Genomic DNA, 910592 nt, shown 5'->3' with positions numbered 1-910592 from the left:
TCGACGGCGTGAAGATGTCCGACCATCACGAGCCGATTCCCTTCATCGAGGGCGAGCGCGTGCGCGTGAACCTGATCAACGATTCGATGATGAGCCACCCCATTCACCTGCACGGCCATTTTTTCGAGCTGGTGACGGGGAAGGGCGACCATGCGCCGCGCAAGCATACGGTGATTGTGCAGCCCGGCGGCATCGCAACCTTCGACTTCACTGCCGACGCGCTCGGCGACTGGGCGTTTCACTGCCACCTTCTCTATCATATGCACGCCGGAATGATGCGCGTCGTGAGCGTTCGCCCGCGGGAGGATGCAGCATGAGGCGCGCTTCCCTGTTGTTCGCGAGCTTCTCTGCTTTCGCGCTTGCAATGCCCGCCGCGGCGCAGGCGGACCCGCATGCCCGGCACGGCGCTTCGGCGCCAATGGCCCCCGCGCGCGAAGGCGGGGCGTCTGGTTGCACGCCCGAGCATGCAGCGATGGGTCATTGCACCATGGACAACGATGTCGAACACCATGGGGCGCATGGCGATACCGAAATGCAAGCCGATCCCGGCGAACATATGGACGATGGCGCGCACGCCGCCATGCCGGCCAACGGCGCTTGCACCCCCGAACATGCCGCGATGGGGCATTGCACGCCCCGCGAAGCCATCACCGAAGGACATGGGGAAGCCGCGGTCGGCACCGATCTTCCCCCTGGCGATGCGCCGGCCCCGCCGCCGCCGTCCGACTGGTATGCCGATCGTATCTATCCAGCGTCCGAAATGGAGCATTCGCGCCACCAGATGATGAAAGAAAATGGCGCCCAGACTTTTGGCTTCATCAATCTCGATTTCGAGTATCAGGCGCGCAAGGGCCACGACGGGCTCAGTTGGGAAGGCGAAGCCTGGTACGGCAACGACATCGACCGGCTGACGATCAAGAGCGAGGGCGAAAGCGAAATCGGTGAAGGGCTCGAAGAGGGCGAGGTGCAACTGCTCTATAGCCGTGCAATCGGCCCCTATTTCAATGCGCAGGCTGGCGTGCGGCAGGATTTCGGGGGCGGCCCCGACCGTAGCTATGCGACGCTCGCGATCGAAGGGCTCGCGCCCTATTGGTTCGAAGTCGAAGGCGCGCTCTTCCTGTCCGACAAGGGTGACGTGCTCGCGCGGGTCGAAGGCGAATATGACCAGCGCATCACGCAGCGGCTGGTGCTGCAGCCCGCGATCGAGGCCAATTTTTCGCTTCAGGACATGCCTGCGAACGGCATCGGATCGGGTCTCTCCGACGTCGAGCTCGGACTTCGCCTGCGCTATGCGATCGTGCCCGAATTTGCGCCTTATATCGGCGTCGAATGGAGCCGGAAGTTCGGCGACACGGCCCGCTTCGCGCGCCTTGCCGGCGAAAGCGTGGAAAGCACGAGTTTCGTTGTCGGGGTGCGTGCCTGGTTCTGACACATCATGTCGATTCGGCTGGCAGGGAGTTAGGCTTTGACCTTGGTCTATGACAGGCGGAAGCTTGTCCTTTTCGGCACCCTAATTGCCGGCGCGACGCTCGCCGGATGCAACCGCGGCATGGCGGCGGATGCCGGCGCGCGCGATGGCGGTGCATCCGACGATGGCGCCGGCAAGGCGATGCTCGTCTACCGCGACCCCGGTTGCAGCTGCTGCGAAGACTGGGCCGAAATCGCGCGCGTCGCAGGCTACCGCGTCGAAGTCGTCAACCGGGCGGATATGACGGCGGTCAAAACGCGCTATGGAGTTCCGGCCGATCTCGCGTCGTGCCACACCGCGATTATCGGTGACTATGCCATCGAAGGGCATGTCCCGATGCCGCATGTAGCAAAATTGATCGATGATAGGCCGCGCGGCATTGTCGGGCTCGCAGTTCCGGGGATGCCGCGCGGTTCGCCGGGTATGGAAATGGCGGACGGAACCATCGATCCCTTTGAGGTCATGGCATTCGATCGAGCGGGCAACAGCCGGACCTATCGCGCCTGATCGCAACTGCGCCGGACAGTAACATCAGTGACCGGGCAACCCCGCCCGCCCATGACCGTTGATACTCCAGACAGCAGGAGAACCAACGATGACGGATCGCCGGAATGTCGAAGATCGGTCACACGGCGGAAATTATACCCGCTTCATGGCGATGATCGGCACATCGACTTCCGTGATGTTTGGCTTGATGTATCTCAATACCTATAGCGCGGCTCATATTTTCTGGAGCGAAACGCGTTTCTGGATGGCGTTCATCATGGGCGCCGCGATGATGGTCGTGATGCTGCTCTTCGTGCGGTCGATGTATCGTAACCCAAGCAAAAATTACCTCGTCCTCGGAACGGCCGTGGTCGTGTTTGCGACGGCGCTCTGGCTCGTCCGCAGCCAGGAGACGATCGATGACGTCGATTATATGCGTGCGATGATCCCGCATCATTCGATCGCGATCATGACGAGCGAGCGCGCCCACATCCGTGATCCGCGCACGCGTGCGCTCGCGAACGAAATCATCGCGGCTCAGCGGCGCGAAATTGCCGAGATGAAATATCTGATCGCCGATATCGAGTCGAACGGCGTTCGCGCCCCGCACGCAGAGACAAATGTCGGGGACGCGAAGGCGCCCGTCGCTACCCTGATTTTGCCGGTCGAACGAAGCGCGCCCTGATGAGGGAAGAGGAATGCGCTTCGCAGCCACACGGGCGACGATCGCGTCGGCAGTGGCAAGGCCGCGCAATTTCGGACCTGTCCGGTCAGAGAAGGCAAGTGTGCGTGACGATCAGACCCAATTGAAGATGGCCGACTCTCCGCGATCTATGGTTTTGGCATACCGATGGCGCGACTCGGCATTTCCGGCTCCCGTCGCTTGGCACCCTGCTACATCGCCCTGGAATTTTCCGGAGTGTAGGGGCCGACGGTGACGCCTTGTCGCACACATTTTCGCGCGAACAAAAAAATGAACAGAATTTTGAGGGATGATCCGCGCGCCTGCGTAATGGAACTGTCATCTCTATTGAGCGCAAATAGATTTAACACGTTGATAAAAAACGAATTTTTGTGTTGACCTGTATATACATTTGATGCTCTCTCGGCCCCGTCCGGTAACCGAAGGGGGGTCTCTCCATGTCATCCAGGAAATTTCTGCTCGCGAGCGCGGCTGTTGCCGCAATCATTACGCTGCCCGCCCACGCCCAGAGCGGCGAAGCGCCCATGGCCGCGAACGACGATGCCGCTGCCTCGCAAGCGGCATCCGACATTATCGTAACAGGGTCGCGCATCCGCCGTCAGGATCTTGCCGGCGTCGGTCCTGCCACCGTAGTGTCGGCCGAGCAGATCGAGAATACCGGCCTCGTCAATATCGAAACCGTCCTCCAGCGCCTGCCGGCGAACGCCGGCTTTGCCGGCAACCAGACCTCGGCTTACTGGACCGGCAACGGCTATGGCACCGCGCAGGTCAATCTGCGCGGCCTCGGTATCAAGCGCACGCTCGTGCTGCTCAACGATCGCCGGATCGTCGCTGGCGGAACGGGCGCCAACTCGTCGCCCGATCTCAATATGATCCCTGTGGTCGCGCTTGCGCGCACCGACGTGCTCAAGGACGGTGCGTCGGCGATCTATGGCGCCGACGCGATGGCGGGCGTCGTCAACCTCGTGACGCGCACCGACTATGAAGGTCTGGGCGTCAGCCTGCGTCAGGGCATCACGGAAAAGGGCGACGGGGCCGATTTCACCGCCGACCTCATCTGGGGGATACGCAACGACCGCGGCGGTTTCATGGCTGCCGTCACCTACCAAAAGACCAAGGCGGTCAACATGGCGACGCGCGCGCCCTGTTCGCTCGCCGAAACCACGCCGGGCGCGCTGAGCTGCGTCAACAGCGCCTCGACGATCGGCGGGCGCGCTGTGCTGCCCAACGGTCAGCAGATCAACTTCAATCAGGTGCTCGGCGGCGACGGCGATTTCTTTGAGCCCTACAGCGCCGCCAAGCATAATTTCAATTCGGCGCCCTTTCTGAACGCGGTCAGCCCGATCGAGCGCGTCAGCACCGCTTTTTTCGTCGATTACGACCTGTCGGACGGCGTCGAAGCATTTGGTGAATTTCTTTATACCTTCCGCAAGTCGAACCAGATCGCGACGCCCGGCACGTTGCGCAATCTGGCGATTTCAGCGACCAACCCGACCAACCCCACGGGCGAGAATATCGTCCTCATCCAGCGCCGCCTCGCCGAGCCGGGGCCGCGCCAGTTCTTCCAGGAAACCGATACCTGGCAGGGCACTTTCGGCCTGCGCGGCGCACTGTCGAATGACTGGCACTGGAATGTCGCGGGCAGCTTTGGCCGCAACACCGCGGTCGACGGGTCGACGAACATCGCCAACCTCGAGCGCGTGCGCAACACGATCGACACGTCGAAGTGCAGCACCGCGCCGGGCGCGGCGATCCCGTGCGGCGACTATCTGGGCGCGGGCGACCTGACGCCGGAAGTGCTCGACTATATCCTCTTCACCTCGCGCGACCGCGGCGGCAACGAACTGGCGACCGTCACGGCCGACCTGACCGGCAGCTTGTTCGAACTGCCCGCCGGACCGCTCTCCTTTGCGACGGGCGTCGTCTATCGCAAGGAAAAGGGCTGGCGCGATCCCGATCCGCTGACCGTCCTCGGCGTCGCCAACACCAACCAGCAGGACCCGATTTCGGGATCGAGCACGGCGAAGGAAGCCTATCTCGAACTGTCGGTACCGGTCCTCGCCGACAAGCCTTTCTTTGAGGCGCTGACGCTCGACGGCGCGGTCCGCTATTCGGACTACGACCTGTTCGGCAGCGACTGGAATTACAAGCTGGGCGCCGACTGGATGATCAGCAACAGCTTCCGCCTGCGCGGAACCTATGGCACGGGTTTCCGCATTCCCAACGTCCCCGAATTGTTCGGCGGCGTATCCGAAGGCAATCTGACCACTACCGATCCCTGCTCGCGCTATTCGACGAGCGGCAACGCGACGCTGATTGCCAATTGCCAGGCATCGGGCGTACCCGCCAACTATGTCCAGCTCGGCACGACGATCCTGACGACCGTCGGCGGCAATGAGGATCTTCGGCCCGAAAGCTCGACGACCTGGACGGTCGGCACGGTGATCTCGCCCAAGGCGATGATCCCCGGCCTGTCGCTCACCGCCGACTGGTTCGACATCAAGATCAAGGACGCGATCCGGGCGATCCCGGGATCGACCAAGCTCGCCGTATGCTATGCGAGCCAGAATCTGTCGCATCCTTTCTGCGACGATTTCACGCGCAGTCCGCTGACCGGCGAGGTGACGTTCCTCTCGGCGCAGCCGATCAACACCGGGCGCGAGGAAATGAACGGGCTCGACCTCGGTCTCGTCTACAACAAGATGGTCGGCGGCGTGTCGGTCTCGTTCGACATGAACGTCACCTACCTCAACAAATATGTCGTCCATCCCTTCCCGGGCGGTGCGCCGATCGAATTCGACGGCTTCATCGGCGGCGGCAACGGCGGTTATCCGAAATGGCGCGGCTATGGCGTGCTGACGCTCGCCAAGGATGAGGTCAGTGCGACCTGGTCGACCCAGTGGATCGGCAAGGCCACCGACTTCAACGCCGACCCGGGCGACATCGGCTATCGCACCCCGAACGTCTTTTACCACAACCTCCAGCTTGCCTATGAGGTCAATGACAAGACGCGCTTCCAGGTCGGTGTCGACAATCTGTTCGATCGCAAGGCGCCCTATATCCAGAGCTTTACCGATGCGAACACCGACACGATGACCTATGATCTGCTCGGCCGGCGTTTCTATGTCGGTTTCCGCACGGCGTTCTGAGGAAGGGCGACATGGCAATCCGATGGCCGCTTCTCGTCCGGCGGACGCACAAATGGCTCGCCCTCGCGGTCGGCGTCCAGGCGCTGCTCTGGACGTTGACCGGGATGTACATGGTGGCGGTGCATATCGACATCATTCACGGTGACCATCTGGTCAGGGCTCCCGCAGCCACACCGGTGGACGTGGCAAGTCTTGTGGCGCCGTCGCGGATCGTCGCGGCGGCACCCGGAACGTCCGAGGTCCGTTTTCAGCGACTTTTGGACCGCCCCGTCTGGCGCGCCGAAACTCCCGACGGCGCCCGCCTGTACGATGCGGTCACGGGTGCGCCGCTGCCTGCCCTTTCCAATTTCCAGATCGAGGAACAGGCGCGGCGCATCTATGCCGGTGAAGGAAAGATTGTCGCCACTCGTTTGCTCGACACAGCGCCGGTCGAAATGCAGGCGCGCAAGCCGCCCTATTGGCAGGTCGAGTTCGAAGGGTGGAATCGCCCGACGCTCTATCTGTCGCCGACGACCGGCGAACTCATTTCGCGGCGCCACGCGCTCTGGCGGGTCTTCGATTTCGCGTGGATGCTGCACATCATGGACTATGACGAGCGCAGCGACGTCAACAATCCGCTGCTGCGCGTCGTAACCTGGAGCACCTTTGCCATGGCGCTGACCGGCGCGTGGTTGCTCATCTGGTCTTTCCCCCGCCGCAAGAGGAAAAAGGCATGAAACCTATCCGCCTGACGCCGCTTTTCTTCCGGCGCATTCACAAATGGGTCGGCCTGATCCTCGGCATTCAATTCCTGCTCTGGGCGCTCAGCGGCTCGGTGATGGCGCTTCTCGACAAGGATGCCGTCGGCGGCCACGGCGGGCAAATGGCGCACACACATCCTCTGCCGGAGGGCGCCTATTTCAATCTCGCCAATTTGCCGGATGACAAAGCCATAGTCGGTATCGTGCTTCGCGATCTCGGCGCCCGGCCTGTCTATGAAATCCGGACGCGCACGGGGGTTCAACTGTTCGATGCGACCAGCGGCGACGAAATCCATGTCGATGGCGACTTGGCACGCCACGTCGCGTCGATGATGAACGACGCGCCTATCCGGAGCGCGAGCGTGCTTCCCAAGCCCAATCTCGAAGCGCGCGATCACGAAGGCGCCATGTGGCGCATCGACTTTGACGACGAAGAGAACAGCAGCGCCTATGTCTCGCTCGACACCGCACGCTTCCTTGTCATGCGCGGCGACACATGGCGCACCTGGGACTTCTTCTGGATGCTCCACAATATGGACTACATTGATCGGAAGAGCTTCAACCACCCATTGATCATCTTTATGGCCTTTGGCGTATTGTGGCTTTCGGGAACGGGCTTCTACCTGCTCTTCAAAAGCTTCAGCCGAGCCGATTTCCGCTGGCTGCGTCGCCGCCGCAAGCCCCCGGTCGTGGCGGACGCCAGCTAAAGGGCGTCAGTCGTCGACCGAAAAGGCTGCGGTCAACTCGAAGCGCTTGCCGGGGTGCGTCAACCAGGCATGCGAGACAAGACGCCCCGCGCTCCAGGTGCGGCGCGTCATACGCAAAACCGGCTCACTGTAGGCCAGACCCAACATGGTCCGTGTCCGCTCGTCGGGCATCATCGCATTGACCCGATGCTCGACCCGTTCGAGCGGAGCGATGCGCGACAGATATTCGTTCGGCGTCAGTTGTGTGAAGTCGAGCTTGTCATAATCGGGAGCAATCGAGCCCAGAACAAAGCGTTCCTCGATCTGGATCGGGAACTCATCTTCATGGTGGACGATGATCGAATGAAACAGCTTGGTACCGAGCCGGGCCTCGATAAGAGGCGCGGTGTCGGAATTGGCGCGTTCGGCACGATTCTGGATCACGCGCGCGCGATACACATGGCCGCGTGCCCGCACCTCGTCAGCAATGTTGCGGATTTCGATCAGCTGGCCGATCGGCTTGGGCTCGGCGACAAAGGTGCCGCTGCCGGCGCGCCGGACCAGAACGCCTGCGGTCTGGAGCTCGCGAAGCGCACGGTTGGCCGTCATTCGCGACACGTCGAATTGCTGCACCAACTCTGATTCCGATGGCACCCGGTCGCCGGGTTTGAGCGATCCGTCCTTGATGGCATCGGCGATGCGCTGTTTGATTACGGCATAGCGTGGAGCAATCGCTTCGTCGTCGTTGCCTTCGGCAGTCGATGCAGGATGGTCCGAATCCGAGACCGCCAGTGGCGAACGTGATGTCATCACCCGTCTATACAGGTTGCAGACGTGATTTTCCAACCGGCCAAGTGAAAAAAATCGAGCAATCGAAACCGCCTGGGCTTCGTGAAGCGCGATTGTTCGTTCGGCGGAGGCCGGGAAAGCCCCGCCGAACCGGCCCCTCTGCTGAGGCAGTTAATCGTTGGCGGTGCTGCCCGTCGTCGGCGGGAAGCCGGCCGCGATCAGTGCGCGCTTGATTTCGGTGGCGGAGAGGCGGGTTGCGACACTGATCGTCCGTTCGGCGGGCCGCGCATCGACCTTCGCGCCGGGGTCGACTGTTTCGATGGCCTTGGTCACGCCACGCGCGCATCCGCCGCAGGTCATATTCTCGATGTGAAATTCCACGCTTTTTCTCCTGTAGATTACGGTGTGGAGCGGGGGATGCAGTGTGCCAGCGTTGGAAGGTCAAGCCATTTCAGGATAATTTTCGGACTTGACCTTACCATACTTGGAAGGTGCATTTTTCGGGCCAGCTTCGAAATCTATGAGGAATTTCAAGATGGCTACCGCCGCGACTCAGATACCGGGCCAAGCGCTCCACGATATCAGCCTGCCAATCGAAGGCATGACCTGCGCGTCATGCGTCGGCCGCGTGGAAAAAGCGCTTCGGGGCGTCCGCGGCGTCCAGCGCGCCGAGGTCAACCTTGCCACCGAACGTGCGTCGGTGAGCGTCGCGGACGATGTCGATGTCGCTGATCTGGTGAGTGCGATCGGTGCCGCAGGCTATATTGTCCCCGTACCTGCGCCAATCGAGCTCAGCATAGAGGGCATGACCTGCGCCTCGTGCGTGGGACGGGTCGAGCGCAGCCTCGCCGATGTCCCGGGGGTCCAGTCGGCGACGGTCAATTTGGCGACCGAACGCGCCTTCGTCACCGCCGGTGCGGGCGTGAGCGCCGAAACGCTCATCGATGCTGTCGAGAAGGCCGGTTATGGAGCGGCGCGTGTCTCGGCAGCGGTCGACAGCGGCAATGCGGCGAAACGCGACGCCGAGGCCGCGGTGCTGCAACGGAACCTCGTGATCGCGGCCGCACTGACGCTGCCCGTATTCGTGATCGAAATGGGCTCACATCTTTTCCCGCCGCTCCATCATCTGGTCATGCGCACGATCGGCATGCAGGCGAGCTGGACGCTGCAATTCGTCCTTGCCAGCCTCGTCCTCCTGTTCCCCGGCCGCGCCTTCCTCGCCAAGGGCGTGCCGGCCTTGCTCCGGCGTGCGCCCGACATGAATTCGCTCGTCGCGCTGGGCACCATGGCCGCCTGGGGATATTCGACCGTCGCAACCTTTGCACCGCACTGGCTGCCGCCCGGAACAGTGAATGTCTTTTTCGAGGCAGCGGCGGTGATCGTGACGCTGATCCTGCTGGGGCGCTGGCTCGAGGCGAAAGCGAAGGGGCGGACGTCGCGCGTAATCGAGCAGCTCGTTGCCCTTGCGCCGCAGACCGCGCGTGTTCGCCGGGGAACCGCGATCGTCGAACTGCCCGTTGCAGAGATTCAAAGCGGTGATGTGGTCGAACTGCGACCGGGTGAGCGCGTAGCGGTCGATGGCGTCGTCGTCGAAGGCGAAAGTTTCGTCGACGAATCGATGATCAGCGGCGAACCCGTTCCAGTCGCGAAATCCGAAGGCGCCGAGGTCGTCGGCGGCACGATCAACGGGCAAGGCAATCTTGCCGTTCGCGCCACGACCGTGGGCGAGGCGAGCGTCCTTGCGCGCATTATCCGGATGGTCGAACAGGCGCAGGGCGCCAAACTGCCGATCCAGGCGCTCGTCGACCGGGTAACCATGTGGTTCGTGCCTGCGGTAATCGCGTTGGCGTCGCTCACGTTCATCATTTGGCTGCTGTTCGGGCCTGACCCCGCGCTTGGTTTTGCGTTGGTGAATGCGGTCGCTGTGCTCATCATCGCATGCCCGTGCGCGATGGGGCTCGCCACCCCAACGTCGATCATGGTCGGCACCGGCCGGGCGGCCGAAATGGGCGTGTTGTTCCGCAAGGGCGAGGCGCTTCAAGCGTTGCGCGAAGCAAAGATCGTCGCGCTCGACAAGACGGGCACCTTGACCGAAGGGCGCCCGACGCTCACCGACTTCATCGTGCTTGACGCGTCACCGCGCGACGAACTTCTTGCGATGGTCGCGGCGATCGAGGCGAAATCGGAGCATCCGATCGCGCGCGCGATCGTGGAGGCTGCCGAGGCCGAAGGGTTGACGCTTCCTGCCGTCAGCCGATTCGAGGCGCGCCCCGGATTTGGGGTGGAAGCGGAAGTCGCGGGGCGGCGGGTTGCCATCGGCGCCGATCGCTATCTGAACCAGTTGGGTGTCGACGTCGCATCGTTCGAGGACTTGTCGGCAGACCTCGGTCACGATGGCAAGTCTCCGCTCTATGTGGCAGTTGACGGCCGCCTCGCCGCCATGGTTGCGGTAGCCGATCCCTTGAAACCGGAGGCTGTCAGGGCCGTTGCCGCCTTGCGCAAGCTGGGGCTGAAGGTCGCGATGATCACTGGCGACAATGTGCGCACCGCCCGCACGATTGCGCGTCAGGCCGGCATCGACCATGTCGTGGCCGAGGTGATGCCGGACGGCAAGGTCAGCGCGCTTGAAGCCCTCCGCAACGATTTCGGCAAGGCCGTCTTTGTGGGTGACGGGATCAACGACGCGCCGGCGCTCGCCGCAGCCGATGTCGGTATTGCGATTGGTAGCGGAACGGACATTGCGATCGAGGCGGCCGACGTCGTGCTGATGGCGGGCGACCTCGGGAATGTTCCCAAGGCGATCGCACTTTCCTCTGCAGTGATGGCCAATATCCGGCAAAATTTGTTCTGGGCGTTTGGCTACAACACCGCGTTGATTCCCGTTGCGGCAGGTTTGCTTTACCCTGCCAGTGGCACCTTGCTGTCGCCCATGCTTGCGGCCGGAGCGATGGGATTGTCATCGGTGTTCGTGCTAACCAATGCGCTGCGCCTCAAGCGTTTCGTCCCGTCGGCAATTTGATAGGGGAGACAATCCGATGAACATTGGCGAAGCTGCAAGCGCTTCGGGCGTGTCGGCCAAGATGATCCGCTATTATGAGAAGGTAGGCCTGGTAGAGGCGCCGGCCCGCACCGATGCCGGTTATCGATCCTATGGATCCCGCGACGTCCACAACCTGCGATTTGTCCGACGCGCGCGTGATTTGGGCTTTACGGTCGATGAGATCAGGGATTTGCTTGGTCTTTGGCGCGACCAGGGCCGTCGCAGCGCCGATGTAAAGCGGATGGCGCTCGATCAAATCAGGCTACTCGAGCAAAAGGCGCGACATCTCCAGGAAATGGCCGATACACTTAAATCCTTGGCAGATTGTTGCACGGGTGATGCGAGGCCCGACTGTCCCATAATTGCGGGGCTGGAGGCGGGGCAGCCGCTTACTTCTCGGCGTCCAAACCGGCGCTTCGGAGTAACAAATGAGCGTGCCGTACCCCCGCGACGCTGAATTCAGGCGCCATCTTGCCAGAGTCTATGTCTGATTCTCCGCTTTAATCGAGGCTGCACGGAAACTGCCTGCTTGTTATCCGGGTAACGGGACAAACGGGATTCGACGCTCTGGATTATAGTCGGTCGTACCCTCAAACGAATCACCGCATCTGTTGCACAAACTGTCGAAATTCGGCATCGAACCCCCGAAAATCGCACAGAATGGCGGTAACAAAAAAATTGCAAGTAAAAAGAATATCGGTTTTTCAGAACGTTACTTCTCAATTGGATCGCGTCCCCGGCACCACAATCACTTCCTTCATTGTGACGCGCCCGTGACGGAATGGCGACGGCTTCCGTAGCGTAAACTGTTGCTTTTTAGCCACAAATTTTTGCAAAATCCAAATCTCGACTGCGCTGTTGTTGACCTCGGCGGCCGCCGGATTAGGTCGGAAGGTTCCTGCCGGAGCATCCCCTCCAGAGGCCCGATGGGTCAGGTTTCGGCGGGTTGGAGAGAGAGACCATCATGACTTTGCGCAACATCTTGTTGGGCGCCACCATGCTGTGCGCCGCAAATCTTCCTGTCCTTGCCCACGCGCAGGACGCCGCGGCGTCCACCGACAGCAGCGGCGGTGTCGATGCATTCGATTACGGCAACGAAATCATCGTGACGGCCTCGAAGCGTTCGCAGACCCTGCAGGATACGCCGATCGCGGTTTCGGTTGCTTCGGCGGCCGAAATCGAAAATGCCCAGATCCGCGACCTGATCGACCTCCAGTCGGCGGTCCCCAGCCTGCGCGTGTCGCAGCTCCAGTCGAGCGCGAACACCAATTTCATCATCCGCGGTTTCGGTAATGGCGCAAACAACGCGGGTATCGAACCCTCGGTCGGCGTGTTCATCGACGGCGTCTATCGCTCGCGCTCGGCGGCGCAGATCGGCGATCTTCCGAACCTCGAGCGCGTCGAAGTGCTGCGCGGCCCCCAGTCGACCCTGTTCGGCAAGAATGCGTCGGCGGGCGTCATCAGCATCGTCACGCAAAAGCCGCAATATGACTTCGGCGGTTCGGTCGAAGCGACCTATGGCAATTTTGATGCGATCACGGTGAAGGGCAATGTTACCGGGCCGATCAGCGACACCGCCGCTTTCTCGATCGGCGGCAATTACAACCGTCGCGACGGCTATGCCTATGATGTCAACCTCGGCACCGACGTCAACGACCGCAACCGCTGGGGTCTTCGCGGCCAGCTGTTGTTCGAGCCGACCGACGCGCTGTCGATCCGCCTGATCGCCGATTACGACAAGATCGACGAAAATTGCTGTATCGCGGGCAATGTCATCGCGGGACCGACGGTTGCGATCACCAACGCGCTTGCGGGCGGCCCCAGCGTCGACGCGAACAACCCCTTTTCGTACCGTGTCTATAATAATTTCCTGTCGACCAACGAGATCGAGAATTACGGCGGTTCGGCGCAGATCGACTATGACCTCGGCAACCTCGCGCTGACGTCGATCACGGCCTATCGCGAAGTGCGCGCCGACACGAACCAGGATTCGGACTTCACGAGCGCCGACCTGATCGGCCAGAACAGCCAGCAGCTTGGCATCGACACCTGGACGCAGGAAGTGCGGCTGACCTCGGACTTCGATGGTCCGGTCAACTTCCTGGTCGGCGGATATTATTTCAACGAAAAGATCGACCAGAAGAACGACATTCGCTTCGGGACGCACTTCCGCCCCTATGGCGACCAGCTGATCCGCGCGGCGTCGGACAATGCGCTCAACGTCGCCATGCTCGAAGGCACGCTGGGCGCGCTCGAAGGCGCTCCGACGAAATATGTCGGCAGCTTTTTCCGCGCAGGCGACGGGCTCGACGAGGCGTATCGCATGTCGAACACCGCCTGGTCGATTTTCGGCACGCTCGATTTCGAGTTTACCGACCGTCTGATGCTTACCGTCGGCGCCAACTATACGAAGGACCGCAAGCGCTTTGCGACCGACGTCATCAGCAACGACGTCTTTTCGGGCGTGAACCTCGACGCGGCTGCCTATACGCCCTTCCGTCAGGCACTGTTGATCGGCGCCGGCGTCGATCCCGCGACTGCGGCCTTCCTTGCCGCCAACCCGACGATGACCTTGCCCGACGGCAGCAGCGCGAACCCGCTTGCAGGACTGAAAGCCTTTCAGTTCCTGCCACCGTTCCTGAACCTGCCGAACGCGGTGGAGGATGGGCGGACGAACGACAGCGACCTCGCCTATAGCGCGCGCCTGTCGTACGAGCTGACCGACACGGTCAACGTCTATGCGACCTATGCGACGGGCTTCAAGGCGAGCTCGGTCAATTTGTCGCGCGACAGCCGTCCGCTCGCCGCCGACCTGCCCGCAATCACCTCGGGCGGGCTTCGCACACCGAATCTGGTTGCGGGTTCGCGCTTTGCCGATCCCGAGGAATCGGAAGTCTATGAGGCGGGGCTGAAGGCACAATGGTCGGTCGCCGCACTGAACCTTGCGGTGTTCAAACAGTCGATCAAGGGGTTCCAGTCGAACATCTTCACCGGCACCGGCTTCGCACTCGCCAATGCGGGCAAGCAGTCGACCTTCGGCATCGAGTTCGACGGATCGGTGCGCCCGGTCCGCGGGCTCAACCTGACGCTGGCGATGACCTATCTCGACCCCAAATATGACAGCTTCGTCAATTCGGCGTTCGGGGACATTTCGGGCACCAAGCCCGCCGGCATTGCGGACCTGTCGATGTCGCTCGGCGGCACCTATACGCACGAGTTCGCGGGCGGCACGCGCGCGATCTTCCACGCCGATTATCTGTACGAAAGCCCGGTGCGGATCGTCGAGGGGTTGCAGGGGATTCCGCAGGCTGTCGCCGACTCGCTGAAGCGCGAGGTGAACCAGTTGAACGCTTCGTTCACGATCGCGCTGACCAACGGCCTCGAAGTCGGTGTGTGGGGCCGCAACCTCACCAATGCGCAATATCTGACGACGGTCTTCCCGGCTGTTGCGCAGTCGGGCAGCGTGTCGGGTTATCCCAGCCAGCCGCGCACCTATGGCGGCACGGTGCGTTTCAAATTCTGACGCGTGCCGCGTGCGGGGGCGTTGCCTCGCCCCCGCCTGCACATCGCGCCCAAACAAAAACCCCGCCCTCTCGCGTGAGAGGGCGGGGCTTTTCTTGGGTGCCGGGTGGCGTCAGAATCTGAAGCCGGCCGCGATGCCGTAGCGCCGCGGATCGAGCGTGAACACGTTGGTGAACAGGCCCGACGACTGGTCGGTGACATAAAGGCCGGTGACCGGCTGGCTGTCGAAGATGTTCGAAACGAACGCCTTCACATACCATTTCTTGTCGACACCATTGAGCTGGATCTGGGCGTTCGCCTGGGCATAGCCGTTGATCTTGTTGATCCGCCCGTTGAAGATATTGCCATAGCTGTCGCCGGTGTAGGTGATGTCGAGACGCGGGGTCAGCGACATGTCGTTGGCGAAATGATGCGTATATTGCACGCCGGCGTTGAACTTGACGTTCGGCGCCTGCGGCAGCTTGTTGCCCCGGATGTTGACCGGCACACCTGCGTTTTCGACAATGAAGGGCAGCGGCCCCGTCGGCACCCCGAACAGCGCGCGGAGCGGCGCCGGCGGGTTGGCGGCCGTCGCTGCGAGCACCGAGCAGATGCCGAAGGCGCCCGGCGAGTTGATGCCGCTGTTCGGACCGAAGCTCGTCGGCGGCTGTAGTTGTAACGCGGGGTCAGAATTGACAGCGGCGACATAGGTTTGGACGCCCACGGCATTGCCTGCGGTCGTCGGGACCACGGCGCAGTTCGAACCGTTGGTGATGTCTTTGATGATCACCGTGTCCGAACGCCCGCCCGACGGATCGCGCGGATTACCGAGGAACTTGTCGCTCGATACCTTGGTATTGAGATAGCTCGCGCCGAGGTTGACGACGAAATCGGGCGTCGGCGTGATCACCGCTTCGGCTTCGAGGCCCCAGATGTCGGCGTCGACATTGTCGTTCACCGAGGTACGCGCGACGATGCGGCTGAGCTGGAGATCCTTATATTTGTAATAGAAGCCCGTGACGTTGATTTGCAGGGCTCCGAAACGGTTCTTCGACCCGATTTCGAACGCGTTGACGATTTCGGGCACGAAGGATTCGTCGACCTCAAATACCGGTTGCAGCGGCGGGTTGATGCCGCCCGATTTATACCCGCGCGAATAGCTCGCATAGAGCAGATTGTCGGGAGTAATTTTCCAGTCAAGGACCGCGCGGCCGGTCACCTCGTCGAAGCCGACGCGGCGTTCCTGGAACAACTGGTTGCCCGCAGTTCCAGGGTCGGCGTCGAAAGTGCCGACGAACGGCGAATCGAATGCGCTGCCTGTCTGGCCGAACGGCGTGAGGAAATTCGCAAGCGTCGAACGTGCCCGAACCGCCTTGCGATCGTTGGTGTAGCGAAGGCCGGCGGTCAGCTTGAGCGTATCGTTGAACTCGAAATAGCCTTCGCCGAACAGCCCGTATGAACGGACGCGCAGATCGTCGGTGTTGTTGCGGAAAAAGGGTGTGGCGAGGAAGGACGGCGCCAGCGGGCCACCCGCGGCCGGCGGGTTGCCGAGCGCCGTAAATGTGCCGAGGATGCCGGTCAGATAGTCGATGCCGAACGAGTTCACATAATAGCTGTTCTCGGTCAGGTGCGACTTGCCATAGATGCCGCCGACGAGGAAGTTGAACGGGCCGTCGAGGTCGGAGCTGATAATGAGCTCGCCCGACCAGCTGCTGCTGTCCTGGTTCGACCGGTCGAAATCCTGCGGCGTCGCGGTACAGGTCGAAAAGCCGCCATAGGAACCGAGCCCCGTTTCCTCGGCGAGCGAGGTGCAGAGCGGGCCGTTGGGACCGCCGGGGATCAGCGCCGCCGCGATCGGAGCGAAATAAGCGGCCGGGAGCCCCGGGATGCCGCCTGCTGCCGCTGCGGCAAGGGTATTGAGCGCCGGCGCGAAGAAGCTGCGGTCCTGGATCGACAGGTTATAGTCCTGGCTGCTGTCGACGCTGGCTTCCTGATAGACGCCCGCGAGCGAGACGTTGATCGCGCCGAAGCTGTGTTCGAGCCGCCCCTGGATCTGGAGCTCGTCCGAGAAATAGTTCGGCGTATAGTCGGTGTTGACGATGCGGGGATCGGGGTTCGACTGAAAGGTCGACAGCGCGTCGGGGCCATAGAGGCTGCCAAGGCCGAAGGCGGTCGGGATGCTGCGGATCGCCAGGAACTCGCGGCTCGTCAGCACGCCGACGAAGGTCGAGTTCGCATTGGTGACGCCGGGATCGCGGCGGTTGTTCAGACAGCCGAGCACGCCGGTGGGATCGCGCTGGCAATATTGTTTCTGGATACGAAGCCGGTTGTCCTCTTCGCGGAAATAATAACCGAGGAGGTCGAGCGTCGTGTCGGGCGTGGGCTGCCAGCGGATCGACCCGCGCACCGCGTACATGTCGCGGTCGTCGATGCGGCTGTTGTCGAACAGATTCTTCGTATAGCCGTCGCGGTTGAGATAGAAGCCCGCCACGCGCACGCCCAGCGTGTCGCCGATCGGCAGGTTGACCATCCCCTTGACCTTGATGCTGTTGTAATTGCCATATTCGAAATCACCCGCGGCCCCAAAGGCGCTGAGGTCGGGCTTGGCGGTCACGACGTTGACGACGCCCGAGGTCGCATTGCGGCCGAACAGCGTTCCCTGTGGCCCGCGCAGCACCTCGATGCGTTCGAGGTCGAAAAATTCGGTTTCGAACAGACGGGTGCCGATCAGCGGCGATTCATTCTGGTGGATCGCGGTCGCGCTGTCGCAACTGACGCCGACGCAAAGGTCGCCGATGCCGCGGATCGTGAAACTCGACGAGGTGAAATTGGTCTTGGTGAAGGTAACATTGGGCAGGGTGAGTTGCAGGTCGGACGGGTTCTCGATCTGCTGCGCCTCCAGCGATTCCGCGGAAAAGGCGCTGACGGCGATCGGCACGTCCTGAAGCCGTTCGGACTGGCGCTGTGCCGTCACGACGATTTCGCCGCCGAAGGCGTCGGTATCTCCACTCTGCGCCATTGCCGGTGTCGCCACCGCCATCGCCAGGATCGAGCTTCCGATCAATGCGTTGAACTTCATCAATGTCCTCCCTTTTCCGATCCCGCGGGTGCGGGTCGCCCAAATCAGATTTGTGACTAAGGGAAGGAGTGTGACCTGCATGGCAGGGAGCACCGGGCCAGGTCGGCCAGATGTATGTCGTTTTCCCACCTGCCAGCTGCGCTGGTCATCGTCCTCTCCCACCGGTGTCGGGGAAAACACCGGCCTCTCCGGATTACGGTCCGCTTGGGCGGACTCTGTAATGGGTTAAAACTGCGCCCAGTTGACGCGAGCGTCAAGCCACTTGTTCGGCGGCATCGGCGCCAGATTTTCTTGTGAGTCCAACCGCGTGAAAAGCGCGGTTTCCGCAACGTCAACCCGATGGCGGAGGATAAAAACTTGGTGTCGCGGGCTTGCTTCTTCGCGCATTCGTCCCGAAATGTGCGGCATCAAAGCAACAGTGAAAGCGGGGCAATGACGGGATCGAGTGGAACTCCAGGCGACGGCGATTTGGTCGACGACCGCTATGATCGCGACGGCAAGCTGGTGGTGCCCGACCATGTCGCGGACGCCGTTCGCACGCTGATCGAGTGGGCCGGCGACGATCCTGCGCGCGAAGGGTTGCGCGACACGCCAAAGCGCGTCGCGCGCGCGTGGAAGGAATATTGTTCGGGCTATGCCGACGATCCGTCGGTTCATCTGTCGCGGACGTTCGAGGAGGTCGGCGGCTATGACGAGATCGTGCTGCTACGCGATATTCCGTTCCAGTCGCATTGCGAACATCATATGGCGCCGATCACCGGCAAGGCGTCGATCGCCTATTTGCCGCGCGACCGCGTTGTCGGAATTTCCAAACTCGCGCGCGTCCTCAACGGCTATGCGCGGCGGCTGCAGGTGCAGGAGAGGCTGACCGCCGAGGTCGCGCGCTGCATCTGGGACAATCTGCATCCGCACGGCGTCGCGGTGGTGATCGACGCGCAGCATGGCTGCATGACCGGCCGCGGTGTGCGGACGCCGGGTGTCGGCATGGTCACGAGCCGCCTGCTCGGCTGCTTCCTCGACGACGAGCGCAGCCGCAAGGAAGTGCTGAGCCTGATGGGATATTAGGCGACCGGTCTTCGACTTGAAATCGCAATCGCGGTTCGTCGTCACCCGGGGCTTGATCCGAGGCCAATGCCTTCAGCGCGGTCGTGGATCCCGGATCAAGTCCGGGATGACGAAGGTCTGAAATCGACCGGTTGAGGGCGTTCGATCCTCCGTGTGCCGCTGGCATGGGGAGGTGGCAGCCCGAAGGGCTGACGGAGGGGCTGATGGCGCTGGCGGCGCGGCCCCTCCACCCCTCGCTTCGCGAGCGGTCCCGCTGGCGCTGCGCGCCGTCTTCGACTCCCCCATGGCTTCGCCACAGGGAGGAACTAGCGGCAAATCCCCCCGAACCGGACTCCAAGGAAAAAGGCCCCGGAACCAGCGTTCCGAGGCCTTTTCTGTCTCGCGAGAGGAGAGAAGCTCAGGCTTCCTTGTCTTCCTCGGCGTCCGTATCGGCAGCCGTTGCTTCTTCGGCGGCGGCTTCCGACGGGGGCGTGCCCTCTTCGAACTCGTCTTCGCTGTCGGGTTCGAGTGCCGAAGCGACGGCTTCGGCCTGTTCTTCCTCGAACATCGCGGCGATGACGTCGATGCCTTCCTTCTGCATCTCGGCTTCGTCCGGCGAGCGGGCGACGTTGACGCCGACGGTCACGCTGACTTCGGGGTGCAGCTTGACCTTGACGTCGAACAGGCCGAGCGACTTGATCGGGCGTTCGAGCTCGACCATCGCCTTGGTGACGCCTTCGACGCCGTCCTCGGCCAGCGCTTCGACGATGTCACGCACCGCGACCGAGCCGTAAAGCTGGCCGGTGTTCGACGCCTGACGGATCAGGACAACCTGCTTGCCGTCGATGTCCTTGGCGCGGCCTTCGGCGTCGGTGCGACGTTCGGCGTTGTCGGATTCGATCTTGGCGCGGTTCGCCTCGAACAGCTTCTTGTTGGCTTCGTTCGCGCGCAGCGCCTTGTTGTTGGGCAGCAGATAGTTGCGGGCAAAGCCGTTCTTGACGGTGACGACGTCGCCGATACCGCCGAGTTTCTCGATACGTTCGAGCAGGATGATTTCCATGACGCTGCCCTCCTTACTTCACAATGTAGGGGAGCAGGCCGATGTGGCGCGCGCGCTTGATCGCACGGGCCAGCTCGCGCTGCTTCTTGGTGGACACCGCGGTGATCCGCGACGGGACGATCTTGCCGCGCTCCGACAGGTAACCCTGGAGCAGGCGGACGTCCTTGTAATCGATGACCGGTGCGTCCTTCGCGCTGAAGGGGCAGGTCTTGCGGCGGCGGAAAAAGGGTCGTGCCATGATGCTGTTCCTTATTCTTCGCCGGCGCGGTCACGGCCGCGGCCACCGCGGCGTTCCTGCTTGCGCATCATCGCCGACGGACCCTTTTCGAGTTCGTCAACGCGGATGGTGAGCCAGCGGATGATATCTTCGTTGATCGCGGCCTGGCGCTCGACCTCGGCGATCGCATCGCCTTCGACTTCGGCCGACAGCATCACATAATGACCCTTGCGGTTCTTTGCGATCTTGTAGGCGAGCTGCTTGAGGCCCCAGGTTTCGGTCTTGTGAACCTGGCCCTTGTGCTCGGTAATGATGTTGGTGACGGTTTCCGCCAGCGCATCGACCTGAGCCTGGCTCAAGTCCTGACGCGCGATAAAGACATGCTCGTAAAACGGCATGGTTTGCGTCCTTCGATTTGGCCGATCGCTGATTCCGCGCCAATCGCGAAACCCCTCCGGCTGTCGTCCGGCTTTGCGTATTGGTGCAAAGCAAACGGGGCGACAGGCGCAAGGCCTCGCCCCGAATGGGGGCGCCTATACAGGTTTCGGCGACGGAATCAAGCGCGCGCGAGCTTTTCGAGCAGCTCGCGTCCGAACTCGGTGAGGGTGTCGTCGCGTGCGCCGAGGATCAGGATGCGGTCGCCAGCGTGTGCCTCGGCGAGCATGGCCGCGCCGCAATCGTCGCGGCTCGCGATGTGCGCTGCATCGCCGCCGTGCGCGACTATGTCGGCGACCAGCGCTTCGCTCCCGGTACTGCGGTCGACCGTGCCGCCGAAATAGACGGGGTCGCTGACATAGAGCCTGTCGCCCGCGCGCATTCCCGCGGCAAAGCTCGACGCCAGTTCCCTGCCCATTTGGCGCAGGGGGCCATAGCCGTGTGGCTGGAAGAAGATCAGCGCGCGGCCCGGCAATTCGGCAACGGCGGCGAGGGTTGCGGCGACCTTGTCGGGGTTGTGCGCGAAGTCGTCGATGACGGTCACGCCGCCTGCCTGTCCGATGACTTCGTAGCGGCGCGCGAGCCCGGAAAAGTCGGCGAGCGCCGCGACCGATTGCGCGAGGGGGATGTTGAGCGCGCGCGCCGCGGCGATAGCGGCGAGCGCGTTCGCGGCATTGTGTCGCCCGGGCATCCGCAGGCGCACCGCGTGGCTGTCGGCGGCGAAATGGACGGTGAAGCGGCAGCCGTCGGGCAGCGCCTCGAAATCGCTGCCGCGTACCGCTGCGGCATCCGAAAAGCCGAAGCGCATGACGTTGTCGCCACGGAGCAGGGGTGCCGATTCGGGATCGTCGGCATTGACCACCGCAACGCGCGCCTTGGCAGCGAAGTCGCCGAACAATTGGTGCAGTTCATCAAGGCTCTTGTGATCGAGGCTGATGTTGGTGACCACCGCGACGTCGGGCCGATAGAACGCGATCGACCCGTCGCTTTCGTCGACCTCGCTGACATAGGTCGCCATGTCGCCGACAAGGGCACTTGCGAAGGGCGTCTCGCCGCTTGCGAAATTGCGCATATAGGCGCCGTTCATCACCGTGGGATTGCGCCCTGCCTGCGCGAGAATCCAGCCGAGCATTCCGGTGACGGTCGACTTGCCGCTCGTCCCGCCAATGCCGACGCCATGGTCCGCCGCGTTGAACAGCGCGGCGTTGAGGTCGGCGCGCGTGAGGCGCGGCAGGCCGAGGTCGCGTGCGGCGGCGATGTCGGGGACATGATCCTCGACCGCTGCCGATGCGACGAGGGTCTGTCCCGGGGCGACGCCGCTGCCGTCCTGCGCAAAGAGTTCGATGCCTCGGCTCTCGATCCAGTCGAACTTGGCTGCGCTGCGCCCCTGATCGCGGCTGCGGTCGGACCCGGCGACCGATGCACCGCGCGCCGCGACGATCAGCGCCAGGGGCAGCATTCCAGATCCGCCGACGCCGCAAAAGAAATAGGATTTGTTTTCGGACATGCCCGCGCGATATGGGCTTGGCGAAGGGTTTGCAACAAGGGCGACACTCCCTTTCCCGTTCGCATCGAGCGAAGTCGAGATGCCCATCGACTTGGCTCCGGCCTTCGGGGTGTCTCGATCCTTCGACAGGCTCAGGACAGGCTTCGCTCGGCACGAACGGAAATCGAAAGTCGATCTATGCGCATCGGAATCGTCGCCCCGTCGACACCCATATATCCCGACGATGCCGAAGCCGTGCGCGCGGTTGCCGCACTCGGCTACCCCGATGTCGAGCTCGTGTTCGACGAGCAATGTTTTACGGTCCACGGCCATTTCGCGGGCGAGGATGGACATCGCTTTGCTGCGCTGGTCGAAATGGCGAACCGGCCCGACATCGACGCGATCTGGTTCGCGCGCGGCGGATATGGCGCGGCGCGGATTGCCGAGGACGCGGTCGCGGCGATGACCGGTGCCGCGCGCGGCAAGGCTTTCCTCGGCTATTCGGACCAAGGGAATCTGCTCGCCTGCCTCTATCGCGACGGGTTCGACCATGTCGCGCACGGGCCGATGGTCGCCGACATCCGCCGCGAGGGCGGCGATGCGGCGGTGGCGCGCGCGCTCGACTGGCTGGTCGCGCGCGACCCTGCTGCATGCGAGGCGGGGCTGGAGCATGGCGCCCGCCACGCGGCGTTCAACCTGATGACGCTGTCGATGCTGCTCGGCACCCCGCTCGAGCCCGACCTTGCCGGTCATGTGCTGATCGTCGAGGAGGTCAGCGAATATCTCTACGCCTTCGACCGCGCCTTTTTCCACATGGCGACAAGCCTTGGCCCGCGCGGGCTGGCCGGGCTGCGGCTGGGGCGTGTCAGCGACATACCCGACAATGATCGCCCGTTCGGCAGCGATGCCGAGGAAATTGCGCGCTATTGGTGCGACCGCTGCAACATCCCCTGGCTGGGCCGTGCCGACATCGGCCATGACGCAGACAACAAGGTCGTGCCCTTCGGCTTGCATCGCGCGGGGTGAGCGAATAGGCGGCAGGACTCGTCGCCTCCGTGCATACGGGGGCCGCCATCGGGATATCCCGGCGGCGAAAACAAGGAACTCCAACGGTCCCCGCCTTCGCGGGGACGACGATTATGAAGGCAGGGGCATGCGCGCATTCATCTTTCCGGGACAGGGCAGTCAATCGGTCGGCATGGGCAAGGCGCTTGCCGAAGCATCGAGCGTCGCGCGCGAGGTGTTTCAGGAGGTCGACGACGCGCTCGGCCAGCATCTGTTCAAGCTGATGAGCGAGGGGCCCGAGGATCAGCTGACGCTGACCGAGAATGCCCAGCCCGCGATCATGGCGAATGCGATTGCGACCTTGCGCGTTCTCGAAAAGGAGGGCGGCGTGACGCTCGCCGCGAAGGCCGATTATGTCGCGGGGCACAGCCTTGGCGAATATAGTGCGTTGTGCGCCGCGGGCGCGTTCGATCTTGCGACGACAGCACGGCTTTTGAAGACGCGCGGGCAGGCGATGCAGGCCGCGGTGCCCGTCGGCGTCGGCGCGATGGCGGCGCTGCTCGGCGCCGACATCGACACCGCGCAAAAGCTCGCCGATACGGCGGCCGACGGCGAGGTCTGCACCGTCGCGAACGACAACGACCCGTCGCAGGTCGTGATCTCGGGCCACAAGGGCGCGGTCGAGCGCGCCGTCGCGCTGGTCAAGGATTACGGGATCAAGCGCGGCGTGTTGCTCCCCGTGTCGGCGCCCTTCCACTGCCCGCTGATGCAGCCCGCCGCCGATGCAATGGCCGAAGCGCTCGGTACGAACCCGCCCGCCGCGCCGCTCGTCCCCGTTGTCGCGAATGTGACGGCGGCCCCGGTGAGCGACGCCGCTGAAATCCGCGATCTGCTTGTTCAACAGGTCACCGGCCGCGTCCGCTGGCGCGAAAGCGTGCGCGCGATGGAGGATATCGGGGTCGGCCAGTTCGTCGAATTCGGCGGCAAGGTGCTCGGGCCGATGGTCAAACGCAGCGCGTCGGGCGAGGTCGAGGTGACGAGCCTGATCTCGATGGACGATATCGAGGCGCTCATCAAAGCGCTCTGAATTTCGCATATCAGGAGAATTTTCATGTTCGATCTTACCGGCATGACTGCCCTTGTTACCGGCGCTTCGGGCGGCATTGGCTCGGCCATCGCGCAGGCGCTGGCGGCGCAGGGGGCGCGGCTGGCGGTTTCGGGGTCCAATGCCGACAAGCTGAACGCGTTTCGCGATACGCTGGGCGGCGATCATGTCGCCCTGCCGTGTAACCTTGGCGACGCCGATGCCGTCGATGCGCTGGTCCCTTCGGCGGTCGAGGCGCTGGGCGGAAAGCTCGACATCCTCGTCAACAACGCCGGCGTCACGCGCGACAATCTGATCCTGCGGATGAAGGATGACGAATGGTCCGATGTCATCCGGATCAACCTCGAGGCCAATTTTCGCCTCGCGCGCGCCGCGGCGAAGCCGATGATGAAGGCGCGCTTCGGGCGCATCATCTCGATCACCAGCGTCGTCGGCGCGACGGGCAATCCGGGGCAGGCCAATTATGCGGCGTCGAAGGCAGGCGTCACCGGCATGGCCAAGGCGCTCGCGCAGGAGCTCGCAAGCCGCGGCGTCACCGTGAACTGCGTCGCGCCCGGCTTTATCGCGACGGCAATGACCGCCGACCTGCCCGACGCGCAGAAAGAAGCGCTCAACACGCGAATCCCCGCAGGCCGGATGGGCGAGGGGAACGACATTGCCGCGGCGGTCGTCTATCTCGCGTCGAAGGAAGCGGGCTATGTTACCGGCCAGACACTTCATGTTAATGGCGGGATGGCGATGCTGTCGTAATGCGGCTTTGGCGCCGGCCACGAAAGGAACAGCAATGATGAAGGCATTTCCGGCTGGCCTGGTGCTGATGCTGGCCGCCCTGCCGGCGGCGACCGCGGCGCAGGAGGGCGCCAAGCTCGACTGCGGCGTGGCCGGCATGGACGTCGGACAAAGGTCGCTGCTCGGGTCGGCGATGGTTGGCGAAGGCGCCGCCGACGCGCAAGAGGCGCTGATCAAGGAACTCGCCGCTATCGTCGACGGCTGCGCCGAATCGCAGGGAATAGCGGCGGATCTCAAGACCGCCTATTTCGACTACAGCATCGCGCGCGTCGCGCGCGAATGGCTGAGCAGCCGTATGGCCGAATCGAATATGTCGACGGTCGTGATCGACCGCGCGCTCGATTTCGGCCCCACGGGCGCCAATCCCGACCTGTCGCAGGAAATGAGCGAGGAGCAGATCATGAAGATCGTCCAGGCCTATATCGACAGCGGCGTCGACATCGAAAAGGTCGATCCCAAGATCTGGGAACTGGTGGGCGCCTATGCGGCGTCGACGTCCATCTATTGGAACCGGCGCAAGAATTTCCTCGATTGATCGAACGCCGGGGCGGTATCGCTCCGCCCCGGCGCGACAATCAGAAGCTGGCGCGCGCCGTCAGGCGGAAATCGCGGCCGGCGAGCGGGACATAATCCTTCGTAAAGCTCGCGTGGCGGCGCGCCTCGACGTCGAAGATATTGTTTGCGGCCAGCGTCAGCGTCAGATTCTTTGCCGCGGGCAGGGGGCGCCAGCTGATCGACGCATTCACCAGCGTGAAGCCCTTGGTCGGCGTTTCGAATTCGGCGATGCGCGTCTGGTCGTCGGTCCATTCGACCTCGACGCGTGCGTCGAGCCGTTCGCCCTGCGCCTCGATCCCGCCGAGCACGCGCAGCGGCGGAATACGCGGGACATGCTGGTTGACGCCGCCGCGGATCTTGGCGCGCGTCATGTCGGCGGTGACGTCGCCGACGATGTTGAAGCCGCCGAACTGTGCGAGCCGCGCGCTCGCTTCGGCCTCGAAACCCCACACGCGCGCATCGTTCTGGAAATATTGGAAGACAGGAAGCTCGTCCTCTTCGTCTCCGGTCGCCGCCGAATAGATGAAATCGTCGAACCAGTTGGCATAGCCGGTGAGCGCGACGTTGAACGCGTCGCTGCGATATTTGACCGAGGCTTCGACGCCCCAGCTGGCTTCGCGCCTGAGGTCGGGGTCGCCGACCTCGAACGCCTGCGTCGCGATGTGCGGGCCGTTCGAGAATAGCTCCTCGGCCGACGGCGCACGCACCGCGCGCGCGACCGATGCGCCGATCTTGGCGCCTTCGGCAATGTCATAGGTCGCGCCGAGCGCGCCCGAGAAGGCGTTGAAGCGGCGCTCGACGCCCAGGCTCGGCGCGCGGACGCTGGTGGTTTCGAAGCGCGCGGCGCCTTCAATGCCAAGCGGGCCTGCCGTCAATTCCTGCAGGGTGAAGACAGCGAACTGGTCGGTCAGGTTGCGCGGGACGAATGCCTCGGCGCCCACGGCGTCGAAATCGCGGTGCGAATATTGGACGCCGCTTGCGCCGCGCCAGCCGCCGCGATCGTTCTGGGCGAGCTCCAGGCGGCCCTCGACGCCCTGGTTGGTAAAGACGGTCCCGACCTCGTCGCCCTCGAACTCGGTGTGTTCATAGTCGGCGAAGCCGGCGCGGATGCGGAGCTTGTCGAAAAGGCCGTCGCCGAGCTCGACTTCGCCGCGCAGGTCGGCGCGCCATTGCTTGAGGCCGATCGTGACGGCCTCTTCGCCATGACCTTCCCCTTCCTCTCCTTCTTCCTCGCCCTCTTCGTGATGATGTTCGGTTCCGGGTCGGCTCGGCACGCCATATTTGCTGTCGTAATAGGAAACCGACACGCCCAACTGGCCGCCTTCGTTGATGAGCGAAAGGCCGCCCGCCGCGGTCCAGGTTTCGCTTGCCGTGTTGGCGATCTTGCCGCGAGCATTCGCCTGTTCGGTCAGTTCGGCCGCCTCTTCGGCATGGCCCTCTTCGGCTTCTTCTTCGGCAAGGTCGAGCAGTTCGCTGCGCAGCCCGGGGGCAAGAACGAAACCGCCCGAACGCAGGTTGCCGGTCTTGCGCCAGCTGCCGTCGAGATGCGCGACAATCTGCGGCGTCAGCGCGACGTCGACCGAGGCGCCGACATTGCCGTCATCGGCCGCCGTCGCAAAGCCGCCGATGGCGTCGAAGTGGACATGGTCGGCGGGAACCTTGCGCGGGATGCGGCGGTCGAACAGATTGACCGCGCCGCCGATCGCCTGGCTACCGAACAGAAGCACCGCGGGGCCGCGCAGGATTTCGACGCGTTCGACGGTCAGCGGGTCGATCGTCACCGCATGGTCGGCCGAGGTGTTCGACACGTCGATCGATCCGATACCGTCGGTGAGCACGCGCACGCGCTCGCCCGAAAAACCGCGCAGGACGGGGCGCGAGGCGCCGGGGGCGAAGCTGGTCGCCGACACGCCCGGCTGGCGCGTCAGGCTGTCGCCGATCTGTCCGCGCAGGTCGCGCGCCAGCTCGTCGCCCTCCAGCACCGACACATTGCCGAGGATGTCGAGACTGCGGACATAGGGCGCGGTCACGATAATCGGCTCGCCCGTGTGCACATCGTCGTTGCCCGTCGGCGCCCGGTCTTGTGCATAGGCGGGGGCGGCAAGGAGCAGCGCGAGCGTGACCGTTGCGGAGGGGAGCATGTGCATGGAATATTCCTGTTTCAGTTCGATTTCGCGCGTCGCAGTAATGTTATATAGTTACTATTGCAAGGCCCCGCGCGGGGATTTGCGACCGCTGGCCGAAGGAAACAGGCCGCTCGTCGATGAAGATCGGCAATCGCCCCGCGAAGCGAAGCTGTCTTGCGGGGGCGGAACGGCGAGCCTAGATCATGGGGCATGATCATAGCTGAAAACAGCCTCGACCTGATCGGCAATACACCGCTCGTATTGCTGAAGGGGCCGAGCGAAGACACGGGCTGCGAAATCTGGGGCAAATGCGAATATGCCAACCCCGGCGGCTCGGTAAAGGACCGCGCGGCGCTCTATATCGTCCGCGACGCAGAGGCGAACGGACTGCTGCGTCCGGGCGGCACCATCGTCGAGGGCACGGCCGGCAACACCGGAATCGGGCTCGCGCTCGTCGGCAATGCGCTGGGGTACAAGACGATTATCGTCATGCCCGACAATCAGAGCGCCGAAAAAATGGCGACGATCCGCGCGCTCGGCGCCGAACTCGTGCTCGTCCCACCCGCACCTTTTGCCAATCCCGGGCATTTCGTCCACACCTCGCGCCGCATCGCCGAGGAAACCGAAAATGCCGTCTGGGCGAACCAGTTCGACAATATCGCCAACCGCAAGGCGCATGTCTGCGGCACTGCCGAGGAAATCTGGGAACAGATGGATGGCCGCGTCGACGGTTTCACCTGCGCGGCAGGGACCGGCGGCACCATCGCGGGCACCGGCTTGGGTTTGAAGGCGAAAGATGCCGACGTCGTCGTCGCGCTCACCGATCCGCACGGCGCCGGGCTCTATAATTATTACCAGTGCGGCGAGTTGAAGCCCGAAGGGTCGAGCGTTGCCGAAGGCATCGGCCAGAACCGCATCACCGCCAACCTCGACGGTGCGCCGATCGATACGCAGTTCCGCATTTCGGATGCCGAAGGGCTGGCGATCGTTCGCCGCCTGCTCGACGAAGAGGGGCTGTGCCTCGGCCTGTCGTCGGGAATCAATGTTGCGGGCGCAATGGCGCTTGCGCGCAAGCTCGGTCCCGGAAAACGCATCGCAACCATCCTGTGCGACAGCGGGTTCCGCTATCTGTCGACGCTCTACAACCCCGAGTGGCTGGCGAGCAAAGGATTGGCGGAGGCCGCGGCATGAACGGCAATCAATATGAAGCCCCGATTCCGGCGGTCGCGCCGCCGCAGCCCGAGCCGACGAACGATTCGATGCGGCGGCTTCAGATCGGCGTCGCCGGGGTGCTGACCGTGCTGCTGCTCGTCGGTATGGCGGGATTGATCGGCGACCGCGCCCGCGAGAAAGTTGCAGAAGACGCCGCCGCAACCGAAACAGTCAAGATGCCGGGCGACGAGAAGGCGGGCGCTGCGCCGCTCGAAGAGTTGGGCGTCCAGCCGGTGTCCAAGGAGTCGAAGGACGTGAACGCCCAACCGGGGGCCAAGGTGCCGCAGGCGGCGTCTTCGGCAACGGTTCCCGACCTCGAACCCGACCCCGCCCTCGAACGCGCGCGCCAGTCGGCCAAGTGAGCGCCGCGCGCGTGGCCGGGGCGCGCATTTTATCGGCTGGCGTGGCCTATGCCGCTCCCGCGTTGCTGCTCGGCTGGTATCTTGGCGGCCAGGCGCTGACCGGCCGGGTCGATGCATGGCTGGCCGTTCCCCTGTTGATGCCGGGTGCGCTCCTCCATGCGCGGCTGATGCGTGACACCGATCGGGCAGGCCGCGCGTGGGCAGCCGTTGCCGCGCTGGCATTGCTGATTGCGTTGCAGGGCGCGCTGCACCTCATTTTGGCAGCGCGGCCAGGTGTTCCGGCCTTGCTGGTCACGGCCCTTGCCGGCGCAGTTTGCCTGACGGCGGCGCAGGCACTCGATAAGGTCGCCGTGCGCTGGCCGCGGGCGGTACGCTGGCCGGCTTCGCTGCTCGCCGTGCTCTTGTGGTTCGCCGGGTCGCACGGCACGATCGCGTTGCTGCACCGCGGCGGCGGCGAGCCGGCCGTGCGGCCGGTCGCGGTCATGCTTTCCGGATTGCCGCTGCGCTGGGGCGGCGCTGCGGATCTCGCGTCGATGCTCGACCGCGGGCCTGCCGATCATCCCGTTCTCGTCCAACTCGACCGCGCGGTCGACCTGCGCCTCGTCGATAGCCTTGAGGCGCTGCCGCCCGACGCGCGATTGCTTCTGGCGCATCCACGCGCGCTGGCGCCTGCCGATCTGGTTCGCATCGATGACCATGTCCGCAAGGGCGGGGAAGCGATCCTCTTTGCCGACGCATTGTCGAGCTGGCCGCCGCCGTATCCGCTGGGCGATCCGCGCAACCCGCCGATTACCAGCCTGCTGACCCCGCTGCTCGACCATTGGGGTGTCGAGCTTGCCGCGCCCGCGCCGGCCGATCAGGTCGATGTGCCGATCCAGCTTTCCCGCGAGGGGCCATTGCTGCGCCTCCATTCTGCGGGCCGCTTTGTTCGCCTCCCGTCGACCTGCCGCGCCCTCGGCGGCGGTGCAGTGGCGGAATGCCGCATCGGCGCGGGGCGCGCCCTGATCGTCGGCGATGCCGACCTGCTGCACGAAAGTCAGTGGCGGTCGCCGCTGGCGTGGGCGCCCTGGTTGCGGCGCGCCGACACGATGGCGTGGCTTCCGGCCCGGTTGCGCGGTGATGCCTGGGATAGCCGGATCGCGCCGCTGTGGATTCGTCCGCGCGGCGACTGACGCCATCCCCCTCTAATTTCTGACATTTTGGCGTTTGGGAGCGGGCCTTCGTTCGTCTGCGTCCCCGACCTGTCGACCATTCGCCCCGATTTTACCGCCAAATGGGCATGATTTCCCTATTCCACCCTAAATTTCCCCTTTTCACCCCAATCGATAGTTGATACTCAGGTGGCGGAGAGGGGCAATCTCCACCTGAGTCTTTCGGCGCGAAATCGGTGATTCCGCGATCAGGAAAATATTGCCCGGAGGCGCGAGACGGGGGGCTAAAGCGATGGCGATTGTGACGCCCGGCCGTTATTCGGGCACCAACTTCGCCGCAATCGATGGCAAGGGGCGCATCGCCGTTCCTTCGCAGTTCCGCAACAATGTGCCCCTCAATGCGGACGGCCAGCGCGTGCTCTGGGTTGGTTTCCACGAAAAGCTGCCGTGCCTCGTTGCCTATGGCCAGGACCAGTATGACCGGCTGATCGACGAAATCGAACGCGACCGCGAAACGGCGCTCGCGCGCAATCTCGACTTTGACGAGGATGAGGCGTCGAAAAAGCGGTTCAGCTATACCGAGCCCTATGCGCTCGACGACAGCGGGCGCTTCCTTCCCAATTTCACCGCGCGGGACCGCGTCGGCGACGGCGGCGCGACCGCCTTTGTCGGGTCGGGTCGCCGCTTCGAAATCTGGTGGCTGCCGACGCTCGCCGAATGCGTGGAGGCCGACCCGGTGCTCCAGCGGCTCGCCAAGGCGTGGGAAGAAACGAAGGGGAAGGGGCGCAAGTGACCGACCTCGCTCGAGATCCCCGTCACGATCCGGTCCTTCGCGAAGAAGTCATCGCTGCTCTCGCCATCGCCCCCGGCGAGCGTCACGTCGATGCGACCTTCGGCGCGGGCGGCTATACGCGCGCGATGCTCGCCGCGGGCGCCGAGGTGGTTGCGTGCGACCGCGACCCCGATGCGATTGCCGAAGGGCAGGCGCTCGTCGAAGAGGCGGAAGGTCGGCTGACGCTGATCCACGGTCGTTTCGGCGAAATCGACCGGCTGCTCGCCGAGCGCGGCATCGACGCGGTCGACGGCATCACCTTCGATATCGGCGTGTCGTCGATGCAGCTCGATCAGGGCGAGCGCGGGTTTTCGTTCCAGAAGGACGGGCCGCTCGACATGCGTATGGCGCAGGAGGGCGAAAGTGCTGCCGACTGGCTGAACCGCGCCGACGAAGCGGAAATCGCGGATGTGCTCTATCATTATGGCGACGAACGCCAGTCGCGCCGCGTTGCGCGTGCCATCGTTGCGGCGCGCCCGCTGTCGCGCACCGGCGAACTCGCCGCGGTAATCCGCAAGGCGCTCCGCCACCCGCCGGGCGCGCCCAAGGATCCCGCAACCAAAAGCTTTCAGGCGATCCGTATCCACATCAATGCCGAACTCGACGAGCTGGTCGCGGGGCTGAGTGCCGCCGAGCGCCTGTTGCGCCCCGGCGGCCGCCTCGCGGTGGTCAGCTTTCACAGCACCGAGGATCGCATCGTGAAGAACTTCCTGCGCGAACGCAGCGGCGGCGACGCCGCCGGTTCGCGCCACCGGCCCGCGCCGCTCCCTCTGGCGCGGGCCGCCACTTTCGAACCCCCGGCGCGCAAGGTGCGGCCGGGCAAGGCCGAAGAGGCACGCAACCCGCGTGCCCGCTCGGCAACATTGCGTAGCGCAGTCCGGACCGCGGCTCCCGCCTGGCCCGGCAATTCGACCCAAGGAAAGACAGGCAAGGAGGCGATGTCATGTTGATGGCTGCTCGCAAGCTCCAGGGAATCGGCCTGGTGCTTCTCGTGCTCATATTCGCGATGATGCTCTATCCCGTGTCGCTCAAGGTTGCGGCGACGCGCAGCGAGCTGTCGCAGATCGAAAAGGATATCGAACGGACGCGCGGCAATATCCGCTACCTCGAATCCGAGCTCGCGGTGCGCGCCTCGATGCGCCAGCTCGAACAGTGGAACGCCGAATCCTTCGGCTATTCAGCCCCGTCGGCATCGCAATATCTGGAAAACGAGCGCCAGCTCGCGTCGCTCGACGGGCTGCCGCGCGCCCGCGGCGCCAACGAGGTCGCGCCGGTGCTGATGGCGATGGTGTCGCCTGTTGCGGTGGCCGAGGCGCCGAAGACGAGTCCCGTCGCCAAGCCCGCCGACAAACCCATCGTGCTCGCGCAGGCCGCCCCGGTTGCCAGCGACGTGCGCAGCGACGTCACGCCGAGGATGACGCCGACGCGGCGACGCGAGCAGCTCAAGATGATCGAGGATCAGCTGCTTGCCGACTCGACGCTCGCCGAACTCAAGCGCGCCGCCGCGCGCGAAGCTGCGGAGGGCAAGACCGCGCAATGAACACGCTGGTCGTCCGTCCGGCCCGAGTTCGTACCGCAGGAGTGCGGCAGCAGATATTGCTGACCGCGCAGCAGCGGCTGATGATCCTGATGCTGCTGTTCATGGCGGCCTTTTTCCTCGTGTCGGTGCGCCTTGTCTATTTCGCGCTGTTCGATACCGGGTCGGGGCGCGGGCAGGGGGCGTCGACCTTCGTGCCGGCGCGCGCCGACATCGTCGATCGCAACGGTGTCCCGCTCGCGCGCACGATCGACGGCTATTCGATCCGCGTCGTGCCCGAAAAGCTGCTCAACGACCGCAATTATCTGGCGGACGAGCTGGTCAAGATTTTCCCTGACACCTCGCGTACCGAGTTTCTCGCCAAACTCAATGGGCCGCGCCCGACCTATATCCGCCGCCGCGCGCTCCCCGACCAGGTTGCGGCGGTGAATGCGATCGGCGATGTCGGCTTCGATTTCCCGCGCGAAAAGGAACGCCTCTATCCGCAGCTGAGCCTCGCGGCGCATGTGCTTGGCTTTACCAATGCCGAAGGGCATGGCATCACCGGCGTCGAGGGCGCTTTCGACAAGCGCCTGATCGACGATGCGACGCGCGCCGATCCGCTCGCGCTGTCGATCGACGCGCGTGTGCAGGGCGTGCTCGAAAGCGAGCTCGGCAACGCTGTGACCAACCTGGAAGCCTTGGGCGGCGCGGGAATCATCCTCGACGTCCATACCGGCGAAGTCCTCGCGATGACGTCGCTCCCGACCTATAATCCGAACAAGCTGCTGGGCAGCGACCCCGCGACCCGCCGCAACGCGGTGACGTACAATCTTTACGAACTCGGTTCGACCTTCAAACCGCTGACGGTTGCAGCGGCGATCGACGCGGGCACGGTGACGAGCATGGCGCGCCGCTACGACGCGACCGAGCCGCTGGCGATTGCCGGCTTCCGCATCCGCGACAGCCACCCGTCGCGTCGCTGGCTCAACGTTCCCGAAACGCTGATCCACAGCTCGAACATCACCACCGCGCGCATCGCCGACGAGCTTGGGCGCGAAAATATGGAAAAGCTGTTCCGCGACCTCGCGTTCGATGGTCGGCCCGAAATCAACATCAGCGAACGCGCCTTCCCGCTCTGGCCCAAGGATTGGGGCCGGCTGACGACGATGACGACCAGCTATGGCCACGGCATTGCGGTGACGCCGCTGCACCTCGCCAACGCCTATGCGACGCTCGTTAACGGCGGCATCTATCGTCCCGCGACGCTGACCAAGCTAGGCGACAAGGCGCCGCCCAAAGGACGCCGCGTGTTCAAGGCGGCGACGAGCGCGCGGATGCGCCAACTTCTCCGCCTCATCGTCTCCGACGGCACCGGAAAGCAGGCCGAGGCGCCCGGCTTCCGCGTCGGCGGCAAGACGGGCAGCGCCGAAAAGCCGGGCGTTGGCGGTTATCGCCGCAGCTCGGTCGTCGCGACCTTTGCTGCCGCCTTTCCGATGGACAATCCGCGCTATGTCGTCGTCGCGATGATCGACGAGCCAAAGGGGAACGCCTATAGTTCGGGGCAGCGCACCGCCGGGTGGACCGCGGCGCCGGTCGTGCGCAAGGTCGTCACACGCGCGGGACCGATGCTCGGCGTATATCCCGACGAAAGCCGCGACGTCGACGTGTCCGAGCTGACACCCCTGCTGTGGAGAAACGGGGAAGATCAATAATGCGTCTGGCGACGCTATTTCCTGAAGTCGATTTGGAGGGTGCAAACCCGGTGGTGACGGGGCTGGCCATCGATCACCGCAAGGTTGCGCCGGGCACGCTGTTCGGCGCTTTCGTCGGCGAGAAATTCAACGGCGAGGACTTTATTCCGGCGGCCGTTGCTGCGGGCGCCGTCGGGGTGGTCGCGCGGCCCGAAGCGCGCGTCGAGGGCGCCGCGCATATCGCCGACGCCAATCCGCGCCGCGCCTTCGCGATTGCCTCCGCGCGCTTCTTTCACCGTTTTCCGGCGACCAGCGTCGCAGTGACGGGCACGAACGGCAAAACGTCGACCGTCGAAATGACGCGCCAGCTGTGGCGAATGGCGGGATTTCATGCGGCGTCGATTGGCACGCTCGGCATAACCACATCGACCGATCGCGCGACGACCGGGCTGACGACGCCCGACATCGTGACCTTCCTCAGCAATATGTCGGGCCTCGCCGCCGAGGGCGTGACGCACGCGGCGTTCGAGGCGTCGAGCCACGGTCTCGACCAGCATCGCACCGAAGGGCTGCCGGTAAAGGCCGCCGCCTTCACCAATCTCAGCCACGATCATCTCGATTATCATGGGACGATGGAGGCCTATCTCGCCGCCAAGCTGCGCCTGTTCTCGGAGGTCGTCGCCGACAACGGCACGGCGGTCGTGTGGAGCGACGACGGTGCGTCGCGCGCGGTGATCGAGGCGGCGGAGGCGCGCGGCCTGCGCCTGTTGACGGTCGGAGCGGCGGGCGAGACGCTGCGCCTCGTCGCGCGGGCGCCCACCCAACTCGGCCAGTCGCTTGTGATCGCCGCCGAGGGGCAGGAACATCGCATCGACCTGCCGCTGATCGGCGCATACCAGGCCGCCAATGCTCTGGTCGCGGCGGGCCTCGTCATCGCGACAGGCGGACGGACCGGACAGACGCTTGCCGACCTCGCACGGCTCCAGCCGGTTCGCGGTCGGCTCGAGCGTGCCGCGATCACGCGCTCGGGCGCTCCGGTCTATGTCGACTATGCCCATACGCCCGATGCCATCGCCGCGGCGCTCGACGCGCTGCGTCCGCATGCGTCGGGCCGACTGATCCTCGTGTTCGGGGCGGGCGGCGACCGCGACCAGGCAAAGCGCCCCGAAATGGGCAAGGTCGCAGCGGCGAAGGCCGACCTCCTCTTCATCACCGACGACAATCCGCGCGGCGAGGACCCGGCGCTGATCCGCGCCGCCATCGCCGAGGGGGCGCCCGGCGCCGAAGTGATCGGCGACCGGCGTACCGCGATTGCCGCTGCCATCGCGGCCGCAGGGACCGACGACATTGTGTGCGTCGCCGGCAAGGGCCACGAACAGGGCCAGATCGTCGGGCGCGGCGACGAAATGCGCGTCATTCCCTTTGACGATGTCAGCGTGGCGCGCGAGGAGGCGGCATGACGTCGCTCTGGACTTCGCGCGCGATTGCCGATGCGACTGGCGGAACCGCCAGCGCCGACTTCACCGTGGGCGGCGTCGCCTTCGACTCGCGCGAGGTGACCAAAGGCGATCTTTTCATCGCGATGAAGGGCGAGGAAACCGACGGGCATAAATTCATCGGCAAGGCGATCGAGGCGGGCGCGGCGGGCGTGATCTGCGAAACCGCGATCGACCACCCGCACGTCCGCGTAGCGGACAGTGCTGCTGCGCTGGATGCGCTCGGTGCCGCGTCGCGGTCGCGCAGTCGTGCGCGGATTATCGGCGTGACGGGATCGGCGGGCAAGACGGGGACGAAGGAGGCATTGTTCGCTGCGCTCGACCGCTTCCGTCCCGGCAAGGCGCATCGTTCGGTCAAAAGCTATAACAACCATGTCGGCGTTCCGCTCAGCCTCGCGCGCATGCCTGCGTCTTCCGATTATGGCGTGTTCGAAATGGGGATGAATCACGCGGGCGAGCTTGCCGCGCTGACGCGGCTCGTCCGTCCGCACGTCGCCATCGTCACGACGATTGCCCCCGCGCACATGGAGTTTTTCGGCAGCGAAGAAGCCATCGCCGACGCGAAGAGCGAGATTTTCGAGGGGCTCGAACCCGGCGGCACCGCCATCATCCCCTTTGACAGCCCGCATTACGCGCGGCTGCGTGCGAAGGCCGAGCGTCACGCCGCGCATGTCGTGAGCTTTGGCCTTGGCAAGGAGGCCGATGTGCGCGCGGTCGACTGGCTGCCCGACGGTAACGGCGGGTCGCTCGTCACGGCACAGGTGCAGGACGCGCTACTCTGCTTCACCATCGCGCAGGCGGGCGAGCATTGGGTATCGAACGCGCTGGCGGTGCTCGCCGCGGTCAAGGCCGTGGGCGGCGACCTGCCCGCCGCGGGGCTGGCTTTCGCCGAAATGGCCGGACTCGCCGGACGCGGCGCGCGCCATCGGGTCGCGGTGCCGGGCGGGCATATCCTCGTCATCGACGAAAGCTATAACGCCAACCCCGCGTCGATGGCTGCGACCATCGGCGGGCTTGCAAACGAATCTGCCGAGCGCCGCGTCGCGATTCTCGGCGCGATGCGCGAGCTGGGTGAGGGGAGCGACGCCTATCATGCGGCGCTCGCCGCTCCGCTCGTCGCTGCGGGAGTGCAGTTCGCCCTGCTTGTCGGGCCGGAAATGGCGCCGCTCGCCAAAGCGCTTGAGGGGCAGATGGATTTCGCGCATGTGGCCGCGCACCAGGACGCGGTCGCGCGGCTTGGCGACCTGATCAGGCCCGGCGACGCCGTGCTGGTCAAGGGATCGAACAGCGTCGGACTGTCGCATGTCGTGGCAGCGCTGACGGACGGGGATATTTGATGCTTTATTGGCTGGCGGAATGGCTTGGCTTTCCGGGGGCGCTCAATCTCATCCGCTATCTGAGTTTTCGCTCGGGCGCCGCCGTGGCGACCGCGCTGATCCTCGGGCTGTGGATCGGTCCGCGCTTCATCCTGATGCTGCGCGCGCGGCAGGGCAAGGGACAGCCGATCCGCGACGACGGGCCGCAGAGCCATTTGTCGAAAAAAGGTACGCCCACGATGGGCGGGCTGATGATCCTGGTGTCGCTGATCGTGTCGGCACTGCTGTGGATGGACCTGTCCAACCGCTTCGTCTGGGCGTGTCTGTTCGTGACCGCGGGGTTCGCGGTCGTCGGCTTCCTCGACGATCTCGACAAGGTCACCAAGGCGAGCCATCGCGGGATTCCGGGGCGGGTGCGCTTGCTGGTCGAATTTGTTATCGCCGGAATCGCTGTGCTGCTGATCGTATCGCGCACAGGGACCGATCTTTATCTGCCGTTTTTCAACGATGTCGTGATCCCGCTGGGGCCGCTCTATTATGTCTTTGCGATGGTGCTCATTGTCGGTTTCGGCAATGCGGTGAACCTGACCGACGGGCTCGACGGACTCGCGACCTTCCCCGTCATGATCGCGGCGCTGACCTTCCTCGTCATCGTCTATCTGTCGGGCAATGTGAAATTCGCGGGCTACCTTGGCATCCCGCATGTCCCGGGCGCGGGCGAGCTTGCCATATTCGCGGCGGCGATCATCGGGGCATGTCTGGCCTTTCTATGGTTCAACGCGCCGCCCGCGGCGGTGTTCATGGGCGACACCGGCAGCCTCGCGCTCGGCGGCGCGCTGGCGACAATGGCGGTAACCGCGCAACACGAACTGGTGCTGGTTCTCGTTGGCGGATTGTTCGTCGTCGAGGCGCTGTCGGTCATCATCCAGGTCTTCTGGTACAAAAGGACGGGCAAGCGGGTGTTCCGCATGGCCCCCATCCACCATCATTTCGAGCAGCTCGGCTGGCCCGAGTCGACGGTCGTCATCCGTTTCTGGATCGTCTCGATCGTCCTCGCGCTGGCAGGGCTTGCGACCTTGAAACTGCGGTGATCACCTCGCGGGCCTTTGCCGGTCACCGCTTTGCGGTGTTGGGACTGGCGCGCTCGGGTCTCGCGACCGTCGAAGCGCTGATCGCGAGCGGCGCGGGCGTCACCGCGTGGGACGAGCGCGAAGAAGCGCGCGACGAGGCGATGGCGCTCGGCGCCGATATCGGCGATCCATTGACCATCGACCTGATCGGCTTTTCGGGCGTCGTCGTCTCGCCCGGCGTCCCGCTCAATCGCCACCCGATCGCCGCGCACGCACGCGAGGCGCATGTTCCGGTCATCGGCGACGTCGAGCTGTTTGCCGAAGCGCGGCCCGACCTGCCGCCACACAAGGTCGTCGGCATCACCGGCACCAACGGCAAGTCGACGGTGACCGCGCTTGTCACGCATATGCTCGAAAGCGCGGGGCGCTCCGTGCTGATGGGCGGGAACATCGGCCTGCCCATCCTCGCGCGCGATCCGCTTCCCGACGGGGGCGTCTATGTGCTCGAACTGTCGAGTTACCAGATCGATCTGACGCACAAACTTTCCTGCGACGTCGCGGTGCTCACCAATATCTCGCCCGATCACCTCGACCGCTACGACGGCTTCGAAGGCTATGTCGCGTCCAAGGCGCGGCTCTTCGGCCTCCAGCATCGCGACCAGGTGGCGATCGTGGCGACCGACGACGGCCCGTCGAAAGCGGTCGCGAGCCATATCAACCACCGCCTCCACCGCGTTTCGGCAAAGGACATCGACCCTGCCGACCAGGCGCGCTGGCCGGCGCTCCAGGGGCCGCACAATGCGCAGAACGCCGTCTGCGCGATCGCCGTGTGCCGCGTCCTTGGCCTGAACGACGAGCAGATCGAGCGCGGGCTCGCGACCTACAAGTCGCTCCCGCACCGGATGGAATTGGTCGGCGAAGCCCGTGGTGCCCGCTGGTATAATGACAGCAAGGCGACCAATGCGGCTTCCGCTGCACCGGCGCTGGCGGCATTCCCGCCGGCGCCGGACCAGCGTTTGCACTGGATCGCGGGAGGGCAGGCAAAGGGCGACGGACTGGAAGCGTGCCGCCCCTGGTTCGGTCACGTCAAGCGCGCCTATCTGATCGGCGAGGCGATGGAGAGTTTCGCGGCGGAGATCGGCGACGCCATCCCGGTCGAGTGCGCGGGCGATCTGGCGACCGCAGTCGCGCGTGCGGCCGAGGCCGTCGGCGAGGGCGATGTCGTGCTGTTGTCGCCCGCCTGCGCCTCGTTCGACCAGTTCAAGGACTATGAGGCGCGCGGCGACAGCTTCCGCGCTGCGGTGCAGGCGCTGGGGGGGGGATGAGCCGATGGCCGGGGGAAGCGACAATCTTGACGCGACCGAACGCCCGCTGATAGCCGCGGCGCGCAATGCGAAACGGCGCGGCCCGCGCCTCAGCCGCGCCGACCGCACGCCGCTCGGCCTGTGGTTCTGGGAAATCGACCGCGTGCTGCTGATGCTCGTGATGATGCTGGTTGCCGTTGGGCTGGTCGCGGTCGCGGCAGCCTCGCCCGTCGCCGCGCAGAAATTGTCGACGACGACCGCCAGCCTCGATCCGCTTTATTTTTTCTATCGCCAGATCATGTGGGTCATCGTCGGCGTGCCTGCGATGCTTGCCGTTTCGATGCTGCCTAAGCCGCAGGCAAGGCGCTTCGCCATTTATGGGACGCTCTTTTTCCTGTTTCTGCTGTTCCTCGTCCCGCTCATCGGAACGGCGGTCAACGGCGCGCAGCGCTGGATCGGGAGCGGTGTGTTCCGGCTTCAGCCGTCCGAATTTCTGAAGCCGCTGTTCGCAGTCTCGCTCGCCTGGATATTGTCGCTGCGCCTGCAGGATCAGAGCCTGCCGGTCGTTCCCCTGTCCTTCGTGCTGACCGGGGTTATCGCCGCGCTGCTGATGGCGCAGCCCGACCTCGGCCAGACGATCATTTTTGCGGCGACCTGGTTCGTGCTCGTGCTCGTCGCCGGACTGTCGATGCGCATCCTGTGGGGGCTCGTCGGTGCGGGTTTTGCAGGACTTGTCGCTGCCTATTTCTTCTATCCGGTGGCGCAGCAGCGCATCAACATCTGGCTCTTTGCCGAGGGCGACAGTTTTCAGGTCGACAAGGCGCATGCGACGCTCACCGCCGGGGGACTGATCGGAACGGGGCCGGGGGCGGGTCTTGCCAAGTTCCAGCTTCCCGAAGCACATACCGACTATATTTTTTCGGTGATCGGCGAGGAGTTCGGTATGATCGCGTGCATCGCGATCGCGCTGCTCTATCTGGCGATTATCGTGCGCGTGCTCATACGCCTGCTTGACGAGGAAGACAGTTTCCTGATCCTTGCCGTTGCGGGGCTGATCGCGCAGTTCGGCGGGCAGGCGACGATCAACATGGCGGTGAACACCCAGCTCTTCCCGTCGAAGGGGATGACCCTGCCGTTCATCAGCTATGGCGGATCGTCGTTCATCGCTTTGTCGATCGGCATGGGTTTGCTCTTGTCGCTGACCCGGCGAAACCCCTATGCGGCGCGGGTGTCGATGACCCGCAACTGGAACAAGAAATGACCGCCCGAAAATGACAGCGACGCGCCACTTCCTCCTCGCTGCCGGCGGGACCGGCGGCCATATGCTGCCCGCTTATGCGCTGGCGGGCGAGCTGATCGCGCGCGGGCATCGCGTTGCGCTGGTCAGCGACGACCGCGGCCTGAAGATTCCCGGCGCGCCGCACGAACTCGAAACGCATGTCCTGCCCGCAGGGCGCGTGCACGGCGGCCCGGTCGGCTGGGTGAAGGCGGCGCTTGCGATCCGCAAGGGGCGGCGCATGGCGATCGACCTGATCCGCGACTTCGACCCGGGCGCTGTGGTGGGCTTTGGCGGATACCCTTCGCTGCCCAGCCTGCTCGCGGCGCGCGCGACGAAGACTCCAAGCATGATCCACGAACAAAATGCCGTGCTTGGCCGTACGAACCGACTTATGGCGCGGCGCGTCGACGCCATTGCGGTCGCCTATCGCAATATCCAGCGTCTTCCCAAGGGTCTCGACCTCAAGACGCATATGACCGGCAATCCGGTACGCGAAGAAATCATCGCGATCCGCGACGAAGGGTTTCCGCCGCTTCCCGAGGATGGCATCCTCCGCCTACTCGTCGTCGGCGGCAGCCTGGGGGCGACGGTGCTCAGCGACGTTGTCCCGGCGGCGGTTGCAATGCTGCCGAAGGCGCTGCTCGAACGCCTGCAGGTCGTCCAGCAATGCCGCGAGGCCGATATCGAGGCGGTGCGCGGCAAATATGCCGAGCTTGGCGTTGCGGCCGATTGCATGCCCTATATCGGCGATTTTCCGGAGCGGCTGCGCTGGGCGCATCTGGTCATCGCGCGCGCAGGGGCTTCGACCGTCGCCGAACTTGCCTGCGCGGGCCGCCCGGCAATCTTCGTTCCCTATCCGCACGCGATGGACAATCACCAGACCTTTAACGTCGTCGATCTGGTCGAAGCGGGCGGCGCGCTGTCGTTCGCCCAGTCCGACTTCACCCCCGGTGCGCTCGCCAAGCAGATCCAGCGCATGGCGCTCGAGCAAGGCGCGCTCGAAGCGGCGGCCGATCATGCCGCGAGCTGCGGGCTTCCCGACGCGACGCGCGATCTCGCCGACCTTGTCGAATCGCTTGTGCCGCCGCCGCTGATGGACGTGATCCGCGTCGGTGCGAGCGGGCAGCGCAAGTCTGCCGGCATCGCCGCCGCGCGGCGGGAGGCGCAGTGATGCGCGGCGTCGCGACCGACATCGGCACCATCCACTTCATCGGGATCGGCGGCATCGGCATGTCGGGCATCGCCGAGGTGATGCACAACCTCGGCTATCAGGTGCAGGGCAGCGACATCGCCGATTCCTACGTCGTCGAAGGACTACGCAAACGCGGGATCAAGGTCGCGATCGGCCATGCCCCCGAAAATGTCGACGGCGCGGCGGTCGTCGTGACCTCGACCGCGGTCAAGCGCGGCAATCCGGAGGTGGAGGCGGCGCTTGCGAACCGCATCCCGCTCGTCCGCCGGGCCGAGATGCTCGCCGAGCTGATGCGCCTCAAATCGACCGTGGCGATTGCGGGGACGCACGGCAAGACGACGACGACCAGCCTTGTCGCCGCGCTGCTCGACGCGGGCGGGATCGACCCGACCGTGATCAATGGCGGTATCATCAACAATTATGGATCGAACGCGCGGCTCGGCGCGTCGGACTGGATGGTGGTGGAGGCCGACGAAAGCGACGGCAGTTTCCTGCGGCTCGACGGGACGATTGCGGTCGTGACCAACATCGATCCCGAACACCTCGACCATTATGGCAGTTTCGACGCGATCAAGGCCGCCTTTGTCGAGTTCATCGAAAACGTGCCTTTTTACGGCGCGGCGATGCTGTGCCTCGACCATCCCGAAGTGCAGGCGATCATCCCGCGCATCCGCGACCGGCGCATCGTCACCTATGGCTTTTCGGCGCAGGCCGACGTGCGCGGCACCAATGTCGAACCCGGTCCCGAAGGCAACCGCTTCGACGTCGTGGTGCGCTTGCCCGACGGAAGCAGCCGGACGATCGCGGGCATCCACCTGCCGATGTCGGGCCGCCACAATGTCCAGAACGCCCTCGCAGCCGTCGCCGTGGCGCTCCACATGGGGGTCAGCGACGACAAGATCGTCTCGGGCTTCCAGGGCTTTGCCGGGGTCAAGCGGCGCTTCACCAAGGTCGGCGAGATCGCCGTCGATGGCGGCGGCGTTACGGTGATCGACGACTATGCCCACCACCCTGTCGAGATCCGCGCCGTGTTGTCGGCCGCACGCGAGGGCGTAGGGACGGGGCGCGTCGTGGCCGTGGTCCAGCCGCACCGCTTCACACGCTTGCGCGACCACATGGACGACTTTCAACAGGCGTTCAACGACGCCGACATGGTGCTCGCGCTCCCCGTCTATGCGGCGGGAGAGGCGCCGATCGAAGGCGTGTCGTCGGATGCACTGGCGCAGGGACTGCGCGACCGCGGGCATAGGTTCGCGGCGACCGTCGCCGACGCGGACGCACTCGCTGCAACGCTTGCCGAGGCGATCCGCGCCGGCCAGCTCGGCGCGGGCGACAAGATCATCTGCCTTGGTGCGGGGGACATCACCAAGATGGCGGCAGCGTTGGCAGCGGCTGTGGAGGGGGCGGCGTGAACGCAACCCAAACGCTTCCCGACGTCCGCGGCAAATTGACCCCTGATGCCCCGCTCGCACCGCTCGTCTGGTTCAAATCGGGCGGCGCGGCCGATTGGTTGTTCGAGCCCAAGGACGCCGAAGATCTCGCCGATTTCCTGCGCGACCTCGACCCGTCGGTGCCGGTGATGGCACTCGGCCTCGGGTCGAACCTGATCGTGCGCGACGGTGGATTTCCGGGCGTCGTCGTCCGGCTCGGCAAGGCCTTTGCCAAGGTCGAAGCACTCGACGCGACGACGCTGCGCTGCGGCGGCGGCGCGTCGGGCATTCTGGTGTCGTCGACCGCGCGCGATGCGGGGATTGCGGGAGTCGAATTCCTGCGCTCGATTCCCGGCACCGTCGGCGGTTTTGTCCGCATGAACGGCGGTGCTTATGGAGGCGAGGTCAAGGACATATTGGGCGAGGCCGACGTCATCCTGCGTTCGGGTGAGCGGCGGACGCTTACGCTCGCCGACCTCGGCTATACCTATCGTCACAGCGAATTGCCCGACGGCGCGGTCGTCGTCGCCGCGACCTTTCGCGGCCGTCGCGGCGAGCCTGCCGCCATCCAGGCGGAAATGGATCGCATCTCGGCGAGCCGCGAGGCATCGCAGCCGCTGCGTTCGAAAACCGGCGGATCGACCTTCAAGAACCCCGATGGGCACAAGGCATGGCAGCTCGTCGATGAAGCCGGTTGCCGCGGATTCACCGTGGGCGGCGCGCAGGTCAGCGAGAAGCACACCAATTTCCTGATCAACACCGGCACGGCGACGAGCGCGGACATCGAAGCACTGGGCGAAGAAGTCCGCCGCCGGGTGAAGGCCAAGAGCGGCATCGAACTGCAGTGGGAGATACAGCGCGTGGGGGTGGCGAAGTGAGCGGCCTGAAACTCCTGAAGGGGAAGGGCTTGTGAGCGCACGCGGCCCTTGGCATGTCGCCGTCCTGATGGGCGGCTGGTCCGCCGAGCGCGAGGTGTCGCTGATGAGCGGGAACGGCGTCGCCGACGCGCTCGAATCGCGCGGCCACCGGGTCACGCGCATCGACATGGATCGCAACGTCGCGCTGCGGCTCGCCGAGGCCAAGCCCGATGTTGTGTTCAACGCGCTCCACGGCGTCCCGGGCGAGGACGGGACGGTGCAGGGCATGCTCGACCTGATGGGCCTCAAATATACGCACAGCGGGCTCGTCACATCGGTCATCGCGATCGACAAGGAATTGACGAAGCAGGCGCTGGTGCCGCATGGAATCCCCATGCCGACGGGGACCATGGTCGACAGCGAAAGCCTGTTTACAGCCGACCCCCTGCCGCGTCCCTATGTCCTCAAACCGGTCAACGAAGGCTCGTCGGTCGGCGTTGCGATCGTCAAGGAGGACAGCAATTACGGCAATCCGATTTCGCGCGAAGCAGTCGGGCCGTGGAAGGAATTCGACCGCTTGCTCGCCGAACCCTTCATCAAGGGGCGGGAACTGACCGTCGCGGTGCTGGGCGACACGGCGCTTGCCGTCACCGAACTGCGGGTCAAATCGGGCTTCTATGATTATGATGCCAAATATACCGATGGGCTGACCGAGCATGTCTGCCCCGCCGACATTCCAGCCGACATTGCCGGGCGGATGAAGGAACTGGCATTGAAGTCGCACCGGCTGCTCGATTGCAAGGGCGCATCGCGCTCCGACTTCCGCTGGGACGACGAATTGGGGCTGGACGGTATTTTCCTGCTGGAGGTCAACACCCAGCCGGGGATGACGCCGCTCAGCCTCGTTCCCGAACAGGCGCGCGCGCTCGGCATCGATTATGCCGAGCTTGTCGAGCGCATTGTCGAGGAGGCGCTATGAGCAGCACCCGGATCAAACGCGCCAAGGCGCCGCCGCGCCGCCCGGTCCGGACGCCCAAGAAGCGCCGCAAGGTCAAGACGTCGCGCGTCGACGCGATAATCAACGCGCTGCCCGTCAGCCCCGCGACATTGCAGCGCGTGGCGAACTGGACGATCGGGCTCGGCCTGTTCGCCTTTGCGGGCATTGCCGCGCATGCGACGGGCGTAACTGCCAAGGTCCACGAGGAATGGGCGCAGGCGGTTGGCCGCGCGGGTTTTCAGGTCAAGAAGGTCGAGGTCGTCGGCGCCGACCGAATCGACCGGCTGAAAGTCTATGACATCGCGCTCGCTCAGAAGGACCGCTCGATGGCGGCGGTCGACCTAGCCGATGTGCGCGGCGATTTGATGAAATATGGCTGGATCAAGGATGCGCGCGTGTCGCGTCGCCTGCCCGACACGCTCGTCGTCGATATTGTCGAACGCAAGCCGGCGGCGATCTGGCAGCATAGGAATCGCCTGTCGCTGATCGACGAAAAGGGCGTGGTGCTCGAACCCGTCACCGTCGCGACGATGCCCGACCTACCGCTTGTCATTGGACCGAAGGCGAACCAGCGCTCGCAAGACCTCGACCGCCTGCTCGCCGAAGCGAGCAGCCTCAGGGAATTGCTGGCGGGCGCGACCTGGGTCGGCAACCGTCGCTGGGATCTGCGCTTCCGCAGCGGCGAGACGCTTTCGCTGCCCGAAGGCGAGGAAGCCGCCAAGGCGGCGCTCGCCAAATTCGCGCACCTCGACGGCGCCAACCGCCTGCTCGGGCGCGGCATATTGCGTTTCGACATGCGCGACCCCGCGCGTTTCGTCCTGCGCTTGCCGCACGAGGGGCAGGTCGCACCCGCCAAGCTCGACGAAGCGCGTGCCGCTGTCGACGCGGTGGCGGACGCGAGCGCTGCAGAGAAGGGCTGAGCAATGGCGCAGCCGCGCATAGAACGGATCATCACCGCGCTCGATGTCGGGTCGTGGAAGGTTTGCGCGCTGATCGCGGGGCAGTCGGCCGACGGTCAGCTCCACGTACTCGGCACCGGGCAGCGCGAAAGCCGCGGAGTCCAGCGCGGCTATGTCGCCGACATGGAACAGACCGAGCATGTCGTGCGCGAGGCGATCGAGCAGGCCGAACGTATCGCGGGCCTCAACATCGACGATGTGTGGGTCAGCTTTTCGGCGGGCAGCCTGCTCAGCGACGTTGCGCCGATCGAGAGCGAGCTCGGCGGGCACCGGATCGAGCAGGAGGATGTCGATGACCTCCTCGCCGCGGGCCGCGCAGGGATCGATCCCGAAGGCCGGATGATCCTCCACGCACAGCCCGCGCTCTACACGCTCGACGGGCTGACGGGGGTGAAGAATCCTATCGGTCTCCACGCCGACCGGCTGGGCGTCGATATCCATATCATCATGGCCGAAGGCGCGCCGGTGCGGAATCTGGAGTCCGCGGTGCGGCAGGCGCATCTCGACGTCAACGCGGTAGTCGCCTCGCCGATTGCCGCCGGGCTTGCGTGTTTGTCGGACGAAGAGCGCGACCTTGGCGTCGCGCTCGTCGAAATCGGCGCGGCGGTGACGACGGTGTCGCTTTATGCCGGCGGCATGCTCGTCGAGCTGGCGTCGCTTCCGTTCGGCGCGAGCGACATCACCGACGACATCGCTTCGGCCTTTGGTATCCGCCGCAGCCAGGCGCAGCGCCTGCAAAGCTTTTATGGTTCGGCGTCGGCCAGCCCGCGCGACAATGTCGAGGTGATCGAGCTCGATCCCGGCGCGCCTGCGGGCAGCGAATCGCCGCGCATCACCCGCGCGCAGCTTGTCGCGGTAATCCGCCAGCGGCTCGACGCGATGATGGGAGAGATTGGCAGGACACTGAAAGACCTGCATTTCGTCGGCCCGGTCGGGCGGCAAGTTGTGCTGGTGGGCGGCGGCGCCGACCTCAAGGGCCTCGCCGATTATACCCAAAGCGCGCTCGGTCGCGCCGCGCGTGTCGGACGACCGCGCGGCTTGCACGGGCTACCCGATGCACACGGCGGACCGGCTTTCGCCACGCTCGCGGGTCTGGTTCTTTACGCCGCATCGGACCCTGTTGACCTGCGCGACTTGCCGATGATGTCACAGGATGTCTATCGACCGAAAGGAAGCTCGATTCTCCATCGCCTTATGGCGGCACTCAAAAGCAGTTTTTAGGGCGCGGCTTGCCCGAAAGGTTAATTTTTTGGATGATTCCGGCGTCACAATAGTGCAATGCGGTAACGGAAAGCCGGACGACGGGACTGACGTCCGGACGGGTCGCAAAGTTGGGGAAGCGGCGCTGGTCCGCCGCTGCAGGGAGATTATTTGATGAGCATCAACATTGGCCCGCCGCAGGTCGACGAGCTGAAGCCGCGCATCGCGGTCATCGGCGTCGGCGGCGCGGGGGGCAATGCCATTGCGAACATGATCGCCGCCCGCGTCGAGGGCGTCGATTTCGTCGTGGCGAACACCGACGCGCAGGCGCTCAACGCCTCGGCCGCAGAGCGCCGCATCCAGCTCGGCACGCAGATCACCCAGGGTCTGGGCGCGGGTTCGCGCCCCGAAGTCGGGCGCGCGGCCGCCGAAGAAAGCATCACCCACGTCGAAGAGGCGCTGAACGGCGCGCATATGTGCTTTGTCGCGGCCGGCATGGGCGGCGGCACGGGCACCGGCGCGGCGCCGGTGATCGCGAAGGCAGCCCGCGACCGCGGTATCCTGACCGTCGGCGTCGTGACCAAGCCCTTCACCTTTGAAGGCCAGCGCCGGATGCGTTCGGCCGAAGCCGGCATCGCCGAGCTTCAGGAGCATGTCGACACGCTGATCGTCATTCCGAACCAGAATCTGTTCCTTGTCGCCAACCCGAACACCACCTTCAAAGAGGCCTTTTCGATGGCCGACGAGGTGCTGCAACAGGGCGTGCGCGGGATCACCGACCTGATGGTCATGCCCGGCCTCATCAACCTCGACTTTGCCGACGTGCGCAGCGTGATGCGCGAAATGGGCAAGGCGATGATGGGCACCGGCGAGGCCGAGGGCGATGGGCGCGCACTCGAAGCGGCGCAAAAGGCAATCGCCAACCCGCTACTCGACGGCGTGTCGATGGCAGGCGCGAAGGGCGTCATCATCTCGATCACCGGCGGCGAGGACATGCGCCTGATGGAAGTCGACGAAGCGGCGAACCATATTCGCGAACTCGTCGATCCCGATGCGAACATCATCTGGGGCAGCGCGTTCAACGACAATCTCGACGGCAAGATCCGCGTGTCGGTCGTCGCGACCGGCATCGACGGCAGTGGTGACGCCGCGACGCAGCCCGCTCCGGCTGCGCGTAGCTTCTCCTTTGCGCCGCGTCCGTCGCCCGCTTCGACGCCGGTGGCCGAGGAAGTCCTTGCCACCGAGGTCGAGGAAAGCCCGGTGGAAGAGCCGGTCGCCGAAAGCGATCCGACCCCCGGATTCTCGCTCGGCGGCGTCGCCGAACCGACCTCCGAGCCCGAGACGGCTCCCGAGGTTGCAGAGGAAGAGCCGATGGAATTGTCGCAGGTCGCCGCGACCTATGACGATACGGCCGACGAGCTGATACTTGGCGAATCCGAGGCGGCAGCGGTCGAAGCGCAGCCTGCTCCCGAAGCCGAACCGGCACCCGCGAGCGACGCTCCGGCGCGTTCGATCGGCGGCGGAACCTTGTTCGAACGCATGTCGCGGCTTTCGCGCGGCGGCGCTCCGGCCGATGCCGACGAAAACAAGGAGGACGGGGTCGATATTCCGCGCTTCCTGGGGCGGCAGAACAACCAGTAACAGGGCAATCGAACGGCCGCCCGCCGGGCACGGCAGGCCGGAAACGGGATGATTTGACGTGCCCTTGCGGCGACCGAACATGATGTCAGTTCCCCGGTACGCGCGGCGATGGGCCGTCGCGTCCGGGTTGCTGCTCGCTGCAACCAGCCATGCCGCGCCCGCGCTCGCGTGGCAGGTGACGCCGCCCGACGCCGCGACCAAGGCAGCGATGGACAAGCGGACGTCCGCGCGCACCACGCTGGCTTCGGCTCTCGGCCGGATTGCCGCCAACGCCAATGACAGTACGGCGCTGCTCGACGCGGGCCGCGCGTCGATTGCGCTCGAGGATTATCGCGCGGCGCTCGGCTTTCTGCTGCGCGCTGAACGGGCGGCGCCGCGCGATGGGGCGGTCAAGGCGGCGCTCGGTTCGGCGATGGTCCATCTGGAAAATCCGACGCGTGCGCTCGATTATTTCGGCGAGGCGCAACTGCTGGGCGCACCCGAACGCACATTGCTCGCCGACCGCGGCCTGGCGCGCGATCTGCTGGGGCAACAGGATGCGGCGCAGCGCGACTATCAGCTCGCCTTGTCGATCGGCTCGGATGACGAGCTGGTGCGGCGCTATGCTCTGTCGCTCGGCATCAGCGGGGATATCGAGCGCGCCGTTCAGCTCCTCACGCCGCAGCTTCGCGCGCAAAATCGCGCGGCGTGGCGCTCGCGCGCGATGATCCTTGCGATGAACGGGCGCGACAAGGAGGCGACCGACATCGTCAATGCGACGATGCCCCCCGCGCTGGCGCAGGGGATTCTTCCCTACCTTGTCCAGATGGACCGGCTGAACCCCGCGCAACAGGCCGCGGCCGCGCATTTCGGACGCTTTCCGTCGGGCGAACTCGGCCCGCGCCGCGCCGCGGTGCAGGCTGCGGCGGCGACGCCCGCGCCGACTGCGGCGCCCGCAGCACGGCAACCCGCGCAATCGCGCCGCGACCGCACGAATCCGCCACCCGCGCGCACAGCAACCACAACAGCTCCGCCGACACGCGCCGCAACGAACAGCGCTCCCCCCGCACGGCCGACGCCAGCGCCGACTCCGGCGCCGACACCGACTCCCGTGCAAGTTGCGGCCGCCGTTCCCGTGCCGCCCTCGCCCGCACCGGCGCCCACTCCGACGCCTGTGTCTTCGCCGATACCGGCTGCGGCGCCGGTCGGCGTTGCGGTCAATCGCGACATGGGGCCCGTCGGTCCCGGCTTCTCGATTGCTGATGTCGGGCCGCAGCCCGCTCCCGCCGCTGCTTCGCCTGCGCCGCTCGCTTCGCTTGCCGAAATTGCGGGGTCGATCGAGATTCCGGCCGAGGAACTCGCGCGTCCGGACAATGCGCTCGGAGCCGATGTGCTCGCACGGCTTCAGGCCGACAAGCGCAAGGCCGAGGCTGCCGAGGCGGCGCGCCGCGAAAAGGAGGAAGCCGCAGCAAAAGCCAAGGCCGAAGCCGAGGCGAAGGCGAAGGAAGAAGCCGACCGCAAGAAGGCCAATCCCGCGCGCATGTGGGTCCAGATTGCCACTGGCGCCAATCTGAAGGCGCTCGCCTTCGACTATAACCGCTTCGCCAAGCGCAATGCAGAGCTGTTCAAGGGCAAGTCGGGATCGACCGCCGAATGGGGACAGACGCGCCGGCTGCTCGTCGGGCCGTTCAAGGACCGCAAGACTGCGCAGGACTGGCTTGCCGACTATAAAAAGGCCGAGGGCGACGGCTTCCTCTTCAACAGCGAAGCGGGCGAGACCGTCGAGCCGATCCGATGACGACCGCCCGCTGCGCGAGCGACCCGGCCGCGACGCGGGGCCGCCGCCACGAAGAGGTCGGACGCGTCGTTCGCGGTCCGCGCGATGCCTTTCAGCGCGACCGCGACCGCATCATCCATTCGATCGCCTTTCGCCGCTTGCGCCACAAAACGCAGGTGTTTGTCTGCCCCGACGGCGACCATTACCGTGTCCGCCTGACCCACAGCATAGAGGTGGCGCAGATCGGCCGCGGTATCGCCCGCGCGCTGGGGCTCAATGAGGATTTGACCGAGGCGCTGTGCCTCGCGCACGACATCGGCCACCCGCCTTTCGGCCATGCGGGCGAGGCCGCGCTGAAGGCCGCGATGCAGGCGCATGGCGGTTTCGACCACAATGGCCATACGCTCCGCACGCTTGCGCGGCTCGAATGTCCCTATCCGCGTTTCGACGGGCTCAATCTGACGTGGGAGACGCTGGAGGGGCTGGCGAAGCACAATGGCCCCGCGCGGCATCCCGGCTGGGCGCTCGCCGATATCGATGCCGACTTTCCGCTCGACCTTGCGAGCCACGCGAGCCTCGAGGCGCAGATTGCGGCAGTCGCCGACGACATCGCCTATGATAACCACGACATCGACGACGGGCTGCGCGCCGGATTGCTGGGCCTCGACCAGCTGATGGAACAGCCCTTTGTCGCTGCCAATTTCCGGGCGGTCGAAGCGCGGTTTCCGGGCGCGCCGCGCGACCGGTTGCTGCGCGAACTGGTGCGCGACCAGATTGGCGTGATGGTCAACGATGTGATCGCCGCCACCACCGCCAACGTCGCCGACGCGGGCGCTGCGTCGGTGGACGAGGTGCGCGCGGCGGGCCGCACGCTCGGTGGCTTTTCGCGCGATCTTGCGGCGAAGGAGCGCGATCTCAAGCGCTTCATGTACGCCAACCTCTACCACCATCCGTCGCAGCTCGCCGCTGCGGAGGGCGCGCGCTGCGTCATCGCGCGGCTTTTCGATGCCTATCTGGCCGACCCGTCCTTGATGGGTGAGGATTGGTCGTCGCGCGTCCCCGGCGATGAGGGTGCGACAATCCGGCACATTGGTGACTATATTGCGGGAATGACCGACCGTTTCGCCATTGACCGCTATGCGGAGATTTTCGGGCGCGCCGACGTGCCGGAGGCGCTCGCGCATGTCTGAGGCGCTGCTCGTCGGGGCCACCGGGCTTGTCGGCGGGCGCGTGATCGACAGCGCGGGCGACCTTGGGCTGACGATCCTTTCACGCCGCGCGATTGCCGATGTGCCGCCGCAGCATCGTGCGATCGTCGCGCCGACTGCCGATTGGCCCGGCATCATCGCGGCAGAGCGCCCGCGCGCGCTGATCTCCTGTCTCGGCACCACGATCCGGCAGGCGGGATCGCAGGCGGCCTTTCGTGCGGTCGATGTCGACCTGATCCTCGCCGCCGCGCATGCCGCCAAAGAGGCGGGGGCGCGGCAGATGATCGCCGTGAGTTCGGTCGGCGCGTCGCCGCGCGGCGGCAATTTCTACCTCCGCACCAAGGGAGAGACCGAGGAGGGCCTGCACGCTCTCGGGTTCGACCGGCTCGATATTGTCCGCCCAGGGCTGCTTCGCGGCGACCGCGGCGGGATCAAGCGGTTCGGCGAGACGATTGCGCTGATGGTCGCGCCGGTCACCGACGCAATGCTCCACGGCGGCCTCCGCCGCTACCGTTCGATTGCCGCCGCGACCGTCGCGCGCGCCATCGTCGCACTCGCGCGGGAAGGCGGCACCGGGGTCCATATTCACGAAAACGACGCGATCCGCGCGCTCGCCGATTGACTCCGCTTCAGGGCAGCGCCAAGGCTCGACCGTCCGCTGCGTCCTTTATCGAGGATTCGGCCGGCCGCGCGGGAGAGCGCGGGGGCGGTACGCCGCGCCTCGCCACCGAAGGAGCAACCGCCCCGGAAACTCTCAGGTCAACGGACCGCGCGGACGATTGGACACTCTGGAAAGCGCCCCGGCATGATGTCGAGGCCACCGAAGGGGTAACCCCATGATAGCATGGGGGAAAACTCTCAGGTTCCCGTGACAGAGGGGGCATGGCGAAGGAACGGCACCGGGCCGCGCCGCGTCATGTCAACGACGGGAGGCCGATATGAGCGAAACCGAAGACTTGATCGAAGAGGTGGCGACCGAGACGTTGCCGCTCGACGCATGGCACCGCGCAAAGGGCGGACGCATGGTCGAATTCGCCGGATACTGGATGCCGATCCAATATGAAGGCATCATGGCCGAACATCTGTGGGTCCGCGAAAATGCGGGCCTGTTCGATGTCAGCCACATGGGGCAGCTGCTGATTTCGGGCGACGGCGCCGCCGCGGCGCTCGAAACGCTCGTCCCCGGTGACATTTCGGCGCTGAAGCCCGGACGGATGCGTTATTCGCTACTGCTCGCCGAAGATGGCGGCATCCTCGACGACTTGATGATCACCAACGAAGGGGACCAATTCGGCATCGTCGTCAACGGTGCGGTGAAGTGGGAAGACATCGGGCACCTGCGCGAAAATCTGCCCGACCATATCACCCTTAATCATAATGAGGATTACGGCCTGTTGGCGCTGCAAGGACCGAAAGCGGTCGATGCGCTGTCGCGGCTCGTCCCCGAAGCCGCTGGTCTCGTCTTCATGCAGGCTACGCGCGCGACATGGCAGGGCCATGCGATCGGTCTCAGCCGCTCGGGCTATACGGGCGAGGACGGGTTCGAGATTTCGCTGCCCAACGCCGCGCTTGAAGCCTTTGCCGACGCGCTGTGCGCGATGGACGAGGTGAAGCCCATCGGGCTTGGTGCGCGCGACAGCCTGCGGCTCGAAGCTGGCTTGCCGCTTTACGGACATGATCTCGACGAGACAATCGATCCGGTCGAGGGCGACCTCGGCTTTGCGATCAGCAAGCGCCGCCGCGAGGAAGGCGGATTTCCGGGCGCCGCGCGCATCCTCGGCCATCTGGGGCAGGGGAGCGCGCGCAAGCGCGTAGGGCTGCTGATCGACGGGAAAATGCCGGTCCGCGAAGGCGCCAAGCTTTTCGACGGCAACACCGAAATCGGCGTCGTGACATCGGGTGGCTTCGCCCCCAGCGTCGGCGCGCCGATCGCGATGGGCTATGTCCCGACCGGCCTGTCCGAGCCGGGGACGCCGGTCGCGGCCGAAGTTCGTGGCAAGCGTGTGGCGTGCACCGTTACCGCCATGCCGTTCGTTCCACATCGTTACGTGCGCAAACAGGGAGGCTGATCGATGCCGCGCTATTTTACCGAAGAGCATGAATGGATCGACGTCGATGGCGAGGTCGCGACGGTCGGCATCACCGACTTCGCGCAGGGCCAGCTCGGCGACATCGTTTTCGTCGAGGTGCCCGACACCGGCGCCGAACTCAGCCAGGGCGGCGACGCTGCGGTCGTCGAGTCGGTGAAGGCGGCAAGCGACGTCTATGCACCCGTCGATGGCGTGGTGACCGAGGGCAATGCCGCGCTCGAGGAAGATCCGGCACTAGTCAACTCGGACCCCGAAGGCGAAGGCTGGTTCTTCCGCATGACATTGAGCGACAAGAGCCAACTCGACGGACTGATGAACGCGCAGGCGTACAAGGACTTCTGCGACGATCTGTGATTCAGCGGGCCCCTCCCGCCAGCGGGAGGGGGGAGATGACGTGACCAGCACCGACGCCGCCCTTGCCAACTGCCGCCTGATGGTGGCGACGCCCATTTATGAAGGGGCGCAGGGCAGCTATGTCCGCGCCGCTCTCGCGCTTGCACTGCAGGCGCAGGCGATGGGCGTTTCGGTGCGGTTCGAGTTCATCCTGTACCAGCCCGACGTCACGCGAGCGCGCAACGTGCTGAGCGCGATGTTCCTCGCCAGCGATTGTACGCATTTGCTGTTCGTGGACGCCGATATTGATTTCGTGGCCGACGATATATTCTCGATGCTGCACGCGATGTCGGCGCGACCCAAATGCGCCGTACTGGGAGCTGCCTGCCCGCGCCGGATGATAAATTGGGATGCCGTCGCGCGGGCCGCCGCATCGGGTATGCCGACGAGTGACCTCGCGCGCTATGCGGGGGAGTTTGCACTCCAGTTCGTCGACCCGACCCAGCGTTTTGCGGTCGGCGAGCCCGTCGAGCTTGTGCGGGTCGGAACCGGATTGATGCTGATCCGCCGCGACGTGCTCGAAACACTGCGGACCAACGGCGCCGATCTGGCGTTCCGTCCCGACCCGGCGGAACGGCAGGCGCACGCGATCGGGGAGGAGGCGCACGCCTTCTTTGCCCCCGTCATTGATCCCGAAAGCAAGGCGCTGCTGTCCGAAGACTATGGGTTTTGCCGCCGGGTGCGCGATGCTGGCTTTCGGATCTGGCTCGCGCCCTGGGTGCGCACCACCCACAGCGGGCCGATGATTTTCCAGGGGTCGATCCCCGACCTCGCGCAGCTTGCGGCTGTAAATTCAATTCCTTCTGCGGAGTAGTTCATGCGTTACCTCCCTTTGACCGCTGACGACCGGGCCGCGATGCTTGCCGCCGTCGGCGCTTCGTCGATCGACGATCTGTTCGCCGACGTCCCGCCTGAAGCGCGGCTCGACGGGCCGATTGCGGGCCTGCCGCTCCACGCCAGCGAGATCGCGGTCGAACGCCATATGCGCCGTCTTTCGAAGCAGAATCTGGCCGCCGCCGATGCGCCCTTTTTCCTTGGAGCGGGCGCCTATCGCCACCATATCCCCGCGAGCGTCGACCATCTGATCCAGCGCGGCGAGTTCCTGACCGCCTATACGCCGTACCAGCCCGAAATCGCGCAGGGCACGCTCCAGATGCTCTTCGAATTCCAGAGCCAGGTCGCGCGGCTGTTCGGCACCGACGTCGCCAATGCGTCGATGTACGACGGCTCGACCGCCTGCTGGGAAGCGATCGTGATGGCGCGGCGCATCACCAAGCGGAGCAAGGCACTGCTCTCGACGGGCCTCCACCCGCATTATCGCAGCGTCGCGCGCACGATGGCGAAATATACGCGCGACATGCTCGTCGATGGCGACCCGACCCTCGAAGCCGGAACCGACTGGGCCGCGCTCGCGGCGGCGGTCGACAAGGAGACGAGCTGCGTCGTCGTCCAATATCCCGACATTCTGGGCCGCATCGATGACATGTCGTCGCTGGCCGGGGCTTGTCAGGCGAATGGCGCGCTGCTGATCGCGGTCGTGACCGAGCCCGTCGCGCTCGGCCTTATCAAATCGCCCGGCGAAATGGGCGCCGACATTGTAGTGGGCGAGGGGCAGGCGATCGGCGTCGGGCTCCAGTTCGGCGGACCCTATGTCGGCCTGTTCGCCTGCAAGTCGAAATATGTCCGCCAGATGCCGGGGCGCCTTTGCGGCGAGACGGTCGACGCCAACGGCAAGCGCGGCTTCGTTCTCACCCTCTCGACGCGCGAACAGCATATCCGCCGCGAGAAGGCGACGAGCAACATCTGCACCAATTCAGGGCTTTGTGCGCTGGCATTCAGCATTCACATGACCTTGCTCGGCGAGGCAGGGCTGCGCCACCTCGCCGCGATCAATCATGGTCGGGCGAAGGCGGCGGCGGCAGAGCTTGCCAATATCCCCGGCGTGTCGGTGATGAACGACAGCTATTTCAACGAGTTCACGCTGCGACTCCCCACCGACGCGCGCGCGACGGTGCACAAGCTCGCTGAAAAGGGCGTCCTCGGCGGCGTTTCGCTCGGACGCCTCTATCCCGACAACGACGCGCTCGCGAACGGGCTGATCGTTGCGGTGACCGAAACCGTGACCGAGGACGATATCGCCGCCTTTGCCGCGGCACTGAAGGAGGTGCTGGCATGACCGCGCTCAACCCCGCCGGCTGGCGTCCCGAAATGTCTGTGTCAGGCGGCGCCGACGATAGCGCCACCTTCACCGGCAACCGCGCGCTGATGCTTGAAGAACCGCTGATCTTCGAAATCGGGTCGACCGAAACCACCGGCGTCGATTTCGACGACGATGCACCGGCCGCCGATCCGGGGTCGCTGATGCGCAGCGCGCCCATCGGCCTGCCGGGGCTCAGCGAGTCCGAAACGGTACGCCACTACACGCGCCTGTCGCGGCAGAATTATGCCATCGACCTCGGCCTCTTCCCGCTCGGAAGCTGCACGATGAAGCATAACCCGCGTCTCAACGAAAAGGTCGCGCGGATGCCGGGCTTTGCGGACGTCCACCCGCTCCAGCCGCAGGAAACGGTGCAGGGCGCACTCGCGGTCATCAACGAGCTCGCTTTCTGGTTGATCGAGCTCACCGGCATGTATGGCGTCGCCATGTCGCCCAAGGCGGGCGCGCATGGCGAGCTGTGCGGCATCCTGTGCATCAAGGCGGCGCTCGAAGCACGCGGCGAAGACCGGCGCGTGCTGCTCGTCCCCGAAAGCGCGCACGGCACCAACCCCGCCACGGCGGCCTTCGCGGGCTTCACGGTCGAGGATATTCCGGCGACCAAGGAAGGCCGCGTCGACCTGGAGGCGCTGAAAGCGCGGCTTGGCCCTGATGTGGCGGGGGTGATGATCACCAATCCCAACACCTGCGGCCTGTTCGAGCGCGACATGAAGGCGATTTCGGACGCGGTCCATGCGGTCGGCGGCTATGTCTATTGCGACGGCGCCAACTTCAACGCGATCGTCGGCAAGGTGCGCCCCGGCGACCTTGGCATCGATGCGATGCACATCAACCTGCACAAGACCTTTTCAACCCCGCACGGCGGGGGCGGGCCGGGTTCGGGTCCGGTCGTGCTGTCGGAAGCGCTCGCTCCCTATGGCCCGATCCCCTATGCGGCGCGCTACGCCGACGGCTCGCTCAAGCTGGTCGAGGAGGAAAGCGCGGGCGCCGAGCATCCCGAGACCTTCGGGCGGATGACCGCTTTCCACGGCCAGATGGGCATGTTCACCCGCGCGCTCGCCTATATCCTCAGTCACGGTGCGGACGGGTTGAAGCAGGTCGCCGAAGATGCGGTACTCAACGCCAATTATGTGCTGCGTAGCCTCGAGGATGTGCTCGACGCGCCCTTCGGACCGTCGGGGCCGTGCATGCACGAGGCGCTGTTTACCGACGAGGGGCTCGCCGAGGGCTTTACGACGCTCGACATCGCCAAGGCGCTGATCGACGAAGGCTATCACCCGATGACCGTCTATTTCCCGCTCGTCGTCCATGGCGCGATGCTGATCGAACCGACCGAGACCGAGTCGAAGGCGGTACTCGACCAGTTCATCGGCGCGCTGCGTAGCGTCGCGCTGCGCGCCAAGAACGGCGACCCCGCGCTCAAGGCAGCACCGCATTACGCGCCGCGCGCGCGGCTCGACGAAACGCTTGCGGCGCGCAAGCCCGTGCTGGCGTGGGAAGGTAACCTATAATCCATCGTCATCCCGGCGAAGGCCCGGATCTCGCCGGTGCGTCACGATTATAGGATGAGATCCCGGCCTTCGCCGGGATGACGGATAAAGGGGAGGGTGCGATGAGCTGGGACAGCCTGTTTCTATTGGCGAATTATTGGGCCATCGCGGCGTGGGTCGCACTTGCCCTTCTGCCGCGCGGGCCGAAGACGCTGGCGCTCATCCTCTATCTCGGCGTCGCGCTGCTCTGCCTCGCCTACACCATATTGATCGCGGGCTTCCTCACAGGCGCGATTAATCCCGGCAGCGAAACCGGTGGCAGCTTCACCTCGCTTGCAGGCGTGATGAAGCTGTTCGACACCCCCGGCGGGACGACCCTCGGCTGGGTCCATTATCTTGCGTTCGACCTGTTTGTCGGCATGTGGATCGCGCGCGACGCCGACCAGAAGGGCTTCAGCCGCATTGCGCAATTCCCCTTCCTGTTCCTGACGTTGATGGTCGGCCCGGTCGGGCTACTCGCCTGGCTGGTCGTGCGCGAGCGCCGCGCGCGCAAGCTTGCGAAAGCCAAGTGACCGATCCCTGGACTGCGGCCGACGGCGGCGGGGAAGCCAAGCGTCACGCGCCCGCGACGCTGCGCAACCGTGAGGCGATTGCGACGGTCCTCGCCGACTGGCTCCCCCCTGCGGGGCGCGTGCTCGAGGTCGCGAGCGGGTCGGGCGAGCATGTCGTCCATTTCGCCGCCGCCTTCCCGCATCTCGACTGGCAACCGAGCGACCCCGATCCCGACGCGCTGACCTCGATAGCCGCGTGGAGCGGCGAGGCGGCACACGCCAACATTGCGCCGCCGCTCTGTCTCGACGCCGCTGCGGGCGGCTGGCCGATCGGCTATGCCGACGCGCTGCTGTGCATCAACATGGTGCATATCAGCCCGTGGGAGGCAACGCTGGGGCTGTTCGCTGGCGGCGCGCGCCTGCTGAGGTCAGGCGCGCCGTTGATCCTCTATGGCGCCTATGTCGAGCCTGACGTACCGACGGCACCGAGTAACCTGACCTTCGACGCCAATTTGCGCGCGCGCAATCCCGCCTGGGGGCTGCGCAATCTGGATGACGTCAAGGCGGCGGCAGCCGATGCGGGCTTCCTATTCGCCGAACGCCGCGCGATGCCCGCGAACAATCTGATGCTGCTTTTCCGCCGGTCGTGACCGGCCGCCGCGGCTGGCACTCGTAACAGGTCAATCGCGGCTTTACCGAACGCGCGCTTCGGCTAGCCTCTCCGCAAATCGTGCATGAATGACGCGATTCGGGGAGAGTGAGATGGCGAGCGACGTGGCCGATATTCTGACGTTCGACGGGTTTCTGTCGCATTGGGCACAGGAGCGCGGTGACTGGACCGCAATGCGCGAGGAGGATCGCAGCTACAGCCATGCCGAACTCGACGCGCTGACGCGTAAGGTCGCCTCGGCTTTGATTGCGGCGGGCGTGCAGAAGGGCGAACGGATCGCGTGGATCGGCAAGAACAGCGATCTTTACTTCATCCTGTTCTATGGCGCCGCACGCGCGGGGATCGTGATGGCGCCGATCGGCTGGCGGCTGTCGCCCGCCGAATGGGCGTTCATCGTCAACGATACGCGCGCCAGGCTGGTGTTCGCTGGCCCCGGCTTTGAGGATCTCGCCGAAAAGCTCGCCGGACGGCTCGACCATGACCCGCAGATCGTCACCGCCGGCGCGGCGCGTGCGATGATCGGCGTCGCAACACCGCGCGATTTCGATGCCTCGGGACCCGACGACGCGGTGCTCCAGCTCTATACGTCGGGAACCACCGGCAATCCCAAGGGCGCAGTGCTGTCGAACCGCAACCTCTTCGCGCTCCGCCGCCATTCGGACGACCTCGACCTTCCCTATACCAAATGGGACGATGACGAGGCGGTGCTCGTCGCAATGCCCTGCGCGCATATCGGGGGGACGGGGCTGGGCATCATGGCGCTTGCCGCGGGGATTCCGGGCATCATCCTCGCCGAATTCAACCCCGACGGCGTGTTCGATGCGGTCGAAAAACATGGCGTGACGCGCTTTTTCATGGTGCCCGCGGCGCTCCACATGCTGCTGATGCACCCGCGCTGCGCGAGCGTCGATTACAGCCGACTCAAATATATCCTCTATGGCGCCGCACCAATCCCGCTCGAACTGCTGCGCCAGTGCATCAAGATGTTCGGGGCGCAGTTCATCCAGGCCTATGGGATGACCGAGACGACGGGAACGATCTGCATGCTCCCGCCCGAGGACCACGACCCCGAAGGCAATGCGCGGATGCGTTCGGCGGGAAAGCCGCTCCCCGGCGTCGAAATCCGCATCCTCGGCCCGGATGGACGGCATTGTGCGGTGGGCGAGGTCGGCGAAGTCGTCACCCGCTCGTCGAACAATATGCTGGGCTATTGGAACCTGCCCGACGCCACCGCAAATACGATGACCGACGACGGGTGGATACGCACCGGCGACGCGGGCTATCTCGACGCCGACGGCTATCTCTTCATCCACGACCGGATGAAGGACATGATCATCACCGGCGGCGAAAATGTCTATCCGGCCGAGGTCGAGAGCGCCATCTTCGGCCATCCCGCGGTGCAGGAGGTCGCAGTGTTCGGCGTCCCCGACGAAAAATGGGGCGAGGCCGTCAAGGCCGCGGTCGTGGCCAAGCCGGGCGAGACGGTCGACGAGGCCGCAATCATCGCCTGGGCACGCGAACGCATCGCCCCCTTCAAATGCCCGCGCAGCGTCGATGTGATTGCGGCGTTGCCGCGGAATGCGAGCGGCAAGATCCTGCGCAAGGACCTGCGCGCGCCCTATTGGGAAGGGCACGAACGGATGGTGAATTGATCGGGGGCGAACCACTGGTTGCAGCAGGAAAGCGCTTTTGACAGGGAGTTGGGGCGGGTTTCGACCGAAAAGTGACATTGACAGTATCGTCACCCCGGACTTGATCCGGGGTCCCGCTCAGCAGCGCCATAGAACCGGGACCCCGGGTCAAACCCGGGGTGACGAGGGTGTTATTGAATGTCCGCTCCCCACCCCCAAGCCGCCATTCGTCATTTGAAGCCGCCTTGGCACATTGACGCCCTCATCGCCATCACCAGCCCCCGCATTGCCCATCTTGCGCTGGCGCCACACCCCCTTACAAGCGGCGCAAAGCGATAAGGGGAGCCCCAGATGACCGATAGCCTGCTGCGCCGCAAATCCGTGCTTCCGGAAACGCAGGAGGGGAGCGGACTCGCGCGCACGCTTGGCTGGCCGCATCTGATCGCGCTCGGCGTGGGGGCGATCGTCGGCACCGGGATCTTGACGCTGATCGGCGTCGGCGCCGACAAGGCGGGGCCGGCGGTGATCCTGTCCTTTGCCGTCGCAGGGTTGATCTGCGCCTGCGCCGCGCTCGCCTATGCCGAAATGGCGACGATGATTCCCGCGTCGGGCAGCGCCTATACCTATAGCTATGTCGTGATCGGGGAGATTGTCGCCTGGGTCGTCGGGTGGAGCCTGATCCTCGAATATTCGCTGGTGGTGAGCGCGGTCGCGGTCGGATGGTCGGGCTATGCCGCGCCGCTGCTGCAAAGCTGGGCGGGGGTGCCCATGGCGTTGATGCAGGGGCCGGAACTGGGCGGTATCGTCAACCTGCCGGCGATCGGGATTATCGCGGTCGTTGCGGCCATGCTGCTGTACGGCACGCGCGAAAGCGCGACCGTCAACGCGATCCTCGTCGTCGTGAAAGTCGTCGCGCTCGCCGTGTTCGTAGCGGTGGCGCTGCCCGCGTTCGATGCGGCGAACCTCGAACCGTTCAGCCCCTATGGCTTTGCCAAACATATGGGCCCTGACGGGGTCGAGCGCGGGGTGATGGCGGCAGCGGCGATCATCTTTTTCGCCTTTTACGGCTTCGACGCCATCGCGACGGCGGCCGAAGAGACGAAGAACCCCGACCGCGACCTCAAGATCGGGATTGTCGGATCGATGCTCGCCTGTGTCGTCATCTATATACTCGTCGCGGTCGCGGCGGTGGGTGCGGTCGTCTATAGCCGGTTCGCGAACAGCCCCGAACCGCTCGCGCTGATCCTCCGCCAGCTCGGCCAGCCGCTCGCGGCGCAATATCTGGCGGTGTCGGCGGTCATTGCGCTGCCGACCGTGATTTTGGCCTTTTTCTATGGCCAGAGCCGCATCTTCTTCACCATGGCGCGCGACGGGCTGCTCCCGCAGAGCCTTGCGCGCGTGTCGGCGCGCGGGACGCCGGTGCGGATCACCATCTTTACCGCGATTGTCGTTGCGATCCTCGCCGGTTTTATTCCGCTCGGCGAACTTGCCGCGCTCGCCAATGCAGGCACGCTCGCGGCCTTTACTGCAGTGTCAATCTGCATGCTCATCCTGCGCCGCCGCGCGCCCGATGCGCCGCGCACCTTCCGCACGCCGCTGCCGTGGGTCGTCGGCGGCATCGCGGTGCTCGGCTGTATCTATCTGTTCGTCAGCCTGCCAGTGAAGACGCAGATATGGTTCGCCGTCTGGAACGTCGCGGGGATCGGTGTCTATTTCCTCTATGCCCGCCGGAACGCCGTCGCCCTATGAGGGGTGCAAGGCCACGAATCGTCCGAGTTTAGGGTTAATTTCATCGTAAGGATATTCGGCTAGCTGTCGGTGTCGCAGCGAAACGCCCGATGTGCGTGCTGCACATGGGACCGAAATTATGGGGACTGGCCGCGCCAGAGACACGGTTCGTCATGACCCGGGGTCTCTTAATCAGCTTCGTAAACCGTTTTCGCGGACGGGCGAGGGCAATCTCGCCGCGAGGCAGCGCGCTCGTCAGCGGCCGCCGGTTGTGAAGCGAGAGTCCGTGAGCCATTCTGCGCAAAAGAAGGACGACGCCCGGCGCATCTATCTGTCGGTACGTGCCAAATTCATGCTTGCGCTGGGCATTGCGATCGCGTGGACAAGTTTCAGCGTCGTGCTCTCGCAGCGCTGGATGGCCGAACTCGCCGCGGTGACGAGCTGGACTTTCGCGCTGATTGCCATCGGCTTCATCGCCTATGTGCCGGGTTTCATGAATGCCTTTCTGATCGCGACCCTTGCGCTCGACCGGCGTCCGCCGGTGGAAAAACTGCCGCGAAAACTGCCGGGCGTGACCATTCTTGTCGCCGCTTATAACGAAGCGGCGGCGATCCGCGATACGCTGACCAGCCTGTCGCGGCAGGATTATCGTGGTCCGCTCGAGGTGCTGGTGCTCAACGACGGATCGACCGACGATACGGCTGCCATCGTGCGCGAGCTGCTCAAAACGCTCGCCATCCCCAAAAAGGCGAAGTTCGAGCTGCTCGACTTCCCGGTCAACCGCGGAAAATCGGCGGCGCTAAACGACGGGCTACGCGCCTCGTCGCACGGCCTTGTCGTCACGATCGACGGCGACTGCTGGGTCAAGCGAAACGGTGTGACCCGGATCGTCGGGCGCTATCTTTCGGACCCCGATGATACTGCGGCAATCGCCGGTGCCGTGATGGTCCGCAATTCGCGGGCGAACCTGCTCACCCGCGCGCAGGAATGGGACTATTTCCACGGCATTGCCGCGGTGAAGCGCATGCAGGGCATGTATCATGGCACGCTCGTCGCGCAGGGGGCCTTTTCGCTCTATCGCCGCGACGCGCTCGATGAAGTCGGGGGCTGGCCCGAGTGCGTCGGCGAGGACATCGTCGTATCGTGGGCATTGCTCGCTCGCGGCTATCGCATCGGCTATGCCGACAGCGCGCTGGCCTTTACCAACGTCCCCGAAGGGTTCCGGCAGTTTGCGTTGCAACGCAAGCGCTGGTCGCGCGGATTGATGGAAGCGTTCAAGGCGCATTGGGAATTGCTGTTCAAACGCCGGATGACGACGCTGTTCATCTGGTGGAACGTGACCTTCCTGCCGCTCGACCTTGTTTACAGCTTTGTCTTTATTCCGGGTCTGGTGCTCGCGGTTTTTGGCCATTTCTATATCGCCGGACCATTGACGCTGGCAGTGTTGCCGCTCGCGGCGCTGTGGAACGTCGTCATCTTTCGCATCCAGCGCAACGTGTACGAGAATGAGGATCTGAAAGTGCGGCACAACCCCGCCGGCTTCCTCTTTTACGCGCTCGTCTACAGCCTGATCATGCAGCCGGTTTGCGTGTGGGGCTATCTCGCCGAAATCATCGGGATGAAGAAAAAATGGGATACCAAGTGAAACCGCTGTTCGTCGTAGCGCTGTGGTTGGCGGCGTCCCCTGTCGCGGCGCAGGAAACCGACGCAAATGACGCAGGGTCCGGCAAGCATGCGGCGGGGATCGACTTCTTTGCTTCGACCGATGCCGATCAAACCGACGTCTTTCGCGCCGGGGTCAATTTCGACGTCGAGCACCAGGACCAGCGGAATTATCTGGGCCTGCGCTACGAAAAGGCATGGTATCGCCCGTTGGGACAGGCGACGGTCGACAAGGATCGGCTTTTCGTGCGCGCGGCGGATTCCAGCGGTCCTTGGAACTGGAGCGCGCAGGTCGGCACCGACGGTGACACCGTCATCGGCGCCGCAACGATTCACGACGATGCGCGCTTTCGAAAAGAGTTTTTCATCGAACGCGACATTGTCGAAACGCCGCGAGGGGTGAGCGACGGCATTTATTACACCTTCGTCGGCGGCGCGATCGACCTTCCTGCCGACGATCGGAACAATTTCACCCTGGTGGCCGGGGCGCAGGAGTTCACGGGCAAGAATGTCCGGCTGCATGCGCGCGCCAATTATGTGCATGTCGTAAAGCCCGAACTGGGCCTGAGTGCACAGCTGCGCGCCCGCTATTTTCACAGCACGCGCCCTCGCGAGTTCGATTATTATTCGCCGCGCTGGTATGTGCAGATATTGCCGGTCGCGCAGATGCGCCGATACAGCGGCGGCTGGCGCTATATGATTGCGGGCGGTGTCGGGGCGCAGCGCGATGCGGTGTCCGACTGGCGCGCATCCTATTACGCGGGGGCCGAGGTGACGAGCCCCGAGGTCGGACGCGACTGGTATCTGAAGGCCAGTGCGCTTTACAACAATATCCCGCAGAACAGCGGCGCTTATGACTATGGGCAGTTCTCGATAGCGCTCACCCGCGCATTTTAGGCGGTTCGCGCGGCCTCAGCTGCGGTCATCGCTTGACTCTGCGGGCATTGCCGCTATGAGCGCCCGCGTGTTGTCGCGGGTTCGCCCACGACAATTCCGTCCGAGACAGTTGGTGAGGGGGATTTGCCCTTCTTAATTTCCAGCCGAGACGGGGAACAGTCTTTTATCGGTCGCCCGCCTGGAACGTCCAGGTGACGCGGCTTGACCGACCCCTTCGGACATCGTTGCGCGAATGACAGACGGGATTCGTCCCTTGTCGGTTGTTCGCGTGTGTTAGTCGCCCGGCGGCGCGTGCCCTTGCGGCGCGGGCGTCCGGGCAGATGAGTGGAGTATAGGCATGGATCGTACGGAAAAGGCCGAAGCCGTATCCTCGCTGAACGCTACGCTGGCAAATGCCGCCTCGGTTGTGGTCGTCCGCAACCTTGGCATGACCGTCGCCCAGTCGACGGTGCTGCGCCAGCAAATGCGCGATGCAGGGGCCGACTTTCGCGTCACGAAGAACCGTCTTGCCAAAATCGCGCTCGACGGCACGACCTACACCGGCATCGGCGATCTGCTGACCGGTCCCACGGCCCTCGCCACCTCGACCGATCCGGTCGCGGCGGCAAAGATCGCCGTGGATTTTGCCAAGACCAACGACAAGCTTGAGATCGTTGGTGGCGGCATGGGCGACGTGGTGCTCGACGTGGATGGCGTGAAGGCGCTCGCTTCGCTTCCCTCGCTCGACGAGCTGCGTGCCAAGATCATTGGTCTGGTACAGGCTCCGGCTACCAAGGTTGCTCAGATTGCAGCAGCCCCGGCTGGGCAGTTGGCGCGGGTTTTTGGCGCATATGCCGCCAAAGAAGCAGCATAATTTCGATTTGAACTGAAACCTGTTGCCGGGTGCATCCCGGCTTTGATGGAGAATTAAAATGGCTGATCTTGCAAAGATCGTTGACGACCTGTCGGCGCTGACCGTTCTGGAAGCTGCCGAGCTTTCGAAGCTGCTCGAAGAAAAGTGGGGCGTTTCGGCTGCCGCTGCTGTTGCGGCTGCTCCGGCTGCTGGCGGCCCCGCCGCTCCGGCTGCTGAAGAAAAGGACGAGTTCGACGTCATCCTGACGGGCGACGGTGGTCAGAAGATCAACGTCATCAAGGAAGTCCGCGCGATCACCGGCCTGGGTCTTGGCGAAGCCAAGGCGCTCGTCGAAGGCGCGCCGAAGCCGATCAAGGAAGGCGTGAACAAGGCCGAAGCCGAAGAGCTGAAGAAGAAGCTCGAAGCTGCCGGCGCGACCGTCGAACTGAAGTAATTCGGTTCGCGGTCGGCGGGTAACCGTCGGTACGCGTTTGCCAAAAGAAAAGGGCGGTGCCGCGAGGCGCCGCCCTTTTCTATGGGCTTCGGGGAAGGTCAGTTTCGATACCAGCCAGGGCGCAGGCTGCCCGGATGACCCTTGGCCGGGGCAGGGCGATGGACTTCCTGTTCGGCGGCGGCCGGGACAGGGCGCTGCGAGATTTCCCAGGCACTGGCGGGAGTTCGGCGAACCTCCTTCTGCGCGGCGAGCGTCTGTTCATATTGCAGGCGCTCGCGGCGATCGAGGAAGCGCGCGCGCTTGAGCCGCATCTTCAGTGTCGCGAACGGATTGTCGGGCGTCGGCCCGGCGAGCGCCATCGCTTCGTGGCGCCCCATGCTTCCGTGCGGAGCCGCGGCGAAGGCAGGCGCTGTCGCGAACGCGGGCGCCTTTGCCAATTGCGGGGCGCGATCCATTGCGGGCGTTGGCGCTTGCTCAGGCGGTGTCTCGATGGGGGCATCGTTCTCGACGGTCCTCTCGACCGATGCCGTTTTTCGGCGTCGCGCGAGGGCAAGACCCGCACCGCCGACCAGCAGCAATGCTGCGGCGCCAGCGGCGATCTCCCACGGAAAATCATTGGCAGGCGCCGCCGCCGGGGTTGCGTCCGCCGCGGGCGCTGCGGCGGCCGGAAGGGGTGCCACCATCGCCGGATCGGCCGCGGCCGCCTCGCTTGCAGTCGCACTTGTCATCGCGGCTTCGGCGCGCTCCGGCGCGGGAGCGGCTGCGGGCGTGGGTTCGCTCGGCTGCGCGGGTCGTGCGGTTCGCGTCCGCGTGGCCGGAGCAGAGGTCGCGGCGCTTTCGCGCGCTGCGGGGGCCGGCTCGGCCGCCGGCTCGGGTTCGATGTCGAGCGGCACGCGGATCACCGGGGCAGGAGCGACGGGGGCGGTCGTCTGCGGCGTGACCGTCGGTGCCGTCGGCACCGGGTCGGCAACCGGCGGGGGCGAGGTTGCGGGCGGGACGGTTACAGGCGACGTCATCGGCATTGTGGGCACAGTCGTCGGCGCTTCCTGCGCCAGCGCGGCGGGGGTGGACAGGGCCAGGAACGCGGCAATCGCGCTCGAGGCGGGGCGGGAGAGGGCGATTTTCTTCAACATAGTGAAGGACAAACGTGCGTCCGGGCGAAAGTGCTGCCCGTTTTGGGCGATTCCGCGACGAACCGTTGCCGACGAACGGCTGGCCGACCCGCCGCCGATCCGCCGCATTACGGTTGGAACGCGGGTTTTCAGCCGATTTTCAGCCGAGCGGTTCGGGCTGCCTGCTGCAAAGCGCGGTTGACGCCGCCGCCGAGATTGCCGCGCCGACCAGCGCCATGTCGTTGTCGAGCCGCGTATCGAGCGCCGGCCCTTTCAAGGCCGAAAGCTCGGCGATCAGCGGCATCGAAAGCGACAGGCGCAGCGTCCCCGCCATCGCGCCGCCGGGGAGTCGGTGCGTCTTGACCGGTTGGCCGATCCTGATCTCGCGCCCCAGCCACTGGCGCGCATTGCGGGCGATGAGGGCGTGCATTGCCTTGGCGGTGTCGAAATCGCACCGGGGCCAACGCGAGGCGAGGTCGATCGTGACGAGCGTGTCGGTCGCAAGGCATCCGGCCTTGCCCGCGCACGGCACGCACGCGAGTTCGAGCCGCGTCATCATCTTGCCGACATGCGTGCCGAAGGCGGTAATGACATCTGTTAGACGTTCGGCAGGAAGCGCCGCAAAGCGTTCGATCTCGATCTGTGCCGCCTGGAGACGCAGCAGAAGGCCGAAATTGCCGAGCGCCGGGAGGCAATCGGCGCCCGGCCAGTCGGCGGGCCATTCGGCGCGCGTCGCAAGGCGGCGGAAGCCTGCGGGGAGCGGCAGCGCCCGGTCGCGCACCGCCGCGGGCACGAGCGCAAAGCCGCTGAACGGCGGGCCGCCCGCAAATTTCGAGCCGGTCATCAGCACGACGCATCCCGCTTCGAGATAGCGGCGGACGACGGCGGGCGAGACGCGCAGCTGGCAGGCGTCGACGACGACGGTCATCGCTTCGCCATGCGCCGCAACCAGCCGTTCGACGTCGTCGATTGCCGGCAAAGTCAGCCCCGACTTCGATCCGTGGACGACATGGACGACCGCGCGCCGGCCATCGGCAGCGGCCTTTTCGACCTGTTGCGACAGGTCGGCCGCAATGTCGGGCGAACTGCGCGGTTGCCCGCTCGCGTCGCGGACCGCGACGTCGACCAAAACCGTCGCGGCGAAAGCCGGATCTATCGCCGATTGCGCGACGACGCGCGCACCCGTGGCGGTTTCGTCGGCGAAAAAACGGCCCGCCGCGCTGTGAATGCACCCGCTTCCGACCTCGTCGCGACCGAGGAGGATGGCGGTCAGCGGGCGCCCGTCATGCGCGGCTGCCAGCCCAACATATTCCAGATCGGTGCCGGAGGCGGCGAATATGACTGCGGTATCGGCCAAGGGGCCGGCGAGGCCGAAATATTCGCGGAACTGGACGCGCAGAAGGGCAAGGCCTTCGGCATAGTCGGCGGCGCCCACCGGCCGACCGAAGCGACCGCTCCAGCGGCGGTCGAGCGTGTCGAAGGCGTGCTGCGAAATGCTGCTGATCGTCGACGAGCCATAGGCCAGCGCGTCCGTCGGCAAAATGCTCGCAAAATATTGATTACGCCCGTCGGTATCAGGCCGGATGCGCGCGTCACCGCCGCTGGCGAGCGCGGCCGCCAGCCGCGCCGTGCTGCGCCCACGACCATCACTGCCAAGGTCGAACGCACCGGAATTGAGCAGCATCGGGGAGGCATCCTGTCGGCAAGTGGGGCGTTGCAGGATTAGGATGCCAAGATGACAATGTTTTGGCGTTTTGGTTTCAATGCCGTCATCGAACGGTCATCGCTCTGCAACCCAATTGTGGTGAAGGCGTCGCATGAAAATGAGCAACCTGACCCCGACCCGCCTCCCGGCCTCGCTGCGCGACACGCGGCGCCTGCTATTCGTTGCTAAACATGCGCGATGGGAAGGTGGCCTGCATCCCGAGGATGGCAATCACGCCGTCTATCACCGCGAGACGCGGCAGATCCTAGAGGGTCTGGGGATGCCGCTGAGCGTCGCCGACAGCTATGCCGCGCTCTTCGACCAGCCCGACGCCGATTTCGTCTTCCCGCTGCTCAACCGCGGCGGGTTCTTCAACTCCGAAATGTTGCTGCCGCTGCTCTGCAACCGGCTCGGCCTTCCCTATGTGGGGGCATCGCCGATCGTGCGCGGGCTGTCGGACGACAAGCATCTCACCAAGCTGGAAGCGGCGGCGCGCGGCATTCCCACCGCGCCCTGGGCGCTGTTCCGCCGCGGCGCGCCGGTCGATGTGTCGCGATGCCCGCCCGCGAAGCGCTGGGTAATCAAGCCGAACAACAGCTCGGCATCCTGGGGTATTCGCGACGCCCATGACCGCGCGGAGCTCGCGCAGGCGATTGCCGAGGTGCAGGCGCTCGACCATGACGCGATCGTCGAGCCTTTCATCGAAGGTAGCGATGTCGAAGTACCCGTCATCACGATTGGCGGCGGGCCCGCGATGCTCCCGATGATGATATTCGAACAGGCCGACCCCAGCCATTTGCGCACCTATCAGGAGAAGCGCGACCTCGTCGACCGCAGCGCCAAATACAGCCTGAAGCTGTTCGACGACGACGGGCTGCGCGACCGGATCGTCGCCTATACGCAGCAAATGGCCGCGGTTTTCCAGCCGTTCGACTATGGCCGCTTTGAGTTTCGGGTCGATTTCGCACGCGGCGAAGTTCGCCTGCTCGAAGTCAATTTGAACTGCAACCTCTGGTCCGAAAAGGTCTTTGGCCGCGCCGCCGTCGCCGCCGGATTCAGCCAGGCCGACCTGATCGAAACGATCGTCGCCGAAAGCATGATCCGGCAATTTGGTGCCGCTGGCGTGCGGAAGGTCGCGGCATGACGGGATCGATCCTCATCCTCGCCGGCCGCCGCCCCGGCGCGACCGATCCGCTGGCCGAGGCTGCCGGCGTCGGCGACAAATGCCTCGTACCCGTTGCCGGTCGCGCGATGATTGCGCATGTGCTCGAAAGCGCGGCCGCGAGCCGCGCCGAGCGGGTTTTCATATCAACGCACCATGACCGCTTGCTCGACGACATTGCCGATCCGGTCATCGACCGGCTCGGCGAGCGGCTGACGCTGGTCGCGGCGGCCGACAATTTGGCCGACTCGGTCCTCGCCATCGCCGAACGGGCGCGCTTTCCATTGCTCGTCACCACCGCCGACAATTGCCTGCTCACGCCCGAGACGATTGAGGAAATCGCCGCCGAGGCCGCAAGGCTGGGCGCCGAGGCCGGCGTCGCGTTGGCGCGGCGCGAAGATGTGCTTGCGGTCCACCCTGAAGGACAGCGGCGCTTCTATGAGTTTTCGGACGTGGCAGTTTCGAACTGCAACGCCTATTGGATCGGCAGTCGCAGCGCGCTCAAGGCCGCCGAAGCATTTCGCGGCGGCGGGCAATTCGTCAAGAAGCCGATCCGCGTGCTGCAGGCATTCGGCCTCATCAACCTCCTCCGCTTCCGCTTCGGGCTCGGCCCGATCCATCACATATTTCAGCGTATCTCGCGCCGTTTGAAAGTCGAAATCGCCCCGCTGCTCGTAAGCAACGGGGCGACGGCGATCGATGTCGATAACGAACGGTCGCTGCGCGTGACCGAAGCGCTGATGACGAGGGGCGTCGGCGTCAGTCGGCGACCCAGTTGCCGTGAAATCCCGGCGGAACCCGGTGCGGCAGATGAACGACCGCTTGCGGTGACCCGGTAAAATCGTCGGCATTGAGGATGACGAGGTCGGTCGTTTCGTCATTCATGTTGACGACGAGCCCGATCAGCCAGCCATCATCCTCCGCACCGCTTTCGCTGCGCGGAACGAAAACAAACTCGCCGGGGTGGCGGCCGGGACCGAAATCAAGCACCGCGGTTTCGCCGCGTTCGAGGTCGTGGCGGAACAGCCGCGTATCGGCGAGCGCCCATTCGAGGCTTTCGCCGTCGGGGATCGCCACCGAATAGATATAACGATAGGGTCTTGTCGTCAGCCGCTCGTCGTAGCGCGGGAATTCCTGCGCATGATCGTGGATGACGGTGCGCGTCGTCGTGCCCGCGGCGGCATCGATCGTCCAGCGTTCCATCCGCGATTTGTGGCTGTCGGGGCCGCGCTTTGATTCGGCGAACATGGTTTCGTGCGCGACGACGTCGACGATCACCTTGCCGTCTGCGGCTTCATGGGCGTTGGCGGGGTGAAAGACATAGCAGGGATCGACTGGCACCCAGGCGATGCTGTCGCCGCTTCCGCCGCGCGGCAACAGGCCGACGCGCGCCGGATGCGCCTTGTTCCACGCATAGGGGAAGGGATAGCCCGCGAGCAGCATCTTCATCGAGAATGTCACCGGGAGGTCGAACACGAGCACATGATTTTCGGTGATTGCACAGTCGTGGATCGACGGCCCGTCGCTCACCGCGATTGCCTCTTCGCGAACGACATGGGCCTGGCTGTCGAGCACGACATGCCAGACACGGGTGGGTTCGTCGCCACGATAAGTGATCGCGTGCGTTTCGTCGGTGAAAGGGTCGTGGTGCGGGTGTGCGGTATAGGCGCCGACAAGCGTCCCGTCGAACGGGTTGTGCGCAATCGTGTCGAGTTCATAGCCAAGCTCGACGGGCTTCCCGCCCGCCTCGACGATGGCGAAGGTCCGACCGTCGAGGCCGACGACGTTAGTGTTGGGCGCGTCATTTCGTTCGATGCGCGGGCCGGGCGGCACCTCTTCGCCCAACGCGGCGCACGCTTCGCTGCCGCGAACCCAGCGGTTGCGGTACCAATCGGCCTTTCCGTCGGCGATCCGCACGCCGTGGACCATGCCGACCCCGGTGAACCAGTGATAGCTCGCCGGATCGGGTGCGATCGCGGGATTGGGGCCGTTGCGCAAATAGCGACCGGTCAGGCTGGCGGGGATTTCGCCGTCAACGCGAAGCGCTTCCAGCGTCACCTCTTCCTCCATCGGCTTGTGGATACCGGTCAGGAAGGGATGGGCGTCGGTCGGGCGAGGGAGACGCTTGCGATTGAAATCGGCGATTTTGCCAATTCCTTTGACGACCGCGCCGCGGATCAGGGTTTCGACATCGCTCGCCATTCTTAAGCTCCTTATGCGGAAAGATATTGCAGGGGGATTGCAGGGGCGACTCGACATGTTTACAGTGGCAACATGAACGACGAAGGTAACAGTGTCAACATAAAAGGCGCGCGGCCCAAGGGTGCGGGCACCTATCACCATGGCGACCTGCGCGCGGCGGTGATCGCCGCGGGGATGAAGCGGCTCGCCGAAGGCGACGCGAGCGAACTGGGATTGCGCGCGCTCGCGCGCGACGTGGGGGTCAGCGCGACCGCACTTTACCGCCATTTTCCGGACAAGGAGGCGGTGCTCGACGCGCTCGCCGACGAGGGGCTGCGGCGATTGGGGGCATTGCAGGCGCAGGCCTGGCTCAAAGCGGGCGGCGGAAGCGCCGGGTTCAAGGCGACCGGCGTTGCCTATGTCCGCTTTGCGCACGACGAACCTGCGCTGTTCAGGCTGAGCTTCACGCGTCAAATGCCGACGCGTTACGAAGGGGCCGACAAGGATGGCGGCGAGGTCGCCTATAACCTGCTGCGCGCCGGTGTCGGGGAGGCGCTGCCCGGCGTTGACGATCCCGACAATGCCGCGCTCCACGCCTGGGCACTCGTCCACGGGCTCGCGATGCTGGTCCTCGACGGACGCGTCGACTGGGACGAGGCAAAGATCGAGCAGGTCGTCGGCCTGACCTTCGGCGGCATCGCCTGACGCGCGCGTCGCGTTCGGCCCGTCCTGTCCATTCCGGACGCAGTTACCGGCCGTCCGCCGCAAATTATCGGTTTGTTTGCCATTTTTTGGCTATGGAGCTGACATGACAAGGTCGCTCCCTCCGCATATCGAGGCAGCCTTCTGGCTGCTGCTGACGGCAGTAGGGTATTTCCTGCTCGCGAGCCTCTCGCTTTATGCGACCAAGGGCGCCGACAATATTGCGGCGATCTGGCCGCCGAGCGGCTATTTTCTGGCGCTGCTGCTGTTGATGCCGGCGCGCGCGCAGATCACGGCCTTTATCGGAATGGCCATGGCGAGCATTGCGGCGAACATGCTCGTCGGCGGGTCGTCGCTGCTGCTGTCAGCCGGCTTTACCGTCGCCAATGCGTGCGAGGCGGTGATCGCGCTGGGGGTGCTGCGGATTGGTGGTCCGGGCGACCTGTCGTTCATGGTGCCTCGTGCGGTCGCGAAATTCTGTGCGGCGGCGATCATCGGAAGTCTGACGGGTGGTGTCTTTGCGGCGCTGCTCACCGGTTCGGGTCTGAATTTCTTTCTGTCGTGGACGACGACGGTTGCATTGGGAATGTTGATCGTTGCCCCGATGATCGTCATCTTTGCGCGCATGATCGCGTCGGGCGCGCTCCAGAATGTCCCGATGCGCATGAAGCTGGAATCGGCCGCCATCATGCTCGGTGTCGCGCTCATGACCGGCGCGACCTTTTCGCAGTCCCTGTTTCCGGGAACTTTCGTGCCGTGTCTTGCCGTTATCCTTGCGGCCTTTCGCCTCGGCCCCTTCGGCGCGGCAGCGAGCGTCCTGGTGGTCACGATCGTGGCCTCGCTGATGACGGTGCACGGCTATGGCCCCATCGCGGCCATCGACGCGCAGCCGAAGGTTCATGTGTATTTCCTGCAATTCTATCTGCTCGCCCTCTTGTTCACGGCGTTGACGCTGGCGGCGCTGACGGTGATGCATCGCCGGCTCGCCAAGCGGCTCGAACAAAGCAACCGCTTGTTGCTCCAGGCCGAGGCAGCGGCGCTCGTCGGTCATTGGCGCGTCGATTTGCAGAACTGGACGATCCAGTGGTCCGACCAGGCCTATCGTGTCCACGGGCTCGAACCCGGCACGCCGGTCGACGTCGAATATAGCGTCGACCGCTATGTCGACGAAGACGGGCAGGAGGTTCGCCGCATCATCGAGGACGCGGTCCGGACCGGTGAGCCGTTCCAATATCAGGGACGCATTCGCCGGCCCGATGGCGTCATCCGGCATGTGAAATCGCACGGATCGGTCGAGTTCAGCCGTCGCGGCCGGGCCATCGCCATATTCGGCACCGTCCAGGACGTGACCGAGGTGGTCGAAAATGCCCGCGTTCTGGAAGCCGCGCGCAGTGCGGCCGAGCGCATCGCCAATACTGACATGCTCACCGGCCTTCCCAACCGCCGCCACACGCTCGCCGAACTTGAAGCGGCGCTCATCGAGGCGCGCGATGGCGAAGGCGCGCTCGCGGTCGCGATTTTCGACATCGACCATTTCAAGCGGGTCAATGACAATTATGGCCACGCGGCGGGCGATGCGGTGATCCGCCGTGTTGCCCATCGTGCGCGCGGGGTGCTGCGAGACGTCGATCTCATCGGCCGCGTCGGGGGCGAGGAATTTGTCGGCATCTTGCGCGGATCGAGCGCACAGGCGGCAGAGATCGTCGCCGATCGCGTTCGCAAGGCGGTCGAGAGCGAGGCGGGTCTGGCCAATGATGCGCCGCGCGTGACGATCAGCGTCGGGCTTGCGCGGTTCGACGGCGATTCCGATATCGAGGAACTGATGCACCGCGCTGACCAGGCGCTCTATCGCGCCAAGCGTGAGGGCCGGAACCGCGTTGGCATGGCGGCCTGATCCGGGCCAAGCGCCCGGCGGTCGATTGACAGTCAGCCCCGCCAATTCTATATAGCCCCCATACCCCGGCGTCCGGGAAGCGGCCTGACTTTGCGCAGCGGGCCTCAGGAATAGGGCGATCGGGACTTCGATATGCGTTGGAAAGCTGCGGTAAACCGGCAACGGTTGCCTGCGGCTTTTTTGCGTGTCGGTGCGCTCGCGACCATGATTCTTACAGGCGAGACAATCACTTATGGCGACCAAGGCGAAGTCGGTGGGCAAGGCCCTCGAAGCAACCGCGACCAAGCGAATCCGCAAGCTGTTCGGCAACATCCACGAAGCGGTGGAAATGCCCAACCTCATCGAGGTGCAGCGCGAATCCTATGAACAGTTCCTGCGGTCCGACCCTTCGGTCGGCTATGTTTCGGGCCTCGAAAAGACGCTGCGCAGCGTTTTCCCGATCCGCGATTTCGCCGGCACCGCCGAACTCGACTTCGTCCACTACGAACTCGAAGACCCGAAATATGACGTCGATGAATGCCGTCAGCGCGGCATCACCTATGCGGCGCCGATGAAGGTCACGCTGCGTCTGATCGTCTTTGAAGTCGACAGCGAAACCGACACCCGCTCGGTCCTCGATATCAAGGAGCAGGACGTTTACATGGGCGACATGCCGCTCATGACCGAGAACGGCACCTTCTTCGTCAACGGCACCGAGCGTGTCATCGTGTCGCAGATGCACCGTTCGCCGGGTGTGCTCTTCGACCATGATCGCGGCAAGACCCACTCGTCGGGCAAGTTCCTCTTTGCAGCGCGCGTGATTCCGTATCGCGGTTCGTGGCTCGATTTCGAGTTCGACGCGAAGGACATCGTCAACGTCCGCATCGACCGCAAGCGCAAGCTTCCGGTGACGTCGCTTCTCTATGCGCTTGGCATGTCGGGCGAGGAAATCCTCAACCATTTCTATGACCGCCTCGTCTTCGAGCGCGCCGAAAACGGCTGGAAGGTTCCCTTCGTCGTGGAAAACTGGCGCGGTTCGAAGCCCGCCTTCGACGTCGTCGATGCCAAGACCGGCGAAGTCGTTTTCGCCGCGGGCCACAAGATCAGTCCGCGCCTCGCCAACAAGGCGGCGAAGGACGGTCTCGACACGCTGCTGATCCCGACCGAGGAAATCTTCGGTCGCTACAGCGCCTATGACCTCATCAACGAGTCGACCGGCGAAATCTATATCGAGGCCGGCGACGAAGTGACTGCCGAGAACCTCGAAAAGATGGACGCGGCGGGCATCGACAAGCTCGTGCTGCTCGATATCGACCACAACAACACGGGCCCGTGGATCCGCAACACGCTGAAGGCCGACAAGGCCGAGGATCGCGACCAGGCGCTGTCGGACATCTACCGCGTGATGCGCCCCGGCGAACCGCCGACGCGCGAAACCGCCGAAGCGCTGTTCGGCGGCCTGTTCTTCGACGCCGAGCGTTACGACCTGTCGGCCGTTGGCCGCGTCAAGCTCAACATGCGCCTCGGCCTCGATGCCGAGGATACGGTCACGACGCTCCGCAGCGAGGACATCCTCGCCGTGGTCAAGGAGCTGGTGAACCTGAAGGACGGCAAGGGCGAAATCGACGACATCGACAACCTCGGCAACCGCCGCGTGCGTTCGGTCGGCGAGCTGCTCGAAAACCAGTATCGCGTCGGCCTGCTCCGCATGGAGCGCGCGGTGAAGGAGCGCATGAGCTCGGTCGACGTGTCGACCGTCATGCCGAACGACCTCATCAACGCGAAGCCGGCGGTTGCGGCGGTGCGCGAATTCTTCGGGTCGTCGCAGCTCTCGCAGTTCATGGACCAGACCAATCCGCTGTCCGAAGTCACCCACAAGCGCCGCGTTTCGGCGCTTGGCCCGGGCGGTCTGACCCGCGAACGCGCGGGCTTCGAAGTCCGCGACGTTCACCCGACGCACTATGGTCGTATCTGTCCCATTGAAACGCCCGAAGGGCCGAACATCGGTCTGATCAACAGCCTCGCGACCTTTGCGCGCGTCAACAAATATGGCTTCATCGAAACACCGTACCGCCGCGTCGTCGACGGCAAGGTGACGAACGAGGTCGTCTATCTGTCGGCGATGGAGGAATCGAAGCACACCGTCGCGCAGGCGAACGCCGACCTCAACCCCGACGGCAGCTTTGCCGAGGAACTGATCTCGGCACGCGAAGCCGGCGAATTCCTGATGGCGCCGCGCGAACAGATCACGCTGATGGACGTGTCGCCGAAGCAGCTCGTTTCGGTCGCAGCATCGCTGATCCCCTTCCTTGAGAACGACGACGCCAACCGCGCGCTCATGGGTTCGAACATGCAGCGTCAGGCCGTGCCGCTGCTCCGCGCCGAGGCGCCCGTTGTCGGCACCGGCATGGAGGGCACCGTTGCGCGTGACTCGGGCGCGGCCATCGCGGCGCGCCGCGGCGGCATCATCGACCAGGTCGATGCGACGCGTATCGTCATCCGCGCGACCGACATGATCGAACCCGGTAAGTCGGGCGTCGACATCTATCGCCTGCAGAAGTTCCAGCGTTCGAACCAGTCGACCTGCATCAACCAGCGTCCGCTGGTGAAGGTCGGCGACGTCGTCCGCGCGGGCGACATCATTGCCGACGGTCCGTCGACCGAACTCGGCGAGCTGGCGCTCGGCAAGAATGTGCTCGTCGCCTTCATGCCGTGGAACGGCTACAATTATGAGGACTCGATCCTCATTTCCGAACGCATCGTGAAGGACGACGTCTTCACCTCGGTCCATATCGAGGAATTTGAAGTCACTGCGCGCGATACGCGCCTTGGCCCCGAAGACATCACCCGCGACATCCCGAACGTCGGCGAGGAAGCGCTGCGCAACCTCGACGAAGCGGGCATCGTCTATATCGGCGCCGAGGTCGGCCCCGGCGACATCCTCGCCGGCAAGATCACGCCGAAGGGCGAAAGCCCGATGACGCCGGAAGAAAAGCTTCTGCGCGCCATCTTCGGCGAAAAGGCCAGCGACGTGCGCGACACCTCGCTCCGCCTGCCGCCGGGCGTGTCGGGCACGGTCGTCGAAGTCCGCGTCTTCAACCGTCACGGTATCGACAAGGACGAGCGCGCGATCGCGATCGAACGCGAGGAAATCGAGCGGCTGAAGCAGGACGCCGACGACGAGCGCGCGATCCTCAACCGTGCGACCTTCTCCAGCCTCAAGGAATTGCTGGTCGGCCAGACCACCAGCGCGGTTCCGAAGGGCATGAAGAAGGGCGAAGAGCTGACCGAAGCGGCGCTCGTCGAACTCGACCGCGCCGACTGGTGGAAGCTCGCGGTCGTCGACGACAAGGCGCAGACGGCGCTCGAAGCGATCAAGGCGCAGTATGACGAGGCGATCAAGCGCATCAACGCGAAATATGAGGATCGCGTCGAAAAGCTGCAGCGCGGCGACGAACTCGCACCGGGCGTGCTCAAGATGGTCAAGGTTTTCGTCGCGGTGAAGCGCAAGCTGCAGCCGGGCGACAAGATGGCCGGCCGCCACGGGAACAAGGGTGTCATCAGCCGCATCCTGCCGGTCGAGGACATGCCGTTCCTCGAAGACGGTACGCATGTCGACATCGTGCTCAACCCGCTGGGCGTGCCGTCGCGCATGAACGTCGGCCAGATCCTCGAAACGCACCTTGGCTGGGCGTCGCGCGGGCTGGGCCGGCAGGTGACGCACGCGCTCGAGGAATGGCGCGACGCCAATCCCGAAATGACCGGCGGGCAAATGCCCGAAGCGGTGCGCGAGGCGCTGATCGAGGTCTATGGCGAGGAATATGTCGAGGACATCAAGTCGCGCGACGCCGATAACATCGTCGAAATGGCCGAGAATCTGAAGGTCGGCGTGCCGTTCGCGACGCCGGTGTTCGACGGCGCGAAGGAAGCCGATGTCACCAACATGCTCACCCTCGCGGGTCTGCATGAATCGGGGCAGTCGGACCTTTACGACGGACGCACCGGCGATCGTTTCGACCGCAAGGTGACCGTGGGCTACATCTATATGCTGAAGCTCCACCACCTCGTCGACGACAAGATCCACGCGCGTTCGATCGGCCCCTACAGCCTCGTCACCCAGCAGCCGCTGGGCGGTAAGGCGCAGTTCGGTGGCCAGCGCTTCGGTGAAATGGAGGTCTGGGCGCTCCAGGCCTATGGCGCGGCGTACACGCTGCAGGAAATGCTGACGGTGAAGTCCGACGACGTGATCGGCCGCACCAAGGTCTATGAAGCGATCGTCAAGGGCGACGACACCTTCGAGGCCGGCATTCCCGAAAGCTTCAACGTGCTCGTCAAGGAAATGCGCTCGCTGGGCCTCAACGTCGAACTTTCGTCCTATGCGGACGAGGACGACGACGAGGGTCCGGAAGCCCTTCCCGAAGCCGCCGAATAAGATTTTTCCTCACCCCTCTCGCCGCGCGCGAGAGGGGAAGATGGAGCGAGAATATGAACCAGCTTACCAACTTCATGAACCCGGTCGCGAAGCCCGAAACCTTCGACATGATCAAGATCGGCATCGCGAGCCCGGAACGCATCCGTTCGTGGTCGTTCGGCGAGATCAAGAAGCCCGAAACCATCAACTACCGCACGTTCAAGCCCGAACGTGACGGCCTGTTCTGCGCGCGCATCTTTGGTCCGATCAAGGATTATGAATGCCTGTGCGGCAAGTACAAGCGCATGAAATACAAGGGCATCGTCTGCGAGAAGTGCGGTGTCGAAGTCACGGTGACCAAGGTCCGCCGCGAGCGCATGGGCCATATCGAGCTCGCCGCGCCCGTCGCGCACATCTGGTTCCTGAAGTCGCTGCCGTCGCGCATCGGCCTGCTGCTCGACATGCAGCTCAAGCAGCTCGAACGCGTCCTCTATTTTGAAGCCTATATCGTTCTCGAGCCGGGCCTGACGCCGCTCGAAAAGTTCCAGCTTCTGACCGAGGACGAACTGCTCGACGCGCAGGACGAATATGGCGAAGACGCGTTTAGCGCCGGCATCGGCGCCGAGGCGATCCGCGTGCTGCTCGAGAATCTCGATCTCGAACAGGAACGCGTCGACCTGATGGAAGAGCTCGCGACGACCAAGTCGGAGCTCAAACCCAAGAAGATCATCAAGCGCCTGAAGGTCGTCGAAAGCTTCATCGAATCGGGCAATCGCCCCGAGTGGATGATCCTGGAGGTCGTGCCGGTCATCCCGCCCGAACTGCGCCCGCTGGTGCCGCTCGACGGCGGCCGCTTCGCCACGTCGGATCTCAACGACCTCTATCGCCGCGTGATCAACCGTAACAATCGTTTGAAGCGCCTGATGGAACTGCGCGCGCCGGACATCATCGTCCGCAACGAAAAGCGCATGTTGCAGGAAGCCGTCGACGCGCTGTTCGATAACGGCCGCCGCGGCCGCACGATCACCGGCGCCAACAAGCGTCCGCTCAAGTCGCTCAGCGACATGCTCAAGGGCAAGCAGGGCCGCTTCCGTCAGAACCTGCTCGGCAAGCGCGTCGACTATTCGGGCCGTTCGGTCATCGTGACCGGTCCCGAACTCAAGCTGCACCAGTGCGGCCTGCCCAAGAAGATGGCGCTCGAGCTGTTCAAGCCGTTCATCTATGCGCGCCTCGACGCCAAGGGTCTGTCGATGACCCTGAAGCAGGCGAAGAAATGGGTCGAAAAGGAACGCAAGGAAGTATGGGACATCCTCGACGAAGTCATTCGCGAGCACCCGGTCCTGCTGAACCGCGCGCCGACGCTTCACCGTCTCGGCATTCAGGCGTTCGAGCCCGTGCTGATCGAAGGCAAGGCGATCCAGCTTCACCCGCTGGTTTGCGCGGCCTTCAACGCCGACTTCGACGGCGACCAGATGGCCGTTCACGTGCCGCTGAGCCTTGAGGCGCAGCTCGAAGCGCGCGTGCTGATGATGTCGACGAACAACATCCTCAGCCCCGCGAACGGCAAGCCGATCATCGTTCCGTCGCAGGACATGGTCCTCGGCCTTTATTATCTGTCGCTGGAGCGCGAAGGCGAGCCGGGCGAGGGCATGATGCTGGCCGACATGGCCGAGGTGCATCAGGCGCTCTACACCGGCGCCGTGACGCTGCACTCGAAGATCATCAGCCGCGTCCCGCAGACCGACGAGCAGGGCAACGAATATCAGAAGCGGTTCGAAACCACGCCGGGCCGCATGCTGATCGGCGAATGCCTGCCGAAGTCGCACACCGTGCCCTTCGACGTCGTCAACCGCCTTCTGACCAAGAAGGAAATCGGCGACGTGATCGATCAGGTCTATCGCCACACCGGCCAGAAAGAGACCGTGCTGTTCGCCGACGCGATCATGGCGCTGGGCTTCCGCCACGCGTTCAAGGCAGGCATTTCCTTCGGCAAGGATGACATGATCATCCCCGCATCGAAGGAGAAGATGGTCGACGATACCCGCGCGCTCGTGAAGGATTTCGAGCAGCAGTATCAGGACGGCCTGATCACGCAGCAGGAAAAGTACAATAAGGCGATCGACGCCTGGTCGCAGTGCGGCGACAAGGTCGCGAACGCGATGATGGACGAAATCCGCGCAACGCCGAAGCTCGACGACGGCCGTCTCGCCCCGATCAACTCCATCTATATGATGGCGCATTCGGGTGCGCGTGGTTCGCAGGCGCAGATGAAGCAGCTCGCGGGCATGCGCGGCCTGATGGCCAAGCCGTCGGGCGAGATCATCGAAACGCCGATCATCTCGAACTTCAAGGAAGGCTTGACCGTCCTTGAATATTTCAACTCGACCCACGGTGCGCGTAAGGGTCTGGCCGATACGGCGCTCAAGACGGCGAACTCGGGTTATCTGACCCGCCGCCTTGTCGACGTGTCGCAGGACTGCGTCGTGATCGAGGAAGATTGCGGCACGACCCGCGGCATGGAAATGCGCGCGATCATCCAGGGCGGTTCGACGATCGCCTCGCTCGGCGAGCGCATCCTCGGCCGCACGACGCTCGAGGATGTCGCCGACAAGGACGGCAACGTCATCGCGCCCGTCGGCACGTTGCTCGACGAAGCGATGGTCGCACGGATCGAAGAGGCCGAGGTCCAGTCGGTCAAGATCCGTTCGCCGCTGGTCTGCGAAGCGACGCTGGGCGTTTGCGGCAAATGCTATGGCCGTGACCTTGCGCGCGGCACGCCCGTGAACATCGGCGAAGCGGTCGGCGTCATTGCCGCCCAGTCGATCGGTGAACCGGGCACGCAGCTGACGATGCGGACCTTCCACATCGGCGGCGCGGCGCAGGTCAACGAACAGTCGAACCTTGAAGCCATCTCCGACGGCACGATCGAATATCGCGAAATGGCGACGATCGTCGACCAGCGTGGCCGCCGTCTGGCGCTGTCGCGTTCGGGCGAGATCGCGATCATCGACAGCGAAGGCCGCGAGCGCGCGACCCACAAGCTGCCCTATGGTGCGCAGATCATGCACAAGGACGGCGAAAAGGTGAAGAAGGGCGACCGGATTGCCGAATGGGATCCGTTCACCATGCCGCTGATCACCGAAAAGCAGGGCGTCGTGAAGTATCAGGACCTGATCGACGGCAAGACGCTGATCGAGCAGGTCGACGAAGCGACGGGCATCGCCCAGCGCGTCGTGATCGAATATCGCGCCGCCGGTCGTGGCAAGAAGGAAGACCTTCAGCCGCGCCTCACGCTGCTCGACGATGCGTCGGGCGAAGCCGCGCGCTACCTGCTCGCGGTCGGCACGATGATCTCGGTCGAAGACGGCCAGGAAGTGCAGGCGGGCGACGTGCTTGCCCGCGTCAGCCGCGAAGCGTCGAAGACGCGCGACATCACCGGCGGTCTGCCGCGCGTCGCTGAACTGTTCGAAGCCCGCATCCCGAAGGACAATTCGGTGATCGCCAAGGTTTCGGGCCGCATCGAGTTCGTCAAGGATTACAAGGCGAAGCGCAAGATCGCGATCGTTCCGGAAGAGGGCGATCCGGTCGAATATCTGATCCCCAAGTCGAAGGTGCTCGAGGTTCAGGAAGGCGACTATGTGAAGCGCGGCGACGCGCTGATCAGCGGCTCGCCGAACCCGCACGACATCCTCGACGTCATGGGGGTCGAGGCGCTGGCCGAGTTCCTCGTTGCGGAAATCCAGGAAGTCTATCGACTGCAGGGCGTGAAGATCAACGACAAGCACATCGAGGTGATCGTTCGCCAGATGCTGCAAAAGGTCGAGATCACCGATGGCGGCGACACCACGCTGCTGCCGGGCGAGCAGCTCGATTACCTGGAGATGATGGAATATAACGCCAAGCTGCCGAAGAATGGCAAGCCGGCAGAGGGCCGTCCGGTCCTCCTCGGCATCACCAAGGCGTCGCTGCAAACGCGCAGCTTCGTTTCGGCGGCATCGTTCCAGGAGACGACCCGCGTCCTCACCGAAGCCTCGGTGCAGGGCAAGGTCGACTCGCTGCAGGGTCTCAAGGAAAATGTCATCGTCGGCCGCCTCATCCCGGCGGGTACCGGCGCTGCCATGAACCGCGTTCGCGTCACCGCCTCGTCGAAGGATGCTGCACTCCGCGCCGCAATGCGCGCCGCGAACCAGGAGCATCTGATCGCGCCGCAGACCGCAGCCGAGGAACATGAAGCCGAACTGGCGCAGGGCCCCGAAGCCGCGATGGGCGACGATCCGCTCGGCGCCGTCCAGGGCAGCGCATCGGGCGAAGACGATGTGATGGTCGAAGAACGCACCGAAGGCGCGGGCGAGGAATAAGCCCCTCGGCCCCAATGGCCTCGACGAAACAAGCCCCGCCGGAGCGATCCGGCGGGGCTCTTTCGCGGGCGGCTTTGGGGTGGGAAGCGGACGTTCGACGCGATTAAAGCCCCTCCCCTTCAGGGGAGGGGTTTGGGGTAGGGGTCCGACGCCTTGCGCAAGGCCGCTGGTCCCCACCCCACTCCGACTAGGCAGCAAGCTGCCACGTCTTCGTTGCCCCTCCCCTGAAGGGGAGGGGCTGTCTTTTCCTTACGGCAACTATCGGTCGTACTCGGACATCAAAGAAAAAGGCCCACCGGTCGGACCGGCGGGCCTTCGTTTATGTGGATTTGTGCGGGCCGGTGCGACTGCGCCTGAAAGGCGGCCGGCCCGATGCTGCGTCAGTTCGCGAGGATCGCGACCGTGATATAGAGCAGCAGCGGCAGGCCGAAGCCCAGCAATGTCAGCGCCACAAAGGCGATGCGCGTCCACAAGACGTCAAAGCCGAAGCTGTCCGCCATGCCGGCGCACACGCCGAAGATCATGGCATTCTGACGATTCTTGCGAAAACCCTGTTTCATGTCTTTCCTTTCCGTCCCGGTCCGCGACAATCTCTGGACCGGCGTTGTTGCGTGCGGCGTGGGGAGGTCCGCCGGTCAGATGACCAGCGAACCGACCTGCGCACCATTCTGTCCGGCAATCGCCAGGAACATCACCGAGCTGTAGAGCGCGGCGAAGGCGCCGAGGGCGTAGCTCTTGACGACGTCGACATTGAAATGTGCCATGATAAACTTCCTTTCTGACCTCCCGCCCGGACTATCCGGTGGATGCCCAATACAATGCAGGAGGCGTGCCAATTCCGTTCATCCGCAGTTAACCGCCGTTTTCGGGTTACAGAAATAATATTTCAACGGAAAAATAGCTCTCAAATGGTGAAAAATCCCAACGATATGAAATTTGTCCGGTCGCATTTTCGGTGCCCCGGCTTGGACGCCTTCCGCCGGTGCGTTGTGGGCTGGCATCGGGCAACCTGCTAAGCTACGCGCAAGGCGAATGACGCTCACCCGCCTCTCGCTCACCGATTTTCGCAACCATGCGGGCGCCGACTTCGCGGCGGGATCGGGGTTGGTTGCCATCCACGGCGACAATGGCGTTGGCAAGACCAACATCCTCGAAGCAATTTCCTTGCTCGCGCCGGGGCGCGGTTTGCGGCGCGCGCCGCTTGCCGAAATGGTACGCGACGGCGCGGGCGGGGGTTTTGCGGTTTTTGCGGAAGTGCAGGCGGGGGCGGACCTGCCCCATGTCGCGCTCGGCACGGGGATAGAGCCCGCGCAGCCGGGACGGCGCATCGTGCGGATCAATGGCGCGCCTGCCGCGGCGACCGCGCTCGGCGACTGGCTGGCGGTGTTGTGGCTGACGCCGGCGATGGACCGGCTGTTCGTCGAGACGGCGGGCAACCGCCGCCGCTTCCTCGACCGGCTCGTGCTCGCGCTCGAACCGCGCCATGCGCAGCATGGCAACCGGTACGAGGCGGCGCTGCGCGCGCGGGGGAAGCTGCTCGCCGACGCGGCGCAGGCCGACCCACGATGGCTCGCGAGCCTCGAGGCGCAACTCGCCGAGCACGGTGCGGCGATCGATGCGGCGCGGCAGCGGACACTGGCGGCGCTGTCGGTGGAACTTGCCGAGCAACCCGACGCGCCTTTCGCGCGCCCGCTGCTCACGCTCGTCGACGCCGAAGGGGGGGCGCGAGCGGCGCCATGGGCGATGGAGGAACTGCGCAGGCTGTTCGCCGAAAGACGGCGCATTGACGCCGCCGCAGGCCGCGCGACCGCCGGGCCGCATCGCGACGATCTGGCGGCGGTCCACGCGGTCAGCGGTCGCGCGGCGGCGCGCTGCTCGACCGGCGAGCAAAAGGCGATGCTGCTCTCGCTCGTCCTCGCGCATAGCGACCTCGTCGCGCGGCTGCGCGGGCAGCGGCCGGTGCTGCTGCTCGACGAGGTTGCCGCGCACCTCGACCCGTCGCGCCGCGCCGCGCTCTATGCGCGGCTGGCGGGGCAGGGCGGACAGGCGTGGCTCACCGGGACCGAGGCGGCGCTTTTCGACGATATGCCGGGGCCGGTGACGCGCTTTCGCATCGCCGACGGGCGGGTATTGACGGGGTAGCGGGGCGAAGAGGTTGCAAACCGATGGATGACGAGCAAGGGCCGGAGCCGAGGCTTCAGAGAATTTCCTGCACCACCTCCTGCGGACGGCAGAAACGCACGCCCTTGTCGGTCTCCACAAACGGGCGGTTCACATAGGCAGGGTTGTCGACCATCGCGGCGATGATCGCATCTTCGCTCGCGTCCGTCAGTCCGCGTTCCTCGGCATCGGTGCCGCGCAGCCGCAGCGCCTCGCGTGCGGTGAGGCCGGCGTCCTTGAAAAGCTGGCGCAGCTTTGCCTCGCTATAGGGTGTTTTCAGATATTGGATAACCTCGACCTCGACGCCGGGCGTCTCTTCGAGGATCGCGAGCGTCTTGCGCGACGTGCCGCAGGCGGGGTTGTGCCAGATCGTTGCTTTCATGGGGCGGGTAACTAACGCGGCCTTACCGCAGCGTAAACCGGCTATTCATGGCAATTATGGCACAATTGCCCGCATGAAGAGGCACGACAAGCTTGCCTTTGTCGCGCAAGGCGCGATGGATGGGCCGACGAGGGACCGCTGCAGGCGGCCAGAGCGGGGTTGGGTTGCACGTGACTGATATGTTCGATCGCAGGGCGATGCTCGCCGGGATCGCAGGCGCAGGGGCGCTGGCGGCGCTGCCCGCGCGTGCGCAGCTGCCCGATTGGGTTCAGCAGCCTGTGCCGCCAAAACCCGTCGATTATCTCGCAGTCGCGCGCCAGCAGCTCGCGTTACAGTCGCGCCATATCCCGCAGACCGACCGTGTCGGGATCGTCGACTTCGGCCTGCCATCGTCGCGTCCGCGCTTTGCGCTCGTCGACATGGTGGCGGGCACGATCGACCTGTTTCCGGTGACGCACGGGCGCGGGTCGGACCCGCAGCACGATGGCTGGCTCAAGAATTTTTCGAACCGCGTCGGCAGCCTCGCGACCTCGCGCGGCGCCTATCGCACCAGCGACTATTATTGGGGCGCCAACGGGTCGTCGATGCGGCTCGCTGGGCTGGAACCCGACAATAACAATGCCGACATTCGTGCGATCGTCGTTCACGGCGCCTGGTATGCCGAGCCGTCGCTGATCGCGACGCAGGGCAAGCTCGGTCGCAGCGAAGGCTGTTTCGTCTTTGGCGAAGAACTGTTGCCGATGATCCTCTACAAGCTCGGGCCGGGGCGGCTGCTGTTCGCCGACAAGTTGAGCGTCCAACCGCCGCTGCCGAAACCGTTCGACCTTCCGACCGATCCCTTGCCCGGCAGCGAGCATATCGTCCGCACGGGCGCGGCGAACGGCGTGATACCGCCGACAGCGGATTGATGGAGCCTCAGTAAATCCCGCTTGTCGCCTCCGTTGTCACGCGCGTGGCGGTTTCAACGGTGGGGACAACAGGCGGAGCAACCGGCGCGATGATCGTTGCCGTCGGGCGGCCGGGCTTGGCGAAGCTTGCCACCACCGGGGCGTCGCGGCCGTACAGGTCGGCGAACTTCTTGACGCCGCCCTTGCCGTCGGGGACCGCGGTCCAATAAGCGACATAGACGGGGAAGGGTTCGTCGAAGCCGAAGCGCGTCGTCTTGCCACTGGCGATCGCTTCGCCGAATTCCTCGGGGCTACGGCCTGCGAACATCACCGCCATCAGCCCCGAAAAATGCAGCGCCTTTTCGGTGCGGATACAGCCGTGGCTGAAGGCGCGCGCCGCGGCGTTGAACGCGCCCTTCGACGGCGTGTCGTGCAGATAGATCGCATGCTCGTTGAGCATTTCCATCTTCATCACGCCAAGCGCGTTGTTCGCCCCGGGCTGCTGGACGACCGACAAATTCTTGCCGCTGCCCGTCCAGGTATAGCCCTGCGCGCGCGCCGAGGCCGGGTTGCGCGCGATTGTCGCGCCAATGCCTTCGTTGATGATGCTGCGCGGCAAGGTCCATGTCGGGTTGACGATCACGCCGGTCGCCATGGGGTTGAGCTGCGGCGTCGGGGTCGATGCTTTCCCGACCACGGCCTTGTGCGTCGCGATGACGGTGCCGCCGTGGACGACGCGCGTCATATATTCGGGGACGTTGCTGACGACGTAGCGCTGGCCAAGATCGCGCGGCATCCAGCGCCAGCGTTCCATGTTCACGCGGATCGCATTGGCTTCGGCCGGCGATTTTGCGGTCGCGAGCGCGGTTTTGAGCCCCGCAAAATCGGGATGCACGGGATTGAGCCGCGCCAGCGATTCCGCGATGCTGTCGGATGAGAGCGCGGAGGTCAGCAGCGGCAGCAGCGGTTCGACTTCGGCGTCGTTGTCGGTCATGAACCATTGCTTGCGAGCCGCATTGGGCGTGCGGCCGTCGCGCAGGTGCGTCGCGAGCAGCAGGAAGCTGTCGGTCGCCACCTTGTCGAGCTGTAGCTGGTCCTTCGACAGGATGGCGGCGGCAAGCCCATCGGGATTATAGTCGCGCGCGAACAGCCCTTCGGCGTTGATACCTTCGATGACGCTGAGCAGCGTCGTCGCCTGCTCTTCGGTCCAGCTCGGCATATCGAAATCGGCCGCAACTACCGGCGCGTCGTCGGTGACCTTGTCGGGCTGGATGACAACCGAATCTTCCTTGACGTTCGTCTGCGCGAACGCCGGGGCTGCAAGCAGGGACAGTGGCGCCAGAAGCGCCAAAGCGGTGCGGTGGGGGAGTTTATGGACCATGCCAAAAGGCATAGCCAATTTCCCAGGGCTTTGGAAGCCGCCCACCCCGCCGTCGGACGGTGGTCAGGCCGCCGATTCGCCGTCGTCCTTCGCCAGCCATTCCTCCAGCCACTTGATCGTATAATCGCCGTGGATCACTGCGGGATCGGCGAGCAGCGCCTGATGGAGCGGGATGTTGGTCTTGATCCCGCCGATCACCATTTCGTCGAGCGCACGGCGCATCCGCATCATGCAGCTTTCGCGCGTGCGGCCATAGACGATCAGCTTGCCGATCATGCTGTCGTAATAAGGCGGAATCGAATAGCCGGCATAAAGCCCGCTATCGACGCGGACGTGCATGCCGCCGGCTGCGTGATAGTTGGTCACCTTGCCCGGCGAGGGGAGGAAGGTGCGCGGGTCCTCGGCATTGATGCGGCATTCGATCGAATGGCCGCGGAACTCCAGATCCTCCTGCTTGACCGACAGGTCGCGTCCGTCGGCGATGCGGATCTGTTCGCGGACAAGGTCGAAACCGGTGATCATCTCGGTCACCGGATGTTCGACCTGGATGCGCGTGTTCATCTCGATGAAGAAGAACTCGCCATTTTCCCACAGGAACTCGATCGTCCCCGCGCCGCGATAGCCCATCTTGGCCATCGCGTCGGCGCAGACGCCGCCCATGCGCGCGCGTTCTTCTGCCGAAATCACCGGCGAGGGCGCTTCCTCGAGCACCTTCTGGTGGCGACGCTGGAGCGAGCAGTCGCGTTCGCCGAGGTGAATGGCGTTGCCCTTGCCGTCGCCGAACACCTGAAACTCGATGTGGCGCGGATTGCCGAGATATTTTTCCATATAGACGGTCGGGTCGCCGAACGCCGCCGCCGCTTCGCTCGATGCCTGGCCCATCAGGCTTTCGAGGCTGTCCTCGTCGGGCACGACCTTCATGCCCCTGCCGCCGCCGCCCGAGGCCGCCTTGACGAGCACCGGATAGCCGATCTCGCGCGCAAGCTTCTTCGTTGCTTCGCTGAATGTCACCGCACCCGGCGACCCCGGCACGACGGGCAGGCCGAGCGCGACCGCGGTGCGCTTCGCCTCGACCTTGTCGCCCATCGTGCGGATATGCTCGGGCTTCGGTCCGACAAAGACCATGTCGTGCGCTTCGATAATCTCGGCAAAGCGCGCATTTTCCGAAAGAAAGCCGTATCCGGGATGGATGGCGTCGGCGCCGGTCACTTCGGCGGCCGAAATGATCGCCGGAATGTTGAGATAGCTGTCCTTCGCGGCCGGCGGACCGATGCACACGGCTTCGTCGGCAAGGCGGACGTGCATCGCGTCGGCGTCGGCGGTCGAATGGACCGCGACCGTCTTGATCCCCATTTCGTGCGCCGCGCGGTGGATGCGCAGCGCGATCTCGCCACGATTGGCAATCAGCAGTTTTTCAATGGCCATGACGGGCGCTGCCTCAGCCGATGGTGAACAGCGGCTGGTCATATTCGACCGGCTGGCTGTTTTCGACATGGATGGCTTTCAGCGTGCCGCCGGCGGGCGCGGTGACGGGGTTCATCACCTTCATCGCCTCGATGATCAGGATCGTGTCGCCGGCTTTGACCTGCGAGCCGACCGCCGCGAAATCGGGCGCGCCGGGTTCGGGCGCCAGATAGACGGTGCCGACCATCGGCGATTTCACCGCATCGGCAAAGCCGTCGACTGCTGGAGCGGTGGCAGCGGGCGCAGCGGCCTGCGCGGCGGCAGGGGTAGCCACCGGCGCGGGGGCATGGACGACCGGCGCTGCCGCGGCGGTCAGCGTGCGCGCGACGCGCACCTTGCGCTCGCCGTCCTCGACCTCGATTTCGGAGAGCTGCGTATCGTCGAGCAGTTCGGCGAGCGCGCGCACGAATGCCGGATCGATGTTGATGCCATTGTCCTTATGGTCACCCATGATGATATTTTCCCGTTTGCTTGAGGACACCCGCGGCGGGGCGTCCCGACCCCTGTTCAATGATGGCGCCTCTTGTCAGAGTCGCGCGGCGGCGTCCAGCGCAAGCGTATAGCTGTCTGCGCCGTGTCCTGCAAAATGTGCGGCGGCGGCCAGGCCGATGTAGCTCGTATGTCGAAAGGGCTCGCGCGTCATCGGGTCCGACAGATGGACCTCGATCACCGGCACCTTGATCGACTTGATCGCGTCGTGAAGCGCAATCGACGTGTGCGTGTACCCTCCCGCGTTGAGCAGCACGGCCTTCGCGCCCGCATGGTGCGCCTCATGCAGCCAGTCGATCAGCACGCCTTCGTGGTTCGATTGGCGGCAGTCGACGACCAGCCCCAGTTTCGCCGCCTGTTCCGCCAGCCGCGCATGGATATCGTCGAGCGTGTCATGGCCGTAGATCTCCGGCTCGCGCGTGCCGAGCAGGTTGAGATTGGGGCCGGATAGGACAAAGACGGTCGGAAGGTCGGTCAAGTCGCGGGCTTTCGGTTGCGGCGTGGCACGCTCCCCCTATATGGGCTGCTCGACAAAAGGCAAAGCGAGGCGAAAGCGTGATCTCGGTCATCCTCAACGGCGAGCCGCGGCAGGTGCGGCAGGGCAGCATCGCGGACCTCGTCGCGTCGCTCGGCCTCGACGTGAAAAAGGTCGCGGTCGAACGCAATCGCGAGATCGTGCCGCGCTCCACGCTGGCCGATGTCGCGCTGGCCGAGGGTGACGCGCTTGAAATCGTTCATTTCGTAGGAGGCGGTTGTTGACCGATCAGTGGAGTGTAGCCGGGCGGACGTTCACGTCGCGGCTGATTGTCGGCACCGGCAAATACAAGGATTTCGCACAGAATGCCGCCGCGCTCGAAGCGTCAGGCGCTGAAATCGTTACGGTCGCGGTGCGCCGCGTCAATGTTTCGGACCCGTCGGCACCGATGCTCACCGACTATATCGATCCCAAGAAGGTCACTTATCTTCCCAACACCGCGGGCTGCTTCAACGCCGACGATGCGATCCGCACGCTGCGCCTCGCGCGCGAGGCGGGAGGCTGGGATCTCGTGAAACTCGAGGTGCTGGGCGAGGCGAAGACGCTTTACCCCAATATGCGCGAAACGCTGGAGGCGACCGAAGTGCTCGCGAAAGAGGGCTTCCTTCCGATGGTCTATTGCGTCGACGATCCGATTGCGGCGAAGCAGCTCGAGGATGCGGGCGCGGTCGCGATCATGCCACTTGGCGCACCGATCGGATCGGGCCTCGGTATCCAGAACCGCGTAACGATCCGCCTGATCGTCGAGGGCGCGTCGGTCCCCGTGCTCGTCGATGCCGGCGTCGGCACGGCGAGCGATGCCGCAGTTGCTATGGAACTCGGCTGCGACGGCGTGCTGATGAACACCGCGATTGCCGAGGCGAAGGACCCCATTCGCATGGCGCGCGCGATGAAGCTCGCCGTCGAGGCCGGACGCGACGCCTATCTCGCCGGGCGGATGGGGCAGCGGCGTTACGCTGACCCGTCGAGCCCGCTTGCGGGATTGATCTGACCAGCCGAATTCCGATGCCGCCGTAACATTGGCCGGACCTGCCGCGAACAAGGTCTCATGTGGTCGCGCGTGCTGTTCTTCTTTGGGCTGTTTGCTGCGCTGTGCGTGACGGCCGTCCAGCAGGGCACGGCGCAAGCCTGCTGCCCCGATCTGCATGACAACTGTTTATCGTACGCTTTGAACGGTGACCGCGACGGCGACCAAGCGCCTCCGACACCGTCCTGCGACAAGGCCGCGATGCAGGGCTGTTGCCGCGCCGCCGCCGACGTCCATCGGCCAGATTTTGCCGCGCCGGACATCGTCCTTCCGTCATCGGGCGGTTATGGTTTGATGGATCGTCCCCTTGCCGGCGGTGAAATCGAACCGGCCACTCCACCTCCGCGAAAAGTCCGGATCGACTTAAACTGAATTGGATCGATTTTACCGGAGTGAAGATAATGAAGACTATGCTGAAAATTGCTGCCACCCTCGCTGCCATCGGGCCGACTGCGGTCTTTGCCGCCGAACCGGCCGTTGTCCAGGCGAGCTTCCACGCGGCTTGCTGCGCGATTGCCGCCTGCTGCGGGCTTCCTTGCTGCCCGTAACAATATCGAAGACCAGGGGCGCTGCGCTGTTTTGCAGCGCCCTTTTTATCTTGTCGAGATAAACGGCTGGTCGCAAATTGCGGAACATGCGCCAGTGGGACCGGTTGATCGGATGTGAGGCGCTACCGCCTCCGACAACCGAAGGAGACTCCCCATGGGTGAACTGACCGACAAGACCAAAGGCGTCGCCAACGAGGCGGCCGGCAACACCAAACAGGCGATCGGCAAGGCGACCGAAAACGAACGCTTGCGCGCCGAAGGCGAAGCGCAGGAGCGCAAGGGTGAGGCCCAGAACCTCAAGGGCGAAGTCAAAGGTGCGCTTGGCGACAAGGTCTGACCTTTCCGCCGCGCAATAAAAAGGCCCCGGCGCTTGTGCGCCGGGGCCTTTTTCGTACCGTCAGGAAAAAGGATCAGCGGCCGCCCGAGGCGACGAGGTCGACGTCGGTCATCCCGCCGTCGCGCCGCGCAAAGACGACAAAGGCCAGATCGCCCTTGGTGCCGCCAAGCACATGTTCGTTGCCGCGCACGCGGTGGTCGCTTGTATAGCCGTTGCGGATCGCGAGCGTGTGATAATAGTTGAGCACGCCCTGGACCGACGCGGCGGTCTGGAAATTGACGACGCGCAAATTGCATTTGCCGCCTGCGACCCCCGCAGCCTCGCGGAGCGTTGCGCGCGGATAGACCCTGAACGCGGCGGGCAGGCGCTCGGCCCACTGGTTGCCATAGGTCAGCTTGGCGTCGCAGCCTCCATTCTGCTGGTCGCGCGCGAGCGCGCCGATGGTGACGGGGCGTTTGGCGGCGTCGCAATCCTCGCAGCCTTCTTCGAACGCCAGCGCCTTGGGTGCTTGCAGCAGCTTGCCCGCTTTCAGGGCCGCCGCGGCCTCGGCGACGGTTGCGGTCTTGCCCGACCGGACGCCCGGAACGCCGCCATCGACGGGGCGGTTGCCGGGGCCGACGGCGTTGCGGTTGGCCTGACCCGCGAGCTCGGGGTCGACCATGATCTTGTCTTCGAGCGCGCCCTTGATGGCGGGATCGGCTTCGGTCAGCCCGTCGTCGAGCGGCCTGAGGTCAGATTTGGCTTCGGGATTGTCCCGGCACCCGGCGAGCGGTGCGGCGAGCACCAGCAATCCGGTGACGAGCCATTTTCCGCGCAAGATCATCGCTAACACTCCCTTAATCTATCCTTCGGAAGTGCCGAAGAACGGTTAAGAAGATGTGAGCAAATTGCGTTAACTTGTAAGGATTTGTTATCCGAAAACTGTGCCGGACCGAGACGCATCGGGCGCGCAGCGGATGAGGCGCGAGGTTTCGACCGCGGCCTGCCGGTGGACGACGGCCAGGCGATAGGCGGGGTCGGTGACCATTTCCATAAAGGCGCCGCTGTTCGGATATTGGGCGATGAACACCGCGTCCCATCGCTCGTCCTCGGGGCCGATCAGCAGCGCTTCCATCGTGCCGCGCCAGACGATGCTGCCGCCGACACGCTGGAAAATCGGTCCGCTCTCGCGCCCGTAATTGGCATAGGCATCGGCACCCGTCAGCGTCTCGCCGGCGAGCGGATGGTTGTCGGGATAGCTGGCCTCTGCCTTGAACCGGACAAGGTTGAGCATATGGATCGGCGTGTCGCGCGGCAGCGTCTTGAAGGCGTCGAACTGTGCGCGCTCGGGATCGATATGGCGATCGGTCATGGCCGGAATTCCTTTCGCTTGACGCGCCAGGCATCGGCGCTTTGGGTCCAGGCATCGACCGGCGCATTCTGAAAAGGCGCCGGAAGACGCGTCGGACCGCTGTTGGTGGCGCCGAGGCGGCGGGCGAGCGCCTGCGAGCGGTGGTTGGCAGGGTCGATGCTGTGCATCAACTCGGGCCACTTCAGGAATTCCACGGCAAAATCGCACGCCGCGACGCTGCCCTCGAAGGCATAGCCCTTTCCGGCAAATTTGGCGCGAACGCCATAGCCGACCTCGGGCGCCGGCCAGCCGTCGGGTTCCCACGGTCCCAGCCGTCCGACCCATTCGCCGGTCGCGCGCTCGATGACCGAGAACATCGAAAAACCGCGGATGTGCCATGCGCCCGCGAGTGTGCACCACTGGCGCCAAGCCTGCGACCGCTCGCAAACGCCGCCGATATATTCCATCGTTTCGGTTTCGGTGCACATTTCGGCAAAGGCGTCGAAATCCTCGGCCGCCGGGGGACGCAGGATCAGCCTTTCGGTGACGAGCAAGGGCCCGTTGAGCATGACGCTATCTCTCCCGCAGCAACTCGCCCGTGCCTTAGCGGCAAGAGCGGTGGCGGGGCAAGCGTGCACGCCTTGAGGGCGCCGACAACATGGTCGACGCCCTCTCCATCGCGTGTGCGGGCGGAGGGGTCTCGGACCCACACCCGGGACGGGTTCCGTGGTTTAGCGGCAGCGATATTTGTCGCGGTCGATCTCGCGGCCGATCAGTGCGCCAGCGCCTGCGCCGATGATCGTGCCGAGCAGCTTGTCGCCGTCGCCGGCGATTTCATGACCGGCAAGCCCGCCGACTGCACCGCCGATGAGCAGGCCGGTCGTGCCGTCGTCGCGGCGGCAGCGATAGCGGCCGTCATTGCCGCGCCAGATGCGCGTATCGCGGTTGATGCGCTGGTCGCGGGCATAATGGCTATGCCGCTTCTTGCGCTTGTGAAAGCCGGCCGACTGGTCGAGTTCGTAATAGCCGCCTGTCTTCGCAGGGGCTGCGGTCCCGGCATAAGCGGGCGCGGTCAGCGCGATCCCGGCGGCGGCAATCCCGCCCAACAGCCCCTTCGTCATGATACGCATTTCAAATCCTTTCCTGGTTCAACGTCTCGTAAAGCCATTCGCTCCCCGGACGCCTGGGGAGAAAACGAGCCGAATCTGCCTCGCGTTGCATGAACCCAAGGCAACAAGACGAAGCGAGGCCCCGTGTCGACGAACTGCGCGACCGGCGAAACGGCTTGCGGCGCACACAGGCGCGTGCAAAAAGTCGGCCCATGCTCAATATCGCGTCGCTTCTTATCGGTTTGATCGCGCTCGTGCTTGCGGTCGTGGCTTTCATCCCGCTTCTCGGCTGGGCGAATTGGGTAATCGTTCCGGTCGCCGTCGTCGGCCTCGCGCTTGGCGCGATGTCAGAGCGCAACGCCGGCCGGAATCTCTGTATCGTCGTGATTGTCATCGGCGTGATCCGCCTGATGCTCGGCGGCGGCATCATCTGATCCAGCGAAAGCAGCTGTAATGGCACAGGATTCGGCGTCGGCCGCGAGCGATCGGGGCGGTCTTCCCTACGCGCTCGCCGCCTATTGCATCTGGGGTTTCGTCCCCATTTTCTTCAAGCTGCTCGACACGGTGCCCCCGGTCGAAGTGCTGACGCAGCGGATCATCTGGTCGCTGCCCTTCTGCTTCCTGATCATGGCGTTCCGCCGCCAGATCGGCGAATATCTGGGCGCATTTCGCGACTGGCGGGCGCTGCGGCTGTTGCTTGCGAGCGCGCTGCTGATCGGGATCAACTGGCTCGTCTATATCTATGCGATCTTCACCGACCATGTGCTCGCGGCGAGCCTCGGCTATTATCTGAATCCGCTCGTCAACGTGTTGCTCGGCACGCTCGTACTGGGCGAGCGATTGTCGCGGCTTCAGGCCGTTGCGGTCGCGATGGCGGCGGTCGGCGTCGCGATCCTGCTCGCTGGCGCGCTCGACACGCTTTGGATCAGCGTCACGCTCGCGCTCTCTTTCGGCACCTATGGCCTGCTGCGAAAGGTCGTGGCGGTCGGGTCGCTCCCCGGCCTTGCCGTCGAAACGACCTTGCTGCTGCCGCTCTCGCTCGCCGCTGCCGCTTATTATTTCTTCGCGGGCAGTCCGACAGGATTCGGGTCGAGCATGGAAATCAGCCTGCTGCTCGCGGCGGGTGGGGTGGTGACGGCGGTGCCGCTGCTGCTCTTTGCGACCGCGGCGCGGCGGATGAGCTATGCCGCGCTCGGCTTCATCCAGTATCTCGCGCCGACGATCCAGTTCCTGCTCGGCATCTTCCTGTTCCGCGAACCATTGAAGCCCGCGCAGCTCGTCTGTTTCCTGCTCATCTGGGCGAGCATTGCAGTGTTCAGCTATGACCTGTGGCGCAAGATGCGCGCGAGCCGGATGATCGAAGTCGCCTGACGGGGGTCAGGCCAGCCGCCAGCGCAGCGTCTCGCCTGCGTGGAATGGCACGACATCGCCGATATGTGACGGCACCGTCACCTCGGCGCGCTCGAGCGTCACCGTGCCTTCGTTGAGCGGCAGGCCATAGAAGCGCGGGCCATGCTCGCTTGCGAAGCCTTCGAACTTGTCGAGCGCATCGTCTTCCTCAAAGGCGGCCAGGTAGGATTCGAGCGCGAAGGGCGCGTTGAAAATCCCCGCGCAGCCGCACGACGATTCTTTCGTATGAACGGCATGCGGCGCGCTATCGGTGCCGAGGAAGAATTTGGGCGAGCCTGACGTCGCCGCTTTCCGCACCGCCAGCCGGTGATGTTCGCGCTTTGCAACGGGCAGGCAATAGGCGTGCGGGCGGATGCCGCCGACGAGCATCGCGTTGCGATTGATGTGCAGATGCTGCGGCGTGATCGTCGCGGCGACATTCGCGGGCGCCTCGGCGACGAACGCGGCCGCCTCGGCGGTCGTGATATGCTCGAAGACGATCTTCAGGCCGGGCAATGCCTTGACCAGCGGCGCCAGCGTGCGCTCGATGAACACCGCCTCGCGGTCGAAGATGTCCACATCATGATCGGTGACCTCGCCGTGGATCAACAGCGGCATGCCGATGTCCTGCATCCGCTCGAGCACGCCCATGATGTTCGCGACGTCAGTGACGCCGTGCGCGCTGCCGGTCGTCGCATGCGCGGGATAAAGCTTGGCTGCGGTGAACACCCCCTCGGCATGGCCGCGCGCCATTTCGTGCGCGTCGCTCGCGTCGGTCAGATAGGCGACGATCAGCGGTGTGAAATCCATCTCGGCCGGGACGGCGGCAACGATCCGCTCGCGATAGGCGACGCCCTGTTCGACCGTCGTCACCGGCGGCGACAGGTTGGGCATCACGATCGCCCGCGCGAACTGGCGCGCGGTATAGGGCGCGACATGCGCGAGCATCGCGCCGTCGCGCAAATGGACGTGCCAATCGTCGGGGCGGCGGATGGTCAGGCGGTCGGTCATGTCATTCTCTCCCCCCTCCAGCAAACGGGAGGGGACGGGGGTGGGCGAGTCCGGTGCGGCGCTTAGCCCAAGTTTGCGGTCAGGCCCACCCCAAACCCCTCGCGCGTGCGGGAGGGGCTTTAAGTCGTCGTCCCGGCAGCCTATTTCTCTGCCATGACCAGTACCACCCTCCACGACCGCGCCCTCATCCGTCTGTCGGGGGAGGATGTTCGCGGCTTCCTGCAAGGCCTTGTCACAAACGACGTCTCGGGCGGGCTGCCCGTCTGGGCGGCGCTGCTGACGCCGCAGGGCAAGGCGCTGTTCGACTTTCTGATCTGGGCGGATGGCGACGACATTCTCATCGACTGCGAGGCTGAAGCCGCCGACGCGCTCGCCAAGCGACTGACGCTCTATCGCCTGCGCCGCGCGATCACGATTGCGCGTGACGAGCAGCTTGCGGTGCATTGGGCGCCCGAGGGCGAGCAAGGCGTTCCCGACCCCCGGCTTGCCGACCTCGGCCGCCGCTGGCTCGCTCCGGCGGGGAAGGGCGAGGGCGCCGACGCCGCGTGGCGCGCACATCGGCTCTCGTTCGGCGTCGCCGAAGGACGCGCCGAACTGGGCGATGGCGAGACGCTGTGGCTTGAATGCAATGCCGCCGAACTGAACGGCGTCAGCTTTGCGAAGGGCTGCTATGTCGGGCAGGAAAATACCGCGCGGATGAACTGGCGGCAAAAGGTCAACCGGCGGATCGTCGTCGTGCCGATCGCCGACGCAGACGAAAAGCGCCAAAGGATTGCCTATCCCGACCTCGACTGGTCGGTCGAGCATCGGCGGGTCGAGTCGATCGACGCGGACGCAGCGCCGATGTGGATGCGCGAAGGGCTTGTCGCGACCGGTTCATGACGCATGCAGCCAGCGCTGCTATATTGGGCGCATGCGTGCGCTCGTCCTTTTGCTGCTGTTCGCAGGCATGGCTGCTGCCACGTCCGCCGCTGCGATGCCGGCGTGCGAACCCGCGCCACCGCCGCAGGCCGCCCAAGATGACGCATCCCCTATCGTCCCTGGCTCCGTTGATGGCGCCGTCGATGTGGCGCCCGTGCCCCTGGCAGAGCTTGCGTCCGACTCGCCCTGGCTCCCGCGAATCGAGGCGGCAGCCGACGAACTGCTTGCGGCACTCAAGTCGCGCGACGTGCGTCGCTGGAAACCGTTGCTCGGCGGCCGCTGGCTCGGCGCCGGTGATCAGCGCGCGATCGAGCGGTTGCTCGACGATCGATGCAGCGCGTTCGCCGCCGTGCTTGCGGCAGATACGCCGCCGGCGCGCAAGATTTTGGGCTGGACCGTTCCGCCCGGCTATTCGGCCGACGAGCGGACCGAAATAGCCGCTCGCCCCGGGGCCGAGGCGCTCGTTTGCTGGTCGGCAAAGGAGGGCGGGGATCGCAGATGGCCGCGTTCGGCCGCCGAAGCCGACAATGCACGCGGCCGTGGTTTCGCCTGCGCGCGCATCGTTCATTCCTCGCTTGCCGAGGCGCCCGGATGGCGGGCGTTCATCGAGCTACCCGCAGGGGCAGGCGGCGTTTAACCAAACTCCAATTCTTCGCTGCCAATATCGCGCCATGTTGGGGCGCTATCTTGGCTTGGCCGGAGTGATCGCGGTCGTATCGGTGGGCATGGCGGGCTTCGCCAGCCGGATGAGCGCACCCGAATCGGTCGAAACCGCAGCGACGGTCAGCGGCGACCATGACAATTGGACGACGGGGGAGCGGAACCGCGGCGGCTGGTCAACGGGCGCCAACTCGCCAGGCGAGGTTCGCCTTGGTCGCGCGGGCGATTCGCATTTCTATGCCGACGCCAACATCGACGGCACCAATATCCGCATGATGGTCGACAGCGGCGCTTCGGTCATCGCGCTGACGCGCCGCGATGCCGAGGCCATCGGCATCGACGTCGACCGGCTGCCGATCGCGGGCAGGGCGAACACGGCGGGCGGCGTCGTACCGCTGCGCCCCGTCATGCTCGACAGCGTCGATGTCGACGGGGTCGAGGTGAAGCGCGTGCAGGCAGCGGTGATCGACGCGGATATGGGCGTTTCGCTGCTTGGCCAGAGCTATTTGTCGAAGCTCGAGTCGGTGAAGGTCGAAGGCGATACGATGACCTTGCGCTGAAGCGCCGCGCTCCCTATTTTGCCTTCTTGTCGATCAGCACCGCCTGCTGCCACTTGCTCGGCGCCTTGTCGGTGCGATGGATGCACCCCGCCCAGCAGCAGGGGCGGCGCTTGCCCTCGATCAGTTCCTCGACCGTCCGCTCGATCCGCCGCGCGCGCGTTTTCGCCTGTTTCGCATCCTCGACCCAGCAGATGAACTCGTTGCGGCCGAGCGGCGTCAGCCCCTGCCACAGCGCAAGAATCGCGGGATCGGCCTGAATGGCCGACCGCATATCGTCGCCTGCCGTGTGGACGGTGCCTTGAGCAAATGCCTCTGTCATGAGCGCCTGTATAACCCGCTCATTTCTCTATCTCAAAGCCCTGCGGCAATGCGCCTCCCTTGCCAAAGCGGCCGCTTTTGCCCACATCATGCGCCATGAATGCTCCCAACCCGCCGCTCAAGGCCGCCATCGTACCCGTCACCGCTTTCCAGCAGAATTGCACCTTGCTCTGGTGCACCGAAACGAACAAGGCGGCGTTCGTCGATCCCGGCGGTGACCTCGACAAGCTGAAGGAAGCGGTGCGTCAGACCGGGGTCGAGGTCGAAAAGATCCTCGTCACCCACGGCCATATGGATCATTGCGGGCAGGCGGGGATGCTGGCGAAGGAGCTGGGCGTTCCGATCGAGGGGCCGCACGAGGACGACCGTTTCTGGATCGAGCGTTTTGCCGAGGATGGCGCGCGCTTCGGCATGGTCGGCGAAAGCTTCGAGCCCGACCGCTGGCTCGTCGACGGCGACACGGTGCGGGTCGGCAATCTCGAACTCGACGTGATCCATTGTCCGGGCCACACGCCCGGTCATGTCGTGTTTCATCACCCCGAATCAAAGCTGGCGATCGTCGGCGACGTGATTTTCCAGGGCTCGATTGGGCGCACCGATTTCCCGCGCGGCAATCATCAGCAATTGCTCGATTCGATCACGGGCAAGCTGTGGCCGCTCGGGGGTGACACAATCTTTCTGCCCGGCCACGGCCCGCACAGCAGCTTCGCACAGGAACGGCGCACCAATCCCTATGTCGGTGATGCCGCGATAGCGGGCTAGGGTCAGGACCCTAAGGGGGGGGGCTCAGTTCGAGGGCTGGACGATGGTTTCCGAGACCTCGGTAACCGTGATCTGCCCCGGCGTCAGATAGACGATGGCGAGCGCGGTGACCGCAAGGCCCAGTTGGACGAGCATCGTCACGGTCGTGCCGGCCATCCGGCCCCACATCATGCCATCCATCCCCAGTGCGTGCAGGATGCGCGCGACCAGGTAAAGCGCGCCGACGCCCCACAGCCAGATCGACGAACCGAGTCCCAACTCGACAAGCGCCAACAGGATGACGACGAACGCGGTATTCTCAACGAAATTGCTGTGCGCGCGCATGCGGCGGATGACGCGCTCGTTCCCGCCGTCGCCGATCGATACTTTCTCTTGCCCGCGCACGCGCCCGACACGCATCGTCAGCCACAGGTTCAGCAACACGGCGCCCGCCGCGATTGTCAGGCTGATCGGCAATATCATCATTATCGGCTCCCCCATCGATTGGCCGGCGCGTCGTCGCGATCCGGCGGGAGCGAGATGTGGCACCAAGCAGGGCGATCGGCAAGGCTGGCTGTGTCGACGCTCGGGGCTTGCCTTTGCGGGCAAAAACGCTATAGCCGCGCCCGATCCGGCACCCGACACCAACAGGCGTTGAGGCACCCTCCGGCGGAAGATTTCCTGTCCATTTCGTGGTGGGAACGGGCTTCGGCGCGGCGGGCGGGCCAGTCATTTCCGGCGACGGAAAGGACAAATCCGGGTTCGCCGATTCGTATAAACATTTAAGAATGCAGGAAATATCATGGCCGTCCCCAAGCGAAAAACCTCGCCCTCGAAGCGCGGCATGCGTCGCAGCCACGACAGCCTGAAGGTCGAAGCCTTTCAGGAATGCCCGAACTGCGGCGAGTTGAAGCGTCCGCACAATCTTTGCAACGCCTGCGGCCATTACAATGGCCGCGAAGTGGTTTCGGCCGGCGCCTGATCATTAGCCGGAGGGCGCGCAGATGAGCCTGACACCGCGAATCGCAATCGATGCGATGGGCGGTGACGTCGGCGTTCGCGTAATGTGCGCGGGCGCCGCGATGGCGCGTCACAAGCACGACCGCCTCCGTTTTCTGCTCGTCGGCGACGAGACGCGGATCAAGGCCGCGCTCGACAATCACCCGAACCTGCGCGCGGCGTCGGACATCATCCACACCGACGGCGTGGTGTCAGGCGAGGACAAGCCGAGCCAGGCGTTGCGCAAGGCGAAAAGCACCTCGATGGGGCTCGCGATCGACGCGGTGAAGCGCGGCGATGCCGGCGGCGCCGTGTCGGCGGGCAACACCGGTGCGCTGATGGCGATGGCGAAGCTTGCGCTGCGCACGATGCCGGGGATCGACCGGCCGGCGCTGGCGGCGCTGCTGCCGTCGCTCGGCGACAATGACGTCGTGATGCTCGACCTTGGTGCCAATACCGATTGCGACGCGAACAACCTTGTCCAGTTCGCCGTCATGGGCGCGGCCTATGCGCGTACGGCGATGGGCCTCGACAAGCCACGCGTCGCGCTGCTCAATATCGGGACGGAGGAACTGAAGGGCACCGGCGAGATTCGCGAGGCGGCGGCGCTGCTGCGCAGCGCGACCGGATTGCCGATGCAGTTCACCGGCTTCATCGAAGGCGACAAGCTGTCGCGCGGCGAGGTCGACGTTGTCGTCCATGACGGTTTTTCTGGCAATATCGCGCTCAAGACGATCGAGGGGACCGCGCGTTTCGTCACCGACCTTTTGCGCCGTGCCTTCACCAGCTCGACACGTTCGAAGATCGGTTTCCTGATCTCGCGGCCTGCGACCGAGCTGCTTCGCCACCATCTCGACCCCAACAACCACAATGGCGCCGTGTTCCTCGGGCTCAACGGCGTCGTGCTCAAAAGTCACGGCAGCGCCGATGCGAAAGGGGTCGCCAATGCGGTTCACCTTTGCGCCGAGCTGGTCGAAAAGGATATAACGCGTCAGGTGACCGAAGATCTTGCCAATTTCCGCGGCCAGGCCGCATGACTTTACGCTCTGTTCTGGCCGGTACCGGCGCTGCGCTGCCGCGTACGCGCGTTTCGAACGAAGAACTCGCGCAGCGCGTCGATACGAGCGATGAGTGGATCGTCGAGCGCACGGGCATCCGTTTTCGCCACATTGCCGAACCCGACGAGACGACCGGTACGCTCGGCGCCGCTGCAGCGCGGCAGGCACTTGAGGCGGCGGGCCTCGAAGCTGCCGACATTGGCCTGATCATTGTCGCGACCGCGACACCCGACAACACCTTCCCTGCAACCGCGACCAAGGTGCAGGCGATGCTTGGCGCGCCCGACTGTATCGCGTTCGACGTTGCCGCGGTCTGTTCGGGCTTTCTCTACGCCGTTTCGGTCGCCGACTCGATGCTCCGAACGGGCGCTGCGAAACATGCGCTCGTCATCGGTTCGGAAACCTTCAGCCGGATTCTCGACTGGGAAGACCGCGCGACCTGCGTGCTCTTTGGCGACGGAGCCGGTGCGGTCGTGCTGTCCGCCGAGGATGTCGACGATGATCGCGGAATCCTTGCGACCCGCCTCCACGCCGAGGGGCAATATTGCGACATGCTCTATGTCGATGGCGGGCCGTCGACGACGGGGACTGTCGGCCATGTCCGCATGCAGGGGCGCGAAGTTTTCCGCCACGCTGTGACCAATCTCGCCTCGGTCTTGGGCGAGGTGCTCGCCGACACGGGGCTTTCGGCAGCCGATGTCGACTGGGTGGTTCCGCATCAGGCGAACCGCCGCATCATCGACGCAACCGCGAAAAAGCTGGGGCTTCCGGCCGAGCGCGTCGTCCTGACGGTCGATCAGCATGCCAACACGTCCGCCGCGTCGGTTCCGCTGGCGCTCGACCTCGCCGTGCGCGACGGGCGGATCAAGCGCGGCGATCTGGTCGTGCTCGAAGCGATGGGCGGCGGCTTCACCTGGGGCGCAGCGGTCCTGCGCGTCTGACGCGCCTTCGTCGCGTCAACTTCTCGCCCCATCCTTTTCAGTTTGGCGGATTAATTCTCTTTTGTTACAAGAATGGCAGGACTCGTGATGGTGGGGGCCGTCCGAGACCTGTGAAATTCGCTTCATGAGGGGGAAGGGAACACCATGACCGCAGGAACGCTTACGCGCGCCGACATCGCCGCGCGGATCAACCAGCAAATCGGATTGTCGCGCAATGAATCGGCTCAGATTGTCGAGTCGATTCTTGCCCATATGTCGGATGCGCTTGCCGAGGGTCAGAATGTGAAGATATCGGGCTTCGGCACCTTTGTGCTGCGCGACAAGGCGCAGCGTATCGGCCGCAACCCCAAGACGGGGGTCGAGGTTCCGATCCTCCCGCGCCGCGTCATGACGTTTCGCGCCAGCCAGACGATGCGCGCGCGCGTGGCCGGTAAATAATCGACCGTTTCGCAATGGCCGGATCTGACGAGGGCGCAAAGGCGGACGGTGCGATGCTCGCGATCGGCGAGCTTGCCGATCGCATCGGTGTCCCGACGCATGTCCTGCGCTATTGGGAAACGCGCTTTCCGCAGCTCCGGCCGCTCCAACGCTCGGGCCGCCGCCGCTATTACCGCGCCGAGGATGTCGCGCTCGCCGAGCATATCCATCATCTGCTGTATGTGCAGGGCTTCACCGTCGAAGGCGCGCGCAAGGTTCTTGCGGGCGGGAAGACGACGCGTCCGCAGGCTGATGCGCCCAAGGTATCGGCAGAGCGCGCGCCCGATATGACGGCCGCGGGCGGCATTCCGGTCGAAGCGCTGATTTCGCTGCGCAGACGGCTCGCCGCCGCGCTCGGTTGAAGCTCAGTCCATCGACGGCGCGAGCGCGGGGTCGAGGTCGCGCGGGCGGACGAAAGCCACGATCCGCGCCATTCCGATGTCGAGCCGGTGCCAGTCGTCGATGTCGATTTCCATCCGCACGAGCGCGGAGGTCGGCAACTTCGCCTCGATTTCCGCGCGCAACGGATCGTTTGCCGATTCGGGAACGAGCATCAACGCCAGATCCTCCAGCCCCGGATTATGTCCCGCGATCAGCAGATGCTCGGCATCGCGCCCCGTGTCGCGCAGCACCTCGATCAATGTTGCGGCCGAAGCGAGATAGATGCGCCGGTCCCAATGCGGCTCCAGCGCGTCGAGGTCGGCGGCTGGCTGGAAAATGTCGAGCGTTTCGGTCACGCGCACGGCAGGCGAGGCGACGATGCGGTCGACGGACAGCGCCTGCTTCTTCAGATATTGGCCGATCAGTTCCGCGCCGCGGCGGCCTCTTGGGTTGATGGGGCGGTCGAAATCGCGCTCGACCGGGGCGTCCCAACCCGATTTCGCGTGGCGCAGGATCGTCAAGCTCTTCAAAATCTCTCCCCGCGCATCCCGCGCTCTTCCCCCGATTGCGCCGCCTTGTGCCGCAAAGTCATGACGGTGAAAAGGCAGGATATGCGCTTTTTCGGCGCTCGACATTGGCGGCGGCAACATGGTTCACCGCTTCGTCGAGCGGCAGACGCCGGATCGGTGTGCCGGGGGGGAAGGCCGACAGCAGCCGCGACGGCACGCTGGCCGACAACATCACGAACTGCCCGAAATCGTCGGCGCGGCGGATCAGCCGCCCGAACGCCTGGCCCAGCCGTGCGCGTATGACGCTGTCGTCATAGGCGCTTCCTCCCTGCGCAGCGCGGCGTGCCGCGTGGAGGATCGTCGGGCGCGGCCATGGCACGCCCTCCATCACCACGAGCCGCAGCGAATCGCCCGGCACGTCGACTCCGTCGCGCAGCGCATCGGTGCCGAGCAGCGACGCATGCGGGTCGGCGCGGAAAATATCGACGAGCGTGCCGGTGTCGAGTGGATCGACATGCTGGGCAAAGAGCGGCAGTCCCGCGCGCGCAAGCCGGTCGGCGATCCGCGCATGGACGAAACGCAGCCGCCTTATCGCGCTGAACAGACCGAGCGCGCCGCCCCCCGACGCCTCGATCAGCCGGCTATATGCGCCCGCGAGCGTGGGCAGGTCGCCGCGCGCGATATCGGTGACGATCAGCACCTCGGCCTGCCGCGCATAGTCAAAGGGGCTCGCCACAGCGAAATGGCGCGCCGCGCCGTCGAGGTGGCGCGCGCCGGTGCGAATATCGGCTTCGGTCCAGCCGTCATCGTCGCGCGCGCCGCTCCGCAGTGTCGCTGACGTCACGAGCACGCCGTGCGCGGGGCGATAGACGGCCTCGGCAACCGGGTAGGCGGGGTCGAGCCAGTGACGGTGCAGCCCCGCGTCATATTCGCGCCCGTCAAAGCGGTCGACCGCAAGCCAGTCGACGAAGGCGGGATCGGCGGGCCCGCCGACGCGGCCGAGCAGCGACAGCCAGCCGCCGAGCGTATCGATCCGCGTGCCGAGGCTCGCGCGTGCGCCATCGACGCGCGCGCGTGTCTGGCCGTCGAGCCAGTCGGGCGGGTCTTCGACGAGCGCGTCGAGCCGCTTGCCGAGCGCCATTAACGGGCGCAGCAGCGCCTCGATAGAGTCGCTTGCGCCGCCGGCGGCCTCGACCAGCGCCGGCTCGGGATCGGCGAGCTCGGTTTCGAGGCCATAGCCGCTGTCGGCGCCGCGCGGATCGACCGCGCGCGCATAGACCATGGCGCGTGCCGCCGCGAGCAGCCGCTCGATTGCCCCCCACGGCGCATTTTCGTTGAGCCGCGCGAGCCAGCCTTCGCCCGGAAACTCGCCCGCCGCCGCAATCGCCGCGTCGATCGCCTTGTTCCCCGCCTCGTCATAGCTCGCCACGTCGGCGAGCCGCGCCGCGAGCCCGCGCCGCCGCCCGCGCGATTTGCCCTCTGGCCCCAGCACCCACCGCCGGATCTCGACCGCCTCCTGTCCCGTCAGCGCTGCGGCGAACATGCTGTCGGCGGCGTCCCACAGATGATGCCCTTCGTCGAAGATCAGCCGCGTCGCGGGCGCGCCGCCATCGCGCGGGCGCGCCGCCTGCACCATCGTCAGCGCATGATTGGCGATCACGAAATCCGCCTGCTGCGCCGCGCGCGCCGAGCGCTCGATGAAGCATTTGCGGAAGTGCGGGCATCCCGCATAGATGCACTCGCCGCGCCGGTCGGTGAGCGCGGTCGTGCCGTTGCGCCGGAACAGCGCAGGAAGCCAGCCCGGCAGGTCGCCGCCAACCATGTCGCCGTCGCGCGTGTAGGAGGCCCAGCGCGCCACAAGCTGCGCAAGAATCGCGGCACGCCCCGAAAAACCGCCCTGCAACGCGTCCTCGAGGTTCAGGAGGCAAAGGTAATTTTCCCGCCCCTTGCGCACCACGACCTTTTCGCGGTGGGTTGCGGCGTCGGGGTAGAGCCGCTCGGTCTCGCGCGCGAGCTGCCGCTGCAACGCCTTGGTGAAGGTCGAGATGCAGACGCTGCCCCCCGACTGGTCGATCCATTGCTTCGCGGGCGCGAGATAGCCGAGCGTCTTGCCGATCCCCGTACCCGCCTCGGCAACGAGCATTTGCGGTGCATCCTTGCGCGCGCGCGGCTCGAACATCGCGGCGGCGGCGCGCGCATAATCCTGCTGGCCCGGCCGCCGCTCGGCGCCGTCGCCGGTCAGCCGGTCGAGCCGCTCGGCAATCGCGTCGGGCGCCAGCGCGACCTGTCGCGGCTGCGGGCGCGGCGATGCTTCCTCCCATTCGGGAAGGCGCGCGAACAGCCAGCGGTCGGATTGCTCGGCGCGCGGGAGATGCTGCTGGAGCAAGGGCGCCCACGCCCATCGCTGGCGTGCAAGCGCCTGCAGGCTGTGCCACGCGCCTTCGCGCTCGGGCCAAGCCGGATCATTTGCCGCATCAACCATCGCAGCGGTCGCGACGCGTAGAAAGGGCGCGATTGCGGCCTCGTCCGTCGGTGCTTCGAGCCCGAGCGCACGCGCGATGCCCGCCGGGGTCGGCACAGCGAAGCGCGCGGGAAACAGGAAAGCGAAGAGTTCGAGCAGGTCGAGTCCCGACAATTCGGGATAGCCGAGCCGGTCGCCCGTCAGCGTCGCGCCGAGCAGCAAATGCGGGGTTCCCGCCACCGCCGCCATCGCCTCGCCGCGCCCGACGCGCTGCGCGCGCCCGTCGCCATCGGCGAGCCAGATACCGACATGGCTGGCATGAATCGCGGGTAGGGGGAGAGGATCGAGCGCCACCGCGTCACGCTAGGCACAAAAGGCGAACGCGGCAAGGGCGTCCACCTTGTCGTCATTCCCGCGAAAGCGGGAACCCTGCGAACCAGCGTTACAACTGGGTTCCCGCTTTCGCGGGTATGACGATTGGATATGCGTAAATCAGCGCAGCCCGCGCCGTCCGAAACCCGATGGGCGGCTGGTGCGGAAGACCTGGACGGGCGCTGCTGCCGGGCCGCGCGCGCGTTCGAGCGCATTGTAAAGCGGCCCGCTCGTGAGCTCATAGGGAAAGCGAACGCCCATCCGGTCGAATTCGGCCCACATGACGACGGCGTACACCACCTGCCCACCATAATGGATTTCGCAGCGCGAGCGGACCGGCATGCTGGCGCCGTCGATGCGCGCGCCGCCTTCGGAGAGGTCGGAAATCGTGCCATCGAGCATGTTGAGGACACCATTGACGGTGACGTCGATCTCGACGGGCGTGCGCCGGTACTGGCGCGGACGGGGGAGGGGAAGGCTTGTCATGGCCGTCATGCTAGGCCGCTTATGGTAAATTTCCGGTAACCATGATTTCTTCGCGGTCATTCTATTCGCCACGCAAGCGAACCCCGGCTTTTCGCCGGGGTTCACCAGCCTCTGTCCTCAGGTCCGCCGATTTTCCGGCTGGTTCGCTCGCCGTCGAAGAAGGCTTTCCTACTTTTCCTTGGCATGGTGAAGATGGCGACATGCGCGCCGCGACTCGCTCCTGCCAAAGGCGACAATGGAGACAAAATGCGCCCGCGCGTCGGTCGCTTTTGTCTCTTCAGGCGTCCGCTGTCCCCACCAGAAACTTGCATTCAGTGTGAAGTTGCGCAGTTTTCCGCGCTTCTTCCCATCGGCCTCGCTTGCGGCTATGGGCGCGCCATGACCGATATGCACCTCGACCCATCACTGCGCGAAGCCGCACAATCGTCCAAGGCCTGGCCGTTCGAAGAGGCGCGCAAGCTGGTCAAACGCTATCCCGACGGAAAGCCGGGGGGCGAGGCGATGCTGTTCGAGACCGGCTATGGCCCCTCGGGCCTGCCGCATATCGGCACCTTCAACGAAGTGCTCCGCACGACGATGGTCCGCCGCGCCTATGAAACGCTGACCAGCGGCGCGCCGACGCGCCTCGTCGCGTTCAGCGACGATATGGACGGGCTGCGCAAGGTTCCCGACAATGTGCCGCAGCAGGAGATGCTGCGCGAATATCTGGGCAAGCCGCTCACCGCGATCCCCGATCCCTTCGGCAAATATGAAAGCTTCGCGCACCACAATAATGCGATGCTGCGCGAATTCCTCGACCGCTTCGGCTTTGAGTATGAATTTGTAAGTTCGACCGAGCGTTATGCGTCGGGCGCGTTCGACGCCGCGCTCGCCAATGTGCTGCGTCACAACCAGGACATTCTCGACATCATGCTGCCGACGCTGCGTGCCGAGCGCGCGGCGACCTATTCGCCGATCCTGCCGGTCAGCCCCAAGTCGGGCGTGGTCCTGCAGGTGCCCGCTACCGTCGTCGACGCCGATGCGGGGCTCGTGTCGTTCGAGGACGAGGGCGAGACGATCACCCACTGCATCTTCGGCGGCGGTGCCAAGCTGCAGTGGAAGGTCGACTGGGCGATGCGCTGGGTCGCGCTCGGCGTCGATTACGAAATGTACGGCAAGGATCTGACCGACAGCGGCGTCCAGTCCGGCAAGATCGCCAAGGCGCTTGGCGGGCGCAAGCCTGAGGGGCTGATTTACGAGATGTTCCTCGACGAAAAGGGCGAGAAGATCTCGAAGTCGAAGGGCAATGGCCTCTCGATCGAGCAGTGGTTGAGCTATGGCAGCGAGGAAAGCCTTGCCTTTTACGCCTATCGCGAGCCCAAGGCCGCGAAGCAGCTTCACATCGGCGTGATCCCGAAGGCCGTCGACGAGTATTTTCAGATGCGCGGGCAATATCCGGCGCAGGCGCCCGACAAGAAGCTCGGCAATCCGGTGCATCATGTCCATGTCGCGCGCGGCGAGGGGGTGCCCGAAACGGTGCTTCCGGTGACCTTCGGCTTGCTCCTCAACCTTGTCGGGGTGATGGGGGCCGACGCGACCAAGGAGCAGATCTGGCGCTACCTCGGCCAATATGTCGACGGCGCTGATGCCGCGACCTATCCCGAGCTCGACGCGCTGATCGACAATGCGATGGCGTATAACCGCGACTTCGTCGCGCCGACGCTCGCGCGCCGCAAGCCCGCGGGCGGCGAGGCGGCGGCGCTGCGCGAACTCGACGACAAACTCGCCGCGCTGGGCAGCGACGCATCGGCCGACGACATCCAGAACATCGTGTACGAGATCGGCAAGAACGAAGCCTATGGCTTTGAAAATCTTCGTGACTGGTTCAAGGCGCTTTACGAGACTTTGCTCGGGTCGAGCGCTGGTCCGCGCATGGGCAGCTTCATCGCACTGTTCGGGATCGACAACACGCGGCGCCTGATCGCCGAGGCGTTGGCATGACATGGAACGTCATTGCGAGCGAAGCGAAGCAATCTCCCGCCATCGGCCGTGCGCTAGGCCGAGGTCTGGAGATTGCTTCGTCGCTGCGCTCCTCGCAATGACCTGAGGGCACTTATGATCGAAATCTTCACCACCGGCGGCACGATCGACAAGGTCTATTTCGACGCGCTTTCCGAATATCAGGTCGGTCCGACGACGCTGCCCGACCTGTTGCGCGAGAATAATGTCCATGTCCCGCACCGCGTCACTCAGCTGATGCGCAAGGACAGCCTCGAACTCGACGACGCCGACCGCGAGGCGATCCGTGCGGCGGTGGCGGCGAGCGATGCCACGCAAGTCCTTGTCACCCACGGCACCGACACGATGGCGGTGACGGGGCGGGTGCTTCAGTCGGTCGCGGGCAAAACCATCGTGATGACGGGAGCGATGCAGCCCGCGTCGGTGCGCGCGAGCGACGCCGAATTCAACGTCGGCTTCGCGCTCGCGGCGGTGCAGACCTTGCCGCCCGGCGTCTATATCGCGATGAACGGGATGATCTTCGATCCCGCCAGGACGGTAAAGGACCGCGCTGGCGCGCGTTTCGTTGCCGAGAGCTGAGCCGTCAGCCGGCGGCGGTGACCTGCCGCAGCACGGCGGCATAGTTCGGCGCGATCGTCATTGCCCGATGCTTGTCGGCGCGCCCGAGCGCCTCGTGAACTTGCGGCAGGCGATAGCATGGAACGCCCATGAACAGGTGATGCTCGGCGTGATAATTCACCCAATATGGAGCAACCGTCGCCCGCGCCAGCCAACCGGCATGCGTTGTACGGGCATGGGTGAAGGGATCGTCGCTCCCGGTCGTCGTGCAGGCATGTTCGGCGATATTGCGAATACGCAGGTATAGCTGGAACGTCGTCGCAAGCGCGGCGAGCCACAGAAGGAAGGGCGTCCATCCCCAGAGCAGCAACGACAGCGCGAGCAACACCGTCTGGACGAGGAGGAAGCGCCCGACCGCGCGCGTCACCGCCATCGCGCCGGCGACGTCGGCAGTCGGCGATGTGACGCCGTCGTCGGACTGTTTGTTGAACGGCGTTCCTGCCTTGGTGCTCGCGCGTCCCTTTTCTGCCGCCTCGCCGCGCAGCATCGGCTTCAGCCCGACGGCCGCAAAGGCGAATTGCGCCTTGCGCTGCTTGAAAAATGTCTGCCCGCTGAGGTCTCGGAAAACCTTGCGCCACAGGCTGGCGCGCGTCGTCGGGAAGGGGGCCGATAGCGAGAGATCGGGGTCTTCGGGCTGCTGCGTGAACTTGTGATGCTGCAGGTGATAGGTGCGATAGGCGATCAGGTCCGATCCCACCGCCGCGCCCGTCAGCCACTGGCCGAGAAAATTGTTGAGCTTGCGGTCGGGGTGCAGCGCCCCGTGCGCCGCATCGTGCATCAAGATCGCGAGACCGAGCTGGCGCCCGCCGACAAATATGATCGCCGCAAGCCATGCAATCGGATGGCGCAGCCAGGTTGCCACACCGATCAACGCCACCGTCACGATCCACGCGTGCGCCACGAGCCACACGCCGCGCCACGGCGAAGCGCGCGTCAGCGCTGCCCATTGCTGGCGGTCAAAGAAGCGGTCGGGCGGCAAAAGGCGAACGGCGGGCATGGCAGCAGCATATCAAGTTGCGAAGCGAAACCAAATCCTTTCGTTTTGGCACAGCATCGGACAAATCAGCGCCGCGCAGGTAAGGAATTGGCAACCCCTTTTTCGCCACTGCAGTCTTGGGGCACCGGAACGGCAGGGAAGCGAATTTTGGGGAGCAGAGGAGCGAATTTTCGGTCGGTCGTGACCGAGGCGCCTGACGGTGCGTCGTTGTTGCGCTCGCGTGAATTCATGGAACAGCTTCGGCGCGTCGCGCAGCTCTGGCACTATGTGCTCGTGGCGCGCGCGCTCGTCTTCCTAACGCTGGTCTTGGTCCCCGAAGGCGCCGATTTCCTTGCCCGGCCGTCGCTTTGGCTCATCATGGTTATCGGGCTGTGCTGCGACATCGTTTTGGCGATGACCGGCCAGTTGATGTGCGCGTCGCGACTGGCCAGCATGCGGCGGCGGCGAATCTTCGCAATATCTTGCCTCGCGCTTATCGCCTTCGGCACCTTTTGCAGTGCAGCGGCAATGCTTCCCGCCTTCGCGCTCGGCGCCGATCGTAACTTTTTCGACGCCTATTCGGCGGTGCGACTGGGGGCTATTCTCGTCGCCGCATCGGCGGCGGCCATTGTCCGACCGGTCTTCTTCGTTTTCGCAGGGGCGATGGCGTTCGGCGGCGCGGTCGGAATCGCGTCTTTGCCATTTGCGCTTGCCGGGCTGGTCTTTCTGGGGCTGTTGATCGCGATGATGCGCGAGGACGTCCGGCATCAGCGCGAAGCGACGCGGGCGCGGCGCTTTGCCGTGAGCCAGCAGGAAAGGGCGCTCGGCCTTGTTCGCGATTTCGAACGGGCTGGCCGCGGCTGGTTCTGGGAAACCGACCGCAACGGACATCTCGTCTATATATCGCCGACGGTGGCCGCGAAGCTGGGCGTGCCGTTGGCCGAGCTGATCGGAAAGCCGTTCACTGCGATTATCCGCAGGCGTATCGGCAACGACGAAAGCGAGGAAAGGACGTTGGGCTTCAGCCTGTCGTCGCGAACGCCGTTTCATGAGTTGACAGTGCGCGCTGCGGTGCCTGGCGAGGAGCGCTGGTGGTCGATCTCGGGCAATCCCATTGCCAACGAACTCGGTAATTTTCAGGGGTTTCGCGGAAGCGGCACCGATCTGACCGAAAAGAAGCGCTCGGAGCGCGAGATCAACCAACTCGCGCGCTACGACACGCTGACCGGCCTCGCCAACCGCCTTCACATTTCCGATCTGCTCGATCGCGCGCTCGGGGGGCAGGGCGGCCGTCCGCAGCCGTGCGCGCTGCTGATGATGGACCTCGACCGCTTCAAGGCGGTGAACGATACGATGGGGCATCCGGTCGGCGACCAATTGCTTCAGCAGGTCGCGGCGCGGCTGACGCAGATTATCGGCGACAAGGGACAGGTGGGCCGGCTGGGCGGTGACGAATTCCAGATCGTGCTGCCGCAGATAACGCAAACCGCAAAATTGTCGGGCATCGCGAATGCGATCATCCTGAGCCTCGCCAAGCCGTTTGCAATCGAGGGGCAGCAGATTCGCATCGGCTCGTCGATCGGGATCGCCGTGGCCGACGGCGAAGCCATCACGGCATCGGCCCTCGTCCGCAACGCCGATCTTGCGCTTTATGCCGCCAAGGACGCAGGGCGCGGTGTGCATCGCTTCTACGCCGACGCGATGCATGACCAGGCGAGCGAGCGCAAGGCGATCGAGGATGCGCTTCGTGACGCGCTGGCGAATGACGAACTCCAGCTTCATTACCAGCCCATCGTCGACGTAGGCAGCGAACATATTTCGGGGTTCGAGGCGTTGATCCGCTGGCACCGCAAAAGCGGCGAGGTGGTCGATCCGGTCAAGTTCATTCCTATAGCGGAGGAATCGAACTTGATCGTCCCCATCGGAGATTGGATCATTCGCACCGCTTGCGCTTCGATCGCAAGGCTCGGTCCCGGTTATCGAATCGCCGTCAACGTGTCGCCGCGGCAGTTTGCGAACGAAAAGCTGCCGTCGGCTATTGTAAGCGCCGTGTCGGCCGCCGGCATTTCCCCCGACCAGTTGGAACTGGAAATTACCGAGGGCATATTTCTCGACGAAAGCCCGGAAAATCTGGCGATGTTCCAGAAGCTGAAACGCACGGGTGTCCGGTTGGCGCTCGACGATTTCGGGACCGGATATTCGGCGCTCGGCTATCTGAAAAAGGCGCCTTTCGACAAGATCAAGATTGATCAGAGTTTCGTCCTTGGCGCCGCCGATCCCAGCAGCATGAACGCCGCGATCATCTCGTCAATCGTCGGTCTTGCGCGAGCATTGGGGATGGAAACGACAGCCGAAGGGGTCGAGACCCACGACGACCTCGCGCTGATCCGTGGACTCGGTTGCAGTCATGTCCAAGGCTATATCTATGGTAAGCCTGTCAGTATCGAAGCTGCGCTCGATATGCTTCGCGATAATTGCGGACAGATCGAGGCGCGCGGATTCAAAAGCGTTCGCGCACCGCGCGTCCGTACTTTCCGGACGATCAACGTCGAGAGCGGCGGCCATGATTATGAAGCGATCGTGCGTAACGTTTCGTCACGCGGCGCACTTGTCGAGGGACTCTGGAACGTGCCCGAAGGAACGTCGCTTCGCCTGCGGTTCGGCGAAGGGGCCACGATCGATGCGCAGGCGCGTTGGTCACAGGACAATCGTGTCGGTGTGCAATTTGCCGAAAGCGTCGATGTCGAGACGCTGATCGGCCAGTCGGGCCGCGAACGCCGTCTCCGCCCGCGCGTCCCACGCGCCGCCTGACATATAAGTGACCGGCTCTTGCAACGCGGTCAAAAAAAATGGGCCGACTTTCGCCGGCCCTTCAGGAAGCCTCTGGTAACCGAAAGGACTATTACCAGAAGAAGTCATAGAGGACGTCGACGACCTCGCCCGAGTAGATGTCGACGAGCAGCGCATCGTCATAATAGCGGATCCAGCGGTAATTGCCGTAGGCGGGCGGAAGGCGATAATACCAGGGATCGTTGATCCAATAGCGCTGGCCGTAAAAGAGCGACCCCAAGGTGAAGCCGATGTGGAACCGCGTATATCGATGGTTCCGATAGGGCGAATAATAGCGCGGGAGCCGGTAATAATGCCGGTGCGTCTGGCGGTGGTGGCGCCAGTTATAGCGCCGGTCGCTGCGCCAATCGCGGCTCCAGTGGTTGCCGCGTCGGCTGTCGCGATAACGACGGTCGATGCGGTTGTCGTTGTTGCGATCCCAGCGGCGGTCGAGGTTGCCGTCGCGATCGCGGTCGTAACGACGATCGACGCGGTTGTTGTTGTTGCGGTCATAGCGGCGGTCGACCTGACCGTCGCGATTTCGATCCCAGCGGCGATCGGTCCGGCCGTCGCGGTCGCGATCGTAAGCGCCGCCACGCTGGCGCTGCACTTCGACCTGGCGCACCTGGCGCTGCTCGGTGCCGCGCTGCGACTGGCGCGCCGCGCGGTCGCTCCGTTCGCTGCGGTCGCGGCGCGTCTCGCTGCGTTCGACGCGCTGCTGGCGAACTTGTTGCTGCGGGCGCTGGCGTTGTTCGCGGGCACGGCTTTCGCCGCCGCGGTTGCCGCGGCGAACTTCGGGGCCGCGCGGACCGCGATCTCCGCGGTCGCCGCGCTGGGCGATCTCGATCGTGTTGGCCTGCGGGCGGGCGGCCGCGGGGGCTATGGGCGTCAGGATCGTCGCGGCGATCAACAGCCCTCCGAAACTCTTCTTCATCTGGCGTGTCTCCAATTCGTGTCCCGCATGCCGGACAGGCCAGCCGGGAAGATGAATCGAAATTTACCCGGGGCAAGATGAGTTGCCGCTGAACCGCAATGTTGCCTGAGGTTCAGCTAGATGAACAGTCAGCGCCTGGCCGGCGGTTTCAACGAAGGCACGGCGCGCGCCGCATCTTCGGGCCGGATGCCCGGCGGCGGGGCGGCGGCGAGCTTTTCCTCGCCGCGCAGCACGCGGCTCGCCAGCCGGATCGCGCCACGGATGCGCGGATAGGTACCGCAGCGGCAAATATTGGTCATCGCCGCGTCGATCTCCGCATCGCTCGGATTACTGCTCTTTCGCAGCAGGGCGGCGGCGGCCATGATCATCCCCGACTGGCAAAAGCCGCACTGCGGAACCTGCTCGGCGACCCACGCTTGCTGAACCGGGTGGCTGCGGTCGCGCGACAGCCCTTCGATCGTCGTGACGAAGCGCCCCTCGCACTCGGCGATGGTGACGATGCAGCTCCGGATCGCCTCGCCATCGATGTCTACCGTGCAGGCACCACATTCTCCCGTGCCGCAGCCATATTTTGTGCCCGTCAGGTTCGACGCATCGCGCAACGCCCAAAGCAGCGGCGTTTCGGGGTCCATGCGATATTCGACCGGGCGGTCGTTGACCGAGAATTTCGTCATGGCGCCCTGTGTAGCGCGCCTTCCGGATTAGTCACGCCAGCTCGTGTCGATCTTGTCGACCTTGCGCACCATTGCGTCGAATTCGGCCTTGCCCGACTGGCCGGGGATCGCCGCCATGTAGAGGTCACGCTGGTGAACCTTGATGACATCTTCGTCGACCAGGATCGGGTTCCCCATGCTCATCGTCGCAAGCTGGATCTCGCACGCGCGTTGGAGCGCCCAATATTTGATGAAGGCGTCGGTCAGCGACTTGCCCATCACCACGGGGCCGTGGTTGCGCAGCATCAATATGCGCTTGTCGCCAAGGTTCTTGACGAGCCGTTCGCCCTCTTCCTCGCGCACAGTCACGCCCTCGAAATCATGATAAGCGAGCTGGCCGATGAAATTGCAGGCATAAAAGTTCGTCGGCCGGAGTCCGCCTTCGAGCCCGCACACCGCCATCGTCGCGGTCGTGTGCGTGTGGATGATCGCATGCGCATCGGGAAGCACGCGGTGGAACAGGCTGTGCTGGACGAACCCCGCCTTGTTGACGTGCCAGGGGTTGTCCTCGTCGAGCTTGTTGCCGTCGATATCGATCTTGATCAGGCTCGACGCCGTTACCTCGCTGAAATGCATGCCATAGGGGTTGATCAGAAAGGCGCCGTCCTGATCGGGCACCTTGACCGTGATGTGGTTGAAGATCAGCTCGTCCCAGCCCATCATCGCGAAAATACGATAGCAGGCCGCGAGGTCCTGGCGCGCCGTCCATTCGGCCTCGCTATATTTGCTGTTGCGCTTGAGCTGGGTTGCCATGGCCTGATCCTCTGTCCTTATCGGTTTCGTCCTGCTACCTATGCCACAGTGGCAGGGGCGGGCACAATCCCGCCGGGGGGCGCAAATTGCGCCATATGGCGCTGGGGGCTTGCAATTCGGCGCGAATCCCTTTAGTGCGGCGTCATCGGAACGTCGCGCTTTCGCGGCGCTCTTTTTATTGCCCGAATATCGGCGATCTATGGCGAACCGGAACGAAGCCGGGGACATGGCTCGTTTGACGAACAGGAGACGACACGGCGTATGCAGATCATCGTTCGCGACAATAATGTCGACCAGGCCCTTCGCGCGCTCAAGAAGAAGCTGCAGCGTGAGGGTGTGTATCGCGAAATGAAGCTGCGTCGCCACTACGAAAAGCCCAGCGAAAAGCGTGCGCGCGAGCGCGCCGCCGCCGTCCGCCGCGCCCGCAAGATGGAGCGCAAGCGGATGGAACGCGACGGTATCAAGTAAGACCGTCCTTTCGGACTATCCTGTTTCGTGAAAGGGGCGCTGCGGCAACGCGGCGCCCTTTTTCATTTCGCGCTGGACCGCCGCGCGCCGCCCCGCCTATAGCGCTGCCCGACGAAGGCGCCCCAGGGGCAGGAAAGGACAAGATGATGAGCGTGACGACGGTTCCATTGCGCCCGGTAAGCAAGGGCGGGCTGTGGCTGCTGTGGATCGGACTGATCGCGCTGCTCGGCGTAGGCGCGGGGCTTGCCTGGTACCAGACGCGCGAACGCGGAACGGTGGTTGAGGTTATTTCGGCGGGCGAGGGCGAAAGCCCCTCCGACGGCGACGTGGTGCTCATCAAATATACCGGCCGACTTGCGAACGGGACGGTTTTTGACCAGCAGGAGCAGGCACCGATGCCGGTCGCGGGCGTCGTTCCCGGCTTTTCGAAGGCGCTGAAACAGATGCAGCGCGGCGGCAAGTACAAGATCGTGATCCCGCCCGAGGAAGGCTATGGCGCCGAGGCAGCGGGTCCGATTCCTCCGAACAGCACGCTCCATTTCGACGTCGAACTGCTCGACTTCCGCAGCGAAGCCGAAATTCGCGCGATGCAGCAGATGATGCAGCAGCAGATGCAGGGTGGCGATGGCGCCCCGCCGCAGGGTGCGCCCCAGCCCTGATTCGGAATAAATGCGGATAAGGCAGCGGCAGGCTAAGGAGAGCCGGCCGCCGCTTTACTTTTGCCCGGGCGCGCATTGCGTTCGGCCTCGCGCTCGAGAGCGACCTTGATCATGGCGACGATCGGATCGGCGAGCGCGAGGCCCAATATGCCGAGCAACGCGCCGAGCAATATCTGCGCGCCGAGCACGAGTGCTGGGGCGAGGTCGACCGTCTGCTTCGCGACCATGGGCACGATCAGATAGCCGTCGACCGTCTGGACGATGAAATAGATGGCGATCGCCCAAAGGCCCGTATCGGTCCCGGCGGAAAAACCGACGAGAACGAGGATGACGCCCGAAACAATCGCGCCGATATTGGGGATGAAGGCAAGGAGACCGGTGAGCAGGCCCATGAGCGCCGCCATCGGAATACCCACCGCCAGACAGGCGAGCCAGGTCCCGATACCTTCGACGACCATGCCAAGCAGCCTTCCTGCCATCAAGCGGCGGAGCGTGAAGCCCATATGGTCGATTGTGACATAGAAATTCTCGCGCGTTTTCATTGGCAGCATCCACGCGACGCCGCGCTCATAGAGCCGCGGATCGATCGCAATGAAGACGCCAAGCACCACGATCATCACCAGGCTTGTGATGCCGCCAATCACCGTTCCGACTGCGGCGGTAACGCGCCCCACCGTCCCGGCGAGATTCTCGGTAATCGTCTGCGTGTCGATCTGAAAGCTGCCGATGCCGTGATCGCTTGCCCACGCAGCCCCCCGTTCCACTTGCGTCATCAGGACAGTCTGCAACGTTGCGGCCTGGCTCGCGATCTGCGATCCCGCGAACATCATCGTCCAGACGAGGAAGGCGGCGAGCGAAAGGCACATGATCAGCAATCGCCAAGCGCGACCGATCGGCAATATGCGTCCGAGCAACCGGGTGCCGCCGTCGAGCATCGAGGCCACGACGATCGCCCCGAAGATGAGCAGGATCGGCTGGATCAGCACGATACACAGCCCGATCAGCAGGGCGACGCCGAGCCAGACGCTCGCCTTCAGCAATTCAGTGCGGACGAGGTGACTGCGAATCTCGGTCGGGCCGGGGGCTTCGACCTTGGTTGCGGAGCTTGCATCCGACCCTTTTACCGATCCGTCCATAGCGTCACTCCCTATTGCGCCTCGACATCATGCTCGGGCCGCAAATTCGTTCCGGCGCGCCCCGATCGCAAGGCGGCGAACCAGCTTAGCGGATTGTACCAGACGGCATCGCCATTCGTCGAAAAGCTGATGATTTCGGCGCGACCAGCGATTGCATCGAACGGCACCGCGCCGCCGAGCCCTTTCTGCGCCACCGAGACGCGGCTGTCGGCGCTTCCGTCGCGATTGTCGCCCATCAGGAAGAGATGATCGTCGGGAACGACATAGGGTCCGAAGTCATCGGTCTGCCGCGGCCCCATCTCGATGGTGTCGATGGTCGCTCCGCCCGGAAGCGTTTCGCGGACGATCGGAAGTTCGAGGATCGGGTTGCCCGCACCATCGCGCGTCACAATAGCATGAAGGCTGCTGTCAGGGCCGGGCGTGTTGCGGTCGACGGGGATCGACAGCATCGGCTGCACCTCGCGCTTCACAGGGCGCCCGTCAATGAACAGCACGCCCGCACGCATTTCGATAGTCTCGCCGGGAAGACCGATGACGCGCTTGATATAGTCGACCCGCGTTTCGGGATGCTCGAGCACGACGATGTCGCCGCGCGCGGGCAGATGGCCGAAAAGCCGCCCCTCCATCTTGGGGGCGAGATGGAAACTCACCGAAGCATAGGACCAGCCATAGGGATATTTGCTGACGATCAGCCGGTCGCCGTTGCGCAAAATCGGCATCATCGAATCCGACGGGATATAGAAGGGCTTGGCTACGCAGCTATGAATGCCGAGGACGAGCAGCAGGATGACGATAATATCGCGGACTAGCTTGCCCCAGCTCTCGTCCGCCTTCTTTGCTTTCTTGGCCACCGTCAGTCCCTGATCGCTTCGATGATGACAAAAGCCTGCGCCCAGGGATGGTCGTCGGTCAGCGTCAAGTGGATATGCGCGCTATGGCCAGCGGGGATCATCGCCGCGAGCCGTTCGGCGGCGCCGCCGGTCAGCGCCAGTGTCGGCGCGCCCGATGGGGCGTTGACGACGCCGATGTCCTTCATGAACACGCCGCGCTTGAAGCCGGTGCCGACAGCCTTGGAAAAAGCCTCCTTCGCGGCGAAGCGCTTGGCATAGGTGCCTGCGCGCGTGAACGGGCGGCGCGCGGCCTTCGCCCGTTCGACCTCCGTAAAGACGCGCTTCTCGAACCGCTCGCCGAAGCGGTCGAGCGAGTTCTGGATACGCTCGATATTGCAGAGGTCGGAGCCGAGGCCGATGATCACCGAGAATCCTCCCTGTCGCGCAGCGATGGGAAGGATTGGATTGCGACGATCGCCCTAATCATCCCCGTGCCTCGTCCATCAGATCGCGCATCCGGCGCACCGCATCCTCAAGACCCGTGAAGATCGCCTCGCCGATCAGATAATGGCCGATGTTGAGCTCGGCGAGCTGCGGTATCGCTGCTACGGGGACGACATTCTCATAGGTCAGGCCATGCCCCGCATGCGGCTCGATCCCGTTCTTCCATGCCAGCGCGGCGGCGTCGGCGATGCGGCGAAGTTCGGCGGCGCGCTCGTCGCCGTCGGCATGGGCATAGCGGCCCGTGTGAAATTCGACGACGGGCGCCTTCAGGCGCATCGCCGCCTCGATCTGGCGCGCATCGGGTTCGATGAACAGGCTGACGCGGATACCGACGTCGGACAGCCGGGCGACAATAGGCGCGAGGTGATTATGCTGTCCCGCCGCGTCGAGCCCGCCTTCGGTAGTACGCTCCTCGCGTTTTTCGGGAACGATGCACGCCGCGTGCGGGCCGTGGCGCAGCGCGATGTCGACCATCTCGTCGGTCGCCGCCATTTCGAGGTTGAGCGGCAGGTCAGTCGCCGCCTGGATGCGCGCAAGGTCGTCGTCGCGGATATGCCGCCGGTCCTCGCGCAGATGCGCGGTGATGCCGTCGCCGCCGACCGCCGCGACGATCTCCGCCGCGCGGACCGGATCGGGATGGTCGCCGCCACGCGCGTTACGGATCGTCGCGACATGATCGATGTTGACGCCAAGGCGCAGGCGCGACCGGGAAGGGGTGGCGCTCAAGCCGCGACGCTCCGGCTGCCGGGCTTGATCGCGGTCGTTCCGGCAAGCTCGGGCGGCAATTCGTCGTCGGCGTAGGTCGGAAAGTTGATCGCGACGAGCGGATAGAAGGGGACGCCGAGTTCGGCGGTCCCGCCCGAGCGATCGACCAGCGCCGCTTCGGCCAGAACTTCGCCACCTGCAGCGCGCACTGCCTCCATCGCCTCGCGCGACGACAGGCCGGTGGTCACGACATCCTCGACCATCAGCACCTTGGTGCCCGGTGCAATGGCGAAGCCGCGGCGCAGCTCGAACGTGCCTGTGGGGCGTTCGACGAACATTGCAGCTTTGCCGAGTGCGCGGCCCATTTCATGGCCGATGATGACGCCGCCCATTGCCGGCGAGATGACGACGTCGATCGCCTGCCGCAGATCGCGGGGCAGCTTCGCCGCGAGCGCCGAGGCAAGGCGGCCGGCGCGTTCGGTGTCCATCAACACGCGTGCGCATTGCAGATAATATTCGCTGTGGCGGCCCGAGGAGAGCAGGAAATGTCCCTGGAGCAGCGCTTCGGCGGCGCGGAATTCGGCCAGGATTTCGTCGTCGGTCATGGAAGAATAGGTCTTTTTGTTCGTGCGGCCCGTCCGTGACGAGCCCGCATTGGATGGAGCGGATTTGCGTGCCGTAAAATAGTGTTAGAGATGCTTGAGGCAAGCGGCAAGCGGGTCTATAGCGCCCGCGAGATTCAGCCCGTCTGCTGGCTGTCCGGACGTATGTCCGGGCGCGACGACGGCGGGTTCGATCGTCAGAATAACAACAGGCAACGGGCGGCACTATCCTTATGAAGAGCTTGAAAACCCTTGTAATTGCGGCGGCGCTGTCGCTTGGCGCCGTGGGCGCGGCACAGGCGCAGGCTCCTGTCGCGGCACCGGTTGAAGCACCGGTGGCGAATCCAGCTCCGGTCGCGGCGCCGACGGTCGTAACGGAGACTCCCGAAGCCGCTGCGCCGGCCGGCGATGCGACCTATGTTCCGCTCAAGCCCGAAGCGGGCGTCGGCCAGCCGGTCGATGCAGGGATTGATTTCCAGCCGCAGGTCAGCCCGATCGGCGAACAGGCGATCTGGTTTAACAACGTGATGCTGCTGCCGATCATCACTTTCATTTCGCTGCTCGTTCTCGGTTTGCTGCTGTGGGTAATCGTGCGCTACCGCGCCAAGGCCAACCCGGTGCCGTCGAAAACGACGCACAATACGCTGATCGAGATCATCTGGACAGGCGTCCCCGTTCTGATCCTCGCGGCGATCGCCGTGCCGTCGATCAAGCTGCTCGCCGCGCAATATGAGCCACCGTCGAAGGAGGCGCTGACGATCAAGGTCACCGGATACCAGTGGTATTGGGGCTATGCCTATCCCGACCAGGGTATCGGCGAATATGTGTCGAAGATGCTACCCGAAGATCAGGCCAAGGCCAATGGCGAGCCTTATCAGCTTGCCGTCGACAACCGTATGGTCGTTCCCGTCGGCCGTCAGGTGAAGCTGATCGTTACTGGCGCCGACGTGATCCACAGCTTTGCCGTCCCGGCCTTCTGGACCAAGATGGACGCCGTGCCGGGCCGCGCCAACGAGACGACGTTCACCGCGAACAAGGTCGGCGTTTATTACGGCCAGTGCTCGGAACTTTGCGGCGTCGATCATGGCTATATGCCGATCGCCGTCGAAGTCCTTCCGGTCGACAAGTGGGAAGCCTGGGTCCGCTCGAAGGGTGGCAACCCGTCGGGCGAAGTCGCGGCGACTGCCGCCACGCCCGCGGCCGCACCGGCGACCGAAGCAGCCCCGGAAGCCGCGCCCGCCGCCGCTCCGGCCGCAACGATTTAATCAAGGGGTCCGATAGATGACCGATATTGCAGCGACTGCACCTGCGCACGGCCACGATCATGCGCATGACGACCATGACACGCCGGGCTTTTTCGTCCGCTGGTTCATGTCGACGAACCACAAGGACATCGGCACGCTCTACCTGATTTTCGCGATCATCGCGGGGATCGTGGGCGGCGTCCTGTCGGGCATGATGCGCCTCGAGCTTGCCGAGCCCGGCATTCAGTATCTGACCGGATGGGCACAGATGTTCGACCCCGCTGCGGGCGATGTGCAGGGCAAGCATTTCTGGAACGTCATGATCACCGCGCACGGCCTGATCATGGTCTTCTTCATGGTCATGCCCGCAATGATCGGCGGCTTCGGCAACTGGTTCGTGCCGCTGATGATCGGCGCGCCCGACATGGCCTTTCCGCGCATGAACAACATCAGCTTCTGGCTGACTGCGGTCGCATTCATCATGCTCGTCGGTTCGATGTTCGTTCCCGGCGGCAGCGGCCTTGGCGCCGGCACCGGCTGGACCGTCTATGCGCCGCTGTCGACCAGCGGGTCGGCGGGCCCGGCGGTCGACATGGCGATCTTCTCGCTTCACCTTGCGGGTGCGGCGTCGATCCTTGGTGCGATCAACTTCATTACCACCATTTTCAACATGCGCGCGCCGGGCATGACGCTGCACAAGATGCCGCTGTTCGTGTGGTCGGTGCTCGTCACCGCCTTCCTGCTGCTGCTCGCGCTTCCGGTGCTCGCCGCGGCGATCACCATGCTGCTCACCGACCGCAACTTCGGCACGACCTTCTATGATGCGACGGGCGGCGGCGATCCGGTGCTTTACCAGCATCTCTTCTGGTTCTTCGGCCACCCCGAAGTCTATATCATGATCCTGCCGGGCTTCGGCATCGTCAGCCAGGTCATTTCGACCTTCAGCCGCAAGCCGGTGTTCGGCTATCTCGGTATGGCCTATGCCATGGTCGCGATCGGCGTTGTCGGTTTCATCGTGTGGGCGCACCACATGTTCACGGTCGGCATGAGCGTGAACCTGAAGATGTATTTCACCGCCGCGACGATGGTCATCGCGGTCCCGACGGGCATCAAGATCTTCAGCTGGATTGCGACGATGTGGGGCGGCTCGCTGACATTCAAGACTCCGATGGTCTGGTCGCTGGGCTTTATTTTCATGTTCACCGTCGGCGGCGTGACCGGCGTCGTGCTCGCCAATGGTGGCGTCGATACCAACCTGCACGACACCTATTATGTCGTCGCCCACTTCCACTATGTGCTGTCGCTGGGCGCGGTCTTCTCGCTCTTCGCGGGCTTCTATTACTGGTTCCCGAAGATGTCGGGCCGGATGTACAACGAATTCCTGGGGCAGCTCCATTTCTGGATCTTCTTCATCGGCGTGAACATCCTGTTCTTCCCGCAGCATTTCCTTGGCCAGCAGGGGATGCCGCGTCGTTACCCCGACTATCCCGATGCCTATGCCTTCTGGCACCTCATTTCCTCCTATGGCTATGTCATCATGGGCGTGGGCGTGCTGATCTTTTTCGCGAACATCCTTTGGTCGCTGGTCGCGGGGAAGAAAGCGGCAGACAATCCGTGGGGCGAAGGCGCGACGACGCTCGAATGGACTCTGTCGAGCCCGCCGCCGTTCCACCAGTTCAACGAACTGCCGCGTATCGCCTGATCCGGTTTGCTCCCTGCCGATATTCGGCAGGGAGCCTTTCCGGATTCCGGCCTGGAGTTAGCATGGCGCAGAGCCTGACCCACGGCGAGATGACGCTTCCGGCGGACTGGCGCGACCTGTTCGCGCTGACCAAGCCACGCGTCATGTCGCTCGTCGTGTTCACGGCGCTGTGCGGCCTGCTCGCCGCGCCGGTCAGCGTATCACCGGTTCTCGGTTTTGCTTCGATCCTCGCGATTGCGCTGGGGGCAGGGGCGTCGGGTGCGCTCAACCAATGGTATGAGGCCGGACTCGACGCGAAGATGAAGCGCACGGCGAACCGTCCGCTGCCCGCCGGCCGCCTTGACCCGCAGACCGCGTTGCAGTTCGGCGTCGGGCTTGCCGCCTTTTCGCTGTTCCTGATGCTTTTCGCGTCGAACTGGCAGGCAACGCTGCTGCTCGCGGCATCGATCCTCTTTTATGTTTTCGTTTATACGATGTGGCTCAAGCCGCGGACGCCGCAGAATATCGTCATCGGCGGGGCGGCGGGCGCCTTTCCGCCGCTGATCGGCTGGGTCGCCGCGACGGGAAGCGTGGCGCCGCTCCCGGTGCTGCTCTTCCTGCTCATCTTTCTCTGGACGCCGCCCCATTTCTGGGCGCTCGCGCTCTTCGTCCGCTCCGACTATGCGGCCGCGGGCATCCCGATGATGCCCGTAGTCGCGGGCGAGCGCGCGACGCGGCGGCAGGTTCTGCTCTATGCAATCATCATGGCGGGGGCGGCAATCGCGCCTTGGCCGCTCGGTTATACGGGCGCACTCTATGGCTGGACCTCGGCCATCCTGTCGGCGCTGTTCGTCTTGCTGTCCCTGCGTGTCGGTACGCGCCAAAGTGCAGAGGGCGATTTGATGCTCCCCGAAAAGCGCCTTTTCGCTTTCTCGATCGCCTATCTCTTTATCCTGTTCGGTGCGGTCGTCGCCGACCGTTGGGTGCTTGCATGACCGAAGAACCGACCAAGCCGCCGTTCGACGAGGCCGAATATCGCCGCCGCCAGCGCAGCCGCGCCAATCTGATGGCTTGGCTGCTCGGTGCGCTCGCGATACTCTTTTTCCTCATCACCATTGCCAAGATGCAGATTTTCCAATGATCAACCGCCTGTCCCCCAATACGAAAACGGCAAGCCTCGCGGCGTTGCTCGCTGCGTCGATGGTGGGTCTCGGCTTTGCGGCGGTCCCGCTTTACGATCTGTTCTGCCGCGTGACGGGGTTCGGGGGAACGACGCAGCGATACGATCCGGTCGCCGCCGCCGCCGAACCGCAGGTGCTTTCGACGACGATATCGGTGCGTTTCGATTCCAACGTGTCGCCGGGGTTGCCGTGGAAATTCTATCCCGAACATCCGCGCGACACGGTCGCGATTGGCGCGCGCGACATGGCGATCTTTATCGCCGAAAATCAGTCGGCCCGCCCGGTGGTCGGGACGGCGAGCTTCAACGTCACGCCGACGCAGGCGGGCAAATATTTCACCAAGATCCAATGCTTCTGTTTCACCGAACAACGGCTGGAGCCGGGGCAGCAGATGCGCATGCCGGTGCTCTTTTTCGTCGATCCCAAGATATTGGACGACCCCGATGCGCGCGACGTGCAGGAAATCACCCTCAGCTACACCTTCCACCCTGTAGACGAGGGCAAAAAGGCCAGCTAAGGCCGCGATCAACGAGTCAAACCGGGCTGGCGGATGATGGGCAATCATCGGGCCGGGGCAATAAACGGGAACTGTGACATGGCCGGTGCCAAACATCATGACTATCACCTCGTAAACCCGAGCGTCTGGCCGCTGATCGGCTCGTTCGCCGCGCTTATCCTGTTCTTTGGGCTCGTGATGACGATGCACGCCGACTATTTCGGCAGCGCGGGCAAATGGGTGCTTGGCCTTGGCTTCATGGGCGTCATCGCCACCTTTTTCAGCTGGTGGGGCGACGTCATCAACGAAGCGCACGCGGGCGACCACACGCCGGTGGTGCAGCTCCACCTGCGCTACGGCATGATCCTGTTCATCGCGTCGGAAGTCATGTTCTTCGTCGGCTGGTTCTGGGCGTGGTTCGATTTCTCGCTCTTCCCCGTGCCGATCGAATATGCCGACGGCGCAGTCACCTCGCTCTTCGGGCAGGAAGGCGCGGACGCAATTGCGCAATGGCCGCCCAAGGGGATTGAGGTCATCGACGCGTTCTCGCTGCCGCTGCTCAACACGCTGATCCTGCTTTGCTCGGGCACGACGATCACCTGGGCACACCATGCGCTGATCCACGGCGATCGCGAGGGGCTGAAGAAGGGTTTGTGGGCGACGATCATTCTCGGCGTGCTCTTTTCGTCGATCCAGGCCTATGAATATGCAGAGGCGCCGTGGGCGTTCGGCCAGAGCAACTATAGCTCGGCTTTCTTCATGGCGACCGGCTTCCACGGTTTCCACGTCCTGGTCGGGACGATCTTCCTGATCGTCTGCCTCGTGCGCGCCTATAAGGGTCATTTCACGCCCAAGCAGCATTTCGGTTTCGAAGCCGCTGCCTGGTACTGGCACTTCGTCGATGTCGTGTGGCTGTTCCTCTTCATCATCGTCTATGTGTGGGGCGGTTGGGGCGCTCCGGTCGCCGCGCACTAAATTGGGCGGCGACATGCCAAACACGAAAGGGCAGCCGCCGATCGGGCGCGCTGCCCTTTTCGGTCTCTGTCCCGAATGCGGGGCGCAGACTTTGTTCGACGGACCCGTCAAATTCGCGGCCCGCTGCCGGGTCTGCACCCTCGATTTCGAAAGCTATAACGTCGGCGACGGTCCGGCAGCCTTTCTGACGATGATCATCGGCGCCTTGCTGATCGTCCTCGCGCTCGCTCTCGATTTCGCCGTCGCACCGCCGCTCTGGGTTCATATCCTGCTCTGGGTGCCGCTCACCGCAGCCGCGGTCGTATATGGGCTGCGCGTTGCCAAGGCGGCGCTGCTGGCGTCCGAACATCAACGGAACGCAGCCGAAGGGCGGCTTGCAGAGGATGGCGATGACTGAACCTGCAATCCCGATGCGCCGCTGGCCGCTTATTCCGACGCTGCTCGTCCTTGCTGCGGTGGCGGTAATGATCGCCCTCGGCGTGTGGCAGCTCCAGCGCAAAGGCGAAAAAGAAGCGCTGCTGGCGCTTTATGAGCGCAACCGCGCAATCTCGTCGCTCGCCACCTATCCTGAGCTGCCACCGGTCCCCGATGAACTGCTGTTCCGCAAGAGCAGCGTCGTCTGCCTCGATCCCGTGCGCTGGGATCCACGGAGCGGCACCGATGTAAAAGGGCGGAGCGGTTTCAGGATGATCGCCGATTGCCGCACTGGCGCCGAAGGACCTGGGGTTCTTGTCGATGTGGGAATTTCCGATGATTTCACACCGCCCGCGTGGACCGGCGGGATCGTGCAGGGGACCGTCGTTCCCGGCCCCGAGCAGCCGACGCTGGTCGAACGGCTGACGGGGAGGGCGGTTGCCGCACGGCCGATGCTGGTCGCCGATCAGCCCGTCGCGGGATTGCGGCAGAGCGCGATACCGTCGGGCGCCGATGTGCCGAACAATCATCTCGCCTATGCGGTGCAATGGTTCCTGTTCGCGCTCGCGGCGCTGACAATCTATATTTTCGCGGTGCGCCGCCGCTTGCGGCAATGAGCATGCGCCGCTAGGCGCTTTGGCGCCATGGATTATATCAGCACACGCGGCGCCGCGCCGACTCTCGACTTTCGTTCCGCCACGCTCGCAGGCCTCGCCAACGACGGTGGGCTATATGTCCCGGCGCGTTGGCCGCATATGTCGCTCGACGAAATTCGTGCGCTCGCGGGTCTCGATTATGTCGAGACGGCGGTGCGCGTGATGACACCTTTCGTCGCCGGTGCGCTGTGCGAAGATGAACTGCGCGAGCTTTGCCGCGCCGCTTATGGCCGCTTCAGCCACGACGCCGTGACGCCGCTCGTCCAGCTCGATCATCGCCACTGGCTGCTCGAGCTTTTTCACGGTCCGACGCTCGCGTTCAAGGACGTCGCGCTCCAACTGCTCGGCCAATTGTTCGAAAAATTCCTGAGCGGCGGCGGCACCGACCTGACGATCGTCGGCGCGACCTCGGGCGACACCGGCTCGGCGGCGATCGAGGCGGTTGCGGGACGCGAGCATATCCGCATCTTCATGCTTCATCCCGAAGGCCGCGTCAGCGATGTACAGCGCCGCCAGATGACGACGGTGCTCGCGCCGAACGTGCATAATATCGCGATCGACGGCAGCTTCGATGACGCGCAAGCGATGGTGAAGCGGCTGTTCGGCGATGCCGAGGCGCGCAACGCGCTGACGCTGTCGGCGGTGAACAGCATCAACTGGGCGCGGCTGATGGCGCAGGTCGTCTATTATTTCTACGCTGCGGTCCGCCTCGGTGGCCCCGACCGTCCGGTGGCGTTCAGCGTGCCGACGGGCAATTTCGGCGATGTCTTTGCGGGCTATGTCGCGGCGCAGATGGGGCTTCCGGTCGCGCGGCTCGTCGTCGCGACCAACGTCAACGACATCCTCCACCGCGCACTGGCGAGCGGCGATTATAGCGCGGGCAGCGTCACGGCGACGGCGACGCCGAGCATGGATATTCAGGTCAGCAGCAATTTCGAACGGCTGCTTTTCGACCTCGCGGGCCGCGACGGCGGCGCGATCACGGCGATGATGCGAGAGTTCGATACGAACCGCGCGATGACCATTCCCGCCGACATGCGCGCCGGCGCCGCCGGCCTGTTTACAAGCGCGCGCATCGACGGCGACATGATGGCGATGACGCTGCGCTGGGCGAAGGAAAATGGCGGGCAGGTGATCGATCCGCACAGCGCGGTGGGTCTCGCCGCTGCGCGCTCGCTCGAAATCGAGGACGATGTGCCCATCGTTACGCTCGCGACCGCGCATCCGGCGAAATTTCCCGACGCGGTGGAGCGGGCAACCGGCGTGCGTCCCCCGCTGCCCGCGCGGCTCGGCAATCTGTTCGACCGCGAGGAGCGGTACGAGCGGCTCCCGGGCGATTACGACGCCGTCAAGGCGCATATCCTCGCGGAAGTCGCGCGTGGCTGACGGCCTGACCCTCACGACCCTGGTCGGCGAGGGCTGGGACGACTATGGACTCGTCGACAGCGGCGGCGGGCGCAAGCTCGAACGCTATGGTCCCTATCGCTTCATCCGACCCGAGCCGCAGGCGATGTGGGAAGCGGCGTTGCCTGCCGCCGAATGGGAAGAGGCCGACGGCGAGTTCATCCCGGCCTCGGACGAGGATGGCGGCGGGCGCTGGTATTTCAATAAGCCGGTGCCCACCGAAGGCTGGCCGCTCGGCTGGCGCGAGGCGCGTTTCGCGGCAAGCTGCACGCCCTTTCGCCATCTTGGCTTCTTTCCCGACATGGCGCCGGTGTGGGACTGGCTCCGCGCGCAAATTGCGGACAAGCCCGATCCCGCCTTCCTCAACCTCTTCGGCTACACCGGCGTCGGCAGCCAGGCGCTCGCCGCGACGGGCGCGTCGGTGACGCATGTCGATGCCTCCAAGAAATCGGTCGCGCAGGCGCGCGACAATGCCGCCCTGGCGGGCATGGCCGAGCGGCCGATCCGCTGGATCGTCGACGATGCGGGCAAGTTCACCGCGCGCGAGGTGCGGCGCGGGCGACGCTATGATGCGATCCTGCTCGACCCGCCCAAATTCGGCCGCGGTCCCAATGGCGAACGCTGGCAGCTCGAGGAGGGGCTTGCGCCGCTCCTTGCCGACTGTCGCCGCCTGCTCGACGCCGACAGCCACGCGCTGTTCCTCACTGTCTATGCGGTGCGCATGTCGGCGCTGGCGATCGGCGAACTGCTGTCGCAACTCTTCGTCGACCTTCCGGGAAAGGTTGAATGCGGCGAGCTGGCGGTGCGCGAAGAGGCGCGCGGCCTCCTTCTTCCGACTGCGATCTTCGCGCGCTGGAGCCGCTGACACGTCCTATGGCCACCGGCGGCCCTGCCGCTGCGACGAACCGAAGCAACTTCGTGACCGCCGCTTGGTTGGTTGGGTAAGGGGGCGGCGCGGGCAGCCCTTCTGGCTGAATCGTATGACCGCCTCCGTTGCGAAAGGAGACTCTCATGGCCGATACACTCGACCGCGAAACCCATCGCCTCATATCTTCGGACAAGGTCGAAGGCACCACCGTCTATAACCCCGAAGGCGAAAAGCTTGGCTCGATCGCCAATGTCATGATCGACAAGCGCTCGGGCAAAAGCGAATATGCCGTCATGGAATTCGGCGGGCTGTTCGGGCTCGGCAGCGATCAATATCCGCTCCCGTGGGACATGCTGACCTATGACACCGACGTGGGCGGCTATGTCGTCAACCTCTCCAAGGAACAGCTCGACGGTGCGCCGCGCTACCCGCGCGAACAGATGCCGGCCTATGACGATGCCTATGGACGCAGCGTCTACAGTCATTACGGGCTGACCTATCCGGTCTATTGACGATTGCAGCAGCCCGGCTTCATTAATGAACGCTGGGCTATCTGAAATGGAACGGGCGACCGTCTGGTTCCGGTCGCCCGTTCGGCTGCCCCCCAGCAGATAAGCGTTCAGTGGGCGAGTTCGATGCGATTGCGCCCCAATTCTTTTGCACGATATAATGCTTCGTCGGCAGCTTTCAGCGCGCCGCGCGCTTCGTCATAGCCGAACACATTGGCGACCCCGCCCGAGAAGGTGATCTGGCCGAACGGCTGATCGGTTTTCCGGTTGATGAGGCGGCGATTGGCAAGGCCCTCGCGCGCTTCGTCGAGGCGCTTTGCGGCGTCGCTTGGTGTCAGCCCACGGAACAGCATCACGAATTCCTCGCCGCCGTGGCGTGCGACATGGCAGTGATCGTCGGAAATATGCGCGAGCGTGTCGGCGATCAGCTTGATAACGCGGTCGCCCGCCGCGTGCCCGTGCGTGTCGTTGACGCGTTTGAATTCATCGATGTCGCAAAAGGCGACGCTCAAAGGCTCGCAGGCGGCGCGCGCCTCCGTATAGTGGCGTTCGAGCAGGATTTCGAAGGCGCGGCGGTTCGGCAGCCCCGTCAGATGGTCGATTTCGGCATCGCGCTTGGCGCGGGCAAGACTGCGCCGCAGCGCCTTCGCCTCGTCCTCGCTGCGGCGCATGTCCTTCTCTGCCTGCCGCGTGCGTTCGAGCATGGCTCTGGCAAGGCTGGCAAGGTGGGTGACGAGTTCGCCGGTCTTTTGCACCTGTTCGAGGTCGTCGACATGCTGTTCCAGCTCAGTTCCATAGTCGCGCGTAACGTTGCGCGCCGCCTTGGTGCTCGACTGGAACGTGTCGAGATTGCTTTCGAGCCGCGCGACAACTCGCTCGAGTTCGGCCTGATCCGGGCGTTCGGGATCCTGCTCGGCGATCGTGTCGAGCCACGCCTGCGTAATCCCCTCCGCCGATTGCGCCTGCATGGCGATTTTCCGCGCAAGCGCTGGGTTCAGACCCGAGAAGGCGCCGTGCGCGAGCGCCAGATTGGCACGCGAAACTTCCAGATCATGGTCGATCAGAAACGACATGATGGCGCCCGCAAGCTGGCGGCGTGCGTTGCGCGTCATCTCGCGGCTATCGGGCGGCGCTTCGCCTGCTGCGGAGCCGCCGTTCTGCGATCGGCTTAGCCCCAGCCAGCCCAGGAGCCGCCCTACCGGCTCATGCGACGAAGTTGCTTTGGTGGTCATGCGGCAATTAACGGGCGCGCCGCGCGCCGATTAAGGCCACTTAACCACAATTTTTCTGCCGGACGCGTCGCGCGCCGGAATGACGCTTACACCATCGCCATCAAACTGGCGTTGCCCCCCGCCGCGGTTGTGTTGATCGACACCGTGACCTCTTCAAGCAGCAGGTCGAGCCGGTAGGCCGGATCGCCGCCCCTCATCGCCGCGGTCGACGCAGCGTGCAGCGTAATGATGGCGCCGTCGCGCTCGGCAAGGATTTCGGTGGCGCGTGCAACCTCGGCGGCGTCGCCTTCGATTAGTGCGGCACTCACACCCTCGACGCTGCGTAAGTCACGGCGCGGACGCTCTACATGGGCTGCGATTGCCGTGGGCAGGGCGGACGATTCGATGGTTACGCTGCCGGAGAGGATCACCGCCTTGTTGCCGGTAGCGAGGATTGCGGCGATCTGATTCCAGAACCCCGCCTCGCTCTTTGCGAGCATCGCGATCCTGCCGCGGGGGTGCAGGCTGTACAGGTTGCGCTCTCCGACAGGGCCGGGAAGTTCGATATCGAGTCCGAGGCGCGAGTGTCCCCGATATTGATTCACCGCCCGTTGGGCCTCTGCATTTCCGTTCGCCGCCGCCCAATCGGCGAATGCGGCATAGCCTGATCCCGGCTCCGACGCCGCGGGAAGCGCACTATCGGCGCGGGCGGCAAAGCGCGTCACATAGATGGGACCGCCCGCCTTTGGCCCGGTTCCCGACAACCCGCGCCCGCCAAAGGGCTGCACGCCGACGACCGCGCCGATGATGTTGCGGTTCACATAATGATTGCCGACTGCGATCTGCCGCGTCACCCGGTTGACGACCTCGTCGAGCCGCGTGTGGAGGCCGAAGGTAAGGCCATATCCGGTGGCATTGATGTCGGCGATCAGCGCATCGAGGCGGTCGCCCTTGAAGCGGATGACGTGGAGCACGGGACCGAATACCTCCTGCTCCAGCTCCGAAATCGCTTGAAGTTCGATGATCGTCGGCGCGACGAAGGTGCCGAGCGCGTCCCATTCGCCGATATCGACCTGTTCGACGCGGCGCCCCTTGGCGCGCATCGCGTCGATATGCGCATTGATGCCGTCGCGCGCTCGGGCCGAGATGACCGGACCGATATCGACCGCCAGCCGGTCGGTGCTTCCGACGCGCAGCTCGGCGAGCGCGCCGCGCAGCATGTCGAGGGTGCGGTCGGCAATATCCTCTTGCAGGCAAAGCAGTCGCAGCGCCGAGCAGCGCTGCCCCGCGCTGTCGAAGGCCGAGGCGATGACGTCGGCGACGACCTGTTCGGCAAGTGCCGAGGAATCGACGATCATTGCGTTCTGGCCGCCCGTCTCCGCGACGAAGGGGATAGGCGACCCGTCCGGCAGCGTTCGCCCGGCAAGCGTCTTCTGAATCGAACGCGCGACGCCGGTCGAGCCGGTGAAGACGACACCCGCCGCCTCGGGCGCCGCGACGAGCGCTGCGCCAATCGATCCGTCGCCGGGGACCAGCTGCAGCACATCGACCGGGATTCCGGCCTCGTGGAGGATGGCAACTGCCTGCGCAGCGATCAGCGGCGTTTCGCTCGACGGCTTGGCGACGACGGGATTGCCGGCGACGAGCGCCGCGACGACCTGCCCCGTGAAAATCGCCATCGGGAAATTCCACGGACTGATGCACACGACGGGGCCGAGCGGCGCCGCACCCGCGAGCGCGGCGCGCGCTTGCACGGGGTAGTAGCGGAGGAAATCAATCGCTTCGCGGATTTCGGCGATTGCGTTGGGCGCCGACTTCCCGGCCTCGCGCACCACGAGACCCATCAGCAGCGGCATCCGCTCCTGCAGCAGATCGGCGGCGCGTTCGACGGCGGCGGCGCGCGTTTCCAGCGGAGTAGCCGCCCATGTAGCCGCGGTTTGGGCTGCTATCGCGACCGCATTCCGGGCGTCGTCCGCGGTCGATTGATGGACAAGGCCGACGAGGTCGCGGTGGTCGGCGGGATTGCGGACCTCGGCGGTTGTGCGCGTCGGCGAAGCTTCTCCCGCCACCCACTCTCGCCGCGTGCTTTCGACGAGCGCGTCGGCAAGCGCCGCAAGCGCCGCTTCGTCGCTGAGGTCAATGCCTGCCGAGTTGCGCCGGTCGGCAAACATTTCGGGCGAACGCGCAATGCGCTCGTGCGCTGCGCCGGGTTCCGGCATTGCGCGCACTTCGGCGGCAGGGTCAGCAATCAGCTCGTCGATCGGCACCGCTTCGTCGTTGATGCGGTTGACAAAGGAGGAGTTGGCACCGTTTTCGAGCAGGCGGCGGACGAGATAGGCGAGCAGCGTCTCGTGCGTGCCCACGGGCGCATAGATGCGGCACGGCCGGTCGAGCTTGTCCTTGCCGACGACCTCGCCGTACAGGCCTTCGCCCATCCCGTGGAGGCACTGGAATTCATAATCACCGATGCTGAAGTCGGGACCGGCGAGGTGATAGACGGTCGCAAGCGTCTGAGCATTGTGCGTCGCGAATTGCGGGAACACAGCATCGCGCGCGGCGAGCAGCTTCTTGGCGCAGGCGATATAGACGACGTCGGTATAGATTTTGCGCGTGTAAACCGGAAAGTCGGCGAGGCCGTCGACCTGCGCGCGCTTGATCTCGGCATCCCAATAGGCGCCCTTGACGAGTCGGACCATGATGCGCTTGCCGGTGCGGCGCGCCAGCGCAACGATCCAGTCGACGAGCGCGGGACAGCGTTTCTGATAAGCCTGGATCACGAAGCCAAGGCCGTTCCAGCCGTCGAGTTCGGCGTCTTCCGCGAGCGCCTGCAATATGTCGAGCGACAGTTCGAGCCGGTCGGCCTCTTCGGCATCGATGTTGAAGCCGATGTCATAGCTGCGAGCGATCAGGGCAAGGGTGCGCACCTTGGGCAGCAACTCGTCCAACACCCGGTCGGCCTGGCTGCGCACATAGCGCGGGTGGAGCGCCGACAATTTGATCGAGATGCCGGGCCCCCGATAAACGCCGCGCCTTTCGGATGCCTTGCCGATCGCGTGAATCGCCTGTTCGTAATCGCGATAATAGCGCGCGGCGTCGGCGGCGGTCGTCGCGGCTTCACCGAGCATGTCGTAGCTGTAGGAAAAACCGCGCTTCTCGGTCTTGCGTGAGCGTTGCAGCGCCTCTGCAATCGTCTGGCCGGTCACGAACTGCTCGCCCATCAGCCGCATCGCCGCATCGACGCCGCGCCGGATCACCGGTTCGCCCGCGCGTGCGATCAGGCGGGTGAGGACGCTGCCGAGGTCTTTGCCGTCGTCGGCTGCGGTCAGCTTGCCGGTGACGACGAGGCCCCACGTCGCCGCATTGACGAACAGTGACCTGCCGCCGCCGAGATGCGATTTCCAGTCGCCGCCCGCAATCTTGTCGCGGATCAACGCGTCGCGTGTCGCTTCGTCGGGAATGCGGAGCAAGGCTTCGGCGAGGCACATCAGCGCGACGCCCTCGCGGCTGCTCAGTGCGAATTCCTGCACCAGCGACTGGACGCCGCCCGTCTCGCGATTGGCGCGCAACCGTTCGATCAGCTTCCGCGCCGTGGTGGCGACAGCGGCCGCCGTTTTGGTGTCGAGCGTCGCGGCTTCGGCAAGCGCGGGGACGATGGCCGGCTCGGGCGGGCGATAGGAAGCGTTGATCGCCGCGCGGAGCGGATCGTCGCGGCGCAGCGGCGGAGCGAAATCGGAAAAGGCGCGGTATCCGGTTGCGGCAGTCATTCAGGATTCCTCTCGGGCGATGAGCCGCAATAGCATGTCTGCTTCAGTGAATTCGTCCAATGAGCGAACAAGACGTATGTGATTTTTCCGAAGTTTGGCATATGGTCAGGTCACATGAACCAGAATATCCGCAATGATGGTCGATTGGACCGCTATGACCGTGCTATCCTCGATGCGCTTGCGGTCGACGGACGCATGAGCGTAACCGAACTCGCGGAGCGCGTCGGGCTGTCCAAAACGCCGACGCAGGTGCGTTTCCGTCGCCTTGTCGACGAAGGCTATATCCGCGGCTTCCGCGCGATCCTCGACACCAAGAAACTCGGCATGGACCATGTCGCCTTCACCGAGGTGAAATTGTCCGATACGCGCGAAAAGGCTCTGAACGAATTTAATGCTGCGGTGATGCGGATCCCAGAGATCGAGGAGTGCCATATGATTGCGAGCAGCTTCGACTATCTGCTCAAGGTGCGCACTGCGGATATTCGCCGCTATCGCATCGTGCTGGGGGAGAAGATTTCGACGCTGCCGCATGTCGCGAACACGTCGACCTTCGTTGCAATGGAAACGGTGCGCGAAGCGACCGACTGATGCTCGCTATTTCGCGAACAACTGGTCGGGGTCGGCGAATGCCTTGAACTCGAGCGCATTGCCCGCCGGATCGTAGAAGAACATCGTCGACTGTTCGCCGGGCTGGCCGGGGAAGCGCGTGTGCGGCTCGATCACGAACGTAACGCCATGCGCCTGCAGCCGGTCGGCGAGCGCCTGCCATTCGGCGGGGGGCAGGACGACGCCGAAATGCGGGACGGGGACCGAATGGCCGTCAACCGGATTATGCCCGGCGACGGCTTCGCGCCGTGCGCCGACGCAGTGCGCAACGATCTGGTGTCCATAGAGGTCGAAGTCGATCCAGTCGCTATCGCTGCGCCCCTCGGGACAGCCGAGGATTGTGCCATAGAAATGGCGCGCGGCGTCGAGGTCGTCGACCGGAAAGGCAACATGAAAGGGTGAAAGGCCGGACATATCGCCTGCTTAATCCGAACGCGGCGCAGCGTCCACCCGGTCGATCGCGCCGGTGTCGAGCAGCGGCGCCGCATCGATGGCCTCGGCGCCGAGCACCTGCGCAAGCCGCTCGGCCCCGGCGAGGATCATCGCCTGTTCCCAGGAGGGGAGCAGGGCGAAGCGTTCGGCGAATTTTTCCTGCAGCAGATCGGGCGCCTCGACGACGCGCCGATGGCCTTCGGGCGTGGCGGCAAGGTGAATCTGGCGCTTGTCGCGTTCGCTCCGCTCGCGTCGTACCAAGCCAAGCGCGACAAGACGGTCGACGATCGCGGTGATTGTCGCGTGGCTGAACTGCAGGCTGCTTGCCACGCTTCCCGGCGTTGCGCCCGCCCTCGCGTCAATCTCCCGCAGCACGAGGAGCTGCGACGGGGTGAGCCCAGTGGCTGCCGCAAGTTTGCGGCTGCCCGTATCGGTCGCGCGCAGGATGCGCCGCACGGCGCGCAGGGTGGCGTTCGCAATCTCGCTGTCCATCGCAATCTGTTAGCGCGGACGGTCGCGATGCGCCAATTTGAATTGCGATCCTGCTCCATCCTGAAACTATTTTATAAAATGAAACAATATCGCCTCCGCGGGGTTGATGTTTGACAGCATATGCTTATGTTTTTGCGTGATGCTGCTTCATGGTCACCGTGAGGCGGCTTTCATTTATTTCAGGAGATGAAAAATCCTTGATCGGCAAAATGACGCAGAGTCCTTGACCGACGCCCAGAATGCACCCTCCGAGACGGCGCCTGCGGGCGCTATCCGCTTTCGCAAGCCGGCCTCCACCGACGGGCCGGCCATCACCGCGCTGATCGCGGCTTGCCCGCCGCTCGATCGCAACTCGCGCTACTGCAACCTCATCCAGTGCGCACATTTCGCCGACCATTGTATCGTCGTCGAAAAGAACGGGCGCATTATCGGCTGGGTGTCGGGTTATCGCCCGCCGTCGGACCCGGCCGCCTTCTTCGTCTGGCAGGTCGCGGTATCGACCGAAGGCCGTGGCCAGCGGCTCGCGAGCCGGATGATCAAGGAGCTGCTGGCGCGTCCAGCTCAAAAGGGCGTCAAGCGGCTGATCACGACGATAACGGCTGACAACGACGCGTCATGGGCCTTGTTTCGCGGGCTTGCCCGTGACTGGGATGCCGAACTGGAACGCCAGCCGCTGTTTGAGCGCGAGGCGCATTTCGCCGGCGTCCACGCCACCGAATTCGAGGCCCGCATAGGCCCCCTCAACGACAAGAAACTGCAGGAAGAACAAGCAAAATGACCGACATCATCGGCCCCAAACCGTCCGGCGTGATTCCGGACCGAAGCCTTTACGAGCGCCGCGAATCCGGCGTCCGCAGCTATGCCCGTGCGATGCCGCGCCAGTTCGGTAAGGCCGAGGGCGTGTGGATGCACGACACGCAGGGCGGGCGTTATCTCGACTTTCTGTCGGGCTGTTCGACGCTCAACTATGGCCACAACCACCCGATCCTGAAGCAGGCGCTGCTCGATTACATCGCTGCCGACGGTATCGCGCACGGCCTCGACCTCCATACCGACGCGAAGGAGGATTTCCTCGCGACGTTCGAGGATGTGATCCTGCGCCCGCGCGGGCTCGACTATCGTGCGATGTTTACCGGCCCGACCGGCACCAATGCGGTCGAGGCGGCGATCAAGTTGGCGCGCAAGGTTACCGGCCGCGAAATGGTGATTGCCTTCACCAACGGCTTTCACGGCATGACGCTGGGAGCGCTCGCGTGCACCGGCAACGCCGCCAAGCGCGGCGGTGCGGGGGTTCCCCTCAGCCATGTCAGCCATGAACCCTATGACGGCTATTACGGCCCCGATGTCGACACCGCCGATCTGCTCGCGCAGCGGCTCTCCGATCCGTCGAGCGGCCTCGACGCTCCCGCTGCGATCCTCGTTGAAACGGTGCAGGGCGAAGGCGGCCTCAACGCCGCGTCGCCCGAATGGCTGCGCGCGATCGCCCGTATCGCCCGCGCGCACGGCGCGCTGCTGATCGTCGATGACATCCAGGCGGGGTGCGGCCGGACGGGCGGCTTCTTCAGCTTCGAGGGCATGGGCTTCACCCCCGATATCGTCACGATGGCGAAATCGCTGTCGGGCATGGGGCTGCCCTTTGCGCTGACTCTGTTCCGTCCCGAACTCGACCAATGGTCGCCGGGCGAGCACAACGGCACCTTCCGCGGCAATAACCATGCGTTCGTCACTTCCGCTGCGGCGCTCCGCCATTTCTGGAGCGGCGGTGCCTTCCAGGCCGACGTCGCGCGGCGTGCGGCGCTGCTCGAGGATCGCCTGCAGGCGATTGCCGCCGAATATGGGTTCGAGGTGCGCGGGCGCGGGATGATGCGCGGAGTCAACGTCGGATCGGGCGAGCTTGCTGCCAGCGTGACCGCCGCCTGCTTCGCCGAGGGACTGATCATCGAGACGAGCGGCGCGCATGACGAGGTCATCAAGGTGCTCGCGCCGCTGGTGATCGACGACGCCGTGCTCGCGACCGGCCTAGACATACTCGAAACCAAAATCCGCGAGGCGATGACGACGGATTATGCCGTCGCCGCCGAGTAAATCAGGAGAACCGACACATGATCCTTCGCAATCTCAATGACATTCGCAAGTCCGACCAGAATGTGCGCTCGGACGGCTGGGCGAGCGCGCGCATGCTGCTCGAGCAGGACGGATTGGGCTTTTCGTTCCACGTCACGACGCTGTTCGCGGGCGCCGAACTCAAGATGCATTATCAGAACCATCTGGAATCGGTGTTCGTGCTCAAGGGCAAGGGGACGATCGAGGACCTCGGCACCGGCAAGACGCACAAGCTCAAGGCCGGCGACCTCTATGCGCTGAACGACCATGACCGCCACATCCTGCGGCCCGAGACCGACATGCTGACCGCCTGCGTCTTCAACCCGCCCGTTACCGGCAAGGAAGTGCATGACGAAAGCGGCGCCTATCCCGCCGCCGAACGCGAGCCCGTTCCCGCCGACTGAAACCGATTTCCAATATCAGGGGGAAGTCCCATGCAAGACATCTACCCATCGCGTCACGCGGCCCGACCCGAAATGCGGCCGCGTCAGGACCCGGTCGTTCATAGCGAATGGACCGACGCCGCACCGATCAGCCGAGCGCAGGCCGAGCAATTCGACCGCGACGGCTATCTGGTGCTCGAAGACCTGTTTTCCGAGGCCGAGGTCGAGTATCTCCAGCGCGCTGCCGGCGGGCTCCTTGCCGATCCGTCGGCGCTCGACGCCGAAACGATCGTGTCGGAGCCGCAGAGCAAGGAAATCCGCTCGATCTTTGAAATCCACCGCCAGAGCGACGTGATCGGCCGCCTTGCCGCCGACGCGCGGCTCGCCGAGGTTGCGCGCTTCCTGCTCGGCGACGAGGTGTATATCCACCAGTCTCGCCTCAATTATAAGCCCGGGTTCAAGGGCAAGGAATTTTACTGGCACAGCGATTTTGAAACCTGGCACGTCGAGGACGGCATGCCGCGGATGCGCGCGCTGTCGATGTCGGTGCTGCTGGCGGAAAATACGCCGCACAACGGACCGCTGATGGTCATTCCGGGGTCGCACCGCACCTATCTGACCTGCGTCGGAGAAACGCCCGACAATCATTATCTTAGCTCGCTCAAGAGGCAGGAATATGGCGTTCCCGACGAGGACAGCCTCGCTGAACTCGCGCACAAACATGGCATCGTCGCGCCGACGGGGAAGCCCGGGACAGTGATCCTGTTCGATTGCAACCTGATGCACGGATCGAACGGCAACATCACGCCCTTCCCCCGCGCTAACGCCTTCCTTGTCTATAATGCGGTGAGCAACCGCCTCGAAAAGCCATTTGGCGTCGATAAGGCGCGCCCCTGGTTCCTCGCGCATCGCGGCGATCCCGAACCGCTCCGGGTCGAACATGGCGCGCTCAACGAAAGGGTTGCGGCATGACGGGCCGGCATAGTGTCGAGAAGATCGGCGGAACCTCGATGGCCGCGACGGCGACCTTGTTCGACAATGTCCTGATCGCCGGGCGGTCGGGCTCCGAACTCTACAACCGGATTTTCGTGGTGTCGGCGTATGCCGGCATGACCAATTTGTTGCTCGAGGACAAAAAGACAGGCGAGCCGGGCGTTTATCAGCGCTTCGTCGCCGATGATGAAGGGGCCGATGGCTGGCGGCGCGCGATGGATGACGTCCGCCGCGCGATGCACGAGCGCAACGCCACCATGTTCGTGCGCCCGGCGAGCCGCGCCGAAGCCGACGCTTTTGTCGATGCGCGCCTCGATGCCGTTGCCGATTGCCTCGACGACCTCGCGCGCCTGCGCAGTCACGGGCGCTTCTGCGTCAAGGAACAGCTTGTCACGGCGCGCGAATTGCTCGCGGGGCTCGGCGAGGCGCATAGCGCGCACAGCACCAGCCTGATGCTGCGCGACCGCGACGTAAACGCGCTGTTCGTCGACCTGACCGGCTGGGATCAGGAAGATCTTCGTACGCTCGACGAACGGATCGAAGAGGCGCTGGGCGACGTCGACCTGGCAACGACAATGCCGATCGTCACTGGCTATGCCGGGTGCCGCGGCGGGATGGTTCGCCGCTTTTCGCGTGGCTACACCGAAATGACCTTCTCGCGCATTGCGGTTCTGACCGGTGCGCGCGAGGCGATCATCCACAAGGAATTCCACCTGTCCAGCGCCGACCCCAAGCTTGTCGGCGAGGACAAGGCGCGCAAGATCGGTCGCACCAATTACGACGTCGCCGACCAGCTCGCCAATGTTGGCATGGAGGCGATCCATCCGGGGGCGGGCCGCGGGCTTCGACAGACCGACATTCCGCTGCGCGTCCGCAACACCTTTGATCGCGAAGATCCGGGCACGCTTGTGTCGGGGACCTACGTTTCCGACGTTCCGCGGGTCGAGATCGTGACCGGTATTCGCCACATGCAGGCGCTGCAATTCTTCGAACAGGATATGGTCGGGGTGAAGGGTTACGACTCTGCGATCCTCGACGCGCTGGCGCGGCACGGCCTGTGGATCGTCAGCAAATCGTCGAACGCGAATACGATCACCCATTATCTTTCGGCGAGCGCCGATGCAGTCAAAAAGGTCATTGCGGACCTCGAAAATGCCTATCCCGACGCGGCCATTTCGGCGCATCCGGTGGCGATGGTCTCCGTTATCGGCAGCGACATTTCGCGGCCCGGCCTTGTCCCCGACGCGCTTCGCGCACTTGAGGATGCGGGGATTTCCATGATCGCGATGCAACATCAGATCCGCAACGTCGACGTGCAGTTCATCGTCCAAGGCCGCAATTTCGAACGTGCCATTCGCGTGTTGCACAAGGCGCTGGTCGAAAGCGACGAACTGGCCGGGGAGGGGCGGCGCGCCGCCTGACGCGCCGCGGTAGCGGCCGATGCTCGCCATGATCCAATCCGTCCGCAGCCTGCTTGTCGCGATTTTCGTGTTGATGGCAGGCAGCGGTTTCCTGTCCACGCTCGTCGGGCTGCGGCTCGAACGCGCGGGCAGCGGGACGATGGTGATCGGGCTCGTTGCGACCGCCTATTTTGGCGGGCTTGTGCTCGGGGCGTTGCGGGCAGGGGGTGTGGTCCGCCGGGTCGGACATATCCGCGCCTTTGCGGCATTCGTCGCGCTCTTGTCGGCGAGCACGCTGATCTATGCGCTCGTACAGCAACCGCTGCTGTGGGGCGCACTTCGCTTCATCGATGGCGTGTGCGTCGCGGGCGTGTTCATCTGTGTCGAAAGTTGGCTCGGGGACCGCTCCGAACCCGAGACGCGCGGGACGATCCTCGCGCTCTATATGGTTGCGCTTTATGCGGGGCAGGCGCTTGGCCAATTGCTGCTCAATGTCGGCCGCGGCGATCCGGCGGTTCCGTTCGTCGTCGGCTCGATCCTCATTTCGCTGGCGATAATCCCCGTCTGTCTGACACGCAGCACCGCGCCGGTGCTGGGTGAAGCGGCGACGTTGCCGCTACGGCGGTTGTTCGACGCTTCGCCATTGGGCGTAGCAGGTGCGGGGATCACGGGGCTCGTGCTCGGCGCCTTCTATGGACTTGCCGCAATCTATGCACGCCGTCTGGGGCTCGACCTCGGCGCCACGGCGACCTTCATGATGACCGTCATCCTTGGCGGGGTGGCGCTCCAGTGGCCGCTCGGGTGGTTGTCGGACCGCTATGACCGCCGGCACGTCATCATCGGCTGTTTCGCCGCGACGCTGGCGGTCAGCGCAGCGCTCGCGATGCTTCCCGGTGGCGTTCTGCTTCTCGGGCTCGGCGCGGCGTTCGGGGGGTTAAGCTTTGCGCTCTATCCACTGTGCGTTGCGCACGTCAACGACCGTCTCCTTCCGTCGGAGCGCGTGACGGCGAGCAGCCAACTCGTCTTGCTCTATTCGGTCGGCGCGGCGCTCGGCCCGCTCGGTGCGGCGACGGCAATGACGCTGGCGGGGACCGCCGGATTGTTCCTGTTCATCGCGCTGTGCACAGCGCTGATGCTCGGCTTCGGCCTATTGAGGCTCGCGGCAAGCGCGCCCGTCCCCGCACTCGATCAGCAAGATTTCCAGATCCTGCCACGCACGACGCCCACCGCAGCGCTCCTCGATCCCGCTGGTGCTGACGAACCCGGCCCCGCGGCACAGACTGAAAGCAGTTAGACATGGATGCTCAGACCAACGCCGCCGATATGCCGACGACCGGTCAATCGACCGACCCCGATACGCTCCGCCGCGCGATTACCGCGTCGGCGCTGGGCAATGCGACCGAATGGTTCGATTACGGCATTTATGCCTATGGTGTGACCTATATTTCGGCGGCGCTGTTTCCGGGAGACGTCGAGGAGGCGACGTTGTTCGCGCTCGCGACCTTTGCCATCTCCTTCCTCATCCGTCCGCTCGGCGGGCTGTTCTGGGGGCCGCTCGGTGACCGGATCGGGCGCAAGTCGGTTCTGGCAATCACCATCTTGCTGATGGCGGCGGCGACCCTCGGTGTCGGACTGGTTCCGTCCTATGACAGCATCGGCCTCTGGGCGCCTGCAATCCTGATTGTGTTACGCATAATTCAGGGCTTTTCGACCGGCGGCGAATATGGCGGCGCGGCGACCTTCATGGCTGAATATGCGCCTGATGACCGGCGCGGCTTTTTCGGCAGCTTCCTCGAATTCGGGACGCTCGCCGGATTTTCGCTCGGCGCGGCGTTGATGCTGGGCTTTTCGCTCATGCTCGGGGATGCGGCGATGCACGATTGGGGGTGGCGCATCCCGTTCCTCGTCGCCGCACCGCTCGGCCTCATCGGCATGTATCTGCGCGCGAAGATGGACGACACGCCAATTTTCGTCGAGGAAAGCGTCGTGGCGGAGGGCCGCGCGGCGCCGGGACTGGGCACGATCATACGCGACCATTGGCGCGCTCTGCTCGTGGTCGCGGGGCTCGTCGTTGCGCTCAACGTCGTCAACTACACGCTGCTCAGCTATATGCCGACCTATTTGCAGCGGCGCATCGGACTGACGCCTGATGAGGCGCTTGTCGTGCCGATCATCGGAATGCTCTTCATGATGGTCTTTCTGCCGATCGCCGGGGCGCTGTCCGACCGGGTGGGGCGCCGTCCGATGTGGCGCTGGTCGCTGATCGGCCTCTTCCTCTTCGCCGTGCCGCTGTACATGCTGATCGGTACCGGGTTGGCGGGTGCGGTTGCAGGCTTTATCCTTCTCGGCCTGCTCTATGTCCCGCAGCTTGCGACGATATCGGCAACCTTCCCGGCGATGTTCCCCACCGCGGTGCGCTTCGCCGGTTTTGCGATCGCCTACAACGTCTCGACGTCGCTCTTCGGCGGTACCGCGCCGGCGATCGGCAGCGCGCTGATCAGCGCGACGGGCGACCAACTGATGCCGGCCTATTATTTGATGCTTGCATGCCTCGTCGGGCTGGCCGCCTTGCGTTTCATGCCCGAAACTGCCGGCCGGTCGCTGCGCGAAGATCCCTTCGCGCGCGGAACCTGAACCAAACGCGCGTCAGAAGGCCTTGGACGCCGATACAAAGGCGCGGAAGGCATTCTCGCCATGCGTCGTCTCGACCGGAACGCCCGCCTCGGCTTTGACATAGATGCCGCCGAGCATGAAGCGCGCTCCTCCGCCCACCGACGCCAGCGCCTGGTTGCGCGCAATCCCCGCGGGATGTCCGTGCTGAAATGCCGCACCGCCGTCGATAAAGGTGAAAAATTCTACGTGCTGGAACGGACCGAAATGTTCGCCTGGACGGAAACCGATTTCGAGCGAGCCACCGAAGCCATGATCGCCCGTCAGCTCGTTGAAGTCGAAAGCCCGGCCGACCTGGCTGCCGCCGAGTGCAAATTCCTCGATGGAGAGCAACGGCGCCGACGATAATTGACCGGCTGCGAATGCGCGCAGGGTGAAGCGCGGGTCGAGCTGTTGCGATGCCTGCACGGTAAAGCTCACCTTGGTGAATTTTCCGCCTGCATCGGGGCGAGAGGCAAGCGGATCGCCGGGTTGGGTTGCCGCATCGAAATCGAGCCCCTGCGCCACCCAGAGTTCGCCGCTGAACGATCGCGCCGACGCGCCTGCAATGGCCATTCCAAAGCGCGCGACGCGAATGCGGTCACGCTGCAGGCGTGTGACGTCATGACGGCTGATACTGCGCCAGTCGCTTACGCCAAGCCTTGCGATGGCCGAAAATGCGCGGCTGCGAACGAGGGGGTAGCGTAGCTGGGCAGAGAGATGGGTCGAGCTTCCGTCGACGGGGATATTGTTGGCGCGCTGATATTGGTCGCCCTGCGATGCCGCCAGCTCCAGTGCCAGCCCGTCGGCACCGATCGGTAAGGCATAGGCGGCTTGCCCATAGAGGTAGCGAAAGCCGTCGCCAGGAATAGCGAACGCATTGAGGCGAAGCTCGTCGCCCGTGGTCGCAAGCGAGGCTATGCCCAGCGAGGTATAAAGGCGCACGCGGGCGTCGGGGATCGTTCCGTGATTGTCGAAATAGGCCAGCCCGCGGACTGCATTGCGGACGATGCGTATCGTCATCACATGGTCGGCGGGGCTGCCTTCGACGCGCGCGACACTGACATCGGCGACCTGAAATCCCGGCTGATCGCGCAGAAGTCCCAGCACGCGCTCGAGCGTTGCGGTGCGCAACGGACGATCGGCGGAGAGCGGGGCGGCGATTGCGTCGAGGCCGGACTGATGCCGGCCGGCGCCCTCGATTACGACCGCGCCGACCTGTCCCTCCACGACATCGATGCGCACGACGCCGCCGCGCACATTCTGTCGCGGCAACATGGCATAGGACAGCGGGTAGCCCGCCGCCTGGTATCGCGCCGTAATTCTGGCGGCTATTTCCTTCAGCCGCGCGTCGTCGACGACGGTGGCTAGATAAGGTTCATATTCAGCCGCGAGTTCGGCCGGAGTAAAAGCAGTGGCCCCACTGACGTGAACAGCGCCGAGGATAAAGCTTTCGCCGGTAGTCGCGCTTTCGGCGGCGACGTTCAGGCTGGGCAAGGTCGCGGGATCGGCCGGCTTTTCGATCGGGGCGCGGGGAATCGTTCGTTCGATAGCCGAAGGTTCGACCGTCGATTGCGCATGGGCTGCTTCCGACACTATCAGGAACAGGCCCGACGCAGCCAGAAAACTTTGTCTCAAAACGGGACGGGACTTCATTCCGGACGCTCGCTTCGTGTCTGAAATCGGAAACAACGCCGTGCAGCTTGCCACACGATAGTTAACAAGCGGAAAAGCCTGAGGTTTGCGGCAAGGTTTGATTAACCAGTGCTGGCGATTTTTCGTTATCCCTGACGCGATATCCCTGAAGCGGTGGAGGCAGCCGTTACGTGCTGCGAAATCTGGCATCGATCAATTGGGCGCGTCGGGCGCTGGTGCCAAAGCCAAACCGGGACCAAGTCATGCAACGCATCATCTTGTTCGTTATGTCAGCCTTTCTGATTTTCGCGGTTCCCGCGACTGCGAAAGAGGTGTCGAGTGCCTGGACGGTCAGCGAAAAGACCGGCGATGTGCAGGTGCTGCGCGGCGGGTTGCAGCCGGTGTCGCTTCGAAGCGAAGGGACGCTGAAACCCGGCGATATTATCGCAACCGGCGCGACTGGCCGCGCCGTGCTGACGCGGCAGGCCGATTATGTGATCGTAGCGCCGAACAGCCGGGTGAGCCTGCCTGCGGCGGATACGCCCGACGGCATGACGCGCTTTTTCCAACAGGTCGGAACGATGCTTTACAAGGTACGCCGGATGGGCGTGCCACATTTCGAGGTTGAAACGCCGATGCTTGCGGCGGTCGTGAAGGGCACGACCTTTACCGTGATCGTCGATCGGGACCGCAGTGCGGTGCAAGTGACCGAAGGTAAGGTCGAGGTGACCGCCGTCACGGGAGGGATGAAACGCTTGGTGATGCCGGGCGAGACCGTATTCATTAATCGGGAAGATCCTTCGGACCTGGTGTTGGCGTCGACCGCGTCGGTGGGCATTGTCGGTGACGGTGACGGAGGTGTGCAGATCGACGGTTCGGCGCCGGAGCCGCTCACGAACGTCGTCACGCTGACCGGCGGCCTGGTCCAGGCGGCCGCGCCTGTGCAGGTCGCGGCGCTCGTTCCGCCCAGCACGACGGTTGACGTGCCTGCGGTCGCTGCGCCTGCCGGCCTGACGCCGACGACGCCGTCTGTGGCAACGCCAGCAGCGACCGTACCAGCAGTGACGACGCCGGCGGTCACGACGCCGACCGTCACCGTGCCCTCGACAACCACACCGACGGTCACAGTCCCGGCGATCACGACGCCGGTTGTGACGACGCCCGCGATCACCGTGCCTTCGGTTACGACACCGGCGGTGACGGTCCCGGCGATCACGACGCCGGTTGTGACGACGCCCGCGATCACCGTGCCTTCGGTTACGACGCCGACGGTTACGGTACCGGCGATCACGCCGCCGCCTGTCACCATACCCGCAGTGCCGGTACCGGTTGTGCCCGTGACCACGCCGCCGGTGACAATTCCCGGTATAACCTTGCCGCCTATCCCGGGTCTTTGACCTGATGCGCTCCGTGCGTCAGCGAGCCGGCGAGCGACGAAGCGTTCCGGCGCCTGGCATCAGGATGCTCTTTGACCGGCCGGTCGAAAGGATCGCGCTTGCCGTCGCGGTTGCGTTGCTAGCGGGGCTGCTGTTCCTCGCGGGGCTGTTTGACCCCGTTGAAGACAGGCTTGGAAGCGCACGCGCCAGCCTGCTGCAACGTGCGCCGACGGGCGATGTAGTCATCGTCGAGATCGACGCCCAAAGCCTCGCGAAACTGCAGACCTGGCCCTGGTCGCGCAGCCACCATGCCGCGCTCGTCCGTAAGCTGGAAAAGGCTGGTGCCCAGAGCATCGCCTTCGATGTCGATTTCAGTGCCTCTTCCGACCCGGCCGCCGATCGCGATTTCGCCGCCGCGTTGACCGAAGCCGAACCGGTCATCCTGCCGATATTCCAGCAACGCGCGTCGGATGGAGCCAGAAGCGACACGTTGATCGTCAGTCGCCCTGCCGCGCCATTTTCCGCTGCGTGGGCGGGCGGCGTGAACATTTTTCCCGACAACGACGGTACGGTACGACAATATGCTGCCGCCACGTTCATCGATGGACGAATCCAGCCGTCGATCGCGACCCTGCTGGCGCAGACCAGCGCGCTCGGCGATCGCAGCTTTCAGCCCGATTGGGGTATCGACGCCCGCAGCATCCCGCGCCTGTCGTTCATCGACGTCGTCGAAGGGCGCGTGCCCGATGGTGCGATTGCCGGAAAGCGAATCATCGTCGGCGCAACCGCCATCGAACTCGGCGACCGCTATCCGGTTCCGCGTTATGGCATCGTGCCCGGCGTGGTCATCCAGGCACTTGCGGCGGAATCGCTGCTTCAAAAGCGGGCTATCCTTCATAGTGGGACCCTGCCGTCGCTTGCCGGTATCCTGTTGATTGCATTGCTTCTGGGCGCGCTTCCTTATAGCCGCTTCGCCCGGAATTATGCGATTGCCGCAGTTGTTTGCGCGGCATTTCTGATTGCAGTGCCAATATATGTTCAGGCGCGGTGGCCGGTGTCCATCGACTCCGCGGCGATGCTCTTCACATTGCTTGCGTGCGTCGCTGTTCGTGGAGGTGCCGAAGTCCGCAAACGGATTGCTCTGCGGGGATTGCACGATGTCGAAACGGGTCTGCCCAACCGTCAGATGCTCGAAGAGCACTTGAAGGGCGTGAGCATCCGCGTCGTCGTCGCGGTCGCGTCAATTGACCGGTTCGAGGCCATTCGCGACGCCATCGGCATCAAGGGGTTTGCTGAGGTTGTGAACAAGGCGGCGGCGCGCCTGGCGCGCGATACCGACACGTCGGTCTTTCGCATCGCTCCGGACATGCTTGCCTTCCTGTTGCCGATGGACAACGCCACAGCCATCGGCTCCCATATCATGGAGGCCAGCCGAAGCTTCCGCGACCCGATAGAAACCTCGGCGGGGCAGGTCGACATCGCCCTCTCCTTTGGTCTCGACCGCAGTCCCGAAAATGCCGCCGTGCTGCGGATCGAGCGCGCCATTGCGGCGGTTGGCGCGGCGCGGTCGGCGGGTGACATTTGCCACTGGTTCGAAGGCATCAACCCCAGCGCGCGTCGCGAACTCTCGCTGATGGGCGAATTGCGTCGCGGAATGGCGCGCGGCGAGGTGACGATGGTTTACCAGCCCAAGCTCGACCTGCGAACCGGGCGCGTCGCCAGCGCAGAGGCGCTGATGCGCTGGCAGCATCCGACCGATGGTTTCATCCCGCCCGATCGCTTCATTCCGCTGGCAGAAGCAACCGGTGTTGTCCGCGAACTAACCGAATATGCCCTCCGCGCGGTCATGGCCGACAGCGCGCGCTGGAAGGCGATGGGGGTCGACATGCGCGTCGCGGTCAACCTGTCGGCGGGCGACATTTCCTGCACGGATTTTTCGGGGATGATCCGCCGCATGTTGAGTGAGCATGGGCTTGAGCCGCACCATATCGCGCTCGAAATCACCGAAAGCGCGATTATCCGATCACCCGAAACGGCGATCGCGGTGCTCAACCGGTTGCGGACGTCCGGTTTGCGCCTGTCGATCGACGACTATGGGACCGGACAATCGACGTTGTCGTATCTCAAGCAACTGCCGGTGCACGAGATCAAGATCGACAAAAGCTTCGTGACCGCGCTGTGCCATGACCGGAGCGACGCGATCATGGTGCGCTCGACGATCGAGATGGCGCATCATTTGGGGCTGGAAGTCGTTGCTGAAGGCATCGAGGACGCGGAGACCACAAAGCTCCTTGCCGACATGGGATGCGACTATATCCAAGGCTATTTTATCGGCAAGCCGTTGCCGTTCGACCTTTTGACGGAAAATTTGCTGTCGGCACCGCCTTCAATTAGCGAGATGGCCTAACCCCGCCGTCAGCCTTCAGAGCTGCAGCTCCCCTGGCGCCCATTTGACGCCTCGCCAAAGCTAATCGCATGCCCATCGGCAATCACGACCCCCCGCGTCGGGCCGAGGGGAAAGATGTTGCGTCATAGAAACGTGCGCTGCGTTCGAGATCGCGCGCGCCGACGGTCATATGGCCGAACAAGGTCATCGGGGGCGTCCTAGATGGCGCCGATCTCGGCAGCGAGCGTGGCAAGCCGCGCTTCGTTGCGGCGATAGAATGTCCATTGCTTGATGCGTTTGGCGATCACCAGTTCGCTCGCCTGCAACACGCGCATATGTTCGCTGAGCGTCGAGGCGTTGATCTCCAGCTTTTCTGCGATCGATTGGCCGCATACGCCATCCTCGATCAGGTCGCCGTCGCGCTGCGGGGGGAAGTGCGCGGTCGGGTCGCGCAGCCAGCTCAGGATCTGAAGGCGCCGTTCGTTGGCGAGCGCCCGAAAAATTTCTGCATTCGACATATTGCCAATTTGCCAATAAACGAAATAAGTGTCAATCGAAGCTTGCACGATTGAGGAATTGCACGATGCCTGTTTTACCCTTTTCGACGGTCGACGTGTTCACGCAGGAACGCTTCGGCGGCAATCCGCTAGCGGTTGTGCTGGGCGGCGCAGATGTTCCGGACGCGGTAATGCAAAAGGTCGCGGCCGAGTTCAATTTGAGCGAGACCGTCTTCGTCCTTCCGCCTGCCGACCCGGCGCACACCGCGCGCGTTCGCATTTTCAACCGTACCGAGGAAATGGCATTTGCCGGCCATCCGATGGTGGGCACCGCGTTCGTGCTCGCATCCGCCGATCCACAACTCGACGTCGCGACGTTCGAGGTTCTGGCCGGCACGGTGGCGGTAGAGATCGAGCGGGATGCGGACCGCGTCGTCCGGGGCGCTACCGTCGAAGCGCCGCAGCCGCTCAGCATAGGGGAAGCGTTACCGCCGGAAACGGTGGCGCAAATGCTACGGCTCCGGCCCGACGATGTTCGGACCGACGCGCACTTACCGATCCTCGCATCGGTGGGTAATCCCTATATCATCGCCGAACTGCGCGACGGGGCGCTTGCGCGTTGCGACCCCGATCTCGCGGTGTTTCGCGAAACATTGGCGCGCTATCCGCAGTTCGGGACGCGGCTGTCGGCGCATGTCTATTGCCGCGACGGCCAGACGCTGCGCGCGCGGATGTTTGCGCCGCTGGCGGGAACCTGGGAGGACCCCGCCACGGGCAGCGCCAATGCACCGCTCGCCTGCCTCCTCCTGTCGCTCGAACCGGACGCCGACGAACGCCGTTTCGAAATCCATCAAGGCGTCGAAATGGGGCGGCCGAGCCTTCTCCACGTCACAGCACGGCGCGCGAACGACGGCATCAGGGCGACGTTGCGCGGCGATTGCGTCGCGGTCTCCACAGGACATATCGACTGTGGCTGAAGAAACGTGGGCGCCCAGCGGGCCGCGCACATGATACGCATCTCAGGCGAAAGTCCAACATCGCGGCCCTGGAGGCAGGCCATATCATCGGCGGGTTGGTGGTCCTGATCCTGCCTCCTCACTGGGTCACACACCCCGACGGCGTCCGCCGAACTGTATAAGCAATCGCCTGCCTCGACCGCGCACATGCGCAACAAGACTGTTGGGCTCTAATCCCGACCGGTGGAAACCAAGGAGCGCGTCACGACAAATTGCGCAGGTCACGGCATCCTGATGCACCTCGGGCGTGTCGAACGGTCTGCATCGAGACGCAGGCACCGTCTTGCGCCTGTGGTCGGACTTGCCGAGAGGATATGTCCTCTCCCTGGGAAGAACGTCTCTCCCTGCCGGGGAGCAGTCAGTCCACTACCGGGCAGCCCGTCGCGGGGACGGGACGCAGCAGCGCCCGGCCGGCAGTGGCACCCGTGGCGCGGCTGTCATCGACTGCAAGAGTGCCGTTGACGTACAATTTGCGCACCCCGACGCTGAGTTCGCGCGGGTTCATATAGTCGGCGCGCGGCGCGAATCCGTCGGGGTCGATCACCGCGACATCGGCGAAAAAGCCGGGCCGCAGATAACCCCGCCGGTCGAGGCGATAGATGTCGGCCGTGCGGCCCGTCGACTGGCGGATGAAGGCGGCGAGACTCACCACCTTGCGGTCCCGCACATAGCGCAGATACTTTTCCGGAAAGCTTGCGTACATGCGCGGGTGGCCGTCAGAGCCGTCAGACGAGGTGACCATCCACGGCTGCTGCATCAACAGGTCGACGTCGGCCTGCGCCATGTTGAACGAGGCGACCGCTGTGCCGCGCCCCCTTTGCTTTTCGTCGGCAGCCTCAAGGCTGTGGCGGATGATGCGCAGCGCGGCGTCGCGGGGGTCGAGCCCCCAGCCTTCGGCGACCGCGGCGAGCGTCTGTCCCGTCCAGGGAAAGCCCTGCGCGATCAGCAGCAGCGACGCCGCGCCACCCCGCCGCCGCAGATTATCCGCCATTTCGTCGCGGATTCGCGCGTGCGTTGCGGTGTCGTCGAGGCGGGCGAGGAGCGCGGGCGCGCCGCCGTCGACCGCCCAGCGCGGCAGCAGCGACGCGTCGAGGCTCGACCCCGAAGCGAGCCACGGATACTGATCGGCGGTCACCTGCATCCCGGCACGGCGCGCCGCGTCGATTTCGGCGATCACGGCGCCTGCCTGTCCGTGGACGTCGACCCCCAGCGCCTTCAGATGCGCAAAATGGACGGGCATGCCGGCGGCACGGCCGATGGCGATCGCTTCGCGCACCGATCCGAGAAGGCCGATGGTATAGCTCGATTCGTCGCGCTGGTGCGTATCGTAAAGCCCGCCGCGCACGGCCGCTTCGCGCGCAACTGCGACGACCTCGTCGGTCGTTGCAAAGCTTTGGGGCGCATAGAAAAGGCCGGCCGAAAAGCCCGCTGCGCCTTCGCACATGCCGCGCGCGACAAGCTTTTGCATCGCGGCGAGTTCGGCGGGTTCGGGCGCGCGCGCCGCCTGGCCGAGGACACGCTGGCGCACCGCGCCAAAGCCGATCAGCGAGACGAAATTGGTGCCCACGCCCGAGGCTTCGATCCGGCGCGCGTCGCTCGCGACATCGGGGGTGCCCGACCCGTCGACGCCGATGACGACCGTCGTCACTGCCTGGTTGAGCCATGCCGGGTTGACGCGCTGCGCCGGGTCGGACGAGCGCAGGAAGCCGTCGGCGTGCGTGTGCGGGTCGATAAACCCCGGCGCGACGATCATGTCCTGGGCATCGACGACGCGCGCTGCGGACAGGCGGCGCAAGTCGCCGACCTCGACGATGGTGTCGCCGCGAATGGCGACGTCGCCAATGAAAGGGGCGCGGTCGCTGCCGTCATAGATCGTCCCGCCGCGGATCAGCAGGTCGACTTCGGCGGAGGTCGGGGCGCTGGTGGCGCAGGCGGACAGCATGATCGCCATCGCGCCGAGCGCGGCGGTGCGACGAAACGATGACAAGGCGGAAGGCAGGGGCATCGGCGACATCCTAGGCTGCAGGCTCCGCACCGGGAGGCGCGCGGCGGCCCGTCATTCGGGACGAACTTGTCGGCAAAGCGCCGCTCTGCGTCCAGAGAGGGTTGTTGCGCCACCTATAACCCGCTGGCATAGAGAGCCCAAGTCGCCACAAAGTCCCCGCATCAGCGGGCGGACATCCCGTGCTGGCCGTCGGGAGACAAAACTCATGAATCTGCGCCAGATCGAGGTTTTTCATGCCGTGTTCCTGCACGGAACGGTCAGCGCCGCGGCGCGGGCGCTCAACGTATCGCAGCCCTCTGTCACCAAGGTACTCCGCCACGCCGAACGTTCGATCGGCCTTCCGCTGTTCGAACGCTCGAAGGGGCGGCTCATCCCCACGCAGGACGCGCGCATCCTGTTCGCCGAGGTTTCCGATATTCAGGATCGCGTCCGCTCGCTGCGGCAGGCATGCCAGAATTTGCGCCACGGCCGCGGTGGCCTGTTGCGCATCTCGGCGCTGCCGTCGCTGGGGCTCGGCGCGATCCCGGAGGCTGTGGCGCGCTTCATGACCGGCCATGCCGATGTGATGTTCGACCTGCAGACCGTCCATCACGACGAAATGGTGCGCAAACTCTATGAGCGCGAAACCGACATAGCGATCAGCTATGAAGTGCCGCTCGCGGCGCCCGTCGCGCACCAGGTGATCGGCGAAGGCGAGCTGGTCGTGATCTTTCGCGAACAGGATCTGCCCGCTGCGCCCCCGCGCATCCGGCTCGATGAACTGCGCGGGCACAAGTTCATCAGCCCGGTGCAGAGCGGGCCGATCGGCCGGATGCTGTCGGGCGAGCTCGACCGGCTCGAGGTGACGCTCAACGAAGTGGTGTCGGCGCGGACCTATTATGTCGCGGCGGCGCTCGTCCATGCCGGGGTCGGCATGGCGATCGTCGACAATTTCACCGCGCACGCGGCGCTGCCACCGGGGCTCGCGAGCCGCCCGCTCCAGCCCGCCATCGCGTTCGACATCAACGCCGTCTATCTGCAGGACTGGCCGCCGTCGAAGACCGCCGCCGAATTTCTCCAGATGCTCTCGCAGGTGATCGAGGAACTATAGCGCAAGGCTATAGGAAGCGCGGCGCAAGATATTGGGGGCCGGCGTGCGGCGGCGATAGACGTTCGCATTCCAAGCCACGCAGGTATCGAACAGCATGATCGCCACCCCCTATCTTCTCTATCTCGGCCATTCGAACGACAATGTCGGGATCAAGACCGCCCGCGGACTGGCGGTATTCCGCCCCGACATTTGCGTCGGCGAGTTTCGCCACGATGACTGCGGACTGACGCTCGACCTTCCGCGCATGGATTTCGCGATGGCGCGTGCGGCGGGCGCCAGAACGCTCGTGCTCGGGATTGCGAATGCCGGGGGCAAGCTGGGCGCGGACCTGATCGAGGACGCCCTTGCCGCGCTTGAATCAGGCCTCGATATCGCCTCGGGGCTTCACCATCGGCTCAACGACGAGCCACGGCTGGTCGAAGCGGCGGCGCGCCTGGGCCGTCAGCTTCACGACGTGCGCAAGCCGCGCCCCGACATTCCGATCGGCAACGGCCTTCCGCGCGAAGGCAAGCGGTTGCTCACCGTCGGAACCGACTGCTCGGTGGGCAAGATGTACACAACGCTGTGCCTCGCACGCGCGCTCGAAAAGCGCGGTATCGCCGCCGATTTTCGCGCGACCGGCCAGACGGGCATTCTCATCGCGGGCTCGGGCGTACCGCTCGATGCGGTTGTCGCCGATTTCATCTCGGGCGCGATCGAACAGCTTTCGCCGCCGCGCACCGACGGTGGCTGGGACCTGATCGAAGGACAAGGCTCGCTGTTCCACCCGTCGTTCGCCGGGGTGTCGACGGGGCTGCTGCACGGCGCGCAGCCCGACGCGCTTGTGCTCTGCCACGATCCCACGCGCCCGCACATGCGCGGCCTCCCGCACTATCAGCTACCCGCACTCGACGAATGTCTCGAAGCCAATCTGCAAGTGGCGCGGCTTACCAACGCCGCCGTTCAGGCGGTCGGGATCGCGCTCAACACGTCGGCGCTCCCCGAAGCGGAGGCGTATGAGCTTTGCGCCCGCACCGAAGAGAAATTCGGCCTTCCCTGTACCGATCCCTATCGCATGGGAGTGGAACCGATCCTCGATCGCTTGCTTGCCGCGACCGGGATCCCCTCGACGATTGCGCAACCCGCCTGATGGCCACCATATCTGCCGCGTTGGCCGTACGGACCGACTGTTTCCCGCTCAACGCCCCGTTTCGCATTTCGCGCGGGGTGAAGACGATCGCGGAGGTGCTGAGCGTCGTCATCCTTCGCAATGGCGTCGTCGGTCGCGGCGAATGCGTGCCATACGCCCGCTATGGCGAGAGCCTTTCGAGCACCACCGCTACCATCGAATCGATACGCGAGGAAATCGAGCGCGGGGTAACGCGGCGCGAGCTGCTGTCCTTGCTGCCGGCCGGAGCGGCACGCAATGCCGTCGATTGCGCCCTGTGGGACCTCGAACTTCGGCAGGGCCGTGCGGCTGCGCGGGCCCGCCCGGTGGCAACCGCGATGACCGTCAGCCTCGACACGCCCGAACGCATGGCGGAGGCCGCGACCCTGTTGGCTGATGCGCCGCTGGTCAAGGTCAAGGTCGACCGCGAAAATCCGGCGGAGGCGCTGCGTGCCGTGCGCAAGGCCGCCCCTGGTCCGCGTCTGATCGTCGATCCCAACGAAAGCTGGACCATCGCCGACGTCGATGCGCTACAGGGGCTGATGACCGATCTGCGCGTCGACCTGCTCGAACAGCCTCTGCCTGCCGATGCCGATGGCGATCTGGCGGGCTATCGCTCGGCGATCCCCATCGCCGCCGATGAATCGATCCACGTCGCCGAGGATCTCGAGACGCTTCCCGACGGCTATTCGGTAGTCAATATCAAGCTCGACAAGACCGGCGGCCGCACCGCGGCGCTGGCGCTCGCCGAAGCAGCGCGGGCGCGCGGGCTCGGCGTGATGACGGGCTGCATGATCAGCTCGTCGCTGTCGATCGCCCCGGCGTGGACGATTGCCGAACGGGCCGACTTCGTCGATCTTGACGGACCCTTGTGGCTCGCCAAGGATCGCGAGGGAGGCGTCAGGGGCACAAAGGGGCTTCTCGCGCCTCCCCAAGCCGGATTCTGGGGCGATTTTTGATATGAGCGGAGCCTGACTGCCGATGACCGCATTCCTTCGCCGCTGGTTCGCGGTTCCATTATGGCAAAGGGTGGTCGGTGGCATGCTTCTCGGCCTGCTGGTCGGGCTCGCCTCACCGGAAGCGAGCGCCGCGATCGCAGTGATCGGCGAATTGTTCGTGCGCCTGATCCGGATGCTTGTCGTCCCGATCGTTTTCATCAGCATCGCATCGGGGGTGACCGCACTCGCCGATCCGCACAAGCTGGGGGCGGTCGGCGCCCGCACGATCGGCCTGTTCGCGGCGACGACCGCCTGCGCAGTGTCGATCGGCATGGCGGTCGGGCTGCTCATCGAACCCGGCGCGGGGGCGGCGCTTGGCAGCGCAACGCCGCACGCGCTGGGCGAGGCGAAGTCGCTCCACGATCAGCTTGTCGGCATCGTTCCGGTCAACATCGTCCAGGCGCTCGTCGACGGGGACATGCTCGCGATCATCTTTTTCTCGATGCTGTTCGGTTTCGGGGTGATTCTGGCGGGCGAAGCGGGGAAACCGACCGCGGCGCTGCTTCAGTCGGTGGGGCAGGTGCTTTTCCACCTGGTGCGCATCGTGATGGAGTTCACCCCCTTCGGGGTGCTCGCGCTGATCGCAAAGGCGGTGGCCGACAATGGCGTCGCAGTCTTCACCAATGTCGGCTGGCTCGCGGTTGCGGTAGCGACGGGCGTCGTGCTGCAGATCCTGCTCGTCCATGTGCCGCTGATCGCGCTCGTCGCACGGCGCTCGGTCGCGCGCTTTTACCGCACCATCCTCGACGCGCTCGTCGTCGCCTTTTCGACCGCCTCGTCGGCGGCGACGCTTCCCGTCGCATTGCGCATCGCGCATGAAGAGCTGCGGATCGCGCCGGGTGTTGCATCGACGGTGCTGCCGATCGGCGCGAGCATCGGCAAGGACGGGACGGCGATGTATGTCGGCCTTCTCAGCATCTTCGCGCTCCAGGCGCTCGGCATTACGCCCGACGCGCCGATGCTCGCGATCCTGCTGCTCACCGGCGCGCTCGCGGCTTTCGGGACCGCGCCCATCCCCTCGGCCTCGCTCTTCATGCTTGCCGCTGCGCTCGGCGCGGTCGGCGTGTCGCCCGAACAGACCGCGCTCGTCGTCGGCTTCATCCTGCCCTTCGACCGACTGCTCGACATGACGCGCACGGTGGCAAGCGCGAGCGCCAATCTGACCGTGACGAGCGTGGTCGGGCGCAAGGAAGGCAATGTCACGCAGGAGGCTCTGGCATGAGCGTGGCGACAGCCGACGGGAGCGCGGCATTGGCCGACGCGCCGCTGCCCGGCGACGACCAGGGCGCGCCGCAGGTCAAGCGGTGGCGGCTGCTCGGCCTCTACTTGCTGCTCGGCTTTTCGGCGGGCCTGCCCTTTTACATGTTCAATGCGGTGCTGACGCTGCGGCTGTCGCGGCACGGCGTCGACATCGTCATCATCGGTTTTTTCGCATGGATTGCGCTGCTTCCAACCTTTAAATTCGCCTGGGCGCCGCTCGTCGAACGCTTCAGCATCCCTGGGTTCGGGCGGTTCTGGGGACGGCGGCGGAGCTGGATCATGCTGTCGCAGCTCGGCATTTTCCTGTCGATGGTCGCGATGGCGGCGACGTCGAACGACGAAAGCCTGCCGCTCACCGCTCTTTTTGCGATCCTGCTCGCCTTCTGGACCACGACGCTCGAAGTAGCTGCCGACGGCTGGCGTATCGAGCTCGCTCCGACGCAGGCCGAGCAGGGCCCGCTCGTCGCAGCGAACCTCTGGGGCTATCGCAGCGCGATGGTCGCGGCGGGCAGCGGCGCGGTGCTCGTCGCGGCGTGGGCCGACTGGACCTGGGCCTATCTGGTAATTGCGGTCGCGGCGTTCGCGCCTTTCCCCGTGCTGGCGGCGATGCGCCCCGAAGCCGAGGGGGCGAAAGGGCGCTGGAGCGCGCTGTTGCTGGGGGTCATGGTCAGCCTCGCCATCCTGTTCGTGACTGCGATTGCGACGACGGCGGTGGGATGGGTGCTGCTGTCTGCGGTGCAGGGGGCGGGCGTTTCGGCGAAGACCAACGTCACGCCTTTTGTGCTGGCGGTCGCGCTGTTGCCCTTCATCCTCCTCGCCGCCGCGCTGCCGCGTATCCGGCGGTTGCCTCCCGACGCGCCGCAGAGGATGCACGCCTTCGTCGCCCCCTATGTCGAGATTTTCTGGCGCTATGGTTATGCCGTGCTTGCAGTGCTGGCTTTCGTCTCGCTCTATCGCATGGGTGACGTGCTCGCGCTGACGCTGTCGCATCCGCTGTGGAACGACATGGGCTACAGCCTCGAACAGATCGGCGTCGCCGACGGCGTCGTCGCGCTGTCGTCGAGCATGTTCGGCGTGGCGCTCGGGGGATGGCTGACGATGCGGCTGCCGCTGCCTTGGACGCTCATGCTCGGCGCAGTCGCTGCGGCGCTCGGCAACTGGATCTATGTCTGGCTCGCGCACACCGAACCCTCGTCTTTCGTGCTCTACACCTCGGTCGCGGTCGACCAGTTCGGCAACGGCTTCGCCGGGGCGGTCTTCGTCGTCTATCTCTCGATGCTGGTGAGCCCGCGCTTTGCCGGAGCGCAATATGCCTTTCTGTCGGGCTTCGCCTTCCTCTTGCCGCGACTGCTCGCGGGCGCGTCGGGGTCGATGCAGACGCAGATCGGCTATGACGGATTTTTCCTGCTTTCCGGCGCGCTGAGCTTTGCCGCGATCTTCCTGTTGCCGCTCGTCGCGCGCGCCAAGGGGCGCGTCGCGGAATGAGTATCGAGTCTGCCTGCCGCGAGGCGTTCGCACCCGCACGCGCTGCGGTTGAAAGCGGGCGTATTCCCGGCGCGGCGCTGGGGCTCGTGGCGCGCGACGGGGCAAGCGCGATCGAGCTTGCCGGTATGGCGTCGCTCGTCCCCGAGCCCGAGGTGCTGACGCGCGCGCACTGGTTCGACCTCGCGTCGGTCAGCAAGGTCGTTGCGACCACGACGATGATCCTCAAACTCGCCGAAGCGGGGCGCATCGACCTCGACCGCCCGCTCACCGACGCAATACCTGACCTGCGCCAATATGACGTCGCGGGCGCTGCCGAACGGCGGCTGACTTTCCGCGACTGTCTGGTCCATCGCACCTTTTTCCCTGCGGTCGAGCCGATCTATACCTATGGCGACGACCCCGCGCGGCTCCGCGCCTTCGTCCTTCAGCGCGAGTGGCGTCACGGACCACCCGTCTATTCGGACATCAATTTCATCCTGCTCGGCATTGCGATCGAGCGGCTGACGGGCGCCTCGCTCGCCGACTGGCCGCTCGGTGAGGGCCTCAGTTTCGGCCCGCCCCCTGGCCCCGCCGTCGCGACCGAGATGTGCAGCTGGCGCGGGCGCGTGCTCAAGGGCGAGGTGCATGACGAAAATGCCTTCGCGCTCGGCGGCGCCCCCGGTCATGCCGGACTGTTCGGAACGGTCGACGGCGTGCTCGGCTTTGCGCGCGCGATGCTCGACGGGTCGATCCTGTCGGCGGCGATGCTGGACGAGGTGCGAAGCGCGCAGGAAGGCCATCGCACCTGTGGATGGGAACGCGCCTTTCCGGGCTGGTCGGGCGGCACCGCCTGCTCGGCCGCAACGATCGGCCACACCGGCTTCACCGGAACGGGGCTGTGGATCGATTTCGACCGCGGCATCGCCTGGACCCTGCTGACCAACCGCGTCCATCCGACACGCCACGCCGACAGCGGCATTTTCGAGCTGCGCCCGGCAACTGGCGATGCGGTGATCGCCGCGTGGGACGCACGAGAGGAGTAATAATGACACAAGCTCGGCACATGTTCGCGGCGCTGCTCCTCTTCGCCGCAGTCCCGGCGCAGGCGCTCGCCGAACAGCCGTGCGCGACGGCCGAGCGGTCGCCTGTCCAGGCGGCCGTCGAAAGCGCGCTCGCCGACGCGCCGCAGGGCGCGCGCTTTGGCTTTCTTGTCACGACGATGGAGGGCGAGACGCTCGTGGCGGTCGCTCCCGACCAGCGATTCATCCCGGCGTCGAACACCAAAATCTATACCTCGGCGGCGGCCTATGCGGTGCTTCCCGAACTCGAAAGCAGCGCGAAAGGCACGGGGGTCCGGCTCGAGCCCGCGGCCGACGGTGCAGTCGACGTGGTGCTTTATGGCCGCGGCGACGCGCGCATGTCGAGCGCGGCGGACTGCACCGTCGACTGCCTTCGCACGCTTGCCGACGCGGTCGCGGCAAAGACGCGCCGCGTGCGCCATGTCGTCGGCGACGACAGCTGGCTTCCCGACGAGCGGTGGGGACCGGGGATGAGCTGGAACAATATCCAGTCGCGCTATGGCACCGGCATTTCCGCGCTCACGGTCGATGACAATGAATGGTCGCTGATGCTGACCCCCGGCAAGGTCGGCGCATCGCCCGCGATCGCCGCTTCGCCCTATTTCACCGTCGACAATCGCGTCACCACGGTCGAGGGCAAGGAGGAGGCGATCGTCGCCGAGCGCGCGCCGGGCAGCCGCACCATCCTGCTCACCGGTTCCGTCGGTGCATTGGCAGCCCCCGTCCGGCTCCGTTTCGGCATCGACGATCCCGCGCATTATGCCGCGTGGCGGATGCGCGACCTGCTCGTCGAACGCGGGGTGCAGGTTGAAGGCGACGCGACCGCGCGGCATCGACCGCTGTTGCCGACTGACGATCCCAAGTTGCGCGGCGATGCACCGCCCATGCGCGCGCCCGACCTGCCGATGCTCGCAGAGCTACAGCCGCCGCCGCTCGCCGATGATGTGCGGCTGATCAACAAGGACAGCCAGAATCTTTATGCCGACCTGATGCTCCGCCGGCTGGGGCGGCTTGGCGGGAGCGGTTCGATTGCCGACGGCCAGGCGGCGCTGCGTGCGACGATGACTGCCGCTGGCGTGGCGCCCCAGGGCTATGGACTCGCCGACGGGTCCGGGATGTCGAGCTATAATCGCATCACACCCCGAGCGACCGTGGCCTTGCTGTCGTGGGTCGCGCGCCAGCCGTGGGGCGACGCGTGGCGCGCGACCCTGCCCATCGCCGGGGTCGACGGCACGCTGCGCAACCGTTTCAAGGGGACGAGCCTCGAAAGTCGGCTGTTCGCCAAGACCGGAACACTCAACGCGTCGCGCGCGCTCTCAGGCTATCTGCTCACCAAGAGCGGGCGGACGCTGATCTTCTCGACCCTCGCCAACGACATGCCCGAGGGCACCGACGCGGCGGCGAGCGCCGCGGTCGACCGCGCCCTCGTCGCAGTCGCCGAGGCGCTGTAACCGGACCCGTCAGCCTTTCCCGTCAGCCTTTCGCCGGCGTCAGCGTCAGCCGCGCGGCGGCATGGCGGTCGACCGCGGCGCGGCTGAACCACAAGGGCTGCATCGCGCCGGCGAGCCAATAGGGATAGAAATCGCGATAGCGCGCCGACCGCGGATCGGCCGACTGGCCGGGAAGCAGCAGGAAGCGGCTGTTGTCCCACGCCCCGACGTCGGCGACGAAAAGATAGCTCGCGCCGTGCGAGACATTGAAACCGCGCCGCGAATTGTAACCGCGCGCCATCGGAGTCGTCCCGTCGCCACCCGACCGCCCGCCCTCGATCCGCGGGAAGGCCGCGGCGATCGCGGGGATCGAGGATGCGAGCGGGTGCGCGATGGTGACGCGGTGGAGGTCGCCCCATTTCCACACGCTAGGATCGGGCCCGGCGAGTTCGACTGCCTTGTTCCATCCGGACTCGAGCGCGCGTGCGATCATCGCGTCGCGCGCCGCGCGCGGGTCGGGGCCGAGCTGCGCGTCGAGGTCGCTCAGGATACGCAGCATCTCCGACAGGTTCACCGTCGGGATGAGTTCGCGTGCCCCTGCGGGTACGACGCGCTCGCGGAAATCGTTCGACAGCGCCTGCATCACCATTTCGAACAGCAGCGCGGCACCGCTGTCCGCGTCCACTTCGCGGTCCCACGACCGCAGCATTGCGGCGGCGTCGGCCACCGTCCCGGGCGGCGGCGCGGCGGGCAGCATCGCCTGGAGTGCGCGCGCGGGCAGTGACTGGACGTCGTGGAGCAGCGCGACGCTATCCTCGATCCGGTGCTTTGGCTGCGCGCCCAGCACCTCGGCGATGCGGTTGTAGCGATAGGGGTCGCTCCACGTGAAGCTGATGATCCTCTCGCGATAGGGATAGTCTTTGGGGAGGTTGAGTTGGTTCGCCGAGGCAAACCAGCCTTCGTGCGGGTTGAAGACGTGCGGCATCTGCGACACCGGCAATATCCCGGTCCAGTCATGGTCGCCATCGCCCGGCGCAGGAAAGAGCCCGTCATGCTTCGGGCGGCGCGGGGTGAATCCGATCGTCTGCCAGCCGATATTGCCGTCGATGTCTGCATAATGGAGATTGGTTGGCGAGACGTGCAGCTTGAACGCGCGCTGGAGCGACTCCCAATCCTTCGACAGGTTGATTGCGATAATCGCGAACCGCATGTTCGCGCCCGGCAGCATCGTCACGGTCGCAAAGGCAACCGCGCGGTTGCGCGCCGGGTCTTCCGAAATGATCGGGCGCCCTTCGGCATAGCGCAGCATGACGCGCTCGGCGGGCGCATCCTTCACCTGTATCACTTCCTCGTGGCGCTCCAACGCCTTCCACTCGCCGCGATGCCAATAGCGGTCGGGGTCGCTCTCGTGCGTCTTGAGGACGAACAGGTCGGTCTGGTCGATGTGGAAATTGGTGCGGCCAAAGGCGAAGCGGTCGGTGTGCCCCTGCATGATGCCCGGAAGGCCCGGAGCGCCCGCGCCGATCACGTCGAGGCCGGGCGCAGTCATATGGACCATGTGGCGCGGGCTTGCGCCCCCGATGCCGAGGTGCGGGTCGTTCGAGAGGATCGGGCGGCCGGTTGCGCTGCGCGTCGGCGCGATCGTCCAGGCGTTGCTGCCTTGCGAGAAGCGGTCGGCGTTGCGCTGCGCAGGGTCCGCCTGCGCTTCCTGCAGCGTGTCGAAGGGCAGGGGCCGCGCCGATGGCAGGAGTACGCCAAGATCGGCCTCCGAAACCGCGGCGACGTCGAGCCCTTTGGGCACGGTAAACTCCCAATCGAGGCGCAGCGGCGCCATCAGCCGCTCGGCCTCGATCAGCCCGCGCGCCTGAAGCTGGGCGCGGCGCACCTCGTCGTCGGCGTCGCCCATGCCGATGCCGCGATGGCGCACGAGGTTGCGCACGTCCCAGCGCAGCGGCGCGATGCCGAGGATGCCATATTCGAGTGGCAGCTGGTCGGGGTCCGCCTCAAGCTCGGCGATGCGGGCGTTGACACCCGCGACATAGCCGCGCGCGCATTCGAGCACCTCGGGCGGCAGCGTTGCCAGTTCGGCGTCGATGTCGCCGCGATAATGGAACAGCCGCGCCGCGCGGTCGGCGGCGACGAAGCGCGCGCCGAATACCTCCGCCATCCGGCCGGCCTCGCGTCGATAATCCATGTCGATCTGGAACAGCCGGTCGCGCGCGACGAGATATCCCTGCCCGAAATAGGCGTCGTGGAGCGACGCCGCGCGGACATGGGGGATGCCGAGTTCGTCCTCGATGATTTCGACCGGCGCGCACGCACCCTCGACCACCCGCCGCGTGCGCGGCTGAGCGCCCGGCGTGCGACTCCAGGATTGTACGGGGAAGGCAAGCGTGGCAACGGAGGCGAGCAGGAAGGTGCGGCGTTGGATCACGAGGGTCCCCTTGTGGTGCTAACGAAGGCCGAAAGCCTATCGGCGGGGAATTGGCACCCCCAATATCAAAGCGCCCCCCTCCTATAGCCCCAAGTTATCGAACGTGCAGACTCCTGCGACAAAGGGCAGCATCCCATGCCGGTTGGCTATACCTCCATATAACCAAGTTAATACCATATCGGTTGACCCGCATTCGTCGCCCTGTAACCTCCCTGTCACGAAATGCGACGTCGCCGCGCCTTGAGAGGCCCGGCAAGCCAGTCGCAATATTGGGATGGACATAAATGGCGGGGCCATGTCGCAGCGAACGCAGCGTTATGACCGTGCTGGAGCCAGCAGGGGCCGGATCGTCCAGGATGGGCGGCGGTCTCGATAATGAGGGGGCATGAATATGCGTGACATTCGAAACCATCATCGCACGGCCGGTCGTCGGGTCGCCTTCACCGCGGCGGCGAGTGCTATCGCGCTCACACAGGCACTTCCCGCGATGGCGCAGTCGGCCCCGGCCGACGACGAGGTTCGCGCCGACCAGATCGTCGTCACCGGCACGCGCGTCGTTCGCGACGGCTTCCAGTCGCCGACGCCGCTCACCGTCCTTACCCAGGAAGACATCCAGAACCAGTCGCCGACGAACAACATCGCCGACTTCGTCAACCAGGTTCCCGCGCTTGCAGGCAGCACCCGCCCCTCGAACTCGCGCCTCGCCATCAGCTCGGGCCTCGCGGGCATCAACACGATGAACCTGCGCAACCTCGGTGAAGTGCGCACGCTGGTCCTGCTCGACGGTCGCCGCTCGGTCGGCTCGACGATTACCGGCCTCGTCGACATCAACACTTTCCCGCAATCGCTGGTGAAGAGCGTCGAAATCGTGACTGGCGGCGCCTCGGCGGCCTATGGCTCGGACGCGGTCGCGGGTGTCATCAACTATGTCCTCGACAAGGAATATGAAGGGCTCAAGCTCGAAGCCGACAGCGGCATCACCGACGAAGGCGACGGCTTTAACTACAGCTTCTCGGGCGCCGCAGGTCTCGCATTTGCCGACGGCCGTGCGCGCGTGCTGCTCGCTGCCGAATATTCGCACCGCGACGGCATTTTCCAGGTCGATCGCGAATGGAACCAGCTTGGTTTTCGTACGATCGCCAATCCCAATTACACGCCGACGAACGGCGAGCCTGCCAGCCTCGTCGTTCACGGCGCGGGCACCTGGAACACCCTCCCGGGCGGCGTGATTCGCTCGCAGGTCGGCGGCGGCAGCTCGCTGCGCGGCGTCTATTTCGATCAGGGCGGCGTCGCCAAGCAATATCAGTTCGGCAGCCTGACCGACGGATCGCAGACGGTGGGCGGCGACTGGGAACTCAACGATCAGTCGCGGCGCATCGGTCTCGACGCCACGGATGACCGCCGCGGCGTATTCGGCCGCGTCAGCTATGAATTCGCTGATTGGCTCACGCTGTTCGCGCAGGCGTCGTACAACTGGAACCGCACGCTGTTCAACTCGGGGCCGCAGGCAGCGACCTTCACGCTCACCGCCGATAACGCCTATCTGCAGCAGGCGCTTACCCCGGCGCAACTGGCCGGCGTCACTTCGGTCACGCTCGGCACGTCGGCGGCCGACCTTCCCTATCGCAAGAACAACAGCACGCGCGAGGTCCAGCGCTATACCATCGGCGCGGGCGGCGAGTTTGAGATGTTCGGCAATCGCGCGATCTGGGACGGCTATTTCCAATATGGCCAGACCGACGCGCACGAACAGATCCGCGACATCATGAACAATACGCGGATGGCGCAGGCGACCGACGCAGTGTTCGCGCCCGCCGGCAATGCGCTCGGCGTCCCCGCGGGGACGATCGTTTGCCGCTCGTCGCTGACCAACCCGACCAACGGCTGTATCCCGCTCAACCGGCTCGGCATCGGCGTCGGCAACCCGGCGGCAATCGACTGGGTGCTCGGCGATCCCTATCGCGACCAGAAGTTCAAACAGACGGTCGCGGGGCTCAACCTGTCGATGACACCCTTTGCCACCTGGGCGGGCGACGTCAGCGTCGCGATCGGCGCCGAGTATCGCAAGGAAGAGGTTTCGGGCTTCGTTCCGACCGAATTCCAGTCGGGCTGGTCGGTCGGCAACTATCGTCCGACCTTCGGCAGCTACAACGTCAAGGAAGCCTATCTCGAAACGGTTGTCCCGCTGGGCCTCGGTGCCGAATTCAACGGTGCGGTGCGTGCCACCGACTATTCGACCTCGGGCTATGTCACGACCTGGAAAACGGGTCTCACCTGGCAGCCGATCGACGATATCCGTCTGCGCGGCACGCTGTCGCGCGACATCCGCGCGCCCAACCTCAACGAACTCTATCAGTCGGGAACGTCGCGGACCAATACCTTCACGACCAATGCGGCGCTCGTCGGCCCGACCTATGCGGGGAGGAATTATCAGGAGATCACGACGGGCAACCTGAACCTCGACCCGGAAAAGGCTGACACGCTCAGCGTTGGCGCGATCCTGCGTCCGCGCTTCGTGCCCGGCCTCTCCTTCTCGGTCGACTATTTCCGGATCAACGTGAAGGATGCGATCGCGCAATTCTTTGCGGACAGCATCGCGCAACGCTGCTTCGAAGGACGGCAGGACTTCTGCGCCGCCATCGTTCCCGATCCGAGCGGCGTGCGCGACTTCCTTGTCTCGGCAAGTCCCTTCAACTTCGCCAAGGTCAAGGTCCGCGGCATCGACTATGAAGCGAGCTATCGCCTGCCTATCGGGGAATCGGGCAACCTGTTCCTGCGCGGGACCGCGACCAACTATCTGGAAAATCTGGTCGACAACGGCGTCTCGACGCCCGTCGACACGGTCGGCCAGAACAGCGGTCAGACGAGCGGTACGCCGAACTGGATCTTCCGCACCTCGGCCACGTTCGACACGCCCGATTATTCGGTGTCGGTTGTCGGCCGCGGCGTCAGCTCGGGCAAATATAACAACACCTTCATCGTCTGCACCTCGGGCTGCCCGACCAGCACCGCCGCGGCGCCGACGATCAACCGCAACCATATCAACGGGACCTTCTACACCGACCTGAACTTCACCGCGAAGCTCGGCATCGGCAAAGCGGACGGCCAGTTCTTCGTGAACATCACCAATCTGTTCGACAAGGACCCGATCCTGCTTCCCGAAACCGGTCTGTCGGCCAACTCGACCTTCAGCGATCTTCTCGGCCGCAGCTTCCGCGTCGGCGTCCGGTTCAAGACGCGGTAAGGACTTTCGTTTGCTGGAATGACTCGGGCGGGGCGCTTTCATGCGCTCCGCCCTTTCTTTTGGCGCAATGGTATTAGGGTGGTATTGTAATTGGCGGCGGGGCGGTGTAGCCCATGATAGGGTCGGCACCGTTGCTGCGCCGTGCGAGAGCGGCGCGGCGGCGCCCGCCGGCCACCCGCAACGGCGGCGCGTCATGCGCCGCCGGTCGAGGCAGGGGCTCGAATGACCGACACCGAAACACGCAATCCCGATTTTATCGATATCGACCGCTGGCCGACCGAGCGTGCGGTCGAGGCGATGCTCGACGGACAGGTCGCTGCGGTCGAGGCAATCCGCGGACAGGCGGCGGCAATTGCCGCGGCGGCCGACGCCGCGGCGGCGCGGCTCGGGCGCTCGGGGCGCCTCGTCTATGCAGGCGCGGGCACCTCGGGGCGGATCGCGGTACAGGACGGCGTCGAATTGGGCCCGACGTTCAACTGGCCCGCCGACCGGCTCGTCTATCTGATGGCAGGCGGGATGACCGCGCTCGCGGACAGCGCCGAGGGCGCCGAGGACGATGCGGACGATGCGCGACGCCGCGTGCACGATGCCGCAATCGGACCCGGGGATGTGGTAATCGCAATTGCGGCGAGCGGGCGTACGCCCTTCACGGTCGCGGTCGTCGAAGCCGCGCGCGCTGCGGGCGCGCTGACCATCGGCGTCGCCAACAATCCGGACACCCCCTTGCTCGAAGCGGCAGAATTTCCCGTCCTCGCCGCAACCGGTGCCGAGCTCGTCGCCGGGTCGACACGCATGAAGGCGGGGACGGCGCAGAAAACCATTGCCAACCTTTTGTCGACCGCGATCATGCTCCGCCTCGGGCGCGTTTATCGCGGGTTGATGGTCGACATGGTCATTTCGAACGACAAGTTGCTCCAGCGCGCGCGCGGGATCGTTGCGACGCTCGCGGGCTGCGGTGCCGATGCGGCGGCCGATGCGCTCGAGCGCGCGGGGCGCGACATCAAGCGCGCGGTACTGGTGGCCCGCGGCCTGCCGCCGCGCGACGCCGAGGCGTTGCTCGCCGCGCATGACGGCATTCTCGCACGCGCTATCGCGGCTTCGGGAGGCGAGGCCGAATGAGCGAAGCGGCCGAACCCGAAGCCTCCTTCGCGAGCACGCCGCTCTACCTCCAGCTCGCCGCGACGCTGCGCCGCAAAATTTTCGAGCATGAGATCGGACCGGGAGAGGCGCTGCCCTCGGAACGCGACCTGTGCGATATTCTTGGCGCGTCGCGCGTCACGGTGCGCAAGGCGATCGAGCAGCTCACCGACGAAGGTCTGCTCACGCGCCGCCAGGGATCGGGCACCTTCGTCACCGAGCGCATCGAAGCGCCGGGGTCGCAGCTCAGCAGCTTTAGCGAGGACGCCGAAGCGCGCGGAGCCGAAAGCGACACGATCTGGATCATGAAATCGCGCGGCCAGGCGTCGGAGGATGAGGCGCAACTGCTCGAAATCGCCGCCGGCGCGCCCGTCATTCGCCTGAGCCGCGTTCGCCTTGCGGGCGGCGAACCGCTCGCGGTTGAGAATGCGACCGTTCCGGCCGACATGCTGCCTGCGCTCGATGCGGTGGACAGTTCGCTTTACCGTGCGCTCGAAAGCAGTGGAAACCGACCCGTCAACGGGCGTCAGCGTATCCGCGCGGCACTCGCTGGCCCGACCGAAGCGGGTCTTTTGACGATTGCCGAGCATAGCGAAATTCTGCGCATCGAACGGATCACGCGCCGTGCCGACGGGCGCCCGGTCGAGTTGACCCGTTCAGCCTATCGCGGCGACCGCTTCGACTTTGTCAGCGAGTTGCGGCTACCCTAGGTCAGGCGCGCTGCCGGTCGTCGATCGCCGCGTCGTCGAGGAAGATTTTCCCCGGATTGAACAGGCCGTGCGGGTCGAGCGCCTGCTTGATCCGTCGCATCGCCGCGATCGCTGGCGCGCCATGTTCGCGCAGCAGCGCCTCGCGCTTGCCGAGCCCGATGCCATGCTCGCCGGTGCAGGTGCCGCCGACCGACAGCGCGTGGTCGACCATCGCCGCATTGACCTGCCGCGCCTTGTCCCAGCTTTCGGTATCGTCGGGATGGAGGGCAAAGATGACGTGGAAATTGCCGTCGCCGACGTGGCCGAGGACGGGCGCGAATAATCCTGCGTCCTCGATGGCGGCTTTTGCGCGCCCGATTGCGTCGGCGAGGTGCGAGATCGGGATGCACACGTCGGTCGTCCAGGTCACGCCGCCTGCGACCATCGCGCGCGTCGCCCACAGCATCTGGTGCCGCGCGCGCCACAGCCGGTTGCGGCTGTCAGTGTCCGATGCAAAATCGAGGGTGCCGCCGCCGCCGCCCGCCCCGATGGCGCGGACGAGTTCAAGCTGGTCGCGCACGGCGGCTTCGGACCCGTGAAATTCGAGGAACAGGGTCGGCCGTTCGACAAGACCCAGTGCGCTTTGCGCATTGCATGCACGGATCGCGACCTCGTCGAGCAATTCCATCCGCGCAATCGGCACGCCCGACTGGATCGTCGCGATTACCGTGTCGACCGCGCCGCCGACGCTCCCGAAATCCCAGGTGGCGGCAAGGATATGCTCGGGCTGACCGTGGAGCCGAAGGCTCGCTTCGACGACGAGGCCAAGCGTGCCCTCGGCCCCGGTGAACAGGTGCGTGAGGTCATAGCCTGCGGCCGATTTGCGTGCATGACCCCCCGTGGTGATCAGTTCGCCGTCAGCGCCGACGACCTTCAGCGCGAGGACATTGTCGCGCACGCTGCCATAGCGGACGGTCGTCGTTCCCGAGGCGCGGGTCGAGATCATCCCTCCGATCGACGCATTCGCGCCGGGATCGACCGGAAAGAACAGCCCCGTCGCCCGAAGGTCGGTGTTGAGCTGCTCGCGCGTCACACCGGGCTCGACGACGCAGAGAAGATCTTCGGGATGCACCGCGACGATCCGGTTCATGCGGGCAAAATCGACGATCAGGCAATTCGCCCCCACCGGCGCGGCATTGCCTTCGAGCGAGGTTCCGGCGCCATAGCCGATGACCGAAAGGCCTTGGGCTGCGGCAAAGCGGACGAGTGCCTGAACCTCCTCGATGCTCTCGGGCTGTACGGCGAGCGCCGGCGGAGGATAGCAATGATGCCCCTCGCTCTGCGCATAGGCGGCGAGCGCCGCCGGGCGGGTCAGGAGGCGCGGTCCGAAACGCTCGGCAATAGGGCTGGCGTCGATCATGGCCCTGTATAGCAGCCTTGCAGGACGCGGTAAATTGGTATTATAAAGGTATTATGGAATCGAGCAAAGCCGACATGACCGGCGTGCAGGATACGCTGATGTTCCGCGAAGCCGCCGAAGCGGGGGCGGCGGTGCGTCGCCAGCGCGCCGAAAACCGCGCGGCGGTGGCGGACCTTGCGCGCGCGCTTGCGGCGCGGAAGCCGTCGCTGCTGCTCACCTGCGCGCGCGGAAGTTCGGACCATGCGGCGACCTTCGCCAAATATCTGATCGAAACGCGGCTGGGCATTCCGGTCGCCTCCTATGCGCCGTCGCTTGCCTCGCTCTACCAGTCCCTGATGCCGGGGCTGGCGGGACAAGTGCTGTTGCTCATCTCGCAGTCGGGCCGCAGCCCCGACCTGCTTCTCTCAGCCGAGGCGGCGCGGCGCGCGGGCGCCCTTACCGTCGCGCTCGTCAACGATGCCGCCTCGCCGCTGGCGGCCGCGGTCGATGCGGTCGTCCCGCTCCACGCTGGACCCGAAACCAGCGTGGCCGCGACCAAAAGCTATATCGCGACGCTCGCCGCGCTCGTTGATCTTGTCGCCGCCTGGGCGGATCAGCGCGACCTGCTCGATGCGCTCGAACGGCTTCCCGACGATCTCGAAGCGGCCTGGCGCGCCGAGTGGGAGATACCGCAGGCCTTTGCGTCGGCGCGAAACCTGTTTGTGCTCGGGCGCGGCCTCACGCTCGGCGTAGCGGCCGAGGCGGCGCTCAAGTTCAAGGAATGCTGCGCGATCCATGGCGAAGCCTTCAGCCTCGCCGAAGTCGCGCACGGGCCGATGGCGCTCGTCGGGCCGGGCTTTCCGCTGCTTGTCTTTCCGCCGCTCGACGAAGCGCGCGCGGGCGCCGATGCGTTGCTTGCCGACTTTGCCGCGCGCGGGGCCGACATTGCGGTCGCTGGCGAGGGCTTTGCCTCGACCCATCCATTGCCCGTCGCTGCCGGGCTGCATCCTGCCACCGCACCGATTGCAATGATCCAATCCTTCTATCGCTTCGCCAACCGCCTTTCGCTCATGCGCGGGCTCGACCCCGACCGCCCGCCAAGTCTTGCGAAGGTGACGAAAACGCGATGAGCGCGCGCTTCGCCATCGCCGCGCCGCTGATCCTTGCCGCCGACGGTTGGCGGCGCGAGCACGCCGTTATCGTGCGCGACGCGGCAATCGAGGCGGTGCTGCCGGTCGGGGCGCTCCCCGGCGACCTGGAGGTCGAGCGCTTTTCCAAGGGTTTGCTGCTCCCCGGCTTTGTCGACACGCAGGTCAATGGCGGCGGCGGGGTGCTGTTCAACGATGCGCCGACGGTTGAGACGATAGCGACGATCGCGGCCGCGCACCGCCGGTTCGGGACGACCACGCTGCTCCCCACGCTGATCAGCGACGATGTGGCGACCATCGAGCGCGCGATCGCGGCGGTCGAGGCGGCGATCGCCGCGGGGGTTCCGGGCGTTGCGGGAATCCATATCGAGGGCCCGTTCCTCAACGAGGGCAAGCGCGGCATCCATGATGCGACCAAGTTTCGCCGGCTCGACGAAGAAGCGGTAACTTTGCTGTCGTCGCTCCGCGGCGGGCGCACGCTCGTCACGCTGGCGCCAGAGCTTGCCCCCGCGGGACTGATCCGCCGCCTCGTCGATGCGGGCGTTATCGTCGCCGCGGGGCATACGCTCGCGAGCTATGACGACATGATGCGCGCGCGCGACGAGGGGATGCGCGGCGTGACCCATTTGTTCAACGCGATGACGGGACTCGACAGCCGCGCCCCCGGCGTCGTCGGGGCGGCGCTCGACAGCGATCTTGTCTGCGGGCTGATCGTCGACGGGCACCATGTCCATCCGGCATCGCTGCGCGCCGCCTTTCGCGCGAAGGGCGCGGGCGAGTTGATGCTCGTCACCGACGCGATGGCGACGGTCGGCACCCGCCGCGACCATTTCATGCTCGGATCGACGCTGATCCGCGAACAGGACGGCGCGCTACGTGCAGCCGACGGCACGCTGGCAGGGTCGGCGCTCGACATGGCGGCGGCGGTGCGCGGCGCGGTCACGCTGATGCAGCTCGACCTTGCCGACGCGTCGCGAATGGCGAGCGCGACCCCAGCCGAATTTCTGGGTTTGGGGGCACAGCGCGGGCGCATTGCTCAGGGGCTGCGCGCCGATCTGGTGCTGCTCGACCGCGATCTTGCACCGCTGCGCTGCTGGATCGGCGGCGCGACCGACTAGGGTCCTGACCCTAGGCGTCTTTTGTTTTCGGGTATCAGCCGCGCGCGGCGGTCGCGATCGGCAAGCCTGCAAAGAGAAGCGCCCCGTCGAGCGCGTCGCCGAGCGGCTCGTCGAGCTTTTCGACGATGCGCGCGCGCAGCCACGGCTTGATGCGTTCGGCAAGCCCCCCCATCAGCACGCAGCGCGTCGCCCCCTTGGCAAGGATCGTCTCGATGAAGCGTTCGACATGCTGGGCCGCGTCGCGCACGATCGACAGCGCAATTTCGTCGCCGGTTTCGGCATAGTCCATCACGAGCGGCGCAAAGCTTGCGTAGTCGCCGGGGGCGGCGTCGTCCATCCACGCGATGACCTTGGGGATCGCATGGTCGAATTGCTGGGTCACCGCCTGGCTGAGCGGCGTCGGGCGCGTCCTTCCGTCGAGCGCACGAAGCGCGTGACGGATCGCGCTAAGCCCCAGCGCGGCACCGCTCCCTTCGTCCGAAATGGGAAAGCCATAGCCGCCGATGCTGAAACTGTCCTCGCCGCGCTTGACGAGCCCGACGCTGCCGGTGCCGATGATCAGGATGGCGCCGTCGGCACCGCGGTGCGCCCCCAGATTGGCGATCATCGAATCGCTCGTGAGCTGGACATGCGCGAAGGGGAATTCGAGCAGCTGAAGCTGCTGCTTCATCCCCATGCGGTTGATGCCCGCAATGCCCATGCCGACGCGCACGGTGCCATAAAGGCTTTCATCGACCCCGCCTTCGCGCAGGGCCTGGAAACAGACGTCGAGCAGCGTGCCATGCAGCTTGTCGAGCCCGATGCGCGCATTCGCCGGACCCGCCTTGCCAGACCCCAGGACGCGCCCGTCCTGGTCGACCAGCCGCGACTTGCTCGCCGTTCCGCCCGCGTCCACGCCGAGGTAGAATGTCATACGGCCGTCCTTTGCTGGGGCAGTCGGCGACGGGCAATTCCTTCAAGGGAGTCGCCGTCGTGCTCCTGCAACAATTGGTATCTTATTGGTATTTCCTGTGCAACCGAATGTCCAGCACCAAATGGCGCGCCTTGCGGCTCCCCGCGACTGTCAAAGGATGGATGGTCAAAACTCGCGAACGCCAAGCGGAAGCCAAGCAACTACTTCCTGACCAAACTCCATTGCTCTGATTGCGTCCCTACGATCCCCAAGCACCATTGCGGATATGGAACAGAAGGGCAACAAGATCTCGCACGGGTCCGGCGACGAAGCTTATGATCGGCTTATGAGCCCGAATACTGACCACAAAGGCTCTACGCGCTCTGCACACAAGCGGCCAGTTTCATGGGGAAAAATGGTGGACGCACTAGGGCTCGAACCTAGGACCCGCTGATTAAGAGTCAGCTGCTCTACCAACTGAGCTATGCGTCCACATGCCGGATTTCGGCGCGCTTTGCGGGAGGAAATTCCTCCTGCGCTGCGAAGAGAGCGGGCCGCTATCATGGCGTCGCGGGCTTGGCAATCCCCGGTGCACAATTTTTTCTCAATGAAGGCGGCGCGTTCCCGTTTTGCTGTCGGTTTCGATCGCGAGAATGATGCCGATGCACGTCATGATCGTCAGCATCGACGATCCGCCATAGGAAAAGAGCGGGAGCGGGATGCCGACCACCGGCGCGAGTCCCATCACCATCATCAGGTTGATCGCGATATAGAAAAATATCGTCATCGTGAGGCCGGCGGCGACGAGTTGGCCGTAGCGCGCGCGCGCGCGGAGCGCGACGCGGGTCGACCAGCGCAGCAACAGGAAAAAGGCGAACAGCAGCGCAAGGCCGCCGATCAATCCCCACTCTTCCACCATCGTCGAGAAGATGAAGTCGGTATGCCCCTCGGGCAGATAGTCGAGGTGGCTTTGCGAGCCATTGAGGAAGCCCTTGCCGCCGACGCCGCCCGAACCGATCGCGATCTTCGACTGGGTGATGTGATATCCCGCGCCGAGCGGATCGCTTTCGGGGTCCAGGAAGATCAGGATGCGCTTTTGCTGATAGTCGTGGAGGAAGGAGAAGAGCACCGGCACCGCAGCGGCGCCCGCGGCGACCGCGCTGGCGAACCACCAGAAGGGAAGCCCCGATACGAACATCACGATCACCCCGCTCGCGCTGATCGCGAGCGCGGTGCCGAGGTCGGGCTGGAGCATCACGAGTCCCGCGGGGATGCCGATGAGCAGCAGCGCGGGCCATAAGGCCGTCCAGCTGCGCGTCTCGCCCGGCGGCAATTGCGCGTAGAAGCGCGCGAGCGCGAGGACGATCGCTACCTTCATCAGCTCCGACGGTTGAAGGTTCATGAAGCCCAGATTGAGCCATCGCTGGCTGCCGCCGCCCGCAAACCCCAATGCTTCGACGGCGACGAGGAGGATGACGACGCCGATATAGGCGAGGTAGGAGAAATTCTCGAACAATCGCAGCGGCAGGCGACCGAGAACCAGCGCGCCGCCCAGGAACACCAGAAAACGCACACCCTGTTGCCACGCCCACGGCGACCAATTGCCGCCCGCGGCCGAATAGAGGACGAGCAGGCCAAACCCGGCGATCGCGCACAGCAGCGCGATGAGTTTCCACGGGAAGCGTTGGACTGCGGGCGGGACGGGGATCATTGCGCCGCCTCCGGATCGGGTCCGGTACTCGCACCCGCCTTCCACGCGGCATAGTCGCGGTCCATCCGGTCCTTGATCGTGCCGCCCCAACCCGCCTCGAACGTGTCGAGCGCCTCCATCGCCTTTTCGCGGTCATAGAGGAAGGTGAAGATGTCCTTTGCGACCGGCGCGGCGGCGCGCGAGCCACCCATGCCATGCTCGATGACCACCGAGGCGGCGTAGCGCGGGTTCTCGACCGGCGCGAAACAGACGAACAGGCCGTGGTCGCGATATTTCCACGCGCCGCTCTGGCCGCGCGAACCCGACGCGAGGCCGCGCACCTGCGCCGTCCCCGTCTTGCCGCCCATCGTGATGCCGTCGAGCGGCAGGCGGCTGCGCACCGCGGTTCCGGCGCCGTTCACGACAAGGTCCATGCCGAGCCGCGCGATGGCAAGCGCCTCGGGCGAAAAGGGCAGGGGTTCATTCTTGAACTGGCGGTTGATCAGCCGCGGATAAAGCCGCCGACCCGACGCGATGCGCGCCGACATCACCGCAAGTTGCAGCGGATTCACGCTGACATAGCCCTGGCCGATGATTGCGTTCAGCGAGTCCGACGCGGTCCACGCCTGATCATATTTGCGCAGCTTCCACGCGCTGTCGGGGATCGTCCCGTACCGCTGGTTGCTTCCGGCAAGCTGAAATTCTTCGCCGAGGCCCAGCAACTTCGCCGTCGGCGCGAACGCGTCGTAGCCAAGCCGGTGTGCGAGCCAATAGAAATAGCTGTTGCAGCTTTTCATGATTGCGGTCGGCATGTCGATGCTGCCGTGCGTGCCCAGGCATCGGAAAAAGCGCCGACCAAGCCGGTACCCGCCGACGCAGGTGTGGCGTTCGCTCGGGTCGACGCCATGCTCGACCGCCGCGATGGCCGCCATCGGCTTGAGCGTCGATCCGGGCGGGTACAGCCCGCGCGTCGCCTTGTTGATCAGCGGCTGGTGATCGTCGGCGCGCAGCCACGCATATTCGTTGGTGCTGATGCCGTCCGAAAAGCTGTTCGGATCGAAACTCGGCATCGACACAAAGGCCAATATGTCGCCGTTCAGGCAATCGATGACGACAGCCGCCCCCGATTCGCGCCCCATACGCCGCGCAGCAAATTCCTGCAGGTCGGCGTCGATGGTCAGATGGACGGTCTTTCCCTGCACGTCGGGCTGCGTGCTCAGTTCGCGGATGACCTTGCCGCGAGCGGTGACCTCGACGCGTTTGGCGCCTGGTTTGCCCTTCAGCATCTCCTGGAAATATTTCTCGAGCCCGTCCTTGCCGATCTTGTAGCCCGGCGTGATGTAGAGCGGGTCCTTGGCTTTTTCATATTCCTCGGCATTGGGGGTGCCGACATAGCCGATCAGGTGACCCACCGCCGCGCCGGTCGGATAGTTGCGCGCAAAGCCGCGCTGCGGCGCGATTCCGGGCAGGTCGGGCAGGCGGACGAGCACCGACGAATATTCGGCCTCGGTCATGTCCTCGGCGACTGCGACAGGCTGATACCCCGACGCTGCCTTGAGGTCGCGGTTGATGCGTTCCATCGTATCGCCGTCGAGGCGCAACAGCGTCTGCAACCGGCCGAGAACCAGTTCCTTGTCGTGCAGGCGGTCGGGAATGATGTCGATGCGCAGCGACACGCGGTTGTTCGCGAGCGCCTTGCCGTTGCGGTCGACGATCCAGCCGCGCCGCGGCGGAATGAGCGTCAGGTTGACGCGATTGCTTTCCGATTCAAGGACATAACGGTCTTTGTCGATGATCGAAATATAGCCGAGCCGCGCGGCAAGCGCCGCGCCCACGACCATTTGTCCGCCGCCGACCAGCAGGGTGCGGCGCGTGAAGGTGAACCCCCTCCAGGCTTCGGTGATGGGCGGGCGCTTGCCGAGCATAGGGAACTATCGACGTTTCAGGCGGAAATTGTCAAACATGCCCGTCAGGCGGAGGAAGAGCGGAACGAGAAGCGCCGAGAGCACGATCTGCGGCACCACGAGACTGAGCACGCGCACTGCATCGGCCTGCGGGTGGGTGATCAGCGCGGCGAGCGCCTGGATTGCCGCCACAAGCCCCGCTCCGATGGCCCAGTCGTGATAAAAGCCGCGCCAATAGATGCGCTGTTCGACATAATGGATGGCAAGGCTGGCAAATGTCCACAAGGCGACAGCGGTGCCGATCGGCGCGCCGCTGAACAAATCGTCCCACAGGCCGAGCGGCAGGCCGATCCACACCGGCCACATTTCGGTGCGCAGCAATTGCCAGCAGAGGAAAAGCAACAGCCCCAGCGGCGGCAGCACCGGCGAATTGGCGATCAGCGGCAACATCAGCGGCAGCGCCGATGCGACCATGACGCTGGCGATGGGGACAAGCCGCATCCGCCATAGCGACGCCGGCTCGCCAAGGCGCGGGCCCTTCCGGTTCATTGCGGGGCGGGACGCGCAGGCACGGGCGCGGCGGGCGCGGTCGATATCGCCGGGCGTGCCTCGATATTGTCGGGCGTATAGGGACGCAGCACTGAAACCGCGTCGACCTTTCCGGGGTCGGCGAGCGGACGGGCGAGCGCGCCATCGTCCTGACGCCGCACGATGATCGCGACCGGGATATTGGGCGGATAGAGGCCGCCCGTTCCCGATGTGACGAGAATGTCGCCCGGCTTGAACGGGTTGTTGGCAATGTTGAGCGTGCGGATGTCGAGGTCGCCGTTGCCGCGTCCCGACGACAGCGCGGGCAGGCCGTCGCGTGCGCGGCGGACGGGGACGATATTGTCAACGTCGGTGAGCAGCAGCACCTGCGAAACCGAGGGGCCGCTGCTGAGCACGCGTCCGATCAGCCCGTCGGCGCCGCGCACCGGCTGCCCGGCCTGCACGCCCAGGTTGCGCCCGATGCTGAGCAGCGCGATGCGCTTGCTGCTCGTCGAGGTCGAGGTGAGCAGATAGCCGTTGGCGAGTGCGGCGCGGTCGGTCTGCTGGAGCTTGAGCAGCGCCTTCAGTTGCCGGTTTTCTTCCTGCAGCGCGCTAGTGGCGACAAGCTGGCGGCGCGTGTCGTTGAGCTGCTTGCGCAGGCGGCGGTTTTGCGACCCGGCTTTGACATAGGCCGAAACGGCGTCATCGACGCCCGAGATCGATCCGATCACCGACCGCGACACGCGCGCGACGGGCGCCGTCACCTCGTGGCTCGCAACGCGAAGCTGGGCGAAGCCCACGGGATCGAGGACCGACAAAATGGCAAGCAGCAGCCCGGCCACCGCGCCGGTGACCGCGATGACATAAGCGATAAACAGGCTCGTTTGCGCCTTGCGGGATTGCCCCGGACGCCGATGTGCCGGGCGGGTCATGGATCAAATACGCCGAATCAAGCTTGCTGCAGCACGCCGCGGAATGCGGGGTCCTCCATCGCGCGGCCGGTGCCGATGGCGACGCAGGTCAGCGGGTCGTCGGCGACCGTGACCGGAAGCCCCGTCGCGTCGCGGAGCAGCTCGTCGAGCTCGCGGATCAGCGCGCCACCGCCCGTCAGCACGATGCCCTGGTCGACGATGTCGGCCGCGAGTTCGGGGGCGGTGTTTTCGAGCGCGATGCGGACGCCTTCGACGATCGTTCCGATCGGCTCCGACAGCGCTTCGGCGATCTGCGCCTGGTTGATCGAGATTTCCTTGGGTACGCCGTTGACGAGGTCGCGCCCCTTGATGTGGATCGTCATGCCCGTGCCGTCGGCGGGGATGCGCGCGATGCCGAAATCCTTCTTGATGCGCTCGGCGGTGGTTTCGCCGATCAGCAGATTATGGTGCCGGCGGACATAGGAGACGATCGCTTCGTCCATCTTGTCGCCGCCCGCGCGGACCGAAGTAGTGTAGGCGAGACCGCGCAAGCTGAGCACCGCAACCTCGGTCGTGCCGCCGCCGATGTCGACGACCATCGACCCGATCGGTTCGGTAACGGGCATGTCGGCGCCGATGGCGGCGGCCATCGGCTCCTCGATCAGCCACACCTCGCTCGCGCCCGCGTTCGACGCGGCATCGCGGATCGCACGGCGTTCGACGCTGGTCGATCCCGACGGCACGCAGATCACGATTTCGGGGCTGCGGAACGCATTGGGCTTGCCGCCGTGGACCTTGGTGATGAAGTGCTTGATCATCTGCTCGGCGACGTCGATGTCGGCGATCACACCGTCACGCAGCGGGCGGATCGCCTCGATGCTATCGGGGGTCTTGCCCATCATCAGCTTGGCATCGTCGCCGACCGCCTTGACCCGCTTGACCCCGTTCAGCGTCTCGACCGCCACGACCGACGGTTCGTTGAGAACAATGCCCTTACCCCTGACATACACCACCGTATTCGCGGTGCCGAGGTCGATGGCCATGTCCTGGGAATTGAATTTGAACCAACGCGAAAAGAAGGACATCGATACTGCTTCCTGTCATCGGTGCCGGCGGCCCGAAGCGGACCGTGCCCCTGTCTTGGTGCCCGCGCGTCCCGTTCGGCGACAGGTCCAATCAGGGGAGATTCCGGCTCTTCCGTGTGGGGCGGCTGGATAAAATGATCAGGCTGTGCGGGTGGGTCGCGATTTGCGTCCGACTGCGCTAGGAGAGCCATTATGTCAATACGCCGCCTGCCGGAAACGCTCGTAAATCGGATCGCAGCCGGTGAAGTGGTCGAAAGACCCGCCGCAGCGCTGAAAGAACTGGTTGAAAATGCCATCGACGCGAGTGCGACTCGCATATCGGTGCGAATCGCCGAGGGCGGGATCGCGCGGCTTGAAGTCGAGGACGACGGTTGCGGAATGACGCCCGACGACATGGCGCTCGCGCTCGAACGCCATGCGACCTCGAAACTGCCCGACGATGCGATCGAGGATGTGACGACGCTCGGTTTTCGGGGAGAAGCGCTGCCGTCGATTGCCAGCGTCGCGCGGCTGACGCTCGAAAGCCGCACTGCGGGTGGCGACGGGTGGAGGCGCGTCGTCGACAATGGCGCGGTGATCGCCGAAGGGCCGGCGGCGCTTGCCAAGGGGACGCGCGTCCTTGTCGAGGATCTGTTCGCGCGCGTGCCTGCACGGCGCAAGTTCCTGCGCAGCGCGCGCAGCGAATACGCCGCGTGCCTCGATATCGTGCGGCGGCTCGCGATGGCGCGGCCCGAGATTGGCTTTTCCGTCGAGCATGACGGCCGCCGCGTCCTCGACGTGCAGGGCGGTCAGGATCGCCTAGCGCGCGTCGCCGCACTCACCCAGCGCGAACTTGCGCAGAACAGCATCGGCGTCGATGTCGATCGCGGCGAAGTGCATCTGGGCGGCGTCATCAGCCTGCCGACCTACAATCGCGGCATCGCCGACCACCAATATCTGTTCGTCAACGGGCGTCCCGTGAAAGACCGACTGCTCGTTGGCGCGCTGCGCGGCGCCTATGCCGATCTCCTCGCGCGCGACCGCCACCCGGTCGTCGCGCTGTTCCTCGACATGCCGACGAGCGAGGTCGATGTGAACGTCCATCCGGCAAAGACCGAGGTGCGTTTTCGCGATCCGCAACTGGTACGCGGAATGATCGTCGGCGGGCTGCGCCGCGCGCTCGACGAGCAGGGTTTTCGCAGCGTCCAGCGTCCAGCGGAGACGGCGCTTGCCGCATGGCAGCAGGAACCGGTCGCGCCGCCGCCGTCCGCGACCGGCTTTCTCTTCGGACGTCCCGGCGAGCCTGCGGTTCACCTGTTCGGTGCAGAGGTTCCCCCTGTCGGTGACGACATCGCGCGCGTCTATGACCGGCAAATGCCTTTTTCGAGCGCGGCGCCGGTCGCAGGCCGCGCCGAAGTCGCGGTCGCGCCGCCACCGGACGCCGTAGCCCACCCGCTCGGCATCGCGCGCGGCCAGATCGCCAAAACCTATATCGTCGCAGAGGCCGAGGACGGGCTGGTGATTGTCGACCAGCATGCGGCGCACGAGCGGCTCGTGCTCGAAATCTTGAAGCGCGGCATGGCGGGACAGTCGGTCGCTTCGCAGGGACTACTGATGCCCGAGGTCGTTGAACTCGACGAACCCGCCTGCGACCGGCTGGAAGCCGCGGCTTATCAACTCGCGGCGCTTGGGGTCGAACTCGAACGCTTCGGTCCTGCCGCCGTCATGGTGCGCGCGACCCCGGCGATGCTTGGCGCGATCGACTGTCGCAAGCTCGTGACCGACATCGCCGACGATCTTGCGGGCTACGACGCCGCGCTCGGCCTCAACGAAAAGCTCGAACTGGTCGCGGCGACGATGGCATGCCACGGCTCGGTCCGCGCCGGCCGCACGCTGAACGTGACCGAGATGAACGCGCTCCTCCGCCAGATGGAAGTCACGCCGCACTCGGGCCAGTGCAACCACGGCCGCCCCACCTGGGTGAAGCTCGCAATGGACGATGTCGAGAAACTATTCGGAAGGAAATAGGCGCGAACGGTTGGAGGAGGGAATTATGTATTTTACTGATTTTCGTGACGGCGAAGGGTGCAAATCCTATATCGTCGGCTGTCTCGACACCTGCGCCGCGGCAATCATCGATCCCGCGCTCGACCTCACCGATCGCTATGTCGGAGAGGTTGCCAGACAAGGCTTGCGGGTCCGCTACATCATCGACACCCACACCCATGCCGATCATTTCTCGGGGGCACAGGTCCTCAAACGCGCGTTCGGCGCTCCGATCGTCATGCATCGCCTGTCGCCGTCGCCCTATGTCGACCTTCATGTCGACGACGGTCATATGCTTCCGCTTGGCGCAATGCGCGTCCGGATCCTTCATACGCCCGGTCATACGCGCGACTCGATGTCGCTTCATATCGAGGACCGTGTTTTCACCGGCGACACATTGCTCATCGGCGGGACCGGGCGTACCGACCTTCCGAGTGGCGATCCCGAACAATTGTTCGACAGCCTGTTCGGCAAGCTGCTCGCCCTGCCCGACGACACGCTGGTGTTCCCTGCGCACGACTATAAGGGGCGCGAGCACAGCACGATCGGCGACGAGCGGCGCGCCAATCCGCGCCTCGCCAAAACCGACCGCGCCGAATTCGTCGCGATGATGAACAGTCTAAACCTTTCGGCGCCAACCCATTTGACCGAGGCGCTGCGCACGAACATGTCGGGAGGCAAGACGGTCCGCCAACTTCTCGTCGAGGCGAGCGCGCGCGTGCCCTTCATGGCACTCGAAGAACTCGACCGCCGCATTGCCGCGCGGCCCAATGACTTCGTCGTCCTCGACGTGCGCGAAAAGGATGCCTTTGCGGCGGGCCATGTTCCGGGCGCTATGCACCTTCCGCGCGGACAACTCGAACTGCGCGTCAACGAGCTGCTGCCCGACCCCAGCGTCGAGATCCTGACGATTTGCGAATTTGGCAAGATATCGACCCTTGCGGCAGCGACGCTGCGCGAACTGGGTTTCGAACGCGCCACCGCGCTCGACGGTGGAATGAAGGCGTGGCGCGACGCGGCCTATCCCGTCGAGGCATCGCCGCCCGCAAACTGACTGCATCAACGCGGTTTCAACGGAGCTCGCCCGATAATCCGTCCGCGGCGTCGGCGGAACCTGCGCGCGCGCAACACGTTCGAGAAAGGAACGTAACGACAGGGGAACATCGTTGAACATGGACCGCCTCCGGAGGCTCGAGACCTTTGCACGCGCGGGATGGTTTGCGCGAGGGGTCGTCTACTTGCTGCTGGCCTATCTCGCCTTTGCGACCGGGACGCGCGACGAAGGCACCGTCGGCGTGCTTCGCTATGTCCAAACGATGCCTGCGGGTGGAATCCTGCTTACGCTGCTCGCAATCGGACTATGTTTTTATGGCATTTATCGCCTGCATTGCGCACTATTCGATGGCGAAGGCAAGGGCGACGATGCGAAAGCGCTCGCGATCCGTACGGGCTATGCCGGCAGCGCGCTCGCGCATCTGGCCTTGGCATGGCTGGCGCTCAAGCTGCTGAATGGGCGTTCGCAGGAAGGTGGCGAGACCGAAAAAGGCGTCGCGCGCTTCATTCTGGAGCTTCCGTTCGGCGGAACCTTGCTGGGAATCCTTGGCGCAGCCTTTCTGCTCGCGGCCCTTCATCAGGGGCGCAAGGCCTGGACCGCGAGCTTCATGGCCGACATAGACCCCCGCGCGCCCTCGTGGGTGTGCCCGGTCGGGCAGGCGGGCACCGCGGCCCGTGCGGTTGTGTTCGCCATCGTCGGTTATTCGCTGCTCAGCGCCGGATGGTTCGCACAGGCGCACCACGTCAAAGGTCTTGACGATGCGCTCAGCGCGCTGCGCGGCCAGCCGCTGATCTATGCCTTCGTCATCCTCGGCCTTGCGATGTTCGGCCTATTGAGTCTCGTCGAAACACGCTGGCGCCGGATACGGAATGAGGATGTCGTCGCGCGGTTCAAGGCCGCTGTTCGCTAATCCTTGTCGCCGCGCACGCGGATCAGGCCGTTCGAGCGCATCGTCATGACGGGCTCGTCATTCTGGTTGAACACCGTGAGCTTTGACTTGAAAATCCCCATGTCGGGACGACTTTCCGAGCGGCGCTTTTCGAGCACTTCGGTTTCGCAGCGCAGCGTATCGCCCGGATAGACGGGTTTCAGCCAGCGTAGCTCGTCGATGCCTGGTGAGCCGAGGCCAGCCTGTTTGCGCTCGGTCATATGATCGACCATCATCCGCATCGCCATCGACGCGGTGTGCCAACCACTTGCCGACAATCTGCCGAAATAGGTCTTCGCCGCCGCATCGTCGTCGAGGTGAAAGGGTTGCGGATCGAACTTGCTCGCGAAATCGATCACGTCCTCGCGGTCGACGAGCTTGTTTCCGAACCGCTCGATGCGACCGACTTCGATATCTTCATAGTGCAGCATGGATGCGCCTATGCCGTGTCTCACGTCGCTTTGGCAAGGCGTCGATTGGCATCACGCCATTCTTACGCCCGCCACCCCGCGTTCGACTACGCCCGTCGCGCGTTTCGACAGGCTGTTTTCGGGCACCGTCACCCGGTCGACGACCATATAATGGGTCTGCCACGCCTCGCGATTTACCTCGCAAACGAGATAGCCGCGTTGATCGTTGGCAAATTTGAGTTCGGGATTGAGTTTCAGAAACTCGTCGGTGCCGCGGCGCTGGTCGCTGCCGTCGCCGCCGCTCGAGATCGACGTCGCGACGAATTCGGCGCCGACCACCTTGTCGCGTTGGACAAGGTCGCCGCAGAAGTTCTGATGTTCGTCGCCGGTCAGCACGATACAATTGTCTAGGCCCGCAAGGCGCGACAGGATACGCTGACGCGGCGCCTCATAGCCTGCCCAGCTGTCGAGGTTGACGATCTTCTCGGGTTCGTCGGCGCGCCGCCGTCGGTCGAGCGACATCATCGTCACCTGCTGCGCGATCGCGTTCCATGTCGCGCCGCCTTGCGACAGGTTGCGCGCGAGCCATTGCTCCTGCGCCTTGCCGAGCACCTCGGCATCCTTGGCGAACACTTCGGGGCAGGCAGGCTTGAAGCCGTCGCCGCACGGCTGGTCGTCGCGATACTGGCGCGTGTCGAGCAACTGCATCGCCATCAGGTCGCCATAGCGAAATTCGCGGTGCATCGCGACCATGCCGCCGCGCGGCAACAGCGCGCGGCGCACCGGCATATGCTCGTACCATGCCTGCATCGCCGCCGCCTTCTTGAGCATGAAGACATCGCCAGGCGCGGCGTCGGGGTTGTTTCCGGGCAGGTCGAGCCGCCAATTGTCGACGTCGGACACCCAGTCGTTGATCACCTCATGATCGTCGAAGCTCGCCAGATGGGCATGCTGCGCGCGCACCGCCTGCTGGTCGATGTCGAGCAGCGTCTGTGAATAGGCGAGGCGGAAATCGGTCAGGTCGAACAGCGCGCGCTGGGCATAGCGGCGCACCGGCCGCACCGGCAGCCCGTCGGGGAAGAGGTAATCCTGCTGATACTCATAGATGAAGTCGCCATAATGATAGACGAAGGCCAGATCCTCGCGCGCCATGTGGCGATAGGTGCCGTAATAGCCCGATTCGAGGTGCTGGCATCCTGCGACGCCAAATTTCAGCGCATCGACGCGCGCGCCGGGGCCGGGCAGGGTGCGCGCGCGCCCGCGCAGGCTGCGCTCGCCGCCCGCGGTGAAACGGTAATAATAGGGGCGGTCGGGCTTGAGCCCAGCCACCTCGACATGCACCGCATGCGCGAGTTCGGGCCGTGCAAGCACCGTCCCCTTCGCCGCGATCTCGCGAAAACCGCTGTCGGGCGACACTTCCCACTCGACCGGAACATTCGACAGCGGCATTCCGCCGTGGCGCTCCATCGGGTCGGGCGCGAGCCGCGTCCAGATAACGAAACCGTCGCTCGCCGGGTCGCCCGCTGCGACGCCGAGGCTGAAAGGAAAGTCGCGAAACAGCTTTTGCGCGCGGACGATGGCGGGAGCCGACAAGCCGGCAAGCGTTGCCCCGGCGATAAAATGGCGACGGCTGAACATGGTGCGGCTCCGTGTGGGCGAATCGACCAACCGTCGATAGCCGAGCGGCGCGCCACCGCAACTGTCCTAGGGCCAAGACCCATTAATTACGTGTTCGAGGCGTCGAAATGGCGAAGATTTCGGGTCCGGGCGGGTGCAGCGGGTAGCATCGCTACCCGCAAGGCCGCACGGGCGCGAGATCGAGGCCATTTCGGCGTCCCTCCGGGATTTGACCGATTTTGTCCAATGCTTCGTCGGCAAGCCTTGAAATATCGACATATTCCGTCGTCTTGCTTCCTCGCACTGAACAAAATCGCTTCAAACCTCGAACGCGTAATTAATGGGTCTTGACGCTAGAACCAGAAACGTACCCCGGCGACAAACGACGGGCGCGACGCATCCTCGCCTGCGCTGCGCGCCAGCCGCGCGGTGCGGCCGATCTTGCGTTCCCAAACGACGCCGACATAGGGTGCAAACTCGCGCACAAATTCGTAGCGCAGGCGTAGCCCCAGTTCGATGCTCGACAGCCCCGCGCCGACACCGGTCTCGGTGACGTTCTGCATCGCGAAATCGGCCTCGGCCATAGGTTGCGCGATCAGCCGCTGCGTGATGCGCTGGTCATAGCTGGCCTCGAACCGCGCGGTCACATCGCCCTTGTGCGACACGAACAGCGCGCCCTCGACCTCGAACCAATAGGGGGCCAGTCCCTCGATGCCCAATACGGCATGGGTTGGCGAAGCGCCGGGACCGAAATCCTGGCGAACGCCTGCTTGCACGTCGAAATAGGGTCCGATGGCGTGGCTCCACAATGCCTGCGCCTCGCCGCCCTCGAAATCTCCACCGAAAGCGCCTTCTCCCTCGCTTTTCAGCACCAGCCGATCGATGTCGCCCCCAATCCAAGCTTCGGCGTCCCAAGCATAACCGTCGGAGCCTTGCCCGGCGCGCCATTCGGCTTCGTCGATCATCAGCTTGGAAAATTTGCCGCCGCCATGCTCGGCATAGAGGCGCTCGCGCGGTCCTCGCATCGCGTCGGCGCCGAATATGGTGTCGGCGGCGTCGACGCGCGGTGGAGCGGGCGCAGCCTCGTTTCCGGGGGGATTGTCATGGCTGCCATGCGGGTCCGCCACTTCGGCAGAAGGGGTGTCGGACTTGCAATGGCCCATCGCAGCGTGTTCTGCAGTGCAGCCGCTGCTCGGCGGCGGCGAAGCGGCGGGAGGTTCGGGCATTGTGCAATGCCCCATCGCTGCATGGTCCGGCGTACAGGCAAGGGCAGGCGGGGGTACATGGCCGGCATGCGGCGGCTGTGCCGCGGCGAACAGGAGGGCGATCATGCTCATGCAGCATCCTCCGGCGCGCGGACGGTAACGACCTGCATCATTCCGGCGTGCATGTGATAGAGGAGGTGGCAGTGAAAGGCCCAGTCGCCCGGCGCGTCGGCGGTCAGATCGAACGTCACCTTGCCGCCGGGCTGGACATTGACCGTATGTTTGCGCGGCGCATGGTCGCCCTTTCCGGTCACCAGTTCGAAAAAATGGCCGTGCAGGTGGATGGGGTGGGTCATCATCGTGTCGTTGACCAGTGTCACGCGCACGCGCTCGCCCAGCCGGAAGGGGATCGGGTCTTTGACCGCGTTCATCTTCACCCCGTCGAACGCCCACATATAGCGTTCCATATTGCCGGTCAGATGGATCTCCATCGATCGTGAAGGCGTCCGCGTATCGGGGTTGCGGTCGAGCGCGACGAGATCGCGATAGGTCAGCGCGTCCTCCACATCCTCGAGGCCTTGTCCGGCCTCGCCGGTGCGGTCGACCGCCATCGGCGAAATGCTCTGGACCGCGGGGGTGTCCTTGACGGTCGGGGCGAGGTCCATGTCGCGCATACTGTGTTTCATCGCGCCATGATCGCCACCATGGTCCATCGCGCCATGGTCCATTGTTGCATGATCCATGCCGCCCATCGCACCCATTCCCATGTCCTTCATCGTGGCGAGCGGGCGTTTGCGAAGCGGGGGTACCGGCGCGGTCATGCCGGCGCGCGGCGCCAGCGTCGCGCGCGCCATTCCCGATCGATCGCTGGTCTCGCCAACCAGCGTATAGGCGCGATCCTCGGGCACGACGATGACGTCATAGGTCTCGGCGACGCCGATCTGGAACTCGCCGACCGTTACGGGGCGGACGTTCAGTCCGTCGGCCTGTACGACGATCATCTTGAGGCCGGGGATCCGGACATTGAAGATCGACATGGCGGAGGCGTTGATGATGCGCAGCCGCACGCGCTCGCCCGGCCGGAACAGCCCGGTCCAATTGTCCTGCGGGCCGTGTCCGTTGACCAGATAGGTGTAGGCGGCGGCGGTGACGTCGCTGATGTCGGTCGGGTCCATCCGCATCGCGCCCCACCGCAGCCGCTCCCCGAGCGTCTGGTCCTCGCCCGCGATCAATCCGCCGAGCGTCTGTTTCTGACGGTTGAAATATCCGCCCATCTGCTTGAGCTTCTTGAAGATGACATGCGGGTGCATCGGGCTGTGGTCGGACAGGACGATGACATGCTCGCGGTCATGTTCGACCGGGTCGGGGCCGGCGGGGTCGATCACGATTGGCCCATAGTGGCCGAGTTGCTCCTGCAGCCCCGAATGGCTGTGATACCAATAGGTGCCTGACTGCTGGACCGGAAATTCATAGGTGAAGGTCGTGCCCGGTGCGATGCCGGGAAAGCTGATCCCCGGCACGCCGTCCATATGAAAGGGCAGGATCAGCCCGTGCCAGTGGATCGAACTGTCTTCGTCCAGTGCATTTTCGACGTGCAGCCGCGCGGTCGTGCCTTCCCGCAACCGCACGAGCGGGCCGGGGATCGTTCCGTTGATCCCGATTGCATGGCTCGTCCGCCCGTCGATGGTCAGCATGCGGTGCGCAATCTTCAGCCGGATGTCGGTTCCGCTCACCGTCGGCAAACCCAACGAGACCGGCCGGGCCCACAGCGGAAGCCATGGTGCCAGCGCGGCCGCGCCTCCAACCGCAAGCAAGGCGCGGCGGTCGATCATCCGTGTCATACCACCATCCTCAGCATCCAGAGCGCCATGCCGATCATCATCAGATTTTCGGTCAGCGATACAAAGCCGAGCGGAACCTTGCTGCTGCCGCCGACGCATGCGCATTTGATGTCGCGCTTGTCGATATAGACCGCCTTGAATACCGAGACCGCACCGATGCTCGCTATGAACAGCGCGACCGGGATCGACAGCCACGGTAGCGCGTGCGCGGTCATCAGCACGCCCGCCAGCCCTTCGGCAAAGGGATAGATGCGGCCATAAGGCACCCAGCGGCGCGCGAGCAGGTCGTAATTCAGGAACATCGTCGCAAACTTTTCGACGTCCTGCAGCTTGAGCAGCGCAAGCACGATCATGCTGAACGAAATGAACCATTCAGCGGCGCGGACCGTGAAGGCGTCGCCATAGGCCGCAAAACTGGTCGCAAGCGCCATCAACGCGGTCATCGCGAACAGCGCCATCACGGGCGTATAGGTAGTGGCGTCGGGGTCGGCGACTTTCAGGCCAAAGTGTCGGCGGAGGTCGTCGTGGCCGCCGATCCGTTGCCCGTCGATAAAGATTTGCGGCGTGGTCTTCACATCATGCTTTGCCTTGAAGGCGTCGGTCTCGGCCCGTGTCGTCAGCCAACGGTCGTCGACCGCATAGCCTTTGCGTTTGAGCAGGTGGAGTGCCTTGAGACCGTAGGGACAGATATGGTCGGACATGACCATGCGATAGAGGGTTGCTTGCTGTGTCATGCCGCCCATATAGCGTCCGTACTATAGTACGGAGTCAAGCAGTGCAATTGACGATCGGCAAATTTGCGAAAGCGGGCGGGGTCGGGGTAGAAACTATCCGCTATTATCAACGTCGTGGGTTGCTCGGCACACCCGCGCGCAGCGGTGGCGACGGGTGGAGCGGGGGTATCCGCCGCTATGACGAAAATGACGTCCGCCGCCTGAAATTCATTCGCTCGGCGCAGGCATCGGGTTTTACGCTCGACGAAATCGGCGAGCTACTCGCGCTCGAACAGAGCGACGACCGACCGCGCGTGCGTGCGTTGGCGCGGCAGCGCATTGATGTGCTCGACGAAAAGATCGCCCAAATGACCGAGACCCGCGCTGCCCTGGCGCGTCTTGCCGATCAATGCGCCGCGAGCGACAAGGGGCCATGCCCGATATTGGCGGCGTTCGAGGGGTAAGACTCAGGCTAATCTTTGACAAAGGCGGATTTCGGGCGATCGATGTCATCGTCTCCCACCACATATCGTCATACCGGCGAAGGCGCGAACCCAGGGCGAGCGTAGGCTGCCCCCACTCTGGGTTCCCGCTTTCGCGGGAACGACGAAAGTTGGTGATGCCCGCTTCTCGCCCATGCGGACGTGGTAGTAGCGACGTCTAGCTATGCAGGAAGTGCATCACGTCGCCGTCCTGCACGACATAGGCCTTGCCCTCGGCGCGCAGCTTTCCGGCCTCGCGCGCCTTGGCTTCGCCGCCGAGCGCGACATAGTCGGCATAGGCGATGGTCTCGGCGCGGATGAAGCCCTTCTGGAAGTCGCTATGGATCTCACCCGCTGCTTCTGGAGCGGTCGCGCCCTTGTGGACGGTCCACGCGCGCGCTTCCTTCGGCCCGACGGTGAAGAAGGTCAAAAGGTGGAGCAGCTCATAGCCTGCGCGGATCACGCGCGCGAGGCCGGTTTCATGGAGGCCCATTTCTTCGAGGAACAGCATGCGCTCGTCGGCGTCCATGCCGACCAACTCGGCCTCGATCGCCGCCGACACGATGACCGCCTGCGCGCCCTCCGCCTCGGCGCGTGCGAAGACCGCAGCGCTGTGGGCGTTGCCATCGGCTGCCTTCGCCTCGTCGACGTTGCAGACATACAGCACGGGCTTGGTGGTCAGCAGCTGCGCTTGCTTGAGGATGCGTTCCTCCTCGACATCCTTGGGTTCGGTCAGCCGCGCAGGTTTGCCGGCGCGCAGCAGATCGAGCGCCTGGCCGAGCACCGACGCGGCCGCCTTGGCTTCCTTGTCGCCGCCGGTCGCCTTTTTCTGGAAGGCGGGAACGCGCTTTTCCAGACTTTCGAGGTCGGCGAGCAGCAGCTCGGTCTCGACCGTCTCGGCATCGGCGACGGGATCGACCTTGTTCTCGACATGCTGGATGTCGTCATCCTCGAAACAGCGCAGCACATGAACGATCGCGTCGACCTCGCGGATGTTGCCGAGGAACTGGTTGCCCAGTCCTTCGCCCTTCGACGCCCCGCGCACGAGGCCGGCGATGTCGACGAAGGCAAGTTGCGTCGGGATGATCTTCTGGCTCGACGCAATGGCTGCGAGCTTGTCGAGCCGCTCGTCGGGGACGGCGACATTGCCGATGTTCGGCTCGATCGTGCAAAAGGGATAATTCGCCGCCTGCGCTGCCTGCGTCTCGGTCAGCGCATTGAACAGCGTGGACTTGCCGACATTGGGCAGCCCGACGATCCCGCATTTGAAACCCATAAACACTCCATGAGGTCCGGCGTCGCGCCGGTCGTTGCCCGCGCCCCTAGCGCCTCAAGGTCGCGCGCGCCAGCCTTTGTGGGCGAATGCGGCAGTTGCCAAATGTTCAGCCTTGGGCTTCTATTGCGCAGCCATGCGTTCCTATCTCTTCCCGACCGTCGCAATCGCGGCGCTCGCACTGGCAACGACCGTCGCCGCGGCGCCAAACAGGTTCGAGGCAGTCGTGCTCGGCGAACTCAATCGCTTTCGCGGCGATCCGGCGGGCTACGCTGACGTATTGCGCGGCTATCGCCCGCGTTTCGAGGGGCGGTTGCTGCGCGGCAACGGCAATGGCGAAATCGACATTTTGACCAATGAGGGCGTATCCGCCGTCGACGAAGCGATCCGCGACCTTCGCGGCGAGCGACCGCTGCCGCGCCTCGATCCGAGCGATATGCTGGCGCGTGCGGCTGCCGACCATGTCGCCGACCAGTCGCGCTCGGGCGCGGTCGGCCATTACTCGCGCGGCCGCGGTCCCGGCGAGCGGATGAAGGCGCGCGGCGGCGGCCCCTATGTCAACGAAGTGATCACTTATGGCCATCACGAACCCGCCGGTGTCGTCCATCAGTTGCTGATCGACGATGGCGTTCCGGGGCGCGGTCATCGGCACAGCCTGCTCCGCGCGACGCACCGCTATGCCGGCGTCGCGTGCGGCCGCCACCCGGTCCATCGCACGATGTGCGTGATCATGATGTCGCAAACGCCCGACGGATCGCCGCCCCCACCGCCCAAGCGGTGACGCGCGCGGGCGATCAGTCGTGGACCGCCTTGACGAGTGGACCGAGGGCGCTGCCGCCGAGCCAGGCAAGCTGCGTTTCTGCCGACACGCGATTGATTGCTTCCTGCGGCTTGTTGCCCGGGTGCACCGCGCGGCGTAGCGGGCGCTTGCCCACCGGCATCGCCATGATCTCGGCAATTGCGCGCGGGACGTCCATCGGGTCGGCGCTGCGTCCGCTGCCGTCTTCCGTTCCCATGCCGCGCGTAAAGGGTTCGTAGGCCGCGAGCAGCGCAGGCTCGCTCCGTTCTTTGAGCGCGCCGGTATAGGCGTTGCGATTGACCCAGACCTTGGTCGGATAGCCGCCGGGCTGGATGATCGTCACGTCGATGCCGTGCGGCACCAACTCGTATGCAAGCTGCTCGGACAGCGCCTCGACCGCAAATTTGGTGGCCGAATAATGGCCGCCGCCGGGGATGATGACGCGCCCGAGTTGCGACGAGATATTGAAAATCTGGCCGACCTTTGCCGCGCGCATCTGCGGTAGCAGCGCGCGCAGCATCCGCTGGATACCGAAAACATTGGTGTCGAAGATCAGCTTGGTCGCTTCCATATCCTGCACCTCGACCGGCCCGGTGATGCCGATGCCTGCATTGTTGACCAGCGTGTCGATGCGCCCGTCCGCAATCTCGAGCGCCTTTGCGGCGCCGCCCGCGACCGAGGCGTCGCTGGTCACGTCGATTTCGACGATATGAAGGTCGAGTCGGTCCTTCGCCGCTTCGCCGGCAAGGCTTTCCGCCTCGGGCCGCGGCACCCCCCGCATCGTCGCGATCACCTTCGCGCCTAGCCGTGCATAATGCAGCGCGCCGAGCCGCCCGAAGCCGCTCGAACAGCCGGTGATAAGGACAGTTCGGCCTTTGAGCGAAGGCGCCTCCTGGGCGCGGAGTATGGCGGGTGCCGCGGCCGTCAGCGCAGCCGCTCCGATCATCAACTCGCGGCGGGAAGGGGAAGGGCGGTCGGTCATGAGCGATTCCTTTCGCCCGCGACCATGCCTCAATTTTGCAGCGCATCCAAATGGGAGGGGGAGTCGCAATCAGGGCTTCGGTTCGCCATCATATCATTCAAGGTTTGATCCGAAATCTAGCTTCCCGGCGCAGCGCAACGGACGCCGAGAAGATCCAATCCAAGCCACGACTTGCCGCGCCAGAAAATTCAGGCACAATGAGTAATGCCTTGGCGTCTGTCCTGCATTCTGTTTAGTTTGCTTGTGACCCTGTTCGCAGCGCATGTTGGCGCGCCCCGTTTCGACCTTATCGTCCTTGCAGTTACACTTTCAGGGTTGGTCGCCCTGCTTCACGGCGCGAGATTCCTCGCCGCATTTGTGTTCCGTCGAGCAGAAGCAAACAGCTGGCCAGTAGTAATGGCGCTATGGGACGGTGCGCTCGTATCAGCGGCCCTCGCATTCTCAGCGAGCTTCGGCGTGCTGAAATCACAGATACCGACCGTTAATCCGTTCTGGGCCGATGACTTGTTTACCCAAATGGACACAGTGCTGTTCTTCGGCAAACCTTGGGAACTGTCACACAAAATCATTCCGTCGTTCGTCACACCGGCCATAGACTTCGTTTATTTCCTATGGTTGCCGATGCTGCTAGCGACGATTCTCATTGTCGGAATGTTCGCCCCCGAAGAAACGAAGCGGCGATTTTTCGTCAGCTACCTTGCGGCATGGTCATTGCTTGGTCTTGTCATCGCAACCGCATTTTCGTCTGTTGGCCCGATATTCGGCGATCTGGTCGGCGGGCAATCGTTCCTCCCTGCGAACGCCCCTTTTGCACACGCTGCGTCGGCCTATCTCCGCGAGGGCTATGTCAACAGGGCCGCCAATGTTGGACAGGGCATTTCAGCCATGCCGTCGATGCACGTCGCAATGGCGTGGCTTTATGTCCTCTGCTTTCCGAAATTGCGGATTCTAACCGTTCCCTTTTTCGCGTTTATCGCGGTCGGGTCGGTCCATCTTGGCTGGCACTATGCGATCGATGGCATCGTCGCCGTTATCGGGGTAGCGGCGATTTGGTCTTCATCTCGCCGTCGGTCTAGCGAGGCTGAGCGTGACAATCACCGCGTTGCGATGGATGGTCATGGAGTGCGTGCCGTTCATGCTTTTCGAATTACGCTGAACCGCCTGCGTTCGCGATGACGTCGCATAAGTCGCGATAAGCGCGCTCGCGAACGGCATTTCGCGCGTCTCGATCGTCGTTGTAGTTGGCTCTCTAAATTGTTCGGTCCGTCGTCATACTGGACGTAGGGATTGCTGGCAGCGGGATTTCCGCCTCAACGTGTCGCTGCGATTGTTAAGGTGATCGGAAGCAGTCGGCGCGACGGTCTGCGACAGCGCAGTTGTGCAACTGATATTTGCTCCAATCAAATCCGGCGTGACGAAATAAAAATGCTCAACCGTTGAGCCGCAGCGCCAGGTCGTTCTGGAAGCGCACCTCGTCGCCATCCGCCAGCCACGGCGCTTCAGCCGCGATGGCGCCGAGCAGGTCGGTCAGCGGTTCGATCTCGCTCTTGTGATAATTGCCGAGGACATGGCCGGTCACGCGGTCCTTGTGCCCCGGATGTCCGATGCCGATGCGCACGCGGCGGAAATCGTCGCCGATATGCGCGATCATGCTGCGGATGCCGTTATGGCCCGCCGCACCGCCGCCCTGCTTGACCTTCACCTTCATCGGCGCAAGGTCGAGTTCGTCGTAAAATGCGGTGACGCCCTGCGGCGTCAGTTTGAAGAAATCCATCGCGGCGCGCACGCTGCGCCCGCTTTCGTTCATGAAGGTACCGGGCTTGAGCAGCAAGATACGCTGCGAACCGATGCGCCCATCCTGAAGCCAGCCCTGGAATTTCTTCGCGGGCGCGGGATATCCGTGCATGTCGGCGATGACGTCGAGCGCCATGAAGCCGACATTGTGGCGGTGCATGGAATATTGCGGCCCGGGATTGCCGAGGCCGACCCAGAGCTGCATGGCGGCGTCCCTCCCGGCTCTGTCGGGGATCGCCCCTTCCCACGCAGGGGAAGGGGCGAGTCCGGTGGATCAGGCTTCTTCGCCGCCCTCGGCTGCGTCTTCGCCGCCTTCGGCTTCGGCCTCGCCTTCGTCCTTCGACGTATCGCCATCGCTCGATTTGAGCGCCGACGGGGCAACGATGGTGGCGATGGTGAAGTCGCGGTCGGTGATCGCGCTTTCGACGCCCTTCGGCAGCGTCACGTTGCTGATGTGGATCGAATCGCCCACGTCAAAACCGGTGACGTCGATCGCGATTTCGTCGGGCATCTTGTCCGCATCGCAAACGAGCTCGAGCTCGTGGCGAACGATGTTGAGCACGCCGCCGCGCTTCAGGCCGGGCGACTTTTCTTCGTTCTGGAACACGACCGGAATCGCGACCTGCACCTTGGCATCCTTGGCGATGCGCAGGAAGTCGGCGTGGACCGGGCGATCCTTGACCGGGTGGAAAGCGACGTCCTTGGGCAGCGTGCGGATCTGCTTGCCGCCAACATCGATCATCACGACCGAGTTCATGAAGTGACCCGTCATCAGCTGCTTCATCAGCAGCTTTTCTTCGACATGGATCATCAAGGGTTCTTCTTTGCCGCCATAGACGACGGCGGGGACGCGGCCATTGCGACGCAGGTCACGCGAGGCTCCCTTGCCTCCGCGTTCGCGCGTCTCGGCCGTCAGCGTCAGCTGATCGCTCATATCATTTCTCCGAGAAACAGTTACACAGTTCCGCCACGCCTCCAGGGATGACCATGACGGAAGCGCGGGCGCATAGCGGGGAACGGACCCAAAAGCAAGCGCGTCTCTGGTGCCAGGCTTTCGTCGGCGGAAGGGATTCGGAACCTTCGCTTCGCATCCCGTTCCCGCCGTTTCGGTACAATATGCCTTGCCTCGCCCCATGATAAGGCGCCATCGTGGATGCAGGGTGAGCAGGGGACGGGGCGATGGCGGCACCATTCGGGCATGGGCAGCTCAAATTCCTGAAGGCATTGACCGAAGCGCTGTTTCACGGCGCCGAAATGGCGATCAGCGCCGATCAGGTCGTGGCAAATGTCGCCGAACTGTTCGGTAAGGTCGGCGGGACCAAGCTCGAGGAGATGCGCGTCTCGCTTGCCGCGACCGAATTCGTCCTCGGGCCGATGTTCAGCGAGGTCGGCGTCGCAACGCGCGTCGCGCGGATCGAGGACCGGCTGCGCGACAGCCAGATCGACCTGTTCCAGGACATGGGGCGGCTGCGCGGCATCATCTATGCCTGTTACTACGGCCATTGGCTGCCGGGCGGCGAGGATCAGAATGTCGGCAACCCGGTGCATCGCCAGATCGGCTTTGCGCTCCCGAAATTTCGTGCGCGCGGTCCCGGCGAGATGCCGATCACCCGCGTCGAGGGGCGCGAGATCGATCCCGCGCATATATTGGATGCCGACAGCCTCGACGACCGCTATGACGTGATTGTTGTCGGGTCGGGTGCGGGGGGCGCGGTCGCGGCCTGTAATATTGCGGCGCAGGGTTATAAGGTGCTGATCGTCGAGGCGGGGCCCTTTTACCCGTCGCCCGCGATCACGCATCACGAGCTCGACATGATCGCGCGGCTTTACAAGCATGGCGCGGTGCAGACGACGACGAACCGCGATTTCGTGGTGTTCCAGGGGCGCTGCGTCGGCGGATCGTCGACGATCAACAACGGCATCTGCCTGCGCGTCAACGAGGAGGGGCGCACGCATCCCGACGCGCTCGACGTGCTGGCAGAATGGGCGAGCATCGGCGCGCCGGTCGACCGCGCGGCGTTCGACGCGAGTTATGACGCGGTGCAGGCGAAGCTCGGCATCGCGCGGATCGAGCCGCGGAGCGGGCGGCACAACGGCCCGCACCTGATGAACGGGTGGCATGCCTATGCCGCGACCTCGGCCGACCCCAAGGATGCGCGCGCGGTCGCCGACTGGTTCGACAAGAATTTCGGGCCGCCGGGGACGCCGAACGCCTGCGCCTATTGCGGCTATTGCAATTCGGGCTGCGCCTATGGGCGCCGCATGGGCGTCGCGCAGACCTATTTGCCCGAGGCGTGCCGCGACCATGGCGCGCGCATCCTGCCCGGCACCAAGGCCGACCGCATCCTGTGGCAGACCGCCTATGACGGCCGGCGCGAGGCCGAGGCGGTCCGGCTGGTGCTGCCCGACGGGTCGCGGCGGATCGTCGGCGCGCGCGTCGGCGTAGTTGTCGCGGCGGGCGCCATCGCCTCGTCGAAGCTGCTCGACCGCAGCGACATCGACGGCACGGGCTATCAGGTGTCGCTCAACGTCGCCTCGCCCGTCGTCGCGCTGATGCCCGAGGGCGTCGGCGGCAGTGCGTGGGACGAGGACCAGATGTCGAGCTATGTCGACTGCGGCGACTTCCTTCTCGAAAGCCATTTTCAGCCGCCGATGTCGATGGCGTCGCTGATGCCCGGCTGGTTCGCCGATCATGCCGCGCGGATGAAAAATTACGGACGCGTCCATTCGGCGGGCGTGCTTGTCCCCGCCGACCGGCGCGGGCAGATCGACGACGGCAAGCTGAAGTTCCGGCTCGACACGCAGGACGACCTGCCGCTGCTCCGCCGCGCGATGGCGACGCTGACCAAGGTGCATTTCGCCGCGGGAGCGATCGAATGTTATCCTGCGCTGGCGAAGGGGCAAAAGGTGACGCCCGACATGGACATCGACGGCTTTTTCGCCGCTGCGATCCGCGAGCAGGACGATGTGACGCTGTCGAGCAGCCACCCGCACGGCGGCAATGCGATGCACGAAAACCCGCAGCACGGCGTCGTCGACCCCGCCTGTCGCGTCCATGGCACGACCAATGTGCTCGTCACCGACGCGAGCGTTTTCCCCAGCTGCATCCGCGTCAACGCGCAATGGACGACGATGGCGATGGCGCATTATGCAACCGGGCGGGGTGATCCCTTCCGTTAGGGGGCCGACACGCCTACATGGCGCGCACCATGAGCTTCACCGTTGCCGCCCTTTATCGCTTTGCGCCGTTCGACGACCCTGCCGCGCTGCGCGCGCCGCTACTCGCGCTTTGCGAGGAGCGGGGGATCAAAGGCACGCTGCTCCTCGCGCGCGAAGGGGTGAACGGGACGATCGCGGGGACGGCTGACGGGGTCGCGGCGGTGGTCGACCATATCCGCGCGCTCCCCGGATGCGCCGACCTCGACGTCAAATATTCGGCCGCGGCCGCGATGCCCTTTGGCCGGATGAAGGTGCGGCTGAAGAAGGAAATCGTGACGATGAAGGTGCCGGGCGTCGACCCCGCGCGCGAGGCCGGCGCCTATGTCGCGCCCGCCGAGTGGAACGCGGTGGTCGACGACCCCGACACCGTCGTCATCGACACGCGCAACGATTTCGAGGTCGGATATGGCAGCTTCGACGGCGCGGTGAACCCGCACACGAAAAGCTTTGGCGACTTCCCCGGCTGGTGGCGCGCCAATGCCGACCAATTTGCGGGCAAGCGTATCGCGATGTTCTGCACCGGCGGCATCCGCTGCGAAAAGTCGACCGCCTTCCTGAAAAGCGAAGGCGTCGACGATGTCGTCCACCTGAAGGGCGGTATCCTCGCCTATCTCGAACAGGTGCCGGAGACCGAGAGCCGCTGGCACGGCAGCTGCTTCGTCTTCGACGAGCGCGTCAGCGTCGGCCATGGGCTGGTCGAGGTCGGGGAGAAGGAATAGCCGCCAAGGCTGGCGGGCGCGCGGGGCTGCCCTGTGGCTGTCGTTAGCGGACGATGCTTTGGTTCGCGTCCTTCGCGATCCGTTCGGCAACGACCGCCAGCACATTGTCCTGGATATCGCCCAAGATCCGCTCTCCCCACCAGCCTGCGTAGGCGTTGAACGGGGTCGAGAGGTGGTAGCGTGTCCAGAGCCGGATTTTCGTTCGTCCGCCGGTCAATGGAATCAAGTCATAGCCGCCCGCGTCGATCCACAGGTGGCGACCGTGAGGCTGTATATGGCGGTCGGTGCGTTCGTGGATCGACGGGTCTGGGAAGGCGAACTGCCATTGCAGACGTTCCTGTGACCGCCATTCGGTGACAATCTCCTGGAAGCGAATATCGTCCTGCCACCGTGCATCGCGCACCGCACCCGGCCCGCGCCCCGACAGGTGCGCCGCGACCGGACGTGGCAGGCGCAGCAGGTCCTGGCTGATGTTCCAGCGCCCCTCATCCGGCGAGATCGCGGGAATAACAAGCAGGCGCGGCCAGGCGACAGCGGCGGGCGCATCGACGACAATCTCGCGCACGACCGTTCGCGTTTCGCGCGGCGGTACGAATTGTTGATCGACCAGCAGCGCGAGGAAAGGCAGAAGGAGCATCGCATGGGCGCGGAAGATGGCGGGGTCCACATGACGCTGCTGACGGCGATACAGATAGACCGGCCAAAGCCCCACATAGCCGAACCCGATCCAGAAGGGCAGCGCCATGACAAGGCAGACAACGCCTTCGCGAAGGAAAACCGCGCCGATCGCCGTTGCAACGAACGCAAGCCATAGCGGCACCGAAAGATAGGTGCCGCGCGACCAGTTTCGTCCCATACTGCCTATCCACCCGATGAAAGCCGACGTTGTTGCGGGCAATACGACCAAGAGAGAATAGCCTATCGCTCCGCTTTTTCCTGCCTCCGCGAGTATATAGACCGCCAAGGCCGCCGCGAGGGCGACCATGGTTGCAGAGACGAATTTCCAATTGTCGCGCCGACGGATTCCCGGCCGATCAGTCATTGTCACGCGGGCTCCCCCCTTGGCGCGCAGCCTGTCCCTTGCTAGCGCGCTTGGCAACACCCATTTAGGCGCACCCACGCTTGCGAAGGACGATCATGCCCACGACCCACCACACCAAGATGCTGATCCTCGGTTCCGGCCCCGCGGGGCTTTCGGCCGCCATTTACGGCGCGCGCGCGGGGATGCAGCCGATCGTCGTGCAGGGGCTTCAGCCCGGCGGGCAGCTGACGATCACGACCGACGTCGAAAACTATCCGGGCTTTGCCGACGTGATCCAGGGGCCGTGGCTGATGGAACAGATGACCGCGCAGGCGGTGCATGTCGGGACGAGCATGATCTGGGACACGATCGTCGACGTCGACCTGACGCAGCGGCCGTTCAAACTGACCGGCGACGGCGGAGATGTCTATATGGCGGAAACGCTGGTGATCGCGACGGGCGCGCAGGCGAAGTGGCTGGGCGTGGAAGGCGAGCAGGAACTGGGCGGCAAGGGCGTGTCGGCGTGCGCGACGTGCGACGGATTCTTTTATCGCGGCAAGAAGGTCGTGGTGATCGGCGGCGGCAACACCGCGGTGGAAGAGGCGCTGTACCTCACGAACCACAGCGACGACGTGACGCTGATCCATCGTCGCGATTCGCTGCGCGCCGAAAAGATCCTCCAGGACCGGCTGTTTGCCAACCCCAAGATCAAGATGTTGTGGAACAAGCGCGTCGAACGCTTCGTCGCGGGCGAGGGCGTTTCGGGACTCGTCGGCGTCGACCTGGTCGACACGGTGACGGGCGAGGCGAGCCACGAGCCGACCGACGGCGGTTTTGTCGCTATTGGCCACAGCCCGGCGACCGAATTGTTCAAGGGCAAGCTGCCGCTCGATGACGACGGCTATCTGCAGGTGACGCCGGGCACGTCGCTGACGGCAGTCCCCGGCGTGTTCGCGGCTGGTGACGTGTCGGACAAGGTCTACCGCCAGGCCGTGACCGCCGCCGGCATGGGCTGCATGGCCGCGCTCGACGCCGAACGCTTCCTCGCCGAAGCGGAGTTCCACGCGCTGGTGGACGCATAGGGCGCGGTCTAACGCCCTATTGCACCCGGCACACGTCGAACCCGGCGGCTTCCATCAATGCTGGCAGGCCGTCGGTGCCGACCATATGTCCGGCGCCTACCGCGACCAACACGGTGCCCGGCCGGTCGAGACGCCGTTTGATCCAAGCGCTCCACGCTTGATTCCGGTCGGTGATGATCGCTTTGCGCGCGTCCGGCACCGCGTCGATGTCGTCGTTGACGATCGCCTCCAGCGCGGCAACGTCGGCGCGCGACCAGGCGGCGGTCAGCTTGCGAACGTCGTTCACGGCATCCTTTGCGTCCGATGCCGCGTTGACCAGCAGTGTCCGCTGCGTCGCCGGGTCGAGCGTTTCGAAAAGATAAAGTTGTGCGCGCGCCGTTTCGAAACCGGAAATCGGTTTGCCCGCAGCCTCGAACATCGCGGTGAGTCCGGTTTCGACTCCGTCTGACGACGACAACGCCGCATTGCGCGCGGCGCGCTGGCCCATCAACACCAGTACCGCCCAATCGTCGAGCGCATCGCCGCCGAAAGGATCGCCGCTCGCTTCGAGTGCGCGATAGCCGGCGAGCGCGGCCGGAGGAAGGCGCTCGTGCATCGCGAGGGGGGCGGTGCGCGGGGCGAGGGCGCGAAAGGCCGATCCGGCCTGCGCGGCCTCTCCCGGTGACAGTTCGAGGACCAGCTCGTCGGCGTTGGCGATTGCCGTGTCGACCTTTCCTCCCCTCCAATCGGTCCCCCGCGGAAGGGCGTGCATCGTGCCAAGCAAATAGATTTGCGTGTCTTCGTCGGCGACGAGCCACAATGCCGGTGTCGCGGTCGGCCCCGGCTCTCGTGTTCCGCACGCGGCCAGCAGCAAGGGCAGCAGGATCGCTGCAACGCGGCGGCGGCCGTGCAGTGTCCGGGGGCGACCGCTACAGATCAATAGTCGACCCGTTCGGCGACCAGCCCGCGGTCGGCGAGTTCCTTCTGGACGCTGCGGTCTCCGGCGAGATGTCCGGCGCCGACCGCGACGAAAACCGTGCCGGGTTCGTCCATGCGGGCCTTGATCCGATCGGCCCAGCGCGCATTGCGGGCATAAAGCAGCGCATCGGCGACTTCCGGCGTTTCCGCCAGGCTTTCGTTCATCAGTTCGGCAAGCACTTCGGGTTTGCCCGCCGCCCATTCCACGACCAACGCGTCGAGCATCGAACCCATTTTGTCGATATCACGCACAACCGAGTTGAGATAGGAAAGCTGGGCATCGGCCGGCAGCGCATCGAGAAAACCGAGTTGTTCCTTCAGATCCTCGAACCCCGCAATCGGCTTGCCCGCGCTTTTGGCGAAGCGTGTAAGCTGTTTTTCGGCTCCCTGTTCGGGATCGTATCCCAGCTTGGCGAGCGGGGCGACCGACAGGGTGACCGCGGCGAACCAGGGTTCAAAGATATCGAACTGCGCGACCGGCAGCCCGACTTTGTCCATTGCCGCATGATAGGCCGCGCGCTGTTCGTTATCGAGCCGCGACGACAGCGCGGTGCCGCTCTGGTCGACGGCGAGCGGAATCATCGTTTGCTGGATGGCGGTCTGGTCCTCGGGCAGCACCATTTCGAGCATCAACGTGTCGGATTTGTCGAACGCCTCCTTCACCGCCTCGTCGAACCAGCTGAGCCCCGGTTTCAGCACATGGACGGTCCCGAACAGGTAAATGGTCGTGTCCTCGTCCCTGACAACCCACAGGGCGGGGTCAGCGTCGACCGTCGCGGCCGCTTCGGCGGCATGCGCAATCTGCGAGCCAAAGGGGAGCAGGGTGCATTGCCCGAGCGGGATCAGCGCGCAGGTGAGGACGAGTTTCTTGAACCGTTTGGACATTGCAAAGCCTTTCGTCGATTTGCCCAAGGCTTAGGGCGGGCGGCGCGAAAAGGGGAGGGCAAATGTTGACGATTTGCAGGCATTGTCCTCGCCGTCCCGCCGCGGCGCCTTGCCCCCGCCCTTGACCGGCGCGCGCCGCTGCGCCAAGGGCTGCGGCACTTGTTGCACCTGCGAAAGAAGGCATGAGCGTGGCCGGCGCGGCGGAAAAGACACCCTTGAGCTTCCAGGACATGATCCTGACGCTGCACGCCTATTGGGGCGCGCGCGGTTGTGCCATCCTGCAGCCCTATGACATGCGCGTCGGTGCAGGGACATTTCACCCCGCGACGACCCTGCGCAGCCTGGGTCCCGAGCCGTGGAACGTCGCCTATGTCCAGCCGAGCCGCCGGCCGACCGATGGCCGCTATGGCGAGAATCCGAACCGGCTGCAGCATTATTACCAGTATCAGGTGATCCTGAAACCGTCGCCCGCAGACCTGCAGGAGCAATATCTGGGGTCGCTGGCGGCGATCGGCATCGACCCGCTGCTCCACGACATCCGCTTTGTCGAGGATGATTGGGAATCGCCGACGCTCGGCGCGTGGGGGCTGGGCTGGGAAGTCTGGTGCGACGGGATGGAAGTCACCCAGTTCACTTATTTCCAGCAGATGGGCGGCTTCGACTGCAAGCCCGTCGCGGGCGAGCTGACCTATGGGCTCGAACGGCTCGCCATGTATATCCAGGGCGTCGACAATGTGTACGACCTGCGTTTCTCCGACCCCGTCGGGGACGTGCCGGGTGTCAGCTATGGCGACGTCTTCCTTGAAAACGAACGGCAATTCTCGAAATGGAATTTCGAGGTCGCCGACACCGACAGCCTGTTTGCGGGCTTCAAGGCGGCCGAAGCCGAATGCCAGCGCGCGATCGACGCGGGCGTGCCGCTCGCGGCCTATGACCAGGCGATCGAGGCGAGCCACCTCTTCAACCTGCTCCAGGCGCGCGGCGTGATCAGCGTGCAGGAACGCGCCAACTATATGGCGCGCGTCCGCGACCTCGCGAAAGGGAGCTGCAAGGCGTGGATCGACAGCCAGTCGGAGAGCTGGACCGCGAAATATCCGGGGTGGACGCTATGATGGCGGCCTACCAAAATCCTCCCCGAAACGGGGAGGGGGACCGCGCGAAGCGTGGTGGAGGGGGCTCGCGAGGCTTGCAACGCCCGCAGGTGTACGCCGCCCGCCGGCTCCGTCGTGAAATGACGCTGCCCGAGGTGTTGTTGTGGGAACAATTGCGCGGGCAGAAGCTCGGCGTGAAATTCCGCCGCCAGCATCCGGTCGGCCCCTATGTTGCGGACTTTTGCTCGATGGCGACGAAGCTCGTGATCGAAATCGACGGTGAGGCGCATGATCGCGGAGCCGCGCCCGCGCGTGACGCTGCGCGAGATGCATATTTTGCCGCGCAAGGATTTGAGGTCGTCCGGGTGGCGGCAAAGGATGTGCTCGAAAATATGGATGGCGTCGTGGCGCTGCTTCGGCTCAAGACCGACAGCCCCCTCCACCACGCCTTCGGCGCGGTCCCCCTCCCCGCAAGCGGGGAGGATTTTTGATGACCGACTTCCTTCTCGAACTGCGCTCCGAGGAAATCCCCGCGCGGATGCAGGCGGGCGCGCGCGCCGAGCTCGACAAATTGTTCCGCGCCCAGATGGCCGCTGCGGGCATCGACTTCGGCGATCTCACCATCTGGTCGACCCCGCGCCGCCTCGCGCTCATCGCACGCGACTTGCCGGAGGCGACTGCGGCGGTCAGCGAAGAACTCAAGGGTCCGCGCACCAGCGCGCCGCCGCAGGCGCTCGAAGGCTTCCTCCGCAAGACCGGCCTGACGCAGGAGCAGCTTGAGGACCGCGACGGCATATGGTTCGCGGTGATCGACAAGCCCGGCCGTGCGACCGCCGACGTTCTGGCCGAGGCGATCCCTGCGATCATCCGCGCCTTTGCCTGGCCCAAGTCGATGCGCTGGGGCAAGGAAAGCAGCAGCAGTGAAAGCTTGCGCTGGGTGCGCCCGCTGTCGGGTATCGTCGCGATCTTTGGCGAAGACTTGATTCCGTGTGAAGTTAGCGGGATTTCCGCGGGTTTCGCAACGCGCGGCCACCGCTTTCATTGCCCCGGCGAAATCACCATCGGCTCGGCGTCGGACTATGCCGAAAAGCTGCGCGCGTGCCACGTCATTGTCGACCATGAAGAGCGCGCGGCGATCATCCGGACGGGTGCCGCCAAAGCCGCGGTCGACGCTGGGTTGGCCTTGATTGAGGACGAGGGGCTGGTGGTCGAGAATGCCGGCCTCACCGAATGGCCGGTGCCCTTGCTCGGCCGCTTCGACGAAGCGTTCCTCGACGTGCCGCCCGAGGTCATCCAGCTGACCGCGCGCGTGAACCAGAAATATTTCGTCGTGCAGGACGGCGCGGGCAAGCTCGCCAACGCTTTCGTTTGCACCGCGAACATCGACGCGACTGACGGCGGCACGGCGATCGTCGCGGGCAATGAAAAGGTGCTCGCGGCGCGGCTTTCGGACGCGCGCTTCTTCTGGGAGCAGGACCGCAAGACCAAGCTAGAAGACCATGCGAAGAAGCTGGACCGGATCACGTTCCACGAGAAGCTGGGGACGGTTGCGGACAAGGTCGAGCGGGTTGCGAAGCTGGCGCGGTGGTTGGCCGAGGAGGGCATAGTCACCGACCGCACCCCGGCGAAAGCCGGGGTCCAGAGCGGCACAGAGCAAGCGTTAGCTTCAGGAAGCCCTGGACCCCGGCCTTCGCCGGGGAACAGGGAAGAATTAGCCAATCAAGTCGAACTCGCGGCGCGGCTGTGCAAGGCGGACCTCGTCACCGAAATGGTCGGCGAGTTCCCCGAACTGCAAGGCCTGATGGGCGGCTATTACGCCCGCGCCGAAGGCCTTCCCGATGCGGTCGCCGACGCAATCCGCGACCATTACAAGCCGGTCGGGCAGGGCGACGATGTGCCGACCGCGCCGGTGACGGTGGCTGTGGCGTTGGCGGATAAGTTGGATACGCTGGTTGGCTTTTTTGCAATTAATCAAACACCGACCGGTTCGAAGGATCCGTTCGCTCTTAGGCGCGCCGCAATTGGCGCCACCGGTTTGATTGTTGATAATCTGCCGGCTTTTACGGTTCGCAAGCTGGTTCGCAAAGTTTTGGAAGTTTGGCTTGAGAAAATTCTTTATGAGCCGCACCCCATCACCCTGACTCTTTCTGGATGGGATCTACGGAAAGGCAATCACGACCCAGAGGGTGTACTTGCGGGAGATTATGAAAGTGATCTCCACGAAGGCATTGAGGATTGTTCTGACGTTGTTCTCGACTTCTTCGCCGAACGCCTCAAAGTTCAGCAACGCGAAGCCGGCGTCCGCCACGACCTGATCGACGCGGTGTTCGCGCTCGGCGGCGAGGATGATCTTGTTCGCTTGCTCGCCCGCGTGAAGGCGTTGCAGGCGTTCATGGCAACCGATGACGGCGCCAATCTGCTCGCGGGTTACAAGCGTGCGGCGAATATATTGAAGCAAGCCAGTGTTCCGGCGGAAGCCGGAACCCAGGGCGGGGCAGCGCAGGCGTTGGAGCAAGACACTCCTGGGCTCCGGCTTTCGCCGGAGCGCATGACGGATGTGGATCGGGCCCTCCTTACTGCCCTCGGCACCGCCGAACCGGCTGCGCGCAAAGCTGTCGAAGAAGAACGCTTCACCGACGCCATGGCCGCGCTCGCGTCGCTCCGCGCGCCGATCGATGCCTTTTTCGAGGGCGTGATGGTCAACGACCCCGACGCGGCGGTGCGCGCCTATCGCCTCGGCCTGCTCGCGCGATTCACCGCTGCGGTGCATGGCGTCGCCGATTTCTCGAAGATCGAGGGATAGAGCCGGGTTCCAATTCCCGTTCGTGTCGAGCCTAGTCGAGACAGCGGGAAGGCGAGGATGAACGATGGGCATCCCGACTTCGCTCGATTCGAACGGGTTTGGGATGCCGGGTAGCTTATAACGAAAGAAGCAAAACTGAATCGACCGACGCGCATTGCATAGCTACCCAGCCGCAACCTCCTCCCCGGGGCAGCAGGAGCAAGACATGACGAATATGGTGCATTTATTCGGCGGAACGGCCACGACGGCCGAGCGATCGAAGGAATTGCTTGGTGGCAAGGGCGCGAACCTTGCCGAAATGGCTTCCATCGGCCTGCCGGTGCCCCCCGGATTTACGATCACCACCGAAGTCTGCACCGCCTATTACGACAATGACGAGCAATATCCCGCGGGGCTTGCCGACGAAGTCGCCGCAGGAATCGCGCATATCGAGGCACTCACCGGCAAGGCGTTCGGCGATGCCGCGAACCCGCTCCTCGTCTCGGTCCGTTCGGGCGCCCGCGTGTCGATGCCGGGGATGATGGACACGGTGCTCAACCTCGGCCTCAACGACACGACCGTCGCGGGGCTGGCCGAAGCATCGGGGGACCCGCGCTTTGCGTGGGACAGCTATCGCCGCTTCATCCAGATGTACGCCGACGTCGTCATGGGGCTCGACCATGCCGAGTTCGAAGAGGCACTGGAAATCGCAAAGGAAGACAAGGGCTTCTTTCTCGATACCGAGATGGCGGCCGAGGATTGGCAGGCGCTCGTCAAACAATATCAGGCCATCGTCGAGCGCGAGACCGGCGCAGCTTTCCCGCAGCAGCCGAAGGACCAGCTGTGGGGCGCGATCGGCGCCGTCTTTGCGAGCTGGGAAAGCGAGCGCGCCAAAGTCTATCGCCGCCTCAACGGCATCCCCGGCGAATGGGGCACCGCGGTCAATGTGCAGGCGATGGTGTTCGGCAATATGGGCGACACGTCGGCGACGGGTGTGGCCTTCACGCGCGACCCCGCGACGGGCGAGCGCGCCTGGTATGGCGAATGGCTGATCAACGCGCAGGGCGAAGACGTCGTCGCAGGCATCCGTACACCGCAATATCTGACGAAGGTCGCACGCGAAAAGGCCGGCGCCAAGCCGCTGAGCATGGAAGAGGCAATGCCCGAAACCTTTGCCGAGCTGGGCCGCGTCTTCGATACGCTCGAGACGCATTATCGGGACATGCAGGACATCGAGTTTACCGTCGAGCGCGGCAAGCTGTGGATGCTCCAGACGCGTAGCGGCAAGCGCACGGCCAAGGCGGCGCTCAAGATCGCGGTCGACATGGCGGCGGAAGGGCTGATTTCCGAAGAGGAAGCGGTGAGCCGCGTCGATCCCGGCGCGCTCGACCAACTGCTCCACCCGACGCTCGACCCCGATGCGCCGCGCGACGTTCTCACAAAGGGGCTGCCCGCGAGCCCCGGTGCCGCGTCGGGCAAGATCATGTTCGACGCCGACAGCGCCGAGAAATGTGCAGGAATGGGCGAGGCGGTGATCCTCGTCCGCGTCGAGACGAGCCCCGAGGATATTCACGGCATGCACGCGGCGAAGGGGATTTTGACCGCGCGCGGCGGAATGACGAGCCACGCGGCGGTCGTGGCACGCGGCATGGGGCGTCCGTGCGTCTCGGGCGCGGGCGGGCTCAGCATCGACGGCGCGGCGCGCGTGCTGCGCGTTGCGGGACGCGAACTCAAGGAAGGCGATGTCATCACGCTCGACGGATCGACCGGCGAAGTGATGGCGGGCGAGGTGCCGACGCTGCAACCCGAGCTTGTCGGCGACTTTGGCACGTTGATGGTCTGGGCCGACAAGGTGCGCCGGATGAAAGTGCGCACCAATGCCGAAACGCCGCAGGATGCGCAGGTCGCGCGCGATTTCGGTGCCGAGGGCATCGGTCTCTGCCGTACCGAGCATATGTTTTTCGACGCCGCGCGCATCACCGCGGTGCGCGAAATGATTCTCGCCGAAAATGAGGCGGGACGCCGCGCCGCGCTCGCCAAACTGCTCCCCGAGCAGCGCGGCGACTTTGCCGCTATCTTCCGCGTGATGGCGGGGCTGCCGGTGACGATCCGCCTGCTCGACCCGCCGCTTCACGAATTCCTGCCCACCCGCGAGGAAGATTTTGCCGACGTCGCCAACGCTGCCGGCGTCGGGATTGAGGCGCTCAAGGCGCGTGCGAACGAGCTTCACGAATTCAACCCGATGCTCGGCCATCGCGGGTGCCGCCTCGGCGTCACCTATCCCGAAATCTATGAGATGCAGGCACGCGCAATCTTCGAGGCGGCGTGCGACGTCGCCGCGGAATCCGGCGCGGCGCCGATCCCCGAGGTGATGATCCCGCTCGTTGCGACGCGCCGCGAATTCGACCTGATGAAGGCGGTCGTCGACAAGGCAGCGAAGGCGGTGTTCGCCGAAAAGGGGCGCGAGATCGACTATCTCGTCGGTACGATGATCGAACTGCCGCGCGCCGCGCTGATGGCTGGCGAGATTGCAAAGTCGGCCGAATTCTTCAGCTTTGGGACCAACGACCTCACCCAGACGACGATCGGCATCAGCCGCGACGATGCCGGGCGCTTCCTGACGCAATATGTCGACAAGGGGATTTTCGTCACCGATCCTTTCGTCAGCCTTGATGTCGAGGGCGTCGGCCAGCTGATCGAGATCGCTGCCGAGCGGGGACGCGGCACGCGCGACGGCATCAAGCTCGGCATCTGTGGCGAACATGGCGGCGATGCGCCGAGTATCCGCTTCTGCGAGCAGACGGGTCTCGACTATGTCAGCGCCTCGCCGTACCGTGTGCCCATCGCGCGGCTCGCGGCGGCGCAGGCGGCGCTGAAGGCGTAGCCGCCCGCGCGCCGCAGGGGCGAAGAGAGGGGAGGCCGCATGCAGCGTTGGCACCGCTTTGCAATCGCGATTTCGGGTGGACTTCTGCTTGGTCTCGGCGCGGCATGGGCTGTCACCGGCGGAGGGCTTCGCGGTGGCTCGATCACAAACGGGGTGTGGTCGACCTCACTTGGCTATGGGACGAAGGCGACCGATCCGCTGACCCGCGCCGCGGTCGCGCGCGCAGGCTTGCTCGCGCTCCCGGCGAAAGAGACCGTCTATTGGATGGCGCGCACCGACAGCACGGGCGCCCCGCTCGACGGCAATTGCCGCTACCGCCTTTCGGGTCCCCAACTCGATGCGCGCTGGTGGAGCGTCACCCTCTATGACACCGACGGCTATCTCGTCGACAATGACGCGCGGATATGGTCGGTCAACGGTGCAAACGTGGCAAGCGACGACGACGGCCGGTGGCGCGTGACAATATCGCCGGACAAACCGTCCGAGGGCGCGTGGCTGCCGGGCGCGGCCGGGCAACCCTTTCACCTGACGCTGCGCATGTACAATCCGGGTTCGGCTTTCCGGGCCGATCCGCGCGCGGCGGAGCTTCCAACCATCGTCAGGGAGGAGTGTTGAGATGCGTGCGTGGCTGCACCCGCTCGCGCTCGGCCTTCTGGTCGCCGTCATCGCTGCCTGGGCCGGCGTTGCGGCAATCCCCTATGCAATGATGGGCGCGGCGATCGACCGGGTCGGCGAAGGCGGCATGAACCGCATGACGCACGGCAATCTCGCGACACCCGCGCGCCAGCCGGTCGTGCGGCCCAGCCCCGACCTGGCTTATTCGATCTGCCCCTTCGATCTTGGCGAAGGCCCGGTCGCGATTGACGTCGTTCCGGTGCCGGACCGTTACAGCTCGCTCAGCATCTTCGACGCCGCCACCGATGTCGTTTTCGTTCGGAACGACGTCGAGGCGGATGGAAAGCCTTATCGAATCGTCGTGGCGCGCGAGGGGCAGGAGGTCCCTGCAGACGCCGAAGTCGTGCGCGTCGGGCACGATAGCGGCATCGCGTTGATTCGCCTGCTGCTTCGTGAACCCGGCGAAATCGGCGCGCTCGATGCGGCGCGCCGCCGCTCGTCCTGCGCACCCGTCACAAATCCGAAATAGGGGGTTGCGCGCCTGCGCCTCGCGCCTTAAAGGCGCCTCTCCACGCACCCGTAGCTCAGCTGGATAGAGCACCAGACTACGAATCTGGGGGTCGGACGTTCGAATCGTTCCGGGTGCGCCATTTCCTTTTTCTGGCAATTTGACGACGGTTCGTTCCCGCCATAGGCTGCGCGCCACGCCCTGTGCGGGCGGGCGCGTAGCGGTCGTTCAGGCTGCCTCGTGCAGCGACCTTTCGAAATAATCGGCGAGGCGTGCGAGCGCGTCGGCGCCGTCGCCGTGAAAGGTCGGTCCGTGCATCAATGCGAGCGTGCGCGGTGCAAGCCCGGCAAGGCGGCGGATCGTCGGCGCGGTGGCCGGGCCGACACTCGTCGAATGGAACGCGTCTTCGGCGGCGATGGCGGCGGGGACGATGTCATCGCGCGTTTCGGCCTGTTGCCCGAACTGGGTGAACAGGTCGCCGCAAAGCAGCGTCGCAGTCGTTTCCTCGAACATCACCCCCGATTCCCACGAATGGGGAACATGCGGCGTGTCGATATAGCGAAGGCGGTGGCGACCGGTCGTCACGACCTCGCCGTCCGCGAGCGCGCGCGGGGGCCGGTCGGCCAGATCGTTGAGCGAAATCGAGCAAGCCGTTTCGCCATGTACCACCTGGGCTTGCGGAGCGGCGGCGAGCCAGAGGTTCATCGCGCCGCATTCGTCGGCCTCGATATGGCCGAAGCCGATCCAGCGCAGCCGCTCGACAGGCATCAGGCGCGCCACCGCGTCGGAATAAAGCGGAAACATCCCCCGCTGGCCGGCATGGAAGAGCAGAGGTTCATCATCGAGGACAAGGAAGCTGTTGAAGGTGAAACCCTCGGGCGCGCCGATTTCGGGGACGGAAACCGACAAGCGAAAGATGCCGTCGGCAATTTCGGTGGTCTGGGCAGTCATGGACTCGGATCCTTACAATATTGACTACACATATGTGTGCATTTAAAATGACGACATGTCAAATGAGCTGCCGAAATGCCAGGAATCGCGTCGTCCATATCGACTGGGGAAGCGCGCCAAATCGCGCGAAGAGACGCGAAAGCGAATCGTCGAGGCGGCCATCGACCTCCACGGAAGCATTGGCCCCGCGCGAACGACTGTGGCGCAGATCGCGGAGCGGGCGGGTGTGCAGCGGCACACCTATTATGCGCATTTTCCGACCGAGTGGGATTTGTTCCTTGCCTGCTCGGGCACTTCGCTCGCACGCGACCCGCTGCCCGACCCGGAGGCGTTGCGCGGTGTGCCCGCAGGCGGCGAGCGCGTGCTGGCGGGACTGACGCGCTTATACGAATGGTTCGCGCGCAACGAGCAGCTTGCCGGCTGCGTCCTGCGCGATGCCGAACATCACGAACTGACCCAGCAGATTACGGCGCTGCGCATGACGCCATCGTTCGAAGCTGCCGCGGCCATCATGAGCGAGACTCTCGGTCCGCGCGCCGGTTCCCTGCTGGCGGTTGCGCTCGCCTTTCCGACATGGCGAACGCTTGGGCAAATGCTTGGGTGCGCGGAAGCGGCGGAGTTGATGCGCGATGCCATTTTGGGGGTCGACGGCGACGAAGCGGAACCAGCGGCGCGCTCGCGCATCACATAGCTATGCGCCTTGCCATCGGGGGGCTATTCGGACACGCGACTATATATGGCCCGCCGCCTGGCGAGGCGAGGAAAGGGAAGAGGGATGAGCGAACCGATCGTCACGGTCGATATCGGCGGCACCCATGCGCGCTTCGCCATTGCCGAAATTGCAGGCGGTCGGTGCGTCTCGCTCGGCGAAGCGACGACGCTGCACACCGACGACCATGCGAGTTTCCAGACCGCCTGGCAGGATTTCGAGCAGCGGCAGGGCGGTAGTTTGCCGAAAAGCGTCGCCATCGCCATCGCGGGGCCGACGCGCGGCGAAATTATCCGCTTTACCAACAACCCCTGGATCATTCGCCCCGCGCTGATCGGCGAGAAGCTCGGCGTCGACCACTATACACTTGTCAATGATTTCGAGGCGGTGGGCCATGCCGCGGCGCAGGCGGGAAGCGAATATTTCGAACATCTTGCGGGTCCCGACCAGCCGTTTCCAGAGCGCGGGACGATCAGCGTCATAGGCCCCGGCACCGGGCTTGGCGTCGCGCATGTCTGGCGCGACGGCAACGATTATCGGGTGCAGGCGACCGAGGGCGGGCATATCGATTTCGCGCCGCTCGACATCATCGAAGACGCGATCCTCGCCCGGCTGCGCAAACGCCATCGCCGCGTGTCTGTCGAGCGCGTCGTGTCGGGGCCCGCAATTGTCGATATTTACGAGACGCTTGCGAGCATGGAAGGCCGCGCGGTCGAACAGCTCGATGACCGCGAAATCTGGACGCGCGGGATGGAAGGGAGCGACAGTCTCGCCGCGGCGGCGATCGACCGTTTCTGCCTGTCGCTGGGCAGCGTCGCGGGCGACCTCGCCCTCGCGCAGGGGGCGAGCGGCGTGGTGATTGCCGGCGGTCTCGGCCTGCGGATTCGCGATCAGCTTGTCCGGTCCGGCTTTCCCGAACGCTTTGTCGCAAAGGGGCGGTTCGAAAATTTCATGGCTGCAATCCCGGTCAAGCTGATCACCCACCCGCAGCCCGGCCTGTTCGGCGCGGCAGCGGCATTTGCGCGGCAGTACGGCTGAAAAATTCCGCTGGCGAAAGGCCGCGAAAATCGGCAGCTAGGGCGCATGAGTACACGCCCCGTCCTCGGCATCATCGCCTGCAACCGCATGGTCGGGACCGAGGTCGCGCAGACGGTTATCAACCGCTATGCGACAGCGGCGATGCGCTATGCCGATTGCGCGGCGCTGATCGTCCCGTCGCTCCCGGAGTTGATGCATGCTGACGAGATCGTGGGTCGGCTCGACGGCGTTCTGCTCACCGGGACGCCGTCGAACATCGAACCTGCGCGCTATGGCGAGGCGGATGCGGGCGAGGGGCCGTTCGATCCCGACCGCGACCGCATGATGCAGCAGCTGGTCGATGCGGTGATTTCGGCGCAGCGGCCGCTGTTCGGCATCTGCCGCGGCTTTCAGGAGATCAACGTCGCGCTCGGCGGGACCTTGCGCCGCGATACGTCGGCAAGCGGCGACCTTTTGCCACATCATGCGCCCGATGGCGTCGATTTCGACGCGATGTTCGATCATCGGCACCGCGTCGAATTGGTCGAGGGGGGGCTGCTTGCAACCGCCTATGGCGACACGGCGCTCGACGTGAACTCGGTTCATTTCCAGGGAGTCGGCCGGCTTGCCGACGGATTGACAGTCGAGGCGCACGCAGCCGACGGGCTGGTCGAAGCCTATAGTGCTCGCCCCAACGGCGCGCCGCTGCTCGCTGTGCAGTGGCATCCCGAATGGCAGACTGATGACAACTCACAAAACCAGACCTATTTTCGTCTGCTGGGTCGCGCGCTAAGAGGCGAATTATGAACCGCCGCATCACCCGCTATAATCGCTATCTCGCGCGGCTTGGCTTTTCGCCCTGATCGTTCGGAGTCCGGCTCTACCCGTTCCCGAAATTTCAGGAGTTCAGACATGCCCCGCAATCACGACATCGCCGAACTGCGCCGTCTCGACGTCGCACACCATCTTCCCGCGCAGGCCGACTGGGCCGAGATTGAGGCTTTGGGCGGCAGCCGTATCATCACCCATGCCGAGGGCGCCTATATCACTGATGGTGACGGCCACCGCATCCTCGACGGTATGGCGGGCCTCTGGTGCGTCAACGTCGGCTATGGCCGCGAGGAGCTGGTCGAGGCGGCGGCGGCGCAGATGCGCGAACTGCCCTTCTACAACACCTTCTTCAAGACCGCGACGCCGCCGACGGTGACGCTCGCGGCCAAGATCGCCAGCCTCACCCAGAACCGCCTGCCGCATGTCTTTTTCAACGCCTCGGGCAGCGAGGCGAACGACACGGTGTTCCGCATGGTGCGCCATTATTGGAAGCTGAAAGGCGAGCCGAAGCGCACCGTCTTTATCAGCCGCTGGAACGCCTATCATGGCTCAACCGTCGCGGGGGTCTCGCTCGGCGGGATGAAGGCGATGCACGCGCAGGGCGATCTGCCGATCCCCGGCGTCGAACATGTTCGCCAGCCTTATTTCTTCGGCGAAGGCCAAGGGATGAGCGAGGAGGAGTTCTGCGACGCCTGTGTGCAGGCGATCGAGGACAAGATCCTGGAGGTCGGCCCCGAAAATTGCGCGGCCTTCATCGGCGAGCCGGTGCAGGGCGCGGGCGGCGTCATCATCCCGCCCAAAGGCTATTGGCCGAAGGTAGAGGCCGTGGTGCGCAAATATGGCCTGCTGCTCGTCGCCGACGAAGTCATCTGCGGCTTCGGTCGCACCGGCAAGATGTGGGGGCATGAGGTGATGGGGTTCACCCCCGACCTGATGCCGATGGCGAAGGGATTGTCGTCGGGCTATCTCCCAATCTCGGCGACGGCGGTCGCGAGCCACGTCGTCGACATGCTCAAGACCGGCGGCGACTTCGTCCACGGCTTCACCTACTCGGGGCATCCGGTCGCGGCGGCGGTCGCGCTCAAGAATATCGAGATTATCGAGCGCGAGGGGCTGGTCGAGCGGACAGGGAACGTGACCGGTCCGCATCTGGCGAAGGCGCTCGCGACGCTGAACGATCACCCGCTGGTCGGCGAAACGCGCTCGATCGGGCTGCTCGGTGCGGTCGAGATCGTCGCGGACAAGGACAGTCGCGCGCGGTTCGGTGGCGCCGAAGGGACTGCCGGACCGATGGCGCGGGACGCTTGCATTGCGAACGGGCTGATGGTGCGCGGCATCCGCGATAGCCTGGTCATGTGCCCACCACTCATCATCACGACCCAACAGATCGACGAGATGGTTGCCATCATCCGCAAATCGCTCGATGAAGTGATGCCCAAGCTCCGTGCGCTCTGAACCCGAAGGACCAACTCCCTATGCCCTCTGGCCTTTTTGCCCTGCTCGACGATGTCGCGACGATCGCCAAGGTGGCGGCGGCGAGCGTCGACGACATCGGTGCCGCGGCATCGCGCGCGGGGGTGAAGGCTGCCGGGGTGGTGGTCGACGATGCCGCGGTGACGCCTCGCTACGTCACCGGCTTTACGCCCGACCGCGAGCTGCCGATCATCTGGCGGATCACCAAAGGATCGCTGTTCAACAAGCTGGTGCTGATACTGCCGGCGTTGCTGCTGCTGTCCGAGGTCGCGAAATGGGCGATCACACCGCTGTTGATGCTCGGCGGCATCTATTTGTGCTTCGAGGGTGCAGAAAAGGTTTGGCATAGCTTTCACAAGCCAAAGCATACGCTGGCCGAAAAGGCCGCCATCGTCGCCGACAAGGACCATGAAGAGTCGATGGCCAAAGGGGCGATCCGCACCGATTTCATCCTGTCGGCCGAAATCATGGTCATCGCGCTCAACGAAGTGCTTGCCGAGCCGCTTGGTATGCGCGCCGCGACGCTGGCGCTCGTCGCGGTGGTGATCACCGTCGCGGTCTATGGTGTCGTCGGATTAATCGTGAAGATGGACGACATCGGCCTGCATATGGCGGGGGCGGGATCTTCGCTTCGCCGCTCGGTGGGGCGGGGGCTGGTCAATGTGATGCCAAAGCTGCTTGCCGCGCTTGCGACGATCGGTACCGCCGCGATGTTGTGGGTCGGCGGACAGATATTCCTCCACGGGCTCGACGAATATCATATCGGCAATATCGGGCACGGCTTACAAGATTTCGCCCATGGCGTGGCTGGCGGGCTGCCCGGCGCGGGCGTGTGGGAATGGATCATCAACGCTGCGGGCGCGGGGCTGTTCGGGCTGGCGCTCGGCGGAGTGATCGTCGGGATGCTGCACCTGGTGCCGGGAAAGGCCAAAGCGGCCGCTGCACACTGAACGCGTTGTTTCGGCCTTATTGGGGATATGCGATCGGCGCCGGATGATGTCCGGCGCCACCAAGGGTCAAAGATATTTCTTCGTCACCAGCTTCGCGCCCTCGTCTTCGCGCAGCCCGACGCCGATTGACGCGCGCACGGCGTCGCTTTCGGAACTGGCGACCGGATAGGCGCAATAGTCGGCGGCATAAAAGGCGCTCGGTCGATGGTTGCCCGACAGGCCGATGCCGCCGAAAGGCGCCGCCGAAGACGCGCCATTGGTAGGCCTGTTCCAGTTGATCACCCCGGCACGCGCATTGGCCCAGAATTGGTCGTACAGCTGCGGCGTCCCGCCGATCAGCGATGCCGAAAGGCCGAAGCTCGTATTGTTCGCCTCGGCAATCGCGGCCTCAAAGCTGTCGACGCGAACGACCTGAAGCAACGGCCCGAACAGTTCGACATCGGGGCGCTCGGCCATGCCGGTAACGTCGATGATTCCAGGAGTCAGGAAAGGGCGATCGGCGATGGGCCGCGACATATGGCGGACGACGCGGCCGCCGTTCGACATCAGGATCAGGAAATTCTCGGTCAGATGATCCGCCGCCTCATTGTCGATCACCGGCCCCATATAGGGGGCGGGATCGGCATGCGGGTGGTCGACGATCAGCCGTCCGGCGAGTGTCTTGACCTCATCGAGCAAAGGTTCGGCCAGTCCCTGCTTGACGATCAGGCGGCGCGCGTTGCTGCACCGCTGACCCGCGCTGAGAAAGGCCGACTGGACGACAAGAATTGCCGCGGTGTGCAGGTCGGCGGTGTCCCACACGATAATCGGGTTATTGCCGCCCATTTCGAGCGCGAGCATCTTGCCCGGCTGCCCTGCAAACTGACGGCTGAGGGCAACGCCGGTCGTCGCCGATCCGGTGAACAGCAGACCGTCGATCGCCGGATGCGCCGCGAGCGCCTTACCTTGTTCGGGGCCACCGACGACGAGGCGGAACACCTCTTCGGGCACGCCCGCGCTGTGGAACAGCTCGACGAGCTTGGCGCCGACCGCGGGCGTCTTTTCGGACGGCTTGAACACGACCGAATTGCCTGCGAGCAATGCGGGAACGATATGTCCGTTGGGCAGGTGCGCCGGGAAATTATAGGGACCCAGTACCGCGAGCGTCCCGTGCGGCTTGTGGCGAACCGCATTGCGCAGGCCCATCGCGCCTTCGATGCGGCGGTTCGGCGTGCGTTCGGCATAGGCCTTGATCGAAATATCGACCTTGTTCGCAACGCTTTCGACCTCGGTCCGCGCTTCCCACAAGGGCTTTCCCGTTTCGCGCGCGATCAGGTCGGCGAGCGTCTCGCTTTCGGCCTTCACCCGGTCGACGAAGCGGCGCAGCGTCTCACTGCGATAGGTGACGGCCTTCGACGCCCATTCGGGCCACGCCCGTCGCGCGGCTTCGACTTCGCGGTCAACATCGCTCACCGCGCTGCGCCACAGTTCTTCGCCGGTTGCGGGTTCGAAAGAAATGAGCGCGTCGGTCATGGTTGACCGCCTCTTATCCGCGAAATCGGGGTCGGGCAACCGCGGCCGCCACGGACCGCTTGCACCCCGGCGCGTCGTTCGCGATAGACAGGGCCGAATCCGCTACACCGGCGGGCGCGCAAAGGGGAAGCAATATTTCGGCGATGCAGGACGGAGAGCGCGACTGGACCGACCGTTACTGGTGGTCCGCCGACGGAGTGCGGCTGCACGCGCGTGTCTATGACGGACCGCCGGAAGCAGCCCCTGCGCCGCCCATCCTCTGCATGCCCGGCCTGGCCCGCAATGCCCGCGATTTCGAAACACTTGCACCGCATCTCGCGCGGCGGCGGCAGGTGGTCGTCGTCGAGTTTCGCGGACGCGGCGAAAGCGCTTATGCAAAGGATCCGATGACTTATGTGCCGCTGACCTATGTTCAGGATGTGGCGGCCATGCTCGACGAATTCGGCCTGTCTCGGTTCGCCGCAATCGGCACGTCGCTCGGAGGGCTGGTCGCGATGCTCATCGCGGCGACCATGCCGGGCCGTCTTGTCGGCGCGGTGCTCAACGACGTCGGGCCCGAGCTCGAGACTGCGGGGCTCGAGCGTATTCGCGACTATATCGGCAGCAGCGGCAGCCAGCCGACCTGGATGCACGCGGCGCGGGCTTTCTCCGAACTCAACGGCGCGATTTATCCCGATTATCGCATCCACGACTGGTTGCGCGTCACCAAGCGGACGCACCGGCTGACGCCGGAGGGGCGAATAGTCACCGATTATGACAAGCAGATCGCGGCGCCGCTGCGCGCGCCGGGCGGCGCCGAGGCGGGGGTCGATCTGTGGCCCGCCTATCACGCGCTGGGCAACGCGCCGGTACTGATCCTGCGCGGCGCGCTGTCGGACATATTATCGCAGCGTGCCGCGCAGAAAATGGCTGGCGAGCTGCCGAACGCCCGGCTCGTCGAAGTTCAGCGCGTCGGCCACGCGCCGACGATGGACGAACCCGAAGCGCGCGCGGCGATCGATACATGGGTCGCGGGGCTTCCGGGCGAATGATGTGGACCGGCGAATATGCCGAACGCGAGGGGCCATTTCGCATCATTCACCTCCATTCGAGCTTTTCGCTGGGCGGGAAGGAGGCGCGTGCCGTCCGTTTGATGAACCTGATGGGCGAGCGGGCCGAACATACGATCCTGTCGGCGGTTCCCGGCGCGCTGGATGCGCGCGACGCGATCGCCCCGGGTATTGTTGCGCATTTCCCGACCGATGCTCCACCGCTCGCGGGGCGGCCTTCGCTTGCGCGTTTCCGAAAGTTGGCGGCCTATATCTATGATTTCGACCTCGTGCTCAGCTATAATTGGGGCGCAATGGACGGGGCGATGGCGCACCGTCTCTATTGGGACCGCTGGTGGAACATGATGCCTCCGTTTCTCATCCACCATGAGGACGGGTTCAACGAAGACGAGAGCGTCAAGCGCAACTGGAAGCGTAACCTGTACCGCCGCCATGCGCTGCGCACCGCGTCAAGGCTGGTCGTCCCCTCGGAACTGCTGGGCGGGATCGCGAGGCGGGAATGGAAGGTTCCAGCCGATCGTGTCGAGTTGATCCGCAACGGGATCGATGTCGGCTCCTATGCCCGTGGGCCATCGCTATCGATTCCAGGATTCGAGCGGACAGACGGCGAGGTCGTGATCGGCACCGTGGCGGGGCTGCGCAAGGTGAAGGACCTTCCGCGCCTCGTACGCGCAGTGGCTACGTTGCCCGATCATGTGCGGCTGGTCATCGTCGGCGAGGGGCCGGAGCGGGCGGCGATCGCGGCCGAGGCCGAGCGTTGCGGAATAGCGGATCGTGTGGTGCTCGCAGGCTTCATGCCCGAACCTGCACGATGGATCGGGCATTTCGACATGCTCGCCCTGTCGTCGCTGAGCGAACAGGCGCCGATAGCGGTCATCGAGGCGATGGCGGCCGGTTTGCCTGTCGTCAGCCCGGATGTCGGCGACGTCGCCTCGATGGTGGCGCCGATCAACCGGTCGTTTGTGGTGGCTGGCGAGGCGGAGTATCGTGCAGCCCTTGCGCAGATGGCGGCGGACGCCGGACAACGCAGGCGCATTGGTGAAGCCAATCGGGCCGCCGCCGCCGAGCGCTTTGACGAAACAAGGATGGTCGCGAGCTACCAAAAGCTCTATGCTCGCGCGCTTGATGGATATGATGTTTTCACTGGGCGTTTCCTAGGCATTGATTGACATAGCGAGCCGCGTGCCGCTTACGGAAACGGCAAATGGGGGCTGGCACCGCCAGGGCGCCGGCGGAGAGAAAGAGGTTTAGAGTGTTCAAAGGTTTGAAGCCCATTCTTTACGGCGGGCGTGAAGTGTGGCCGCTTGTCGAAGGCGGAAAAGGCGTTTCGGCAACCAATCATATGTCGAGCGGCGCATGGGCTGCGGCCGGAGGCATCGGGACCGTTTCGGCGGTCAATGCCGACAGCTATGACGCCGAGGGCAAGATCATTCCGCAAGTCTATCGCGCGCTGACGCGAAAGGAACGGCATGAGGAACTGATCCAATATGCGATCGACGGTGCCGTCGAACAGGTCAAGCGCGCCTATGACGTCGCGAGCGGCAAGGGCGCGATCAACATCAACGTGCTGTGGGAAATGGGCGGCGCGCAGCGCGTGCTCGAAGGCGTGCTCGAACGCACCAAGGGCCTTGTCACCGGCGTCACCTGCGGCGCGGGCATGCCCTACAAACTCAGCGAAATCGCCGCGCGGCACAATGTCCATTATCTGCCGATCATCAGTTCCGCACGCGCCTTCCGTGCGCTGTGGAAGCGCGCCTATCACAAGGTTGCGCATCTGATGGCGGCGGTGGTGTATGAGGACCCCTGGCTTGCAGGCGGTCACAACGGCCTGTCGAACGCAGAAGATCCACGCAAACCCGAAGATCCTTATCCACGCGTCAAGGCGCTGCGCGACACGATGCGCGCCGAAGGCATCGCCGACGATGTGCCGATCGTCATGGCCGGCGGCGTCTGGTATCTGCGCGATTGGGAGGACTGGATCGACAATCCCGACCTTGGCCAGATCGTCTTCCAATATGGCACGCGGCCGCTGCTTACCGAAGAAAGCCCGATTCCACAGGAATGGAAAGACCGGCTGCGCACGCTCGATGAAGGCGATGTGCTTCTTCACCGTTTCTCGCCGACGGGCTTTTATTCGAGCGCGGTGCGCAATCCGTTTTTGCGCGATCTCGAAGCGCGGTCGGAACGTCAGATTCCCTATTCCAAGCAGGAAGCGGGCGACCATGTCGTTCAGCTCGACGTCGGCGTGAAGGGCAAGAATTTCTGGGTAACGCCGCACGACCGCGACCGCGCGCGCGATTGGGTGGCCGAGGGCTATACCGAAGCGCTGAAAACACCGGACAATACGGTCGTTTTCGTCACCGACACCGACAAGGCGGTGATCCGCAAGGACCAGGCCGACTGCATGGGCTGCCTGTCGCATTGCGGTTTTTCGGCGTGGAAGGACCATGACGATTATTCGACCGGCTATCTCGCCGATCCCCGCAGCTTCTGCATCCAGAAAACGCTGCAGGACATCGCGCACGGCGGCGACGTCGAACAGAATCTGATGTTCGCGGGCCACGCCGCGTTCAACTTCAAGACCGACCCATTCTACTCGAACAATTTCACCCCGACGGTGAAGCAGCTGGTCGATCGGATTCTGACGGGGGATTGATCTTCTTTCGTCGCCTCCGCGAAGGCGGTGCCGCAGGGCGCCTTGCCGAGCCGTGCTGCGTAAACCGATAGCGGCCCGCCTTCGCCGAGACGTGGCGCCTTAAACCCATCCCTCCAGCACCTGGTCGGGCGGCCGGTGCCCGTCGCACCAGGCGCGGATATTGGCGATCACCTTTTCGCCCGACGCCTCGCGCCCTTCGATCGTGGCGGAGCCGAGGTGGGGGAGGAGTACGACATTGTCGAGGGCGAGGAGGTCGGGGTCGACCGCGGGTTCGTGCGTATAAACGTCGAGTCCTGCGCCCGCGATGCGGCCGGTCTTCAATGCCGCGATCATCGCCTTTTCGTCGACGATCTCGCCGCGTGCGGTGTTGATCAGATAGGCCGTGCGCTTCATCGCGGCGATGCGCGCGGCATTGACCATTTCGTGCGTTTCGCTGGTGTGCGGGCAGTGAATCGTCACCACGTCGCTGATCCTGAGCAGCGTGTCGATGCTCGCATGATAGCTCGCACCGAGTTCTTCCTCGACAGCGGCGGGCAGGCGCTTTCGGTTGTGATAGTGGATCGACAGGCCAAAGGCACGCGCGCGCCGCGCGACGGCGAGGCCGATGCGTCCCATGCCGATGATACCGAGCAGCTTGCCGCCGACGCGGTGGCCGAGCATCGCGCTCGGCGCCCAGCCTTGCCATTTGCCGGAGCGCATCAGTTTCTCGCCCTCGGCGAGCCGGCGCGGGACCGACAGAATCAGCGCCATCGTCATGTCGGCGGTGTCTTCGGTAAACACTCCCGGCGTGTTCGACACCATGATGCCTTTGGCGCGCGCCGCCGCGAGGTCGATATGGTCGACCCCCGCGCCGAAATTGGCGATCAGCTTGAGCCGTTCGCTTGCGGCGTCGATGATCTCGGCATCGATGCGGTCGGTGACCGTCGGGACGAGAACGTCGCAATCGCTCACCGCGGCCTTCAATTCATCGACCGTGAAGGCGTGGTCGTTTGCCGACAGCGCGACGTCGAACAATTCGGCCATGCGGCCCTCGACATGTGGCATCAACTGGCGGGTCACGACGACGCGCGGGCGCTTGGGTCGAGGGGAGTCGGTCATGCGCGTCGATAGAGCGCGCCGACGCGCGGGGGTCAAGAGGGCGAGGCGCATCGCGGCTGTGGATGAATGCCTTCGAACGCGCGGCGAACGGTTGAAAAGCCGGGCCGATTTTGACAAGGCTGGGGGATGACCCGCCGTCTTATCGTTTCAGCGCTTGCGATGATCGTCGCCGCAGGACCGGCCGTGGCACAATCCGATCCCGAACTGCCCTATTGGGCATCGATCAATGTGGACGAGGCGCGGATGCGCAAGGGACCGTCGCCCGACGTGCCGGTGATATGGGAATATCGCCGCAAATATCTGCCGGTGAAGGTCGTCGCGCGTCACGAAAACTGGCGCAAGATTGAGGATCCCGACGGTACGCAGGGGTGGATGGCGGCGCGGCTGCTCAGCCGCGCGCGCACGGCGATCGTCACCGGCGAGGTGCGACCGATGCGCGAATCCGCCGATCCGGCCGCACCAATTGCCTACCGCGCCGAACCCGGCGTCGTCGGGCGTATCAGCGATTGCAAGGACGGCTGGTGTCTGTTCGACGTCAAAGGGCGCAAGGGCTGGATTCAGACCAGCCATATTTGGGGCGACTGAGCGCGCGGGCGGTTTTGGCGGTTTTCAAGGCAAGAGCGGTCCCGATATTTCCCGCGTTACGCCATTGCGAGATCACATCCTCCGCGTCGATCGATCTTCCGCATCAGCCCTGGAGTAACGCGCTGGTCGCCGCCACGACGTCAACCTGACGCATCAGGCTTTCGCCGACAAGAAAGGTCCTGACGCCGCTTTGGGCGAGGCGCTGGCAGTCGGCGTGCGTTGCGATTCCGCTTTCGCCGACGAGCAGGGTCTCGGGCGGAACGAGCCTTGCCAGCCGTTCGGTGACGCCCAGGTCGGTTTCGAAGGTGCGGAGGTCGCGGTTGTTGACGCCGATCAGGCGCGACCGGAGTGTTCCCAGCGCGCGGTCGAGTTCGGCCTCATCGTGAACCTCGACGAGCACGTCCATTTGGCGTTCGATCGCCGCGGCCTCGATCTCGCGCATCGCGCCGTCGTCGAGCGCGGCGACGATGATCAGGATCGCGTCGGCGCCGATTGCGCGCGCTTCGGCGACCTGCCACGGGTCGATCATGAAATCCTTGCGGAGGACGGGGAGGGCGCAGGCGGCGCGCGCGGCTACCAGATAATCCTCATGCCCCTGAAAATAAGGCGCGTCGGTAAGCACCGACAGGCACGCCGCGCCGCCGGCGGCATAGGCGCGAGCGTGGTCGACTGGATTGAAATCGGCTCGTATCAAACCTTTGGAAGGCGAAGCTTTTTTGATTTCGGCGATGAGGGCGAAGCCGCCCGCGTCGATTTTGGCCTGAAGCGCCGCGTGGAAGCCGCGCACCGGCGACGCCGCCACCGCGTCGAGATCGGCGACGCTGCGCATCTTGCGGCGTTCGGCGACCTCGCCCGCCTTGGTTTCAAGAATCTGCGTGAGCTTGTTCATTTATAGGCGATCCAGCAGTTGAGCAGCGCGTTGGCGAGCCCCTTGTCGATGGCTTCGGCGGCTTCCTCGACCCCGTCGACCAGCGTGTCGACCGCGCCCGCGACCACCAGCGCCTCGGCGGCGTTATAGAGCACTGCGTTGCGATAGGCGCCGGTTTCGCCCTGGAACAGCGCGCGGAGCGCATTGGCATTATGCGTAGCATCGCCGCCGCGGAGCGCTTCGACGGGGTGCGACGGGAGGCCCGCGTCAGCGGCATGGCTGCGCTGCATTCGCACGCCGTCGGGGGTGACGACCGCCACCTCGTTGCCGCCCGCGAGCGAGAGTTCGTCGAGCCCCTCGTCGCCCGAAACGACGCGCGAATGTTCGGTGCCGAGCCGGTATAGCGCCTCGGCATAGACGGGGACATAGGCGGGCCGCGCGATGCCGACGAGCTGGCGGGTGACGCGCGCGGGGTTGGCGAGCGGGCCCATGAGGTTGAAGATGGTGCGGCGGCCGAGCGCCTTGCGGATCGGCATGATGCGCTTCATCGCCGGATGATGATGCGCGGCGAAAAGGAAGCAGATGCCAAGGTCGGCGAGCTGCGCCTCCGCATTGGCGGCGGCGCGGTCCATGTCGAGGCCCAGCGCCTCAAGCGTGTCGGCGGCGCCTGCTTTCGACGATGCCGCGCGATTTCCGTGCTTTGCAACCGGAACTTCGCACGCGGCCACAACGATCGCGACGGCGGTCGAGACGTTGAGCGTGTGGTGGCCATCGCCGCCGGTGCCGCACACGTCGATTGCGCCCGCGGGCGCCGCAATCGGGATCAGCCGGTCGCGCATCGCCTGCGCCGCGGCGGCGATTTCGGTCGCCGTCTCGCCGCGATCCGACAGTGCCGCGAGGAAGGCCGCAACCTCGTCGTCGCTGCCGCCGCCGTCGAGCATCGTCGCAAAGGCGAACGCCGCCTCGTCCGCGCCCAGAAAGGCGGCGGGGTCGGGAAAGGGACCGAAGCGGCTCATGCGCGCTGCAGGTCGGCGACGGGCAGCCCCGCGATCCGCAGATAATTGGCGAGCATCGCATGGCCATGCTCGGTCGCGATGCTTTCGGGGTGGAATTGCACGCCGTGGAGCGGCAGCTCCGCGTGGCGAAAGCCCATCACGGCGCCATCGTCGCTGGTCGCGTTGATGACGAGGTCGTCCGGAATATCGACGACCTCGAGGCTGTGGTAGCGCGTCGCGGTGAGCGGCGAGGGCAGTCCCTCGAACAGGCCGCTGGCGTCATGGCAGACGGGCGAGGTCTTGCCGTGCATCAGATGCCCGCGCTGCACCGTGCCGCCGAAATGCTGGCCGATCGCCTGATGCCCGAGACACACGCCGAGCAGCGGCCGCCGCGCCTCGGCACAGGCGGCGACAAGATCAAGGCTGATACCCGCCTCGTTCGGCGTGCAGGGGCCGGGCGAGATGAGGAAACCCGCGGCGTTGCTCGCCATCGCATCGGCGGCGGTGAGCGCGTCGTTGCGCACGACGCTGACCTCTGCGCCCAGCTCGATCAGATAATGGACGAGGTTGAAGGTGAAGCTGTCGTAGTTATCGATGACGAGGATCATGGGGTGGGCCTGTCGAAGGCAATGAATCGGGAACGGGCGAAGGGCGGTTGGCTTACCCTCTCATACCAATTCGCCGCGAAATTGGGGAGGGACCCGAGCAGGGCGAGCAGCGGGTGCCATTTGTCCATTTCTTCGTGGAAAATCCAATAGCGCTCTTCGCAAGATATCTCACAGCAGATCAGGTCGGACGTCAGCTCGTCGCGCTTGAAAAAGGTGACGCGGCGGATGTCGTCGGACGTGAAAGCGGCGAGCTGACTCATTGCCCATATCCCGGCGTACCCGCAAGTCGCACCGCTTCGCGCGCTGCGGCGAAAAGTGCGCCGGCCTTGGCCTCGCATTCGCGCTGTTCATAGGCGGGGTCGCTGTCGGCGACGATGCCTGCGCCCGCCTGGACATGCATGACACCATCCTGGACGATCGCGGTGCGCAGGACGATGCAGCTGTCCATATTGCCGTCGGGGGCGAAATAGCCGACTCCGCCCGCGTAAGGCCCGCGCGCGTCGGCTTCGAGTTCGGCGATGATCTGGCACGCGCGCACCTTTGGCGCGCCGCTGACGGTGCCGGCGGGAAAGCCCGCGAACAGTGCGTCGATCGCGTCCTTGTCGGGCGCGAGGCGGCCGATGACGTTCGACACGATGTGCATGACATGGCTGTAAAATTCGACCGTATAGCTGTCGGTGACGGTCACGCTGCCGCCGACCGACGCGCGGCCGACGTCGTTTCGACCGAGGTCGAGCAGCATCAAATGCTCGGCGCGCTCCTTTGGATCCGCGAGCAGGCTTTCGCGATTCTCGACATCTTCCGCGCTCGTGCGGCCGCGCGGGCGCGTGCCGGCGATCGGGCGGATCGTCACCTCGCCATCCCTCACCCGAACGAGGATTTCGGGCGACGAACCGATGAGCGCGAAGCCGGGGAGGTCGAGGAAGTAGAGGAAGGGCGAGGGATTCACGCGGCGCAGCGCGCGGTAGAGATCGAAGGGCGGCAGGTCGAACGGGGTCGAAAAGCGCTGCGAGAGCACGACCTGAAAAATGTCGCCCGCGGCGATATAGTCCTTCGCCGTCGCGACCATTTCTGCAAAGCGGTCGCGCGGCGTCGCTGGCGCGGCGTCGATGGCGTCAGGGACAAGTGCGGTTTGGGCACGCTCGCCATGCGCGCTCGCGCTCGCCAGGCGTGCGGCGATGCTGTCGAGCCGGTCGGCGGTGTCGTCGATCATCCGGTCGATCGCGGCATCGGCATCGGGCCAGATCGGCGCAATCAGGAACAGCTCGTCGGCAAGCCGGTCGAAGACAAGGATCGTCGTCGGGCGCACGAACACCATGTCGGGCAGACCGAGCCCGTCGCCGTCCGCGCGCGGAATGCGTTCGACAAGGCCGATGGTTTCATAGGCGAAAAAGCCGACGAGCGTCGCGAGCGCCTTGGGTAATCCTTCGGGCACGTCGAAGCGGCATTCGGCGACGAGCGCGCGCAGCGCGTCGAGCGCCGGTCCATGAACGGGCATGAAGGCGTCGCGGTCGCTAGGCCAATTGCGGTTGATGCGCGCGGTATCGCCGCGCACCTCGAACAAAAGGTCGGGGTCGAGTCCGATCAGGCTATAGCGCCCGCGCGTCTCGCCGCTTTCGACCGATTCGAGCACCCAGTCGCCGCGACCCGCCTCGATCAGCTTGAGTGCCGCCGAGACAGGCGTTTCGACGTCGGCGATCAGGCGCTGCCAAACGACCGCGCCCTTGCCCTGCGCCAGCGCTTCGAGCGCGGCGGCGCGTCCTTCGAGGCTCATCGAACGCGCTATTCGGTCACCGGCGCGGTGCCGGTGAGTTCCTGGCGCAGCTGTTCGAGCAGCTCCTTGTTGATTTCGACCCCAGCGCGGCGCTTTGCCTCGGCGGCGAGCTGTTGGACGAACTCATTGCCGATGGCGGGGGCGAGCGGCTGGGCGATCGCGGCAACGCGCTGCGGCTCGATGCCCTTTGGATCGGGGCGCTCGACCTCGCCGAGCGAGAGCACCATCCAGCCCCGATTGCCGGGCACTTCAAGCGTTTTGACGCTGTTCTTTGCCATCGAGAAGAGGAGGGCGAGTTCGGGCGGGACCGGCTGACCGTTCTGGCCGAGTTCGCCGCGGCGGCCGCCGATGGTCTGGACGCTGCCGATGTTGGGACCGGCGGCAGCGACGGCGGCGGCGAACGCCTGCCCGCCCTCGACCGCCTTGACGATCGCGCGCGCCTTGTCGCGAGCGATCTTCTGCCCTTCGGAAAGGCGCCAGTCGGCGAGGAGTTCGCCGCGAATACGCGCGAGCGGCGGCGGCGCGGCCTGGACGATCGACTTCACGGCATAGACCGCAAATTTTTCATTCTCGACAAGCGTTGCGATCGAACCCTCGCCTTCGACCGCCGTCTGGAACGCCTGCTGGAGCATCGGTGCGAGTTCGGCGGGCAGGGTATAGCTGCCGTCGCCGACGACGCGGCCACTGGGCAGCAGGGCAGGGGTTTCGGTGACTTTCAGCCCGCGGTCGGCGGCGACTTCCTCGATCGACGCGCCGCCATTCACAGCGTCCTGGATGCCGTTATAGAAATCGACGATCGCCTCGTTCGCCTTGTTCTTTGCGAGTTCGGCGCGGATTTCGGGGGTGGCGTCGGCGAGTGAGCGAGCGGGGAGCGCGGTAACATCCTCGACGCGCGCCACCGCCCAGCCAAGACTCGTCTGCAGCGGACCGACAAGGTCGCCGCGACTTGCCGCATATGCGGCCTTTGCGGCGGCTTCGCCATTGGTTGCGGCATAGGCCGAACGGGTGAGGTCGCCCGTCGTCGTCGCGGTCAGACCCGATGTCTGGGCGGCGGGAAGTAACGCGGTGCCGCCGCGGACGCGTGCGGCGATGGCATCGGCGGTCGCCTTGTCGGGCGCGATCACCTGCGAAAAGCGGCGCGTTTCGCGCGCGGCATATTGGGCGGCGTTGGCCTTATAGACCTCGGCGACTTCGGCGTCGGTGACGGCGGCGGCGGGGGCCGCGCTCTTGTCGAACACCGCATATTGCAGCACGCGCCGCTCGGGAATTGTGTAGCGCGCGCGATTCTGAGTCAGATAGGTCTGGAGCGCCGCGTCGCCGGGGTCGGTCGAGGGGGCGAAGGGGCTCGCGGGGATGAAGGTCGCCTGGCCCCGGCGCTCTTCGAGGAGCAGCGCTGCATAGGGCTGAGCGAGCGATGTCGCGATGCGCGGAAGCGTGCCAACCGGCGAGGCAAGCTGTTCGGCCAGAAGTTGCTGGCGAATGTCGCGGCGCAGCTGCGCTTCGCTGATTCCGTTCTGTTGAAGGAATGTTTCGAAACGCGTCTGGTCGAAACTTCCAGAGACCCCCGCAAACGCCGGCAGGTCGGCGATGCGGCCGTCGACGAGCCGCTTGCTGACGCCGAAGCCGAGTTCTTTGGCGAATTGTTCGAAGGCCGCACCCTCGATCAGCTGATTCAGCGTCTGGTCAAGCCCGCCCGATTCGATGAAGGCTGTCATCGTCAGTCCGGGTTGCTGCTGGCGCGCATCGTTATAGGCAAGGCGGACGCGATCGCGCAGTTCGCCGACGCCGATATCGGTATCGCCGACGCGCGCCACGTTGGCGCCGCCGACTCCCCCGAAGCTTGAACTGCCCGTGACATCGCTGAGCGCGAAGGCAACACCGACGAGCACGACAAAGGCCAGCGCGATAAATTTGCCGATCGCGGAGGAGAAGAGATTGCGGATGGCGGTGATCATGAAGCGTCAGGTCTTTCGGCGAAGCGCGTGAAGCGCACGGATGCGGGCTGCTTTAGGCGCGCGGCGGTGCTGCATCAAGGCGGGAAAGCGCGATTTGCGCCATCGGCGTGCAGGCGGGTTCAGAGGCGCTTGCCTTTACGGCGCGCGGGCCGCTAGGGGCGGGCGACATCGGACAAGGCGGGAGGATCAGGATATGGCGCGGCGCAAATATATCGTCGGCAACTGGAAAATGAACGGCACAAAGGACGCCCTTGGCGAAGCGCGCGCGATTTTCGAAGCCGCGTCAAACAGGCAGGGTGTCGACGTGGCGCTTTGCCCGCCATTCACGCTGATCGGGCCGATGGTCGCGGAAATCTCCGACGCGGTCGTTGGCGCTCAGGACTGCCACGCTGCCGCATCCGGCGCATTCACCGGGTCCGTTTCTGCCGCCATGCTTTCCGATGCCGGCGCGGCGGTTACCATCGTCGGACATAGCGAACGGCGCGAGGCCTTTGGCGAGGCCGATAGTGACGTCAAGGCGAAGGCCGGGGCGGCGCTGGGCGCAGGGCTTGGCGTCATCCTTTGTGTGGGCGAGCCGCGCGACGTGCGCGAATCGGGCGGCGCGGTGGCGCATGTGCTGGCGCAGGTTGCAGGGTCGCTGCCGGACGATTTCGATCCCGCGCGCCTCGCAATCGCTTATGAGCCGATCTGGGCGATCGGCACGGGTTTGGTGCCGACGGTGGCCGACGTCGCCGAAATGCACGGCGCGATCCGAGGCGCCCTGGCCGAACGGATCGGCGCGGGCGCCGGGCAGCTGCGCATCCTTTATGGCGGTTCGGTGACGGGCGAGAATGCGGCGGAGCTGTTGTCGGCGGGTGATGTCGACGGGGCGCTTGTCGGCGGAGCGAGCCTGACTGCGGCGAAATTCGTGCCGATCATCGAGGCAGCCGCGGCGCTTTGAAAATCGTCGCCCCGCGAATGCGGGGTGGCGCCATCGATGTAGCGCCGACAATTCAGCGGCTCCCGGCTTCGCGGGGGCGACGTATGGGTTGAAGCTGCGGCGCTTCCTCTCTATGTGCGCCGCAGATGCGGTCCGCGTGGGGCCGCGCGCGTTTTCGGGAAAATTCGATGTCGAACCTGTTCACCTTTCTGCTCGTCGTCCAGGCGCTGATTGCCGCCGCGATGATTGCGGTCATCCTGATGCAAAAGTCGGAAGGTGGCGGTCTGGGCGTCGGCGGTAGCCCGGCGGGCCTGCTTTCGGCACGCGGCGCGGCCGATTTCATGACGCGCGCGACGACGGTTCTCGCGTGCATGTTCGTAGGTCTGTCGATCCTGCTCGCCGCAATGGCGTCGGTGGGCCGCGGCGGTTCGACAATCGATACCTCGCTGTCGAAGAGCGCTCAGACGCAGTCGAGCGGCGCAACGCCTTCGTCCCTGACCGGACCTGCGCAGCCGGCCCCCGATGCCACATCGACGGCAGCGCCCGCTCCGGCGACCGACGATCCACTTGCGGCAGCGGCGGCAGCGGCCACCGCGCAGGACGCCCCTGCAGAGGCGCCAGCAAAGAAATAAGCGGCGGCTTCGGCCTCGCACCATAGTCCGCGGGCGGCGGAATTTTTTTCCGCCGCAAGCGATTCGACGGCTTGCGCCGTCACCCTCCTGTTGAGTAAGTCTTTCCTCCCATGGCGCGGTTCATTTTTATCACCGGCGGCGTGGTCTCCTCCCTTGGCAAAGGTTTGATGGCGGCTAGCCTTGCGGCATTGTTGCAGGCGCGCGGATACCGCGTGCGCATCCGGAAGTTCGACCCCTATCTGAACGTCGATCCGGGCACGATGTCGCCCTATCAGCATGGCGAGGTCTATGTGACCGACGACGGGGCCGAAACCGACCTCGACCTCGGCCATTACGAGCGGTTTACCGGTGTTGCGGCGCGGCAGAGCGACAATGTCACCTCGGGCCGAATTTATCAGCAGATCATCACCAAGGAGCGCCGCGGCGACTATCTGGGCGCGACGGTGCAGGTGATCCCGCACGTCACCGACGCCATCAAGGAATTTGCCCGCGCCGACATCGACGACCTCGATTTCGTGCTGTGCGAGATCGGCGGCACGGTCGGTGACATCGAATCGTTGCCCTTTATCGAGGCGATCCGCCAGCTTCGCAACGAAGAGGGGCGCGACCGGACGCTGTCGGTCCATGTCACGCTGGTGCCCTATATCGCCGCTGCGGGCGAGCTGAAGACGAAGCCGACGCAACACAGCGTGCGTGAACTCGCGTCGCTCGGCGTCCAGCCCGACATATTGCTGTGCCGTTGCGAAAAGCCGTTGCCCGAGGGCGAGCGCGCGAAAATCGCGCAATTCTGCAACGTCCGCAAGGAAGCGGTGATTCCCGCGCTCGACGCCGACAGCATCTATTCGGTGCCGGTCCAATATCATGGCGAAGGACTCGACAGCGAAGTGCTGCGCGCCTTCGGCATTTCCGACGCACCCGAACCCGATCTGACGCGCTGGTACGACATCATGGACCGCAAGCGGCACCCCGAGGGCGAGGTGACGATCGGCGTGGTCGGCAAATATGTCTCGCTGCCCGACGCCTATAAATCGCTCAACGAGGCGTTGGTTCACGGCGGACTCGCGAATCGGGTGAAGGTCAATATCCGTTGGCTCGATGCCGAAATGTTCGAGCACGACGAGGAGCTTGCTGCGAACCTCGAACCGATGCACGGCATTCTCGTCCCCGGCGGCTTCGGCGAGCGCGGGTCGGAGGGCAAGATTGCGAGCGTGCGGTTCGCGCGCGAGCGCGGCGTGCCCTTTTTCGGCATCTGCCTCGGCATGCAGATGGCGTGTATCGAGGCGGCGCGGAATACGAGCGGGATCGCGGGCGCGTCGAGCAGCGAATTCGGCCCGACCGACGAGCCCGTTGTCGGCCTGATCACCGAATGGATGAGCGCCGAAGGCCTGCAAAAGCGCGGGGCCGACACCGACCTGGGTGGTACGATGCGGCTCGGTGCCTATGATGCCAAGCTGTCGCCGAACAGCCATGTCGCCGCCGTTTACGGCGCGCACGCCATCAGCGAGCGCCACCGTCACCGTTACGAGGTCAACGGCGCTTATCGCGACGCCCTGGAAAAGGGCGGGCTGGTCTTTTCAGGACTGTCGCCCGATGGCATGTTGCCCGAAATCGTCGAGCGGCCGGACCATCCGTGGTTCATCGGGGTGCAGTTCCATCCCGAACTCAAGTCGAAACCCTTTGATCCGCATCCGCTGTTCAAGGGCTTTATCGAGGCGGCGGTGCGGCAAAGTCGGCTGGTCTGACGCAGGCAACGGGGAAAAGGGCCATGGATCACGCGAAACTCGCAGAGCTACAAGGCCCCGACAGTATTTTTTCCGGCCTGTCGCCGCAGGATTGGGCCGACATCGCCAAGCGCGCGGTGCCGGTCAATTTCACCAAGGGCAAGGAGTTGCTCTCGCAGGGCGACGCGGGTGACAGCCTGCTCATCCTGACCGAGGGCAGCGCGCGCGTATCGTTGCTCACGGCAGGGGGGCGGGAAATCGTGCTCGCCTATGCCGAACCGGGCGCGGTGCTGGGCGAGATCGCGCTGCTCGACGGTGGCGAGCGCACGGCGTCGGTGATCGCCACGAGTGCGGGTAGCGCGCTTCAGCTCGGGCGCAATGCGATGCGCGATTTCGTGACCACCCACCCCGAGTTTTCCTGGTCGCTGATGCAGCAGCTCGCGCGGCGGCTACGGTTGGCCGACCAGACGATCGAAAGCGACCGCGCTTATGCGTCGGGACCGCGGCTCGCGCGCTATCTGAAACGGCTGATCCGCCGCGATGTCGAATCGTCGCACCGCGTCGAGCTGAGCCAGACCGAACTCGGCAATTTTGCCGGTATGAGCCGCGAACATATCAACCGCCAGCTTCGCAGTTGGGAAGAATCGGGAATCATCGCGCTGGAGCAGGGGCGCGTACGGGTGCTCGACCCCGATGTGCTCGACGATATCAGCGAGAGCGAAGGCTAGGCGCCGACCACTGCGCCTATTGCGTTTCTTATCTTTCGGTGCCTTGCGCGTGAGCGCGACCCATCAATCGTAAACGCATCCGTCCAGGCCGTCGCGGCGGACCTGGCCGATACGGGCGCGGATGGTGTTGCCGTACCGGCGCGTGAAGCCCGATGGACTGATGGCGGCGCGCTTTTTGGGAAGCGGTAGGATGGCGGCGATGCGCGCCGCTTCGTCGGGGTTGAGCGTCGCTGCGCCATGTTTGAAATAGCGCTGCGCCCCCGCCTCGACACCATAGGTGCCGATGCCGGTTTCGGCGACGTTCAGATAGACCTCCATGATCCGGCGCTTGCCCCACAAATGCTCGATCAGGAAGGTGAAATAGACCTCCGGCACCTTGCGGAGGTAGCGCGTCCAGCCGCTGCCCTGCCACAGAAAGACATTTTTTGCAGTCTGTTGGCTGATCGTCGAACCGCCGCGCATTCGCTTGCCTTTTGCATTGCGCTCAATCGCCTGCTCGATCGCGTCGGCGTCGAAGCCGTTATGGCTGCAGAACTTCCCGTCCTCGGCAGCGATGGCGGCGCGCACCATATTGCGGTCGATGTTCGACAGGCTCGTCCAGTCCTTGGTGATACCATTGCTGTCGGCCAGCATGGTGAAGGTCACCGGCGGCGGAACAATGCGATAGATCAGCACCCACAGAACCGTGACGACCACGAACCAAAGCAGCCATTTCAGCGGCCTTAGATACCAGGGGAGTTTGCGGCGTTTGGATGATCGAGCGGTGCGGGCCATATCATCCATTTAGCCGCTTGCCGGTCGGCGGCAAGCGGCGCGTTGGGTGTGGTGACACTCAAGCCTTGGGCGGCTCGTCGTCCTTTTTCTGCGTGGCGCCGTCGATCGCATCGCCCGCCTTGGCGGCGGCCTGTTTCGCCTTTTCGGTCGCATCGGCGGCGAGGGCGCGGACCTTGGCTTCGGCCTCCTCTTCCTTGCCGCTCATCACCAGCCACGCCATCACGGCGGCGGCAACCAATGACAAGAGCGCGATCCAATATCCGATTTCCCAGTTGATCTGGATCATCGCGAGTGCGGCGCGGTCCATGTCGCCATTGCCGCCGCTTTTACCGGCTTCTGCAAGGATCGCCTCCTTGCTGTAACGCCAGGTGCCGACGAAAATCAGCACCAGCGCGGCAACCGATGTGCCGAGAACCAGCTTCGCCGACTCGCGGCCGCGCTTGAAGAGCAGGAACAAGCCGCCGGCGATCGCCAGAATTGCGAGGATCAGCCAAAGGTTGACCGCCGCGCCGTCAGCCGCCGACGAGGCCTGTCCCATCGCGGTGATGCGGCCAAAGGCGAGGCCGAAGCCGCTCGCTTCGGCAATTTTCTGGTTGGAACAGCTGACGGTCATCCACGGCAGCAGAAATGCCACCAACGCCAGTCCCTTGGGAATCCGTATCCATTTCCACATAATGTGCCCCCTCCGGTCGAACCGAAGGGGGGAGGCTAGCCTAACCGTACGGGGTGTCAATTCACGCGTTGCCGCGCGCGCGGATCAGGTTGCGATCAGGCGACGGTCGCCGGCGAGCTTGAGCATCGCCTTTTGCAGCTTTTCAAAGGCTCGCACCTCGATCTGGCGCACGCGTTCGCGGCTGACTTCATAGACCTGGCTCAAATCCTCGAGCGTCTTGGGGTCGTCGGTCAGGCGGCGCTCGGTCAGGATGTGGCGCTCGCGCTCATTGAGCGTTTCGAGCGCTTCGGTGAGCAGTTCGTGGCGCACATCGCGTTCCTGCGCTTCGGCCACGCGCTCGTCCTGCAGCGGACCTTCGTCGCCGAGCAGATCCTGCCACTGGCTGTCGCCATCCTCGCCCATCGGGACGTTGAGCGACGTGTCGCCGCCCATCGCCATGCGGCGGTTCATGCTGACGACCTCGTCTTCTGTGACACCAAGGTCCTTGGCGATTTTGGCTACGTTCTCGGGGCTTAGGTCGCCATCCTCGAACGCTTCGAGGTTGTTCTTCATGCGGCGGAGGTTGAAGAAGAGCTTCTTCTGCGCGGCGGTGGTGCCCATCTTTACGAGGCTCCACGAGCGCAGGATGAACTCCTGGATCGACGCGCGGATCCACCACATCGCATAGGTGGCGAGGCGGAAGCCGCGTTCGGGGTCGAATTTCTTCACGCCCTGCATCAGGCCGATATTGCCTTCGGAAATCAGCTCGCTGACCGGCAGGCCATAGCCGCGATAGCCCATTGCGATCTTTGCGACGAGACGGAGGTGCGACGTCACGAGCTGCGCCGCCGCCTCGTTATCGCCATGTTCCTGAAAACGCTTGGCGAGCATATATTCCTGCTCGGGCGTGAGCAGGGGAAATTTGCGGATCTCGGCCAGATAGCGATTCAGGCTGGCTTCGCCGCCCAGCGCTGGCACCACGGCCGGAACATTGCTTTTGTTAGCCATAGGAGAGTGTCTTCCCTAAATCCTGTGCTCAAAATGCCGCGGTTGAACCCGCGCGTCAAAATAGATTTTCAATCGAAACTTAAACGCGCAGTTCATCGATCAGTTCCCGCATATCCGCAGGGATTTCGCTGTCGAGCGCGATCCTGTTACCGTTCACCGGATGAATAAAGCCCAAATGGGCCGCGTGCAATGCCTGCCGCGCAAATCCCCGCGCTTTCAGCACGTCCGAAAGCGGCTTGCGCGCGCGGCCATAGACGGGGTCGCCGACGAGGGGGTGCCCGATATGCGCCATGTGGACGCGCACCTGATGCGTCCGCCCGGTTTCGAGGCGGCATTCGACAAGGGTGGCGCCCGCCAGTGGTTCGAGCGTGCGATAATGCGTCACCGCGCGCTTGCCGCGTCCTGCTGCGACCACCGCCATTTTCTTGCGATTGGTTGCCGAGCGGCCGAGCGCGGCGTCGACCGTACCGTTCGCGGGTATCGGGCGTCCGGTCGCGATCGCGATATAGCGGCGGTCGATGCTGTGCGCGGCGAATTGCTTGGCGAGGCCTTCGTGCGCCTTGTCATGCTTGGCGGCAACGATCAGCCCGCTGGTATCCTTGTCGATGCGGTGGACGATGCCGGGACGCGCGACGCCACCGACGCCCGACAATTGCCCCGCGCAATGGTGGAGAAGGGCGTTGACCATTGTGCCGTCGAGATTGCCCGCGGCTGGATGGACGACCATCCCCGCGGGCTTGTCGACGACGATCAGATGCTCGTCCTCATAGGCGATGACGAGATTGAGGTCCTGCGCGGCATTGTGTGCCGGCGCCGGCACCGGAAGCCGCAATGCGAGCGTTGCGGGCGCGGCGGCCTTGGCCGACGGGTCCCACAGGATTGCGCCGCTTGCGTCGGCGACGCGCCCGCCCTTTATGAGCGTCTTGACGCGTTCGCGCGACAGGTCGGGGAGCGCCTCGGCGAGCGCCCGGTCGAGCCGCAGCCCGGCCGCACCTTCGCCCAGCGTCACGGTCAGAATGTCGTCGTCCCCCTGCATTGAGAGCGATGTGGGCGGGTGGCACGGAAATTCAAGGGGTTCGCCCTTGCCCAAGAGGGGGGCGCTGCCCTAGGAGCGAAAAGAGCCGAAAATATTTGGTTACTGCGCTGGGGAGCCCATTCATCCATGACCGACGACCGTGTCGATTTCGCCTCGATGCTGGCATCGCGCCTGTGTCACGATTTGCTCAGCCCGGTGGGGGCCTTTGCCAACGGCCTCGAACTGCTCGCCGATGAAAAAGACCCCGAAATGCGCGCGCGCTGTTTCGAACTGCTCGAACAGAGCGCGCGGACCTCGGCCGCGAAACTGAAATTCTTTCGTCTTGCCTTCGGTTCGGCGGGCGGGTTCGGCGAGGCGGTTCCGCCGGACGAGGCCAAAGCGGCGATCGAGGGGATCATGGCCGAACGCCCGATCACGCTCAACTGGATGCTAACCGACGAGGCGTTGCCGAAACCGGCGGTCAAGATCATCCTCAATCTTGCGCTGATTCTCGTCGATGCGCTGGTACGCGGCGGCCGACTGGATGTCGGGTGCGAAAGGCGCGCCGACGGATCGATCGAAATTGCGCTGCACGCCGAGGCCGAGCGCATCCTGGTCGATGCCGACGTCGAGCGCATCCTGGCCGAAGGCGAAGCGGTCGCGGCGATGACCTCGCGTACCGCGCCCGCCGTGCTGGTGCAGGCGGTTGCACGCCAGAATGACGGCACGGTGATGCTCGCGCGCGAAACGCCGACATCGTTGCTGGTCGGAGCGGTATTCAAAGGGCGCGACTAAAGCCTCCGTTAACCATTGTCGGGCATGGAAGCGCTTGAAGTTTTTGGGTGCACCGGGACCGCAATGGACGACCTGCTGAACGATTTTCTTGCCGAAACGGCGGAATTGCTGGCCGAGGCCGGAGCAACCATCGTGGCGTGGGAGGCCGACCCGACCGATCGCGAGCGGCTCGACGCAATTTTCCGGCTCGTTCATACGATCAAGGGCAGTTCGGGGTTTCTGGCGCTGCCGCGCGTTACCGCGCTGTCGCACGCCGCCGAGGAAGCGCTCGACGACGTGCGGCGCGGCAAGCGGACTGCCGATAGCGCGCTCGTCACCGCGGTGCTTTCCATCCTCGACCGCTTGTCGTTCGTCTGCGACGCGCTGGGCAAGGATGCGAACGAACCTGCCGGAGACGACGGCGACGTGATCGATGCGCTGGCGCAGGTCGAAACGGAAGCCGACGCCGTGGCCGAACCCGAACCCGAACCTGAGCCCGAAGCCGAAAACCGCGAAATCCGGACACGGCGCGACGATGATCTGCAGACCGACATGCAGGGTTGGCGTTCGATCCGCGTGCCGCTGCCGCTGCTCGACAGCGTGATGACCGGCGTCACCGACATCGTGCTCGCGCGCAACGAATTTGCCCGGATGCTGCGCGAATCCGGCGCGGACCCGGCGGTTATCGGATCGTTCGACCGACTGTCCGATTCGATTGCGACGATGCGCCAGTCGGTCAGCCAGATGCGTATGCAGCGCATCGACAAGCTTTTCGCGCCGTTGCCGCGCATCGTTCGCGATCTTGCACAAGACCTCGGCAAGAAGGTCAAATTCGTCACCAGCGGGGGCGAAGTCGAACTCGACCGCGAAATGATGGAGAATATCCGCGATCCGTTGATCCACATGGTGCGCAACGCGATCGACCACGGCATCGAAACGCTCGACGACCGGGTCGCCGCAGGCAAGGATGTAACCGCGACGATTTCGGTGACGGCACGCCAGTCGGGCAATCAGATCGAGATCATGATCGCCGACGACGGCCGCGGCCTGTCGCCCGACGCTCTCGTCGCCAAGGCCATTGGAGCGCGCGTCCTGAGTGCGGCAGAGGCGCGAGCGCTGTCGCCGAAGGAAAAGCTTGAGCTGATCTTTCGTCCGGGCTTTTCGACAGCATCGCAGGTCACCTCTATCTCTGGGCGCGGCGTCGGCATGGATATCGTTCGCGCGAACCTGGAAAAAATCGGCGGTGTGGTCGAACTTCGCAACGAAGAAGGTCGCGGTTTGACCGTCGTGCTGCGCGTTCCGATGACGCTGACGATCATTTCCGGCCTGATGGTGCGCGCCGCGGGGCAATATTTCGCGATCCCGCGCGGCGCCGTCCGCGAAATCCTGCTCGAAACGAGCGACAGCGTGAGGATCGAGAAACTGGGCGGCGGCGAAATCGTTTCGGTGCGCGGCGAGCAATTCCCGCTGCTCCGGCTCGAGGACGTGCTCGGCCGCCATCGCGACGACGGTGACGATGCCGATGATCGCGCGCTCGTGCTGATCCGGCCGGGGCAGGACCAGAGCTATGCGTTGAGCGTTGCGGCGATCCATGATCATGAAGAACTGGTCATCAAACCTGCGGCGCCGATGATCATGGCGACCGGCCTCTATGCGGGGACGACCTTGCCCGACAATGGGCGTCCGGTCCTGTTGCTCGATGTGCAGGGTATTTTGGCGGTTTCCGCCATCGACGCCTCGGAAGCGGGTCGCGCCCACCAGCAGGCGGAGGAAGCCGACGCCGCGCTCGCGGCGACGCGCGACGCAACGCAGCTTCTGCTTTTCCGCGACATCGGCGGGCGGACGCGTGGGGTGCGTCTTTCGGTCATCGAGCGCGTCGAAGAGGTGCCCGCACTGGCGCTGTTCGAAAGTGCGGGCGCGATCCGGGCGCAGATCGGCGACGATATGTTCGCGGTCCACGCGGCGCGCCTTCCCGAAGGGCATGGGACCGTCAAATTGCTCCGCCTTCACGACGGTCAGTCGGTGCTTTGCTATCCGATCGAAGCGGTCATCGACATCGTTCGATTGCCCGATGTGGTCGAACCGTCGGCGACCGAAGGCCTGATAGCGGGTGTCGTGCTTATCGGCGGAGACCCGGTCGAAATCATCGATCCCTATTGGCTGATGGAGCAGCATGCGCGCGGACCCATCCACGCCGCGCCGCGCGCGCCGCTGTGTCGGCTCACCGACGACCATGACGGATGGGGCGCGAATTTCCTCGCGCCGATCCTGCGCAGCGCGGGCTATCGCATCGCTGCGGGAGCGGACGACGACGAAGCGCCCGATGTGCTGCTCTGCCTGTCGGGCGACGAATCGGCGTGCGACCATGGCACCGACGCGGTCCCGGTCATCCGGCTGCGCGCAACCGCCGCCTCCGCCGGCCCCGACGACGAAACCGTCTATCGCTATGACCGTCATGCGCTGCTCGAAGCGCTGAGTCGGCGTGTCGGGGGAGGCCGCGCGTGATGGACAATCTCTATCTAGTCGCGCGGATCGCCGACACGCGCGTCGCGTTGCGGTCGCGTGCAATCAATTCGGTCGTCACGGTGGCGACGCCGGTCGAGGTTCCGGGCGCTCCGCCGCACGTCGTCGGGCTGTTTGCCTTGCGCAGCCGCGTGTTCACGCTGATCGACCCGCACGTCGTGGTCGGGCTGCCGCCGGTTCCCGTCGCCGCGGGGCAGCGCGTGATCGTCGTCGATGTGGCGGAACATGGCTATGCGCTGCTTGCCGACGAGATCGAGGATGTCTGCTTCATCGAAGCGGCCGAGACGCGGATCGCGGGAAAACTGATGCCCGGTTGGGCGCGCGTTGCCGATGCGATGATCGAGCATCAGGGGGCGTCGCTGCTCGTCGTCGACCCCGCGCATTTTGTCACAATTCCGGTTGTAAATGCAGCGTGACTTTTGTCGTTCGTTAACGGGCTGAATACCCCTTCGCCGTAACATGGCCCAGTTCCCCGGGGGGTCGGAGTAAGAATATGTCGAAATCCTGTCTGGTCGTCGATGACAGCAAAGTCATTCGCAAGGTCGCGCGCCATATCCTTGAAAGCATGTCGTTTGACGTCGAAGAGGCGGCGGATGGCCAAGAGGCACTGACCTATTGCCGGGCCAATCGCCCCGACGTGATCCTGCTCGACTGGAACATGCCGGTGATGAGCGGGATGGAATTTCTAGGCGCTTTCAATGATTTGGATTATGGTCTGGACGAGCGGCCGCGCGTCGTTTTCTGCACGACCGAGAACAGTATCGACCATATTCGCGCCGCCATCGAGGCGGGCGCCGACGAATATGTGATGAAGCCTTTTGACCGCGAAACTCTCGAAGGGAAATTGCAACTCGTCGGCGTCGCCTGAAGCCTGAACGATGACGCAACCGCTCTCTCTCGACACTAGATCCGAGCAAAACGAGATTCCGGCCGGGCGCACCGTCCGCGTGATGCTGGTCGACGACAGCCTGGTCGTGCGCAGTATTCTCGAACGCATTGTCGACCAGCGCGCCGGATTGATGGTCTGCGCGTCGGTCGCATCGGCGCCGGATGCTCTGGATTATCTGGCGCGCGAGCCCGTCGATGTCGTCGTGCTCGATATCGAAATGCCCGGAATGAGCGGATTCGACGCGCTCCCCCTCATTCTCGAACGCGCAGCCAATGCGCGCGTGCTGATCCTGTCGTCGAACTGCGTCGAGGGTGGTCCGGCCGCGATCGAGGCGCTTTCGCTCGGTGCGAGCGACACGTTGGCGAAGCCGGGTCGCGGCAGCTTTTCCGGACATTTTGCCGAGATCCTGACCGATCGCATCCTGTCGCTGGGGCAGCGCCAAGCAGCCCCGGTTCTCGCACCGGTAGCAAAGCGTGTCCCGCCCGCGCCCACCGTGATCGCCATCGACGCGCGGCACCCGCTGGAATGTATCGCGGTCGCGGCATCGACTGGCGGAATTCCTGCTTTCACGAACTTTCTCGCCCACCTCGATCCGCGTGTGCGCGCTCCGATCCTGCTAACCCAGCATCTGCCCGACGCCTTCATGGAATTTTACGCCAAGCAGATTGCAACGATGACGCACCGCCGTGTCCGCGTCGCGGCGGCCGGAATGCGTGTCGAGCCGGACAATATCTATCTCGCGCCTGGCGACGCGCATCTGATGGTCGTCGCAAATGGCACACGGCGCGAGATCGTGCTCGACCGCCATCCTGCGGCCAATGGATGCTGCCCGTCGGCCGACCCGATGCTGGCGTCGGTCGCCGATGCCTATGGTGCCGGTGGTGTCGCCGTGATCCTGAGCGGAATGGGGCGCGACGGCGCGACCGGTGCCGCGCGGCTCAAGTCGGCAGGCGGCACGATTTTTGCGCAAGCGCCCGAAAGTTGCGTGATCTGGGGGATGCCGGGCGCGGTCGCCAAGGCGGGGATCGCTGCTGCGTTGCTCAACCCCGATGCCATCGCGCTCTTGCTCGGCAGCTTTCTGTCGGGGCGGTCGGCAACATGATTGGCGGCACCGCGAGCGAGTCTGCCTATCGCGTGCTGATGGGTGTGCTTGAATCGCGGACGGGGCAGACGCTGTCGCCCAACCGTATCTGGCGCATCGAGATGTCATTGAAGCCCGTGATGCAGCGCCACGGCCTCGCCGATCTCGATGCGCTGGTCGCGGCGCTGGTGACGTCGAACAGCCGCCAGTTGCTCGACGATACGGTCGACGCGATGCTCAACAACGAAACCTATTTCTATCGCGAACACAGCGTGTTCGACGACATCGCAGCCAACGCGCTCGAAAATCTGCGCGAGGTCAATGCGCGCACGCGAAGGCTGACGATATGGCACTGCGGGGTTTCGACCGGGCAGGAAGCCTATTCGATGGCGATGCTGTTCGCCGAGCAGGACATGAAATGGGCAGGGTGGAAGGTCGATATCGTCGGCACCGACGTCAGCTATCACGCGATTGGTCGCGCGCGCGTCGGCCTCTATAGCCAGTTCGAGATTCAGCGCGGCCTGCCGGTGCAGCGCATGGTGCGCTGGTTCGACCAGACCGAGGCGGGGTGGCTCGCCAAGGCCGATCTGCGCCGCCGCGTCGATTTCACCGTCCAGAACATGCTGACCGACAAGCCGCCGTTCGCGGCGCCGGCCGACCTGATTTTTTGCCGCAACCTCTTGCTCTATTTCTCGGCTCCGATGCGCGAGAAGGCATTTGCGCGACTCCGCGCAGTGGCGGCGCCGCAGAGTTTTCTCGTGCTCGGCGCAGGCGAGACTGTTTTGGGGCAGACCGACCAGTTTGTCGCCAGTCGACGCCTGCGCGGCCTTTACGAGCCAGCTGACCGGCCAACACCGCGCATCGCCGCGATTGCCGCCGCCTGACCTTGCAATTTGCGGGGCGGTGGCGCAGGTGAGTCGGACCCCGCGCCGGGGCGGATTTTATGGGCGCCGAACCGCATGAGCGATTTTATCGAACGCTGGTCCCCCAATTTCGACGAACGCGCGCTACCCATTTCGATGATCGTGCTGCATTATACGGGCATGAAGACCGGAGCCGAGGCGCTCGACCGGCTGGCCGACCCCGAGGCGAAAGTTTCCGCGCATTATGTCGTCGGCGAAGACGGCCAGATCACCGTCATGGTTCCCGAAGAAAAGCGCGCCTGGCACGCCGGCAAGGCGCATTGGCGTGGCATCAGCGACGTCAATTCGGCGAGCGTCGGGATCGAGATCGTCAATCCGGGGCACGAGTTCGGCTATGTTCCCTTTCCCGACCCGCAGGTGGCGTCGGTCGTCCGGCTGGTGCATGGCATCAAGGATCGGCACGCGATCACGCGCGGCAATGTCGTCGGCCACTCGGACGTGGCGCCGACGCGCAAGCAGGATCCCGGCGAGCTTTTCCCGTGGGACGAGCTGGCGCGCCGCCGCCTCGCGCTGCCGCGCCCTACCAAGAAGCTGACCGACCCGCTCTGGACCGACGCAGGCTTCCTGCTCGCGCTCGAGCGTTTCGGCTATGATGTGACCGACGGTTTTGCGGCGACGGTCGCGTTTCAGCGGCGCTTTCGTCCCGAGCTGATCGACGGGACGATCTGCGGCGAGTGCCGCGCGATCCTGCTCGCGCTGCTCCTTCCGCAGCCCGAGGGGGATTGATTCGCCTTATCTTTCCGTTCGCATCGAGCGAAGTCGCGATGCGGATCGGGCGTGAGTGCTTTCCCGTGTCTCGACTTTGCTCGACACGAACGGATCGCTGGCGTTAAGCCGCGTTCGGGCTTATACTCCATTTGCCAGAGGGCCGGGCGATCGCCGCCGCGCGCAAGCGTGGGGGAGGAAAGTCCGGGCTCCACGGAAACCACGGTGCCGGATAACGTCCGGCGGCCCTCGCAAGGGGGTCAGGGAAAGTGCCACAGAGAGCAGACCGCCCAAGGCCTCGGCCCGGCGAAAGGTGAAAGGGTGCGGTAAGAGCGCACCGCGCGGACGGTAACGGACGCGGCATGGCAAACCCCACCGGGAGCAAGGTTGAATAGGGACGGCAGGGGAGCAATCCCAGGACTGGTTCCGGTCCCGCCGTCCGGGTTGACTGCTTGAGCGTTCGGGCAACCGCACGCCTAGAGGAATGATCGCCCATCCTCCGCAAGGAGGTGGACAGAACCCGGCTTACAGGCCCTCTGGCATTCTCTCCCGACTGCCCGCGCGGGAACCGCGCGGCCGAAGCTTGCGTTGATGGGGAACCAGATGAAGGGAGGCGCAGCATGAAAATCGTCGACGAACATGTCGAGGTCACCGATGAGGAAGCCAGCAGCGGCGTGAAAGGGCATGGTGTACGCTATGTGCTCGCGATCTCGCTTTTGCTGGCGGTTGTCGTCCTGTCGGCGGTGTGGATACTTCCGGCGCTTCTCAATCAATAGCGGCGTGAGGCAGGATTTGCCTTTTCGCGCATAGTTACGCAGACTTGCCCCGGGCCGCGGCGCGAAATCGGCGTGCGCCGGAACGGGGGTGACATGACACGATGGTGGAAAGCCGGCGCTGTCGGAGCAGCCTTTTGGGCTGCTTCGTGCATCGCGACGGGCGCATCTGCGCAAGAGTGCGGCACGGCGGCGCTCGACAGCGACCGCGTCGCGCTATTGATCGGCAACAGTGCCTATAATGATTGGGAATGGCCGTCGCTCAAGAATGCGGTCAACGATATCGATCATGTCTGTACGGCATTCGCGCGTGCGGGCTTTGCCCCGCGGATCGTGCGCAATGCCGACAAGACCGAACTCGACGCCGCGCTTGATAGTTTCGCGGTCGAGGCGCGCGGCGCGCGGTCGGTGCTGATCTATTTCGCCGGGCATGGTTTCGAATATGGCGGCCGTAACTGGCTGGTGCCGATGGACGCGCCGCCACAAACACGGCGCTCCGACGTCGAGAAACGCTATTTGTCGCTGGAGGCGCTGGTGCGGCGCGTGGTCCCGGCGGATGCCTTCACCCTGCTGTTCGTCGATGCCTGTCGGACCACCGAACCCGTCGTGCGCATCGCTGACGTCGATGTGGCGGGTGGCGAGGCGGGGTCGGCGCCGCTCGGGCTGCTCGATATCGGGCAGGGGGCGGTCTTTTACTCGACCGCAAAGGGGCGGCCCGCGCTCGACCATGCGCCGGTGGGATCGCCGGTGAGCCCGTTCGCGGCGGCGGTCGTCAAGGAAATGGCGATACCCGGCCTCGAAATTTCGGATTATTTCAAGGTGGTCGCGCGCGATGTTTACAAGCGCACCTTCGGGATGGAGAGCGGGCCGCAGCAGCCGTTTCATTACGGCAGCTGGTTCGACGATTTCTATCTGGTTGCACCGGTCGAGGTCGCTTCGATGACGCAACCCGCATCGGCCGCCGCGCAAGACAGTCTTGACAGCGCGGCGCGCGGCGCGCGGTCGGCGGTGGCGCCGCTCGCGGGAATTTCGCTCGATCGGCTGGCAATCGAGGATGAGCCGGTGCTCGTTGCCGATGTCCTGTCGCGGCGCTCCGCCGCCGACGTGATCGCGCTTGCCGACGGCGGCGATGCGCTCGCGCAGCATCTGGCGGGCTATATGTTCTCGCTTGGCGTCGGGGTGCGGAAAGACGCCGCGCGCGCGCGGTCCTACCTCGAACAATCGGCGGGGCAGGGATTTGCCGGGGGGCAGACCGAGCTTGCCTATCTGTTGCTGGCCTCGCCGGAGGCAAGCAGCCACGACAAGGCGCGCGCTCTGTTCCTCTACCGCGCCGCGTCGCAGGCGGGTTATTCGAAGGCGAAGACCCACCTAGCCTATCATCTGGCGGCGGGCACATTCGGAGCGGCCGATTTCGCCGCGTCGCAGGCGCTCTATTCCGAGGCAGCGGCGGCGGGCCATCCCGCCGCCATGTTCGCGCTGACCGTCTTTCCCGACAGCCGTGCGGCGAATATGGCGCGGCTTCGCGCGCTTGCCGAAACGGGCAACGCCGAAGGCAATCATTGGCTTTGTGAGGCGAGTTTCGCGGCAGAAACGCTGGGCGCCGCAATCGAGGATTGCGCGGTTGCCGCGCGGGCCGGCTTTGCGGGGTCGCGGGCGATTCTGGCCCATGCTTTAGCAGAGGGGAAGGGGGTCGCAGCCGATCCCGGCGAAGCGACGCACTGGGCCAAGCTGGCGCGTACCTTGCCCGAATTGCGTCAGGACCAGCGCGACCTGATCGCCGGGATCGGCATCGAATAGTCAGGGATAGGCGATCGCGATGATTTCCCATTCCTTTGGGCCGGCGGGCAATTGCACGGTCCTGAGGTCGCCGACCGCCGCGCCGCGCAGGGCGCGGGCGAGCGGACTGTTCCATCCGATGCGTCCGGCGCCTGCGTCGGCTTCGTCGTCGCCGACGAGCGTGACGGTACGCCGCGCGTCCTCGTCGTCGGCAAGCTCGACCGTCGCGCCGAACCAGATCCGGCTGCGGTCGGGCTGGACGGCGGGATCGACGACCCGCGCAGCCTTCATCCGCCGCGCAAGAAAGGCAAGACGCCGGTCGATCTCGCGCAGTCGTTTGCGACCATAGATATAGTCGCCATTTTCGCTGCGATCGCCATTGCCCGCGGCCCAGCTGATGACTTCGACCAGTTTCGGACGCTCGTCGCCGAGCAGCGCGTCATATTCGGCGCGCAGCGTGGCGAAGCCCGCCGGGCTGATGATGTTCGATTTGTCCGACGCCACCGGCCTTATCCCGGCGTGCGCTTACCGAGATAGAAGCTGAGCGGAGCGTTCGGGAGCGGGCGGTTTTCGGTCGGATGGAGGGTGTCGTACACCACCGCATTTTCGAGCACGCGCTGCACATAATTCTTCGTCTCGAAAATCGGGATCGCCTCTATCCATTCCAGGATGTCGATGCTGCCCGTGCGCGGGTCGCCATTGGCGCGGAGCCACTTGTTCACATTGCCCGGACCGGCGTTATAGGCCGCGACCGCGAGCGGATAGCTGCCGCCGTAATAGCGCAGCATCTGCTGGAAATAGGTCGAGCCGAGCGTCATGTTGTAATTGGTATCGCTGGTCAGCGACCCGGCGTCATAGCCGAGCCCCAGCTTGCCCGCGACCTCGCGCGCGGTGCCGGGCATCAACTGCATCATCCCACGCGCCCCCGCATGGCTGATCGCGGCGCGGTCGAACTGGCTTTCCTGCCGCGTGATGGCATGGATGAAGGTCCAGTTATTCTCATGCCCCGCGGGCACCCGAACCGTGGGGAAGCCCGAAACCTCGACCGCGTCGAGGCTGTTGGCTTGCGCGCTGCGCCCGATCATCACGCCAAGATCGGGGCGGCCGATCGCCTGCGCCAGTTGACCGGCAAGAACATGGTCGGCCGGACTAGACGCCTTTTGCGCGAGCGCGCGAAGGAAGAGCGATTGCTCGCGCCATGCGCCCACTTCGCCCAGCACGCGCGCCGCGCGGACCAGACGGTCGTCATCGAAGGCGCGCTTTTCGTCGGGGCTGACCGCAATCGTCGGAACCGGCGCAGGTTTCGGCTGCGGACGGTTCAGTCGTTCGAGCGAGAGCTGGCCATAGAATTGATCGTAATGCTGCGCGGCATCCTCGAAGTGCGATTGCGCGGTCGCGCGGTCGCCGGCAGCGAGTGCGGCGCGTCCCGCCCAATAATAGCCCTTGGTGCGCGTCTGCGCCGAGCGGGCGGCGTCGCCATAGGCGCGGTAGAGCTTCACCGCCTCTGCCGGTCGGCGCAGATCATGGAGAGCAAGCTGTCCGGCGAGCCAGGCGAGCGAGGTATAATCGTCGCGTACACCAAGCGGCGTTTCGCGCACGACGGTCCCGGCGGGCAACGCGTCGTCGATCTGGCGGGCGATGTTGAACGCCGTCAGCTTGTCGCCGGCCGAATCGGCGAGGCGCGCATTGGTGAGCAGGGTTTCGAGCCACTCCTCGGCATCGAGCGGCGCGCTGGCAAGCGAGCGCGGCCCCGCAAGCAGTGCGCGCGCTTCGCCCTCGCGACCCGAGCGGCGCAGCCAGGTAGCCTTGGCGGTGATATAGCCGGGGTCGGTGCGGACGAGCGAAGGATTGGCGGCTTCGACCGCCGCCGCCTGCATTGCGGCATCGACGGCGCCGCTCCGCATCGCGAGGCGCGCGGCAAAGATCGCGCGTTTTGCGGGCGAGGTAAGCGCTAGCTGGCGGCTCGCGGCGGCGGTGGCGTTGGACCAGAGCAGCCGATCCATGCGCGCGTCATGGTCGGCGAGGCTGAACGCGCCGGGGAAGAGCGTGAGCACGCGGCTCGTCTCGGCCTCGTCGAGCGAACCGCTCGTCCAGGCGCGGCGGACGGCGGCGTTGGCTTCGTCGCGGCGACCGGTGGCGTTGAGCGCGAGCGCATAGCGGAGCTGCCCGCTCGCGGTCTGGGGCGGATATTTGGTGAAATAGGCAAGCGTGCGCGCGGGATCATAGCTGTCGATCGCGATCGCCTTTTCGGCGCGCACACGCATCTTGTCGGCGTCGGGCCAGCCGGGGTTCGCGATCAGAAAGCGCGAAAGCTGGTCGAACGACGCATTGCTGTTCTGCGTCAGGCGGCGCCATTCGAGTACCGCATCGCCCACCGAATTGGTCGACGAGGGCTGGACCGACACCGAGGCAAGCCCGAGCTGGGCGCGATACCAGGCCATCTGGTCGGGGGTAAGCTCGCTCGACCAGGCGGCGGAAGGGATCAGCAAGGCGACAGCCATCGCCATGCGCGATATTTTGGACAGCGAGTTCATAGCGGCCATGTTAGTGCCAAACTCCTTGCGGGGCGCTGAATAGACGTCCATGAGGCGGCGCGTCCGCCCATTTTATCGGTCGCGGCGCGATTTTTGTAAAGGAGCGCGAGCATGTTTTCGGGATCGATTCCCGCCTTGGTGACGCCGTTTCGTGACGGGGCGTTCGACGCGTCCGCCTACGCACGGCTGGTCAATTGGCAAATCGACGAAGGAACAAGCGCGCTCGTTCCGTGCGGAACGACGGGCGAAAGCGCAACCCTCGGGTTCGACGAACATTATCGCGTGATGGATTGCTGCATCGAGGCGGCTGCCGGGCGCGTTCCAGTGATCGCGGGGTGCGGATCGAACGATACTGCGACCGCGATCCGCCACATGCGCCACGCGCAAGCGGCCGGCGCTGCCGCCGCGCTGATCGTTGCACCCTATTATAACCGGCCGAGCCAGGACGGGATCGTCGCACATTTCGAGGCGCTCGCTGCGGCGAGCGACCTGCCGATCGTCGTCTATAATGTGCCCGCCCGCACCGTGACCGACATCAGCGCCGAGACGATGTGCCGACTTGCCGAGATTCCCTCCGTCGTCGCGATCAAGGACGCGAGCGGCGACCTGTGCCGCGTGACGATGCATCGGGCCGGGGCGAGCAAGGATTTCTGCCAGCTGAGCGGTAACGACGACCTGTGGCTCGCGCACGCCGCGATGGGCGGGGTGGGGTGCATTTCGGTCACCGCCAATGTCGCGCCGCGACTGTGCGCCGATTTTGCCGCCGCCTGCGCGGCGAGCGACTGGAGCTGCGCGCTTGTCCTGCACGATCGGCTGTTCGGCTTGCACAAGGCGATGTTCACCGACGCGTCGCCGGCGCCGGTTAAATATGCGCTGTCGCGCGTCCATGACTGGTTTTCTGCCGAAGCGCGCCTACCTATTATCCCGGCGAGCGATGCGTCGCGCGCCGCCGTCGATGCCGCTTTGTCCGCGGCCGGAGTGATTTAGGTTTTTCATGGCCCGCCCCCAATCTGCAGCCGAATTCGACAAGAAGAAGGTCGTCGCCGAGAACCGGCGCGCGCGCTTCGACTATAGCATCGAACAGGTGTTCGAGGCGGGGATTGCGCTGCAAGGGACCGAGGTGAAGTCGCTGCGTTTCGGCGAAGGGACGATCGCCGAAAGCTATGCCGAGGTTAATGGCGGCGAAGTGTGGCTGATCAATGCCAATATCCCCGAGTTCAGCCATGGCAACCGCTTCAATCACGAGCCGCGGCGGCCGCGTAAACTGCTGCTCAACGGGCGCGAGATCAACAAGCTGCACGCGGGCGTGATGCGGCAGGGGATGACGCTCGTCCCGCTGAGCGTTTATTTCAACAGCCGCGGCCGCGCGAAGGTCGAGCTCGCGCTCGCCAAGGGCAAGAAGGCGCACGACAAGCGCGAGTCGATCAAGGAACGCGACTGGAAGCGCGACAAGCAGCGACTGATGAAGGAACGCGGATGAGTGGCGGGAAACCGCGCGACAAGGCGGCGCTGATGAACTGGATCCGCCGCAACTCGCCGACGCGCGAGGAATTGCTGGCGAGCCGCTTCATCCGGCCGTTCGCGCACCGCGTCGCGCACAGCCATTTGTGGCGTTTCACGCGCACCTCGGTGCCGCGCGGCACCGCCCTCGGCCTGTTCATCGGCATCTTTTTCCTGATTCCGGGGGTGCAGATCATCGGCGTCGCGCTGCTCGCGCTGCCGTTCCGGGCGAACATCCCGATCGGCGCGGCGATGACCTTTTTGTCGAACCCGGCGACGACGCCCTTCATCATCGCGGCGTCGGTATGGCTTGGCGACAAGGTGTTCGGGTTTCACGCCAATGTCGCGACCTTTTCGATCATGGTCGAAAAGGGAGCGTCGGCGGGCGAATGGGTGCGCTGGTTCCTGTCCGACGCCGCGCCTGCGATGGTCGCGGGGCTTTTCATCATTTCGGTCGTATCAGCGATCGTCGGTTATGTGCTCGCGGCGCTGTTCTGGGATAATTGGATCCGGCTGCGCTGGCGGCGCAAATTGCGGCGCGCGCGCGACCAACGACTTGACGCTTCGACGAGCGACACGCCCGTCGGTTGAACCCGACGTTCCGCCCTTTATAGATTTCCCATCGCATGATCGCGCCGCGACAGGGTGGCCGCGATCTTCGTCCGATCACTGGGGAAGACTGGGGATAAACATGAACCTTAAAACGACATATAATCGCCTGCTCGCGTCGGCGGCGCTGGGGGCATTGCTGCTGACCACGGGCGCGACCGCCAAGGATGGCCATGCGAGCGGCAAAGAGGCCGGGGCGACGGCGGCAAAGCCCGAACTCGGCACCTTCGGTTTCGACACCAAGGGCATGGACACGAGCGTCGCACCGGGCGACGATTTTTACGCTTATGCCAATGGCGTCTGGGCGAAGAACACGCAGATTCCGGCCGACAAGTCGAACTATGGCATGTTCACCGCGCTCGCCGATCTGTCGCAGGAGCGGACGCGCGCGATTCTTGACGTCGCAAAGGGCGACCCGGACAGCATGATCGGCCGCGCCTATTCTTCCTATCTCGACGGCGCGACGGTCGAAGCGAAGGGGCTCGCGCCGATTACGCCTTGGCTCAACAAGATTCGCAGCGTCGAAAAGTCCGGCCTTGCCGCACTGCTTGCCGAAGCGGACCGCAGCGGCGTCCAGCATTTCTTTGGCGGCTATGTTGGTCAGGACGACAAGAACCCCGACGTCTATATCTACACGATGTTCCAGGGCGGCATCGGCATGCCCGACCGTGATTTCTATTTGAAGGACAGCGAGCGCAATACCAAGCTGCAGGCGGCCTATCTGCAGCATCTGGAAAATGTGCTGACGCTGGCGGGCGAGGCCAATGCCGCCGCGCGCGCCAAGGCGATCTATGACTTCGAAAAGCAGATCGCGACCGTTCATTGGGACAAGAACGACAGCAGCGACGCGACCAAAGTCTATAACAAGATGACGATCGCCGAGCTGGCCGCCGCGGCGCCGGGGTTCGACTGGGCGACCTTCATCCGCGGGATCGGGGTCAGCGAGGATTCGCTGCTCGTCTCGCAGCCAAGCGCTTTCACCGGCGAAGCCAAGCTGATCGCCGACGCGCCGATTTCGGTGGTCCGCGACATGCTGATCGTGCGCAGCCTAGACGGCTTTTCGGGCGTGCTGCCCGATGCGGTCGCGCAGGAAGCCTTCTCCTTCTATGGCACCGCGCTGTCGGGCACGCCGCAGATGCAGGAGCGCTGGAAGCGCGCGGTCGATTTCACCACGGGCAATCTCGGCGAAGCGGTCGGCCAGGATTATGTTGCGAAATATTTCCCGCCCGAAACGAAGGCGGAGATGGACAAGCTCGTCAAAAATATCCTCGCCGCGATGGGGCGCCGCATCGAGGGGCTTTCGTGGATGCAGCCGCAGACAAAGATGAAGGCAAAGCAAAAGCTCGCCAATTTCACCACCAAGATCGGCTACCCCGACCGCTGGAAAGATTATGGCAAGCTCGAGATCAAGGCCGACGATCTGTTCGGCAATGCGGTTCGCGCCAACCAGTTCGCCCACGACGACAATATCAGTCGGCTTGGTGGGCCGATCCGTCGGTGGGAGTGGATCATGACCCCGATGACGGTCAACGCCTATGCCAATTTCGGCATGAACGAGATCGTTTTTCCTGCCGCCATCCTGCAACCGCCCTTCTTTGATCCGCATGCCGACCCGGCGATCAACTATGGGGGCATCGGCGCGGTCATTGGGCACGAAATCAGCCACCATTTCGATGACCAAGGCGCGAAGTATGACGAGACGGGCAAGCTCGCCGACTGGTGGACACCCGAAGATGTCGCGGCGTTTGAGGCGGCGGGAAAGGCGCTGATCGCACAATATGATGCCTATGAGATTTTGCCGGGCGAAAAGCTCGACGGCAAATTTACCCTGGGTGAAAATATCGGCGACCTTGCCGGCCTGACCGTCGCCTATGACGCATACAAGGCGTCACTCGGCGGCAAGGAGGCTCCGGTTATCGACGGTCTCACCGGCGATCAGCGCTTCTTCCTTGGCTGGGCGCAGGTCTGGCGGCGCAACTACCGCGAGCAGAATCTGGCGCAGCGGATTACGACCGACCCCCATGCTCCGTCGATCCAGCGGACTTGGGTCTCGCGCAACCTTGACCCCTGGTATAAGGCGTTCCAGATCAAGGAAGGCCAGAATCTCTATCTGGCGCCCGAGGATCGCGTTCGCATCTGGTGATGCGCCCATAGGAAAGTTCGCTCTTGACCGCGCAAAGCTTGCCTGCCGCTGACGATGATTTCGGTCGGGAGGCAGGTTTTGTCGGCCCGCTTTCGGTGCCCGCAGGACCATCGCGCCTCGATATGGCGCTGGTCGCGGGCCTCGCGCTCGTGTCGGTAGCGCTGCTTTACTGGACGACACGCGACACGGTGCTCGCGGCGGGCTTTGTCGCCGGACTGGCGTTGGCGGTCGGCGCGCTGATTCTGGTCCGACGCCTATTTCCGGCGGGCGATGCCGAAGTCGCGGCATCGATGGACTGGACGATGCTGCGTCAGGCGGTGCATCACGACGACGTCGCGATTGCCGTCACCGATCGCGCTGGCCGTATGGTGTGTGCCAACGATCTGTTCGCAACGTGGATGGGCGGCTTTGTGACGCCGCCCGGTCTGCCGCTCGAAGGACGCGGGGCCGAGTTGCTCAAGGATGCGGGGCGTGCTGCCTGGCGCGATGGCGAAGGCGTGGCCGAGGATATCGCTATCGGGCCACTGCAATTGCGCGCGCAGGTCAGCCGGACGGGGCAGGGCGAGGATTATCTCGTCTGGCGCTTTTCCTCGGTCGAACGGCTTGATCTCGTGTCCGAAATCGTCCGCCACCTCGACGGACCCGCGGGGCGCGCGCTGGCGAATGCGGGCATCATGACCGCGCTGGTCAGCGCCGAGGGACGGCTTCGGGTCGCCAACCAGGCGTTTTTGATGCGCGCGCTCGGTCCCGACGATATGGTCCATTATATCGGACGCGACGCGGGAACGATGCTGCGCATCGATGATCAGGGACGCCTCTATTTTTCGCGCGAAGGCGACCGAGCGACTCCGGTCCGCCTGCTCCAGGTGCCGCTGGCGGCGGCCGATGTTCACGGTCCGATGCTGCTCGCGCTGATCGACGAGGATATCGGTCCGGCCGATCGCGGCACCGCCCAAACCTATGTCGAGACCTTGTTGTCGCTGTTGCCTTTTGGCCTCGCGATGGTCGATCGCGACGGGCGCTTTCTTTACATGAACAAGGCCTTCGGACGCGCCGCGGGGGTCGCCGACGGGCGGATGCCGCGCTATCCGGGCGATCTGGTCGTCGTCGAGGACAAGGGGCCACTCGCCGACATGATCCGCCGCCACTCGAGCGGGCAGCAGGTGGGCGGCGACCTGTCGATCCGCCTCGCCGGGCAGGGCGACGAGCCGGTTTCGATGCGCGTCGTCGGGGTGCGCGGGCTTGGCGAAGCGGCGGTGCTGCTGAGCCTTAAGGACTCGAGCGAGGAATCGCGCCTCAAGTCGCAGGTTGCGCAGGCGTCGAAGATGCAGGCGGTCGGTCAGTTGGCGGGCGGCGTTGCGCACGATTTCAACAACATCCTGACCGCCGTGCTCGGGAGCTGCGACCTGATGCTGATGCGCCATACGCCGGGCGACAGCGATTATGACGATATCCAGCACATTCGCAGCAATGCGAATCGTGCCGCGAGCCTGACGCGGCAATTGCTCGCCTTTTCGCGCCAGCAGACGTTGCGGCCGCAGATATTGCAGCTTCCCGACGTGATTTCCGAAGTGTCGCACCTGCTCAAGCGGCTGATGGGCGACACGGTGCAATTGGTCGTCCATCACGGACGCGGCCTCGGCGCGGTGCGTGCCGACCCGGTGCAGCTCGAACAGGTCATCATCAATTTGGGCGTCAACGCGCGCGACGCGATGGCCGGCGGCGGCACGCTGACGATCGAGACCTATCCGGTATCGGCCGCCGAAGTGCGCCAGTTGGGGAGCGATTTCATGCCGCCTGCCGACTATAGCGCGCTGAAGGTCAGCGACACGGGGACCGGCATTCCGCCCGAAGTCCTGCCCAAGATTTTCGAACCCTTTTTCACGACGAAAGACGTAGGCAAGGGGACGGGGCTGGGGCTTTCGACGGTTTATGGCATCGTCAAACAATCGGCGGGGTTCATCTTTGCCGACAGCAAGCCGGGCGAAGGGACGAGCTTTACCATCTATCTGCCCGTCCACCGCGCGACCGGCGATACGCCGGCGATCGCGGCGCCGCCGGCGAAGCCCAAGAAGAGCCAATGGGGAACGGGGTCGATCCTGATCGTCGAGGATGAGGATATGGTGCGCGCGGTCGCCGAGCGCGCGCTGGTGCGTGCGGGCTATACGGTTGCGACCGCCGCGCAGGGCGAAGAGGGACTGGAACGCTTTGCCGAAATGGGTAAAATCGACCTTGTGATTAGTGACGTCATGATGCCGAACATGGACGGACCGACGATGGTTCGCGCGATGCGCGCGAAGATGCCCGCGCTGCCGGTGCTGTTCATGTCGGGCTATGCCGAGGAACAGCTGCGCCAATCGATCAACATCGACGACGTCGCTTTCCTTCCAAAGCCCTTTTCGATCGCACAGCTTGCCGAGGCGGTATCGGCGACGCTCGACGATGCCGCGCACCGGGCCGGCGATGCCTGACCAGGGTCGCATCCTGCTCGTCGAGGACGATGTGCTGATCGGCATGATGCTGGTCGACATGTTCGAGGCGCTCGGCCTGTCCGAGCCTGCGCAGGCGACGACGAACGAAGAGGCGCTGGCACTGATCGCGTCCGAGCCGCTCGCAGGCGCGCTCGTCGATATCAATCTTGGCGACGAAAAGGGGTGGCCTATCGCCGACGCGCTTGCGGCACACAATATCCCCTTCGCCTTTACCACCGGCGGGGGCGATGTGATTCCCCCGGCGCATGCCGACCGTCTGCTGGTCACCAAGCCCTTCCGCATCGCCGACATCGAAGCTGCGCTGGAGACGTTCTCGGGCAACTGATCCGCTGAATCCTCACCCGAAAAATATTTTGTTCCACCCTTGTTCCATGAGAACATATATGGCACAAAGCTCGGGCGTTGCGATGGCTCTGCCGTCGCCTTAGAGGAGGAAGGGGACGGTCATGGCCGGACAATTGTCACTCGTCGAATCGGGGAAATCAGTGAACGGAACAGACAGGCAGAAGGCGCTCGACGCCGCACTCGCGCAGATCGATCGCGCGTTCGGCAAGGGCTCGGTGATGAAATTGGGCTCGAAGGAAGCGATGCAGGTCGAGGCGATCTCGACCGGTTCGCTCGGGCTCGACATCGCGCTCGGCGTCGGCGGCCTGCCGCGCGGGCGCGTAATCGAAATCTATGGCCCCGAAAGCTCGGGCAAGACGACGCTCGCGCTGCACTGCATCGCCGAAGCGCAGAAGGCGGGCGGCACAGCGGCCTTCGTCGACGCCGAGCATGCGCTCGACCCGGTATATGCCAAGAAGCTCGGCGTCGACATCGACGAGTTGATCGTGTCGCAGCCCGATACCGGCGAACAGGCGCTCGAAATCGTCGATACGCTCGTACGCTCGAACGCGATCGACGTGCTCGTCGTCGACTCGGTCGCCGCGCTCGTCCCGCGTGCGGAAATCGAGGGCGAGATGGGCGACAGCCATGTCGGCTTGCAGGCGCGCCTCATGTCGCAGTCGCTGCGCAAGCTGACCGGCTCGATCAGCCGCTCGCGCTGCATGGTAATCTTCATCAACCAGCTGCGCATGAAGATCGGCGTGATGTACGGCAATCCCGAGACGACGACGGGCGGCAACGCGCTCAAATTCTATGCTTCGGTCCGTCTCGACATCCGCCGCACCGGCCAGATCAAGGATCGCGACGAGATTGTCGGCAACACGACGCGCGTCAAGGTCGTCAAGAACAAGGTCGCGCCGCCGTTCAAGCAGGTCGAGTTCGACATCATGTACGGACAGGGCATTTCGAAGATTGGCGAGATACTCGACCTTGGCGTCAAGGCGGGGCTGGTCGAGAAATCGGGCGCCTGGTTCAGCTATGATTCGATCCGAATCGGCCAAGGGCGCGAAAATGCGAAGAATTTCCTGACCGAGAACCCCGAACTGATGCAGCGTCTCGAAAGCGCGATCCGTACGCGTACCGATGCGGTGGCCGAAGAGATGATGGTCGGCCCCGACGACGACGGCGACGCCGAATAGCAAGCCTTCGCTCGGCCCGTTCCTTGCGCGGGCCGGGTGTCAGGCGGCAGCGGATTTCAGCCCCTTGGACCTGCTTTCCCCCTCTCCCGCAGGTCGGTCCGCCCGCCGCTGAGCCGGCTGGTCCGGTTGCCGCGCGTCCGCGCTCGGCGGCCGGGCAGCCGGTATTTTCGTGCGTCGAACGCTCGCCAGGCCGGTTTGGGCGCGCTGGCCTTCGCCCGACCCTTGCTGTAGCGCATGGGCGTCAAAACCGGCTGGCGTTTCAGCATCGTGCCGCAACGCTGCCCGAGGGAGGATGCCGTGAGCCTGATCGTCCATCATTTGAACAACAGCCGGTCGCAGCGGATTTTGTGGCTGATCGAGGAAATCGGCGCCGATTTTTCGATTGTGCATTATAGCCGAGACCCGGCCACCAATCTCGCACCTCCCGAACTGCTCGCAGTGCATCCACTCGGTAAATCGCCGATTCTCGACGATGGCGGAAGGCTGATCGCCGAGTCGGGTGCGATCGTCGAGCATCTGTGCGAACGCCACGGCGGCGCGCATCTGGTCCCCGCGCGTGGAAGCGACGCCTATATCTCGCATCTTGAATGGATGCATTTTGCCGAAGGGTCGGTGATGACACCGATCCTGTTGCGCATTTATACCGCACGGCTCGGCGAGGCTGCGGCACCGCTCGAACCCCGGATCAACCAGCAGCTCGATTCGCATTTTTCCTTCATGGAAGAGCATGTGAGCGACGACGGGCATTTCGTTGGTGACGCCTTGTCGGCGGCGGACATCATGCTGAGCTTTCCGGCCGAAATTGCCGTGATGCAAGGGATGGGTGCGCGCTATCCAAAACTCGCCGCCTTTGTTGAAAAATGCCATGCACGACCCGCGTGGAGGCGAGCGCGCGAAAAGGGCGGCGCCTATTATGGGTTCTGATTGGCGTTTCGTTTTCTGCGTCGCGGCGATGCTGGTCGGCGGCGATGCGCAGGCGCAAACGCCGGTACTTGGCCCTGCGACCGAGCGCGAGGTCAGTGTCGCCGCTGGCGTCACGTTCGAGCCGACCGCGCCCGACGAAGCCGCCGCCGCCGAACGTTTCGCCGCCTATACGATGGCGCTCGCGCGGCGCGACTATGCAGCGGCCTATGCCATGTTCCGCCTGTCGCTGCAGGCATCGACTCCGCGGCTCGAATGGGAAATGAACCTGCGCAAGCGCCCCGCGCTGTGGGCCGACGGAAGTCTGCGCGTGCTGAGGCTGAGCTGGTATGCGAACCCGCCCGGCCAGCCAGAAGGCGTCTACGCTGCTTTCGATTTTCGGGGCGACCGCGCGGACGGCACGATGGATTGCGGCTATGTCGTCGTTCACCGGGCGTCGCCCGGCGCGGCCTTTACCGTAGTGCGCACCGACACGTCGGAGGTGCCACCCGAACTGATCGAGGAGGGGGTGCCGAAGGCCGACGTGCTGCGCCAGCTTCCCTGCTATCTCGGCAAGGGAATCGCGACCGCGCTCTGAGCGGCGCCGACGATCAGCGTCATCGACATGAAGCGGCTTGTCGCAGCGCGGCAAAGCCCCTAATTCGCGCGCATGACATCGACCAACGACATTCGCCGCTCGTTCCTCGACCATTTCGCGGGGGCGGGGCACCATATCGAACCGTCGGCGCCGCTCGTGCCGCACAACGACCCGACGTTGATGTTCGTCAACGCGGGGATGGTGCCGTTCAAGAATGTCTTCACGGGCCTCGAAAAGCGTCCTTACACGACCGCGGCCTCGTCGCAGAAATGCGTGCGGGCGGGTGGCAAGCACAATGACCTCGACAATGTCGGCTTCACCGCGCGGCATCATACATTCTTTGAAATGCTGGGAAATTTCTCCTTCGGTGACTATTTCAAGGAACAGGCGATCGATCACGCCTGGACGCTGATTACCAAGACCTGGGGCCTGCCACCCGAAAAGCTGACCGCCACCGTCTATCACACCGACGACGAGGCGTTTGACCTGTGGCGCAAGATTTCGGGCCTGCCCGAAGAGCGCATCATCCGTATCCCGACGAGCGACAATTTCTGGTCGATGGGCGACACGGGGCCGTGCGGGCCTTGCAGCGAGATATTCTACGACCATGGCGAGCATATCTGGGGCGGTCCGCCGGGATCGCCGGAGGAGGATGGCGACCGCTTCGTCGAGATCTGGAACCTTGTGTTCATGCAATATGAGCAACTGGCGGACGGCGAACGGGTCGATCTGCCGCGGCCGAGCATCGACACCGGCATGGGACTCGAACGCATCGCGGCGGTGATGCAGGGCGTCCACGACAATTATGACACCGACACCTTCAAGGCGCTGATCGCCGCGTCGGTCGAACTGACCGGGGTCGCCGCCGAAGGTTCGACGCAAGCCAGCCACCGGGTCGTCGCCGACCATCTGCGCGCCGCAAGCTTCCTTGTCGCGGACGGCGTGCTGCCGTCGAACGAGGGGCGCGGCTATGTGCTGCGCCGGATCATGCGCCGCGCGATGCGTCACGCGCATCTGCTCGGCGCGAAAGACCCGCTGATGCACCGGCTGTTGCCGTCGCTTACCGCCGAGATGGGCGCCGCCTATCCCGAGCTGGTTCGCGCGCAGCCGCTGATTGCCGAAACGCTCGAGCGCGAGGAGGTCAAATTCCGCCAGACGCTCGACAAGGGGCTGCGGCTGCTCGACGAGGCGACGGCGGGGTTGGGCAAGGGCGATACATTGCCCGGCGAGGTCGCGTTCAAACTCTACGACACCTATGGCTTCCCATATGACCTGACCGAAGACGCGCTGCGTACACAGGGGATTGCGGTCGACCGCGCAGGTTTCGACGCGGCGATGGCCGAGCAGAAGGCGGCGGCGCGCGCGGCGTGGAAGGGCAGCGGCGAAAAGGCGTCGGACGATATCTGGTTCGACATCGCAGAAACGCACGGCAGCACCGAATTCACCGGCTACAGCTCGACGTCGGGCGAGGGCGAAGTGCTTGCGCTCGTCAAGGACGGCGCGCCGGTTGAGGCGGTCGAGGCCGGCGACGAGGTCGTCGTGCTCACCAACCAGACGCCCTTTTATGGCGAAAGCGGCGGGCAGATGGGCGACAGCGGCACGATCACGACGCTCGGCGGGCTGCGTGCCACGGTACGCGACACGGGCAAGCCGCTTGGGCGTCTGCACACGCACCAAACGGTGATCGAAGCCGGGACGCTGAAGGTCGGCGACACGGTTCACCTGACCGTCGATGCCGAGCGGCGCGACCGCATTCGCGCGAACCACAGCGCGACGCACCTGGTTCATGCCGCGCTTCGCAACCGGCTCGGCGGGCATGTGACGCAGAAGGGCAGCCTTGTCGCCGCCGATCGCTTCCGTTTCGACTTTTCGCACCCCAAGGCGCTGACCGCCGAAGAGATTGGAGACATAGAGGCCGAGGTGAACGCGCAGATCCGCGCAAACGAGACGGTGACGACGCGGTTGATGACTCCCGACGACGCGGTTGCGGCGGGCGCGCTGGCGCTGTTCGGCGAGAAATATGGCGACGAGGTTCGCGTGCTCAGCATGGGCAAGGCCGACGCGAATTCCTATTCGGTCGAGCTGTGCGGCGGGACGCACGTTCGCGCATTGGGCGACATCGCGTTGTTCAAGATCGTCGGCGAAAGTGCCGTTTCGTCGGGGGTGCGTCGTATCGAGGCGCTGACGGGCGAAGCCGCGCGCCAGTGGCTGGGCGCCCGCGACGAGGCGCTGAAGGCTGCGGCGGCGACGCTCAAGACCTCGCCCGACGAGGTGCCGGCGCGCGTCGCGCAGCTTGCCGAAGCGCTCAAGAAGGCCGAGCGCGAGCTCGCCGACGCGAAGAAGGCGCTCGCGATGGGCGGCGGCGCGGCGAGCGGCGGTCCGGCAGTCGAAGAGGTCGGCGGGACGAAGTTCCTCGCGCAGGTCGTCGACGGGCTCGACCCCAAGGGGCTGCGCGGAGCGGTCGATGACCTAAAGAAGGCGGTTGGTAGCGGCGTCGCGATGCTCGTCGCGGTCAATGACGGACGCGCGTCGGTCGCGGTCGGCGTCACCGACGACCAGACCGCGAGCCGCAACGCCGTCGATCTCGTCAAGGCCGCCGTCGCCGCGCTCGGCGGGCAGGGCGGTGGCGGGCGTCCGGACATGGCGCAAGGCGGCGGCCCCGACGGCAGCGCCGCCGACGCCGCCGTCGCGGCGGTGAAGGCGGCGTTGGCGGCCTGACCGCCGCTCAGCCTGCGGCCCACTCCGCCGCGATCCGCCCGACCTCGGCGAGGACGGCCTGATCCTCGTCGCGCATCTTTTGCGAACTGATGACGGGGCTTTCATAATAGGCGGCGATGAGGATCGGCGGCCCTTTCGGGGGGTAAGTGATGGCGATGTCGTTGTATTTGCTGATCCTGTCTGCCGATACGCCCGTTCCGGTCTTGTCGCCGGAGCGCCAGTCGGACGGGAGTCCCGCGCGCAGCCTCTTGTAGCCCGTTTCGGTGGCGACGCCCCAATCGATCAGCAAGGCGCGCGAAGTCGGGGAGAGGGCGTCGCCGACCAGTATCGCTCGCAGCAGTCCTGCCATCGCCGTCGGTGACGTCGTATCGCGCTCGTCGCCTGCGACAACGTCGTTCATTTCCGGTTCGAGACGATCAAGCCGGGTCACCGCGTCGCCCCACGCCCGGAATTGCCGCGTTGCCCCCGCCGGGCCGCCGATGAGGCCGAGCAAGAGGTTTGCCGCAGTATTGTCGCTGGTGGTGATCGTCGCCTCCATCAGCTCGGCGACCGTCATCGACCCTGTCGCGACGTTGGCGCGCGTGACAGGGGCGAATTCGAGCAGGTCCGACACCCCATAAGGCACTGGCTGGTCGAGCATGAGCTTTCCGCCTTCGACGGCCTTCAAAATGACCGCCGAGAGCGGCCATTTGAAGGTCGAACACATGGCGAAGCGTTCACCGCCGCGGTGGCTTGCCGTTCGTCCCGTCACGCTGTCGAGGAAGGCGACACCGAGGCGGCCGCCGGCGCGCTTTTCGAGCGCGGCGAGGCGGTCGGCGGTCGCATCGGCGGACTTCGGGGCGGAGCCGGCGTCCGCCTTGCACCCGGCGAGCAGCGCCCAGGCGCCGACGCCGGCCACGGGCATCATCGAAAGCAGGCGGCGCCGCGAATATGCGCTCGTCATATCAGTTATCCTTATGCCGAATTGTCCTGCGCGTATGATTTAACAGATTTTACTCGTAGCCAAGCGATGATAGATCAATAGAGGCATTAGAAAATCTAAAGGTGCGTCATGGCGGTCACCGAAATCTCGCTCAACCTGCTGCGCGCCTTTGATGCGGCGGCGCGCCAGGGGAGTTTCACCGAGGCGGCAAAGGAATTGTTCGTCACGCAGGCGGCGGTGAGCCACCAGATCAAGGCGCTCGAGGCGTGGCTCGGCAAACCGCTGTTCCACCGCACTTCGCGCGGGCTTGCGCTCACTGACGAGGGGCTGATGCTCGCCCCGACGGTGGCGGAGGCGCTCGCGGCGATCGAGCAGGGGGTCGATCGCGTGCGCGACGGCGTGGCGCGCGAGCTGCTGACCGTGGGCGTCGTCGGCACCTTCGCGGTCGGTTTCCTGATGCGACACCTTCCCGATTTCCGTCGCCGCTTTCCGCATATCGAGTTGCGACTGCTCACAAACAACAACAAGCCCGAACCTGCGACCGACAGTCTGGACCTGTCGATCCGCTTTGGCGACGGGGCGTGGCGCAGCGTCGAGGCTGTGCGCGTGATGGACGCCCCGATGACGCCGCTTTGCACCCCGTCCATAGCCGAGACGCTGCGCCACCCTGCCGACCTCGCACGCTGGCCGCTGCTGCGATCGTATCGCGCGCAGGACTGGCCGGCGTGGTTCAGGGCGGCGGGCGCCGAACCCGTGGCCGCGCGCGGCGCGCAGTTCGATACGTCGATCATCATGGTGCAGGCGGCGCTGCTCGGCGAAGGGGTCGCGCTCGCCCCACCCGCGATGTTCACCACCGAACTGGACGACGGACGGCTGGCCCAGCCGTTCGACGCCAAGGTCGATGTCGGCGCCTATTGGCTCACCCGCCCGCTCGCGCGCGCCGAGCGGGCGGCGGAGCGGGAGTTTTCCGATTGGCTGGTAGAGCGGGCCGGGGAATGACCGGCCGCTTTGCCCACCGTCATTGCGAGCGCAGCGAAGCAATCTCCTGCTGAGAGGAGGTGCCGATAGCTGGAGATTGCTTCGCCCGGCTCCGCCGGCCTCGCAATGACGATGGAACTCAGCTTTCGACGCCCTTTGCCTTGCCCCACGCGCGTGCGGCGGTGTAGCCGAGGTAGCCGGTGCCGAAGAGCGCGTAGAGCGGCTCGGGAATCCCGGCGAGATAGGCGTTCATCCCTTCGGCAATACCCTTGGCCATCTCCGGCCGCGCTGCGGCGATGAGGCCCATGGGGATCGCCCAGAGCAGCAGCGCATACATGACATAGAGGAAGCTGGGGCGTGCGCGGCTCGTCCAGGGGTCGCTGCTGTTCGCTTCGGCGACGATCGCGGTCATGCGCGTGCGGATCGCTTCCATTTCCTGGCTGCCCTCGAGTTTGATCAGCTCGAGCTTGGCGCGGTCGCGAGCGTCGGGGTCGGGAATAATCTTGTCGATCAACTTGGCGATGGGGCCGATCAGTCCCTCGATGATGCTCATGGCAGTTTTCCTTTTTTGCTACAGAATCCTTGCAACTTCACACTGGATTCGATGTCGGGGAGCGCTGGCAGCACTAGCCGATGCGGTTGGCGAGCCAGCCGTAGAGAAAGGCCTCCTGGCTCGGGCGGCGTTCGGCGAGCGCGATGTAGCGTTCGCCCTGCAGCGCCTCCATCGCGCGCAGCAGCACCGTCTCGCCGCCCTTGCCGCGCACGCGGAGGAAGGCGTCGAGCGCCGAAAGCGTGCGTGGACCGATGTCGCGGTCGACGGCGATGTCGGGATAGTCGCGTGCCGAGCGGTTGAGCGCATTGAGCGCGCGCTGGAGAAAGCCGGTCGCGGTCGCGGTGCCCATATTGACGCCGGTATCGAAGAGTTCGGCGGCGATTTTCGGCGCGCGCAGCCCGACCCGATCATAGCCGGGACGCAGCCAGTAGATGCGGCGATAGATGGCCGCCGCCTCGGCGCGAGGCAGCGTGCGCATCTCGCCCGCATAGCCCTGCGCGCGCGCCACCGCCTCGGTGATACCCCAGCAGGTCGGACCGCCGCGGTCGGCGGGGTGGTTTACATAACGGCCTTCGCGGTCGATGACGGCGTCGATCAAGGCGTCGATGTCGTAGATGAGGGTGTCGGTTTTCGGCATGATTCGCTCCTTTCGGTTCTCTGATGAGACGAAACGAACCATATAGGAATAATGTAGGAAAGGATTTTTACCGATGCGGGCATTGCAGGTGCGCGAGCTACTTCCCGATCACGAGGGGGCAGCGATCGCCGACGTGCCTGTTCCCGCGCCGGGCACGGGCGAGGTGCGGGTGCGCGTGCGCGCGGCGGCGGTCAATTTTCCCGACCTGTTGATGACGCGCGGCGCCTATCAGTTGAAACTCGACCTGCCCTTTATCGCGGGGCTCGAATTTTCGGGCGAGGCCGATGCGGTCGGGGAGGAGGTTACAGCTTGGGTGCCGGGCGATGCGGTGGTCGGCGGCAACCGCTTCGGCGCGATGGCGGAATATTGCGTCGTCCCGGCTAGCGCGCTGCGGCCGAAACCCGCGCGGCTCGGGTGGGACGAGGCGGCGGCCTATCCGGTCGCCTATCTGACCGCCTATGTCGCGCTGGTGCGCGGCGCACGGATCGCGCCGGACGAATGGCTGCTCGTCCACGGTGCGGCGGGCGGGGTCGGGCTGGCGACGGTTGACCTGGGCAAGGCGCTCGGCGCGCGCGTGATCGCGGCGGCAAGCAGCCCGGAAAAGCGCGACGCCATCCAGCGTCTCCTTGCGCCCGAAGCGGTCATCGCCGCCGATCCCGGATTCCGCGATGCGGTAAAGACGATGACTGGCGGAATGGGCGCCGATGTCATCTTCGATCCGGTCGGCGGCGATGTGTTCGACGAATCGACACGCTGCATCGCCTTTGGCGGTCGGTTGCTCGTCGTCGGTTTTGCGTCGGGACGTATCCCCGAAGTTTCGGTGAATATGCCGCTGATCAAAGGCTTCTCGGTCGTCGGGGTGCGCGCGGGCGAATATGGGCGCCGCTTTCCGGAGCGCGGGGCCGAAAATCTGGCGATGATCGACGCGCTGGCCGCCGAGGGGCGGATTCGGCCGCATGTCCATGCCTCGCTCGACCTTGCTGACTGGCGCGAGGCTTTTGCAATGCTGGAGCGGCGCGAGGTGGTGGGGAAGGTCGTCTTGCGACCGTAACCGGCCGACGCTGATATAGTTTTGCGACATAGCAGCGCCAATCGGACGGCGGGGCTTCCTGGCGGCGATGCCGCATTCTTCGAGAGGAAAAAACGTGAAGACTTTGATCTGGATGACCGCCACGGTCGGATTTGCCATGACCGCGCCGGTACAGGCTCAGGCGCCGCGCGACGGCGAACGGCTGTTCGCGATGATCGACGTCAATGGCGACGGCAAGCTCGACAAGACCGAGATTGCGAAGATGATGGCGATGCGCGCCGAACGACGCGGCGATCCGTCGCTGAACTCGCCCGAAAAGATCGACGCCTTTCTGAAGCGCGCGGACACCAACGGTGACGGCGCGGTCGACAAGGCCGAACTGGGCGCGATGCGGGGTGCGATGCGCGAAGGCAGGCCCGACGCCAAGAATTGATCCCTGGCGACGGCTCGCCGCCGCCCTCCGATATTTCCGGACCCGGCAGTCGAATCCTGCCCTAGTCGGCGGCGGTGTGCAGCCCGAGCGCGGGGATGCCGACCGAGCGCTGGCCGCCGAAGTTCGAGCGCACGACGATTGCGCCCTGCCGCTCCATGAAGTCGAGCAGGCGGCGGAGTCGGCCCGGTGAATGGGTGCCATAGGCGCGCCCGAGCGCTTCGTCGTCGGGGCAGGGCTGGCCGTCCATCGCCGCGCGCGCGATGAGAAGGAAGGGCGCGAGCATGTCGTCGGGAAGCTGCGCCGCGGCGGCGAGAAGCTCGCTCCATTGGGGGTCGGCAGGATCGAAGATGTGGACGCGCGCGAGCGCGAAGCGGCGGCGGAAGGCAGTCACGTCGATCGGCGGCGCGGGCAGCCGCGCCATGCGGCAACGCACCGAGAAATCCTGATAGAGCATCGCGTCGGGTTGAAAGGCGCTGTCGGGATCGGCGAGCATCGCTTCGAGCGCGGCCCGCACGATGGCTTCGCTGTCGGGCGCCGGTGCGGGCTGGGGTGATCCTTCGTCGCCGGACGCGGGGTCGGCTCTCTCCTGCGCGTCGCTGCGCGCGATGCGTTCGATCAACTCGCCCGCGGCGACGGGAGACGGCGCAGGCGGCGGAGGCGGCGGTGGGCTTTCCATCGCGGCGAAAAGCATTTCGCGCATGTCGCCCGCCTCGGCGTCGGGAAGCGGGAGCAGGCTATGCGTCCCCGAGCGCGTGCTCGTCTGCGTCGCGCCGATGCGGATCGACACGGGGCGACGCGAAATCGCGGGGCCGAGGCCGAGAAAACAGCCGCGTTCGAGGTCGCGGATCATCTCGGCCTGTCGCCGTTCCATCCCGAGCAGGTCGGCGGCGCGCGCCATGTCGATGTCGAGGAAGGTACGCCCCATCAGGAAATTGCTCGCCTCTGCCGCGACATTCTTGGCAAGCTTGGCGAGCCGCTGCGTCGCGATGGCCCCCGCGAGCCCGCGCTTGCGCCCACGACACATCAGGTTGGTCATCGCGCCGAGGCTCGCACGGCGCACCGTGTCCGAGACTTCGCCCGACGCGCTCGGCGCGAACATCTGCGCCTCGTCGACGACGACGAGCGCGGGGAACCAATGCTCGCGCGGCGCATCGAACAGCGCGTTGAGAAAAGCGGCGGCGCAGCCCATCTGCGCCTCGATATCGAGCGATTCGAGGTTGAGCACGACCGACGCGCGATGCTCGCGGATGCGCGCGCCCATCGTCGCGATTTCGCGCTCGTCATAATCGCCCGCGTTGATCGCGACATGGCTGTACGCGTCGGCGAGGGTGACGAAATCGCCCTCGGGGTCGATCACGACCTGCTGGACGAGCCCCGCGCTCTGTTCGAGCATCCGGCGCAAAAGATGCGATTTTCCCGACCCCGAATTGCCCTGGACGAGCAGCCGGGTCGCGAGCAGTTCCTGCACGTCGATCGCAATGGGGCGTCCGGCGGTGTCGAGTCCGATTTCGATGCTGCTTGTCACCGCGCCGCCCCTAACGGGCCGCCCGCCGGTTGACAACCGAGGCTGGCGGGTGCTTGCACTCGCGGCCATGGACCTCGACGACCAGCTCTTTCGCTATTTCGGCACGCGCGACATGGACGCGATCACGCCCGTCGCGCTGGAGACGGGTGCCGAGCGGATGCGCGTCGATTTCGGGCTGGAGAGCAACAGCGGGCGGCGCTTTGCGCTGTGGGCGCTGATGTACATGCTCGGCGTCGCGCCCGATCTCGACGCAGCGTTCAAGGATCCCGCCGAGCGCGACACGGCGCGCGATTTCATGGACATGATCGACCGCGCGCAGGAGGAATGAGTTTCCGCCTCGCGCGACCTGCATTTCAAATGTCGAAGAATGAATTGGTCGGGACGAGAGGATTCGAACCTCCGACCCCCACACCCCCAGTGTGATGCGCTACCAGGCTGCGCTACGTCCCGACCGGCCCGATTGGGCAGGCGAGGCCCCTAGCGCGGCTTGGCAGGGGATGCAAGGCTATCGTGCGTCGTCGGTCGCGGAGCGCGATACGGATGCCGCTGCCCTTGATTGCCCATTGGCGCACACTATCTCCGCGCCGCCTCTCCCGCGGGCGAGGGCGCAGCCATCGGTTGCGCCCCCCGCGCCCGCGTGATAGGCGCCGCGCCATATTTTTTGCGCGAACCGCCCCGTCCGGGGACCGGCCGCGCCACCTGAATGGAAAGTTCTCTTCGATGACGACGACCTTGCTTCTGACCCAGGCGGCCGGATCGGGCGGCGGGGCAGCCGGTTTCCTGATGCTGGTGCCCTATCTGCTGATCTTCGTCGTCTTCTGGTTTTTCCTGATCCGCCCGCAGCAAGTGCGCGCGAAGGAGCATCGCGCGAAGATCGCGGCGGTGAAGCCGCGCGACCAGGTCGTGACCGGCGGCGGCATCGTCGGCAAGGTGACGCGCGTCGACGATGATTTCGCCGACGTCGAAATCGCGCAGGGCGTGAAGATCAAGGTCGTCAAATCGACCCTCGCCGACGTGCTGCAGCCCGGCGGCAAGCCCGCAAACGACTGACGCAGCGCCGGTCCGCGCGCGTGCGCGGACCCGCCCTCTGACCGGAACCCCCATATGCTCGACTTTCCGCGCTGGAAGACCATCGGTATCGGCATCATCCTGCTGCTCGGTGTCCTTTTTTCGATCCCGAGTTTCCTGACCGAAAAGCAGTTCGAGGCGCTGCCCGGATTCGCGCAGGCAAAGGTGAACCTGGGGCTCGACCTTGCGGGCGGCAGCCATTTGCTGCTCGAAGCCGATCTCGACGACCTTGCCAAGACGCAGCTGTCGAATATGGAAAAGACCGTGCGCACCGCGATGCGCGGCGAGCGCGGACCCGACGACGACATCGCGATCGGCGAGCTGTCGACCGACGGCGGGCGGATCAGCTTCCTCGTTCGCGATCAGACGCAGCTCGACGAGGCGCGCGAACGGCTGTTCCGCGAGACGCAGGGCGCGGCGATGACCGGCCAGCGCGACTGGAACATCGACATCGTCGATTCGACGCGCATCGTCCTGAACCCGACCGGCGCAGGCCGCACGCAGGCCATCAGCCAGGCGATGGATACAGCGCGCGACATCATCGATCGCCGCGTCAACTCGCTCGGCACGCGCGAGCCGACGATCATCCGTCAGGGCGACGACCGTATCGTCGTGCAGGTGCCGGGGCTTCAGGACCCGCAGGCGCTGAAGGATCTGATCGGCAAGACCGCGCGGCTGGAGTTCCGGATGGTCGACGCGAATGCCGACCCCAATGAGGCCGCGGCGGGCCGCGTGCCGGTGGGCAGCGAGATCGTTCCCTATGCGCCCGGCGAAGGCAATGGCGCAGCGTTCGAGGTGCTGCGCCGACAGGTCATGATCAGCGGCGAACAGCTGATCGACGCGCAGCAGAGCTTTGATCCCCAGAACAACCAGCCGGTCGTCAAGATCCGTTTCGATTCGGGCGGATCTAGCACCTTTGCGCGCGTCACCGCGCAGAACGTCGGCCGCCGCTTTGCGATGGTCCTCGACGGACAAGTGCTGTCGGCGCCGTCGATCAACGAGCCGATCCTGGGCGGCAGCGCCCAGATTTCGGGCAGCTTCACCGTCGCGACCGCGAACAACCTCGCGATCTCGCTGCGCTCGGGGGCGCTGCCGGTGAAGATGGAGGTCGTTGAAGAACGCACCGTCACCCCCGAACTCGGCGCCGATTCGATCCGCAAGGGCGCGATCGCCGGCATTATCGCGACGGTCGCGGTGCTCGTCTTCATGATCCTCGTCTATGGCCGCTTCGGCGTTTATGCGAACATCGCGCTGCTGTTCAACATCGGGCTGATCGTCGCGATCATGGCGGCGTTCAACGCGACACTGACCTTGCCGGGTATCGCGGGATTCGTGCTCACGATCGGCGCCGCGGTCGACGCGAACGTGCTGATCAACGAGCGTATCCGCGAGGAACTCAAGCGCGGACGACGCATTTTCCAGGCGGTCGATGTCGGATATTCGGAAGCGAGCCGCGCGATTTTCGACGCCAATATCACCAACGTCATCGCGGCGGGGTTGATGTTCTGGTTCGGCTCCGGCCCCATCAAGGGTTTTGCGGTGGTGCTGACCATCGGCATCATCACCAGCGTCTTTACCGCCGTTACCGTCACGCGCCTGTTCGCCGCCCGCTGGCTGCACAAGACGCGCCCGACGGCGCTGAACATTTAAGAGGGATCGACCCATGCGCTTGCTGAAACTCGTCCCCGAAAACACGAACATCCAGTTCCTGAAATATCGCAAGGTCGCGATGGCGATCAGCATATTGATGATCGTCGCGTCGATTGCGCTTGTTGCGGTGCGCGGGCTGAACCTTGGCGTCGATTTCGTCGGCGGCCAGTCGGTGCGCGTCGAATTTACGCAGGAGATGCCGCCGATCGACGAGATTCGCGAAAAGGTGGGCGACATCGGCCTCGGCGAAGCAACGATCCAGCAATTCGGCACGGACACGGCGGTATCGATCCGCACCGCGCTGCCCGACGGCGACAAGGCCGCGGCCGACCGCGCCGGGCGTCAGCTTGTCGACGGGATCAAAAAGGCCTTTCCGACTGCGACGACGGGCTCGGTCGAAACCGTGTCGGGCAAGGTATCGAACGAGCTGCTGCGGACCGGTGCGCTCAGCCTGCTGCTCGCGATGATCGCGATATCGATCTACATCTGGATCCGTTTCGAATGGCAGTTCGGCGTCGGCGCACTGTTCGCGCTGTTTCACGACGTCGCTCTGACCTTCGGCTTTTTCGCGCTGACGCAGATGCAGTTCGACCTCAACATCGTCGCCGCGCTGCTGACGATCATCGGCTATTCGCTCAACGATACCATCGTCGTGTTCGACCGCATCCGCGAAAATCTGAAAAAATATCGCAAGATGGAAATCATCCCGCTGCTCGACCTCAGCATCAACGAGACGCTGGCGCGCACGGTAATGACGAGCTTTACGATGCTCATCGCGCTCGCGGTGCTGCTGTGGGTCGGGCCGGATGTGATCTTCGGTTTCACCGCGGCGATGCTGCTCGGCATTTTTGTCGGCACCTATTCGTCGGTCTATATGTCGGCGCCGATCCTCGTGTGGCTGAAGGTCGGGCCCGACAGCTTCATCCCGCGCACGAGCGCCGCGACGGCAGGCGCTGAACGCATCGACCGCAACGACGACGGCGCGGTGGTCTGAGGCCGCGGCCTGTCGCCAAGAAGCGACACGGCGACAATTCTGAACTCGTCATTCCCGCGAAAGCGGGAACCCAGTTGCGAAGTTGGTTCGTTGGATTCCCGCTTTCGCGGGAATGACGAACTCGGGGTGAGCGCGCTGACGATATCTGCCGGAAGCTAGGAAACGGTTACGGCTGAAATCGCTAGCGGCCCGCGCATCGCCGCAGATGCGCGGCGAGGTCGCGGCCGTTGCGGTCCCAGTCGAAACGTTCGTCCAGCGTTGCGGCGACATTGGCGGGTGCGGGCGGAACGGCGAGGATTTCGTGCACAGCCGAAGCGATCGCCTCGGGCGTTCGTTCAACGATGCGGCCCGCAGCGGGCGCAGTGACCAGTTCGGCGGCGCCGCCCGCGTCGCTGATGACGAGCGGGGTGCCGCAGGCGAGCGCCTCGACCCACGCATTGGCAAGCCCCTCGCTTGCCGACGGCATGACGATCGCGTCGGCGGCGCGGTAAAGCCGGGGCAGTTCGGCGTTGGCGACGGGGCCGAGGAAATGGACGCGGTCGGCGACGCCGAGACGCGCCGCGAGTGCGCGGTATCGCGCTTCCTCTTCACCCGCGCCTGCGAGGCGATAATGGACGCCGGGAAGCGCCGGTAGCGCTTCGATTGCCAGCGCCTGCCCCTTGCGCGGGATGAGCGCGCCGACCGAAAGGATTGTCGCGGCGTCGCCCCATCCGAGCTGCGCGCGTGCGGCCGCGCGGTCACCGGGATGAAAGCGGGCGCGGTCGATGCCGGTGTAGTGGACCGTCACTTTTCCGGAGTCGATGCCGATGGCGGCCATGTCGCGGCGCATCGATTCGGATACGGCGAGCAGCCCGGCGGCGCGCTCCGCTGCTTTCAGCACTTGTCCGCGCGAGGCCGGTGAATGACCGAAATGGCTGATGTCGGCGCCGCGTGCTTTCACCGAAAAGGGAAGGCCGAGCGCCTGTGCGACCCGCATTGCGGCGGGGCCGTCGGGATAGAAGAATTGCGCATCGACGACGTCGAACGCCCGCTGGCGTGCAACCGGTGCAACGGCGCGGGCGATGGCAGCGGGGTTTAGGCGCGTGCCGACCCGGGGAAGGAGCGTGAAGCGCGGACGATGGACCGTGAGGCCGTTCCACGTCTCGCGTTCGGGCAGGTCGCGGAGCGCGCGATAGCGCGGGTGAAGCGACAGCGGAAAAGGCGGGAGGCCAAGCGGGGCGACGACGGTGAGGTCAATGCGGGGTTGTGCTGCGAGCGCGCGCAGGCTGCGTTCGACGAACAGGCCGAAGTTGGGGCGTGCGGCGTCGGGAAAGAGCGTGGCGATCGACAGGATGCGGAGGGGAGCGGTCATTCGCTGCCTCTCATCCGTTTGTGCCGAGTTTGTCGAAGCACCATTCTTCCCCGGTTGATGCAGAATAAGGACGGCCCTTCGACACGCTCGGGGCGAACGGCGATCAGAGGCTCCTTATCAGGCGCACGGCTACCGCGGCCCAGGGCGGATTGTTCACGACCTGCTGGCGCTGGCCGGTGCCGAGCGGGAGGAGGTGGAGCTTTTCGCCGTCGACATTGAGCAGTCGCGCGAAAATGAAGCGACCAGCGGGGCGGGGGACGAGCAGGTCGCGGTTGAGCGCGTTCGTCCAGTCACCTTCGATACGGCGGCACCAAATTTCGTCGCCCGCGCGATAATCGCCGATCGACGAGGTGACGCGCACCGCGACCATATCCTCGCCCGGTCGCGCGGTGAGCGCCTGTTCGACGCGCGTCGGCGCCTGCGCCCCGTCGGCGCCGAGCAGCGCGGTGATCGTAAGCTGCGTGTCCTGCGGAAGCTGCACCAGTTCGGCAGCGTCGACGCCGAGCGCGGCGGCGATGCGGTTCATCCAGCCGAGCGACAACGTGCGCGTGCCGGTTTCGAGCCGCCCGATCGTCTGCGCGGTCGTCGGCGGATCGCAGCGATGCGCGACCTCTTCGAGTGTGAGGCCCTTGGCGCGGCGCACGGCGCGGATGCTGTTGATCATCGAGAGACCCTTAATAACCGATTTGGTTTCTTCTTTCCTACAAAATATCCCGCTGTCAAGCTTTGCGCGAATCCTCGCAGATCAAGGAGAAAAATATGAGCACCCGGCGCCTCGAAAGCCGTATCCACCCCGACGACCTGATCGATCCCGGGAAACGGGGGCCGCAGGTGATGCGCCATGTGACGGTCAATGTCGCGGAAAGCCCGCTCGCGTGGCTCGCGGCGCGCGGGCATCTAAACGATGCGCAATTACGCGCGGGCGAGCGGCTGCGCGCTGATTATGAGCGCGCGGGGCTGGCGGCGCGGGTGACAATGCGCTGGGACGCTGCGCCGCCGGGGAAAAGCCGCGACGGCGCGCGGGCGTCGGACGCCTCGCTCGCGCGGATCGACGCGCACCGGCGCTTTCACGCGGCGCTCGAAGCGGCGGGGCCGGGGCTCGCCGACATCTGCTGGCGCGTGATCTGTGCGGGCGAGGGGGTGAGCGGGGCGGAGAAGGCGCTCGGCTGGCCGGCGCGGTCGGGGAAGCTGGTGTTGACGCTGGCGCTTGATCGGCTGGCGCGGTTCTACGGGACGGGGTGAGGGGAAGTTGGTGTCCGCTCAACACCCCAAAAAGTGGAGGCTATCCCAGCCCCTCGACCTCTTCGGCGAGTTCCAGCCAGCGGTCTTCGGCCGTCGCCTTTTCGGTACGCAGCATTTCGAGCTTTTCGGTCAGCGCCATGAATTTTGCATTGTCGCGGGTGAACAGGTGGCCGTCGGACAGTTCGGCCTCGATCCCCGCCATTTCGGCGTCGATTTCCTCGATCCGGCCCGGCAGAAGGTCATAGTCGCGCTGATCCTTGTAGGAGAGCTTTTTGCGCTGCTGCGGCGGGGGTGGCGGCGCGGGTGAGGCGCTTGCCGCCTTGCTCTTTGCGGCCACGGGCTTGCTGCGCTTGGCTTCCCAGTCGGCATAGCCGCCCGCGACGATGTCGACCTTGCCCGACCCGTCGAGGCCGAGCGTCACGGTGACGGTGCGGTCGAGGAAGTCGCGGTCGTGGCTGACGAGCAGCACGGTGCCCTGATAATCGGCGATGACCTCTTGCAAGAGGTCGAGCGTTTCGAGGTCGAGGTCATTGGTCGGCTCGTCGAGAACGAGCAGATTCGATTCGCGGGCAAATTCGCGCGCGAGCAGGAGCCGCGAGCGTTCGCCCCCCGACAAGGCGCCGACGCTGGTTTCGGCGACGCCGGGATCGAAGAGAAAGTCCTTCAAATAGCCCTGAACATGCTTTTTGACCCCGCGCACCTCGACCCAGTCGCCGCCGTCGGCGAGGATGTCGCGGACGCGCTTGTCGGGCGAGAGCAGGCTGCGCTGCTGATCGATGACGATGCCGTCGAGCGTCGGGGCGAGCGTGACGCTGCCGCTGTCGGGTTCGATCTCGCCGGTCAGCAGCTTGAGCAAGGTCGACTTGCCCGCGCCGTTCGCGCCGACGATGCCGATGCGGTCGCCGCGCTGGACGCGGAAGGTGAAGTCCTTGATAATCGTGCGCTGAGCATTCCCTTTCCCGTTCGCATCGAGTGGGGTAGCGGAAAATGCTTTGGATATATTTTCAGCGACGATCACCGATTTCGAGCGAACGTCGTCGTTGGCGAGGCCGAGCTTGGCGACGCCGGGACCGCCGATCATCGCCGCACGGGTAGCGCGCATTTCCTTCAGCTTTTCAAGGCGGCCCTGGTTGCGCTTGCGCCGCGCGGTGACGCCGCGTTCGAGCCAATGCGCCTCCAGCCGCAGCTTGGAATCGAGCTTTTGCGCGGCGCGTGCCTCCTCGGCAAAGACTGCCTCGGTCCATTCGTCGAAGCCGCCGAAGCCGATCTCTTTCCGTCGGATGCTGCCGCGGTCGAGCCAGAGTGTCTGGCGCGTCAGGCGGGTGAGAAAGGTGCGGTCGTGGCTGATCGCGACGAAGGCGCCGGCGAAGCGCGACAGCCAGCTTTCGAGCCAGTCGATCGCGGCGAGGTCGAGGTGGTTCGTCGGCTCGTCGAGGAGCAGCACGTCCGGGTTTTGCGCGAGTGCGCGGGCGATGGCGGCGCGGCGGCGCTCACCGCCCGACGCGCTCGCCGCCTCGCGCGCCATGTCGATGCCGAGCTGGTCGGCGATCGCGGCGACTTCATGCTCGCTCGGCCCGTCGGTGCCTGCGACGGCAAAGTCCATCAAGGTGGCAAAGCCGGAAAAATCGGGTTCCTGTTCGAGCATCACGACATGCGTGCCTGGAACGATCGTGCGTTTTCCTTCGTCGGGATCGATGCGGCCGGCGAGCAGTTTGAGCAGGGTCGTCTTGCCCGCGCCGTTGCGACCGATGAGGGCGAGCCGATCGCGCGCGCCAACATAGATGTCGAGTTCGCGAAACAGCCAGCCGCTGCCCTGGACGAGGCCGAGGCCTTCGTATGAAAGAATAGGTGCCGCCATGATGAACGGCTCGCTACTGGCGTGTTCAGCATGTTGCAAGCGCTGGAGCGGCAAAGGCCGGAACGGGCCTGCTCCGTCTTGCGTTAGGGGTGGGTAAAGCAATGGGCCGCCCCACCGGCCCCGCAGGAGATTGAAATGAAGAAGCAAATGCTCATCGCACTGGCCGCCGGGCTCATGACCGCCGCAGCCACCCCCGCCATCGCCCAGCAAGGAGGATCGAGCGTGACGACTGCAACGGCGCAAGGCCCGATTCTGTCGTTCGGCGTCACCAAGGAAGTGCGCTCGCGCCCCGACGAGGCGACGATCGGTGCAGGCGTCACCACGACGGCGCCGACCGCGGTCGAGGCGATGCGCCTCAACGCCGCGGCGATGGACAAGCTGATCGCGGCCGCCAAGGCGCGCGGGATCAAGACCGAGGATATTCAGACGAGCGGGATCAACCTGTCGCCGCAATATGATTATAGCGAACGCGCGCCCGGCCAGCAGCCGCGATTCATCGGCTATCAGGTGAGCAACACGGTGCGCGCGACCACCGGCAAGATCGCGGACGTCGGCCCGCTGCTCGACGCACTCGTCGCCGCGGGCGGGACCAATGTCGAAGGTCCGTGGTTCGGAATGAAGGACAGCGACGCGGTTCTCGCAGGCGCGCGCGGCGAAGCGATCAAGGCGGCCGAAGCCAAGGCCGCGGACTATGCACGGCTCGCGGGCTTTCGCGGCGCCGAACTGGTTTCGATCAGCGAAGGCGGTTTCAGCGGCCCGCAGCCGCCGATGCCGATGGTGCGGATGGAAATGGCCGCCGACGCCAAATCGACCCCGGTCGAGCCGGGGCGGGTGTCGAACAGCCTGGCCCTGAATTTCCAGTATCGGCTGGTGCGGTAATTTTGAGGGGGCGGTCCGAACTGCCCCCCAAAATTTCCGTTCGCATCGAGCGAAGTCGGGATGCTCATCGGCTTGGCGCTCGCCTTCGGGGTGTCTCGACTTCGCTCGACACGAACGGGTTTTGAGACAGGCTAACCCAACTCCCCCTCGGCCCAGGGCCAAGGGCGTTCGCGAAACCATTTCGTGACGATATATTTGCGTCCCTTGCGGACTTTCATGCCGTGGTGGAGCGTATCGGGATTGATCGTGCCGTCGCGCCCGACATTGTTCCATGCGAGCAGCTTGCCGGTTTCGGGCTGGTGGATCTTCCCCGTCGCAAGGAAGCGCGTCGCGCCGCCCGCAGGTGGCTCGTTGAGATAGATCATCAGCGTCCAGCTTCGTTGGCCGGGGATCGTGCAATAGGTTTCCCAGTCGGCGCCGTGCGGGTCGAAATAGTCGGTATGCGCCTTGAACTCCTCGCCGACTTCATAGCGCTGGCCCTGCAGCGGCTCGCCATAGGGCAGCGGGATGCCCGTGAGGTCGTGCAGCCGCGCGTTGATTTCGGCCACCAGCGCGTCGCGATGGTCGAGATCGCAGGTCGAGCTGGTGCGAAAATATTCGTCGCCGTTGGGGTCGGCGATCGTCGATGGGCGCGCCGCGGCATTGATCCGGTCGATGAGCGCGTCGCAAGTCGCGTGGTCCAGAAAGCGCGGCAGCACGAACTGTTCGAGCTTGGGTGAGGGCGTGCGGCGGATGCCCGGCAACGCCGCTAGCCGCGTGGCGGTACGATCGGCGCCCGAGGTCGCCATGTCGACATGTTCGTTGCCAGCCATGGCGCGCTTTTATGCGTTCATGTCCATGCGAACAATGCTTGACGAAGCGGGGGTGCGCGCCTATCGCCGCGCGCTGTCGTAGGCGGTTTCGCCCGGCGTGTGGCGATCATAGCTCAGTTGGTTAGAGCGCCGGTTTGTGGTACCGGAGGTCGCGGGTTCGAGCCCCGTTGATCGCCCCATTTACAGCAGCATCCGAGCATCCCCTGCTTTTGGCGTGACTCGTTGCCGCTATTTCATTATTACGCCTTCATGTAATTTTTATTCGTGAGGGTTTGTCATGTCCGCAGTCTGGGATTTCGCCGATTTCGACGATCACGAGCATGTCCACATGTTCCGCGATCGCGCGAGCGGGCTGACGGCGGTCATTGCAGTCCATTCGACCCACCTCGGCCCCGGCGCGGGCGGCGTTCGCTATTGGCATTACCCCCAGCGTGCCGCGGCGATCACCGACGCGCTGCGCCTGTCGCGCGGCATGAGCTACAAGAACGCAATGGCGGGGCTGCCCATGGGCGGCGGCAAGGGCGTGATCCTGGCCGACGAAGGCGCGGCAAAGACCCCCGAACAACTCGCGGCATTCGGGCGCGCGGTCGAATCGCTCGGCGGCGCCTATGTGACGGCCGAGGACGTCGGCATGTCCGACGCCGACATGGTCGCGATCTCGCAGCACACCAGGCATGTCAGCGGGCTGCCCGTGGCGAGCGGTGAAGCGGGCGGGGACCCCGGTCCGCTGACCGCGCTCGGCGTCTATCTGGGTATCAAGGCAGCGATCAAGGAAGGGCTCGGCACCGAAAGCGCGAAGGGCGTGCGCATCGCGATCCAGGGCGTAGGAAGCGTTGGCGGCGGCGTTGCACGGCGGCTCGCGGCCGACGGCGCCAAGTTGACCCTCGCCGACGTCAATCTCGCGCGCGCGAAGGCGCTCGCCGAGGAACTGGGCGCCGAGCTTGCCGATTCGGCGGCGATCATGGAGATCGAGGCCGACGTGCTGAGCCCCAATGCACTCGGCGCCATCCTGTCCGAACGGAGCATCGAAAAGCTGCGCGTGCCGATCGTCGCAGGCGGCGCGAACAATCAGCTCGCAACGGCCGGCGACGGTCAGCGCATCCATGATCGCGGCATCGTTTACGCCCCCGACTATGTCATTAACGCGGGCGGCATCATCAACGTCGCGCTCGAGTATCTGGGGCAGGGAAGTCGCGAAGAGGTGGAAAGCAGGATCGCGAAAATCCCTGGACGCCTCGCCGAAATCTGGGCCGAAAGCCGCGCGAGCAGCACCCCGGCGTCGGTCGTCGCCGACCGCATGGCGCAAAAACTGATCGGGCGCGGGTAAAATACGGGCCCCGTTCCCACCAAAGGGGAGGGGTTTTGTTGTCGGCGATTTCCGCTAAGCCTCGGTGCCGATGAAACGGCATTTCTATCTCGTCGCAGGTTGGGCCTCGCTGGGGCTGGGCGCAATCGGCGCCGTGTTGCCGCTGCTGCCAACCGTGCCGTTCGTGATTCTTGCGGCTTTCTGCTTTGCGCGCTCGTCGCCGCGGCTCGAGGCCTGGCTCCTCGCGCATCCGGTGTTCGGCCCCCATATCGTCGCATGGCGCGACCATGGCGCGGTCAGCCGCAAGGGGAAGGTCGCGGCGACGGTCGCTTTCGCGGCGAGCATCCTGCTCGCGCTCGTTCTGGCGCCGTGGCCGTGGATGATGGCGCCAATCATCGCGGCGGCGGTGGGCGGAAGCTGGATTTGGACGCGCCCCGAAGGTGCGACGTAAGGCTGGACCGTCGCCTCCCCCTCGCCTAAGGCTGCGCGCGCGATGCACGCCTATGCGAATCCTACCCGTTTCCTTGCGATTGCGCGCCCGCTGACGCCCTGGCTGCTCGGCGGGGGACTGTTGCTGTTGATGGTCGGCGCATGGGCCGGACTTGCGCTTGTTCCGGGCGACTACAAGCAGGGTGAAACCGCGCGCATCCTGTATGTTCACGTTCCCTCGGCATGGTTGGGCATGGGCGGCTGGACGAGCCTCGCGGTTGCGGGTCTGGTGCAACTGGTGTGGCGCCATCCGCTTGCAGGGATTGCGGCGCGCGCGATTGCGGTGCCGGGGATGCTGTTCACCGCGCTCTGCCTCGCCACCGGGTCGATCTGGGGCAAACCCACTTGGGGCACCTGGTGGGAATGGGACGGGCGCATGACCTCGATGCTCGTGCTGTTCTTTCTTTATGCCGGCTTTATCGCGCTGACGCGCGGCGACGAGGGCGCGCGCGCCGGTGGAGCGCTGTCGCGCGGTGCGGCGGTTTATGCGCTCGTCGGCGCGATCAACATTCCTATCATCAACCGCAGCGTCGTGTGGTGGAACAGTCTGCATCAGGGGCCCAGCATCACCCTGCGCGGGTCGAGCATCGACGGCGCGTTACTGTGGCCGCTTGGGCTGACGCTCACCGGATTTTCGTTGCTTTTCGGCGCCATCGTGCTGATGCGGATGCGGCGTATCATCGCCGAAAACCGCGTAACGGCGCGGCTGCGGCGACTGGCGGACGACGAGGAGGGCTGAGGTGACGGGCGTGATCGATGGAAGCGCGCAATGGGCCTATGTCGCCGCGGCCTATGGCCTGACCGCGCTGCTCACCGCCGCGGTGCTCTGGGCGAGCTGGCGCGCGATGGTCAAGGCCGAACGGCGCAGCGATGCGCTGCGAAAGGACCGGCGGTGAAGGCAAAGCATCAGCGGCTGATCCTCGCGCTGCTCGCGGTGGCGGGCATTGCCGGCGCGGGCGTGCTCGGCGCGAGTGCGCTTCGCGACGAGGCCGCCTATTTCCGCACCCCCGCCGAAATCGCCGCGGGCAAGGCAGCGACGGGCGAGGCGATGCGGCTCGGCGGGATGGTGGCGCAGGGCAGCATCGAGCGGCTGGGCGACGGCGTGACGATCCGCTTCGTCGCGACCGACGGCAAGGCATCGGTGCCGGTCGAGTTCACCGGCATCGTCCCCGACCTGTTCGCCGAGGAATCGGGCATGGTCGCCGACGGCCGGATGCGCGCCGACGGGACTTTTGTCGCCGACCGGATCCTGGCGAAGCATGACGAGCGTTATATGCCGCCGCAGATGGGCGACATGCCGAAGGGTGTAGCGAAAATGGCGCCGAAAACATGACGCCGCGTATATTTCCGTCATTGCGAGCGGAGCGAAGCAATCTCCCGCATGCGGTTTTGACTAGCGTTGGCAGGAGATTGCTTCGTCGCTTCGCTCCTCGCAATGACGCGACCGGTTTGAGGACGTAGCGGAATGATTGCCGAACTCGGCCTCGCCCTCTTGTGGATCGCTGCGGCGCTTGCCTGCCTGTCGCTGATCGCGGGCGCGCTGTTCCTGCGCGCGGGGCCGAAAGACCTTGCGTCGCTGGTGCGCCCGGCGAGCGTGGCGCAGGGCGTGCTCACCGCGGTTGCATTTGCGTTGTTGATAGCATTGTTCGTGCGCTCCGACATGTCGGTCGAGCTTGTCGCGCGCAACAGCAACAGCCTGAAGCCGATGATCTTCAAGGTCGCCGGCGCATGGGGCAATCACGAAGGGTCGATGCTGTTGTGGCTGACGATCCTCGGCCTGTCGGGCGCGCTCGTCGCGTTGTTCGAGAAGCGGCTGCGCGAGGATACGCTGATCGCCACGCTCACCGCGCAGGCGGCGCTCAGCCTGGGGTTTTTCGCCTTCCTGCTCTTCTCGTCGAACCCGTTCAACCGGTTGCCGGTCGCGCCGCCCGACGGGCAAGGGCTCAACCCGCTGCTCCAGGACATCGGGCTCGCCTTCCACCCGCCGACGCTCTACGTCGGCTATGTCGGCCTGTCGGTTGCGTTCAGCTTTGCGGTCGGCGCGCTGGTGACGCGCGAGATCGGCCCCGCCTTTGCGCGCGCGATGCGGCCGTGGGTGCTGGGGAGCTGGATATTCCTGACGCTCGGTATCACCGCGGGCAGCTATTGGGCCTATTATGAGCTCGGCTGGGGCGGCTGGTGGTTCTGGGACCCGGTCGAGAATGTCTCGCTGATCCCGTGGCTCGCGGGCGCCGCCTTGCTCCATTCGGTCGCGGTGACGGCGACGCGCAACGCGCTGCGCGCCTGGACGGTGATGCTCGCGGTGATCGGCTTTTCGATGTCGATGGTCGGGACCTTCATCGTGCGGTCGGGCCTGTTGACCAGCGTCCACAGCTTTGCGGTCGATCCCGAGCGCGGGACTTTCCTGCTCGTGCTGATGGCGCTTTACATCGGCGGCGCGCTGACCCTGTTTGCGATCCGCGCGGGAACGGTGGCCGAGGGGAAGAAGTTCGCGCTGGTCAGCCGCGAAGGCTCGCTTGTCATCAACAACCTGCTGCTGACGACGATCCTCGCGCTTGTGCTGCTCGGCACGCTCTATCCGATCGTTGCCGAGGCGATGGGGGAGAAGATTTCGGTCGGGCCGCCTTATTACAACCGCGTCGCGGGGCCGCTTGCGCTGATCCTTTGCCTTGTCATGGTCGCCGGGCCGTTGCTCGCGTGGCGCAAGGATGACGGCCGGAAGCTCTGGTCGCGCCTGCCGCCCGCGATCTTCGCGGGTGCGGCGGTGCTGTTCGCACTCGTTCTGTTTGGCGGCAAGATCGGCATCCTGCCGCTGCTGGGGATGTCCGTTGCGGGCGTCGTGGCGGTCGCGAGCTTGGCGCCGCTGTGGAACCGCAATCTGCGCCGTACCCCGCTGCCGACGTGGGGGATGGTCCTTGCCCACTTTGGCGTGGCGGTGGCGCTTGCCGGGATGGCGGCCGAGAGCGCGTTCATCAAGGAACGACTGGTCGCCGCGGCGCCGGGCGAAACGGTGCGCGTCGCCGATTTTGCCGTGCGCTTCGACGGGGTGAGGCCGGTCGCGGGGCCCAATTACACAGCGCTCGAAGGGTCGCTGACCGCGACGACGCCGGGCGGCGCGTCGTTCGTGCTCAAGCCCGAATCGCGGATGTTCCCGGGGCTGATGGGCACTGCGCCGACCGAAACCAATGAAGCCGCGCTGCTGACGCGGCCGGGCGGTCAGCTTTATGCGGTTCTCGGCCAGCCGGTTCCGGGGACGAACGGTACGCCCGACCGCTATCAGCTGCGGCTGTGGTGGAAGCCGCTCGTATGGTGGATATGGCTCGGCGGCGGGCTGATCGCGCTCGGTGCCGCGCTCGCGCTGATCGGGCGCGCACAATTGCTGGCGATCTGGCGCGTCCGGCGCGCGCGCAAGGCAGAGGAGCGTTTCGCGCCATGAAGAACCGCTGGGTCCTTTTCGTGCCGCTGGCGATCATGGGGCTGCTGTTCGGCGCCTTCATATATCGGCTGACGGTTCCTGCCGAAACGCTGATCCAGTCGCAATGGATCGACAAGCCGATGCCGCTGTTCGACCTGCCGCCCGCGACCGAAGGCGTCGAGGGGCTGAAAAGCAGCGACCTCGCCGACGGGCGGCCGCGCCTCGTCAATGTCTTTGCAAGCTGGTGCATCCCGTGCCGCGCCGAGGCGCCGCAGCTCGAAGCGCTGAAACAGGCGGGCGTCCCGATTGACGGCATCGCGATCCGCGACCGGCCCGAGGATGTCGCTCAATTCCTGCGCGAATATGGCAACCCCTTCGACCGTATCGGCTCGGATATGCAAAGCAGCGTCCAGATCGCGCTCGGATCGTCGGGCGTTCCCGAAACCTTTCTCGTCGATGGCAAGGGTATCATTCGCGAGCAGATCCAGGGCGTGATCCTCGCCGATCAGGTGCCGGAGATTGTCGCCAAGCTGGAGGCGATGGAATGAGGTTGCGGCTAGCCCTTGCGCTGCTCCTCTGCGCGGCGGCGGCACCCGCGGCAGCGCAAGACCGGCTGCCGTCGGCGCCCTATGCCTATCAGCAGCTTCAGGACCCTGCGAAGGAAGCGCAGGCGAAGGCGCTGATGGAAACGCTGCGCTGCCTGGTCTGTCAGGGTCAGTCGATCGCCGACAGCGACGCGCCGCTCGCGGGTGACATGCGGCACGAGGTGCGGAGCAAGCTTGCCGCTGGCGAAAGCCCCGACGCAATCCGCGAATGGCTCGTCGCGCGCTATGGCAATTGGGTGAGTTATGACCCGCCGTTCGATGGCGCGACCGCGTTGTTGTGGCTCGGACCACTTGCCTTCCTTGCAATCGGAGGCTGGCTTGCTTTTGGGCGGCTGCGCGGCGCCAAGGACGAGGAAGAGGGCGGGGCGACATGACCTGGCTCTGGGTCCTTCTCGCCGCGGCGCTGACCATCGGCGCTTTCGTCTGGCCCGGCCGGTTGCCCGCAACGACGCGTCCACTCGCCGCAGCGGCGGTGATGCTGGGCCTTGCCGGCTATGCCTTGCAGGGGAATCCCTCGTTACCCGGAAAGCCGGTGGCGGGATTCGACGAGCCCGAGGGCTTTGGCGAGGCGATCAAGGACCAGCGGCAGGGGATGGCCGACCGCTTCGGTCCGGCGGCGCAATGGCTCGGCATGTCCGATGGCTTCGCGCGCACGGGCAAGACTGCGCTCGCGGCGCAGACGCTGCAAAAGGGGCTGGAGCAGCACCCCGACAATGTCGACCTTTGGGTCGGGCTCGGCAATGCGCTCGTCGCGCATGGCGGCGGGGTGATGTCGCCCGCGTCGGCGCTGGCGTTCGACGAGGCAGCAAAGCGCGATCCGAACCATCCGGCGCCACCCTTTTTCGCGGGGCTGGCGCTGGCGCAGAGCGGCGACCTCAAAGGCGCCGAGGCGGTGTGGAGCGAATTGCTGGCGCGCAGCCCCGATGGCGCGCCGTGGCGTCCCGACCTCGAAGCGCGGCTTGCCCAGCTGCGGCAGGCGCTCGGACCCGCACTGCCGCCCGAAAGCGCGACGCAGCGCTGATATGCGTCCCAATTTGGAACCTGTTTTCTCGCCGCGCACTCGTCTAAGGGGCGCGGCATGACTTCTGAGTCGCAATTGGCGGCCGAGGGCGCAGACGCGCCCGCGTCTCCCGCCGCCGCTTCCGGCCATCACGGCCACGGACATCATGGCGATGGCAGGCTGAAGCTGGCCGTCGGCGCTGTCGGCGTCGTGTTCGGCGACATCGGCACCAGCCCGCTTTACGCGTTTCGCGAAACTTTTGCGGGGCATCACTCGATCGATCCCGACCGGCTGCACATCTATGGCGTGCTCAGCCTTGTCTTCTGGTCGATGATGCTCGTCGTCACCTTCAAATATGTGATGACGATCATGCGCGCCGACAACAAGGGTGAAGGGGGCAGTCTTGCCCTGCTCGCGCTGATCAGTCGCTCGTCGGAAGGCAAGCGCTGGACATGGCCGATCATCCTGCTCGGCGTGTTCGCGACCGCGCTCTTTTACGGCGACAGCATGATCACCCCGGCGATGTCGGTGCTGTCGGCAACCGAGGGGCTGAGCTACATCAATCAGGGGTTCGAGCCCTATATCGTGCCGATTGCGCTCGCGATCCTGATCGGGCTGTTCGCGATCCAGTCGCGCGGGACGGCGAAGGTCGGCGGATTGTTCGGGCCGATCATGCTCTGTTACTTCCTGATGCTCGCGACGCTTGGGATCATGCATATTTTCGAGCATCCGCAGATCATCCTCCACACGCTGAATCCGGTCAATGCGCTGCGCTTTTTCTATGTTGACGGCTTCACCGCATTCATTGCGCTCGGCGCGGTGGTGCTTGCGGTGACGGGTGCCGAGGCGCTTTATGCCGACATGGGCCATTTCGGACGCGGGCCGATAGGGATCAGCTGGCTGTTCTTCGTGCTCCCCGCGCTGATGCTCAACTATATGGGACAGGGCGCGATGGTGTTGAGCGCCGAGGCGGGGGCACGGCTTGGATTGATCCAGGACCCCTTTTTCCTGATGATGCCCGACGCGTGGCGCATACCCGTCGTCATCCTTGCGCTGCTCGCGACGATCATCGCGAGCCAAGCGGTGATTTCGGGCGCCTTCTCGCTCACCCAGCAGGCGATCCAACTCGGCTTCATGCCGCGCCTGCGCGTCGAGCATACGAGCGCCGCGACGGCCGGGCAGATATATATTCCAGTCGTCAACTGGGGGCTGATGGTGATGGTCATCATCCTCGTCCTCTTCTTCGGATCGTCGAGCAACCTCGCGGCCGCCTATGGCATCGCGGTGACGGGGGCGATGTTCATCGACACCTGCCTGATGAGCGTTGTGCTGTTCGCGCTGTGGAAATGGCCGGCGTGGAAGGCGCTGCCGGTGCTAGCCGTCTTCTTCATCGTCGACATCGCCTATTTCGGTGCGAATCTGATCAAGGTTCCGGACGGCGGCTGGGTGCCGCTCGCCATTGGCCTGACGATCTTTACCTTGCTGACCACCTGGTCGCGCGGGCGCAAGCTGATGCAGCAGGAAATGGCCGAAGGCGCAATGCCGATCCCGATCTTCGTGAAATCGGCGGCGAACAGCGCGACGCGCGTTCCGGGTACCGCGGTGTTCATGACATCGAGTTCGGACGGGGTGCCGCACGCGCTGCTCCACAATCTGAAGCACAACAAGGTGCTGCACCAGCGCGTCATCCTGCTGACCATCAAGATCGCCGACGTGCCGTTTGTCAGCGCAGAGAAACTCTGTTCTCTCGACGATCTGGGGCAGGGTTTCCACCGCCTGATCCTGAATTATGGTTTCATGCAGCCTGTCGATGTCCCGGCAGCACTGGACCGCGTCACAAGCTGTGGCGGCGAGTTCAAGATGATCGAGACCAGCTTTTTCCTGTCGCGTCAGACGCTGATCGCCGCGAAAACGCCGGGAATGCCGATCTGGCGCGAAAAATTGTTCGCGTGGATGCTTCGGAACTCGGAAAGCGCGATGGAATATTTCCGTTTGCCGACCAACCGCGTGGTCGAACTGGGAAGCCAGGTCGCAATCTGACGAACCGGCGCTGTCATGGCCGGGATGCAATAAGCATTTGAACATCGGCGCAAGTCTTGCGATGCAGGGGTCGTCAAGCAAAGGTCGGCAAGCAGATGAACGTCGGCGACAGCGATAAGAATATTTTGCCGGTTGTCCCGGAACCCTTCGCCCTGATTATCGGTCCGAGGCTGCACGGCGCCGACGCCGGCCACATCGAAACGGCGATGCGCCACATGGGGCTGCAGCCCGAAACGCTTCAATCGGTCCCAGCGAATTTGACCGATGAAATCCGACTACCCTGTTACCGGATTCGCTTTGGATCGGTGACGGTCCTCGCCGGACCTGCGGCGGACGGCGCAGTGACAGAGGCGGACCCTGCCGACCCGGCGACCAGCCTGCTGGCAGCGAGCCTGCCTGCCAATTGGAACAAAACAGACAAATGCTGGCGCTTCGTTCCCGAGATGACTGGCGCGGCGTCGTTGCCGCAACGCGACTATCTCAAGCTGGTCGTGCTGGCGGTTGACCTGTTCGACGCGAGCCATTTCTTTTGGCCCCCCGCACGTCTTTGGTCCGACGCATCGCAGTTGCGCAGTGCCGTTGCCGAGATGATGGCGAGCAGCATGCCGCCGGTACTTCATCTCGTCGCTTTTCGCCGCAGTGAGATTGACGGTGCCGACGTCGTTTCGACGCGCGGTCTGGCTCTGTTTTCGGATCAGGAATTACGGGCACATCTGCCTTCCGGCTGGACAATCGCCGACGGCGTAAAGCGATTGGCCCGCATCGCCATCGATGTCATTCTTCATGGGGCGATCGACGGTCCGCAGCGGATTCGGGGTATGACGGCGGGGGAGTCGATCAGGCTTGTTCTGCATCCTGCCCGCGCCGCCAATTCCCCGACGATCGTTGCAGTCGAATTTATCGATCACCGCTGATGGCGGCGCGCTGGCACTGCGCACCGCCAGCTCGAGCGGGGTTTCAGCGCCACCATCTGATTCCGGTTGCAATCCTGCGGCGAAGCCAAATGGCGACGATGTTCGACCATTTGCGACGTGAGGGCTTTGCATTGCAGCAATTTGATCGCAACGGCGTCATGCTCCCCGCCCGGGAAGAAATGGCGCTGCGCTCAGGGCACGCGCTGCACCGCGGACCGCATCGGGGATATACCGACGTGATCGCGGCGCGCGTTGAACAGGTCCGCGCTACGTTCGAGCGGCAGGCACACAGCGATTATTGCACTGCGCGCCGTACGGCAGTGATGCGCCTGTGCCTGATTCAGAAGACGATGCGGCGAGCGTTGACCGACGGGCATCGCGGCGGATTCTGGCTCAACCGACGCGATCCCATGCGACTCTTTGTCGATCGTCCCTATCTCGATGCCGCGATCGATCGGATGTACGCGCTCGTCAGCGGATGAATTTGCCTTCGAGCGCGTGATAGGCGTCGCGATACTCCTCGGTCAGCCGCGCGACGAAATCGGCGACCGGGCCGACCGAGCGCACCGCGCCGATACCCTGGCCCGATCCCCAAATGTCCTTCCAGGCCTTTACCTTGGTATTGCCGCCAGAACCGAAATTCATCGTCTTGAGGTCGCCTTCGGGCAGCGCGTCGGGATCGAGTCCGGCCGCCGAAATCGAACCGCGCAGATAATTGCCGTGAACGCCGGTGAAAAGATTCGAATAGACGATATCGGCGGCGCGGCCCTCGACAATGCCTTGCTTGTAATCGTCGCTGGCGTTTGCTTCCTCGCACGCGATGAAGGCACTGCCGATATAGGCAAGATCGGCCCCGCACGCCTGCGCTGCCAGCACCGAACGACCGTGGCCGATGGCGCCCGACAATGCAATCGGGCCGTCGAACCATTCGCGGATTTCCTGCACGAGCGCAAAGGGCGACTGGACGCCGGCATGACCGCCCGCGCCAGCCGCGACCGGGATCAGGCCATCGGCACCCTTTTCGACTGCCTTGCGCGCAAAGCGGTCGTTGATGATGTCGTGCATCGTGATGCCGCCCCAACTATGGACTGCCTGATTGAGTTCCTCGCGCGCGCCAAGCGAGGTGATGGTGATCGGCACCTTCCATTTGGCGCAGGTCGCAATGTCGGCCTCGAGCCGGTCGTTCGAGCGATGGACAATCTGGTTGACGGCATAGGGTGCGGCGGGGCGGTCGGGATTGTCGCGGTCCCACGCCGCCAGCTCCTCGGTGATCCGGTGGAGCCATTCGTCGAGCATCGACTGCGGGCGCGCGTTGAGCGCGGGGAAGCTCCCGACGATCCCGGCCTTGCATTGTGCGATGACGAGTTCGGGGCCGGAGACGATGAACAGGGGCGACCCGATGACGGGCAGGCGAAGGCGGTCGAAAATCGGGGGAAGGGCCATGAATCACTCTCTCCGGTTGCGCTTTGAAACTTACCTTAACGTCAACGGAAGGCAGCGCAAGTGGGTGAGAGTGACAGGGCGCGGAATGGAAGCGGGACAGGGACGGCTGGCCACCGTCTCTGCCTTTGTAACCGTCAGGGTCGGACATCCGCGCGGGGGCGCACCGATCGGACCGCAGCGTAACCGAGTGCAATCATAGCGAGAAGCAGAAGGGCCTGTGCGGCAGCGAAGGGCGGCTCGCTTCCTGTCGGGGCGAGCGCGTTGAGCGCCGGGACCTTCAGGAAGGATTGCACGACGAGCACGAACAGGTTGAGCCACAGCGCGACCGTTGCCGTCACAGCAAAGACGCTCCCGGCGGCCCCCGTAAGTCTGCGACCGTACCAGGCCCAGAAAGCTGCGACGAGGATCAGCGTCGACACGATCCCGACCCCGAGGGCCGGCGTGAAGGCGACGATCGGAAAGAGGAAGCCGGTGAGCGTGGTGAGCAAAGTCGTCCAGAGGAAGATGCCCATCGTGCGCGGCATGAGGCGTCCGCGGGCGAAGGCGAGCAGGGCGATCAGGCCGCTGCCGATGCCGACGAAGCTGATCGCGACGTGGAGCGCGGTGAACTGCGGAATGGTGAGTCCGAGGATCATGGCAGATCTCCTTTCGTTCGCTCAGCGATAGCGTGCCGCGGGCTGGGACCGCGACAGGTTGGGACGGAGCGCGGCGCGCGCGGCGATATAGGCGTCATAGTCGGCTTGATCCGGAAGCGCCGGGATCGTCACGGTTTCGCCGATGTCAAACCCCTTGAGCGCGGCATCGACCATGTCGTCGACGTCCATCACCATCTCTGCCGGGATGTTTGCGAGTTGTGCCTCGTCCCAGATCGGTGTGCGTGTGATGCCGGGGAGCACCGCCTGCACGCGGACGCCCTTTGCGCCCAGTTCGACGTTCAGCGCTTCGGAAAAGGCGAGCACGAATGCCTTGCTGGCGGGATAGGCCGCAGTGAAGCCATCGGGCAGCAGCGCGGTGACCGAGGTGATGTTGATGATTGCCCCCGATCCTGCGGTGGCAAGGCGCGGCGCGATCGCGGCGGAAAGCCGGGTGACGGCAAGAATGTTGAGGTTGACCAGCGCGGTCAGATGCGCGGGGTCGGCCTCGACAAATGCTGTTTCGCCCGCAATCCCCGCATTGTTGACAAGGCCCGTGATCGCGGTGTCGCTGCGCAGGCGGTTTTCTATGCGGGCGAGATCGGCGGCGTCGGCGAGGTCGGCGGCAATGATGTCCACCGCAACGCCGGTTTCGGCGCGCAGCCGGGCGGCGAGGGTTTCGAGCTTGTCGGCGCGGCGCGCGACGAGGATCAGATTGACGCCGCGCTTGGCCAGCCGGTCGGCATAGACCGCGCCGATGCCGTCCGATGCGCCGGTGATGAGATAGGTGTCCTGAGTCATGTCTTCACTCCCTTGTCCGGGGCGAAGGGCGCGGTGCCGGCCGGCACCGCGCCCTGCCTTGTATCATCCGTTGATGAAATCGAGAAGATCGGCGTTGAACCGGTCCTGATGGGTCACCGTCAGGCCGTGGTCGGCGCCTTCATAGACCTTCAGCACCGCATGCTTGACGATCTTGACCGTCGAATGGGCCGAGGCGTCGATCGGAACGATCTGGTCGTCGTCGCCGTGGAGGACGAGAGTCGGCTTGTCGAACTTCTTGAGGTCGTCGTTGAAGTCGCTTTCCGAAAAGGCGCGGATGCTGTCGAGTTCGCCCTTCAGGCCGCCCATCAGTCCCTGGCGCACGAAATCGTCGCGCACCGCTTCGGAAACGACCGCGCCGTCGCGGTTATAGCCGTAGAAGGGAATGGTCAGATCCTTGAAGAATTGCGCCCGATTGTCGAACGTGCCCTTGCGGATGCCGTCGAACACGTCGATCGGCAGCCCGCCCGGATTGGCTTCGGTCTTGAGCATCAGGGGCGGAACTGCGCCGATCAGCGCAACCTTGGCGACGCGGGCAGTACCGTGGCGACCGATATAGCGGGTGACTTCGCCGCCGCCGGTCGAGTGGCCGACGAGGATGACGTCGTTGAGGTTGAGCTGTTCGATCAGTTCGGCGAGATCGTCGGCATATTGGTCCATGGTGTTATTGTCCCAGACCTGGTCCGAACGGCCGTGGCTGCGGCGGTCGTGGGCAATCGTGCGGAAGCCTTTGCCAGCAAAGAACACCATCTGCGCATCCCATGCGTCGGCGGTCAACGGCCAGCCGTGTGAGAAGACGATGGGCTGGCCGTCCTTCGGACCCCAGTCCTTGAAGAAGATGTTCGTGCCGTCCTTGGTTTTGATCGTGGTCATGATGCTTTCCTTTCGGGTGTCGGGCGGTCCTGTCCGCCGGTGTTTTCGGATTTAAGTGCTTGCCCCCTTGAAAGGGATTGGCGGAAACGACATTATGCGGGCTGATTACGACAAGGAGTCGACTCATGCCGAAACAGCCGGGCGAAACCAGTGTGCCGCTGATCGAGGTCGGGGTGATGACCTATCCCGATTGTCAGATGGGGATGGTTCACGGGATCACCGACTTGTTCGACATTGCGGGACGCTTTGCAGTCAAGCACGACCGCCCGCCGATCCGCGTCACCCATTGGCGGGTCGAGGAAGGCGGCGGGATGGCGCCGTCATATGACAGCCACCCGGACGAGCCCGAATGCCATCGGCCTGCGGTGCTGATCGTGCCCGGGAGCCTGCACCGCCTGCTCGATCCCGAAGAGGCGGAGCCCTATGCCCGCTGGCTGCTCGACCGGCATGCGCAGGGCGCGGTGCTCGCGTCGAATTGCGCGGGGTCGTTTGCTCTCGCGGCGACGGGATTGCTGGGCGGGCGGCCGGCGACGACGCACTGGTTTTTTGCCGACGCATTTCGCGAGCGTTTCCCCGATGTACGGTTGGAGATCGACCGGATGGTGATCGACGATGGCGACATCATCACCGCGGGCGGGTTGATGGCGTGGACCGACCTGGGGCTGCGGATCGTCGAGCGGCTGCTGGGTCCGACGGTGATGATGGAGACGGCGCGCTTCCTGCTGATCGACCCCGCGGGGCGCGAGCAGAAAAATTATGCGAGCTTTGCGCCCAAACTGAGCCATGGCGACGAAGCGGTGCTGAAGGTACAGCACTGGCTACAGGCCAAGGGGCCGGGACCGGTTGCAGTTCCCGCGATGGCCGCCGAGGCGGGGCTGGAAGAACGGACGTTCCAGCGGCGGTTCAAGGCGGCAACGAGGATGACCCCGGTCGAATATGTCCAGCACCTGCGCGTCGGCAAGGCGCGCGAGTTGCTGGAATTCACGCGCCGCACCGTCGACCAGATCGCGTGGACCGTCGGTTACGAGGATGCCGCGGCGTTCCGCAAGCTGTTCCACCGCATTACCGGGCTGACGCCCCACGAATATCGCCAACGCTTCGCGGTACCCGCGGCCGCCTAGGCCGGCTGCGTTGTGGCTTCAATTCCCGTCCAGACGGCCGCGATGTCGATGTTCGACAGACCGAAGCGCTCGCGCAGCACCGTATCGAGTTCAGCGGCGGTGGCGATTTCGCGCTGCGTCTCGCCGCTCGCGTCGCGGCACGTCAGGCTGCGTCCGACCAGCGAGTCGAGGCCGTGCGGCGTGTAGCGCTGGACGACGAGATTCTGGCGGAAGGGCGAGGCGGGGTCGGTCTGGAGCCAGCGGCAGCTGCCGTCGAGCAAAGACTCGTCGTGGATGTCGGGCGAAAAGTCGAAATAGGGCGGCAGCACGCCCGGCCGGTTGTGAAAACGCCACCAGCCGCCCGCAATGGGTTCGAGCGCATAGTCGGAGCCGCGCTGCGTGGTGCGGCCCGCGGCGAAGGGGATCGGCTCGACAAGGCCCGAGCCGAGGCCGACGTCAGCGATATAATCGCGGTCGAGATGGACGATCATCATCAGATGATTGCCGAGCGACACCTCACCCAGTTCGTCGCGCATCACCGCGGCGGCAAGGCGCGTCAGCCGAAAGCCGATCGCCTCGAGCATCGCGGCGAGCAGCCCGTTCATTTCGTAGCACCAGCCGCCGCGCCCCTGTTCGACAATCTTGACAAAGGCCGCCGCGGGGTCGCGCCCCGTTGCGCGCCCGACAAAGGCGTCGATGCAGTTCCACGCAAAGCTTTCGACATGCGCGCGGTGGATCGCGGTGAGCGTGTCGAGGTCGGCGCGCGGAATCCCCGCAAAGCCGATGCGCGCCAGATAGGCGGCAAGCTGCGCGGGGGTCGCGGCAGTGGCGGCGGTCATGCCGCGACGGCCGCCGCAGCAGCGCCGACGCCGAGCTGCGCCTGGATCGCGGCGAGGTCGCACCAGACCTGCTCGCTCTTTACGAGTTCGCCGTCGAATTCGAAGACGTGGAGCATGCGGAAGGTGACGCGGCCACTCTTGCCGTCGCACAGGAAGATGCTGCCGTCGTGGACCTGGCCCTCCCACAGCACCTCGTCGACGACGAAGTCGGGGCCGTAGAGGCGGCGGACCGGCGTGACCTTTTCGCCGGCGATCGCGGCAAAGAGGCGCGTGTAAAAGGCGCGCACCGCGGCGTGCCCCGAAATCGGACCGGCGGGCGAGGGGATGACGTGATGTGCGGCGTCGGGGGTCATTCCGGCGACGACGGCGTCGATGTTGTCCGTGGCCTCATATTCGAAATGTTCGTTGATCAGCTTGTCGATCTGTTCGGGGGTCATGATGCGAATCTCCTTTGGGGTGGCGCGCCCATTAATGAGACTCGAGTCTCACCACAAGAGAAAAGTCTAATCATCATTTCGCGTCGCGCTTTGCTCTGTCAGCGCGGCCTCGAGCAGCGTCTTGGCCATCCATTGCAGCGTATCGCGCGCGGCGGCGTCATCCAAGCGGCAGATGTCCTTCATCACCAACAGCGGCTCGATGCCGAGGGTGAGCGCGAGCGCCGCCGACAGGCGCTGCGCGGTGTCGGGGGCGAGCGTGCCGCGCGCCGGGGCGAGCGTCGCGGCGATCCAGCGCATGCGGCGCCCCTGCCGCACGTCGGGGGCGAGCGTGCCGCGCTCGCGCGCCGCGAACCAGGCGTCGAGATAGGAGCGGAGCGCCATGCGCATTGCCGCCTCTTCCTCCCCCACCAGCGCGTTGAATGCCGCCTGCAGCTCGGCGAAGCGGGCGCGGGCGTTGTCGCCGGTCTGCGCGGCGACGAGCGTCTCGATCGGTTCGACCGGGCCGTGCGCCGCCGCCTCGACGAGGAGCGAGTCCTGCGTCGGGAAATAGCGATAGGCGGTCGCGCGCGACACTTTGGCGGCGGTCGCGGCCTCGCTGACCGTCGGGCGGCAGCCGGTGGCGAGCAGCGCGATCGCGGCGTCGACGATGGCGGTGCGGGTGCGCTGTTTCTGGTTCGCGCGCGGATCGGAGTCGGGGGAGACAGTCATCGCGCCATGATACAAGGGTCTCGCCAAAGCGACAGGCGCGATTTGTCCCGCGGCTGTCCCGAATCGGCGGAGCCCGCGCGGCGGCGCGTCAGGCGGTGGCGGCGGCCTTGTCGCGCAGTTCGGCCTCGCGCGCGGCGTCCGCAACGCGCTTCTCGCGCGTCTGTTCGGTGAGGATCAGCTTGTCGGCCATCGTGCGCCACGCGGCGGCGGCGCGCAGATTGCGCTCACGCACATTGCCGAGCGCGGTTTCCACTGCGTCGCTTTCGCATTTTTCAGCCTGTTTCAGATAGAAATCGCTGGTGGCGGACACGGGGCTTCTCCTTTGGGCGGCCGCGCGGCGAGGCGCGGCCGGGGTGGTGCGATCAGTCGATCATGTCGGCGATCAGGCGGCGCAGTTCGCGACGCGAGAGCGTCGGCGAGCGCCGGTCGCGCGGCGCAGGGCGCGCCGGGACGGCGCGGTGCAGCGCGCTGGCCAATTGGGGGAATGCGTTACTGTAGTTGAACATAAATCCTCTGATATTCATTCTTTTATTGCTATTGGCGCCGTCATCGGCGCTTTGGCTGGCGGCCGCGCGGGCCGCCCCCCCCGGCTCCCGGACCGCGATCGCGATAGACGATGCGTCCCTTGGAGAGGTCATAGGGGGTCATTTCGACCTTCACCGAATCGCCGACGACCGACCGGATGCGGAAACGCCGCATCCGGCCAGCCGTATAGGCAATCAGGCGATGGCCATTTTCCAGCACGACGCCAAAGCGGCCGTCGGGCAGGATCTCGTCGATGACGCCGTCGAAGCTGAGCGCTTCTTCTTTCGCCAAAGATCAGGCCTGGGTCAGATTGACAGCCGAGGTCTTGCCATTGCGGCCGGTTTCCAGCTCGTACGAAATGCGCTGGTCCTTTTCGAGACCAGACATGCCGGCGTTCTGGACGGCGGTGATGTGGACGAACGCGTCGCCCGAGCCATCTTCGTCCGAAATGAAGCCATAGCCCTTGTCGGCGTTGAAGAATTTTACGGTGCCTATCGGCATGGGATGTTCCTTTCACGAAACGATATCCGGCGACAACAGCGTCGACGGAGCTGGTAGCGAGTGAAGGGAAGTATCCGCCGCGAAGGCTTCTAATTTCCGTCGCAGGCAACGGTAGCGCGGCATAAATGGAGGCCTCCTTTCAAAATGTCAAGTTTTTCCGCAAATTCCAGCAAAATGAACGCGATATATCGCCATGTTTGCAGTCAAATATCCGCGCAGCTTGATCTTCGCTTTTTCTGGCCTGGGCCATGAAAATACTGACCGCGGCCACGGCGACTCTTTGCCGGTGCGGCGCAGGTAATTGGCCGCTGGTTTGGGGTACGGCCGTCCGGCGATCAGCCGCCCGCCGCGGCGCGCGGGGCGGCTGCGGCGGCGTCGGCGTCGGCGTCGTGATCGTCGGGGTCGTTCGCGGGGGCGGGGAGGCCGAAGCAGGCGCGGCGTGCCGCCTCTGCCGCATGGCGCAGCGGCGCGGCGTCGGCGGCGCGCGCGGCCTCCCACGCCATTTCCTCGTCGGGGTCGAGCGTGCGTTCGTAACGCGCCTCGCCGAACTCGCCGTCTTCGATCCCGGTGAAGTCGGCGGGGGGCGGGAAATCGGTGCGCCATTCGCCGGTCTCTCCGTCGCGCCACACGCCCATTGCGCCGACCGCCTCTGCGACCGTTGGCTGGGCATTGCAGCGGGAGTCGAGATCGGCGGGGAGGCCGGCGTCGAAATTGGCGGAAATCCGCGCAACTTCACTCGCGATTGCACTTCCCGCCCACAGGGTGGCGAGCGGGTTGGCGCGGTTGTCGCGCCCGGCGAGCCAGACCGCCAGCGCGGCGCCCTGGCCGGGGACGGCGGCGGAAGGGGCGGCGCCGGTGGGGGTTTCGGACGGGGCGTCGGCGCTCTCGCCGGTGGGGGAGGTGTCGGGGGAGGCCGCGGCGGCGCGCGCGGCGTCGAATTGCGCCTGCGCGGCATCGAACAGCGCGAGGAAGCCCGGCCAGTCGCCCGCGATCACCTGCGCCGCCATCGCTTCGCCCGCCCGCGCGCGCACCTCGACCATCTGGTCGAGCCGCGCGAGCATCGCGAGGCCAAGGCGGCTGTCGCGGCGCTGCCGCCGCGCAAAGCTGCGCCCGTCCTCGCGGCTGATCGTCGCGGTCTCCTCATAGCCCCAGATCGCGCGGTCGAGCAGCTCGTCGGCGAGCCGCTCGCGCGCGATCAGCACCGCCGCCGCCCAGCCGAGCCTGAACGCCGCGCCATCCGGCCGGTGGCGAAGCTGGTACGCCGCCGAAGGCGACATCGACACATGCATCGCCGCAGTCCGCACCGAGCCGGTGGCGGCCAGATGCTCCAGAAATTCGCGCTGCAGCGCGGGCGTCCAATGATAGCTGGGGCGGCGGGGGAGGGTGTCTTCGGTGTCGGTCGCGTCCATCGATTCGTCCTTTCGGTGAGTTAAAACCGACAGAATGAACCATATGGGTGAATTGTAGGAAAGGGGGATTTTTGAGATCTTATCTCTTAGATTATCGTACAGGATGGAAGGATGTTCTTTTCGACATAAGCAGTCCCCAAAGGGGATATTGATACAGATTCGTTCTTCCTGTCGTATTCGATGAGTTTAGATTTGTGCATTGGTTTCAGAACTTTAATTTTGAACTGTGTTATATTAGAATATTCTATGGAATCTACGATAAATCTAACATTTTGAGGTCCAATTGATCCATAAATCAGAGCTAGACACTTGTCTTTTGCGCTCATATTTGGGTCCAGAATTCTTACTTTGTCACCAACCTTCCATAGCAGCGGAAAGGTCCGATCTACCAAGCTATTTACGATTTCTGTCGCTTCTTCCGTGCTGACGGTGTGAAAAAGGCGAACGAGCTCCGCCATGATCCACTGCGTGATACTCAGAACTACCGTTGCATCCATGTGGTTCGGATCGACGTCGGCACCCACATGACCGACATTCCGATTGTTTCTCACTTCATACAGCGAGATTAGCATCTTAGGGATTTGGAAGCGCACAGAACGAGGGAACGCGGTTTCGTTTTCGAATGCACGGCATGCATCCACCATATTCCTAGGTTTGGAGGGACGGGAAGGGAACCTATTGTCAACATGCCCTCGCAAAATTGAATACACAATTTCGCAAAGTTTCCCGCCATTCAGTTCGGCGGGCTCCCATCGTCCTTCGCGGTAGTGCCGCACGAGCTTGTTGAATTCATCAACAAGTGGAGTTCTGAGCGCAGCGGGGATTCCGGTTAGCGCTTTGCTAGAATCTAATCCGCTCATTTATTCTTCGTGGGTTTTGAGGGCAGATCATGTTCGACGAAATTTCGTCCATGCGGGGTCGTGCGCAGGTTGCTCATGTCCGACGTGTCGATTGTGTTCTTTCGAAATCCCGTCATCTGGACGCCGACCTTCAGATTTCCGGGCTCTCTCCATCCGGAAGTTTGCTTAAATATCGCTGCTAGGTGCGCGAGCGTGACCGGGCTAACCTTTGCAATTTCTTCAAGCCAATAGACAGCAATAGTAAATTTCTCTTGATTGTTTCTTGGAAGTTTTTTCGCAATGAAGTCATCGAACGATTCTAACCCTTTCGGACGTAAGTTTAAATCTTTCACCGGTGTTATCGTTGCTCCGGCGTTACCGCCGGTCGCCCGCGACTTTCGCTTCTGACGCCCCGAGTTCTCGGATTTAGCGGCTTGGCGCGTCGTTTGAGTCTGCTTAGGCGTCTTAGCTTGCCGAATAGGTGACTCTTCGGCATTTTTCAGATTATCGTCAGTTACGCCAAATGCCAAAACGAGTGCGTCAAACGCGGCCTGTTGAACGCTTTCGGATTTGAAAGCATTAACAGCCGTCGCAATTTCAGGCATGCGCGCCAGAAGAGCGTCGATATCTTGCTCAGCCATATTTCCCCCTCAGCAACGTCGATCGTTAAGTACGGACATGCTGTCTTGTTTTATTGCGTTAGACAAGATCATGCAAAGTATGACCGCAAGCGGGATGATTTGGCTTGGGCCCCCCTCCACCACTCGCTTTGCGAGCGGTCCCCCTCCCCATGCCCTGCGGGCACAGGGAGGATTCTGCGCTGCCATCTCCCCATTGCTGCGCAACAGGGAGGATATTTATGCCCCGTTGGCGGCTGAAAGGATCGCCCGCACGCTTGCCGTCGCGACGTCGGTGTCGAGGCCGCAGCCGAACAGGCTGCGCCCGTCCGCCGTGCGGCATTCGACATAGGCGGCGGCTTGCGCGTCGCTGCCGTGGCCAATCGCGTGTTCGCTGTAATCGACGATGTCCATCAGCGGGCCGCCGCTTTCGCCGAGCGCGGCGATGACGCTGCTCATCAGGCCGTTGCCGCGGCCGCTGACGCTGCGCGTTTGGCCGTCGATGGTGAGCTTGCCGGCGAAGATGCGGTCGGGGCCGCTGTGCGATTCGGACCAGTCGACGAGCTGGAAGCGCTTGGCTTCGCTCGCCAGATAATGCGCCTCGAACGCGTGCCAGATGTCGTCGGCGGCGAGCTCGCGGCTTGTCTGGTCGGCCAGCGCCTGCACCACATGGCTGAAGCTCGCCTGCATCTTCTTCGGTAGTTTCAGCCCCTTGTCCTGTTCGAGCACCCAGGCGACGCCGCCCTTGCCCGACTGGCTGTTGACGCGGATCACCGCTTCGTAATCGCGGCCGAGGTCGGCGGGGTCGATGGGGAGGTAGGGCACCTCCCACTTTTCGTCATTCTGGCGTTCGCGCGCGGCGAAGCCTTTCTTGATCGCGTCCTGGTGGCTGCCCGAAAAGGCGGTGTACACCAGCTCGCCGCCATAGGGGTGGCGCGGGTGGACGGGGATGTTGTTGCAATATTCGACCGTCGCGATGACTTCGTCGATGTCCGAAAAGTCGAGGCCGGGGTCGACGCCCTGCGTGTACATGTTGAGCGCGATGGTGACGAGGCAGGTGTTGCCCGTGCGCTCGCCATTGCCGAACAGGCAGCCCTCGACGCGGTCGGCGCCCGCGAGCAGGCCGAGCTCGGCCGCCGCGACGCCGGTGCCGCGGTCGTTGTGGGTGTGCAAGGATATCAGCGCCGCTTCGCGGTTGGGCAAATGCCTGGCAAAATATTCGATCTGGTCGGCATAGATGTTCGGTGTCGCCGCCTCGACCGTCGCGGGGAGGTTGAGGATGATCGGCTTGTCGGCGGTGGGTTGCAGCACGTCCATCACCGCGGCGCACACCTCGATGCTGAAATCGAGCTCGGCGGTCGAAAAGGTTTCGGGGCTGTATTCGAAACGCCAGTCGGTACCGGGGAGGCGCGCGGCATTGTCGCGCAGCTGCTTCGCGCCGTCGATCGCGATCTGCTTGATCTGCGGCATCTCCATATTGAAGACGACGCGGCGCCACGCGGGGCTGACCGCGTTATAGAGGTGGACGATCGCGGTGCGTGCGCCCTGAAGGCTGTCGAAGCTGGTGCGGATCAGGTCGGCGCGCGCCTGCGTCAGCACCTGCGGCGTCACATCGTCGGGGATGCGGCCCGATCGGACGAGGTTCTGGATATAGTCGAAATCGGTCGCGCCGCTCGCCGGAAAGCCGACCTCTATCTCCTTGAGCCCGCAGCGGACGAGGAGGTCGAAGAAGCGCGTCTTTTTCTCCGCATCCATCGGGTCGATCAGCGCCTGGTTGCCGTCGCGAAGGTCGGTCGAGAGCCAGATCGGCGGCTGGGTGATCGTGCGCGACGGCCACTGGCGGTCGGCCAACGGAACCTGCGGGAAGGGCGAATATTTGACCGAGGGGTCGCGGAGCATCGTCATGGTTCTGGTCGTCTTCTGCTTGGTAAATTGCGGGGGTGTGTGCCGATGACCCTTGGGCGCCGTGGCCCGCCGCTAGTCGCGCAGGCCGAACGTCACGCCCAAGGGCGTGTAAGTCGCAGAAGAAGAAGCTTGGCGCTACGCATGCGCGTCCTAGTGATGCAAAATGTCGCGCTTGGCAAGGGGGGAGTGCGATAATTGCGCGCGTGGCGCGCTCAGCCTGTCACCCACTCGACCCTCGGATCGGTGAAATCGACGACATCGGCAAGCTCGCGGACATTGGGATAGCCATAGCCGACGAGGTTGATGAAGGTCTGGATATTGAGGGCGAGCGCGGCCGCCTTGACGGGGACGGGGCTCTGGTCGTTCGAGAAATTATTGTTGCAATAGATGAGGATCGGCCGGTTCGCGTCGGGGCCGATGACCGCGGCAAGGCTGGCCGCGGTGAAATCGGTGAGCGGCAGGTTGACTGCGCCCTTGATATGGCCGCGCGCAAAGGCGTCCTTCGACCGCGCGTCGAGCAGCAGCGCGCCGGGCCTCGCGGCCTCGGCCTTGAAGGCGTCGAAGGCGAGCAGGCGCTCGGCGCGCTGCGGCGCGACGCTTGCGGTGAGCGCGGCGAAGGCGGGATAGTCGATCTGGGGATTTGCCTGCGCCAGCGCCGAAGGGGCGGCAGCGAGCGCAAGGGCGAGGCAGAATGTGCGGCGCATGAGGGTCCTCCCAGGGATATGGGGAGACGCTAAACCCGCACCGATGGACGGACGATGAACCGAAAATGTCGCCGGACCGCGCCGCGACGCGGCCCGGCGCAGTGCGGGGGAGTCAGGCAGCCTCGCTGTCGGCGTCGTCGGCGTCGTCGGCTTCGTCCCAGGGTTCGAAAATCTCGTCCTCGATCATATTGTCGATGGCGTGGACGCGCACGCCGATGACCCAGTCGTCGAGCGGGCCTTCCCATCCGGCCTCGACCGCGGTCATGACCTCTGCCGCCGGATCGGCGGGACGGTCGCCGACAAGGTCGAAATCCTGGAAGCCGTCGTCGGGCGGGGTGATATAGACATGCGGTTCGAGCCGCACCTGCGTCCAGCCGGCGGTGGGGGCGAGCCCCTCGACCTCGACGACGAGCAGCGGGCTGTCCTCGTCGCCGTCGATCCCGGCGTTCAGTTCGACAATTTCGCGTACCAGTTCGCTCATCGCACTGCGCTCCTGCGAAGGGGCGGAAAAGCGGCCCCGATGCGGGCTGTAGCGCCGCGATGTGACAATATGGGTGCGCCGTATCGCCGGACCCGATCAGGGCGCGCGCTTCGCCTCGAACCACTCGCGCAATGCGAGCGCCGCGCAGCCGGTGAAGCCATAGCTGCCGACCGCCGAGCAGCTGTCGGGGCGCGTCTGCCGCGCGATGCCGTCATAGCCCTCGACGCGCGAGGCCCAGCTGCCGCCGCCCGCGGGGGCGTCGTCCTTCAGCTCCTCGCGCAATTCCTTGGGCACGCGATAGCGTTCGGATTCGGGCTGCTGCGCGCAGACGACGATTTCGTTCGCGGCGCCTTCGGGGCAGGGTTCGTCGCCATAGGTATAGAGGATCGAGGTTTTCTGGGGCGGCGTGCTCGACTGGGCGAGGCTTTCCTCTTCCTGTGCGAGCGCCGGGGTCGCGAGGAGCAGCAAGGGCAGGATGAGGGAGGACAAGTTTTTCATGCGCGCATTCCCGATAACCCATCCCGCACCCGATGCTAGGCCCTGAAGATGAACCTCAGCCGAACCGGATGGGCAAGGGGATTGGTGTAACCGAAATGCCGGACCGCGCGAAGCCTTGCGGGTGCCCGGCATCGGGCCGGCGCCGTCCGGAGAGAAAATGTCATGAAAAAAAGGTCGCTGTTCGCACTATTCGCGGCGCTGCTCGCGCCGCTCGCGCTGTCGCTGTCGCCCGCTCACGCCAAGCCCGTCTATGTCGGGGTCGAGGGCGGCAATGTCGCCGTGAGCGGCTATGACACGGTGAGCTATTTCGAAACCGGCGGCGACCCGGTGATGGGCAAGGCCGAACATGCGGTCGAGCATGACGGCGCGGTCTATCATTTCGCCAATGCCGCCAATGCCGCACGCTTTGCCGCCAACCCCGAAGCCTTTGCGCCGCAGTTCGGCGGACATTGCGCATGGGCGATGTCGCGCGGCTATCTCGCGCCCGGCGACCCGCTCGCCTATACGCTGGTCGACGGCAAGCTCTACCTCAACTTCAACCGCGACGTGCGCGCAATGTGGTTGAAGGAACGCGACTCGAATATCGCGAACGGGCACAAGAATTGGGAGGTGATCCCGGCGGACGCGAAGTTCGGGGGGTAAGCCCACCCCGTCCCTTCGCATCCGTGGATCAAAATTGGGCGGTCAGGCGAAAATTTCGCTATGACCGCCTTTGGGATCCGGCCCAAATCGGTTCGATCCGTGGGTGCCGTCGATGCACATGAATACAAACATGATGATTCCTCCGACGTATGGGACAAAGCTGATCAAATAGAACCAGCCAGATTTGTCCTGATCGTGTAGTCGCCGAACGGTGACCGCAATCGAAGGAATGGCGGTGACGAGCACGAAACCGATAAGGAGCAACAGAAAAATTGCGCCGCCGATACTTGTGTCGTCGGTGTCGTCAAAGCCGCCCAATAGTGCCGCACCGAACATCAGGGCCGCGATTACAAGCACCATGAAGAGCGTGAACATCCAATATTCTTTCCGCTGCGAACGCCCCGAAAATTCGGCGTAGCGTTTTAGCGGCATCAGCATCCATTCCATATTTGTCCCCCGTTTTCCTTGTTGCACGAGCTGCAGTGTTCGGCCTTGATGACTGAACAGATAGAGGGACTAACAAATAAATCGACGAGAACAAGTAGCTAACAAGCTTTAAGCCGTTCCGAATTGCTACCGAGTGATTTCATCGAGCGACACGGCAATGCTTTGCCACACCTCCGCCAATTCGTCCGCCGTCGTGCAATAGGGCGGCATGACATAGATGCTGTTGCCGAGCGGGCGGAGGAGGACGCCGCGGTCGCGGTAGAAGGCGGTGAGGCGCGGGGCGAGGTTCGAGAGATAGCCGGTGTCGGTCGCGACGACGTCGAGCGCGGCGATGGTGCCGAGGCGGCGCGCGTTGGCGACGCGCGGGTGCGCGGCGAGCATTGCAAGGTGCGCGGCCTGCGCGTCGGCGAGCGCGTCGATGCGTGCCTGCACCGGCTCGTCGCGCCAGATGGCGAGATTGGCGTTGGCGGCGGCGCAGGCGATCGGGTTCGCGGTATAACTGCTCGAATGATAAAAGAGCCGCGCGCGGTCTTCGGAAAGATGCGCGGCGAAAATCGGTTCGATGCACAGCGTCACCGCGAGCGGGACCGCGCCGCCGGTGAGCCCCTTGGACAGGCACAGGATGTCGGGGATGACGCCCGCCTGGTCGCAGGCGAAGCGCGTGCCGGTGCGGCCCCATCCGGTCATCACCTCGTCCGCGATGAACAGCACATCGTGGCGCGCGCAGATGGCGCGCATTTCGGCGAGCACCCATGCGGGATAGACGAGCATGCCGCCCGCGCCGAGGATCAGCGGCTCGACGATGAAGGCGGCGGGCTTTTCGCGACAGGCGGCTTCGAGCGCGTCGAGCGCCTCTTGCTCGCGCCCTTCGTGCGGGAAGGGGATGGTGCCGACGTCGAAGAGCAAAGGTTGATAGGGGCGGTTGAACACGCCGCGCTCGCCGACCGACATCGCGCCGATCGTGTCGCCATGATAGCTGTGTTCGAGGACGAGGATGCGGCTGCGGTCCGCGCCGACGTTCGCCCAATAGCCGAGCGCCATCTTGAGCGCGACCTCAACACTGGTCGATCCCGAATCCGAAAAGAAGACGCGGGTGAGCGGGTCGGGGGTGATGCGGACGAGTTCGGCGGCGAGGGTCTCGGCGGGTTCGTGCGTCCAGCCCGCGAAGATGAGCTGGTCGAGCTTTTCCGACTGCTCGCGGATCGCCGCCATGATGCGCGGGTGCGCGTGGCCGTGCGTCGTGACCCACCAGCTCGAGATGGCGTCGATCCAGCTATTGCCGAGGGCGTCGTAGATGCGCGCGCCCTCCGCGCGGTCGATGAGCGGGATCGGTTCGCCGAGGCCGTGCTGGGTGAAGGGGTGCCAGACGGGGGAAGGGGTGGTGGTCATATCGGGCGCCCTACCTCATTTCGTCATCCCGGCGAAGGCCGGGATCTCGCCGGTGCGTTGGGTCGAGTGGGCGAGATCCCGGCCTTCGCCGGGATGACGTATGATTATTGGTAATCAGTGAGGTCGAAGTTCGTGGCGAAGGCGTCCGCGAGCGTTTCCGGCGTCAGCGGATCGACGATCGGCAGGCGGCCGAGGCGGCGGACTTTGCCGAGGTCGCAGATGATCGCCTCGCTGTCCTCGACCGCGTCGCCGATGAAGGCGATGCCGTGGATCGGGACTTCGCGTGCGCGCAGCGCCTCGATCGTCAGCAGGCTGTGGTTGATCGTGCCGAGCGCGGTGCGGGCGCAGATAATCACGGGGATCTGCCAGCGCGCGAACAGGTCGGCGTAGAGCAGCGAGCGCGTGACGGGGACGAGCGCGCCGCCCGCGCCCTCGACGAGCAGGTCGCCGGGGGGCGGGGTGAGGGCGGCGGCGTCGATGGTCACGCCGTCGATTTCGGCCGCAATATGCGGGGAGGCGGGGGTGACGAGGCGATAGGCTTCGGGGAGGATCGTTCCTCCCTGTTGCGAAGCGATGGGGAGGTGGCAGTCCGCAGGACTGACGGAGGGGCTTTGTCCTTCTTGCCCCTCCACCACGCCCGTCGGGCGCGGTCCCCCTCCCCACGGCTTCGCCGCAGGGAGGAGTTTGGCGACGGTTTCGCTGTCGGTTTCGTCTTCGAGGCCCGACTGGATCGGCTTCCAGTAGGGAATGCCGAGCGCGCCCGCGAGCGCGGCGGAGAAGATGGTCTTGCCGATGCCGGTGTCGGTGCCGGTGACGATGAAGCGCCTGGTCATGCCGCGGCCATAGCGGCCGACAGCGCCTCCGTCATCGCGTCGATGTCGCTTTCGCCGACGTTGAGCGTCAGCGCGATGCGCAGCCGCGCGGTGCCGTGCGGTACGGTCGGCGGGCGGATGCCGCGAATGTCGAAGCCGGCAGCCTGGAGCGCGGCGGCGATCCGCATTGTGCGGGCGTTGTCGCCGATGACGACGGGCAGGATCTGGCTGCCGCTCGACGGCAGGCCGAGCGCGGCGAGGCGATGTTCGGCGTGGCGGACAAGCGCGTCGAGGCGCGCCGCGCGCTCGGGCTGGGTCGCGACGATTTCGAGCGCCTGTCGCACGAGCCACGCGATCAGCGGCGAGGGCGCAGTCGAAAAGATGAAGGGGCGGCCGCGGTTGACGAGGAAATCGCGGACGATCGCGGGGCAGCAGAGCAGCGCGCCCTCGGTCCCCAGCGCCTTGCCGCAGGTGTGGAGGGTGATGACGTTCGGGCGGCCGGCATATTGGTGCGCGAGCCCCTGTCCCGCGGGGCCGTAAACCCCCGTCGCATGCGCCTCGTCGATGACGAGGACCGCATCGTGGCGGTCGGCGACGGCGGCGAGATCGGCGAGCGGGGCGCGGTCGCCGTCCATCGAATAGAGGCTTTCGACGGCGATCCACGGCGTGCCGACGCCGCCGCCGCGCCGCCAGCGCGCAATGGCGTCGTCGAACGCCTGCGCGTCATTGTGGCGCGCGTCGATGCGCCCGGCGCGGCCGAGCTTCATCCCGTCGTGCGCGCTCGCGTGGATGAGTTCGTCGTGGACGACGAGGTCGCCGCGCTGCGGCAGCGTCGCGAACAGCGCGGCGTTGGCGGCAAAGCCGGTCGCGAAGAAGAGCGCGGCCTCGGTCCCGTAATGGCGCGCGGCGTCGGCTTCGAGCGCCTCATGCTCCTCATGGTTGCCGCGCAGCAGGCGCGAGCCGCCCGAACCCGCGGGGATACCGCGCGCCGCGCCCTCGGCAAGCGCCTCGGCGAGCGCATAGGAACCCGCGAGCGCGAGATAGTCGTTCGAGGCAAAGTCGATCCCCGTGCGCGGCGCGAGCGCGCGGCGCCGGTCGTCGGCGGCGAGCGCGGCGAGATCGGCGCGGTGGGGGGCAAAGGGGGGCGTCATGCGCGGCCTCTATCAATAAGCCCCTCCCCTTCAGGGGAGGGGTTGGGGTGGGGGTCGCCGCCTTCAGCCAGCTCAACGCCCACCCCGCTGCGACTAGCGGGCATGACCCGCGAGTCTCGCTGCCCCTCCCCTGAAGGGGAGGGGAGACAGAAGGTTCAGTTCTTCGCCTTGTCGACGAGCTTGTTCTTGGCGATCCACGGCATCATCGCGCGCAGCTTTTCGCCCGTCTGTTCGATCGGGTGCGCGGCGGCGGCCTTGCGGCTGGCCTTCAGCTCGGGCTGGCCGGCCTGGTTGTCGAGGACGAAATCCTTGACGAAGCGGCCCGACTGGATGTCGGCGAGGACGCGCTTCATTTCGGCCTTGGTCTCGTCGGTGATGATGCGCGGGCCGGTCTTGATGTCGCCATATTCGGCGGTGTTCGAGATCGAATAGCGCATGTTCGCGATGCCGCCTTCATAGAGGAGGTCGACGATCAGCTTGGTTTCGTGGAGGCATTCGAAATAGGCCATTTCGGGGGCATAGCCTGCCTCGACCAGCGTTTCGAACCCGGCCTGGATCAGGTGGGTGATGCCGCCGCAGAGCACGGCCTGTTCGCCGAAGAGGTCGGTTTCGCACTCTTCCTTGAAGGTGGTTTCGATGATGCCGCTGCGCCCGCCGCCGACGGCCGAGGCATAGGAGAGGGCGAGCGCCTTGGCGTAACCGTTGCCGCTGTTGCCTTCGGCCTCCTGCGCCACCGCGATCAGGCAGGGGACGCCGCCGCCCTTTTGATATTCGCTGCGCACCGTGTGGCCCGGCCCCTTGGGCGCGACCATGAAGACGTCGATGTCTGCGCGCGCCTCGATCAGGCCGAAGTGGATGTTGAGGCCGTGCGCGAAGGCGAGCGCGGCGCCGGGCTTCATGTTCGGGCCGATGTCGTCGGCGTAGATTTTCGCCTGATGCTCGTCGGGCGCGGCGATCATGATGACGTCGGCCCAGGCAGCCGCCTCGGCATTGGTCATCACCTTGAAGCCCGCAGCCTCGGCCTTCTTTGCGGTTGCCGAACCCGGGCGGAGCGCAATCGCAACCTCCTTGACGCCGCTGTCGCGCATATTCTGCGCGTGCGCGTGGCCCTGGCTGCCATAGCCGACGACGGCGACCTTCTTGCCCTTGATCAGATCCTGGTCGGCGTCGCGATCGTAATAAACCTGCATGTCTTCTTCCCTGTAGTTTTTCGTCATGCCGGACTTGATCCGGCATCCATGGACCCCGGATCAAGTCCGGGGTGACGACAAGTTGAAACCCAAGACGTAAACCCTAAACCGCCTCCGCCCCGCGAGCGATGGCGACGACGCCGGTGCGGCCGACCTCGACCAGCCCGCATTCGCGCATCAAGGCGACGAAGCGGTCGACCTTGTCGCTCGACCCGGTGATTTCGAAAATGAAGCTCGTCAGCGTGGTGTCGACGACCTTGGCGCGGAAGACGTCGGCCATGCGCAGCGCCTCGATCCGCTTGTCGCCCGTGCCCGCGACCTTGACGAGCGCAATTTCGCGCTCGACATGCGCGCCCTGGTCGGTGAGGTCGGTGACGCTGTGGACGGGCACCAGCCGGTCGAGCTGCGCGATGATCTGGTCGATCACCGCGGGCGGACCGCTGGTGACGATGGTGATCCGCGACACCGCATGATCGGCGCTGATGTCGGCGACGGTCAGGCTCTCGATATTATAGCCGCGCGCCGAGAACATGCCGGTGATCTTGGCGAGGATGCCCGATTCATTGTCGACGGTGACCGCGAGCACATGGCGCTCGCCCGCTTCGGTTTGGATTTTCATGGGGCTAGACCAATGCTTTCGCTTCGTCGTCCATCGTGCCGATGACGTCGCTCGGCTGGAGGATCATGTCGGTGTGTGCCGCGCCCGACGGAATCATCGGGAAGCAGTTGGCGAGCTTGGCGACGCGGCAGTCGACGATCACCGGACCCGGCGTGTCGATCATCGTCCGAATGCCGTCCTCGAGTTCGCCGAGCGTGTCGATGCGCAGCCCGGTCCAGCCATAGGCGTCGGCGAGCTTCACGAAATCGGGCAGGCTGTCCGAATAGCTGTTCGAATAGCGGCTTTCATAGGTGAGTTCCTGCCACTGGCGGACCATCCCCATATATTCGTTGTTGAGGATGAAGATCTTCACCGGCAGGCGGTACTGGCTGACCGTGCCCATTTCCTGGATGTTCATCTGGAGCGACGCTTCGCCCGCAACGCAGACGACGAGGCGGTCGGGCTTGGCGATCTGCGCGCCCACGGCGGCGGGGAAGCCATAGCCCATCGTGCCGAGCCCGCCCGAGGTGAGCCAGCGGTTGGGGGCCGAGAAGCCGAAATGCTGCGCCGCCCACATCTGGTGTTGGCCGACCTCGGTCGTGATGATCGGGTCGCGGCCGCGCGTTGCGTCGAACAAAGCCTTGATCGCGCGCTGCGGCATGATCTCGGCCGACGCCTCGGTCTTTTCGGGAAAATCGAGGCAGCGCGTCGCGCGCCAGCCGTCGATGCGGCGCCACCATTCGCCAAGGTCGCGCGCCTGATGCCCCCGGTCCTGCCACGCGGCGATGAGCGCGTCGAGCGCGCGGCCGGCGTCGCCGACGATCGCGATATCGACGGGGACAATCTTGTTGATCGAGCTTCGGTCGATGTCGATGTGGATTTTCTTCGCCTCGGGCGCGAAGGCGTCGAGACGGCCGGTGACGCGGTCGTCGAAGCGCGCGCCGACCGCGATGATCAGGTCGGCGCGGTTCATCGCCATATTGGCTTCGTACGTGCCGTGCATCCCGAGCATGCCGAGCCATTTGGGGTCGTCCGACGGGAAGGCGCCGAGCCCCATCAGCGTCGAGGTGATCGGCGCGCCGGTGAGCGCCACGAGCTGGCGCAGCGCCGCGCTCGCGTCGGGGCCGGCGTTGATGACGCCGCCGCCCGAATAGAAAACGGGGCGCTCGGCCGCGGCGATGAGCGCGATCGCCTTGGCTATCGGGTCGGCGTCGGGCTCGATCTGCGGGCGATAGCTTTTATGCTCGATCCGCTCGGGCACGGTGTAGCTGCCGGTCGCGACCTGCACATTCTTGGGGATGTCGACGACGACCGGGCCGGGGCGGCCGTGCGTCGCGATGAAGAAGGCCTCGTGGATCACCGGGCCGAGCCGGTCGGGGTCCATCACCAGATAATTATGCTTGGTGCAGTGGCGGGTGATGCCGACCGTGTCGCATTCCTGAAAGGCGTCGGTGCCGATCAGGTTCGTCGGAACCTGTCCTGTGAGCACGACCATCGGGATCGAATCGAGCAGCGCATCGGTGATGCCGGTGACGGCATTGGTCGCACCGGGACCCGAGGTGACGAGCACGACGCCGGGCTTGCCCGTCGCGCGCGCATAGCCCTCGGCCGCGTGCGTCGCCGCCTGTTCGTGGCGGACGAGAATATGCTTGATCTGCGGATGGTTGAAGAGCGCGTCGTAAATCGGAAGCACGGCGCCGCCCGGATAGCCGAACACCGTATCGACCCCGAGGTCGACCAGCGCCTGAACCACCATGTCGGCACCACTCATTTCCGTCACGACGAAACTCCTTCTTCAATCTGGCAGCCGCAAGGGCACGCGCCTTGTGCGCTGCAACAGGGTTGCGGGCAATAAGTGCATGATTCTATCCTGTCAATAATCTATCGTGTAATTTTGTTGCAATTTTATTGATAGAATCGTTGTTTAATGACTCTGCGTGCCGTGGCCATTCGGGCGGAGGCTGGTGGCGGAACCAGGTGAACTGACGTTTCGCATATTGGCGCGTCGCCGCCTGTGCCCGCGCCAGCGCCTCGTCACGCGACAGCTCGCCCGTCAGAAAGGCCGCGATTTGCGGAACGCCGATGGCGCGCATCACGGGCAGATCGGGGTCGAGTCCGCGCGCGACGAGCGCCTCAACCTCTTCGATCGCGCCGCCGTCGAACATCTGCGCGAGCCTATGGTCGCAGCGTTCGCGCAGCCAGCCGCGCGGCGGGAGAAGGATGAGGGGAACGAGCGTCACAGTGTCGGCAATGCCGCCGACGAGCGAACGCTGCCATGCCGCGATCGGCTGGCCGGTCGAACGGATAACCTCGAGCGCGCGGGCGATGCGCAGCCCGTCGGTCGGGTCGAGCTTTTCGGCCGCGACGGGATCTTCGCGCCCAAGCGCGGCATAGGCGTCGTCGAGGCGCAGCGCGCGCACCTTGGCGCGGACGTCGGGATCGATGTCGGGAACCGGTGCGATGCCGAACAAGAGCGTGCGCAGATACATGCCGGTGCCGCCGACGAGGATGGGGACGTCGCCATCCTCCCACGCATGGGCGAGCGCGCGGCGCGCCTCCTGCGCCCAGCGTGCGGCATTATAGGCTTCGGCGCCATCGACATGGCCGAAGAGGCAATGGCGCACCCCCGCCATCTCTTCGTCCGTCGGGCGCGCCGAAAGGACCGCGAGGTCGCGGTAAACCTGACTCGCGTCGGCATTGACGACCTGCGCCCGGCCGAGGGCCTGCGCCAGCGCGACTGCAAGAGCGCTCTTGCCGCTCGCGGTCGGACCGACGATGAGCGCCAGGGGAGGGCGGTTGGAAGAGGAAGGAAGGGACTGGTTCATATTCCGATGGTGATAACAGCCCGCACGCCAACGTGCGAGGCCGTGTCGTCAACTGTTCCCCCTGCGCCGCCGGGCGGTCCGGGTAGCGTTCAACGACGTGCTTCGGTCGCCATCCGCACCGCGAGCCCCGCCAGCACCGTACCCATCACCCAGCGCTGGATGCTCGCAAAGCTGGGCCGCCGGACAAGGAAGCGCGCGATCGATGCGGCCGACACGATGATCGCAAGATTCACGATTATGCTGATCATGATCTGTGTCGTGCCAAGCACGAGCGCCTGACCGAGTATCCCGCCGGCATCGGGCGAGATGAATTGCGGCAGAAGCGACAGGTACATGACGGCAATCTTGGGGTTGAGCAGGTTGGTCAGGAACCCCATCGCAAAAAGCTTTGCCGGCGGGTCGACGGCGAGATCCTTGACCTCGAACGGCGAACGCCCGCCCGGTCGCACCGCCTGCCAAGCGAGCCACAGCAGATAGATCGCGCCTGCAAAGCGGATTGCGTCATAGGCAAAGGGCACCGCCATCACGAGCGCTGTGATCCCGAACGCGGCGCAGAGCATGTAAAAGACGAAGCCGAGCGCGACCCCGCCAAGCGAAATCACGCCCGCCGAACGGCCCTGGCAGATGGCGCGCGAGATCAGATAGACCATGTTCGGACCGGGCGTCAGCACCATGCCGAGCGCGATGATGGCGAAGGCGAGCAGATTTTCGGATTGGGGCATCGGTTCCTCCTTGCGAGATGGATGCCCAGACGCGCGGCCGATCATGCTCGCGCTTCCCGATGGTGCCCCATCTCAAGCGTCAGTCACGCGAGACGGGCGATGCTATTGCCGCCGGCTGTCAGGCGCGCAATAGGGAGAGTTCTTCGCGCGATGAAACCCGGGCTTTAGCGGACACCGGATCGTCGTCGGCCGCCATCGCGCCGCGGCATCGGCCGCCCGACTGCCAAAGCACTCTTGCCGCAGACCGCGGCGCCCGCGATAAGGGAAGGGCGGCGCGCGCCGCGAGCCAAGGGAGAAGGAGCCGCCATGTTCGTTGCCACGCTGATCGCCGACGGAAAGCTGACGGGTGAGGTGGTCCGCGAAGCGATCGACCGGCTCGACATGACGGGGCATGACGTCGGCGCGCCGCACTGGCTCGACGTCGGTGACGCTGTGGACATCGCGTTCGAGGGGAGCCTGGTGAGCGCGCGCAAAGAACTGGCGAAAATGGATCATGGGGCGCTCGACGTGGTCGTCCAGCCGCTCGGCGACCGCACCAAGAAGCTGATCATAGCCGACATGGATTCGACGATGATCCGCTGTGAATGCATCGACGAACTGGCCGACTACGCCGGACTGAAACCGCAGATTTCGGCGATTACAGAGCGCGCGATGAAGGGCGAGCTCGATTTTCGCGCCGCGCTGGCCGAGCGCGTCGCGCTGCTCGGCGGGATGGACGAAAGCGTGCTGGCCGAATGCCGGATCGAGCGGGTGCGCCTGACGCGCGGCGCGCGCACGCTGATCCAGACGATGAAGGCGCATGGCGCGCGGTCGGTGCTCGTCACCGGAGGATTCACCGCTTTTGCCGATCCGGTGGGCGAGGCGATCGGTTTCGACCGCGTCGTTGCCAATGTGCTGGAGGTTGTCGACGGCAAGCTGACGGGCCGGGTGACCGAACCGGTGGTCGATGCGAGCACCAAGCATGCAACGTTGACCGCCGAGGCGGCGAAACACGGGCTGCCGCTGGCCGACACTCTCGCGGTCGGCGACGGGGCGAACGATATTCCGATGATCACCGCGGCGGGGCTCGGCATCGCTTACCACCCGCACGCCGCCGCCGCCCAGGCCGCCGACGCAGCGATCCGCCACCACGACCTGACCGCGCTCTTGTGGGCGCAGGGCTATCCGCGGCGCGATTGGGTTCTGGGCTGAACGACGCCGGACGCCGGGCGAGAACAAGGACGATGGACCGCGCGCCCTGTACAATGCGCGCCTCTGTGCCCGGCGACGGCGCCGCGGTGCTGCAGATCTGGCGCGACGCGGTCGATGCAACGCACGACTTCCTGTCCGCAGCCGACCGGAAGGAAATCGACGCCGAAGTCGCCGATTTCCTGCCCTCGGCACCGCTCTGGCTCGCCGTCGATGGAGCGGATCGGCCGGTGGGTTTCATGCTGCTGAACGGCGCCCATATGGATGCGCTTTTCATCGCCCCCGCGCATCGCGGCAAGGGCGTCGGGCGCATGCTCGTCCTTCATGCGCTGGCGCGGGCGCCGGGGCTTTCAACCGACGTCAACGAGCAGAATGACCAGGCGGTGGGCTTTTACCGGCGGCTTGGTTTCGTGCCCGTCGGCCGGTCTGCGCTCGACGGGCAGGGGCGACCCTATCCGATCATTCACCTGCGCCACATGCCATAGCGCCGCATGTGCGCGCGGCGTCGTCAGGATCGAAAGCGCGCGACGCTTTCCAGCTCGGTCCTGTCGAGCGGCCGCCTGAACCACAGGCCGCCGCGATTCCCCTTTGACCAGCGCACGAGCGCCGGGCGTTTCTGATCATCGCCGGGAAGCAGCAGGTCGATCTCGGTCCCGGTGTCGAGCTTGCTGTCGTAAACGAAGCCCGCGCCGCTTTGCGAAATGTCGACAAGGTCGATCGGGCGCGCGTCGTTGCGGAAAAGGACGAGCGCTTCGATTTCGATTGGAAGCCGCAAGGCACGATAACCTTCGGCCTGTTGTTCCTGCGCCAGCGCCGCGAGCACCGCGGCTGCGTCGATAGGCTGGTCGAAAGCAATGCCGCAGCGCCCCTTGTCCGCCCAGACTATCCGGCCGCTGATGACGGTGCTTTCTGACAGCGCGATCTCCACCGCTTCGCCCCCGGCCAATTCGACGTCGGCCGCGAGCATCATCCCCTTGTCGGAGATATTGCGCACACGCCACAGGCCCATGTCGTCAGAGCGGCTCACGCGCGCGATACGGCAAACCGAGCGATAGCGATCGCCCTCGCGCCGGTCCGGTTGTTCCGGCGATTCCCGAATATTGGTCGCGCCTCCGCTTTCGGAACGCGAATCGATGCCCCTGTCCATCAAGCCCTCCCTTCCGCGGGTCGGTCCATGCGATGGATGGACCGCCCGAGTTTGGCAGGAGCCGGGGGAACTTCCCGGCCCCCCGTTCAATGCCGTGCGGCAATGAACGTGCGGTCCGGGGCCAAGTATTGCATTTAAATGACGCTACGGCAAGCTGTTAGGGCAGGTACATTGCGCGCGGAGGCGCGGCGCTATTTTGCGATAACGAGGCAGGGCTGGCCGCTGGCTGTCATTTCCGTACAGAAGCGGTCGGCCGCAGCCTTGTCGGCAAATCCGCCCGCGTGGAGGCGGGTGAGCGCGCCGGTCTTGACGAAATAGGGTTTGCGCGCCGCGACGGCCGGGTGCTTGCCGGAGAGCGCCGCCCAGAGGTTGCGGGCGTTGGCCTCGACACCGAAGGCGCCGAGCTGCGCGCGCCACGGGCTTTCGGCTTGCTTTGCCGGGGCGTGCCCGGGCGTGGCGGTTTTGACGGGGGCGGGCCGTTCGGGCGCCGGAGCGACCGCCGTTTTGACAGGCTTTACGGGTGCAGATGCCGCCGGCGCCGTTTCGGGCGGCGCGTCGAAACTCGTTCCGGCCGCTGCCGCTGCGGCGGCCGTTGCCTCGCTTGCGGCATCGGCTGCCGCCTGTGCGACGGGCGAGAGCAGCGGAGCCGGCGCGGGTGTGACGATTGCGGTAGGCGCGTCGGGGACCGCAGCAGCGGCGGGCGGCTTCGCAGCCGCAATCACCGGCGGGGGCGTGTAGCTGGTGGCAGGGAGCGAAGCGGGTAGGCGGGCGGTCTTCACCGGCGAGGCCACCGCCTTGGGCGGCGGCGGTGCGGCGGCATTGACCGCGGCAAGGCGTGCGCGCGCTTCGGACTTTTCCATGTCGGGGAGCATCGCAAGTCCGCGCTGGCGCTGTTCGAGCGGGATCAACCGGTCGAGCTGCGCGAGCCGTGCGGCGGCGATGTCGAGCCCGGCGTCGGTCGCGCGCTTCGTCAGTGCATAAGAAAGCGGCCAATCGCGCGTGGCGAGGTCGCCGTTGAAATGCGCGGTGCCGAGGACATATTGCGCGCGCGGTTCCCCCCGCGCGGCGGATCGGGCGATATAGTCCATCGCCTCGTCGCGGCGGTTGGCGGTGAAAAGCACGAGGCCAAGATTGTCCTCGGCCTGCAAATGGCCCTGTTTCGCGGCGCGGCGATACCAGGCCTCGGCCTGCGCCAGATCGGCGGGAACGCCGCGGCCGAGCTTGTAGGCCTGGCCCAGATTGAATTGCGCATCGGGGTCGCCGGCAAGCGCGAGCGGGCGCCACTCGGCGACGGCGGCCTGATAATCGCCCGCCTGCCAGGCATCGACGCCATCCTTCACATCGGCATTGGCGGGCACGGCAAGCGCGGCGAGCGCGAGCGGCAGGCTGAAAAGGGCGGCGGTGCGAATGGAACGCATCGAGTATCTCCACTGGCTTGCGGCGCATGTGATCGGCCGTCGGTCCCGGCAAAGCGGATAGGGGCAATTGGCTAACACCCCGTTAGCGACGCGTGCGGGATGCCCGTAGTTGCTCCATGCCGGGACAGTTTCGCATTAAGCGGATCTTTACCACAGAATCCAACGGCTCGTTCACCGACAATTTATCATCGTTAACTCAATTTTAGCGTCCTCCATGCCATTCCTCCGGCCGATTATTGGATATCCGAGGGGGATAGCAGTGCGCGTATTGGCATTGGCTTCACAGAAAGGCGGGTCGGGCAAAACGACGCTGTCGGGGCACCTCGCGGTGCAGGCGCAGCTTGCCGGCGCCGGCCCCGTCGTGTTGATCGACATCGACCCGCAGGGCTCGCTCGCCGACTGGTGGAACGAGCGCGAAACCGACCTTCCGGCCTTTGCGCAGACCACGGTCGCGCGGCTTGCATCGGACCTTGAAGTGCTGCGCCAGCAGGGCTTCAAACTCGCCGTTATCGACACGCCGCCGGCGATCACGATGGCGATCCAGAGCGTTATCGGCGTCGCCGAACTCATCGTCGTCCCGACGCGCCCGAGCCCGCACGACCTGCGCGCCGTCGGCGCCACGGTCGACCTGTGCGAACGCGCGGGCAAACCGCTCGTGTTCGTCGTCAACGCCGCGACCCCCAAGGCAAAGATCACCAGCGAGGCCGCCGTCGCGCTGTCGCAGCACGGCACCGTCGCACCGGTGACGCTGCACCATCGCACCGACTATGCGGCGTCGATGATCGACGGGCGCACGGTGATGGAGGTCGACCCCAACGGGCGTTCGGCCGAAGAGATTCGCCAATTGTGGACCTATATAAACGACCGGCTGGAAAAGAATTTCCGCCGCACCGTCTTTTCGGCACCCGCGGTGCCGCAGCCGGGCAGTTATGGCGCGGTCCGTCCGATGGGTGGTGGCTTCGGCCGCCGCGTCGCCGGTCAGTGACGGGAGAGTTTGGAACCATGGGCGAACCCAAACCCCTCGCATCGCTGAGCGCCGGACTCCTTGCCCGCAAGGGTGGGGCACGACCCGCCATGCGCCGTCAGCCGCTCGGCAGCGGCCCCGCACCGCTGACCGGGACGGGCTATGACGACCTTGGCTGGAACGACATGGGCTATGATGTCGACCCCGACCAGTCGAACGACGGCGGCCGGATGGTCGACCTGAAGCCGCTCCTCGCCGGATCGGTGCTGGCGCACAACAGCGAAGCCGAACATGCGGTCGAAGAAAGCGCGACGCGCGACGAGGCGATCAACGCCGAACGCGGCGGCGACCTGACCGAAGCATTGGCCGGGGAAGGCTTCGACGCTGATCCGGTCGACGTGCCCGAAGTCGTCCGTCAGCAGGAATCGCTAAAGGATCGCGTCGCCGCGGTTGCGGCGAAGGTCGAACAGCGTCCCGCACCGAAAGCCAAGGCGCCGCGCGCGCTGCGCGCCCGCGACAAGGCGGCGTTCACGTTGCGCCTCGACGCCGAACGCCATCTGCGGTTGCGGCTGGCGAGCGCCGTGACGAACAAGTCGGCGCAGGCAATCCTGACCGACCTGCTCGACGAATATCTGTCGTCGCTACCCGAAATCGACGCAATGGCGAGCCGCCTGCCGGCAGCGCGTCCGGTACGCAAGACGAACTAGACAGCGAGAAAAAGGGGGACCTGTCATGAATCGCAAGATGCTGATGAAGCTGGCCGTTTCGGGGTTCGTCCTCGGCACGGCCACTGGATGCAGCGGGCTGGGCACGATGGCGAAAGCGCCGTCGAGCGCCGCCGGGGCGCCCGCGACCGCCGAAAAGTCGGCCGAGCGCGCGCGCGATGCGATGGAGCATGGCAAGGTCAGTAAGGCGGTCGCCTTTGCCGAAGCCGCCGTCGAGGCGAGCCCGCGCGATGCACGCTATCGCGCTTTGCTGGGGCAGGCCTATCTCAACGACGGGCGTTTCGCGTCGGCGACGCATGCGCTCAGCGAATCGATGGAACTCGGCGCGCCCGACGCCAATAGCGTCATCGCGCTGAGCCTCGCGCAGATTGCGCAGGGCAAGCGCCGCGAGGCCGTCGATCTGTTGTCGCAGCATCGCGACACCGTTCCGGCGACCGACCTCGGGCTCGCGCTGGCGCTTGCGGGCGATAGCGAGGCATCGATCTTTGTGCTGACCGAAGCGGCGCGGGCCAAGGACGCGACCGCGCGCACGCGGCAGAATCTGGCGCTGGCGCTCGCACTGTCGGGGCGCTGGGCGCAGGCGCGCATCATCGCCTCGCAGGACCTGCCGCTCGACAAGATCGAAGGCCGGATGGCCGAATGGTCGCAGCTTGCAGGCCAGCCGGACGCGCAGGTGCGCGTTGCGAACCTGATCGGCACCAAGGCGCAGGCCGACGCCGGTATGCCGGTGCGCCTTGCACTCGCCAATTTCCCGGCGGTTCGGATGGCCGCCGCGGACGCCGAACCCGTCATGCTGGCAAGCGCGGACCCGGCGCCGCTCGAAAGCTTTGCGCCGCCGCCGCCGCCCGAAGCCGCACCGGTCGCGATGGCCGATGCATCGAGCGCGATCCGCAGCATCGAACTGCCGATGCCCGAACGCAACGCCGACGGCGTCGTCCCGGTCACCGAATTGCCGCAGCCGGCCGCAGCGGGCGAAATCATCCTCGCCGATGCCGCGCCCTATCGCCATGCGCCGCGCGTGGCGGGAGCAGCGGGCGCCAAGGCCGAAACACTGCGCCCCGCGCAGCGGCAGGCACTTGAGATCGCAACCCGCCTGATCCCCGCCGCAATGGGCTTTGATACGAAAAATCCGAACGGTTGGGCGGTTCAGCTCGGCGCCTATGACAGCCTGGCGGTCGCCAAGGAAAAATGGGGCGTGCTGAAACAGCGCAACGCCATGCTCGCAAGCTTTCCGGCGTCGAGCCACGCCGCGGTCGTCAACGGGCGCACCTTTCACCGCCTGACGGTCAACGGCCTCAAGAGCAGCAGCGATGCCAAGGCATTGTGCCAACAGCTCAAAGCCGAGGGCGAGCGCTGCTTCGTCCGCCAGATGGGCGGCAGCGAGGCGATCCAATGGGCCGCCAAGGCGCGCCCGGTGCAGCTCGCTTCGCGATAAGGAATTTCCCCTCTCGCACGCGAGGGGGTTATGGGGGGAAGCGCGGTCCTGTGAAGGACCGCGCTTCATTTTTGCGGTCAGCGTATTCGCACGCCGCCTTTCCACATCGCGGTCGCGCGGCCCTGGACGGGCATGCCGTCGAACGGAGTATTGCCCGCCCAGGCGGCCATTTTCTTGGCATCGACCTGCCACGGCGTGCCTTCGTCGACCAGGATTAGGTCGGCGTCGAGCCCCGTCTCGATGCGCCCCGCGTCGATGCCGAGCAGGCGCGCGGGATTGGCGGCGAGGAGGTCGAAGAGGCGCGCGGGCGTGACATGGCCATCGCGAACGAGCTGGAGCCCCATCGCGAGCAAGGTTTCGGCGCCCGCCATGCCGGGCAGCGCCTCGGCAAAGGGAAGGCGCTTGTCCTCGGGCCCGCGCGGGTCATGGCCCGACGCGAGGATGTCGATCGTGCCGTCGGCGACCCCGGCGAGGCAGGCGAGGCGGTCGTCCTCGCTGCGAAGCGGCGGCGACAGGCGCGCGAAGGTGCGAAAATCGCCGACCGCGGTATCCGAGAGGAAGAGATGAGCCGGGGTGATGCCGCAGGTCACGGGCAGCCCCCTGGCCTTGGCCTCGCGGACGAGATCGAGCGCGCGCGCGGTCGAGAGCTGGCGGAAATGGAGCGGCGCGCCGGTTTCCTCCACCAGCATCAGGTCGCGCGCGACCGCCATCGCTTCGGCAATCGCGGGGGCCGAGGCGAGACCGAGCCGCGTCGCCATTTCGCCATCGGTCGCCACCGCGCCGTGGGTCAGCCCCTCGTCCTCGGCATGCGCGATCACGGTGAGGCCGAGCGCGGCGGCGTAGGACAGCACGCGGCGCATTACGCCCGCATCGGCAATGCGGCGGCGGCCGGTCGCGACCGCGCGCGCGCCCGCGCTCTTCATCAGCGCGATTTCGGCGAGTTCCTTGCCTTCGAGCCCTTTGGTGGCGGCGGCGAGCGGGTGGACCCAAAGGTCGGGCTTGCCGCCCTTTGCCGCACGCTCGACCATGCCCGGATGGTCGAGCGGGTGCGCGCCGTCGGGCATCAGCGCGGCGCGCGTGATGCCGCCGAAGTGAAAGGCGGGCTTGTCGGTCGCAAACACGCCAAGGTCGACGATGCCGGGTGCGATCCACTGGCCCTTGGCATCGACCGTCTCGGCGCCGTCGGGCAGATCGGACGGGTTGATCGCCGAAATGCTCCCGGCGACGGCGAGCACGGTGACGCTGTCGCCGCCGAGCAGGCGCGCGTTGGTGATGACGAGCGGGTTCAGTTCCATCCGGGCACTCCCCGCTTGCGGCGCGTCAGGATGTCGAGGCACGCCATGCGCACCGCGACGCCCATTTCGACCTGTTCGGTGATCGTCGAGCGTTCGGGATCGTCGGCGATGCTGCTGTCGATTTCGACCCCCCGGTTCATCGGGCCGGGGTGCATGACGATCGCGTCGGGTTTCGCCTTGTCGAGCCGCGCCGGGGTGAGACCATAGAGCGCGTGATATTCGCGCGCCGAGGGGAGGTAGGCGCCGTCCATCCGCTCGTTCTGGAGCCGCAGCATCATCACGACGTCGGCGTCTTTCAGCCCTTCGTCCATGTCGGTGAAGGTCGCAACATGCATCCGTTCCATCGCGGGCGGGGTGAGCGTCGGCGGCGCAACGACGCGCACCTCGTTGCCGAGCAGGGTGAGCGCGAGGATGTTCGAGCGCGCGACGCGGCTGTGGAGCACGTCGCCGCAGATTGCGATCGTCAGCCCCTCGACCCGTCCCTTGCGGCGGCGGATCGTCAGCGCGTCGAGCAGCGCCTGCGTCGGGTGCTCGTGGCGCCCGTCGCCTGCGTTGAGGACGGGGCAGTCGACCTTGTCGGCGATAAGCTGCACCGCGCCCGATGACGCATGACGGATGACGATCGCGTCGGCGCGCATCGCGTTCAATGTCATCGCGGTGTCGATCAGCGTCTCGCCCTTTTTCACGCTCGATTGCGCGGCGTGCATGTTGACGACGTCGGCGCCGAGGCGCTTTCCGGCGATTTCGAACGACAGCAGGGTGCGCGTCGAATTTTCGAAAAAGGCGTTGATGATCGTGAGCCCCGCGAGCCGGTCGTCATGTTTTGCGGCGCCACTGCGGTTCATTTCGACCCACTCTTCGGCGGCGTCGAGAATGTAGGAGATTTCCCACGGGGTGAGCGGGGCGATACCGAGCAGATGGCGATGGCGAAACGCATCGCCACCGGGCGGATAGTCGCTGGCGGGCCGGATGGATGAGCTTGTCATTAAAGCCGAGCGTTTAGGGGGCGGGAGGCGATTGCGCAAGCGCGATCCTCCCCATCGCTACGCGGCAGGGAGGATCAGCGCACCATCGCGTCGATTGCACCCTGCAGGATGAACGCCGCCGCGGCGCTGTCGATGCGTTCGGCGCGTTTGGCGCGGCTGACGTCGGCGGCGACCATCGCGCGTTCGACCGCGGCGGTTGACCAGCGCTCGTCCCACAGCAGCAGGGGAAGAGCGAGCGGGGCGAGATTGCGGGCGAAGGCGCGCACCGACTGGGTGCGCGGGCTGTCGCTGCCATCCATGTTGAGCGGCAGCCCGACTACGAGACCGACGACGCCTTGCGCGGCGACGAGCGCGCGCAGCGCTTCAAGGTCGGCGGCGAATTTCTTGCGGACGATCGTCTTGTCGGGGGTCGCGAAGCTCCACCCCGCGTCGCAGAGCGCGACGCCGATGGTCTTGGTGCCGACATCGAGCCCCGCGAGGCGTCCGCCATCGGGGAGCGCGGCGGCGAGATCGGGGGCGGCGGTGGTAATCATTTTCGCTCCTTAGCCGTCATTGCTTCGCTTCGCTCGCAATGACGATCTCAGGAAGTCGGCGTTTCTGCAGGCGCCGCGGCGGGCGGGACCGGCGACGGTTTGCCCTCGAAGCTCGCCAAACGCCGCAAAACGTCGGCGCGGACGTTCGCCCAGAAGAGGGTGATGTCGAAAACATGATAATTGTTTCCGGGCAGCACATAATTGGGCGCATAATCCTTGGCGACATTGGCATCGCCGATGAGCAGCAGGCCGCGCTCCTCGTCGCAGCGCGCACCGATCACGCCGGGGACGAGGCTGCCCGCCTTGAAGCCGTCGACGGGCTTGAGCGTGCCGATATTGGCGTCGGCCGTGGCCACTGTATCGGGGGTGCCGGTGAGCGGATTGGTGCAGAGCATCCGGGTGTCGGCGCGCGGGCGGCCATCGAAGCCGATTGTGCCGTCATAGGCGCCGAGCACCATTTCGGGATCGGCGGGTTCGGCGAAGGTTGCCCAGCTCAGGATGCAGCCCTTTTGGTCGGGGTTCTGGCAGGCGGGGAGGCCCATGGCCTCGATATCGGTGTCGACGCTGACCGGCCAGCCGACGATATAGGCGGCGACGATGCGCTTCGCGAGCGGAGTGCCCGCGACGCGGTTCTTGAGCAACATGGTGAGGTGCAGCGCGCCCTGGCTGTGCCCCGCGAGGATGACCGGCTTGTTCGCCGGGATCGCGGCGACGAAGGCGTCAAACGCCTGCTCGACGTCGCGATAGGCGGCGTCGATTGCCTTGCCCGCCGTCACCCGGTCGCTCGCAAGGAAGGCGCCGAGCGTCGCCTGGCGATAGCGCGGCGCCCACATCTCGCCCGCATCGGCAAAGGCGCTCGCCATGCCGCGCATGAACAGGCCGGCGCGGTGGTTGGCATCGGCATCGTCGAGCGGGGCGTTCCAGCTCGACTTGCTGTAATAGCTCGTCGGGTGGACGAAAAAGACCGCGGCGTTGCCTTTGGGGAAGGCGGGGACCGGGGCGTCGGCGGCTCCTGCCGGCGGGAGTAGCTGGTCGCCGCTTTGCGCCTCGGCGCTGTCGGGGCCGGGGGTTACCGCGCCGTCGGGGTCGGGTCGCCATGCGGTCGGATCGTCGGCGAGGCCGGGGCGCGCGAACCACATGGCGGGGTCGTCATAGGCGTTGGGCGCGGCGGCGGCCTGTTGCTCGAACTCGGCGCTCGGCACGAAGGCGACGCGCGCGATCCAGCCCGGAAAGAGCTGGTAGACGACGCCAGCGCCGAGGATGAGCAGGATGATCGCGGCGATGAGGTAAAGGAATTTGCGGGCCAAACAAGAGCTCCATCAGGGGGCCGGCAGTGATTTGCGGCGTCTTTTATCCATTCGCATCGAGCGCAGTCGAGACGCCCAACGGCCGCGCGCGGCGACGAGGGGTGTCTCGACTGCGCCCGACACGAACGGCAACGGGCGTTGGTTCCCGCAGGCAATGTGCATTTGGCTTGCCGCGCGCGGCGAAACAAGCCCAGATATCGCGCATGACCGACGCCGCCACACCCCCCGCCGCCGATTCGCCCCGCGCTGCCTCGGCACGCCTCGACGACAGCGACGCGCCGTGGCCGCTGCGGCCTTGGATCATGGCGGCGCTTTGTGCCGTCGCCGGGCTGCTGTTCCACCTGCTGATCGATCATCAATATCCCGAGCGGCTCGCCGCGTGGCGGAGCGCCCTGGCGGCGGCGGTGGCCGTCGCGACGATCGTGTTCGTCCTCGGCGTCGAGCAGCGGCGCTGGCACTGGGCATTGGGCTTTGCGGCGCTGTGGGGCGTCATCATGGGGCTGATCGCGTGGCAGACCGCGGGCTATAATCTGCAGGGTACGCCCGTCGAATGGCCGTTCTGGTCGGGGATGCTCGCGGTGCTTGTCGCGACGCCGCTGTTCCAGACGCGGCGCGACGTCGCGCCCGACTGGCGGTTCTGGAAACTGTGGCAGATGCCCTACGCGCGGCTGCACAGCCATGCGTGGGCCGACGCGGTGCTCGGCGCGGCGAGCCTTGCCTTTGTCGGGGTGACCTTCCTGCTCACCGTGCTGATCGGGCAGATGTTCAAGCTGATCGGGATCAACCTGATCTTTGACCTGCTCAACGACGAATGGTTCGGCTGGATGCTCGCGGGCGCAGCGTTCGGCGGCGCGGTGGGCGTGCTGCGCGAGCGCGACAGGCTTGTCGCGACCCTGCAGCGGCTCGTGATGATCGTGCTCGCGGTGCTGGCGCCGGTGCTCGCGGCGGCGCTGCTGTTGTTCCTGCTGTCGCTGGCCGGCACCGGGCTTGGCGGACTGTGGAGTTCGGGCTTTTCGACCGCCGCGCTGATGCTCGCGGCGGCCGCCTTTGCGGTGCTGCTCGCCAATGCGGTGATCGGCAACGGCGGCGACGAAGGGTCGGCGAACCGGATGATGCGCGGCGCGGCGGCGCTGCTCGCGCTGGCGGTGCTGCCGCTTGCGGCGATTGCGGCGGCGTCGATGCAGGTGCGAATCGGCCAATATGGCTGGACGCCCGAGCGCATCTGGGGCGCGATCGCGGTCGGCATCGCGCTCGCCTATGGGATTGCCGGGCTGTGGGCGGTGGCGATGGGGCGCTGGCGCTTCGAAGAGCTGCTGCGCCCGCTGCAGCAGCGGCTGGCGATCGCGCTGATGCTGCTCGCGCTGTTTCTTGCGCTGCCGCTCGTCGATTTCGGCGCGATTTCGACGCGCGACCAACTCGCGCGGCTCGAATCGGGCGCGGTGAAGGCCGAAGAGTTCGACTGGGCGGCGATGGCGTTCGATTTCGGCCCCGAAGGACGCGCAGCGTTGGCTGCCCTCGCCAAGTCACCCGACAAGGCGCGCGCCGATGCGGCGAAAGCGGCGCTCGGCGCGACGAACAGATACGACCTTGACGGGCCGCGCGGGCTGGTGCCGGTCGCGCCGATCGAGGAGCGGCTGCGCATCCTTCCCGAAGGCCGCGCGCTGCCCGACGGCGCGCGCGAGCGGATTGCCGATAGCTATATGTGCAGCCGCTCGGCGCAGTGCGTCGCGGTGGTGATCGACGAGGGCCGCATCGCGGTGCTCGGCCAAGGCGAGGCAGGCGGGGCGATCGAGTCCGACTTCGTGACGCGCAACGACAGCGGGCGGTGGGTCGTCGGGCAGGCCGACCGCCAACCGGAGGCGGCGCGCAAGGATGTCGATCTCTCGACCGCGACGATCTCTGTCGAAACGGTCGCGCAGCGGCGCGTGATGGTCGACGGGGTGGCGGAGACCGAAGGGTTCTGAATTTTCCTCCCCTACGGCTTTGCCGCAGGGAGGATCAGCATGGTTGAAGCAATCAAATGACGGTGCTAGCGGCGCGTCTTCTTCCGCAAAGGCAGGACTCAATGGCAATCGATCAGGCAACGGTGAAGAAAATCGCGTCGCTGGCGCGCATCGCGATCAGCGATGCGGAGGCTGCGGCGATGGAAGGCGAACTCAACAATATCCTGGGTTGGGTCGAGCAACTCGGCGAGGTCGATGTGGCCGGGGTCGAACCGATGACCGCGGTGATTCCGAACACGCTGCGCCTGCGCGACGATGTCGTCGACGCCGATCCGCTGACCGGCGGAGGGCGCCGCGACGATGTGCTGGCGAATGCGCCGGAGCCGCAGCATGGCTTCTTTGGCGTGCCGAAGGTGATCGAATGATGGCACATCATTCGATCATCCCGGACAGCGGCGCAGCCGCGAGCGATCCGGGGTTCAGAAACGAAAAACTGCGGTTTATGCCGCCCTGGGCTCCCGCCTTCGCGGGAGCGCACAAGAGTGCGAAACATGACTGATCTTACGAACCTTACCGTAGCGCAGATCCGCGACGGCCACCGCGCGGGCGATTTCAGCGCCGTCGAGGTCGCCGAGGCGTTCAGCGCCAATGTCGCGGCCGCCAAGGCGCTCAACGCGTTCATCGTCGAGACCCCCGAGCATGCGCTCGCCGCCGCGAAGACGGCCGACGCCGACCGTGCGGCGGGGACGCTGAAGCCCTTGTCGGGCGTGCCGATCGGGATGAAGGACCTGTTTTGCACGAACGGCGTCCAGACGACCGCGGCGAGCCATATGCTCGAAGGCTTTGTGCCGCGCTATGAATCGACCGTCAGCCAGAAATTGTGGGATGCGGGCGCGGGGATGCTGGGCAAGCTGAACCTCGACCAGTTCGCGATGGGGTCGTCGAACGAGACGAGCTATTTCGGCAATGTCATCAGCCCGTGGAAGCGCAAGGACGGCGGAAACGCCGCGCTCGCGCCGGGCGGCTCGTCGGGCGGATCGTCGACCGCGGTCGCGGCGCGGCTGTGCCCCGCGGCGACGGGGACCGACACCGGCGGCTCGATCCGCCAGCCCGCGGCCTTCACCGGCATTTCGGGGATCAAGCCGACCTATGGCCGCTGCTCGCGTTGGGGCATCGTCGCCTTTGCAAGCTCGCTCGACCAGGCGGGGCCGATGGCGCGCGACGTGCGCGACTGCGCGATCATGCTCGAGAATATGGCGGGCTTCGATCCGAAGGACGCGACGAGCCTCGACATGCCGGTGCCCAATTGGGAAGCCGCTTTGTCGAGTGATCTCAAGGGCAAGACAGTCGGCATTCCCAAAGAATATCGACTGGATGGCATCGACCCCGACATCGACGCGATGTGGGATACGGGGATCGCGATGCTGAAGGATGCGGGGGCCGATGTCGTCGAGATCAGCCTGCCGCACACCAAATATGCGCTGCCCGCTTATTATATCATCGCGCCCGCCGAAGCCTCGTCGAACCTCGCGCGCTATGATGGCGTGCGCTATGGCCTCCGCGACCTGCCGCAGGGTGCGGGGTTGCAGGACATGTACGCCGCGACGCGCGCCGACGGCTTCGGGCCCGAGGTCAAGCGCCGCATCATGATCGGCACCTATGTGCTGTCGGCGGGCTTCTACGATGCCTATTATACGCAGGCGCAAAAGGTGCGGACGCTGATTTCGCGCGATTTCGAGGCGGCCTTTGCATCATGCGACGTCATCCTCGCGCCGACCGCGCCGTCGGCGGCGTTCGGGCTGGGCGAGAAAATGGCCGATCCGCTGGCGATGTATCTGAACGACGTGTTCGCGGTGCCCGCGAGCCTCGCGGGGCTGCCCGCGATGTCGGTCCCCGCGGCGCTGAACCGCGAAGGGCTGCCACTGGGCCTGCAGATCATCGGCAAGGCGTTCGACGAGCAGGGCGTGCTCAACGCCGGGCTGGCGATCGAGGAACGCGCGGGCTTCACGGCGCGGGCGGAGAAGTGGTGGTAAAAAATGGCTGAAACTGCAAATTCAGACGAGCTTTCCGCCTTCGTCACTAGCACGTTGGTGGCCATTGCGAAGGGCATCACTGATGCCCAAGGAACGCAGATAAAATCGGCACACGGCACCGGCATATCCGGGTTTTCGGCTCCCAAGGAAGTCGAGTTCGATATCGCGGTTTCGGCAAAGAAGGTTGGAACGGCAGAAGGGGGATTTAAGGTTCAAGTTTTCTCTGTCGGAGCAAACCTAGGTGCATCTGATAGCTCTGAGAGCTCATCTGTAAGCCGCATCAAGTTCGTGGTCCCGAGCCACTTTAAGAGTACGCAAAGCGAAGCTGCCGATGATGGCGGTAGCTGGAGAACAGTATGAGTGACTATCGTATCAAGGGCGAAACCGGCGAATGGGAGGTCGTGATCGGCCTCGAGGTCCACGCCCAGATCACGACCAACGCCAAGCTGTTTTCGGGCGCGGCGACCGCGTTCGGCGCCGAGCCGAATACGCAGGTGTCGCTGGTCGATGCCGCGATGCCGGGGATGCTGCCGGTGCCGAACCGCGAGTGCATCCGCCAGGCGGTGCGCACCGGCATGGCGATCGAGGCGCAGATCAACAAATGGTCGCGGTTCGACCGCAAGAATTATTTCTATGCCGACCTGCCGCAGGGCTATCAGATTTCGCAGCTTTATCACCCGCTTGTCGGCGAAGGTTCGCTGCATGTCGAGGCTGACGAAAAGGCCGGCATCGCGCACGGCAAGATGATCGGGATCGAACGCATCCACGTCGAACAGGATGCGGGCAAGCTGATGCACGACCAGCATCCGACGATGAGCTTCGTCGATTTGAACCGTTCGGGCGTCGCGCTGATGGAAATCGTGTCGAAACCCGACATGCGCTCGCCCGCCGAGGCGGGGGCGTATCTTCGCAAATTGCGCGCGATCCTGCGCTATGTCGGCTCGTGCGACGGCAATATGGAAGAAGGCTCGATGCGCGCCGACGTCAACGTCAGCGTGCGCAAGGTCGGCGACCCGTTCGGCACGCGGACCGAAACGAAGAATGTCAATTCGGTGCGCTTCGTGATGCAGACGATCGAATATGAGGCAAAGCGCCAGGTCGAGCTGATCGAAAGCGGCGGAACTGTCGTGCAGGAAACGCGGCTGTTCAACCCCGACAGCGGCACGACACGGACGATGCGGTCAAAGGAAGACGCGCACGATTACCGCTATTTCCCGGACCCCGACCTGCTGCCGCTCGAACTCGACGACGCCTTTCTCGACGAATGCCGCGCCAGCCTTCCCGAACTGCCCGACGCCAAGCGTGCGCGCTACGAAGCGGCGGGGATTTCGGCCTATAACGCCGATGTCTTGACCGCCGAGGTCGAGAATGCGCGCTGGTTCGACGCGCTGCTGGAAACGGGCGCCGAGCCCAAGGCAGCGGCGAACTGGGTGACGAGCGAGCTGTTCGGTGCGCTCAACCGCCTTGGCAAGAGCATCGAGGAATCGCCGGTCAGTCCCGCCGAGGCCGCCGAACTTCTCGGCCTTGTCGCCGACGGGACGATTTCGGGCAGCATCGCGAAACAGGTGTTCGAGATCATGCTCGAAACCGGCGATGCGCCTGCGAAAATCGTCGAGGAAAAGGGCCTCAAGCAGACGAGCGATACCGGCGCGATCGAAAAGGTCATCGGCGAGGTGCTCGCCGCCAATGCCGACAAGGTCGAGCAGTATAAGGGCGGCAAGGAAGCGCTGTTCGGATTCTTCGTCGGGCAGACGATGAAGGCGATGCAGGGCAAGGCCAACCCGCAGGTCGTGAACGAACTGCTGAAAAAGGCGCTGGGTTAGGGACTGGCTTCTTACAACCAATCGTCATTCCCGCGAAAGCGGGAACCCAGAGAGGGGTTAGCTTGGCTGCGCCCTGGGTTCCCGCTTTCGCGGGAATGACGAGGAGCGCGCTAGATCTGCCCCGGCGGCAGTTCGTCCGGGCCGCGGCCCGGTTCGTCGATCCCGTCGCCGCCCGGACTTCCGGGGATTTCGAGCGGCTGGCCCGCCGGGTCTTCCTGCGGCGTCGGGCGCGCGGGGGTTTCGGGGGGCGATTGGGGCTCGATCGTGTCGGGCTTGGGCTTGGGCAGCGGATCGGTACCGTTCGTCATCTCTGGTCTCCTTGAGCTGATAAACGTCCGATGACCGCCCATGTTCCGCCGCGGCGACGCGCGGCTTTCCGCCCTTGCCCTTGGCGGCGCGTCTGCTATAGCCCCGCGCGGCCCGCACGGGCGTGCGCGGCACAGCGCATGGCATCCGTGCACCCGGCCGAAAGCTCCTGCGGGCGTGGCGGAATTGGTAGACGCGCTGGTTTTAGGTACCAGTATCGCAAGATGTGGGGGTTCGAGTCCCTTCGCCCGCACCAATTCGCTCCGCAGGCCGGGAATGGGGAATTCAGCCGCCAGGGCTGGGTTCGAACGAGAGATTTTGAGCAAGGATAAGATTGAGCCAATGAAGACCGTCGAAACGCTGAACGAAGGGCTGAAGCGCGAATATCGCCTGACCATCACCGCGAAGGACATCGACGCACGGGTCGATGAAGAGGTCAAGACGATCGCCCCGACCGTGCGCATGCCCGGTTTCCGTCCCGGCAAGGTTCCGCCGAACCTGATCCGCAAGATGCACGGCGAAGCGCTGTCGGCCGACGCGCTCAACAAGGCGATCGACGCGGGCGTCAAGGATCTGATGGGCAAGGAAAAGCTGCGCCCCGCGCTGCAGCCCGCAGTGACGCTCGCCGACGGTTATGAGCGCGGCAAGGATGCCGAGCTGACCGTCGCGCTCGAAGTGCTGCCCGACATCGAGGCGCCGTCGATCGACGGGCTGAAGCTCGAACGGCTGACCGTTCCCGCCGACGACAAGGCGGTGATGGCGAAGATCGAGGAATTCGCCGCGCAGATGAAGCGCTTCGAGGAAGCGCCGAAGACCAGGAAGGCCGCGACCGGCGACCAGGTCATCATCGACTTCGCTGGCAGCGTCGATGGCACCCCCTTCGACGGCGGCACGGGTGAGGACATGGCGGTCGAGATCGGATCGGGCCAGCTGATCCCCGGTTTCGAGGACCAGCTTGTCGGCGTGAAGACGGGCGACGAAAAGACGCTGAAGGTCACCTTCCCCGACGATTATCCGGTCGACACGCTGAAGGGCAAGGACGCCGAATTTGCCGTGACGGTGAAGGAAGTGAAGGTTCCCGCCGACACGAAGATCGACGACGAGTTCGCCAAGTCGCTTGGCCTTGAAAGCCTCGACAAGCTCAAGGAGCTGATGAAGGACCAGGTCGAACAGGAACTCAACGGGCTGACGCGCACCTATATGAAGCGCAAGCTGCTCGACCAGCTCGCCGCGAGCCACGACTTCGACGTGCCGCCGACGATGGTCGAGGCCGAGTTCAACCAGATCTGGCAGCAGCTCGAGCATGAGGCGAGCCACGAGGAAGATCCCGAGGCGGCGAAGGCCGAACTCGAAAAGGATCGCGACGAATATCGCAGCATCGCGGTGCGCCGCGTCCGCCTGGGCCTGCTTCTCTCCGAAATCGGGCAGGCGCACGGCGTGCAGGTCAGCAGCCAGGAAATGCAGCGCCTCATCATGCAGGCGGCGCAGCAGTATCGCCCCGAAGACCGTCAGCGCTTCGTCGAATATGTCCAGCAGGACGCACTCGCCGCCGCGCAGCTCCGCGCGCCGCTTTATGAGGACAAGGTCGTCGACTTCCTGTTCGACAAGGCCGAAATCAGCGATCGCGAAGTGACGCGCGAGGAACTGGAAGCGGCAATCGAGGCCGATGAGGACCATGTCCACGGTCCGGGCTGTGGCCACGACCATGACGAAAAGCCCGCCAAGAAGGCGGCGGCGAAAAAGCCCGCGGCCAAGAAGGCCGAGCCGAAGGAAGACAAGGCCGCTGCTGCGCCGGCAAAGAAGGCGCCCGCCAAGAAGGCGGCAACCGCCAAGGCAGAAGCCGAGGACAAGCCTGCTACGAAGAAGGCTCCCGCCAAAAAGGCTCCGGCCAAGAAGGCCGCCGCCAAGGATTGATCCTGCGGCGACACGACAATGAAAAGGCCGGGTGGAGGATGCTCCACCCGGCCTTTTTTTCGTCGACCGTCGCTATCGGGTTCCCGCTTTCGCGGGAATGACGAAGGTGGGGGGAATGACGAAGCGGGGGATGTCTATCCACTGTAAACTAGATCACCGCCATATTATAACAGTGCCAGCTGAAGATCGCCGCGGCGCCGCGGTGGGGGCGCCACGGTTCGGCGAGTTCGCGCGCCTGTTTTTCGCTCGGGCGCGCGTCGAGTTTCAGGATCCGGCCGACCGCCTCCTGCACCGCAAGGTCGCCCGCGGGCCAGATGTCGGGGCGCCCTTCGGCAAAGAGCAGGTAGATTTCGGCCGACCAGCGCCCGATCCCTTTGACCTTGGTGAGCAGCGAAATCGCCTCCTCATCGTCGGCGGGGAGGGCGTCGAAGGAGAGTTCGCCGTCGAGCACGAGCTGCGCGAGGCTTTTCGCATAGCCCTGTTTCTGTCCTGACAAGCCGCAGGCGCGCAGCGCGTCGAAATCGGCGGCGGCGATCGTTTCGGCGGGGCATCCTGCGCCGAATCCCGCCTCCAGCTTGTTCCAGATCGACGTCGCGGCAGCGACGCTGACCTGCTGGCCGACGATCGTGCGCAGCAGGGTCGTATAGCCGCGCTCGCGGATGCGCGGCTCGGGATAGCCGGCGTTGCCGAGTGCCCGCGCAAAATTGGGGTCGCGCGCGGCGAGGGCGTCGATTCCGGCGTTGAGCTGCTGCTGGCTGAGCCCCATCGCGATATTCTCCTTTTGTTCCAAGCCTTGCCTTTAGCAACGCTTGATTTGCCGCGCAACGCGCGACATAGCCCCCGCAACACGAACCGATGAGGACGAGCATGGCCAAGCTGATTGTCGTGACGCGCGACGGAACCGAGCATGAGATCGAGGGCGACACCAGCCTGACCGTGATGGAGAATATCCGCGATGCAGGCTTCGACGAACTGCTCGCGCTGTGCGGCGGCTGCTGTTCGTGCGCGACCTGCCACGTCCATGTCGAGGCGGGCGCCAAGGATGCGCTCCCCGCGATGAGCGAGGACGAAAACGACCTGCTCGATTCGACGAGCGACCGCGACGAAAATTCGCGCCTGTCGTGCCAGATTCCGTTCAGCGATGCGCTCGACGGGCTGAAGGTGCGCATCGCGGCGGAGGATTGATCAATATCGTCATTGCGAGGAGCGTAGCGACGAAGCAATCTCCAGCTGTCGGCATGGTGCTTTGCCGATAGCTGGAGATTGCTTCGCTTCGCTCGCAATGACGATTATTACTGGCCTGCCGTCGCCACCGCGTAGAGCGCGATCGCCGCGGCGTTGGAAATATTGAGGCTCTCCATTCGCGGCGAGATCGGCAGCCTTGCCAGCACGTCGCAATGTTCCATCACATTGTGGCGCATTCCGTCGCCTTCGGAGCCGAGGACGAGCGCGACCTTGCTGCCGTCGAGCGTTTGCCCAAGCGTCGTTTCGGTGTCGCCCATCAGCCCGATGCGCCAATATTGCGCCTCGGCGATTTCCTCGAGCGCGCGCGACAGGTTGACGACGCGCACCCACGGCACGCTTTCGAGCGCGCCCGAGGCCGAGCGCGCGATGACGCCGCTTTCGGGCGGACTGTGCCGGTCCTGCGTGATGATCGCCGCCGCATCGAAGGCGGCGGCCGAACGCAGCACCGCGCCGATATTGTGGGGGTCGGTGACCTGGTCGAGGATGATAAGCGGGCGCTTGCTGCCGGCGTCGACCTCTTCCTGCAACAGATCGCCGAGATGGATGCCTTCGAGCGGGTCGACCTCGATCACCAGCCCCTGGTGCGGCGCGTCGCGCGCGACGAGGCGCGCGAGGTCGGCGACATCGGCGTAGCTGATCGGAATCACCGGCGGCAGGTCGAGCTGGCCCAGGGCTTCGCGGGTGCCCCAGATGCGCTTGACGGTGCGTTCGGGGTTGGCGAGCGCGGCGAGGACGGCGTGGCGGCCCCAGAAACGAATGGCCTGGCCGCGCTGGTTTCCGCCCGACGGGCGGCGGTGACGAGAAAATTGACGCATGATGGCGCGCCTTTCCCATGACTGGCATTGACAGGCAAGCCTCGTTTCGCCATTGGGCCACTTCCCAAAGCGGGCCCCAATGGACAGGTGGCCGAGTGGTTAAAGGCAGCAGACTGTAAATCTGCCCGGGTTTCCGTACGCTGGTTCGAATCCAGCCCTGTCCACCACCCTCTGGTCCGAGGGCATCTCCTCCCACCGCCAATCCCACCTCACCGCCGCTACAATCGGTTCAGCCTGCGAACGCGGTCGATGCTTCGGTCTCGACGCCGGTTCGGCGGGCGGCTACGCCAATGCGGTTCGTGACTGCGGGGCAGGGAAGGAAGATTGATGGCCGTCGTCGCATATCGCGGCTTTGCGGGTGTCCGGCTGGAGGCCGATGTCGTCGGCGCCGAGGATGATCCGGCGGTCCTGCTGCTTCACGGGGCAGGGCAGACGCGTGCGGTCTGGTCGAGCGTGGCAGACGCGCTCGAAAAGGCGGGGCGCCGCGTCATCGCGCTCGACCTGCGCGGGCATGGCGGCAGCGAGTGGCCCGACGATGGCCGCTATGATTTCGAAACGATGGTCGAAGATTTGCGCGCGGTGCTCGCGCAGCTCGGCTCGCGGCCGATGGTCGTTGCGTCGACATTGGGCGGATGGATCGCGGTCGCCGCACTCGACCGCGATGCGGCGCTGCTTGCCTCGGGTCTTGTGCTGATCGACACGCCGGTCAATTTCGATGCGCAGGTCATGCGCCGCGTCGGCGAGCGGATGCGCGAACCGGCCAGCCCGGCGCCGGGGCAGGCGCAGTGGGATGCCCGCCTGTTCGATGCTTTCGACGCCGATTCGATCGCCGCCCGGTTGCAGGGCGCGGCGCCGCGGATCGCGCTTCCGGCGCTCTATGCGCGCGGGGCGATGAGCGAACTAGTTTCGACCGCCGACGCGGCGGCCTTTGTCGGCCAGCTTCCCGACGGCGAACTCGTCGAGGTTGCCGACGCGTCGCTCGTCGTCACCGAAGACCGTATCGATGCGCTCAACGGACATCTGATCGACTTCCTCGAGCGCCGTGCGCCACGCGGATCGCCGGAATATCGGGCGGGAAGCGATGCGCGCACGTTCCGCGACGCACTCGGCTGTTTTGCGACCGGCGTGACCGTCGTGACGGCGATGTGCCCCGACGGCACGCCGATCGGCCTGACCGCGAACAGCTTTACCTCGGTATCGCTCGACCCGCCGCTTTTGCTCGTCTGTATCGCCAAGGGCGCGGGCAGCGCCCCCTATTTGCGCGGCGCCGACCGCTTTGCCGTCAATGTCCTCCAGATCGGGCAGCAACCGACGTCGAACCGCTTTGCCGGGAAGGACGAGGATCGCTTTGCCGCGACACCGTGGGAGGTCGGCGAGTTTGGGACGCCGGTGCTCAGCGGATCGCTGAGCAGCTTTGAATGCGCGCGCGAGGCTGTGCACGACGGGGGCGATCATTTCATCCTTGTCGGGCGGGTGCTGAAGGCGATTTTCGAGCCGCGCCGCGACCCCTTGCTCTATTTCCGCGGCAAGTACCGAAAGCTGCACTTCGCCTGACCGGACCGGGCGGGCCTTCGCCAGGCCTAGGCTTTGTGATAGGATAGCGCCACATTCTTCGTCCTGTGCGCGTCCGCACAGCGCGACGCGAACGACCATTCTAAATCCTGTCCATCGGCCGGCGAATCGGCCCGTACGAGGGAGAATGACGATGACCAAGAAGACGAAAAAGCCCGAAGCGCTGAACGATGCCGCGCTCGACAATGTGACGGGCGGTATCGGGCTGCTGCTTCCTGCGGTGCAAAAAGTGCGCGAGGCAGCCGCCAGCGAAGAAGACGACAAGGTGATTATCGCTGCGGGTCCCGGTGGCGGGCCGCACGTCAAGGTGTTCGACGGCTCGACCGGCGGCTGACGCCTGACGGGTGCGCGGGCGGTTACCGCTCGCGCGCGCGTCCTTCGACGACCATCGTCCCGGGGTGATGCTTGTCGAGGTGACGCTTGATGATGCGCAGGTTGCGCGTGTTCGACCGGAAGATGAAGTCGAACGCGTCGCCTGCGAGTGGGATGGCACCCAGCGCCGTGTCGATGCCCAGATTGCCGATCATCCGCCAGATCTTCCATTGCGGCATGCCGAGATTGCGCGCTTCCCAGATCAGATAGGCGCCCATCGCGGCGGTAACGATGTCGCCGAGCACGGGGACCAGCCCGACGATCGCGTCGAGCCCGACGGGGCGGTTGATCCCCGGAATGGTAAAGCTGCGTTCGAGGACGAACTCGAGCGATTCGACGCGTTTGCGCAGCGCCGCAGGATCGGTGCGATCGGCAATCAGATTATCGAATATCGCATCGAAATCTTGGGGCGAAGGGGCCATCGGGTTCCTTTCGGCAGGCGGTCGAAACGCCAACCATGGTCTTTCGGGTCAGGACCCTAGTTGGTGGCGGCGAGCATCAGGTTCAATGGGTGGTGTCCGCGCCCGTTGGCGCGCAGCCCCGCCAGCCGCTGCGACGCGACCGACCAGCGCAGCGGGGTCGCGAGCGGGATGAAGGGCGAATAGCGGGCCAGAACGATCTCGGCCTCGACCAGCTGACTCATGCGCTGGCCGGCGTCGACATTGGCATTGGCAAGGTCGATCAGCGCCTGCGCGTCGCGGTTGCACAGCGTGTCGCGGCGGCACGACAGGCGGCGTAGCGCCCAAAGCGGATCGTCGTTGGGCGCAACCTCGTCGAGCAGCTTCAAATCGGCGGTTTCGTTCATCTTGACACGGCGGCTGGGGACGCCGACCGCAGCGAAATCGGCGGAAATATAAGCGAACAATATGCGGCCCCCGGGTGAATCGGGAACCGCGATCCGCAACGGGGCAATCTCGCGCCCGCCGCTGCGCCATGCCTCGACCGCGCGGCGCGCCTGCGCCTGGCGCGAGGCATCGTCATAATCATACCATGTGGGAATATAGGGAGGCGGACCGCCGTCGCGACGGTGGTGATCTGGGCGCAGCGACACCTGTGGCTGCCACTCGGCGAGGCCGAAGGCGCGAACGAGCCGGTCACGCCGGATCGCGCGCGACAGCGCCGCCCGGTTCGAATCGATCGCCAGAAAACCGTCGGTGCGCAGCACCGTCAGGCCGAAAATACCGGGGACGGGATCGACGACGAGACGCGACCGTCCGATGTTCGATGCGACGAAATAGGGGAGCGTCGAAAAGCGCCCGCCGATCACGCCGTCGGCGTAGCCGTTCTGGAAGCGCGCGAGCGCGCGCGGCGCGGTCGCGCCGACCAGTTCGATCGACGCGGCCGGATCGTTGGCGGCGGCTTCGGCGGCCTCGCTATCCTCGGCGAGCGGGTCGGGTACGGGGCTGAGCAGCAGCGCGCGGCCGATCCGCTTTGCACGCATCGGTCCTGCACCGCCGCGCCGTCCGACGATGGCCATCGACGGCTGGGCGAGCAGGTCGAGGATGGCAGGCTGCGGCGTTGCGAGGCGAATCTCGATGACCATGTCGGTCATCGCCTTGATCGTCTCGACCTCCGGAAAGTCGTCGCGCATCAGGTGGCGGCTGCGCTCGGCGAGATAGGAGCGCAGGATCGCGGCAACGTCTTCGGCGTTGACCTTGCGGCCGTCGGTCCATTTCGCCTCGCGAATACGGAAGATATAGCTGCGCCCGTCGGTCGTGACGGTCCAGCGTTCGGCGAGTCCGGGTTCGATCTGCCCTTGATTGTCGAAGCTGACCAGTCCTTGCGAGGTCGCGTCAAGCAGGGCCGCATTGCCCGCCGACAGTTCGCCATTGACCGGGTTGGCGGCGGGGTTGACGGGGCCGATCGCCGCGATGCGGACGGGGCCGCGCTCGCCGAACAGGGAGCAGGAGCCGAGGGTAATGAGCAGCGCGCCCAAGGCGAAGCGCGCGGCACGAAACTCCGCGCGGCGTTTGTGGATCGAGTTTGCCTGTCTTTCGTTTCGGGGCGCCATCATCTTCTTCATAGGAGCGCCGCCCCAAGGCGAAAAGGGGGGTCATCGGGATCGGTCGATATTGGTGCGGACGCCGGGACTTGAACCCGGACTTCCAGAAGGAAAGCAGATTTTAAGTCTGCTGCGTCTACCGATTTCGCCACGTCCGCACGCGCATCCGGCAAGAGACGATGGGCCGGTTGAGGTCAAGTACGTTTGCGCCTTCACCATGGCGCGCCAGTCGGTTAGACGGTGCGCCATGCAACCGGTTCTCTCCATCGCTGGGCTCGGCAAGACATATAAAAGCGGGCACACAGCGCTCTCCGACGTCGATCTTTCGATCAACAAGGGCGAAATTTTCGCGCTGCTCGGGCCGAACGGCGCGGGCAAGACGACGCTGATCAGCATCGTCTGCGGCATCGTGACGCCAAGCCGCGGCACGGTGAGCGTCGCGGGGCACGACCATGCGCGCGACTATCGCGCCGCACGTTCGATGATCGGGCTGGTGCCGCAGGAACTCCACACCGACGCCTTCGAGACGGTTCTGACCACGGTCAACTTTTCGCGCGGTCTGTTCGGCAAGCCGCGCGATCCCGCCTATATCGAACAGCTGCTCAAGGACCTGACCCTCTGGGACAAGCGCGACAGCAAGATCATGGAGCTGTCGGGCGGGATGAAGCGCCGCGTGATGATCGCCAAGGCGTTGAGTCACGAGCCCGAAATCCTCTTCCTCGACGAGCCGACCGCCGGCGTCGATGTCGAACTGCGCCGCGACATGTGGAACATGGTGCGCGGTCTTCGCGAGCGCGGCGTAACGATCATCCTGACCACCCATTATATCGAGGAGGCCGAGGAAATGGCCGACCGCGTCGGGGTGATCAGCAAGGGACGGCTGATCCTGGTCGAAGAGAAGAATGCGCTGATCAAGAAGCTCGGCCGCAAGACGCTGACGCTCAACCTCGCCGAGCCGCTGGAGAGCGTTCCGGAGGATCTGTCGCAATGGAAGCTCGAACTGGCGGGCGAGGGACACGAGCTGGTCTATGAATTCGACAGCCACGCCGAGGCAACGGGCGTCCCGTCATTGCTGCGACGGCTGAGCGATCTCGGTATTGCGTTCAAGGACCTGCACACGCGGCAAAGCTCGCTTGAGGATATTTTCGTGGGGCTCGTCCACAGCTCTGCAGATGAGGCGGAGAAGGCGGCATGATCGCGAACCTGCGGGGCATCCGCTCCATCTATATGTTCGAAATGGCGCGCTTTGGCCGGACCTTCTGGACCAGCCTGATGCTGCCCGTCATCACGACGACGCTCTATTTCATCGTCTTTGGCTCGGCGATCGGCAGCCGGATGAGCGAAGTGAGCGCCGTCCCCTATGGCCTGTTCATCGTGCCCGGCCTCATGATGCTGACGATGTTCACCGAAAGCATCAGCAACGCGAGCTTCGGCATCTATATGCCCAAATGGACGGGCACGATTTACGAGATGCTGTCGGCGCCAATGTCGCCGATCGAGCTTCTTATCGCCTATGTCGGCGCGGCGGCGACCAAATCGGTCATCATCGGATCGATCATCTTCGCAACCGCGCATCTCTTCGTCGATGTCCAGGTGGCACACCCGCTGTTCATGGTCGCCTTCATGGTGCTGATGGCGGTGACCTTTTGCCTGTTCGGCTTCATCATCGGTATCTGGGCGCAGAGTTTCGAGCAGTTGCAGGTGATTCCGATGCTGGTTGTCTATCCGCTCACCTTCCTTGGCGGCGCCTTCTACTCGCTCGATATGCTGCCGAAGGCGTGGCAGACGGTGACGCTGTTCAACCCCGTCGTCTATCTGATCAGCGGCTTCCGCTGGACATTCTTCGGCGCGGGCGATGTCGGCATCGGCGTCAGCATGGGCGCGGTCACGCTGTTCCTGGCGATATGCCTGGCAATCGTGTTCTGGATGTTCCGGACAGGCTACCGGCTCAAGAATTGAGCCGGGCTGCGCGGCACTCAACCAAGGCTATGCTCAGTCGTTGAGCCGCTCGCGCATTTCCTTGCCGGGTTTGAAATAGGGCACATTTTTCGCCTTTACCGCGACGGGAGCGCCGGTGCGCGGATTGCGCCCGGTGCGCGAGTCGCGGCTGCGCGTCGAAAAGGCGCCGAAGCCGCGGAGTTCGACGCGGCCGCCCTCGGCAAGCTGATCGACGATGGAATCGAAGAAGGCGTCGACAATGCGCTCGACCTCATCATGTCGCAAATCACTGTTTTCACTAGCGATCTTTTGGACCAATTCCGACCGGATCATTGGCTTCCCCTATTGTATCACGCGCATCCCGCAGGACGCAGATCACCCGGTCGTTGCCGGTGCGAATTGCGTGAGGCCCCCTCCTGACGCGGCACGGAGCCTATCATGAATCACTGTTTGGTCAAAATATATCACTGAAAGAAAAAGGCCCGCAGAGGGACACTCTGCGGGCCTTTTCTTTCGCGCAAGCGCGGAAAGAGGAATTAATCCTTCTTGCCGGCCTTCAAGGCTTCGCCGAGGATGTCGCCGAGCGAGGCGCCCGAATCCGACGAACCATATTGGGCGACAGCCTGCTTCTCTTCGGCGATCTGCATCGCCTTGACCGAGAAGTTCGGCTTTTTCGAACGGTCGAAACCGACGACCATTGCGTCGAACTTCTGGCCGACCTGATAACGGTCGGGGCGCTGTTCGTCGCGGTCGCGGCCGAGGTCGGCGCGCTTGATGAAGCCGGTCGCGCCATCGTCGCCAGCCTGGACTTCGAGGCCGTTGTCGCGGACTTCGAGAACCGAGACCGTAACGACGTCGTTCTTCTTCAACGAACCCGCGGCAGCGGTACCGCCGCCAACGGCGGGAGCACCCTTTTCAAGCTGCTTGATGCCGAGGCTGATGCGTTCCTTTTCGACATCGACGTCGAGAACGACGACCTGCACGGCCTCGCCCTTGCGGTGGAGGTGCAGCGCTTCTTCGCCCGAAATGCCCCACGCGATGTCCGACATGTGAACCATGCCGTCGACGTCGCCCGGAAGGCCGACGAACAGACCGAATTCGGTCGCATTCTTGACTTCGCCATCGACGACCGAGCCGACCGGATGCGCTTCGGCAAAAGCGCCCCACGGGTTCGACTGAGCCTGCTTGAGGCCAAGCGAGATACGACGCTTGTCGCTGTCGACTTCGAGAACGATGACGTCGACTTCCTGGCTCGTCGAGACGATCTTGCCGGGGTGGACGTTCTTCTTGACCCACGACATTTCGCTGACGTGGACCAGGCCTTCGATGCCGGGCTCGAGTTCGACGAACGCACCGTAATCGGTGATGTTCGTGACCGTACCCGACAGCTTCGCGCCGATCGGATATTTGGCGGCGACGCCTTCCCACGGATCGCTTTCGAGCTGCTTCATGCCGAGGCTGATGCGCTGCGTGTCGCGGTTGATGCGGATGATCTGCACCTTGACCGTGTCACCGATGTTGATGACTTCGCTCGGGTGGTTGACGCGCTTGTAGCTCATGTCGGTGACATGGAGCAGGCCGTCGATGCCGCCGAGGTCGACGAACGCACCATAATCGGTGATGTTCTTGACCGCACCTTCGATGATCTGGCCCTCTTCGAGGTTCTGGATCAGGCCCGAACGCTGCTCGGCGCGCGTTTCCTCGAGGATCGCGCGGCGCGATACGACGATGTTGCCGCGGCGACGGTCCATCTTCAGGATCTGGAAGGGCTGCGGCAGGTCCATCAGCGGGCCGACGTCGCGCACGGGGCGGATATCGACTTGGCTGCCCGGAAGGAAGGCCACGGCGCCGCCGAGGTCGACGGTGAAGCCGCCCTTGACGCGGCCGAAGATGACACCTTCGACGCGGGCTTCCTTGTTGAATTCTTCTTCGAGGCGGTCCCACGCGGCTTCGCGGCGGGCGCGGTCGCGCGAGAGCATCGTTTCGCCATTGGCGTTTTCGACGCGGTCGACATAGACCTCGACTTCATCGCCGACCTTCAGGTCGGCCTTCTGGCCCGGCATGGCGAATTCGCGAAGCGGCACGCGGCCTTCGCTCTTCAGGCCGATGTCGATAACTGCCAGGTCATTTTCGATGCCGGTCACGGTGCCCTTGACGACACGGCCTTCAAAGCCGCCGTCGGCGCCGCCCAGCGATTCATCGAGCATCGCGGCGAAATCGTCGCGCGTCGGAAAAGCCGTAGAGGCCATAAATAGTATTCCTTACTTCATTTGTTCCGGCCAAGCGGTTGGTTCCGCTGGTCTTGTGGCCGATCCGTCCCGGCCGCCGGATGCGGGTCGGGACATCCTTCGAACCTGTGGGCCGAGATACGGGCAAAGCAAAATGGGCGCGATGGGTGAGCCCCATCACGCCCGACGCTCGTGTCGGAGCGGCGGTTTGACCGTGCCTCGACCGGCGTTCAGGCCCGTCGGACGGGCGGCCTATAGTGGATCGTCCCCCTTTCGGCAAGGCGAATTGCCGATAAACGCGGCGGTAAGGCTTATCGGCTATCAGTTCTGAATTGATCGAGAGGGGCGGATGCAGGCGACGATAAGCGGCCGTTTCATGGACCGGAGTGTCGAGGAGCGCTATCAGGCGGCGTCGCGGACGCTGCGCCTGCCGTTCGTGCGTATCTATGGCGTGCTCTTCATGCTCGTCGCGCTCGCCTATTCGATTGCCAATCCGCTGTTCCTGCACGCCCATGACGCTGCCTTTCTGGCAATTCTGCTCGGGTCGGTGCTGCTTCTCGCGGGCGCCTATGTCGCAGTGACCTTCTGGAGCGGCTATATCAAACAACCGGCGCTCGATTTTGCGGCCCTGCTCGGCATTTCGCTGCTTGTCGGGCTCGTCAACATCGTCCTGCTCGCCGAACTGATCGAACTTGACGACGACCTCCACGCGGTGGGCGCGATCAACCGGCTGGCGATAACGGCGTTTGCGGCGGTCGCGCTGGCAGGCCGACCGCGCCTGTTCCTCTTGTGGCTCGCGCTCGAATGCGTCGTGTTCCTCGCGACGGTCATGGCGATCCAGGATCACGGCGCCGGCCTTTGGTACGCAATCCTCAGCTATGTCAGCGGCGCGCTGGTCATGATCGCGATCAATTTCGCCATCGACCGGTCGAGCCGCGCCGCCTTCGCCCTATCGGAAGAACTCGAGGTCGAGCGCGCGAAGAGCGAGGAACTCGTGTTCAACATGCTCCCGCCTGCCGCAGTCGAACGGATTCGCGACGGGCGGATGGTCGCCGACAGCTATGCCGACGCCAGCGTGATCTTCATCGACATGGTCGGCTTCACCAAGCTCGCGCAGCGTGTGTCGCCCGGCCATCTCGTCGAGTTGCTCAACGCCTTTTTCAACCATGCCGACCGCTGTGCGGCAAAGCATGGCGTCGAAAAGGTAAAGACCATCGGCGATGCCTATCTCGCCATCGCGGGCGGCAACCAGAGCGTCGGCAACAGCGCCGACGTTGCCATCGCCTTTGCGCAGGATGTGCTTGCCGGGGTTGCGGCGCTGCAGCCGGTTGCGGGCACCGAAGTCGGCTTGCGCGTCGGCATCCACAGCGGGCCCGTCGTCGGCGGCGTTATCGGTGCCACGCGCATGGCCTATGATTATTGGGGCGAGACGGTCAACATGGCGGCACGCCTTGAAGGCTGCGCGCCGGTCAACGGTATCGCGATTTCCGAAAGCACATGGCTGCGCGCGAAAGGCCGCGCCGCCTTCGGTCCGCCGCATAGTGAATTGCTCAAGGGCGTCGGCGAAACCTGCGTCTATCACTCGGTGCCGCGTGCACCGGCGCTGCCCGACATCAACTGGGTCGCCTGACCCGTTCCTCGATAAATGCGATCGCCGCCGCGACCGCAGCCGTAATGTCCATCGCGCTCGTATCGAGCAGCATCGCATCGTTCGCCCGCAGCAGCGGGGCGTCGGCGCGGCCGGTGTCACGCGCGTCGCGGGCGTGAATGTCGGCCAGCACGACCTCGTACCCGACATCGAGGCCGCGATTGAGCATCTCGGCCTGGCGCCGGCGGGCGCGCTCCTCGGCGCTCGCGGTCACGAACAGCTTGGCATCGGCGTGCGGCGCGATGACGGTCCCTATGTCGCGCCCGTCGAGTATGGCACCGCCTGGCTGGTTGGCGAAATCGACCTGGCGCTGAAACAGTGCTGCGCGCACTGCGGGGTGGATCGACACGCGGCTCGCAAGACTTCCGGTGCTTTCGAAGCGCAGCGCCGGATCGTCGAGCAGGTCGTCGGGGAAATCGCAGGCAGCAAGCGCGTCGGAGGCGTTGTCGGCGTCACCATGGTTGAGCTGCGTCTGGTAACCGACCGCCCGATAGAGAAGGCCCGTATCGAGCACGGGCAGGCCGAAATATTCACCCAGCCGCCGGGCGATAGATCCTTTTCCCGACGCGGTCGGGCCATCGACCGCGACAATCATGCCGCATCCTCGCGCCCGCGGCGGAGCGCCTTTGCCAATCCCCAGATGGCGATGCTCGCCCAGGCAATTTCGAGCAGGAAAGAGGCGAGATTGAAATGGACGAGCAGCGATATCATCAGCAACAGCGCGCCAATCAGGTTGACCGCGTTGAACAGCACGCCGTTCGGCACTTTTGCGCTGTTGATATAGGCGAATGCGGCGAGGACGCATGCGGTGCCGATCAAGCCGATGACATCCGCGGCGCGTCCGGGGATCCAGTCGATCATGCCTGCAACCCTGCAAGCAGCGCCTCGAAATTGGGGAAGCTCGTCGCCACGGGCGCGATGTCGTCGACCGTTACGGGCGCCTTGCTCGCCAGCCCCGCGACGGCAAAGCTCATGCAGATGCGATGATCGAGATGGCCCGCAATGGTCGCGTCGCCGGGGAGCGGATCGCCGCCGCTGCCCTCGATGACCAGCCCGTCCTCGTTTTCGGTCACGCGCACGCCGATCGCCTCAAGGCCGGCCGCCATCACCGCCAGCCGGTCGCTTTCCTTGACGCGCAGCTCGTCGAGCCCGGTCGTCGTCGTGCGGCCTTCCGCGAGCGCGGCGGCGACGAACAGGACCGGAAACTCGTCGATCATGCTCGGCGCGACAGCCGGATCGACCTCTATGCCCTTCAAGGCGCTGTGACGGACACGAAGGTCGGCGACGGGCTCGCCGCCGACTTCGCGGCGGTCCAGTTCCTCAATGTCGCCGCCCATTGCGCGAAGGACATCGACAAGGCCCGCGCGCGTAGGGTTGAGCCCGACATTGGCGATGGTGACGTCGGAACCGGGTACGATCAGCGCCGCGACGATGAAGAAGGCTGCCGACGAGGGGTCGCCCGGCACGGCGATCGTCTGGGGCTTCAGCTCGGCTTCGCCAGTGATGCGGATATGGCGCGTGCCGTCAGCGTCGGTATCGACGCTGAGTTCGGCACCGAATCCCCTGAGCATCCGTTCGCTATGGTCGCGCGTCGGCACCGGTTCGATCACCTCGGTGATCCCTGGGGTGTTGAGCCCCGCGAGCAGCACTGCGCTCTTCACCTGCGCCGAAGCCATCGGCAGACGGTAGGAGAGGGGGACGGCCGGGGCGAGGCCGCGCACCATCAGCGGCAGGCGGCCTCCCGGCGAAGCGCTGATATCGGCGCCCATTTGCGAGAGCGGGTCGATGACGCGTCCCATCGGGCGGCCCGAAAGGCTCGCGTCGCCGACAAAGGTCGCGGTGATCGGATGGCTCGCGACGACACCCATCAGCAGCCGCGTCGACGTGCCGCTGTTGCCCATGTCGAGCGCTTCGCGCGGCTGGAGCAGTCCGCCGACGCCGACGCCGTCGATCACCCATTCGCCGCTGTCGCGCCGCTCGATCGTCGCGCCCATCGCCCGCATCGCGGCCGCGGTGGCGAGTACATCATGGCCTTCGAGCAATCCCGTGACGCGGCTCGTCCCCACCGCAAGCGCCGACAGCATCAGCGCGCGATGCGAGATGCTTTTGTCCCCCGGAATGGCGATCTTGCCTTTCAAGGCAACGGAAGCGGAAAAGCTGCGGGGCGTGGCGGTTTGATCGGTCATGGCGTGCGGCTTTTGACAGCGGCCCGACAATCTGGCAAGGCGCACGCCGATTTGGCGGATAGCTATTCAGGCGTCGCCTACTTCCCGAGATTCCTATCCGGTTTCCAAAAGGTTATGAGGCTTATATGATAAAGGCTGAATGGGGCACCAAGCGTAGCTGCCCGAAATGCGCCACCCGATTCTATGATCTGACCAAGGATGACCCGGTCAGCTGCATCAATTGCGGCTATAGCTGGATCCCGGAATCGGTACTGAAATCGAAGCAGCCGATGCCGTTCGAGGAAGCCGAGAAGCCCGGCAAGGTCGTCAAGGAAGAGTCGGCCGACGACGATCTGGATCTGGACGTCGATGTTGACGAGGACAGCGATTCGCCCGACAATGACGTCGACCTTGGCGGGGACGACGATCTGGGCGTCACCAAGGCTGACGATGACGACGACGAAAGCTGACGAAATCGGGTTTTTGAATATCGGGGGCCAAAAAAGCATCGCAGCGATGCATTTGGCCCCTTGCATCGGACGCCGGCGCTGGTAAAGGCGGCGTCCCGGTCGCACCACCCAGGGCGACCCGCAGAAATGGCACGGGGCCTTAGCTCAGCTGGGAGAGCGCTACAATGGCATTGTAGAGGTCAGCGGTTCGATCCCGCTAGGCTCCACCATTTCTCCTCGGCGCGAACGGGCGCCCCTCATGGCATATTAGAGGTCAGCGGTTCGATCCCGCCAGGCTCCACCATTTTCAAGAAGGCCCAGCCATGCCGGGCCTTTTCTTTTCAGCCAATCCTGCCGCGATCAATCGCCATAGCGGGCTTGATACGGCGCCCGTTTAAAGCACCGCCTCTTCCTTTTCATCGAACAGCGGCTCCATGCGGATCGGGTCGGCGAGGGTGATGCGGTCAAGGACGGCCGCCGTGTCGTCGCGCACCTTCAGCATCAGGCTTCGCATCCGGCATTCGGCCTCGGGCAGGCAATTCTTGCAATGTTCATGTGCATTGCGACTCGCGCAGGGAACGAGCGCGAGCGACCCGCGCGTCAGCCGGACGAGGTCGCCATAGCTGATGTCGACGGGAGGCAGCGCGAGCTGATAGCCGCCGTCGCGGCCGCGCTGCGAAATAAGCAGGCCTTCGCGTGCCATTTCGGACAGGATGACGGTCAGAAATTTCGGCGGTATATTCTGCGCGTCGGCAATGTCCGCCAACTGCACCTGTCCCTTGCCCCAATGATCGGCAAGATGCTGGAAGGCGCGGATCGTATAGCGGGTCTTCTGCGAGAGCATGGGCGGCGTAGTGAGCCAAATTTTCGTTTAATTCAACCTGTCAGGATGAGATTATATCTGCGATGTTGATGTAGGTCACAGCGAATGGCATGGAGCGCGGCCATGGGGGGCGGGAAAGCCCATTTCGGGCGCGACGAAGGTGGATAATTCATGCGTAAATTTCTGGCTGGTCCCGCAGTTCTGGCAAGCTGCATGCTGGTGGCAGTTCCGGCGCAGGCCCAGTTTGGCGGATTGCTGCGGAAAATAACAACCCCGACTCCGGCGCCGACGCCCACCGAAAAGGACAATGGCGGATGTCCCGCCGGCAAAAAGGGCGATGGAACGGGCCGCATGATCATCGGCGGCGTGATGGATCATGCCGTCGGCAAGGCGGCGCAAAAGGTCGGTGTGTACGGCTTTGTCCCGATCGCGGAGGTCAGCGGCACGCTGACGAACGCGATTGCTTGCCGTCTGGATCCGGGCGAGCAGGTCCAGGCAGCGGCAGCGACCGAAGAGGTCACGCGCGGCGAAGAGGTCGGCGCGACGGCAAACTGGACGAGCGAAACGCGCGAAAATGTCAGCGGGTCTTCGACGATCGCCGCAATCAATGACGAGCGCGGTGGTCGCAAATGCATGACCGTCAACGACTTCATCATCGTCGAGGGCGAGGAAACGCGCGTCACCAAACGTATGTGCAAGGGACGGGGCGAGTCGCGCTATGTCCTTGCCGCATAAATTGCCGCATAAAATCGCGCGGCTGACGATCGCCGCCGCCGCGCTCCTTGCGCTTGGGGCGACCGAGCGCATGGACCCCGACAATCCGACCTGTCCGCTCAATCCCAATTGGTCGGCGAACAGCGTGATGCAGTTGTCGGTCGTCGAGCGCGGCGGGGCCAAGGTCATGCTGGCGGAAGGTCGCGTCGATCCGGGGTTGCCCGACCGGCTGGCGGCAGCGCTCAAGGCTAATCCCGATGTCAGCGAAATCTGGCTGCGCTCGCCGGGTGGCGATGCGCGCGCCGGTAATGCGGCGGGACGGGTCATCCGCTCGAATTTCGGTCTCGCGACGCGCATCCCGAGCGGCTGGGCCTGTTTCAGCGCGTGCAATTTCGTCTTCATGGGCGGTCAGCCGCGCATGATCGACCCCGGCGGCCATTTCATGGTGCATATGTTCACCCGCACCGGCGACCGCTCGACGATCGACATGAGCGTCGCGATGGGCACCGACGCGACGCGCGAACTGATCGGCGACATCGAACAGGATTCGGCATTGCTCGCGAGCGAGGACAATGATTTCCTGATCCGCATGGGCATATCGCGCAAACTGCTGACCGAGGTGATGTACCGCCAACAGGCGGTCGCCAATGCCGAGGACAAATCGACGCGGCGGTGCCTGACGCTCGACGAGGCGCTGAAATATGGCGTGACCTACGCGGTCGAATAGGCGTCGGGGCAGGTTGCAAAAGGCAACCAAAGGCATAGACTGGCGCCATATAGGGAGAGCCGGCCATGACCGATATGACGCACGAGCACGCCACGTTCCGATCGATGATCGACGGCACGCAGGAAGACTGGAACATCATCGCGCGCGAGCAAAAGGCGTTTGCGCCGAATAATGGCGCGCGGATCATCGAACATTTGAAGCTGCTCGGCGGCGATTATGGCGGATTCCCGGTCGACCGGCTCGAACATTGCCTGCAGACCGCGACGCGCGCGCACCGCGATGGGCGTGACGAGGAATATGTCGTGATGGCGCTTCTCCACGACATCGGCGATACGCTGGGGGCGTTCAATCACCCCGACGTCGCGGCTGCGATCCTCAAGCCCTTTCTGTCAGAGGAAAATCTGTGGATCGTCCAGCATCACGGCATCTTCCAGGGCCATTATTTCTTCCACTATCTGGGCCTCGACCGCGACATGCGCGACCAGTTCAAGGACCATCCCTATTATGACGCCTGCGCCGAATTCTGCGAAAAATATGACGCGCCGGCGTTCGACCCCGATTATGACTCGCTGCCCCTCGAATTCTTCGAGCCGATGGTGAAGCGCCTCTGCTCGGCGCCCAAGACGAGCATTTACAAGAAGGTGATGGCCGAGGCGGCGGAGTAGGCCCTCGCCATCTGTTCGTCACCCTGGCGAAGGCCGGGGTCTCACCGGCGAGATCCCGGCCTTCGCCGGGATGACGGAAGACGGGGGCGTCAGGCCCCTTTGAACGCGGCCTCGCGCTTCTCGACGAACGCCATCACGCCTTCGACCGCGTCGGCGCTGTTGCCCGCGACGAACTGCCCCATTGCCTCGGCGTCGAGCGTTTCCGCAAAGCCTTGCGAGAGGCCCGCGCGCAAAATCTTGCGCATCGTGCCGAGCGCGACCGTTGGTCCCGCGGCGAGGCGCTGCGCGAGCGCGGTCGCTTCGTCCATCAGCGCATTATCTTCGACCACCTTGTAAACAAGGCCCCAGTCGGCCGCCTGCTCGGCGCCGATTTTTTCGCCGAGCATCATCATCTGCAGCGCGCGCGGTACGCCGATCAGGCGCGGTAAGAGCCACGACGAACCCCCGTCGGGCACCAGCCCGATGTTGACGAATGCCTGAAGGAAATAGGCCGATTTGCCCGCGAGGGTGAAATCGCCCGACAGCGCAAAGCTGCACCCCACGCCTGCCGCCGGGCCGTTCACTGCGGTGACGACCGGAATGTCGAGATTGGCGAGCGCGAGCAGCATCGGATTGTAATGGTTGCGCAATGCCTTGCGGCTGTTCGCGCCGCCGCCGACCGCCGACGCGCTGCGGTCGCCGCCGAGGTCTGCGCCCGAACAGAATCCGCGTCCTTCGCCGGTAATCAGCAACGCGCGCGCGCCGAGCCCCGGTAGATGGTCGAGCGCCGCGCGGATGTCGTCGGCCATCGCGGGCGGCATCGAATTGAGCCGGTCGGGCCGGTTGAGCGTGATCGTCGCGACATTGTCGGCGATGCTGAGCTTGATCGTATCGAAGCTGGGGACGTCAGTCATGGGGAAGAATCCTCTCGCAGGCGCTTTACCTTTACGTTCACGTAAACTTTTGCCGCATTTGGGACCGATGCGCAAGGGGGAAGGGGGTATAAAGCGACTTCGAAACGAACATCTACGGCGGGGCCAAGCATTGCCGTCCACACTCGGTGGTTGTTCGTTGCCGACCCTGATCGGATGGTGGGAAACGACCGGTTGCGGCCATCAGATCCTCCCTGTGCCGCAGGCATGGGGAGGTGGCAGCCCGAAGGGCTGACGGAGGGGCTAATGGCGCAACGTCGCGGCCGCTCCACCCCTCGCTTCGCGAGCGGTCCCCCTCCCCATGGCTTCGCCACAGGGAGGAATTTGCGGCAAATTCCACCCCGAAGCGGACATCCTCAGCGCAAAAAGTCCGCTGTCCTACATTGAGTGGCTATGCCCGTCTTCGTCCCGGCTCTTTCAATGTGCGGATAAAGGATCGCCGCCCCGCGTTGCCGGGACGGGCAGCAACCGGACGCGGCATGTCCGCCGGGCACGAAAAAACGGCGCGCATTGGGCCGAACATTCCTGAACTTTGGAAGGATGCCGACGACAGCACAGGCCGGTCTCTACCCTAATCCTCGCGCCGCCGGACGAACCGCATCGTGCCTTCTGCGCGATGAAGCGTCACGCCGCGCTCCGTCGCTTCGAGGCACGCATCGCTGAAACCGACGACGCGGATATCGTTCGGCACGATTATGACGCGCAGCTTTCCGTCATCGCCTTCGGACAGGTCAAAGCGCGGCGCGGTAATGTTGTAGATGGGTTCGGTAAGCCCAACCCATCGCGGAACGCGCGGATCGTCTTCGGGCATCGTCCAGCCGTCATATTGCGTATAGCCCTCGATCGGATCGCCGTTGTCGAAGCCGATCACGAAATCGACCCCGGGGATGCCATTGCCGTTCGGCCAGGTGACGAGCAGCGTCGGAACCACGCCGTCGACTGCAAGTGGCGGCCCCTTGGTCATCGCGGGCGGCACCGGCTTGGGTTCGGTGGTCAGGCAGATCCGGTCGCCGTGCAGCTCCCAGCGTCCTTCGGCGCGTTCGTCGAGCGCGCCCGCTGCAAGGAAATATTGAAAGCGTCCGTCGGCACGGATGAGCAGTCCGCCCGCGACATCGGGCCCTTCGGCAAGATAATATTCACCGACGAAGGGCGGTTGCTGCGCAGCGGCCGGAGCAGCGATCAGGGCGACGACGAGGGGCAGCATTCGCATCGGCTGACCATGCGCGCCCCGCACGCCGGACGCCAGCCTCTTTCCACATCCGTCGCCGCCTGCTAACCGCCCGCGCCATGTCCCAGACGCATCCCGAACGCCGCACCTTCGCCATCATCTCGCACCCCGACGCGGGCAAGACGACCCTGACCGAGAAATTGCTCGTCGCGGGCGGGGCGATCCATATGGCGGGCGAGGTGAAGGCGCGCGGTCAGGCGCGGCGCGCGCGCTCCGACTGGATGAAGATCGAACAGCAGCGCGGCATTTCCGTCACCTCGTCGGTGATGACCTTCGAACATGCGGGGCTCGTCTTCAACCTGCTCGACACGCCGGGGCACGAGGATTTCAGCGAGGATACCTATCGCACGCTGACCGCGGTCGACAGCGCGGTGATGGTGATCGACGCCGCCAAGGGCATCGAGCCGCAGACATTGAAGCTGTTCGAGGTCTGCCGCCTGCGTTCGGTGCCGATCATCACCTTCGTCAACAAGGTCGACCGCGAAGGCCTGCCGCCGTTCGAACTGCTCGACGAGGTTGCCGACCGGCTCGCGCTCGACGTCTGCCCGATGAACTGGCCCGCGGGCATGGGCGGGCAATTCGAGGGGATTTACGATCTCGTCGATCCCGCAATCATGCAGCCCGGCGGCGATGCGTCGCGCATGTATGAGGGCGACAGGACTGGCGTGGCGGGGCTCGACGATCCGGCGCTCGCCGCAAGGCTCAGCGCCGACGCGCTCGCGCACCTTCGCGAAGAGACCGAGCTTGCCTCCGCCTGCTATGCGCCGTTCGACGCCGCGGCGTATCGCAATGGCGACCTGACGCCGGTCTATTTCGGATCGGCGCTCAAGGAGTTCGGCGTCATCGACCTGCTCGCCGCGCTCGCGCGCCATGCGCCGGGACCGCAGCCGCAGCCCGCCGAGCCCGCGCCGGTCGAGCCCAGCGATGAAGCCGTCACCGGCTTTGTGTTCAAGGTGCAGGCGAACATGAACCCCGCGCACCGCGACCGCATCGCCTTCATGCGGCTCTGCTCGGGGAAGTTCGAGCGCGGAATGCGTCTCACCCAAGGGGGGACCGGCAAGGCGATCGCGATAAGCCGCCCGATGCTCTTCCTCGCGCAAGACCGCGAAATGGCCGAGGAGGCTTTCCCCGGCGACATCATCGGCATTCCGAACCACGGCACCTTGCGCGTCGGCGACACCTTGTCCGAACGCACCGACATCACCATCACCGGCCTGCCGAACTTCGCGCCCGAAATCCTGCGCCGCGTCGCGCTGGTCGACCCCACCAAGACCAAGCAGCTTCGCAAGGCACTCGACGACATGGCAGAGGAGGGGATCATCCAGGTCTTCTATCCCGAAATCGGCGCGAACATGATCGTTGGCGTCGTTGGTCAGCTCCAGCTCGAAGTGCTGATCAGCCGGCTCGAGGCCGAATATAAGGTCGAGGCGAAGCTGGAAGCGAGTCCGTGGGACACGGCGCGCTGGATCGCGAGCGACGATGCCGCCGCATTGAAGGCGTTCCAGGCCGATCATCGCGGCGCGTCGGCAACCGACCGAGACGGCGCGCCGGTGTTCATGGCGAAGGATGCGTGGGAAGTCGGCTATGTGACGCAGCGCCACCCGCAGATCCGCTTCACCGCGACCAAGGAACGCGTTTTCGCTCCGGCGGCGTGAACGAAACGCTTGCGCTGTATTGGCCGCAAGCTAATCATTTCCTCGGGTCGGACGTGCGGGGAGAAGCGCGATGGACGGACGGCGTGGGATTTGGGCGGCAATGCTGCTGGGCGCGGTGGCGGCGCCCGTGATGGCACAATCGGCGATCAGCCTGCCGATTGCCAAGGGTTTCTGGACCAACGACAATCAGAAATGCGCGACGGTGCGCCATGGCTATGTCTTCGACGGAAAGCGCTGGGGCTCGCTCTATTATTACGGTCCCAACGGCAACATGGGGCCGGCGGCAGAATTGCAGCCGATCACACAGACGCGCGCGGTCGAGGGCGGCTTTACGCAGATGCAGTTCGGCGGGTTCGACGGCGCGGGCTATTTCCGGGTCAAGTCGACGGGACCCGACCGCGCGCTCTACCGCGTCGGCGCGCCGTTTCGCGAGGAAATGCAAGTGATGGACGAAATGCTCATCCGCTGCAGCTATGCGTCGCTATCGCCGAAAATGAAGGCGGCGCTCAAGCGTTTCGCGCCCGCGCTCGCGACGGTCAAATAAGGCTCAATAGGTCGGCGGGCGCTGCCTCGTCAGCGGCCGTATCGCTCTCGCCGTCGAACTTGCTCAGCGTCAAGCCGAGCAGGCGGATACCCTGTTCGGTCGGCAGCAACGGTGCGAGGATTGCCTCGCCCGCGGCGAGCAGCGCGGCACCGTCGGCCACCGGCGCCGCCAGCGACTTCGCCCGCGTGATCGTGCGGAAATCGGCGTAGCGCAGCTTGAGCGTCACCGTGCGCCCGCGTGCGCCCTTCTTCGCCGCGCGGTCCCACACGACCGTGCAAACATGCGCGAGCGCCTCGCGGATCTCGGCGTCGGTGACGAGGTCGTTGAAAAAGGTGCGCTCGCCGCCGAGCGATTTGAGCGGGCGGTTCGATTTGACGCGGCGATGGTCGATTCCGCGCGCCAGATTATGGAGCCATTCGGCGCTGTTGCCGAAATGCGCGGCGAGCCACGCCATGTCCTTCGCGGCGAGGTCGGCGCCAGAATAGATGCCCAGCCCCTCCATCTTCGCCGCGGTCACCGGGCCGATACCGTGGAAGCGGCGGATCGACAGCGTCTGGACGAAGGTCGCGCCCTTGCCGGGCGGGATGACCGTCAGCCCGTCGGGCTTGTTCTGATCCGACGCGAGCTTCGCAATGAACTTGTTGTACGAAACGCCGGCGGAGGCGGTGAGGCCGGTTTCGTCGCGGATGCGCCGTCGGATCAGCTTCGCTGTTGCGGTCGCGCTACCGAGCCCGGCCTTGTCGCGGCTGACATCGAGATAGGCCTCGTCGAGCGACAGCGGCTCGACCTCGTCGGCATAGTCGCGGAAAATCGCGCGGATCTGGTGCGAAATCTCGCGATACACCTCGAAGCGCGGGGGGACGAACACCAGCTCGGGGCATTGGCGCTTGGCCGTTACGCTCGGCATCGCCGACCGCACGCCGAACTTGCGCGCTTCATAGGAGGCGGCAGCCACCACCCCGCGCCGCGACGAGCCGCCAACCGCGACGGGGCGCCCGCGCAACGCCGGATTGTCGCGCTGTTCGACCGACGCGTAAAAGGCGTCCATGTCGACATGGATGATCTTGCGCACCGCGTCGGTAGCAATATCGCTCTCATCGATGTCGTCGGGTTCGTCCACGCGCCGCGATCTAGCATGTTGCCAAAATGTTCTCAACATCCGGGCGCGCAGGTGCTTGACGGCGGCCGGTCAAACTGGCAATCGCCGCCAGCCTTGGATACGCGGGTATAGCATAGTGGTAATGCTCTAGCCTTCCAAGCTAGCTAGGCGGGTTCGATTCCCGCTACCCGCTCCACTTTCTCATACATCGTTGTTCGTTTGCGTCTGGAAATGGCGCGTGTTTTAGCGTATTTCTGCGCCTAGGCGGTCGGTGGCGTTCACCTGCGACCGGACATAGCCGCCCCCTGTTGGGGGCCACTTTGGGGGCCGGGGGCCACGAGGTGTATGGGGATGGCCCCACTTTGGGGGCCACGATAGGGAAAGGCGCTGATTATGGCCCTGACTGACGCGGCAATCCGCAATGCGAAGCCAAAAGCCAAGCCGTTCAAGCTGGGTGATTCGCTTGGTCTGTTCCTTTTGGTTCAGCCGAGCGGTGGTAAGCTGTGGCGATTGAAATACCGGATAGACGGGCGAGAAAAGAAGCTGGGGCTTGGGACATATCCCGAAATTAGCTTGGGGGAGGCGCGGCGACGCAGGGACGATGCCCGCGAACTGATCGCGGCGGGCAAAGACCCTTCGCGCGAAAAGCAGCGCGGCATTCGACAGGCGCGGGCGATGGCGGGAAATAGCTTTGCGAGCATTGCCAAGGAGTATTGCGACAAGCGGAAGCGGGATGGCGAAGGCGGGTGGGCACCAGCCACGGCAACCCGCAGCGAATATCTCCTGAGCCAGCTACGCGGGTCTATCGGTCGGATGCCGATAAATGAGATTGAGCCTGCGGACGTGCTGGAGGCCGTCCGCAAGATCGAACGGCGAGGCAATCTCGAAAGCGCGCGGCGGACTTTGCAACTTGCCAGCATGGTATTCCGATATGCCATCGCGACGGCGCGGCTTCGGTCAGACCCGACGCGCGACCTTCGCGGCGCGCTGACAGCGCCGCGTGTTGTCCACTATGGCGCAATTACCGAGGCCAAGCGTGTTGGCGAGTTGCTACGCGCGATAGACGGCTATGAGGGCCATGGCCTGACCAAGTTGGCGATGCAATTGGCCCCTCACGTTTTCGTCCGGCCGGGGGAATTGCGACACGCCCAATGGGAAGAAATCGACCTTGAAGGCGCGCTGTGGACCATTCCGGCCGCAAAAACGAAAATGCGAAAAGATCATCGCGTGCCGCTTTCGCGCCAAGCGGTTGCGCTGTTCCGTGAAATCCATTCGATCACGGGGCCGGTCGGCTATGTGTTCCCGTCAATCCGAACGCGCCAGCGCCCCATGAGCGAAAACACCATCAATGCCGGATTGCGGCGGCTGGGATATTCCAGCGACGAGATGACCGCGCACGGCTTCCGAGCGATGGCTTCAACATTGCTCAACGAGTCCGGTAAATGGCACCCGGACGCCATCGAGCGAGCGTTGGCGCACGGCGATAGCGACAAGGTGCGAGCTGCCTATCATCGCGGCGCGCATTGGCAGGAGCGCACCGAAATGGCGCAGTGGTGGAGCGACCATTTGGACCAACTACGAAAAGGTGCCGATATTGTTTTGCTTGCGGAGCGGGCTGGCACCTAGCTCCACGTTCGCGCTGTCTTTGGGGGGGGGAGGTATATTCTCTGGACCGCTCGATGCGGACACCGGCCGTAGTCGCGATTGATATCGCAAATACAGTTTCTCGCCCGCGCGCGCGAAGACCGTAATTGGCAGTTGCTGTTGGCAAATCTGAAACTCGCAAGAATATCTTGGCGCTTCCGTGCTTCGCCGTTAGGCATCCGCTGTCTTCGGGAGGCAAATTCAAATGACTACACCGCTTCGCCAGCTTCTCGCCCAATATCGCGCGGCGTCAAAGACCGAACGCGAGAAGGGCACTTATTTCGAGCGGCTCGCGCTGGCGTTTATCAAGCATGATCCGGGCATGGCCCAGGAATATGAGGACGTGTGGACCTTCACCGATTGGGCAAAGGCCCAGCGGCTCGACGGCAAGGATATCGGCATCGATCTGGTCGCCAAGATTCGGGGTGAGGACAGCGTTTGCGCCATCCAGTGCAAATTTTATGCGGAAGGCTATCGCATCCAGAAAGGCGATATCGACAGCTTCCTTGCCAGCAGCGCGACACGCCATTTTTCGCGCGGGCTGGTGTTCGACACGACGGGCGCACCGTGGAGCAGCAATGCGGAGGCATTGCTGGATGACCTGAACGTCACCCGCATCGGGCTGGACCGGCTGGAGGAAAGCCCGATTGATTGGGCGGCATGGTTCCAGCGCGAAGAAATCAAGGTTGCCGCGCCCAAGGCGCTCCGGCCGCACCAACAGGATGCGCTGGTGGCGGTGCAGGCCGGGCTGGCCGAGGCCGACCGGGGCAAGCTGATTATGGCGTGCGGCACGGGCAAGACCTTTACCGGGCTGAAGATCGCCGAGACGATGGCGGGGCCGGGCAAGACCGTGCTGGTGCTGGTCCCGTCGCTCGCTTTGATGAGCCAGACTATCCGCGAATGGACAATCGACAGCGCGACCCCGTTGCGATCTTATGCCGTCTGTTCGGACGTGCAGGTGGGAAAGCGCCGCCGCGATGCCGACGACGTTGCAGAGGTTGAACTGCACGATCTGGATTATCCCGCGACGACCAACGCCGCAAAACTGGCCAGCCGCGCGCGCACACCTGCCCCGGACCGGATGACGGTGGTGTTTTCCACCTATCAGTCGATTCAGGTTATCAGCGACGCGCAAAAGCGGCACGGCTTCCCCGAATTTGAGCTGATTATCTGCGACGAGGCACACCGCACGACCGGCGCGACATTGGCGGGCGAGGACGAAAGCAATTTCGTCAAAGTCCATAATCAGGATTTCATCGGCGGCCGGAAACGCCTCTACATGACCGCCACCCCGCGCGTCTTTGGCGAGGGCGCGAAGGCCAAGGCCAGCGAGGCATCGGCCGAACTGGCGTCGATGGACGACCCGGCGCTCTATGGTGAAACGCTGTTCACACGCGGCTTTGGCTGGGCGGTCGAGAATGGCCTGCTGACCGATTACAAGGTGCTGGTGCTGGCCGTGGACGAAGCCATGGTATCGGGCGGCGTGCAGCACCGGCTGGCCGATGGCGGCACCGAATTGAAGCTGGATGACGCGACCAAGATCATCGGCTGTTACAAGGCGCTGACCAAGAATGGCCTGAAAGACGAGCTGCTGACCGACGCCCAGCCGATGCGCCGCGCGCTCGCCTTCTGCAAAGACATTGCCGCATCCAAACTGGTCCGCACCGAATTTGCCAATGTCGTGAGCGAATATCTGGCGTCCGACGAGGGGCAGGACGCGATGGGCGATGCCGCCGTGCTGGAATGCCAGTTGCACCATGTGGACGGCACCATGGGTGCGAAAGAGCGCAACGTGCATCTGGACTGGCTTAAAGAGGATGCAGGCGAAGGCGTCGCGCGCATCCTGTCCAATGCCCGTTGCCTGTCCGAAGGCGTGGACGTGCCCGCGCTCGACGCCATCCTGTTCATGCACCCGCGCAAGAGCCAGATTGACGTTGTGCAGTCGGTCGGGCGCGTGATGCGCCGCGCGCCGGGCAAACAGCTGGGCTATGTCATCCTGCCGATCGGTGTTCCGGCCGGTGTGACGCCCGAACAGGCGCTCGACGACAACGAGCGCTATCGTGTGGTGTGGCAAATCCTGAACGCGCTTCGCAGCCACGACGAGCGTTTCGACGCGCGGCTCAATCAGGCGGACCTTGGCGTCGATATCAGCGACCATATCGAGGTCGTCGCGGTGAGCAACAAGCTGCCCGCCGCGAAGAAGCAAGGCGGCGGCGATCATATCGGCAGCGGCGGCGCGGGCGGCGACGATGGCGAACGCGGCGACGGCGACAGCACCCCGCGCAGAGGTGGCGAAAGCCAGACCGCATTTGTGTTCGACGAATTTTCGCGCGCCATCATGGCCAAGATCGTCAAGAAATGCGGTCGCCGCGATTATTGGGAGGATTGGGCGGGCGATATCGCCAAGATTGCCCAGACGCATATCACCCGCATCACCGCGCTGGTCGAAAAGCCCGATACGCCCGAGCGCGCGGCGTTCGAGGGTTTCCTTGCCGAAATCCGCGACGATTTGAATGACAGTATCACGCCCGGCGAGGCTATCGAAATGCTGGCCCAACATCTCATCACCCGGCCGGTGTTCGACGCGCTGTTCGAGGGCTACAGCTTTGCCCGCAACAATCCCGTTTCCAAGGCGATGGAAGCGGTGCTGGAGGCGCTCGACGAGCATCGGCTAGACAAGGAGGCCGACAGTCTCCAGCGCTTCTATGACAGCGTGAAACGGCGCGCAGCGGGCATTGACGACGCCGGGGCCAAGCAAAAGATCGTCGTCGAGCTATACGATAAATTCTTCCGCAACGCCTTCCCCCGGATGACCGAGCGGCTGGGCATTGTTTACACCCCGGTCGAGGTAGTGGATTTCATCATCCATTCGGTCAACGAGGTGCTGCAATCCGAATTTGGCCAGACCCTTGGCAGCAAGGGGGTGCATATCATGGACCCCTTCACCGGGACCGGCACCTTCATCACCCGTCTGCTGCAATCGGGGCTGATCCGGCCGGACGAGCTGGCGCACAAATATGCCCATGAAATCCACGCCAACGAGATCGTGCTGCTGGCCTACTACATCGCGGCGATCAATATCGAGGCGGTCTATCACAGCCTGTCCGGCGGCGACTATCAGCCGTTCGGCGGCATCTGCCTGACCGACACGTTCCAACTTTACGAGCAGAAAAAGGACATGCTCGCAGCACTGATGCCCGACAACAGTCACCGCCGGGCGCGGCAGAAGGCGCTGGATATCCGCGTCATTATCGGCAATCCACCCTATTCGGTAGGGCAGGGCAGCGCGAACGATAATGCCGCCAATGTCGCCTATTCTCGCTTGGACGAACGCATCCGTGAGACGTATGCCGCGCGTTCTACGGCAACGCTAAAAAATGCCCTATACGACAGCTATATCCGTGCGATCCGTTGGGCCAGCGACCGGATTGGCGATGCGGGGGTGGTTGCCTACGTTTCTAATGCGGGATGGCTGGACGCCAACACCGCCGATGGCCTGCGCCAATGCCTGACTGCCGAGTTTTCCAGTCTCCATGTGTTCCATTTGCGTGGGAATGCACGCACGTCTGGCGAACAGCGTCGTAAGGAAAAAGACAATGTGTTCGGGCAAGGCACGCGCACGCCGGTCGCCATTGCCCTACTGGTCAAAAACCCCGACGCCGCCGATCATGGGCAAATCCGGTTCCACGATATCGGCGATTATTTGACCCGCGAGGACAAGCTAGCGACCATCGCCCGATTTGGCAGCATTGGCGGCATAACCGCCGCAAAGGGCTGGCAGGCGATCACCCCCGACGAGCATGGCGACTGGCTGGGCCAACGCGACAAGGCATTTGATGCGTTCATAGCTGTCACGACAGATAGTCAGGAGTATGCTATTTTTTCGGCACGCTCGCGCGGATTGATGACCTGCCGGGATTATTGGAACTACAATTCTTCACGCAATGAATTGGCCTCAAACGTGCGCCGCTCGATAGACTTTTTTAACCAAGAAGTTGATCGTATCAAAGGCCTGAATATCAAGATTAATGAACCTGATGCGCGAAACTACGTCACGATGGACTCGACTAAGATAAGCTGGGATCGCCCAGAACTACAAAAAGCAAAGCGTGGAACCAACACACGATTCGTCGAGCAATCTATTCAGCTGTCTGATTATCGTCCTTTCTCAAGAACTTGGTCTTACTCCGATCGAAGCTTTAATAACTGTGTGTATCAGATGCCGAGAATGTTTCCGGCGGATGGTAAAGAGAACAGAGGGATTTGCATCTCAGGCATCGGCGCGGGCGGTGATTTTTCTGTGCTGATGGTAGCCCATCTTCCAAATGTGCACACGATTTCAACAGGCCAGTGCCTGCCTCGCTACATTTACGATTATGAAGCCGAAGCGGCCGACGGCGCCCCACAAGGCGGCTTGTTCTCCGCCGCACCAGCCGCACCGGGCGGGCGTGGTGACGCCATCACCGATGAAGGGTTAGCGCATTTTCAGGCCGCCTATTTCGGCGAACCGATCACCAAGGATGACCTGTTCCACTACGTCTATGGCCTGTTGCACAGCGAGGAATATCGCGCCCGCTTCGCCGATAATCTATCCAAGCAATTGCCGCGCATCCCGGCTGTCAAGCAAGCTGAGGACTTCTGGGCCTTCGTCGAGGCCGGACGGCAGTTGGGCGATCTGCATTGCGACTTTGACAGCGCCGAACCGTTCCCCGTTACCATTGCCGAGGGCGATCTGCGGCTGGCCAATATCCCGGACCCGGTGCAATTCTTTCGCGTCGAGAAAATGAAATTCGGCGGCAAGCGTCCCAATCTCGACAAGACGGTGGTGCATTACAATCCGCGCATCACCATCACCGGCATTCCGCTGGAAGCCTATGACTATGTGGTCAATGGCAAGCCCGCGCTCGAATGGGTGATGGAGCGCCAGTGCGTCAAGACAGACAAAGCCAGCGGCATCGTCAACGACGCCAACCGCTACGCCATCGAAACGGTCGGAGACCCGGCCTATCCGCTGCTGCTGTTCCAGCGGGTCATCACGGTCAGTCTGGAGACGATGAAAATCGTGCGCGGCTTGCCGAAGCTGGAGATCGATTGATGAGCGAGACGCGCTTCTTTGAGGCCGTGGACCGGATGCCGCATCTGTTCGACCAACTTGTGCGCTGCGAGCCTTTGGAAATGAAGGCGAGAGCCGATTGGAAAGGGCTTCACGCGATCTACGTCTTTTACGACGCGGACGGGAACCCATGCCATACCGGCCGGACGCGCAATCTACAGGGGCGCGTGAGGGCGCATACCGCCGACAGCCACCATTCCGCGTCTTTTGCCTTCAAGCGCGCTCGCCAGTCGCTAGAATTGAAAGCGACCTATCGCCCGGACGGCTCCCGCGCCAGCCTGATGCAAGATGCCGCGTTCAAAGCCGAGTTTGACCGCCAGCGGCAGCAAATCGGCGAAATGCGCCTTCGCTATGTCGAAATCGAATGCCCCATAGAGCAGCACCTTTTCGAGCTTTACGCTGCGCTTCGATTGGGCACTTCATTATCTGAATTTACGACAAGCTGACGTGAAATCAATTGTGGCGCGGCATCACGGGCGAACATAAGTGAACGGGCTTGACTGTTCCCGAATTGTTCCTAAAGTGGATGGATGCAAACACTCCCTTGCGTGCGGCCGGTTGGAGTCGAGCCGCATATCGAACCGGGGCGATGGATATCATCGCGAGATGCGCTGCAATTGGTCGGGCAGGCCTATATGCACCATGACCCGATTGAATATGCCACCGATGAAATCCAGCGGTGCGCGGCGAGGGATAACGCTACCGAAGCGATATTGCGAAGATTGACACAAGGTTCGCTTTTGGCGCGGGCGGTTGATTTCGCATTCACATCCGATCTGGAGGATTGGCACCCGACCAAGTGGAGCTTGGACGAGCCAGCTGGGACCATCCCAAAAACCTTTTGGTCTGAACTCAAGTCGCGCGGGCGGTTTGCGACCCAAGATTGGATCGCGGGCGATTTCACCTTTGGAGATAGTGGCGCTCCATTCGAAAACAGCACGGGTTATGCTTTAGGCGTCCAATTCGATCCGAGCGCGCTTCCCGCAACGTCCAGTGCGTCCGCTCCCAACGAACAAAAGGTTCATGCGATCACGACGCGGGGCGCCCGGCGGAAGTGGGATTGGGATGGGGCTTTTCTGCACCTTGCGGCGGTCGCACATCATTCCCCCGACGGGCTTTTGCGCGAAGATGGGGGCGAACCGAACCAGTCGGATATTGGACGCCATTTGGCCGATTGGTTTATTGGCACTGCGGGCGATACGCCGGAGGATAGCCAGTTGCGTAGCTATGGAAGGCGCTTCGTCGAAGAGCTTAACGCTCTGAAATTGTTGGATGCCAATAAATCGCGAGTTGCGGGTTGATTGGCATTTATTGGCTATTGGTGGCGGTCCCACAGTAAAGGCCAATGTAGGATGATCCCGTTCAAAGCCGAACGGAGACATTCTATGACTGCTACAACTGTTGCTATTGAGCCGCTCGCCTATTCCATTAACGAAGCTTGCCGTGTGTCGTCGCTTGGCCGCACGCGCCTATACCAGTTGATAGGCGAGGGGCGGTTGGAATCCCGAAAGGTTGGAAAACGCACACTGATCCCGGCGGCATCGCTTCGCGCTCTGGTTATCGGCGAAGGCTGATCGTTGTGGGCAGCCGCAATCGGCGCAACCGGATTGATGCAACCGGCCGCAGCCCGACCAGCCGCTTCGCCCGGCTGGACCATGCCATGCTTAACACGAATGCTTATCGGGCCTTGTCGCCCAACGCACGCTCACTGTTAGTCGAACTCGCAATGCTCGAAAATGGATCGAACAATGGGAGCCTTTATTTGAGCGTCCGCGATGCCGCCTACCGGCTGGGCGTCGCCGACTTAGCAGCTGCCAGCCGTGCGTTCGACGATCTGACTGCACTAGGCTTTATCGAGATGACCAAGGATGCTCATTTTAAGGTAAAGGCCGCCGACAAATCGCGCGCGCGGTGCTGGCGCCTGACTTGGGTGGCCGGTCCCGGACGCAAGGCCCCGACATCTGATTTCATAACCCGCGAACCGGAACCCAAGACGCAAGCCCGAAGGCGGATGGATCGCGGTCTGCGCGCACTGAAGGCCTATCGGAAGGCTCGCGACAGCAATCAGTTGCCGGTGTTGGAATCCGAAACGATGCCCTTGATCCGATCAACAAAGGGGCAGCCAGCGGTATCGTATTCCGATACGCTCAAGTATGAGAATGGCGGATTTGCGCCAAAGTCGGTCATTCCGGATTCCAGCACACATACAGCTGCACCATGGGGTCAGGGGGCACCTCAAACGTCATGGGGATGGTGGCAACCTGATTGGTCCGCGCCAGTGGCCGTGCTGGCCTATGCGGCGGCGTTTCAAGACGCGCGATGGAGAGAGGCGGCATGACCGTTAAAGGGAAGAAGGTGGAGCCTGATCGGGCGGTGACGATAGAGGCCCAAAAAGGCGAAAGCGAAGCCGAGACGATGGCACGCGCGATGATCGGCCCATATTTGCGGCACGGCATAGTTTCCAGCGCGCTGACCGAAAAAATGGTCGGTAAGCTGCCCGGTCAGCCGCAACTCGATGATTTTGGACGGGCGCTCAAAGCCAAGGCTGAGATTGCCTGCAAAGGTGACATGGCAGCGGCAACCGAAATGCTGACCGCCCAAGCGCATTCGCTCGATGCGTTGTTTACGGAATTGAGTCGGCGGGCGATCATAAACTTTGGCGACTATCCACTTGCGGCCGAACGCTATGCCCGTCTGGCTTTCAAAGCGCAGGCGAATAGTAGGGCGACCTTAGAGGCGGTAGCCAAGCTTCACCGGCCACGCGAACAAACGGTGCGCCACGTCCACGTCAACGAAGGCGGGCAGGCCATTGTTGCTGATCAATTCCATCATCACGCGGGGGGCGAGAAAAATGCAAAAGCCGACGAACAACCCCATGCAACCGGAGCAACTGGCACGAGCAAAGCGCTGCCAAGCGCGGACTCGTTTGGGAACGGGGTGCCAATCACCAGCGATCAAAGGCAAGTTGCGGTGCCGGATGCACGGGGGGAAGGGTAGCGGAGCGCCTCGCGCGAATCGCAATGCGTGGAAGCATGGCGGGCGCTCTGCCGACGCCGAGACGGCCGCTCGATATTTGCGCGAGCTGGCACGGCTGATCCGCGAAACCGATTAGCCGGATTTCGCACAAGATCGGCGCGGACGACCGAGCGCCTTTTCGGGGGGGCAGCAAAGGCAATTGGGGGCCATTTTGGGGGCCAGATTCTAGGTCGCATCATGAGATACGCGCAAAACCAATAAAAACTGGAGCTTTGCGGTTCCCGCTACCCGCTCCAGCCTCCCGAACATTCGTTGAAAAAATTTTCTTCGTCATGGAACCCGGCCCGCGCCGATGCGTTTCTCGGGCCTATGTGATCGAAAGATTGGATAGGATTGGTCCCGTCTTCGGACGGAACCGAGGGAGCCCCGCCACAGAAATGTGGCGGGGCTTACTCATTTCGGTACCTTGTCAGAGACCCTGCGCAAAGGGGCTGACGATCATCGATATGATCAGGCTGATCGCAAAGACGAGCACGATCATTGTTACGACGGCCGCAACGACATAGCCAACGGCTTTGCCTTCCGGTGCGCGCATGAGCTTGGGGAGGCCGAGATACACGAGGTAAAGGCTGTAGAGGCCGAGCAGCATTCCGATCACGCTCAAGGCTGGGATCAGGTTGAATATCCCCGCTGCCCAGCTTGCCGTCGCGGAATATGCCGCCACCTTGAACGCCTGAGTACGGTTGGCCGTCGCTTCGAACGTCGGGGCGAGAGCATCGATAACGAGCGCGAGTACATAGACGCCGATCAGCGCCCCGGCATATTGCAGGATAGCCGTTGTTGCCGCCGAACCGATGGAGGGGCGATAGGTGAATCCGAGGGCGGAAATGCCGAACATCGTCGATCCGATGAAACCCGCGACTGCGGGAATTGCGGCGAGAGGAAAGACATAGCGCGAATAGATATTGCCGATAGTATCGGGTTCGGCGTCGATCTTGTCCCACTCGGCAGCGGGTGACATCAGGATGCCTTTGATGCGCTCGATCAGGCCGGTGGTATTATTGCTGTTTCCTTCCATCGTCATTGCCCCTTTCCATGGAACCCTGCCTTAGTGGGTATTCGAGTTTAGCATGAATTCGGATTGCGATGTGAAATGATGTAGAAGCTTGCGCTGTGTTTCCTGTCACAGGACCAAGCCAAGCCGCTTGCCGCGACATGAACGGGCACGTCCAATTGCGACATTTTGCGACAATTTTGCGCCATTGCGGCAATTGCGTGCGATAAATGGCCCCTAAAAGCGCTTCATCGGGACCGAAAACCGGATCCCCCATGAAGGAGTACTTCCGTGAAAAAGATCACCCTCTTCACTCTGGGCGCCGCCCTGATCGCCGTTCCCGCGCTTGCCGCGCCGGGTGGCAAGATGGGCGATGCCGATGGCAATGGCGTGCTGACCCGCGCCGAAGCGCAAGCCGCCGCAACGCAGATGTTCGCGAAGATGGACGCGAATGGCGACGGCAAGCTCGACGCTACTGACCGCGCGGCGAAGCGCGCCGAAATGCAGGCCAAGATGTTCGAGCGCCTCGACGCGAACAAGGACGGCAACATCAGCCGCGCAGAGTGGGATCAACACGCCGCCGAGCGCGCCGCGAAGCGCACCGAGCGTGGCGAGAAGCGTGCCGAAGCAGGCGAAAGCCACCGCGGCAAGCGCGACGGCATGCGCGGGCATCGCGGCAAGCGCGGCGGTCATGGCATGATGATGCTGGGCCGCGCCGACACCAACGGCGACAAGGTGATCAGCCAGGCCGAGTTCCAGACCGCAGCGCTCGCGCGCTTCGACAGCGTCGATGCGAACAAGGACGGGCAGGTCACGGCCGAAGAGCGCAAGGCTCATCGTGAGGCGATGCGCGCCAAGCGCGGCCAGCGCCCCGCCAGCCAGTAAAGCTTTGGCAGGGGCCAGCGGCGACGGGCAGGGCACTCCTCCCCCCTCCCATGCATTGCCTTTGCCGCTGGTCCCTGCCAGCAAGGTTCGCCCATCGGCTCCGTGCCGGTGGGCGAACGCCTGTTTCAGACGGATAACCGATGACCGATAGCGACACGCCGCGCATCCTGCTGGTCGACGACGAGCCGTCGATCCGCGAGCCGCTGGGCGAGTATCTGGAAACGCAAGGATTTGCCGTTACGGCGGCGGCCAGCGCGGCTGAGGCGCGGTCGGTGCTGCGCGCGCAGGGGGTCGATCTGGTGGTCAGCGACATCATGATGCCTGGCGAGGACGGATTGTCGCTCACACGGCACCTGCGCGAGGCGGGCGACGTGCCCGTGATTCTGCTGACCGCACGCGCAGAGGACACCGAACGAATTATCGGGCTTGAAATGGGCGCCGACGATTATGTCGTCAAACCTTTCAACCCGCGCGAACTGGTTGCTCGGATTCGCACCGTGCTGCGCCGGACGCAGGCAAACGGACGTGCGCTCGACTCGGGCGGGACGAGCTACGCCTTCGGGCCTTGGGTGCTGCGCGAGGTTGAGCGCGTCCTTGTCGACGAAGCAGGCGAGGAGGTCGCGCTGTCGTCGGGCGAATATCATCTGCTCCACGCCCTGCTGCGCCATCCGCGGCAGGTGATGAGCCGCGACCGGCTGCTCGACCTCGTCCGTGGGCGCGAGGCCGATATTTTCGACCGCGCGATTGACAATCTGGTCAGCCGCCTGCGCAAGAAGATCGAGACCGACCCCGCGCATCCGCAGCTCGTCAAGACGGTGTGGGGCGGCGGCTATACGCTCGCGTGCGAGGTCAAACGAATCGGACCCGCGGCATGAGATTCCGTCTGTGGCCCAAAAGCCTGATCGGCCAGCTCGTCTTTGCCGTCGCGGTGATGCTGTTTGTCGCTCAGGCGGTGAACTTCGCCCTGCTCGCGCGCGGCATGAAGCAACAGATGCTCGCACATGGTGGCGGGATGACCGTGGCGCGGATCATCGACGCGGTCGACCGTTACGAGCGCGGTCTGATCGAACCTCAGCGCCAGCGGGGCGACCCTCGCGAGCGCCGCCGCCAGCGTCGCGAGCCGCGGGTCTGGACGGGCGACGCAGCTCCGCCGGTTCCTCCGGGCGCGAGCGCCATGCCGGAGCTCTCCGATTATGTGGCGACGCTGCTCGGCGACGCCAATGTCGACGCACGCGACGTCAAGGCTTGGGTGTTGCCGCAGCGTCCCCGGTTCGGGCGCACCGAGCTGCCCGGGCGGACGGCAATTGTGGTCGCGGAGGTAGGCGGACGCTATTATGCCGTGCGCGGCCGCCTGCCTGCGAGCGGAAACCGGCTGCAGGGTTTCCTGGTCTGGCAAACGCTGGTTCTCTATCTCCTCCTCCTCATCCCGATCATGATCATCGCGTGGCGCGCCGCGGCGCCACTGCGCGACCTGACGCGCGCCGCCCGCTCCAACCCCGCAGTGCGCGACGCAATCCCGATCGACGAGGAGGGGCCGTCGGACGTGCGCGACCTGATCCGCGCCTTCAACGCGTATCGCGCGCGCATCGCGACGATGCTTGCCGACAAGGACCGGATGCTCGGCGCGGTAGGGCACGACCTGCGCACGCCGCTCGCCAGTCTCCGCGTCCGCGTCGAGGGGGTCGAGGACGATCGGCTGCGCGACAAGATGATCGCCTCGATCGACGAGATGACTGCGATGCTCACCGACATTTTGGCGCTCGCGCGGACGGGGGCGGGGAATGAGGTGCAGGAGCGGATCGAGCTGTCGGCGCTCGTCTGCGAACTCGCCGAGGATTATGTCGAGCAGGGCAAGAATGTCGCGGTTGATAATGTCGTGCAGGCCGCGGTCGTCGCGCGACCGATGTTGCTGCGCCGGGCGCTGCGCAACCTTATCGACAATGGCGTCACATATGGCAGCCGCGCGCGGCTCTCGGTGCGTCTCGTGGCAGATCAAGCTCAGGTCGTTGTCGCCGACGACGGCCCCGGCCTCACCGACGAACAGATCCGTGCGCTGGTGGAGCCCTTCGCGCGCGGCGAACAGTCGCGAAACCGCGCGACGGGCGGCGCTGGGCTGGGGCTGTCGATCGCGCGCGAGATTGCGGCCGGCGAGGGCGGGGCGCTGTCGCTCGCCAATGGGGCACAAGGCGGGCTCGAGGCGGTGATCGCGCTGCCGATTGCCTAATCGTCGCCCCTGCGAAGGCAGGGACGACGGCTTTTAGGCGTAGATAGCGATTCCCTGGCTGCCGCTCATCACAGGTTCGCCCGCGCGGTTCCAGATCATCATGTCCTGCACCGAAAAGCCGCCGCGCGCATAGCCCGTCTTGGCCGACAACAGCCACCAACCGTCGTCGGTGGCGGGGGTGCCGGTCAGCATGTTGACCGTCCAGTTCATCGAACTGATCGGCCCGAACTCGCTGAACAGCGCCATTGCGGCGGGGGGTAGCGCATCGCCCATCGCAAGCAGCGTGACCATCGGATGACAGGAGGGCTCCTCGACGAAACGGACCCAGGTCAGATATTCGCCGACATCGCTTTTCCAGTCGAAGCGCGGCCCGCTGACCGGGCGCATGTCGAAATGGCGCGTGAAGGGCGGGCGAACCTTGTGGTCGGGGACGGGTTCGAGTGTGTCGGGGTCGGGGCCGTCGGGCATGGTCAGGCGATTGTGGTCGAGGTGGCTCGCGCGATCGCCCGAGAAGGCAAAGATCGCCGCGGTCCCGAACCCCTGATCGCTCGACACGCCGGCGTCGACGAACAGCGAGGACTTCGACCGGCGCAACTCGCGCGTCGCCACCGTGCAATCGCCCCCGACGGGGCCGACAAAGCTGATCTGGGCATAACGTAAAGGTGCATCCGTCGGATGGCGCTCCATGACTGCAGCGAGCGCGACCGCCGAACTGATGCCGCCATAGGCTGTGCGGCCCTGCATCCAGCCGGTGTCGATATGCGCGGTTGCGCTGTCGCCATCGACGCGCAGCGTGGAGAGCAGCGCGTCGAGGGCGCTGGGGGAGGTGCTCATCCTGTGCTTATTCCTCGATCTGGAAGGTCAGTCCCGCATTGGTGGTCAGCCGGTCGATCAGCGCCCGACCGAGCAGCGCACCCGGCGTCCAGATGCCGCCTTTGCTGTCATTTTCCAGCAGCGCCATCCCTGTTTCCGCAAGCATTTTCGACGTCGAGCCATAGCCGGGATCGCGGTCGCCCTGGACGCTGGCGCGGATCGTCGTTCCGTCGGGATACTCGCCGATGAACAGGATGTCGTAAAAGCCCGCCTCGCGCTCTTCCTTGCTCGGCCCTTCGCCAGGCTTCAGCTTGGCGTCGCCAAAGGGGTTCGCCTTCGCCATCGCCTCGGCCATCGCTTTGCCAGCGTCGCCGATCGTCGTCATCACCATCTCGTCATAGACAAGGTCCGCACCCCATTCGTGCCCCAACAGGAAATTGGTGCGGTGGACATTCTTGGTGTTGATCGGCGCCATGATGAAGGGTGCGGTCCAGGTGCCCGTCGCGCTGTCATGTTCGGGGACGAGCCCGGTCGGCTGCGATGGCCCCTCGAACCCCGGGGTCAGCGCGAAGGAGGATTTGAGCAGCAGCGCGAGCGACGGCTTTTTGGCGACGGCCTTCAGCGTTTCGGTCAGGCTCGCGATGGTGCCGCCCGACGCGCCGCCCTGCATCTTGCGCACGCGGCCCTTGACGCGCGGCGCGGGCTTGCCGTGCCGCTTCACCGCCTCGGCCTGCAGGAAGAGCACGCCGAGGTCGAAAGGGATCGAATCGAACCCGCAGCTGAAGGTGATGCGCGCGCCCGAAGCCTTGGCCGCATCCTGATGTGCGTCGATCATCTCGCGCATCCAGCCGGGCTCGCCGCACAGATCGGCATAGGCCGTGCCCGCGCGGACGCAGGCGGCGACAAGATCGCCGCCGTAAAGCTGGTACGGGCCGACGGTCGTGAGCACGACCTTCGAGCGGTGCGCCATCGCGTCGAGGCTGGCGGGATCGTTCGCGTCGGCGATCACGAGCGGCACGTCCTTCGGCGCGCCGATCAGGTCGCGCACCTCGGCGAGCTTATCCTTGCTGCGTCCCGCCATCGCCCATTTGGGGGCGTCCTTGCGCCCAGCATAATGGTGCGCGAGATATTCGGCCACAAGCCGGCCCGTGAACCCTGTCGCGCCATAGACGATGATGTCGAATTCGCGTGCTTCGGTCATCGGCTCTCTCTCTTTACGTAAACGTTAAGTGGAAGCTAGCGCAGATGGTGCCGGGTGCCAAGGGGCGATGGCGGGGGATGAGGGCGGCGAGTTCGACGTTTGGGCGGAGGGAAAGGCGGGCGCCGAAGGGTGTCTCGCCTTCGTTCGACACGAACGGACATAGGAATGCAGGAAAGCGGCCAATTGCGGGCGTTCGATCCTCCCTGTGGCGAAGGCATGGGGAGGTGGCAGCCCGAAGGGCTGACGGAGGGGCTAATGGCGCAACGTCGCGGCCCCCCTCCAACCCTCGCTTCGCGAGCGGTCCCCCTCCCCATCGCTGCGCGACAGGGAGGATTTAGCGGCAGCTCTCCACCCCAAACCGGACGTCCCGCGCGCGAAAAAACTGCTGTCCTACATTATTCCGCTGTGCCAGCCTTCGTCCCGGCTCTTTCGATATGTGGACAAAAGGATCGCTTCCCGGCCTTGCCGGTGCGGGTAGAAGCCGGGGCGGCATGTCCGCCGGGCGTTGCAAACCGCGGCGTGCACAAGGCTGAACTTTCCTGAACTTTGAGATCAACGCCGAAGCGCGCGGCTCAATCCTTCCTACAGCTTCGGCAGCGTGACGCCCTTCTGCCCCATATATTTGCCCGAGCGGTCGGCATAGCTCGTCTCGCACGGCTCATTGCCTTGCAGGAACAGGAATTGGCACGCCCCCTCATTGGCATAGATTTTGGCGGGCAGGGGAGTCGTGTTGGAAAATTCCAGCGTTACATGCCCTTCCCAGCCGGGCTCGAGCGGGGTGACGTTCACGATGATGCCGCAGCGCGCATAGGTCGATTTGCCGAGGCAGATGACGAGCACATCGCGCGGAATACGGAAATACTCGACCGTGCGAGCGAGCGCGAAGCTGTTCGGCGGGATGATGCACACGTCGGTTTCGCGATCGACGAAATTCTTGGGATCGAACGCCTTTGGGTCGACGGTGGTGCTGTCGATATTGGTGAAAATCTTGAACTCGGGCGCGACGCGCGCGTCATAGCCGTAAGAGGAGAGGCCGTAGCTGATGCAGCCGTCGCGCCGCTGCGCCTCCACGAAAGGCTCGATCATGCCCTGCGTCCGGGCGGCTTCGCGAATCCATTTGTCGGAAAGAATGGCCATGCGTTTCTCTTGTCGGCGCGCGCGGACGAGTGCAAGCGGTCAGTCGGTTATGAGGCCCAGATCCTTGGGTCCGAATGCGGCGGGCAGCAGTTCGCTCAGCCGATAGGTCGCGATCGACGTGCCGTCGCCCGAGGCGCAATGAACCAATATATCGGCGCGCGACCGTTCGGCGGCCTCGTTCAGTATCTGACGGCAGCGTCCGCACGGATGCACCGGCTCGCTGCCGATCAGCGCGTCGCCGTCGGGACGGCCGCCGACGATCGCGACCTCGGCAAGCCGGTCGATCCAGCCCTCGTTCGCGATCTTCGCAATCGCCGCGGTTTCGGCACAGAGCGTCAGGCCATAGCTCGCATTCTCGACATTGGCGCCGGTGACGACATCGCCGTTATCAAGGAGCAGCGCAGCGCCGACATGATAGCCCGAATAGGGGGCGTAAGCGCGGCTCGCGGCATCGCGCGCCGCCGCAATGAGCGCATCGCGCGCGTCCGTCATAGGGTTTCTCCTTCGGGGCGTACGACGTTCCAGCCGACGGTGCCATCGGCGCCCGCAATGCGAAGATGGCCCGTTGCCTGCCACATCGTCCAGGGGTGGGCGCCATAATCGGGTTCGAAAAAGTCGCGGCGCAGCCACGCGGTGCGCGCAATGCTTTCGGTCACGCGATACTCGGCCTCGAACGCGGGGCCGGGGGCGATCAGGCTGCGCTTGCCCATATGTGCCTCGATCTGCGCGAGGAAGGTCGCGAGTTCGGACAGCAGCAGCGCGCGCGTCGGCCGGTCGGGACAGCTATCGTCGAAGTCGAGCCAGACGACCGGCGGCAGCGCGTCAGGGCGCCGCGCTACGTGGCGGATGAAATTCGCCGCCTGGTCGGTCGCGAGCGTGCAAAGGCTGTAGCGGTGGATCGATCCGGTACTGATTCCCGCATCGCGCGCGGCGCGCATATTCTCGGCGTAGTGCGTGTCGGTTCCGTCGCGCCCCGTGGTGGCAGAAATATAGGCAAAGTCGGCGCCAGCGGCCTTGATCGAGCCCCAGTGGACTTCGCCGTTGCTCGCGTCGATCGTCACGCCTTGGACCGGATAGATGTCGCGCGGGGGAGCCCAGCGCGACGCCCACCAAAGCGCGATTGCAGCCGCCAGAATCAGCAACAGCAACAGACCGCCGATACGACGCAGCAGGTGCGCGCTGCGGCTGCGCCAGTCGCGAAGTTTTACGCCGATACTCCCCAATGGTGCCGCCCCCGTCGCCATTGCTAACCCTTGATATGCAGCACGCAGATCAGCGTGAACAGCCGCCGCGCGGTATCGAAATCGACCGCGATCTTGCCGTCGAGCCGGTCCATCAGCATTTCCGCTGCTTCGTTGTGGAGGGCGCGGCGGGCCATGTCGACAGTTTCGATCTGCTGGGCGGTCGAGGTCTTGATCGCCTGATAATAGCTGTCGCAAATGGCGAAATAATCGCGGATCGGCCGGCGAAAGCGCCCAAGGCCGAGAATGATCGCCTCGAGCGGCGAGCCATCTTCGCGCGCAATCTCGAAAATCAGCCGTCCATCCTCGACGCGCAGCGTCAGGCGGTAGGGGCCGGCATAGCCATCCTCGTGCCCGCGCTGCGGCACGAATTTATTTTCCTCGATAAGGTCGAAAATCGCGACGCGCCGTTCCTGCTCGACATCGGGGTTGCGCCAGACGATCGAGCTTTCGTCGAGGTCGACCGAGATGATGCGCTGTTTGGAAGGATCGGCGTCGGTCATGCTGTCCCCGCTTCTACCGGTGCGGTGGCGAAGGGCAAGGGCGACTTATTCACAGCATTCCACAGATATGATAATCTTCGCGTCATCGCCGGTTGCGCCCGCCCGCCGCCCGTCGCATGAAGGTCTCTATGCCCGAGCTAGCCCTGTTTCCTGCCCCGGCCTCCGCCGGGGACGAGCGCCAATTACCCCGCAATATCGAGGCCGAAGCCGCGTTCCTCGGCGCGATCCTGATCGACAATCGAGTCGTCGAGGATCTGCCTGTTCAGCTCCAGCCCGCGCATTTCTTTGAAGCGCTCCACGGGCGCATATTTGCACAGGCAATGACGCTGATCGAGCGCAACAGCATAGCCACGCCGGTGACGCTCAAGCCCTTTTTCGAGGGCGACGAGGCGATGAAGGCCGTCGGCGGCGTCGGCTATCTTGCGCAGCTGACCGGAAGCGGCGCCGGCCTGATCGGCGCGCGGGACTTTGCGCGGCAGATATACGACCTCGCGCTGCTGCGCGAACTGGTCGATGTCGGCCGCACGCTTGTCGACAATGCGCTCGACACGAGCGAGAGTGTCGACCCGCAAGCGCAGATCGAGGAAGCCGAAACCGCGCTCTACAAGGTCGCGGGCGGCGAGGCCGAAATGGGGTCGGTCAAAAGCTTCAGCACCGCGAGCCTCACCGCACTGCAGGCGGCCGAGCGCGCGCTCAATTCGGGCGGGCATCTGTCGGGGATCACCACCGGCATCGCGAGCGTCAACGCCAAGATCGGCGGCATGCACAACAGCGACCTGATGATCCTTGCGGGACGCCCGGGCATGGGCAAGACCTCGCTCGCGACCAACATTGCCTATAACGCCGCCGAACGCTGGCGCCGCGATTCCGACGACGGCATTCCGCCCGAAAAGAATATGGGCGCAAAGGTCGCCTTCTTCAGTCTCGAAATGTCCGCCGACCAGCTCGCGACCCGCGTGCTTGCCGAACAGTCGGGCGTGTCGGGGGAGGCGTTGCGCATGGGCAAGATCAGCAAGGAGCAGTTCCAGCAATTGAGCCGCGCCGCGCAGGAGCTGCAGACGCTGCCGCTCTATATTGACGACACGCCGGGTCTGACGATCGCCAGCCTGCGCACGCGCGCGCGGCGGTTGCAGCGGCGGCACGACATCGGATTCATCATCGTCGACTATCTGCAGCTGTTGCAGGGTACGTCGAAAGGCGGCGACAATCGCGTGCAGGAGATTTCGGAAATCTCCCGCGGTCTGAAGACCTTGGCGAAGGAATTGAATGTTCCGGTGATGGCATTGTCACAGCTCAGCCGCCAAGTCGAAAGCCGCGAGGACAAACGGCCGCAGCTCTCCGACCTTCGTGAGTCGGGGTCGATTGAGCAGGACGCCGACATGGTGCTGTTCGTGTTCCGCGAGGATTATTACGTCGCTGCGCGCGAGCCCAAGCGTCCGGTCGAGGGCGACGATGTGAAGATCCACGCGCAGCACGAGGAATGGGCGGCGGAGATGGAACGCGTCTTCGGCCTCGCCGAGCTGATCGTCGCCAAGTCGCGCCACGGTTCGACCGGCAAGATCCGCCTGCACTTCGAGGCGAAGACGACCAAGTTCAGCGACCTCGCCGACGAGAGCTTGGCTTATGCGGATTATGAGTGATGTCGCGAAACGTGCAGTTTGCGTCGCAATTTGCTACGGTGCTATATTTGTATCAATTTTTTCAGCTAGTTACCGTCAGCATGTGCTTGGCGTGATCATTTTGGCGGTCTTAGCACTCGGCTTTCAGCGATGCAGCACCTGCCGCCAAATCGGGTTTCTCGGCCAAATTGGAAGCAATGGCGATGGCAGTTTGATATGCAGGGGATGCCGAGGCAATCAGGATCGTCATTTCTGATCAGAATGCCAGTGTCGACGATCTACAGCATCGAGGGCGACGTGCTCAATCTTGTACAAGCTGTGCTAACGGCTGGCGCGCGGGTCTTCGCCGGGTTTAGCCTCGAAAGCGTGCGGCAAGCTGTCGATGAAGGGATAGCCTTTGGCTTCGAACGGGTGGCCCATGCGGATTATGAGTGAGGGTGTAGGACGTCGGGCCGATGGGAACGATTGATATATTGTTCACAGCGGTCGCACTCGTCGTTGCTGTTCTCTGGTTCTGGCTTGTCGCCTATATCAAGCGCATTGAGCGGCGGCTCGATCAAGCGCATGATTATTTTCGCTACATCGACCGAGGCAATACTTGGGTCGGGCCGAACATCCTGACCTGGTTGCTGGATTTTCTGCACAAGTATCCGACGTTGGATTACGCGGATCCTGTTCTCGATAAACTCGTGGCCCAATGTAGAATCGCGTGGACGATATTTGCGTGCGCTAGCGCGGTCCTGGCCTGTTTCTTCGGCATGGCTGTCTGGGCAATGAGTTCCTAGAACGCGGGATCGTTCGCCGGGTCATCGTCGATTGGCGTGACTTCGCTATGGATGCCGCATTCGGTCTTGTCCCAGCCGCGCCAGCGGCCCGAGCGCGGGTCTTCGCCGGGTTTGACCTTTGACGTGCACGGCGAGCAGCCGATCGAGGGATAGCCTTCGGCTTCGAGCGGGTGGCGCGGAAGGTCGTACTCGGCGAAATAATCGTCGAGCATTTCGCGCGTCCAGTTGGCGAGCGGGTTGAATTTCAGCCGACCGGTCGAGCCGTCGAGTTCGAAGCGCGGCAGGCCCTGCCGTGTCGATGACTGGAACCCTTTGCGGCCGGTAATCGACGTATCGAAATCGGTGAGTGCCTTTTCGAGCGGCTTGACCTTGCGGATTTCGCAGCAGCCGTCGGGGTCGTAGGACCAACGCAGCTCGGTCGCGTCCTTCTTGGCGAGCTCCTCGGCGTCGGGGGTCAGGTTGACGAGGTTGAGCCCCAGCCGCGCCGCCAGTTCGTCGCGATAGGCGAGTGTCTCGGGGAAATGCTTGCCTGTATCGAGGAACAGTACCGACATGTCGGGCGCTACGCGCGTGACGAGGTGGAGCAGCACCGCGCTTTCGGCGCCAAAGCTCGACACGATCGCCGTTTCGCCGATCAGCCCCGCGCCGATGACGCTCGCGACGACTTCGGCGGCGTCCTGCCCGCGGAACAGATTGTTGAGCCGGATGACGTCAGCGTTGGTGAAACGCGGAGCGACATCGATGCGGTCGCGCGTGCGGTCTTCGGCCTTGCGTTGGGGAGAGAAAGTCACGTCAGCCATGCCTCAATTTCCATATCGGTACCGCAGCGTCGGCAGCGCCCTGATAATGATGCGGCCAGCGCGCCAGCGCGGCGTCGACATCGGCTGCGCTGAGCGGTTTTTCAGCGGCGAAACTGTCGAAGCCGCAGCGCTTCATATAGGCGATCTGGTCGACGAGCACGTCGCCCTGCGCGCGCAGTTCACCCGTATATCCGGCCTCGCGCAGGATACGCGCCGACGAATAGCCGCGTCCGTCCCGAAAGGCGGGGAAGGCGATTTCGATCAGCTTGAGCCGGTCGAGATAGGGGATGAGCGCGCGCGCATCCTCGTCGCTTTCGAGCCGCACCGCGGTCGCGTTCGACTGCGACAGAAAGGCGTCGAGCGTGACGCAGGGTTCCTCGCCGTCGACGTGGAGATGCTCAACCATAAATCGCCTCCTTGAACGGCGCCATGCCGACGCGGCGGAAGGTGTCGACGAAGCGTTCGCCTTCGGCTCGCTCGCTCAGATATTTGTCGGTGACGCGCTCGATCGCATCGACGATGCCGTCCTCGTCGAAGCCGGGGCCGGTGATCGCGCCGAGCGACACATCCTCGGCGCCCGATCCGCCGAGCAGAAGCTGGTAATTTTCGGTGCCTTTGCGGTCGACGCCGAGGATGCCGATGTGGCCGGCGTGGTGGTGGCCGCAGGCGTTGATGCAGCCCGAAATCTTGAGCTTGAGCTCGCCCAGTTCCTTCTGGCGCCCGAGGTCGGCAAAGCGCGTCGCGATTTTCTGCGCGACGGGGATCGAACGCGCATTGGCCAGGCTGCAATAATCGAGCCCGGGGCAAGCTATGATGTCGCTGATGAGGTCGAGGTTCGGCGTCGCAAGCCCGGCTTCGTCCAGCTTTTGCCAGATGGTATGGAGGTCGGCCTTACGGACGTGAGGCAGCACGATGTTCTGCGCGTGGGTGACGCGCAACTCGTCATGGCTGTATGTCTCGGCAAGGTCAGCCATCAGGTCGATCTGCGCCGACGATGCATCGCCGGGAATGCCGCCGACGGGCTTGAGGCTGATCGTCACGATGGCATGGCCCGGCACCTTGTGCGCGGCGACATTCTGGTCGAGCCAGACGGCAAAGTCGGGATCGCTGCGGTCGACGTCATCGGGCGCCGAGACGTCGAGCGGCGGCGGTGCAAATTGCGCGGCGATACGGTCGAACTCGGCGCGCGGCGGGTCGATGCCCAGCGTCTTCACATGCGCAAATTCTTCCTCGACCTGACGGCGATACTCGTCGGCGCCGATCTCGTGGACGAGGATCTTGATCCGCGCCTTGTAGATATTGTCGCGGCGGCCGTAGCGGTTGTACACCCGCAGGCACGCCTCGGTGTAGCTCAGCAGATCGTCGAGCGGCACGAAATCCTTGATCAGCGGCGCGATCATCGGGGTGCGTCCCATGCCGCCGCCGACGTAGAAGGCGGCGCCGTGGGCCCCGTCCTTCTCGACGATCTGGATACCGATGTCGTGCAGGCGCATCGCAGCACGGTCCTCCTCGGCCGCGATGACCGCGATTTTGAACTTGCGCGGCAAATAGCTGAATTCCGGGTGAAAGCTCGACCATTGGCGCAGCAGCTCCGCCCAGGGGCGCGGATCGGTGATCTCGTCGGCAGCGGCGCCGGCGAACTGGTCCGAACTGATGTTGCGGATGCAATTGCCGCTCGTCTGGATCGCGTGCATCTCGACCGACGCGAGGTCGGCGAGGATCGCGGGCGCATCCTCCAGCTTGATCCAGTTATACTGGATATTCTGGCGCGTGGTGAAATGGCCGTAATCGCGGTCGTATTTGCGCGCAATGTGCGCGAGCATCCGCATCTGTCGGCTGTCGAGCGTCCCATAGGGCACCGCAACGCGCAGCATATAGGCGTGAAGCTGGAGATAAAGGCCGTTCATCAGCCGCAGCGGCTTGAACTGATCCTCGGTGATTTCGCCCGCAAGGCGGCGGCGGACCTGGTCGGAAAATTCGGCGACGCGCGCCTCGACCATCGCCTGGTCATATTCGTCATATTTATACATGTCAGATCACCCAGTCGCCGGCCGTGGGATCGGCGGGTTTCAAAGTCAGGTCGGGGCGCACCGTCGGGCCGAGCGCGCGGATGCGGTCCTTGATGTGCGCGGGACGCGGGCCATCAGGAGTCATTTCGCCCGCGATGATATAGGGCGCGTTGACGCGGCGGGCGCCTTCTTCGGCGTGCAATATCGCCTCGCCCTGTTCGCCAACATCGGCGGCGTCCTCGATATGGATCGACCAGTCGCTGCCCGTCCACCAGGTGACAGCGCCCGTTTTCAGATCGTTGCCCGTCAATAGTTTCATGAAATACCCCTTATATGTTCGGCGACGCCGGGCGCGCCGAGGCAGTCGAGAGCGTCGGCGCGCGCGGCGACCTTGCCGACGATGATCAGCGCCGGGCTTGCCACCCGTTCGCGCGCCACCAGATCGCCAAGGTCGGTGAGCAAGGTGCGGAGCACGCGGGCGTAAGCCGTCGTCCCGCGCTCCACCACCGCGACCGGCAGATCGGGCGAAACGCCGTCTGCGATCAACTTGTCGGCGATCGCCGAGGCGGTCGCGAGACCCATATAGATGACGAGCGTGCGGCCATGCCCCGCAAGCCCCGACCAGTCCTGGTCGGTCAGGTCCTTGCACTGACCCGCGACGAAGCTCACCGCGCTTGCATCCTCGCGGTGGGTGAGGGGAAGGCCCGCCTGCGCCGCACAGCCCGCCGCTGCGGTGATGCCGGGGACGACCTCGCATGCGATTCCCGCCTCGCGCGCCGCGTCGAGTTCTTCGCCGCCGCGCCCGAAGATGAACGGGTCGCCGCCCTTCAGCCGCACGACCTGCTTGCCCGCGCGCGTTTCGCGCACGAGCAACTCGTTGATAAGCTCCTGCTTCATCGTGTGGCGGCTGCGCTGCTTGGCGACGCTCACACGCGCAACATGCCGGGGGATGAGCGCGAGCACGCCTTCGCCTACGAGGCCGTCATGGACGACAAGGTCGGCGCTTTCGAGCAGCCGCGCTGCGCGCAGCGTCAACAGGTCAGGGTCGCCCGGCCCGGCGCCGACGAGCCACAATTTGCCCGGTGATTGGAGATGCTTTTCCATGCGAGCCAAGATGGTTTGCGCGCGGCAATATGGCAAAGCAGGCTTTTTTGGCGGTGGCGAAGGTAAATTTGCCTCCCGCCATTGTCGTCCGGATCATGCCCGGTGCGACGTTCCGCCTATCCCAGCAGCACCACGGGGCTGTCGGCGCGCCAGTGCATGCTCACCCGGTCGTCCCAGGTGAAATCCTCTTGGTCATGGCGCGACAGGTTGGGGCGCGACACGCGCAGCATCGCGCCCGAATCGAGCAGGATCTCGTAAAGCGTGATGTCGCCTAGATAGCTCATGCCCTTGATGCAGCCGCGCGCGAAATTATGGTCTTCGGGCGCGTCGAGCGCCGCCGCGCGGACGGCCTTCCCTTCGCCGGGGACGTGGAGATAGATTTTCTCGGGCCGCAGCGCGACCCACACGTCCGCACCGTGCGGGCCGGTGACACCATGGTTGAGATAGACCTTGCCGAGTCCGGGGCAGTCGACCGCCGCGCGGTCGGGTTCGTCCAATGTCAACTTGCCCTCGAAGATATTTACCGACCCCACGAAATCGGCGACGAAACGATTGGCGGGATATTCATAGAGGTCCGACGGCGTTGCAAGCTGCGCGACATCGCCTTTGTTGATCACGGCGATCCGGCTTGCCATCGACAGTGCCTCGTCCTGATCGTGTGTGACGGTGACGAAGGTGATGCCGACCTGATCCTGCAGGTCGGACAGCTCGAACTGCATCTGTGCACGCAGCTTGGCATCGAGCGCCGACAGCGGTTCGTCGAGCAAAAGCACCTTGGGCCGCATGACGAGGCTGCGCGCAAGCGCGACGCGCTGGCGCTGCCCGCCCGACATCTGGTCGGGCATCCGCGCCTCATACCCGCCGAGCTTGACGAGTTCGAGCGCCTCGGCGACGCGATCCTTCGCTTCGCCGCCCTTCACCCCTGCGATCTTGAGGCCATAGCCGACATTGTCGGCAACGCTCATGTGCGGAAAGACGGCATAGCTCTGGAAGACCATGTTAACGGGTCGCTTGTTCGGCGCGATGCCCGCCATGTCCTGCCCGTCGATAAGGATTTGGCCCTCGGTCGGCAGCTCGAACCCCGCAATCATTCGGAGGAGCGTGGTCTTGCCGCAGCCGGATGGACCGAGCAGGACGAAGAACTCGCCGGTAAGAATGTCGAGGTTCACATCGTCGACCGCAGTGACTTTGCCGAAGCGTTTGGACACGTTGCGGATCTGGATGATCGGCTTGGGCGCGTTGGTCATGATGCGGTCCTGATGGTTTTGCCGCCTCCGCGCAGGCGGAGGCCGCTGTCGGTCTTTCGTAGCGTCGCAGACTTCCGCTGCCAGCGGCCTTCGCCTTCGCGAGGGCGACGGACAAGACCGGGAAGTTGATGGGGAAGTCGCATCAATGCGTGTCCGCAATTGCTTTCACGCCCTGCAACTTGAGCGCAATGAAGGTCAGCACCACGGTCAGGATGATAAGCAGGGTCGAGGCCGCATTGACCTCTGGCGTCACCGAAAAACGGACCATCGAATAGACTTTCACCGGGAAGGTGATCGTGTCGGGGCCGCTGGTGAAATAGGTGATGACGAAATCGTCGAGGCTGAGCGTGAAGGCGAGAAGTGCCCCAGCAACGAGCGCGGGCTTTATGTGCGGGATCAGCACGTCGCGGAACACCTGCCATTCGCTCGCGCCGAGGTCTTTAGCAGCTTCCTCCTGCTCGCGGTTGAAGCTTGCGAGGCGCGATCGCACCACCATCGTTACGAAAGGAAAACAGAAGGTTATGTGCGCGATCGTGATCGCGCCGAGGTTGAAAGGCCAGATGAGATCGGTGGGCCAGTCGACGGCCGCGAAAAACATCAGGAAGGCGACGCCAAGGCAGATTTCGGGGACGATGATCGGCAGCGACACGGTGCCGTCGACGATTCCTTTCAGTGGAAAACGAAAGCGCCAGAGCATGATCGCGGCGAGCGTGCCAATGACGAGGCTCGCGAGTGTCGCGAGCGCGGCAATGGCGAGCGAATTGACGAGCGCCTCGACAAGCTGGTCGTTGCTGAGCGCCTTTTCATAATATTTGGTCGTGAAGCCGCGCCACACGACGTTCCGTTTGCTGTCGTTGAAGCTGAAGATCATCAGCACGGCTAACGGCGCGTAGAGAAAGACCATCACCGCGCCGACCCACAGCCGCATCCACAAGGTGCGGCTATATTCGAGCGGCGCGCGCGCGGCGCGGGCAAAAAGCGCCATCAGCGGACCTCCGGCACTTTGCGGCGCAGTGACTGCAGCGCGATCAGGATGAACATCGCATAGATGAGAAGAAAGGACAGCGCCGCACCGAAGGGCCAGTCGTTCGCCTTCTTGAACTGCCGCTCGATGACATTGGCGATCATCTGGCTGTCGGTGCCGCCCATCAGATCGGGGGTGAGGTAAGCGCCGAGCGCGGGGATGAGGGTAATCATCACCCCCGCGACGATGCCCGGCGCCGCGAGCGGCACGACGATGCGCATGATGGTACGGAAATGCCCGGCGCCAAGGTCGAGGCTCGCCTCGATCAGGCTGCGGTCCAATCGGTCGAGCGCGGCATAGAGTGGCAGCACCATGAAGGGCAGGTGGACATAGACAAGGCCGAAGACGACCGCGAAATTATTGAAGAGCAGCTCGACGGGCTCCCAAGTAGGAAGCGGCTCCAGACCGACGAGCGTCTTGACCCAGCTCGCCCCGCCCCAGAGCAGGCCGAGACCCTTGTTCGCGAACCCCTGCGTTCCGAGCAGCATCATCAGCGCATAGGTGCGGATGAGGAGATTGGTCCAGAAAGGCAGCATGATGCCCAGCAGCAGCCACGGCCGCCACTTTTCGCTCGCAAAGGTGATCGCCATTGCGACCGGAAAGCCGACGATCAGGCAGATGAGCGTCACCAGCGCCGCGACGGCGAAACTCTTGGCGAAGATGGTGACATAAAGCCATTCGGTCGCGCGCTTGTAATTGTCGAGCGTTCCCGAAATGTCGATATCCGTCAGGCCGCGGTTCTCGCCGAAGCTGTACAGCCAGACGATCGCCATCGGGACCAGGAAAAAGGCGACGACCCAGAACAAGGTGGGCAGCGATACCGCCGCGAACGCTCGTTTGTTCGTGCCCCAATCCTGTTCGGCCACCCCCCGATGCCCTTATCGAGGTCTAAGCTGCCCGGACCCGCGTGAACGCCTCTTCGTACAGCGGCTGCAACTCGGGGTTGAACTGCGCATATTCGCATTTCGCGAGCTTGTCCGCCGGCGGAAAGACGACCGGGTTGTTCTTGTAGCTGTCGGGCATCATCGCCTTCGTCGCCGCATTGGGCGTCGGATAGAGGATCGTCTCGGTGATATGCTTGTCGACCTCTGCGTCGAGGATATAGTTGATGAAGGCATGCGCGTTTTTCGGGTGCGGCGCGCCCTTCGGGATGCAAAGATTGTCCGAATTGAGCTGGCTGCCTTCGTTCGGAATGACGAAGTCGATATCGTCGTCCTCAGTCATCGCCTGCGCGATATCGCCATTATATTCGAGCACGACGTCGCAATCGCCCTTGAGCAGCAGATCCTGCCCGTCATCCTCATGGAATTTCTTCACATGGGGCTTTTGACGGATCATCATCGCCTCGATCGTCTTGATATCTGCCGGAGTGAGCTCGTTGACCGATTTTCCCAGATATTTGCCATAGAGGCGAAACATGTCGCCTGCTTCCGACAGCCAAGCGATGCGGCCGGCATATTCGGGACTGTCGAACAGCAGCTTCCAGCTGTCGGGCGTCGCCGATACCTTCGACTTGCGATAACCGATGCCGAGCGCGAGCCACGTGTAGGGCATCGAAAATTTGCGCTGCAGGTCATATTCGACGTTGATATAGGCTGGGTCGATATTGCGCTTGTTCGGAATCAGGCTGTGGTCGAGCGGCATCAGCATGTCGGCCTGGATCATCCGTTCGACGAAATCGTTCGACGGCACGATCACGTCATATCCGGGGTTGCCCGCCTTGAACTTCGCAAACAGTACGTCGTTGCTGTCGAACAGGTCCATCGTGACGTTGACGCCGGTCGCTTCCTTGAAATCGTCGAGCGTCGTCTCGCCAATATAGGTGTCCCAATTGTAGAAGTTGAGCTTGGCCTCTTCGCCATTGGCGAGCTTGGTACCGTCGCCTTTGCTGCAAGCGGCAAGCCCGCCGAAGCTGATCCCGACCGCCGCGACCCCCATCGCCTGCAACAGCGAGCGGCGCCCGCGGGTTTGCTTGATCAGTTCGTTCACGTCCATGACCGCCTCCCTGTGTGAAGACGCCAAGCTGACTCAAACGGCGGCGCTTGGGAAGGGTATATTTGCGCTGCACCACATATCTTTGAAATTATCATGCGTTACGCAGATACCAGTCGTAATCGAGCGCGGGGACGGCGGAGAAATAGCGGTCCTGCTCGACGCGCTTCACGATGCTGAACATATCGACGAACCGTGCACCCAGATAATCGCGCATCAGGTCCGACGCGTCAAATCGGTCGACCGCCGCGAACCAGTTCGACGGCGGCTTTTCGTCCCCGGCATTGTCGCGGTCATAGCCGTTGCCGACGACCGCCGGGCCGGGGTCGGTCTTGTGCGTCATGCCATGGTGCATGCCGGCGAGGACGGCGGCAACGGCGAGATAGGGGTTGGCGTCCGCGCCGCACGCGCGATGCTCGATATGACGGCTGGCGGGCGGTCCCGCGGGAATACGGAAGGACACGGTGCGGTTATTCACGCCCCAAGTCGGCGCGACGGGGGCGTAGCTGTTAGCCTTGAACCGGCGATAGCTGTTCGCATGCGGCGCAAAAAGCGCAAAGGCGTCGCTGACGCTGCCGATCATCCCGCCGATTGCGTGACGCAGCGCATCGCTGCCTTCGGTGTCGTTGCTCGCGAAGATGTTCGCGCCATCGGCGTCGTTCATCGACACATGGATGTGCATCCCGCTGCCCGCCTGTTCCGCAAAGGGCTTGGCCATGAAGGTCGCCTCCAGCCCATGCGCCTGCGCGATCGCTTTTACGAGCCGCTTGTACATGATCGCGTCGTCGCACGCACCAAGCGCGTCGGGCTTGTGGCGCAGCGTGATTTCGAATTGGCCTGGGGCGAATTCCGAAATCGCGCTTTCGAGCGGCAGGCCCTGCACATCGGTGGCGGCGTAGAGCGCGTCGAAAAAGGGCCGGAAGTCGTCGAGTTCGCGCAGGCCATAGACTTCGACATTGCGCGGCGTGTCGCGGCTGTAGGGCGGCCGGGCGGGCCGGATGGCGCCGTCGCGCGCCCGACGCGGATCGACGAGATAGAATTCGAGCTCGACCGCGACCACCGGGGTGAGCCCCTCGGCGGCAAAACGGTCGACGACGCGGCCAAGGACGTGGCGCGGGTCGAGGTCGTGCGGCGTGCCGTCGAGCTCGTAGAAGTCGACAAGGAACTGCGCAGCCTTGTCGCCGCCCCACGGCGTGCGCACGAGCGTTCCGGGGATCGGCTTCATCGACCGGTCGGCGTCTCCATCCTCCCAGACGAGGCCGGTTTCTACCGTATCCTGCCCGGTGATGTCGACGACGGTGATCGACCCCGGCATCATTCGGCCGCTCTCATAGACGGCAAGCACCTCGTGCTGACGCAGCCGCTTGCCGCGCGGGACACCGCCCATGTCGGTATAGATCATCTCGATCGAATCGACGTCGGGATTGGCCGCGAAAAAAGCCTCGGCCTCCGAGCGCGGCGCGATCGCGCCGGATGACTTCGACATGGATTAAGCTCCTTCACCCCAAGCGGTCGCGCAGCGCATACCAGAGCAGACCGAGCGTAGCGAGAGGGCGCCGCAGCCACCGCCCGCCGGGGAAGGGGCGCGATGGCAGGCTGGCGAGAACATCGAACCGCTCGGCGGTCCCCACCATCGCCTCCGCGATCAATTCGCCCGCGAGCGTCGTGACGAGCGCGCCATGCCCCGAAAAGCCGTGCGCAAAAAAGATATTTCCGTTTCGCCCGATATGGGGGAGGCGGTTCATCGTCACCGCAACCGCGCCGCCCCAGCCATAATCGATCGGCGCATCGGCGATGTGCGGGAATACCTCCGCCATGAAGGGGCGGACGAAGGCGGCAATGTCGCGCGGCGGCCTCTGCGAATAGCGCTCGCCGCCGCCGAAGATCAGCCGCTTGTCGGCGGAGAGGCGAAAATAGTTGAGCACGAACCGGCTGTCAGCGACTGCGGCGTCGCTGGGCAGAAGTTCGTGGGCATTCGCAAGCGGCGCGGTCGCGATATTATAGTTCATGATGGGCACGGTGTAGCGGCCGAGGTTGGGTTCGATCTCGCCGATCCAGCTATCGGTGGCGTCGATGATGAAGCGCGCATCGAGATCGCCCGGCGCGACGCGGCGCCCCTCGACAATCCGCACGCCAGCGGCTTCGGCAGCCTTCGCAAGGCCGATAACATAGTTGAGCGGATGGAAATGACCGCCGTGCGGATCAAAGATGCCGCCGTGATAGAGCGGGCTCGAAATATGCGCGTCCAGGCCAGCTTTTTCGACAACGTGCGTCGTATAGCCGAAGCGGCTCGCTCGATAATCTGCCTCGCGCCGTAGCGCGTCAAAATCGCCCGGCGTCCATGCAGCCTCCAGATGGCCCGCCTTCACATCGCAGTCGATGCCGTGCTTTGCGATCCGCGCCTTCACGCGATTGTCGCGCCAGCAGAGGTCGAACAGCGCATCGGCGCGCTCGCGCCCGAATTCGGCCTCCAGTTCGGATGCGGTCCAGCGAAGGCCGGGGATCAGCTGCCCCCCATTGCGCCCCGAAGCGCCGAAACCGATACGCTCGGCTTCGTAGAGAACAACCGAAAATCCGCGCTCCGCACATGCGAGCGCCGCGCTGACTCCTGTGAACCCGCCGCCGATGACCGCGACGTCGCACGCAATGTCGCCTTCGACGGGGGATGGGCGCCAAGGGCTGGCGGTGGCGGCGTAGTAGCTGGCGGCCAGCGGGTCGGACATGGTGAGCCGGCCTTCTATTTCCGTTCGCGTCGAGCGGAGTCGAGACGCCAAGCGGAAACGAGGGGCGTCTCGACTTCGCTCGACGCGAACGGGTGGGCCGGGGCAGGGGGCATCAAACCCGCATCAACAGATGTTCGCGCTCCCAGCTCGATACCACCGACTGGTAATTGAACAGCTCATGATCCTTCACCGCGAAATAGATTTCGAAGAAATCGTCCCCGAGCAGGTTGCGGACCTTTTTGCACGAACTGAACCGATCGAGCGCGGCCTCGAGCGTGCGGGGCAGGGTACGCGCGCGGTTATAGGCGCTGCCGGCGATCGGCTTGGGCGGGACCATCCGGTCGACCATGCCGATATAACCGCACACGAGCGACGCGGCGATCGCCAGATAGGGGTTGCTGTCGGCGCCCGCGAGGCGGTTTTCGATGCGGCGGTTGTGCTTGTCGGCAATTGGCACGCGAAAGCCGCAAGACCGGTTGTCGACCCCCCAATGAACGTTGATCGGCGCGGCGCTATCGGGACGCATCCGGCGAAAGCTGTTCACATTGGGTGCCCACATCGGCGAGATTTGCGGCATGAAGCGGATCAGCCCGGCAACGAAGCTGCGGAACTGCGCACTGTCGCGACCGTTCGCGGTCGCGAACAGATTGCGCCCCGTTTCGGCATCGACGACCGACTGGTGGACGTGCATCGCACTGCCCGGCTGTCCCGCCATCGGGTTCGCCATGAAGGTCGCATAGACCCCGTGCTGCTTCGCGACGTTGCGCACGACGCGCTTGAACAGGAACACCTCGTCGGCAAGCCGCAGCGGATCGCCGTGGATGAAATTGACCTCGAGCTGCGCGGCGCCCATTTCATGGATCATCGTATCGATATCGAGCCCCATCAGCTCGCAATCGTCATAGATATGGTCGATGATATCCTCATATTCATTCATCGCCTCCAGCCCATAGGGCTGGCTCGCAACCTCGGCGCGCCCCGACTGGCCGGTCGGCGGGGTCAGCGGAAAATCGGGGTCTGTGTTCGGCGACACCAGATAAAATTCAACCTCAGGCGCGATGATCGGGCGCCATCCTTTGGCTTCGTAGAGCGCGAGAACTTTTTTCAGGATCGTCCGCGGCGCAATGGATACTTCGCTGCCGTCGCCGTTGAACGCGTCGGCAATGACAAAGGCCGTCGGCGATTTGAACCCTGGCGCGATACAGATGGTGTCGGGGTCGGCGATCAATATCTTGTCAGGGTCCTTGTCCCAGATATCGTCGATATCCTCAGGATAATGGCCGTCGATCGTGCAGATGAAGACGCTGCCCGGGATGCGCAGCGTCTTGTCGTTGACCGACGACAGGAATTTCTTGGCAGGCAGGACCTTGCCGCGCTGCACCCCATTGATGTCGGGAACGATGCACTCGACCTCGTCGATATTGTGCTCGCTGATCCAGTGTTCCAGATTGATCGACATGGTCCCCCGATTGGGCAAAGCGCCCCCTGTTGAGTGCGCAGCCTATCGCGAAGCGTGGGGCGGCGCCAGAGGGGCAATTTTCCCGATTGTCAGCCGCTTGGCGGGCGGTCACAGTGGCGCGGCAATCAAAGCCGTAGGGAGCGCGCGATGAAGGGTGAGAATGATCCGCTGGCGTCCTTCTGGATGCCGTTCACCGCGAACCGCGCCTACAAGGCGCAGCCGCGCCAGCTCGTGTCGGCAAGCGGCATGTACTACCAGAGCGCCGACGGGCGGCAGATCCTCGACGGAACGTCGGGGCTATGGTGCAGCAATGCCGGGCATTGCCGCGCCGAAATCGTCGAGGCGATTACCAAGACCGCCGCAACACTCGACTATGCGCCGACCTTTCAGCTGGGCCATCCGTTACCGTTCGAACTTGCACAACGACTCGCCGCGCTGATGCCCGACGGGCTCGACCGGATTTTCTTCACCAATAGCGGGTCCGAGTCGGTCGATACGGCGCTCAAGATCGCGCTCGCGGCTCAGCGTGCACGCGGGCAGGGGACGCGCACGCGGTTGATCGGGCGCGAGCGCGCCTATCATGGCACCGGCTTCGGCGGGATCAGCGTCGGCGGGCTCGTCAACAACCGCCGCGCGTTCGGCGGCGGCCTTCCCGGCACCGACCATCTGCGCCACACGCACAATCCTGACTGCAACGCCTTTTCGCGCGGATTTCCGCAGCATGGCGCGGAGCTGGCCGACGACCTCCAGCGGCTCGTCGGCTTGCATGGTGCGGAAACGATTGCCGCGGTCATCGTCGAACCGATGGCGGGATCAACGGGCGTGCTCATTCCGCCGGTCGGCTATTTGCACCGGCTGCGCGACATCTGCGACCGTCACGGCATCATCCTGATTTTCGATGAAGTCATCACCGCCTTCGGGCGTGTCGGTGGGGCTACCGCCGCGAGCGAATGGGGTGTGACGCCTGACATCATCACCATGGCCAAGGGGCTTACCAACGCGGCGGTTCCGATGGGCGCAGTCGCGGTGAAGCGCGAACTGCACGACGCCGTGATCGAGAGCGTGCCGGGCGGGATCGAGCTTTTCCACGGCTATACCTATTCGGGCCATCCGCTCGCCGCCGCTGCCGGGCTTGCCGCGCTCGACGTCTATGAGCGCGAGGGGCTGTTCGAGCGCGCGCGCGAACTGGGTGCCTATTGGGAGGACGCTGCCCATTCCCTTAAGGTGGGGCGGCATGTCGTCGATATCCGTGCAATCGGACTCGTGGCCGGTATCGAGCTGGAACCGCGACCGGGCGCACCGGCCGCCCGCGCGACCGAACTTTTCCATGCCGCGTTCGACAACGGTCTGCTGATCCGCGCAACCGGCGATATCATCGCATTGTCGCCGCCGTTGATCGTCGAAAAGGCGCAGATCGACGAGATGTTCGGTAAACTTGCGGAGTTGGTCGAGCGGATCGACTAGTTTTCGGTTGCGAGTCGAAAGACGACCGAGACCGTCGTCCCCTTGCCGATTTCGCTCGCAATATCGAGCTGCCCCTGATGGCGCTCGCTGATGTGTTTGACGATCGCCAGGCCAAGGCCGGTTCCGCCGACCGACCGGCTTCGGGCCTCATCGACGCGATAGAAACGTTCGGTCAGGCGCGGAATATGGTCGGCTTCGATGCCGTCTCCTTCGTCGACAACCGACAAACGCACCCGCGTCCCTTCGCGTGCAAGCTTGACCGTCACCGGCGTGCCGGGACGGCCATATTTCATCGCGTTGGTGATGATATTGTGCGCAAGCTGGCTGAGCTGCGCTTCGTCGCCGAATATCGGCTGCTCGGCGTCGCCCAGTTCGGCAACGATGTCCCGCGCGCGCGGTTGGTCGCTTTCGCGCAGCTGCGCCACGGTTGCCCCCGCAACGACGCGCAAGTCGATTGTCGCAGTGGGGCGGCGAAAACGGTCCGCCTCGACGCGGGAAATCGAAAGCAGGTCCATTACCAATTGCTGCATCCGTCGCGCCTCGCGGTCGATGATCGAAAGGAAGCGGTGGCGGGTGGGACCGTCGTCTTCGCCGTTCATATCCTGCAGCGTTTCGACATAGCCGAGGATCGCGGCGAGTGGTGTGCGAAGCTCGTGGCTGGCATTCGCTACGAAATCGGAGCGCATGCGGTCGGCGGCGTCGATCGCCGAGCGGTCGGACAGGAAGATGATCCGGTCGGTGCCCGACAGCTTGGCGATTCGCATCGTCCAGCGCTGACCGGGGCGCGGAAAATCGGCGAGGCTCAGCGTCTCGACGGGTGCGGCATCGGCAAGACGCGACAGCCAGTCGGTTGCCGCCGGGTGGCGGATCGCGGTGCGGATGTCGGCACCGACGATATGCCGGCCGAGCAGCTTGATTGCCGCGTCGTTCGCGATGGTCACGATGTTTGCCGCCGTCCCCAGCAGAGGTTCTTTTTCCTGGTCGGCCCATTGGGCGAAATCGGGATGGTGCAGCAGCGAGCGCGGCGGGAGAACGACGGGTTCGGTATTCACCTGTACTCGTGCGTCGGAAACTGGCGCGGCAAGGGTGCTGTACAGCACGGCAACGGCCGCGATCGCGGTGATCGTCAGAATCGTGATCGACAGCGCATCCCCGCCGACCATCGCCGCGAAAAGCGCGGCTATGGCAATCATTGTCAAAGCGGCGACGAGACTGGACAGGCGGTCGAACATCCTGCCTTGTGCCTTAAACGATGCCACGTCGCCCGCAAGCCCGTTCGCACCGCTAACGATTCTTCGCCCAAGCGTCCCAAAGCGGGAAGCGGCCGCGTCCGGAGCGGTCTTTGCCTTTTCCTCGTCCGGCCATTGGGTTAAGCGTCAATCATGAAAAGTCACGATGATCAGGCGAACAATGCGCAGGAGGATGCGGGCGAAGCCGCGCCTTCGCGTCGTCGCCTGCTCATTCTCGGCGCGGCAGGCGCTTCGGCGGCGATGACGATCCGACCTGCCTTTGCGCAGACCGCGGTATCGGTGATGAATTGCCAGATTCCGGTCCCGGGTCCGGGTGGCGCGGGGCAATATATCGATGCCGGCGGCCGATTGGTGCCGCCGGGAACCAAAGGCGCCTTTCAAGGCGCCCCTCGCCCGTTCACCGGCGAAGAGGTCAAGCGCGCATTTCGCGGCCAGACGCTGCCCGGCGCGACCTACAATCAGTCGCAGGCCTATCTGCAATATATCCGGCGCTTGCAGGCGGGGCAGAGCGGCTTTACCTGTTTCGCATCGATCCAGATGCCGCGCTGATCATCGCTCCCCCGATCATGCGATGCGCGCCATCGCAGACAAAGGGACAAATGTGAAACTTGCTTCGCTCAAGCATGGCCGCGACGGTCGGTTGATTGTCGTATCGGATGACCTCGCCTGGTACGCCGACGCTACGCGGATTGCGCCGACCATGCAGGCCGCGCTCGACAATTGGGCCGACGCTGCCCCCCGGCTCGCTGCGCTGGCCGAGGATCTGAACCATGACGCGATCCCGAAAGAACGCTTCCACGAGCGCGACGCCGCCTCGCCATTGCCGCGCGCCTATCAATGGGCCGACGGCAGCGCCTATGTGAACCATGTCGCGCTCGTGCGGCAGGCGCGCGGGGCAGAGATGCCCGAGAGTTTCTGGCACGATCCGCTGATGTACCAGGGTGGCAGCGACGCTTTCCTGGCGCCGCGCGACCCGATCCCGCTCGGCGATCCCGCGTGGGGCTGTGACATGGAAGCCGAAGTTGTCGTCGTCACCGGCGATGTTCCTGCCGGGATCGACGTGGCGACGGCGCGCGAACATATCCTGCTGGTCGGCTTGACCAACGACGTCTCCCTTCGCGGCTTGATTCCGGGCGAACTGGCCAAGGGGTTCGGTTTTTTCCAGTCGAAGCCGTCGAGCGCGATGTCGCCGGTGTTCGTGACGCCGGAATCGCTCGGCGATCGGTGGAAGGACGGAAAACTGCACGGTACCTTGTGCGTTGATCTGAACGGCGAGCCATTGGGGCGCGCCGATGCGGGCGTCGACATGACCTTCGATTTCGGCGCCCTGATCGCGCATGCTGCAAAAACGCGCAATCTGGGTGCGGGAACGATCATCGGATCTGGCACGGTGTCGAATCGCGACAGCGATGGCGGACCGGGCAAACCAATCGCGCAGGGCGGGCTGGGATATAGCTGCCTTGCCGAAGTGCGAACGGTCGAAACGATTCTGGAAGGCGCGCCAAAGACGCCGTTCATGCAAAAAGGCGATACCGTCCGCATCTGGATGGATGACGAGCGTCATCACAGCATCTTCGGCGCGATCGAACAGCAGGTTGCTTAAGCAAGAAAAAGGGGGCGGATGTTGGTCCGCCCCCTTTTCCGTTTCCTGCAAAGCTTTTGATTTAATTGCCGCTGCCTCCAAAGGCGCCGCCCGACATCGCGTCGCTAAGCGAACAGGCCGCCGGGCCGAGAATGACGATGAACAGGCACGGCAGGATGAAGAGGATCAGCGGAACCGTCATAATTGCCGGCAGGCGTGCAGCCTTTTCCTCGGCGCGCATCATGCGCTCGTTGCGGAACTCGGCCGACAGGACGCGCAGCGCGCTGGCGAGCGGCGTGCCGTATTTTTCGGTTTGGATCATCGTGGTGACGACGCCCTTCACCGAGTCCAGATTGACGCGATAAGCGAGATTCTCGAACGCCTGCCGGCGCTCGGTCAGGAAGCCGAGTTCGATCGACGTGAGCGCAAATTCTTCGCCCAGTTCGGGGTAGGCGCGGCCAAGCTCTTTGGCGACGCGTGAGAACGCGGCGTCGACGGTCAAACCGGCCTCGGCGCAGATGACCAGCAGGTCGAGCGCGTCCGGCAGGCCCTTGCGGATGGCGTCGGTGCGCTTCTGCCGCTTGTTGTCGACAAAGAGGTCCGGCGCCTTGTAGCCGAGAATGAGCGCAGCCATGGTCGCGCCCGATCGCTTCATCGACGACAGCTCGGGCCACATCTCGAGGCCATAAATGAGGAATGCGGCGAGTCCGCCGAACACGATTGGCAGAACAAGGCGACCAAAGATCACGGCAACAGCCAGATCCTTCGACCGGATGCCGGCCTGTGCCAGCTTTTGCTGCACTTCCTTGATCTGCTCTTCCTGAAGCACCTGCAATTTGCCCAAGAAGGTCCGCATGCGGTCTGCGGTCTGATTTTTGCGAACAAGCTTCGCGCGGCGTTTCGTCGTCGAGGCGGTGATCCCGGCCTTCAGTTGTTCGCGCCGCTCGTTGAGCGCCTTGACGCGCTTGGTCATCGGGTTCCGAACGGTCACGGCGCCATAGATGGCCATGGCCACTGCAAAAACGCCGACGGCAGCAAGCATCGTGGCGGCCCACACGACATCAACACCCATTACGGTCGGGCCCGACTGCGCTCCGGTGAAGGCGGCAAGAATGAGGTTGTTGGTCATTTCAGCGCGCCCTTCAGATTTCGAAACTGATCATTTTTTTCATGATGAAGGCGCCGATGCTCATCCATACGAGTCCGCCAAGACCAGTCACAATCAGCCGTTCTTCAGAGAAGAAGCCTGCCAGATAGTCGGGGTTCATCATCCAGACGATGCCAAACACGAAGAAGGGCAGCGCGCCGACGATATAGGCGGACGCCTTGGCTTCGGACGACATGGCCTTGATCTTCAGTTTCATTTGCGCACGCTTGCGCAGCACGTCGGAAAGGTTGGCCAGCGTTTCAGCGAGGTTGCCGCCCGTCTCCCGCTGAATCGCGATGGTGATGCAAAAGAACTGGAACTCGGGCGTGCCGAGCATATTGGCCGATTCTTGCAGTGCGGCTTCCATGGTGTTGCCGATACGGATGCGCTCGACCACGCCCTTGAACTCTTCGCCCACCGGTCCCGGCAACTCCTGGCTAACAACCTGGAATGTTTCCGTGACGGGCAAACCCGATTTCAGGCCGCGAACGCACAAATCGATGGCGTCGGGAAAGCGTGTGTTGAACGCCGCAACACGTTTCGCGATGAGCCTGCCGAGATACCAATAGGGGCCCCCTACGCCGACGAAGACGCCAACGAGCAAGGCCAACGGAAGTGGAGTGCGAAGCATCAGCAACAGCCCTGCCGCGACAACGAACCCTCCCATCGTCGCGAAGGTATATTGGCTAAGCGTCCACGGCTTTCCCGTCCGGCGAATCCGCAGTTCCATCAATTCGCGACGGGGTACGAGGCTCGACAGCATGGCATTGGTGTCGCCGGAGCCGGTCTGAATCGTTTTGCGCATCTGGGCCGCGACCACCGCTTCGGTCGACGCGGCGTGGCGATCCTTGACGGTGGCGAGCCGACGCGTCTTTGCCTTCGCAACCGAGGGGCCGCCAAGCAGGATGACGAGCACGACAAAGGCCAGAAAGGCGGCGGCGATGATAAGGATCACTGAAAGGTTCATGGTCGGCTTTCGTCCACTTCGGTGCGGGGTTCAGCCGGCGCGCGCGTGGCGCGCACCGCTCAAACTTACTTTGCGCCTTTTTTGGTCATCATTCCGCCGAGGCCGCCGAGCTTGCCGAGAAGCGAGCTGCCCGATTTCCCTTTCGCGGCGGCCGGGGCTTCCTCGACCTCGCTGTCGGCACCGTCGAGGATCAGGCGCATCAGATTCGTCCAGACCTGGCTCGCCTTGGTTCCCTTGCAGATTTCGGCGTAGGATTTGCCGAGCTTCGCGGCCTGGCTGACGAGCTTGGGATCGAACGGAATGGTGATGTCGACCTGGCGCTCGATGGAGGATTCAAACTCCTTGCGCGACAGTTCGCCAACGGCGTTCTGGAATTTGTTGGCAACCAGAACGATGCGTGCGCCCGGAACATTCTGTTTGAACCACGAGAGCAGGCGGATCGTGTCGCGCGCCGATGCCAGCGTCACGTCGCTGACGAGCAGGATCGTGCCCGCTTCCGACACCAGGTGCGGGAAGGGAATGAGAACCTGACGCGGGATATCGACGATCGTCATTTCGAAGGCGTTGCGCAACTCTTCCTCGAGTTGGAAGAACGCAGAGCCGTCGGTCATCACCGGCTGATGGATCGGCGCTTCGGCTGACAGCAGGCTGAGCTTGTCCGATGCACGAACCATTGCTCGTTCGATGAAGAGGCCGTCAATACGGCTGGGATTGTCGATTGCGTCGATCAGCCCGCGGCCCGGTTCGAGGTCGAGCGTTAGCGCGCCGGTACCGAAATGCACGTCGAGATCGAGGAGCGCCGTCTGGCGCTCGGCCTGCTCGCTCATCGCCCAGGCGAGCGACGTCGATACCATCGAAGCGCCCACGCCGCCGCGCACGCCGACGACTGCCATCATATGATGCGGCTTGTCGTCGTGCATGTCGGCATGTTTTGGCGCCGACAGGATCGCCTGGGCCGTCGTCAGCGATTCGCGGACCTGGTCGAGCGAAAGCGGTTTCAGGAGATAGTCCTGGATCCCGCTCGAGAGAAGGTCGCGGTAAAGGCGTACGTCGTTGACCTGACCGGCGGCGATCACGACCGTTCCGGGCTCGCAGACCTCGGCAAGCGCGTTGATGTCGTTGATCGGGTCGCCCGACTCCGACATGTCGACGAACAGGATGTTCGGGCTTGCGGAGACCGACAGCGACTGGACCGCGTTACGAAGGCCGCCCTTGTTGCACTTTTCAATCGGCCAACCCATGTCGCCCGCGGCGACACGGATCAGATCGAGCGTCTCGTCGTCGCAGACAAAGGCATTAAACGGATCGCGCAATCCTGCTGCTTTGAAAGGAGCGTTCACTGGCCACCTCCGTTGCTGGTCGACTCGCCCTGCAGTTCGCCGGCGCCGGTCTGGGGTTTCGTCCGATAGGTGTTGATCGCGCGTGTTGCTGCGGCGGGATCGCTGCGTTCGCTGCGCGTGCCCTTGATCAGGTCGTTGGGGTCCGCGACCATCGCAGCAAGATTGCTGTTGGTCGCGCAGCCATAGTTGGCCGAGGTCGCGTTGTTATAGTTGAGCGACGATTTGCTCGACCAGTCGGGGCAGCCCGGAACATGTGCCGACGCCCGGGTCACGACGACGCGGACATGGCCTGCCGGAACGGCACCCGTCGTGACCGGCACCTCGTTGCTCATCAGCAAGCCGCGACGTTCGACCATCGACCGGATCGTCGCTTCGGCTCCGCGCGAGCCATAGAGCGACGGGTCGTCGATAGCGATGCGATCGCCATAGCGGATACCGAGCGCATCGAACCAACCGGCGAGGCGGCCCTGTTCGCTCGGAGCCATCTCGCCATTGGCGGCGGCGACGTCGAACTGGAAGATGCTGTTGCGGACGACAGGCTGGTGAACCGAGTCGAGACTGCGGTTGCTGTTGCCGGCACCGGTACAGCCTGCAAGCGACGTGGCCAGTGCCAGAGCCGTCAAAGTTGCGATATTTTTCATAACCTGCTCCTCAGAACCAGCGCATCACTTGAAGTTGAAACCGGGCGAGGCATCGCCCGCGCCGCCGCGTGGCCGGTCCGCATCGACTGCTGACGTTTCAAGGCGCGGCTTGGGCCGCTCGCCACCGCTCACACCGTCGCTCTGCTGTCCGATCAAAAGACGCGAAAGATCGTTGGTGTTCTGGAATGCGTCGGTCGGCAGCTTGATGTCGTTCGCCGATACCGGCTGCACCAGATAAGGCGTCACGACGATGACGAGTTCGGTTTCGCCGCGGCGGAAGCTGTCCGATTTGAACAACATGCCGAGGATCGGCACGTCGCCAAGGCCGGGCATCTTGTCGATGGCGCCGATCGAACGGTTGTTCATCAGGCCGGCGATCATGAAGCTTTCGCCCGACCCGAGTTCGACCGTCGTTTCGGCGCGGCGGATCGTCAGGGCGGGGATTTCGAACCCGTCCATGCGGATGGCACCTTCGGTCGACAGTTCCGACACTTCGGGACGCACGCGCAGGCTGATCCGGCCGTTCGACAGGACCGTCGGCGTGTAAGCGAGGCTGACGCCGTATTTGCGGTATTCGATCGTCGTCCCGGCGAAGTTGCCCGGGATCGGGATGGGAAACTCGCCGCCGGCAAGGAAGTCGGCGGTCTCGCCGGATATTGCCGTTAAGTTGGGCTGAGCGAGCGTCACGACCATGCCCGAACGCTCGCCAAGGTCGAGCGAGGCAATCAGATCGATGCCAAACAGGCGTCCGGCGCCGCCGATCGAATTGACGTTGGCCGGCTGGTTAAACCGATAGCCCGTCGTGCCCGCGGGAAGCGGCGGATCGCCTTCGCCCGGGAAGAGGATTTCGCCGGCGGTGCGGCCGCGTGAAATGCTGCCGAGAAAACCGTTGCCCAGCACGCCGTCGCGGTCGCGGGTCACGATATTGCCGCTGATTTCCTTGACGAGCGTCCGGTTCACCTCCGCAATGCGAACCTGCAGGTTGACCTGCAGCGGCGTCGCGGTGCGGAGGCGCGAGAGAACCTTGGTGTCTTCGCCGACGAAAGCCTGAACGAGACGTTCGGCCTCGGCGGCGTCGTCAGGCGACTGGACGGTCCCGGTGAGCAGGATCAGCCCGTTCATCGTGTTCGACGCGATATTGGCGTCGGGCATCGCGAGCGACAGCATCTGGTCGATCGTTTCGATGTTGTTGCCGACGCGTGCAACGGTCGAATAGACGACCCGGCCGCTCGCGTCAGTCGCATAGATGCTCGTTTCGCCCGGTGCCTTACCGAAAATGTAGAGCTGGCGGTTCGAGCGGACCTGGACGTCGGCCACCTTGTCATCCGCGACGAAGACATCCTTCATCGCAGCCGGGAGGCTGATCAGGCGGCCGCGTCCGACCGACAGGTCGATGCTGCTGCTCGCATTGTGCGTGGCCTGGGCGATAGCCGGGCCGGCTGGGGCGGCGACCAGCGTCGCGGCGACCAGGCCAACGGCCAGGGTACGCGCGAGTGCCGCCGCTTTGAAATTGGCTTTGCTGTTCATCTTACTTACCCCCAACCGGAACTTCGGTCACCTTGTCACCGCGCGTGATCCGCACGGTCGGGCCGCTGGGAATTGCGGCGGTGCCGCCATTGGACTGCGGCGACCCATATTGCTGCTGCGGCTGCTGCGGACGCTGGGTCACACGGCCGCGGACGGGCACCCAAAAGCGCGACACGTCGCCACCCGTCGTTGCTGATGCCCGGTTCGAGGTCGGGCGCGCAGCGGCGGCTGCCAGCATCTTCTTTTCGGCAGTGGTGCCACCGCCGGCAGGCACGTTGATCTCACCCGAGGCGATGGCCGCGTCGAGTTCGCCAGCGCTTTCGGCGAGCGGGCGCAGTGCGAGGGACAATTTGCCCATGTTCTGCGCGACCGCGATCTTCTCGGCGATTTCCGAGGTAGCCTCGAGCGTCACCGAGCCAAAGGTGCGGACCGGAGTCTTGCCCGTTTCGTCTTCGGCGTCATAGCGCTGGTCGGTCGCGAGGACGCGGACGTTGCGCACGATGGTCTCGGCGGTGAACAATTGCTTGTCCGGGTAATTGCCGCCCTCTTCGATCTCGATTTCCTGCGCAAGCACGACATCGACGCGGTCGCCCGGGAAGACGAAGCCGGCGACGCCCTGTTCCTGCGACACCTTCACAGTGACGGCGCGCATGCCGGCGCCGAGCGCTGCGGCAAGGAAGCCACGATCGTCGGGATGGACGAGCGCACCCTGCGTGAGCGGCTGGCCCGCGGTGATCGGATAGCGCACCACCGTGCCGACCAGCGTGTTCACGTCGGTCTTTTCCTTCAGGAAGTAGGCCTTTTCGACCAGTTCCTTGGGCCAGGGCTGGAAACGGAAGCTATCGGGGCCGATGATCGTGCCGACGGGCAGTTGCCGCGTCGCGACGAGGATCATCGGTCCGTTGATTTCCGGCGCTGCGGCCGCTCGGGCCGCCGGAGCAGAGGCTCCACGCATCATCTGATTGACCCCGAATGCGGCGCCGATGGCGATCACCAGCGCGCCGACGATCAGCATAATCTTTCGCGTATCCATGACGATTTTTCGCCCTCCTGCACTCACCAGAGACGGCCGTGCTTGCCCTCAGGACAGACCGATAGCCTGAAAGTGGTTAAGATATTGTTGGTGAAGCGCCCAAAGCCCTGCGGCAGCGATGGCAACGCCGTATGGAACCTCTACGGACTTGTCGGACGGGCGTAATTTGCTGTGAACGAGCATGACGGCCGACAAGATGCCGCCGCCGACCGCCATCACGGTGAGCGCCTCGAGAAACAGGTTCACGGGAATCCAGAGCATCACGCCGCCGATCATCTTGACGTCGCCGCCGCCCATTGCGCCGAAAGCGAAGAGGCCGACGAAAATTGCGAAGACTGCAAGCGCGGCTCCGATCTGGATCGGAATTTCGGGCCAGAGCGCTAATCCCGACACGGCCCAGAAGGGAATGGCGAGGAGCGCGATTGCTGCGTTCAGCCGGTTGGAAATGGTGCGCGACCGGACATCGCTTATTGCCGCCGCGATCATAAGTGCCGCGAGCGCGAGCATTAGTGCGATCGAGAGGATGCCGCTTTCCATCGGCTTTGTCCTACGCAGCATGGCTTACCAAATAGTAACCATGTCTGCCGCGCGGCTTGCAATTCCGCGCTTGGTCGATATGCGGACGGGCAATGACGTCCGCTCTTCCTTCGTCCATCGACGTGCTGATCGTCGGCGCCGGGATTGGCGGCGCAAGCCTGGCAGCGGCCCTCGCGCCCCATCGCCGCGTGATGATGATCGAGCGCGAAGACGCGCCGGGCTATCATGCGACCGGACGCTCGGCAGCTTTTTGGCACGAGAGCTATGGCGGCGTACGCGTCCAGCCCCTGTCGGCCGCCTCCTTCGCTCTGCTCGACGCACCGCCGCCCGATTTTTCGGAGCACGGCTTTCTCTCGCCCCGCGCTGCGCTGACCATCGGGCAGCGCGAGGAGTGCGCCGCGGTTGACGCTTTCGTCGCTGAATTTGCCGAGCAGGGCGTCGATGTCATGCGCCTCACCGGTGCAGCAGTAGCAGACAGGGTCGCGGGTATCCGGCCCGAGTGGACCGAGGCGGCTTTCGAGCCCGCGTGCAGCGACATCGACGTCGGCGGGCTGCATGCGGCCTATTTGCGCGCCGCTAAACGCGCCGGAGCGCTGCTGGCCCCGCGCAAGAAACTTGTGTCGGCGCGTTGGCTCGGTGACCGGTGGGAGGCGAGCGTCGGCGGCGAGAAACTCGAGGCCGCCGTCATCGTCAACGCGGCCGGGGCATGGGCCGACCGGGTGGCAGCAGTATGCGGCGCGAAACCCGTCGGAATCCAGCCCTATCGCCGGACCGTGATGCAGTTGCGGCTCGGTGTCGCGACACCGGCCGACCTTCCCCTGATTATCCACGTCGGCGGCGATTTCTATTTCAAGGGTGTCGGTGAGGGACGGGTGTGGCTCAGCCCGCATGACGAAACCGCCACCGACCCGTGCGATGCCGCACCGGAGGAGCTCGATGTCGCCGTCGCCATCGACCGGATGCAATCGGTCGTCGACTGGCCCATTGCCGCAGTCGAACGCAAATGGGCGGGACTGCGCAGCTTTGCGCCCGACCGTATTCCGGTATTCGGCGCTGATCCGCATCAGGAGGGCTTCGTCTGGTGCGCGGGGCAGGGCGGCTTCGGTATCCAGACCTCGCCCGCAATTGGTGCACTTCTTGCGGCCCAATTGGGAGCGCCGCTTGCCGACGGACCGATTGCTTGCGTCGATGCTTCGCCATTTTCGCCGTCCCGGTTTGGCTGAGCCGCAAGCGGCGGGGTTGCGCGACCGGACGCGATGCCTAGGATGGCTGCGTTGCGCCACCGTCCGCGCGACATGACCAGCGGAGAATGACATGGCCCATTATTTCGAGATCAAGAAGAACAAGGCCGGCGAGTTCGTTGCCTATTTCAAGTATAACAGCGAAACCATCTTCTGGACCGAGGGCTATTCGAGCAAGGCCTCGGCAGTGAACGCCATCGAATCGATCAAGAAAAACGGACCGGGATCGGACACTCGCGAAGCCGAATGAGGCTTCGCGGCTAGCGACGCCCTGCTATCGCCAGCGCTGCGTCGCTGGCCAGCTTGTCGGCCAGTTCATTGTCGCCGTGGCCGGCGTGACCCTTGACCCAAAGCCATTCGATCTGGTGGCGCGCGGCTTCGGCGACCAGCCGCTGCCACAGATCGGCATTGGCCACGGGCTTCTTTGCAGCCGTCTTCCAGCCGTTGCGCTGCCAGCCATGCACCCATTTGGTGATGCCGTCGCGGACATAGACGCTGTCGGTCGACAATTCGACGCGGCATCCGCGCTTGAGCGCTGCCAGTGCCTCGATCGCCGCCAGCAATTCCATCCGGTTGTTCGTCGTGTCGGCCTCGCCGCCGGAGAGCGTCTTGACGACATCGCCCCAGCGCAGAACCGCGCCCCAGCCACCGGGACCGGGATTGCCCTTGCAAGCCCCGTCAGTCGCAACGATCACCGTTCGCTTGCTATCCGTGGTCATATACCAACGAACAGTTCGGCCGCGTCTTCGGCCTGATACCGGCGCAGGCGTGCAAGGAAGGGGGCAGGGTCTTTCCGGGTAACAAGGGCATCGGCGGGCGTGTGGACCCAGTCGTGCGCACGCGTAAGCAGGAAGCGCAGCGCCGCGCCGCGCGCGAGCAGCGGCAGTGCCGCGACTTCCATGTCAGTCAGGCAAATTTCCTCTGCATAACCTCGCATCAAGGCGCCGGCACGCGCCAGGTTGCAGTTCCTGCCGTCGTCCGAAAACGTCCAGGAGGCATGGGTGACGGCGACGTCATAGGCGCGAAAGTCGGTGGCGGCGAAGTAGAAGTCGATCAGCCCGGTCACCCGGTCGCCGAGCATGAGCACATTGTCGGGAAAGAGGTCCGCATGGATGACATGCTTTGGCAGGTCGCTCGGCCATTCGCGGTCGAGAAGGTCGAGTTCGGCGTCGACGACGGCCTGCAACCCCGGAATCACGACATCGAGATTGCCGGTGGCGGAGGCGACTTCACGCCAATGCTCGCGGCCCATGCTGTTGGCGCGCGTGCCGCCAAAGTCAGCCACGGCGCGGTGCATGGCGCCGAGCGCGGCGCCCGCCGACGCGCATTGCGCCGGGCTGGGATGCGTCAGCGATATGCCTGACAAAAATTGAATGATGCACGCGGCGCGCCCCGAAATGCGCTGAATCGCATCACCGCCGCGATCGCGGATCATCGCCGGGACCGGGCAATGTTTTTCGGAAAGATGGGCGAGGAGGTCGACGAAAAAGGGCAGATCGCCCTCGCTGACGCGCTTCTCGTAGAGCGTGAGGATGAAGCGCCCGCCAGTGGTTTCGAGCAGGAAATTGCTGTTCTCGACGCCCTCGGCGATTCCCTTGCACGACAACAGCGTCCCGATGTCGTAGCGGGCGACGAGCGCGGCAAGGTCGTCGGGATCGACGTCGGTATAGACCGCCATCAGTTAGCCGCCGGCTCGAGCCCGCGCGGCAGCTTGAAGACCATATTTTCTTCCGCCGTGACGACGACTTCCTCGGTGAGCGGGCGGAGCGCAGCGACAGCCTCGATGATCTCGCGTACCAGTTCTTCGGGTGCACTGGCGCCCGCCGTGATGCCAAGCGTCGCGATGTCGGCAATCCAGGCGGGGTCGATGTCGGTCCCTCGCTGCACCAGATGCGCCGGAGTGCCCAGTCGCTCTGCCACCTCGACGAGGCGCAGGCTGTTCGAGCTGTTGGGAGCGCCGATCACGATCATGCGATCGCACAGGCCCGCGATGGCCTTCACGGCCTCCTGCCGGTTCGACGTGGCGTAGCAGATATCTTCCCCGCGTGGTCCGGCGATCGTCGGGAACCGGTGCTGCAGCGCGGCAACGATATCGCGCGTATCGTCCACCGACAGCGTCGTCTGGGTCAGGAAAGAGAGCGCGTCGGGATTCTGCGGGGATAGTCGGGCGACGTCGTCGACCGATTCCACCAATGTCATTGCGCCTTCGGGCAATTGACCCAGCGTCCCTACAACCTCGGGATGACCGGCATGGCCGATGAAGATGATGTGTCGACCGGCTTCGTTCGCGCGCTCGGCCTGCCGGTGGACCTTGGACACCAGAGGGCAGGTTGCGTCGATATATTCCAGCCCGCGCGCCTCCGCCTTGGCAGGAACGGCCTTGGGCACGCCGTGGGCGCTGAAAACGACCGGGACGCCGTCGGGCACCTGATCGAGCGATTCGACGAATATCGCGCCCTTGGCGCGCAGCGTGTCGACGACATAGCGGTTGTGGACGATTTCGTGCCGGACATAGACCGGCGCCCCGAAGCGCTCGATCGCAAGCTCGACGATACGGATCGCCCGGTCGACGCCCGCGCAAAACCCGCGCGGCGCCGCAATCAACAGCTTCAGTTCGGCCGCCGTGCTGTGGTCGGCATGTATCGAGGACAGGGGAGCGTTCATGATGCAGGCGCTCTAGCGCAGCGCGGCATATCGGGTAAAGCGGCTTCGCACCGTTGCGCCGCGTTCATCCCCCCGATAAGAAGCGGCGCGCATGAAGCGGTCTCGACCGACCCGCTGCGCTCGCGCCTGTTTGGAAAGCCCGATTATCATGATGTCCATTTCGATTGCCTCCCGTAAGTTTCTGACCCTGTTGTTCGGCACGGCAGCCGTTGTCACCGTCACCGGGTGTGCGCGGGACAATGAAATCGAAGTGGCGGGCGGCGTCGGCATCACAGCGACGCGGAGCGCTTGCCCCGCCGTTGCTGTGCCGATGCACACGGGCGACATCACCTTGTTCGATCCGGCGAACAGCCGCGACGCGAGCGCCATCGACATCGTCGCGACGATCACCAATGTGACGCAGCAGTGCAACGACCAGGGCGAGAAAGTATATCAGCTTGCCAGTTTCGACGTGGTCGCGACGCGCCGTGATGCTGGCCCCGCACGTTCGGTTACCCTGCCTTATTTCGGAACCGTCGTGCAGGGCGGCACCGCGGTCGTCGCAAAGCGTTTGGGGCAGGTAACGGTCACTTTCCCCGAAGGGCAGGTGCGCGGGACCGGACGCGGCGAGGCGTCGGCCTTTGTCGATCGCGCCGCCGCCACGCTGCCCGCCGACATTCAGGAACGCATCACGCGCCGCCGCCGCGCTGGCGATCAGGACGCCGCGATCGACCCGCTGAGCCTTCCGGAGGTTCGCGCCGCGGTGCAGCGCGCGAGTTTCGAACTTCTTGTCGGCTTTCAGCTGACGCAGGAACAGCTCGAATATAACGTCCGACGATAATCTCGCGGCGCCGCATGGCGTTCGCATCCATACAGGCCCTGCGCGCCGTTATGGCGACGCAGGGCTTTTCGCATGTTCCAAGCTGCGCTAGGCCGCGCCAGCCTTTTTGACCGAAGATAGGATCACCCGTGACCCTGTTCCGCCGCTTTTCAGACCATATCGCTTCGGCGCTCGACGCCATTGCGGCGCGCGATGCGATCCCTGCGGGGCTCGACCGCCGCGCGATCAGCGTCGAACCCCCGCGCGATCCCGCGCATGGCGATGTTGCAACGAACGCCGCCATGGTGCTGAGCAAACCGGCCGGAATGAACCCGCGCGCGCTGGCCGAATTGCTGGCGGCTGAGCTCGTCAGCGTTGCCGAGGTCGAGGAGGCCAGCGTCGCCGGTCCCGGCTTTATCAACCTCCGCGTGTCGGCCGACAGCTGGCGCGCCGAACTGGCTGCCATTCATGGCGATGGCGACGATTATGGCCGCTCGAAAATGGGTGAAGACCGCTGCGTTAATGTCGAATATGTTTCGGCAAATCCCACCGGTCCGATGCATGTCGGGCATTGCCGTGGCGCAGTCGTCGGCGATGCGCTGGCGGCGCTGCTCGAATTCGCCGGGCATAAGGTCGTCCGTGAATATTATGTCAACGACGCAGGAGCGCAGGTCGATGTTCTCGCCCGGTCCGTGCATATGCGCTACCGCGAAGCGCTCGGAGAAGATATTGGCGCCATTCCCGAAGGGCTGTATCCGGGCGACTATCTGAAGCCGGTCGCTGCGCGGCTTGCGACAGAATATGGCGACCGCTTCGTCGGCGCACCCGAACGCGCGTGGCTCGGTCTGTTCCGTGCCGAGGCCGTGAGCGCGATGCTCGACATGATCCGCGCCGACCTCGCCAAGCTGGGCATCCACCACGATATATTCTCGTCGGAGGCCGAGTTGCAAGCAGCGGGCAAGCCCGACGAAGCCGAAAAATGGCTGCGCGAACAAGATCTTGTCTATGACGGGATGCTCGAGGCCCCCAAGGGCGAAACGCCCGAAGACTGGGAAGCTGTCGAACTGCCGCTGTTCCGTTCGACCCGTTTCGGTGACGACCAAGACCGGCCAATCAAGAAATCGGACGGGAGCTGGACCTATTTCGGCGCCGACCTCGCCTATCATTTCCAGAAGGCGCAGGATGCCGACGAGCTGATCGACATTTGGGGCGCCGATCATGCCGGCACGGTGAAGCGGATCAAGGCCGCGGTGGCCGCGCTGACGGGCGGTGAAAAGCCGTTCGATATCAAGCTTGTGCAGATGGTGCGGCTGCTCAAGAACGGCGAGCCATTCAAAATGTCGAAGCGCGCAGGCAATTTTGTCACGCTCGCCGACATTGTCGACGAGGTCGGCAAGGATGCCGTGCGTTTCACCATGCTGACGCGCAAGGCCGACGCGCACATGGACTTCGACTTCGCCAAGGTGGTTGAGGCATCGCGCGACAATCCCGTATTCTATGTCCAATATGCGCACGCGCGGATTGCCTCGCTCAAGCGCAAGCTTGCCGACGCTGGCATTGCCAAAGCTGTGCCCGATCCGGCGCGCCTTGACGATAATGAACTCGCGATCGTCAAGCTGCTCGCGCAATTCCCGCGGATCGTCGAATCGGCGGCTGCGGCGCGCGAGCCGCACCGCATCGCATTCTATCTGGGCGACGTTGCCGCGGCCTTTCACGCCTGGTGGAACATGGGCAACGACCGGCCGGAAGCGCGGATCATCATCGCCGATGACGCCGAACTGACTGCAACCCGCCTTTATCTGGCCGATGGAATCGGGCAGGTAATCCGCAACGGGCTCCACCTGATGGGGGTAGAAGCGCTCGAGGAGATGCTTTGATGGCGGAGGAAAATGGCACCGGACTGGGGCTGGTCGACGAGGACCGCCTGCCGTGGCTCGAGCCGGCGGACAGTGTCGAGGACGATGGCGAGGTCTCGCCCGCGCGCTTGCTGATCATGGTGCTCGGCGGCCTGCTCTTGATCGGCGTGGTTCTCGGAAGCTTGTGGTGGATCCAGAACGGAGGAAAGCGCGGCAGTGGCGAGCTGATCCTTGCGCAGAAAGGCGATTACAAGGTCGCGCCCGTGGATGATGCCGCAAAAAGCTTTGACGGCGAAGGCGATGCAAGTTTTGCCGCGAGCGAAGGTGCCGAGCCGGCGGGCCGCGTCGATCCGAGCCGGATGCCCGAAGAGCCCGCCGTGACGCCTCAGGAACGCGAGGCAGCGGCGAAGGCGGCCAACGCACCCAAACCTCCCGCCGCGCAACCAGTCGCCACGAAGGATGCACCTGAACCGGCAGTATCGGAAAGTGGCGCGGCTTCGGGCGCCATGGTCCAGCTCGGGGCGTTCAGCAGCGAAGGGGCCGCGAACAAGGCATGGTCGACCCTATCGAAACGTTTCGCTTATCTGGCCGACCTCAACCGTTCGATTGCGCCCGCCAAGGTCGGCGACGGCACGGTCTATCGGCTTCGCGTCGGCGCCGGCTCAGCCCAAAATGCCGCGGCGCTGTGCGGAAAGTTGCGTGTCGCGGGCGAAAATTGCGTCATCGTTCGCTGAATCGCCTCATTCCGCCTCAACAATATTTGGCGCTACGCGCGGCTTGTGCCATGTTCGCTGATCTGCTCGCCGCGCGCAGGAGTGCGGCGATCGATGGAGATTGACGCACGATGATTCCCGCTATCTTTGGCCTTTCAGGATTGACCCTGAACGACGATGAGCGGGCGTTTTTCCGCGATTGCTCCCCCGCCGGCTATATTTTGTTCGGCCGCAACATTGCGAACCGCGAGCAGCTTCGGCGGCTGACCGACGAGCTTCGCGCGCTCGACGGGCGCGACAATCTGCCCATTCTGATCGATCAGGAGGGCGGCCGCGTGGCGCGGATGAAAGCGCCCGAATGGCCCGATTTCCCGAGTGGTGCCGCGTTCGACGCGCTGTACGACCGCGCCCCGGCGAGCGCGATCGAGGCGGCGCGGCTCAATGCGATGGCGCTCGCGTCGATGCTTGCAGAGGTCGGGATCACCGTCGACTGCCTTCCTTTGCTCGATGTGCGTCAGCCGGGCGCGAGCGACATCATCGGCGACCGCGCGCTCGGCAGCGAGCCGATGCGCGTGGCGGCGCTCGGTCGGGCAATATTGAACGGCTTGCAGGATGGCGGCGTCGTCGGCGTCGTCAAACATATACCCGGTCACGGCCGTGCGCTTTTCGATTCGCACGAGAAACTGTCGATCGTCACCGCATCGGACCATGAGCTTCAGACCGATCTCGCGCCCTTTGCCGCGCTTCGCGATGCGGCGATGGCGATGACCTGCCATGTGATTTTCGACGCCTGGGACCCCGACCGCCCCGCGACGCTGTCGCCGATCATCATCGACAGCGTGATACGCCAGCGCATCGGCTTTCACGGGCTGTTGATGACCGACGATCTCGACATGAAGGCTTTGTCGGGCGACGTGCCCTCGCGCGCCGCCGCCGCAGTTGCGGCTGGATGCGACATTGCGCTCAATTGCTGGGCGAAGATGGACGATATGGTCGGCATCGCAAACGCGCTCGACCCGATCCGCCCGGTCGCGCTCGCGCGATTGCAGGGCGCGATGGACCGGATTGCCGGCGCGCGCGACCCCCGCCAATTCGCAGCACTTGTCGACCAGCGCGACGCGCTGCTGGCGATGGCCTGACGTCTGTGGAGGATCTGCCCCTCGAATATGAGGCGATCCCCGCAACGGCCGAGCGCGACGAAGCGCTTCAACTGTCGCTCGAAAGCTGGGAGGGGCCGCTCGACCTGCTGCTGACCCTCGCGCGCAGCCAAAAGGTCGACCTTCGCCAGATTTCGATTCTCCAGCTTGTCGAGCAATATCTGGCGTTCATTTCGGAAATGCGCGCCAAGCTGGAACTTGCGGCCGATTATCTGGTGATGGCTGCGTGGCTCGCCTATCTGAAATCGGCGCTGCTGCTGCCGAAGGACCCACTTGAGGAGCCGTCGCCCGACGAACTGGCGCTTCGTCTGCAATTGAGGCTCCAGCGGCTCGCCGCGATGCGCGAGGCGGCGGCGCGCTTGCTTGCGCGCGACTGCATTGGTCGCGACGTCTTCATCCGTCCGCAGCCGGAAGGACTGCATGACGTCAGGGTGAGGCGCTGGGATGCCTCGCTTTACGATCTTCTCTCGGCATACGGACAGGTCAAAATCCGCACAGAACCCGCGATCCATATGGTCTCGCGGCGCCCGGTCGTCACGCTCGACGCGGCGCTCCATCACCTGGAACGGTTGATTGGCGTAAAGCTCGACTGGGCGCTGCTCTCCGACTTCCTTCCGACCGATTACGACGGCCCGCTTCGCCGCTCGGCGATGGCGTCGAGTTTTGTCGCTGCGCTCGAACTGGCGCGGCAGGGACGCGTCGACTTGCGGCAGGATGGTGCCTTCGAACCCCTTTACCTGAAAGCGACGAGCCAATGATCGACGATCTCGAACGCGCAATCGAAGCGATGCTGTTCGCCAGCGACACGCCGCTCGACGCGCGCCAGCTCGCCGCCCGCCTCGGCGACGAAAAGACGCCGGGAGAGATCCGGGCGATCGTTCAGCGGATCGCGGCGCGTCACGACGGAAGTGGGATCGAACTGGTCGAGCGCGGCGGCCACTGGCATTTCCAGACGCCCGCCGATCTGGCGCATCTGCTCCGCCGCGAGCGCGACGATCCGCGCAAACTGTCGCGCGCGGCGTCGGAGGTTCTTGCCATCATCGCCTATCACGAGCCGGTCAGCCGCGCCGAGATCGAGGCGATCCGGGGGGTGCAAACGTCGAAGGGCACGCTCGATGTGTTGATGGAGGCCGAATGGATCGCGCCTGCCGGGCGTCGCGAGGTCCCCGGGAGGCCGCTCATCTACAAGACTACCGACGCTTTTTTGCGCCATTTCGGGCTCGAAAGTCGCAAGGACCTGCCTGGGATCGAGGATTTGCGCGCCGCCGGGCTGCTCGACCCGGTCGACCTCGCTTTCGAGGAGGCAATCGGCGAACTGGACCTAGTAAAAGACGGTGAGGAAGCCTAGATGAAGCGCTCGAGGAGAATGTAAATGGGTAGCTTCAGCATCTGGCATTGGCTGGTCGTCGGGATCATCATCCTGCTCCTGTTCGGAAAGGGACGCTTTTCCGATATGATGGGCGATGTCGCCAAGGGCATAAAAAGCTTCAAGAAAGGCATGTCGGAAGACGATACGCCGCCTTCGGCCCCCAAGCATATCGAGGGGCAGCGCGCGCCCGACGCGACGCCGACCCCGAGTGCGGAAACCGAAAACCGCTGATCCCAATCGCGCGGCGGGAATGTCCTGATCCATGTTCGATATCGCGCCCACCGAGTTGTTGCTCGTGGTGGTGGTGGCCCTTGTGGCCATCGGCCCCAAGGACTTGCCCAAGGCCATGCGCTTCGTCGGCAAATGGATGGGCAAGGCGCGCGGAATGGCGCGGCACTTCCGCTCGGGCCTCGACACGATGATGCGCGAGGCCGAGCTTGAAGAGCTCGAAAAGCAGTGGCGTGAACAGAATGAGGCGATCATGCGCGAATTTCCGCGCGTTGACGGTGTCGATGCGCCGCCGATGATCCCTGCAACGTCGACGCCGCCAGCCGATTCTCCCGTCGATCCGGAGATCGCGGCCGACGAAGCGGCGGCGAGCAAACCGGAAACGCACGAGGTTCCGCCGCGCGACGGACCGCTGCCATGACCGCCGAGACGCCGATGTCGACCGGGGATACCGACGGTGCGGGCGGCAAGATGCCGTTGCTCGATCATCTTATCGAACTGCGCTCGAGATTGCTCAAGTCGCTGGCCGCCATCGCTGTAGCGTTCGGCGTCTGCCTCTATTTTGCGAAACCGATTTTCGGTGTGCTCGTCCAGCCGCTCGTTGCGGCGGGGCAGGGGCGATTGATCTATACGCAGCTGTTCGAGGCGTTTTTCGTCGAGATCAAGGTCGCGCTGTTCGCGGCGTTGATGATCGCCTTTCCGGTGATCGCCAACCAATTGTGGAAATTCGTGGCGCCCGGGCTTTATCGCAAGGAAAAGCGCGCGCTTCTGCCCTTCCTGCTCGCGACGCCGCTTCTTTTCGCATTGGGCGCTAGCTTCGCCTATTTCATCACCATCCCGATCGCGCTCAAATTCCTGCTCGGCTATCAGGGTGAGGTGGGCGGAGTAACGCAGGAAGCGTTGCCGTCGGTCGGCAATTACCTCAGCTTCACGATGCAGTTCATCATGGCGTTCGGCATCGCCTTCCTGCTCCCGATCCTGCTGATGCTTATCGAACGGTCGGGGCTGGTTACGCGCGAACAGCTTGTGTCGGCGCGCCGCTATATGATCGTCGCGGCCTTTGTGATCGCCGCCATCTTTACCCCGCCCGATATATTGAGCCAGCTGCTCCTCGCGATACCGCTGGTGCTGCTTTACGAGCTGTCGCTATTCGCGATCTGGTTTACCCAGCGCCGACGCAAGGCGGGCGCCGAAACGGCGCCCGAACAAACCGCCGAATAAATCCGGCCGTCCCCAAAATCTGGAGGGGTAGCGCGTCAGAGCGCGCGGTCGCCTGCCTCGCCAACCGATTCGATGTCGCGGCCGACGCCCTTCACGGTGTTGCAGCCCGTGACCAGAAGACCGGCTAGCAGGGTGAGAAGGATGACACGGAAACTCGACATAAATCACCTCATCTATTCTTGACGCAAAATGGCCCGGCACGCTTCGAGGGGGGGGAGGGAATGCGAGCCGGGCCAATGTTGCTGAGCAGCGCTGCGGGGGGGCGATGATCGCTGCTCGGACGGGAAACGAACAGCGCGCGCGAAAAGTTCCCGAAAAAAATGGCCGCGATGCACTTTTTTCCCCTCCCTGCAACTAGCGTCCTGAATACAGTGGATTAGAGTTCATAAACTGGTCAGGCCGCTCGCGACGGCAAGTCCCAAAAAGGCCAGAAAACCCATCGAATCGGTCGTCATCGTGACAAAGATCGAGCTGGCGACAGCGGGGTCCTGGTCGAGCCGGTCGAGCAGTAACGGGATCGCTACCCCCGACACGCCCGCGACAAAGATATTCACGATCATTGCCGCCGCGATAACCCCGCCAAGGGCCGGGTTTCCGAACCACAACGCGGTCGCGGTTCCGGCGATCGCAGCGATCGTGCTGCCATTGAGCAGCGCAATCTTCATCTCGCGGAATACCGCGCGCCAACTGTTCGAATCAGTGAGTTGGTTCATTGCGAGCGCGCGCACGGTGACGGCGAGCGTCTGCGTTCCGGCGTTGCCCCCGACGCCGGCGACGATCGGCATCAAAGCGGCGAGCGCGACCATCTGTTCGATCGCGCCGCCGAAAAAGCCGACGATCGACGAAGCGACGAGCGCGGTGCCGAGATTTGCCACCAGCCAGCGGACGCGCGCGCCATAGGTCTCGCGTATCGGCTCGTTGATGTCGCCGTCGCCCGCGCCCGACAGGCGCAAAATATCCTCACCCGCCTCTTCCTGGATGATGTGGACGATATCGTCGACGGTGATCATCCCGACCAGCCGCCCCGCCTTGTCGACGACCGCCGCAGAAATCAGCGCATATTTCTGAAAGCGCAGCGCGACCTCTTCCTGGTCCATGTCGACGGGGATCAGCGTCTGTTCGCGGCGCATCACGTCGCTGATCGCGATGTCGCGCGGTGTGCGGAGTATCCAGCTCAGCTGGCAGGTGCCGACCGGGCGGACGAGCGGATCGACGACGAATATTTCCCAGAAATCGGTGGTGAGGTCGCCGTCTTCGCGCAGGCGGTCGATGACGTCGCCGACCGTGACATGCTCGGGCACCGCGACGAATTCGCGCTGCATCAGGCGTCCCGCGGTCTCCTCGGGAAAAGAAAGCGCGTCCTCGATCGCGGCGCGATCCTCGGGCTCCATCGCGCGCAGCACTGCCTGCTGCTCGTCGGCTTCCATATCCTCGATGATCGCGACGGCATCGTCGGTATCGAGTTCGGAGGCGAGTTCGGCGACCTGTTCGGGCGCGAGAAGGTCGATCAGTTCCTCGCGGACATAATCGTTCATCTCGGCGAGCACTTCGGCCGAGAGCATGTCGCCAAGGACGCCGGCGAGCATCGGTCGCTCGTCGCTGCGCGCCAGTTCGAACAGGTCGGCGATGTCGGCAGGGTGCAGGCGTCCGACGCGTTCGCGCGCTGCCTCCGCCTCGCCGCTTTCGGCCAAGTCGATGACGTCCCGCACGAACTCCGGCTTCAACCGATCATCTTCGTCGAGTTCGCCCGTCGCTTCGGCAGGGGGCGCATCGCGGTCGCGCTCGTCGAGCGCGACATCTTCGAGGGGGCGGGAATCTTCGCGTTCGTCCATCGCGCGGTCCTCCCATCTCTCTGCGGCGTCGACGATTTTCCCTAGTCGTCCGCCCCTCGATTGGCAACGCTGCGCTGTCCGAGTGGGCAATTTAAGGGTGGCATCGGCGGCGTCCGCCGCTATGGCACCCGCAAATTCCCAAAATGCAGGAGACTACAATGTCCGACCCGACTCTTACGCTTTCGCTTTCGACCGGCGACGTCGTCATCAAGCTGCGCCCCGACCTCGCGCCCAAGCATGTCGAGCGCATCACGCAGCTGGCGAGCGAGGGATTTTACGACGGCGTGGTTTTTCACCGCGTGATCCCCGGTTTCATGGCGCAGGGCGGCGACCCGACGGGCACCGGCATGGGCGGCAGCAAGCTTCCCGACCTGCCCGCCGAATTCAACAGCGAGCCGCACGTCCGCGGCGTCTGCTCGATGGCACGCGCGCAGAACCCGAACAGCGCGAACAGCCAGTTCTTCATCTGCTTCGAGGACGCGCGCTTTCTCGATAACCAGTACACCGTCTGGGGCGAAGTGATCGAAGGCATGGACAATGTCGACGCGCTGCCCAAGGGCGAGCCGCCGCGCGAGCCCGGCAAGATCGTCAAGGCGACTGTATCGTAATCAGGCGTCGCCCCCGCGAAGGCGGGGGCCGCCATCAGCCGCTCAAATCGCCAGCGGCCCCCGCTTTCGCGGGGACGACGCACTATCCGCCCACAAACCCGTTCAGCCGCTCGCAGGCGGCGATCCAGTCTTCCTTGAATGCCTGGACGACCTGTCCCGCGCTCATCGGTTCGTTCATCAGGCCGACGCCCTGACCGACCCAATAGGTGGCGAGTTGCTTCGCGCCCTCGTGGCCGCCCTCCGCCAGCTTGTCGACCTTGCGCAGTGCCGGTTCGCTGACGAGCGACTGGAGTGGCATTGGGAGCGGCTTCGGCGCATCCTCTGCCTCCCAGGCATCGGTCCAAGGCGAGCGGAGCTGGCGCGATGGTTTGCCGGTGCGGCTTTTCGAGCGGATCGTGTCGCGCGACGAGGCGGCGAGCATCTTTTCCTTCACGACCGGGTTGGTTTCGGCCTCTGCGGTCGTCAGCCAGACCGATCCGCACCAGGCGCCGTGCGCTCCCATCGCCATCGCCGCCGCCATCTGGCGTCCCGTGACGATTCCGCCTGCGGCCAGGATCGGCGTCGATGCGCCGACCGCCTCGACCGCTTCCGCGACTTCGGGGACGAGCACCATCGTCGCGACCTCGCCGCAATGGCCGCCCGCTTCGCCGCCCGCCACGACGAGGATGTCGACTCCCGCGCGGACCTGCGCGAGCGCGTGGTCGCGCGTGCCGACAAGCGCGGCGACAGGGACACCGTGCCGCTTGCCGAGGTCGAGCATCAGTGGCGGCGGAACGCCGAGCGCGTTGGCGATGAGCTTGATCGGGTGGCGGAAGGCGACTTCGAGCAATGCCGCCGCGCCTTCGTCGGTCATATTATCGCCGAGCGCTTGTCGCGCCGCCGTCGCATCGTCCGTTCCCACAGCATCGACATCGAAACGCGCGAGCAGACCGGCGGCGAAATCGCGGTGGGTCGCGGGGATCTCGGGGCGCGCCCTGCCGCCCGCCTCGCCCTTGCCGGCAAAGCTGTTCGGCACGATCAGGTCGACGCCATAGGGTTTGCCGCCGATATGGGCGTCGATCCACGCCAGTTCTTCCTCGAGCCGCTCGGGCGGCAGCGCGGCGGCGCCGAACACGCCCATGCCGCCGGCTTTCGACACGGCGACGACGACGTCGCGGCAGTGCGAGAAGGCGAGGAGGGGGAATTCGATGTCGAGCATCGCGCAGATGGGGGATTGCATGGGCTTCTCCGATGTTGGCGAAAGTGCCGCGTGGCGTGCATGACAGCGCTGGTTTACGTAAACGTCAAGTTGATTTGCGGCGGCCAGCCTTTATCGCGGGGGCCATGACCGCATTCACGCTTCCGGGTTTCGACCTCCACGCCTTCGTTCGCGCCACTTTGGCCGAGGACCTGGGGAGCGGGGGCGATATTACGTCGATGGCGGTGATTCCCGCCGACGCGCGCTTCGAGGGGGTGATGGACAGCCGCGATGCGATCATCGTCGCGGGGCTGCCCGTCGCCGAAGCCTTCTTTCGCGCGCTCGATCCTGCCATCGAGATCGAAATCCTGGCCGAAGAGGGCGCCGCCGTCGCCGCGGGCACCGACCTGATGCGCCTGTCGGGCAAGGCGCGCGCGATGCTCACCGCCGAGCGCTCGGCGCTCAACACGGTCCAGCACCTTTCGGGAATCGCGACGATGACGCGCGCCTATGTCGACGCGCTCGCGGGCACGGGCGCGACGCTGCTCGACACGCGCAAGACGATCCCCGGGCTTCGCGTCCTCGAAAAATATGCGACGCGGACGGGCGGCGCGACGAACCATCGCATGGGGCTGTGGGACGCGGCGATGATCAAGGACAATCATGTCGCGGTCGCGGGGTCGGTCGAAGAAGCGGTGCGCCGCGCTGTCGCCGCGAAAATCGACGATATCATCGTCGAGGTCGACCGCATCGACCAGGTCGAACCGGCGCTGACGGCAGGCGCGACGCACCTGCTGCTCGACAATATGACGCCAGCGCAGCTTCGCGAATGCGTCGCGCTGGTCGGCGGCCGCGTCCCGACCGAGGCGTCGGGCGGGGTGACGCTCGACACCATCGGCGCGATCGGCGCCGCGGGCGTGACCTATGTGTCGGTCGGACGGCTCACCCAGTCGGCGCCCGCAGCCGACATCGGGCTCGACTTTGCGCTGGCCTAGCCTTCTTTGCGTTGCCCGCGCGAAGGCGGGAGGCGCTGGAAGCGTCACACAAGACCTGTTGCGGCCCGCGCCTGCGCGGGGGCGACGGTTCGGGGTGGTGGCGCTGACGCTGCTCGCGCTCGCGCCCGCGACCGCGCTGGCGCAGGCGCCCGCCTGCACGATCCCCGACCGCATATCGGTGCCGCGCATGGAGCAGCCGCGCCGCGGCGAGCCGGTGCGGAAGCCGCCGGTGACCGGCTATCTGCTCGCGATGAGCTGGTCGCCGCAACATTGCGCCGGGGTCCGCAATCCCAAGGGCGCGCGCGACCGATTCCAATGTTCGGGCGAGAATGGAAAATTCGGTTGGGTGCTCCACGGCCTTTGGCCCGAAAGCGACACAAGGGATTATCCGCAATGGTGCCGCCCGGCGCGGATCGTTCCGCAACCCGTGCTGCGGCGGCATTTGTGCATGACGCCGTCGGTGCAACTGCTCCAGCACGAATGGGCGAAGCACGGCACCTGCATGAGCCCGAACCCCGCCGCCTATTTCCGCGCCGCGCAGATATTGTACCGCGCGGTGCGCTTTCCCGACATGACGGCGCTCGCCAGCCACCCGCAGACCGCGGGCCGCATCCGTACCGCTTTCGCAAAGGTCAATCCCGGCATATCGGAACCGATGATCGCGGTGACGGTCGACCGCGAAGGCTGGTTGAAGGAGGTCCGCCTGTGCCTCGGCGCACGGATGCGGCCGCAGCGGTGCAAGCCCTTCCAGGCGGGGGCGCACGATTCGCGCCGCGTCCGAATCCGGCCGCTGCGTTAGCAAGACCGTTCGATGCTGTGCCGCGACGGGACAGGGCGCGCGTTAACGATCTTTTAACCTTATCGACTCGTTAGCATCGGTTTAGCCTCCGGCGCATGAACTCGGACGACATCATCGATATTCGCGGGCGCATCCGGGCCCATGGAGCGCGGCAACTGACGCTCGCGCGCCTTGCGGCCCCGACGGATTGGGAAAGCGAGTTGCGCCTGGCGCTGCAGGAGCAGCGCGTGCGCCCGTCGATATTTGCCCAGGGCAGCGACCTTCGCCTGTTTGCCGAAAGCTTTGCGATCTTCTTTACCGCGGCGATGCTGTTTTTGCTCTGACGCCGGGGTCTGGGTGCTTGTTGCCCGTCCGTTCGCGTCACCCTGAACCTGTTTCGAGGAACATGGCCTGCCTTGTCCTTCGACGCCGCACTGAGCGAGAGTTCAGGCCATGGATGCTGAAACAAGTTCAGCATTGCGAGCGTCTGGTAGCGACCGGTTGCGGACGTTCGATCCTCCCTGTGCCGCAGGCATGGGGAGGGGGACCGCCGCCGCAGGCGGTGGTGGAGGGGCGGCGGCGTTGCGTTATTGCCCCTCCGTCAGCGCTGCGCGCTGCCACCTCCCCATCGCTGCGCGACAGGGAGGATTGAGGGCCGCTGGCGAGCGATCGCGATCCTTTATTTCATCGTCATCCCGGACTTGATCCGGGATCCATAGCCGCCCCCTCGTCGTGGATCCCGGATCAAGTCCGGGATGACGAAACCAAGTGGGCAAGTCCGCTTTCCACCCCGTTTTCCCCATTCGCTCCCGATCTGGTCGCAATGACGTGAATCGGTCGATTCCGGTCATTGAAGCCAGGTTGGCCGCAAATGGCAGCTAGCGACCAATTGCGGACGTTAAGCCCTTCGGCGTCGAACTATTTCAAACAGCAGCACAAGCAGCATGGGTCCGAGCAACTCGACCGCAATACTCATATAGCTCATTCTGACGTAGCTTGGCCCAAGCTCCTTCAAAATAGCGGGACCAACGTATGGGTCGGAAAGCTCCAGGTGCATCGCCCACGCAGATAACGCTGCGAAGGGAACCACGAGTAGTCCGAGACGTGGCCGCAACATTTCCAATAGGAGTGCTACCACGTTGACGCTGAGCGCCCAAGCCCACATTCCGCCGACTGACGGCTCCTTGTCGGCGACTTCGGCCAACGCAGGAGAAGCAATCGACAGTGCAGCCAAGCCCACAATTAACCGGTGAAGCACATGTTTACTCCCGAGCGTTTCCCTGACCCATGGAGAAAAATCCCTAATGGGCCGTGTCCGCTTCCCACCCCATTCCCGTCGTTCGCCAACGATCTGGAGCGAATCTCTGGAAACGACCAGTTGCGGACGTTCGCCTTTTAATCGATAAGTCTAGGGCGATCGAAATATGGGGGTAAGCGAAATGCAGCGCACGTTAGCCGCACACCTCGCAAGCCAGAGCAATTTGGAAGTGGTCTCGTTTCAGCACTTTGACTGTCTTTTATTCGAACGCGGCGAAACTTGGAAAATGTTCTTGCCACGTTCGAAGCGGTTGCTTGGGGGAACAACGCAAGAGCGGTTGGTCATCGGCGATTTACTAGCGATCTTCGAGAAAGACCTTCAGCGCCTTCGCCCACCTTCAACGAGATTTAAATTTGTAGACTTCGCGACAAGCATACCAATCGCGAACTTTCCGTCGATCACTGCCTCTTCGGTGATAATTGAGGGTGTCGTCGATCCCGATTTTTTCAGGAAAATTCGTTTTCTTCTGAATGGGTTGCCTGACGGAATATCCGAATGGACCGCAACATTCGGCGAAGATTTTTTAACTCGTTCGCCGATTGATCGATGCGTTGATACAGTTAAGTACCTGAGGTCCCAGCGCTGAGTTCAGACGTCGGCTCCCCACCCCATATCGGCCGTTCACTGCGGATCTGGGGGTAATGGCTGCAAACGACCGATTGCGGCCGTTTAAGCCCCTCCCCTTCAGGGGAGGGGTTGGGGTGGGGGCTATCGACCTTGCGCAAGGCCGATGGCCCCCACCCGCTGCGACTAGCGAACAAGTTCGCAAGTCTCGCTGCCCTCCCCTGAAGGGGAGGGCCTATGGTCATGCTAACGCCCGCTCCCACCCCAAAGCCGTCATTGCGATGCTTTGCGCCAGAATCACAACGCCCGGGCTTCGCTTTCGCAAAACCCGGGCGCCTGTGACGAACACTCGCCATCCCCCTTGTGCGCAGGCCGGCGAAGGACCTGCACTCCCTGGAGCCGGGCCTTTGGGCCGCGTTGAACCAGAAGCGTTTGGCTAGGCAATGGAGGGCGCCTTGTCACCCTCTGGCAAGCAGTTGGCGCGCGGTTTTGCCCAGCCCTGTGGCCGATTGGCAACAGATGTTGCGATTCGCTCGCAACATCGGCGTGCATCGCGGCTTATTGCCAGCGGCGCGGCCGCTCCCTAAAGCACCGGCATGACCGCAACGTCCGTTGCGCCTGAAAGGCCGGCCGCCGCATGATCCTGCGATCCTATGAGCGCACTATCTTCAAACGCTATATGCTCCCCCAACGCGGCGAAGGTTTCATCTTCGTCGCCGCGGCGTTCAGCTTTGTCGCGGTGACGCTGGGCGTTGCGGCGCTCGTCATCGTGATGAGCGTGATGAACGGCGTGCGCGCCGATCTGTTCGACAAGATCGTCGGGCTGAACGGCCATGCGGTCGTTCAGGGCTTTGGCGGGCGGCTGGACGACTGGCGCGACGTGCTGAAAGAGGCGGAGGCGACGCCCGAGGTGGTGTCGGCGACGCCCTTGATCGAGCAGCCCCTGCTCACGACCTTTTCGGGGCGCGTCGAAGGCATTTTGCTGCGCGGGATGACGGTCGAGGATATTCGCCGCAACGACGTGCTGGGGGGCAAGGTCTTGCAGGGCAACCTGCGTTCGCTGACGCCGGGGTCGGGGAATGTCGCGATCGGGTCCGAACTGGCGCGCAACCTGGGCGCGACGGTCGGGTCGAACATCACGATCATCAATCCCGCCGGACGTTCGACGCCCTTTGGCACGGTGCCGCGCGAGATCAGCTATCGCGTGTCGGCGGTGTTCGAGATCGGCGTCTATGATTTCGACAAGCTCTATGTCGTGATGCCGATGGAGGATGCACAGCTCCTCCTCCTGATCGGCGACACGGTGGGGATGATCGAGGTCAAGACGGCCGATCCCGACCGCGTCGGCGAAATATTGCAGCCGCTCGCCGAAAAGGTCGCGGCGCAGGCGGTGGTTTCGGACTGGCGGCAGATGAACAGCAGCCTGTTCGAGGCGCTGGCGATCGAGCGCGTCGCGATGTTCGTCATCCTGTCGCTGATCATCCTTGTCGCTTCGTTCAACATCGTCTCTTCGCTGATCATGCTGGTGCGCGCGAAGATGCGCGACATTGCGATCCTGCGGACGATGGGCGCGACGCGCGATTCGGTGATGCGCGTCTTTATCGCGATCGGCCTGTCGATCGGCGTCGCGGGGACCGCGATGGGGCTGCTCATCGGGTTCGGGCTGTTGTCGATCCGCCAGAATGTCGTGCGGTCGATGGAGTGGATCACCGGCCAGCCGCTATGGGACCCCTCTATCCGCTTTCTGACCGAACTGCCGTCGAAGCCCGATCCGTTCGAGATTATCGGCATTTCGGTGATGGTCATCCTCTTCAGTTTCATCGCGACGCTCTATCCGGCGTTCAAGGCGGCGAATACCGACCCCGTGCAGGTGCTGCGTTATGAGTGATCTGGCGCTCGAACTGGTCGGCCTGAAGCGCAGCTTTGTGCAGGGCGAGGTGACGATCGACGTGCTGCGCGGCGTCGACGCGGCGCTGAAGCGCGGCGAGATTGTCGCGCTGCTCGGTCCGTCGGGGTCGGGCAAGTCGACGATGTTGCAGGCGGTCGGGCTGCTCGAAGGCGGCTTCGAAGGCGTGATCCGCATCGACGGCGAGGATGTGACGCGCATCGACCAGGGCAACCGGACGAAGACGCGGCGCGAGAAGATCGGCTTTGTCTATCAGTTCCACCATCTGCTTCCCGACTTCAACGCCATCGAGAATGTCGTGCTGCCGCAGCTGATCCGTGGCGCGCCGCAGGCCGAGGCCGAGGAGCGCGCGGCCGACCTGCTCGCCCGGCTGGGGCTTGCCGAAAGGCTGCACCACAAGCCGAGCAAGCTGTCGGGCGGCGAGCAGCAGCGCGTCGCCGTCGCGCGTGCGCTGGCGAACCGGCCGCTGCTCGTCCTCGCCGACGAGCCGACGGGCAATCTGGACGAGGCGACCGCCGACCGCGTGTTCGACCAGTTCATGAAGCTGGTGCGCGATCATGGATCGGCAGCGCTCGTCGCGACGCACAACGAACGGCTCGCGGCGCGGATGGACCGCGTGCTGCGCTTGCACGAGGGGCGCATAGAGGCCTAGGCTGCAACCTCCGGGGCGAAGGGGGTGCATATGCGTAATCGACATTATCGCGCGCTCGCCGTCGCGGCGCTGATCTGGCCTGCCGCCGCGACGGCGCAAACGCCGCCGACACCGCCGCCGCCCGCCTGCACGAGCGCCGAACACCGCGCGTTCGATTTCTGGGTCGGCGAGTGGGACGTCTTTCCGAACGGCAGCGACACGCAGGTCGCGACGAGCAGCATCGAGGCGATGTTCGGCGGCTGCGCGATCCGCGAGACCTGGAAACCACGGTCGGGCGGGGGCGGCGGGTCGTTCAGCCTTTACGACCGCGAGCGCCGCCAATGGCGGCAGGCGTGGGTCGACAGTTCGGGAACGCGCGTCGATTTCGACGGCGGGGTCGCGGACGGCAAGATGGTGCTGACCGGACTGTGGCCGAACGTCGTGGGGCAGGGGCAGGATGCGCTGATCCGCATGACCTATTCGCGCGCGGACGACGGGTCGGTGCGCCAGCATGGCGAGCGGTCGACCGACCACGGGCTGACATGGGCGACGAGTTTCGATTTCATCTACAGACAACGAACATCCGGGGAGAAATGAGATGAGCCTTTATGATTTTTCGGCGCCGCTGCCGGGCGGGGGGGCGCAGTCGCTCGCCGATTATCGCGGCAAGGTGCTGCTGATCGTCAACACCGCGTCGAAATGCGGTTTCACGCCGCAATATGAGGGGCTCGAGGAAATCTATCGCGACTACAAGGACCGGGGGTTCGAGATACTGGCTTTCCCGTGCAACCAGTTCGGCGCGCAGGAACCGGGCGATGCGGACGAGATCGCGAATTTTTGCACGCTGACCTATGACGTGACCTTTCCGGTGATGGCGAAAATCGACGTCAACGGATCGGACGCCGACCCGATCTTCAAGCATCTGAAACAGGAAAAGGGCGGGCTGCTGGGAAGCGGGATCAAGTGGAATTTCACCAAATTCCTGGTCGACCGCGACGGCAAGGTCGTGTCGCGCCACGCGCCGACGACCAAGCCCGAACATTTGCGCAAGGAGATCGAGGCGCTGCTGGGGTAGATTCTGTTCCTCGTCATTGCGAGCGCAGCGAAGCAATCTCCAGCCTTGGTCCGACGAGGGTATGGGCTGGAGATTGCTTCGTCGCTGCGCTCCTCGCAATGACGAATTTGTGAAACGTGGCGGTGGTCGAATCACGAGAGCGGCGTTAGCGTCCCGTCATGGCCTACAGCCCCTTTGTCCCCCTGCGCGTCTTTTCCAGTTACACGATGCTCGAAGGGGCGATCGACCCCAAGGCGGTTGCCAAGGCGGCGCGCGAGCGGGGATTTCCCGCGGTGGCGGTCGCCGACCGCAACGGGCTGTACGGCGTCATGGCCTTTGGCGACGCGTGCACCGCGGCGGGGGTGCAGCCGATCGTCGGCGCGCTGCTCAGCGTCGCGCGGCCGGGACAGCGGCTCGCGAGCGGGGCGCCGCTGATCGACTGGATCGCGCTCTATGCGCAGGACGACACCGGATACGACAATCTGTGCGCGCTGGTGTCGGCGGCGCACCTCGGGCGACCGATCGAGCATGACCCGCATGTCGCGCTCGCCGACATGGCCGGACGCACCGACGGGCTGATCTGTTTGACCGGCGGCGGCGAGGGCGCGCTCGCGCGGCTGCTCGCCGACGGGCAGAAGACCGCGGCGGACGATTATGTCGAGCGGCTCGAGGCGCTGTTCGCGGGCCGGCTCTACATCGAACTGTCGCGGCGCGGCGACGCGGTGGAAAAGGCGGCCGAGGATGCGCTGATCGACATGGCCTATGCGCGCGCGCTGCCGCTCGTCGCGACCAATCCGGCCAATTTCGTCGAACCGCAATTCCATCCCGCGCACGACGCGATGCTGTGCATCGCGCAGTCGGCCTATGTCGAAAGCGAGGACCGGCGCGTGTCGAGCCCCGAGGCGTGGCTGAAGCCCGCCGAGGCGATGGAGGACGCCTTTTCGGACCTGCCCGAGGCGATCCGCAACACGCTCGTCGTCGCGCAGCGCTGCGCCTTCATGGCGCCGAAGCGCAAGCCGATCCTGCCGAGCCTCGCGGGCGACCGCGAGGGCGAGGCGGCGCAATTGAAGGCCGACGCGCATGCCGGGCTGGCGGCGCGGCTGGCGCTCTATCCCGAGCTGACGGACGAGGAGCGGCAGGCCTATGTCGAGCGGCTCGATTTCGAGGTCGACGTCATCACGCAAATGGGGTTTCCCGGTTACTTCCTGATCGTTGCCGACTTCATCAAATGGGCGAAGGCGCACGACATTCCGGTGGGACCGGGGCGCGGGTCGGGCGCGGGGAGCGTCGTCGCGTGGGCGCTGACGATCACCGACCTCGACCCGTTGAAACTGGGCCTGCTGTTCGAACGCTTCCTGAACCCCGAGCGCGTGTCGATGCCCGACTTCGACATCGACTTCTGCGAAACGCGGCGCGGCGAGGTGATCCGCTATGTGCAGGAGAAATATGGCCGCGATACCGTCGCGCAGATCATCACCTTCGGGAAGCTGAAGGCGCGCGCGGTGCTCAAGGACACGGGGCGCGTGCTCCAGATGAGCTATGGCCAGGTCGACCGGCTCGCGAAGCTCGTGCCGAACCACCCGACCGACCCCTGGACGCTCGAACGCGCGCTGAACGGCGTGTCCGAGCTGATGACCGAATATAAGCAGGACGACGGCGTGCGGCGGCTGTTCGACATGGCGCGGCAGCTGGAAGGCCTGCCGCGGCACAGTTCGACGCACGCGGCGGGGGTGGTGATCGGCGACCGGCCGCTCGACCAGCTCGTCCCGCTCTATCGCGACCCGCGCTCGGACATGCCGGTGACGCAGTTCGACATGAAATATGTCGAGACCGCGGGGCTGGTGAAGTTCGACTTCCTCGGCCTCAAGACGCTGTCGGTGCTCAAGGAAGCGCGGCGGCTGCTCGCGCTGCGCGGGATCGACGTCGACCTCGACACGCTCGGCTGGGACGATCCCGGCGTGTACGAGCTGCTCCAGCGCGGCGACACGGTCGGGGTGTTCCAGCTCGAATCCGAGGGGATGCGGCGCACGCTGTCGGCGGTGAAGCCGACCAATTTCGGCGACATCGTCGCGCTCGTCGCGCTCTATCGTCCGGGACCGATGGACAATATCCCGCTGTTCGGCGCGCGCAAGAACGGGCGCGAGCCGATCGCCTATCCGCACCCGCTGCTCGAAGGCATCCTCGCCGAAACCTATGGCATTTTCGTCTATCAGGAACAGGTGATGCAGGCCGCGCAGATATTGGCGGGCTACAGCCTCGGCGGCGCCGACCTGCTCCGCCGCGCGATGGGCAAGAAGATCCAGGCCGAAATGGACGCGCAGCGCGAAACCTTTGTCGCGGGCTGCGCCGAGCATAACCAGATCGACGCCAAGACCGCGAACGAGCTGTTCGACTTGATCGACAAGTTCGCGGGCTATGGCTTCAACAAGAGCCATGCCGCGGCCTATGCGCTGCTGTCGTACCAGACAGCGTGGCTGAAAGCGCATTATCCGCACGAATTTTTCGCCGCGTCGATGTCGTTCGACAATCATCAGACCGACAAATTGTCGGTGTTCATCGACGATATGCGGCGGCTCGACATCGCGGTTGCGCCGCCGTCGGTGAACGAGAGCGAGGCCGATTTCTCGGTCAGCCGGACCGAGGAGGGACTGGCGGTGCGTTATGCGCTCGGCGCGCTGAAAGGCGTCGGCGAAAAGGCGATGGAGGCGCTCGTCGCCGAGCGGCAGGCGCGCGGCGATTTCGCGAGCCTCGACGATTTTGCGGGGCGGATCGATCCGAAAATGCTCAACCGACGGCAAATCGAGGCGCTGGCAGCGGCCGGGGCGTTCGACTCTATCGAGCCCGACCGCCCGCGCGCCTTCGCCGGCGCCGAGGCGCTGCTCGCCTGCGCCAGCAGTTCGGCGCACGAACGCTCGACGGGGCAGGGCGGGCTGTTCGGTGGCGAGGTCGATCTGGCTCCCGTCCTCCAGCTTCCCTCTGCCGAGCCGTGGACGCTCGCCGAACGGATGACGCGCGAAAAGGAAGCGTTCGGTTTCTATTTCTCGGCGCACCCGGTCGAGCAATATCAGGCGATCCTCGCGGCGCGCGGCGCGCGCAGCTATGGAGACATTTGCGACAATGTCGAAATGACGCCGGGAACGCGCGTCCCGATGGTGATGGCGGCCATGGTCGAAAGCGCGCGTGCGCGTGTGTCGCAGCGCGGCAACCGCTTCCTCAACCTGACGCTGTCCGACCGCAGCGGGCAGTTCCAGTCGAGCTGTTTCGACGAAGCGGCGGGCAAGACGCTCGAGGCGCTGGCGGCCGACGGCGGCTGCGCGCTGCTGTCGGTCGAGCTCGACCTGCTCGAAGGCGAAGAGACGCCGCGCGTGACGGTACGCGGGGCGCAGTCGCTGGCCGATATTGCCGCGACCGCGGCGCTCGAGCTGACCTGCCGTGTCGAACTCGCCGAGGCGGTAAACGATATCGCGCGGCTGCTCGAACGCCGCGACGACGCCCGCGGGCGCGTCGTGATGATCACCCCGGACCCCGATACGGGCGACGAGATTCGTATCGATCTGGGGCGCGGCTTCGCGCTCGGCCCCGATCTGGTTTCACGGCTGGAAAGCGTCGCGGGGATCACGGACCCCGCGCTCGCACTCGTTGCGCCACGCGATTTCCGGGTGCGCGGCTAGAACGGTCGAGCCTGCCCCACGCGGCCGCCGCATAACGCCCCTTGCCACATCTCCTTCGGCGCTCCTATCCTTGGTCAAAACAAGGAAGAGGATGTCATAATGGGAATGCAGGGCCAGCCGCTGCTCGTCACGAGCCTGATCGACCACGCCGCGCGCGAACATGGCGAGCGCGAGATCGTTACCCGCTGGGCTGACGGCAGTCTGACGCGAACCAACTGGGGCGAGGTCGGCGTCGAAGCGCGCCGCTTTTCGGCCGCGATGCTCAAGCTGGGGATGAAGAAGGGCGACCGGATCGCGACGCTCGCGATGAATCATGCGCATCATCTCGTCAGCTGGTACGGGGTGGCCGGGATTGGCGGCGTCCTCCACACGGTCAATCCGCGGCTGTTCGACGAGCAGCTCGTCTATATCTGCAACCATGCCGAGGATCGCGTGCTGCTGTTCGACGCGGCCTTTCTGCCGATCGTCGAGCGGCTGCGCGACCAGCTCACGACGATCGAGCATTTCATCCTGTTCGACGCGCCGGCGCGCGAGGGCTATCTCTCCTACCGCGACCTGGTCGATGCCGAAGACGGCAGTTTCGAATGGGCGGAACTGGGCGAACGCGATCCGGTCGGGCTTTGTTATACCAGCGGCACCACCGGCAATCCGAAGGGGGTGCTCTATGAGCATCGCTCGAACGTCATCCATGCGGTGACCGAGGTGCAGCCCGACGCGTTCGACCTGTCGGCGCGGTCGGTGATCCTGCCGATCGTGCCGATGTTCCATGCGAATAGCTGGGGCATTCCCTATGCCGCGGCGGTCGTCGGGGCGAAGCTTGTCTTTTCGGCGACCAACGACGCGCAGGTGCTGTGCGACCTGATGCACGAGGAGGGGGTCACGCACAGCGCGGGGGTCCCGACCGTGTGGATCGCGATGTTCGCGCATATGGATGCGACGGGGATGGACTATGGCGCGCTGCGTCACGTCATCATCGGCGGATCGGCGGCGCCGCGCGCGATGATCGAGCGTTTCATGAAGGCGGGGGTCTATGTCGGCCACGCGTGGGGGATGACCGAGACGAGCCCGATCGGGACGATGGGCAAGCGTCCGTGGAACTGGGACGCGCTGGGTTTCGACGAACAGGTCGACATCATCTGCCGCCAGGGCTGCCCGCCGTTCGGGGTCGAACTGCGCATCGTCGACGACGAAGGAAATGTGCTGCCGCGCGACGGCGAGACGAGCGGGCGATTGCAGTGCCGCGGACCGTGGATCATCCAGCGCTATTTCAAGGCCGACACCGACGCCGCCGACGCCGACGGATGGTTCGACACGGGCGACGTGTCGGTCCTCCACCCCGACGGCGTCATGCAGATCACCGACCGTGCGAAGGACGTCATCAAATCGGGCGGCGAGTGGATCAGCTCGATCGAACTCGAAAATGCGGCGGTCGGCGCGCCGGGGGTGCAGGAGGCGGCTGCGGTCGGCGTCTATCACCCGAAATGGGACGAGCGCCCGATATTGCTGATCGTCCGCAAGCCGGGCGCGGAGACGAGCGAGGCGGCGATCCTCGACTATCTGAAGGACAAGGTGGCCAAATGGTGGCTGCCCGACGAAATCGTCTTTGTCGATGAGCTTCCGCACACCGCGACGGGCAAGATTTTGAAACGCCAGATCCGCGACGAGTATAAGGATTACAAGCTGAAGTCGCTGGCGGAGGCGTGAGCTCCCCGCCTTGGCGGGGGCGACGACTCTTAGGGTCCTGACGCTAGAACAACTCCATCTGCCCGTCGCGTTCGGGCGGGCGGAAGAGGTCGCTGCGGATCGGCGGGAAGCTTTTGTCGAGGCCATGTTCGCGCGCGGCGCGCTTGACGCGGGTACGGATGAGCTGCGCCCAGACGCCGCGCCCCTTCATCCGCGAAAAGAAGTCGGGGTCGTTGTCGCGGCCGCCGCGAATGTCCTGCACCATGTGCATCACCTTGTCGGCGCGGTCGGGATAATGCGCGTCGAGCCAGGCGCGGAACAGCGGCGCGACCTCGTGCGGCAGGCGCAGCAGGATATAGGAAGCGCGGATCGCACCCGCGCTTGCGGCGGCGGCCACGATCGCCTCTATCTCGTGATCGGTGATCGCGGGAATGATCGGCGAGATGTTGACCTGCGTCGGAATGCCCGCGTCGACAAGCGCGCGGATCGCGGCGAGGCGCCGCCGCGGGTGCGGTGCGCGCGGTTCGAGGGTGCGTGCGATTTTGGGATCGAGCGTCGTCACCGAAATCGCGACGCCGACCAGATTGTCGCGCGCCATGTCGGCGAGCAGGTCGAGGTCGCGGAGCAGGCGGTCGGACTTGGTCGTGATGAGCAGCGGGTGGCGCGTTTCGGCGAGCACCTCGATCACCGACCGCGTGACGCCCCATTCGCGCTCGATCGGTTGGTACCCGTCGGTGTTGGTGCCGATGGCGAGGGGGGCTGGATCGTAATTCTTCTTCGCGAGTTCGGCGCGCAGCAGCTTTGCAGCGTCGGGTTTGGCAAAGAGACGGCTTTCGAAATCGAGCCCCGGCGACAGGTCGTGAAAGGCATGCGTCGGACGCGCGTAGCAATAGACGCAGCCATGTTCGCAGCCACGATAGGGGTTGATCGAGCGGTCGAAGCCGATGTCGGGCGACGTGTTGCGCGCGATGATCGTCCTGGGATGTTCGGCGGTGACGGTCGTGCGCAGCGGCGGCGGCGCGCCGTCGATGTCGAGCGCGAGGTCGAGCCAGTCGCCATCGGCCTCGCGCGCGAGCGAGCCGGTGCGCGTCGGGCGCAAATTGGTGGGGGCGCCGCGACCGGAAATGGGGGGCAGGGGCTTGGCTTGTTCCACCCGCATAATGTAGCGAGCCAGTGAGAACAAATAAAGAACAAATCGAGGTTCGGATGCAACCCGGTGCCTTCGTCATGCCGGACTTGATCCGGCATCCATTCCTTTCGCGTTGCTGGACCCCGGATCAAGTCCGGGGTGACGAACAGGAAGGGAGCGCGACTATTCGGTCAGGCGCGGCATCAGTTCGACGAAATTGCACGGGCGGTAGCGGCTGTCGAGCTGGGTCGCCAATATGCCCTCCCACGCGTCCTTGACGGCGCCGGTCGATCCGGGGAGCGCGAAGATATAGGTGCCGCGCGCGACGATCGCGCAGGCGCGCGACTGGATCGTCGAGGTACCGATCTTCTGATAGCTGAGCCAGCGGAACAACTCGCCAAAGCCCGGTATGTCCTTGCCGTCGAGGCGGTGCAGCGCCTCGGGCGTGACGTCGCGGCCGGTCAGGCCGGTGCCGCCGGTGGTGATGACGACGTCGACCTCTGGATCGTCGATCCAATTGTGGAGGCGCGATACGATCAGGTCGGCCTCGTCCTTGATGATCGCGCGCGCGGCAAGAATGTGCCCCGCCTCGGCCAGCAATTGTTCGAGCGTGTCGCCCGAGCGGTCGTCGGCTGCGCTGCGGCTGTCCGAGATGGTGAGAAGCGCGATGCGGACCGGCTTGAACGGCCGGCTGTCGTCAATCGGCATTGCTGCCGCCCGCCCAGCTCAGCCGCGTGCGATCCTTGCCATCGGGAAAGCGCGGCCATTTGCCCTGCGCGAGCGCGGCGCGGCTGTCCGAGGGCTTGCCCTGCTGCGCCTCGTACATCCAGTAATTGCGCAGCACGATGCCGACATAGCCGCGCGTTTCCCAATAGGGGATCGATTCGATGTAGAGCAGCGGGTCGCCATTGTCGCGAATCTCGCTCTGCCAGCGCGCGACGGGCGCGGGGCCGGCGTTGTACGCGGCGATGACCTTTGGCAGCAGACCTCCGGTCGCCGGTTCGCGGCTGAGATATTGCAAATAGCGCTGACCGAGTTCCATATTGACCGCGGGCGTCTTGAGATCGCCGAGCGCGGCGACCGCGCCTTCCCAGCGCACGATGTCGCGTGCGGTGCCGGGACGCACCTGCATCAGCCCGGTCGCTCCGGCCGAGCTGACCGCCGCGCGGCGGAAGCTCGATTCCTGAAGCGTATGGGCGAATACGAGTGCGGGGTCGACCCGCCAGCCGCCGGCCGGTTCCCAATTGGGCTGCGGATAGCGTGCAGCGGCGGCGAGCTTGCGTCCCTGCGGTGTGTTGTGCGCGAGATAGAGCTGGGTTTCGGGGAGGTTCAGCGCACCGGCGATACCGAGTATCTGTTCGTGATGCTCGGCGCGCCCGATGCGCGCCTGGTGGCGCAGCGTCTCGTCGGCATATTTGTCCTCGCCGATTTCAGCGAGCGCGATGGCGATGCGGATGTTCGGAAGGTCGTCGAGCGCGCGCCACGCGCGGCGGTCGGGGCGCACATTCTGTTGCTGGTGCTGCACCGGCTGGCCGAGCGTTTCGGCGGCGAGGAGACCGTAAAGCGTTTCCTCATTCGCCGCCGCGGCGCGCAGGCGCGGCTGGACGAGCGCGGGCTGTCCCGCCGCCATCGCCGCGCGGCTCGCCCAGAAATGGGCGGCGGCGCGCAGTTCGCTGTCGGGCGCATCGCGCGCGACGCGGTCGAAGGCGGTCAGTGCGGTGCGATAATCGCCGAGCCGCCACGATGCGAGTCCCTGGACCCATGCGCCATGAGCCGCCCAGGCGCCGCCGTTGCCGACGCAATCGGTCGCAAGACGCAGCGCGTTGGCGTCGTCATTCTCGATATAATAGGACCAGGCGACCTTTTGCGTCCATTCGGCGCGCGATTCGGGCGACAATTTGTCGATGACCGCGTTGAGCAATGCTTCGGCGCCGGCCGGATCGTCATTCTTGATACGTTCCGGGATGCTGCTCGCAAGGCCCGCGGCGAAGGGGTCATAGACGCTTTCGGCGCCGATGCGGCGCGGTGCGCTTCCCGCCCAGCTCAGCCGCATTTGCGGCGGCAACGACGGTATGTCGGTCGCGCCGCGCTTTGCAGCGAGGCGGCCGAGCTGCGCCGCCTGCGGCAGGTCGGGCGCGCGCGACAGGATCGGCATGATGTCGGCGACCTCGGCGCGCGGGCTGTTCGCCGCGACGAGCAGTTCGGCGCGCAGGAAATTGTCGAGCGGGCCCTTGTCCTCGGCAAGCAGCGCCTTGGCATCGACCCAGCGCTGGCCGCGAATGGCCGCGACGACATCGCGATAATGCTGTTTCTGCTTTGCCGACAAGATTTCGGGCACGGTTTGCGGCGCGATGACAAGATCGCGTTCGCCCGCGTCGACCGCCCGCGCGGGCGCGGCGTTTGCTGCGGCAAGGATTGCGCAGGAAAGGAAAAGGCTGGTCCGTTTCATCATCGGTCAACGTCCCTGGTTGAACAGTTTCAGGCTGTCCCATGCCGCGGCCTTCTGAACGGGCCGCGCGAGGAGCAGGGCGGGGTGGGCGACCGCCACTGCTTCCACTCTTCCGCCATCTTGGTTAATTTCGAGTAACTTTCCGCGCGTATCGGCAAGCTCCAGCTTTGCCGCCATCCGCGTGACCTCTGTCCCCACGAGCAACAGCCGCTGCGGTCGGGCGAGGCGCAAATGGTGCCACAGCAACCGGTCGAGGTCGGGCATGACGCCGGTGTCGCATCGGCCGCCCGGAGGACGGGTGACGGCGAGGCTGGCGAGATAGCAATCGGCGCGGGCCATGCCGATCGCCCGCAACATCGCATCGAGCAGGCCGCCGGCTGCGCCCGCAAAGAGCGTCCCGTCGCGCTGGTCGTCGACTTCGGGCCAGGCGGTGAGAACCATCAGCGCGGCGCCCGCTTCGCCCTGGGGGAGCACGCGGCGCGCGTCCCATTGGCTGCCCGGTACATCGGGATGCTCGGCAAGCCAGCGCGAGAAGGCCTCCCACTCGGCGGGAATGTCGACCGGACCAGCGGGCTTGGCAGGCGCAGCTTCGGCCTGGCGTTGCAGCGCGGCGGGAAGCGGCGGCGGCGCGGCCTCGGCCGCCGGTTCGCGGGTTTGCTTGCGCGCCGAATCGTTCGCGGGAAGGGGGACGGCATCGAGCCAGCCCGCCGGCGTTTCGCCGACGAGCGCGTCCAGACCGGCGAGCGACCACCAGTCGTGATAGCTTTCCGCCGCGCGCAAAAGGTTTCGCCCACCCATGAATTGATTCAAACAGGCTGTTGACGGACGCGTCAATTGGCGGGCATCGCAATACGTGACAAAATGAGTGCCGCTTACGACGAATGAGCGGTGCAGGGACGGCAGAAAGGTATTTGCGGTGAGCGAACGGGAATCGATGCCCTATGACGTGGTCATCGTCGGCGCGGGTCCGGCGGGACTTTCGGCGGCGATCCGCCTCAAACAACTGGCGAACGAGGCGGCACGCGAACTGTCGGTTTGCATCCTCGAAAAAGGGTCCGAAGTGGGCGCGCATATTTTGTCGGGCGCGGTGATCGACCCCAAATCGCTCGACGAACTGCTCCCCGATTGGCGCGAGTCCGGTTGCCCGCTCGCCGAGGTACCGGTGAACGACAACCAGCATTGGGTGCTCACCAAGACCAAGAAATATGGCCTGCCCGATTTCATCTCGCCGGGCTTCATGCACAATGAAGGCACCTACACCGGAAGCCTCGGCAATCTCTGCCGCTGGCTCGCCGAACAGGCCGAAGGGTTGGGCGTCGAGATTTTTCCCGGATTCGCGGCGGCCGAAATCCTCTATAACGACGATGGTTCGGTGAAGGGCGTTGCGACGGGCGACATGGGCATCGCGCGCGACGGCAGCCGCAAGCCCGACTATGCGCCGGGGCTGGAACTCCATGCCAGATATACCTTCTTCGGCGAAGGCGTGCGCGGGCATCTGACCAAGATGCTCAAGCCGCAATTCGGCCTCGACGCCGATTGCGAGCCGCAGGTCTATGGCCTTGGCGTCAAGGAACTCTGGGACATCGCCCCGGAGAATCATGCGCCGGGCCGCGTCATCCACACGCAGGGCTGGCCGCTCGACGAAAATTCGAACGGCGGCGGGTTCCTGTATCACCAGGCGAACGGACAGGTCGCCCTCGGTTTCGTGACTTGGCTCAACTATCGCAATCCGCACACCTCGCCCTTCCAGGAAATGCAGAAGTGGAAGACGCACCCCGAGATTGCGAAGATATTGAAGGGCGGCAAGCGCGTCTCCTATGGCGCGCGCGCGATCAGCGACGGCGGCTACCAGTCGGTGCCGAAGCTGGCTTTTCCGGGCGGCGCGCTGATTGGCGACAGCGCCGGATTCCTGAACGTTCCGCGCATCAAGGGCACGCACACCGCGATGAAGTCGGGCATGATGGCGGCCGAAGCGGCATTTGCGGCGGTGAGCGCGGGGCGCAGCAGCGACACGCTCGACGCCTATCAGGCGGCGTATGACGACAGCTGGGTCAAGAAGGAGCTGAGCGTCGTCCGCAATGTCCTGCCGCTCGTCGAAAAATGGGGCGATCTTGCGGGAACGATGCTCGCGGGAATTACGATGTGGCTGGAAAATTTCGGTATCCGCGTGCCGTTCACGATGAAGCATCATCCCGACAACACCACGCTCTATCGTGCCGACATGATGCCCAAACCCGATTATCCGAAACCCGACGGCGTTCTGACCTTTGACCGGCTGTCCTCGGTATTTCTGTCGAACACCAATCATGAGGAAGACCAGCCGGTCCACCTGCAACTCAAGGACCCCTCGATCCCGGTCGAATATAATCTGCCGCTCTATGACGAGCCCGCGCAGCGCTATTGCCCCGCGGGTGTGTATGAGATCGTCTGCGAGGAAGAGGGCGATCCCAAATTCGTCATCAACGCGCAGAATTGCGTCCACTGCAAGACGTGCGACATCAAGGACCCGACCCAGAATATCAACTGGGTCACTCCCGAAGGCGGCGGAGGCCCCAATTATCCGAATATGTAAATTCGTCCCGGCCGCCGCACTGGCCATGATCGTTGCGGCGCCGAGCGCGGCGTCGGCGGCCGACGACAGCAACGCTGCGCTCAATGCGCTGGTCCGCGCGCGAATCGCGGAAGAAAACAGCGAGCCTGCGGAAGCGCTGTCGGCGCTGTCGGCGCTGGCATCCCACGCCCCGGAGCTACCCGGTGTGCGCCGCCGGATGCTGGAACAGGCGATCGAGGCGGGCGATCTGGCGGCCGCGCGCAATGCCGCGTCGCAGCTCTGGAATGAGGGCGAGCGCCGTTTCGACGCGCAGCTCGTACTGCTGGTCGATGCGATGCGCCGGTCGGATTGGGCCGCCGCGCGCGGTTATTTGCGCGGACGGTCCGACAAATCGGGCGGCGATGTGATCGCGCAATTGATCGAACCCAGCTTCAACGCATGGATCGACGTTGGCGCGCGCCAAAAAATGCCGCACCGCCATCTGCTTGCGGCCAGCGGACCGGCGCGTACCGAACCCGCGCTTGCGCTCGAGGCGGCGCTCGTCCGGCTCGCCGTGCGCGATACGGCCGAGGCGTTGCGGCTGATCGACGCGATTGTCCTGACCGATCGCACGAGCCAGGTCGTCGCGCTGCGCGTTGCAGCCACCCTCGATCAATCGGGGCAGGCCGACGCCGCCGAGCGGCTGCGAAAGCGGATTGCGCTGGCCGCGGGCGCGCGCGAAGACCCGCTGCTGCTGCTACCCGACCAATCGGTCGCGACACCGCGCGCAGGTGCCGCGCTCTGGCTCGCCCTGCTCGCCGACGGACTGGCGCGCACGCCGAATGCCAATCCCAAGGTTCCGCTGATGTTCGCGCGCGCCGCCTTTTGGCTGAACGATGGCGACTGGCTGGTGCGCACGACACTGGTCGAAGCGCTGGCGGCGAACGAACAGGCGTCCGACGCGCTCGCGCTCACTGCCGCGCCGCGTGGCGGAACAACGCCGCGCGTGCTCGCGATGCGGCGCGCCGAACTGCTTGCCGAAGCGGGCGATTTTGCCGCGGCGCTGCCCATTGCCGAAGAAGCGGCGGCGCAATCGCCGCGTGCGCGCAGCCTCTATGTCCGCTTCGCCGACCTTGCGCGGCGCGCCAAAGACGCCGACGCGGCCGCCCGCGCCTATGCGGGAATCGAAGCGACGCTGGGCGATGGCGATGACGATATGGCGCTGCGCGCGACCTTGCTGGTGGCGCGCGCCGAACTTCTGCTCGAAGCCGACGATTGGGAAGGCGCCGCACCGCTCCTCGAACGCGCCGTCGCCTTGCGGCCGTCGGACGCGCAGATACTGAACTATGTGGGCTATTCGGCGCTCGAACGCCGTCAGAATGTCGAGCAATCGCTCGCGCGCATCAAGATGGCGTGGGAGCAGCAGCCGACCAATGCGGCGATCACCGACTCGCTGGGCTGGGCCTATTTCCTCACCGGGCGCGTCGACGAAGCGGTGCCGCTCCTCGAACGGGCGCAGTTGGGCGAGCCGACCAATGCGGTGATCGTCGAGCATCTGGGCGACGCCTATTGGGAGGCGGGACGCAAATTCCAGGCGCGCTATGTGTGGCGCGCCGCCGCGCTGCTCGCCGACGCCGATGCGGCGACGCGGATCGAGGCGAAGCTGCGCGACGGGCTGACTCCCGCGACCATCGCGCCATGAGCGGCGCGATGCGCGAGACGGGGTGGGCCAAGATCAACCTCGCGCTGCATGTCCGCGCGCGGCGGGACGACGGTTATCACGAGATCGAGACGCTGTTTGCCTTCGTCGACGGCGGCGACGCGATCGAGGCGGAGGTTGCGGACGCCGATAGGCTCAGCATCGACGGCGAATTCGCCGAAGGGCTGGACGCAGGCGCCGACAATCTGGTGCTGCGTGCGGTGGCATTGTTGCGGCGGATGCACGGAGGCGACCGCGTGCCGCCTCTGGCGCTTCGCCTGACCAAGGCGCTTCCGGTTGCAGCGGGGATCGGCGGCGGATCGGCCGACGCTGCGGCGACCGCGCGGCTCGTCCGGCAACATTTCCTTCCCGAGGTCGGAGAGACCGAACTGATGCGCGACGTCGCGCCGCTCGGCGCCGACGTCGCGGCCTGCGTCGCGAGCCGGACGTGCCTGGGCACAGGGTTCGGCGAGCGCGTGCAGGCGGCGCCCGAACTTCGCCTGACCGGCACGCCCGTGCTGCTCGTCAATCCGCGCGCGCCGGTCGCGACCGGGCCGGTGTTCGCTGCGTGGGACGGGTTCGACCGCGGGCCGCTGTTGGTCGGTGCCGAAGTGCGCGCGCAGCTGTTCGCCGCGCGCAACGATCTGCAACGCGCGGCGGTCGCGCAATGTCCGGCGGTGATCGACATACTCACCGAACTGGGGGCGCTGAAGCCGTGGCTCGCGCGCATGTCGGGGTCGGGCGCGACCTGTTTCGCGCTGTTCGACGCTGCGGCCGAGCGCGACGCGGCGGCGGCCACGCTCGCCGCGAGCCACCCGCACTGGTGGCAGATGACGGGCGCGCTGCGATGAGCGAGGCGTGGGTCGATCTCGGCGCGGCGAAAGCGGGCGGGGTGCTGCTGATCGGAGACCATGCGTCGAACCATGTGCCGTCCGACATCGAGCTGGGGATCGACCCCGCGCTGCTTGGCGAGCATATCGCGGTCGACATCGGCGTTGCCGAGGTCGCGGCGCTGCTCGTCGCGCGCGGCGCGGTCGATGCCGCGATCCTCGGCGGGGTGTCGCGGCTCGTCGTCGACTGCAACCGCGACGAGCATGCGCCCGGCGCGGTGCCGGTGGCGAGCGACGGTCACGCGATCCCCGGCAATGCGCTGAGCCACGAAGCGCGCGAGGCGCGGCTCGACCGCTTCTTTCGACCCTATCATGCGCATATCGCCGAGGTGATCGCCGCGGCGCGCCCCGCCTTCATCCTGTCGCTGCACAGCTTTACCCCGCGCCTTGCGAGCGACCCCGGACTGGCGCGGCCGTGGGAGGTGGGAATCCTCTATAATCATGACGAGCGCCTGGCGCGGATCGCGCTCGAATATTTTGCGGCCGAGGGGCTGAACGTCGGCGACCAGCTCCCCTATTCGGGCAAGCTGCTCAACGCGACGATGGACCGCCATGCCGAGGCGAATGGCATCGCCTATGTCGGGATCGAGATGCGGCAGGATCTGGTCGGGGCGCCCGCCGATCAAGCGGCATGGGCGGGGCGGATCGCGCGATTGTGCGATGCAGCGATGTTGAAACTCGCGGCATAGACGTGTAGAGGCGCAGGCACTGCCTAGATTGAAATATTATTATCAGGATTGACAAAAATGCCTTCTTATCGTTCGCGTACCACGACCCACGGCCGCAACATGGCGGGCGCGCGCGGCCTTTGGCGCGCGACGGGGATGAAGGACGATGATTTCGGCAAGCCGATCATCGCGGTCGTCAACAGCTTTACCCAGTTCGTCCCCGGCCACGTCCATCTGAAGGACCTTGGCCAGCTCGTCGCGCGCGAGATCGAGGCGGCGGGCGGGGTCGCCAAGGAATTCAACACGATAGCGGTCGACGACGGCATCGCGATGGGGCACGACGGGATGCTCTATTCGCTGCCCAGCCGCGACCTCATCGCCGACAGCGTCGAATATATGGTCAACGCGCATTGCGCCGACGCGATGGTGTGCATTTCCAATTGCGACAAGATCACCCCCGGCATGCTGATGGCGGCGCTGCGCATCAATATCCCGGTCGTGTTCGTGTCGGGCGGGCCGATGGAGGCGGGCAAGGTCGTGCTGAAAGGCAAGGAGGTCGCGCTCGACCTGGTCGACGCGATGGTTGCCGCCGCCGACGAACATTATAGCGACGAGGAAGTCACCGCGATCGAACAGGCGGCGTGCCCGACGTGCGGTAGCTGTTCGGGGATGTTCACCGCCAATTCGATGAACTGCCTGACCGAAGCGCTGGGGCTGTCGCTGCCGGGCAATGGATCGACGCTTGCGACGCACGCCGACCGCAAGGCGCTGTTCCTGCGCGCCGGGCGGATCGTCGTCGAAATGTGCCGCCGCCATTATGAGGAGGACGACGCGAGCGTCCTGCCGCGCAACATCGCGAGTTTCGAGGCGTTCGAAAATGCGATGAGCCTCGACATCGCGATGGGCGGGTCGACGAACACGGTGCTCCACCTGCTCGCCGCCGCATATGAAGCGGGCGTCGATTTCACGATGGAGGATATCGACCGGCTGTCGCGCCGCGTTCCCTGCCTGTCAAAGGTCGCGCCGGCCAAGAGCGACGTGCATATGGAGGATGTCCATCGCGCGGGCGGGATCATGGCGATCCTCGGCCAGCTCGAGCGCGCCGGGCTGCTCCACGCGCATGTGCCGACGGTGCATAGCGCGACGCTGGGCGACGCGCTCAACAAATGGGATATTTCGCGCACCAACGATCCCGACGTGCAGAAATTCTTCATGGCCGCGCCCGGCGGCGTCCCGACGCAGACGGCGTTCAGCCAGGATCGGCGCTGGGATGCGCTCGACCTCGACCGCGAGGGCGGGGTGATCCGCTCGGCCGACCATGCCTTCAGCAAGGACGGCGGGCTCGCGGTGCTGTCGGGCAATATCGCGCGCGACGGCTGTATCGTGAAGACCGCGGGGGTCGACGAGAAGATCCTGAAATTTTCCGGTCCCGCCAAGGTGTTCGAAAGCCAGGATGCGGCCGTCGCGGGGATTCTGACCGGGCAGGTGGTCGAGGGCGACGTTGTCGTGATCCGCTACGAAGGGCCGAAGGGCGGCCCCGGTATGCAGGAAATGCTCTATCCGACAAGCTACCTCAAATCGAAGGGGCTGGGCGCCGCCTGCGCGCTGATCACCGACGGGCGCTTTTCGGGCGGCACGTCGGGCCTGTCGATCGGCCATGTCTCGCCCGAGGCGGCCGAGGGCGGCACGATCGGCCTTGTCGAGGACGGCGACCTCATCGAGATAGACATTCCGGCGCGCACGATCATGCTCGCGGTCGCCGACAGCGAACTCGCGGCGCGGCGCGCGGCGATGGAGGCGAAGGGCGATGCCGCGTGGCAGCCCGCAAAGCCGCGTCCGCGCAAGGTGTCGGTCGCGCTTGAGGCCTATGCCGCGATGACGACGAGCGCGGCGCGCGGCGCGGTGCGCGACCTGTCGCAGCTGAAAGCCGCGCGGTGACGCGGGCGGGCGCCGCGCTGCTTGTCCTGCTGTTTTCAGGCTGCGACAGCGCCCCCGACAACCACACGCTGGCCGAGGCCGAGGCGCGCGGCGACAGCGCCGCGCTTGCGGACGGCCGTATCGACTGCGCGCTCGAAGGCGCGGCGCGGTTCGCGCGCGATTGCACCTTGCAGGAGATCGCCGGTGCCAGCGGCACGGTGCTCGTGGTCGGGCGGACCGACGCAGGATACCGCCGGCTGCGCATCACCGGCGACGGGCGCGGTGTCGAAACGGCCGACGGGGCGGAAGCCGCGCGCGTGACCATCGTCGGCGACGGGCTGATCGAGGTCGGCGTCGGGGGCGATCGCTATCGCCTTCCCGCCAACACCGGCGGCAACTGAGGCGATTTTCGCCGCGATGTGATAGGGAAGGGCGATGACCGTTCCCGCCGATGCCCCCATTCTGACCGCCGCCGCGATGCGCGAGGCGGAAGCGGCGTGCGCTGCGGCGGGCGTATCGCTCGCCGAATTGATGGAGCGCGCGGGCGCGGCAGTGGCCGATACCGTGTGGCGCATGGCGGCGGGGGCGCCGATCCTTATCCTGTGCGGACCCGGCAACAATGGCGGCGACGGCTATGTCGCGGCGCGCTTGCTGCGGGTACGCGGGGCAGAGGTGCGCGTCGCGGCGCTCGGCGAGCCGAAAACCGACCTTGCGAAAGCGGCGCGCGCCGCGTGGACGGGCGAGGTCGAGGCGTTCGATGAGCGCACGGCGCCGGCGCCGGTCATCGTCGATGCGCTGTTCGGCGCGGGGCTGTCGCGGCGTCTGTCAGACGATCTGGCGGGGCTGCTCGGGCGCTTTGCCGGACGGCGCGTCGTCGCGGTCGATTTGCCGAGCGGGATCGAGAGCGACGGCGGCGAGGCGTGGATGCCGCCGCTGCCCGCGCATGTCACCGTCGCGCTCGGGGCGCTCAAGCCCGCGCATCTGCTGCTCCCGACCGCACCGGCGTGCGGCCGCACATTGCTCGCGAGCATCGGGATCGACGCGGCGCGGACGATGCGGACCTTGCCGCCGCCGCCGCTGCCCACGGGCGATCCGGCGGCGCACAAATACAGCCGTGGAATGGTGCTCGTCGTCGCGGGTCCGATGGCGGGCGCTGCGGAGCTTGCTGCGGGAGCTGCGCTCCGCGCGGGGGCGGGTTATGTCGTCCTCGACGGCGCCGGGCGGGCGCCCTTGTCGGCGGTGATTTGCGACGACGGCGATGCTTTAGCCGAACGCGCCGCGGACCCGCGCCTCGGGGCGATTGTCGTCGGGCCGGGATTTCCGGCGGGCGAGGGTCTGACGCGCTCGCTTGATGTCGCGCTGGGTTCGGGCAAGCCACTGGTGCTCGACGCCGCGGCGATTGCGGCGGGGCTGACGGCGCTGGCATCGGGCGAGCGGCGCGCGATCCTGACGCCGCACGAAGGCGAATTTGCGCGCGGCTTTCCGGACGCAGGTGGCAGCAAGATCGACCGGACATTGGCGGCTGCACGCCAGTCGCGGGCGGTCGTCGTCCACAAGGGCGCCGACACAGTGATTGCGGCGCCCGACGGGCGGGTGGTGGCCGCCTGGCCGGGGTGCCCCTGGCTCGCGAGCGCGGGGACGGGCGACGTGCTCGCCGGCGCGTGCGGCGCGATGCTCGCGCGCGGCGGCGATGCCTTCGAAGCGGCGGTCGCGGCGGTGGGCTGGCATATCGACCGCGCCGCGCGTATAGGCCCCGGCCTTGTCGCCGACGATCTGATTGGGAAATAGCATGACCGACACCGCGTTGATCGAGCGCATTGCCGCGCGCGGCGACGGCGTGACCGCCGACGGGCGCCATGTCGCGGGAGCGGTCCCCGGCGACCGGATCGCCGCCGACGGCACGCTGATCGCCGGTCCGAACCGCTCCGAGCCCGTGTGCAGCCATTTCGGAAAATGCGGGGGGTGCCAGCTCCAGCATGTCGCTGAAGCTGCGCTCGCAGATTTCGTGCGCGACCGCGTCGCAGGCGCGCTTGCGGGGCAGCAGGTGGCGGCGACCGACATCCTTCCGGCAATTGTTTCGCCGCCGGCGAGCCGCCGCCGCGCGGCGCTCACTGCGCTCAGGGCGGGCAAGCATGTTGCCGTCGGCTTCAACGCGGCGCAGAGCAACCAGATCGTCGATATGCGGCAATGCCCGCTGCTGCTCCCCGAATTGTTCGCGCTCGTCGCGCCGATCCGCGGATTGCTCGGCGCGATCGCGCCGCAGCGGCGGCCCGCGAAAGTCAAGCTGCAGATGCTCGATCAGGGCGCCGAGGTCGTGCTCGAGGGCGTGCGCGCCGAGGGGCTCGATGCGGCGATGGCGTTGCAGGATTTCGCGGGCGCGCATACGCTCGCGCGGCTCGCGATCGACCAGGGCGACGGGCTCGAAACGCTGTGGCAGCCCGAGCCGCCGACGGTGCGCTTCGGCGAAATTGCGGTCGAAGTGCCGCCCTTTGCTTTCCTGCAGGCGACGGCCGCGGGGCAGGCGGCGCTCGTCGAGGCGGTGCAGCGCGCGATCGGCGATGCGCCCGCCGTGGCCGACCTGTTCGCCGGGGTCGGGACTTTTGCCCTGTCGGTGAAGCAGGGGCGCAAAGTCTATGCCGCCGAGGGAGCGCGCGACGCGATTGCGGCGCTGACGGGCGCGGCGAACCGGGCGCGCGCGCTCGTCGCCACCGAGCATCGCGACCTGTTCCGCCGTCCGCTGGTTCCGGCCGAGCTCGACCGCTTCGGCGCGGTCATCCTCGACCCGCCGCGCGCGGGCGCCGAGGAGCAGGTTGCGCAGCTTGCGTCATCGGCAGTGCCGGCGATCGCCTATGTGAGCTGCAACCCCGCAAGCTTTGCCCGCGACGCGAAGCAGCTTGTCGCGGGTGGCTATACGCTCGACTGGGTGCAGCCCGTCGGCCAGTTCCGATGGTCGACCCATGTGGAACTGGCCGCGCGGTTTTCGAGGGCCTAGTTCAGCACAAAGCCCATGAAGGCGTGGATGCACAGCGCGAGCAGGAAAAGGCTCGCAAACACGAAAATGCCGAAGCGCCACAACACGCGGTTCACGGTGACCTGGACCAGACTGTGGACGATGCGCAGCGCGACATAGGCCCACGCAAGCTGGGCGTTGAGCCCGCCGCCCATCCCACCGACGGCAAGGGCAATCGCCACCGCGTAAAAGAGCGTCGGCTGTTCCATCAGGTGATTGTAATTGTGCGCCTTCCACTGCACCTGCGGCGGAAGAAGCTCGTCGAGGCTTCGTCCGGTCGTCCCGACCAGGTTTATCGCGTCGACCTTGGCGCGGCTCATTGCCGGAATGCGCGTGGCATACATCCATACCCACATCACCATCGACCAGAGCGCAAGCGTCGCGACTGGACCGAGAATGGCGTTCGTATCCATGATCTTGCTCCTCAGCCGAGGGTTGCGATGACCGCCAATATGGCGAGCGCGAACAGGCAGAATGTGGCGAGCGAGAAAATTGCGAAGCGCACCGGGATGCGGTTCACGGTCGTCTGCCACAGGCTGTGGACGATGCGCAGAACGACATAGGCCCATGCAAGCCCGCGCGTCAGCTCGGTGTCGCCGCCCGAGAGGTGCAGGAAGACGATGACGGCGTAGAAGATCGTCGGTTGTTCGCACAAATGCGTGTAATTGTGCGATTTCCAGTTGACCGCCGGCGGCAGGATTTTTTCGACATCGACCCCGCGCCCACCCGGAGGGGCGGCCTTCAGATCGATCCCTGCCTTGGCCATTGCGGAAAAGCGCGTGAGCGCGACCCAGCCGAGAATGAGGAGCGTCCACAACGCGAGCACCGCTCCGGGTGCCAATAGGCTTTCAGACATCGATTGTTCCCCTTTGATCTTGCGGCTCGTTCACGACCCGGCCGTGGGGAAGGATGCTAGGTTAAGCGTCGCAATTTGCAACGCAAATTTCAGTGCATTGCAGGTTCAAGCGCTTCGGTGGAATTGCCGGACAATTGTTCGATGAAATCTGCCGCCCAGCCGATAACATCGGAATCGCGCACAACGGCATTCAGTGCCTCCCACCGCTCCTTGCGCTCGGCGAGCGGCATGTTCATCGCGGTCCATATCGCGCGCGTCACCTCGTCATGGTTGAGCGGATTGACGAGCAGCGCGTCGGTAAGCTGTTCGGCAGCGCCCGCAAAGCGCGAGAGGATGAGCACGCCGGGATCGGCAGGGTCCTGCGCGGCAACATATTCCTTGGCGACAAGGTTCATGCCGTCGCGGATCGGGGTGACGAGGCCGATCTTGGCGGCGCGGTAAAAGCCGAACAGTTCGGCGCGGCCGAAGCCGCGGTTCACATAGCGAATGGGGACCAGATCGACGTCCGAATGGGCGCCGTTGAACTGCCCCGTCTTTTGCTCGAGCGTCGCGCGGATTTCCTGATAGGATCGAACATCCTCGCGCGAGGGCGGGGCGATCTGGATATAGAGCAGCTTGTTGACCATGTCGTCATGCTGGTTGAACAATCGCTCCATCGCGTCGATGCGTTCGGGCAGCCCCTTGCTGTAGTCGAGCCGGTCGACGCCGATCACGACGGTGCGGTTGCGCGCGCTGCCCACGAGGCGGTCGTGCGCGCGCCGTGCCGCGTCGCTCTCGCCAAGCTCCATGAATTCCTTGTGGTCGATGCCGATGGGAAAGGCACGCGCGACGGTGGTGCGTCCCTCGTGGCGCACGATGCCGACATCCTCGTCGACGTCGGCATGCAGCTCCTTGCGGCAATAGTGCAGGAAGCTTTCGAGCCATTCGACCGACTGAAAGCCGATCACGTCATAGTGGAGCATCGCGGCCACCAGCCGCTCGTGAAAGGGCAGCGACACGAAAAGTCGCGCGGGCGGCCAGGGGATATGGAGGAAGAGGCCGATCCGGTTCTTCAGCCCCTGCGCGCGCAACCGTTCGGCGAGCGGCAGGAAGTGATAGTCCTGGACCCAGACGACATCATCGTCCTCGACGAGCGGCACGAGGCTGTTGGCAAAGCGTTCGTTGACGCGTTCATAGCCCATGCCGAACTCATTCTCATATTCGGCAAGATCGATGCGATAGTGAAAGAGCGGCCACAGCGTGCGGTTGGCGTAGCCGTTATAATATTCGTCGACATCGTGCGGCTCGAGGTCGATCGTTGCGGTGGTGAAACCGTCGGCGCGCTGCATCGTGAGTTGGCCTGTGAAGCGGTCCACCTCGTTGCCCGACCAACCGAACCAGATGCCGCCGCGCGCGCGCAATGCGCCGTTCATCGCAACCGCGAGTCCGCCCTGCGCCCCGGCGGCGCCGCGGCCCTTGGTGACCGACACACGGTTCGAAACGACGATAAGGCGGCTCATCGGACGGTATCCCAGCTTCGCGACAACAGCCCCGCGCAGTTGATAATGCCAACCAGCGAATAAGTCTGCGGAAAGTTCCCCCACAGCTCGCCGCTTTCGAAGTCGAGATCCTCGGACAAGAGGCCCGAGGCGGTCCGGTGCGCGAGCATCGTTTCGAACAGTCCGCGCGCCTCGTCGCTGCGCCCGCACATATGCAGTGCCTCTATCAGCCAGAAGGTGCAGATGTTGAAGGCGGTTTCGGGCTGGCCGAAATCATCCTCGCTGTCATAGCGCAGCATATGCTCGCCGCGGCGTAGCGCCATTTCGATCGCCGCGAAGGTCGACTGGAAGCGCGGGTCGTCGGCACTGATGAAGCGCAGCTCGACCATCTGGAGCAGGCTGGCGTCGAGGTGGTGGTGGCCGAAGGCCGCGCCGAAATGCTGCTTTTCATCGGACCATGCTTCGGCCTCGATCCGCGCGCGAATCTTGGCGGCGCGGTCCTTCCAGAAGGAGGCGCGCTCGGGTCGGCCGATGCGCGCGGCCACATTGCCGAGGCGGTCGCACGCGGCCCAGCTCATCACCGCCGAATAGGTGTGGACGAGTTGGCGCGTGCGGAACTCCCACAGCCCGGCATCGGGCTGGTCGTGCATCTTCCACGCGACCTCGCCGACGCTTTCGAGGCTCTCGAAATCGCGCTCGTCGGCCATGCGGAACAGGCGCTGGTCGAAAAAGCCCTGCACCGTCGGCAGCACGATCTGGCCATAAGCATCGTGCTGGATTTGCGTCCAGGCGGCGTTGCCGATCCGGACGGGCCCCATGCCGCGATAACCCGCAAGGTTCACTGCGACGCTTTCCTCCAGCTCGGCAAAACCCATCACCGAGTAAAGCGGCTGGATGTGGCCGCCCGCAGCGCGGTCGACAATGTTGCGCAGATAGGCGAGATATTTTTCGAGCACGTCGAGCGCGCCGAGCCGGTTGAGCGCCTGCACCGTGTAATAGGCATCGCGAATCCAGCAGTAGCGATAGTCCCAGTTGCGCTCGCTGTGCGGCGCTTCGGGGATCGAGGTCGTCAGCGCGGCGACAATCGCACCGGTTTCCTCATGCTGGCAGAGCTTGAGCGTGATTGCGGCGCGGATCACCGCTTCCTGCCAGTCCATCGGCGTCGCAAGACCGCGTACCCAGCTTTGCCAGTAAAGCTCGGTGGCCTCTTCCATCGCGCGGATCGAATGGGCGACATTGCCTGTGAAAGGCTCGTCGGGGCCGAGGAAGAAATGCAGGTCCTGCTCGACGCGGAAGCTCCGCCCCTCGTCGATATAGCCGATAGGGGCGTCGGTGGTCAGGCGAAGCTGGTGGTCGCCGATCAGGAAGCGCTTGTGGTTGGTGCCGCGGGTCGTCCGCGCGGCTTCGGTTCCATAATGGTGCATCGGGGTGAGCAGCATCTCGAGCCGCGGATTGCCCGCGACCGGGCGGATGATGCGAATGAAAGCCACCGGGCGGTACATGCGCCCCGAATGCTGGTAGCGCGGGCAGAAGTCGATGACGTCGACCGCGCTGCCGTCCTCGGCCTCCAACCGGGTGACGAGCATCGGCGTATTGCGGCGATACTGCGACGTCGCGCTGACCTGTCCGGCCAGACGAAGCCGCCACACGCCCTCGTCCTGCCGCTCGCCGCCGAGCAGCGCGCAGAAGGTCGGGTCGCCGTCGACGCGCGGAACGCAGCCCCAGACCAAGCCCGCCGCGTCGTCGATCAGCGCGCTGACCTGGCAATTGCCGATCGGCCAGAGCGAAAGCGAGCTCAGCGGTTCAGCCATCGATGCACCTCCGTCGGATTATCGAGCCGGAAATCGGCCGCGGTCGGGCGCTGCGGGCCAACGAGAATGCCGTGGCCGCGGCCGTCCAGCACCGCGGCAAAACCGTCCTCGTCGGTCACATCGTCGCCGATGAACCACGGCGTTGCGCCCTCGAAGCCGGGCGTCGCCAGCAGGGCGGCGACTGCGGTGCCCTTGTGGGTGCAGCGTGGTCCGAGTTCGACCACCATCTTCCCGCGCCGCGGCGCAAGCCCCTCGCTCTCGGCCAGTTCGTCCATAAGGACAAACACACTTGGCGCGGCGTCGGGTTCCTGCCGGTAATGCACGGCAATGCCGTGGGGCTTGGTTTCGACCAAAATTCCTGGCCAGCGGTGCGCTAGGTCGTCGATGCGCGCGCGCCCCGCAGGCGATATCGGCGGCGCGGGCGCGGCGACCTCGCCCATTTCGGCGCCGTGCGACCCCACGATGATCAGGTCGCGCACCTCCAGAAACTGGCCGAGGTCGGCGAGCGAGCGCCCGCTGACGATCGCGAGCCTGCCGTCGAGCCGGTCGCGCAGTCGATGGAGCCGTGCGTCGAGGTCGGCCGGAACGGCGATCCCCCCGGGCGTGTCGGCGATCTCCACAAGCGTGCCGTCGAAATCGAGGAAGAGGGCAACGGGACGTCCGGCCACCAGCTCGGCAAGCGGCGGCGGCGGCGGGAGGTCGAGATTTTTGTGCATTGCGGCAAAGGCTAGAGGCGGCGACCCCGATGGTCAACCGCCCCGGCCGATGCCGGTCAGAACAGCTTGGTCACCGTCGCGCTGCGGCGTTCCTGTTCGACTTCGCCCGTGTAAAGGCTCGCCATCGGCTCGTCGCTGACGACATGCGTCTCGTCGGCGCCAAAGCCGTTGAACTTGGTCCGCATCGCGCAGCCATAGGCGCCGAGCATCCCGATCTCGATAAAATCGCCCGCCTTGATGTCGGCGGGCAGGAAGAAGGGCCCGGCCATATGGTCGAGATCGTCGCACGTGGGGCCGTAAAAGCTGAACGGCACGAGTTCGGCACCGCTTTCGGCATCAGATTGCAGCGCAACCGGGAAACGCCAACCCACATGCGCGGCGTCAAACAGTGCGCCATAAGCCCCGTCGTTGATATAAAGTTCGTTGTCGCGGCGCTTTTCGACGCGGACGATCAGCGAGCTATATTCGGCCGACAGCGCGCGGCCGGGCTCGCACCACAGCTCGGCCGAATAGCTGATCGGCAGACTTTCGAAGCTGCGGTGGATGGTGTCGAAATAGGCGTCGAGCGGCGGAGGCTCCATGCCGGGATAGGACGACGGGAAACCGCCCCCGACATCGACGATGTCGACGGTGACCGATGCGCCGACGATTGCCGCGCGCACGCGCTCCATCGCCTGCGCATAGGCGTGGGGCGTCATCGCCTGGCTGCCGACATGGAAACAGATGCCGAGCGCGTCGGCGGCCTGCCGCGTTGCCATGAGCAGTTCGGCGACGTCTTCGGGCTCGGCGCCGAACTTGGCGGCGAGGCTGAGCTTCGAATGGTCGGACGAGACGCGCAGGCGGACGAGCAGGTTCAGATCCTGCGCGCCTTCGGTGGCGCGGACGATCTTTTCGAGCTCTTCCATCGTGTCGAGCGAGAAGGTGCGGACACCATGCTTCCAATAGGCTTCGGAGATTGCCTCCTCGGCTTTCACCGGGTGCATGAAGCAAAGCGTCGCTTGCGGCAGCGTGCGGGCGACCAGCCGAACCTCGGCGATCGAGGCAACGTCATAATGGGTGACGCCCGAATCCCACAGCACGCGCAAGAGGTCGGACGACGGATTCGCCTTGACCGCGTACATGGTCGTGCCGGGAAAACGCTCGATGAAGAAACGCGCTGCGCGCCGCGCCGCGTGCGGGCGGACAAGCGTAACAGGTTCGACCGGCGAAAGTGCCTGAATCAGCCCGTGGGCGCTATGATGCTGGTGCAATGCAAGGGACCCCCAAAATGAAACGGTAAACGACAAGGCTGCCTTGCGGTTATTGGAAGTCCCCCTGGGGCAGCGGAGGGCGCATATATGGCGGGGGGTCCTGTCTGTAAAGACCCCGAACGAAGGTTTCTGTTCCATGCGATGTCAAATTAGGCCAATCGAAGCGTGCGAGATACTGCGGTCGAAAATGGTCGCGACCGCCAATCGGGACAGCAACGCATGACAGCTCCGGCCGACGTAAATCATACATTCTCGGACAGCGAGCTCGTCGAGCTTTGCGCGTTCGGTTCGATCGAATCCCATCGTCAGGGCGATCTGATTCTGGCCGAAGGAACGATGGCGCCCGACTGCATCGTCACATTGTCGGGGCACACGGACATTTTCGCGACGACCGACGAGGGCCCGATTCGCGTCGGCTGGATGGAGCGCGGCCAGTTCGCCGGCGATCTGTCGGTGCTGACCGGACAGCGCCATCTGTCGCGCATCGAGATGGGTGCCGACGGCGAAATCCTGCGGATTGCGTATCCAGATTTCCAGCGGCTGATCGCGGGCAACTCGCATTATTCGGATATTTTTGTCCGTGTGCTCTCGGCGCGGCGCGAATTCAGCAAGACGCGCGGCTTTGCGGTGACGATCGTGATCGGCGCCGCGATGGATCGCAGCGTCTATGCACTGCGCGACCTGCTGCAAAAGCATGGGGTGGCGCACCGCTGGTTCGACCCCGACGAAGGGCCGGTAGCGGCGCATCTGCTTGCCGAACGCGGGATCGACGAGGCGCAGCTGCCGGTCGTGATTCTTGGCGCTGCCGATGTTTTGATCCAGCCGACCCCCGAGCAGCTTGCGGCGAGTCTGGGACTCGATCTGCTCCCCGACGGCGCAACCGCCGATGTCGTCGTTGTCGGCAGCGGTCCGGGCGGGCTCGCCGCCGCGGTCTATGCGGCGTCGGAGGGACTCGACGTCATCGCGATCGACGCGCTCGCGCCCGGCGGTCAGGCGGGAACCTCGTCGAAGATCGAAAATTACCTCGGCTTCCCGACCGGCATATCGGGCAACGAGCTCGCGCGGCGCGCGACGGTGCAGGCGCAGAAATTCGGTGCGCGGCTGGTTGCGCCGGTGCGCGCGGCGGCGATCGAGCGCGACGGCGACGCCTATTGCCTGACGCTCGCCGACGGGCGCAAACTGCGGTCGCGCGCCGCCGTCATCGCGAGCGGCGCGCAATATCAGCGCCTGCCGATCGAAGGCATCGAAGCCTATGAGGGGCGCGGCATCTATTATGGCGCGACGCCGATGGAGGCGCAGCTGTGCGGCAATGCCGAAGTCACCGTCGTCGGTTCGGGCAATTCGGCGGGGCAGGGCGCGATCTATCTCGCGAGCGTGGCGAAGAAGGTCCATGTGATTTTCCGCCGCCGGTCGCTGCGCGAGACGATGTCGGAATATCTGGTCAAGCGGCTGGAGGAACATCCCAATATTGAAATTGTCCCGACGACCGATGTCATCGCGCTGCACGGCGAGGACCGGCTGGCGGGGCTCACCTATCGCTGCCGCGAAACGGGCGACGAAGGCCATTGCGATTGCGGCTTCCTGTTCCTGTTCCTTGGCGCGAGCCCGAACACCGGCTGGCTGCCGAAGGAAATGGTGTGCGACGATCGCGGCTTCGTGAAGACGGGCGCCGATATCGCGCCGATCGAGCTGGTGCGCGCGGGCTGGTCACTCGACCGCATGCCCGCACGTTACGAGACGAGCTGGCCGCGCATCTATGCCGTGGGCGATGTCCGCAAGGGCTCGGTCAAGCGGGTCGCGTCGTCGGTGGGCGAGGGGTCGGTCGTCGTCAGCGACATACACGCAGCGCTGGCGGAGATAGTGCCCGCCGCGCAATAATGCCATTCCGGCGAAGGCCGGAATCGCGCCCCCGCCAGGCGACGCACCGGCGAGATCCCGGCCTTCGCCGGGATGACGATAAAGGGGTTACCCAAGCCGCGTCTTGAAATCCTCATACCCGAATTCGCGGATCAGCGTCAGTTCGTCGGTTTCGCTGTCCCACAACCAGATCGACGGCAGCGGAACGCCGTTGAAGCTGTTCGTTTTGACCATCGAATAATGCGCCTGGTCGAGAAAGGCGAAGCGCTGGCCGATACGCGCGCCGCCGGGGAGGCGGTAGTCACCGATCACGTCGCCCGCGAGGCACGACGGCCCCCCGAGGCGCACGGTCGCGCCGCCGCTTTCTTCGCCGAGCATTGCGGGGCGATAGGGCGCCTCGATCACGTCGGGCATGTGGCAGGTCGCCGAAATGTCGGTGATGCCGATCGGCATGCCATTGTCGAAGAGGTCGAGGATTTCGCCAACGAGAATCCCCGCGTCGAGCGCGACTGCTTCGCCCGGCTCGATCATCACCTCGCAGCCCGTAGCAACGCGGATCATCTTCAAAAAGGCAATCAGGTCGTCTGTTTGGTAATCGGCGCGCGTTACATGATGACCGCCGCCGAAATTGATCCATTTGAGCTGACCGAAAAAGGGGCGCAGCACGGGCTCGACCGCCGCCCAGGTCCGGGCGAGCGGGGGGAAATCCTGTTCGCACAGGCTGTGCATATGGATGCCGTCGACGCCTTCCAGATGCTCGGGAAGCAACTGGGTCACGGGAAAGCCGAGGCGGCTGCACGGCGCCGCGGGATCATATTTCGCGACCTCGCCTTCGCTGTGCATCGGGTTGATCCGCAGGCCGACGTCAAAGCGCTCGCCCGCGCCGCGAAGCTCGTCGAGCAGCGGACGAAACCGCTGGAGCTGCCCCGGCGAATTGAAGATCAGATGGTCCGAAAGCCGCGCGATTTCCGGCAAATCTTCGGCCTTGTAACCCGCGCAATAGGTGGCGACTTCCCCACCATATTCTTCGCGGCCGAGACGCGCTTCGAAAAGCCCCGACGCGCAGACGCCGTCGAGCACGCCCGCAACGGTGGGGCCGAGCGACCACATCGAAAAGGCCTTGAGAGCCGCGAGCACGCGCGCGCCCGACGCATCGCCGATCCCGCGCAGCACCGAAAGATTCGCGCGCACCTTCGCCGCATCGACGACAAAAGCGGGCGAGGGGACACGGGCGAGGTCAAAGCGGGCGAAGGCTCCGGGATCGCCGGCACGGGTTTCCATCGTCAGAAATCCAGCGGCGCGTCGAGTTCCTTCACCTGCCACGGCAGGCCGTGCTTCATCAGCATGTCCATGAAGGGATCGGGGTCCATCTGCTCCATGTTGAACACGCCGTCGCCGCTCCAGGTGCCGCTGACCATCATCGCCGCGCCGATCATCGCGGGGACGCCGGTGGTGTAGCTGACCGCCTGGTTGCCCGTTTCGGCATAGGCGTCCTCATGGTCGCAGATGTTGTAGAGGTAGAGCGTCTTTTCCTTGCCGTCCTTTCCGAGGCCGGTCGCGATGACGCCGATATTGGTCTTGCCCTTGGTTGTCTCGCCGAGGCTCGACGGTTCGGGGAGGACGGCCTTCAGGAATTGCAGCGGGATGATTTCCTTGCCCTCGTAGATCACGGGGTCGATGCGCGTCATGCCGACATTCTGCAGCACGGTGAGGTGCTGGATATAGGCGTCGCCAAAGGTCATCCAGAAGCGGATGCGCTTGATTTCGGGCAGGTGCGTTTTCAGGCTTTCGATTTCCTCATGATACATGAGGTACATGTTCTTTGGCCCGACTTCCTCGAAGTCGAACTGTTGCTTGACCGACATCGGCGGGGTTTCGACCCACTCGCCATTCTCCCAGTGACGCGCGACCGCGGTGACTTCGCGGATGTTGATCTCGGGGTTGAAGTTGGTCGCGAAATGCTGGCCGTGATCGCCGCCGTTGCAATCGAGGATGTCGAGCGTATCGATGCGCTCGAAGTGATGCTTTTTGAGCCAGGTGGTGAAGACGCTGGTGACGCCGGGGTCGAAACCCGAACCGAGCAGCGCCATCAGTCCCGCCTCCTTGAAGCGGTCGTGATAGTCCCATTGCCAATGATATTCGAACTTCGCCTCGTCGCGCGGTTCGTAATTGGCGGTGTCGAGATAGTGCGCGCCGGTCGACAGGCACGCCTCCATGATCGTCAGATCCTGATAGGGCAGCGCGAGATTGACGACGTGTGTCGCGCCGATCGATCGGATCAGCGCGGCGGTCGCGTCGATATGGTCGGCATCGACCTCGGCGGTCTTGATCGTGACGCCGGTTCGCGCCTTCACCGACTCGGCGATCGCGTCGCATTTGAACTTGCGGCGGCTGGCCAGCGTGATGTCGGGAAAGATGTCGGCGTTCATCGCCATCTTGTGAACCGCAACCGAGCCGACGCCGCCCGCGCCGATCACCAGAACCTTGCTCATCGAAAATCTCCTGTCGCGGCGCGTCGCCGCTTGTCTTCTATGCCGCGCCCTATAGGACGAAGCCATGACACAGCAAAGCCCCGATCCCCTGCTTCGTCCCGACCGTGCGCCGAGCCTTTCAGGTATCGAACGCGCGGCGGAGAAAGTCGCTGCGTTGCTTCCGCAGACGCCGCTGCTGCCGCTTGAGGTCGACGGCGAGACGATCTGGTGCAAGGCCGAATGTCTGCAGCCGGTCGGCGCGTTCAAGATCCGCGGTGCGTGGCATCGACTGACCGATCTGACCGATGAACAGCGCGCCGCAGGCGTCGTGGGCGTATCGAGCGGCAACCACGCGCAGGGCGTCGCCTGGGCCGCGCGGCGGCTGGGCATCAAGGCGACGATCGTCATGCCGAGCAACGCGCCCGCGTTGAAGCTCGCCGCGACGCGCAAGCTGGGTGCCGAGGTGGTGCTGTACGACCGCGTCACCGAGTCGCGCGACGCGGTGGCGGCGAAGCTGATCGCGGAGAGCGGCAGGACGCTGGTGCACGCCTATGGCGATCCGTGGATCATCGAGGGGCAGGGGACTGCCGGGATCGAGGCGCGCGCGCAGCTTGCGGAACGAGGGATAGAGGGCCCCGACAAAGTCGTCGCCTGTTGCGGCGGCGGCGGGTTGACCTCTGGCCTCGCGCTCGCGCTTCCCGACGCCGAAATCGTCGCGGTCGAACCCGAGGGGTGGGACGATGTCACGCGCAGCCTTGCCGCTGGCGAAATCCTGGCGGTCGAAGACCTGGCCTATCCGACCGAATGCGATGCGCTGCAGACGCCAGTGACCTATCCGATCAATTTCGCGGTGATGCAGGCGCGCGGCGTGCGCGGAGTCGTCGTCACCCGCGAAGAGGTGCGCGACGCAATCCGCCTCGCCTTCGAGCGGCTGCATCTGGTGCTCGAACCTGGCGGCGCAGCAGCATTGGCGGCCGTGATCGCGGGCAAGGTTGCGCCGGGCAAGGCAACGCTCGTCACCCTGTCGGGGGGCAATGTCGACCCGCAGAAATATGCGGAGATATTGGCAGGCTATTGAATACTCGGCCAATGTCTGGTTCGATGCGGTGTATCAACCGGAGGAGAGTTGCCATGCGAATGCGTTCGATACTGTTCGGTGCGACGGCGGCGATGCTGCTGACAGGTTGCGAAAAGGCCGATGCTCCTGCGCCCGACGACACCGATGCGGCGCCGGTCGAAGCGGCGGAGTCCGACGCGTCGGCTGCACCGCACCAATATGCGGACTGGGCAGGGCAGTGGACGGGTGTCGAGGGCATGTATGTCACGATCACGCCGAGCGAGCCGGGGCGCTATTCGCTGGAGATGCAATCGGACCTCGATACCAAGGGCACCTATGAAGGCCGCGACGGCGCAACCGGCATCGAATTCGAACGCGGCGGCGAGACGCTGAGCCTGACTGCTTCCGATGGCGATGCCACGGGCCTCAAACATCTGGCCGGGAAGAAAGACTGTCTGACCGTCAAGACGGGCGAAGGTTATTGCCGCGATTGAGCTTTCGGGCGCGGTGACCGAAAAGGCGGCTTTGTCGCCGTTTTGTCACTGAAACGACGCGGGAATCGCAAATTAGGCTGGCATGCGCGGCCCCGGAAACATTTGTCCGGGATATTTCGTTCATGGCCAGCCTGCCCAATCGCAAGATCGCCGCCGCCGTCGTCCGCGAGGATGCGGCGCACAGGCAACGCCTGCTCGACCGCGCGTTCGCACTCGCCTTCAAGGGGCTCGTCTATGCGCAGATATGGGAAGATCCGGTCGTCGATATGGAGGCGCTCGCGATCGCGCCGGGGCATCGCGTCGCGACGATTGCGAGCGGCGGTTGCAACGTCTTTTCCTATCTGACCGACGATCCGGCCGAGATTGTCGCGGTTGACCTCAACACCGCGCATGTCGCGCTGAACAATCTGAAACGCGTCGCGATCCTGCACCTGCCCGATTACGCGCATTTCCGCCGCTTTTTTGCCGACGCCGACGATGCGGCGAATATCGCCGACTACCGCACATTCGTCGCGCCGCACCTCGACGAGACGAGTCGGCGCTATTGGGAAGGACGCGACCTTGTCGGGCGGCGACGCATCAACGGCTTCGCGCGCGGCCTTTACAAGCGGGGCCTGCTCGGCGGCTTTATCGGTCTGGCCCATCTGGTCGCGCGCCTGCACCGGATCGATCTGGGCGAATTCCTCGCCGCGAAAACGGTCGAGGAACAGCGCGCAATTTTTGACTCGAAGTTCGCACCCTTCTTCGACCGCAAGCTGATCCGCTGGATCACCGACCAACGCTCGTCGCTCTTTGGGCTCGGCATCCCTCCGGCGCAATATGACGCGTTGGCGGACGGCAAGCCGATGGCCGATGTGTTGCGCGCGCGGCTCGAAAAGCTGGCGTGCGACTTCCCGCTCGACGACAATTATTTCGCGTGGCAGGCGTTCGGGCGCGGCTATGGCAAGGGCGTCGCCGCACCGCTGCCCCCTTATCTGCAAGAGGTGAATTACGCGGCCGTAAAGGCGCGCGCCGAGCGCGTCACGATGCTCCACGCCAATATGACCGACATGCTGGCGGCATCGGATGCGGCGAGTTTCGACCGCTATGTCTTTCTCGACGCGCAGGACTGGATGAGCGACGCCCAGCTCGCGGCGCTGTGGGCCGAAGTGACGCGGACGGCGCGGGCCGGCGCCCGCGTCCTGTTCCGTACAGCCGCCGAGCCTAGCCTGCTTCCGGGCCGCCTGCCCGATGCGCTGCTCGATCGCTGGGAGTATCGCGCCGAAGAATCGCGGGACTACACGCGCCGCGATCGCTCGGCCATTTATGGCGGCGTCCACCTTTATACTCTCAAGGCGGATTGATCGTGGCGGGGGGGCATGGCGAGCTGATGGACCGCGTCTATCGGACGCAGCGGCATGTCTATGACATCAGCCGCAAATATTATCTGCTCGGACGCGACGGGCTGATCGCTGATCTGGCGCCGCCGCCGGGGGGAGCGGTCCTCGAAATAGGGTGCGGGACAGGGCGCAATCTCGTGGCAGCAGCGAAGGCATGGCCTGACGCGCGATTTTTCGGCGTCGACATCTCCGAAGCGATGCTCGAAACCGCGCGCGCAGCGATCCGAAAGGCCGGGCTATCGGACCGTGTGGTCGTCGTCGCTGCCGACGCCTGCGACTTCGCCGCCGCCGAATTGTTCGGTCGGTCGACATTCGATCGCATATTCATCAGCTATGCGCTTTCGATGATTCCCGACTGGCAGGGCGCGCTAGTCGCGGCCGCGCGGCATGTCGCGCCGGGCGGGCGGCTCGAGGTCGTCGACTTCGGTCAGCAGGAGGGCTTGCCGCCACTGTGGAGGCGGGCGCTGTTCGGCTGGCTTGCGCAGTTCCACGTCGCCCCGCGCGCCGACCTCGGCCCGTTGATGGCGGGTCTGGCAAAGGAAACGGGCGGCGCGGGTTATTGCCGCAGCCTCTATCGCGGATATGCGCTGCGCTGCGGCCTGGCGCGGAGCTAGCCCGCAGCAATGTCGGTCAGATAATCCTCCGAAAAGTCGGTGCGTATCTCGCACCACAGCAGCTTATGGTCGGACATCTGGTTTCGCCGGAATGTCGCCTTGAAATAGTTGATCTGCTGATCCCGGGTGCGCGGGCGCTTCTTGCTGTCGAGCTTGAATCGTTCGGGCTTCACATGGTCGACATAATGACCGGCGTCGGCGTCGCGATAGACGTGCGCCAGCATGTCGAACACGCCCGACCGGATCACCTGAAACCCCGGATGCGCGGACTTGAACGCGATCTGGTCATAATGATGACTGTTGCCGAGGTTTGTGGTGTGGAGCTTGGTCGGAATTTCGAACCCCGCGTCGCTCAGCGCCTGCATCGTTTCGTGCGTGGGCGAGACGATATTGAAGTCGCCGAGCAATATATAGCTATAGTCGCGCGCGGCGTCCTGCGGCTCGGCCCAGCCATCCTCCTTGGCGCGCTTGACCGCGGCCTTCATCTCGGCAACCTGGCGATCCGACAGGAAGCCCGCGATCTTGGCGATTTCGTCGCGGCGGTGTTTCAGGTCTGGCGGGTTCTTGTCGTCACCATAGTGAATATGGACGGTACAGAGCTTGAACTTGAACCAGCTCGACCGGAAGGCGACCGAAAAGGGGGTTCGCGCGAACTGCACCTTGCGCGTGGCGCCATCGGCGCCGGGCGCCGCGATCTCCTGCCCCTCCGGAAGCACGATTTCGCCGGTTTCCTTGCAGAACACGACCTTCGAGCGGCGATAGAGGAAGGCGAGGCGTTCGTTGTTTCCGGCATCAGTGCGCTCGCCATGCCCGCCGGCAGCGTCGGTGACCAGATAGTCCCAGTCCGACCCGAGATGCTTTTCGAGCAGCGTTTCGAGCGCCGTCAAATCGCGGTTGACCTCCTGGATCGCGACGAGGTCGAAATGATCGATGATCTCAGCGATATAGAGCATCGATTCCGGCCGTCGGCGATAGCCGCCGCCATTGCCGAAATGCATGATATTCCAGGTCGCAAGGCGCAGGCTGTGCGGCGCGGTCGTGTCGGTCACTTCGGCGCGCAGCGCGGCTTTCAGGGCAATCAGCCGCTCGGCAACATGTTTCTGGTGGACGGGGTCGTCGAATTGCCAACGCAGCGAATGGATCATCGTCATGGCCGTCTCCTGCATTGCGGACAGCCATCAAGGGCGACCGCAGCCGATGGTTCGATGCGATCCCCGAAGATGTGGCCGGTTTCCCCGGTCCGATTATGTTATTTGTTATGCCGCCTTGAGCAGCCGAATTTCGAGCCGGTCCCAGATTTCGACAAGCGCTGCCGTGAGGTCGCGCATCATCGCTTCGTTATGCGCCGGACCCGGCGTGAAGCGCAGGCGTTCGGTGCCGCGCGGCACGGTCGGGAAATTGATCGGCTGCACATAAACGCCATATTCGGCGAGCAATATGTCGCTGATCTTCTTGGCGCGCACCGGATCGCCGACCATCAGCGGGACGATGTGCGTCGTCGAGTCCATGACCGGCAGGCCCGCGTCGCGGAAGCTCTGTTTGAGGAAGGCCGCGGCCGCCTGTTGCGCGTCGCGCTCGGCGCTCGACTCTTTCAGATGGCGTACGCTCGCGAGCACGCCCGCGACGAGCACCGGCGACAGGCTGGTCGTGAAGATGAAGCCCGGCGCATAAGAGCGGATCACGTCGATGATATTCTTCTCGGCAGCGATATAGCCGCCCATCACGCCGAACGCCTTGCCAAGCGTGCCTTCGATGATCGTCACGCGGTGCGCCGCCTCGTCGCGGTCGGTGATACCGCCGCCGCGCGGGCCGTACATGCCGACCGCATGGACCTCGTCGCAATAGGTGAGCGCGTTATACTTGTCGGCAAGGTCGCAGATCGCGTGGATCGGCGCGACGTCGCCGTCCATCGAATAGACGCTTTCGAACGCGATGACCTTTGCTGCTTCGGGATCGTCGGCGGCGAGCATCTCTTCGAGATGATCGAGGTCATTGTGACGCCACACGCGCTTTTCGCAGCCCGAATTGCGAATACCCGCAATCATCGATGCATGGTTGAGCTCGTCCGAATAGATGATGCAGTTCGGCAGCAGCTTGCCGAGCGTGCCGAGCGTCGCCTCGTTCGAGATATAGCCCGAGGTGAAGAGCAGCGCGCCTTCCTTGCCGTGAAGGTCGGCCAGCTCATGCTCGAGGTCGATGTGATAATGCGTGTTGCCGCCGATATTGCGCGTACCGCCCGAACCCGCGCCGACGTCGTGCAGCGCCTCTTCCATCGCGGCGACGACCTTCGGATGCTGGCCCATTGCGAGATAATCGTTCGAGCACCAGACGGTGATCGGCTTCGGCCCGTTGTGGCCCGCAAAGCAGCGCGCATTGGGATAGGCGCCCTTGTTGCGCAGGATATCGATGAAGACGCGGTAGCGGCCTTCCTCGTGCAGCCGGTCGATGGCGCGTGCGAAAATATCGTCGTAGTTCACGTGTCAGCCCCGCAGTCAGGTGCTCATTCAAGCGTATCGGCCGCACCCGCAGGCGGCTTTATTCCGTGCCGCAATAACGGCAGAGCGCCGCGAAGGCCAGTGCGAACGATTCGCAATTTCTGCCGAATCCCACTCGAAAGACGATCAAATCGTCTCGATCCGGTCGATTCCAAACGGAAGGAGCGCGGTGAGCGGAGGGGGGGGGCGTTCGGGGCTGGCGGTGAAGACGCCCAGCCCCGATGGCGCCTCCGCCGGCCAATCCTGTCCTTCGGTCAGATGCGCGATGCGACGCGCGATCCCGTCGGCTCCGTCGATAAACCGCACGTCCGGACCGGCGGCGGCCTGTAACTCGTCGGCAAGCAGCGGGAAATGCGTGCAGGCGAGGACGATCACGTCGAGTGCGCCGCCGCGCGGCTGGTCACGAAGGCCCGAAATTGCGCGCGCGATGACAGCGGGGTCGACCGGCTCGCCGCGCAACTTCGCCTCGGCTGCGGTGACGAGGCCGGGGCTGCCGTGGCGCAGCACCGTCTTGTCGGCGGCGAAGCGCGCGCTCAAATCGTCGACATAGGGCTGGCGCACGGTCGCGACGGTGCCCAGCACGCCGATAACGCCGCTTTGGGTGAGCAAGGCGGCGGGCTTGATCGCGGGGACGGTGCCGACGATCGGAACGTCGAGCGCGGCGCGGACATGCGCGAGCGCAATTGTCGAGGCGGTGTTGCAGGCGATGACAACGATGCGCGGCTGGTAACGCTCGACGAGGCGGCCGAGCAGCGCGGGAACGCGCGCGGCGAGTTCGGCCTCGCTCTTCTCGCCATAGGGAAGCCCGGCATAGTCGGCGGCGTAGACGACAGGCGCACGGGGCAGCAGCGCGCGCGTCGGACCGAGCACGGTCAGGCCGCCGAGGCCGCTGTCGAAGAAAAGGATCGGGGCGTCAGGAGCGGGCGGCTGCATGGTCGTCGCCTAGCAGGGAGCAATGCAGGGCTCAATTGTCCAACATCCTTGATGGCGAACAAGCTATGTCCATTTCGGCAATCAACGATCGCCGAAGCCGTTGATTGATTTGTCCAACGCCGCCAAAAGGAAGCCGAGGGAGCCGGGAGTGCCATGACCGCCTATCTATTGATCGTCGCAGGCTATTTGCTCGGTTCGATCCCGTTCGGGGTGATATTGACGCGTGCCTTCGGCGCCGGCGACCTGCGCCAGATCGGGTCGGGCAATATCGGAGCGACCAATGTGTTGCGTACCGGGCGCAAGGGGCTGGCGGCAGCGACGCTGATTCTCGACGGTGCGAAGGGCGCGGTCGCGGTGCTGCTTGCGCGCCAGTTCGCACCCGAGCTTGGCGAGCATGGCGCGATGATCGCGGGCGCGGCGGCGATGATCGGCCATTGCTATCCCGTCTGGCTGCGTTTCAGGGGCGGCAAGGGGGTCGCTACGCTGATCGGCCTTGCTCTCGCGCTCGCCTGGCCCATCGGGCTGGTTGCCGCGGCGGTGTGGCTTTTGACGGTGCTGCTGCTGCGTATCTCGTCGCTGGGCGGGATGATGGGCGCGATTGCGGCGCCGGTTGCAGCGCTGCTGCTGGGCTATTCCACCTATGCTGTCGGCCTGGCGGGGCTCGCGGTCATCCTGCTCTGGCGGCACCGCGAGAATATCGCGCGGCTGCGTGCGGGGACCGAACCGCGCGTCGGCGCGAAGAAGGACGGCGCCGCGTGACGCCAGCCGAGCGGCTGGCGCGGCTGCGCCTGATCCGCACGCCGCATGTCGGCCCGGTAAGCTGGCACCAGTTGATGCAGCGTTTCGGGTCGGGCGAGGCCGCGCTGGCCGCGCTCCCCGACCTCGTGCTGCGCGGCGGTGCCGGCAAGGCGCGCATCGCCCCCGCCGAGCTTGCCGAGCGTGAATATGCGCGCGCTGCCGAACTTGGCGCGCGGCATGTCTTCAGTGACGAAGACGACTATCCGCCGCTGCTGCGCGAGGTCGAGGGGCCGCCGCCGGTGCTGATTGTCCGCGGCCGCACCGATATGCTGCGCCGACCGTGCCTGGCGATCGTCGGCGCGCGCAACGCATCGGCGATCGCATGCCGGTTCGCGCGCCAGATCGCGAGCGAGCTTGCGGCACGCGACGTCACGGTGGTGAGCGGGCTTGCGCGCGGCGTCGATACGGCGGCGCATGTCGGCGCGCTCGGCGGAGCGACCGCAGCGGTGATCGCGAGCGGGCTCGACATCGCCTTTCCGCCCGAAAATGCCGAGCTGCAGGAAAAGATCGCCTGCGACCAGTTGCTCATTGCCGAACAGCCGCCGGGAACCGAACCGCTGGCGCGCCACTTCCCGGCGCGCAACCGCATCATCGCTGGCGTTGCGCACGGAACGCTCGTGATCGAGGCGGCGCCGAAATCGGGTTCGCTCATCACCGCGCGACGCGCGGGCGACTACGGGCGCGAGGTGATGGCGGTTCCCGGCTCGCCGCTCGACCCGCGCGCGCAGGGGTGCAATCTGCTGATCCGCGAAGGCGCGACGCTCGTCCAGACGGTCGACGATGTGCTCGAGGCGCTGGGGCCGATCGACGCGCGCATGGTGCGCGAGCCCGCACGGCCGTTCGTGGCGGTCGCACCGGCGCATGACGGCAATGTCGGCGACCGCGATGCGGTGGCGCAATTGCTCGGGCCAACGCCGGTCGCCGTCGATGAGCTTGTGCGCCAGTCGGGGAGGGCGGCCGCCGACGTCCAGCTGGTGCTGCTCGAACTCGAGCTGGCGGGGCGGGTCACGCGCCACGCGGGGGCGCGCGTGTCGCTGGCCTGACGGCAACCTCCCAATCGGTTCAGCGCGCGTTCACGGCGCCGGGAACAGGTTTGTGATACTGTATCACATTCGGGGAGGCTGATGATGCGAGCGAGATTCCTGACCGCGACGACGATATTCGCGCTTCTGGCGACGGGATCGGCGCCGCTACCGGCGCTGACAGCCGCCGCCGCAACGTCGAAACCCGCGCAGCCCTATTGCCGCAACGCGGGACCGCTGCCGCAGCTCGATCCCGAGGCCGAGCAGCAGCGACCCTACGCGTCCGACCGCCCGACCCCGCGCAAGAAGATCCGCGACGACCGCGCCGCGCCGCTCATGTCTCCGCCGCCGCCACCCCCGCCGCCACCCGCGCCGCCGCCCATGCCGGTGATGGAGAGCGCCGCGGATACGGGTTCGGTCGTGGCGACCGGATCGCGCATCGGCGAAGCTGCGGAGCCACCGCGGACCTCGGCGCGCGATGCGAGCGAAAGGGCCGCGAGCAGCATGCCGCCACATCGGCGCCCCTATCCGCGACCGCAGCCGCAATCGGGCATATTGACCGCGGGCGAGCATGACGATCTGCTCAACCCCGAACTCTACGCCGCCTATGTGGGGCGCAGCGATCTTGGGCAGGATATTCGCGTCCTGCCGCGCGTCGATACGATGCGCGTCGTGACGGTGAAGGTGAACGACCGCAACGGCCAGCCGATCCCCTTTGCCGACGTCGTGGTGACGTGCAGCGACGGCAACAGCATCACGATGGCGACGCAGGCGGATGGCAGCGCGGTTTTCTTTCCCGGCCTCGACCGGCTGAGCGAGCGGATCACTGTTTCGGCGCGCAAGGCAGGGCGGCAGATCGCCGACGCGCGCCCCGTGCTCGTCGCCGATGCGCCGGGCGGACAGAGCATCGGGCTGACCGCGAACCAGATGGCGACCAAGGCGACGAAGCTTGACCTGATGCTCGTCATCGACACCACCGGCAGCATGGGCGACGAAATCCGCTACCTGCAGGCCGAGTTGCGCGCGATCATCGCGGCGATCAGCGAGAAGCACCGTAACCTCGACATCCGCACCGGCTTTGTCTTCTATCGCGATGCGGGCGACGAATATGTCACGCGTACGGTCGGTTTCGACCACGACGTCGGCAAGGTGCAGGGCACGCTGGCGCGCCAACATGCGACCGGGGGCGGCGATTATCCCGAGGCGATGGACCAGGCGTTGATCCGCGCGGTCGGACAGGATTGGCGTCCCGATGCGGTCAAATCGCTGCTGCTCGTCGCCGATGCGCCGCCGCATGACGACAAGTTCGGTCGCACCTGGGCGGCGGCCGAGGTCGCGCGCGCCAAGCGCATCCATATTACGCCGGTTGCAGCGTCGGGGGTTGCCGACAAGGCCGAATATGCAATGCGCGCGATGGCGGCGGCGACGCAGTCGCGTTACCTGTTCCTGACCGACGACAGCGGCGTCGGTAATCCGCACGCGCCGCCGGCGGTCGACTGCTATCTGGTGACGCGGCTCGACGCGCTCGTCCGGCGCGTCATCGACAGCCAGATCAGCGGCCGTCGGATCGAGCCCGACGAGCATGAGGTGATCCGCAGCGTCGGAAGATATGACGCGGGCAAGTGCGTCCTGCCGGCCGATTTCAAGTGGCAGCAAGGCTAAACGCCTGACTTTGGGTCATTGACTTGCCCCTGCATCTGGCCGATGCAGGGGCCGGGTCGCGTCTTGAGAACGCCCGCGCCGCTGATTGGCCGGGCGTCGGAGGACGATCCCATGAAAATTTTGCTGCCCGTAGTCGCCGCGCTGGCGATGCTGGCCTGTCCCGTCACCGCCACCGCAGCCGACAAGGACCCCGTCAAGATCAGCGGAGCTTCCGCCGCCAAGGGCGTGACGACCGTCGCGGTTGGCGCCTTCAACGTCGGCTTTATTTTTGAATCGATCGACCAGACCAAGAAGACCGGCGGCCTGATGGGCGCGTTCGGCGGGACGACCAAGGCGCAGAGCGAACTCGTCGGCGTCACCCCCGAAATGATGCAGGCGATCACCGATGCGGCTTACGCCGATTTCGTGTCGCAGCTTTCCGCCCAGGGGTACAGCGTCCAGCCCGCCGCCGACCTGTTCGGCCACCCGGCGATGGCCAAGGCCAAGTCGCAAAAGGTGCCGCTCGATATCAACATCGCGCTCGAAAAGGGAAGCAAGGGCAAGGCGACCTATTTCAAACCGAGTGCGCTGCCGTCGCTGTTGATGATTCCCGGCGATTTTACCGGTTCGGGGATGAGCAGCATGGGCCTCAATATGTCGGCCGGGCAAGCGAGCATGGCGCTTTCCAACTATGCGCGGCAGGCGGGGGTCGGGGTGATCGACGTCGTCTATCTGATCGACTTTTCCGAACAGAAGCGGCCCGGCTTCTTCAGCTTTGGCGGCGGCATCAACGTCAACAGCGGGCTGTCGGTCGCGCCCGACTTTTCGCGCATGACGCTAATCGCGCCGACCGGCAAGCAATCAGTGATTACCGTCAAGGCGCCGGTCGGCGTCGAGGGCGATTTCATCGAGAAAAGCGACGCATCGACGGGAACCGAAAAGACAGTGCAGTCCGCCGCCAATGTCGCGGGCGGTTTCGCCGCGGCAGCGGGCATCGGCCTGCCGCGCTTTGGCAAGACGCGCAAATTCGAGTTCGCCGCCAAGCCGGGGAATTATGAGGAAGGTGCGGCGAAGGCGGCCAGCCTTGCCAATGCGTTGTTGATCGGGCGGCTCGGCGCGCTGCGTTGATCCCGATTTGCGGGTGCCTACGACGCCGCTGAACGTGACCGTGCGGCACCCGCCATCGCTGCGCCTTGTTGCGATTGGCAGAGTGGTGGCAAATCCGGCTTGACGAAATCGCGCCGATGCGGCCACCATCGCCAGTCACGCGGCGTAGGGGCTTGAATGTAAATGCAATATGACGCGAGTTTGCTCGTTCCTACATTGCGGCGGGCCTGGGAAATGGCGATCAATATGCCGACAACCGCTTCGGTCGCCTGGCTGGCCACCGCGACGGCAGGAATTGCGTTGGACGTCGCCGCCGCGCGGATGAACAGCGCCGGAAGCTGGGTGCTGGTTGTCTATGGCATCGTTATAACCGTCATTCAGGTCTGGATCACCCGCGAAGCATTGGCGCGCGAGGGGATTGCAGCTGCGGTGCCGGTCGCCAATTCGCTGAGCGTTTATTTGCAGTCGCTGTTGATCGGGCTCGGCGTTCTGCTGGGGTTGATCTTGCTGGTCTTGCCCGGCCTGTATGTTTTTGCACGCTGGTATCTGGCGCCGGTTCTGCTCGTGCGCGACGGCGGAGGGCGCCGCGCGGCGATGGAGCGAAGCTGGGACATGCTCTTGCTCCATTGGCCCGCTGCGCTGGGCGTCGGGTTGATCATGTTCGTAATGTCGGTCGCGCCGCTGGCCGTCGAACTTGCGGCGCCGGCGTTGGCGGCCGAATATGGCTTCGCTTGGCTGTTGGCGACGAACCTTGTCGCGGCAGTCGGTATTGTCGGGGGTTATCTTGCGTCGGTGGGGCTGCTCCTGAACATCGAGCAACCCGTCTCGACATTGCAGGAAATTTTTGGTTGACGATCCCGCTCGCGGCGCCACCCTCGCGCGTACGTACGTAAGGCACAGCTAGGACAAAATTTTTTCATGCAATTGGTGATTGTCGAATCGCCCGCAAAGGCGAAGACGATCGAGAAATATCTCGGTCGCGATTTCAAGGTGCTGGCGAGCTATGGTCATGTGCGCGACCTGCCGCCCAAGGACGGCTCGGTCGACCCCGACGACGGGTTCGCGATGCAGTGGCAGCTCTATCCCGACAAGGCGAAGCGGCTGAAGGACATTCAGGACGCGGCGAAGCAGGCCGACCGCCTGATCCTCGCGACCGACCCCGATCGCGAGGGCGAGGCGATCAGCTGGCATGTGCAGGAATTGCTGCGCAGCAAAAAGGCGCTGCCGCAGGTTGTCGACCGCGTTACCTTCAACGCGATCACCAAGGATGCCGTAACCGAGGCGATGGCGCACCCGCGCGGGCTCGACGACGATCTGATCGACGCTTATCGCGCGCGCCGCGCGCTCGATTACCTCGTCGGGTTCACATTGTCGCCGGTGTTGTGGCGCAAGCTGCCCGGCGCCAAATCGGCGGGCCGCGTGCAATCGGTGACCTTGCGCATGATCGTCGAGCGCGAGCGCGAGATCGAGGCTTTTGTTGCGCAGCAATATTGGTCGATCACCGGGCTGTTCGAGATGGCGGGGACGGCGTTCAAGGCGCGGCTCGCGCGCTGGCGCGGCGACAAGATCGAGCGACTGACGATCGGCAGCGAAGCCGATGCGCGCGCCGCCGAAGCCGATGTGAAGGCGGGCCATTTCACCGTCGATACGGTCGAGACCAAGCCGCTGACGCGCAACCCGCCGCCACCCTTCACGACGTCGACCTTGCAACAGGAAGCGGCGCGCAAGCTCGGCTTCTCCGCTAGCCATACGATGCGTGTCGCGCAGGACCTCTATGAGGATGGCGCGATCACCTATATGCGTACCGATGGCGTCCAGATGGACGGCAGCGCGATCAGCGCCGCACGAAAGGCGATCGCGACGCGCTACGACGGGGGCTATGTTCCCGACAAGCCGCGCCAGTATCAGACCAAGGCGAAGAACGCGCAGGAAGCGCACGAGGCGATCCGTCCGACCGACTTTGGCAAGGACAGGGTCGGCGGCGGCGATCATGCGCGCCTCTATGACCTGATCTGGAAGCGTGCGCTCGCGAGCCAGATGGCGTCCGCGCGGCTCGAGCGGACGAGCATCGACCTGACCGACGGCACCGGCAAGACCATGCTGCGCGCGACCGGGCAGGTCGTGAAATTCCCAGGCTTCCTTGCGCTGTATGACGAAGGCCGCGACGACGCGAGCGACGACGATGACGCGCGCCTGCTCCCCGCGATGGACAAGGGCGACGCGCCCGCGAAGACTGGCGTCGAGGTCGAACGCCACGAAACGCAGCCGCCGCCACGCTATTCGGAGGCGAGCCTCGTCAAGAAGATGGAGGAGCTCGGCATCGGGCGTCCGTCGACCTATGCCTCGATCCTCCAGGTGCTCAAGGACCGTGCCTATGTGCGGATCGAAAAGAACCGCTTTTATCCCGAGGAAAGCGGGCGACTGCTGACGGCGTTCCTCGAGCGTTTCTTCGAACGCTATGTCCAATATGATTTCACCGCCGGGCTCGAGGAAGAGCTTGACGATGTGTCGGGCGGGCGCGCGCAGTGGCAGGCGGTGCTCGATCGTTTCTGGCGCGATTTCAAACCGCGCACCGGCGAGGTGATGGAGCAGAAGCCGTCGGAGATCACGGCGGCGCTCGACGAATTCCTCGGCCCCTATCTGTTTCCCGACAAGGGCGACGGCAGCGACCCGCGCGTCTGCCCCAATTGCGGCACGGGCAAGCTCGCGCTGCGTGGCGGCAAGTTCGGGCCGTTCATCGCGTGCAGCAACTATCCCGAGTGCAAGTTCACGCGCAAATTCGCGCAGCCTGGCGGCAATGGCGAGGCCGACAATGGCCCCGAAACGCTCGGCACCGATCCCGACACCGGGCTGGAAGTCACCAGGCGCAGTGGGCGCTTTGGTCCCTATATCCAGCTTGGCGACGGCAAGGAGGCCAAACGCTCGTCGATCCCGAAAGACATTCCGGGCGAGGATTTCGACCTCGATTATGCGCTGCGGCTTTTGAGCCTTCCGCGTGAGGTCGGTGTCCATCCGGAAAGCGGCAATGTCATCATGGCTGGACTGGGGCGTTACGGCCCCTATCTGCTCCACGACGGCAAATATGCGAAGCTGACGGGTACCGCAGAGATTTTCGAGATCGGGATGAACGCTGCGGTCGCGCGCATCGCCGACGCCGCCAACGGCGGCGGGCGCGGCCGTGCCAAGGCAGAGCCGCTCAAGACCTTTGGCGCGCATCCGACGAGCGGCGGCGAGATGAAGTTGATGGCGGGACGCTTCGGCCCTTATGTCACCGACGGCACGACGAACGCGACGCTCCCCAAGACGGTCGAGCCCGACGCGCTCACCGAGGAAGAAGCAATTGCGCTGATCGACGCCCGTGCGGCGAAGGGGCCGGCGAAGGGCAAGAAGAAGGCCGCGGCGAAGAAGAAGGCGCCTGCCAAGAAGGCGACCGCGAAAAAGGCACCTGCGAAGAAGAAGGCCGCGGCGGAATAGCCAACCACGTCATCCCGGCGTTCGCCGGGATGACGCTTTGGTTTGAATATGATAGCCTCCCCCAAAACCGGGAGGCTTTGCTTTATGCGTTCGTTGCTTGCTGTCTGCGTGGCGTCGTTTCTCACGCTCTCGTCGCCAGCGTCGGCCCAACAGGTCGGCGCGCTCGTTTCCGCCGATCCGGTCGTCGAGACCCCGCCCGGCATGCAGGCATGGCGCATCCGGTACTGGACGAGCAACGCCGCAGGAGCGCGCCAGCAGGTGACCGGCATGGTCGTGGCGCCGCGCGAGGCGATGTCGCGCGAACCGCGCCGGGTCGTTGCCTGGACGCACGGTACGTCGGGCGTGGTCGAAAAGTGCGCGCCATCGGTCAGTCCGGGCTTTTACGACGCAACGCCGGGGCTCGCCGAGATGATCGCGCAAAATTATGTCGTCGTCGCGCCCGACTATCCGGGGCTCGGCAGTGCGATGCCGCATCCGTATCTGGTCGGGACGGACACCGCCTATTCGGTGCTCGACGCGGTGCGCGCGGCGCGCAGTATTTCGGGCGCCGCGGCGGGCAGCCGTTTTGCCCTATGGGGCGAATCGCAGGGCGGCCACGCCGCGCTGTGGACCGCTGCCTCGGCGCGCCATTATGCGCCCGACCTGACGCTTGTCGGCACCGCCGCGGCCGCGCCGCCGACCGATCTTGCCGCGAACATGCGACAGGCGAGCGATGCCAATGTGCGCGCGATGCTGCTCGCCTTCACGCTGCACAGCTGGTCGCAGCATTTCGGCTATTCGCTCGACGGCTTCACGAACAAATCGACGCAGGGCGTTATCCGCCGTCTCGCCGAAAACAACTGCATAGAGCTGCACAACAAGCCGAAGATCGGCACGATCCTCGGTATCCTCGCGGTGCGGCAGGCGATGGGGCGAAAAGATGTCACGCGCCTGCAGCCCTTCGCCGCGACGATGCGCGCGAACAGCGTCGATGCCGCAAGCGTGCCGGGGCCGCTGCTGATCGCGCAGGGTAGCAAGGACACGATCGTAGCGCCCGCCGTTACGCGCAGCTTTGCCAAGGCGGTTTGCAAGCGCCGGACGCCGCTGCGCTGGCTCGAAGTCCCCGGCGGCGGCCACACCGACAGCGCGCGCGGCAATGCGACGGGCGAGACGCTGGCGTGGATCGCCGCGCGCTTCGACGGACAGACGCCGCCGGACGATTGCCGGCGGATCTGATCAGTCGAACACTTTGGGATCGACGCCCCCCCTGTTCGAAAACCACGCGACAGCGTCGGGACGAAAGAGGCAGATGATCGAGGCGAGCGTGAGCGCGGCTGAGACGAGTGATGCACCAAGGGCGAAGCCGCGGAGCCCTTCAGAATGGAATGGATCAGCCAGCGCTGCAAGCGCGCTAAAGCCCATCCACACGACGTAAATCCATTTGACCACATTGCTCGCCCTGCGGGCGATTCCGTACCAGAAAGCGACCGATATAGCCGCCATGGCCACAAGGATGACGACGACGATGGTCACGGCCACGTTTGGCGGAATCGTCGCCGCGTCACGCGCGATATCGGCCATCATCCTGTCCCACGCGAACACGGGGCTGAGAAAGCCGACGAACAGGGAAAGCCAGAAGAGACGCTCGAAATAGATGATCGAAACCGGTCGTTGCATCGCTTGCTCCTAATCCACCCAATCAAGCCCCATGTCGCGATAGACGCTGCGGTCCTCGTCCCAATTTTCCTTGACCTTGACGTGCAGGAACAGGTGGACCTTGCGCCCCATCAGCTCGGCGAGTTCGGCGCGGGCCTTCGCGCCGATTTCCTTGATCCGGCTACCGCCTTTGCCAAGCACGATCGCGCGCTGGGTATCGCGCGCGACAAAGATTTGCTGGTGGATTTCGGCGCTGCCGTCGGGGCGCGTCTTGAAGAGCTCGGTTTCGACGGTCGATTGATAAGGCAGCTCCTCGTGGAGCTGGCGATAAAGCTGCTCGCGCGTGATCTCGGCGGCGAGCATGCGTTCGGGGGCGTCGCTGACCTCATCCTCGGGGAAGTGCCAGGGTCCCTCGGGCATCAGCGCCGCGAGATGCGCCTTGAGTTCGGGGACGCCGTCGCCGCTGCTCGCTGCAATGAAGAAGGTTTCGTCGAAGGCGAGCCGCGAATTGAGCTCGGTCGCGATGGTGAGGAGTTTGTCCTTTTTAACGATGTCGACCTTGTTGAGGACGAGATATTTTTTCTCGGGCCGCCCCGCGACGCCCTCGAGCACGCGCTCGACGCGCCCCGTGAGCTTGGCGGCGGCATCGACCATCACGAGGATCGCCTCGGCCTCCTCTAGGCTGCCCCACGCCGCTGCGACCATCGCGCGGTCGAGGCGGCGGTTCGGCGCGAAGATGCCGGGGGTGTCGATCAGGATGATCTGCGTGTCGCCATCCATCGCGACGCCCATCAGCCGCGTGCGCGTCGTCTGTGCCTTGGGGCTGACGATCGCGACCTTCTGGCCGACGAGCGCGTTGACGAGCGTCGACTTGCCCGCATTGGGCGCGCCGACGACGGCGACGAAACCGCAACGCTGGGTCATTTTTCTTCTTCCTGTATCAATTGGTCGAGCAGCGCCGCCGCCGCCGCCTTTTCGGCGGCCTGCTTCGACGCGCCTTCGCCCTCGGCCTCGGCAAGTTTGCCGACCGACACGGCGACAAGGAAACGCGGCGCATGGTCGGGGCCTTCGCGACGGACAAGACGATATTCGGGCGGGCGTCGCTTGCGCGCGAGCGCCCATTCCTGGAGCGCCGCCTTTGGATGTTTGGGCGCGGCGAGTTGCCCTTCGATGCGATCGCCCCAATGGGTGAGGATGAAGCGGCGCGCAGCCTCTTCGCCCTTGTCGAGCCAGATCGCGCCGATCAGCGCCTCGATCGCGTCGGCCGCGATATTGTCGCTATGGCGCCCCCCGTCGTTGCGCGCTTGCGCGCCAAAGCGGATCAGTGCGGAAAGATCGAGCGCGTGCGCGATTGCGGCGCAGGTCGCACCCGACGCAAGGACGTGGAGCCGCGACGACAATTCGCCCTCGCTCGCCTTGGGAAAACGCGCGTAAAGCTCGGACGCGATCACGAGGCCGAGCACGCGGTCGCCAAGGAATTCGAGCCGTTGGTAATCGGCGCGCCCCGTGCTTCCGTGCGTCAGCGCAAGGTCATAGAGCGCGAGGTCGCCCGGTTCGCAGCCGATGATCCCGGCGAGCGCCCCGGTGTCGAGCGCATCGCTCAAAAGCTTTCCCCGATGCGTTTCCAGCGGGCGGCGGTGAGCCAACTGATGGGGTTGAACCAGCTCGCCGATCCGTCGGTCGAGAACATGCTGACAAGCGCGTGGCCGACGAGATTTTCCTCGGGCACCGCACCGCCCAGCCCGCCTTCGTACAGCGGAACGCGGCTGTCGGCGCTGCGGTCGCGGTTGTCGCCCATCAGGAACACGCTGCCGTCCGGAACCGTATAGGGCGGCGTGTTGTCGACGGGCAGGTCGGCAATGTCGAGAATAGCATAGCTGCGCCCGTCGGGCAGCGTTTCGCGGAACTGCTTATAGCGGCACTGACGTTGGCCATCCGGGCCGATTTCTTCGAATTCCGTCGAATAACAGACAAGCGTGCCTTGCGCGCGCGATGCTTCGACCATGTTCGGCGTGACCGGAATGACGAAATCGGCCATCGGCTCGCGTTTGAGCGGCTCGCCGTTGAGCCAGACGATGCCGTCGCGCAGCTGTACCGTGTCGCCGGGAACCCCGATGACGCGCTTGATCCAGTCATCCTTGGCGAGCGGCGGCGCCTTGAAAACCACGACGTCGCCGCGCTCGGGTGTGCGGCCGAACAGGCGTCCGGGGATCAGCGGGACGCTGAACGGCAGGCTGTGCTTCGTGTAGCCATAGGCCATCTTGTTGACGAGCAGATAGTCGCCGATCAGCAAGCGTGGCTGCATCGATTCCGATGGAATATTGAACGGCGACAGGAAAAAGCTGCGGAATATGAGCACCGCGATCGCGAGCAGGCCCAAAAAGCGGAGCGTGTCGACTGCCTCTTCCTTTGCGGAAACGGGTGCCGGGGTCGGGCTGGGCGTGTTCGGGGGCGAATTTTCGGCAGTCATGCTGGCGTCAGTCATGCCGCGCATTGGCGACGAATAGGTCTGCGCGTCAAGCAAATATCGGCGGAACGCGCTGGCGCGGTGTCGCCTGTGGGCTTAGAGAAGGGGTTGCATTTCATCCCCGTTCGCACCGCGCGAAGTCGAGATGCCCATGGCGCCGGAAGGGGCGCCGGGTGTCGCGACTTTGCTCGACGCGAGCGAAAATCAGAGGGAATCCGATGACGACCGCTTCCGAAGCCTGGAAGGCACTAACCGCGTGGCAGCCGCAAAAACTCGCCGACCTGGTCGCGCACGATCCCGAGGCCCGCTTGCAGTCGCTTGTCCGCAACGTCGCCGATATTCGCTTCGACTTTGCAAAGACGCATCTCGACGGTGCGGCAATCGACGCCATGCAGGGGCTTGCCACAGCGCAGGATTTCGCGGGACGCCGCAAGACATTGTTCAGCGGCGGGATTGCCAATCCTACCGAAGATCGCGCTGCCGAGCATAGTGCTGAGCGCGGCGAGGGAGCGTCCGATTCGGTCCGCCGCGCGCAGGCGCTCCACCACCGGATGCGGATGCTCGTCGACGCGATCGAGGCGGGGGCGTTCGGCGAAATTCGGCACCTGTTGCACATCGGTATCGGCGGTTCTGCGCTCGGCCCCGACCTGCTTGTCGATGCGCTCGGGCGGCACAATCGCCGTTATGACGTTGCCGTGGTGTCGAACGTCGATGGTGCGGCGCTCAGCGAAGCCTTCGCCAAATTCAGCCCCGAGCATACGCTTGTTGCGGTGGCATCGAAGACCTTCACAACGACCGAGACGTTGCTCAATGCCGAATCGGTGCTGCAATGGTTCGACGAGGCGGGGGTCGCCGATCCCGCGGGACGCTTCATCGCGCTTACCGCCAATCCCGACAAGGCGATGGAGTGGGGGGTCGACGAAACGCGCATCCTGCCGTTCAGCGAGACGGTCGGCGGGCGCTATTCGCTCTGGTCGTCGATCGGCTTTCCTGCCGCGCTCGCACTCGGCTGGGATGCCTTTGCCGAACTGCTCGAAGGCGCGGCCGAGATGGACCGGCATTTCCGGCTGGCCGACGGCGCCGACAATGTCTGCCTGCTCGCCGCCTTCGTCGACCAGCTCTACGCCAATCGCCTTGGCTGTCAGACGCGTGCGGTCTTTGCCTATGACGAGCGTTTGCGGCTACTTCCTGACTATCTGCAACAGCTCGAAATGGAATCGAACGGCAAGGCGGTGACGCTCGATGGTGCGCCGCTGGGCCGTGCGAGCGCGTCGATCACCTGGGGCGGCGTCGGCACCGACGCGCAACATGCGGTGTTCCAGCTTTTGCACCAGGGCACGCACCTGACCCCGGTCGAATTCATCGTCGCGCGTGAGCCCGGCCATGTGCTCGACGCGGCGCATCATGAAACGCTGGTCGCCAATTGCATCGCGCAGGGCGCGGCGTTGATGGCCGGACGCGCAAGCGACGACGGCGCGCGCAACTATCCGGGCGACAGGCCGTCGACGACGATCCTGCTCGATCAGGTCAGTCCGCACACGCTCGGCGCGCTCATCGCCTTTTACGAGCACCGCACCTTCGCCAATGCGGTGCTGCTTGGGATCAACCCGTTCGACCAGTTCGGCGTCGAGCTGGGCAAGGAAATGGCGAAGGGGCTGACCGAGGGCACGATCGACTTCGACCCGGCGACGCAGGCGTTGATGGACGCGGCGCTTGGGGGGTGAGGCTGGAGCCACTGACACTGAGCGCAAAAATCGATTGGCATCGCGCGCCCGCGTAACCACATAGGCCGCGGCTGCGAATGGCAGCGCATGAAAATTGTCAGGGGCCCCCAATGAGCGACTTCGACTTCGATCTCTTTGTCATCGGTGCCGGATCGGGCGGCGTGCGTGCCTCGCGCGTCGCGGCGTCGCACGGCGCGCGCGTCGCCATCGCCGAGGAGCATCGCGTCGGCGGAACCTGCGTCATTCGCGGCTGCGTCCCCAAGAAACTGCTCGTCTATGGCGCGCATTTCGCCGAGGATCTGAAGGATGCGCGCCAGTTCGGCTGGGACGTTCCCGACTGCAAATTCGACTGGGACCGGCTGCGCGACAATGTGCTGAACGAAGTCACGCGGCTTGAGGGGCTTTATGGCGAGACGCTCGACAATCACAAGGTCACGCTGTTCAAGACGCGCGCGACGGTCGTTGGACCGCAGAAGGTGCGGTTGGCAGACGGGCAGGAACTCACTGCCGAGCGCATCCTGATCGCGACGGGCGGATGGCCCTTCGTCGCAGATTTTCCCGGGAGCGAGCATGCGATCACCTCGAACGAGGTCTTCCATCTCGAAAAGCTGCCCAAGCGCGTTGTCATCGCGGGGGGCGGCTATATCGCCAATGAATTCGCCGGCATCTTCAACGAATTCGGCAGCAAGGTGACGATCGTCAACCGCAGCGATACGATCCTGCGCGGATATGACGAGCAGATCCGCGACCGGCTGCTCCAGATTTCAATGACCAAGGGCATCGATTTCAAGTTCAACGCGCCCTTCCAGTCGATCGAGAAAAATGAGGACGGGTCGCTGACCGTCCATCTCGAAAACTGCGAGCCGATCGTCGCCGACGCGGTGCTCATCGCGACCGGACGTGTGCCCAACACCAAGGGGCTCGGCCTTGAAGATGTCGGCGTCGATCTCGACACGAAGGGCGCGATCAAGGTTGACGACACCAACCAGTCGTCGGTGCCCAGCATCTATGCCGTCGGCGACGTCACCGATCGCATCCAGCTCACACCCGTTGCGATCCGCGAAGGACAGGCATTCGCCGATACCGTCTATGGCGGCAAGCCGACGACGGTCGATTATCGCAACGTCCCGAGCGCAGTGTTCAGCCACCCGCCGATCGGCGCGGTCGGGATGACCGAGGCCGAAGCGCGCAACAAGCTGGGAACGATCCGCACCTATACGAGCGACTTTCGCGCGATGAAGAATGTCCTCGCCGGACGCAACGAGCGCGCGCTCTACAAGATGATTGTCGATGCGGCGACCGACCAGGTGGTCGGGCTGCACATGATCGGCCCCGATGCCCCCGAAATCCTGCAGGCCGCGGCGGTTGCCGTGAAAGCCGGGCTGACCAAGGCCGATTTCGACGCCACGGTCGCGCTGCACCCGAGCATGGCCGAGGAACTGGTGCTGCTGAAATAAGGGTTCGGTCCCCCGAACGCTTTGCGCTATCCTGGCTGTATCGACGACGAGGGGATGGCGCATGGTGGGCACGGCGTTGGTTACGGGCGGAAGCGGCTATATCGCCGGCTTCCTTATCCGGCAGCTGGTTGCCGAAGGCTGGACGGTTCACGCGACGATCCGCAGCCTTGCGCGCGAGCCCGAAGTGCGCGGATCGCTATCGGTCGATAATGACCGCCTGAAATTCTTCGCCGCCGATCTTGAGCATGACGCGGGTTGGGCCGAAGCGATCGTCGATTGCACGCATGTCGCGCATGTTGCGTCTCCCTTTCCGCTGGGCGTTCCCAAACATCCTGACGAACTCGTCGTCCCGGCACGCGAAGGCGTGCTGCGGGCGCTGCGTTTCGCGCGCGCTGCCGGGGTGAAGCGCTTTGTCCTGACCTCGTCGATGGCGGCAATCGCCTATGGCCACGGCAAGGGCGTGCGAATGAACAACGAGGCCGACTGGACGAACCTCGATGATCCCGATGTCATGCCCTATGTGCGCTCCAAGACCGTTGCCGAACGCGCGGCGCGCGATTGGATGGCGGCCGAGGGCGGCGATATCGAGTTTGTCTCGGTCAACCCGGCGGCGGTATTCGGTCCCTTGATAAGCGACGATTTTTCGACGTCGATCGAGGTCGTGAAGCAGCTTTTGGAAGGGAAGGTGCCGATGTGTCCCGACGTCGGTTTCGGCATCATCGACGTCCGCGACGTTGCCGACCTCCACTATCGCGCGCTCACCGCGCCCGATTTGCGCGACGAGCGTTTCATTTGCTCGGGCCCGTTTCTCAAGATGATCGATGTCGCCGAAATCCTGCGGACCAATCTGGGTGACAGGGCGCGCAAGGTGCCGACGCGGCGAATGCCGGATTGGCTCCTGAGGGCATTCGCGATTTTCCGCCCCGAACTGCGGCAGCTCGTCGCCGAACTCGGCAATGTGCGCGGCGGCGACAGCCGCCATGCGATGCAAAGGCTCGGCTGGTCGATGCGGCCGCCCGAGGAGGCTATTCTCGCGACGGCGCATAGCCTGTTCGAGCGAGGACTTGTGAAGGTTTGAGCAACGCGTCGTCCCCCGCCAAGGCGGGGGCCGCCCGAGGCGAGCGCGCGAGGCCGGCTTCGGCTCCGGCTTCGCGGGGGCGACGCTTGGTACTTGGCGGAGGCTTTCGCTACCCGATCCGATACGGCACCACGTCCCGTCGATCCGGGTCCACCAATATCGGCCGGTCGCTCGGCGGAAAGGCGCGCTGGTCGCAATCGTCGCGCGGGCAGATGCGGCACGACAGGCCGATCCGCGTTGCAGCCTGCGGTGCGTCGACATCGACACCGTCGGCATAGACAAAGTCAGCGGCATATTGCGCCTCGCACCCAAGCGCGACGGCATAGCGGCGCGGGAGGCGCGCATAGCTGCCCGACGGTTTGACCAGCCCCTTCGCCATCGACACATAGCGCTGCCCGTCGGGCGTTTCGGCGAGCTGGAACAGGATGCGGTCGGGGATCGCGACTGCCTCGTGAACGATCCACAGCGGACAGGCGCCGCCGAAGCGCGCGAATTGCAGGCGCGTTGCGCTGTGCCGCTTGGTGATATTTCCCGCCATGTCGACGCGACAGAAGAACATCGGGATGCCGCGCGCGCCGGGGCGCTGGAGCGTCGAGAGGCGGTGGCATGCCTGCTCGAAGCTGACGCCATATTCGAGGCGCAGCCGGTCGATGTCGTGGCGCACCGCGCGCGCGCTGGCGCGGAAGGCGCCATAGGGCATCAGCAGCGCGCCCGCGGCATAGTTGGCGAGGCCGACGTGGAGCAATTGGCGCGCCGCGGCGGTGCGCAGCGGCGAGGCTTCGACGATCGCTGCAATATCCTCGGCGAGCGCGAGCGCGGCGAGTTGGTGCGCAAGCTGGAAGCGGCGGCTCTCCGCGGGCTGCGAGGGGGCGATGACGAGGTGGCGCATCGTTGCGTCATAATCGCGCAGCGCGGGGGCCTGACGATAGACGATCGAAATGCCGAGCGCGTCGCGCAGCCTTTGCTCGATCCGCTCGACGGGCGGCGAGGCGGTTTGTCCGCCGAGTTGGCCCGCAAGCGCCTCGGCGGCGCGGTCGAGCCGGTCGACATAATTGCCCGCATCGTGGAACCAGTCGCGCACCTCCTCCCACGGCAGGCGGCTGCCCTCGGCAGTACCGCCGGTGAGCGCTTCGTCGATGATCTGGAGCCGCTGGCCTGCGCGACGATAGGCGGCGTGGAGCGCGACGAATTGGTCGGCGAGCTGCGGCTGCTGGAGCGCCGCACGTTCGAGCTGGTCGGGGGGCAGGGGGGATGCCGCAAAGAGCGGGTCGGCCGCGGCCTCGCGCAGCGCGCCCGCGCGGCGGTCGCCGGCATCGGCGGCGACCTCTTCCCATTCGAGCGGGAACAGCCGCTGCAGCCGATCGAGCAGCGCCGGGGTCAGCGGGCGGTCGTCATGCTCGATCTGGCTGAGGTAGGAGGCCGAAATGCCGAGCTGGGCGGCGAAGTCGGATTGGCGGATCGCGCGGGTTTCCCGAAGTTGGCGAAGTTGTCGCCCAGCGTAGAGTCGGGTTTGTGCCATCGATGCGATGCTACTTTGCAAAGATCGACTTTGCAACTTTGCAAATTCGCATTTGCATCGGCGCGCCGGCGCAGGCAGACGGCGCATTCGAGACACTATCGGAGAGCCGCATGTCCGCCAATATCGCCGAAATGGAACGCCGCCGCGCCGCTGCTGCCGTGGGCGGAGGGCAGAAACGCATCGACGCGCAGCATGCCAAGGGCAAGCTCACCGCGCGCGAAAGGTTGCTCGTGCTGCTCGACGAGGGGTCGTTCGAGGAACTCGACACCTATGTCGAGCATGATTGCGTCGATTTCGGGATGCAGGACCAAAAGGTGCCGGGCGACGGCGTCGTCACCGGATCGGGGACGATCAACGGCCGTCTCGTCTATGTCTTCAGCCAGGATTTCACCGTCTTCGGTGGCTCGCTGTCAAAGCGCCACGCCGAAAAGATCTGCAAGGTGATGGACAAGGCGATGCTGGTCGGCGCGCCGGTCATCGGCCTCAACGACAGCGGCGGCGCGCGCATCCAGGAGGGCGTTGCCTCGCTCGGCGGCTATGCCGACGTGTTCCAGAAAAATGTGCTCGCGAGCGGCGTCGTGCCGCAGATTTCGCTGATCATGGGCCCGTGCGCGGGTGGGGCCGTGTACAGCCCCGCGATGACCGACTTCATCTTCATGGTGAAGGATTCGAGCTATATGTTCGTCACCGGCCCCGATGTCGTCAAGACGGTGACCAACGAGGTGGTGACGCAGGAAGAACTGGGCGGCGCGATTACGCATACGACCAAGAGCTCGGTCGCCGACCTGGCGTTCGAGAACGACATCGAGGCGCTGCTCGCGGCGCGCGATTTCTTTGACTATCTGCCCGAAAACAACCGCAGCGGGGTGCCCGAACGGCCGACCGCCGACCCCTATGACCGGATCGAGGAAAGCCTCGACACGCTGATCCCGCCGAACGCGAACCAGCCCTATGACATGCACGAGCTGATCCGCAAGACGGTCGACGAGGGCGATTTCTTCGAGGTGCAGCCGGCGCACGCCGCGAATATCATCTGCGGTTTCGGACGCATCGAGGGGCGCACCATCGGGATCGTCGCGAACCAGCCGCTTGTGCTCGCGGGCGTGCTCGACATCAATTCGTCGAAGAAGGCGGCGCGCTTCGTGCGTTTTTGCGATGCGTTCGAAATCCCGATCATCACCTTCGTCGACGTTCCCGGCTTCCTGCCGGGCACCGCGCAGGAATATAATGGTATCATCAAGCATGGCGCGAAGCTGCTCTTCGCTTATGCCGAGGCGACGGTGCCCAAGATCACGGTAATCACGCGCAAGGCCTATGGCGGCGCATACGACGTGATGGCGTCAAAGCATCTGCGCGGCGATTTGAACTATGCCTGGCCGACCGCCGAGATCGCGGTGATGGGCGCGAAGGGCGCGGTCGAGATCATCTTCCGCAGCGACATCGGTGACCCTGAAAAAATCGCCGAGCGCACGAAGGAATATGAGGACCGTTTTGCGAACCCGTTCGTCGCGGCGCAGCGGGGGTATATCGACGAGGTGATCTATCCGCACTCGACGCGGCGACGGATTGCGCTGGGGCTACGGAAACTGCGGAACAAGCAGTTGGAGAACCCGTGGAAGAAGCATGACAATATTCCGCTGTGATTGAAGCCATACTCTTATGCGTTTTGTGTTGGGCTTTGGTGCCTTTCGCTGTCCGCGCGCTCTGGGTGGCAAACAAGACCGGAATCCTCCGTCTTCGCTGGAACTGGTCGCGCAATGATGAGCCGTTTTGGTTTTGGTCTCTGTTCGCGTTCATTGTGCTTATGATTCCGTTTTGGACCTTGGTGGGGATCGTCATCCCCCTATATTTAATAGGTGTCGTGAAATGAAACTAGGCCGCCTGAACCACATCGGAGTCGCGACGCCGTCGATCGCCGACAACATCAAGCCCCTCCCCTTCAGGGGAGGGGTTGGGGTGGGGTCTATCGACCTTGCGCAAGGTTGCGGGACCCCACCCCCGGCCCCTCCCCTGAAGGGGAGGGGGGAAGGATGAAACTAGGCCGCCTCAACCATATCGGCGTTGCGACGCCGTCGATTGCCGACAGCATCGTCTTTTACCGCGACGTGATGGGCGCGACGAAAATCCATGAGCCGTTCGACCTGCCAAGCCAGGGGGTAAAGGTGTGTTTTGTCGATACGCCCGGTGCTGATGGCGCGCTCAATGGCACGCAGATCGAGCTGATCGAGCCGCTGCCGGGCAACACGTCGATCGCGGGCTTCCTCGAGAAGAACCCGGCGGGGGGGCAGCATCATATGTGCTACGAAGTCCCCGACATTCACGCCGCCAAGGCGGAGTTCGAGGCGATGGGCAAGCGCGTGCTCGGCGAGCCGCGGATCGGGGCGCATGGGACGCTGATTTTTTTCGTGCATCCCAAGGATATGGGCGGAGTGCTGACCGAGATTATGGAGACGCCGAAGGGGGCGCACTAGAACCCTTCAACCCTCTCCCATCGGGAGAGGGATGCGAAGACTTGCCAGCTTGCTGGCTAGTCGGAGCTGGGTGAGGGGATGGACGCTATCGAGAGGGCACCGACCCTCACCAACTTCGCCTAAGCCTGACGGCTAAGGCTGCGTATCCTCTCCCGAGGGGAGAGGGAATAGGATTGCATTATGACCGACAAACCGACCATCGCCGACTGGCAGGCCGCCGCCGAGAAGGAGGTGAAGGGCCGCGACCTCACCTGGCACACGCCCGAGGGGATCGACGTCAAGCCGCTCTATACCGCCGAGGATGTGCGCGAAGACCCCGGCCTGCCCGGTTTTGCGCCCTTCACGCGCGGGGTGAAGGCGTCGATGTATGCGGGGCGCCCGTGGACGGTGCGGCAATATGCGGGCTTTTCGACCGCCGAGGAATCGAACGCCTTCTATCGCCGCAATCTGGCGGCAGGGCAGAAGGGCCTTAGCGTCGCCTTCGACCTTGCCACCCACCGCGGTTATGACAGCGACCATCCGCGCGTCGTCGGCGACGTCGGCAAGGCGGGTGTCGCGATCGACAGCGTCGAGGATATGAAGATCCTGTTCGACGGCATCCCGCTCGACAAGATGTCGGTCAGCATGACGATGAACGGCGCGGTGATCCCCATACTCGCCTTCTTCATCGTCGCGGGCGAGGAGCAGGGGGTCGAGCGCGCGCTGCTTGACGGGACGATCCAGAACGACATCCTCAAGGAGTTCATGGTCCGCAACACCTATATCTATCCGCCCGAACCCTCGATGCGGATAATCAGCGACATTTTCGGTTACACGTCGCGCGAGATGCCCAAGTTCAACAGCATCTCCATTTCGGGCTATCATATGCAGGAAGCCGGCGCGACGCAGGTGCAGGAGCTCGCCTTCACCATCGCCGACGGCATCGAATATGTGAAATATGGCGTCGCGTCGGGGCTCGACATCGACAAGTTCGCGGGGCGCCTGTCCTTCTTTTTCGCGATCGGCATGAACTTCTTCATGGAGGCGGCAAAACTGCGCGCCGCGCGCGTGCTGTGGCACCGCGCGATGACCAAGCTGGGTGCGGAGTCCGAACGCTCGAAAATGTTGCGCACCCATTGCCAGACCTCGGGCGTGTCGCTGACCGAACAGGACCCGTACAACAATGTCATCCGCACGACGATCGAGGCGATGGCGGCGATGCTCGGCGGGACGCAGAGCCTCCACACCAACGCGCTCGACGAGGCGATTGCGCTGCCGACCGATTTTTCGGCGCGGATCGCGCGCAACACGCAGATCATCCTGCAGGAAGAGACGGGGATGACCAACGTCGTCGACCCGCTCGGCGGCTCTTACTATGTCGAGGCGCTGACGCAGGAGCTGGTCGACAAGGCGCAGGCGATCATCGACCGCGTCGAGGCCGAGGGCGGCATGGCAAAGGCGGTCGCCGCGGGCTGGCCCAAGGCGATGATCGAGGAAGCCGCCGCCGCGCGGCAGGCGCGCGTCGACCGCGGCGACGATGTGATCGTCGGCGTCAACAAATATCGCCTCAAGGACGAAGACCTGCTCGAAACGCTCGAGGTCGACAACACCAAGGTCCGCGAAGCGCAGGTCGCGCGGATCAACCGGGTGAAGGCGAGCCGCGACGAGGCGGCGTGCCAGGCGGCGCTGAAGGCGCTGCGCGATGCCGCCGCCGCGCCGCAGTCGGTCGAGACGAACCTGCTCGCCCACGCGGTCGAGGCGGCGCGCGCGCGCGCGACATTGGGCGAGATTTCGTCGGCGATGGAGGAAGCGTTCGACCGCTATGCCACCGTGCCGACGCCGGTGAAGGGCGTCTATGCCGCGCCCTACAAGGACGACAGTCGCTGGGCGCAGGTCGTCGACGGGGTGAAGGCGGTCGAGCGGCGATTGGGACGCAAACCCAAGCTGCTCGTCGCCAAGATGGGGCAGGACGGGCACGACCGCGGCGCCAATGTCATCGCCTCGGCCTTTGGCGACATGGGGTTCGATATCGTATCGGGGCCGCTGTTCCAGACGCCCGAGGAAACGGTCGTGCTGGCGCTTGAGAACAATGTCGACGCGGTCGGCGCGTCGAGCCTTGCCGCCGGCCACAAGACGCTGATCCCCGAACTGATCAAGGGGCTGAAGGCCGCCGGACGCAGCGATATCAAGGTGATCGCGGGCGGCGTGATCCCGCCACAGGACTATGATTATCTGCGCGACGCGGGCGTGCAGGGTATTTATGGGCCGGGATCGAATGTCGTCGAATGCGCCGCCGATGTGCTGCGCCTGCTGGGACATAATATGCCGCCGATTGGAGAAGCTGCGTGAATTTGAATACGACCCGTTCCCCTGCGCAGGCAGGGGCCCAGAGCGACATTGAGCCGTCGATTCTGGACCGCACTGGGCCCCGGCTTTCGCCGGGGTGCGACGATGAAGTTCGTCGCAACTGGACCCGCGAGGAAATCGCGGCGCTGTTCGACCTGCCGTTCGACGAGCTGATGTGGGAGGCGCAGGGGGTTCACCGGCGGCACCATGCGCGTGGGCAAGTGCAGCTTTGCACCCTGCTCAGCATCAAGACCGGCGGCTGCGTCGAGGATTGCGGCTATTGCTCGCAATCGAAGCATGCCGACAGCGGCCTGAAAGCGACGAAGCTGATGGACGTCCGCGCGGTGCTGCAGGCGGCGGCGCAGGCGAAGGATTCGGGGTCGAAGCGCTTCTGCATGGGCGCCGCGTGGCGCAATCCCAAGGACCGCGACATGCCCGCGATCGTCGAGATGATCGAGGGCGTGCGCGCGATGGGCATGGAAACCTGCATGACGCTGGGGATGCTGACGAAGGAGCAGGCGCAGACGCTGGCGGTCGCGGGGCTCGACTATTACAACCACAATATCGACACCTCGCCCGAAAATTACGGCAATGTCATCACGACGCGGACCTTTCAGGAGCGGCTGGACACGCTGGAGGAAGTGCGCAGCGCCGGGATCAACGTCTGCTCGGGCGGGATCGTCGGCATGGGCGAGACGCGTAGCGACCGCGTCGGCTTTATCCACGCGCTCGCGACCTTGCCCGAACATCCGGGCAGCGTGCCGATCAACGCGCTGGTGCCGGTGAAGGGCACCGTGCTCGGCGACATGCTGGCCGATACGCCGCTGGCGAAGATCGACGACATCGAATTCGTCCGCACCGTCGCGGTCGCGCGCATCACCATGCCGCTGAGCATGGTGCGGCTGAGCGCGGGGCGTGAGAGCATGTCGGAGGCGACGCAGGCGCTGTGCTTCATGGCGGGCGCGAACAGCATCTTCACCGGCGACAAGCTGCTGACGACGGCGAATGCGGGCGACAATGCCGACGCGGCGCTGTTCGCGAAGCTGGGGCTGCGGCCGATGGAGAGCGAAGAGCCGATGCGGATGGAGGCGGCGGAGTGAGATTGCTGGCTGATATTCCTGCACGGCATCGGGTCGGCTGTGTCACCTATGCTGTGGTTGGCTCGATAGCCGTCATATTTTTTCTGTTTGGAGCCGCGCTGGGTCACTGTCCGGTCGATGATGCGGGACGCGGCTGTGAGCATGATGATCTGATCAAATTTGCGATGTTTCCGGGCAGCTTGATCCTATTCCTTGTGGGCGGTGTCCTGCTGGCTCGCCATGTGTTGAGAGACAGAGACTAATGTTCAAGAAAATCCTGATCGCCAATCGCGGCGAAATCGCCTGTCGCGTCATCAAGACCGCGCGGCGCATGGGCATTGCGACCGTCGCCGTCTATTCGGACGCCGATGCGCGCGCGCCTTTTGTGGGGATGGCCGACGAGGCGGTGCATATCGGGCCGTCGCCGGCGTCCGAATCCTATCTGATCGCCGACAAGATCATCGCCGCGTGCAAGGCGACGGGCGCCGAGGCGGTGCATCCGGGCTATGGCTTCCTGTCCGAACGCACCAGCTTCGCCGAGGCGCTGGCGAAGGAAAATATCGCCTTCATCGGCCCGCCGGTGAACGCGATCGCCGCGATGGGCGACAAGATTGAATCGAAGAAGCTCGCGCTGGAAGCGGGAGTCAACGTCGTCCCCGGCTTCGTCGGCGAGATCCGCGACACCGAGCATGCGGTCGAGATTTCGAACGAGATCGGCTACCCGGTGATGATGAAGGCGTCGGCGGGCGGCGGCGGCAAGGGCATGCGGCTGGCCTATGACGAAAAGGACGTCCGCGAGGGGTTCGAGGCGACGAAGCGCGAGGGGCTGAACAGCTTCGGCGACGACCGGGTGTTCATCGAGAAGTTCATCCTCAACCCGCGCCATATCGAGATCCAGATCCTCGGCGACCAGCACGGAAATATTCTCTACTTGAACGAGCGCGAGTGCAGCATCCAGCGGCGGCATCAGAAGGTGGTCGAGGAGGCGCCGTCGCCCTTCGTCACCGAGAAGATGCGCAAGGCGATGGGCGAGCAATGCGTCGCGCTGGCGCGCGCGGTCGGCTATTACAGCGCGGGGACGGTCGAACTGATCGTCTCGGGCGCCGACCCGACGGGCGAGAGTTTCTATTTCCTCGAAATGAACACGCGGCTCCAGGTCGAGCATCCGGTGACCGAGGCGATCACCGGCATCGACCTTGTCGAGCAGATGATCCGCGTCGCGGCGGGCGAGAAGCTCGAAATGACGCAGGACGACATCAAGATCGACGGCTGGGCGATCGAGAACCGCGTCTATGCCGAGGATCCCTATCGCGGTTTCCTTCCATCGACCGGGCGGCTTGTGCGCTATCGCACCCCCGTTCCGGCGTGGGAAGGTGACGAGCGCGGCGTCGACGGCGTGCGTGTCGATGCCGGGGTCGAAGAGGGCGGCGAGGTGTCGATCTTCTACGACCCGATGATCGCCAAGCTCGTGACCTGGGGCGAGACGCGCGACGCGGCGGCGGACTTGCAGGTCGCGGCGCTCGACCGTTTCGAAATCGAGGGCCTGGGCCACAACATCGATTTCGTCTCGGCAATCATGCAGCACCCGCGCTTCCGCTCGGGCGAACTCACGACCGGATTCATCGCCGAGGAATATCCCGAAGGCTTTGTTGGGGCGCCCGCTGCCGACGAGGTGACGCGTGCGCTTGCGGCCATCGCGGGCTTCATGGCGAGCGCCGAAGCCGACCGCGCGCGGCGCGTCGACGGCCAGCTCGGCGAGCGGCTCGACCCGCCCGCCAAATGGCAGGTGACGGTCGGCGGCGCGAGCCACAAGGTCAAGGTCGGGACCAAGCATATCAAGGTCGACGGCGAGGCAATCGACATTGCGCTCGAATATACGCCGGGCGACCGGCTGGTGGTCGCCGAGATCGACGCGCGCGAGCTGGCAGTGAAGGTCGCAAGGACGCGCACCGGCTGGCGGATGACGACGCGCGGGCGCATTCACGACGTGCGCGTGCTGCCGTGGCACGTCGCGCCGCTTGCCTCGCACATGATCGAGAAAATTCCGCCCGACCTCTCGAAATTCCTCATCTGCCCGATGCCGGGCCTGCTCGTCGCGCTCCATGTGGGCGAGGGCGATGCGGTCGAAGCCGGGCAACCGCTCGCGACCGTCGAGGCGATGAAGATGGAGAATATCCTGCGCGCCGAAAAGGCAGGCGTGGTGAAGGCGGTCAACGCGGCGCAGGGCGACAGCCTGGCGGTCGACGCGGTGATCTTGGAGCTGGAATAAGGCTGCGCCCACTTCACTTCGTCATTGCGAGGAACAGAGTGACGAAGCAATCTCCTGATATCGCCTGAATGGACCGATAGCTGGAGACTGCTTCACCCGGCTTCGCCGGGATCGCAACGACGGACATTGAAAATGCATGTGAACCATCAAAATGATGCCCCCGCAGCCGATCCCATTACCTTTGACGATTTTCTGAAAGTCGATATCCGCATCGGCACGATCGTTGCGGCCGAGCCCTTCCCCGAAGCGCGCAAGCCCGCCTTCAAGCTGAAGATCGACTTTGGCCCCGCCATCGGCGTCAGGAAAAGCAGCGCGCAGATCGTCGACCGTTACGCGCTCGACGATCTGCCGGGGCGTCAGGTCGCGGCCGTCGTCAACTTCCCCCCGCGCCAGATCGGCAAATATATGTCCGAGGTGCTGACGCTCGGTTTTGCGGACGAAGCGGGCGCGGTCATCCTGTTCGCGCCCGACCGTGCCGTTCCCAACGGATCGCGGCTGTTCTGACCGTCAGGCGACGGCTGGGACCGGATCGCCCATCAGGCGGCGCGCGAGGAACAGCTTGAACATCAGGAAGGCGACAAGGCCGACGACCGCGGTGCCGACGTGGAACAGCCAGAAGCTCGTCGTCGGCATCGTCGCATACCAGGTCCCGACTTCGCCCACGATCTTGTTCGCTCCGAAAAAGGCGAGGTAGTAGATTCCGATCACCGTCGCGTTGAGCGCGCGTGGCGCCATCTTGGTGAAAAGCGCGAGGCTCACGGGCAGGATGTGCGCAAAGCCGATGCTGTTGAACAGGTGAAACATCAGCGGCCAGAACAGCCCGATCTTTCCGTCGCCCTGTGTCGCCGCGGCCATGAAAAGGCAAAGACCGCCCGCGACCGTGAAAAAGCTTCCGATGACCATCTTCCCCAGTTCGTCGGGCTCGCGATACCGCTTGCCATACCAGACATAGAAAGCCGCCACCGCGGCGAGCATCGAGAAGCTGGCGGTCGCGTCGATCGTGATCATCCAGCTCGTCGGCAGCGTGGTGCCGAAGAAGGTGAGCTGGAAATGTTGGTCGGCCCAGACGAGATAGGCATTGAAAATCTGTTGGTTGGTAAGCAGCGCAACCGCCATCACCGGCACGAGCGTGAGCACGGCGACGACGCGCAGCCAGTCCTGCCGCGACATTGGTTCGCTGACCCTTGCCGCCGCGTTTGCCGAGGGGCGGTTATCGGCGGGTAACCACGGACCAGCCATGATGTAGAGGATAAGCCCGATCACCATGACAATACCTGCGGTGCCGAAACCCCAGTGCCAGCCGACCTTTTCGCCCAGCGTCCCGGCGACGAGCGGAGCCGCGATCACGCTGACGTTGATCGCGATATAGAAGATCTGAAACGCCATCGCGCGGCGCAGGTCGTTGGGGCCGTAGAGCTCGCCCACCTGGCTCGCGATATTCCCCTTGAACAGCCCGACGCCGACGACGAGCGACAGCAATGCAAACAGGAACGCTCCCTCGAACGCCATCAGGAAATGGCCGAGCGCCATGATTGCGCCGCCCGCGATCAAAGTGGCACGGCGTCCCAGCCAGCGATCGGCGATCAACCCGCCGAGGATCGGGGTCAGATAGACGAGCGATGTATAATCGCCGAAAATCTTGGACGCGAGCGGCTGGCCCTCGATGCCGCCATACCAGCCCTTGAGCCAGTCGAGTCCGATCACTCCCGCAGCATTTTCAGGCAGCAGCAGATATTTGACCATGTAGAGGACAAGCAGCGTCTGCATCGAATAATAGGAGAAACGCTCGCAACCTTCGACAAAGGCGAGGTAGCCGAGTCCCTTGGGATGACCAAGGAAGGCGCGGTCGGCGCGTGCGGCTTCAGGATCGAGTTCGGGCGTCGCTTCGGCGATGGTCATTTATATCACTCCCGGGACATATAATTTTGCGGCGCACCCTAGCGCCTTCGATGCAACTTGCCAGTGGCAATCGACCGGCGCGCGGTTAGGGTGGCGCATTGTTCAGAGGGGGAGAATATTATGACCTTGCCGGTAACTGCCTTCGTCGCCGCGGTGTGTGCGCTGCTGCTGCTTGCGACCGCGATCGACACGGTGCGCCAGCGACTGCGCGTCAAGGCCGCGTTCGGCGATCATGGCGACGCGAAACTGATCAGCGCGAGCCGCAGTCACGGCAACCTTGCCGAATATGCGCCGATCACGATCATCCTGCTCGGACTGCTCGAGACGGCGCGGGCGAACCATATGGCGCTGATGGTGATCGGCGCGATCTTCCTGATCGGCCGCGTCGCGCATGTCATCGGCCTGTATGCGCCGGTGGTCGCAGGCAAGCCGCCGCTGGGGCGGCAGGTCGGGGTTGTGGCGACTTTCGGCACCTTGTTGGTGCTCGGCGGGTGGACATTGTGGATGCTTGCGACGGTGAATTTGTAACCGGTGGCGGCTTCGGGGTGGGAAGCGGACGTTGTTCGATTGGCTTCGTCGTCCCGGACTTGATCCGGGATCTATAGTCTCTCGGTCGTTATGGATCCCGGATCAAGTCCGGGATGACGATGAAAAAAATGATCGGGATAGCTCGCTAGCCCCCCAATCCTCCCTGTCGCGCAGCGATGGGGAGGGGGACCGCGCCCGAAGGGCGTGGTGGAGGGGCCGCGAGGTTGCGCCATTGGCCCCTCCGTCAGCGCTGCGCGCTGCCACCTCCCCATGCCTGCGGCACAGGGAGGATTGAATGTCAGGTTTCGGTCATGAGCGGCCCGATCCTCAATCCTCGATCAACGCGACCGCCCGGATCCAGCCCGCGCTGGCGCGCTCGATCTTCACCGGGAAGCAGCTGAGCGTCCAGCCGGTCGGGGGCAGGGCGGCGAGGTTGGTGAGCTTTTCGATCTGGTAATAGGGACGGATACGGCCCGCCTTGTGGCCTTCCCAGATGATCGACGGGTCGCGCGTCTCGGCCCAGCGCTTTGCAGTGTGGCTGAACGGTGCGTCCCAACTCCATGCGTCGGTGCCGACGACTTTCACGCCGCGCTCGGTCAGATACAGCGTCGCCTCGGCACCCATGCCGCATCCCTGATCGGTGAAATTGTCGGTGCCGTAGATCGCGCCCGACTGGACGAGCACGATGTCGAGCGGTTGCAGCGTGTGGCCGATGCGCGCCAGCTCGGCCTCGACCTCGGCGGCGCTGATGACATGGCCTGCGGGGCGGTCCGAAAAATCGAGCTTCACGCCGGGGCGAAAGAACAGGTCGAGCGGCGCTTCGTCGATGCTCGGCGCGGCGGTCGCGCCTTCGTCGGTCGTCGAGTGGAAATGCCAGGGCGCGTCCATATGCGTGCCGTTGTGCGTGCTGAGCGTCAGGCTTTCGACCGCCCAGCCTTCGCCGTCGGGTAAATCGTCGCGGGTCAGGCCGGGGAAGAACATCGCGATCTGCTCCCACGTCGTTTCGTGGGTCATATAGGTGATTTGCGGGCGCATCACGGGCGGGTCCGACACGACATCGTTGGTGATCGGGATCGACAGGTCGATGAATTGCATGAGCCACAGCCTGCCACCTTATTGACGTTACGCCAAGAAGGCTTGCGCGGCGTTGCGAGACAGCTACACCGGCCCAAACCCGTTCGTGTCGAGCGAAGTCGAGACACCCGTGGGTCGTGTATGCCTTCACGGCATCTCGACTTCGCTCGATGCGAACGGAGAGGGACAGGTCAAAATGGCCGAGGGAGAGACTATGACCGATGCAGCCGCCGTCGCCGACCATGGCGCGGTCTATCAGCCGACCCAGAAGGACATCCGCATGGTCATCGCCGCATCGTCGGCGGGTACGGTGTTCGAATGGTATGATTTCTTCATCTACGGCACGCTCGCGGCGATCATCGGCAAGGCCTTTTTCCCCAGCGACAATGCGACGCTCGAAATTCTGCTCGTCTGGGCCGGTTTCGCGGTCGGCTTCGGCTTTCGCCCGCTCGGCGCGGTGCTGTTCGGTTTTCTCGGCGACCGGCTGGGGCGCAAATATACCTTCCTCGTCACCGTCACCTTGATGGGCATTGCGACCGCGGGGGTCGGCATGATCCCGTCGGCAGCGACGATCGGCATTGCCGCACCGATCATCGTCATCCTGCTCCGTATTCTTCAGGGCCTCGCGCTCGGCGGCGAATATGGCGGCGCGGCCATCTATGTCGCCGAACATTCGCCGCCCGGAAAGCGCGGCTTTTATACCAGTTTCATCCAGGCAAGCGTCGTCGGCGGCTTTGTGCTCAGCCTGATCGTCGTGCTCGGCTGCAAGGCGCTGATGCCCGATGCAGTATGGGAAAGCTGGGGGTGGCGCGTGCCGTTCCTGCTGTCGCTGATCCTGCTTGGCATTTCATTGTGGATGCGGCTCAAGCTGTCCGAAAGCCCGGTGTTCCAGGCAATGAAGGCCGAAGGCGAGCTCGCGAAAAACCCGCTCAAGGAAAGCTTTACTTATCCGGGCAATCCCAAGCGCATTTTCGTCGCGCTGTTCGGCATCGCCGCCGGGCTCACCGTCATATGGTACACGGCAATGTTCTCGGGCCTGTCGTTCCTCAAGGGCCCGATGAAAGTGGATGACACTGCTGCCGAGATCATCGTCGGCACCGCAGCGGCAATCGGCATGGGATTCTTCATCTGGGCGGGGCGCCTGTCGGATCGCATCGGGCGCAAGAAGCCGATCGTGTGGGGCTACGGCGTGACGCTGGTGCTGCTCTTTCCGCTCTTCTGGCTGATGGGCAGCGTCGGCAACCCGGCGCTCTCCGCAGCAGCGGAGCGCGCGCCTGTCGTCGTCACCGGGTCGCAGTGCAGCTTTGATCCCTTCGCGCAGCAGCAGGCGACGGTGTGCGGCCGCACGCTCGGCGAGCTCACCCGGCTTGGCGTTCCCTATTCGATCGTCGAAAGCGAAAGCGCATTCGACAAGGTGCAAGTGACGATCGGCGATCGCAAAGTGGCGGGAGAGGATCCCGCGATCCTGCAACCGGCGCTCGAAGCGATGGGCTATGATTTCGAAAAGCAGATCCCGTCGGCGCTCGGCATCGCGATCATCATCGCCGCGCTGCTCGGCCTCAGCGCGCTTTCGGGTTTTACCTATGGCCCGGTCGCAGCACTGCTCGCCGAAATGTTCCCGCCGCACGTCCGATACTCGTCGCTGTCGATCCCCTACCACCTCGGCACCGGATATTTCGGCGGTTTCCTGCCGCTGATCGCGAGCTTCATCATCGCCAAGACGGGGAATGCCTATGCCGGCCTCTGGTACACCTGGTTTGTCGTCCTCGGCGCCTTTCTGATCACCGCCTTCATGCTCAGGGAGCCCGTGGAGGGCGAATGGGACAAGACGCCGACGCTCAAGTGAACGGTCGTTGGCGCTGGCGCCAAAGCCGTCTAGGGGCGGGGTCATGATCGATATTGCTTCGCCGCAGCGGCTCCGTCTCGATTCCGATGCGCTCGTGCACAATTGGTGCTGGCTGGCCCGTCATGGCGGAGCCGAAGCGGGTGCGGCGATCAAGGCCGACGGTTATGGGCTCGGCGCGCGCACCGTGATGGACCGGCTTGCTGCGGCGGGGTGCCGGCATTTCTTCGTCGCGACATGGGGCGAGGCGGCGGCGCTGATGCCGCTGCCCGAAGGCGTCACGCTGTCGGTACTGCACGGCGTCGGCGCAGAGGATATGGTCGCGGCACGGATGATTCCCGCGCGGCCCGTTCTCAATAGTCGCCAACAGGTCGCGCGCTGGCGCGAAGCGGGGGAAGGGCTTCCGTGCGACGTCATGATCGACACCGGAATGAACCGCCTCGGTTTGCGTGTCGAAGAGGCGATGGCGGGAGCGCTCGACGGGCTGGCAATCGAAACATTGCACAGCCACCTCGCGTCGGCCGACGAGGATAGCGATCAGAACGGACAGCAGCTTGCGGCTTTCCATGCCGTGCGGACGCAAATTGCCGCGCGTCGCTACAGTCTCGCGAACAGCGCGGGCATCTGCCTGGGCGCCGATTATGGCTTCGATCTCACGCGTCCCGGCATTGCGCTATATGGCGGCATTCCGCGGCGAGAGGCCGAAGGCCACATCCGGCAGGTCGCCTTTCCCGAGGCGCGGGTTCTGCAAGTTCGCGACGTCCCGGCGGGAGAGACGGTCGGTTATGGCGCTGCCTGGACGGCGCCGCGCGATAGCCGGATTGCGGTGGTCAATCTGGGCTATGCCGATGGCTATTTGCGCTGCCACGCCGGGTCCGGCGGCGGCCGATGGAACGGCAGAAACCTCCCGCTCGTCGGCCGCGTATCAATGGACCTCACCGCATTCGACGCGCGCGACGCGACGGAGATCGCCGAAGGCGACTGGGTGACGGTTGATTACGACCTGCCGCGCGAATCGGCGGCGTGCGGGTTGTCGCAATATGAGCTGCTCACGAGCCTGGGCGCGCGGTTCGACCGCCGAGAGAAATAGCCAACTGCAATTTCTTTAGGGTCGGGGCCCATTGGTTCGAGGTAGTGATTGCGATTCAGGCGGCCACGAAGGAGCTTGAATTTGAACGATTTATCCTGGCTGACGGATGAGCGGATGGCTCGCCTTCGGCCTATGTTCCGAAGAGCCATGGGCGTAAGCGCGTTGATGATGGGCGTGTTTGAACGGGATAATCTTCGTCAGTCGCAATGGGCCGAGGTAGCGCGATGCGCCGAAGGACTATGGCCGTCGCTCTCACCGCAACCGTAATCTTCTGGCACTGATCAATGCGTCCTGATCTTAAGGAACGTCGCGGATCGACTCGGTCCGGGTCCCGACGAAACTTTCGTCGAATGGTCACTCGTCCGACCGGCCGTGTTGCGATGCATCAATATTTGGTGCTAATGCTCGGACCATTAGGTGCGATACCGTCCTTGCGCTGTCGGCGTTCGGATTTTTACAGGAGTTCGGGTCCCGATGGCGAAAGCGAAGGCGGCGGACGGCGAGGCCGTCACGATCAAGAAATATGCCAACCGGCGCCTCTATGACACCGAACGCAGCTGTTACATCACGCTCGAGGATCTGGGGACGATGGTCCGCGACGGGCGCGATTTCCGCGTTGTCGATGCGAAAAGCGGCGAGGACATCACGCATAATGTGCTGACCCAGATCATCATGGACGAGGAAACGCGCGGCGAGACGCTGCTGCCCGTAAATTTCCTGCGTCACCTGATCGGCATGTATGGCGACAAGATGCAATCGATGGTGCCGCAATATCTCGAAGCGTCGATGGCGACCTTTCGCAAGAATCAACAGGATGTTCGCGCGGCGTTCGAGGGAGCGCTCGGCGCGAACCCGCTCGCTGAACTGACGCGCCGCAATTTCGAGATGTTCCAGCAGGCGGCGGGCGCTTTCATCCCGGGCGCAGCGGGCTCCAAGGCCAAGGACGATGAGATCGAGGCCCTGAAGGCCGAGGTCGCTGCGCTCAAGGCCGAACTCGCCAAGAAGAAGTAGAAGGGGGCGCCCACGCGCTCCAGCAACGAAAACAGGAACGATGATCAAACATGCGCTCAGCGTAACGCGTCAGGCCGATTTCGCGGCCTGGTATCAGGATGTCATTGCCGAAGCCGACCTTGCCGAGGAATCGGGCGTGCGCGGCTGCATGGTGATCAAGCCGTGGGGCTATGGTATCTGGGAGCGCATCCAGACGGTGATGGACGCGGCGATCAAGGATGCAGGCGTCCAGAATTGCTATTTTCCGCTCTTCATCCCGCTCTCCTTCTTCGAAAAGGAAGCCGACCATGTCGACGGCTTTGCCAAGGAAATGGCGGTCGTCACGCACCACCGGCTGATCGGCGACGGCAAGGGGCGACTGATCCCCGATCCCGAGGCAAAGCTCGAAGAGCCGCTGATCGTTCGCCCGACCTCCGAAACGGTGATCGGATCGGCGATGAGCCGCTGGGTGCAGAGCTGGCGCGACCTGCCGCTCAAGGTCAACCAATGGGCCAATGTCGTGCGCTGGGAGATGCGTACGCGCATGTTCCTGCGCACGAGCGAATTCCTCTGGCAGGAAGGCCATACCGCGCACGCCGACCGCGACGATGCGATGGCCGAAACGCTCCGTGCGCTCGAAATGTATCGCGCCTTTGCCGAGGATGTGCTCGCGATGCCCGTGATCGCGGGCGAAAAGCCCGAGAATGAGCGCTTCCCGGGCGCGGTCGCGACCTATTCGATCGAGGCGATGATGCAGGACGGAAAGGCGCTGCAGGCCGGCACGTCGCACTATCTTGGCACCGGCTTTGCCGAAGCGGCGAACATCCGTTTCCAGGACCGCGACGGCGGCCACAGCCTGTGCCACACGACGAGCTGGGGCGTGTCGACGCGGATGATCGGCGGCGTCATCATGACGCATGGCGACGACGACGGGCTGCGCTGCCCGCCGCGCATCGCGCCGCACCAGATCGTCATCGTGCCGATGCTGCGCGAAAATGACGAGGACGCCGCAATCCTCGATTATTGCCGCGACCTCGAGGCGAAGCTCAAGGCGCTCGACGCGTTCCGCGAACCGGTACGCGTGCTGCTCGACACCGGTGCGACCAAGGCGCAGACGAAGCGCTGGGGCTGGGTCAAGAAGGGCGCGCCGATCATCGTCGAGGTCGGTCCGCGCGACGTCGCGGGCGGCAACGTCGCGGTGATCCGCCGCGACCGGCTGTATCAGGAAAGCGGCAAGCTCAATTCGGCCTTTGTCGCGAAAGACGCGTTCGTTGCCGATGCGGTCGCGATGCTCGAGGATATTCAGGCCAGGCTCCACGCCGAAGCCAAGGTGCGTCTCGAAACCAATATCCGCCGCGACGTCACCGACCTGGCGGGCCATTTCGGCGGCGACGACAAATTCGTCGGCTGGGTCGAGGTGCAATGGGCGCGCCCCACCGGCGAAAAACTCGATGGGATCGTTGAGCAACTCAAAGCGTTGAAACTGACGATGCGCAACACCCCCCTCGATGCCGCGCCCGCCGACGGCGCCTGCTTCTTTACCGGTGAGCCGGCGGTCGAACGCGTGCTTATCGGACGGACATATTGATGCAGACAGTGGACGGCGTTGCCATCGTCTCTGCGGTCGGCGAGGCCGATATCGCGACGGTCGCATCTCTTTTTCGGGACTATGCGGCGTCGCTCAATGTCGATCTCGCGTATCAGAATTTCGACGCGGAGCTTGCCGGACTGCCCGGACAATATGCGCCGCCGCGCGGGCTACTCCTGCTGGCGCGCGATACCGACGGCACCCCCCTCGGGTGCGTTGCCTGCCGACCTCTCGATGGCGACGTCTGTGAAATGAAGCGCCTGTTCGTCGCACCGGCAGGGCGGGGACGCGGCACGGGGCGGCTCCTCGTGCGTCAGCTTGTCGCGGCCGCCCGCGAGGCGGGATATGCCGAGATGTGGCTCGACACGCTTGCCTCGATGGGGCCGGCGCAGGCGCTTTACCGCGCCGAGGGGTTCGAACCCACAACACCCTATTATGATACGCCGATCGCGGGCACGGTCTTCATGCGGCGCCCTCTCGCCTAATTGCATGTTTCCGCCTATGGCGGGGCAATGCCCTCTTCCAGAAAAGCTTCGCGCAGTTCTGCGAAGGCTGCGCCGACCGGCTTGCCTTCGCCCGATGACATAATGCGCTTCATCGAACAAAGCCCCGGCGCGGTCGGCAAGCGCGAGATTGCCAAGCATTTCGCCGTCCGCGGAGCCGACAAGATCGCGCTGAAGGCGCTGCTCAAGGACATGACCGACGAGGGGCTCGTCGACATGGCGCCGGGGCGGGCGTTTCATAAACATGGCGGACTGCCGCGCGTCACCGTGCTGCGCGTCGCGGCGGTCGAGGGCGATGTCGTGTGGGCGGTGCCCGAGCGGTGGGAGGGCGCCGGCGCGCCGCCGCGCTTACGCGTGATGGAAAAGGGACGGCGGAGCGCTTTGGGGGTCGGCGACCGCATCCTCGCGCGCACCGAGGAGCGCGGGAAGGGCCATGTCGCGCACCCGATGAAAAAGCTGCAGGCGGGCGGCGAGAGCATCATCGGCGTGCTCGTTTCCGACACCGGGCCTGGCGGCAAGCCGATGACCTGGCTGCGCCCCGCCGACAAGCGCGCGCGCTTCGACTTTGCGGTCGCCGATATGGGCGACGCCGCCATCGGCGACCTTGTGCGCGCCGAGCTTTCTGGCCGCGGCCCCGCGACCAAGGCGCGGGTGATCGACCGCATCGGCGATCCCTTCGCGCCGCGCGCGCTCAGCATGATCGCCATAGCGCGGCACGAAATCCCGCACATTTTCGGCGACGAGACGCTGGCCGAGGCCGAAAAGGCCGCGAAGCTGCCGCTCACTCCCGACGGGCGCGAGGATCTTCGCGAATTGCCCATCGTTGCGATCGACCCGCGCGATGCGCGCGACCACGACGACGCCGTGTGGGCGGCGCCCGACGACGATCCCGCGAACAAGGGCGGCTGGCGCGCAATCGTCGCAATCGCCGACGTCAGCTATTATGTGCGCCCCGACAGCGCGCTCGACCGCGAGGCGCGACGGCGCGGCAACAGCGTCTATTTCCCCGACCGCGTCGTCCCGATGCTTCCCGAAACGCTGTCGGCGGGGGTCTGTTCGCTGAAGGCGGGCGAGGACCGCGCCGCGATGGCGTGCCACCTGACGGTCGACAAGCATGGCAAGGTGACGTCATGGCGTTTCACGCGCGCTCTCGTCCGGCTGCGCGCGAACATCGCCTATGAAGATGCGCAAGCGGCCTATGACGCGGGGCAGGGCGCCGATGGGTGGGGCGAGGATGTCCTGCCGTCGCTCCAGAATCTCTGGAGCTGCTGGATCCTGCTTGCAAAGGCGCGCGCGGCGCGATCGCCGCTAGACCTCGACCTGCCCGAGCGGCAGGTGATGCTCGACGAAGCGGGTAATATCGCCGAAATCCGCGTCCGCGAACGGCTCGACGCGCACCGGCTGATCGAGGACTATATGATCGCCGCCAACGTCGCGGCGGCCAAGGCGCTCGAGGCGAAGAAGTCGCCCGTCATGTACCGTATCCACGAACCGCCGAGCCGCGAAAAGCTCGTCAGCCTGAAAGATTATCTCGACACCTTCGACCAGAATTTCGCGCTGGGGCAGGTGATCACCCCTGCGGTGTTCAACCGGCTGATCGACGGTTTTTCGGGCGACGACCGGCTGCCCGAGATCATGCAGGCGATCCTCCGCAGCCAGACGCAGGCCTATTACGGCCCCGCCAATGCCGGACATTTCGGCCTCGCGCTCGGCAGCTACGCGCATTTCACCTCGCCGATTCGCCGCTACGCCGACCTGATCGTCCACCGTGCGCTCGTCGATTCGTACAAGCTGGAGGTGCCCGGCAAGCCCAAAGGCTTCCCCGAGCGCACCGGCCTGGGCGAGGCCGACCGCAAGGGGCTGTCGCACATCGGCGAGGCAATCAGCGCGCTCGAGCGCCGCGCGATGGAGGCCGAGCGCGAGACGGTCGACCGCTATGTTGCTGCCTATCTCGCGACCAAGGTCGGCGAGATCGTCGCCGCCCGGATCACGGGCGTCCAGCCCTTCGGCTTTTTCGCCACGGTCGACGGCCTCGGCGGCGACGGGCTGGTGCCGGTATCGACGCTGGGAAGCGAACGCTTCATCTATGACGAGGCGGCGCGGACGCTCGACAGCGAGCATGGCCGCACCAGCTACGGCGTCGGCCAGCGGCTCGACCTCAGGCTGATGGAGGCGAACCCGGTTAGCGGCGCGCTGCGCTTCGAGCTTCCCGATGCCCCCGAGGGCGGATTCCGCAACCGCCCCTTGCGCCGTGACGGGGTCAAGAAGGACAAGGCGGGCAAGCATATGGTCGGCAAACGCGGGCGACCCGCGAATATCCGGCACAAGGGCAAGCGCTGATCCTCCCTCGTCATTGCGAGGAGCCGAAGGCGACGCGGCTATCTCCAGCTATCGACCTCGTGCCCGGACGATAGCTGGAGATTGCTTCGCTCCGCCCGCAATGACGAAGCCTATTGCGGAGCCGCCATTTTCTGCAACAGCGCTGCACTCGCCGCATTTGCCGGAAAAAATGCCTCGATCGCCAGTTCGGACAGGGTGATGTCGATCGGCGTGCCGAACACTGTCACCGTCGACACGAAGGACAGGCGTCCCGCCGGCGTGTCGAGAAGCAGTGGTACCGCAATGCCGTTCGCGGCATGCTCGCCATCATTTGCCGCCGCGACGCCATAGCCCGCCAATTCGTCGCGCAACGCCGCGAGCTGCGGATCGCCGCTCGCCTCGACCTGGCCGTCGAGTCGGTGAAGGATGTGCGCGCGCCATTCGCCGATATTGACGATCTGCGGCGCGAGACCGCCCGGATGGAGCGCGATGCGCAGCACATTGACGGGCGGCTCGAGCAGTTCGGGCGCTACGCCCTGTGTCAGCAACGCGATCGCGCCATTGGCGGCAATCATGTTCCAATGACGGTCGACCGCGAGCGCGGGATAGGGCTCGTGCCCGCGCAGCACATGCTCGACGATCGCGCGCATCCCTTCCATTTCGGGGCTGTCGAGTGGACGCTCCTGAAAATCGGGCGCATAGCCTGCTGCAAGCAGCAGCGCATTGCGCGCGCGGTGCGGCACCTCCAACCGGTCGGCAAGTCGCTGGACCATCGCGGCGCTCGGCCGCGACCGCCCCGTCTCGATGAAGCTCAGATGCCGGGTCGAAATCTCGCTGTCGAGCGCGAGGTCCATCTGGCTCATCCGGCGGCGCGTCCGCCATTCGCGCAATTGTTCGCCAATCGGGGCAGGCTTCATCGCCATTCTCCTTTGCGGCAACAGCTATACCTCGGTCGTCGTCATAGCCATTACCTGCCGCGTAATCGACGCGCGTCATTGGCTCCGTCAAATGCGGTGCATCGAAAGGAGAATGACGATGCGCCTTTTCACCCTCAAGAACACCCTGCTGGTCGATGCGGTCACCTGTGCCGGCCTGTTCGTCCTCTGCGTCTTTGCGACTGCGACGGTCGCCGCACTTCTCGGCCTCCCCTCCGATGTGGTGACCGTCGCAGGCTGGATCGGCCTGCCGAGCGCGCTGCTGATGCTGTTCGTCGCGACGCAGAAGACGCCAAGCAAGGGACTCGCGAACCTGATCGCGGTCGGCAACCTCGGCTGGGTCGCGGCAAGCTTTGCAGTGCTCGCCATTTTCGCGGGCCAGATGACGTGGCTGGGCATCACGGTCGTCGCCGCGCAGGCGCTCGTCGTCCTCTATTTCGCGCTGCTCGAAGCCAAAGGCGCTGCGGCACTCGGCGTTGTAGTCGCTCGAAACTAATCGACGGTTTGCGCCAAACGAAGAGGTCGCTAACCCCTTCCTGTTAGATAATTTCTTTCAAGGGTTGCAAAGCATTACGTGCGGACGCAAGCAAGGCACCGCCACGTGTCATAAACAAGGGGTCGTAATGCTTCGCTCTCAAATGGTTGCGGCGATCGCCGCGCTTTCGCTGGTCGGATCGTCGACGGTCGGATTTGCACAGCCTGCGCCGCAGAGCGACATCCCCGAAAAATTTACTTCGCCCACTGACCGCAACAACTATGACAAGCGCGTCGAGATGATTCCGATGCGTGACGGGACGAAGCTCTATACCGTCATTGTGGTGCCCAAGGGGGCGAAGAACGCACCGATTGTTCTGACGCGCACGCCCTATAATGCGCGCAGCCGGGCCAATCGGATGAGCAGCACCAGCATGCTGTCGACGCTGCCACTCGCTGACGAAATCTTCGTCAACGACGGCTATATTCGCGTGTATCAGGATATTCGCGGTAAACATGGGTCCGAAGGCGATTATATTGTCACCAGGCCGCCCGTCGGTCCGCTCAACTTGACGAAGGTCGATCATGTCACCGACGCTTGGGACACGATCGACTGGCTCGTGAACAAGGCTAATCTTCCCGAATCGAACGGCCGCGTCGGCATGATCGGCTCGTCCTACGAGGGCTTCACGGTTGTCATGGCGCTGCTCAAGCCACATCCCGCGCTGAAGGTCGCGGCCCCCGAAAGCCCGATGATCGATGGCTGGATGGGGGACGACTGGTTCCATCATGGGGCCTTCCGTCTCGCCAACATCGCGTGGATCGGCGCACAGACGGGCTACAAGGGCGAAGGAAAGGCGCCGTCAACAGGCGGCTATGACGATTATGACAATTTCCGCGAGGTCGGCTCAGCAGGCGATTGGGCGAAGCGGTCTGGGTACGACCAACTCCCCTTCTGGCAGAAGTTGCTCCAGCATCCTGCGTACGACGAATTCTGGCAGGGACAGGCGCTCGACAAGATGCTCGCTGCCAACCCGTCGAACGTCCCGACAATCTGGGAACAGGGTCTGTGGGATCAGGAGGACATCTATGGCGCGATCACCGCATGGGAGGCACTGAAGGCGAAGGGCAAGGTCGGCAACAATCATCTGGTGATGGGGCCGTGGCGCCACAGCCAGATCAATCGCGAAGGTCGCTCGCTGGGTCCTTTTCGGTGGGATGGAGACACGGCCGAACAGTTCCGCAAGGATATGATCCTGCCCTTCTTCAACCAGTATCTGAAGGACGGCCCGAAATTCACTATGCCTGCGGCCACCATCTATAACAGTGGCGAAAATCGTTGGGACCGGTTTCGCGACTGGCCGCTCGCCTGCGAAAGCGGATGCAAGACGGGGCTTTCTCCCATCTATGTGGGCAGAGATGGCTCGCTGGGTTTTGCCAAGCCTGCCGAAGGCGAAACGTCCTATATCTCCGATCCGGCCAAGCCGGTTCCGCACCTGCCACGTCCGGTCAATTTCGGCGACGGCCGTTGGGGCGACTGGCTCGTCAGCGACCAACGGCACGCCGATGGTCGCCCCGATGTGCTGACCTTTCAGACCGCGGTTCTGACCGAGCCCGTCCGCGTTTCGGGTGCACCGATCGCGGACATCTTTGCAAAAATCGGCGGCTCCGACGTCGATTTCGTCGTCAAGTTGATCGATGTCTATCCCCCCGAAGTCGCCCGCGAACCAAAGATGGGCGGATATCAGCTGCCAATCAGCCTCGACATCTTTCGCGGGCGGTACCGCGACAGCTTCTCGAACCCGTCGCCTATCCCTTCCGGCGTGACGCAGCGATATAAGTTCCGCCTGCCCACGGTGAATCATGTATTCCAGCCGGGGCACCGGATCATGGTGCAGATCCAGTCTAGCCTCTTTCCGCTCTACGACCGCAACCCGCAAAAGTTCGTACCCAACATCTTTCTCGCGAAGTCGAGCGACTATCGCAAGCAGGAGGTAACGATCCTGCATGGCGGCGACAGCGCGAGTAAAGTTCTGCTCCCGCTCGTCCCCGTCGATCAGTCCGCAATGAAATTGTCGGCGCGCTAACTCAACGCATCGAGCCGGGCGATGTCGATGCCGCCCGGCACCAGCATCACCGGGCAGGGGAGCGTTCCGGCATCCTGTCCGGTGAAATGCGACACGAGCGGCCCCGGCGCGCCGCTGGCGGCCGTCGCGAGAACAAGCGCGGCGATTTCGTCCTGGTCTCCGATCACTTCGCGCACGACCTCGGCGGGCTTGCCCGACTTGATCATGATCTGCGCCTTGATGCTGGCTTCCTCTTCGATCGCTTTTGCAGCGCCCTCGGCGAGCTGTTCGGCATGTTCGCGCGCTTCGGCCTCGATCGTCGCCTGCACACCGCCAAATGCGACGAAATCCTGCGGCGGGATTATCGCGAGCACCGCGACGCCGCCTCCCGTCCGCGCCGCGCGCCGCGCCGCAAAGCGCAGCGCGAGGTTCGCCTCCGGACTGTCGTCGATCACCACCAGATACGTCCTCATGCCCCGACCCCGTTGTTCTTGTCGGCGCGGAGACTGCTTTACATTCGTATGAAAGGCAAGATTGGCCGGATGGACCTTGACCATTGATGCTCTTATGGCGAGGGAACAAACCGTAGCGGCAGGTTCGCCTGCCAGACTGACGAGGGATAACGCCGGATCATGCCAATCGAACTCAAAATGCCCGCGCTTTCGCCGACGATGGAAGAGGGCACACTCGCCAAATGGCTCGTCAAGGAAGGCGACGAGGTCAAGTCGGGCGACCTGCTCGCCGAGATCGAGACCGACAAGGCGACGATGGAGTTCGAGGCGATCGACGAAGGCACGATCGCGCAGATATTGGTCGCCGAGGGCACCGACAATGTCGCCGTCGGGACCGTCATCGCGGTGATCGCGGGCGAGGGCGAAGATGCGAGCGCGGCGAAGGCCGCACCGGCTCCTGCGGCGAAGGCCGAGCCCAAGGAAGAGAGCGTCGCTCCCGCGCCGGCGGGGGCCGCAAGCGAAACGGCACCTGTTCCGGCGGCCGCCGCCTCCGCGGGAGCGGCGCCCAAGGCTGCGCCGACAGATAAGGGCGACCGCATCAAGGCGAGCCCGCTCGCCAAGCGCATTGCCGCCGAACGCGGAATCGACCTCGCCGCGCTGACGGGCAGCGGACCGGGCGGACGGATCGTCAAGGCCGACCTTGAAGGCGCCCCGGCTGGCGTGGCCGCACCGGCACCCGCAGCAGCAGCGGCCCCCGCGTCCGCCCCGGCGCCGACGCCGACGCAGCCCTTCACGACCGACATTCCGCACAGCGCGGAAAAGCTCAGCAACATGCGCAAGACGATCGCGCGCCGCCTGACCGAGAGCAAGCAGCAGGTCCCGCACATCTACCTCACGGTCGATGTCCAGCTCGACAAGCTGCTCAAGCTGCGCGGCGAGCTCAACGGCGCGCTCGAGCCGCAGGGCGTCAAGCTCAGCGTCAACGACCTGCTCATCAAGGCGCTCGCCAAGGCGCTGATCCAGGTGCCCAAGTGCAACGTCAGCTTCGCGGGCGACCAGCTCATCAGCTATGAACGCGCAGACATCTCTGTCGCGGTCAGCGTGCCCGCAGGGCTCATCACCCCGATCATCGTGGGCGCCGACGAAAAGTCGGTGAGCAAGATTTCGACCGAGATGAAGGAACTCGCCGGCCGCGCCAAGGAAGGCAAGCTCCAGCCGCACGAATATCAGGGCGGCACTGCCAGCCTGTCGAACATGGGCATGTTCGGCATCAAGCAGTTCGAAGCCGTCATCAACCCGCCGCAGGGCATGATCATGGCAATCGGCGCGGGCGAAAAGCGCCCCTATATCGTCGACGACGCGCTCGCGATCGCGACCGTGATGTCGGCCACCGGCAGCTTCGACCACCGCGCCATCGACGGCGCGGACGGCGCGCAGCTAATGCAGGCGTTCAAGCAAATTGTCGAAAACCCGCTGGGGTTGGTCGCGTAATTTCTCCCTCTCCCCGCAGGGAGGGGCGCTGGTGATGGAGTGAATTTTGGCTGAGACTTCCTACGACCTCATCGTTCTCGGTTCCGGCCCCGGCGGCTATGTCGCGGCGATCCGTGCGGCGCAGCTCGGGCTCAAGACCGCGATCGTCGAGCGCGAGCTGCTCGGCGGTATCTGCCTCAACTGGGGGTGCATCCCGACCAAGGCGCTGCTGCGTTCGGCCGAGGTCTATCATTATATGCAGCATGCGGGAGCCTATGGGCTGAAGGCTGCGGAGATCAGTGCCGACCTCGACGCGGTCGTGAAGCGGTCGCGCGGCGTCGCGTCGCAACTCAACAAGGGCGTCACCGGCCTGATGAAGAAGCACAAGATCGCCGTGCATATGGGCACCGGCAAGTTGACCGCGCCGGGCAAGCTCGAGGTGACGGGCGACAAGGGCGTCGAAACCCTGACCGCGAAGAATATCATCGTCGCGACGGGTGCGCGCGCGCGCGACCTGCCCTTCGCGCCCGCCGATGGCAAGCGCATCTGGACCTATCGCCACGCGCTCGTGCCCACAGAGATGCCGAAGAAGCTGCTGGTCATCGGATCGGGTGCGATCGGGATCGAGTTTGCAAGCTTTTACAGCGATATGGGCGCCGACGTTACCGTCGTTGAAATGCTTGACCGGCTCGTCCCCGTCGAGGATGCCGATGTGTCGACGTTCCTCGAAAAGCAGCTCAAGAAGCAGGGCATGACGATCATGACCGGCGCGGGCGTCGAGGAGCTGAAGGCAACCGCCGGCGGCGTCTCTGCGAAGATCAAGGCAAAGGACGGCAAGGTCGAGAGCGCCGAGTTCAGCCACGCCATCGTCGCCATCGGCATCGTTCCCAATACCGAGAATATCGGGCTGGAGGCGCTCGGCGTCAAAACGACGAAGGGGCACATCGACACCGACGCGATGTGCCGCACCAATGTCGCGGGTCTGTGGGCCATCGGCGATGTCACCGCGCCGCCGTGGCTCGCGCACAAGGCGATGCATGAAGCGGTTATCGCGGCCGAAGCCATTGCCGGCGGCCACCCGCACGCGATGGACGTGCGCAACATTCCCGGCTGCACCTATTGCCGCCCCCAGATCGCGAGCGTCGGCCTGACCGAGGCGAAGGCGAAGGAACTGGGTTACGAGGTGAGGGTCGGCAACTTCCCCTTCATCGGCAATGGCAAGGCGATTGCGCTCGGCGAGGCCGAAGGCTTCACCAAGACGGTTTTCGATGCAAAGACCGGCGAGCTTCTGGGTGCACATATGATCGGTGCCGAAGTGACCGAGCAGATCCAGGGCTATACGATCGGCAAGACCGCCGAGCTGGTCGAGGATGATTTCATCGGCACCGTCTTCCCGCACCCGACGCTCAGCGAGACGATGCACGAAGGCGTGCTGTCGGCATACGGCCGCCCGTTGCATATTTGATCATGCGATCCTCCCCGTCGCGAAGCGATGGGGAGGGGGACCGCTTGCCGCAGGCGAGTGGTGGAGGGGCCCCTCCGTCGGCCCCTGCAGGGCCGCCACCTCTCCATGGCTGCGCGACAGGGAGGATTTTTGGCCCCGAAACGACTATCGCCAGTCATTACAGCCGCTTTACTGGCCGCCGTCGTCCTGCTCGGCCTTGCGGTCGGCGCGGGCTGGACCGAGGCGGCAGACTGGCAGGTCTCGCGCAGCCTGTCGCTCCGCGTCGGCGAAAGCGACCCCGTCTTCATCGCCTTCATGCAGGGCGTCAGCTGGATTGGCGGCGGTACACCGCGCTGGATCATCGTGATCCTGCTTTGCGGCGTCGTGTGGCATTGGTGCGGCGCGCGCTGCGCCGTCGCGCTGGGCGGCGCATCTTTGCTGTCGAACCTCGCGTCGAGCCTGATCAAACTCGGCTTTGCGCGGGTCCGGCCCGACCTCATCGAGCATCTCGATCAGGTGCAGCGAGCCCGATCCTGACCGCATTTTTCGGCTGTCCTATTTCTCGCCGATTTGCCATCAGGATGCGGGGACCAACAACGGGTGGATCGGCGATGCAATCCAGTGTGAAGTTTCGCAGTTTTCTGCGGGGAATCCTTTTCGGCGGCGCGGCGATTGCCGGCGCTGCCACGGCCGCCGCGCAGGACGGCAGCGGGCAATCGGTCATCACGGCGGCGCGGTACGTCGATGTGCTGTCGGGGAAGACGATCGAACATCCGGCGATTTTCGTCGGCGCCGATGGCCGCATAACGAATATCACCGACGCACGCACCGTGCGCTGGAGCAGCAACGTCAAGCATATCGATCTGGGGCAGCGCACGCTGCTCCCCGGCCTCATCGACATGCACGTCCATCTCGACGGGCCTGCCGACATCGGCGGCTATCGCGGGCTCGAGTTCACCGACAGCTTCTGGGGCATGACCGCGGTCGGCGCGGCGCGCACGATGCTCGATGCGGGGTTCACGACGGTGCGCAACGTCGGTGCCGACTATCGTAACGACATCGGGCTCAAACAGGCGATTGAGGCGGGCTATGCCGTTGGGCCGCGTATCGTCCCCGCGGGCTATGCGCTTGGGGCAACGGGCGGACATTGCGACAGCACCTTCCTTCCGCCGAGCCTGGAACATGAGAATAAGGAAGAAGGGATCGGCGACACGCCCGAGGAACTGCGCCACCAGGTCCGCCGCCAGCGCAAATTCGGGTCCGAAGTCATCAAGGTATGCGCCACCGGCGGCGTTTTCTCGCGCAATACCGAACCGGGTCAGCAGCAATTGTCCGAAGAGGAATTGCGCGCGATCGCCGACGAGGCGCATCAGTGGGGCCTTCGCGTCGCGGCGCACGCGCACGGCGCCGACGGTATCCGGGCGGCGATCGCAGCGGGAATCGACACGATCGAGCATGCAAGCCTTGTCGACGACGAAGGCATCCGCATGGCGGTGCAACGCAAACGCCCGGTCTGGTTCTCGATGGATATCTACAACACCGAATATACGCAGGCCGAGGGTGCGAAAAATGGCGTGCTCGAGGACAATCTGCGCAAGGACCGCGAGATCGCGCAGATCCAGCGCGACAATTTCCGCAAGGCGCACAAGGCGGGCGTGCGGATGGTCTTCGCCTCGGACGTTGGCGTCATGCCGCACGGCGACGGCGGCAAGCAGTTTCGCGTGATGGTCGAATATGGAATGACCCCGCTCGAGGCGATCCAGGCGGCAACGCGCAACGCCGCGCAGGCGCTTGGCCGCGAGCGCGACGTCGGCGCGATTGCGGTGGGACGCTATGCCGACATCATCGCGGTCGACGGCGATCCGCTGGTCGATGTGCGCGAACTCGAAAGTGTCGATGCCGTGGTCAAGGGCGGGGTGCTGGTACGCGGGAAGTAATGGACGTCGCCCCCGCGACGATTGGTTAAACGACTAGTTTGTCCACCATGGCTTCGTGCATTTCGGGCGTGAAGTTCAGCACCGACTCGGCGTAGCTCGCCACGTCGCCATGGTCGCGGCGCACCGTGGCGAGCGCGGCGTCGAGAAAGACGGGATTGACCGACATCAGCATCCGGACCGCATCCTCCCTGATCTCGGCTCCATAGCGATCGCGGATATGCGCCGCACCCTGCGCGATCCGCTCCTCGATCTTCCCCGCGCTGTTGGTGAGGAGATAGTCGTGCATCAGATCGTCTTCATGGACGCCGAGCAGCCGGTGAACCACCGCGACGGCAAAGCCCGTCCGGTCCTTGCCCGCCACGCAGTGGACAAGGCTGGGCGCGTCATATTCCGAAAGTGCAGCGAGATAGAGGCGCAGCGTCGCGACAAGCGCGGGGCGATAGGGCATGCCGGCATAGGTATCGACCATCCGCGCACGCGCCGTCTCGACATCGATGGCGCCGCCGGCGGCCTGAAGATGCGGCGCAAGCCCCGCGGTGACGCCGCCCGCGAACAGCACGCGCGCCGAGAAACTCTCGCTGCGGCGGCAGGGATGCAACGCACGCTCGTCGTCGCCGCGCAGGTCGACGACCGTTTCGAGGCCCAGCCGGTCGAGCGCCGCCAGATCCTCGTCGGTTGCGGCCTCATGGTGCGCGGATCGCCACAGCACGCCGTCGCGGACGCGCCCTCCGCCTTCGACGGCATAGCCGCCATAATCGCGGAAATTGTGAATGCCCGTCAGGGGCAGGACGCGTTCGGCCAGCATGGTCAGTCTCCTGTAAAAACCGGCTCCCTTTTTTCAACGAAGGCGTTGATTGCTTCGCGATTATCGGCGGTCTCGTGCACGATCGCCTGATAGGCCGCGCTGAGCTCAAGGATATCGTTCAATCGGCTGTGCTGCGCCTCGCGGAGCAGTCGCTTGGTCAGGCGCAGCGCGCGCGGCGGGTTGCACACGATGCGTTCTGCGATGGCGATGGCGCGGTCGAGCAGTTCGTCGTCGGGAACGACTTCGGTGACGAGGCCATAGTCCTTGGCTGTGGCCGCGTCGAAACGGTCGCCGGTCAGGAACAATTCGGCAGCGCGCGGATAGCCGAGGATCTTTTGAAGCAGCCATGCGCCCCCGTCGCCGGGAACGATCCCGACCTTGATGAAGCTGCAAGCGAACTTGGCGCTTTCGGCGGCGATGCGGATGTCGCAGGTGCAGGCAAGGTCGCAGCCAAGCCCGATGGCATGGCCATTCACTGCAGCAATCATCGGGATTTCGCAGTCCATCAGGGCACGGATCACGGCCTGAACGCCCTTGCGATAATTGCTGCGCGTCGCATCGGGCTGGTCGAGCACGCCGATGCCCTTGCGCTCCTGCATCGATTTCAGATTGCCGCCGGCGCTGAACGCCTTGCCGCTCCCCGTCAGGATGATCGCGCTGACGCCGCGATCCTCGCCGAGTTGCCGCAGGGTCTGGACAATGTCCAGGCAGTCGTCGTGCGTGCCGATCGCGTTCATGCTTTCGGGCTTGATCATCGTCAGGATGGCGATTTTCCCGCGCCGCTCGACCTTCAGAAACTCGCCCATTGTCGTTATCCCTTTTCTCGCCTGCAAGGCTATTGCATGGCGGTGCTGTGATGCAAGGCTTTACGCTCTTTGATTTCGACCCGCCGGGCGACACGATTGCCCTGCGCGCCGACCTGCGTGCCTGGTTGTCCGAACATCAGCCGCAGGGCGATGTCGTGCGGCGCGCCAATTGCTGGGCGAGTTTCGACCCCGATTTCAGCACGGCGCTCGGCAAGGCGGGCTATATCGGCATGACGCTTCCCGAACGCTATGGCGGCGGCGGGCGGCATCCGCTCGAACGCTATGTCGTGATCGAAGAATTGCTCGCTGCCGGCGCCCCGGTTGGCGCACACTGGATCGCCGACCGTCAGACGGGGCCACTGATTCTCCGCTATGGCAGCGAAGAACAGCGCGAGCTGTACTTGCCGGGGATTGCCCGCGGCGAACTTTATGCCTGCATCGGGCTGTCGGAGCCCGGCGCGGGGTCCGATCTTGCGGCAGTGCGGACAAGCGCGCGCGAAACGGCCGACGGGTGGCGCGTCAACGGCCAGAAAATCTGGACGACGGGCGCGCATTTCTCGCACGTCATTCTCGCGCTTGTGCGGACGGAGGAGGGGAGCGAACGCAATGCGGGTCTCAGCCAGTTGCTGATCGACCTCGACACGCCCGGCATAACCATTCGCCCGATCGTCGATATGGCGGGCAACCATGACTTCAACGAGATTTTCTTCGACGATGTCCTCGTTCCGCACAGCGCGCTGGTGGGCGAGCGCGGGCAGGGCTGGCGACAGGTCACCGCCGAACTCGCGCTCGAACGCTCGGGGCCGGAGCGCTATCTGTCGAGCCACGCGCTGTTCGCGGCGCTGATCGATGCCGCCGGCCCCGATCCCGATCCGGCGCTCGCGACGTTGATCGGTGAGTTGACGGCCGAAATGTGGACGCTGCGCCAATTGTCGATGTCGACTGCGGCCAAGCTCGCCGCGGGCGAGGACCCGATGGTCGAGGCGTCGATGGTCAAGGAGCTGGGGAATGCCTTCGAGCAGGATATGCCCCGGCGCGTCCAGGCGATCGTCGATTGCGGTTGGGACGATGAAAGCGATTTGGCGCGGCTGTTGCGCGCGCTGCTGATCGCGTCGCCCAGCTTCTCGCTTCGCGGCGGCACGCGCGAGGTCATTCGCGGCATCATAGCCCGTGGATTGGGGCTGCGATGAGCGCGGTTCGCGACATGTTGTGCGACACGGCGCGCGCTGTGTTTGCCGAGGCGGCGTGCGAAGGGCTGGCGCCCGTGGAAGCCGCCGGTTTCGGCTTGCTTCTCGTGCCCGAAAACGAGGATGGGCTGGGGGGCGATTGGGGCGACCTTAACGCCGTGCTGCGCCTCGCCGGAACGCTTGTGCCCGATTTGGGTGTTGAAGAACTCATGCTGTCGGGATTGCCGGAGGCATCCGAAGCGCATCGCGCCGCGGCCACTGTTGGGTTGATGGCAGGGGCGATGGGTCAAGCGCTAACGCTGTCGATCGAGCATGTGAACACGCGCCAGCAGTTCGGCAGGCCGCTGGGCAAGTTCCAGGCGGTTCAGCAATCGCTTGCGGCGATGGCGTGCGAGGTCGCGGCGGTCGATGCCGCGGCAGCCGCCATGGCCGCGCGGCTCGACGCGACGGCATTCGGTGCCGCCGCTTCGGGCTTCGAAATCGCGGCCGCAAAGCTGCGGGCAAATCGCGCCGCCGGCGTCGTGACCGCTGTCGCGCACCAGGTGCATGGCGCGATCGGCTTCACGCGCGAATATGAGCTTCATCGCGTAACGATCCCGTTGATGCGCTGGCGCAGCGCACATGGGAATGATGCCTATTGGGCGGGGCTGCTCGGCAGGCGGGTCGCCGACATGGGCGCGCGCGGGCTCTGGGAGAGCATGACCGCGCGCGCGGGATAGAGGTTCAGCGTGCCGCGCCGCTTTCACGCAGCGCCGCGATTCGTGTCGGGTCATAGCCGAGCGACGCGAGTACTTCGTCGGTGTCTGCTCCGACCGTCGGAGCCTGCCGTGGCGTGTCGTTCGTGGTCGCCGAATAGCGCGGAGCGGGTGCGGGTTGCGTGGCGCCGCCAACCGTCACGAAGCTCTGGCGCGCGACATTATGGGGATGTTGCGGCGCCTCTTCGAGCGACAGCACCGGCGCAAAGCAGACGTCGGTCGTCTCCATCAATTTGCACCATTCGTCGCGCGTTCTGGTTGCGAAAAGCGCGGTGAGCTTTTCCTTGAGCGGTCCCCATTGCGAGGGATCGAGCTGGGCATCGAATGCGGGATCGGCGCTCAGGCCGGTCTTTTCGCGCAACAGCGCATAGAATTGCGGTTCGATCGATCCGATCGAGATGAACTTCCCGTCGCTGCAGCGATAGGTGTCGTAGAAATGCGCACCGCCGTCGAGCATGTTGACCCCGGCTTCGTCCTTCAGGCGCCCCATCGCCTTGAACCCCCAGGTCATACCCGCAAGCAGGGCTGAGCCGTCGGTCATCGCGCAGTCGATCACCTGGCCCTCGCCCGTTTTGGCAGCGTGGAGCAGCGCCGACACCATGCCAAAGGCGAGCATCATTCCGCCGCCGCCGAAATCGCCGACATAGTTGACCGGCGGAACCGGCTTTTCGCCTGCGCGTCCGATCCCGTGGAGCACACCCGAAAGCGAAATATAATTGATGTCGTGTCCTGCCGCCTGTGCATAAGGACCGAACTGCCCCCAGCCCGTCATCCGGCCGTAAACGAGCCGCGGGTTATCGGCGAGCAACACGTCCGGACCGAGGCCCAGGCGTTCCATGACACCGGGACGATAGCCTTCGATGATGCCGTCAGCGCTTTTGCACAGGTCGCGCGCAACCCCTACGGCGTCGGGCGCTTTCATATCGAGCACCACCGACGAACGGTTACGCGAGAGCGGGTCGCGGGGGTCGAGCGCGGCGCCGGGGCGGTCGATTCGAATGACCTCGGCACCATGATCGGCGAGCATCATCGCACAATAGGGACCCGGCCCGATGCCTGCGAATTCGATGATCCTGATTCCGTTCAAAGGGCCTGTCATTTTTGTCTCCCGTTCGTGTCACTATTGTTTTCACGGTGCAGCCGCACTGTCATATTCGCTTCCTAAGCGGCCAGCGTAGATTCGCTTCTGGAGATAAGCCCATGCTCGACCGTCGCCAATTCGCCGGGGCTGCACTCGCCTTTACCGGCCTTGCGTTGCAAAGCGGCGCGGCGCGTGCGGGGATGATGGCGACCGATCCGGGCTACGGCCCGCTCCAACCCGATCCGGCAGGTCTGCTCGACCTGCCTCCGGGCTTTTCCTATCGGATATTGTCGTCGTTTGGCGATGCGATGAGCGACGGCAATGTCGTTCCCGATCGCGCCGACGGGATGGGGTGCTTCAAACTCGACAACGGCCGGATCGCGCTGGTCCGCAATCACGAATTGCAGCCCAAGCATGTTGCCGATGGTCCGTTTGCGCGCAACGGGCACCTGCCCGACGAGGCGTTCGATCGGGCAGGCGGCAGCGCGCTTCCCGGAGGAACAACGACGCTCGTCCTCGACCCCGAAACGTTTGCGGTCGAGCGGCAGTATCTGAGCCTCGTGGGGACGATCCGCAATTGTTCGGGCGGCGTGACGCCCTGGAACAGCTGGCTCAGCTGCGAGGAGAATGTGGCCGCTCCCGCCGATGGTGTCGGAAAGCCGCACGGCTGGATATTCGACGTTCCCGCCGACGGCAGCACATTGGTAAAGGCAGAGCCGCTCAAGGCGATGGGACGCTTCATGCGCGAGGCCGCGGCGGTCGATCCGCGCACCGGCATCACCTATATGACCGAGGATCGCGACGACAGCCTCTTCTACCGCTTCCTGCCGGACGATCCCGGATCGCTTCATCGCGGCGGGCGACTGCAGGCGCTTGCTTTTACCGACCAATGGCTGCGCGACACGCGCAACTGGGCCGGGCAGAAGATGGCGCCAGGAAGCTGGCAATTCGCCCGCTGGATCGACCTCGACGATCCCGAAAGCCCGAACGACGACCTGCGCCTGCGCGGCGCGAAAGAAGGGGCCGCGATTTTTGCGCGCGGCGAGGGCATCCATTGGGGACAGGACGAACTTTATTTCACCTGCACGTCGGGCGGACGCGCCAAGCAGGGCCAGATCATGCGCTACCGCCCCTCGCGGCACGAGGGGAAATCGCGCGAGAAGTCGGCGCCGGGACGGTTGCAGCTGTTCCTCGAATCGACCGACCCCACACAATATAGCTTCGGCGACAATCTGACCGTCGCGCCGAACGGCCATCTTATCGTCTGCGAAGACCAATATGGCGATACCGTCGACAATCATCTGCGCGGCGTCACTCCTTTTGGCGAGGTCTATGCCTTCGCACGCGTCAGAACCCAGACCGAACCGGCGGGGGCCTGTTTCTCCCCCGACGGTAAGACGCTGTTCCTCAACCTCTATAGTCCGACCAAGACCGTCGCGATCACCGGCCCCTTCTGATCAGAGCCGTTCGATGACAATGGCAGGCGCCATCCCGCCCGCCGCGCACATTGTGACCAGTCCATAGCGCCCGCCCGAGCGTTCGAGCTCGTCGAGCGCGGTGCCGATGAGGATCGACCCCGTCGCGCCGATCGGATGGCCGAGCGCCATCGCGCCGCCATTGACGTTCACCTTGGTGCGATCGAGATCGAGGTCGCGGATGAATTTCTCTGCAACGACGGCAAAGGCTTCGTTGATCTCCCAGACGTCGATGTCGTCCTTTGTCAGCCCGGCCTTTTCGAGGACTTTCTTCGCCGCAGGGACCGGCGCATTGAGCATCAACGTCGGGTCGTCGCCGACATTGGCATAGGCGACCACGCGCGCGCGGGGTTTGAGGCCGTGCTTGTCGGCATAATCCTTTGACGTGATCAGCAGCGCGGCTGCACCGTCGACGACCCCGGACGAGTTGCCGGCATGATGGAAATGCCGGATCTCGAGATCGGGATAACGGCGATTGATCTGTTTGCGGAACGTCACGCCGCCCCCAAGATCGAAATCGGCCATCGCCGCGAAGCTGGGTTTAAGTGCGGCGAGGCCTTCGGCGGTGGTTTCGGGGCGAGGGAACTCCTCGCGGTCGAGCGCGACGCTGCCGTCCGGATTGCGGACGGGAACGACAGATTTCGCAAAGCGCCCTTCCTTGATCGCCCGGTCGGCGCGCTGCTGGCTGACCAACGCCAATGCATCGAGATCCTCGCGGCTGATCCCTTCGATGGTCGCGATCGCATCGCCGCAGACGCCCTGATGCGATTGGGGATGAAGCTCGTCGAGTGCCTCGTGGCCCGAGCCCATCAGCCGCGGCGGAATGCCCGCGTTCGCCTGTTCGGCGGCGTGCGCGGTGGTGAAGCTCATCATCTCTGTCCCGCCGGCGATGACGCAATCTTCCATGCCGCTCATCACGCTGGCCGCAGCGAAATTGACCGAACTGATCCCCCCACCGCAAAAGCGGTCAAGCGTTGTGCCGCTCGCCTTTGTGTCATAGCCGGCCGACAGCGCCGCCATGCGGCCGAGGTCGCCGCCCTGCTTGCCTACCTGTGACGAGGTCGACCACACGATGTCGTCGACCGTTGCAGTGTCCAGATTGTTGCGGTCGCGAATGGCGGCGAGCACTGTTGCCGCAAGATGTTGCGGGTGGAGGTGCGACAGTGCGCCCTTGCCGGGCTTGCCGATCCCGCGCGGAGTGCGGACGGCGTCGATGATATAGGCTTCGGACATTATCTGTTCCTTTCGTGGGGAGCGTATCAGCGCGGTGCCATGCGGATCGCGCCGTCGAGGCGCACCGCTTGGCCGTTGAAATAGGTGTTGCGAACCATCTCCATCGCGAGGCTCGCATATTCCTCGGCCTTGCCCAGCCTTTTGGGGAAGGGGACCGAAGCCTCCAGGCTTTCCTTGACCTTCGGGTTCATGTTTCCGAGCAGTGGCGTCCCAAACACGCCGGGCATGATCGAATTGACGCGAATGCCAAGATCCATCAGGTCGCGCGCCATCGGAAGCACGAGACCATTCACTCCGGCCTTTGCCGAGCCATAGATGACTTGCCCGATCTGTGCGTCTTGCGCGGCGACCGAGGCGGTGAAGATAATCGCACCGCGTTCGCCATCCTCCATCTCGGGAAGCGTCGCCATGCCTTCGGCGGCGATCGAGCCGATGCGATAGCTCGCGGTCAATATACCCGCGACGCCATATTCATAATCTTCGGTCGGCGTGCGGCGATATTCGCCCGTATCCTTGTCGAACGCCAGCGTCTTGCCGCGGCGCGAGGTCATCGCGCAGTGGACGCAGACGCGCTCCTGACCGTGCGCGGCGCGGGCGGCGGCAAATCCGTCGAGCGTGGACTGCTCATTGGTGATGTCGACATGGACGAACAATCCGCCGACCGACACTGCGACCTCTTTGCCGAGATTGTCATTGATATCGAATATCGCGACCTTCGCGCCCGCCGCCGCAAGTGCTTCGGCCGTCGCGCGTCCAAGGCCCGAAGCTCCGCCCGTGACGATTGCGGCCGTCGTCGAATCGATCTTCATCGCTGCTTGTTCCCCTCCACCGCTTTCCGGTCTTGCCAATCAACCGGACGTTGACGTAAACGTCAAGTCTAATCCGAGCGCCGCAATACCGTAGCGTCATGCTCGCGGCCAGAGGGAGGGACCGGAATGGCTTTCAAGACCCGCATCACCGAGATGCTCGAAATCGAACATCCCATCGTTCAGGGCGGGATGCAGAGCGTTGGCTATGCCGAGCTGGCGAGCGCGGTGTCGAATGCGGGAGGGCTCGGCATATTGACTGCGCTGACGCAGCCGTCGCCGCAGGCGCTACGCGAAGAGATCGAGCGATGCCGCGCGATGACTGACAAGCCGTTCGGGGTGAACATGACCGTGTTCCCGACGATCAACGCGCCCGATTATAGCGCCTATGCGCAGGCGATCATCGACGGCGGAGTCAAGATCGTCGAAACCGCCGGGACGCAGGCAGTACGCGAGATCTGGGACATGCTGAAGCCGCATGGCGTCACCATCCTCCACAAGTGCACCGCCGTCCGCCACGCGCTGTCGGCCGAGCGCGCGGGGTGCGACATCATTTCGATCGATGGCTTCGAATGTGCGGGCCATCCGGGCGAGGACGACATTCCGGGGCTGATCCTGATCCCCGCGGCCGCCGACAAGGTGAAAATTCCCCTTCTTGCGAGCGGCGGCTTCGGCGACGGGCGCGGACTCGTGGCCGCGCTGAGCCTTGGCGCCGACGGTATCAACATGGGTACGCGATTCTGCGCGACGGTGGAGGCGCCAATCCACGACAATGTGAAGCAAGCCTATATCGACAATGACGAGCGCGGCAGTTTTCTGATCTTCCGCAACTTCAAGAACACCGCCCGCGTCGGCAAGAGCGCGGTCAGCGAAGAAGTAGTGCGTCGCCTCGCGCAACCCGATGCGAAGTTCGAAGATGTGCTGCCCCTCGTCGCGGGCGCCGCGGGGCGCGAACTGCTCCAGACGGGCGATCTGTCGAAAGGCGTATTCTGGGCGGGGATGGTCCAGGGGCTGATCCACGACATTCCGACCTGCCAACAGCTCATCGATCGCATCATCGACGAGGCCGCAGAGATCGTCGATGGCCGGCTTGCGACGATGCGCGCCTGAACCGGCCTGAAATCTCTCGGCCGTGGCGAAAATTCGACGAGCCGATGGGGCCGTTCGGTAATCGACGCATCGAACCGGCCGCTTCATGTGTTGCTGTTCCCGACAGGGAATTATCGAACAGATGGAGTGTTATATGGGCTTGTTCCGAAAAATCTCGATCGGCCTCGCCGTCGGAACGTTGGCGGCCGCGCCGACGGTTGCGTCGGCCCTTCCGACAGTCGACGGCGCGCGCGCTGTGACCGCGCCGAGCGGAGCGAATGAACTCGACGGAAACAACAGCTGGCTGATCGGCGTCGCGGCGGTGCTTATCGGCGTCGCCGCGATCATCGTTGCAACCGACAATGACGACGACGAACCGGTCAGCCCCTGATTGAAGAACAGAAACGGAAGCGGCGGGGCGGCAGGAGGTCCTGACGATCCCGTCATTCCAGCACTGGGCCCGGGCGGGGCGCAGGACCGGCCGAAAAGGTGGCATTTGCCGCTGCATCGGAGCGGCTCGTAACCGCCCCCGGCATGCCGGCCGCGCCCGATAATGCGCTGCGGGCATCAAATCCATAGCGACGCTTGATTTCCGTGCGCGGCAAGGGTGAGCGATATTGGCCTGCGACAATCTTCGCAGGAGTTCCCCAATGAATCGCACCAAGCGTATCGCGTCGGCGTTGGCCGCCGCCCTTGTCCTATCAATCGTTTCGAGCGCGCAGGCCGAAGATGTGCCGGTCCGCGCCGCGACGGCCACCGATGTGCTCACGCTTTCGAGCGCGAACGGCTTTGACGATACGGTCGCAAAGTTGGCCGCCGATGTTGCCGACAAGGGCATCCGCCATTTTGCGACCATCGACCAGGCCGCACTCGCGCGCGGCGCCGATCTGCCGCTGCGTCGCTCGACGCTCGTGATCTTCGGCAATCCGCCGCTTGGCGTGCAGTTCCTGCAATCGAACCCGCTTTCGGGCCTTGATTGGCCGGTGCGGATGCTCGTCACCGAAGATGCGGCGGGCAACGTCAAGGTCGCCTGGACCGATTTCGGCGCGATTGCGCGGCGCTATGACATCACCGACCGTGCGGCGCAGTTCGCCATGGCGAGCGAGGTTGCCGCGTCGATTGCCACCGCTGCGACGCGATGATCCCTTCGACCGGCATTTTTGCAGTCGGCCTCGTTTCCGCCGCGCTGATGGGGCTCGCCATTCAGCGCGGCGCGACCTGTATGGTCGCCGCGGTCGACGAGATCGTCACTACGCGTCGCGCCACGCGCGCGGCGGCGCTCGCCGAGGCTGCATTGTGGGTTGGCGGAATGACCGCAATTGCCGCGGCGCTCGGTTGGCTGGCCATGCCGTCGGCGGCCTATACGGTCACAGGCGCGACGGTAGCTGGCGGCGTGCTGCTCGGCATCGGCGCATGGATCAACCGCGCGTGCGTGTTCGGAGCGGTGGCGCGCATCGGGTCGGGCGAGTGGGCCTATCTCGCGACTCCGGTCGGCTTCTTCATCGGTTGCCTCGTCCCGTTCGCCGCGCCGATGCGCGATGCTGCCCAAGTATCTGCGACCGACACGAGTGTTTCGCTCGTGGTCGCCATCCTTTTCATACCCTTTGCGCTTTGGCGGCTAGTCGAAGCGGTACGTGCGCCGCATCTCGGCAGACATCTGTGGCATCCCCACCGTGCAACCCTGCTTATCGCCCTCAGCTTCGTCACGGCGCTGCTCAGCGTCGGTTATTGGGCTTATACCGACGCGCTTGCCGCGCTCGCGCGTTCGATGGATGCGATGCTGAGCGTGCGCGGGGCGATGATCGTCGCGCTGCTTGCAGGCGCGATCGCGGGCGGCGCAATTGCCGGCAAGCTTCGTGCGCAGCCACCGCGCGCCGCGCTCGTCATCCGTGCACTCGTTGGCGGTGCGCTGATGGGAATGGGCGCCGCGCTCGTTCCTGGCAGCAATGATGGCCTTATCCTTCAAGGGCTTCCCGCATTCCATCCCCATGCCTGGGCCGCAGTAACAGTAATGACGGCGTCAATCGCGGCGGCGATCCTGCTCGACGCTGCTGTAACCCGTGCCCGCCGGTTGCCGTAATTATAGCAACTGGCGGCCGCGCTCGGTCGCTGATATTCTCCGACCCGCGTTGATTGGGGACGACGCTTATGGAAATGCAGCAGATCCGCTATTTCGTCGCGCTCGCGCAGACGCTCAACTTCACGCGCGCGGCGCAGCAGTGCAACGTCAGCCAGCCCGCGTTGACGCGCGCGATCCAGCAACTCGAACATGAACTCGGCGGCCCGCTGTTTCACCGCGAACGGAACAATACGCATTTGTCCGAACTCGGGCGAATGATGGCGCCCTATCTCGAAAGCGTTGCGGAATCCGCGCGCGCGGCCAAGCTGGCGGCGATTTCGGCAAGGCGGATCGAGAATGTGACGCTGACCCTCGGCGCTATGTGCACCATCGGGCCGCAGCTTGTCGCCGACCTGATTGTTCGTTTCCAGGCGGCGCACCCCGAAGTCGAAGTGAAGGTTGTCGATGGCGAGGCATCAGCGATGATCGCGGCGCTCGAGAAGGGCGACCTCCACCTCAGCCTTGTCGGGATTCCGGGGGAGCTACCCGATCAGTTCCATCAGCTTCCGGTGTTCAGCGAACGGTTCGTCATCGTCGTGCCGCGGGGCCACCCGTGGAGCGAGCGCAATGCGATCCGCGTCGCCGAACTCAACGGCGAACCCTATGTCGGGCGGTCGAACTGCGAAGTTTTCCAGATGGTGACCGAGGATTTTGCGCGCCGCGGCGTCGTGACGCGCAAGGTGTTCAGCAGCCCGCGCGACGAATGGGTGCAAAAGATGATCAAGGCCGGCCTCGGCTTCGGCTTTTTTCCCGAGCATAGCGTGACCGACCCCGATCTGATCGTTCGGCCGTTGATCGAACCCGAATATAGCCGCACCATCTATCTCGCGACGGTCCGCGGGCGCCCCCATTCGCCCGCACTCGGTGCGTTTGTGCGCGCGGCGCGGCAGCATAGCTGGCCGACACTCGACCAGGCCGCCTGAATGTGCCGGGGCTATTCGCAGTCGTTGGCAGAAATGGTGCGCTCGACGAGCAAGTCGTGACATTCGGCAAGCGCGTCGATTGCCGCAGCAACACCGGCATGAACCGACGTCTGGATCAGGATTTCGATGATTTCGGCCTGGCTCCATCCGAGGTGGAGCGCGGCAACGACATGCTCGCGCAATTGCGCAGTTGAACGACCGAGTGCGGCGAAGGCCGCCACGGCGGCAAGCTGGCGCGCGCGCAGATCAATACCGGGGCGGGCAAAAACCTCACCATAGCTGAAACCGACGGCGCTTCGGATAAAATCGGGCGCGACCTCTGCAGCGCGGTTGCGTCGTGTGTCCTGCGTCATCCCGGTTCGGGCAAGAATGTCGAGTCCGGCACGATAGGAATCGGTCAACACAGCGCTCCTTGCGCGAGGGAGGCGGCGCAGCCCGTACCAAATGATGGCCGGTGCCGCGCCGCGAGCGGTCCTGGACGGAGGCATGGACGCGCTCAAATCGAAAAGGCGTCAGTCGCGCGCTTTCACATCCGCAGAAAGGAGTACGGCCGGCATCTGGCCATTGTTACGCCACCAATGCGAAATGCCGTCGGACTCGCTCGAAATATCGCCGGCCTTGTGGTCGATGCCGACCGCGCAGGCGCTGCTGTATTCGGTGATCGATCCCGACACGACAACGATCAATGCAGGGCGACCGGCATGGCTGTGCACCGGGACGACGCCGCCCGGCTGGACGACGAGGCGCCGCATGCGAAGGTCGCGGTCGGCGACGCCGATTTCCTTGGCAAGGTCGACCGAACCGATCAGGTCGTCGGTCACGTTCGACGGTGCGGTCGGTGCTCCGGCAAGTGGGTTGTGCGCGGACTGGCCTGCAGGGCAGCTGCCGGCAAACGCCGGTGTGGCTGCCGCGAACGCAGCCGAAGCGGCAATCGCAGCCATAGTCAGGCGATTGATTTTCATTGCGAATTTCCTTTTCTTGAAAAGCCCATGTCCGCGGAAAGCGGCGACACCGACGCGAGGGAGCGGGGGGTCAGAACGGGTCCGCCACTTCCCGGGACGTCACCAAGCTAGGGCACCGAGCCGCAGGCGAATATTCGATTGTCGGTATCGATTCGATGCACGAACGGTATTTCAGCGATGCAGCGCGGCTGGGCATCATGGCTCCGGATTTTGATCAGGAGACTCCCCATGACCGTTCAGCCGCTCGCCGAACTCATCGCAGACAAGCCGCTCGAAGGCCGGGTCGCCATCGTCACCGGATCGACGAGCGGCATCGGTCTCGGCATCGCCCGCGCGCTCGCCGCCGCGGGCGCCGACCTTGTCATCAACGGAATTGGCGATGCCGGCGCGATCGAGGCAGTGCGCAGCGAACTCGAACAGGCGAACGGCGTCCGCGTGCTTTTTGACGGCGCCAATTTGATGCAGCCCGAAGGCGCGGTCGAAATGGTCGACAAGGCGCTGCTGCGCTTCGGCCGTGTCGACATCCTGGTGAACAACGCCGGCATCCAGCATGTCAGCCCGATCGAAGACTTCCCGGCCGAAAAATGGGACGCCATCATCGCCCTCAACCTCTCGGCTGCCTTCCACGCGATCCGCACGGCCTTCGGGCCGATGAAGGAAGCGGGGTGGGGACGCATTATCAACGTCGCCTCGGCGCATGGCCTCGTCGCCTCGCCCTTTAAGAGCGCCTATGTTGCCGCGAAGCACGGCATCGTCGGACTCACGAAGACGGTCGCGCTCGAAGGCGCGCGCTTCGGCGTCACATGTAACGCCATCTGTCCCGGCTATGTCTGGACCCCGCTCGTCGAGAACCAGATCGGCGACACCGCCGCAGCGCGCGGGATCAGCCGCGAAGAGGTTGTCGAAAATGTCCTGCTCGCTGCACAGCCGAGCAAGAAGTTCGCGACCGTCGACGAACTTGGTGCGCTCGCGGTCTTCCTCTGTTCGGACGGTGGCCAGTCGATTACGGGGACCGCGCTTCCCGTCGACGGCGGGTGGACCGCCCAATGACGCCCGCGCGCTCGCGTCGCGGCGCGCTGTCGCTGCCACCCCATCTTGCCGCCTTTTTCGCATCCAGGCCGGTGCAACCGGCGCCGCGCGGTTCGGGGCTTATCCCGCCGCGCGGCGTCCTGGCCGAACTCGCGGCGCGCGGGGGACGTTGATGCCCCAGGCAAACAGCCCTCTTCGGGTCGTGATTGTCGGTGCAGGCTTCGGCGGGCTCGCCGCCGCTCGCTCGCTTGCCCGCGCGAATGTCGACGTCACGTTGATCGACCAACGCAACCATCATCTGTTCCAGCCGCTGCTGTATCAGGTCGCGACCGCAGGTTTGTCGCCCGCCGACATAGCCGCGCCGATCCGCTCGATCCTGCGCCGCCAGAAGAACGCCCGCGTGCTGCTCGATACCGTCGTCGGCGTTGATACCGTGGCGCGCCGTGTCATCCTCGCGAGCCGACGGACGATCGGCTTCGACCGGCTGATCGTCGCGACGGGCGCCCGGCACAGCTATTTCGGCCGCGACGAGTGGGAGGCGCACGCCCCCGGCATCAAGTCGATCGACGATGCGACAACGGTGCGGCGCAAGGTGCTGCTCGCGCTCGAGCGCGCCGAGACCGAGACCGACCCGTTGCGACGCCAGGCGCTGCTCACCTTCGTGATCGTCGGCGGTGGCCCCACCGGGGTCGAGATGGCTGGCGCGGTCGCCGAGCTCGCGCGCCGATCGGTGTCGCAGGATTTCCGCAGCATCACCCCGCATTGCTCGCGCGTGCTGCTGGTCGAGGGCGGACCGCGCCTGCTCGCTTCCTTCCCTGAAGCATTATCGAAAAAAGCGCGCACCGCGATCGAGGCATTGGGCGTCACCGTGCACACTGGCGCGCGCGTCACCGCTATCACCGATTCCTACATCGATGTCGGCGACTTGCGCGTTCCCGCGCACACCGTCGTGTGGGCAGCGGGCGTTCGCGCCTCGCCCGCCGCAGCATGGCTCGGTGTCGAGCCCGATGTGGCGGGGCGCGTCATCGTCGGACCCGACCTGTCGGTACCGGGCCATGTGGGCATCTATGTCGTCGGCGATACGGCCTCTTTCACCGACCCGTCCGGGCGCACGCTCCCCGGAATCGCTCCCGTCGCCAAGCAACAGGGGCGCCACGTCGGCCGCCAGATAGCGCTCGGCCGCACCTCGCCCTTCCGCTACCGCGATTTCGGCAATCTCGCGACGATCGGACGCCACCGCGCGGTAATAGATTTCGGCTGGTTGCGGATGTCGGGCATCCCAGCGTGGTTCGTCTGGACAACCGCGCACATCTTTTTCCTCGCGGGATTTCGTAACCGGCTGCTCGTCGGCGCGAACTGGCTTTGGAACTACCTCACCTTCGAACGCGGCGCGCGCCTGATTACCGGCGGCGATGCGCATCTTCATGGAGAAAAGCGATGAATCTGCACAAGGAATTGAAGGCGCATGGCCAGCAGGTGCTCGTCCTCCAGGGCGGCGGCGCGCTCGGCGCCTATCAGGTCGGCGTCTATGAGGCGCTGCACGAAGCGGGCGTCGAGCCCGATTGGGTGATCGGCACCTCGATCGGCGCGATCAACGCGGCAATCATCGCCGGGAACGCCAAGGACGACCGGATGGACCGGCTCGGCGAGTTCTGGCGACGCGTCGAACATGGCCACATCTTCGATGAAGGCCTTCCCACTTCGATCGCTAGCTTTTTCCGCAATTTCACGACGATCGTCGGCGGTCTGCCGACCTTTTTCACGCCGAACCCGGCTGCATTCGGCAGTGTCTATGCGACGCTCGGTGCCGAACGCGCGGGCTATTATTCGGTCGACCCGCTGCGCGAGACGCTTTCGGACCTCATCGATTTCGACCGCGTCAACCGCTGCGAGATGCGGCTAACCGTTGGGGCCTCGGCGGTGACCACGAGCGAAATGCATTATTTCGACTCGCGCGACATGCCGCTGGCGCTCGACCATGTCATGGCGTCGGGCGCGCTGCCGCCAGCCTTCCCTGCGGTGCGCATCGACGGCGAGCTCTATTGGGACGGCGGCATTCTGTCGAACACCCCGGTCGAGGTCGTGTTCGACGACAATCCGCGCCGCGATTCGATGGTCTATGCCGTCCATATCTGGAACTCGCACGGACCCGAACCCGAAACGATCTGGGATGTGATGAACCGCCAGAAGGACGTCCAATATGCGAGCCGCGCGGGCACGCATATCCGCCGCCAGCGCCAGCTCCACCGCCTGCGTCACGTCATCACCGAACTCACCGCGCAGCTTTCCGACGATCGCCGCAAGGACCCCGCGGTGGCCGAACTCACCGCCTATGGCTGCCCGACGCGGATGCACGTTCTGCGCCTGCTCGCCCCCGCGCTCGCGGGCGAAGACCACAGCAAGGACATCGACTTCAGCCCGTCGGGCATCCGCGCGCGCCGCGCGGCCGGCTATGCCGATACGATGCGCATGCTCGAGGCAGCGCCGTGGCGCGGCGATTTCGACCCGCTTGAGGGGTTCGTTCTCCACGAAACGATCGGTGGCCATATGGTCGAACCGACCTGCGGTTGACGCACGGTGCATCGAAACGATGCCCTTTCGGTAGCGGACGCTGGCGCGGCCATGCGCGACAAAGCGCAGCGCCCTTCGGGCGCTCCACCGACGAAAGGACTTTCGATGAAGCCGATCAATATCGCCCTGACCGCCGCCATGCTCTCGATGCTCGGCGCCGCCGCCGCCGCCCAAGCAGGGCCGGTCGCCAAGCAGCCGAGCAAGGAAAAATGCTATGGCATTTCCTTGAAGGGCAAGAATGACTGCGCCGCCGGTCCGGGCACCAGCTGCGCCGGAACCTCGACGACCGATTATCAGGGCAATGCCTGGAAATATGTCGCCAAGGGAGCCTGCACCAAGATCAAGACGCCGAAAGGCGCTGGCTCGCTGACTCCGGTCAAGCGCTGATTCACGGCCCCCTGGCAGCGCATTCGCTTTGCCAGGGGCGCCCCGACTAACAAGGGTCCGGCATCGACACGCAGCGAACGCTGCGGCGGCCTTGGACCCGGGAGAGAGAGATGCCCAATCTTGCCACCGACCGGCGACATATTGCCGTGGCACGCGTCGTAGGTACCGCAGCTGTCGCAACGAGGCTTGAGACGGGGTGCCGTGCCGAGTATCTCGCGCGAAGCTATCCGACCGTCGCGGCGATTATGGGTCGCGCTCCCTTCATGGACCTCGCCGCGGTATTCGCCGCCGAGACCGAGTTGGACGATGCCCAGTTTCCCGACTGGATCGGCCAGCATCGAACGGATCAAGTCCTGCCCTATCTGTCCGGCGTAGCCGCGATCGATCGGCTGCGCTGCGAGGCCGAAGGGGCCGCGCCCGACGCCGCTGTTGCGCCGGCGGTCGCCGCAGCCCTCGCCGCTGACGAGTGGATGCGGAGTCGGGTAAGGCTTCATGCCGCCACGCGTTTCGGATGGTTTTCGGTCCCCGCACCGTCGATATGGCTCGCGCATTTCGATGCCGCACTCGTCGATCCAGCGCCGGAGTGGCGCGCCGAGGGTATTTTGATAACGCGTCCCGGCGGCACGCTTCGTGCGCGCCGTATCGGCCCCGCCGAGCACCGCATCCTCGCCGGGATGCGGATCGGCGAAGCAGTCGACGTGGCGACCTCCGCCGCGCGCGCACTTTATCCCGAAGCCAATATTGAACTCGCTATCAAAGATATCATTGATAGCGGCGCGGCCGCGACGCGTCGGTCAAGTTAACAGCGCGTCCGCTGTATCGCGGTCGCGCAGGAAGAGTTATTCCAGCGGCACAATATTCCGGTCGGGTGATTTTTTGGTGAGCCCTGCTGGGTTCGAACCAGCGACCTACTGATTAAAAGTCAGTTGCTCTACCGACTGAGCTAAGGGCCCATCCCGGTGCCGGATATGTCGGCATCCGAAGTGAGCCGTCGCCCTAATCGGCATGAACGACTTGGTCAACCGGCTTCGGGCGACGATATTGTGCGAAAAGCTGGCGGACCGTTCGCTGGACGAGTGGATGGCGCCATTGCGGCGCGATGCGGTTCAACGGGCCGAGCACGAATTCGCGATCCGCGATCGCTGGATGCGGAATGGTGAGACGGTTGTCGCTCCAAACCCCACCAGACCATAGCAATATATCGAGATCGAGCGTGCGAGCGCCCCAACGCTGGCCGATGCGCGCCCCGAACTGCGCTTCAACGGCCTTCAGGCGGTCGAGCAGGGCGGGGGGCGCAAGCGGTGAAGCTATGAGGGCGACCGCGTTGGCAAATTGCCGTCGCGACGGGCCCAGCGGCGCGCTGGAAATAATCGGGCTCGCATCGACGGGCTCGATGTCGTCGCTCTCGATCGCCGCGAGTGCGGCAATCAGCACATGGCGCGGATCCCCGAAACGCGCGTGACGCCGGTTCGAGCCAAGACCTACGGCGTAGAGGGGCAGGGGCGTTGCGCTGTGCATCGATTGGCGCCTATCGCAGCACCATGGAGATTGATAGCCCTCTCCCCGAGACGGAGCCGCCGCACGATTGTCCGCGGTGCCCCCGTCTCGTCGCGTTGCGCGCCGAATGCCGCGCCGAGCATCCCGATTGGTGGAACGCTCCGGTTCCCGCTTTCGGTGATCCATGTGGCTGGCTGGTGCTTGCCGGGCTGGCGCCGGGAAAGCATGGCGCGAACCGGACCGGGCGGCCGTTTACCGGCGACTATGCGGGTGACTTGCTGTTCGCGACGCTTTCGCAATTCGGACTGAGCCGCGGAACCTATGACGCACGCATCGGCGACGGGCTGGTTCTCGACGGCGCGATCATCGTCAACAGCGTTAAATGCCTGCCTCCACAGAACAAGCCCGATTCATCCGAAATTGCGGCCTGTGGTCCCTTTTTCGAAGCCCAGATCGCGGCGCTTCATTCGGCGCGCGTTGTCATTGCTCTTGGGCGCATTGCCCATGACGCTGTGCTGCGGGCGATGGGGTTGCGGCTGTCGGCGTGCCGGTTCGCGCATGGCGCAACGCACGCGCTGCCCGGCGGACGATGGCTTGTCGATAGCTATCATTGCTCGCGTTACAACACGAACACCGGACGGCTGACGGCAGAGATGTTCGCCGATGTCTTCAGGACCGCTTGTGCCCTCCGTAATCAGACAAGCGGGCGAAACTCCTCGACGACTGCGCGATAGAGCGTGCGTTTGAACGGCACGATGAGCTTTTCGAGATCGTCGAGTTCGGCCCAGCGCCATGCGCGAAATTCCTGATGCTTCGTGGCGATGTCGACGTCGCTGTCTTCGCCCATGAAGCGCATCAGGAACCAGTACTGCCGCTGGCCGCGGAACTTGCCGCCCCACATCTTTCCCATCAGATGGTCGGGAAGGTCGTAGAAATGCTCGGTCTTGCTGCGCGCGATGATGTCGACGAGTCCGGCGTGAACGCCCGTTTCTTCTTCCAGCTCGCGGATCGCCGCAATCTCGGCGTCCTCGCCCGCATCGATCCCACCCTGCGGCATTTGCCACGCCTCGCTCGACGAATCGAGCCGCTGCCCGACAAAAACGCGCCCGGCGCGGTTGGCGAGCATGACGCCCGCGCAGGGGCGATAAGGGAGTTTGTTAAGGTCGATCATGCCGTGCCGGTAGCTTCGGCGACGATCGCCTTCAAGGCGGTCAGCGCCCCCCGTATGTCGTTCTTCGCGCTCGGGATCGCCTGCGACAGGTTGATATAGCCGTGAATGGTGCCGACGCCCTCGCGATAGACAGTGGTCACGCCTGCCTCGACCAGCTTTGCAGCATAAGCGCGCCCCTGGTCGCGCAGCGGGTCGAGCCCGGCGGTCACGAGCACCGTCGGCGGCAGGCCGTCCGCCGAGAAATCGAGCGGCGAGGCGCGATAATCGGCGGGGTCGGCGGCATAGTGATCGCCGAACCAGGTCATGCTGCCTTCGGTCAGCAGATGGCCCTCGCCGAAATCGCGATAACTTTGCCAGTCGTTATGCGTGGTCACCGCCGGATAGATGGGGTGGATGGCGATTACCGGTTTCGACGCGGGCTTGTCGCGGAGCGTCAACGCCGTGGCGATCGTCAGATTGCCGCCCGCGCTCTCGCCCGCCAGCACCAGACCGGAGCACGGGACATTGTCTGCCACCCAGCGCGCCGCCGCCTCGCAATCCTCGGGTGCGGCGGGGAAGGGATGTTCGGGGGCCAAGCGATAATCGACTGCAACCACCGGCATGTCGAGTTGCCGCGCCGCCTCGGCGCACCATCCATCATGCGTGTCGAGGTCGCCGATCACCCAGCCGCCGCCGTGGAAAAAGACCATCACAGGACCGATCGCACGATCGGGGCGCGTGTCATAGAGGCGCACCGGAATGTCGCCCGCTGGCCCCGGGATTGCCCGATCCTCGACCGTGGCAATCTCGCCGCGCGGACTATCGGCCATCTGCGTCATCGCACGGAACATCTCGCGCGCGTCGGCGGGCGGCAGTTCTTCCATCTTCGGCCCTTCCTGCGAATTCAAAAAGGCGAGGAAGGCCGCCACGTCGGGGCGGGTGAAATGGGTCGTGCCGTCGGCCATGCTGCGCTGCTCCCTGAACTTTATATATCGCGCCAGCTATTCGGCATCGGCAGCGACATTTCAATCGTGATTTGCAACGCATCGGGGCCGGTGCCGCGGCTTTCCTGTTTGCGGCGCACAATTTTTTCTGAATTGCGGCTTGTTCGCGAGAGGCCTAGGCCCATGTCACAGGTTCGCAAGATTCAAAGGCAGAAGTTTAAATGGCGACAGCGGTAGTGGACAGGGCCGGCGAAGGGCAGGCCCCCCTTTCCGATGCGGTAGTGGTTCGGTTTGCAGGCGACAGCGGCGACGGGATGCAGTTGACCGGCGGGCAGTTTACGCTGTCCTCGGCGCTGGCAGGCAACGACTTTGCGACCTTTCCCGACTTTCCGGCGGAGATCCGCGCGCCGCAGGGGACGCTGTTCGGCGTTTCTGCCTTCCAGATCAATTTCGGCTCGTCGGCGATCGATACCGCGGGCGACGCGCCCGATGTGCTCGTCGCGATGAACCCCGCGGCGCTCAAGACCAACGTCGCGGCGCTCAAGCTCGGCGGACTCATCATCGCCGACGAGGGTGAATTCAACGATCGCAACCTTGCCAAGGCGAAGTATGACAGCAATCCGCTCGAGGATGGCAGCCTTGCCAAATGGCAGCTTTTGAAGCTCAACATCAGCCAGGCGACGCTCGATGCCGTCAAGCCGTTCGGGCTCGGCAACAAGGAAGCGCTGCGCTGCAAGAATATGTGGACGCTGGGGCTCGCGCTATGGATGTTCGACCGCGACCGCCAGCCGCTCATTGACTGGCTGAACGCCAAGTTCGCAAAGCTGCCCGATCTGGCGGCGGCGAACGTCGCCGCTCTCAACGCGGGCCATGCCTATGGCGAGACGGCCGAACTTGCAGGGCCGCTCAAGCAGCATCATGTCGGACCGGCGCCCGTCGAACCCGGCCTTTATCGCACGCTGACCGGCGCCGAAGCCGTCGCACTCGGGCTCGTGGCGGGCGCACAGCTCGCGAAGCTACCGATGTTTTTCGGCGGCTACCCGATCACCCCAGCCTCGGCGATCCTGCACCATCTGTCGCGGCTCAAGGAATATGACGTCACGACCTTTCAGGCCGAGGACGAGATCGCGGCGATCTGTTCGGCCATCGGCGCGAGCTATGGCGGTTCGCTTGGCGTCACGTCGTCGTCGGGGCCGGGTATTGCGCTGAAGGGCGAGGCGATGGGCCTCGCGATCATGACCGAGCTGCCGCTCGTCATCGTCAATTCGCAGCGCGGCGGTCCGTCGACGGGCTTGCCGACCAAAACCGAGCAGTCGGACCTTTATCAGGCGGTCTATGGCCGCAACGGCGATGCGCCGATGCCGGTGATCGCCGCGCGCTCCCCCGCCGACGCCTTCGAGTGCGCGATCGAAGCGTGCCGCGTCGCGGTGCAATATATGACGCCGGTGATGCTGCTGACCGACGGCTATATCGCCAATGCGGCCGAGCCTTGGCATGTGCCCGACCTGACTGCCTATGAAGACTTCCCGGTGCAATTTCTGACCGAGGCGCCCGAAGGCGGCTTCAAACCCTATGGCCGCGACGAAAAGCTGGCGCGCCCGTGGGTCAAGCCCGGCACGCCGGGCCTGCTCCACCGCATCGGCGGGATCGAAAAGGAAATCGACACCGGCCATATCAATTATGCGCCGGCGAACCATCAGGCGATGACCGACATTCGCAAGGCAAAGGTCGACGGTATCAAGGTGCCCGACCAGGGGGTCGAACTCGGCGCCGAGGGCGGCAAGCTGGCGGTTGTCGGCTGGGGTTCGACCTTTGGCCCGATCCACCAGGCGGTGCGCCGCAAGCGTGCCGAAGGGGCGGACGTCAGCCATATCCACATCCGCCATATCTGGCCGCTGCCCGCCAATCTGGGTGAGCTGCTCAAAAGCTATGACAAGGTGATCGTGCCCGAAATGAACACCGGCCAGCTCAAGACCGTGCTGCGCGACCAGTATCTGGTCGATGCGAAGCCGGTGAACAAGGTGTCGGGCCAGCCCTTCACCATTGCCGAAATCGAAAGCGCGATCGAGGAGGCGCTGAAATGAACGAGATGACCACCGTCGCGCGCACGACGACGCTCAAGGATTGGGAAACCGATCAGGAAGTCCGCTGGTGCCCCGGCTGCGGCGACTATGCCATCTTGAAGGCGGTGCAGCGCACCATGCCCGAGATCGGCACGACGCCGGAGAATACCGTGTTCGTCAGCGGTATCGGCTGCTCGTCGCGCTTTCCCTATTATATGGAAACCTATGGCTTCCACACGATCCACGGCCGCGCGCCGGCGTTCGCGACGGGGCTGAAGCTGGCGAATCCCGACCTCGACATCTGGATCGTCACCGGCGATGGCGACGGGCTGTCGATCGGCGGCAACCACACGATGCACCTGATCCGCCGCAATCTCGATTGCCAGATCATGCTGTTCAACAACGAGATTTACGGGCTGACCAAGGGGCAATATTCGCCCACGAGCCGTGTCGGAACGACCAGTCCGTCGACGCCGTTCGGCTCGGTCGACCGGCCCGCGCAGCCCTGCGCCTTCGCGCTCGGTGCGGGCGCGCGTTTCGTGGCCCGCGGTTTCGACGTCTCAAAGGAATTGCCGAACGTTCTCAAGGCCGCACACGCGCACAAGGGCGCGGCGTTCATCGAGATATTCCAGAATTGCATCGTCTATAACAAGGATGTGTTCCAGGATTTCGCCGCTCCCAAGGGCGCCGAGGATCGTCAGCTCTGGCTCCAGAATGGCGAGCCGATGCTGTTCGCAAAGGGCACGAAGGGCATCGCCCTCGACAGCGAAGCACTCGAGCTCAAAGTCGTCGATGTGGTCGACGGCGATTGGCAGGCGGCGGGCGTGATCGTCCATGACGTCACCAACCGCAGCGTCGCGCATATGCTCGTTGAGATGCGCTTCGGCGAATTCCCGATGGCGCTCGGCGTCCTCTACGACGATCCGCGCCCGACCTTCGAAGCCGATGTCGTTCGCCAGAATGCCGCAGCGCGCGAGGGCAAGACCGCCGATCTGCAGAGCCTGCTCAAGAAGGGGCAGACGTGGACGGTGGAAGAGGGCGGTCCTGAACTTTGACGTCTTGCCAGGGGCTTATGGACCGTCTCTATAAGCCTTCATGGACAATCTGACGCACAGTCTGGTCGGCGCACTTCTTGGGCAAATGGGGCTCAAGAAGAAGTCGGCCTATGCAATGCCGACGCTGATCATAGCGGCAAACCTGCCCGACATCGATGCGAGCTGCGCCATCTATGGCATCGAGTCGCTGGCGATGCGGCGCGGAATCACCCACGGGCCGATCGCGCTGATCCTCCTTCCGGTCATATTGTGGGGGATCATATTGGCGTTCGATGCCTGGCAGGTTCGGCGCGGAACGCGACCAGCGCAGCGTGCTCCGCTCCACAAGGGCTGGCTGCTTGTGCTGGCGTTCATCGGATGCTTCAGTCATCCGGCCCTCGATTGGCTGAACAATTACGGTATTCGGCTGCTCGAACCCTTCAGTTCACGCTGGTTCTATGGCGATACGCTGTTCATCATCGATGTCTGGATCTGGGCGGCGCTCGGATTGTCGATCTGGATTTCGTTGCGCCGTGAAGTGCGCGGCGGACAAGACTGGTCGAAGCCGGCGTGGACGGGTTTTCTGGCCGTTTCTGCCTATATCTTCGCCAATGGCCTGATCACCGGCTCGGCCGAGCGAACGGCGCATGACGCGCTGGCGGCTGCGGGCAGGCAGGATATCCTGGTCGTTGCCAGCCCGCCGCCGCTGACCTTCTGGCGCCGCGACATTTTCTGGCGGGCCCAGGATCGTTTTGGCGGCGGCGATTTTGTGCCCGGCGTCGGGGGCTCGATCGATATCAGCGGCACTCTGACCGGAATGGACGATCCGCAGATCGCCGAGTGGGCGAAATCCGATCCGGCGGCGCGCGCATTCCTCTTCTGGGCGCGAATGCCGTTTGCGAAACGCGAAGCGGACGCGATCGTGTTGCACGACCAGCGTTTCGACCATCCGCTGGCGCAGGATCGCTTCACCGTGCGGCTGAAAGCCCCGGATATCAATGCTTCCGAGGCTCCGTAGGCGGCGAAATCTGCGTGGCGTCATGCCGCCGCGGCGTGGCAATTGTCAGAAGCAGCGGATTAGGGCAGGAAGGCGGATATGAACACGCATGTCAGCCCGAAGCGTGGCAGGAGCTTGCTGCGGGCCGACCGGGCCTTCCGGTCGGGCGGGAGCCTTGCGCTGATGACGCGCCTTGTTCCCGCGCGGGTCTTTCATGCGATGCTCGACCGCATCGATGCGGGTCTTGCTGAAGGAACAATCGAGGGCCATTTGCCCGACGGAACATTGCGTATTCTCGGCGGGCGCGGCGCCGGCCCTTTGGCGGTTGTGCATCTCAAGAGCTGGGCCGCGCTGGTCCGCCTTGCGCTGTCGGGATCGGTGGGCTGGTATCGTGCGTGGGACAAGGGCGAATGGACGTCGCCCGATCCGGTGCCGCTGTTCGACCTTTTCATGCGCAACGGCGACGCGCTCGGTCAGGCGGGTCGTGCGCGCGGTCCGTGGCGGCTGCTCAATCGGATGATCCATGCGTTGAATCGCAACAGCCGGCGCGGCGCGCGCCGGAATATTCACGCCCATTATGATTTGGGCAATGATTTCTATCGCTTGTGGCTCGACGATGCGATGAATTATTCCAGCGCGCTGTTCGACGACCCGGAGCAGACGCTGGAAGAGGCCCAGACCACGAAAGTCGACGCGATCCTCGACCGCCTCGACCTGCGGTCGGGCGGGCGGTTGCTCGAAATAGGATGCGGATGGGGCGCTCTGGCTGAACGTGCGGTCGAGCGTCATGACGTGATCTACACCGGAATCACGCTCTCGCCGTCGCAGGCCGATGTCGCATCGGCGCGGCTGAACGCGATAGATTTGACCGCACGATCACGGATTGCACTTTGCGACTACCGCGATGTCGAGGGGCCGTTCGATGCGATCGCCAGCGTTGAAATGGTCGAAGCGGTGGGAGAGGCCTATTGGCCCGCCTATCTCGACGCAATCGCGCGGCTCCTGCGGCCCGGTGGCAAGGCCGCGATCCAGTATATTTCGATGAAGGAGTCGCTGTTCGACCATTATGCGGCGAGCACCGATTTCATCCAGGCCTATATTTTCCCCGGCGGATGCCTGATTTCCGAGAGCCGTTTTCGCGCCTTGGCCGAGGCGCGCGGGCTCGTGTGGCGCGACGTGCGGCATTTCGGTGCCGATTATGCCGAAACGCTCAGACAATGGCGCGAGCGGTTCGACCGCGTCGTGGCAAGCGGAAGCCTCCCGTCGGGGTTCGACGAGCGTTTCGTGCGGCTGTGGCGATTCTATCTGCAATATTGCGAAGGCGGTTTTCGCGGCGGCGGGATCGACGTGGCGCAGGTGACGCTGGAAAAACAAATATAAACAATCGAGGGGAGGCCGTTCTGGTTATGCGACGATATATGGCTGCGGCGTTCATGGGGGCCGCTGCGATGGCGGGCGTTTGCTCCGCATCCGCCCAGACGAGCAACCAATTTCCGGAGGATCTGAACGTGCTTTTCTGGAGCCAAGACCAACGCGATGCAGCCTTTCGGACCATGGAGACCGTCCCGAAGGTAGTGGTGAACCGAATCGCTGCCGGTGGACCGGTCTATCCGTTGCCGGAAGGTGAGCCGCTTGACATCGGTCTCGACGTCGATGCGCATATGGCCGCGCAGCGCAATGCCGGGTTGATCATCGTGCAGGACGGCAAGGTTCGCTTGGAGAAATACGCGCTCGGCTATGATGCAGGCGGGCGCTGGACCAGCTTTTCGGTCGCGAAGAGCTTTACCTCCACGCTCGTCGGTGCCGCCGTCAAGGACGGCTATATCAGGAGCCTCGACGACAAGGTCACGGTCTATATCCCGGACCTTGCCGGCTCGGCCTATGACGACGTCAGCGTTCGCCAGCTGCTGACGATGACGTCGGGGGTCAAATGGAATGAGGATTATACCGATCCCAATTCGGACGTCGCGCGCTTCAGCCTTCAGAAGCCCGTCCCCGGCGAGGACATAACGGTCAGCTATATGAAGACGTTGCCCCGCGAAGCTCCGGCAGGATCAAAGTGGGTTTACAAGACCGGCGAGACCAATTTGATCGGTGTGCTCGTGTCGAGTGCGACGGGTAAGACGCTGTCCGACTATCTCTCCGAAAAGGTCTGGAAGCCGTTCGGGATGGAGCAGGACGGCGTCTGGATGCTCGGTGCGACGGGGCACGAGATCAGCGGCTGCTGCATGTCGGCAAGTTTGCGCGACTATGCGCGTTTCGGCCAGTTCATCTTGAACGGAGGCATCGCGGGTGGCGAAAAAATTCTCCCTGACGACTGGCTGGCTTCGGCGACGACCAAGCGGGCGGACATCGACGTGCCGGGCCGCGGCTATGGCTATCAGTGGTGGACCAACGACGACGGAAGTTTCGCTGCCCAGGGCATTTTCGGGCAGGGGATTTTCATCGACCCGGCGCGGAAGTTGGTGATCGCTTCGAACGGGAATTGGCCGACTGCGACCGACCCGGAAGGCGTAGGAACTGCGCGCGAGACATTTTACAAGACGGTGCAGGCCGCTATCGACCGCGAATCCGCGCCTTAGCGGGCAGCACTCTCACGCAGGATGGACAGGCGCCAGCGCCGATGCGCGCTGCGCGGCCCATGCTGCGGCCAGCGGAATGACGATGCCGATCGCCATGACCCACCACTGGTCTGCCAGCGTCACGGCGCGGTAGAGGCTCGCCCCGAGTATCGCGCCCGCGACGACCCAGCCGGCGCCTGAATTGCCCGACACGCGCATCGCGAGCCAGCTTCCCGCGAAGGTGCCGACAAACCAGCCGATGAAGAGCGCGATTGTCGAACCGATGGGGATCAAAACTTCGCCCGTCGACGGATCATAGACATCGGGCGACAGCGCGCTCCCGGCATATTGCGCAATCCAGAGAAGCGCGAAGGCAACCAATATGCCGGCCATCGTCCCGGCAATGCCGCGCACGGTCGAATTCATTGTGCGAACCCCTGATGTTCCAAACCGCAGCCCTTGTGCCACTGGAACGCAAAAAGTGCGTTAAGCGTCGGCCATGACTTTGGGCAATTCGTGGAATGCCGTGCTGTCGAAGCCCTCGGCCATCATGCGGGCGACAAACTCGCCGACCGCTGACGGTTCCTTTATGCTTTGCGGATCTTCGCCGGGATAGGCGCGAGCGCGCATTTGCGTGCGTGTCGCGCCGGGGTTGAGGATCGCGGTGCGAACGCCCGAAATATTCTGCATTTCTGCGCCGTAGCTGGTGACAAGCGCCTCGAACGCCGCCTTCGACGCCGCATAGGCACCCCAATAGGCCCGCGGGCTGCGCGCAACGCTGCTCGACAGGGCAACAAGACGGCCGTTCGAAGCGCGGCGGAGCAGTGGATCGAAATTGGCGATCAGCGCTTGTTGCGCGATCAGGTTGAGCGTCAGGAGGCGATTGAATTCCTTGCCGTCGATCGCGGCCACCGGCGTCAGCGTTCCGAGCATCGCGGCATTGAGCACGAGCATGTCGAGCTTGTTCCAGCGTTCGGCCATCGCGCTCGCAAGGCGCGCAATGCTGTCGCCGTCGGTCAGATCGAGCGGCGCGATCGTCGCGCTGCCGCCAGCATCGTGGATGCGATCCTCCAGCGCCTCGAGCCCGCCAGCCGTGCGCGCCGTGATGACGACGTGGGCGCCGCGCGTCGCGAGTGAATAGGCGATGGCCTCGCCAATACCGCGGCTCGCCCCGGTGACGAGCGCAACCTGCCCGCCCAATTCTTCGGTTTTCGTGGTCATTTCGTCAGACAACCCGCTCGGCAAGAAGCGAAAACTGATCCTCGAGACTGTTTTCGTCAAAGTCGGTCAGCGTCGTCGGATAATCGCCCGTGAAACAGGCGTCGCAATATTGCGGGCAATCGTCGGCGCGCCTTGCTTCACCGAGCGCGCGATATAGCCCGTCGATCGTCAAGAACGACAGGCTGTCGGCATTAATGAAGTTCGCCATCTGTCCCACCGTCATCTGCGCGGCGAGCAGCTTCGCGCGTTCGGGTGTGTCGACACCATAGAAGCAGCTGTGCGACGTCGGCGGGCTAGCGATGCGCATATGCACCTCGGCCGCCCCGGCATCGCGCATCATCTGGACGATTTTCAGGCTGGTCGTGCCGCGAACGATCGAATCGTCGATGAGGACGATGCGCTTGCCCGCAATCAGCGCGCGGTTGGCATTGTGCTTGAGCTTGACGCCAAGGTGGCGAACCTTGTCGCCCGGCTGGATGAAGGTGCGGCCGACATAGTGCGAGCGAATAATGCCGAGTTCGAACGGAATCCCCGATTCCTGGGCATAGCCGATCGCCGCGGGCGTCCCCGAATCGGGGACCGGGATGACCAGATCGGCCTCGACCGGATTCTCGCGTGCCAGTTCCGCGCCGATCGCCTTGCGCACCGAATAGACGCTCGTCCCGTCGACTATCGAATCGGGGCGCGAGAAATAGACATATTCGAAGATGCACGGACGCGCGGGGCGCTCGGCAAAGGGATGGTGCGACGTGAGTTCGCCCTCGCGGATGATGACGAGCTCGCCCGGCTCAACCGAGCGGACGAACTCGGCGCCGACAACATCGAGCGCCACCGTTTCTGACGCCAGAATATGCGCGTTGCCGAGCTTGCCGATGACCAACGGGCGGATGCCGAGCGGGTCGCGGCAGCCGATCATGCCTTCTGCGGTCAAGCAGATCAGCGAATAGGCCCCCTCGACCTGCTTCAGCGCGTCGATGAACCGGTCGAGCAGGGTGCGGTAATTGGAGGTGGCGACGAGGTGGATGATGACTTCGGTGTCGCTCGTCGATTGGAAGATGGATCCACGGCGAACCAATATCTTGCGCAGCGCCGTGGCGTTGGAGATGTTGCCGTTATGCGCGACCGCGAAGCCGCCGGTAGCGAGGTCGGCAAACAGCGGTTGTACGTTGCGAAGCGCCGTCTCGCCGGTCGTCGAATAGCGTACATGGCCGATCGCCGAGCTGCCCGCGAGTTGGCGCATGATATCGTCGCGGTCGAAATTGCCCGCGACGTGGCCCATCGCGCGATGGGTATGAAATTCCTTGCCGTCGAAGGCCGTGATGCCGGCGGCTTCCTGACCACGGTGCTGGAGGGCATGGAGCCCCAACGCCACGACCGCGGCCGCGCTTTCGGCGCCGTGAATACCAAAGACGCCGCACTCCTCGCGGAGCTTGTCGTCGTCAAAAGGATGGGTCGTCAGCATTTCGTTCCGGGGGCAGGGGGCTGGGACTGCCGCGCATATAGGGGCCGCAATCGCAAATGTCGCCCCCCCAATTTGGACTCTTTGATGACAGCGACCAGTCTTGGCTTGGCAGCGACAGTTTTCCTGCCCTAAAGCCGAATTCATGGATCAGGCCCGTGACGAATCCGCCCGTTTTGACCCGCGTTTTGACGCAGCGGGTCTGGTAACCGCGATTGTCGTCGATGCCGCCTCCGGCGACATATTGATGGTGGCACATATGAATGACGCGGCGATTGCAAAGACGCAGGCGACCGGATTGGCGCATTTCTGGTCGCGCTCGCGCGGCCGCCTTTGGCAAAAAGGCGAGACCTCGGGAAATGTGCTGACGGTCGTCGACCTTCGCGTCGACTGCGATCAGGATGCGTTGCTGCTGCGCGTCGAGCCATCGGGGCCGGCCTGTCATACCGGACGAAAAAGCTGCTTTTACCGCAGGATAGAGCCTGACGGCCGATTGGTGTTCTTGTAACAATGGCTAGGTTGGCGTTGCTGTGCACGGTCGCGCTGCTGGCGGCATGTGATCGTCATCCGAATAGCGGCGGAGCGGTCGATCTCGAGAACCCGCTCGAAATAGCAGCGCGAGAACGCGGACTCGTCCATAACCCGTCGGCAGACCCGTCGGGCGTACTCGAGCGACGCCACGATCTGGGTCGCGACGTGATGTGCATTGTTCCCGATGGACAAGATGAATGGCGTTTCGTGCTCTCGGCATCCTTCGGTACCGAACTGACGTGCAGCGCTTCCGGCGGGATAGGGCGCGAGGGCGACAGTTGGCGCCTTGCATTTTCAGGGCACGACGGTTGTGAACTCGTCGTTTACGAGGAGGGTGACGAGTTGCGCCTGCCCGGAACCTTTCCCGAACAATGCGAAAAACTGTGCTCCGACCGCATTTCGCTCCGCGGATTGCGCCTTCCGCGCGCAAGCTGGTCGGCGGACGATGCCCGACGCTTGCAGATACCCGATAACCGGGGCAATATGGGCACGCCCTGCCGTGATTGAAGCGGTGGTTTCTGGCCCGCTGCGCGGCCTTGACGTTCACGTCAACGGAAACTAGTCTTCGCGCATGACCGACACCTACGGCCACGCGCATATCGATACGCCCGATCATCTGGGCCGCGAACAATATAGTATTACCGATCTGTCGACCGAATTCGGTGTGACGGCGCGGGCGCTGCGTTTCTACGAAGATGAGGGGCTGATCAGTCCATCGCGCAAGGGACTGTCGCGTATCTATTCGAAGCGCGATCGCGCCCGTCTTGCCTGGATTTTGCGTGCCAAGCGCACGGGGTTCAGCCTAGCCGACATCCGCGAGATGATCGATCTTTACGACGTCGGGGACGGCCGCAAATTGCAGCGGCAGGTGACGATTGAAAAGTGCCAGGAACGGATTGCGCTGTTGCAACGTCAGCGCGATGATATCGATAGCGCGGTCGATGAGCTGACGCGATTCATCGAAACGGTCCGAAAAGTCGACGCCAAGCAAAAGGCGCGCTGACCTTCGCTTTCGCCGCCTCCCCGGGCAAGCTATATTCTCTCACCGCTGATTTTCAGAAAGTATCCGCATGCCTGTTTATCGCGCCCCCGTTCAGGACACGCTTTTCCTGATCAACGATGTCCTCGGCATCGAACGTTATGCCAATCTGCCGGGCTTTCAAAATGCGACCCCCGACATGGTCGAGGCGGTGCTCACCGAAGCGGGCAAGTTCTGCGAAGAGGTGCTTTTCCCGATCAACCAGTCGGGCGATCTGGAGGGCTGTACGCGTCACGACGACGGGTCGGTCACCACGCCTGAGGGCTTCAAGGAAGCGTATAAGGCCTATTGTGATGCCGGCTGGACGCTACTCACCCAGCCTGAAGAGTTTGGCGGACAAGGCCTCCCGCACATTGTCGGCTTTCCGGTCGAAGAGTTTCGCATGGCCGCCAACCAGGCGTTCGCCATGTATCCAGGCCTGACCCAGGCCGCGATTGCCGCCATTCTCGTCAAGGGCTCGGACGAGCAGAAGGCAACCTATGTCCCCAAGATGGTGTCGGGTGAATGGGGCGGGACGATGAACCTGACCGAACCGCACTGCGGCACCGACCTCGGCCTCATCCGAACGCGCGCGGTGCCGAACGGCGACGGCAGCTATGCAGTCACGGGCACCAAGATCTTCATTTCGTCGGGCGAGCATGACCTGACCGAGAATATCGTCCATCTCGTGCTCGCAAAGACCCCCGACGCGCCCGACAGCGTGAAGGGGATTTCGCTCTTCATCGTCCCCAAATTCCTTGTCAACGCCGATGGCAGCCTTGGCGAGCGCAACAGCCTGTCGTGCGGGTCGATCGAGCACAAGATGGGCATCCACGCCAACTCGACCTGCGTGATGAATTACGACGGTGCGACCGGCTGGATGGTGGGCGAGGAGAATAAGGGTCTCGCCGCGATGTTCGTGATGATGAACGCGGCGCGCCTGGGCGTGGGTATCCAGGGGTTGGGACAGGCCGACATCGCGTTCCAGAATGCCGTCGCCTATGCGCAGGACCGTCGCCAAGGGCGTGCGCTCACCGGCCCCCAGGATCCGCAGGAAAAGGCCGATCCCTTGTTCGTGCACCCCGATATTCGCCGGATGCTGATGGATTCGAAGGCCTTTGTCGAAGGACTGCGCGCACTGTGCATCTGGGGCGCACTGCAGGTCGACCTGTCGCACGTCGCCGAAAGCGAGGAGGAGCGGCAGCAGGCCGACGACCTCGTCAGCCTGCTGACGCCGGTGATCAAGGGCTATGGCACCGACAAGGGCTATGAAGTCGCGACCAACGCGCAGCAGGTGTTCGGCGGCCACGGCTACATCGAGGAACATGGCATGAGCCAATATGTCCGCGATGCGCGCATCACGATGATCTACGAGGGCGCGAACGGCGTGCAGGCGATGGACCTCGTCGGTCGCAAGCTTGCGCAGAACGGCGGCCGCGCGGTCCAGCTTCTCTTCGCGACGATTGACGCCGAATGTGCCGACGCGAAAGACGGGCCGCTCGCCGATTTCGCGACGCGCCTCGAAAAGGCGAATGGCGAACTCAAGGCGGCAACCATGTGGTTCATGCAAAATGGCATGACCAACCCCGACAATGTCGGTGCGGGTGCGTATCATTATATGCATGTTATGGGGATCGTTTCCTTAGGACTCATGTGGTTGCGGATGGCGACGGCGGCGCAGGCGGCGCTCGACGAAGGGCGCGGCAGCAAGGCGTTCCTCGAAGCGAAGCTCGTCACCGCGCGCCATTTCGCCGAACGCTTCATGCCCGACGCCGGCGCGCTGCGGCGCAAGATCGAGGCGGGAAGCGAAGCGATGATGGCGCTGACGCCGGAGCAGTTTCACGCGGCCTGACCGCCCGGCACGCAACCATCGCCGCCGCCATGCGTGTCGGCGGCGATGACCGATACTGTCCCCCCCATCGTCGCCGAGGGGCGCAATTGCTGGCGAATAGAAGGCGCCGACGCGGCCCGCCTGATCGTCGATGCCGCCGACTATTACGCGCTGCTTGCCCGCCTGATGGATGGCGCAAAGGAGCGCGTGCTGTTGATCGGCTGGGATTTCGACCCGCGCATCTCGCTGTTGCCGGGCAGCGACGGCAAGGGCGAATCGCTCGGCCATTACATGCTCCGCCTGGCGAAAGAGCGCCCCGACCGCGACATCGACATTTTGCGATGGAATTTCGGCGCGCTCAAACATTTCGCGATCCCGCGCATCCTCGCGATGGTGCTGCGCTGGAAAGTGACGCGGTCGATCAGCTTCCGGCTCGACAGCGCGCATCCCGTAGGATGCAGCCATCATCAGAAGGTCGCGGTTTTCGACGACCATCTGGCGGTGTGCGGCGGGATCGACGTGGGCTCGCGTCGCTGGGACACGCGCGCACATCGCGACGACGAGCCCTGCCGCGTCGCGCCCGACGGCGCCACTTACATGCCCTGGCACGATTCGACGATGATGCTCGCGGGCAAGGTCGGCGAAGCGCTCGCCGAACTCGGCAACGAGCGCTGGCAGCGCGCGACGCGCAAACCGCTGCGCGATCTGAGCGGCGTTGGCGAGAATTGGCCCGACGACCTCGATCCGCATTTTCGCAACGTCGACGTTGCGATTTCGCGCACGCGCGCCGAATATGACGGGTGCGAGCCGGTGCGCGAGATCGAGCAACTCTATCTCGACATGATCGCGGCAGCCAAGCGCTTCGTTTATATCGAAAATCAATATTTCACCTGCGCGACCATGGCGGCCGCAATCGCCGAACGCCTCGACGAAGACGATGCGCCCGAATTTGTCCTGGTGATGCCCGAGACTGCCGACGGCTGGCTCGAGCAAAAGGCGATGGACGCCGCGCGTGTCGTGCTGGTCCGCCAGATCGCGAAAGCGCGCCACGGCGACCGGCTGCGCATCTATGTCCCGCGCACCGCAGGCGGCCAGCCCATCTATGTCCATTCCAAGACGACGATCATCGACGACCGCGTGATCCGTGTGGGGTCGGCGAACCTCAACAACCGTTCGATGGCGCTCGACAGCGAATGCGATGTCACCATCGACGTCGGCCTTGCCGCCAATCGCGATGTCGGTCCGACCATCCGGATGCTGCGCGAATCGCTGCTCGCCGAGCATCTGGGCGTCGATCCGGACGATGTTGCGCGGCGTTTCGACGCGTGTGGCTCGCTCATCGAAACGGTCGACTCGCTGCGGGGGAAGGGGCGGACGCTCGACCGCCTCGACCTGACCGCACCCGGCCCGCTCGACGAGTTCATTGCGGAGAATGAACTGCTCGACCCCGCCAGTCCCGACCAGATGTTCGAAGGCTTTGCCGCGCGCGGACTTCGCAAGCATTGGCGGCGCGGCAAGAAATGGGCGAAACGCCACCGCCCATTTCGCGGCAAGCGTTAGCGGCCAGGGTCAGAACCCTAGTCGGCAAGCGACAATATGTGAAGCGCCTGCTTGAGATGCGGCGCATCGACCATCTTTCCGTCGACCTGCAACACGCCCGCGCCGGGGCTTGCGGCAAAGGCGTCGACAATCGCCTGCGCGCGGTGGACCTCTTCGACAGAGGGGGTGAAGGCAGCGTTGATCGGTGCCACCTGCGACGGGTGGATCGCCATCATGCCGGTAAAGCCATCGCGGCGCGCGCGGGCGGCATAGGTTGCGAGGCCGGCTTCATCCTTGATCGCCGGAAATACGGTGTCGATGGCGGCCACGCCCGCCGCGTGCGCGGCAAAGAGCGTCAGAGCGCGGACGACGCGATAAGGGTCGGTGTAATTTCCATCATCCTCACGGCTCGTCGCCGCACCGATGGCGGCAGGCAGGTCCTCCGCGCCCCAGGTGAGGCCAGCGAGGCGGCTCTTTGCCTCGCGGTAGCTGCCGAGCGTGAAGACCGCCGTGGGGGTTTCGGTCGCTATCGGCAGGATTGCCGGAAGCGATGCCGCATCGCTGCCTTCGCTGCGCAGGATGGTATCGAGCTGCGCGATGCTCGGTGCGCCTTCTGCCTTCGGGAGCATGATCGCGTCGGGGCGTGCGTCGACGATGGCGGCGACGTCCGCCGCCGTCATATGCCCGTCGAGCGGGTTGACGCGAACGAGCGTGAACACCGCGCGCGCGCCCGCAAGATAATCGGCGACATGGCCGCGCGCGGCCTCCTTGTTGGCGAGCGCAACCGAATCTTCCAGATCGAGGATGATCGCGTCGGCGCCCGAAGCCGCGGCCTTGGCGAAACGCTCGGGGCGGTCGCCCGGGACGAAGAGGAGCGAGCGGAGTCTCATGCCATCACCTATGCCGTTCGTGTCGAGCGAAGTCGAGACATGCGAGGGGTCAGTGGTTCTCGACTTCGCTCGAACCAAGGGTCCTGACCCCAAGGGGACGATTCAGTCTTTTCGCTTGATCAGCGCCGAGCGTTCGCACTGGCACACAATTTCGTCGCGCTGGTTGATCGCCTTGTGCAGGAAGGTGACGATCCCGGCGTTGGGCCGCGATTTCGATTCCTTGAGCGCGATCACCTCGCTCGTCGCGCGGAGCGTGTCGCCGATGAACACGGGCTTGGGCATCACGAGCTTGTCATAGCCGAGGTTCGCGACGAGCGTGCCGAGCGTCGTGTCGCCGACCGACAGCCCGACCATCAGGCTGAAGGTGAAGGTGCCGTTGACGAGGATCTGCCCGAACTCGGACGCCTTCGCCGCTTCGACGTCGAGGTGCAACGGCTGGGGATTGTGCGTCATCGTCGTGAACAGAAGATTGTCGGTTTCGGTCACCGTGCGCCGGATGTCGTGGGTCAGCGTGGCGCCGATGGTCCATTCGTCGAAAAATTTGCCGGCCATTCTTTAGCTCCCAAAAATCGTGATGCTGAGTTTGTTACAGCATCCATGGCCTGTTCTTTCGTCTGGCGCGGCGTTGAACGTAACGACCGGCGATGGACCCCGGATCAAGTCCGGGGTGACGAACAACAGGGTCTATTCTTCTGCCGCGTCGATCTTCACCAGCAACGCTTCGACCTGCACCTGCGCCCCGGCGACCGCGTTGAGTTCGGCGACGACCCCGTCGAAGGGCGCGGTCAGGCTGTGCTCCATCTTCATTGCTTCGAGGGTGAGCAGTTTCTGGCCCTTCACGACAGTGTCGCCCGCCGCGACTTCGACCGCGATGATCTTGCCGGGCATGGGAGAGAGGATTGCGCCGTCGCCCGCCGTGCCGGCGGTGCCGCCATGGAAACGCGACTCCAGAGTGAAGCGATGGACAAACCCCTCGCCCAGTCGGCTCCATGCGTCGCCATAGCGGCCGTAGTGCTTGTTCCGATTGCCAAGAAGCGGTTCGGCCAGCCTGACGCTGGTTGGCTCGCCATCGACGGTCATCCGGATCAGGCGGTTGGGAGCATTGTTTAGTCGAAAACCAAATAAGCTATTCAGTCGTGAACTATTGTGCACCGACCAATCGGGAGAGCCATCGGGCCTTTGAAGCGGCGATCGCATTGGATCGCCGCTCTCCGCTCGGAGCAGGTTCAAGACGCCTGCGCTCTTCTCGGCATCGTCAACAGGGGGCGCCGTAGTCAGTGCATCCACTTTGCGCTGGATCAATCCTGTATCGAAATTGCCCGCTATGAAGTCCTCGTCCAGAAGGCATGAGCCGAGAAACGCTGCATTGGTTTTGACGGGCCAAACCTGAACTTGGCGAACAGCTTCAAGCAATCGATATCCGGCCGCGTGTCGATTTGGCCCCGATGTGATGAGCTTGGCGATCATCGGGTCATAGTAGGGCGAGATCGAATCACCTAGTTCGACGCCCGAGTCGATGCGGGCTCGATAACCCAAGTCGAACTCGACGAGCGTGCCAGTGCTTGGAAGGAAACCCGTTGTGGGATCCTCGGCATAAAGCCGCGCCTCCATCGCCCAGCCGTCGATGGCAAGCTCGTCCTGCGCCAGCGGGATAGGTTCGCCGCTCGCGACGCGGAGTTGCCATTCGACAAGGTCGACGCCGGTGATTTCCTCGGTCACCGGATGTTCGACCTGCAACCGCGTGTTCATTTCCATGAACCAGATGCGGTCGGCGCGCAGGCCTTCGGAGGCGTCGGCGATGAACTCGATCGTTCCCGCGCCGACATAATCGACGGCTTTTGCTGCGCGTACCGCGGCGGCGCACAGCTCGGCGCGCGTCGCGTCGTCCATGCCGGGAGCAGGGGCCTCCTCGATCACCTTCTGATGGCGGCGCTGAAGCGAGCAGTCGCGCTCGAACAGATGGACGACATTGCCGTGCGTGTCGCCGAATATCTGCACCTCGATATGACGCGGGGTGAGGATATATTTCTCGATCAGCACATGGTCGTTGCCGAACGACGCCGCCGCCTCGCGCTGGCACGAGGCGAGCGCGTCGGCGAAGTCGGCGGCGCTGTCGACCTTGCGCATCCCCTTGCCGCCGCCGCCAGCCACGGCCTTGATCAGCACGGGGTAGCCGATTTCGGCCGCCTGTTCGGCGAGATAGCCGGGGTCCTGATTTTCGCCCATATAGCCGGGGGTGACGGGCACCCCCGCTTCGGCCATCAGCTTCTTGGCGGCATCCTTCAGTCCCATCGCGGTGATCGACGAAGGTTTCGGCCCGACCCAGATCAGCCCGGCGTCGATGACGGCCTGCGCGAATTCGGCATTTTCGGAGAGGAAGCCGTAGCCCGGATGGATCGCCTGTGCGCCCGTCGCTTGCGCCGCGGCGATGATCTTGTCGCCGACAAGATAGGATTCGCGCGCCGGCGACGGCCCGATATGCACCGCCTCGTCGGCTTGCCGGACGTGAAGCGCCTTGGCATCGGCGTCCGAATAGACCGCGATGGTCCGAATGCCCATTTCGCGCGCGGTTCGAATGATCCGGCAGGCAATCTCGCCGCGATTGGCGATGAGGAGGGATTGGATCATTGGTCTTTGCTCATTCCGAAATGCAGAAGGGAGGCATCGTTACACCATTGCCAAGATCGAATTGCCGAAATTGTGCATGACGACGGGCAGCAATAGACTGCCAGTGCGTTCGCGCAACCAGACGACCAGCAGCGAAGGAACGGCGGTGAGCGCCATCGTCAGCGCATCGAAACTCGCGCCACCGTCCGCCGAATAGCTGAATGCATGGGCAAGACCGAAAAGCGCGGACGACAGCATCGCACTCCAGCCCCAGTCGATACCCAGCGCGCGCACGCGGCCACGAAAGGCCTCGTTGAGCGCGAGTAACAATATGCCGCGATAGAATGGCTCTTCTTCAAGCCCGGGCATGGTGAGCTGAAACGCGATTCGTTCGGCCGACGCTTCCTGATTGGGGAAGACAAGCGCCAGCCCCAGCATGAACAGGCAATATAGAAGTACGGCAAGTGCGGCGCTCTTGGCCGATCCGGGCGCTTGCACAAGCGTCAGGCCCGACCGGCGCCATCCAAATGCGGGGTGCGCCGCGATGGCCAGTGTCGCGGCGAGCGCGAGCAACTTGCCTTGCCAGTTCCAATCCGAACCCTCGAACAGGTCGGGCAAGAGCCCATAGAGATTTGTGAGCAAGGCGTCATTGATGAAGACGATGAGGGCGGCGGCGAAAAGCCAGCGCGGCGCAAAATTGGACCGCCTCGCCAAACCGAGTGCAAAACCAGCGGCAAGCAGCATGGCGATGATGATCAGGATTGAAATCAGCGAGTTGGGCATTGTGTCACCCTATGGTCGCGGCGATGATCTTGTCGCCGACAAGATGGGATTTGCGCGCGGTGCGAATGATCCGGCAGGCGATCTCGCCGCGATTGGCGATGAGGAGGGATTGGATCATGCGTTGGTGCTCACTTCGAAATGCAGGACTGTCGGTTCCTGCTCGATTAAAAAATCCGCGTCGAAATCATAATATTTCGCAGCGTCGAGCGGGCTTCCGGCGAAGGCTTCGATTGCCTGGTAACTATCCCAAAACGTCAGCATTTCGAAATGAACCAGCGCACCGTCTTCTCTTGTCAGACACCACGCACCGCGATTGCCGACGATCGACTGATAATCCGGAATCGCGACTTCGATCATCAGCCTGCGGTAGGCGTCGGACTTTTCGCGGAGAACGATACCGTGCCAGCGACGGGCAATCATTGCAGCACCCTTACATTCTGAACACGCCGAACCCGCGGTCTTCGACCGGGGCGTTCAGCGTTGCGGCGAAGGCGAGGCCCAGCACGTCGCGCGTCTGCGCGGGGTCGATGATGCCATCGTCCCACAGGCGCGCGGTGGCGTGATAGGGATTGCCTTCATCCTCATATTTCTGGCGGATCGGCGCCTTGAAGGCTTCGGCTTCCTCCGCCGTCCATTTGTCGGCGTCGCGGTGGACGGTCGCCAGCACGCTCGCCGCCTGCTCGCCGCCCATCACGCTGATCCGCGCATTGGGCCAGGTGAAGAGGAAGCGTGGGCTATAGGCGCGCCCGCACATGCCGTAATTGCCCGCGCCGAAGCTGCCGCCGATCAGCACCGTGATTTTCGGCACGGTGGCCGTTGCCACGGCTGTCACCAGCTTTGCCCCATGTTTTGCAATACCTTCTGCCTCATATTTCCCACCGACCATGAAGCCGCTGATATTCTGGAGGAAAAGGAGGGGAATGCGCCGCTGCTGCGCCAGTTCGATGAAATGCGCGCCCTTGACCGCGCTTTCGCTGAACAGCACGCCATTGCTGGCGAGGATCGCGACGGGGATGCCCCAGATGTGCGCGAAGCCGCAAACGAGCGTGCTGCCGTAGTTCGCCTTGAACTCGTGAAACTCGCTGGCATCGACGATGCGCGCGATCACCTCGTGGACGTCATAGGGCGCGCGGACATCCTCGGGGATGATGCCGTAGAGCTCTTCGGGGTCATATTTGGGCGGGCGCGGTTCTCTAATCCCGTTCGCATCGAGCGAAGCCGAGATGCCCATCGCACGCGCATGACCGCCCGGTGTCTCGACTTCGCTCGACACGAACGGACCAGAGAGGTGCGACATAATATCGCGCACGATCGTCAGCGCATGTTCGTCATTCTCGGCGAGATGGTCGACGACGCCCGACTTCTTCGCGTGCAGATCGCCGCCGCCGAGGTCTTCGGCGCTGATTTCCTCGCCAGTTGCGGCCTTCACGAGCGGCGGTCCGGCGAGGAAGATCGTGCCCTGGCCCCGCACGATCACCGTCTCGTCCGACATCGCGGGCACGTAAGCGCCGCCCGCGGTGCAGCTTCCCATCACGCAGGCGATCTGCGGGATGCGCTTTGCCGACATATTCGCCTGGTTGAAAAAGATGCGCCCGAAATGGTCGCGGTCGGGAAATACCTCGGCCTGATGCGGCAGGTTCGCGCCGCCGCTATCGACAAGGTAGATGCAGGGCAGGCGGTTCGCCTCGGCAATCTCCTGCGCGCGGAGATGCTTCTTGACCGTCATCGGATAATAGGTGCCGCCCTTTACCGTCGCGTCGTTGCAGACGATCATCGCCTGTCGCCCCGACACACGGCCAATGCCGGCGATCATCCCGGCGCCGGGCACTTCGCCGCCATACATGTCGCACGCCGCGAGCTGGCCGATTTCGAGAAAGGGCGAGCCGGGATCGAGCAGCCGCTCGACGCGCTCGCGCGGGAGCAGCTTGCCGCGGCTCGTATGGCGTTCGCGCGATTTTTCGCTGCCTCCAAGCGCCGAGGCGGCAACCCGCGCCCACAGATCGTCGCGAAGCGCGCGATTGTGCATCGAACGCGCCTGCGTTGCCGCGTCGTCGGCGTTATAAAGCGTCGTAAGAACCGGTGCGGCCACTGCTCATCTTCTCCCATCCAAGGCTGCGGGTTAGCCTGTCGCTGGTCGATTGGGAAGCACCGCCCGGCGAATTTGGTTGGCATTGAAACGAACTGGCGAGAGGGCTATCGCTCCCGTAACTTTCCAAAACCATAGGGTAAAAGATGAGACATTCCGTACTTGCCGTCCTTTTGGCGACGACCGCGATCGCAGTGGGCACCGCAGCCTGCACCAGCGCCGAAAAGGAGTCGGTGTACACCGTCGGAACCGAGCTTGGCATCAGCAAGACGGCCATGGACACCTCGGTCAACCCGGGTGACGATTTCTACGCCTATGCGAACGGCAATTGGCAGAAAACGACCGAAATTCCCGCCGATCGGTCGTCGATCGGTTCCTTTTACATCGCGTTCCTCGAGACCGAGAAGCGTAACCGCGAACTCGTCGAGGCGATTCTGAAGGGCAAGCCGGCCGAGGGCAGCAACGAGGCGCGCATCGCGTCCTTCTATAACGCCTATATGGACACCGCCGCGATCGACGCTGCCGGAATGAAGCCGGTCGAGGCCGATCTGGCGCGTTTTTCGGCAATCGCGGACAAGGCCGGCCTTGCAAAGGTTCTGGGTGAGCAGGCACGCGTCGATGTCGATCCGCTCAACTTCACCGATTTCCATACCGAGAATCTGTTCGGCCTGTTCGTGACCCAAGGGCTTTCGACGCCGGGCGAGGTGCTCCCCTATATGCTGCAGGGTGGACTCGGCCTTCCCGAGCGCGAATATTATCTGTCGGACGATCCGAAGATGGGCGAGATCCGCGCGGCCTATCGCGCCTATATCGTCCACCTGCTGACCTTGTCGGGCATCGCCGATGCCGAGGCCAAGGCGGCACGAATCTATGACCTCGAAACGAAGATCGCGCGCGCGCACGCGCCGCGCGAAGAGAGCGAGGATTTCACCAAGTCGGCCACGGTGTGGACGCGCGCCGATTTCGACAAGAAGGCGCCGGGACTCGATTGGCAGGCCTATTTCGCGTCATCCAACCTCGGCAAGGCGGGCAAGTTCGCCGCCTATCACCCCGCCGCCATCACGCGCCTGTCGAAACTGGTCGCAAGCGAGCCGCTCGACGCCTGGAAAGACTGGCTCGCCTTCCATCAGATCAACATGCACACCGATGTGCTGCCGACGAAACTCGATCAGGCGCATTTCGCCTTTTACGGTACGACCTTGTCAGGGACGCCCGAACAGCGCAGCCGCGACAAGCGTGCGCTGGCGGCGTTGAACCAGTATCTCGGCGACGCCGTGGGCAAGGCCTATGCCGATAAATATTTCCCTGCCGCGGCAAAGGCCGAAGTCGGCGACATGGTCGAAGGGATCAAGACCGCCTTTGCCAAGCGCGTCGAAACGATCGACTGGATGGCACCCGAAACGAAAAAGGAAGCGATCAAGAAGGTCGAGACCATCGTCGTCGGGGTCGGCTACCCCGATACATGGCGTGACTATGGGCGTTTCAACGTGGGGAACAGCGCTTATGCCAATGCCGTCGCGGGCGAAAAGGCCGAAACCGCGCACCAGCTTGCCAAGATCGGCAAGCCGATGGACCGCGACGAATGGTGGATGACGCCGCAGACGGTCAACGCGATCAACCTGCCCGTGCAGAACGCGCTGAACTTCCCCGCCGCCATCCTTCAGCCGCCCTTCTTTAACCCCAAAGCCGATCCCGCGTATAATTACGGTGCGATCGGCGCGGTTATCGGCCACGAAATCAGCCACAGCTTTGACAATAATGGCGCGGCCTTCGATTCGACCGGCGCGCTGCGCAACTGGTGGACCGACGCCGACCTCCGGAAGTTCGAGGAAGCAGGCCAGGCGCTCGCCGAGCAATATGACCAGTACAAGCCGTTCCCCGACCTCGCGATCAACGGCAAGCTGACGCTGGGCGAAAATATCGCCGACGTTGCCGGGCTGCAGGCGGCCTATGACGCCTATCGCGCGTCGCTGGGCGGCAAGGAGGCGCCGGTCATCGACGGCTTCACCGGCGACCAGCGTTTCTTCATCGCCTTTGCGCAGACCTGGGCAACAAAGATGCGCGACGCCGCGCTGCGCCAGCGCGTTGCGACCGACGGCCACGCGCCGGGTATGTATCGCGCGCTGACGGTCCGAAACCTCGACGCCTGGTACAAGGCGTTCGACGTCAAGCCGACCGACAAGCTGTATCTGCCGCCCGAAAAGCGCGTCCGCGTCTGGGGTTGATTTAGCGAAGGGGCGGGGCGGTCAATCCGCTCCGCCCTTTTCCTTTCCGCCCTCAGGTCGGTCCTTGCGGATCAGGTAGCGATAGACGCCGACGCAGTTGATCGCGAGCAGCGCGATATTCTGCCATCCGATGCCTTCGCTGTCGTCCTGAAGAAAACCCCATGCGATGAGCGCGATGCTGCTCGTCACGAACACGACAAACGCCCACCCGGTCCATCGCCGACCGAGGTTGAGCGAGACGATGAGCGCGGCGAACGTCGCCGCCCCGGCGCCATAATATTGCAGCGCGTCGAGGATGGTCTGGTTCACAGCGCGCCCGCGATGGTGAGGATGCCGGCACCCGCCAGCAGCAGCCACATGGGGTGGCGCAGTCGAAGATACGCAGCATTGACCAACCCGGTTCCGAGCCAACCGCCGCCGATGAGCAAGACGAGTCCACGCGGTGTTGCCGGCCACGCCACCGCGGCCGCGCACAGCAGCATGAGCACCGCCGTCGCGTGCCACGCAAATCGTGCCGCGCGGACCGCAAAGCCCTGGGGCTCCAAGCCAGCCAGAAGCGGCGCCAGCAGGCGGCGCTCACCGATAAGCGAATGGACCAGCGCGGCCGCCACCATCGCGGCGGCGGCCAGCGCGGTCAGCGTCATGCACCCGCGCCGATCAGTTCGCGGCCGATGAGCATGCGGCGAATTTCGTTCGTGCCCGCGCCGATATCGAGCAGCTTGGCGTCGCGCCAATAGCGTTCGACCGGCCAATCCTTCGTATAGCCCGCGCCGCCGAGCGCCTGGATCGCTTCGCCTGCGACCTTCACCGCGCTCTCGCTGGCGAGCAGGATGGCGCCCGCCGCATCGAAGCGCGTCGTCTGGCCGGCGTCGCACGCCTTGGCGACGTTATAGACATAGGAGCGCGCCGAATTGAGCGCGACATACATGTCGGCGACCTTCGCCTGCATCAGCTGGAACGAGCCGATCGGCTTGCCGAACTGCTTGCGCTCGCGGACATAGGGAATGACCGTGTCGAGGCACGCCTGCATGATGCCGAGCTGGAGCCCCGCGAGTACCACGCGTTCATAGTCGAGCCCCGACATCAGCACGCCGACACCGCCATTTTCGGGGCCCATCACCTGGTCATCAGACACTTCGCAATCGGTGAAGACCAGCTCGGCCGTGGGCGAACCGCGCATGCCGACCTTGTCGATTTTCTGGCCGATACTGAAGCCCGGCATATCCTTTTCGATCAGGAAGGCGGTAATCCCGCGCGATCCCGCTTCGGGCGAGGTCTTGGCATAGACGACCAGCGTGTCGGCGCAGGTTGCATTGGTGATCCAGAACTTGGTTCCGTTGAGGACGTAGCCGCCCTGAACCTTGTCGGCCTTCAGCTTCATCGACACGACGTCGCTGCCCGCGCCAGCCTCCGACATGGCGAGGCTGCCGACATGCTCGCCCGAAATGAGCCTGGGCAGATATTTCGCCTTCTGCTCGGGATTGGCCCAGCGGCGGATCTGGTTGACGCAGAGGTTCGAATGCGCGCCATAGGAGAGGCCGATCGCGGCGCTCGCGCGGCTCACTTCCTCGACCGCGATCACATGTTCGAGATAGCCGAGCCCGAGCCCGCCGAACTCTTCGTCGACGGTAATGCCGTGCAGGCCAAGGGCCCCCATCTGCGTCCAGAGTTCGTCGCGCGGGAACCAGTCCTCGGCGTCCGCCTTCGCCGCGAGCGGCGCAATCTGCTCGTCGGCAAACCGGGCGGTCGTTTCGCGAATCATTTCGGCGGTTTCGCCAAGCGCAAAGTCGAAATCGGGGGTGGCGCGCATATTGTCCTCTTTATCTGGTTTCAAATGCGACTAGCAGGCTAGCCGGAGGAGTTGAAGGGGACACAAGAATGGCTTGCATGTCGAAAAGTCCATACAGCTTGCCTGTCACCCGCATGCACGGCAAGGGCAAGGCATGACCGATACGTTGACCCATCTCGACCGGCTCGAGGCCGAGAGCATTCACATCATGCGCGAAGTGATGGCCGACGCGGCAAAGCCCGTGATGCTTTATTCTGTCGGCAAGGACAGCGCGGTGATGCTGCACCTTGCCCGCAAGGCCTTTTATCCCTCGCCGCCGCCGTTTCCGCTTTTGCATGTGGATACGACGTGGAAGTTCAAGGCGATGTACGAGCTGCGCGACCGCATGGCGGCCGAGAGCGGGATGGAGCTGATCGTCTATCAGAACCCCGACGCGAAGGCGCGCGGGATCAACCCGTTCGATCACGGCCCGCTGCATACCGACATGTGGAAGACCGAGGGGCTCAAGCAGGCGCTCGACCTTCACGGCTTCGACGTCGCCTTTGGCGGCGCGCGGCGCGACGAGGAAAAGAGCCGGGCGAAGGAGCGCATCTTTTCCTTTCGCACCGCGAGCCACGGGTGGGACCCGAAGAAGCAGCGGCCCGAGCTGTGGAACCTCTACAATGCCCGCAAAGCGAAGGGGGAGAGCATCCGCGTCTTCCCGATATCGAACTGGACCGAGCTCGACATCTGGCAATATATCGCGCGCGAGAATATCCCCATCGTGCCCCTCTATTTCGCCGCGCTGCGCCCTACCGTCGAGCGCGACGGCCTGTTGCTGATGGTCGACGACGCGCGCTTCCCGCTCAATGAGGGCGAGGTTCCGGTCGAGCGCTCGGTACGCTTCCGCACGCTTGGCTGTTACCCGCTGACCGGCGCGGTCGAGAGTGAGGCGGCGACGCTCTCCGAAGTCATCCAGGAGATGCTGCTCACCACCACGAGCGAACGGCAGGGGCGCATCATCGACAAGGATGGCGGCGATGCGTCGATGGAGAAGAAGAAGCAGGAGGGGTATTTCTGATGACCGACCCCATCTATGTCACCGATGCCCTGATCGCCGAGGATATCGACGCCTATCTCGCGCGGCACGAACAGAAGTCGCTGCTGCGGTTCATCACCTGTGGCAGCGTCGATGACGGCAAATCGACGTTGATCGGGCGGCTGCTCTACGACAGCAAGATGATCTTCGAGGACCAGCTCGCGGCGCTCGAGGCGGACAGCAAGCGCGTCGGCACGCAGGGGCAGGAGATCGATTTCGCGCTGCTCGTCGACGGCCTTGCCGCCGAACGCGAGCAGGGGATCACGATCGACGTCGCCTATCGCTTTTTCACGACCGAGAAGCGCAAGTTCATCGTCGCCGACACGCCGGGGCACGAGCAATATACGCGCAACATGGTCACCGGCGCGTCGACCGCCGACCTTGCGGTCATCCTGATCGACGCGCGCAAGGGCGTGCTGACCCAGACGCGGCGGCACAGCTTTCTCGCGCACCTGCTGGGCATTCGGCACATTGTGCTCGCGGTGAACAAGATGGACCTCGTCGGCTATGACAAGACGGTCTTCGAGCGCATTCTGCTGAGCTATCGCAGTTTTGCGAGCGAGATCGGGATTACCGATTTCACCGCGATCCCGATTTCGGGCTTCAAGGGCGACAATATTACCGCGCTCTCGTCCAACACGCCCTGGTACAAGGGGCCGACGCTGGTCGAGCATCTGGAAGGTGTCGAAGTTGCCGCGCAGCGTGACGTAAATTCCAATTTTCGCTTTCCGGTTCAATGGGTTAATCGCCCAAACCTTGATTTTAGAGGCTTTTCGGGGCAGATCGCGGGCGGGTCGGTCAAGCCGGGCGATGCCGTGCGCGTCCTCCCCAGCGGCAAGCAAACGACGATCGAGCGCATCGTGACCCTCGGCGGGGACCTCGATGAAGCGGTCGCGGGCCAGTCGGTGACGCTGACCTTTGCCGACGAGGTCGATTGCTCGCGCGGCGATGTCATCGCGGCAGCAGACAATCCTCCGCAGGCGGCCGACCAGTTCGAGGCGACGCTGGTGTGGATGGCCGACGAGGCGATGATCCCCGGACGCGCCTATTGGCTGAAGCTCGCGACGCAGAGCGTTTCGGCGACGGTGCAGGCGCCGAAGTACGAGATCAACGTCAACACGCTCGATCACCTGGCGGCGAAGACGCTCGAGCTGAACGGCATCGGCGTCGTCGAGGTGACGACCGACAAGCCGATCGTCTTTGAATCCTATGCCGACAACCATATGCTCGGCGGTTTCATTCTGATCGACAAGATCACCAACGCGACGGTCGCGGCGGGCATGCTGCACTTCAGCCTACGCCGCGCGCAGAATGTCCATTGGCAGGCGAGCGACATCAGCCGCGAGATGCGCGCCGACATGAAGAACCAGAAGCCCGCCTTGCTCTGGTTTACCGGATTGTCGGGGTCGGGAAAATCGACGATTGCCAACCTTGTCGAGAAAAAGCTGCACCGGATGAACCGGCACAGCTTCCTGCTCGACGGCGACAATGTCCGCCACGGGCTCAACCGTGACCTGGGATTCACCGAGGCAGACCGGATCGAAAATATCCGCCGCGTCGGCGAGGTCGCCAAGCTGATGACCGACGCCGGACTCATCGTCATCACCGCCTTCATCTCGCCCTTCCGCGCCGAGCGCGAGTTGGTGCGCGCGATGCTTCCCGAGGGCGAGTTCATCGAGGTGTTCATCGACACCCCGCTCGAGGAAGCCGAACGCCGCGATGTGAAGGGCCTTTACAAGAAGGCGCGCGCCGGACAGCTCAAGAACTTCACCGGCATCGACAGCCCCTATGAGGTTCCCGAAAGCCCCGAGATCCGCATCGACACCACGGCCATCACGCCCGACGAAGCCGCGGACCTGATCATCGACCGGTTGCTGGGATAGGCGCGATGGGGGAGAGCGACGAGCAACTGGCCGAACGGCTGGCGCGGCAAGCAGGACAAATCCTGCTCGATCTGCGCGCGCGCGGCGATCTCGACGGCAAGGCGCTCGGCAAGGCGGGGGATGAGCAGGCCAATGCCATGCTGTGCCGCGAACTGCGCGCCGCGCGACCCGGCGACGCGCTTTTGTCCGAAGAGGAGAAGGACAATGTCGCGCGCTGCGCGCAAAGCCGCGTGTGGATCGTCGATCCGCTCGACGGCACGCGCGAATATGGCGAGGGGCGCAGCGACTGGGCGGTGCATGTCGCGCTCGCAATCGACGGCGTCGCCGCCGTCGGCGCGGTCGCGCTGCCGGGCCTCGGGTTGACATTGACATCGGGTGCGCCGCCCGCGCTCCAGCCCGCGAACAATCCGCCCAAAATGCTCGTCAGCCGGACGCGCCCCGCCGCCGAAGCGGTGTTCGTCGCCGAGCGGATCGGCGCCGAACTGCTCGCCATGGGATCGGCGGGCGCAAAGGCAATGGCAGTGGTGCTTGGGCAGGCCGACATCTATCTCCACACCGGCGGCCAATATGAATGGGACAATTGCGCGCCGGTCGCGGTCGCTCAGGCCGCGGGCCTCCACGTCAGCCGCGCCGACGGAGCGCCGCTGCGATACAACAACCGCGACACCTATCTGCCCGACCTGCTGATTTGCCGGAAGGAACTGGCGCATGAGGTGCTGCGCATCGCGGGTGAATATCGCCCCGCTTCTTGATCGTCATCCCGGCGAAGGCCGGGATCTCCTCCTAGCGGATCGGCGCACCGGCGAGATCCCGGCCTTCGCCGGGATGACAAGATCGGGTGTTACGCTCCAACCTGTCGGTATTTTTCGAGCCTGGGCGATTGCCTCCACCGTCCCACCATCCTATTCCGTTTCATCGAGAAACCGAACATGGGAGACGCACGATGACCGACTTGCCCGACACCAACCTTGTCATGCTGACGCTGGTGAAGCCCGAGGGCGAGCTCGAGGTGTTCTTCGAGCGTCGCCCGATGCCAACGCCCAAGCCGCACGAGGTGCTGGTGAAGGTGCAGGCTACGCCGATCAACCCGTCGGACCTTGGCCTGCTGTTCGGCGGCGCGGATATGTCGACCGCGCGTGCCTCGACGCGCGACGGGCTCCCCGTCATTACCGCCGACGTGCCGCCGCCCGGCATGCGCGCGATGTCTGGACGCATCGGCGAGGCGCTGCCGATCGGAAATGAAGGAAGCGGCGTGGTTGTCGCCGCGGGCGACTCGCCCGAAGCGCAGGCGCTGCTCGGAAAGACCGTCGCGATGCTGGGCGGGGAAATCTATGCCGAATATCGCTGCCTCCCCGTCGGCATGTGCCTGCCGCTGCCCGACGGCACCGATCCTGCAGACGGCGCGTCTTGCTTCGTCAATCCGCTGACCTCGCAAGCCTTTGTCGAGACGATGCGGATGGAAGGGCATAGCGCGATCGTCCATACCGCTGCGGCCTCGAACCTGGGCCAGATGCTCGTGAAGATTTGCGCGGCGGACGGCGTGCCGCTCGTCAACATCGTGCGCAGCGAAGCGCAGGTAAAGCTGCTCAAGGATCTGGGCGCCGAGCATATCGTCAACAGCAGTGACGATGATTTCCAGGACAAGCTGATCGCGGCGATCGTCGAAACGGGCGCAACACTGGGCTTTGACGCGATTGGCGGCGGCAAGCTTGCGGGCCAGATACTGGCGGCGATGGAGGTCGCGGCGGTCAAGCGCATGGCGACCTACAGCCGCTACGGCTCGGATACGTTCAAACAGGTCTATATCTATGGCGCGCTCGACCTCGGCCCGACGATCCTCAATCGGAGTTTCGGCCTGACCTGGTCGCTGTCGGGATTCCTGCTGACGCCGTTCCTGCAAAAGGCCGGTGCCGAAGTCGTCGGTCGTCTGCGCCAGCGCGTTGTCGACGAGCTCACCACGACCTTCAAGAGCCACTACAGCCACGACATCTCGCTGACCGAGGCGCTCGATCTGGAAGTGGCGCATGCGTACAATGCCAAGCGGACGGGCGAGAAATATCTGATCCGGCCCAATGGGTCCTGACCCTAGGCGCGGCTTGCCGACGATCAGGTGCAATCGCGGCGACGAAGCTGCTGTATTTCCCATCGGCCGCGCAGGCGTGCAAAGGGTTCGGGGATGCGCGCGTCGAGCCGTTCGACGCGCTTCATCCGGTCGGTACGGAAATGGCGGAAAGCATCGCGCAATTCGCAGTGCGCGGCAACGATGCGGATATCGTCCTGATAGCCGATAATGATCGGCCACAGGATGCGCTCGGTCGCGCGGCCTTCGACATCGACGTAGGAAACGCCAATTTTCCGGCGGTCGCGGATCGCCGTGCGGATAATCGAAACCTCGGCGCCATCGAGCACATGCTTGCGAAAGGCGAGCGGCGCTATCGCCGGCTCGATGATCGCAGTGCGCAGATGGTCCGGCACCGCCGCCGACAGCTTGGCGACCAGATTGCGCGCACCGCGTGCAAGAGCATCGTCTCCGCGCTGCGCTACCCATGCAGCGCCGAGCGCCGCCGCTTCGAGTTCGTCGACGGTAAGCATCAGCGGCGGCATGTCATATTCGCTGTCGATGACATATCCGGTTCCCGCCTCGCCGCGGACCGGCACGCGCTGCGCGAGCAGTTCGGCCATGTCGCGGTAAAGCGTGCGCAGCGATACCTCGAATTGTGCGGCGAGCTCATGGCCCGCGACCGGTCGTCGGGCAGTGCGCAGCGCCTGGATGATACCGAAAAGTCGTTCGGTGCGTCGCATGAACCGACCCTAGCTTGTCACTACTGACATCATGCTGTCAGCAGACGCGTGATAGCGCAGATTCACCCAGTTGGAAAAGCAAGGAGAAGACGCGTGACGACATTATTCGGATGGGGTGCGATGTTCGGCTGCCAGAGTCCGAGCCCTTTTGTGATCAAGGCCGATGTCCAGCTCCAGATGCTTGGCGTCCCCTTCGACCGGGAAATCGCCGATCTCGACGCGGTGCCGAAGCACAAGGCGCCTTATGTCGAGGATGAAGGGCGGATCATCGAGGATTCGACTTTCATCCGCTGGCATTTCGAGGCGAAACTCGGCGCCGATCTCGATCATGGATTGACCGCCGAGCAGCGCGCAATCGCCTGGGCCACTGAACGGATGTTCGAGGACCGGCTGGCGTCGATCATGGGACATGAGCGCTGGCTCGAAAGCGACAATTTCGAACGCGGCCCGGCTTTGTTCTTTGCGGCGATTCCCGAGCCTATGCGCGCAGGGGTCATTGCCGACACGCTTGATCGGATACGCACCGGGTATGAGATCAGCGGGATCGGGCGGCACAGCCGCGCAGAACGGATGCAGCTGGCGCAACGCGACATCGAGATGGCGGCGGCACTGCTGGGCGACAAACCATATTTCCTTGCCGACAGGGCGACCGCGCTCGACGGTATCGCCTATGGCGTGTTGACGGCCTGTGCATCGCCGGTTTTCGACAGTCCGCTGCGCGACATGGTGGCGACTTTTCCGAACCTGACGGATTATTTCGAGCGGATGGAAAAGCGCTTTTTCAACCCCAATCGCTGGCCGTCGATGACGGCGGCTGCCGAAGCGGCCTGACGTACGCGTGATTCGATGGCCGACGGGGCCGTTGCGCCCCGCCGGTTCTATCGCTTCATGCACTGCCGCGCATCGTCGCGCTTGTACTCGCTGCAGTTCCACAGCGCCTTTTCGAACCCCGCCTTGTCGTCGCGCAGGTAGGAAAAGCTCATCGCGTTGCGTTGCATGTCGGACATGGCGTCGCTCTCGGGCTTGAGCATCGGGTTGGTCCAACCCATGAACTTGCAATAGGGGCGCTCGCCGCAGAGGCGGAGCGCGGTGGTGACGAAGCTTTCGGCGGTCGCGCGGCGGTCGAGCTGGACATAGATGGTGTCGCGGTCGCCGCTTGCGCCGGATCGCGTTGCGACGCGCGGCTCGCCCACTTCGGCGGGCGCGTCATTGCTTGCAAGGCCCGAGGGAAGGCCCAGCGCGGCGGCGTGCAGCGGCGACAGGGCGGCGAGCTTGGCCACGGCGCCGTCATTACCCGATACGACGCCGCGAAAGGCGCCGGGTGTCCCCCAGAAGCCGGGCCAGCGAAAGAAAAGATGCGTGCCGTCGATGGCGATTTTTTCGAAACTGTCGCTCCAGTAAGGGCGCACCCAGTCGGTATGATAATGCGTCGCGAGGCCAACCGGCGCATAGGTGGCCCCCGAAAGCATCGCCTCGGCATTGGCCTGCGCGCGTGCCCACGCCGCCGCCGAATTACGCCGTGACAGCGCCCCATCGCAGGTGAAAGTGAATTGGCAGCCGGTCGTCCGCTCTGAACCCTGAAACACGACACCACAGATCGACTTGGGAAAGGCAGGATGCCGCGCGCGGTTGATCACGACCTGACCGACCGCTTGCTGACCGCGCGCATCGTCGCCCGCTTCGTAAAGCATCGCCGCGGCGAGGCAGTCGCGGGCGCGGGCGCGTCCATCACCATTTCCTGAATAGCGGAACGGCGCGGGGGCGACCAAACCCGTCGTGACGAAGGGGATGCGCGCATTGGCGGCGCGCGCGTCCTCCTCGGCTATCGGCGCCAGTTCCATCGCCGGCACTTCGGGCACGACGTCCGGCGGCGGAGCGACGGGGTGAGGCCGGGCGAGCTGGCCGGGGCCGCGTTGGTTGTCGCTCGCATGAAGGACAGCCACGATCGCCGCGACGGCGATCAGGACGAACAGCCAGCCCGTCCCGTCGCGCCAAAGCGGCAACGCCTCTGTGGCATCGCTGCGCATGGACCGGGGCTTCAGATTTCCGGCAGGAAGTCGGGCACCGACAGATAGCGTTCGCCGGTGTCATAGTTGAAGCCGAGCACGCGGCTGCCCGGCGGAAGCTCGGCAAGCTTTTGCTGGATCGCGGCCAGCGTCGCGCCCGAAGAAATGCCGACGAGCATGCCTTCCTCGGTGGCCGCACGGCGCGCCATGTTCTTGGCGTCGGCGGCGTCGACCTTGATCACCCCGTCAAGCAAGTCGGTATGGAGGTTGCGCGGGATGAAGCCCGCGCCAATGCCCTGGATCGGGTGCGGAGCGGGCTGCCCGCCCGAAATGACGGGCGACGCGACAGGCTCGACGGCAAAGACCTTCAGGTTGGGCCAATGTTCCTTGAGGAACTGGGCGCAGCCGGTGATGTGGCCGCCGGTCCCGACCCCGGTGATCAGTGCGTCGATCGGGCTGTCCTTGAAATCGGCGAGAATTTCGGGCGCGGTCGTGCGCAAGTGGACGTCGATATTGGCTTCATTTTCGAACTGCTGCGGCATCCACGCACCGGGGGTCGTCTCGACAAGCTCGATCGCGCGCTCGATGGCGCCCTTCATCCCCTTTTCACGCGGGGTGAGGTCGAAGGTCGCGCCATAGGCGAGCATCAGACGGCGGCGTTCGAGCGACATGCTTTCGGGCATGACAAGGATGAGCTTATAGCCCTTCACGGCCGCGGCCATCGCAAGGCCGATGCCGGTGTTGCCCGACGTCGGTTCGACGATGGTGCCGCCTTCCTTCAGGCTGCCGTCGCGCTCGGCCGCCTCGATCATCGCAAGGCCGATGCGGTCCTTGATCGAGCCGCCGGGATTGCTGCGTTCGGACTTCACCCAGACTTCGGCGTCGGGGAAGAGTTTCGTCATGCGGATGTGCGGCGTGTTGCCGATGGTGTCGAGGATCGAATTGGCTTTCATGTCGTCGGTCCTGTCTTGAATTGCGGTTCGAAAGTACGCGCCCGGCGCAGCTCGGGGAAGAGCCATGACCATAGCGCGGTGACGCCAATCGCGCCAGCGCCGCCGATGACGACTGCGCCAACCGGGCCAAGCACCGCCGCCATTGCACCGGCGCGCATTTCGCCCAGTTCGTTCGATGCCGAGATCGCAAGACCCGACGCCGCGCTGACGCGCCCGCGCATCGCATCGGGGGTGTTGAGCTGGATCAGCGTGCCGCGCACAAAGACCGAGAACATGTCGGCCGCCCCCATGATCGCGAGCAGCGCGAGCGACAGGAAGAAATTGGTCGAGAGGCCGAAGCCCACCGTCACCGCGCCGAAGACGGCGACCGCCCACAGCATCTTGACCCCGACATTCCGTTCGATCGGACGGAACGAGAGGCCGATCGCGACCGCGGCGGCGCCGAGCGCGGGAGCAGCGCGCAGGAAGCCCAGTCCTTCCGACCCCGTTTGCAGGATGTCGCGCGCATAGACCGGCAGCATCGCGGTCGCGCCTGCCAGGATCACCGCGAACAGGTCGAGCGTGATCGTGCCGAGGAGGAAGCGATCGAACCAGACAAAGCGCAGCCCGTCGACCATCTCGCGCAAGGGATGGCGGCGCACCTCTGCCGGCGGCGGCAGAACCGGTCGCACGCGGCTGATCAAAAAGGCCGAAACGCCGAGGAATACGGCCGAAAAAACATAGACCGACGTCGGGCTGGCGGCATAGAGCAAACCGCCCGCTGCGGGACCGATGACCGATGCCGACTGCCATGCAATGCTCCCCATTGCAATTGCTCGCGGCAGGACGTTGGCGGGCACGATGTTCGGCGCAATCGCGCTCATGGCCGGCCCCGAAAAGACGCGCGCAACGCCGTGCAGTGCGGCGAGAGTGAACAGGAGTGGCAGCGTGAGCGCGTCGATCCAGGTGAACCAGCCGAGCGCCGCTGCAATCAGCAGATCGATGAGGTTCGAGAAAATGGCGACGCTGCGCCGCTCGAACCGGTCGGCGGCCCATCCGGCGACGGGGGTGAGGATGGCGAGCGGGACGAACTGGACGAGCCCGAGCAGCCCGAGCTGGAACGACGCCTCCTTGATCGACATGCCATAGTCGGTGCGCGCGGTGTCATAGAGCTGGTAGCCGATGACGACGACCATCGCGATCGTCGCCATCACGGCGGTGAAACGCGCGAACCAATAATAGCGATAGTCGCGAAATCGCAGCGGGGAAGGGGGCGGGCCGACCGGGGCCGGCAGCACCGGGTCATAGCCTTCCGAAGGGGGGAGAGTCGCCATCGCGCCCTCCCGTAACCGGCATTTCTGTTCTGTCCAGTATCGAATGGACTGTCGTTCGTCGATTTATTGCTGCCACGGCGCCGGTCGGGTGGCAGATGTGCCGGCAGGTCCGGGTAAAGGGAGGATCCAGAATGGCACGGAATTTCAAACGATTGGGGCAAGTCGCGCTCGCAGCGTCGTTGCTTGCGCTGGGCGCGTGCGATGCGGCGTCGGACAAGCCAGCAGCGACGGCCAATGGCAAGAGCTGGAATGCGTTTCGCGATACCTTCCTTAAAGGCTATTTTCCGCTCAACCCGACCTTCGCCGTCTATCAGGGCAAGCATGAATTTGACGGCAGGCTGCCCGACTGGTCGCCCGAAGGGTTGGAGGAGCAAGCCGCCTTCCTTGAACAGGCGATCGCCGACGCCAAGGCGTTCGATGGCCCGTTGACCGACGCCGAACGCTTCGAGCGCAACTATCTGATCAAGGTTGCAGAGGGGCAGCTCTTCTTCCTCCGCGATACGGATTTCGCGAAAAAGAACCCCGCCTTCTACGACGGCGCGCTCGACCCCAACGTCTATATCGCGCGGCCCTATGGCGATGCCGAAACGCGGATGAAGGCGTTCATCGCTTATGCCGAGAATGTCCCGGCGGCGGCGGCGCAGATCAAGGCGAATCTCGAGCTTCCGCTGCCCGCGACCTTCGTCAGATATGGCGCGGCGGGCTTCGGGGGCTTTGCCGATTATTATACCGGCGACGCCAAGGCGGCCTTTGCCGAGGTCAAGGATGAAGCGCTCCAGCAGCGGTTCGACGAAGCGGCGGCCAAGGCCGCGGCGGCGATGAAGGATCTGGCGAACCATATCCAGTCGCAGCCGGGAACGCCGGGCGGTTTCGCGATTGGCGCCGAACGATTTTCGAAGATGCTTCTGACCAACGAGGGCGTCGACACCTCGCTCGAAGAACTCGAAGCGATCGGCCGCGCCGATCTCAGGCGCAATCAGGACGCGTTAAAGGCGGCTTGCGCAAGATATGCCGCCGGACAGACGATCATCGACTGCATGAAAAGGATGGCAAGCAACAAGCCCGCCGACGGACCGGTTGCCGAGGCGCGGCGCCAATTGCCGATGCTGCGCGCGTTTCTCGTCGAGAAAGACCTGGTGTCCATCCCTGGCACCGAGGAGGCGCAGGTGCAGGAATCGCCGCCCTATAACCGCCAGAACAGCGCATATATCGATATTCCCGGTCCCTATGAAACGGCACTTCCGTCGGTCTATTATATCTCGCCGCCCGACCCGTCATGGGACCGGCAGACGCAACTCGACTTCGTGCCTGGAACGAAAGACCTGATGTTCACCTCGGTCCACGAGATATGGCCGGGCCATTTCCTCCACGCACTCCACTCCAACCGTGCCGAAAGCATCTTCGGCAAGCTGTTCGTCGGCTATGCCTTCGCCGAGGGCTGGGCGCATTACACCGAGGAGATGATGTGGGAAGCGGGACTCGGTGACGGCGATCCCGAAATGCACATCGGGCAGTTGTCGAACGCGTTGCTGCGCAACTGCCGCTATCTGTCGGCGATCGGCCTGCACACCCAGGGCATGACGGTCGAACAGAGCGAGCAGCTGTTCAAGGAAGAATGTTTCCAGGACGAAGGCAATGCGCGCCAGCAGGCGGCGCGCGGGACTTATGACCCGCTCTACCTCAACTATACACTGGGCAAGCTGATGATCCGCAAGCTGCGCGAGGATTGGACGAAAGGCGACCGGACGAAGTGGAAGGCGTTCCACGACGAATTCCTGTCCTATGGTGGTCCGCCGATCCCGATGGTGCGCGCGGCAATGATGAAGGAAGATGCACCGCGCGCGGTCTTCTGACCGGCGCGCCGGTCAAGCCGCCGGCGCGCGCAGCCGCGCGATAAAGAAACCGTCGAGCCCGCCCTCTTTGGCCAGCAAGCCCGGGAGGGTGCGGACATAGCCCGATGCGTCGGGCGCGATATCGCCGGGGAGTTCTTCCGCGCGCGCGGAAACGACTTCCCAATCTGCATGCGTCGCCAGAAAGGCCGCCACCTGATCCTCGCCCTCGGCCCTTTCGAGCGAGCAGGTTGCATAAACGAGCGTCCCGCCCGGTTTGAGCCACTTTGCGGCGCGTGCGAGCAATTCGGACTGGAGCGCCGCCATTTCGGCTATCTGGCGCGATTCGATGCGGTGCAGGACGTCGGGATGGCGCCGGAATATGCCGGTCGCCGAACAGGGGGCATCGAGGAGCACGGCGTCCACCGGCGCCTCGGGCTGCCAGTTGCGAATATCGCCCTGGACGATCGTTGCAGACAGACCGGTTCGCGACAGATTCTGTTCGAGCCGACCGAGGCGCTTGGCGCTCGAATCGACGGCGGTAACAGCCCACCCCGCAGCCGCAAGCTGCATCGTCTTGCCACCGGGGGCGGCGCAGAGGTCGAGGATGGTCCGCCCATGCCCTTCGCCGAGCAGGCGCACCGGCAAGCTCGCGGCGAGATCCTGGACCCACCAGCCGCCTTCGCCGTATCCGGGGAGCGTATCCACGGCATTTCCACGGTCCAGGCGCCGGTGTCGGGGCGCGAGCGCGGTAGCCTCTGGCCATTGGTCGGCATCGGGTTCGTTCGCGAAACTGAGGTCGAGCGGCGGCGCGGCGCTCCAGCTTTCCGACGCTGCGGCAACCATCGTGTCGCCCCACTGGGCGCGCCAGCGCTCCTCGACAGGAGCGGGAAGGCGCGCCGATACCGGAAGCACCCATTGCTCTTGCTGGGCACGAGAAAGTATCGCGTGGACGAGCCGTCGCGGCCCTCCGTCGACGAGCGGCAGCGCGGTCGAGACGACGGCGTGTCCCGGCGTTTTGAGCACCAGAAGCTGGGCAAGCGCGAGGCGCAGCACGGCGCGGGACTTGACGTCGTCGGGCAGCGGTTGCGCCGTTGCGCCATCGATCAGCGCATCGATTTCGGCCATCCAGCGTAGCGTTTCGGACACGATGGCGACGCCAAAGGCGCGATCGGCGGGAGGCAAGCCCTGCATCGCCGCATGGGCCGCAACGTCGAGCGGATCACCACGACGCAAGATGGCGTCGAGGAGGCGGAGCGCGGCTCGCCGGACCGCCGTACCCGGCGGCTCGCCGTTTGGCCGACGGCGCGGGCGGCGGCGATTGTCAGCCACGACGGGGGAACGGACGGTTGGCGCGGTGCATCGAAACTCCTATATCGATCAGGCTATGGCAAAGGACAAAGACACCATCGGCGGAACGCCGCGTGCGCAGACGCGACCGCCCCATGTGAAGCCGCCGACCGACTGGGTCAACTCGGCGATCCCCGAACCCGCGGCGTGCGAAGCGATTGCAGCCGAGGATCAGCCGGGAGGCCGCAATCCTGTCCGCTATGGCGACTGGGAGCTCAAGGGCATCGCCATCGACTTTTAGACGCATTGGACCGCGCGTACGAAAATGGCGCGCGAGCACCCGTGCCCGCGCGCCACTCGAATCGATGTTGAACCCGCGCTTAGACTTGCGGGGCTTCGGTAACCTGCGGCATCTTGCCTGCGGCGACCTGCGCCGCAAAGACTTCGCGCATCAGCTGAAGCGAGAAAAGATGTGCGAAGATCAGCGGCATGATGCCGTTCTGGACCATCTTGCGCATCACGTCGCCGCGCAGTTCACGCAGCTTGTTCTCGTCGATCATCTGAAAACCGCGATAGATGAAGGGCTTGTCCGAATTTTCGGGCTGAATGCTGACTTCGCCGTCCATCAGCAAGTCGGCCTTTTTCAGCTCTTCGACGAACATGGTCGTCCGCTGGCCTGCCTCTTCGAACTGCTGACAGAATTGGAGCACGGCGTTGACCGCTTCCGACGGCTTGCCGTCGACGAAAAGCGCGTCGCCTTCGTCACCCTTTGCAATCGCGCCCGACGTGGGGTCGAAGCACAGCGAGAGTTCGTCGGAATCGGGGCGCAGCCGTGCAAGGAGGAAGGGGTAGCGGCGGATATAGGCGGGGACATAGACCGGGTTCTTGAGCTTGCCTTCGTCGTCGACAAAGGTGTTCACGCCCTCGTTCAGGCCCATCAGCGCCAGCGGCACAGGCTTGTCGCCAGCCGAAAAGACGATGGGGTAAAAGCGGCTTGCCGCGACAAATTCGTCCGACGTCAGCGGCACGGCGTGCTGTTTGACAAGAAAATCCGCCTTTTCAAGGCCGCGCGCGCGAAAATCGGCGTGGTCGACGCTCGAAAGCGGTTCGAGGTCGTTGTAAAACAGCGGCAAAGCATTTTCGGGCGCAGTGGCCATGATCGAACTCCGATAAAGGTCCCGCGCATTCGGGACAAAATGATGATGCAGCGCCTTATTGGCACGCGTCCCGCGGCGCAAGGGGCGATGCTCCGAATCGCGGGGTCAATCAGGCAATCAGCTTGCCCGGATTGAACAACCCCCGGGGGTCGAGTCCCGCCTTGATTCCGCGCAGCGCCGCCAGCCGCGCCGGGCTGTCGAGTTCGGCGAGCAGGTCGCGCTTCATCTGGCCGATGCCATGCTCGGCCGAGATCGACCCGCCGAGTTCGAGGACATGCCGATAGACAAGGCGGCTCACGGCTTCGCCATTCGCTGCCAGCCATTGCACCGCGTCGACATCGGGCGGCGGTTTGACGTGGTGATGGACATTGCCGTCGCCCAAATGGCCGAACGACATGGCGCGCGCGCCGGGAAATTCTGCGACGAGGCGGTGGGGGTTCTCCGCGATAAAGGCCGGCATAAGGTCGACCGGCACGCTGATGTCATGTTGCAGCGCGGGGCCGTTGGCGCGCTCCGCCTCTGAAATCGAGTCGCGAATCCGCCAGAACTCCTCGCTTTCGCGTTCGTTTTGCGCGACGACGGCATCGTCGATCAGCTTCGCGTCGAGCGCAGCTTCCAGCCCCGCTCGAAGCGCTTCGTCGAGCGGCTCATCGTCTTCGCCAGCGAGTTCGATCAGCACATGCCACGGCGTCTTTGCATCGAGCGGCGCACGCGTCTGCGGGATGTTCCGCAACACCGATTCGATGCACGATTGGGGCATGATCTCGAACCCCTCGAGCGCCCGGCCGAGCGCCGCGTCGAGGCGACGCAACAGTTGCAGGGCTGCGTCGGGCGAAGCAATCCCCACCCATGCCGTTCGCCGCGCTGTCGCCGCCGGAACGAGCTGCAAGGTCGCGGCGGTTACGATCCCCAAGGTCCCCTCGGCGCCACAGAACAGCTGGCGCAGATCATAGCCGCGATTGTCCTTCTTGAGCGCCGCGAGGCCGTTGAAAAGACTGCCGTCCGGGAGCACTGCCTCGATACCGGCGACGAGCCCGCGCATTGTCCCGTGGCGCAGCACCTGCGTGCCGCCGGCGTTGGTCGAGACAAGCCCGCCGATCGTCGCCGACCCCTTGCCGCCCAGCGTCAACGGGAACCGCAGGCCGTGCGCAAGGGCTGCGGCATGAAAATTCTCGAGGATAACACCGGCCTCGACGACCGCGAGTTGAGCCCCGGTGTCGATTTCGCGCACCCGGTTCATCCGGCGCATGCTGACGAGGAGTTGCGCCCCCGACGCGTCGGGCGTGGCGCCGCCGACCATGCCGCTGTTGCCCCCCTGCGGAACGAGGGGAAGGCCGTATTCGGCGCAGATTTTCACGAGCGCCGCCGTTTCGTCGCTGTCGGCGGGCGAGAGCATCGCCGCGGCGGCACCGCGATACTTGCCGCGCCAGTCGGTGAGCCACGGCGACATGATGTCGGGATCGGTCGTGAAGCCCTTGGGGCCGAGCAGATCGGAAAGCGCGCGCAATGCGGCGGGAGAAGGGGTTCCGGTCATCGGCATGGCTTCGCAGCTTCGTGCTTTGGCAAATGTCGCCGCACCGGCACTTTGGGGTCTCGACAGCAATTCATTTGATGTTCAATCATCATCGCTAGGGTGGGGATGGACGAAAAGCAGCAATTCGTCCAGCGCGCACCGCTACGGGAGCCGAATGTGATCGACGAAGCCTGTAATATTTTCCCGGAATCGGCGATCCCGACATGCTGAGTCACGCCTTGGCGCTTCTCGCGGCGGCGGCGCCGACTTCCGACGTTCCGCCGCCCGCCGCCCCGCCCGAACCGATTGCGACTGCGATACCCTTGCCGCCACCAGCCGATACGCCGCAGTGGCAGATCGTCATCGACCAGCAGGTCATCATACGCGTCCCGGCGCAGCGCTCGTCTCTCAACAACTTTGCTCCCAGCTCCGCGCCAACCGTCCGGCGATACGATATGCCGATCGAATGGAAGGAGAAGAAGGGGCCGAAATGTGTGGCCATGCGCAATATTGTCGGAATGCAGGCCGCGCAGCGCGACAGCATCGACCTTATAACCCGTCAAAAACAGCGGCTTAGGGCTCACCTTAACCGCGGATGCCGTGCGCTCGATTTCTATGCCGGCTTTTACATGCAGGGTAACGAGGACGGCAATCTCTGTGCGGGACGCGACGAGCTCCACGCGCGTACGGGCGCCAAATGCGAAGTCGACAAGTTCCGGGTGATGGTCGCTGTCCCGCGCGACGACGATTAATTGCCCGCTTCGTTCGGCTTTCCTTGACTTTTCCCCGCACTTTCCCCTAGTGGCGCCCGAGTGCTGGCGGGCGTGGGACGTCGCGCTGTCATCTTTTCCGGACATGTTGACCTTATGAAATTTGCCGACCTCGGCCTATCCGACGAACTTTTGCGCGCCATAATCGAGGCGGGCTATGACACGCCAACACCGATCCAGGCGGGCGCCATCCCCTCGGTGCTGATGATGCGCGACATGATCGGCATCGCGCAGACGGGGACGGGCAAGACCGCCTCCTTCGTCCTGCCGATGATCGACATATTGGCGCACGGCCGCACCCGCGCGCTGATGCCACGCTCGCTGATCCTCGAGCCGACGCGCGAACTCGCGGCCCAGGTCGCCGAAAACTTCGAGAAATACGGAAAGTATCACAAGCTTTCGATGGCGTTGCTGATCGGCGGCGTACAGATGGGCGACCAGGTCAAGGCGCTGGAAAAGGGCGTCGACGTTCTGATCGCGACGCCGGGCCGCCTGATGGACCTGTTCGAGCGCGGCAAGATTTTGCTCACCGGCTGCAACCTTCTGGTGATCGACGAGGCCGACCGGATGCTCGACATGGGCTTCATCCCCGACATCGAGCATATCTGCACCAAGCTGCCCGCGAACCGCCAGACACTGCTCTTTTCGGCGACGATGCCGCCGCCGATCAAGAAACTCGCCGACAAGTTCCTCTCGAATCCCAAGACGATCGAGGTGGCACGCCCGGCGAGCCGCAACGAGAATATCGAGCAGTTCGTCGTCAAGACCAGCGAACGCGGCAAGCGCGACACGCTGCGCGCGCTGATCGAGGAAGAAGACGTCGGTACGGCGATCATCTTCTGCAACCGCAAGACCACGGTGCGCGAGCTGGCAAAGTCGTTGCAACGCTATCGCTATCGCGCCGGCGAGATCCACGGCGACATGGACCAGTCGAGCCGCATTGCCGAACTCGATCGATTCAAGAATGGCGACATCAACATTCTGGTCGCATCCGACGTCGCCGCGCGCGGGCTCGACGTGAAGGGCGTGAGCCATGTGTTCAACTTCGATGCGCCCTGGCACCCCGACGATTATGTCCACCGTATCGGCCGCACGGGCCGCGCGGGGGCGCAGGGGCGGGCGTTCACGCTCGTCACCCCGTCGGACGACGAAGCGCTCGACAATATCCAGAAGCTGACCGGCTACAATATTCCGGTCCACGGTGGCACGGCCAAGGCTTCGCCGGTCGCCGACGAGACCGAAGCGCCGCGCGAACCGAAAAGCGGCCGTCGCGGAGCGAACCGAAACAAAGGTCGCGACGACGCCCCTGAAGCGCCGCGCGCTCGCGCCAAGGCGCCGCCCAAGCCCCCGAAGGCAGCGCCGCGTCCGCCGCGCGACGACGAATCCGACGACGGGTGGAACGGCCCGCTGCCGGACTTCCTCTCGGTGGGTTTCGGAAGCTGATTTCGCCGATCATTCCAGAGCGTAGTTTGAACTGACGTCGGCCTTGGGGCGGGGAGCGGACATTTAATCCTCCCTGTGGCGAAGCTATCGGGAGGGAGGAGGCCACGCCCGCAAGGCGTGGTGGAGCGACGGCGAAGTCGCGCCAATCGCCCCTCCGGCAGCGACACGGAGATATTCGACGCATCCGTCCGTCATTTCGGTCGCTTCAAGGGCGTTTCATGCGATGCCCCGCCTAGATCCGGACCAGCATCTTTCCAATGTTTTCGCCCGCAAACAGGCCGAGGAATGCCTCCGGCGCGGCGTCGATGCCATCATGGACCGTCTCGCGGATCGTGACCGCGCCGCTGGCGATCAACCCGCCCATGTCGGCATAGAATTCCTCCATGCAGTCGAAAAACTGATCGGTGTAGATAAAGCCTTCCATACGGATGCGCGCCGGGATGGTGCGGATCAGATATTTCATCTCCTGTGGATGTCCGTCGTTATAGACGTCGATCATCCCGCAGATCGCAAAGCGCGCGAAATCGTTCGCAACCGCGAACGCCGCGTCCAAATGCTCGCCGCCGACATTGTCGAAATAGACGTCGATGCCCGGCTTTCCGAGGCCTTCGAGGGCGGCGGCAAGTTGGGGCAGGACCGGACCGGCCTTGTAATCGACCGCGGCGTCGGCACCGATGTCGGCGATCCACGCGCATTTCTCGGCGCCGCCCGCCGAGCCGATGACCGTCATTTCGCGTGCCTTCGCAATCTGGACGACCGCCGACCCCACCGCACCCGCGGCCGCCGACACGAAAACCGTTTCGCCCGGCTTGGCGGCGGCGACCCGGAGCAATCCTATCCACGCGGTGCCGCCCGTGAGTCCCATGTTGTGCAGGAAAGTCTGAGGCGGCATGCCCGCGTCGAGAAGCTGCCTTGGCAGTTTGTTGGGCATCAGGTCGAGCCCGATGACACCGCCATCGCGCCAGCCGCCCATGTGGAGGATGAGGTCGCCGGGCGCGAAGCCGTCCATCCGGCTTTCGACCACCTCGCCGATCGCGCCGCCGGTCATCGGCTCACCGAGCTGGAAACTGGCGGCGTAGCTTTTCGCGTCGTTCATCCGGCCACGCATATAGGGATCGACCGACAGCCAGCGATTGCGCACGCGAAGCTGGTTCGCTTCAAGCGGCTGGTCGGGCAAATCGCGCAGCGCGAAATTATCCATCGTCGGCAAGCCCTGCGGACGACTCACCAAATGCCATGCCTTCGCCATCGGAACCCCCCATTCCCATGTTTCAACGCGTAACCGGCTCTTTGGTCAGAAAAGCCGTTGCCACTGTCAAGCGGGATCGTTAAGACGCCGCCGTCGCGGGGCCGTAGCTCAGATGGGAGAGCGCTGCAATCGCACTGCAGAGGTCAGGGGTTCGATTCCCCTCGGCTCCACCAGCGACCCTTTTCCGGACAGGCAATAGCGTGCCGTTACGACACGATCAGGCGGGCTGGACGAAGCCGTCGAGGACGCGCTTCGTGCCGGCCTGTTCGAACTCGACCTCCAGCTTGTTGCCGTCGATGTCGGCAATTGCCCCATAGCCGAATTTTTCATGAAACACGCGCATCCCGATCGCCAGATCGGCGCGCGGCCTGGCGCCAACGGATGCCGCGGGGCCTTTTTCGCTGGGCGCGGGGGCGCGGGTGATCGTCGAGGATTGCGCCACGGCGCGCTGCCACGCGGGTCCGCGGGTCATCGTCCGCGAAGGCTGGCGTTCGGCGACATGTGCGAAGGGATCGCCCTGCGCCGACCAGTTGGCGCGCCACAGGCTTTGTCCGCCGCCGAAGCTGTTCTGGCTTTCGACATGTTCGGGCGGAATTTCGCCGATGAAGCGGCTGGGAATGCTGCTCATCCACTGGCCATAGATGCGACGGTTGGCAGCATGATAGATGCTCGCGCGGCGGCGCGCGCGCGTGATCGCGACATAGGCGAGGCGGCGTTCTTCCTCGAGGCTGGCGGTGCCGCCTTCGTCCATCGCGCGCTGTGACGGAAACACGCCGTCTTCCCACCCGGCGAGGAATACATGGTCGAATTCGAGGCCCTTGGCGGCGTGGATCGTCATGATCGTCACGGTTTCCGACTGATCGTCATTGTCGCGGTCCATGACGAGGCTGACATGCTCGAGGAACGCTTCGAGCGAATCATATTCCTCCATCGCCCGAACGAGTTCGGAGAGGTTCTCGAGCCGCCCCGCGGCCTCGGCGCTGCGATCGGCCTGCAGCATCGCCGTATAGCCCGATTCGTCGAGGATAAGCTGGGTCAGCTCGGGGTGCGACAGTTCGCCCGCCTTCGCCTGCCAGCCACGCATCTGCGCGACGAAGCCGGAAAGGCTGCGCCGCGCTTGCGGCGTGAGTTCGTCGGTCTCGGTGATCCTTGACGCGGCGTGGAAGAGCGGCGCGCGTTCGATGCGCGCGAACTGGTGGATGCGTGCGAGCGCCTTGTCGCCGAGGCCCCGCTTCGGGACATTGACGATGCGTTCGAACGCAAGGTCGTCGGCGCTCGACTGAACGAGGCGCAGATAAGCGAGCGCGTCGCGGATTTCGGCGCGCTCGTAGAAGCGATAGCCACCGACGATGCGATAGGGCATTCCGATCGCGATAAAGCGGTCTTCGAACTCGCGCGTCTGGAATTGCGCGCGCACAAGGATTGCGGCGCGGTCGAGCGAGATGCGCTGGCGTTGCAAATCCTCCAGCTCTTCGCCGATCCGCCGCGCTTCTTCGGGCCCGTCCCATACGCCGACGACGCGCAGCTTGTCGCCGGGGTCAAGGTCGGTCCACAGCGTCTTGCCGAGCCGGTCCGAGTTCTGCGCGATCAACGCCGATGCGGCAGCGAGGATTTGCGGCGTCGAGCGATAATTTTGTTCGAGCCGGATCACCGTCGCGCCCGGGAAATCCTTTTCGAAGCGAAGGATATTGGCAACTTCCGCGCCGCGCCACGAATAGATCGACTGGTCGTCATCACCGACGCAGCAGATATTCTTGCGCGCCTGCGCGAGCAGGCGGAGCCAGAGATACTGGCTCGCATTGGTGTCCTGATATTCGTCGACGAGGATATATTTGAAGCGTTGCTGATATTGTTCGAGCACGTCGCGGTGCGTTTTCAGGATGACGAGCATGTGGAGCAACAGGTCGCCGAAATCGCAGGCGTTGAGCGTCTTCAGCCGCGCCTGATAGAGCGCGTAGAAATGCTGTCCCTTGCCGTCGGCATAGGCTTCCCTGTCGGCGGCGTCGAGGTCGGCGGGGGTGAGGCCGCGGTTCTTCCACCGGTCGATCAGTCCCGCAAGCTGGCGCGCGGGCCAGCGCTTTTCGTCGAGCCCTTCGGCCTGGATAAGCTGCTTGAGCACGCGCAACTGGTCGTCGGTGTCGAGGATGGTGAAATTGCTCTGGAGCCCGACGAGTTCGGCGTGGCGACGGAGCATTTTCGCCGCGATGCTGTGAAAGGTGCCAAGCCAGGGCATCCCCTCGACCGCATCGCCGATCATCCGCCCGATGCGCTCGCGCATCTCGCGCGCCGCCTTGTTGGTGAAGGTCACGGCAAGAATTTCCGACGGCCAGGCGCGCCGCGTCGCGATGATATGCGCAAGGCGCGCGGTGAGCGCGGCGGTCTTGCCCGTCCCGGCGCCCGCGAGCATCAGCACCGGTCCCTCGGTCGTCAGCACCGCCTGCCGCTGCGGCCCGTTGAGGCCGGCGAGATAGGGCGCGTCGGATGCGTCGGGCAGGGGGGACGGGGTATCGGTCACGCGCGAACGATTAGGGAACGCGGGGAGGGCTGTCCAGTGCGTCGCCGCGATTATGCGGCGGGTCGCAAGAGTGTGAGCTTTGCCTTGCCGACCTTGCGCTCGGCGTCGATTTCATACCCTGCGACGTCGACCTTTTCGCGCTCGCCCGTCTCGATCGACACCCAACTGTCGGGCGCGATCCAGCCGAGGCGTCCAAGCTTGTCGAGCGCGACGCTGCCCGCGCCGGTGGCATATGGCGCGTCGAGCAGGAGCAGGTCGAAGGCGCGCGGTGCGGGACCCAGAGCGAGGACCGAGCCGGCGCGCACCTCGGCACGCGTCGCGGCCCCCAGCGCAGCGATATTCTTGCGCAGCGCATCGAGCGCGTCGCGGTCCTGCTCGGCAAACAGGCAAAGCGCTGCGCCGCGCGACAGCGCCTCGATGCCAAGCGCCCCCGATCCGGCGAAGAGGTCGGCGACGGCCAAGCCTTCGAAGCTGCCGAGCCGGCTTGTCAGCATCGAAAAAAGCGTTTCGCGCGTCCGGTCGGCGGTCGGGCGGGTCGCCTCGTTTCTGGGCGCGAGCAGTTTGCGGCCGCGCCATTCGCCAGCGATCACCCTCATTTGTCGAGACGGCGGCGAAACTGGAAAAGCGCGTCGCGCGGAACAACCTCGACTGCTCCGGTATCGAGTCCGTCGAGCAGGAATTCGCCATAGCGCGTGCGGATCAGGCGGCTGACCTGCAGCCCCAGATGCTCGAGCACGCGGCGGACCTCGCGGTTTTTGCCTTCGGTCAGCGTCAACTCGATCCACTGGTTGCGCCCGGTGCGGCGCTCCAGGTTGGCGTCGATCTTGCCATAACGGATGCCGTCGATCTCGACGCCGAGCATCAATTCTTCGAGCTGCGCCTGGCTGACGTCGCCAAAGGCGCGTGCCCGATAGGTGCGCTCGACCCCGCTCGCGGGCAATTCGAGCTGGCGTTTGAATTCGCCGTCGTTGGTGAGCAGCAACAGCCCCTCGGTATTATAGTCGAGCCGACCCACGGGCATCAGCCGCGGCAGGTCCTTGGGCAAAAGGTCATAGATCGTCTTGCGCCCTTTCGGATCGCGCGCCGCAGTCAGGCATCCTGCGGGCTTGTGAAAGCGGTAAAGGCGCGTCGAAACGGGCTTGGCGACGGGATTGCCATCGACTGTCAGGCCTTCCGTAGTCGCAAGGAGCGGCGCGGGCTGCGAAATGATCTCACCATGAAGCGCGATACGGCCTTCCTCGATCATTCGCTCGACATCGCGGCGCGAACCGACGCCGGCGCGGGCCAGCAACTTGGCGATGCGTTGCGGTCCTTCCTCATGTTCGGTTGGCGCAGCTTTGCGCGGCGATTGCGAAGCGCGCGCGGCGCGGCGGCCTTTTGGGGCTTCGCGGTCGGGCGTGTTTCTTGGCGGGCGGCGGGTCGTCATCGGAACGGATGCGGCTTTCTTGTCGTTTTTGGAAAAGGAAGTGTTGCGTTGTGACCACGCTCATAGCCGGAAAACTGTCGCTTCGTCGATGGCAAGCAGAAGCGATATTGCAGGAAGGGGAAGAGCGGGTCATGGCGGTTTCAAAGGGAGTATTCATGCTCTTCGCGTCTCGCCCGTCCTGCATCAAGCGGCTGCTGGTCATCGAGGATGACCCGCTGGTCGCGTTCGACAACGAGCGGACGCTGAAGCACAGCGGCTATCAGGTCGTCGCGTCAGTCGATTCGGGCGAGGCGGCGGTGGCGATCATCGCGTCGGAACAGATTGACGCGCTGGTGCTCGACCTGGGCCTTGCCGGACATATGACGGGACGCGAGGTTGCCCGGCTGGCGCGCGATCGCGGGATGGCCGTACTGCTGGTAACGGGCCAATGCCCCGACGATGCCGCCGATATCGCCGACGCCTTCCTTGGGAAACCCCACGGCCCTTCGGCGTTGATCGGCGCCCTGCGCGCGATCGAGTCGACGATCTGCAAAAACGAGGCGCCGCGCAAGGTCAGCGGCTTTCGCATGTTCCGGCGGCCTGAAGCCGCGTGACGCGACAAGGTGCGTCCCGTAAGGGGCGGATCGCGATTTAGTCGCTTCCAATTTATCGACGAAGCATTAGGCCAATATCCCTGGATGCCGCGATGTGCGGGCAGGGGAGGAACCTTATGCAGCTTGGGCTCGACACGGCGGTGCTGGTGGCCGTTATCCTGTTGGTCATCGGCCTCGCTTTCGTGATCCCGAGTTTTGCACCCTATCGCAAACCCATGCCGATCGTGGCCTTCCTGCTCGGCATTTCGAGCGGCTTCCCGCTGACCCTGCTGCTCGGAACGATGACCTTTTGGCTGTCGAAGGTCGGAATCGAAAAGTCGACCATCGGGTTCGCGATCGGTCTCACCACGCCTTACACGCTCAAATTCCTGTGGGCGCCGCTCGTCGACCGCTTGCCTTTGCCGTTCCTGACGCGGATTTTCGGGCAGAGGCGGGGTTGGTTGTTCTTCATCCAGGCGCTTCTCGTCGTTGCGATCTGGCAACTCGGAACGAGCGATCCGACGAACGACAATCTTGCTCCCTTTGCCTTCTGGGCGATTGCCGTCGCTTTCCTGTCGGCGACGCAGGATATTGTGATCGACGCCTATCGCATCGAAATCCTCTCCGATGCGGAATTGCCGCACGGTACTGCCATGAACCAGTTCGGCTATCGAACCGGCAATCTGATCGCCGGGGTCGGGACGATCGCCCTCGCGTCGCCAGAGGGGTTCAATCTCGGCTGGGCGGCCGCCTATGGCTTTACCGCGCTGGCCGTTCTGCCCGCGCTGTTCGGCGCGCTTTATGCCGGAACGGGGCGTTTCGACCCGACGCGGGCCAAGGCGCTCGCGAGCGGCTTCGGGGCATGGCTACAGGACACGGTCGTCAATCCCTTCCGCGAATTTCTCGGGCGCAACGGGGCGGTGCTGATCCTGCTCTTTGTGCTTGTTTACAAGGTCGGCGATGCGATGGGGCAGGGCATGCTGAACCCGATGATCGTCGAACTCGGTTTCAGCGACACCGAATTTGTCGCGATCAACAAGGGAGTCGGCTTTGTCGCGCTGATTGTCGGATCGGCGTGCGGCGCGCCCTTCATCGCATGGCTGGGAATGGGCCGCGCCTTGCTCGTTTCGGGCCTGCTGATGATGTTCAGCAATCTGCTGTTCGCGGTCCTCGCTGCGGTCGGCCATTCGCCGCTGATGCTCGCGATTGCGGTGGGGACCGAGAATTTCACGAGCGGGATCGGGCTGACCGTCTTTGTCACCTATCTCTCCGGCCTGTCGAGCCTTGCTTACACGGCCACGCAATTCGCGCTCCTGTCGTCGTTCGCAGCCGTTGGGCGGACGTGGCTGGCAACCCCCGGAGGCTTCCTCGCCGAAGGGCTCGGCTGGATCGGTTTCTGGATCGTCACGGTGGCAATCGCGATCCCGGGCATGCTCCTTCTCTGGATCCTGTGGCGCAAGGGGTTCGTCGTCGAATCCGTTCGCCAGCCGAGCACCGAAGATGACGGCCACGAACTTGTGCATCCCGAGGAAGGTCGACCAAAGCCGGTCAAGACCTGAGGTCACGCCCCTAGGCTGGCAACTCGCCGTTCGCGGCAAGGACGATGCCCGCCAGATAGAGCGAGCCCGCGATCAGCACGATTTCGCGCGCGGGATCGACCGCGAGGCCGGCGAGCGCTTCTTCGACGCTTGCGGCCTGCCGTGCGGCGGGGCCAAACGCGCTGGCGTCGTGATGTTCGTGACCGTGTACGGGGACGATATTGATCGACGCGAGGCGGTCGGCGAGCGGCGCCATAATGGCTTCGGGATGTTTGTTCGCCAGCATGCCCGCAATCAAATGGATGCGGCGCGGGTCGTTTCGGAGATGCGCGGCAATCTGTATGCCTGCGTCGGCGTTATGTGCGCCGTCGAGCCAGATTTCGGTGCCAACGGGGGCAAGCTCGCTCAGCGGTCCCGAGTTGAGCAGTTGTAAACGTGCAGGCCAATGGGCGACAGCGATCCCTTGCACGATGGCGTCGGAAGACGGGCGCGGATCGGCGAGGTGGAGCATCGCAATGGCAAGGCCCGCGTTGCGCATCTGATGCTCGCCCGCCATGCGCGATGTCAGCAAAGGTTCGACGTCGCCGCGCGCCGATCGCCAATGGAATCCTGCCTCCGCGCATTCGACCGACCAGTCGCGACCCTCCGCAAAATGCCCGGCGCCCGCCGCGGCGGCGCGACCCGCCACGACGTCCATGACCGCGGGCGAATAGCCGAGCGACGCGAGCTTCGAACCAGGCTTGACGATCCCCGCCTTTTCCCATGCGATGCGCTCGGCCGCGTCCGCCGGCGTCCCGGCCTCGGGAGCGAGCAAAAAGGCTTCGTGGTCGATGCCAAGCGACGCGATGCCGCAGACGGCAGGCGCTGGAATGATGTTTGTCGCGTCGAGGCGGCCGCCCAACCCGACTTCGATCACGCAATCATCCGCCGGGACGCGTGAGAACGCCAGGAAGGCCGCGGCCGTCGTTACCTCGAAAAAGCTGGCGCCGAGATCGTCTGACACGTCGAGCACCTCTGCGAGCAACGCCGCCAGATGCGCATCGTCGATGAGCGCGCCGGCGAGGCGGATGCGCTCGTTGAAGCGCACGAGGTGCGGGCTGGTATAGCAATGGACGCGGCGCCCGTCGGCTTCGAGGATTGCGCGGAGATAGGCGCAGGTCGAGCCCTTGCCGTTCGTCCCCGCAACATGGAAGGTACGCGGGAGCTTGTCCTGCGGGTTGCCGAGGCGGCGGCACAGTGCGGCGATGCGTTCGAGCCCCAATATGTCGCGCCCCGGCGACAGCGCGGCGAGGCGGTCGAGTTGGGCCTGGACGGCAGGGTCGGAGCTGTGCGCGTGGTCGGGCATTGCGGGTGGCGCCTTACAATCGGCTCGTCATTGCGAGCGGAGCGAAGCAATCTCCAGCTTTCGGCGTCTCGATGACGAAAACGGGGGATTGCCGCGTCGCTTCGCTCCTCGCAATGACGATACGGGAAAGTCAGGCCGCCTTTTCGGGCGCCAGATAACCGATCAGGCGGCCGAGCGTCGCTGGCAGGTCCTTGCGCGCGACGACCATGTCGATCATCCCGTGCTCGAGCAGATATTCGGCGCGCTGGAAGCCTTCGGGCAGCTTTTCGCGGATCGTATTCTCGATCACACGCTGGCCGGCGAAGCCGATCAGCGCCTTGGGTTCGCTGATCTGAATGTCGCCCAGCATCGCATAGCTTGCCGTCACGCCGCCGGTCGTGGGATCGGTGAGCAGCACGATATAGGGCAGGCCCGCGCGGCGCAGGCGCTGGAGCGCGACGGTCGCGCGCGGCATCTGCATCAGCGACAGCGTGCCTTCCTGCATCCGCGCACCACCCGCGGCCGTGATGGCGATATAGGGGCAGCCGCGCTTGATCGCCTGTTCGACCCCCGCGACAAAGGCTTCGCCGACGGCAACGCCCATCGACCCCCCCATGAAGGCGAAATCCTGCACGCCGATCACCGCGGGTTTGCCGTCGATGCGCCCGAAGGCGTTCTGATAGGCGTCGCGGTCGCCGGTCTGCGCGCGCGCCGCCTTGATACGGTCGACATATTTCTTGGTATCGCGGAACTTCAGCGGGTCTTCGGGCGCCGCGGGCGCGGGCAATAGTTCGTGGATACCGCCGTCGAACAGCTGCGCGAAACGCTCCTTCGCGCCGATGCGATCATGATGCTCGCAGCGCGGGCAGACGTTGAGATTATCTTCCCATTCCTTGACGAACACCATCTGCTGGCACTGGCGGCATTTGTGCCAGAGGTTGTCGGCGCTGTCGCGCTTGGCGCCAAAGGGCAGGGCGTTGCGAACGCGGTCGAGCCAGCTCATGCGGCGATCTCCTTGGCGCTATGGATAGCATCGGCGAGGGTGCGGGTGAAGGCCTCGACATGCGGCGCCGCGGCGTCGCCATGCTCGGCAATGATGTCGATAAAGGCCGATCCGACGACTACGCCGTCGGCAACGCGCGCAATCTGCGCGGCTTGATCGGGGGTGCGCACGCCGAAGCCGACCGCGACGGGCAGGTCGGTCGCGGCCTTGAGGCGCGCAACGGCTTCGTCGATGCTGGCCTGCGCGGCCTGTTGCTGGCCGGTGATCCCCGCGACCGAGACATAATAGAGGAAACCGCCGGCGCCATCGAGCACGGCGGGCAGGCGCACGGTGTCGGTCGTCGGGGTGGCGAGGCGGATCAGGTCGATGCCCGCAGCGCGAAGCGCGGGGCCGAGTTCGGGGTCTTCCTCGGCAGGAACGTCGACGCAGATGACGCCGTCGACGCCGGCACGCGCGCATTCGGCGGCGAACCAGTCGCCGCCGCGGATCGTCATCGGGTTGGCATAGCCCATCAGGACGAGCGGGGTGTCGGGGTGGCGCTGGCGGAAGGCGGCGGCCTGTCCGAAGATGTCGGCGGTGGTCGTGCCCTTGGCGAGGCTGCGCAGGTTCGCCTGCTGGATCGCGGGGCCGTCGGCCATCGGATCGGTGAAGGGCATGCCAAGCTCGATCACATCGGCGCCCCCCGCGACGAGCGCGTCGAGGTTCGCGGCGGTATCACCGTCGCCGCCGGTGATGAAGGCGACGAGTGCGGGGCGCGGCTTGGCGAAGGTGGCGGCGAAGCGGGTCATATAGCCCCCTCGGATGCATTTTCGGCCATGCTTTCCCGCTTCGTCGTCCCGGACTTGATCCGGGATACATTCACGCAACGCCGAAAAAATGGATCCCGGATCAAGTCCGGGATGACGATGGCTGCTAAGGTGTGCCGAGATTTCATCACAGCTTCACCCCCAGCGCATCCGCCACCGTTGCGATATCCTTGTCGCCGCGGCCCGAGCAATTGACGATGATGATCTTGTCCCGGCCCAGCGTCGGCGCGATGCGTTCGGCGGCGGCGATGGCGTGCGCGCTTTCGAGCGCGGGGATGATGCCTTCGAGCTTCGTCAGCTTCTGGAAGCTCGCCAGCGCCTCGGCGTCGGTGACGGGTTCGTAGCGGACGCGGCCGATGTCGTGGAGCCAGCTATGTTCGGGGCCGATGCCCGGATAGTCGAGCCCTGCCGAGATGCTGTGCGCCTCGGTGATCTGGCCGTCCTCGTCCTGCAAGAGATAGGTCTTGTTGCCGTGGAGGATGCCGGGCTTGCCGCCCGCGAGGCTTGCGGCGTGCTTGCCGTCCAGCCCTTCGCCCGCCGCTTCGACGCCGACGATCTCGACCTCCGCATCGTCGAGGAAGGGGTGGAACAGGCCGATGGCATTCGATCCGCCGCCGACGGGGGCGATCAGCATGTCGGGAAGCCGGCCTTCGGCTTCGAGTATTTGTGCGCGCGCTTCGGTGCCGATCACCGACTGGAAATCGCGGACGAGCTCGGGGTAGGGGTGCGGGCCGGCGACGGTGCCGATGATGTAAAAGGTGTCGTGGACGTTCGCGACCCAGTGGCGCAGCGCCTCGTTCATCGCGTCCTTCAGCGTCTTGGCGCCGCTTTCGACCGCGACGACTTCGGCGCCGAGCAGCTTCATGCGAAACACATTGGGCTGTTGCCGCGCGACGTCGACCGCGCCCATGAAGATGGTGCAGGGCAGGCCGAACAACGCCGCGACGGTCGCTGTCGCGACGCCGTGCTGGCCGGCGCCGGTCTCGGCGATGATCCTGGTCTTGCCCATGCGCCGCGCGAGCAGGATCTGGCCGATGCAATTGTTGATCTTGTGCGCGCCCGTGTGGTTCAGATCCTCGCGCTTCAGATAGATTTTCGCGCCGCCCAGCTCTTCGGTCAGCCGCTCGGCGAGCCAGAGCGGGCTGGGGCGCCCGACATAATGTTTGAGCAGCCGGTCGAATTCGGCGCGAAACTCATTGTCCTTTTGCGCGGCGCGATATTCGCGCTCGAGGTCGAGGATCAGCGGCATCAGCGTTTCGGCGACATAGCGGCCGCCGAAATCGCCGAAATGGCCGCGCGCATCGGGTTGCGTGCGGAGCGAGTTGGGAAGCGTGCTGGTATCGGTCATCATATTTTTCCGTCGGGCAAATTGGCTGGATCGCAGGCGAGGGTGTCTCGTGCGATTAGCGCCATCGGCTCCCGATGCGCACGACGAAGGGCGGGTGCGTCAGCATGATGCGACCGCTTTAAGGAATGCCGCCATCTTGTCCATATCCTTGATGCCCGGTGCGCTCTCGACGCCCGACGACACGTCGACGAGCGGGGCGCCCGTCTCTGCGATTGCCTGCCCGATGTTGTCGGGTGTCAGCCCCCCCGCGATTCCCCAGTCGATCGCGTGGCGATGGCCGCGGAGCAGCGACCAGTCGAAGCGTGTGCCCGTCCCGCCCGGCAAGGCCTGCGCGGGCGCGTCGAACAGGATGCGATCGGCCGCGCCCTGATATTTGGCGACGCGGTCGAGCGTGCCCGCATCCTTGAGCCCGACGGCCTTCCACACCTCGGCAGGGACGAGTTGCCTGACGCGCGCGAGCCATTCGGGGGTCTCGCTGCCGTGAAACTGGATGATGTCGGGCCGCACCGTGGCGAGCGCCTGTCCGGTGAGTTGCTGCGACGCATTGACGAGAAGCAGCGCGACCTTGACCTTCCCCTCGGCGCGCTTCCTGAGCGCCGCAGCGGTCGCCAGGTCGATGTGGCGCGGACTCGGCTCGTAATGGACGAGGCCGATATGCGTCGCGCCGTGCCGGATGGCGGCATCGACGGTTTCGGGGGTGGAGAGGCCGCAGATTTTGACGAGAGGGGGCATGGAACGCCTTTGCTTTAGTCTGCCAATTCATGCAATCGTCTCGTCAAACGAGGCGTGGCGGCATCGGACTTTTTATCGGGGTAAAAGAAGGGGATCGATATGCGAATTATGTTGGCGTTTCTCTTAGCTTTTGCGGTTGCGGGCTGTTCGCCCGCCGAAGCCGGGAAAAGCGTGGAGCAATCGCAACAGGCGATCAAGACCTTTCACGGAGAGTTAAACGCTGGAAATTTTGACGATATTTACTATGGTTCTGCCGACGAGATGCAGGACAGTGTTGATATTGTAGGGTTTGAAGAATTGCTCGGCGCGGTTCAGAAAAAGCTCGGCAAAGCAGGCAAATCTGAGCAGCAGAGCTGGCATGTCAATTTTGCAAACGGCACCACGATCGTCACACTGACGATGCAGACGACATATGATAAGGACAAAGCCACAGAAACATTCGTCTATGTAAAGGCGAAAGATAGCATGAAGCTGGCCGGCTATAATATACAGTCGCGTGCGTTGATCGTGAACTGATCGGGACTAAAGCGTCGCCTCGATTTCGCGCGCGGCGAGGTCGGGGTCTTGCGATTGGGTAATCGGGCGGCCGACGACGAGGATCGACGCGCCGTCGGACATGGCCTGCGCCGGCGTAACGATGCGCTTCTGGTCACCGGCCTTGCCGTTGACGGGGCGCACGCCCGGCACGACGAAGAAGCCGCCGGGCCACGCCTTGCGCGCCGACTTTACCTCCTGACCCGAGCAGACGATGCCGTCGAGACCCGACGTGCGCGCGAGCGCCGCGAGGCGCACGACCTGATCGTGGGTCGTACCCCCGACGCCGATGTCGTCGAGGTCGGGAGCGTCGAGGCTGGTGAGCACGGTGACGCCGACCACCTTTGTATGGAGCCCTGCCGCCGCCTTTGCTTCTTCGAGCATCGCGCGCCCGCCGGCGGCGTGAACGGTGAGGATTGCAGGTTCGAGCGGGCGGAGCGCCTGGATCGCCTTGGCGACGGTGTTGGGAATGTCGTGCAGCTTGAGGTCGAGAAAGATCGGCAGGCCGATTTTCGCCATTTCGTGGACGCCATGATGGCCATTGGCGCAGAAAAATTCGAGCCCGAGTTTGAGCCCGCCGACATGATAGCGCACCTTTTGGGCGAGCGTCAGCGCGGCATCGAGATGCGGCGTGTCGATGGCGAGATAGAGCGGCGAGGTCATTGGGTTTCCAAGGGAGATGGCGGGATGTCGTTGACGGGCGGCGCGGGCGCTGGCTCTGCGGGTCGGTTCGCCATCGCGCGCAGGTCGACGAGCTGGCGCTCGCTCGCCTCGATGCGCCGCCGCATCGACCAGCGCTGCGTGCGCAGCGCGATCCACATCGGAATGCTACCGATCAGAAAGGTCACGAGGATGATGACGGGGAGCTTTGTTTCGGCTTCCCATCCGGGCCAGACCGTGACCGTCACCACTTTCCAGTTCGCCATCGCAAAGATGACGAGGATGGCGGTCAAAAGCACCCAGATGATCGTCCGCACGATGCCCACTTAATTGCTCCTCCGCTGATCCCTGTCGTCGTTCTAAGCGAGTTTTGTGCGCGTTTCCAGTCCGGGGCTATTCGAAGACGCGCGCAAATATCGTGTCGACATGTTTCATGTGGAATTCGAGATCGAATAGTTCCGTCAGCCGTTCGGGAGACAGGCGCGCGGTGACGTCGTCATCGGCCTTGAGCAGTTCGAGCAGCGACAGCATTCCATCGCTTTCCCAGACCTTCATCGCGTTGCGCTGGACCATCGCATAGCTGTCCTCGCGGCTCGCACCAGCCTGGGTGAGCGCCAGCAGGACACGCTGCGAGTGGACGAGGCCGCCCATGCGGTCGAGATTCTTCTGCATCCGCTCGGGATAGACGAGCAGCTTGTCGACCACGCCGGTCAGCCGCGCGAGCGCGAAATCGAGCGTGATCGTCGCATCCGGGCCGATAAAGCGTTCGACCGACGAGTGGCTGATGTCGCGCTCGTGCCACAGCGCGACATTTTCCATCGCCGGGATTGTGGCGCTGCGGACCATGCGCGCAAGGCCGGTGAGATTTTCGGTGAGCACCGGGTTGCGCTTGTGCGGCATCGCCGACGAGCCCTTTTGGCCGGGCGAGAAATATTCCTCGGCCTCGAGAACTTCGGTGCGCTGAAGGTGGCGAACCTCGACCGCGAGCCGCTCGATCGACGAGGCGATGACGCCGAGGGTGGCAAAGAACATTGCGTGACGGTCGCGCGGGATGACCTGCGTCGACACCGGCTCGACGGTCAGCCCCAGCTTTTCGGCGACATGCGCCTCGACGCGCGGGTCGATGTTGGCGAAGGTTCCGACCGCGCCCGAGACGGCGCAGGTCGCGATTTCGGCGCGCGCGGCGACAAGTCGCGCCCTGCAGCGCGCGAATTCGGCATAGGCCTCGGCCATCTTGAGTCCGAAGGTGACCGGTTCCGCGTGGATGCCGTGGCTGCGGCCGATCGTGGGGGTGAGCTTATGTTCGTACGCGCGGCGCTTGATCGCTGCGAGCAGCGCGTCGATGTCCGTGAGCAAGATATCCGCCGCCTGCGCCAGTTGAACCGCAAGACAGGTGTCGAGTACGTCCGAACTCGTCATCCCCTGGTGCATGAAGCGCGCCTCTTCGCCGACATTTTCGGCGACCCAGGTGAGGAAGGCGATGACGTCATGCTTGGTCACGGCCTCGATCGCGTCGATGGCGTCGACGTCGATCTTCGGCGCGGTCGCCCACCAGTCCCACAGCGCCTTGGCCGCCGATTTGGGCACGGTCCCAAGCTCGGCGAGTGCGTCGGTCGCATGCGCCTCGATCTCGAACCAGATCCGGTAGCGATTCTCGGCCGACCAGATCGCGGTCATTTCGGGGCGAGCGTAACGCGGAACCATTGATTTCCCTTCCTTTTCGGCGGTTCGTCGCAATTGCAGCGCGGAATCGCGACAGGGCGCGCCCTAGCAGGGGCGATGCGTTTCGCCAATCGGCGACACCGCGCAACCATGCCCTTCATCCGCCAGTTTCGCGAATGTCTATCCCCCGGCGGCGGCATTTCCCCCTTTCATGCCGCCGCCAACTCAGGAGAAAATACATGCTGAAACAATTGCTTTTCGTCGGCGCGGCGGCGGTGAGTTTTCCGGCGCTGGCCCAAGAGCAACCGGTGCCCGAACCGACCGATCCGCCGACGCAGACCGACCCGATTACCGACCCGATGACCGAACCGGTCCCGCAGTCGGCGCCCGTGGCGACGCCAGCGCCTCAGCCTTCGACTCCGCCGAACGAAGGCACCGCGGCGACGCCGGCGCAGATCGCGCAGATCGTCGATCAGGAATTCCCGACCTATGATTCCGATGCGAATGGCGAACTCAGCGAGACCGAGTTCGCCGCATGGATGAAAAAGCTTCGCGTCGCGACGGAGCCGGGCGTCGATCCGGAATCCGAAGCCGTAAAGTCATGGATCGGGCAGGCCTTTGCGGCCGCCGATGCCGACAAGTCGACCGGGGTCAACAAGACCGAGTTGACCGGCTTTCTGGCGCGCGGCGCCTGACTCCCGCTCCTGGACGGGGTGGTGCAGCCGTCGGATACGTCCGGCGGCTGCATTATGCTTACAAAAGCCCCATCGCGCGAAAGCTGCGATACTCGGTGCCGCCGATGATGATATGGTCGTGGAGGGTGATGCCGAGCCTCGACGCCGCCTCGGCGATGTCACGCGTGATGGCAATGTCCTGACGGCTCGGTTCGGGACTGCCGCTCGGGTGATTGTGGACAAGGATGATCGCCGCTGCGCCAAGCTCGAGCGCGCGGCGGATAACCTCGCGAACATAGATGGCCGATTGGTCGATCGACCCTTCGCTGGCGATTTCATCGCGGATCAGCATATTGCGCGCGTTGAGATACAGTATGCGCACGCGCTCGATGTCGATCGGCCCCATGTCGGCGCGGAGCCAGTCGAGAAGCGCATCCCAACTGGAGAGAAGCGGCTTGTCGCGAAACTCGCCCTTCAGCAGGTGCAGGCTCGATGCCTGGACGATCTTGAGCGCGGCGACGGCGCCGTCGCCCATCCCGTCGACACGGCGCAACGCCTCCGGATCGGCGCTTATCAACTGGGCAAAGGAACCGAATTCGCGAAGCAATGATTTGGCAAGCGGCTTGGTATCGCGGCGCGGAATCGCAAGCGCGAGCAGATATTCGACGAGTTCATAGTCGGCGAGCCCGCCGGGATCGTCGAGCAGGCGCGCGCGGAGCCGCGCGCGATGGCCGGCGTGGTCCGGAACAGGATCGGGCGCATCGGCCATGGCTCGGGCAATAACCGCCTTGTGGGGCTCACTCAACGGTCATAGAAACCGAAAGTGGATTGTGCGCCAATTTCCTGCAGCGAAACGAGAATTCCCGCGTTGGTTCGGCGTCGATTAGTGCCTTTGGGGGACGATTGTGGTTCGGTGCGGTTGTGAATGACGAAGAACAACCAACGCCGCCCCGCAAGCGGCTGTTCAAAAAACGCTGGCTGACCGGAGCCGCGGTCGCCGTTCTGGCGGGCGCTGCGTGGCTGGCGCGCGAACCGATCGCCGACGAGGTTATTCGCGATCGCCTCGACAATCTCGACGTTCCCGCGCGCTATCGGATCGATTCGATCGGGTTTCAGTCGGAGCGAATCTCCGACGTCGTTATCGGCAACCCCGCCCGACCCGACCTGACCGCCGACCAGGTTGAGGTCAGTCTGGGGTACGGCTGGTCGGGGCCATATGTATCGGGCATTCGAGCTACCGGCGTGCGACTGTACGGGCGCTTCGTCGACGGGCAATTGTCGTTCGGCACGCTCGACCGTTTCCGCGATCCCGACGACACGACGCCCTTCGCATTGCCCGACATCGCGGTGGCACTGACCGATGCGCGGGCGCGCATCGAAACGCCGTGGGGGAATGTCGGCGCGCAGCTCAACGGAAGCGGGAATCTGCGCAACGATTTCATGGGACGGCTCGCGCTTGTCGCGCCGAACCTGTCGGTCGGGGACTGCGCCGCGCGTGAGGTGACCTTTTACGGCGCGCTGCTCGTTCGCGACGTCCGCCCCACGCTGCAGGGGCCGCTACGCGGGTCGACGCTGCGCTGCGCGGACAGCGGCCTGCGCGCAGAGCGGCCCCAGATCGCGCTCGACGTGTCGCTCTCTGAACAGCTCACGAGCTGGAAGGGACGCGCCGACGCGAGCATTGCAAGGCTGGTGGGGGCGGGTGTTACCGCGTCACGGCTCGGCGTCCTTGCCAGCTTCGAAGGCGATGCCGCCCGCACGCGGATCGACGCCGAGGCCGACATCGAGCGGTTGGCGGGAGCCGATTTTACCGTGCGTACCGCCGAAATGACGGCCGAGATTTTTGTCGGCCGCGCGCCTCCCGTTGCGAGCGGACGCTTGACGTTCGCCGATGCCGCCGCGAGCCCGGCGCTGCGCCGCTCGATCGCCGAAAGCGGTCGCGGGCTTGCCGGAACACCGATCGGCCCCGTTGCGGAAAAAGCGGTGGCTGCGGTTTCGCGGATGCTTGCCGGCACCGCTGGCGAAGCCGGCTTTGCGTTGGCGGGCGAGGGCAAGTCGGCGCGAATCGAGCTGATTGCTCCCAAATTGTCGTCGCCAGGCGGCGCGCGCGTTACCGGCGGCACCGAAAGCCGCGTCGGATATTTGCTCGCGGCCGACCGGCCCGCCTTTCTGGTCAACGGTCGCTGGACCTTCGGCGGCGGCGGCCTTCCCGATGGCAATATCGACCTCGACCGCCGCGCCAACGGGACGATGCGCGGCACCGCGACGATCGCACCCTATGTCAGCGACAATGCGCGCCTTGCGCTGTCTCCGATAAGCTTCTCGGGCGGCCGCGACGCGCTCTTGCATTTCGCCACGACGGCGGAATTGACGGGCCCGCTGGGCGACGGTCGCGCCGAGCGGCTGCGGCTCCGGCTGGCGGGTGTCCTCGCGCCCGACGGTTCGGTTGCGCTCGACGGCGGGTGCAGCCGCGCGAGCGTCCAGCGCGTCGATGTCGCGGGCTTCCGTCTCGCGCCCACCGCAATCGACCTGTGTAGCCGGCGCGGGGCGCCGTTGCTGAGCGCCGGACCGGGCGGCGTCCGGGGACAAGTCAACATCCCCGCCCTCGCCCTGCGCGGAACGAGCGGCGCGTCCCCCTTTGCCTTCGACGGCGGGCGCGCGGCGATCGATCTGGCGTCGATGCGCTGGACGCTTGCCGACGCCGACCTGCGGCTGGGCGAGGGCGACGGTGCGACGCTGTTCGCGGCCGAGCAGGTCGCCGGGGCCGCGGCGCGGGGCGGCATGACCGGACGCCTGAGCGGTGCGCGCGCCGAAATCGGTGCGGTTCCGCTCTTGATGAGCGAGATCGCGGGCGACTGGCGCTGGGCGGAGGGGGCGTTCGACCTCGACGGCGAATTGCTTCTGACCGATGCGGAAACCGACGCGCGCTTTTCGCCGCTCGTCAGCTCGGATGCCCATTTGCGCTTTGCCGACGGGGTCGTCGACGCGAATGCCGCGTTCAACGAGCGCGCGACGGGGCGCAAGATCCTCGACACGATCATCACCCACCGGCTCGAAAGTGGAACGGGGGCCGCCGATCTGAAGATCGACGAATTGCGCTTCGACGAAGGGTTCCAGCCCGACCAACTCACCAACCTCGCGCTTGGCGTCATCGCCAACGTCCGCGGGTCCGTCGTTGGCGACGGGCGGATCGAATGGACGCCGGACGGGGTGACGAGCCGCGGGACCTTTGCGACCGCGAACGCCGATCTTGCCGCCGCCTTTGGTCCCGTCAAAGGGCTGACGACGACGCTGACGTTCGAGGATCTGCTCGGTATCCGCTCCGCGCCCGGCCAGATTGCCGAAATCGTCGAAATCAACCCGGGCATCCCGGTGCGCGACGGGCGGGTCGAATATCGGCTGCTCGGCGGCAACCGCGTGCGGATCGAGGGCGGGAGCTGGCCCTTCGGTGGCGGCCAGCTGGTGCTGCACCCCGCAACGCTCGATTTCAGCGCCGACCAGCCGCGCCGCCTCTCCTTCGACATCGTGGGCGTCGACGCGGCGGTTTTCCTCCAGCAATTCGGGTTCGAGAATATCAACGCCACCGGCACCTTCGACGGCACGCTTCCGGTCGAATTCGACGGGCTGGGCGGGCGGATCGTCGGTGGCCGCATCGATTCGCGCGCCGGTGGCGGGACGCTCGCCTATGTCGGCGAATTGTCGAACCGCAACCTGGGCGCGATCGCCAACTTCGCCTTCGGCGCGCTGCGTTCGCTGAAATATGACGACCTGACGATCATCCTCAACGGCGACCTCGACGGCGAGATGGTCACCGACATTCGTTTCGGCGGCGTGGGGCAGGGCGCAGGGGCGACGCGCAATTTCCTGACCGAACAGGTCGCGAAGATACCGCTGGTCTTCAACGTCAAGATCACCGCGCCCTTCCGCCAGCTATTGACCTCTGCCAAAGGGTTTTACGACCCGTCCTTGCTCATCGAACAGAATCTGCCGACTTTGCTGCGCGCCCAGGAAGAAGCCGAAAACGCAGCCGACAGCCCCGTTCAGCCCACAGAAAGCGAGCCCATGCCATGAATCAGCGCAACAGTGGAGCAAGGAGGCGGAACCTGACCGGTCGCACTCTGACGTTAGTGACGGTCGCGGCGCTTTTTGGCGGCTGCGTGCAGATCGAAACGCCGGACAAGCCGATCGAAATCAACCTGAACATCAACATCCGGCAGGAAATTGTGTACAGGCTGGACGGCGACGCCAAGAAGCTCATCGAGCAGAATAGCGAAATATTCTAATTCGAGGATCGAACATGATGCGACTGAAGATAGGAAAAGCAACCGGACTGGCGATTGGCGCATGCGCGGCGATTGCGGCGGTGTCGCTTGCGGTCCCGTCGGCGATGGCGCAGCGTGATCCGGCCTATGCCGCGGCGCGCGCTGCGGGGCAGATCGGCGAGCAACCCGACGGCTATCTGGGCTTTGCGACTTCGCCGACGCCCGAGATCCGCGCGCTGGTGCAGGATCTCAACATCAAGCGCAAGGCCGCCTATACCGAGCGCGCGTCGGCGACCGGGAGCACGGTGGAGCAGTTCGCGTTCACCAGCGGCTGCAACCTGATCGCGAATACCAAGCCGGGCGAGAAATATAAGGCGCCCGACGGCCGCTGGCTGACGCGCGACGCCAGCCCGCCGGTGCGCGATTCGCGCTGCCTGTAAAATTCGGTTTCCAAGGCGGCCCGCGGGCCGCTCCATGCCGCCGCGCCCCTAAACGCGGCGGCATTTTTGTGCGGGTGCACAAAGACGCGCAACGCATGCGCGCACAAGCATTGACTTAATGGGGCGGCATTCCTAAACGGACCGCGCCTTAGGGGTCCCCCGAATTTTCGGGCCTTTTTTCGCAGGCAGAATCGGAGGTTTCCGGCTCTGTTTCAGGAGGATGGCGCAAATGACGGGGAACGGCAGCGATCCGGAACCAGCTTCGGAGGATTCGCGCCTGGTCTCGCTCGAGGAGCGATTGGACCGGGCCGAAGCCGCAGAAGCGAAACGGACCGCAACGAACGCCGGACCGGAATCCGATGCCAATTACCGGCTCGGCAACCGCGTGCTGGCCGAGTTGCTGGGCGGATTGATCGGTGGCGGCCTGTTCGGCTGGCTGATCGACCGGTTCGCGGATACGTCGCCCTGGGGTTTGTTGGGGATGTTGTTCCTGGGCATCGTCGTTGCCTTCAGAAACATCATTCGCCTGTCTTCGCCGCCGCGCAAATAGCTGCGGCGGAACGGTAATTTCGACGGGTCGGCGATTTAGCCGTTCCGCAATGCGTGTGGAGTGAAGAGTGGCGGCGGAATCCGGCAAGATCGACCCGATGCACCAGTTCGAGGTGGCCCCGCTTGGCGGTGGTTTCAATCTTGGCGGGCAGGAGATTCTGTTCACCAACAGCGCGCTCTGGATGATCGTCGCAGCGATTGCGCTCGGCCTGTTCATGTGGGGCGGCATGCGGCGCGAACTCGTGCCCGGTCGCTGGCAGGCTGCGGTCGAGGGCTTCACGGGCTTCATCTCGAGCATGATGACGCAGAATATCGGCAGCGAAGGACGTAAATATACGCCTTATGTCTTCTCGCTCTTCATGTTCATCCTGTTCTGCAACCTGCTCGGCATGCTGCCGCTCGGCGTGTTGGGCCTGCACCCCTTCACGGTGACGAGCCATATCGCGATCACGGGCGTGCTCGCGATCATCAGTTTCGCGATCGTCCTGGTCGTCGGTTTCTGGCGTCATGGGCTGCATTTCTTTTCGCTGTTCGTCCCGCAAGGCACGCCGCTGCCGATGATCCCGATCATCGCGCCGATTGAGTTCGTGTCGTTCATGGTTCGTCCCTTCAGCCTCGGGCTGCGGCTTTTCGTCGCGATGACCGCCGGTCACGTGCTGTTGAAAGTGCTGTCGGGATTTGTGATCAACGGCTTCAACGCCGAAACGCTGTGGCTCGGTTCGATCGTTTCGGTGCTCAGCTTCATCCTGATGATCGGCATCAGCGCGCTCGAACTGCTCGTCGCCGGCATCCAGGCCTATGTTTTCGCCCTGTTGACCTCGCTCTATATCAACGACGCGGTCAATCTTCACTAAAGACGTTTAAAACCAAACGATTATCCCAAGGAGTTATTACAATGGACGCAGAAGCAGCAAAGCTGATCGGTGCTGGTCTCGCCGCTATCGGTGCCGGCATGGCCGCCATCGGCGTGGGTAATGTGTTCGGCAGCTTCCTCGAAAGCGCACTGCGCAACCCCGCGGCTGCCGACGGCCAGCAGGGTCGCCTGTTCATCGGCTTCGCCGCTGCCGAACTTCTCGGCCTGCTGGCGTTCGTCGTTGCGATGATCCTGCTCTTCGTCGTCTAATCGGCGACCGGGTGCCCGGACCGGTGGTTCGGGCACTGTCTTGCAGGTTTCCAGTTATTTAAGGTCCGCCTTTCATGCCCCAGATAGCCCAGCTCACCGCTGACAACTGGTATCTCGCGTCGCAGCTTTTCTGGCTGCTCGTCGTGTTTGCCGGTATTTATATCGTGATCGGTCGCGGCATGCTGCCAAAGATCGAAGCGACGGTGGACGCGCGCGACCGCAAGGTTGCGGACGATCTGGCGGCGGCCAAAGCGGCGCATGCCGCAGCGGACAAGGTCGAGGAAAGCTATCGCCAGCAAAGCGACGCGAGCCGTGCCGTTGCGCAGAAGGCGGTAGCCGACGCGAAGGGCAAGGCTGCGCGCGACGCCGAAAAGCGTCTCGCCAAGGTCGATGCCGAGCTTGGCGCCAAGCTGGCGGCGGCCGAGGCCGATGTCGCGGCGGCGCGCAATTCGGCGATGGCGGAAATCGAATCTGTCGCGGCCGAAGCCGCGAGCGATCTTGTCGCCAAGCTGTCGGGCGCGAATGTCTCGGCCGCGGACGCAAAGGTGGCAGTGAAGGCGGTTCTCAATGGCTAATCTGACCCTTTTGCTTGCGGAAGGCACCAACGAGCCGACCGCGTTCGGACTCGACGCGACGGTCTGGGTATCGCTCGCGATGCTCGTTTTCCTTGGTATCCTCGTCTGGAAAAAGGTTCCGGCGGCAATCGGCGCGATGCTCGACAACCGCATTTCGGAAATCTCGAAGCAGCTCAAGGAAGCCGAAGGGCTGCGGCTCGAAGCCGAAGCGCTCAAAGGCGAATATGAGGCGAAGCTCGCCGCAGCCGCCAAGGAAGCCGAAGAGATGCGCGCGCGCGCCGATGCCGAGGCGCAGGCGCTCGTCGCCAAGGCAAAGGCCGACGCGACGGCGCTGATCGCGCGCCGCAAGCAGATGGCCGAGGAGCGCATTGCCGCTGCCGAAGCCAATGCGCTTGCCGAAGTCCGCACCGCGGCGGCGCAGGCCGCGACCGAAGCGGCGGCGAAGCTGATTGCGGAAAAGCATGACGCCGCTACCGACAAGGCGCTCGTCGACAAGGCGATTGCATCGGTCGCCAAGAGCTGAGCGATATCGCCTTGACCTGACACGACGCCCGCAGGTTTCTGCGGGCGTTTTGTTTTGGAGCGGCGGCGAGACAGCGCCGGTTGGAACGCCGTACTCCACCGCTGTGATCGTCTTCCCCGGTCAGACCGGCAATCATCGTCCTCTGCCAAGCCCCAGACCGGGTCCCGGCTTTCGCCGGGGACACTTAACTGGCGGAAGACGATGATCGCTGGTCCGGCCCGGCGTGGAGGGGGTTGGATTGTAATTCAACCCGCAACCTATGGCGGCGCCCATCGCCTTCGCCTACATGGCTGTGATGGTTCGCCCCAACGCCCCCGAACGCTTCAACGAGGAAAAGGCCACCTATGTCGTGCGGGGCAGCGGCGAGGATGGCGACAAGCCCGACCTCGATCGCGGCGCCGGGGTCATCCGTACTGTCGTGAAAAAGCTTCCGGCGCGCCCCGGCGTGTACCGGATGCTCGATGCGCGCGGCGATGTGCTCTACGTCGGCAAGGCGCGCGCGCTCAGGAACCGCGTCACCAACTATACGCAGGTCGCGCGGTTGCCGCAGCGATTGCAGCGCATGGTCGCGCAGACGCGCGCGATGGAGATCGTCACCACGACCAGCGAGGCCGAGGCGCTGCTGCTCGAGGCGCAGCTCATCAAGCGCTATCGCCCGCCCTATAACGTGCTGCTGCGCGACGACAAAAGCTTCCCGTTCATCCTGCTGCGGATGGACCATGATTTTCCCCGCGTGCAGAAGCATCGCGGGGCGCGACGCGCGAAAGGGCGCTATTACGGGCCGTTCGCGAGCGCGGGGTCGGTGAACCGCACGCTCAACGCGCTGCAGAAGACCTTTCTGCTGCGAAGCTGCACCGACAGTTTCTTCGCCAACCGCTCGCGCCCGTGCCTGCTCTACCAAATCCGCCGCTGCTCGGCGCCGTGCGTCGATCGTGTTTCGAAAGACGATTATGCCGCGCTGGTGAGCGACGCGCAGGACTTCCTCGAGGGCCGCTCGACCGCGGTGCAGAAGCGACTTGGCGAAGCGATGACCAAGGCCGCCGATGCGATGGATTTCGAGCAGGCGGCGGTGCTGCGCGACCGGCTGAAGGCGCTGACCTTCATCCAGGGCAGCCAGTCGGTCCACGCCGACGGGCTGGGCGACGCCGACGTCTTTGCGCTCGCGGCGAAGGGCGGGCAGCTTTGCATCGCCGGATTTTTTATCCGCGGCGGCCAGAATTGGGGGCACCGCAGCTTCTTTCCAGCGCATGTCGCGGACGTTCCCGAGGAAGAGGTGCTCGAAAGCTTTCTGATGCAATTTTACGAGGGCGTGCCGCCGCCGAAGCTGATCCTTGTCGATCGCGAGCCCGCCGAGGCGGCGCTGCTCGCCGAAGCGTTCGGCGCAACGGCGGGGCGCAAGGTCGAAATCAGCATACCGCAGCGCGGCAACCGCAAGCGGCTGCTCGACCAGGCGGTGCGCAACGCGGGCGAGGAGCTGGACCGGCGGCTCGCCGAAAGCAGCAGCCAGGCGAAGCTCGGCCGCGAACTCGCCGAGCTGTTCGACCTCGACGCGCCGCCGCAGCGTATCGAAATCTATGACAACAGCCATATCCAGGGGACGAACGCGCTCGGCGCGATGGTCGTCGCGGGCCCCGAGGGGTGGATCAAGGGCGCCTATCGCAAGTTCAACATCAAGCGCGCCGAGACGCAGCCGGGCGATGATTTCGCGATGATGCGCGAGGTGTTCGAGCGCCGCTTCGCGCGCGCGATCGAGGAAGACCCCGAGCGCACGAAGGGCGAATGGCCCGACCTGGTGCTGATCGACGGCGGCAAGGGGCAGGTGTCGGCGGTCGCGTCAGTTTTTGCCGAGCTGGGTATCGATGACCTGCCGTTCGTCGGCGTCGCGAAAGGGCCGGATCGTAATGCAGGGCGCGAGACCTTCTACCTGCCCGACGGGCGCGAATTCACGCTGCCGCCGAACAATGCAGTGCTCTTCTATATCCAGCGCCTGCGCGACGAAGCGCACCGCTTTGCAATCGGCGCGCACCGGCAGAAGCGCGCGAAGGCGATGGGAAGCTCGCCGCTCGACGAGGTTGCGGGCATTGGCCCGGCGCGCAAGAAGGCGCTGCTGATGCACTTCGGTACCGCGCGCGCGATCAAGGGCGCGAGCCTCGAGGATCTGAAGAAGGCGCCGGGGGTCAGCGCCGCGGTCGCGCAGGCGGTGTATGATTTCTACAATCCGGGGGGATAGGGCGATTCAAGCCCCTCCCCTGAAGGGGAGGGCGTATTGGTTCAGGAGGAAAAGCCTATGAATTTCGCCGCTACCATGCCGCTTGCGGGCACGCTCGGCGTGACGATCGACGAGGCCAGCAAGGATCGCGTCACTGGCAAGCTTCCCGTGCGCCCCGAAATCTGCACCGCGGGCAATATCGTTCACGGCGGCGCGATCATGGCTTTCGCCGATTGCCTCGGGGCCGTGGGCGCCTTCCTGACGCTGCCCGATGGCGCGAGCGGCACGACGACGATCGAGAGCAAGACGAACTTCCTCGGGAGCGGTCCGGTCGGGGCGGTGCTCGTCGGAGAGGCGACCCCGGTGAAAACCGGCAAGCGGTTGTCCGTTTGGCAGACGCGTATCTGCACCGAGGACGGCGCCGATGTCGCCCTGGTCACTCAGACGCAGTTGGTGCTTTGGCCGTCCTGACCGCCGAGGCTGTCGTGTGCAGCGTCCGCGCGCATGGTGAGCATGGTGCGATCGTGCGCGCGCTGACCGCGGAGGCTGGGCTTGTCGCAGGCTATGTGCGCGGCGGGCGGTCGCGGCGGCTGCGGCCGATTCTGATGCCGGGAAACCTGATCGCGCTCGAACTGCGCGCGCGCACCGAGGAGCAGCTCGCCGGCGCGACCGCCGAGTTGCTGACGAGCCGCGCGCCGCTGCTCGCCGAGCCCTTGCCCGCCTCGGCAATCGACTGGCTGACGAGTGTTACCGCAGCGACGCTTCCGGAGGGGCAGGCCTATCCGGCGCTCTATGCCGCGCTTGCGGCGGTGCTCGATGCGGTCGCGGCGGCGCCCTCGGCGCGGCAATGGGCGCTCGCGCTCGGGCGTTACGAGCTGTTGCTGCTCGCTGAACTGGGGTTCGGACTCGATCTCAGCGCGTGCGTGGCGACGGGCGCGACGGGCGATCTCGCCTATGTCAGTCCGAAATCGGGCGCGGCGGTGAGCGTCGGCGCTGCCGCGGGCTATGAGCAAAAGCTGTTTCGCCTACCGCCTTTCATGCAGCACAACGACGCCGCACCGACCGATGAGCCGACGATGACCGATATTCTCGACCTGCTGCAGATCACGGGTCATTTCATCGACCGCGACCTGATCGAAGGGCGCAACCGTGACTTGCTGACCGTAAGGGAAAGATTGGTCGCGCGGCTGGGCAGGGCGGTTGCGTGACGCGGCGGCGCTGTTTAGAGCGTGCCGGCTTAGCCCCTCCCCTCCAGGGGAGGGGTTGGGGTGGGGTCCATCGGCCTTGCATAAGGCCGATGGACCCCACCCGCTGCGCCCCGGATCAAGTCCGGGGCTCGCTGCCCTCCCCTGAAGGGGAGGGCGTCGTGCGTGTGGAAAGGGCAAGCGTTGAAAATCCTGCTGCTGGCTGGCGACGGTATCGGTCCGGAGATCATGGCGGAGGCCGAGAAGGTGCTCGCGGCGCTCGCGCTGCCGGCGACCCCTGACCGCGCGCTCGTCGGCGGCGCGGCCTATGCGGCGACCGGCCACCCGCTCCCCCCCGAAACACTGGCGAAGGCGAAGGATGCCGACGCGCTGCTGTTCGGGGCGGTCGGCGACCCGCGGTTCGACAATGTCGACCGGCATGTGCGCCCCGAACAGGCGATCCTCGGCCTGCGGTCGGAGCTGGGCCTGTTTGCCAACCTCCGCCCCGCGAAGCTGTTTGCGGGCCTGGAGGACAGCTCGGCGCTGCGCCCCGAAGTGGCTTCGGCAATCGACCTGCTGATCGTCCGCGAACTCAACGGCGACGTCTATTTCGGCGAGAAAGGCACGCGCACGACCGCGACCGGCGAGCGCGAGGGCTATGACGTCATGTCGTACAGCGAGAGCGAGGTCCGCCGCATCGCGCACGTCGCCTTCCGCGCCGCGCAGGGGCGCAAGGGGCGGCTCTGCTCGGTCGACAAGGCCAATGTGCTCGAAACCTCGCAGCTCTGGCGCGACGTGGTGATCGAGGTGGCCGCCGACTATCCCGATGTCGCGCTGAGCCATATGTATGTCGACAATGCCGCGATGCAGCTCGTGCGCAATCCCGGCCAGTTCGACGTGATCGTAACCGGCAATCTGTTCGGCGACATCCTGTCCGACCAGGCGTCGATGTGCGTCGGATCGATCGGGCTGCTCGCTTCGGCCTCGCTCGGCGAGGGGCGGCGCGGGCTGTACGAGCCGATCCACGGCAGCGCGCCCGACATCGCGGGGAAGGGTATCGCCAACCCGCTGGCGATGATCCTTTCGCTCGCGATGCTGCTGCGCCACTCGGGCGGCGACGAGGCGAATGCGGCGCGGATCGAGGCGGCGGTGGCCAAGGTGCTCGCTGACGGATGCCGCGGCGCCGATCTGGGCGGGAATATGGGCACGGCCGCCCTGGGCGATGCGGTCGTTGCGGCTTTGAACGGATAGGGCGATGAAAAAAACCACGGGATTCGATCGCGACACGACGCGCCAATGGCACCCCGCGACGCAGGCGGTGCGCGGCGGGACATGGCGCAGCGAGCATGGCGAGACGTCGGAAGCGCTCTTCCTGACCTCCGGCTATACCTATGACGATGCCGAAACGGTCGCCGCGCGCTTCGCGGGCGAGGCCGAGGGGATGACCTATTCGCGGCTCCAGAACCCGACCGTCGCGATGCTCGAGGAACGCATCGCGCTGATGGAGGGCGCCGAAGCGTGCCGCGTCCAGGCAACCGGCATGGCGGCGATGACGACCGCGCTGCTGTGCCAGCTGTCGGCGGGCGATCATATCGTCGCGGCGAAGGCGGCGTTCGGGTCGTGCCGCTGGCTCGTCGACCAGCTTTGCCCACGCTTTGGCATCGAGACGACGGTGATCGACGGGCGCGACAATGACGCGTGGGAAAAAGCTGTCAAATCAAACACCAAGGTGTTCTTCTTTGAAACGCCTGCGAACCCGACGATGGACATCGTCGACATGAAGCATGTGTGCGGCATCGCTCGCGCACACGGTATCACCACCGTCGTCGACAATGCCTTTGCAACGAGCGTCCTCCAGCGCCCGCTCGATTTCGGCGCCGATGTCGTCGCTTACTCGGCCACGAAGCTGATGGAGGGGCAGGGGCGCGTCCTTGCCGGCGCGGTGTGCGGCAGCGAAAAGTTCATCAACGATGTGCTGCTGCCGTTCCAGCGTAACACGGGCCCGAACCTGTCGCCATTCAACGCATGGGTCGTGCTCAAGGGGCTCGAAACGCTCGACCTGCGCGCACGACGGCAGTCGGACAATGCACTCGAAGTCGGGCGCTTCGTCGAAAAGCGCGTACCGAAGATGCTCCACCCCGGGCTTGCGAGTCACCCGCAGCACAATCTTGCGATGAGCCAGATGGAGGCGTGCGGCCCGATCTTTTCCTTCATTCTCGAAGGCCGCGAGCAGGCGATGGCGCTGCTCAACGCGCTCGAACTCGTCGATATTTCGAACAACATCGGCGATTCGCGCAGCCTTTGCTGCCACCCCGCCTCGACGACGCATTACAGCGTCAGCGCCGAAGCGCGCGCCGACATGGGGGTCGAGGAGGGAATGCTGCGTATCAACATCGGGCTCGAGGACCCGCGCGACATCATCGCCGACCTCGACCGGGCATTGACCAGGGTCGGGCTTTGAGCGACCTTGGGCGCACGATGATCGACTCCTTCTTCCCTTTCTCGGCGACGACGGGTCCGGTGACGGTGCGCGTGTCGGTCAGCTATTTGCCCGAACAATCACATCCGACCTTGGGGCGCTGGTTCTGGGCCTATCATGTGCGGATCGAGAATCATGGCGACACCGCCGTCCAGCTGATCAGCCGCCATTGGCGGATCGTCGACGGTCGCGGCCAATTGTCCGAAGTCGAGGGCGAGGGGGTAGTCGGCGAACAACCGCTGATCGGCCCCGGCGAGGCGTTCGACTATGTTTCGGGTTGCCCGCTTCCGACCCCCGAGGGATCGATGGTCGGCAGCTATATGATCGAAAGCGGCAACGGAACGCAGATGCTCGTCGCAATCCCGCATTTCCCGCTTGTGGCGCCTGCGACCGCGTCGTGAAGCGCACCCACCTGCCCTTGAACGCGCTGCGCGTTTTCGATGCCGCTGCCCGGCATCTGAGCTTCACGCGTGCCGCCGATGAGCTGGCGGTCACGCCCGCCGCGGTCGGACAGCAAATCCGTGCATTGGAGGACATGCTGGGCGTCGTGCTGTTCCGGCGCACGCCAAAGGGACTCGAACTGACCGGCGAAGCGAACGCGGGGCTCGACGCGCTGCGGCAGGGGTTTCTGCAATTCGAAGAGTCGGTGCGCGCGATGCAGGCGGGGCAGTCTTCGCAGTCGCTAACCATTGCAGCGCCGCGCGATCTGACCGCCAAATGGCTTGCACCGCGGCTTGCCCGCTATAGCCAGCAGGCCCCCGATGTGCGTTTCACGCTGGTGTCGGCCGACACGGGCATCGATTTCACCGAGGCGAACCTCGACCTGGCGATTTTCTGGACCGACGGCGCGGGCGAACATGAAGGTGTGCCGCTGTCCGACGCTTTGATGGTCACGGTGGCTGGCCCCGGCGGTACCAGCGATACGCGGATCGCGTGGCCGGGCTGCCCGGTCGCCGATGGCGAGCCCGCGTTGCGGCTGGGCGATGCGGGACTGGCGATTGATGCCGCCGCCAACGGCCTTGGCCACGCCAACGTTCCGGCCATGCTCGCCGAGGCCGATATTGCCGCAGGCCGCGTCATGCAGGTGGGCGAGCCGGTTGCGGTCAAGCGCGGCTATTGGCTCGTCGCGCCGCTGCCGCAATGGCGGCAGGCAAAGGTCAAGGCGCTGGTTGCGGCGCTGACCGCCGCCTGAACCTTATTCCGCGGCAAGATTGACGAGCCGGGTAACGAGACCCACCATTGTCTCGGTCGATACCGCGCCATCGGGGTTGTTCCAGCTGGCGGTCACGATGAACCATTTGCCGTCCGATTTCCGCTCGCCGAACAGGCTCATCGAAATGACGCCGAGTTCGGACCCGCCCTTGTAACCAAGATAATTCCACTGCTGCGCCGCAGTGCGGTCGACACCGGGGTTGATCGCCATCGCGGCCATTGCCTCGGCCGATCCGCGCTTTTTGAGGTCGATCATCAGCCGCGCGAGATCGTTGGGGCTGGCGAACCATTCGAGGCTGTCGATGAAGCGCGGCCCGCCCGAAAAGCTGACGCCGTCAACATTGGCGAGCGTCAGCTTTTCACTGTTAACATCGAGAATGCGGCGCTGCGCAGCATCGGTGGCGCCGACGAAGGCGGTGCGCTCGTTGGCGAAATTATTGCCCTTCAGTGCGAAAGCCTCGACCGTCGTCAAAAAGGGGATATTGCGCGACGGATCGCTGTGTCCCGCAGCGCGCATCCGGGCTTCGATCGTCTCGCGACCGAGCAGGTGGATGAGCGTGTCCGTGGCGCTGTTGTCGCTGACCGAGATCATCCAGTTCGCGAGGCTATGCAGCGTAACCGGCGTGCCGACGGGCCAGTTCGCCGTTCCCGCCGACGAAAAGCTCTGATGCGCAAGCGGTGCGACATCGGACCAGCGGCGCTTGCCGTCCGCAATCTGCGCCGCGAGTTCGTCGAGGACATAGAGCTTGAATGTCGATCCAACGGCAAACTGGCGATCCGCCCCGGCTTGCGCGACCGGCAGAATGCGCGCGTCGTCGATTTCGGCAACGAGGAAGCCGGTAGCGCCCGGAAGAGCCGCGATTTCAGCCGCGACCTTGTCGAAACTGTCGTCCGTCATCTCGAAACCCGTCAGGCGCAGCCCGGTCACGCGCTCGTCGGCGGCACTTCCTACCTCGAGCTGGATCGTGGCGATCCCTTTCGCGAAACGGAGCAACACCGTCCCGGACCGCCCGTTCGCCGATGTCGCGTTTTCGACTGCGACCGGATCGCCATACTGCGTGGTCAGACTGTTGCTGATGGCATTGAACTGCGCCGCCGGAACGACCGCCTGAAACGAGGGAGCGAAAAAGTCCGCATAAGGATAACGACCCGCGATCAGATCGACGAGTTGCATCGCGCGGCGATCGAACGCGCTCTCCCCGGTCGCGGAAGTATCAGCCGCCTGCGACGCGTGCGACGACGGGCCCATCGTGAGAGCAGCGGCCGCCAGACAGGCCGATTGCAGGATCGTCTTCATCATCATCATTCCCTCTTCAGTCGTTCGAGTAGCTGTCGAGCCGCGCAATCTGTTGTCGCAACTTGGCAGCGACACGAAGGTTGACCAACCAGATGGCGAGGAAAACAAGCGCGGGGAGCGCTGCAAAGAACAGCCACGCGGCCACCCCATCGGTCCCCGCCTGCTTGGCTTGCCCCGCCATGAAAATGCCGAGTCCGGGGACGAACGGTGCAAGATACCAACGGCCGACCCGCGCAAGCATATACTCCTCGCGGGCAAGCCGTGCGCGATAGAAGGCCCGGATATCGCACATTTCGGCGTCCGGATTGGATCGCGACGTGCGCCGCGAAAGCTGCCACGCCACGAACAAGGCGGCGGCGATTGTCAGCAGGCTCCCGAGCTTGAGGAGCAAGCCAGGCAACACCGCAGCATAAAGTGCGAACATGACCACAACGATCGCGGCCGCGCCATATTCGCGCCGGTTCCGTCGCTCGACGGCGCTTCCGAGACGCGCCGCCCGCTCCCTCACGGCGTCGAGCGAGAGCGCGTCGAGTTCTGCCTCATTGCTTTGCCATATCGCGCGCAGACGGTTCGTTTCGCCATTGTCGGTCATGCGGCACCTCCTTCGGCAAAGCGCCGCGTCAGCATCGCCTTGAAGCGATGGATCTTGGTCGCGACGGCGTCGCTCGTAACCCCCGTTATCTCGGCAATGTCGGCGCCGGTCACGCCTTCGAGATAGAGCAGCATGATCTGGCGGTCGGGCGGGTCGAGGCAGTCGATGATCGCCAATATCCGGGCCATCGCATCGCGTTCATCGGCGTCATCGATCATCGATGCCGCATCGTGAGAAATCTCCAGTTCCTCGATGCTCGACCAGCCGCGCTGCCGATGCCGTTTTTGCGATACGACGAATGAAACCGCCCGATTATGCGCGACACGCCAAACCCATGTGCTTAGTGAGCAGCAGCCGTCAAAGCGTTCGAAACTCTGCCAGAGTGCGACCTGCAATTCCTGCTCGAGGTCGCGCCGCGCATCGGCATTGGCCTCATAACCACGCGCCATCCGCGCCAGCGCACCACCGAATTGCTCGATGGCCTCGCGAAACAGCCGGTCCTGCTTGGATTCGGTCACCCCATTGTCCAAAATCGCATGCTGCATACCCCTTTTAGTCGGCAGCAATGCGGATTTCTGACGGCGACGCCGAAAAAAAATTCTCAGGCGTCGATCGCCGCCTCGTCGAGCGTCGCCGCATTGGCCTGGATGAACTGGAAGCGGTGCTCGGGATGCTTGCCCATCAGCCGGTCGACCAGATCCTTGACCTGGTGCCGTTCCTCATATTCCTGCGGCAGGGTGACGCGGAGCAGGCTGCGCGTCGCCGGGTCCATCGTCGTTTCCTTGAGCTGGTTCGGATTCATCTCTCCCAGCCCCTTGAAGCGGCCGACATCAACCTTCTTGCCTTTGAACAAGCTCGCTTCCAGCTCGGCGCGATGCGCGTCGTCGCGCGCATAGGCCGAAGCCGAGCCTGCGGTCAGGCGATAGAGTGGCGGTTGGGCCAGATAGAGATGTCCGTTGCGTACGACATCGGGCATTTCCTGAAAGAAGAAGGTCATCAGCAAGGTCGCGATATGCGCGCCATCGACGTCGGCGTCCGTCATGATCACAATTTTTTCATAGCGAAGCCGGTCGGCGTCGCAATCCTTGCGCATCCCGCAGCCGAGCGCGAGCGCGAGGTCGGCGATTTCCTGGTTGGCGCGGATCTTGTCGGTGCTGGCACTCGCGACGTTCAAGATCTTGCCGCGGATCGGCAGGATCGCCTGCGTCTTGCGGTCGCGCGCCTGCTTGGCGCTTCCGCCCGCGCTGTCACCCTCGACGATAAATAATTCAGTACTTTCTGGCCCGTCATTGGCACAGTCTGTCAACTTTCCGGGGAGGCGCAACTTGCGTCCGCTCGTCGCGGTCTTGCGCTTGACCTCGCGCTCGGCCTTGCGCTTCAGCCGCTCGTCCATCCGTTCGAGCACGAGACCCAGCAGCGCGCGGCCGCGGTCCATATTGTCCGACAGAAAATGGTCGAAATGGTCGCGCACCGCATTTTCGACGAGCCGGGCGGCTTCGGGGCTCGAGAGCCGGTCCTTGGTCTGGCTCTGGAATTGCGGGTCGCGGATGAAGACGGACAACATCATCTCTCCGCCGTTGAACACGTCTTCGGGCGTGATCTGCGCCGCCTTTTTCTGTCCGACGAGTTCGCCGAATGCGCGCAATCCCTTGGTCAAAGCCCCGCGCAGCCCGGTTTCGTGCGTGCCGCCGGCAGGCGTCGGGATGGTGTTGCAATACCAGCTATAGCTGCCGTCGGACCAGATCGGCCAGGCGATCGCCCATTCGGCGCGGCCTTGCTCGTCGGGGAAATCCTGCCGCCCGATAAAGGGTTCGGCGGTCGCGCATTCGCGTGTCCCGATCTGCTCCTTCAGATGGTCGGCGAGGCCACCGGGAAACTGGAACACCGCTTCGGCTGGGGTATCGTCGCCGATCAGTTCGGGCGCGCATTTCCAGCGGATTTCAACGCCCGCGAACAGATAGGCTTTCGAGCGCGCAAGCCGATGGAGGCGTTGGGGCTTGAAACGCCCATGTTCGCCGAAAATCGCCGGATCGGGGACGAACGATACGCTCGTGCCGCGCCGGTTGGGTGTCGGGCCGAGTTCCTCGAGCGCTCCTTGCGGGGCGCCCTGGGCAAAGCGTTGGCGGAAAAGCTGCTTGTTCCGCGCTACCTCGACCACCGTTTCGATCGACAGCGCGTTGACGACGCTGACCCCGACGCCGTGGAGGCCGCCCGAGGTTGCATAGGCCTTGCCTTCGAACTTGCCGCCCGAGTGAAGCGTGGTGAGGATGACTTCGAGCGCCGATTTGCCCGGAAACTTGGGGTGCGGGTCGACGGGAATACCGCGGCCGTTGTCAGTCACGGTCAGGCGGTTGCCAACGTCGAGCGTGATTTCGATGCGGCTCGCATGCCCCGCGACCGCTTCGTCCATGCTGTTGTCGATGACTTCGGCTGCGAGGTGGTGCAGCGCGCGCTCGTCGGTCCCGCCGATATACATGCCCGGCCGTCGGCGGACAGGCTCCAGCCCCTCCAGAACCTCGATCTGCGAGGCGTCGTAACTTTCGGCGACGGGGGCGGACTTGTCGAACAAATCGTGACTCATGACCGGGCTATACGGGCGCGGGGAGGGCGGTGGCAAGCGCGGTTTTCCTGCGGTTCGATACATCGCGGACCATGCCCGATCCGTCTCTTTTCGGACGGAAAGGGGAACTTCGTTCCGCCGCCAAGGGTTTCGCAGACGACTGCAAAGTCATTCAAATAATGGAGAAATCATATGAAATTCGCAGCTCTCCTCGCTGCTTCGGCGGCGTCGCTTCTGGCCGTCCCCGCCTTGGCCCAAGACGACCGCGATCCCGGCAGCGACTTCAACGGACCTTATGTCAGCGTCATCGGCGGCGCGACATTGCAGGGCAATGATCGCCGCGAAACGCTGGTCTTCGACACCGATGGCGATGGCCAGTTCGACAACAGCGTAAACAGCGTCGGCGGCAGCGACGCCTTCGCGCCCGGCTTCTGCGGTGGAAGCGCGACGGGCACATCCAACATGGCGTGCCGTAACGACAAGGATGGTCCCGGCTTTTTCGGGCGGCTCGGGTACGACAAACGCATGGGCAATTTCGTCCTCGGCGCGCTGGTCGAAGGCGGACACAGCGTCGCGCGCGACAGCGTCAGCGGATTTTCGACGACGCCCGCCAGTTACACGATGAGCCGCGAGGCCGATTGGGAGGCGAGCGCACGGCTTCGCGCCGGCTATACGCCGGGCGGCGGCGCGCTTTTCTATGTTACCGGCGGTCCGGCCTATGCGCGTCTCGACAATCGTTTCACGACGACGAACACCGCCAACAGCTTCAGCGACAACGGCAAGACCAATGGCTGGGGCTATGCGGTCGGCGGCGGCGCCGAAGTGATGGTGACGAACAATCTCGGCGTCGGACTCGAGTATCTCTACACCGACGTGAAGGACGATGATTACACCGTCAACGTCGGCCCCGGCACCGCGCCGGCGACCAATCCCTTCCTTGTCGACAGTGGCGGAACCGATATTCGCCGCAGCGACCCGAATTTCCGCACACATAGCGTGCGCGGGACGATCAGCTATCGCTTCTGATCGCGCGCCAAACTGAAAGAGGCGCCGGAATCACCCTCCGGCGCCTTTTCATTATCACTCGGCCTTTGGCGCCGGGAAAATGGCAAAATTGCCGTTCGCGCTGCCGACCAGCCGGTCGTGCTGGTACAGTCGCGCGTCGATATTGGCGACGCGCTTGCCGCGGTGAAGCACCTCGGTCTTGCAGGTCAGCCGTCCTTCGACGACCCGCGCGTGGTAATTGAACTTGATCTCGAGTGTCGCGCACCACTCATCGTCGGCGATCAATGTGGTCAAGGCGCCGCCCATTGCCGAATCGGCCAGCGAATAAGCTACGCCGCCGTGCGCGACGCCTTGCGGGTTGAAATGGCGCTCACGCTCGATGTCGATCGCCATTTCGCAGCGGCCGTCACCGCGCTCGACCATTTCCAGGCCGAGCGTGCGCGCAAAATGGAACTCCTGCGCGAACGGCCTCACCGAACGCGCGGGCCGCCAAAGGGCGGCGGCGGAGGCGGACGCCGTGTTCCGCGCGGCAGCTGCGCCTGATAGGCGCGGCCGCAATGTTCGACGCAATAAGGGAAGCCGGGGTTCACCGCCTCGCCGCAGAAGTGAAAATCGGGTTCGCCGGGATGCCCCATCGGCCAACGGCAGATGCGGTCGTTGAGGTCGAGCAAGCTCGTCTTGTCGGCGATCTCGGGGCTCGGCTTTGCGGGCACGAGGCGGCGCGGCGGGGCAGGCGGGATCGGCGCCTGCTGGTCGCCGGGGCCCTGCCGGATAAAGCCGCCGGGGCCGATCGAGACGATGCGCGGTGTGTCGGCCTTGGGCGCGGCGTCGCCAGCAGCCGGTTGTGCCGGGGCGGCTGCAGCGGGGCGAGGTTCGGGCTTGGGTGCCGTCGCGGTCGGCCGCGGCGCAGCAGGAGCAGTAGCGCGCGGGGCCGCCGGCGCAGCAGGCTTCGGCGCGGACGCAGCCTTGGCGGGCTTGACCTTCTCCGTCGCCTTCACCGGCGACGGGCGCGATTTCAGCCCCAGGCGGTGCGCCTTGCCGATGACCGCATTGCGGCTCACGCCACCGAGTTCGTCGGCGATCTGGCTGGCCGTCAGGCCCTTTTCCCACATGCTGCGCAGCTGGTTGATGCGCTCATCGGTCCATGACATTTGCAAATCCTTATCATTCCACGCCGCGGGCATTCGGCGGTCCCAAACGGACCGGCGCCGTCAATGCCCTGCTTGCGGTAAGAACGGGGAGGCGATAGGCGAGAACGCCATGAACGACCAGCCCCAAATTTCGTACCCCGACTCCAACAAATCGCCCGTTGCGCGGGCCTTCGCCGAACCCGGCGTCCCGCACATCCGTGCACTCAATGTGCCCGGGCTGCGAGCGCTATATGTCAAGGAGGTGCGACGGTTTTTCAAGGTCCAGCTGCAAACTATCTGGGCTCCGGCGATCACGACGCTCCTCTTCCTCGTCATTTTCACCGTTGCGTTGGGCGGTGCGGGGCGCACCGTGATTGGCGTTCCGTTCGCCGATTTCATCGCGCCGGGCCTGATCATGATGGCGATGCTCCAGAATAGCTTCGCGAATTCAAGCTTTTCGCTGTTGGTCGGAAAGATTCAAGGGACGATTGTCGACTATCTGATGCCACCGCTTGCGGTTGGCGAATTGATGATCGCACTTGTCGGCGCGGCGATAACGCGCGCGGTGCTCGTCGGCTTCGCGCTCTGGCTCGCGATGCTGCTGTGGCCGGGCGTCGATGTCATGCCCGACCATTTCTGGGCGATCGCAGTGTTTGGCGTGCTCGGCGCGATGATGCTCGGCTTCCTCGGGCTGATCACCTCGGTATGGGCGGAAAAATTCGATCACGCAGCCGCGGTGACAAATTTTGTCGTTACCCCGTTGGCGCTGCTATCCGGCACCTTCTATTCGGTCGACCGCCTTGCCCCCTGGTTCCAGACGGTCGCGCACGCAAACCCCGTCTATTACGCGATCATGGGTTTTCGTTATGGTTTCATCGGGACGGTCGATTCCACGATCGCCAATCCGGTGTGGCTGGCGATTGGGGTTCTGGTCGGCGTCAATGCCGCGCTGGGGCTATTCACCTATCGCCTGCTGACTTCGGGCTGGAAGCTGAAAGCCTGACGCGCGGCGCCGCCCTCAGTGGCGGTGGATCGCGCGGAGACGATAGCGGCCGCGCTCTATCCCCTCGAACATCGTGTCGATCTGTGGATGGTCGACCGGGCCGCTGTCGCCGTCGGCGACGAGATTCTGCTGACTGACATAGGCGATGTAGGAGGAGTCGTCGTTTTCGGCGAGCAGGTGGTAATAGGGCTGCTCCTTCGCCGGGCGCACCGCCTCCGGGATGGCTTCATACCATTCGTCGCTATTCGAAAAGACCGGGTCCACGTCGAACACGACGCCGCGAAAATCGAACATGCGGTGCCGGACGATATCGCCGGGCGCAAACCGCGCCCGCTCAATGAGCGGCGCTACGACGCTGGGCGACCGTGTGTCGTCATTTGGTGATTCTGATACCATAATGCCAATTTATGACGAAACATCGGTGGTTCAACCCGTTTCGCTGCCGCTTCGGTCGGGTCTGCTGGTCGAATCAGGGAAAAAATGGAGGAGAGTGAGGGATTCGAACCCTCGGTACCCTTGCGGGCACTTCGCATTTCGAGTGCGACGCTTTCGACCACTCAGCCAACTCTCCTCGCTGAGAGGAGTGCCACCTAGCGACGGCCCGCGAGTCTTGCAACCCCATCGTCACAAAATTGCGCGAGCCATCGCCGGACCGCCAAGTTTTCAGGGTTTTTCGGCCTCCCACCAATAGGGTGCGCGCTTGCGATTGCCGGTGACGACCTCGTTCATCGTCAGCGGGTCGTACAGACGTCCGCCGAGCATCACGCGGTGGATACGCTCGGTGTTGCGGATATTCTCCGTCGGATCGGCATCGAGGATGAGAAGGTCAGCGAGCTTGCCCGGCTCGAGCGAGCCGACATCCTTCGCGTAGCCGAGCGACGTTGCAGGCATGATCGTCGCGGCGCGCAGCGCATCGATGTTGCTCCAGCCACCGCGAACGAACGACCAGATTTCCCAATGTGCCCCAAGTCCCGCCTGCTGGCCGTGCGCGCCGATCGAAACCATGCGCCCCGTATCGGCGATTTTTTTGGCCTCGCGCGCGGCATCGTCGTCGACGTAATCGCTCTCGGGGGCAATCACGCGGCGCTTGTTGTCAGCCGCGAGCACGTCCGGCGGTGCGTGCCGCGACAGGATCGGCTGTTTCCACACGTCGGTGTGTGCGCGCCAATAGGGGTCGCCTGCCGGTCCGCCATAGGTGACGACAAGCGTTGGCGTGTAGTCGGTGCTGGTCTGCCCCCAGAGCTGGACGAGATCCTTGTAGAAGATGTTGAGCGGAATATTGTGCTCGACGGTCGTATTGCCGTCCTGGATCAGCGACACGTCCATCGTGTAGAGCGAGCCGCCCTCCGGCACGACGGCCATATTCTCTGCCTGCGCCGCCTTGACGACCATCTGGCGCTGCTCGCGGCGCGGCTGGTTGTAGTTTTTGACGCTATGCGCGCCCTGCGCCTTCAGGCGGCGGACATGCGCGAGCGCATCGTCAAAGCTGTTGATCTCGGCATACACCCCGGCGGACTTCGCGCCATAGATGATCTCGCCGGTCGAAAATATCCGCGGCGCGAGGATGAGTCCTGCGCGCTGCATCTCGGCAGAAACGAAGATTTCCGAGGCGCGCGACGATGGATTGTGGCCCGTCGTCGTGCCCATCGCGAGGTTTGCAATCTCCGACCAATTCTGTTGCGGGACCAGTTCGTCATCGCCGTGCGGGCCGTGGGCGTGGGCGTCGACAAAGCCCGGAACGATGGTCTTGCCCGTCGCGTCGACGGTCGGCGTGCCCGCGGGAATGGTCATCGCGGCGAGTGCGCCGACCGCGACAATCCTGTCGCCGTCGATCAGGATCGCGCCATTCTCGATAATCCCGCCATCGGCGTCTGCCATGGTCAGGATCCTGGCACCGGTGATCGCAACCATGCCCTTCGGCTTGTCGGCCGCGCGGACCATCGCCAGCGACAGACCGTCGGTCGGCTGTGTGAATTTGGGCGTCTTGTCGTCAGTTGGCGCGCTCGCGAACAATTGACCGAGGTCGGCGCTGAACAGCGTCGGGCCGCGGCTCCAGTGGAGGCGGCGGCCGCCGTTCGACCAATGGATATAGTCGGCGCCGCTTCCGCTCGCGCGCGTGACGGGGAGCGCCCCGCTCTTGGTGCCGAGCGACACATCCTGCCCGCCCGGCATCAGCGGCGTGACATAGGCATCGTAATTCTGGCGGAAGGCAAGGGTGCGGCCGTCGGGCGACACTTCGAAGTCGGTGACAAGCTCGCCATTGGCATGGATGCGCCTGTCCTGGCCATTGAGGTCGGTGCTGACCAATTGCTGCTTGCCGTCGCCCGATGCGACCATGAAGATGCGGTCATTGCCGGCGCCGAACTGGGGCTTGGCGCCATCGCTGCTGACCCGCACGGGCGCACCACCCGCCGCCGCGACCCGGTAAACACCGGGATCGGCGCTCCAACGGTCCGTCGTCAGCCCGCCACCGGCGCGCCGTTCAAACGCAATGGTCTTGCCATCGGGAGAAAAGCGCGGTTCGGCGTAATGGCCGGGAACGCTCGTGACCTTGCGCGACGCCCCGCCACCGGCGTTGACGACATGGACTTCGCCCAGCCCGCTATCGGTCCAGCGAACGAAGGCAATCGAGCGCCCGTCGCGCGACCAACTCGGCCATAGTTCGAACGCGTCATCCCTTGCCGACGTCAGGCGCCGCGGCTCCCCGCCGCCCATCGGCTTGACCCACAGCTTGCCGAGCGTTTCGAACACTACCGATCGCCCGTCGGGCGACACTTCGGCCCAGCGCGGCATGCGTGTCGTGAAGCTGTCGGGCGCCACCTCGACAGCAGGATGAATGGCGTCGATCACGATGCGGTCGTCGTCGATCGCGAAGGGGATTTCGCGCGCATCGCCGCCCGCAGCGCTAACGCGGCGCAGCTTGCCTCCCGCCCAGAAAAGGATCTCGCGGCTGTCGGGCGTCCACGCCATATTGGGATAGATGCCGGTGACGGCCCAGGTTTCCTGCATGTCCTGGTCGAGCGCGTCGTAAAGCTTGCGCTCGGTTCCCGAGGCGAGGTCTTTCACATAGAGCTTCGAGCGCGTGCCTTCGCGGCGCACGAACGCAAGCGACTTGCCGTCGGGGGCAGGGGTCGGGCGCACCGCCCCGCCATTGCCGGAGGCGACCGTCGCAACCTCGCCGCTCTCAATGTCATAGCGTTCGATGTGGAAGAGGTCGGCGTTGCTGTCCTGCGCATATTCGAAGATCGGCCCCGGCGTGACGTTGCGCGTGTAATAGACGCCCCTGCCATCGGGCGCGAAGACCGGCTCGCCCAGCTCCTTTTGATGTCGCTCGTTGGGTTTCTTGACCAGTGGCACGCCGGCACCGCCCGAAACATGATAGAGCCACACTTCGCCGGTCCCGAGCGAACGGGCGGTCGTGAAATGCTTCTTCGCAACAATATACTCGCCGTCGGGACTCCAGCTCGGCTGGTTGAGCAACCGGAAATCTTCCTTGCTGAGCTGGCGCCGGTCGCTCCCGTCGCGGTTCATGATCCAGATATTGTCGCCGCCGCCGGCGTCTGAGACAAAAGCAATGCGCTTGCCGTCCGGCGAAAAGCGTGGCTGATGCTCATAGGCAAGGCCCGCCGCGATGCGCGTCGGCGTTCCACCCTCGATCGGCATCGTATAAATGTCGCCGAGGAGATCGAAAGCAATGGTGCGCCCGTCGGGGGCGACATCGACGTTCATCCAACTGCCTTCGTCCACCGCGATCGGAACCGAGCGCGTCGCCATGCCGGGCGGGGCGTTGACGTCCCATTTTTCGGGCTTTGCTTCGTCTTTCGGAGCGGCCGTCGGCGTAGCCTGTGCCCAAACCGACGTCGATGTTGCCAAGGCCGCCGCAAGGGCGAGGACGAAGCGCGTCATGAAATTATCCCCTGTTGAAATTATGTGCCGACCATATGGCGCGATGCCCGGTATGCAAGCGCCGCCTTTCGATGAAGATGCTGGCCCGGTCGACGGGCGGCTGCTAGCCCTCCTGCGATAACAATCGCGAGGGGAGATGGCGTGCCGCTAACGGGAATTCGCGTACTGGATTTCGGCCGCTACATCGCAGGCCCCTATTGCGCCGCTCTGCTGGCCGATTACGGCGCCGACGTGATCCGGATCGAGGCGCCGGGCGGCAATGACGACCGCTTTACCGTTCCCGTGGCCGAAGACGGATCGGGCGCGATGTTCATGCAGATGAACCGCGCCAAGCGCAGCTTGACCCTCAAGATCGGTAGCGCGGAGGGGCGTGAGATCGTGCGGAAGCTGGTCGAGACTGCCGACGTCGTGGTTGCCAACCTTCCGCACGAAGCGCTCGTCAAGCTCGACCTCGATTACGCGAGCCTGTCGGTGATCAATCCGCGCGTCATCCTTGCGACGGCATCGGCGTTCGGGAGCACTGGTCCGCTGTCGGGCCACGTCGGTTTCGACGCCGTCGGACAAGCGATGTCGGGCACCGTCCACCTGACCGGCGAGCCCGACCAGCCCTACCGCGCGCAGGTCAATTTCGTCGATTTCGCAACCGCGCTCCATTGCGCCTTCGGCGTCATGCTCGCACTGCGCGAGCGCGATGCGACGGGGAAGGGGCAGTGCGTTTCGGGGTCGCTGCTCGGCACGGCGCTCGCACTGTCGAACGCGCTGACGATCGACCATGCGCTCAACGGTATCGAGCGTCAGCCGATGGGAAACCGTGGGTTCAGCTCGGGTCCGACCGATTTGTTTCGGACACGCGATGGATGGATCGTGACCCAGATCGTCGGCGCATCGATATTTGCGCGCTGGGCGAACTGCGTCGGCCGTCCCGAATTGATCGACGATCCGCGTTTCGCGAGCGACATATTGCGTGGCGACAATGGGGCCGAGTTGAGCGCAATCATGCAGGACTGGTGCGCCGAACGGTCGCGCGATGCGGCGCTATCCGAATTGGCGGACGCCCGCGTTCCTGCCGCGCCGGTGTTGAAAGCGAGCGAAGCGCTCGCCGAGCCGCAAGTCGCGGCGATGGGCCTTGTCGAACCGATGGCCTATCCGGGCGCTCCCGCCGCGGCGCCCGTCATCCGGGCGCCGATTGCCTTGTCGGCGGTCGACAAGGCGGCGCCGCAGCGCGCTCCGACGGTCGGCGAACACAGCAACGCCATCCTTTCCGATCTTGGCTATGGCGCGGAGGAAATTGCAGCTTTGCGCGCCAAAAACATAATTTGAGCATCGGGCGGTGGACGCCGTAACGCGGCGCACCTAAGTTGCGAACAACAACCTAACCCCTCCCGTCAAGCAACAAGGAACCCCCGATGACCGACCAGAGCGAATATGTGCCGCCGAAGATCTGGACCTGGGACAAGGAAAGCGGGGGACGCTTCGCAAATATCAACCGGCCGATCGCGGGGCCGACGCACGAGAAGGAGCTTCCGGTCGGCAAGCACCCGCTCCAGCTCTATTCGCTCGGTACGCCCAATGGCGTGAAGGTGACGGTGATGCTTGAGGAACTGCTCGCCGCGGGCCACTCGGGCGCCGAATATGACGCGTGGCTGATCAATATCGGCGAGGGCGACCAGTTTTCGAGCGGTTATGTCGCGATCAACCCGAACAGCAAGATTCCCGTGCTCGTCGACCGCAGCGGCCCCGAACCGATCCGCATCTTCGAATCGGGCGCAATCCTGATCCATCTCGCCGAGAAGTTCGGCGCCTTCCTGCCGACCGACACTGCAAAGCGCGCCGAAACGCTGTCGTGGCTGATGTGGCAGATGGGGAGCACACCGTTCCTCGGCGGCGGTTTCGGGCATTTCTATGCCTATGCGCCGTACAAGATGGAATATCCCATCAATCGTTATGCGATGGAGGTGAAGCGCCAGCTCGACGTCCTCGATCGCCGCCTCGCCGAAACCGAATTTCTGGCGGGCGACGATTATACGATTGCCGATATGGCCGTGTGGCCCTGGTATGGCGCGCTCGCCAAGGGGCTCGTCTATGATGCAGGCGAGTTTTTGCAGGTGAACGAATATAAGAATGTGCAGCGCTGGACCGATCAGATCGCGAAACGCCCTGCGGTCAGGCGCGGGCGCATGGTCAACCGGGTGACCGGCGATCCGGCGAGCCAGTTGCACGAGCGGCACGACGCATCCGATTTCGAATTGCGCACCGCCGACAAATTGCAAGACGAGCCTGCCGCGGGCTGATTATGCGCATAACCCGCGTCCACTGGGGCAGGCGCGGGTAAGGCGGCGTTAGGAAAACCCGTTCGCCACGGGTTTTCCGTCGCCGGTCGCGGCTCGAAAAGCCGCAAAATACGCAAAATTAAGTGCGCCGATCATCGACGGCAGCTTCACCGATGCCGGTCCATCATCGGGGCATGACAGTTCACACCCCCTTGGTTTCGGCGGCTTGGCGGTTCGGTCGATTCGCGCGCCGCCTCGCCGGGTCGCAGCGGGCAGCGGCGATTGTCGAGATGGCGATCGTACTTCCGCTGCTGCTCGCACTGGCGATGGGCATATTGGTCTATGGCCAATATTTCCTGCTCGCGCACAGCGTCCAGCAGGCGGCGAATGACGGCGCGCGTGCCGCAATCGTCGGCCTCGATGCGGAAGATCGCCGGGCCATCGCCGAACGCGCGGTCGACCGGAGCATGGGCGGCGTGGAAAGCTATACGCCGACCGCGCGGGCAGTCGCGGTGAGCGAGACGACCGACGCGGTGACGGTGGCGGTGAGCTTCACCGTCCCCGAGGACAGCTTCCTCCGCTCCGCCTTTGTCCCGTCGCCCGGCAACGTCATCACGGCGCGGGCGACCTTCGAGCTTCCGGTCGACTGATGGCAACGCCGCCCCCCTCGTTCGGCCGCGACGCGCGCGCCGGTGTCAGCACCATGACGGCGTTCGGGCTGACGATGCTGATCGGATCGGCCGCGCTCGCGGTCGATGTGGGATCGCTCTATCTCGACCGCCGCAAGCTCCAGGGGATTGCCGACGCCGCGGCGCTGGCCGCCGCCGGACGGCCGGGGGAGGAGCGTGAAGCGGCGGAACGCATCATCGCCGCGAACTGCAATTGCAACATCGCCATCGCCGTGCTCTCGGCCGGCACCTATACCGCTGATCCCGCCATCGCTGCCGAAGAGCGGTTCGCCCTTGGCGGAACATCGCCGAACGCCGTGCGGATCAAGCTGGTGCGCAACCGTCCGCTCTTCTTCGGGCGGTTTCTGTCCCGAAAGGACAGCAGCGTGATTGGTGCGACCGCTACGGCGGCGCGCCGGGGTTATGCCGCCTTTTCTCTCGGCTCGCGTGTTGCGGCGGTCCGCGGCGGCATCCCGAATGCCGTGCTGTCGGCTCTGACGGGGAGCGAGGTCAACCTGTCGGTCATGGACTATGAGGCGTTGGCGAACGCCGACGTCGACCTGCTCGCCTTTTCCGACGCGTTGCGAACCGATCTCGATGCGGAGATACTGACCTTTGGGCAGACTCTCGACAGCCAGGTCAGCCTGCCGCAGATCCTATCGGCGCTCGCGCGGTCGACCGACGGGCGCGGGGCGGAGGCGCTCGACCGGATGGCCTCGCGCGCGCTGCCGCGGACTCTCGTGCCATCGCACGCAATCGACCTTGGCCCGCGTTCGTCGACGATCCGCATCGACCCGGCCAATCCCGTCAAGGTGAACGCGCTCAGCCTGCTACGCACGATGCTGTTCCTCGGCAATGCGAACCGGCAACTCGACCTGTCGATTGCGAGCGACCTTCCCGGCGGGTCGGGGATCGACGTAGCGCTGCTGATCGGCGAGCCGCCCGCACAATCGCCGCTGATCGCGGTAACCGACACGAATGACGTCATAGTCCGCACCGCGCAAGTCCGGCTGAAGATCGATGCGACGGTCCGCACGCCTGCGGCGCAGGTGCAAATACCCGTGGTTGCCGAACTCGGATCGGCTTCAGCGCGGATTACGGACATCGATTGCAGGCCGCACAGCAGCACGGCGGTGGCGCTGGGCGTGAAAACATCGCCCGCAACACTCGCCATCGGAACGGTCGACGACAGCGATTTCCAGAATATGCAGCGCCCGCTCGACGTGCGCACAGCAAGGCTGCTGCGTCTGCCGCTGGCCTATGTCGAGGGAGAAGCCGAACTGGTCATGTCGGATCTTGCCGAAAAGCCTGCCGGCTTTTCGCGCGCCGACATCGATGCGGGCACTGTGAAAAGGGTCGAAAGCACCGGACTGGCCACCGGTGCCGCCAAATCGCTGGCCGACCGAATGGAGCTGAAAGCCCATATCCTCGGCATCGGTGTCAATGCAAAGGCGCTGACGGCGCTCGTCGGCGAGACGGTGGGAATCGCCGCACCGGCCATCGACGGGGTTATCGAAGGTCTGACAGGCGCGCTGGGCGTCCACATCGGAGAGGCCGATGCGCGCGTCAATGCGCTGCGATGCGGAAAGGCGCGGCTGGTGTGACCGGTTCGGCGCCACAACGGACAGAAATTACGGCCTTTCGGAGCGTCGCTTGCCCATAAGAATAGGGAAGGGGCAGACGACGGGAGCATCCGATGGCGAGGAGGCAGCAACCACAGCGTGTATCGGCAGCAAATTTCATACGCGGTTTTGCGAGCTGGCGGGTGCGAGCCGCGCGCGATCCCGTGGTGGTGACGCATCACGGAAAGGATGCGCACGTCCTTATATCCCTCGACGACTATCGGAGACTTGACGGCCACGATCCCGACGCGCCCGGTCACTCGCTCGAAGTCTCGCAGGCGCGTCTGGTCGAATCGATCCGCGACGCGGTCATCCTTGTCGATCGGCAGCGGCGCCTGGTCGCCATCAACCCGGCTGCGGCAGACATGCTGGAACTGTCCGCCGCTGCCGTAAGCGGTGAACCGTTGGAGTTGGTGGTGCCACGTGTGACAGAAAACCCGCTCTATCCGCATCTCTTGCGCCTGCTTGACCATCGCGCGCGCTTCTCGGGCAACATCGCTGCGCTGACGCGGCCCCGCCAGTGGCTGCATGTCGATCTGGTCCCCGTGCCGATCGGAGGGGCGATCATCCTGCGTGACGTCACGGCGTCAATCGACGCGGCGGCCTCCAGCGACCGCGGACAGGCGACAATGCGCGCCCTCGACGCCGACGGCACGATCGGGCACGCGCGCCTGTCGGTACGCGAAATGATCGAGGCGGCAAATGATTGTCTGGTGGCGATGGTCGGATCGGACGCCGCGGCGATCCGCCGGGTGCGCTTCTCGGCCTTGCTCGCAAATGGACATCGGCATGGTTTCATCGACGCGCTCGAATCGGTGTTCCGGTCAGGCGAGCCAGCGTGCGTCGCATCCGAATTGATTACGCGGGGGGGAGGGTGTGTTCCCGTGCGCCTCTCCATCGCCGAGCTGCGCGGCGCCCACGCCAGCGAGGGGGCTGTCGTTATGGTAACCCGGCGCGGAGACGCGTAGCGATTGGCGAGGCGCCCGTCACCGTCGCCGTAGCGTCACCCCAAATCCCAAGCCTGGACTCACGCAAAACTGCGCCGCGCGGCACTGGACAAGGCCGCTTTGGCGGCGCAATCTGTCCGCGAAAGCCGGTTGCAATCCGGAACCTACCGTTTACGTAAACGTGAGTTGAGACTATAAGGGCGCCTCAGCCCAAGGGAGATTCGTCATGGACATGGAGTTCAGCCCCGAAGACCTCGCCTTCCAGAAGGAAGTGCGCGACTTCATCGCCGAAAACTACCCCGCCGAACTGCGCGGGAAGCAGGATGAAGGCGAGGAATTGTCCAAGGAGGACTTTCTGGCGTGGCACAAAGTCCTCTACGAAAAGGGCTGGGTCGCGCCCGCGTGGCCCGTCGAATATGGCGGCACCGGCTGGACGCCGACGCAGCGCTTCATTTTCTCGGAAGAAACCGCGCGCGCCGATTGCATCCGGCTGCTGCCTTTCGGCCTGTCGATGGTCGGACCGGTTATCTACACCTTTGGCACGCCCGAACAGAAAGCCTATTTCCTGCCCCGCATCCTGTCAGGAGAGGATTGGTGGTGTCAGGGCTATTCGGAGCCGGGCGCAGGCTCCGACCTCGCGTCGCTGCGGACGACCGCGGTGCGCGATGGTGACGATTATATCGTAAACGGACAAAAGACGTGGACGACGCTGGCGCAGCACGCCGACTGGGGCTTTTTCCTCGTGCGCACCGACAAGGAAGCCAAGGCGCAGGAAGGTATTTCCTTCCTTCTCATCGACATGAAATCGCCGGGTATCACCGTGCGCCCGATCATCACGCTCGGCGGCGAGCATGAGGTGAACGAGGTTTGGCTCGAGGATGTGCGCGTGCCTGTGTCGCAGCGCGTCCATGAAGAAAATAAAGGTTGGACCTGCGCGAAATTCCTGCTCGCGCACGAACGCACCGGTATCGCGGGCGTCGCGGCGTCGAAGCGCGGGGTCGAAAAGGTCAAGGCGATCGCCCGCACCGAAGTCGACGGCGACAAGCCGCTACTCGCCAATCCTTTCTTCAAGCGCAAGGTTGCCGAGCTGGAGGTCGATCTGACCGCGCTCGAATTCACCGAGCTGCGCAGCCTCGCCGGACCGAATGCGGGCAAGGGGCCGGGACCCGAGTCGAGCCTGCTCAAGATCAAGGGCAGCGAAATCCAGCAGCGGTTGACCGAGCTGACGCTTGAGGCCGTGGGCCATTATGGCGCACCCTATTTCCGCGGCTTCGGTGAAGGCGATAACGAGCATCCGATCGGCCCCGACTATGCGCATCGCGCGGCGCCAACCTATTTCAATGTCCGCAAGACGACCATCTATGGCGGGTCCAACGAAATTCAGCGCAACATCATCGCGAAGATGGTTTTGGGTCTCTGATATTATAATCGACGTCATCCCGGCGAAGACTGGGATCTCGCCCTTTCGCCATAATGCAGCGGTGGGATCCCGGCCTTCGCCCGGATGACGAAGAAATCGAGGATAGTTTAATGGATTTCACCTACACCGAAACGCAGGACATGGTCCGCGACACGCTGGCGCGCTTTCTGGCCGACACCTACGATTTCGACACGCGCCAGAAGTTCATCGACAGCGAAACGGGGCGCGACCCTGCGATCTGGACCGCATTGGCGCAGGAGCTCGGCATGCTGGGTGCAGCCTTTGGCGAGGAGCATGGCGGCCTTGGCGGCGGCGCGCTCGAAAATGCGATTGTGATGGAAGAAATGGGCAAGGTCATCGCGATCGAGCCCTATGTTCCGACGGTCGTCATCGCGGGCGGCGCGCTGAAGACCGTTGGCGGCGCGCAGGCCGACGCGATGATCCCCGAAATCATCATGGGCAATGCGATCATCGCCTTTGCCTATGCCGAGCCGCAAGGCCGCTACGATCTCGCCAACCTGCGGACCACCGCCAAGAAGGACGGGAGCGGTTACGTGCTGAGCGGGCACAAAAGCGTCGTTTACGCCGCACCCTGGGCCACACACCTGCTCGTCACTGCACGGACAGGCGGCGGACAGCGCGAAGCCGAGGGCGTATCGCTGTTCCTGATCGACGCAAACCTGCCGGGGATCGTCCGCCGCGACTATCCGACCGTCGACGGCAATCGCGCCTCCGAAATCTATTTCGAAAATGTCGCCATTCCCGGTGATGCGCTACTCGGCGGCGAAGGAGCGGGGCTCGCCCTGGTCGAGCAGATCGTCGACGAAGCCACTGTCGCCACCTGTGCCGAGGCGACGGGCGTGATGCAGAAGCTGCACGAAGGCACGCTCGAATATACGCAGCAGCGCAAGCAGTTCGGCGTGCCCATTGCGAAGTTCCAGGTGCTCCAGCACCGTATGGTCGACATGTTCATGGAGGTCGAACAGGCGCGTTCGATGACCATCATGGGGACGCTGAAGCTCGACCTGCCCGCAGACGAGCGCAAGGCGGCGGTGTCGGCGTGCAAGGCGAAAGTCAGTCGCGGGGCGAAATTCGTCGGTCAGAATGCGATCCAGACACATGGCGGCATTGGCATCACGCAGGAGCTTGCTATCGGCCATTATTTCAAACGCGCGACCATGATCGAGGGCCAGTTCGGCAGCGCCGATTATCACATGGACCGGTTCGAGCGGTTGACGCTCGCAGACTGACCGTGCCCCGACGGTCGGCGTCGCCGTCAATAGGCGATGTCGACCGCGACGCGTAGCGTGCGGGGACGCAGGGGGGTCAGAAACCCGGCGCTCCCTTCGAGAAATGGCGTCCCGAGCGCGAAACGGTTTCCGCGAGCATCGAACAGGTTCGTAAGCGTCAACGACAGTCCACGCCGCTCGTCGCCGAGCCGCATGGCGAGCCCCGTGTCGACATAGTCGCCCTGGCCCTCGCCGAGGATCGGACCGATTCCCAATCGCGACGGGCCAACGTAATTGGCCCAACCGTTCACACGGAAATCGCGATCGCCGAGCTGCATGACATAGGTTACCGAACCGCGCGCTGCATGGCTCGCGACATTCGGTATGCGGCCCAATCGCGCGGGCGCGGCGGCGAATATCGGCAGAATCTGCGGTGCCAGCTCATCGACCTTGCTGTGGTTGTAAACGCCGCCGAGCTCGAAAGTGAGGGCCGATGAGGCGCGCAGTGTCAGCGCCCCCGTAACGCTGGTAATCCGGCCATCGCCAATGTTCGCGGTCGTCGGAAAACCGTTGCTGTCGATAAAATCGGCCTGAATATCGCGCCAGCGACTGTGCGATACCGCGACATTGGCATCGACGATACTGTTGCGCTTGTCGCCGAACCGCATACCGGCTTCCCATGTGCGCACCTGATCGTTGCGAAAGCGCCGCACGAAATCGCCGTCGATCGCAAGACCGCCGGGGCGAAACCCCTCCTGGTAGCGCGCATAGAGTTTCACATTGTCGAGCGGCGTTGCGAGGATCGAAAGCGACGGGAGCAGGTCGGTCTCGCGGCGGCTCGCCGTCGTCGCCTCGCCCGCCAGTTTTACCGCGAAAGGAACATCCTCCGCGCTTCCGCCGAGCCGCATGTGCGAAAGCCGCGCGCCGCCCGACAGGATGACGTCGCGAACCAGTTCGACGTTCGCTTCGGCATAGCCGGTGAATTCGGTGATGTCGTTCTGCACGCCTGGCAATGTGGTGCGCAGGCCGCCAAAGCCATACTCACGCCTCTGGGCCGTGCGATTGTCGATGAAGCTTGCGCCGAGTACCCAACCCCAGCCGTCGTGAAAGGGCCGGGACAACCGGTTTTCGCTGACAATCATCGTCGTCCGGTTGCGTTGGTCGAGCACGCGGGGACGGTCGGCGAAGGCGTCGATGACCGCCGGAGCGAAAAGGCGATCGACGTCGACCGTACCGGCAACGCCGTTGGGCAAACTCGCGTCGAAGCGCTCGGCCAGTCGGTGGCGCACATAGGCATTCGACGATTGAAAGCGCAGACTGCCCCAGTCCTTTGCAAGAACGACCGTGCCCATCGCATAGCGCGCCTTTGCATTCTGCTGCACCAGCGAATGACGCATCAAAGGCGGCGCATCCTTGTCGGCATATTGCGCATCGTCGGAGGTGATCGCCTGATAGACGCCCCCGACGTCAACGGTCCAATCGTCCCCTGCATCGATCCGAAAGACGCCGCGTCCGCCGCGGATGTGTACGCGATTGACGTCGTCCTGCCCACGCAGCGGATTGTCGATATAACCGCCCTCGCTGATCATATAGCCGACGAGCCGCAGGGCATGACCGCCATCGCCGACGGGCAGGTTGACGATCCCGGCTATGTCGCCGCCGGGTTCGCCGTGCTGCGTCAGCGTCAAGCCTCCGATCGCCTGCAACGTCATCGCGTGCGCATCCGGCGCTTTGGGCACGGCGCGAATGATCCCGCCAAGCGATCCGGCGCCATAGAGCGTTCCTTGCGGGCCTTCGAGAACCTCGACACCGTCGATGTCGTAAAGGCGCAGGTCGGGGTCCGGCGCGTTATAGCTGATCCGGATGTCGCCCAGATACTGGCCCACCGTCGCCTGCGTCGGCCCGGTAAAACTCGAATCGGCGATCCCCCGGATGAACAGCTTGTTGCGCCCCGATCCCAAATGGGTCGAGGAGACGGTTGCGACGCGTGACAGGATCGAATCGGTGCCACGCTCGCCACCAAACGCCAAATCGCCGCCATCCAGAAGGGTGGCGACGCCCGCAAATTGCGAATAGGGTAGTTCGGTCTTGGTGGCGTTGACGATGATTTCGTCCTCGGGCGCCGCGACAAGGAAATCGTCGGGAGCGCGAGCGCGTGGTTGCGGCGGCTGTCGTGGTGGGGCCGCGCGATGGGATACGCGCTGGACCGACGCTTGCCGTTCGATGCGCCAACTGGTCGCACTCACGCGGACCGCTCGCGTTCCGGTTCCCGCGAGCATCCGCCGTATCGCTTCGTCGACACCCATGCGACCGCGCACCGGCTTGACCCGCGTCGCCCAAAGCTGCGCATCGGCAACGCTGATGCTCACGCCCGCCTGCCGGCTGAGGAGAGGGAGGGCGCTGGACAGACGGCCGCCCGGAACGTCGTAGCGACTTTCCTCGGCCGCCATCACCTGCGCCGGCGTGCCCAGTGTCGCGATCGCCAGAACGATCGAAAGGCCGCGCTCGCCGGTCAGCGCGCAAGCTCCCAGCCATCGCCCTTTTTACGCGCGCGCGTGCCGGAAAGCGCCGCCAGATCGGCGATCGTGCGTGCACGGTCGGGATCGATGATCAACGCGCCGCGGAACGACAGATCGGCAGCATCCGGCGCAACCGTGACCTGCATTCCGGCGGTGCGCGCCAGATCCTCTGCGACAACCGCCAATGGCGTATCGTTATAGACCAGCAAGCCGTTCCGCCACCCGCCGACGGTCGCCGTGTCGACCGACCGCACGACCGGCGCATCGGAGTCGCCATCGCCGACATCGAGACCCTGACCGGCGGTCAAGCGAACATTCTGACGGTCCGGATTATAAGCGACCACGCCCTCGGACACCGCCACCGAGGTCCGCTTGCGGCCGCGCACGACGTTGAAAGCCGTGCCGAGGTCGACGATTTTCGCTTCGCCGGCCTCCACCACGAAAGGCGCATCGTCGCGATGAACCACATGGAACATCGCCTCGCCGGATTCGAGGCGGGCAAAACGCGGCCGGTCTTCGTCGAGCTCGATGATCGAGGCGCCGTTGAGTTCGATCCGCGAACCGTCAGCGAGTTCGATTGTGAGATGTTCGCCGGCGGCGGTCTGGATACGGCCGGTGTCGCCGAAAAAGGCAGGACCATTCATGCCGACGACGAGGGCAAGCGCTGCAGCGACCGCGCCGCCAAACCACGCGCGCCGCGACAACCGCCGCCGCTGCTCGGGCGCGGGCACGAATACCGTTTTGCGGACCGGCGGCAGACTGTCGAGATCCTCGTCGAGGCAGGCGACCGCATCGTAAACGGCGCTATGTTCGGGATCCTCGGCAAGCCAATTGGCGAAGTCGTCCCAGTCGGCAAAAGCCGGATCGCGCTGGCGGATAACCCAGTCGATCGCCTGCGCTTCGGCGGCGTGCTGCTTGTCAGGACGCATCGAATTGCCTCCGGAGTGTGGCGAGCGCGGCATAGACTTTACGCAAATCGGCTTCGACAGTGCTCAGGCTGACACCCAGTTCGATAGCGATGTCGCGCTGCGCCACCCCGTCAACCCTAAACCGCCGAAATGCGCGCGCAGGCCGTTCTCCGGTTGCGTCGATTGCCTGCTCGACCTGCACAAGCTGTTCGCGAGAAATGAGCGCGTTTTCGATCGACGGACGTTGCCTCGGCTGCGTCTCGCTCCAGTCGTGGTCGCGTTTTTCGCGTTGGCGGCTCGACCGGTAGCGGTCGAGCATCAGATTGTTGGCCGCGCGCATGATATAGGGCAGGGGATCGCCAATGGGGCCGATCTGTCGTTCGGTCAGCCGCATCCACAAATCCTGAAAAATATCCTCGGCAGCATCCCCCGCACCGCGAAGTTCCAGGAAACGGACAATGCGCGCGCGTTCGGCCAGCAAAATCGCTTCGATGCCCTGGACGGCGTCGGTCTGCTCCCTAGCGTCGGTCATGAAGTTCTTGTTTCGGAACGCCGTCTTTTGCTGGTCGGTGCTGCCCCCGCGCGCACCAAAGGGTCCCCTGTTCGCGGCGTCATATAGCGCCAAAACACGTCCGCGCAACCATGGTTCATATGGGCGCCCTTGGCGGGGGAGGGTTGCGGTTGCGAACATCGGTTCCTTCTTCGTTGGCGCCAAGGCAAGGGGGAAGCAGACAGGGAGGGTGCTTCCCCCTTGCAGCGGAGTCGGTCAGGGGGGCTAGAGACCGACCCGCAGGCTCGCACGGAACGCCCAGCCAACATGGCTTTGCTGTTCCTCCGCAGACACTTCGGCGCCGACCTGGAAGGCCGAATTGCCAGCGATGCCGCGAAGGCGGCCGACCCAACCGCTCGTGCGCTCCTCTGGGGTAAGGGTGAACGGCGTGCCGTTCTTGAACGACGCCACGGTGGCGCCGAGCTGACCGCTGACGATTTCGCGGCGGCCGGCTTCGAGTTCGAAGCGCGTCCAGCCCGAATAGGCATCATAACCGCCGAAATCGAGGCCGACGGCAACGGTGCCCGTCACGGCAAGCTCGTCGCTGCTGCGGCCAAGGACCGTCAGGTCGAGCGCGTCGCCACCACCCGTTTCCTGATAGCCGTCCTCTTTGAGCTTGTAATAATCGACGGCCAGCGTGGGACGGAGCGAGATCATGCCTTTGCCGCGCATGTCATAAGCCACGGCGCCCGATGCAGACCACAGCGTCGCATCCCATTTGCCACGCATCGTTTCTTCGATGTCTTCGGCACCCGCTTCGGCCGTGAATATGCGCGTTCCCTTCATCTTGACCGGCGCGCCCGAAACGCGGGCGTTGGCCATGAACTTGTCGGACCGCAGGCGCCAGTGGAGGGCGCCTTCGAACTGGCTGGTGCTCACCTCATTGGCATTGCTGCCGTTGCTGTCCTTGCCGCTGAGATAGGCGATCGAGCCGCCAAAGTTGCCGAGGTCGCTCTTGATCTCGGCCCCCATCGAAATACCCCAGCCGCTGACATCATAGCTGGCGGTATCGCCGACGCTCTTCGACGTGCCCCAGACGGCCTGGTTGACCCAATAGCCCCACTTCCCCTCGTCCTGGTACAGGGCGTTCGGGTCCTGAAGGTAGCGGGCAAGCGCGCGCGAACCGGTCGTGACGGTTTCGAACACGCCGCCTTCATGTTCGGGGAGCATCTGACCCAGCTGATTGCGGAAATGGTCGCCGTCGGCAATGTCGAGAAACACGTCCTCGATGTCTTCATCCTTGGCCACTGCGGCAAGAACGGCGCCAAATGCGCTCGCTTCCGACCGGTTGAGGCCAAGCTCGGACACTTCCTTGCGCGCGACATTGACGATCAGCTGGTTCGCGTTCGACGACAGCGTCCCCTTGTAAAGGAACGGAAGCAGGGTCGACGACGCGGTCAGATTGTTTGCGCCGGTCAGCGTTCCCGCGGTCAGAACGACATGCTGCCCTTCGGCCTGTGCAAGGCTCGACAGCTTCAGAATGAGCTTGGAATCGGCGGCAAAGCTCGCATTGCCGGTAACCTGCAGCGCCGTGCTCGACCCGCCGCCCAGCGTGACACCGAGGGAGCCCTTGTCGGTGACGGCAAGCGAAGAGATGGTGCCGCTGCCAATGACGTCGAACGTGCCGCCGCCAACCGAGACCGCGAGTCCTTGCGAATTGACGAGTCCTGCCGAAAAGACCGCAGTTCCGCCGATCGTAAGCGTGTCGGCGCCGCCGCCGAAATCGGCCGTGCCATTGAACACCGACGTACCGGCCAGGGTCATCGTGTCGTTACCGGCACCAAAGCGCGCGGTACCGGAATAAACGGCATCGCCCGACAGGGCGAGGCGGTTGTTCCCGGCGCCGAAATAGGTCGAGCCCTTCACGCTGCCGTCAGCAATGTCGAAAAGATCGTCGCCGCCGCCAAAGCGCACGTCGCCGACGATCGACGGGGCGGCAACCCCCGAAGCGACCGCAGTTTGCTTCACCGTCGTTCCGCCGTTGTTTGCCGACAGATCGATCGCGATGTTGCGATCTGACGTTCCCGTGGCGCCCGTTGCGCTGATCGTACCGCTGTTCTCGACCAGGTCGAGCGTACCCGACAGGTCGACGATGCCGCGCGCCGTTCCGTTGGCCCCTGTCGTCTTGGCGGCGATCGTTCCGCTGTTGCGAATGAAGGGGAGGTTGGCGCCTGTGTCGACCAGCACCGCCGTCGCGACCGCGGTGGCGACATTCTCGGTCGTCGTGGCCTCGATCTTGCCTGCATTGCGCAGTTCGGGCGTCGTCGCACCCGCGCCGAATCGAATTGCCGTCGCAGCCATGTCGCGTGACAAGGCGACGACCGAACCGGTGCCGCCGATGCCGATACCGCCAGCGATGGTCACGTTGCCGCCCATGCCGCCGATCTGCATCCCGTTGCCGGTTTTGCCGGCATAAAGACCGCTGCCGAGGATCGAGCCGTCGATGACGACGCCAAGCCCGGTTCCGGTGCCTGCCACGGGCCCGATGGTGACATCTTGCGTTGCCGACCCGATACGGACAGCGGCGGCCGAACCATAGGATCGGATCGCTGCCGACCCCTCCTTGCTGTCCTCGATGCCGTCCTTATCCTCGTCCTTGTCGTCCGGGTTGGTATCCTTGGGCGGTACTGCAAAAACGATCCCGCCCGTCACATTGCCCTCGATCGACAGCGCCGGACCGCCGATCAGCAGATCGTCGGCGTCGAGTTTGCTCGGATCGGCAGGTGCAGTGGTGTGGCGATAGCCGGTGGCCGAGAGGTTGCCCTGCACGACAAGCGCGCCGGTGATATTTCCGGCAAGCCGCGCCGCCACCGCGTCAACACCGACCGCAGTGATCGTTCCCGCAAGGCGGACATTGCCGGTAACATCCTGCAACCCGACACCCAGCGCACGGTCGCCGAGCACCGAAATGGTGCCATCATTCGTGAAATTGCCCGTCAACGGCCCGCCCAGGCGAATGCCCGCCGAATCATTGCCGCGGATGGTGATTTCGCCACTATTGACGATATTGCCGGTAAAGGCGCCGCCTGTGGAAATGCCGGTCCGTCCCGTCCCGATCGCAAATGGGCCGTCGAGGTCGCCGTCCTTGTCGATGTCGGTCGGATTATAGACTTCGTCGATGATGATCTTGCCGGTCGCGCCGTTCGTGATCGCGCCGACCGTTCCCGCACCCGCGGAAATGCCAGTCGCGCCATTGGCGTTCGTGATCTGGATCGTGCCTTCGTTGACGACCTTGTGGTTGCTGTCGATCGTGACGGCGGTGCCGCTGGTCGGCTTGATCGAGCCGGCCGACGTGATCTTGATGTCGTCGGGGCCGCCCGATTTGACGGTCGACGTGCGGACCGGCGCGGTCGTCGCCGTCGTGATCGTCGTTTCAGCGTGAAGCGGCGTCGAAACAATAGCGGCCAGGCAGGTGGAGGCCAGCAGGGTTTTGCGCATCGGGTTCCTCTTGTGAATGTCGCTCGGGACGTATTCCCTTGAACATCCACAAGACGGAGCCGGTCGGCGGCAGCCTTGAAAAAATCTTGGCATTTGTTTGACCGCAAGAAGCGGGGCGCAATGTCACCGGCAGGACCCTATTCGTCGGCGCCGTGTTTTCGCTAGGACAAGGACAGGCCGATATGTTTCCCGCCAGTGTATTTGCCGATGCCCAAGCGCTCGATATCAAGGCGCTGGCGCACGACCTCAACGAACAGGGTTGGCACGTCGTGCCGAAGTTGCTGTCCCCTGAACAATGCGCCGCGCTTCGCGACAATTATCGCTGCGACGATCGTTACCGTAGCACAGTGATCATGCAGCGCCATGGATTCGGCCGGGGCGAATATCGCTACTTTCGCTATCCACTGCCCGATCCGATCGCGCAGCTGCGCACTCGTTATTACGTCCCGCTGGCAGGGCTCGCAAACGAGTGGATGCAGCGCACGGGCAAGGAGCAGGCCTACCCCGCCGATCACGCCACCTTTATCGAACAATGCCATGCGCGCGGGCAACAGCGGCCGACGCCGCTCATCCTCCGCTACCGTACCGGCGACTTCAACTGTCTGCATCAGGACCTTTATGGCGAGGTGCATTTCCCCTTTCAGATGGCGATATTGCTGTCTGAACCCGGATGCGACTTCCAGGGCGGCGATTTCGTGATCACCGAGCAGCGCCCGCGCATGCAGTCGCGCGCGCATGTCGTTCCGCTGGGCATCGGCGACGCGGTGATTTTCGCGGTGAACGAAGCGCCACGGGCCGGGACGCGCGGCACATACCGCGTAAAACTGCGTCACGGCGTCAGCGCCGTCCGATCGGGCGAGCGCTTCACGCTCGGCATCATCTTCCACGACGCGAGTTGATCGAGGCAGGTCGATGGCGGACAGGGTGGGATTCGAACCCACGGTGAGCTTGCACCCACGGCGGTTTTCAAGACCGCTGCCTTAAACCACTCGGCCACCTGTCCGGTAGAGGCGCCATAGCGCGTGGGCGATGCGCGGCAAGCAAAACATGGCGCGGCTCGACCCGGCGCACATTTGAATCGCCCTGTCTTGCCATCCTATGGCCAAGGTGCGTGCATCTGTGTCACTATTTGCCTATGGGGTGAGACGATATGCACGCTCGAACATTCAGAATCAGGCCGGTTTTCGCCTTTGTCTCCGTCGTCCTGTCGGCTTGGGTGCTGACAGCATCGGCGCCGCTGCGGGCACAAGGCAGCGACGCGGGATTCGACGCCTATGTCCAGTCGCTCTGGCCGAAGGCGCAGGCGCGCGGCGTGTCGCGCGCGACCTTTGATCGCGTGACCGCCGGGTTGCGTTACAATGCCCGCGTCGTGGCGCTCGACCGCGACAATCTGGGCAGTCCGTCGAGTTCCAATGCTCCGATCCCGGCCTTCACGCCGTACAAGATCAGGCATGTCGACACGGCACGAATCAATGGCGGACGGCGCGTTCACGACCGGCTGCTCCCGCTCTTGTCGCGCATCGAACAACGGACGGGCGTGCCGACGAGCATCATGATCGCCATCTATGGGCACGAGACGGCTTATGGGCAGGTAACGGGGAGCTTCGATCTCCCCGAGGCGCTTGCGACCCTCGCCTTTGAAGGGCGCCGCCGCAGCCTGTTCGAGCCCGAATTTCTGGCGACGCTTGAAATGGTGCAAAAGGGTGTCCCGCGCGAGGTGCTCAAGGGAAGCTGGGCCGGCGCTTTCGGTTATCCGCAATTTCTGCCTTCGGTCTATCTTCAGGTGGCCGAAGATGGCGACGGCGATGGGGTGGCGCGGATTTGGTCGAGCGAAGCGGACGCGATCGAATCGATCGGCTCCTACCTCCGCCGTGCAGGGTGGCGCGCCGGGCAGCCGTGGGGTGTCGCGGTGCGCGTGCCCGACGGCTTCAATCGCAATGCAGTCGCCAGCCGCCTCGTTCCGACGCGGTGTCCGCGGGTCTTTGCGCGCCATAGCCGTTGGCGGACGATGGCCGAATGGCGCGCCGACGGGATCGCGCCGCTCGACGGTCGATGGCCCGACGGCCAGGTCCAGGCGACGTTGCTCGAACCCGACGGTCCGGGTCGGACCGCCTATTTGCTGACGGGCAATTACCGTGCGATACTCGATTATAATTGCTCGAATTTTTACGCGCTTTCTGTGGGGTTGCTGGCGGATGAGATCGATCGATAGGGGCGGGGGCCTGATCGCGGGTGCGGCGCTGTTACTCAGTGGTTGCGGCAGTTTCGACGGCACGCGGGGGGACGGACCGACCGCCGGTCCGACACCGTCGGCAGCAGGCAGTCTGGTATCCGACACGCCCGTCAAGCTTGGCAATCCGTACGCCGTCGGCGGCGTCACCTATACGCCGGTCGACGTCGCGGACTATGATGCAGTGGGCTACGCCAGTTGGTACGGCGATGAGCTCGCGGGGAAACCGACGGCCAACGGCGAGAAGTTCGACCCGGCGCGCATCAGCGCCGCGCACAAGACGCTGCCGCTGCCAAGCTATGTCGAGGTTACCGCGCTCGATACTGGACGGACGATTCTGGTCCGCGTCAACGACCGCGGTCCGATGGCGAACGATCGGCTGATCGACCTGTCGCGCGCGGCAGCCGAGCAGCTCGGCCTGTCGAGCGGCGTCGCGGCCGTCCGCGTCCGCCGCACAAACCCGCCCGCGGCGGAACGGGCGCAACTGCGCGCCGGCAAACCGGTGCCCGAAAGGATCGTAACGCCGCAGTCGCTGCTCGCGATCTTGCGCGCCAAGGCAAAGAAACTGCCCGTCCCGGCGATGGCACCTGCAGCCGCTGTCACCATCGAACCCCCACCGCCCGTCGCTTCGGCAAAGGCGAAACCCGGCGATGATCGGATCGATATGGGGACGTCGACCGCCAAGCCCGCCGCTTCGGCGTCACCGGCAAAGGACGGAAATATCGTCGTCCAGGTCGCTGCATTCAGCAGCGAGGCGCGCGCTGACGCGACCGCCACGGCCGTAGGCGGCACCGTCAGCCGATCGGGCAACCTCTGGCGCGTTCGCATGGGTCCCTTTGCCAGCCAGGCCGAAGCGCAGGCAGCGCTCGACCGGGCCAAGGCCAAGGGTTTTCGCGACGCGATGCTGCTGCACGACCGCTGACAACCACAATGAACTTCAGTCGAGTATTGACGAGAGCAGGGGTAACCGCCGTCCTGTTCGCCGCATTGTCGGCCGCGACGCTCGCGCCAGCACCGGCGCGCGGCGACGCGACACCGGCGCGCCCCGCAACGCGGCCGCTTTATGTCACCGAAGCGCCGATCGTCATGCTCAAGGATGCCGATTCGGGGGCCATATTGTTTTCGCGCGGCGCCGACAAACGATTTGCCCCGGCCTCGATGACCAAGGTCATGACCGCCTATGTTGTGCTCGATCTGATCGCCAAGGGCGAACTTGCACGCGATCAGCAGTTCACGATGACCGAGGCGCTCTGGAAAAAATGGAACGGGTCGACCGGCGGATCGACAATGTTTCTGCGAGCAGGCGAGAAAGTGTCGGTCGACCAGCTGCTCAAGGGGCTGATCACCGTTTCGGGAAATGATGCCGCGGCGCTGCTGGCAGCAGGGATTGACGGGAGCGAACAGGCTTTTGTTCGGCGGATGAACAAAGTAGCAGCCGAACTTGGCATGAGTTCCAGTCGATTCGGTACGCCCAATGGTTGGCCCGACGGTGGAGTTACCAAGGTTAGCGCCGCCGACCTTATCACGCTCGCCGATCGGCTGATCCGCGATTTCCCTGCCGATTACGACCGCTATTTTGCCATTCCCCGCCTGCAGCATGGCAAGGCGCCCGACAGCACGCCGATCGTCCAGCCCAATCGCAATCCGATTCTGGGCCGTTTTGCGGGCGCCGATGGACTGAAGACGGGGCATACCGCCGAAGCAGGCTATTGCTTCCTCGGGTCGGCCAGGCGCGACGGGCGCCGGTTGATCATGGTGGTGGCAGGTATGGGCAGCGAAAAGGCACGCCGCGACGAGGCCGAAAGGTTGATGCGCTGGGGTTTCGAGGAATGGGAAGGGCGTCTGGTGGCGCCTGCGGGCAAGGTCGTCGGCCACCTCGACGTGAACGGCGGAACCGCGCCGATGGTCGCCGTAGAAACGCCGCTTCCAATCAGGGTGACGGTGCCCAAGGGCTTTTCGGGCGGGTATCGCGCGGTAATGCGCGGACGAGCCCCGCAAAGCGCGCCGGTCGGCCGACGCGTCAAAGTCGCTGATTTGGTCGTAACGCCAACGGGACTGCCGCCACAGATAACACCGCTGGTCGCGACAAGCGGCGTCGAGGCAACCGACAGCCTTTGGTCGCGCAGTCGTACCGGCCTTTACCGATTGACCGGCCGTTGATGGGGCGCTTCATCACGCTCGAGGGCGGCGAAGGCGTCGGCAAGTCGACCCAGATCCGCGCGCTCGCCGGCGAACTGACGGTGCGCGGCATCGAGGTCGTCGTCACGCGCGAACCCGGCGGCAGCGAGGGCGCCGAGGCCATTCGCGAGCTGCTGCTTCATGGAGACGATGATCGCTGGGATGCGCGCGGCGAAGCGCTGTTGTTCGCGGCAGCGCGCGCCGACCATGTCGCGCGCACGATCCGGCCCGCGCTCGAACGCAGCGCGTGGGTCCTGTGCGACCGTTTCGTCGACTCGACGCGCGCCTATCAGGGCGGCGGAGGGGGAGTGACGGACGCCGATATATTGGCCTTGCATCGCTTCGGTTCGCAGAATCTGTGGCCCGACCGGACCTTCCTCCTTCGCGTCTCGCCCGCCGAGGCCGCGCGCCGCCTTGCCGCGCGCGATATCGAAGGCAGCGATCGTATGGGAAGCAAGCCGGACGAGTATCAGGCCCGTCTTGCCGCGCGTTTCGACGAAATGGCCGCCGCCGAGCCTCTACGCTGGCGCGTCATCGATGCCGGGGCCGCCGCACCGGTCGTGACCGCAACGATAGTCGCCGAACTCCAGGACTGGCTGTCATGATCGGCCATGGAAGCGCCGAACACGCCTTTCGCGAGGCCTGGCTGGGCGGACGGATGCACCACGCATGGCTTCTTGCGGGGCCGCAGGGGATGGGCAAGGCTGCTTTTGCGCATCGGGCGGCGCGCTTTCTGGTGACGCACGGTCGCGCGGGTGCAGGAGGCGCCGGATCGCTCGACGATCCCGGCGACCCGGCTGCGGCAAAGCTCGTCGATGCCGGGAACCATCCCGAATTGATCAGCCTTGCGCGCCAGCCAAAGGACAAGTCCAAGGACCTCGCACGCAACATCACCATCGACCAGGTTCGCCAGATGATCCGGCGGCTGCACCTGTCCTTGTCGCTTGGCGATTGGCGCGTCGTCATCATCGACGCCGTCGACGATCTCGAGACCGATGGTGCCAACGCATTGCTCAAGACATTGGAAGAGCCGCCGGCGCAGACATTGTTCCTGCTCGTCAGCCACTCGCCGGGACGCCTCCTTCCCACGATCAGGTCGCGGTGCAGAATCGTCCGTTTTCAACCGGTTGATCGTGACGTCATGGTGGCATGGCTGCACGAAATGCGCCCGATGCTCGACGTCGAAGAGGTGCGCGCGATTGCCGCGGCCGCGGGCGGTGTCCCGGGCAAAGCACTCGCGCTGATAGACAGCGATGTCGCGGTGATGGAGCGCAAGCTGACGGCTATCGCCGAGAGCGGCGATCCCGGAAACAGGTTGCGCGAAGCGCTCGCGCGCGAGGTTTCCGGTACCAGCAACCGCGCGAGGCTCGAGCTGGTCATCGACATCGTTCCCGGGCTTCTTGCACGGATAGCGCGCGAGCGCCCGGTTGAGGACGTCGGCCCGGTTCTGGAACAATGGGACCGTGTCCAGCGCACCGTCCGCGACGCGGTACGCGGATCCTATGACGGCGCGATGGCGGGCTTCGAGATCGGCAACTGTCTGGCCGAACTCGCGCCGCGCGGCCGCGAGGGCGCACGCTGACGCTTTCCCTTGCGCGATGCAGCGGCTAAGGCGCGCGCATGTCCGAACCTTTTTATATCACGACCGCAATCAGCTATCCCAACGGTCGCCCGCATATCGGCCACGCCTATGAAGCGATCGCAACCGACGTCATGGCGCGGTTCCAGCGCGCGCGCGGTCGCGACGTGCGGCTGATTACCGGCACCGACGAACATGGCCTCAAGATGTTCCAGACCGCGCGCGACCAAGCGCGCGCGACAATCGACCTCGCGGACGAAATGTCGGGATATTTCCGTGAGATGTATGCCAAGCTGAATATAAGCTATGACAATTTCATGCGCACTTCGGACCCTGCGCACCACGCCGCGTCGCAGGCGATCTGGCGCGCGATGCAGGCCAATGGCGACCTCTACCTCGACCGCTACGAAGGCTGGTATTCGGTACGCGACGAGGCTTTTTACGACGAGAGCGAGCTCGTCGATGGGGAAGGGGACACACGCCTGTCCCCGCAAGGAACGCCGGTCGAGTGGACCGTTGAAGAAAGCTGGTTCTTTCGACTTTCGGCCTATCAGGACCGCCTTCTTGCACTTTACCGCGACAATCCCGATTTCATTCGTCCCGAGAGCCGTCGCAACGAGGTGCTGCGGTTCGTCGAAGGTGGTCTGAAGGACCTTTCGGTGTCGCGCACCAGCTTCGACTGGGGCGTGCCGGTGCCGGACTCGCCGGGCCATGTGATGTATGTGTGGGTCGATGCGCTCACCACCTATTTGTCGGGACTCGGCTATCCCGATCCGGCGAGCGATTTCGGTAAGTTCTGGCCGGCGAATATCCATATGATCGGCAAGGATATCGTTCGTTTTCATACGGTTTACTGGCCGGCCTTTCTGATGAGTGCAGGTTTGCCGCTGCCGAAGCAGGTGTTCGGCCACGGCTTCCTGCTCAACCGCGGCGAGAAAATGTCGAAGTCGCTCGGCAATGTGGTCGATCCAATGGCGCTCGCCGAGACCTTCGGCGTCGATGCGCTGCGCTATTATCTGCTGCGCGAAGTGAGCTTCGGACAGGACGGCAGCTATTCGGCCGAAGCGATCGTCCGCACCGCCAATGCGGACCTTGCCAACAGCTTCGGTAATCTGGCGCAGCGTAGTTTGTCGATGATTTTCAAAAATTTGGATGGCGCTTTGTCGAGCGATTGGCCGCCGACGGAGGATGACAAGGGCCTTATCGCTGACGTCCTCGATATGGCGCGCACCCGCCTGCCGCGCGAGTTTGAGCATTTGGCTTTTTCTGTGGGCATCGAAGACTGGATCCGGGCGGTTTTCGCCTGCAATCAATATGTCGACGCGCAGGCGCCGTGGACGCTCCGCAAGACCGACCCCGAGCGCATGCGCGCAGTGCTGATGACGTTGTTCCAGGCGGTGCGCACGCTCGCCATTGCGATCCGTCCCGTCGTCCCGGCGGCCGCGGACAAGCTGCTCGACCAAATGGGCATTGCGCTGGATGCTCGTGATTTTGCTGCCCTTTCTGACGAAGACTGGTTTGCCAAGCTCGTCGATGGCGGTTTCGCCGTTGCCCAACCCATCCCCATTTTCCCGCGGCTCGAACTGCCCGAAGGGGAAGGGGAAGAAGTGACCGCCTGATGCTCGTCGATTCGCACTGCCACCTCAATTACAAGGGGCTCGCCGAGCAGCAGGGTGAAGTGCTCGAACGCGCCCGTGCGCGCGGCGTCACGGCGATGCTCAACATCGCAACGCGCGAAAGCGAATGGGACGATGTTCTTGCTGCTGCTGAAGCCAATGAGGACGTGTGGGCGAGTGTGGGCATCCATCCGCACGACGCCGATAACCATCCCGACATCGATACCGCCAAGCTCGTCGCGCGCGCCGCCCATCTGCGCGTGATCGGGATCGGCGAGACCGGTCTCGATTATTATTACGACAAGAGCGATCGGCAGCGGCAGCAGGACAGTTTTCGGCGCCACATCCATGCGTCGCAGCAAACCGGGCTTCCGATTATCGTCCACACACGTGACGCAGAGGCCGACACGCTCGCGCTGCTCGGCGAAGAAATGGCGCGCAATCCGTTCACCGGCGTCATTCACTGCTTCACCGCAAGCGACGATTTCGCGCGCCAGGCCCTCGACCTTGGGCTCTACATCTCGATTTCGGGTATCGTGACGTTCAAGAATGCGGCCGAGCTACAGGCTACCGCGCGCTGGTTGCCGCAGGAGCGGCTGCTGATCGAAACGGATTCACCCTTCCTCGCGCCCGTGCCGCACCGCGGCAAGACCGGCGAGCCGGCCTTTGTTGCCGATACGCTGGCATATCTCGCCGAGCTGCGCGGCGCGGACCGTCAGGAGCTGGCCGACGCCACAAGCGCCAATTTCTACGCGCTTTTCAGCAAGGCGGCGCCATGACGTCGTACGCGGCATGAAGGTCCGGATATTGGGATGCGGCACGTCCTCGGGCGTGCCCCGGATCGGTAACGACTGGGGTCAGTGCGATCCCGACAACCCCCGCAATCTACGCAGCCGCGCGTCGATACTCGTATCGCTTGGCGGCTTCCGCCTGCTTGTCGACACCAGTCCCGACATGCGTTTGCAGCTGCTCGATGCAGATGTCGGTGCCATAGACGCCGTTATCTGGACGCACGAACATGCCGACCATTGCCACGGAATCGACGACCTGCGGCAGATCATGCACCTGCGCCGCTCCGCCGTGCCCGTTTATGCCCGCCATCATGTGCTCGACATATTGAAATGGCGATTCACCTACGCCTTTGCTGGCAACGCCGGCTATCCGGCGTCGGTCGATCCCATTGACCTTGAGGATCATCAATCGATCGGGCCGATCGAGGTTTCGGCCATTGAAATGCCGCACGGTCCGATCAAGGCGACGGGGCTGATCTTCTGCGACGGTGCGCACAAGGTTGGCTATGCCACTGATTTTTCCAAGTTCACCGATGAAATGGTCGAATTTTTCCAAGGCGTCGACCTGTTCGTCATCGATGCCTTGCGTCGCTATCCGCACCCGACGCATCCACACTTGGCGATGACACTCGAAGCGCTCGTCAAGGTCGGGTCGCCGCGCGCCATCATAACCCATATGGACAATACGATGGATTATGACGACCTTGCTTCCGAACTGCCAGCGGGCGTCGAGCCCGGGTATGACGGGTTGGAGGTGGAGATATGAACGGTGACACGGCTGTCCAACTGATCTGGTTTGCGGGAGCCTTCACGCTGGTTCTCAGCGCGCTCGTCGTCCGGCGTTTGCCAGCGGCCGATTGGATCAAGCTCGGGCTTGCCTGGGTGGCGATATTTGCGCTGGTGTTTCTGGCCGTCTGGACGTTCCAGGCCGCCCGCGGCGCTTAGATAATTTTACATAATATATATTATCGGATAAATTTATGCCCGTTTCGGACGAGTTGTCCCCCATCAATCGCCTGCTCGCTATCATGCGGCAATTGCGGAATCCCGATGGCGGGTGCGAATGGGATCTGGCGCAGGATTTCGCATCGATCGCCCCCTACACCATCGAAGAGGCCTATGAGGTTGCCGACGCCATAGCGTCCGGCAATCCCAATGCGATTTGCGACGAACTCGGCGACCTGCTGCTCCAGGTCGTGTTTCACAGCCAAATTGCCACCGACAAAGGTCTGTTTGACTTCAACGACGTCGCCTCAGCCATCAGCGCGAAGATGGAACGGCGGCACCCGCATATTTTCGGTGACGCCACGGCCGACGACGTCCGCCAGCAATGGGAACAGATCAAGGCCGACGAGCGCGCGGCCGAGGGACCAAATAGCGCGCTTGCCGGCGTGGCATCTTCGCTACCGGCACTGCTGCGTGCACAAAAGCTGCAGGCGCGCGCGGCGCGCGTCGGTTTCGATTGGCCCGACGCGGACGGCCCGCGCGACAAAATTCACGAGGAACTAGCGGAAGTCGCTGCTGCCGCGGACCCAGCGGACCGCGCCGAGGAGGTCGGCGACCTGTTGTTTGCAGTGGTCAACTATGCGCGCCACCTCGGCGTCGATGCCGAAGACGCCCTACGCGCGGCAAACGCCAAGTTTGCTCGACGTTTCACCGCGGTTGAGGAGCGCGCGGGAGCGAACATGGCATCGCTTTCGCTCGATGTGCTCGAGACGCACTGGCAAGCCGTAAAAGCGGACGAAATCAGCTAGGCAGAAGGCCAAAGTCGGTCGAAACGCGCGCGATCGGCAGGGTCGAGCCGAACGGTCAGCAGATGACCGCCCTCCTCGGCCACATCGGCCAGCACCTCGCCGCGCGCGTGCAGCCACGCCATTGCCTCCCCTTGATCGAACGCCAGGAAAATCCGGTGTTCGACATGACGCGCGGTCAGTTGCGACGCCATGAACATGCGCGCCTGCTCGACGCCTTCGCCGGTTTCCGCCGAGATGATCGCGACGTCGGCCCGTCGCTCCGCCACGGCTTCGATTTCGGCGCGCCGCTCCGGTTCGGCGGTGTCGATCTTGTTCCAGATTTCGATCTGGGGCACGGCCTCGACCGCCTCCGCGTCTCCGTCTTGTGGCCCATTGACGCCCAGCGAGTCGAGGATCGCACGCACATCGTCATATTGGGCGTCACTGTCGGGGTGTACGATATCGCGAACATGGACGATCAGGTCGGCGGTCGTCACTTCCTCCAGCGTCGCGCGAAACGCCGCAACAAGTTCGGTCGGCAGGTCGGAAACGAAACCGACCGTGTCGGACAGTATCGCCTTGTCGATGCCGGGCAGCCGGATCTCGCGCATCGTCGGGTCGAGAGTCGCGAACAACATATCTTCCGCCATGACGTCACTGCCTGTCAGGCGATTGAAAAAGGTAGATTTTCCAGCGTTCGTATAGCCCACGAGCGCGATCACCGGCCACGGTGCGCGTTGCCGCTTGGCGCGCTGCAACTGCCGCGTGCGGCGCGCATCGTCGAGTTGGCGCCGAATACGCGCCATCCGGTCCCTGATCATGCGCCTGTCGGCTTCGATCTGCGTTTCGCCGGGACCGCCAAGAAAGCCGAATCCGCCGCGCTGACGCTCGAGGTGGGTCCAGCTGCGCACCAGACGGCCCGCCTGATAATCGAGATGCGCGAGTTCGACTTGGAGACGCCCTTCGGCCGTCGCCGCGCGCTCGCCGAAAATTTCGAGAATCAATCCTGTCCGGTCGATGACCTTCGCGCCCAATTCGGTTTCAAGATTGCGCTGCTGGATCGCGCTCAGCGGGGCGTCGACAATGACAAGCTGCACTGCTTTCGCGTCGATGTCGGGCCGGATTGCCTCGATCTGCCCGACGCCGATCAGCGTCGCGGCACGCGTCTGGCGCAGTCGAAGCGAATGCACGGCGACGACATCGAGTCCGATCGCGAGTGCGAGGCCTTTCGCTTCCTCTACGCGGGCGTCGAGGTCGCGCGAAAGCCGCTGCCCGCGCCACTCCGGCACGACGAGCAACGTGGCTGCCCCCCGGGTGACTTCGCCATCGCTTTCGATCATTGCGTCACATCGACTATCGGTCAGGCTTCGCCAGCGTCGCCGTCCGCATCGCCATTGTCGGTCAGGTTGATCGGCCCGTTGGGCTGCACGGTCGAAATCGCGTGTTTGTATACGAGCTGGACCTGCCGCTCGCGTTCGAGCAGCATGCAAAACAGGTCAAAGGCCACGATATCACCCTGGAGCATCACTCCGTTCACAAGGAACATCGTCACCGACTCTTCGGACCGGCGGACGGCGTTGAGGAACACATCCTGCAGCGCCTTGCCCTTGCTCGCGGGCGCCTCGCGCACATTGTCGCCGAGCAGACCGAGGTCGAAGTCGTGCGAGGGCATGACCGTCGAGATCGCGTGCTTGTAAACGAGCTGAGACTGGCCGTCGCGGCGAAGCAGCAGCGAGAAATTGTCGAACCAGGTAATAATGCCCTGCAATTTGACGCCCTTGACGAGGAACATCGTGACCGGCGTCTTGCTGCGGCGGAGAGCGTTGAGGAAGAGATCCTGGAGATTCTGGCTTTTATCGGACACATTGGCCTCCTGTTCTTGGCGGTATTTGCCGCATTCGATGCCGGTTGGTCCGGCAATTATTGACCTTCAGGCCCGCAATATGCGGGAAAGCACATCGCAGGTCTAGGGCAAAGGCCCCTTCCCCGCGCTAAGATTCATTATCCGAACTCTCGGTGAGGCCAAGGAGTTTCAATTTTCTGTGCAGCGCCGATCGCTCCATACCGATAAAGTTCGCGGTGCGCGAAATATTTCCAGAGAAACGGTTGATTTGAATACGTAAATATTCACGCTCGAAGTTCTCGCGAGCTTCCTTGAGCGGGATCGCCGTGATCGACTCCGAGTTGGGTAATATATCGGCTCCGCCGCGGACAAGCTCGGCGGGCAGCATGTCGGCGTCGATGCGCGCCAAGCGATCGCTCGGGGCCAGAATCATGACGCGTTCGATCACGTTTCGCAGTTCGCGGACATTGCCCGGCCACTCGTGCGCTTGTAGCGCCGCGAGCGCTTCCTGGCTGATTTCGGGCGGCGCGACGCGGCGATCGGCGGCATAGCGCCTGACGAAATGGTCGCACAGGCTGACAATGTCGGCGCGGCGCTCGTTGAGCGGCGGTATATGCACTGGAACGACGTTGAGCCGGTAATAAAGATCTTCGCGAAAGCGGTTTTCGGCAATCTCGGCGAGCAGGTCGCGAGCTGAGCCCGAGATAATGCGAACATCGACACGGATCATCGTGCGCCCGCCGACGCGCGTAAAGCTCTGATCGGTCAGTACGCGCAGAATTTTTCCTTGTGTAGTCAACGGCATGTCGGCCACTTCGTCGAGGAACAAAGTGCCGCCATGCGCCTGTTCGAGAAGGCCGACGCGGATCGTTCCATCATCGGCTTCCGAGCCGAAGAGTTCGATTTCGACCGTCTCCGGGTCCATTCTGGCCGACGATATGACGCGGAACGGTGCATTCTGGCGCCCGCTCCATCCGTGAAGCACGCGCGCGGCCACCTCTTTGCCGACACCGGGCGCGCCCGTAATCAGAACGCGGCTCCCGGTTCCGGCGACGCGTTTCAGCGTTGCGCGAACATTGTTGATCGCCGCGCTGTTGCCCGTAAGTTCATCAGCCGGGCCGGCCTTTTCGCGAAGCTGTTCATATTCAAATTTCAGCCGCTCGTTTTCGGTCGCCCGTGCGACCAGATGGAGCAGGCGCTCGGCCTCGAACGGCTTTTCGATGAAGTCGAAGGCGCCGCGCCGGATCGCTGCGACGGCCGTGTCGAGGCCGCCGTGCCCCGAAATGACGATGATCGGCAGCGTCGGATCGAAGGATTTGATTGCATCGACGAGGCCGAGCCCGTCGAGCCGCGAGCCCTGAAGCCAGACGTCGATCAGCGCTAGCGACGGCCGCCGCTGGCGGATCGCCTCGAGCGCGGCGTCGCTGTCCGAGGCCGTTCGCGCCTCGTAGCCTTCGTCCTCCATGACCCCCGCGACAAGGTCGCAGATGTCGCGCTCGTCGTCGACGATCAAAATATCAAGCGCCATAATCTTCTCTGTTCTGTCGGTTGCGTATCCGTCCGGGTACCGTTTCCACCTTCCCCATCGCCGCATCGTCGCCCTTCCCCGCCAATGGGCGCAACCGGTCGGGGTGCAGCGTCAGGGTGACACAAGTCCCCTGCCCCTCGGGATTGTCACAAAACTCAAGTTCCCCATAATGTTGCTCGACAATCTTCTTGACGATCGCGAGTCCCAGCCCGGTCCCCCCCTGCCGCGTGGTCATATAGGGTTCGGCAATTGCGTCGCGCGCTTCCGGCAATCCGATGCCGTCGTCGGTGACGCGGATGACAAGTTCGTCATTCGGTCCGTTGTCGAGTTCGGCGCGAACGCGGCCGCTCACCGCAGCGCCGCTCTTTTTATGCTTTTCTTCAATCGCTTCAACAGCATTCTTGACGATGTTCGTAATCGCCTGCGACAGCAGGCGACGGTCGCAGACCAGCGGCTCGATCTCGTTGGGCGTCTTTACGCTGAACTGAATGTCGGGCTTTGCAACTTCGAACAGGAACACAGCCTGCCGCACAATGTCGCGAATGTCCTCGGTCCCGAAAGTCGGCTTGGGCATCCGCGCAAAGCTCGAAAACTCGTCGACCATGCGGCGCATGTCGTGCACCTGCCGGATGATCGTTTCGGTAAGGCGGCGGAAGGTCACTTCGTCTCCCTCGACCTTTTCGCCGAAGCGGCGCTGGAGCCGTTCGGCTGCGAGCTGGATCGGCGTCAGCGGATTCTTGATTTCATGGGCGATACGTCGCGCGACGTCGGACCATGCGGCGCGGCGCTGGTCCAGCAATTGTTGGGTTATGTCTTCGAAGCTCAGGACAAAACCGTCCCCCTGCGCGACTGCCTTGGCGGCGAGCGTTGCCGGTTCGGCATCGCTGCGCGCAAGCTGAACGATCGCCTCGCGCTCGTTACCCGTCAGCAGTCGTGCCAATTCGGGCACGACATCGGCGAGCGGTCTCCCCGTCAAGCGCTCTGCAGACAGGCCGGTCAGACGCTCGGCGGCAGCATTGGCGAGCAGTATCCGGTGATCGGCGTCAACGGAGACCACGGCCGAGGAAACGCCGCTGAGAACAGCCTCGATAAAGCTGCGTCGCGTTTCGAGCTGTTCGTTGACGTTGACGAGCGCACCCGTCTGGCCTTCGAGTTGCTCGGTCATGCGATTGAAGGCGCGCGTCAGGACCGAAATCTCGTCGTCGCGCGCGGGCGGCGTGACACGGACCGACAAATCGCCGCCCGCGGCGGTGCGCGTGGCGCCGATCAGCGTCCCGAGCGGGCGCACGATGCGGTCGGCGACCACGATGGCGGCGATGACCGCCAGCGCAAGAAGCAGCAGCGACCCCAGATAGAGCGCGCCGTTGAATTGCAACTGCAGAAGCTGCGATCGCTGGAAAAGCGCGTTATAATCGGAAAGCACAGATCGTGCCCGCTCCCACTGCTGGAAGCCGGGAACATTGGCGTCGCGCGACGCATAGACATAGGCGCGCCGCGGCCCGGGAAGGCGCGTCGTCGCCTCGATCCGGTCGGGCTGGACGTCGACGACGACGTCCTCGCCAGCATCGAGGCGCGAGACCGTGGCCGGCGCCAGACGATTCTCGGCTTCGCGATTGTCTGGATCGATCATCGCCGCCGTGCGCGGAACGCCATCTTCGCCGATTTCGATAATCGCCGATTCGTTCAGGTTGCGAACGACGACTTGCTGGAAATAATAGTTTGAAAAATCAGGGTTATCGGTCGGAACGCGTGACAGGAAATCCCCGAGATCCTGTGCCATCGCTACCGTGTTGGCCCCAACCTCGCGCCGGTTCTCCTGATAGAAACCCTCGGCCAACCCGGCGGCATTTTCGAACATGCCGCGCGATCGATCGGAAAACCAGAAATCGACGCCGAACTGAAAAAGCAGCGAAGCAAAGATCGCGACGAGCAAGGTGGGCGCAGCTGCGATCAGCGAGAAAAGTGCGACCAACCTGACATGGAGGCGACCGTTGCCGCCCGCCATCGACCGCACCGCACGAGCGCGGGCGACGCGGCTCCCGACCAGGACAATCAACGCCATCGCCGGAACGAGGTTGGCGACCATGATCGCCGCGACGAGCGCCGGGGTAAGCAGCCGTTCGCTCTGAGAGTCGCCGGTTACGAAGATATAGGTCGCAGCCGCAACGCTGACGATCGCCGCGAGCGCATAATATTCGGGCGCGGCAAATTGCCAACCGCGCGTCGGCGCCGCCTGTTCGTCAGGAATATCGCCATGGGCTAGGGAAGCGGGGGACGCCATTGTTGCCCTGTTACGACAAACCTGTTGCATGGAAAACACAATTCATCGCTCGCTGTCGCTGAAACGACGCAATTGGCGGCTGACCCGATGCAAAAATGTCAGGGGTGCGCGGGATCGATTGCAAGTTGCCCCAGCCGCTTGCGCAGCGTGTTGCGATTAATTCCCAACCGCCGCGCTGCCTCCAGCTGGTTTCCGCGCACTTCACGGAGTGTGCGACGGAGCAACGCGTCCTCGACAATCGCCTGGAGCCGCGCATGAATTTCGCCGTCGTTCGCGGCTTCGCCCAATTGCTCGCGCGCCCAATCGTCGATCGCCCTCGCAATCGAGTCAGCCGGGGCCGCGACGTCGGGTTCCCCGCCGTTTTCCAGCAGCACCGCTTCGACGTCGCGTGGTCCGACGACGGTATCGCGCGACAAGACGGCAAGCCGCTGGACAACATTGCCGAGTTCGCGAACATTGCCCGGCCAGTCATAACGCTCGAGAATCTGCATCGCCTCGGGTGCGAATTGGCGGTCGGGGAGGCCCGAATGGCGCCCTTCGTCGACAAAATGGCGAACCAGCGCGGCAATGTCGCTCCGCCGGTCGCGTAGCGGCGGCAGGGTGACGGGAATGACGTTGAGGCGATAGAAGAGGTCTTCGCGGAACCGGCCCTCGGCGACGAGAGCGCGCATGTCGCGGTGGGTCGCGGCGACGACACGGACGTCTGCCTTCAGCGACTGGCTACCGCCGACGGTCGAATATTCATTGCTTTGCAAGACACGGAGCAGGCGTGTCTGCGCCTCGATGGGCATGTCGCCGATCTCGTCGAGAAACAAGGTGCCGCCTGCCGCCTGTTCGAACCGCCCGGCATTGCGGCTATGGGCGCCGGTGAAAGCGCCCTTTTCGTGCCCGAACAGCTCGGCCTCGATCAACTCGCGCGGGATTGCTGCCATGTTGATGGCGACGAAGGGGCCGGAACGGCGAAGGCCCGTCGCGTGGATTGCGCGCGCCACCACTTCCTTGCCGGTCCCCGATTCGCCAAGAATCAACACCGCGAGGTCGTTCGTCGCGAGCCGCGCGATGGTGCGATACACCGCCTGCATCGCGGGCGCGCGGCCGACGAGCCCGTGACTGTCGGCCTGTCCGGGGTCGCTGCGCGCCGCGGGCTGACTGCCGCGATCGAGCGCGGCGCGGACGCTCGCGGTCAATTCTTCGAGATCGAAAGGCTTGGGCAGATAGTCGTAGCTGCCGATCCCGGTCGCGCGGACCGCCGTGTCGAGCGTATTCTGCGCCGAGAGCACAATGACCGGCGTGGCCGGGTCGACTCCGGCGCCTGGGAGCGAGTCGATGCCGTCGCCATCGGGCAGGACGACGTCGGTAATGATCAGGTCGGGCCGGTTGTCGGCGAGCCAGGCGTTGCGTTCGCCGATGCTGCCGACCGATGCCAGCACCGCACATTCGCCAGCAAGCGTCTCGCGGATGATGAGGGCGATGGCGGGGTCGTCCTCGACCAGCAAAATCGTCTTGCCGTCCGTCATCGGCCCTGCCCCTTGCTTCCGATGTCCGCAGCGACGGGAAGGTGAACGCGAAAGCGCGTCCACTCGCCGTCGCGGACATGCTGCGCAGTGCCGCCCATGTCGCGCGCAAGCTTGGCGACGAGCGCGAGACCGAGCCCCCTGCCCTCGCGCTTCGTCGTCACAAAGGGATCGAACAGATCGCCGCGGATGTCGGCGGGCACGCCGGGGCCGTTGTCGCTGACGCTGACCTCGATCGGCAACGCGATGCGTCCGCGACCGTCGCCATTGTCTATCGACAAGCCGTGGCGATAGGCGGTCGCCAGACGGACGATGCCGTTGCTGCGCCCTCCTAGCGCCTCGCAAGCGTTGGTGACGAGGTTCAGCAGGATCTGCACCATGGCGTCATGGTTCCCGTGCACCGGGGGAAGCGAGGGATCAAAATCCTCGGTAAAGCGAACGCCGCTGATCCGGCGTGCGCGTATCGCCTCCATCGCCTGATGGATCGGCTGATAGAGGTTGATGGCCGAACAGGCGATCGGCTGCCCGCGCGAGAAATGCTCCATCTGATCGATCAAATTCGTGATCCGGTCGACCTCGGCGCAGATCAGGCTGGTGAAACGCTCGCCGCCAGCGTCGGTTTTGCGCGCTAGCAGTTGCGCGGCGCCCTTGATCCCGGCGAGCGGGTTCTTGATTTCGTGCGCGAGCATCGACGCTGCCGCACCGGCAGCGCGGCCCGACCGGCCAATGACGCCGCCCATCAGCTCCGCATCGCTCTGTGACGGGACAAGCGCGAGAATGCGGTGGCCGCTCTGGCCATAGGGCACCAACTGCATATCGACGAGGATGGCCTTGCGCCCACCAACGGCAATTTCTGCCCGGTGCGCGAAAAGTGCCGACGCCGACTGATCGATCATGCGGCGGCGATAGCTGCGATCCATACTGATGAGGTCATAGACAATGCGGCCGACCATCACGGAACGGCTGATATTGCAGAGCTGCTCGGCGGCGGCGTTGACGAACAGCACTACCCCGCCCTTGTCGATCAGCAGCGTCGCGACCGGATGCGACTGGATCAACTCGTCATGGTCGAACGTCGGAATACTCGACGTCAGCGCGCTCACGCAGCGGCCTTGCTCAGGAACGGGCCATAAAATTGCTCGAGCGCATCGAGCACGTCGCGGCTCGCCGGAATCTGATTGACCTTGTTGCGGAATTCGGCCGATCCGGGCAGCCCCTTCACATACCAACCAAGATGCTTGCGCGCCATGTTGACGCCGGTCACCTCGCCATAATGATCGATCATCGCGCGGTAATGCGATGTAATGACGTCATATTGCTCGTCGATACCGGGATCGGCGCGCGGGGCCTCGCCGCGCAGCGCCGCCATGATCTGCGCGAGCAGCCAGGGACGGCCATACGCGCCGCGGCCGATCATGACGCCATCGGCGCCGCTCTGCGCGAGCGCGGTGCGCGCGTCGTCGACCGAACAAATGTCACCGTTGACGATCACCGGAATCGATACGGCATCCTTGACGGTGCGGACAAAGCCCCAGTCGGCCGTCCCGCGATACATCTGATTGCGCGTCCGGCCATGCACCGTGACCAGCTTTGCGCCCAGATCCTCGGCGATATGCGCGAGTTCGGGGGCATTGAGGCTGTCGTGGCACCAGCCCATGCGCATTTTGACCGTTACGGGAACGCTGACCGCCTTCACGCATGATTCAATCAGCGCGGCCGCAAGCTTCAGGTCGCGCATCAGCGCCGAGCCTGCATCGCCATTGGTGACCTTGCGCACGGGACAGCCCATGTTGATGTCGATGATTGCCGCGCCGCGATCTTCGTTGAGCTTGGCCGCTTCGCCCATTTCGTAGGGCGTGCAGCCAACGAGCTGCATCGAAACCGGTTCCTCGATCGGGTCCCACGCCGCCTTCTGGACCGACTGGCGCGTCTCGCGAATTGCGGCCTGGCTCGCGATCATTTCAGTGACGTTGAGCCCCGACCCGAAGCGGCGCACCAGCCGGCGGAACGGCAGATCGGTCACGCCCGTCATGGGCGCGAGGATCACCGGATCCGCGATGCTGATATTGCCGATTTGAATGGGCCGCAGCGGCGCCATGGCGAAAACTTTCGTCGAACTGCCTAAAATTTGAGCACGCCCCTACACGTTAAGCCGCTTCCCCGCAAGCCGAGGCTGCGCTAACCGGCGCGCATCATGACCGAGTCCGCCCGTTCCGCCCCAGCGCACGCCGTCGCGATCCTCCTTGCGGGCGGGCGCGGCGTTCGGGCAGGATTCGACCGACCCAAGCAGGCAATGCCCCTAGGCGGCAAACCGGTCTTGCAGTGGAGCCTCGACGCTCTGGCGTCACATCCGCGCATAATGGGGGGGGTGCTGGTCGCCGACGACGCGGCCGCCGCAGATGCAACTCCCCTTCCCACCGGCTGGAGGCGAGCCGCGCCGGGAAACGAGCGCCAGCAGTCGGTCGCCAATGGCCTCGCCGAACTCGCCGATCGCGATGGCGACATGATCGTGCTCGTCCACGATGCGGCCCGGCCCGGGCTGACGCCAGCCGTCGTCGACCGGTTGATCGACGCACTTTCCGGCGCGGAGGCGGCGATTCCGGTGCTTCCGGTCCCCGACACGCTGGTTGAGTTATCGGAGGCCGAAGCGGGCGAGGTCGTCGATCGGGCGGCACTGGTGCGCGTCCAGACGCCGCAGGCGTTTCGCCTGAAGACGCTGCGCCTGGCGCATGCAGAGGCCCGGGGAATTACAGCCACCGACGATGCCCAACTTGCGCGGCGGACTGGCGTCAAGGTCGCAACGGTTGCCGGCGACGCCGCGCTCCACAAACTGACATATGCAGAGGATATGGCGATCCTCGAAGGATTGATGGGACTGCGAAAGATGATGCGCACCGCCGTCGGAATGGGGTATGATGTGCATCGGCTTGTCGCCGGTCGCCCGCTGTGGCTGGGCGGCATAGAAATTGCGCATAGTCATGGACTTGACGGGCATAGCGATGCCGATGTGGCGCTCCATGCGCTGACCGACGCGGTCCTCGGCGCGCTGGGCGACGGCGACATCGGCGATCACTTTCCACCGAGCGATCCGCAATGGCGTGGCGCCGCCTCCGATCGCTTCCTTGCTTTTGCAGGCGAGCGCGTCGTCGCGCGGGGCGGGCGTATTTCGCACCTCGACCTGACCATTATCGCCGAAGCGCCGCGCATTGGCCCCCACCGCGCGGCCATTCGTGCGCGTATCGCCGAAATCCTTGCGATTCCGGTCGAACATATTAGTGTGAAAGCGACAACGACCGAGCGGCTGGGATTTACCGGGCGCCAAGAGGGGATCGCCGCGCAGGCCGTCGCCACATTGCAACTTCCGGAGAATTAAATTGCCGTCCGATGCCGAAACGCGCCTTGCCGCGCGCGAAGAACTGGCCACGGCCATATTGGCTGCCAATCGCGCCGCAAAGCGCCGCGTCGCTGTCGCCGAAAGCTGCACGGGCGGGATGGTCAGCGCCGCGCTGACCGATATTGCCGGAAGTTCCGACGTTTTCTCGGCAGGCTTCGTCACCTATTCGGGCAAGGCCAAGCAGCAGCAACTCGACGTCAGCAGCGAAATCCTCGAAACCTTCGGCGAGGTGTCGCTCGCGACCGCCTGGGCGATGGCCGCAGGCGCCCTTACGAACAGCGACGCGGACGTTGCCGTCGCGATTACCGGAATTGCGGGGCCGAGCGGCGGAACCGAGCGGAAGCCCGTGGGTCTGGTCGTTTTCGCGCGCGCTCTCCGCGGGCAGGACCCCGACGATTATTTCACCCAGCGCATCCAGTTCGAATCGACCGACCGTGCTGCAATCCGTCAGGCGGCGACGATGTTTGCGCTCGAACTGCTTCAGCCCGAAAAGGACGCGCTGCGGCCGTCGGAGGACATCACCCTCCCCGCACCGTAAAGATTGTCGGCGCGCGCCTCGAACGCCGCAATCATCTTGCGCAGCGCCTTGTCGAACATCTGTCCGGCGAGCATTTCGAACATCCGGCTGCGGAACGAAAAGTCGACCATGAAGTCGACGCGGCACCCCCCACCGGCGGCGGGCTGGAAATGCCACTCATTCTCGAGGTGGCGCATCGGTCCGTCGATATAGCTGACCGTTACCATGTGCGGCCGGTCCTTGTGGACGCGGCAAGAAAAGCTCTCACGCAGCCCCTTGAAGCCGACAATCATGTCGGCGACGGCCTCATGTTCGCTGTCGCTCTTTATCCTGAGCGCAACAACCCACGGGAGAAACTCCGGATAGCGTGCAATATCCGTCACCAGCCCAAACATCTGTTCGGGCGTATAGGGCAATTCGCGCGTTTCGTGATGCCTCGGCAAGTGCCGGTCAGCCCTGCGCGGTGCGCGCGAGCTGGGCCTCGCGCGCCGCGCGCATCCGTTCGAAATCGTCGCCGGCGTGATAGCTAGAGCGCGTCAGCGGCGACGACGCCACCTGCAGAAAGCCTTTTGCGCGCGCGATCTGGGCATAGGCGTCGAACGCCTGCGGGGTCACGAAGTCGACGACCTTCGCATGTTTCGGCGTCGGCTGCAGATACTGGCCCATCGTCATGAAGTCGATGTCAGCGCTGCGCATGTCGTCCATCACCTGATGAACCTCCATCCGTTCCTCGCCCAGGCCGAGCATGATTCCCGATTTGGTGAAAATCGACGGATCGCGGCGCTTGACGCTTTCGAGCAGGCGCAGCGACGCATAATAGCGCGCGCCGGGACGGATCGTCGGATAGAGCCGCGGGACGGTTTCGAGATTGTGGTTATAAACGTCGGGTCGCGCATCGACGATCGCCGCAATCGCGCTTTCGGGCTTGTTGCGGAAATCGGGGGTCAGGATTTCGATCGTCGTTTTCGGCGTTTCGCGGCGCAGCGCCTCTATGACTTTGACAAACTGGCTCGCGCCGCCGTCCGGAAGGTCGTCGCGGTCGACCGAGGTTATAACGATATGCGTCAGCCCCATCTTCGCCGCCGCAATCGCGGTATGCTCGGGTTCGAACGGATCGACCGCCCGCGGCATGCCGGTCTTGACGTTGCAAAAGGCGCAAGCGCGCGTGCAGGTGTCGCCGAGGATCATCACCGTCGCGTGCTTTTTGGTCCAGCATTCGCCGATGTTGGGGCAGGCTGCTTCCTCGCAGACGGTGTGCAGGTTGAGTTCGCGCATCAGCTTGCGCGTTTCGGCATAGCCGGGACTTGTCGGGGCCTTGACGCGAATCCAGTCGGGTTTGCGCGGGCGCGGGGTTGCTGCGGGCTGCACGGGAGCGTTCATGCCGCGCACATAGCGATGCTGCGCCCTCTTCTCAACCTCACTAGCTATGCTAAAGGCGCGCCATGACTCACTTTACCGACATGCTCGATGGCTATCAGCGGTTTCGCGCGGGTGGTTGGCAGGAACAACGCGACCGGTGGAGCGAGCTCGCCGAAGGTCAATCGCCCAAGGTGATGATAATCGCCTGTTCCGACAGCCGCGTCGAACCTTCGCAGATTTTCGACACCAACCCCGGCGAGATCTTTGTCGTGCGCAACGTCGCAGCGCTTGTACCACCGTTCGAGACGACACCCGGGCGGCACGGCGTGTCGGCGGCGCTCGAATTTGCAGTGCAATTCCTGAAGGTCGAAGAAATTGTCGTCATGGGCCACGGCCTGTGCGGCGGTTGCAACGCGGCCCTCCATCAGTCGATGCGCGGCGCGGAGCCGGGCCAGGGCGGGTTTATCGCAGACTGGATCGCCCTCCTCGATGAAGCGAGCGCCGAGGTGCGCGCGCACCACAGCGACCTCGATAGCCGCGAAGCAGGTCGCGCGATGGAGATGGCCGCCGTCGGGGTGAGTATCGCCAATCTGCGCACCTTCCCCTGCGTCCGAGAAAAAGAGCGACAGGGCACGCTCAAACTTCATGGTGCATTCTTCGCCATCGGCGACGGCGTGCTGCATGTGATGGACCCGGCAAGTGGTGAGTTCGCGCCGGCAGCTTGACCCCTCAAAGGCCCGCGCCGCGGGCGCAACTGCGGAGACAATGATGGCCGACGGCAATGTCGCCTTGCTTATCGATGCCGACAACGCGCGTCCGACGGGGCTCGACCCGGTGCTCACCGCGCTCGCTGAGCTTGGCACCGTCAATATCCGCCGCGCCTATGGCAATTGGCGGAAAACGTCGCTCAAGGGCTGGGTTGACCAGCTCCATCATTTCGGGATCGAGCCGCAGCAACAGTTCGACCTCACGAAGGGCAAGAATGCCACAGACATGAAGCTGACCATCGACGCGATGGACCTGCTCTATCGCGGGCGTCTCGATGGGTTGGGAATCATGTCGAGCGACAGCGATTTCATGCCGCTCGCGATGCGCGTTCGGCAGGACGGCATTCCTGTTTATGGCTTTGGTAGCGCCAAGACGCCCGAGGGGTTCCAGGGCGCCTGCACACGCTTCATCGATGTCGATGCACTGATCGATGCCGAACGTCCGGCAGGCGAGTCAGGCAAGAAGGCATCGGTGAAAAAGGAAATCGATCCCGACGTGATCGGCCTGTTGAGCAATGCCTGGAAAGCCGCAAAGCGCGACGAAGGTGGCTTTGCGCTGCTTGGTGAAGTCGGCCAGATCGCAGGCAACCGTTCAAGCTTTGACGTCAGAAACTATGGCTATTCGCGCCTCTCGGACATGATCGCCGACATCCCAAACTTCGTTACCGAGCGCATTGACGGAGGGCCGATGCGGATCAAGCGCGTGCGCTAGGCCGCTCGCCCCTTTACGGGATGGCGTAGGTCACATTGGCCTGCCCGACCGGCTTGCCCGGATCGTCGCTCCAAATCCGTACATCCATCACGGCGAGCCGCTTGCCGAGGCGCAGCATCGTCGCGTCGGCCGTGATCGGTCCCGGACGGCACGGACGCAGAAACTGGTAATTGAGCGCGCTCGTTACCGCCATCGCGACCGGACCGATATGCGCGAGGACCAGGGCATAGGCCGCCATGTCCACAAAGCCCATCTGCGTCGGCCCCGAGATCAATCCACCCGGTCGCAGCGCCTTGTCGTTCGGCTCCATCCGTGCCTGCACATGGCCGGGCGCAGCGGAGACGACATAGCCACGCGAGCCGCGTTCGGCATGGGGGAAGGCGTCGGTCAAAAAGGCGTTGAGCGCGTCGGCATCCATGCGGATCGCGCTCGACGAAATTGGTGCCGGCATCGGAGCCGCCTCCCCCGCCATATCGGTTAGCGCGACAATTTCTTGTAAGTCGTCGCGTGCGGACGCGTCGCGCCTTCGCCGAGGCGGCGGATCTTGTCCTCCTCATAGGCTTCGAAATTGCCCTCGAACCATTCGACGTGGCTGTCGCCCTCGAACGCCAGAATGTGCGTCGCGAGGCGGTCGAGGAAGAAGCGGTCGTGGCTGATGACCACGGCGCAGCCCGCAAAATTTTCCAGCGCCTCTTCGAGCGCCGCGAGCGTTTCGGTGTCGAGGTCGTTGGTCGGTTCGTCGAGCAGCAGCACGTTGCCGCCGGCCTTCAGCATCTTGGCCATGTGGACGCGGTTGCGTTCACCACCCGACAGCTGGCCGACCTTTTTCTGCTGGTCGGTGCCCTTGAAATTGAAGGCGCCGACATAGGCGCGCGTCTGCATCTCGTGCTTGCCGATGTTCATCATGTCGTGGCCGCCCGAAATCTCTTCCCATACATTCTTGTTGGGATCGAGCGCGTCGCGGCTCTGGTCGACATAGCCGAGGCGCACCGTATCGCCGATGCTGATGCTGCCGCTGTCGGGGGTCTCCTGCCCGGTAATCAGGCGGAACAGCGTCGACTTGCCCGCGCCGTTCGGGCCGATGACGCCGACGATGCCGCCCGGCGGCAACGTGAAGGACAGGTCTTCGAACAACAGCTTGTCGCCATAGGCCTTGGAAATATTGTCGACCTCGATCACCTTGCCACCAAGGCGTTCGGGAACCTGGATAACGATCTGTGCCTTGCCCGGCGCGCGGTTTTCCTGCGCCTCGACAAGCTGGTCGAACGATTTGATGCGCGCCTTCGACTTGGCCTGCCGTGCCTTGGGCGACTGCCGTATCCATTCGAGTTCGTCGCGGATCGCCTTCTGGCGGCCCTGATCCTCGCGCGCTTCCTGTTCGAGGCGCTTGCCCTTCTTTTCAAGGTAGGTCGAATAATTGCCCTCATAGACAAAATAGCGGCCGCGATCGAGTTCGAGGATCCAGTTCACGACATTGTCGAGGAAATAGCGATCGTGGGTGACGAGGATGACGTTGCCCGGATAATCGACCAGATGCTTTTCGAGCCACGCGACGCTTTCGGCGTCCAAGTGGTTGGTCGGTTCGTCGAGCAGCAGGATCGACGGTTTCTCGAGCAGCAGGCGGGTGAGCGCGATGCGGCGCTTCTCGCCGCCCGACAGATTCTCAACGCTCCAGTCGCCCGGCGGGCAGCGCAGCGCCTCCATTGCGATCTCGAGCTGGTTGTCGAGCGTCCAGCCGTCGACCGCGTCGATCTTCTCTTGCAGCTCGCCCATTTCGGTCATCAGCGCATCGAAATCGGCGTCTTCGGGCGGATCGGCCATCAGCGCGCTGATCTCGTTAAAACGGTCCATCATGTCGGCGACGGGGCGCACGCCGTCCATGACATTTTCCTTGACCGTCTTGGTCGGGTCGAGCTGCGGCTCCTGCGCCAGATAGCCGACGGTGATCCCATCGCCAGGCCAGGCCTCGCCGGTGAAATCCTTGTCAATGCCGCCCATGATCTTCATCAGCGTCGACTTGCCGGTGCCGTTCGGGCCGACGATGCCGATCTTGGCGTCGGGATAGAATTGCAGGCTGAGGTTGTTGAGCGTCGGCTTTTGCGCACCGGGATAGGTCTTGGTCAGACCCTTCATCACAAAACTATATTGGGCGGCCATTGAATGCTCCGGATATTGGCTGGGACCGCAGCGCAGCGGTCCGGGAGAGAAATGTTTCGCGCGCCGGTTAGCGAATGGACCGTCGAATGGCAATCGACGCTTGCGATTGGGCGCGGCAGTCACTTAGGTGACGGCTATGAAATCTGCACACCTCCTCCCCCGCATCGCGGGCTTCGCCGCCCTTTGTCTTGCCACCGCCGCCGCTGCATCGATCCCGCCGCCGCCCAGTGCGGTCGACAGGGCGCAGAACGACGACATCGCGTGGAAAATCACCGAAGATCTGACGACCGAAATCGGCCCGCGCATGGCAGGCACCGAGGCCGAGGCTGCCGCACGAAAATGGGCGGTCGAGCGGTTGAAGGCGATGGGGTTCCAGAATGTTCGCGACGAACCCTTCGCCATGCCGACTTGGGTTCGCGGTGAGGAAGAGGCTTCGCTGATTGGCCCTTTCCATACCCAACCGCTCGCGGTCACGGCGCTCGGCAACAGCGGCTCGACGGGCGCCAAGGGTCTTGTGGGCGATGTGGCCTATTTCGCGAGCTACGACGATTTCCTCGCCGCACCCGACCATTATATCAAGGGCAAGATCGTCTTCATCGACCACCAGATGGCACCAGCGCAAGACGGTAGCGGCTATGGCCAATATGGCCGCGCGCGCTTCACCGGCCCCAATGCGGCGGCAAAGCGCGGCGCCATCGCCGTGATCATCCGGTCGATCGGCACTGACAGCCACCGCAATCCGCACACGGGCAACACCAATTTCGAAGCCGGCGTGGCGCCAATTCCTGCCGCGGCCATATCGAACCCCGACGCCGACCAGCTCGTCCGGCAGTGGCGGCGCGCGCAGAGTATCCGCACCAAGGAGACGCCGCTCGGTTATACGCCCGCGCCGCTTCGCATGAAATTGCTGCTCACCCCGCGCAATCTGGGCCAGCAGCAGTCAGGCAATGTCATTGCCGACGTTCCGGGCAGCGATCCGGCAGCAAGTCCCGTCGTCGTCGCCTGTCATCTCGACAGCTGGGATCTCGGCACGGGAGCGATCGACGATGCCGCCGGCTGCGGCATCGTCACGGCCGCCGCGAAACATGTCATGACGGCAGGTCAGCCGCGCCGTACTATCCGGATCCTCTGGGCCGGCGCCGAAGAGGTCGGCGTTCACGGCGGCCGCGCCTATTTCGCCGCACACGGAAATCAGAAGCACGCCGTTGCGCTCGAATCCGACTTTGGCGCCGACCGCGTCTGGCGCGTCGATTTCAAACTGCCCGAAAGCGCGAAGTCGCTCGCCGATCGGATTGCGCTTGCCGTCGCTCCCTATGGTGTAACGCGGGGGAGCAGCCCCGCTAGTGGCGGAGCCGACATCGGCGCGCTGGTGCAGGCCGGCGTTCCGGCGATCGATCTACGCCAGGACGGCACACGTTATTTCGACCTGCACCACACGCCCGACGACACGCTCGACAAGGTCGACCCGATCCAGTTGCGGCAAAATGTGTTGGTGTGGACGGCAACTTTGGCGATTCTTGCCAACAGCAGCGATAACGAGTTGCCATGATTGTTTCCGCGAAGTGACAGATTTCCGCGGCTGCCGCACAACTCAATTATTTTTGTTGACGATTCATGCGGAACAGCTAAATCCCGCCGCTCGCGCTTAGGGAAACTTTCCCGAACGCGAAAAGGCATTTTAGGGAGCCCACACATCATGAAGAAATTCGCTGCTATCGCCGTTGCTGCCAGCATGTTCGCCCTCGCCGCTTGCGGTGAAAAGGCTGCTGAAGAAGCCACCACCGAAGCCCCGGCCGCTGACGCCATGGCTGAAGAAGGTGCGGAAGCGACCGCCGAAGCTGCTGACGCCGCCGCTGCTGGCGCCGAAGCTGCTGCTGACGCTGCTGCAGAAGCTCCGGCTGCCGACGCTGCCGCTGCTGAAGCCGCTCCGGCCGAAGAAGCCAAGTAAGTCACAGCCCTTCGGGGCAATGACCGAACGCAAAGAGGCGGTCTTCCTTCGGGAAGGCCGCCTTTTTTGTCGACAAATGATCGTGCCAGATAGGCTGCCGTCGCGAGTTTCCGGGAGTGACTGCAACGACGTTGATTTAGGAAATGGTCGGGGAGACAGGATTCGAACCTGCGACCCTCTGCTCCCAAAGCAGATGCGCTACCAGGCTGCGCTACTCCCCGACTGCGCGGGCCTTAGACGGGGCTGCGGCGCAAGTCTATCCCGCGAATCCCATGCCCAGTTCATTTTGCATGGCCCCAAACGCACGACAGAAAGTTGGTGGGCCCGGCAGGACTCGAACCCGCAACCTAGCCGTTATGAGCGGCCAGCTCTAACCATTGAGCTACAGGCCCCCGAGGGGATGCGTCGGCGATAGCGGAGCGCGCCGCGCGTTGGCAAGCGGCAACAGTCATAGCGCCCGTGCCTTTTCGGAAGCGCTTGCAATTATTGCGGCCGCGCTTGTCGCTGCGACGCCGCGCCGCGCCAGATGGTCGAGCACCACGTCCCACCAACGATAGAAAAGCGTGAGATCGGCCGCGCTGCGGACATAGGGGGTGTTGCCCGGTTGCAGCGAGGGCGAATGAAAAGAGAAATTGAGCACCGGCAGCGCATGATCGATCGCGATATCGATCGCGCGGCATGCGCGTTCGGCGGGAATGCCCTCGGGCGTCAGCGCGATGCGTTCGACCAGCCCGAGCCGCGCCAATAACGCTGCGCCCACAGTGAATCTGCTGCGCTCCAGACGGTGATAGAATCGTGCTCCCTTGTCCCCGAGCAATCCGCTGAACAGCGTCGTGACGGGCACTTCGAGGATCGGCCCGGCATCGGTCACGGTCCACCAGGGCTGCAGCGGCGCCTGGCGATAGTCCGGCCCGTGGCCGCTGCGATAATCGAAGCCCGACCGGACGGACGTGTCGCACCGAAAGCCCAGTTCGGCAAGCAATCGGGCAGTCTGCGCGCCGAGGCCATAACGTCCGGCGCGGTACACGGTGGGCGCCACCGAAAAGCGACCGGCAATCGCATCGCGGAGTGCCGTCAGCTTGGCACGTTGGAGCGCCAACGGCAGATTTCCCGTATAGCTGTTATGCGCATTGACCTCTTCGTCGTGCGGCGGATTGACCCAAGGGTGCAATTGCGCCCCGATGTCGCAAGCGCCGGTCTGCTGCGCCGGCCCCAGAATATCGACCGCCCGCTGGTCCTGCACGATGGGCCAATCGACAAGATAGATCGGCCTGACACCCGCTGCCCCGAAGAAGCGCTGACATTCCGCAAGTGCGGGCACCGAATCCAGACGGAAACCGGTCCGCGAGAACGGCGCGGCCCAGTCGAAATCCTCTTCGGTGTCGATGGTGACCCAGAATAGCGGCTTCTCGTCCGCTTGCAGACGGATGAGGTCGGTAGCGGGCGGAATTGCGCTCAGATCGCCGGCTTGCTGCACGCCTACCCCTTTTCCGGCACCCGGCTCTCTTCGCCGCGCTGGAGATCCAGTCCCGCTTCGCCTTCTGCGTTGGCCGAGGGCAGAAACAAGGTCAAGGCGTTATGCTCGATATCGAGCCGTCCTCCGACCCCACGCGCGAGACTGTCGACAAGCCGCAGCGAGAATCCGAGGCTTAGGATAGCGGCGCCCGGCGCCTCCCCTTCGGGGCTGAAACCCGGATCGAGAAGATCGGATGCCGTTGCGAAACGGATCGTCGAAGGCCGCACGACGCGCAATTGCAGCATATCGTCCGGAAGCGGCTCGCAAACGAGCTGACCGACTACCATCGATCCCGCTTGCGACACATCGACGAGCGCGGTCAACAGGCGCCCGATCATGCGGCGCGCGCCGGCATCGTCAGCACGGACACGGAATGGACCGCCGACCCGCGAGACGTTGAGATCGACGCGGCTATCGGACAACAGGGGTTCCAGATCGGCTTCGACGTGACGGAGCAGCGCATCGATGTCGACGATCTCGCCGGGCGTTGTATTGTCGCCAGGACCGCCGGACTGTGCCGCGGTCTGCAAATCGTCGATGATGGCCTGGACTGCCGCCGCATCGCTTATGATCGATTCGGCCATTGCTCGATAGGACTGGTTGACCGGTCCGAACATCTGCCCTGCGATAATCTGCGCAAATCCTGAAATGGCGTTGAGCGGGCTGCGCAGCTCGTGGATCAGCTGGCGGATCGAATCGCCCGCCTCGTCGGCGGCACCGCGTCCATAAGGCGTCTCGTTGCGATAGGGGCGCCGCGCATTGCCGCGGTATCCGCAAAATTGCCCGGTGGCCGGATCGAACCAGGGCAGAGCCGAAAAACGCCATTCGCCTGAATCGGCAGGCATCCCTTCGAGAATCATGCGGGCGTTCACCATCTCCGCACGCTGCCGAAAGGCGCCCGCTGCGACCCCATCGACGCCCGGCTCGCCGCCATAAGCGGCCTCCGCAATCGACAGGCCGATCGCCGCGCCGCGCGTGATGCCATCGACCCAGCAAATGATGCCATCGGGGCCGGTCTCGAAAACAAAGGCCGAACGCAAATCCTGTGCCGCGCTGGGCTGGGCTCGCGATGCCTGAAACTTGTCGATCCGCCGTACCAGTTCGCTGATCTGGCTATGGCCAGTATCGGGCGCTGGCGCCGCCGCACCGGCCAACACCGGAACGACCTCCGGTGCAGCCACCGGTTGCGGCAACGCCACCGAAGCGGCCCCGAGCGCGACGAGCGCACGGCGCACGCCTTCCGGAAGGTCCTTGCGCCCGGCCAATACCGACCGGGCCATCGGCCCTGTCGAAGGAAGTAATGCCAGCCAGTCGGCCTCCGCCAGCTTCGCATGACGGAGCATCGTTGCCGAAACGGCCGGGACGTCGTTGGCGTAGAAAGCAACGAGCGGCGCAAAGCGGCCCCGCTGCGCCACCGCTTCCGCACAATCGCGCCGCACCCGTTCGGGCACCTTTGCCCGCAGCACGGCAAGCGCGCGAAGGCTGCGATGAATATCTTGGTCCGACAGTTGATTGCCGCGCTGTGCCAGAATATCGGTGAGTTGCCGCCACGCCGCGATCCCGGCGCGCTCGTCCTCAGGCGTCTGGCGCAAGATCGTTGCAATCATCGAGTCAGCAGTCACGAGAGGTCGGCTCCAAACCCGTCATATTGGTTAGCAGTCGATTACCGGCTAGCGTGAATCCCGCTGTCATGAAAGTGCCTTAACTTGTCACGTCACATTGTGGGACAATTGCAATCAGCTGAAATATTATTATGGTCACCGCAGATTTGGAAAGCGGATGTTTCAATGATGGCAAGCCAGAAATTTGATCAGATCGACCTGCAGATATTGAGCGAACTGCAGAAAAATGGCCGAATGACCAATGTCGAACTGGCACAAATGGTCGGTTTGACGGCCCCACCCTGCCTGCGACGCGTCCGCGCGCTGGAAGAATCGGGTGTCATTCGGTCGTACCACGCCGACCTCGACGCAGCGAAACTCGGCTATGGAATCACCGTCTTTGCGATGGTCAGCCTGCGCAGTCAGGCCGAATCCGACCTGAAGGCGTTCGAAGATTATGTCGGGCAGCTGCCCGAGGTCCGCGAATGTTACATGCTGAACGGCGAAATCGACTTTTTGCTCAAGGTCGTCGCGCGCGATTTGCAGAGCTTCCAGTCATTCCTGACCGCCCAGCTCACCTCGGCTCCGAACGTTACAAGCGTCAAGACATCGCTAACCATCCGGACCGCAAAGCAGCTGGCGGGAATTCCCGTAGAAGGTTAACGCCGTGGCGAACTAGCGAAAACGGCGCCGCCCCTGTTCCGGGACGGCGCCGTTTTTCTTGCCTTCTGCGCCAATCAGCTGCCCGTCGCGGGCGCGGCTGCGACCGAAGTGGCTGCCTTGGTCTTGGCATGGATCGACCACAGTTGCGCCAACCGGGCGCGATTGCCCTGCACTTTGCTCAGCGTGGCAACCGCCGCATCGCTCCGTCCCGCGAGAGCCTGAGCGACGCCAAGGCGATACTGCGTCAGCGGATCGGCGCCCGCGTTCAGGGCAGCTTCGTAAAGCGGGATCGCCTTTGCATAGTCACCGTTCCCCACCAGCGCGTCGGCCGTGGCACGCGCCGTTTTGGGATTGGCGAGCGTTGCCGGTTTCGTCGCGTCAGCGGCGAGCGCCGCAGCATCGGATTGCGCGCGTGGCCCCTGCGATTCCAGGATATTTCCAAAGAACTGGTCGTTCCGCGGAATCACGCCCGCCGACTGTCCGGAACGCACCACGGCAACGACCTCGCCCGGGAAGCCGGCTTCGGTCGCCAGCGACGCATATTCGCTATACTCGGGGCGCTCGGTCATTGCGCCCGCCGCGCGCATCAGACGGAGGATGTCGAGGTTCATGTCCTTGTTTCCGCCCGCCTGTTGCAGCAGAATGTAGAGCGTGTTGCGCCATATCGCCGGGTTCGGATGGTCCTGAACGCGCATCGTCAGCGCATCGAGCAAATCTTCGGTGCGGTTGGCCTTCTGAAATGCCTGCGCCGGTCGCACATACAGATCTTCCGGCGGAACATGTCCCGCCGCGCGATGCGCCTCGATTTCGGCCTTGGCTATCGTCCAGCCCTGATCGACTTGTCCGGCGTTGAGATAGCTGTCCATCAAAATGACGTTCAGGCCGCTTTCCGTCGAGCCCGCAGCCTTTGCAGCCTCCAGACGCTGGATCGCCTTGGCGTAATCCTTTGCGCTATAGGCAAAACGGCCCGAAAAGAAGTTGTAGATCCCCGCCTGCTCGGCCGGCGTCAGACCGGAATCGAGCATCGTGTCCAGGCCCTGCGCCTGGAGCGCCTGGTCCTTGTTCAAAATGCCCAACTGAAGTTTGTAGAAGGCGAGCCAATAGCGATCCTCGTTCGTCGAAGCCGACGTTTCGCCTTCACCAATTGCCGCTTGCAGTGCTGCGGCATCCTTGTCTCCGACGGCCGTGCCCATTTTCTTGGCGGCCGGGGCGAATCCCTTGCTGACCGCAATAGTCGTGCCCTTCCCGGCTTCTTCTTTCTTCGGTTTTTCACGGGCAGCGGCCGGCGTCGCGGTCGTCATCAGCGCGCAGCCGAGCACGGCGACCATAGCCGTTGCGGGCATCGAGCGGAATCGGTTGAACATTGAAATCTCTCCTCTGAATCTGCAGCCCGCCCGGTCGCACGGGGGCCCGGCAGCGCTTCGTCAACGCGGCTAAACCCCAAGCGTTGCGAAGGCAAGTCAATGGGCGTTGGTTTTGCTTTAGAGGGCGGCGGCTGAACGGCGATTGAACCCGCGCGAACGCGCGCGACCGGCAGGGTGGGTCAGTCGATCGACTCGACCAAGGCATTGATCTCCCGCAACACTACGGGGTCGCCCGGTACGCCGGACATCGCCTCTTCGGCTAGTTGGATCAGGGGAATGATACCAAAGGTGGCCGACAGGCTTTTCAGGCGTTCGGCGGCGACAAGCCAGTTGGCATCGCACCGCGCCCTTCGCATCAGGTCGGCGAGCTCGCGTGCACTTTCGATAAAGGCGACGCGCAGGTCGCGCGACATTGCGGGGTCATCGCCCACCGCGGCGCTCAGATAACGATCGAGTGGGCCACTATCGAACGACATTCCGCAGTATTGACCGTCCCGAGTTAAGTTTCCGTTTCATGAGAGCCATTTGATGCTAATATGGCAGGATGACGGGGGAAAAGAAGATCGTCGGATTGTGGCGGGAAACCGCGACAAAGTCGGAAACCAGCGGTGACGCGGTCGAGCAAGCGGCCACGGCCGAAGCCCTGCCTGCAGCCGGAAGCCCTATGCCCGAAACGCTCCCCGAACCCGTCGCCGAGGACGGCGCCGAACGCGACTGGCTCGATATGACTGCGCTCGAAACGACCGACGGGGAGGACGTCGAGAACGATACCCCCGGCGGAATCGCACGAATCATTCCCGCGCTATTGCTGCTTGCTGCCGCAGCGTGGACGGGCTTTGCCGTCTATGTGGCGACCGAAGGTTTCGCGCGTGCGCCGACGCTCGGCGAATGGCCGCCTCTCGTTGCGACAATCGCCATGCCGCTTGCACTCGTGCTTCTTCTCTGGATGGCTATCCTGCGATCGGGCAAGTCCGAGCAGGCGCGTTTTGCACGTGTCGCAGCGCAGCTTCGGGCGGAAAATGTCGCGCTCAACTCGTCGATGGCGGCGCTCGGTCGCAATCTTGCCGAAGCCCGCGCCCAACTGGCCGAACAGGCGCGCAGCGTCGAAGAACTTGGTGCCGGAACGATTGCCCGGATGAACGAAAGCGGCGACAAGCTCGTTACCAACGCCTCGGTCATTGCGAACGCCTATGACCAACTGTCGAGCGCGGGGGATATGGCGACGCAGCGGATGGACGGCCTGCTTGCTGGCCTTCCGAAGATCGACTCGGTGGTGCAGCGGCTCGCGACAAACTTCCGCGAGGCGGGACTCGCCGCGCATCAGCAGGGTGCGGCGCTCGAGGCGCAACTTGCCGCGCTCTCCGAAGCCGCGGGTCATTCAGCACAGACGAGCGAAAGCTCGGCGACAGCCTTGCGCGAGACGATCGCGACCCTGAAGAGCGAGTCGCTGGATACATGCGCCAGCCTGACCGCCGCTTCGAAGGATATGACCTCCGCGCACGAGGCCGCGGTCGCACGGTTGAACGAATCGTCGGCCGCCGCCCGCGACTATGTCGCGACGACAGCCGCGTCGATGGAGACGCAGATCGCCGACATCCTGCAACAGCTCCGCGAGGGTGTGCAGTCGGCGTCCGACCACCTCGGCGAGCGCTTGGAAACCGCGCGCGAAGCGGGCGAGGCAATTGGCGCTCAGATTACCGCGCATGGCGACGCCGGCGAGGCGCTGGCGCAACGCATGGCCGAACATGCTGGTCGGGTCGAAGAGGATCTTGAGAAGTTGAACGCCAGTGTGATGGCGAGCACCGGTGTTATTGGTCGCTCCATCGACGACACCAAGGGGCAGCTCGCGGCATTTATGGAGCAGGTCCAGGGTGGCAATGCGTCGGCGCACGAGTTGATAACGCACGCCGAATCGCTGCTGCTTGCGCTCGATGCTGTGACGCGCGAACTCGACGAATCGCTTCCGCGCGCGCTCGACCGCATGGCAGGGCACGGGCGCACGACCCAATCGACGCTCGCGCAGATGAAGCCGATGCTCGAGGAATCGGAAATGGTGGCGCAGTCGACGCTGTCACACGTCAATGCCGTCAAATCGGCGCTAGCAGCCACGGAATCGCAAATGACCGGGCAGGCGGAAAAACAGGAAAAGCTTGCAAGCAGCATGGCATCTGCGCTTGCCGATGCCGAGGCGGCCCTGGAAAAATTGCAGAGCGGCGCCGACGCCTTTGCAAACGAAGGCGGCGCCCAGATGATTGCGACGCTGGAGCAGGTTCGCACGACTGCCGAATCCGCTGCGAACGATGCACGCAGAACAATCGAGAAGCTGCTCTCCGAAGCTCAGGACAGGCTGCAAGCTTCGGCGACCGATGCCATCGACGCTTCGTTCAAGACGCAGGTCATGGATCAGCTCGGCGCCATCGAGGAAGCGTCGCGCCGCGCGGTCGACGCAGCAGATGACGCCGCGAACCGCCTGACGCAGCAGCTCCAGACCATTCTCGATACGAGTGCAAGCGTCGAACAGCGCGCGCGTGAAGCCGATCAGGCGCTCGCCGCAACCGATCACGACACGCTTGCCAAACAAGCGGGTTTGCTCACCGAAGCGCTGAAATCGACGGCGATCGACATCACGAAAATCCTGTCGAGCGAAGTCAGCGATGCAGCGTGGGACGCTTATCTCAAGGGTGATCGCGGCGTGTTCGCGCGGCGAGCGGTCAAGCTCATCGAAGCGGGCGAGGCGAAGGAAATCCTGCGCACCTATCAGAACGATGACGGCTTCCACGCGGCGGTGAACCAGTTCGTCCACGATTTCGAAGCGATGCTCCGCATGCTGATCGGCGCCCGCGACGGATCGGCTATCAGCGTGACCCTGTTGTCGTCGGACATCGGGAAGCTCTACGTCGCTCTGGCGCAGGCGATTGACCGGCTGCGGGGCTGATCAGTTCCGTCCGCTGAGCCGGTTCGGGTCCGCCCATCCGTTCACATAAGCCAGATAATATAGCAGGAAAGCGACCGTCGCGACGATGGTCATTTGCACCAGGATGCGACCGGGGCGAATATTCGCCGGCGCTCCCGGCTCCTGACCCTTTACCAGCGGGACGTCGTTGTCGGCGGCCTTGCGCCCGTGAAACGGGAGCACGAAAAAGGCGCTGAACGCCCAGAACAGCAGATAGATGGCGAGCGCCGAGGTCCATTTCATCGGTCAGATATCCACGATCAGTACGTCGACGATCGGCTTTTTGCCGGTCCAGTCGGTTGCGACGCGACGCACGCCGAGACGGATCGCCTCCTTCAACGCATCGCGGTCGCGCGCTGGGCCGGTCGCGGCTTGCTCGGCAGCCTCGTTCAACTCCTCGATAAACGTGTCGCGATCGTCCTCGACCGGCACGCCGCGATATTGGATCGCGCTATCAACAAAACGTCCGCCGGACAGCACGACGGCAACCGACATCTGGCCGTTCAGTGCGAGCTTGCGGCGTTCGCCCATCGTTTCGCCATCGGCAGGGAGGATAACGTCGCCGTCGAGGATGAGGCGCCCCGACCGCACGCGCTCGACGATTTGCGCTGGTCCCGGCGCCAACCGGCAAAGGTCGCCATTCTCCTGCACCAGCGCGCCCGCCACGCCCTTTTCGAGCGCGAAACGCGCCTGTTCGTGCATGTGGCGTATTTCGCCATGCACGGGGACGACCAGCTTTGGCCGCAACCAGCCGTAGAGCGCGGCGAGTTCGGGTTGGCCGGGGTGGCCGCTGACATGGATATGGGCCTGCTTTTCGGTCACGGTCAGCACGTCCTTCGACGCCAGCTGGTTCATGATGCGGCCGATCGCAACCTCGTTGCCCGGAATCTGCTTGGACGAAAAGACGACCGTATCGCCGGCCTCGAGCTTGATCTGATGATTGTCGCTCGCCATGCGCGCAAGTGCTGCGCGCGGTTCGCCCTGTCCGCCCGTTGCGATCACCATCACCTTGTCGCGCGGCAGGCGCATCGCCTCGTCGAAATCGACCGTCGGCGGAAAATCTATGAGATAACCGACCGAGCGCGCCACACCGATGATGCGGTCGAGCGAGCGCCCCGCGACACAGAGCTGACGCCCCGTCGCACGTGCCACTTCGCCCAGCGTGTGCAGCCGTGCGGCGTTGGAAGCAAAGGTGGTGACGACCACCCTGCCCTTTGCCGCCCCAACCGCCTCGATCAGCCCATCGCGCACCCCGCCCTCGCTTCCCGACGCTTCGGGGTTGAAGGCGTTGGTCGAATCGCAGACGAGGAAATCGACGCCCTCGTCGCCGATCGCCGTCAGTGTTGCCGCCGTTGCAGGGGCGCCCAGAATCGGTTCCTCGTCGAGCTTCCAGTCGCCGGTGTGAAAAACGCGGCCATAGGGCGTGTCGATCACCACCGCGCTCATCTCGAGGATCGAGTGGGCGAGCGGAACCATGCGAATATCGAACGGGCCGAGCTGGAATTCTGCGTCGATGTCGACCGTTCGGATCTCGATCTCCTTCTCCATCCCTTCTTCGGCGAGCTTGTGCGCGATCAGCCCCGCCGTGAAACGGTTGGCATAAAGTGGCACGCCGAGGTCAGCGGCGAGATACGGCAAGGCGCCGATATGGTCCTCATGCCCGTGTGTGAGCACGATACCGAGCAAATCCGCCTTGCGGTCCTCGATGAACTCCAGGTCGGGCATCACGATGTCGATGCCCGGATAATCCTGGCTGCCAAAGGTCACGCCGAGGTCGAGCATGATCCATTTGCCGTCGCAGCCATAAAGATTGGCGTTCATCCCAATCTCGCCGGACCCGCCGAGCGCGAGGAATAGCAGTTCCTTGCCAGGAGATGTCATTTCTGTCCGTTCTGTTTTGCGTATAGGTGCATGAGGCCGTTCAGCGTCAGGTCGGGTTCGATCCGGTCGAACAGATGCGCCTGTTCCTGAAACAAGGTGGCGAGGCCGCCAGTCGCGATGACGGTCATAGGTTTGCGCACTTCGACTTTCATCCGCGCGATGAGTCCTTCAATCATCGCGACATAGCCCCAATAGACGCCGATCAGCATCTGGCTTTCGGTCGTGCGGCCGATAACGCTGGGGTTCGCGGGTGCCTCGATTGCGATGCGCGGGAGTTTGGCGGCGGCGGCGACCAGCGCCTCCAACGAGAGATTGACCCCCGGCGCGATGATGCCGCCGAGATAGGCGCCGTCGGGGCCGATATGGTCGAAAGTCGTCGCGGTGCCGAAACTGATGACGAGCTTGTCCTTGCCCGGTTCAACCGCCTGCGCCGAGATCGCATTGACCGCGCGGTCGGCGCCGACGGCTTGCGGTTCGTCGACCTTGAGCGCGATCCCCCAGCCGACCGGGCCGCGCCCTGCGACAAGCGCCTCGACCCCGAAATATTTGTGCGCGAGCAACTGCAGATTGTGCAGTGCGCGCGGCACCACCGTCGAGATAATCACCGCATCGACATCGCCGCGCGCGTGGCCCTCGATCCGCATCAGTTGGTCAAGCCACACCATATATTCGTCGGCGGTGCGCCGGTCGTCGGTCGCAATTCGCCAGCGCGCGAGCAGATCGCTCCCGCGGAACAGCGCGAATTTGGCGTTGGTGTTGCCGACGTCGATCGCAAGCAGCACGTTACTTCCCCTCCTCGGGCGCGCGTCGCAGTTCGACGTCGCCTGCATGGATCAGCATGGCCGTCCCGTCGCGGCGGCGCAAGCGAAGCGCACCGTCGAGCGCAAGTCCGTCGAACGTGCCGTCGACCCCCTGCTCCGACACATGGAGCGGCGTCCCGACCGGGTGCGCCTGCGGCAGCCATGCGGCGATAATGCCGCCAATGCCTTCGTGACGCCATGTCCAGAGTGCATCGGTCATCGCGACCGCCAGCGCCTCCGCGAAACGGTCGCGGTCGACCACTGCGCCCCGGTCCGCCAACGCCGCCGTGGGTCGGTCAGGAAGCTCGGGCGCGGCGACCAGATTTACGCCGATGCCGATCACGATGCTGTCGCCAGCGCGCTCCATCAATATGCCGGCGCATTTCGCGCCGTCGACGAACATGTCGTTCGGCCATTTGAGCATAGCGCCGAGCCCCGGCGCCAGCGCCGCCACTGCCTTGGCAAGCGCGACGCCCGCGACGAGCGAGAGCGTTGCGGGAGATGGATCGCCGCTCTTCAGATGGACGACGGTCGAGCCCATGAAATTGCCCTGCCCGTCGTTCCACGCACGGCCGAGACGCCCGCGACCCGCCGTCTGGCGGTCTGCGACGAGCCAATGCCCTTCGCCGACATGCTCGCCACCGGCCAGCCGCGCGAGCAGGTCGGCGTTGGTCGAACCCGTCTGCTGGGTCCGCTCGATCGGCGGGATCAGAACAGCACCGCTGCGGCGCTCGCAGATGCGACGGCGAGCACCGGAATGAAGAGATAGCCGACGACCGAGAGCCACAGCGCGCTGGCGGTGACGATCGCACCCTCGACCGCGCTTCCGCCGCCTGTGACCTCGACATCCGACGCATCGTCGAAATACATCGTCTTGATGACCGCGATATAATAGAAAGCGCCGATTACCGAGGCGACGATGCCCGCAACCGCTAGCGGAACGAGGTTCGCATTTACCGCGGCCTCGAACACCAGATATTTCGGCCAGAAGCCAAAGAGCGGTGGGATGCCCGCGAGGCTGAGCAGGAAGACCGACAGCGCGGCCGCGAGCCCCGGACGGCGCTGAGACAGGCCGGCGAGTGCCGGAATGCTCTCGACCTGGTTGCCTGCGGCGTCGCGCAGCTGGAGCACGACGAGGAAGGAGCCGATCGTCGTCACCACATAAACGAGCAAATAGGTCAGCACCGCCTCGACCCCCGCCTGCGTCCCCGCGGCAAGGCCGATGAGGATGAAGCCGACATTGTTGATCGACGAATAGGCAAGCAGCCGCTTGATATTCTTCTGCCCGATCGCACCCACTGCGCCGAGGATGATCGACGCAAGCGCGAGGAAAATGACGATCTGCTGCCACGCGCCGATGGCCGGCCCCATCGCGTCGACAACGACGCGCGTCATCAGCGCCATCGCCGCGACCTTCGGCGCGCTCGCGAAGAAGGTCGTGACCGGCGTCGGTGCGCCTTCGTAGACGTCGGGCGTCCACATATGGAACGGCACCGCGCTGATCTTGAAGCCGAGGCCCGCGAGCATGAAGACGATGCCGAAGACGAGCCCGATATTCATCTCGCCGCCCATGCGCAGCGCAATCGCAGCGAAATCGGTTGTACCTGAAAAGCCGTAGATCAGCGAAATGCCATAGAGCAGCATCCCCGACGCGAGCGCGCCGAGCACGAAATATTTAAGGCCAGCCTCGCTTGACCGTTCGTCGGTGCGCATGAAGCTGGCGAGCACATAGGCGGCAAGGCTGTTGAGTTCGAGCCCGATATAGAGCGTCATCAAATCGCGCGCCGATGCCATGATTCCCATGCCGAGCGCGGCGAAGAGGATCAGCACCGGATATTCGGCGCGCATCCCGCCGGTAAAAAAGCGCGGCGCGATCAGGATGCAGACAAAGCTCGCGGCATAGATGAGCAGCTTGGCGAAGCCGCCGAAGCCGTCGACTGCGAGCGTACCCGAAAAGACCGACGCCTCGACGCCGAACAGTGCGACGACCGCAAACGCGGCGGCACCGAGCGTGAGCATTGCCGCAAGCTGGTAAAGGCCGACCTGCCGGTCGCCCGCGAACGTGCCGAGGAGCAGCGTGATCAGCCCGCCGATCGTCAGGATCAGCTCGGGCCAGATGAGGGCGAGATCGGCGCTCATTGCACGCCTCCCGCATGATGCGCGCTGCCATGGGCGTCACCTGCCGGCTTGGGTTTTCCCGCAGCAAGCTGCGCATCGCCCGCGGGCTTGGCCGGGGCAAGGCGCGCGACCACCGTGGTCACGTCGCCGCGCATCGGTGCAAGGAAACTTTCGGGATAAACGCCCATCCACAGCACCGCTGCGGCGAGCGGCGCCATGATCGCCCATTCGCGCGGATTGAGATCGGGCATGGCCTTCACATCGTCCTTGGTGAGTTCGCCGAATACGACACGGCGATAGAGATAAAGCATATAAGCGGCACCGAGGATGATGCCGGTCGTGCAGACGAAGGCGACCCAGCTCGACGCTTCGTAAATGCCCGCGAGGCTCAGGAATTCGCCGACGAACCCGCTCGTCCCCGGAAGGCCGATCGACGCCATGGTGAACAGCATGAAGAAGAGCGCATAGGCGGGCATATTGACCGCGAGCCCGCCGTAACGATCGATCTCGCGCGTGTGGAGCCGGTCGTAGATGACGCCGACGCAGAAGAAGAGCGCCGCCGACACGACACCGTGGCTGAGCATGATGATCAGCGCGCCCTCGATACCCTGCTGGTTGAAGGCAAAGAGGCCGGCGGTGACGATCGCCATATGTGCGACCGACGAGTAAGCGATCAGCTTCTTCATATCGTTCTGCGCGAGCGCGACGAGGCTGGTGTAGACGACCGCGATCATCGACAGCGCAAAGACGATCCACATCAACTGCGCCGACGCATCGGGAAACATCGGCATCATGAAACGAATGAAGCCATAGGCGCCGAGTTTGAGCAGAACGCCCGCCAGGATCATCGAACCCGCGGTCGGCGCCTGGACGTGCGCATCGGGAAGCCACGTGTGGACCGGCCACATCGGCATCTTGACCGCAAGGCTGGCGAAGAAGGCCAGCCACAGCCACGTCTGCATCTCGACCGGGAAGTCGTAATTGAGCAGCGTCGGAATGTCGGTCGTCCCGGCCTCCGCGATCATCGCGATCATCGCGATCAGCATCAACACCGATCCGAGCAGCGTGTAGAGGAAGAATTTGAACGCCGCATATTTGCGGTTCGCGCCGCCCCATATGCCGATGATGAAATACATCGGAATGAGGCCGGCCTCGAAGAAGATGTAAAAGAGCAGCAGGTCCTGCGCCATGAAGACGCCGATCATGACGACCTCCATGATCAGGAACATTGCCATGTAAAGGCCGACGCGGCTCTTGATCGCATCCCAGCTGGCGAGGATGCACAGCGGCATCAGGAAGACACTGAGCATGATGAGCATCAGTGCCATGCCGTCGATACCGAGCGCCCATTGGAAGCGGCCGAACAGGTCGGCGCGCTCGACGAACTGCCACTGCGCGCCGCCGATGTCGAACTGCGCCCACAGCACACAGCCGAGCGCGAAATCGGCGAGCGTCGCCGCGAGCGCGATCAGCCGCGCATTGCGGTCGCCCGCGAACAGGCAGGCGACGGCGGCGACCGCCGGAATCGCCAGCATCAGCGAAAGGATACCCACGCCGCCGCTCACAGGAAATTCACCATGGCCCAGCTGGCGAGGCCGACAAGCCCAAGCAGCATCACAAACGCATATCCATAAACATAACCCGATTGCAGCCGGACCGCGAGCCGGGTCCCCCCTTGGACGAGCGCCGCAACGCCATCGGGACCGAAGCGGTCGATGGTGCCTTCGTCCCCGCGCTTCCAGAAGAAGCGGCCGATCGCAAAGGCGGGCCTTACGAACAGGACGTTATAGAGCTCGTCGAAATACCATTTGTTGAACAGGAAGGCATGCAGCAGCTTGAACTGCGCCACGAACTTCGCGGGAAGCGTCGTGTTGCGGATATAGCTGTTCCACGCGAGGAAGAGGCCGAGCGCCATCACCGCGAACGGTGTCCATTTGACCCAGGTCGGAACCTCGTGCGCGAGATGCATCAGCTCGGCGTCATAGGCGAGCATGCTGCCCTCCCAAAAGGCCAGTCCCTGCTCGGGATAGATGAACTGATATTTGAACGCATAACCGGCAAACACCGCGCCGACCGAGAGCAGGCCGAGCGGAATGAGCATCGTCCACGGGCTCTCGTGGGGGTGATAACCCGCCGTGCCTTCGTGCGCGTCGGCGGCATGCGCATGCATCACATCGTGCCCGGCATGTTCGTCCGCCGGATGGTCGTGATGATCGCCGTGCACCGCGTGCTGAATATGTTCGCTCGCGGCCCAGCGCGGCTGGCCGTGGAAGGTCAGGAAAACGAGGCGCCATGAATAGAAGCTCGTGAGCAGCGCGGCGAAAATGCCGACCCAGAAGGCGATCACGCCGCCGCCGCCCGCGGCAAAGGCCGCCTCGAGGATGCCGTCCTTCGAATGGAAACCGGCGAAGCCCGCGACACCCGCGATGCCAACGCCGGTGATCGCCAGCGTCCCCATCATCATCGCCCAATAGGTGAGCGGGATATGTTTCCGCAGCGCGCCATAATAGCGCATGTCCTGCTCGTGGTGCATCGCATGGATGACCGACCCGGCGCCGAGGAACAGAAGCGCCTTGAAGAAGGCGTGGGTGAACAGGTGGAACATCGCCGCGCCATAGGCGCCGACGCCCGCGGCAAAGAACATGTAGCCGAGCTGCGAACAGGTCGAATAGGCGATGACGCGCTTGATGTCCCACTGCGTCGTGCCGACGGTCGCGGCGAACAGGCAGGTCGCAGCGCCCACGAACGTCACGACGCCGAGTGCGACTTCGCTCGTTTCGAACATCGGCGACAGGCGGCACACCATGAAGACGCCCGCGGTGACCATCGTCGCGGCGTGGATCAGCGCCGACACCGGGGTCGGGCCCTCCATCGCGTCGGGAAGCCAGGTGTGGAGGCCAAGCTGCGCCGACTTGCCCATCGCGCCAATGAACAGCAGCAGGCAGAGGATCGTCATCGTGTCGAGCCGCATGCCGAGGAAGGTGATGCTGCTGCCCGCCATGCCGGGTGCGGCGTCGAGGATCGCGGGGATCGACACGGTGCCGAACACCAGGAAGGTGCCGAAAATGCCGAGCATGAAGCCAAGGTCGCCGACACGGTTGACGACGAACGCCTTGATCGCCGCGGCGTTTGCGCTCGGTTTCTTGTACCAGAAACCGATGAGCAAATAGGAGGCAAGGCCCACGCCTTCCCAGCCGAAGAACATCTGGACAAGGTTGTTCGCGGTCACGAGCATCAGCATCGCGAAGGTGAAGAGCGAGAGATAGGCGAAGAAGCGCGGCTGGTCCGGGTCTTCCTCCATATAGCCCCAGCTATAGAGGTGGACGAGCGCCGACACCGTCGTGATCACGACGAGCATCACCGCGGTCAGCGCATCGACGCGCAGCTCCCAGTCGAACTGGAGCGCGCCCGACGACACCCATTGCATGACCGGCACGACGCTCGCCTCGCCCGTGCCCATGACAAAGGAGAGGAAGATCGGCCAGCTGAGCGCGCAGCTTGCGAACAGCGCACCCGTGGTAATCAGCTTTGACGCGAACGGACCAATGGCGCGCTGGCCGAGCCCTGCGACGAGTGCCGCGAGCAGCGGCAGGAATACGATCGCCTGGATCACCGGCTTACCCCTTCATCCGGTTGGCATCGTCGACGGCAATGGTGCCGCGGCCGCGGAAATAGATAACAAGGATTGCGAGCCCGATCGCCGCCTCGCCCGCGGCGACGGTCAGCACGAACATCGCGAACACCTGCCCGACGAGATCGCCGAGCGCGGCGCTGAATGCGACGAGGTTGATGTTCACCGCGAGCAGGATCAGCTCGATCGCCATCAAGATGACGATGATATTCTTGCGGTTGATGAAGATGCCGAGCACGCCGAGCGTGAACAGCACCGCCGAAACGGCGAGATAGTGGCCGACCGAAATCATGCCTGAACTCCATTTCCGTTCGTGTCGAGCGAAGTCGAGACACCGTGAAGGCGCGCACGAACGATGGGCATCTCGACTGCGCTCGATGCAAACGGGTTAGGGATATGCGACGAAATCACAGTTCAACCCCCTGCCCGGTGCCCGGATCGACGAGGCGCGTTGCGTCCTCGGGACGACGGCGCACCTGCTGCGCGACATTCTGTGCGCGCACCCCGCCGCGCTGGCGATGCGTCAGCACGATAGCGCCGATCATCGCGACGAGCAGGACGATACCCGCCGCCTCGAACAGGAAGATGTAGCGCGTGTAGAGCAATTCGCCGATCTGCTGGATATTGCTGGTGTCGGACACGACCGGCGCAGTCCGCGCGGCAAGGTCGACCCCGCCCGCGCTCCACGCGCCGACCGCGAAGACCAGCTCGGCCGCGAGGATGATGGCGACAAGCGTCCCGAGCGGAAGATAGCGGACAAAACCCGCGCGCAGTTCGGCGAAATCGATGTCGAGCATCATCACGACGAACAGGAACAACACCGCGACCGCACCGACATAGACGATGACGAGCAGCATCGCGATGAACTCGGCGCCCGCGAGCAGCATCAGCCCCGCCGCGTTGAAGAAGGCGAGGATCAGCCACATCACGCTGTGGACGGGGTTGCGCGCGAAAATCACCATTGCGGCGGACGCAATGACGATGGTTGCGAAGAGATAGAAGGCGATAAGCTGGATCATGTGCGCGCGCCCTTACCGATAGGGCGCGTCGGCGGCAAGATTCGCCGCGATCGCGCGTTCCCATTTGTCGCCATTTGCGAGCAGCTTGGCCTTGTCATAGAGCAGCTCTTCGCGCGTTTCGGTCGCGAATTCGAAGTTCGGCCCCTCGACGATCGCATCGACCGGGCACGCTTCCTGGCAGAAGCCGCAATAGATGCACTTGGTCATGTCGATGTCGTAACGCGTGGTACGGCGCGAACCATCGTCGCGCGGCTCGGCCTCGATCGTGATCGCCTGCGCAGGGCACACCGCCTCGCACAGCTTGCACGCAATGCAGCGTTCCTCGCCGTTCGGATAGCGACGCAGCGCATGTTCGCCGCGGAACCGCGGGCTCAGCGGGTTCTTCTCGAACGGATAGTTGATCGTCGCCTTCGGCTTGAAGAAATATTTGAGCGTGAGCGCGTGCGCCTTCACAAACTCCCACAAGGTGAAGCTTTTAACGAGATGACCTACGTAACTCATGAATACCTCGTCAGCATCAGCCAGCCGGAAATCAGGAACACCCAGATCAGCGAAATCGGCAGGAAGATTTTCCAGCCCAGCCGCATCAGCTGGTCATAACGGTAGCGCGGAACGGTCGCCTTGACCCAGCTGAAGACGAAGAAGAAGAACAGGATCTTCGCGAACAGCCAGACGATGCCCGGAACGGAGTAGAGCGGTGCCCAGTCGATCGGCGGCAGCCAGCCGCCCCAGAACAGGATGGCGTTGAGCGTCGCCATCAACAGCACATTGGCATATTCGCCGAGCCAGAAGAGCGCGAAGCTCATCGACGAATATTCGGTCTGATAGCCCGCGACGAGTTCGCTCTCGGCCTCGGTCAGGTCGAACGGCGCGCGCGCGGTTTCGGCGAGCGCCGAGATGAGGAACATCACCGCGAGCGGGAACATCAGCAGGTTGAAACCGAAGGCGTTGACGATGCCGAGCCCGTGGCCCTGCTGCGCCTTGATGATCTCGTTCAGGTTGAAGCTGTCGGCATAGAGCACGACGCCAATCAGGATGAAGCCGATCGACACTTCATAGCTGATCATCTGCGCCGAGGCGCGCAGTGCGGAAAAGAAAGGATATTTCGAGTTCGACGCCCAGCCCGACAGGATCACACCATAGACGCCGAGCGACGAGATCGCGAGGATGTAGAGCAGCCCGACATTGATGTCGGCGAGCACCGCGCCCGAATTGAACGGGATCACCGCCCACGCGAGGAGCGCGACGGTGAAAGTGATGATCGGTGCGATCAGGAACAGCCCGCGGTTGGCGCCCGACGGAATGATCGTTTCCTGCAGGAATACCTTGAGCCCGTCGGCGAAACTCTGCAGCAGACCGAAGGGACCGACGACGTTCGGCCCGCGGCGCAGGGCGATTGCCGCCCAGATCTTGCGGTCGGCATAGATAATCATCGCCACGGCGAGCATCAGCGGCAGCGCGATGAGCAAGATGCCCGCGACGGTCGCGACGCCCCACGCCCAGTTGGGGTCCATGCCCCACGAGATGAAGGTTTCGGTCACAGCACCCACCCCTTGTCGTCATGCCGGACTTGATCCGGCATCCATGGACCCCGGATCAAGTCCGGGGTGACGAAGCTATTGAATGCGCGGCTCATTCCGCCGCCTCCGCAAAATCCGCACCGTGCAAAATCTCTTCCGAGCAGCGTTGCATCGTCGGCGACGCGCGGCAGATGGCGTTGGTGAGGTAGAAATCCTTGATCGGCGACGGGATCGCGCGTGCCTCGGGCTTCGCGGGCAGCTTGGGCACCGTCCAACCATAGTCGGCAAGGCCCTCGACGCCGAGCGCGGGCACCGCCGCGATCATCGCCGCGCGGCATTCGTCGAAGCTGTCGAACCCGACGCTGACGCCGAATGTATCGGCAAGCGCGCGGAAAATGCTCCAGTCCTCGCGCGCGTCGCCCGGCGCGAACACCGCTTTCTCGCTGCGCTGGACGCGGCCCTCGGTGCTGACCGTGGTGAAATCCTTTTCAGTCCATGCCGCAGCGGGCAGGATGACATCGGCGGCGTGCGCGCCCTTGTCGCCATGATGGCCGACATAGACTTTGAACGTCTTGTCAAAGGCCGCAAAATCGACCTCGTCGGCGCCAAGGAAGAAGGCAAGCTTGGGTTTGGCCGCGATCACATCCTTGATCCCGCCGGCCAGGCCGTAGCCGAGCATCAACGATCCCATCCGCGCGGCCGAGAAGTGGACGACGTTGAAGCCGTTCCAGCCGTCCTTGACCGCATTCACCGCCTTGGCAAGCGCGAGGCCCGCGCCGTGGACGCCCGGCACCGACAGCGCGCCGCCGCCGAACACCAGCATCGGCCGCTCGGCGCCCTTCAGCGCCTCGGTCACATGCGCCGGCAACTTCGCGACGAGCGCCGCGTCATTGCCGAGCCATTCAGCGCGATAAGTCAGATCGCATTCGCCGCCGATGGCAAAGACCTTCGCGCCCTTCTTGTACACTGCCTTGCGGATACGCGTGTTGATCAGCGGCGCTTCCCAACGCAAATTCGTACCGACAAGCAGGATCACGTCGGCGTTTTCGGCCTCGGCAATCGTCGTGTTGAAATTGACCGCCGACAGGCTGCTGACGTCATAATCGAGCCCCGTCTGACGCCCTTCGAGCAGATTGCCGCCGAGTGCGTTCACCAGCGCCTTGGCGGCAAACATCGTCTCGCAATCGACGAGGTCGCCGGCGATCGCCGCGACCGACGATCCGGCCTTCACCGCCTTGATCGCATCGAACGCTTCGGTCCAGGTCGCCTCGACCAGCTTGCCGCCTTTGCGCACATAAGGGCGGTCGAGACGGCGGCGCACCAGCCCGTCGACGTGGTGGCGCGTCTTGTCGCTCGCCCATTCCTCGTTCACATCGTCGTTGATGCGCGGCAGCACCCGCAGCACCTGCCGCCCGCGGCTGTCGATGCGGACATTGGTGCCAACCGCGTCCATCATGTCGATACCGAGCGTCTTCGTCAGCTCCCACGGCCGCGCCTCGAACGCATAGGGCTTGCTGGTCAGCGCGCCGACCGGGCAGAGGTCGACGACATTGCCGCTGAGTTCGCTCTGGATCGCATGTTCGAGGTAGGTGGTGATCTGCATATTCTCGCCGCGTCCGATCGCGCCGATATCCTCGACCCCCGCGACTTCCTCGGCAAAACGGACGCACCGCGTGCACTGGATGCAGCGCGTCATCACCGTCTTGACGATCGGCCCCATATATTTCTCGGTGACCGCGCGCTTGTTTTCTTCATAACGCGTCGCGCCGCGGCCATAGGCGATGCTCTGGTCCTGCAAATCGCACTCGCCGCCCTGATCGCAGATCGGGCAGTCGAGCGGGTGGTTGATGAGCAGGAACTCCATCACCCCTTCGCGCGCCTTCTTCACCATCGGGCTGTCGGTCTTGATCACCTGCCCCTCGGCGGTCGGCAGCGCACATGACGCCTGCGGCTTCGGCGGTCCGGGCGACACTTCGACGAGGCACATGCGGCAATTGCCGGCGATGCTGAGGCGTTCATGATAGCAAAAGCGCGGAATTTCCTTCCCCGCCATCTCGCACGCCTGCAGCACGGTCGCGCCCTGCGGAACGTCGAGTTCTACGCCATCTACGGTAACTTTAGGCATTAGCGGATCGCCTCAATTTTGTCGTGGCTATAGAGGCCGTTGATGCGCCTCCGCTTTCCGTCAAGGTCCATAATCTCGCTTTGCATACGGACCATGTAACCCTTGCCGACGTACTGCATGACTTCATCTAAAGTGGCGCAGGAGATTTCGGCCGAGACGACGTTTGGCCCTTTGGAGACCTTGTACGCGCCTTTCTTCTTGTAGGCTGCGAGGCGGACCGGAATACGTTTCCCGTCGCGAGTGACGCAAACGTGATCTTTTTCAATTGCCTTAATCATTCCGCCGCCTCCAGCGCGCCGCCATTCTCGCGGATGCGGCGTTCGATTTCAGGGCGGAAATGCTTGATCAGGCCCTGGATCGGCCACGCCGCGGCGTCGCCGAGCGCGCAGATGGTGTGGCCTTCGACCTGCTTCGTCACGTCGAACAACGTGTCGATTTCCTCGATGGCGGCGTCGCCGGTGCGCAGCCGCTCCATCACGCGCCACATCCAGCCAGTGCCCTCGCGGCACGGCGTGCACTGGCCGCAGCTTTCATGCTTGTAGAAATAGCTGATGCGGCTGATCGCCTGAACGACGTCCGTCGACTTGTCCATCACGATCGCGGCCGCGGTGCCGAGGCCCGATCCGACGGCCTTCAGCCCGTCGAAGTCCATCGGGCAGTCCATGATCTCAGCTGCGGGAACCAGCGGGACCGACGATCCGCCGGGGATGACAGCGAGCAGATTGTCCCAGCCGCCGCGAATGCCGCCGCAATGCTTGTCGATCAGCTCGCGGAAGGGAATGCTCATTTCCTCTTCGACGACGCACGGCTTGTTCACATGGCCCGAAATCTGGAAGAGCTTGGTGCCCTTGTTATTCTCGCGCCCGAAGCTCGCGAACCACGCCGCGCTGCGCCGCAAAATCGTCGGGACGACCGCAATGCTTTCGACATTGTTCACCGTGGTCGGGCAGCCATAGAGTCCCGCGCCCGCCGGGAACGGCGGTTTCAGCCGCGGCTGGCCCTTTTTGCCCTCGAGGCTCTCGATCATCGCGGTTTCTTCGCCGCAGATGTAAGCGCCGGCGCCGCGGTGGACGAAGACGTCGAAATCATACCCCGACTTCGCCGCATTCTTGCCGAGCAGCCCGGCGTCATACGCCTCCTGCACCGCCGCGAACAATGTCTCCGCCTCGCGGATGAACTCGCCGCGGATATAGATGTATGCGGCGCGGGCGCGCATCGCGAAACCCGCGATCAAAGCACCTTCGATCAGCTTGTGCGGATCGTGGCGGATGATCTCGCGGTCTTTGCAGCTTCCGGGCTCGGATTCGTCGGCGTTGATGACGAGGAAGCTCGGGCGGTCGGCGCGCGGCTCCTTCGGCATGAAGCTCCACTTGAGCCCTGTCGGAAAACCCGCGCCGCCGCGGCCGCGCAGGCCCGACGCCTTGATCTCCTCGATGATCGCGTCCTGGCCGCGCTTCATCAGGTCCTTGGTGTCGTCCCAATCGCCGCGCGCCTGCGCAGCCTTCAGATTCCATGGCTGGAACCCATAGACGTTGGTGAAGATGCGATCCTTGTCGGCGAGGCTCATGCGCCTTCCCCTACATCGTCACCCCGGACGTGATCCGGGGTCCAGGCAACGGTCGTGGTCATGGATGCCGGATCAAGTCCGGCATGACGAAGGGTTAGAAGGTGGTTCATGCCCCCCACTCCTTCCGATAATCATGGTTCGCCGACACCATTTCCTTCAGCGTCGTCGGGCCACCTTCGGGCTCGCTCGTGTGGCGCTGAGGGTTCTGCGTCCCCGTCTTGGGCTGCTTGCCCGCAGCCAGCTCGTCGAGAATGTGCGTCATGCTGTCGTAATCGAGGTCTTCGTAATTATCGTCGTTGATCTGGACCATCGGCGCATTGGCGCAATTGCCCATGCACTCGACCTCGGTCAGCGTGAACAGCCCGTCGGGCGTCGTCTTGCCCTTGGCCATCCCGCGGTTCTTGCACGCCGCAATCACATCGTCCGACCCGCGCAACAGGCACGGCGTCGTGCCGCAAACCTGCACATGATAGCGGCCTACTGGCGCGAGATTGTACATGGTATAGAAGGTCGCGACCTCATAGGCGCGGATAAAGGGCATATCGAGCTCAGCCGCGACATATTCGATCACCGGCACGGGCAGCCAGCCCTGCGTCTGCGTCTCGGCACCGACCTGGCGCTGCGCAAGGTCGAGCAGCGGCATCACCGCCGAGCGCTGACGCCCCGCAGGATAGCGCGCGATGATCGCCTTGGCCGTTTCGGCATTTTCCGCCGTCCACGCAAAAGCGCCCCAGCGCGCGCGGACTTCGGCTTCGTCGGGGATTTGGGGTGCGTCAGCCACGGGCCAGACCTCGTTCAATATATCGTCCGACATACATGCCGAGCGTCGCGGCAAATGTGGTCGAGACGACTTCCTTTATCGTTATCTCGCCATGAAAGGCCGCGAGATAGGCAGCCACCGCAGATGCAGAACCTGCGAGCACCAGGACGAGAATGGCAAATTCGCGCAGCATCACCGGTCGCACTCCCCGAACACGACGTCGATCGCGCCGATGATCGCGGTGGTGTCGGCGAGCATGTGGCCCTTGCACATGAAATCCATCGCCTGAAGGTGGCTGAACGCCGTCGGGCGAATCTTGCAGCGGTACGGCTTGTTGGTGCCGTCGCTGACCAGATAGACGCCGAATTCGCCCTTCGGGCTTTCGGTCGCGACATAGACTTCGCCCGCCGGAACGTGGAAGCCCTCGGTGTAGAGTTTGAAGTGATGGATCAGCGATTCCATCGACTGCTTCATCTCGCCGCGTTTCGGCGGGACGACCTTGCGGTCGAGGCTGGCGATCGGACCGCTCGGCATGTCGCGCAGGCACTGCTTGATGATGCGCGCCGACTGATAGACTTCCTGCACGCGCACCATGAAACGGTCGTAGCAGTCGCCGCGCGTGCCGACAGGAATGTCGAATTCCATCTTGGCATAGGCGTCATAGGGCTGCGACTTGCGCAAATCCCACGCGATGCCGCTGCCGCGGATCATCGGGCCGGAGAAGCCCCACGCGAGCGCGTCTTCCTTGCTTACCGTCGCAATGTCGACGTTGCGCTGTTTGAAGATGCGGTTGTCGATGACGAGGCTCATTGCATCGCCGAACAGTTCGGGCAGACGGCCGTCGATCCATTCGCCGATGTCGACGAGCAGCTTTTCGGGGACGTCCTGATGAACGCCGCCGGGGCGGAAATAGGCCGAGTGCATGCGCGCGCCCGACGCGCGCTCAAAGAAGTTCAGGCAATCCTCGCGCAGCTCGAACACCCAGAGGTTCGGCGTCATTGCGCCCACGTCCATGACATGCGCGCCGATGTTGAGCATATGGTTGCAGATGCGCGTCAGCTCGGCGAACAGCACGCGCAGATACTGGGCGCGCTCTGGCACTTCGAGGTCGAGCAGCTTCTCGATCGCGAGCACATAGCTGTGCTCCATGCCCAGCGGCGAGCAATAGTCGAGCCGGTCGAAATAGGGCAAAGCCTGCAGATAGGTCTTATACTCGATCAGCTTTTCAGTGCCGCGATGGAGCAGCCCGACATGCGGGTCGACGCGCTCGATAATCTCGCCGTCGAGCTCCATGATCATGCGCAGCACGCCGTGCGCTGCGGGGTGCTGCGGGCCGAAGTTGATCGTATAGTTGGTGACGACCTGATCGCCCGGCGTATCGGCGGTATCGACCGGATAGCCTTCGAACATGTCGCTGCCGTGATGCTTGACCTCTGGAGCGTCGGTCATGCGTCACCTCCTTTGGGCGCCTTGGGCTTGCGCGGCGCACGCGGTTTGGTGTCGGCCTTTTCAGCCTTCTTGGTCGCCGGCGTTTTGGCACTCCTGGACGCCGGTTTCGCCTTTGCCCCGTCCTTGCTCGGCTTGGCGGCGGCCTTGTCGGCCTTGGCGCCCGCGCCGGTCTGCGCCGGGCTTTCGGTGGTCTTGGGAGTCGGCGGCGGAGGCGCCTTGGCGAGACCGCCCGCCTTTTCGTCGGCCTTGTCGACTTCCTTCGCGGTCATCGGCGTCGGCGCCCCCTTGCCGGGTGCCTCGTGCGTACCGCCGGCCTTCTCATCGCCGGGCAGCACATAATCGGCGCCTTCCCACGGCGACATGAAGTCGAAATTGCGGAAATCCTGCGCGAGCCGCACGGGTTCATAGACGACGCGCTTGTCTTCTTCGGAGTAGCGCAGTTCGGTATAGCCCGTCAGCGGGAAGTCTTTGCGCTGCGGATGTCCCTGGAAACCATAATCAGTCAGGATGCGGCGCAGGTCGGGATTGCCCGAAAACAGCACACCGTACATGTCGAACACTTCGCGCTCGAGCCAGCCGGCAACGGGCCACACAGGAACGATGCTCGGTACCGGCGTCGCCTCGTCGGTCGAGACGCGGATGCGCAGGCGGTGGTTTTTCGTGACGCTCAGCAGGTGATAGACAACCTCGAACCGTTCGGCGCGGTCGGGATAGTCGACCCCGGCGATTTCCATGAGCTGCTGATAGTCGAGTTGGTCGCGCAGCTGCACCATCACCGACGCAATCGCTTCGCGGCGCACGGTGATGCTGTCCTCGTCGGCAGCGTGAACATGCACCACCAGATCATCACCCAGCAGATTTGCGAGCGCTTCGCCCAAACCGTCGCGGCGGGCAACAAGGGGAGCGGGATGGGCCATCAGCGTTCGATCGTCCCCGTGCGGCGGATCTTCCGCTGCAGCTGCATCACGCCGTATAGGAGCGCCTCGGCGGTCGGCGGACAGCCGGGGACATAGATATCGACGGGCACGATGCGGTCGCAGCCGCGCACCACCGAATAGCTGTAGTGATAATAGCCGCCGCCATTGGCGCAGCTGCCCATCGAGATCACATATTTCGGATTCGACATCTGGTCGTAAACGCGGCGCAGCGCGGGGGCCATCTTGTTGCACAAGGTGCCCGCGACGATCATCACGTCCGACTGGCGCGGGCTGGCGCGCGGCGCGACGCCGAAACGCTCCATGTCATAGCGCGGCATGTTGACGTGGATCATCTCGACCGCGCAGCACGCAAGGCCGAAGGTCATCCACCACAGCGAGCCCGTGCGTGCCCAGTTGAACAGGTCCTCGGTCGAGGTGACAAGGAAGCCCTTGTCGCCCAGTTCGGAATTCAGATCGTCGAAATATGCCTGGTCGGGGTTCGCCCCCGCAGGCACCGGCATCGCGCCGGGTGTGATGAGGCCAGTATTGCTCATTCCCAGTCCAGCGCCCCTTTCTTCCATGCGTAAATCAGGCCGACCGCAAGCTCGGCAAGGAACACCATCATCGTCGCCCAACCGGCCCAGCCGATTTCCTCGAGGCTGACCGCCCAGGGAAAGAGAAACGCCGCTTCGAGATCGAAAATGATGAAGAGGATGGCGACGAGATAGAATCGCACGTCGAACTGGCTCCGCGCATCTTCAAACGCGGGAAAGCCGCATTCATATTCGGTGAGCTTAGCCGGGTCGGGCTTGTGTGCGCCTGTCAGCCGCGCGACGCCCATCGGAAGGAAGACGAACGCCGTCGACAATCCCAGCGCAATGACCAGGAAAATCAGGATCGGTAGATATTGCGTCAGATCGACCATGGGAGCTCGCAGTCATGTTTTCGGGCGTTTGCCACCCGTTTGTGCGGGCGCTTTAGGCCAGCGCGCCGCGCCTCGCAAGCGCTGCGGACAGGAAAATCGCCTCTATCCCTTCAAAAGCCGAAAGGATGCTGGCGAAGGGCGCGATCATCATGTTACGCCCGGCGTCGGGGTCATGTTTCGGGCAGCACCGCCCGCGATCAGCTTGGGGACGATCATGGGGAAATTTTCGGTTTCCGCGGCGTGCGCTTTACTGGCGTCCGCAACATTTTCGGCGGCTCCGGCGCACGCCGAGCTCGTCAGCGCCAAGGACCCCGCGGCGATCCAGGCCATCGTCGAATCGCGCGGTTGGCCTGCAAAGCTCGTCAGCAAAGCCGGCGCCGATCCCTATATCGAGAGCAATCGCGACGGCGTGAAGTTCCTGATTCTGTTCATGAACTGCGACGACGGGAAAAATTGCAAGACTTTGCAATATTATATGGGCTTCAGCGATGCGAAGGACCTGTCGCTCGAACGGCTCAACAGTTGGAATCGCGACAAGCGCTTTGCGCGCGCCTATCGCGACGAGGAAGGCGATCCGGTCCTCGAAATGGATATCGACCTCGATTTCGCGGGAATTCCCCGCGAAAATATCGGCGAGACGCTCAACACCTGGTCGTCGCTGATGGACGCTTTTCGCGAGTTCGTTTTTTCCGAATAGACACGGGGCCAGGGCGCCGCTGCGGACGATCCTACCTCGACAGGGAGAATGACCCGTCGATCGAAATGCGCGTCAACATGGCGGCGGGCGGGAGGCCAGCGGAATTGTTCGAAGACATGATCGACCTGTGGATCGAGATATTCGCCACGTTCGACAATTTCGTCGTCGAAACGCAGACGGAAGCGTCTGCCGAGCCACCCTCCGCGCCCGCCGAGGTCGAATAACCGGCCTCAGGCGTTGCGGAGCGCGCCCGCGACCAGCTTTTGCAGCTTCGAATGGACCGCGCCGCTACCCGCGATGAACTCGCTGCGTTCGATCGCACGGTCGCCGCCGCGGAAATCGCTGACGAAGCCGCCCGCCTCGCGCACGAGCAGCATGCCCGCCGCAATGTCCCAAATTTGAAGGTCGCTTTCCCAAAAGCCGTCGAAGCGGCCCGCCGCGACCCACGCAAGGTCGAGACTCGCCGCGCCGAAACGCCGGATGCCCGCAACTTCGGGCGCTACCGCGCCGAAAATCCGGCTCCACTGAGCAAAGTCGCCGTGCCCCATATAGGGGATGCCCGTCGCGATCAGACACTCGTTGAGGCTACGACGCGACGCGACGCGCAAGCGCCGGTCGTGCAGCCAAGCGCCACGACCACGCTCGGCCCAATAGCTTTCGTCGGTGACGGGTTGATAGATCAGCGCAGCGGTGACATCGCCCCAGCCGCCGCCGAGTTTCGGCTCCTGCACCGCGATCGAAATCGCGAACTGCGGGATGGCGTGGAGGAAGTTCGAAGTGCCGTCGAGCGGATCGATGATGAAGCGCGGCTTGCCGGGCTCCCCCTCGATTTCGCCGGCCTCTTCCATCAGGAAACCCCAACCGGGACGCGCGTAGGTCAATTCGTCATAGAGCGTGCGCTCGGCAGCCTGATCGGCCTTCGACACGAAATCGGCCGGTCCTTTTTGAGAGACTTGCAGATGCTCAATTTCACCGAAATCGCGGCGCAGCTTGGTTCCCGCCTTGCGCGCGGCACGTTCCATGACCGTGATGATGCCGGACAGCGCCATCAGATCGATCCCTTGCGTTCGACGACGAGGATGCGGGCTTCGCCGACCGGATGTGCGACATGCTCGTCGCCGACGTCCGCGACGAACATATCGCCTGCGCCCAGTCGCGCGATATGGACCTCGCCCGCCTCGCGATAATGCATGTCGACCGTCCCTGCGATAACGCAGAAAAGCTCGGCACCGTCATTGACGTGCCATTTATACGGCTGGTCGGTCCAGTGCAGACGGACGGTCGCGCCCTCGATCTCGGCGAGGTCGCGCGCGCCCCACGCACGGTCGGCGGTGAAGGCCGCCGCGTCAGTAACGACAGTCGGCATTAGTCGGCGCGGCGGACATATTCGCGGTCATAGACATTGACCACGATCCGCGTCCCGCTGGTAATGTGCGGCGGCACCATGACGCGCACACCATTGTCGAGGATAGCAGGCTTGTACGAGGACGATGCCGTCTGCCCCTTTACCACGGCGTCGGCTTCGACGATCGTTGCCTCGATCTGTTCCGGTAACTCGACCGAGATCGGGCGCTCTTCCCAGAGCTCGAGGACGACATCCATGCCGTCCTGCAAGAACTCGTTCGCATCGCCGACGACATCCTTGCCGATCGTAATCTGCTCGTAGCTGTCCTTGTCCATGAAGACGAGGTCGTCGCCCTCGGCATAGAGATACTGGAAATCCTTGGTGTCGAGCCGGACCTTTTCGACCGTGTCCGCGCTGCGGAAGCGGTTGTTGAGCTTGCGCCCGTCAATCAGGTTCTTGGCCTCGACCTGCATATAGGCACCGCCCTTGCCGGGCTGGGTGTGCTGGATCTTGGTGACCTTCCAGATACCGCCTTCATATTCGATAATATTGCCGGGACGGATTTCAACGCCGGTGATTTTCATCGCGCACACTCGCTGGACAAGGATGGAAAGAGCCGCCGACGCATCCGATGCGCCGGTCACAGGAGCGCGCCCTTAGCCCCGAAGGCGAGCGAGGGCAAGCCGATTGGACCAAGGCGCCAAATCGGAAGCAAGTGCGGTAAAGTGAATTGGATTTGACGCATCGATCCAATATGCGCCCCCTCGACACTGGCATAGAGACACGCATGACGAGCATCGAACTCCCCGACACCATGCCGCCGCGGCATGCTGCGGCACCCGCCAAACGGCGGCCGGCGCCGTGTGCGGGTCTGTTTGGCTGGCGCAAGGATATGGACGGCGCTTCGCCCGCGCCCAGAGCCGACAACACGCCGGGCGTTGAGGACCGTTAATCGGCCGGCTGAGCGTCGAGAACGGCCGCAAAGGCCCGCGCCGCGGCGGCAGGACCGTCGCGATTCGCCCAGACTGCGCCCGATACAGCCAGGAAGTCGGCCCCCGCATCGACCAGTGTGCGGGCATTCTCAGGCGTAATTCCGCCAATCGCCACGCACGGAAGCTCGAACAATCCCTGCCACCAGGTCAGTATCTCCGGCTCGGCACGATGCTCGACTGCCTTGGTCGTCGTCGGAAAAAAGGCGCCGAAGGCCACATAGTCCGCGCCTGCCTCGCCCGCTTCCATCGCAAAATGGCGACTCGCATGGCATGTAACGCCGATCTGCGCATTGGGGCCGAGCAGGCGGCGCGCCTCGCGCGGATCGCCGTCGCCCTGCCCGAGATGGACGCCGTCGGCGTGCAGCCGCTTGGCGAGCGCCATATCGTCATTGACGATGAAGGCGACACCGTGCGCCGTGCAAATCTCCTGAAGTGGTGCAGCAAGCCGGGCCGCGGCGTGCTGGTCGACATTCTTCACCCGAAACTGGAAGGCCGCGACGGGCGCTGCGGCCAACGCTTCTTCCAAGTGCGCGGGAAAATCGTCGCCGACATCGAGCGGGGAAACGAGATAGAGCTGGCAAGAGGGTGCGGTCATGGCGGGTTCATAGCGACGGCGCCAAAGTCCCGCAAATGCAGAAAGCAACCTTGCACCTTGCCATCCTTGCAGCGCCGCTGTCGGTGGCGGCATGCGCGACCAGCCAGATTCCCCCGCCGCTCGCCGATGCGCGCGATGTAGCGCTGGGGGAGCGCGCCTATGTCGACGGCCCGATCGTCATGCCCGTCGCCATATTGGAAGACAGTCGCTGCCCCGTTGACTTCCAATGCGTCTGGGCCGGCCAGGTACGGGTCAAGATGGTGTGGATTCGCGGTAATGGCGAGCAAATGCCGTTTGAAGCGACGCTGGGCGAGCGAACACCGATTGCCGACGGCTCGATCTTGTTCGAATCCGTACGCCCGGAAAAGCGGGCAGGCGAACCGATTCGACGCGAGGATTATCGCTTTTCGCTACGCTTCGACGGCGGGTTGTGAGGCACTATCCGTTGTGCCGGTCAGGCCACCGACGCAGCGTGAATCTCTTCGATTGCGCCACGCAACGATGCATCGAATTCATCGTCACTCATCGAGGCGCGCAGGTCCTCGAGCAGTGCGCGGCTGAAGCTTGCGATCATGCCTGGGTTCCTCGCCAGTTCTGCGCACGCGTCGGCGCGCGAAAAACCGCCCGACAGCGCGACAACGCGCAGCACCTTTGCGTGCGCGACGAGCGGCGCAAACAGATTCGCCTCTGCCGGGATCGACAGCTTGAGCATGACCGGTGCGCCATCCCAGCTCTCAAGCGCCGCGGTGATTTCTTTCAGCAACAGACGGTCGGCGGCGTCGCGCTCTGCGCTCTTGATGTTGACCTCGGGCTCGATGATCGGGACCAAGCCATGCGCTGCAATGCGCTTGGCTTCGGCAAATTGTTGTTCGACGATCGCCTTGATTCCGGCGGCATTGGCGAGGTTGACGACGCTGCGCATCTTGGTGCCGAAAATGCCTTTCGCCAACGCACGTTCACAAAGTGCGTCAAGGTCGGGGTTGGGCTTCATCAGTTGGACGCCATCGGCCTCGGCCTCCAGCCCCTTGTCGACCTTCAGAAAGGGCACCACGCCCCGCTCCCACAGCAGTTCGGGCACCGGCTTCCCGCCCGCTTCACCGTCCATTGTGCGCTCGAACAGAATCGCACCGATTACCTTGGCGCCATCGAAACAAGGCGAAGTAACGATACGGCTGCGCATTGCGTGGATCAGCGCGAACATTTCCTCGTCGCTGGAAAAAGCATCATCTCCGATGCCATAGCCTTTGAGCGCCTTGGGCGTCGAACCGCCGCTCTGGTCGAGCGCAGCGATGAAACCCTGCCCCGAATTGATCTTTTCAAGCATGGCGGCGTTGGCGGTTGTCATGGGAACTCCGGCTGTTTGCATACGTATGTCGCGGCGCGCATAGCCTCCCCGCTCACGGGATGCAATGCGCCGAAATTCAGGATTTGAGGGCGTCGACTCCCGGCAACGGTTTACCTTCCATCCATTCGAGGAAGGCGCCGCCGGCGGTTGAAACGAAAGTGAAGTCGGCGGCAGCCCCGGCATGATTGAGGGCGGCCACCGTGTCGCCGCCACCCGCAACCGAAATAAGCGAACCTTCGCGCGTCAACGCAGCCGCTGTCTGGGCAAGCGCGACGGTCGCCGTATCGAATGGAGGCGTCTCGAACGCACCGAGCGGGCCGTTCCAGACGAGCGTGCGGCAGGTTTTCAGCACGTCCGCCAGCGCCTCGACTGCTGCGGGGCCGACGTCGAGGATCATTTCATCCGCCGCGACCTCGTGGACGTTGATCGTGCGCGTCGGCGGGTTGGGCGCGAACTGCTTTGCCACCACGACGTCATAGGGCAGATGGATCGTGCATCCTGCACTGTCGGCTGCCTCGAAAATCGCGTTGGCGGTATCGACGAGATCGTGCTCGCAGAGCGACTTGCCGACATCGACGCCGCGTGCCGCGAGAAAGGTGTTCGCCATGCCGCCGCCGATGATGAGATGATCGACCTTGCCCACCAGGTTGCGCAGCACGTCGATCTTGGTCGACACCTTGGCGCCGCCGACAACTGCAGCGACCGGATGTGCCGGGTTGCCAAGTGCGGCGTCAAGGGCAGTCAGTTCAGCTTCCATCGCCCGTCCGGCAAAGGCAGGCAAGCGGTGAGCGATGCCTTCGGTCGACCCGTGCGCACGGTGCGCGGCCGAAAAGGCGTCGTTGACATAAAAGTCGCCAACCTCGGCGAGCGCATCGGCAAAAACCGGATCGTTCTTTTCTTCACCCGCATAAAAGCGCGTATTTTCGAGCACGGCGACGTCACCGGGTGCGAGCACCGAAATGCCGGCCTTCGCCCCTTCACCGATGCAGTCGGGAATGAACATCACGCTGTGGCCCAACACGTCCTCGAGTCCGCCCATGACGAGGCTCAGCGATTGCGTCGGGTTCTTCGCGCCCTTGGGACGGCCGAAATGCGCGAGCAGCAGGACGATTGCGCCCTTGTCGGACAGTTCGCGGATTGTCGGCACCGCCGCCTGAAGCCGCGTGGCGTCGCTCACCGCGCCGCCGATCATCGGGACGTTGAGGTCGACGCGCACGAGGACGCGCTTTCCGGTGACATCGCCGATGTCGTCGAGGGTGTTGAATGCGGTCATTCGCTTCACTCCGTACCCGGAGTGTGCCTCTGCGAAGGCAGGGGCCCATCTCCTATTCTGTCCGTTTCCGCCGCCGTCCGCTTCATCTCGATCCGGCTGGAGATGAGCCCCTGCCTTCGCAAGGGCGCGGGGAGTTAAAGCAAGCCCGCAATCACGGTCGCGGTATCGACCATGCGGTTCGAGAAACCCCATTCATTGTCGTACCAACTCACAACGCGGACGAGCTTGCCTTCGAGAACTGCCGTTTCAAGGCTGTCGACCGTCGAGCTGGCGGGGCAATGGTTATAGTCGATCGAGACGAGCGGTTCGTCCGAGAAAGCGAGAACGCCCTTGAGCGCGCCTTCGGCCGCTTCCTTGAGGATCGCATTGACCTCATCCTTCGTCGTGTCGCGCTTTGGCGTGAAGGTCAGGTCGACGAGGCTGACGTTGGGCGTCGGAACGCGGATCGCCGAACCGTCAAGCTTGCCCTTGAGTTCGGGCAGCACTTCGCCGACCGCGCGCGCCGCACCCGTCGTCGTCGGGATGATCGACATGCCGGCGGCACGCGCGCGGCGCATGTCGCCGTGGATCTGGTCGAGAATCTTCTGGTCGTTGGTATAGGCGTGAACGGTGGTCATCAGCCCGCGCTCGATGCCGAGCGTGTCGTTGAGCACCTTGGCGACCGGCGCGAGGCAGTTGGTCGTGCAGCTCGCGTTCGAGACGATCTTGTGATCGGCGGTCAGCTTGTCGTGGTTGACACCGTAAACAACGGTCAGATCGACGCCCTTGGCCGGCGCCGAGATCAGCACGCGCTTCGCTCCGGCGGCGAGATGCTTGCCCGCGCTATCGGCATCGGTGAAGAAACCGGTGCATTCCAGCGCGATGTCGACGCCAAGCTCGCCGTGCGGCAGGTTGGCCGGGTCGCGCTCGGCTGTTACCTTGATTGCCTTGCCATTGACGATCATCTGATCGCCTTCGGCCGACACGTCGCCCGGGAACGGACCGTGGACGCTGTCGCGCTTGAACAGCAGTGCATTGGCCTTTGCATCGGCCAGGTCGTTGATCGCGACAAGCTCGAGCCCGCAATCGGGGCGCTCGAGGATGGCGCGCGCGACGAGGCGACCGATGCGTCCGAAACCGTTGATTGCGACTTTCACTGCCATATCAAAGCGTCCTTTCTGCGGAGTAGTCCGACGGCTCAGGAGCCGAGCCGGGCCAGTATCTGGGGGGCGATAGCATCGGCGGTGAGGCCAAAATGCTTGAATAGGTCTTCAATCGGTGCCGAGGCGCCGAAACTGTCAATGCCGAAGCGCATTCCATCGCGTCCGGTATAGCGTTCCCAGCCAAAGGTTGTGCCGGCTTCGATGGAAACGAGTAGCGCATCGTCGGGCAGAATGTCGGCGCGATAACCGGCATCCTGTTCGTCGAAAAGCTCGGTCGACACCATTGATACGACGTCGGCGCCCTGCCCTGCGGCTTCGAGCTGGTCGGCGACGGCCAGCGCCAGCGACACTTCCGACCCCGTCGCGACGAGCACCACGCGGCGCGACGCATTCGCCGCGCGCAGGCGGTAAGCGCCTTTCGCGCAAAGATTTTCCGTGACGTCATGACGCACCGGCGGCAGATTCTGGCGCGTGAGCGCGAGCAGCGACGGCCGCTCCTTTTGCGCCAGTGCAATTGCCCAGCATTCTGCGGTCTCGACCGCGTCGGCGGGGCGCATGACGAGCAGATTGGGCATCGCCCGCAGCGATTGGAGATGCTCGATCGGCTGGTGCGTCGGCCCATCTTCGCCGAGACCGATGCTGTCGTGCGTCATTACATAGACGACGCGCTGCTTCTGAAGCGCCGACAGACGAATCGCGGCGCGGCAATAGTCGGCAAAGACAAGGAAAGTCCCGCCATAGGGCACGACGCCGCCGTGCAGGGCCATGCCATTCATTGCCGCAGCCATGCCGAATTCGCGGATGCCGTAATAGACATATCGGCCTGAATAATCGTCTTTTGTCAGCGGCTTGGTTGACGATGTTTTGGTATTATTCGAACCGGTGAGGTCGGCGCTCCCGCCGACGAGCGCGGCAATGTCGGCGGTGAGCGCGGTCAGAGCATTCTCCGACGCCTTGCGCGTCGCGACCTTCGGCGGATCGGCAACCAGCCCGTCCAGATAGGCCTTGAACGCATCGCCCGGCGCAATGGCGCTGCTCACACGATCTTCAAATTCCTTTTTCTTTTCGTGATTTGCAAGGCGACCACTCCATTCCGCATGAAGTTTTTTGCCTTTTTCTCCGAACGCAGCCCAATCCAAAGCAACGTCGCTTGGAACGACGAACGGCTCATGAGGCCAATCGAGTTCGGCGCGCGCCGCCGCGACCTCGTCCCCGCCCAGCGGCGAGCCGTGGGTTGCCGAGGTGCCCTGCTTGTTCGGCGCACCGAAACCGATGATCGTCCGGCAGGCGATCAGCGACGGCCGATTATCGGCGAGCGCCGCGTCGATTGCTCGGCGAATATCGGCAGGATCGTGCCCGTCGCAGCTTTCGACATGCCAGCCCGTCGCCGCATAGCGCGCCTTGACGTCTTCGCTCGTCGACAGGTCGGTCGACCCGTCGATGGTGATCTTGTTATCATCCCACAGGACGATCAGGCGGCCGAGTTGCAAATGCCCCGCAAGGCCGATCGCCTCGTGGTTGATGCCTTCCATCAGGCAGCCGTCGCCGGCGATGACCCAAGTGCGGTGATCGACCAATTCGTCGCCATAGATGGCGTTCAGGTGGCGCTCGGCGATCGCCATCCCGACCGAGGTGGCAAGTCCCTGCCCCAGCGGCCCGGTCGTCGTTTCGACGCCTTCGAGCTCGAAATTCTCGGGGTGTCCGGCGCACGGGCTGTGCAACTGGCGGAAATTGCGGATATCGTCGATCGTCGGTCGCGCATAACCACTCAGATGCAGCGTCGCATAGACAAGCATCGACCCATGCCCCGCCGACAGTACGAATCGGTCGCGGTCGGCCCATTTCGGGTCGGCGGGATCGAACTTCAGATAGTCCGAATAAAGTACCGTCGCGACGTCGGCCATGCCCATCGGCATTCCCGGATGCCCGCTGTTCGCGGCCTGGACGGCGTCCATGGCAAGAGCGCGGATGGCGTTGGCGAGTTGGCGTTCGGGCAGAGTCATCATGTCCCCGGAAAATGGCTGGAATGGCGATGCGCAAAGCCCTTTGCGGCCGTAGGGGCCGAAGTCAACCGCCCGCGGTAAATATTGACGTGCATTTCGGCTCCAAGAGGCAATTGCACCGGTTACATCGCACTGCTAATCCTTCGACATGGAACTCGATCTCGACGAATCCAGCCTGGCAATTGGTCGCATCGAGCGTGCGCTAAGCCGCATTGAAAAGGCGCTCGCCGAACGCGCGAATCGCTCTACGGCACCCGCTGATGGCACCGACCAGACGGCGTTGAAAGCCGAAGTGGCGGCGGTGATCGGCGAACTCGACCGGTTGATTGCGGAGGCGGGTCGTGGCTGACGTCAAACTCACTGTGGCCGGGCGCCCCTACGATGTTCACTGCGCCGACGGCGAAGAAGACCAATTGCGCCAGCTCGCCGCGCTCGTCGATGAAAAGGCGCGCAATATCCAAGGCGGCACCGAAGTCCGGCAACTGCTTTTCGCCGCATTGATGCTGGCCGACGAAGCGCAGGAAATCCGCGAGAAGATGAACAAGGCCGAACCGCAATCCGACACGCTGCGCGCAGCGGTCGCGCTTGCCGAGAGCCGCGAGTCGCAGGCACGCGACGAGTTGAAGGCAACGAAAGCCGAACTGGAAGCGCTGAAAAAGGCGCCGACGGCCGCCACGGGACGTCCTTCGCACGACCGGGCGTTGATGCAGATTGCAGATCGTATCGAAGCGCTCGCCACGTCGATCGAGCAAATGGCTTGAGACCGGGCGTCGGCCTCCCTACATAGGCAGCGGCGGGCACTGCCCGGTACGAGCCGCTGTGAATATCCCTGAGGCGATACATCATCCAAGGGAGCTGTCCCTGCCCGGACCCTGGTCCGACGTACATGGCCCCCACCTGACGTTACTGGCGTCAGAGGATCTTCCGGCAAACGACCACGGCGGTCCCGCCAACTGCCACCCCTGAAGGGGCCTGATCGACAATGCCCGACGCGCCCTCCGACGTGGCGGAACAAAAGCAGAGGTTGCGCGAAAAGCTGCGATTCCGGCGGCGGCATTTTGCGGCCAATCTCGATATGATCACACGCATGAGCGCCTTTCGCACGCTCCCCGCCCCGATTGCCGCGCTGCTTGACCCCAATTCGCTTGTCGGCGCCTATGTCGCAATGGGCGCCGAACCCGATATTGTACCGATGACTGCCGACCTTGCCGCGCTCGCGCTTCCACATCACGCCTCGCGCTTGGATGAAATGACATTTCGTCGGTGGACGGCAGACGACTCGCTTTTCGACGGCCCGTGGGGAGTACAGCAGCCCAGCGACGACAGCGCGTCAGCAGTTCCCGATCTGATTCTCTGCCCGCTCGTCGGGTTTGACCGCCACGGGGGGCGCATCGGCCAAGGCGGCGGCCACTATGATCGCTGGTTCGCCGCGCATCCGCACGCACTGCGCATCGGAATCGGCTGGTCAGTGCAGGAGGTCGATGCCATGCCGCTGGAGGCCACCGACATGCCGCTCGACGCTGTGTTGACCGAACAGGAATTTATCGTGACCGGAGAGAGATTGTGACCGACCCGCAGCCCAGTTGGCGCAAGCCCGCCGGCATCCTGCTGATCATCCTGCTCATCATCGTCTGGGCGGGACTCGTTGCCAGCCTGTCGCCGTGGGTCGGCGAATGGCCCGTGCTGGTGCAGGCGGTATTCTATGTGATCGCGGGGGTCGTCTGGATCCTGCCGCTTAAACCACTCTTGCGCTGGATGGAACTGGGGCGGTGGCGCGGCTGAAAAGCCGCGCCCATCCACATTCTGTTTGCTGAAAAGCTTCCCAAGCTGCGGTGGCCATTCCGTCCCGAGGGATCAAGGAATGGCGCGAGTGACGGGGCTCGAACCCGCGACCTCCGGCGTGACAGGCCGGCACTCTAACCAACTGAGCTACACCCGCGTGTGCTTGGGAGAGGCGCCAATATGCGCCGCGCTCCTGCCTGTCAACCGTCGCTTTTGTGTTCGCCGCGATTTAACCGGTCGCGCATTTCGTCGACCATTGTCAGCGTGCCGCGTTCGAACAGGAATCCCGCCAAATCGGGGGTCCCCGTCGAATGAAGAATCGTTTGCAGGATCAGGAGCAACGGAACTGCGAGCAGCGCTCCCGGCGTCCCCCATACCCACCCCCAGAAGCTGAGCGACACGAGGATAAGCAACGGGTTGATCGTCAAACGCCGCCCGAGGACGAGCGGAGTAATCAGATTCGCTTCGACCGTGTGGATACCGATAAAGATCAGCGCGGGAAGCAGCGCGAACCCGACTGCGTCAAACGTCATCAATCCACCAAGCCCGAGGAGGACAGCCGCGACGATCGGTCCCAGATAAGGGACGAAGTTGCAGATACTGACGATCCCGCCCCACATGAAAGGCGACGGCATGCCGATCGCCCAAAGGAGCAGCGCGACGACAAGGCCGAGCACGGCGTTGATCATCGTGATCGTCGCGAGATAGTCGGCGGTGGCATCGACGACATTCTGAATCACGCGCGCCGTCTGCATCGCGCCGTCGAAACTGCCGCGGCGGCGAATCGTGCCCTTGCGGAGCCGCGTCCAGCCGGCGAGGAAAAAGAAGATCACGAGCACGGCGAAAAAGAGCTGGATCGCCGCCGACGGTGCCGACGAGATGAAATAGTCGACGACCGACGACGGCGCCGTCGCCGCAACCGCTTGCGCCGTTGCTTCGGTCCCCGTCGCGACCGAGGTCAGGGTGCGATCGACGAACGCCTGCAAGGTCGAGTAAAAATCGATGAGCGGCGCAAGGTTGTTCTGGATGCGCGGGATCGATTCGGGAAGCCGCGCGAACCATCCCGTCGCCGGCAGCACGATAATCGCGAGCGCGGCATTCACGATCATCAGGAAAGCCGCCAGCGCAAGAAAGGCTGCAAGCGCTGACGGCACGCGGCGCCTTTCGAGCCATTCGAGCAAGGGCACAAGTGCGATTGCGATGACGATGGCGGCGGTCAGCGGCAGGAAAAATTCCGCACCCGCCTGCAATGCGAAAGGAAGACCGAGGCAAAACGCCGCCCCCAGGATCAAAGTCAGGGCCGCAAGCAAGCGGTCGCGGCGAAAATCGTCGATTTCGATCTGATGCAGCGGATTGGAACGCGGACTCCGTGTCCCTTTCTGCCCCCTGTCCTCCGCCACGCGCAAATTCTCCTGGTTAATCTCGACCTCTTACGCGAGCTTTCGCTGGCACGCCAGTCGGCGGATTTTCGTCGCCGCAGGGCGAACAGGCACAATGTTAACGATGCAATCATTGCCCGAGCGGTCACGCTTCCCCGTTCGATTGCTTTTGCTCATCCATTCCGGAGGCGGCCCTTAAACTCCCCATAAAGCTCCGGCGACCGCGGTTGCGCACGAAACGGGGTCACTAGCGCTGCCCCCGAGAAGGATTGGGCCGCGCGGTTGTCACGGTAACAGGGCCATCACAGGAACGAGACATCGCGTCCGGCGGCGCGCTAATGACAAATGCGCGCCAAGCGAATTCAGAGTTAACGCCATTCACATTGCGGCGCATGGGCTCTAGGACCGCGAAACTGGTCGCCGCCCCATGTGCCGCGAGTCGAAACGCGTTCGATCTGCGAGACCACATCGGCCAAGCATCGCACAGTCCGCTTGTGCAGCGAGGCGACGAGAGAATCCGATGTTGCCACCGTCAACTCTTACGCGTCGTTCCGTGTTACCTCCGCCACGCCTCCCGATACAGCGCAGATGATCGGAAATTTCCGCGGTCACGGGGCATGGCCGCGTCGTCCTGCACGCGGGACCAAAGCGCAAAGATCGCGCAACGGACGCGCGCGACACGCTTGTCAGTCGGCGAACAATAGCACCGGCGTCTCGATCAGCTTTTTGAGCGCCTGAACATAGCTTGCCGCATCCCAACCATCGACGACGCGGTGGTCGCAACTGATCGACAAGTTCATAAGCTTGGCACGGCGAATATCGTCGCCGTCAAAGACCGGGCGTTCGACAATCTTGTTCGGCCCGATGATCGCAACCTCAGGCCGGTTGATTACCGGCGTCGTCGCAATACCACCGAGCGGACCGAGCGAGGTTACGGTCAGCGTGCCACCGGTCAATTCCTCGACCTTGGCCTTTCCGGTACGGGCGGCCTCGGCCAAGCGGCCGATTTCGCTGGCAAGTTGCCAGACATTCTTATCCTGCGCATCGCGGATGACCGGAACCATCAGCCCCGCATCGGTCTGCGTTGCCATGCCCAGATGCACGGCACCGTGGCGGGTTACGACGCCTGCCTCGTCGTCATAGCGTGCGTTGATCATCGGGAACTGCGGAATCGTCCTGCAAATCGCGACGATCAGGAATGGTAACATCGTCAACTTCGGTCGCTGACCGCGGTTGGCGTTGAGATCGGCTCGCATCTCTTCGAGCGCGGTGACGTCCATTTCCTCGACATAGGTGAAATGCGGGATCGCGCGCTTAGACGCGGCCATATTCTCCGCAATCTTGCGGCGCATACCGATAACCTTGACCGGCTCGTCGGCGCGCGCGCGCGGCGCACCCGGGGCAAGATAGCCCTGCCCTGCGCTGTAGCGCAGATAGGCATCGAGGTCGGCATGACGAATCCGGTCGCCTTCAGCCTGCACCTGTCCCAGATCGACGCCAAGATCCTTGGCGCGCGCACGAACCGCGGGAGACGCCAGAACGGTCTTCCCCTGCTCCGTTCGCGCCGAGCTTGTCGAAGCTCCGTCCTTGGTTTCGGCGGTCGCCCCTTCGACAGGCTCAGTGCCAACGGGTTGAGGAGGCAGCGCCACGTCTGCAACCGGCATTTCTTCAGCGCCAGGCGTATCCGCGGCGTTTTCTTCCTCGACCGGCGTATCGACGGACGGGGCTTCTACGTCGCCTTCACCTTCGCCCTCGGTTTCGATCACCGCGAGTGTCGAACCGATCGGGATGAGGTCGCCGACTTCGCCCGCCAGCTCGACCACCACGCCCGAAACGGGCGATTCCATCTCGACCGTCGCCTTGTCGGTCATCATGTCGGCAAGCTGCGCGTCTTCTTCGATACGATCGCCGATCTTGACGTGCCACGCGACGATCTCAGCCTCGGCGATACCTTCGCCGATGTCGGGCAAGCGGAATGAAAAGCGAGCCATGGCGGTCAATCCTTCAGAATCTTGGTCAGCGCGGTCGCGATGCGCACCGGCCCGGGGAAATAGGCCCACTCGAGGCTGTGCGGATAAGGCGTGTCGAAGCCCGTCACGCGTTCGACGGGGGCCTCGAGATGGTAGAAGCAGCGTTCCTGCACGAGCGCCGCGAGTTCGGCGCCAAATCCCGATGTTCGCGTCGCTTCGTGGATGATCAGGCAGCGACCGGTCTTCTTCACCGATGCCTCGATCGCCTCGATATCAAGCGGCAAAAGTGTTCTTAAATCAATAATTTCCGCATCGATATTCAATTCTTCTATGACAGTCTTCGCAACATGAACCATCGTGCCATAGGCAAGTACGGTTACGGCCTCGCCTTCGCGGACAGTCGCCGCCTTGCCGAGCTCGATGCGATAATAGTCCTCCGGAACCGCGCTGGCGGCGTGTTTCGACCAGGGTTCGACCGGACGGTCGTAATAGCCGCTGAACGGACCGTTATAGATGCGCTTGGGCTCGAGGAAGACCACGGGATCATTGTCCTCGATCGCGGCGATCAGAAGCCCCTTGGCGTCATAGGGGTTCGACGGAATCACCGTTTTCACCCCGCAGATATGCGTCATGATGCTTTCGGGCGACTGGCTGTGCGTCTGCCCGCCGAAAATCCCGCCTCCAAAGGGCGTGCGCACGGTCATCGGGCACACGAAGTCGTTCGCCGAACGATAACGGATGCGCGCGGCTTCGCTGACCAGTTGGTCCAGCCCCGGATAGATATAATCCGCAAACTGGATCTCGGGTACAGGGCGCAGCCCATAGGCCCCCATGCCGACCGCGACGCCGATGATGCCGCATTCGTTGATCGGCGTATCGAACACCCTCGTCTTGCCGTGCTTTTTCTGAAGGCCGGCGGTCGCGCGGAACACCCCGCCGAAATAGCCGACATCCTCGCCCATCACGACGACATTGGAGTCGCGCGCGAGCATGACGTCCATCGCGCTGTTGATCGCCTCGATCATGTTCATAGTTTTGGTCGGGGCGCTCATCATTCGGGCTTCCAGTCGGGGCCGAACTTCGCTTCCTGTTCGGCGAGCATCTGTGCACATTGTTCCTTGAGGTGCCACGGCATTTCCTCGAACACATCCTCGAACATCGTCTCGAACGGCTGGTGCATACCGTGACCCAAAACACCAAGTTTTTCAGACTGTTTCTGCGTCGTCTTTACGAGATCGTCGAGTTCCTTTTGCAGCGCCTGATGGCGTGCATCGTCCCACTCGCCCAGCTTGACGAGATGCTCCCTCAGACGAAGGACCGGGTCGCCGAAGGGCCAGGCCGCATATTCCTGCGCCGCGCGATAGGCACTCGGGTCGTCAGACGTGCTGTGACCTTCGGCGCGATATGTGAAATGTTCGATCAATGTCGGCCCATTGTTGGTCCGCGCCCGATCGGCAGCCCACTGCGTCGCTGAATAGACTGCGAGCGGGTCGTTGCCGTCGACACGCAACCCCGCGATACCATAGCCGACGGCACGCGCGGCGAACGTCGTGCGCTCACCTCCGGCAAAACCTGAAAAACTTGATATAGCCCATTGATTATTCACGACATTAAAAATGACAGGTGCGTTGTACACCGCGGCAAAGGTAAGCGCTGAATGGAAGTCGCCTTCGGCCGATGACCCCTCGCCGCACCACACCGTCGCAATGCGGCTGTCGCCCTTTGAAGCTGACGCCATCGCCCAGCCGACCGCCTGCGGATACTGGGTCGCGAGATTGCCCGATACGCTGAAAAAGCCATGTTCGGGCGCCGAGTACATGATCGGAAGCTGCCGGCCGAGGAGATGGTCGCCGCGGTTCGAATAAATCTGGTTCATCATCTGGATCAGCGGATATTCGCGCGTGATCAAAATGCCTTGCTGACGATAGCTCGGAAACACCATATCGGCACGGTCGAGCGCCATCGTCGAGGCGACCGACGTCGCCTCTTCACCCGTGCATTTCATGTAAAAGCTGGTCTTGCCCTGCCGCTGCGCGCGGAACATGCGGTCGTCGAACGCGCGGACGAGCAGCATCATACGCAGCATCGAACGCAACAATTCCGGCGCAAGCTTCGGGTCCCAGGGCCCCTTCGCCTGGCCGTCGAAATCGAGGACGCGTACCAGACCGTAGCACAGCTCGCGCATCGCATCGGGCTTGCTCGCCTCGCCCGGGCGCGGCGTTGCATCGATCGCAGGGACTTCGATGTCGCCGAAATCGGGCGTATCGCCGGGGCGATAGCGCGGTTCGGGGATGTGAAGCGACAGCGGCGGCAGATTGCTCGCCGAACGCCGGGGCGTTTCAGGCATATCCTCTTCCCTTCCGGGGCGAATCACTTCCCCGTCTAGTTATATTTCAAGTCGGCGACATTTTATTACCGCCCGCATAGGAATGCAACGCCGCGTGTCAGACCGCAACCGGGGCCGCGATATGCGCTTGAGGCGCATAGTATTCGACCGCAAAATCCTCGAACCGATAGTCGAAAATGCTGGCCGGACGGCGCAGGATGCGCAGCTTCGGTGCGCCATCCGGCACCCGTCGAATCTGCTGTTCGACGAGGTCGGCATGGTTGAGATAGAGGTGGACGTCGCCACCGGTCCATACGAGTTCGTGCGCCGTCAGGTCGCATTGCTGCGCGATCATCCGCGTCAGAAGCGCCGCCTCGAATATGTTGAAGGCAAAACCCAGCCCCAAATCGCACGACCTCTGGAACAGCAGGCACGACAGACCGCCGTCGCTCCGCACATGAAATTGATAGGTCATATGGCATGGAGGAAGCGCCATCCGGTCGAGATCGGCGACATTCCAGCCGGTGAAAATGTGGCGGCGCGAGCCAGGATTGCTACGCAGCGATTCGATCAGCGCCGCAATCTGGTTGTGACCCGCTTCGGCGCGCCGGAACAACCCGCCGCCGGCGGGTTCGTACCGCGGCCAGTTCACCCACTGATGGCCATAGACGGGGCCGAGGTCGCCCCATTGCGCGGCAAACCCTGCGTCCGCGAGGATGCGCGCTTCGAATTCTTCGGCCGCAATGTCTTCGCCCGTTGCACGCCGATAGCGGTCGAGCGGCCAGTCGGTCCAGATTCGTACTCCTTGCGCGATCAGCGGCCGGATGTTCGTGTCGCCGGTCAGGAACCACAGCAGTTCGCGCAGTGCGGTTTTCCAGTAAACGCGCTTGGTCGTCAGTAACGGGATTGCGTCGTCCTTCAGCGAGAATCGCATCGTTTCGCCAAACAGCGACCGTGTTCCGACGCCGGTCCGGTCGACGCGCTCGTCGCCTTCGACCCATATCCGCCGCATCAGGTCGAGATATTGCAGTTCATAATGGATGGATTCGGACAAGACTCGCTCCCGGCTTTCTTCTCCTTTGCTAAGCTTCGCAGGACGATGCCACAAGGGCGCTGAAGTCGACTGGCTCGAAGGCTCCGATACGGCGCAATTGCCGCTTGGCGTTCGGCCATGCGGCGCGCACGCCCCGACCATGCTGCTCCACGACCCCCTCGGCCGGCTGCCCGGCCCAGCCGCGCGTGAAGGATTCGTTGCGCTGTCATGCGAGGACGAAATTACGACCGGCCTTCTACGCCCGTTCTTCTCTAGCGACCGCGAGAATCTGGTGATCCTCGCTTTCGATGCCTTCGAGCGGCTGTGCTTTGCCGAGCGGATCAAAAGCAGGCATCGCGCGCAGTGTGCGGTACCGGCATCCATCTGGCGCCGCCTGTCGGCATGCCGCGGGGCCACCGTCCGGATCGCGCACAACCATCCCTCCGGCGCTGCTTGGCCGAGCGAAGCCGACCTTGCCGCGACGCGGCAAATTGCAGCGACGCTCGGGCTGCTGGATATCATGCTGGTCGATCACCAGATCCTCGTCGCGAGCGGTCATTTCAGCTTTCGGCGCGCCCGACTGCTTTAGAATTGAGCATTTGTTCGCTGTATGCAATTGCAGCTTGAAAGTCGCTAAAGGCGCGTCTAGAGGACCGCCCTGCCCTCGCGCCGGTCCGCCGGCGCCGGCGAACGGTCGGGGAGTAGCTCAGCCTGGTAGAGCACTGTCTTCGGGAGGCAGGGGCCGGAGGTTCGAATCCTCTCTCCCCGACCAATTCGTCGCATATTGCAGAATCTGCACCGTCGCTTCTTGTAACGCGGCGTACAAATCTCTAGATTAATTTTACGTCGCCACGGTTTTCCCCCTTTCCGTCGCGGCTAGCGTCCCGTCCTTTTGGCGCGGGCGCGTCCTCCCTGGACCCTGGCCACCTCGTACTCCGGTACGAGGTGGTTTTTTATTCGGCAGCGAGCGGCCAGTTTTCGGCGCCCGGCGCAACACCGCTTGCGGCCACCACGAGCGCGCCAAACCAGTCGGCCAGGCGCTCCAATCGCGCCGCATCGAGCGCATTGTCGCCGTCCAGATAGAGGCTGCGATCGATTTCGATCTGCACTGCGTGGATGCCACGCGCAGGCTCACCGTGCGTGCGCACGATATGCCCTCCCGCATAGGGGAGGTTGCGCGTCACTTCGACGCCCAGGCGCTCGGCCCAGCCGACGACCAGTTCAGCCAGCCAATCGCCGCAGGAAGCGCCAAAGCGATCGCCGACGACAATCTGCGCTCCATGCCCAGGCTGCAGCGCGGGAATGGTCGGCATGCTGTGCAGATCGATCAGCACCGCGTGACCGAAACGTTGCCGTGCCGCGTCGAGCGTATCGGTGAGCGCCCGATGATAGGGGCGATGAAAGCTGTCGAGCCGCCATTCGAACGAGGCGCGGTCGATCGGCCGGCTCCACAAGACGCCGCTCTGTGCCAGCCGCGTCGGCACGACTCCCAGTCCCGCGCGCTCCTTGCGCCCGGGCGCCGAAAATTGCGGACGTAGGGCAGGAGCAACTTCGCCGGGCGCCATCTGGCCCTCGCCCCGATTGCAGTCGGCAACCGCGCGCGCCCATAGCGCCTCCACCATCGTCGCGCCCGACGCCACGGTCCGCGCGGCGATTCGGTCGCACCAGCGATCCTCGAGCCGTTCGAGCGCGGAACGGTCGACACGCGCGGCGCGCAATATCTCGGGCGGATAGATGCGTCCGGCATGCGGCACCGAAACGACGACCGGACCGATAGTCTCGGGCCGGTGGACTGCAATCGCGGAATCAGGGGGCGAGGAGAGCGCCATCGCGGCAAATCGTGCCAAAAAACGACAGATAAATCCAGATGTACCGGGATTTGTTAAAACTCTCGCGCTATGAAGGGCATGCGCAACAGAAAGGCGGCTGCCGGGAACACGGCCGCGAGGGACCGGGAACAGACTACCAGATGATACGCATTCTGCTGGCCGAGGATGACGACGTAATGCGCGAATATCTCGCGCGCGCGCTGACGGGCGCCGGCTATCATGTCACGTCGGTCGATCGCGGTACGGCGGCGGTCCCCTATATCGATTCGGGGACGTTCGACCTTTTGCTTTCGGACATTGTGATGCCCGAGATGGACGGGATCGAACTGGCGCAGCACACTGCCAGGGTCGCACCGCATACGCAGGTCATGTTCATTACCGGATTCGCCGCGGTCTCGCTGCGCGCCGAGGAAAATGTCCCGCAGGCAAAGCTGCTGTCCAAGCCCTTTCACCTCAAGGATCTGGTGCGCGAGGTCGACAGTCTCTTCGCCGATACGGGGCAGTCGCACCAACAATAATGCGTCTTCGACGCGCGAAGGGCTTGCCAGCCAGCATCATCGCCTTTAAGGGGCGCGTCACCCCAGAACGTGTGGGCGTGTAGCTCAGTGGTAGAGCACTGTGTTGACATCGCAGGGGTCGCAAGTTCAATCCTTGCCACGCCCACCATTTCCTCCACTTTAGCGACCGTCGGGCGTCACGCCATGCCGCGCGCCATATCGCCGCGCGAGGCGTCGCCGACCTGGCTGCCGCCATCGCAGTCGAGGATCGTTCCTGTTACATAGGAAGCCGCGGGCGAGCACAGGAACACCGCCGCATCGGCGACCTCTTCGACCGTTCCCCAGCGTTTCATCGCGATCCGGTCGTAATGCGCCTGCCGCGTTTCGGCATCGGGCGCGAGCCGCTTCATCCCTTCGGTCCCCGCGATCGGGCCGGGCGAAATACCATTCACCCGGACATCGGGACCCCATTCGAGCGCAAGCACACGAATCAGCTGGTTGATCCCCGCCTTCGCAGCGCAAGCATGCGCCTGCAACGCCGATGCATTGACGGCTTGCCCCGCGGTAATCGCGATCAGCGAGGCGCCCGGCCGGTTCAGCAGGTCGTGACACCCGCGAAAGACATTGAACGTCCCGTTGAGATCAATGTCGACCACCGTGCGGAACGCATTGGCTGACATGCCGAGCGCGGGCGCAAGGAAGTTCCCCGCAGCACCCGAAACGACAATGTCCATCGCGCCGAGTTTCGCCGCCACCGTTTCCATCACCCCGCGAATCGCGGAAAAGTCGCGCACGTCGCCTGACAGCCCCAGTGCGTCAGGGCCGATCTCGGCCGCGGCACGCGCTGCCTTGTCGGGATCGCGACCGGCAACCGCCACCTTTGCGCCCAGCGCGGCAAGGCGCTTCGCGATACCGAGGTTGATGCCGCTGGTGCCGCCGGCCACGAACGCCGTCTTTCCTGCCAACAGATTGTCGCGAAACGTGTCCATGCCGTCAGCCTTCCCTCACCCTTATCGTCCGCCCCGACCATCTGCGGGGTTGACGGACCATGATTCAGTCGCCTTTTGAAACCCGACAAGACAGCAAGGATGGATTGATGGCAAGCGGCCCCACGTCGAACAGTTTCATTTCGCAGCGTTTGAAGCTTCATTATGTCGACTGGGGCAACCGCGGCGCGCCTCCGCTGATCCTCGTTCATGGTGGGCGCGATCATTGCCGCAACTGGGACTGGACGGCGGCCAAGCTGCGCGATCGCTTTCATATCTTAGCGCCCGATCTGCGCGGCCACGGCGACAGCGCCTGGGCACCCGACGGCAATTACGACATGCCGGCCTTTGTCTATGACCTCGCGCAGCTGATCCATCAGCTCGACCTTGGCCCGGTGTCGATCGTCGCGCATTCGATGGGAGGAAATATCGCGCTGCGCTACACGGGACTTTATCCCGACAATGTAAGCAAGCTGGTCGCGATCGAGGGACTCGGCCCGTCGCCCAAGATGCTCGCCGAGCGCAACAGCAAGCCCTATGCCGACCGCTTTCGCAAGTGGATCGACGAAAAGCGGCAGGCGGCCGGTCGCACCCCGCGCCGCTATGCGACGCTCGACGATGCACTCGCGCGGATGATGGGCGAGAACAGCTATTTGACCGAAGAACAGGCGCGCCACCTGACGATCCACGGCATCAGCCGGAACGAGGATAGTACTTGGAGCTGGAAGTTCGACAATTACCTCAACGTCTGGCCGCCGTTCGATGCGCCGCAGGACAGCGTCGAATCGCTGTGGCACGCGATCTCCTGCCCCACGCTGCTTCTCTATGGGGCAAAAAGCTGGGCATCGAACCCCGAGCGCGACGGACGCATCGAGCATTTTTCGACCGCCAAGGTGATCGAATTCGACGATGCCGGCCACTGGCTGCACCATGACCAATTCGACCGGTTCATCGCCACGTTAGACGATTTTCTGTAACGCTCTTTCCCCTACGACAATCGTGCGGACGGGATCGGATGACCTATAGCGGACGGATAACCAGGCGGCAGCGCAGCATTGCAGGCGGCGCCACCATTGCGGTCGCCGCCGCGGTCGGCGTGGGTCTTATAACGGGCCTCGACCTCGACGTCGTCCGCAAGGCCAGCGAAGCGATCACCGCAATCGCTATTCCTGCCCCTCCGCCGCCGCGCGAAACGGTCACGCCGTCCGACGAACCAAGCGAGAAAGCAAGCGGCCGCGCCGCCGCACCGAACAAGACGGCCAAGGCCGCGCAGGTCGTCGCGCCGAAGCCCAAGCTGCCGCCCATCGAGCCGCCCCCGGTCGCTGCGGCGCCGGTGGCCGGGGCAGGAAGCCAGGCGTCGGCCGGAGCCACGCCCGTTGCCGGTCCGGGGTCTGGCGCTGGCGGTCGCGGCGACGGGACCGGCGCGGGCGGTTCGGGGAGCGGAACCGGCGGCGGAACGAAGGCGGCGTGGCGCAGCGGGACGATCCGCGACAGCGACTATCCCAAGGCAGCAAGCCGCGCCCGTATCGGCGGCGAAGTCGAAGTCCGATTTACGATAGAACCGTCCGGGCGGGTTTCGGGATGCCGCGTCTCGAAATCGAGTGGCGATGCGCAACTCGACGCGACGACCTGCCGACTGATTGAGGAGCGATTCCGGTTCAAACCTGCGACAAATTCCGCGGGCACACCGATTGCGAGCCAATATGGCTGGCGCCAGCACTGGTGGCTCGAACGCCGCCGATAACCGCGCTTGCCCGCTATTTTCTGGCGCTGGCCTGTAATCCGGCCTGGACAGCCAAGACGCAACGTCCCGCGAATTTCGTCGAATGGCCTCGCCAACAAACCCCGGGCTTCTGGGGGGGGCGGATCAGGCTTGATCGGTGCGAAAAAAGAAGTGGCGGAGACGGAGGGATTCGAACCCTCGGTACCGGATTTACCAGTACGACGGTTTAGCAAACCGTTGGTTTCAGCCACTCACCCACGTCTCCGCATGGTCTGCCGCGCTAACGGCAGGCTGGCCTCAGGCGGGCCGCTATAACCACGCTTGGCATGCGCCGCAACGCCTAACATCGGGTGCTTTTCGTCTTTTTCCCGTCATTTCGTCGTCAAATCGATTCAACCCGGCGCAAAATCGACTCGGGTCATCGCCCGTTCATTGCCCGGCGCGCAAAGCGAGTCATGATTGACGCCGAGGCCGGGCTTGGGCCCGCATGCTGACTATCCTGGGGGATCAAATGCGTAAGACGCTATCGAAATTCGCCGTCGCCGCCATCGGCGCCGTCGGCCTTGCACTGTCGCCGCTGTCTGCGGCAGCGCAAATGACCGAGGTCGATCCCAATGTCGCGATCGATGCCGATCTCGACAATCCGTCGCCCCCTCCCCCCACGACAAGCGCGCCCGAATATGATCGTGCACTCGACAGCGCCCTTGCGACGGGCGACGAGCAATATGATCTGTCGCCTTCAACGCCGGAGGCAACCGCGCCCGCCACGACGACGGCCGCGAATGACGGGTCGACCTATAAGGAGGACGACCTGATCGGCGCGGCCGAAGGTGTCTTCGGCAAGGGCGCGCAGGGTCTCGCGGGTCTGATCGAGGATATTCTGCGCAAGCAGGGCGAACCCAACGCCTATATCGTCGGCCGCGAGGCGGGCGGTGCGCTCGGTATCGGGCTGCGCTATGGCTCGGGCACACTCCACCACAAGATCGAGGGCGAAAAGCCCGCTTATTGGACCGGCCCCTCGATCGGTTTCGATGCGGGCGCCAACGCGGGCAATACCTTCGTCCTCGTCTATAATCTGTTCGACACCGAAGACATCTACAAGCGCTTCCCCGCCGGCGAAGGCGCGGCCTATCTGGTCGGCGGCTTCAACGCGAGCTACCTGCGCCGCGGCGATGTGGTGCTTATCCCGATCCGCGTCGGGGTCGGCGCGCGGCTCGGCGCCAATGTCGGCTATATGAAGATCCGCAAGAAGCAGAACTGGATACCCTTTTAACCTTTGACGCGTTGGCCAGCGGGGCGACAGCCCGGGTTTCGGCCCGGGCTTTTTCTTTGCGCGCGTCTAAGGAAGGGATACGAGCGATGTCGACCATTTCGGTCCACGCTTCGTCGTTCCCATATTCGGGGAAATGACGAGATCAGCCTTGGTACGCTCGCCGCTCTAAAGCTGACGCGCGACTAATCGCCATCAAACGCGATCAACGTCTCGCAAGGCAGCCCCGCCTCGTTCAGCCGCCGTGCGCCCCCCAGATCGGGCAGGTCGATGACGAACAGCGCCGCAGCGACCTCTGCCCCTGCAGCACGCATCAGTTCGGCCGTCGCGAGGATCGTTCCTCCCGTTGCGAGCAGATCATCGACGAGGACCACGCGATGCCCGGCTTCGACGGCGCCTTCGTGCAGTTCGAGCCGGTCGACCCCATATTCGAGTTCATAATCGACGCCGATAGTCACGCCGGGCAACTTGCCCGCCTTGCGCACCGGCACCACGCCGAGCCCCATCGCACTCGCCATTGCAGCGCCAAAGAGGAACCCGCGCGCCTCGACCGCGACGATGAAATCCGGACGATAGGTTTCGGCGCGCGCGCTCAGGCGACGCACGCTTTCGGCAAAGCCCGCCGCATGACCGATCAGCGTGGTAATGTCGCGAAACTGGATGCCCGGTTTCGGAAAGTTGGGGATCGTGCGGACCAGCGCCGCAAGGTCGAGGTCGGGTTGCGGAGGAAGGGCGATCATCGTGTCGGTCGCCCTTCCCGCTCCGCTCAATGCTTCTTGTCGGCCCAGATGTTGCGGTACGACAAATAGGTCAGGATGCTGAAGATCACGAGGAAGCCCAGCACGGCCCACCCCGCCCACACGCGCGTCACCAGCTTGGGCTCGGCGGTCCAGACGAGGAACGCGGTCACGTCCTTTGCCATCTGGTCGACCGACGCAGTGGTCCCGTCGGCATAGGTCACCTGACCGTCCGCAAGAGGCTTTGCCATCGCGAGATTGAGGTTCGGGAAATAGGGGTTGAAGTGCAGACCCGCGCCCGGCTGCAGCTCCTTCGGCAGGTTCGCCGGCGGGTTCTGGTAACCGGTCAGCAGCGAATAGATATAGTCCTTGCCGCCTTCGCGCGCCTTGGTGATCAGCGACAGGTCGGGTGGAACCGCGTTATTGTTCGCTGCGCGCGCGGCAACTTCGTTCGCATAAGGCGCCGGGAAATAGTCCGAGGGCAGCCCGTCGCGCGTCGCCGGTTCGCCCGTGTCGGGGTTGACCGACGGCACCTGGAAGCTTTTGGCAAATGTCTTCACCTGACCTTCGGTGTAGCCGAGATCCTCGATGTTGCGGAACGCAACGAGGTTCAGGCTGTGGCACGCCGAACAGACTTCGCGATACACCTGCATCCCGCGCTGGAGCTGGGCGACGTCCCAATGCGGGGCGACGCCATCGCTCGCCAGCTTGAGATGCTTGGGATGCTTGACGAAGGAATAGGCGACATTGGGCTCATTCTTGAGCGGCGTCGTGAAGATCGCGAGCACCAGCGCGGCAATGAAGCCCAGGCCGACGAGAAAACCGAGCGGACGAACCATGGCTGTATCAGCTCCTATTAAAGTCCGGCGCTCAGGCCGTGGCCGCCGACTTGTCGTCGGCATGCTTTGCGAGGACCGCTTCCGTGATCGAATTCGGCATCGGCAGCGGACGTTCGATCCGCGAGACGATCGGCAGAATGATCAGGAAATGGGCGAAGTAATAGATCGACCCGATCTGGCTCAGGATCACCCACGGCTGTTCGGCGGGCTTCATGCCACACAGGCCGAGCAGAAGCACGTCGGCAACCAACACCCAGAAGAACTTCTTGTACAGCGGACGATAGGTCGACGACTTCACCGGCGAACTATCGAGCCACGGAAGGAAGAAGAGCAGCGCGATCGCCGCGAACATCGCGATGACGCCCCACAGCTTTGCGTCGATCCACAGGAAGTTGAAGGTGAAGGCGCGCAGGATCGCATAGAAGGGCCAGAAATACCATTCAGGCACGATGTGCGCGGGTGTCGAAAGCGGATTCGCCGGAATATAATTGTCGGCGTGGCCAAGCAGGTTCGGCGTGAAGAAGGTCAGCGCAGCAAATACGATCAGGAAGATGCCCAGCCCGAAACCGTCCTTTGCCGTGTAATAGGGGTGGAACGGAACCGTATCCTGCTCGTCCTTGACCTCGATGCCCGTCGGGTTGTTCGATCCCGGGATGTGCAGCGCCCAGATGTGCAGGATGATGACGCCTGCGATCACGAACGGCAGCAGATAGTGCAGCGAGAAGAAGCGGTTGAGTGCGGCGTTATCCGGCGCAAAACCACCGAGCAGCCAGACGCGGATCGGCTCGCCGACGACCGGTATCGCCGAGAAAAAGCCGGTGATGACCTGCGCGCCCCAGAAGCTCATCTGGCCCCACGGCAGGACATAGCCCATGAAGGCGGTCGCCATCATCAGCAGGAAGATCACGACGCCGAGCAGCCACACCATCTCGCGCGGCGCTTTGTACGATCCGTAATAAAGGCCGCGGAAGATGTGCAGATAGACGACGATGAAGAACATGCTCGCGCCGTTCATATGCGCGTAGCGGATGAACCAGCCCGAATTCACGTCGCGCATGATGTGCTCGACCGAATTGAAAGCGACGCCGGCATTGGCGGCATAGTGCATCGCGAGGATGACGCCGGTGATGATCTGGATGACCAGCGCAGCGCCCGCGAGGACGCCGAAGTTCCAGAAATAATTGAGGTTGCGCGGGACCGGATATCCGGCGCCGATCGCATTATAGACGAGGCGCGGAAGCGGCAACTTCTCGTCGAGCCACTTCATCAGCGGCTGCTGCGGTTCGTAGTTCTTGGCCCAGGGAAAGCTCATCTTATCTCGCTCCTCAGCCGATCGTCACGACGGTATCGCTGGTGAAATCATAGGGCGGCACGACAAGGTTCGTCGGCGCGGGGCCCTTACGGATACGGGCCGCCGTGTCATAGTGCGACCCGTGGCACGGGCAGAAATAGCCGCCGAAATCGCCGCGGTTCTCGCCCTCTGCCGCACCGAGCGGCACGCAGCCGAGGTGGGTGCAAACGCCCAGCGTGATCAGCCAGTTTTCCTTGCCCGGCTTGGTGCGGTCAGCGAGCGTTTCGGCGTCGCGCAGGTCGCCCATCGGAACGCGGTTCGCTTCCTCGATTTCTGCAGGGGTCAGGTTGCGGACGAACACCGGCTGCTTGCGCCAGCTCGTCTTGATCGCCTGCCCCGACGCGATTGCCGAAATGTCGATTTCGGTCGACGACAGCGCAAGCACGTCGGCCGAGGGGTTCATCTGCGCGACCAACGGCAAAACGACCGCACCGGCACCGACGCCGGCAAAACTCACCGCCGCAATGTTGATGAAATCGCGGCGGCGAACGCCGTCCTCGATTGTGGCGGTGGCTTCGGATTCACTGGCCATTCGATTGCCCTTGTATGGGTGAACGATAAAGATCTCTCGGATTTCCGGCCCCCGTTCGCGCACGCAAAGCGTCGCGGCCCGGCGGCCCCTCCGGGAATTGCGGGCCTGATAGCCGCACATCCGGGGCTTGCCAACAGGCAATTTCCGCTTCTTTGGCGACGTCCTTGGACCAATGCCCCTCCCCTCGATTCCGCTCGCCGCCGCGGCTATGGCACGCCAATGGAAATCGCCCTCTATCAGCCCGAGATCGCCGGCAATGTCGGGACAATCTTGCGGACCGCCGCCTGCCTTGGCGCGCCTGCGCATATCGTGGAGCCCTGCGGCTTTCCCTTTTCCGACGCCGCACTCAAACGCGCCGGTATGGACTATGCCGAACGCGCCAATGTGCAACGCCATGCCGACTGGTCGATGTTTGAACAATGGCGGCGGGACGAAGGTGCGCGGCTTGTGTTGATGACCACGCGCGGGGCAACAATGCTGACCGACTTCGCTTTCACCCCCAGGGACGTCCTGCTGCTGGGCAGCGAATCCGCGGGAGTGCCCGCAGCGGTTCATTCAGCGGCCGAGGCGCGCGTCGTCATTCCGATGCGTCCCGGCTTTCGGTCCTTGAATGTCGCCGTCGCCGCTGGCATCGCGCTCGCCGAGGCTCTCAGGCAGACGAAAGGCTTTGAAGCATGATTTCGCTCGACCCCCAGCAACAGGCAACCCGCGACTGGTTCGAATCGCTGCGCGACCGGATCTGCGCGGCGTTCGAAGCGATCGAGGCAGAAGCGGGAAGCGACGCGCGCTTTACCTATACGCCGTGGGACCGCGAGGCCGAGGGAATCGAACCCGGCGAAGGTGGCGGCGGTGTGCGCGGTGTAATGACGGGCAAGGTTTTCGAGAAAGTCGGGGTCAATGTGTCGACCGTCGGCGGCCATTTCTCTCCCGAATTCGCGCAATCGATCCATGGCGCGGGCGAAGACCCCAGCTTCTTTGCGACCGGAATCAGCCTTGTCGCGCATATGGCGAACCCGCACGTCCCCGCGGTCCATATGAACACGCGCTTCCTTGTAACGACGCGGCGCTGGTTCGGCGGCGGCGCCGACCTCAACCCGCCGATTCCTTACAATCAAGACACCGACGCCTTTCACGCGCGGCTGCGCGCGGCTTGCGCGCCATTCGGTCCCGACGTGTACGAACGCTACGCCAAATGGGCCGACGACTATTTCTACATCCCGCATCGCGGGGTTCACCGCGGCGTCGGCGGCATTTTCTACGACCACCTCGAATGCGGCGACGATGCCGAGTTTGACCGCAATTTTCAGCTGACGCAGGCGGTCGGCGAGGCGTTCCTCGATATTTTTCCGCAGATCGTTCGGCGTCGGATGGACACGCCCTTCACCGACGAGGAGCGCGAAGAGCAGCTCATCTGGCGCGGGCGCTATGCCGAATTCAACCTTGTCTACGATCGCGGAACGCTGTTCGGGCTCAAGACCGGCGGCAATATCGAGGCGATCTTGATGAGCCTGCCGCCGCAAGCGAAATGGCGGTAAAAGAAAAGGGCGTCCCTCCGCAGGGACGCCCTTCCTATGCTTCGTTATGATCGGATCAGGCGAAAACGTCGCTCGCCGCCTTCGGCGAAAGAGCGCGATAAATGCCGACCGGTATCGAAAAGGATATGAGCAGGAGCGGCAGATAGATGACGATGGCCGAGATTATCAGTGCCACGATGCTGCCAAAGCCCGAACCGCCCATCATCGCTCCCATGATGCCGCCAAGCACCAGCCCGACGACGAACATATAAGCCACCGTCATAAGCGTGAACAGGACATAGAAGCCTACGATCACCCACTGCGACGTCCCCGTCAGCCGCCACGATTCGGACAGCCCCGTCACCGGGTTGCGCGTCAGCCGGTCGGCCATGACCGGACCGGCCACCGAAAAGCGTGCCTGCACCCACAGCATGAACAACAGGATGGCAATATAGAAAAGGACGAGCAGGACGATCGCTCCGCCGCCGACCGCTCCCGATTGCAGCGCATCGGGCGACAGCCCGCCGCCGAGCCCGAACGCCGCGCCAAAGATCAGCATCAGGACGAACGAGATTACCAGGATCACAACATAGGCAGCGATCATCACGACGAACATGCCAAACGCAAATGCCGGCCCCGCTTGCAGCGCCCAGCCGAAATTTGGTGCCTCACCGGGATGCAGGCCACCCCGCCACACAAGCATGCAGGCCGCATAGAGAATGATTGCGGCCAGCAATGCAAAGAGGACAATACTGCCCACGGCACCAAAGGCCACCGAGGGATCGGCGGTCGGCGAGGCCATCGCGGCAAAGGTCGCCCCCAGCATCAGGTAACCCAGAATCCCGAGCAACACCAACGCCCCCCCGATATAGATCAGCATTTGCGTCCAGTTGGCCTTCAGAAACGCAAATGTCTCTGAGAAAGCCGCTCCGATACTCATCTTGTGCATGACATTCCCCCTTTGGTTAAATTACCGATCTTCTTCGTTATTTACCCCTTATGCTTGGTGCGCGGTCGTCGTGTTGGCAGCGCCTTAATCGAAAACATTCGGCAGGTTGCTAGCCGCGAGCTGGCGATAGGCGGCCGCTGAAATTGCGATCGATACGAAACTGCCCGCCGCCGCGAAAATAGCCTCAACCAGGCCTTCCACGATCCGCGCCAAGTCGCTGCCGCCGCTCGTTGCGATGCCGACCACGCCGCCGACGATCAGCGCCGCGATCAGGATCACGACCCCGACGAGGAAGAGAAAGAAGAAGATGGCCCAACCGTTATTCTCGGTCAGGCGCCAGCTTTCGCCAATTGCCGTCAGCGGATTATAAAGCCCGCGGTCGGCGACCGCCGGTGCCACCAGCGCCAGCCGACCGAGCAGATACAGGCCGGGGATGAGCAGCAAAAGGAACCCGATGCCCAGCATTATCCCTGACAATATCTGAATGGCGACCATCGTCGGGAACAGCATCAACGCAAAGGTCAAGGCCTCGCCGACGCTGGTCCCGGTGCGGGCGAGCCAGAGCCGCAGGATAGCGACGGTGCCGACAATGGTGAACAGCGTGATCGCCAATTGATACGGCAGAAAGGCGCGAAAATTGCTCTGGAACACCTCCATGATCTGGGCAAAGTCGGCGCCTGTTGCAGGTTCGGTCGCGAGTGGCCCGAACCAGGCCACTGCCAGCGTCGGCAGGAACAGGAAAAAGGCTGCGATCGTACCAGTCAGCGCGCTGTGCGATTTCATGAGATTCAGACTGTCGTCCCACGCCGCGCCCATGTCGAATTTCGGCATCGATACCCCTTCATCCTAATCCCCTGATTTTGCGCGAAGGTGACGGGCAATTGGCCATCTGTCCACCCCCGTTTGCAACCGCTCCCATCCCCCCTTGCGCCGCGCGCGCCAACACGGCAGGAAACCGGCGCCATGAACGCGCTTTCTTCCCCCGAATGGACCGTTACCGAAGGGCTGACCGATTATGGGACGGCGCTCGCCGATATGGAGGACCGCGCCGCCGCAATCCGCACCGACGGCGCACGCGAACGCGTCTGGCTACTCGAGCACCCGCCGCTCTATACCGCGGGGACGAGCGCCGACCCCGCCGAGCTGCTGGACCGCCGGTTTCCGGTTTACGATGCGGGGCGCGGGGGGCGCTATACCTATCACGGCCCGGGGCAACGCGTCGGCTATGTCCAGCTCGACCTTGCACGGCGCGGGCGCGACGTGCGCGCCTTTGTAGCGGCGCTCGAAGGATGGGTCATCGATGCGCTTGCCGACTTGGGCGTGGAGGCGCGCCGCGCCGACGGCCGGATCGGCATCTGGACCGACGATGCACAGGGCCGCGAGGCAAAGATCGGCGCCATCGGTGTTCGCGTCCGGCGCTGGGTTACGCTCCACGGTTTTTCGCTCAACGTCGCGCCGGATTTGTTGCATTTTGGGGGGATTGTCCCTTGCGGTCTCGCCGAATTCCCCGTGACCAGCCTTGCCGCGCTGGGCAAGGACGCGAGCTTTGCGGCCGTCGATGCCGCGCTGTCTGCGCATTTTTCGGGCTTCCTCGACAAGTTGCCGGCGAGTGATTAGGAACCGCGCATGACCCGCTCCTTCATCATTTCGACCCTTGCGCTTGCGCTCGCCGGATGCGGCGGCGATGCGGATAACAAGACCGCGACCAAGCTCGATGCCATAGAGGTTCAGCCCGGCACGATCAGCGATTCGATGATCCTGCTCGACGATGCGCGCAGCGACGGCACCGCCATCGACAACAGCGATCCCGAGGCAAGCGCAAAGACGGACAGCAACGCGTCGGCTACCGAAGAATCCGGCGAAGCAGACACCGAAGGCGAAGGCGACGTCACATCCGAAACGGAAGGCGAAACCATTTCGGGGTCGGTCGCCAAAAAAGCCGCGCCCGAGCCCGCCAAAAACTAGGCCTAGCGCAGCCCCAGGCTCTTGTGCGTCTGCAGCGAAAGCCGCCAGCGCGGGTCGCGCATGACCAGCGCGATGCAGGCCTCCACATTGGCGGCGGCTTCGGCGTCATCGAGCGGCTGGATGAGGAAATTGGCGAAATCGAGCGTCGCGAGCGCATCGACATCGCTTCCGGGCTGCGGCCAGACAAGCTTGAGTTCGTCGCCGCTCGTCTGGACGAGCGCGCTGCCCGCCTTCGGGCTGATGCAGATCCAGTCGATGCTCCGCGGAACCGCCATCGTCCCATTGCTCTCTATCGCAATGGCGAAGCCGCGATCGTGCAAGGCGGCAATCAGTTCATCGTCGACCTGCAACATCGGTTCGCCGCCAGTCAGCACGACATAGCGGTCGCCCCGGTCATCGCCCCAACAGGCAGCGATGACATCGGCCAACGCCGCCGCATCGGCATATTTCCCGCCCAGCGTCCCGTCGGTTCCGACAAAGTCGGTGTCGCAAAATTTGCAGATGGCATTCGCACGGTCCTGCTCGCGCCCGGTCCATAAATTGCACCCGGCAAAGCGGCAAAAGACGGCGCGCCGTCCCGATTGCACGCCTTCGCCCTGCAGCGTCAGGAATATCTCTTTGACCGCATAGCCCATCGTTCAGACCTCTGCGGCGTAACGGGTCGGATCGGAAAGCCCGGCATCGGCGAAGCCCTTGCGGCGCAAGCGGCAGCTATCGCACAGTCCGCAGTGCAAGCCGTTCGGCGCTGGATCATAGCAGGACCAGCTCAGACCCGCATCCATGCCTAGCCGCACCGACTCCGCGGCGATGTCGGCCTTGGTCATATGTTGCAGCGGCGCGTGGATATGAAAGGCGACGCCCTGGTCGCCATCGCGCGTCGCCAGCCGCGCCAGATCCTGAAAACCGGCGATGAATTCCGGACGGCAATCGGGATAGCCCGAATAATCGAGTGCATTCACGCCGATCACGATGTCCGCGGCGTGCCGTGCCTCGGCGAGCCCCAACGTCAGCGAAAGGAAGATAAGGTTGCGCGCCGGAACATAGGTCACTGGAATATCGTTTCCGACTCCGGACTTCGGCACGTCGATGTCGGCGGTCAACGCCGATCCGCCAAAGCGGCGCAAGTCGAGCGGAAGGATGATATGTTCGGCCGCACCGACCGCCTCGGCAATTCGCGCGGCGGATTCGAGTTCGACCCTGTGGCGCTGATTATAATCGATCGTCAGCGCGACGATGCGCGCGCCGGCTTCGCGCGCAAGCCCCGCGCACACCATCGAGTCGAGCCCTCCCGACAGGAGGACGATCAGCGTTTTTCCAGCCAGATCCTGCATCGGCGCCCGATACGACCGCGCGAAGCGCTGTGCAAGGGCGGCGCAAAAGAAACGGGCCGCGCAGTTTCATCCGCACGGCCCAGTTCGGCATATGCCGTTAGGGTCAGGACCCATTAATTACGCGTTCGAGGCGTCGAAATGGCGAAGATATCGGGTCCGGGCGGGTGCAGCGGGTAGCATCGCTACCCGCAAGGCCGCGCGGGCGCGAGATCGAAGCCATTTCGGCGTCCCTCCGGGATTTGACCGATTTTGTCCATTGCTTCGTCGGCAAGCCTCGAAATATCGACATATTCCGTCGCCTTGCCTCCTCGCACTGAACAAAATCGCTTCAAACCTCGAACGCGTAATTAATGGGTCCTGACCCTTGGGAGAAGGGCACACATCGGTGCGCCTGCAATCCGAATAGACCGCCTTTGGTTAATTTGGCATTACCCGCCGCGCAGGTCAGCAACCGCCGGTGCGCCGCGCCTCGATCGCCATTGAGAAGGGGCGGCCGTCGGCAATTCCCTGCGTATCGATCTGTGTCAGGCGGTTGGTTTCGCTGCGGATTGTCGTCCGCCCATGCCCCGCACCGGGGCAGGTATAATGGACGGTGACCGAATCGGGCTTGTCCTCGATGACATAGCGCGAGCAGTTCGAGCGCGGGTGCTGGATCTGGATAAGCCTGCGCGCGTCGCCGAGGCAGAAGGTCTGCAAAACCGCGTTCTGCTGGCCGCGCTCGCGCAACTGCCAGCTTCCCTTTTCCAGCCGGTCGAGCATCGCGAGCGAAGGGGCCTGCGCGGGCACAGCCGTCGCCCCGGCCATCGCGCACGCCGTCAGAAGGCACCGAAACATGGGAGAAAAGATCGCCATTACAATTGATCCTCTGGCCGCACAGCGGCGGACGAAAAGCGACCCTGCCCGCGACCGGATTTAGCAATTCGTTCGCGGCGTTTCAACCGCCTGGCGTCGGAAACGCTCGACTGGTCGCCCATTTCGGCACATGCGCCGCGTCAATTCTGGCCGGATATCTCGTCGAGGGGGATCGGGAAAATGCGCGAGCAAAAGGCACAATCGACGACGATTTTCCCGTCGCCATCGGCCATGTCGCGGCGCTCGCCGTCGGGAAATTGCGCCAGAACGCCCGCGAAATAATCGACGCTGCACCGGCACCCGCGCGACACTGTGACGCCTGCTTCGACCCGCACCTCGTCTTCGTGAAAGAGCCGCCACGCCAGCGTTTCAAGCGAAGTTGCCGGATCGGTCAGCTCTTCATCCTTCAGCGTCGCCGCAATCGTGCGCGCATGTTCCCATTCGGGATGGTCGTGTCGGACATGCAGGCGGTCGCGTCCGACTTCGCCTTCGGGGAGATGTTGAACCAACAGCCCGCCCGCAACGCATCCCGCCTCTGCATCGTGACGCGCGGCGAGCTTGATCAGGCTCGGGATTTGCTCGGACTGCTCGAAATAATGTTCGGCAGCGTCGCCGATCGACGATCCCTCGAGCGGAACAATGCCCTGATAGCGTTCGCCGGTGGTCGCCTGATCAAAGGTGATCGCCAGGAAGCCTTCGCCAAAAAGGGCAAACAACGTCGGATCGGGACCGATTTCAGCCAGCTTTTCCGCATCGAACTTCAAATAGCCGCGCAGCTCGCCGCCCTTGTAATCGCACACCAGCAATTCGACCGGCCCGCCGCCCGTCTGCGCCTGAAGCGTCAGTTGCCCGCCTTCGTCCTTCAGCGTCGAGCCGAGCAGCACGGTGAGCACCAAGGCTTCGGCGAGCAGCTTTTCGGCGACCGGCGGATAGCTGTGCGCTGCCATGATCGTGTTGAGTACCGGCCCGAGGCGCACAAGGCGCCCGCGCACGTGCCGCGCCGCGATGGTGAAGACCAGAGGCTGGTCGAACCAGGTTTCGATCGTTTCGCTCACAGCTTGCCCAATGCCCACAACAGGACCGATTTTTGCGCATGGACGCGGTTCTCCGCCTCGTCCCACGCGCGCGACTGCGGCCCGTCGATCACCGCATCGACCACCTCTTCGCCGCGATGCGCAGGGAGGCAATGGAGGAAAACCGCATCGCCTTTCGCAACCCCCATCAGTCGTTCATCGACCTGAAAGGGCGCCATGGCGGCGAGCTTGTTGTGCGCATGATCCTGCCCCATCGACACCCAGGTGTCGGTGACGACAATATCTGCGCCCGCCGCCGCCTCGCGCGCGTCGCCAACGACGTCGATACGGGCGCCCTTCGCGCGCGCCGCCTCGACAAAGGCGGGATCGGGTTCATAACCCTGCGGACAGCCCGCGCGGACGTTGAAACCGAACAGCCCCGCTGCCTCGATGATCGAGGTGAGGACATTGTTGCCGTCGCCGAGCCAAGCGATCTCAAGCCCCGGAAGCGCCTTGCCGCTCTCGACGATCGTGAGCAGGTCGGCGACGATCTGGCAGGGGTGCGACAGGTCGGTCAGTCCGTTGATTACGGGCACCGTCGCATGCTGTGCGAGTTCCTCGATCTTCGCATGGTCGTCGGTACGGATCATGATTGCGTCGACATAGCGCGACAGGACACGCGCGGTATCGGCGACCGTCTCGCCGCGGCCGAGCTGCATCGACCCCGCATCCATCACCATCGCGCTGCCGCCGAGCTGACGGATGGCGATGTCGAACGAAGCGCGCGTGCGCGTCGAATTCTTTTCGAACACCATCGCGAGCACATGATCCGCAAGCGGCGCATCGGCGTCCGGCTTGCCCTTCGGCCAGCCCTGGCGCGCAGTCTTCCGGTCGATCGCGTCGGCAATCATCGCCGCAACGGCATCGCCGCCGGCGTCCGACAGGTTCAGGAAATGCCGCATCAGCCTTCGGGCGGCGTATAGCTCGCCGCACCCGCCGACAATTTCTCGATGCATTCGTCGATATGGCTCTGTTCGATATTGAGCGGCGGCAGGATGCGTACGACATTGTCGCCGGCCGCGACGGTCAGCAGTCCGTGATTGTCGCGCAGATGCGCGACGAACGAACGGCTTTCGGACGTCATCTTGATGCCGAGCATCAACCCCATGCCGCGCACGCTTTCGAACAGATGGTCGTGGTTCGGGATGAGCTGTTCGAGCGCGCCGCGCAGCCGCTCGCCCGTCGTCTTGACCTGATCGAGGAAGCCGTCCTCGAGGATCACGTCGAGCACCGCCTGCCCCGCCGCCATCGCGAGCGGATTGCCGCCATAGGTCGAACCGTGCGTCCCGATCACCATGCCGCGCGCCGCTTTTTCGGTGGCAAGGCACGCACCAAGCGGGAAACCGCCGCCGATGCCCTTGGCGGTCGCCATGATGTCGGGCGCCAGCCCATATTGTTCATAGGCATAGAGCGTGCCCGTCCGCGCGACGCCGCACTGCACCTCGTCGAAAATCAGCATCAGGTCGCGCTTGTTGCAGATATCGCGCAGCCCCTGAAGGAAGGGCTGCGACGCGGGACGGATGCCGCCTTCGCCCTGCACCGGCTCGACGAGGAAACCCGCCGTGTTGTCGTCGACCAGATCGAGCGCGGCGTTGAGATCGTCGAACGGCGCATAGGCAAAGCCGGGCAGCAGCGGGTCGAACCCCTTGCGCAGCTTTTCCTGATTGGTTGCCGAAATCGTGCCGAGCGTGCGCCCGTGGAAGGCGTTGTTGAACGTGATCAGATTGTGCTTCTGTTCGTTGCCCGCGCTCGAATGATAGGCGCGCGCCGTCTTGATCGCGCACTCGACCGCCTCGGCGCCCGAATTGGTGAAAAAGACGGTGTCGGCAAAAGTATGGTCGACCAGCCGCGCCGCCAGTGCCTCGCCCTGCGGGCTCCCATAGAGGTTCGACACATGCATCAGCGTCGCGGCCTGATCCTGGATCGCCTTGGTCAGGTGCGGATGGCCGTGGCCGAGCAGGTTGACCGCGATGCCGCTCGCAAAGTCCAGATAGCGCTCGCCTCGCTCGCCGATCAGATAGGCCCCCTCGCCGCGCACCGGACGCACAGCGCACCGGGGGTAAACGGGCATCAGCGGCGTGATCGACATGGGCAGCACCTTTCCAAACAAAAAAAGCAAAAGGCGACCGCAAGCTGGCCGCCCTCAACAGAAGCGCCCCTATACTGCCGCTGCTGAAGCCGCGTCAACCAACGCGCGCGGACACCTGCGCCGCTTCCGCCGTCAGCGCCAGCGAATGTTTGCGCGCGTCATGGTCATAGACGGACGAGGCGACGATCACTTCGTCGACGCCGGTGCGCCGGGCAAAGGCGTCGATCCCGGCGGCGACATCGTCGACCGTGCCAATCGTCGAACATTGCAGCACATGATCGAGAATCGCGCGGGCATTGGGTGGCAGGCTGTCCTTGTAGCCGGCAACCGGCGGCTTCATCCGCCCGGGATTGCCGGTGCGCAGCGCGACGAACGCCTGTTGCTGCGACGTGGCGATCAGCTCGGCCTCCTCGCGCGTGTCGGCGGCGAAGACGTTGAATGCCGCGGCGGAATAAGGCTCGGCAAGCTGCTCGGACGGCTTGAACTGGCGGCGATAGAGATCGAGCGCCTCGTCGAGCGCATCGGGCGCGAAATGGCTGGCAAAGGCATAGGGCAGGCCGAGCGCCGCAGCGAGCTGCGCGCCGAACAGGCTCGACCCCAAAATCCATAGCGGCACCTTCGTCCCCTCGCCCGGCACCGCGCGGATGCCGAGGCGGTCGTCGCCCGCGAGGAACGCCTGCAGCTCGACGACGTCCTGCGGGAACTGCCGCTCGTCGCTCGCGAGGTTGCGGCGCAAGGCGCGCGCGACAATGCCGTCCGACCCCGGCGCACGCCCGAGCCCCAGGTCGACCCGCCCCGGAAACAGCGCCTCCAGCGTTCCGAACTGTTCGGCGATCACCATCGGCGCATGATTGGGCAGCATGATCCCGCCCGCGCCAATGCGGATCGTCCGCGTCGCCTGCCCGATATGCGCGAGCACGACCGCGGTGGCCGCGCTCGCGATCCCCGCCATGCCATGATGTTCGGCGACCCAGTAACGGTGAAAGCCGAGCGCTTCGGCGTGGCGCGCAAGGTCCGCGACGTGGGCGAGCGACTGGGCGATCGTCCCGCGGTCGGTGACGGGGACGAGGTCGAGGAAGGAAAGTTTCGGCATGAAACCGGATATGCGGTGCGCGGGGCGACGGTTCAAGGACGCATCGTCGCCCCCGCGAAGGCCCAGCGGCCCTACCCCCGCTCGTCCTTCGGCGAGTCCATCAGCACATAGGTCGTGATCGAATGCACCTGCGGCAGCACCCCCAGCACCTCGGTGTGGAAATGCTTGTACGCCGCAAGGTCGGCGGTCTCGACGCGCAGCAGATATTCGATCGTGCCGGTGATATTGTGGCATTCGCGCACTTCGGGCGCGTCGGCGACGGCGGCCTCGAAATCGCTCTGCGACTTCTTGGTGTGCGACGACAGGCCGACGGCGACATAGGCGATGAAGGTCAGGCCGACCTTCGCCGGATCGATCACCGCGCGATACCCGTTGATCACCCCGCTGCGCTCCAGTTCCTGCACCCGCCGCAGGCACGCCGAAGGCGAAAGGCCGACTCGGTCGGCGAGTTCGACATTGGCGATGCGCCCGTCGCTTCGCAGTTCCTGCAATATTCTGCGGTCGATATGGTCAATTTTGCTCATGGATTGCAAACTATGCCATAATCGCGGGCATATTCGCAACCTTTCACAGCGCGAGGTGCAGTATATTGCGCCACATGGAACAGGCCACTTTCGCCGCGCTCGCCGCCTTCGCGCTCGTCTCCTCGGTCACGCCGGGGCCGAACAATATGATGCTGATGGCGTCGGGGGCCAATTTCGGCCTCCGTCGCACCGTGCCGCACGCGCTCGGTGTCGGCGCCGGCTTCACCTTGATGATCGTCCTGGTGGGCCTCGGCCTGATGGGCCTGTTCGACGCCTTCCCCGTGCTCAACACGGCGCTCAAGGTGGTGAGCGTCGCCTATCTGCTCTGGCTCGCGTGGAAGATCGCCAATGCCGCCGCCCCCGACGGCGAAGGCAGTGCGCGTGGCAAGCCGATGACCTTCGTTCAGGCGATGCTCTTTCAGTGGGTCAATCCAAAGTGCTGGTCGATGGCGCTGACCGCGATCGCGCTCTACGCGCCCGAGCGCAATCTGGCGGCGGTGCTGTTCGTCGCCGCGATCTTTGGCGTCATCAACCTGCCCTCGACCAGCCTGTGGGCCGTGATGGGCACCGCGTTGCGCGGCTGGCTGTCGAACCCGGTGCGGTTGCGCGTTTTCAACTGGACGATGGCGACGCTGCTCGTCGGATCGCTCGCCTTGATCATCTGATTTGCAAGGTTGCGGCCTGCAACCTATGGCTGCGTCTCCCCTCCCCCCGACCGGAGACGCAAGCCATGCAAAGCCGCCGCCTCGGCCAGAGCGCCATCCATGTGTCCGACATCTGCATGGGGACGATGACCTTCGGCAGTCAGACCGACGAAGCCGAAGCTCACCGCATCCTCGACGCCTGTCTCGACGCGGGAATCAATTTCTACGACACCGCCGAAGGCTATCCCGTGCCGCCCGACGCCAAATGGGTCGGCCGCACCGAAGAGATTGTCGGGCGCTGGATGAAGACCAAGCCGCGCGATGCCATCATCATGGCGACGAAGGTTTCGGGGCCGAGCCACGTCTGGTTCAAGTCGCCGTGCCGCCACGGCATGACCGCGCTCGACCGCAAGAATATTTTTCAGGCCATCGACGACAGCCTCGCGCGGCTCCAGACCGACTATGTCGACCTCTACCAGACGCACTGGCCCGACCATGACGCGCCCTATGACGAGATGATGGACGCGCTCGACGAGCTCGTCCGCGTCGGCAAGGTCCGCATCCTCGGCTGCTCGAACGAAACGAGCTGGGGGCTGATGAAGGCGCTTGCGGCGTCCGAACGGCTCGGCGTCGCGCGCTATCAGACGATCCAGAATAATTTCAGCCTGAACAACCGCCGCTTCGAGGATGAGCTGAAGCAGGTGTGCCGCAAGGAGGGCGTCAGCCTGATCCCCTATTCGCCGCTCGCGGGCGGGGTCTTGTCGGGCAAATATCAGGACGGCGCAGCGCCCGAAGGCGCGCGCTTTTCGCGCTATCTGGCGATGGAGGGACGGCAGGCGGCGATGGGTCGCCGCTTCGTCAACGAAAAGAGCCTCGCCGCCACCGAACGCTATCTGGGAATCGCCGCAGACGCCGGGCTGCACCCGGTGACGATGGCGACCGCCTGGTCGAAACAGCATGACTTCGTCGCCTCGACCATCGTCGGGGTGAGCAGGTTCGAGCAGCTTGCGCCGATCCTCGATGCGCGCGAGCTGGTGCTCGGCGACGATATCATGACCGCGCTCCACCAGGTGACGCGCGACATACTCTATCCGATGGGCTGAGCGCGCACGACGAAGCCGCACATTGCCCCCGCAGCGACAGCGCCTATAATCGCGTTGCCCCCTATCCGAAGGACAATTCATGACCCTCGTTCGCCGCGCGCTCCTCGCCCTCGCCGCCTTTGGCGCCACCGCCGGGATCGCGCACGCCGCCAACCCGACGATGTTCCGCGACGCCGGATGCGGGTGCTGCCTCCAATGGCTCGAACGGGTGAAGGCGGCGGTCGGATCGCCGGTGCGCGTCGTCAACGCCGCCGACATGGAGACGATCAAGGATCGCCACGGCGTCCCGGGCGCCCTGCGCGGCTGCCACACCGCGATCGTCGGCGGCTATGTGATCGAGGGCCATGTGCCCGCGCGCGAAATTGCGCGCCTGCTCCGCGAAAAGCCCAAAGGGGTGAAGGGACTGGCGGTCGCGGGGATGCCGACCGGATCGCCGGGCATGGAGTTCGGCGACCGCCGCGATGCCTTTAAGGTCATGACCTTCGGCCCCGCAGGGACGCGCGTCTATGCAAGTTATGCCGCGCGCTGAAGCCCGCTGAGCGCCGCGAGCGCGTCGAAGCGCTCGGCGACATGATGCACCCCGACCGCGCGCAACATCGCGCCATGCGCGGCGCGGTCGGTGATGTGGCTCGCACCGCAAAAGCCGACGACGGTCATCCCCGCCGCAAGCGCCGCCTGTGCGCCGGTGGGCGAATCCTCGACTGCAAGGCAAAGCGCAGGCTCGACGCCCAGCCCCTTTGCGGCGGCAAGATAGATGTCGGGATGCGGCTTGCCGCGCGCCCATCCATCGGCGCTATAGACCTGCCCTTCGAAATGGTGCCCGAGTTCGAACAGACCGAGCGCCCAGTCGATATATTCGGCGCGGCTCGACGAGGCGATCGCGCGCGGCATCGGCCCCAGCGCGTCGAGGAACGCGGCAACCCCCGCCACCGGATCGAACCCCTGCATATATTTGGCGCGCGCGTGCGTCCGATGCCGCTCGCGAAAATCGGCCGGCAGCGGCCGCCCGAACCGCGCCTCGATCCGCCGCTGCGTCTCCTGCCAATTATGGCCGTAATAGTCGCGCAGGCACTCCTCATAGGTCGCGGGCATACCGATCGCGGTCAGGCTTTCCGACAGCGACAGGTTCGCGCGCACCTCGCTGTCGGCGATGACGCCGTCGAAATCGAAGATGATGGCGGTGGGGGTCATGAGAATCGCATGTTCTTCATATTTGGCGCCTAGAGCCTTGAGGGATCAGGAGACACATAATGAAATTCATTTCCTTGAGTTCGCGCGGCGGCAATTATCTGGTCGTTGCCGAAAATGTCGCCTGGCTCCGCGCGGCCGAGAACGGCCAGACGCAAGTCGGCATGGTCGGCAGCACGCCGTTGCTGGTAGCGGGCGAAATCGACGACATCGCGGCGTCGATTCTGGCGCAGGCGAATGCGGCCGCATGACCCGCCCACGCACGTCGGCCCATCAGCGCATGACCTCGGCATCGCGCGCATAATCCCAAGCGCCCTCGCCCGACCAGCCGCGCCCGTCGGGAAAAACGAGCCTGAGTCCGCTGAGCCGCTCCGGCGCGAACAGGCGCATGTTGACGCCCATCATATCGACCTCACCGCCCATCCGTTCGGTCAGCCCAGCGGTCGCCGACCAGTGCGTCGCGCAGCCACAAGTCGCGCAGAAATGCAGGTCCGAATTGGGATTCGCGCGATCGGCGCGGTTATAAGTCCGCGTCGCCCCGTCGATCGCAACATCCTTCGGTGAATAATAGGCCCAGAGGATGCCGTGCGAGAAACAGAGCGAGCAATTGCACTCGGCGACTTCGTCGGGTGCCTTGGCGAGCCGCACCGAGACCGCGCCGCAGTGGCAGGTGGTGTTCCAGGTCACTCCACAGTCACCGACTTCGCGAGATTGCGCGGCTGGTCGACATCGGTGCCCTTCGCCACCGCGACATGATAGGCCAGCAATTGCACCGGCACCGCATAGACCAGCGGCGCGATCAGCGGGTGGACCTTGGGCATTTCGATGGTCGCCATGCAGCCGTCGCCAGCTTCGGCAAGGCCCTCGGCGTCGCTGATCAGGACGATCTTGCCGCCGCGCGCCATGACTTCCTGCATGTTGCTTACGGTCTTTTCAAAGAGCGGCCCGCTGGGCGCGAGGACGATGACCGGCACCGCCTCGTCGATCAGCGCGATGGGGCCGTGCTTCATCTCTCCGCTCGCATAGCCTTCGGCGTGGATATAACTGATTTCCTTGAGCTTTAGCGCCCCCTCCAGCGCCAGCGGATAGTCGGGGCCACGCCCGAGATAGAGGACGTCGCGCGCCGGTGCGACGAGGTGCGCCATCGCAGCGATGTCGTCGTCGTGGTTCAGCGCGGCGTTGAGCGCGGCGGGCGCCTCGATCAGATGCCGGACGATGTCGCGCTCCTCCTCGGCGCTGAGCCTGCCCTTCTTGAGCGCGAGGTGCGCGGCGAGCGCCGCCAGCACCGCAAGCTGGCAGGTGAAGGCCTTGGTCGAGGCGACGCCGATCTCCGGCCCCGCGTGCGTCGGCAGCAGCAGATCGGCCTCGCGCGCCATGCTGCTCGTCGGGACGTTGACGACGACCGCGATCGTCTGGCCGTTCGCCTTGCAATGGCGCAGCGCCGCGAGGGTGTCGGCGGTCTCGCCCGACTGCGAGATGAAGAGCGCGAGTCCGCCGGGCTGGAGCACCGGGTCGCGGTAGCGAAACTCCGACGCGACATCGATGTCGACGGGCACGCGCGCAAAGGTTTCGAACCAATATTTGGCGACCATCCCGGCATAGAAGCTCGTCCCGCACGCGACGATGGTGATGCGGTCGATTCCCGCGAGGTCGAAATCCATCTGCGGCAGCGCGACCGTCTGTTCGAGCGGGCGGATGTAGGAGGAGAGCGTCTGCGCAACCACCGTCGGCTGCTCGAAAATCTCCTTCTGCATATAGTGGCGGTAATTGCCCTTCTCGACCGCGGCGGCAGTGACGCCCGAGGTTGTGATCTCGCGCGTCACGGCCTTGTTGTCGGCGTCGTAAATCTGCGCGCCCTCGCGGGTGATGATGACCCAGTCGCCTTCTTCCAGATAGGCGATCTGCTGCGTCAACGGCGCGAGCGCGAGCGCGTCGGAACCGAGATAGGTCTCGCCGTCGCCATAGCCGACGACCAAGGGCGAGCCGAGCCGCGTGCCGATCAGCAGATCGGGGTGGCTGCGAAACGCAATCGCGAGCGCGAACGCGCCGCGCAGCTGCGGCAGCACCGCCTGCACCGCCTCCTGCGGCGACTTGCCCGCTTCGACCTGTTCGCTGACGAGGTGCGCGACGACTTCGGTGTCGGTCTCGCTCTCGAAGGTGCGCCCGCGCGCCGCGAGCGCCTCGCGAAGCGGCTTGAAATTCTCGATGATCCCGTTGTGGACGAGCGCGACCTCGCGCGTCGCGTGCGGGTGCGCGTTGCTCGTCGTCGGCGCGCCGTGCGTTGCCCAGCGCGTATGCGCGATGCCGAGCGTGCCCGGCGCGGGGTTGCCGCCCAGTTCCTTGACGAGGTTGCCGAGCTTCCCCTCGGCGCGGCGGCGGATCAGCTGCCCGCCCTCGACCGTGCACACGCCCGCCGAGTCATAACCGCGATATTCCATGCGTCTGAGGCCATCGACAAGGCGATCCGCAACCTGGTCCTTGCCGACAATTCCGATGATTCCGCACATAAATGAGAGAGCCTTTTTCAGCGCAAAAGGGGAAGGATAATTCTGGTCAGCTTGTCGCCGGCATAGCCGGCCCGCCGTCCCTGCGCGCGAGCAATTTGTCGGTCGCAACGACGAGCAACGCAATCGCCGTCAGCGCCGCGACGATCGCCGCCGTGACGCCCAGCAATTCGCCGACCGTCTGCTGCGACGGATCGAGGAAATAATAAGCATACCAGCCTTCGACCGCGCCGCGCGCCATTGCGTAAACCAGGTAGGCGAAGCCAAAGGGCAGAGCCCATAAGGTGTCGCGCCAGTCGAGCTGGCCGTGCGGCCCGAACCACCAGGCGAGCAGGAACAGCAGGGGCGTCGCGTCGTGCAGCGCATGGTCGGCAACCGCCTGCCACCCGTGCGGGTCCCACACATGCCGCAGCGCCAGCGAATAGACGAGCCCGACGATCAGGATCGCCGTTACCGCTGCAAGGCGCATGCGCGGTCCCGCGAGCCAGTGCCGGGGCGCCAGCGCGGACGCCGTCGCGGTTACCGCAACAAATCCGTTAGTCAGGATCGTGAAATAGCCAAGGAACCGCCACAGGGCGGAGGCCCAATTCGCGCCGTCGGCGGCAAATTGGTCGGCGAGCAGCAGGAATTGGAGCGCAAGTGCGCCCCATGTCACGGCCGCCGCGACCCCGTGCAGCAGGCGCGCCGTGGCCGTCATCCACCGGTCCCGAAATTGCGGTCGACATACAGATAGGCGAACTGGACCGGATCGGCAGGATAGCCGTTGGCGGCTTCGAACCGCTCGCGGCCTTCGGTCCAGATTTGCGCGATCTGGGCGGGAAGCTCGGGCCCCAGTCCCAGTCGCTGCGCCACGATATCCACCCAGCTCCCGTGCAAACCAAAGCTCTGCTCGAGATGCGGGACCATTGCGACGCAATAGTCCTCGGTCGCGCGGTCGAGGTGGCCGATGGCTTTCAGCACATAGGCGTCGACGAACCGCAGGAACGGCTTGTCGTCATATCGATCGCTCATTGCGGCCTCCCCTCGCTCGCGCGCCATTCCTCTCGCAGCAGTCCGTAGATGAGCGAATCGCGAATACCAATATGCGTTTCCCACTCCGCGCGCAGCCGACCTTCGCAGACAAAGCCCAGTCGTTCGAGCAGGCCGATCGACGCGCCATTGTCGGGGTCGGTATCGGCGAATATCCGGCGGAGGTTCGCCGCGTCGAACCCGTAGTCGATCACCCGCGCCAGTGCCTCGCGTGCGATGCCCCGGCCCCACTGCTCGCGACCGAGGATATAGCCGATCTCGGCCACCCCGGCCCGCCGTTCGCGCAGGATGACCCAGCCGAGCGCCGCGTCACCGTCCAGCGTGATAGCCCAGCAACGATGCCCGTTGTCGATGGCGCTGTTCCATCGAAGATATTCCTCGGATTCGGCCAGCGAGCCGTGCGGGCCACTCGACCACCATTGCATCACCCGGGAATCGGACAGCGCGCCGTGCAGCGCGGGCGCGTCGTCGGCGACGAGCTGGCGCAATCGCAACCGCCCGGTGGTCAGCGTCGGCGCTGTCATCGCCCTATTTCCCGGCCTTTTTCTTGCGCATCGCGTCGTGGAAGCGGTCCGCCCAGCCCGGTTTGACAAGCTGTTCGCCGCGCACCAGCCGTAGCTCGCCATCGGCCACGTCGATCGTCACCGCGCTGCCCGCCGCGACAATCGCATCGCGCCCGATCTTCACCGGCGCGACGAGCGCGCTGTTCGATCCGATGAAGGCATTTTCGCCAATCTCGGTGCGATATTTGAAATAGCCGTCATAATTGCAGGTGATCGTGCCCGCGCCGATGTTCGCGCCCGCGCCGACGCTCGCGTCACCAATGTAGCTGAGGTGGTTCGCCTTGGCGCCCTTGCCGAGCACGGCCTTTTTCACCTCGACGAAATTGCCGACCTTCGCCTTCTCTTCGAGCACCGCGCCGGGGCGCAGCCGCGCGAAGGGGCCGACCTCGCAGCCGGGGCCGATGCTTGCCCCCTCGATATGGCTGAACGCGCGAATCGTCGCGCCGTCGGCGACGGTGACGCCGGGGCCGAAGACGACATTGGGCTCGACCGTTACATCGCGGCCGAGCTGCGTGTCCCACGAAAACCACACCGTTTCCGGCGCCTTCAGCGTCGCGCCGTCGGCCATCGCCTCTTCGCGCTTGAACGCCTGCCACTGCGCGTCGGCGGCGGCGAGTTCGGCGCGGCTGTTGATCCCGCCCACCTCGGCCGGTTCGGCGTGCGTCACCGCACAGTGGCGCCCGTCGGCGTTCGCGATATTGACGATGTCGACGAGGTAGAATTCCTTGGCGGCATTGTCGTCGGTGACGCGCGCGAGCAGCGCGAACAGGTCGCGCGCCTTCGCCGCCATCAGCCCCGAATTGCACAGCCGCACCGCGCGCTCGGCTTCGCTCGCATCCTTGTGCTCGACCATTTTGACGACGCGGTCGCCGTCAGCGATCACACGCCCATATTGCAGCGGATCGTCGGGCTCGAACGCCAGCACCACCGCGGCGGGCGCATCGTCGGCGTCGAGCCGTTCGACCATCGCGCGCATCGTCGCGGTTCGCACGAAGGGCACGTCGCCATAGAGAATCAGCACATTGCCGTCGAACCCGGCGAGCGCCGCCTCGGCCTGCTGCACCGCATGGCCGGTGCCGAGCTGCGGCTCCTGCACCGCAAGTTCCGCGCTCCCCGCCAGCGCCGCCTCGAGCTGCTCGGCCCTGTCTCCGACGATGACGACCTTCTTCGCGGGGGCGAGCGCGTCGACGCTGTCCATCAGGTGCATCAGCATCGGCCGCCCCGCGATCGGGTGCAGCACCTTGTGCAGGTCGGACTTCATGCGGGTGCCCTTGCCCGCGGCAAGGATGATGGCGGCGATCGGCGTAGTCATGCGCGCTGCCATGCCAGCAAATCATTGCGGTTTCCAGAGCCGCGCGCCATGCGGAGCGCCATGCACGATTTTCCCTTTCGCATCGTCGGCTTCGATCTCGACGGCACGGTCGTCGACACAGCGGGCGACATCACCGCCGCGCTCAACCACGCGCTCGCCCTCGCCGGGCGCGAGCCGCTTGCCGAGGCGCAGGTTCGGCCGATGATCGGCCTCGGCACCGCGCATCTGCTCGAACAGGGGCTGGTCGCAACCGGCGGCATTCCCGACGGCGGCGCCCGTCATCTCTATGACGAACTGCTCGCTTATTATGAGGCGCATATCGCGGTGCACAGTCGCCCCTTCCCCGGTCTGGTCGCTGCGCTCGACCGGCTCGACGCACTCGGAGTCCGCACCGCAGTGATGACCAACAAGCTCGAACATCTCGCCCGTCGCCTGCTCGAAGCGCTCGGGCTGGCCGACCGTATGGCGGCGATCGTCGGCGGCGACACGCTCCCCGGCCTTGCCAAGCCGTCGCCCGAACCGATCCGTGCGATGATCGAGCGCAGCGGTGGCGGACGGGCAGCATTTGTCGGCGATTCCATCTATGACGTCATGGCGGCGCGCGCTGCCGGGGCGACCAGCGTCGCGGTGTCCTTCGGCTTTCTCCATCAACCGGTCGAGGATCTGGGGGCGGACCATATCATCGGCCATTTCGACGAACTCGTCCCGCTTCTTGCTCGCCTCTAACGCTTCCGCCACTTGGTCCACAAATGCCGCGCGAGCATTGCGGGCGGCATCCGCAGCCAGTGCGAGCGGAGATAAAAGGCCTGCTGGAGCAGCCAGTTGCGCGACCGCCCCCAATCGTCGCGCGCGAGCAGGCGGCGACGGAACCATCCGTCGCCGGTAACGTGCCGGTCCCAGCCCGGTGGCAGCTCCGCTCCGTAAATGTCGCGCGCGAGCCGCGCCGCGCGGTCGACGGTCGCGCGCAGCCCGTGCAGTTCGGCGCGGCCATCGAGCTTGCCCCAGAAATGCGCGTCCGCCGCCGCGAAATCGCGCGTCAGGCAATGAAAGTCCCAAAGATTGCGGAGGCCGCCTTGCAGGTCGCCGTCGGCGATCAGGTGCGCGGCGCAGTGGCACGCCATATCGGCGGGGCTCAGCACCGCAAAGCCATCATGGCTCCGCACCGCATCGCTTACCATCGCGAGCGCATCGGGCGTAGTCCGGTGGGTGCGCGGCAGGATCGTGTGGTGCACGTCGATCATCCGGTCACGCGTCTTGTGGATGAGCGGCGGCAGTTCGTGCATATATTCGCGGTAATAATGATCGTCATAGGGGTCGGACTTCACCCATTCCCAACCCGCGTTCAGAAGGGCATTTTCGGCGCGCCGCACGTCGGGCGCGATGACGAGGATGTCGAGGTCGCCGATCTGTCGCCCTTCGCTGCACGACAGCCCCGCCGCGGCATAGGCCGTGCCCTTCAGCAGCACGAATTCGATCCCCCGCGGCGCGAGCGCGCGCCGTGCCATTTCGGCCTCCCACAGCGCCTGTTGCTGCGCGGTCGCGGCGGCGGCGCGCTGGTCGGCAAACAGCGCGGCGACCGCAGGCGGCACCGTCGCATCGGCCAGCCGATGCGCGAGCGTCGCAAGCATCGCTTCGGCGCGCGCGGCGCTGATGACGCCGTCCCATTCGCCGCGCCCCAGCGTCGCTGCATCGCGGCGCCCGGCGAGCAGGTCGACGAGCGTATGCGCCGCACTCATCGAACCGCCTCCGCCCAAAGCCCCTCGACAAGCGCACGGCCCGACGCGCTGTCGGGATAGCTGACGGCAAAGGCCGGCGTCTCGCGCACCAGCCGCGCAAGCGTGGCGAAGCCCGCTTCGCCCAATGCGACATAGTTGGTCGACGCCTCGGTCAACCGGACAAACGCCTCGCCCTCGCCCATCGGCTCGACCGCCGCCGCACCGCCAAAGCGCGGGAAAAGGATCAGCGCGGGGCGCGCAGGTTCGTGCATCGCCGCAATCGCTTCGGCGCGCGGGATCAGGTGGCGGATATCGCCCTTTGGCGTACGCGCCAGCAGCGGGCCGAGCCGTTCGGGCGCGACGCGCTCCGCCACTTCGCCGATCGCCGCATTCTTCAGGCTGACCGCGCGCGGAAAGGCGAGCGCGTCGCCGCTTACCGGATCGACGAGCGTGAACTCGTCGCCCATCAGCCGCCATCCCTCCTCGCCGAGCAGCGCGGCGAGCGTCGATTTACCCGACCCCGACTCGCCCGACATGACGAGCGCACGGCCATCGCGCGCGACCGCGCTCGCGTGGAGCAGCAAATGCCGCCGCCACCCCAGCGCGACCTGCAAATTCATCCCCATTTCGGCGGCGAGCAACCCCATCGAAAGCGGCAGCGGCAGCGCGTCGGGAACGGTGAAGTCGCCGCCGATATGGACCGAGGGCCGCAGCCAGCGCCGCCACGGCCGCGCCGCAAACAACCGCACCGCCGCATCTGCGGGGCGCGCATCGTCGCGCGGATAGCCCGCATAAAGCCGCTCGATCGCGGCAATCGGCGCGCGCCAGTCGCTGCCGATGCGGAACTGGACCGGGCCGACGGCGATCCGCGTCGCATATCTCATGCGGCGGCGACCAGGCCGAGCGCGGCGAGTTCGTCGAGCCGCTCGGCGATGATCGACGCGGCGTCGCCCGCTCGCCCGATGTCGAAAGCGACCGACAGGCGCTCGGCAATCGCTGCCGCACTGCAAATGTCGTCGCCCATCGCATCCAATATCTGTGGGATCGGCGGCGCGACGACATGCGTCTGCATCGAGCGGCGGTCGAAAATCAGCGTCAATTCGCCCAGTGGCTCGACGCGCAGCGCAGCAGGCGGCGCCGCGCGATACAAGGGATCAGCCATAATCTTCGGCGGCAGCGGTCAGCTTCTGCAAAATCGCCATCAGGGCCGCGCGCTCGTCGGCGGTGATGTTCGATTCGAGCTGCGTCTCGCTCGCCAGCGCGGCGGGCACGATCGCGTCATAGAGCGACCGTCCCGTCTCGGTCAGATCAAGATGATGCGAGCGTGCGTCGGTTTCATGCGCCTGCCGCGCAATCAGCTTGCGGTCGGCGAGCGCCTTGGCGGCGCGATTGACCGTCACCTTGTCCATCCGTGTCGCTTCGACCAGCTCGCGCTGCGTCTTGGGCTGCCCTTCGCCAAGCACCGCCATCAGCCGCCATTCGGGTATCTTCAGGCCAAAGCGGTTCTGATATTCGGTGGCGATGCGTTCGGACAGCGCGTTGGACGCAATCGACAGGCGATAGGGCAGGAAATTATCGAGATTCAGTTTCTTCGCGGCCATCCGTCTTCAGTCCCCCTGTCGCCATCCCCGGCGCTGACATCCTATCGCCTGATTCGGGCGTGTGAAGCCTCAGAAGTCGAACCGCGCCCCGATCCATAGCGTTCGCGGCGTCGCCCGCTCGATGACGCCCGCCGACGAGATGCTTGCAGGCACCAGTTCGTCGAACAGATTCTCGCCGCGCGCCTCGACGCGGAATGCATCGCTCAGCGCGAACGACAGACCGGCATCGAGCGTCAGCGCGTCGCGCAGAACGAGCAACCCCAGATCGTCCTCATTCTGCTTGCCGATATAGCGCAGCGTCGCAAAGCCGCCCACCGGCCCCGCGTCGTCGCTGCGCAGCGACAGGCTCGCGCCATGTTTCGCGATTTGCGCGGGCCGCTGGCCGTCGAGCGCCGCGGCGACGCCCGACGCGTCGACCTTTGCATCGGTATAGCCCAAGGTCGCGCGCGCGATAACCGGTCCGACCCGCTGCTCGGCCGCGACTTCGACGCCCTTCGCGTCGATTGCGTCGAGATTCTGCCGCTGGCTATAGCTTGCGCCCGGTGCGACAAAGCCGACCCCCGGAAAATTGCCCGGGCCGAAGCCCAGCGTGACGTTGGCGATGGCATTGTCCAGCCGGTTTGCGAAGAGTGTGGCCGACAGCTTCGTTCCGCCGCTCTGCCAATCCGCGCCAATTTCGCCGCCCCAAAGCCGCTCGGGCTTCAGCGCCTCGTTCGCGGCGGTCGCATCGGGACCGACGCGAAAGGGGCGGTACAGCTCGTTGAGCGTCGGCAGGCGCCATCCACGATAGCCCGCCGCGCGCAGCGATACGGCTTCCGACGTCCAGCGCAGCCCGATCCGCCCGCTCGCTTCCCAACCGCTGCGCGGCGCAAAGCGCGCGTCGCTGATCGGCGCGCCGCCGATATTGGTTTCGCGGCGGAAACCCTCGCCGATCGACCAGCGGTCGACGCGACCGCTCGCGGTCAGCAGCACGCCCTCGCCCGCGCTGCCCGAAGTCCATTCGGCAAAGGCGCCGACGACATCGCTGCTCCCGCCCGCGCTGCGGTGCCGCCCGGGGACGAGGCCGGTGAAGAAATAATCTTCCTCGGTGCGTCCGACCGTCCGGCGCCAGTCGGCCCCGATCCGCAGCGGGTGATTGTCGGCAACCAGCGGACGCAACTCGACGCGCGCGCCGATACCCGTCGCGGGAATCCGCTGCATCAGCGCGGGGGCGACGCTGTTTCGGCCGGCGGAAACGCTCGCAAAACCCGTCTCGAAATCGCGCAGTTGGACATAGGCGAGCGCCGACCATTGCGCCGCGTCCGCCGGCTCGTGCAGGACACGCACGCTCGCATCGACGCCGTCGATCCGGCTCGCGCTGAAATCGACGCCGCGGTCGCGGCGGTCGGCAAAACCGCGCACGCTCGCCTCGACGCGGCTGTCGTCGCCCGCATCGAAGCGCAGCCGGAGGCCCGCGCCGCCCTGTTCATAGGGCGCCGCCCGGTCGGCAGCGCCGCGCTGCCCCGCGACGACCGGCACGAACCCGTCGCCGCGGCTGTAGCGCGCATCGAAAGCCACCTCGCCCGCACCGATCGGGCCGCCCGCCGAGAGCGACGCATCCCAGCCGTCGCGGCTGCCATAGGCGGCGCTGCCGCTCACGCCGTCCGCCATCGTCGAATGGAGCCCGATCGTCCCGGCGAGCGCTCCGGGGCCATCGGCGCCGCTGCCACCGCCGCGCGCGACGATGATTCCCCCGAGGTTGATCGCGTCATAGGCGCTCCACGCAACCCACCCGCCGAAAGGGTCCGCCTGCGGCACGCCATCCAATGTCACGAGCGCGCGGCTGGAGGCATTGCCCCCCAGCCCGCGCAGCGTCACCCCCTGGCTCGTCGGATGCGCGCTTCGCCCGTCCGAACGCCGAAACTGGACGATCCCCGCCTCATCGCGCAGCCGGTTCTCGATCCGCGCGCCAAGCCCGCGTTCGACATTCTGGAGCACAGCGATGGATTGGGCGGCATCCCCGTTCGATGGCGTAAGCGATCCCGACCCTGTAACGACAATTTCCTGCGCGGGGCGGCGAACGTGCCAGAAAATGATCTGCTCTTCGACCGCCCCCTCCTGAAGCGGTGGCTGCGCCATCGCCGCTGCCGGCAGCGCCAGCAGCGCGGCGCCCGTCAGCCAGCGGATCACGCCGACTTGACCGCGTCGGGGTGCGCCTTCTGGAACGGCTCCAGTTCCATGCACGCCGCGTCGATCGCGACGAGCCCCGGATAGGCGTCGAGCGGCACGTCGAAGCGCCGCGCATTGTACATTTGCGGGACAAGGCATGCGTCGGCGATCCCCGGCGCATCGCCGCCCAGATAGGTCCCCTCGCCCGCCATCGCCTCGAGCGCGTCGAACCCCTGCAGGATCCATTCGTGGATCCAGCGGTCCTTGGTCTGCTCGTTGAGGCCAAGGTCCTTGGTCAGATATTTGAGGATGCGCAGATTGTTGAGCGGGTGGATGTCGCACGCGACGACATAGGCCTGCGCGAGCGCGACGGCGCGCGGCATCGGTTCGTCGGGGATCAGCCGCGGTTCGGGATGGGCGCGGTCGAGCCAGTCGATGATCGCCAGGCTCTGGATGATCGGCTCGCCATCGGCGACGAGCATCGGCACGAAGCCTTGGGCGTTCTGCTCGAGATAGGCGTCGCTCTTCTGCTCCCCCGCGATCAGGCTGACCTCGACGCGCTCATAGGCAAGCCCCTTGAGGTTGAGCGCGATGCGGACGCGATAGCTCGCCGAGGAACGGAAATAATCGTGGAGGACGAGCGACGTCATTGGAACTGCCTTTCAGCGTCATCCCGGCGAACGCCGGGATCTCGACGGTGCATCAGGTCGCGGCGATGATATCCCGGCCTTCGCCGGGATCACGCATATGGAGGTGTCGGCAATCGTTCAACCCCGGCGATGGTCAATGCGCGCTTCGCGTCTCCATCCCCGCGATCCACTGCCGCAGCAGCGCCGCGCCCTCCTTGTGCACCGTCGCGCGTCCGACCTCGGGCATCGCGATTCCGGGATCGAGGCTTTCGAGACGATAGATGAGGAAGCTTGCCTCGGGGTGCCCCGGCGCAACCGCGAAATCCATGCCGCCGCTCCCGCGTCCCGCCGCGGTCGGTCGCTTCTCGATCCCGTAATTCACGCCGTCAGGGTCGTCGGTCCAGCGCAGGAACAGTCCGCTGTTCGACGCGCTCCCCTTTGGATTGTGGCAATGCGCGCAATTGACGTCGAGATAGGCGCGCGCCCGCTCGGCAACGCTGCCGCTCGCGGGATTGTCCCACGCGGGAAGCGCCGCCACTTGGCGCGACAGCCCCTCGATCCGCCCCGCGGCATTGGTGCGATAGGCCGCGCCGAACCGGATGTTCCGCAGCTTCGGCCCGATCGGCGCAATCGCGCCGTCCAGCGCGTGACATTCCTTGCACTGATTCTTGTTCGGCACCGCATAGCTGATGCTGCGCGTCGTCCCGTCGGGTTCGTCAAAGCTCACCGGGATACGCCGTCCGCCGATCGCCAGCGTCGCATCGCGCCCGTCCGCGTCCCAGACATAAGGGAGCGCGGTCCAGCCGTCGCTGCGATGGATCAGCAGCCGCGTCTCGACCGGCTTGCCGTCATTGGCATCGGCCCAGCCAAAGCTTTTGATCAGCACCGTTCCCACCGGAAACTGGACATTGCCGTCGGCATCGACCGTCGCCTTTGCGCCGGGCGGCATCCATATCCCGCGCGCCTTGTCGGCATAGTCGCTGAACAGCGGGGTATGGAGGTCATAGGGCAGCACCCCATCGGACAGTTCTGCGCCGCCGGCGCGGAACAAGCCGAATTCGGACAATTTGCGCGGCATCGCCGCTTCCTCGATCACCGTCTGGTTCGGCGACGGCGGCGGCAGCGCCATCGCCCCGCCCGCACAGACGAGCGCCGCGGCAATGGCTGCGGCGCCGAGCTTCATCGGATGCGCGCTTCCATGCTTTCGGGCAGGCGCACGCCGGGGAGCGCGGCGGGCGCGTCGCCGCTCAGGTCGGCGGGCGACGGCTTCGCATCGCTTTGCGGCATCGATACGTCGGGCAGGTTCAGCGACAGCACGCCGACCGCATCGTTGACCACCGCATCGCCCGCGCCGTCCCACAGCACCGGCGGGATCGATCCGCCCAGCGCCGCCGCAACCTCGGCGCCGCCCGGAAAGGCGGGGGCATAGCCCGCGCGGCCGTGAAGATTGTCGGCGACGACGATGGCCTTGGGCAGCGGTTGATACTTCGGGTCCTTATGCTCGTAGCGATAGCCGACGATCATCACATTGGCGGTGCCATTCTCGTCAAAGATATTGCCCGAAATTTCGACATTGCGGTTCGCCATCACCAGAACGCCGGTCCCTGCCGGCACGCTCGCCACGATATTGCCCTTGGGCGCGAAATTGGGCGTATTGTTGTCGCTGACGATATTGTCGAAGACGCGAACATTATGCCCGCCCTGCATCGGCAGGCTCGGCAGGTCGAACACCAGGATGCCGCCGGTATTCTTCGTCGCGATATTGTCGTGCACGTCGGCGTCGTAGCTGTTCTCTATCTCGATCCCCGCGACATTCTCGGTCGCGATCGAATCGCGCACGACGATATTCTTCGACTGGCCGACATAGATTCCCGCATCCGACGCCCCGCGCACGACAACGCGGTTGACCAGTACATCGGTGCTTTCGACGGGATAGATGCCATAGGCGCCGTTGGTTTCCTTGGGTCCAGCGGTCCATTCGACGCGCAGCTGGTGATAGACGATGCGGTCGGCGCCCTTCGACTTGATGCCGTCGCCCTTGGTGTTGAGCACGGCAAAATCGGTCAGGAACACATCGTCCGAGGTGACGAGCAGCCCCTCGCCCGCCCCCTGCTGTCCTGAAAAATCGAGGATCGAGCCATTCTGGTCGTCGATTCCCGCACCGCGCAGCGTGACGTTCGCAACATCGAGAGACAGCCCGTCGGTAAGCGTCCAGCGGCCGGGGGCGAGTTCGACGACATCGCCGGGCTCGGCAAGGATGAGCGCTTCCTGCAATTTCTCGTTGGCATCGACGCCGTCGGGCTCAACGCGGATCGTCTTGGCGGCGGCGGGGCTGAGCCCCAGCAATATGGCAGCGACAGGCAGCGCAATATATGCAGCGTGGCGGACTCGCATGTCTCTCTCCCCAATTTTTCAGCAGCATGCGGCAAGACATGGCGCTTGCCAAGTCTTGCTGACATCACTGTAGTTAAATCGGGATCGGGTCAGGGGGCGTCGCCGAGAATCCAGTCGATACCCGCCGCGACATGGATGCGCGTTGTGTCATAGATCGGCAGGATGTTGGCATCGGGATCGACGAGCATCACCAATTCGGTCGAGGCGAGGATGATTGCCTGAATATCCTGTTTGGCGATGTCGGTGATGAAGGTGCGCATCTCGCGCCGCGATGCTTCGCTGACCTTGCCCTGCATCAACTCGTCATAGATGATGCGGTCGATCGCCGTCGCCCGTGATGCGTCATAGGGGGCGAGCATCAGCCCGTGGCGGACGAGGCGCTGGCGGAACCAGGATTCGGTCATCACATTGTGCGTGCCGATGACCGCCGCCGCCTTGACGCGGTCGGCCTTCATTGCCTTGCCCGTTTCGTCGACGATGTGAATCAGCGGGATCGAAATCGCCGCGGACACCTCGTCCGCGACCTTGTGCATCGAATTGGCGGCGATCATCAGCGCGGTGGCGCCGCCGCCTTCCAGGCGCTTCGCCGTTTCGACCATCACTTCCTTCGCATGCGCCCATTGCTCCGGCGACGACAGCCGCGACAGGTCGCAATAGTTCAGGCTCTCCATCAGGATCGGCGCCGAGCAGGCGGTGCCGAGCCGCTTCTGCACCCCCTTGTTGAGATGCCGGTAATAAAGCTCGGTCGAAGCCCAGCTTATTCCCCCGATCAAACCGATTTTCCGCATAGGCCCCTTGATCCGAAAACACGTCGCCCCCGCGAAGGGCGTTCAGAGGCCAGTGACTCTGGACGCGACCGCAGGGGCAAACGCTTGTCAGCGGCCCCTGCCTTCGCAGGGGCGACGATTCTTGTCTAGTGCCCGCCGCTGCCCAGCGCCTTGACGATGTCGTCGGTCATCTTCTTGGCATCGCCCAGCAGCATCATCGTCTGATCCATGTAGAAGACATCATTGTCGACCCCGGCGTAGCCGACGCCGCCCATCGAACGCTTCACGAACAGGACCGTTTTGGCCTTTTCGACGTCGAGCACCGGCATGCCATAGATTGGCGAGGTCTTGTCGGTCTTTGCCGCCGGGTTGGTCACGTCGTTGGCACCGATGACAAAGGCGACGTCGCATTGTGCGAACTCGTTGTTGATATCTTCAAGCTCGAACACTTCGTCATAAGGAACGCTGGCCTCGGCAAGCAGGACGTTCATATGGCCAGGCATACGCCCCGCGACCGGATGAATCGCATATTTGACCGTCACACCTTCGGCTTTCAGCAGGTCGCCCATTTCGCGAAGCGCATGCTGCGCCTGGGCGACGGCCATCCCGTAGCCGGGAACGATAATGACCGTATCGGCCTGGCTCATCAGGAAAGCCGCGTCGTCGGCGCTGCCGGGTTTCCACGGGCGCTGTTCCTTGGCGCCGCCGGCGGCCGCCGAGGTATCGGCACCAAAGCCGCCCGCAATCACGCTGACGAAGCTGCGATTCATCGCGCGACACATGATGTACGACAGAATGGCGCCCGATGCCCCGACGAGTGCGCCGGTGATGATCATCGCGGTGTTGCCGAGCGTGAAGCCCATCGCCGCAGCGGCCCATCCCGAATAGCTGTTGAGCATCGACACGACGACCGGCATGTCGGCGCCGCCGATGGGAATGATCAGCAGGAAGCCGATGGTAAAGCTGAGCGCCGTAACCGTCCAGAACACCCACGGCGACTGGTCGAGCGTGAAATAGGCAATCAATCCAAGAATTGCTGCCAGCGTACCCAGGTTGATCAGGTGGCGCAGCGGCAGGATGATCGGCGCACCCGACATATTGCCGTTGAGTTTCAGGAAGGCGATGACCGACCCCGAAAAGGTGATCGCACCGATCGCAATGCCAAGCCCCATTTCGATCCGGCTGACGGTGAAAATCTGCCCCGACGGATCAGCGATGCCGAACGCGAGCGGATTCAAATACGCCGCCGCCGCAACCGCGACCGCGGCAAGACCCACGAGGCTGTGGAAGGCCGCGACGAGCTGCGGCATAGCGGTCATCGCAATGCGCCGTGCCATGACGAGCCCGATGACGCCGCCGACCGCGATTGCGCCCAGAACCTCGACCGGGTTGGCTAGTTCGTGCGTCAGCAGCGTCGTGACGACGGCAATCGCCATGCCCGCCATGCCGAAACGGTTGCCGCGGCGCGACGAGGCCGGCGACGACAGGCCGCGCAGCGCAAGAATGAAGCAGATCCCCGCGACCAGATAGGCCAGCGCTACCCACGGATTGATCGGTGCAAGTTCGTGCATGGTGAAAATTATTCCCCCTGACGTCATCCGGGCGAAGGCCGGGATCTCACCGCTGCGTCGAGCCGCGAAGTTGAGACCCCGGCCTGCGCCGGGGTGACGATTGATTTCAGAATTTTAGCGCTCTTTCTTTTTGTACATCGCCAGCATGCGCTCGGTCACGGCGAAGCCGCCGAAGATGTTGACGCTGGCCATGACGACCGCGGCAAGGCCGAGCCATTTCGACACCGGCGATCCCGCGGCTGCGCTGGCAATCAGCGCGCCGACGATAATCACCGACGAAATCGCATTGGTCACGCTCATCAGCGGCGTGTGCAGCGCCGGGGTGACCGACCAGACGACGAAATAGCCGACAAAACATGCCAGCACGAAAATCGAGAAAATGGCGATGAAATCCACGCGGCGCTCCCCTGTTGATTCCGCTTTGGCGAACCTATTGCCGCGCTCGGCGCGACCTGTCGACTCCTAAGCGGTCGAAAACGTAGCGACCCGCATTTCTCAAGGCGAAAAATGCGGGCCGTTCGTGTAATTTTATTTCGCGGAGTCGACCGGGCGGCTCATGTAGCCGGAATGAGCACGGCGTCGACTATGTGGACAACACCATTTTTCTGCGCGAGGTCAGCCTCGGTAATGGCGGCCTTGTTCCCGCTACCGCTTGTCAGAATATAGCTGGCGCCCGAACGGCGAATCCAAAGGTCGCGCCCGTCCAGCGTTTTCAGTTTTGCCGCCCCGTCGCCGGCGTCGACCAGCCGCTCCAGTTCCGCAGAATCGATCCTTCCGCGCACGACGTGATGGTTCAGTATCGCGTGCAACACTTGCTTTTGGGCCGGCAGCATCCACCCCTCGCGCGTAACGGGCGGAATTTGCACAAAGGCTGCGTCGGTCGGCGCGAACACCGTATATTCGCCGTCGCCGCCCAGCCGCTCGACAAGCCCCGCGGCTTGCAGCGTCCCGTGCAACATCTTGTGGTTGGGCGATCCCGCGATATTTTCGGCAATCGAGTTTGAAGCCGCCATCTTGCCGGAATCGACAACAGATTTATCGACCCCGACGTTCAGGCTTTCGGACGTCACGGGATCGGATTCGCCGGAGGCCGGTTTGTCCGAACAACCGGCAAGACAAATGCTGGCCGCCGCAAGGGCGACCAGCATATTGCAATTCGTCATTTGGACGCCCCGCGAAATCAGGACGCGGCGGCCGGCGCATCGGCCGAAGCCGGAGCCGCCTCGGTGGCGGGCGCAGCGGCCTCTGCCGGCGCCGCCGCAACGGGTTCCGGCTTCACAGGCTTCAGCTCGGGAAGCAGGAGGCCGTTCACCACATGAATGACGCCGTTCGACTGGTCGACGTCGGGCTGCGTGACATAGCCCGTGCTGCCCTGCGTGCCGTCGACCTTGATATTCCCCTGCACCTCGGTGAAGGTCAGCGTCTGACCTTCGACGGTGGTCAGCGTCGCCTTGCCACCGCCGGCTTCGATCTTGGCATAAAGATCTTCGGCCGTAATCTTGCCGGGCACGACGTGATAGGTAAGCACCTGTGCGAGCGCAGGCTTGTTGACCGGGTTCATCAGATAGTTCGTCATCGGCGGCACCGCGGCAAAGGCCTGGTCGGTGGGGGCGAACAGAGTGAAGGGTCCGGGCGCGCTCAGCGTCTGGGTCAGGCCCGCAGCGACGATGGCTTTGGCGAGCGTGTTATGTTCGGGCGACTTGGTTGCGTTCTGGACGATATTCCAGCTCTCCACCATGGCTTCCGCCGCAGCTTCGGCTTCGGCTACAGTGGACTCGGCATCAGCTGCAGCCGAGCTGGCGAGCGCCGCGGATGGTGTGGCAGCCATCGAAAAGGCAATCAGGGGAACAGCGAAAAACTTCGCACGCAACATCAAACATTCTCCGGTAATTGATAGGATGGGTATTCAGACCCCACCTACATCATAACCGATGAACCGCGCATGAAAAGGCCGAAATCGGCCATTTTTTCGATTAATTCTGTCCAACCAAGCGGTCGTGGACCACTTTTCCACCCTGGGTGAGCCGCACAGCGTTCCCGATTTCCTCATCGAGAATCGGCCTGCCCGCTTCCTTGTCCCAAAAGGCGGAAAGGAAGTTGAACAGGTTGCGGCTGAACAGCGCGCTCGTGTCGGCGGGCATCAACGCCGCGATATTTTTCGCGCCGATTACCGTCACGCCGTGGATCCGCTTCGTCTCCCCGGACACCGATCCTTCGACGTTCCCGCCGCTTTCGGCAGCCATGTCGACGATGACGCTACCGGTGCGCATCGTCGCCAGCTGCGCGTCCGAGATCAGCCGCGGCGCGGGTCGTCCCGGGATCAATGCGGTCGTGATGACGATATCTTGCTTGGCGATGTGCGCGGATACCAGTTCAGCCTGTGCTTTCTGGTATTCTTCGGACATTTCCGTGGCATAGCCACCGGCGCCCTCGCCTTCGATCCCCGCGACGCTTTCCACAAAGATCGGCTTGGCGCCGAGGCTGATGATCTGTTCCTTGGTCGCAGAGCGCACGTCGGTCGCGCTAACCTGAGCGCCGAGGCGGCGCGCGGTCGCGATGGCCTGAAGCCCGGCGACGCCGACGCCCATGATGAACGCCCTCGCTGCACTGACGGTGCCCGCTGCGGTCATCATCATCGGGAAAGCACGGCCATAGGCGTTGGCTGCCAGAAGCACCGCCTTGTAACCCGCAAGATTGGCCTGGCTCGACAATATATCCATCGATTGCGCACGCGTGATGCGCGGCATGAACTCCATTGCGAGCGCCTCGATCCCGAGCCTGGCATATTCGTCAACGCGCGCACGTTCGCCAAAGGGGTTGAGACCGGCGGCGAGCCAAGCGCCGTCGGCAAAGCCGCTCAGATCCTTCGGGTCGGGTCCCTGGATGCCGAGGATGATATTCGCGCCTTTCAGGACATCGGCGCGACTGCCGACCTTTGCCCCGGCTGCGCTATAGTCGGAATCGGAAATCGACGCCTGCACGCCCGCCCCCGTTTCGACGGCAAGTTCGGCGCCCAGGCCGATGAATTTCTTGACGGTTTCGGGAGTCGCAGCAACGCGCGTCTCGCCGGCGGCGAGTTCTTTCAGAACGGCAATGCGCATATCGCCGGCCGCTCAGGAAGCGATGAGCAGGACGACGACCACCGTCGTGACGATCGTGATGATCGAGCCGACTTTCAGCAGGCTGATGAAACCCGAATAGGTTTCGTTCGCTGCCTTCATTTCCTGTTCCGCCATTGCCTTCATCCCCTTCGGCTGTCGACCGGGTCGCGATGCGCGCGCCCCAGAATCGCGTTTCGCGCCGGTCTTAGCCATGCAAACCCGCGCGCTCAATAGCGCGATTGGCTTGGCTGGCAACAAAGTTGCGCCCCCGCCGGATTTCGCTGCAGTCAAAAGCGCTTCGCCCTTAATCGCCCCTTTACCCATCGGTCCTATGGTCGGCGGCCATAGCGCAATTCCGGCAGGACCAGGCCGACGAGAGGGCAGAACGGGAACGATGGCGAGCACGCGCGACACGCGAACGGTAATGATTGTCGACAGCGAGCCGGCACAACAGCGCTTTCTGTCCGCGCTCGTGTCGCGCGGCGGCTGGCGCAGCATCGTTGCCGGCGACACCGACACCGCGCTGGCCAAGCTCGGCACGCAGGAAGGCATGGGGCTCGACGCCGTGCTCGTCGATCAGGGCACACCCGGCGTCGAGATCGCCGAATTCGTCTCGCAACTGCGGAGCTGGCGCCCCGCGCTGCCGCTCGTCGTGATCACGATGCGCAACGGGGTCGAGGTTGCGGTTGCGGCCATGCGCGCCGGTGCGACCGACTTTGTCCAGAAACCTATCGCCCCCGACCGCCTGCTCGGCGCGCTCGACCGGATCGTGAACAGCAGCGGTCCGCAGGGCGAACTTCGTCCGCTTACCGAAAAGCTCCGCGCTCCGCTGGGGTTCGAAGAGATCATCGGGTCGAGCCCCAATTTCCGCAGCGCGCTCGCCATCGCCGCCAAGGCGGCGCGCGCGCGCGTTCCGGTGATGATCAAGGGCAAGCCCGGCACCGGCAAGGAAGTGTTCGCACGCGCGATCCACGCGGCAAGCCCGCGGTCGCGCGGCGCGCTCGTGATGGTCGATTGTTCCGCAGTCTCCCCCGGCCTTATCGGATCGGGGCTGTTCGGGCATGAGCGCGGCGCCTTTCCGGGCGCCTTCGACCGCCAGATCGGGCGGCTCGTCCAGGCCGACGGCGGCAGCATCATCATCGACCATGTCGAATGCATCCCGCTCGAAACGCAGGCCAAGCTCGTCGAATTTCTGAACAGCGGCGAGGTGCAGATGATCGGCGGCACCATCCGCCAGACCGTCGATGTTCGCATCATCTCGACGAGTGCCAGCCCGCTCGACAAGCTGATCGAGGCGGGGCATTTCCGCGAAGATCTTTATTATGCGCTCACCGCGGCGCAGTTCACCCTGCCCTCGCTCAGCGAACGCCGCGGCGACGTCGGCCCGCTGGCGCGGCACCTGATCGATCGCATCGGCGGCTTGCCGGGAATGGGATCAATCGGCGTCACCGACGACGCGCTGCGCCTCCTCGCCTCCTACGCCTGGCCGGGCAATGTCCGCCAGTTGCAGGATGTGCTGTTTCGCGCAGCGGTCGCCAGCAAGACCGATGTGCTGACCAGCGCCGACTTCGGCGCCATCGACGCGGCACTCAGCGGCGGCACCGTCCCTGCGAGCGAAGGCAATATCGCGATCAACGGCGAAGCGATCGGCGTGACGCTCTACCTCCCCGACGGCAATCTGCGTCCGCTCGAGGAGATCGAGGCCGATGTCATCCGTCTTGCCATCGGCCATTATCGCGGCCGCATGAGCGAAGTCGCCCGCCGCCTCGGCATCGGCCGTTCGACGCTTTACCGCAAGTTGAGCGACCTCGGAATCGACACCGCCGCCTGATCCGAAGCAGCGTCGACTTGGCCGCGCCCTCCGCTTAAACCGCCGCAATGAGCAACCGATTCTCCGGCCGCCACGCGCTCGTAACGGGCCATGCCTCGGGCATCGGCGCGGCAACCGCAAAATTGCTCGCCGCAGAGGGCGCACGCATCACCGGCGTCGATCGCGCCGAAGGCCGCGACGTGACCGATCCCGCGATGTGGGACGCGTTGGCGCCGCAGCTTGCCGACATCGATTTCGCTATCGTCAACGCGGGCGTTTCGAGCGGCACGCCAATTGTCGATATCGACCTTGCCGACTGGCGCCGGACGCTGAGCGTCAACCTCGACGGCGCGATGCTGACGATGCGCGCAGCGATGCGCGCGATGATCGCGCACGGGCGCGGCGGGGCGATTGTGGTTACGGCGTCCATCTCGGGGATCAAGGCCGAGGCGGGGACCGCCGCCTATGGCGCCTCCAAGGCTGGCGTGATCCAGCTCGCCCGCATCGCCGCCAAGGAAGGCGCACCGCACGGCATCCGCGTCAACGCGATCGCGCCCGGCGGCGTCGACACGCCGATGTGGGACGGCGCAGACTTCTTCGCCGATATGGTGAGAGAGCTGGGGAGCCGCGACGCCGCGCTCGCGGCGATGGCGCGCGAAGCCACGCCGCTCGGCCGCTGGGCGAGCGCCGACGAAACGGCGCGCCAGATCGCCTTTCTGCTGTCGGACGATGCCGCGAGCATTACCGGCGCCGTGCTGACCGCCGACGGAGGCTATTCGCTCTAGCGGGTCAGGCGGCGGCGATCGCCTGTTCGATCTTCCGGGTATCGACGTTGGTCATCGTCTTGGCGATCTCGCCCACCAGGCGCTTTTCCAGCTCGCCATGATAATGCTCGCGCATCACGCCGAGCGTCAGCGGGTCGGCGATCACCAGCAGCTTGTCGATCTCGTTGGCCAGAACACGGCTGTTGAGCAGTTCGGCAACCCCGGCGGCATGGCCCCGTTCGTCGAGGTCGCGAACCTCGGGATTGGCGCCGCCGCGGTTGCTCGTCGATATGTCGGGCGTCGCCGGATCGACCAGGTTGATCAGCAGGGCATCGCCGTCGTTGCGGAACATGACGAAACGGTTGCCGTCGGCGACGGCGACGTGGGTGCCGTGGGGCAGGTGCATGAAATTCTCCTCGAAAGCCGGGCACCGCAATGGCGCCCTCCCCTTCAAAGACGCACGAACCGCCGTCGGGGTTTCAGACCGTCAACGCGGCATCGCGCATCCCGCGCCACAATCGCAGCGCTTGCCGCGTTTCCGGTACATCGTGGACGCGGACGATCTGCGCGCCGTGCGCCACCGCCTGATAGTGGAGCGCAACCGAGCCGCCGAGCCGGGCGTCGGCAGGCGCCTCATTGTCGAGCGCGCCGATCAGCCGTTTGCGGCTTGCGCCAAAAAGGACCGGGCAACCGAGCGTGTGGAAAAGCGCAAGTCCGTTCGTCAGCGCCAGATTGTCGGCGACGCCCTTGCCGAAACCGATGCCCGGATCGACGATGATTTTCGCGCGGTCGATCCCCGCGGCGACACAGGCCGCGACGCGGTCGGCGAGCATGTCGTACACGTCGAACAGCGGGTGACCATAAGCGCCGCCGCCCTCGTGCGGGTCGCTCTTCGCGCTCGGCGCGTGCATCAGCACGACCGCGCAGCCGGATTTTGCAACCACCTCGATCGCGCGCTCGTCATAGCGCAGCGCCGAAATATCGTTGACGATGTGTGCGCCCGCCGCGAGCGCCGCTTCCATCACCGCCGCCTTGCGCGTGTCGATCGACACCGCGACTCCGCCCTTGGCGAGCGCCGCAACGACGCCCTCGACGCGCGCGATCTCGTCGCCCTCCCACACCAGCGGCGCGCCGGGGCGCGTCGATTCACCGCCGACGTCGACGATCGCGGCGCCCGCGGTGGCCATCGCAAAGCCCGCGTCGGTGGCGGCCGCAGCGTCGACATGCTTGCCGCCGTCCGAAAAGCTGTCGGGCGTCGCATTGAGGATACTCATGATCTGCGGTTCGTTCAGCCGGACCGTCCGTTCGCCAAGCTGAAGCGTGCCGCGCGGACGGCCGACGGCGGCGCGTTGCGCCTGCGCCGCATCGGCGAGTGACACGGGCATCGCCGCGATCCAGTCGTCCAGCTCGGGAACCGCGACAACCGCCGATTTCACACCTTCGCCGTCGCGCAGGCTGACATGCCAGGCGGCGAACCAGACCATCGTGTCGGCGATCCGAAGACAGGCGTCGTCCAGTTCGTGCGGCCGGTCGACGAAGCAGGTCGGGCGCAGATAGAGCCGGGCGTCATCCGACGAAGAGCCGAGGCCGGGCTTGGTCAAAGGCTGGAACATGGCTCGTCCTCACTTCGTCGCCGCTGGCAACCTTGCTCTAGGCCGATGCCGCCTCCCACATTCGCGGGGGCGACGATCAAATCCCGCGCGGTGTCACGCCTCGTTCGCGAGCAGCCAGTCCTGCCGCACCGCGTCGATTACCCGCAGCTCCTTGCCGTCGTCGACGTGCCAGAATGTCCAGCCGTTGCAGCTCGGCGCGCCCTGCACACCTGCGCCGACCTTGTGGATCGAGCCCGCCGGCTGGCCGTCGCAATCGAGGCTGCCGTCGACGCGCACCACCGCCTTCCAGCGCCGCTTTGCATCGCTGAGCACCGAACCCGGTGCGATCATCCCGCATTCGACGAGCGTGCCGAACGCGACGCGCGTCGCCGCCTTCGGCGCCATCATCGTCTTGACCGTGCTTTCGTCGAGCGGCAGGGCCATCGCGATCCGCTCTTCGGCGGCGGCGATATAGCCGTCCTCGCGCTCGATACCGATAAAGTGGCGGCCAAGCCGCTTCGCCACCGCGCCCGTCGTTCCCGTCCCGAAAAAGGGGTCGAGGATGACGTCGCCGGGGTTCGAACAGGCAAGCAGCACGCGATAAAGCAGCGCTTCGGGCTTTTGCGTCGGGTGAACCTTGCTGCCGCCCTTCTTCAATCGCTCCTGCCCGCCGCAGATCGGGATCAGCCAGTCGGAGCGCATCTGAAGCTCGTCGTTCAGCGTCTTCATCGCGCGATAATTGAAGGTATAGCGCGACTTTTCGCCCATCGACGCCCAGATCAAAGTCTCATGCGCGTTGGTAAAGCGCGTGCCCTTGAAATTGGGCATCGGGTTCGCCTTGCGCCACACAATGTCGTTGAGGATCCAATAGCCCTGGTCCTGCAGCGCGGTGCCGACGCGGAAGATATTGTGATAGCTGCCGATCACCCAGATGCTGCCATTGGGTTTCAGGATGCGCTTTGCCTCGGCAAGCCATGCACGCGTGAAACGGTCGTAGGTCGCGAGGCTGTCGAACTTGTCCCAATCGTCGTCGACCGCATCGACCTGGCTGCCGTCGGGCCGGTGAAGGTCGCCGCCGAGCTGGAGATTATAGGGCGGATCGGCGAAAATCATGTCGACGCTCGCCGCCGGGAGCGAGCGCATCATCTCGATGCAATCGCCCTTGAGGATGCTGTCGAGCGGGAGCTCTACGGGCGTCGTTTTTGCCGCGCGCTGCTTCGCCGCGGGCGTCTTCACCCGTTCCATCACACCCATATCTGCACCCCGTTCTCGTTCGAAAGAAGGCCTTGATGAGTCCGGCAGAGTCCGCCGTCAAGCTCGGGATTCTAGGATTCAAGCCTCTCGAAATGGTTAACGGGACGAGAACGAAAGGAGTCTGCCACGACATATGGAGTCGCGAGCGACGCGCGGACTCAACCACTGGTGGTGTGGCCGCGAAGACTCACCCGTCAAAAAAAATCCCTCTTTCCCCTGCGGGAAAGGAATGGCGGCTAAATCCCCGGATCGACGCCCGTCAGCTCGACCGACCGCTCCCACAGCTCGCGCCCCAGCGCCGGATCGCGCGCCGCGCGCGTCGCGCGCGCCGGACCCGAACGGCCCGTAACCTCGCCAATCCCCTGCGGCCCCAGATAATCGCCGCCCTGCACATTCGCGCCCGTCGCCGCCTGCAAGGTCGGCCACGCGCCCTGCGCCGGACTGTTGAAAAAAGGCGCCGCGAGCGGGCTCAGGAAACGCAGCGGCAACGGCATGTGCCGGGTCAGTTCGGTCAGCGCGACGCCGGGATGGCACCCGATCGCCTGCGTCGCGCGCCCTGCCGCGCTCAGCCTTCGGTCGAGCTCGAACATATGGACGAGGTTCGCGAGCTTGCTCATCTGGTAACGCGACCAGATGTGGTAGCTGCGCGTCGCGGCAAGGTCGCTGAAATCAAGCTCGCCGCTGCGATGCGCGAGGCTCGCGGTTATGACGATGCGGTCGTCGACATGGGGGTGCACCAACCCGGTGAAGGCAAAGGTGCCGAGGTGATTGACCCCGAACTGCAGCTCATAGCCCTGCCGCGTCAGCGTGCGCGGCGGAACCATCACGCCGGCATTGTTGACCAGCACGTCGACGCGCGGACCCGCGCGCACTTCGGCCGCCGCTTCCCGCATCTGATCAAGGTCGGCAAGGTCGAGCCGCAGGAAGGAAAGCGACGCCTTGGGGACGTCGACGGCAATCCGCGCCATCGCGTCGCGCGCGCGGCTTTCGTCGCGGCAGGCAAGCACCACGTCGCCGCCGCGCGCCGCCAATATCTTTGCCGTTTCGAAACCCAATCCCGCGTTTGCGCCGGTAACGACAAAGCGCCGTCCGGTCTGCGTGCCGACATCGTCGGCCGTGAATCCGTCGCGCATCGCCCTCTCCCGACAGTCAGACCAGTTGCATTTGTGCGACCGGGGCAAAGCTGGTCCGATGAAGCGGCGTCGGCCCATATTGGCGCAGCGCCGCGAGATGCTCCGCCGTGCCATAGCCCATGTTGCGCTCCCAGCCAAAAGCGGGATAGTCGCGCGCCGCCGCGACCATCATTCGGTCGCGATGTTCCTTGGCAACGATACTCGCCGCCGAAATGCACGGATGGAGCGCGTCGCCGCCGACGACCGCACGCGCGCGGTAGCGCCAGCGCGGCAGCCGGTTGCCATCGACGAGTATCTCGTGCGGGTCGCACGCGAGCGCCTCGACCGCGCGTGTCATCGCGAGGAAGGTCGCCTGCAAGATATTGACCGCGTCGATCTCCTCGACGCTCGCCACTCCGACCGCCCAGCGGCAATGCGCCTTGATCAGCGCCTCCAGCTCGGCGCGGCGGCGCGGCGTCAATTTCTTGCTGTCGTCGAGCCCGACGATCCCCTCCTCGCACAATATCACCGCTGCCGCGACGACCGGACCCGCAAGCGGCCCCCGCCCCGCCTCGTCGACGCCGACGATCATATTCTCCCCTCCCCTTCAAGGGAGTGGCAGCCAGCCTTGCGCGCTTGCGCGCCAATCGCAGTGGAGTGGACAATTGAGGGCGTCAGAAACTGCGGCAACCGCGCCCGCCCCCTCCGGCAAGCGGGACGGGAGCTCACACCCGCCACGGCGGAAACCTCCGATATTCGCTCGCCTGATACAGGCACAGGCGGTTGCCTGCGGGATCGGTCAGCCGCGCCTCGCGCCAGCCCCAATCCTCGTCGCGCGGCATCTGGTCGAAACGCACCCCGCGCCGCGCGAGATAGGCGACCCACGCATCGAGCGCCCCGCTTTCCAGATAGGTCGCAGCATCGCCCGCTTCGCCATCGCCGACATGCACCGACAGCGTCACCCCGTTCGCCGCCTCGAACCGGGCGTAACCATTGTCCGGGCTGTCGACGATCTGCGTCAGCCCCAACTGCTTGTAGAAGGCGACCGACGCCGCATAATCGCGCGCGGGCAAGGTGATCTGGTTGAGCGCGGGGCCGGTGAACAGCCCGTCGTTGCGCACCGTCTGCTGCCCCATCGGCCCATGCCCCGCACCCAGCCCCGGCGCGTCAAGCAACGCCAGCCGCACGAAATCGCGCGCGCGCGCCACGGCCGGTTCGAGCGGCATGCCCTGCGCCAGCCCGGTCGCGATCGCGCTCGCGAGCGTGCAGCCGGTGCCGTGCGTATGCGGCGTGTCGATCCGCGGCGCCTCCCACCGCGCGACCTCACCCTCTTCTGCGTCGAGCAGCCGGTCGGTGACGGTCTCGCCCTCGCCATGCCCGCCCTTGACGAGCAGCGCGCAGCCCTGCGCGAGCACCGCCGCCTCGCCACCGAGCGCGGCGAGTTCGGGCAGGTTGGGCGTGACGACGCGCGCGCGCCGCATCAGCGCCTCGAACGCCGCGATGGTATCGGCATCGGCGAGCACCGACCCGCTCGTCGCGACCATGACCGGATCGAAGACGACCGCGACATCGGCGAGATCGGCGCGCGCAAGCCGCTCGGCGACGGCAGAGGCCGTTGCAGCGCTGCCGATCATCCCGATCTTCACCGCATCGACGCCGATGTCGTCCGCGACGCTGTCGATCTGCGCGAGCACCATGTCGGTCGGCACCGCATGGACCGCCTGGACGCCCTGCGTGTTCTGTGCGGTGATTGCGGTAACGGCGGTCATCGCATGGCCGCCAAGCATCGTGACGGTCTTGATGTCGGCCTGGATGCCCGCGCCGCCGCCGCTGTCCGACCCCGCGATGATCAGGACGCGCGCGGTCACCGAAACCCTCCGTCGCCCTCGCGCGGGCGGAGGGCGCTGTCGGTCGAACGCGATCTTTGGCCGACCGCGGCCCCCGCCTGCGCGGAGGCGACGGTCATGTTCGATTGCACGGCCTAACCCCGCGCCCCCGGATGCCGCCGTTCGGTCGATGCGGGAAACTTGGCGAGCGCCGGCCCCTCGCGCAGCGGCCGGTCGAGCAGGTCGCCGCCGCAATTGGGGCAGCGTTCGTCGAGCTTGTCGGCGCAATCGGCGCAAAAGGTGCACTCGAACGAACAGATAAACGCGCCGTGGATGTTGGCGGGCAAGTCGCGTCCGCAGCGTTCGCAATCGGGTCGCATTTCCAGCATATTCAATCTCCTGCCGCGACGCGCACCGCGTCGCAAATCATATCGACAATCTGTTCGACCTGCCCCGCGTCGTCGCCCTCGGCCATCACGCGGATCACCGGCTCGGTGCCCGAGGCGCGGATAACGAGGCGGCCGCGGCCGTCAAGCGATGCTTCGCCGTCGGCGATCGCCGCCTTCACATTGGCGTGGTCGAGCGGCTTGCCGCCGCCGAAGCGCACATTCTTGAGCAATTGCGGCACGGGGTCAAAGAGGTGCAACAGATCGCTCGCGGGCTTGTCGGCGCGGACCAGTTCGGCGAGCACCTGCAACGCCGCGAGCGTGCCGTCGCCCGTCGTCGCATGGTCCGACAGGATCATATGCCCCGACTGCTCGCCGCCGACGTTGAAACCGCCGATCTTCATCCGTTCGAGCACATAGCGGTCGCCGACCTTCGTGCGCTCGAGCCGCAGCCCCTCGCTTTCGAGGAAGCGTTCGAGCCCCAGGTTCGACATCACCGTCGCGACGACCCCGCCGCCCTTCAGCCGCTCCTGCCGCGCCCAGCTCGCGCCGATAAGCGCCATGATCTGGTCGCCGTCGACGATTTTTCCCTTTTCATCGACGACGATCAGCCGGTCGGCATCGCCGTCGAGCGCGATGCCGATGTCGGCGCCGCTCGCGACGACCGTTTCCTGCAACAAGGCGGGTGCGGTCGATCCGCAACGGTCGTTGATATTGGTGCCATTGGGCTCGATCCCGATCGCGACCACATCGGCGCCAAGCTCCCAGAACACCGTCGGTGCGCTGTTGTATGCCGCGCCATTGGCGCAATCGAGCACGATCTTCAGCCCGTCGAGCCGCACCGATTGCGGCAGGCTCTGCTTGACCGCATGGATATAGCGTCCGCGCGCATCCTCGATCCGCTTGGCGCGCCCGATATGCGCCGGGTCGGCGCGCGGCGGTTCACCGTCGAGCAGCCGCTCGATCTGCATCTCGTCCTCGTCCGACAGCTTGTATCCGTCGGGGCCGAACAGCTTGATGCCATTGTCCTGATAGGGATTGTGACTTGCCGAAATCATCACGCCCAGATCGGCGCGCATCGAATGGGTGAGCATCGCGACCGCCGGGGTCGGCATCGGGCCGACCTGCACCACGTCCATGCCAACGCTGGTGAAACCGGCGACGAGCGCGTTTTCGAGCATATAGCCCGAAAGCCGCGTGTCCTTGCCGATCACGACGCGGTGCTTGTGATCGCCGCGCAGGAAGTGCGCCCCCGCCGCCATCCCGACGCGCATCGCGACCTCGGCGGTCATCGGGACCTGATTCGTCAGCCCGCGAATCCCGTCGGTTCCGAAAAACTTGCGCATTGCGCGACCGCTCCTTACGCCCTCGAAAATGAACCGAACATATGATCGTCGCCATCGCCCGCCCTGTCCCCGACTAGGATTGCCATCCTCGATTGGCAAGGCCGACGGCGCATGAGATCGGCTCTCTTTATCGTCGGCGCGTTGCTCGCCGGAATCATTCTGGGAGCGCTGGCGGGAGGATTCGCGCCGGGATTTGCAACGGGTTCCGCCGGAATATTAAAGCCGATCGGCGGCCTCTGGCTGTCGGCGCTCCAGATGACGATCATCCCGCTGATCGTCGCGCTGCTCTTTACCGGAATCAACGCGGCATCCAGCGCGGCGCGCGCCGGGCGCGTCGCCGCGCGATCGGTCCTTACCTTCATCGTCATCCTCTGGTGCTCCGCCATTTTTGCGGCCTTCGCAATGCCACTGCTGCTCGAAGCCTTTCCGGTGCCAGAGGCCGCCGCAGCAGCGCTGCGCGCGGCGGCGGGTGAGCAAGCCATACCCGGCGAAGTGCCCGGCTTCGCCGATTTCCTCGCGTCGCTCATTCCCACCAACCCGGTCGCGGCGGCGGCGAATGACGCGATCCTGCCGCTCATCATCTTCACCACCGTTTTTGCCTTCGCCAACACGCGGCTTTCCGAAGAGCGCCGCGCGCCGCTCAACGCCTTTTTCGCCAGCCTCGGCGATGCGATGCTGGTTGTGATCGGCTGGGTGCTGCTGCTCGCGCCCATCGGGGTCTTCGCGCTTGGCTATGCCGTGGCGGTCGAGACGGGTTTCGCCGCGCTCGGCGGGCTTGCCCATTATGTCGCGACCGTGTCGGCGATCGGCGTGATCGAAACCATCGTCGCGCTGTTGTTCGGCATCTGGCTCGCGCGCGGGGCGCCGACCGGCTTCGTCCGCGCGATCCTGCCGTCGCAGGCCGTCGCCGTTTCGACGCAAAGCTCGCTCGCGTCGCTTCCCGCAATGCTCAAATCGGCAGAGGCTATCGGCGTCCCCGCCGAGCGCGCCGACGTCACCCTGCCGCTCGCGGTCGCGCTCTTCCGTTTCACCGGCCCCGCGATGAACCTCGCGGTCGCCATCTATGTCGCGCATCTGTTCGGCATCGAACTGACGCTGCCGGTGCTCGCGGTCGGTGTCGCCGTCGCCGCGACGACGACGCTTGCCTCGGTCAGCCTGCCCGGTACAATCAGCTTCATCACTGCCATCGCGCCGATTGCCGCGGCGATGGGCGTCCCGATCGCGCCGCTCGCGATCCTCGTCGCGGTCGAGCAACTGCCCGACATCTGGCGCACGGTCGGCAACGTCACGATGGACGTCGCGGTCACCAAGGCGGTCAGCCGCGGCATCAACGAAAAGGATGCGACGCCATGAAATATCGCGAACTCGGCCAGGGCCTCAAAGTCTCCGCGATCGGCATCGGCTGCATGCCGATGATCAAGGGCGGCAACATCCTCTATGGCGAAGCCGCCGATCTGGACGAATCGACGCGCACCATCCACCGCGCGATCGAGATGGGGGTGACATTCTTCGACACCGCGCAAATCTATGGCCCGTTCAGCAACGAGGAACTGCTTGGGCAAGCGATCCGCGGCAAGCGCGACGGGCTGGTCATCGCGACCAAATTCGGCTTCAAGTTCGACGGCAAGCAGATCACCGGCGTCGACGGTTCGCCCGAAAATGCGCGCCAGAGCTGCGAAGGCTCGCTCCAGCGGCTCGGTATCGACACGATCGACCTCTTCTACCAGCACCGCGTCGACCCATCGATCCCGATCGAAGACGTCGTCGGCGGCATGATGCGGCTCGTCGAGGAAGGCAAGGTCCGCCACATCGCGCTGTCCGAGGCCGGTCCCGAAACGCTCCGCCGCGCTGCCAAGGCCGCGCCGATTGCCGCGCTGCAAAGCGAATATTCGATCTGGGAGCGCGACGTGGAGGACGAGATCCTCCCCGTCTGCCGCGAATTCGGCATCGGCTTCGTCCCCTATTCGCCGCTCGGCCGCGGCTTCCTCGCGGGCGCGGTGCGCAGCCGCGACGAGCTTCCCGAGCACGACTGGCGCCGCAACGACCCGCGCTATTCGGACGAGAATCTGCCCGCCAACCTGCGCATCGTCGACGCGATCGGCGCGGTCGCCGACCGCCACGGCGTATCGAAGGCACAGGTCGCGCTCGCCTGGCTGCTCGCGCAGGGTGACGACATCGTCCCCATCCCCGGCACCAAGCGCCGCGCGACGATGGAAGACAGCGTCGGCGCCGCCGACCTCACCCTTTCCGCCGATGATCTCGCCGCCATCGACGCCGCCGCTCCCAGGGGCGCAACGAGCGGCCCGCGCTACGGCGAACAGGGCATGCGGATGGTGCGGTTGTAGCGTTCCGAATGGCGATGGTGGGTTAGCGAGCGGTTGCAGACAGTTGGAGGCGGGCGCTATTCCATGTCCGGCTGCCGCCAGCCCCTGCCGCTAGCAAAGTCATTCACTACACCCATGCTGTATAAATAAGCGAGGCCCACAGGGATTATCCACCAGCCATCCGCAGTGTCCCCTGTCCCGGCTTCCACGAAGAAACGAATGAGAAGTACGGCCCCTGTTATTAGCCCGGTGATGACGGTCATCAAGATTGTCAGGTGTAACCCTCCAATTAGCCTTCGCTTTATTTCGCCCACCACGCCTCCTCCTTTTTTGCCGCCGCCGCACTTCGTGGATCGTCGCAAACTAGCCAATCAAACGGCGGCTCCGCGCCCCCAACCATACCCAACAGAGGGCGCCCGCCTTCACCCCAACCAGCGCCAAATCCCCGCAGTCATATAGCCCAGCGCGCCGTGCCCCCATGTCGCGACCAGCCACAGCGCGATGCCGCCGAACAGCGCGCGGTCGCGCGGGATCGTGTCGCCCCACGGCGTCTGCCCGCTCACCTGCCGCGCGAAGGGAACGAAGCTCGTCCGCGCCGCCCAGTGGCGCCACGCGTCGCCCATCAGCCGCGCCTTCTTGACGTCCTGCCCCGCCGACCCGACGAGCGCGAGGAAGGCGATCGTCGCCGACAGCACGATCTGCGCCGCGGTCGGCACGACGAGCACATGCGCCAGGGCCCACAGCGCGAAGCTCCACATCATCGGGTGCCGCGTCACCGCATAGACGCCGCGCGGCGCGCCCTGCGCGGTCAGCGCGGCGGCGGGACTCGGCAGCGCGGGATTGCCGACGAGCGACCCCGCGAAAAGGATGCTCGCGAACAGCACGATCAGCGTCGCGAACGCCCACAGCGGATCGCCCACCGCCCACAGCGGCGGTTCGGCGGGCATCCCGCGCCACGCCTGGACCAGCATGATGAAGGTCGCAAGCGCGACGACCGAATAGACGATCTGGAACCCCCGCTCGCCCAGCCGGTCGGCGAGCGGCGCGCGCAGCGGGTGCGAAAGCACCAGGTGCGAGCCGACGAACAGCACGCAGGTCGTGATCAGCAGCGACATCGGTTGCACGGAAGTCTCCTCCTCTCCCTTTCCCCGGTGCCGCGCTGGTCAGTCGCGGCGCTTAACGATCATAGGCCTTGGGCAATGCGCCTTCCTGCGGGTTGGCGTAGCGGTCGCGGAGGCGATCCTGCCGCGTCGTCAGCGACTGCGCCTTGCCGTCGATCCACACCGCAACCGGGCGGCTCCCCAACTCGAGCGGGTCGTCGTTCCATATCACGACATCGCCAGCGCGGCCGGGACGCAGCGACCCGATGCTCGCTTCCATCCCGACGGCGCGTGCGGGCGCGCTGGAGATCGACGCAAAGGCTTCGTCCCAGCTCAGACCGCTCGCGCCCGGAACGCGCGCCAACCCCACGAGATTTCCAGCATATTGCGTAGCATAACCCATTTTGTGCGCGTCGTCGTCGTCGAATACGCCGACCGATACATCGACCCCGGCATCCTTCAGGCGTCCGGCGTTCGATTGCGTCGCCGCGAGCCGCTCGAAACTGTCGGGCAGGTCGCTCAGCGGCGACAGGATCACCGGCACTTTCGCTGCGGCAATATCGGGCGCGACGAGCCAGCCGTCGGTCGCGCCGACGAGCACCAGCTTGATCGCCGAAAACTCGCCTTTCAGCTTGAGCACGTTCAAAATGTCCGACGCGCGGTCGACGCGCACGAACAGCGGCGTCGTGCCGTCGATCACGCGCACCAGCGCCTCGGCATCGGCGCGCTGGAGCAGCGCATCATTGCCCCATTCGGCGAGCGCCGCCGGATTGCGGGCATAGCTGCGCGCGGCGAGCAATTGTTCGCGGAACAACAGGAAGGTCGCGGCGCGGCTGCCGCCCGCCTTGCTCGATCCCGCCTCGCCGAACGCGACGAACTGCAACGCGCGCGCGCGCGTCACCATGTCGTTGTCGTCGCCCAGGTCGACGACCGCACCCTGCCCGGCAAAAAGACTGCTGCTCGACCCCGGCGCGACGATCGCGCGCGTCACGCCGCCGGCGCGGTTCACCGCAACGGGCGAGCCCATCGGATTGAGCGCGGGCGCGATGTCGAGCCCCGCCGAAAAGCGCGAGCGCGTCGCCGAACGGTCGTTGGTCCCGCTCACCGCGTCGACCTCGACCAGCCCGACGCGGCTGAACGCCGCGACCAGCCCCGGCGTCACCCAGCGCCCTTCGGCATCGACGCGCTCGACCCCTGCGGGAACGGCAACGCCCGCCCCCGCCGCGACGACCTTGCCGCCGCGCACGACGACGGTGCCGCCCTCGACCGGCGCGCTGCCGTCGCCGATGACCAGCCGTGCATTGGTGATGGCGATGTCTTGCGCCGCGGCGGGGGCAGCGGCGGCCATCAACGCCACCAAGGCGCCCCCCAAGCCCGCTCGTGTCGAGCGAAGTCGAGAAACCCCGAAGGCACGCACGAACGACAGGCATCTCGACTTCGCGCGATGCGAACGGACAAGGGATTTCGTGAAAAGAGCGTTCATTTCACGTCTCCCTCGCCGGGCTGGCCCAGCTCGAAATCGCTCACCGGTCGCCGTTTCGGATCGTTCGCATCATACATCAGCGCGCCGTCGATCCACACCTTTTCGGGGCGCGTATAGGCGCTGAACGGGTTGCCGTTCCACAGCACGACGTCGGCCATCTTGCCGGGCTTCAGGCTGCCCGTCCGGTCGGCAATGCCCAGCGCCTTGGCGGGATTGTACGACACCCATGTCCACGCCTGCGCGTCGCTGATGTCGATGCCCATCCGGCGTCCGGCCTTCAGCGCCTTTGCCGCTTCCTGGTTGAGCCGCTGGATCTGGTTCGCATCGTCCGAATGGATGATCGCGCACGCGCCGGCGCGCTCGACGAGCGGCACATTCTCGTTCACGCCGTCATAGGATTCCATCTTGAAACCCCACCAGTCGGCCCACATCGCCGAACAAATGCCCTCTTTCGCGAGCAGGTCGGCGATCTTGTAGCTTTCGACGGCGTGGTGGAATGTCGACACCTTATAGCCGAACTCCTTCGCCATATCGATCACCAGCGCCATTTCGTCGGCGCGGTAGCAATGGTTGTGGACCAGGATTTCGCCCGCGAGCACGCCGACGAGCGTTTCCATCGCGAGGTCGCGGTCGGCCTTGCCCTCGTCCATCTTTTTCTTGTGCGCGGCGGCCTTCGCCCAGGTCTGGCGATTGACCGCGAAATTGCCCATGCGCGTCGAGGGCATGCGCCCCTTGCCGCCATAGACGCGCTTCGGATTTTCGCCGCACGCCATTTTGAGGCCATAGGGCGCGCCGGGGAATTTCATTCCCTGCACCGTGCGCGCGGGCACATTCTTCAGCGTGATCGAACGCCCGCCCATCAGGTTCGCGCTTCCCGGCAGGATCTGCAGGCTCGTCACGCCGCCATTGGCGAGCGCGCGGCTGAAACCGGGATCCTGCGGCCAGACGCTATGTTCGGACCAGACTTCGGGCGTCGTCGGCGAGGTCGCCTCATTGCCGTCCGAATGGGCATCGACGCTTGGCGAAGGATAATCGCCGAGGTGGCTGTGGATGTCGATGACGCCGGGGGTCAGATATTTGCCGCGCCCGTCGATCGCTGCCGCTCCGGCGGGCACCGCAAGGTCCGCGCCGCCGACCGCTTCGACCTTGCCGTCTGCCATCACGATGACGCCGTCGTCGATCCGCCCGCCCTCGCCGTCAAAGATGGTGACGCCGCGTACGACGGTCGTCTGCGACGGATAGGGCCGATAGGTCGACGGATAGGGGTTCTTGTCGAATTTCGCCGATTTCTCGGCCGAAGCCGCGGGCTTGTCCCCCGCCGACTTCGCCTCGCCGCCCGTCGCCGCGCATCCCGCAAAGCCGAGCGAAACCGCCGCCAGCAAGCTGGCCTTCAACCTGGTGCGCATCGCTCAGGCTCCCTTGGATTCGGGATGCGTCCCTGCGGCCTGCGGCTCGCCAAGTTCGCCTTCGCCCGCGATGTGATCGGCGTCGCGCAGCGTGTCGAGGTGCATCCACCGCTTCACGATCGGCGACAGCGCGAGCACGACGACGCTGACGCCCAGCGTGATCCAGCCGATCTGGTCATAGATGGCGAGCGTCGCGTCCTTGGTCATCACCCCGTCATGCCCGCCGGTCGCCTCGCCGATCTTGCCCGCGACGAAGTTGCCCACCGCGGTCATGTAGAACCAGGCGCCCATGATCAGCGACGCCATGAACGACGGCGCGAGCCGGTTCATCGCCGACAGGCCCACCGGCGACAGGCAGAGCTCGCCGGTCGTGTGGAGCAGATAGAGCAGGAAGACGAAGATCACCGGCGTCATCGCTTCCATCCCGACGCTTTTGGCGCCCCAGACAAAGACGAGGAAGCCGAGGCCGACCTGCGCGAGCGCCAGCGCGAACTTCGCGGGCGCCGAGGGTTCGAGCCCGCGCTTGCCGAGCCATTGCCACAGCATCGCGAAAAAGGGCGCGAACAGGATGATATAGATCGGGTTGATCGACTGGAACACCGACGCCGGAACGCCGCCAATGTCGACATAGCGGTCGGTATAAAGGTTGAAGCTGCCCCCGGCCTGCTCGAACAGGCCCCAGAAGAGCGGGTTGAGCGCGATCAGGAAAAGGATGGCAAAGATGCGCTCGCGCGGCTCCTTGTCGAGCTTGAGCGCCTGATAGAGCACCCAGCCGAGCAGCGAAAAGCCCGAGATGATGAGCAGCGTCTGGATGACATCCTGATACTGGACGAGGCCCCACATCACCGCAACGGCGGCAAGACCCGAGCCATAGACCGCCATCTCGGTGTTCCGCGAAAGCGGCGCGGGCGCTTCGCCGGCGCCGAGCAGGACCTTCTTGCCCAGAACGAACACGATCAGCCCGGCGATCATGCCGATGCCGGCGAGGCCGAAGCCATAGGCCCAGCCGATGCGCTGGCCGAGATAGCCGACGAGGATGGTGCCGAGCGCCGCGCCGACGTTAATCCCCATGTAGAAGATCGTATAGGCGGCGTCGCGGCGCATGTCGGTCAGGCGATAGAGCTGGCCGACCATCACCGAAATATTGGCCTTCAAGAAGCCCGAGCCGACGATGATGAGCGCCAGCGCGAGCCAGAAGACGTTGATCGTCGCGTCTTCCTGCCCCCCGACGCCCTCGAACGCCATGAACAGGTGGCCGAACGCCAGCAATATGCCGCCGAACAGCACCGCCTTGCGCTGTCCAAGATACCGGTCGGCCAGATAGCCGCCGAGCACCGGCGTGATGTACACCAGGCTGGTATAGGCGCCATAGATCAGGTTCGACTTGCCGTCCGAGAACAGCCAGTGCTGCGTCAGATAGAAAATCAGCAACGCGCGCATGCCGTAGTAGGAGAAACGCTCCCACATCTCGGCAAAGAAGAGCATGTAGAGGCCCTTGGGGTGGCCGGCGAACTCGGGTTTCTTGCTGCCCGCGATCAGTGCGCCGATACTCAGGAACACGCCGAGAACCACGAGCGCGATGACCGCGATCCAATCCCCCTCGTTCCAAAGAGCCATATCTTTCATGCCGTTGCGTCCCCTTGTCCCTTAATTCATTGCGCGGCACATGGCCGCGCGAAAGCGGCAACCTAGCGCGAAAATTGCGTATGGGAAGAATCTAATTGCGTTCGAAACCAACCCGCGTCGGCGCGCGGGGTTGCGTGGACGGCGCGAAGTCGCCAGATGCCCCGCTATGTTCAACGACAGCTCCACGCTCAAAAGCCACCTCGCGACGCGCCGCTCGGGCAAGGCGCGCGACATGATCGCCCCCGGTCCCGACGCCGCGCAGCTTCGCGACATCGTCGCGCTCGCGCTGCGCACGCCCGATCACGGCAAGCTCGCGCCGTGGCGGATCGTCACGGTGGCCGACGACCAGCGCGACGGATTCGCCGCGCTTCTCAAGGAGGCGTGGGTCGCCGACAACCCCGGCGCGGCGGGCATGGACCTGTCGGCGCTCGACCAGTTCGCGCACCAGGCCCCGACGCTGCTCGTGCTCCTCTCCACCCCCGACCGCAGCGCGAAAATCCCGCTCTGGGAACAACAGATGTCGGCGGGCGCGGTCGGCATGAACCTGCTCCACGCCGCGCATGCCCACGGCTTCGTCGGCAGCTGGCTTACCGGCTGGGCGGCCTATAGCCCCGCGGTCGCGGCTGCGTTCGGCGCGCGCGAGGGCGATGCGATCGTCGGATATTTCTTCATCGGCACCGCCGGACGCCCGCTCGACGAGCGGCCGCGCCCCGAATATGACGAGATTGTCCGCAGCTGGGACATTTAATTACGCGAGGACGCGCCACCGCGTAATCGGCGTCGTTTGACTGTGCTGCTGTCTTATGGCATTAAGGCGGCATGCTCGATCAGTCCAAGCCCGTCTATCAGCGTCTCCGCGACGTTATCGCCAGCGCCATTCTCGACGGACGCTACCGCGACGGTGACATGCTGCCCTCGGTCCGCACGCTCGCAGCCGAAGAGGGCGCGAACCCGCTGACCGTGGCAAAGGCCTATCAGACCTTCCAGGACGAAGGACTGGTGACGGTGAAGCGCGGCGTCGGCATGTTCGTGGCCGAAGGGGCAACCGACCGGCTGCGCGCGCTGATGCGCGAGGATTTCCTGACCAACGTCTGGCCCCCCGTCGCCGAGCAGATGCGGCGAATCGGCCTCGACGCCCGCACCCTTCTCGACCTCAGCGACGCCTGACCTCCACCGCCGCGATTACCGCCAGATCTGCGCCGCCTTGTCGCGCAGGTCGCTCGCCGCCTGCGCGGCGCCCTCCCGTTCGAGCAGGTCGGCGTAAAACTCCATGATCGCCGTGTTGAGCGGCTGGAGCCGATAGGCCCGGTCGATGAACGCCCGCGCGCGTGCGCGGTCGCCCTTTGCGGCATAGGCGCGCGCCAGTTCGCGCAGCACCACCGCGTCGCGGTCGCCGATTCGCCCGCGGACGCGCTGAAAATGCCATATCGCCGTGTCCCACTCGCCGCCGTCGATCGCGAGGTGCCCGGCGATGCGGTCGGCCGCGATGCTGGCGGGATCGCTACGGCCGAGCGCGCCGATGGCGGCGCGCGCTCCGGCAACATCGCCCCCGCGATAGAGCGCATTGGCGAGCCGCAGCGCTGCCCGCTCGCTCGCGTCGAGGTTGCGCGCCGCGCGATAGGATTGGACCGCAAGGCCGAAACGTCCCGCCGCAAAGGCAGCATCGCCCAGCAGGATATGCGCTTCGGCAACCCCCGGATTTGCGTCGCGCAGCGCCGCTGCCCGCTCGATTGCACGCGCCGCGTCGCCATGCGCCAGATCGGCCGCCATCGCCGGGATCGCGCGCGCGGGATTCAGCGGTGCGGCGTCGCCGGCGCTGCGCAGCAGGATGCTCTGGCCAAAGGCGAAAGGTTCGGCGTCGCCGCGCGTCAGCGCTGCGGCGCGCGCTGCATAGGCTGCGCTCCGCTCCGCCGCCCCGCCCTCGGCGGCGATCCGCGCCGCGAGCAGCAACGACCAGCTATCGGCATCGTCGCGTGCGACGATCGGGGCCAGCGCCTTGGCCGCCGCGGCGCTGTCGCCATCGGCCCAGCTCGCCGCGGCCAGAATCCGCCGTGCGGTAAAATTGTGCGGCTGGCCGGACACCAATCGCTCGGCCCAGGTCGCGGCAACCGCCTCGCCGCCCAGTTCGAGTTCGACGATCGCGCTGAGCAGCATGAAGCCCGGCACATCGTCCATCGCCCCGCGCGTGCGTTGGAGCAGGCTGCGCGCGAGCGGGAAATTGCCCGCGCGCGCCGCGACGACCGCCTGCAGATAGTAAAGACGCGGATCGCCGGGCACGACCGTTGCGGCGCGCCGCAGTGCCGCGAGCATGGCCTTGTACTGGCCCAGATCGCCCAGCGTCGCGGCCTGCGCGATCAACGCATCGCCATTGCCGGGATCGACGTCGAGCGCCGCGTCATACCAGGGCAGCGCCGCCGTCAGTCCCTCGGACTTCCGGACCAGGCCGGCCTTCAGGGCAAGCGCCGCGCCATTGGTTTCGTCAAGCTCGATCGCATAATCGACAGCGTCGCGGGCGCCGAGCAGGTCGGCATTCGCCGCGCGGAAGCGCGCAATATCGACCCAAAGCATGGCATTGCGCGGCAATGCCCGCACCGCGTGGTCATAGGCGTCGCGCGCATCCCCCAGCTCGCCCCGGTCGCGATGGATGTCGCCCGCGACCCATGCCGCCTCGCCTTCCATCGCGGCGATGACCGGCCCCTCGGACAGGATGGCCAGCGCCGCGTCGCCTTTCCCCTGCATTGCAAGCGCACGCGCCAGGATCGGACGCAGCGCGGCGGGATTGCCGCCCGCGTCGATCGCGCCCCTGATCGCGGCTTCGGCGGCGACGCCGTCGCCGAGCTTCGTCGCGACGCGCGCCAACTCGACGCGCTCCGCTATCGCACCGGCGTCGCGCGCGATCGCCCGTTGCAGTTCGGCGCGGCGCGCTTCCCATTCGGAACGCGCATTATGCGGCGCGCTGTCGCCACACCCGGCCAGAACCGCTGCTGCTGTCAGCGCGGTCAACCAGACGCGGCGTCGCCCCATGTCAGGCTTGCATCCGATACTGCTTGAGCAGGTCGTACAGCGTCGGGCGGCTGATGCCGAGCAGCTTTGCCGCCGACGAGATATTGCCCTCGCTCTGCGTCATCGCGCGGCGGATTGCGACGCGGTCGGCGGCCTCGCGCGCGCTGCGCAGGTTCAGCCATGCCGCCTCGTCGCCCTCGTTCTCGTTGGCGGCGCGGGCAAGGTCGAGGTCGCCTTTCGTCACCAGCTTGCCGTCGGCCATGATGACCGCGCGCTTGATCCGGTTTTCAAGCTCGCGGACATTTCCGGGCCAGCGCGCCTCGTCGATTGCGTGCAGCGCGTCGGGCGCGAAACCGCGCACCGCCGGGTTCATCGTCGGGGCATATTGGTGCAGGAAATGCCGCGCGAGAAGCACCGCATCGCCGGGCCGCCCGGCGAGCGTCGGAATCTTCACCACCATCTCGGCAAGCCGGTAATAAAGATCGTCGCGAAAGCTTCCGTCGGCGATCATCGCGTCGAGATCGCGGTGCGTCGCGCACACGATGCGCGTATCGACCGCGATCGCCTTGCGTCCGCCGATGCGTTCGATCGTCCGCTCCTGAAGGAAGCGCAGCAATTTGACCTGCAGCGGCAGCGGAATGTCGCCGACTTCGTCGAGGAACAAGGTGCCGCCGTGGGCGAGTTCGATCTTGCCCTCGGTCGTCTTGACCGCGCCGGTGAACGCGCCCTTTTCATGTCCGAAAAGCTCGCTTTCGAGCAGGTTCTCGGGAATGGCGGCGCAATTGATCGCGACGAACGCACCGTCGCGCCGCGCGCTCGCCTCGTGCAGTCCGCGCGCCAGCAATTCCTTGCCGGTACCGCTCGCGCCGAGCAGCATCACCGACACGTCAAGATCGGCGACGCGCTCGATGGTGCGCGCGACCTTCACCATTTCCGGCGCGCCGGTGATCATTCCCCCGAGCACGCGGTTGTCGGTCGCTCCCTGCTCGGAAAGGCGGCTGTTCTCGACCTCGAGATCGCGGACGTGAAAAGCACGCCGGACGATCAGTCCCAGTTCCTCGATATCGATCGGCTTCTGATAGAAATCCCACGCCCCGCTCGCGATTGCGGCGAGCGCGCTTGCGCGTTCGCCATGCCCCGACACGACAATGACCTTGGTGTCGGGCTTGGCATCCAAAATGGCCTTCAGGACGCGAAATCCCTCGCGCGTCCCGTCGGGTTCGGGCGGCAGCCCCAGATCGAGCGTCACGACGTCGGGTTCCTCGGCGCGCAGCAGGTCGACGGCGCTGTCGTGGTCGCCCGCGATCAGCACCTGATAATCGTCATAAGCCCATTTGAGCTGCGCCTGCAGACCGCTGTCGTCCTCCACGACCAGCAATTTGCGCGCTTCGGGCGGGGTGGCACTCATTGGTTCGCAGCCTTCCTCTGATAGTCGTCGGCGCCATGCCCGCGCTCGCTCTCCGCAAGCGGCAACCACAGCGTAAAATTGCTTCCCGCGCCCGGCTCGCTGACGACATCGATCGTGCCGCCCATTGATTGCGCGAGTTGCAGCGCCTCGAACGCGCCAAGCCCGAAGCCGCCGTCCTTGGTCGATACAAAGGGCTTGAACAGCTCGTTGCGGACGAAGGCGCGGGTCATGCCCTTGCCCTGGTCGATGACGTCGATCCGTACGCGGCCGCTTTCGGCGACGGCGACCAGTTGCACCGGCGCTTCGGGTTCGGATGCGTCGATTGCATTGTCGACCAGATGTTGCAGTATCTGACGGATCGACGCCGCATCGCCCCACGCCGCCAGCCCTGCCTGGCATCCGGCAAAAAGCGTCCGCCGCGCCCTGGCGGCGGCGACGATGGCGTTGATCAGCGGCTCGACCACGACGCGCGCCGGCTCGGCCGCCTTTCCGCGCTCGCGGGGCGACAGGCGGGCGAGCAGGTCGCTCAGGCGGCTCGCCGATCCTTTGAGCGTCGCGATCATGTCCGCGCGAAACTCGGGCTTTTCGGCGTGGCGCTCGGCATTGCGCGCGAGCAGCGCCAATTGGCTCGCCAGATTCTTGATGTCGTGCATGATGAAGGCAAAGCGCCGGTTGAACTCGTCGAACCGTTTCGCCTCCGATAGCGCTTGCTGCCCTTGCGCCTCGGCAAGATAGCTCGCCGCCTGCCGCCCCGCGATCCGCAGCACGTCGAGGTCTTCCCAGTCGAGTGCGCGCGACACGGGCGGGCGGTGCAGCACGACCACCGCGATCATTCGCTGGAAATGCAGCACCGGGACGACCACCCACGCGCGCGGGTCGGCGAGCAGCCAGTCGGGCATCGCGAGCTCGCTGTCCCCCTCGCCCCCTTCGCGGCGCTGTGCGTCGAGTTCGACGATATGCTGCGTTTCCTGCAGCATGAACGCCGAACGCAGCGGCAGCGGCGCGACCTCGGCGTCGGGACCGCCCGGCCAGCGCCACGCATCGGCGATGCGGAATCCGCCGACCGCGTCGGGCAGCATCAGCAGCGCGCCGGGGCTCCCCGTCAGTTCGGCCAGCCCCTTCGCGACGCGGCGATGCAGATCACGCCCGTCCTCGCTGTCGTCGTCGCTCTGCGCGAGCGTCGCGGTGAAGCGCATCCACTCGGCGCGATAGTCGTACCGATGTTCAAAGACATGCTTGGAGATCGTCACCGACAGCCACGCGCGCGCGCGCGCCGAAAGGAACAGCAACGCGCCCAGCCCGAGCGCGACGATCAGGAACAGGCCCTGCGCCAGCTCGCCATAATCGCCCCCGCCAAAGCGCGCGACTGCCCCCGCGAGCCCGATCAGCGTCAGATAGGCCGCGCCGCCGACGAGCAGGATCGCGCGCATCGCCGCGGCGCGCGACAGGCGAATGCGCTCGCGCCCGACATCCATCGCGGCGACGACAAAGGTCGGCAGGACGAGCAGCGCCACCGCCGGCAGCAACAGGATCAACGTCGACGCCGGCTTTCCCGTCAGCGCGCCGATCAGCTGCACGTTGAGCTCATAGGCCCAGATCATCGCGAAACCGCCCGCGACCGTCATCACCGGCATGCGCAGCCCGCTCCCCGCGCGGCGGACGCCGCCGTCGGTGATAAGCAGCCCCCCGATCGCGACGATCATCGCGCCGACCGCCAGCGAAGGCCCGATCCAGCCCGCGACATCCCCGCTGCGCAGATGCGCCGCCCCGCCAAGCACAAGCGCAATCGCGCCGATCGTGACGAGCAGGCGCAGGATCATCCGCAGCGGTTGCGACATCGGGGCTTGCGGCGACCAGAATGTCGCGGCGAGCCAGCCGAGCCAGCTGAGGTCGCGAAGCGCCTGGATCACCAGCACCTGCGATGCCCCCGGCTGCCATGTCGCGAGCGCCGTACACCACGCCGCCGTCCCTGCCGCCGCCAGGATCAGCCAGCGCGGCGACGGCATCAGCACCGCGAGGCGCTGGCGCGGCCGCGACAGCAGCCACAAGGTCGCGCCGATGAATCCGACCGCCGCCAGGGCCGACAAGATCTCCGAAAATTGCGCGAGCAGCGACATGGTCAGCGCACCCCCTCAGGCCACAGCACGACGCGCACGGTCTGCAACAGGATCAACAGGTCGAGGAAGGGCGAATAATTCTTGGCGTAATAGAGGTCATATTCCAGCTTCACGCGCGCGTCCTCGATCGACGCGCCATAGGGATAGTTGATCTGCGCCCACCCGGTCAGCCCGGGCTTCACCATGTGCCGTTCGGCATAATAGGGCAGCTGCTGTTCGAGATCGCCGACAAAGCTCGGCCGCTCGGGCCGCGGCCCGACAAAGCTCATCTCGCCCTTCAGCACGCACCAGAGCTGCGGCAGCTCGTCGATGCGAAGCTTGCGGATGATGCGCCCGACGCGGGTGACGCGCGGATCGTTCTCGCTGGCCCACACCGCCTTGCCTGCCGCCTCGGCATCGGTCCGCATCGAGCGGATCTTGACGATATCATAGGGTTCGCCGAACAGGCCGACGCGCGGCTGGCGATAAAAGATCGGCCCGCGGCTGTCGCACTTCACCGCAATCGCGGCGATCAGCACGAGCGGCAGGCCGAGGACGAGCACCATCAGGCTCGCGGCGATGTCGAATATTCGCTTCCCCACCTTGGAAATCCGCTGCCCCGCCGAAAAGCCGTCCGAAAAAATGAGGCCGCTGGGGTTGGTCGTCGCAAGGTCGACGCGGCCCGTTTCGCGCTCGATGAAGCTCGCAATGTCGTTGACGTGGATTCCCGTCGTCTTGACGCGGAGCAGATCGCCAAGCGGCAGCGCGTTGCGCCGTTCTTCCATCGCCAGCACCACCTCGCCCACGCCCAGCGCGACGGCATGGTCGGCGAGGTTGGCGATATCGGCGCGCGGCACCGCGCCATCGACCGCCGATTCCGACGCCGACATCGCGACGAATCCCGCGGCGACCAGCCCGCTCCCCGGCGCATCGGCAAGCGCCTGCAACCGCGCGGCGCGCGGCCCGGCGCCGAGCACCAGGACACGGCGGCGAAACGCGTCGGCCCCGGCGGTCTGCGTCAGGATCAGCCGGATGAACAGCAGCGCGACGATCGCCAGCGCCATCGCGTAAAAGCTGTTGACGCGCCACAACGTCGCGGCCGGCACGATAAAGCCGAGCACCGAGAGAAAGATGACGCCGAGCGAGATCGCCGCGAACAGCCGCGCGGTCGCGAATTTCATCGAACGCAGCGCCTCGGTCCCGTACATTCCCGTCGCCATCATCGCGAGCGAATTGGCGACGGCAAAGGTCAGCAGCGGCAGCCAGCGCGATGCGAAACTTCCGGCATCGAATCCGCCCTGATGCGCATAGATGCGCCAGGCGAAATCGGCCGACGCGAGCAGCGCGACAAATTCGAGCAGCGCGAGCCAGACGACCGCATGCGGGACATAATGTTTGAACAGCCGGATCATGCGAAATGCGACGCCCTTTCGTGCGGGCGGTTTTACGGCCGACGCGTGAAGTGTCGGTTAATTTTACACTCACGATTTTTGAACCGGCCGCATTGCCGATGGCCTTTTCCGCCCGGTGCGATAGACCTGCCGGATGACCGCAATGATTCAGCCCGTAATTCTGTGCGGCGGTGCCGGAACCCGGCTTTGGCCCGCGTCGCGGGGCGAGCGCGCCAAGCAGTTTCTTCCGCTCGCCGGCCCCGACAGCCTGTTTCGCCAGACGCTTGCGCGCACGCCCGCCGGACAGCATTTCCTGCCGCCGGTGATATTGTGCGGCGCGGCGCATGTGGCGCTCGTCCGCGAACAGTTGGACGGGCGCGAGGCGCGGCTCCTTGTCGAACCGGTCGCGCGCAACACGGCGGGCGCCATCGCGCTCGCGGCGGCGGGGGCCGATGCCGGCGACCTGCTGCTCGTCATGCCCAGCGACCATCTGATCGCCGATGCTCCGGCCTTCCACGCCGCGATTGCCAGGGCGAGCCTGCTGGCGCAACAGGGATGGCTTGTCACCTTCGGGATCGCGCCCGACCGGCCCGAAACCGGATATGGCTATATCGCGAGCGGCGCGCCATTGGACGGAGAAGGCTTTGCCGTCGACCGTTTCGTCGAAAAGCCACCGTTGGATGCCGCCGAACAGATGCTCGCGACGGGAGGGTTCAGCTGGAATGCGGGGATTTTCCTGTTTCGCGCCGATGCGATGCGCGATGCGTTGCTCACCCATTGCCGCCCGATATTCGATGCCGCGGTCGAGGCGCTGGCGGCGGGGATGCACGATGGCGATGCGCTCTATGCCGATGAAATCGCCTTTGCCCGCGCGCCTTCGGATTCGATCGATTATGCCGTGATGGAAAAGCATGATCGCGTCGCGGTTGTGCCGGTGGCGATGGGCTGGTCCGATCTCGGCAGTTGGCAGGCGGTCCATGCGCTTGCGCCCGACCGCGACGGCAAGGGCAATGTCGCCGATGGCGACGCCTTTTTCCATGACAGCAGCGGAAATTTGGTGCGCGCCGACGGAAAACGCGTGTCGGTCGTGGGCATGGAGGATGTCGCGGTGATCGTCGACGGCGACGATATCCTCGTGCTCCCCCTCGCGCGCGCGCAGGACGTCCGCGAAGCCGCAAAGGCGCGCGACCGAAGCCCTGTGTCCGGAAACTAGCCCCCGCTGCGTACCGCGAACGTATCGACGGGAACCCATTTGATCAGCGCTTCGGCCTTGCTGCCGATCGTGGCGCGGCGAAACCCGCTTTTGCCGTGCGTTCCGACGACGAAAAGGTCGGGTCGCAGTCGTTCGATGGCCCGGGCAATGGCGACATTGGTGTCGCCTTCGATCACATGCGTCGCGATGCGTTTGCGAAGCGCGTCGCTTATCGCCTCCTGAGCGACAAAGCTGTCCATATCCTCGCTTTCCTCGGCGGTCACATCGGCACGGACATCGTCCGACGTGAAACGCGATTCATACGGAACATGAAATGCGTGGACCAGGTCGATGGGAATGTTTGGAAAAAGGTCGGCAGCCTTCGTCAGCGCGACGCGCGAACCCTGCGAAAAATCGGTCGCAACCATGATGCGCGCATAATCGGCATGTGGACGTTGCTTGACGACCAGCACCGGCAAATCGGTGTGGCGCAAAACATGGTCCACCGTCGTTCCCAGAAAATAGTCGCAGAAATCGTTCATCCGCGCGATTCCCGTGACGATGACCGCGCCATCCCGTTCGCGCGCGGCGGCGACGATGGCGGTCGGCGCCGAACCTTCGGGCAGGATAATATCGACGTCGGCCTGCGGGTCGGGAAGCACGGCGCGAACCTTGGCGCTCCAGTCGACCGGCGTATCGTTGCCGACACCCGATTGCGGAACATGGATGACACCCGTGCGCGTGCCCCATTGCCGCGCCAGCATCAGCGCGCGGTCCACCGCCCGGTCGTCACGCGCGCTAAGGTCGGTCGCCACCATTACGGGATTTGCCATCAAGTGCCTCCTGTCCGGGACTCGCTATACCCAACCTGCCCAGAAAGGCCTTGGGGTGCAAGTTGCGGGCTATTGGCCCGTTTTCGGATCGCCGAGATATTGCTAGGGTCAGGACCCCAGGATCCGGTGGCGCGTCGCATCCCAATTGTCGAAGCGCCAGAAGGTCGGGCTGTCGCGTCCGACGATGCGCGGGTGTTCGGCCGATGGCGCGATCGACTGGTCGAACGGCGGGAATTCGTCGAGCGCGTCGCAGTCGAAAAACGCCCGCACGACAACATCTTCGGCGCACTCGCCGTCGCTGCCGATGACGATGCCGAGCAACCCCGTCGACAGGCGGACGAGCGTGCCGACCGGGAAAATCCCCAGGCTGTCGGCAAAGCGTTCGAGCAACTGGCGATCGAAATGCCCTTCCCAGCTTTGCATCGCGGTCAGCGCCTCGCACGGCGTCCACGCTTGCTTGTAGGGACGGTTCGACGTCACGGCGTCATACACGTCGCAGATGGCCCCCATCCGGGCGTAGAGCGACAATTGGTCGCCGCGCAGCCGGTCGGGGTAGCCGGTGCCGTCGACCTTTTCATGGTGGTGGCGGCAAACGTCGAGTGCGGCTTCGGGAATGTCGGCCGACGCGGCAAGCAGGTCGAACCCCGCCATCGGATGATTTTCGACGACGGTGCGCTCGTGCCGTTCGAGCGCGCCCGGCTTCATCAATATCGCATCGGCGATGGCAATCTTGCCCAGATCGTGGAGCAGCCCCGCGACCCCCAGATCGCGCACTTCGGATTCGCCCAGATCGAGCTGGCGCGCGAAATTCATCATCAGCGCGCATACGGCCACCGAATGAAGATAGGTATATTCGTCCTTCTCCTTCAACCGGACGAGGTTGATGAGCGCCTTTGAATCGCGCTCGATCGATTGACCGATCGATTGCGCCAGCGGGACGAGCGGCGCGACTTCGACCGCGCGGCCCAGCCGCGCCTCCTCGAACATGTCGAACACCGCATGTTTCGACTTGTCGACAAGCGCCGCCGCACGGCGCCTTTCGCGGGCGTAGCTGCTGCGCTTCTGCGGCTTGATCCGGTCGGGCGTCGGCAGCGGATCGGCAGGGGGAAGGCCAGACGACACCGGGCCGTCTTTTTCGTCGGACGCGCGATATTTGCTTCGCCCTGCGCCATGGGCCGCGTTGGCCATCGTCGCGCGGCGGCTGCGCGCGCGATCGACGAACAGATGCGGGACTTCGGCGCCACGAACGAGCGCGAGTTGTTCCGGCGTTTCGACCAGAAAGCGATTGCGCCAGAACGGGTGGTCGATCCACCGTCCTTCGAACGCGTGAATATACATGCCGATTTCGACGTCTTCGGGTTTGATACGAAGCAACATTCAAACAGGGTCCCGCGCAGACAGCATCGACTGCCTGTCAATGACTTACGGCGCGGCGGGGCGAATATTAAATCGCGGCGTCGCGGGGCTGCCCGCGCCTCAATCTCCGGCGAAATCGAACGCGCTCACGCCGCGCTCGCCTTCGCGAAAGCGCAGCGCGCGGCCGATCGGCGGCATCGACCGCTGGACGCAGCCGCTGCGCGTGCATCGACGGCAGCCGAGGCCGATCGGCGTCGCCGGTTGGCGCATCAGGTCGATGCCGCGCGCGGCGACGAGCGGGGCGGCCACTTTCGCGTCGACGCCGACGCACACCGCAAAGCGCGCGGGGGTGTTCGTTCCGGTCGATCCCGGCGCCGCGACGGTGCGGCTCTGGGTGAACCAGCGCGTTCCGTCCTCCAGTTCGACAAGGTCGGCGACAACTTCGCCCGGACGCGAAAAGGCCTCGTGGATCGCCCACAACGGGCAGCGGCCGTCGCCGTCGACCAGCGGCGACTGGCTCGCCCCGGCATAGCGTTTGCTCACCTGCCCCGCGCGGTCGATGCGCAGCATGAAAAAGGGCAGCCCGCGCGCGCCGACGCGCTGCAGCGTCGTCAGGCGGTGTGCCACCTGCTCGAACCCCGCGCCGAAGCGGCGCTGGAGCAGCAACAGATCATATCCCGTCGCATCGCACGCGCGCAGGAAGCGGCCATAGGGCATCATCAGCGCCGCCGCGAAATATTGGATCAGGTGGCGCTCGAACAATTTGGCCGCCGCCGTCTCGGCGAACTCGGCGCCGGCGACCAGCGCGTCGATCTGGTCCTTTGCCTCCATCTGCCCCAGCGTCGCCGCCGCCTGGAAGGTGCGCGAAGCGGGGCGCAGCAATTCGTTCAGCATCAACTGCCGCGCGTGCCAGTCGAGCCAGCGCAGCCGGTCGGGCATGACGTCGCTCGGAAGCACGCGGATTCCCAGCTGGTGCCGCGTGCGCAGGCGTTCGGCGATCGTGCCATACAGGTCGCCGCCCGCAAGCCGCAGCTCGTCGGCCAGTTCCTCGGCGCGGGCGTCGAGATCGGCGAAATGGTTGCGCCACTGTTCGATCGCGCGGCGCACCGCGGCAACTTCGGCTGGCTCGGCTTGTGTTTCGGACGTCTGCTCGGGCGCCGCGTCGAACAGGCGGGCAAAGGCAGCGGCCGTCGTCGGCGCCGCCTGCAACCATTCCTCGACCTCTCGCGCGCCGATGCCAAGGTCGGCGAAGCGCGGGTCGGCCAGGCGCCGCCGCAACCCCGCCTGCCCGCCGGGCACCTCCTCGCCGCCGAGCGACGCGACGTCGAAATCGAACCGTTCGGCCAGCTTGACCATCACCGTCGCGGTCAACGGGCGCTGGCCATTCTCGATCAAATTGAGATAGCTGGGCGAAATGTCGAGCGCTTCGGCCATCGCCGCCTGCGTCATCGCCGCGTCGCGCCGCAGCCGCCGTACCGCCGGTCCCGCAAACAACCGCCGCTCTGCCATGGTGTGTAACTTTCTTTACTATTTTACACTGCACATTGCACATTAAAGCCGATATTTACAAGTTTTATTGACAAAGCTTTTCACTTTGCGCGGCACCTTCGGCAACATCGGCTCATCTCCTCCAGACGAAGGAACAGGACATGGGCTACACCGAAGACATGGCGCAGGCAGGCCGCCTCATCCGCGACCAGGACGGACGCTGGGACGCCATCAGCGCCGAGAATGTCGCTCGCATGCGCGCCCAGAACAAGTTCAAGACCGGCCTCGACATCGCGCGCTACACCGCGCGCATCATGCGCGCCGACATGGCCGCCTACGACGCCGATCCGGCGAACTACACCCAGTCGCTCGGTTGCTGGCACGGCTTCATCGCGCAGCAAAAGATGATCGCGATCAAAAAGCATTTCGGCACCACCAAGCGCCGCTACATCTATCTCTCCGGCTGGATGATCGCCGCCCTGCGCAGCGAATTCGGCCCGCTTCCCGATCAGTCGATGCACGAAAAAACCAGCGTCCCCGCGCTGATCGAGGAAATCTACACCTTCCTGCGCCAGGCCGACGCCCGCGAACTCGGCGGGCTGTTCCGCGAACTCGACGCCGCGCGCGCTGCGGGCGACGAGCTCAAGGCCAAGCAGGTCCAAGCCGCGATCGACAATCATGAAACCCACGTCGTGCCGATCATCGCCGACATCGACGCGGGCTTCGGCAATGCCGAGGCGACCTATCTGCTCGCCAAGAAGATGATCGAGGCGGGCGCCTGCGCGCTGCAGATCGAAAACCAGGTTTCGGACGAAAAGCAGTGCGGACACCAGGACGGCAAGGTCACCGTGCCGCACGAGGATTTCCTGCAGAAAATCCGCGCGCTCCGCTATGCCTTCATGGAAATGGGCGTCGAGGACGGCGTCGTCGTTGCGCGTACCGACAGCCTGGGCGCAGGCCTGACCAAGCAGATCGCCGTCACGACCCGGCCGGGCGACCTCGGTGACCAGTATAACAGCTTCCTCGACTGCGAAGATGTGAGCGGCGCGGGCAATCCCGGAGACGTCCTCCTCAACCGCGACGGCAAGCTGATGCGCCCGAAGCGGTTGCCTTCGAACCTTTACCAGTTCCGTCCCGGAACGGGCGAGGATCGCTGCGTGCTCGACTGCATCACCTCGCTGCAGAACGGCGCCGACCTCATCTGGATCGAGACCGAAAAGCCCCACATCGAACAGATTGCCGGCATGGTCGACCGCATCCGCGAGGTCGTCCCCAATGCGAAACTCGCCTATAATAATTCGCCGAGCTTCAACTGGACGCTCAATTTCCGCCAGCAGGTATTCGACGCCTGGGAGAAGGAAGGCAAGGATGTCAGTGCCTATGACCGCGCCAAGCTGATGAGCGTCGATTATGACGGCACCGAACTCGCGGTCGAGGCCGACAACCGCATACGCAGCTTCCAGCGCGACGCGGCGAAGCGCGCCGGCATCTTCCACCACCTGATCACCCTGCCGACCTATCATACCGCAGCGCTGTCGACCGACAATCTGGCGAAGGAATATTTCGGCGACGAAGCGATGCTCGGATATGTCAAGAACGTCCAGCGCGCCGAAATCCGTCAGGGCATCGCCTGCGTGAAGCATCAGAATATGAGCGGCAGCGACATCGGCGACGACCACAAGGAATATTTCGCCGGCGAAGCCGCGCTCAAAGCGGCGGGCAAAGACAATACGATGAACCAGTTCGCCGCCTGATACGGCGCATCCAGCTTGGCGCGGGGCCTGCGACCCGCCCCGCGCCTACCCATCTTTCCTGGGGAGGAAAGCCTGTCCGTCGAGAGCCCTCGGGCTTTCGGCGGACATTTTTTCTTGCCGCGCAGTCCTGTACCAGACCCTGACACCGTTTCCCCTTGTCTGCGACATCAAGCGCGGGCATTATGTTGCAACGCACAACACTCTCCCCAGAGCAAGAGACTTATGACCGATACCCGGCTGACCATGATGGAAGCGATTGCGCGCCGACGCACGATTACCGCAAATTACAACGGCGCGCGCATGACGCTTGCCCCGCACCAAATGTTCGAACGCCACGGCGATCTGTTCGTCAGCGCGCTGAACCTCGGCAAGACATGGCGTTCGGATGACGAGCGCCGCCTCGGCCACTTCAAGCTCGACGGCCTCGGCGCGCCCGAGATCGGCGAAGAAAGTTTCGAGCCGCTTCCCTTGTTTGAAGCCGCGCCGCCACGCGCCGACGACACGCTTCTGCTCGCCGTCTGACGTCGCGGGCGGATCCGGCCGCCCGCGCGCCGGTTCAGGCCGAAGCTGCGACGTCCTGACCACGGGTCTTGATCAACGACCAGAGGACGCCGCCTGCGATCAGGCCGAAGGTAATCGCCAGACTGATCCACGGCGGAAATTTGCCTCCGTCGAGCAGGAAATCAGCGACGAATATCTTCGATCCGATGAACACCAGAACCAGGGCCAATGCATATTTCAGATAATGGAAGCGATGGACCATCGCGGCCAACGCAAAATAGAGCGCGCGCAACCCCAAGATTGCCATGATATTCGACGTATAGACGATGAAGCTATCGGTAGTGATTGCGAGGATTGCCGGCACGCTGTCGACCGCGAACACCAGATCGGCCAGATTGATGACGACGAGGGCAAGAAACAAGGGCGTGGCAGCGAGAGCGAGTTTTCCCGTCCGGCCGTCGGGCACGCGAACGAAGAATTTTTCGCCATGAAGTTCATGGGTGATCGGCACCTGACGCGACAGCCATTTGACGACCGGATTGCCGGCGACATCCATAGGCTTTTCGTCCGCGAACATCATCTTGATTCCGGTAAGGATGAGGAAGCCGGCAAAAATATAGAGCAGCCAGTCATACTCGCTGATGAGCGCAACCCCGCCCGCGATCATCAAGCCGCGCAGCACGATCACTGCGACAATGCCCCATAGCAAGGCGCGATACTGAAAGCGCGACGGAATGGCGAAGGCTGTAAAAATCAACGAAATCACGAAGATATTGTCGATGGACAACGCCTTTTCGATGAAAAAGCCTGTATAATATTGCAGGCCTGCATCGCCGCCCTTCTCGGCCCAGATCCAGAGACCGAAGGCGAGCGCAACGCCGATATAGAGGACAGAGAGCTTCAGGCTCTCTCCAATCCCCATCTCCTTGTTTTTCTTGTTCAAGACGCCAAGGTCAAAGGCGGTGAGCGCGGTGACCAGCGTCAGAAAGACAAGCCAGAACCAGACCGGTGTACCCAACCAGTCAGCGGAAATGAAATCCATGATTTTCCCTAACGAATGAAAGGGCGCGCCAGCCGGAGGAGGCGCGCCCGATACTATCCAGATGGTCGGTATCAGCCGAGCGCCCGCCGGCGCATAATCGCCGAAAGGCGGTCGCGCACAGCGAGCTTCAGCTTCTTGAGCCGCAACAGCCGGAACGGATCGCCGCCGCGTCGCCGCGCTTCCCGGCGGACTGCCTCGTCCAGACGGCGGTGCAACGCGGACAGGTGATAAATATGGGGATTCAAAGACATATGGCCTCCTGATTGAGCGTACTCAAAACAGGTGACGCCGATGCCTTACCCTGATCAGGGGGGAGGAAGGGCCAGAGCATCGGTGTCACCCGATGCGGTCCGACATCACGTGGCGGGATAAACCCGCCGACGCCAGAGGGGCCCGGCCCGCATAGCGGCTATTTAGGGCGCCGGGATGCCCGGTGCAAGAGCCCGCTCGCCGCCTCGATCATCCCTTCGGCATCAATTTCATCGCCATTGCCGTGAGCGCCTCGGTCGCGGTCGAAACAACCGCATGCGCGTCGGGCGCCCAGAAAGGCGAGTGAAGGCTCGGCAGGGTTCGACCCTCCTTCTTCGCCGCATCGAACTCGGCCTGCGGGACGCCGCCGACCCAGAAGATCAGGCTTTGAATATCCTTGTCGTCGCGCGAAAAGCGACCGAAGTCCTCACCGCCCATGACCGGCGGCAATTGATGAACGCGCGCCGCCCCGAACCGGCCCGTCAAAAATTCGGCCATGTCGCGCGTCAGTTCGGGCGTGTTGTAGGTCGATGGCGTGAACTCGTTCCGGTCGACTGTCACCTCGGGCATCTTGTCGTCGGGAAGCCCCGCAGCGATCGCTTCGCCCTTGGCAATTCGTGCGATGCCGTCGAGCAAATGGGTGCGCACCTCATCGGTATAGCTGCGAACGGTCAGTTGCAGCCGTGCCTCGTCGGGTATGATGTTGTGCTTGGCGCCCGCGTGAAAGCTTCCGACGGTCACCACGGCACTGTCGAGCGGGCTTACCTCACGCGCGACGAGCGTCTGCAAGGCCGTGACGATCCGGCTTGCCAGGACGATCGGGTCTTTGGTGGTTTGCGGATAGGCGCCGTGCCCGCCGACGCCCTTCACCAATATATCGACGCTGTCGACATTGGCGAGCGCATAGCCCGGCGTGTAGCCGATCATTCCCGCGGGAAACTGCGCGGCGTCGTGAAAGGCCAGCGCGTAATCGGGCTTCGGAAAGCGCGTATAGAGGCCGTCCTCCAGCATCATTCGGGCACCCGCGCCGCGTTCCTCTGCAGGCTGACCGATCATGACCAGCGTGCCCGACCATCGATCCTTGTGTGCCGCCATCAGACGCGCAACACCGACCCACGCGGTCATATGGGTGTCGTGACCGCAGGCGTGCATCACGCCCGTTTCGACGCCCTCCTTGGTTGTCACCCGCACCTTGGAGGCGCCGGGGAGGCCCGTCTGCTCGGTGACCGGAAGCGCGTCCATATCGGCGCGGACGAGCACGACCGGACCGGGGCCGTTTTCCATCACCGCGACGATACCCGTTCCGCCGACCTTCTCGGCAACGCTGAATCCCAACCCGCGCGCTTCGGCCGCAAGAATGCCGGCCGAGCGCACTTCCATGAAACTCAGTTCGGGATTGGCGTGAAAATCGTCATAGATCTTCATCAACGACGGCATCTGCTTGCCGACTTCGGCGGCGATATCCTGCGCCGCGACCGGCATCGGCAAGATGATCGCAAGGGCCGCGACGGCCGTCAGCTTCATATTCATGTCCATTCCCCCGCTTTAGCTTTCCGGTACCAGTTCGATCACGTCGAGCAGCGATTCATAGGCCGGCGCAGGCAGAACCACGCGCCAGCGATTCTCGCCGATCCGTTCGACAAGGCCCGCCATATCGCGCATCCGGTCGATCCCGTAACTGACGGGCATTTTCTCGTCGCCGAGAACCAGAGTGCCGAGAAATATCTGGCGCTTCAGATTGTCGGGAAAGATCAATCCGACCGGGCGCTGCGATCCCGAAGTCTTGGTCAGGCTGTAAAGCCCCTGCTCGGCGGCGATGCGGCACCGGAACCAGCCATAGGCAATGAATCCTAGCGTCCCGCGCCCCTTCGCCCCGACCTTGACGGTTCGGCACCGGTAATCGCCGGCGGGCAAATGCGGATTGGGAAGCGCCGCCAATGGTGCAAGCAACGCGCCCTCGCGTTCGATGGCCGCCCCCTGCCCCTTTGCGCGCGCGTCGGCGAGCGCGGCGGTCCAGCTTGCATACCAGTTGCGGATACGCTCGCGGCCCTGATCTGTCGCCGTCGCACGCCAACTGCCGTCGGCCTCCGGCGGCGGGAGGTCGGCAGCGGACACCGGACTGGCGGGCACCGGACGGCACCCGCCGAGCGCTACTCCTGCGACAAGCAATGAAACTAATATAGCGCGACCCTTCATTCTCCGCCTCTCCTGACCGGTTATCGCTTAACCATAAGAGAGCGAAGGAGAATGCTCAACCGAATGTCGGGTCTATTGCGCGGTCCACCCGCCATCGACGCTCAGATTGGCCCCGGTGACATTCGCCGCTTCGTCGCGCGTCAGGAACAGAACGAACGCCGCCACCTGCTCTACGGTCACGAACTGCTTGGTCGGCTGACCGGCGAGCAGCACGTCGTTGATCACCTGTTCGCGCGTCATCCCTCGCGCCTTCATTGTGTCGGGAATCTGGTTTTCGACGAGCGGCGTCCAAACATAGCCAGGGCTGACGCAATTAACCGTGATACCAGCATCCGCCACCTCGAGCGCGACCGCCTTGGTCAACCCGGCGAGTCCGTGCTTGGCCGCAACATAGGCCGATTTGAACGGCGAGGCGACGAGCGAGTGCGCCGACGCGGTGCCGATGATCCGTCCCCATCCCTTCTTGCGCATCCCCGGAATCGCGAGACGCATCGTATGAAAGGCCGAGCTCAGGTTGAGCGCGAGGATAAGGTCCCATTTCTCGACCGGGAACTCCTCGACCGGCGACACGAACTGCGTTCCCGCATTGTTGACGAGGATGTCGACGCCGCCCATCTCGGTGTCGGCGCGCGCGAACATGTCCGCGATGGCTTCGGGCTTGGTCAGGTCAGCGTCGTCATAGGCGGCCTTTGCTCCGCTCAACGCTTCGAGCCCGGCCCGCTCGGCCTCGATTGCGCCCGCGTCGCCGAACCCGTTGATGATCAGCGACGCGCCTTCGGCCGCAAGCGCCTTCGCAATCCCGAGCCCGATGCCCGATGTCGATCCGGTGACGAGTGCGGTCTTGCCTTTGAGATGCATGGGTCAGCTTCCTTTCTGTGGGGGAGTTTCATCTGGAGCGTCGGGCACAACCTTGGGTCGCAAGGCGTTCGATTGGACGGCAAAGGCCTCCGAACGCCCCTCGACGATACTTTGCGCTAGCAAATGTCCGTCCTTCATCGCCGCTTCAACCGCCGCGCGGCCGAGAGCCCAATTGGTCTCCATCGTCGACCGCGAAAATTCGAAATCGCGCGCGCCGGTCTGCCAGGTCGGCGGCTGGTGTATCAGCTGAACCACATTGAGCGCATGGCAATCAACCATGCGCCGCACCGCCTTGACCTCGGGAAGATCGAGCAATTCGTCGGGGAGCTTGCTCAACATGCGGTCGACGAGTTGATGCTCCTTGCGGCGTCGGACGAGCCCGTCGGAGATGCGCCGCGTGCGGCTCGAATAGCGGATATCCTTCTCGCGCGACCAGGCTTCCTCCAAATCGTGCGGCCGCTCCCCGCGCGCGGGGAAGAGGTCGACCTGAAACACCAGCATATCCTGCTTCGCCGACTGGACGACATGTTCGAGCGGGGTGTTCGACACGAGTCCGCCGTCCCAATACCAGACGCCGTCGATCTCGACCGGCGGCAACCCCGGCGGAAGCGCTCCCGACGCGAGGATATGCCGCGCGTCGATGCGGTCGGTGCGCGTGTCGAAATAGCGAAAGTTGCCGGTTTCGACCGCAACCGCCCCGACCGACAGGCGCACGCTGCCGCCGTTCACCCGATCCCAGTCGACGAGCCGGTCGAGCGTCGCCGCTAGGGGCGCCGTGTCATAAAGGCTGACGGCTGCGGGCGTCTGCGGTTCGGCAAAGCCTGGCGGCGGCCAGCGCGGTGCGAAGAAACCGGGAACGCCGAAAGCCGCGACTTGTCCGGCGGCGGCAAGATGCATCCATTCGCGGGCAAGGTCGTTGTCGACTACCGGCAACGCGGGGAGCGCCGACGACACGCCGTCCCAGAAGTTGCGCATCTTTCCGACCGCTTCGTCGCGCGGGTTGCCCGCAATGATCGCAGCGTTGATCGCGCCGATCGAAATCCCCGCGACCCAGTCGAGCTCGATGCCCAGATCGATCAGTGCCTCGTAAACGCCGGCCTGATAGGCGCCCAGTGCGCCGCCGCCCTGCAAGACGAGCACGACAAGATCGGGAAGCGGCAGGGCAGCATGGACGGCGCGGCGGGGCATTGGCAATTGTTGCACCGCAGCACGCACGATTGCAAGCGGGCGAAGGTGCAAAACCCTTCCAATTGCCGGTTTCGGCTGTAACAATCGGAACAAGTGGGTAGAAAGCTGGAGATAGGCGATGCGCCTCGACGATTATGACCCCGGCGACGACATCCGCGACCTTGGGCGCGGCGGCGGCGGATTCGGCGGCGGCGGTGGCGGTGGGCTCGGCAATCTGCTGTTCGCCTTCCTTCCGATGCTGCTTGGGCGCAAAATGGGGTGCGGGACGATCCTGATCCTAGGCGCGGCAGCGTTTTTCCTGCTCGGTCGCGGCGCTAACATGTTGAGCATGGGGGGCGGGACCGCCGATCCGATGGCCGACAGTCGCGGCGGCCAGGCGGTCGCCTGCGACACGGCGGCTGAACGTTTTGCCTGCAATGTCTTCGGATCGACGCATCAGGTGTGGGGCGACCTCGTCGGCGGTTACAGACGACCGACGCTCAACTTCTTTACCGACCAGAACCGCTCGGCGTGCGGCGCAGCACAGGCGGCGATGGGACCATTTTATTGCCCCGCAGATCAGGGCGTCTATCTCGACACCAGCTTTTTCCGTGAACTCGAAGGCCGGTTCGGCGCCGCGGGCGACGCGGCGCAGGCCTATGTCGTCGCGCATGAGGTCGGGCACCATATCCAGACAATCACCGGAACGTCAGAGCAGGTGCGGCGTGCGCAGGCGCGCAGCTCGCAGGCAGAGGGCAATGCGCTGCAGGTCCGCATGGAACTCCAGGCCGACTGCTACGCCGGCGTCTGGGCAGCGCGCGCGCGCAACAGCGCAGGTCAGCCGGTGATGGAACCGGGCGATATGGAGGAAGCGATGCGCGCCGCCAACGCCATCGGCGACGATACGCTGATGCGCTCGGCGGGGCAGCGACCCGTTCCCGAAAGCTTTACCCACGGCACGAGCGAGCAGCGCATGACCTGGCTGCGCCGCGGCCTCCAGACGGGCGATCCACAACAATGCGAAACCTTCAACGCTGCGCTTTAGCAGGGGCACTGGTCGCGGCTTTCGCCACATCGGCGACGAACGCGCAAACGCTTTACATCGAGGCCGGCCGCCTGATCGACGGCCAGTCCGACAATGTCCGCACGGGCCAGTGCATCACGGTCGAATATGAACGGATCGTCGCCGTCGCTCCCTGCGGCGCGACGCCCGAAGGCGCGACCCGGCTCGACTGGTCGGGGTTCACCGTGCTGCCGGGGCTTATCGATCTCCACACCCACCTTGCCGACCTTGGCCAAAGTGCCGATCTCGCCGCTCCGATCAAGTCCTCGCCCGCCGAAACCGCGCTCGTCGGCGCGCGCAATGCACGCGTCACGCTCGACGCCGGTTTCACCAGCGTCCGCGACGTCGGCACCTATCGCGGCCTCACCGATGTCGTGCTGCGTAACGCGATCGAGCGCGGCGACGTGCCGGGGCCGCGCATGTGGGTTGCGGGCGCCTATATCACGGTCCCCGGCGGCGGCGGCGAACTCAACGGCGTGATGCCCAACGACCAGCTTCCGCCCGACCTGCGCCTCGGCGTCGCCTCGACTCCCGAAGAGGCTGCCGCCAAAGCCGCCTTTCTGCTCGATCATGGCGCCGACTTCATCAAGACGATCGCCACCGGCGCGGTGCTGGCGATCGGCACCGAGCCGGGGGCGCCCGAACTCACCGAAGATCAGCTGCGTGCGGTGGTGAAGGTCGCCCATGCGCGCGGGAAAAAAGTCACCGCACACGCGCACGGCGCCGAAGGAATGAAGAATGCGATCCGCGCCGGGGTCGACAGCATCGAGCATGCGAGCCTCGCAGACGAAGAAGCGCTCCAGATGGCGAAAAAGCACGGCACCTGGCTGGCGATGGACATTTACAACGGCGACTTCATCGATGCCGAGGGTACAAAGGAAGGCTGGCCCGAGGAATATTTGCGCAAGAATCGCGAAACGACCGAGGCGCAGCGCGCGGTGTTCCGCCGGGCGGTCGAGCTGGGCGTCAACATCGGTTACGCGACCGATGCCGGCGTCTATCCCTACGGCCTCAACGCGCGGCAGTTCAAATATATGGTGCGCCACGGGATGACGCCGATGCAGGCGATCCGGTCGGCGACCGGCCGCGCGGCCGAGGAAATGGGGCGCAGCGACGTGGGCGCGATCGTTCCCGGCCGCTACGCCGATATGGTGGCGGTCAAGGCCGATCCGCTCGCCGATATCGGCGCGCTCGAGGCGATCGACCATGTGATGAAGGGCGGCAAGCTCGTTCGCTGAAGGGGGTTGCACCAGGCACGCTGCCCGCTAAACCAGTTTTATGAAATACTATCTCCTTCCGAGCGCGCTTGCGCTCGCCGCCGCTCTGTCCCTTCCCGCCAATGCCCGACCGATGACCGAAGTCGATCTGGCGACGCTCAACCGCGTCGCGGCGCCGACGGCATCGCCCGACGGCCGCTGGGTCGCTTTTCAGATGACCGAGACCGCCGCGGACAGTTTCAAGCGCTCGACCGGCCTCTGGCTCGTCGACCGCAAAATGAAGGGCGCGGCACCGGTGCGTGTCGCCGATATCGCCGACAAGAATGAAAGCGCCCCGACCTTTCATCCCGACGGGAGCCTCTATTTCCTCTCGAACGCCAGCGGCAAATCGCAAATATGGCGTGTCGAGCCCGCGAAGGGCGGCGAGCCGACGCGGGTCACTGACACCAAGGCCGATGTTGCGGGCTTCAAAATCTCGCCCGACGGCAAGCGATTGCTCGCTTTGGGCGACATCGCCCGAGAATGCACGGATTTCGGCTGCGACGCGAAGGACAAGGGCGAACTGCCCGGCCCCGGCACGGGGCGCCATTACAAGAATAACGCCGGTTTCGTACGGCACTGGGACAGCTGGGAAACCCCCGGCACCTATAGCCGCCCCTTCGTCTTCAACCTCGAAGACGGCAAGGCGATCGTCGCGCGACCGCTCGACGCGGGTTTGATCGGCGATGCGCCGTCAAAGCCGTTCGGCGGCAGCGAGGAAATCGCCTGGGGCCCTGATAGCCGCACCGTCTATTTCACGCTGCGCAAGGCCGACAAGGATGAGCCGCGTTCGACCAACCTCGATATCTATCGTGTGCTCGTCGATGCGCGGATGCCGCCTGTCAACCTGACCGAAGCGAATGAAGCGACCGATACCCTCCCCGCCCCCTCGCCCGACGGCAAATGGCTTGCTTATGCCGCGATGGCGCGGCCGGGCTATGAGGCCGACCGGCAGATATTGATGCTGCGCGACCTCGAGAGCGGCGAGGTGCGCAAATTGACCGATGCGTGGGACCGTTCGGTCGGCTCGATTGTCTGGGCACCGGACGGCAAGTCACTCTATGTCACCGCGCAGGATGTGCTCGACCACCCCGTCTTCCGCGTCGACGTCGCGACCGGAAAGATAGAGAGACTGAAGGTTACGACCGAAAAATGGGACGGCAATATCAGCGACGTCACCCCGCTGCCCGGCGGCGCGCTCCTCTATACGCGCAACAATATTGCGGTTCCCACCGACCTGTGGGTCCGCGACGCGAAGGGACGCGTCACGCGCCTCACCGATGTCAATGGGGACCGGTTGGTCGAACTCGACCCTGTGTCGGTCGAACGTCTGCAGTTCAAGGGCGCGAACGGCGACGCCGTCTGGGGTCAGATCGTCAAGCCCGCAAAGGCCGAGGGAAAGCTCCCCGTCGCCTTCCTCGTCCACGGCGGCCCGCAGTCGAGTTTCGGCAACAGCTGGTCAACGCGTTGGAACCCACGCCTCTTTTCGGCGCCCGGCTATGCCGCGGTGACGATCGATTTCCATGGCTCGGTCGGCTATGGGCAGTCGTTTACCGACAGCATCAATCAGGATTGGGGCGGCAAGCCGCTCGAAGATCTGAAACTCGGCCTCGCGGCGGCGGGAGCGCAAGACGCGCAACTCGACACCGCCAACGCCTGCGCGCTCGGCGGCTCGTACGGCGGCTATATGATGAACTGGATTGCCGGGAACTGGCCCGACGGCTTCAAATGCCTCATCAATCATGCGGGTGTTTTCGACTTGCGCGCGATGGCGTTCGAGACCGAGGAGCTATGGTTCGACGAATGGGACCATGGCGGCCCCTGGTGGACGCGCCCCGACGCCGAAAAATGGAATCCGGTGAACCATGTCGCCAAGTGGAAGACACCGATGCTCGTGATCCACGGCGAGAAGGATTTCCGCATACCCTACAGCCAGAGCCTTGCCGCCTTCCACACACTGCAACGGCAGGGGATCGAGGGCGAATTGCTGATTTTCCCGGACGAGAACCATTGGGTGCTCAAGGGGCAGAACAGCGTGCAATGGTATCGCACGGTATTCGATTGGCTGGGGCGGCATTTGAAGAAATAGGCAAACCAAGCTCGTTCGTGTCGAGCGAAGTCGAGACACGCGGAAGGCACATGTTGCGGGTCGGCATCTCGACTTCGCTCGATACGAACGGAAATTGGGGACCATTCCCCCTTGCCGCGCCGCAGCATGGCTGGCAAAGCGCCCGCGCTATGCCGATGGAAAAGACATTCGATCCCGCCGCTATCGAGGCGAAATGGTCCCGCGAATGGGAAAGCCGCGGGCTGTACCGTCCCGCGCGTCCCGACGCGCAACCCTTTACGATCGTCAACCCGCCGCCGAACGTCACCGGCGCGCTGCACATCGGCCATGCGCTCGACAACACGTTGCAGGACGTGCTCGTCCGCTACGAACGGCTGCGCGGCAAGGATGCGCTGTGGGTCGTCGGGATGGATCATGCCGGGATCGCAACGCAGATGGTCGTCGAGCGCCAGCTCAATGAACGCCAGCAAAAGCGCACCGATTTTACCCGCGAGCAATTCGTCGACAAGGTCTGGGAATGGAAAGGCGAAAGCGGCGGCCAGATCACCCGCCAGCTCCGCCGTCTCGGCTGTTCGATGGACTGGGACCGCGAACAGTTCACCATGGACCCGCATTTCACCAAGGCGGTGGTCAAGGTGTTCGTCGAACTCCACAAGCAGGGGCTGATCTACCGCGACAAGCGCCTCGTGAACTGGGATCCCGCACTCAAGACCGCTATCTCGGACCTCGAGGTCGAATCGCACGAAGTGCCCGGCCATATGTGGCATTTCAAATATCCGCTCGCGGGCGGCGAGACCTATACCTATGTCGAGCGCGACGCCGACGGGACTGTGCTGTTCGAGGAAGAGCGCGACTATATCTCGATCGCGACGACGCGACCCGAGACGATGCTGGGCGACGGCGCGGTCGCGGTGCACCCCGGCGACGAACGCTATCGGCCGATCGTCGGCAAATATTGCGAGATCCCGGTCGGGCCGAAAGAGCATCGGCGCCTGATCCCGATCATCACCGATGATTATCCCGATCCCGATTTTGGCTCGGGCGCGGTCAAGATCACCGGTGCGCACGACGAGAACGACTATGGCGTCGCGCAGCGGAACGGCATCCCGATGTACCGGCTGATGGACGAAGTCGCCGCGATGCGGGCCGACGGCGCACCCTATGCCGAGACCGCGGCCCGCGCGGTCGAAATCGCGAAGGGCGCATCCGCTACCTCGGCCGAAATCGACGCGATGAACCTCGTTCCCGACGAATATCGCGGCCTCGACCGCTATGCAGCGCGCAAACGCGTCGTCGCCGACATCGACGCTGAAGGGCTGATGATCAAGGTCGAGGACAAGATGATCATGCAGCCGTTCGGCGACCGCGGCGGCGTGGTGATCGAGCCGATGCTGACGGACCAATGGTATGTCGACGCCGCCACGCTCGCGCAGCCACCGATGCAGGCGGTGCGCGATGGCCGGATCAACATCGTTCCCAAAACATGGGAAAAGACCTTCTTCAACTGGATGGAGAATATCCAGCCGTGGTGCGTATCGCGCCAGCTCTGGTGGGGGCACCGGATTCCGGCGTGGTACGCCGAGGACGGCCGCATCTTCGTCGCCGAGACCGAAGAAGAGGCGCAGGCGGAAGCAGGCGAAGGCGTCCAGCTCGAACGCGACCCCGACGTCCTCGACACCTGGTTCTCTTCGGCGCTCTGGCCCTTCGCGACGCTCGGCTGGCCCGAGGGCACCGACCTCCTCAAGCGCCACTACCCCAACGATGTCCTCATCTCGGGTTTCGACATCCTCTTCTTCTGGGATGCCCGCATGGCGATGCAGGGGATGCACTTCATGGACGAGGTGCCGTGGAAGACGCTCTATCTTCACGGCCTCGTCCGCGCTCCCGACGGCGCGAAGATGTCGAAGTCGAAGGGCAATGTCGTCGATCCGCTCGGCCTGATCGACCAATATGGCGCAGACGCGCTGCGCTTCTTTATGAGCGCGATGGAAAGCCAGGGCCGCGACATCAAGATGGATGACGCGCGCCTCGCGGGCTATCGCAATTTCGCGACCAAGCTGTGGAACGCCGCGCGCTTCTGCGAAGCCAATGGCATTTCGGCATCGACGAGTCTCGAAGCGCCGATCGCGACGCTCCCCGTCAACCGCTGGATCATCGGCGAGGTCGCCGACACCGTTGCGGCGATGGACAGGGCATTCGCCGCCTATCGCTTCGACGATGCGGCCAATGCGATCTACAGCTTTGCCTGGGACCTTTTCTGCGATTGGTATCTGGAGCTGATCAAAGGGGCGATCGACGATGAGACCAAGGCCGTCGCCGGCTGGGTGCTCGACCAGATCCTCGTCATGCTTCACCCCTTCATGCCCTTTATCACCGAAGAGCTGTGGACGGTGATGGGCGAGCGCGCCGATTATCCGCTGATTACCGCCAAATGGCCCGAACCCGCCGCTGAGCGCGACGCCGATGCAAGCGACGACATCGACTGGCTGATCAAGCTGGTGAGCGAAATCCGCGGCGCCAAGGCCGAACTTGGCCTGCCGCCCGGCGCGCGGCTGACCGCACACTTCCCGGCGCCGCTGAAAGCACGCGCCGAAAGGCTCTCGGCACAGCTCGACCGTCTCGCCCGCCTCGAAACCGTCAGCTTCGACCCCGCACCCGCCGGCGCGTCGGCGCAGCTTGTCGTCGAGGGCGAGACGATCACCGTCCCGCTTGAAGGCGTGATCGACATCGCCGCCGAACGCGAACGGCTGACCAAAGCGCTCGCCGCGGCGACCAAGGAGCGCGACAGCCTTGCCGGTCGCCTTAACAACCCCGCCTTCGTCGAACGCGCCAAGCCCGAAGCCGTCGACAAGGCCCGCGCTGACCATGAGGCAAAGGCGGCCGAAGCCGAAAGGCTGTCGTCGGCGCTCGCGCGGATCGGATAGCCGCGCGACTGGTTTCGAGCGCAACAATTGCTCCGCTTTCGACCAAAGCGGCCGCCGCTTCGACTGGCGGCGCACCAGCGCCTAGATTGTGGTGAGGTTTTGGCGCTAAAGCGGCCGGAATGAAGACTCCGCTTTCCAAGGGCGCCTTGCGCGATCAACGCGCAAAGATGCTTGCTGCCGCGCCCGACTGGCGTGCATCCGACGCGCGCGTCAATCCGCGCGTCGCGATCGGCTCGATTCTCGCGATGTGGGTGATCTATTTCCTGATCACCACCGGCCTCGCCATGCTCGCCGGCGCGCACGAACAACTAAATTATATCGGGCGCCGCGCGATCGTGGTCGTTGCAGGCATCCTCTGCACCTTCGTGCTCTACCAACTCGTCCAGCGCGTACAGCCGCGCGGTTTCGGGGCGAGACTGGGCGTTGCGATGGGCGCAGCCGTCCCGCTCGTGGTCGTCTATGCCTGTATCAACCTCCTCGTTTTCTTTTACTGGTTTCCATCGCCCGATACGGCCAAGATCATCGGCGAAGTGCAGCATAAGTTCCCCGTCGCCTGGGAAACGGTGCTGATCCTCGATAGCTCGATCCGCTGGTATTTCTTTTTCGCCGTCTGGGCAGCGCTCTACGTCGCCTTTGGCTATGCCAATGAAATGCGGGCGGTCGAGCGCCGCGCGAACCATTTCCGGATCGAAGCGCAAAACGCGCAGCTCCGCGCACTTCACTATCAGGTCAATCCGCACTTCCTCTTCAACACGCTCAACTCGCTCTCAACGCTCGTCCTGCGCGGCTCGAAGAGCGAGGCAGAGACGATGATCATGAATTTGTCGTCCTTCCTGCGATCGAGCCTTGCGGTCGATCCCGAACAGCTGGTCAGCCTCGAAGAGGAAATCGCGCTCCAGCGGCTTTATCTCGACATCGAACAAGCGCGTTTTCCCGACCGGCTGCACGTCGAAGTGACGATGGCAGAGGATCTCAATTCCGCGTGCGTTCCGGTCCTCATACTGCAACCGATTATCGAAAACGCGATCAAATACGGCGTTGCCCCTTCGAAGGGGGCGATTGCGGTGCGGCTCGATGCACGGAGCGAATATGGCTTGCTGGTCATCAGGGTCGAAAATGATATCGACCCCGATGCGCCGGCTCCAGCGCCCGGCACCGGCCTTGGCCTCGGCAATGTTCGCGAAAGACTGTTGACGCGCTATGGTCCGTCGGCAGGGTGCGAGTGGGGCCGATCCGACGCGGGCGGTTTCTTCGTCTCGCTCTGGCTGCCCCTTGGACGCGAAAGGTGCTGACATGCTGCAGACGTTACGAACCCTGATCGTCGACGACGAGCCGCTGGCAATCGAGCGTTTGCAGATATTGGCTGGGCAGCAGGATGGCGTTTCGCTGGTCGGCACGGCGAGCGATGGCGCTTCGGCGCTTCGCATGGTCGAAGCGCTTGCGCCCGACCTTGTGCTGTGCGACATCGCCATGCCCGACCTCAACGGCCTCGATGTCGCGGCGGCAATCGACAAGCTCGACAACCCCCCGGCGGTCATCTTTGTTACCGCGTTCGACCAATATGCCGTCGCCGCGTTCGACGTTGCCGCAGTCGATTATCTGCTGAAGCCCGTGTCGCCTGACCGCCTGGGCCGCGCGCTGACGCGCGTGCGCGAATGGCGCTCGGCCGGACGCACGAGCGGACAAAAGAGCCGATGGATTACCGAATTCTGGGTGCAGAATCGCGGCGAAATGTTACGGGTTGATGCCGGGCAGGTCGACCTGATCGAAGCGGAACGCGACTATATGCGGCTCCACGTCGGCGCACGAAGCTGGCTGATTCACCAGACGATCAAGTCGCTCGAAGAGCGAATGGATCCATCGCAATTCCTGCGCATCCATCGCTCGAAAATGGTACGCCGTGACGGCATCGTGGGGCTCAAGCATCATGGCGACGGCGCGTGGAGTGTCGATCTGGGTGACGGCGGCGTCCACCGTATCGGCCGCACCTATCTACACGACGTAAAGGCGATCATGCACGGGGCATGATCGCCTTTTCCGGGTCGCCATCTTGGCGTGTCATCAGCGCGCGGAGACGGTCATGCCGCCCTTGTCGGCATATTGGGCGCCGCTGCCGTCGAACACTGCCGCCAGTTGAACATCGGCGTCGCGCATCGTGATTGCTTCGCATTTTGCGGCCCGCGCGCGGTCGGCAAGCGTCGGACGATAGTGCGGGCGACTGTCGCAAACAATTTCCACCGCATTTTTGACGCGCTGGGTCAGGCGGTCGCGACCGCTCGCGCTTGTCAGGTTGAGGTCGTCGTAGCGAACGACAACGCTGCGAACATCGTCCTCGGCAAATGCCGGGGCAACGGCTCCGGCAAGCGCCAACGGAGCTGCCAGAAGGGTGATAGCAAGTTTAGACATGGGGGAGTCCTCTCTCGGGGTCACGGATGCGGGATACGGAGCCGAGGACCGGGGAGACCACCGCCTCCGCATCCCGCACCCTCTGAATGCCACCGCCGCGCGACCGGCGCATGGCCCGTTCGACCGGACCTGATTGCGCGTCGATTGAAGGACGAACGGCCCCAGGCGGCCGACCAGTGGTCAAAATGGCAGCGGGGGGTTGCAACCACATTGCGCGCGCGGGCATGTTTCCACAATGGCGAAGCGAAGCGACAGCGCGGCGAGTCGCAACTCGGGGCTGACCAAGGCGGTCAGGTGGATGCTGCTGGCGTCGGTCGGCATGATCGGCGGCCTGGTATTGGGCGACTTCTCGGTCGGAGGGCGGCTTGTCCCCGACACGGTCGTCAGCGGCAGCTTCGCCGAATTGAGCGCGAACCCCGATGCGCTGACCCCCGACAGCCTCTCCGCCCCGCCCTGCATCGATTGCGCGAACAGCTACGCCGCCGCGGCGCGGCTACGCGCGCGACGCGCCGAGCGCATGTCGCACGCGTTTCGCGACCTTGGTTCGGTCGAGATCGATCAGCCTGTTCCGGAACCCGACGACGATTATCGGTACGGCGGTCGATTTCCCGATCCGTCCCGCGCGGTCGAGGACCGCGTATTGCCGGCAGTCCGGCCGCGACCGGTCAATGTCGCTGCGCCGCCTGCGCCAATGGACCAACCGGGCGGGGAACACCCTACCCGCCCGGCTACCTCCAAGAGTAATTTGCCCGAGCCACGGGCAGACCGCAGGACTACCCTGCCCGAGCGCTTGCCCGTCGACTAATCCTGCGGATCCTGCGGAGGCAAGGTGGGTTTGGGCTTGGCGCAGCGATGCGTCTCACCGGCCTTGCAGGCAGCCACATCGGCTTTCCACGCCGCGACGGCGGCTTCATATTTTAGGCGTTCTTCGGTCGACAGCGCCGCGATGCGCGCTTTTTCGATTTCATAGGCTGCCGTATCTTCGACGAATTCCGCCTGGTCGTGCGCGACTTGCTGCGCAGCTGCCGACACTTCCTGCTGATAGGTGATATTGTCGGCCTTTGCCTTGGCGGCCTGTTCCGAGTTGAGCCGCGCCGTATTTGCTCGCTCGGCTGGCGTCGTGCCGTCGGGAAGCTTCTTTGTGCTGTCGGCCGGCGTGTCGGAGGCCGCCTGAACGGCGAGGGCCGGAACGGGAACCGTGCCGGTCAGCGCCAATGCCATCGCAGCTACGGCTGCCATCATGCTATTGGTCATCAAAAGCTCCTCCAACTTCGTTAATGCGTAACAAACGCGCAGTCACTGTCGCCGTTCCCACGCAAGGTTTGACCTCGGTGCGTGTTGCCACCATGCTGCGGCCATCCTGTCTCCTACCGGCCGAGCGATTGTCAGCACCAGAACGCCATCCGATCAACCGTCCCGTTTTTTATGCGCCGTTGGCCGTCCTTTCGGGAGCGCTCGTTCTCAGCCTGTGGCAGGGAAGCGCCTTTGTTGCAGCCGAGACGGCCGCAAACGACTGGGTGCTACGCCATTTCGGCCCCGTATTTGCGATCGCCGGCGTGGCATTTCTGCTTTTGTTGGCGGGAATCGCCGCCTCGCCGCTCGGCGCGATGACGATCGGCGGAGCCGGCGCGGCGCCGCTGCTCGGGCGGTGGCGCTGGTTTGCCGTTACGCTTTGCACGACCATTGCGACCGGCATTCTTTTCTGGGGCGTCGCCGAACCACTATTCCACCTCAACGATCCGCCCGCAATGCTGGGCCTCGAACCGGGAAGCGAAGGCGCCGCGACCTTCGCGATGTCGACCATGTTCCTCCATTGGACGCTGACACCCTATGCCATCTATACCGTCGCCGGGCTGGCCTTCGCGCTCCTTTATTATAACCGCGGCGAACCCTTCAGCCTGTCGTCGCTGTTCGTCCCGTTGATCGGCCCGCGCGCGCACGGACGCATCGGCACCGCCATCGATATCGTCTGTCTGTTCGCGCTCGTCGCTGGAATGGCAGCGTCGCTTGGCGCCGGGGTGCTCGCGCTGGCGGGCGGGATTGAAGGCCTCGGCAGATTTTCGGGCGGAATCGTCCTGCGGTGGGGCATAGTCGGGGCGATCGTCGCTGTCTTCGTCCTGTCGGCGGCGCTCGGCCTTCAGCGCGGGATCACGCGCCTGTCGCTCGTCAACTTCTGGTTCTTCGTGGCCATTCTGCTGTTTGTCGTGGCGGCCGGGCCAGCGGAACTCCTACCCCGGATGGGGTTGCAGGGCGCGGCGGAGTATCTGCGCAGCTTCCTGCCGCGCAGTCTCGGCCTCGACGTCGATACAGACTGGCATCGCCAGTGGACGATTTTCAACTGGGCAAACTGGTTCGCCTGGGCACCTGTCACAGCGTTGTTTCTCGGACGGTTGGCGGTTGGCTACACGGTGCGCGCGTTCATCGCCTTCAATCTGTTGCTTCCAGCCGCATTCGGCGCGCTGTGGATGATCATCCTTGCCGGCACCACGATTGCGGTCGACCGACAGTCCGGCGGGGCGTTGTACGGCCTCCTGGTCGCATCGGGACCCGATCCGCTGCTGTACCGCCTGTTCAGCGAGATTGGCGGCGGACCGTTTATCCTGGCCCTCCTCATCGCCGCGATTTTCATTTCCTACGTCACCGCCGCCGACAGCAATGTATCCGCGATGAGCGCGCTGTCGACGCGCGGCATCTCACCCGACGAGCCCGAGGCGCCGCTCGCAGTCAAGATCGTCTGGGGCGTAACGGTTGGCCTCGTCGCCATCATCCTCGTCGCGTCCTCCGGCCTCGACGGCATCCGCATGATGTCGGTGCTCGGCGGCTTCCCGGCATTGTTCGTGATCCTCGGTGCGGCGCTCTCACTGCTACTGATGGCTTGGCGGTCACGGCGCGGGGACGAATGATCCCGCGCCCGTTGCGACGCCCAGCGGCGCACCCTATCTTGTCCCCGCTGCCCCCTCCCGCGCACCCCTTGCGCCCATAGAACAAATCTGGAACAAGCCCCTCCCATGAGTCTCACCCATATTTCGGTGCGCGGCGCGCGCGAGCATAATCTGAAGGGCGTCGACGTCGACCTGCCGCGCGACAGCCTGATCGTCATCACCGGCCTGTCGGGCAGCGGCAAGTCGAGCCTGGCGTTCGATACCATCTATGCCGAGGGGCAGCGCCGCTATGTCGAGAGCCTGTCGGCCTACGCCCGCCAGTTCCTGGAGATGATGCAAAAGCCCGATGTCGAGCATATCGACGGCCTGTCGCCCGCGATCAGCATCGAGCAGAAGACGACGAGCCGCAACCCGCGCTCGACCGTGGCGACCGTGACCGAAATCTATGACTATATGCGCCTCTTGTGGGCGCGCGTCGGCGTTCCCTATTCGCCCGCGACGGGCGAGCCGATCAGCGCGCAGACGGTGAGCCAGATGGTCGACCGCGTGATGGAGCTGCCCGAGGGGACGCGCGCCTATCTGCTCGCCCCCGTCGTTCGCGGGCGCAAGGGCGAGTATAAGAAGGAGCTCGCGCAGTGGCAGAAGGACGGTTTTACGCGGGTTCGGATCGACGGGGAATTTTACGAGATCGAGGACGCTCCGGCGCTCGACAAGAAGTACAAGCATGACATCGAGGTTGTCGTCGATCGGATCGTGGTGCGCGAGGAGATCGAGACGCGGCTCGCCGACAGTTTCGAGACGGCGCTGAAAGTTGCCGAAGGTGTCGCGTATGTCGACATGGCAGACGGACCGGTTCCGGGGCGCGCAGAGGATGGCGGGGCCGCCGACCAGAAGTTGAAGGGCGCCGGAATACCGTCCAACCGCTTGATTTTCAGTGAGAAATTCTCCTGCCCCGTCAGCGGCTTCACGATCGCCGAGATCGAGCCGCGGCTGTTCAGCTTCAACGCGCCGCAGGGCGCGTGCCCCGCGTGCGACGGGCTGGGCGAGCGGCTGGAATTCGACCCCGAACTGGTCGTCCCCAACCACGCGCTATCGTTGAAAAAGGGCGCGGTGGTGCCGTGGGCGAAATCGAACCCGCCCTCGCCTTATTATATGCAGGTACTCGAAAGCCTTGCAAAAGCGTATGATTTCAGCCTCGACACGCCGTGGCAGGACCTGCCCGGCGGGGTGCAGCAGATCATCCTCTTTGGCAGCGGCGGAATGCCCGTCGAACTGACCTTCAAGGACGGCCGGCGCACCTATACGACGCACAAGGCGTTCGAAGGGGTGATCGGCAACCTCAATCGCCGGATGTTGCAGACCGAAAGCGCGTGGATGCGCGAGGAGCTGGGCAAGTACCAGACCGCGCAGCCGTGCGAGACGTGCCACGGCGCGCGGCTGCGCCCCGAACCGCTCGCGGTCAGGATCGCGGGCGAGGACATCAGCCAGTCGGCGCGCCGCAGCGTCGCCGACGCGCTCCACTGGTTCGGCACGCTCGAGGAGAAGCTGAACGAGCAGCAGCGGCAGATTGCGAAAGCGATCCTGAAAGAGATCAACGAACGGCTCGGCTTCCTCAACAATGTCGGGCTCGACTATCTGAACCTCAACCGCACCAGCGGCACCTTGAGCGGCGGCGAGAGCCAGCGTATCCGCCTCGCGAGCCAGATCGGAAGCGGGCTGTCGGGCGTGCTCTATGTCCTCGACGAACCGAGCATCGGCCTCCACCAGCGCGACAACGACCGGCTGCTCGCGACGCTCCAGCGGCTGCGCGACCTCGGCAATACGGTGATCGTCGTCGAGCATGACGAGGACGCGATCCGCCACGCCGACCATGTCGTCGACATGGGCCCCGGCGCGGGCGTCCACGGCGGCGAGATCGTCGCGCAGGGCACGCTGGACGAGGTGCTGGCAAGCCCGAGGAGCCTGACCGCCGCCTATCTGACCGGCGCGAAGAAGATCGAGGTGCCGGCGCGCCGCCGCCCCGGCAACGGCTTCGACCTCGTGCTGACCGGCGCGCGCGCGAACAATCTGAACAATGTCACCGCGAAAATCCCGCTCGGCACCTTTACCTGCGTCACCGGCCTGTCGGGATCGGGCAAGTCGAGCCTGATCATCGACACGCTCTATGCCAGCGCGGCGCGCGTGCTCAACGGCGCGCGGCTGGTCGCGGGGCCGCACGACAGCCTGAAGGGGCTGGAACATTGCGACAAGGTGATCGACATCGACCAGTCGCCGATCGGCCGCACCCCGCGCAGCAACCCCGCGACATACACCGGCGCCTTCACGATCATCCGCGACTGGTTCGCGGGCCTGCCCGAAAGCCAGGCGCGCGGGTACAAGCCCGGCCGTTTCAGCTTCAACGTCAAGGGCGGGCGGTGCGAGACGTGCACCGGCGACGGGCTGATCAAGATCGAGATGCACTTCCTGCCCGACGTCTATGTGACGTGCGAGACGTGCCACGGCAAACGCTACAACCGCGAAACGCTGGAGGTGAAGTTCAAGGGGATGAGCATCGCCGACGTGCTCGACATGACGGTCGAGGATGCGGCGGAGTTTTTCAAGGCGGTGCCGTCGATCCGCGACAAGATGGCGATGCTGTGCCGCGTCGGCCTGGGCTATATCAAGGTCGGGCAACAGGCGACGACGCTGTCGGGGGGCGAGGCGCAGCGCGTCAAGCTGGCGAAGGAACTCTCGCGCCGCTCGACCGGGCAGACGCTCTATATCCTCGACGAGCCGACGACGGGGCTGCATTTCGAGGATGTGCGCAAGCTGCTGGAGGTGCTGCAGGCGCTGGTCGAACAGGGCAACAGCGTCGTGGTGATCGAGCATAATCTGGATGTCATCAAGACCGCCGATTATATCCTCGACCTTGGCCCCGAAGGCGGGGTGAAGGGCGGCGAAATCGTCGCGGCGGGAACGCCCGAACAGGTCGCCAGAAACCCGCGCAGCTTTACCGGACAATATCTGGCGCCGATGCTGGCGAAATAACCTTCCCCCCCTCCCGCAGGCGGGAGGGGCAGCGAGACTTGCGAACGTCGTTCGCTAGTCGCAGCGGGGTGGGCAGTTGCAACGCCGCTGGCCCACCCCCGACCCCTCCCGCCTGCGGGAGGGGAGCAAGGGCGGCGCTTCCCCCATTCGTCACCCCGGGCTTGATCCGGGGTCCCGCTTGACCGCGAGGTCCGGTCCCCTTTGTCTCACGCAAAGGCGCGAAGGCGCGAAGGCGTTTGTGGTCGGACGCTTGCGCCGCCCTGGTCCTGCAGGCGGTGGCAATGGCTCACACAAAGACACAAAGACACGAAGATGTCGGCGTTTCGGGGCGAGCGACGGGTTGCCCGGCAACGGCCCCGATTTGACCGACGCCGGACAAGGTCCGGCGACTTTCCGAAAGCCGTTGATCGGCGCGCGCCACGCGCGTCGCAAAGCCCCCCTCTTCGCGCCTTTGCGCCTTTGCGTGAGCCAATTGCGTCCAAGCGCCCGTCAGCGACGCCGAGCGCGGTCCGTCATCCCGGACTTGATCCGGGATCGCGATGTTCGGGGGTGAGGATGACGTGGACGGGGACGAGGAGAATGTTCCGATCACATGGGTAGCATCAAGATAAGATGCGAGCTATCAACATCCAGTTTGGATCGAAATACGTTCGATCCTGTTGATATTTCGTTCTCTCGATGTTCAAGTGCCTGCGCTAGATGGAGAGAATTATGGAGCACCCCATTTCGTTGAAAGCCTTGGCATACTTTGACGATCTGTTCCCTGTCGAGCCGCTGAGCTCGCACAGGCCCCAAGATTTTGTCGACCAGATTCGGGAGTTCGATGATTTCGGCTCCAGAACTCTCGAGCAGTTCCTCGACGGAATTCCATACTTTATCAACGAATACTGGACATCTGGTCAGCGTAAAGCGCACGCAATTCACGAAGTGAGTTATCGCGCATGCTTCAAGCCGCAGCTTCCGGCATTCTTCATCGATAGGCTCACAAAGCCTGGCGACGTGGTCCATGATCCCTTCATGGGACGCGGAACGACCCCAATTCAGGCGGCTCTTATGGGACGAAGAGCGAGCGCGACAGATATTAACCCATTGTCCAAGCTATTGACACGCCCCCGTTTGGCTCCGCCGCCTTTGCACGAGGTCAGTCGTTTCCTGTCATCTGTTGATTGGTCAGCCTCGGTTGACGTCGACGACGAACTGCTCGTCTTTTATCATCCGGAGACGCTGCGACACTTGACCCTATTGCGAAATCGCCTTCTGGAACTGGCACCTCTGGACGATCCTCAACCCGACCCAATAGCGGACTGGGTTAGAATGGTAGCGATAAATAGGCTTACTGGTCATTCATCCGGCTTTTTTTCAGTTTATACTCTTCCCCCCAATCAAGCTGTTAGCGTATCAGCGCAGCGAAAGATTAACGAGAAAAGGAATCAGATCCCCCCCGTTCGTGATATTCGATCGCTCATTCTCAAGAAATCACGCTCTTTGCTAAAAGATGGCGTACCGCCTGAAGCAAATGCATCCCTGCTTTGTGGCAGTGCGGATCATAGCCCAGAAATAGAAAGTGGTTCTGTCAGTTTAGTTGTAACGTCGCCTCCATTTTTGGATATCGTCCAATATGCTGACGACAATTGGCTGCGATGTTGGTTTTCCGGAATCGATGTTTCGTCAGTTTCCATTGCCATGCATCGATCTGAAGCGGCATGGACGTCGATGGTGCATGACGTCCTTCGAGAACAAGCTCGTCTCCTACGCACAGGCGGCCACGTCGCTTTTGAAGTGGGCGAGGTTCGCGGTGGAAAAATTCAACTAGAGCGTCTCGTATGGCAGGCAGCCGAAGGATTACCGTTTGAACGCATAGCTGTTTTGGTGAATCAGCAAGAATTCACCAAAACCGCTAACTGCTGGGGGGTGAAGAATAACGTTGGCGGGACGAACAGCAATCGAATCGTCGTTCTTAAGAAACGCTAATCTGCAACAGGCGTTGGCGGATCGAGCCTAGGGACTACCGTCGAGTAAAAGCGGGCGCTACTGATACGGGTTCCAGCTCCAAGCTCCCCAGTCCAGTATAGCTCCCTAACTAGATCGCTCGGCACCAACCACACGGGCACTTTTGGAAACCGCATGATGTCAGAGCATACATAGCCTGAAATCCGATCAAGCTTCTCGATAAAGCCATCTTCTTGGAACGACCGACCGCTGCCGACCATGTATGAAGGACAGAAATATATCCCGGAGCTTACAGACCGTGCCTCCCAATTCCCGCCATCTTGGTCAATGAGATCGAAGCCCGAGCCTTCCGAAGGGGCCAGCTTCCATTCCAAAGCATCTCGAATTCGACGTTCTAGAATGAACGATATTCGCCGGCCATCTTTGAAATAAGCTACTACGTCCTGTTCAGGGAGATGCATGGATTCCGACAAATTTTCCAGATTCCATTCAAATAGTAGCGATTCCGGCATTTACATTCTCCTTCATGGAAACGAGGGCGGGATTAATACTCGACAGTAATCGCTTAGTCACGCGTCGGACATTTGCGCAGTGCCGAAATCGTCACACCATGACACTTCCATGACAGTCGCTGTCACAAACCCGTCACACAAAACGCCCAAATGGCGCTCAGCGAGTCGCCGCGGGGGTGGCGGCTTGGTTCGGTAACGACCCCCGACAGGATAGTTTCATGGTCAAGACATTCGCCCCCCGCCTGCTTGGCGTCGCGAGCGCCACCGTTGTCGCGCTCACGCTCTCTGCCTGCCAGGACCAGGCGTCGCAGGGCGGCGCCGCGCGCGATTATATCAGCGCGGTCGGCTCCTCCACCGTCTATCCCTTTGCCACCGCGGTCGGCGAAAAATTCGCCGAAGCGACGGGGGGCAAGACGCCCAAGATCGATTCGACCGGCACCGGCGGCGGCTTTGAACGCTTCTGTTCGGGCGTCGGCGGCGACACCCCCGACATCGCCAACGCCTCGCGCCGCATGAAGGCGAAGGAGTTCGAAACCTGCCAGGCGAACGGCGTCAAGGACATCGTCGAGGTGCAGATCGGCATCGACGGCATCGCGCTGGGCGAGGCGCAGCGCGGCCCCGGCTTCAAGCTGACCGACGAAGATGTGTACAAGGCGCTCGCCGCCAACCCCTATGGCAAGCCCAACACGGCAAAGACGTGGAAGGACGTCAATCCGGCGCTTCCCGCGGTCGCGATCTCGGTCTTTGGCCCGCCGTCGACGAGCGGCACTTACGACGCGTTCAAGGAGTTGATCCTCGCCAAGGGTTGCGACGCCAACCCCGAGATGAAGGCGCTGAAGGACAGCGACAAGGACAAGCATGAAAGCGTGTGCACCGGCCTGCGCGGCGCGCCCTTCTATGTCGAGCAGGGCGAGAATGATAACCTCATCATCTCGAAGCTCGACAAGAACCCGACCAGCCTGGGCATTTTCGGCTTCAGCTATCTCGACGCGAACAAGGACAAGATCAAGGCGGTGCCGATCAAGGGCGTCCTGCCGACCTATGACGCGATCGCCGACGGCAGCTACCCCGGCTCGCGCCCGCTGTTCATCTATGTGAAGAAAGCGCATGTCGGCGTGATCCCCGGCCTCGCCGAATATGTCGCCGAGTTCCTGAAGGGCGCGGGCGAAGGCGGGTATCTGGGCGCCAAGGGGCTGATCGTCTCGCCCAAGAGCGTCGCCGACACCGCGACCGCGAACGCGCAGAACATGACGCCGCTGAACGGTGGCGAACTGAAGTAAGCATTGACGGGCGGCCGGGTGCGGGGACATGCCCCTGCCCGGCCGCCTTGTTTTTTTCGTGCGTCATTGCGCGGAGCCCGGCGAACGCCGGGGGACGCGGCAATCCACAGCCCCGACGCCTTGCGCAAGGCCGACTGCTGGAGATTGCTTCGCCCGGCTGCCGCCGGGCTCGCAATGACGGATGTTGAATTATGACGCTGAGTCATCAAACTGCCACGCTGACCCGCTTTGGACGGCCGCAATGACGAGGATGATGTGAGTTTCAACCCCGCCGCATTATTGCTGCTGATCGTCGGGCTGGGCCTGATCGGCTGGCTGGCCGGTCGCGCGCGCTCGGCGATGGTCGCGGGCCGCGCCGGCACCAAGCTGCATTCGCGCCCGCAATATCATGGCTGGTACGTCGCGCTGTGGCTGTTCGCGCCCGCCGCGATCTTCCTTGCCGTCTGGTCGAGCGTGGCGCCCGCGATGATCACCAACGACGTGCTCGCTAGCGAGGCGGCGCAGCGGCTGCCCGCCTTCGGCTTCGAGCGCAGCGCGATCCTTTCGGACGCGCGCGGCGTCGCGCAGGGCGACCAGCCGAGCGTGCGGATCGAGGGCGCGGGGCCGCTCGTCGAACCCTATCGCGCCGCGACGCAGAAATACGGGATGATCGGCATCGCCGCGATGCTCGCGCTCGCGCTCGCCGGCGGACTTTTCGCCTTCACGCGCATCCGTCCCGATTTCCGCGCGCGCAGCCGCGTCGAGCGGATCGTGATGGGGCTGCTGCTGCTCGCGTCGCTCGTCGCAATTCTGACGACCTTCGGCATCGTGCTGTCGCTGCTGTTCGAATCGATCCGCTTCTTCCAGCTCGTGTCGCCCGCCGAGCTGCTCTTCGGCACCTATTGGAACCCGCAGAGCGGCGCGGCGGTCGAGGGTACGTTCGGCGGCATCCCGCTGTTCTGGGGAACGGTGCTGATCGGCGCGATCATCGCGATGATCGTCGCGATCCCGATCGGGATGATGACCGCGGTGTACCTGACCCAATATGCCGCGCCCGCGGTGCGCCGCTGGGTCAAGCCGATCCTCGAGATCCTCGCGGGCGTGCCGACCGTCGTGTACGGCTATTTCGCCGCGCTCACCGTCGCGCCCGCGCTGCGCAATTTCGCGGTGATGATCGGCATCCCCAACGCCTCGACCGAAAGCGCGCTCGCCGCGGGCATCGTGATGGGGGTGATGATCATCCCCTTCGTCTCGTCGATGGCCGACGACAGCATCAACGCGGTGCCGCAAGCGATGCGCGACGGCAGCCTCGCGCTGGGCGCGACGCCGAACGAGACGATCCGCCAGGTGCTGATCCCCGCCGCGCTTCCCGGCGTGATGGGCGGCATATTGCTCGCGGTCAGCCGCGCGATCGGCGAGACGATGATCGTCGTGATGGCGGCGGGCCTGTCCGCCAACCTCACCGCCAACCCCTTTGCCAGCGTCACCACCGTGACCGCGCAGATCGTCAAGCTGCTCACCGGCGACCAGGAGTTCGACAGCGCCAAGACGCTCGCCGCCTTCGCGCTCGGCCTCGTGCTGTTCGTCGTGACCTTGCTGCTCAACATCGTCGCGCTGCGCATCGTCAAAAAGTATCGCGAAGCTTATGAATAGGGACACCTCCCCCACCGACTGGAAAGGCGCGTCGATGCAGACGCGCATCGCGCGGCGCTATGCGGCCGAGCGGCGCTTCCGCCTGATCGGGCTGGGCGCGGTGCTGCTGTCGGGCGCGTTCCTGGCGTTCCTGCTGTTCGTGATGGTCGGCAACGGCGCGCGCGGCTTTACCTATACGAATGTCGCGGTGCCGATCGACTTCGCATCGACCCCGCTCACCGTCGACGCGGCGCGGCTGAACGACCCCGACGCCGACCAGCTGATCGCCAACGCGGGGCTCGCCGACATCGTCGCCTTTGCCGCCGAAGAGGCGCTGGGCGACGACGGCGACGAGCTGATCAGCGAAAATGCGTGGAAGGAAGTGCGCAGCGCGATCAAGGACGATCCCGAGCTGATGACGGGACGCCACGTCTTTGACCTCCCCGCGTCGAGCGAGATCGACATGGCGGCAAAGGCGGGCGCGAGCGGCGCACTCGGCGCGCGGATCGCGGAACTCCGCCGCGACGGCCGCCTGTCGACCGGAATCCACTGGCCCTTCTTCCGCAACGCCGATGCGACCGATCCCGCGGTCGCGGGTATCTGGGGCGCGCTCAAGGGATCGGTGCTGACGATCTTCATCGCCTTTTGCATCGCCTTTCCGACCGGCGTGCTCGCGGCGCTCTACCTCGAGGAATATGCCCCCAAGAACCGCTGGACCGACATGATCGAGGTGTCGATCAACAACCTCGCCGCGGTTCCGTCGATCATCTTTGGCCTGCTCGCGCTCGCGGTGTTCATCAACTGGTTCGGCATCTGCCAGGCGAGCCCGCTCGTCGGCGGGCTGACGCTCGCGCTGATGACGATGCCCGTGATCGTCATCGCCAGCCGCAACGCGATCAAGGCGGTTCCCCCGTCGATCCGCGACGCTGCGCTCGGCGTCGGGGCGAGCCCGGTGCAGGTCGTGTTCCACCACGTCCTGCCGCTCGCGCTGCCCGGCATATTGACCGGCACGATCATCGGCATGGCGCGCGCGCTGGGCGAAACCGCGCCGCTGCTCCTCGTCGGCATGCGCGCCTTCATCGGCGATGTTCCGGGCGGCATCTGTTCGCCCTCGACCGTGCTGCCGATGCAGATCTTCCTCTGGTCGGACGAAGTCGACCGCGGCTTTGTCGAGAAAACCTCGGCCGCGATCATCGTGCTGCTGTTCGTGCTGCTGTCGATGAACGCCCTCGCAATCTATCTTCGCAACAAGTTTGAAAAACGTTGGTGACCATGACCCAGGAAGACCTTTCCATCGCCGATCCCAAGATGACGGCGCAAAACGTCAATGTCTTCTATGGCGAGAAGCAGGCGATCAACGACGTCACCATCGACGTCGGCACCGACCTGGTGACGGCCTTCATCGGCCCGTCGGGGTGCGGCAAGTCGACCTTTCTGCGGTCGCTCAACCGCATGAACGACACGATCGCCAGCGCCCGCGTCACCGGCAAGATCACGCTGGAGGGCGAGGATATTTACGACCCGTCGATGGACGTGGTGCAGCTTCGCGCGCGCGTCGGCATGGTGTTTCAGAAGCCGAACCCTTTCCCCAAGTCGATTTACGACAATGTCGGCTATGGCCCGCGCATCCACGGCCTCGCGCCGACCAAGGCCGACCTTGACGTCATCGTCGAGCGCGCGCTGGTCCGCGCGGGACTGTGGGACGAGGTCAAGGACCGCCTGAACGAGAGCGGCACCGCCTTGTCGGGCGGGCAGCAGCAGCGCCTGTGCATCGCGCGCGCGATCGCGGTCGACCCCGAGGTCATCTTGATGGACGAACCCTGCTCGGCGCTCGACCCGATCGCGACCGCAAAGATCGAGGAGCTGATCCACGAGCTGCGCGGCAAATATGCGATCGTGATCGTCACGCACAATATGCAGCAGGCGGCGCGCGTATCGCAGCGCACCGCCTTTTTCCACCTCGGGACGTTGGTCGAATATGGCAAGACGACCGACATTTTCACGAACCCGAAGCAGGAACGCACCAAGGATTATATCACCGGCCGCTACGGCTGACGCGTGACCGAAGAAGGACGGAGCAGATGGCAGTAGTCAACGAACACACGGTCAAGGCTTTCGACGAGGATCTCAACCGCCTGCGCGGACTGATCAGCGAGATGGGTGGGCGCGCCGAACAGGCGCTGCTCCAGGCGATGACCGCGCTGAGCAAGGGCGACCTCGAGCTTGCAGACCGGGTCGTGCGCGACGACAAGAAGATCGACACGCTGGAAGCCGAAGTCGAACAGCTCGCCGTCCAGACGATCGCGCTGCGCGCGCCGATGGCCGACGATCTGCGCGAAATGATCGCGGCGCTGAAGATCGTGTCGGTGGTCGAACGCATCGGCGACTATGCCAAGAATATCGCCAAGCGCGTCGCGCTGATGGACCAGACGCGCTCGATCGAGGCGATCCCGGTGCTGATGTCGATGTCGGCGGCGGTCGCCGAGCTGGTCCACGACGCGCTCAACAGCTTTGCGGCGCGCGACGCCGAACTCGCGGTGCGTGTCACGGTGCGCGACAAGAATGTCGACGATTTCTACAACAGCATCTTTCGCACGCTCGTGACCTTCATGATGGAAAATCCGAAGCACATCACCGAAAGCGCGCACCTGCTGTTCGTCGCCAAGAACCTCGAGCGCATGGGCGACCATGCGACCAACATCGCCGAGATGGTCTATTATGTGGTCACGGGCGAACATATGGAGGAACGCGAGCGCGGCGAGACACCCGAGGAGAGCGCGGCGGCGGAGCAGGAGAAGGACTGATGCCGCAGCCCGACCTGCTGCTGATCGAGGATGACGAGGCGATTGCCGAACTCATCGTCTGGCATTTCGCGCGCGAAGGTTTCTCGGTCCGGCAGACCCCCGACGGCGAACAGGCGCTGATGCTGGTCGAGGAGCGCGTTCCCGACATCGTCCTGCTCGACTGGATGATCGAAAGCCTGCCGGGGATCGAGGTCTGCCGGCGCCTGCGCCGCAACCCCAAATCGGCGAACGTCCCGATCATCATGCTCACCGCGCGCGGCGAGGAAGAGGACCGCATCCGCGGCCTCGAAACCGGCGCCGACGATTATGTCACCAAGCCGTTCAGCCCGCGCGAGCTGGTCGCGCGCGTCTCGGCCGTCCTGCGGCGCCTGCGTCCGGCGCTTGCGGGCGAATTACTCGCCTATGCCGACATCGAACTCGATTCGGTCGCGCACAAGGTGGTGCGCGGCGGGCAGGTGGTGAATATGGGGCCGACCGAGTTCCGCCTGCTGCGGCACTTCATGGAACATCCGGGCCGCGTCTTTTCGCGCGGGCAGTTGCTCGACAGCGTGTGGGGGCAGGACAGCGACATCGAACTGCGCACGGTCGACGTCCATATCCGGCGGCTGCGCAAGGCGATCAACCTGCCCGGCACGAGCGACATCATCCGCACGGTGCGGTCGGCGGGCTATGCGTTGGATTCCGGGAAGAGCATCTGACCGCTCGGGGGCGTTCGTCACGCCGAGCTTGATCGGCAATTATCCCGTTTCGCCAGTCAGGTGATCCCCGGCGAAAGCCGGGGGCCAGTTCGGGCAGCGCCGCACCGCGTGGCCCCCGGCTTTCGCCGGGGATCACCTGTTGCTCGTCCGAGGGTATAGTCGCCGGCTGGGTTTGGCGCGACGAACGGACGCTGCGACCGAAGCTAGCCGTCGCCCCCGCCTGCGCGGAGGCGAGGGTTATGGGGAACGTCCGCTCCCCATCCCCAAGCCGAACAGGTCAGAAGACGATCTGCGCGCGCATGCCGAAGGTGTCGACGCCATAGTCGCGGTCGGTGCCCGCCGCGATCACCGCGTCGCGATATTCGAGCCGCGCGTAATTGACCATGAAGCGCACATAGTCGATCGGCGTCCAGATCAGCGAGGCCATATAGCCATGCTGCTTGCCGCCATCGATGCCCGCGTCGTTGAGGTCGAGATGGTCGTAGCGCAGGTTCAGCTGCCACGCCCCCAGACCGCCGCTGCCCACCGGGTTCTTGACCTTCACTCCGCGGAACACGCCGCTGCGATAGCCGCGCGTATCGTCGGTCAGGAAGACGCCCGCCTCGACCGCGCCGCCGAAGAAGGTGGGATCGGCCGCGCCGGTGCGCCCGACCTTTTGCCAGAACGCCTCTGCCGCGCCGTGGAAACGTCCGCTGATGAAGGCGGCCTCGGCGCCATAGCCGGTTTCGGACTTCGCGCCGATGCTGGGTGTCGAGATAAAGCGAATATCGGCGGTGTGGACGAGCGGGCGCTGGCGATAGCGAACCGACGTCACGGTATCGCCCAGATCGCGCCAGTGCGCCGACGCGCCGAAGTGCAGCTGTGTGTCGCCCAGCTTCGGCGCGAACACGAGGCGTCCGTCGAGGCTGACCGACGAATTGCCGCTGTCGGACAGGTCGCCGAAATTGTCGGTGAACACGCCGCCCTGGACGATGACATCGCCCGTCGCGACCTCGCCCGACACTCCGACGCGGCGCTCGAACCCGAATGCGTCGGTGAAGGCCGCGCGTTCGATGAAGCTCGTGTCGTTGCTGCTCGACAATTCCTCGAGCCCCTGGAAATTGTTGTGCTGTCCCACCGTGACCTTGAGCGGCCCGTCCTTGTAGGTGAGGTGCGCGTCGGTCAGCTCTGCGTCACCCCCGGCGAAATCGGCCTCGAGCTTGTAGCCGAACCCGCCGGGGATCGTGCCCTCGACACCGAGACGGACGCGGCGCAGTTCGTTCGAAAAGCCGAGCGCGCGGTCGCTGATCGCGGAGGGGGCGCTGACATGGCCCGCGTCGACGAGGATGCGCCCGCGCGGCTTGAAGCTCCATCCGTCGGCGGTCTTGAGTTCGGGTGCGCCCTTCCAGCCGATTTCCGTGGCCGGTTTGGCGGTGACCGTCGGAGCGGGTGCGACGGGCGCCGGTGCCGGAACCGGGCTGGCGATCGCGCCGTCGAGCCGCGCTTCGAGCGTGTCGACCTTTGCCTTCAGCGCCGCGAGTTCGGCGCGCAATTCGGCCGCTTCCTCGGCGCTCAGCGCCTGTGCATGCGCGGTCGTCGGCGCAGCCAGCATCGTCGTGCCCAGCAGGGCGGCGGTCAGATATGCACGCATGTCGGGAAAGCTCCATTGCGATTAGATGACAGTCTCGCGGCGCCACTATGACGCCAAAATTACAATGTCGCGTCATTTGCATGACATTTTTGTTGCATCGGCGTTTTTCGCTGTCCGCTTGCACCGTCAGGACGAACGGTTAAGGACAGGCCAGTTTTTCTGCGCAACCAATCGGGAGACACTCATGACGATCAGATTTGACGGACGCGTGGCCATTGTCACCGGCGCCGGCGGCGGGCTCGGTCGCGCTTATGCGCTCGAACTGGCGCGCCGCGGCGCAAAGGTCGTCGTCAACGATCTGGGCGGCGCGCGCGACGGCACCGGCCATTCGGACGCCGCGCTGCAGGTCGTCGAGGAAATCCGCGCCGCGGGCGGCACCGCCATGTCGAACGGCGGCAGCGTCACCGAATATGACCAGATGGAAGAGATGGTCGCCAAGGCCAAGGAAGAATGGGGCGGCATCCACATCCTCATCAACAACGCGGGCATCCTGCGCGACAAGAGCTTCGCCAAGATGGAGCCCGCCGATTTCGACCTGGTCGTGAAGGTCCATCTGCTCGGCAGCGCCAATGTCACCAAGGCCTGCTGGGATCTGATGCGCGAGCAGGCCTATGGCCGCATCCTGATGACCGCATCGTCGACCGGGCTCTACGGCAATTTCGGGCAGGCCAATTATGGCGCCGCCAAGCTGGGGCTCGCCGGGCTGACCAAGACGCTCCATCTGGAGGGGGCGAAATATAATATCCGCTGCAACACGATCGCGCCGGTCGCGGGCACGCGGATGACCGAGGATATTTTCCCGCCCGAACTGTTCGACAAATTCACCCCCGAAAATGTCGTTCCCGCCGCGCTCTATCTGGTGAGCGAAAATGCGCCGACGAACATGATCGTCGGAGCGGGCGCCGGCGCCTTCCACGCCGCCTATGTCACCATGACCCCCGGCGTCGCGCTCCCCGAGGACGAACGCACGCCAGAGGGCGTCGCCGCGGCATGGGACAGGATCATCGATCGCAACGGCGAAACCGTCCCGCAATCGGGCAGCGAGCAATCGATGGCGGTGATGAAGGCGTTGCAGGCGCTGGGTTGAGGCATTTCGATCCTTCCTGTGCCGCAGGCATGGGGAGGTGGCAGCGGCGGAGCCGCTGACGGAGGGGCAATGGCGCAGACGTCGCTTGCCCCTCCACCACTCGCTGCGCGAGCGGTCCCCCTCCCCATCGCTTCGCGACAGGGAGGATAGCGCGCGCTTCACTGTATTGACACGGCAACACAGTTGGCGCATAGTCCGTGCGGGGCAAGGGGATCGGTCTAAGAAGGACGACCCCGATGTATAGTGAAAGCGACCTGCAAGCCGCGGTCGAAGCGAATGTGTTGACGCCGGAGGCCGCTGCGGCGTTCCGGTCGCATATCGCAACGGTGCGCGCAGCCCCCGGAGCGGACGAGGAATCCTTTCGCCTGCTCACCGGATTCAACGATATATTCGTCAGCATCGCGGCGGTCATCCTGCTCGTCGCGGTGGGCTGGATCGGCGAATCGATTCATCCGACGCTGGCCGGGCTCGGTGTTGCGGCCACCGCGTGGGGCCTTGCCGAATATTTCACGCGTCAACGCCGCATGGCGCTTCCCAGCATCGTGCTTGTCATTGCCTTTGCGGGCGGCGTGCTCGGATCGATGATCGGCTTCCTCGTCAAGCATGGCGAGGATATTTTCGGCCGCCAGCCCGCCGACGCGACGATTGCCCTGCTTGCCGCCACGATGGCGTTGATCACTGCTGGAGCGACCTGGGTCCACTGGCGGCGCTTCATGGTTCCGATCACCGTTGCGGCAGGAAGCGCCGCGCTTGCCGCGACAGCGATAGCGCTGATTCTCGCCGTGGTTGGTGGGGCGGGCGAACCCAATGTCGAGCTGCTGATGGCGCTCGTGCTCGTCGCGGGCCTTGGCGTCTTCACGCTCGCCATGTGGTGGGACCGCAGCGACCGCCTGCGTCAGACGCGGCGGAGCGACGTCGCATTCTGGCTCCACCTGCTCGCCGCGCCGATGATCGCGCATCCGATCTTTCACATGCTGGGCGTCACCGAGGGCGACGATATCACGAGCGCCGCCGCGATCCTCGTGGTCGGCATTTATGTGCTCTTCGGGATCGCCGCGCTGGCGATCGACCGCCGCGCGCTGCTCGTTTCGGCGCTCGCCTATGTGCTCGTCGCGATGACGCAATTGTTCCGCGAATTCGGTGCGGTCGAGCTCAACGTCGCGCTGACCGCCTTTGTCATCGGATCGGCGCTGCTGCTGCTGTCGGCCTTTTGGCAGAATGCGCGCGCGGCGGTGGTGTCGCTGTTGCCCGCGAACGTCGCCAACCAGCTTCCCGCGACGGTCAGTCCTCGACCAGCTTCATAAGCTTGCGTTCGACGGGGGCGAGTATGTTCGACAGCTCGTCCCCGCGCTTCAAAATCGCCCCGGCTTCGGAGACCAGCGCCCACATGCCCTGGCGGCTCCGCAAGGCGGGGCGTTTTTCTATGCGGTATTCGGGGCGCTCCGCCGCGCGGCGAAAGGCGGAAAAGATCGCGACGTCACGGTGGAAATCCATCGCATAGTCGCGCCACCGCCCCGCCGCGACCATGCGGCCGTAAAGGTCGAGGATGCGCGTGAGTTCGTGACGATCAAAGCCCGTTTGCTGCGGGATGGCCCGGCCGTTGGCCGGCCAGGGCGTGACAATTCCCATCAGTCGGCGGTCCCGCCTCCCTTGCGCCGCGGCGCGTCGGTGCGCGTGGCGGCTCTATCCCCGCCCTTTTCGGCCATCAGCGCGGCAAGTTGCTTCTGCAATTGTTCGAGCTGGCATTGCAGCAATTCCAGCTTCTGCGTCGCGGGATCGAAGGTTTCGTGGCAAGTGCCGTAGGGAACGAATTCGCGCGCATATTCGGTCGCGTCGACGAGCGTCGAGCGGGCCGGAATGCCGACCATCACCGCGCCTTCGGGCACATCCTTCGTCACCACCGCATTCGCCCCGATGCGCGCGCGCGGATGGACCGTGACGGGGCCGAGAATCTGCGCGCCCGACCCGACGATGACATCGTCGGACAGCGTCGGGTGCCGCTTGCCCGCGATTCCGTTCGCGGGATCGGTGCCGCCGAGCGTCACGCACTGATAGATGGTGACATTATCGCCGATCTCTGCCGTCTCGCCGATCACCGTAAAACCGTGGTCGATGAACAGGTGACGCCCGATCCTGGCACCCGGATGGATATCGATTCCGGTCAGCCAGCGCGCCAGGTGATTGACGAAGCGTGCGAGGAAAAACAGGTCGGCCTCGAACAGCCAGTGCGCGATGCGATGCATCCCCACCGCCAGCAAGCCCGGATAGAGCAGGATTTCCCAGCGCGACCGCGGCGCCGGATCGCGCCGCTTGATCGAATCCAGATAGGCGATCAGCCCTTTGAACATCGCATTGTCCCCTGCGACCCTATTTCTGTACCGATCAAGATAGATGTTCGCGCCGGGCTTTTCCACCCCCACCGCATTTTATTCGTCAACGACCGAACAATCCGACGCGAAAGAGCAACAATCCCTCGTTGCGCCAGCGCCGTTCGCCGTCGCGTGCGGCAATCGCCGCCGCCCATCGGTCGAGCATCAGCAGCGCACGCGCGCCGTGGAATTCGGCGCGGCGCGGCGCGGGGCCGCGCGCTTCGGCAAAGAGAAGGCGCGCGGCGGCGGCGTCGCTTTGCTGCACCGCGGCCCAGAGCAGTCCCCATCGCGCACCGCCCGCACCGCCGGAGAGCGCGAAAAGCGCCTCGCCGAATGCGCGCGCCGCCTCGGCACGCGTCGCCTCATCCTCTGCGAGCAACAATGCTTCGGCGGCATCGACCAGCGGAGCAAGATCGCCCTGCCCTCCCCATGTCGCCTGCAATTCGGCAAGCAGCGGCTCGCCCTTCGGCAAGGCGGCGGGATCGGCAGCGAGCAACCCCGTCATGTCGCGCCACCACGCGAGCTTGATCTGCCCGATGAGGGGTTCGGTTGCGTCGGCGAGGAGTTTGGTCAGCCGTTCGGCCAGCGCCCACAGCGCCGCCATCGCCGCGCGCCGCTCGCGCGGCACGGCGACCATCACGCGCGGGTCGCGGATGTCGGGGTAGTGATGTTCGCTCAGATCGACCATACGCCGGTCAGCCTATATGCCCAGGCCGTCATTGCGACCCCGGCGAAAGCCGGGGGAAGCAATCTCCAGCGTGCGGCTTGCCATACCGGCGGCTGGAGATTGCGTCGTCGCTTCGCTCCTCGCAATGACGAAGGAGATCAGCCGCGATTGCAGACCGCCTTCACCGCCGCGATCACGCGCGGCGTGTCGACGAGCGCCGCCTTTTCGAGATTGGCGGCGTAGGGCAGCGGCACATCCTCGTTGCACACGCGCGTCACCGGCGCGTCGAGGTCGTCGAAGCCCTGCTCCATCGCGACCATCGCGAGTTCGCTGGCGATCGAGCAGACCGGCCAGCCTTCCTCTACGATGACGAGGCGGTTGGTCTTTTTCAGGCTTTCGAGCACCGTCGCGGTGTCGAGCGGGCGCAAGGTGCGCAGGTCGATCACCTCGGCGTCGATCCCCTCGCCCGCCAGCGTGTCGGCGGCCTCGAGCGCGAGCCCGACGCCGATCGAATAGCTGACGATCGTGACATCGCTGCCTTCGCGCATGATGCGCGCCTTGCCGATCGGCAGCACATAGTCGGCGATGTCCGGAACTTCGAAGCTGCGGCCATAGAGCAGCTCGTTTTCGAGGAAGACGACCGGGTCTTCGCTGCGGATTGCGGCCTTCATCAGCCCCTTGGCGTCGGCGGCATCATAGGGCGCGATCACGATCAGCCCGGGGACGCTGGCATACCAGGGCGCATAATTCTGGCTGTGCTGCGCCGCGACGCGGCTCGCCGCGCCGTTGGGGCCGCGAAAGACGATCGGACAGCGCATCTGGCCGCCCGACATATAGTTGGTCTTCGCCGCCGAGTTGATGATGTGGTCGATCGCCTGCATCGCGAAGTTGAACGTCATGAACTCGATGATCGGACGCAGGCCGCCCATCGCGGCGCCTGCCCCTAGGCCGGCGAAGCCATATTCGGTGATCGGCGTGTCGACGACGCGCTTGTCGCCGAATTCCTGGAGCAGACCCTGCGTGACCTTGTACGCGCCCTGATATTCGGCGACTTCCTCGCCCATCACGAAGACGCGGTCGTCGGCGCGCATTTCTTCGGCCATCGCGTCGCGCAGCGCCTCGCGGACGGTGAGCTTCACCATCGCGGTCCCGGCGGGGATTGCGGGGTCGGACGCGCGTTCGGCCGCTACGGGCTTTTCGGCCGCGGGGGCCGCAGCCGGTACGGGTTCGGCGGCCTTGGATTCCTCGGCCGGTGCGGGCGCCGGAGCCGCCACAGGTGCCGCCGCTTCTTCCCCGTCGCCGGTGATCGTCGCGATCACGGTGCCGACCTTCACATTGTCAGTCCCTTCGGCGACCAGGATCTGGCCGATCGTGCCTTCGTCAATTGCTTCGAATTCCATCGTCGCCTTGTCGGTCTCGATCTCGGCCAGAATGTCGCCCGATTTGACCTCGTCGCCTTCCTTGACGAGCCACTTGGCGAGCGTGCCTTCTTCCATCGTCGGCGACAGTGCCGGCATCTTCAGTTCGATCGCCATCTCAATATTGCTCCACCAGCACGTCGGTATAGAGTTCGGAAAGTTCGGGTTCGGGCGCGCTTTCGGCAAAATCGGCAGCTTCGGCGACGACCTGGCGGATTTCCTTGTCGATTTCCTTGATCCGGTCTTCGGAAATTCCGGCTTCGACCATCAGTTTCTTGAGGCCTTCGATCGAATCGCTCTTGTCGCGCACCGCCTGCACCTCTTCGCGGCTGCGATATTTGGCGGGGTCGGACATCGAGTGGCCGCGATAACGATAGGTCTTGAGTTCCATCAGCACCGGGCCCTTGCCCGCGCGCACCCATTCGAGCGCCGCTTCGGCCGCGCCGCGCACCGCGAGCACGTCCATGCCGTCGACCTGCATGCCGGGGATGCGGAAGCTTTCGCCGCGGCGATAGAGCTGGTCCTCGGCGCTGCTGCGGTTGACCGAAGTGCCCATCGCATATTGGTTGTTCTCGATCACGAAGATGATCGGCAGCTTCCACAGCTCGGCCATGTTGAAGCTTTCATAGACCTGGCCCTGGTTCGCCGCGCCGTCGCCGAAATAGGCCATCGCCACCCCGCCGTCGCCGCGATATTTGTGCGCGAAGGCAAGGCCGGTGCCGAGCGAGACCTGCGCGCCGACGATGCCGTGGCCGCCATAGAATTTATGCTCGACGCTGAACATGTGCATCGAGCCGCCCTTGCCCTTCGAGATGCCGGCCTGGCGCCCCGTCAGTTCGGCCATGATGACCTTTGGATCGATGCCATAGGCGAGCATGTGGCCGTGGTCGCGATAGCCGGTAATCACGCTGTCCTTGTCGCCGTCGAGCGCCGACTGAAGGCCGACCGCGACCGCTTCCTGGCCGATATAAAGGTGGCAGAACCCGCCGATCAGGCCGAGGCCGTAAAGCTGCCCCGCCTTTTCCTCGAAGCGGCGGATGAGCAGCATTTCGCGATAGAAGGTCTCCAGCTCCTCGGGCGTCGCGTCATAGGGCGCGGGATCGCGCGGCTTGTCGCGGTTGGATGCGGGAGCGGGGGTTGCAGCGACTTTTTTTGGCGCGGCAGTCTTGCGCGCGGGTGCTTTGGCCAAGGCGGTTTCCTTTGCGATTAGCCGTTACGGCATGGGTCCCTATAGGACCGGCGCATCGCTTTTGGCAACGGCCCGGACAGCAGAATTGCGCTGTCTTACGTATGCAGCATGATGCAGCGCCGAACGGCGAGGCTACTCCGCCTCGGGCTCCATCGGGATCGCGATTTCGTCGGGGTGCATGACCCCCAATTTGCCGCGCACATATTCGTCGGCAAGGTCGGGGTCGACGCGGCGCCGGTCAAGCAGATTGACCCGGTTCTGAAGCTCGTTCTGCTTCTTGGTCAGCTCGGACAGGATGACGCGCTTTTTCTCGACCGACTGGCTGTAGTCACCCCAGGCGTAGAGCCCGGTCGGGCCGAGGATGATATAGCCGATCATCGCCAGCACCGCGATCAGCGCAATCGCGGGACCGAATGCCCGGCTCATCGATTTGCGAAACTTGTGGCGCTGCGTCATCCCGGCCCTTGAATCAGAGTTGATTCGTGGCGTCAAGGCATCAATACCCTATTCTCGTCATCCCGGCGAAGGCCGGGGCCCCATCCCGTCGGGTTGACGCACCGGGGAGATCCCGGCCGTCGCCAAGATGACGAATTGGGCGCTTGGCTCAGCCGAAAATCGACGCGCCCGGATAACGCGCCATCTCGCCCAGCTCTTCCTCGATACGGATCAGCTGGTTATACTTCGCGAGCCGGTCCGAACGCGCGAGGCTGCCGGTCTTGATCTGGCCGCAGTTGGTCGCGACCGCAAGGTCGGCGATCGTCGAATCCTCGGTCTCGCCCGAACGGTGCGACATCACCGCGGTGTAGCGCGCACGGTGCGCCATATCGACCGCGTCGAGCGTTTCGGACAGCGTACCGATCTGGTTGACCTTGACGAGCAGCGAGTTGGCGAGGCCGTCCTTGATCCCCTGCTCCAGCCGCAGCGGGTTGGTGACGAACAGGTCATCGCCGACGAGCTGGCACTTGTCGCCGACGAGGTCGGTGAGCGCCTTCCAGCCGGTGAAGTCGTCTTCGCTCATCCCGTCCTCGATCGACTTGATCGGATAGTCGTTGACGAGCGCCGCCAGATATTCGGCCATTTTCTCGGGGGTCAGCGACAGGCTCTCGCCGCTGATTTCATATTTGCCGTTCCTGAAAAACTCGGTCGCGGCGCAGTCGAGCGCGAGCACGACGTCGCTGCCGAGCTTGAAACCCGCCTGATCGACCGAGGCCGCGATGAAATCGAGCGCGTCGCGCGTCGAGGCGAGGTTCGGGGCAAAACCGCCCTCGTCGCCGACCGCGGTCGCGAGGCCCTTTTGCGCGAGACCTTTCTTCAGCGTGTGGAAAATCTCGCTGCCCCAGCGCACGGCCTCGGCAATGCTGCCCGCGCCGACGGGCATGATCATGAATTCCTGCACGTCGATCGGATTGTCGGCATGTTCGCCGCCGTTGATGATGTTCATCATCGGCACCGGCAGGGTGCGCGCCGAAACGCCGCCGACATAGCGGTAGAGCGGCAGGCCGCGCGCGTCGGCTGCCGCCTTTGCAGCCGCAAGGCTGACGCCGAGGATTGCGTTGGCGCCGAGGCGACCCTTGTTGGGGGTGCCGTCGAGGTCGATCATCGCCATATCGAGTTCGCGCTGATCCTCGGCCTCGAGGCCGATCAGCGTCTCGGCGATCTCGCCATTCACTGCGGCGACCGCCTTCGTGACGCCCTTGCCAAGATAACGCGCCTTGTCGCCGTCGCGCAGTTCGACCGCCTCGTGCGCGCCGGTCGACGCGCCCGAGGGCACGGCGGCGCGGCCAAAACTGCCGTCTTCGAGGAGGACATCGACCTCGACCGTCGGATTGCCCCGGCTGTCGAGAATTTCGCGGCCGTGGATGTCGATGATGGCGGTCATGGGCAATGTCCTGCTGCGCCGCCAGCGGCGGCCGGGATTGATGAGCGCCCGCCCCTTATCGGCGCCCCGCCCCTGTGGCAATATGCATAGGAATTTTGCTGCGCTATGGAACCAAAAGGCGCGCCTTGCTATATATTGATGTAGGACCAAAAAGGGATGGACATGGCCCGCACCGACCCGCTGGCGTGACGCCCGAACGATAAGAAAGAGGACAAGTCGATGGCCAAAGCCGCTACTCCCGCGACAAAGAAAGCCGCACCGCGCCCCAGAGCCCCTGCAAAGGCCGGCGCGACCAAGGCCGCGCCCGCGCGCAAGCCCGTGAAAGCCAAGGCCGCGACAGCGCATCCGATCCGCGACCAGCTCGCCGCGACGCGCGACACGATCAAGTCCGAAGCCTCGAAAAAGGCCGCTTCGCTGAAGGGCGAGGCGACGACGTTGAAGAATCAGGCCTCGGCCAAGGCGCGCGACGCCGCGGCCAAGGGCAAGGACAAGGCCGCCGAAGCGGTCGGCAGCCTCGCCAAGCTGCTCGAAGACAGCGCGGGCACCGTCGACAGCAAATTCGGCAAGCAATATGGCGACTATGCCCGGTCGGCCGCCGCGACCGTCGCGGGCCTCGCCTCGACGCTCGACAAGAAGGATCTCGACGAGCTTGCCGCTTCGACCCGCGACATGGTCAAGAAGAACCCGGCCATTGCCGTCGGCGCCGCCACGGTGATCGGCTTTGTGCTTGCCCGGATGCTCAAGGGTGGATCGAATAACGACTGATCCGACATTGTCATCCGAACCCAACGTCCCGCCCCCTGAACCGGACGCGCCGACCTTTGGCGACGTCAGCCACGGCTATGCGCCGAAAGGACGCCCGCAAACTCCGCCGCCGGTGCCGCTGAAAGACATTGTGCGCGATGTCGTCGATGATCTGTCGGCGACCGCCAAGGCGGAACTGGCGCTGCTTGAAGCGCGCGGCGCGCTGGCGGGGCACGGCATCAAATGGGCGTCGGCGTGGGGCTTTGTCGCGGCGTGCGCGCTGCTCGTCGCGATGCTGGCGGTCGCCTTTGGTGCGATCCTTGTGCTGGCGCCGCGCGTCGGCCCGCTCGCCGCGACGCTGATCGTCGTGCTGGCGCTGCTTGGCCTCGCCGCCATCGCCGCGTGGCGCGCGAAACGCAGCGCGGCGGACGTTCGCACCGCCTTTCGCAGCGACCTGATGCACGAAACGGGGGACGAATAATGCCGGGAACACGCGCGCGCCTGATCAACGCCGTCCGCCGGTCGATGATCCAGCGCGCCGAGTTGCAACGCAAGATCGGGACCGCCCGCGATGCGTTCAAACCCGCCGCACTCGTCGATCGCGGCAAATATCGGCTGAGCACGGCCATCAACGACACGGCCAAAGTCGCACGCGACGAATTTCGCGCCAACCGCCTGCCGATCACGCTTGCGGCAATCGCGGGGGTCGCGTGGCTGCTGCGCGAGCCGATCAGGGAATATGCGCCGCGTGCTGCGTCGCGCCTGCGCGACCTGGTCGATGGTGCCGTCGACAAATTTCGCCCCGGCGACGCGGGGCCGACCGATGACGAGATATTGGAGAATGACGATGAAACCGCTGAGTGAAACCGCCCGTGAAACCACCGCGAAGATGAGTGAAGTTGCGCAGAAAGCCGCCGATAATGCCAAGGCGACCGCCGAAACGGCGCGCGTGCGGCTGCAGGACGGATACGACCGCGCGCGCACCGCGACGAGCGAGTTGGCCGCGAAAGGACGCGAGCAGGCCGATGCCGCGCGCGAGGCCGCCGGCGAAGCGCTCGAAAAGGGCAAGGCGCAGGCCAAGCGCGCCAACAGCAAGCTCAAGGATATTGCCGAAGACCAACCTCTGACGCTGCTGGCCGGTGCTGCGGCGATCGGCGCGCTCCTCGGCTCGCTGATCCCGAAGCGGCGCGACTAGTTTCCCACGATACTTGCCGTTACGGCGCGCCGCTGATAGGGGGCGCCACCTCCCCTCCCCGCGCTACACGGCAAGGATTGCATCGATGAGCAAATTGCACCTGGTTTTCGGCGGCCGCGTCAGCGACCCGCAGGGCCTCGATTTCGTCGACCTCGAAAAGCTCGACGTCGTCGGTCTGTTCCCCGACTATAAGTCGGCCGAAAAGGCCTGGCGCAGCGCCGCCCAGCGCACCGTCGACGACGCCGAAATGAAATATGTCGTCGTCCACCTGCACAAGCTGTTGCAGCCCGACGCGGAATAGGAGCGGTCAGGCGACGTAGCCGCGTCGCCCCCCGCGAAGGCGGCGGCGCCAGCACAGCGAAGCGCAAGGCCGATTGCAGCCCCCGCCTTCGCGGGGGTGACGATCAGTCAGCGGAAATTGTCGGCGTAGGCCTGGATCTTCAGCTTGCGCTCGGGCGTCGGGATGACCTCGGCATCGATCCCATAGCGCACGGCATAGGCCACCGCCTCGTCGCGCGTCGCGAAAGTCAGGCGAATCTGGCGGCGCGTGTCGCCGCTTCCGGCCCAGCCCATCAGCGGGTCGGCCTTGCGCGCCTCGGCGGGCGCAAATTCGAGCATCCAGCGGTCGGTCCCGGCACGCCCCGACTGCATCGCATTCTTGGGCTTCTGGAATATCCGCGCTTTCATTGGGTCCATCCTGAACTGGCTACCGATGGCGCCGCCTTAGCGCCAAGCGCAGTGCGCGAAAAGAGGAAAGGCGCCACCCTTCATCCTCGCCACGCTGGATCAAGGCGGCGACTGCTCCCTCGCACGAGAAAGGTGCTCCCCGGCGAAAGCCGGCGCCCAAGCGGCGCAGCGCTATCCCGCGCTGGACCCCGGCTTTCGCCGGGGAACAGCCTTTTGGCGATGGGTAGGATACCGGTCACGCGCCTGTCAGATATGGCGGCTATTGCGCATCGCGCCGCGCCTGCGCCGCCTTGGTCATCAGGGTCGGGCGCGCGCTTGCGGGGTCGTCGGGCCAGGGGTGCTTCGGATAGCGACCGCGCATCTCTTTCGCGACCTCGTGCCAGCTCCCCGCCCAGAAGGACGGCAGGTCGCGGCTCGTCTGGATCGGGCGGTGCGCGGGCGAGGTGAGCGCGAGGACGAGCGGCACCGGCGGCTCGCCGATCGTCGGGTGCCGCGTCAGCCCGAACATTTCCTGCACGCGCACACTGACCGTCGGCCCCGCCTCGGCGCCATAGTCGATGGCATGGCGGCTGCCCGCGGGGGTCGCATAGTCGGCGGGCGCGAGCTTTTCGAGCCGCTGGCGCGCCGACCAGTCGAGCAGTCCCATCAGCGCGTCGACCAGCCTGCCGTCGCCGATGTCGCGCAGCCCGCGGCATCTTTCGAGCAGCGGCGCGAGCCAGAGGTCGAGGCTGTCGGCGAGCGCGGGGGCCGATAGCGTGTCGATCCCTGCGAAAGAGGCGCGTTGGCGCAGCGCCTGCGACGCCGGTCCCCAGCCGATCAGCCCCAGCCCCCTGTCGCGCACCGCCGCGAGCCGCACCCCAATATCGTCGGCGGCGGCGCTTTCGCGCGGAGCCTTGCCGCTCGCGAGCGCAATCGCACCAAGCCGCCGCTCGCGCCGATGATCGACACGGTCGGCGGCGGCATCATAGCTGCTCGCGGCGTGCTGGACGATCTGGCCCGCGAACAAGGCCTCGACCTCGGCCGCGTCGACCGGCGCGGCGGCGAGGATGCGCACGCCCGCGGCATGGCCCTGCGCATCGGCAATCGCGAGCCATTCGCTGCCCGCGAGCTGTTCGGCGGGGTCGATGCGATAGGCGCGGCCGCCGACGCTGAGATATTCGCCGCGCTGTCCCGCGCGTTGCCGCGCGACGCGATCGGGCCAGGCGGTCGCGATCCAGCCGCCGAGCGTGCGCGGTTCGGCGACGGCGTCGCGGGGAGCCTGCCGGGTCGCCAGCGCGGCTAGGCGTTTGGCAAGACGTGCGGCGCCCTCGGCGCGCTCGCCGCGCGTCGCTCGCCACCGTCCGAGCCGCGCTTCGACATCGACGTTGCGTCCGCCAAGCCCCGGCTCGGTCAGCAACACCGCGAGCCGGCCGGCCAACTCCCCTTCCCCGGCGCACGCCGCTTCGATCAGCATATGCGCGAGCGGGACGGGAAGCGGGATCGCGGCAAGCGCCTGGCCGTGCGCGGTGATCCGCCCGTCGCCGCCGAGCGCCCCGATCGCCTGCAACCGCGTCTTGGCGTCGGCCACGGATGCGGGCGACGGCGGATCGAGCCAGCCGAGCTGGCGCGGATCGATAATCCCCCAGCTCGCACAGTCGAGCACGACGGGCATCAGGTCGCTCTCGTGAATCTCGGGCGGGTCGAAGGGCGGCATCCCCGCGGTCGCCGCGGCCTCCCACAAACGATAGGCGACGCCCGGTCCCTGCCGCGCCGCGCGCCCGGCGCGCTGCGTCGCCGACGCCTGGCTCGCGCGCTCGGTCACCAGCCGCGAAATCCCCGCCGCCTTGTCGAAACGCGGGCGGCGCGACAGGCCGGCGTCGATGACGATGCGCACGCCGTCGATCGTCAGGCTGGTTTCGGCGATGCTCGTCGCGAGGATCAGCTTGCGGTGGCGCGCAGGATCGCGCACGAGCGCCTTGCGCTGAAGCGCGGGGTCGATCTGGCCGTGCAACCGGTGAACGACAAGCGGCAGTCCCGACGCCTCGACCGCTGCGGCGGCGCGCTCGATGTCCGCGACGCCGGGAAGAAAGGCGAGCATGTCGCCCTCGTCTTCCTCCGCCATCGCTTGCCGTACTGCCGCCAGAACCGACGCTTCGAGCCGGTCTTCGGCGCGGCGGCCGATGTGGCGCAGATCGAGCGGCCAGCTTCGCCCCTCGCTCTTCACCACCGGCGCGTCGCCAAGCAGCGCGCCGAAGCGTGCGCCGTCGAGCGTCGCCGACATGGCGAGCAGGCGGATCTCGTCGCGCAAGCCCTGCTGCGTATCCACCGCCAGCGCGAGCGCGAAATCGCTGTCGAGGCTGCGTTCGTGAACCTCGTCGAACAGCACCGCCGACACGCCCGCAAGCTCGGGATCGGCGAGGATGCGGTTGCGGAACAGCCCCGGCGTCATCACGAGCAGCCGCGTCGCCGCCGACTGCTTGCTGTCGAGCCGCGTCGCATAGCCGATCCTGCCGCCGACCGGCTCGCCCATCTCCTCGGCGATGCGTTCGGCGGCAGCGCGCGCGGCAAGCCGGCGCGGCGACAGCAGCCACACCTGCCCCTTGCACCACGGCTGGTCGAGCAGCGCGGGGGCGACGCGCGTCGTCTTGCCCGCGCCCGGCGGCGCGACAACGACGACATTGGGCTTGAGCAGCAGCGCCGCGAGAATGTCGGGCAGTACCGCGTCGATGGGAAGCAGGGTTCGCGTCATGTCCGCCTTGCAGGATTGCCCAGTTCAAGGTTCAGACGATAGGCCTCGGCCGCGAGCCGCGCGACGGCTTCGGCCGTCACCTCGGTCCCTTCGGTCATCACCAGATTGCCGAGTTCATATTTCCCGCTCACCTTGATCCGGGGGTCGAACTCGCGCAGCCTTTTACCGCGCCAGAAACCCAGCAGCACACGATGTTCCTCGGCGCGGATCAGGATGCACGGTCCGTTCGCCATGAACACCAGATTGGTCCATTTGATTGTTTCGTCGAAGGGCGCGGCCGCCATGATCGCCGCGCGCATCATTTCGCAGCGTTCAAACTGCCAGCCGGAAAGCGCCGCGATATAGGCGTCGGGGCTTTCGACCGCTGGCCCCATCATTGGCATCATCCGTTCCCCCCAAAAGCCCCTCCCCTTCGGGGGAGGGATTGCGGGTAATCTAATAAGCGCGCGCGACCGCAAAGGCGACCGCTTCGGTCAGCGCGGCCTTCGCCTGGCTCGGGCGGAAGCCGCCGATCGCATCGACTGCGCGCTGGCCATAGTGGCGCGCGCGCGCGAGTGTGTCGGCGATCGCGTCATGCTTGTGGAGCAGCGTGGTCGCATGGGCGAGATCCTCGTCCGATGCGCGGTGGCCGACGATCGCCTGTTTCCAGAAGTCGCGTTCCTCGGGCGTGCCACGCGCGTAGGCGAGGATGACGGGCAGCGTCACCTTGCCGTCGCGAAAGTCGTCGCCGACGCCCTTCCCCATCGTCTCCGCGTCCGAAACATAGTCGATCGCATCGTCGACGAGCTGGAAGGCGATGCCAAGGTTGCGGCCATAGGCGTCGAGCGCCGCTTCGGTCGCCTCGTCGCGCTCGGCGACGACCGCGGCGATCTTGCACGCCGCGGCGAACAGCTCGGCGGTCTTGGCGTTGATGATCGCGAGATACTGGTCCTCGCTCGTCTCGATCCGCCGCTGGGCGGAGAGCTGGTTGACCTCTCCCTCGGCGATCACTGCGGAGGCACGGCTCAATATCTTGAGCACCTTGAGCGAGCCGTCCTCGACCATCACCTCGAAGGCGCGGCTGAACAGGAAATCGCCGACGAGCACCGACGCGCTGTTGCCCCAGATGAGGTTCGCGGTCTTGCGCCCGCGGCGCAGGTCCGACCCGTCGACGACATCATCGTGGAGCAGGGTCGCGGTGTGGATGAATTCGACCGCCGCGGCGAGCTTGCAGTGGCGTCGGCCCGGATAGTCGAGCAATCGCCCGCAGGCGAGCGTCAGCATCGGCCGCATCCGTTTCCCGCCGCCGGCGATCAGATGCCCCGCAAGCTCGGGGATCAGCGGCACTTCGGACTGCATCCGATCGAGGATGACCGCGTTGACCTCGTTCATGTCGGCGGCGACAAGCGCCATCATCGGATCGAGCGAAGGCGGCTTCTCTCCGTGAAGCTGGTGGATATCGGCTGTCATGACGTGCGCTGCCTTGGCCGTGCACCGGCGAATTTGCAACGACTTTCGGCTTGCCAGCGCCCCCTTCGCGGTGCCAAGCGTGCCCGGCCAGAGGGAGGAAGGCGCATGAACGACGAGTTGAGCCGCTATCGACAGAGCATCGACAATATCGACGCCGCGCTCGTCTATATGCTCGCCGAGCGGTTCAAGGTGACCAAGGCGGTGGGCGAACTCAAGGCGCGCATCGACCTGCCCCCTGCCGACCCCGACCGCGAGGCGCGCCAGATCGACCGGCTGCGCTCCCTGGCGCGCGAGGCCGACCTCGACCCCGAATTCAGCGAGAAGTTCCTGCGCTTCATCATCGACGAGGTGATCCGCCATCACGAACATCTGAAGCGCGAGGCGGGTGCTTGACGCTCGATCACCCGATCTTCGCGCGCTGGCCCGCAGAGCATCCCGATCGCCTGCAGCTTTTTTCGGCGCCGACGCCGAATGGCGTGAAGGTCGGCATCATGCTGGAGGAATGCGGGCTCCCCTATGAACCGCACCGCATCGACATCGGCGCGAACGAAAGCCACGACCCCGCCTTCCTGGCGCTCAACCCCAACGGCAAGATTCCGGCGATCTACGACCCCGACGGGCCGAACGGTTCGCCGCTGGCGCTGTTCGAATCGGGCGCGATCCTGCTCTACCTCGCCGACAAATGCGGCCGGTTCATCGCCGCCGATCCCAATGCACGGTATGCGACGATCCAGTGGGTGATGTGGCAGATGGGCGGCGTCGGGCCGATGTTCGGCCAGCTCGGCTTTTTCCACAAGTTCGCGGGCCGCGACTTTGAGGACAAGCGCCCGCGCGACCGCTACGCCGCCGAATCCGCGCGGCTGCTTGGCGTGCTCGACGAACGGCTGGCGACGCGGGCGTGGGTGATGGGCGATGATTACAGCATCGCCGATATTTCGCTGCTCGGCTGGGTGCGCAATCTGATCGGATTTTACGAGGCCGCGGAGATCGTCGGGTTCGCACGGTTCGGCAATGTCAGGCGCTGGCTCGATGCGGGGCTGGCAAGACCGGGGGTGCAGCGCGGGCTGGTGGTGACGGCGGCCTGACGCCGATTGCCGGTCGGTCGCGGACAATTAAGCCGCCGTCATCCCGGCGGAGGCCGGGATCCCACCGGTGTGCCGACGTCATGGATCCCGGATCAAGTCCGGGATGACGAAGGTCTGGTAACGACCAATGTCGGTCAAAGATTGACTAGCCAGCGCTACCCGAAAGCTGACGAAGCCGAAGATTGCCCGCGTCAAAGGACAATCAGTTCTTCTCGGCGCTGGCGAGCTATCCAGTCGCGCGCTTGATCAAGAAAAGTCGAAACTGATCCATCGCGATTGTGCGTGGTGAAGCCCCCGTTATCTGCCATCAATGGGTGGGTATCGGGATTGTCCAACCCACAAAGTTCGAAAGCGCGATCCATGTCCTTTGCCAAGATGAGGAGGCAGATTGCCAACGCGCGGTAAGCACGGACTTCATGACTCCCCGGCAGGGCGGCCAGCATCGACTCAATGGAGATGCTCGGGAGTATCTGACCCATCTGCCTATGGCCCCAGTCAAAAACGTCTTTGGCAAGCAGTTCGACGTCAATCGTATCCAGCCCGATATAACTCTCAGTCAAAGGGGGTCTCAAAACCCATGCCCCAGTTGCCCGAAAGGAAAGGGGCATAGTGCGGTTTTCACTTAACCCAACAATGTCCCAGAAAAGCGGGTCGACCGCCATTGGTTTGACCATCATACGGACGACAGCGCCGCGCTCCCAGAGCAACGATGGCAGGATGCTGATGAACCAATCGCCGGACTGACGGAAGATTGTGCCCCGAGCATAGCGCCAACCTGCTGCACGAGCATCGCGTTTCAGTGCAGCGTCGAAATCGCTGCTGCGGTTCTTTGATGCTCTTTGCTGTTCCCGCGTCATTTTCGCAGGCCATACAGGAATATTGGTCATATCGCCGGTTTGACACAGTGAATGGCGGCTTTCCACATTTACCGCACCGGAAGCTGTCTGTCGCTTTCCCACCCCAAAGCCGCCAAACTATCCCGCCGGCAACCGCAGCCGGACGAGCAATCCGCCCAGATCCTCGCTTTCCTCGAGCACGATCGTCCCGCCGTAGATTTCCGCCACGTCGCGCACGATCGCAAGACCCAGACCGGTGCCCGGCTTGCCGCTGTCGAGGCGGACGCCGCGGTCGAAGATGCGCGAGCGGTCGGCGGGCGAGATACCGGGGCCGTCGTCCTCGACGAGCATTTCGGCGGAGGAACCGTCGCGCTGAATCGTGACGAAGACGCTGCCGCCGCCATATTTTGCGGCATTTTCGAGGAGGTTTCCGACCAGTTCGTCAAGGTCCTGCCGCTCGACGCGCGCGACCAGCTCCTTGTCGCCCGCCAGATCGAGCCGCGCGTCGGGATAGAGGAGCGCAACGGCGCGCGACACGCTCTCGACGCTGTCATGGACGTTGGCCCGCGCCTGCGTGGCGCCGCGGCGGCCGACGGCGCGCGCGCGGGCAAGGTGATGTTCGACCTGCCGCTGCATCGTCGCCGCCTCGCGCCGGATCGTGTGGGCGAGCGGCGTCGTGTCGCCCGCGGCGGTGTTGAGCAGGACCGTCAGCGGCGTCTTCAGCGCGTGCGCGAGGTTGCCCGCGTGCAACCGCGCCTCCTCTGCCTGCTTTTCGTTATGCGCGAGCAGCGCATTGAGCTCTTCGACCATCGGCTGGACTTCGAGCGGCAGCGGCGCATCGACCCGCCGGTTCTCGCCGCCGCGCATCGCCGCGATCGCGCGGCGAATATGGCGTAGCGGCCAGAGACCGTAGAATGTCTGGAGCGCGGCCAATATGATGAGGCCGACGCCGAGCAGGACAAGGCTGGGGATCAACGTCTGCCGCACCGCGCGGATCTGGGTATCGAGCGTCTCGCGCGACTGGGCGATCTGGAAACGCCAGCGCGTGTCGCTGCCCGGCAGCAATATGTCGCGTTCGAGCACGCGCAGTTCCTCTTCGGGAAACTGCTGACTGTCATAGGTGTGCAGCGCCTCGTCGTCGTGCGCCTGCGACGTCACAAGGCGGCGTTCCCACAGCGACCGCGACGAATAGGGCTCCTGCCGTCCGCCGCTGATCTGCCAGTAGAGCCCGCTATAGGGCTCGAGGAAGCGCGGATCGCCCAGCGGCTCGATCATCCGCACCTCGCCATCGGGGCCGATTTCCGACGAGCGGATCATCGACATCAGCACAAATTCGAGGTTCGAATCGAAATTGCGGGTGATTGCACTCGTGAGCACGCGGTCGAGCGCAAAGCCGCCACCGAACAGCAGCAGCGTGATCCACAGCGCGGCTATCGCAATCATGCGCCGCGCGAGCGAACCCGTGATGCGGCTGGTCAGCGCCGCCGGCCGGTCCGCCGCGTCGGGGTCTGGCGCGACCGTCGGGGCGGCTTCGGCGTCGGCCATCGCCACGCCCAGCCTAGGCTTGCGGGTCGTCGAGCTGGTAGCCGAGTCCGCGGATCGTCGTGATGATATCGGCGCCGAGCTTCTTGCGGATGCGCGTCACGAAAACCTCGATCGTGTTCGAATCGCGGTCGAAATCCTGATCATAAATGTGCTCGATCAGCTCGGTGCGCGACACGACCTTGCCCTTGTGGTGGAGCAGGTAGGACAAAAGCTTATATTCCTGCGCGGTCAGCTTCACCGGCTCGCCCGAGAGCGTTACGCGGCCCGAGCGCGTGTCGAGGCGTACGGGGCCAGCGGTCAGTTCGCTCGACGCATTGCCCGAGGCACGGCGGATCAGTGCGCGCAGGCGTGCGATCAGTTCTTCGGTCTGGAACGGCTTGGCCAGATAATCGTCGGCGCCCGCATCGAGCCCCGCCACCTTGTCCGACCAGCTGTCGCGCGCAGTGAGCACGAGCACCGGAAAATTGCGCTTTTCGCGCCGCCAGCGGTCGAGCACGGTCAGCCCGTCAATCTCGGGCAGGCCAAGGTCGAGGATCGCCGCATCATAGCTTTCGGTCGAGCCGAGGAAATGGCCATCCTCGCCGTCGGTGGCGAGATCGACGGCATAGCCCGCCCCTTCGAGCGTCGCCTTGAGCTGCGGGCCCAGCGTGGGTTCGTCCTCGACAATCAAAATCCGCATTCAGGCGCCTTTCCTTTGCGTACCGGCATACGCCGGTCGCACGTTGCCGACTGTTTATCAACTCCCGGCGATCATCGCAAAATGTCGTTTGGGGAAGCCGTCGAATTTCCGGGGGCTCAGGGCTTGCGGCCGACGATCCGGCCGGTGCGGGCATCGACATAGACGATCACGACCTGCGACCCGTCCATGAATTTGAGCGCATAGATCATCCGCCCCGCATCGAACTGCGGCCCGCCCAGATAGGTCATGTCGCTATATGGCGCGCGCGACTGCACTTCGGCGACGAGCCGGTTGAGCGGGATCACCTGCCCCTGCGCGGCCGCTTCGCGCAGATTATTCTGGTCGCGGTCGCCGCGCGCGAGCGCGGGCGTTCCTGCGGCAGCGAGCAGCGCAATAGTCAGGGCAAGGGTCAAAGTTCGGATCATGGAGCCTTCCTAGTGCGCCCGCTTTGAATAGCCGATGAATGGCGCAGTCAAGAAGGATTAGGATTCGCCGCGCTTCTATTGTGAGCGTGACCGCATTGCCCGGAGGCAATGGTGGGCGCGACAGGGATTGAACCTGTGACCCCACCCGTGTGAAGGGTGTGCTCTACCGCTGAGCTACGCGCCCGTTCCGGTGCCTGCCGCTGATCGCGGCGTCCGAAAGCCGGACGTCCATAGCCGCTCGTACCGGGATTGCAACGGCGATTTGAACCGCCGGGGCCTTCGATACAATTCGGGCCGCAGCTTGCGCTACGGCCCGACTGTCATTCGTCAAATAAGACTGCCGATCAGTTGACGGCGTCCTTCAGGGCCTTGCCGGCCTTGAACTTCGGCTGGTTCGATGCCGCGATGGTCATCGTTTCGCCGGTGCGCGGGTTGCGACCCGTCGAAGCCTTGCGCTTGCTGACAGCGAAGGTACCGAAGCCGACGAGGCGGACTTCGCCGCCCTTCTTCAGCGTGCCGGTGATCGCGTCAAACACGCCTTCGACGGCCTTGCTGGCATCGCCCTTGGTGAGGCCGCTCGAATCTGCGACGGCGGCGATCAGGTCTTGTTTGTTCATGCCTAAGGAACCCCTGCAATATGGTTGGATAACTGATTCATGGCCCGAAGCCATGGCGCGCCACTAACGCTGTTTCGCCCCGCCTTGTCAAAGCAAAAAATGGCTAAAAACGCGCCTAAATGACGTTTATGCGACGAAAAGACGGCTCGACAAGCGCAGATTTACGTCAGGTCAGTGACGAATCGGGTTCTCGGGGTCCGCGCCCGGCGCAATCGGCGGCGAGGCGGCGAGTTCGTCCGCTTCGGTCCATTCGATCGGCTCGACGGGGCCTGCCAGCGCCTCGGCCAGAACCTGGTCGACGTGGCTCACCGGGACGATCTTCAGCTTGTCGGTGATGTTTGCCGGAATCTCGACCAGATCCTTTTCATTTTCCTCGGGAATCAGGACCGTCGTGATCCCGCCGCGGAGCGCCGCGAGCAGCTTTTCCTTGAGGCCGCCGATCGCAAGCACGCGTCCGCGCAGCGTCACCTCGCCGGTCATGGCAACGTCCCTGCGCACCGCGATTCCCGTAAGCGTCGAGATCATTGCGGTTACCATCCCGACACCGGCAGACGGCCCGTCCTTGGGAACGGCGCCTTCGGGCAAGTGGATATGAATGTCCTTGCGCGCGAACAGGCTGGGACGGATGCCATAGGCCGGCGCGCGCGCCTTCACGAACGACAGCGCGGCCTGTACCGACTCGGTCATAACCTCGCCGAGCTTGCCCGTCGTCCGGACTTGTCCCTTGCCCGACGCCGTGACGGCCTCGATCGTCAACAATTCGCCGCCGACCTCGGTCCAGGCGAGCCCCGTGACCGCGCCGACCTGGTCCTCTTGGTCGCCGACACCGTGGCGGAATTTTCGCACGCCAGAAAATTCGGACAGGTTGTCGGGGGTGATGGTGACGCTCTCGGCCTTGCCCTCGAGGATCTTGCGCAGCGCCTTGCGCGCGAGCCGCGCAATCTCGCGCTCGAGCGTGCGGACGCCCGCCTCGCGGGTGTAATAGCGGATGAGGTCGCGGAGGCCCTCTTCGGTCAGCTCGAACTCGCCGTCCTTCAGGCCATGCGCCTCAACCTGTTTCGCGATCAGGTGGCGCTTCGCGATCTCGACCTTCTCGTCCTCGGTATAGCCTTCGAGCCGGATGATCTCCATGCGGTCGAGCAGCGGCTGCGGCAGGTTGAGCGAATTCGCCGTCGTCACGAACATGATGTCGCTAAGGTCGACGTCGATTTCCAGATAATGATCCTGGAACTTCGCATTCTGTTCGGGGTCGAGCACCTCGAGCAGCGCCGACGCCGGATCGCCGCGGAAATCCTGGCCCAGCTTGTCGATTTCGTCGAGCAGGAACAGCGGGTTCATCGCCCCCGCCTTTTTCAGGTTGGTGACGATCTTGCCCGGCAGTGAGCCGATATAGGTACGCCGATGGCCGCGGATCTCGGCCTCGTCGCGCACGCCGCCGAGCGACTGGCGCACGAACTCGCGCCCCGTCGCCTTGGCGATGCTGCGCCCGAGCGAGGTCTTGCCCACGCCCGGCGGGCCGACGAGGCACAGGATCGGCCCCTTCAGCTTGTTGGTACGCGCCTGCACCGCCAGATATTCGACGATCCGGTCCTTGACCTTTTCGAGCGCATAATGATCGTCGTCGAGGACGGCCTGCGCCTTGGCGATATCCTTTTTCAGCTTTGACTTCTTGCCCCACGGCAGGCCGATCAGCGTGTCGAGATAATTGCGGACAACGGTCGCCTCAGCGGACATCGGCGCCATTGCACGCAGCTTCTTGAGCTCCGCCTGCGCTTTCGCCTTGGCTTCCTTTGACATTTTCAGGCTGTCGATCTTGAGCTGGAGTTCGGCGAGGTCGTCGCCTCCTTCGCCATTATCGTTGCCGAGCTCGCGCTGGATCGCCTTCAGCTGCTCGTTCAGATAATATTCGCGCTGGCTCTTCTCCATCTGGCGCTTCACGCGGCCGCGGATCTTCTTTTCGACCTGCAGCACGCCAAGTTCGCCCTCCATGAAGGCAAAGACCATTTCGAGCCGCTTCGCGGGCGCATCCTCGACGAGCAATGCCTGCTTGTCGGACACCTTGATGTTGAGATTGCCCGCAACCGAGTCGGCAAGCCGCGAGGCGTCGTCGATCTGCGACAGCTGCACCGCGGTTTCGGCCGGCATCTTCTTGTTGAGCTTCGCATAGTTTTCGAACTGGTCGACCACCGAGCGCATCAGCGCGGCGGTATCGACGCTCTCGTCGACGGCGTCGGCGATCGGCTTGACCGTCGCCATCACCGCCTGCCCCTCGGTTTCGAGCGCCGCGAGCTTCGCGCGCTGCTTGCCCTCGACGAGCACGCGGACCGTGCCGTCGGGAAGTTTGAGCAATTGCAAGACGGTGGCGACGACACCGACGTCATACAGGTCGTCGCGCTGCGGATCGTCCTCGCCGGGATCGAGCTGCGCGACGAGGAAGATTTCCTTGTCGCTTTCCATCGCGGCTTCGAGCGCGGCGACCGAGCGGTCGCGGCCGACGAACAGCGGAACGATCATATGGGGAAAAACAACAATGTCGCGCAGCGGCAACAGGGGAAAAGATTGCGTCATCGGGACTCCTGGGCGACCGTCCAATATGGACGCTCCGCCCTTCTTATAGGCTGTTGATCGCTAATATGGCGTAACTTCGCACGCATTCAATGTCGGAGTGCTGAACGGACGGACGTGGAACCCCTTGCCGTTCGTCCCGAGGAGCCATTGAGCTTGTCGAAATGGCGTCTCGAAGGACGCGGGACAGGGCACTCGGCCCTTCGAGACGGGGCTTCGACAGGCTCAGCCCCTCCTCGGAGCGAACGGAGCATGGAAACGCCCGGTCAGAACGGCAGCTTGAAACCCGGTGGAAGCGGCAGGCCGCTTGTCATCTTGCCCATTTCTTCCTGGCTTGCGTGATCGGCTTTCTCACGCGCATCGTTGAACGCTGCGGCTAGCAGATCTTCGAGCATCTGCTTTTCGCCGGGAACGATCAGGCTGTCGTCGATGTCGATCGCCTTGATCCGCCCCTTGGCGCTCGCGCGAATCTTGACGAGGCCGCCGCCTGAAACGCCTTCGACCTCGACAGCATCGAGTTTCGCCTGCGCTTCCTGCATCTGCGCCTGCACGGTCGCCGCGGCTTCCTGCGCCGCCTTCATCATTTCTTCGATCGATTTCATGATCCCGTCCTATGCCGATTGTCGGGCGAGGCTTCAAGTTTTGCGTCTGGAAAAGCCGCCAGAGCGGCCTTTACGACCGGCAACTCGCGAATCCGCGCCTCGTTGTCCGCCAGCTTGGCCGCCCGCATCTGGCCGAGACTGGGGCGCCCCTCGCCCTCGTCGGTCCGCACCTGCCAGCGGCTGCCGGTAGCGGCGAACAAGGCTTCGGAGATGTCGCGTGCAAAGCCGTCGCCCAGCGCCGGGGCGGGCGCATAGGCCAGCACCCCGGGATCGAGCGCGATAATGTTGAGGTGATCGTAAACAAGGCCCGCAAGCCTGTGATGTCCCGCCGTTTCGAGAAGGTGGTGAAGCTGTGCGGCGGTCAGCGAAGGCGGTTCGCAAGCGGAGCCTTCCGGTGCACCAGAGGTCGCGTCGACCGCCGCTTGGTCCGGTGCCGTTGACGCCGCCGGCGCGCCGGGCGCCGCTGTGCGGACACCGCCCGATTCGAGCAGCTTTGCCAGTTCGCCCGGATCGGGCATCGACGCGGCATAGATGACGCGCAGCAAGAGCATTTCGAGATGTTCGAGCGGATTGTTCGCGCGCAGCACCTCGTCATGCCCTTTGAGGAGCAGCTGCCAAAGGCGGTTGAGCGGCGCGAAACCCATTTTTTGCGCCCATTCGGCGATACGCTCGCGATCCGCCGCGGCGAGCGCCGGGTCGTCATGGCGCGACACTTTCGCAAGCGTCACCGCATGCGTCAGCTCCATCAGCCCGCGCACCATCGCAATCGGCTCGATCCCCAGCGCATATTGCGCGCGCGCCAAATCGATCGCGCCGCCTGCCTCGCCTTCGAGGATCGTCGTCATCAACTGCGCGATCGCCGACCGGTCCGAAAGCCCCAGCATCGCGCGGACCTGCTCGGCGCTGATCTTGCCGCCGCCATCGAGGTCCGCGTGGGCAATCGCCTGGTCGAGGATCGACAGCCCGTCGCGCACCGATCCTTCGGCAGCACTGGCAATCAACCAGATTGCCGGCGCTTCCGCCTCGACGCCTTCCTTTTGCAGGATGGAGCTGAAATGCGCGAACAGCATGTCGGGGGTAATGCGGCGCAGGTCGAAACGCTGGCACCGCGACAGCACCGTAACCGGGACCTTGTTGACCTCGGTCGTCGCGAAGAGGAATTTGACGTGCGCGGGCGGCTCTTCGAGCGTTTTGAGCAGCGCATTGAAGGCGTTACGCGACAACATGTGGACTTCGTCGATGATATAGATTTTGTAGCGCGCCGACACGGCGGCATAGCGAACGGCCTCGATAATCTCGCGCACATCGTCGACGCCGGTGTTCGATGCGGCGTCCATCTCGATGACGTCGATATGGCGGCCTTCGGTGATCGCGCGGCACGGTTCGCACACGCCGCACGGATCGATCGTCGGTCCGCCCTGCCCGTCGGGGCCGACGCAGTTCAGCGCCTTGGCGATCAGGCGCGCAGTCGAGGTTTTGCCGACACCGCGCACCCCGGTCATCAGGAAGGCATGGGCCAGCCGATCGCGCGCGATCGCATTGCCCAGCGTCTTGACCATCGCATCCTGCCCGATCAGCTCGGCAAAGGTCTGCGGGCGGTATTTGCGCGCGAGAACGCGGTACGGGCCCGACGACGCCTGCGGCGCAGTCTCGGGCAGGTCCATGCCCAGCATCGGGGGTTCGTCGTCGGCGGAATCGCTCATGGCCCCGTCTTAGGGGCGCGCCGCGGTCTTGTCGAAGGGGGAAATGGGTGGGAGCCGGAACGACCCGCAGCGAATTCGTTGCGGCTGCTTCCTTCCGGACCTGACCGGGTTGGCGAAGACTGCGTCCGCCCGACTCCCGCGGCGCATATGGCGGGGGATGAAGGGAAATGCAAGGTCGGCCATTAAGTCGGCTTTGGGGTGGGGAGTGGACGTTGGGATAGTATCATGCCCTCCCCTTCAGGGGAGGGCAGCGAAACTTGGCAGCTTGCTGCCTAGTTGCAGCGGGTGGGGTCCATCGCCCTTGCGCAAGGCCGATGGACCCCACCCCAACCCCTCCCCTGAAGGGGAGGGGCTTTATGCCCGCAATCGATCGCTTACAGACCTTCGTCATCCCGGACTTGATCCGGGATCCATTCGCCCAGCGTCGGAAGAATAGATCCCGGATCAAGTCCGGGATGACGATGAATGAGGGGCTGCTTTCGCCCGCTACCGCTCAACCGGCGCCCTGCATATTCCGGCTTTCATCCGGAATATGCACCGTCAGCCCGTCCATTTCCTCGGTGAGCACGATCTGGCACGACAGGCGGCTCGTGCGCCGCACCCCGGCGGCGAGGTCGAGCATATCCTCTTCCTCCTCGCTCGCGGGCGGGAGGCGGTCGAAATCCTCTTTCGCGACGATGACGTGGCAGGTCGAGCAGGCCATCTGCCCCTCGCACGTCCCTTCGAGCGGCATCAGATGCGCCTGCGCGACGTCGAGCAGCACGTCGCCGGGCGCCGCCTCGGCCTCGGTGCGGCCCTTGCCGTCGGCGTGGATGAAGGTGACGCGCATCAATTCACTCCCTGCAGCCGCGCGGCCGTCTTGATCGCTTCCAGCCCTTCGCGCAATTCGGCCTCGCTGGTATAGCGTCCCCAGCCGAGGCGGATCGAGGCGCGTGCATCGCCCTCGCTCACGCCCATCGCGCGCAGCACATGGCTGACCTTGCCCGACCCGCTGCCGCAGGCGCTGCCGAGCGAAAAGGCGACTTCGCGCGCGTCGGACATCAGGCGCAGGCCGTTCACGCCCTCGCGCCGCACGTTGAGATTGCCGTGATAGCGCCGCGACGCATCGCCGTTGAGCGACCATTCAGGAAGCATGTCCATCGCGAGCGACCAGAGCCGTTCGACATGCGCGACGTCGCTATCCATGCGCTCGGCCGCGAGCGCCGCTGCCGCGCCGAACCCCGCACAAAGCGCGGGCGACACGGTGCCCGAGCGCATCCCCTGTTCCTGCGCGCCGCCGACCATCAGCGGTTCCAGGTCGACGCCGTCGCGCACCCATAATGCGCCGATTCCTTTTGGGCCGTGGATCTTGTGCGCCGACACGGCGATCAAATCGGGGCCGTCGGGGATCGCGATGCGCCCAAAGCCCTGCACCGCGTCGCAGAGCAAAAGACTGTTCTTCGCATGGGCAGCGGCGACGAAATCGGCGACCGGCTGGATCGTCCCGACCTCGTTGTTCACGAGCATCGCCGCGACGATGCCGCCCTCTGGAATCAGTGCCTCGTCGGGCGGCAGGGCGAGACCTTCGCCATCGACCGGAAGGATCGTCGCGTTCAACCGCTCCAGGCATTGCAACGATGCCGCATGTTCGATGCTGAGCCCCGCAATCCCGCCCGGCTTCGCATCAGCCCCGCGAAACAGCGCCCAGTTGAGCGCCTCGGTCGCGCCCGAAGTGAAATAGACGCGCCCGCCCCTGGGCAGCAGCGCCGCGACCTGGTCGCGCGCCACCTCGACCGCCGCCGCGGCGGCACGCCCCGCCTTGTGCGTGCTCGACGGATTGGCAAAGCCGTCGCCTTCGCCCGGCCCATCGAGCCAGCGCAGCATCGCTTCGCGCGCCTCGGGGGCGAGCGGCGTAGTGGCTTGATAGTCGAGGTAGATCATAGGGCGCATCTGCCTGCTAATCCCGCCAGTGTCGAGCCGCTTCCCCTCCCCGTCACCGCGGACTCGATCCGGGGTCCATTCACGCAGCGCTGGAAGAATGGACCCCGGATCGAGTCCGGGGTGACGAAAGAGTCAAACGGCTCTCCCGGCCCCTTTTTGCGAACGATTCGCAAAAGTTGCATGTTGAGACCTATTTTCTATATAGGCGCCATCTTCGCTCCGCCACCCCGCCGCCTCGGCGAATCGGTGACAAGCCTCAGATCATGAAGGTGCCCCAATGCCCGACGTCATTTTTCCCGGCCCCGAGGGCCGCATCGAAGGCCGTTTCTCTCCGCCGCCGCGTCCGCGCGCACCTGTCGCCCTGATCCTGCATCCGCACCCGCAGGGCGGCGGCACGATGAACGACCGTATCACGCAGGCGATGTACAAGAGCTTTGTCGCGCGCGGCTTTGCCGTGCTGCGCTTCAATTTTCGCGGAGTCGGACGCAGCCAGGGCACCTTCGACAATGGCATCGGCGAACTGTCCGACGCCGCCTCGGCGCTCGACTGGGTGCAGTCGATCCATCCCGAGGCGCAGACGACGTGGGTCGCGGGCTTCAGCTTCGGCGCGTGGATCGGGATGCAGCTGCTGATGCGCCGCCCCGAAATTCGCGGCTTCCTGTCGGTCGCGCCGCCGGCGAACATGTATGATTTCAGCTTCCTCGCCCCCTGCCCCTCGTCGGGCATCATCGTCGCGGGCGGGCAGGACGAGATCGTGCCGCCGGCCGCTGTGCAAAAGCTGGTCGACAAGCTGCGCACGCAAAAGGGCATCACGATCCACCACGACGAAATCCCGCGCGCGAACCATTTCTTCGAACATGAGCTCGAGCAGTTGATGAAGTCGCTCGACAATTATCTGGATATGCGGCTCGCGCCCGATTCGCCGATCCGCTAAACCCGTCATCGCGAGGAGCGAAGCGACGAAGCGATCTCCAGCATGCGGCAGTTCACGCCGATGGCTGGAGATTGCTTCGCTGCGCTCGCAATGACGAAGTGCTATTTCACCGGCACCAGCCAGATCGCGACGTTGGCGAACATCACCAGCGCGGCAACCAGCATCAGCAGCGCGCGGCGCCGGTCGCCCGACCGGAATACGAACACCGCCCCGCCGAGCAATGCGATTCCGCCGAGCATCACGATCGAGAGCAAAAGGTCACCCATATCGCGCGCTCTAGGGCGCGCACCTGTGGCGGTCAAATCGGCTTTGTGACATAATCGCGTCGAAAAGCGCGCGCGGCTTATGGCCAATTCGCGGCGCTTCGCCTAAAGGGCCGACATCGATTCCTTGACGAACAGCGGGAGCCGCGCCGATGCGCATCGCCATTGCCTCTGACCACGCCGCATGGGAGCTGAAAGCCGCCCTTGCCGACTGGCTGCGCGGCGAGGGGCACGAGGTCGCCGACCTCGGCACCGATGGCCCCGACAGCGTCGACTATCCCGATTATGGCTATCGCCTTGCCGAAGCCGTCGCCGACGGCAGCGCCGAGCGCGGCGTTGCGCTGTGCGGTTCGGGCATCGGCATCTCGATCTCGGTCAATCGCAACCCCGCGTGCCGCTGCGCGCTCGTCGGCGAACCGCTGTCGGCCAAGCTCGCGCGCGAGCATAATGATGCGAACGTCATCGCGATGGGCGCGCGGCTGACCGGCATCGACATGGCGAAGGCTTGTCTGACGGCTTTTCTGACCACCGAATTCGCGGGCGACCGCCACGCGCGCCGCGTCGATAAATTGTCCAATCCCTCCTTCAATCCTCCCCATCTGGAGACCAGCCGATGACCACAGAAACACTCGACAAGCCCATCAAATCGGCCGGTTATTTCACCGACGGCGTCGGCACGACCGACCCCGCGGTTGCGGCGGCGATGAAGCATGAGCTGGAGCGCGAGCAATATCAGATCGAGCTGATCGCTTCGGAAAACATAGTGTCGAAGGCGGTGCTCGAAGCGCAGGGCAGCGTCTTCACCAACAAATATGCCGAAGGCTATCCGGGGCGCCGGTACTATCAGGGCTGCGCGCCGTCGGACGAGGTCGAACGGCTCGCGATCGACCGCGCGAAGCAGCTTTTCGATTGCGGCTATGCCAATGTCCAGCCGCACTCTGGCGCGCAGGCGAACGGCGCGGTGATGCTCGCGCTGTCCAAGCCGGGCGCGACGATTCTCGGCATGAGCCTCGACGCGGGCGGACACCTGACGCACGGCGCGCCGCCGGCGATGTCGGGCAAATGGTTCAACGCCGTTCAATATGGCGTGCGCGCCGACGACCATCTCGTCGATTTCGACCAGGTCGAGGCGCTGGCCAAGGAACATCGCCCCTCGCTGATCATCGCGGGCGGCTCGGCCTATCCGCGCACGCTCGATTTCGCGCGCTTCCGCGCGATTGCCGACGATGTCGGCGCGCTGCTGATGGTCGACATGGCGCATTTCGCGGGGCTCGTCGCGGGCGGGGCGCACCCGTCGCCGCTGCCGCACGCGCATGTCGTGACCACGACGACGCACAAGACGCTGCGCGGTCCGCGCGGCGGCATGATCCTGACCAATGACGAAGCGATCGCCAAGCGCATCAATTCGGCGGTCTTCCCCGGCCTGCAGGGCGGCCCGCTGATGCACGTCATCGCGGCGAAGGCGATCGCCTTTGGCGAGGCGCTGCGCCCCGAGTTCAAGGATTATGCGAAGGCAACGATCGCCAATGCGCAGGCGCTCGCGAACCGGCTCAAGGCACGCGGCGCCGATGTCGTCGCGGGCGGCACCGACACGCACCTCGCGCTGATCGACCTGCGCCCGCTCGGCGTGACCGGGCGCGACGCCGACGAGGCGCTCGAACGCAGCGCGATCACGTGCAACAAGAATGGCGTCCCCTTCGATCCGCTGCCGCCGGTCAAGACCAGCGGCATCCGCGTCGGATCGCCTGCGGGCACGACGCGCGGCTTCGGCATCGCCGAGTTCGAAGCGATCGGCGATATGGTCGCCGACGTGCTGGAGGCGCTGCGCGACAAGGGCGAGCATGGCGACGCCGATGTCGAGGCCGACGTCCGCGGCCGCGTGCGCGCGCTCTGCGAACGCTTCCCCATCTATCAGGGATAGGATCATGGCGCGGCAAAGCCCCGAGGAACCGACGCTCGTCGAACTGACGATCGAAGAGGTCAAGGCCATGGGCAAGCAGGGGATGAAACACCCCTCGACCCCCACGGTACTGACCGGCGGCGTCATCGGGGCTGCTGCGGGACTCGTCCTCCCCGTCATTTCGTGGCCCGTCGGATTGCTCGCCGGAGCCGCGGTTGCGCTTTACACGCGGGTGAAGCGCTAAACGATGCGCTGTCCCTATTGCGGTCATGAAGACAGCCAGGTGAAGGACAGCCGTCCCACCGAGGACGGCGCTGCGATCCGCCGCCGCCGCCAGTGCGAGGACTGCGGCGCGCGCTTCACCACCTTCGAGCGCATCCAGCTGCGCGAAGTCGGCGTGCTCAAGGCCGACGGGCGGCGCGAACCCTTCGACCGCGAAAAGCTGATGCGCAGCGTCCAGATCGCATGCCGCAAGCGCCCGATCGACGGCGCGCGGATCGAGCGGCTGGTGTCGGGCATCCAGCGCCAGCTCGAAACCTCGGGCGAGAATGAGGTAAGGGCCGCACAGATCGGGGCGATGGTGATGGAGGCGCTGAAAGGTTTCGACAGCGTCGCCTATATCCGCTTCGCCAGCGTCTATCGCGAATTCACCGAGGCCAAGGATTTCGAGGAATTTGCATCGAGCGTAACCGAAGCGGCGCACAAGAATTGACCGCTCCCGAAACCCCTCCCCCCGTCATCGTCCTCGTCCGTCCGCAACTCGGTGAGAATATCGGCAAGGCGGCGCGCGCGATGCTCAACTTCGGGCTTACCGAAATGCGCCTCGTTGCGCCGCGCGACGGCTGGCCGAATCCCGACGCGGGACCGGCGGCGTCGGGTGCCGACATCGTCCTCGCGGGCGCGCAGCTGTTCGACAGCCTCGCCGAAGCGGTCGCCGACTGCACCCACATCTATGCCACGACAGTGCGCAAGCGCGGCGTGAGCAAGCCCGTATTGACGCCCGAGGCCGCCGCGCAGCAGGTGCGCGGCACCGCAGGACGCTCGGCCTATATCTTCGGGCCCGAACGCTCTGGGCTCGAAACCGACGACGTCGCGCTCGCGCACAGCATCGTCACCGTGCCGATCAACCCCGAATTCGGCTCGCTCAACCTTGCGCAGGCGGTGATCCTGCTCGCCTATGAATGGTCAAAGGGCGCCGCGCTGTCGCAGCCGCCGGCGGTCGACCTCGACCCGCCCGCGCCGCATGGCGAGATGGAAGAGCTGGTCCAGCATTTCGTGCGCGACCTCGACGCCGCGGGCTATTTCTTCCCGCCCGAACGGACCGACGCGACGCTGCGAACCTTGCGTACCGCGCTCACCAAGACCGGCTGGTCCCACAACGACATCCGGATGATGCACGGCATCGTCACGACTTTGGCCCGGGCACGCAAATCGGCCGAACGTTCGGCGAGCGAGTAACGGTCCGGACTAGGCGCGCTCGCGGTCCCAGCGTTCGAATTCATGGGCGATCGACTGTTCGACCAACTCGTTCCACACCGCGCGCAGCCGGTCGGGGTCGAGCCCCGCAGCCGCGGCTTCGCGCGCGACGTTGGCCAGCACCTCGGCCTTGCGCGCTTCGTCGCGAACGGCAACGCGGTCGGCCTTGATGCGCGCGGCGGCATCCATATAGCCGAAGCGGCGGACGAGAATCGCGACCAGTTCGCGGTCGACGGCATCGACGCCCGCGCGCACGTCGGTCATGGTTTCGCAGGCTTCGGGGGGTTTGACGCTCATGCGCGCTGCCTTTAGCGGCTTTTTCGCGGCTGTCGAGCGTGCGGCGCCCTACTTGACTTTGGCTCCGCCGCCGTCTAACCGCGCGCCTTCGCAAATTGACCCCGCACCCCGGTGAAGCGGTGGTCGCGCAGGACCCGGCTCCTGCGGTGCGACCCGGGAACCGCCGAAATCCTTCGGCACATAGCAAATTGGAGACGATTATGTCGAAGCGCCAGAGCGCCAAGTATAAACTCGACCGCCGGATGGGCGAAAACATCTGGGGTCGCCCGAAGAGTCCGGTCAACCGCCGCGAATATGGCCCCGGCCAGCACGGCCAGCGCCGCAAGGGCAAGATGTCGGACTTCGGCATCCAGCTGCGCGCAAAGCAGAAGCTGAAGGGCTATTACGGCGACATCACCGAAAAGCAGTTCAAGAAGAATTATTTCGAAGCATCGCGGATGAAGGGCGACACCGGCCAGAATCTGATCGGTCTGCTCGAACGCCGCCTCGACGCGGTTGTCTATCGTTCAAAGTTCGCCCCGACGATCTTCTCGGCGCGCCAGCTCGTCAGCCACGGCCACGTCTATGTCAACGGCGTGAAGTGCAACATCGCGAGCCGACTCGTGAAGCCGGGCGACGAAGTCACCCTCGGCAAGAAGGCGCAGGAAATGGCGCTCGTCGCCGAAGCGCAGAGCCTTCCCGAGCGCGACCTTCCCGAATATGTCGCGGTCGACGGCACCAAGGCGACCTTCGTGCGCGTTCCCTCGCTCGATGAAGTTCCCTATCCGGTGAAGATGGAACCGAACCTGGTCGTCGAATTCTATTCGCGCTGATCGGTTCGATCGCGAAGAGACAAGAGGGCGGTCCGGCGACGGGCCGCCCTTTTCGTTTCGTGCATCGTATCAAAGGCCGAGAGCGGCGCGCAGAAGCTTGTCCGAGTCGGCCAACATTCGCGTACGCGCGACATCGTCGTCGAGCTGGTGATCGAGACCCTTGAACTCCAGATACTCGACCTTCTTCCCAGCTCCGCGCAGACGGCCTTCCATACGCCGCGACTGTTCGACGCTGACATTCTGGTCATAGTCGCCGTGAACGAGCATGACGGGTACCGAAATCTTTTCGACATTGCGCGCGGGCGAACCCGACACGACATGATCACCGCGGCCAATGAAAGCGTCGGTCAGCCGGAAGTTGGAAAAGTTACGCGATTCTTCGCGTAGCAACTCCAAGTCGGTGACCGGGGCGATGGCCACGATGGCCTTGAAAAGGCCCGGCTCGGTCACGCCTGATTGCAGCACGGCATAGCCTCCATAGGACCAACCGACGCCGGCGACTTTGCCCGGCGCCGCGATACCGCTCGACACCAGCCATTTGGCACCATCGTTGACGTCGCCGATGGCGACGGGCCACGACTGAAAGCCGTTTTTTTGGAACCATTGCGAACCATAGCCGGTCGAGCCACGGAAATTGGGCTGCAGGACGGCATAGCCCCGCATCGCATAATATTGCGGAAGCCAGTCGAAACCCCATTCGTCGCGCGAACCCGGGCCGCCGTGCGGCATGACGATGGCGGGTAGATCTTTTCCATCCGATCCTGCGGGAAGGGTCAGATAAGCCGGGATGTCGACGCCGTCGCGCGACTTGTAGCTTACGGCCTTGACCCGCGCGAGTTGACCCGGATCGAGCTGCGGGCGTTTTTTCAGGATTTCGGCGAGCTGTTTCGTCTTCTTGTCATACAGATAATAACCGCCGGGATCGACGTCGCTGCCTACCCACATGACGATCTTGCTTTCGTCAGCGCTCGTATCGACAAAGCTGACCGACGGATTCCCGGGCAGCGCTTTGCCCAATGCGGTGCGTAGCGCGCCGAGTTCGGGATCGAAAAATTCGCTATAGCGCTTGTCGGTCGCGTAGCTCGTCCCGATGACCCGGTTGTCGCGCCCGATCCGCATCAGGCCGTCGACGTCAACCTGATCATGCGCGGCGATCAATTTGCGTGTCATGTTCCCGTCGAGCGAAACCGAGAAAAGCGCCTGGCGGCCGTTGTGATCGTCAAAGCCATAGGCGACGTTCAGATTGGGATCGACCGCCACCGGGTAAAAGCCGCGCCCACGCCCCGCCTCGTTGACATAGGTGCCGAACCTGTCCCAGCTGCGGCTCCCCGGCTTGCGATAAAGGATGTCGAGCGTGTCGGCGGCGTAGCCATCCTTGGTTTCGCGCTGGGTGACCATCATGCGGACCGTGCCGCGCCCATCGGAAATATAGTCGACGACACCATCCCGCGGCGGCTCGACAAGTTTACGTTTGAGCGTACGCGTGTCGACCGCATCGACGCCAAGTCCCGATTCCGACCGGGAGAGGATCGACCCCGCCTGATATTCGCCCGTCGCGACGCGCGTCATCAGCACGCGGTCGCCGCCTTCGCCATCATTCCAGTCGACAATTTCGCCGCCATACTGGCTCTGCCCGAAAGCACGCGAGCGCATCTGGCTGGTCAGCATCTGCATGTTCTGGCCGTCGGCGTCGAGCGCCAACATGCGCGAAAAGCCGTGCAGGTCGGTCGTCCCGCGGTTGATGACCGACACGGTACAAACAAGACGGTCGTTGAGCGCCCATTCGCAGTAGCGCAACTGCTCGTCGCCACCCTTTGATACCAGTACCGGCTTTGTGTCGCCCGTCGATATGGTGATGACGCTCGCCACCGTACCCGATCCCTTTATGGCCTGCACCGCCAGCAGCCGCTCGCCGTCGGGTGAAATTGCCACTTGGCGCACTTGTTCGCGCGCGCCGAACAGCGCCGCGACCTGATCGTCGGCCCGCGCAGGCACTGCCGCCAATAGAACTGCCGACGCCAGCAACATGCGTTTTGAAATCTGCATCACTACCCCCCCGAAAGGCGCCGCTCAAAACGTGCCTAACTTCATGAAAAAAGGCCGTCGTCGCGTTGACGCGCGCCCATGCGCTGCACCATAATCGCGTCAATCGCACACGCAATATGCAAAGCTGCCACGCTGGATGCGACCCTTGCCTGCATGGATGCTGGCTGGCACAACAGTGCATCCCCGGACGATAGTAGGACAAATAATGCCCCGATTTTTTTCCGCCCCAACCGCGTTCGCCGCGCTGTTGTCGCTTGCCGCATGCAGCCCCGAAAGCGACGATCCGAACACCGCCATCCCCGACGTCGATGTCCCCGAACTGTCGCTTTCGACGTTGCAGGACGTCACCCGGCAGCTATCGTCCGACGAATTCGAAGGCCGTTCACCCGGTACCGCGGGCGAGGAAAAGACCGTCGCGCTGCTGATCGAGAAGTTCAAGGAGGCGGGGCTTCAGCCCGGAAACAATGGCAGCTGGACGCAGGACGTTCCGCTTGTCGAGATAACCGCGGTCAATCCGACCCCCCTCACCTTTTCCGGCGGCGCCGCGCCGATGACGCTGCAATATGGCGCCGACTATGTCGCGGGCAGCTATCGCGTCCAACCCAGCATTTCGGTCAAGGACAGCGACGTCGTTTTTGTCGGCTATGGCATCAACGCCCCCGAAAAGGGCTGGAACGACTATGCCGGTATCGATGTAAAAGGAAAGACGGTCGTCATCCTCGTCAACGATCCCGACTGGCAGACGCCCGAGGCGCAAGGCGAATTCAACGGCCGCGCGATGACCTATTATGGTCGATGGACCTACAAATATGAAGAAGCGGCGCGGCAGGGCGCGGCGGCGGCGCTGATCGTCCACGACACCGAGCCCGCCGCCTATGGCTGGAACGTCGTCGAATCGAGCTGGACGGGCACGCAATATCTGGCCGACAGCACCAATGGCGGCGCCGACCAGACCGCGGCGAACGGCTGGATCCAGCTCGAAAAGGCGAAGCAGCTCTTTGCGGGCGCGAGCAAGGATTTCGACGCGCTGCGCGAAGCCGCAAAGAAAAAGGGCTTCAAGGCGGTGCCGCTGTCCGGCGTCAAGGCGTCGTTCGGCTTCGACAACCGCATCGCCAAGAAAATGTCGCGCAACGTCATCGGCGTGCTTCCGGGTGCGAAACGGCCCGACGAATATGTGCTCTACACCGCGCACTGGGATCACCTCGGTCGCTGCACGCCCGTCGACGGCGACGACATCTGCAACGGCGCGGTCGACAATGCGACCGGCACCGCGGCGCTCGTGACGCTCGCACAGGCGTTCAAGGCGGCGGGTGCGCCCGACCGCAGCCTGGTCTTCCTTGCCGTCACTGCGGAGGAATCGGGACTGCTCGGGTCGAAATTTTATGCCGACAACCCCGTTTTCCCGCTCGGCCAGACCGTTGCGGGCGTCAATATGGACGCACTCAACCCCGTCGGCCCGACGCGCGACATCGTCGTTGTCGGCCGCGGCAAGTCGCAGCTCGACGCCTATCTCGAAAAGGCCGCGCTCACCGACGAGCGGACCGTCGTCGACGAGCCGACGCCCGAAAAGGGCTTCTATTATCGTTCCGATCATTTCAGCTTTGCCAAGCGCGGCGTCCCGATGATCTACTTCGAAAGCGGCGAGGATCTAGTCGATGGCGGGGTCGAAGCGGGCAAGAAGGCCGCCGAGGACTATGTCGAAAAGCGCTATCATGCGCCAGGCGACGAATTTGAGGCGATCACCAACTGGGACGGCATGATGGCCGACCTGCGCCTCTATTATGCCGTCGGACGGATGCTGGCGATGACGAGCGCCTGGCCGAACTGGAACGAGGGCGACGAATTCCGCGCCGCCCGCGACAAGTCGCGCAGCGCCTCCTGACGCAGAAGAAATCCCGCAGCGGCCGACCCGCGCCAGCCGCTTCGCCGAGCATTGCGCCCGCCCCTTTTCTGACATAGCTTCCCGCCGGGCGCGGGTCGGCGCGCATCGCCAGCAGGCGAGCCGCCGAGAGGGGGAAGCGCAATGTCAGACCAAATTGAATCGACCGGCCCGCTGCGGCCGGTCGCCCAGACCGACCGTATCGACTCGCTCGACATCCTGAGGGGGATCGCCGTCCTCGGCATCCTGCTGATGAACATCGTGGGCTTTGCGCTTTTGCCGCAAGCCTATGGCAATCCGTTCGCCGACGGCGGCGCGACCGGTCCCAACCGCGACGTTTTCGTCGCGATGACCGTCGGGTTCGAAGGCACGATGCGCGGCATTTTCTCGATCCTGTTCGGCGCGAGCATCGTCCTGCTCACCGAACGCATGGAACGCGCGGGAGCAGGTCTTGCAACCGCCGAAATCTATTTCCGGCGCACGCTGTGGCTGCTGCTGTTCGGCATCATCCACTGGACGCTGATGCTGTGGTTCGGCGAGATATTGTTCGGATATGCGATGTGCGGCCTCGTGCTATTCTCGTTCCGCAAGCTTGCGCCGCGCTGGCTGTTGCTGATCGCGGCGCCGCTGCTCCTCTTCGCATCGTTCGACCAGTACCAAACCTATCACAGCACGATGGCGCAGCAGGCGGCGGCAAGCGAAGCCGAAACCGCAAAGGCGGCCGGTGCCAGCCTGACCGGCGAACAGGAGCGCGCGATCGAAGCTTGGCAGGAGCAACTCGGTCACGTGATACCAAACGACGAAATGGCCGACCATGTGCGCGCAACGCACAGCGGGTCGTGGTGGAATGCCGTGACGAGCCAGTTCGATTTTTCCTACACATTCCAATGGACCGACGCACCCTATTGGTATTTCACCGACATGATCCCCTTCATGTTGATCGGAATGGCGCTGCTCAAGCTCGGCGTGCTGCCCGCGGCGCTGCCAGCGCGGACCTATGCCGCGATGATCGCGCTCGGTTACGGCATCGGCATCCCGCTCGGCATCTATGAAACGGGGCTGTTGTTCGACGGCGGTTTCAGCCCCGTTGCGGTCGCCAAGGCCAACATGACCTATCAGATCAGCCGCCTCGCGATGGTCACGGGTCATCTGGGCCTGGTACTGCTGGTCGTCAGGACGGGCCTGTTGCGCGCGCCGATGCGCGTACTCGCCGCAACCGGGCAGATGGCGCTCAGCAATTATCTGGCGCAGACGATCATCTGCGTGGCGCTTTTCTATGGCTTCGGCTTCGGGCTTTTCGGCCGGTTCGAGCGTATCGAGCTTTACATGATTGTCGCGGCAATCTGGGCCGCCGAACTGATCTGGAGTCCGCTGTGGCTCGCGCGCTTCCGTTTCGGCCCGTTCGAGTGGCTGTGGCGCACGCTGACCTATTGGCGGGTGCAACCCTTCAGGCGCTGACCGGGGTTGCTCCCCGCGTCGGATTGTCGCATGCGCGGCGCCGAAGCGCCGGCACATTGCCGGCGATGCCAAACGCCGAGGGAAGATCGCCATGTCGCTCCGCATGCCCGCCGAATGGGCGCCGCACGAAGCCGTGTGGATCGGCTTTCCGCACCTCGACGACGAATGGAGCGGGCATATCGACGCGGCGCGGCGCGACGTCGCCGCCTTTGCCAATACCGTCCACGACGGCGGCCGCGGCGAGACGGTGCGGCTCGTCGTCAATGATATGGCGCAGCGCGACCTTGCCGCCGCGCTCGTCGATCCCGGGGTCGAATTGCTCGTCCAGCCGCTCGGTGACATCTGGCTGCGCGATACGGGGCCCATCGTCGCGGGCTCCGGCGCGGCGCGGCGCGCACAGGACTTCCGCTTCAACTGGTGGGGCGAGAAATTCGTGATGCCCGGCGACCGCGAGGTCGGCGCGGCGCTCGCGGCTTCGAGCGGGCTTCCGGTCGACGTGCGCGACTGGGTGCTCGAGGGTGGAGGTATCGACGTCGACGGCACGGGGCTGTGCGTGACGACGGAGGAGTGTCTGCTCAACCCCAATCGCAATCCGGCGCTTTCGCGCGCCGATATCGAGGCACGGCTGCGCGAAGCCCTCGGCATCGACCGGACATTGTGGCTGGGCAACGGCCTGATCGGTGATCACACCGACGGGCATGTCGACAATCTCGCGCGCTTCGTCGGCGAGGGCCGGCTCGCGCTGCCCGTCCCCGCAGGCGATGACGACCCCAATTCCGCCATCTATGCCGACGCACGCGTGCGCGCCGAAGCCTTTGGCGGGATCACAATCGTCGATCTCCCCTCGCCCGGCCGTGTCGAGGTCGATGGCGAGCTGGCCGCGGCGAGCTATTTGAACTTCTACATCGGCAACAGCGTCGTCGTCGTGCCGACCTATGGCGTCCCGAACGATATCGCGGCCATCGACGCACTCGCCGCGCTCTTCCCCGATCGCCGCGCGGTGGGTGTTCCCGCGCGCGGCATCATCGCGGGCGGCGGCAGCTTTCACTGTTCGAGCCAGCAGCTGCCATGCTGACCGCCAGCTTCATCGCGCGCGCGCTGCTGTCGGGACTGATCATCGCGGCGATCGCGTGGATCGGCCGGCGCAATGCCGCGGCTGCCGCGCTCGTCGCCTCGCTGCCGCTGGTCTCATTGCTCGGCATCATCTGGCTCTGGCACGACACGGGCGACCGGATCCGCCTCGCCGACCATATGCAGGCGACCTTCTGGTATGTGCTGCCCAGCCTGCCGATGTTCCTCGTCACGCCGCTGTTGCTGCGCAGCGGGGTCAGTTTCTGGGTCGCGCTGGCTGCGGGTTGCGCGCTGACCGTCGCACTCTATCTTCTGACCATTCCCCTCGCCGCCAAGTTCGGCATCAGATTGTAAGCCCTGCCCCATGACCCGCACCATCACCGTCGCCGCGCTCCAGTTGCCCCTACCCGGCCCCGTCGCGCCCAATATCGAGGCCGTGACGGCACTCGTCGAGGAAGCGGCGGCCAAGGGCGCGCAGATCGTTCTGCCGCCCGAACTCTTTGAAGGCCCCTATTTCTGCCAGGTCGAGGACGAGGCGCTGTTCGCGAACGCGCGTCCGACCGCCGATCACCCCAGCGTCGTCGCGATGCAGGCGCTCGCCGCGAAGCTGAAGATCGCGATCCCGACGAGCTATTTCGAGAAAGACGGGCCGCACTATTATAACACGCTCGCGATGATCGGCCCCGACGGCGCGATCATGGGGACGTATCGCAAGAGCCATATTCCCGACGGCCCCGGATATGAGGAAAAATATTATTTCCGCCCCGGCAACACGGGCTTCAAGGTGTGGGACGTCTTCGGCACGCGCATCGGCGTCGGCGTTTGCTGGGATCAATGGTATCCCGAATGCGCGCGCGCGATGGCGTTGATGGGTGCCGAGCTGCTGTTCTATCCGACCGCGATCGGGTCCGAACCCTATGACGCCGACCTCGACACGAGCCGCATGTGGCGCCGCGCGATGCAGGGGCATTCGGTGTCGAACTGCATGCCGGTCATCGCCGCCAATCGGATTGGACCAGAGGGCGACGCCAATTTCTATGGCCACAGCTTCATCAGCGATGAATGGGGAGATTTGGCGCAGGCGTTCGGCGCAAGCGAAACCGGCGTGCTCGTCGAAACGATTGACCTCGACCGGGCGGCGAAACATCGCGCCGGCATGGGCTTTTTCCGCGACCGAAGGCCGCTGCTTTACGGACGGCTGGTCGAAGATATCTGACGGCGAAGCGCGAAACAGGCCACCTTCATCGGCTCCGCGGTAATCGGCCTTTAACCTTGTTGCCCCATTCTCTGACAATGTTTGCGCCTCGCTCGATCACTGTCTTCAAGGGCATTTCGCGACTAGCCTATTCGACCCTCCGCATCAGCAGGCTGCAGGCGTGGGCACTGGTCGCCTTGCTCACGGCCTTCGCGGCTGTCGGCGACCTCGTCTCGGGCAAGGATATCTGGTTCGGGCCGGTTTACCTCTTTGTGTTGTGCGTCGCGACTTGGCTTCTCGGCTGGGCTGTCGGACATGGGGTCGGCATATTCTGCATGATCCTGACCTTCATCATCAACGGGGCCTCGCTATACCCCTATGCGACCTCGGCCTTTTCGCTCGACCTGGTGATGCGTTTCGTGGCGATGTCGATCATCCTGTCGGCGATTGCGGCCGTGCGCGGCGCCTATATGCGCGAATGGTGGCTGGCACGTATCGATTCGATGACCGGCGCGCTCAACCGGCAGGCATTTTTCGAATTCGGCGAACTCATGTGCGACGTCGGCAGCTGGCGCGTGATGCTGTTTGCCGACCTCGACGGATTCAAGGCGATCAACGATGGCGAAGGCCACGCGGTCGGCGACCAATGCCTCAAGGATTTTGCGCGCTCCATCCGGGCTTCGATCCGCAAGGCCGACATTTTCGCCCGGATGGGCGGTGACGAATTCGTGATTTTCATGTCAGTGAAGGGCAAGGCGACCGGGCCCGCAGTCGCCGAGCGCTTGCACCGCGTCATGAACTCGGTCCCGTCCCCTGCGCAGCGCGATCTTCGTTCCAGTGTCGGAGCGCTCATCATCCCACCGGGGAGAGCCTCGCTCGACGACCTTGTCAGACAGGCCGATGACCTCATGTACAGCGCCAAGGCGATAGGCGCGGGCCTGCGCATCGGCGACGCCCATACGACGGCATCGACCACGTCGAAAGCACGGGCCCGCGCCGCGCCGCGTCCTACCATATTGTTCGACGCGCCAACGCCCAGTTTTACGTACGAGCGGCGCGCATCCCCGCTGCCGTAAGGCTGGAGGCACTATTCGGGGACCACTGGCACCGCCCCGTCCTCCGCATCCCTAGCCTTCAAAGCGCCGGATGCTTTCGAGGTCGGCGCGTTCGAGCGGCTGCGTGAGCCAGACGCCGCCGCGCGTGCCACGCGACCAGCGGACGATTGCCTTGCGGCGAAGGCCGCCGGCAAGCACCAGCTCGATTTCCTTGCCGACCTCCAGATGTCCGGTGTGGACGAAGCCCGCACCGCTCTGCGACAGGTCGACCAGCTCGATGTCGCTCGTCACATTTTCGGTGATGACCTGCGCCTTGGTGTGGACCGGGAGGCGCGGCTGGCGATAGCCGCTCGCGCGCTGCTCCGCCGCAAGGCGCTTGAGCACGTCGGCGACATCGACCTCCTCGTCGAACTCGACGCCGCAGCGCCCCTCGTCGGCCCAAACGACGCGGCCGTTCACGACAACGGTGTCTGAAAGCGCCACTTCGAGCTTTTCGCCGACCGCCACAGGCACATCTGCTGCGAGCATCATCCCGCGGTCGGACATGTTGCGAACGCGCCAAAGGCCCGAATCGCCATCGCGCACAACCTTGGCGATGCGCCAGACAGTTCGATAACGATCGGCACCGCGCCGGTCGGTATCCGAGCCCGAGATCGGCTCATTCATACGAAGCGGAGGGAGCGGTTTTTTCACGCTGTCCTCTTTTGGTTGCGCTCCGGGTATGTGGGAATAGCTCATGGTCTATACAGTTCCGCCCAAAAATGCCACGTCAACATATCGAGGTTTCGGTAAATGCTCAAAGCAACATTTTGTTTTAGTTAACAGAAAGCTGGTCCATGGCCTCCATCAATGTCGACTATGCAACCTGAGTATGAACAAATTTCTCCGTAAGCGCCAATTAACGGTGCCATATTTGCAGCATTGACCTGTTGGACCAAGCGAGCGGCTATTGCGAAGGGCGTTTGGGGCGCGCGCGAACGCGATGCTGAACGCGGCAGAGGACATCAAGCGAGGGTCGGAATGGAAGTGGTGCCCCTGGCCGGACTCGAACCAGCACTCCTTGCGGAACTCGATTTTGAGTCGAGCGCGTCTACCAATTTCACCACAGGGGCATGCACGCGGGTCGCGGTGCGGCGCACTCCCTAAGGCGAAGCGCCGCCGCTTGCCAAGCTATTTCTTCAGCTCTTTCGCCAGCGTCTTGGCGGTCGCCTTGCCATAGGGCGGCTTGAAACCTGCGAGCCCCGCTACGTCGAGCTTGGGCTGGCGATAGACGGCGCGCGCGTGGCTGAACGTTCGAAAGCCGTCGACGCCGTGATAATTGCCCATCCCCGACGGGCCGACGCCGCCAAAGGGCAGATCCTCCATCGCATTGTGGAACAGCACGTCGTTGACCGTGACGCCGCCCGAGATGGTGCGCGTCAGTACGCGCTCCTCCTCGCTCTTGTCCTGCCCGAAATAATAAAGGCCGAGCGGGCGGTCGCGTTCGTTCACATAGTCGATCGCCTCGTCGATCGTCCTGTAGGTCTTCACCGGCAGGATCGGCCCGAAGATTTCCTCCTGCATCACCTTCATCTCGTCAGTGACGTTGCGGACGATGTGGAGCGGCATCTTGTGGCCGTTGGCGCTCGCGAAATCCTCCTTCGCCGGGTTGATCTCGATCACCTCGGCCCCCTTGTCGCGCGCGTCGGCGAGGTAGGATTGCAGCCGGTCGTAATTGCGCCCGTTGACCACCGAGGTATAATCGTCGTTCGCGAGCAATGTCGGGTAAAGCGCCGCCGCGCCCTTCGTCACGCCATCGATCACCTCGCCTTCCTGATCGTCCGGGACGAGCAGATAGTCGGGGGCGAGGCATATCTGCCCCGCGTTCATCATCTTGCCGAGCGCGACGCGCTGACCCACCTGTTCCTTGTTCGCGCTGCGCCCGATGAAAGTCGGCGACTTGCCGCCAAGCTCGAGCGTCACCGGCACCAGATTATCGGCGGCGGCGCGCATGATGTGGCGCCCGACGCTCGTCGCGCCGGTGAAGATCAGATGGTCGAAGGCGAGCTTCGAAAATGCGATCCCGACCTCGGCATCGCCAGTGAACACCGCCATTTCGCTTTCGTCGAAATAATCGGGGACGAGCCGCGCCATCAGCGCAGAGACATTTTCGGTGAACTCGCTCGGCTTGATCATCGCACGGTTGCCCGCCGCAAGGATCCCGGCCATCGGCACGAACACCATGCCGACGGGGAAATTCCACGGCGCGACGACGCCGACGACGCCCTTGGGTTGATAGACGACCTCGGCCTTTGCGCCGAGCAGGCCGAGCGGAAAGGTCGGCTTGCGCTTCTCCCCCTTCGCCCAGCTCGCCAAGTGCTTTTTCGCATGTTTGAGCGCGCTCACCGACGGCATGATGTCGGTCATCAGCGTCTGTTCGCGGCTGCGGTGTCCGAAATCCTCGCTCACCGCCTTGGCAAAATCCTCGGCACGGTCGACGAGCATCGCGATCGCACGGTCGATGCGATCGGTGCGCACGGCGAGGCTTTCGGGCATCGCGGCGGTAAAGCTCCGGCGCTGGACCGCGAGGATGCGGTGCATCCGTTCGGTTTCGCCATCGATGTCGATTGCCACGCTCGCCATTGCCCTTCTCCCGTCTTTCATTCCGTTTGACCATGCTGGCGGGCCGGTTGCAAGTTGAAACCCGCTTCCCCATCTGGGCTGTCACGAAGCGGCATGGGTGTTCGCTGAAATCCTATGCCCCTTTCGCAAGTGCAGCAATTCCGCTAATCGGGCGACCGATCATTTCTACGTCACGGAGTCTCCAGTCATGACCGCCACCGATCCCGTCGTTTTTCTGTCCTATGCGCGCACCCCGATGGGCGCGATGCAGGGTTCGCTTTCCGACGCCAGCGCGACCGATCTCGGCGCGACCGCGGTCAAGGCGGCGGTCGAGCGCGCGGGCGTGTCGGGCGACGATGTCGAACGCATCTATATGGGCTGCGTCCTGCCCGCCGGGCTGGGTCAGGCGCCCGCGCGTCAGGCGGCGATCAAGGCCGGCCTGCCCAAGTCGGTGCAGGCGACCACGGTCAACAAGGTCTGCGGATCGGGCATGCAGACCGTCATCATGGGCGCCGAAGCGCTCGCCGCGGGCAGCGTCGACCTGATCGTCGCGGGCGGCATGGAATCGATGACGAACGCGCCCTATCTGCTCAAGAAGCACCGTTCGGGCGCGCGCATCGGTCATGACACGGCCTATGACCATATGTTCCTCGACGGGCTCGAGGACGCCTATGACGCAGGCCGCGCGATGGGCACTTTCGCGCAGGACACCGCCGACGCCTATCAGCTCTCGCGTCAGGCGCAGGACGATTACACGCTCGAATCGCTGAGCCGCGCCAAGGGTGCGATCGCCGACGGCGCCTTCGCCGCCGAAATTGCGCCGGTGACGATTTCGGGTCGCAAGGGCGACGTGATCGTCGACACCGACGAGGCACCGGGCAAGGCGATGCCCGACAAGATCCCGACGCTGCGCCCGGCCTTTGCCAAGGACGGCACGATCACGGCCGCGACCAGCTCGTCGATTTCGGACGGTGCCGCCGCAGTCGTGCTGACGCGCCAGTCGGTCGCCGAGGCCAAGGGCGCGAAGCCCGTCGCGCGCCTCGTCGCGCATGCCGCGCACGCGCAGGAGCCCAAGGATTTCACCGTCGCCCCCGTCGGCGCGATCAACAAGCTGCTCGCCAAGACCGGCTGGAGCATCGGTGATGTCGACCTGTTCGAGGTCAACGAGGCCTTTGCCTGCGTCGCGATGTTCGCGATGCACGACCTCGGCATCCCGCACGAAAAGATCAATGTCCACGGCGGCGCAACCGCGCTCGGCCATCCGATCGGCGCGAGCGGCACGCGCATCATCACGACGCTGATCGCCGCGCTCCAGCGCCACGGCAAAAAGCGCGGCATCGCGAGCCTGTGCATCGGCGGCGGCGAAGCGACCGCGGTTGCGGTCGAGCTGGTATAAGGCGGAACCGGGCTAGACCGAACCACCGACTTCCCTGTCTTGTCATCCCGGCGAAGGCCGGGATGACGTTGCAGCGCCGAATGATCGCGCGCCAATGAATGTGTCGTCGCCGCGACAATTTGCGACACTAATGTCTTCAAAATAAACGCAGCGTTCCGAATCCGTTCAAATCGCCGCGCCTAATCCTTTCGCTGTCATCGGGCAGATCCCCTCCCCCCTGACGGAATGAAAGGAATGGCAAATGAAGAAGACCAATTTTCTCGCCGCCGGCCTGATCGCCGCGATGATGGTGCCCGCCGTCGCGCAGGCCCAGACCCGCGAAATCCGCGAAGACCGCCGCGAAGTCCGCGAGGAGCGGCGCGAATATAATCAGGCGCTGCGCCACGGCGACCGCCATGACATTCGCGAGGAACGCCGCGAATATAACGACGCGCGCCGCGACCTGCGCGAAAGCAAGCGCGACTGGCGCCGCGACCATCGCTATCAGAACTATCGTGCGCCCTTCCGATATCAGCAGTTCCGCGTCGGCGCGACGCTGCGGCCGAGCTATTACGCCCCCGCCTATCGGATCGGCTACGACCGCCGCTGGGGCGTTCCGCAGGCCGGACGCAACCTGGTCTATGTCCGGCATTACAACGACCTGCTGCTGGTGAACGTCCGCAACGGCAAGGTCGTCCGCGTCTATCACAACCACTTCCGCTGGCGCTGAATCAGCTGGCAAAAAGGGGCCGGGCGGGAAACCGCCCGGCCCTTTTGCATCTGCGGACGGGGGTGTTGAGATCGAGAGCCGTCGTTGCAACCGCCCCCCGACCCGGAAAAAGCGGTGCTGATCGCTTGCCTTTCGCGCCCGGCGTTGCTTCGGTTGCACAGATGACAAACCGCCCGACTCACCTCGACGACAGCGGCGCCGCGCATATGGTCGATGTCGGTGCCAAACCCGTAACGCAGCGTCGCGCGGTGGCCGGGGGGCGCATCGCCATGGCGCCCGCGGCGCTCGAAGCGATCCGCAACGGCAACGCGCCCAAGGGCGACGTCCTCTCGACAGCGCGGATCGCAGGGATCATGGCTGCAAAGCGCACCGCCGACCTCATTCCGCTCTGCCACCCGCTTGCGCTCAGCAGCGTCAGCATCGATTTCGATTGGGAGGCAGACGGCCTTTCGGTGCGCGCGACCGCAACGACCAGCGGACCGACCGGGGTCGAGATGGAAGCGCTCACCGCCGCTTCGGTCGCACTCCTCACGCTTTACGACATGGCGAAGGCGCTCGACCGGGCGATGGTGGTCAGCGATATCCGCCTTCTCGAAAAGAGCGGCGGCCGTTCGGGCGACTGGCGCGCCGAATGAACGCGCTGCTCGCCGTCGAAACCGCCCAAGCCCGGCTTTTCGCGCTGCAGGCGCCACGTCCGTACGAAGAAATATCTATATTCGAGCTATTTGGACGCTATCTTTCACAAGACGTGATAGCGAAACGCAGCCAGCCCGCAGCGCCCTTGTCGGCGATGGACGGCTATGCAATCCGCTTTAACGACTTGCCCGGTCCGTGGCGCATCGTCGGCGAGGTGGCGGCAGGTTCGGTGCCGCCGCGCGCTCTCGCCGCGGGCGAGGCCTTCCGCATCTTTACCGGCGCGATGGTGCCAGCGGGCGCCGACACCGTCGTCGTGCAGGAGGATGTTGCGGTCGATGGCTCGACCCTGACACTCACCGGCGAAGGCCCCGGGGCGCGCGGGCGCCATATCCGCGCAGCCGGGGGAGACTTCAGCACGGGCGACCTCCTCCTAGAAGCAGGGTCGCTGCTCACCCCCGGCGCGATTGCGGCGGCGATTATGGGCGGCGCGGCGCGGGTTGCGGTCGGCTCGCTGCCACGCGTCGCCATCCTCACCACCGGCGACGAGCTTGTCGCACCGGGCGCACCGCCAGCACCGGGGCAGATCCCCGACAGCAATGGCGCGATGCTCGCCGCGATGCTCGCGCACCAGCCCGCCCGGCTCGGAGATATTTGCCATATCGGCGACGATCGCGCCTCAATGTCACAGCTAATCAAGGATTTGGCGCGACGTCACGACGTCATCGTGACCGTCGGGGGCGCCTCGGTCGGCGACCATGACCATGTGCGCGGCGCGCTTGCCGACGCGGACGGACGACTCGACTTCTGGAAGATCGCGATGCGCCCCGGCAAGCCGCTGATCGCCGGGACGGTCGGCGACGCAGTACTCCTCGGCCTGCCCGGCAACCCATCGTCGGCCTTCGTGACCGCGACGCTATTCCTGCTGCCGCTCCTCCGCCACCTCGCGGGCGCCGGCGATCCGCTGCCGCGCATTGAGTATGCGCCGCTCGGCGCGCCGCTCGGCCCCGGTGGCGCGCGGCGCGACTATCTGCGCGCGCGGCGCGTCGGCGGTGCGATTGTGCCGCTCGACAGTCAGGACAGCGGACAGACGATGCCGCTCGCCAACGCCGATGCCCTGCTCGTTCGCGAGATCGATGCAGCTGCGGCCGAGGTGGGTGCCCCCGCCGCCTATATCGCGATCGCTTGACAAGTTCCGCTCTGTTCCACTATCGTTCCCCTTATGTCCGGTAATGGCCATTTGGAGAACGACCGATGTTGACCGCGAAGCAGCATGAACTGCTCCACTTCATCCAGGAGCGCCTCGACGCGAGCGGCATTTCGCCGTCGTTCGAGGAGATGAAGGAAGCGCTGGGCCTCAAGTCGAAATCGGGAATCCACCGGCTGATAAGCGCGTTGGAAGAAAGGGGTTTTCTTCGTCGCCTCCCCAACCGCGCCCGCGCGCTGGAGGTGCTGAAACTGCCCGAAGGCGCGAAGGCCGCGCCGGCACGCGACAATGTCGTTCCGCTGCGCAAACCTGCACCTGCCCTCAAGCCGATTGCCGCGAACGACATCATCGAAGTGCCGCTGCACGGCAAGATCGCCGCCGGCGTCCCGATCGAGGCGTTCGAGGATCACAACAATCTCGCCGTTCCCGCCGCGCTGCTCGGCGCGGGAGAACATTATGCGCTCGAGGTGTCGGGCGATTCGATGGTCGAGGCGGGGATTTTCGACGGCGACTATGCGCTGATCCAGAAGGCCAGCACCGCGCGCGAGGGCGACATCGTCGTCGCGCTGGTCGACGGGCAGGACGCGACGCTCAAATATTTCCGCCGCGAAGGCACGATGATCCGGCTCGACCCCGCGAACAGCGCCTATGAGCCGCAGCGCTATCCCGCCGAGCGCGTCATCGTGCAGGGCCGTCTGTCGGGACTGCTTCGTCGTTACCACTGAGCTGATGCGGGATGCGCCAAGGGTGGCGGTCGCCGGGGCGTAGCGCCGTCGCGACGCGCGGCTCGGCGCCGAGGTAGATTGCGAGGCCGCCGCTCGTCTCCAGACTGTCGCGGTCGATCGTCAGCCAGCGCGCGACGCACTCGCGCGGCAACCAGCGCTCGCTGATCACGACATCGGCGACCGCGCACGCCGCCGCCATCTCTGCTCCCTCGATTCGGTCGCGCCCGCGCGAGGCGAGGATCGTACGCCGCCCCGCGCCCTCGCCGCCCTGCTCCCAACGGCAGAAGTCGCGGTTGCACGTCGCAGCGTCATTGTCGGCGATTGCGGCAAAGGGCAGGTCATAGCCCGCCGCCTCCGACAGGCTGTCGCGGACATACTCGCCCGCACGGTCGCGCAGCAGCGCATAACCGCCGTTCGGCATCGCCGCCGCTATGTGCCGCCCGTCGCCGGTGACGAGGAGATCGGGCCGCGGCTGCATCAGCAAGACAGCCATCCCGGTCAATGCGACGGGGACGCCCGCCCAGCGCCAACCCGTGCGCCACAGGAGCACCCATAGCCCGCCGACGATGGTGACGCCGAACCCCCACGGCGGAAACACCGGCAAGGTTGCGACCGCGCCCGGTGCGTCGGCGACGGCGTGAGCCAGCGCGATCAGCCCCCGCAGCGCATGGTCGGCGACCCACCAGAAGGGCGCTCCCGCCCCGACACTGTCGAACAGCAAGGCGAGCGCCTCGGCGGGCATGATGACAAAGGTCGTCAACGGGATCGCGATAACATTGGCGAGCGCGCCATACAGGCCCGCCTTGTGGAAATGAAAAAGCGCGATCGGTGCGAGCGTCGCCTCGACGATCAGCCCCGTCAGCAGCAGCCCCACCACGCCGCGACCGAAGCGCGAAACCCATGGTTCTTCGCGACGTGCAAGGAACGCCTGTACGCGGCGGTTCTCGTGGAGCGCGATGATCGCCGTCACCGCAGCGAAACTCAGCTGAAAGCTGGGCCCCGCGAGCGCCTCGGGCCGCCACAGCAACACGAGCAGCGCCCCCGCCGCGACGAGCCGCAAGGTAATCGCCTCCCGCCCCAGCAGAAACGCCCCGAGGACGAGCAACGCGGCGATGCACGAGCGGATCGTCGGCACTTCGGCGCCCGTCAGCCAGGTGTACCCCACCCCCGCCAGCGCCGCGCCCGCCGCCGACGCGACCATCACCACCCCGCGAAGCGCCAACCGCTCGCTGAGCGCCAGTAGCCGCATCAGCAACAGCATCGTAAAGCCGACGACCGCGGTGACGTGCAGCCCGCTGATCGACAGCAGGTGGGCAAGCCCGCTGCGTCGCATGGCTTCGGCATCGGCGTCGCTGATCGCGCCGCGATCGCCGCTCACCAGCGCCGCCGCAATCCCACCCGCCGACCCCGGAACCCGGCTTTGCACATGCGCGCTCAGCCGCGCACGCAGCGGAGCGCATCGGGCGCCCGCATCCGGCGCGCGCGCCACGGGACCGAGCACGGTGCCCACCGCCCCGATCCGGTCGAACCACGCACGCTGGGCAAAATCATACCCCCCGGGCAGCGCTGCAACCGGCGGCGGCATCAGCCGCGCCCGCACGCCGATATGCTCGCCCGCAACCAGGCCGGCGCCCTGCTCGGTACGCAGCGTCAGCCGCACGCGCGGGGGCAAATCGGTGCGCGCGTGCGGGCGCACGACAAGGCGCATCTGTCCGCGCGCCGGCAGTGGCTCGACGCGTTCGATCTCCGCCGAAAATTCGGTGGCTACCGGCTGCGCGAGGACCGGCGCCGCGACCCACCAGGCGCGCGTCCAGATCAGCAGCAGCCCCAGCGCAGCAGTCGCCGCCGCGATCGTCACCGCCCGCCCCGCACGCCGATGCCATCCAATTGCATAGCCGCTCAGCGCCACCGCACAGAGGATCAAGAGTGCGCCGGTCCAGTGCATTTCGCCCGGCAGCGCAAACCATGCCGCGATGCCGCCGCCGAGTGCGACCGGAAGCCATAGCGCGACGCGCTCGCGTTCGGCTTCCAGCCGTGCCTCGATCGCATCGAACAGACGAAAAAAAGCGGGAAATCGAAGCGGGCCAAAGGAGGTTTGAAGCTGCCTTGTCGCCATGCTAGGGGCAGCCCCCGATCCCCGTTCCGCCCAATCGGCGCGCGCGGCAAACTGAGTGAAAGAAACCAGCGTGGCAACCGAAAATCCAACCGATCTGGCAGAAGCGACCGGCGCCGACGTCGTGACGCGCTTTGCGCCCTCGCCCACCGGTTTTCTGCACATCGGCGGCGCACGCACCGCGCTGTTCAACTGGCTGTTCGCGCGCCATCACGGCGGTAAGTTCCTGCTGCGGATCGAGGACACCGACCGCGCGCGCTCGACCGAGCCGGCGATCGAGGCGATTCTCGACGGGATGCGCTGGCTCGATCTCGACTGGGACGGCGAAACGGTGTTCCAGTTCGCGCGCGCCGATCGCCACGCGGCAGTCGCGCACGAACTGCTCGCCAAAGGGGCGGCCTATCGCTGCTACCTGACCCAGGACGAACTCGCCGCCATGCGCGCCGAGGCGCAGGAAAAACGCATGCCTTTCCGCGTGCGCAGCCCGTGGCGCGACCGCGACGACGGCGATCCCGCCGCGCCGCACGTCCTTCGCCTCCGCGCGCCGCAGGACGGCGCGGTGACGATACCGGACCGCGTCCAGGGCGACGTCACCGTCCAGAACGCCGAACTCGACGATTTCATCCTGCTGCGGAGCGACGGCACCCCGACCTATATGCTCAGCGTCGTCGTCGACGATAACGACATGGGGGTCACCCACGTCATCCGTGGCGACGATCACCTCAACAACGCGTTTCGCCAGCTCGCGCTGATCCGCGCGATGGAGTGGCGCGAGCCCGTCTATGCGCATGTGCCGCTGATTCACGGCGCCGACGGCGCGAAACTGTCGAAACGGCACGGGGCGCTCGGCGTCGACGCCTATCGCGACGACATGGGCTATCTGCCCGAAGCGGTGAACAATTATCTCCTCCGCCTCGGCTGGGGGCATGGCGATGCCGAAATCATCAGCCGCGAACAGGCGGTCGAATGGTTCGATCTCGACCATGTCGGGCGGTCGCCGTCGCGCTTCGACTTCAAAAAGCTGGAAAATCTCAACGGCCACTATCTGCGCGAAGCCGATAATGACCGCCTTGCCGATCTTGTCGCGCCGCGAGTCGCAAAACGCGTGGACCGCCCGCTCGACGGCGCCGACCGCGATTTGCTCGCGCGGGCGATGGATGCTCTCAAACCGCGCGCCAGGACGCTCGACGAGATCGCCGAAGGCGCCGTCTTCCTGTTCCTTCCCGACCCGTTGAAGATGGACGAGAAGGCGGTCGAGGTGCTAAAGGCAGCGCCGCAAGGACTGCTCGCCGCCACGGCGAAGCGTCTGTGCGAAATTGACGATTGGACAACAGAAGAGCTGGAAGCGGCGGTGCGCGCCGAAGCCGAAGCTGCCGAACTGGGGCTCGGCAAGCTGGCGCAACCCTTGCGCGCTGCGCTGACTGGCCGAACGGTTTCCCCGGGAATTTTCGACGTGCTGCTCCTGCTCGGGCGCGATACCAGCCTCGCGCGACTTGACGCAGCGCAACATTATCCGGCAGGGGCGTAGCCAATCTCTCTCTCGCCGTCATAACAGGGGACAAGAATGACCGACCAGACCGCCACGATCACCCTGGGGGACACCAGCGTCGATAGCCCGGTTCTCAAGGGCAGCGTCGGCCCCGACGTCGTCGACATCCGCAAATTCTACGGCCAGACCGGCGCTTTCACCTATGATCCGGGCTTTACGTCGACCGCCAGCTGCGAATCGAAGCTGACCTATATCGACGGCGACGAAGGCGTGCTGCTCCACCGCGGCTATCCGATTGGCGAACTTGCCGAGCATTCAAGCTTCATGGAGGTCGCCTACCTCCTCCTCAACGGGGAACTCCCCTCGGCCGACGCGCTGGCGCATTTCGACAATACGATCACCCGTCACACGATGCTGCACGAACAGCTCGCGACCTTCTATCGCGGTTTCCGCCGCGACGCCCACCCGATGGCGATCATGTGCGGCGTCGTCGGCGCATTGTCGGCCTTCTACCACGACTCGACCGACATCCAGGACCCGCATCAGCGCATGATCGCGAGCCACCGCTTGATCGCCAAAATGCCGACGATCGCGGCGATGGCATACAAATATTCGGTGGGTCAGCCCTTCATCTATCCGCGCAACGATCTGAGCTACACCGGCAATTTCCTGAACATGACATTTGCCGTTCCGGCCGAAGATTACGAAATTCACCCCGCCGTCGAACGCGCGCTCGACCGCATCTTCATCCTGCACGCCGATCATGAGCAGAATGCCTCGACCTCGACCGTCCGCCTCGCGGGCTCGTCGGGCGCCAATCCCTTTGCGTGCATCGCGGCGGGCATCGCCTGCCTGTGGGGGCCCGCGCATGGCGGCGCCAACGAGGCGGCGCTCAACATGCTGCGCGAAATCGGCCGTCCGGAGCGCATCCCCGAATATATCGCGCGCGCGAAGGACAAGGACGATCCGTTTCGCCTGATGGGCTTCGGCCACCGCGTCTACAAGAATTACGACCCGCGCGCGACCGTGATGCAGAAGACGGTGCGCGAGGTGTTCGCGGCACTCAAGGTCAACGATCCGGTCTTCGAGGTTGCGCTGCAACTCGAAGAAATGGCGCTCAGCGACGATTACTTCGCCGAAAAGAAGCTCTTTCCGAACGTCGATTTCTATTCGGGCGTCATCCTGTCGGCGATCGGTTTCCCGACGACGATGTTCACCGCGCTCTTCGCGCTCGCACGCACCGTCGGCTGGGTCGCGCAGTGGAACGAGATGATCTCGGACCCCGCGCAGAAGATCGGTCGCCCGCGCCAGCTCTACACCGGCCCGACGCAGCGACCTTATGTTCCGGTGGACAAGCGCTAAGCCACGACAAACCAACGATTTGCGAGGGCGGTGCCGGCAACGGCGCCGCCCTTTTTTATCCGTCGCGCGCGGGAAGGCTCAGTGTGAAGCGCGCGCCCTGCCCGGGGGCGCTGTCGACCGCAAGGTCGCCGTCCATCGCGAGCGCGAGGCGGCGCGCGATGTAGAGACCAAGCCCCGATCCGCCGCCGTCGGTGCGCCCCAATCGCTCGAACTTGTTGAACACGACAGTTTGGTCTTCCGCCGACATCCCCTGCCCTTGGTCAGCAACGGTCACTGTCGCCCGGTCGCCTTCACGATCGAGGCGAATCCATATCTGCGAATGGTCGGGCGAATAGCGGATCGCATTGCCGATCAGATTGAGCAGAATCTGCAGCACCCGGCGAAACTCGCCCGTTGCCGGCATCAGATCGTCCTTGCGCGGCGCATCGATGCGGATGTTCTTTTCCTCTGCCTTCATCGCCAGCAACCCGACCGCGCGACGCGCAAGGTCGCCAAGGTCGATTTCGTCGCGCGCCGCCTTGAACCCCGGACGCTCGATGTTCTGAAGGTCGGCAAGATCGTCGACCAGCCCCAGCAGGTGACGCCCGGCATGGGCAATATCGCCGGCGTAGCGCGCATAATCGGCACGAATTGGACCGTCGAACTGTCCCGAAATTGTCTCGGCTGTCGCGATGATACGGCTCAGCGGACCGCGCAGCGCGCCGTCGATACGCCGCCCGAATTGCGGGTCGGACAGCGGGAGCGATCCGAACGCCGGGTCGGTTGCAGGCGCCACCACGGCCTCGTCACTCGCCTCGAAGGGCGCAACGCTGCCGCGAAAGCCCGTGAAGCGTCGCGTGCCGTCGAAAACCGGATCGCCCGACAGCGCCATGCCGACGCGCGCGTCGGGCGTCGCGATGCGGACCCGCTGCCCCTCAAAATGCGCTTGCCGTGCCAAAGCGCGCAGAACGGGGAAATTCCCGTCGTCGTCGGGTTGCAATTCGAACACTTCGGACAGCGATCGACCCTCCCACCCCGCGGGAACCGGGGGCGCGTCCGATCCCGAACGCAAGGCCACTAGACGCAGTTGCTGGTCGCATTCCCAGGTCCATCCGCGCGGGTCGGAAATGGCGCCGGCCGCCAGCGAGCGCTGCGGATCGACGATGGGCCGCGTCCGCCAATCGCTGATTTCCAGGTTTGCGCCGTCGTCATCGGGAAGGATGCGAACGATCGCATGGATGTCGCTATGATCGTCGGCTGCATAAAGCGGCCGGGTGACTTCGCGCCCGAGCCGCTGCGCCAGTGCGACGAGCCGCGCCAGCTGCGGCAGCGCGAGCGGCCGGTCGAGGCCGCCGCCCGCGCGCTGCTGAAGGCGGAGCAACGGCGTGTCCGCACTCACGAGCGTGCCCGACTGGTCGATCCGGGCGCGGACGATCCGCTCCGTCGTCATGCGCCGTCCCCCGGCAGACCGTCGACGGAAGAGAATGCGGCGAGCCGCGCGGCCGGTTCATCCCCGGCATTGGCGCCCGACACCGCGCGCGCAGGAAGCATGGTCAGCGATACTTCAAGAGGCGCAATCGTGCGTCGGTCGAGTCCCAACGGCGCGAGCAACGCTGGCAGCGACGCAATCTCGGCCGTCAGCAGCGCGATCGCCATCGCGCCATAGCTTCGCTGCGTTTCGACCGCAGCCAGCGCAATCAGCGACGGCCAGTCATGGCGTGCGATCGCGATCGCGGACGCTCTGCCGATGTCCGGGCCGAGCGCGGCACGATAAGCCGCAGCCGCATGATCGATGCCATGATCGTTCGGCGCGGCCTCGATGGCGGACCTCACGGCCTCGCCCAACAGCGCAGCACCGTCCACGTCTGCACTGGACCGGGCGAGTTGCCACGCCGCCACGTCGAGGAGCAAGGCGCGACGGACATCGGCGTCGAGGTCGACAAGCGCGATACAGGGGTTGCCCTGCCCGTCGAAGCGACGGCGATCGGCAATCCGCAGCGCGAGCGCGGTGCGGTCGACGTCGCTCGATATGGCCTCGGCCGCGTCCTCTGCGATCTCGGCGCCAGCATCGTCGGCTGTCGGCGTTTCCCTACCCAACTGGGCGATCTGCCCGCGCCAGCGATGCTCTTCGGCGCGCGCAAAACAGGCGACGGCGATGCGCTGTGCCGACGGAATGCCGCCGCGCAGCCAGTCGCTCCACAGCGCCGCGGCATCGATCCCGACGTCGAGCTGCGCGGCTATGTCGGCGATCAGACGCCGAGCAATGCCCAGCGCCAGCGCGCGCTGTTCCTCGGTCAGCCTCCCCACGGACGGCGCCGCCAGATAGTCGCCCAGCTCGCGCAGGCGCGCCGACAGCGTCGGCGACGGCAGATCGATGCCGGACGAGGGAAAGGGTTCAATCATGCACGATGGCCAATATCAGCTTAGCGTTAATACGCGCTAAACCTTGAACGCCGCTGTTTTACTGCACTTGCGGGCGACGAGCGAAGCGGAGCCAGACGAGGATCTGGAGCAGCGCCAATAGCGGCAGGATTGCGAACATCAACGTCGCGATTCCGAACAGCAGCGCGGGTGCGAGCATGATCCATGCCTGCTCGGCATCGGGCAAAAGCCAATGAAACCGCCGCTTTTCGCCCACATCCTCATAAAGGGCGCGCGCCAGCAGGATGGCGGCGGCAAGGCAGGGTGCGAGCGCCGCTTCGGAATAGCTTGGCGCGGCGGGCGTGGGTCCGCCGAGCGACACCAGCCACGGGAAAAAGGCGAGCAGTATCAAACCGAACGCACGAATTGTGGCGCGAGCGCGGTCGTGCGCGGCGCTTTCGGCGCGAAAGGCGGACAGGAAGCGCATGGCGGCGAGCCCCAGCCCACCGGTCACGGCGACAAGGGCCCCCGCCGCCGCCAGGCCGCTGCCCGCCAGCGCGGCCGCCGCAATCCACAGCAGCCCCGTGACGACCGGAAGATAGCGTGCGGTCAGCGGCGAGCGGACGACCAGCGGCCCCGCCAAGCGCACCAGCGGCATCAGGAACGCCGACCGGCCGAACCCCATGCCGCCATATTCGACCTGCTGGAGGCTCGACTGCTCGATCGCCGCCGCTGTCGGGCGGTCGGCGACAATCGCGATCTCACCCTGCTCGAACAACGCCGGCTCGCAATAGAGCCGCCGCGATCCCGCCTGCACCGCGACGCGCAGCAAGGTCAGCATCATATCCCACTCGCCCGGCATTGCCGCGAGTTCGGCGACCATCGGCTGCGATATGTTTGCAAGCCCGCCCCAGCGCCGCGCCGCGTCGATACGCTCGAACCCCTGCGTGAGCACCGTGTCGCCGGTGACGAGAATTGCGGGCGAACCGGGACGCGCAATGGCCGCATAATGCGTCGGACCCGCACGCAATCCGTCCGCGACGAGCAGGAGGCGGTCGTCGGCGCGCACCATGGCGAGCAGGTCGGCCGCACTCCGTACCGGCGTGACGGTCAACCCGCGACGCCGGATGCGATCGCAGGTCGCGAGCAACTCGGACGGCACCGCACCGACCGCGACGGCGATCTGCGTCACGCCGACGTCGGCGAGGCGCGCCGCCTGTCGTTCGATCAGCGTTTCGCCGGCCACCGTTACCAGCGCGCGGAGTCCGCCGTCGGGCAGCGTCTCAGTCGCTCCGACCAGCGCGATCAGGGCCACTTGTCCCCCCGAAAATGGCAAAAAAACATCGCCCAAAAGCTTTAGGGCCGAAGGCACAATTGGCAAGCCGCGATGTTGCGCCGGAATGTTGCCGCCCGCGATGCCAAAGCGCGCGCTTCAACCGCGTATCCGGGCGCAAAAAAATCGTCGAAAACCGTCCGAATCGCTGGCCTTCGCAGCGCCCATCGGCTAGGCAAAAAGCATCTCCCGAAAAGAAGAAAAAGGCCGGGTCTTGACCGAAGAAAATTCGCCTATGCCGCCGTCGGACGATGGGATTTCGTCGATCAACATCGTCGATGAAATGAAGACGTCCTATCTTGATTACGCGATGAGCGTGATCATCAGCCGCGCACTCCCCGACGTGCGCGACGGCCTCAAGCCGGTGCATCGCCGAATTCTCTATTCGGCCTATGAAAGCGGCTATGTCGCCAGCAAGCCCTATCGCAAGTCGGCGCGCATCGTCGGCGATGTCATGGGTAAATATCACCCGCACGGTGACAGCTCGATCTACGACGCCCTGGCGCGCATGACGCAGGATTGGTCGATGAGCGTCCCGCTGATCGACGGTCAGGGCAATTTCGGGTCGATGGACCCCGATCCGCCGGCAGCGATGCGTTACACTGAATCGCGCCTCGCCAAGGTCGCGATCACGCTGCTCGACGACCTCGACAAGGAAACGGTCGACTTCCAGCCCAATTATGACGGCTCGGAAAGCGAACCGACCGTGCTTCCCGCGCGCTTTCCGAACCTGCTCGTCAATGGCGCCGGCGGTATCGCGGTCGGTATGGCGACGAACATCCCGCCGCACAATCTTGGCGAGGTCATCAACGCGACGCTCGCGACGATCGACAATCCTGCCATCACGCTCGAAGAGTTGATGGCGATTGTCCCCGGTCCCGATTTTCCGACCGGCGCGATGATTCTTGGCCAAGGCGGCGCGCGCAATGCCTATGCCACCGGCCGCGGCTCGATCATGATGCGCGCCACGCATGAGATTGAAGAAGGACGCGGCGATCGCCGTTCGATCGTCCTCACCTCCATCCCCTATCAGGTCGGCAAATCGGGCCTTGTCGAAAAGATTGCCGAGGCCGCGCGCGACAAGCGGATCGAGGGCGTCGCCGATATCCGCGACGAAACCAATCGCGAGGGCGTGCGCGTGGTCATCGACCTGAAACGCGACGCGACACCCGACGTCGTGCTCAACCAGCTCTGGCGCCACACGCCGGCGCAGTCGAGCTTCCCCGCGAACATGCTCGCAATCCGCGGCGGTCGCCCGGAGATGATGGGGCTCAAGGACATTCTGACCGCCTTCATCGCGTTCCGCGAAGAGGTGATTACCCGCCGCTGCAAGTTCGAACTCGCCAAGGCGCGTGATCGGGCGCACATCTTGCTCGGCCTTGTCGTCGCGGTCTCGAACCTCGACGAAGTCGTCCGCATTATCCGCGGCGCCCCCAACCCCGCTGCCGCACGCGAGGCACTGATCGCCCGCGAATGGCCGATGGGCGAAATCGCCCCCTACATCCGTCTGGTCGAAGCGATCGAGGGCGAGATGGAAGAGGCAGCGAGCTACAGCCTTTCCGAAGCGCAGGTAAAGGCGATCCTTGACCTTCGCCTCCACCGACTGACCGCACTTGGCCGCGACGACATCGGCAACGAACTCAAGGCGCTCGCGACCGAGATCGAGGAACTTTTGTCGATCCTCGCCGACCGCGCGAAACTTTATGCGGTGATCCGCGAGGAACTCGTTGCGGTGCGCGACGAATTCGCGACACCGCGCCGGACGCTGATGGCTCCTGCCGCCGACGGGATCGAGGACGAGGATCTGATCGAGCGCGAGGAGATGGTCGTGACCGTTACCCTCGACGGCTATATCAAGCGGACCCCGCTCGACACTTTCCGCGCCCAGCGCCGCGGTGGCAAGGGCCGCGCGGGCATGGCGACCAAGGACGAGGATGTCGTCACCGAGTTGTTCGTCACCTCGACGCACACGCCGGTCCTCTTCTTCTCGACCGCCGGCAAGGTCTATCGCATGAAAGTGTGGCGCCTGCCCGAAGGCGGCCCCGCAACGCGCGGCCGTCCGATGGTCAACCTGCTCCCGCTCGCGCAGGGTGAGACGATTTCGACCGTTCTCCCGCTGCCCGAGGATGAGGAAGAATGGGGCAAGCTCCACGTCATGTTCGCGACCGCGAAGGGCAGCGTGCGCCGCAACAGCATGGACGCCTTCACCAACGTCCCCTCGAACGGCAAGATCGCGATGAAGTTCGAGGGCGATGACGAGGACGACCGGCTGATCGGCGTCGCATTGCTCGACGAGAGCGACGACGTGCTGCTCGCGACGCGGCAGGGCAAGGCAATCCGCTTTGCCGGCGACGATGTGCGCGAGTTCCAGAGCCGCAATTCGACCGGCGTCCGGGGCATGAAGCTGGCAAAGGGTGACGAGGTGATTTCGCTGTCGATCCTCCACAAGGTCGGCATCGCCGATCAGGAGGAACGCGAGGATTATCTGCGCCATGCGCCGTGGAAGGGCGAAGATCCCGACCGCCAGCCGCGCAAGATGAACGACGAACGTCACGCCTTCCTCGCCGAACGCGAACAGTTCATCCTCACGGTATGCGCCAATGGCTATGGCAAGCTGTCGTCGGCATTCGAATATCGCCGCACCGGCCGCGGCGGCCAGGGCATTACCAACATCGACAATATTGGCCGCAACGGCCCCGTCGTCGCGAGCTTCCCCGCGACGCAGGCGCACCAACTCATGCTCGTCACCGACCAGGCAAAGCTGATCCGTATGGGGCTCGACAGTCTGCGCGTCATTGGCCGCGGTTCGGCGGGCGTGCGGTTGTTCGACGTCGCCGAGGGTGAACATGTCGTGTCGGCGGCGCTGATCGAGGATAGCGAAGAGGAAGCGGAAGGCACCGACGCGGAAGCTTCGGCCGAAGCCGCGCCCGAATGACCGCCACCACCGCGTTCAAGATCCTGACCGCCGAGCAGTGGGCGGTGTTCGAGCGCGACCGCGTCTTTCGCGGCGCGCCGGTGGACATCGCCGACGGCTATATCCACCTTTCGACCGCCGAACAGCTCAATGGCACGCTTGCCAAGCATTTTGCGGGCCAGAAGCGACTGATCATTGCCGAGGTCGACCTGACCAAGGTCGCCGACACGATACGCTGGGAAGCGGCGCGCGACGGCGATCTGTTTCCGCACATCTACGGCGACCTGCCGATCGAAGCGGTGATTGGCGCGCGACCGCGCCACTAGGGTGCGGACCCTAGCGCGAACGCGTCGATCCCTAGGTCAGCAACTTGAACAGGGCTGCGCCAAATGAGCGATGCGGCCCCTGGTCGAAAAACGCCACTTCTAGGCTCTGCTCGATGAAGAGCGCGGGCGCCACAAAGAGCCATACCGGGTGAATTGCCCCGAAACGCCGATAGTCGCGAAACACCGCGATCAAAATCGGCGCATAAGCCGCCACAAGCGCCAGGGTAATCTCGGGGTTTGGAATCATCGGGAACAAATGCCGCAGGCGGAAGAAAGCGGGCCACAACAAGTGAATGGTCGCCAGTGTGACGAGCCGCTTATGCCAATCGGGTCGACGCCGCAGGGCGAGCGCCGCCAACACAATGATCAAAAAGAGGCTGAGTCCCGTCAACGTCCCCGCCACGCTCGACGTGGCGATCGTTCCCATTTCGGGCAGGTCCCTCCGGGCAGCCCAGATCGCGGTTGCGATGCCGCTGGCCCAGATGGCGGCCGCCACCGGGAGGGCACTTAACCCCAGGCGGCGATGAATCGACGTTCGACCGGTGCTCACCAGCACAGATTGCGCGATATAGAGAAGCACCCAAGTTAGCGCCGAAGCGCCGTGGAGATGCACGAACCACGGCGCCGCAAAGGTCCCCCGCGCCATCGGCAACCCATAAGTGACGCCGAAACCCAAGGCGATGACCACGAGTCCCGCGAGTCCGATCCCCGGATAGAATGGCTGTCGTCGGTCCGTCGCCCAAGGATTTGCCATATCGTCCCTTTTGCATTGCGTAGCAGGCTGGGGCGGATCGGCAAGCGGCCCGAACAGATTGTTCGGCGATCGCCCGCCGGCCACGCCCTTCCGAACTTCGGCGCTGCATGCTCCCGGACCTCATATTTGCGAAAAGAGCCCCGCCATCGCTGGCGGAGCTCTTCCAGGCCGCACACAGCACAACGCTGTCGAGGACCCTTGCCCTGTCGCTCGGGGTCGCGGCGAGCGGCAGGAATCGGATGGTGCCCCCACGCTCATCCTTGTTGGCGGGCGAGACTGCGAGAGCCTTAACCCTTGGCAAGCCGATGCTTATTTGGATTGCGCGGGCCGTTCATCCCCCTCAAGGGGGATGGTCAGCCGAGCACAGGAGCGAGAAGCCGCATCAACTCGGCCTCGCCGTCGACCGCACATTTGAGGTAAATCTGCTTGATCTGCCCACGCAGCGTTTCGGGCGTCACTCCCCGCTCGTCCGCGATTTGCGTGCGCGGCTTTCCCTCGAACAGGCGCACGGCAATGTCGGCTTCCGCGGGACTGAGCCGATAGATTGCGGACAGATAGAGCGCGACGCCCGACCGATCGCGCTTGGGGCCGCTCGCGACGAGAATGGCGTGGGGCAATTTGCCGAGCGACCAGTCGCGCCGCGGCAAGCGGAATCCTTCGATAATGACGGCGGGACGGTTGCGCCGGACCGGCAAGCTCGTCCGCACATGATCGAACCCGTCATCGACGATGAGCGCCTGCACCGCCTGGCCAAGCGTCAACGGTGCTCCCGCGGCATCGATCGACGCCCCGGCGAGCCGGACGTCGCCCGATTTCAATAGAGCTTCCGCCCCCGACGTATGGGCAAGCAGGTGCCCGCGCGCATCGACGATAAACGCGCTGACATTGATCGCATCGAACGCCCCGGCCATCAGCTTTGCCTGCTCACCCTCGATCTTTTCCTGCAGGCGAACGGCGCGGCGCGCTGCTGTGGCGCCCGACGCGAACCGCTTGCGCTGGTCCGCGGTCGTGCGGCCGTCCTTGCGGTTGCGCAGGGTCGCGAGACCGATGACGCCGAATTTGTCGATGACCAGATTCGTCTGGCACCCGAACGGGATGCCGATTTCCTCGCACCATTCGACATATTCGAGCGACGCGAGGCCGGGCATCACGGCGTCGTAATGATCCTCGTGCAGCACCGGGTCATAATAGCCGCGTTCGACATGCCGGTTCGAAGCGGCAACGCGGAAATTTTGCGTTTCCGCGCCCCAGCCTTGCTCGGCAAAATGTTCGACCAGCCCGGGTGCGAAATTTGTCACGAGGTTGAACGGAATTTCACGGGCGCCGCCGACGCCGATCAACTGGCCGTGGCTCGATCCGGTATGCCGCGCCAGCGCGTCGAGCGCGTCAAGCCATGTCTCGGGCTGCAATGCAGCCTGCATGAAAATCTCGTCCCAATCCGGTTCGGCACGCCGCTCCATCGCCCCCGCCAGCAAAGCCCGCCGGGCATGATCCCCCGACTGAATTGGATCTATCGCCGAAGTTTCTAAATTTGCTAGCAAAACGCGACGAACCGATGTCCGCCGGACAGGATCTGGCCAATCCGGCACCCTGTGGGGCGCCGCGATTGCCATTCGAACCGTTTCAATCGCGGAAGCGCGAAGCCTTCCTTACGCCGGCTTCCAGCTTTTGCGTTCTTCGGCCTGTTTGAGCACCTCGAACGCCGCCTGTCCCGTCGCGAAGCGTTTCGCCGCCTCCTCGTCGCCGGGTTTGACGTCGGGGTGGCATTCCTTGGCATAGGCGCGCCACGCCTTTTTGGTCGCGTCGAAATCGGCGTCGGGGTCGAGCCCCAGCACTTCGAGCGCGCGCATTTCGTCGGCGCTGCGGCTGCCGTCACCCGCGCCGCCCCAGCTATAATGCTGTGCGCGGGCATAGCTGCGCGCACCGCGTGCTTCCTCGGCAGCGCGTTCGGCGGCGTCTTCGGCCGACAGTCCCGCAAAATAATCCCAACCGCGGTTATACTCGGCGGCATGCGCTTCGCAAAAATACCAGCGTTCGGGACTGTTTGGCGATTTGGGCGCGGGACATTTCCCCGGCGCCTCGCAGCCGTGCCGGTCGCAGAGACGCACGCGCTGCGCCTCACGCGACGCGCCATAGGCGCGCCAGCGGGGAAAGCCCCAGTCGTCGGATCTCTTCGCACGGCTCATCGCGTCGATGTAGCGAGTGGCGCCGCAGATTGCTAGCCGTGCCTAGGCCTTGGGCGCGTAGCCGAACGCCTTTTCGGCCAGTTTCACCACTGCGGGGTCGCGTTCGAGCGGCGTCATCGGCACCGCGGCCTCGAGCACTTCGGCCACATGGGTGAGCGCAGCGATCCGCGCCGCCTTCTTGTTGTTGCCGTCGATCACCTTCCACGGCGCCCAGCGCGTATCCGTCTGCTCGAACATATCCGCGAGCGCGGTCAGATAGGCCTTGCGCTTCGCCCTGTTGCGAAAATCCTCGGTTCCCGTCTTCCAGCGCTTCCACGGCTTGTCGAGCCGGTCGGCAAAGCGCTTGTCCTGTTCGTCCTGCGTGACATGAACGAACAGCTTGACGAGGTTGGTGTTGCTCCCGGTCAGCTGCGCCTCGAACTCGTTGATCTCGTCATAGCCCTTGCGCCACTCGGCCTCGCTGGCGAACCCCTCGACGCGTTCGACGAGGACGCGGCCGTACCAGCTGCGATCAAAGATCGATATTTCGCGGTTGCCGGGCAGCCGCTTCCAGAAGCGCCACAGAAAATGGCGTGCCTTTTCCTCGTCGCTCGGCGCACCGATCGGCCATACTTCGAAATACCGCGGGTCGAGCAGCGCGGTCATCCGCTTGATGATCCCACCCTTCCCCGCGGCGTCCCAGCCTTCGAGCATGATGACGCTGCGCTGTGCATGGGTGATATGCGCGGCCTGCACGCGTTCGAGCCGCTCCTGCAGCGTCTTCAGTGCTTCGCCGTAATTGCCGTCAAGTTTCGCGCCGGACTCATAGTCGGCGAGATCGATCGTCATCGCAAAACCCCTCGCGTGAACGCCGCTGCTACCACAGCGGCGCCCGCGAGGCGAAGCGGCAAAGGGGGCGAAGCTGTCCCGTTTGGGAACGGAATCGCGCGCGCGATCAGCTCTTGGGGCCGTCAACGATCCGGATGCCGAGTTCTTTCAGCTGCTTGTCGCTGACCGGCGCCGGCGCGCCCATCATCAGGTCTTCGGCCTTCTGGTTCATCGGGAAGACCACGACCTCGCGAATATTGGGCTCGTCGGCGAGCAGCATCACGATGCGATCGACGCCCGGTGCCGATCCGCCGTGCGGCGGCGCGCCGAACTTGAACGCGTTGATCATGCCGCTGAAATTCGCATCGACCTCGGCCTGCGAATAGCCCGCAATCTCGAACGCCTTGTACATGATATCGGGGCGATGGTTCCGGATCGCGCCCGACGACAGTTCGACGCCGTTACAGACGATGTCATATTGCCACGCGAGGATGTCGAGCGGGTCCTTCGTCTCGAGCGCTTCGAGTTCGCCCTGCGGCATCGAGAAGGGGTTGTGGCTGAAATCGATCTTGCCGGTGTCCTCGTCGGCCTCGAACATCGGGAAGTCGACGATCCAGCACATTTCGAACTTGTTTTCGTCGATCAGCTCAAGCTGTTCGGCAACGCGCGTGCGCGCCAGACCCGCCAGCTTCGCCGCGACCGCTTCCTTGCCCGCGGCAAAGAACAGCCCGTCATCGGGGCCGAGACCGAGTTCGGCGGCAAGCGCGTCCATCTTCTCCGGGCCGTGGTTCTTGGCGATCGGGCCGCCCCACTCGCCGCCCTTGCGCGTCGCATAGCCGAGGCCCGCAAAGCCTTCGCCTTGCGCCCAGCTATTCATGTCGTCGAAGAATTTGCGGCTCTTTTCGGCAGTACCCGGCGCGGGAACCGCGCGCACGACGTCGCCTGCCGCGACGATGTCGGCGAAGCGGCCGAAGCCCGACCCTTCGAAATGCGCCGACACGTCGCTGATGATCAGCGGGTTGCGAAGGTCGGGCTTGTCGTTGCCATATTTCAGCATCGATTCGCGGTACGGAATGCGCGGAAAGCTGCCGGCAGGCGTCACCGACTTGCCGTTCGCAAATTCCTCGAACACGCCCGCGAGCACCGGTTCGATGGCGTTGAAGACGTCATCCTGCGTAACGAAACTCATCTCGAAATCGAGCTGATAGAATTCGCCGGGCGAACGATCGGCGCGCGCGTCTTCATCGCGGAAGCAGGGCGCGATCTGGAAATAACGGTCGAAACCCGCGACCATCAGCAGCTGCTTGAACATCTGCGGCGCCTGCGGCAGCGCATAGAATTTGCCGGGATGGACGCGGCTGGGCACCAGATAGTCGCGCGCGCCCTCGGGCGACGAGGCGGTCAGGATCGGCGTTTGATATTCGGTGAAGCCCTGTTCGACCATGCGGCGGCGCAAGGACGCGATGACGTTCGAGCGCAGCAGGATATTGCGGTGGAGTCGCTCGCGGCGCAGGTCGAGGAAGCGGTATTTCAGGCGGATATCCTCGGGATACTCCTGTTCGCCCGCGACCGGCAGCGGCAGTTCGGCCGCCGCCGACTGCACCGAAACCTCGCGCGCGCGCACCTCGATCTCGCCGGTCGGAAGGTTCGCATTGACCGTCTCGGCCGAACGCGCGACGACCTCGCCGGTGATCGTCACCACGCTCTCGGCGCGCAGGCCGTCGAGCGTCGCGAACGCGGCATCGCTCGAGTCCGCCACAATCTGCGTCAGCCCATAATGGTCGCGCAGGTCGACGAAGAGCAGCCCGCCATGATCGCGCTTGCGATGCACCCAGCCCGACACGCGGACCGTCTGTCCGACATCCTGGCTGCGAAGCTGGCCGCAATGATGGGTGCGATAGGCGTGCATTTCGATGGTCTTTCAGTGGTTGGGGGAAATCACGCGATATGTGATTTATGGCCGCGCCTAAGGCAGGGCGGCGCGCCATTTGTCAAGGGCAGAGGCGCATTTCAGCAAGTCAGGCCGAGTCCGTCGAGCACGTCGCTCGCAAACAGGCGACGGTGGGCCGGATCGGGGATCAGCCGGTCGCGCGCCGCACACCAGCGGCGGAAATCCTCGCCATAATCGATCTCGACCCGCGCGGCGTCGAGATTGCAGCTCTTGGCCCAGTGGCGCGTGAAGGCGATCCCTTCGGCATCGAGCCGTTCGACGACGCGCGCATAGGCATCAGCGGTGCGCTGGCTGCGCGGACCGTCGAAATCTATCACCGCATTGTGCGCAAAACGCGCAGGGGCGAGCAGTCCTTGCGCGCGCTCCATGAAGCGCAAGGTAACAACGGTGGAGCCGCCGTGGCGCGCATACACGCCGCAAATCTGTTCGAACACATAGGCAAGATCGGCGCGGTCGATCGTCACCGAAGCGTTGAACAGGTCGGCGAGCGGGCGATGCGTGTCGAGTCCCTCGCCCCAGCTTCCGTACACCGGCGGGTCTTGAACATCGGGACCGCCCGCATAGCCGAGCTTCATTGCGAATTGCAGCAGCCAGCCGCGCGCCCACGGATAATCGTCGAGCAGCCGCCCGAGCAGGCTCAGCGCGTCATATCCGGCGCCTAGCTCGCCGGGCGTCGCTCGCGGGCAATCGTCGCGCCATGGCTCGCGATAGAGGAAGCGCAGCATCGCCGGCCGCTTGAACGGCTTGTAGGGGTTGACGATCATCTGGACGAAATCGGGGTCGCGGTCGAGCGCATAGGCCGCCGAAAAGCGGCGAAACTCTCCCGCGGAAAGCCAGTTCAGCGCGCGCCGGTCGACCCGGCGCAAGTTCTGGATCGGGCGGACGAGGAACCGCGGCACGCTCGATACGACGAGCGCGGTGACGACCCCGAGCGCGCCGACCGGCAGTTGCGCCGCCGCGAAAAGCGCATCGTCGCGGACCGCTTGCGATCCGGTGGCCGCAATGAATTCATCGCTCATCACGCCCGCTGTCGGCTCGACCCATTGCGCGCCTGCCGGTGTGACGATCTGGATCGCGCGGATATGGTCCTGGATACCGCCGTGCGCGACCATCGAACCATGGGTGCCGGTGGCGGCGGCTCCGGCAAAGGTCTGGCCGTTTCCCGCTCCGCTCGTCCACAAGGACCGCCCCTGCGCCTCCAGCTTGTCCGACACCTCGTCGACGAGCGCGCCCGCCTCGACGAGCATCAGCGACGCGGCATCGACGCCGGGACGCACATCGTCCCCGGCAATCCGGAAACACCGGTTGAAGCGCCGCGTGTGCAGCAGCCAGCAATGCGACGCGATATTGATGTTCGATGGCGACCATCCTGCCCCCAATGGCCGGACATGCCGTCCCGCCGCCTGCGCCGCCGCCAGCCACTCGCGCACTTCACGAGCGGCAGCGGCCAGTTCGTCGCGCCCGCGCTCGGCATCGCCGCTCCGCAAGGCAAAGCGCGTCGCCGCCTCGCAGGTGCCGGTGCCGTGATAGTTGGTCCAGCGCCCTTCGCGCCCCAGTTGCACGATCGGCATCAGGCGACCCCGAGCGGCTGGACCCCGGCATGCGCGCGCCACGCGACGGTCACAGGCCGAAGATACCCCAACGTCGCGATGGCGACGAGCATTTGCCGCCGCGTCGCAAAGACGCGCAGATCGCAGAGCCCGTGGTCGGCTTCGGGCGTGACGAAGGGCAGCCGCGCCGCGCTTGCGAAACCCCAGCCCTTCAGGGTTACGACCATCCGTTCCTCGTCGAGCGGGCGCGGGTTGGCGATCGAGACGAAAATGTCGGCCTGTCCGGTCAGATACTGGCCGTACAGCGCGAACAGCAGCAGGGCGCACAGCCCCCAGCCCATCCACATCATCATGTTACCCCCTCATGTTACCCAGTCCGGTTGATCCGGTTCGCGACCCGAAGAGAGAGTGGTATTTTTTCGTGCCTGTCTTCGCCAACTAGCTGTATAGGCGCGTTATGCAAGTCCATCCGTTGATCGAGTCCAGTGCGGCGCTCCAGCAATTCGTAGCTTTGATAAAAGACAGCGATTTCATCGCCGTCGACACCGAATTCATGCGCGAAAACACCTTCTGGCCCGAGCTGTGTCTGATCCAGGTGGCGAACAGCGACCATGCCGCCGCAATTGACCCGATGGCGCCGGGGATCGAACTGAAGCCGCTGCTCGACCTGCTTGTCGACAATGAAGAGGTATTGAAGGTCTTCCATGCCGGCGGTCAGGATGTCGAAATCATCTATAATCTGACCGGCAAGACGCCCCACCCCATCTTCGACACGCAGATCGGCCAGATGGCGCTCGGCCAGGCTGAGCAGGTCGGCTATTCGAACCTTGTCGAGGCGTGGCTCGGCATCGCGCTCGACAAGGGCGCGCGTTTTACCGATTGGAGCCGGCGACCGCTCGACAAGCGCCAGATCGACTATGCGATCGGCGACGTCACCCACCTCGCCCAGATTTTCCCGATGATGCTCAAAAAGCTCGTCAAGACGGGTCGCGGCCACTGGCTCGACGAGGAAATGGAGAAACTCGCCGATCCCGCCAATTACAATCTCGATCCCGACAGGGCGTGGCAGCGCATCAAGATACCCTCGCGCAAGCCCGACGTTCTGGGACGTTTGAAGGCGCTTGCCGCATGGCGCGAGCGCGAGGCGCGCAACAAGAATCTGCCGCGCGGCCGCATCGTCAAGGACGAAACGCTCGCCGACCTCGCTGCGCATCCCCCGAAGGACCAGGACGGGCTTGGCCGCGTGCGCGGATTGTCGGCGACCTGGAAATCGAACGACATCGGCGCGCGGCTGATCGAAGCGCTCACCGGCGCGCAGCCGCTTTCCAAGGAGGATATGCCCGACCGCGCGCCACGCGGTCCCGGCCTCGGCAAGGAGGGCGCGCTCGTCGCCGACCTGCTCAAGTTGCTCCTCAAGATACGTTCGCGCGAACTCAATGTCGCCGCGCGCCTCATCGCGCGCAGCGACGACCTCGAAGCGCTTGCGGCGGGACGCCGCGACGGGATCGCGATGATGCAAGGCTGGCGCTATGACGTGTTCGGCCACGCCGCGCTCGACCTTGTCGAAGGGCGCGTCGGCTTTGCCGTCAAGCATGGCAAGATGGTAATGAGCGAGATCGAGCCCTCGGTCGCCGCCGACCCGACCTAGGGCCCTGACCCTAGAGCAGTTTCAGCTCGCCTTTCATGTCGAGCGCCTGCGCTAGCGAACGCAGGCGCCGTTCGACCGATTCGCCCGCCAGATGGTGCCAGCCGGGATTGAGGCGGAGCGTCAGATTGCCGTCCTCGATCGCGACCGCGCTGGCCTTGAGCGGCGCCTCGATCCCGCCGGTCAGCCGCTGCGCGAGGCGGATCGCGAGCCCCCATTGCCGCGCCCGCGCCAGCCGTTCGGCGCTCACGAGACTGTCCATCATCGGAAAATCGGAATCGGCCCCGCCAAACCCGGCATGGAGCGCGCGCGCGAGCAATATGCGGCCCGGAATGTCGATGCTGCGCCAGTTGCCGTGCAGACCGATTTCGGTCCCGCGCTCGGCGCGGAAATCGGGGTTCGCCGACCATGCGACGTCGCTCAGCAGGCTCGCCGCGAGCCGGATGCGGCTGTCGGCGACGTCCTCGTCGGCGAACAGCGGCGCGATCCAGTTTGCGATCGCGCGTCCATGCGGAGCAAAGCGCGCGAGCCGTTTCCCCTCGAACTCGGCGGCCACGATCAGCGGATCCTGCGCGCGCATGTCGTCGTCGAGCGCCTGGTAAAGCAGCCCCTCGCGCAGCCCCGACGACGACACCGTCATTTCGGGCACGTCGATGATGTTGGCGAGCGCGGCGAGCAGCGCCGCCGCGTCGGGCAAGGTCGCGGCGCGGTTCGACGCCATGCCCGGAATCGCTTTCAATTCCTCATAGCTCAGCCGCTTGGTCGCGCGCACGAGCCGGCGCAGCGCCCCGCGCGGCAAGCGATGCTGGTCGAGCACGGGAAGCGGGTCGCGCGTCAGTTCGAGGTCGAGGCGTGCGAGCGCGCGCCATGATCCGCCGACGAGATACAGCGGAACGCCGGTCAGGCCGCCCGGCCAACCCTCGGCTTTCAGCATCTTGCGCACCGCGCGTTCGAATTCGGGCTGTCCGTTCTTGCGGAGCGGCGGCAAGCGAAGGACGCCAAGCGGAAACGATGCGCAGCGGCCCACCTTGCCGTTCGACACTTCGGCGAGTTCGAGGCTTCCGCCACCAAGGTCGACCGCAATACCGTGCGCGTCGGGAATCGCCGACAGCACGCCGCAGCCCGCTGCCTCGGCCTCTTCTGCACCCGACAGCAGGCGGATGGCGAGGCCCGCCGCCGCGGCGCCCGCCACGAAATCGGGACCGTTGGTCGCGTCGCGCACCGCTGCGGTCGCGACGCATTGCAGATCGGTGACCTCCATGTTGCGCGCGAGCAGCGCATATCGGCGCAGCGCGACCAGTCCGCGCTCGGCATCGGCATCGGCGATGCGGCCGTCGATCGACAGCCCGCGGCCAAGCCCTGCCGCGACCTTTTCGTTGAAGATCACCGCGGGCGCGCGCGCGGGCCCTTCATAGACGACAAGGCGAACCGAGTTCGAACCGATGTCGATGACCGCCGATCGGCGCACCGCCTGCCGTGATGAACGCCCCCCTGGCAAAAAATCACCCCTCGCGATTGGTAAAGGCAAGCGTCGGAACATCCTGCCGCTTGTGCAGCGCCGTTCCGCGGCCCGACAGCGATGGGTTGTTCATGAAATAATGGTGCAGGTTGAACGGCTTGTCGCCCGGCGTCAGCCGCACGAAAGTGCCATCGGGCTGCAGCACCCAGCTTTGTTCATTGTCGATCAGATTGGCGACGAGCACCTGGTCGAGAATCTGGTCGTGCACCGTCGGATTCTCGATCGGGATCATATATTCGACGCGGCGGTCGAAATTGCGCGGCATCCAGTCGGCGCTCGAAATATAGACTTTGGCGCGCTGATGCGGCAGCGGCGCGCCATTGGCGAAAACCCACACGCGGCTGTGCTCCAGAAAGCGGCCGACGACCGACTTTACGCGGATCGTCTCCGACAGGCCGGGAACTCCGGGGCGCAGGCAACAGATGCCGCGCACGATCAATTCGATCGGCACGCCGACACGGCTCGCCTCGTATAATTTGTCGATGATGTCGGGGTCGACGAGGCTGTTCATCTTCGCCCACACCCCCGACGGCTTGCCCGCCCTGGCGGCAGCGATTTCGGCGTCGATCAGCTCGGACAGATGATGCCGCATATTGAGCGGCGACATGGTGATAAGCTCCAGCCGCTCGGGCTCGACATAGCCGGTGATATAGTTGAACAATTGCGCCGCATCGCGCCCTGCGCGCGGGTCGGCGGTGAAAAAGCTGAGGTCGGTGTAAATGCGCGCGGTGACCGGGTGGTAATTGCCCGTGCCGAAGTGACAATAGGTGCGATACCCCTGCCCTTCGCGACGCACGACCATCGAAATCTTTGCGTGCGTCTTCCACTCGATAAAGCCGTAAACGACCTGCACGCCCGCGCGTTCGAGCTGGTTTGCCCACAGGAGATTCTGTTCTTCGTCAAAACGCGCCTTCAGCTCGACGACCGCGGTCACCGACTTGCCCGCCTCGGCTGCCTCGATCAGCGCGCGAATGACCGGCGACTGGTTGCCCGCGCGATAGAGCGTCTGCTTGATCGCCACGACATCGGGGTCCGCCGCCGCTTGGCGCAGGAAGGAGAGGACGACGTCGAAGCTCTCATAAGGATGGTGGACAAGGATGTCCTTGCTGCGGATCGCCGCGAAACAGTCGCCGCCATGCTCGCGGATGCGCTCGGGAAAGCGCGGCGAATAGGCAGGGAATTTCAGGTCGGGCCGGTCGACGTCAACGAGCGAGGACAGCGCGGCAAGCCCCACGAACCCGCCGATCTTGGCGACGATCGCTTCATGGCCCTGAATATCGGCATTCAGCACTTCGGCGATTTCGGCCGACATATCGGCCTCGAGCTCGAGCAGGATAACGCGCCCGCGGCGGCGGCGGCGGATCGCGGTACGGAACAATCGCACCAGATCCTCGGCCTCTTCCTCCAGCTCGATATCGCTGTCGCGGATGATGCGGAATACGCCGAGCGAGCGGCTCACAAATCCCGGAAACAACTGATCGCCGAAAATCTCGATCAGATATTCGATGGGGACAAACGCCGTCGCTTCGCCCGGAACCGGAACGAAGCGCGGCAGCGACGCCGGAATCATCACCAGCTCGCGCACCGTCTCGCCGTTCGACTTGCGCTGGAGGTCGAAAATCACCCCGAGCCCGCGGTTGGGGATGAAGGGGAACGGGTGCGCGGGGTCGAGCACCTGCGGCGTCAGGATCGGGAAAATCTGTTCGTTGAAATATTGGCTCAGCGCGGCGCGCAACCTGGCCGCGTCCGAACCTGCGCCGTGGACGACGATGCCCTGCTCGGCGAGCTGTTTGTGCAGCCGTTGCCATTCGCTCTGCTGCTGGTCGACGAGCCGGTTCACCTCGGCCTCGATTTCGGCAAGCTGTTGCCCCGGCGAGCGCCCGTCGGCGGACGGATCGTCGATTCCCTGGAGCTGCTGCCCCTTGAGCCCCGCGACGCGCACCATGAAGAATTCGTCGAGATTGCTTCCCGAAATCGACAGGAACCGCAACCGTTCGAGCAACGGATGCGCCGGGTTTCGCGCTTCCTCCATCACCCGCCGGTTGAACGCCAGCCAGCTCAGCTCGCGGTTGAAAAAGCGGTCGGGACCGAAGGACGGCGCCGCGGTGTCGGCGTCGAAATCGGCGAGTATCGAGGGGCGGGTCAACGACATGGGGGCACATCCTGCCTTTCGAGGAGATCGGGATCGATCAGCCCCTGTGACAATAATGTTTCACGCGTAAGTCGAATGCCCACGCGGCGCCCCTGCTCGAGCGATGCCGCGTCGAGCGCCGCGACGATCCGGTGGATCATGGAATAGCTGCGTTCCATGCGCGGCACTATATAGGCTGCAACCTCGGGCGCCAGCGCCATCCCGCGCTGCGCGAACAGCGCCTCGATGAGGTCGCGTGCTAGGCAATCGTCGGGTTCGGCTATCGCCAACACCGGCACCGCGCGCAGCCGCGACGCGAGATCGGGCAGCTCGACATGCCATTCGGACGGCGGCGCATCGGCGATGATCAGCAGCGGTGAGCCCGACGCCTGCGCGCTGTTCCAGGCATGGAACATTTCCTCTTCGCTGACGCTGTCGTGCCCGTCGATGACGCGTCCGCCGGTGTCGCGCGCGAACAGGCGACCGATCAGGCTGCGCCCCGACCCGCGCGGCCCCGTTAGCACTGCGGTCCGCACCGGCCAGGTCGACACGTGGCGCAAATATCGCACGGCGTCGGCGTTGCTCGTCCCGACGACAAGCGGCGCGTCGTTCGAACCGCCTGCGCTCCAATCGAGCGGCAAGGCGATCTGGCTGGTCGGCGCGCGCGCCATCAGCGGCTGATCCGCAGTTGCCCGCCGCCTTCCTGCACGGTGAAGCCCCGCGCCGCGAGCGCGGCGCGCAACGCGTTGATGTCGCCGCGGAAGGTGACGCGCATCACCGACGTCCCGCCGAGCGCAAGGCTCGTCGTCGACGCCGACTGCACGCCCGCGACACCCGCGACGGCCCGCTCCGTCGCGGTCACCGACTCGACGTCGGGCGAGCTATATTGGACGGTGAAGCTCTGCACGCCGTTGGCCGGCGCGACGGGAACGCTCGCGTCGGTCTCGACGGGCAATTCGTCGCCATCGCCGTTCACCTCCTCGGGCAGATCCTCAACCTCGACGGGCTTTTCGAGCACCAGATAGGCGTCGGTCTTGAGGATGCCCGCGGTCAGCGCGTCGGTATAGATGGCGTCCATCCGCGCGACGGCCTTTTCCATCATGTCGGGCAGCGCGGCGGGGCTCGGGCCGGTCATCGTGAAGCTCGAAATCAGCTTGTTGTCGGGCCCGAATCGCGCGCTGAAGCGGCCGGTGATCGGTCCGCCCGGATAGGCATATTCGATGCGCGCGACGGGCATCAGCACGTCGGCGGCGCCATATTGATCGAGGATCACGCGCCACCACACGCGCCCGCGCCGACCGGTCTGCCCGGCGTTGAGGAGCAATGTGTCGGCGCCCGTTCCCGCTGTGCGAACATAATCGATCGCGCTTTGCCCCGTATTATATTCGGCCCAGGCGCGCTGCCATTCGCTGCGCTGTTCGAACACCTGCGGAATGCCGTCGATCGAATAGACGGGGATGACGAGCAGCGGCGGCGAACGCAGCGTGCGCCCGCTGACCCCCAAAATCTGTCCGGCGCGCACGCGGTCGAACTGGACGCCGAGCGTCGCGACATAGCGTCGCGGCCCGATCTGCTCATGCTCGGTAACGATTGCGGTGACGATCCCGTCGAGCACCGAATCGGACAGCGCCGGACCGTCGGAGCCGTGAACGCGGCGATAGAGCTGCGCCCACCCCTTGCGCTGCGCCTCGCGCCAGCCCTTTTCGCGCGCGTCGTCGGCATTGTCGCCGGTGACGTCGATCCTGATCCCGCTCGCCAGATAATCGCCGCTGCTGTTGATCGGGGTGATCCCGCGGTCGCCGCGGGCGATCTGTCCTTCGACGACACCGACGAGCAGAATGGCGAAAAGCAGCGCAGCCAGCGCGGTCCAGCGCGCGCCATGACGGGCCATCGCCTCGCGGAATATCGGGCTGGCAGAGCGGGGAAAGACGGCCGAATTCATATCTTCTCTTTGCTTTGCCCCCGAACCCGCCCGAAAGGCAAGTGCGCGGGCAAGGAAATCATGGCATTTGTCGCCGGGAGTCGTTAGTCGCGCGAGCCATGGATTCCAAGCACAACACGTCAGACGGACAAACGGCGGACCAACCTGCCTCCTACACCTATGCCGGGGCCGGCGTATCGATCGACGCCGGCAATGCGCTGGTCCGTGCCATCGCCCCGCTCGCCCGCGCGACACGGCGGTCCGGCGCCGACGCCGACCTTGGCGGATTCGGCGGCTTTTTCGACCTGAAGGCGGCGGGTTTCAACGACCCGCTGCTCGTCGCCGCAAACGACGGCGTCGGAACCAAGCTCAAGCTCGCAATCGAATCGGGCAAGCATGACGGCGTCGGTGTCGACCTGGTCGCGATGTGCGCGAACGACCTGATCGTGCAGGGCGCCGAGCCGCTCTTCTTCCTCGATTATTATGCGACCGGAAAGCTCGACAATAGGCAAGCGACTGCCGTCGTCGCGAGTATCGCCGAGGGATGCAAGCAGGCGGGCTGCGCGCTGATCGGCGGCGAAACCGCCGAAATGCCGGGCATGTATGCCGAGGGCGACTATGACCTCGCGGGCTTCTGCGTCGGCGCGGTCGAGCGCGACCAGGTACTCACCGCCGACAAGGTCGCCGCGGGCGACGTCATCCTCGGCCTTGCTTCGTCGGGCGTCCATTCGAACGGCTTCTCGCTCGTCCGGCGGCTTGCCGCCGACAAGGGGTGGAAGCTCGACCGTCCGGCGCTGTTCGACCAGACCACCCTGCTGATCGACGCGCTGATGGCACCGACGCGCATCTATGTGAAAAGCCTGCTCCCGCTCGTGAAAACGGGAAAGATCCACGCGCTCGCGCATATCACCGGCGGCGGCCTCCTCGAAAATATCCCGCGCGTACTGCCCAAAACGCTCCACGCCCACATCGACGCCGACGCGTGGGAGCAGCCGCGGCTGATGGCCTTCCTGCAGGCGCAGGGCAATATCGAGCCCGAAGAGATGGCGCGCACCTTCAACTGCGGCATCGGCATGGCGGTGGTCGTCGCCGGGACGGACGTTGACGACGTGACGGCGGCGCTCGAAGCCGCTGGCGAGACCGTCCACCGCATCGGCCATATCGCCGCGGGCGAAAAGGGCTGCACGGTAAAGGGCAGCGCCGAAAGCTGGAGCGCGCGCGCGGGGTGGAGCGCGACGCATAATGGCTAAGGCGCGCGTCGCCGTCCTGATCTCCGGCGCCGGCACCAATATGGCGGCGCTCCTTTACGCCGCGAAGGCAGAAACATGCCCTTATGAGCTGGTCCTCGTCGCGAGCAACGACCCCGCCGCGCCGGGCCTTGCGATTGCGGAGGCCGAGGGTATCGCGACCTGGGCGCAGTCGCACAAGGGGTTGGACCGCGCCGTCTTCGACACGCTGGTCGACGAACAGCTCCGCGCCGCAGGCGCCGAATATGTCGCGCTCGCGGGCTATATGCGTATCCTGTCGGACGATTTCGTCGCGCGCTGGGAGGGACGGATGCTCAACATCCACCCGAGCCTGCTTCCCAGATACAAGGGGCTGAACACCCACGCGCAGGCGATCGAAAACGGTGACAGCCACGGCGGGTGCAGCGTCCATATCGTCACCCCCGCGCTCGACGACGGCCCCGTGCTCGCGCTAACGCCGGTCGCGATCGTTCCCGGCGACACGCCCGAAACGCTCGCCGCGCGCGTCCGATTTGCCGAGCATCAGCTTTATCCCGCCACGCTCGCGGCCTATGTCGCGCGCGAACGCTCGCCCGATTATCTGCGCGCCCGCGTCCGCGAACTCGCGCTCGCGCTGCCCGAAACCGACGAGGTCGTCTCGCATGGAATGCCCTGCTTCGGCATCGTGAAGGGCAAGAAATTCGCCTATTTCACCGAGGATCATCACGGCGACGGCAAGATCGCGCTGCTCGTCAAGATCAGCGGCGCCGACGAGCAGGCGCAGCTTATCGAACTCGACGAGGACCGCTATTACCGCCCCGCCTATTTCGGCGACACGTGGATCGGCATCCGTCTCGACCTCGGCGACACCGACTGGGACGCGGTTGGCGAATGGCTGCGCAAGAGCTGGCTCGCGATTGCGCCAAAGAAGCTGACCGGATTGATTGGAATCGCAGAGGAATTCTGATCGGTGTCGCGACGCTCGGGCGCACGCCAGCCTAGACATGCGTCGCCTTCCCCCTACGATGGGCGGTTCAACAGGGGGAGAGGAACATGATTTTCAGGAAGATTCTGATGGGTCTGTCGGCGGCCGCGACATTGACCGCGACCGCGCCGGCCTATGCAGGGACCGACCCGTTTATCGGCGAGGTCATGCTGACCGCGAACAGCTATTGCCCGCGAAACTGGGCCGAAGCCAACGGCCAGCTGTTGCAGATCGGCCAATATCAGGCGCTATTCGCTCTTCTCGGCACGACCTACGGTGGCGATGGCCGCACGACCTTCGCACTCCCCGATTTGCGTGGCCGGGCGCCCGTCCATTTTGTCGGAGCCTATCCGCGGCCCGGTGTCAAAAGCGGGAATCTGCCAGCCGCCAGCCCCGGTCCCGATGCGCCCAGCGTTCGAACGACCCCGACATTGGCGATGCGATACTGCGTGGCCCTTGTGGGAATTTTCCCGCCGCGCAGCTGAACAGTAAAAGGCCGCCGGGACGTCCCGGCGGCCTCTTTCATTTCCGGTTCGGCAAATATTATCCGACGATTTCTTCGGGCTTGAAGAAATAGGCGATCTCGATCGCCGCATTTTCGTCGCTGTCCGAACCATGGACCGAGTTTGCCTCGATGCCTTCGGCAAAAGTCTTGCGGATCGTGCCTTCGGCAGCGTCGGCAGGGTTCGTCGCGCCCATGATGTCACGGTTGCGCTTCACCGCATCTTCGCCTTCGAGCACCTGCACAACGACCGGACCCGAGGTCATGAATTCACACAGTTCGCCGAAGAAGGGGCGCTCCTTGTGGACCGCGTAAAAGCCTTCGGCCTGCTCCTTGGTCATATGGATGCGCTTCGACGCGACGACGCGCAGGCCGGCGTCTTCCAGCATCTTGGTGACCGCGCCGGTCAGGTTGCGGCGGGTCGCGTCGGGCTTGATAATCGAAAAGGTGCGGGTGACCGCCATGGGAAAGCTCCTGCGTTGATATATTCTGTAATGCGCGCGCCTCTAGCCGCGCTTTTGCTGCGCCGCAAGGAAAGATGAGGACGCCTAAGGGCCCTCGGCCCAGCGCCCGCGCTCGTCCTGTTTCCAGAAATGGATTTCGGTGCCCTCGGTCGCACCGAGTTTACGCCATGTCGCGCGCGCGTCGTCGATGCGGCTGTTGTCGAACAGCAGGAACGTACGCGCAAAGCCCAGCGCTTCGTCGCGCCATTCGCCGTCGGCGAGCGCCAAATGTGTTGCGCCGTTCACAGCGGACGCATCGAGCGTTCCCGCGATCAGGATCGGTTCGATCGCCTCGTCGGGCGTCCCCGCCGCACCGTGCGGCAGGAAGCTTGCGGGCTGCTGTGTCCACAGCGCCGTGTCGATCGCCTGCCGCTGCATCGCCGAGGCGGCCACGACGAGCAACCGCTCGCCGCCCGCGAGAACGCGCGCCGCGATCGCGGGGAGCACATGCTCGACCGGATCGCGGGTCAGGCGGTAGAAATCGACGCGCGGCATGGTCGGTTTACACCGCCCCCGCCTGCGCGGGGGCGGCGACGATAGGCGAGGTTGCCGGTAACGCCATCACCCCTCGAAATTGTCGGCGATAAAGCGGTCGAGCAGGCGCACGCCATAGCCCGTTGCGCCCTTCGCCCACACCGGACCGTCCTTGTCGGACCAAGCCATGCCCGCGATGTCGAGGTGCGCCCACGCCACGCCTTCGCCGACATAGCGCTTCAAAAACTGCGCGGCGGTGATCGACCCGCCCTCGCGCGGGCCGACATTCTTCATGTCGGCGATCGGGCTGTCGATCAGCTTGTCATATGCCGGCGAGAGCGGGAAGCGCCACAGCTTGTTGCCGCTCGCCTCGCCTGCCGCCTGCAACTGGTCGGCCAGTTCGTCGTCGTTCGCGAACATGCCCGCATATTCGTGGCCGAGCGAGATCACCATTGCGCCGGTGAGCGTCGCGAGATCGACGATGACCTTGGGATCATAGCTTTTCTGCACCCAGCTGATCGCGTCGCACAGAACCAGCCGCCCCTCGGCGTCGGTGTTGAGCACCTCGACCGTCTGGCCCGACATGGTGGTGACGATGTCGCCGGGACGCATCGCATTGCCGTCGGGCATGTTCTCGACAAGGCCGACGACACCGACGACATTGGCCTTTGCCTTGCGCCCTGCAATCGCCTTCATCGCGCCCGCGACGGCGCCCGCGCCGCCCATGTCCCACTTCATCATGTCCATGCCGACGGCAGGCTTGATGCTGATGCCGCCGGTGTCGAAGGTCACGCCCTTGCCGACGAAAACCACCGGCGCCTCGCCTTCCTTGCCGCCGTTCCAGCGCATCGCGAGCAGGCGCGGCGGGCGCGTCGAGCCCTGCGCGACGCCGAGCAGCGCGCCCATGCCGAGCGCCTTCATCTGCCGCTCGTCGAGCACTTCGATTTCGACGCCCAGGTCCGACAGATGCTGGCAGCGTTCGACGAAGCTTTCGGGATAGAGGATGTTCGGCGGCTCGGCGACGAGCGTCTGCGTGAGCGCGACGCCATCGGCCACCGCCGAATAGCTGCCCCAACGCGCCGACAGGTCGCCCGCAGGCGAAGCAATCACCAGGTTCGTCAGAGTCGGCTTCGCATTGTCGGGAAGCCGCGTGCGATAACGGTCGAGCCGCCAGTTGCGCAGCCGAGCGCCCATCGCAAATGCGAGCACATCGTCTTCGTCGCAATCGCCGGCGCTTGCAAAGTCGACGTGAGCGGTCGTCACGCCGCTCGTCTGGAGGCGCGCGGTCAGCGCCGCGCCGCCGCGCTCGAGGTCATGGATCGTGCCGTCGCCGATGCCAACGAGCAACAGGCGCCGCGCCTTGCCGCCGTCGATGGCCGCTGTCTCGGCGACCGACCCCGCCGCGCCTTCAAAGCGCGCCTGCGCAGCGGCAGCGCCGAGCAGCGCCTCGAGCGATGCGGCCTCGCCCTTGCGAACGGGGAATGCGACGACGTCGGCAGACGCATCGATTTGCGCGACAAACTGGATGTCCATGCCTTAACTTTCTTATGCGGTGATTGATTGGAACGTGCCGGACCGATAGGGGTTTCGCCTGCGAGTTGCAAAAACAAAGCAGCCGGTCCAAGCCCGGGCGGACGCAAGATAAGGTGTGGGACACAGAAATTAAATGAGCTGGGCATTGTTCCATCAACCCGCGTCGCGACAAGCCTGGCTGGCGACCGCGGGCAGCGTCGCGCTTGTCGCCTGCCCCGCCTTTGCACAGGAAGCGGGTCAGGCGGACCCGCCGACCGCGGCGCCGGACGAACCTGACCTGCGGCCATCTGCAATCGATCCCACCGCCTCCGACGTACCGGCGACCGACAGTCCCGACGAGATCGCATTTGCCGCGGACAATCTGAATTACGACAGCGAATCCGACGTCGTCGTCGCCGAAGGCAATGTCCAGATGAACCGCGACGGCATTTCGATGCGCGCGGGCCGCGTGACGTGGAACCGTGCGACGGGCCAGGTCGTCGCCGAGGACGACGTCGCGATCACCAATCCCGAAGGCGACATCGCCTATGGCGACCGTATCGAACTGACCGACAGCCTGCGCGACGGGGTGGTCGACAATCTGCTCGTCGTGCTTGAAAATGGCGCACGGCTCGCGGCGGTGCGCGGCACGCGCTTCGACAATGGCAATATCGAACTCGAAAACGCCGCCTACACGCCTTGCCCCGTCGAGGACGCGGCCGGCTGCGCCAAAGACCCGAGCTGGCAGATTCGGGCTGTGCGCGTCACCTATGACCGCGCGAAGAACAAGGTGCGCTACAAGGGCGCGCGCGTCGAAATCTTCGGCCTGCCGCTCATTCCCCTCCCCGGCCTTTCGCATCCCGCGAACCAGGAAGCGGGCAGCGGCCTCCTCGTTCCCGAAGTGCGCCTCGACCGCACCAACGGTTTCGAGATTGCCGTTCCCTATTACCTGCGGCTGGCGCCCGATCGCGACCTCACGATCACGCCGCATATCTACACCAGCGCCGCACCGATGATCGAAGGCGAGTTTCGCGCGCTCACCGACATCGGTTCGTTCCGTATCAACGGCTATGCGACGCACAGCTCGGTCGTCCCCGTGTCGGGGCCGGTGATCGACCGCAACCGCCAGTTCCGTGGCTATCTGGAAAGCGCCGGCAAGTTCCAGTTCTCGCCGCGGTGGAGCTTCACCTATTCGGGACGTATTGCAACCGACCGCACCTTCATGCGCCGCTATGACATCAGCCGCGACGACCGGCTGCGCTCGACCTTCGAGCTCGAGCGCATCGGCGGGCAAAGCTATCTGTCGATCGCGGGCTGGGCGACGCAGACGCTGCGCGTGAACGACGAACAGGGCCAACAGCCGATTGCGCTGCCGATCATCGACTATCGCCAGCGGCTTGCCGACCCTCTGCTCGGCGGTCAGATCGAATTCCAGCTCAACACGCTGGCGATCGGACGGACGGCGGGACAGGATACGCAGCGTGCATTTGCGGGCGCGCGCTGGGATCTGCGCCGGCTGACCGGCCTCGGGCAGGAAGTGACGCTGACTGCGCTCGTGCGCGGCGACGTCTATCACAGCGACGAGAATCTTCTCACCGCCATTCCCGGCTATCGCGGCGAATCGGGATGGCAGGGGCGCGGAATCGCTGCGGTCGCCGCGGACATGCGCTGGCCGTTCATCGGCGAACTGTTCGGCGGGACGCAGACGCTAACCCCGCGCGTCCAGATCGTCGCGACCCCCTCGATCAAGAATCTCGACATTCCGAACGAGGATTCGCGCGCTTTCGATCTCGAGGACAGCAATCTCTTCGCGATCAACCGCTTTTCGGGCTACGACCGGTTCGAGGACGGCGCGCGCATCACCTATGGCGTCGAATGGAACTTCAGCCGCCCCGGCTTCAACGTCAACAGCGTCGTCGGGCAAAGCTACCGCCTGTCGGACAAGCCCAGCCTGTTTCCCGACGGCACCGGACTGACCGACCGCACTTCGGACATCGTCGGGCGCACCACGGTTTCCTACCGCAACTTCCTGCGCCTCACGCACCGCTTCCGGCTCGACAAGGACAGTCTGGCGGTCCGCCGCAACGAATTTGACGCAACGATCGGGGGTCGGTCGACCTATGCCGTGCTGGGATATTCGCGGCTCAACCGCGACATTCTGTTGCTCGGCGAAGATTTGCAGGATCGCGAGGAAATTCGCGCAGGCGGGCGCGTCGCGGTTGCGCGCAACTGGTCGATTTTCGGTTCGGCGATCGTCGACCTGACCAGCCGCAACGACGATCCGCTCAGCATGGCTGACGGTTTCGAACCGATCCGTCACCGGCTCGGCATCGCCTATGACGATGATTGCCTTTCGATCGCTTTGACCTGGCGGCGCGACTATATCGACACGGGCGACGCGCGGCGCGGCAACAGCTTTTCCTTCCGCATCGCCTTCCGCAACCTTGGCTTCTGATACCCTCTCGCTCAGCCTGTGTTCAGCGAAGGGGGGCTATTCGCGGCCCAAAGGGGTCCGTTGGCGGATTGCGCTGGACCATCGGGCATTTCCGCTGATACGGAGCGTCCCAGCATTTCTCGAATAGGGTGAAAATGACCAAGATTTCGACCATGATTGGCCTGATCGCCGTGGCGGCCGTGGGCGTATCGCCCGTGCTGGCGCAGACCGTTGCCGGCAGTGACGACGTCCCGACGACCAGCCTCAACATCCCCGGCAATGTCCAGATCTTTGGCGACGGCAAGCCCAATGTCTATCGCCCGTCGGCGACGGTGAACGGCGAGATCATCACCGCGACCGACATCGAACAGCGCATGGCGCTGATCCGCATTGCGAACAACAATCTTGAACTTCCCCCCGAAGAGATCGAGCGGCTGCGCCAGCAGGTGTTCAGCAACCTCATCGACGAAAAGCTGCAGATCCAGGAGGCACGCGCCGCCGACATCACGATCGACGAGAATCTGATCAACCAGCAGTTCGAGCGGCTCGCGACGCGTTTTCGCCAGACGCCCGAACAATTCACCGAATATCTGGCATCGAAAGGATCGTCGGCTGCCGCTGTGAAGCAGCAGATCCGCGGCGAATTCGCATGGGACCGCCTGTTGTCGCGCAACATCCAGTCGACCACCAATGTTTCGACCGAAGAGGTCGAACTCGTGATGAAGCAGATGAACGACGCCAAGGGGCAGGATGAATTCCACCTCGGCGAGATTTACCTCTCCGCAACGCCGGAAAATGCGGCAGCGGTCGTCGAAAATGCCCGCAAGATCATCGAGGCGCTTCAGGCAGGCGGCAGCTTTCCCGCCTATGCGCGCCAGTTTTCCGAAGCCTCGACGGCGGTCGTCGGCGGCGATCTCGGCTGGGTGCGCGCGGCGCAGCTTCCGGCGACGATGGCTGAAGCCGCAATGTCGATGCAGCCGGGCCAGCTTGTCGGGCCGATCGAGGTGCCGGGCGGCGTGTCGATCATGATGATGGTCGACCGGCGCCAGGTGCTTACCGCCGATCCGCGCGATGCGCTGCTCAGCCTCAAGCAGCTTTCGCTCGAATTTCCCGCTGGCACGACGCAGGAGCGCGCGACCGAACTCGCGGCGCAATTTGCTACGGCAACGCGGACGATCGCGGGTTGCGGCGCCGCGGACGCGGTTGCCGAACGGCTCGGCGCCAGCGTTGTTTCGCGCGACAATATCGCGATGCGCCAGTTGCCGCCGCCGCTGCAGGCGACGTTGGCGACGCTGCAGGTCGGACAGACGACCCAGCCCTTCGGCTCGGCCAACGACGGCATCAGCGTGCTCGTCCTGTGCGGTCGCGACCTGCCGCCATCGGCAAACGCTCCCGATGCCGACCAGATCGAGCAGCGTCTTCTCGACGAAAAGGTCAACAAGCGCGCCCAACGCTACCTCCGCGACCTCCGCCGGGATGCCGTCATCGAATATAGCTGATGTCGGGTCTGTCCCCACGCCGCCCACTTGCGGTTACTATGGGCGACCCGGCGGGCGTCGGCCCCGAAGTCGCAGCCCATGCCTGGGCGCTGCGGCGCGAGCATGATCTTCCGCCCTTCGTCGCGATCGGCGATGCCGCTGCAATCGAATCGCAGTGGGAAGGACCGGTCCGACGGGTGAGCGATATGGACGGCGTCGCGGAGATTTTCCACAATGCGCTGCCCGTCCTCCATCTCGAAGAGAGCGGCCCGCTTACACTCGGTCAACCGACGCCGGCGGGCGCGACCTGCGCGCTCCACGCGCTCGAGACGGGGATCGGCCTTACGCGCACACAGGCGACATCGGCGCTGGTGACCGGGCCGGTGTCGAAGCACGCGCTGCACGGCATTGGCTACACCCACCCCGGCCAGACCGAGTTCATTGCCGAACGCTGCGGCGTCACCGCGACCAACGCGGTCATGATGCTTGCAGCCCCCGGTCTTCGGGTCGTCCCGCTCACCGTCCACATCCCGCTCGCCGCGGTGCCCGAGCAACTGACGGCCGAGATCATCGTCGCCAAGGCGCGGATCGTCGCGCGCGGACTGCGCCGCGATTTCGGGATCGCCTCGCCGCGCCTCGCGATTGCCGGCCTCAATCCCCATGCAGGCGAAAACGGCCAGCTGGGCAGCGAGGAGGCCGAGATTATGGCACCCGCCATCGCCCAGATCGCGGCAGAGGGCATCATCATCGACGGCCCGCTCGCCGCCGACAGCCTGTTCGCGCCCGACGTGCGCAAACATTATGACGCGCTGCTGTGCGGCTATCACGATCAGGCGCTCGCGCCGTTCAAGGCACTCCATTTCCACGACGGGGTCAATCTGACGCTCGGCCTGCCGATTATCCGCACCTCGCCCGATCACGGCACCGCGTTCAACATTGCGGGAAGCGGCCGCGCCGATCCCGGGCCGACGATTGCTGCGATTCAGCTTGCTGGCAAACTCGCGACCAATCGCGAGCACAGCGTCGCGCCCGCCAAGTGACGCGCGACCTTCCGCCGCTGCGCGAAACGGTCAAGGCGCACGGGCTGTCGGCAAGCAAGGCGCTCGGCCAGAATTTCCTCTTCGACGAACAATTGCTCGACCGCATAGCCGCGATCCCCGGCGATCTTGACGGCGCGACGGTGTTCGAGGTTGGCCCCGGTCCCGGCGGCCTCACCCGCGCGCTGCTCCGCGCCGGGGCGCGCGTGATCGCGGTCGAACGCGACGACCGCTGCCTGCCCCTCCTCGCCGAACTGTCGCAAGCGTTCGACGGGCGGCTCACGATTGTCGCCGACGATGCGATGGCGGTCGACGTCGATGCGCTCACCGGCGGCGCGCCCTATCACATCGTCGCCAACCTCCCCTACAACGTCGGCACCGCGCTGTTCACGCGCTGGCTCGAGCCCAGGGCATGGCCGCCGCAATGGCGCTCGCTGACGCTGATGTTCCAGCTCGAGGTCGCCGAGCGCATCGTCGCGCCCGTGGGGAGCAACGCCTATGGTCGGCTCAGCGTGCTCGCGCAGTGGCGGTCGAGCGCGCGCATCGCGATGAAAGTCCACCGCTCGGCCTTTACCCCGCCGCCCAAGGTGATGTCGGCGATCGTCCAGATCCTGCCGACGGCGCAGCCCGAGGGCGTCGATCCCGCGCTGCTGTCACGCCTCACCGAAAAGGGCTTCGGCCAGCGGCGCAAGATGCTGCGCCAAAGCCTGAAATCGGTCGAGGGAGCGGTCGCCGCGCTCGAAGCGCTCGGCATCGACCCGACGCGCCGCGCCGAGACGGTCAGCGTCGGCGAATGGGTGGAGCTGGCGCGCGCTCTGGCGCGTTAATTCTTCTGGGCTGAACTCACGACGACCTTGGGCGCAATGGCCTCGGCCGCCACGACGCGCTTTTCGGCGCTGGCGTTGATGCTGCGTTCGAGCGCAGCGACCTGCGGGCATTTTTGCGCGCAAAGGCGCTGCGCCGTCGCCAGCTTCTCGCGCGCGAGCTCAAGCGCGCCTTTGTCGGCGAGCGCTTCGCCCTGCCCGGTCAACGCGATAATGTCATTGGGTTCGAGCAACAGGGCCTCGCGATAGAGGCCGATCGCCTTGCCGGGAAGCCCCTGCGCGCGCGCCACCTGCGCGAGCGCGATAATCGCGGACCGGTTGCGCGGGTCCGCGGCAAGCGCCGACTCATAATAGTCGACAGCGAGGTTGAGATCGCCCGCCTCCTGCGCCTTTTGCCCTTCGGCCTGGAGCGCGATCGATTGCGGCAGGATGTCATTGTCTGCGCGTTGGGCATCGGAGGCGACGGGCATGCTGGCAAGGACAAGGCCGGCTCCGAGGGCCAGAAAACTGACGCGCATGGCATTCTCCCATCGTTTCATTCGTGACGAGCCTAACATGGCGCCGTCAACCGTGCGAGAAAAAATCCGTCGCATGCGTCATGCCCGGGAGTCAGCAGGAATCCTGCGCCTGCCGGGCGCCCGATGCCGCCCGGGAGCAGGTCGGCGTCGGCGCTCCAACCGCGATTGCGCTGCAGAAATTGGTCCACCTGATCCCGCCCCTCTCGCGCGATGATCGAGCAGACAGCATAGAGCAGCTTGCCCCCCGGCGCCACCAATGCGGCACCGATGTCCATCAGCCGCGCCTGGTCGGCGATATGCCGATCGAGCCGCGCGGGTGAGAGCCGCCAGCGCAATTCGGGGCTGCGCCGCCATGTCCCGCTCCCCGAACAGGGCGCATCGACAAAGACCCGCGATGCGCGCGCCTGCCAGTCGGCGAACATCGCCGCCTCCTTGCCGGGATCGAGCAGCCGCGTCTCGATCCGCGTCGCCCCGGCGCGCTCGGCGCGCGGCGCGAGCTGCTGGAGCCGCGCGCGATTGGTGTCGCATGCCAGGATTTCGGCGTCGTTCGCGGTCAGCGAGGCGATGGCAAGCGTCTTCCCGCCGCCGCCCGCGCACAGGTCGACAATCGCCTCGCCCGCCGCGGCGCCAAGCGCTGCCGACGCATATTGGCTCGCGGCATCCTGCACCTCGAACAGCCCTTCGGCGTAGGCCGGGTGCTGCGCTGCGGCGGTTTCGGGTAGCAACCGCCAACCGTCGGCCAACCCTTCGATCGCGGCGCCCTCGGGAAAGTGCGCGGCGAGCGCGTCACGCGAACCCTTGATCCGGTTGGCGCGCAGGTCGAGCGGCGCGCGCGCCAGCATTGCCGCCTGCTCGTCTTCACCCGCAAGCGGGTCGAACAGACCCGCCAGCGCCGGCGGCGCCAGCCCCGTTTCCGCGCGCTCCTCGTCGGGGCGGATCGGCGCAGGCCCATAGGGCGACCCGTCGAAAAGCGCCGCGAGCGGAGGATCGCCGTCGGCAAGCGCGAGCATCGCGGCGCGACCCGATGGCGGGGCCGACCGCACGGCACGGATCGCGTCATAGACATGCGCGCGGATCGCGCGGCGGTCCTTCGACCCGGCATAGCGGCGCGCGCGCATGGCCTCCGCGAAAATCGCATCGGCCGGCGCCCCGCCCTCGCGCGCGGCGACGGCAATGGCGTCGAGGATTTCGATGGCCGTCTGGACGCGCGCGGCGGGGGTCATGGCATCCTTCCTACTCCGTCATTGCGAGGAGCGCAGCGACGACGCAATCTCCAGCTATCGAGGCTGCACGATGGCCAGCGGGAGATTGCTTCGCTGCGCTCGCAATGACGACCGTCGATTGCGTATCCAGCGTCGCTCAACCCGCCGGATAATTCGGCGCCTCGCGCGTGATCGCAACATCGTGGACATGGCTTTCGCGCAGTCCGGCGTTGGTGATGCGCACGAATTTCGCCCGCTCGCGAAAATCGGCGAGTGTGCGGCTGCCGGTATAGCCCATCGCCGCCTTCACCCCGCCGACGAGCTGGTGGATCACATCCTTTGCAGCACCCTTGAACGGCACCTGCCCCTCGATCCCTTCGGGGACGAGCTTCATCTGGTCCTTGATGTCCTGCTGGAAATAGCGGTCGGCCGACCCCCGCGCCATCGCGCCGACGCTGCCCATGCCGCGATAGCTTTTATAGGTGCGCCCCTGGAACAGGAAGGTTTCGCCCGGCGCCTCGGCGGTGCCCGCGAGCAGCGAGCCGACCATCACGCTCGACGCGCCAGCCGCCAGCGCCTTGGCAATATCGCCCGAAGTGCGCAGCCCGCCGTCGGCAACGACCGGAACGCCCTGTTTCGCCGCGACATCGACGCTGTCGAGGATTGCGGTAAGCTGCGGCACGCCGACGCCCGCGACGACCCGCGTGGTGCAGATCGACCCCGGCCCGATACCGACCTTGATGCCGTCGGCACCGCGGTCGATCAGCGCGCGCGTCGCATCGCCCGTCGCCACATTGCCCGCCATCACCTGCACGCGGTTCGACAATTTCTTGATCCGCTCGACGGTCTCGCCGACCATCTTGCTGTGGCCGTGCGCGGTATCGACGACAATCAGGTCGCACTCGGCGTCGAGCAGCGCCTCGGCGCGTTCGATGCCCGTGTCGCCCGTGTTCGTCGCCGCCGCGACGCGCAGGCGCGCGCTCGCATCCTTGGTCGCGTCGGGGAAATTGACCGCCTTTTCCATGTCCTTGACGGTGATAAGGCCGATACAATGATAATCGTCGTCGACGACGAGCAGCTTCTCGATGCGCCGCTGGTGAAGCAGCTTGCGCGCCTCGTCCTGTCCGACGCCCGGGCGTACCGTCGCCAGATTGTCGGCGGTCATCAACTCGCGCACCGGCTGGCCCGGATTGTCGGCAAAGCGGACGTCGCGGTGGGTCAATATGCCGACCAGCTTGCCGCCCGGTTCGACGACCGGGATGCCCGAAATCTTGTGTTGGTCCATCAGCGCGGTTGCATAGGACAGCGGCGCGTCGGGTGTAATCGTGATCGGGTTTACGATCATCCCGCTTTCAAAGCGCTTCACCTGCCGCACCGCCGCCGCCTGCTCCTCGACCGTCATGTTGCGGTGGAGCACGCCGAGGCCGCCGATCTGCGCCATCAGGATCGCCATGTCGGCCTCGGTCACCGTGTCCATTGCCGACGACAGGATCGGGATATTCAGGCTGATCTCGCTCGTCAGCCGGGTGGACAGGTTGGCGTCCGACGGCAGCATGTCCGACGGGCCGGGCACCAGCAACACGTCGTCGAATGTCAGACCGGTCGAGATTTCCATAGGGGCCACTTTCTGGTGCGGGCGGCGCCTGTCCCGGATGCGGCGGAACGGCACACGCGATTCGTTCGGTGGCGGCCCATGTAACCAGTCGCGGCCATGCGCGCCAGTGGGGCATGATTCTTTATTTTACGCGCTGCCTGGGCAGGAGTACGACCTTGCGTCGCAGCTCGGATGTAACCGGTTGCATAGTTCAGCGGCGGCGGTTACATCGTCGTCATAACAATTGTCCGGGAAGAGGATTTTCCATGAACGAGCCCCATCAGGCATCGGCGCCCGCAACGGGCCGCTCGACCGCCGTCGCGGCTTTTGCCGCTGTTACCGTGCTCTTCTTTGCCTGGGGCTTCATCACCTCGTTGATCGACCCGCTGGTCGCCGCGGTCAAAGGCATTTTCACGCTCAGCGATGCCGAGGCGCAGCTGTCGGCATCGGCCTTTTTCATCGCCTATGGCCTGATGTCCTTTCCCGCAGCGGCGCTGATCGCGCGTTTTCATTCGGTCCCGTCGATCCTCACCGCGCTGGTAACGATGGTCGCGGGCTGCCTCGTCATGCTCGCGGCGGCCAATCTTGCGGTCTATCCGCTCGTCCTCGCGGGGCTCTTCATGCTCGCGAGCGGCATCACCATCCTCCAGGTCGCCGCCAACCCGCTCGCCGCGGCGCTCGGCGATCCCGCGCGCAGCCATTTCCGCCTGACCTTCAGCCAGACTTTCAATTCGTTCGGCACCTTCCTCGGCCCGCTGATCGGCGCGCACCTCTTCCTCGAAGGGGTCGAGGTCAAGGACGGCGTCGCGATCAGCGACGCGGTGCGCGACCAGGCGCTTGCGGGCATCGATTCGGCCTATTTCTGGATCTGCGGCCTCATCATCGCGCTCATCCTTTTCTTCTGGGTTGCCCGTCGGATCGTCAACGAAGCCGTGCCCCCTGCCCCCGTGGCCGCGCGCGCCGGCATGGGCGAACTGATCCGCGAGGCGCTGTCGTCGCGTTGGGCGCTGCTCGGCGCGCTCGCCATCTTCCTTTATGTCGGCGCCGAGGTCGCGATCGGCACGCAGATGGCGCTGTTCCTCAACAGCGATACAGTCTGGGGCCAGTCCGATGCAGCTTTCGGCGTGCCGCTGCTCGGCTTTGCGATGGGCAGCGACGGCGTCGCGGGCGTGTCGCTGCAGGAAGCGGGCAAGGCCGTCGCCTTTTACTGGGGCGGCGCGATGGTCGGTCGCGCGATCGGGTCGGTGCTGCTCGCGCGCGTCTCGGCCGCGAAACTTCTCGTCGTCTTCACCGCCGCGGCCGTCCTGATGTGCCTCTATGTCGTGCTCGTCGGCGGTGTCGGCGCGGGCTTCGTCGCGCTGGGCATCGGCCTGTTCAACTCGATCATGTTCCCCGTGATCTTCACCCTCACGCTCGAACGCTCGACCGCTCGCGCCGAGGCGACGTCAGGGCTGCTCTGCACCGCGATCGTCGGCGGCGCGGCCATCCCCTTCCTCGTCGGCAATCTCTCCGACGCGCTCGGCTATGCGACGGCCTTCATCCTCCCGGCCCTCTGCTATGCGGTGCTGTGCGGATTCGCCCTCGCGGCGGGCCGCGCGCGCGTGCAGGGTGCGGCGGCCGCGATCACGGTCCATTGACCGCGAGCCGCCGGGCGGCGTGAGAGGGGGAAGCTGAAATGGCCGGACTGTCGATCCGCGATGCGCGCAAGAGCTTCGGCGACACCGAAGTCCTGAAGGGCGTCTCCATCGACGTCGCCGACGGCGAGTTTGCGGTGATCGTCGGCCCTTCGGGCTGCGGCAAATCGACGCTGCTGCGCGCCGTTGCTGGGCTCGAGGACATCGACGGAGGCAGCATCTCCATCGGCGAGCGCGACGTCACCGCCCTCGCCCCGTCCGAACGCGGGATCGCGATGGTCTTCCAATCCTATGCGCTCTACCCGCACCTCACCGTGCGCGAAAATATGGCGTTCGCGCTCCGCATCGCAAAGACCGACAAGCGCGCGATCGACGAAGCGGTGCGCCGCGCCGCCGCGATCCTCAACATCGAAGAATTGCTCGACCGCAAGCCCGCCGCGCTTTCGGGCGGACAGCGCCAGCGCGTTGCCATCGGCCGCGCCATCGTCCGCGCACCGCAACTCTTCCTGTTCGACGAGCCGCTGTCGAACCTCGACGCCGACCTGCGCGTGCGGATGCGATACGAGTTCGCCGAGTTGCACCGCGCGCTCGGTACGACGACGCTCTATGTCACGCACGACCAGGTCGAGGCGATGACGCTCGCCGACCGCATCATCGTGCTGCGCGACGGCCGGATCGAGCAGGTCGGCCCGCCGCGCCAGCTTTACGAGCGGCCTGCCAATCTCTTCGTCGCGCAATTCCTTGGTTCGCCGCGGATGAACATCCTCGCCGCCACCGCGACCGGCGACGGCGCGGCGACGCTCGCCGACGGCCAGCGCATCGCGCTCCCCACGCTCGCCGCACCGCCTGCTGCCGGAACGCCGCTCTCGGTCGGCATCCGGCCCGAGGACATCGACGTTGGCGAGGCGCCCGACGCGCTCGCTTTCACCATCGCATTCGTCGAGCGCCTCGGCGGCCTCGCTACCGTCCATCTGCGCCGCGACGGGCTCGAACCGCTCGCATGCCAGCTCCGCGACGACGGCAATCTCGCCGAAGGTCAGGCCCTCATGGCCCGGCTTCCCGCCGACCGCCTCCACCTCTTTGATGTGCAAGGCAATTCCTGTGTGCGAGGGCGCGCGGAATGACCTTGCCACACCCCCCTGTAACCGGTTACCATGAGCGACTTTTCGCGCCCGGACCCCATTCGAAAACGGGAGTCGCAATCGCGGTCCGGCGCCGATCGGGGAAGAGGGGGCCGTCGTCATGGCAACGTTAAGGGATGTCGCGCGCGAAGCGGGCGTATCTGTCGCGACCGCATCGCGCGCAATCAACGGCTTGGGCAATGTCACGGCGCCGACCCGCGCCGCGGTGATGGCGGCGGTCAAGAAGCTCAATTTCGTTCCCCACAGCGGCGCGCGCAGCCTGACACGGCGCAAGACCGACACCGTCGGCGTCATTCTGCCCGACCTGTTCGGCGAATTCTTCTCCGAAATCATCCGCGGCATCGACCTTGTCGCGCATGAATCGGGGATGCACCTGTTGCTCGGCAACATGCACGGCAGCGCGCACGAAACCGCCGCGGCGATTGCATCGATGCGCGGCCGCGTCGACGGGCTGCTCGTGATGCCGCCCGAACTCAAGCCCGAAACGCTCGCCGGCCATCTCGACCCCGCACTGCCGACCGTTTTGCTCAACTATGAGGCGAGCTCGCTCGACATTCCCTATGTCGCCGTCGACAATTACCGCGGCGCCTATGCGATGACCGAGGCGCTGCTCGCACAGGGCGCGCGCCACGTCGTCCATATCGCCGGTCCCAAGCACAATCGCGACGCACGCGACCGCCAGCGCGGTTTCGTCGACGCGATGGCAAGGATCGCCGGCGAGCGCAGTCCGGTGATCCTGCCCGGCGACTTTTCCGAAGAGGCCGGGATGGAGGCGGCGCGCCTGCTCGCGCAGGGGCAGATGCCCGTCGACGCCGTCTTTGCCGCGAACGACCTGATGGCGGTCGGCTGCATCATGCAGCTCGGCGAAACGGGCAAAAAGGTGCCCGCCGACATCCTCGTCGCGGGCTTCGACGACATCCCGCTCGCCCGCCATGTCAGCCCGACGCTCACGACGATGCAGGTGCATATCGACCAGCTCGGCTCGACGGGCATGATGATGCTTCTCCGCATGCTGCGCGGCGAGACGCTCGGTGCGTCGAGTTCGACGGTGCTGACTCCGGCGTTGATCACACGCGGCACGACAGCGCGCCTCGCGTCGGCGCTGGCCGGGAGCGCGGTTCAGCCATGATTGTCTCCGCGCCCTCGCTCCCATGCAGGTGACGCGGCGCCAGATGACGGGCGCGCTCGCGGCGCTGCCTCTGACGGGCGCGCTCGCCGGCTGCGGCGCGCGCGGCGACGACGCGCTCACCGTCTGGGCGATGGGAAATGAAGCGGCGAGCCTTCCCGATCTGGTCGCCGCGCTCGACTGGCCGGCGGGCGCCCCGCCGATCCGCGTCCAGGCGCTGCCGTGGAGCGCCGCGCATGCCAAGCTGCTCACCGGCTTTGCGGGCGGCTCGCTTCCCGCTGTCGGCCAGGTCGGCAACAGCTGGATCGCCGAGATGGCGGCAATCGGCGCCATCGCCACCGTTCCCGCCGCCGCCGAACCGCTGCTCGCCGACCAGTTCGCCGCCGTGGTCGACACCAACCGCATCGACGGACAGGCGTGGGCGATCCCCTGGTATGTCGACACGCGGCTGCAATTCTATCGCAAGGACATGTTCGCCCGCGCCGGCCATGCCGCGCCGCCGCTCGAATGGGACGCGTGGAAGCGGGCGTTGCACGACGTCAAGCGCGTCGCGGGCGACGGCAATTATGCGCTGCTGCTCCCGCTCAACGAATTCGAGCAATTGCTCACCATCGCGCTGTCATCGGGCGCGCGGCTGCTCCGCGACGAAGGCACGCGCGGCGCCTTTTCCGACCCCGAGTTCAAGGCGGCGCTCGCCTTCTACAAATCGCTGTTCGACGAGGGACTCGCGCCCGTCGTCACCGCGGCGCAGGTATCGAACATCTGGAATGAGTTCGCGCGCGGCTGGTTCAGCATTTTCACCTCGGGCCCGTGGACGATCGGCGATCTGCGCAGCCGCCTTGCGCCCGCGATGCAGGACAAATGGGCGACCGCCCCCAACCCCGGCCCCGACGGCATCGGATCGGCGGCGCCGGGCGGGTCCAGCCTCGTCGTCTTCGCCGGGAACGGCAACAGTTCGATGGCATGGGATCTTGTCGGGCGGCTTCTTGCCCCCGAAACGCAGCTGCGCTTCCACCGGCTCACCGGCAACCTTCCGGCGCGCCGCTCGGTGTGGCAGCAAGCAGGTCTCGCGCGCGATCCGATCGTCGCGCCTTTTGCCGCGCAGCTCGACCGCGCGACCGCCGTGCCCAAGGTTCCCGAATGGGAACGTATCGTCACCGAGATGCAGGTCGTCGCCGAACGCATGGTGCGCGGCCAGTTCAGCGTCGATCAGGCGGCGCGCGAGATCGACGCGCGCGCCGACCGGCTGCTCGAAAAGCGGCGCTGGATGCTGGACAAGGCGCGCGCGGCATGAGGGTCGCGGGAACCGCTCGCGAGGCGCGCGCGGGGCGCATGATGAGCGCGCCCGCGCTCGCCGCGATCGCGCTTTTCTTTTTCCTGCCGGCGGCGGCGTCGCTCGTGCTCAGCTTCACCGATTTCGACATTTACGCGCTCGCCGACATTTCGAACCTGCGCTTCGTCGGCTTGCAGAATTACGAGCGGCTCGTCGAAAATCCGCTTTTCTGGAAAGCGATGACGAACAGCCTGCTCTTCGTCGTCGTCGGCACCCCTTTCGTTGTCGCGCTGTCGCTGCTGGCGGCGATCCTCGTCAATTCGCACTGGCTGAAATGGCGTCCCCTTTGGCGCGTCGCGCTGTTCGCGCCCTATGTCACGACGCTCGTCGCGACCGCGGTCGTATGGCGATACCTGCTCCACACGCGATACGGGCTCGTCAATTACCTGCTGTCCTTGTTCGGCGTCGGGCCGATCGACTGGCTCGGCAGCCCGACCGCATCGCTCCCCGCGATCCTGCTGTTCGTCGGGTGGAAAACCTTCGGCTACAGCATGATCATCTTCCTCGCCGCGCTGCAGACGGTGCCGCGCGAGCTTGACGAGGCGGCACGGCTCGACGGCGCGGGATGGTTCATGCGGCTGCGCCACGTCACCCTTCCCGCCATTGCGCCAACGGTGCTGCTCGTATCGGTGCTGACCGTCGCGGCGATGTTCCAGCTTTTCGCCGAACCCTATGTGATCACGCAGGGCGGGCCTGCCCAGTCGACCGTCACCGTCCTCTATTTCATGTATGAAGAGGGCTTCAAATGGTGGAACCTCGGCTCCGGCGCCGCGGTCGCCTTCATCCTCTTTCTCTGCATCCTCGCAGTGACCTTCGTCCAGCTCCACTTCGCCAAGCGCGGAGGGGCTATATGAACGTGCGCCGCACCGCCGTCACGCTGGCCGCCGCGCTCGTCGCGCTGCTGACGATCGCGCCCTTGCTGTGGATGCTGTCGGTCAGTTTCATGGCACGCGGAGAGGCGGCGCAGTTTCCTCCGCCCCTGCTCCCTGCGGCGCCCGGCCTCGACAATTACCGGATGCTCTTCGACAGCTTCGGCGTCGGCCGTTTCCTCGCGAACAGCCTGCTCGTCTCGACGCTCGCGACGCTGCTCGCGCTGCTTTTCACCATCCCTGCGGGCTATGCCTTTGCAAAGCTGCGCTTCCGCGGGCGCGACGCGATCTTCCGCCTGCTCGTCGCGGCGCTTGTCGTGCCGGGACAGATCGGGATGCTGCCGCTCTTTCTCGAACTCAAGGCGATCGGGCTCGTCAACAGCTATGCCGGCGCGCTCATTCCGTGGCTCGCGGGGATATTCGGCATTTTCCTCGTCCGCCAATATTGCCTGTCGATCCCCGACGAAATGCTCGAAGCCGCGCGTATCGACGGCGCGAGCGAGGCGCAGATACTGCGCCGCATCGTCCTGCCGATCCTCACGCCGATCGTCATCACGCTCGCGCTGTTCGTCTTTCTCGGCAGCTGGAACGACTTCATGTGGCCGCTGATCATCCTGTCGGACCAGGATCTCTACACGCTCCCTGTCGCGCTCGCCGCGATGAGCCGCGAGCATGTGCAGGACAATGAATTGATGATGGCGGGTTCGGTCGTCACGACCCTGCCTGTGCTCATCCTCTTCCTCGCGCTCCAGCGCTTCTACCTCAGCGGCCTCCTGACCGGGAGTGTCAAAGGATGATTATGACCCGACCAACTTCCCTTTTCCGAACGCCCCTCGCTCTCGTCCTCGGTGTGCTGGCGCTGGCGGCGGCGTCGCCTGCAATCGCGCAGCCGGCCGCCGACGGCCAGCATCCCCAGCCCGCGATTGCAGAGGGCAATTATCCCTATCAGCTCTTTCTCCCGCGCGGCTATTCGGCGGACAAGGCGGCGAAATGGCCGCTGCTGATTTTCCTCCACGGCTCGGGCGAGCGCGGCGACGATGTCGCCAAGGTCAAGGTTCACGGCCCGCCCAAGATCGCCGACCGCAATCCCGATTTTCCCTTCGTCACCGTTTCGCCGCTGCTCGGCGCCGATCAGGATTGGGATGTCGCCAGGCTCGATGCGCTGCTCGACCATGTGACGAAGACGCTGCGCATCGACCGCGGCCGCATCTATCTGACCGGCCTCAGCCGCGGCGGTCACGCAAGCTGGCGCTGGGCGATGGCCGATCCCGGCCGTTTCGCTGCGGTCGCGCCGGTCGCGGGCTATGGCGACACATCGACTGCCTGCGCGCTCAAGGACAAGCCCGTGTGGGCCTTCCACGGCGACCGCGACGACGTGGTGAAGCCCGAAGGCAGCTTCGCGATGCAGCGCGCAATCCGTGCGTGCGGCGGGCTGACCGCTCGCCTGACCATCTACCCCGACCTCGGCCACAATGCGTGGGACCCCGCCTATGACGATCCCTCGCTCTACCTGTGGCTCCTCTCGCACCGTCTTCTGCAGACCAAGGACAAAAAATGACTTCTTCTCCTTTCCCCGACAATTTCCTCTGGGGCGCCGCGACCGCGGCCTATCAGATCGAAGGATCGCCCCTCGCCGACGGCGCTGGCGCGAGCATCTGGCAACGTTTCAGCCACGATCCGCGCCTGATGGCCTCGCCCGGCGATACGGGCGACGTCGCGTGCGATCATTATAATCGCATGGAATCCGACGTCGCGCTGATGAAGGAACTGGGGCTTCAGGCCTATCGCTTCAGCGTCAATTGGGGCCGCGTGCTGCCCGAGGGCGTCGGACGCGTGAACGACCCGGGGCTCGATTTCTACAAGCGCCTCGTCGATGCGCTGCTCGAACAGGGCATCGAGCCGCTGTTGACGCTCCACCATTGGGATCTTCCCGTCGCGCTCGACGATCGCGGCGGCTGGCTCAACCGCGACAGCGCCGACTGGTTCGCCGAATATGCCGCCACCATGTACCGCGCGCTCGACGGGCGCGTGAAGAAATGGGTGACGCTCAACGAACCCTGGGTCATCACCGACGGCGGCTATCTCCACGGCGCACTCGCGCCGGGGCACCGCAACATGTTCGAGGCGCCGATCGCCAGCCACAATCTGATGCGCGCCCACGGCGCCGCGGTTGCCGCCTACCGGGCCGAGGGCGCGCACGAAATCGGGCTCGTCGTCAACATCGAACCCAAATATCCGGCAAGCGACAGCGCCGAGGATCGCGCCGCGACCGCACGCGCCGAAGCCTATATGAACCGCCAATATCTCGATCCGGCGCTCAAGGGGCGTTATCCGAAGGAAATGGCTGAAATCTTCGGCGAAGCCTGGCCCGAATGGCCGGCCGACGATTTCAAGCTGATCTGTCAGCCGGTCGATTTCATCGGGATCAACTATTACACGCGCAACGTCGTGCGCCACGATCCGAACCAGTGGCCGCTGCGTGCCTCGCCGGTCAAACAGGTGGCGACGCACACGACGACCGACTGGGAAGTCCATCCTCCCGCGCTCACCGACATGCTCGTCTGGTTCCGCGACATTTACGGCAACATACCGCTCTACATCACCGAAAATGGCGCCGCCTTCTATGACCCGCCGGTCGCGGGGCCCGACGGCATCGACGATCCGCTGCGCGCCGACTATCTGCGCACGCACATCGCCGCGATCGGCGAGGCGATCCGCCGTGGCGTCGATGTGCGCGGCTATATGGCGTGGTCGCTCATGGACAATCTCGAATGGTCGCTCGGCTATTCGAAGCGTTTCGGTATCGTCCATGTCGATTATGAAACGCAGGTCCGCACGCCAAAGCGCAGCGCGCGCTTCTACAGCGAGGTGATCGCGAGCAACGGCGCGAACCTCGGCTGATGCGCTGGCTCGCTTTCCTGCTGGCGGCATTGCTCGCGCTGCCCGCGGTGGCGAAGGAGCGCGCCGAGCGCTTCAGCGCGATGACCTTCAACATCCGTCTCGACATTGCGTCCGATGGCGACAACGCGTGGGTCCACCGGCGCCATGCCGTCACCGCGCTCGTCGCCTATCACGCCCCCGATTTTGTCGGGATGCAGGAAGTGCTGCCGGGGCAGAAGCGCGAGGTCGAGGCCGATCTTCCCGCCTATGCCTGGGTCGGCGTCGCGCGCGACGATGGCCACGACAAGGGCGAATATTCGCCGCTCGGCTTTCGGCGCGACCGCTATGCGCTGCGCGCATCGGGGACCTTCTGGCTTTCGCCGACCCCCGATGTTCCCGGCAAGGCCTGGGACGCCGCCTACCCGCGCATCGCAACCTGGGCGCGCCTCGAAAGCCGGCGGACAAGGCGGCAGTTTCTTGTCGTGAACACCCATTTCGATCATGTCGGTGCGGTCGCCAAACTCGAAAGCGCGCGGCAGCTCGTGCAGTGGATCGACAATTTCCGCCGCGACGGCGACGCGGTTGTCCTGCTCGGCGACTTCAACAGCCCGACCGGCAGCCCGCCCTATACTGCGCTCATCGCAGGCGCCACGCTCCGCGACACCCTCCCCCTCAGCCGCACCCCCCACTACGGCCCACGCGGCACCTTCACCAACTTCCAGATCACCCGCCTCACCGACCATCCCATCGACCATATTTTCGTCGGTGGCGGCATCGAAGTGCTCCGCCACGCGACGCTCACCGACCAGACCGGCGGCAAGCTGCCATCCGACCATTACCCCGTGCTCGCCGACCTGTGCATCGGCAAGGATTGCTGAGATGAAACGCTTTCTCGCCCCCGCAATCGCGACAGCGCTCGCCGCCTGCACCGCCGCGCCGCCCACCAGCCTGCCGCGCCCGCCCGCCGAAACGCGCACCGCGACCGAGCTGTCGGCCGCCTGGCAGTTCCGTTTCGACAACGCGCTAACCCCCGACGCTGCGTTCGCCCTGCCCGACACTGCGTGGGAAGCCGTCCAGCTCCCCCACACATGGAACCGCCTCGGCGAATATCGCATCGGGAGGACCGAGGCGACCGACAATCGCCAAGGGCTCGGCTGGTACCGGCTCAACATCGACGGCGCGGCGCTTCCCGCCGGAAAGCGCCATGTTATCGAGTTCGACGCGGTGGGCAACATCGCCGACTTCTGGGTCAATGGCCGCCATGCCGGACGTCACGCGGGCGCCTTTTCGCGCTTCCGCCTCGACCTCACCGACCTGCTCGATCCGAGCGGCGTCAACACGCTCGTTCTGCGGGCCGACAATAATGCGCCAAAGCCGGGCAGCAGCACCGAGCATGTCAATCCGCTCAACGGCGACTTCTTCATCCACGGCGGCATCTATCGCCCGGCGCGCCTGCTTCATGTCGCACCGAGCCATTTCGCGCTCGACGATTATGGCGGCCCCGGCGTCTATGCGACCCCCCGCTTCGCTGCCGATGGCAGCGCCACACTGTCGGTCCGCGCACGTCTGGCGGGAACGACGTCGGCGCAGAGCCTCGTCACCATTCTCCGCAACGCCGACGGCGCCACGGTTGCCGAAGCGACGACCCCGCTCTCCGCCGGACAGACGGAAGCGCAGCAAACGCTATCCGTCGCGGCGCCCCGCCGCTGGAACGGCCGCCCCGATCCCTATCTCTACCGCCTCGAAGCGCAACTCGTCGAACGCAGCGGCGCTGTCGACAGCGTGACTGTCCCCGTCGGCTTTCGCGAGTTCCGCATCGATCCCGACAAGGGCTTCTTTCTGAACGGCCGCCACGTCGCGCTCCACGGCGTATCACGCCATCAGGATTATCTCGGCAAGGGCTGGGCACTCGATCCCGAGGATCATGAGCGCGACATGGAGTTGATCGCCGAAATGGGCGCGAACACCGTGCGTTTCGCGCACTATCAGCACGCGCCGCTGTGGTTCGAACTCGCCGATAGGTACGGGATGACCGTTTGGGCCGAGCTGCCGTTCGTCAATGCCGTCGCCTTCACCGACGCCCCGGCTTCGCCCGAACTCGTGGCCAATGCGCGGCAGCAGATGCTCGAGCTGATACGCCAGAATTACAACCATCCCTCGGTCATCACCTGGGGTATCGGGAACGAGGTCGACATCGACCTCGCTTTCAACCGCCTCGGTCCCAAGGCCGACGCGCGCCCGCTGCTGCGCGAACTCAACGCGCTGACCCACGCCGAAGACCCGACGCGCCCGACGGTTATCGCCGATTGCTGCGAGGCGACGCCGGGCGATAAGGCGCCCTATCTGCCGCCGCTCACCGGGGAAGCCGACCTGATGGGCTATAACCGCTATTTCGGCTGGTATTACGGTAGACCAGCCGACCTTGGACCGCATCTCGACGCCCTCCACGCGCGTTATCCGCGCGTCCCGCTGTCAGTCAGCGAATATGGCGCGGGCGGCGCCACCTCGCAGCATGTCGAAAGCCCTGAAACGTTCAAGATCAAGACCGCGGGCCGTCCGCACCCCGAAGAGTTTGAATCCTGGATTCACGAGCAAAGCTGGCCGCAACTACGCGACCGCCCCTATTTGTGGGCGAACTGGATCTGGAACATGTTCGATTTTTCGTCGAAAATTCGGCAGGAGGGCGACGCGACCGACATCAACGACAAGGGCCTCGTGACCTTCGATCGCAAGGTAAAGAAGGACGTCTTCTTCTATTACAAAGCCCAATGGTCGCCGGAGCCGGTCGTCCACATCACAAGCCGCCGCTGGACCGAGCGCACCGAGCCGAAGACGAAGATCAAGGTCTATAGCAATGCCGACCGCGTCACGCTGACGCTCAACGGCGCGCCGCTCGGCGAGGTTCCGTGCGTCGACCGCATTTGCACGCTCGAAGGCGTCACGCTTGCATCCGGTAGCAATGTCGCGACCGCCAGCGCGACCTTTATAGACGGCAAGGTCGAGGACCGCGTCGAATGGACGCTGACCGCCGCCCCCTGAAAAGAACCGCCCGCGTCAGGCAGCGACGCGGGCGGCAGGAGGAGAGTGACAAATTTTGCGGACTATTTGGCGTCGTCGAGCCATCCGCCGGTGAAGCCGATGCGCTTCAACCCGCGCTGGATATGCGGGTTCTTGCGCATCACTTTCCACACGAGACCGCTGCGATGGTTTTCCATCATCGCGAGGATCGGTCCCTGGTCGATGCCGATGTAATCGCCCGCGACCCATCCCTTTTGCACGTCGACCTCGCCAGAGCGCGAGGGGAATTCAGTGAAGGTGAAGCTGGGATTGATCGCGTCCTTGAACCCATAGCGGGTATAGAGCCGCGCGCCATATTTGGAACGCATGGCCATCAGAGCGGGTATCGTCACTTCGGGCGCGAAGGGGATCGACCCGCCCGCCGCGGTGGGAACAATCGTCCCGTCGTCAACGACGCGATGCTCGCTCACGCCGCGCGCCATATAGCCGTTGAAGCTGCGCGGCGTTCCGTTGACGCTGAACTGGTCCTCGGAATAGCCGGGCCCGTCCGACGCGGTCCAGCCCCAGATATCGGCGCTATAGTCCTTCCACTTGTTGGGATTGTCGGCGCCATAAGCGCGCTGCGACAGCGTCGCGCGGCGGCTGTTCTCGAAATAGTCGATGCCCTTCTTGCGCATGAACCCGTCGCGAATGCCGCGGAAATCGACCCAGACATGGCTGTACTGATGCCCGAACAGCGGTTCGAACTGCAGATGTTC

General features: G+C 64.6%; 873 protein-coding genes, 21 tRNA genes, 2 other RNA genes, 1 pseudogene and 2 riboswitches (2 of these 899 cut by a window edge). Of the genes and pseudogenes, 474 read left to right on the top strand and 423 right to left on the bottom strand.

What is annotated here, in order from left to right; all coding sequences use genetic code 11:
• The 7 genes from JI743_RS04745 to JI743_RS04715 form a co-directional block, all read left to right on the top strand.
• A protein-coding gene (locus tag JI743_RS04745) for a copper resistance system multicopper oxidase (RefSeq protein WP_201926424.1) crosses the window boundary here: on the top strand, window positions 1–317 show its 3' portion. It extends 1468 nt beyond the left edge of the window; the window shows 317 of its 1785 coding nt (coding positions 1469–1785); its start codon lies off the left edge, out of view; the stop codon is at window positions 315–317.
• On the top strand, window positions 314–1429 hold the full coding sequence (locus JI743_RS04740) for a copper resistance protein B (protein WP_201926421.1): 1116 nt from the start codon (window positions 314–316) through the stop codon (window positions 1427–1429). The genes JI743_RS04745 and JI743_RS04740 overlap by 4 nt, the downstream gene beginning before the upstream one ends.
• Window positions 1430–1549: 120 nt before the next feature.
• Window positions 1550–1975 (top strand): DUF411 domain-containing protein, encoded by a 426-nt coding sequence (locus JI743_RS04735; RefSeq protein WP_201926419.1) that lies wholly within the window; start codon window positions 1550–1552, stop codon window positions 1973–1975.
• A gap of 88 nt (window positions 1976–2063) precedes the next feature.
• Window positions 2064–2639, top strand: coding sequence for a DUF305 domain-containing protein (locus tag JI743_RS04730; RefSeq protein ID WP_201926417.1), 576 nt, complete (start codon window positions 2064–2066; stop codon window positions 2637–2639).
• A 455-nt stretch (window positions 2640–3094) separates the two neighbouring features.
• Complete coding sequence (locus JI743_RS04725; protein WP_201926416.1) at window positions 3095–5806, top strand: TonB-dependent receptor domain-containing protein; 2712 nt, start codon at window positions 3095–3097, stop codon at window positions 5804–5806.
• A gap of 11 nt (window positions 5807–5817) precedes the next feature.
• Window positions 5818–6522, top strand: coding sequence for a PepSY domain-containing protein (locus tag JI743_RS04720; RefSeq protein ID WP_201926414.1), 705 nt, complete (start codon window positions 5818–5820; stop codon window positions 6520–6522).
• On the top strand, window positions 6519–7253 hold the full coding sequence (locus JI743_RS04715; RefSeq protein WP_201926412.1) for a PepSY domain-containing protein: 735 nt from the start codon (window positions 6519–6521) through the stop codon (window positions 7251–7253). The genes JI743_RS04720 and JI743_RS04715 overlap by 4 nt, the downstream gene beginning before the upstream one ends.
• Before the next feature lie 6 nt (window positions 7254–7259).
• Here JI743_RS04715 and hutC read toward each other — a convergent pair whose 3' ends face one another.
• Both hutC and JI743_RS04705 read right to left on the bottom strand, forming a co-directional pair.
• Window positions 7260–8042, bottom strand: a complete 783-nt coding sequence (hutC, locus tag JI743_RS04710) for a histidine utilization transcriptional repressor HutC (RefSeq protein WP_201926409.1) — start codon at window positions 8040–8042, stop codon at window positions 7260–7262.
• A gap of 150 nt (window positions 8043–8192) precedes the next feature.
• Window positions 8193–8402 (bottom strand): heavy-metal-associated domain-containing protein, encoded by a 210-nt coding sequence (locus JI743_RS04705; RefSeq protein ID WP_201926407.1) that lies wholly within the window; start codon window positions 8400–8402, stop codon window positions 8193–8195.
• A 154-nt stretch (window positions 8403–8556) separates the two neighbouring features.
• Here JI743_RS04705 and JI743_RS04700 point away from each other — a divergent pair, with 154 nt between their 5' ends.
• From JI743_RS04700 to JI743_RS04690, 3 genes are all read left to right on the top strand, one after another.
• Window positions 8557–11040, top strand: coding sequence for a heavy metal translocating P-type ATPase (locus JI743_RS04700; RefSeq protein ID WP_201926405.1), 2484 nt, complete (start codon window positions 8557–8559; stop codon window positions 11038–11040).
• Window positions 11041–11056: 16 nt separating this feature from the next.
• Window positions 11057–11518: a Cu(I)-responsive transcriptional regulator gene (cueR, locus tag JI743_RS04695; RefSeq protein WP_201926403.1), complete on the top strand. Its 462-nt coding sequence runs from the start codon at window positions 11057–11059 to the stop codon at window positions 11516–11518.
• Between the two features lie 507 nt (window positions 11519–12025).
• Window positions 12026–14584: a TonB-dependent receptor gene (locus JI743_RS04690; RefSeq protein WP_236659685.1), complete on the top strand. Its 2559-nt coding sequence runs from the start codon at window positions 12026–12028 to the stop codon at window positions 14582–14584.
• A gap of 111 nt (window positions 14585–14695) precedes the next feature.
• Here the strand turns inward: JI743_RS04690 and JI743_RS04685 are convergent, their stop codons facing one another.
• A complete protein-coding gene (locus JI743_RS04685) occupies window positions 14696–17641 on the bottom strand; it encodes a TonB-dependent receptor (RefSeq protein WP_201926401.1) in 2946 nt (981 codons plus the stop codon).
• A gap of 432 nt (window positions 17642–18073) precedes the next feature.
• Between JI743_RS04685 and folE the strand changes: the two genes are divergently transcribed.
• Complete coding sequence (folE, locus tag JI743_RS04680) at window positions 18074–18706, top strand: GTP cyclohydrolase I FolE (protein ID WP_201926399.1); 633 nt, start codon at window positions 18074–18076, stop codon at window positions 18704–18706.
• Between the two features lie 397 nt (window positions 18707–19103).
• Here folE and rplI read toward each other — a convergent pair whose 3' ends face one another.
• The 4 genes from rplI to JI743_RS04660 all read right to left on the bottom strand — a co-directional run bounded on the left by rplI (window position 19104) and on the right by JI743_RS04660 (window position 21904).
• Window positions 19104–19745, bottom strand: a complete 642-nt coding sequence (gene rplI / locus JI743_RS04675; protein WP_201926397.1) for a 50S ribosomal protein L9 — start codon at window positions 19743–19745, stop codon at window positions 19104–19106.
• Between the two features lie 13 nt (window positions 19746–19758).
• Window positions 19759–19983, bottom strand: a complete 225-nt coding sequence (gene rpsR / locus JI743_RS04670; protein ID WP_089217216.1) for a 30S ribosomal protein S18 — start codon at window positions 19981–19983, stop codon at window positions 19759–19761.
• 11 nt (window positions 19984–19994) lie between these two features.
• A complete protein-coding gene (gene rpsF / locus JI743_RS04665) occupies window positions 19995–20360 on the bottom strand; it encodes a 30S ribosomal protein S6 (protein ID WP_201926395.1) in 366 nt (121 codons plus the stop codon).
• A 158-nt stretch (window positions 20361–20518) separates the two neighbouring features.
• Window positions 20519–21904: a Mur ligase family protein gene (locus tag JI743_RS04660; RefSeq protein WP_201926393.1), complete on the bottom strand. Its 1386-nt coding sequence runs from the start codon at window positions 21902–21904 to the stop codon at window positions 20519–20521.
• Window positions 21905–22081: 177 nt separating this feature from the next.
• Here JI743_RS04660 and JI743_RS04655 point away from each other — a divergent pair, with 177 nt between their 5' ends.
• From JI743_RS04655 to JI743_RS04640, 4 genes are all read left to right on the top strand, one after another.
• Window positions 22082–22909, top strand: coding sequence for an LD-carboxypeptidase (locus JI743_RS04655; protein ID WP_201926391.1), 828 nt, complete (start codon window positions 22082–22084; stop codon window positions 22907–22909).
• 127 nt (window positions 22910–23036) lie between these two features.
• On the top strand, window positions 23037–23975 hold the full coding sequence (gene fabD / locus JI743_RS04650) for an ACP S-malonyltransferase (RefSeq protein ID WP_201926389.1): 939 nt from the start codon (window positions 23037–23039) through the stop codon (window positions 23973–23975).
• Window positions 23976–23999: 24 nt separating this feature from the next.
• Window positions 24000–24743, top strand: coding sequence for a 3-oxoacyl-[acyl-carrier-protein] reductase (fabG, locus tag JI743_RS04645; RefSeq protein ID WP_201926387.1), 744 nt, complete (start codon window positions 24000–24002; stop codon window positions 24741–24743).
• A 34-nt stretch (window positions 24744–24777) separates the two neighbouring features.
• Window positions 24778–25317, top strand: coding sequence for a hypothetical protein (locus JI743_RS04640; RefSeq protein WP_201926385.1), 540 nt, complete (start codon window positions 24778–24780; stop codon window positions 25315–25317).
• 40 nt (window positions 25318–25357) lie between these two features.
• Here the strand turns inward: JI743_RS04640 and JI743_RS04635 are convergent, their stop codons facing one another.
• Window positions 25358–27484, bottom strand: a complete 2127-nt coding sequence (locus JI743_RS04635; RefSeq protein WP_201926383.1) for a TonB-dependent receptor — start codon at window positions 27482–27484, stop codon at window positions 25358–25360.
• A gap of 189 nt (window positions 27485–27673) precedes the next feature.
• Here JI743_RS04635 and JI743_RS04630 point away from each other — a divergent pair, with 189 nt between their 5' ends.
• The 35 genes from JI743_RS04630 to rplL all read left to right on the top strand — a co-directional run bounded on the left by JI743_RS04630 (window position 27674) and on the right by rplL (window position 66548).
• A complete protein-coding gene (locus tag JI743_RS04630; RefSeq protein ID WP_201926381.1) occupies window positions 27674–28654 on the top strand; it encodes a cysteine synthase A in 981 nt (326 codons plus the stop codon).
• A complete protein-coding gene (locus JI743_RS04625; RefSeq protein ID WP_201926379.1) occupies window positions 28651–29037 on the top strand; it encodes a hypothetical protein in 387 nt (128 codons plus the stop codon). Before JI743_RS04630 ends, JI743_RS04625 begins: the two co-directional genes overlap by 4 nt.
• A 41-nt stretch (window positions 29038–29078) precedes the next feature.
• Window positions 29079–30209, top strand: a complete 1131-nt coding sequence (locus tag JI743_RS04620) for a Gldg family protein (RefSeq protein WP_227339854.1) — start codon at window positions 29079–29081, stop codon at window positions 30207–30209.
• 271 nt (window positions 30210–30480) lie between these two features.
• A complete protein-coding gene (locus tag JI743_RS04615; RefSeq protein ID WP_201926375.1) occupies window positions 30481–30981 on the top strand; it encodes a division/cell wall cluster transcriptional repressor MraZ in 501 nt (166 codons plus the stop codon).
• A complete protein-coding gene (gene rsmH, locus JI743_RS04610; protein ID WP_201926373.1) occupies window positions 30978–31970 on the top strand; it encodes a 16S rRNA (cytosine(1402)-N(4))-methyltransferase RsmH in 993 nt (330 codons plus the stop codon). Before JI743_RS04615 ends, rsmH begins: the two co-directional genes overlap by 4 nt.
• Window positions 31964–32560 carry a hypothetical protein gene (locus JI743_RS04605; protein ID WP_201926372.1) on the top strand — a complete coding sequence of 199 codons (597 nt, stop codon included), beginning with the start codon at window positions 31964–31966 and terminating at the stop codon, window positions 32558–32560. The genes rsmH and JI743_RS04605 overlap by 7 nt, the downstream gene beginning before the upstream one ends.
• Complete coding sequence (locus JI743_RS04600) at window positions 32557–34251, top strand: peptidoglycan D,D-transpeptidase FtsI family protein (protein WP_201926370.1); 1695 nt, start codon at window positions 32557–32559, stop codon at window positions 34249–34251. The genes JI743_RS04605 and JI743_RS04600 overlap by 4 nt, the downstream gene beginning before the upstream one ends.
• The gene (locus JI743_RS04595; RefSeq protein WP_201926368.1) at window positions 34251–35690 is read left to right on the top strand and encodes a UDP-N-acetylmuramoyl-L-alanyl-D-glutamate--2,6-diaminopimelate ligase; all 1440 of its coding nucleotides are present in this window, start codon (window positions 34251–34253) and stop codon (window positions 35688–35690) included. Before JI743_RS04600 ends, JI743_RS04595 begins: the two co-directional genes overlap by 1 nt.
• The gene (locus JI743_RS04590; RefSeq protein ID WP_201926366.1) at window positions 35687–37063 is read left to right on the top strand and encodes a UDP-N-acetylmuramoyl-tripeptide--D-alanyl-D-alanine ligase; all 1377 of its coding nucleotides are present in this window, start codon (window positions 35687–35689) and stop codon (window positions 37061–37063) included. The genes JI743_RS04595 and JI743_RS04590 overlap by 4 nt, the downstream gene beginning before the upstream one ends.
• A complete protein-coding gene (mraY, locus tag JI743_RS04585; protein ID WP_201926364.1) occupies window positions 37063–38133 on the top strand; it encodes a phospho-N-acetylmuramoyl-pentapeptide-transferase in 1071 nt (356 codons plus the stop codon). The genes JI743_RS04590 and mraY overlap by 1 nt, the downstream gene beginning before the upstream one ends.
• Window positions 38130–39437, top strand: coding sequence for a UDP-N-acetylmuramoyl-L-alanine--D-glutamate ligase (murD, locus tag JI743_RS04580; RefSeq protein WP_201926363.1), 1308 nt, complete (start codon window positions 38130–38132; stop codon window positions 39435–39437). Before mraY ends, murD begins: the two co-directional genes overlap by 4 nt.
• A gap of 4 nt (window positions 39438–39441) precedes the next feature.
• A complete protein-coding gene (locus tag JI743_RS04575; protein ID WP_201926361.1) occupies window positions 39442–40677 on the top strand; it encodes an FtsW/RodA/SpoVE family cell cycle protein in 1236 nt (411 codons plus the stop codon).
• Between the two features lie 10 nt (window positions 40678–40687).
• Window positions 40688–41866: an undecaprenyldiphospho-muramoylpentapeptide beta-N-acetylglucosaminyltransferase gene (gene murG, locus JI743_RS04570; RefSeq protein ID WP_201926359.1), complete on the top strand. Its 1179-nt coding sequence runs from the start codon at window positions 40688–40690 to the stop codon at window positions 41864–41866.
• A complete protein-coding gene (gene murC, locus JI743_RS04565) occupies window positions 41866–43299 on the top strand; it encodes a UDP-N-acetylmuramate--L-alanine ligase (RefSeq protein ID WP_201926357.1) in 1434 nt (477 codons plus the stop codon). Before murG ends, murC begins: the two co-directional genes overlap by 1 nt.
• On the top strand, window positions 43296–44195 hold the full coding sequence (gene murB / locus JI743_RS04560; RefSeq protein WP_201926355.1) for a UDP-N-acetylmuramate dehydrogenase: 900 nt from the start codon (window positions 43296–43298) through the stop codon (window positions 44193–44195). The genes murC and murB overlap by 4 nt, the downstream gene beginning before the upstream one ends.
• Before the next feature lie 67 nt (window positions 44196–44262).
• Window positions 44263–45153 (top strand): D-alanine--D-alanine ligase, encoded by an 891-nt coding sequence (locus JI743_RS04555; protein WP_201927300.1) that lies wholly within the window; start codon window positions 44263–44265, stop codon window positions 45151–45153.
• Window positions 45150–46091, top strand: a complete 942-nt coding sequence (locus JI743_RS04550) for a cell division protein FtsQ/DivIB (protein ID WP_201926353.1) — start codon at window positions 45150–45152, stop codon at window positions 46089–46091. The genes JI743_RS04555 and JI743_RS04550 overlap by 4 nt, the downstream gene beginning before the upstream one ends.
• A 3-nt stretch (window positions 46092–46094) precedes the next feature.
• On the top strand, window positions 46095–47351 hold the full coding sequence (ftsA, locus tag JI743_RS04545; protein ID WP_201926351.1) for a cell division protein FtsA: 1257 nt from the start codon (window positions 46095–46097) through the stop codon (window positions 47349–47351).
• 153 nt (window positions 47352–47504) lie between these two features.
• Window positions 47505–48971: a cell division protein FtsZ gene (gene ftsZ / locus JI743_RS04540; protein ID WP_201926348.1), complete on the top strand. Its 1467-nt coding sequence runs from the start codon at window positions 47505–47507 to the stop codon at window positions 48969–48971.
• An 82-nt stretch (window positions 48972–49053) separates the two neighbouring features.
• Window positions 49054–50748: a tetratricopeptide repeat protein gene (locus tag JI743_RS04535; RefSeq protein WP_236659684.1), complete on the top strand. Its 1695-nt coding sequence runs from the start codon at window positions 49054–49056 to the stop codon at window positions 50746–50748.
• Entirely contained in the window at window positions 50745–51917 is a 1173-nt protein-coding gene (locus tag JI743_RS04530; RefSeq protein WP_201926344.1) for a deoxyguanosinetriphosphate triphosphohydrolase, read from the top strand. The genes JI743_RS04535 and JI743_RS04530 overlap by 4 nt, the downstream gene beginning before the upstream one ends.
• Window positions 51910–52557, top strand: coding sequence for a Rossmann-fold NAD(P)-binding domain-containing protein (locus tag JI743_RS04525; RefSeq protein ID WP_201926342.1), 648 nt, complete (start codon window positions 51910–51912; stop codon window positions 52555–52557). Before JI743_RS04530 ends, JI743_RS04525 begins: the two co-directional genes overlap by 8 nt.
• A gap of 59 nt (window positions 52558–52616) precedes the next feature.
• Window positions 52617–52715: riboswitch (glycine riboswitch) on the top strand.
• A 158-nt stretch (window positions 52716–52873) separates the two neighbouring features.
• Window positions 52874–54004 (top strand): glycine cleavage system aminomethyltransferase GcvT, encoded by a 1131-nt coding sequence (gene gcvT, locus JI743_RS04520; protein WP_201926340.1) that lies wholly within the window; start codon window positions 52874–52876, stop codon window positions 54002–54004.
• A gap of 3 nt (window positions 54005–54007) precedes the next feature.
• Window positions 54008–54379: a glycine cleavage system protein GcvH gene (gene gcvH, locus JI743_RS04515; RefSeq protein ID WP_201926338.1), complete on the top strand. Its 372-nt coding sequence runs from the start codon at window positions 54008–54010 to the stop codon at window positions 54377–54379.
• 40 nt (window positions 54380–54419) lie between these two features.
• Window positions 54420–55232 (top strand): hypothetical protein, encoded by an 813-nt coding sequence (locus tag JI743_RS04510; RefSeq protein WP_330901895.1) that lies wholly within the window; start codon window positions 54420–54422, stop codon window positions 55230–55232.
• A 3-nt stretch (window positions 55233–55235) separates the two neighbouring features.
• Window positions 55236–56594: an aminomethyl-transferring glycine dehydrogenase subunit GcvPA gene (gene gcvPA, locus JI743_RS04505; RefSeq protein ID WP_201926336.1), complete on the top strand. Its 1359-nt coding sequence runs from the start codon at window positions 55236–55238 to the stop codon at window positions 56592–56594.
• Window positions 56591–58144, top strand: a complete 1554-nt coding sequence (gene gcvPB / locus JI743_RS04500) for an aminomethyl-transferring glycine dehydrogenase subunit GcvPB (protein WP_201926334.1) — start codon at window positions 56591–56593, stop codon at window positions 58142–58144. The genes gcvPA and gcvPB overlap by 4 nt, the downstream gene beginning before the upstream one ends.
• A 101-nt stretch (window positions 58145–58245) precedes the next feature.
• On the top strand, window positions 58246–58695 hold the full coding sequence (locus JI743_RS04495) for an ABA4-like family protein (protein ID WP_201926332.1): 450 nt from the start codon (window positions 58246–58248) through the stop codon (window positions 58693–58695).
• A complete protein-coding gene (locus tag JI743_RS04490; RefSeq protein ID WP_201926330.1) occupies window positions 58692–59324 on the top strand; it encodes a DUF938 domain-containing protein in 633 nt (210 codons plus the stop codon). The genes JI743_RS04495 and JI743_RS04490 overlap by 4 nt, the downstream gene beginning before the upstream one ends.
• Window positions 59325–59436: 112 nt before the next feature.
• A complete protein-coding gene (locus JI743_RS04485) occupies window positions 59437–60996 on the top strand; it encodes a fatty acid--CoA ligase (RefSeq protein WP_201926328.1) in 1560 nt (519 codons plus the stop codon).
• Between the two features lie 330 nt (window positions 60997–61326).
• On the top strand, window positions 61327–62724 hold the full coding sequence (locus tag JI743_RS04480) for an amino acid permease (protein ID WP_201926326.1): 1398 nt from the start codon (window positions 61327–61329) through the stop codon (window positions 62722–62724).
• A 265-nt stretch (window positions 62725–62989) separates the two neighbouring features.
• A complete protein-coding gene (locus tag JI743_RS04475; RefSeq protein ID WP_201926324.1) occupies window positions 62990–64348 on the top strand; it encodes a glycosyltransferase family 2 protein in 1359 nt (452 codons plus the stop codon).
• Window positions 64345–65262: a hypothetical protein gene (locus JI743_RS04470; RefSeq protein ID WP_201926322.1), complete on the top strand. Its 918-nt coding sequence runs from the start codon at window positions 64345–64347 to the stop codon at window positions 65260–65262. Before JI743_RS04475 ends, JI743_RS04470 begins: the two co-directional genes overlap by 4 nt.
• Before the next feature lie 337 nt (window positions 65263–65599).
• Complete coding sequence (rplJ, locus tag JI743_RS04465) at window positions 65600–66115, top strand: 50S ribosomal protein L10 (RefSeq protein WP_201926320.1); 516 nt, start codon at window positions 65600–65602, stop codon at window positions 66113–66115.
• Window positions 66116–66173: 58 nt separating this feature from the next.
• Window positions 66174–66548, top strand: a complete 375-nt coding sequence (gene rplL, locus JI743_RS04460; protein ID WP_201926318.1) for a 50S ribosomal protein L7/L12 — start codon at window positions 66174–66176, stop codon at window positions 66546–66548.
• A 98-nt stretch (window positions 66549–66646) separates the two neighbouring features.
• Here the strand turns inward: rplL and JI743_RS04455 are convergent, their stop codons facing one another.
• Window positions 66647–67564 (bottom strand): hypothetical protein, encoded by a 918-nt coding sequence (locus JI743_RS04455; protein WP_236659683.1) that lies wholly within the window; start codon window positions 67562–67564, stop codon window positions 66647–66649.
• A 256-nt stretch (window positions 67565–67820) separates the two neighbouring features.
• Window positions 67821–69344, bottom strand: a complete 1524-nt coding sequence (locus tag JI743_RS04450; RefSeq protein WP_201926315.1) for a hypothetical protein — start codon at window positions 69342–69344, stop codon at window positions 67821–67823.
• A 139-nt stretch (window positions 69345–69483) separates the two neighbouring features.
• On the opposite strand from JI743_RS04450, the gene JI743_RS04445 reads away from it, so the two are divergent.
• Both JI743_RS04445 and JI743_RS04440 read left to right on the top strand, forming a co-directional pair.
• Window positions 69484–70509, top strand: coding sequence for a D-alanine--D-alanine ligase family protein (locus JI743_RS04445; RefSeq protein WP_201926313.1), 1026 nt, complete (start codon window positions 69484–69486; stop codon window positions 70507–70509).
• Window positions 70506–71366, top strand: a complete 861-nt coding sequence (locus JI743_RS04440) for a nucleotidyltransferase family protein (RefSeq protein WP_201926311.1) — start codon at window positions 70506–70508, stop codon at window positions 71364–71366. The genes JI743_RS04445 and JI743_RS04440 overlap by 4 nt, the downstream gene beginning before the upstream one ends.
• Here the strand turns inward: JI743_RS04440 and JI743_RS04435 are convergent.
• A complete protein-coding gene (locus JI743_RS04435; protein WP_201926308.1) occupies window positions 71287–72729 on the bottom strand; it encodes an 8'-apo-carotenoid 13,14-cleaving dioxygenase in 1443 nt (480 codons plus the stop codon). The genes JI743_RS04440 and JI743_RS04435 overlap by 80 nt on opposite strands.
• 72 nt (window positions 72730–72801) lie before the next feature.
• Between JI743_RS04435 and JI743_RS04430 the strand changes: the two genes are divergently transcribed.
• From JI743_RS04430 to rpoC, 4 genes are all read left to right on the top strand, one after another.
• Entirely contained in the window at window positions 72802–73413 is a 612-nt protein-coding gene (locus JI743_RS04430) for a TetR/AcrR family transcriptional regulator (RefSeq protein WP_201926306.1), read from the top strand.
• Between the two features lie 103 nt (window positions 73414–73516).
• Entirely contained in the window at window positions 73517–75304 is a 1788-nt protein-coding gene (locus JI743_RS04425; protein ID WP_201926304.1) for a sensor domain-containing diguanylate cyclase, read from the top strand.
• Window positions 75305–75536: 232 nt separating this feature from the next.
• Window positions 75537–79715: a DNA-directed RNA polymerase subunit beta gene (gene rpoB / locus JI743_RS04420; protein WP_201926302.1), complete on the top strand. Its 4179-nt coding sequence runs from the start codon at window positions 75537–75539 to the stop codon at window positions 79713–79715.
• 53 nt (window positions 79716–79768) lie between these two features.
• Window positions 79769–84052: a DNA-directed RNA polymerase subunit beta' gene (gene rpoC / locus JI743_RS04415; protein ID WP_201926300.1), complete on the top strand. Its 4284-nt coding sequence runs from the start codon at window positions 79769–79771 to the stop codon at window positions 84050–84052.
• 380 nt (window positions 84053–84432) lie between these two features.
• On the opposite strand, the gene JI743_RS04410 is transcribed toward rpoC, so the two are convergent.
• Both JI743_RS04410 and JI743_RS15270 read right to left on the bottom strand, forming a co-directional pair.
• Entirely contained in the window at window positions 84433–84612 is a 180-nt protein-coding gene (locus JI743_RS04410) for a PspC domain-containing protein (protein ID WP_201926298.1), read from the bottom strand.
• Window positions 84613–84687: 75 nt separating this feature from the next.
• On the bottom strand, window positions 84688–84816 hold the full coding sequence (locus JI743_RS15270; protein WP_261312157.1) for a hypothetical protein: 129 nt from the start codon (window positions 84814–84816) through the stop codon (window positions 84688–84690).
• A gap of 268 nt (window positions 84817–85084) precedes the next feature.
• Between JI743_RS15270 and recF the strand changes: the two genes are divergently transcribed.
• Window positions 85085–86194 carry a DNA replication/repair protein RecF gene (recF, locus tag JI743_RS04405; protein ID WP_201926297.1) on the top strand — a complete coding sequence of 370 codons (1110 nt, stop codon included), beginning with the start codon at window positions 85085–85087 and terminating at the stop codon, window positions 86192–86194.
• A gap of 55 nt (window positions 86195–86249) precedes the next feature.
• On the opposite strand, the gene arsC is transcribed toward recF, so the two are convergent.
• Window positions 86250–86594 carry an arsenate reductase (glutaredoxin) gene (gene arsC, locus JI743_RS04400; RefSeq protein ID WP_201926295.1) on the bottom strand — a complete coding sequence of 115 codons (345 nt, stop codon included), beginning with the start codon at window positions 86592–86594 and terminating at the stop codon, window positions 86250–86252.
• Between the two features lie 179 nt (window positions 86595–86773).
• On the opposite strand from arsC, the gene JI743_RS04395 reads away from it, so the two are divergent.
• Window positions 86774–87502, top strand: coding sequence for a murein L,D-transpeptidase catalytic domain family protein (locus JI743_RS04395; RefSeq protein WP_227339844.1), 729 nt, complete (start codon window positions 86774–86776; stop codon window positions 87500–87502).
• A 7-nt stretch (window positions 87503–87509) separates the two neighbouring features.
• Here the strand turns inward: JI743_RS04395 and JI743_RS04390 are convergent, their stop codons facing one another.
• The 4 genes from JI743_RS04390 to JI743_RS04375 form a co-directional block, all read right to left on the bottom strand.
• The gene (locus JI743_RS04390) at window positions 87510–88862 is read right to left on the bottom strand and encodes a L,D-transpeptidase family protein (protein ID WP_201926292.1); all 1353 of its coding nucleotides are present in this window, start codon (window positions 88860–88862) and stop codon (window positions 87510–87512) included.
• Between the two features lie 63 nt (window positions 88863–88925).
• Entirely contained in the window at window positions 88926–90287 is a 1362-nt protein-coding gene (gene accC, locus JI743_RS04385) for an acetyl-CoA carboxylase biotin carboxylase subunit (protein WP_201926290.1), read from the bottom strand.
• A gap of 13 nt (window positions 90288–90300) precedes the next feature.
• On the bottom strand, window positions 90301–90777 hold the full coding sequence (gene accB, locus JI743_RS04380; protein WP_201926288.1) for an acetyl-CoA carboxylase biotin carboxyl carrier protein: 477 nt from the start codon (window positions 90775–90777) through the stop codon (window positions 90301–90303).
• Window positions 90778–90852: 75 nt separating this feature from the next.
• On the bottom strand, window positions 90853–91293 hold the full coding sequence (locus JI743_RS04375; protein WP_201926286.1) for a type II 3-dehydroquinate dehydratase: 441 nt from the start codon (window positions 91291–91293) through the stop codon (window positions 90853–90855).
• A gap of 77 nt (window positions 91294–91370) precedes the next feature.
• Here JI743_RS04375 and thiS point away from each other — a divergent pair, with 77 nt between their 5' ends.
• The 4 genes from thiS (at window position 91371) to JI743_RS04355 (ending at window position 93262) form a co-directional block, all read left to right on the top strand.
• Window positions 91371–91574, top strand: a complete 204-nt coding sequence (gene thiS, locus JI743_RS04370) for a sulfur carrier protein ThiS (RefSeq protein ID WP_201926284.1) — start codon at window positions 91371–91373, stop codon at window positions 91572–91574.
• The gene (locus JI743_RS04365; protein ID WP_201926282.1) at window positions 91571–92341 is read left to right on the top strand and encodes a bifunctional sulfur carrier protein/thiazole synthase protein; all 771 of its coding nucleotides are present in this window, start codon (window positions 91571–91573) and stop codon (window positions 92339–92341) included. The genes thiS and JI743_RS04365 overlap by 4 nt, the downstream gene beginning before the upstream one ends.
• 57 nt (window positions 92342–92398) lie before the next feature.
• The gene (locus JI743_RS04360) at window positions 92399–92749 is read left to right on the top strand and encodes a hypothetical protein (protein ID WP_201926281.1); all 351 of its coding nucleotides are present in this window, start codon (window positions 92399–92401) and stop codon (window positions 92747–92749) included.
• A 330-nt stretch (window positions 92750–93079) separates the two neighbouring features.
• Window positions 93080–93262: a CsbD family protein gene (locus JI743_RS04355; protein WP_201926279.1), complete on the top strand. Its 183-nt coding sequence runs from the start codon at window positions 93080–93082 to the stop codon at window positions 93260–93262.
• Between the two features lie 73 nt (window positions 93263–93335).
• Here JI743_RS04355 and JI743_RS04350 read toward each other — a convergent pair whose 3' ends face one another.
• The 4 genes from JI743_RS04350 to JI743_RS04335 all read right to left on the bottom strand — a co-directional run bounded on the left by JI743_RS04350 (window position 93336) and on the right by JI743_RS04335 (window position 95722).
• Complete coding sequence (locus JI743_RS04350) at window positions 93336–94085, bottom strand: hypothetical protein (protein WP_201926277.1); 750 nt, start codon at window positions 94083–94085, stop codon at window positions 93336–93338.
• An 87-nt stretch (window positions 94086–94172) separates the two neighbouring features.
• On the bottom strand, window positions 94173–94613 hold the full coding sequence (locus JI743_RS04345) for a DUF1330 domain-containing protein (RefSeq protein WP_201926275.1): 441 nt from the start codon (window positions 94611–94613) through the stop codon (window positions 94173–94175).
• Window positions 94610–95161 carry a GNAT family N-acetyltransferase gene (locus JI743_RS04340; protein WP_201926272.1) on the bottom strand — a complete coding sequence of 184 codons (552 nt, stop codon included), beginning with the start codon at window positions 95159–95161 and terminating at the stop codon, window positions 94610–94612. Before JI743_RS04340 ends, JI743_RS04345 begins: the two co-directional genes overlap by 4 nt.
• Window positions 95162–95323: 162 nt before the next feature.
• A complete protein-coding gene (locus tag JI743_RS04335; RefSeq protein WP_201926270.1) occupies window positions 95324–95722 on the bottom strand; it encodes a glycine zipper 2TM domain-containing protein in 399 nt (132 codons plus the stop codon).
• A gap of 191 nt (window positions 95723–95913) precedes the next feature.
• On the opposite strand from JI743_RS04335, the gene JI743_RS04330 reads away from it, so the two are divergent.
• Together JI743_RS04330 and rarD are read left to right on the top strand one after the other, a co-directional pair.
• The gene (locus JI743_RS04330) at window positions 95914–96135 is read left to right on the top strand and encodes a hypothetical protein (RefSeq protein WP_201926268.1); all 222 of its coding nucleotides are present in this window, start codon (window positions 95914–95916) and stop codon (window positions 96133–96135) included.
• A 19-nt stretch (window positions 96136–96154) separates the two neighbouring features.
• Entirely contained in the window at window positions 96155–97072 is a 918-nt protein-coding gene (rarD, locus tag JI743_RS04325) for an EamA family transporter RarD (protein WP_201926266.1), read from the top strand.
• A gap of 6 nt (window positions 97073–97078) precedes the next feature.
• On the opposite strand, the gene pyrC is transcribed toward rarD, so the two are convergent.
• Window positions 97079–98101 carry a dihydroorotase gene (pyrC, locus tag JI743_RS04320; RefSeq protein WP_201926264.1) on the bottom strand — a complete coding sequence of 341 codons (1023 nt, stop codon included), beginning with the start codon at window positions 98099–98101 and terminating at the stop codon, window positions 97079–97081.
• A 153-nt stretch (window positions 98102–98254) separates the two neighbouring features.
• Here pyrC and ygfZ point away from each other — a divergent pair, with 153 nt between their 5' ends.
• The 3 genes from ygfZ to JI743_RS04305 all read left to right on the top strand — a co-directional run bounded on the left by ygfZ (window position 98255) and on the right by JI743_RS04305 (window position 100242).
• Window positions 98255–98983 (top strand): CAF17-like 4Fe-4S cluster assembly/insertion protein YgfZ, encoded by a 729-nt coding sequence (gene ygfZ, locus JI743_RS04315; protein ID WP_201926262.1) that lies wholly within the window; start codon window positions 98255–98257, stop codon window positions 98981–98983.
• A 184-nt stretch (window positions 98984–99167) separates the two neighbouring features.
• Window positions 99168–99659 (top strand): hypothetical protein, encoded by a 492-nt coding sequence (locus JI743_RS04310; protein ID WP_201926260.1) that lies wholly within the window; start codon window positions 99168–99170, stop codon window positions 99657–99659.
• Window positions 99660–99693: 34 nt separating this feature from the next.
• Window positions 99694–100242, top strand: coding sequence for a retropepsin-like aspartic protease family protein (locus tag JI743_RS04305; protein ID WP_201926258.1), 549 nt, complete (start codon window positions 99694–99696; stop codon window positions 100240–100242).
• Between the two features lie 13 nt (window positions 100243–100255).
• Here JI743_RS04305 and JI743_RS04300 read toward each other — a convergent pair whose 3' ends face one another.
• Window positions 100256–100561, bottom strand: coding sequence for a YdeI/OmpD-associated family protein (locus tag JI743_RS04300; protein ID WP_201926255.1), 306 nt, complete (start codon window positions 100559–100561; stop codon window positions 100256–100258).
• Between the two features lie 95 nt (window positions 100562–100656).
• On the opposite strand from JI743_RS04300, the gene JI743_RS04295 reads away from it, so the two are divergent.
• Window positions 100657–101322, top strand: a complete 666-nt coding sequence (locus JI743_RS04295) for an MBL fold metallo-hydrolase (RefSeq protein WP_201926253.1) — start codon at window positions 100657–100659, stop codon at window positions 101320–101322.
• 24 nt (window positions 101323–101346) lie between these two features.
• Here JI743_RS04295 and JI743_RS04290 read toward each other — a convergent pair whose 3' ends face one another.
• Complete coding sequence (locus JI743_RS04290) at window positions 101347–101787, bottom strand: MAPEG family protein (RefSeq protein ID WP_201926251.1); 441 nt, start codon at window positions 101785–101787, stop codon at window positions 101347–101349.
• A 316-nt stretch (window positions 101788–102103) separates the two neighbouring features.
• Here JI743_RS04290 and rpmF point away from each other — a divergent pair, with 316 nt between their 5' ends.
• The 5 genes from rpmF to JI743_RS04265 all read left to right on the top strand — a co-directional run bounded on the left by rpmF (window position 102104) and on the right by JI743_RS04265 (window position 105138).
• Window positions 102104–102283, top strand: coding sequence for a 50S ribosomal protein L32 (gene rpmF / locus JI743_RS04285; RefSeq protein ID WP_201926249.1), 180 nt, complete (start codon window positions 102104–102106; stop codon window positions 102281–102283).
• A gap of 22 nt (window positions 102284–102305) precedes the next feature.
• Window positions 102306–103337: a phosphate acyltransferase PlsX gene (gene plsX, locus JI743_RS04280; protein ID WP_201926248.1), complete on the top strand. Its 1032-nt coding sequence runs from the start codon at window positions 102306–102308 to the stop codon at window positions 103335–103337.
• Window positions 103334–104299: a beta-ketoacyl-ACP synthase III gene (locus tag JI743_RS04275; RefSeq protein ID WP_201926246.1), complete on the top strand. Its 966-nt coding sequence runs from the start codon at window positions 103334–103336 to the stop codon at window positions 104297–104299. Before plsX ends, JI743_RS04275 begins: the two co-directional genes overlap by 4 nt.
• Window positions 104300–104443: 144 nt before the next feature.
• Complete coding sequence (locus JI743_RS04270; protein ID WP_201926244.1) at window positions 104444–104737, top strand: integration host factor subunit alpha; 294 nt, start codon at window positions 104444–104446, stop codon at window positions 104735–104737.
• A 14-nt stretch (window positions 104738–104751) separates the two neighbouring features.
• A complete protein-coding gene (locus JI743_RS04265) occupies window positions 104752–105138 on the top strand; it encodes a MerR family transcriptional regulator (protein ID WP_201926242.1) in 387 nt (128 codons plus the stop codon).
• A gap of 3 nt (window positions 105139–105141) precedes the next feature.
• Here the strand turns inward: JI743_RS04265 and JI743_RS04260 are convergent, their stop codons facing one another.
• The 3 genes from JI743_RS04260 to JI743_RS04250 all read right to left on the bottom strand — a co-directional run bounded on the left by JI743_RS04260 (window position 105142) and on the right by JI743_RS04250 (window position 108985).
• On the bottom strand, window positions 105142–105687 hold the full coding sequence (locus tag JI743_RS04260; RefSeq protein WP_201926240.1) for a SixA phosphatase family protein: 546 nt from the start codon (window positions 105685–105687) through the stop codon (window positions 105142–105144).
• Between the two features lie 58 nt (window positions 105688–105745).
• Window positions 105746–108481 carry an ATP-dependent DNA helicase gene (locus JI743_RS04255; RefSeq protein WP_201926238.1) on the bottom strand — a complete coding sequence of 912 codons (2736 nt, stop codon included), beginning with the start codon at window positions 108479–108481 and terminating at the stop codon, window positions 105746–105748.
• A 138-nt stretch (window positions 108482–108619) separates the two neighbouring features.
• Window positions 108620–108985 (bottom strand): PilZ domain-containing protein, encoded by a 366-nt coding sequence (locus JI743_RS04250; RefSeq protein ID WP_201926236.1) that lies wholly within the window; start codon window positions 108983–108985, stop codon window positions 108620–108622.
• A gap of 378 nt (window positions 108986–109363) precedes the next feature.
• Between JI743_RS04250 and JI743_RS04245 the strand changes: the two genes are divergently transcribed.
• Both JI743_RS04245 and JI743_RS04240 read left to right on the top strand, forming a co-directional pair.
• Window positions 109364–110965 (top strand): lysine--tRNA ligase, encoded by a 1602-nt coding sequence (locus tag JI743_RS04245; protein ID WP_201926235.1) that lies wholly within the window; start codon window positions 109364–109366, stop codon window positions 110963–110965.
• A gap of 114 nt (window positions 110966–111079) precedes the next feature.
• The gene (locus JI743_RS04240) at window positions 111080–111562 is read left to right on the top strand and encodes an asparaginase domain-containing protein (RefSeq protein WP_201926233.1); all 483 of its coding nucleotides are present in this window, start codon (window positions 111080–111082) and stop codon (window positions 111560–111562) included.
• A 4-nt stretch (window positions 111563–111566) separates the two neighbouring features.
• On the opposite strand, the gene JI743_RS04235 is transcribed toward JI743_RS04240, so the two are convergent.
• The gene (locus JI743_RS04235; RefSeq protein ID WP_201926231.1) at window positions 111567–112598 is read right to left on the bottom strand and encodes a fatty acid desaturase family protein; all 1032 of its coding nucleotides are present in this window, start codon (window positions 112596–112598) and stop codon (window positions 111567–111569) included.
• Window positions 112599–112826: 228 nt separating this feature from the next.
• Here JI743_RS04235 and JI743_RS04230 point away from each other — a divergent pair, with 228 nt between their 5' ends.
• Window positions 112827–115388: an EAL domain-containing protein gene (locus JI743_RS04230; protein ID WP_201926229.1), complete on the top strand. Its 2562-nt coding sequence runs from the start codon at window positions 112827–112829 to the stop codon at window positions 115386–115388.
• A 91-nt stretch (window positions 115389–115479) separates the two neighbouring features.
• Here the strand turns inward: JI743_RS04230 and JI743_RS04225 are convergent, their stop codons facing one another.
• The 3 genes from JI743_RS04225 to JI743_RS04215 form a co-directional block, all read right to left on the bottom strand.
• Window positions 115480–116340 carry an RcnB family protein gene (locus JI743_RS04225; protein WP_201926227.1) on the bottom strand — a complete coding sequence of 287 codons (861 nt, stop codon included), beginning with the start codon at window positions 116338–116340 and terminating at the stop codon, window positions 115480–115482.
• 128 nt (window positions 116341–116468) lie between these two features.
• On the bottom strand, window positions 116469–117014 hold the full coding sequence (locus JI743_RS04220) for a (2Fe-2S)-binding protein (protein ID WP_201926225.1): 546 nt from the start codon (window positions 117012–117014) through the stop codon (window positions 116469–116471).
• Between the two features lie 27 nt (window positions 117015–117041).
• Window positions 117042–117806, bottom strand: a complete 765-nt coding sequence (locus JI743_RS04215) for a class II aldolase/adducin family protein (RefSeq protein ID WP_201926223.1) — start codon at window positions 117804–117806, stop codon at window positions 117042–117044.
• A 261-nt stretch (window positions 117807–118067) separates the two neighbouring features.
• Here JI743_RS04215 and rpsU point away from each other — a divergent pair, with 261 nt between their 5' ends.
• Window positions 118068–118274: a 30S ribosomal protein S21 gene (gene rpsU / locus JI743_RS04210; protein ID WP_003047635.1), complete on the top strand. Its 207-nt coding sequence runs from the start codon at window positions 118068–118070 to the stop codon at window positions 118272–118274.
• A gap of 146 nt (window positions 118275–118420) precedes the next feature.
• Window positions 118421–118933 (top strand): FKBP-type peptidyl-prolyl cis-trans isomerase, encoded by a 513-nt coding sequence (locus tag JI743_RS04205; protein WP_201926221.1) that lies wholly within the window; start codon window positions 118421–118423, stop codon window positions 118931–118933.
• Between the two features lie 32 nt (window positions 118934–118965).
• On the opposite strand, the gene JI743_RS04200 is transcribed toward JI743_RS04205, so the two are convergent.
• The 5 genes from JI743_RS04200 to pyrE are packed head-to-tail and all read right to left on the bottom strand — an operon-like array spanning window position 118966 to window position 122713.
• The gene (locus tag JI743_RS04200; RefSeq protein WP_201926219.1) at window positions 118966–120069 is read right to left on the bottom strand and encodes an AI-2E family transporter; all 1104 of its coding nucleotides are present in this window, start codon (window positions 120067–120069) and stop codon (window positions 118966–118968) included.
• Between the two features lie 11 nt (window positions 120070–120080).
• A complete protein-coding gene (gene lepB, locus JI743_RS04195) occupies window positions 120081–120920 on the bottom strand; it encodes a signal peptidase I (protein ID WP_201926217.1) in 840 nt (279 codons plus the stop codon).
• A 2-nt stretch (window positions 120921–120922) separates the two neighbouring features.
• On the bottom strand, window positions 120923–121324 hold the full coding sequence (acpS, locus tag JI743_RS04190) for a holo-ACP synthase (RefSeq protein ID WP_201926215.1): 402 nt from the start codon (window positions 121322–121324) through the stop codon (window positions 120923–120925).
• Between the two features lie 58 nt (window positions 121325–121382).
• Window positions 121383–122129, bottom strand: coding sequence for a pyridoxine 5'-phosphate synthase (locus JI743_RS04185; protein ID WP_201926213.1), 747 nt, complete (start codon window positions 122127–122129; stop codon window positions 121383–121385).
• Complete coding sequence (gene pyrE, locus JI743_RS04180; protein WP_201926211.1) at window positions 122126–122713, bottom strand: orotate phosphoribosyltransferase; 588 nt, start codon at window positions 122711–122713, stop codon at window positions 122126–122128. Before pyrE ends, JI743_RS04185 begins: the two co-directional genes overlap by 4 nt.
• Before the next feature lie 230 nt (window positions 122714–122943).
• On the opposite strand from pyrE, the gene coxB reads away from it, so the two are divergent.
• The 11 genes from coxB to JI743_RS04125 all read left to right on the top strand — a co-directional run bounded on the left by coxB (window position 122944) and on the right by JI743_RS04125 (window position 132141).
• Entirely contained in the window at window positions 122944–123975 is a 1032-nt protein-coding gene (gene coxB / locus JI743_RS04175; protein ID WP_201926209.1) for a cytochrome c oxidase subunit II, read from the top strand.
• Window positions 123976–123991: 16 nt separating this feature from the next.
• The gene (gene ctaD / locus JI743_RS04170; RefSeq protein WP_201926207.1) at window positions 123992–125656 is read left to right on the top strand and encodes a cytochrome c oxidase subunit I; all 1665 of its coding nucleotides are present in this window, start codon (window positions 123992–123994) and stop codon (window positions 125654–125656) included.
• Window positions 125657–125718: 62 nt separating this feature from the next.
• Entirely contained in the window at window positions 125719–126630 is a 912-nt protein-coding gene (locus tag JI743_RS04165) for a heme o synthase (RefSeq protein WP_201926205.1), read from the top strand.
• Window positions 126627–126776 carry a cytochrome c oxidase system small membrane protein gene (locus JI743_RS04160; protein WP_201926203.1) on the top strand — a complete coding sequence of 50 codons (150 nt, stop codon included), beginning with the start codon at window positions 126627–126629 and terminating at the stop codon, window positions 126774–126776. The genes JI743_RS04165 and JI743_RS04160 overlap by 4 nt, the downstream gene beginning before the upstream one ends.
• Entirely contained in the window at window positions 126773–127333 is a 561-nt protein-coding gene (locus JI743_RS04155; RefSeq protein ID WP_201926201.1) for a cytochrome c oxidase assembly protein, read from the top strand. The genes JI743_RS04160 and JI743_RS04155 overlap by 4 nt, the downstream gene beginning before the upstream one ends.
• A gap of 78 nt (window positions 127334–127411) precedes the next feature.
• The gene (locus JI743_RS04150) at window positions 127412–128287 is read left to right on the top strand and encodes a cytochrome c oxidase subunit 3 (RefSeq protein WP_201926199.1); all 876 of its coding nucleotides are present in this window, start codon (window positions 127412–127414) and stop codon (window positions 128285–128287) included.
• A gap of 13 nt (window positions 128288–128300) precedes the next feature.
• Entirely contained in the window at window positions 128301–128684 is a 384-nt protein-coding gene (locus JI743_RS04145) for a DUF983 domain-containing protein (RefSeq protein ID WP_201926198.1), read from the top strand.
• Window positions 128677–129318 (top strand): SURF1 family protein, encoded by a 642-nt coding sequence (locus JI743_RS04140; protein ID WP_236659682.1) that lies wholly within the window; start codon window positions 128677–128679, stop codon window positions 129316–129318. The genes JI743_RS04145 and JI743_RS04140 overlap by 8 nt, the downstream gene beginning before the upstream one ends.
• A gap of 27 nt (window positions 129319–129345) precedes the next feature.
• Window positions 129346–130743 carry a threonine synthase gene (gene thrC, locus JI743_RS04135; RefSeq protein ID WP_201926196.1) on the top strand — a complete coding sequence of 466 codons (1398 nt, stop codon included), beginning with the start codon at window positions 129346–129348 and terminating at the stop codon, window positions 130741–130743.
• A 4-nt stretch (window positions 130744–130747) separates the two neighbouring features.
• The gene (locus tag JI743_RS04130; protein WP_201927293.1) at window positions 130748–131626 is read left to right on the top strand and encodes a class I SAM-dependent methyltransferase; all 879 of its coding nucleotides are present in this window, start codon (window positions 130748–130750) and stop codon (window positions 131624–131626) included.
• A gap of 146 nt (window positions 131627–131772) precedes the next feature.
• The gene (locus tag JI743_RS04125) at window positions 131773–132141 is read left to right on the top strand and encodes a PRC-barrel domain-containing protein (RefSeq protein WP_201926194.1); all 369 of its coding nucleotides are present in this window, start codon (window positions 131773–131775) and stop codon (window positions 132139–132141) included.
• A 107-nt stretch (window positions 132142–132248) separates the two neighbouring features.
• On the opposite strand, the gene JI743_RS04120 is transcribed toward JI743_RS04125, so the two are convergent.
• Both JI743_RS04120 and putA read right to left on the bottom strand, forming a co-directional pair.
• Window positions 132249–133370, bottom strand: a complete 1122-nt coding sequence (locus tag JI743_RS04120) for a GGDEF domain-containing protein (RefSeq protein ID WP_236659681.1) — start codon at window positions 133368–133370, stop codon at window positions 132249–132251.
• A gap of 86 nt (window positions 133371–133456) precedes the next feature.
• Entirely contained in the window at window positions 133457–137113 is a 3657-nt protein-coding gene (gene putA, locus JI743_RS04115; RefSeq protein WP_201926192.1) for a trifunctional transcriptional regulator/proline dehydrogenase/L-glutamate gamma-semialdehyde dehydrogenase, read from the bottom strand.
• Window positions 137114–137227: 114 nt separating this feature from the next.
• Here putA and JI743_RS04110 point away from each other — a divergent pair, with 114 nt between their 5' ends.
• Window positions 137228–137701 carry an Lrp/AsnC family transcriptional regulator gene (locus tag JI743_RS04110; protein WP_201926190.1) on the top strand — a complete coding sequence of 158 codons (474 nt, stop codon included), beginning with the start codon at window positions 137228–137230 and terminating at the stop codon, window positions 137699–137701.
• A gap of 6 nt (window positions 137702–137707) precedes the next feature.
• Here JI743_RS04110 and JI743_RS04105 read toward each other — a convergent pair whose 3' ends face one another.
• Both JI743_RS04105 and JI743_RS04100 read right to left on the bottom strand, forming a co-directional pair.
• Entirely contained in the window at window positions 137708–138133 is a 426-nt protein-coding gene (locus JI743_RS04105) for a VOC family protein (protein WP_201926188.1), read from the bottom strand.
• 9 nt (window positions 138134–138142) lie between these two features.
• Window positions 138143–138643, bottom strand: coding sequence for a MarR family winged helix-turn-helix transcriptional regulator (locus JI743_RS04100; RefSeq protein WP_201926186.1), 501 nt, complete (start codon window positions 138641–138643; stop codon window positions 138143–138145).
• 271 nt (window positions 138644–138914) lie between these two features.
• Here JI743_RS04100 and ectA point away from each other — a divergent pair, with 271 nt between their 5' ends.
• Genes ectA through JI743_RS04065 form a run of 7 tightly spaced genes read left to right on the top strand, consistent with a single transcriptional unit; the run spans window position 138915 to window position 146156 of the window.
• The gene (ectA, locus tag JI743_RS04095) at window positions 138915–139421 is read left to right on the top strand and encodes a diaminobutyrate acetyltransferase (protein ID WP_201927288.1); all 507 of its coding nucleotides are present in this window, start codon (window positions 138915–138917) and stop codon (window positions 139419–139421) included.
• Window positions 139418–140728 (top strand): diaminobutyrate--2-oxoglutarate transaminase, encoded by a 1311-nt coding sequence (ectB, locus tag JI743_RS04090; protein ID WP_201926184.1) that lies wholly within the window; start codon window positions 139418–139420, stop codon window positions 140726–140728. Before ectA ends, ectB begins: the two co-directional genes overlap by 4 nt.
• A gap of 17 nt (window positions 140729–140745) precedes the next feature.
• Entirely contained in the window at window positions 140746–141150 is a 405-nt protein-coding gene (locus JI743_RS04085; protein WP_201926182.1) for an ectoine synthase, read from the top strand.
• A 30-nt stretch (window positions 141151–141180) separates the two neighbouring features.
• A complete protein-coding gene (thpD, locus tag JI743_RS04080; RefSeq protein ID WP_201926179.1) occupies window positions 141181–142101 on the top strand; it encodes an ectoine hydroxylase in 921 nt (306 codons plus the stop codon).
• Entirely contained in the window at window positions 142098–143543 is a 1446-nt protein-coding gene (locus tag JI743_RS04075) for an aspartate kinase (protein WP_201926177.1), read from the top strand. Before thpD ends, JI743_RS04075 begins: the two co-directional genes overlap by 4 nt.
• A gap of 19 nt (window positions 143544–143562) precedes the next feature.
• Window positions 143563–144816 carry an MFS transporter gene (locus JI743_RS04070; protein ID WP_201926175.1) on the top strand — a complete coding sequence of 418 codons (1254 nt, stop codon included), beginning with the start codon at window positions 143563–143565 and terminating at the stop codon, window positions 144814–144816.
• Window positions 144817–144818: 2 nt separating this feature from the next.
• Complete coding sequence (locus tag JI743_RS04065; RefSeq protein WP_201926173.1) at window positions 144819–146156, top strand: MFS transporter; 1338 nt, start codon at window positions 144819–144821, stop codon at window positions 146154–146156.
• 12 nt (window positions 146157–146168) lie between these two features.
• On the opposite strand, the gene JI743_RS04060 is transcribed toward JI743_RS04065, so the two are convergent.
• The gene (locus tag JI743_RS04060; protein WP_201926172.1) at window positions 146169–147827 is read right to left on the bottom strand and encodes a ShlB/FhaC/HecB family hemolysin secretion/activation protein; all 1659 of its coding nucleotides are present in this window, start codon (window positions 147825–147827) and stop codon (window positions 146169–146171) included.
• 242 nt (window positions 147828–148069) lie between these two features.
• Here JI743_RS04060 and JI743_RS04055 point away from each other — a divergent pair, with 242 nt between their 5' ends.
• The gene (locus JI743_RS04055) at window positions 148070–149203 is read left to right on the top strand and encodes a FecR domain-containing protein (RefSeq protein WP_201926169.1); all 1134 of its coding nucleotides are present in this window, start codon (window positions 148070–148072) and stop codon (window positions 149201–149203) included.
• 64 nt (window positions 149204–149267) lie between these two features.
• Entirely contained in the window at window positions 149268–151589 is a 2322-nt protein-coding gene (locus JI743_RS04050) for a putative bifunctional diguanylate cyclase/phosphodiesterase (RefSeq protein WP_201926167.1), read from the top strand.
• Between the two features lie 197 nt (window positions 151590–151786).
• Here JI743_RS04050 and JI743_RS04045 read toward each other — a convergent pair whose 3' ends face one another.
• On the bottom strand, window positions 151787–152086 hold the full coding sequence (locus tag JI743_RS04045) for an ArsR/SmtB family transcription factor (RefSeq protein WP_201926164.1): 300 nt from the start codon (window positions 152084–152086) through the stop codon (window positions 151787–151789).
• A gap of 65 nt (window positions 152087–152151) precedes the next feature.
• On the opposite strand from JI743_RS04045, the gene JI743_RS04040 reads away from it, so the two are divergent.
• Window positions 152152–153042 carry a PhzF family phenazine biosynthesis protein gene (locus JI743_RS04040; RefSeq protein WP_201926162.1) on the top strand — a complete coding sequence of 297 codons (891 nt, stop codon included), beginning with the start codon at window positions 152152–152154 and terminating at the stop codon, window positions 153040–153042.
• A 397-nt stretch (window positions 153043–153439) separates the two neighbouring features.
• Here JI743_RS04040 and JI743_RS04035 read toward each other — a convergent pair whose 3' ends face one another.
• Window positions 153440–155086 (bottom strand): N-acyl-D-amino-acid deacylase family protein, encoded by a 1647-nt coding sequence (locus JI743_RS04035; protein ID WP_201926160.1) that lies wholly within the window; start codon window positions 155084–155086, stop codon window positions 153440–153442.
• Window positions 155087–155291: 205 nt separating this feature from the next.
• On the opposite strand from JI743_RS04035, the gene JI743_RS04030 reads away from it, so the two are divergent.
• The 7 genes from JI743_RS04030 (at window position 155292) to dacB (ending at window position 163575) form a co-directional block, all read left to right on the top strand.
• Window positions 155292–156176 carry a LysR family transcriptional regulator gene (locus JI743_RS04030; protein ID WP_201926157.1) on the top strand — a complete coding sequence of 295 codons (885 nt, stop codon included), beginning with the start codon at window positions 155292–155294 and terminating at the stop codon, window positions 156174–156176.
• Window positions 156177–156270: 94 nt separating this feature from the next.
• Complete coding sequence (dgcN, locus tag JI743_RS04025) at window positions 156271–157305, top strand: N-acetyltransferase DgcN (RefSeq protein WP_201926155.1); 1035 nt, start codon at window positions 156271–156273, stop codon at window positions 157303–157305.
• An 8-nt stretch (window positions 157306–157313) separates the two neighbouring features.
• Complete coding sequence (gene dgcA / locus JI743_RS04020; RefSeq protein WP_438870678.1) at window positions 157314–158282, top strand: N-acetyl-D-Glu racemase DgcA; 969 nt, start codon at window positions 157314–157316, stop codon at window positions 158280–158282.
• A 22-nt stretch (window positions 158283–158304) separates the two neighbouring features.
• On the top strand, window positions 158305–159543 hold the full coding sequence (locus tag JI743_RS04015; RefSeq protein ID WP_201926150.1) for a dicarboxylate/amino acid:cation symporter: 1239 nt from the start codon (window positions 158305–158307) through the stop codon (window positions 159541–159543).
• Window positions 159540–161066 (top strand): MFS transporter, encoded by a 1527-nt coding sequence (locus tag JI743_RS04010; RefSeq protein WP_227339832.1) that lies wholly within the window; start codon window positions 159540–159542, stop codon window positions 161064–161066. Before JI743_RS04015 ends, JI743_RS04010 begins: the two co-directional genes overlap by 4 nt.
• Window positions 161063–162088, top strand: a complete 1026-nt coding sequence (locus tag JI743_RS04005; protein WP_201926148.1) for a serine hydrolase domain-containing protein — start codon at window positions 161063–161065, stop codon at window positions 162086–162088. The genes JI743_RS04010 and JI743_RS04005 overlap by 4 nt, the downstream gene beginning before the upstream one ends.
• Before the next feature lie 2 nt (window positions 162089–162090).
• On the top strand, window positions 162091–163575 hold the full coding sequence (gene dacB / locus JI743_RS04000) for a D-alanyl-D-alanine carboxypeptidase/D-alanyl-D-alanine endopeptidase (protein WP_236659680.1): 1485 nt from the start codon (window positions 162091–162093) through the stop codon (window positions 163573–163575).
• Between the two features lie 22 nt (window positions 163576–163597).
• Here the strand turns inward: dacB and JI743_RS03995 are convergent, their stop codons facing one another.
• The gene (locus JI743_RS03995; RefSeq protein ID WP_201926146.1) at window positions 163598–165988 is read right to left on the bottom strand and encodes a penicillin acylase family protein; all 2391 of its coding nucleotides are present in this window, start codon (window positions 165986–165988) and stop codon (window positions 163598–163600) included.
• A gap of 391 nt (window positions 165989–166379) precedes the next feature.
• Between JI743_RS03995 and JI743_RS03985 the strand changes: the two genes are divergently transcribed.
• The 3 genes from JI743_RS03985 (at window position 166380) to JI743_RS03975 (ending at window position 171079) form a co-directional block, all read left to right on the top strand.
• On the top strand, window positions 166380–169232 hold the full coding sequence (locus tag JI743_RS03985; protein WP_201926142.1) for a TonB-dependent receptor plug domain-containing protein: 2853 nt from the start codon (window positions 166380–166382) through the stop codon (window positions 169230–169232).
• Between the two features lie 222 nt (window positions 169233–169454).
• Window positions 169455–170351: an N-acetylmuramic acid 6-phosphate etherase gene (locus JI743_RS03980; protein WP_201926140.1), complete on the top strand. Its 897-nt coding sequence runs from the start codon at window positions 169455–169457 to the stop codon at window positions 170349–170351.
• Window positions 170348–171079: a GntR family transcriptional regulator gene (locus JI743_RS03975; protein ID WP_201926139.1), complete on the top strand. Its 732-nt coding sequence runs from the start codon at window positions 170348–170350 to the stop codon at window positions 171077–171079. Before JI743_RS03980 ends, JI743_RS03975 begins: the two co-directional genes overlap by 4 nt.
• Window position 171080: 1 nt before the next feature.
• Here JI743_RS03975 and JI743_RS03970 read toward each other — a convergent pair whose 3' ends face one another.
• Window positions 171081–172478 (bottom strand): FAD-binding oxidoreductase, encoded by a 1398-nt coding sequence (locus JI743_RS03970; protein WP_201926138.1) that lies wholly within the window; start codon window positions 172476–172478, stop codon window positions 171081–171083.
• A 53-nt stretch (window positions 172479–172531) separates the two neighbouring features.
• Between JI743_RS03970 and JI743_RS03965 the strand changes: the two genes are divergently transcribed.
• Complete coding sequence (locus JI743_RS03965; RefSeq protein ID WP_236659679.1) at window positions 172532–173587, top strand: SIS domain-containing protein; 1056 nt, start codon at window positions 172532–172534, stop codon at window positions 173585–173587.
• The gene (gene nagA / locus JI743_RS03960; RefSeq protein ID WP_201926136.1) at window positions 173584–174723 is read left to right on the top strand and encodes an N-acetylglucosamine-6-phosphate deacetylase; all 1140 of its coding nucleotides are present in this window, start codon (window positions 173584–173586) and stop codon (window positions 174721–174723) included. Before JI743_RS03965 ends, nagA begins: the two co-directional genes overlap by 4 nt.
• Before the next feature lie 34 nt (window positions 174724–174757).
• Here the strand turns inward: nagA and JI743_RS03955 are convergent, their stop codons facing one another.
• From JI743_RS03955 to JI743_RS03925, 7 genes are all read right to left on the bottom strand, one after another.
• Window positions 174758–175636 carry a glucosamine kinase nucleotide-binding domain-containing protein gene (locus JI743_RS03955; protein WP_201926134.1) on the bottom strand — a complete coding sequence of 293 codons (879 nt, stop codon included), beginning with the start codon at window positions 175634–175636 and terminating at the stop codon, window positions 174758–174760.
• A 395-nt stretch (window positions 175637–176031) separates the two neighbouring features.
• Window positions 176032–176107 (bottom strand) — tRNA-Lys (locus JI743_RS03950).
• A gap of 112 nt (window positions 176108–176219) precedes the next feature.
• Window positions 176220–177326 (bottom strand): rod shape-determining protein RodA, encoded by a 1107-nt coding sequence (gene rodA, locus JI743_RS03945; protein WP_201926131.1) that lies wholly within the window; start codon window positions 177324–177326, stop codon window positions 176220–176222.
• Window positions 177323–179230, bottom strand: a complete 1908-nt coding sequence (mrdA, locus tag JI743_RS03940) for a penicillin-binding protein 2 (RefSeq protein WP_201926129.1) — start codon at window positions 179228–179230, stop codon at window positions 177323–177325. The genes rodA and mrdA overlap by 4 nt, the downstream gene beginning before the upstream one ends.
• Before the next feature lie 6 nt (window positions 179231–179236).
• Entirely contained in the window at window positions 179237–179758 is a 522-nt protein-coding gene (locus tag JI743_RS03935) for a rod shape-determining protein MreD (RefSeq protein ID WP_201926127.1), read from the bottom strand.
• Entirely contained in the window at window positions 179755–180669 is a 915-nt protein-coding gene (mreC, locus tag JI743_RS03930; protein WP_201926125.1) for a rod shape-determining protein MreC, read from the bottom strand. The genes JI743_RS03935 and mreC overlap by 4 nt, the downstream gene beginning before the upstream one ends.
• A gap of 17 nt (window positions 180670–180686) precedes the next feature.
• Window positions 180687–181733, bottom strand: a complete 1047-nt coding sequence (locus tag JI743_RS03925) for a rod shape-determining protein (protein ID WP_201926123.1) — start codon at window positions 181731–181733, stop codon at window positions 180687–180689.
• 192 nt (window positions 181734–181925) lie between these two features.
• Here JI743_RS03925 and mutL point away from each other — a divergent pair, with 192 nt between their 5' ends.
• The 3 genes from mutL (at window position 181926) to JI743_RS03910 (ending at window position 185722) form a co-directional block, all read left to right on the top strand.
• Window positions 181926–183740 (top strand): DNA mismatch repair endonuclease MutL, encoded by a 1815-nt coding sequence (gene mutL, locus JI743_RS03920; protein ID WP_201926121.1) that lies wholly within the window; start codon window positions 181926–181928, stop codon window positions 183738–183740.
• A 25-nt stretch (window positions 183741–183765) separates the two neighbouring features.
• Window positions 183766–184812: an MBL fold metallo-hydrolase gene (locus JI743_RS03915; RefSeq protein ID WP_201926119.1), complete on the top strand. Its 1047-nt coding sequence runs from the start codon at window positions 183766–183768 to the stop codon at window positions 184810–184812.
• Between the two features lie 118 nt (window positions 184813–184930).
• Entirely contained in the window at window positions 184931–185722 is a 792-nt protein-coding gene (locus tag JI743_RS03910; RefSeq protein WP_201926117.1) for a DUF1206 domain-containing protein, read from the top strand.
• Here the strand turns inward: JI743_RS03910 and JI743_RS03905 are convergent.
• From JI743_RS03905 to JI743_RS03885, 5 genes are all read right to left on the bottom strand, one after another.
• Window positions 185719–186171, bottom strand: coding sequence for a MaoC family dehydratase (locus JI743_RS03905; protein ID WP_201926115.1), 453 nt, complete (start codon window positions 186169–186171; stop codon window positions 185719–185721). The two genes, JI743_RS03910 and JI743_RS03905, sit on opposite strands and share 4 nt — an antisense overlap.
• A 51-nt stretch (window positions 186172–186222) precedes the next feature.
• On the bottom strand, window positions 186223–187788 hold the full coding sequence (locus tag JI743_RS03900) for an alkaline phosphatase D family protein (protein WP_201926113.1): 1566 nt from the start codon (window positions 187786–187788) through the stop codon (window positions 186223–186225).
• Window positions 187789–188120: 332 nt separating this feature from the next.
• Entirely contained in the window at window positions 188121–189104 is a 984-nt protein-coding gene (locus JI743_RS03895; RefSeq protein WP_330901894.1) for a copper resistance protein B, read from the bottom strand.
• Window positions 189101–190813, bottom strand: coding sequence for a copper resistance system multicopper oxidase (locus JI743_RS03890; RefSeq protein ID WP_201926111.1), 1713 nt, complete (start codon window positions 190811–190813; stop codon window positions 189101–189103). The genes JI743_RS03895 and JI743_RS03890 overlap by 4 nt, the downstream gene beginning before the upstream one ends.
• Entirely contained in the window at window positions 190810–191547 is a 738-nt protein-coding gene (locus tag JI743_RS03885) for a MauE/DoxX family redox-associated membrane protein (RefSeq protein WP_236659678.1), read from the bottom strand. The genes JI743_RS03890 and JI743_RS03885 overlap by 4 nt, the downstream gene beginning before the upstream one ends.
• Window positions 191548–191588: 41 nt before the next feature.
• Here JI743_RS03885 and JI743_RS03880 point away from each other — a divergent pair, with 41 nt between their 5' ends.
• Window positions 191589–191990: a MerR family transcriptional regulator gene (locus JI743_RS03880; RefSeq protein ID WP_201926109.1), complete on the top strand. Its 402-nt coding sequence runs from the start codon at window positions 191589–191591 to the stop codon at window positions 191988–191990.
• 196 nt (window positions 191991–192186) lie between these two features.
• On the opposite strand, the gene ychF is transcribed toward JI743_RS03880, so the two are convergent.
• Window positions 192187–193284, bottom strand: coding sequence for a redox-regulated ATPase YchF (ychF, locus tag JI743_RS03875; protein ID WP_201926107.1), 1098 nt, complete (start codon window positions 193282–193284; stop codon window positions 192187–192189).
• Window positions 193285–193417: 133 nt separating this feature from the next.
• Here ychF and JI743_RS03870 point away from each other — a divergent pair, with 133 nt between their 5' ends.
• Window positions 193418–194062: a CAP domain-containing protein gene (locus tag JI743_RS03870; protein ID WP_201926105.1), complete on the top strand. Its 645-nt coding sequence runs from the start codon at window positions 193418–193420 to the stop codon at window positions 194060–194062.
• Between the two features lie 13 nt (window positions 194063–194075).
• Here the strand turns inward: JI743_RS03870 and JI743_RS03865 are convergent, their stop codons facing one another.
• The gene (locus JI743_RS03865; RefSeq protein ID WP_201926103.1) at window positions 194076–195062 is read right to left on the bottom strand and encodes an SDR family oxidoreductase; all 987 of its coding nucleotides are present in this window, start codon (window positions 195060–195062) and stop codon (window positions 194076–194078) included.
• Between the two features lie 243 nt (window positions 195063–195305).
• Here JI743_RS03865 and JI743_RS03860 point away from each other — a divergent pair, with 243 nt between their 5' ends.
• Window positions 195306–196238, top strand: a complete 933-nt coding sequence (locus JI743_RS03860; RefSeq protein WP_201926100.1) for a phosphatase PAP2 family protein — start codon at window positions 195306–195308, stop codon at window positions 196236–196238.
• 253 nt (window positions 196239–196491) lie between these two features.
• Here JI743_RS03860 and pth read toward each other — a convergent pair whose 3' ends face one another.
• Window positions 196492–197061 carry an aminoacyl-tRNA hydrolase gene (gene pth, locus JI743_RS03855; protein WP_201926098.1) on the bottom strand — a complete coding sequence of 190 codons (570 nt, stop codon included), beginning with the start codon at window positions 197059–197061 and terminating at the stop codon, window positions 196492–196494.
• A gap of 69 nt (window positions 197062–197130) precedes the next feature.
• The gene (locus JI743_RS03850) at window positions 197131–197790 is read right to left on the bottom strand and encodes a 50S ribosomal protein L25/general stress protein Ctc (protein ID WP_201926096.1); all 660 of its coding nucleotides are present in this window, start codon (window positions 197788–197790) and stop codon (window positions 197131–197133) included.
• Window positions 197791–198035: 245 nt separating this feature from the next.
• Between JI743_RS03850 and JI743_RS03845 the strand changes: the two genes are divergently transcribed.
• Together JI743_RS03845 and trhO are read left to right on the top strand one after the other, a co-directional pair.
• Window positions 198036–200036, top strand: a complete 2001-nt coding sequence (locus JI743_RS03845) for a GMC family oxidoreductase N-terminal domain-containing protein (RefSeq protein ID WP_201926094.1) — start codon at window positions 198036–198038, stop codon at window positions 200034–200036.
• Between the two features lie 29 nt (window positions 200037–200065).
• On the top strand, window positions 200066–200794 hold the full coding sequence (gene trhO / locus JI743_RS03840) for an oxygen-dependent tRNA uridine(34) hydroxylase TrhO (RefSeq protein ID WP_201926092.1): 729 nt from the start codon (window positions 200066–200068) through the stop codon (window positions 200792–200794).
• Between the two features lie 43 nt (window positions 200795–200837).
• Here trhO and JI743_RS03835 read toward each other — a convergent pair whose 3' ends face one another.
• Window positions 200838–201650 (bottom strand): SRPBCC family protein, encoded by an 813-nt coding sequence (locus JI743_RS03835; protein WP_201926090.1) that lies wholly within the window; start codon window positions 201648–201650, stop codon window positions 200838–200840.
• Between the two features lie 281 nt (window positions 201651–201931).
• Between JI743_RS03835 and trxB the strand changes: the two genes are divergently transcribed.
• Window positions 201932–202897, top strand: a complete 966-nt coding sequence (trxB, locus tag JI743_RS03830; RefSeq protein WP_201926089.1) for a thioredoxin-disulfide reductase — start codon at window positions 201932–201934, stop codon at window positions 202895–202897.
• Window positions 202898–202913: 16 nt separating this feature from the next.
• On the opposite strand, the gene JI743_RS03825 is transcribed toward trxB, so the two are convergent.
• Together JI743_RS03825 and JI743_RS03820 are read right to left on the bottom strand one after the other, a co-directional pair.
• Window positions 202914–203816: a TraB/GumN family protein gene (locus tag JI743_RS03825; RefSeq protein WP_236659677.1), complete on the bottom strand. Its 903-nt coding sequence runs from the start codon at window positions 203814–203816 to the stop codon at window positions 202914–202916.
• Window positions 203813–204739: a TraB/GumN family protein gene (locus JI743_RS03820; protein WP_201926087.1), complete on the bottom strand. Its 927-nt coding sequence runs from the start codon at window positions 204737–204739 to the stop codon at window positions 203813–203815. Before JI743_RS03820 ends, JI743_RS03825 begins: the two co-directional genes overlap by 4 nt.
• A 182-nt stretch (window positions 204740–204921) precedes the next feature.
• On the opposite strand from JI743_RS03820, the gene JI743_RS03815 reads away from it, so the two are divergent.
• The 7 genes from JI743_RS03815 to JI743_RS03785 all read left to right on the top strand — a co-directional run bounded on the left by JI743_RS03815 (window position 204922) and on the right by JI743_RS03785 (window position 212761).
• The gene (locus JI743_RS03815) at window positions 204922–205851 is read left to right on the top strand and encodes a glycine--tRNA ligase subunit alpha (protein WP_201926085.1); all 930 of its coding nucleotides are present in this window, start codon (window positions 204922–204924) and stop codon (window positions 205849–205851) included.
• The gene (locus JI743_RS03810) at window positions 205848–206321 is read left to right on the top strand and encodes an endonuclease domain-containing protein (RefSeq protein ID WP_236659676.1); all 474 of its coding nucleotides are present in this window, start codon (window positions 205848–205850) and stop codon (window positions 206319–206321) included. The genes JI743_RS03815 and JI743_RS03810 overlap by 4 nt, the downstream gene beginning before the upstream one ends.
• Entirely contained in the window at window positions 206321–208633 is a 2313-nt protein-coding gene (glyS, locus tag JI743_RS03805) for a glycine--tRNA ligase subunit beta (protein WP_201926083.1), read from the top strand. The genes JI743_RS03810 and glyS overlap by 1 nt, the downstream gene beginning before the upstream one ends.
• 205 nt (window positions 208634–208838) lie before the next feature.
• The gene (gene ppdK / locus JI743_RS03800) at window positions 208839–211496 is read left to right on the top strand and encodes a pyruvate, phosphate dikinase (RefSeq protein WP_201926081.1); all 2658 of its coding nucleotides are present in this window, start codon (window positions 208839–208841) and stop codon (window positions 211494–211496) included.
• Between the two features lie 39 nt (window positions 211497–211535).
• Entirely contained in the window at window positions 211536–212111 is a 576-nt protein-coding gene (locus JI743_RS03795) for a DUF1214 domain-containing protein (protein WP_201926079.1), read from the top strand.
• Between the two features lies 1 nt (window position 212112).
• Window positions 212113–212640 (top strand): DUF1254 domain-containing protein, encoded by a 528-nt coding sequence (locus tag JI743_RS03790; protein ID WP_201926077.1) that lies wholly within the window; start codon window positions 212113–212115, stop codon window positions 212638–212640.
• Window positions 212641–212684: 44 nt separating this feature from the next.
• Window positions 212685–212761 (top strand) — tRNA-Arg (locus JI743_RS03785).
• Between the two features lie 86 nt (window positions 212762–212847).
• On the opposite strand, the gene JI743_RS03780 is transcribed toward JI743_RS03785, so the two are convergent.
• Window positions 212848–213570, bottom strand: coding sequence for an oxygen-binding di-iron domain-containing protein (locus tag JI743_RS03780; protein ID WP_201926075.1), 723 nt, complete (start codon window positions 213568–213570; stop codon window positions 212848–212850).
• A gap of 55 nt (window positions 213571–213625) precedes the next feature.
• On the opposite strand from JI743_RS03780, the gene JI743_RS03775 reads away from it, so the two are divergent.
• The 5 genes from JI743_RS03775 (at window position 213626) to JI743_RS03755 (ending at window position 218550) form a co-directional block, all read left to right on the top strand.
• Window positions 213626–214261 carry a TetR/AcrR family transcriptional regulator gene (locus tag JI743_RS03775; protein ID WP_201926073.1) on the top strand — a complete coding sequence of 212 codons (636 nt, stop codon included), beginning with the start codon at window positions 213626–213628 and terminating at the stop codon, window positions 214259–214261.
• Window positions 214262–214345: 84 nt separating this feature from the next.
• Complete coding sequence (glk, locus tag JI743_RS03770) at window positions 214346–215317, top strand: glucokinase (RefSeq protein WP_201926070.1); 972 nt, start codon at window positions 214346–214348, stop codon at window positions 215315–215317.
• A 45-nt stretch (window positions 215318–215362) separates the two neighbouring features.
• On the top strand, window positions 215363–216103 hold the full coding sequence (locus JI743_RS03765) for a gamma-glutamyl-gamma-aminobutyrate hydrolase family protein (protein ID WP_201926068.1): 741 nt from the start codon (window positions 215363–215365) through the stop codon (window positions 216101–216103).
• 105 nt (window positions 216104–216208) lie between these two features.
• Entirely contained in the window at window positions 216209–217582 is a 1374-nt protein-coding gene (locus JI743_RS03760; protein WP_201926066.1) for an aspartate aminotransferase family protein, read from the top strand.
• A 20-nt stretch (window positions 217583–217602) separates the two neighbouring features.
• On the top strand, window positions 217603–218550 hold the full coding sequence (locus JI743_RS03755; protein ID WP_201926064.1) for a DUF808 domain-containing protein: 948 nt from the start codon (window positions 217603–217605) through the stop codon (window positions 218548–218550).
• Between the two features lie 66 nt (window positions 218551–218616).
• Here JI743_RS03755 and astD read toward each other — a convergent pair whose 3' ends face one another.
• The gene (gene astD / locus JI743_RS03750) at window positions 218617–220062 is read right to left on the bottom strand and encodes a succinylglutamate-semialdehyde dehydrogenase (RefSeq protein ID WP_201926062.1); all 1446 of its coding nucleotides are present in this window, start codon (window positions 220060–220062) and stop codon (window positions 218617–218619) included.
• A gap of 143 nt (window positions 220063–220205) precedes the next feature.
• Between astD and JI743_RS03745 the strand changes: the two genes are divergently transcribed.
• The 3 genes from JI743_RS03745 to JI743_RS03735 all read left to right on the top strand — a co-directional run bounded on the left by JI743_RS03745 (window position 220206) and on the right by JI743_RS03735 (window position 223767).
• Window positions 220206–221093 carry an alpha/beta fold hydrolase gene (locus JI743_RS03745; protein WP_201926060.1) on the top strand — a complete coding sequence of 296 codons (888 nt, stop codon included), beginning with the start codon at window positions 220206–220208 and terminating at the stop codon, window positions 221091–221093.
• Window positions 221093–222280: a glycosyltransferase gene (locus tag JI743_RS03740; RefSeq protein WP_201927273.1), complete on the top strand. Its 1188-nt coding sequence runs from the start codon at window positions 221093–221095 to the stop codon at window positions 222278–222280. The genes JI743_RS03745 and JI743_RS03740 overlap by 1 nt, the downstream gene beginning before the upstream one ends.
• Window positions 222281–222363: 83 nt before the next feature.
• Complete coding sequence (locus tag JI743_RS03735) at window positions 222364–223767, top strand: NAD(P)H-dependent flavin oxidoreductase (protein ID WP_201926058.1); 1404 nt, start codon at window positions 222364–222366, stop codon at window positions 223765–223767.
• Between the two features lie 99 nt (window positions 223768–223866).
• On the opposite strand, the gene JI743_RS03730 is transcribed toward JI743_RS03735, so the two are convergent.
• Window positions 223867–224865, bottom strand: coding sequence for a 2-hydroxyacid dehydrogenase (locus JI743_RS03730; RefSeq protein ID WP_201926056.1), 999 nt, complete (start codon window positions 224863–224865; stop codon window positions 223867–223869).
• A 126-nt stretch (window positions 224866–224991) separates the two neighbouring features.
• Between JI743_RS03730 and JI743_RS03725 the strand changes: the two genes are divergently transcribed.
• Complete coding sequence (locus tag JI743_RS03725) at window positions 224992–225450, top strand: SH3 domain-containing protein (protein ID WP_201926054.1); 459 nt, start codon at window positions 224992–224994, stop codon at window positions 225448–225450.
• A 103-nt stretch (window positions 225451–225553) separates the two neighbouring features.
• Here JI743_RS03725 and trpC read toward each other — a convergent pair whose 3' ends face one another.
• The 6 genes from trpC to JI743_RS03695 are packed head-to-tail and all read right to left on the bottom strand — an operon-like array spanning window position 225554 to window position 231650.
• The gene (trpC, locus tag JI743_RS03720) at window positions 225554–226339 is read right to left on the bottom strand and encodes an indole-3-glycerol phosphate synthase TrpC (RefSeq protein WP_201926052.1); all 786 of its coding nucleotides are present in this window, start codon (window positions 226337–226339) and stop codon (window positions 225554–225556) included.
• Window positions 226336–227334: an anthranilate phosphoribosyltransferase gene (gene trpD, locus JI743_RS03715; RefSeq protein ID WP_201926050.1), complete on the bottom strand. Its 999-nt coding sequence runs from the start codon at window positions 227332–227334 to the stop codon at window positions 226336–226338. The genes trpC and trpD overlap by 4 nt, the downstream gene beginning before the upstream one ends.
• Window positions 227331–227921 carry an anthranilate synthase component II gene (locus JI743_RS03710; protein WP_201926049.1) on the bottom strand — a complete coding sequence of 197 codons (591 nt, stop codon included), beginning with the start codon at window positions 227919–227921 and terminating at the stop codon, window positions 227331–227333. Before JI743_RS03710 ends, trpD begins: the two co-directional genes overlap by 4 nt.
• Window positions 227918–228181: a hypothetical protein gene (locus JI743_RS03705; protein WP_201926047.1), complete on the bottom strand. Its 264-nt coding sequence runs from the start codon at window positions 228179–228181 to the stop codon at window positions 227918–227920. Before JI743_RS03705 ends, JI743_RS03710 begins: the two co-directional genes overlap by 4 nt.
• Complete coding sequence (gene trpE, locus JI743_RS03700) at window positions 228178–229695, bottom strand: anthranilate synthase component I (protein WP_201926045.1); 1518 nt, start codon at window positions 229693–229695, stop codon at window positions 228178–228180. Before trpE ends, JI743_RS03705 begins: the two co-directional genes overlap by 4 nt.
• A gap of 8 nt (window positions 229696–229703) precedes the next feature.
• The gene (locus JI743_RS03695) at window positions 229704–231650 is read right to left on the bottom strand and encodes a peptidylprolyl isomerase (protein WP_201926043.1); all 1947 of its coding nucleotides are present in this window, start codon (window positions 231648–231650) and stop codon (window positions 229704–229706) included.
• Between the two features lie 193 nt (window positions 231651–231843).
• On the opposite strand from JI743_RS03695, the gene tpiA reads away from it, so the two are divergent.
• The 4 genes from tpiA to JI743_RS03675 all read left to right on the top strand — a co-directional run bounded on the left by tpiA (window position 231844) and on the right by JI743_RS03675 (window position 235650).
• Window positions 231844–232590, top strand: a complete 747-nt coding sequence (gene tpiA / locus JI743_RS03690; RefSeq protein WP_201926041.1) for a triose-phosphate isomerase — start codon at window positions 231844–231846, stop codon at window positions 232588–232590.
• Window positions 232591–232766: 176 nt separating this feature from the next.
• Window positions 232767–233201 carry a preprotein translocase subunit SecG gene (gene secG / locus JI743_RS03685; RefSeq protein ID WP_201927271.1) on the top strand — a complete coding sequence of 145 codons (435 nt, stop codon included), beginning with the start codon at window positions 232767–232769 and terminating at the stop codon, window positions 233199–233201.
• 110 nt (window positions 233202–233311) lie between these two features.
• Window positions 233312–234943, top strand: coding sequence for a CTP synthase (gene pyrG, locus JI743_RS03680; RefSeq protein ID WP_201926039.1), 1632 nt, complete (start codon window positions 233312–233314; stop codon window positions 234941–234943).
• A 23-nt stretch (window positions 234944–234966) separates the two neighbouring features.
• Window positions 234967–235650 carry a Crp/Fnr family transcriptional regulator gene (locus JI743_RS03675; RefSeq protein WP_201926037.1) on the top strand — a complete coding sequence of 228 codons (684 nt, stop codon included), beginning with the start codon at window positions 234967–234969 and terminating at the stop codon, window positions 235648–235650.
• Between the two features lie 63 nt (window positions 235651–235713).
• Here JI743_RS03675 and mtgA read toward each other — a convergent pair whose 3' ends face one another.
• From mtgA to JI743_RS03655, 4 genes are all read right to left on the bottom strand, one after another.
• Window positions 235714–236424: a monofunctional biosynthetic peptidoglycan transglycosylase gene (mtgA, locus tag JI743_RS03670; RefSeq protein ID WP_201926035.1), complete on the bottom strand. Its 711-nt coding sequence runs from the start codon at window positions 236422–236424 to the stop codon at window positions 235714–235716.
• Between the two features lie 58 nt (window positions 236425–236482).
• Window positions 236483–237097 (bottom strand): hypothetical protein, encoded by a 615-nt coding sequence (locus tag JI743_RS03665; protein ID WP_201926033.1) that lies wholly within the window; start codon window positions 237095–237097, stop codon window positions 236483–236485.
• An 84-nt stretch (window positions 237098–237181) separates the two neighbouring features.
• Window positions 237182–238084 carry an RNA polymerase sigma factor RpoH gene (rpoH, locus tag JI743_RS03660; RefSeq protein ID WP_201926031.1) on the bottom strand — a complete coding sequence of 301 codons (903 nt, stop codon included), beginning with the start codon at window positions 238082–238084 and terminating at the stop codon, window positions 237182–237184.
• A gap of 79 nt (window positions 238085–238163) precedes the next feature.
• Window positions 238164–239120: an RluA family pseudouridine synthase gene (locus tag JI743_RS03655; protein WP_201926029.1), complete on the bottom strand. Its 957-nt coding sequence runs from the start codon at window positions 239118–239120 to the stop codon at window positions 238164–238166.
• Between the two features lie 126 nt (window positions 239121–239246).
• Between JI743_RS03655 and JI743_RS03650 the strand changes: the two genes are divergently transcribed.
• The 10 genes from JI743_RS03650 (at window position 239247) to JI743_RS03605 (ending at window position 248564) form a co-directional block, all read left to right on the top strand.
• Window positions 239247–239894, top strand: a complete 648-nt coding sequence (locus tag JI743_RS03650) for a histidine phosphotransferase family protein (RefSeq protein WP_201926027.1) — start codon at window positions 239247–239249, stop codon at window positions 239892–239894.
• Window positions 239895–239957: 63 nt separating this feature from the next.
• Window positions 239958–242378, top strand: a complete 2421-nt coding sequence (locus JI743_RS03645) for a chemotaxis protein CheA (RefSeq protein WP_201926025.1) — start codon at window positions 239958–239960, stop codon at window positions 242376–242378.
• The gene (locus JI743_RS03640; protein WP_201927269.1) at window positions 242378–242812 is read left to right on the top strand and encodes a chemotaxis protein CheW; all 435 of its coding nucleotides are present in this window, start codon (window positions 242378–242380) and stop codon (window positions 242810–242812) included. Before JI743_RS03645 ends, JI743_RS03640 begins: the two co-directional genes overlap by 1 nt.
• A 77-nt stretch (window positions 242813–242889) precedes the next feature.
• Window positions 242890–243264 (top strand): response regulator, encoded by a 375-nt coding sequence (locus JI743_RS03635; RefSeq protein WP_201926023.1) that lies wholly within the window; start codon window positions 242890–242892, stop codon window positions 243262–243264.
• 10 nt (window positions 243265–243274) lie between these two features.
• Window positions 243275–244387, top strand: coding sequence for a chemotaxis-specific protein-glutamate methyltransferase CheB (gene cheB / locus JI743_RS03630; RefSeq protein ID WP_201926021.1), 1113 nt, complete (start codon window positions 243275–243277; stop codon window positions 244385–244387).
• The gene (locus JI743_RS03625) at window positions 244384–245250 is read left to right on the top strand and encodes a CheR family methyltransferase (RefSeq protein WP_201926019.1); all 867 of its coding nucleotides are present in this window, start codon (window positions 244384–244386) and stop codon (window positions 245248–245250) included. Before cheB ends, JI743_RS03625 begins: the two co-directional genes overlap by 4 nt.
• Window positions 245251–245325: 75 nt before the next feature.
• Window positions 245326–246015, top strand: a complete 690-nt coding sequence (locus JI743_RS03620; protein ID WP_201926017.1) for an N-acetylmuramoyl-L-alanine amidase — start codon at window positions 245326–245328, stop codon at window positions 246013–246015.
• 134 nt (window positions 246016–246149) lie between these two features.
• An RNA gene (rnpB, locus tag JI743_RS03615) (RNase P RNA component class A) lies at window positions 246150–246538 on the top strand.
• Between the two features lie 76 nt (window positions 246539–246614).
• The gene (locus tag JI743_RS03610) at window positions 246615–246770 is read left to right on the top strand and encodes a hypothetical protein (protein ID WP_201926015.1); all 156 of its coding nucleotides are present in this window, start codon (window positions 246615–246617) and stop codon (window positions 246768–246770) included.
• Window positions 246771–246863: 93 nt separating this feature from the next.
• Entirely contained in the window at window positions 246864–248564 is a 1701-nt protein-coding gene (locus tag JI743_RS03605; RefSeq protein WP_201926013.1) for a caspase family protein, read from the top strand.
• Here the strand turns inward: JI743_RS03605 and greB are convergent, their stop codons facing one another.
• The gene (greB, locus tag JI743_RS03600; protein ID WP_201926011.1) at window positions 248565–249047 is read right to left on the bottom strand and encodes a transcription elongation factor GreB; all 483 of its coding nucleotides are present in this window, start codon (window positions 249045–249047) and stop codon (window positions 248565–248567) included. It abuts the gene before it with no gap.
• A gap of 5 nt (window positions 249048–249052) precedes the next feature.
• Window positions 249053–251050 (bottom strand): lytic transglycosylase domain-containing protein, encoded by a 1998-nt coding sequence (locus JI743_RS03595; protein WP_236659674.1) that lies wholly within the window; start codon window positions 251048–251050, stop codon window positions 249053–249055.
• 138 nt (window positions 251051–251188) lie between these two features.
• On the opposite strand from JI743_RS03595, the gene dapA reads away from it, so the two are divergent.
• The 10 genes from dapA to alaS all read left to right on the top strand — a co-directional run bounded on the left by dapA (window position 251189) and on the right by alaS (window position 263560).
• The gene (gene dapA, locus JI743_RS03590; RefSeq protein ID WP_201926007.1) at window positions 251189–252064 is read left to right on the top strand and encodes a 4-hydroxy-tetrahydrodipicolinate synthase; all 876 of its coding nucleotides are present in this window, start codon (window positions 251189–251191) and stop codon (window positions 252062–252064) included.
• Window positions 252065–252071: 7 nt separating this feature from the next.
• On the top strand, window positions 252072–252557 hold the full coding sequence (smpB, locus tag JI743_RS03585) for an SsrA-binding protein SmpB (RefSeq protein WP_201926005.1): 486 nt from the start codon (window positions 252072–252074) through the stop codon (window positions 252555–252557).
• The gene (locus tag JI743_RS03580; RefSeq protein WP_201926004.1) at window positions 252554–253168 is read left to right on the top strand and encodes a DUF2062 domain-containing protein; all 615 of its coding nucleotides are present in this window, start codon (window positions 252554–252556) and stop codon (window positions 253166–253168) included. The genes smpB and JI743_RS03580 overlap by 4 nt, the downstream gene beginning before the upstream one ends.
• A 100-nt stretch (window positions 253169–253268) precedes the next feature.
• Complete coding sequence (locus JI743_RS03575) at window positions 253269–255329, top strand: M13 family metallopeptidase (protein WP_201926002.1); 2061 nt, start codon at window positions 253269–253271, stop codon at window positions 255327–255329.
• Window positions 255330–255451: 122 nt separating this feature from the next.
• On the top strand, window positions 255452–257800 hold the full coding sequence (locus JI743_RS03570) for a hybrid sensor histidine kinase/response regulator (protein WP_201927267.1): 2349 nt from the start codon (window positions 255452–255454) through the stop codon (window positions 257798–257800).
• On the top strand, window positions 257793–258146 hold the full coding sequence (locus tag JI743_RS03565) for a response regulator (RefSeq protein ID WP_201926000.1): 354 nt from the start codon (window positions 257793–257795) through the stop codon (window positions 258144–258146). Before JI743_RS03570 ends, JI743_RS03565 begins: the two co-directional genes overlap by 8 nt.
• 121 nt (window positions 258147–258267) lie before the next feature.
• The gene (gene recA / locus JI743_RS03560; protein WP_201925998.1) at window positions 258268–259344 is read left to right on the top strand and encodes a recombinase RecA; all 1077 of its coding nucleotides are present in this window, start codon (window positions 258268–258270) and stop codon (window positions 259342–259344) included.
• Between the two features lie 234 nt (window positions 259345–259578).
• The gene (locus JI743_RS03555) at window positions 259579–260268 is read left to right on the top strand and encodes a glutathione S-transferase family protein (RefSeq protein ID WP_236659673.1); all 690 of its coding nucleotides are present in this window, start codon (window positions 259579–259581) and stop codon (window positions 260266–260268) included.
• On the top strand, window positions 260258–260842 hold the full coding sequence (locus tag JI743_RS03550; RefSeq protein ID WP_201925995.1) for a hypothetical protein: 585 nt from the start codon (window positions 260258–260260) through the stop codon (window positions 260840–260842). The genes JI743_RS03555 and JI743_RS03550 overlap by 11 nt, the downstream gene beginning before the upstream one ends.
• Before the next feature lie 72 nt (window positions 260843–260914).
• Window positions 260915–263560 (top strand): alanine--tRNA ligase, encoded by a 2646-nt coding sequence (gene alaS, locus JI743_RS03545; protein ID WP_201925993.1) that lies wholly within the window; start codon window positions 260915–260917, stop codon window positions 263558–263560.
• 7 nt (window positions 263561–263567) lie between these two features.
• On the opposite strand, the gene bla is transcribed toward alaS, so the two are convergent.
• Window positions 263568–264503 carry a class A beta-lactamase gene (gene bla, locus JI743_RS03540; protein WP_201925992.1) on the bottom strand — a complete coding sequence of 312 codons (936 nt, stop codon included), beginning with the start codon at window positions 264501–264503 and terminating at the stop codon, window positions 263568–263570.
• Between the two features lie 108 nt (window positions 264504–264611).
• Here bla and JI743_RS03535 point away from each other — a divergent pair, with 108 nt between their 5' ends.
• Window positions 264612–265481, top strand: coding sequence for a LysR substrate-binding domain-containing protein (locus JI743_RS03535; protein ID WP_201925990.1), 870 nt, complete (start codon window positions 264612–264614; stop codon window positions 265479–265481).
• Window positions 265482–265599: 118 nt separating this feature from the next.
• Here JI743_RS03535 and JI743_RS03530 read toward each other — a convergent pair whose 3' ends face one another.
• Window positions 265600–266013 (bottom strand): holin family protein, encoded by a 414-nt coding sequence (locus tag JI743_RS03530; protein ID WP_201925988.1) that lies wholly within the window; start codon window positions 266011–266013, stop codon window positions 265600–265602.
• Window positions 266014–266086: 73 nt separating this feature from the next.
• Entirely contained in the window at window positions 266087–266650 is a 564-nt protein-coding gene (locus JI743_RS03525) for a glycoside hydrolase family 108 protein (RefSeq protein ID WP_201925986.1), read from the bottom strand.
• Between the two features lie 73 nt (window positions 266651–266723).
• Between JI743_RS03525 and JI743_RS03520 the strand changes: the two genes are divergently transcribed.
• Together JI743_RS03520 and JI743_RS03515 are read left to right on the top strand one after the other, a co-directional pair.
• Window positions 266724–267701 carry an NADPH:quinone oxidoreductase family protein gene (locus tag JI743_RS03520; RefSeq protein WP_201925984.1) on the top strand — a complete coding sequence of 326 codons (978 nt, stop codon included), beginning with the start codon at window positions 266724–266726 and terminating at the stop codon, window positions 267699–267701.
• Between the two features lie 94 nt (window positions 267702–267795).
• Window positions 267796–268113, top strand: a complete 318-nt coding sequence (locus JI743_RS03515; RefSeq protein ID WP_201925982.1) for an EF-hand domain-containing protein — start codon at window positions 267796–267798, stop codon at window positions 268111–268113.
• Between the two features lie 61 nt (window positions 268114–268174).
• Here JI743_RS03515 and JI743_RS03510 read toward each other — a convergent pair whose 3' ends face one another.
• A complete protein-coding gene (locus JI743_RS03510; protein WP_201925980.1) occupies window positions 268175–269638 on the bottom strand; it encodes a helicase HerA domain-containing protein in 1464 nt (487 codons plus the stop codon).
• A gap of 67 nt (window positions 269639–269705) precedes the next feature.
• Here JI743_RS03510 and JI743_RS03505 point away from each other — a divergent pair, with 67 nt between their 5' ends.
• Window positions 269706–269966 carry a hypothetical protein gene (locus JI743_RS03505; RefSeq protein ID WP_201925978.1) on the top strand — a complete coding sequence of 87 codons (261 nt, stop codon included), beginning with the start codon at window positions 269706–269708 and terminating at the stop codon, window positions 269964–269966.
• 45 nt (window positions 269967–270011) lie between these two features.
• Here JI743_RS03505 and JI743_RS03500 read toward each other — a convergent pair.
• A tRNA-Pro gene (locus JI743_RS03500) sits at window positions 270012–270088 on the bottom strand.
• A gap of 270 nt (window positions 270089–270358) precedes the next feature.
• Here JI743_RS03500 and yajC point away from each other — a divergent pair.
• The 3 genes from yajC to secF are packed head-to-tail and all read left to right on the top strand — an operon-like array spanning window position 270359 to window position 273350.
• Window positions 270359–270688 carry a preprotein translocase subunit YajC gene (gene yajC / locus JI743_RS03495; RefSeq protein ID WP_201925976.1) on the top strand — a complete coding sequence of 110 codons (330 nt, stop codon included), beginning with the start codon at window positions 270359–270361 and terminating at the stop codon, window positions 270686–270688.
• Window positions 270689–270742: 54 nt separating this feature from the next.
• Window positions 270743–272356: a protein translocase subunit SecD gene (gene secD, locus JI743_RS03490; RefSeq protein WP_201925974.1), complete on the top strand. Its 1614-nt coding sequence runs from the start codon at window positions 270743–270745 to the stop codon at window positions 272354–272356.
• 13 nt (window positions 272357–272369) lie between these two features.
• Complete coding sequence (secF, locus tag JI743_RS03485; protein ID WP_201925972.1) at window positions 272370–273350, top strand: protein translocase subunit SecF; 981 nt, start codon at window positions 272370–272372, stop codon at window positions 273348–273350.
• A 181-nt stretch (window positions 273351–273531) separates the two neighbouring features.
• Here the strand turns inward: secF and JI743_RS03480 are convergent, their stop codons facing one another.
• Window positions 273532–274701, bottom strand: coding sequence for a glycosyltransferase (locus JI743_RS03480; protein ID WP_201925970.1), 1170 nt, complete (start codon window positions 274699–274701; stop codon window positions 273532–273534).
• Between the two features lie 103 nt (window positions 274702–274804).
• Window positions 274805–275365 carry a helix-turn-helix domain-containing protein gene (locus JI743_RS03475; RefSeq protein ID WP_201925968.1) on the bottom strand — a complete coding sequence of 187 codons (561 nt, stop codon included), beginning with the start codon at window positions 275363–275365 and terminating at the stop codon, window positions 274805–274807.
• Window positions 275366–275535: 170 nt separating this feature from the next.
• Between JI743_RS03475 and JI743_RS03470 the strand changes: the two genes are divergently transcribed.
• Window positions 275536–275943 carry a DUF6456 domain-containing protein gene (locus JI743_RS03470; protein WP_438870677.1) on the top strand — a complete coding sequence of 136 codons (408 nt, stop codon included), beginning with the start codon at window positions 275536–275538 and terminating at the stop codon, window positions 275941–275943.
• A gap of 40 nt (window positions 275944–275983) precedes the next feature.
• Here JI743_RS03470 and JI743_RS03465 read toward each other — a convergent pair whose 3' ends face one another.
• Window positions 275984–277801 carry an ABC-F family ATP-binding cassette domain-containing protein gene (locus tag JI743_RS03465; protein WP_201925964.1) on the bottom strand — a complete coding sequence of 606 codons (1818 nt, stop codon included), beginning with the start codon at window positions 277799–277801 and terminating at the stop codon, window positions 275984–275986.
• Between the two features lie 135 nt (window positions 277802–277936).
• On the opposite strand from JI743_RS03465, the gene JI743_RS03460 reads away from it, so the two are divergent.
• Window positions 277937–278680: an SIMPL domain-containing protein gene (locus JI743_RS03460; RefSeq protein WP_236659672.1), complete on the top strand. Its 744-nt coding sequence runs from the start codon at window positions 277937–277939 to the stop codon at window positions 278678–278680.
• A gap of 131 nt (window positions 278681–278811) precedes the next feature.
• Here JI743_RS03460 and JI743_RS03455 read toward each other — a convergent pair whose 3' ends face one another.
• Window positions 278812–279492, bottom strand: coding sequence for a prolyl hydroxylase family protein (locus tag JI743_RS03455; RefSeq protein WP_227339799.1), 681 nt, complete (start codon window positions 279490–279492; stop codon window positions 278812–278814).
• A gap of 102 nt (window positions 279493–279594) precedes the next feature.
• Here JI743_RS03455 and JI743_RS03450 point away from each other — a divergent pair.
• The 13 genes from JI743_RS03450 (at window position 279595) to JI743_RS03390 (ending at window position 289743) form a co-directional block, all read left to right on the top strand.
• Window positions 279595–279671 (top strand) — tRNA-His (locus JI743_RS03450).
• Between the two features lie 98 nt (window positions 279672–279769).
• Window positions 279770–280819: a Glu/Leu/Phe/Val family dehydrogenase gene (locus JI743_RS03445; RefSeq protein ID WP_201925962.1), complete on the top strand. Its 1050-nt coding sequence runs from the start codon at window positions 279770–279772 to the stop codon at window positions 280817–280819.
• A 70-nt stretch (window positions 280820–280889) separates the two neighbouring features.
• Entirely contained in the window at window positions 280890–281249 is a 360-nt protein-coding gene (locus JI743_RS03440; protein WP_201925960.1) for a YbaN family protein, read from the top strand.
• Between the two features lie 42 nt (window positions 281250–281291).
• Window positions 281292–282026: a heme ABC transporter permease CcmC gene (ccmC, locus tag JI743_RS03435; RefSeq protein ID WP_201925958.1), complete on the top strand. Its 735-nt coding sequence runs from the start codon at window positions 281292–281294 to the stop codon at window positions 282024–282026.
• Window position 282027: 1 nt separating this feature from the next.
• On the top strand, window positions 282028–282183 hold the full coding sequence (locus JI743_RS03430) for a hypothetical protein (RefSeq protein WP_201925956.1): 156 nt from the start codon (window positions 282028–282030) through the stop codon (window positions 282181–282183).
• On the top strand, window positions 282180–282620 hold the full coding sequence (ccmE, locus tag JI743_RS03425) for a cytochrome c maturation protein CcmE (RefSeq protein WP_201925954.1): 441 nt from the start codon (window positions 282180–282182) through the stop codon (window positions 282618–282620). The genes JI743_RS03430 and ccmE overlap by 4 nt, the downstream gene beginning before the upstream one ends.
• A gap of 132 nt (window positions 282621–282752) precedes the next feature.
• Window positions 282753–284723 carry a heme lyase CcmF/NrfE family subunit gene (locus tag JI743_RS03420; protein ID WP_201925952.1) on the top strand — a complete coding sequence of 657 codons (1971 nt, stop codon included), beginning with the start codon at window positions 282753–282755 and terminating at the stop codon, window positions 284721–284723.
• On the top strand, window positions 284720–285250 hold the full coding sequence (locus tag JI743_RS03415; RefSeq protein ID WP_201925950.1) for a DsbE family thiol:disulfide interchange protein: 531 nt from the start codon (window positions 284720–284722) through the stop codon (window positions 285248–285250). Before JI743_RS03420 ends, JI743_RS03415 begins: the two co-directional genes overlap by 4 nt.
• The gene (locus tag JI743_RS03410) at window positions 285247–285681 is read left to right on the top strand and encodes a cytochrome c-type biogenesis protein (RefSeq protein WP_201925948.1); all 435 of its coding nucleotides are present in this window, start codon (window positions 285247–285249) and stop codon (window positions 285679–285681) included. Before JI743_RS03415 ends, JI743_RS03410 begins: the two co-directional genes overlap by 4 nt.
• Window positions 285678–286328, top strand: a complete 651-nt coding sequence (locus JI743_RS03405) for a tetratricopeptide repeat protein (protein ID WP_201925946.1) — start codon at window positions 285678–285680, stop codon at window positions 286326–286328. Before JI743_RS03410 ends, JI743_RS03405 begins: the two co-directional genes overlap by 4 nt.
• Before the next feature lie 75 nt (window positions 286329–286403).
• Window positions 286404–288347 (top strand): potassium transporter Kup, encoded by a 1944-nt coding sequence (locus JI743_RS03400; RefSeq protein ID WP_390881101.1) that lies wholly within the window; start codon window positions 286404–286406, stop codon window positions 288345–288347.
• Between the two features lie 95 nt (window positions 288348–288442).
• Window positions 288443–289261, top strand: a complete 819-nt coding sequence (locus JI743_RS03395; protein WP_201925942.1) for a hypothetical protein — start codon at window positions 288443–288445, stop codon at window positions 289259–289261.
• Window positions 289261–289743, top strand: a complete 483-nt coding sequence (locus JI743_RS03390; RefSeq protein WP_201925940.1) for an AHH domain-containing protein — start codon at window positions 289261–289263, stop codon at window positions 289741–289743. Before JI743_RS03395 ends, JI743_RS03390 begins: the two co-directional genes overlap by 1 nt.
• On the opposite strand, the gene JI743_RS03385 is transcribed toward JI743_RS03390, so the two are convergent.
• The 4 genes from JI743_RS03385 to JI743_RS03370 all read right to left on the bottom strand — a co-directional run bounded on the left by JI743_RS03385 (window position 289733) and on the right by JI743_RS03370 (window position 293028).
• A complete protein-coding gene (locus JI743_RS03385; RefSeq protein ID WP_201925938.1) occupies window positions 289733–290704 on the bottom strand; it encodes an NAD(P)H-dependent flavin oxidoreductase in 972 nt (323 codons plus the stop codon). The two genes, JI743_RS03390 and JI743_RS03385, sit on opposite strands and share 11 nt — an antisense overlap.
• 134 nt (window positions 290705–290838) lie before the next feature.
• A complete protein-coding gene (locus JI743_RS03380; RefSeq protein WP_201925936.1) occupies window positions 290839–291339 on the bottom strand; it encodes a hypothetical protein in 501 nt (166 codons plus the stop codon).
• A 21-nt stretch (window positions 291340–291360) separates the two neighbouring features.
• Complete coding sequence (locus tag JI743_RS03375; RefSeq protein ID WP_201925933.1) at window positions 291361–292137, bottom strand: SDR family NAD(P)-dependent oxidoreductase; 777 nt, start codon at window positions 292135–292137, stop codon at window positions 291361–291363.
• A gap of 63 nt (window positions 292138–292200) precedes the next feature.
• The gene (locus JI743_RS03370) at window positions 292201–293028 is read right to left on the bottom strand and encodes an alpha/beta fold hydrolase (RefSeq protein WP_201925931.1); all 828 of its coding nucleotides are present in this window, start codon (window positions 293026–293028) and stop codon (window positions 292201–292203) included.
• 125 nt (window positions 293029–293153) lie between these two features.
• Between JI743_RS03370 and JI743_RS03365 the strand changes: the two genes are divergently transcribed.
• Complete coding sequence (locus tag JI743_RS03365; RefSeq protein WP_201925929.1) at window positions 293154–294149, top strand: GlxA family transcriptional regulator; 996 nt, start codon at window positions 293154–293156, stop codon at window positions 294147–294149.
• Here JI743_RS03365 and JI743_RS03360 read toward each other — a convergent pair.
• From JI743_RS03360 to JI743_RS03295, 14 genes are all read right to left on the bottom strand, one after another.
• Window positions 294146–294967, bottom strand: coding sequence for an arylamine N-acetyltransferase family protein (locus JI743_RS03360; protein WP_201925926.1), 822 nt, complete (start codon window positions 294965–294967; stop codon window positions 294146–294148). The genes JI743_RS03365 and JI743_RS03360 overlap by 4 nt on opposite strands.
• A complete protein-coding gene (locus JI743_RS03355) occupies window positions 294964–295404 on the bottom strand; it encodes a nuclear transport factor 2 family protein (RefSeq protein ID WP_201925924.1) in 441 nt (146 codons plus the stop codon). The genes JI743_RS03360 and JI743_RS03355 overlap by 4 nt, the downstream gene beginning before the upstream one ends.
• Window positions 295405–295470: 66 nt before the next feature.
• The gene (locus tag JI743_RS03350) at window positions 295471–296112 is read right to left on the bottom strand and encodes a TetR/AcrR family transcriptional regulator (protein ID WP_201925922.1); all 642 of its coding nucleotides are present in this window, start codon (window positions 296110–296112) and stop codon (window positions 295471–295473) included.
• An 88-nt stretch (window positions 296113–296200) separates the two neighbouring features.
• On the bottom strand, window positions 296201–296422 hold the full coding sequence (locus JI743_RS03345) for a hypothetical protein (protein WP_201925920.1): 222 nt from the start codon (window positions 296420–296422) through the stop codon (window positions 296201–296203).
• A 52-nt stretch (window positions 296423–296474) separates the two neighbouring features.
• Complete coding sequence (locus JI743_RS03340; RefSeq protein WP_201925918.1) at window positions 296475–296618, bottom strand: hypothetical protein; 144 nt, start codon at window positions 296616–296618, stop codon at window positions 296475–296477.
• Window positions 296619–296658: 40 nt separating this feature from the next.
• On the bottom strand, window positions 296659–296928 hold the full coding sequence (infA, locus tag JI743_RS03335) for a translation initiation factor IF-1 (protein ID WP_201925916.1): 270 nt from the start codon (window positions 296926–296928) through the stop codon (window positions 296659–296661).
• A gap of 3 nt (window positions 296929–296931) precedes the next feature.
• Window positions 296932–297138: a cold-shock protein gene (locus tag JI743_RS03330; protein WP_201925914.1), complete on the bottom strand. Its 207-nt coding sequence runs from the start codon at window positions 297136–297138 to the stop codon at window positions 296932–296934.
• 335 nt (window positions 297139–297473) lie between these two features.
• Window positions 297474–298547 carry a hypothetical protein gene (locus tag JI743_RS03325; RefSeq protein WP_201925913.1) on the bottom strand — a complete coding sequence of 358 codons (1074 nt, stop codon included), beginning with the start codon at window positions 298545–298547 and terminating at the stop codon, window positions 297474–297476.
• Between the two features lie 86 nt (window positions 298548–298633).
• The gene (locus JI743_RS03320; protein WP_201925912.1) at window positions 298634–299407 is read right to left on the bottom strand and encodes a hypothetical protein; all 774 of its coding nucleotides are present in this window, start codon (window positions 299405–299407) and stop codon (window positions 298634–298636) included.
• Entirely contained in the window at window positions 299404–300027 is a 624-nt protein-coding gene (locus tag JI743_RS03315; RefSeq protein ID WP_201925909.1) for a hypothetical protein, read from the bottom strand. Before JI743_RS03315 ends, JI743_RS03320 begins: the two co-directional genes overlap by 4 nt.
• 216 nt (window positions 300028–300243) lie before the next feature.
• Window positions 300244–301908 carry a 2-isopropylmalate synthase gene (leuA, locus tag JI743_RS03310; RefSeq protein ID WP_236659671.1) on the bottom strand — a complete coding sequence of 555 codons (1665 nt, stop codon included), beginning with the start codon at window positions 301906–301908 and terminating at the stop codon, window positions 300244–300246.
• 212 nt (window positions 301909–302120) lie between these two features.
• Window positions 302121–302612: a rhodanese-like domain-containing protein gene (locus JI743_RS03305; RefSeq protein ID WP_201925907.1), complete on the bottom strand. Its 492-nt coding sequence runs from the start codon at window positions 302610–302612 to the stop codon at window positions 302121–302123.
• Window positions 302613–302724: 112 nt separating this feature from the next.
• The gene (locus JI743_RS03300) at window positions 302725–303093 is read right to left on the bottom strand and encodes a hypothetical protein (RefSeq protein WP_201925905.1); all 369 of its coding nucleotides are present in this window, start codon (window positions 303091–303093) and stop codon (window positions 302725–302727) included.
• Window positions 303094–303189: 96 nt separating this feature from the next.
• Window positions 303190–303591 carry a hypothetical protein gene (locus tag JI743_RS03295; protein WP_201925903.1) on the bottom strand — a complete coding sequence of 134 codons (402 nt, stop codon included), beginning with the start codon at window positions 303589–303591 and terminating at the stop codon, window positions 303190–303192.
• A 162-nt stretch (window positions 303592–303753) separates the two neighbouring features.
• Between JI743_RS03295 and JI743_RS03290 the strand changes: the two genes are divergently transcribed.
• Complete coding sequence (locus tag JI743_RS03290; protein WP_201925901.1) at window positions 303754–304233, top strand: YHS domain-containing (seleno)protein; 480 nt, start codon at window positions 303754–303756, stop codon at window positions 304231–304233.
• Between the two features lie 42 nt (window positions 304234–304275).
• On the opposite strand, the gene JI743_RS03285 is transcribed toward JI743_RS03290, so the two are convergent.
• The 9 genes from JI743_RS03285 to JI743_RS03245 all read right to left on the bottom strand — a co-directional run bounded on the left by JI743_RS03285 (window position 304276) and on the right by JI743_RS03245 (window position 313367).
• Window positions 304276–304680: a DUF805 domain-containing protein gene (locus JI743_RS03285; RefSeq protein WP_201925900.1), complete on the bottom strand. Its 405-nt coding sequence runs from the start codon at window positions 304678–304680 to the stop codon at window positions 304276–304278.
• A 126-nt stretch (window positions 304681–304806) separates the two neighbouring features.
• Window positions 304807–306069, bottom strand: a complete 1263-nt coding sequence (locus JI743_RS03280; RefSeq protein ID WP_201925897.1) for an adenosylmethionine--8-amino-7-oxononanoate transaminase — start codon at window positions 306067–306069, stop codon at window positions 304807–304809.
• Between the two features lie 104 nt (window positions 306070–306173).
• Complete coding sequence (bioD, locus tag JI743_RS03275; RefSeq protein WP_201925895.1) at window positions 306174–306902, bottom strand: ATP-dependent dethiobiotin synthetase BioD; 729 nt, start codon at window positions 306900–306902, stop codon at window positions 306174–306176.
• Window positions 306899–308032 carry an 8-amino-7-oxononanoate synthase gene (locus tag JI743_RS03270; RefSeq protein ID WP_201925893.1) on the bottom strand — a complete coding sequence of 378 codons (1134 nt, stop codon included), beginning with the start codon at window positions 308030–308032 and terminating at the stop codon, window positions 306899–306901. Before JI743_RS03270 ends, bioD begins: the two co-directional genes overlap by 4 nt.
• 155 nt (window positions 308033–308187) lie before the next feature.
• Window positions 308188–309249, bottom strand: a complete 1062-nt coding sequence (ilvC, locus tag JI743_RS03265) for a ketol-acid reductoisomerase (protein ID WP_498370455.1) — start codon at window positions 309247–309249, stop codon at window positions 308188–308190.
• A gap of 76 nt (window positions 309250–309325) precedes the next feature.
• Window positions 309326–309841: an acetolactate synthase small subunit gene (ilvN, locus tag JI743_RS03260; protein ID WP_201925891.1), complete on the bottom strand. Its 516-nt coding sequence runs from the start codon at window positions 309839–309841 to the stop codon at window positions 309326–309328.
• Window positions 309842–309845: 4 nt separating this feature from the next.
• Entirely contained in the window at window positions 309846–311600 is a 1755-nt protein-coding gene (gene ilvB / locus JI743_RS03255) for a biosynthetic-type acetolactate synthase large subunit (RefSeq protein ID WP_201925890.1), read from the bottom strand.
• A gap of 85 nt (window positions 311601–311685) precedes the next feature.
• Window positions 311686–312645: a tRNA (adenosine(37)-N6)-dimethylallyltransferase MiaA gene (miaA, locus tag JI743_RS03250; protein WP_201925888.1), complete on the bottom strand. Its 960-nt coding sequence runs from the start codon at window positions 312643–312645 to the stop codon at window positions 311686–311688.
• A gap of 89 nt (window positions 312646–312734) precedes the next feature.
• Complete coding sequence (locus JI743_RS03245; RefSeq protein ID WP_201925886.1) at window positions 312735–313367, bottom strand: LysE family translocator; 633 nt, start codon at window positions 313365–313367, stop codon at window positions 312735–312737.
• Window positions 313368–313383: 16 nt separating this feature from the next.
• A riboswitch (ZMP/ZTP riboswitch) is annotated at window positions 313384–313464 on the bottom strand.
• 209 nt (window positions 313465–313673) lie between these two features.
• Here JI743_RS03245 and serB point away from each other — a divergent pair.
• Both serB and JI743_RS03235 read left to right on the top strand, forming a co-directional pair.
• The gene (gene serB / locus JI743_RS03240; RefSeq protein WP_201925884.1) at window positions 313674–314558 is read left to right on the top strand and encodes a phosphoserine phosphatase SerB; all 885 of its coding nucleotides are present in this window, start codon (window positions 313674–313676) and stop codon (window positions 314556–314558) included.
• Between the two features lie 53 nt (window positions 314559–314611).
• Window positions 314612–315040 (top strand): acetyltransferase, encoded by a 429-nt coding sequence (locus JI743_RS03235; RefSeq protein ID WP_201925882.1) that lies wholly within the window; start codon window positions 314612–314614, stop codon window positions 315038–315040.
• 23 nt (window positions 315041–315063) lie between these two features.
• Here the strand turns inward: JI743_RS03235 and JI743_RS03230 are convergent, their stop codons facing one another.
• Window positions 315064–315654, bottom strand: a complete 591-nt coding sequence (locus tag JI743_RS03230; RefSeq protein WP_330902155.1) for a PilZ domain-containing protein — start codon at window positions 315652–315654, stop codon at window positions 315064–315066.
• Between the two features lie 239 nt (window positions 315655–315893).
• A complete protein-coding gene (locus tag JI743_RS03225) occupies window positions 315894–317120 on the bottom strand; it encodes an SPOR domain-containing protein (protein WP_201925878.1) in 1227 nt (408 codons plus the stop codon).
• A 259-nt stretch (window positions 317121–317379) separates the two neighbouring features.
• Here JI743_RS03225 and JI743_RS03220 point away from each other — a divergent pair, with 259 nt between their 5' ends.
• From JI743_RS03220 to JI743_RS03210, 3 genes are read left to right on the top strand one after another with little or no spacing between them, the layout of a single operon-like run.
• The gene (locus tag JI743_RS03220; protein WP_201925876.1) at window positions 317380–318105 is read left to right on the top strand and encodes an AAA family ATPase; all 726 of its coding nucleotides are present in this window, start codon (window positions 317380–317382) and stop codon (window positions 318103–318105) included.
• Window positions 318106–318122: 17 nt separating this feature from the next.
• Entirely contained in the window at window positions 318123–318791 is a 669-nt protein-coding gene (locus tag JI743_RS03215) for a hypothetical protein (protein ID WP_201925874.1), read from the top strand.
• A gap of 25 nt (window positions 318792–318816) precedes the next feature.
• Entirely contained in the window at window positions 318817–320244 is a 1428-nt protein-coding gene (locus tag JI743_RS03210; RefSeq protein ID WP_201925872.1) for an SPOR domain-containing protein, read from the top strand.
• Window positions 320245–320321: 77 nt separating this feature from the next.
• On the opposite strand, the gene JI743_RS03205 is transcribed toward JI743_RS03210, so the two are convergent.
• From JI743_RS03205 to JI743_RS03190, 4 genes are all read right to left on the bottom strand, one after another.
• Window positions 320322–321539: a dihydroorotase gene (locus JI743_RS03205; protein WP_201925869.1), complete on the bottom strand. Its 1218-nt coding sequence runs from the start codon at window positions 321537–321539 to the stop codon at window positions 320322–320324.
• On the bottom strand, window positions 321530–322525 hold the full coding sequence (locus tag JI743_RS03200; RefSeq protein ID WP_201925867.1) for an aspartate carbamoyltransferase catalytic subunit: 996 nt from the start codon (window positions 322523–322525) through the stop codon (window positions 321530–321532). Before JI743_RS03200 ends, JI743_RS03205 begins: the two co-directional genes overlap by 10 nt.
• A gap of 74 nt (window positions 322526–322599) precedes the next feature.
• Window positions 322600–323058, bottom strand: a complete 459-nt coding sequence (gene ruvX / locus JI743_RS03195) for a Holliday junction resolvase RuvX (protein ID WP_201925865.1) — start codon at window positions 323056–323058, stop codon at window positions 322600–322602.
• A gap of 47 nt (window positions 323059–323105) precedes the next feature.
• Complete coding sequence (locus JI743_RS03190; protein ID WP_201925863.1) at window positions 323106–324365, bottom strand: DUF3089 domain-containing protein; 1260 nt, start codon at window positions 324363–324365, stop codon at window positions 323106–323108.
• 203 nt (window positions 324366–324568) lie between these two features.
• On the opposite strand from JI743_RS03190, the gene JI743_RS03185 reads away from it, so the two are divergent.
• The 5 genes from JI743_RS03185 to gatB all read left to right on the top strand — a co-directional run bounded on the left by JI743_RS03185 (window position 324569) and on the right by gatB (window position 330164).
• On the top strand, window positions 324569–326329 hold the full coding sequence (locus JI743_RS03185) for a DUF4153 domain-containing protein (protein ID WP_236659668.1): 1761 nt from the start codon (window positions 324569–324571) through the stop codon (window positions 326327–326329).
• Between the two features lie 101 nt (window positions 326330–326430).
• On the top strand, window positions 326431–326733 hold the full coding sequence (gatC, locus tag JI743_RS03180) for an Asp-tRNA(Asn)/Glu-tRNA(Gln) amidotransferase subunit GatC (RefSeq protein WP_201925861.1): 303 nt from the start codon (window positions 326431–326433) through the stop codon (window positions 326731–326733).
• Window positions 326734–326859: 126 nt separating this feature from the next.
• Complete coding sequence (gene gatA, locus JI743_RS03175; RefSeq protein WP_201925859.1) at window positions 326860–328341, top strand: Asp-tRNA(Asn)/Glu-tRNA(Gln) amidotransferase subunit GatA; 1482 nt, start codon at window positions 326860–326862, stop codon at window positions 328339–328341.
• A gap of 3 nt (window positions 328342–328344) precedes the next feature.
• Window positions 328345–328701 carry a trypco2 family protein gene (locus tag JI743_RS03170; RefSeq protein ID WP_201925857.1) on the top strand — a complete coding sequence of 119 codons (357 nt, stop codon included), beginning with the start codon at window positions 328345–328347 and terminating at the stop codon, window positions 328699–328701.
• Window positions 328698–330164 (top strand): Asp-tRNA(Asn)/Glu-tRNA(Gln) amidotransferase subunit GatB, encoded by a 1467-nt coding sequence (gene gatB, locus JI743_RS03165; RefSeq protein WP_201925855.1) that lies wholly within the window; start codon window positions 328698–328700, stop codon window positions 330162–330164. The genes JI743_RS03170 and gatB overlap by 4 nt, the downstream gene beginning before the upstream one ends.
• A gap of 110 nt (window positions 330165–330274) precedes the next feature.
• On the opposite strand, the gene JI743_RS03160 is transcribed toward gatB, so the two are convergent.
• Window positions 330275–330472: a hypothetical protein gene (locus tag JI743_RS03160; RefSeq protein ID WP_201925853.1), complete on the bottom strand. Its 198-nt coding sequence runs from the start codon at window positions 330470–330472 to the stop codon at window positions 330275–330277.
• Window positions 330473–330641: 169 nt separating this feature from the next.
• Here JI743_RS03160 and JI743_RS03155 point away from each other — a divergent pair.
• Window positions 330642–330726: transfer RNA gene (locus tag JI743_RS03155), tRNA-Leu, on the top strand.
• Between the two features lie 86 nt (window positions 330727–330812).
• Window positions 330813–332384: a trigger factor gene (gene tig / locus JI743_RS03150; RefSeq protein WP_201925851.1), complete on the top strand. Its 1572-nt coding sequence runs from the start codon at window positions 330813–330815 to the stop codon at window positions 332382–332384.
• A gap of 148 nt (window positions 332385–332532) precedes the next feature.
• Here the strand turns inward: tig and JI743_RS03145 are convergent, their stop codons facing one another.
• A complete protein-coding gene (locus JI743_RS03145; protein WP_201925848.1) occupies window positions 332533–333150 on the bottom strand; it encodes a DNA-3-methyladenine glycosylase family protein in 618 nt (205 codons plus the stop codon).
• 101 nt (window positions 333151–333251) lie between these two features.
• Between JI743_RS03145 and JI743_RS03140 the strand changes: the two genes are divergently transcribed.
• Window positions 333252–333569, top strand: a complete 318-nt coding sequence (locus JI743_RS03140) for a 2Fe-2S iron-sulfur cluster-binding protein (protein WP_201925846.1) — start codon at window positions 333252–333254, stop codon at window positions 333567–333569.
• 107 nt (window positions 333570–333676) lie between these two features.
• Here JI743_RS03140 and rlmB read toward each other — a convergent pair whose 3' ends face one another.
• Entirely contained in the window at window positions 333677–334444 is a 768-nt protein-coding gene (gene rlmB / locus JI743_RS03135) for a 23S rRNA (guanosine(2251)-2'-O)-methyltransferase RlmB (RefSeq protein ID WP_201925844.1), read from the bottom strand.
• A gap of 81 nt (window positions 334445–334525) precedes the next feature.
• On the opposite strand from rlmB, the gene JI743_RS03130 reads away from it, so the two are divergent.
• The 3 genes from JI743_RS03130 (at window position 334526) to JI743_RS03120 (ending at window position 336350) form a co-directional block, all read left to right on the top strand.
• Window positions 334526–334611: transfer RNA gene (locus JI743_RS03130), tRNA-Tyr, on the top strand.
• Window positions 334612–334771: 160 nt separating this feature from the next.
• Window positions 334772–335998, top strand: a complete 1227-nt coding sequence (locus tag JI743_RS03125) for an alpha/beta fold hydrolase (protein WP_201925842.1) — start codon at window positions 334772–334774, stop codon at window positions 335996–335998.
• Window positions 335999–336149: 151 nt separating this feature from the next.
• Complete coding sequence (locus tag JI743_RS03120) at window positions 336150–336350, top strand: hypothetical protein (protein ID WP_201925840.1); 201 nt, start codon at window positions 336150–336152, stop codon at window positions 336348–336350.
• Between the two features lie 22 nt (window positions 336351–336372).
• Here JI743_RS03120 and JI743_RS03115 read toward each other — a convergent pair whose 3' ends face one another.
• The 3 genes from JI743_RS03115 to JI743_RS03105 all read right to left on the bottom strand — a co-directional run bounded on the left by JI743_RS03115 (window position 336373) and on the right by JI743_RS03105 (window position 338548).
• Window positions 336373–336810: a DUF4112 domain-containing protein gene (locus JI743_RS03115; RefSeq protein WP_201925838.1), complete on the bottom strand. Its 438-nt coding sequence runs from the start codon at window positions 336808–336810 to the stop codon at window positions 336373–336375.
• 56 nt (window positions 336811–336866) lie between these two features.
• The gene (locus JI743_RS03110) at window positions 336867–338411 is read right to left on the bottom strand and encodes an ABC transporter substrate-binding protein (protein ID WP_236659667.1); all 1545 of its coding nucleotides are present in this window, start codon (window positions 338409–338411) and stop codon (window positions 336867–336869) included.
• 50 nt (window positions 338412–338461) lie between these two features.
• A tRNA-Leu gene (locus JI743_RS03105) sits at window positions 338462–338548 on the bottom strand.
• Between the two features lie 89 nt (window positions 338549–338637).
• Between JI743_RS03105 and JI743_RS03100 the strand changes: the two genes are divergently transcribed.
• Entirely contained in the window at window positions 338638–339585 is a 948-nt protein-coding gene (locus tag JI743_RS03100; protein WP_201925836.1) for an ABC transporter ATP-binding protein, read from the top strand.
• The gene (locus tag JI743_RS03095; protein ID WP_201925834.1) at window positions 339582–340349 is read left to right on the top strand and encodes an ABC transporter permease; all 768 of its coding nucleotides are present in this window, start codon (window positions 339582–339584) and stop codon (window positions 340347–340349) included. Before JI743_RS03100 ends, JI743_RS03095 begins: the two co-directional genes overlap by 4 nt.
• 33 nt (window positions 340350–340382) lie before the next feature.
• Here the strand turns inward: JI743_RS03095 and JI743_RS03090 are convergent, their stop codons facing one another.
• Together JI743_RS03090 and rpsA are read right to left on the bottom strand one after the other, a co-directional pair.
• Window positions 340383–340661 (bottom strand): integration host factor subunit beta, encoded by a 279-nt coding sequence (locus tag JI743_RS03090; RefSeq protein WP_201925832.1) that lies wholly within the window; start codon window positions 340659–340661, stop codon window positions 340383–340385.
• Window positions 340662–340864: 203 nt separating this feature from the next.
• Window positions 340865–342577, bottom strand: a complete 1713-nt coding sequence (gene rpsA / locus JI743_RS03085; protein WP_201925830.1) for a 30S ribosomal protein S1 — start codon at window positions 342575–342577, stop codon at window positions 340865–340867.
• 355 nt (window positions 342578–342932) lie between these two features.
• Here rpsA and JI743_RS03080 point away from each other — a divergent pair, with 355 nt between their 5' ends.
• Entirely contained in the window at window positions 342933–344186 is a 1254-nt protein-coding gene (locus JI743_RS03080; protein ID WP_201925828.1) for an adenylate/guanylate cyclase domain-containing protein, read from the top strand.
• Here JI743_RS03080 and JI743_RS03075 read toward each other — a convergent pair.
• The 3 genes from JI743_RS03075 to aroA are packed head-to-tail and all read right to left on the bottom strand — an operon-like array spanning window position 344170 to window position 346390.
• Window positions 344170–344799 (bottom strand): (d)CMP kinase, encoded by a 630-nt coding sequence (locus JI743_RS03075; RefSeq protein ID WP_201925826.1) that lies wholly within the window; start codon window positions 344797–344799, stop codon window positions 344170–344172. The genes JI743_RS03080 and JI743_RS03075 overlap by 17 nt on opposite strands.
• Window positions 344796–345065, bottom strand: a complete 270-nt coding sequence (locus JI743_RS03070) for a CBU_0592 family membrane protein (protein ID WP_201925824.1) — start codon at window positions 345063–345065, stop codon at window positions 344796–344798. Before JI743_RS03070 ends, JI743_RS03075 begins: the two co-directional genes overlap by 4 nt.
• Entirely contained in the window at window positions 345062–346390 is a 1329-nt protein-coding gene (gene aroA / locus JI743_RS03065; RefSeq protein WP_201925822.1) for a 3-phosphoshikimate 1-carboxyvinyltransferase, read from the bottom strand. The genes JI743_RS03070 and aroA overlap by 4 nt, the downstream gene beginning before the upstream one ends.
• A 125-nt stretch (window positions 346391–346515) precedes the next feature.
• Here aroA and JI743_RS03060 point away from each other — a divergent pair, with 125 nt between their 5' ends.
• Together JI743_RS03060 and JI743_RS03055 are read left to right on the top strand one after the other, a co-directional pair.
• The gene (locus JI743_RS03060) at window positions 346516–346839 is read left to right on the top strand and encodes an FYDLN acid domain-containing protein (protein ID WP_201925819.1); all 324 of its coding nucleotides are present in this window, start codon (window positions 346516–346518) and stop codon (window positions 346837–346839) included.
• 133 nt (window positions 346840–346972) lie between these two features.
• Window positions 346973–347048 (top strand) — tRNA-Ala (locus JI743_RS03055).
• Window positions 347049–347212: 164 nt separating this feature from the next.
• Here JI743_RS03055 and JI743_RS03050 read toward each other — a convergent pair.
• A complete protein-coding gene (locus JI743_RS03050; protein WP_201925817.1) occupies window positions 347213–347662 on the bottom strand; it encodes an RrF2 family transcriptional regulator in 450 nt (149 codons plus the stop codon).
• Window positions 347663–347812: 150 nt separating this feature from the next.
• Between JI743_RS03050 and JI743_RS03045 the strand changes: the two genes are divergently transcribed.
• The 3 genes from JI743_RS03045 (at window position 347813) to JI743_RS03035 (ending at window position 349747) form a co-directional block, all read left to right on the top strand.
• A complete protein-coding gene (locus tag JI743_RS03045) occupies window positions 347813–348376 on the top strand; it encodes a hypothetical protein (protein ID WP_201925814.1) in 564 nt (187 codons plus the stop codon).
• A 1-nt stretch (window position 348377) separates the two neighbouring features.
• Window positions 348378–349082 (top strand): COG3904 family protein, encoded by a 705-nt coding sequence (locus JI743_RS03040; protein ID WP_227339760.1) that lies wholly within the window; start codon window positions 348378–348380, stop codon window positions 349080–349082.
• 65 nt (window positions 349083–349147) lie between these two features.
• A complete protein-coding gene (locus JI743_RS03035; RefSeq protein ID WP_201925812.1) occupies window positions 349148–349747 on the top strand; it encodes an HD domain-containing protein in 600 nt (199 codons plus the stop codon).
• 89 nt (window positions 349748–349836) lie between these two features.
• Here JI743_RS03035 and JI743_RS03030 read toward each other — a convergent pair whose 3' ends face one another.
• Together JI743_RS03030 and JI743_RS03025 are read right to left on the bottom strand one after the other, a co-directional pair.
• Window positions 349837–350640 (bottom strand): enoyl-CoA hydratase-related protein, encoded by an 804-nt coding sequence (locus JI743_RS03030; protein ID WP_201925810.1) that lies wholly within the window; start codon window positions 350638–350640, stop codon window positions 349837–349839.
• Window positions 350641–351229: 589 nt separating this feature from the next.
• Window positions 351230–351868, bottom strand: a complete 639-nt coding sequence (locus tag JI743_RS03025; RefSeq protein ID WP_201925808.1) for a hypothetical protein — start codon at window positions 351866–351868, stop codon at window positions 351230–351232.
• A gap of 77 nt (window positions 351869–351945) precedes the next feature.
• Between JI743_RS03025 and JI743_RS03020 the strand changes: the two genes are divergently transcribed.
• Both JI743_RS03020 and JI743_RS03015 read left to right on the top strand, forming a co-directional pair.
• The gene (locus JI743_RS03020) at window positions 351946–353541 is read left to right on the top strand and encodes a peptide chain release factor 3 (RefSeq protein ID WP_201925806.1); all 1596 of its coding nucleotides are present in this window, start codon (window positions 351946–351948) and stop codon (window positions 353539–353541) included.
• 70 nt (window positions 353542–353611) lie between these two features.
• Entirely contained in the window at window positions 353612–354085 is a 474-nt protein-coding gene (locus JI743_RS03015) for a hypothetical protein (RefSeq protein ID WP_201925804.1), read from the top strand.
• Here JI743_RS03015 and dinB read toward each other — a convergent pair.
• On the bottom strand, window positions 354078–355133 hold the full coding sequence (dinB, locus tag JI743_RS03010) for a DNA polymerase IV (RefSeq protein ID WP_236659751.1): 1056 nt from the start codon (window positions 355131–355133) through the stop codon (window positions 354078–354080). The genes JI743_RS03015 and dinB overlap by 8 nt on opposite strands.
• A 173-nt stretch (window positions 355134–355306) precedes the next feature.
• Here dinB and JI743_RS03005 point away from each other — a divergent pair.
• The 9 genes from JI743_RS03005 (at window position 355307) to JI743_RS15370 (ending at window position 365053) form a co-directional block, all read left to right on the top strand.
• Window positions 355307–355380, top strand: a tRNA-Gly gene (locus JI743_RS03005).
• A gap of 197 nt (window positions 355381–355577) precedes the next feature.
• Window positions 355578–356810 carry a tyrosine-type recombinase/integrase gene (locus JI743_RS03000; protein ID WP_201925800.1) on the top strand — a complete coding sequence of 411 codons (1233 nt, stop codon included), beginning with the start codon at window positions 355578–355580 and terminating at the stop codon, window positions 356808–356810.
• Between the two features lie 223 nt (window positions 356811–357033).
• Complete coding sequence (locus JI743_RS02995) at window positions 357034–361923, top strand: DEAD/DEAH box helicase (RefSeq protein ID WP_201925798.1); 4890 nt, start codon at window positions 357034–357036, stop codon at window positions 361921–361923.
• Window positions 361923–362387, top strand: a complete 465-nt coding sequence (locus JI743_RS02990; protein ID WP_201925796.1) for a GIY-YIG nuclease family protein — start codon at window positions 361923–361925, stop codon at window positions 362385–362387. The genes JI743_RS02995 and JI743_RS02990 overlap by 1 nt, the downstream gene beginning before the upstream one ends.
• Before the next feature lie 84 nt (window positions 362388–362471).
• Entirely contained in the window at window positions 362472–363242 is a 771-nt protein-coding gene (locus JI743_RS02985) for a hypothetical protein (RefSeq protein ID WP_201925794.1), read from the top strand.
• Window positions 363243–363293: 51 nt separating this feature from the next.
• Complete coding sequence (locus JI743_RS02980; protein WP_330901891.1) at window positions 363294–363515, top strand: helix-turn-helix domain-containing protein; 222 nt, start codon at window positions 363294–363296, stop codon at window positions 363513–363515.
• Window positions 363516–363520: 5 nt separating this feature from the next.
• Entirely contained in the window at window positions 363521–364279 is a 759-nt protein-coding gene (locus JI743_RS02975) for a hypothetical protein (protein WP_201925790.1), read from the top strand.
• Complete coding sequence (locus tag JI743_RS02970; protein WP_236659666.1) at window positions 364276–364938, top strand: hypothetical protein; 663 nt, start codon at window positions 364276–364278, stop codon at window positions 364936–364938. Before JI743_RS02975 ends, JI743_RS02970 begins: the two co-directional genes overlap by 4 nt.
• Window positions 364868–365053, top strand: a complete 186-nt coding sequence (locus tag JI743_RS15370; RefSeq protein ID WP_369076734.1) for an HGGxSTG domain-containing protein — start codon at window positions 364868–364870, stop codon at window positions 365051–365053. The genes JI743_RS02970 and JI743_RS15370 overlap by 71 nt, the downstream gene beginning before the upstream one ends.
• 333 nt (window positions 365054–365386) lie before the next feature.
• Here the strand turns inward: JI743_RS15370 and JI743_RS02965 are convergent, their stop codons facing one another.
• Complete coding sequence (locus JI743_RS02965) at window positions 365387–366001, bottom strand: Yip1 family protein (protein ID WP_236659665.1); 615 nt, start codon at window positions 365999–366001, stop codon at window positions 365387–365389.
• Between the two features lie 261 nt (window positions 366002–366262).
• Between JI743_RS02965 and JI743_RS02960 the strand changes: the two genes are divergently transcribed.
• The 3 genes from JI743_RS02960 (at window position 366263) to JI743_RS02950 (ending at window position 369080) form a co-directional block, all read left to right on the top strand.
• Window positions 366263–366856, top strand: coding sequence for an EF-hand domain-containing protein (locus JI743_RS02960; RefSeq protein ID WP_227339750.1), 594 nt, complete (start codon window positions 366263–366265; stop codon window positions 366854–366856).
• A gap of 140 nt (window positions 366857–366996) precedes the next feature.
• On the top strand, window positions 366997–367731 hold the full coding sequence (locus tag JI743_RS02955) for a response regulator (RefSeq protein ID WP_201925788.1): 735 nt from the start codon (window positions 366997–366999) through the stop codon (window positions 367729–367731).
• On the top strand, window positions 367728–369080 hold the full coding sequence (locus tag JI743_RS02950) for a sensor histidine kinase (RefSeq protein ID WP_201925786.1): 1353 nt from the start codon (window positions 367728–367730) through the stop codon (window positions 369078–369080). The genes JI743_RS02955 and JI743_RS02950 overlap by 4 nt, the downstream gene beginning before the upstream one ends.
• 33 nt (window positions 369081–369113) lie before the next feature.
• On the opposite strand, the gene JI743_RS02945 is transcribed toward JI743_RS02950, so the two are convergent.
• The 6 genes from JI743_RS02945 to JI743_RS02920 form a co-directional block, all read right to left on the bottom strand.
• Window positions 369114–369914: an acyl-CoA thioesterase gene (locus tag JI743_RS02945; RefSeq protein ID WP_201925784.1), complete on the bottom strand. Its 801-nt coding sequence runs from the start codon at window positions 369912–369914 to the stop codon at window positions 369114–369116.
• A 7-nt stretch (window positions 369915–369921) separates the two neighbouring features.
• The gene (locus JI743_RS02940; RefSeq protein ID WP_201925781.1) at window positions 369922–371094 is read right to left on the bottom strand and encodes a saccharopine dehydrogenase family protein; all 1173 of its coding nucleotides are present in this window, start codon (window positions 371092–371094) and stop codon (window positions 369922–369924) included.
• Window positions 371095–371676: 582 nt separating this feature from the next.
• Window positions 371677–372231: a dCTP deaminase gene (gene dcd / locus JI743_RS02935; protein ID WP_201925780.1), complete on the bottom strand. Its 555-nt coding sequence runs from the start codon at window positions 372229–372231 to the stop codon at window positions 371677–371679.
• A gap of 39 nt (window positions 372232–372270) precedes the next feature.
• The gene (locus JI743_RS02930; protein ID WP_201925778.1) at window positions 372271–372723 is read right to left on the bottom strand and encodes a cytidine deaminase; all 453 of its coding nucleotides are present in this window, start codon (window positions 372721–372723) and stop codon (window positions 372271–372273) included.
• Window positions 372720–373475: a glycoside hydrolase family 25 protein gene (locus JI743_RS02925; RefSeq protein ID WP_201925776.1), complete on the bottom strand. Its 756-nt coding sequence runs from the start codon at window positions 373473–373475 to the stop codon at window positions 372720–372722. Before JI743_RS02925 ends, JI743_RS02930 begins: the two co-directional genes overlap by 4 nt.
• 2 nt (window positions 373476–373477) lie before the next feature.
• Complete coding sequence (locus tag JI743_RS02920) at window positions 373478–373975, bottom strand: UPF0262 family protein (RefSeq protein WP_201925774.1); 498 nt, start codon at window positions 373973–373975, stop codon at window positions 373478–373480.
• A gap of 128 nt (window positions 373976–374103) precedes the next feature.
• On the opposite strand from JI743_RS02920, the gene JI743_RS02915 reads away from it, so the two are divergent.
• The 3 genes from JI743_RS02915 (at window position 374104) to JI743_RS02905 (ending at window position 376379) form a co-directional block, all read left to right on the top strand.
• Window positions 374104–375615 (top strand): replicative DNA helicase, encoded by a 1512-nt coding sequence (locus JI743_RS02915; protein WP_201925772.1) that lies wholly within the window; start codon window positions 374104–374106, stop codon window positions 375613–375615.
• A 246-nt stretch (window positions 375616–375861) separates the two neighbouring features.
• Window positions 375862–376029 carry a hypothetical protein gene (locus JI743_RS02910; protein WP_201925770.1) on the top strand — a complete coding sequence of 56 codons (168 nt, stop codon included), beginning with the start codon at window positions 375862–375864 and terminating at the stop codon, window positions 376027–376029.
• Between the two features lie 20 nt (window positions 376030–376049).
• Window positions 376050–376379 carry a hypothetical protein gene (locus JI743_RS02905; protein WP_201925769.1) on the top strand — a complete coding sequence of 110 codons (330 nt, stop codon included), beginning with the start codon at window positions 376050–376052 and terminating at the stop codon, window positions 376377–376379.
• On the opposite strand, the gene JI743_RS02900 is transcribed toward JI743_RS02905, so the two are convergent.
• The 12 genes from JI743_RS02900 to JI743_RS02845 all read right to left on the bottom strand — a co-directional run bounded on the left by JI743_RS02900 (window position 376376) and on the right by JI743_RS02845 (window position 388737).
• Window positions 376376–377179, bottom strand: coding sequence for a phosphoadenylyl-sulfate reductase (locus tag JI743_RS02900; RefSeq protein ID WP_201925767.1), 804 nt, complete (start codon window positions 377177–377179; stop codon window positions 376376–376378). The genes JI743_RS02905 and JI743_RS02900 overlap by 4 nt on opposite strands.
• Window positions 377172–377585: a DUF934 domain-containing protein gene (locus JI743_RS02895; RefSeq protein ID WP_201925765.1), complete on the bottom strand. Its 414-nt coding sequence runs from the start codon at window positions 377583–377585 to the stop codon at window positions 377172–377174. Before JI743_RS02895 ends, JI743_RS02900 begins: the two co-directional genes overlap by 8 nt.
• Window positions 377578–379209 (bottom strand): nitrite/sulfite reductase, encoded by a 1632-nt coding sequence (locus tag JI743_RS02890; RefSeq protein ID WP_201925763.1) that lies wholly within the window; start codon window positions 379207–379209, stop codon window positions 377578–377580. Before JI743_RS02890 ends, JI743_RS02895 begins: the two co-directional genes overlap by 8 nt.
• A 1-nt stretch (window position 379210) precedes the next feature.
• Window positions 379211–379507: a DUF2849 domain-containing protein gene (locus JI743_RS02885; protein ID WP_033073443.1), complete on the bottom strand. Its 297-nt coding sequence runs from the start codon at window positions 379505–379507 to the stop codon at window positions 379211–379213.
• Window positions 379504–380292, bottom strand: a complete 789-nt coding sequence (gene cobA, locus JI743_RS02880) for a uroporphyrinogen-III C-methyltransferase (RefSeq protein WP_201925761.1) — start codon at window positions 380290–380292, stop codon at window positions 379504–379506. Before cobA ends, JI743_RS02885 begins: the two co-directional genes overlap by 4 nt.
• A gap of 116 nt (window positions 380293–380408) precedes the next feature.
• Window positions 380409–381539 carry an ABC transporter ATP-binding protein gene (locus tag JI743_RS02875; RefSeq protein WP_201925759.1) on the bottom strand — a complete coding sequence of 377 codons (1131 nt, stop codon included), beginning with the start codon at window positions 381537–381539 and terminating at the stop codon, window positions 380409–380411.
• A gap of 142 nt (window positions 381540–381681) precedes the next feature.
• Window positions 381682–382524, bottom strand: a complete 843-nt coding sequence (locus tag JI743_RS02870; protein WP_201925757.1) for an ABC transporter permease — start codon at window positions 382522–382524, stop codon at window positions 381682–381684.
• Window positions 382524–383429 carry an ABC transporter permease gene (locus tag JI743_RS02865; protein WP_201925755.1) on the bottom strand — a complete coding sequence of 302 codons (906 nt, stop codon included), beginning with the start codon at window positions 383427–383429 and terminating at the stop codon, window positions 382524–382526. The genes JI743_RS02870 and JI743_RS02865 overlap by 1 nt, the downstream gene beginning before the upstream one ends.
• A gap of 22 nt (window positions 383430–383451) precedes the next feature.
• A complete protein-coding gene (locus tag JI743_RS02860; RefSeq protein ID WP_201925753.1) occupies window positions 383452–384558 on the bottom strand; it encodes an ABC transporter substrate-binding protein in 1107 nt (368 codons plus the stop codon).
• 91 nt (window positions 384559–384649) lie between these two features.
• Entirely contained in the window at window positions 384650–386041 is a 1392-nt protein-coding gene (locus JI743_RS02855) for a glutamine synthetase family protein (RefSeq protein ID WP_201925752.1), read from the bottom strand.
• 13 nt (window positions 386042–386054) lie between these two features.
• On the bottom strand, window positions 386055–387278 hold the full coding sequence (locus tag JI743_RS02850; RefSeq protein WP_201925749.1) for an NAD(P)/FAD-dependent oxidoreductase: 1224 nt from the start codon (window positions 387276–387278) through the stop codon (window positions 386055–386057).
• 112 nt (window positions 387279–387390) lie between these two features.
• Entirely contained in the window at window positions 387391–388737 is a 1347-nt protein-coding gene (locus JI743_RS02845; RefSeq protein ID WP_201925747.1) for a glutamine synthetase family protein, read from the bottom strand.
• Between the two features lie 147 nt (window positions 388738–388884).
• Between JI743_RS02845 and aptA the strand changes: the two genes are divergently transcribed.
• Complete coding sequence (aptA, locus tag JI743_RS02840; protein ID WP_201925745.1) at window positions 388885–390201, top strand: omega-aminotransferase AptA; 1317 nt, start codon at window positions 388885–388887, stop codon at window positions 390199–390201.
• On the opposite strand, the gene JI743_RS02835 is transcribed toward aptA, so the two are convergent.
• Window positions 390198–391433: an ATP-binding protein gene (locus JI743_RS02835; RefSeq protein WP_201925742.1), complete on the bottom strand. Its 1236-nt coding sequence runs from the start codon at window positions 391431–391433 to the stop codon at window positions 390198–390200. The two genes, aptA and JI743_RS02835, sit on opposite strands and share 4 nt — an antisense overlap.
• Window positions 391434–391583: 150 nt before the next feature.
• Here JI743_RS02835 and JI743_RS02830 point away from each other — a divergent pair, with 150 nt between their 5' ends.
• Both JI743_RS02830 and JI743_RS02825 read left to right on the top strand, forming a co-directional pair.
• Complete coding sequence (locus JI743_RS02830) at window positions 391584–392000, top strand: hypothetical protein (protein WP_201925740.1); 417 nt, start codon at window positions 391584–391586, stop codon at window positions 391998–392000.
• A 52-nt stretch (window positions 392001–392052) separates the two neighbouring features.
• Window positions 392053–393054, top strand: a complete 1002-nt coding sequence (locus tag JI743_RS02825) for a fumarylacetoacetate hydrolase family protein (RefSeq protein WP_201925738.1) — start codon at window positions 392053–392055, stop codon at window positions 393052–393054.
• A 61-nt stretch (window positions 393055–393115) separates the two neighbouring features.
• On the opposite strand, the gene JI743_RS02820 is transcribed toward JI743_RS02825, so the two are convergent.
• From JI743_RS02820 to JI743_RS02790, 7 genes are all read right to left on the bottom strand, one after another.
• The gene (locus tag JI743_RS02820) at window positions 393116–394105 is read right to left on the bottom strand and encodes a type II secretion system F family protein (protein WP_390881103.1); all 990 of its coding nucleotides are present in this window, start codon (window positions 394103–394105) and stop codon (window positions 393116–393118) included.
• A gap of 70 nt (window positions 394106–394175) precedes the next feature.
• Window positions 394176–395147, bottom strand: a complete 972-nt coding sequence (locus JI743_RS02815; protein ID WP_201925734.1) for a type II secretion system F family protein — start codon at window positions 395145–395147, stop codon at window positions 394176–394178.
• Window positions 395148–395212: 65 nt separating this feature from the next.
• Entirely contained in the window at window positions 395213–396487 is a 1275-nt protein-coding gene (locus JI743_RS02810; RefSeq protein ID WP_201925732.1) for a pilus assembly protein CpaE, read from the bottom strand.
• Window positions 396484–397128, bottom strand: coding sequence for a CpaD family pilus assembly protein (locus JI743_RS02805; protein ID WP_201925730.1), 645 nt, complete (start codon window positions 397126–397128; stop codon window positions 396484–396486). The genes JI743_RS02810 and JI743_RS02805 overlap by 4 nt, the downstream gene beginning before the upstream one ends.
• Before the next feature lie 24 nt (window positions 397129–397152).
• Complete coding sequence (locus JI743_RS02800; RefSeq protein ID WP_201925728.1) at window positions 397153–398655, bottom strand: type II and III secretion system protein family protein; 1503 nt, start codon at window positions 398653–398655, stop codon at window positions 397153–397155.
• 1 nt (window position 398656) lies between these two features.
• Window positions 398657–399688 (bottom strand): Flp pilus assembly protein CpaB, encoded by a 1032-nt coding sequence (gene cpaB, locus JI743_RS02795; RefSeq protein ID WP_201925725.1) that lies wholly within the window; start codon window positions 399686–399688, stop codon window positions 398657–398659.
• A 48-nt stretch (window positions 399689–399736) separates the two neighbouring features.
• Window positions 399737–400225, bottom strand: a complete 489-nt coding sequence (locus tag JI743_RS02790) for an A24 family peptidase (RefSeq protein WP_201925723.1) — start codon at window positions 400223–400225, stop codon at window positions 399737–399739.
• 92 nt (window positions 400226–400317) lie between these two features.
• Here JI743_RS02790 and JI743_RS02785 point away from each other — a divergent pair, with 92 nt between their 5' ends.
• Window positions 400318–401448 (top strand): NAD(P)/FAD-dependent oxidoreductase, encoded by a 1131-nt coding sequence (locus JI743_RS02785; RefSeq protein ID WP_201925721.1) that lies wholly within the window; start codon window positions 400318–400320, stop codon window positions 401446–401448.
• 91 nt (window positions 401449–401539) lie between these two features.
• A complete protein-coding gene (locus JI743_RS02780) occupies window positions 401540–401716 on the top strand; it encodes a YegP family protein (protein WP_201925719.1) in 177 nt (58 codons plus the stop codon).
• A gap of 10 nt (window positions 401717–401726) precedes the next feature.
• Here JI743_RS02780 and rnhA read toward each other — a convergent pair whose 3' ends face one another.
• Genes rnhA through ispH form a run of 3 tightly spaced genes read right to left on the bottom strand, consistent with a single transcriptional unit; the run spans window position 401727 to window position 404130 of the window.
• Window positions 401727–402185 (bottom strand): ribonuclease HI, encoded by a 459-nt coding sequence (gene rnhA / locus JI743_RS02775; protein ID WP_201925717.1) that lies wholly within the window; start codon window positions 402183–402185, stop codon window positions 401727–401729.
• Window positions 402182–403144, bottom strand: coding sequence for a homoserine kinase (thrB, locus tag JI743_RS02770; protein ID WP_201925715.1), 963 nt, complete (start codon window positions 403142–403144; stop codon window positions 402182–402184). Before thrB ends, rnhA begins: the two co-directional genes overlap by 4 nt.
• Window positions 403144–404130: a 4-hydroxy-3-methylbut-2-enyl diphosphate reductase gene (ispH, locus tag JI743_RS02765; RefSeq protein ID WP_201925712.1), complete on the bottom strand. Its 987-nt coding sequence runs from the start codon at window positions 404128–404130 to the stop codon at window positions 403144–403146. Before ispH ends, thrB begins: the two co-directional genes overlap by 1 nt.
• A 148-nt stretch (window positions 404131–404278) precedes the next feature.
• On the opposite strand from ispH, the gene JI743_RS02760 reads away from it, so the two are divergent.
• From JI743_RS02760 to tatC, 9 genes are all read left to right on the top strand, one after another.
• A complete protein-coding gene (locus JI743_RS02760; protein WP_201925710.1) occupies window positions 404279–404950 on the top strand; it encodes a hypothetical protein in 672 nt (223 codons plus the stop codon).
• Window positions 404951–405078: 128 nt separating this feature from the next.
• Window positions 405079–406806 carry an arginine--tRNA ligase gene (gene argS / locus JI743_RS02755; protein WP_201925708.1) on the top strand — a complete coding sequence of 576 codons (1728 nt, stop codon included), beginning with the start codon at window positions 405079–405081 and terminating at the stop codon, window positions 406804–406806.
• Window positions 406806–407519 carry an SPOR domain-containing protein gene (locus JI743_RS02750; protein WP_201925706.1) on the top strand — a complete coding sequence of 238 codons (714 nt, stop codon included), beginning with the start codon at window positions 406806–406808 and terminating at the stop codon, window positions 407517–407519. The genes argS and JI743_RS02750 overlap by 1 nt, the downstream gene beginning before the upstream one ends.
• A gap of 110 nt (window positions 407520–407629) precedes the next feature.
• Window positions 407630–408637: a beta-N-acetylhexosaminidase gene (nagZ, locus tag JI743_RS02745; protein ID WP_201925704.1), complete on the top strand. Its 1008-nt coding sequence runs from the start codon at window positions 407630–407632 to the stop codon at window positions 408635–408637.
• A gap of 5 nt (window positions 408638–408642) precedes the next feature.
• Window positions 408643–409413 carry a segregation and condensation protein A gene (locus tag JI743_RS02740; protein WP_201925702.1) on the top strand — a complete coding sequence of 257 codons (771 nt, stop codon included), beginning with the start codon at window positions 408643–408645 and terminating at the stop codon, window positions 409411–409413.
• A complete protein-coding gene (scpB, locus tag JI743_RS02735) occupies window positions 409410–410003 on the top strand; it encodes an SMC-Scp complex subunit ScpB (RefSeq protein ID WP_201925699.1) in 594 nt (197 codons plus the stop codon). The genes JI743_RS02740 and scpB overlap by 4 nt, the downstream gene beginning before the upstream one ends.
• Before the next feature lie 24 nt (window positions 410004–410027).
• Window positions 410028–410255, top strand: coding sequence for a twin-arginine translocase TatA/TatE family subunit (locus JI743_RS02730; RefSeq protein ID WP_201925697.1), 228 nt, complete (start codon window positions 410028–410030; stop codon window positions 410253–410255).
• Window positions 410256–410286: 31 nt separating this feature from the next.
• Entirely contained in the window at window positions 410287–410673 is a 387-nt protein-coding gene (gene tatB / locus JI743_RS15310; protein ID WP_201925695.1) for a Sec-independent protein translocase protein TatB, read from the top strand.
• Window positions 410670–411473 (top strand): twin-arginine translocase subunit TatC, encoded by an 804-nt coding sequence (tatC, locus tag JI743_RS02720; protein ID WP_201925693.1) that lies wholly within the window; start codon window positions 410670–410672, stop codon window positions 411471–411473. Before tatB ends, tatC begins: the two co-directional genes overlap by 4 nt.
• 35 nt (window positions 411474–411508) lie before the next feature.
• Here tatC and JI743_RS02715 read toward each other — a convergent pair whose 3' ends face one another.
• Window positions 411509–411634, bottom strand: coding sequence for an entericidin A/B family lipoprotein (locus JI743_RS02715; RefSeq protein ID WP_201925690.1), 126 nt, complete (start codon window positions 411632–411634; stop codon window positions 411509–411511).
• 222 nt (window positions 411635–411856) lie between these two features.
• Entirely contained in the window at window positions 411857–413305 is a 1449-nt protein-coding gene (gene mgtE, locus JI743_RS02710; protein ID WP_201925688.1) for a magnesium transporter, read from the bottom strand.
• A gap of 158 nt (window positions 413306–413463) precedes the next feature.
• On the opposite strand from mgtE, the gene JI743_RS02705 reads away from it, so the two are divergent.
• A complete protein-coding gene (locus tag JI743_RS02705; RefSeq protein WP_201925686.1) occupies window positions 413464–413913 on the top strand; it encodes a peptidylprolyl isomerase in 450 nt (149 codons plus the stop codon).
• A gap of 82 nt (window positions 413914–413995) precedes the next feature.
• On the opposite strand, the gene JI743_RS02700 is transcribed toward JI743_RS02705, so the two are convergent.
• On the bottom strand, window positions 413996–415132 hold the full coding sequence (locus JI743_RS02700; RefSeq protein WP_201925685.1) for an NAD(P)H-dependent flavin oxidoreductase: 1137 nt from the start codon (window positions 415130–415132) through the stop codon (window positions 413996–413998).
• Window positions 415133–415236: 104 nt separating this feature from the next.
• On the opposite strand from JI743_RS02700, the gene nadC reads away from it, so the two are divergent.
• From nadC to JI743_RS02650, 10 genes are all read left to right on the top strand, one after another.
• Window positions 415237–416085, top strand: a complete 849-nt coding sequence (gene nadC, locus JI743_RS02695; RefSeq protein WP_201925683.1) for a carboxylating nicotinate-nucleotide diphosphorylase — start codon at window positions 415237–415239, stop codon at window positions 416083–416085.
• A gap of 97 nt (window positions 416086–416182) precedes the next feature.
• Window positions 416183–416884, top strand: a complete 702-nt coding sequence (locus JI743_RS02690) for a ribonuclease T2 family protein (protein ID WP_330901889.1) — start codon at window positions 416183–416185, stop codon at window positions 416882–416884.
• Window positions 416885–416979: 95 nt separating this feature from the next.
• Window positions 416980–417207: a hypothetical protein gene (locus tag JI743_RS02685; RefSeq protein ID WP_201925679.1), complete on the top strand. Its 228-nt coding sequence runs from the start codon at window positions 416980–416982 to the stop codon at window positions 417205–417207.
• Between the two features lie 1080 nt (window positions 417208–418287).
• Window positions 418288–418767 (top strand): hypothetical protein, encoded by a 480-nt coding sequence (locus JI743_RS02680; protein ID WP_201925676.1) that lies wholly within the window; start codon window positions 418288–418290, stop codon window positions 418765–418767.
• 615 nt (window positions 418768–419382) lie between these two features.
• On the top strand, window positions 419383–420633 hold the full coding sequence (locus JI743_RS02675; protein WP_201925674.1) for a lipoprotein-releasing ABC transporter permease subunit: 1251 nt from the start codon (window positions 419383–419385) through the stop codon (window positions 420631–420633).
• On the top strand, window positions 420626–421303 hold the full coding sequence (locus JI743_RS02670; RefSeq protein ID WP_201925672.1) for an ABC transporter ATP-binding protein: 678 nt from the start codon (window positions 420626–420628) through the stop codon (window positions 421301–421303). The genes JI743_RS02675 and JI743_RS02670 overlap by 8 nt, the downstream gene beginning before the upstream one ends.
• Window positions 421304–421333: 30 nt before the next feature.
• Complete coding sequence (locus tag JI743_RS02665) at window positions 421334–421879, top strand: hypothetical protein (protein ID WP_201925670.1); 546 nt, start codon at window positions 421334–421336, stop codon at window positions 421877–421879.
• 1 nt (window position 421880) lies between these two features.
• Window positions 421881–422357 (top strand): glutathione peroxidase, encoded by a 477-nt coding sequence (locus JI743_RS02660; protein WP_201925668.1) that lies wholly within the window; start codon window positions 421881–421883, stop codon window positions 422355–422357.
• A 158-nt stretch (window positions 422358–422515) separates the two neighbouring features.
• Window positions 422516–426007: a DNA polymerase III subunit alpha gene (dnaE, locus tag JI743_RS02655; RefSeq protein WP_201925666.1), complete on the top strand. Its 3492-nt coding sequence runs from the start codon at window positions 422516–422518 to the stop codon at window positions 426005–426007.
• Window positions 426008–426106: 99 nt separating this feature from the next.
• Complete coding sequence (locus JI743_RS02650) at window positions 426107–427711, top strand: long-chain fatty acid--CoA ligase (RefSeq protein ID WP_201925664.1); 1605 nt, start codon at window positions 426107–426109, stop codon at window positions 427709–427711.
• Between the two features lie 43 nt (window positions 427712–427754).
• Here the strand turns inward: JI743_RS02650 and JI743_RS02645 are convergent, their stop codons facing one another.
• The 4 genes from JI743_RS02645 to JI743_RS02630 all read right to left on the bottom strand — a co-directional run bounded on the left by JI743_RS02645 (window position 427755) and on the right by JI743_RS02630 (window position 432066).
• Window positions 427755–428849: a PA0069 family radical SAM protein gene (locus tag JI743_RS02645; RefSeq protein ID WP_201925662.1), complete on the bottom strand. Its 1095-nt coding sequence runs from the start codon at window positions 428847–428849 to the stop codon at window positions 427755–427757.
• Window positions 428850–429002: 153 nt separating this feature from the next.
• Complete coding sequence (gene moaB, locus JI743_RS02640) at window positions 429003–429527, bottom strand: molybdenum cofactor biosynthesis protein B (RefSeq protein WP_201925660.1); 525 nt, start codon at window positions 429525–429527, stop codon at window positions 429003–429005.
• Window positions 429517–431268, bottom strand: coding sequence for a lytic transglycosylase domain-containing protein (locus JI743_RS02635; protein ID WP_438870676.1), 1752 nt, complete (start codon window positions 431266–431268; stop codon window positions 429517–429519). Before JI743_RS02635 ends, moaB begins: the two co-directional genes overlap by 11 nt.
• A gap of 6 nt (window positions 431269–431274) precedes the next feature.
• On the bottom strand, window positions 431275–432066 hold the full coding sequence (locus JI743_RS02630; RefSeq protein WP_201925656.1) for a uracil-DNA glycosylase family protein: 792 nt from the start codon (window positions 432064–432066) through the stop codon (window positions 431275–431277).
• 118 nt (window positions 432067–432184) lie between these two features.
• On the opposite strand from JI743_RS02630, the gene JI743_RS02625 reads away from it, so the two are divergent.
• The 8 genes from JI743_RS02625 to JI743_RS02590 are packed head-to-tail and all read left to right on the top strand — an operon-like array spanning window position 432185 to window position 441964.
• On the top strand, window positions 432185–433840 hold the full coding sequence (locus JI743_RS02625; RefSeq protein ID WP_201925654.1) for an electron transfer flavoprotein-ubiquinone oxidoreductase: 1656 nt from the start codon (window positions 432185–432187) through the stop codon (window positions 433838–433840).
• 25 nt (window positions 433841–433865) lie between these two features.
• A complete protein-coding gene (locus tag JI743_RS02620) occupies window positions 433866–435500 on the top strand; it encodes a tetratricopeptide repeat protein (protein WP_236659663.1) in 1635 nt (544 codons plus the stop codon).
• Window positions 435497–436348 carry a 4-(cytidine 5'-diphospho)-2-C-methyl-D-erythritol kinase gene (locus JI743_RS02615; protein WP_201925653.1) on the top strand — a complete coding sequence of 284 codons (852 nt, stop codon included), beginning with the start codon at window positions 435497–435499 and terminating at the stop codon, window positions 436346–436348. Before JI743_RS02620 ends, JI743_RS02615 begins: the two co-directional genes overlap by 4 nt.
• Window positions 436345–437076 (top strand): N-formylglutamate amidohydrolase, encoded by a 732-nt coding sequence (locus JI743_RS02610; RefSeq protein ID WP_201925651.1) that lies wholly within the window; start codon window positions 436345–436347, stop codon window positions 437074–437076. Before JI743_RS02615 ends, JI743_RS02610 begins: the two co-directional genes overlap by 4 nt.
• 57 nt (window positions 437077–437133) lie before the next feature.
• Window positions 437134–438993 (top strand): dihydroxy-acid dehydratase, encoded by a 1860-nt coding sequence (gene ilvD, locus JI743_RS02605; RefSeq protein ID WP_201925649.1) that lies wholly within the window; start codon window positions 437134–437136, stop codon window positions 438991–438993.
• Window positions 438990–439373 (top strand): hypothetical protein, encoded by a 384-nt coding sequence (locus JI743_RS02600; RefSeq protein ID WP_201925647.1) that lies wholly within the window; start codon window positions 438990–438992, stop codon window positions 439371–439373. Before ilvD ends, JI743_RS02600 begins: the two co-directional genes overlap by 4 nt.
• Before the next feature lie 34 nt (window positions 439374–439407).
• Window positions 439408–440760, top strand: coding sequence for an NAD(P)H-hydrate dehydratase (locus JI743_RS02595; protein ID WP_201925645.1), 1353 nt, complete (start codon window positions 439408–439410; stop codon window positions 440758–440760).
• A gap of 1 nt (window position 440761) precedes the next feature.
• Complete coding sequence (locus JI743_RS02590) at window positions 440762–441964, top strand: class I SAM-dependent RNA methyltransferase (protein WP_201925642.1); 1203 nt, start codon at window positions 440762–440764, stop codon at window positions 441962–441964.
• On the opposite strand, the gene JI743_RS02585 is transcribed toward JI743_RS02590, so the two are convergent.
• The 6 genes from JI743_RS02585 to JI743_RS02560 form a co-directional block, all read right to left on the bottom strand.
• Entirely contained in the window at window positions 441961–442395 is a 435-nt protein-coding gene (locus JI743_RS02585) for an MAPEG family protein (protein WP_201925641.1), read from the bottom strand. The genes JI743_RS02590 and JI743_RS02585 overlap by 4 nt on opposite strands.
• A gap of 11 nt (window positions 442396–442406) precedes the next feature.
• A complete protein-coding gene (locus JI743_RS02580; protein WP_201925639.1) occupies window positions 442407–442838 on the bottom strand; it encodes an MAPEG family protein in 432 nt (143 codons plus the stop codon).
• Between the two features lie 89 nt (window positions 442839–442927).
• A complete protein-coding gene (locus JI743_RS02575) occupies window positions 442928–444337 on the bottom strand; it encodes an alpha,alpha-trehalose-phosphate synthase (UDP-forming) (protein ID WP_201925637.1) in 1410 nt (469 codons plus the stop codon).
• Window positions 444334–446127: a glycoside hydrolase family 15 protein gene (locus tag JI743_RS02570; protein ID WP_201925636.1), complete on the bottom strand. Its 1794-nt coding sequence runs from the start codon at window positions 446125–446127 to the stop codon at window positions 444334–444336. Before JI743_RS02570 ends, JI743_RS02575 begins: the two co-directional genes overlap by 4 nt.
• Entirely contained in the window at window positions 446112–446843 is a 732-nt protein-coding gene (otsB, locus tag JI743_RS02565; RefSeq protein WP_201925634.1) for a trehalose-phosphatase, read from the bottom strand. Before otsB ends, JI743_RS02570 begins: the two co-directional genes overlap by 16 nt.
• Before the next feature lie 56 nt (window positions 446844–446899).
• On the bottom strand, window positions 446900–448093 hold the full coding sequence (locus JI743_RS02560; protein WP_201925632.1) for a type III PLP-dependent enzyme: 1194 nt from the start codon (window positions 448091–448093) through the stop codon (window positions 446900–446902).
• Between the two features lie 219 nt (window positions 448094–448312).
• Between JI743_RS02560 and JI743_RS02555 the strand changes: the two genes are divergently transcribed.
• On the top strand, window positions 448313–449971 hold the full coding sequence (locus JI743_RS02555; RefSeq protein WP_201925630.1) for an FAD-dependent oxidoreductase: 1659 nt from the start codon (window positions 448313–448315) through the stop codon (window positions 449969–449971).
• Window positions 449972–450058: 87 nt separating this feature from the next.
• Here the strand turns inward: JI743_RS02555 and JI743_RS02550 are convergent, their stop codons facing one another.
• Both JI743_RS02550 and JI743_RS02545 read right to left on the bottom strand, forming a co-directional pair.
• A complete protein-coding gene (locus JI743_RS02550; RefSeq protein WP_201925629.1) occupies window positions 450059–451231 on the bottom strand; it encodes a carboxynorspermidine decarboxylase in 1173 nt (390 codons plus the stop codon).
• 2 nt (window positions 451232–451233) lie between these two features.
• Window positions 451234–452442 carry a saccharopine dehydrogenase family protein gene (locus tag JI743_RS02545; protein WP_201925627.1) on the bottom strand — a complete coding sequence of 403 codons (1209 nt, stop codon included), beginning with the start codon at window positions 452440–452442 and terminating at the stop codon, window positions 451234–451236.
• 64 nt (window positions 452443–452506) lie between these two features.
• On the opposite strand from JI743_RS02545, the gene JI743_RS02540 reads away from it, so the two are divergent.
• The 4 genes from JI743_RS02540 (at window position 452507) to JI743_RS02525 (ending at window position 455965) form a co-directional block, all read left to right on the top strand.
• Entirely contained in the window at window positions 452507–453499 is a 993-nt protein-coding gene (locus JI743_RS02540; RefSeq protein WP_201925625.1) for a threonine ammonia-lyase, read from the top strand.
• A 53-nt stretch (window positions 453500–453552) separates the two neighbouring features.
• Window positions 453553–453972: a hypothetical protein gene (locus JI743_RS02535; protein WP_201925623.1), complete on the top strand. Its 420-nt coding sequence runs from the start codon at window positions 453553–453555 to the stop codon at window positions 453970–453972.
• Window positions 453973–454163: 191 nt separating this feature from the next.
• Window positions 454164–455315 (top strand): BtaA family protein, encoded by a 1152-nt coding sequence (locus tag JI743_RS02530; protein ID WP_390881104.1) that lies wholly within the window; start codon window positions 454164–454166, stop codon window positions 455313–455315.
• A 26-nt stretch (window positions 455316–455341) separates the two neighbouring features.
• Window positions 455342–455965, top strand: coding sequence for a class I SAM-dependent methyltransferase (locus JI743_RS02525; protein ID WP_201927243.1), 624 nt, complete (start codon window positions 455342–455344; stop codon window positions 455963–455965).
• Here the strand turns inward: JI743_RS02525 and JI743_RS02520 are convergent.
• The 3 genes from JI743_RS02520 to murI all read right to left on the bottom strand — a co-directional run bounded on the left by JI743_RS02520 (window position 455962) and on the right by murI (window position 459393).
• Window positions 455962–457116 carry an endonuclease/exonuclease/phosphatase family protein gene (locus JI743_RS02520; protein WP_201925619.1) on the bottom strand — a complete coding sequence of 385 codons (1155 nt, stop codon included), beginning with the start codon at window positions 457114–457116 and terminating at the stop codon, window positions 455962–455964. The two genes, JI743_RS02525 and JI743_RS02520, sit on opposite strands and share 4 nt — an antisense overlap.
• 105 nt (window positions 457117–457221) lie before the next feature.
• Entirely contained in the window at window positions 457222–458442 is a 1221-nt protein-coding gene (gene hemA, locus JI743_RS02515) for a 5-aminolevulinate synthase (RefSeq protein ID WP_201925617.1), read from the bottom strand.
• 144 nt (window positions 458443–458586) lie between these two features.
• Window positions 458587–459393, bottom strand: coding sequence for a glutamate racemase (murI, locus tag JI743_RS02510; RefSeq protein ID WP_201925615.1), 807 nt, complete (start codon window positions 459391–459393; stop codon window positions 458587–458589).
• A gap of 153 nt (window positions 459394–459546) precedes the next feature.
• Between murI and plsY the strand changes: the two genes are divergently transcribed.
• The 7 genes from plsY to JI743_RS02475 all read left to right on the top strand — a co-directional run bounded on the left by plsY (window position 459547) and on the right by JI743_RS02475 (window position 468650).
• Complete coding sequence (gene plsY, locus JI743_RS02505; protein WP_201925613.1) at window positions 459547–460152, top strand: glycerol-3-phosphate 1-O-acyltransferase PlsY; 606 nt, start codon at window positions 459547–459549, stop codon at window positions 460150–460152.
• A complete protein-coding gene (dprA, locus tag JI743_RS02500) occupies window positions 460149–461234 on the top strand; it encodes a DNA-processing protein DprA (RefSeq protein WP_201925611.1) in 1086 nt (361 codons plus the stop codon). Before plsY ends, dprA begins: the two co-directional genes overlap by 4 nt.
• Window positions 461235–461318: 84 nt before the next feature.
• Complete coding sequence (locus JI743_RS02495; RefSeq protein WP_236659662.1) at window positions 461319–462875, top strand: vWA domain-containing protein; 1557 nt, start codon at window positions 461319–461321, stop codon at window positions 462873–462875.
• A gap of 111 nt (window positions 462876–462986) precedes the next feature.
• Complete coding sequence (locus JI743_RS02490) at window positions 462987–463982, top strand: hypothetical protein (protein WP_201925609.1); 996 nt, start codon at window positions 462987–462989, stop codon at window positions 463980–463982.
• A 225-nt stretch (window positions 463983–464207) separates the two neighbouring features.
• Window positions 464208–464813 (top strand): hypothetical protein, encoded by a 606-nt coding sequence (locus tag JI743_RS02485; protein WP_236659661.1) that lies wholly within the window; start codon window positions 464208–464210, stop codon window positions 464811–464813.
• Window positions 464814–464879: 66 nt separating this feature from the next.
• Window positions 464880–467435 (top strand): type I DNA topoisomerase, encoded by a 2556-nt coding sequence (gene topA / locus JI743_RS02480; RefSeq protein WP_201925604.1) that lies wholly within the window; start codon window positions 464880–464882, stop codon window positions 467433–467435.
• A gap of 108 nt (window positions 467436–467543) precedes the next feature.
• A complete protein-coding gene (locus JI743_RS02475) occupies window positions 467544–468650 on the top strand; it encodes an alpha/beta fold hydrolase (protein ID WP_201925602.1) in 1107 nt (368 codons plus the stop codon).
• Here JI743_RS02475 and JI743_RS02470 read toward each other — a convergent pair whose 3' ends face one another.
• From JI743_RS02470 to lepB (JI743_RS02455), 4 genes are read right to left on the bottom strand one after another with little or no spacing between them, the layout of a single operon-like run.
• On the bottom strand, window positions 468651–469091 hold the full coding sequence (locus tag JI743_RS02470; RefSeq protein ID WP_201925600.1) for a hypothetical protein: 441 nt from the start codon (window positions 469089–469091) through the stop codon (window positions 468651–468653). It abuts the gene before it with no gap.
• A 9-nt stretch (window positions 469092–469100) separates the two neighbouring features.
• On the bottom strand, window positions 469101–469994 hold the full coding sequence (gene era, locus JI743_RS02465; protein WP_201925598.1) for a GTPase Era: 894 nt from the start codon (window positions 469992–469994) through the stop codon (window positions 469101–469103).
• Complete coding sequence (gene rnc / locus JI743_RS02460; RefSeq protein ID WP_201925596.1) at window positions 469991–470674, bottom strand: ribonuclease III; 684 nt, start codon at window positions 470672–470674, stop codon at window positions 469991–469993. The genes era and rnc overlap by 4 nt, the downstream gene beginning before the upstream one ends.
• Window positions 470671–471540 carry a signal peptidase I gene (lepB, locus tag JI743_RS02455; RefSeq protein ID WP_236659739.1) on the bottom strand — a complete coding sequence of 290 codons (870 nt, stop codon included), beginning with the start codon at window positions 471538–471540 and terminating at the stop codon, window positions 470671–470673. The genes rnc and lepB (JI743_RS02455) overlap by 4 nt, the downstream gene beginning before the upstream one ends.
• A 215-nt stretch (window positions 471541–471755) precedes the next feature.
• Between lepB (JI743_RS02455) and pgi the strand changes: the two genes are divergently transcribed.
• The 3 genes from pgi (at window position 471756) to JI743_RS02440 (ending at window position 475796) form a co-directional block, all read left to right on the top strand.
• Window positions 471756–473261, top strand: coding sequence for a glucose-6-phosphate isomerase (gene pgi, locus JI743_RS02450; RefSeq protein ID WP_201925591.1), 1506 nt, complete (start codon window positions 471756–471758; stop codon window positions 473259–473261).
• Window positions 473262–473371: 110 nt separating this feature from the next.
• Window positions 473372–474718, top strand: coding sequence for a glutathione-disulfide reductase (gor, locus tag JI743_RS02445; RefSeq protein WP_201925589.1), 1347 nt, complete (start codon window positions 473372–473374; stop codon window positions 474716–474718).
• Between the two features lie 61 nt (window positions 474719–474779).
• Window positions 474780–475796 carry an NAD-dependent epimerase/dehydratase family protein gene (locus JI743_RS02440; protein WP_201925587.1) on the top strand — a complete coding sequence of 339 codons (1017 nt, stop codon included), beginning with the start codon at window positions 474780–474782 and terminating at the stop codon, window positions 475794–475796.
• Between the two features lie 109 nt (window positions 475797–475905).
• On the opposite strand, the gene JI743_RS02435 is transcribed toward JI743_RS02440, so the two are convergent.
• Window positions 475906–477315, bottom strand: coding sequence for a helix-turn-helix domain-containing protein (locus tag JI743_RS02435; RefSeq protein ID WP_201925585.1), 1410 nt, complete (start codon window positions 477313–477315; stop codon window positions 475906–475908).
• A gap of 110 nt (window positions 477316–477425) precedes the next feature.
• Between JI743_RS02435 and JI743_RS02430 the strand changes: the two genes are divergently transcribed.
• From JI743_RS02430 to JI743_RS02400, 7 genes are all read left to right on the top strand, one after another.
• A complete protein-coding gene (locus JI743_RS02430) occupies window positions 477426–478958 on the top strand; it encodes an acyl-CoA carboxylase subunit beta (RefSeq protein WP_201925583.1) in 1533 nt (510 codons plus the stop codon).
• A 387-nt stretch (window positions 478959–479345) separates the two neighbouring features.
• Window positions 479346–479786 carry a methylmalonyl-CoA epimerase gene (mce, locus tag JI743_RS02425; protein WP_201925581.1) on the top strand — a complete coding sequence of 147 codons (441 nt, stop codon included), beginning with the start codon at window positions 479346–479348 and terminating at the stop codon, window positions 479784–479786.
• A gap of 180 nt (window positions 479787–479966) precedes the next feature.
• Window positions 479967–482114, top strand: coding sequence for a methylmalonyl-CoA mutase (gene scpA, locus JI743_RS02420; RefSeq protein ID WP_201925579.1), 2148 nt, complete (start codon window positions 479967–479969; stop codon window positions 482112–482114).
• A 62-nt stretch (window positions 482115–482176) separates the two neighbouring features.
• Window positions 482177–483211 (top strand): biotin synthase BioB, encoded by a 1035-nt coding sequence (gene bioB / locus JI743_RS02415; protein WP_201927239.1) that lies wholly within the window; start codon window positions 482177–482179, stop codon window positions 483209–483211.
• Window positions 483208–483453, top strand: a complete 246-nt coding sequence (locus tag JI743_RS02410) for a hypothetical protein (protein ID WP_201925577.1) — start codon at window positions 483208–483210, stop codon at window positions 483451–483453. Before bioB ends, JI743_RS02410 begins: the two co-directional genes overlap by 4 nt.
• On the top strand, window positions 483453–485459 hold the full coding sequence (locus JI743_RS02405) for an acetyl-CoA carboxylase biotin carboxylase subunit (RefSeq protein ID WP_201925575.1): 2007 nt from the start codon (window positions 483453–483455) through the stop codon (window positions 485457–485459). Before JI743_RS02410 ends, JI743_RS02405 begins: the two co-directional genes overlap by 1 nt.
• A gap of 132 nt (window positions 485460–485591) precedes the next feature.
• On the top strand, window positions 485592–485963 hold the full coding sequence (locus JI743_RS02400; protein WP_201925573.1) for a tRNA-binding protein: 372 nt from the start codon (window positions 485592–485594) through the stop codon (window positions 485961–485963).
• A 3-nt stretch (window positions 485964–485966) separates the two neighbouring features.
• Here the strand turns inward: JI743_RS02400 and JI743_RS02395 are convergent, their stop codons facing one another.
• Window positions 485967–487358: a peptide MFS transporter gene (locus JI743_RS02395; protein WP_201925571.1), complete on the bottom strand. Its 1392-nt coding sequence runs from the start codon at window positions 487356–487358 to the stop codon at window positions 485967–485969.
• 120 nt (window positions 487359–487478) lie between these two features.
• On the opposite strand from JI743_RS02395, the gene JI743_RS02390 reads away from it, so the two are divergent.
• A complete protein-coding gene (locus JI743_RS02390) occupies window positions 487479–487886 on the top strand; it encodes an MAPEG family protein (RefSeq protein ID WP_201925569.1) in 408 nt (135 codons plus the stop codon).
• Between the two features lie 327 nt (window positions 487887–488213).
• On the opposite strand, the gene JI743_RS02385 is transcribed toward JI743_RS02390, so the two are convergent.
• Entirely contained in the window at window positions 488214–488981 is a 768-nt protein-coding gene (locus tag JI743_RS02385) for a cyclase family protein (protein ID WP_201925567.1), read from the bottom strand.
• Between the two features lie 193 nt (window positions 488982–489174).
• Here JI743_RS02385 and JI743_RS02380 point away from each other — a divergent pair, with 193 nt between their 5' ends.
• From JI743_RS02380 to JI743_RS02355, 6 genes are all read left to right on the top strand, one after another.
• Window positions 489175–490806, top strand: coding sequence for an MFS transporter (locus JI743_RS02380; RefSeq protein ID WP_201925565.1), 1632 nt, complete (start codon window positions 489175–489177; stop codon window positions 490804–490806).
• Between the two features lie 43 nt (window positions 490807–490849).
• Window positions 490850–491893, top strand: coding sequence for an alanine racemase (gene alr, locus JI743_RS02375; protein WP_201925563.1), 1044 nt, complete (start codon window positions 490850–490852; stop codon window positions 491891–491893).
• Between the two features lie 474 nt (window positions 491894–492367).
• Window positions 492368–492904 (top strand): polyhydroxyalkanoate synthesis repressor PhaR, encoded by a 537-nt coding sequence (phaR, locus tag JI743_RS02370; RefSeq protein WP_201925561.1) that lies wholly within the window; start codon window positions 492368–492370, stop codon window positions 492902–492904.
• Window positions 492905–492944: 40 nt separating this feature from the next.
• On the top strand, window positions 492945–494471 hold the full coding sequence (gene proS / locus JI743_RS02365; RefSeq protein ID WP_201925559.1) for a proline--tRNA ligase: 1527 nt from the start codon (window positions 492945–492947) through the stop codon (window positions 494469–494471).
• Complete coding sequence (locus tag JI743_RS02360) at window positions 494471–494956, top strand: GNAT family N-acetyltransferase (RefSeq protein ID WP_201925557.1); 486 nt, start codon at window positions 494471–494473, stop codon at window positions 494954–494956. The genes proS and JI743_RS02360 overlap by 1 nt, the downstream gene beginning before the upstream one ends.
• Window positions 494957–494983: 27 nt before the next feature.
• Window positions 494984–497314 (top strand): ribonuclease R family protein, encoded by a 2331-nt coding sequence (locus JI743_RS02355; protein WP_201925555.1) that lies wholly within the window; start codon window positions 494984–494986, stop codon window positions 497312–497314.
• 110 nt (window positions 497315–497424) lie between these two features.
• Here JI743_RS02355 and JI743_RS02350 read toward each other — a convergent pair whose 3' ends face one another.
• A complete protein-coding gene (locus JI743_RS02350; protein ID WP_201925553.1) occupies window positions 497425–498210 on the bottom strand; it encodes a helix-turn-helix domain-containing protein in 786 nt (261 codons plus the stop codon).
• 118 nt (window positions 498211–498328) lie between these two features.
• Here JI743_RS02350 and JI743_RS02345 point away from each other — a divergent pair, with 118 nt between their 5' ends.
• The gene (locus tag JI743_RS02345; protein ID WP_201925551.1) at window positions 498329–498724 is read left to right on the top strand and encodes a hypothetical protein; all 396 of its coding nucleotides are present in this window, start codon (window positions 498329–498331) and stop codon (window positions 498722–498724) included.
• A gap of 127 nt (window positions 498725–498851) precedes the next feature.
• The gene (locus JI743_RS02340; RefSeq protein WP_201925548.1) at window positions 498852–500789 is read left to right on the top strand and encodes a CocE/NonD family hydrolase; all 1938 of its coding nucleotides are present in this window, start codon (window positions 498852–498854) and stop codon (window positions 500787–500789) included.
• Here JI743_RS02340 and JI743_RS02335 read toward each other — a convergent pair.
• Entirely contained in the window at window positions 500786–501241 is a 456-nt protein-coding gene (locus tag JI743_RS02335; RefSeq protein ID WP_201925546.1) for a universal stress protein, read from the bottom strand. The genes JI743_RS02340 and JI743_RS02335 overlap by 4 nt on opposite strands.
• A gap of 159 nt (window positions 501242–501400) precedes the next feature.
• Here JI743_RS02335 and JI743_RS02330 point away from each other — a divergent pair, with 159 nt between their 5' ends.
• The 4 genes from JI743_RS02330 (at window position 501401) to JI743_RS02315 (ending at window position 506071) form a co-directional block, all read left to right on the top strand.
• Window positions 501401–502711, top strand: coding sequence for a pyruvate dehydrogenase complex dihydrolipoamide acetyltransferase (locus tag JI743_RS02330; protein WP_201925544.1), 1311 nt, complete (start codon window positions 501401–501403; stop codon window positions 502709–502711).
• 46 nt (window positions 502712–502757) lie between these two features.
• Window positions 502758–504155 (top strand): dihydrolipoyl dehydrogenase, encoded by a 1398-nt coding sequence (lpdA, locus tag JI743_RS02325; protein WP_201925542.1) that lies wholly within the window; start codon window positions 502758–502760, stop codon window positions 504153–504155.
• Between the two features lie 129 nt (window positions 504156–504284).
• On the top strand, window positions 504285–504671 hold the full coding sequence (locus tag JI743_RS02320) for a hypothetical protein (RefSeq protein WP_201925540.1): 387 nt from the start codon (window positions 504285–504287) through the stop codon (window positions 504669–504671).
• A 74-nt stretch (window positions 504672–504745) separates the two neighbouring features.
• The gene (locus JI743_RS02315; RefSeq protein WP_201925538.1) at window positions 504746–506071 is read left to right on the top strand and encodes a Xaa-Pro dipeptidase; all 1326 of its coding nucleotides are present in this window, start codon (window positions 504746–504748) and stop codon (window positions 506069–506071) included.
• Window positions 506072–506096: 25 nt separating this feature from the next.
• Here the strand turns inward: JI743_RS02315 and JI743_RS02310 are convergent, their stop codons facing one another.
• Window positions 506097–506876 (bottom strand): tyrosine-protein phosphatase, encoded by a 780-nt coding sequence (locus JI743_RS02310; protein WP_201925536.1) that lies wholly within the window; start codon window positions 506874–506876, stop codon window positions 506097–506099.
• Window positions 506877–506878: 2 nt separating this feature from the next.
• A complete protein-coding gene (locus tag JI743_RS02305; protein WP_201925534.1) occupies window positions 506879–507682 on the bottom strand; it encodes a crotonase/enoyl-CoA hydratase family protein in 804 nt (267 codons plus the stop codon).
• Between the two features lie 50 nt (window positions 507683–507732).
• On the opposite strand from JI743_RS02305, the gene JI743_RS02300 reads away from it, so the two are divergent.
• Window positions 507733–508872, top strand: coding sequence for an acyl-CoA dehydrogenase family protein (locus JI743_RS02300; protein ID WP_201925532.1), 1140 nt, complete (start codon window positions 507733–507735; stop codon window positions 508870–508872).
• Complete coding sequence (locus JI743_RS02295; protein WP_201925530.1) at window positions 508869–509588, top strand: acyl-CoA dehydrogenase family protein; 720 nt, start codon at window positions 508869–508871, stop codon at window positions 509586–509588. Before JI743_RS02300 ends, JI743_RS02295 begins: the two co-directional genes overlap by 4 nt.
• Before the next feature lie 4 nt (window positions 509589–509592).
• Here JI743_RS02295 and JI743_RS02290 read toward each other — a convergent pair whose 3' ends face one another.
• Window positions 509593–510723, bottom strand: coding sequence for a CaiB/BaiF CoA transferase family protein (locus JI743_RS02290; protein WP_201925528.1), 1131 nt, complete (start codon window positions 510721–510723; stop codon window positions 509593–509595).
• 101 nt (window positions 510724–510824) lie between these two features.
• Between JI743_RS02290 and JI743_RS02285 the strand changes: the two genes are divergently transcribed.
• Complete coding sequence (locus JI743_RS02285; RefSeq protein WP_201925526.1) at window positions 510825–512162, top strand: alkaline phosphatase PhoX; 1338 nt, start codon at window positions 510825–510827, stop codon at window positions 512160–512162.
• On the opposite strand, the gene JI743_RS02280 is transcribed toward JI743_RS02285, so the two are convergent.
• Both JI743_RS02280 and JI743_RS02275 read right to left on the bottom strand, forming a co-directional pair.
• Window positions 512163–513413 (bottom strand): acetyl-CoA C-acetyltransferase, encoded by a 1251-nt coding sequence (locus JI743_RS02280; RefSeq protein WP_201925524.1) that lies wholly within the window; start codon window positions 513411–513413, stop codon window positions 512163–512165. It abuts the gene before it with no gap.
• A 26-nt stretch (window positions 513414–513439) separates the two neighbouring features.
• The gene (locus JI743_RS02275) at window positions 513440–514222 is read right to left on the bottom strand and encodes an SDR family NAD(P)-dependent oxidoreductase (RefSeq protein ID WP_201925522.1); all 783 of its coding nucleotides are present in this window, start codon (window positions 514220–514222) and stop codon (window positions 513440–513442) included.
• Window positions 514223–514348: 126 nt separating this feature from the next.
• Between JI743_RS02275 and JI743_RS02270 the strand changes: the two genes are divergently transcribed.
• The 5 genes from JI743_RS02270 to JI743_RS02250 all read left to right on the top strand — a co-directional run bounded on the left by JI743_RS02270 (window position 514349) and on the right by JI743_RS02250 (window position 518350).
• Window positions 514349–515329, top strand: coding sequence for an NAD(P)H-dependent flavin oxidoreductase (locus JI743_RS02270; RefSeq protein ID WP_201925520.1), 981 nt, complete (start codon window positions 514349–514351; stop codon window positions 515327–515329).
• Window positions 515330–515462: 133 nt separating this feature from the next.
• Entirely contained in the window at window positions 515463–515699 is a 237-nt protein-coding gene (locus JI743_RS02265) for a hypothetical protein (protein ID WP_201925518.1), read from the top strand.
• Between the two features lie 259 nt (window positions 515700–515958).
• Complete coding sequence (locus JI743_RS02260) at window positions 515959–516450, top strand: DUF302 domain-containing protein (RefSeq protein ID WP_201925515.1); 492 nt, start codon at window positions 515959–515961, stop codon at window positions 516448–516450.
• On the top strand, window positions 516447–517388 hold the full coding sequence (locus tag JI743_RS02255) for a YeeE/YedE thiosulfate transporter family protein (protein WP_201925513.1): 942 nt from the start codon (window positions 516447–516449) through the stop codon (window positions 517386–517388). The genes JI743_RS02260 and JI743_RS02255 overlap by 4 nt, the downstream gene beginning before the upstream one ends.
• A 68-nt stretch (window positions 517389–517456) precedes the next feature.
• Complete coding sequence (locus JI743_RS02250) at window positions 517457–518350, top strand: LysR family transcriptional regulator (RefSeq protein ID WP_201925511.1); 894 nt, start codon at window positions 517457–517459, stop codon at window positions 518348–518350.
• 11 nt (window positions 518351–518361) lie between these two features.
• Here JI743_RS02250 and JI743_RS02245 read toward each other — a convergent pair whose 3' ends face one another.
• Entirely contained in the window at window positions 518362–518751 is a 390-nt protein-coding gene (locus tag JI743_RS02245; protein WP_201925509.1) for a carboxymuconolactone decarboxylase family protein, read from the bottom strand.
• Window positions 518752–518862: 111 nt separating this feature from the next.
• Entirely contained in the window at window positions 518863–519312 is a 450-nt protein-coding gene (locus JI743_RS02240; RefSeq protein ID WP_201925507.1) for a cupin domain-containing protein, read from the bottom strand.
• Window positions 519313–519540: 228 nt separating this feature from the next.
• On the opposite strand from JI743_RS02240, the gene JI743_RS02235 reads away from it, so the two are divergent.
• The 5 genes from JI743_RS02235 (at window position 519541) to JI743_RS02215 (ending at window position 524102) form a co-directional block, all read left to right on the top strand.
• On the top strand, window positions 519541–520362 hold the full coding sequence (locus JI743_RS02235; RefSeq protein ID WP_201925505.1) for a 3-hydroxybutyrate dehydrogenase: 822 nt from the start codon (window positions 519541–519543) through the stop codon (window positions 520360–520362).
• On the top strand, window positions 520274–521782 hold the full coding sequence (locus tag JI743_RS02230) for an NAD(P)/FAD-dependent oxidoreductase (RefSeq protein ID WP_227339703.1): 1509 nt from the start codon (window positions 520274–520276) through the stop codon (window positions 521780–521782). Before JI743_RS02235 ends, JI743_RS02230 begins: the two co-directional genes overlap by 89 nt.
• Entirely contained in the window at window positions 521779–522912 is a 1134-nt protein-coding gene (locus tag JI743_RS02225) for a patatin-like phospholipase family protein (RefSeq protein ID WP_201925502.1), read from the top strand. The genes JI743_RS02230 and JI743_RS02225 overlap by 4 nt, the downstream gene beginning before the upstream one ends.
• Window positions 522913–523017: 105 nt before the next feature.
• Window positions 523018–523299 carry a BufA1 family periplasmic bufferin-type metallophore gene (locus JI743_RS02220; RefSeq protein WP_201925499.1) on the top strand — a complete coding sequence of 94 codons (282 nt, stop codon included), beginning with the start codon at window positions 523018–523020 and terminating at the stop codon, window positions 523297–523299.
• Window positions 523300–523409: 110 nt separating this feature from the next.
• On the top strand, window positions 523410–524102 hold the full coding sequence (locus JI743_RS02215; RefSeq protein ID WP_201925497.1) for a hypothetical protein: 693 nt from the start codon (window positions 523410–523412) through the stop codon (window positions 524100–524102).
• 74 nt (window positions 524103–524176) lie between these two features.
• Here the strand turns inward: JI743_RS02215 and JI743_RS02210 are convergent.
• Both JI743_RS02210 and folK read right to left on the bottom strand, forming a co-directional pair.
• Window positions 524177–524252: transfer RNA gene (locus JI743_RS02210), tRNA-Lys, on the bottom strand.
• Window positions 524253–524295: 43 nt separating this feature from the next.
• Window positions 524296–524817 (bottom strand): 2-amino-4-hydroxy-6-hydroxymethyldihydropteridine diphosphokinase, encoded by a 522-nt coding sequence (gene folK, locus JI743_RS02205; protein ID WP_201925496.1) that lies wholly within the window; start codon window positions 524815–524817, stop codon window positions 524296–524298.
• Between the two features lie 23 nt (window positions 524818–524840).
• Between folK and JI743_RS02200 the strand changes: the two genes are divergently transcribed.
• Entirely contained in the window at window positions 524841–525530 is a 690-nt protein-coding gene (locus tag JI743_RS02200; RefSeq protein ID WP_201925494.1) for a uracil-DNA glycosylase, read from the top strand.
• On the opposite strand, the gene JI743_RS02195 is transcribed toward JI743_RS02200, so the two are convergent.
• The 3 genes from JI743_RS02195 to JI743_RS02185 are packed head-to-tail and all read right to left on the bottom strand — an operon-like array spanning window position 525491 to window position 527075.
• Window positions 525491–525967 (bottom strand): RNA pyrophosphohydrolase, encoded by a 477-nt coding sequence (locus JI743_RS02195; protein ID WP_201925492.1) that lies wholly within the window; start codon window positions 525965–525967, stop codon window positions 525491–525493. The genes JI743_RS02200 and JI743_RS02195 overlap by 40 nt on opposite strands.
• Window positions 525964–526911, bottom strand: a complete 948-nt coding sequence (locus JI743_RS02190) for an alpha/beta hydrolase (RefSeq protein ID WP_201925490.1) — start codon at window positions 526909–526911, stop codon at window positions 525964–525966. The genes JI743_RS02195 and JI743_RS02190 overlap by 4 nt, the downstream gene beginning before the upstream one ends.
• 20 nt (window positions 526912–526931) lie before the next feature.
• On the bottom strand, window positions 526932–527075 hold the full coding sequence (locus tag JI743_RS02185; RefSeq protein WP_201925488.1) for a hypothetical protein: 144 nt from the start codon (window positions 527073–527075) through the stop codon (window positions 526932–526934).
• Window positions 527076–527111: 36 nt separating this feature from the next.
• Between JI743_RS02185 and JI743_RS02180 the strand changes: the two genes are divergently transcribed.
• The 5 genes from JI743_RS02180 (at window position 527112) to JI743_RS02160 (ending at window position 533566) form a co-directional block, all read left to right on the top strand.
• Window positions 527112–528974: a 2-oxoacid:acceptor oxidoreductase subunit alpha gene (locus JI743_RS02180; protein WP_201925486.1), complete on the top strand. Its 1863-nt coding sequence runs from the start codon at window positions 527112–527114 to the stop codon at window positions 528972–528974.
• A complete protein-coding gene (locus tag JI743_RS02175) occupies window positions 528971–530008 on the top strand; it encodes a 2-oxoacid:ferredoxin oxidoreductase subunit beta (RefSeq protein ID WP_201925484.1) in 1038 nt (345 codons plus the stop codon). Before JI743_RS02180 ends, JI743_RS02175 begins: the two co-directional genes overlap by 4 nt.
• Before the next feature lie 40 nt (window positions 530009–530048).
• Window positions 530049–531005, top strand: a complete 957-nt coding sequence (locus JI743_RS02170) for a metal-dependent hydrolase (RefSeq protein WP_201925482.1) — start codon at window positions 530049–530051, stop codon at window positions 531003–531005.
• 78 nt (window positions 531006–531083) lie between these two features.
• Complete coding sequence (locus tag JI743_RS02165; protein ID WP_201925480.1) at window positions 531084–532364, top strand: SAM-dependent methyltransferase; 1281 nt, start codon at window positions 531084–531086, stop codon at window positions 532362–532364.
• Window positions 532365–532537: 173 nt separating this feature from the next.
• On the top strand, window positions 532538–533566 hold the full coding sequence (locus JI743_RS02160) for a serine hydrolase domain-containing protein (protein WP_227339701.1): 1029 nt from the start codon (window positions 532538–532540) through the stop codon (window positions 533564–533566).
• Window positions 533567–533578: 12 nt separating this feature from the next.
• Here JI743_RS02160 and JI743_RS02155 read toward each other — a convergent pair whose 3' ends face one another.
• The 3 genes from JI743_RS02155 to purF are packed head-to-tail and all read right to left on the bottom strand — an operon-like array spanning window position 533579 to window position 536228.
• A complete protein-coding gene (locus JI743_RS02155) occupies window positions 533579–533971 on the bottom strand; it encodes a hypothetical protein (RefSeq protein ID WP_201925476.1) in 393 nt (130 codons plus the stop codon).
• Window positions 533972–534031: 60 nt separating this feature from the next.
• Entirely contained in the window at window positions 534032–534766 is a 735-nt protein-coding gene (locus JI743_RS02150; RefSeq protein WP_201925474.1) for an SDR family NAD(P)-dependent oxidoreductase, read from the bottom strand.
• A 4-nt stretch (window positions 534767–534770) separates the two neighbouring features.
• Window positions 534771–536228 (bottom strand): amidophosphoribosyltransferase, encoded by a 1458-nt coding sequence (purF, locus tag JI743_RS02145; protein ID WP_201925472.1) that lies wholly within the window; start codon window positions 536226–536228, stop codon window positions 534771–534773.
• 142 nt (window positions 536229–536370) lie between these two features.
• On the opposite strand from purF, the gene hisI reads away from it, so the two are divergent.
• From hisI to JI743_RS02120, 5 genes are all read left to right on the top strand, one after another.
• The gene (gene hisI / locus JI743_RS02140; protein ID WP_201927237.1) at window positions 536371–536733 is read left to right on the top strand and encodes a phosphoribosyl-AMP cyclohydrolase; all 363 of its coding nucleotides are present in this window, start codon (window positions 536371–536373) and stop codon (window positions 536731–536733) included.
• 2 nt (window positions 536734–536735) lie between these two features.
• A complete protein-coding gene (locus tag JI743_RS02135) occupies window positions 536736–537263 on the top strand; it encodes a hypothetical protein (RefSeq protein ID WP_201925470.1) in 528 nt (175 codons plus the stop codon).
• Window positions 537264–537327: 64 nt separating this feature from the next.
• Window positions 537328–537759 (top strand): MerR family transcriptional regulator, encoded by a 432-nt coding sequence (locus tag JI743_RS02130; RefSeq protein WP_201925468.1) that lies wholly within the window; start codon window positions 537328–537330, stop codon window positions 537757–537759.
• 67 nt (window positions 537760–537826) lie between these two features.
• Complete coding sequence (locus tag JI743_RS02125) at window positions 537827–539626, top strand: acyl-CoA dehydrogenase C-terminal domain-containing protein (RefSeq protein ID WP_201925466.1); 1800 nt, start codon at window positions 537827–537829, stop codon at window positions 539624–539626.
• Window positions 539627–539671: 45 nt separating this feature from the next.
• Window positions 539672–541165 carry a phospholipase D-like domain-containing protein gene (locus tag JI743_RS02120; RefSeq protein ID WP_201925464.1) on the top strand — a complete coding sequence of 498 codons (1494 nt, stop codon included), beginning with the start codon at window positions 539672–539674 and terminating at the stop codon, window positions 541163–541165.
• A gap of 17 nt (window positions 541166–541182) precedes the next feature.
• Here the strand turns inward: JI743_RS02120 and JI743_RS02115 are convergent, their stop codons facing one another.
• From JI743_RS02115 to JI743_RS02085, 7 genes and pseudogenes are all read right to left on the bottom strand, one after another.
• Window positions 541183–542034: an HpcH/HpaI aldolase/citrate lyase family protein gene (locus JI743_RS02115; protein ID WP_201925462.1), complete on the bottom strand. Its 852-nt coding sequence runs from the start codon at window positions 542032–542034 to the stop codon at window positions 541183–541185.
• 102 nt (window positions 542035–542136) lie between these two features.
• Window positions 542137–542586 carry a MaoC family dehydratase gene (locus JI743_RS02110; protein ID WP_201925460.1) on the bottom strand — a complete coding sequence of 150 codons (450 nt, stop codon included), beginning with the start codon at window positions 542584–542586 and terminating at the stop codon, window positions 542137–542139.
• 132 nt (window positions 542587–542718) lie between these two features.
• Entirely contained in the window at window positions 542719–544662 is a 1944-nt protein-coding gene (locus JI743_RS02105; RefSeq protein ID WP_201925458.1) for an acetyl/propionyl/methylcrotonyl-CoA carboxylase subunit alpha, read from the bottom strand.
• A gap of 39 nt (window positions 544663–544701) precedes the next feature.
• Complete coding sequence (locus tag JI743_RS02100) at window positions 544702–545424, bottom strand: CPBP family intramembrane glutamic endopeptidase, BDIM_20840 family (protein WP_201925456.1); 723 nt, start codon at window positions 545422–545424, stop codon at window positions 544702–544704.
• A gap of 49 nt (window positions 545425–545473) precedes the next feature.
• Window positions 545474–545542: pseudogene (locus JI743_RS15390) on the bottom strand (biotin carboxylase N-terminal domain-containing protein); the annotation flags it as partial.
• Window positions 545539–545844: a hypothetical protein gene (locus tag JI743_RS02090; RefSeq protein ID WP_201925451.1), complete on the bottom strand. Its 306-nt coding sequence runs from the start codon at window positions 545842–545844 to the stop codon at window positions 545539–545541. The gene JI743_RS02090 and the pseudogene JI743_RS15390, both read right to left, overlap by 4 nt.
• 10 nt (window positions 545845–545854) lie before the next feature.
• Complete coding sequence (locus JI743_RS02085; RefSeq protein ID WP_236659738.1) at window positions 545855–547450, bottom strand: carboxyl transferase domain-containing protein; 1596 nt, start codon at window positions 547448–547450, stop codon at window positions 545855–545857.
• A gap of 206 nt (window positions 547451–547656) precedes the next feature.
• On the opposite strand from JI743_RS02085, the gene JI743_RS02080 reads away from it, so the two are divergent.
• Entirely contained in the window at window positions 547657–549735 is a 2079-nt protein-coding gene (locus tag JI743_RS02080; protein ID WP_201925447.1) for a M13 family metallopeptidase, read from the top strand.
• 21 nt (window positions 549736–549756) lie between these two features.
• Here the strand turns inward: JI743_RS02080 and JI743_RS02075 are convergent, their stop codons facing one another.
• Genes JI743_RS02075 through JI743_RS02065 form a run of 3 tightly spaced genes read right to left on the bottom strand, consistent with a single transcriptional unit; the run spans window position 549757 to window position 551545 of the window.
• Entirely contained in the window at window positions 549757–550044 is a 288-nt protein-coding gene (locus tag JI743_RS02075) for a hypothetical protein (protein ID WP_201925446.1), read from the bottom strand.
• Window positions 550041–550379 (bottom strand): hypothetical protein, encoded by a 339-nt coding sequence (locus tag JI743_RS02070; RefSeq protein ID WP_201925444.1) that lies wholly within the window; start codon window positions 550377–550379, stop codon window positions 550041–550043. The genes JI743_RS02075 and JI743_RS02070 overlap by 4 nt, the downstream gene beginning before the upstream one ends.
• Entirely contained in the window at window positions 550376–551545 is a 1170-nt protein-coding gene (locus JI743_RS02065; RefSeq protein WP_201925442.1) for an isovaleryl-CoA dehydrogenase, read from the bottom strand. The genes JI743_RS02070 and JI743_RS02065 overlap by 4 nt, the downstream gene beginning before the upstream one ends.
• 133 nt (window positions 551546–551678) lie before the next feature.
• Here JI743_RS02065 and cysD point away from each other — a divergent pair, with 133 nt between their 5' ends.
• From cysD to JI743_RS02045, 4 genes are all read left to right on the top strand, one after another.
• Entirely contained in the window at window positions 551679–552584 is a 906-nt protein-coding gene (gene cysD, locus JI743_RS02060) for a sulfate adenylyltransferase subunit CysD (protein WP_201925440.1), read from the top strand.
• Entirely contained in the window at window positions 552584–554485 is a 1902-nt protein-coding gene (cysN, locus tag JI743_RS02055; protein WP_201925438.1) for a sulfate adenylyltransferase subunit CysN, read from the top strand. Before cysD ends, cysN begins: the two co-directional genes overlap by 1 nt.
• Before the next feature lie 5 nt (window positions 554486–554490).
• Entirely contained in the window at window positions 554491–555237 is a 747-nt protein-coding gene (locus JI743_RS02050; protein ID WP_201925436.1) for a 3'(2'),5'-bisphosphate nucleotidase CysQ, read from the top strand.
• A 191-nt stretch (window positions 555238–555428) separates the two neighbouring features.
• Complete coding sequence (locus tag JI743_RS02045) at window positions 555429–556568, top strand: zinc-binding dehydrogenase (protein WP_201925434.1); 1140 nt, start codon at window positions 555429–555431, stop codon at window positions 556566–556568.
• 23 nt (window positions 556569–556591) lie between these two features.
• On the opposite strand, the gene JI743_RS02040 is transcribed toward JI743_RS02045, so the two are convergent.
• Complete coding sequence (locus JI743_RS02040) at window positions 556592–557287, bottom strand: helix-turn-helix transcriptional regulator (RefSeq protein WP_201925432.1); 696 nt, start codon at window positions 557285–557287, stop codon at window positions 556592–556594.
• 93 nt (window positions 557288–557380) lie between these two features.
• Between JI743_RS02040 and JI743_RS02035 the strand changes: the two genes are divergently transcribed.
• Window positions 557381–558118: a glutathione S-transferase family protein gene (locus JI743_RS02035; RefSeq protein WP_201925430.1), complete on the top strand. Its 738-nt coding sequence runs from the start codon at window positions 557381–557383 to the stop codon at window positions 558116–558118.
• A 47-nt stretch (window positions 558119–558165) separates the two neighbouring features.
• On the opposite strand, the gene JI743_RS02030 is transcribed toward JI743_RS02035, so the two are convergent.
• Genes JI743_RS02030 through JI743_RS02020 form a run of 3 tightly spaced genes read right to left on the bottom strand, consistent with a single transcriptional unit; the run spans window position 558166 to window position 561559 of the window.
• Window positions 558166–559314 (bottom strand): cell wall hydrolase, encoded by a 1149-nt coding sequence (locus JI743_RS02030; RefSeq protein WP_201925428.1) that lies wholly within the window; start codon window positions 559312–559314, stop codon window positions 558166–558168.
• 11 nt (window positions 559315–559325) lie between these two features.
• On the bottom strand, window positions 559326–560246 hold the full coding sequence (gene cysK / locus JI743_RS02025; RefSeq protein ID WP_201925425.1) for a cysteine synthase A: 921 nt from the start codon (window positions 560244–560246) through the stop codon (window positions 559326–559328).
• Complete coding sequence (locus JI743_RS02020) at window positions 560243–561559, bottom strand: MFS transporter (RefSeq protein ID WP_201925423.1); 1317 nt, start codon at window positions 561557–561559, stop codon at window positions 560243–560245. Before JI743_RS02020 ends, cysK begins: the two co-directional genes overlap by 4 nt.
• Window positions 561560–561690: 131 nt before the next feature.
• Between JI743_RS02020 and JI743_RS02015 the strand changes: the two genes are divergently transcribed.
• Complete coding sequence (locus JI743_RS02015) at window positions 561691–563412, top strand: DUF885 domain-containing protein (RefSeq protein WP_201925421.1); 1722 nt, start codon at window positions 561691–561693, stop codon at window positions 563410–563412.
• 12 nt (window positions 563413–563424) lie between these two features.
• Here JI743_RS02015 and JI743_RS02010 read toward each other — a convergent pair whose 3' ends face one another.
• Window positions 563425–564720: an RsmB/NOP family class I SAM-dependent RNA methyltransferase gene (locus tag JI743_RS02010; RefSeq protein WP_201925419.1), complete on the bottom strand. Its 1296-nt coding sequence runs from the start codon at window positions 564718–564720 to the stop codon at window positions 563425–563427.
• 55 nt (window positions 564721–564775) lie between these two features.
• Here JI743_RS02010 and JI743_RS02005 point away from each other — a divergent pair, with 55 nt between their 5' ends.
• Window positions 564776–564979: a DUF1674 domain-containing protein gene (locus JI743_RS02005; RefSeq protein ID WP_201925417.1), complete on the top strand. Its 204-nt coding sequence runs from the start codon at window positions 564776–564778 to the stop codon at window positions 564977–564979.
• Between the two features lie 79 nt (window positions 564980–565058).
• Here the strand turns inward: JI743_RS02005 and JI743_RS02000 are convergent, their stop codons facing one another.
• Both JI743_RS02000 and JI743_RS01995 read right to left on the bottom strand, forming a co-directional pair.
• Window positions 565059–565835 (bottom strand): SapC family protein, encoded by a 777-nt coding sequence (locus tag JI743_RS02000; protein WP_201925415.1) that lies wholly within the window; start codon window positions 565833–565835, stop codon window positions 565059–565061.
• Between the two features lie 109 nt (window positions 565836–565944).
• A complete protein-coding gene (locus tag JI743_RS01995) occupies window positions 565945–567369 on the bottom strand; it encodes an FAD-binding oxidoreductase (protein ID WP_201925413.1) in 1425 nt (474 codons plus the stop codon).
• A 203-nt stretch (window positions 567370–567572) separates the two neighbouring features.
• Here JI743_RS01995 and JI743_RS01990 point away from each other — a divergent pair, with 203 nt between their 5' ends.
• Window positions 567573–568100, top strand: coding sequence for a hypothetical protein (locus JI743_RS01990; protein WP_201925411.1), 528 nt, complete (start codon window positions 567573–567575; stop codon window positions 568098–568100).
• Window positions 568101–568214: 114 nt separating this feature from the next.
• Entirely contained in the window at window positions 568215–569561 is a 1347-nt protein-coding gene (locus tag JI743_RS01985) for a DEAD/DEAH box helicase (RefSeq protein WP_201925409.1), read from the top strand.
• 232 nt (window positions 569562–569793) lie between these two features.
• On the opposite strand, the gene JI743_RS01980 is transcribed toward JI743_RS01985, so the two are convergent.
• A complete protein-coding gene (locus JI743_RS01980; RefSeq protein WP_201925407.1) occupies window positions 569794–570810 on the bottom strand; it encodes an NADP-dependent oxidoreductase in 1017 nt (338 codons plus the stop codon).
• Between the two features lie 97 nt (window positions 570811–570907).
• Between JI743_RS01980 and JI743_RS01975 the strand changes: the two genes are divergently transcribed.
• Window positions 570908–570983 (top strand) — tRNA-Ala (locus JI743_RS01975).
• Window positions 570984–571027: 44 nt separating this feature from the next.
• Here the strand turns inward: JI743_RS01975 and JI743_RS01970 are convergent.
• From JI743_RS01970 to JI743_RS01960, 3 genes are read right to left on the bottom strand one after another with little or no spacing between them, the layout of a single operon-like run.
• A complete protein-coding gene (locus JI743_RS01970) occupies window positions 571028–573325 on the bottom strand; it encodes an ATP-dependent helicase (protein ID WP_201925405.1) in 2298 nt (765 codons plus the stop codon).
• Between the two features lie 50 nt (window positions 573326–573375).
• Window positions 573376–573921 carry a 16S rRNA (guanine(966)-N(2))-methyltransferase RsmD gene (gene rsmD, locus JI743_RS01965; protein WP_201925403.1) on the bottom strand — a complete coding sequence of 182 codons (546 nt, stop codon included), beginning with the start codon at window positions 573919–573921 and terminating at the stop codon, window positions 573376–573378.
• Window positions 573918–574751 carry a pseudouridine synthase gene (locus tag JI743_RS01960; protein ID WP_201925401.1) on the bottom strand — a complete coding sequence of 278 codons (834 nt, stop codon included), beginning with the start codon at window positions 574749–574751 and terminating at the stop codon, window positions 573918–573920. Before JI743_RS01960 ends, rsmD begins: the two co-directional genes overlap by 4 nt.
• A gap of 155 nt (window positions 574752–574906) precedes the next feature.
• Here JI743_RS01960 and JI743_RS01955 point away from each other — a divergent pair, with 155 nt between their 5' ends.
• A complete protein-coding gene (locus JI743_RS01955) occupies window positions 574907–575344 on the top strand; it encodes a response regulator (protein WP_201925399.1) in 438 nt (145 codons plus the stop codon).
• A 116-nt stretch (window positions 575345–575460) separates the two neighbouring features.
• A complete protein-coding gene (locus JI743_RS01950; RefSeq protein ID WP_201925397.1) occupies window positions 575461–576882 on the top strand; it encodes an AmpG family muropeptide MFS transporter in 1422 nt (473 codons plus the stop codon).
• A 10-nt stretch (window positions 576883–576892) separates the two neighbouring features.
• Here JI743_RS01950 and JI743_RS01945 read toward each other — a convergent pair whose 3' ends face one another.
• The 5 genes from JI743_RS01945 to JI743_RS01925 all read right to left on the bottom strand — a co-directional run bounded on the left by JI743_RS01945 (window position 576893) and on the right by JI743_RS01925 (window position 582074).
• Window positions 576893–578206 (bottom strand): bifunctional folylpolyglutamate synthase/dihydrofolate synthase, encoded by a 1314-nt coding sequence (locus tag JI743_RS01945; protein ID WP_201925395.1) that lies wholly within the window; start codon window positions 578204–578206, stop codon window positions 576893–576895.
• Between the two features lie 130 nt (window positions 578207–578336).
• Window positions 578337–579188, bottom strand: coding sequence for an acetyl-CoA carboxylase, carboxyltransferase subunit beta (gene accD, locus JI743_RS01940; RefSeq protein WP_201925392.1), 852 nt, complete (start codon window positions 579186–579188; stop codon window positions 578337–578339).
• Window positions 579185–579976: a tryptophan synthase subunit alpha gene (gene trpA / locus JI743_RS01935; protein WP_201925390.1), complete on the bottom strand. Its 792-nt coding sequence runs from the start codon at window positions 579974–579976 to the stop codon at window positions 579185–579187. The genes accD and trpA overlap by 4 nt, the downstream gene beginning before the upstream one ends.
• Before the next feature lie 145 nt (window positions 579977–580121).
• Window positions 580122–581342 carry a tryptophan synthase subunit beta gene (gene trpB, locus JI743_RS01930; protein ID WP_201925388.1) on the bottom strand — a complete coding sequence of 407 codons (1221 nt, stop codon included), beginning with the start codon at window positions 581340–581342 and terminating at the stop codon, window positions 580122–580124.
• A 99-nt stretch (window positions 581343–581441) separates the two neighbouring features.
• A complete protein-coding gene (locus JI743_RS01925) occupies window positions 581442–582074 on the bottom strand; it encodes a phosphoribosylanthranilate isomerase (protein WP_201925386.1) in 633 nt (210 codons plus the stop codon).
• 99 nt (window positions 582075–582173) lie between these two features.
• On the opposite strand from JI743_RS01925, the gene JI743_RS01920 reads away from it, so the two are divergent.
• Window positions 582174–582590 (top strand): hypothetical protein, encoded by a 417-nt coding sequence (locus tag JI743_RS01920; protein ID WP_201925384.1) that lies wholly within the window; start codon window positions 582174–582176, stop codon window positions 582588–582590.
• Window positions 582591–582596: 6 nt separating this feature from the next.
• Here JI743_RS01920 and pyrF read toward each other — a convergent pair whose 3' ends face one another.
• The 3 genes from pyrF to purB all read right to left on the bottom strand — a co-directional run bounded on the left by pyrF (window position 582597) and on the right by purB (window position 584972).
• Window positions 582597–583271, bottom strand: a complete 675-nt coding sequence (gene pyrF / locus JI743_RS01915) for an orotidine-5'-phosphate decarboxylase (RefSeq protein ID WP_201925382.1) — start codon at window positions 583269–583271, stop codon at window positions 582597–582599.
• Window positions 583268–583594, bottom strand: a complete 327-nt coding sequence (locus tag JI743_RS01910) for a lipopolysaccharide assembly protein LapA domain-containing protein (RefSeq protein WP_330901887.1) — start codon at window positions 583592–583594, stop codon at window positions 583268–583270. Before JI743_RS01910 ends, pyrF begins: the two co-directional genes overlap by 4 nt.
• Window positions 583595–583661: 67 nt before the next feature.
• Window positions 583662–584972, bottom strand: coding sequence for an adenylosuccinate lyase (gene purB, locus JI743_RS01905; RefSeq protein ID WP_201925381.1), 1311 nt, complete (start codon window positions 584970–584972; stop codon window positions 583662–583664).
• A gap of 197 nt (window positions 584973–585169) precedes the next feature.
• Here purB and JI743_RS01900 point away from each other — a divergent pair, with 197 nt between their 5' ends.
• A complete protein-coding gene (locus JI743_RS01900) occupies window positions 585170–585625 on the top strand; it encodes an EF-hand domain-containing protein (protein ID WP_201925379.1) in 456 nt (151 codons plus the stop codon).
• Between the two features lie 58 nt (window positions 585626–585683).
• Here the strand turns inward: JI743_RS01900 and radC are convergent, their stop codons facing one another.
• Window positions 585684–586373, bottom strand: coding sequence for a RadC family protein (gene radC / locus JI743_RS01895; RefSeq protein WP_201925377.1), 690 nt, complete (start codon window positions 586371–586373; stop codon window positions 585684–585686).
• A gap of 152 nt (window positions 586374–586525) precedes the next feature.
• On the opposite strand from radC, the gene JI743_RS01890 reads away from it, so the two are divergent.
• From JI743_RS01890 to JI743_RS01820, 15 genes are all read left to right on the top strand, one after another.
• Entirely contained in the window at window positions 586526–589672 is a 3147-nt protein-coding gene (locus JI743_RS01890; RefSeq protein WP_330901886.1) for an intermembrane phospholipid transport YdbH family protein, read from the top strand.
• Complete coding sequence (locus JI743_RS01885) at window positions 589669–589884, top strand: YnbE family lipoprotein (protein ID WP_201925375.1); 216 nt, start codon at window positions 589669–589671, stop codon at window positions 589882–589884. The genes JI743_RS01890 and JI743_RS01885 overlap by 4 nt, the downstream gene beginning before the upstream one ends.
• Window positions 589885–589898: 14 nt before the next feature.
• Window positions 589899–590303 carry a YdbL family probable chaperone protein gene (locus tag JI743_RS01880; protein WP_201925373.1) on the top strand — a complete coding sequence of 135 codons (405 nt, stop codon included), beginning with the start codon at window positions 589899–589901 and terminating at the stop codon, window positions 590301–590303.
• Window positions 590304–590532: 229 nt separating this feature from the next.
• Entirely contained in the window at window positions 590533–590853 is a 321-nt protein-coding gene (locus JI743_RS01875; protein WP_201925371.1) for an AtpZ/AtpI family protein, read from the top strand.
• Window positions 590854–590920: 67 nt separating this feature from the next.
• Entirely contained in the window at window positions 590921–591706 is a 786-nt protein-coding gene (locus JI743_RS01870) for a F0F1 ATP synthase subunit A (RefSeq protein WP_201925369.1), read from the top strand.
• A 41-nt stretch (window positions 591707–591747) separates the two neighbouring features.
• Window positions 591748–591975, top strand: coding sequence for a F0F1 ATP synthase subunit C (locus JI743_RS01865; RefSeq protein WP_003044110.1), 228 nt, complete (start codon window positions 591748–591750; stop codon window positions 591973–591975).
• 74 nt (window positions 591976–592049) lie between these two features.
• Entirely contained in the window at window positions 592050–592550 is a 501-nt protein-coding gene (locus JI743_RS01860) for a F0F1 ATP synthase subunit B family protein (RefSeq protein WP_201925367.1), read from the top strand.
• Window positions 592543–593073, top strand: a complete 531-nt coding sequence (locus JI743_RS01855) for a F0F1 ATP synthase subunit B family protein (RefSeq protein WP_201925365.1) — start codon at window positions 592543–592545, stop codon at window positions 593071–593073. The genes JI743_RS01860 and JI743_RS01855 overlap by 8 nt, the downstream gene beginning before the upstream one ends.
• 295 nt (window positions 593074–593368) lie before the next feature.
• The gene (gene uvrC, locus JI743_RS01850; protein ID WP_201925364.1) at window positions 593369–595303 is read left to right on the top strand and encodes an excinuclease ABC subunit UvrC; all 1935 of its coding nucleotides are present in this window, start codon (window positions 593369–593371) and stop codon (window positions 595301–595303) included.
• 57 nt (window positions 595304–595360) lie between these two features.
• Window positions 595361–595753 (top strand): PaaI family thioesterase, encoded by a 393-nt coding sequence (locus JI743_RS01845; RefSeq protein WP_201925362.1) that lies wholly within the window; start codon window positions 595361–595363, stop codon window positions 595751–595753.
• Window positions 595741–596490, top strand: coding sequence for a DNA repair protein RecO (recO, locus tag JI743_RS01840; protein ID WP_201925360.1), 750 nt, complete (start codon window positions 595741–595743; stop codon window positions 596488–596490). Before JI743_RS01845 ends, recO begins: the two co-directional genes overlap by 13 nt.
• 180 nt (window positions 596491–596670) lie before the next feature.
• Window positions 596671–597717 carry a 3-isopropylmalate dehydrogenase gene (gene leuB, locus JI743_RS01835; protein ID WP_201925357.1) on the top strand — a complete coding sequence of 349 codons (1047 nt, stop codon included), beginning with the start codon at window positions 596671–596673 and terminating at the stop codon, window positions 597715–597717.
• A gap of 4 nt (window positions 597718–597721) precedes the next feature.
• A complete protein-coding gene (locus tag JI743_RS01830; RefSeq protein ID WP_201925355.1) occupies window positions 597722–598927 on the top strand; it encodes a trans-sulfuration enzyme family protein in 1206 nt (401 codons plus the stop codon).
• A gap of 17 nt (window positions 598928–598944) precedes the next feature.
• Entirely contained in the window at window positions 598945–599346 is a 402-nt protein-coding gene (gene apaG / locus JI743_RS01825; protein ID WP_201927231.1) for a Co2+/Mg2+ efflux facilitator ApaG/CorD, read from the top strand.
• Window positions 599343–600137 carry a LysR family transcriptional regulator gene (locus JI743_RS01820; RefSeq protein WP_201925353.1) on the top strand — a complete coding sequence of 265 codons (795 nt, stop codon included), beginning with the start codon at window positions 599343–599345 and terminating at the stop codon, window positions 600135–600137. The genes apaG and JI743_RS01820 overlap by 4 nt, the downstream gene beginning before the upstream one ends.
• 3 nt (window positions 600138–600140) lie before the next feature.
• Here the strand turns inward: JI743_RS01820 and JI743_RS01815 are convergent, their stop codons facing one another.
• From JI743_RS01815 to parE, 4 genes are all read right to left on the bottom strand, one after another.
• Window positions 600141–601463, bottom strand: a complete 1323-nt coding sequence (locus JI743_RS01815; RefSeq protein WP_201925351.1) for a serine hydrolase — start codon at window positions 601461–601463, stop codon at window positions 600141–600143.
• A 7-nt stretch (window positions 601464–601470) separates the two neighbouring features.
• Window positions 601471–602046: a hypothetical protein gene (locus JI743_RS01810; protein WP_201925349.1), complete on the bottom strand. Its 576-nt coding sequence runs from the start codon at window positions 602044–602046 to the stop codon at window positions 601471–601473.
• Complete coding sequence (locus tag JI743_RS01805; RefSeq protein ID WP_201925347.1) at window positions 602043–602564, bottom strand: RNA polymerase sigma factor; 522 nt, start codon at window positions 602562–602564, stop codon at window positions 602043–602045. Before JI743_RS01805 ends, JI743_RS01810 begins: the two co-directional genes overlap by 4 nt.
• Window positions 602565–602647: 83 nt before the next feature.
• Window positions 602648–604627, bottom strand: a complete 1980-nt coding sequence (gene parE / locus JI743_RS01800) for a DNA topoisomerase IV subunit B (protein WP_201925345.1) — start codon at window positions 604625–604627, stop codon at window positions 602648–602650.
• A gap of 171 nt (window positions 604628–604798) precedes the next feature.
• Here parE and JI743_RS01795 point away from each other — a divergent pair, with 171 nt between their 5' ends.
• On the top strand, window positions 604799–605632 hold the full coding sequence (locus tag JI743_RS01795; protein ID WP_201925343.1) for an outer membrane protein: 834 nt from the start codon (window positions 604799–604801) through the stop codon (window positions 605630–605632).
• 54 nt (window positions 605633–605686) lie between these two features.
• Here JI743_RS01795 and JI743_RS01790 read toward each other — a convergent pair whose 3' ends face one another.
• Together JI743_RS01790 and JI743_RS01785 are read right to left on the bottom strand one after the other, a co-directional pair.
• Window positions 605687–606085, bottom strand: a complete 399-nt coding sequence (locus JI743_RS01790; RefSeq protein WP_201925341.1) for a PaaI family thioesterase — start codon at window positions 606083–606085, stop codon at window positions 605687–605689.
• Entirely contained in the window at window positions 606082–606762 is a 681-nt protein-coding gene (locus JI743_RS01785; protein WP_201925339.1) for a GcrA family cell cycle regulator, read from the bottom strand. The genes JI743_RS01790 and JI743_RS01785 overlap by 4 nt, the downstream gene beginning before the upstream one ends.
• 109 nt (window positions 606763–606871) lie before the next feature.
• Between JI743_RS01785 and JI743_RS01780 the strand changes: the two genes are divergently transcribed.
• The gene (locus tag JI743_RS01780) at window positions 606872–607744 is read left to right on the top strand and encodes an ABC transporter permease (RefSeq protein ID WP_201925337.1); all 873 of its coding nucleotides are present in this window, start codon (window positions 606872–606874) and stop codon (window positions 607742–607744) included.
• A 15-nt stretch (window positions 607745–607759) separates the two neighbouring features.
• Here JI743_RS01780 and hspQ read toward each other — a convergent pair whose 3' ends face one another.
• From hspQ to JI743_RS01765, 3 genes are all read right to left on the bottom strand, one after another.
• Complete coding sequence (hspQ, locus tag JI743_RS01775) at window positions 607760–608140, bottom strand: heat shock protein HspQ (RefSeq protein ID WP_201925335.1); 381 nt, start codon at window positions 608138–608140, stop codon at window positions 607760–607762.
• Between the two features lie 85 nt (window positions 608141–608225).
• A tRNA-Ser gene (locus JI743_RS01770) sits at window positions 608226–608315 on the bottom strand.
• 92 nt (window positions 608316–608407) lie between these two features.
• The gene (locus JI743_RS01765) at window positions 608408–611650 is read right to left on the bottom strand and encodes an amidohydrolase family protein (RefSeq protein ID WP_201925332.1); all 3243 of its coding nucleotides are present in this window, start codon (window positions 611648–611650) and stop codon (window positions 608408–608410) included.
• 141 nt (window positions 611651–611791) lie between these two features.
• Here JI743_RS01765 and JI743_RS01760 point away from each other — a divergent pair, with 141 nt between their 5' ends.
• From JI743_RS01760 to JI743_RS01730, 7 genes are all read left to right on the top strand, one after another.
• The gene (locus JI743_RS01760; RefSeq protein WP_201925331.1) at window positions 611792–612970 is read left to right on the top strand and encodes a CaiB/BaiF CoA transferase family protein; all 1179 of its coding nucleotides are present in this window, start codon (window positions 611792–611794) and stop codon (window positions 612968–612970) included.
• 86 nt (window positions 612971–613056) lie between these two features.
• Window positions 613057–613941, top strand: coding sequence for a glutathione-dependent disulfide-bond oxidoreductase (gene yghU / locus JI743_RS01755; protein ID WP_201925329.1), 885 nt, complete (start codon window positions 613057–613059; stop codon window positions 613939–613941).
• Between the two features lie 173 nt (window positions 613942–614114).
• A complete protein-coding gene (locus JI743_RS01750; protein ID WP_201925327.1) occupies window positions 614115–614570 on the top strand; it encodes a TadE/TadG family type IV pilus assembly protein in 456 nt (151 codons plus the stop codon).
• Window positions 614570–616192 carry a pilus assembly protein TadG-related protein gene (locus JI743_RS01745; protein WP_201925325.1) on the top strand — a complete coding sequence of 541 codons (1623 nt, stop codon included), beginning with the start codon at window positions 614570–614572 and terminating at the stop codon, window positions 616190–616192. Before JI743_RS01750 ends, JI743_RS01745 begins: the two co-directional genes overlap by 1 nt.
• Before the next feature lie 92 nt (window positions 616193–616284).
• On the top strand, window positions 616285–617178 hold the full coding sequence (locus JI743_RS01740; protein WP_201925323.1) for a type II toxin-antitoxin system Phd/YefM family antitoxin: 894 nt from the start codon (window positions 616285–616287) through the stop codon (window positions 617176–617178).
• 205 nt (window positions 617179–617383) lie between these two features.
• Window positions 617384–618577 carry an acyl-CoA dehydrogenase family protein gene (locus JI743_RS01735; RefSeq protein ID WP_201925321.1) on the top strand — a complete coding sequence of 398 codons (1194 nt, stop codon included), beginning with the start codon at window positions 617384–617386 and terminating at the stop codon, window positions 618575–618577.
• 110 nt (window positions 618578–618687) lie between these two features.
• A complete protein-coding gene (locus JI743_RS01730; RefSeq protein ID WP_201925319.1) occupies window positions 618688–619827 on the top strand; it encodes an acyl-CoA dehydrogenase family protein in 1140 nt (379 codons plus the stop codon).
• Between the two features lie 26 nt (window positions 619828–619853).
• Here the strand turns inward: JI743_RS01730 and JI743_RS01725 are convergent, their stop codons facing one another.
• From JI743_RS01725 to JI743_RS01710, 4 genes are all read right to left on the bottom strand, one after another.
• Window positions 619854–622256: a TonB-dependent receptor gene (locus JI743_RS01725; protein WP_201925317.1), complete on the bottom strand. Its 2403-nt coding sequence runs from the start codon at window positions 622254–622256 to the stop codon at window positions 619854–619856.
• Window positions 622257–622318: 62 nt separating this feature from the next.
• Window positions 622319–623254: a FecR family protein gene (locus tag JI743_RS01720; RefSeq protein WP_201925315.1), complete on the bottom strand. Its 936-nt coding sequence runs from the start codon at window positions 623252–623254 to the stop codon at window positions 622319–622321.
• Window positions 623244–623765: an RNA polymerase sigma factor gene (locus JI743_RS01715; protein ID WP_201925314.1), complete on the bottom strand. Its 522-nt coding sequence runs from the start codon at window positions 623763–623765 to the stop codon at window positions 623244–623246. Before JI743_RS01715 ends, JI743_RS01720 begins: the two co-directional genes overlap by 11 nt.
• Before the next feature lie 243 nt (window positions 623766–624008).
• Entirely contained in the window at window positions 624009–627221 is a 3213-nt protein-coding gene (locus JI743_RS01710) for an autotransporter outer membrane beta-barrel domain-containing protein (RefSeq protein ID WP_201925312.1), read from the bottom strand.
• Window positions 627222–627403: 182 nt separating this feature from the next.
• On the opposite strand from JI743_RS01710, the gene JI743_RS01705 reads away from it, so the two are divergent.
• Complete coding sequence (locus JI743_RS01705) at window positions 627404–628120, top strand: 2OG-Fe(II) oxygenase (RefSeq protein WP_201925310.1); 717 nt, start codon at window positions 627404–627406, stop codon at window positions 628118–628120.
• A 14-nt stretch (window positions 628121–628134) separates the two neighbouring features.
• On the opposite strand, the gene JI743_RS01700 is transcribed toward JI743_RS01705, so the two are convergent.
• A tRNA-Ser gene (locus tag JI743_RS01700) sits at window positions 628135–628224 on the bottom strand.
• Between the two features lie 147 nt (window positions 628225–628371).
• Between JI743_RS01700 and JI743_RS01695 the strand changes: the two genes are divergently transcribed.
• Genes JI743_RS01695 through mazG form a run of 10 tightly spaced genes read left to right on the top strand, consistent with a single transcriptional unit; the run spans window position 628372 to window position 637369 of the window.
• Window positions 628372–629433: a lytic murein transglycosylase gene (locus JI743_RS01695; protein WP_201925308.1), complete on the top strand. Its 1062-nt coding sequence runs from the start codon at window positions 628372–628374 to the stop codon at window positions 629431–629433.
• Window positions 629417–630373: a septal ring lytic transglycosylase RlpA family protein gene (locus JI743_RS01690; protein WP_201925306.1), complete on the top strand. Its 957-nt coding sequence runs from the start codon at window positions 629417–629419 to the stop codon at window positions 630371–630373. The genes JI743_RS01695 and JI743_RS01690 overlap by 17 nt, the downstream gene beginning before the upstream one ends.
• 8 nt (window positions 630374–630381) lie before the next feature.
• The gene (locus JI743_RS01685) at window positions 630382–631611 is read left to right on the top strand and encodes a D-alanyl-D-alanine carboxypeptidase family protein (RefSeq protein ID WP_201925304.1); all 1230 of its coding nucleotides are present in this window, start codon (window positions 630382–630384) and stop codon (window positions 631609–631611) included.
• Window positions 631611–632234 carry a dTMP kinase gene (tmk, locus tag JI743_RS01680; protein WP_201925302.1) on the top strand — a complete coding sequence of 208 codons (624 nt, stop codon included), beginning with the start codon at window positions 631611–631613 and terminating at the stop codon, window positions 632232–632234. Before JI743_RS01685 ends, tmk begins: the two co-directional genes overlap by 1 nt.
• Window positions 632231–633211, top strand: coding sequence for a DNA polymerase III subunit delta' (locus JI743_RS01675; protein ID WP_201925300.1), 981 nt, complete (start codon window positions 632231–632233; stop codon window positions 633209–633211). The genes tmk and JI743_RS01675 overlap by 4 nt, the downstream gene beginning before the upstream one ends.
• Window positions 633212–633249: 38 nt before the next feature.
• A complete protein-coding gene (gene metG / locus JI743_RS01670) occupies window positions 633250–634827 on the top strand; it encodes a methionine--tRNA ligase (RefSeq protein ID WP_201925298.1) in 1578 nt (525 codons plus the stop codon).
• A complete protein-coding gene (locus JI743_RS01665; protein WP_201925296.1) occupies window positions 634827–635603 on the top strand; it encodes a TatD family hydrolase in 777 nt (258 codons plus the stop codon). The genes metG and JI743_RS01665 overlap by 1 nt, the downstream gene beginning before the upstream one ends.
• A gap of 13 nt (window positions 635604–635616) precedes the next feature.
• Window positions 635617–636381, top strand: coding sequence for an MBL fold metallo-hydrolase (locus tag JI743_RS01660; protein WP_201925294.1), 765 nt, complete (start codon window positions 635617–635619; stop codon window positions 636379–636381).
• A complete protein-coding gene (locus tag JI743_RS01655; RefSeq protein WP_201925292.1) occupies window positions 636378–636560 on the top strand; it encodes a hypothetical protein in 183 nt (60 codons plus the stop codon). Before JI743_RS01660 ends, JI743_RS01655 begins: the two co-directional genes overlap by 4 nt.
• Window positions 636561–636595: 35 nt before the next feature.
• A complete protein-coding gene (gene mazG / locus JI743_RS01650; RefSeq protein WP_201925290.1) occupies window positions 636596–637369 on the top strand; it encodes a nucleoside triphosphate pyrophosphohydrolase in 774 nt (257 codons plus the stop codon).
• On the opposite strand, the gene hflX is transcribed toward mazG, so the two are convergent.
• The 7 genes from hflX to dusB all read right to left on the bottom strand — a co-directional run bounded on the left by hflX (window position 637366) and on the right by dusB (window position 646612).
• Window positions 637366–638688: a GTPase HflX gene (hflX, locus tag JI743_RS01645; RefSeq protein ID WP_201925288.1), complete on the bottom strand. Its 1323-nt coding sequence runs from the start codon at window positions 638686–638688 to the stop codon at window positions 637366–637368. The two genes, mazG and hflX, sit on opposite strands and share 4 nt — an antisense overlap.
• Window positions 638689–638708: 20 nt before the next feature.
• The gene (hfq, locus tag JI743_RS01640; protein WP_201927229.1) at window positions 638709–639251 is read right to left on the bottom strand and encodes an RNA chaperone Hfq; all 543 of its coding nucleotides are present in this window, start codon (window positions 639249–639251) and stop codon (window positions 638709–638711) included.
• 88 nt (window positions 639252–639339) lie between these two features.
• Window positions 639340–640719 carry a nitrogen assimilation response regulator NtrX gene (gene ntrX, locus JI743_RS01635; RefSeq protein ID WP_201925285.1) on the bottom strand — a complete coding sequence of 460 codons (1380 nt, stop codon included), beginning with the start codon at window positions 640717–640719 and terminating at the stop codon, window positions 639340–639342.
• The gene (locus tag JI743_RS01630; RefSeq protein ID WP_236659659.1) at window positions 640709–643000 is read right to left on the bottom strand and encodes a sensor histidine kinase; all 2292 of its coding nucleotides are present in this window, start codon (window positions 642998–643000) and stop codon (window positions 640709–640711) included. The genes ntrX and JI743_RS01630 overlap by 11 nt, the downstream gene beginning before the upstream one ends.
• Window positions 643001–643098: 98 nt before the next feature.
• The gene (gene ntrC, locus JI743_RS01625; RefSeq protein WP_201925281.1) at window positions 643099–644517 is read right to left on the bottom strand and encodes a nitrogen regulation protein NR(I); all 1419 of its coding nucleotides are present in this window, start codon (window positions 644515–644517) and stop codon (window positions 643099–643101) included.
• On the bottom strand, window positions 644514–645617 hold the full coding sequence (locus tag JI743_RS01620; protein ID WP_201925279.1) for a two-component system sensor histidine kinase NtrB: 1104 nt from the start codon (window positions 645615–645617) through the stop codon (window positions 644514–644516). The genes ntrC and JI743_RS01620 overlap by 4 nt, the downstream gene beginning before the upstream one ends.
• Window positions 645614–646612: a tRNA dihydrouridine synthase DusB gene (gene dusB / locus JI743_RS01615; protein WP_201925276.1), complete on the bottom strand. Its 999-nt coding sequence runs from the start codon at window positions 646610–646612 to the stop codon at window positions 645614–645616. Before dusB ends, JI743_RS01620 begins: the two co-directional genes overlap by 4 nt.
• A gap of 96 nt (window positions 646613–646708) precedes the next feature.
• Here dusB and JI743_RS01610 point away from each other — a divergent pair, with 96 nt between their 5' ends.
• The gene (locus JI743_RS01610) at window positions 646709–647887 is read left to right on the top strand and encodes a bifunctional 2-C-methyl-D-erythritol 4-phosphate cytidylyltransferase/2-C-methyl-D-erythritol 2,4-cyclodiphosphate synthase (RefSeq protein ID WP_201925274.1); all 1179 of its coding nucleotides are present in this window, start codon (window positions 646709–646711) and stop codon (window positions 647885–647887) included.
• 1 nt (window position 647888) lies between these two features.
• A complete protein-coding gene (locus tag JI743_RS01605; RefSeq protein ID WP_201925272.1) occupies window positions 647889–648446 on the top strand; it encodes a CinA family protein in 558 nt (185 codons plus the stop codon).
• Here the strand turns inward: JI743_RS01605 and JI743_RS01600 are convergent.
• Both JI743_RS01600 and lipA read right to left on the bottom strand, forming a co-directional pair.
• The gene (locus JI743_RS01600) at window positions 648389–648868 is read right to left on the bottom strand and encodes a type II toxin-antitoxin system RatA family toxin (RefSeq protein WP_201925271.1); all 480 of its coding nucleotides are present in this window, start codon (window positions 648866–648868) and stop codon (window positions 648389–648391) included. The genes JI743_RS01605 and JI743_RS01600 overlap by 58 nt on opposite strands.
• A 7-nt stretch (window positions 648869–648875) precedes the next feature.
• A complete protein-coding gene (gene lipA, locus JI743_RS01595; protein ID WP_201925268.1) occupies window positions 648876–649805 on the bottom strand; it encodes a lipoyl synthase in 930 nt (309 codons plus the stop codon).
• A 62-nt stretch (window positions 649806–649867) separates the two neighbouring features.
• On the opposite strand from lipA, the gene JI743_RS01590 reads away from it, so the two are divergent.
• Window positions 649868–650509 carry a carbonic anhydrase gene (locus tag JI743_RS01590; protein ID WP_201925266.1) on the top strand — a complete coding sequence of 214 codons (642 nt, stop codon included), beginning with the start codon at window positions 649868–649870 and terminating at the stop codon, window positions 650507–650509.
• Between the two features lie 43 nt (window positions 650510–650552).
• Window positions 650553–651263 (top strand): NYN domain-containing protein, encoded by a 711-nt coding sequence (locus JI743_RS01585; RefSeq protein WP_201925264.1) that lies wholly within the window; start codon window positions 650553–650555, stop codon window positions 651261–651263.
• 13 nt (window positions 651264–651276) lie between these two features.
• Here JI743_RS01585 and JI743_RS01580 read toward each other — a convergent pair whose 3' ends face one another.
• Window positions 651277–651714: a PaaI family thioesterase gene (locus tag JI743_RS01580; RefSeq protein ID WP_227339667.1), complete on the bottom strand. Its 438-nt coding sequence runs from the start codon at window positions 651712–651714 to the stop codon at window positions 651277–651279.
• A gap of 26 nt (window positions 651715–651740) precedes the next feature.
• A complete protein-coding gene (ettA, locus tag JI743_RS01575; RefSeq protein ID WP_201925260.1) occupies window positions 651741–653420 on the bottom strand; it encodes an energy-dependent translational throttle protein EttA in 1680 nt (559 codons plus the stop codon).
• Between the two features lie 136 nt (window positions 653421–653556).
• Here ettA and JI743_RS01570 point away from each other — a divergent pair, with 136 nt between their 5' ends.
• A complete protein-coding gene (locus JI743_RS01570; RefSeq protein ID WP_201925258.1) occupies window positions 653557–654969 on the top strand; it encodes a M28 family peptidase in 1413 nt (470 codons plus the stop codon).
• A 147-nt stretch (window positions 654970–655116) separates the two neighbouring features.
• Window positions 655117–655368, top strand: a complete 252-nt coding sequence (locus tag JI743_RS01565; protein ID WP_201925256.1) for a hypothetical protein — start codon at window positions 655117–655119, stop codon at window positions 655366–655368.
• Between the two features lie 144 nt (window positions 655369–655512).
• On the opposite strand, the gene JI743_RS01560 is transcribed toward JI743_RS01565, so the two are convergent.
• The 4 genes from JI743_RS01560 to JI743_RS01545 form a co-directional block, all read right to left on the bottom strand.
• Window positions 655513–655589: transfer RNA gene (locus tag JI743_RS01560), tRNA-Pro, on the bottom strand.
• A 95-nt stretch (window positions 655590–655684) separates the two neighbouring features.
• A tRNA-Ile gene (locus JI743_RS01555) sits at window positions 655685–655760 on the bottom strand.
• 56 nt (window positions 655761–655816) lie between these two features.
• Window positions 655817–656845, bottom strand: a complete 1029-nt coding sequence (locus tag JI743_RS01550) for a polysaccharide deacetylase family protein (RefSeq protein ID WP_201925253.1) — start codon at window positions 656843–656845, stop codon at window positions 655817–655819.
• 2 nt (window positions 656846–656847) lie between these two features.
• Entirely contained in the window at window positions 656848–658476 is a 1629-nt protein-coding gene (locus JI743_RS01545) for a histidine kinase dimerization/phospho-acceptor domain-containing protein (protein ID WP_236659658.1), read from the bottom strand.
• 198 nt (window positions 658477–658674) lie between these two features.
• Between JI743_RS01545 and JI743_RS01540 the strand changes: the two genes are divergently transcribed.
• Window positions 658675–659148, top strand: a complete 474-nt coding sequence (locus JI743_RS01540; RefSeq protein WP_201925249.1) for an Lrp/AsnC family transcriptional regulator — start codon at window positions 658675–658677, stop codon at window positions 659146–659148.
• Window positions 659149–659222: 74 nt separating this feature from the next.
• Here the strand turns inward: JI743_RS01540 and JI743_RS01535 are convergent, their stop codons facing one another.
• Both JI743_RS01535 and JI743_RS01530 read right to left on the bottom strand, forming a co-directional pair.
• Entirely contained in the window at window positions 659223–660512 is a 1290-nt protein-coding gene (locus JI743_RS01535) for a tetratricopeptide repeat protein (RefSeq protein ID WP_201925247.1), read from the bottom strand.
• Window positions 660513–660691: 179 nt separating this feature from the next.
• Window positions 660692–660925 (bottom strand): Hpt domain-containing protein, encoded by a 234-nt coding sequence (locus tag JI743_RS01530; RefSeq protein ID WP_314817348.1) that lies wholly within the window; start codon window positions 660923–660925, stop codon window positions 660692–660694.
• Between the two features lie 131 nt (window positions 660926–661056).
• On the opposite strand from JI743_RS01530, the gene JI743_RS01525 reads away from it, so the two are divergent.
• Window positions 661057–663447, top strand: a complete 2391-nt coding sequence (locus tag JI743_RS01525) for a coiled-coil domain-containing protein (protein ID WP_201925244.1) — start codon at window positions 661057–661059, stop codon at window positions 663445–663447.
• Here the strand turns inward: JI743_RS01525 and JI743_RS01520 are convergent, their stop codons facing one another.
• The 20 genes from JI743_RS01520 to JI743_RS01425 form a co-directional block, all read right to left on the bottom strand.
• Window positions 663448–663708, bottom strand: coding sequence for a DUF1467 family protein (locus tag JI743_RS01520; RefSeq protein ID WP_201925241.1), 261 nt, complete (start codon window positions 663706–663708; stop codon window positions 663448–663450).
• A gap of 3 nt (window positions 663709–663711) precedes the next feature.
• Window positions 663712–665346 carry a ribonuclease J gene (locus tag JI743_RS01515; protein WP_201925239.1) on the bottom strand — a complete coding sequence of 545 codons (1635 nt, stop codon included), beginning with the start codon at window positions 665344–665346 and terminating at the stop codon, window positions 663712–663714.
• Window positions 665343–666128, bottom strand: coding sequence for a type III pantothenate kinase (locus JI743_RS01510; RefSeq protein WP_201925237.1), 786 nt, complete (start codon window positions 666126–666128; stop codon window positions 665343–665345). The genes JI743_RS01515 and JI743_RS01510 overlap by 4 nt, the downstream gene beginning before the upstream one ends.
• Window position 666129: 1 nt before the next feature.
• Window positions 666130–666933 carry a biotin--[acetyl-CoA-carboxylase] ligase gene (locus tag JI743_RS01505; RefSeq protein WP_201925235.1) on the bottom strand — a complete coding sequence of 268 codons (804 nt, stop codon included), beginning with the start codon at window positions 666931–666933 and terminating at the stop codon, window positions 666130–666132.
• Window positions 666855–668285 carry an NADH-quinone oxidoreductase subunit NuoN gene (gene nuoN, locus JI743_RS01500; protein WP_201925232.1) on the bottom strand — a complete coding sequence of 477 codons (1431 nt, stop codon included), beginning with the start codon at window positions 668283–668285 and terminating at the stop codon, window positions 666855–666857. Before nuoN ends, JI743_RS01505 begins: the two co-directional genes overlap by 79 nt.
• Window positions 668282–669817 carry an NADH-quinone oxidoreductase subunit M gene (locus JI743_RS01495; protein WP_330901885.1) on the bottom strand — a complete coding sequence of 512 codons (1536 nt, stop codon included), beginning with the start codon at window positions 669815–669817 and terminating at the stop codon, window positions 668282–668284. Before JI743_RS01495 ends, nuoN begins: the two co-directional genes overlap by 4 nt.
• Before the next feature lie 8 nt (window positions 669818–669825).
• Window positions 669826–671877 carry an NADH-quinone oxidoreductase subunit L gene (nuoL, locus tag JI743_RS01490; protein WP_201925230.1) on the bottom strand — a complete coding sequence of 684 codons (2052 nt, stop codon included), beginning with the start codon at window positions 671875–671877 and terminating at the stop codon, window positions 669826–669828.
• Window positions 671878–671881: 4 nt separating this feature from the next.
• Window positions 671882–672187 carry an NADH-quinone oxidoreductase subunit NuoK gene (gene nuoK, locus JI743_RS01485; RefSeq protein WP_053554267.1) on the bottom strand — a complete coding sequence of 102 codons (306 nt, stop codon included), beginning with the start codon at window positions 672185–672187 and terminating at the stop codon, window positions 671882–671884.
• Between the two features lie 115 nt (window positions 672188–672302).
• Window positions 672303–672914, bottom strand: coding sequence for an NADH-quinone oxidoreductase subunit J (locus tag JI743_RS01480; protein ID WP_201925228.1), 612 nt, complete (start codon window positions 672912–672914; stop codon window positions 672303–672305).
• A 12-nt stretch (window positions 672915–672926) separates the two neighbouring features.
• On the bottom strand, window positions 672927–673415 hold the full coding sequence (gene nuoI, locus JI743_RS01475) for an NADH-quinone oxidoreductase subunit NuoI (protein WP_201925226.1): 489 nt from the start codon (window positions 673413–673415) through the stop codon (window positions 672927–672929).
• A complete protein-coding gene (nuoH, locus tag JI743_RS01470; RefSeq protein ID WP_201925224.1) occupies window positions 673412–674455 on the bottom strand; it encodes an NADH-quinone oxidoreductase subunit NuoH in 1044 nt (347 codons plus the stop codon). The genes nuoI and nuoH overlap by 4 nt, the downstream gene beginning before the upstream one ends.
• A gap of 91 nt (window positions 674456–674546) precedes the next feature.
• Entirely contained in the window at window positions 674547–676559 is a 2013-nt protein-coding gene (nuoG, locus tag JI743_RS01465; RefSeq protein WP_201925222.1) for an NADH-quinone oxidoreductase subunit NuoG, read from the bottom strand.
• A complete protein-coding gene (locus JI743_RS01460; RefSeq protein WP_201925220.1) occupies window positions 676559–676837 on the bottom strand; it encodes a hypothetical protein in 279 nt (92 codons plus the stop codon). Before JI743_RS01460 ends, nuoG begins: the two co-directional genes overlap by 1 nt.
• Window positions 676834–678126, bottom strand: a complete 1293-nt coding sequence (gene nuoF / locus JI743_RS01455; RefSeq protein ID WP_201925218.1) for an NADH-quinone oxidoreductase subunit NuoF — start codon at window positions 678124–678126, stop codon at window positions 676834–676836. The genes JI743_RS01460 and nuoF overlap by 4 nt, the downstream gene beginning before the upstream one ends.
• Window positions 678127–678232: 106 nt before the next feature.
• Entirely contained in the window at window positions 678233–678907 is a 675-nt protein-coding gene (locus JI743_RS01450; RefSeq protein WP_201925216.1) for a complex I 24 kDa subunit family protein, read from the bottom strand.
• The gene (locus tag JI743_RS01445; protein WP_201925214.1) at window positions 678900–679082 is read right to left on the bottom strand and encodes a hypothetical protein; all 183 of its coding nucleotides are present in this window, start codon (window positions 679080–679082) and stop codon (window positions 678900–678902) included. The genes JI743_RS01450 and JI743_RS01445 overlap by 8 nt, the downstream gene beginning before the upstream one ends.
• Window positions 679079–680296 (bottom strand): NADH-quinone oxidoreductase subunit D, encoded by a 1218-nt coding sequence (locus JI743_RS01440; RefSeq protein WP_201927226.1) that lies wholly within the window; start codon window positions 680294–680296, stop codon window positions 679079–679081. Before JI743_RS01440 ends, JI743_RS01445 begins: the two co-directional genes overlap by 4 nt.
• Before the next feature lie 35 nt (window positions 680297–680331).
• Window positions 680332–681252: an NADH-quinone oxidoreductase subunit C gene (locus JI743_RS01435; RefSeq protein WP_201925213.1), complete on the bottom strand. Its 921-nt coding sequence runs from the start codon at window positions 681250–681252 to the stop codon at window positions 680332–680334.
• Window positions 681252–681806 (bottom strand): NuoB/complex I 20 kDa subunit family protein, encoded by a 555-nt coding sequence (locus JI743_RS01430; RefSeq protein WP_390881091.1) that lies wholly within the window; start codon window positions 681804–681806, stop codon window positions 681252–681254. Before JI743_RS01430 ends, JI743_RS01435 begins: the two co-directional genes overlap by 1 nt.
• Window positions 681803–682177, bottom strand: a complete 375-nt coding sequence (locus JI743_RS01425; RefSeq protein WP_201925212.1) for an NADH-quinone oxidoreductase subunit A — start codon at window positions 682175–682177, stop codon at window positions 681803–681805. The genes JI743_RS01430 and JI743_RS01425 overlap by 4 nt, the downstream gene beginning before the upstream one ends.
• Before the next feature lie 214 nt (window positions 682178–682391).
• Here JI743_RS01425 and JI743_RS01420 point away from each other — a divergent pair, with 214 nt between their 5' ends.
• Window positions 682392–682874: a YbjN domain-containing protein gene (locus JI743_RS01420; RefSeq protein WP_201927221.1), complete on the top strand. Its 483-nt coding sequence runs from the start codon at window positions 682392–682394 to the stop codon at window positions 682872–682874.
• Entirely contained in the window at window positions 682826–683098 is a 273-nt protein-coding gene (locus JI743_RS15265) for a YbjN domain-containing protein (protein WP_227340037.1), read from the top strand. Before JI743_RS01420 ends, JI743_RS15265 begins: the two co-directional genes overlap by 49 nt.
• A 6-nt stretch (window positions 683099–683104) precedes the next feature.
• On the opposite strand, the gene JI743_RS01410 is transcribed toward JI743_RS15265, so the two are convergent.
• The 3 genes from JI743_RS01410 to efp are packed head-to-tail and all read right to left on the bottom strand — an operon-like array spanning window position 683105 to window position 684803.
• Window positions 683105–683923 carry an inositol monophosphatase family protein gene (locus JI743_RS01410; protein ID WP_438870674.1) on the bottom strand — a complete coding sequence of 273 codons (819 nt, stop codon included), beginning with the start codon at window positions 683921–683923 and terminating at the stop codon, window positions 683105–683107.
• The gene (locus JI743_RS01405) at window positions 683923–684240 is read right to left on the bottom strand and encodes a cupin domain-containing protein (RefSeq protein WP_201925211.1); all 318 of its coding nucleotides are present in this window, start codon (window positions 684238–684240) and stop codon (window positions 683923–683925) included. Before JI743_RS01405 ends, JI743_RS01410 begins: the two co-directional genes overlap by 1 nt.
• Complete coding sequence (efp, locus tag JI743_RS01400; RefSeq protein ID WP_201925210.1) at window positions 684240–684803, bottom strand: elongation factor P; 564 nt, start codon at window positions 684801–684803, stop codon at window positions 684240–684242. Before efp ends, JI743_RS01405 begins: the two co-directional genes overlap by 1 nt.
• Window positions 684804–685006: 203 nt before the next feature.
• Between efp and JI743_RS01395 the strand changes: the two genes are divergently transcribed.
• Window positions 685007–685171: a hypothetical protein gene (locus tag JI743_RS01395; protein WP_201925209.1), complete on the top strand. Its 165-nt coding sequence runs from the start codon at window positions 685007–685009 to the stop codon at window positions 685169–685171.
• Here JI743_RS01395 and thiE read toward each other — a convergent pair.
• A complete protein-coding gene (gene thiE, locus JI743_RS01390) occupies window positions 685168–685806 on the bottom strand; it encodes a thiamine phosphate synthase (RefSeq protein ID WP_201925208.1) in 639 nt (212 codons plus the stop codon). The two genes, JI743_RS01395 and thiE, sit on opposite strands and share 4 nt — an antisense overlap.
• 35 nt (window positions 685807–685841) lie before the next feature.
• Between thiE and JI743_RS01385 the strand changes: the two genes are divergently transcribed.
• Window positions 685842–686240 (top strand): hypothetical protein, encoded by a 399-nt coding sequence (locus JI743_RS01385; RefSeq protein ID WP_227339658.1) that lies wholly within the window; start codon window positions 685842–685844, stop codon window positions 686238–686240.
• Window positions 686241–686260: 20 nt separating this feature from the next.
• Here the strand turns inward: JI743_RS01385 and JI743_RS01380 are convergent, their stop codons facing one another.
• The 4 genes from JI743_RS01380 to tkt form a co-directional block, all read right to left on the bottom strand.
• On the bottom strand, window positions 686261–687151 hold the full coding sequence (locus JI743_RS01380; RefSeq protein ID WP_201925207.1) for a fructose bisphosphate aldolase: 891 nt from the start codon (window positions 687149–687151) through the stop codon (window positions 686261–686263).
• 76 nt (window positions 687152–687227) lie between these two features.
• Window positions 687228–688424, bottom strand: a complete 1197-nt coding sequence (locus tag JI743_RS01375; RefSeq protein WP_201925205.1) for a phosphoglycerate kinase — start codon at window positions 688422–688424, stop codon at window positions 687228–687230.
• Between the two features lie 134 nt (window positions 688425–688558).
• The gene (gene gap / locus JI743_RS01370) at window positions 688559–689566 is read right to left on the bottom strand and encodes a type I glyceraldehyde-3-phosphate dehydrogenase (protein ID WP_201925203.1); all 1008 of its coding nucleotides are present in this window, start codon (window positions 689564–689566) and stop codon (window positions 688559–688561) included.
• Window positions 689567–689601: 35 nt separating this feature from the next.
• Window positions 689602–691569: a transketolase gene (gene tkt / locus JI743_RS01365; RefSeq protein WP_201927215.1), complete on the bottom strand. Its 1968-nt coding sequence runs from the start codon at window positions 691567–691569 to the stop codon at window positions 689602–689604.
• Window positions 691570–691717: 148 nt separating this feature from the next.
• Here tkt and JI743_RS01360 point away from each other — a divergent pair, with 148 nt between their 5' ends.
• The 4 genes from JI743_RS01360 to JI743_RS01345 all read left to right on the top strand — a co-directional run bounded on the left by JI743_RS01360 (window position 691718) and on the right by JI743_RS01345 (window position 693351).
• Complete coding sequence (locus tag JI743_RS01360) at window positions 691718–691918, top strand: hypothetical protein (RefSeq protein ID WP_201925201.1); 201 nt, start codon at window positions 691718–691720, stop codon at window positions 691916–691918.
• Window positions 691911–692330: a cell division protein ZapA gene (locus tag JI743_RS01355; RefSeq protein WP_201925199.1), complete on the top strand. Its 420-nt coding sequence runs from the start codon at window positions 691911–691913 to the stop codon at window positions 692328–692330. The genes JI743_RS01360 and JI743_RS01355 overlap by 8 nt, the downstream gene beginning before the upstream one ends.
• 221 nt (window positions 692331–692551) lie before the next feature.
• Window positions 692552–693136: a 5-formyltetrahydrofolate cyclo-ligase gene (locus JI743_RS01350; protein WP_201925197.1), complete on the top strand. Its 585-nt coding sequence runs from the start codon at window positions 692552–692554 to the stop codon at window positions 693134–693136.
• Window positions 693133–693351 carry a DUF2842 domain-containing protein gene (locus tag JI743_RS01345; protein ID WP_390881093.1) on the top strand — a complete coding sequence of 73 codons (219 nt, stop codon included), beginning with the start codon at window positions 693133–693135 and terminating at the stop codon, window positions 693349–693351. Before JI743_RS01350 ends, JI743_RS01345 begins: the two co-directional genes overlap by 4 nt.
• Before the next feature lie 80 nt (window positions 693352–693431).
• On the opposite strand, the gene JI743_RS01340 is transcribed toward JI743_RS01345, so the two are convergent.
• The 6 genes from JI743_RS01340 to thyA all read right to left on the bottom strand — a co-directional run bounded on the left by JI743_RS01340 (window position 693432) and on the right by thyA (window position 700080).
• A tRNA-Asp gene (locus JI743_RS01340) sits at window positions 693432–693508 on the bottom strand.
• 43 nt (window positions 693509–693551) lie between these two features.
• A complete protein-coding gene (locus JI743_RS01335; protein ID WP_330901884.1) occupies window positions 693552–694751 on the bottom strand; it encodes an AI-2E family transporter in 1200 nt (399 codons plus the stop codon).
• Between the two features lie 665 nt (window positions 694752–695416).
• Window positions 695417–696721 carry a dihydrolipoamide acetyltransferase family protein gene (locus JI743_RS01330; protein ID WP_201925193.1) on the bottom strand — a complete coding sequence of 435 codons (1305 nt, stop codon included), beginning with the start codon at window positions 696719–696721 and terminating at the stop codon, window positions 695417–695419.
• A 5-nt stretch (window positions 696722–696726) separates the two neighbouring features.
• Window positions 696727–697731, bottom strand: coding sequence for an alpha-ketoacid dehydrogenase subunit beta (locus tag JI743_RS01325; RefSeq protein WP_201927210.1), 1005 nt, complete (start codon window positions 697729–697731; stop codon window positions 696727–696729).
• Between the two features lie 20 nt (window positions 697732–697751).
• Window positions 697752–699047 carry a thiamine pyrophosphate-dependent enzyme gene (locus JI743_RS01320; protein WP_201925191.1) on the bottom strand — a complete coding sequence of 432 codons (1296 nt, stop codon included), beginning with the start codon at window positions 699045–699047 and terminating at the stop codon, window positions 697752–697754.
• 97 nt (window positions 699048–699144) lie between these two features.
• Window positions 699145–700080 carry a thymidylate synthase gene (gene thyA, locus JI743_RS01315; RefSeq protein ID WP_261312178.1) on the bottom strand — a complete coding sequence of 312 codons (936 nt, stop codon included), beginning with the start codon at window positions 700078–700080 and terminating at the stop codon, window positions 699145–699147.
• A gap of 139 nt (window positions 700081–700219) precedes the next feature.
• Here thyA and JI743_RS01310 point away from each other — a divergent pair, with 139 nt between their 5' ends.
• Window positions 700220–700648, top strand: a complete 429-nt coding sequence (locus JI743_RS01310; RefSeq protein WP_201925189.1) for a JAB domain-containing protein — start codon at window positions 700220–700222, stop codon at window positions 700646–700648.
• Between the two features lie 106 nt (window positions 700649–700754).
• Window positions 700755–700831 (top strand) — tRNA-Pro (locus JI743_RS01305).
• Between the two features lie 181 nt (window positions 700832–701012).
• Here JI743_RS01305 and JI743_RS01300 read toward each other — a convergent pair.
• Entirely contained in the window at window positions 701013–701906 is an 894-nt protein-coding gene (locus JI743_RS01300; protein WP_227339653.1) for an N-formylglutamate amidohydrolase, read from the bottom strand.
• A 122-nt stretch (window positions 701907–702028) separates the two neighbouring features.
• On the opposite strand from JI743_RS01300, the gene cpdR reads away from it, so the two are divergent.
• Window positions 702029–702406 carry a cell cycle two-component system response regulator CpdR gene (gene cpdR / locus JI743_RS01295; RefSeq protein ID WP_201925185.1) on the top strand — a complete coding sequence of 126 codons (378 nt, stop codon included), beginning with the start codon at window positions 702029–702031 and terminating at the stop codon, window positions 702404–702406.
• A gap of 73 nt (window positions 702407–702479) precedes the next feature.
• Window positions 702480–702554: transfer RNA gene (locus JI743_RS01290), tRNA-Val, on the top strand.
• Window positions 702555–702582: 28 nt separating this feature from the next.
• On the opposite strand, the gene JI743_RS01285 is transcribed toward JI743_RS01290, so the two are convergent.
• Entirely contained in the window at window positions 702583–703374 is a 792-nt protein-coding gene (locus tag JI743_RS01285) for an SDR family oxidoreductase (protein WP_201925182.1), read from the bottom strand.
• 104 nt (window positions 703375–703478) lie between these two features.
• Here JI743_RS01285 and JI743_RS01280 point away from each other — a divergent pair, with 104 nt between their 5' ends.
• On the top strand, window positions 703479–704348 hold the full coding sequence (locus tag JI743_RS01280; protein ID WP_201927206.1) for an alpha/beta fold hydrolase: 870 nt from the start codon (window positions 703479–703481) through the stop codon (window positions 704346–704348).
• A 38-nt stretch (window positions 704349–704386) separates the two neighbouring features.
• The gene (locus tag JI743_RS01275; protein ID WP_201925179.1) at window positions 704387–705115 is read left to right on the top strand and encodes an energy transducer TonB; all 729 of its coding nucleotides are present in this window, start codon (window positions 704387–704389) and stop codon (window positions 705113–705115) included.
• 151 nt (window positions 705116–705266) lie between these two features.
• Here the strand turns inward: JI743_RS01275 and JI743_RS01270 are convergent.
• Window positions 705267–705359 (bottom strand) — tRNA-Ser (locus JI743_RS01270).
• 246 nt (window positions 705360–705605) lie between these two features.
• Here JI743_RS01270 and JI743_RS01265 point away from each other — a divergent pair.
• Window positions 705606–706367 carry a DUF1134 domain-containing protein gene (locus tag JI743_RS01265; protein WP_201925177.1) on the top strand — a complete coding sequence of 254 codons (762 nt, stop codon included), beginning with the start codon at window positions 705606–705608 and terminating at the stop codon, window positions 706365–706367.
• Between the two features lie 182 nt (window positions 706368–706549).
• Here JI743_RS01265 and JI743_RS01260 read toward each other — a convergent pair whose 3' ends face one another.
• From JI743_RS01260 to petA, 4 genes are read right to left on the bottom strand one after another with little or no spacing between them, the layout of a single operon-like run.
• Window positions 706550–707104 (bottom strand): adenine phosphoribosyltransferase, encoded by a 555-nt coding sequence (locus JI743_RS01260; RefSeq protein ID WP_201925175.1) that lies wholly within the window; start codon window positions 707102–707104, stop codon window positions 706550–706552.
• A 26-nt stretch (window positions 707105–707130) separates the two neighbouring features.
• Window positions 707131–707940 (bottom strand): cytochrome c1, encoded by an 810-nt coding sequence (locus tag JI743_RS01255; protein WP_201925173.1) that lies wholly within the window; start codon window positions 707938–707940, stop codon window positions 707131–707133.
• 31 nt (window positions 707941–707971) lie between these two features.
• The gene (locus JI743_RS01250) at window positions 707972–709252 is read right to left on the bottom strand and encodes a cytochrome b (protein WP_201925171.1); all 1281 of its coding nucleotides are present in this window, start codon (window positions 709250–709252) and stop codon (window positions 707972–707974) included.
• A gap of 13 nt (window positions 709253–709265) precedes the next feature.
• Window positions 709266–709823 carry a ubiquinol-cytochrome c reductase iron-sulfur subunit gene (gene petA / locus JI743_RS01245; RefSeq protein ID WP_201925169.1) on the bottom strand — a complete coding sequence of 186 codons (558 nt, stop codon included), beginning with the start codon at window positions 709821–709823 and terminating at the stop codon, window positions 709266–709268.
• 219 nt (window positions 709824–710042) lie between these two features.
• On the opposite strand from petA, the gene JI743_RS01240 reads away from it, so the two are divergent.
• Complete coding sequence (locus JI743_RS01240; protein WP_201925167.1) at window positions 710043–710501, top strand: tRNA (cytidine(34)-2'-O)-methyltransferase; 459 nt, start codon at window positions 710043–710045, stop codon at window positions 710499–710501.
• Window positions 710498–711358, top strand: coding sequence for an oxygen-dependent coproporphyrinogen oxidase (hemF, locus tag JI743_RS01235; RefSeq protein WP_201925165.1), 861 nt, complete (start codon window positions 710498–710500; stop codon window positions 711356–711358). Before JI743_RS01240 ends, hemF begins: the two co-directional genes overlap by 4 nt.
• 55 nt (window positions 711359–711413) lie before the next feature.
• On the opposite strand, the gene JI743_RS01230 is transcribed toward hemF, so the two are convergent.
• Both JI743_RS01230 and JI743_RS01225 read right to left on the bottom strand, forming a co-directional pair.
• Complete coding sequence (locus JI743_RS01230; RefSeq protein WP_201925163.1) at window positions 711414–712286, bottom strand: hypothetical protein; 873 nt, start codon at window positions 712284–712286, stop codon at window positions 711414–711416.
• An 84-nt stretch (window positions 712287–712370) separates the two neighbouring features.
• A complete protein-coding gene (locus JI743_RS01225; RefSeq protein ID WP_201925161.1) occupies window positions 712371–713117 on the bottom strand; it encodes a hypothetical protein in 747 nt (248 codons plus the stop codon).
• Window positions 713118–713249: 132 nt separating this feature from the next.
• Here JI743_RS01225 and lipB point away from each other — a divergent pair, with 132 nt between their 5' ends.
• Both lipB and JI743_RS01215 read left to right on the top strand, forming a co-directional pair.
• Window positions 713250–713903 (top strand): lipoyl(octanoyl) transferase LipB, encoded by a 654-nt coding sequence (gene lipB, locus JI743_RS01220; RefSeq protein ID WP_201925159.1) that lies wholly within the window; start codon window positions 713250–713252, stop codon window positions 713901–713903.
• 9 nt (window positions 713904–713912) lie between these two features.
• The gene (locus JI743_RS01215; RefSeq protein ID WP_201925157.1) at window positions 713913–714251 is read left to right on the top strand and encodes a hypothetical protein; all 339 of its coding nucleotides are present in this window, start codon (window positions 713913–713915) and stop codon (window positions 714249–714251) included.
• A 2-nt stretch (window positions 714252–714253) separates the two neighbouring features.
• Here the strand turns inward: JI743_RS01215 and queE are convergent, their stop codons facing one another.
• The 8 genes from queE to JI743_RS01175 form a co-directional block, all read right to left on the bottom strand.
• Window positions 714254–714886, bottom strand: coding sequence for a 7-carboxy-7-deazaguanine synthase (queE, locus tag JI743_RS01210; RefSeq protein WP_201925155.1), 633 nt, complete (start codon window positions 714884–714886; stop codon window positions 714254–714256).
• Between the two features lie 3 nt (window positions 714887–714889).
• On the bottom strand, window positions 714890–715582 hold the full coding sequence (queC, locus tag JI743_RS01205; RefSeq protein WP_201925153.1) for a 7-cyano-7-deazaguanine synthase QueC: 693 nt from the start codon (window positions 715580–715582) through the stop codon (window positions 714890–714892).
• Window positions 715583–716026: 444 nt separating this feature from the next.
• Window positions 716027–716386: a DUF3617 domain-containing protein gene (locus JI743_RS01200; protein WP_227339651.1), complete on the bottom strand. Its 360-nt coding sequence runs from the start codon at window positions 716384–716386 to the stop codon at window positions 716027–716029.
• Between the two features lie 188 nt (window positions 716387–716574).
• On the bottom strand, window positions 716575–717489 hold the full coding sequence (hslO, locus tag JI743_RS01195; protein WP_201925149.1) for an Hsp33 family molecular chaperone HslO: 915 nt from the start codon (window positions 717487–717489) through the stop codon (window positions 716575–716577).
• Window positions 717486–718412, bottom strand: a complete 927-nt coding sequence (gene argF, locus JI743_RS01190; RefSeq protein ID WP_201927204.1) for an ornithine carbamoyltransferase — start codon at window positions 718410–718412, stop codon at window positions 717486–717488. The genes hslO and argF overlap by 4 nt, the downstream gene beginning before the upstream one ends.
• The gene (locus tag JI743_RS01185) at window positions 718409–719596 is read right to left on the bottom strand and encodes an aspartate aminotransferase family protein (protein ID WP_201925147.1); all 1188 of its coding nucleotides are present in this window, start codon (window positions 719594–719596) and stop codon (window positions 718409–718411) included. Before JI743_RS01185 ends, argF begins: the two co-directional genes overlap by 4 nt.
• Window positions 719597–719690: 94 nt before the next feature.
• On the bottom strand, window positions 719691–720689 hold the full coding sequence (locus JI743_RS01180) for an LLM class flavin-dependent oxidoreductase (RefSeq protein WP_201925145.1): 999 nt from the start codon (window positions 720687–720689) through the stop codon (window positions 719691–719693).
• A 71-nt stretch (window positions 720690–720760) separates the two neighbouring features.
• Window positions 720761–721213, bottom strand: a complete 453-nt coding sequence (locus tag JI743_RS01175) for an Lrp/AsnC family transcriptional regulator (RefSeq protein ID WP_201925143.1) — start codon at window positions 721211–721213, stop codon at window positions 720761–720763.
• 74 nt (window positions 721214–721287) lie between these two features.
• Here JI743_RS01175 and JI743_RS01170 point away from each other — a divergent pair, with 74 nt between their 5' ends.
• From JI743_RS01170 to JI743_RS01160, 3 genes are all read left to right on the top strand, one after another.
• Window positions 721288–721878, top strand: coding sequence for a LysE family translocator (locus tag JI743_RS01170; protein ID WP_201925141.1), 591 nt, complete (start codon window positions 721288–721290; stop codon window positions 721876–721878).
• A 65-nt stretch (window positions 721879–721943) separates the two neighbouring features.
• Window positions 721944–722960, top strand: coding sequence for an aldo/keto reductase (locus JI743_RS01165; RefSeq protein ID WP_201925139.1), 1017 nt, complete (start codon window positions 721944–721946; stop codon window positions 722958–722960).
• Between the two features lie 79 nt (window positions 722961–723039).
• A complete protein-coding gene (locus JI743_RS01160; RefSeq protein WP_201925137.1) occupies window positions 723040–723489 on the top strand; it encodes a DUF411 domain-containing protein in 450 nt (149 codons plus the stop codon).
• Here JI743_RS01160 and JI743_RS01155 read toward each other — a convergent pair.
• Window positions 723474–724151, bottom strand: a complete 678-nt coding sequence (locus tag JI743_RS01155) for an HAD family hydrolase (RefSeq protein WP_201925135.1) — start codon at window positions 724149–724151, stop codon at window positions 723474–723476. The two genes, JI743_RS01160 and JI743_RS01155, sit on opposite strands and share 16 nt — an antisense overlap.
• A 59-nt stretch (window positions 724152–724210) precedes the next feature.
• Here JI743_RS01155 and JI743_RS01150 point away from each other — a divergent pair, with 59 nt between their 5' ends.
• Window positions 724211–724399 (top strand): hypothetical protein, encoded by a 189-nt coding sequence (locus JI743_RS01150; RefSeq protein ID WP_201925133.1) that lies wholly within the window; start codon window positions 724211–724213, stop codon window positions 724397–724399.
• A 22-nt stretch (window positions 724400–724421) separates the two neighbouring features.
• Here JI743_RS01150 and JI743_RS01145 read toward each other — a convergent pair whose 3' ends face one another.
• The 6 genes from JI743_RS01145 to glmU are packed head-to-tail and all read right to left on the bottom strand — an operon-like array spanning window position 724422 to window position 729556.
• Entirely contained in the window at window positions 724422–724835 is a 414-nt protein-coding gene (locus JI743_RS01145; protein ID WP_201925131.1) for a GFA family protein, read from the bottom strand.
• Entirely contained in the window at window positions 724832–726655 is a 1824-nt protein-coding gene (gene glmS / locus JI743_RS01140; protein WP_201925129.1) for a glutamine--fructose-6-phosphate transaminase (isomerizing), read from the bottom strand. The genes JI743_RS01145 and glmS overlap by 4 nt, the downstream gene beginning before the upstream one ends.
• Window positions 726656–726701: 46 nt before the next feature.
• The gene (locus JI743_RS01135; protein ID WP_201925127.1) at window positions 726702–727349 is read right to left on the bottom strand and encodes a Pr6Pr family membrane protein; all 648 of its coding nucleotides are present in this window, start codon (window positions 727347–727349) and stop codon (window positions 726702–726704) included.
• A complete protein-coding gene (locus JI743_RS01130; RefSeq protein ID WP_201925125.1) occupies window positions 727346–727663 on the bottom strand; it encodes a hypothetical protein in 318 nt (105 codons plus the stop codon). The genes JI743_RS01135 and JI743_RS01130 overlap by 4 nt, the downstream gene beginning before the upstream one ends.
• Window positions 727660–728205 carry a GNAT family N-acetyltransferase gene (locus JI743_RS01125; RefSeq protein ID WP_201925123.1) on the bottom strand — a complete coding sequence of 182 codons (546 nt, stop codon included), beginning with the start codon at window positions 728203–728205 and terminating at the stop codon, window positions 727660–727662. Before JI743_RS01125 ends, JI743_RS01130 begins: the two co-directional genes overlap by 4 nt.
• Window positions 728206–728209: 4 nt before the next feature.
• Window positions 728210–729556 carry a bifunctional UDP-N-acetylglucosamine diphosphorylase/glucosamine-1-phosphate N-acetyltransferase GlmU gene (glmU, locus tag JI743_RS01120; RefSeq protein ID WP_236659654.1) on the bottom strand — a complete coding sequence of 449 codons (1347 nt, stop codon included), beginning with the start codon at window positions 729554–729556 and terminating at the stop codon, window positions 728210–728212.
• Window positions 729557–729616: 60 nt separating this feature from the next.
• On the opposite strand from glmU, the gene JI743_RS01115 reads away from it, so the two are divergent.
• Entirely contained in the window at window positions 729617–730282 is a 666-nt protein-coding gene (locus tag JI743_RS01115) for an HAD-IA family hydrolase (RefSeq protein ID WP_201925119.1), read from the top strand.
• Here the strand turns inward: JI743_RS01115 and JI743_RS01110 are convergent.
• The 15 genes from JI743_RS01110 to JI743_RS01040 form a co-directional block, all read right to left on the bottom strand.
• Entirely contained in the window at window positions 730279–731292 is a 1014-nt protein-coding gene (locus JI743_RS01110) for a nucleotidyltransferase domain-containing protein (protein ID WP_201925117.1), read from the bottom strand. The genes JI743_RS01115 and JI743_RS01110 overlap by 4 nt on opposite strands.
• Window positions 731289–732155 (bottom strand): HprK-related kinase A, encoded by an 867-nt coding sequence (locus JI743_RS01105; protein ID WP_201925115.1) that lies wholly within the window; start codon window positions 732153–732155, stop codon window positions 731289–731291. Before JI743_RS01105 ends, JI743_RS01110 begins: the two co-directional genes overlap by 4 nt.
• The gene (locus tag JI743_RS01100; RefSeq protein ID WP_201925113.1) at window positions 732152–732433 is read right to left on the bottom strand and encodes an HPr-rel-A system PqqD family peptide chaperone; all 282 of its coding nucleotides are present in this window, start codon (window positions 732431–732433) and stop codon (window positions 732152–732154) included. Before JI743_RS01100 ends, JI743_RS01105 begins: the two co-directional genes overlap by 4 nt.
• On the bottom strand, window positions 732426–732872 hold the full coding sequence (locus tag JI743_RS01095; RefSeq protein ID WP_201925111.1) for a MarR family winged helix-turn-helix transcriptional regulator: 447 nt from the start codon (window positions 732870–732872) through the stop codon (window positions 732426–732428). The genes JI743_RS01100 and JI743_RS01095 overlap by 8 nt, the downstream gene beginning before the upstream one ends.
• Before the next feature lie 69 nt (window positions 732873–732941).
• Window positions 732942–735041, bottom strand: coding sequence for a TonB-dependent receptor (locus JI743_RS01090; protein ID WP_201925109.1), 2100 nt, complete (start codon window positions 735039–735041; stop codon window positions 732942–732944).
• Window positions 735038–735670, bottom strand: coding sequence for a maleylacetoacetate isomerase (maiA, locus tag JI743_RS01085; RefSeq protein ID WP_201925106.1), 633 nt, complete (start codon window positions 735668–735670; stop codon window positions 735038–735040). The genes JI743_RS01090 and maiA overlap by 4 nt, the downstream gene beginning before the upstream one ends.
• A 133-nt stretch (window positions 735671–735803) precedes the next feature.
• Window positions 735804–736832 carry an SO2930 family diheme c-type cytochrome gene (locus tag JI743_RS01080; RefSeq protein ID WP_201925104.1) on the bottom strand — a complete coding sequence of 343 codons (1029 nt, stop codon included), beginning with the start codon at window positions 736830–736832 and terminating at the stop codon, window positions 735804–735806.
• The gene (locus JI743_RS01075) at window positions 736829–738043 is read right to left on the bottom strand and encodes a parallel beta-helix domain-containing protein (protein ID WP_201925102.1); all 1215 of its coding nucleotides are present in this window, start codon (window positions 738041–738043) and stop codon (window positions 736829–736831) included. Before JI743_RS01075 ends, JI743_RS01080 begins: the two co-directional genes overlap by 4 nt.
• An 89-nt stretch (window positions 738044–738132) precedes the next feature.
• Entirely contained in the window at window positions 738133–738831 is a 699-nt protein-coding gene (locus tag JI743_RS01070; protein ID WP_201925099.1) for an aspartate/glutamate racemase family protein, read from the bottom strand.
• A gap of 125 nt (window positions 738832–738956) precedes the next feature.
• Complete coding sequence (locus JI743_RS01065) at window positions 738957–740381, bottom strand: NAD(P)(+) transhydrogenase (Re/Si-specific) subunit beta (protein WP_201925097.1); 1425 nt, start codon at window positions 740379–740381, stop codon at window positions 738957–738959.
• Between the two features lie 114 nt (window positions 740382–740495).
• Complete coding sequence (locus tag JI743_RS01060; protein ID WP_201925095.1) at window positions 740496–740777, bottom strand: NAD(P) transhydrogenase subunit alpha part 2; 282 nt, start codon at window positions 740775–740777, stop codon at window positions 740496–740498.
• A 158-nt stretch (window positions 740778–740935) separates the two neighbouring features.
• A complete protein-coding gene (locus JI743_RS01055; protein WP_201925093.1) occupies window positions 740936–741544 on the bottom strand; it encodes a fasciclin domain-containing protein in 609 nt (202 codons plus the stop codon).
• Between the two features lie 17 nt (window positions 741545–741561).
• Complete coding sequence (locus JI743_RS01050) at window positions 741562–742209, bottom strand: fasciclin domain-containing protein (protein WP_236659653.1); 648 nt, start codon at window positions 742207–742209, stop codon at window positions 741562–741564.
• Window positions 742210–742354: 145 nt separating this feature from the next.
• A complete protein-coding gene (locus tag JI743_RS01045) occupies window positions 742355–743482 on the bottom strand; it encodes an NAD(P) transhydrogenase subunit alpha (protein ID WP_201925089.1) in 1128 nt (375 codons plus the stop codon).
• A gap of 12 nt (window positions 743483–743494) precedes the next feature.
• Window positions 743495–743617 (bottom strand): aa3-type cytochrome c oxidase subunit IV, encoded by a 123-nt coding sequence (locus tag JI743_RS01040; RefSeq protein ID WP_201925087.1) that lies wholly within the window; start codon window positions 743615–743617, stop codon window positions 743495–743497.
• A gap of 259 nt (window positions 743618–743876) precedes the next feature.
• Here JI743_RS01040 and JI743_RS01035 point away from each other — a divergent pair, with 259 nt between their 5' ends.
• Window positions 743877–745313, top strand: a complete 1437-nt coding sequence (locus tag JI743_RS01035; RefSeq protein ID WP_201925085.1) for a sigma-54-dependent transcriptional regulator — start codon at window positions 743877–743879, stop codon at window positions 745311–745313.
• Window positions 745314–745360: 47 nt separating this feature from the next.
• On the top strand, window positions 745361–746077 hold the full coding sequence (locus tag JI743_RS01030; protein WP_201925083.1) for an SDR family NAD(P)-dependent oxidoreductase: 717 nt from the start codon (window positions 745361–745363) through the stop codon (window positions 746075–746077).
• Between the two features lie 4 nt (window positions 746078–746081).
• On the opposite strand, the gene JI743_RS01025 is transcribed toward JI743_RS01030, so the two are convergent.
• From JI743_RS01025 to glmM, 8 genes are all read right to left on the bottom strand, one after another.
• Complete coding sequence (locus JI743_RS01025) at window positions 746082–746462, bottom strand: baeRF12 domain-containing protein (protein ID WP_201925081.1); 381 nt, start codon at window positions 746460–746462, stop codon at window positions 746082–746084.
• Between the two features lie 73 nt (window positions 746463–746535).
• Window positions 746536–747669 carry a dihydropteroate synthase gene (gene folP, locus JI743_RS01020; RefSeq protein WP_201925079.1) on the bottom strand — a complete coding sequence of 378 codons (1134 nt, stop codon included), beginning with the start codon at window positions 747667–747669 and terminating at the stop codon, window positions 746536–746538.
• A gap of 93 nt (window positions 747670–747762) precedes the next feature.
• A complete protein-coding gene (locus tag JI743_RS01015; RefSeq protein ID WP_201925077.1) occupies window positions 747763–748902 on the bottom strand; it encodes a site-specific DNA-methyltransferase in 1140 nt (379 codons plus the stop codon).
• Window positions 748903–749138: 236 nt separating this feature from the next.
• Window positions 749139–750035: an oxidoreductase gene (locus tag JI743_RS01010; protein ID WP_201925075.1), complete on the bottom strand. Its 897-nt coding sequence runs from the start codon at window positions 750033–750035 to the stop codon at window positions 749139–749141.
• A 16-nt stretch (window positions 750036–750051) separates the two neighbouring features.
• Entirely contained in the window at window positions 750052–750606 is a 555-nt protein-coding gene (gene rnhB, locus JI743_RS01005) for a ribonuclease HII (protein WP_201925073.1), read from the bottom strand.
• A 133-nt stretch (window positions 750607–750739) separates the two neighbouring features.
• Window positions 750740–751882, bottom strand: coding sequence for a bifunctional hydroxymethylpyrimidine kinase/phosphomethylpyrimidine kinase (gene thiD / locus JI743_RS01000; protein ID WP_201925071.1), 1143 nt, complete (start codon window positions 751880–751882; stop codon window positions 750740–750742).
• Between the two features lie 113 nt (window positions 751883–751995).
• Window positions 751996–752229 carry a DUF1272 domain-containing protein gene (locus JI743_RS00995; protein WP_201925069.1) on the bottom strand — a complete coding sequence of 78 codons (234 nt, stop codon included), beginning with the start codon at window positions 752227–752229 and terminating at the stop codon, window positions 751996–751998.
• Window positions 752230–752231: 2 nt separating this feature from the next.
• Entirely contained in the window at window positions 752232–753572 is a 1341-nt protein-coding gene (gene glmM, locus JI743_RS00990) for a phosphoglucosamine mutase (protein ID WP_201925067.1), read from the bottom strand.
• A 111-nt stretch (window positions 753573–753683) separates the two neighbouring features.
• On the opposite strand from glmM, the gene JI743_RS00985 reads away from it, so the two are divergent.
• Complete coding sequence (locus tag JI743_RS00985) at window positions 753684–754925, top strand: dicarboxylate/amino acid:cation symporter (protein ID WP_201925065.1); 1242 nt, start codon at window positions 753684–753686, stop codon at window positions 754923–754925.
• Entirely contained in the window at window positions 754922–755917 is a 996-nt protein-coding gene (locus tag JI743_RS00980) for an aldo/keto reductase (RefSeq protein WP_201925062.1), read from the top strand. Before JI743_RS00985 ends, JI743_RS00980 begins: the two co-directional genes overlap by 4 nt.
• Window positions 755918–756318: 401 nt before the next feature.
• On the opposite strand, the gene JI743_RS00975 is transcribed toward JI743_RS00980, so the two are convergent.
• The 4 genes from JI743_RS00975 to JI743_RS00960 all read right to left on the bottom strand — a co-directional run bounded on the left by JI743_RS00975 (window position 756319) and on the right by JI743_RS00960 (window position 761511).
• Window positions 756319–757020, bottom strand: a complete 702-nt coding sequence (locus JI743_RS00975; protein ID WP_201925060.1) for an NnrU family protein — start codon at window positions 757018–757020, stop codon at window positions 756319–756321.
• A gap of 52 nt (window positions 757021–757072) precedes the next feature.
• Window positions 757073–758344: an amidohydrolase family protein gene (locus JI743_RS00970; RefSeq protein ID WP_201925058.1), complete on the bottom strand. Its 1272-nt coding sequence runs from the start codon at window positions 758342–758344 to the stop codon at window positions 757073–757075.
• A gap of 131 nt (window positions 758345–758475) precedes the next feature.
• Window positions 758476–759885, bottom strand: a complete 1410-nt coding sequence (locus tag JI743_RS00965; protein ID WP_201925056.1) for an amidohydrolase — start codon at window positions 759883–759885, stop codon at window positions 758476–758478.
• Window positions 759886–759888: 3 nt separating this feature from the next.
• On the bottom strand, window positions 759889–761511 hold the full coding sequence (locus tag JI743_RS00960) for a peptide MFS transporter (protein WP_201925054.1): 1623 nt from the start codon (window positions 761509–761511) through the stop codon (window positions 759889–759891).
• Window positions 761512–761677: 166 nt separating this feature from the next.
• Here JI743_RS00960 and JI743_RS00955 point away from each other — a divergent pair, with 166 nt between their 5' ends.
• Both JI743_RS00955 and JI743_RS00950 read left to right on the top strand, forming a co-directional pair.
• Complete coding sequence (locus tag JI743_RS00955) at window positions 761678–762259, top strand: nitroreductase family protein (RefSeq protein WP_201925052.1); 582 nt, start codon at window positions 761678–761680, stop codon at window positions 762257–762259.
• Between the two features lie 71 nt (window positions 762260–762330).
• Window positions 762331–762678 (top strand): GntR family transcriptional regulator, encoded by a 348-nt coding sequence (locus JI743_RS00950; protein ID WP_201925050.1) that lies wholly within the window; start codon window positions 762331–762333, stop codon window positions 762676–762678.
• A gap of 15 nt (window positions 762679–762693) precedes the next feature.
• Here JI743_RS00950 and JI743_RS00945 read toward each other — a convergent pair whose 3' ends face one another.
• From JI743_RS00945 to JI743_RS00930, 4 genes are read right to left on the bottom strand one after another with little or no spacing between them, the layout of a single operon-like run.
• The gene (locus JI743_RS00945; protein WP_201925048.1) at window positions 762694–764535 is read right to left on the bottom strand and encodes a tetratricopeptide repeat protein; all 1842 of its coding nucleotides are present in this window, start codon (window positions 764533–764535) and stop codon (window positions 762694–762696) included.
• A gap of 1 nt (window position 764536) precedes the next feature.
• Window positions 764537–765922: a PEP-CTERM-box response regulator transcription factor gene (prsR, locus tag JI743_RS00940; protein WP_201925046.1), complete on the bottom strand. Its 1386-nt coding sequence runs from the start codon at window positions 765920–765922 to the stop codon at window positions 764537–764539.
• Window positions 765919–768039: an XrtA/PEP-CTERM system histidine kinase PrsK gene (gene prsK / locus JI743_RS00935; protein ID WP_201925044.1), complete on the bottom strand. Its 2121-nt coding sequence runs from the start codon at window positions 768037–768039 to the stop codon at window positions 765919–765921. Before prsK ends, prsR begins: the two co-directional genes overlap by 4 nt.
• Window positions 768040–768041: 2 nt before the next feature.
• The gene (locus tag JI743_RS00930; RefSeq protein WP_201925042.1) at window positions 768042–769430 is read right to left on the bottom strand and encodes a TIGR03013 family XrtA/PEP-CTERM system glycosyltransferase; all 1389 of its coding nucleotides are present in this window, start codon (window positions 769428–769430) and stop codon (window positions 768042–768044) included.
• A 133-nt stretch (window positions 769431–769563) separates the two neighbouring features.
• On the opposite strand from JI743_RS00930, the gene JI743_RS00925 reads away from it, so the two are divergent.
• Window positions 769564–770622, top strand: a complete 1059-nt coding sequence (locus tag JI743_RS00925; RefSeq protein WP_201925040.1) for a mannose-1-phosphate guanylyltransferase — start codon at window positions 769564–769566, stop codon at window positions 770620–770622.
• Here JI743_RS00925 and JI743_RS00920 read toward each other — a convergent pair.
• The 3 genes from JI743_RS00920 to JI743_RS00910 all read right to left on the bottom strand — a co-directional run bounded on the left by JI743_RS00920 (window position 770619) and on the right by JI743_RS00910 (window position 774299).
• Window positions 770619–771434, bottom strand: a complete 816-nt coding sequence (locus JI743_RS00920; RefSeq protein WP_201925038.1) for a universal stress protein — start codon at window positions 771432–771434, stop codon at window positions 770619–770621. The genes JI743_RS00925 and JI743_RS00920 overlap by 4 nt on opposite strands.
• 108 nt (window positions 771435–771542) lie before the next feature.
• Window positions 771543–772811: a cyclic di-GMP phosphodiesterase gene (locus JI743_RS00915; protein ID WP_201925036.1), complete on the bottom strand. Its 1269-nt coding sequence runs from the start codon at window positions 772809–772811 to the stop codon at window positions 771543–771545.
• Between the two features lie 99 nt (window positions 772812–772910).
• A complete protein-coding gene (locus JI743_RS00910) occupies window positions 772911–774299 on the bottom strand; it encodes a helix-turn-helix domain-containing protein (protein WP_201925035.1) in 1389 nt (462 codons plus the stop codon).
• Between the two features lie 140 nt (window positions 774300–774439).
• On the opposite strand from JI743_RS00910, the gene JI743_RS00905 reads away from it, so the two are divergent.
• Together JI743_RS00905 and JI743_RS00900 are read left to right on the top strand one after the other, a co-directional pair.
• Entirely contained in the window at window positions 774440–776032 is a 1593-nt protein-coding gene (locus JI743_RS00905; RefSeq protein WP_201925033.1) for an isocitrate lyase, read from the top strand.
• A 222-nt stretch (window positions 776033–776254) separates the two neighbouring features.
• Entirely contained in the window at window positions 776255–776554 is a 300-nt protein-coding gene (locus tag JI743_RS00900) for a WYL domain-containing protein (RefSeq protein ID WP_201925031.1), read from the top strand.
• Window positions 776555–776588: 34 nt separating this feature from the next.
• Here the strand turns inward: JI743_RS00900 and JI743_RS00895 are convergent, their stop codons facing one another.
• The 6 genes from JI743_RS00895 to JI743_RS00870 all read right to left on the bottom strand — a co-directional run bounded on the left by JI743_RS00895 (window position 776589) and on the right by JI743_RS00870 (window position 782066).
• Complete coding sequence (locus tag JI743_RS00895) at window positions 776589–777575, bottom strand: TerC family protein (RefSeq protein WP_201925029.1); 987 nt, start codon at window positions 777573–777575, stop codon at window positions 776589–776591.
• A 71-nt stretch (window positions 777576–777646) separates the two neighbouring features.
• The gene (locus tag JI743_RS00890; protein WP_236659651.1) at window positions 777647–777826 is read right to left on the bottom strand and encodes a DUF465 domain-containing protein; all 180 of its coding nucleotides are present in this window, start codon (window positions 777824–777826) and stop codon (window positions 777647–777649) included.
• Window positions 777827–778034: 208 nt separating this feature from the next.
• Window positions 778035–779348 carry an amidohydrolase gene (locus tag JI743_RS00885; protein WP_236659650.1) on the bottom strand — a complete coding sequence of 438 codons (1314 nt, stop codon included), beginning with the start codon at window positions 779346–779348 and terminating at the stop codon, window positions 778035–778037.
• Between the two features lie 21 nt (window positions 779349–779369).
• Window positions 779370–779954: a DUF4893 domain-containing protein gene (locus JI743_RS00880; protein ID WP_330901883.1), complete on the bottom strand. Its 585-nt coding sequence runs from the start codon at window positions 779952–779954 to the stop codon at window positions 779370–779372.
• Between the two features lie 138 nt (window positions 779955–780092).
• Window positions 780093–780878: a 3-hydroxybutyrate dehydrogenase gene (locus JI743_RS00875; protein WP_201925023.1), complete on the bottom strand. Its 786-nt coding sequence runs from the start codon at window positions 780876–780878 to the stop codon at window positions 780093–780095.
• Between the two features lie 3 nt (window positions 780879–780881).
• Entirely contained in the window at window positions 780882–782066 is a 1185-nt protein-coding gene (locus tag JI743_RS00870) for a patatin-like phospholipase family protein (protein WP_201925021.1), read from the bottom strand.
• 118 nt (window positions 782067–782184) lie between these two features.
• Here JI743_RS00870 and ypfJ point away from each other — a divergent pair, with 118 nt between their 5' ends.
• From ypfJ to JI743_RS00840, 6 genes are all read left to right on the top strand, one after another.
• The gene (ypfJ, locus tag JI743_RS00865; protein ID WP_201925019.1) at window positions 782185–783090 is read left to right on the top strand and encodes a KPN_02809 family neutral zinc metallopeptidase; all 906 of its coding nucleotides are present in this window, start codon (window positions 782185–782187) and stop codon (window positions 783088–783090) included.
• Window positions 783063–784346 carry a Xaa-Pro dipeptidase gene (locus JI743_RS00860; protein WP_201925017.1) on the top strand — a complete coding sequence of 428 codons (1284 nt, stop codon included), beginning with the start codon at window positions 783063–783065 and terminating at the stop codon, window positions 784344–784346. Before ypfJ ends, JI743_RS00860 begins: the two co-directional genes overlap by 28 nt.
• A 40-nt stretch (window positions 784347–784386) precedes the next feature.
• The gene (locus tag JI743_RS00855; protein WP_201925015.1) at window positions 784387–786453 is read left to right on the top strand and encodes a S9 family peptidase; all 2067 of its coding nucleotides are present in this window, start codon (window positions 784387–784389) and stop codon (window positions 786451–786453) included.
• Window positions 786454–786602: 149 nt separating this feature from the next.
• A complete protein-coding gene (locus JI743_RS00850; RefSeq protein ID WP_201927200.1) occupies window positions 786603–789356 on the top strand; it encodes a valine--tRNA ligase in 2754 nt (917 codons plus the stop codon).
• Between the two features lie 119 nt (window positions 789357–789475).
• Window positions 789476–790648 (top strand): sensor histidine kinase, encoded by a 1173-nt coding sequence (locus tag JI743_RS00845; protein ID WP_201925013.1) that lies wholly within the window; start codon window positions 789476–789478, stop codon window positions 790646–790648.
• Between the two features lies 1 nt (window position 790649).
• On the top strand, window positions 790650–791384 hold the full coding sequence (locus tag JI743_RS00840; protein WP_201925012.1) for a LytR/AlgR family response regulator transcription factor: 735 nt from the start codon (window positions 790650–790652) through the stop codon (window positions 791382–791384).
• Window positions 791385–791417: 33 nt separating this feature from the next.
• Here the strand turns inward: JI743_RS00840 and JI743_RS00835 are convergent, their stop codons facing one another.
• Window positions 791418–791762: a UrcA family protein gene (locus tag JI743_RS00835; RefSeq protein ID WP_201925010.1), complete on the bottom strand. Its 345-nt coding sequence runs from the start codon at window positions 791760–791762 to the stop codon at window positions 791418–791420.
• Between the two features lie 235 nt (window positions 791763–791997).
• Between JI743_RS00835 and JI743_RS00830 the strand changes: the two genes are divergently transcribed.
• The gene (locus JI743_RS00830) at window positions 791998–792567 is read left to right on the top strand and encodes a hypothetical protein (protein WP_201925008.1); all 570 of its coding nucleotides are present in this window, start codon (window positions 791998–792000) and stop codon (window positions 792565–792567) included.
• Here the strand turns inward: JI743_RS00830 and JI743_RS00825 are convergent.
• A complete protein-coding gene (locus JI743_RS00825) occupies window positions 792564–793016 on the bottom strand; it encodes a hypothetical protein (RefSeq protein ID WP_201925006.1) in 453 nt (150 codons plus the stop codon). The two genes, JI743_RS00830 and JI743_RS00825, sit on opposite strands and share 4 nt — an antisense overlap.
• Window positions 793017–793108: 92 nt before the next feature.
• Between JI743_RS00825 and JI743_RS00820 the strand changes: the two genes are divergently transcribed.
• The 3 genes from JI743_RS00820 (at window position 793109) to JI743_RS00810 (ending at window position 799642) form a co-directional block, all read left to right on the top strand.
• Window positions 793109–794665 carry a BCCT family transporter gene (locus tag JI743_RS00820; protein ID WP_201927198.1) on the top strand — a complete coding sequence of 519 codons (1557 nt, stop codon included), beginning with the start codon at window positions 793109–793111 and terminating at the stop codon, window positions 794663–794665.
• 105 nt (window positions 794666–794770) lie between these two features.
• Complete coding sequence (uvrA, locus tag JI743_RS00815) at window positions 794771–797671, top strand: excinuclease ABC subunit UvrA (protein WP_201925004.1); 2901 nt, start codon at window positions 794771–794773, stop codon at window positions 797669–797671.
• Window positions 797672–798382: 711 nt separating this feature from the next.
• The gene (locus JI743_RS00810; protein ID WP_201925002.1) at window positions 798383–799642 is read left to right on the top strand and encodes a DNA methyltransferase; all 1260 of its coding nucleotides are present in this window, start codon (window positions 798383–798385) and stop codon (window positions 799640–799642) included.
• On the opposite strand, the gene JI743_RS00805 is transcribed toward JI743_RS00810, so the two are convergent.
• Window positions 799639–800133 carry a hypothetical protein gene (locus JI743_RS00805; RefSeq protein WP_201925000.1) on the bottom strand — a complete coding sequence of 165 codons (495 nt, stop codon included), beginning with the start codon at window positions 800131–800133 and terminating at the stop codon, window positions 799639–799641. The two genes, JI743_RS00810 and JI743_RS00805, sit on opposite strands and share 4 nt — an antisense overlap.
• A 218-nt stretch (window positions 800134–800351) precedes the next feature.
• On the opposite strand from JI743_RS00805, the gene JI743_RS00800 reads away from it, so the two are divergent.
• The 6 genes from JI743_RS00800 to phoB all read left to right on the top strand — a co-directional run bounded on the left by JI743_RS00800 (window position 800352) and on the right by phoB (window position 806526).
• On the top strand, window positions 800352–801413 hold the full coding sequence (locus tag JI743_RS00800; RefSeq protein ID WP_201924998.1) for a substrate-binding domain-containing protein: 1062 nt from the start codon (window positions 800352–800354) through the stop codon (window positions 801411–801413).
• Between the two features lie 255 nt (window positions 801414–801668).
• Window positions 801669–803045, top strand: coding sequence for a phosphate ABC transporter permease subunit PstC (gene pstC / locus JI743_RS00795; RefSeq protein ID WP_201927195.1), 1377 nt, complete (start codon window positions 801669–801671; stop codon window positions 803043–803045).
• Window positions 803038–804294: a phosphate ABC transporter permease PstA gene (pstA, locus tag JI743_RS00790; RefSeq protein WP_201924995.1), complete on the top strand. Its 1257-nt coding sequence runs from the start codon at window positions 803038–803040 to the stop codon at window positions 804292–804294. Before pstC ends, pstA begins: the two co-directional genes overlap by 8 nt.
• Window positions 804295–804296: 2 nt before the next feature.
• Window positions 804297–805079, top strand: coding sequence for a phosphate ABC transporter ATP-binding protein PstB (pstB, locus tag JI743_RS00785; protein ID WP_201924993.1), 783 nt, complete (start codon window positions 804297–804299; stop codon window positions 805077–805079).
• 26 nt (window positions 805080–805105) lie between these two features.
• Window positions 805106–805828, top strand: a complete 723-nt coding sequence (gene phoU, locus JI743_RS00780) for a phosphate signaling complex protein PhoU (RefSeq protein ID WP_201924991.1) — start codon at window positions 805106–805108, stop codon at window positions 805826–805828.
• Window positions 805828–806526 carry a phosphate regulon transcriptional regulator PhoB gene (phoB, locus tag JI743_RS00775; RefSeq protein ID WP_201924988.1) on the top strand — a complete coding sequence of 233 codons (699 nt, stop codon included), beginning with the start codon at window positions 805828–805830 and terminating at the stop codon, window positions 806524–806526. Before phoU ends, phoB begins: the two co-directional genes overlap by 1 nt.
• Window positions 806527–806803: 277 nt before the next feature.
• Here the strand turns inward: phoB and JI743_RS00770 are convergent, their stop codons facing one another.
• Window positions 806804–808156 carry an OprO/OprP family phosphate-selective porin gene (locus tag JI743_RS00770; protein ID WP_201924986.1) on the bottom strand — a complete coding sequence of 451 codons (1353 nt, stop codon included), beginning with the start codon at window positions 808154–808156 and terminating at the stop codon, window positions 806804–806806.
• A 184-nt stretch (window positions 808157–808340) separates the two neighbouring features.
• On the opposite strand from JI743_RS00770, the gene JI743_RS00765 reads away from it, so the two are divergent.
• Both JI743_RS00765 and JI743_RS00760 read left to right on the top strand, forming a co-directional pair.
• Window positions 808341–809243, top strand: a complete 903-nt coding sequence (locus tag JI743_RS00765; protein WP_201924984.1) for an SDR family oxidoreductase — start codon at window positions 808341–808343, stop codon at window positions 809241–809243.
• A 236-nt stretch (window positions 809244–809479) separates the two neighbouring features.
• Window positions 809480–810547 (top strand): hypothetical protein, encoded by a 1068-nt coding sequence (locus JI743_RS00760; RefSeq protein ID WP_201924982.1) that lies wholly within the window; start codon window positions 809480–809482, stop codon window positions 810545–810547.
• Here JI743_RS00760 and JI743_RS00755 read toward each other — a convergent pair.
• The 7 genes from JI743_RS00755 to eno form a co-directional block, all read right to left on the bottom strand.
• Window positions 810525–810872, bottom strand: a complete 348-nt coding sequence (locus tag JI743_RS00755) for a DUF2794 domain-containing protein (RefSeq protein WP_201924979.1) — start codon at window positions 810870–810872, stop codon at window positions 810525–810527. The genes JI743_RS00760 and JI743_RS00755 overlap by 23 nt on opposite strands.
• Window positions 810872–811591 (bottom strand): serine O-acetyltransferase EpsC, encoded by a 720-nt coding sequence (gene epsC / locus JI743_RS00750; RefSeq protein ID WP_201924977.1) that lies wholly within the window; start codon window positions 811589–811591, stop codon window positions 810872–810874. Before epsC ends, JI743_RS00755 begins: the two co-directional genes overlap by 1 nt.
• 85 nt (window positions 811592–811676) lie before the next feature.
• A complete protein-coding gene (locus JI743_RS00745; RefSeq protein ID WP_201924975.1) occupies window positions 811677–812300 on the bottom strand; it encodes a hypothetical protein in 624 nt (207 codons plus the stop codon).
• Window positions 812301–812437: 137 nt separating this feature from the next.
• Window positions 812438–813814 carry a pyruvate dehydrogenase complex E1 component subunit beta gene (locus JI743_RS00740; RefSeq protein WP_201924973.1) on the bottom strand — a complete coding sequence of 459 codons (1377 nt, stop codon included), beginning with the start codon at window positions 813812–813814 and terminating at the stop codon, window positions 812438–812440.
• 1 nt (window position 813815) lies between these two features.
• The gene (gene pdhA, locus JI743_RS00735; RefSeq protein WP_201924972.1) at window positions 813816–814886 is read right to left on the bottom strand and encodes a pyruvate dehydrogenase (acetyl-transferring) E1 component subunit alpha; all 1071 of its coding nucleotides are present in this window, start codon (window positions 814884–814886) and stop codon (window positions 813816–813818) included.
• A 132-nt stretch (window positions 814887–815018) separates the two neighbouring features.
• Window positions 815019–815342 (bottom strand): FtsB family cell division protein, encoded by a 324-nt coding sequence (locus tag JI743_RS00730; RefSeq protein WP_201924970.1) that lies wholly within the window; start codon window positions 815340–815342, stop codon window positions 815019–815021.
• A gap of 148 nt (window positions 815343–815490) precedes the next feature.
• Complete coding sequence (gene eno / locus JI743_RS00725; RefSeq protein ID WP_201924968.1) at window positions 815491–816765, bottom strand: phosphopyruvate hydratase; 1275 nt, start codon at window positions 816763–816765, stop codon at window positions 815491–815493.
• Between the two features lie 219 nt (window positions 816766–816984).
• Here eno and JI743_RS00720 point away from each other — a divergent pair, with 219 nt between their 5' ends.
• From JI743_RS00720 to JI743_RS00700, 5 genes are all read left to right on the top strand, one after another.
• A complete protein-coding gene (locus JI743_RS00720; protein WP_201924966.1) occupies window positions 816985–817530 on the top strand; it encodes a hypothetical protein in 546 nt (181 codons plus the stop codon).
• On the top strand, window positions 817511–817990 hold the full coding sequence (locus JI743_RS00715; protein ID WP_330901882.1) for a phage holin family protein: 480 nt from the start codon (window positions 817511–817513) through the stop codon (window positions 817988–817990). Before JI743_RS00720 ends, JI743_RS00715 begins: the two co-directional genes overlap by 20 nt.
• Entirely contained in the window at window positions 817990–818373 is a 384-nt protein-coding gene (locus JI743_RS00710; RefSeq protein WP_201924964.1) for a hypothetical protein, read from the top strand. Before JI743_RS00715 ends, JI743_RS00710 begins: the two co-directional genes overlap by 1 nt.
• Window positions 818357–818704, top strand: a complete 348-nt coding sequence (locus JI743_RS00705) for a hypothetical protein (protein WP_201924963.1) — start codon at window positions 818357–818359, stop codon at window positions 818702–818704. The genes JI743_RS00710 and JI743_RS00705 overlap by 17 nt, the downstream gene beginning before the upstream one ends.
• Window positions 818705–818789: 85 nt before the next feature.
• A complete protein-coding gene (locus JI743_RS00700; RefSeq protein ID WP_201924961.1) occupies window positions 818790–819005 on the top strand; it encodes a DUF4170 domain-containing protein in 216 nt (71 codons plus the stop codon).
• A 107-nt stretch (window positions 819006–819112) separates the two neighbouring features.
• On the opposite strand, the gene JI743_RS00695 is transcribed toward JI743_RS00700, so the two are convergent.
• The 4 genes from JI743_RS00695 to JI743_RS00680 all read right to left on the bottom strand — a co-directional run bounded on the left by JI743_RS00695 (window position 819113) and on the right by JI743_RS00680 (window position 823568).
• Window positions 819113–819391, bottom strand: coding sequence for an ETC complex I subunit (locus JI743_RS00695; protein ID WP_201927191.1), 279 nt, complete (start codon window positions 819389–819391; stop codon window positions 819113–819115).
• A 259-nt stretch (window positions 819392–819650) separates the two neighbouring features.
• Window positions 819651–822119: an ATP-dependent helicase HrpB gene (gene hrpB / locus JI743_RS00690; RefSeq protein WP_201924959.1), complete on the bottom strand. Its 2469-nt coding sequence runs from the start codon at window positions 822117–822119 to the stop codon at window positions 819651–819653.
• Window positions 822116–822505 (bottom strand): DUF1801 domain-containing protein, encoded by a 390-nt coding sequence (locus JI743_RS00685; RefSeq protein WP_236659647.1) that lies wholly within the window; start codon window positions 822503–822505, stop codon window positions 822116–822118. The genes hrpB and JI743_RS00685 overlap by 4 nt, the downstream gene beginning before the upstream one ends.
• 49 nt (window positions 822506–822554) lie before the next feature.
• Window positions 822555–823568, bottom strand: a complete 1014-nt coding sequence (locus JI743_RS00680; protein ID WP_201924957.1) for a polyprenyl synthetase family protein — start codon at window positions 823566–823568, stop codon at window positions 822555–822557.
• Window positions 823569–823673: 105 nt separating this feature from the next.
• Here JI743_RS00680 and JI743_RS00675 point away from each other — a divergent pair, with 105 nt between their 5' ends.
• Complete coding sequence (locus JI743_RS00675; RefSeq protein ID WP_201924955.1) at window positions 823674–823961, top strand: chorismate mutase; 288 nt, start codon at window positions 823674–823676, stop codon at window positions 823959–823961.
• The gene (locus JI743_RS00670) at window positions 823958–824653 is read left to right on the top strand and encodes a glutathione S-transferase N-terminal domain-containing protein (RefSeq protein WP_201924952.1); all 696 of its coding nucleotides are present in this window, start codon (window positions 823958–823960) and stop codon (window positions 824651–824653) included. Before JI743_RS00675 ends, JI743_RS00670 begins: the two co-directional genes overlap by 4 nt.
• A 191-nt stretch (window positions 824654–824844) precedes the next feature.
• Here JI743_RS00670 and JI743_RS00665 read toward each other — a convergent pair whose 3' ends face one another.
• The 12 genes from JI743_RS00665 to JI743_RS00610 all read right to left on the bottom strand — a co-directional run bounded on the left by JI743_RS00665 (window position 824845) and on the right by JI743_RS00610 (window position 835545).
• The gene (locus tag JI743_RS00665) at window positions 824845–825540 is read right to left on the bottom strand and encodes a hypothetical protein (RefSeq protein WP_201924950.1); all 696 of its coding nucleotides are present in this window, start codon (window positions 825538–825540) and stop codon (window positions 824845–824847) included.
• An 87-nt stretch (window positions 825541–825627) separates the two neighbouring features.
• Complete coding sequence (locus JI743_RS00660; RefSeq protein WP_201924948.1) at window positions 825628–827034, bottom strand: sensor histidine kinase; 1407 nt, start codon at window positions 827032–827034, stop codon at window positions 825628–825630.
• 13 nt (window positions 827035–827047) lie between these two features.
• Window positions 827048–827713 carry a response regulator transcription factor gene (locus JI743_RS00655; RefSeq protein ID WP_201924946.1) on the bottom strand — a complete coding sequence of 222 codons (666 nt, stop codon included), beginning with the start codon at window positions 827711–827713 and terminating at the stop codon, window positions 827048–827050.
• A 116-nt stretch (window positions 827714–827829) separates the two neighbouring features.
• Window positions 827830–828138, bottom strand: coding sequence for a hypothetical protein (locus tag JI743_RS00650; RefSeq protein WP_201924944.1), 309 nt, complete (start codon window positions 828136–828138; stop codon window positions 827830–827832).
• A gap of 109 nt (window positions 828139–828247) precedes the next feature.
• Window positions 828248–828322 (bottom strand) — tRNA-Val (locus JI743_RS00645).
• Window positions 828323–828482: 160 nt separating this feature from the next.
• Window positions 828483–828755, bottom strand: coding sequence for an HU family DNA-binding protein (locus JI743_RS00640; RefSeq protein ID WP_201924942.1), 273 nt, complete (start codon window positions 828753–828755; stop codon window positions 828483–828485).
• 171 nt (window positions 828756–828926) lie between these two features.
• Complete coding sequence (lon, locus tag JI743_RS00635) at window positions 828927–831323, bottom strand: endopeptidase La (protein WP_201924940.1); 2397 nt, start codon at window positions 831321–831323, stop codon at window positions 828927–828929.
• Between the two features lie 263 nt (window positions 831324–831586).
• Window positions 831587–831922: a YbaB/EbfC family nucleoid-associated protein gene (locus JI743_RS00630; protein ID WP_201924938.1), complete on the bottom strand. Its 336-nt coding sequence runs from the start codon at window positions 831920–831922 to the stop codon at window positions 831587–831589.
• Window positions 831919–833625, bottom strand: a complete 1707-nt coding sequence (locus tag JI743_RS00625) for a DNA polymerase III subunit gamma/tau (RefSeq protein WP_201924936.1) — start codon at window positions 833623–833625, stop codon at window positions 831919–831921. The genes JI743_RS00630 and JI743_RS00625 overlap by 4 nt, the downstream gene beginning before the upstream one ends.
• A 43-nt stretch (window positions 833626–833668) precedes the next feature.
• An RNA gene (ffs, locus tag JI743_RS00620) (signal recognition particle sRNA small type) lies at window positions 833669–833766 on the bottom strand.
• Between the two features lie 352 nt (window positions 833767–834118).
• Window positions 834119–834457 carry a 2Fe-2S iron-sulfur cluster-binding protein gene (locus tag JI743_RS00615; protein ID WP_201924934.1) on the bottom strand — a complete coding sequence of 113 codons (339 nt, stop codon included), beginning with the start codon at window positions 834455–834457 and terminating at the stop codon, window positions 834119–834121.
• Window positions 834454–835545, bottom strand: coding sequence for a cysteine desulfurase family protein (locus tag JI743_RS00610; RefSeq protein WP_201924932.1), 1092 nt, complete (start codon window positions 835543–835545; stop codon window positions 834454–834456). The genes JI743_RS00615 and JI743_RS00610 overlap by 4 nt, the downstream gene beginning before the upstream one ends.
• Window positions 835546–835822: 277 nt before the next feature.
• Between JI743_RS00610 and JI743_RS00605 the strand changes: the two genes are divergently transcribed.
• Complete coding sequence (locus tag JI743_RS00605) at window positions 835823–836479, top strand: alpha/beta hydrolase (RefSeq protein ID WP_201924930.1); 657 nt, start codon at window positions 835823–835825, stop codon at window positions 836477–836479.
• A 101-nt stretch (window positions 836480–836580) separates the two neighbouring features.
• Here JI743_RS00605 and JI743_RS00600 read toward each other — a convergent pair whose 3' ends face one another.
• Complete coding sequence (locus JI743_RS00600; RefSeq protein WP_201924928.1) at window positions 836581–836745, bottom strand: hypothetical protein; 165 nt, start codon at window positions 836743–836745, stop codon at window positions 836581–836583.
• A gap of 149 nt (window positions 836746–836894) precedes the next feature.
• On the opposite strand from JI743_RS00600, the gene rpiB reads away from it, so the two are divergent.
• The 5 genes from rpiB to JI743_RS00575 are packed head-to-tail and all read left to right on the top strand — an operon-like array spanning window position 836895 to window position 840100.
• Window positions 836895–837359 carry a ribose 5-phosphate isomerase B gene (rpiB, locus tag JI743_RS00595; RefSeq protein ID WP_201924926.1) on the top strand — a complete coding sequence of 155 codons (465 nt, stop codon included), beginning with the start codon at window positions 836895–836897 and terminating at the stop codon, window positions 837357–837359.
• Window positions 837356–838663 carry a serine hydroxymethyltransferase gene (gene glyA / locus JI743_RS00590; protein ID WP_201924924.1) on the top strand — a complete coding sequence of 436 codons (1308 nt, stop codon included), beginning with the start codon at window positions 837356–837358 and terminating at the stop codon, window positions 838661–838663. The genes rpiB and glyA overlap by 4 nt, the downstream gene beginning before the upstream one ends.
• 4 nt (window positions 838664–838667) lie before the next feature.
• A complete protein-coding gene (locus tag JI743_RS00585) occupies window positions 838668–838886 on the top strand; it encodes a hypothetical protein (protein WP_201924922.1) in 219 nt (72 codons plus the stop codon).
• Window positions 838887–838889: 3 nt separating this feature from the next.
• Complete coding sequence (gene nrdR / locus JI743_RS00580) at window positions 838890–839354, top strand: transcriptional regulator NrdR (RefSeq protein ID WP_201924920.1); 465 nt, start codon at window positions 838890–838892, stop codon at window positions 839352–839354.
• Window positions 839351–840100: an RNA methyltransferase gene (locus JI743_RS00575; RefSeq protein ID WP_201924918.1), complete on the top strand. Its 750-nt coding sequence runs from the start codon at window positions 839351–839353 to the stop codon at window positions 840098–840100. The genes nrdR and JI743_RS00575 overlap by 4 nt, the downstream gene beginning before the upstream one ends.
• Window positions 840101–840109: 9 nt before the next feature.
• On the opposite strand, the gene JI743_RS00570 is transcribed toward JI743_RS00575, so the two are convergent.
• On the bottom strand, window positions 840110–840415 hold the full coding sequence (locus JI743_RS00570; protein WP_201924915.1) for a chorismate mutase: 306 nt from the start codon (window positions 840413–840415) through the stop codon (window positions 840110–840112).
• 200 nt (window positions 840416–840615) lie between these two features.
• Between JI743_RS00570 and rpsD the strand changes: the two genes are divergently transcribed.
• Window positions 840616–841227 carry a 30S ribosomal protein S4 gene (rpsD, locus tag JI743_RS00565; protein WP_201924912.1) on the top strand — a complete coding sequence of 204 codons (612 nt, stop codon included), beginning with the start codon at window positions 840616–840618 and terminating at the stop codon, window positions 841225–841227.
• A gap of 69 nt (window positions 841228–841296) precedes the next feature.
• Here the strand turns inward: rpsD and JI743_RS00560 are convergent, their stop codons facing one another.
• Complete coding sequence (locus JI743_RS00560) at window positions 841297–843273, bottom strand: alpha/beta hydrolase family protein (protein ID WP_201924910.1); 1977 nt, start codon at window positions 843271–843273, stop codon at window positions 841297–841299.
• A gap of 205 nt (window positions 843274–843478) precedes the next feature.
• Between JI743_RS00560 and JI743_RS00555 the strand changes: the two genes are divergently transcribed.
• The 6 genes from JI743_RS00555 (at window position 843479) to JI743_RS00530 (ending at window position 849952) form a co-directional block, all read left to right on the top strand.
• Window positions 843479–845155: a M28 family metallopeptidase gene (locus JI743_RS00555; RefSeq protein ID WP_201924908.1), complete on the top strand. Its 1677-nt coding sequence runs from the start codon at window positions 843479–843481 to the stop codon at window positions 845153–845155.
• 141 nt (window positions 845156–845296) lie between these two features.
• A complete protein-coding gene (locus JI743_RS00550) occupies window positions 845297–846610 on the top strand; it encodes a DUF418 domain-containing protein (protein WP_201924906.1) in 1314 nt (437 codons plus the stop codon).
• Window positions 846611–846701: 91 nt separating this feature from the next.
• Window positions 846702–847685, top strand: a complete 984-nt coding sequence (locus tag JI743_RS00545) for an agmatine deiminase family protein (protein WP_201924904.1) — start codon at window positions 846702–846704, stop codon at window positions 847683–847685.
• Window positions 847679–848035 carry a DUF3147 family protein gene (locus JI743_RS00540; RefSeq protein ID WP_201924902.1) on the top strand — a complete coding sequence of 119 codons (357 nt, stop codon included), beginning with the start codon at window positions 847679–847681 and terminating at the stop codon, window positions 848033–848035. The genes JI743_RS00545 and JI743_RS00540 overlap by 7 nt, the downstream gene beginning before the upstream one ends.
• Before the next feature lie 10 nt (window positions 848036–848045).
• A complete protein-coding gene (gene aguB, locus JI743_RS00535) occupies window positions 848046–848897 on the top strand; it encodes an N-carbamoylputrescine amidase (RefSeq protein WP_201924899.1) in 852 nt (283 codons plus the stop codon).
• A 77-nt stretch (window positions 848898–848974) separates the two neighbouring features.
• The gene (locus tag JI743_RS00530) at window positions 848975–849952 is read left to right on the top strand and encodes a GGDEF domain-containing protein (RefSeq protein WP_201924897.1); all 978 of its coding nucleotides are present in this window, start codon (window positions 848975–848977) and stop codon (window positions 849950–849952) included.
• Between the two features lie 51 nt (window positions 849953–850003).
• Here the strand turns inward: JI743_RS00530 and JI743_RS00525 are convergent, their stop codons facing one another.
• The 3 genes from JI743_RS00525 to JI743_RS00515 all read right to left on the bottom strand — a co-directional run bounded on the left by JI743_RS00525 (window position 850004) and on the right by JI743_RS00515 (window position 852553).
• Window positions 850004–850624, bottom strand: a complete 621-nt coding sequence (locus tag JI743_RS00525; protein WP_227339596.1) for a PilZ domain-containing protein — start codon at window positions 850622–850624, stop codon at window positions 850004–850006.
• Window positions 850625–850958: 334 nt separating this feature from the next.
• Window positions 850959–851043 (bottom strand) — tRNA-Leu (locus tag JI743_RS00520).
• A gap of 58 nt (window positions 851044–851101) precedes the next feature.
• The gene (locus tag JI743_RS00515) at window positions 851102–852553 is read right to left on the bottom strand and encodes a coniferyl aldehyde dehydrogenase (RefSeq protein ID WP_236659646.1); all 1452 of its coding nucleotides are present in this window, start codon (window positions 852551–852553) and stop codon (window positions 851102–851104) included.
• A gap of 187 nt (window positions 852554–852740) precedes the next feature.
• Between JI743_RS00515 and JI743_RS00510 the strand changes: the two genes are divergently transcribed.
• The 5 genes from JI743_RS00510 to lexA all read left to right on the top strand — a co-directional run bounded on the left by JI743_RS00510 (window position 852741) and on the right by lexA (window position 857202).
• Window positions 852741–853928: an acetyl-CoA C-acyltransferase gene (locus tag JI743_RS00510; protein WP_201924895.1), complete on the top strand. Its 1188-nt coding sequence runs from the start codon at window positions 852741–852743 to the stop codon at window positions 853926–853928.
• 241 nt (window positions 853929–854169) lie between these two features.
• On the top strand, window positions 854170–854637 hold the full coding sequence (locus JI743_RS00505; protein WP_201924893.1) for an RcnB family protein: 468 nt from the start codon (window positions 854170–854172) through the stop codon (window positions 854635–854637).
• Between the two features lie 161 nt (window positions 854638–854798).
• Window positions 854799–855272, top strand: a complete 474-nt coding sequence (gene moaC / locus JI743_RS00500) for a cyclic pyranopterin monophosphate synthase MoaC (protein WP_201924890.1) — start codon at window positions 854799–854801, stop codon at window positions 855270–855272.
• Complete coding sequence (locus tag JI743_RS00495) at window positions 855269–856459, top strand: molybdopterin molybdotransferase MoeA (protein WP_201924888.1); 1191 nt, start codon at window positions 855269–855271, stop codon at window positions 856457–856459. Before moaC ends, JI743_RS00495 begins: the two co-directional genes overlap by 4 nt.
• Before the next feature lie 65 nt (window positions 856460–856524).
• Window positions 856525–857202, top strand: a complete 678-nt coding sequence (gene lexA, locus JI743_RS00490) for a transcriptional repressor LexA (RefSeq protein ID WP_201924886.1) — start codon at window positions 856525–856527, stop codon at window positions 857200–857202.
• On the opposite strand, the gene JI743_RS00485 is transcribed toward lexA, so the two are convergent.
• Window positions 857156–859318 carry a ComEC/Rec2 family competence protein gene (locus tag JI743_RS00485; RefSeq protein WP_201924884.1) on the bottom strand — a complete coding sequence of 721 codons (2163 nt, stop codon included), beginning with the start codon at window positions 859316–859318 and terminating at the stop codon, window positions 857156–857158. The two genes, lexA and JI743_RS00485, sit on opposite strands and share 47 nt — an antisense overlap.
• Before the next feature lie 70 nt (window positions 859319–859388).
• Here JI743_RS00485 and gltX point away from each other — a divergent pair, with 70 nt between their 5' ends.
• Both gltX and JI743_RS00475 read left to right on the top strand, forming a co-directional pair.
• Entirely contained in the window at window positions 859389–860843 is a 1455-nt protein-coding gene (gltX, locus tag JI743_RS00480) for a glutamate--tRNA ligase (RefSeq protein ID WP_201924883.1), read from the top strand.
• Between the two features lie 36 nt (window positions 860844–860879).
• Complete coding sequence (locus JI743_RS00475; protein WP_201924881.1) at window positions 860880–862166, top strand: citrate synthase; 1287 nt, start codon at window positions 860880–860882, stop codon at window positions 862164–862166.
• A gap of 55 nt (window positions 862167–862221) precedes the next feature.
• Here JI743_RS00475 and JI743_RS00470 read toward each other — a convergent pair whose 3' ends face one another.
• Genes JI743_RS00470 through JI743_RS00460 form a run of 3 tightly spaced genes read right to left on the bottom strand, consistent with a single transcriptional unit; the run spans window position 862222 to window position 865821 of the window.
• Entirely contained in the window at window positions 862222–863595 is a 1374-nt protein-coding gene (locus tag JI743_RS00470) for a sensor histidine kinase (protein ID WP_201924873.1), read from the bottom strand.
• Window positions 863592–864548, bottom strand: coding sequence for a hypothetical protein (locus JI743_RS00465; RefSeq protein WP_201924871.1), 957 nt, complete (start codon window positions 864546–864548; stop codon window positions 863592–863594). The genes JI743_RS00470 and JI743_RS00465 overlap by 4 nt, the downstream gene beginning before the upstream one ends.
• Window positions 864549–864606: 58 nt before the next feature.
• On the bottom strand, window positions 864607–865821 hold the full coding sequence (locus JI743_RS00460) for a hypothetical protein (RefSeq protein WP_201924870.1): 1215 nt from the start codon (window positions 865819–865821) through the stop codon (window positions 864607–864609).
• A 253-nt stretch (window positions 865822–866074) separates the two neighbouring features.
• Here JI743_RS00460 and gyrA point away from each other — a divergent pair, with 253 nt between their 5' ends.
• Together gyrA and JI743_RS00450 are read left to right on the top strand one after the other, a co-directional pair.
• Entirely contained in the window at window positions 866075–868774 is a 2700-nt protein-coding gene (gyrA, locus tag JI743_RS00455; protein WP_201927183.1) for a DNA gyrase subunit A, read from the top strand.
• On the top strand, window positions 868771–869079 hold the full coding sequence (locus tag JI743_RS00450) for a DUF952 domain-containing protein (protein ID WP_201924869.1): 309 nt from the start codon (window positions 868771–868773) through the stop codon (window positions 869077–869079). The genes gyrA and JI743_RS00450 overlap by 4 nt, the downstream gene beginning before the upstream one ends.
• A gap of 31 nt (window positions 869080–869110) precedes the next feature.
• On the opposite strand, the gene JI743_RS00445 is transcribed toward JI743_RS00450, so the two are convergent.
• The 7 genes from JI743_RS00445 to JI743_RS00415 form a co-directional block, all read right to left on the bottom strand.
• The gene (locus JI743_RS00445; protein WP_201924868.1) at window positions 869111–869767 is read right to left on the bottom strand and encodes a hypothetical protein; all 657 of its coding nucleotides are present in this window, start codon (window positions 869765–869767) and stop codon (window positions 869111–869113) included.
• A 419-nt stretch (window positions 869768–870186) separates the two neighbouring features.
• The gene (locus JI743_RS00440) at window positions 870187–871293 is read right to left on the bottom strand and encodes a helix-turn-helix transcriptional regulator (RefSeq protein WP_201924867.1); all 1107 of its coding nucleotides are present in this window, start codon (window positions 871291–871293) and stop codon (window positions 870187–870189) included.
• Window positions 871294–871482: 189 nt separating this feature from the next.
• A complete protein-coding gene (locus JI743_RS00435; protein ID WP_201924866.1) occupies window positions 871483–872019 on the bottom strand; it encodes a J domain-containing protein in 537 nt (178 codons plus the stop codon).
• A gap of 42 nt (window positions 872020–872061) precedes the next feature.
• Entirely contained in the window at window positions 872062–872847 is a 786-nt protein-coding gene (locus JI743_RS00430; protein ID WP_201924864.1) for a polyphosphate kinase 2 family protein, read from the bottom strand.
• A gap of 106 nt (window positions 872848–872953) precedes the next feature.
• Window positions 872954–874735 (bottom strand): aspartate--tRNA ligase, encoded by a 1782-nt coding sequence (gene aspS, locus JI743_RS00425; protein WP_201924863.1) that lies wholly within the window; start codon window positions 874733–874735, stop codon window positions 872954–872956.
• A 101-nt stretch (window positions 874736–874836) separates the two neighbouring features.
• Window positions 874837–876348, bottom strand: coding sequence for an FAD-binding protein (locus tag JI743_RS00420; protein WP_201924861.1), 1512 nt, complete (start codon window positions 876346–876348; stop codon window positions 874837–874839).
• Window positions 876348–876680, bottom strand: a complete 333-nt coding sequence (locus tag JI743_RS00415) for a hypothetical protein (RefSeq protein ID WP_201924854.1) — start codon at window positions 876678–876680, stop codon at window positions 876348–876350. The genes JI743_RS00420 and JI743_RS00415 overlap by 1 nt, the downstream gene beginning before the upstream one ends.
• Before the next feature lie 104 nt (window positions 876681–876784).
• Between JI743_RS00415 and rnd the strand changes: the two genes are divergently transcribed.
• Complete coding sequence (gene rnd, locus JI743_RS00410) at window positions 876785–877975, top strand: ribonuclease D (protein WP_201924851.1); 1191 nt, start codon at window positions 876785–876787, stop codon at window positions 877973–877975.
• A 10-nt stretch (window positions 877976–877985) separates the two neighbouring features.
• Here rnd and JI743_RS00405 read toward each other — a convergent pair whose 3' ends face one another.
• From JI743_RS00405 to JI743_RS00390, 4 genes are read right to left on the bottom strand one after another with little or no spacing between them, the layout of a single operon-like run.
• Window positions 877986–879512, bottom strand: a complete 1527-nt coding sequence (locus tag JI743_RS00405; RefSeq protein ID WP_201924850.1) for a Ppx/GppA family phosphatase — start codon at window positions 879510–879512, stop codon at window positions 877986–877988.
• Complete coding sequence (locus JI743_RS00400) at window positions 879475–881643, bottom strand: RNA degradosome polyphosphate kinase (RefSeq protein ID WP_236659645.1); 2169 nt, start codon at window positions 881641–881643, stop codon at window positions 879475–879477. Before JI743_RS00400 ends, JI743_RS00405 begins: the two co-directional genes overlap by 38 nt.
• Window positions 881634–882293 carry an HdaA/DnaA family protein gene (locus tag JI743_RS00395; protein WP_201924849.1) on the bottom strand — a complete coding sequence of 220 codons (660 nt, stop codon included), beginning with the start codon at window positions 882291–882293 and terminating at the stop codon, window positions 881634–881636. Before JI743_RS00395 ends, JI743_RS00400 begins: the two co-directional genes overlap by 10 nt.
• Window positions 882293–883513 carry a heavy-metal-associated domain-containing protein gene (locus JI743_RS00390; RefSeq protein ID WP_236659644.1) on the bottom strand — a complete coding sequence of 407 codons (1221 nt, stop codon included), beginning with the start codon at window positions 883511–883513 and terminating at the stop codon, window positions 882293–882295. Before JI743_RS00390 ends, JI743_RS00395 begins: the two co-directional genes overlap by 1 nt.
• Window positions 883514–883662: 149 nt before the next feature.
• Here JI743_RS00390 and purM point away from each other — a divergent pair, with 149 nt between their 5' ends.
• From purM to JI743_RS00375, 3 genes are all read left to right on the top strand, one after another.
• Window positions 883663–884793 carry a phosphoribosylformylglycinamidine cyclo-ligase gene (gene purM, locus JI743_RS00385; RefSeq protein ID WP_201924847.1) on the top strand — a complete coding sequence of 377 codons (1131 nt, stop codon included), beginning with the start codon at window positions 883663–883665 and terminating at the stop codon, window positions 884791–884793.
• Window positions 884786–885736, top strand: a complete 951-nt coding sequence (gene purN, locus JI743_RS00380) for a phosphoribosylglycinamide formyltransferase (RefSeq protein WP_201924846.1) — start codon at window positions 884786–884788, stop codon at window positions 885734–885736. The genes purM and purN overlap by 8 nt, the downstream gene beginning before the upstream one ends.
• A gap of 86 nt (window positions 885737–885822) precedes the next feature.
• On the top strand, window positions 885823–886239 hold the full coding sequence (locus JI743_RS00375) for a phage tail protein (protein ID WP_201924845.1): 417 nt from the start codon (window positions 885823–885825) through the stop codon (window positions 886237–886239).
• A 58-nt stretch (window positions 886240–886297) separates the two neighbouring features.
• Here JI743_RS00375 and ndk read toward each other — a convergent pair whose 3' ends face one another.
• The 3 genes from ndk to JI743_RS00360 all read right to left on the bottom strand — a co-directional run bounded on the left by ndk (window position 886298) and on the right by JI743_RS00360 (window position 888766).
• Window positions 886298–886720 (bottom strand): nucleoside-diphosphate kinase, encoded by a 423-nt coding sequence (gene ndk, locus JI743_RS00370; protein ID WP_201924844.1) that lies wholly within the window; start codon window positions 886718–886720, stop codon window positions 886298–886300.
• A gap of 84 nt (window positions 886721–886804) precedes the next feature.
• Window positions 886805–887254, bottom strand: a complete 450-nt coding sequence (locus JI743_RS00365) for a DNA polymerase III subunit chi (protein WP_201924843.1) — start codon at window positions 887252–887254, stop codon at window positions 886805–886807.
• 66 nt (window positions 887255–887320) lie between these two features.
• Entirely contained in the window at window positions 887321–888766 is a 1446-nt protein-coding gene (locus JI743_RS00360) for a leucyl aminopeptidase (RefSeq protein ID WP_201924842.1), read from the bottom strand.
• 133 nt (window positions 888767–888899) lie between these two features.
• Between JI743_RS00360 and JI743_RS00355 the strand changes: the two genes are divergently transcribed.
• From JI743_RS00355 to rsmA, 4 genes are all read left to right on the top strand, one after another.
• Window positions 888900–891200, top strand: a complete 2301-nt coding sequence (locus tag JI743_RS00355) for an LPS-assembly protein LptD (protein ID WP_201924841.1) — start codon at window positions 888900–888902, stop codon at window positions 891198–891200.
• A 134-nt stretch (window positions 891201–891334) separates the two neighbouring features.
• Window positions 891335–892678, top strand: a complete 1344-nt coding sequence (locus JI743_RS00350; protein ID WP_201924840.1) for a peptidylprolyl isomerase — start codon at window positions 891335–891337, stop codon at window positions 892676–892678.
• Complete coding sequence (gene pdxA, locus JI743_RS00345; protein ID WP_201924839.1) at window positions 892678–893697, top strand: 4-hydroxythreonine-4-phosphate dehydrogenase PdxA; 1020 nt, start codon at window positions 892678–892680, stop codon at window positions 893695–893697. Before JI743_RS00350 ends, pdxA begins: the two co-directional genes overlap by 1 nt.
• Window positions 893694–894521 carry a 16S rRNA (adenine(1518)-N(6)/adenine(1519)-N(6))-dimethyltransferase RsmA gene (gene rsmA / locus JI743_RS00340; protein ID WP_201924838.1) on the top strand — a complete coding sequence of 276 codons (828 nt, stop codon included), beginning with the start codon at window positions 893694–893696 and terminating at the stop codon, window positions 894519–894521. Before pdxA ends, rsmA begins: the two co-directional genes overlap by 4 nt.
• On the opposite strand, the gene JI743_RS00335 is transcribed toward rsmA, so the two are convergent.
• The 3 genes from JI743_RS00335 to guaB form a co-directional block, all read right to left on the bottom strand.
• The gene (locus tag JI743_RS00335) at window positions 894518–895036 is read right to left on the bottom strand and encodes a tetratricopeptide repeat protein (protein ID WP_201924837.1); all 519 of its coding nucleotides are present in this window, start codon (window positions 895034–895036) and stop codon (window positions 894518–894520) included. The two genes, rsmA and JI743_RS00335, sit on opposite strands and share 4 nt — an antisense overlap.
• A gap of 32 nt (window positions 895037–895068) precedes the next feature.
• On the bottom strand, window positions 895069–896259 hold the full coding sequence (locus tag JI743_RS00330; protein WP_201924836.1) for an RsmB/NOP family class I SAM-dependent RNA methyltransferase: 1191 nt from the start codon (window positions 896257–896259) through the stop codon (window positions 895069–895071).
• Window positions 896260–896395: 136 nt separating this feature from the next.
• Window positions 896396–897853 (bottom strand): IMP dehydrogenase, encoded by a 1458-nt coding sequence (guaB, locus tag JI743_RS00325; protein WP_201924835.1) that lies wholly within the window; start codon window positions 897851–897853, stop codon window positions 896396–896398.
• A gap of 245 nt (window positions 897854–898098) precedes the next feature.
• Between guaB and JI743_RS00320 the strand changes: the two genes are divergently transcribed.
• The 10 genes from JI743_RS00320 (at window position 898099) to JI743_RS00275 (ending at window position 909855) form a co-directional block, all read left to right on the top strand.
• Complete coding sequence (locus JI743_RS00320; protein ID WP_201924834.1) at window positions 898099–899469, top strand: MFS transporter; 1371 nt, start codon at window positions 898099–898101, stop codon at window positions 899467–899469.
• Between the two features lie 38 nt (window positions 899470–899507).
• Window positions 899508–900590 (top strand): ABC transporter ATP-binding protein, encoded by a 1083-nt coding sequence (locus JI743_RS00315; protein ID WP_201924833.1) that lies wholly within the window; start codon window positions 899508–899510, stop codon window positions 900588–900590.
• A gap of 118 nt (window positions 900591–900708) precedes the next feature.
• On the top strand, window positions 900709–901737 hold the full coding sequence (locus tag JI743_RS00310) for a LacI family DNA-binding transcriptional regulator (protein WP_201924832.1): 1029 nt from the start codon (window positions 900709–900711) through the stop codon (window positions 901735–901737).
• 43 nt (window positions 901738–901780) lie between these two features.
• Window positions 901781–903028, top strand: a complete 1248-nt coding sequence (locus JI743_RS00305) for an extracellular solute-binding protein (protein ID WP_236659642.1) — start codon at window positions 901781–901783, stop codon at window positions 903026–903028.
• Window positions 903025–903921, top strand: coding sequence for a carbohydrate ABC transporter permease (locus tag JI743_RS00300; protein WP_201924830.1), 897 nt, complete (start codon window positions 903025–903027; stop codon window positions 903919–903921). Before JI743_RS00305 ends, JI743_RS00300 begins: the two co-directional genes overlap by 4 nt.
• Complete coding sequence (locus JI743_RS00295; RefSeq protein ID WP_236659641.1) at window positions 903918–904733, top strand: carbohydrate ABC transporter permease; 816 nt, start codon at window positions 903918–903920, stop codon at window positions 904731–904733. Before JI743_RS00300 ends, JI743_RS00295 begins: the two co-directional genes overlap by 4 nt.
• A 2-nt stretch (window positions 904734–904735) precedes the next feature.
• Entirely contained in the window at window positions 904736–905494 is a 759-nt protein-coding gene (locus JI743_RS00290) for a carboxylesterase family protein (RefSeq protein WP_201924829.1), read from the top strand.
• Window positions 905491–906837 (top strand): GH1 family beta-glucosidase, encoded by a 1347-nt coding sequence (locus tag JI743_RS00285; protein WP_201924828.1) that lies wholly within the window; start codon window positions 905491–905493, stop codon window positions 906835–906837. The genes JI743_RS00290 and JI743_RS00285 overlap by 4 nt, the downstream gene beginning before the upstream one ends.
• On the top strand, window positions 906837–907694 hold the full coding sequence (locus tag JI743_RS00280; protein WP_201924827.1) for an endonuclease/exonuclease/phosphatase family protein: 858 nt from the start codon (window positions 906837–906839) through the stop codon (window positions 907692–907694). Before JI743_RS00285 ends, JI743_RS00280 begins: the two co-directional genes overlap by 1 nt.
• 1 nt (window position 907695) lies before the next feature.
• The gene (locus JI743_RS00275) at window positions 907696–909855 is read left to right on the top strand and encodes a glycoside hydrolase family 2 protein (RefSeq protein WP_201924826.1); all 2160 of its coding nucleotides are present in this window, start codon (window positions 907696–907698) and stop codon (window positions 909853–909855) included.
• A gap of 62 nt (window positions 909856–909917) precedes the next feature.
• Here the strand turns inward: JI743_RS00275 and JI743_RS00270 are convergent, their stop codons facing one another.
• Window positions 909918–910592, bottom strand: the final stretch of a protein-coding gene (locus JI743_RS00270) for a glucoamylase family protein (RefSeq protein ID WP_236659640.1). The gene runs 687 nt beyond the window's last position; the window shows 675 of its 1362 coding nt (coding positions 688–1362); its start codon lies off the right edge, out of view; it ends in the stop codon at window positions 909918–909920.

The sequence above is a fragment of the Sphingopyxis jiangsuensis genome (assembly GCF_016734905.1).
GTDB lineage: Bacteria > Pseudomonadota > Alphaproteobacteria > Sphingomonadales > Sphingomonadaceae > Sphingopyxis > Sphingopyxis jiangsuensis.
This window is presented reverse-complemented; position numbering and strand designations above follow the sequence as displayed.

Bases quoted from the DNA above. Each gene is read 5' to 3' on its own strand.
- prsR (WP_201925046.1), bottom strand. From the start codon at position 765,922: ATGAGTGCCACCCCGCCCGAAGCGCGCAAATTGCTGGTCGTGGAGGAC.
- JI743_RS03705 (WP_201926047.1), bottom strand. From the start codon at position 228,181: ATGAGTCAGCTCGCCGCTTTCACGTCCGACGACATCCGCCGCGTCACC.
- gcvT (WP_201926340.1), top strand. From the start codon at position 52,874: ATGAGCGAAACCGAAGACTTGATCGAAGAGGTGGCGACCGAGACGTTG.
- JI743_RS02430 (WP_201925583.1), top strand. From the start codon at position 477,426: ATGTCCGCCAATATCGCCGAAATGGAACGCCGCCGCGCCGCTGCTGCC.
- JI743_RS03390 (WP_201925940.1), top strand. From the start codon at position 289,261: ATGGCGGCGCGCTGGCACTGCGCACCGCCAGCTCGAGCGGGGTTTCAG.
- JI743_RS03030 (WP_201925810.1), bottom strand. From the start codon at position 350,640: ATGACTGACGTCCCCAGCTTCGATACGATCAAGCTCAGCATCGCCGAC.
- JI743_RS02555 (WP_201925630.1), top strand. From the start codon at position 448,313: ATGACAGCTCCGGCCGACGTAAATCATACATTCTCGGACAGCGAGCTC.
- JI743_RS01430 (WP_390881091.1), bottom strand. From the start codon at position 681,806: ATGAGCAATACTGGCCTCATCACACCCGGCGCGATGCCGGTGCCTGCG.
- JI743_RS03850 (WP_201926096.1), bottom strand. From the start codon at position 197,790: ATGAGCGATCAGCTGACGCTGACGGCCGAGACGCGCGAACGCGGAGGC.
- JI743_RS03985 (WP_201926142.1), top strand. From the start codon at position 166,380: ATGCGTGACATTCGAAACCATCATCGCACGGCCGGTCGTCGGGTCGCC.
- JI743_RS04100 (WP_201926186.1), bottom strand. From the start codon at position 138,643: ATGGACAGCGAGATTGCGAACGCCACCCTGCGCGCCGTGCGGCGCATC.
- pyrF (WP_201925382.1), bottom strand. From the start codon at position 583,271: ATGACCTCGCCGCTCTATCTCGCCATCGACACGCCGCATCTCGATGCC.
- ychF (WP_201926107.1), bottom strand. From the start codon at position 193,284: ATGGGTTTCAAATGCGGGATCGTCGGGCTGCCCAATGTCGGCAAGTCC.
- JI743_RS01065 (WP_201925097.1), bottom strand. From the start codon at position 740,381: ATGCACGAACTTGCACCGATCAATCCGTGGGTAGCGCTGGCCTATCTG.
- JI743_RS01105 (WP_201925115.1), bottom strand. From the start codon at position 732,155: ATGAGATATGCGACGCGGATCGCCGTCGGCCCGGTCCAGTTCCGCATC.
- JI743_RS03110 (WP_236659667.1), bottom strand. From the start codon at position 338,411: ATGAAGAAGATGATGGCGCCCCGAAACGAAAGACAGGCAAACTCGATC.
- JI743_RS04350 (WP_201926277.1), bottom strand. From the start codon at position 94,085: ATGATCTTGCGCGGAAAATGGCTCGTCACCGGATTGCTGGTGCTCGCC.
- JI743_RS03655 (WP_201926029.1), bottom strand. From the start codon at position 239,120: ATGCAGGGGGACGACGACATTCTGACCGTGACGCTGGGCGAAGGTGCG.
- JI743_RS01240 (WP_201925167.1), top strand. From the start codon at position 710,043: ATGGAAATCGCCCTCTATCAGCCCGAGATCGCCGGCAATGTCGGGACA.
- JI743_RS02485 (WP_236659661.1), top strand. From the start codon at position 464,208: ATGCCGACAACCGCTTCGGTCGCCTGGCTGGCCACCGCGACGGCAGGA.
- gatA (WP_201925859.1), top strand. From the start codon at position 326,860: ATGACTGATCTTACGAACCTTACCGTAGCGCAGATCCGCGACGGCCAC.
- JI743_RS04440 (WP_201926311.1), top strand. From the start codon at position 70,506: ATGACGGGATCGATCCTCATCCTCGCCGGCCGCCGCCCCGGCGCGACC.
- rnhB (WP_201925073.1), bottom strand. From the start codon at position 750,606: ATGATCGTCGGCGTCGACGAGGCGGGGCGGGGGCCGCTTGCGGGTCCG.
- JI743_RS04295 (WP_201926253.1), top strand. From the start codon at position 100,657: ATGAATGCTCCCAACCCGCCGCTCAAGGCCGCCATCGTACCCGTCACC.
- JI743_RS04330 (WP_201926268.1), top strand. From the start codon at position 95,914: ATGCTCAATATCGCGTCGCTTCTTATCGGTTTGATCGCGCTCGTGCTT.
- JI743_RS00875 (WP_201925023.1), bottom strand. From the start codon at position 780,878: ATGCATCTCAAAGGCAAGACCGCACTCGTCACCGGATCGACATCGGGC.
- JI743_RS04555 (WP_201927300.1), top strand. From the start codon at position 44,263: ATGGGCGGCTGGTCCGCCGAGCGCGAGGTGTCGCTGATGAGCGGGAAC.
- aspS (WP_201924863.1), bottom strand. From the start codon at position 874,735: ATGCACGCCTATCGCACCCATCATTGCGGCCAGCTTCGCAGCCAGGAT.
- JI743_RS01025 (WP_201925081.1), bottom strand. From the start codon at position 746,462: ATGCACCTGCCCCACGGCACCCACGTCGCCGTCGCCGACGGCAACCGT.
- JI743_RS00810 (WP_201925002.1), top strand. From the start codon at position 798,383: ATGGAGCACCCCATTTCGTTGAAAGCCTTGGCATACTTTGACGATCTG.
- murI (WP_201925615.1), bottom strand. From the start codon at position 459,393: ATGCAGCCGCCCGCTCCTGACGCCCCGATCCTTTTCTTCGACAGCGGC.
- scpA (WP_201925579.1), top strand. From the start codon at position 479,967: ATGACCGACAAACCGACCATCGCCGACTGGCAGGCCGCCGCCGAGAAG.
- JI743_RS03970 (WP_201926138.1), bottom strand. From the start codon at position 172,478: ATGATCGACGCCAGCCCTATTGCCGAGCGTTTCGGACCGCGCCTCCTG.
- JI743_RS04600 (WP_201926370.1), top strand. From the start codon at position 32,557: ATGAACACGCTGGTCGTCCGTCCGGCCCGAGTTCGTACCGCAGGAGTG.
- epsC (WP_201924977.1), bottom strand. From the start codon at position 811,591: ATGTTCAAAGGGCTGATCGCCTATCTGGATTCGATCAAGCGGCGCGAT.
- JI743_RS00545 (WP_201924904.1), top strand. From the start codon at position 846,702: ATGTCGCTCCGCATGCCCGCCGAATGGGCGCCGCACGAAGCCGTGTGG.
- JI743_RS03525 (WP_201925986.1), bottom strand. From the start codon at position 266,650: ATGCCGAAAACCGACACCCTCATCTACGACATCGACGCCTTGATCGAC.
- cysD (WP_201925440.1), top strand. From the start codon at position 551,679: ATGACCGATACGTTGACCCATCTCGACCGGCTCGAGGCCGAGAGCATT.
- JI743_RS02295 (WP_201925530.1), top strand. From the start codon at position 508,869: ATGAGCGCGGTTCGCGACATGTTGTGCGACACGGCGCGCGCTGTGTTT.
- ctaD (WP_201926207.1), top strand. From the start codon at position 123,992: ATGACCGATATTGCAGCGACTGCACCTGCGCACGGCCACGATCATGCG.
- otsB (WP_201925634.1), bottom strand. From the start codon at position 446,843: ATGCACAAAAATCTCGACCTCCCGCCGCCGCCGCCGCTTGCCGAGCTG.
- JI743_RS00320 (WP_201924834.1), top strand. From the start codon at position 898,099: ATGAACGAGCCCCATCAGGCATCGGCGCCCGCAACGGGCCGCTCGACC.
- JI743_RS03205 (WP_201925869.1), bottom strand. From the start codon at position 321,539: ATGGAACTGAACCCGCTCGTCATCACCAACGCGCGCCTGCTCGGCGGC.
- JI743_RS04435 (WP_201926308.1), bottom strand. From the start codon at position 72,729: ATGGCGAGCGATGTCGAAACCCTGATCCGCGGCGCGGTCGTCAAAGGA.
- JI743_RS00890 (WP_236659651.1), bottom strand. From the start codon at position 777,826: ATGTCTTTGAATCCCCATATTTATCACCTGTCCGCGTTGCACCGCCGT.
- JI743_RS00430 (WP_201924864.1), bottom strand. From the start codon at position 872,847: ATGACGATCGATCTCGCCGACTATGAGTCCGGCGCGAAACTTGACGGC.
- JI743_RS02150 (WP_201925474.1), bottom strand. From the start codon at position 534,766: ATGACCACGAAAACCGAAGAATTGGGCGGGCAGGTTGCGCTCGTCACC.
- dcd (WP_201925780.1), bottom strand. From the start codon at position 372,231: ATGGCCATTCTTTCCGACAAATGGATTCGCGAAGCCGCCCGGACGCAG.
- JI743_RS00840 (WP_201925012.1), top strand. From the start codon at position 790,650: ATGCTGCAGACGTTACGAACCCTGATCGTCGACGACGAGCCGCTGGCA.
- JI743_RS03760 (WP_201926066.1), top strand. From the start codon at position 216,209: ATGCCCCGCAATCACGACATCGCCGAACTGCGCCGTCTCGACGTCGCA.
- JI743_RS04335 (WP_201926270.1), bottom strand. From the start codon at position 95,722: ATGCGTATCATGACGAAGGGGCTGTTGGGCGGGATTGCCGCCGCCGGG.
- JI743_RS03375 (WP_201925933.1), bottom strand. From the start codon at position 292,137: ATGACTCAGGACACCTATCTCATCACCGGCGCATCGGACGGCATCGGC.
- JI743_RS02200 (WP_201925494.1), top strand. From the start codon at position 524,841: ATGGAGATTGATAGCCCTCTCCCCGAGACGGAGCCGCCGCACGATTGT.
- JI743_RS02185 (WP_201925488.1), bottom strand. From the start codon at position 527,075: ATGGGCCTAGGCCTCTCGCGAACAAGCCGCAATTCAGAAAAAATTGTG.
- JI743_RS00610 (WP_201924932.1), bottom strand. From the start codon at position 835,545: ATGATCTACCTCGACTATCAAGCCACTACGCCGCTCGCCCCCGAGGCG.
- JI743_RS00405 (WP_201924850.1), bottom strand. From the start codon at position 879,512: ATGTTCCGACGCTTGCCTTTACCAATCGCGAGGGGTGATTTTTTGCCA.
- JI743_RS04230 (WP_201926229.1), top strand. From the start codon at position 112,827: ATGGAACAGCTTCGGCGCGTCGCGCAGCTCTGGCACTATGTGCTCGTG.
- JI743_RS01075 (WP_201925102.1), bottom strand. From the start codon at position 738,043: ATGCGAGTCCGCCACGCTGCATATATTGCGCTGCCTGTCGCTGCCATA.
- JI743_RS00970 (WP_201925058.1), bottom strand. From the start codon at position 758,344: ATGGCCGCCGCTGCCCCCGCCGCGGCGCAAGACATCGCCATCACCAAT.
- JI743_RS04430 (WP_201926306.1), top strand. From the start codon at position 72,802: ATGAACGACGAAGGTAACAGTGTCAACATAAAAGGCGCGCGGCCCAAG.
- JI743_RS01655 (WP_201925292.1), top strand. From the start codon at position 636,378: ATGAACGGTGACACGGCTGTCCAACTGATCTGGTTTGCGGGAGCCTTC.
- JI743_RS03795 (WP_201926079.1), top strand. From the start codon at position 211,536: ATGCAGCGTTGGCACCGCTTTGCAATCGCGATTTCGGGTGGACTTCTG.
- JI743_RS00280 (WP_201924827.1), top strand. From the start codon at position 906,837: ATGCGCTGGCTCGCTTTCCTGCTGGCGGCATTGCTCGCGCTGCCCGCG.
- JI743_RS03755 (WP_201926064.1), top strand. From the start codon at position 217,603: ATGCCCTCTGGCCTTTTTGCCCTGCTCGACGATGTCGCGACGATCGCC.
- queE (WP_201925155.1), bottom strand. From the start codon at position 714,886: ATGGGCTATGCGGTCAAAGAGATATTCCTGACGCTGCAGGGCGAAGGC.
- JI743_RS02045 (WP_201925434.1), top strand. From the start codon at position 555,429: ATGACCGACTTGCCCGACACCAACCTTGTCATGCTGACGCTGGTGAAG.
- JI743_RS02170 (WP_201925482.1), top strand. From the start codon at position 530,049: ATGGACAATCTGACGCACAGTCTGGTCGGCGCACTTCTTGGGCAAATG.
- JI743_RS03385 (WP_201925938.1), bottom strand. From the start codon at position 290,704: ATGGCCCTTCCCCCGATTTTCGACCGCCTTCGCCTGCCCGTCATCGGG.
- JI743_RS02520 (WP_201925619.1), bottom strand. From the start codon at position 457,116: ATGACGATGATCCATTCGCTGCGTTGGCAATTCGACGACCCCGTCCAC.
- JI743_RS02380 (WP_201925565.1), top strand. From the start codon at position 489,175: ATGACCGATGCAGCCGCCGTCGCCGACCATGGCGCGGTCTATCAGCCG.
- JI743_RS00390 (WP_236659644.1), bottom strand. From the start codon at position 883,513: ATGGCCCGTCATGGCGCGCGCTGGACCGCGCTGGCTGCGCTGCTTTTC.
- JI743_RS02085 (WP_236659738.1), bottom strand. From the start codon at position 547,450: ATGCACAATCGCGCGCTTCGCGACGATCTGTGGGCGCGGGTTGCCGCC.
- JI743_RS03890 (WP_201926111.1), bottom strand. From the start codon at position 190,813: ATGACACGGATGATCGACCGCCGCGCCTTGCTTGCGGTTGGAGGCGCG.
- JI743_RS01080 (WP_201925104.1), bottom strand. From the start codon at position 736,832: ATGAAGCTCGGCGCCGCAGCCATTGCCGCGGCGCTCGTCTGTGCGGGC.
- era (WP_201925598.1), bottom strand. From the start codon at position 469,994: ATGACCCAGCGTTGCGGTTTCGTCGCCGTCGTCGGCGCGCCCAATGCG.
- nagA (WP_201926136.1), top strand. From the start codon at position 173,584: ATGAGCGCGCGCTTCGCCATCGCCGCGCCGCTGATCCTTGCCGCCGAC.
- JI743_RS02225 (WP_201925502.1), top strand. From the start codon at position 521,779: ATGAATCTGCACAAGGAATTGAAGGCGCATGGCCAGCAGGTGCTCGTC.
- petA (WP_201925169.1), bottom strand. From the start codon at position 709,823: ATGGCCAGTGAATCCGAAGCCACCGCCACAATCGAGGACGGCGTTCGC.
- JI743_RS01990 (WP_201925411.1), top strand. From the start codon at position 567,573: ATGCTGAGTCACGCCTTGGCGCTTCTCGCGGCGGCGGCGCCGACTTCC.
- JI743_RS04015 (WP_201926150.1), top strand. From the start codon at position 158,305: ATGACCGCATTCCTTCGCCGCTGGTTCGCGGTTCCATTATGGCAAAGG.
- JI743_RS04245 (WP_201926235.1), top strand. From the start codon at position 109,364: ATGACCGATATGCACCTCGACCCATCACTGCGCGAAGCCGCACAATCG.
- JI743_RS00730 (WP_201924970.1), bottom strand. From the start codon at position 815,342: ATGACGCAGCGCCACAAGTTTCGCAAATCGATGAGCCGGGCATTCGGT.
- JI743_RS00700 (WP_201924961.1), top strand. From the start codon at position 818,790: ATGAGCAAATTGCACCTGGTTTTCGGCGGCCGCGTCAGCGACCCGCAG.
- proS (WP_201925559.1), top strand. From the start codon at position 492,945: ATGATCAAACATGCGCTCAGCGTAACGCGTCAGGCCGATTTCGCGGCC.
- JI743_RS03395 (WP_201925942.1), top strand. From the start codon at position 288,443: ATGAACGTCGGCGACAGCGATAAGAATATTTTGCCGGTTGTCCCGGAA.
- JI743_RS00560 (WP_201924910.1), bottom strand. From the start codon at position 843,273: ATGCAGATTTCAAAACGCATGTTGCTGGCGTCGGCAGTTCTATTGGCG.
- JI743_RS01885 (WP_201925375.1), top strand. From the start codon at position 589,669: ATGAATCAGCGCAACAGTGGAGCAAGGAGGCGGAACCTGACCGGTCGC.
- glmS (WP_201925129.1), bottom strand. From the start codon at position 726,655: ATGTGCGGAATCATCGGAATTGTCGGCAAGGACCAGGTTGCGGATCGC.
- fabD (WP_201926389.1), top strand. From the start codon at position 23,037: ATGCGCGCATTCATCTTTCCGGGACAGGGCAGTCAATCGGTCGGCATG.
- JI743_RS04110 (WP_201926190.1), top strand. From the start codon at position 137,228: ATGAACCAGAATATCCGCAATGATGGTCGATTGGACCGCTATGACCGT.
- JI743_RS02700 (WP_201925685.1), bottom strand. From the start codon at position 415,132: ATGCAATCCCCCATCTGCGCGATGCTCGACATCGAATTCCCCCTCCTC.
- JI743_RS02305 (WP_201925534.1), bottom strand. From the start codon at position 507,682: ATGGGCGAGTTTCTGAAGGTCGAGCGGCGCGGGAAAATCGCCATCCTG.
- JI743_RS04075 (WP_201926177.1), top strand. From the start codon at position 142,098: ATGACGGGCCGGCATAGTGTCGAGAAGATCGGCGGAACCTCGATGGCC.
- cpdR (WP_201925185.1), top strand. From the start codon at position 702,029: ATGATACGCATTCTGCTGGCCGAGGATGACGACGTAATGCGCGAATAT.
- JI743_RS04345 (WP_201926275.1), bottom strand. From the start codon at position 94,613: ATGACCGATCGCCATATCGATCCCGAGCGCGCACAGTTCGACGCCTTC.
- gap (WP_201925203.1), bottom strand. From the start codon at position 689,566: ATGGCAGTGAAAGTCGCAATCAACGGTTTCGGACGCATCGGTCGCCTC.
- mrdA (WP_201926129.1), bottom strand. From the start codon at position 179,230: ATGCTCGGCAAGCGCCCGCCCATCACCGAAGCCTGGAGGGGGTTCACC.
- ilvD (WP_201925649.1), top strand. From the start codon at position 437,134: ATGCCTTCTTATCGTTCGCGTACCACGACCCACGGCCGCAACATGGCG.
- JI743_RS02345 (WP_201925551.1), top strand. From the start codon at position 498,329: ATGCGCCTTTTCACCCTCAAGAACACCCTGCTGGTCGATGCGGTCACC.
- JI743_RS02255 (WP_201925513.1), top strand. From the start codon at position 516,447: ATGATCCCTTCGACCGGCATTTTTGCAGTCGGCCTCGTTTCCGCCGCG.
- JI743_RS00895 (WP_201925029.1), bottom strand. From the start codon at position 777,575: ATGGATTTCATTTCCGCTGACTGGTTGGGTACACCGGTCTGGTTCTGG.
- JI743_RS01135 (WP_201925127.1), bottom strand. From the start codon at position 727,349: ATGACGGCCACGGCGCGCCTGCTGCACGGGGTCGCGGCGGCCGTGACA.
- JI743_RS03530 (WP_201925988.1), bottom strand. From the start codon at position 266,013: ATGAGCATCATCGAGGGACTGATCGGCCCCATCGCCAAGTTGATCGAC.
- ilvN (WP_201925891.1), bottom strand. From the start codon at position 309,841: ATGAAAATCCAAACCGAAGCGGGCGAGCGCCATGTGCTCGCGGTCACC.
- JI743_RS01695 (WP_201925308.1), top strand. From the start codon at position 628,372: ATGCACGCTCGAACATTCAGAATCAGGCCGGTTTTCGCCTTTGTCTCC.
- bioD (WP_201925895.1), bottom strand. From the start codon at position 306,902: ATGACCAGGCGCTTCATCGTCACCGGCACCGACACCGGCATCGGCAAG.
- trpB (WP_201925388.1), bottom strand. From the start codon at position 581,342: ATGACCGATACCAGCACGCTTCCCAACTCGCTCCGCACGCAACCCGAT.
- JI743_RS00860 (WP_201925017.1), top strand. From the start codon at position 783,063: ATGCGAAACCTTCAACGCTGCGCTTTAGCAGGGGCACTGGTCGCGGCT.
- aroA (WP_201925822.1), bottom strand. From the start codon at position 346,390: ATGACCGATCAAACCGCCACGCCCCGCAGCTTTTCCGCTTCCGTTGCC.
- JI743_RS01795 (WP_201925343.1), top strand. From the start codon at position 604,799: ATGAAATTCGCAGCTCTCCTCGCTGCTTCGGCGGCGTCGCTTCTGGCC.
- mtgA (WP_201926035.1), bottom strand. From the start codon at position 236,424: ATGGCCCGCACCGCTCGATCATCCAAACGCCGCAAACTCCCCTGGTAT.
- JI743_RS02955 (WP_201925788.1), top strand. From the start codon at position 366,997: ATGACCGATAGCGACACGCCGCGCATCCTGCTGGTCGACGACGAGCCG.
- ndk (WP_201924844.1), bottom strand. From the start codon at position 886,720: ATGGCGGTCACCCGCACCTTTTCGATTATCAAGCCCGACGCGACCCGC.
- JI743_RS04740 (WP_201926421.1), top strand. From the start codon at position 314: ATGAGGCGCGCTTCCCTGTTGTTCGCGAGCTTCTCTGCTTTCGCGCTT.
- JI743_RS03505 (WP_201925978.1), top strand. From the start codon at position 269,706: ATGGACCTCGACGACCAGCTCTTTCGCTATTTCGGCACGCGCGACATG.
- JI743_RS00450 (WP_201924869.1), top strand. From the start codon at position 868,771: ATGACCGCCACCACCGCGTTCAAGATCCTGACCGCCGAGCAGTGGGCG.
- bla (WP_201925992.1), bottom strand. From the start codon at position 264,503: ATGACGAGCGCATATTCGCGGCGCCGCCTGCTTTCGATGATGCCCGTG.
- JI743_RS03060 (WP_201925819.1), top strand. From the start codon at position 346,516: ATGATAAAGGCTGAATGGGGCACCAAGCGTAGCTGCCCGAAATGCGCC.
- JI743_RS02090 (WP_201925451.1), bottom strand. From the start codon at position 545,844: ATGATTGCCCGTCGCTGGCACGGTATCGTTCTCCGCGAAAAGTCCGAC.
- JI743_RS03020 (WP_201925806.1), top strand. From the start codon at position 351,946: ATGTCCCAGACGCATCCCGAACGCCGCACCTTCGCCATCATCTCGCAC.
- JI743_RS03730 (WP_201926056.1), bottom strand. From the start codon at position 224,865: ATGACCGACTCCCCTCGACCCAAGCGCCCGCGCGTCGTCGTGACCCGC.
- JI743_RS04605 (WP_201926372.1), top strand. From the start codon at position 31,964: ATGTTGATGGCTGCTCGCAAGCTCCAGGGAATCGGCCTGGTGCTTCTC.
- JI743_RS02650 (WP_201925664.1), top strand. From the start codon at position 426,107: ATGGGAATGCAGGGCCAGCCGCTGCTCGTCACGAGCCTGATCGACCAC.
- JI743_RS01735 (WP_201925321.1), top strand. From the start codon at position 617,384: ATGGACATGGAGTTCAGCCCCGAAGACCTCGCCTTCCAGAAGGAAGTG.
- JI743_RS02390 (WP_201925569.1), top strand. From the start codon at position 487,479: ATGACCTTGCCGGTAACTGCCTTCGTCGCCGCGGTGTGTGCGCTGCTG.
- JI743_RS00950 (WP_201925050.1), top strand. From the start codon at position 762,331: ATGCTCGATCAGTCCAAGCCCGTCTATCAGCGTCTCCGCGACGTTATC.
- rlmB (WP_201925844.1), bottom strand. From the start codon at position 334,444: ATGCGTCAATTTTCTCGTCACCGCCGCCCGTCGGGCGGAAACCAGCGC.
- JI743_RS00675 (WP_201924955.1), top strand. From the start codon at position 823,674: ATGAACGACGAGTTGAGCCGCTATCGACAGAGCATCGACAATATCGAC.
- dnaE (WP_201925666.1), top strand. From the start codon at position 422,516: ATGGCCTACAGCCCCTTTGTCCCCCTGCGCGTCTTTTCCAGTTACACG.
- tkt (WP_201927215.1), bottom strand. From the start codon at position 691,569: ATGACTCTGCCCGAACGCCAACTCGCCAACGCCATCCGCGCTCTTGCC.
- phoU (WP_201924991.1), top strand. From the start codon at position 805,106: ATGGCAGTAGTCAACGAACACACGGTCAAGGCTTTCGACGAGGATCTC.
- JI743_RS03350 (WP_201925922.1), bottom strand. From the start codon at position 296,112: ATGACTGTCTCCCCCGACTCCGATCCGCGCGCGAACCAGAAACAGCGC.
- ccmC (WP_201925958.1), top strand. From the start codon at position 281,292: ATGCACGCCTATGCGAATCCTACCCGTTTCCTTGCGATTGCGCGCCCG.
- rpsD (WP_201924912.1), top strand. From the start codon at position 840,616: ATGTCGAAGCGCCAGAGCGCCAAGTATAAACTCGACCGCCGGATGGGC.
- pdxA (WP_201924839.1), top strand. From the start codon at position 892,678: ATGTCGGGTCTGTCCCCACGCCGCCCACTTGCGGTTACTATGGGCGAC.
- JI743_RS04690 (WP_236659685.1), top strand. From the start codon at position 12,026: ATGACTTTGCGCAACATCTTGTTGGGCGCCACCATGCTGTGCGCCGCA.
- JI743_RS00920 (WP_201925038.1), bottom strand. From the start codon at position 771,434: ATGGCAAATCCCGTAATGGTGGCGACCGACCTTAGCGCGCGTGACGAC.
- JI743_RS03305 (WP_201925907.1), bottom strand. From the start codon at position 302,612: ATGCGCCGCACATTCTGCCTCGCCCTTGCGCTCGCTGCCGCCCCTTCG.
- JI743_RS01350 (WP_201925197.1), top strand. From the start codon at position 692,552: ATGCCCGACGCGCCCTCCGACGTGGCGGAACAAAAGCAGAGGTTGCGC.
- JI743_RS00540 (WP_201924902.1), top strand. From the start codon at position 847,679: ATGCTGACCGCCAGCTTCATCGCGCGCGCGCTGCTGTCGGGACTGATC.
- JI743_RS01950 (WP_201925397.1), top strand. From the start codon at position 575,461: ATGCAGCTTGGGCTCGACACGGCGGTGCTGGTGGCCGTTATCCTGTTG.
- JI743_RS00770 (WP_201924986.1), bottom strand. From the start codon at position 808,156: ATGCGTGCATATCTGACCGCCGCCCTGCTGGGCACGACGATGCTGGCT.
- JI743_RS03780 (WP_201926075.1), bottom strand. From the start codon at position 213,570: ATGACTGCCCAGACCACCGAAATTGCCGACGGCATCTTTCGCTTGTCG.
- JI743_RS00305 (WP_236659642.1), top strand. From the start codon at position 901,781: ATGACGGGCGCGCTCGCGGCGCTGCCTCTGACGGGCGCGCTCGCCGGC.
- leuA (WP_236659671.1), bottom strand. From the start codon at position 301,908: ATGACGATGCTCCGCGACCCCTCGGTCAAATATTCGCCCTTCCCGCAG.
- JI743_RS02875 (WP_201925759.1), bottom strand. From the start codon at position 381,539: ATGACCAACGCGCCCAAGCCGATCATCCAGATCCGCAACGTGTCCAAA.
- JI743_RS02925 (WP_201925776.1), bottom strand. From the start codon at position 373,475: ATGGCGACGGGGGCGGCACCATTGGGGAGTATCGGCGTAAAACTTCGC.
- JI743_RS03955 (WP_201926134.1), bottom strand. From the start codon at position 175,636: ATGACATTCTACCTCGGCGTGGACGCGGGCGGAACGGCGAGCAAGTCG.
- JI743_RS03555 (WP_236659673.1), top strand. From the start codon at position 259,579: ATGGGCGTCAAAACCGGCTGGCGTTTCAGCATCGTGCCGCAACGCTGC.
- JI743_RS00705 (WP_201924963.1), top strand. From the start codon at position 818,357: ATGAAACCGCTGAGTGAAACCGCCCGTGAAACCACCGCGAAGATGAGT.
- JI743_RS04525 (WP_201926342.1), top strand. From the start codon at position 51,910: ATGTCTGAGGCGCTGCTCGTCGGGGCCACCGGGCTTGTCGGCGGGCGC.
- phaR (WP_201925561.1), top strand. From the start codon at position 492,368: ATGGCGAAAGCGAAGGCGGCGGACGGCGAGGCCGTCACGATCAAGAAA.
- JI743_RS02815 (WP_201925734.1), bottom strand. From the start codon at position 395,147: ATGAACCTTTCAGTGATCCTTATCATCGCCGCCGCCTTTCTGGCCTTT.
- JI743_RS00550 (WP_201924906.1), top strand. From the start codon at position 845,297: ATGTCAGACCAAATTGAATCGACCGGCCCGCTGCGGCCGGTCGCCCAG.
- JI743_RS04530 (WP_201926344.1), top strand. From the start codon at position 50,745: ATGACGACCGCCCGCTGCGCGAGCGACCCGGCCGCGACGCGGGGCCGC.
- JI743_RS00315 (WP_201924833.1), top strand. From the start codon at position 899,508: ATGGCCGGACTGTCGATCCGCGATGCGCGCAAGAGCTTCGGCGACACC.
- hisI (WP_201927237.1), top strand. From the start codon at position 536,371: ATGGATCAGGCCCGTGACGAATCCGCCCGTTTTGACCCGCGTTTTGAC.
- JI743_RS01585 (WP_201925264.1), top strand. From the start codon at position 650,553: ATGGCCGACGGCAATGTCGCCTTGCTTATCGATGCCGACAACGCGCGT.
- secD (WP_201925974.1), top strand. From the start codon at position 270,743: ATGCTCGACTTTCCGCGCTGGAAGACCATCGGTATCGGCATCATCCTG.
- JI743_RS04240 (WP_201926233.1), top strand. From the start codon at position 111,080: ATGATCGAAATCTTCACCACCGGCGGCACGATCGACAAGGTCTATTTC.
- JI743_RS03925 (WP_201926123.1), bottom strand. From the start codon at position 181,733: ATGTCCTTCTTTTCGCGTTGGTTCAAATTCAATTCCCAGGACATGGCC.
- JI743_RS04035 (WP_201926160.1), bottom strand. From the start codon at position 155,086: ATGCCCCTGCCTTCCGCCTTGTCATCGTTTCGTCGCACCGCCGCGCTC.
- dgcN (WP_201926155.1), top strand. From the start codon at position 156,271: ATGATCGCCACCCCCTATCTTCTCTATCTCGGCCATTCGAACGACAAT.
- trpD (WP_201926050.1), bottom strand. From the start codon at position 227,334: ATGAGCCGCTTCGGTCCCTTTCCCGACCCCGCCGCCTTTCTGGGCGCG.
- JI743_RS03120 (WP_201925840.1), top strand. From the start codon at position 336,150: ATGACCAAGAAGACGAAAAAGCCCGAAGCGCTGAACGATGCCGCGCTC.
- JI743_RS15270 (WP_261312157.1), bottom strand. From the start codon at position 84,816: ATGGCACATTTCAATGTCGACGTCGTCAAGAGCTACGCCCTCGGCGCC.
- prsK (WP_201925044.1), bottom strand. From the start codon at position 768,039: ATGTCGCTGCTCGCGCAATTTTCGGAGATCTTGTCGGCCCTGGCGGCG.
- JI743_RS02900 (WP_201925767.1), bottom strand. From the start codon at position 377,179: ATGGCTGACGTGACTTTCTCTCCCCAACGCAAGGCCGAAGACCGCACG.
- rpoB (WP_201926302.1), top strand. From the start codon at position 75,537: ATGGCGACCAAGGCGAAGTCGGTGGGCAAGGCCCTCGAAGCAACCGCG.
- JI743_RS00830 (WP_201925008.1), top strand. From the start codon at position 791,998: ATGGCGAAGCGAAGCGACAGCGCGGCGAGTCGCAACTCGGGGCTGACC.
- JI743_RS02240 (WP_201925507.1), bottom strand. From the start codon at position 519,312: ATGAAAATCAATCGCCTGACTATGGCTGCGATTGCCGCTTCGGCTGCG.
- JI743_RS01385 (WP_227339658.1), top strand. From the start codon at position 685,842: ATGCAGAAAGCAACCTTGCACCTTGCCATCCTTGCAGCGCCGCTGTCG.
- mreC (WP_201926125.1), bottom strand. From the start codon at position 180,669: ATGACCCGCCCGGCACATCGGCGTCCGGGGCAATCCCGCAAGGCGCAA.
- lepB (WP_236659739.1), bottom strand. From the start codon at position 471,540: ATGACTGCCGAAAATTCGCCCCCGAACACGCCCAGCCCGACCCCGGCA.
- purN (WP_201924846.1), top strand. From the start codon at position 884,786: ATGGCTAAGGCGCGCGTCGCCGTCCTGATCTCCGGCGCCGGCACCAAT.
- JI743_RS03675 (WP_201926037.1), top strand. From the start codon at position 234,967: ATGGATCACGCGAAACTCGCAGAGCTACAAGGCCCCGACAGTATTTTT.
- JI743_RS02310 (WP_201925536.1), bottom strand. From the start codon at position 506,876: ATGCTGGCCGAACGCGTCCTGCCCCTGACGGGCATTCACAATTTCCGC.
- alaS (WP_201925993.1), top strand. From the start codon at position 260,915: ATGACATCGACCAACGACATTCGCCGCTCGTTCCTCGACCATTTCGCG.
- JI743_RS01360 (WP_201925201.1), top strand. From the start codon at position 691,718: ATGGAACTCGATCTCGACGAATCCAGCCTGGCAATTGGTCGCATCGAG.
- JI743_RS03885 (WP_236659678.1), bottom strand. From the start codon at position 191,547: ATGACACAGCAAGCAACCCTCTATCGCATGGTCATGTCCGACCATATC.
- lexA (WP_201924886.1), top strand. From the start codon at position 856,525: ATGTTGACCGCGAAGCAGCATGAACTGCTCCACTTCATCCAGGAGCGC.
- JI743_RS04450 (WP_201926315.1), bottom strand. From the start codon at position 69,344: ATGCTGCTCAATTCCGGTGCGTTCGACCTTGGCAGTGATGGTCGTGGG.
- JI743_RS04160 (WP_201926203.1), top strand. From the start codon at position 126,627: ATGACCGAAGAACCGACCAAGCCGCCGTTCGACGAGGCCGAATATCGC.
- JI743_RS01955 (WP_201925399.1), top strand. From the start codon at position 574,907: ATGCTCTTCGCGTCTCGCCCGTCCTGCATCAAGCGGCTGCTGGTCATC.
- JI743_RS01960 (WP_201925401.1), bottom strand. From the start codon at position 574,751: ATGACGACCCGCCGCCCGCCAAGAAACACGCCCGACCGCGAAGCCCCA.
- JI743_RS01160 (WP_201925137.1), top strand. From the start codon at position 723,040: ATGACCCTCGTTCGCCGCGCGCTCCTCGCCCTCGCCGCCTTTGGCGCC.
- JI743_RS03075 (WP_201925826.1), bottom strand. From the start codon at position 344,799: ATGATTGTCGCGGTCGATGGCCCGACCGCGTCGGGAAAAGGATCTATC.
- JI743_RS00800 (WP_201924998.1), top strand. From the start codon at position 800,352: ATGGTCAAGACATTCGCCCCCCGCCTGCTTGGCGTCGCGAGCGCCACC.
- rpoC (WP_201926300.1), top strand. From the start codon at position 79,769: ATGAACCAGCTTACCAACTTCATGAACCCGGTCGCGAAGCCCGAAACC.
- JI743_RS00355 (WP_201924841.1), top strand. From the start codon at position 888,900: ATGAGCTGGGCATTGTTCCATCAACCCGCGTCGCGACAAGCCTGGCTG.
- JI743_RS03460 (WP_236659672.1), top strand. From the start codon at position 277,937: ATGAAGAAGCAAATGCTCATCGCACTGGCCGCCGGGCTCATGACCGCC.
- JI743_RS02020 (WP_201925423.1), bottom strand. From the start codon at position 561,559: ATGGCGACTCTCCCCCCTTCGGAAGGCTATGACCCGGTGCTGCCGGCC.
- JI743_RS03620 (WP_201926017.1), top strand. From the start codon at position 245,326: ATGAGCGATTTTATCGAACGCTGGTCCCCCAATTTCGACGAACGCGCG.
- JI743_RS02540 (WP_201925625.1), top strand. From the start codon at position 452,507: ATGACACAGCAAAGCCCCGATCCCCTGCTTCGTCCCGACCGTGCGCCG.
- mgtE (WP_201925688.1), bottom strand. From the start codon at position 413,305: ATGGACGAACGCGAAGATTCCCGCCCCCTCGAAGATGTCGCGCTCGAC.
- JI743_RS00870 (WP_201925021.1), bottom strand. From the start codon at position 782,066: ATGCCCCGCCGCGCCGTCCATGCTGCCCTGCCGCTTCCCGATCTTGTC.
- JI743_RS01215 (WP_201925157.1), top strand. From the start codon at position 713,913: ATGACCCGCTCCTTCATCATTTCGACCCTTGCGCTTGCGCTCGCCGGA.
- JI743_RS03665 (WP_201926033.1), bottom strand. From the start codon at position 237,097: ATGTGGAAATGGATACGGATTCCCAAGGGACTGGCGTTGGTGGCATTT.
- JI743_RS04360 (WP_201926281.1), top strand. From the start codon at position 92,399: ATGTGGTCGCGCGTGCTGTTCTTCTTTGGGCTGTTTGCTGCGCTGTGC.
- JI743_RS03535 (WP_201925990.1), top strand. From the start codon at position 264,612: ATGGCGGTCACCGAAATCTCGCTCAACCTGCTGCGCGCCTTTGATGCG.
- trpC (WP_201926052.1), bottom strand. From the start codon at position 226,339: ATGAACAAGCTCACGCAGATTCTTGAAACCAAGGCGGGCGAGGTCGCC.
- JI743_RS02190 (WP_201925490.1), bottom strand. From the start codon at position 526,911: ATGGCCGACGGCACGACCCATTTCACCCGCCCCGACGTGGCGGCCTTC.
- ntrX (WP_201925285.1), bottom strand. From the start codon at position 640,719: ATGGCGCTTGATATTTTGATCGTCGACGACGAGCGCGACATCTGCGAC.
- JI743_RS02100 (WP_201925456.1), bottom strand. From the start codon at position 545,424: ATGCCCAACTCGCTGATTTCAATCCTGATCATCATCGCCATGCTGCTT.
- JI743_RS03050 (WP_201925817.1), bottom strand. From the start codon at position 347,662: ATGCTCTCGCAGAAGACCCGCTATACGATCCGCGCCTTCCAGCATCTT.
- JI743_RS02130 (WP_201925468.1), top strand. From the start codon at position 537,328: ATGACCGACACCTACGGCCACGCGCATATCGATACGCCCGATCATCTG.
- JI743_RS04390 (WP_201926292.1), bottom strand. From the start codon at position 88,862: ATGGTCCATAAACTCCCCCACCGCACCGCTTTGGCGCTTCTGGCGCCA.
- JI743_RS00660 (WP_201924948.1), bottom strand. From the start codon at position 827,034: ATGGCCGACGCCGAAGCCGCCCCGACGGTCGCGCCAGACCCCGACGCG.
- ntrC (WP_201925281.1), bottom strand. From the start codon at position 644,517: ATGACGGACGGCAAGACGATTTTGCTGGTCGAGGACGACCCCGCCATC.
- JI743_RS03465 (WP_201925964.1), bottom strand. From the start codon at position 277,801: ATGGCGGCACCTATTCTTTCATACGAAGGCCTCGGCCTCGTCCAGGGC.
- JI743_RS04575 (WP_201926361.1), top strand. From the start codon at position 39,442: ATGGCCGGGGGAAGCGACAATCTTGACGCGACCGAACGCCCGCTGATA.
- JI743_RS02820 (WP_390881103.1), bottom strand. From the start codon at position 394,105: ATGGGTGTTGATGTCGTGTGGGCCGCCACGATGCTTGCTGCCGTCGGC.
- guaB (WP_201924835.1), bottom strand. From the start codon at position 897,853: ATGGAAATCTCGACCGGTCTGACATTCGACGACGTGTTGCTGGTGCCC.
- JI743_RS02990 (WP_201925796.1), top strand. From the start codon at position 361,923: ATGAGCGAGACGCGCTTCTTTGAGGCCGTGGACCGGATGCCGCATCTG.
- JI743_RS04480 (WP_201926326.1), top strand. From the start codon at position 61,327: ATGACCGATAGCCTGCTGCGCCGCAAATCCGTGCTTCCGGAAACGCAG.
- JI743_RS01250 (WP_201925171.1), bottom strand. From the start codon at position 709,252: ATGAGCTTTCCCTGGGCCAAGAACTACGAACCGCAGCAGCCGCTGATG.
- JI743_RS00965 (WP_201925056.1), bottom strand. From the start codon at position 759,885: ATGCGCACCAGGTTGAAGGCCAGCTTGCTGGCGGCGGTTTCGCTCGGC.
- JI743_RS01460 (WP_201925220.1), bottom strand. From the start codon at position 676,837: ATGATTAAGGCAATTGAAAAAGATCACGTTTGCGTCACTCGCGACGGG.
- JI743_RS04655 (WP_201926391.1), top strand. From the start codon at position 22,082: ATGCGCATCGGAATCGTCGCCCCGTCGACACCCATATATCCCGACGAT.
- JI743_RS04630 (WP_201926381.1), top strand. From the start codon at position 27,674: ATGATCATAGCTGAAAACAGCCTCGACCTGATCGGCAATACACCGCTC.
- JI743_RS01830 (WP_201925355.1), top strand. From the start codon at position 597,722: ATGAAAAAAACCACGGGATTCGATCGCGACACGACGCGCCAATGGCAC.
- JI743_RS04045 (WP_201926164.1), bottom strand. From the start codon at position 152,086: ATGTCGAATGCAGAAATTTTTCGGGCGCTCGCCAACGAACGGCGCCTT.
- JI743_RS01155 (WP_201925135.1), bottom strand. From the start codon at position 724,151: ATGACCCCCACCGCCATCATCTTCGATTTCGACGGCGTCATCGCCGAC.
- JI743_RS01310 (WP_201925189.1), top strand. From the start codon at position 700,220: ATGCTGCTCCACGACCCCCTCGGCCGGCTGCCCGGCCCAGCCGCGCGT.
- nuoF (WP_201925218.1), bottom strand. From the start codon at position 678,126: ATGAGCCTCGCCGACAAGGATCGCATCTTCACCAACGTCTATGGGTTC.
- JI743_RS02630 (WP_201925656.1), bottom strand. From the start codon at position 432,066: ATGGGTGGGCGAAACCTTTTGCGCGCGGCGGAAAGCTATCACGACTGG.
- JI743_RS04225 (WP_201926227.1), bottom strand. From the start codon at position 116,340: ATGAAGAAGAGTTTCGGAGGGCTGTTGATCGCCGCGACGATCCTGACG.
- JI743_RS01945 (WP_201925395.1), bottom strand. From the start codon at position 578,206: ATGCCCGACCACGCGCACAGCTCCGACCCTGCCGTCCAGGCCCAACTC.
- JI743_RS02120 (WP_201925464.1), top strand. From the start codon at position 539,672: ATGACCGATACTGTCCCCCCCATCGTCGCCGAGGGGCGCAATTGCTGG.
- trhO (WP_201926092.1), top strand. From the start codon at position 200,066: ATGAGCTTCACCGTTGCCGCCCTTTATCGCTTTGCGCCGTTCGACGAC.
- JI743_RS03695 (WP_201926043.1), bottom strand. From the start codon at position 231,650: ATGATCACCGCCATCCGCAATCTCTTCTCCTCCGCGATCGGCAAATTT.
- JI743_RS02490 (WP_201925609.1), top strand. From the start codon at position 462,987: ATGAAAATTTTGCTGCCCGTAGTCGCCGCGCTGGCGATGCTGGCCTGT.
- JI743_RS02945 (WP_201925784.1), bottom strand. From the start codon at position 369,914: ATGAGCACCTCCCCCAGCGCCCTCGACGCGCTGCTCTCCACGCTGCGC.
- JI743_RS04250 (WP_201926236.1), bottom strand. From the start codon at position 108,985: ATGACAAGCCTTCCCCTCCCCCGTCCGCGCCAGTACCGGCGCACGCCC.
- JI743_RS03440 (WP_201925960.1), top strand. From the start codon at position 280,890: ATGAAACGGCATTTCTATCTCGTCGCAGGTTGGGCCTCGCTGGGGCTG.
- JI743_RS03835 (WP_201926090.1), bottom strand. From the start codon at position 201,650: ATGGGACGAAACTGGTCGCGCGGCACCTATCTTTCGGTGCCGCTATGG.
- folK (WP_201925496.1), bottom strand. From the start codon at position 524,817: ATGCACAGCGCAACGCCCCTGCCCCTCTACGCCGTAGGTCTTGGCTCG.
- JI743_RS04050 (WP_201926167.1), top strand. From the start codon at position 149,268: ATGCTCTTTGACCGGCCGGTCGAAAGGATCGCGCTTGCCGTCGCGGTT.
- JI743_RS01860 (WP_201925367.1), top strand. From the start codon at position 592,050: ATGCCCCAGATAGCCCAGCTCACCGCTGACAACTGGTATCTCGCGTCG.
- JI743_RS01410 (WP_438870674.1), bottom strand. From the start codon at position 683,923: ATGGCGCTGTCCGGCATCATCACGGTCATGGAACGTGCCGCGCGCAAG.
- JI743_RS01170 (WP_201925141.1), top strand. From the start codon at position 721,288: ATGGAACAGGCCACTTTCGCCGCGCTCGCCGCCTTCGCGCTCGTCTCC.
- rpoH (WP_201926031.1), bottom strand. From the start codon at position 238,084: ATGGCTAACAAAAGCAATGTTCCGGCCGTGGTGCCAGCGCTGGGCGGC.
- thiE (WP_201925208.1), bottom strand. From the start codon at position 685,806: ATGACCGCACCCTCTTGCCAGCTCTATCTCGTTTCCCCGCTCGATGTC.
- JI743_RS02275 (WP_201925522.1), bottom strand. From the start codon at position 514,222: ATGAAGATCGATTCGACGACGGCCGCAATCGTCACGGGCGGAGCTTCG.
- JI743_RS00435 (WP_201924866.1), bottom strand. From the start codon at position 872,019: ATGAGCCGTGCGAAGAGATCCGACGACTGGGGCTTTCCCCGCTGGCGC.
- JI743_RS03320 (WP_201925912.1), bottom strand. From the start codon at position 299,407: ATGAGCGGATTAGATTCTAGCAAAGCGCTAACCGGAATCCCCGCTGCG.
- JI743_RS02340 (WP_201925548.1), top strand. From the start codon at position 498,852: ATGCTTCGCTCTCAAATGGTTGCGGCGATCGCCGCGCTTTCGCTGGTC.
- JI743_RS01535 (WP_201925247.1), bottom strand. From the start codon at position 660,512: ATGTTCAACCGATTCCGCTCGATGCCCGCAACGGCTATGGTCGCCGTG.
- dinB (WP_236659751.1), bottom strand. From the start codon at position 355,133: ATGGACGCCTTTTACGCGTCGGTCGAACAGCGCGACAATCCGGCGTTG.
- hutC (WP_201926409.1), bottom strand. From the start codon at position 8,042: ATGACATCACGTTCGCCACTGGCGGTCTCGGATTCGGACCATCCTGCA.
- scpB (WP_201925699.1), top strand. From the start codon at position 409,410: ATGATCGACGATCTCGAACGCGCAATCGAAGCGATGCTGTTCGCCAGC.
- JI743_RS03870 (WP_201926105.1), top strand. From the start codon at position 193,418: ATGCGTTCCTATCTCTTCCCGACCGTCGCAATCGCGGCGCTCGCACTG.
- JI743_RS01780 (WP_201925337.1), top strand. From the start codon at position 606,872: ATGAACGACCAGCCCCAAATTTCGTACCCCGACTCCAACAAATCGCCC.
- JI743_RS01425 (WP_201925212.1), bottom strand. From the start codon at position 682,177: ATGGTCGATCTGACGCAATATCTACCGATCCTGATTTTCCTGGTCATT.
- JI743_RS04445 (WP_201926313.1), top strand. From the start codon at position 69,484: ATGAGCAACCTGACCCCGACCCGCCTCCCGGCCTCGCTGCGCGACACG.
- cpaB (WP_201925725.1), bottom strand. From the start codon at position 399,688: ATGGATACGCGAAAGATTATGCTGATCGTCGGCGCGCTGGTGATCGCC.
- rnhA (WP_201925717.1), bottom strand. From the start codon at position 402,185: ATGACCACGGATAGCAAGCGAACGGTGATCGTTGCGACTGACGGGGCT.
- JI743_RS02175 (WP_201925484.1), top strand. From the start codon at position 528,971: ATGAACGAGATGACCACCGTCGCGCGCACGACGACGCTCAAGGATTGG.
- rpsR (WP_089217216.1), bottom strand. From the start codon at position 19,983: ATGGCACGACCCTTTTTCCGCCGCCGCAAGACCTGCCCCTTCAGCGCG.
- JI743_RS01320 (WP_201925191.1), bottom strand. From the start codon at position 699,047: ATGCCTGAAACGCCCCGGCGTTCGGCGAGCAATCTGCCGCCGCTGTCG.
- JI743_RS01260 (WP_201925175.1), bottom strand. From the start codon at position 707,104: ATGATCGCCCTTCCTCCGCAACCCGACCTCGACCTTGCGGCGCTGGTC.
- JI743_RS02000 (WP_201925415.1), bottom strand. From the start codon at position 565,835: ATGGCCACTGCGCCCGAAAATGCTTTGCCGCTGTTTTACAACGACCTC.
- JI743_RS02915 (WP_201925772.1), top strand. From the start codon at position 374,104: ATGCCCGAGCTAGCCCTGTTTCCTGCCCCGGCCTCCGCCGGGGACGAG.
- ppdK (WP_201926081.1), top strand. From the start codon at position 208,839: ATGACGAATATGGTGCATTTATTCGGCGGAACGGCCACGACGGCCGAG.
- serB (WP_201925884.1), top strand. From the start codon at position 313,674: ATGTTCGTTGCCACGCTGATCGCCGACGGAAAGCTGACGGGTGAGGTG.
- gor (WP_201925589.1), top strand. From the start codon at position 473,372: ATGAGCGACTTCGACTTCGATCTCTTTGTCATCGGTGCCGGATCGGGC.
- JI743_RS00470 (WP_201924873.1), bottom strand. From the start codon at position 863,595: ATGACGACGGAGCGGATCGTCCGCGCCCGGATCGACCAGTCGGGCACG.
- JI743_RS00765 (WP_201924984.1), top strand. From the start codon at position 808,341: ATGACGATCAGATTTGACGGACGCGTGGCCATTGTCACCGGCGCCGGC.
- mce (WP_201925581.1), top strand. From the start codon at position 479,346: ATGAAACTAGGCCGCCTCAACCATATCGGCGTTGCGACGCCGTCGATT.
- rsmD (WP_201925403.1), bottom strand. From the start codon at position 573,921: ATGAGGGTGATCGCTGGCGAATGGCGCGGCCGCAAACTGCTCGCGCCC.
- JI743_RS01785 (WP_201925339.1), bottom strand. From the start codon at position 606,762: ATGTCATGGACCGATGAGCGCATCAACCAGCTGCGCAGCATGTGGGAA.
- JI743_RS00495 (WP_201924888.1), top strand. From the start codon at position 855,269: ATGAACGCGCTGCTCGCCGTCGAAACCGCCCAAGCCCGGCTTTTCGCG.
- JI743_RS04070 (WP_201926175.1), top strand. From the start codon at position 143,563: ATGCTCGCCATGATCCAATCCGTCCGCAGCCTGCTTGTCGCGATTTTC.
- eno (WP_201924968.1), bottom strand. From the start codon at position 816,765: ATGACCGCCATCATCGACATCCACGGCCGCGAAATTCTCGACAGCCGG.
- JI743_RS04155 (WP_201926201.1), top strand. From the start codon at position 126,773: ATGATCAACCGCCTGTCCCCCAATACGAAAACGGCAAGCCTCGCGGCG.
- JI743_RS03365 (WP_201925929.1), top strand. From the start codon at position 293,154: ATGCCGAAACAGCCGGGCGAAACCAGTGTGCCGCTGATCGAGGTCGGG.
- JI743_RS01855 (WP_201925365.1), top strand. From the start codon at position 592,543: ATGGCTAATCTGACCCTTTTGCTTGCGGAAGGCACCAACGAGCCGACC.
- JI743_RS00400 (WP_236659645.1), bottom strand. From the start codon at position 881,643: ATGTCGTTGACCCGCCCCTCGATACTCGCCGATTTCGACGCCGACACC.
- dacB (WP_236659680.1), top strand. From the start codon at position 162,091: ATGACACAAGCTCGGCACATGTTCGCGGCGCTGCTCCTCTTCGCCGCA.
- JI743_RS02830 (WP_201925740.1), top strand. From the start codon at position 391,584: ATGAAAAGTCACGATGATCAGGCGAACAATGCGCAGGAGGATGCGGGC.
- JI743_RS03910 (WP_201926117.1), top strand. From the start codon at position 184,931: ATGGACCGCCTCCGGAGGCTCGAGACCTTTGCACGCGCGGGATGGTTT.
- JI743_RS00375 (WP_201924845.1), top strand. From the start codon at position 885,823: ATGATTTTCAGGAAGATTCTGATGGGTCTGTCGGCGGCCGCGACATTG.
- JI743_RS04455 (WP_236659683.1), bottom strand. From the start codon at position 67,564: ATGACGTCGCCTGTAACCGTCCCGCCCGCAACCTCGCCCCCGCCGGTT.
- JI743_RS02950 (WP_201925786.1), top strand. From the start codon at position 367,728: ATGAGATTCCGTCTGTGGCCCAAAAGCCTGATCGGCCAGCTCGTCTTT.
- JI743_RS01030 (WP_201925083.1), top strand. From the start codon at position 745,361: ATGAGCAACCGATTCTCCGGCCGCCACGCGCTCGTAACGGGCCATGCC.
- JI743_RS02030 (WP_201925428.1), bottom strand. From the start codon at position 559,314: ATGCGCAGCGATGCCACAGAGGCGTTGCCGCTTTGGCGCGACGGGACG.
- JI743_RS01040 (WP_201925087.1), bottom strand. From the start codon at position 743,617: ATGGCGGAACAGGAAATGAAGGCAGCGAACGAAACCTATTCGGGTTTC.
- JI743_RS02715 (WP_201925690.1), bottom strand. From the start codon at position 411,634: ATGTCGAGTTTCCGTGTCATCCTTCTCACCCTGCTAGCCGGTCTTCTG.
- gcvPA (WP_201926336.1), top strand. From the start codon at position 55,236: ATGCGTTACCTCCCTTTGACCGCTGACGACCGGGCCGCGATGCTTGCC.
- JI743_RS03410 (WP_201925948.1), top strand. From the start codon at position 285,247: ATGAGGTTGCGGCTAGCCCTTGCGCTGCTCCTCTGCGCGGCGGCGGCA.
- JI743_RS02180 (WP_201925486.1), top strand. From the start codon at position 527,112: ATGGCGACAGCGGTAGTGGACAGGGCCGGCGAAGGGCAGGCCCCCCTT.
- rplJ (WP_201926320.1), top strand. From the start codon at position 65,600: ATGGATCGTACGGAAAAGGCCGAAGCCGTATCCTCGCTGAACGCTACG.
- JI743_RS00900 (WP_201925031.1), top strand. From the start codon at position 776,255: ATGACCGATACCCGGCTGACCATGATGGAAGCGATTGCGCGCCGACGC.
- JI743_RS01925 (WP_201925386.1), bottom strand. From the start codon at position 582,074: ATGCCCCCTCTCGTCAAAATCTGCGGCCTCTCCACCCCCGAAACCGTC.
- maiA (WP_201925106.1), bottom strand. From the start codon at position 735,670: ATGACGTCGCTCGTCCTCCACGATTATTTCCGTTCCTCGGCGAGCTAT.
- thpD (WP_201926179.1), top strand. From the start codon at position 141,181: ATGCAAGACATCTACCCATCGCGTCACGCGGCCCGACCCGAAATGCGG.
- JI743_RS04065 (WP_201926173.1), top strand. From the start codon at position 144,819: ATGGATGCTCAGACCAACGCCGCCGATATGCCGACGACCGGTCAATCG.
- recA (WP_201925998.1), top strand. From the start codon at position 258,268: ATGGCCGGACAATTGTCACTCGTCGAATCGGGGAAATCAGTGAACGGA.
- JI743_RS01565 (WP_201925256.1), top strand. From the start codon at position 655,117: ATGAAGAAATTCGCTGCTATCGCCGTTGCTGCCAGCATGTTCGCCCTC.
- JI743_RS00925 (WP_201925040.1), top strand. From the start codon at position 769,564: ATGACCGCAATGATTCAGCCCGTAATTCTGTGCGGCGGTGCCGGAACC.
- JI743_RS03900 (WP_201926113.1), bottom strand. From the start codon at position 187,788: ATGTTCAGCCGTCGCCATTTTATCGCCGGGGCAACGCTTGCCGGCTTG.
- JI743_RS00330 (WP_201924836.1), bottom strand. From the start codon at position 896,259: ATGACCCCCGCCGCGCGCGTCCAGACGGCCATCGAAATCCTCGACGCC.
- JI743_RS01705 (WP_201925310.1), top strand. From the start codon at position 627,404: ATGTTTCCCGCCAGTGTATTTGCCGATGCCCAAGCGCTCGATATCAAG.
- JI743_RS03080 (WP_201925828.1), top strand. From the start codon at position 342,933: ATGGACCGGAGTGTCGAGGAGCGCTATCAGGCGGCGTCGCGGACGCTG.
- parE (WP_201925345.1), bottom strand. From the start codon at position 604,627: ATGAGTCACGATTTGTTCGACAAGTCCGCCCCCGTCGCCGAAAGTTAC.
- JI743_RS04105 (WP_201926188.1), bottom strand. From the start codon at position 138,133: ATGTCCGGCCTTTCACCCTTTCATGTTGCCTTTCCGGTCGACGACCTC.
- JI743_RS00285 (WP_201924828.1), top strand. From the start codon at position 905,491: ATGACTTCTTCTCCTTTCCCCGACAATTTCCTCTGGGGCGCCGCGACC.
- JI743_RS04055 (WP_201926169.1), top strand. From the start codon at position 148,070: ATGCAACGCATCATCTTGTTCGTTATGTCAGCCTTTCTGATTTTCGCG.
- JI743_RS00945 (WP_201925048.1), bottom strand. From the start codon at position 764,535: ATGGGGCGACGCCGCGTCTGGTTGACCGCGCTGACAGCAGCAGCGGTT.
- JI743_RS01720 (WP_201925315.1), bottom strand. From the start codon at position 623,254: ATGCGTCCTGACAAGCAGCACGCCGCCGAAGCGCAGGCGATCGACTGG.
- JI743_RS01630 (WP_236659659.1), bottom strand. From the start codon at position 643,000: ATGGCGTCCCCCGCTTCCCTAGCCCATGGCGATATTCCTGACGAACAG.
- JI743_RS04720 (WP_201926414.1), top strand. From the start codon at position 5,818: ATGGCAATCCGATGGCCGCTTCTCGTCCGGCGGACGCACAAATGGCTC.
- JI743_RS00915 (WP_201925036.1), bottom strand. From the start codon at position 772,811: ATGTTGCTTCGTATCAAACCCGAAGACGTCGAAATCGGCATGTATATT.
- JI743_RS02495 (WP_236659662.1), top strand. From the start codon at position 461,319: ATGCGAGCGAGATTCCTGACCGCGACGACGATATTCGCGCTTCTGGCG.
- pstA (WP_201924995.1), top strand. From the start codon at position 803,038: ATGAATAGGGACACCTCCCCCACCGACTGGAAAGGCGCGTCGATGCAG.
- nuoN (WP_201925232.1), bottom strand. From the start codon at position 668,285: ATGAGCGCCGATCTCGCCCTCATCTGGCCCGAGCTGATCCTGACGATC.
- JI743_RS03025 (WP_201925808.1), bottom strand. From the start codon at position 351,868: ATGCGAATGCTGCCCCTCGTCGTCGCCCTGATCGCTGCTCCGGCCGCT.
- JI743_RS00980 (WP_201925062.1), top strand. From the start codon at position 754,922: ATGAAATATCGCGAACTCGGCCAGGGCCTCAAAGTCTCCGCGATCGGC.
- JI743_RS02115 (WP_201925462.1), bottom strand. From the start codon at position 542,034: ATGAGACTCCGCTCGCTCCTCTTCGTCCCGGGCGACCGCCCCGAGCGT.
- JI743_RS02870 (WP_201925757.1), bottom strand. From the start codon at position 382,524: ATGGCGCTTTTTGCCCGCGCCGCGCGCGCGCCGCTCGAATATAGCCGC.
- JI743_RS01530 (WP_314817348.1), bottom strand. From the start codon at position 660,925: ATGTCGCGCGACCTGCGCGTCGCCTTTATCGAAAGTGCACGCGAGCTC.
- JI743_RS02860 (WP_201925753.1), bottom strand. From the start codon at position 384,558: ATGGACGTGAACGAACTGATCAAGCAAACCCGCGGGCGCCGCTCGCTG.
- JI743_RS02580 (WP_201925639.1), bottom strand. From the start codon at position 442,838: ATGTCTGAAAGCCTATTGGCACCCGGAGCGGTGCTCGCGTTGTGGACG.
- JI743_RS02160 (WP_227339701.1), top strand. From the start codon at position 532,538: ATGGAGACCGTCCCGAAGGTAGTGGTGAACCGAATCGCTGCCGGTGGA.
- JI743_RS03815 (WP_201926085.1), top strand. From the start codon at position 204,922: ATGAGCGTGGCCGGCGCGGCGGAAAAGACACCCTTGAGCTTCCAGGAC.
- JI743_RS01095 (WP_201925111.1), bottom strand. From the start codon at position 732,872: ATGGCCGCGAAGAAACTGAATCTCGATAATTTCCTGCCCTATCGCCTG.
- JI743_RS03810 (WP_236659676.1), top strand. From the start codon at position 205,848: ATGATGGCGGCCTACCAAAATCCTCCCCGAAACGGGGAGGGGGACCGC.
- JI743_RS02550 (WP_201925629.1), bottom strand. From the start codon at position 451,231: ATGGAAACCCGTGCCGGCGATCCCGGAGCCTTCGCCCGCTTTGACCTC.
- JI743_RS00290 (WP_201924829.1), top strand. From the start codon at position 904,736: ATGACCCGACCAACTTCCCTTTTCCGAACGCCCCTCGCTCTCGTCCTC.
- JI743_RS03765 (WP_201926068.1), top strand. From the start codon at position 215,363: ATGAGTACACGCCCCGTCCTCGGCATCATCGCCTGCAACCGCATGGTC.
- JI743_RS01815 (WP_201925351.1), bottom strand. From the start codon at position 601,463: ATGATGATGATGAAGACGATCCTGCAATCGGCCTGTCTGGCGGCCGCT.
- JI743_RS00845 (WP_201925013.1), top strand. From the start codon at position 789,476: ATGAAGACTCCGCTTTCCAAGGGCGCCTTGCGCGATCAACGCGCAAAG.
- trpA (WP_201925390.1), bottom strand. From the start codon at position 579,976: ATGACCCGCTTCGCCGCCACCTTCGCCAAGCCGCGCCCCGCACTCGTC.
- aguB (WP_201924899.1), top strand. From the start codon at position 848,046: ATGACCCGCACCATCACCGTCGCCGCGCTCCAGTTGCCCCTACCCGGC.
- glk (WP_201926070.1), top strand. From the start codon at position 214,346: ATGAGCGAACCGATCGTCACGGTCGATATCGGCGGCACCCATGCGCGC.
- JI743_RS03380 (WP_201925936.1), bottom strand. From the start codon at position 291,339: ATGATCCTCGGACTCACCATTCCGCAGTTCACCGCGCTCCACGTCGCG.
- JI743_RS00350 (WP_201924840.1), top strand. From the start codon at position 891,335: ATGACCAAGATTTCGACCATGATTGGCCTGATCGCCGTGGCGGCCGTG.
- JI743_RS01570 (WP_201925258.1), top strand. From the start codon at position 653,557: ATGAAATCTGCACACCTCCTCCCCCGCATCGCGGGCTTCGCCGCCCTT.
- JI743_RS01115 (WP_201925119.1), top strand. From the start codon at position 729,617: ATGCACGATTTTCCCTTTCGCATCGTCGGCTTCGATCTCGACGGCACG.
- JI743_RS01515 (WP_201925239.1), bottom strand. From the start codon at position 665,346: ATGACATCTCCTGGCAAGGAACTGCTATTCCTCGCGCTCGGCGGGTCC.
- JI743_RS04640 (WP_201926385.1), top strand. From the start codon at position 24,778: ATGATGAAGGCATTTCCGGCTGGCCTGGTGCTGATGCTGGCCGCCCTG.
- JI743_RS03270 (WP_201925893.1), bottom strand. From the start codon at position 308,032: ATGACGCCCCCCTTTGCCCCCCACCGCGCCGATCTCGCCGCGCTCGCC.
- JI743_RS03280 (WP_201925897.1), bottom strand. From the start codon at position 306,069: ATGACCACCACCCCTTCCCCCGTCTGGCACCCCTTCACCCAGCACGGC.
- JI743_RS03595 (WP_236659674.1), bottom strand. From the start codon at position 251,050: ATGGCGATGGCTGTCGCCTTGCTGATCCCTTCCGCCGCCTGGTCGAGC.
- putA (WP_201926192.1), bottom strand. From the start codon at position 137,113: ATGACTGCCGCAACCGGATACCGCGCCTTTTCCGATTTCGCTCCGCCG.
- JI743_RS02920 (WP_201925774.1), bottom strand. From the start codon at position 373,975: ATGACCGACGCCGATCCTTCCAAACAGCGCATCATCTCGGTCGACCTC.
- glyA (WP_201924924.1), top strand. From the start codon at position 837,356: ATGACCACAGAAACACTCGACAAGCCCATCAAATCGGCCGGTTATTTC.
- JI743_RS03580 (WP_201926004.1), top strand. From the start codon at position 252,554: ATGAGTGGCGGGAAACCGCGCGACAAGGCGGCGCTGATGAACTGGATC.
- JI743_RS01325 (WP_201927210.1), bottom strand. From the start codon at position 697,731: ATGAACATGATCGAGGCGATCAACAGCGCGATGGACGTCATGCTCGCG.
- JI743_RS01540 (WP_201925249.1), top strand. From the start codon at position 658,675: ATGGCAAGCCAGAAATTTGATCAGATCGACCTGCAGATATTGAGCGAA.
- JI743_RS01985 (WP_201925409.1), top strand. From the start codon at position 568,215: ATGAAATTTGCCGACCTCGGCCTATCCGACGAACTTTTGCGCGCCATA.
- tatC (WP_201925693.1), top strand. From the start codon at position 410,670: ATGACCGCCGAGACGCCGATGTCGACCGGGGATACCGACGGTGCGGGC.
- JI743_RS02110 (WP_201925460.1), bottom strand. From the start codon at position 542,586: ATGGCCGGCAAATTTTTCGACGAATGGACCATCGGCGCCACGCTGACC.
- JI743_RS04150 (WP_201926199.1), top strand. From the start codon at position 127,412: ATGGCCGGTGCCAAACATCATGACTATCACCTCGTAAACCCGAGCGTC.
- ftsZ (WP_201926348.1), top strand. From the start codon at position 47,505: ATGAGCATCAACATTGGCCCGCCGCAGGTCGACGAGCTGAAGCCGCGC.
- JI743_RS03975 (WP_201926139.1), top strand. From the start codon at position 170,348: ATGAGCGAAGCGGCCGAACCCGAAGCCTCCTTCGCGAGCACGCCGCTC.
- rplI (WP_201926397.1), bottom strand. From the start codon at position 19,745: ATGGAAATCATCCTGCTCGAACGTATCGAGAAACTCGGCGGTATCGGC.
- JI743_RS03550 (WP_201925995.1), top strand. From the start codon at position 260,258: ATGGGTTCTGATTGGCGTTTCGTTTTCTGCGTCGCGGCGATGCTGGTC.
- JI743_RS02105 (WP_201925458.1), bottom strand. From the start codon at position 544,662: ATGATCCAATCCCTCCTCATCGCCAATCGCGGCGAGATTGCCTGCCGG.
- JI743_RS04300 (WP_201926255.1), bottom strand. From the start codon at position 100,561: ATGACAGAGGCATTTGCTCAAGGCACCGTCCACACGGCAGGCGACGAT.
- radC (WP_201925377.1), bottom strand. From the start codon at position 586,373: ATGGCCGATGCGCCCGATCCTGTTCCGGACCACGCCGGCCATCGCGCG.
- JI743_RS01225 (WP_201925161.1), bottom strand. From the start codon at position 713,117: ATGCCGAAATTCGACATGGGCGCGGCGTGGGACGACAGTCTGAATCTC.
- JI743_RS01685 (WP_201925304.1), top strand. From the start codon at position 630,382: ATGAACTTCAGTCGAGTATTGACGAGAGCAGGGGTAACCGCCGTCCTG.
- JI743_RS02760 (WP_201925710.1), top strand. From the start codon at position 404,279: ATGATGTCCATTTCGATTGCCTCCCGTAAGTTTCTGACCCTGTTGTTC.
- JI743_RS01730 (WP_201925319.1), top strand. From the start codon at position 618,688: ATGGATTTCACCTACACCGAAACGCAGGACATGGTCCGCGACACGCTG.
- JI743_RS01285 (WP_201925182.1), bottom strand. From the start codon at position 703,374: ATGGACACGTTTCGCGACAATCTGTTGGCAGGAAAGACGGCGTTCGTG.
- ftsA (WP_201926351.1), top strand. From the start codon at position 46,095: ATGGCGCAGCCGCGCATAGAACGGATCATCACCGCGCTCGATGTCGGG.
- glyS (WP_201926083.1), top strand. From the start codon at position 206,321: ATGACCGACTTCCTTCTCGAACTGCGCTCCGAGGAAATCCCCGCGCGG.
- JI743_RS01610 (WP_201925274.1), top strand. From the start codon at position 646,709: ATGACCGAGTCCGCCCGTTCCGCCCCAGCGCACGCCGTCGCGATCCTC.
- efp (WP_201925210.1), bottom strand. From the start codon at position 684,803: ATGAAAATCACCGGCGTTGAAATCCGTCCCGGCAATATTATCGAATAT.
- JI743_RS00985 (WP_201925065.1), top strand. From the start codon at position 753,684: ATGAGATCGGCTCTCTTTATCGTCGGCGCGTTGCTCGCCGGAATCATT.
- JI743_RS02660 (WP_201925668.1), top strand. From the start codon at position 421,881: ATGAGCCTTTATGATTTTTCGGCGCCGCTGCCGGGCGGGGGGGCGCAG.
- JI743_RS02195 (WP_201925492.1), bottom strand. From the start codon at position 525,967: ATGATCGACCTTAACAAACTCCCTTATCGCCCCTGCGCGGGCGTCATG.
- JI743_RS00335 (WP_201924837.1), bottom strand. From the start codon at position 895,036: ATGCGCGTCAGTTTTCTGGCCCTCGGAGCCGGCCTTGTCCTTGCCAGC.
- JI743_RS03710 (WP_201926049.1), bottom strand. From the start codon at position 227,921: ATGATCCTCGTCATCGATAACTACGACAGCTTCACCTTCAACCTCGTC.
- JI743_RS02845 (WP_201925747.1), bottom strand. From the start codon at position 388,737: ATGTCGATCAATCTGGAACACTGGATCAGCGAGCACAATATCGACGAG.
- JI743_RS03915 (WP_201926119.1), top strand. From the start codon at position 183,766: ATGTATTTTACTGATTTTCGTGACGGCGAAGGGTGCAAATCCTATATC.
- JI743_RS02405 (WP_201925575.1), top strand. From the start codon at position 483,453: ATGTTCAAGAAAATCCTGATCGCCAATCGCGGCGAAATCGCCTGTCGC.
- JI743_RS04060 (WP_201926172.1), bottom strand. From the start codon at position 147,827: ATGAAGTCCCGTCCCGTTTTGAGACAAAGTTTTCTGGCTGCGTCGGGC.
- JI743_RS04495 (WP_201926332.1), top strand. From the start codon at position 58,246: ATGAGCTGGGACAGCCTGTTTCTATTGGCGAATTATTGGGCCATCGCG.
- JI743_RS01810 (WP_201925349.1), bottom strand. From the start codon at position 602,046: ATGACCGACAATGGCGAAACGAACCGTCTGCGCGCGATATGGCAAAGC.
- ectB (WP_201926184.1), top strand. From the start codon at position 139,418: ATGACCGACATCATCGGCCCCAAACCGTCCGGCGTGATTCCGGACCGA.
- JI743_RS01230 (WP_201925163.1), bottom strand. From the start codon at position 712,286: ATGCACAAGATGAGTATCGGAGCGGCTTTCTCAGAGACATTTGCGTTT.
- JI743_RS01330 (WP_201925193.1), bottom strand. From the start codon at position 696,721: ATGGCTCGCTTTTCATTCCGCTTGCCCGACATCGGCGAAGGTATCGCC.
- JI743_RS01110 (WP_201925117.1), bottom strand. From the start codon at position 731,292: ATGAGTGCGGCGCATACGCTCGTCGACCTGCTCGCCGGGCGCCGCGAT.
- JI743_RS01675 (WP_201925300.1), top strand. From the start codon at position 632,231: ATGATCGGCCATGGAAGCGCCGAACACGCCTTTCGCGAGGCCTGGCTG.
- JI743_RS01130 (WP_201925125.1), bottom strand. From the start codon at position 727,663: ATGAGCGATCGATATGACGACAAGCCGTTCCTGCGGTTCGTCGACGCC.
- secF (WP_201925972.1), top strand. From the start codon at position 272,370: ATGCGCTTGCTGAAACTCGTCCCCGAAAACACGAACATCCAGTTCCTG.
- cueR (WP_201926403.1), top strand. From the start codon at position 11,057: ATGAACATTGGCGAAGCTGCAAGCGCTTCGGGCGTGTCGGCCAAGATG.
- trxB (WP_201926089.1), top strand. From the start codon at position 201,932: ATGCCCACGACCCACCACACCAAGATGCTGATCCTCGGTTCCGGCCCC.
- JI743_RS00850 (WP_201927200.1), top strand. From the start codon at position 786,603: ATGCCGATGGAAAAGACATTCGATCCCGCCGCTATCGAGGCGAAATGG.
- JI743_RS03285 (WP_201925900.1), bottom strand. From the start codon at position 304,680: ATGGAATGGATGCTGATGCCGCTAAAACGCTACGCCGAATTTTCGGGG.
- JI743_RS00835 (WP_201925010.1), bottom strand. From the start codon at position 791,762: ATGTCTAAACTTGCTATCACCCTTCTGGCAGCTCCGTTGGCGCTTGCC.
- JI743_RS02805 (WP_201925730.1), bottom strand. From the start codon at position 397,128: ATGAAAAATATCGCAACTTTGACGGCTCTGGCACTGGCCACGTCGCTT.
- JI743_RS02080 (WP_201925447.1), top strand. From the start codon at position 547,657: ATGAGACATTCCGTACTTGCCGTCCTTTTGGCGACGACCGCGATCGCA.
- JI743_RS01050 (WP_236659653.1), bottom strand. From the start codon at position 742,209: ATGGCTGCCACACCATCCGCGGCGCTCGCCAGCTCGGCTGCAGCTGAT.
- rpsA (WP_201925830.1), bottom strand. From the start codon at position 342,577: ATGGCCTCTACGGCTTTTCCGACGCGCGACGATTTCGCCGCGATGCTC.
- JI743_RS00585 (WP_201924922.1), top strand. From the start codon at position 838,668: ATGGCGCGGCAAAGCCCCGAGGAACCGACGCTCGTCGAACTGACGATC.
- JI743_RS00475 (WP_201924881.1), top strand. From the start codon at position 860,880: ATGACCGACCAGACCGCCACGATCACCCTGGGGGACACCAGCGTCGAT.
- JI743_RS02855 (WP_201925752.1), bottom strand. From the start codon at position 386,041: ATGTCGAAGTCATCCGGCGCGATCGCGCCGCGCTCGGAGGCCGAGGCT.
- JI743_RS03965 (WP_236659679.1), top strand. From the start codon at position 172,532: ATGGAATCGAGCAAAGCCGACATGACCGGCGTGCAGGATACGCTGATG.
- JI743_RS00710 (WP_201924964.1), top strand. From the start codon at position 817,990: ATGCCGGGAACACGCGCGCGCCTGATCAACGCCGTCCGCCGGTCGATG.
- JI743_RS04290 (WP_201926251.1), bottom strand. From the start codon at position 101,787: ATGATGATATTGCCGATCAGCCTGACAATCGCGGCGGGCGCCGTGTTG.
- JI743_RS02930 (WP_201925778.1), bottom strand. From the start codon at position 372,723: ATGACGGACGCGCGCGATGCGCTCATTGCGGCGGCGCGCGATGCCGCG.
- lon (WP_201924940.1), bottom strand. From the start codon at position 831,323: ATGACGCAATCTTTTCCCCTGTTGCCGCTGCGCGACATTGTTGTTTTT.
- aptA (WP_201925745.1), top strand. From the start codon at position 388,885: ATGAAGGGTGAGAATGATCCGCTGGCGTCCTTCTGGATGCCGTTCACC.
- folP (WP_201925079.1), bottom strand. From the start codon at position 747,669: ATGTTCCAGCCTTTGACCAAGCCCGGCCTCGGCTCTTCGTCGGATGAC.
- rpsF (WP_201926395.1), bottom strand. From the start codon at position 20,360: ATGCCGTTTTACGAGCATGTCTTTATCGCGCGTCAGGACTTGAGCCAG.
- mutL (WP_201926121.1), top strand. From the start codon at position 181,926: ATGTCAATACGCCGCCTGCCGGAAACGCTCGTAAATCGGATCGCAGCC.
- JI743_RS00515 (WP_236659646.1), bottom strand. From the start codon at position 852,553: ATGGCGAGCGTGGCAATCGACATCGATGGCGAAACCGAACGGATGCAC.
- JI743_RS04085 (WP_201926182.1), top strand. From the start codon at position 140,746: ATGATCCTTCGCAATCTCAATGACATTCGCAAGTCCGACCAGAATGTG.
- JI743_RS04165 (WP_201926205.1), top strand. From the start codon at position 125,719: ATGGCGCAGAGCCTGACCCACGGCGAGATGACGCTTCCGGCGGACTGG.
- dapA (WP_201926007.1), top strand. From the start codon at position 251,189: ATGTTTTCGGGATCGATTCCCGCCTTGGTGACGCCGTTTCGTGACGGG.
- yghU (WP_201925329.1), top strand. From the start codon at position 613,057: ATGACCGACCAGAGCGAATATGTGCCGCCGAAGATCTGGACCTGGGAC.
- JI743_RS03480 (WP_201925970.1), bottom strand. From the start codon at position 274,701: ATGACCGCTCCCCTCCGCATCCTGTCGATCGCCACGCTCTTTCCCGAC.
- JI743_RS02155 (WP_201925476.1), bottom strand. From the start codon at position 533,971: ATGAATTCGACCGTGCGCGGCATTGCCGGGACGATGGCCGGCATATTG.
- JI743_RS02280 (WP_201925524.1), bottom strand. From the start codon at position 513,413: ATGTCCGAAGCCTATATCATCGACGCCGTCCGCACTCCGCGCGGGATC.
- ispH (WP_201925712.1), bottom strand. From the start codon at position 404,130: ATGAACGCTCCCCTGTCCTCGATACATGCCGACCACAGCACGGCGGCC.
- murG (WP_201926359.1), top strand. From the start codon at position 40,688: ATGACAGCGACGCGCCACTTCCTCCTCGCTGCCGGCGGGACCGGCGGC.
- JI743_RS03980 (WP_201926140.1), top strand. From the start codon at position 169,455: ATGACCGACACCGAAACACGCAATCCCGATTTTATCGATATCGACCGC.
- JI743_RS00365 (WP_201924843.1), bottom strand. From the start codon at position 887,254: ATGCCGCGCGTCGATTTCTACCGCCTGACCCGCGATCCGGTCGAGCAT.
- JI743_RS00960 (WP_201925054.1), bottom strand. From the start codon at position 761,511: ATGAAAGATATGGCTCTTTGGAACGAGGGGGATTGGATCGCGGTCATC.
- JI743_RS02040 (WP_201925432.1), bottom strand. From the start codon at position 557,287: ATGCGACGCACCGAACGACTTTTCGGTATCATCCAGGCGCTGCGCACT.
- gatB (WP_201925855.1), top strand. From the start codon at position 328,698: ATGAGTGACTATCGTATCAAGGGCGAAACCGGCGAATGGGAGGTCGTG.
- JI743_RS02585 (WP_201925641.1), bottom strand. From the start codon at position 442,395: ATGGATACGAACGCCATTCTCGGTCCAGTCGCGACGCTTGCGCTCTGG.
- JI743_RS04145 (WP_201926198.1), top strand. From the start codon at position 128,301: ATGCCAAACACGAAAGGGCAGCCGCCGATCGGGCGCGCTGCCCTTTTC.
- arsC (WP_201926295.1), bottom strand. From the start codon at position 86,594: ATGAAAGCAACGATCTGGCACAACCCCGCCTGCGGCACGTCGCGCAAG.
- JI743_RS00275 (WP_201924826.1), top strand. From the start codon at position 907,696: ATGAAACGCTTTCTCGCCCCCGCAATCGCGACAGCGCTCGCCGCCTGC.
- JI743_RS02355 (WP_201925555.1), top strand. From the start codon at position 494,984: ATGCCCTCTTCCAGAAAAGCTTCGCGCAGTTCTGCGAAGGCTGCGCCG.
- JI743_RS03100 (WP_201925836.1), top strand. From the start codon at position 338,638: ATGCAACCGGTTCTCTCCATCGCTGGGCTCGGCAAGACATATAAAAGC.
- JI743_RS03905 (WP_201926115.1), bottom strand. From the start codon at position 186,171: ATGCTGCACTATGAAGATATCGAAGTCGGTCGCATCGAGCGGTTCGGA.
- JI743_RS03625 (WP_201926019.1), top strand. From the start codon at position 244,384: ATGATTGGCGGCACCGCGAGCGAGTCTGCCTATCGCGTGCTGATGGGT.
- JI743_RS02065 (WP_201925442.1), bottom strand. From the start codon at position 551,545: ATGCGCGCCACCCCCGATTTCGACTTTGCGCTTGGCGAAACCGCCGAA.
- JI743_RS02270 (WP_201925520.1), top strand. From the start codon at position 514,349: ATGGCTTTCAAGACCCGCATCACCGAGATGCTCGAAATCGAACATCCC.
- JI743_RS04140 (WP_236659682.1), top strand. From the start codon at position 128,677: ATGACTGAACCTGCAATCCCGATGCGCCGCTGGCCGCTTATTCCGACG.
- JI743_RS00420 (WP_201924861.1), bottom strand. From the start codon at position 876,348: ATGCCGATCGTGCAACTGGGGCGCGAAGGGCGCTGGACCAACTATCAC.
- gatC (WP_201925861.1), top strand. From the start codon at position 326,431: ATGGCAATCGATCAGGCAACGGTGAAGAAAATCGCGTCGCTGGCGCGC.
- JI743_RS03520 (WP_201925984.1), top strand. From the start codon at position 266,724: ATGCGGGCATTGCAGGTGCGCGAGCTACTTCCCGATCACGAGGGGGCA.
- JI743_RS04220 (WP_201926225.1), bottom strand. From the start codon at position 117,014: ATGACGAAATTCTCGGTCAACGACCGCCCGGTCGAATATCGCATGGAC.
- JI743_RS03740 (WP_201927273.1), top strand. From the start codon at position 221,093: ATGTGGACCGGCGAATATGCCGAACGCGAGGGGCCATTTCGCATCATT.
- JI743_RS03045 (WP_201925814.1), top strand. From the start codon at position 347,813: ATGCGTAAATTTCTGGCTGGTCCCGCAGTTCTGGCAAGCTGCATGCTG.
- JI743_RS01665 (WP_201925296.1), top strand. From the start codon at position 634,827: ATGCTCGTCGATTCGCACTGCCACCTCAATTACAAGGGGCTCGCCGAG.
- purM (WP_201924847.1), top strand. From the start codon at position 883,663: ATGGATTCCAAGCACAACACGTCAGACGGACAAACGGCGGACCAACCT.
- JI743_RS04685 (WP_201926401.1), bottom strand. From the start codon at position 17,641: ATGAAGTTCAACGCATTGATCGGAAGCTCGATCCTGGCGATGGCGGTG.
- JI743_RS04355 (WP_201926279.1), top strand. From the start codon at position 93,080: ATGGGTGAACTGACCGACAAGACCAAAGGCGTCGCCAACGAGGCGGCC.
- JI743_RS04030 (WP_201926157.1), top strand. From the start codon at position 155,292: ATGAATCTGCGCCAGATCGAGGTTTTTCATGCCGTGTTCCTGCACGGA.
- JI743_RS04125 (WP_201926194.1), top strand. From the start codon at position 131,773: ATGGCCGATACACTCGACCGCGAAACCCATCGCCTCATATCTTCGGAC.
- JI743_RS02135 (WP_201925470.1), top strand. From the start codon at position 536,736: ATGGCTAGGTTGGCGTTGCTGTGCACGGTCGCGCTGCTGGCGGCATGT.
- JI743_RS00530 (WP_201924897.1), top strand. From the start codon at position 848,975: ATGTTTGCGCCTCGCTCGATCACTGTCTTCAAGGGCATTTCGCGACTA.
- JI743_RS00395 (WP_201924849.1), bottom strand. From the start codon at position 882,293: ATGGCGCGCGCGCCGACCAGCCAGATCGCCTTGCCGCTCGATTGGAGC.
- JI743_RS03820 (WP_201926087.1), bottom strand. From the start codon at position 204,739: ATGTCCAAACGGTTCAAGAAACTCGTCCTCACCTGCGCGCTGATCCCG.
- JI743_RS01520 (WP_201925241.1), bottom strand. From the start codon at position 663,708: ATGAAATGGACCTCGGCGCTCGCCATCTATCTGCTGTTCTGGGCGTTC.
- JI743_RS02970 (WP_236659666.1), top strand. From the start codon at position 364,276: ATGACCGTTAAAGGGAAGAAGGTGGAGCCTGATCGGGCGGTGACGATA.
- JI743_RS01740 (WP_201925323.1), top strand. From the start codon at position 616,285: ATGGCGAGGAGGCAGCAACCACAGCGTGTATCGGCAGCAAATTTCATA.
- JI743_RS03445 (WP_201925962.1), top strand. From the start codon at position 279,770: ATGTCCGCAGTCTGGGATTTCGCCGATTTCGACGATCACGAGCATGTC.
- JI743_RS02250 (WP_201925511.1), top strand. From the start codon at position 517,457: ATGGAAATGCAGCAGATCCGCTATTTCGTCGCGCTCGCGCAGACGCTC.
- glmM (WP_201925067.1), bottom strand. From the start codon at position 753,572: ATGCGCAAGTTTTTCGGAACCGACGGGATTCGCGGGCTGACGAATCAG.
- JI743_RS02885 (WP_033073443.1), bottom strand. From the start codon at position 379,507: ATGAAACTATTGACGGGCAACGATCTGAAAACGGGCGCTGTCACCTGG.
- JI743_RS02590 (WP_201925642.1), top strand. From the start codon at position 440,762: ATGACCGACACCGCGTTGATCGAGCGCATTGCCGCGCGCGGCGACGGC.
- rpmF (WP_201926249.1), top strand. From the start codon at position 102,104: ATGGCCGTCCCCAAGCGAAAAACCTCGCCCTCGAAGCGCGGCATGCGT.
- JI743_RS03215 (WP_201925874.1), top strand. From the start codon at position 318,123: ATGGGCGAACCCAAACCCCTCGCATCGCTGAGCGCCGGACTCCTTGCC.
- JI743_RS02705 (WP_201925686.1), top strand. From the start codon at position 413,464: ATGTCCGACCCGACTCTTACGCTTTCGCTTTCGACCGGCGACGTCGTC.
- JI743_RS04735 (WP_201926419.1), top strand. From the start codon at position 1,550: ATGGCGGCGGATGCCGGCGCGCGCGATGGCGGTGCATCCGACGATGGC.
- JI743_RS00605 (WP_201924930.1), top strand. From the start codon at position 835,823: ATGCCCGACGTCATTTTTCCCGGCCCCGAGGGCCGCATCGAAGGCCGT.
- JI743_RS01380 (WP_201925207.1), bottom strand. From the start codon at position 687,151: ATGACAACCGCCAACGCCGCCATGCTTGAAAAGATCAATTCGGGGCAG.
- JI743_RS02675 (WP_201925674.1), top strand. From the start codon at position 419,383: ATGATCCTGCGATCCTATGAGCGCACTATCTTCAAACGCTATATGCTC.
- JI743_RS01405 (WP_201925211.1), bottom strand. From the start codon at position 684,240: ATGCCGACTGTCGTTACTGACGCGGCGGCCTTCACCGCCGACCGTGCG.
- hrpB (WP_201924959.1), bottom strand. From the start codon at position 822,119: ATGACGCGAACCCTGCTTCCCATCGACGCGGTACTGCCCGACATTCTC.
- JI743_RS03160 (WP_201925853.1), bottom strand. From the start codon at position 330,472: ATGACGAACGGTACCGATCCGCTGCCCAAGCCCAAGCCCGACACGATC.
- JI743_RS04395 (WP_227339844.1), top strand. From the start codon at position 86,774: ATGTTCGATCGCAGGGCGATGCTCGCCGGGATCGCAGGCGCAGGGGCG.
- JI743_RS01480 (WP_201925228.1), bottom strand. From the start codon at position 672,914: ATGATCCAGCTTATCGCCTTCTATCTCTTCGCAACCATCGTCATTGCG.
- JI743_RS03865 (WP_201926103.1), bottom strand. From the start codon at position 195,062: ATGACCGACCGCCCTTCCCCTTCCCGCCGCGAGTTGATGATCGGAGCG.
- JI743_RS01010 (WP_201925075.1), bottom strand. From the start codon at position 750,035: ATGCGCGACGGATTCACGGCCGACGATGTCGGCACGCAGACCGGACGG.
- JI743_RS04730 (WP_201926417.1), top strand. From the start codon at position 2,064: ATGACGGATCGCCGGAATGTCGAAGATCGGTCACACGGCGGAAATTAT.
- JI743_RS02290 (WP_201925528.1), bottom strand. From the start codon at position 510,723: ATGACAGGCCCTTTGAACGGAATCAGGATCATCGAATTCGCAGGCATC.
- JI743_RS00695 (WP_201927191.1), bottom strand. From the start codon at position 819,391: ATGAAAGCGCGGATATTCCAGAAGCCCAAGAATGCGATGCAGTCGGGG.
- JI743_RS00995 (WP_201925069.1), bottom strand. From the start codon at position 752,229: ATGCTGGAAATGCGACCCGATTGCGAACGCTGCGGACGCGACTTGCCC.
- JI743_RS03300 (WP_201925905.1), bottom strand. From the start codon at position 303,093: ATGAGCGAACTGGTACGCGAAATTGTCGAACTGAACGCCGGGATCGAC.
- JI743_RS01015 (WP_201925077.1), bottom strand. From the start codon at position 748,902: ATGGGTGTGATGGAACGGGTGAAGACGCCCGCGGCGAAGCAGCGCGCG.
- JI743_RS01715 (WP_201925314.1), bottom strand. From the start codon at position 623,765: ATGACCGACGCTAGGGAGCAGACCGACGCCGTCCAGGGCATCGAAGCG.
- JI743_RS00905 (WP_201925033.1), top strand. From the start codon at position 774,440: ATGGGCTACACCGAAGACATGGCGCAGGCAGGCCGCCTCATCCGCGAC.
- JI743_RS04340 (WP_201926272.1), bottom strand. From the start codon at position 95,161: ATGCTCAACGGGCCCTTGCTCGTCACCGAAAGGCTGATCCTGCGTCCC.
- JI743_RS03455 (WP_227339799.1), bottom strand. From the start codon at position 279,492: ATGGCTGGCAACGAACATGTCGACATGGCGACCTCGGGCGCCGATCGT.
- JI743_RS03200 (WP_201925867.1), bottom strand. From the start codon at position 322,525: ATGACAAGCTCATCCATCCGGCCCGCCAGCGACTATCCGCCCGGTGGC.
- rarD (WP_201926266.1), top strand. From the start codon at position 96,155: ATGGCACAGGATTCGGCGTCGGCCGCGAGCGATCGGGGCGGTCTTCCC.
- JI743_RS00630 (WP_201924938.1), bottom strand. From the start codon at position 831,922: ATGAAATCGATCGAAGAAATGATGAAGGCGGCGCAGGAAGCCGCGGCG.
- JI743_RS02615 (WP_201925653.1), top strand. From the start codon at position 435,497: ATGAGCGGCGCGATGCGCGAGACGGGGTGGGCCAAGATCAACCTCGCG.
- JI743_RS02730 (WP_201925697.1), top strand. From the start codon at position 410,028: ATGGGTAGCTTCAGCATCTGGCATTGGCTGGTCGTCGGGATCATCATC.
- JI743_RS03605 (WP_201926013.1), top strand. From the start codon at position 246,864: ATGACACGATGGTGGAAAGCCGGCGCTGTCGGAGCAGCCTTTTGGGCT.
- JI743_RS02360 (WP_201925557.1), top strand. From the start codon at position 494,471: ATGCAGACAGTGGACGGCGTTGCCATCGTCTCTGCGGTCGGCGAGGCC.
- JI743_RS02685 (WP_201925679.1), top strand. From the start codon at position 416,980: ATGAACTCGGACGACATCATCGATATTCGCGGGCGCATCCGGGCCCAT.
- JI743_RS04270 (WP_201926244.1), top strand. From the start codon at position 104,444: ATGACCGCAGGAACGCTTACGCGCGCCGACATCGCCGCGCGGATCAAC.
- cysK (WP_201925425.1), bottom strand. From the start codon at position 560,246: ATGAAAGCCAATTCGATCCTCGACACCATCGGCAACACGCCGCACATC.
- JI743_RS02570 (WP_201925636.1), bottom strand. From the start codon at position 446,127: ATGGCTGAACCGCTGAGCTCGCTTTCGCTCTGGCCGATCGGCAATTGC.
- JI743_RS04200 (WP_201926219.1), bottom strand. From the start codon at position 120,069: ATGGACGGATCGGTAAAAGGGTCGGATGCAAGCTCCGCAACCAAGGTC.
- JI743_RS03360 (WP_201925926.1), bottom strand. From the start codon at position 294,967: ATGACCGCCGCCACTGCCGCGACCCCCGCGCAGCTTGCCGCCTATCTG.
- cheB (WP_201926021.1), top strand. From the start codon at position 243,275: ATGACGCAACCGCTCTCTCTCGACACTAGATCCGAGCAAAACGAGATT.
- ygfZ (WP_201926262.1), top strand. From the start codon at position 98,255: ATGACCAGTACCACCCTCCACGACCGCGCCCTCATCCGTCTGTCGGGG.
- JI743_RS01125 (WP_201925123.1), bottom strand. From the start codon at position 728,205: ATGACAGCGCCGACGCTGACCACCGGGCGGTTGCGATTGCGCCAGCTC.
- JI743_RS03845 (WP_201926094.1), top strand. From the start codon at position 198,036: ATGGCGGCACCATTCGGGCATGGGCAGCTCAAATTCCTGAAGGCATTG.
- JI743_RS01055 (WP_201925093.1), bottom strand. From the start codon at position 741,544: ATGACGAATTGCAATATGCTGGTCGCCCTTGCGGCGGCCAGCATTTGT.
- JI743_RS02335 (WP_201925546.1), bottom strand. From the start codon at position 501,241: ATGAGGACGTATCTGGTGGTGATCGACGACAGTCCGGAGGCGAACCTC.
- JI743_RS03725 (WP_201926054.1), top strand. From the start codon at position 224,992: ATGACCCGCCGTCTTATCGTTTCAGCGCTTGCGATGATCGTCGCCGCA.
- nuoG (WP_201925222.1), bottom strand. From the start codon at position 676,559: ATGCCTAAAGTTACCGTAGATGGCGTAGAACTCGACGTTCCGCAGGGC.
- JI743_RS00625 (WP_201924936.1), bottom strand. From the start codon at position 833,625: ATGAGCGATTCCGCCGACGACGAACCCCCGATGCTGGGCATGGACCTG.
- JI743_RS04265 (WP_201926242.1), top strand. From the start codon at position 104,752: ATGGCCGGATCTGACGAGGGCGCAAAGGCGGACGGTGCGATGCTCGCG.
- JI743_RS03645 (WP_201926025.1), top strand. From the start codon at position 239,958: ATGGACGACCTGCTGAACGATTTTCTTGCCGAAACGGCGGAATTGCTG.
- JI743_RS04485 (WP_201926328.1), top strand. From the start codon at position 59,437: ATGGCGAGCGACGTGGCCGATATTCTGACGTTCGACGGGTTTCTGTCG.
- JI743_RS03635 (WP_201926023.1), top strand. From the start codon at position 242,890: ATGTCGAAATCCTGTCTGGTCGTCGATGACAGCAAAGTCATTCGCAAG.
- JI743_RS01100 (WP_201925113.1), bottom strand. From the start codon at position 732,433: ATGGCTGATCCCTTGTATCGCGCGGCGCCGCCTGCTGCGCTGCGCGTC.
- JI743_RS02235 (WP_201925505.1), top strand. From the start codon at position 519,541: ATGACCGTTCAGCCGCTCGCCGAACTCATCGCAGACAAGCCGCTCGAA.
- JI743_RS02890 (WP_201925763.1), bottom strand. From the start codon at position 379,209: ATGTATAAATATGACGAATATGACCAGGCGATGGTCGAGGCGCGCGTC.
- JI743_RS02595 (WP_201925645.1), top strand. From the start codon at position 439,408: ATGACCGTTCCCGCCGATGCCCCCATTCTGACCGCCGCCGCGATGCGC.
- JI743_RS00485 (WP_201924884.1), bottom strand. From the start codon at position 859,318: ATGGCGACAAGGCAGCTTCAAACCTCCTTTGGCCCGCTTCGATTTCCC.
- dusB (WP_201925276.1), bottom strand. From the start codon at position 646,612: ATGGCGCCGCTGCGGCCCATTCAAATCGGCAATATCAGCATCGCGGAT.
- JI743_RS00570 (WP_201924915.1), bottom strand. From the start codon at position 840,415: ATGAGCGTCAAACCCCCCGAAGCCTGCGAAACCATGACCGACGTGCGC.
- JI743_RS04625 (WP_201926379.1), top strand. From the start codon at position 28,651: ATGAACGGCAATCAATATGAAGCCCCGATTCCGGCGGTCGCGCCGCCG.
- JI743_RS02525 (WP_201927243.1), top strand. From the start codon at position 455,342: ATGGACCGCGTCTATCGGACGCAGCGGCATGTCTATGACATCAGCCGC.
- lipB (WP_201925159.1), top strand. From the start codon at position 713,250: ATGAACGCGCTTTCTTCCCCCGAATGGACCGTTACCGAAGGGCTGACC.
- rnd (WP_201924851.1), top strand. From the start codon at position 876,785: ATGCAAGTCCATCCGTTGATCGAGTCCAGTGCGGCGCTCCAGCAATTC.
- JI743_RS04700 (WP_201926405.1), top strand. From the start codon at position 8,557: ATGGCTACCGCCGCGACTCAGATACCGGGCCAAGCGCTCCACGATATC.
- JI743_RS02015 (WP_201925421.1), top strand. From the start codon at position 561,691: ATGGCACGGAATTTCAAACGATTGGGGCAAGTCGCGCTCGCAGCGTCG.
- JI743_RS04595 (WP_201926368.1), top strand. From the start codon at position 34,251: ATGCGTCTGGCGACGCTATTTCCTGAAGTCGATTTGGAGGGTGCAAAC.
- JI743_RS03290 (WP_201925901.1), top strand. From the start codon at position 303,754: ATGAAAAAAAGGTCGCTGTTCGCACTATTCGCGGCGCTGCTCGCGCCG.
- JI743_RS02645 (WP_201925662.1), bottom strand. From the start codon at position 428,849: ATGCGGGTGGAACAAGCCAAGCCCCTGCCCCCCATTTCCGGTCGCGGC.
- accD (WP_201925392.1), bottom strand. From the start codon at position 579,188: ATGAGCTGGCTCGACCGCGTTCGCAACGCCCTGCCCTTTGGCGCCAAG.
- JI743_RS03565 (WP_201926000.1), top strand. From the start codon at position 257,793: ATGCCTGACCAGGGTCGCATCCTGCTCGTCGAGGACGATGTGCTGATC.
- pyrE (WP_201926211.1), bottom strand. From the start codon at position 122,713: ATGACCGACGACGAAATCCTGGCCGAATTCCGCGCCGCCGAAGCGCTG.
- JI743_RS03405 (WP_201925946.1), top strand. From the start codon at position 285,678: ATGACCTGGCTCTGGGTCCTTCTCGCCGCGGCGCTGACCATCGGCGCT.
- JI743_RS03000 (WP_201925800.1), top strand. From the start codon at position 355,578: ATGGCCCTGACTGACGCGGCAATCCGCAATGCGAAGCCAAAAGCCAAG.
- JI743_RS00755 (WP_201924979.1), bottom strand. From the start codon at position 810,872: ATGGGAATTGTCACGCCCTGGCCGGCCAACGGCCGGGCCATCCCGCAG.
- pstB (WP_201924993.1), top strand. From the start codon at position 804,297: ATGACCCAGGAAGACCTTTCCATCGCCGATCCCAAGATGACGGCGCAA.
- JI743_RS00685 (WP_236659647.1), bottom strand. From the start codon at position 822,505: ATGATGCCAATGATGGGGCCAGCGGTCGAAAGCCCCGACGCCTATATC.
- JI743_RS03355 (WP_201925924.1), bottom strand. From the start codon at position 295,404: ATGACCCCCGAACAGATCGACAAGCTGATCAACGAACATTTCGAATAT.
- tpiA (WP_201926041.1), top strand. From the start codon at position 231,844: ATGGCGCGGCGCAAATATATCGTCGGCAACTGGAAAATGAACGGCACA.
- JI743_RS02385 (WP_201925567.1), bottom strand. From the start codon at position 488,981: ATGCAATTCATCGACCTGTCGATCCCGATCACCAACGATGTCGTGTCG.
- JI743_RS01045 (WP_201925089.1), bottom strand. From the start codon at position 743,482: ATGCGCATTGCCGTTCTGAAAGAACTCGCCGCCGGCGAGACGCGCGTT.
- mraY (WP_201926364.1), top strand. From the start codon at position 37,063: ATGCTTTATTGGCTGGCGGAATGGCTTGGCTTTCCGGGGGCGCTCAAT.
- JI743_RS04550 (WP_201926353.1), top strand. From the start codon at position 45,150: ATGAGCAGCACCCGGATCAAACGCGCCAAGGCGCCGCCGCGCCGCCCG.
- pgi (WP_201925591.1), top strand. From the start codon at position 471,756: ATGACGACCGCTTCCGAAGCCTGGAAGGCACTAACCGCGTGGCAGCCG.
- JI743_RS00930 (WP_201925042.1), bottom strand. From the start codon at position 769,430: ATGATCCGGCTGTTCAAACATTATGTCCCGCATGCGGTCGTCTGGCTC.
- ilvC (WP_498370455.1), bottom strand. From the start codon at position 309,249: ATGACGAAAAACTACAGGGAAGAAGACATGCAGGTTTATTACGATCGC.
- JI743_RS00295 (WP_236659641.1), top strand. From the start codon at position 903,918: ATGAACGTGCGCCGCACCGCCGTCACGCTGGCCGCCGCGCTCGTCGCG.
- JI743_RS00680 (WP_201924957.1), bottom strand. From the start codon at position 823,568: ATGACAGCCGATATCCACCAGCTTCACGGAGAGAAGCCGCCTTCGCTC.
- JI743_RS04660 (WP_201926393.1), bottom strand. From the start codon at position 21,904: ATGTCCGAAAACAAATCCTATTTCTTTTGCGGCGTCGGCGGATCTGGA.
- JI743_RS00465 (WP_201924871.1), bottom strand. From the start codon at position 864,548: ATGATTGAACCCTTTCCCTCGTCCGGCATCGATCTGCCGTCGCCGACG.
- JI743_RS03295 (WP_201925903.1), bottom strand. From the start codon at position 303,591: ATGAAAAACTTGTCCTCCCTCATCCTGCCCTTGCTGCTCCTCGCGACC.
- lipA (WP_201925268.1), bottom strand. From the start codon at position 649,805: ATGAACGCTCCCGTGCAGCCCGCAGCAACCCCGCGCCCGCGCAAACCC.
- JI743_RS03650 (WP_201926027.1), top strand. From the start codon at position 239,247: ATGACCGACGACCGTGTCGATTTCGCCTCGATGCTGGCATCGCGCCTG.
- JI743_RS03325 (WP_201925913.1), bottom strand. From the start codon at position 298,547: ATGGACGCGACCGACACCGAAGACACCCTCCCCCGCCGCCCCAGCTAT.
- astD (WP_201926062.1), bottom strand. From the start codon at position 220,062: ATGACCGACGCGCTCATTTCTTTCGAACCCGCAACCGGCGAAGAACTG.
- JI743_RS01980 (WP_201925407.1), bottom strand. From the start codon at position 570,810: ATGGCGAAGGCATGGCATTTGGTGAGTCGTCCGCAGGGCTTGCCGACG.
- gyrA (WP_201927183.1), top strand. From the start codon at position 866,075: ATGCCGCCGTCGGACGATGGGATTTCGTCGATCAACATCGTCGATGAA.
- JI743_RS04715 (WP_201926412.1), top strand. From the start codon at position 6,519: ATGAAACCTATCCGCCTGACGCCGCTTTTCTTCCGGCGCATTCACAAA.
- JI743_RS02125 (WP_201925466.1), top strand. From the start codon at position 537,827: ATGCCTGTTTATCGCGCCCCCGTTCAGGACACGCTTTTCCTGATCAAC.
- JI743_RS04205 (WP_201926221.1), top strand. From the start codon at position 118,421: ATGAGCGTGACGACGGTTCCATTGCGCCCGGTAAGCAAGGGCGGGCTG.
- JI743_RS03640 (WP_201927269.1), top strand. From the start codon at position 242,378: ATGGACAATCTCTATCTAGTCGCGCGGATCGCCGACACGCGCGTCGCG.
- JI743_RS03420 (WP_201925952.1), top strand. From the start codon at position 282,753: ATGATTGCCGAACTCGGCCTCGCCCTCTTGTGGATCGCTGCGGCGCTT.
- JI743_RS00505 (WP_201924893.1), top strand. From the start codon at position 854,170: ATGAAGAAGACCAATTTTCTCGCCGCCGGCCTGATCGCCGCGATGATG.
- JI743_RS03035 (WP_201925812.1), top strand. From the start codon at position 349,148: ATGACCGATATGACGCACGAGCACGCCACGTTCCGATCGATGATCGAC.
- JI743_RS01435 (WP_201925213.1), bottom strand. From the start codon at position 681,252: ATGGCCCATCCCGCTCCCCTTGTTGCCCGCCGCGACGGTTTGGGCGAA.
- JI743_RS02400 (WP_201925573.1), top strand. From the start codon at position 485,592: ATGCATGTGAACCATCAAAATGATGCCCCCGCAGCCGATCCCATTACC.
- JI743_RS02260 (WP_201925515.1), top strand. From the start codon at position 515,959: ATGAATCGCACCAAGCGTATCGCGTCGGCGTTGGCCGCCGCCCTTGTC.
- folE (WP_201926399.1), top strand. From the start codon at position 18,074: ATGACGGGATCGAGTGGAACTCCAGGCGACGGCGATTTGGTCGACGAC.
- JI743_RS03415 (WP_201925950.1), top strand. From the start codon at position 284,720: ATGAAGAACCGCTGGGTCCTTTTCGTGCCGCTGGCGATCATGGGGCTG.
- metG (WP_201925298.1), top strand. From the start codon at position 633,250: ATGTCCGAACCTTTTTATATCACGACCGCAATCAGCTATCCCAACGGT.
- JI743_RS02265 (WP_201925518.1), top strand. From the start codon at position 515,463: ATGGGCTTGTTCCGAAAAATCTCGATCGGCCTCGCCGTCGGAACGTTG.
- JI743_RS00415 (WP_201924854.1), bottom strand. From the start codon at position 876,680: ATGATGATGTGGATGGGCTGGGGGCTGTGCGCCCTGCTGCTGTTCGCG.
- JI743_RS02350 (WP_201925553.1), bottom strand. From the start codon at position 498,210: ATGAAGCCTGCCCCGATTGGCGAACAATTGCGCGAATGGCGGACGCGC.
- JI743_RS00360 (WP_201924842.1), bottom strand. From the start codon at position 888,766: ATGGACATCCAGTTTGTCGCGCAAATCGATGCGTCTGCCGACGTCGTC.
- smpB (WP_201926005.1), top strand. From the start codon at position 252,072: ATGGCCCGCCCCCAATCTGCAGCCGAATTCGACAAGAAGAAGGTCGTC.
- accC (WP_201926290.1), bottom strand. From the start codon at position 90,287: ATGGCCATTGAAAAACTGCTGATTGCCAATCGTGGCGAGATCGCGCTG.
- JI743_RS02330 (WP_201925544.1), top strand. From the start codon at position 501,401: ATGCCAATCGAACTCAAAATGCCCGCGCTTTCGCCGACGATGGAAGAG.
- JI743_RS02785 (WP_201925721.1), top strand. From the start codon at position 400,318: ATGACGTCCGCTCTTCCTTCGTCCATCGACGTGCTGATCGTCGGCGCC.
- JI743_RS00740 (WP_201924973.1), bottom strand. From the start codon at position 813,814: ATGGCGATCGAACTGAAGATGCCGGCACTGTCGCCGACGATGGAAGAA.
- coxB (WP_201926209.1), top strand. From the start codon at position 122,944: ATGAAGAGCTTGAAAACCCTTGTAATTGCGGCGGCGCTGTCGCTTGGC.
- JI743_RS01920 (WP_201925384.1), top strand. From the start codon at position 582,174: ATGCGAATTATGTTGGCGTTTCTCTTAGCTTTTGCGGTTGCGGGCTGT.
- JI743_RS03745 (WP_201926060.1), top strand. From the start codon at position 220,206: ATGCAGGACGGAGAGCGCGACTGGACCGACCGTTACTGGTGGTCCGCC.
- JI743_RS02835 (WP_201925742.1), bottom strand. From the start codon at position 391,433: ATGTTCGACCGCCTGTCCAGTCTCGTCGCCGCTTTGACAATGATTGCC.
- tmk (WP_201925302.1), top strand. From the start codon at position 631,611: ATGGGGCGCTTCATCACGCTCGAGGGCGGCGAAGGCGTCGGCAAGTCG.
- JI743_RS04235 (WP_201926231.1), bottom strand. From the start codon at position 112,598: ATGCCCGCCGTTCGCCTTTTGCCGCCCGACCGCTTCTTTGACCGCCAG.
- thrB (WP_201925715.1), bottom strand. From the start codon at position 403,144: ATGGCGGTCTATACCGACGTCGATCCCGACGACCTTGCCGCGCTCGTC.
- JI743_RS04615 (WP_201926375.1), top strand. From the start codon at position 30,481: ATGGCGATTGTGACGCCCGGCCGTTATTCGGGCACCAACTTCGCCGCA.
- JI743_RS02895 (WP_201925765.1), bottom strand. From the start codon at position 377,585: ATGGTTGAGCATCTCCACGTCGACGGCGAGGAACCCTGCGTCACGCTC.
- JI743_RS00825 (WP_201925006.1), bottom strand. From the start codon at position 793,016: ATGACCAATAGCATGATGGCAGCCGTAGCTGCGATGGCATTGGCGCTG.
- JI743_RS03575 (WP_201926002.1), top strand. From the start codon at position 253,269: ATGAACCTTAAAACGACATATAATCGCCTGCTCGCGTCGGCGGCGCTG.
- JI743_RS03315 (WP_201925909.1), bottom strand. From the start codon at position 300,027: ATGGCTGAGCAAGATATCGACGCTCTTCTGGCGCGCATGCCTGAAATT.
- pth (WP_201926098.1), bottom strand. From the start codon at position 197,061: ATGCAGCTCTGGGTCGGCCTCGGCAATCCCGGGCCGCAATATTCCATG.
- rpsU (WP_003047635.1), top strand. From the start codon at position 118,068: ATGCAGATCATCGTTCGCGACAATAATGTCGACCAGGCCCTTCGCGCG.
- JI743_RS01440 (WP_201927226.1), bottom strand. From the start codon at position 680,296: ATGTTCGAAGGCTATCCGGTCGATACCGCCGATACGCCGGGCGATCAG.
- JI743_RS02800 (WP_201925728.1), bottom strand. From the start codon at position 398,655: ATGAACAGCAAAGCCAATTTCAAAGCGGCGGCACTCGCGCGTACCCTG.
- JI743_RS01590 (WP_201925266.1), top strand. From the start codon at position 649,868: ATGACTCACTTTACCGACATGCTCGATGGCTATCAGCGGTTTCGCGCG.
- JI743_RS00955 (WP_201925052.1), top strand. From the start codon at position 761,678: ATGTTCAACGACAGCTCCACGCTCAAAAGCCACCTCGCGACGCGCCGC.
- JI743_RS01175 (WP_201925143.1), bottom strand. From the start codon at position 721,213: ATGAGCAAAATTGACCATATCGACCGCAGAATATTGCAGGAACTGCGA.
- JI743_RS04010 (WP_227339832.1), top strand. From the start codon at position 159,540: ATGAGCGTGGCGACAGCCGACGGGAGCGCGGCATTGGCCGACGCGCCG.
- JI743_RS00855 (WP_201925015.1), top strand. From the start codon at position 784,387: ATGAAATACTATCTCCTTCCGAGCGCGCTTGCGCTCGCCGCCGCTCTG.
- JI743_RS02995 (WP_201925798.1), top strand. From the start codon at position 357,034: ATGACTACACCGCTTCGCCAGCTTCTCGCCCAATATCGCGCGGCGTCA.
- JI743_RS02665 (WP_201925670.1), top strand. From the start codon at position 421,334: ATGCGTAATCGACATTATCGCGCGCTCGCCGTCGCGGCGCTGATCTGG.
- gcvH (WP_201926338.1), top strand. From the start codon at position 54,008: ATGCCGCGCTATTTTACCGAAGAGCATGAATGGATCGACGTCGATGGC.
- purB (WP_201925381.1), bottom strand. From the start codon at position 584,972: ATGGTTCCGCGTTACGCTCGCCCCGAAATGACCGCGATCTGGTCGGCC.
- glmU (WP_236659654.1), bottom strand. From the start codon at position 729,556: ATGACTACGCCGATCGCCGCCATCATCCTTGCCGCGGGCAAGGGCACC.
- JI743_RS01525 (WP_201925244.1), top strand. From the start codon at position 661,057: ATGACGGGGGAAAAGAAGATCGTCGGATTGTGGCGGGAAACCGCGACA.
- JI743_RS02635 (WP_438870676.1), bottom strand. From the start codon at position 431,268: ATGAAACGGACCAGCCTTTTCCTTTCCTGCGCAATCCTTGCCGCAGCA.
- pyrC (WP_201926264.1), bottom strand. From the start codon at position 98,101: ATGACCGACCGCCTGACCATCCGCCGCCCCGACGATTGGCACGTCCAT.
- JI743_RS02395 (WP_201925571.1), bottom strand. From the start codon at position 487,358: ATGACCATCGCCGAAGCGACGCCCGAACTCGATCCTGAAGCCGCACGC.
- nuoK (WP_053554267.1), bottom strand. From the start codon at position 672,187: ATGATTTCGGTCGGCCACTATCTCGCCGTTTCGGCGGTGCTGTTCACG.
- JI743_RS01035 (WP_201925085.1), top strand. From the start codon at position 743,877: ATGGCGAGCACGCGCGACACGCGAACGGTAATGATTGTCGACAGCGAG.
- JI743_RS02470 (WP_201925600.1), bottom strand. From the start codon at position 469,091: ATGCAACGACCGGTTTCGATCATCTATTTCGAGCGTCTCTTCTGGCTT.
- JI743_RS00600 (WP_201924928.1), bottom strand. From the start codon at position 836,745: ATGGGTGACCTTTTGCTCTCGATCGTGATGCTCGGCGGAATCGCATTG.
- JI743_RS03145 (WP_201925848.1), bottom strand. From the start codon at position 333,150: ATGGGGCTCAGCCAGCAGCAGCTCAACGCCGGAATCGACGCCCTCGCC.
- JI743_RS00555 (WP_201924908.1), top strand. From the start codon at position 843,479: ATGCCCCGATTTTTTTCCGCCCCAACCGCGTTCGCCGCGCTGTTGTCG.
- JI743_RS00655 (WP_201924946.1), bottom strand. From the start codon at position 827,713: ATGCGGATTTTGATTGTCGAGGACGAACCCACGCTGGGCCCGCAGCTC.
- JI743_RS03225 (WP_201925878.1), bottom strand. From the start codon at position 317,120: ATGCGTTCCATTCGCACCGCCGCCCTTTTCAGCCTGCCGCTCGCGCTC.
- JI743_RS04425 (WP_201926304.1), top strand. From the start codon at position 73,517: ATGACAAGGTCGCTCCCTCCGCATATCGAGGCAGCCTTCTGGCTGCTG.
- cysN (WP_201925438.1), top strand. From the start codon at position 552,584: ATGACCGACCCCATCTATGTCACCGATGCCCTGATCGCCGAGGATATC.
- JI743_RS00510 (WP_201924895.1), top strand. From the start codon at position 852,741: ATGACCGCCACCGATCCCGTCGTTTTTCTGTCCTATGCGCGCACCCCG.
- JI743_RS04725 (WP_201926416.1), top strand. From the start codon at position 3,095: ATGTCATCCAGGAAATTTCTGCTCGCGAGCGCGGCTGTTGCCGCAATC.
- JI743_RS02535 (WP_201925623.1), top strand. From the start codon at position 453,553: ATGCGAATGCGTTCGATACTGTTCGGTGCGACGGCGGCGATGCTGCTG.
- JI743_RS02165 (WP_201925480.1), top strand. From the start codon at position 531,084: ATGAACACGCATGTCAGCCCGAAGCGTGGCAGGAGCTTGCTGCGGGCC.
- alr (WP_201925563.1), top strand. From the start codon at position 490,850: ATGATCGATATTGCTTCGCCGCAGCGGCTCCGTCTCGATTCCGATGCG.
- JI743_RS01875 (WP_201925371.1), top strand. From the start codon at position 590,533: ATGACGGGGAACGGCAGCGATCCGGAACCAGCTTCGGAGGATTCGCGC.
- JI743_RS01750 (WP_201925327.1), top strand. From the start codon at position 614,115: ATGACAGTTCACACCCCCTTGGTTTCGGCGGCTTGGCGGTTCGGTCGA.
- nagZ (WP_201925704.1), top strand. From the start codon at position 407,630: ATGATTCCCGCTATCTTTGGCCTTTCAGGATTGACCCTGAACGACGAT.
- JI743_RS04120 (WP_236659681.1), bottom strand. From the start codon at position 133,370: ATGACCACCAAAGCAACTTCGTCGCATGAGCCGGTAGGGCGGCTCCTG.
- JI743_RS04275 (WP_201926246.1), top strand. From the start codon at position 103,334: ATGACTTTACGCTCTGTTCTGGCCGGTACCGGCGCTGCGCTGCCGCGT.
- JI743_RS03185 (WP_236659668.1), top strand. From the start codon at position 324,569: ATGACCGACGCCGCCACACCCCCCGCCGCCGATTCGCCCCGCGCTGCC.
- thrC (WP_201926196.1), top strand. From the start codon at position 129,346: ATGGATTATATCAGCACACGCGGCGCCGCGCCGACTCTCGACTTTCGT.
- hemF (WP_201925165.1), top strand. From the start codon at position 710,498: ATGATTTCGCTCGACCCCCAGCAACAGGCAACCCGCGACTGGTTCGAA.
- JI743_RS02070 (WP_201925444.1), bottom strand. From the start codon at position 550,379: ATGACGCTGACCGCGCTGGCCGCCGCCGCGATGGTGGCGGCCGCGCTG.
- JI743_RS01275 (WP_201925179.1), top strand. From the start codon at position 704,387: ATGACCTATAGCGGACGGATAACCAGGCGGCAGCGCAGCATTGCAGGC.
- cobA (WP_201925761.1), bottom strand. From the start codon at position 380,292: ATGGAAAAGCATCTCCAATCACCGGGCAAATTGTGGCTCGTCGGCGCC.
- miaA (WP_201925888.1), bottom strand. From the start codon at position 312,645: ATGAACCAGTCCCTTCCTTCCTCTTCCAACCGCCCTCCCCTGGCGCTC.
- JI743_RS02050 (WP_201925436.1), top strand. From the start codon at position 554,491: ATGGGGGAGAGCGACGAGCAACTGGCCGAACGGCTGGCGCGGCAAGCA.
- JI743_RS04590 (WP_201926366.1), top strand. From the start codon at position 35,687: ATGACGTCGCTCTGGACTTCGCGCGCGATTGCCGATGCGACTGGCGGA.
- JI743_RS02940 (WP_201925781.1), bottom strand. From the start codon at position 371,094: ATGACCGAAGCACGCGAATTCGACATCATCGTCTATGGCGCGACAGGG.
- JI743_RS02300 (WP_201925532.1), top strand. From the start codon at position 507,733: ATGCAAGGCTTTACGCTCTTTGATTTCGACCCGCCGGGCGACACGATT.
- JI743_RS02005 (WP_201925417.1), top strand. From the start codon at position 564,776: ATGGCAAAGGACAAAGACACCATCGGCGGAACGCCGCGTGCGCAGACG.
- JI743_RS03340 (WP_201925918.1), bottom strand. From the start codon at position 296,618: ATGTTCAACTACAGTAACGCATTCCCCCAATTGGCCAGCGCGCTGCAC.
- JI743_RS00820 (WP_201927198.1), top strand. From the start codon at position 793,109: ATGCTGCGGCCATCCTGTCTCCTACCGGCCGAGCGATTGTCAGCACCA.
- nadC (WP_201925683.1), top strand. From the start codon at position 415,237: ATGACCGCATTCACGCTTCCGGGTTTCGACCTCCACGCCTTCGTTCGC.
- JI743_RS01255 (WP_201925173.1), bottom strand. From the start codon at position 707,940: ATGGTTCGTCCGCTCGGTTTTCTCGTCGGCCTGGGCTTCATTGCCGCG.
- hflX (WP_201925288.1), bottom strand. From the start codon at position 638,688: ATGATCGAAAGCGATGGCGAAGTCACCCGGGGGGCAGCCACGTTGCTC.
- JI743_RS01395 (WP_201925209.1), top strand. From the start codon at position 685,007: ATGACGAGCATCGAACTCCCCGACACCATGCCGCCGCGGCATGCTGCG.
- nrdR (WP_201924920.1), top strand. From the start codon at position 838,890: ATGCGCTGTCCCTATTGCGGTCATGAAGACAGCCAGGTGAAGGACAGC.
- JI743_RS04305 (WP_201926258.1), top strand. From the start codon at position 99,694: ATGTTGGGGCGCTATCTTGGCTTGGCCGGAGTGATCGCGGTCGTATCG.
- JI743_RS00650 (WP_201924944.1), bottom strand. From the start codon at position 828,138: ATGATCCGAACTTTGACCCTTGCCCTGACTATTGCGCTGCTCGCTGCC.
- JI743_RS04410 (WP_201926298.1), bottom strand. From the start codon at position 84,612: ATGAAACAGGGTTTTCGCAAGAATCGTCAGAATGCCATGATCTTCGGC.
- JI743_RS03170 (WP_201925857.1), top strand. From the start codon at position 328,345: ATGGCTGAAACTGCAAATTCAGACGAGCTTTCCGCCTTCGTCACTAGC.
- gcvPB (WP_201926334.1), top strand. From the start codon at position 56,591: ATGACCGCGCTCAACCCCGCCGGCTGGCGTCCCGAAATGTCTGTGTCA.
- moaC (WP_201924890.1), top strand. From the start codon at position 854,799: ATGACAAACCGCCCGACTCACCTCGACGACAGCGGCGCCGCGCATATG.
- JI743_RS00440 (WP_201924867.1), bottom strand. From the start codon at position 871,293: ATGGAGCGGCGTGCCGAACCGGATTGGGACGAGATTTTCATGCAGGCT.
- JI743_RS01150 (WP_201925133.1), top strand. From the start codon at position 724,211: ATGAAATTCATTTCCTTGAGTTCGCGCGGCGGCAATTATCTGGTCGTT.
- JI743_RS03125 (WP_201925842.1), top strand. From the start codon at position 334,772: ATGGCCGTCGTCGCATATCGCGGCTTTGCGGGTGTCCGGCTGGAGGCC.
- ruvX (WP_201925865.1), bottom strand. From the start codon at position 323,058: ATGATTACCACCGCCGCCCCCGATCTCGCCGCCGCGCTCCCCGATGGC.
- JI743_RS02220 (WP_201925499.1), top strand. From the start codon at position 523,018: ATGAAGCCGATCAATATCGCCCTGACCGCCGCCATGCTCTCGATGCTC.
- rodA (WP_201926131.1), bottom strand. From the start codon at position 177,326: ATGATCCCCGTCCCGCCCGCAGTCCAACGCTTCCCGTGGAAACTCATC.
- JI743_RS02285 (WP_201925526.1), top strand. From the start codon at position 510,825: ATGCTCGACCGTCGCCAATTCGCCGGGGCTGCACTCGCCTTTACCGGC.
- JI743_RS02315 (WP_201925538.1), top strand. From the start codon at position 504,746: ATGCAATCCAGTGTGAAGTTTCGCAGTTTTCTGCGGGGAATCCTTTTC.
- JI743_RS02680 (WP_201925676.1), top strand. From the start codon at position 418,288: ATGGGGGTAAGCGAAATGCAGCGCACGTTAGCCGCACACCTCGCAAGC.
- JI743_RS01375 (WP_201925205.1), bottom strand. From the start codon at position 688,424: ATGACCGCATTCAACACCCTCGACGACATCGGCGATGTCACCGGAAAG.
- JI743_RS01180 (WP_201925145.1), bottom strand. From the start codon at position 720,689: ATGCCGAAACTTTCCTTCCTCGACCTCGTCCCCGTCACCGACCGCGGG.
- mazG (WP_201925290.1), top strand. From the start codon at position 636,596: ATGCCCGTTTCGGACGAGTTGTCCCCCATCAATCGCCTGCTCGCTATC.
- JI743_RS03610 (WP_201926015.1), top strand. From the start codon at position 246,615: ATGAAAATCGTCGACGAACATGTCGAGGTCACCGATGAGGAAGCCAGC.
- JI743_RS01690 (WP_201925306.1), top strand. From the start codon at position 629,417: ATGAGATCGATCGATAGGGGCGGGGGCCTGATCGCGGGTGCGGCGCTG.
- rpiB (WP_201924926.1), top strand. From the start codon at position 836,895: ATGCGCATCGCCATTGCCTCTGACCACGCCGCATGGGAGCTGAAAGCC.
- JI743_RS03095 (WP_201925834.1), top strand. From the start codon at position 339,582: ATGATCGCGAACCTGCGGGGCATCCGCTCCATCTATATGTTCGAAATG.
- tig (WP_201925851.1), top strand. From the start codon at position 330,813: ATGAAGACCGTCGAAACGCTGAACGAAGGGCTGAAGCGCGAATATCGC.
- JI743_RS03330 (WP_201925914.1), bottom strand. From the start codon at position 297,138: ATGCCGATAGGCACCGTAAAATTCTTCAACGCCGACAAGGGCTATGGC.
- JI743_RS04635 (WP_201926383.1), bottom strand. From the start codon at position 27,484: ATGCACATGCTCCCCTCCGCAACGGTCACGCTCGCGCTGCTCCTTGCC.
- JI743_RS00665 (WP_201924950.1), bottom strand. From the start codon at position 825,540: ATGACCAATATTCCTGTATGGCCTGCGAAAATGACGCGGGAACAGCAA.
- JI743_RS00720 (WP_201924966.1), top strand. From the start codon at position 816,985: ATGGCCAAAGCCGCTACTCCCGCGACAAAGAAAGCCGCACCGCGCCCC.
- JI743_RS01185 (WP_201925147.1), bottom strand. From the start codon at position 719,596: ATGTCGATCACGCCGCTGATGCCCGTTTACCCCCGGTGCGCTGTGCGT.
- JI743_RS01200 (WP_227339651.1), bottom strand. From the start codon at position 716,386: ATGGCCGGGGCGACGGCTGTGCCCGCGCAGGCCCCTTCGCTCGCGATG.
- JI743_RS03370 (WP_201925931.1), bottom strand. From the start codon at position 293,028: ATGACCACGATCAAAACCAAGGACGGCACGAACATCTTCTTCAAGGAC.
- JI743_RS00310 (WP_201924832.1), top strand. From the start codon at position 900,709: ATGGCAACGTTAAGGGATGTCGCGCGCGAAGCGGGCGTATCTGTCGCG.
- tatB (WP_201925695.1), top strand. From the start codon at position 410,287: ATGTTCGATATCGCGCCCACCGAGTTGTTGCTCGTGGTGGTGGTGGCC.
- JI743_RS03935 (WP_201926127.1), bottom strand. From the start codon at position 179,758: ATGAACCGGAAGGGCCCGCGCCTTGGCGAGCCGGCGTCGCTATGGCGG.
- JI743_RS02435 (WP_201925585.1), bottom strand. From the start codon at position 477,315: ATGGCACAAACCCGACTCTACGCTGGGCGACAACTTCGCCAACTTCGG.
- JI743_RS03570 (WP_201927267.1), top strand. From the start codon at position 255,452: ATGGCGCTGGTCGCGGGCCTCGCGCTCGTGTCGGTAGCGCTGCTTTAC.
- JI743_RS02750 (WP_201925706.1), top strand. From the start codon at position 406,806: ATGGCGGAGGAAAATGGCACCGGACTGGGGCTGGTCGACGAGGACCGC.
- JI743_RS03210 (WP_201925872.1), top strand. From the start codon at position 318,817: ATGAATCGCAAGATGCTGATGAAGCTGGCCGTTTCGGGGTTCGTCCTC.
- uvrA (WP_201925004.1), top strand. From the start codon at position 794,771: ATGAGTCTCACCCATATTTCGGTGCGCGGCGCGCGCGAGCATAATCTG.
- JI743_RS02670 (WP_201925672.1), top strand. From the start codon at position 420,626: ATGAGTGATCTGGCGCTCGAACTGGTCGGCCTGAAGCGCAGCTTTGTG.
- JI743_RS03090 (WP_201925832.1), bottom strand. From the start codon at position 340,661: ATGATCCGGTCGGAATTGGTCCAAAAGATCGCTAGTGAAAACAGTGAT.
- uvrC (WP_201925364.1), top strand. From the start codon at position 593,369: ATGGTTCGCCCCAACGCCCCCGAACGCTTCAACGAGGAAAAGGCCACC.
- JI743_RS01725 (WP_201925317.1), bottom strand. From the start codon at position 622,256: ATGGCGGCCGAGGAAAGTCGCTACGACGTTCCGGGCGGCCGTCTGTCC.
- nuoI (WP_201925226.1), bottom strand. From the start codon at position 673,415: ATGAGTTACGTAGGTCATCTCGTTAAAAGCTTCACCTTGTGGGAGTTT.
- recF (WP_201926297.1), top strand. From the start codon at position 85,085: ATGACGCTCACCCGCCTCTCGCTCACCGATTTTCGCAACCATGCGGGC.
- JI743_RS00885 (WP_236659650.1), bottom strand. From the start codon at position 779,348: ATGAAGCTGACGGCCGTCGCGGCCCTTGCGATCATCTTGCCGATGCCG.
- JI743_RS02780 (WP_201925719.1), top strand. From the start codon at position 401,540: ATGGCCCATTATTTCGAGATCAAGAAGAACAAGGCCGGCGAGTTCGTT.
- trpE (WP_201926045.1), bottom strand. From the start codon at position 229,695: ATGAGCCTCGAAGGACGCGCCGCCGCGCTCGAAGCGCTGGCGCAGGGC.
- JI743_RS02575 (WP_201925637.1), bottom strand. From the start codon at position 444,337: ATGAGCCGCCTTATCGTCGTTTCGAACCGTGTGTCGGTCACCAAGGGC.
- JI743_RS02850 (WP_201925749.1), bottom strand. From the start codon at position 387,278: ATGTCCGACCCGCTGGCCGCCAGCTACTACGCCGCCACCGCCAGCCCT.
- JI743_RS01900 (WP_201925379.1), top strand. From the start codon at position 585,170: ATGCTGAAACAATTGCTTTTCGTCGGCGCGGCGGCGGTGAGTTTTCCG.
- JI743_RS03070 (WP_201925824.1), bottom strand. From the start codon at position 345,065: ATGATCGACTGGATCCCCGGACGCGCCGCGGATGTCATCGGCTTGATC.
- JI743_RS03470 (WP_438870677.1), top strand. From the start codon at position 275,536: ATGCGCCATGTGACGGTCAATGTCGCGGAAAGCCCGCTCGCGTGGCTC.
- plsY (WP_201925613.1), top strand. From the start codon at position 459,547: ATGACCGCCTATCTATTGATCGTCGCAGGCTATTTGCTCGGTTCGATC.
- JI743_RS01070 (WP_201925099.1), bottom strand. From the start codon at position 738,831: ATGCGGAAAATCGGTTTGATCGGGGGAATAAGCTGGGCTTCGACCGAG.
- plsX (WP_201926248.1), top strand. From the start codon at position 102,306: ATGAGCCTGACACCGCGAATCGCAATCGATGCGATGGGCGGTGACGTC.
- JI743_RS01745 (WP_201925325.1), top strand. From the start codon at position 614,570: ATGGCAACGCCGCCCCCCTCGTTCGGCCGCGACGCGCGCGCCGGTGTC.
- JI743_RS01710 (WP_201925312.1), bottom strand. From the start codon at position 627,221: ATGCGCAAAACCCTGCTGGCCTCCACCTGCCTGGCCGCTATTGTTTCG.
- JI743_RS01660 (WP_201925294.1), top strand. From the start codon at position 635,617: ATGAAGGTCCGGATATTGGGATGCGGCACGTCCTCGGGCGTGCCCCGG.
- murC (WP_201926357.1), top strand. From the start codon at position 41,866: ATGCGCGGCGTCGCGACCGACATCGGCACCATCCACTTCATCGGGATC.
- JI743_RS04040 (WP_201926162.1), top strand. From the start codon at position 152,152: ATGCCTGTTTTACCCTTTTCGACGGTCGACGTGTTCACGCAGGAACGC.
- JI743_RS00745 (WP_201924975.1), bottom strand. From the start codon at position 812,300: ATGGTCGATCTGAGCGAACATCACTACCCCGACATCCGCGACCCGCGC.
- JI743_RS02440 (WP_201925587.1), top strand. From the start codon at position 474,780: ATGGTGGGCACGGCGTTGGTTACGGGCGGAAGCGGCTATATCGCCGGC.
- JI743_RS03775 (WP_201926073.1), top strand. From the start codon at position 213,626: ATGTCAAATGAGCTGCCGAAATGCCAGGAATCGCGTCGTCCATATCGA.
- queC (WP_201925153.1), bottom strand. From the start codon at position 715,582: ATGCAGGATCTGGCTGGAAAAACGCTGATCGTCCTCCTGTCGGGAGGG.
- JI743_RS02790 (WP_201925723.1), bottom strand. From the start codon at position 400,225: ATGGAAAGCGGCATCCTCTCGATCGCACTAATGCTCGCGCTCGCGGCA.
- JI743_RS02980 (WP_330901891.1), top strand. From the start codon at position 363,294: ATGATCCCGTTCAAAGCCGAACGGAGACATTCTATGACTGCTACAACT.
- JI743_RS03115 (WP_201925838.1), bottom strand. From the start codon at position 336,810: ATGGCCCCTTCGCCCCAAGATTTCGATGCGATATTCGATAATCTGATT.
- JI743_RS03790 (WP_201926077.1), top strand. From the start codon at position 212,113: ATGCGTGCGTGGCTGCACCCGCTCGCGCTCGGCCTTCTGGTCGCCGTC.
- yajC (WP_201925976.1), top strand. From the start codon at position 270,359: ATGACGACGACCTTGCTTCTGACCCAGGCGGCCGGATCGGGCGGCGGG.
- JI743_RS03475 (WP_201925968.1), bottom strand. From the start codon at position 275,365: ATGATCAACAGCATCCGCGCCGTGCGCCGCGCCAAGGGCCTCACACTC.
- JI743_RS02545 (WP_201925627.1), bottom strand. From the start codon at position 452,442: ATGAGCAAGGTTCTGGTGATCGGCGCGGGCGGCGTCGGCTCGGTTGCG.
- JI743_RS00760 (WP_201924982.1), top strand. From the start codon at position 809,480: ATGTATAGTGAAAGCGACCTGCAAGCCGCGGTCGAAGCGAATGTGTTG.
- JI743_RS01265 (WP_201925177.1), top strand. From the start codon at position 705,606: ATGCGTAAGACGCTATCGAAATTCGCCGTCGCCGCCATCGGCGCCGTC.
- JI743_RS00640 (WP_201924942.1), bottom strand. From the start codon at position 828,755: ATGAACAAACAAGACCTGATCGCCGCCGTCGCAGATTCGAGCGGCCTC.
- phoB (WP_201924988.1), top strand. From the start codon at position 805,828: ATGCCGCAGCCCGACCTGCTGCTGATCGAGGATGACGAGGCGATTGCC.
- JI743_RS03235 (WP_201925882.1), top strand. From the start codon at position 314,612: ATGCGCGCCTCTGTGCCCGGCGACGGCGCCGCGGTGCTGCAGATCTGG.
- JI743_RS00805 (WP_201925000.1), bottom strand. From the start codon at position 800,133: ATGCCGGAATCGCTACTATTTGAATGGAATCTGGAAAATTTGTCGGAA.
- JI743_RS01995 (WP_201925413.1), bottom strand. From the start codon at position 567,369: ATGACCGGAACCCCTTCTCCCGCCGCATTGCGCGCGCTTTCCGATCTG.
- hspQ (WP_201925335.1), bottom strand. From the start codon at position 608,140: ATGGTATCAGAATCACCAAATGACGACACACGGTCGCCCAGCGTCGTA.
- JI743_RS01765 (WP_201925332.1), bottom strand. From the start codon at position 611,650: ATGACGCGCTTCGTCCTCGCCCTTGCGGCGGCCTTGGCAACATCGACG.
- rplL (WP_201926318.1), top strand. From the start codon at position 66,174: ATGGCTGATCTTGCAAAGATCGTTGACGACCTGTCGGCGCTGACCGTT.
- pyrG (WP_201926039.1), top strand. From the start codon at position 233,312: ATGGCGCGGTTCATTTTTATCACCGGCGGCGTGGTCTCCTCCCTTGGC.
- JI743_RS01165 (WP_201925139.1), top strand. From the start codon at position 721,944: ATGCAAAGCCGCCGCCTCGGCCAGAGCGCCATCCATGTGTCCGACATC.
- JI743_RS03140 (WP_201925846.1), top strand. From the start codon at position 333,252: ATGGCCAAGCTGATTGTCGTGACGCGCGACGGAACCGAGCATGAGATC.
- fabG (WP_201926387.1), top strand. From the start codon at position 24,000: ATGTTCGATCTTACCGGCATGACTGCCCTTGTTACCGGCGCTTCGGGC.
- moaB (WP_201925660.1), bottom strand. From the start codon at position 429,527: ATGCCGATTGACGACAGCCGGCCGTTCAAGCCGGTCCGCATCGCGCTT.
- JI743_RS02620 (WP_236659663.1), top strand. From the start codon at position 433,866: ATGATCGTTGCGGCGCCGAGCGCGGCGTCGGCGGCCGACGACAGCAAC.
- JI743_RS02905 (WP_201925769.1), top strand. From the start codon at position 376,050: ATGGGAACGATTGATATATTGTTCACAGCGGTCGCACTCGTCGTTGCT.
- JI743_RS03015 (WP_201925804.1), top strand. From the start codon at position 353,612: ATGGACGGACGGCGTGGGATTTGGGCGGCAATGCTGCTGGGCGCGGTG.
- accB (WP_201926288.1), bottom strand. From the start codon at position 90,777: ATGGGTGACCATAAGGACAATGGCATCAACATCGATCCGGCATTCGTG.
- JI743_RS00910 (WP_201925035.1), bottom strand. From the start codon at position 774,299: ATGGCAGAGCGGCGGTTGTTTGCGGGACCGGCGGTACGGCGGCTGCGG.
- JI743_RS00300 (WP_201924830.1), top strand. From the start codon at position 903,025: ATGAGGGTCGCGGGAACCGCTCGCGAGGCGCGCGCGGGGCGCATGATG.
- JI743_RS02965 (WP_236659665.1), bottom strand. From the start codon at position 366,001: ATGACGATGGAAGGAAACAGCAATAATACCACCGGCCTGATCGAGCGC.
- JI743_RS02215 (WP_201925497.1), top strand. From the start codon at position 523,410: ATGCCCAATCTTGCCACCGACCGGCGACATATTGCCGTGGCACGCGTC.
- apaG (WP_201927231.1), top strand. From the start codon at position 598,945: ATGATCGACTCCTTCTTCCCTTTCTCGGCGACGACGGGTCCGGTGACG.
- JI743_RS01580 (WP_227339667.1), bottom strand. From the start codon at position 651,714: ATGCCGGCACCAATTTCGTCGAGCGCGATCCGCATGGATGCCGACGCG.
- JI743_RS04215 (WP_201926223.1), bottom strand. From the start codon at position 117,806: ATGGCAACCCAGCTCAAGCGCAACAGCAAATATAGCGAGGCCGAATGG.
- ypfJ (WP_201925019.1), top strand. From the start codon at position 782,185: ATGCGCCTCGACGATTATGACCCCGGCGACGACATCCGCGACCTTGGG.
- JI743_RS03245 (WP_201925886.1), bottom strand. From the start codon at position 313,367: ATGCCCCAATCCGAAAATCTGCTCGCCTTCGCCATCATCGCGCTCGGC.
- ettA (WP_201925260.1), bottom strand. From the start codon at position 653,420: ATGGCCGCCCAATATAGTTTTGTGATGAAGGGTCTGACCAAGACCTAT.
- purF (WP_201925472.1), bottom strand. From the start codon at position 536,228: ATGCTGACGACCCATCCTTTTGACGACGACAAGCTCCGCGAGGAGTGC.
- JI743_RS02610 (WP_201925651.1), top strand. From the start codon at position 436,345: ATGAGCGAGGCGTGGGTCGATCTCGGCGCGGCGAAAGCGGGCGGGGTG.
- JI743_RS01865 (WP_003044110.1), top strand. From the start codon at position 591,748: ATGGACGCAGAAGCAGCAAAGCTGATCGGTGCTGGTCTCGCCGCTATC.
- JI743_RS03895 (WP_330901894.1), bottom strand. From the start codon at position 189,104: ATGAGCATGATCGCCCTCCTGTTCGCCGCGGCACAGCCGCCGCATGCC.
- JI743_RS04005 (WP_201926148.1), top strand. From the start codon at position 161,063: ATGAGTATCGAGTCTGCCTGCCGCGAGGCGTTCGCACCCGCACGCGCT.
- JI743_RS02985 (WP_201925794.1), top strand. From the start codon at position 362,472: ATGCAAACACTCCCTTGCGTGCGGCCGGTTGGAGTCGAGCCGCATATC.
- JI743_RS04535 (WP_236659684.1), top strand. From the start codon at position 49,054: ATGTCAGTTCCCCGGTACGCGCGGCGATGGGCCGTCGCGTCCGGGTTG.
- JI743_RS01845 (WP_201925362.1), top strand. From the start codon at position 595,361: ATGAATTTCGCCGCTACCATGCCGCTTGCGGGCACGCTCGGCGTGACG.
- JI743_RS01420 (WP_201927221.1), top strand. From the start codon at position 682,392: ATGGGGAAATTTTCGGTTTCCGCGGCGTGCGCTTTACTGGCGTCCGCA.
- JI743_RS01880 (WP_201925373.1), top strand. From the start codon at position 589,899: ATGATGCGACTGAAGATAGGAAAAGCAACCGGACTGGCGATTGGCGCA.
- topA (WP_201925604.1), top strand. From the start codon at position 464,880: ATGCAATTGGTGATTGTCGAATCGCCCGCAAAGGCGAAGACGATCGAG.